The 898430-nt window shown below is 61.6% G+C and carries 905 protein-coding genes, 7 tRNA genes, 1 other RNA gene, 21 pseudogenes and 1 riboswitch (1 of these 935 only partly in view); of the genes and pseudogenes, 508 read left to right on the top strand and 426 right to left on the bottom strand.

Annotation, left to right across the window (positions count from 1 at the left end; genetic code table 11):
- The first annotated feature begins 107 nt into the window (after positions 1-107).
- The 17 genes from rpoZ (at position 108) to arsC (ending at position 15680) form a co-directional block, all read left to right on the top strand.
- Complete coding sequence (gene rpoZ, locus RSO67_RS04965; RefSeq protein WP_068732476.1) at positions 108-500, top strand: DNA-directed RNA polymerase subunit omega; 393 nt, start codon at positions 108-110, stop codon at positions 498-500.
- 153 nt (positions 501-653) lie between these two features.
- Positions 654-2975: a bifunctional (p)ppGpp synthetase/guanosine-3',5'-bis(diphosphate) 3'-pyrophosphohydrolase gene (locus RSO67_RS04960; RefSeq protein WP_315842612.1), complete on the top strand. Its 2322-nt coding sequence runs from the start codon at positions 654-656 to the stop codon at positions 2973-2975.
- Between the two features lie 32 nt (positions 2976-3007).
- The gene (locus RSO67_RS04955) at positions 3008-3772 is read left to right on the top strand and encodes a pyridoxine 5'-phosphate synthase (RefSeq protein ID WP_315842611.1); all 765 of its coding nucleotides are present in this window, start codon (positions 3008-3010) and stop codon (positions 3770-3772) included.
- Complete coding sequence (gene acpS / locus RSO67_RS04950) at positions 3769-4188, top strand: holo-ACP synthase (RefSeq protein ID WP_184517689.1); 420 nt, start codon at positions 3769-3771, stop codon at positions 4186-4188. The genes RSO67_RS04955 and acpS overlap by 4 nt, the downstream gene beginning before the upstream one ends.
- Positions 4189-4473: 285 nt before the next feature.
- A complete protein-coding gene (gene lepB / locus RSO67_RS04945) occupies positions 4474-5232 on the top strand; it encodes a signal peptidase I (RefSeq protein ID WP_115029240.1) in 759 nt (252 codons plus the stop codon).
- The gene (rnc, locus tag RSO67_RS04940) at positions 5169-6050 is read left to right on the top strand and encodes a ribonuclease III (protein ID WP_410001806.1); all 882 of its coding nucleotides are present in this window, start codon (positions 5169-5171) and stop codon (positions 6048-6050) included. The genes lepB and rnc overlap by 64 nt, the downstream gene beginning before the upstream one ends.
- Positions 6040-6993, top strand: a complete 954-nt coding sequence (era, locus tag RSO67_RS04935; protein ID WP_315842610.1) for a GTPase Era — start codon at positions 6040-6042, stop codon at positions 6991-6993. The genes rnc and era overlap by 11 nt, the downstream gene beginning before the upstream one ends.
- Before the next feature lie 33 nt (positions 6994-7026).
- Complete coding sequence (locus RSO67_RS04930; protein ID WP_315842609.1) at positions 7027-7419, top strand: hypothetical protein; 393 nt, start codon at positions 7027-7029, stop codon at positions 7417-7419.
- A gap of 44 nt (positions 7420-7463) precedes the next feature.
- Positions 7464-8213: a DNA repair protein RecO gene (gene recO / locus RSO67_RS04925; protein WP_315842608.1), complete on the top strand. Its 750-nt coding sequence runs from the start codon at positions 7464-7466 to the stop codon at positions 8211-8213.
- An 81-nt stretch (positions 8214-8294) separates the two neighbouring features.
- On the top strand, positions 8295-8783 hold the full coding sequence (locus RSO67_RS04920) for a hypothetical protein (RefSeq protein ID WP_315842607.1): 489 nt from the start codon (positions 8295-8297) through the stop codon (positions 8781-8783).
- Between the two features lie 77 nt (positions 8784-8860).
- A complete protein-coding gene (locus RSO67_RS04915) occupies positions 8861-9154 on the top strand; it encodes a hypothetical protein (protein WP_315842606.1) in 294 nt (97 codons plus the stop codon).
- A gap of 9 nt (positions 9155-9163) precedes the next feature.
- Positions 9164-10630: a TolC family protein gene (locus RSO67_RS04910; protein WP_315842605.1), complete on the top strand. Its 1467-nt coding sequence runs from the start codon at positions 9164-9166 to the stop codon at positions 10628-10630.
- Between the two features lie 13 nt (positions 10631-10643).
- The gene (locus RSO67_RS04905) at positions 10644-12029 is read left to right on the top strand and encodes a copper oxidase (protein WP_315842604.1); all 1386 of its coding nucleotides are present in this window, start codon (positions 10644-10646) and stop codon (positions 12027-12029) included.
- 52 nt (positions 12030-12081) lie between these two features.
- Positions 12082-12543 carry a cupredoxin family protein gene (locus RSO67_RS04900; RefSeq protein WP_315842603.1) on the top strand — a complete coding sequence of 154 codons (462 nt, stop codon included), beginning with the start codon at positions 12082-12084 and terminating at the stop codon, positions 12541-12543.
- A gap of 40 nt (positions 12544-12583) precedes the next feature.
- Positions 12584-12886 (top strand): copper-binding protein, encoded by a 303-nt coding sequence (locus RSO67_RS04895; protein WP_315844169.1) that lies wholly within the window; start codon positions 12584-12586, stop codon positions 12884-12886.
- 179 nt (positions 12887-13065) lie between these two features.
- Complete coding sequence (parC, locus tag RSO67_RS04890) at positions 13066-15324, top strand: DNA topoisomerase IV subunit A (RefSeq protein WP_315842602.1); 2259 nt, start codon at positions 13066-13068, stop codon at positions 15322-15324.
- 11 nt (positions 15325-15335) lie between these two features.
- Entirely contained in the window at positions 15336-15680 is a 345-nt protein-coding gene (gene arsC, locus RSO67_RS04885) for an arsenate reductase (glutaredoxin) (RefSeq protein ID WP_315842601.1), read from the top strand.
- Between the two features lie 174 nt (positions 15681-15854).
- Here the strand turns inward: arsC and RSO67_RS04880 are convergent, their stop codons facing one another.
- Positions 15855-16823, bottom strand: a complete 969-nt coding sequence (locus RSO67_RS04880) for an amidohydrolase family protein (RefSeq protein WP_315842600.1) — start codon at positions 16821-16823, stop codon at positions 15855-15857.
- 425 nt (positions 16824-17248) lie between these two features.
- Here RSO67_RS04880 and RSO67_RS04875 point away from each other — a divergent pair, with 425 nt between their 5' ends.
- Complete coding sequence (locus tag RSO67_RS04875; RefSeq protein WP_315842599.1) at positions 17249-18727, top strand: MmgE/PrpD family protein; 1479 nt, start codon at positions 17249-17251, stop codon at positions 18725-18727.
- Between the two features lie 146 nt (positions 18728-18873).
- On the top strand, positions 18874-20355 hold the full coding sequence (locus RSO67_RS04870) for an MmgE/PrpD family protein (protein WP_315842598.1): 1482 nt from the start codon (positions 18874-18876) through the stop codon (positions 20353-20355).
- 29 nt (positions 20356-20384) lie between these two features.
- Here RSO67_RS04870 and RSO67_RS04865 read toward each other — a convergent pair whose 3' ends face one another.
- Positions 20385-21686, bottom strand: coding sequence for a hemolysin family protein (locus RSO67_RS04865; RefSeq protein ID WP_315842597.1), 1302 nt, complete (start codon positions 21684-21686; stop codon positions 20385-20387).
- 334 nt (positions 21687-22020) lie between these two features.
- Here RSO67_RS04865 and RSO67_RS04860 point away from each other — a divergent pair, with 334 nt between their 5' ends.
- Genes RSO67_RS04860 through RSO67_RS04850 form a run of 3 tightly spaced genes read left to right on the top strand, consistent with a single transcriptional unit; the run spans position 22021 to position 27671 of the window.
- Positions 22021-23193, top strand: a complete 1173-nt coding sequence (locus RSO67_RS04860) for an efflux RND transporter periplasmic adaptor subunit (RefSeq protein WP_315842596.1) — start codon at positions 22021-22023, stop codon at positions 23191-23193.
- Positions 23190-26357, top strand: coding sequence for a multidrug efflux RND transporter permease subunit (locus tag RSO67_RS04855; RefSeq protein WP_315842595.1), 3168 nt, complete (start codon positions 23190-23192; stop codon positions 26355-26357). Before RSO67_RS04860 ends, RSO67_RS04855 begins: the two co-directional genes overlap by 4 nt.
- 51 nt (positions 26358-26408) lie before the next feature.
- Positions 26409-27671 carry an adenylate/guanylate cyclase domain-containing protein gene (locus RSO67_RS04850; protein ID WP_315842594.1) on the top strand — a complete coding sequence of 421 codons (1263 nt, stop codon included), beginning with the start codon at positions 26409-26411 and terminating at the stop codon, positions 27669-27671.
- On the opposite strand, the gene RSO67_RS04845 is transcribed toward RSO67_RS04850, so the two are convergent.
- From RSO67_RS04845 to RSO67_RS04825, 5 genes are all read right to left on the bottom strand, one after another.
- A complete protein-coding gene (locus RSO67_RS04845; protein ID WP_315842593.1) occupies positions 27668-28894 on the bottom strand; it encodes a multidrug effflux MFS transporter in 1227 nt (408 codons plus the stop codon). The genes RSO67_RS04850 and RSO67_RS04845 overlap by 4 nt on opposite strands.
- Before the next feature lie 128 nt (positions 28895-29022).
- Positions 29023-30885, bottom strand: a complete 1863-nt coding sequence (locus RSO67_RS04840) for a TRAP transporter large permease subunit (protein ID WP_315842592.1) — start codon at positions 30883-30885, stop codon at positions 29023-29025.
- Entirely contained in the window at positions 30882-31550 is a 669-nt protein-coding gene (locus tag RSO67_RS04835; protein ID WP_315842591.1) for a TRAP transporter small permease subunit, read from the bottom strand. The genes RSO67_RS04840 and RSO67_RS04835 overlap by 4 nt, the downstream gene beginning before the upstream one ends.
- 118 nt (positions 31551-31668) lie before the next feature.
- Positions 31669-32802: a twin-arginine translocation signal domain-containing protein gene (locus RSO67_RS04830; protein ID WP_315842590.1), complete on the bottom strand. Its 1134-nt coding sequence runs from the start codon at positions 32800-32802 to the stop codon at positions 31669-31671.
- 198 nt (positions 32803-33000) lie between these two features.
- Positions 33001-34260, bottom strand: a complete 1260-nt coding sequence (locus RSO67_RS04825) for an MFS transporter (RefSeq protein ID WP_315842589.1) — start codon at positions 34258-34260, stop codon at positions 33001-33003.
- A gap of 154 nt (positions 34261-34414) precedes the next feature.
- Between RSO67_RS04825 and RSO67_RS04820 the strand changes: the two genes are divergently transcribed.
- Entirely contained in the window at positions 34415-35809 is a 1395-nt protein-coding gene (locus RSO67_RS04820; RefSeq protein ID WP_315842588.1) for an Nramp family divalent metal transporter, read from the top strand.
- A 59-nt stretch (positions 35810-35868) separates the two neighbouring features.
- On the opposite strand, the gene RSO67_RS04815 is transcribed toward RSO67_RS04820, so the two are convergent.
- From RSO67_RS04815 to hemB, 3 genes are all read right to left on the bottom strand, one after another.
- A complete protein-coding gene (locus RSO67_RS04815) occupies positions 35869-36645 on the bottom strand; it encodes an arginyltransferase (protein WP_089263842.1) in 777 nt (258 codons plus the stop codon).
- A 99-nt stretch (positions 36646-36744) separates the two neighbouring features.
- Entirely contained in the window at positions 36745-37326 is a 582-nt protein-coding gene (locus RSO67_RS04810) for an RDD family protein (protein ID WP_315842587.1), read from the bottom strand.
- Positions 37327-37452: 126 nt separating this feature from the next.
- Positions 37453-38514 (bottom strand): porphobilinogen synthase, encoded by a 1062-nt coding sequence (hemB, locus tag RSO67_RS04805; protein WP_315842586.1) that lies wholly within the window; start codon positions 38512-38514, stop codon positions 37453-37455.
- A gap of 230 nt (positions 38515-38744) precedes the next feature.
- On the opposite strand from hemB, the gene RSO67_RS04800 reads away from it, so the two are divergent.
- The 5 genes from RSO67_RS04800 (at position 38745) to RSO67_RS04780 (ending at position 42630) form a co-directional block, all read left to right on the top strand.
- The gene (locus RSO67_RS04800; protein WP_089263845.1) at positions 38745-39224 is read left to right on the top strand and encodes a DUF6163 family protein; all 480 of its coding nucleotides are present in this window, start codon (positions 38745-38747) and stop codon (positions 39222-39224) included.
- Between the two features lie 55 nt (positions 39225-39279).
- Positions 39280-40845: an AMP-binding protein gene (locus RSO67_RS04795; protein WP_315842585.1), complete on the top strand. Its 1566-nt coding sequence runs from the start codon at positions 39280-39282 to the stop codon at positions 40843-40845.
- Between the two features lie 339 nt (positions 40846-41184).
- Complete coding sequence (gene ldtR / locus RSO67_RS04790; RefSeq protein ID WP_068732529.1) at positions 41185-41697, top strand: transcriptional regulator LdtR; 513 nt, start codon at positions 41185-41187, stop codon at positions 41695-41697.
- Positions 41698-42142: 445 nt separating this feature from the next.
- A complete protein-coding gene (locus tag RSO67_RS04785) occupies positions 42143-42373 on the top strand; it encodes a hypothetical protein (RefSeq protein ID WP_315842584.1) in 231 nt (76 codons plus the stop codon).
- 35 nt (positions 42374-42408) lie between these two features.
- On the top strand, positions 42409-42630 hold the full coding sequence (locus RSO67_RS04780; protein ID WP_315842583.1) for a hypothetical protein: 222 nt from the start codon (positions 42409-42411) through the stop codon (positions 42628-42630).
- 1064 nt (positions 42631-43694) lie between these two features.
- On the opposite strand, the gene RSO67_RS04775 is transcribed toward RSO67_RS04780, so the two are convergent.
- On the bottom strand, positions 43695-44063 hold the full coding sequence (locus RSO67_RS04775; protein WP_315842582.1) for a nuclear transport factor 2 family protein: 369 nt from the start codon (positions 44061-44063) through the stop codon (positions 43695-43697).
- Positions 44064-44306: 243 nt separating this feature from the next.
- Between RSO67_RS04775 and RSO67_RS04770 the strand changes: the two genes are divergently transcribed.
- The 10 genes from RSO67_RS04770 (at position 44307) to RSO67_RS04725 (ending at position 53874) form a co-directional block, all read left to right on the top strand.
- A complete protein-coding gene (locus RSO67_RS04770) occupies positions 44307-44933 on the top strand; it encodes a glutathione S-transferase (RefSeq protein WP_315842581.1) in 627 nt (208 codons plus the stop codon).
- Between the two features lie 191 nt (positions 44934-45124).
- Entirely contained in the window at positions 45125-46426 is a 1302-nt protein-coding gene (glyA, locus tag RSO67_RS04765) for a serine hydroxymethyltransferase (RefSeq protein WP_315842580.1), read from the top strand.
- A 72-nt stretch (positions 46427-46498) separates the two neighbouring features.
- A complete protein-coding gene (nrdR, locus tag RSO67_RS04760; protein WP_315842579.1) occupies positions 46499-46981 on the top strand; it encodes a transcriptional regulator NrdR in 483 nt (160 codons plus the stop codon).
- The gene (ribD, locus tag RSO67_RS04755) at positions 46978-48132 is read left to right on the top strand and encodes a bifunctional diaminohydroxyphosphoribosylaminopyrimidine deaminase/5-amino-6-(5-phosphoribosylamino)uracil reductase RibD (protein WP_315842578.1); all 1155 of its coding nucleotides are present in this window, start codon (positions 46978-46980) and stop codon (positions 48130-48132) included. The genes nrdR and ribD overlap by 4 nt, the downstream gene beginning before the upstream one ends.
- Entirely contained in the window at positions 48132-48743 is a 612-nt protein-coding gene (locus RSO67_RS04750; RefSeq protein ID WP_315842577.1) for a riboflavin synthase, read from the top strand. Before ribD ends, RSO67_RS04750 begins: the two co-directional genes overlap by 1 nt.
- A gap of 100 nt (positions 48744-48843) precedes the next feature.
- Positions 48844-49335 carry a 6,7-dimethyl-8-ribityllumazine synthase gene (gene ribH / locus RSO67_RS04745; RefSeq protein ID WP_092144206.1) on the top strand — a complete coding sequence of 164 codons (492 nt, stop codon included), beginning with the start codon at positions 48844-48846 and terminating at the stop codon, positions 49333-49335.
- A gap of 3 nt (positions 49336-49338) precedes the next feature.
- Positions 49339-49851, top strand: coding sequence for a transcription antitermination factor NusB (gene nusB / locus RSO67_RS04740; protein WP_315842576.1), 513 nt, complete (start codon positions 49339-49341; stop codon positions 49849-49851).
- Positions 49852-49853: 2 nt separating this feature from the next.
- Positions 49854-50852: a thiamine-phosphate kinase gene (thiL, locus tag RSO67_RS04735; protein WP_315842575.1), complete on the top strand. Its 999-nt coding sequence runs from the start codon at positions 49854-49856 to the stop codon at positions 50850-50852.
- A 405-nt stretch (positions 50853-51257) separates the two neighbouring features.
- On the top strand, positions 51258-53378 hold the full coding sequence (locus RSO67_RS04730; RefSeq protein WP_315842574.1) for a sodium-translocating pyrophosphatase: 2121 nt from the start codon (positions 51258-51260) through the stop codon (positions 53376-53378).
- 79 nt (positions 53379-53457) lie between these two features.
- Positions 53458-53874 (top strand): hypothetical protein, encoded by a 417-nt coding sequence (locus RSO67_RS04725; protein ID WP_315842573.1) that lies wholly within the window; start codon positions 53458-53460, stop codon positions 53872-53874.
- Between the two features lie 89 nt (positions 53875-53963).
- Here RSO67_RS04725 and RSO67_RS04720 read toward each other — a convergent pair whose 3' ends face one another.
- Positions 53964-56336 carry a xanthine dehydrogenase family protein molybdopterin-binding subunit gene (locus RSO67_RS04720; protein WP_315842572.1) on the bottom strand — a complete coding sequence of 791 codons (2373 nt, stop codon included), beginning with the start codon at positions 56334-56336 and terminating at the stop codon, positions 53964-53966.
- Between the two features lie 205 nt (positions 56337-56541).
- Between RSO67_RS04720 and RSO67_RS04715 the strand changes: the two genes are divergently transcribed.
- Both RSO67_RS04715 and RSO67_RS04710 read left to right on the top strand, forming a co-directional pair.
- Positions 56542-57606 carry a Ppx/GppA phosphatase family protein gene (locus RSO67_RS04715; RefSeq protein WP_315842571.1) on the top strand — a complete coding sequence of 355 codons (1065 nt, stop codon included), beginning with the start codon at positions 56542-56544 and terminating at the stop codon, positions 57604-57606.
- Between the two features lie 90 nt (positions 57607-57696).
- The gene (locus RSO67_RS04710) at positions 57697-58407 is read left to right on the top strand and encodes an RlmE family RNA methyltransferase (protein WP_068730972.1); all 711 of its coding nucleotides are present in this window, start codon (positions 57697-57699) and stop codon (positions 58405-58407) included.
- A gap of 21 nt (positions 58408-58428) precedes the next feature.
- Here RSO67_RS04710 and RSO67_RS04705 read toward each other — a convergent pair whose 3' ends face one another.
- The 4 genes from RSO67_RS04705 to RSO67_RS04690 form a co-directional block, all read right to left on the bottom strand.
- A complete protein-coding gene (locus RSO67_RS04705) occupies positions 58429-59295 on the bottom strand; it encodes a DMT family transporter (protein ID WP_315842570.1) in 867 nt (288 codons plus the stop codon).
- A gap of 66 nt (positions 59296-59361) precedes the next feature.
- Positions 59362-59898, bottom strand: a complete 537-nt coding sequence (locus RSO67_RS04700) for a TetR/AcrR family transcriptional regulator (RefSeq protein ID WP_315842569.1) — start codon at positions 59896-59898, stop codon at positions 59362-59364.
- Between the two features lie 204 nt (positions 59899-60102).
- Complete coding sequence (locus RSO67_RS04695) at positions 60103-60366, bottom strand: hypothetical protein (protein WP_315842568.1); 264 nt, start codon at positions 60364-60366, stop codon at positions 60103-60105.
- A 3-nt stretch (positions 60367-60369) separates the two neighbouring features.
- Positions 60370-61845 carry an MFS transporter gene (locus RSO67_RS04690; protein WP_315842567.1) on the bottom strand — a complete coding sequence of 492 codons (1476 nt, stop codon included), beginning with the start codon at positions 61843-61845 and terminating at the stop codon, positions 60370-60372.
- A 310-nt stretch (positions 61846-62155) separates the two neighbouring features.
- On the opposite strand from RSO67_RS04690, the gene guaB reads away from it, so the two are divergent.
- The 3 genes from guaB (at position 62156) to RSO67_RS04675 (ending at position 65636) form a co-directional block, all read left to right on the top strand.
- Positions 62156-63643 carry an IMP dehydrogenase gene (gene guaB, locus RSO67_RS04685; protein WP_089263865.1) on the top strand — a complete coding sequence of 496 codons (1488 nt, stop codon included), beginning with the start codon at positions 62156-62158 and terminating at the stop codon, positions 63641-63643.
- Between the two features lie 256 nt (positions 63644-63899).
- Positions 63900-64526 carry a hypothetical protein gene (locus tag RSO67_RS04680; RefSeq protein WP_089263866.1) on the top strand — a complete coding sequence of 209 codons (627 nt, stop codon included), beginning with the start codon at positions 63900-63902 and terminating at the stop codon, positions 64524-64526.
- 87 nt (positions 64527-64613) lie between these two features.
- Positions 64614-65636 (top strand): NADP-dependent oxidoreductase, encoded by a 1023-nt coding sequence (locus tag RSO67_RS04675; RefSeq protein ID WP_315842566.1) that lies wholly within the window; start codon positions 64614-64616, stop codon positions 65634-65636.
- Between the two features lie 145 nt (positions 65637-65781).
- On the opposite strand, the gene RSO67_RS04670 is transcribed toward RSO67_RS04675, so the two are convergent.
- Positions 65782-66633, bottom strand: a complete 852-nt coding sequence (locus tag RSO67_RS04670) for a metallophosphoesterase (RefSeq protein WP_315842565.1) — start codon at positions 66631-66633, stop codon at positions 65782-65784.
- Between the two features lie 70 nt (positions 66634-66703).
- Positions 66704-67345, bottom strand: a complete 642-nt coding sequence (locus RSO67_RS04665) for an acriflavin resistance protein (protein WP_315842564.1) — start codon at positions 67343-67345, stop codon at positions 66704-66706.
- A gap of 222 nt (positions 67346-67567) precedes the next feature.
- Here RSO67_RS04665 and RSO67_RS04660 point away from each other — a divergent pair, with 222 nt between their 5' ends.
- The 3 genes from RSO67_RS04660 (at position 67568) to guaA (ending at position 71027) form a co-directional block, all read left to right on the top strand.
- A complete protein-coding gene (locus RSO67_RS04660; RefSeq protein ID WP_315842563.1) occupies positions 67568-67918 on the top strand; it encodes a hypothetical protein in 351 nt (116 codons plus the stop codon).
- Between the two features lie 40 nt (positions 67919-67958).
- Positions 67959-69260 (top strand): RsmB/NOP family class I SAM-dependent RNA methyltransferase, encoded by a 1302-nt coding sequence (locus tag RSO67_RS04655; protein ID WP_315842562.1) that lies wholly within the window; start codon positions 67959-67961, stop codon positions 69258-69260.
- A 159-nt stretch (positions 69261-69419) separates the two neighbouring features.
- Positions 69420-71027, top strand: a complete 1608-nt coding sequence (guaA, locus tag RSO67_RS04650; protein WP_315842561.1) for a glutamine-hydrolyzing GMP synthase — start codon at positions 69420-69422, stop codon at positions 71025-71027.
- A gap of 25 nt (positions 71028-71052) precedes the next feature.
- Here guaA and RSO67_RS04645 read toward each other — a convergent pair whose 3' ends face one another.
- The 3 genes from RSO67_RS04645 to RSO67_RS04635 all read right to left on the bottom strand — a co-directional run bounded on the left by RSO67_RS04645 (position 71053) and on the right by RSO67_RS04635 (position 74305).
- Positions 71053-72648 (bottom strand): AAA family ATPase, encoded by a 1596-nt coding sequence (locus RSO67_RS04645; RefSeq protein WP_315842560.1) that lies wholly within the window; start codon positions 72646-72648, stop codon positions 71053-71055.
- Between the two features lie 214 nt (positions 72649-72862).
- Entirely contained in the window at positions 72863-73462 is a 600-nt protein-coding gene (locus RSO67_RS04640; RefSeq protein ID WP_315842559.1) for an NADPH-dependent F420 reductase, read from the bottom strand.
- 108 nt (positions 73463-73570) lie between these two features.
- The gene (locus RSO67_RS04635; RefSeq protein WP_315842558.1) at positions 73571-74305 is read right to left on the bottom strand and encodes an SDR family NAD(P)-dependent oxidoreductase; all 735 of its coding nucleotides are present in this window, start codon (positions 74303-74305) and stop codon (positions 73571-73573) included.
- A 259-nt stretch (positions 74306-74564) separates the two neighbouring features.
- On the opposite strand from RSO67_RS04635, the gene RSO67_RS04630 reads away from it, so the two are divergent.
- The 4 genes and pseudogenes from RSO67_RS04630 (at position 74565) to RSO67_RS04620 (ending at position 79779) form a co-directional block, all read left to right on the top strand.
- Positions 74565-75461 (top strand): LysR family transcriptional regulator, encoded by an 897-nt coding sequence (locus RSO67_RS04630; protein WP_315842557.1) that lies wholly within the window; start codon positions 74565-74567, stop codon positions 75459-75461.
- A gap of 311 nt (positions 75462-75772) precedes the next feature.
- On the top strand, positions 75773-78559 hold the full coding sequence (locus RSO67_RS04625; protein ID WP_315842556.1) for a bifunctional aconitate hydratase 2/2-methylisocitrate dehydratase: 2787 nt from the start codon (positions 75773-75775) through the stop codon (positions 78557-78559).
- Between the two features lie 77 nt (positions 78560-78636).
- A pseudogene (locus RSO67_RS30420) lies at positions 78637-78699 on the top strand (GMP synthase); the annotation flags it as partial.
- A gap of 90 nt (positions 78700-78789) precedes the next feature.
- Positions 78790-79779, top strand: a complete 990-nt coding sequence (locus RSO67_RS04620; protein ID WP_315842555.1) for an OmpA family protein — start codon at positions 78790-78792, stop codon at positions 79777-79779.
- 124 nt (positions 79780-79903) lie between these two features.
- On the opposite strand, the gene RSO67_RS04615 is transcribed toward RSO67_RS04620, so the two are convergent.
- Positions 79904-80728 (bottom strand): alpha/beta hydrolase, encoded by an 825-nt coding sequence (locus RSO67_RS04615; RefSeq protein ID WP_315842554.1) that lies wholly within the window; start codon positions 80726-80728, stop codon positions 79904-79906.
- A gap of 289 nt (positions 80729-81017) precedes the next feature.
- Between RSO67_RS04615 and RSO67_RS04610 the strand changes: the two genes are divergently transcribed.
- Positions 81018-81959, top strand: coding sequence for a GlxA family transcriptional regulator (locus tag RSO67_RS04610; RefSeq protein ID WP_315842553.1), 942 nt, complete (start codon positions 81018-81020; stop codon positions 81957-81959).
- Between the two features lie 9 nt (positions 81960-81968).
- Here the strand turns inward: RSO67_RS04610 and RSO67_RS04605 are convergent, their stop codons facing one another.
- Positions 81969-82688 (bottom strand): hypothetical protein, encoded by a 720-nt coding sequence (locus RSO67_RS04605; protein WP_315842552.1) that lies wholly within the window; start codon positions 82686-82688, stop codon positions 81969-81971.
- 403 nt (positions 82689-83091) lie between these two features.
- Between RSO67_RS04605 and RSO67_RS04600 the strand changes: the two genes are divergently transcribed.
- The 12 genes and pseudogenes from RSO67_RS04600 to RSO67_RS04545 all read left to right on the top strand — a co-directional run bounded on the left by RSO67_RS04600 (position 83092) and on the right by RSO67_RS04545 (position 91796).
- The gene (locus RSO67_RS04600; protein ID WP_315842551.1) at positions 83092-83742 is read left to right on the top strand and encodes a glutathione S-transferase family protein; all 651 of its coding nucleotides are present in this window, start codon (positions 83092-83094) and stop codon (positions 83740-83742) included.
- Between the two features lie 122 nt (positions 83743-83864).
- Positions 83865-84431 carry a TetR/AcrR family transcriptional regulator gene (locus tag RSO67_RS04595; protein ID WP_315842550.1) on the top strand — a complete coding sequence of 189 codons (567 nt, stop codon included), beginning with the start codon at positions 83865-83867 and terminating at the stop codon, positions 84429-84431.
- A 50-nt stretch (positions 84432-84481) separates the two neighbouring features.
- Entirely contained in the window at positions 84482-85450 is a 969-nt protein-coding gene (locus RSO67_RS04590) for a quinone oxidoreductase (protein WP_315842549.1), read from the top strand.
- 184 nt (positions 85451-85634) lie between these two features.
- The gene (locus RSO67_RS04585; protein ID WP_315842548.1) at positions 85635-86888 is read left to right on the top strand and encodes a serine hydrolase; all 1254 of its coding nucleotides are present in this window, start codon (positions 85635-85637) and stop codon (positions 86886-86888) included.
- A 108-nt stretch (positions 86889-86996) separates the two neighbouring features.
- Positions 86997-87653: a hypothetical protein gene (locus tag RSO67_RS04580; RefSeq protein WP_315842547.1), complete on the top strand. Its 657-nt coding sequence runs from the start codon at positions 86997-86999 to the stop codon at positions 87651-87653.
- 106 nt (positions 87654-87759) lie between these two features.
- Entirely contained in the window at positions 87760-88917 is a 1158-nt protein-coding gene (locus tag RSO67_RS04575; protein ID WP_315842546.1) for an ABC transporter substrate-binding protein, read from the top strand.
- 94 nt (positions 88918-89011) lie between these two features.
- Complete coding sequence (locus tag RSO67_RS04570) at positions 89012-89356, top strand: Lin0512 family protein (RefSeq protein WP_116664620.1); 345 nt, start codon at positions 89012-89014, stop codon at positions 89354-89356.
- Between the two features lie 128 nt (positions 89357-89484).
- Entirely contained in the window at positions 89485-89808 is a 324-nt protein-coding gene (locus RSO67_RS04565; protein ID WP_315842545.1) for a metalloregulator ArsR/SmtB family transcription factor, read from the top strand.
- Positions 89805-90214, top strand: a pseudogene (locus RSO67_RS04560) (SRPBCC domain-containing protein). The gene RSO67_RS04565 and the pseudogene RSO67_RS04560 overlap by 4 nt, the downstream one beginning before the upstream one ends.
- 56 nt (positions 90215-90270) lie before the next feature.
- Positions 90271-90498 (top strand): hypothetical protein, encoded by a 228-nt coding sequence (locus RSO67_RS04555; RefSeq protein ID WP_315842544.1) that lies wholly within the window; start codon positions 90271-90273, stop codon positions 90496-90498.
- A gap of 12 nt (positions 90499-90510) precedes the next feature.
- Positions 90511-91170, top strand: coding sequence for a TenA family protein (locus tag RSO67_RS04550; RefSeq protein WP_315842543.1), 660 nt, complete (start codon positions 90511-90513; stop codon positions 91168-91170).
- 26 nt (positions 91171-91196) lie between these two features.
- Complete coding sequence (locus RSO67_RS04545; RefSeq protein WP_315842542.1) at positions 91197-91796, top strand: YdeI/OmpD-associated family protein; 600 nt, start codon at positions 91197-91199, stop codon at positions 91794-91796.
- Positions 91797-91817: 21 nt separating this feature from the next.
- Here the strand turns inward: RSO67_RS04545 and RSO67_RS04540 are convergent, their stop codons facing one another.
- Positions 91818-92456, bottom strand: a complete 639-nt coding sequence (locus RSO67_RS04540; protein ID WP_315842541.1) for a DUF5074 domain-containing protein — start codon at positions 92454-92456, stop codon at positions 91818-91820.
- Positions 92457-92486: 30 nt separating this feature from the next.
- On the bottom strand, positions 92487-93707 hold the full coding sequence (locus tag RSO67_RS04535; RefSeq protein ID WP_315842540.1) for a helix-turn-helix domain-containing protein: 1221 nt from the start codon (positions 93705-93707) through the stop codon (positions 92487-92489).
- A 119-nt stretch (positions 93708-93826) separates the two neighbouring features.
- Here RSO67_RS04535 and RSO67_RS04530 point away from each other — a divergent pair, with 119 nt between their 5' ends.
- Both RSO67_RS04530 and RSO67_RS04525 read left to right on the top strand, forming a co-directional pair.
- Positions 93827-94576: a DUF899 domain-containing protein gene (locus RSO67_RS04530; RefSeq protein WP_315842539.1), complete on the top strand. Its 750-nt coding sequence runs from the start codon at positions 93827-93829 to the stop codon at positions 94574-94576.
- The gene (locus RSO67_RS04525; protein WP_315842538.1) at positions 94569-94847 is read left to right on the top strand and encodes a hypothetical protein; all 279 of its coding nucleotides are present in this window, start codon (positions 94569-94571) and stop codon (positions 94845-94847) included. Before RSO67_RS04530 ends, RSO67_RS04525 begins: the two co-directional genes overlap by 8 nt.
- Before the next feature lie 30 nt (positions 94848-94877).
- Here RSO67_RS04525 and RSO67_RS04520 read toward each other — a convergent pair whose 3' ends face one another.
- Both RSO67_RS04520 and RSO67_RS04515 read right to left on the bottom strand, forming a co-directional pair.
- The gene (locus RSO67_RS04520) at positions 94878-95369 is read right to left on the bottom strand and encodes a peptide deformylase (RefSeq protein ID WP_315842537.1); all 492 of its coding nucleotides are present in this window, start codon (positions 95367-95369) and stop codon (positions 94878-94880) included.
- Complete coding sequence (locus RSO67_RS04515; protein WP_315842536.1) at positions 95366-96946, bottom strand: winged helix-turn-helix domain-containing tetratricopeptide repeat protein; 1581 nt, start codon at positions 96944-96946, stop codon at positions 95366-95368. Before RSO67_RS04515 ends, RSO67_RS04520 begins: the two co-directional genes overlap by 4 nt.
- Positions 96947-97138: 192 nt before the next feature.
- Here RSO67_RS04515 and RSO67_RS04510 point away from each other — a divergent pair, with 192 nt between their 5' ends.
- A complete protein-coding gene (locus RSO67_RS04510; protein ID WP_410001805.1) occupies positions 97139-98206 on the top strand; it encodes an alpha/beta fold hydrolase in 1068 nt (355 codons plus the stop codon).
- A gap of 12 nt (positions 98207-98218) precedes the next feature.
- Entirely contained in the window at positions 98219-98725 is a 507-nt protein-coding gene (locus tag RSO67_RS04505; RefSeq protein WP_315842535.1) for a cytochrome P460 family protein, read from the top strand.
- Positions 98726-98734: 9 nt separating this feature from the next.
- On the opposite strand, the gene RSO67_RS04500 is transcribed toward RSO67_RS04505, so the two are convergent.
- Positions 98735-99397, bottom strand: a complete 663-nt coding sequence (locus RSO67_RS04500; protein WP_315842534.1) for an HD domain-containing protein — start codon at positions 99395-99397, stop codon at positions 98735-98737.
- Between the two features lie 162 nt (positions 99398-99559).
- Here RSO67_RS04500 and RSO67_RS04495 point away from each other — a divergent pair, with 162 nt between their 5' ends.
- The gene (locus RSO67_RS04495) at positions 99560-101137 is read left to right on the top strand and encodes an ABC-F family ATP-binding cassette domain-containing protein (protein WP_315842533.1); all 1578 of its coding nucleotides are present in this window, start codon (positions 99560-99562) and stop codon (positions 101135-101137) included.
- Between the two features lie 26 nt (positions 101138-101163).
- On the opposite strand, the gene RSO67_RS04490 is transcribed toward RSO67_RS04495, so the two are convergent.
- The 3 genes from RSO67_RS04490 to RSO67_RS04480 form a co-directional block, all read right to left on the bottom strand.
- Positions 101164-101712, bottom strand: coding sequence for a disulfide bond formation protein B (locus RSO67_RS04490; protein WP_315842532.1), 549 nt, complete (start codon positions 101710-101712; stop codon positions 101164-101166).
- A gap of 7 nt (positions 101713-101719) precedes the next feature.
- Positions 101720-101878, bottom strand: coding sequence for a DUF5993 family protein (locus RSO67_RS04485; RefSeq protein WP_315842531.1), 159 nt, complete (start codon positions 101876-101878; stop codon positions 101720-101722).
- A gap of 72 nt (positions 101879-101950) precedes the next feature.
- Entirely contained in the window at positions 101951-102439 is a 489-nt protein-coding gene (locus RSO67_RS04480) for a MarR family winged helix-turn-helix transcriptional regulator (protein ID WP_410001804.1), read from the bottom strand.
- A 165-nt stretch (positions 102440-102604) separates the two neighbouring features.
- Here RSO67_RS04480 and RSO67_RS04475 point away from each other — a divergent pair, with 165 nt between their 5' ends.
- Entirely contained in the window at positions 102605-103180 is a 576-nt protein-coding gene (locus RSO67_RS04475; protein ID WP_315842530.1) for a DUF308 domain-containing protein, read from the top strand.
- Between the two features lie 142 nt (positions 103181-103322).
- Complete coding sequence (locus tag RSO67_RS04470; protein ID WP_315842529.1) at positions 103323-103670, top strand: ArsC family reductase; 348 nt, start codon at positions 103323-103325, stop codon at positions 103668-103670.
- A 3-nt stretch (positions 103671-103673) separates the two neighbouring features.
- Here RSO67_RS04470 and RSO67_RS04465 read toward each other — a convergent pair whose 3' ends face one another.
- The gene (locus RSO67_RS04465; RefSeq protein WP_315842528.1) at positions 103674-104276 is read right to left on the bottom strand and encodes a hypothetical protein; all 603 of its coding nucleotides are present in this window, start codon (positions 104274-104276) and stop codon (positions 103674-103676) included.
- 405 nt (positions 104277-104681) lie between these two features.
- Between RSO67_RS04465 and RSO67_RS04460 the strand changes: the two genes are divergently transcribed.
- From RSO67_RS04460 to RSO67_RS04425, 8 genes and pseudogenes are all read left to right on the top strand, one after another.
- Positions 104682-105437 carry an ABC transporter ATP-binding protein gene (locus RSO67_RS04460; RefSeq protein WP_089263895.1) on the top strand — a complete coding sequence of 252 codons (756 nt, stop codon included), beginning with the start codon at positions 104682-104684 and terminating at the stop codon, positions 105435-105437.
- Positions 105430-106176, top strand: coding sequence for an ABC transporter ATP-binding protein (locus RSO67_RS04455; protein ID WP_089263896.1), 747 nt, complete (start codon positions 105430-105432; stop codon positions 106174-106176). The genes RSO67_RS04460 and RSO67_RS04455 overlap by 8 nt, the downstream gene beginning before the upstream one ends.
- Positions 106177-106246: 70 nt before the next feature.
- Positions 106247-107469: pseudogene (locus tag RSO67_RS04450) on the top strand (ABC transporter substrate-binding protein).
- A gap of 37 nt (positions 107470-107506) precedes the next feature.
- Positions 107507-108727 carry an ABC transporter substrate-binding protein gene (locus RSO67_RS04445; protein WP_315842527.1) on the top strand — a complete coding sequence of 407 codons (1221 nt, stop codon included), beginning with the start codon at positions 107507-107509 and terminating at the stop codon, positions 108725-108727.
- A 66-nt stretch (positions 108728-108793) separates the two neighbouring features.
- Positions 108794-109669: a branched-chain amino acid ABC transporter permease gene (locus RSO67_RS04440; RefSeq protein WP_089263899.1), complete on the top strand. Its 876-nt coding sequence runs from the start codon at positions 108794-108796 to the stop codon at positions 109667-109669.
- 1 nt (position 109670) lies between these two features.
- Positions 109671-110639, top strand: coding sequence for a branched-chain amino acid ABC transporter permease (locus RSO67_RS04435; RefSeq protein ID WP_315842526.1), 969 nt, complete (start codon positions 109671-109673; stop codon positions 110637-110639).
- 199 nt (positions 110640-110838) lie between these two features.
- Positions 110839-111483 carry a DUF47 domain-containing protein gene (locus tag RSO67_RS04430; RefSeq protein WP_089264630.1) on the top strand — a complete coding sequence of 215 codons (645 nt, stop codon included), beginning with the start codon at positions 110839-110841 and terminating at the stop codon, positions 111481-111483.
- A 14-nt stretch (positions 111484-111497) separates the two neighbouring features.
- Entirely contained in the window at positions 111498-112514 is a 1017-nt protein-coding gene (locus RSO67_RS04425; RefSeq protein ID WP_089263901.1) for an inorganic phosphate transporter, read from the top strand.
- Positions 112515-112520: 6 nt separating this feature from the next.
- On the opposite strand, the gene sugE is transcribed toward RSO67_RS04425, so the two are convergent.
- Positions 112521-112835, bottom strand: coding sequence for a quaternary ammonium compound efflux SMR transporter SugE (gene sugE / locus RSO67_RS04420; protein ID WP_315842525.1), 315 nt, complete (start codon positions 112833-112835; stop codon positions 112521-112523).
- 206 nt (positions 112836-113041) lie between these two features.
- Here sugE and RSO67_RS04415 point away from each other — a divergent pair, with 206 nt between their 5' ends.
- Positions 113042-114661 carry a peptide chain release factor 3 gene (locus tag RSO67_RS04415; RefSeq protein WP_315842524.1) on the top strand — a complete coding sequence of 540 codons (1620 nt, stop codon included), beginning with the start codon at positions 113042-113044 and terminating at the stop codon, positions 114659-114661.
- A gap of 220 nt (positions 114662-114881) precedes the next feature.
- The gene (locus RSO67_RS04410) at positions 114882-116480 is read left to right on the top strand and encodes an ATP-binding protein (protein ID WP_315842523.1); all 1599 of its coding nucleotides are present in this window, start codon (positions 114882-114884) and stop codon (positions 116478-116480) included.
- A gap of 676 nt (positions 116481-117156) precedes the next feature.
- Here the strand turns inward: RSO67_RS04410 and RSO67_RS04405 are convergent.
- Complete coding sequence (locus RSO67_RS04405; protein ID WP_315842522.1) at positions 117157-117615, bottom strand: SRPBCC family protein; 459 nt, start codon at positions 117613-117615, stop codon at positions 117157-117159.
- Positions 117616-118019: 404 nt separating this feature from the next.
- On the opposite strand from RSO67_RS04405, the gene RSO67_RS04400 reads away from it, so the two are divergent.
- Positions 118020-119255 carry a GGDEF domain-containing protein gene (locus RSO67_RS04400; RefSeq protein WP_315842521.1) on the top strand — a complete coding sequence of 412 codons (1236 nt, stop codon included), beginning with the start codon at positions 118020-118022 and terminating at the stop codon, positions 119253-119255.
- A 96-nt stretch (positions 119256-119351) separates the two neighbouring features.
- On the opposite strand, the gene RSO67_RS04395 is transcribed toward RSO67_RS04400, so the two are convergent.
- Positions 119352-120017 (bottom strand): VOC family protein, encoded by a 666-nt coding sequence (locus RSO67_RS04395; protein ID WP_315842520.1) that lies wholly within the window; start codon positions 120015-120017, stop codon positions 119352-119354.
- Positions 120018-120215: 198 nt separating this feature from the next.
- Here RSO67_RS04395 and RSO67_RS04390 point away from each other — a divergent pair, with 198 nt between their 5' ends.
- A complete protein-coding gene (locus RSO67_RS04390) occupies positions 120216-120821 on the top strand; it encodes a hypothetical protein (protein WP_315842519.1) in 606 nt (201 codons plus the stop codon).
- Between the two features lie 62 nt (positions 120822-120883).
- Complete coding sequence (locus RSO67_RS04385; RefSeq protein WP_315842518.1) at positions 120884-121261, top strand: hypothetical protein; 378 nt, start codon at positions 120884-120886, stop codon at positions 121259-121261.
- A gap of 71 nt (positions 121262-121332) precedes the next feature.
- Here the strand turns inward: RSO67_RS04385 and RSO67_RS04380 are convergent, their stop codons facing one another.
- A complete protein-coding gene (locus RSO67_RS04380; RefSeq protein ID WP_315842517.1) occupies positions 121333-122328 on the bottom strand; it encodes a tripartite tricarboxylate transporter substrate binding protein in 996 nt (331 codons plus the stop codon).
- A 150-nt stretch (positions 122329-122478) separates the two neighbouring features.
- Between RSO67_RS04380 and RSO67_RS04375 the strand changes: the two genes are divergently transcribed.
- The 6 genes from RSO67_RS04375 to der all read left to right on the top strand — a co-directional run bounded on the left by RSO67_RS04375 (position 122479) and on the right by der (position 127154).
- Positions 122479-123063: an NnrU family protein gene (locus tag RSO67_RS04375; protein WP_315842516.1), complete on the top strand. Its 585-nt coding sequence runs from the start codon at positions 122479-122481 to the stop codon at positions 123061-123063.
- Positions 123064-123067: 4 nt separating this feature from the next.
- Positions 123068-123916, top strand: a complete 849-nt coding sequence (gene panB / locus RSO67_RS04370) for a 3-methyl-2-oxobutanoate hydroxymethyltransferase (protein ID WP_315842515.1) — start codon at positions 123068-123070, stop codon at positions 123914-123916.
- 95 nt (positions 123917-124011) lie between these two features.
- On the top strand, positions 124012-124266 hold the full coding sequence (locus RSO67_RS04365) for a hypothetical protein (protein ID WP_315842514.1): 255 nt from the start codon (positions 124012-124014) through the stop codon (positions 124264-124266).
- Between the two features lie 171 nt (positions 124267-124437).
- On the top strand, positions 124438-125091 hold the full coding sequence (locus RSO67_RS04360) for a tetratricopeptide repeat protein (RefSeq protein ID WP_315842513.1): 654 nt from the start codon (positions 124438-124440) through the stop codon (positions 125089-125091).
- Positions 125092-125163: 72 nt separating this feature from the next.
- Complete coding sequence (locus RSO67_RS04355; RefSeq protein WP_184517489.1) at positions 125164-125715, top strand: hypothetical protein; 552 nt, start codon at positions 125164-125166, stop codon at positions 125713-125715.
- 53 nt (positions 125716-125768) lie between these two features.
- The gene (gene der / locus RSO67_RS04350) at positions 125769-127154 is read left to right on the top strand and encodes a ribosome biogenesis GTPase Der (RefSeq protein ID WP_315842512.1); all 1386 of its coding nucleotides are present in this window, start codon (positions 125769-125771) and stop codon (positions 127152-127154) included.
- A 58-nt stretch (positions 127155-127212) separates the two neighbouring features.
- Here the strand turns inward: der and mddA are convergent, their stop codons facing one another.
- Both mddA and RSO67_RS04340 read right to left on the bottom strand, forming a co-directional pair.
- Complete coding sequence (gene mddA / locus RSO67_RS04345) at positions 127213-127995, bottom strand: methanethiol S-methyltransferase (RefSeq protein ID WP_315842511.1); 783 nt, start codon at positions 127993-127995, stop codon at positions 127213-127215.
- 48 nt (positions 127996-128043) lie between these two features.
- Complete coding sequence (locus RSO67_RS04340) at positions 128044-128679, bottom strand: hypothetical protein (protein WP_315842510.1); 636 nt, start codon at positions 128677-128679, stop codon at positions 128044-128046.
- Positions 128680-128736: 57 nt separating this feature from the next.
- Here RSO67_RS04340 and RSO67_RS04335 point away from each other — a divergent pair.
- Both RSO67_RS04335 and RSO67_RS04330 read left to right on the top strand, forming a co-directional pair.
- Positions 128737-129343 (top strand): annotated as a pseudogene (locus tag RSO67_RS04335) (cupin domain-containing protein); the annotation flags it as partial.
- 6 nt (positions 129344-129349) lie between these two features.
- Positions 129350-129802: a helix-turn-helix transcriptional regulator gene (locus tag RSO67_RS04330; protein WP_410001870.1), complete on the top strand. Its 453-nt coding sequence runs from the start codon at positions 129350-129352 to the stop codon at positions 129800-129802.
- Between the two features lie 16 nt (positions 129803-129818).
- On the opposite strand, the gene RSO67_RS04325 is transcribed toward RSO67_RS04330, so the two are convergent.
- The 15 genes from RSO67_RS04325 to radA form a co-directional block, all read right to left on the bottom strand.
- Positions 129819-131129 carry an HlyD family type I secretion periplasmic adaptor subunit gene (locus tag RSO67_RS04325; protein WP_315842507.1) on the bottom strand — a complete coding sequence of 437 codons (1311 nt, stop codon included), beginning with the start codon at positions 131127-131129 and terminating at the stop codon, positions 129819-129821.
- Positions 131119-132966 carry a type I secretion system permease/ATPase gene (locus RSO67_RS04320; protein ID WP_410001803.1) on the bottom strand — a complete coding sequence of 616 codons (1848 nt, stop codon included), beginning with the start codon at positions 132964-132966 and terminating at the stop codon, positions 131119-131121. Before RSO67_RS04320 ends, RSO67_RS04325 begins: the two co-directional genes overlap by 11 nt.
- A gap of 11 nt (positions 132967-132977) precedes the next feature.
- A complete protein-coding gene (locus RSO67_RS04315; protein WP_315842506.1) occupies positions 132978-133733 on the bottom strand; it encodes a hypothetical protein in 756 nt (251 codons plus the stop codon).
- Between the two features lie 215 nt (positions 133734-133948).
- On the bottom strand, positions 133949-134695 hold the full coding sequence (locus RSO67_RS04310) for a hemolysin (protein WP_315842505.1): 747 nt from the start codon (positions 134693-134695) through the stop codon (positions 133949-133951).
- A gap of 73 nt (positions 134696-134768) precedes the next feature.
- The gene (locus RSO67_RS04305) at positions 134769-135230 is read right to left on the bottom strand and encodes a TonB-dependent receptor domain-containing protein (protein ID WP_315842504.1); all 462 of its coding nucleotides are present in this window, start codon (positions 135228-135230) and stop codon (positions 134769-134771) included.
- Positions 135205-137409, bottom strand: a complete 2205-nt coding sequence (locus RSO67_RS04300) for a TonB-dependent receptor (protein ID WP_315842503.1) — start codon at positions 137407-137409, stop codon at positions 135205-135207. The genes RSO67_RS04305 and RSO67_RS04300 overlap by 26 nt, the downstream gene beginning before the upstream one ends.
- Before the next feature lie 154 nt (positions 137410-137563).
- Positions 137564-138508 (bottom strand): FecR family protein, encoded by a 945-nt coding sequence (locus tag RSO67_RS04295; RefSeq protein WP_315842502.1) that lies wholly within the window; start codon positions 138506-138508, stop codon positions 137564-137566.
- A 112-nt stretch (positions 138509-138620) separates the two neighbouring features.
- Positions 138621-139151, bottom strand: a complete 531-nt coding sequence (locus RSO67_RS04290) for an RNA polymerase sigma factor (RefSeq protein WP_315842501.1) — start codon at positions 139149-139151, stop codon at positions 138621-138623.
- Between the two features lie 4 nt (positions 139152-139155).
- Positions 139156-139308: a hypothetical protein gene (locus RSO67_RS04285; protein ID WP_315842500.1), complete on the bottom strand. Its 153-nt coding sequence runs from the start codon at positions 139306-139308 to the stop codon at positions 139156-139158.
- A 154-nt stretch (positions 139309-139462) separates the two neighbouring features.
- The gene (locus RSO67_RS04280; RefSeq protein WP_315842499.1) at positions 139463-140275 is read right to left on the bottom strand and encodes a class I SAM-dependent methyltransferase; all 813 of its coding nucleotides are present in this window, start codon (positions 140273-140275) and stop codon (positions 139463-139465) included.
- A 248-nt stretch (positions 140276-140523) separates the two neighbouring features.
- Positions 140524-141657, bottom strand: coding sequence for a hypothetical protein (locus tag RSO67_RS04275; protein ID WP_315842498.1), 1134 nt, complete (start codon positions 141655-141657; stop codon positions 140524-140526).
- Positions 141658-141881: 224 nt separating this feature from the next.
- Positions 141882-142625, bottom strand: coding sequence for an SDR family NAD(P)-dependent oxidoreductase (locus tag RSO67_RS04270; RefSeq protein WP_315842497.1), 744 nt, complete (start codon positions 142623-142625; stop codon positions 141882-141884).
- A gap of 163 nt (positions 142626-142788) precedes the next feature.
- Entirely contained in the window at positions 142789-144282 is a 1494-nt protein-coding gene (purF, locus tag RSO67_RS04265) for an amidophosphoribosyltransferase (protein ID WP_081421779.1), read from the bottom strand.
- 35 nt (positions 144283-144317) lie between these two features.
- Complete coding sequence (locus RSO67_RS04260) at positions 144318-144950, bottom strand: CvpA family protein (RefSeq protein WP_068731040.1); 633 nt, start codon at positions 144948-144950, stop codon at positions 144318-144320.
- A 239-nt stretch (positions 144951-145189) separates the two neighbouring features.
- Positions 145190-146650: a DNA repair protein RadA gene (gene radA, locus RSO67_RS04255; protein WP_315842496.1), complete on the bottom strand. Its 1461-nt coding sequence runs from the start codon at positions 146648-146650 to the stop codon at positions 145190-145192.
- A 473-nt stretch (positions 146651-147123) separates the two neighbouring features.
- On the opposite strand from radA, the gene RSO67_RS04250 reads away from it, so the two are divergent.
- From RSO67_RS04250 to map, 4 genes are all read left to right on the top strand, one after another.
- Positions 147124-147390, top strand: coding sequence for a hypothetical protein (locus RSO67_RS04250; RefSeq protein ID WP_315842495.1), 267 nt, complete (start codon positions 147124-147126; stop codon positions 147388-147390).
- 276 nt (positions 147391-147666) lie between these two features.
- Positions 147667-148026, top strand: a complete 360-nt coding sequence (locus tag RSO67_RS04245; RefSeq protein ID WP_315844165.1) for a hypothetical protein — start codon at positions 147667-147669, stop codon at positions 148024-148026.
- Positions 148027-148185: 159 nt separating this feature from the next.
- Positions 148186-148398, top strand: a complete 213-nt coding sequence (locus RSO67_RS04240; protein WP_315842494.1) for a ParD-like family protein — start codon at positions 148186-148188, stop codon at positions 148396-148398.
- Complete coding sequence (map, locus tag RSO67_RS04235) at positions 148395-149174, top strand: type I methionyl aminopeptidase (RefSeq protein WP_315842493.1); 780 nt, start codon at positions 148395-148397, stop codon at positions 149172-149174. Before RSO67_RS04240 ends, map begins: the two co-directional genes overlap by 4 nt.
- 94 nt (positions 149175-149268) lie before the next feature.
- Here the strand turns inward: map and RSO67_RS04230 are convergent, their stop codons facing one another.
- Both RSO67_RS04230 and RSO67_RS04225 read right to left on the bottom strand, forming a co-directional pair.
- Positions 149269-152745 (bottom strand): PAS-domain containing protein, encoded by a 3477-nt coding sequence (locus tag RSO67_RS04230; RefSeq protein WP_315842492.1) that lies wholly within the window; start codon positions 152743-152745, stop codon positions 149269-149271.
- A 327-nt stretch (positions 152746-153072) separates the two neighbouring features.
- The gene (locus RSO67_RS04225; protein WP_315842491.1) at positions 153073-153801 is read right to left on the bottom strand and encodes a sulfite exporter TauE/SafE family protein; all 729 of its coding nucleotides are present in this window, start codon (positions 153799-153801) and stop codon (positions 153073-153075) included.
- 76 nt (positions 153802-153877) lie between these two features.
- On the opposite strand from RSO67_RS04225, the gene RSO67_RS04220 reads away from it, so the two are divergent.
- Positions 153878-154264 (top strand): tautomerase family protein, encoded by a 387-nt coding sequence (locus RSO67_RS04220; RefSeq protein WP_315842490.1) that lies wholly within the window; start codon positions 153878-153880, stop codon positions 154262-154264.
- Here the strand turns inward: RSO67_RS04220 and alr are convergent.
- On the bottom strand, positions 154261-155451 hold the full coding sequence (gene alr, locus RSO67_RS04215; protein ID WP_315842489.1) for an alanine racemase: 1191 nt from the start codon (positions 155449-155451) through the stop codon (positions 154261-154263). The genes RSO67_RS04220 and alr overlap by 4 nt on opposite strands.
- 98 nt (positions 155452-155549) lie before the next feature.
- Complete coding sequence (locus RSO67_RS04210) at positions 155550-157037, bottom strand: replicative DNA helicase (protein WP_315844164.1); 1488 nt, start codon at positions 157035-157037, stop codon at positions 155550-155552.
- Between the two features lie 369 nt (positions 157038-157406).
- Here RSO67_RS04210 and RSO67_RS04205 point away from each other — a divergent pair, with 369 nt between their 5' ends.
- Positions 157407-157637, top strand: coding sequence for a hypothetical protein (locus tag RSO67_RS04205; RefSeq protein ID WP_315842488.1), 231 nt, complete (start codon positions 157407-157409; stop codon positions 157635-157637).
- Between the two features lie 6 nt (positions 157638-157643).
- Here RSO67_RS04205 and RSO67_RS04200 read toward each other — a convergent pair whose 3' ends face one another.
- Entirely contained in the window at positions 157644-158894 is a 1251-nt protein-coding gene (locus RSO67_RS04200) for a cyclopropane-fatty-acyl-phospholipid synthase family protein (protein WP_315842487.1), read from the bottom strand.
- A gap of 289 nt (positions 158895-159183) precedes the next feature.
- Here RSO67_RS04200 and RSO67_RS04195 point away from each other — a divergent pair, with 289 nt between their 5' ends.
- Positions 159184-160305, top strand: a complete 1122-nt coding sequence (locus RSO67_RS04195) for a hypothetical protein (RefSeq protein ID WP_315842486.1) — start codon at positions 159184-159186, stop codon at positions 160303-160305.
- An 88-nt stretch (positions 160306-160393) separates the two neighbouring features.
- On the opposite strand, the gene rplI is transcribed toward RSO67_RS04195, so the two are convergent.
- The 4 genes from rplI to rpsF all read right to left on the bottom strand — a co-directional run bounded on the left by rplI (position 160394) and on the right by rpsF (position 162839).
- Positions 160394-160978 carry a 50S ribosomal protein L9 gene (gene rplI / locus RSO67_RS04190; RefSeq protein WP_089263933.1) on the bottom strand — a complete coding sequence of 195 codons (585 nt, stop codon included), beginning with the start codon at positions 160976-160978 and terminating at the stop codon, positions 160394-160396.
- A 49-nt stretch (positions 160979-161027) separates the two neighbouring features.
- Positions 161028-161996: a hypothetical protein gene (locus tag RSO67_RS04185; RefSeq protein WP_315842485.1), complete on the bottom strand. Its 969-nt coding sequence runs from the start codon at positions 161994-161996 to the stop codon at positions 161028-161030.
- Positions 161997-162120: 124 nt separating this feature from the next.
- The gene (gene rpsR, locus RSO67_RS04180; protein WP_002711478.1) at positions 162121-162360 is read right to left on the bottom strand and encodes a 30S ribosomal protein S18; all 240 of its coding nucleotides are present in this window, start codon (positions 162358-162360) and stop codon (positions 162121-162123) included.
- 5 nt (positions 162361-162365) lie between these two features.
- Positions 162366-162839: a 30S ribosomal protein S6 gene (gene rpsF, locus RSO67_RS04175; protein WP_068731054.1), complete on the bottom strand. Its 474-nt coding sequence runs from the start codon at positions 162837-162839 to the stop codon at positions 162366-162368.
- A gap of 369 nt (positions 162840-163208) precedes the next feature.
- Here rpsF and fabD point away from each other — a divergent pair, with 369 nt between their 5' ends.
- The 12 genes from fabD (at position 163209) to RSO67_RS04115 (ending at position 174454) form a co-directional block, all read left to right on the top strand.
- Positions 163209-164165: an ACP S-malonyltransferase gene (gene fabD, locus RSO67_RS04170; protein ID WP_315842484.1), complete on the top strand. Its 957-nt coding sequence runs from the start codon at positions 163209-163211 to the stop codon at positions 164163-164165.
- Positions 164166-164186: 21 nt separating this feature from the next.
- A complete protein-coding gene (fabG, locus tag RSO67_RS04165; RefSeq protein WP_315842483.1) occupies positions 164187-164924 on the top strand; it encodes a 3-oxoacyl-[acyl-carrier-protein] reductase in 738 nt (245 codons plus the stop codon).
- Between the two features lie 296 nt (positions 164925-165220).
- Positions 165221-165460, top strand: coding sequence for an acyl carrier protein (locus RSO67_RS04160; RefSeq protein WP_006020277.1), 240 nt, complete (start codon positions 165221-165223; stop codon positions 165458-165460).
- Between the two features lie 124 nt (positions 165461-165584).
- Positions 165585-166850, top strand: coding sequence for a beta-ketoacyl-ACP synthase II (gene fabF, locus RSO67_RS04155; RefSeq protein WP_315842482.1), 1266 nt, complete (start codon positions 165585-165587; stop codon positions 166848-166850).
- A 114-nt stretch (positions 166851-166964) separates the two neighbouring features.
- Positions 166965-168242, top strand: coding sequence for an endolytic transglycosylase MltG (gene mltG, locus RSO67_RS04150; RefSeq protein ID WP_315842481.1), 1278 nt, complete (start codon positions 166965-166967; stop codon positions 168240-168242).
- A gap of 120 nt (positions 168243-168362) precedes the next feature.
- Complete coding sequence (locus tag RSO67_RS04145) at positions 168363-169250, top strand: YicC/YloC family endoribonuclease (protein ID WP_315842480.1); 888 nt, start codon at positions 168363-168365, stop codon at positions 169248-169250.
- A gap of 2 nt (positions 169251-169252) precedes the next feature.
- Positions 169253-169927 carry a guanylate kinase gene (gmk, locus tag RSO67_RS04140; RefSeq protein WP_093758293.1) on the top strand — a complete coding sequence of 225 codons (675 nt, stop codon included), beginning with the start codon at positions 169253-169255 and terminating at the stop codon, positions 169925-169927.
- Positions 169928-169931: 4 nt separating this feature from the next.
- On the top strand, positions 169932-170555 hold the full coding sequence (locus RSO67_RS04135; RefSeq protein WP_315842479.1) for a TIGR00725 family protein: 624 nt from the start codon (positions 169932-169934) through the stop codon (positions 170553-170555).
- Positions 170556-170640: 85 nt separating this feature from the next.
- Positions 170641-171429 carry an ABC transporter permease gene (locus tag RSO67_RS04130; RefSeq protein ID WP_116662420.1) on the top strand — a complete coding sequence of 263 codons (789 nt, stop codon included), beginning with the start codon at positions 170641-170643 and terminating at the stop codon, positions 171427-171429.
- Positions 171426-172466 carry an ABC transporter ATP-binding protein gene (locus RSO67_RS04125; RefSeq protein ID WP_315842478.1) on the top strand — a complete coding sequence of 347 codons (1041 nt, stop codon included), beginning with the start codon at positions 171426-171428 and terminating at the stop codon, positions 172464-172466. The genes RSO67_RS04130 and RSO67_RS04125 overlap by 4 nt, the downstream gene beginning before the upstream one ends.
- A gap of 11 nt (positions 172467-172477) precedes the next feature.
- Positions 172478-173557 carry an extracellular solute-binding protein gene (locus tag RSO67_RS04120; RefSeq protein ID WP_315842477.1) on the top strand — a complete coding sequence of 360 codons (1080 nt, stop codon included), beginning with the start codon at positions 172478-172480 and terminating at the stop codon, positions 173555-173557.
- Positions 173558-173629: 72 nt separating this feature from the next.
- Complete coding sequence (locus RSO67_RS04115; protein WP_315842476.1) at positions 173630-174454, top strand: ABC transporter permease; 825 nt, start codon at positions 173630-173632, stop codon at positions 174452-174454.
- 13 nt (positions 174455-174467) lie between these two features.
- Here the strand turns inward: RSO67_RS04115 and RSO67_RS04110 are convergent, their stop codons facing one another.
- The 5 genes from RSO67_RS04110 to RSO67_RS04090 all read right to left on the bottom strand — a co-directional run bounded on the left by RSO67_RS04110 (position 174468) and on the right by RSO67_RS04090 (position 179449).
- Complete coding sequence (locus tag RSO67_RS04110) at positions 174468-174968, bottom strand: hypothetical protein (protein ID WP_315842475.1); 501 nt, start codon at positions 174966-174968, stop codon at positions 174468-174470.
- A gap of 6 nt (positions 174969-174974) precedes the next feature.
- Positions 174975-175472, bottom strand: a complete 498-nt coding sequence (locus RSO67_RS04105; protein ID WP_315842474.1) for a hypothetical protein — start codon at positions 175470-175472, stop codon at positions 174975-174977.
- Between the two features lie 26 nt (positions 175473-175498).
- Positions 175499-176878 (bottom strand): caspase family protein, encoded by a 1380-nt coding sequence (locus tag RSO67_RS04100; RefSeq protein WP_315842473.1) that lies wholly within the window; start codon positions 176876-176878, stop codon positions 175499-175501.
- Positions 176879-176959: 81 nt separating this feature from the next.
- Positions 176960-178018: an alcohol dehydrogenase gene (locus tag RSO67_RS04095; protein ID WP_315842472.1), complete on the bottom strand. Its 1059-nt coding sequence runs from the start codon at positions 178016-178018 to the stop codon at positions 176960-176962.
- Positions 178019-178135: 117 nt separating this feature from the next.
- A complete protein-coding gene (locus tag RSO67_RS04090; protein WP_315842471.1) occupies positions 178136-179449 on the bottom strand; it encodes a DUF308 domain-containing protein in 1314 nt (437 codons plus the stop codon).
- 95 nt (positions 179450-179544) lie between these two features.
- Here RSO67_RS04090 and RSO67_RS04085 point away from each other — a divergent pair, with 95 nt between their 5' ends.
- Positions 179545-180714 carry an MFS transporter gene (locus tag RSO67_RS04085; RefSeq protein WP_315842470.1) on the top strand — a complete coding sequence of 390 codons (1170 nt, stop codon included), beginning with the start codon at positions 179545-179547 and terminating at the stop codon, positions 180712-180714.
- Here the strand turns inward: RSO67_RS04085 and rsmA are convergent.
- The 6 genes and pseudogenes from rsmA to lptF form a co-directional block, all read right to left on the bottom strand.
- Positions 180698-181570, bottom strand: coding sequence for a 16S rRNA (adenine(1518)-N(6)/adenine(1519)-N(6))-dimethyltransferase RsmA (rsmA, locus tag RSO67_RS04080; protein ID WP_315842469.1), 873 nt, complete (start codon positions 181568-181570; stop codon positions 180698-180700). The genes RSO67_RS04085 and rsmA overlap by 17 nt on opposite strands.
- On the bottom strand, positions 181567-182571 hold the full coding sequence (gene pdxA, locus RSO67_RS04075; protein ID WP_315842468.1) for a 4-hydroxythreonine-4-phosphate dehydrogenase PdxA: 1005 nt from the start codon (positions 182569-182571) through the stop codon (positions 181567-181569). The genes rsmA and pdxA overlap by 4 nt, the downstream gene beginning before the upstream one ends.
- 42 nt (positions 182572-182613) lie before the next feature.
- Complete coding sequence (locus RSO67_RS04070; RefSeq protein WP_410001869.1) at positions 182614-183543, bottom strand: SurA N-terminal domain-containing protein; 930 nt, start codon at positions 183541-183543, stop codon at positions 182614-182616.
- A gap of 94 nt (positions 183544-183637) precedes the next feature.
- Positions 183638-186088, bottom strand: a complete 2451-nt coding sequence (locus RSO67_RS04065) for an LPS-assembly protein LptD (protein ID WP_315842467.1) — start codon at positions 186086-186088, stop codon at positions 183638-183640.
- A gap of 50 nt (positions 186089-186138) precedes the next feature.
- Positions 186139-187237 (bottom strand): annotated as a pseudogene (gene lptG, locus RSO67_RS04060) (LPS export ABC transporter permease LptG).
- Positions 187234-188403: an LPS export ABC transporter permease LptF gene (gene lptF / locus RSO67_RS04055; protein ID WP_315842466.1), complete on the bottom strand. Its 1170-nt coding sequence runs from the start codon at positions 188401-188403 to the stop codon at positions 187234-187236. The pseudogene lptG and the gene lptF overlap by 4 nt, the downstream one beginning before the upstream one ends.
- A 504-nt stretch (positions 188404-188907) precedes the next feature.
- On the opposite strand from lptF, the gene RSO67_RS04050 reads away from it, so the two are divergent.
- The 3 genes from RSO67_RS04050 to RSO67_RS04040 all read left to right on the top strand — a co-directional run bounded on the left by RSO67_RS04050 (position 188908) and on the right by RSO67_RS04040 (position 191550).
- Positions 188908-190410, top strand: a complete 1503-nt coding sequence (locus RSO67_RS04050) for a leucyl aminopeptidase (RefSeq protein ID WP_315842465.1) — start codon at positions 188908-188910, stop codon at positions 190408-190410.
- A 9-nt stretch (positions 190411-190419) separates the two neighbouring features.
- A complete protein-coding gene (locus tag RSO67_RS04045; RefSeq protein ID WP_093758304.1) occupies positions 190420-190872 on the top strand; it encodes a DNA polymerase III subunit chi in 453 nt (150 codons plus the stop codon).
- Between the two features lie 84 nt (positions 190873-190956).
- Positions 190957-191550 carry a hypothetical protein gene (locus RSO67_RS04040; protein ID WP_246297406.1) on the top strand — a complete coding sequence of 198 codons (594 nt, stop codon included), beginning with the start codon at positions 190957-190959 and terminating at the stop codon, positions 191548-191550.
- Between the two features lie 39 nt (positions 191551-191589).
- Here RSO67_RS04040 and RSO67_RS04035 read toward each other — a convergent pair whose 3' ends face one another.
- The 3 genes from RSO67_RS04035 to RSO67_RS04025 form a co-directional block, all read right to left on the bottom strand.
- Complete coding sequence (locus RSO67_RS04035; protein WP_315842464.1) at positions 191590-193452, bottom strand: ABC-F family ATP-binding cassette domain-containing protein; 1863 nt, start codon at positions 193450-193452, stop codon at positions 191590-191592.
- Between the two features lie 78 nt (positions 193453-193530).
- A complete protein-coding gene (locus tag RSO67_RS04030) occupies positions 193531-193713 on the bottom strand; it encodes a hypothetical protein (RefSeq protein ID WP_315842463.1) in 183 nt (60 codons plus the stop codon).
- 180 nt (positions 193714-193893) lie between these two features.
- Positions 193894-194157, bottom strand: a complete 264-nt coding sequence (locus tag RSO67_RS04025; RefSeq protein WP_068731077.1) for a sulfur globule protein precursor — start codon at positions 194155-194157, stop codon at positions 193894-193896.
- Between the two features lie 279 nt (positions 194158-194436).
- Between RSO67_RS04025 and ndk the strand changes: the two genes are divergently transcribed.
- Both ndk and RSO67_RS04015 read left to right on the top strand, forming a co-directional pair.
- Positions 194437-194859, top strand: coding sequence for a nucleoside-diphosphate kinase (gene ndk, locus RSO67_RS04020; RefSeq protein ID WP_068731078.1), 423 nt, complete (start codon positions 194437-194439; stop codon positions 194857-194859).
- Between the two features lie 83 nt (positions 194860-194942).
- Positions 194943-195776 carry a TerC family protein gene (locus tag RSO67_RS04015; RefSeq protein WP_315842462.1) on the top strand — a complete coding sequence of 278 codons (834 nt, stop codon included), beginning with the start codon at positions 194943-194945 and terminating at the stop codon, positions 195774-195776.
- 74 nt (positions 195777-195850) lie between these two features.
- Here RSO67_RS04015 and RSO67_RS04010 read toward each other — a convergent pair whose 3' ends face one another.
- A complete protein-coding gene (locus tag RSO67_RS04010) occupies positions 195851-197005 on the bottom strand; it encodes an autotransporter outer membrane beta-barrel domain-containing protein (RefSeq protein WP_315842461.1) in 1155 nt (384 codons plus the stop codon).
- Between the two features lie 474 nt (positions 197006-197479).
- Between RSO67_RS04010 and RSO67_RS04005 the strand changes: the two genes are divergently transcribed.
- Complete coding sequence (locus RSO67_RS04005; protein WP_315842460.1) at positions 197480-197683, top strand: cold-shock protein; 204 nt, start codon at positions 197480-197482, stop codon at positions 197681-197683.
- 119 nt (positions 197684-197802) lie between these two features.
- Here RSO67_RS04005 and RSO67_RS04000 read toward each other — a convergent pair whose 3' ends face one another.
- The gene (locus RSO67_RS04000; protein ID WP_315842459.1) at positions 197803-198186 is read right to left on the bottom strand and encodes a hypothetical protein; all 384 of its coding nucleotides are present in this window, start codon (positions 198184-198186) and stop codon (positions 197803-197805) included.
- Positions 198187-198471: 285 nt separating this feature from the next.
- Between RSO67_RS04000 and RSO67_RS03995 the strand changes: the two genes are divergently transcribed.
- On the top strand, positions 198472-200439 hold the full coding sequence (locus RSO67_RS03995; RefSeq protein WP_315842458.1) for an adenylate/guanylate cyclase domain-containing protein: 1968 nt from the start codon (positions 198472-198474) through the stop codon (positions 200437-200439).
- Between the two features lie 57 nt (positions 200440-200496).
- On the top strand, positions 200497-201078 hold the full coding sequence (locus RSO67_RS03990; RefSeq protein ID WP_315842457.1) for a TetR/AcrR family transcriptional regulator: 582 nt from the start codon (positions 200497-200499) through the stop codon (positions 201076-201078).
- Here the strand turns inward: RSO67_RS03990 and RSO67_RS03985 are convergent, their stop codons facing one another.
- Both RSO67_RS03985 and RSO67_RS03980 read right to left on the bottom strand, forming a co-directional pair.
- The gene (locus RSO67_RS03985) at positions 201079-202029 is read right to left on the bottom strand and encodes a fatty acid desaturase (protein WP_315842456.1); all 951 of its coding nucleotides are present in this window, start codon (positions 202027-202029) and stop codon (positions 201079-201081) included.
- Positions 202030-202049: 20 nt separating this feature from the next.
- The gene (locus RSO67_RS03980; protein ID WP_315842455.1) at positions 202050-203087 is read right to left on the bottom strand and encodes an alpha/beta fold hydrolase; all 1038 of its coding nucleotides are present in this window, start codon (positions 203085-203087) and stop codon (positions 202050-202052) included.
- Between the two features lie 337 nt (positions 203088-203424).
- Here RSO67_RS03980 and RSO67_RS03975 point away from each other — a divergent pair, with 337 nt between their 5' ends.
- Positions 203425-204249 (top strand): alpha/beta hydrolase, encoded by an 825-nt coding sequence (locus RSO67_RS03975; RefSeq protein WP_315842454.1) that lies wholly within the window; start codon positions 203425-203427, stop codon positions 204247-204249.
- Positions 204250-204814: 565 nt separating this feature from the next.
- Entirely contained in the window at positions 204815-206566 is a 1752-nt protein-coding gene (locus RSO67_RS03970; protein WP_315842453.1) for a DNA/RNA non-specific endonuclease, read from the top strand.
- Positions 206567-206661: 95 nt separating this feature from the next.
- On the opposite strand, the gene purN is transcribed toward RSO67_RS03970, so the two are convergent.
- Both purN and purM read right to left on the bottom strand, forming a co-directional pair.
- On the bottom strand, positions 206662-207318 hold the full coding sequence (purN, locus tag RSO67_RS03965; protein ID WP_315842452.1) for a phosphoribosylglycinamide formyltransferase: 657 nt from the start codon (positions 207316-207318) through the stop codon (positions 206662-206664).
- A 7-nt stretch (positions 207319-207325) separates the two neighbouring features.
- Positions 207326-208398, bottom strand: a pseudogene (purM, locus tag RSO67_RS03960) (phosphoribosylformylglycinamidine cyclo-ligase).
- Between the two features lie 168 nt (positions 208399-208566).
- On the opposite strand from purM, the gene RSO67_RS03955 reads away from it, so the two are divergent.
- The 5 genes and pseudogenes from RSO67_RS03955 to RSO67_RS03935 all read left to right on the top strand — a co-directional run bounded on the left by RSO67_RS03955 (position 208567) and on the right by RSO67_RS03935 (position 214152).
- On the top strand, positions 208567-209121 hold the full coding sequence (locus tag RSO67_RS03955; RefSeq protein ID WP_068731090.1) for a CDP-alcohol phosphatidyltransferase family protein: 555 nt from the start codon (positions 208567-208569) through the stop codon (positions 209119-209121).
- Positions 209122-209167: 46 nt separating this feature from the next.
- A pseudogene (locus tag RSO67_RS03950) lies at positions 209168-209844 on the top strand (chromosomal replication initiator DnaA).
- Between the two features lie 156 nt (positions 209845-210000).
- The gene (locus tag RSO67_RS03945) at positions 210001-212202 is read left to right on the top strand and encodes an RNA degradosome polyphosphate kinase (RefSeq protein WP_315842451.1); all 2202 of its coding nucleotides are present in this window, start codon (positions 210001-210003) and stop codon (positions 212200-212202) included.
- 12 nt (positions 212203-212214) lie between these two features.
- Positions 212215-213720, top strand: a complete 1506-nt coding sequence (ppx, locus tag RSO67_RS03940) for an exopolyphosphatase (protein ID WP_315842450.1) — start codon at positions 212215-212217, stop codon at positions 213718-213720.
- 138 nt (positions 213721-213858) lie between these two features.
- Positions 213859-214152, top strand: a complete 294-nt coding sequence (locus RSO67_RS03935; protein WP_315842449.1) for a hypothetical protein — start codon at positions 213859-213861, stop codon at positions 214150-214152.
- 87 nt (positions 214153-214239) lie between these two features.
- On the opposite strand, the gene rnd is transcribed toward RSO67_RS03935, so the two are convergent.
- The 3 genes from rnd to RSO67_RS03920 form a co-directional block, all read right to left on the bottom strand.
- Positions 214240-215388 carry a ribonuclease D gene (gene rnd / locus RSO67_RS03930; RefSeq protein WP_315842448.1) on the bottom strand — a complete coding sequence of 383 codons (1149 nt, stop codon included), beginning with the start codon at positions 215386-215388 and terminating at the stop codon, positions 214240-214242.
- Between the two features lie 101 nt (positions 215389-215489).
- Positions 215490-216965, bottom strand: coding sequence for a protein adenylyltransferase SelO (locus RSO67_RS03925; RefSeq protein ID WP_315842447.1), 1476 nt, complete (start codon positions 216963-216965; stop codon positions 215490-215492).
- Positions 216966-217015: 50 nt separating this feature from the next.
- Entirely contained in the window at positions 217016-218695 is a 1680-nt protein-coding gene (locus RSO67_RS03920) for a methyl-accepting chemotaxis protein (RefSeq protein ID WP_315842446.1), read from the bottom strand.
- On the opposite strand from RSO67_RS03920, the gene RSO67_RS03915 reads away from it, so the two are divergent.
- The 4 genes and pseudogenes from RSO67_RS03915 (at position 218667) to RSO67_RS03900 (ending at position 224090) form a co-directional block, all read left to right on the top strand.
- Complete coding sequence (locus RSO67_RS03915; protein ID WP_315842445.1) at positions 218667-218894, top strand: hypothetical protein; 228 nt, start codon at positions 218667-218669, stop codon at positions 218892-218894. The genes RSO67_RS03920 and RSO67_RS03915 overlap by 29 nt on opposite strands.
- A 309-nt stretch (positions 218895-219203) precedes the next feature.
- Positions 219204-220976: an aspartate--tRNA ligase gene (aspS, locus tag RSO67_RS03910; protein WP_149532421.1), complete on the top strand. Its 1773-nt coding sequence runs from the start codon at positions 219204-219206 to the stop codon at positions 220974-220976.
- A 67-nt stretch (positions 220977-221043) separates the two neighbouring features.
- Positions 221044-223354 (top strand): annotated as a pseudogene (locus RSO67_RS03905) (NADP-dependent malic enzyme).
- Between the two features lie 280 nt (positions 223355-223634).
- Positions 223635-224090: a DoxX family protein gene (locus tag RSO67_RS03900; RefSeq protein WP_089263975.1), complete on the top strand. Its 456-nt coding sequence runs from the start codon at positions 223635-223637 to the stop codon at positions 224088-224090.
- Between the two features lie 7 nt (positions 224091-224097).
- Here RSO67_RS03900 and RSO67_RS03895 read toward each other — a convergent pair whose 3' ends face one another.
- The 4 genes from RSO67_RS03895 to RSO67_RS03880 form a co-directional block, all read right to left on the bottom strand.
- The gene (locus RSO67_RS03895) at positions 224098-224655 is read right to left on the bottom strand and encodes a dihydrofolate reductase family protein (protein WP_315842444.1); all 558 of its coding nucleotides are present in this window, start codon (positions 224653-224655) and stop codon (positions 224098-224100) included.
- Positions 224656-224677: 22 nt separating this feature from the next.
- Positions 224678-225622 (bottom strand): polysaccharide deacetylase family protein, encoded by a 945-nt coding sequence (locus RSO67_RS03890; RefSeq protein WP_315842443.1) that lies wholly within the window; start codon positions 225620-225622, stop codon positions 224678-224680.
- A gap of 150 nt (positions 225623-225772) precedes the next feature.
- Positions 225773-226348, bottom strand: coding sequence for a glutathione peroxidase (locus RSO67_RS03885; protein ID WP_315844162.1), 576 nt, complete (start codon positions 226346-226348; stop codon positions 225773-225775).
- 97 nt (positions 226349-226445) lie between these two features.
- The gene (locus RSO67_RS03880; RefSeq protein WP_315842442.1) at positions 226446-228074 is read right to left on the bottom strand and encodes a L,D-transpeptidase; all 1629 of its coding nucleotides are present in this window, start codon (positions 228072-228074) and stop codon (positions 226446-226448) included.
- Between the two features lie 160 nt (positions 228075-228234).
- Between RSO67_RS03880 and RSO67_RS03875 the strand changes: the two are divergent.
- A pseudogene (locus tag RSO67_RS03875) lies at positions 228235-228818 on the top strand (CreA family protein).
- A gap of 36 nt (positions 228819-228854) precedes the next feature.
- Here the strand turns inward: RSO67_RS03875 and RSO67_RS03870 are convergent.
- A complete protein-coding gene (locus tag RSO67_RS03870) occupies positions 228855-229094 on the bottom strand; it encodes a hypothetical protein (RefSeq protein ID WP_315842441.1) in 240 nt (79 codons plus the stop codon).
- Positions 229095-229428: 334 nt separating this feature from the next.
- Between RSO67_RS03870 and RSO67_RS03865 the strand changes: the two genes are divergently transcribed.
- The 4 genes from RSO67_RS03865 (at position 229429) to RSO67_RS03850 (ending at position 231485) form a co-directional block, all read left to right on the top strand.
- Positions 229429-229590: a hypothetical protein gene (locus RSO67_RS03865; RefSeq protein WP_315842440.1), complete on the top strand. Its 162-nt coding sequence runs from the start codon at positions 229429-229431 to the stop codon at positions 229588-229590.
- Between the two features lie 48 nt (positions 229591-229638).
- Positions 229639-230025, top strand: coding sequence for a hypothetical protein (locus RSO67_RS03860; RefSeq protein ID WP_315842439.1), 387 nt, complete (start codon positions 229639-229641; stop codon positions 230023-230025).
- A 174-nt stretch (positions 230026-230199) separates the two neighbouring features.
- Positions 230200-230649: an ester cyclase gene (locus RSO67_RS03855; protein ID WP_315842438.1), complete on the top strand. Its 450-nt coding sequence runs from the start codon at positions 230200-230202 to the stop codon at positions 230647-230649.
- Entirely contained in the window at positions 230649-231485 is an 837-nt protein-coding gene (locus tag RSO67_RS03850) for an SDR family oxidoreductase (protein WP_315842437.1), read from the top strand. Before RSO67_RS03855 ends, RSO67_RS03850 begins: the two co-directional genes overlap by 1 nt.
- 15 nt (positions 231486-231500) lie before the next feature.
- Here the strand turns inward: RSO67_RS03850 and RSO67_RS03845 are convergent, their stop codons facing one another.
- The 3 genes and pseudogenes from RSO67_RS03845 to RSO67_RS03835 all read right to left on the bottom strand — a co-directional run bounded on the left by RSO67_RS03845 (position 231501) and on the right by RSO67_RS03835 (position 233526).
- Positions 231501-231746 (bottom strand): DUF6719 family protein, encoded by a 246-nt coding sequence (locus RSO67_RS03845; RefSeq protein WP_315842436.1) that lies wholly within the window; start codon positions 231744-231746, stop codon positions 231501-231503.
- 13 nt (positions 231747-231759) lie between these two features.
- Entirely contained in the window at positions 231760-231912 is a 153-nt protein-coding gene (locus RSO67_RS03840) for a hypothetical protein (protein ID WP_165826841.1), read from the bottom strand.
- Positions 231913-232034: 122 nt separating this feature from the next.
- Positions 232035-233526: pseudogene (locus RSO67_RS03835) on the bottom strand (PLP-dependent aminotransferase family protein).
- A 118-nt stretch (positions 233527-233644) separates the two neighbouring features.
- Between RSO67_RS03835 and RSO67_RS03830 the strand changes: the two are divergent.
- Positions 233645-234352 (top strand): pyridoxamine 5'-phosphate oxidase family protein, encoded by a 708-nt coding sequence (locus RSO67_RS03830; RefSeq protein ID WP_315844161.1) that lies wholly within the window; start codon positions 233645-233647, stop codon positions 234350-234352.
- Positions 234353-234393: 41 nt separating this feature from the next.
- Here RSO67_RS03830 and RSO67_RS03825 read toward each other — a convergent pair whose 3' ends face one another.
- The gene (locus RSO67_RS03825; RefSeq protein ID WP_315842435.1) at positions 234394-235176 is read right to left on the bottom strand and encodes a cobalamin-binding protein; all 783 of its coding nucleotides are present in this window, start codon (positions 235174-235176) and stop codon (positions 234394-234396) included.
- 113 nt (positions 235177-235289) lie between these two features.
- Between RSO67_RS03825 and RSO67_RS03820 the strand changes: the two genes are divergently transcribed.
- Both RSO67_RS03820 and RSO67_RS03815 read left to right on the top strand, forming a co-directional pair.
- Entirely contained in the window at positions 235290-235688 is a 399-nt protein-coding gene (locus RSO67_RS03820; RefSeq protein ID WP_315842434.1) for a PaaI family thioesterase, read from the top strand.
- Positions 235689-235858: 170 nt separating this feature from the next.
- Positions 235859-236491, top strand: a complete 633-nt coding sequence (locus tag RSO67_RS03815) for a GNAT family N-acetyltransferase (RefSeq protein ID WP_315842433.1) — start codon at positions 235859-235861, stop codon at positions 236489-236491.
- A gap of 89 nt (positions 236492-236580) precedes the next feature.
- Here the strand turns inward: RSO67_RS03815 and RSO67_RS03810 are convergent, their stop codons facing one another.
- Both RSO67_RS03810 and RSO67_RS03805 read right to left on the bottom strand, forming a co-directional pair.
- Positions 236581-236880, bottom strand: coding sequence for a hypothetical protein (locus tag RSO67_RS03810; RefSeq protein WP_089263988.1), 300 nt, complete (start codon positions 236878-236880; stop codon positions 236581-236583).
- A 126-nt stretch (positions 236881-237006) separates the two neighbouring features.
- Positions 237007-237690, bottom strand: a complete 684-nt coding sequence (locus tag RSO67_RS03805; RefSeq protein WP_315842432.1) for a DUF2161 domain-containing phosphodiesterase — start codon at positions 237688-237690, stop codon at positions 237007-237009.
- 132 nt (positions 237691-237822) lie between these two features.
- Between RSO67_RS03805 and RSO67_RS03800 the strand changes: the two genes are divergently transcribed.
- Both RSO67_RS03800 and RSO67_RS03795 read left to right on the top strand, forming a co-directional pair.
- Positions 237823-238302 (top strand): MgtC/SapB family protein, encoded by a 480-nt coding sequence (locus RSO67_RS03800; RefSeq protein WP_315842431.1) that lies wholly within the window; start codon positions 237823-237825, stop codon positions 238300-238302.
- A 264-nt stretch (positions 238303-238566) separates the two neighbouring features.
- Positions 238567-240655: pseudogene (locus tag RSO67_RS03795) on the top strand (DEAD/DEAH box helicase).
- 141 nt (positions 240656-240796) lie between these two features.
- Here the strand turns inward: RSO67_RS03795 and fabG (RSO67_RS03790) are convergent.
- The 4 genes from fabG (RSO67_RS03790) to RSO67_RS03775 form a co-directional block, all read right to left on the bottom strand.
- Positions 240797-241477: a 3-oxoacyl-ACP reductase FabG gene (gene fabG, locus RSO67_RS03790; RefSeq protein WP_315842430.1), complete on the bottom strand. Its 681-nt coding sequence runs from the start codon at positions 241475-241477 to the stop codon at positions 240797-240799.
- A 12-nt stretch (positions 241478-241489) separates the two neighbouring features.
- On the bottom strand, positions 241490-242650 hold the full coding sequence (locus RSO67_RS03785; protein ID WP_315842429.1) for a multidrug effflux MFS transporter: 1161 nt from the start codon (positions 242648-242650) through the stop codon (positions 241490-241492).
- A gap of 71 nt (positions 242651-242721) precedes the next feature.
- Complete coding sequence (locus tag RSO67_RS03780) at positions 242722-243825, bottom strand: MFS transporter (RefSeq protein WP_315844160.1); 1104 nt, start codon at positions 243823-243825, stop codon at positions 242722-242724.
- Between the two features lie 269 nt (positions 243826-244094).
- On the bottom strand, positions 244095-244682 hold the full coding sequence (locus RSO67_RS03775) for a TetR/AcrR family transcriptional regulator (protein WP_315842428.1): 588 nt from the start codon (positions 244680-244682) through the stop codon (positions 244095-244097).
- Positions 244683-244881: 199 nt separating this feature from the next.
- On the opposite strand from RSO67_RS03775, the gene RSO67_RS03770 reads away from it, so the two are divergent.
- From RSO67_RS03770 to RSO67_RS03755, 4 genes and pseudogenes are all read left to right on the top strand, one after another.
- Positions 244882-246090, top strand: coding sequence for an efflux RND transporter periplasmic adaptor subunit (locus tag RSO67_RS03770; protein ID WP_315842427.1), 1209 nt, complete (start codon positions 244882-244884; stop codon positions 246088-246090).
- Positions 246091-246216: 126 nt separating this feature from the next.
- Positions 246217-249446 (top strand): annotated as a pseudogene (locus tag RSO67_RS03765) (efflux RND transporter permease subunit).
- Between the two features lie 194 nt (positions 249447-249640).
- Complete coding sequence (locus RSO67_RS03760; protein ID WP_315842426.1) at positions 249641-250348, top strand: GrlR family regulatory protein; 708 nt, start codon at positions 249641-249643, stop codon at positions 250346-250348.
- A gap of 82 nt (positions 250349-250430) precedes the next feature.
- The gene (locus RSO67_RS03755; RefSeq protein WP_315842425.1) at positions 250431-251282 is read left to right on the top strand and encodes a tetratricopeptide repeat protein; all 852 of its coding nucleotides are present in this window, start codon (positions 250431-250433) and stop codon (positions 251280-251282) included.
- A 13-nt stretch (positions 251283-251295) separates the two neighbouring features.
- Here RSO67_RS03755 and RSO67_RS03750 read toward each other — a convergent pair whose 3' ends face one another.
- Entirely contained in the window at positions 251296-251760 is a 465-nt protein-coding gene (locus RSO67_RS03750) for a ClpXP protease specificity-enhancing factor SspB (RefSeq protein WP_315842424.1), read from the bottom strand.
- A gap of 148 nt (positions 251761-251908) precedes the next feature.
- On the opposite strand from RSO67_RS03750, the gene RSO67_RS03745 reads away from it, so the two are divergent.
- Positions 251909-252190, top strand: a complete 282-nt coding sequence (locus RSO67_RS03745) for a hypothetical protein (RefSeq protein WP_315842423.1) — start codon at positions 251909-251911, stop codon at positions 252188-252190.
- A gap of 17 nt (positions 252191-252207) precedes the next feature.
- Here the strand turns inward: RSO67_RS03745 and RSO67_RS03740 are convergent, their stop codons facing one another.
- Positions 252208-252759, bottom strand: coding sequence for a CPBP family intramembrane glutamic endopeptidase (locus RSO67_RS03740; RefSeq protein ID WP_315842422.1), 552 nt, complete (start codon positions 252757-252759; stop codon positions 252208-252210).
- A gap of 163 nt (positions 252760-252922) precedes the next feature.
- Here RSO67_RS03740 and RSO67_RS03735 point away from each other — a divergent pair, with 163 nt between their 5' ends.
- Positions 252923-253423: an MOSC domain-containing protein gene (locus RSO67_RS03735; RefSeq protein WP_315842421.1), complete on the top strand. Its 501-nt coding sequence runs from the start codon at positions 252923-252925 to the stop codon at positions 253421-253423.
- A gap of 8 nt (positions 253424-253431) precedes the next feature.
- On the opposite strand, the gene RSO67_RS03730 is transcribed toward RSO67_RS03735, so the two are convergent.
- The gene (locus RSO67_RS03730) at positions 253432-253893 is read right to left on the bottom strand and encodes an MEKHLA domain-containing protein (protein WP_315842420.1); all 462 of its coding nucleotides are present in this window, start codon (positions 253891-253893) and stop codon (positions 253432-253434) included.
- 327 nt (positions 253894-254220) lie between these two features.
- Here RSO67_RS03730 and RSO67_RS03725 point away from each other — a divergent pair, with 327 nt between their 5' ends.
- Positions 254221-255204, top strand: coding sequence for a tripartite tricarboxylate transporter substrate binding protein (locus tag RSO67_RS03725; protein WP_315842419.1), 984 nt, complete (start codon positions 254221-254223; stop codon positions 255202-255204).
- A gap of 30 nt (positions 255205-255234) precedes the next feature.
- Positions 255235-256029 (top strand): class II aldolase/adducin family protein, encoded by a 795-nt coding sequence (locus RSO67_RS03720; RefSeq protein WP_315842418.1) that lies wholly within the window; start codon positions 255235-255237, stop codon positions 256027-256029.
- A gap of 232 nt (positions 256030-256261) precedes the next feature.
- Here RSO67_RS03720 and RSO67_RS03715 read toward each other — a convergent pair whose 3' ends face one another.
- The 3 genes from RSO67_RS03715 to RSO67_RS03705 all read right to left on the bottom strand — a co-directional run bounded on the left by RSO67_RS03715 (position 256262) and on the right by RSO67_RS03705 (position 258703).
- Positions 256262-256579 carry an NIPSNAP family protein gene (locus RSO67_RS03715; protein WP_315842417.1) on the bottom strand — a complete coding sequence of 106 codons (318 nt, stop codon included), beginning with the start codon at positions 256577-256579 and terminating at the stop codon, positions 256262-256264.
- A 33-nt stretch (positions 256580-256612) separates the two neighbouring features.
- A complete protein-coding gene (locus tag RSO67_RS03710) occupies positions 256613-257551 on the bottom strand; it encodes a tripartite tricarboxylate transporter substrate binding protein (RefSeq protein ID WP_315842416.1) in 939 nt (312 codons plus the stop codon).
- Between the two features lie 252 nt (positions 257552-257803).
- A complete protein-coding gene (locus tag RSO67_RS03705; protein WP_315842415.1) occupies positions 257804-258703 on the bottom strand; it encodes a helix-turn-helix domain-containing protein in 900 nt (299 codons plus the stop codon).
- A 335-nt stretch (positions 258704-259038) separates the two neighbouring features.
- On the opposite strand from RSO67_RS03705, the gene RSO67_RS03700 reads away from it, so the two are divergent.
- Complete coding sequence (locus RSO67_RS03700; protein WP_315842414.1) at positions 259039-259461, top strand: group III truncated hemoglobin; 423 nt, start codon at positions 259039-259041, stop codon at positions 259459-259461.
- An 85-nt stretch (positions 259462-259546) separates the two neighbouring features.
- Positions 259547-259774 carry a hypothetical protein gene (locus tag RSO67_RS03695; protein ID WP_315842413.1) on the top strand — a complete coding sequence of 76 codons (228 nt, stop codon included), beginning with the start codon at positions 259547-259549 and terminating at the stop codon, positions 259772-259774.
- A 94-nt stretch (positions 259775-259868) separates the two neighbouring features.
- Here the strand turns inward: RSO67_RS03695 and yghU are convergent, their stop codons facing one another.
- Positions 259869-260741 (bottom strand): glutathione-dependent disulfide-bond oxidoreductase, encoded by an 873-nt coding sequence (gene yghU, locus RSO67_RS03690; RefSeq protein WP_315842412.1) that lies wholly within the window; start codon positions 260739-260741, stop codon positions 259869-259871.
- 197 nt (positions 260742-260938) lie between these two features.
- Between yghU and RSO67_RS03685 the strand changes: the two genes are divergently transcribed.
- Both RSO67_RS03685 and RSO67_RS03680 read left to right on the top strand, forming a co-directional pair.
- Entirely contained in the window at positions 260939-262096 is a 1158-nt protein-coding gene (locus RSO67_RS03685) for an MFS transporter (RefSeq protein ID WP_315842411.1), read from the top strand.
- Positions 262048-262185 (top strand): hypothetical protein, encoded by a 138-nt coding sequence (locus tag RSO67_RS03680; protein ID WP_315842410.1) that lies wholly within the window; start codon positions 262048-262050, stop codon positions 262183-262185. Before RSO67_RS03685 ends, RSO67_RS03680 begins: the two co-directional genes overlap by 49 nt.
- A gap of 20 nt (positions 262186-262205) precedes the next feature.
- On the opposite strand, the gene RSO67_RS03675 is transcribed toward RSO67_RS03680, so the two are convergent.
- Both RSO67_RS03675 and blaBJP read right to left on the bottom strand, forming a co-directional pair.
- Entirely contained in the window at positions 262206-262610 is a 405-nt protein-coding gene (locus tag RSO67_RS03675) for a GFA family protein (RefSeq protein ID WP_315842409.1), read from the bottom strand.
- A 95-nt stretch (positions 262611-262705) separates the two neighbouring features.
- Positions 262706-263593, bottom strand: coding sequence for a BJP family subclass B3 metallo-beta-lactamase (blaBJP, locus tag RSO67_RS03670; protein ID WP_315842408.1), 888 nt, complete (start codon positions 263591-263593; stop codon positions 262706-262708).
- Positions 263594-263771: 178 nt separating this feature from the next.
- Here blaBJP and RSO67_RS03665 point away from each other — a divergent pair, with 178 nt between their 5' ends.
- The gene (locus RSO67_RS03665) at positions 263772-264755 is read left to right on the top strand and encodes a putative zinc-binding metallopeptidase (RefSeq protein ID WP_315842407.1); all 984 of its coding nucleotides are present in this window, start codon (positions 263772-263774) and stop codon (positions 264753-264755) included.
- A gap of 81 nt (positions 264756-264836) precedes the next feature.
- Here RSO67_RS03665 and RSO67_RS03660 read toward each other — a convergent pair whose 3' ends face one another.
- Positions 264837-265820 carry a tripartite tricarboxylate transporter substrate binding protein gene (locus tag RSO67_RS03660; RefSeq protein WP_315842406.1) on the bottom strand — a complete coding sequence of 328 codons (984 nt, stop codon included), beginning with the start codon at positions 265818-265820 and terminating at the stop codon, positions 264837-264839.
- 976 nt (positions 265821-266796) lie between these two features.
- On the opposite strand from RSO67_RS03660, the gene RSO67_RS03655 reads away from it, so the two are divergent.
- The gene (locus RSO67_RS03655; RefSeq protein WP_315842405.1) at positions 266797-267087 is read left to right on the top strand and encodes a hypothetical protein; all 291 of its coding nucleotides are present in this window, start codon (positions 266797-266799) and stop codon (positions 267085-267087) included.
- A gap of 85 nt (positions 267088-267172) precedes the next feature.
- Here RSO67_RS03655 and RSO67_RS03650 read toward each other — a convergent pair whose 3' ends face one another.
- Positions 267173-268504, bottom strand: coding sequence for an aspartate aminotransferase family protein (locus RSO67_RS03650; protein WP_315842404.1), 1332 nt, complete (start codon positions 268502-268504; stop codon positions 267173-267175).
- Between the two features lie 159 nt (positions 268505-268663).
- Between RSO67_RS03650 and RSO67_RS03645 the strand changes: the two genes are divergently transcribed.
- Entirely contained in the window at positions 268664-269212 is a 549-nt protein-coding gene (locus RSO67_RS03645) for a cupin domain-containing protein (RefSeq protein ID WP_092143706.1), read from the top strand.
- A gap of 20 nt (positions 269213-269232) precedes the next feature.
- Here RSO67_RS03645 and RSO67_RS03640 read toward each other — a convergent pair whose 3' ends face one another.
- A complete protein-coding gene (locus tag RSO67_RS03640; RefSeq protein ID WP_184517301.1) occupies positions 269233-269859 on the bottom strand; it encodes a TetR/AcrR family transcriptional regulator in 627 nt (208 codons plus the stop codon).
- A 236-nt stretch (positions 269860-270095) separates the two neighbouring features.
- On the opposite strand from RSO67_RS03640, the gene RSO67_RS03635 reads away from it, so the two are divergent.
- Genes RSO67_RS03635 through RSO67_RS03625 form a run of 3 tightly spaced genes read left to right on the top strand, consistent with a single transcriptional unit; the run spans position 270096 to position 272164 of the window.
- Entirely contained in the window at positions 270096-270374 is a 279-nt protein-coding gene (locus RSO67_RS03635) for a hypothetical protein (protein ID WP_315842403.1), read from the top strand.
- Positions 270375-270397: 23 nt separating this feature from the next.
- The gene (locus RSO67_RS03630) at positions 270398-271609 is read left to right on the top strand and encodes a patatin-like phospholipase family protein (RefSeq protein WP_315844159.1); all 1212 of its coding nucleotides are present in this window, start codon (positions 270398-270400) and stop codon (positions 271607-271609) included.
- A gap of 54 nt (positions 271610-271663) precedes the next feature.
- Positions 271664-272164 carry a hypothetical protein gene (locus tag RSO67_RS03625; protein WP_315842402.1) on the top strand — a complete coding sequence of 167 codons (501 nt, stop codon included), beginning with the start codon at positions 271664-271666 and terminating at the stop codon, positions 272162-272164.
- Positions 272165-272406: 242 nt separating this feature from the next.
- On the opposite strand, the gene RSO67_RS03620 is transcribed toward RSO67_RS03625, so the two are convergent.
- Positions 272407-272829 (bottom strand): energy transducer TonB, encoded by a 423-nt coding sequence (locus RSO67_RS03620; RefSeq protein WP_315842401.1) that lies wholly within the window; start codon positions 272827-272829, stop codon positions 272407-272409.
- A 244-nt stretch (positions 272830-273073) separates the two neighbouring features.
- Here RSO67_RS03620 and RSO67_RS03615 point away from each other — a divergent pair, with 244 nt between their 5' ends.
- The 5 genes from RSO67_RS03615 to RSO67_RS03595 all read left to right on the top strand — a co-directional run bounded on the left by RSO67_RS03615 (position 273074) and on the right by RSO67_RS03595 (position 278090).
- Positions 273074-273433 carry a hypothetical protein gene (locus RSO67_RS03615; protein WP_089264657.1) on the top strand — a complete coding sequence of 120 codons (360 nt, stop codon included), beginning with the start codon at positions 273074-273076 and terminating at the stop codon, positions 273431-273433.
- A gap of 214 nt (positions 273434-273647) precedes the next feature.
- Positions 273648-274904: an amidohydrolase/deacetylase family metallohydrolase gene (locus RSO67_RS03610; RefSeq protein WP_315842400.1), complete on the top strand. Its 1257-nt coding sequence runs from the start codon at positions 273648-273650 to the stop codon at positions 274902-274904.
- 247 nt (positions 274905-275151) lie between these two features.
- A complete protein-coding gene (locus RSO67_RS03605; protein ID WP_315842399.1) occupies positions 275152-276624 on the top strand; it encodes an amidase in 1473 nt (490 codons plus the stop codon).
- 69 nt (positions 276625-276693) lie between these two features.
- Complete coding sequence (locus RSO67_RS03600) at positions 276694-277641, top strand: Dyp-type peroxidase (RefSeq protein ID WP_315842398.1); 948 nt, start codon at positions 276694-276696, stop codon at positions 277639-277641.
- A 47-nt stretch (positions 277642-277688) separates the two neighbouring features.
- Complete coding sequence (locus RSO67_RS03595; RefSeq protein ID WP_315842397.1) at positions 277689-278090, top strand: DUF1330 domain-containing protein; 402 nt, start codon at positions 277689-277691, stop codon at positions 278088-278090.
- A gap of 43 nt (positions 278091-278133) precedes the next feature.
- On the opposite strand, the gene RSO67_RS03590 is transcribed toward RSO67_RS03595, so the two are convergent.
- On the bottom strand, positions 278134-279597 hold the full coding sequence (locus RSO67_RS03590; RefSeq protein WP_315842396.1) for an L-lactate permease: 1464 nt from the start codon (positions 279595-279597) through the stop codon (positions 278134-278136).
- A gap of 193 nt (positions 279598-279790) precedes the next feature.
- Here RSO67_RS03590 and RSO67_RS03585 point away from each other — a divergent pair, with 193 nt between their 5' ends.
- Positions 279791-280129: a hypothetical protein gene (locus RSO67_RS03585; RefSeq protein WP_315842395.1), complete on the top strand. Its 339-nt coding sequence runs from the start codon at positions 279791-279793 to the stop codon at positions 280127-280129.
- A gap of 8 nt (positions 280130-280137) precedes the next feature.
- On the opposite strand, the gene RSO67_RS03580 is transcribed toward RSO67_RS03585, so the two are convergent.
- On the bottom strand, positions 280138-280815 hold the full coding sequence (locus tag RSO67_RS03580) for a nitroreductase (RefSeq protein WP_315842394.1): 678 nt from the start codon (positions 280813-280815) through the stop codon (positions 280138-280140).
- 232 nt (positions 280816-281047) lie between these two features.
- Between RSO67_RS03580 and RSO67_RS03575 the strand changes: the two genes are divergently transcribed.
- The 6 genes from RSO67_RS03575 to RSO67_RS03550 all read left to right on the top strand — a co-directional run bounded on the left by RSO67_RS03575 (position 281048) and on the right by RSO67_RS03550 (position 288141).
- Positions 281048-281539: an ester cyclase gene (locus RSO67_RS03575; protein ID WP_315842393.1), complete on the top strand. Its 492-nt coding sequence runs from the start codon at positions 281048-281050 to the stop codon at positions 281537-281539.
- A gap of 238 nt (positions 281540-281777) precedes the next feature.
- Positions 281778-282137, top strand: coding sequence for a hypothetical protein (locus RSO67_RS03570; protein WP_315842392.1), 360 nt, complete (start codon positions 281778-281780; stop codon positions 282135-282137).
- A 54-nt stretch (positions 282138-282191) separates the two neighbouring features.
- Positions 282192-283463 carry a divalent metal ion exporter subunit IhpA gene (gene ihpA / locus RSO67_RS03565; RefSeq protein WP_315842391.1) on the top strand — a complete coding sequence of 424 codons (1272 nt, stop codon included), beginning with the start codon at positions 282192-282194 and terminating at the stop codon, positions 283461-283463.
- Entirely contained in the window at positions 283460-284470 is a 1011-nt protein-coding gene (gene ihpB, locus RSO67_RS03560) for a divalent metal ion exporter adaptor subunit IhpB (RefSeq protein WP_315842390.1), read from the top strand. The genes ihpA and ihpB overlap by 4 nt, the downstream gene beginning before the upstream one ends.
- 81 nt (positions 284471-284551) lie before the next feature.
- Positions 284552-287773: a CusA/CzcA family heavy metal efflux RND transporter gene (locus tag RSO67_RS03555; protein ID WP_315842389.1), complete on the top strand. Its 3222-nt coding sequence runs from the start codon at positions 284552-284554 to the stop codon at positions 287771-287773.
- Positions 287773-288141 (top strand): hypothetical protein, encoded by a 369-nt coding sequence (locus tag RSO67_RS03550; RefSeq protein ID WP_315842388.1) that lies wholly within the window; start codon positions 287773-287775, stop codon positions 288139-288141. Before RSO67_RS03555 ends, RSO67_RS03550 begins: the two co-directional genes overlap by 1 nt.
- Before the next feature lie 65 nt (positions 288142-288206).
- On the opposite strand, the gene RSO67_RS03545 is transcribed toward RSO67_RS03550, so the two are convergent.
- From RSO67_RS03545 to RSO67_RS03535, 3 genes are all read right to left on the bottom strand, one after another.
- Positions 288207-289004, bottom strand: coding sequence for a transglycosylase SLT domain-containing protein (locus RSO67_RS03545; RefSeq protein WP_315842387.1), 798 nt, complete (start codon positions 289002-289004; stop codon positions 288207-288209).
- 16 nt (positions 289005-289020) lie between these two features.
- Positions 289021-289197: a hypothetical protein gene (locus RSO67_RS03540; protein ID WP_315842386.1), complete on the bottom strand. Its 177-nt coding sequence runs from the start codon at positions 289195-289197 to the stop codon at positions 289021-289023.
- Positions 289198-289292: 95 nt separating this feature from the next.
- On the bottom strand, positions 289293-289853 hold the full coding sequence (locus RSO67_RS03535) for a hypothetical protein (RefSeq protein WP_315842385.1): 561 nt from the start codon (positions 289851-289853) through the stop codon (positions 289293-289295).
- 222 nt (positions 289854-290075) lie between these two features.
- On the opposite strand from RSO67_RS03535, the gene RSO67_RS03530 reads away from it, so the two are divergent.
- A complete protein-coding gene (locus RSO67_RS03530; RefSeq protein ID WP_315842384.1) occupies positions 290076-291422 on the top strand; it encodes an alpha-hydroxy acid oxidase in 1347 nt (448 codons plus the stop codon).
- A gap of 126 nt (positions 291423-291548) precedes the next feature.
- On the opposite strand, the gene RSO67_RS03525 is transcribed toward RSO67_RS03530, so the two are convergent.
- From RSO67_RS03525 to RSO67_RS03515, 3 genes are all read right to left on the bottom strand, one after another.
- Positions 291549-292346: a hypothetical protein gene (locus RSO67_RS03525; RefSeq protein WP_315842383.1), complete on the bottom strand. Its 798-nt coding sequence runs from the start codon at positions 292344-292346 to the stop codon at positions 291549-291551.
- A 129-nt stretch (positions 292347-292475) separates the two neighbouring features.
- Complete coding sequence (locus RSO67_RS03520; protein WP_315842382.1) at positions 292476-293714, bottom strand: hypothetical protein; 1239 nt, start codon at positions 293712-293714, stop codon at positions 292476-292478.
- 117 nt (positions 293715-293831) lie between these two features.
- On the bottom strand, positions 293832-297575 hold the full coding sequence (locus tag RSO67_RS03515; RefSeq protein ID WP_315842381.1) for a vitamin B12-dependent ribonucleotide reductase: 3744 nt from the start codon (positions 297573-297575) through the stop codon (positions 293832-293834).
- Between the two features lie 755 nt (positions 297576-298330).
- On the opposite strand from RSO67_RS03515, the pseudogene RSO67_RS03510 reads away from it, so the two are divergent.
- Positions 298331-299231 (top strand): annotated as a pseudogene (locus RSO67_RS03510) (DMT family transporter).
- On the opposite strand, the gene RSO67_RS03505 reads toward RSO67_RS03510, so the two are convergent.
- Positions 299194-299805 (bottom strand): cytochrome b, encoded by a 612-nt coding sequence (locus RSO67_RS03505; protein ID WP_315842380.1) that lies wholly within the window; start codon positions 299803-299805, stop codon positions 299194-299196. The pseudogene RSO67_RS03510 and the gene RSO67_RS03505 overlap by 38 nt on opposite strands.
- 177 nt (positions 299806-299982) lie before the next feature.
- Between RSO67_RS03505 and RSO67_RS03500 the strand changes: the two genes are divergently transcribed.
- A complete protein-coding gene (locus RSO67_RS03500; RefSeq protein ID WP_315842379.1) occupies positions 299983-301443 on the top strand; it encodes a glycosyltransferase family 2 protein in 1461 nt (486 codons plus the stop codon).
- A gap of 3 nt (positions 301444-301446) precedes the next feature.
- On the opposite strand, the gene RSO67_RS03495 is transcribed toward RSO67_RS03500, so the two are convergent.
- On the bottom strand, positions 301447-302643 hold the full coding sequence (locus RSO67_RS03495; protein WP_315842378.1) for a GAF domain-containing sensor histidine kinase: 1197 nt from the start codon (positions 302641-302643) through the stop codon (positions 301447-301449).
- A 202-nt stretch (positions 302644-302845) separates the two neighbouring features.
- Positions 302846-303361 (bottom strand): BA14K family protein, encoded by a 516-nt coding sequence (locus RSO67_RS03490; protein ID WP_315842377.1) that lies wholly within the window; start codon positions 303359-303361, stop codon positions 302846-302848.
- A gap of 287 nt (positions 303362-303648) precedes the next feature.
- On the opposite strand from RSO67_RS03490, the gene RSO67_RS03485 reads away from it, so the two are divergent.
- Together RSO67_RS03485 and aspA are read left to right on the top strand one after the other, a co-directional pair.
- Complete coding sequence (locus RSO67_RS03485; protein WP_184517027.1) at positions 303649-304059, top strand: NADH:ubiquinone oxidoreductase subunit NDUFA12; 411 nt, start codon at positions 303649-303651, stop codon at positions 304057-304059.
- Positions 304060-304360: 301 nt separating this feature from the next.
- Positions 304361-305776, top strand: a complete 1416-nt coding sequence (gene aspA / locus RSO67_RS03480) for an aspartate ammonia-lyase (protein WP_315842376.1) — start codon at positions 304361-304363, stop codon at positions 305774-305776.
- Positions 305777-305798: 22 nt separating this feature from the next.
- Here aspA and aroQ (RSO67_RS03475) read toward each other — a convergent pair whose 3' ends face one another.
- Genes aroQ (RSO67_RS03475) through RSO67_RS03460 form a run of 4 tightly spaced genes read right to left on the bottom strand, consistent with a single transcriptional unit; the run spans position 305799 to position 309180 of the window.
- Positions 305799-306236: a type II 3-dehydroquinate dehydratase gene (aroQ, locus tag RSO67_RS03475; protein WP_315842375.1), complete on the bottom strand. Its 438-nt coding sequence runs from the start codon at positions 306234-306236 to the stop codon at positions 305799-305801.
- Between the two features lie 14 nt (positions 306237-306250).
- Positions 306251-307531 carry a TRAP transporter large permease subunit gene (locus tag RSO67_RS03470; protein ID WP_315842374.1) on the bottom strand — a complete coding sequence of 427 codons (1281 nt, stop codon included), beginning with the start codon at positions 307529-307531 and terminating at the stop codon, positions 306251-306253.
- Complete coding sequence (locus RSO67_RS03465; protein ID WP_315842373.1) at positions 307528-308103, bottom strand: TRAP transporter small permease; 576 nt, start codon at positions 308101-308103, stop codon at positions 307528-307530. Before RSO67_RS03465 ends, RSO67_RS03470 begins: the two co-directional genes overlap by 4 nt.
- Positions 308104-308160: 57 nt before the next feature.
- Positions 308161-309180 carry a TRAP transporter substrate-binding protein gene (locus RSO67_RS03460; protein WP_315842372.1) on the bottom strand — a complete coding sequence of 340 codons (1020 nt, stop codon included), beginning with the start codon at positions 309178-309180 and terminating at the stop codon, positions 308161-308163.
- Positions 309181-309343: 163 nt separating this feature from the next.
- Here RSO67_RS03460 and RSO67_RS03455 point away from each other — a divergent pair, with 163 nt between their 5' ends.
- A complete protein-coding gene (locus tag RSO67_RS03455; RefSeq protein ID WP_315842371.1) occupies positions 309344-310084 on the top strand; it encodes a GntR family transcriptional regulator in 741 nt (246 codons plus the stop codon).
- Here the strand turns inward: RSO67_RS03455 and RSO67_RS03450 are convergent.
- From RSO67_RS03450 to RSO67_RS03440, 3 genes are read right to left on the bottom strand one after another with little or no spacing between them, the layout of a single operon-like run.
- Positions 310081-310572 carry a GFA family protein gene (locus tag RSO67_RS03450; RefSeq protein WP_315842370.1) on the bottom strand — a complete coding sequence of 164 codons (492 nt, stop codon included), beginning with the start codon at positions 310570-310572 and terminating at the stop codon, positions 310081-310083. The genes RSO67_RS03455 and RSO67_RS03450 overlap by 4 nt on opposite strands.
- A gap of 30 nt (positions 310573-310602) precedes the next feature.
- Positions 310603-311550, bottom strand: a complete 948-nt coding sequence (locus RSO67_RS03445; protein ID WP_315842369.1) for an alpha/beta hydrolase — start codon at positions 311548-311550, stop codon at positions 310603-310605.
- 27 nt (positions 311551-311577) lie between these two features.
- The gene (locus tag RSO67_RS03440) at positions 311578-312357 is read right to left on the bottom strand and encodes an SDR family NAD(P)-dependent oxidoreductase (protein WP_315842368.1); all 780 of its coding nucleotides are present in this window, start codon (positions 312355-312357) and stop codon (positions 311578-311580) included.
- A 225-nt stretch (positions 312358-312582) separates the two neighbouring features.
- Here RSO67_RS03440 and RSO67_RS03435 point away from each other — a divergent pair, with 225 nt between their 5' ends.
- A complete protein-coding gene (locus RSO67_RS03435; RefSeq protein ID WP_093758384.1) occupies positions 312583-313503 on the top strand; it encodes a DUF2155 domain-containing protein in 921 nt (306 codons plus the stop codon).
- 29 nt (positions 313504-313532) lie between these two features.
- Here RSO67_RS03435 and aat read toward each other — a convergent pair whose 3' ends face one another.
- On the bottom strand, positions 313533-314219 hold the full coding sequence (gene aat, locus RSO67_RS03430; protein WP_315842367.1) for a leucyl/phenylalanyl-tRNA--protein transferase: 687 nt from the start codon (positions 314217-314219) through the stop codon (positions 313533-313535).
- A gap of 287 nt (positions 314220-314506) precedes the next feature.
- Between aat and RSO67_RS03425 the strand changes: the two genes are divergently transcribed.
- The gene (locus RSO67_RS03425; protein WP_315842366.1) at positions 314507-315862 is read left to right on the top strand and encodes an NAD(P)/FAD-dependent oxidoreductase; all 1356 of its coding nucleotides are present in this window, start codon (positions 314507-314509) and stop codon (positions 315860-315862) included.
- Between the two features lie 442 nt (positions 315863-316304).
- On the top strand, positions 316305-317750 hold the full coding sequence (locus tag RSO67_RS03420) for a DASS family sodium-coupled anion symporter (protein WP_092143575.1): 1446 nt from the start codon (positions 316305-316307) through the stop codon (positions 317748-317750).
- Positions 317751-317807: 57 nt separating this feature from the next.
- On the opposite strand, the gene upp is transcribed toward RSO67_RS03420, so the two are convergent.
- The 3 genes from upp to RSO67_RS03405 all read right to left on the bottom strand — a co-directional run bounded on the left by upp (position 317808) and on the right by RSO67_RS03405 (position 320988).
- A complete protein-coding gene (gene upp / locus RSO67_RS03415) occupies positions 317808-318437 on the bottom strand; it encodes a uracil phosphoribosyltransferase (RefSeq protein ID WP_089264099.1) in 630 nt (209 codons plus the stop codon).
- 39 nt (positions 318438-318476) lie between these two features.
- Complete coding sequence (locus RSO67_RS03410) at positions 318477-319643, bottom strand: URC4/urg3 family protein (protein ID WP_315844158.1); 1167 nt, start codon at positions 319641-319643, stop codon at positions 318477-318479.
- Positions 319644-319731: 88 nt separating this feature from the next.
- Positions 319732-320988, bottom strand: a complete 1257-nt coding sequence (locus tag RSO67_RS03405) for a GTP cyclohydrolase II (RefSeq protein ID WP_315842365.1) — start codon at positions 320986-320988, stop codon at positions 319732-319734.
- Between the two features lie 251 nt (positions 320989-321239).
- On the opposite strand from RSO67_RS03405, the gene RSO67_RS03400 reads away from it, so the two are divergent.
- On the top strand, positions 321240-321737 hold the full coding sequence (locus RSO67_RS03400) for a cyclic nucleotide-binding domain-containing protein (protein WP_315842364.1): 498 nt from the start codon (positions 321240-321242) through the stop codon (positions 321735-321737).
- On the opposite strand, the gene RSO67_RS03395 is transcribed toward RSO67_RS03400, so the two are convergent.
- The 9 genes from RSO67_RS03395 to RSO67_RS03355 form a co-directional block, all read right to left on the bottom strand.
- On the bottom strand, positions 321664-322503 hold the full coding sequence (locus RSO67_RS03395) for a metallophosphoesterase (RefSeq protein ID WP_315842363.1): 840 nt from the start codon (positions 322501-322503) through the stop codon (positions 321664-321666). The genes RSO67_RS03400 and RSO67_RS03395 overlap by 74 nt on opposite strands.
- Positions 322504-322649: 146 nt before the next feature.
- Complete coding sequence (locus RSO67_RS03390) at positions 322650-323744, bottom strand: response regulator (protein WP_410001802.1); 1095 nt, start codon at positions 323742-323744, stop codon at positions 322650-322652.
- Positions 323741-324181 carry a response regulator gene (locus RSO67_RS03385; RefSeq protein WP_089264105.1) on the bottom strand — a complete coding sequence of 147 codons (441 nt, stop codon included), beginning with the start codon at positions 324179-324181 and terminating at the stop codon, positions 323741-323743. Before RSO67_RS03385 ends, RSO67_RS03390 begins: the two co-directional genes overlap by 4 nt.
- A complete protein-coding gene (locus tag RSO67_RS03380) occupies positions 324178-325701 on the bottom strand; it encodes a sensor histidine kinase (protein ID WP_315842362.1) in 1524 nt (507 codons plus the stop codon). Before RSO67_RS03380 ends, RSO67_RS03385 begins: the two co-directional genes overlap by 4 nt.
- A 115-nt stretch (positions 325702-325816) precedes the next feature.
- A complete protein-coding gene (gene accC / locus RSO67_RS03375) occupies positions 325817-327169 on the bottom strand; it encodes an acetyl-CoA carboxylase biotin carboxylase subunit (protein WP_184516990.1) in 1353 nt (450 codons plus the stop codon).
- A gap of 30 nt (positions 327170-327199) precedes the next feature.
- Positions 327200-327694: an acetyl-CoA carboxylase biotin carboxyl carrier protein gene (accB, locus tag RSO67_RS03370; RefSeq protein WP_315842361.1), complete on the bottom strand. Its 495-nt coding sequence runs from the start codon at positions 327692-327694 to the stop codon at positions 327200-327202.
- A 51-nt stretch (positions 327695-327745) separates the two neighbouring features.
- On the bottom strand, positions 327746-328213 hold the full coding sequence (gene aroQ, locus RSO67_RS03365; protein WP_315842360.1) for a type II 3-dehydroquinate dehydratase: 468 nt from the start codon (positions 328211-328213) through the stop codon (positions 327746-327748).
- 290 nt (positions 328214-328503) lie between these two features.
- Positions 328504-329235: a DUF1236 domain-containing protein gene (locus RSO67_RS03360; protein WP_315842359.1), complete on the bottom strand. Its 732-nt coding sequence runs from the start codon at positions 329233-329235 to the stop codon at positions 328504-328506.
- A 109-nt stretch (positions 329236-329344) separates the two neighbouring features.
- Positions 329345-329551: a DUF6894 family protein gene (locus tag RSO67_RS03355; RefSeq protein ID WP_315842358.1), complete on the bottom strand. Its 207-nt coding sequence runs from the start codon at positions 329549-329551 to the stop codon at positions 329345-329347.
- A gap of 128 nt (positions 329552-329679) precedes the next feature.
- Between RSO67_RS03355 and RSO67_RS03350 the strand changes: the two genes are divergently transcribed.
- Positions 329680-329808: a hypothetical protein gene (locus RSO67_RS03350; protein ID WP_315842357.1), complete on the top strand. Its 129-nt coding sequence runs from the start codon at positions 329680-329682 to the stop codon at positions 329806-329808.
- A gap of 186 nt (positions 329809-329994) precedes the next feature.
- Positions 329995-332019, top strand: coding sequence for a pyrroloquinoline quinone-dependent dehydrogenase (locus RSO67_RS03345; RefSeq protein ID WP_315842356.1), 2025 nt, complete (start codon positions 329995-329997; stop codon positions 332017-332019).
- Position 332020: 1 nt separating this feature from the next.
- Here the strand turns inward: RSO67_RS03345 and RSO67_RS03340 are convergent, their stop codons facing one another.
- The 3 genes from RSO67_RS03340 to RSO67_RS03330 form a co-directional block, all read right to left on the bottom strand.
- The gene (locus RSO67_RS03340; RefSeq protein WP_315842355.1) at positions 332021-332929 is read right to left on the bottom strand and encodes a cation diffusion facilitator family transporter; all 909 of its coding nucleotides are present in this window, start codon (positions 332927-332929) and stop codon (positions 332021-332023) included.
- Positions 332930-333128: 199 nt separating this feature from the next.
- Positions 333129-333899, bottom strand: coding sequence for a DsbA family protein (locus RSO67_RS03335; RefSeq protein ID WP_315842354.1), 771 nt, complete (start codon positions 333897-333899; stop codon positions 333129-333131).
- Between the two features lie 133 nt (positions 333900-334032).
- Entirely contained in the window at positions 334033-335292 is a 1260-nt protein-coding gene (locus RSO67_RS03330; protein WP_315842353.1) for a GGDEF domain-containing protein, read from the bottom strand.
- Between the two features lie 321 nt (positions 335293-335613).
- Here RSO67_RS03330 and RSO67_RS03325 point away from each other — a divergent pair, with 321 nt between their 5' ends.
- Both RSO67_RS03325 and RSO67_RS03320 read left to right on the top strand, forming a co-directional pair.
- A complete protein-coding gene (locus RSO67_RS03325; RefSeq protein ID WP_315842352.1) occupies positions 335614-336630 on the top strand; it encodes an adenylate/guanylate cyclase domain-containing protein in 1017 nt (338 codons plus the stop codon).
- A 108-nt stretch (positions 336631-336738) separates the two neighbouring features.
- A complete protein-coding gene (locus RSO67_RS03320; RefSeq protein ID WP_315842351.1) occupies positions 336739-337866 on the top strand; it encodes a patatin-like phospholipase family protein in 1128 nt (375 codons plus the stop codon).
- A 241-nt stretch (positions 337867-338107) separates the two neighbouring features.
- On the opposite strand, the gene RSO67_RS03315 is transcribed toward RSO67_RS03320, so the two are convergent.
- The 4 genes from RSO67_RS03315 to RSO67_RS03300 form a co-directional block, all read right to left on the bottom strand.
- Positions 338108-339367, bottom strand: a complete 1260-nt coding sequence (locus tag RSO67_RS03315; RefSeq protein ID WP_120289370.1) for an ATP-binding protein — start codon at positions 339365-339367, stop codon at positions 338108-338110.
- Positions 339364-340089 carry a response regulator gene (locus RSO67_RS03310; protein WP_315842350.1) on the bottom strand — a complete coding sequence of 242 codons (726 nt, stop codon included), beginning with the start codon at positions 340087-340089 and terminating at the stop codon, positions 339364-339366. The genes RSO67_RS03315 and RSO67_RS03310 overlap by 4 nt, the downstream gene beginning before the upstream one ends.
- A 105-nt stretch (positions 340090-340194) precedes the next feature.
- On the bottom strand, positions 340195-341043 hold the full coding sequence (locus tag RSO67_RS03305; RefSeq protein WP_315842349.1) for a DUF3313 family protein: 849 nt from the start codon (positions 341041-341043) through the stop codon (positions 340195-340197).
- Between the two features lie 114 nt (positions 341044-341157).
- Entirely contained in the window at positions 341158-342573 is a 1416-nt protein-coding gene (locus RSO67_RS03300) for a M48 family metalloprotease (protein WP_315842348.1), read from the bottom strand.
- A gap of 112 nt (positions 342574-342685) precedes the next feature.
- On the opposite strand from RSO67_RS03300, the gene RSO67_RS03295 reads away from it, so the two are divergent.
- The 3 genes from RSO67_RS03295 (at position 342686) to RSO67_RS03285 (ending at position 345973) form a co-directional block, all read left to right on the top strand.
- Complete coding sequence (locus RSO67_RS03295; protein WP_315842347.1) at positions 342686-343888, top strand: pyridoxal phosphate-dependent aminotransferase; 1203 nt, start codon at positions 342686-342688, stop codon at positions 343886-343888.
- A gap of 17 nt (positions 343889-343905) precedes the next feature.
- Entirely contained in the window at positions 343906-344514 is a 609-nt protein-coding gene (locus RSO67_RS03290) for a biotin transporter BioY (protein ID WP_315842346.1), read from the top strand.
- 118 nt (positions 344515-344632) lie between these two features.
- Positions 344633-345973: a dicarboxylate/amino acid:cation symporter gene (locus RSO67_RS03285; RefSeq protein WP_120289380.1), complete on the top strand. Its 1341-nt coding sequence runs from the start codon at positions 344633-344635 to the stop codon at positions 345971-345973.
- A gap of 76 nt (positions 345974-346049) precedes the next feature.
- Here the strand turns inward: RSO67_RS03285 and RSO67_RS03280 are convergent, their stop codons facing one another.
- The gene (locus tag RSO67_RS03280; RefSeq protein ID WP_315842345.1) at positions 346050-349211 is read right to left on the bottom strand and encodes an Rne/Rng family ribonuclease; all 3162 of its coding nucleotides are present in this window, start codon (positions 349209-349211) and stop codon (positions 346050-346052) included.
- 699 nt (positions 349212-349910) lie between these two features.
- Between RSO67_RS03280 and RSO67_RS03275 the strand changes: the two genes are divergently transcribed.
- From RSO67_RS03275 to RSO67_RS03255, 5 genes are all read left to right on the top strand, one after another.
- A complete protein-coding gene (locus tag RSO67_RS03275; protein WP_315842344.1) occupies positions 349911-351209 on the top strand; it encodes an N-acetylmuramoyl-L-alanine amidase in 1299 nt (432 codons plus the stop codon).
- A gap of 246 nt (positions 351210-351455) precedes the next feature.
- Complete coding sequence (locus RSO67_RS03270; RefSeq protein ID WP_315842343.1) at positions 351456-353948, top strand: penicillin-binding protein 1A; 2493 nt, start codon at positions 351456-351458, stop codon at positions 353946-353948.
- A gap of 108 nt (positions 353949-354056) precedes the next feature.
- A protein-coding gene (gene prfB / locus RSO67_RS03265; RefSeq protein ID WP_120289384.1) for a peptide chain release factor 2 occupies positions 354057-355188 on the top strand; the annotation gives its coding sequence in 2 pieces (ribosomal slippage) (positions 354057-354125 and positions 354127-355188; 1131 coding nt in all).
- A gap of 3 nt (positions 355189-355191) precedes the next feature.
- Positions 355192-356070, top strand: coding sequence for an NAD(P)-dependent oxidoreductase (locus RSO67_RS03260; RefSeq protein ID WP_315842342.1), 879 nt, complete (start codon positions 355192-355194; stop codon positions 356068-356070).
- Between the two features lie 173 nt (positions 356071-356243).
- Positions 356244-356627, top strand: coding sequence for a hypothetical protein (locus tag RSO67_RS03255; RefSeq protein ID WP_315842341.1), 384 nt, complete (start codon positions 356244-356246; stop codon positions 356625-356627).
- 85 nt (positions 356628-356712) lie between these two features.
- Here the strand turns inward: RSO67_RS03255 and RSO67_RS03250 are convergent, their stop codons facing one another.
- Positions 356713-357342 (bottom strand): XRE family transcriptional regulator, encoded by a 630-nt coding sequence (locus tag RSO67_RS03250; protein ID WP_315842340.1) that lies wholly within the window; start codon positions 357340-357342, stop codon positions 356713-356715.
- A 228-nt stretch (positions 357343-357570) separates the two neighbouring features.
- Between RSO67_RS03250 and RSO67_RS03245 the strand changes: the two genes are divergently transcribed.
- Both RSO67_RS03245 and RSO67_RS03240 read left to right on the top strand, forming a co-directional pair.
- Positions 357571-358440: a fumarylacetoacetate hydrolase family protein gene (locus tag RSO67_RS03245; protein ID WP_315842339.1), complete on the top strand. Its 870-nt coding sequence runs from the start codon at positions 357571-357573 to the stop codon at positions 358438-358440.
- Positions 358441-358636: 196 nt separating this feature from the next.
- The gene (locus RSO67_RS03240) at positions 358637-359617 is read left to right on the top strand and encodes a tripartite tricarboxylate transporter substrate binding protein (protein ID WP_315842338.1); all 981 of its coding nucleotides are present in this window, start codon (positions 358637-358639) and stop codon (positions 359615-359617) included.
- On the opposite strand, the gene RSO67_RS03235 is transcribed toward RSO67_RS03240, so the two are convergent.
- The 5 genes from RSO67_RS03235 to RSO67_RS03215 all read right to left on the bottom strand — a co-directional run bounded on the left by RSO67_RS03235 (position 359614) and on the right by RSO67_RS03215 (position 364998).
- Entirely contained in the window at positions 359614-361677 is a 2064-nt protein-coding gene (locus tag RSO67_RS03235; protein ID WP_315842337.1) for a carbamoyltransferase C-terminal domain-containing protein, read from the bottom strand. The genes RSO67_RS03240 and RSO67_RS03235 overlap by 4 nt on opposite strands.
- A gap of 159 nt (positions 361678-361836) precedes the next feature.
- Complete coding sequence (locus RSO67_RS03230) at positions 361837-363195, bottom strand: M23 family metallopeptidase (protein WP_315842336.1); 1359 nt, start codon at positions 363193-363195, stop codon at positions 361837-361839.
- A gap of 91 nt (positions 363196-363286) precedes the next feature.
- On the bottom strand, positions 363287-364081 hold the full coding sequence (locus tag RSO67_RS03225; RefSeq protein WP_315842335.1) for a peroxiredoxin: 795 nt from the start codon (positions 364079-364081) through the stop codon (positions 363287-363289).
- A 20-nt stretch (positions 364082-364101) separates the two neighbouring features.
- On the bottom strand, positions 364102-364242 hold the full coding sequence (locus RSO67_RS03220; protein ID WP_158005733.1) for a hypothetical protein: 141 nt from the start codon (positions 364240-364242) through the stop codon (positions 364102-364104).
- Between the two features lie 195 nt (positions 364243-364437).
- Positions 364438-364998: a hypothetical protein gene (locus RSO67_RS03215; RefSeq protein WP_315842334.1), complete on the bottom strand. Its 561-nt coding sequence runs from the start codon at positions 364996-364998 to the stop codon at positions 364438-364440.
- On the opposite strand from RSO67_RS03215, the gene RSO67_RS03210 reads away from it, so the two are divergent.
- The gene (locus RSO67_RS03210; RefSeq protein ID WP_315842333.1) at positions 364954-368187 is read left to right on the top strand and encodes a DUF3971 domain-containing protein; all 3234 of its coding nucleotides are present in this window, start codon (positions 364954-364956) and stop codon (positions 368185-368187) included. The two genes, RSO67_RS03215 and RSO67_RS03210, sit on opposite strands and share 45 nt — an antisense overlap.
- Before the next feature lie 45 nt (positions 368188-368232).
- Here the strand turns inward: RSO67_RS03210 and RSO67_RS03205 are convergent, their stop codons facing one another.
- Positions 368233-368976, bottom strand: coding sequence for an IclR family transcriptional regulator (locus RSO67_RS03205; protein ID WP_315842332.1), 744 nt, complete (start codon positions 368974-368976; stop codon positions 368233-368235).
- A 240-nt stretch (positions 368977-369216) separates the two neighbouring features.
- Between RSO67_RS03205 and RSO67_RS03200 the strand changes: the two genes are divergently transcribed.
- Together RSO67_RS03200 and RSO67_RS03195 are read left to right on the top strand one after the other, a co-directional pair.
- Positions 369217-370440: an ABC transporter substrate-binding protein gene (locus RSO67_RS03200; protein ID WP_315842331.1), complete on the top strand. Its 1224-nt coding sequence runs from the start codon at positions 369217-369219 to the stop codon at positions 370438-370440.
- Positions 370441-370544: 104 nt separating this feature from the next.
- Complete coding sequence (locus RSO67_RS03195) at positions 370545-371315, top strand: SDR family NAD(P)-dependent oxidoreductase (RefSeq protein WP_315842330.1); 771 nt, start codon at positions 370545-370547, stop codon at positions 371313-371315.
- Between the two features lie 75 nt (positions 371316-371390).
- On the opposite strand, the gene RSO67_RS03190 is transcribed toward RSO67_RS03195, so the two are convergent.
- The 5 genes and pseudogenes from RSO67_RS03190 to tyrS all read right to left on the bottom strand — a co-directional run bounded on the left by RSO67_RS03190 (position 371391) and on the right by tyrS (position 379496).
- Positions 371391-373085 (bottom strand): methyl-accepting chemotaxis protein, encoded by a 1695-nt coding sequence (locus RSO67_RS03190; RefSeq protein ID WP_315842329.1) that lies wholly within the window; start codon positions 373083-373085, stop codon positions 371391-371393.
- Positions 373086-373261: 176 nt separating this feature from the next.
- A pseudogene (locus RSO67_RS03185) lies at positions 373262-374957 on the bottom strand (methyl-accepting chemotaxis protein).
- A gap of 181 nt (positions 374958-375138) precedes the next feature.
- Positions 375139-376833, bottom strand: coding sequence for a methyl-accepting chemotaxis protein (locus tag RSO67_RS03180; RefSeq protein ID WP_315842328.1), 1695 nt, complete (start codon positions 376831-376833; stop codon positions 375139-375141).
- Positions 376834-376943: 110 nt separating this feature from the next.
- Positions 376944-378161: an MFS transporter gene (locus tag RSO67_RS03175; protein WP_315842327.1), complete on the bottom strand. Its 1218-nt coding sequence runs from the start codon at positions 378159-378161 to the stop codon at positions 376944-376946.
- Positions 378162-378245: 84 nt separating this feature from the next.
- Complete coding sequence (gene tyrS, locus RSO67_RS03170; protein WP_315842326.1) at positions 378246-379496, bottom strand: tyrosine--tRNA ligase; 1251 nt, start codon at positions 379494-379496, stop codon at positions 378246-378248.
- A 156-nt stretch (positions 379497-379652) separates the two neighbouring features.
- On the opposite strand from tyrS, the gene RSO67_RS03165 reads away from it, so the two are divergent.
- The 3 genes from RSO67_RS03165 to RSO67_RS03155 all read left to right on the top strand — a co-directional run bounded on the left by RSO67_RS03165 (position 379653) and on the right by RSO67_RS03155 (position 382604).
- Positions 379653-380762, top strand: a complete 1110-nt coding sequence (locus RSO67_RS03165; protein WP_315844156.1) for an anhydro-N-acetylmuramic acid kinase — start codon at positions 379653-379655, stop codon at positions 380760-380762.
- A gap of 108 nt (positions 380763-380870) precedes the next feature.
- Complete coding sequence (locus RSO67_RS03160) at positions 380871-381005, top strand: hypothetical protein (RefSeq protein WP_315842325.1); 135 nt, start codon at positions 380871-380873, stop codon at positions 381003-381005.
- Between the two features lie 75 nt (positions 381006-381080).
- On the top strand, positions 381081-382604 hold the full coding sequence (locus RSO67_RS03155) for a porin (protein ID WP_315842324.1): 1524 nt from the start codon (positions 381081-381083) through the stop codon (positions 382602-382604).
- Positions 382605-382704: 100 nt separating this feature from the next.
- Here the strand turns inward: RSO67_RS03155 and RSO67_RS03150 are convergent, their stop codons facing one another.
- On the bottom strand, positions 382705-383352 hold the full coding sequence (locus tag RSO67_RS03150) for an alpha/beta hydrolase (RefSeq protein WP_068736626.1): 648 nt from the start codon (positions 383350-383352) through the stop codon (positions 382705-382707).
- A 318-nt stretch (positions 383353-383670) separates the two neighbouring features.
- On the opposite strand from RSO67_RS03150, the gene RSO67_RS03145 reads away from it, so the two are divergent.
- The 8 genes from RSO67_RS03145 to RSO67_RS03110 all read left to right on the top strand — a co-directional run bounded on the left by RSO67_RS03145 (position 383671) and on the right by RSO67_RS03110 (position 391432).
- Positions 383671-384837 carry a cysteine desulfurase family protein gene (locus RSO67_RS03145; protein ID WP_315842323.1) on the top strand — a complete coding sequence of 389 codons (1167 nt, stop codon included), beginning with the start codon at positions 383671-383673 and terminating at the stop codon, positions 384835-384837.
- 108 nt (positions 384838-384945) lie between these two features.
- A complete protein-coding gene (sufB, locus tag RSO67_RS03140; protein ID WP_315842322.1) occupies positions 384946-386427 on the top strand; it encodes a Fe-S cluster assembly protein SufB in 1482 nt (493 codons plus the stop codon).
- Positions 386428-386582: 155 nt separating this feature from the next.
- Positions 386583-387341 (top strand): Fe-S cluster assembly ATPase SufC, encoded by a 759-nt coding sequence (gene sufC, locus RSO67_RS03135; protein ID WP_315842321.1) that lies wholly within the window; start codon positions 386583-386585, stop codon positions 387339-387341.
- Positions 387342-387352: 11 nt separating this feature from the next.
- A complete protein-coding gene (gene sufD, locus RSO67_RS03130; protein WP_315842320.1) occupies positions 387353-388672 on the top strand; it encodes a Fe-S cluster assembly protein SufD in 1320 nt (439 codons plus the stop codon).
- Positions 388669-389916, top strand: a complete 1248-nt coding sequence (locus RSO67_RS03125; protein ID WP_315842319.1) for a cysteine desulfurase — start codon at positions 388669-388671, stop codon at positions 389914-389916. The genes sufD and RSO67_RS03125 overlap by 4 nt, the downstream gene beginning before the upstream one ends.
- Entirely contained in the window at positions 389913-390314 is a 402-nt protein-coding gene (locus RSO67_RS03120) for an SUF system Fe-S cluster assembly protein (RefSeq protein ID WP_410001801.1), read from the top strand. Before RSO67_RS03125 ends, RSO67_RS03120 begins: the two co-directional genes overlap by 4 nt.
- A gap of 61 nt (positions 390315-390375) precedes the next feature.
- Positions 390376-390786: a HesB/IscA family protein gene (locus RSO67_RS03115; protein WP_120289422.1), complete on the top strand. Its 411-nt coding sequence runs from the start codon at positions 390376-390378 to the stop codon at positions 390784-390786.
- A gap of 178 nt (positions 390787-390964) precedes the next feature.
- Positions 390965-391432 (top strand): TfoX/Sxy family protein, encoded by a 468-nt coding sequence (locus tag RSO67_RS03110; RefSeq protein ID WP_315842318.1) that lies wholly within the window; start codon positions 390965-390967, stop codon positions 391430-391432.
- A 138-nt stretch (positions 391433-391570) separates the two neighbouring features.
- Here RSO67_RS03110 and RSO67_RS03105 read toward each other — a convergent pair whose 3' ends face one another.
- From RSO67_RS03105 to RSO67_RS03085, 5 genes are all read right to left on the bottom strand, one after another.
- Positions 391571-392638, bottom strand: a complete 1068-nt coding sequence (locus RSO67_RS03105; protein ID WP_315842317.1) for a GGDEF domain-containing protein — start codon at positions 392636-392638, stop codon at positions 391571-391573.
- A gap of 123 nt (positions 392639-392761) precedes the next feature.
- Complete coding sequence (locus tag RSO67_RS03100) at positions 392762-394273, bottom strand: DEAD/DEAH box helicase (protein ID WP_315842316.1); 1512 nt, start codon at positions 394271-394273, stop codon at positions 392762-392764.
- A gap of 377 nt (positions 394274-394650) precedes the next feature.
- A complete protein-coding gene (locus tag RSO67_RS03095) occupies positions 394651-396027 on the bottom strand; it encodes an MFS transporter (protein ID WP_315842315.1) in 1377 nt (458 codons plus the stop codon).
- A 119-nt stretch (positions 396028-396146) separates the two neighbouring features.
- A complete protein-coding gene (locus RSO67_RS03090; RefSeq protein WP_315842314.1) occupies positions 396147-396761 on the bottom strand; it encodes a helix-turn-helix domain-containing protein in 615 nt (204 codons plus the stop codon).
- 397 nt (positions 396762-397158) lie between these two features.
- The gene (locus tag RSO67_RS03085) at positions 397159-397464 is read right to left on the bottom strand and encodes a hypothetical protein (RefSeq protein WP_315842313.1); all 306 of its coding nucleotides are present in this window, start codon (positions 397462-397464) and stop codon (positions 397159-397161) included.
- 230 nt (positions 397465-397694) lie between these two features.
- Between RSO67_RS03085 and RSO67_RS03080 the strand changes: the two genes are divergently transcribed.
- A complete protein-coding gene (locus tag RSO67_RS03080) occupies positions 397695-399194 on the top strand; it encodes a caspase family protein (RefSeq protein ID WP_315842312.1) in 1500 nt (499 codons plus the stop codon).
- Positions 399195-399288: 94 nt separating this feature from the next.
- A complete protein-coding gene (locus tag RSO67_RS03075; protein WP_315842311.1) occupies positions 399289-400521 on the top strand; it encodes an FAD-dependent oxidoreductase in 1233 nt (410 codons plus the stop codon).
- A gap of 6 nt (positions 400522-400527) precedes the next feature.
- On the opposite strand, the gene RSO67_RS03070 is transcribed toward RSO67_RS03075, so the two are convergent.
- The 4 genes from RSO67_RS03070 to RSO67_RS03055 all read right to left on the bottom strand — a co-directional run bounded on the left by RSO67_RS03070 (position 400528) and on the right by RSO67_RS03055 (position 403440).
- The gene (locus RSO67_RS03070; RefSeq protein WP_315842310.1) at positions 400528-401298 is read right to left on the bottom strand and encodes a glucose 1-dehydrogenase; all 771 of its coding nucleotides are present in this window, start codon (positions 401296-401298) and stop codon (positions 400528-400530) included.
- Positions 401299-401316: 18 nt separating this feature from the next.
- Entirely contained in the window at positions 401317-402087 is a 771-nt protein-coding gene (locus RSO67_RS03065; RefSeq protein ID WP_315842309.1) for a glucose 1-dehydrogenase, read from the bottom strand.
- Between the two features lie 90 nt (positions 402088-402177).
- A complete protein-coding gene (locus RSO67_RS03060; RefSeq protein WP_315842308.1) occupies positions 402178-402369 on the bottom strand; it encodes a hypothetical protein in 192 nt (63 codons plus the stop codon).
- A 102-nt stretch (positions 402370-402471) separates the two neighbouring features.
- Complete coding sequence (locus RSO67_RS03055) at positions 402472-403440, bottom strand: SDR family NAD(P)-dependent oxidoreductase (RefSeq protein ID WP_315842307.1); 969 nt, start codon at positions 403438-403440, stop codon at positions 402472-402474.
- Between the two features lie 466 nt (positions 403441-403906).
- On the opposite strand from RSO67_RS03055, the gene RSO67_RS03045 reads away from it, so the two are divergent.
- A complete protein-coding gene (locus RSO67_RS03045) occupies positions 403907-404173 on the top strand; it encodes a hypothetical protein (RefSeq protein ID WP_315842305.1) in 267 nt (88 codons plus the stop codon).
- A 136-nt stretch (positions 404174-404309) separates the two neighbouring features.
- On the opposite strand, the gene parE is transcribed toward RSO67_RS03045, so the two are convergent.
- Positions 404310-406358, bottom strand: coding sequence for a DNA topoisomerase IV subunit B (gene parE / locus RSO67_RS03040; protein ID WP_315842304.1), 2049 nt, complete (start codon positions 406356-406358; stop codon positions 404310-404312).
- A 102-nt stretch (positions 406359-406460) separates the two neighbouring features.
- Positions 406461-406628: a hypothetical protein gene (locus RSO67_RS03035; RefSeq protein WP_315842303.1), complete on the bottom strand. Its 168-nt coding sequence runs from the start codon at positions 406626-406628 to the stop codon at positions 406461-406463.
- A 556-nt stretch (positions 406629-407184) separates the two neighbouring features.
- On the opposite strand from RSO67_RS03035, the gene RSO67_RS03030 reads away from it, so the two are divergent.
- From RSO67_RS03030 to RSO67_RS02945, 18 genes are all read left to right on the top strand, one after another.
- Entirely contained in the window at positions 407185-408420 is a 1236-nt protein-coding gene (locus RSO67_RS03030) for a tyrosine-type recombinase/integrase (protein WP_315842302.1), read from the top strand.
- Entirely contained in the window at positions 408417-408791 is a 375-nt protein-coding gene (locus RSO67_RS03025) for a hypothetical protein (RefSeq protein WP_315842301.1), read from the top strand. Before RSO67_RS03030 ends, RSO67_RS03025 begins: the two co-directional genes overlap by 4 nt.
- Positions 408792-408876: 85 nt before the next feature.
- On the top strand, positions 408877-409071 hold the full coding sequence (locus RSO67_RS03020) for a helix-turn-helix domain-containing protein (RefSeq protein WP_315842300.1): 195 nt from the start codon (positions 408877-408879) through the stop codon (positions 409069-409071).
- Between the two features lie 198 nt (positions 409072-409269).
- Entirely contained in the window at positions 409270-409485 is a 216-nt protein-coding gene (locus RSO67_RS03015; RefSeq protein WP_315842299.1) for a hypothetical protein, read from the top strand.
- Positions 409482-409823 carry a DUF1064 domain-containing protein gene (locus RSO67_RS03010; protein ID WP_315842298.1) on the top strand — a complete coding sequence of 114 codons (342 nt, stop codon included), beginning with the start codon at positions 409482-409484 and terminating at the stop codon, positions 409821-409823. Before RSO67_RS03015 ends, RSO67_RS03010 begins: the two co-directional genes overlap by 4 nt.
- Entirely contained in the window at positions 409820-410089 is a 270-nt protein-coding gene (locus tag RSO67_RS03005; protein WP_315842297.1) for a hypothetical protein, read from the top strand. Before RSO67_RS03010 ends, RSO67_RS03005 begins: the two co-directional genes overlap by 4 nt.
- On the top strand, positions 410086-411198 hold the full coding sequence (locus RSO67_RS03000) for an AAA family ATPase (protein WP_315842296.1): 1113 nt from the start codon (positions 410086-410088) through the stop codon (positions 411196-411198). The genes RSO67_RS03005 and RSO67_RS03000 overlap by 4 nt, the downstream gene beginning before the upstream one ends.
- A 121-nt stretch (positions 411199-411319) precedes the next feature.
- Positions 411320-412177, top strand: a complete 858-nt coding sequence (locus RSO67_RS02995; RefSeq protein WP_315842295.1) for a hypothetical protein — start codon at positions 411320-411322, stop codon at positions 412175-412177.
- Between the two features lie 162 nt (positions 412178-412339).
- Entirely contained in the window at positions 412340-412477 is a 138-nt protein-coding gene (locus RSO67_RS02990) for a hypothetical protein (RefSeq protein WP_315842294.1), read from the top strand.
- Positions 412477-412734 carry a hypothetical protein gene (locus RSO67_RS02985; RefSeq protein WP_315842293.1) on the top strand — a complete coding sequence of 86 codons (258 nt, stop codon included), beginning with the start codon at positions 412477-412479 and terminating at the stop codon, positions 412732-412734. Before RSO67_RS02990 ends, RSO67_RS02985 begins: the two co-directional genes overlap by 1 nt.
- Positions 412734-414593 carry a hypothetical protein gene (locus RSO67_RS02980; RefSeq protein WP_315842292.1) on the top strand — a complete coding sequence of 620 codons (1860 nt, stop codon included), beginning with the start codon at positions 412734-412736 and terminating at the stop codon, positions 414591-414593. Before RSO67_RS02985 ends, RSO67_RS02980 begins: the two co-directional genes overlap by 1 nt.
- Positions 414594-414596: 3 nt before the next feature.
- Positions 414597-415844 (top strand): hypothetical protein, encoded by a 1248-nt coding sequence (locus tag RSO67_RS02975; protein WP_315842291.1) that lies wholly within the window; start codon positions 414597-414599, stop codon positions 415842-415844.
- Between the two features lie 8 nt (positions 415845-415852).
- Positions 415853-416107 (top strand): hypothetical protein, encoded by a 255-nt coding sequence (locus RSO67_RS02970; RefSeq protein WP_315842290.1) that lies wholly within the window; start codon positions 415853-415855, stop codon positions 416105-416107.
- Positions 416108-416118: 11 nt separating this feature from the next.
- A complete protein-coding gene (locus RSO67_RS02965; protein ID WP_315842289.1) occupies positions 416119-416637 on the top strand; it encodes a hypothetical protein in 519 nt (172 codons plus the stop codon).
- A complete protein-coding gene (locus RSO67_RS02960) occupies positions 416618-416821 on the top strand; it encodes a hypothetical protein (protein ID WP_315842288.1) in 204 nt (67 codons plus the stop codon). Before RSO67_RS02965 ends, RSO67_RS02960 begins: the two co-directional genes overlap by 20 nt.
- A 4-nt stretch (positions 416822-416825) precedes the next feature.
- Positions 416826-417167, top strand: coding sequence for a hypothetical protein (locus RSO67_RS02955; RefSeq protein WP_315842287.1), 342 nt, complete (start codon positions 416826-416828; stop codon positions 417165-417167).
- A gap of 409 nt (positions 417168-417576) precedes the next feature.
- The gene (locus tag RSO67_RS02950; RefSeq protein ID WP_315842286.1) at positions 417577-417999 is read left to right on the top strand and encodes a hypothetical protein; all 423 of its coding nucleotides are present in this window, start codon (positions 417577-417579) and stop codon (positions 417997-417999) included.
- A gap of 284 nt (positions 418000-418283) precedes the next feature.
- Positions 418284-418604 carry a hypothetical protein gene (locus RSO67_RS02945; RefSeq protein ID WP_315842285.1) on the top strand — a complete coding sequence of 107 codons (321 nt, stop codon included), beginning with the start codon at positions 418284-418286 and terminating at the stop codon, positions 418602-418604.
- Positions 418605-418626: 22 nt separating this feature from the next.
- On the opposite strand, the gene RSO67_RS02940 is transcribed toward RSO67_RS02945, so the two are convergent.
- The 4 genes from RSO67_RS02940 to RSO67_RS02925 form a co-directional block, all read right to left on the bottom strand.
- A complete protein-coding gene (locus tag RSO67_RS02940; RefSeq protein WP_315842284.1) occupies positions 418627-419325 on the bottom strand; it encodes a hypothetical protein in 699 nt (232 codons plus the stop codon).
- 354 nt (positions 419326-419679) lie between these two features.
- Positions 419680-419910, bottom strand: coding sequence for a hypothetical protein (locus RSO67_RS02935; protein WP_315842283.1), 231 nt, complete (start codon positions 419908-419910; stop codon positions 419680-419682).
- A gap of 25 nt (positions 419911-419935) precedes the next feature.
- Positions 419936-420622: a Fic family protein gene (locus RSO67_RS02930; protein WP_315842282.1), complete on the bottom strand. Its 687-nt coding sequence runs from the start codon at positions 420620-420622 to the stop codon at positions 419936-419938.
- On the bottom strand, positions 420622-420813 hold the full coding sequence (locus tag RSO67_RS02925; RefSeq protein WP_315842281.1) for a hypothetical protein: 192 nt from the start codon (positions 420811-420813) through the stop codon (positions 420622-420624). Before RSO67_RS02925 ends, RSO67_RS02930 begins: the two co-directional genes overlap by 1 nt.
- Positions 420814-421293: 480 nt before the next feature.
- On the opposite strand from RSO67_RS02925, the gene RSO67_RS02920 reads away from it, so the two are divergent.
- Both RSO67_RS02920 and RSO67_RS02915 read left to right on the top strand, forming a co-directional pair.
- Positions 421294-421737: a hypothetical protein gene (locus tag RSO67_RS02920; protein WP_315842280.1), complete on the top strand. Its 444-nt coding sequence runs from the start codon at positions 421294-421296 to the stop codon at positions 421735-421737.
- A complete protein-coding gene (locus tag RSO67_RS02915) occupies positions 421737-422033 on the top strand; it encodes a hypothetical protein (protein WP_315842279.1) in 297 nt (98 codons plus the stop codon). The genes RSO67_RS02920 and RSO67_RS02915 overlap by 1 nt, the downstream gene beginning before the upstream one ends.
- 278 nt (positions 422034-422311) lie before the next feature.
- Here the strand turns inward: RSO67_RS02915 and RSO67_RS02910 are convergent, their stop codons facing one another.
- Positions 422312-422581, bottom strand: a complete 270-nt coding sequence (locus RSO67_RS02910) for a helix-turn-helix transcriptional regulator (RefSeq protein WP_315842278.1) — start codon at positions 422579-422581, stop codon at positions 422312-422314.
- Between the two features lie 365 nt (positions 422582-422946).
- On the opposite strand from RSO67_RS02910, the gene RSO67_RS02905 reads away from it, so the two are divergent.
- The 5 genes from RSO67_RS02905 to argC all read left to right on the top strand — a co-directional run bounded on the left by RSO67_RS02905 (position 422947) and on the right by argC (position 427723).
- A complete protein-coding gene (locus tag RSO67_RS02905) occupies positions 422947-423477 on the top strand; it encodes a DedA family protein (protein ID WP_120289448.1) in 531 nt (176 codons plus the stop codon).
- Positions 423478-423625: 148 nt separating this feature from the next.
- A complete protein-coding gene (locus RSO67_RS02900) occupies positions 423626-424615 on the top strand; it encodes an MBL fold metallo-hydrolase (RefSeq protein ID WP_115028868.1) in 990 nt (329 codons plus the stop codon).
- Between the two features lie 144 nt (positions 424616-424759).
- Entirely contained in the window at positions 424760-425749 is a 990-nt protein-coding gene (locus tag RSO67_RS02895) for an MBL fold metallo-hydrolase (protein ID WP_315842277.1), read from the top strand.
- A 232-nt stretch (positions 425750-425981) separates the two neighbouring features.
- Positions 425982-426668 (top strand): FMN-binding negative transcriptional regulator, encoded by a 687-nt coding sequence (locus RSO67_RS02890; protein WP_315842276.1) that lies wholly within the window; start codon positions 425982-425984, stop codon positions 426666-426668.
- Entirely contained in the window at positions 426665-427723 is a 1059-nt protein-coding gene (gene argC / locus RSO67_RS02885) for an N-acetyl-gamma-glutamyl-phosphate reductase (protein ID WP_315842275.1), read from the top strand. Before RSO67_RS02890 ends, argC begins: the two co-directional genes overlap by 4 nt.
- Before the next feature lie 103 nt (positions 427724-427826).
- Here argC and RSO67_RS02880 read toward each other — a convergent pair whose 3' ends face one another.
- A complete protein-coding gene (locus RSO67_RS02880; protein ID WP_410001800.1) occupies positions 427827-428291 on the bottom strand; it encodes a carboxymuconolactone decarboxylase family protein in 465 nt (154 codons plus the stop codon).
- 205 nt (positions 428292-428496) lie between these two features.
- Positions 428497-429531 (bottom strand): glutamine synthetase beta-grasp domain-containing protein, encoded by a 1035-nt coding sequence (locus RSO67_RS02875; protein WP_089264165.1) that lies wholly within the window; start codon positions 429529-429531, stop codon positions 428497-428499.
- A gap of 374 nt (positions 429532-429905) precedes the next feature.
- On the opposite strand from RSO67_RS02875, the gene RSO67_RS02870 reads away from it, so the two are divergent.
- Complete coding sequence (locus tag RSO67_RS02870) at positions 429906-430235, top strand: DUF2735 domain-containing protein (protein WP_315842274.1); 330 nt, start codon at positions 429906-429908, stop codon at positions 430233-430235.
- Between the two features lie 112 nt (positions 430236-430347).
- Here the strand turns inward: RSO67_RS02870 and RSO67_RS02865 are convergent, their stop codons facing one another.
- The 3 genes from RSO67_RS02865 to RSO67_RS02855 form a co-directional block, all read right to left on the bottom strand.
- Positions 430348-431289 (bottom strand): glutaminase, encoded by a 942-nt coding sequence (locus RSO67_RS02865; protein WP_315842273.1) that lies wholly within the window; start codon positions 431287-431289, stop codon positions 430348-430350.
- 27 nt (positions 431290-431316) lie between these two features.
- Complete coding sequence (locus RSO67_RS02860) at positions 431317-431718, bottom strand: MAPEG family protein (RefSeq protein ID WP_089264168.1); 402 nt, start codon at positions 431716-431718, stop codon at positions 431317-431319.
- A gap of 147 nt (positions 431719-431865) precedes the next feature.
- Entirely contained in the window at positions 431866-433701 is a 1836-nt protein-coding gene (locus RSO67_RS02855) for a PHA/PHB synthase family protein (protein ID WP_410001799.1), read from the bottom strand.
- Positions 433702-433944: 243 nt separating this feature from the next.
- On the opposite strand from RSO67_RS02855, the gene RSO67_RS02850 reads away from it, so the two are divergent.
- The 8 genes from RSO67_RS02850 (at position 433945) to RSO67_RS02815 (ending at position 441585) form a co-directional block, all read left to right on the top strand.
- The gene (locus RSO67_RS02850) at positions 433945-434259 is read left to right on the top strand and encodes a hypothetical protein (protein ID WP_315842272.1); all 315 of its coding nucleotides are present in this window, start codon (positions 433945-433947) and stop codon (positions 434257-434259) included.
- A 93-nt stretch (positions 434260-434352) separates the two neighbouring features.
- Complete coding sequence (locus RSO67_RS02845) at positions 434353-435573, top strand: LL-diaminopimelate aminotransferase (RefSeq protein WP_092143358.1); 1221 nt, start codon at positions 434353-434355, stop codon at positions 435571-435573.
- Positions 435574-435649: 76 nt separating this feature from the next.
- Positions 435650-436972, top strand: coding sequence for a homoserine dehydrogenase (locus tag RSO67_RS02840; protein ID WP_315842271.1), 1323 nt, complete (start codon positions 435650-435652; stop codon positions 436970-436972).
- Positions 436973-437029: 57 nt separating this feature from the next.
- Positions 437030-438028 (top strand): class II fructose-bisphosphatase, encoded by a 999-nt coding sequence (gene glpX / locus RSO67_RS02835; RefSeq protein WP_068736567.1) that lies wholly within the window; start codon positions 437030-437032, stop codon positions 438026-438028.
- A 10-nt stretch (positions 438029-438038) separates the two neighbouring features.
- Entirely contained in the window at positions 438039-438491 is a 453-nt protein-coding gene (locus tag RSO67_RS02830; RefSeq protein WP_315842270.1) for a GNAT family N-acetyltransferase, read from the top strand.
- A 79-nt stretch (positions 438492-438570) separates the two neighbouring features.
- Positions 438571-439290 (top strand): haloacid dehalogenase type II, encoded by a 720-nt coding sequence (locus RSO67_RS02825; RefSeq protein ID WP_315842269.1) that lies wholly within the window; start codon positions 438571-438573, stop codon positions 439288-439290.
- 47 nt (positions 439291-439337) lie between these two features.
- Positions 439338-441176, top strand: a complete 1839-nt coding sequence (recJ, locus tag RSO67_RS02820) for a single-stranded-DNA-specific exonuclease RecJ (protein ID WP_315842268.1) — start codon at positions 439338-439340, stop codon at positions 441174-441176.
- 4 nt (positions 441177-441180) lie between these two features.
- The gene (locus RSO67_RS02815) at positions 441181-441585 is read left to right on the top strand and encodes a hypothetical protein (protein WP_315842267.1); all 405 of its coding nucleotides are present in this window, start codon (positions 441181-441183) and stop codon (positions 441583-441585) included.
- A gap of 26 nt (positions 441586-441611) precedes the next feature.
- Here RSO67_RS02815 and RSO67_RS02810 read toward each other — a convergent pair whose 3' ends face one another.
- On the bottom strand, positions 441612-442340 hold the full coding sequence (locus tag RSO67_RS02810) for a GntR family transcriptional regulator (RefSeq protein WP_315844153.1): 729 nt from the start codon (positions 442338-442340) through the stop codon (positions 441612-441614).
- A gap of 156 nt (positions 442341-442496) precedes the next feature.
- Between RSO67_RS02810 and RSO67_RS02805 the strand changes: the two genes are divergently transcribed.
- Genes RSO67_RS02805 through RSO67_RS02795 form a run of 3 tightly spaced genes read left to right on the top strand, consistent with a single transcriptional unit; the run spans position 442497 to position 446259 of the window.
- Positions 442497-443846: an adenylosuccinate lyase family protein gene (locus tag RSO67_RS02805; protein ID WP_315844152.1), complete on the top strand. Its 1350-nt coding sequence runs from the start codon at positions 442497-442499 to the stop codon at positions 443844-443846.
- Between the two features lie 34 nt (positions 443847-443880).
- Complete coding sequence (locus tag RSO67_RS02800) at positions 443881-444861, top strand: tripartite tricarboxylate transporter substrate-binding protein (RefSeq protein ID WP_315842266.1); 981 nt, start codon at positions 443881-443883, stop codon at positions 444859-444861.
- A 9-nt stretch (positions 444862-444870) separates the two neighbouring features.
- Positions 444871-446259 (top strand): class II fumarate hydratase, encoded by a 1389-nt coding sequence (locus RSO67_RS02795; protein WP_315842265.1) that lies wholly within the window; start codon positions 444871-444873, stop codon positions 446257-446259.
- A 9-nt stretch (positions 446260-446268) separates the two neighbouring features.
- Here the strand turns inward: RSO67_RS02795 and RSO67_RS02790 are convergent, their stop codons facing one another.
- On the bottom strand, positions 446269-447498 hold the full coding sequence (locus RSO67_RS02790) for a lytic murein transglycosylase (RefSeq protein WP_315842264.1): 1230 nt from the start codon (positions 447496-447498) through the stop codon (positions 446269-446271).
- A gap of 167 nt (positions 447499-447665) precedes the next feature.
- A complete protein-coding gene (efp, locus tag RSO67_RS02785; RefSeq protein WP_068736546.1) occupies positions 447666-448232 on the bottom strand; it encodes an elongation factor P in 567 nt (188 codons plus the stop codon).
- 138 nt (positions 448233-448370) lie between these two features.
- On the opposite strand from efp, the gene epmA reads away from it, so the two are divergent.
- Genes epmA through RSO67_RS02770 form a run of 3 tightly spaced genes read left to right on the top strand, consistent with a single transcriptional unit; the run spans position 448371 to position 450839 of the window.
- A complete protein-coding gene (epmA, locus tag RSO67_RS02780; protein ID WP_315842263.1) occupies positions 448371-449423 on the top strand; it encodes an EF-P lysine aminoacylase EpmA in 1053 nt (350 codons plus the stop codon).
- A complete protein-coding gene (locus RSO67_RS02775; protein WP_315842262.1) occupies positions 449420-450520 on the top strand; it encodes a lysine-2,3-aminomutase-like protein in 1101 nt (366 codons plus the stop codon). The genes epmA and RSO67_RS02775 overlap by 4 nt, the downstream gene beginning before the upstream one ends.
- Positions 450521-450560: 40 nt before the next feature.
- Positions 450561-450839 (top strand): hypothetical protein, encoded by a 279-nt coding sequence (locus RSO67_RS02770; RefSeq protein ID WP_081422013.1) that lies wholly within the window; start codon positions 450561-450563, stop codon positions 450837-450839.
- Positions 450840-450862: 23 nt separating this feature from the next.
- On the opposite strand, the gene RSO67_RS02765 is transcribed toward RSO67_RS02770, so the two are convergent.
- On the bottom strand, positions 450863-451438 hold the full coding sequence (locus RSO67_RS02765) for an HdeD family acid-resistance protein (RefSeq protein ID WP_309946144.1): 576 nt from the start codon (positions 451436-451438) through the stop codon (positions 450863-450865).
- 123 nt (positions 451439-451561) lie between these two features.
- Positions 451562-452587, bottom strand: a complete 1026-nt coding sequence (locus tag RSO67_RS02760; RefSeq protein ID WP_315842261.1) for a PrsW family glutamic-type intramembrane protease — start codon at positions 452585-452587, stop codon at positions 451562-451564.
- A gap of 185 nt (positions 452588-452772) precedes the next feature.
- Here RSO67_RS02760 and RSO67_RS02755 point away from each other — a divergent pair, with 185 nt between their 5' ends.
- Entirely contained in the window at positions 452773-453003 is a 231-nt protein-coding gene (locus tag RSO67_RS02755) for a hypothetical protein (protein ID WP_410001868.1), read from the top strand.
- 3 nt (positions 453004-453006) lie between these two features.
- On the opposite strand, the gene RSO67_RS02750 is transcribed toward RSO67_RS02755, so the two are convergent.
- Positions 453007-453297, bottom strand: a complete 291-nt coding sequence (locus RSO67_RS02750) for a hypothetical protein (RefSeq protein WP_175368942.1) — start codon at positions 453295-453297, stop codon at positions 453007-453009.
- 183 nt (positions 453298-453480) lie between these two features.
- On the opposite strand from RSO67_RS02750, the gene RSO67_RS02745 reads away from it, so the two are divergent.
- Positions 453481-454074, top strand: a complete 594-nt coding sequence (locus RSO67_RS02745) for a DedA family protein (protein ID WP_315842260.1) — start codon at positions 453481-453483, stop codon at positions 454072-454074.
- Between the two features lie 21 nt (positions 454075-454095).
- Here RSO67_RS02745 and RSO67_RS02740 read toward each other — a convergent pair whose 3' ends face one another.
- Together RSO67_RS02740 and RSO67_RS02735 are read right to left on the bottom strand one after the other, a co-directional pair.
- Positions 454096-454332, bottom strand: coding sequence for a hypothetical protein (locus tag RSO67_RS02740; protein WP_068736536.1), 237 nt, complete (start codon positions 454330-454332; stop codon positions 454096-454098).
- Positions 454333-454467: 135 nt separating this feature from the next.
- Complete coding sequence (locus RSO67_RS02735; protein WP_315842259.1) at positions 454468-455007, bottom strand: hypothetical protein; 540 nt, start codon at positions 455005-455007, stop codon at positions 454468-454470.
- A 290-nt stretch (positions 455008-455297) separates the two neighbouring features.
- Here RSO67_RS02735 and RSO67_RS02730 point away from each other — a divergent pair, with 290 nt between their 5' ends.
- Both RSO67_RS02730 and RSO67_RS02725 read left to right on the top strand, forming a co-directional pair.
- On the top strand, positions 455298-456629 hold the full coding sequence (locus RSO67_RS02730) for a molecular chaperone (RefSeq protein ID WP_315842258.1): 1332 nt from the start codon (positions 455298-455300) through the stop codon (positions 456627-456629).
- A gap of 189 nt (positions 456630-456818) precedes the next feature.
- Positions 456819-457928 (top strand): annotated as a pseudogene (locus RSO67_RS02725) (DNA cytosine methyltransferase); the annotation flags it as partial.
- A gap of 63 nt (positions 457929-457991) precedes the next feature.
- On the opposite strand, the gene RSO67_RS02720 reads toward RSO67_RS02725, so the two are convergent.
- Positions 457992-458942 carry a response regulator gene (locus tag RSO67_RS02720; RefSeq protein ID WP_315842257.1) on the bottom strand — a complete coding sequence of 317 codons (951 nt, stop codon included), beginning with the start codon at positions 458940-458942 and terminating at the stop codon, positions 457992-457994.
- Positions 458939-461263: a sensor histidine kinase gene (locus RSO67_RS02715; RefSeq protein WP_315842256.1), complete on the bottom strand. Its 2325-nt coding sequence runs from the start codon at positions 461261-461263 to the stop codon at positions 458939-458941. The genes RSO67_RS02720 and RSO67_RS02715 overlap by 4 nt, the downstream gene beginning before the upstream one ends.
- Before the next feature lie 226 nt (positions 461264-461489).
- Between RSO67_RS02715 and RSO67_RS02710 the strand changes: the two genes are divergently transcribed.
- Entirely contained in the window at positions 461490-462029 is a 540-nt protein-coding gene (locus RSO67_RS02710; RefSeq protein WP_315842255.1) for a metallophosphoesterase family protein, read from the top strand.
- A gap of 286 nt (positions 462030-462315) precedes the next feature.
- Here the strand turns inward: RSO67_RS02710 and RSO67_RS02705 are convergent, their stop codons facing one another.
- The 6 genes from RSO67_RS02705 to RSO67_RS02680 form a co-directional block, all read right to left on the bottom strand.
- A complete protein-coding gene (locus RSO67_RS02705) occupies positions 462316-462663 on the bottom strand; it encodes a BrnA antitoxin family protein (protein WP_315842254.1) in 348 nt (115 codons plus the stop codon).
- Positions 462653-462925, bottom strand: coding sequence for a BrnT family toxin (locus RSO67_RS02700; RefSeq protein WP_315842253.1), 273 nt, complete (start codon positions 462923-462925; stop codon positions 462653-462655). Before RSO67_RS02700 ends, RSO67_RS02705 begins: the two co-directional genes overlap by 11 nt.
- A gap of 75 nt (positions 462926-463000) precedes the next feature.
- The gene (locus RSO67_RS02695) at positions 463001-463693 is read right to left on the bottom strand and encodes a DnaB-like helicase N-terminal domain-containing protein (RefSeq protein WP_315842252.1); all 693 of its coding nucleotides are present in this window, start codon (positions 463691-463693) and stop codon (positions 463001-463003) included.
- Positions 463694-463760: 67 nt separating this feature from the next.
- Positions 463761-463979, bottom strand: coding sequence for a hypothetical protein (locus tag RSO67_RS02690; protein WP_315842251.1), 219 nt, complete (start codon positions 463977-463979; stop codon positions 463761-463763).
- A gap of 136 nt (positions 463980-464115) precedes the next feature.
- Positions 464116-464481: a hypothetical protein gene (locus RSO67_RS02685; RefSeq protein ID WP_315842250.1), complete on the bottom strand. Its 366-nt coding sequence runs from the start codon at positions 464479-464481 to the stop codon at positions 464116-464118.
- 106 nt (positions 464482-464587) lie between these two features.
- Complete coding sequence (locus RSO67_RS02680) at positions 464588-465211, bottom strand: helix-turn-helix transcriptional regulator (protein ID WP_315842249.1); 624 nt, start codon at positions 465209-465211, stop codon at positions 464588-464590.
- Positions 465212-465353: 142 nt separating this feature from the next.
- Here RSO67_RS02680 and RSO67_RS02675 point away from each other — a divergent pair, with 142 nt between their 5' ends.
- From RSO67_RS02675 to RSO67_RS02475, 41 genes are all read left to right on the top strand, one after another.
- Positions 465354-465584 carry a hypothetical protein gene (locus RSO67_RS02675; RefSeq protein ID WP_315842248.1) on the top strand — a complete coding sequence of 77 codons (231 nt, stop codon included), beginning with the start codon at positions 465354-465356 and terminating at the stop codon, positions 465582-465584.
- The gene (locus RSO67_RS02670) at positions 465581-465820 is read left to right on the top strand and encodes a hypothetical protein (RefSeq protein WP_315842247.1); all 240 of its coding nucleotides are present in this window, start codon (positions 465581-465583) and stop codon (positions 465818-465820) included. The genes RSO67_RS02675 and RSO67_RS02670 overlap by 4 nt, the downstream gene beginning before the upstream one ends.
- A complete protein-coding gene (locus RSO67_RS02665) occupies positions 465817-466308 on the top strand; it encodes an HNH endonuclease (protein WP_315842246.1) in 492 nt (163 codons plus the stop codon). The genes RSO67_RS02670 and RSO67_RS02665 overlap by 4 nt, the downstream gene beginning before the upstream one ends.
- Positions 466305-468011 (top strand): MT-A70 family methyltransferase, encoded by a 1707-nt coding sequence (locus RSO67_RS02660; protein ID WP_315842245.1) that lies wholly within the window; start codon positions 466305-466307, stop codon positions 468009-468011. The genes RSO67_RS02665 and RSO67_RS02660 overlap by 4 nt, the downstream gene beginning before the upstream one ends.
- Entirely contained in the window at positions 468011-468382 is a 372-nt protein-coding gene (locus RSO67_RS02655; RefSeq protein ID WP_315842244.1) for a hypothetical protein, read from the top strand. The genes RSO67_RS02660 and RSO67_RS02655 overlap by 1 nt, the downstream gene beginning before the upstream one ends.
- On the top strand, positions 468379-468561 hold the full coding sequence (locus RSO67_RS02650; RefSeq protein ID WP_315842243.1) for a hypothetical protein: 183 nt from the start codon (positions 468379-468381) through the stop codon (positions 468559-468561). Before RSO67_RS02655 ends, RSO67_RS02650 begins: the two co-directional genes overlap by 4 nt.
- Positions 468558-468929, top strand: a complete 372-nt coding sequence (locus RSO67_RS02645) for a hypothetical protein (RefSeq protein WP_315842242.1) — start codon at positions 468558-468560, stop codon at positions 468927-468929. The genes RSO67_RS02650 and RSO67_RS02645 overlap by 4 nt, the downstream gene beginning before the upstream one ends.
- 268 nt (positions 468930-469197) lie before the next feature.
- Positions 469198-469497, top strand: coding sequence for a hypothetical protein (locus RSO67_RS02640; protein ID WP_315842241.1), 300 nt, complete (start codon positions 469198-469200; stop codon positions 469495-469497).
- Between the two features lie 57 nt (positions 469498-469554).
- A complete protein-coding gene (locus RSO67_RS02635; RefSeq protein WP_315842240.1) occupies positions 469555-470826 on the top strand; it encodes a helix-turn-helix domain-containing protein in 1272 nt (423 codons plus the stop codon).
- Positions 470813-471469 carry a transcription termination/antitermination protein NusG gene (locus tag RSO67_RS02630; protein WP_315842239.1) on the top strand — a complete coding sequence of 219 codons (657 nt, stop codon included), beginning with the start codon at positions 470813-470815 and terminating at the stop codon, positions 471467-471469. The genes RSO67_RS02635 and RSO67_RS02630 overlap by 14 nt, the downstream gene beginning before the upstream one ends.
- 284 nt (positions 471470-471753) lie before the next feature.
- Entirely contained in the window at positions 471754-472287 is a 534-nt protein-coding gene (locus RSO67_RS02625; RefSeq protein WP_315842238.1) for a hypothetical protein, read from the top strand.
- A gap of 230 nt (positions 472288-472517) precedes the next feature.
- Positions 472518-473150, top strand: coding sequence for a hypothetical protein (locus RSO67_RS02620; RefSeq protein ID WP_315842237.1), 633 nt, complete (start codon positions 472518-472520; stop codon positions 473148-473150).
- Entirely contained in the window at positions 473147-474781 is a 1635-nt protein-coding gene (locus tag RSO67_RS02615; protein WP_315842236.1) for a terminase gpA endonuclease subunit, read from the top strand. Before RSO67_RS02620 ends, RSO67_RS02615 begins: the two co-directional genes overlap by 4 nt.
- Positions 474748-475257, top strand: a complete 510-nt coding sequence (locus tag RSO67_RS02610) for a hypothetical protein (RefSeq protein WP_315842235.1) — start codon at positions 474748-474750, stop codon at positions 475255-475257. The genes RSO67_RS02615 and RSO67_RS02610 overlap by 34 nt, the downstream gene beginning before the upstream one ends.
- Positions 475258-475325: 68 nt before the next feature.
- Positions 475326-476939 carry a phage portal protein gene (locus tag RSO67_RS02605; protein WP_315842234.1) on the top strand — a complete coding sequence of 538 codons (1614 nt, stop codon included), beginning with the start codon at positions 475326-475328 and terminating at the stop codon, positions 476937-476939.
- Positions 476940-476947: 8 nt separating this feature from the next.
- Positions 476948-477202, top strand: coding sequence for a hypothetical protein (locus RSO67_RS02600; RefSeq protein ID WP_315842233.1), 255 nt, complete (start codon positions 476948-476950; stop codon positions 477200-477202).
- Between the two features lie 12 nt (positions 477203-477214).
- Complete coding sequence (locus RSO67_RS02595; RefSeq protein ID WP_315842232.1) at positions 477215-478138, top strand: S49 family peptidase; 924 nt, start codon at positions 477215-477217, stop codon at positions 478136-478138.
- A gap of 2 nt (positions 478139-478140) precedes the next feature.
- Positions 478141-478680: a hypothetical protein gene (locus RSO67_RS02590; RefSeq protein ID WP_315842231.1), complete on the top strand. Its 540-nt coding sequence runs from the start codon at positions 478141-478143 to the stop codon at positions 478678-478680.
- A gap of 12 nt (positions 478681-478692) precedes the next feature.
- Positions 478693-479367, top strand: a complete 675-nt coding sequence (locus RSO67_RS02585) for a head decoration protein (RefSeq protein WP_315842230.1) — start codon at positions 478693-478695, stop codon at positions 479365-479367.
- 15 nt (positions 479368-479382) lie between these two features.
- Entirely contained in the window at positions 479383-480411 is a 1029-nt protein-coding gene (locus RSO67_RS02580; protein ID WP_315842229.1) for a major capsid protein, read from the top strand.
- A 90-nt stretch (positions 480412-480501) separates the two neighbouring features.
- Entirely contained in the window at positions 480502-480912 is a 411-nt protein-coding gene (locus RSO67_RS02575) for a hypothetical protein (protein WP_315842228.1), read from the top strand.
- Entirely contained in the window at positions 480909-481763 is an 855-nt protein-coding gene (locus RSO67_RS02570) for a hypothetical protein (protein WP_315842227.1), read from the top strand. Before RSO67_RS02575 ends, RSO67_RS02570 begins: the two co-directional genes overlap by 4 nt.
- Positions 481756-482421: a phage baseplate assembly protein V gene (locus tag RSO67_RS02565; protein WP_315842226.1), complete on the top strand. Its 666-nt coding sequence runs from the start codon at positions 481756-481758 to the stop codon at positions 482419-482421. Before RSO67_RS02570 ends, RSO67_RS02565 begins: the two co-directional genes overlap by 8 nt.
- A 10-nt stretch (positions 482422-482431) precedes the next feature.
- Positions 482432-482872, top strand: a complete 441-nt coding sequence (locus RSO67_RS02560; protein ID WP_315842225.1) for a GPW/gp25 family protein — start codon at positions 482432-482434, stop codon at positions 482870-482872.
- Positions 482869-483756 (top strand): baseplate J/gp47 family protein, encoded by an 888-nt coding sequence (locus tag RSO67_RS02555; protein ID WP_315842224.1) that lies wholly within the window; start codon positions 482869-482871, stop codon positions 483754-483756. Before RSO67_RS02560 ends, RSO67_RS02555 begins: the two co-directional genes overlap by 4 nt.
- Entirely contained in the window at positions 483756-484649 is an 894-nt protein-coding gene (locus RSO67_RS02550) for a phage tail protein (protein WP_315842223.1), read from the top strand. Before RSO67_RS02555 ends, RSO67_RS02550 begins: the two co-directional genes overlap by 1 nt.
- Positions 484630-485328, top strand: a complete 699-nt coding sequence (locus RSO67_RS02545) for a hypothetical protein (RefSeq protein WP_315842222.1) — start codon at positions 484630-484632, stop codon at positions 485326-485328. The genes RSO67_RS02550 and RSO67_RS02545 overlap by 20 nt, the downstream gene beginning before the upstream one ends.
- Positions 485328-488540, top strand: a complete 3213-nt coding sequence (locus tag RSO67_RS02540; RefSeq protein ID WP_315842221.1) for a DUF4815 domain-containing protein — start codon at positions 485328-485330, stop codon at positions 488538-488540. Before RSO67_RS02545 ends, RSO67_RS02540 begins: the two co-directional genes overlap by 1 nt.
- A gap of 6 nt (positions 488541-488546) precedes the next feature.
- Complete coding sequence (locus tag RSO67_RS02535) at positions 488547-489344, top strand: hypothetical protein (RefSeq protein ID WP_315842220.1); 798 nt, start codon at positions 488547-488549, stop codon at positions 489342-489344.
- Positions 489344-490279: a hypothetical protein gene (locus tag RSO67_RS02530; RefSeq protein WP_315842219.1), complete on the top strand. Its 936-nt coding sequence runs from the start codon at positions 489344-489346 to the stop codon at positions 490277-490279. Before RSO67_RS02535 ends, RSO67_RS02530 begins: the two co-directional genes overlap by 1 nt.
- A gap of 5 nt (positions 490280-490284) precedes the next feature.
- Positions 490285-490773 (top strand): hypothetical protein, encoded by a 489-nt coding sequence (locus tag RSO67_RS02525; RefSeq protein WP_315842218.1) that lies wholly within the window; start codon positions 490285-490287, stop codon positions 490771-490773.
- 108 nt (positions 490774-490881) lie between these two features.
- Positions 490882-492729: a hypothetical protein gene (locus tag RSO67_RS02520; RefSeq protein WP_315842217.1), complete on the top strand. Its 1848-nt coding sequence runs from the start codon at positions 490882-490884 to the stop codon at positions 492727-492729.
- 48 nt (positions 492730-492777) lie between these two features.
- A complete protein-coding gene (locus RSO67_RS02515) occupies positions 492778-493314 on the top strand; it encodes a phage major tail tube protein (RefSeq protein ID WP_315842216.1) in 537 nt (178 codons plus the stop codon).
- A 10-nt stretch (positions 493315-493324) separates the two neighbouring features.
- Positions 493325-493594, top strand: a complete 270-nt coding sequence (locus RSO67_RS02510) for a phage tail assembly protein (protein WP_315842215.1) — start codon at positions 493325-493327, stop codon at positions 493592-493594.
- Positions 493595-493737: 143 nt separating this feature from the next.
- Positions 493738-495951 (top strand): phage tail tape measure protein, encoded by a 2214-nt coding sequence (locus RSO67_RS02505; protein WP_315842214.1) that lies wholly within the window; start codon positions 493738-493740, stop codon positions 495949-495951.
- A 3-nt stretch (positions 495952-495954) separates the two neighbouring features.
- Positions 495955-496377: a phage tail protein gene (locus RSO67_RS02500; protein ID WP_315842213.1), complete on the top strand. Its 423-nt coding sequence runs from the start codon at positions 495955-495957 to the stop codon at positions 496375-496377.
- Positions 496374-496601: a tail protein X gene (locus tag RSO67_RS02495; RefSeq protein ID WP_315842212.1), complete on the top strand. Its 228-nt coding sequence runs from the start codon at positions 496374-496376 to the stop codon at positions 496599-496601. The genes RSO67_RS02500 and RSO67_RS02495 overlap by 4 nt, the downstream gene beginning before the upstream one ends.
- Positions 496602-496605: 4 nt before the next feature.
- On the top strand, positions 496606-497634 hold the full coding sequence (locus RSO67_RS02490; protein ID WP_315842211.1) for a late control protein D: 1029 nt from the start codon (positions 496606-496608) through the stop codon (positions 497632-497634).
- A gap of 89 nt (positions 497635-497723) precedes the next feature.
- Positions 497724-498671, top strand: a complete 948-nt coding sequence (locus RSO67_RS02485) for a glycosyl hydrolase (protein WP_315842210.1) — start codon at positions 497724-497726, stop codon at positions 498669-498671.
- Between the two features lie 9 nt (positions 498672-498680).
- A complete protein-coding gene (locus RSO67_RS02480) occupies positions 498681-499301 on the top strand; it encodes a hypothetical protein (RefSeq protein WP_315842209.1) in 621 nt (206 codons plus the stop codon).
- Between the two features lie 30 nt (positions 499302-499331).
- A complete protein-coding gene (locus tag RSO67_RS02475) occupies positions 499332-499652 on the top strand; it encodes a hypothetical protein (protein WP_315842208.1) in 321 nt (106 codons plus the stop codon).
- 17 nt (positions 499653-499669) lie between these two features.
- On the opposite strand, the gene RSO67_RS02470 is transcribed toward RSO67_RS02475, so the two are convergent.
- Together RSO67_RS02470 and RSO67_RS02465 are read right to left on the bottom strand one after the other, a co-directional pair.
- Positions 499670-499867: a hypothetical protein gene (locus RSO67_RS02470; RefSeq protein WP_315842207.1), complete on the bottom strand. Its 198-nt coding sequence runs from the start codon at positions 499865-499867 to the stop codon at positions 499670-499672.
- A gap of 918 nt (positions 499868-500785) precedes the next feature.
- Positions 500786-501385, bottom strand: a complete 600-nt coding sequence (locus RSO67_RS02465; protein ID WP_315842206.1) for a hypothetical protein — start codon at positions 501383-501385, stop codon at positions 500786-500788.
- Positions 501386-501634: 249 nt separating this feature from the next.
- On the opposite strand from RSO67_RS02465, the pseudogene RSO67_RS02460 reads away from it, so the two are divergent.
- A pseudogene (locus tag RSO67_RS02460) lies at positions 501635-501910 on the top strand (transposase); the annotation flags it as partial.
- Between the two features lie 401 nt (positions 501911-502311).
- Here RSO67_RS02460 and RSO67_RS02455 read toward each other — a convergent pair.
- The 4 genes from RSO67_RS02455 to RSO67_RS02440 form a co-directional block, all read right to left on the bottom strand.
- Positions 502312-504243 (bottom strand): PAS domain S-box protein, encoded by a 1932-nt coding sequence (locus tag RSO67_RS02455; protein WP_315842205.1) that lies wholly within the window; start codon positions 504241-504243, stop codon positions 502312-502314.
- 716 nt (positions 504244-504959) lie between these two features.
- The gene (locus RSO67_RS02450) at positions 504960-505151 is read right to left on the bottom strand and encodes a hypothetical protein (RefSeq protein WP_315842204.1); all 192 of its coding nucleotides are present in this window, start codon (positions 505149-505151) and stop codon (positions 504960-504962) included.
- Positions 505151-506080 (bottom strand): non-homologous end-joining DNA ligase, encoded by a 930-nt coding sequence (ligD, locus tag RSO67_RS02445; protein ID WP_315842203.1) that lies wholly within the window; start codon positions 506078-506080, stop codon positions 505151-505153. The genes RSO67_RS02450 and ligD overlap by 1 nt, the downstream gene beginning before the upstream one ends.
- Before the next feature lie 182 nt (positions 506081-506262).
- Positions 506263-506598 carry a hypothetical protein gene (locus RSO67_RS02440; RefSeq protein ID WP_315842202.1) on the bottom strand — a complete coding sequence of 112 codons (336 nt, stop codon included), beginning with the start codon at positions 506596-506598 and terminating at the stop codon, positions 506263-506265.
- Positions 506599-506731: 133 nt separating this feature from the next.
- Here RSO67_RS02440 and RSO67_RS02435 point away from each other — a divergent pair, with 133 nt between their 5' ends.
- Positions 506732-506983, top strand: coding sequence for a hypothetical protein (locus RSO67_RS02435; protein ID WP_315842201.1), 252 nt, complete (start codon positions 506732-506734; stop codon positions 506981-506983).
- On the top strand, positions 506983-507213 hold the full coding sequence (locus RSO67_RS02430; RefSeq protein WP_315842200.1) for a DUF6894 family protein: 231 nt from the start codon (positions 506983-506985) through the stop codon (positions 507211-507213). Before RSO67_RS02435 ends, RSO67_RS02430 begins: the two co-directional genes overlap by 1 nt.
- A gap of 556 nt (positions 507214-507769) precedes the next feature.
- On the opposite strand, the gene RSO67_RS02425 is transcribed toward RSO67_RS02430, so the two are convergent.
- The 6 genes from RSO67_RS02425 to RSO67_RS02400 form a co-directional block, all read right to left on the bottom strand.
- Positions 507770-507958 (bottom strand): hypothetical protein, encoded by a 189-nt coding sequence (locus tag RSO67_RS02425; protein WP_315842199.1) that lies wholly within the window; start codon positions 507956-507958, stop codon positions 507770-507772.
- A 132-nt stretch (positions 507959-508090) separates the two neighbouring features.
- The gene (locus RSO67_RS02420; protein ID WP_315842198.1) at positions 508091-508822 is read right to left on the bottom strand and encodes an SOS response-associated peptidase; all 732 of its coding nucleotides are present in this window, start codon (positions 508820-508822) and stop codon (positions 508091-508093) included.
- A gap of 16 nt (positions 508823-508838) precedes the next feature.
- Positions 508839-509288: a hypothetical protein gene (locus tag RSO67_RS02415; RefSeq protein WP_315842197.1), complete on the bottom strand. Its 450-nt coding sequence runs from the start codon at positions 509286-509288 to the stop codon at positions 508839-508841.
- A complete protein-coding gene (locus RSO67_RS02410; protein ID WP_315842196.1) occupies positions 509273-509734 on the bottom strand; it encodes a hypothetical protein in 462 nt (153 codons plus the stop codon). Before RSO67_RS02410 ends, RSO67_RS02415 begins: the two co-directional genes overlap by 16 nt.
- Positions 509735-510053: 319 nt before the next feature.
- Positions 510054-510524, bottom strand: coding sequence for an SRPBCC family protein (locus tag RSO67_RS02405; protein ID WP_315842195.1), 471 nt, complete (start codon positions 510522-510524; stop codon positions 510054-510056).
- Positions 510514-510864 (bottom strand): metalloregulator ArsR/SmtB family transcription factor, encoded by a 351-nt coding sequence (locus RSO67_RS02400; RefSeq protein WP_315842194.1) that lies wholly within the window; start codon positions 510862-510864, stop codon positions 510514-510516. Before RSO67_RS02400 ends, RSO67_RS02405 begins: the two co-directional genes overlap by 11 nt.
- A gap of 141 nt (positions 510865-511005) precedes the next feature.
- On the opposite strand from RSO67_RS02400, the pseudogene RSO67_RS30415 reads away from it, so the two are divergent.
- Positions 511006-511109, top strand: a pseudogene (locus tag RSO67_RS30415) (IS5/IS1182 family transposase); the annotation flags it as partial.
- A 414-nt stretch (positions 511110-511523) separates the two neighbouring features.
- Positions 511524-512336 carry a hypothetical protein gene (locus RSO67_RS02390; RefSeq protein ID WP_315842192.1) on the top strand — a complete coding sequence of 271 codons (813 nt, stop codon included), beginning with the start codon at positions 511524-511526 and terminating at the stop codon, positions 512334-512336.
- 322 nt (positions 512337-512658) lie between these two features.
- Here RSO67_RS02390 and RSO67_RS02385 read toward each other — a convergent pair.
- A tRNA-Glu gene (locus RSO67_RS02385) sits at positions 512659-512733 on the bottom strand.
- Positions 512734-513062: 329 nt separating this feature from the next.
- Between RSO67_RS02385 and RSO67_RS02380 the strand changes: the two genes are divergently transcribed.
- Together RSO67_RS02380 and RSO67_RS02375 are read left to right on the top strand one after the other, a co-directional pair.
- Positions 513063-513317, top strand: coding sequence for a PilZ domain-containing protein (locus RSO67_RS02380; RefSeq protein ID WP_068736534.1), 255 nt, complete (start codon positions 513063-513065; stop codon positions 513315-513317).
- A 12-nt stretch (positions 513318-513329) separates the two neighbouring features.
- The gene (locus RSO67_RS02375; RefSeq protein ID WP_158005731.1) at positions 513330-513482 is read left to right on the top strand and encodes a hypothetical protein; all 153 of its coding nucleotides are present in this window, start codon (positions 513330-513332) and stop codon (positions 513480-513482) included.
- Positions 513483-513503: 21 nt separating this feature from the next.
- Here the strand turns inward: RSO67_RS02375 and RSO67_RS02370 are convergent, their stop codons facing one another.
- From RSO67_RS02370 to RSO67_RS02355, 4 genes are all read right to left on the bottom strand, one after another.
- Positions 513504-514151 carry a glutathione S-transferase gene (locus tag RSO67_RS02370; RefSeq protein ID WP_315842191.1) on the bottom strand — a complete coding sequence of 216 codons (648 nt, stop codon included), beginning with the start codon at positions 514149-514151 and terminating at the stop codon, positions 513504-513506.
- Between the two features lie 330 nt (positions 514152-514481).
- Positions 514482-514931, bottom strand: a complete 450-nt coding sequence (locus RSO67_RS02365) for a VOC family protein (RefSeq protein WP_315842190.1) — start codon at positions 514929-514931, stop codon at positions 514482-514484.
- 136 nt (positions 514932-515067) lie between these two features.
- The gene (locus tag RSO67_RS02360; RefSeq protein WP_315842189.1) at positions 515068-515286 is read right to left on the bottom strand and encodes a hypothetical protein; all 219 of its coding nucleotides are present in this window, start codon (positions 515284-515286) and stop codon (positions 515068-515070) included.
- A gap of 110 nt (positions 515287-515396) precedes the next feature.
- The gene (locus tag RSO67_RS02355; protein WP_315842188.1) at positions 515397-515921 is read right to left on the bottom strand and encodes a PAS domain-containing protein; all 525 of its coding nucleotides are present in this window, start codon (positions 515919-515921) and stop codon (positions 515397-515399) included.
- 161 nt (positions 515922-516082) lie between these two features.
- On the opposite strand from RSO67_RS02355, the gene RSO67_RS02350 reads away from it, so the two are divergent.
- The 3 genes from RSO67_RS02350 to RSO67_RS02340 all read left to right on the top strand — a co-directional run bounded on the left by RSO67_RS02350 (position 516083) and on the right by RSO67_RS02340 (position 517118).
- Positions 516083-516208 (top strand): hypothetical protein, encoded by a 126-nt coding sequence (locus RSO67_RS02350; RefSeq protein WP_283805494.1) that lies wholly within the window; start codon positions 516083-516085, stop codon positions 516206-516208.
- Positions 516209-516415: 207 nt separating this feature from the next.
- Positions 516416-516601, top strand: a complete 186-nt coding sequence (locus tag RSO67_RS02345) for a hypothetical protein (RefSeq protein WP_315842187.1) — start codon at positions 516416-516418, stop codon at positions 516599-516601.
- Positions 516602-516650: 49 nt separating this feature from the next.
- Entirely contained in the window at positions 516651-517118 is a 468-nt protein-coding gene (locus RSO67_RS02340; RefSeq protein ID WP_315842186.1) for a hypothetical protein, read from the top strand.
- A gap of 30 nt (positions 517119-517148) precedes the next feature.
- On the opposite strand, the gene RSO67_RS02335 is transcribed toward RSO67_RS02340, so the two are convergent.
- Positions 517149-517316 carry a hypothetical protein gene (locus tag RSO67_RS02335; RefSeq protein ID WP_170849665.1) on the bottom strand — a complete coding sequence of 56 codons (168 nt, stop codon included), beginning with the start codon at positions 517314-517316 and terminating at the stop codon, positions 517149-517151.
- Positions 517317-517571: 255 nt separating this feature from the next.
- Here RSO67_RS02335 and RSO67_RS02330 point away from each other — a divergent pair, with 255 nt between their 5' ends.
- Positions 517572-517745: a DUF3606 domain-containing protein gene (locus tag RSO67_RS02330; protein ID WP_315842185.1), complete on the top strand. Its 174-nt coding sequence runs from the start codon at positions 517572-517574 to the stop codon at positions 517743-517745.
- Positions 517746-517821: 76 nt separating this feature from the next.
- On the opposite strand, the gene RSO67_RS02325 is transcribed toward RSO67_RS02330, so the two are convergent.
- Together RSO67_RS02325 and RSO67_RS02320 are read right to left on the bottom strand one after the other, a co-directional pair.
- Positions 517822-518187 (bottom strand): PRC-barrel domain-containing protein, encoded by a 366-nt coding sequence (locus RSO67_RS02325; RefSeq protein ID WP_089264240.1) that lies wholly within the window; start codon positions 518185-518187, stop codon positions 517822-517824.
- Between the two features lie 95 nt (positions 518188-518282).
- A complete protein-coding gene (locus tag RSO67_RS02320; RefSeq protein ID WP_315842184.1) occupies positions 518283-518528 on the bottom strand; it encodes a hypothetical protein in 246 nt (81 codons plus the stop codon).
- A gap of 467 nt (positions 518529-518995) precedes the next feature.
- On the opposite strand from RSO67_RS02320, the gene RSO67_RS02315 reads away from it, so the two are divergent.
- Positions 518996-519325: a hypothetical protein gene (locus RSO67_RS02315; protein WP_315842183.1), complete on the top strand. Its 330-nt coding sequence runs from the start codon at positions 518996-518998 to the stop codon at positions 519323-519325.
- 126 nt (positions 519326-519451) lie between these two features.
- On the opposite strand, the gene RSO67_RS02310 is transcribed toward RSO67_RS02315, so the two are convergent.
- Both RSO67_RS02310 and RSO67_RS02305 read right to left on the bottom strand, forming a co-directional pair.
- Entirely contained in the window at positions 519452-519637 is a 186-nt protein-coding gene (locus tag RSO67_RS02310; RefSeq protein WP_139069921.1) for a hypothetical protein, read from the bottom strand.
- A 223-nt stretch (positions 519638-519860) separates the two neighbouring features.
- Positions 519861-520100, bottom strand: a complete 240-nt coding sequence (locus RSO67_RS02305) for a hypothetical protein (RefSeq protein ID WP_315842182.1) — start codon at positions 520098-520100, stop codon at positions 519861-519863.
- 209 nt (positions 520101-520309) lie between these two features.
- Between RSO67_RS02305 and RSO67_RS02300 the strand changes: the two genes are divergently transcribed.
- The 3 genes from RSO67_RS02300 to RSO67_RS02290 all read left to right on the top strand — a co-directional run bounded on the left by RSO67_RS02300 (position 520310) and on the right by RSO67_RS02290 (position 521240).
- Entirely contained in the window at positions 520310-520516 is a 207-nt protein-coding gene (locus RSO67_RS02300) for a hypothetical protein (RefSeq protein WP_089264246.1), read from the top strand.
- 200 nt (positions 520517-520716) lie between these two features.
- Entirely contained in the window at positions 520717-520926 is a 210-nt protein-coding gene (locus tag RSO67_RS02295; RefSeq protein ID WP_315842181.1) for a hypothetical protein, read from the top strand.
- A 128-nt stretch (positions 520927-521054) separates the two neighbouring features.
- Positions 521055-521240: a DUF3606 domain-containing protein gene (locus RSO67_RS02290; RefSeq protein ID WP_315842180.1), complete on the top strand. Its 186-nt coding sequence runs from the start codon at positions 521055-521057 to the stop codon at positions 521238-521240.
- A gap of 123 nt (positions 521241-521363) precedes the next feature.
- Here RSO67_RS02290 and RSO67_RS02285 read toward each other — a convergent pair whose 3' ends face one another.
- Positions 521364-521837, bottom strand: coding sequence for a hypothetical protein (locus RSO67_RS02285; protein ID WP_315842179.1), 474 nt, complete (start codon positions 521835-521837; stop codon positions 521364-521366).
- Positions 521838-521990: 153 nt separating this feature from the next.
- On the opposite strand from RSO67_RS02285, the gene RSO67_RS02280 reads away from it, so the two are divergent.
- From RSO67_RS02280 to RSO67_RS02260, 5 genes are all read left to right on the top strand, one after another.
- A complete protein-coding gene (locus tag RSO67_RS02280; RefSeq protein ID WP_315842178.1) occupies positions 521991-522230 on the top strand; it encodes a hypothetical protein in 240 nt (79 codons plus the stop codon).
- A 174-nt stretch (positions 522231-522404) separates the two neighbouring features.
- Complete coding sequence (locus RSO67_RS02275; protein ID WP_315842177.1) at positions 522405-522719, top strand: H-NS histone family protein; 315 nt, start codon at positions 522405-522407, stop codon at positions 522717-522719.
- A 104-nt stretch (positions 522720-522823) separates the two neighbouring features.
- The gene (locus RSO67_RS02270) at positions 522824-523585 is read left to right on the top strand and encodes an SIR2 family NAD-dependent protein deacylase (RefSeq protein ID WP_315842176.1); all 762 of its coding nucleotides are present in this window, start codon (positions 522824-522826) and stop codon (positions 523583-523585) included.
- 193 nt (positions 523586-523778) lie between these two features.
- Positions 523779-524438, top strand: a complete 660-nt coding sequence (locus RSO67_RS02265) for a cold-shock protein (RefSeq protein ID WP_315842175.1) — start codon at positions 523779-523781, stop codon at positions 524436-524438.
- 202 nt (positions 524439-524640) lie between these two features.
- Positions 524641-525081: a DUF192 domain-containing protein gene (locus RSO67_RS02260; protein ID WP_315844150.1), complete on the top strand. Its 441-nt coding sequence runs from the start codon at positions 524641-524643 to the stop codon at positions 525079-525081.
- A 21-nt stretch (positions 525082-525102) separates the two neighbouring features.
- On the opposite strand, the gene RSO67_RS02255 is transcribed toward RSO67_RS02260, so the two are convergent.
- Positions 525103-525179: transfer RNA gene (locus tag RSO67_RS02255), tRNA-Pro, on the bottom strand.
- 91 nt (positions 525180-525270) lie between these two features.
- On the bottom strand, positions 525271-526455 hold the full coding sequence (locus tag RSO67_RS02250; protein ID WP_315842174.1) for an OpgC domain-containing protein: 1185 nt from the start codon (positions 526453-526455) through the stop codon (positions 525271-525273).
- Between the two features lie 263 nt (positions 526456-526718).
- Here RSO67_RS02250 and RSO67_RS02245 point away from each other — a divergent pair, with 263 nt between their 5' ends.
- The 4 genes from RSO67_RS02245 (at position 526719) to RSO67_RS02230 (ending at position 531740) form a co-directional block, all read left to right on the top strand.
- Positions 526719-527024: an ETC complex I subunit gene (locus RSO67_RS02245; protein ID WP_315842173.1), complete on the top strand. Its 306-nt coding sequence runs from the start codon at positions 526719-526721 to the stop codon at positions 527022-527024.
- Between the two features lie 166 nt (positions 527025-527190).
- Entirely contained in the window at positions 527191-528795 is a 1605-nt protein-coding gene (locus RSO67_RS02240) for a carboxyl transferase domain-containing protein (RefSeq protein ID WP_315842172.1), read from the top strand.
- Positions 528796-528797: 2 nt separating this feature from the next.
- Positions 528798-530810: an acetyl/propionyl/methylcrotonyl-CoA carboxylase subunit alpha gene (locus tag RSO67_RS02235; RefSeq protein WP_315842171.1), complete on the top strand. Its 2013-nt coding sequence runs from the start codon at positions 528798-528800 to the stop codon at positions 530808-530810.
- Positions 530811-530849: 39 nt separating this feature from the next.
- Positions 530850-531740 carry a hydroxymethylglutaryl-CoA lyase gene (locus RSO67_RS02230; RefSeq protein ID WP_315844149.1) on the top strand — a complete coding sequence of 297 codons (891 nt, stop codon included), beginning with the start codon at positions 530850-530852 and terminating at the stop codon, positions 531738-531740.
- A 27-nt stretch (positions 531741-531767) separates the two neighbouring features.
- On the opposite strand, the gene dctP is transcribed toward RSO67_RS02230, so the two are convergent.
- The gene (gene dctP / locus RSO67_RS02225; RefSeq protein ID WP_315842170.1) at positions 531768-532790 is read right to left on the bottom strand and encodes a TRAP transporter substrate-binding protein DctP; all 1023 of its coding nucleotides are present in this window, start codon (positions 532788-532790) and stop codon (positions 531768-531770) included.
- Between the two features lie 248 nt (positions 532791-533038).
- Here dctP and RSO67_RS02220 point away from each other — a divergent pair, with 248 nt between their 5' ends.
- Positions 533039-533281: a pentapeptide MXKDX repeat protein gene (locus RSO67_RS02220; protein WP_315842169.1), complete on the top strand. Its 243-nt coding sequence runs from the start codon at positions 533039-533041 to the stop codon at positions 533279-533281.
- Positions 533282-533407: 126 nt separating this feature from the next.
- On the top strand, positions 533408-533896 hold the full coding sequence (locus RSO67_RS02215; protein ID WP_315842168.1) for a cupin domain-containing protein: 489 nt from the start codon (positions 533408-533410) through the stop codon (positions 533894-533896).
- 57 nt (positions 533897-533953) lie between these two features.
- Here RSO67_RS02215 and RSO67_RS02210 read toward each other — a convergent pair whose 3' ends face one another.
- Positions 533954-534295 carry a DUF6481 family protein gene (locus tag RSO67_RS02210; RefSeq protein ID WP_315842167.1) on the bottom strand — a complete coding sequence of 114 codons (342 nt, stop codon included), beginning with the start codon at positions 534293-534295 and terminating at the stop codon, positions 533954-533956.
- Positions 534296-534603: 308 nt separating this feature from the next.
- Between RSO67_RS02210 and RSO67_RS02205 the strand changes: the two genes are divergently transcribed.
- The 3 genes from RSO67_RS02205 (at position 534604) to RSO67_RS02195 (ending at position 535719) form a co-directional block, all read left to right on the top strand.
- Positions 534604-534765, top strand: a complete 162-nt coding sequence (locus tag RSO67_RS02205; RefSeq protein WP_315842166.1) for a hypothetical protein — start codon at positions 534604-534606, stop codon at positions 534763-534765.
- A 137-nt stretch (positions 534766-534902) separates the two neighbouring features.
- Complete coding sequence (locus RSO67_RS02200; RefSeq protein ID WP_315842165.1) at positions 534903-535082, top strand: hypothetical protein; 180 nt, start codon at positions 534903-534905, stop codon at positions 535080-535082.
- A 136-nt stretch (positions 535083-535218) separates the two neighbouring features.
- Positions 535219-535719, top strand: a complete 501-nt coding sequence (locus RSO67_RS02195) for an FKBP-type peptidyl-prolyl cis-trans isomerase (protein WP_315842164.1) — start codon at positions 535219-535221, stop codon at positions 535717-535719.
- 15 nt (positions 535720-535734) lie between these two features.
- Here the strand turns inward: RSO67_RS02195 and RSO67_RS02190 are convergent, their stop codons facing one another.
- Positions 535735-536706 (bottom strand): TRAP transporter substrate-binding protein, encoded by a 972-nt coding sequence (locus tag RSO67_RS02190; protein ID WP_315842163.1) that lies wholly within the window; start codon positions 536704-536706, stop codon positions 535735-535737.
- A gap of 90 nt (positions 536707-536796) precedes the next feature.
- Positions 536797-537690, bottom strand: a complete 894-nt coding sequence (locus tag RSO67_RS02185; RefSeq protein WP_315842162.1) for an FkbM family methyltransferase — start codon at positions 537688-537690, stop codon at positions 536797-536799.
- 117 nt (positions 537691-537807) lie between these two features.
- On the opposite strand from RSO67_RS02185, the gene RSO67_RS02180 reads away from it, so the two are divergent.
- The gene (locus tag RSO67_RS02180) at positions 537808-537951 is read left to right on the top strand and encodes a hypothetical protein (protein ID WP_315842161.1); all 144 of its coding nucleotides are present in this window, start codon (positions 537808-537810) and stop codon (positions 537949-537951) included.
- A gap of 6 nt (positions 537952-537957) precedes the next feature.
- On the opposite strand, the gene RSO67_RS02175 is transcribed toward RSO67_RS02180, so the two are convergent.
- Entirely contained in the window at positions 537958-538386 is a 429-nt protein-coding gene (locus RSO67_RS02175; protein WP_315842160.1) for a DUF1801 domain-containing protein, read from the bottom strand.
- Between the two features lie 384 nt (positions 538387-538770).
- Between RSO67_RS02175 and RSO67_RS02170 the strand changes: the two genes are divergently transcribed.
- From RSO67_RS02170 to RSO67_RS02155, 4 genes are read left to right on the top strand one after another with little or no spacing between them, the layout of a single operon-like run.
- Positions 538771-539859 (top strand): hypothetical protein, encoded by a 1089-nt coding sequence (locus RSO67_RS02170; protein WP_315842159.1) that lies wholly within the window; start codon positions 538771-538773, stop codon positions 539857-539859.
- Between the two features lie 40 nt (positions 539860-539899).
- Positions 539900-542674, top strand: coding sequence for a xanthine dehydrogenase family protein molybdopterin-binding subunit (locus RSO67_RS02165; RefSeq protein WP_315842158.1), 2775 nt, complete (start codon positions 539900-539902; stop codon positions 542672-542674).
- On the top strand, positions 542671-543192 hold the full coding sequence (locus RSO67_RS02160; RefSeq protein WP_315842157.1) for a (2Fe-2S)-binding protein: 522 nt from the start codon (positions 542671-542673) through the stop codon (positions 543190-543192). Before RSO67_RS02165 ends, RSO67_RS02160 begins: the two co-directional genes overlap by 4 nt.
- Positions 543189-543803, top strand: coding sequence for an Isoquinoline 1-oxidoreductase subunit (locus RSO67_RS02155; protein WP_315842156.1), 615 nt, complete (start codon positions 543189-543191; stop codon positions 543801-543803). Before RSO67_RS02160 ends, RSO67_RS02155 begins: the two co-directional genes overlap by 4 nt.
- A 1639-nt stretch (positions 543804-545442) precedes the next feature.
- Here the strand turns inward: RSO67_RS02155 and RSO67_RS02150 are convergent.
- Both RSO67_RS02150 and RSO67_RS02145 read right to left on the bottom strand, forming a co-directional pair.
- Positions 545443-545520, bottom strand: a tRNA-Arg gene (locus tag RSO67_RS02150).
- A gap of 270 nt (positions 545521-545790) precedes the next feature.
- On the bottom strand, positions 545791-546144 hold the full coding sequence (locus RSO67_RS02145; RefSeq protein ID WP_315842155.1) for a hypothetical protein: 354 nt from the start codon (positions 546142-546144) through the stop codon (positions 545791-545793).
- Between the two features lie 507 nt (positions 546145-546651).
- Here RSO67_RS02145 and RSO67_RS02140 point away from each other — a divergent pair.
- From RSO67_RS02140 to RSO67_RS02115, 6 genes are read left to right on the top strand one after another with little or no spacing between them, the layout of a single operon-like run.
- On the top strand, positions 546652-551871 hold the full coding sequence (locus tag RSO67_RS02140) for an alpha-2-macroglobulin (RefSeq protein WP_315842154.1): 5220 nt from the start codon (positions 546652-546654) through the stop codon (positions 551869-551871).
- Entirely contained in the window at positions 551868-554075 is a 2208-nt protein-coding gene (gene pbpC, locus RSO67_RS02135; RefSeq protein WP_410001798.1) for a penicillin-binding protein 1C, read from the top strand. Before RSO67_RS02140 ends, pbpC begins: the two co-directional genes overlap by 4 nt.
- Positions 554076-554125: 50 nt before the next feature.
- On the top strand, positions 554126-555868 hold the full coding sequence (locus RSO67_RS02130; protein ID WP_315842152.1) for a glycosyltransferase family 39 protein: 1743 nt from the start codon (positions 554126-554128) through the stop codon (positions 555866-555868).
- Positions 555868-556710 (top strand): phosphatase PAP2 family protein, encoded by an 843-nt coding sequence (locus tag RSO67_RS02125; RefSeq protein ID WP_315844148.1) that lies wholly within the window; start codon positions 555868-555870, stop codon positions 556708-556710. The genes RSO67_RS02130 and RSO67_RS02125 overlap by 1 nt, the downstream gene beginning before the upstream one ends.
- Positions 556711-556766: 56 nt before the next feature.
- Positions 556767-557522, top strand: coding sequence for a glycosyltransferase family 2 protein (locus RSO67_RS02120; protein WP_315842151.1), 756 nt, complete (start codon positions 556767-556769; stop codon positions 557520-557522).
- Positions 557523-557861, top strand: a complete 339-nt coding sequence (locus RSO67_RS02115; RefSeq protein ID WP_068736456.1) for a lipid-A-disaccharide synthase N-terminal domain-containing protein — start codon at positions 557523-557525, stop codon at positions 557859-557861.
- 26 nt (positions 557862-557887) lie between these two features.
- Here RSO67_RS02115 and metC read toward each other — a convergent pair whose 3' ends face one another.
- Positions 557888-559084, bottom strand: a complete 1197-nt coding sequence (gene metC, locus RSO67_RS02110) for a cystathionine beta-lyase (RefSeq protein WP_315844147.1) — start codon at positions 559082-559084, stop codon at positions 557888-557890.
- Between the two features lie 337 nt (positions 559085-559421).
- On the opposite strand from metC, the gene RSO67_RS02105 reads away from it, so the two are divergent.
- From RSO67_RS02105 to RSO67_RS02090, 4 genes are read left to right on the top strand one after another with little or no spacing between them, the layout of a single operon-like run.
- A complete protein-coding gene (locus tag RSO67_RS02105) occupies positions 559422-560438 on the top strand; it encodes an amino acid ABC transporter substrate-binding protein (protein ID WP_089264281.1) in 1017 nt (338 codons plus the stop codon).
- Between the two features lie 14 nt (positions 560439-560452).
- Complete coding sequence (locus tag RSO67_RS02100) at positions 560453-561664, top strand: ABC transporter permease subunit (RefSeq protein WP_315842150.1); 1212 nt, start codon at positions 560453-560455, stop codon at positions 561662-561664.
- Positions 561661-563181 (top strand): amino acid ABC transporter permease, encoded by a 1521-nt coding sequence (locus RSO67_RS02095; RefSeq protein ID WP_315842149.1) that lies wholly within the window; start codon positions 561661-561663, stop codon positions 563179-563181. The genes RSO67_RS02100 and RSO67_RS02095 overlap by 4 nt, the downstream gene beginning before the upstream one ends.
- Positions 563182-563187: 6 nt before the next feature.
- A complete protein-coding gene (locus tag RSO67_RS02090) occupies positions 563188-563934 on the top strand; it encodes an amino acid ABC transporter ATP-binding protein (RefSeq protein ID WP_315842148.1) in 747 nt (248 codons plus the stop codon).
- A gap of 11 nt (positions 563935-563945) precedes the next feature.
- On the opposite strand, the gene RSO67_RS02085 is transcribed toward RSO67_RS02090, so the two are convergent.
- Positions 563946-564986: a cysteine synthase A gene (locus tag RSO67_RS02085; RefSeq protein ID WP_315842147.1), complete on the bottom strand. Its 1041-nt coding sequence runs from the start codon at positions 564984-564986 to the stop codon at positions 563946-563948.
- A gap of 125 nt (positions 564987-565111) precedes the next feature.
- The gene (locus RSO67_RS02080) at positions 565112-566341 is read right to left on the bottom strand and encodes a cyclopropane-fatty-acyl-phospholipid synthase family protein (protein WP_315842146.1); all 1230 of its coding nucleotides are present in this window, start codon (positions 566339-566341) and stop codon (positions 565112-565114) included.
- Between the two features lie 681 nt (positions 566342-567022).
- On the opposite strand from RSO67_RS02080, the gene RSO67_RS02075 reads away from it, so the two are divergent.
- The 5 genes from RSO67_RS02075 to RSO67_RS02055 all read left to right on the top strand — a co-directional run bounded on the left by RSO67_RS02075 (position 567023) and on the right by RSO67_RS02055 (position 576936).
- Positions 567023-568468 carry an efflux transporter outer membrane subunit gene (locus tag RSO67_RS02075; RefSeq protein WP_315842145.1) on the top strand — a complete coding sequence of 482 codons (1446 nt, stop codon included), beginning with the start codon at positions 567023-567025 and terminating at the stop codon, positions 568466-568468.
- Positions 568458-569846, top strand: a complete 1389-nt coding sequence (locus RSO67_RS02070) for an efflux RND transporter periplasmic adaptor subunit (protein WP_315842144.1) — start codon at positions 568458-568460, stop codon at positions 569844-569846. Before RSO67_RS02075 ends, RSO67_RS02070 begins: the two co-directional genes overlap by 11 nt.
- 62 nt (positions 569847-569908) lie before the next feature.
- A complete protein-coding gene (locus tag RSO67_RS02065; protein WP_315842143.1) occupies positions 569909-573031 on the top strand; it encodes an efflux RND transporter permease subunit in 3123 nt (1040 codons plus the stop codon).
- Positions 573032-573063: 32 nt separating this feature from the next.
- Positions 573064-576141: an efflux RND transporter permease subunit gene (locus RSO67_RS02060; RefSeq protein WP_315844146.1), complete on the top strand. Its 3078-nt coding sequence runs from the start codon at positions 573064-573066 to the stop codon at positions 576139-576141.
- A gap of 75 nt (positions 576142-576216) precedes the next feature.
- Positions 576217-576936 carry a tRNA-uridine aminocarboxypropyltransferase gene (locus RSO67_RS02055; protein ID WP_315842142.1) on the top strand — a complete coding sequence of 240 codons (720 nt, stop codon included), beginning with the start codon at positions 576217-576219 and terminating at the stop codon, positions 576934-576936.
- Positions 576937-576965: 29 nt separating this feature from the next.
- On the opposite strand, the gene RSO67_RS02050 is transcribed toward RSO67_RS02055, so the two are convergent.
- The 19 genes from RSO67_RS02050 to RSO67_RS01960 all read right to left on the bottom strand — a co-directional run bounded on the left by RSO67_RS02050 (position 576966) and on the right by RSO67_RS01960 (position 585423).
- Positions 576966-577289 (bottom strand): hypothetical protein, encoded by a 324-nt coding sequence (locus RSO67_RS02050; RefSeq protein ID WP_315842141.1) that lies wholly within the window; start codon positions 577287-577289, stop codon positions 576966-576968.
- A gap of 187 nt (positions 577290-577476) precedes the next feature.
- Positions 577477-578679 (bottom strand): tyrosine-type recombinase/integrase, encoded by a 1203-nt coding sequence (locus RSO67_RS02045; RefSeq protein ID WP_315842140.1) that lies wholly within the window; start codon positions 578677-578679, stop codon positions 577477-577479.
- Positions 578676-578918 (bottom strand): hypothetical protein, encoded by a 243-nt coding sequence (locus RSO67_RS02040; protein ID WP_315842139.1) that lies wholly within the window; start codon positions 578916-578918, stop codon positions 578676-578678. The genes RSO67_RS02045 and RSO67_RS02040 overlap by 4 nt, the downstream gene beginning before the upstream one ends.
- Before the next feature lie 318 nt (positions 578919-579236).
- Entirely contained in the window at positions 579237-579437 is a 201-nt protein-coding gene (locus RSO67_RS02035; protein ID WP_315842138.1) for a hypothetical protein, read from the bottom strand.
- Positions 579434-579742 (bottom strand): hypothetical protein, encoded by a 309-nt coding sequence (locus RSO67_RS02030; protein WP_315842137.1) that lies wholly within the window; start codon positions 579740-579742, stop codon positions 579434-579436. Before RSO67_RS02030 ends, RSO67_RS02035 begins: the two co-directional genes overlap by 4 nt.
- Positions 579739-579873 carry a hypothetical protein gene (locus RSO67_RS02025; protein WP_315842136.1) on the bottom strand — a complete coding sequence of 45 codons (135 nt, stop codon included), beginning with the start codon at positions 579871-579873 and terminating at the stop codon, positions 579739-579741. Before RSO67_RS02025 ends, RSO67_RS02030 begins: the two co-directional genes overlap by 4 nt.
- Before the next feature lie 160 nt (positions 579874-580033).
- Entirely contained in the window at positions 580034-580552 is a 519-nt protein-coding gene (locus RSO67_RS02020; RefSeq protein ID WP_315842135.1) for a DNA cytosine methyltransferase, read from the bottom strand.
- Positions 580549-580854: a hypothetical protein gene (locus RSO67_RS02015; protein ID WP_315842134.1), complete on the bottom strand. Its 306-nt coding sequence runs from the start codon at positions 580852-580854 to the stop codon at positions 580549-580551. The genes RSO67_RS02020 and RSO67_RS02015 overlap by 4 nt, the downstream gene beginning before the upstream one ends.
- A complete protein-coding gene (locus RSO67_RS02010) occupies positions 580851-581765 on the bottom strand; it encodes a hypothetical protein (protein WP_315842133.1) in 915 nt (304 codons plus the stop codon). Before RSO67_RS02010 ends, RSO67_RS02015 begins: the two co-directional genes overlap by 4 nt.
- Positions 581758-581970 (bottom strand): hypothetical protein, encoded by a 213-nt coding sequence (locus RSO67_RS02005; RefSeq protein ID WP_315842132.1) that lies wholly within the window; start codon positions 581968-581970, stop codon positions 581758-581760. Before RSO67_RS02005 ends, RSO67_RS02010 begins: the two co-directional genes overlap by 8 nt.
- Positions 581963-582292 (bottom strand): hypothetical protein, encoded by a 330-nt coding sequence (locus RSO67_RS02000; protein ID WP_315842131.1) that lies wholly within the window; start codon positions 582290-582292, stop codon positions 581963-581965. Before RSO67_RS02000 ends, RSO67_RS02005 begins: the two co-directional genes overlap by 8 nt.
- On the bottom strand, positions 582289-582771 hold the full coding sequence (locus tag RSO67_RS01995; RefSeq protein ID WP_315842130.1) for a hypothetical protein: 483 nt from the start codon (positions 582769-582771) through the stop codon (positions 582289-582291). Before RSO67_RS01995 ends, RSO67_RS02000 begins: the two co-directional genes overlap by 4 nt.
- Positions 582772-582818: 47 nt before the next feature.
- Entirely contained in the window at positions 582819-583181 is a 363-nt protein-coding gene (locus tag RSO67_RS01990; protein ID WP_315842129.1) for a hypothetical protein, read from the bottom strand.
- A 64-nt stretch (positions 583182-583245) separates the two neighbouring features.
- Positions 583246-583407, bottom strand: coding sequence for a hypothetical protein (locus RSO67_RS01985; protein WP_315842128.1), 162 nt, complete (start codon positions 583405-583407; stop codon positions 583246-583248).
- Entirely contained in the window at positions 583404-583610 is a 207-nt protein-coding gene (locus tag RSO67_RS01980) for a hypothetical protein (RefSeq protein WP_315842127.1), read from the bottom strand. Before RSO67_RS01980 ends, RSO67_RS01985 begins: the two co-directional genes overlap by 4 nt.
- Positions 583610-583903, bottom strand: coding sequence for a hypothetical protein (locus RSO67_RS01975; protein WP_315842126.1), 294 nt, complete (start codon positions 583901-583903; stop codon positions 583610-583612). The genes RSO67_RS01980 and RSO67_RS01975 overlap by 1 nt, the downstream gene beginning before the upstream one ends.
- Before the next feature lie 173 nt (positions 583904-584076).
- Complete coding sequence (locus RSO67_RS01970; protein WP_315842125.1) at positions 584077-584376, bottom strand: hypothetical protein; 300 nt, start codon at positions 584374-584376, stop codon at positions 584077-584079.
- A gap of 58 nt (positions 584377-584434) precedes the next feature.
- Positions 584435-584575: a hypothetical protein gene (locus RSO67_RS01965; RefSeq protein ID WP_315842124.1), complete on the bottom strand. Its 141-nt coding sequence runs from the start codon at positions 584573-584575 to the stop codon at positions 584435-584437.
- An 89-nt stretch (positions 584576-584664) separates the two neighbouring features.
- The gene (locus RSO67_RS01960) at positions 584665-585423 is read right to left on the bottom strand and encodes a helix-turn-helix domain-containing protein (RefSeq protein ID WP_315842123.1); all 759 of its coding nucleotides are present in this window, start codon (positions 585421-585423) and stop codon (positions 584665-584667) included.
- 40 nt (positions 585424-585463) lie between these two features.
- On the opposite strand from RSO67_RS01960, the gene RSO67_RS30410 reads away from it, so the two are divergent.
- Positions 585464-585712, top strand: a complete 249-nt coding sequence (locus tag RSO67_RS30410; RefSeq protein WP_410001797.1) for a transcriptional regulator — start codon at positions 585464-585466, stop codon at positions 585710-585712.
- Positions 585713-585926: 214 nt separating this feature from the next.
- Here the strand turns inward: RSO67_RS30410 and RSO67_RS01955 are convergent, their stop codons facing one another.
- The gene (locus RSO67_RS01955) at positions 585927-586160 is read right to left on the bottom strand and encodes a hypothetical protein (RefSeq protein ID WP_315842122.1); all 234 of its coding nucleotides are present in this window, start codon (positions 586158-586160) and stop codon (positions 585927-585929) included.
- Positions 586161-586220: 60 nt separating this feature from the next.
- Here RSO67_RS01955 and RSO67_RS01950 point away from each other — a divergent pair, with 60 nt between their 5' ends.
- The 38 genes from RSO67_RS01950 (at position 586221) to RSO67_RS01765 (ending at position 613113) form a co-directional block, all read left to right on the top strand.
- The gene (locus tag RSO67_RS01950) at positions 586221-586559 is read left to right on the top strand and encodes a hypothetical protein (protein WP_315842121.1); all 339 of its coding nucleotides are present in this window, start codon (positions 586221-586223) and stop codon (positions 586557-586559) included.
- Positions 586560-586600: 41 nt separating this feature from the next.
- Positions 586601-587038, top strand: coding sequence for a hypothetical protein (locus RSO67_RS01945; protein ID WP_315842120.1), 438 nt, complete (start codon positions 586601-586603; stop codon positions 587036-587038).
- Positions 587035-587220: a hypothetical protein gene (locus RSO67_RS01940; RefSeq protein ID WP_315842119.1), complete on the top strand. Its 186-nt coding sequence runs from the start codon at positions 587035-587037 to the stop codon at positions 587218-587220. Before RSO67_RS01945 ends, RSO67_RS01940 begins: the two co-directional genes overlap by 4 nt.
- Complete coding sequence (locus RSO67_RS01935; RefSeq protein ID WP_315842118.1) at positions 587217-587387, top strand: hypothetical protein; 171 nt, start codon at positions 587217-587219, stop codon at positions 587385-587387. The genes RSO67_RS01940 and RSO67_RS01935 overlap by 4 nt, the downstream gene beginning before the upstream one ends.
- A complete protein-coding gene (locus RSO67_RS01930; RefSeq protein WP_315842117.1) occupies positions 587384-587767 on the top strand; it encodes a hypothetical protein in 384 nt (127 codons plus the stop codon). The genes RSO67_RS01935 and RSO67_RS01930 overlap by 4 nt, the downstream gene beginning before the upstream one ends.
- Positions 587764-587991, top strand: coding sequence for a hypothetical protein (locus tag RSO67_RS01925; protein WP_315842116.1), 228 nt, complete (start codon positions 587764-587766; stop codon positions 587989-587991). Before RSO67_RS01930 ends, RSO67_RS01925 begins: the two co-directional genes overlap by 4 nt.
- On the top strand, positions 587988-588662 hold the full coding sequence (locus RSO67_RS01920) for a Rad52/Rad22 family DNA repair protein (RefSeq protein ID WP_315842115.1): 675 nt from the start codon (positions 587988-587990) through the stop codon (positions 588660-588662). Before RSO67_RS01925 ends, RSO67_RS01920 begins: the two co-directional genes overlap by 4 nt.
- Positions 588662-589111 carry a single-stranded DNA-binding protein gene (gene ssb / locus RSO67_RS01915; protein ID WP_315842114.1) on the top strand — a complete coding sequence of 150 codons (450 nt, stop codon included), beginning with the start codon at positions 588662-588664 and terminating at the stop codon, positions 589109-589111. The genes RSO67_RS01920 and ssb overlap by 1 nt, the downstream gene beginning before the upstream one ends.
- Positions 589112-589120: 9 nt before the next feature.
- Positions 589121-589516 carry a recombination protein NinB gene (locus tag RSO67_RS01910; protein WP_315842113.1) on the top strand — a complete coding sequence of 132 codons (396 nt, stop codon included), beginning with the start codon at positions 589121-589123 and terminating at the stop codon, positions 589514-589516.
- A complete protein-coding gene (locus tag RSO67_RS01905) occupies positions 589513-589908 on the top strand; it encodes a hypothetical protein (protein WP_315842112.1) in 396 nt (131 codons plus the stop codon). Before RSO67_RS01910 ends, RSO67_RS01905 begins: the two co-directional genes overlap by 4 nt.
- Positions 589865-590104: a DUF2312 domain-containing protein gene (locus RSO67_RS01900; RefSeq protein WP_315842111.1), complete on the top strand. Its 240-nt coding sequence runs from the start codon at positions 589865-589867 to the stop codon at positions 590102-590104. Before RSO67_RS01905 ends, RSO67_RS01900 begins: the two co-directional genes overlap by 44 nt.
- Positions 590105-590689: 585 nt before the next feature.
- Entirely contained in the window at positions 590690-591328 is a 639-nt protein-coding gene (locus RSO67_RS01895) for a hypothetical protein (RefSeq protein ID WP_315842110.1), read from the top strand.
- On the top strand, positions 591325-591597 hold the full coding sequence (locus RSO67_RS01890; RefSeq protein ID WP_315842109.1) for a hypothetical protein: 273 nt from the start codon (positions 591325-591327) through the stop codon (positions 591595-591597). Before RSO67_RS01895 ends, RSO67_RS01890 begins: the two co-directional genes overlap by 4 nt.
- Positions 591598-591643: 46 nt before the next feature.
- Positions 591644-591922: a hypothetical protein gene (locus RSO67_RS01885; protein WP_315842108.1), complete on the top strand. Its 279-nt coding sequence runs from the start codon at positions 591644-591646 to the stop codon at positions 591920-591922.
- A gap of 144 nt (positions 591923-592066) precedes the next feature.
- Positions 592067-592279, top strand: a complete 213-nt coding sequence (locus RSO67_RS01880; RefSeq protein WP_315842107.1) for a hypothetical protein — start codon at positions 592067-592069, stop codon at positions 592277-592279.
- A gap of 129 nt (positions 592280-592408) precedes the next feature.
- Positions 592409-592957 carry a transcription termination/antitermination NusG family protein gene (locus RSO67_RS01875; protein ID WP_315842106.1) on the top strand — a complete coding sequence of 183 codons (549 nt, stop codon included), beginning with the start codon at positions 592409-592411 and terminating at the stop codon, positions 592955-592957.
- Positions 592954-593121, top strand: a complete 168-nt coding sequence (locus RSO67_RS01870; protein WP_315842105.1) for a hypothetical protein — start codon at positions 592954-592956, stop codon at positions 593119-593121. The genes RSO67_RS01875 and RSO67_RS01870 overlap by 4 nt, the downstream gene beginning before the upstream one ends.
- Positions 593122-593362: 241 nt before the next feature.
- Positions 593363-593596 carry a hypothetical protein gene (locus tag RSO67_RS01865; protein ID WP_315842104.1) on the top strand — a complete coding sequence of 78 codons (234 nt, stop codon included), beginning with the start codon at positions 593363-593365 and terminating at the stop codon, positions 593594-593596.
- A gap of 130 nt (positions 593597-593726) precedes the next feature.
- A complete protein-coding gene (locus RSO67_RS01860; RefSeq protein ID WP_315842103.1) occupies positions 593727-595061 on the top strand; it encodes a hypothetical protein in 1335 nt (444 codons plus the stop codon).
- 53 nt (positions 595062-595114) lie between these two features.
- Complete coding sequence (locus RSO67_RS01855) at positions 595115-595462, top strand: hypothetical protein (RefSeq protein WP_315842102.1); 348 nt, start codon at positions 595115-595117, stop codon at positions 595460-595462.
- A gap of 62 nt (positions 595463-595524) precedes the next feature.
- On the top strand, positions 595525-595842 hold the full coding sequence (locus tag RSO67_RS01850) for a hypothetical protein (RefSeq protein WP_315842101.1): 318 nt from the start codon (positions 595525-595527) through the stop codon (positions 595840-595842).
- A 2-nt stretch (positions 595843-595844) separates the two neighbouring features.
- Positions 595845-598241, top strand: a complete 2397-nt coding sequence (locus RSO67_RS01845) for a hypothetical protein (RefSeq protein ID WP_315842100.1) — start codon at positions 595845-595847, stop codon at positions 598239-598241.
- Positions 598238-598726, top strand: coding sequence for a hypothetical protein (locus tag RSO67_RS01840; RefSeq protein ID WP_315842099.1), 489 nt, complete (start codon positions 598238-598240; stop codon positions 598724-598726). Before RSO67_RS01845 ends, RSO67_RS01840 begins: the two co-directional genes overlap by 4 nt.
- A 142-nt stretch (positions 598727-598868) precedes the next feature.
- Entirely contained in the window at positions 598869-599186 is a 318-nt protein-coding gene (locus RSO67_RS01835) for a hypothetical protein (RefSeq protein ID WP_315842098.1), read from the top strand.
- Complete coding sequence (locus RSO67_RS01830; protein WP_315842097.1) at positions 599186-600247, top strand: hypothetical protein; 1062 nt, start codon at positions 599186-599188, stop codon at positions 600245-600247. The genes RSO67_RS01835 and RSO67_RS01830 overlap by 1 nt, the downstream gene beginning before the upstream one ends.
- A gap of 18 nt (positions 600248-600265) precedes the next feature.
- The gene (locus tag RSO67_RS01825; protein WP_315842096.1) at positions 600266-601273 is read left to right on the top strand and encodes a phage major capsid protein; all 1008 of its coding nucleotides are present in this window, start codon (positions 600266-600268) and stop codon (positions 601271-601273) included.
- Between the two features lie 13 nt (positions 601274-601286).
- Positions 601287-601805, top strand: a complete 519-nt coding sequence (locus RSO67_RS01820) for a hypothetical protein (RefSeq protein ID WP_315842095.1) — start codon at positions 601287-601289, stop codon at positions 601803-601805.
- A gap of 63 nt (positions 601806-601868) precedes the next feature.
- Positions 601869-602438 carry a hypothetical protein gene (locus RSO67_RS01815; RefSeq protein ID WP_315842094.1) on the top strand — a complete coding sequence of 190 codons (570 nt, stop codon included), beginning with the start codon at positions 601869-601871 and terminating at the stop codon, positions 602436-602438.
- A gap of 2 nt (positions 602439-602440) precedes the next feature.
- Positions 602441-602818 (top strand): hypothetical protein, encoded by a 378-nt coding sequence (locus tag RSO67_RS01810; RefSeq protein WP_315842093.1) that lies wholly within the window; start codon positions 602441-602443, stop codon positions 602816-602818.
- Positions 602818-603750 carry a hypothetical protein gene (locus RSO67_RS01805; protein ID WP_315842092.1) on the top strand — a complete coding sequence of 311 codons (933 nt, stop codon included), beginning with the start codon at positions 602818-602820 and terminating at the stop codon, positions 603748-603750. Before RSO67_RS01810 ends, RSO67_RS01805 begins: the two co-directional genes overlap by 1 nt.
- Positions 603747-605372 (top strand): hypothetical protein, encoded by a 1626-nt coding sequence (locus RSO67_RS01800; RefSeq protein WP_315842091.1) that lies wholly within the window; start codon positions 603747-603749, stop codon positions 605370-605372. Before RSO67_RS01805 ends, RSO67_RS01800 begins: the two co-directional genes overlap by 4 nt.
- On the top strand, positions 605369-605785 hold the full coding sequence (locus RSO67_RS01795) for a hypothetical protein (protein WP_315842090.1): 417 nt from the start codon (positions 605369-605371) through the stop codon (positions 605783-605785). The genes RSO67_RS01800 and RSO67_RS01795 overlap by 4 nt, the downstream gene beginning before the upstream one ends.
- Positions 605786-606787, top strand: a complete 1002-nt coding sequence (locus RSO67_RS01790) for a tail fiber domain-containing protein (protein WP_315842089.1) — start codon at positions 605786-605788, stop codon at positions 606785-606787.
- Positions 606787-608667 carry a cell wall hydrolase gene (locus RSO67_RS01785; RefSeq protein ID WP_315842088.1) on the top strand — a complete coding sequence of 627 codons (1881 nt, stop codon included), beginning with the start codon at positions 606787-606789 and terminating at the stop codon, positions 608665-608667. Before RSO67_RS01790 ends, RSO67_RS01785 begins: the two co-directional genes overlap by 1 nt.
- A complete protein-coding gene (locus RSO67_RS01780; protein WP_315842087.1) occupies positions 608667-610124 on the top strand; it encodes a hypothetical protein in 1458 nt (485 codons plus the stop codon). Before RSO67_RS01785 ends, RSO67_RS01780 begins: the two co-directional genes overlap by 1 nt.
- A 66-nt stretch (positions 610125-610190) precedes the next feature.
- Positions 610191-611045 carry a phage tail protein gene (locus RSO67_RS01775; protein ID WP_315842086.1) on the top strand — a complete coding sequence of 285 codons (855 nt, stop codon included), beginning with the start codon at positions 610191-610193 and terminating at the stop codon, positions 611043-611045.
- A 9-nt stretch (positions 611046-611054) separates the two neighbouring features.
- Positions 611055-611495, top strand: a complete 441-nt coding sequence (locus RSO67_RS01770) for a hypothetical protein (protein WP_315842085.1) — start codon at positions 611055-611057, stop codon at positions 611493-611495.
- On the top strand, positions 611488-613113 hold the full coding sequence (locus RSO67_RS01765) for a hypothetical protein (protein WP_315842084.1): 1626 nt from the start codon (positions 611488-611490) through the stop codon (positions 613111-613113). Before RSO67_RS01770 ends, RSO67_RS01765 begins: the two co-directional genes overlap by 8 nt.
- On the opposite strand, the gene RSO67_RS01760 is transcribed toward RSO67_RS01765, so the two are convergent.
- Positions 613110-613850, bottom strand: coding sequence for a WbqC family protein (locus RSO67_RS01760; protein ID WP_315842083.1), 741 nt, complete (start codon positions 613848-613850; stop codon positions 613110-613112). The genes RSO67_RS01765 and RSO67_RS01760 overlap by 4 nt on opposite strands.
- A 112-nt stretch (positions 613851-613962) precedes the next feature.
- On the opposite strand from RSO67_RS01760, the gene RSO67_RS01755 reads away from it, so the two are divergent.
- Positions 613963-614397 (top strand): hypothetical protein, encoded by a 435-nt coding sequence (locus tag RSO67_RS01755; RefSeq protein WP_315842082.1) that lies wholly within the window; start codon positions 613963-613965, stop codon positions 614395-614397.
- Here the strand turns inward: RSO67_RS01755 and RSO67_RS01750 are convergent.
- A complete protein-coding gene (locus RSO67_RS01750; protein ID WP_315842081.1) occupies positions 614394-614708 on the bottom strand; it encodes a hypothetical protein in 315 nt (104 codons plus the stop codon). The two genes, RSO67_RS01755 and RSO67_RS01750, sit on opposite strands and share 4 nt — an antisense overlap.
- 144 nt (positions 614709-614852) lie before the next feature.
- Between RSO67_RS01750 and RSO67_RS01745 the strand changes: the two genes are divergently transcribed.
- The 6 genes from RSO67_RS01745 to RSO67_RS01720 all read left to right on the top strand — a co-directional run bounded on the left by RSO67_RS01745 (position 614853) and on the right by RSO67_RS01720 (position 617809).
- Complete coding sequence (locus RSO67_RS01745; RefSeq protein WP_315842080.1) at positions 614853-615641, top strand: glycosyl hydrolase; 789 nt, start codon at positions 614853-614855, stop codon at positions 615639-615641.
- A 2-nt stretch (positions 615642-615643) separates the two neighbouring features.
- On the top strand, positions 615644-616135 hold the full coding sequence (locus RSO67_RS01740) for a hypothetical protein (protein WP_315842079.1): 492 nt from the start codon (positions 615644-615646) through the stop codon (positions 616133-616135).
- A 1-nt stretch (position 616136) separates the two neighbouring features.
- Positions 616137-616520: a hypothetical protein gene (locus tag RSO67_RS01735; protein ID WP_315842078.1), complete on the top strand. Its 384-nt coding sequence runs from the start codon at positions 616137-616139 to the stop codon at positions 616518-616520.
- Positions 616521-616647: 127 nt separating this feature from the next.
- The gene (locus RSO67_RS01730; protein WP_315842077.1) at positions 616648-617061 is read left to right on the top strand and encodes a hypothetical protein; all 414 of its coding nucleotides are present in this window, start codon (positions 616648-616650) and stop codon (positions 617059-617061) included.
- 27 nt (positions 617062-617088) lie between these two features.
- Positions 617089-617592, top strand: a complete 504-nt coding sequence (locus RSO67_RS01725) for a hypothetical protein (RefSeq protein WP_315842076.1) — start codon at positions 617089-617091, stop codon at positions 617590-617592.
- 1 nt (position 617593) lies between these two features.
- Positions 617594-617809: a hypothetical protein gene (locus RSO67_RS01720; protein ID WP_315842075.1), complete on the top strand. Its 216-nt coding sequence runs from the start codon at positions 617594-617596 to the stop codon at positions 617807-617809.
- Here RSO67_RS01720 and RSO67_RS01715 read toward each other — a convergent pair.
- The 11 genes from RSO67_RS01715 to RSO67_RS01665 form a co-directional block, all read right to left on the bottom strand.
- On the bottom strand, positions 617806-618048 hold the full coding sequence (locus RSO67_RS01715; RefSeq protein WP_315842074.1) for a hypothetical protein: 243 nt from the start codon (positions 618046-618048) through the stop codon (positions 617806-617808). The two genes, RSO67_RS01720 and RSO67_RS01715, sit on opposite strands and share 4 nt — an antisense overlap.
- Before the next feature lie 269 nt (positions 618049-618317).
- On the bottom strand, positions 618318-618530 hold the full coding sequence (locus RSO67_RS01710) for a hypothetical protein (RefSeq protein ID WP_315842073.1): 213 nt from the start codon (positions 618528-618530) through the stop codon (positions 618318-618320).
- Positions 618531-618724: 194 nt separating this feature from the next.
- The gene (locus RSO67_RS01705) at positions 618725-618910 is read right to left on the bottom strand and encodes a hypothetical protein (RefSeq protein ID WP_315842072.1); all 186 of its coding nucleotides are present in this window, start codon (positions 618908-618910) and stop codon (positions 618725-618727) included.
- 11 nt (positions 618911-618921) lie between these two features.
- Positions 618922-619083, bottom strand: a complete 162-nt coding sequence (locus RSO67_RS01700) for a hypothetical protein (protein WP_315842071.1) — start codon at positions 619081-619083, stop codon at positions 618922-618924.
- Positions 619084-619175: 92 nt separating this feature from the next.
- Entirely contained in the window at positions 619176-619436 is a 261-nt protein-coding gene (locus tag RSO67_RS01695; RefSeq protein ID WP_315842070.1) for a hypothetical protein, read from the bottom strand.
- Between the two features lie 35 nt (positions 619437-619471).
- On the bottom strand, positions 619472-619675 hold the full coding sequence (locus RSO67_RS01690; protein WP_315842069.1) for a hypothetical protein: 204 nt from the start codon (positions 619673-619675) through the stop codon (positions 619472-619474).
- 13 nt (positions 619676-619688) lie between these two features.
- Positions 619689-619931: a hypothetical protein gene (locus RSO67_RS01685; protein ID WP_315842068.1), complete on the bottom strand. Its 243-nt coding sequence runs from the start codon at positions 619929-619931 to the stop codon at positions 619689-619691.
- Positions 619928-620254 carry a hypothetical protein gene (locus RSO67_RS01680; RefSeq protein ID WP_315842067.1) on the bottom strand — a complete coding sequence of 109 codons (327 nt, stop codon included), beginning with the start codon at positions 620252-620254 and terminating at the stop codon, positions 619928-619930. Before RSO67_RS01680 ends, RSO67_RS01685 begins: the two co-directional genes overlap by 4 nt.
- 133 nt (positions 620255-620387) lie before the next feature.
- Positions 620388-620461: transfer RNA gene (locus RSO67_RS01675), tRNA-Cys, on the bottom strand.
- 86 nt (positions 620462-620547) lie between these two features.
- Positions 620548-620727 (bottom strand): hypothetical protein, encoded by a 180-nt coding sequence (locus tag RSO67_RS01670; RefSeq protein ID WP_068736432.1) that lies wholly within the window; start codon positions 620725-620727, stop codon positions 620548-620550.
- A 173-nt stretch (positions 620728-620900) separates the two neighbouring features.
- Positions 620901-621872, bottom strand: coding sequence for a LysR family transcriptional regulator (locus RSO67_RS01665; RefSeq protein WP_315842066.1), 972 nt, complete (start codon positions 621870-621872; stop codon positions 620901-620903).
- A gap of 347 nt (positions 621873-622219) precedes the next feature.
- Here RSO67_RS01665 and RSO67_RS01660 point away from each other — a divergent pair, with 347 nt between their 5' ends.
- The 4 genes and pseudogenes from RSO67_RS01660 to RSO67_RS01645 all read left to right on the top strand — a co-directional run bounded on the left by RSO67_RS01660 (position 622220) and on the right by RSO67_RS01645 (position 626987).
- A complete protein-coding gene (locus RSO67_RS01660) occupies positions 622220-623536 on the top strand; it encodes an ABC transporter substrate-binding protein (protein WP_315842065.1) in 1317 nt (438 codons plus the stop codon).
- A gap of 8 nt (positions 623537-623544) precedes the next feature.
- Positions 623545-624419: pseudogene (locus tag RSO67_RS01655) on the top strand (branched-chain amino acid ABC transporter permease).
- Positions 624416-626296: an ATP-binding cassette domain-containing protein gene (locus RSO67_RS01650; RefSeq protein WP_410001796.1), complete on the top strand. Its 1881-nt coding sequence runs from the start codon at positions 624416-624418 to the stop codon at positions 626294-626296. The pseudogene RSO67_RS01655 and the gene RSO67_RS01650 overlap by 4 nt, the downstream one beginning before the upstream one ends.
- The gene (locus RSO67_RS01645; protein ID WP_315842064.1) at positions 626283-626987 is read left to right on the top strand and encodes an ABC transporter ATP-binding protein; all 705 of its coding nucleotides are present in this window, start codon (positions 626283-626285) and stop codon (positions 626985-626987) included. Before RSO67_RS01650 ends, RSO67_RS01645 begins: the two co-directional genes overlap by 14 nt.
- A gap of 48 nt (positions 626988-627035) precedes the next feature.
- On the opposite strand, the gene RSO67_RS01640 is transcribed toward RSO67_RS01645, so the two are convergent.
- Complete coding sequence (locus RSO67_RS01640; RefSeq protein WP_315842063.1) at positions 627036-627209, bottom strand: hypothetical protein; 174 nt, start codon at positions 627207-627209, stop codon at positions 627036-627038.
- Positions 627210-627484: 275 nt separating this feature from the next.
- Between RSO67_RS01640 and RSO67_RS01635 the strand changes: the two genes are divergently transcribed.
- The 5 genes from RSO67_RS01635 to RSO67_RS01615 all read left to right on the top strand — a co-directional run bounded on the left by RSO67_RS01635 (position 627485) and on the right by RSO67_RS01615 (position 633999).
- Positions 627485-627559 (top strand) — tRNA-Asn (locus tag RSO67_RS01635).
- Between the two features lie 151 nt (positions 627560-627710).
- Positions 627711-628289 carry a protein-L-isoaspartate O-methyltransferase gene (locus RSO67_RS01630; protein ID WP_315842062.1) on the top strand — a complete coding sequence of 193 codons (579 nt, stop codon included), beginning with the start codon at positions 627711-627713 and terminating at the stop codon, positions 628287-628289.
- A 233-nt stretch (positions 628290-628522) separates the two neighbouring features.
- The gene (locus tag RSO67_RS01625) at positions 628523-629914 is read left to right on the top strand and encodes a TolC family outer membrane protein (protein WP_315842061.1); all 1392 of its coding nucleotides are present in this window, start codon (positions 628523-628525) and stop codon (positions 629912-629914) included.
- Between the two features lie 291 nt (positions 629915-630205).
- Entirely contained in the window at positions 630206-630949 is a 744-nt protein-coding gene (locus tag RSO67_RS01620; protein ID WP_315842060.1) for a DUF2497 domain-containing protein, read from the top strand.
- 176 nt (positions 630950-631125) lie between these two features.
- Positions 631126-633999 (top strand): valine--tRNA ligase, encoded by a 2874-nt coding sequence (locus RSO67_RS01615; protein ID WP_315842059.1) that lies wholly within the window; start codon positions 631126-631128, stop codon positions 633997-633999.
- A 27-nt stretch (positions 634000-634026) separates the two neighbouring features.
- Here the strand turns inward: RSO67_RS01615 and RSO67_RS01610 are convergent, their stop codons facing one another.
- Positions 634027-634629 (bottom strand): DNA-3-methyladenine glycosylase, encoded by a 603-nt coding sequence (locus RSO67_RS01610; RefSeq protein ID WP_315842058.1) that lies wholly within the window; start codon positions 634627-634629, stop codon positions 634027-634029.
- A gap of 100 nt (positions 634630-634729) precedes the next feature.
- Between RSO67_RS01610 and lipA the strand changes: the two genes are divergently transcribed.
- Together lipA and RSO67_RS01600 are read left to right on the top strand one after the other, a co-directional pair.
- Positions 634730-635689, top strand: coding sequence for a lipoyl synthase (gene lipA / locus RSO67_RS01605; protein ID WP_315842057.1), 960 nt, complete (start codon positions 634730-634732; stop codon positions 635687-635689).
- A gap of 10 nt (positions 635690-635699) precedes the next feature.
- Complete coding sequence (locus RSO67_RS01600) at positions 635700-636185, top strand: type II toxin-antitoxin system RatA family toxin (protein ID WP_175369007.1); 486 nt, start codon at positions 635700-635702, stop codon at positions 636183-636185.
- On the opposite strand, the gene RSO67_RS01595 is transcribed toward RSO67_RS01600, so the two are convergent.
- Positions 636175-636798, bottom strand: coding sequence for a CinA family protein (locus tag RSO67_RS01595; protein WP_315842056.1), 624 nt, complete (start codon positions 636796-636798; stop codon positions 636175-636177). The two genes, RSO67_RS01600 and RSO67_RS01595, sit on opposite strands and share 11 nt — an antisense overlap.
- 1 nt (position 636799) lies before the next feature.
- Complete coding sequence (locus RSO67_RS01590) at positions 636800-637996, bottom strand: bifunctional 2-C-methyl-D-erythritol 4-phosphate cytidylyltransferase/2-C-methyl-D-erythritol 2,4-cyclodiphosphate synthase (RefSeq protein WP_315842055.1); 1197 nt, start codon at positions 637994-637996, stop codon at positions 636800-636802.
- Positions 637997-638309: 313 nt separating this feature from the next.
- On the opposite strand from RSO67_RS01590, the gene dusB reads away from it, so the two are divergent.
- The 8 genes from dusB to hflX all read left to right on the top strand — a co-directional run bounded on the left by dusB (position 638310) and on the right by hflX (position 648518).
- The gene (gene dusB / locus RSO67_RS01585) at positions 638310-639263 is read left to right on the top strand and encodes a tRNA dihydrouridine synthase DusB (RefSeq protein ID WP_315844144.1); all 954 of its coding nucleotides are present in this window, start codon (positions 638310-638312) and stop codon (positions 639261-639263) included.
- Positions 639260-640438, top strand: coding sequence for a nitrogen regulation protein NR(II) (locus RSO67_RS01580; protein WP_315842054.1), 1179 nt, complete (start codon positions 639260-639262; stop codon positions 640436-640438). The genes dusB and RSO67_RS01580 overlap by 4 nt, the downstream gene beginning before the upstream one ends.
- 14 nt (positions 640439-640452) lie before the next feature.
- The gene (gene ntrC, locus RSO67_RS01575; RefSeq protein WP_315842053.1) at positions 640453-641895 is read left to right on the top strand and encodes a nitrogen regulation protein NR(I); all 1443 of its coding nucleotides are present in this window, start codon (positions 640453-640455) and stop codon (positions 641893-641895) included.
- 192 nt (positions 641896-642087) lie between these two features.
- Positions 642088-644373: a PAS domain-containing sensor histidine kinase gene (locus RSO67_RS01570; RefSeq protein WP_315842052.1), complete on the top strand. Its 2286-nt coding sequence runs from the start codon at positions 642088-642090 to the stop codon at positions 644371-644373.
- A gap of 32 nt (positions 644374-644405) precedes the next feature.
- The gene (locus tag RSO67_RS01565) at positions 644406-645776 is read left to right on the top strand and encodes a sigma-54-dependent transcriptional regulator (RefSeq protein ID WP_089264305.1); all 1371 of its coding nucleotides are present in this window, start codon (positions 644406-644408) and stop codon (positions 645774-645776) included.
- A 45-nt stretch (positions 645777-645821) separates the two neighbouring features.
- Complete coding sequence (locus RSO67_RS01560; RefSeq protein WP_068731836.1) at positions 645822-646679, top strand: D-amino-acid transaminase; 858 nt, start codon at positions 645822-645824, stop codon at positions 646677-646679.
- Between the two features lie 187 nt (positions 646680-646866).
- A complete protein-coding gene (gene hfq / locus RSO67_RS01555) occupies positions 646867-647112 on the top strand; it encodes an RNA chaperone Hfq (protein WP_068731834.1) in 246 nt (81 codons plus the stop codon).
- 23 nt (positions 647113-647135) lie between these two features.
- The gene (gene hflX / locus RSO67_RS01550; RefSeq protein ID WP_315842051.1) at positions 647136-648518 is read left to right on the top strand and encodes a GTPase HflX; all 1383 of its coding nucleotides are present in this window, start codon (positions 647136-647138) and stop codon (positions 648516-648518) included.
- A gap of 3 nt (positions 648519-648521) precedes the next feature.
- On the opposite strand, the gene mazG is transcribed toward hflX, so the two are convergent.
- Entirely contained in the window at positions 648522-649337 is an 816-nt protein-coding gene (gene mazG, locus RSO67_RS01545; RefSeq protein ID WP_315842050.1) for a nucleoside triphosphate pyrophosphohydrolase, read from the bottom strand.
- Between the two features lie 119 nt (positions 649338-649456).
- Here mazG and queC point away from each other — a divergent pair, with 119 nt between their 5' ends.
- A complete protein-coding gene (gene queC / locus RSO67_RS01540) occupies positions 649457-650173 on the top strand; it encodes a 7-cyano-7-deazaguanine synthase QueC (protein ID WP_315842049.1) in 717 nt (238 codons plus the stop codon).
- Here queC and RSO67_RS01535 read toward each other — a convergent pair.
- The gene (locus tag RSO67_RS01535; protein ID WP_315842048.1) at positions 650170-651069 is read right to left on the bottom strand and encodes a dihydrodipicolinate synthase family protein; all 900 of its coding nucleotides are present in this window, start codon (positions 651067-651069) and stop codon (positions 650170-650172) included. The genes queC and RSO67_RS01535 overlap by 4 nt on opposite strands.
- Before the next feature lie 213 nt (positions 651070-651282).
- A complete protein-coding gene (locus tag RSO67_RS01530; protein ID WP_315842047.1) occupies positions 651283-652047 on the bottom strand; it encodes an SDR family NAD(P)-dependent oxidoreductase in 765 nt (254 codons plus the stop codon).
- Between the two features lie 304 nt (positions 652048-652351).
- Between RSO67_RS01530 and RSO67_RS01525 the strand changes: the two genes are divergently transcribed.
- The 4 genes from RSO67_RS01525 to RSO67_RS01510 all read left to right on the top strand — a co-directional run bounded on the left by RSO67_RS01525 (position 652352) and on the right by RSO67_RS01510 (position 656684).
- Complete coding sequence (locus tag RSO67_RS01525) at positions 652352-653125, top strand: FadR/GntR family transcriptional regulator (RefSeq protein WP_315842046.1); 774 nt, start codon at positions 652352-652354, stop codon at positions 653123-653125.
- Between the two features lie 11 nt (positions 653126-653136).
- Entirely contained in the window at positions 653137-654570 is a 1434-nt protein-coding gene (locus RSO67_RS01520) for an FAD-binding oxidoreductase (protein ID WP_315842045.1), read from the top strand.
- 50 nt (positions 654571-654620) lie between these two features.
- The gene (locus RSO67_RS01515; protein ID WP_315842044.1) at positions 654621-655598 is read left to right on the top strand and encodes a tripartite tricarboxylate transporter substrate binding protein; all 978 of its coding nucleotides are present in this window, start codon (positions 654621-654623) and stop codon (positions 655596-655598) included.
- A gap of 108 nt (positions 655599-655706) precedes the next feature.
- On the top strand, positions 655707-656684 hold the full coding sequence (locus RSO67_RS01510; protein ID WP_315842043.1) for a tripartite tricarboxylate transporter substrate binding protein: 978 nt from the start codon (positions 655707-655709) through the stop codon (positions 656682-656684).
- Positions 656685-656722: 38 nt separating this feature from the next.
- On the opposite strand, the gene RSO67_RS01505 is transcribed toward RSO67_RS01510, so the two are convergent.
- From RSO67_RS01505 to RSO67_RS01485, 5 genes are read right to left on the bottom strand one after another with little or no spacing between them, the layout of a single operon-like run.
- Positions 656723-657418, bottom strand: coding sequence for a NapC/NirT family cytochrome c (locus RSO67_RS01505; protein WP_315842042.1), 696 nt, complete (start codon positions 657416-657418; stop codon positions 656723-656725).
- A gap of 5 nt (positions 657419-657423) precedes the next feature.
- A complete protein-coding gene (locus RSO67_RS01500) occupies positions 657424-657918 on the bottom strand; it encodes a nitrate reductase cytochrome c-type subunit (RefSeq protein ID WP_315842041.1) in 495 nt (164 codons plus the stop codon).
- Positions 657891-660386: a periplasmic nitrate reductase subunit alpha gene (napA, locus tag RSO67_RS01495; protein WP_315842040.1), complete on the bottom strand. Its 2496-nt coding sequence runs from the start codon at positions 660384-660386 to the stop codon at positions 657891-657893. Before napA ends, RSO67_RS01500 begins: the two co-directional genes overlap by 28 nt.
- A gap of 12 nt (positions 660387-660398) precedes the next feature.
- Positions 660399-660695 carry a chaperone NapD gene (locus tag RSO67_RS01490; RefSeq protein WP_315842039.1) on the bottom strand — a complete coding sequence of 99 codons (297 nt, stop codon included), beginning with the start codon at positions 660693-660695 and terminating at the stop codon, positions 660399-660401.
- A gap of 9 nt (positions 660696-660704) precedes the next feature.
- Positions 660705-660845, bottom strand: a complete 141-nt coding sequence (locus RSO67_RS01485) for a hypothetical protein (protein ID WP_410001867.1) — start codon at positions 660843-660845, stop codon at positions 660705-660707.
- A 311-nt stretch (positions 660846-661156) separates the two neighbouring features.
- Between RSO67_RS01485 and RSO67_RS01480 the strand changes: the two genes are divergently transcribed.
- Positions 661157-661855, top strand: coding sequence for a Crp/Fnr family transcriptional regulator (locus RSO67_RS01480; RefSeq protein ID WP_315842037.1), 699 nt, complete (start codon positions 661157-661159; stop codon positions 661853-661855).
- Positions 661856-661860: 5 nt separating this feature from the next.
- Here the strand turns inward: RSO67_RS01480 and nthB are convergent, their stop codons facing one another.
- Together nthB and nthA are read right to left on the bottom strand one after the other, a co-directional pair.
- Positions 661861-662520: a nitrile hydratase subunit beta gene (nthB, locus tag RSO67_RS01475; protein ID WP_315842036.1), complete on the bottom strand. Its 660-nt coding sequence runs from the start codon at positions 662518-662520 to the stop codon at positions 661861-661863.
- Complete coding sequence (gene nthA, locus RSO67_RS01470; protein WP_315842035.1) at positions 662517-663146, bottom strand: nitrile hydratase subunit alpha; 630 nt, start codon at positions 663144-663146, stop codon at positions 662517-662519. The genes nthB and nthA overlap by 4 nt, the downstream gene beginning before the upstream one ends.
- Before the next feature lie 66 nt (positions 663147-663212).
- Between nthA and RSO67_RS01465 the strand changes: the two genes are divergently transcribed.
- A complete protein-coding gene (locus tag RSO67_RS01465; protein ID WP_315842034.1) occupies positions 663213-663971 on the top strand; it encodes a hypothetical protein in 759 nt (252 codons plus the stop codon).
- A 124-nt stretch (positions 663972-664095) separates the two neighbouring features.
- Positions 664096-665382 (top strand): serine hydrolase domain-containing protein, encoded by a 1287-nt coding sequence (locus RSO67_RS01460; RefSeq protein WP_315842033.1) that lies wholly within the window; start codon positions 664096-664098, stop codon positions 665380-665382.
- A gap of 203 nt (positions 665383-665585) precedes the next feature.
- Here the strand turns inward: RSO67_RS01460 and RSO67_RS01455 are convergent, their stop codons facing one another.
- Positions 665586-666476 carry an SDR family oxidoreductase gene (locus RSO67_RS01455; RefSeq protein WP_315842032.1) on the bottom strand — a complete coding sequence of 297 codons (891 nt, stop codon included), beginning with the start codon at positions 666474-666476 and terminating at the stop codon, positions 665586-665588.
- Positions 666477-666572: 96 nt separating this feature from the next.
- Here RSO67_RS01455 and RSO67_RS01450 point away from each other — a divergent pair, with 96 nt between their 5' ends.
- Positions 666573-667418, top strand: coding sequence for a helix-turn-helix transcriptional regulator (locus tag RSO67_RS01450; protein ID WP_315842031.1), 846 nt, complete (start codon positions 666573-666575; stop codon positions 667416-667418).
- Positions 667419-667563: 145 nt separating this feature from the next.
- On the opposite strand, the gene RSO67_RS01445 is transcribed toward RSO67_RS01450, so the two are convergent.
- Entirely contained in the window at positions 667564-668337 is a 774-nt protein-coding gene (locus RSO67_RS01445; RefSeq protein ID WP_315842030.1) for an SDR family oxidoreductase, read from the bottom strand.
- A 230-nt stretch (positions 668338-668567) separates the two neighbouring features.
- Here RSO67_RS01445 and RSO67_RS01440 point away from each other — a divergent pair, with 230 nt between their 5' ends.
- The 4 genes from RSO67_RS01440 to RSO67_RS01425 all read left to right on the top strand — a co-directional run bounded on the left by RSO67_RS01440 (position 668568) and on the right by RSO67_RS01425 (position 674229).
- Positions 668568-669587, top strand: coding sequence for a TRAP transporter substrate-binding protein (locus tag RSO67_RS01440; protein WP_315842029.1), 1020 nt, complete (start codon positions 668568-668570; stop codon positions 669585-669587).
- A gap of 88 nt (positions 669588-669675) precedes the next feature.
- Positions 669676-671493: a TRAP transporter large permease subunit gene (locus tag RSO67_RS01435; RefSeq protein ID WP_315844143.1), complete on the top strand. Its 1818-nt coding sequence runs from the start codon at positions 669676-669678 to the stop codon at positions 671491-671493.
- A 121-nt stretch (positions 671494-671614) separates the two neighbouring features.
- Positions 671615-673264 carry an acyl-CoA synthetase gene (locus RSO67_RS01430; protein WP_315842028.1) on the top strand — a complete coding sequence of 550 codons (1650 nt, stop codon included), beginning with the start codon at positions 671615-671617 and terminating at the stop codon, positions 673262-673264.
- 278 nt (positions 673265-673542) lie between these two features.
- On the top strand, positions 673543-674229 hold the full coding sequence (locus RSO67_RS01425) for a hypothetical protein (RefSeq protein ID WP_315842027.1): 687 nt from the start codon (positions 673543-673545) through the stop codon (positions 674227-674229).
- Here RSO67_RS01425 and RSO67_RS01420 read toward each other — a convergent pair.
- The 7 genes from RSO67_RS01420 to RSO67_RS01390 form a co-directional block, all read right to left on the bottom strand.
- Positions 674210-675007: an MBL fold metallo-hydrolase gene (locus tag RSO67_RS01420; protein WP_315842026.1), complete on the bottom strand. Its 798-nt coding sequence runs from the start codon at positions 675005-675007 to the stop codon at positions 674210-674212. The genes RSO67_RS01425 and RSO67_RS01420 overlap by 20 nt on opposite strands.
- A complete protein-coding gene (locus tag RSO67_RS01415) occupies positions 675004-675780 on the bottom strand; it encodes a TatD family hydrolase (protein ID WP_315842025.1) in 777 nt (258 codons plus the stop codon). The genes RSO67_RS01420 and RSO67_RS01415 overlap by 4 nt, the downstream gene beginning before the upstream one ends.
- Positions 675781-675789: 9 nt before the next feature.
- Positions 675790-677355 carry a methionine--tRNA ligase gene (gene metG / locus RSO67_RS01410; protein ID WP_315842024.1) on the bottom strand — a complete coding sequence of 522 codons (1566 nt, stop codon included), beginning with the start codon at positions 677353-677355 and terminating at the stop codon, positions 675790-675792.
- Positions 677356-677427: 72 nt separating this feature from the next.
- Positions 677428-678474, bottom strand: coding sequence for a DNA polymerase III subunit delta' (locus tag RSO67_RS01405; RefSeq protein ID WP_315842023.1), 1047 nt, complete (start codon positions 678472-678474; stop codon positions 677428-677430).
- A complete protein-coding gene (tmk, locus tag RSO67_RS01400) occupies positions 678471-679157 on the bottom strand; it encodes a dTMP kinase (protein WP_315842022.1) in 687 nt (228 codons plus the stop codon). Before tmk ends, RSO67_RS01405 begins: the two co-directional genes overlap by 4 nt.
- A 1-nt stretch (position 679158) precedes the next feature.
- Positions 679159-680418 (bottom strand): D-alanyl-D-alanine carboxypeptidase family protein, encoded by a 1260-nt coding sequence (locus RSO67_RS01395; RefSeq protein WP_315842021.1) that lies wholly within the window; start codon positions 680416-680418, stop codon positions 679159-679161.
- Positions 680419-680538: 120 nt separating this feature from the next.
- Entirely contained in the window at positions 680539-681474 is a 936-nt protein-coding gene (locus RSO67_RS01390; RefSeq protein ID WP_315844142.1) for a septal ring lytic transglycosylase RlpA family protein, read from the bottom strand.
- A 339-nt stretch (positions 681475-681813) separates the two neighbouring features.
- Here RSO67_RS01390 and RSO67_RS01385 point away from each other — a divergent pair, with 339 nt between their 5' ends.
- On the top strand, positions 681814-681978 hold the full coding sequence (locus RSO67_RS01385) for a Flp family type IVb pilin (RefSeq protein ID WP_315842020.1): 165 nt from the start codon (positions 681814-681816) through the stop codon (positions 681976-681978).
- Between the two features lie 75 nt (positions 681979-682053).
- Here RSO67_RS01385 and RSO67_RS01380 read toward each other — a convergent pair whose 3' ends face one another.
- Positions 682054-682206, bottom strand: coding sequence for a hypothetical protein (locus tag RSO67_RS01380; protein ID WP_158596799.1), 153 nt, complete (start codon positions 682204-682206; stop codon positions 682054-682056).
- Between the two features lie 201 nt (positions 682207-682407).
- Between RSO67_RS01380 and RSO67_RS01375 the strand changes: the two genes are divergently transcribed.
- Positions 682408-682668: a hypothetical protein gene (locus RSO67_RS01375; protein WP_315842019.1), complete on the top strand. Its 261-nt coding sequence runs from the start codon at positions 682408-682410 to the stop codon at positions 682666-682668.
- 380 nt (positions 682669-683048) lie between these two features.
- Positions 683049-683288: a hypothetical protein gene (locus RSO67_RS01370; protein ID WP_120289751.1), complete on the top strand. Its 240-nt coding sequence runs from the start codon at positions 683049-683051 to the stop codon at positions 683286-683288.
- 82 nt (positions 683289-683370) lie between these two features.
- Here RSO67_RS01370 and ssrA read toward each other — a convergent pair.
- Positions 683371-683723: a transfer-messenger RNA gene (ssrA, locus tag RSO67_RS01365) on the bottom strand.
- A gap of 38 nt (positions 683724-683761) precedes the next feature.
- Positions 683762-684124, bottom strand: a complete 363-nt coding sequence (locus RSO67_RS01360) for a hypothetical protein (protein WP_315842018.1) — start codon at positions 684122-684124, stop codon at positions 683762-683764.
- 167 nt (positions 684125-684291) lie between these two features.
- Here RSO67_RS01360 and RSO67_RS01355 point away from each other — a divergent pair.
- Positions 684292-684381, top strand: a tRNA-Ser gene (locus RSO67_RS01355).
- A 27-nt stretch (positions 684382-684408) separates the two neighbouring features.
- Positions 684409-684651 carry a hypothetical protein gene (locus RSO67_RS01350; RefSeq protein WP_315842017.1) on the top strand — a complete coding sequence of 81 codons (243 nt, stop codon included), beginning with the start codon at positions 684409-684411 and terminating at the stop codon, positions 684649-684651.
- Positions 684652-684664: 13 nt separating this feature from the next.
- On the opposite strand, the gene RSO67_RS01345 is transcribed toward RSO67_RS01350, so the two are convergent.
- Positions 684665-685255 carry a hypothetical protein gene (locus RSO67_RS01345; RefSeq protein ID WP_315842016.1) on the bottom strand — a complete coding sequence of 197 codons (591 nt, stop codon included), beginning with the start codon at positions 685253-685255 and terminating at the stop codon, positions 684665-684667.
- 691 nt (positions 685256-685946) lie between these two features.
- On the opposite strand from RSO67_RS01345, the gene RSO67_RS01340 reads away from it, so the two are divergent.
- Positions 685947-686201, top strand: a complete 255-nt coding sequence (locus RSO67_RS01340; protein ID WP_315842015.1) for a hypothetical protein — start codon at positions 685947-685949, stop codon at positions 686199-686201.
- Positions 686202-686368: 167 nt separating this feature from the next.
- Positions 686369-687172, top strand: coding sequence for an outer membrane protein (locus RSO67_RS01335; protein WP_315842014.1), 804 nt, complete (start codon positions 686369-686371; stop codon positions 687170-687172).
- Positions 687173-687239: 67 nt separating this feature from the next.
- Here the strand turns inward: RSO67_RS01335 and RSO67_RS01330 are convergent, their stop codons facing one another.
- Positions 687240-687464 (bottom strand): hypothetical protein, encoded by a 225-nt coding sequence (locus tag RSO67_RS01330; protein ID WP_068731744.1) that lies wholly within the window; start codon positions 687462-687464, stop codon positions 687240-687242.
- Positions 687465-687665: 201 nt separating this feature from the next.
- Between RSO67_RS01330 and RSO67_RS01325 the strand changes: the two genes are divergently transcribed.
- Entirely contained in the window at positions 687666-687854 is a 189-nt protein-coding gene (locus RSO67_RS01325; RefSeq protein ID WP_089264349.1) for a hypothetical protein, read from the top strand.
- 8 nt (positions 687855-687862) lie between these two features.
- Here the strand turns inward: RSO67_RS01325 and RSO67_RS01320 are convergent, their stop codons facing one another.
- The gene (locus tag RSO67_RS01320; protein WP_315842013.1) at positions 687863-688093 is read right to left on the bottom strand and encodes a hypothetical protein; all 231 of its coding nucleotides are present in this window, start codon (positions 688091-688093) and stop codon (positions 687863-687865) included.
- A 335-nt stretch (positions 688094-688428) separates the two neighbouring features.
- On the opposite strand from RSO67_RS01320, the gene RSO67_RS01315 reads away from it, so the two are divergent.
- Positions 688429-689253, top strand: coding sequence for a LysR family transcriptional regulator (locus RSO67_RS01315; protein WP_315842012.1), 825 nt, complete (start codon positions 688429-688431; stop codon positions 689251-689253).
- A gap of 8 nt (positions 689254-689261) precedes the next feature.
- On the opposite strand, the gene RSO67_RS01310 is transcribed toward RSO67_RS01315, so the two are convergent.
- The 4 genes from RSO67_RS01310 to RSO67_RS01295 form a co-directional block, all read right to left on the bottom strand.
- Positions 689262-689570 carry a DUF930 domain-containing protein gene (locus RSO67_RS01310; protein WP_315842011.1) on the bottom strand — a complete coding sequence of 103 codons (309 nt, stop codon included), beginning with the start codon at positions 689568-689570 and terminating at the stop codon, positions 689262-689264.
- 203 nt (positions 689571-689773) lie between these two features.
- Positions 689774-690031 carry a hypothetical protein gene (locus tag RSO67_RS01305; protein ID WP_315842010.1) on the bottom strand — a complete coding sequence of 86 codons (258 nt, stop codon included), beginning with the start codon at positions 690029-690031 and terminating at the stop codon, positions 689774-689776.
- 82 nt (positions 690032-690113) lie between these two features.
- Complete coding sequence (locus tag RSO67_RS01300) at positions 690114-690338, bottom strand: hypothetical protein (protein WP_315842009.1); 225 nt, start codon at positions 690336-690338, stop codon at positions 690114-690116.
- 65 nt (positions 690339-690403) lie between these two features.
- Positions 690404-691096, bottom strand: a complete 693-nt coding sequence (locus RSO67_RS01295; protein ID WP_410001795.1) for a Spy/CpxP family protein refolding chaperone — start codon at positions 691094-691096, stop codon at positions 690404-690406.
- Between the two features lie 193 nt (positions 691097-691289).
- Here RSO67_RS01295 and RSO67_RS01290 point away from each other — a divergent pair, with 193 nt between their 5' ends.
- From RSO67_RS01290 to RSO67_RS01270, 5 genes are all read left to right on the top strand, one after another.
- The gene (locus tag RSO67_RS01290) at positions 691290-692279 is read left to right on the top strand and encodes a hydroxyacid dehydrogenase (protein WP_315842008.1); all 990 of its coding nucleotides are present in this window, start codon (positions 691290-691292) and stop codon (positions 692277-692279) included.
- A gap of 70 nt (positions 692280-692349) precedes the next feature.
- Positions 692350-693774, top strand: coding sequence for an amidase (locus tag RSO67_RS01285; protein WP_315842007.1), 1425 nt, complete (start codon positions 692350-692352; stop codon positions 693772-693774).
- Positions 693775-693864: 90 nt separating this feature from the next.
- On the top strand, positions 693865-694350 hold the full coding sequence (locus RSO67_RS01280; protein ID WP_315842006.1) for a hypothetical protein: 486 nt from the start codon (positions 693865-693867) through the stop codon (positions 694348-694350).
- A 219-nt stretch (positions 694351-694569) separates the two neighbouring features.
- On the top strand, positions 694570-695256 hold the full coding sequence (locus RSO67_RS01275; RefSeq protein WP_315842005.1) for a DUF2147 domain-containing protein: 687 nt from the start codon (positions 694570-694572) through the stop codon (positions 695254-695256).
- Positions 695257-695438: 182 nt separating this feature from the next.
- Positions 695439-696233, top strand: a complete 795-nt coding sequence (locus RSO67_RS01270; RefSeq protein ID WP_315842004.1) for a transporter substrate-binding domain-containing protein — start codon at positions 695439-695441, stop codon at positions 696231-696233.
- Between the two features lie 53 nt (positions 696234-696286).
- Here RSO67_RS01270 and RSO67_RS01265 read toward each other — a convergent pair whose 3' ends face one another.
- Positions 696287-697300, bottom strand: a complete 1014-nt coding sequence (locus tag RSO67_RS01265) for a 1-aminocyclopropane-1-carboxylate deaminase (RefSeq protein ID WP_068731723.1) — start codon at positions 697298-697300, stop codon at positions 696287-696289.
- 156 nt (positions 697301-697456) lie between these two features.
- Here RSO67_RS01265 and RSO67_RS01260 point away from each other — a divergent pair, with 156 nt between their 5' ends.
- Positions 697457-697921, top strand: a complete 465-nt coding sequence (locus tag RSO67_RS01260; RefSeq protein ID WP_089264361.1) for an Lrp/AsnC family transcriptional regulator — start codon at positions 697457-697459, stop codon at positions 697919-697921.
- Between the two features lie 39 nt (positions 697922-697960).
- Here RSO67_RS01260 and RSO67_RS01255 read toward each other — a convergent pair whose 3' ends face one another.
- Positions 697961-698365, bottom strand: coding sequence for a cupin domain-containing protein (locus RSO67_RS01255; RefSeq protein WP_315842003.1), 405 nt, complete (start codon positions 698363-698365; stop codon positions 697961-697963).
- Positions 698366-698504: 139 nt separating this feature from the next.
- Positions 698505-699203: a ribonuclease activity regulator RraA gene (locus RSO67_RS01250; RefSeq protein ID WP_089264363.1), complete on the bottom strand. Its 699-nt coding sequence runs from the start codon at positions 699201-699203 to the stop codon at positions 698505-698507.
- Positions 699204-699455: 252 nt separating this feature from the next.
- Between RSO67_RS01250 and pxpB the strand changes: the two genes are divergently transcribed.
- From pxpB to RSO67_RS01235, 3 genes are read left to right on the top strand one after another with little or no spacing between them, the layout of a single operon-like run.
- A complete protein-coding gene (pxpB, locus tag RSO67_RS01245; protein WP_315842002.1) occupies positions 699456-700187 on the top strand; it encodes a 5-oxoprolinase subunit PxpB in 732 nt (243 codons plus the stop codon).
- Entirely contained in the window at positions 700184-701230 is a 1047-nt protein-coding gene (locus tag RSO67_RS01240) for a biotin-dependent carboxyltransferase family protein (RefSeq protein ID WP_315842001.1), read from the top strand. The genes pxpB and RSO67_RS01240 overlap by 4 nt, the downstream gene beginning before the upstream one ends.
- A 31-nt stretch (positions 701231-701261) precedes the next feature.
- On the top strand, positions 701262-702032 hold the full coding sequence (locus RSO67_RS01235) for a 5-oxoprolinase subunit PxpA (protein WP_315842000.1): 771 nt from the start codon (positions 701262-701264) through the stop codon (positions 702030-702032).
- Positions 702033-702198: 166 nt separating this feature from the next.
- Here the strand turns inward: RSO67_RS01235 and RSO67_RS01230 are convergent, their stop codons facing one another.
- From RSO67_RS01230 to RSO67_RS01175, 12 genes and pseudogenes are all read right to left on the bottom strand, one after another.
- Positions 702199-703239: an aliphatic amidase gene (locus RSO67_RS01230; RefSeq protein ID WP_315841999.1), complete on the bottom strand. Its 1041-nt coding sequence runs from the start codon at positions 703237-703239 to the stop codon at positions 702199-702201.
- 143 nt (positions 703240-703382) lie between these two features.
- Positions 703383-704327, bottom strand: a complete 945-nt coding sequence (locus RSO67_RS01225) for an ABC transporter substrate-binding protein (RefSeq protein WP_315841998.1) — start codon at positions 704325-704327, stop codon at positions 703383-703385.
- Complete coding sequence (locus tag RSO67_RS01220; protein ID WP_315841997.1) at positions 704324-705418, bottom strand: LLM class flavin-dependent oxidoreductase; 1095 nt, start codon at positions 705416-705418, stop codon at positions 704324-704326. Before RSO67_RS01220 ends, RSO67_RS01225 begins: the two co-directional genes overlap by 4 nt.
- 25 nt (positions 705419-705443) lie before the next feature.
- Positions 705444-706586 (bottom strand): acyl-CoA dehydrogenase family protein, encoded by a 1143-nt coding sequence (locus RSO67_RS01215; protein WP_315841996.1) that lies wholly within the window; start codon positions 706584-706586, stop codon positions 705444-705446.
- A gap of 168 nt (positions 706587-706754) precedes the next feature.
- On the bottom strand, positions 706755-707561 hold the full coding sequence (locus RSO67_RS01210) for an ABC transporter ATP-binding protein (protein WP_315841995.1): 807 nt from the start codon (positions 707559-707561) through the stop codon (positions 706755-706757).
- Complete coding sequence (locus RSO67_RS01205; RefSeq protein WP_410001866.1) at positions 707554-708420, bottom strand: ABC transporter permease; 867 nt, start codon at positions 708418-708420, stop codon at positions 707554-707556. Before RSO67_RS01205 ends, RSO67_RS01210 begins: the two co-directional genes overlap by 8 nt.
- A gap of 25 nt (positions 708421-708445) precedes the next feature.
- On the bottom strand, positions 708446-709402 hold the full coding sequence (locus RSO67_RS01200) for an ABC transporter substrate-binding protein (protein ID WP_231080713.1): 957 nt from the start codon (positions 709400-709402) through the stop codon (positions 708446-708448).
- Between the two features lie 107 nt (positions 709403-709509).
- Positions 709510-709822, bottom strand: a pseudogene (locus RSO67_RS01195) (transposase); the annotation flags it as partial.
- A gap of 56 nt (positions 709823-709878) precedes the next feature.
- Complete coding sequence (locus RSO67_RS01190) at positions 709879-710265, bottom strand: limonene-1,2-epoxide hydrolase family protein (RefSeq protein ID WP_315841993.1); 387 nt, start codon at positions 710263-710265, stop codon at positions 709879-709881.
- Positions 710266-710344: 79 nt separating this feature from the next.
- Positions 710345-711016, bottom strand: a complete 672-nt coding sequence (locus RSO67_RS01185) for a glutathione S-transferase family protein (protein ID WP_315841992.1) — start codon at positions 711014-711016, stop codon at positions 710345-710347.
- 122 nt (positions 711017-711138) lie between these two features.
- Positions 711139-711525, bottom strand: a complete 387-nt coding sequence (locus RSO67_RS01180; protein ID WP_315841991.1) for a limonene-1,2-epoxide hydrolase family protein — start codon at positions 711523-711525, stop codon at positions 711139-711141.
- 143 nt (positions 711526-711668) lie between these two features.
- A complete protein-coding gene (locus RSO67_RS01175; RefSeq protein ID WP_315841990.1) occupies positions 711669-712427 on the bottom strand; it encodes an SDR family NAD(P)-dependent oxidoreductase in 759 nt (252 codons plus the stop codon).
- Positions 712428-712593: 166 nt separating this feature from the next.
- Between RSO67_RS01175 and RSO67_RS01170 the strand changes: the two genes are divergently transcribed.
- Complete coding sequence (locus tag RSO67_RS01170; RefSeq protein ID WP_315844140.1) at positions 712594-713490, top strand: AraC family transcriptional regulator; 897 nt, start codon at positions 712594-712596, stop codon at positions 713488-713490.
- Positions 713491-713699: 209 nt separating this feature from the next.
- Here RSO67_RS01170 and RSO67_RS01165 read toward each other — a convergent pair whose 3' ends face one another.
- The 7 genes from RSO67_RS01165 to cysD all read right to left on the bottom strand — a co-directional run bounded on the left by RSO67_RS01165 (position 713700) and on the right by cysD (position 723693).
- The gene (locus RSO67_RS01165) at positions 713700-714491 is read right to left on the bottom strand and encodes an ABC transporter ATP-binding protein (RefSeq protein ID WP_315841989.1); all 792 of its coding nucleotides are present in this window, start codon (positions 714489-714491) and stop codon (positions 713700-713702) included.
- Positions 714485-715525 (bottom strand): ABC transporter permease, encoded by a 1041-nt coding sequence (locus RSO67_RS01160; protein WP_315841988.1) that lies wholly within the window; start codon positions 715523-715525, stop codon positions 714485-714487. Before RSO67_RS01160 ends, RSO67_RS01165 begins: the two co-directional genes overlap by 7 nt.
- The gene (locus tag RSO67_RS01155) at positions 715503-716600 is read right to left on the bottom strand and encodes an ABC transporter substrate-binding protein (RefSeq protein ID WP_175369097.1); all 1098 of its coding nucleotides are present in this window, start codon (positions 716598-716600) and stop codon (positions 715503-715505) included. The genes RSO67_RS01160 and RSO67_RS01155 overlap by 23 nt, the downstream gene beginning before the upstream one ends.
- 459 nt (positions 716601-717059) lie before the next feature.
- The gene (locus RSO67_RS01150; RefSeq protein ID WP_315841987.1) at positions 717060-718664 is read right to left on the bottom strand and encodes a sulfite reductase subunit alpha; all 1605 of its coding nucleotides are present in this window, start codon (positions 718662-718664) and stop codon (positions 717060-717062) included.
- Positions 718661-720448 carry a NirA family protein gene (locus RSO67_RS01145; RefSeq protein WP_315841986.1) on the bottom strand — a complete coding sequence of 596 codons (1788 nt, stop codon included), beginning with the start codon at positions 720446-720448 and terminating at the stop codon, positions 718661-718663. The genes RSO67_RS01150 and RSO67_RS01145 overlap by 4 nt, the downstream gene beginning before the upstream one ends.
- A gap of 472 nt (positions 720449-720920) precedes the next feature.
- Positions 720921-722843, bottom strand: coding sequence for an adenylyl-sulfate kinase (gene cysC, locus RSO67_RS01140; RefSeq protein ID WP_315841985.1), 1923 nt, complete (start codon positions 722841-722843; stop codon positions 720921-720923).
- 10 nt (positions 722844-722853) lie between these two features.
- Entirely contained in the window at positions 722854-723693 is an 840-nt protein-coding gene (gene cysD / locus RSO67_RS01135; protein WP_068731681.1) for a sulfate adenylyltransferase subunit CysD, read from the bottom strand.
- Between the two features lie 216 nt (positions 723694-723909).
- On the opposite strand from cysD, the gene RSO67_RS01130 reads away from it, so the two are divergent.
- Complete coding sequence (locus RSO67_RS01130) at positions 723910-724611, top strand: phosphoadenylyl-sulfate reductase (RefSeq protein ID WP_315841984.1); 702 nt, start codon at positions 723910-723912, stop codon at positions 724609-724611.
- An 8-nt stretch (positions 724612-724619) separates the two neighbouring features.
- On the opposite strand, the gene RSO67_RS01125 is transcribed toward RSO67_RS01130, so the two are convergent.
- Together RSO67_RS01125 and RSO67_RS01120 are read right to left on the bottom strand one after the other, a co-directional pair.
- Complete coding sequence (locus tag RSO67_RS01125) at positions 724620-725789, bottom strand: CmpA/NrtA family ABC transporter substrate-binding protein (RefSeq protein WP_315844139.1); 1170 nt, start codon at positions 725787-725789, stop codon at positions 724620-724622.
- Entirely contained in the window at positions 725789-726379 is a 591-nt protein-coding gene (locus RSO67_RS01120; protein ID WP_089264382.1) for an ANTAR domain-containing response regulator, read from the bottom strand. Before RSO67_RS01120 ends, RSO67_RS01125 begins: the two co-directional genes overlap by 1 nt.
- Before the next feature lie 111 nt (positions 726380-726490).
- On the opposite strand from RSO67_RS01120, the gene rimO reads away from it, so the two are divergent.
- Positions 726491-727819 (top strand): 30S ribosomal protein S12 methylthiotransferase RimO, encoded by a 1329-nt coding sequence (gene rimO, locus RSO67_RS01115; RefSeq protein ID WP_315841983.1) that lies wholly within the window; start codon positions 726491-726493, stop codon positions 727817-727819.
- A gap of 183 nt (positions 727820-728002) precedes the next feature.
- Here rimO and RSO67_RS01110 read toward each other — a convergent pair whose 3' ends face one another.
- The 3 genes from RSO67_RS01110 to pcsA are packed head-to-tail and all read right to left on the bottom strand — an operon-like array spanning position 728003 to position 730502.
- Entirely contained in the window at positions 728003-728977 is a 975-nt protein-coding gene (locus RSO67_RS01110) for a quinone oxidoreductase (RefSeq protein ID WP_315841982.1), read from the bottom strand.
- 56 nt (positions 728978-729033) lie between these two features.
- Complete coding sequence (locus RSO67_RS01105) at positions 729034-729771, bottom strand: TerC family protein (RefSeq protein WP_315841981.1); 738 nt, start codon at positions 729769-729771, stop codon at positions 729034-729036.
- The gene (pcsA, locus tag RSO67_RS01100; protein WP_315841980.1) at positions 729768-730502 is read right to left on the bottom strand and encodes a phosphatidylcholine synthase; all 735 of its coding nucleotides are present in this window, start codon (positions 730500-730502) and stop codon (positions 729768-729770) included. The genes RSO67_RS01105 and pcsA overlap by 4 nt, the downstream gene beginning before the upstream one ends.
- 136 nt (positions 730503-730638) lie before the next feature.
- On the opposite strand from pcsA, the gene RSO67_RS01095 reads away from it, so the two are divergent.
- Positions 730639-731835, top strand: a complete 1197-nt coding sequence (locus RSO67_RS01095; RefSeq protein WP_315841979.1) for a UbiH/UbiF family hydroxylase — start codon at positions 730639-730641, stop codon at positions 731833-731835.
- Positions 731836-731961: 126 nt separating this feature from the next.
- Here RSO67_RS01095 and RSO67_RS01090 read toward each other — a convergent pair whose 3' ends face one another.
- Positions 731962-732915, bottom strand: a complete 954-nt coding sequence (locus RSO67_RS01090; RefSeq protein ID WP_315841978.1) for an AEC family transporter — start codon at positions 732913-732915, stop codon at positions 731962-731964.
- Positions 732916-733036: 121 nt separating this feature from the next.
- Here RSO67_RS01090 and hspQ point away from each other — a divergent pair, with 121 nt between their 5' ends.
- Positions 733037-733369, top strand: a complete 333-nt coding sequence (hspQ, locus tag RSO67_RS01085) for a heat shock protein HspQ (protein ID WP_092142755.1) — start codon at positions 733037-733039, stop codon at positions 733367-733369.
- Between the two features lie 191 nt (positions 733370-733560).
- Here hspQ and RSO67_RS01080 read toward each other — a convergent pair whose 3' ends face one another.
- The gene (locus tag RSO67_RS01080) at positions 733561-734385 is read right to left on the bottom strand and encodes an invasion associated locus B family protein (protein ID WP_315841977.1); all 825 of its coding nucleotides are present in this window, start codon (positions 734383-734385) and stop codon (positions 733561-733563) included.
- Between the two features lie 366 nt (positions 734386-734751).
- Here RSO67_RS01080 and RSO67_RS01075 point away from each other — a divergent pair, with 366 nt between their 5' ends.
- From RSO67_RS01075 to RSO67_RS01060, 4 genes are all read left to right on the top strand, one after another.
- Positions 734752-736479: an extracellular solute-binding protein gene (locus tag RSO67_RS01075; RefSeq protein WP_315844138.1), complete on the top strand. Its 1728-nt coding sequence runs from the start codon at positions 734752-734754 to the stop codon at positions 736477-736479.
- Between the two features lie 4 nt (positions 736480-736483).
- Positions 736484-737992, top strand: a complete 1509-nt coding sequence (locus RSO67_RS01070; RefSeq protein ID WP_315841976.1) for a class I adenylate-forming enzyme family protein — start codon at positions 736484-736486, stop codon at positions 737990-737992.
- A gap of 105 nt (positions 737993-738097) precedes the next feature.
- Positions 738098-739333 carry a GGDEF domain-containing protein gene (locus RSO67_RS01065; RefSeq protein WP_315841975.1) on the top strand — a complete coding sequence of 412 codons (1236 nt, stop codon included), beginning with the start codon at positions 738098-738100 and terminating at the stop codon, positions 739331-739333.
- Positions 739334-739405: 72 nt separating this feature from the next.
- The gene (locus RSO67_RS01060) at positions 739406-739798 is read left to right on the top strand and encodes a PRC-barrel domain-containing protein (protein ID WP_089264391.1); all 393 of its coding nucleotides are present in this window, start codon (positions 739406-739408) and stop codon (positions 739796-739798) included.
- Between the two features lie 132 nt (positions 739799-739930).
- On the opposite strand, the gene mfd is transcribed toward RSO67_RS01060, so the two are convergent.
- Together mfd and RSO67_RS01050 are read right to left on the bottom strand one after the other, a co-directional pair.
- Positions 739931-743449 (bottom strand): transcription-repair coupling factor, encoded by a 3519-nt coding sequence (gene mfd / locus RSO67_RS01055; protein ID WP_315841974.1) that lies wholly within the window; start codon positions 743447-743449, stop codon positions 739931-739933.
- Positions 743446-743736 (bottom strand): succinate dehydrogenase assembly factor 2, encoded by a 291-nt coding sequence (locus RSO67_RS01050; RefSeq protein ID WP_068731648.1) that lies wholly within the window; start codon positions 743734-743736, stop codon positions 743446-743448. The genes mfd and RSO67_RS01050 overlap by 4 nt, the downstream gene beginning before the upstream one ends.
- A 178-nt stretch (positions 743737-743914) precedes the next feature.
- Here RSO67_RS01050 and recG point away from each other — a divergent pair, with 178 nt between their 5' ends.
- From recG to RSO67_RS01025, 5 genes are all read left to right on the top strand, one after another.
- Positions 743915-746020: an ATP-dependent DNA helicase RecG gene (gene recG / locus RSO67_RS01045; protein ID WP_315841973.1), complete on the top strand. Its 2106-nt coding sequence runs from the start codon at positions 743915-743917 to the stop codon at positions 746018-746020.
- An 89-nt stretch (positions 746021-746109) separates the two neighbouring features.
- A complete protein-coding gene (locus tag RSO67_RS01040) occupies positions 746110-746784 on the top strand; it encodes a response regulator transcription factor (protein WP_315841972.1) in 675 nt (224 codons plus the stop codon).
- Between the two features lie 32 nt (positions 746785-746816).
- A complete protein-coding gene (locus RSO67_RS01035) occupies positions 746817-748145 on the top strand; it encodes a HAMP domain-containing sensor histidine kinase (RefSeq protein WP_315841971.1) in 1329 nt (442 codons plus the stop codon).
- Between the two features lie 138 nt (positions 748146-748283).
- Positions 748284-748874: a class I SAM-dependent methyltransferase gene (locus tag RSO67_RS01030; RefSeq protein ID WP_315841970.1), complete on the top strand. Its 591-nt coding sequence runs from the start codon at positions 748284-748286 to the stop codon at positions 748872-748874.
- Positions 748871-749509 (top strand): DedA family protein, encoded by a 639-nt coding sequence (locus tag RSO67_RS01025; protein ID WP_315841969.1) that lies wholly within the window; start codon positions 748871-748873, stop codon positions 749507-749509. The genes RSO67_RS01030 and RSO67_RS01025 overlap by 4 nt, the downstream gene beginning before the upstream one ends.
- Before the next feature lie 253 nt (positions 749510-749762).
- Here RSO67_RS01025 and RSO67_RS01020 read toward each other — a convergent pair whose 3' ends face one another.
- Positions 749763-750536, bottom strand: coding sequence for a DUF502 domain-containing protein (locus tag RSO67_RS01020; protein WP_410001865.1), 774 nt, complete (start codon positions 750534-750536; stop codon positions 749763-749765).
- Between the two features lie 148 nt (positions 750537-750684).
- Entirely contained in the window at positions 750685-752511 is a 1827-nt protein-coding gene (gene glmS / locus RSO67_RS01015) for a glutamine--fructose-6-phosphate transaminase (isomerizing) (RefSeq protein ID WP_315841968.1), read from the bottom strand.
- A gap of 265 nt (positions 752512-752776) precedes the next feature.
- On the opposite strand from glmS, the gene RSO67_RS01010 reads away from it, so the two are divergent.
- Entirely contained in the window at positions 752777-752926 is a 150-nt protein-coding gene (locus RSO67_RS01010) for a hypothetical protein (protein WP_158550328.1), read from the top strand.
- 22 nt (positions 752927-752948) lie between these two features.
- Here the strand turns inward: RSO67_RS01010 and glmU are convergent, their stop codons facing one another.
- Entirely contained in the window at positions 752949-754301 is a 1353-nt protein-coding gene (gene glmU, locus RSO67_RS01005) for a bifunctional UDP-N-acetylglucosamine diphosphorylase/glucosamine-1-phosphate N-acetyltransferase GlmU (protein ID WP_315841967.1), read from the bottom strand.
- Positions 754302-754473: 172 nt separating this feature from the next.
- Here glmU and RSO67_RS01000 point away from each other — a divergent pair, with 172 nt between their 5' ends.
- Entirely contained in the window at positions 754474-755721 is a 1248-nt protein-coding gene (locus RSO67_RS01000; protein ID WP_315841966.1) for a hypothetical protein, read from the top strand.
- 122 nt (positions 755722-755843) lie between these two features.
- Positions 755844-756224 carry a hypothetical protein gene (locus RSO67_RS00995; RefSeq protein WP_068730752.1) on the top strand — a complete coding sequence of 127 codons (381 nt, stop codon included), beginning with the start codon at positions 755844-755846 and terminating at the stop codon, positions 756222-756224.
- Here RSO67_RS00995 and RSO67_RS00990 read toward each other — a convergent pair.
- On the bottom strand, positions 756184-757851 hold the full coding sequence (locus RSO67_RS00990; RefSeq protein ID WP_315844136.1) for a beta-(1-6) glucans synthase: 1668 nt from the start codon (positions 757849-757851) through the stop codon (positions 756184-756186). The genes RSO67_RS00995 and RSO67_RS00990 overlap by 41 nt on opposite strands.
- Positions 757852-758053: 202 nt before the next feature.
- Here RSO67_RS00990 and RSO67_RS00985 point away from each other — a divergent pair, with 202 nt between their 5' ends.
- From RSO67_RS00985 to RSO67_RS00950, 8 genes are all read left to right on the top strand, one after another.
- Positions 758054-758632, top strand: coding sequence for a beta-1-3, beta-1-6-glucan biosynthesis protein (locus RSO67_RS00985; RefSeq protein ID WP_175367008.1), 579 nt, complete (start codon positions 758054-758056; stop codon positions 758630-758632).
- 201 nt (positions 758633-758833) lie between these two features.
- Positions 758834-761503 carry a glycosyltransferase gene (locus RSO67_RS00980; protein ID WP_315841965.1) on the top strand — a complete coding sequence of 890 codons (2670 nt, stop codon included), beginning with the start codon at positions 758834-758836 and terminating at the stop codon, positions 761501-761503.
- Between the two features lie 191 nt (positions 761504-761694).
- A tRNA-Lys gene (locus RSO67_RS00975) sits at positions 761695-761769 on the top strand.
- A gap of 73 nt (positions 761770-761842) precedes the next feature.
- The gene (locus tag RSO67_RS00970) at positions 761843-762430 is read left to right on the top strand and encodes a formyltransferase family protein (protein ID WP_315841964.1); all 588 of its coding nucleotides are present in this window, start codon (positions 761843-761845) and stop codon (positions 762428-762430) included.
- Positions 762431-762619: 189 nt separating this feature from the next.
- On the top strand, positions 762620-762985 hold the full coding sequence (locus RSO67_RS00965; RefSeq protein ID WP_315841963.1) for a hypothetical protein: 366 nt from the start codon (positions 762620-762622) through the stop codon (positions 762983-762985).
- A gap of 22 nt (positions 762986-763007) precedes the next feature.
- Positions 763008-763505 carry a hypothetical protein gene (locus RSO67_RS00960; RefSeq protein ID WP_315841962.1) on the top strand — a complete coding sequence of 166 codons (498 nt, stop codon included), beginning with the start codon at positions 763008-763010 and terminating at the stop codon, positions 763503-763505.
- A 223-nt stretch (positions 763506-763728) separates the two neighbouring features.
- Positions 763729-764607 (top strand): DMT family transporter, encoded by an 879-nt coding sequence (locus tag RSO67_RS00955; protein WP_315841961.1) that lies wholly within the window; start codon positions 763729-763731, stop codon positions 764605-764607.
- A gap of 129 nt (positions 764608-764736) precedes the next feature.
- Positions 764737-766179: a caspase family protein gene (locus tag RSO67_RS00950; protein WP_315841960.1), complete on the top strand. Its 1443-nt coding sequence runs from the start codon at positions 764737-764739 to the stop codon at positions 766177-766179.
- A gap of 79 nt (positions 766180-766258) precedes the next feature.
- Here the strand turns inward: RSO67_RS00950 and RSO67_RS00945 are convergent, their stop codons facing one another.
- A complete protein-coding gene (locus RSO67_RS00945; protein ID WP_315841959.1) occupies positions 766259-766498 on the bottom strand; it encodes a BrnA antitoxin family protein in 240 nt (79 codons plus the stop codon).
- A gap of 340 nt (positions 766499-766838) precedes the next feature.
- On the opposite strand from RSO67_RS00945, the gene RSO67_RS00940 reads away from it, so the two are divergent.
- Both RSO67_RS00940 and lpxD (RSO67_RS00935) read left to right on the top strand, forming a co-directional pair.
- Entirely contained in the window at positions 766839-767054 is a 216-nt protein-coding gene (locus RSO67_RS00940) for a hypothetical protein (RefSeq protein WP_068730943.1), read from the top strand.
- A gap of 440 nt (positions 767055-767494) precedes the next feature.
- On the top strand, positions 767495-768541 hold the full coding sequence (gene lpxD / locus RSO67_RS00935) for a UDP-3-O-(3-hydroxymyristoyl)glucosamine N-acyltransferase (protein ID WP_315841958.1): 1047 nt from the start codon (positions 767495-767497) through the stop codon (positions 768539-768541).
- Between the two features lie 51 nt (positions 768542-768592).
- On the opposite strand, the gene tgt is transcribed toward lpxD (RSO67_RS00935), so the two are convergent.
- The 6 genes from tgt to coaD all read right to left on the bottom strand — a co-directional run bounded on the left by tgt (position 768593) and on the right by coaD (position 773059).
- A complete protein-coding gene (tgt, locus tag RSO67_RS00930; RefSeq protein ID WP_315841957.1) occupies positions 768593-769726 on the bottom strand; it encodes a tRNA guanosine(34) transglycosylase Tgt in 1134 nt (377 codons plus the stop codon).
- On the bottom strand, positions 769723-770805 hold the full coding sequence (gene queA, locus RSO67_RS00925; RefSeq protein WP_315841956.1) for a tRNA preQ1(34) S-adenosylmethionine ribosyltransferase-isomerase QueA: 1083 nt from the start codon (positions 770803-770805) through the stop codon (positions 769723-769725). The genes tgt and queA overlap by 4 nt, the downstream gene beginning before the upstream one ends.
- Positions 770806-771058: 253 nt before the next feature.
- Positions 771059-771526, bottom strand: a complete 468-nt coding sequence (locus tag RSO67_RS00920) for a peptidylprolyl isomerase (protein WP_089264447.1) — start codon at positions 771524-771526, stop codon at positions 771059-771061.
- On the bottom strand, positions 771502-771945 hold the full coding sequence (locus tag RSO67_RS00915) for a hypothetical protein (protein WP_315844135.1): 444 nt from the start codon (positions 771943-771945) through the stop codon (positions 771502-771504). The genes RSO67_RS00920 and RSO67_RS00915 overlap by 25 nt, the downstream gene beginning before the upstream one ends.
- A gap of 5 nt (positions 771946-771950) precedes the next feature.
- Positions 771951-772520, bottom strand: coding sequence for a peptidylprolyl isomerase (locus RSO67_RS00910; protein ID WP_315841955.1), 570 nt, complete (start codon positions 772518-772520; stop codon positions 771951-771953).
- Positions 772521-772561: 41 nt separating this feature from the next.
- Positions 772562-773059, bottom strand: coding sequence for a pantetheine-phosphate adenylyltransferase (gene coaD / locus RSO67_RS00905; protein WP_315841954.1), 498 nt, complete (start codon positions 773057-773059; stop codon positions 772562-772564).
- A 70-nt stretch (positions 773060-773129) separates the two neighbouring features.
- On the opposite strand from coaD, the gene RSO67_RS00900 reads away from it, so the two are divergent.
- The 3 genes from RSO67_RS00900 to RSO67_RS00890 all read left to right on the top strand — a co-directional run bounded on the left by RSO67_RS00900 (position 773130) and on the right by RSO67_RS00890 (position 775761).
- Positions 773130-773372 (top strand): hypothetical protein, encoded by a 243-nt coding sequence (locus tag RSO67_RS00900; RefSeq protein WP_315841953.1) that lies wholly within the window; start codon positions 773130-773132, stop codon positions 773370-773372.
- A 12-nt stretch (positions 773373-773384) separates the two neighbouring features.
- Positions 773385-773642, top strand: coding sequence for a hypothetical protein (locus RSO67_RS00895; RefSeq protein WP_315841952.1), 258 nt, complete (start codon positions 773385-773387; stop codon positions 773640-773642).
- Between the two features lie 211 nt (positions 773643-773853).
- Positions 773854-775761, top strand: a complete 1908-nt coding sequence (locus RSO67_RS00890; protein ID WP_315841951.1) for a KUP/HAK/KT family potassium transporter — start codon at positions 773854-773856, stop codon at positions 775759-775761.
- Positions 775762-775818: 57 nt separating this feature from the next.
- Here the strand turns inward: RSO67_RS00890 and RSO67_RS00885 are convergent, their stop codons facing one another.
- Positions 775819-776712, bottom strand: coding sequence for a LysR family transcriptional regulator (locus RSO67_RS00885; RefSeq protein ID WP_315841950.1), 894 nt, complete (start codon positions 776710-776712; stop codon positions 775819-775821).
- A gap of 146 nt (positions 776713-776858) precedes the next feature.
- On the opposite strand from RSO67_RS00885, the gene RSO67_RS00880 reads away from it, so the two are divergent.
- Entirely contained in the window at positions 776859-777512 is a 654-nt protein-coding gene (locus RSO67_RS00880) for a hydrolase (protein WP_315841949.1), read from the top strand.
- A 160-nt stretch (positions 777513-777672) separates the two neighbouring features.
- Here the strand turns inward: RSO67_RS00880 and RSO67_RS00875 are convergent, their stop codons facing one another.
- The 4 genes from RSO67_RS00875 to RSO67_RS00860 all read right to left on the bottom strand — a co-directional run bounded on the left by RSO67_RS00875 (position 777673) and on the right by RSO67_RS00860 (position 783441).
- Complete coding sequence (locus RSO67_RS00875; RefSeq protein WP_315841948.1) at positions 777673-778572, bottom strand: hypothetical protein; 900 nt, start codon at positions 778570-778572, stop codon at positions 777673-777675.
- A 205-nt stretch (positions 778573-778777) separates the two neighbouring features.
- Positions 778778-781549 carry a DNA gyrase subunit A gene (gene gyrA / locus RSO67_RS00870; protein WP_175367020.1) on the bottom strand — a complete coding sequence of 924 codons (2772 nt, stop codon included), beginning with the start codon at positions 781547-781549 and terminating at the stop codon, positions 778778-778780.
- Positions 781550-781754: 205 nt separating this feature from the next.
- On the bottom strand, positions 781755-782159 hold the full coding sequence (locus RSO67_RS00865) for a DUF2306 domain-containing protein (protein WP_315841947.1): 405 nt from the start codon (positions 782157-782159) through the stop codon (positions 781755-781757).
- Positions 782160-782616: 457 nt separating this feature from the next.
- Complete coding sequence (locus RSO67_RS00860; protein WP_315841946.1) at positions 782617-783441, bottom strand: sulfate adenylyltransferase; 825 nt, start codon at positions 783439-783441, stop codon at positions 782617-782619.
- A 239-nt stretch (positions 783442-783680) separates the two neighbouring features.
- On the opposite strand from RSO67_RS00860, the gene RSO67_RS00855 reads away from it, so the two are divergent.
- Positions 783681-784478 (top strand): class I SAM-dependent methyltransferase, encoded by a 798-nt coding sequence (locus RSO67_RS00855; RefSeq protein ID WP_315841945.1) that lies wholly within the window; start codon positions 783681-783683, stop codon positions 784476-784478.
- Positions 784479-784592: 114 nt separating this feature from the next.
- On the opposite strand, the gene RSO67_RS00850 is transcribed toward RSO67_RS00855, so the two are convergent.
- The gene (locus RSO67_RS00850; RefSeq protein ID WP_315841944.1) at positions 784593-784799 is read right to left on the bottom strand and encodes a hypothetical protein; all 207 of its coding nucleotides are present in this window, start codon (positions 784797-784799) and stop codon (positions 784593-784595) included.
- Between the two features lie 308 nt (positions 784800-785107).
- Positions 785108-785614 (bottom strand): single-stranded DNA-binding protein, encoded by a 507-nt coding sequence (locus RSO67_RS00845; RefSeq protein ID WP_315841943.1) that lies wholly within the window; start codon positions 785612-785614, stop codon positions 785108-785110.
- Positions 785615-786079: 465 nt separating this feature from the next.
- Between RSO67_RS00845 and RSO67_RS00840 the strand changes: the two genes are divergently transcribed.
- The 4 genes from RSO67_RS00840 to RSO67_RS00825 all read left to right on the top strand — a co-directional run bounded on the left by RSO67_RS00840 (position 786080) and on the right by RSO67_RS00825 (position 792169).
- Complete coding sequence (locus RSO67_RS00840) at positions 786080-786811, top strand: porin family protein (protein WP_315841942.1); 732 nt, start codon at positions 786080-786082, stop codon at positions 786809-786811.
- A 250-nt stretch (positions 786812-787061) separates the two neighbouring features.
- Positions 787062-787820: an outer membrane protein gene (locus RSO67_RS00835; RefSeq protein WP_315841941.1), complete on the top strand. Its 759-nt coding sequence runs from the start codon at positions 787062-787064 to the stop codon at positions 787818-787820.
- A gap of 329 nt (positions 787821-788149) precedes the next feature.
- Positions 788150-791137 (top strand): excinuclease ABC subunit UvrA, encoded by a 2988-nt coding sequence (uvrA, locus tag RSO67_RS00830; RefSeq protein WP_315841940.1) that lies wholly within the window; start codon positions 788150-788152, stop codon positions 791135-791137.
- A gap of 51 nt (positions 791138-791188) precedes the next feature.
- Entirely contained in the window at positions 791189-792169 is a 981-nt protein-coding gene (locus RSO67_RS00825; protein WP_315841939.1) for a DUF2971 domain-containing protein, read from the top strand.
- 101 nt (positions 792170-792270) lie between these two features.
- Here the strand turns inward: RSO67_RS00825 and RSO67_RS00820 are convergent, their stop codons facing one another.
- A complete protein-coding gene (locus RSO67_RS00820) occupies positions 792271-792411 on the bottom strand; it encodes a hypothetical protein (protein ID WP_165826921.1) in 141 nt (46 codons plus the stop codon).
- Positions 792412-792633: 222 nt separating this feature from the next.
- On the opposite strand from RSO67_RS00820, the gene RSO67_RS00815 reads away from it, so the two are divergent.
- Positions 792634-793269, top strand: coding sequence for an HAD-IA family hydrolase (locus RSO67_RS00815; protein WP_315841938.1), 636 nt, complete (start codon positions 792634-792636; stop codon positions 793267-793269).
- Between the two features lie 67 nt (positions 793270-793336).
- Here RSO67_RS00815 and RSO67_RS00810 read toward each other — a convergent pair whose 3' ends face one another.
- Positions 793337-793741, bottom strand: coding sequence for an SPW repeat protein (locus RSO67_RS00810; protein WP_315841937.1), 405 nt, complete (start codon positions 793739-793741; stop codon positions 793337-793339).
- Positions 793742-794022: 281 nt separating this feature from the next.
- Here RSO67_RS00810 and RSO67_RS00805 point away from each other — a divergent pair, with 281 nt between their 5' ends.
- Together RSO67_RS00805 and RSO67_RS00800 are read left to right on the top strand one after the other, a co-directional pair.
- Positions 794023-794307: a GNAT family N-acetyltransferase gene (locus tag RSO67_RS00805; RefSeq protein ID WP_120289883.1), complete on the top strand. Its 285-nt coding sequence runs from the start codon at positions 794023-794025 to the stop codon at positions 794305-794307.
- Positions 794304-794576, top strand: coding sequence for a GNAT family N-acetyltransferase (locus RSO67_RS00800; RefSeq protein ID WP_315841936.1), 273 nt, complete (start codon positions 794304-794306; stop codon positions 794574-794576). Before RSO67_RS00805 ends, RSO67_RS00800 begins: the two co-directional genes overlap by 4 nt.
- 847 nt (positions 794577-795423) lie before the next feature.
- Here the strand turns inward: RSO67_RS00800 and RSO67_RS00795 are convergent.
- Entirely contained in the window at positions 795424-796215 is a 792-nt protein-coding gene (locus RSO67_RS00795; protein ID WP_315841935.1) for a fumarylacetoacetate hydrolase family protein, read from the bottom strand.
- 119 nt (positions 796216-796334) lie between these two features.
- Positions 796335-796709, bottom strand: a complete 375-nt coding sequence (locus RSO67_RS00790) for a DUF3597 domain-containing protein (RefSeq protein WP_089264465.1) — start codon at positions 796707-796709, stop codon at positions 796335-796337.
- A 546-nt stretch (positions 796710-797255) separates the two neighbouring features.
- Here RSO67_RS00790 and RSO67_RS00785 point away from each other — a divergent pair.
- Positions 797256-798068 (top strand): lytic murein transglycosylase, encoded by an 813-nt coding sequence (locus tag RSO67_RS00785; RefSeq protein WP_315841934.1) that lies wholly within the window; start codon positions 797256-797258, stop codon positions 798066-798068.
- Positions 798069-798133: 65 nt separating this feature from the next.
- Here the strand turns inward: RSO67_RS00785 and RSO67_RS00780 are convergent, their stop codons facing one another.
- Entirely contained in the window at positions 798134-798394 is a 261-nt protein-coding gene (locus tag RSO67_RS00780) for a hypothetical protein (protein ID WP_315841933.1), read from the bottom strand.
- Between the two features lie 744 nt (positions 798395-799138).
- On the opposite strand from RSO67_RS00780, the gene RSO67_RS00775 reads away from it, so the two are divergent.
- From RSO67_RS00775 to RSO67_RS00765, 3 genes are all read left to right on the top strand, one after another.
- Positions 799139-799291, top strand: coding sequence for a DUF1127 domain-containing protein (locus RSO67_RS00775; RefSeq protein WP_081421766.1), 153 nt, complete (start codon positions 799139-799141; stop codon positions 799289-799291).
- 200 nt (positions 799292-799491) lie between these two features.
- Complete coding sequence (trmFO, locus tag RSO67_RS00770; RefSeq protein ID WP_315841932.1) at positions 799492-800925, top strand: methylenetetrahydrofolate--tRNA-(uracil(54)-C(5))-methyltransferase (FADH(2)-oxidizing) TrmFO; 1434 nt, start codon at positions 799492-799494, stop codon at positions 800923-800925.
- 30 nt (positions 800926-800955) lie between these two features.
- Complete coding sequence (locus RSO67_RS00765; RefSeq protein ID WP_315841931.1) at positions 800956-802059, top strand: serine/threonine protein kinase; 1104 nt, start codon at positions 800956-800958, stop codon at positions 802057-802059.
- On the opposite strand, the gene RSO67_RS00760 is transcribed toward RSO67_RS00765, so the two are convergent.
- The 5 genes from RSO67_RS00760 to yajC are packed head-to-tail and all read right to left on the bottom strand — an operon-like array spanning position 802051 to position 806325.
- Positions 802051-802896 (bottom strand): phytoene/squalene synthase family protein, encoded by an 846-nt coding sequence (locus tag RSO67_RS00760; protein WP_315841930.1) that lies wholly within the window; start codon positions 802894-802896, stop codon positions 802051-802053. The genes RSO67_RS00765 and RSO67_RS00760 overlap by 9 nt on opposite strands.
- Positions 802893-803276: an Mth938-like domain-containing protein gene (locus RSO67_RS00755; protein WP_315841929.1), complete on the bottom strand. Its 384-nt coding sequence runs from the start codon at positions 803274-803276 to the stop codon at positions 802893-802895. The genes RSO67_RS00760 and RSO67_RS00755 overlap by 4 nt, the downstream gene beginning before the upstream one ends.
- 1 nt (position 803277) lies before the next feature.
- Complete coding sequence (gene secF / locus RSO67_RS00750; RefSeq protein ID WP_170849718.1) at positions 803278-804279, bottom strand: protein translocase subunit SecF; 1002 nt, start codon at positions 804277-804279, stop codon at positions 803278-803280.
- A gap of 31 nt (positions 804280-804310) precedes the next feature.
- Positions 804311-805909, bottom strand: coding sequence for a protein translocase subunit SecD (secD, locus tag RSO67_RS00745; RefSeq protein ID WP_231080757.1), 1599 nt, complete (start codon positions 805907-805909; stop codon positions 804311-804313).
- 44 nt (positions 805910-805953) lie between these two features.
- Positions 805954-806325 carry a preprotein translocase subunit YajC gene (gene yajC, locus RSO67_RS00740; protein ID WP_093758697.1) on the bottom strand — a complete coding sequence of 124 codons (372 nt, stop codon included), beginning with the start codon at positions 806323-806325 and terminating at the stop codon, positions 805954-805956.
- 194 nt (positions 806326-806519) lie between these two features.
- On the opposite strand from yajC, the gene RSO67_RS00735 reads away from it, so the two are divergent.
- Positions 806520-807503 carry an ATP-binding protein gene (locus RSO67_RS00735; protein ID WP_315841928.1) on the top strand — a complete coding sequence of 328 codons (984 nt, stop codon included), beginning with the start codon at positions 806520-806522 and terminating at the stop codon, positions 807501-807503.
- A 47-nt stretch (positions 807504-807550) separates the two neighbouring features.
- Here the strand turns inward: RSO67_RS00735 and metE are convergent, their stop codons facing one another.
- The 3 genes from metE to RSO67_RS00720 form a co-directional block, all read right to left on the bottom strand.
- On the bottom strand, positions 807551-809938 hold the full coding sequence (gene metE / locus RSO67_RS00730) for a 5-methyltetrahydropteroyltriglutamate--homocysteine S-methyltransferase (protein ID WP_315841927.1): 2388 nt from the start codon (positions 809936-809938) through the stop codon (positions 807551-807553).
- Between the two features lie 103 nt (positions 809939-810041).
- Positions 810042-810254: riboswitch (cobalamin riboswitch) on the bottom strand.
- 168 nt (positions 810255-810422) lie between these two features.
- Entirely contained in the window at positions 810423-811814 is a 1392-nt protein-coding gene (locus RSO67_RS00725) for a peptidoglycan DD-metalloendopeptidase family protein (protein WP_315841926.1), read from the bottom strand.
- Between the two features lie 106 nt (positions 811815-811920).
- Positions 811921-812571, bottom strand: a complete 651-nt coding sequence (locus RSO67_RS00720; protein WP_315841925.1) for a protein-L-isoaspartate(D-aspartate) O-methyltransferase — start codon at positions 812569-812571, stop codon at positions 811921-811923.
- Between the two features lie 291 nt (positions 812572-812862).
- Here RSO67_RS00720 and RSO67_RS00715 point away from each other — a divergent pair, with 291 nt between their 5' ends.
- Positions 812863-813240 carry a response regulator gene (locus RSO67_RS00715; protein ID WP_089264477.1) on the top strand — a complete coding sequence of 126 codons (378 nt, stop codon included), beginning with the start codon at positions 812863-812865 and terminating at the stop codon, positions 813238-813240.
- Positions 813241-813266: 26 nt separating this feature from the next.
- Here the strand turns inward: RSO67_RS00715 and surE are convergent, their stop codons facing one another.
- A complete protein-coding gene (surE, locus tag RSO67_RS00710) occupies positions 813267-814034 on the bottom strand; it encodes a 5'/3'-nucleotidase SurE (protein ID WP_089264478.1) in 768 nt (255 codons plus the stop codon).
- A gap of 254 nt (positions 814035-814288) precedes the next feature.
- On the opposite strand from surE, the gene RSO67_RS00705 reads away from it, so the two are divergent.
- Positions 814289-814792 carry a hypothetical protein gene (locus RSO67_RS00705; RefSeq protein ID WP_315841924.1) on the top strand — a complete coding sequence of 168 codons (504 nt, stop codon included), beginning with the start codon at positions 814289-814291 and terminating at the stop codon, positions 814790-814792.
- Between the two features lie 21 nt (positions 814793-814813).
- Here the strand turns inward: RSO67_RS00705 and serS are convergent.
- From serS to RSO67_RS00655, 10 genes and pseudogenes are all read right to left on the bottom strand, one after another.
- Positions 814814-816119, bottom strand: a pseudogene (gene serS / locus RSO67_RS00700) (serine--tRNA ligase).
- Between the two features lie 91 nt (positions 816120-816210).
- Entirely contained in the window at positions 816211-817023 is an 813-nt protein-coding gene (gene tatC / locus RSO67_RS00695; RefSeq protein ID WP_315841923.1) for a twin-arginine translocase subunit TatC, read from the bottom strand.
- Positions 817020-817544: a Sec-independent protein translocase protein TatB gene (tatB, locus tag RSO67_RS00690; RefSeq protein WP_315841922.1), complete on the bottom strand. Its 525-nt coding sequence runs from the start codon at positions 817542-817544 to the stop codon at positions 817020-817022. Before tatB ends, tatC begins: the two co-directional genes overlap by 4 nt.
- 85 nt (positions 817545-817629) lie before the next feature.
- Complete coding sequence (locus RSO67_RS00685; RefSeq protein ID WP_068730798.1) at positions 817630-817869, bottom strand: twin-arginine translocase TatA/TatE family subunit; 240 nt, start codon at positions 817867-817869, stop codon at positions 817630-817632.
- 141 nt (positions 817870-818010) lie between these two features.
- Positions 818011-819072, bottom strand: a complete 1062-nt coding sequence (gene scpB / locus RSO67_RS00680) for an SMC-Scp complex subunit ScpB (RefSeq protein ID WP_315841921.1) — start codon at positions 819070-819072, stop codon at positions 818011-818013.
- A gap of 21 nt (positions 819073-819093) precedes the next feature.
- Positions 819094-819921, bottom strand: coding sequence for a segregation and condensation protein A (locus RSO67_RS00675; protein WP_089264484.1), 828 nt, complete (start codon positions 819919-819921; stop codon positions 819094-819096).
- Complete coding sequence (gene nagZ / locus RSO67_RS00670) at positions 819918-820943, bottom strand: beta-N-acetylhexosaminidase (RefSeq protein WP_315841919.1); 1026 nt, start codon at positions 820941-820943, stop codon at positions 819918-819920. The genes RSO67_RS00675 and nagZ overlap by 4 nt, the downstream gene beginning before the upstream one ends.
- A 46-nt stretch (positions 820944-820989) precedes the next feature.
- A complete protein-coding gene (locus RSO67_RS00665) occupies positions 820990-822480 on the bottom strand; it encodes an SPOR domain-containing protein (protein ID WP_315841918.1) in 1491 nt (496 codons plus the stop codon).
- A gap of 105 nt (positions 822481-822585) precedes the next feature.
- Positions 822586-824379 (bottom strand): arginine--tRNA ligase, encoded by a 1794-nt coding sequence (gene argS, locus RSO67_RS00660; protein WP_315841917.1) that lies wholly within the window; start codon positions 824377-824379, stop codon positions 822586-822588.
- Positions 824380-824547: 168 nt separating this feature from the next.
- Complete coding sequence (locus RSO67_RS00655) at positions 824548-825762, bottom strand: deoxyguanosinetriphosphate triphosphohydrolase (RefSeq protein WP_315841916.1); 1215 nt, start codon at positions 825760-825762, stop codon at positions 824548-824550.
- Between the two features lie 100 nt (positions 825763-825862).
- Between RSO67_RS00655 and erpA the strand changes: the two genes are divergently transcribed.
- Positions 825863-826210 carry an iron-sulfur cluster insertion protein ErpA gene (erpA, locus tag RSO67_RS00650; protein WP_120289924.1) on the top strand — a complete coding sequence of 116 codons (348 nt, stop codon included), beginning with the start codon at positions 825863-825865 and terminating at the stop codon, positions 826208-826210.
- Positions 826211-826236: 26 nt separating this feature from the next.
- On the opposite strand, the gene RSO67_RS00645 is transcribed toward erpA, so the two are convergent.
- Genes RSO67_RS00645 through RSO67_RS00635 form a run of 3 tightly spaced genes read right to left on the bottom strand, consistent with a single transcriptional unit; the run spans position 826237 to position 831353 of the window.
- The gene (locus RSO67_RS00645) at positions 826237-827079 is read right to left on the bottom strand and encodes an amidohydrolase family protein (protein ID WP_315841915.1); all 843 of its coding nucleotides are present in this window, start codon (positions 827077-827079) and stop codon (positions 826237-826239) included.
- Between the two features lie 11 nt (positions 827080-827090).
- Positions 827091-830219, bottom strand: a complete 3129-nt coding sequence (locus RSO67_RS00640; RefSeq protein ID WP_315841914.1) for an efflux RND transporter permease subunit — start codon at positions 830217-830219, stop codon at positions 827091-827093.
- Positions 830220-830222: 3 nt separating this feature from the next.
- On the bottom strand, positions 830223-831353 hold the full coding sequence (locus RSO67_RS00635) for an efflux RND transporter periplasmic adaptor subunit (protein ID WP_315841913.1): 1131 nt from the start codon (positions 831351-831353) through the stop codon (positions 830223-830225).
- 169 nt (positions 831354-831522) lie between these two features.
- Between RSO67_RS00635 and xth the strand changes: the two genes are divergently transcribed.
- The gene (gene xth, locus RSO67_RS00630; RefSeq protein ID WP_315841912.1) at positions 831523-832314 is read left to right on the top strand and encodes an exodeoxyribonuclease III; all 792 of its coding nucleotides are present in this window, start codon (positions 831523-831525) and stop codon (positions 832312-832314) included.
- 220 nt (positions 832315-832534) lie between these two features.
- Here the strand turns inward: xth and RSO67_RS00625 are convergent, their stop codons facing one another.
- The 10 genes from RSO67_RS00625 to RSO67_RS00580 all read right to left on the bottom strand — a co-directional run bounded on the left by RSO67_RS00625 (position 832535) and on the right by RSO67_RS00580 (position 841359).
- Positions 832535-833347, bottom strand: coding sequence for a tetratricopeptide repeat protein (locus RSO67_RS00625; protein WP_315841911.1), 813 nt, complete (start codon positions 833345-833347; stop codon positions 832535-832537).
- The gene (locus RSO67_RS00620) at positions 833334-834014 is read right to left on the bottom strand and encodes a hypothetical protein (protein ID WP_315841910.1); all 681 of its coding nucleotides are present in this window, start codon (positions 834012-834014) and stop codon (positions 833334-833336) included. The genes RSO67_RS00625 and RSO67_RS00620 overlap by 14 nt, the downstream gene beginning before the upstream one ends.
- A gap of 305 nt (positions 834015-834319) precedes the next feature.
- Entirely contained in the window at positions 834320-835741 is a 1422-nt protein-coding gene (gene lpdA / locus RSO67_RS00615) for a dihydrolipoyl dehydrogenase (protein WP_315841909.1), read from the bottom strand.
- Positions 835734-835946, bottom strand: coding sequence for a hypothetical protein (locus RSO67_RS00610; RefSeq protein WP_315841908.1), 213 nt, complete (start codon positions 835944-835946; stop codon positions 835734-835736). Before RSO67_RS00610 ends, lpdA begins: the two co-directional genes overlap by 8 nt.
- 55 nt (positions 835947-836001) lie before the next feature.
- Positions 836002-837369 (bottom strand): pyruvate dehydrogenase complex dihydrolipoamide acetyltransferase, encoded by a 1368-nt coding sequence (locus tag RSO67_RS00605; RefSeq protein WP_315841907.1) that lies wholly within the window; start codon positions 837367-837369, stop codon positions 836002-836004.
- A gap of 2 nt (positions 837370-837371) precedes the next feature.
- The gene (locus RSO67_RS00600) at positions 837372-837677 is read right to left on the bottom strand and encodes a DUF5076 domain-containing protein (RefSeq protein ID WP_068730814.1); all 306 of its coding nucleotides are present in this window, start codon (positions 837675-837677) and stop codon (positions 837372-837374) included.
- Positions 837678-837680: 3 nt separating this feature from the next.
- Positions 837681-839081 (bottom strand): pyruvate dehydrogenase complex E1 component subunit beta, encoded by a 1401-nt coding sequence (locus RSO67_RS00595; protein ID WP_315841906.1) that lies wholly within the window; start codon positions 839079-839081, stop codon positions 837681-837683.
- 32 nt (positions 839082-839113) lie between these two features.
- Complete coding sequence (pdhA, locus tag RSO67_RS00590) at positions 839114-840145, bottom strand: pyruvate dehydrogenase (acetyl-transferring) E1 component subunit alpha (RefSeq protein WP_068730816.1); 1032 nt, start codon at positions 840143-840145, stop codon at positions 839114-839116.
- A 274-nt stretch (positions 840146-840419) separates the two neighbouring features.
- A complete protein-coding gene (locus tag RSO67_RS00585; RefSeq protein WP_068730817.1) occupies positions 840420-840737 on the bottom strand; it encodes an FtsB family cell division protein in 318 nt (105 codons plus the stop codon).
- 67 nt (positions 840738-840804) lie between these two features.
- Positions 840805-841359, bottom strand: coding sequence for an NADPH-dependent FMN reductase (locus RSO67_RS00580; RefSeq protein WP_315841905.1), 555 nt, complete (start codon positions 841357-841359; stop codon positions 840805-840807).
- 324 nt (positions 841360-841683) lie between these two features.
- Here RSO67_RS00580 and RSO67_RS00575 point away from each other — a divergent pair, with 324 nt between their 5' ends.
- A complete protein-coding gene (locus RSO67_RS00575; RefSeq protein WP_315841904.1) occupies positions 841684-843435 on the top strand; it encodes a caspase domain-containing protein in 1752 nt (583 codons plus the stop codon).
- Between the two features lie 70 nt (positions 843436-843505).
- Positions 843506-844117, top strand: coding sequence for a LysE family translocator (locus tag RSO67_RS00570; protein WP_315841903.1), 612 nt, complete (start codon positions 843506-843508; stop codon positions 844115-844117).
- Positions 844118-844122: 5 nt separating this feature from the next.
- On the opposite strand, the gene RSO67_RS00565 is transcribed toward RSO67_RS00570, so the two are convergent.
- From RSO67_RS00565 to RSO67_RS00550, 4 genes are read right to left on the bottom strand one after another with little or no spacing between them, the layout of a single operon-like run.
- A complete protein-coding gene (locus tag RSO67_RS00565; protein WP_315841902.1) occupies positions 844123-845364 on the bottom strand; it encodes an MFS transporter in 1242 nt (413 codons plus the stop codon).
- Positions 845361-846497 (bottom strand): zinc-binding dehydrogenase, encoded by a 1137-nt coding sequence (locus RSO67_RS00560; protein ID WP_315841901.1) that lies wholly within the window; start codon positions 846495-846497, stop codon positions 845361-845363. The genes RSO67_RS00565 and RSO67_RS00560 overlap by 4 nt, the downstream gene beginning before the upstream one ends.
- A gap of 40 nt (positions 846498-846537) precedes the next feature.
- Positions 846538-847125, bottom strand: a complete 588-nt coding sequence (locus tag RSO67_RS00555) for a protein-S-isoprenylcysteine O-methyltransferase (protein ID WP_315841900.1) — start codon at positions 847123-847125, stop codon at positions 846538-846540.
- Between the two features lie 18 nt (positions 847126-847143).
- Positions 847144-848424 (bottom strand): alpha/beta fold hydrolase, encoded by a 1281-nt coding sequence (locus tag RSO67_RS00550; RefSeq protein WP_315841899.1) that lies wholly within the window; start codon positions 848422-848424, stop codon positions 847144-847146.
- Between the two features lie 215 nt (positions 848425-848639).
- Between RSO67_RS00550 and RSO67_RS00545 the strand changes: the two genes are divergently transcribed.
- The gene (locus tag RSO67_RS00545) at positions 848640-849320 is read left to right on the top strand and encodes a hypothetical protein (protein WP_315841898.1); all 681 of its coding nucleotides are present in this window, start codon (positions 848640-848642) and stop codon (positions 849318-849320) included.
- A 76-nt stretch (positions 849321-849396) separates the two neighbouring features.
- On the opposite strand, the gene RSO67_RS00540 is transcribed toward RSO67_RS00545, so the two are convergent.
- Both RSO67_RS00540 and eno read right to left on the bottom strand, forming a co-directional pair.
- Positions 849397-851418 carry a glycoside hydrolase family 113 gene (locus tag RSO67_RS00540; protein WP_315841897.1) on the bottom strand — a complete coding sequence of 674 codons (2022 nt, stop codon included), beginning with the start codon at positions 851416-851418 and terminating at the stop codon, positions 849397-849399.
- Positions 851419-851629: 211 nt separating this feature from the next.
- Positions 851630-852913, bottom strand: coding sequence for a phosphopyruvate hydratase (eno, locus tag RSO67_RS00535; protein ID WP_315841896.1), 1284 nt, complete (start codon positions 852911-852913; stop codon positions 851630-851632).
- 128 nt (positions 852914-853041) lie between these two features.
- Here eno and queF point away from each other — a divergent pair, with 128 nt between their 5' ends.
- Entirely contained in the window at positions 853042-853521 is a 480-nt protein-coding gene (gene queF / locus RSO67_RS00530) for a preQ(1) synthase (RefSeq protein WP_315841895.1), read from the top strand.
- Positions 853522-853559: 38 nt separating this feature from the next.
- Positions 853560-854009: an NUDIX hydrolase gene (locus tag RSO67_RS00525; protein ID WP_315841894.1), complete on the top strand. Its 450-nt coding sequence runs from the start codon at positions 853560-853562 to the stop codon at positions 854007-854009.
- 7 nt (positions 854010-854016) lie between these two features.
- Here RSO67_RS00525 and RSO67_RS00520 read toward each other — a convergent pair whose 3' ends face one another.
- The 3 genes from RSO67_RS00520 to RSO67_RS00510 all read right to left on the bottom strand — a co-directional run bounded on the left by RSO67_RS00520 (position 854017) and on the right by RSO67_RS00510 (position 856577).
- The gene (locus tag RSO67_RS00520) at positions 854017-855198 is read right to left on the bottom strand and encodes an MFS transporter (protein WP_315841893.1); all 1182 of its coding nucleotides are present in this window, start codon (positions 855196-855198) and stop codon (positions 854017-854019) included.
- Between the two features lie 31 nt (positions 855199-855229).
- A complete protein-coding gene (kdsA, locus tag RSO67_RS00515) occupies positions 855230-856084 on the bottom strand; it encodes a 3-deoxy-8-phosphooctulonate synthase (RefSeq protein WP_315841892.1) in 855 nt (284 codons plus the stop codon).
- A 166-nt stretch (positions 856085-856250) separates the two neighbouring features.
- A complete protein-coding gene (locus tag RSO67_RS00510; protein ID WP_116663548.1) occupies positions 856251-856577 on the bottom strand; it encodes an NIPSNAP family protein in 327 nt (108 codons plus the stop codon).
- Positions 856578-856708: 131 nt separating this feature from the next.
- Here RSO67_RS00510 and RSO67_RS00505 point away from each other — a divergent pair, with 131 nt between their 5' ends.
- Positions 856709-857023, top strand: coding sequence for a PAAR domain-containing protein (locus tag RSO67_RS00505; RefSeq protein WP_315841891.1), 315 nt, complete (start codon positions 856709-856711; stop codon positions 857021-857023).
- A 151-nt stretch (positions 857024-857174) separates the two neighbouring features.
- On the opposite strand, the gene RSO67_RS00500 is transcribed toward RSO67_RS00505, so the two are convergent.
- From RSO67_RS00500 to RSO67_RS00475, 6 genes are all read right to left on the bottom strand, one after another.
- On the bottom strand, positions 857175-858221 hold the full coding sequence (locus RSO67_RS00500; protein ID WP_315841890.1) for a histone deacetylase family protein: 1047 nt from the start codon (positions 858219-858221) through the stop codon (positions 857175-857177).
- A gap of 83 nt (positions 858222-858304) precedes the next feature.
- Entirely contained in the window at positions 858305-859936 is a 1632-nt protein-coding gene (locus RSO67_RS00495; RefSeq protein ID WP_068730833.1) for a CTP synthase, read from the bottom strand.
- A 166-nt stretch (positions 859937-860102) separates the two neighbouring features.
- The gene (secG, locus tag RSO67_RS00490) at positions 860103-860483 is read right to left on the bottom strand and encodes a preprotein translocase subunit SecG (RefSeq protein ID WP_089264515.1); all 381 of its coding nucleotides are present in this window, start codon (positions 860481-860483) and stop codon (positions 860103-860105) included.
- Positions 860484-860634: 151 nt separating this feature from the next.
- Complete coding sequence (tpiA, locus tag RSO67_RS00485; protein ID WP_315841889.1) at positions 860635-861408, bottom strand: triose-phosphate isomerase; 774 nt, start codon at positions 861406-861408, stop codon at positions 860635-860637.
- A 91-nt stretch (positions 861409-861499) separates the two neighbouring features.
- Positions 861500-862087, bottom strand: coding sequence for a general stress protein (locus RSO67_RS00480; RefSeq protein WP_315841888.1), 588 nt, complete (start codon positions 862085-862087; stop codon positions 861500-861502).
- A gap of 17 nt (positions 862088-862104) precedes the next feature.
- Positions 862105-862434 carry a hypothetical protein gene (locus RSO67_RS00475; protein ID WP_315841887.1) on the bottom strand — a complete coding sequence of 110 codons (330 nt, stop codon included), beginning with the start codon at positions 862432-862434 and terminating at the stop codon, positions 862105-862107.
- A 234-nt stretch (positions 862435-862668) separates the two neighbouring features.
- On the opposite strand from RSO67_RS00475, the pseudogene RSO67_RS00470 reads away from it, so the two are divergent.
- The 4 genes and pseudogenes from RSO67_RS00470 to moaC all read left to right on the top strand — a co-directional run bounded on the left by RSO67_RS00470 (position 862669) and on the right by moaC (position 867057).
- Positions 862669-864581, top strand: a pseudogene (locus RSO67_RS00470) (SurA N-terminal domain-containing protein).
- Between the two features lie 118 nt (positions 864582-864699).
- Complete coding sequence (trpD, locus tag RSO67_RS00465; protein ID WP_315841886.1) at positions 864700-865719, top strand: anthranilate phosphoribosyltransferase; 1020 nt, start codon at positions 864700-864702, stop codon at positions 865717-865719.
- A gap of 7 nt (positions 865720-865726) precedes the next feature.
- Positions 865727-866533, top strand: a complete 807-nt coding sequence (gene trpC / locus RSO67_RS00460; protein ID WP_315841885.1) for an indole-3-glycerol phosphate synthase TrpC — start codon at positions 865727-865729, stop codon at positions 866531-866533.
- A gap of 2 nt (positions 866534-866535) precedes the next feature.
- Positions 866536-867057 (top strand): cyclic pyranopterin monophosphate synthase MoaC, encoded by a 522-nt coding sequence (gene moaC / locus RSO67_RS00455; RefSeq protein WP_315841884.1) that lies wholly within the window; start codon positions 866536-866538, stop codon positions 867055-867057.
- Between the two features lie 21 nt (positions 867058-867078).
- On the opposite strand, the gene RSO67_RS00450 is transcribed toward moaC, so the two are convergent.
- From RSO67_RS00450 to RSO67_RS00425, 6 genes are all read right to left on the bottom strand, one after another.
- Complete coding sequence (locus RSO67_RS00450) at positions 867079-867516, bottom strand: hypothetical protein (RefSeq protein ID WP_315841883.1); 438 nt, start codon at positions 867514-867516, stop codon at positions 867079-867081.
- A gap of 96 nt (positions 867517-867612) precedes the next feature.
- Entirely contained in the window at positions 867613-867840 is a 228-nt protein-coding gene (locus RSO67_RS00445; RefSeq protein WP_315841882.1) for a hypothetical protein, read from the bottom strand.
- A 202-nt stretch (positions 867841-868042) separates the two neighbouring features.
- A complete protein-coding gene (locus tag RSO67_RS00440) occupies positions 868043-868219 on the bottom strand; it encodes a hypothetical protein (protein ID WP_315841881.1) in 177 nt (58 codons plus the stop codon).
- A gap of 184 nt (positions 868220-868403) precedes the next feature.
- Positions 868404-869618: an ABC transporter substrate-binding protein gene (locus RSO67_RS00435; RefSeq protein ID WP_315841880.1), complete on the bottom strand. Its 1215-nt coding sequence runs from the start codon at positions 869616-869618 to the stop codon at positions 868404-868406.
- A gap of 68 nt (positions 869619-869686) precedes the next feature.
- Positions 869687-870010: a 2Fe-2S iron-sulfur cluster-binding protein gene (locus RSO67_RS00430; protein WP_315841879.1), complete on the bottom strand. Its 324-nt coding sequence runs from the start codon at positions 870008-870010 to the stop codon at positions 869687-869689.
- Between the two features lie 7 nt (positions 870011-870017).
- Entirely contained in the window at positions 870018-871166 is a 1149-nt protein-coding gene (locus RSO67_RS00425; protein WP_315844398.1) for a cytochrome P450, read from the bottom strand.
- Between the two features lie 233 nt (positions 871167-871399).
- Here RSO67_RS00425 and RSO67_RS00420 point away from each other — a divergent pair, with 233 nt between their 5' ends.
- Both RSO67_RS00420 and RSO67_RS00415 read left to right on the top strand, forming a co-directional pair.
- On the top strand, positions 871400-871948 hold the full coding sequence (locus tag RSO67_RS00420) for a MarR family winged helix-turn-helix transcriptional regulator (RefSeq protein ID WP_116663532.1): 549 nt from the start codon (positions 871400-871402) through the stop codon (positions 871946-871948).
- A 258-nt stretch (positions 871949-872206) separates the two neighbouring features.
- Complete coding sequence (locus tag RSO67_RS00415; protein ID WP_315841878.1) at positions 872207-872833, top strand: HAD-IA family hydrolase; 627 nt, start codon at positions 872207-872209, stop codon at positions 872831-872833.
- Here RSO67_RS00415 and RSO67_RS00410 read toward each other — a convergent pair.
- Genes RSO67_RS00410 through RSO67_RS00400 form a run of 3 tightly spaced genes read right to left on the bottom strand, consistent with a single transcriptional unit; the run spans position 872830 to position 874101 of the window.
- The gene (locus RSO67_RS00410; protein ID WP_315841877.1) at positions 872830-873558 is read right to left on the bottom strand and encodes a CbtA family protein; all 729 of its coding nucleotides are present in this window, start codon (positions 873556-873558) and stop codon (positions 872830-872832) included. The genes RSO67_RS00415 and RSO67_RS00410 overlap by 4 nt on opposite strands.
- Positions 873559-873561: 3 nt before the next feature.
- Complete coding sequence (locus RSO67_RS00405) at positions 873562-873744, bottom strand: CbtB-domain containing protein (protein WP_089264725.1); 183 nt, start codon at positions 873742-873744, stop codon at positions 873562-873564.
- Between the two features lie 57 nt (positions 873745-873801).
- Positions 873802-874101, bottom strand: a complete 300-nt coding sequence (locus RSO67_RS00400) for a hypothetical protein (protein WP_315841876.1) — start codon at positions 874099-874101, stop codon at positions 873802-873804.
- 99 nt (positions 874102-874200) lie between these two features.
- Here RSO67_RS00400 and glp point away from each other — a divergent pair, with 99 nt between their 5' ends.
- The 4 genes from glp to lexA all read left to right on the top strand — a co-directional run bounded on the left by glp (position 874201) and on the right by lexA (position 879538).
- Positions 874201-875409, top strand: a complete 1209-nt coding sequence (gene glp / locus RSO67_RS00395) for a gephyrin-like molybdotransferase Glp (protein ID WP_315841875.1) — start codon at positions 874201-874203, stop codon at positions 875407-875409.
- A 155-nt stretch (positions 875410-875564) separates the two neighbouring features.
- On the top strand, positions 875565-877922 hold the full coding sequence (locus RSO67_RS00390) for an Orn/Lys/Arg decarboxylase N-terminal domain-containing protein (protein WP_315841874.1): 2358 nt from the start codon (positions 875565-875567) through the stop codon (positions 877920-877922).
- 84 nt (positions 877923-878006) lie between these two features.
- On the top strand, positions 878007-878513 hold the full coding sequence (locus tag RSO67_RS00385) for a GNAT family N-acetyltransferase (RefSeq protein ID WP_315844397.1): 507 nt from the start codon (positions 878007-878009) through the stop codon (positions 878511-878513).
- A gap of 302 nt (positions 878514-878815) precedes the next feature.
- Positions 878816-879538, top strand: coding sequence for a transcriptional repressor LexA (gene lexA, locus RSO67_RS00380; RefSeq protein WP_315841873.1), 723 nt, complete (start codon positions 878816-878818; stop codon positions 879536-879538).
- Between the two features lie 18 nt (positions 879539-879556).
- On the opposite strand, the gene RSO67_RS00375 is transcribed toward lexA, so the two are convergent.
- Together RSO67_RS00375 and RSO67_RS00370 are read right to left on the bottom strand one after the other, a co-directional pair.
- On the bottom strand, positions 879557-881839 hold the full coding sequence (locus RSO67_RS00375; protein ID WP_315844396.1) for a ComEC/Rec2 family competence protein: 2283 nt from the start codon (positions 881837-881839) through the stop codon (positions 879557-879559).
- 102 nt (positions 881840-881941) lie between these two features.
- Positions 881942-883612 (bottom strand): glutamine--tRNA ligase/YqeY domain fusion protein, encoded by a 1671-nt coding sequence (locus tag RSO67_RS00370; protein ID WP_315841872.1) that lies wholly within the window; start codon positions 883610-883612, stop codon positions 881942-881944.
- A gap of 199 nt (positions 883613-883811) precedes the next feature.
- Between RSO67_RS00370 and gltX the strand changes: the two genes are divergently transcribed.
- On the top strand, positions 883812-885236 hold the full coding sequence (gene gltX / locus RSO67_RS00365; RefSeq protein ID WP_315841871.1) for a glutamate--tRNA ligase: 1425 nt from the start codon (positions 883812-883814) through the stop codon (positions 885234-885236).
- Between the two features lie 154 nt (positions 885237-885390).
- The gene (gltA, locus tag RSO67_RS00360) at positions 885391-886695 is read left to right on the top strand and encodes a citrate synthase (protein ID WP_089264726.1); all 1305 of its coding nucleotides are present in this window, start codon (positions 885391-885393) and stop codon (positions 886693-886695) included.
- An 89-nt stretch (positions 886696-886784) separates the two neighbouring features.
- On the opposite strand, the gene lpxB is transcribed toward gltA, so the two are convergent.
- The 11 genes from lpxB to frr form a co-directional block, all read right to left on the bottom strand.
- Positions 886785-887939, bottom strand: coding sequence for a lipid-A-disaccharide synthase (gene lpxB, locus RSO67_RS00355; RefSeq protein WP_315841870.1), 1155 nt, complete (start codon positions 887937-887939; stop codon positions 886785-886787).
- Positions 887936-888817 (bottom strand): LpxI family protein, encoded by an 882-nt coding sequence (locus RSO67_RS00350; RefSeq protein ID WP_315841869.1) that lies wholly within the window; start codon positions 888815-888817, stop codon positions 887936-887938. The genes lpxB and RSO67_RS00350 overlap by 4 nt, the downstream gene beginning before the upstream one ends.
- A gap of 23 nt (positions 888818-888840) precedes the next feature.
- The gene (lpxA, locus tag RSO67_RS00345) at positions 888841-889644 is read right to left on the bottom strand and encodes an acyl-ACP--UDP-N-acetylglucosamine O-acyltransferase (RefSeq protein WP_315841868.1); all 804 of its coding nucleotides are present in this window, start codon (positions 889642-889644) and stop codon (positions 888841-888843) included.
- 191 nt (positions 889645-889835) lie between these two features.
- Positions 889836-890315, bottom strand: coding sequence for a 3-hydroxyacyl-ACP dehydratase FabZ (fabZ, locus tag RSO67_RS00340; protein ID WP_068730861.1), 480 nt, complete (start codon positions 890313-890315; stop codon positions 889836-889838).
- Positions 890312-891397, bottom strand: coding sequence for a UDP-3-O-(3-hydroxymyristoyl)glucosamine N-acyltransferase (gene lpxD, locus RSO67_RS00335; RefSeq protein WP_315841867.1), 1086 nt, complete (start codon positions 891395-891397; stop codon positions 890312-890314). The genes fabZ and lpxD (RSO67_RS00335) overlap by 4 nt, the downstream gene beginning before the upstream one ends.
- A gap of 32 nt (positions 891398-891429) precedes the next feature.
- The gene (bamA, locus tag RSO67_RS00330) at positions 891430-893964 is read right to left on the bottom strand and encodes an outer membrane protein assembly factor BamA (RefSeq protein WP_315841866.1); all 2535 of its coding nucleotides are present in this window, start codon (positions 893962-893964) and stop codon (positions 891430-891432) included.
- 173 nt (positions 893965-894137) lie between these two features.
- Positions 894138-895289 (bottom strand): RIP metalloprotease RseP, encoded by a 1152-nt coding sequence (gene rseP / locus RSO67_RS00325; protein ID WP_089264545.1) that lies wholly within the window; start codon positions 895287-895289, stop codon positions 894138-894140.
- 43 nt (positions 895290-895332) lie between these two features.
- Positions 895333-896556 (bottom strand): 1-deoxy-D-xylulose-5-phosphate reductoisomerase, encoded by a 1224-nt coding sequence (dxr, locus tag RSO67_RS00320; RefSeq protein WP_093758765.1) that lies wholly within the window; start codon positions 896554-896556, stop codon positions 895333-895335.
- A gap of 4 nt (positions 896557-896560) precedes the next feature.
- A complete protein-coding gene (locus RSO67_RS00315) occupies positions 896561-897271 on the bottom strand; it encodes a phosphatidate cytidylyltransferase (RefSeq protein ID WP_315844395.1) in 711 nt (236 codons plus the stop codon).
- Positions 897272-897276: 5 nt separating this feature from the next.
- Entirely contained in the window at positions 897277-898032 is a 756-nt protein-coding gene (locus RSO67_RS00310) for an isoprenyl transferase (RefSeq protein ID WP_068730865.1), read from the bottom strand.
- 90 nt (positions 898033-898122) lie between these two features.
- Positions 898123-898430: the 3' portion of a ribosome recycling factor gene (gene frr, locus RSO67_RS00305; RefSeq protein WP_410001922.1), read on the bottom strand. 250 nt of this gene lie beyond the right edge of the window; 308 of the gene's 558 nt are visible here — the last part of the coding sequence; the start codon falls outside the window, past its right edge; its stop codon occupies positions 898123-898125.

Below are 898430 nucleotides of genomic sequence, written 5' to 3'. Positions count from 1 at the left end.
CCAAGAAGGACGCAATTCCAAATTGGTCCTTGCGAATGCCGCAAAGCCCCTATACCTACGGGACTTAATCATCATATTCGGTCCCACAACAAACGGAGCGACATTTTATGGCGCGCGTAACCGTCGAAGATTGCATCGATAAGGTCGACAACCGGTTCGACCTGGTGTTGCTGGCAGCACACCGGGCACGAATGATCTCGTCCGGTTCACAACTTACGATTGATCGCGACAACGACAAGAATCCCGTTGTTTCGCTGCGCGAAATCGCTGATCAGACCATTTCCCCGGAAGATCTCCGTGAGGAGCTGGTCCATTCGCTGCAGAAGTTCGTGGAAGTCGACGAGCCGGAGCCGGATACGATTCCGCTGATCGGTTCCGCCGGCGCCAGCGTCGATGCCGACGATACCGAAGTGGCCGTCGAGCGCATGACCGAAGAAGAGCTCCTCAAGGGTCTCGAAGGCCTCGCTCCGCCGGAAGAGCAGCCCGAAGAAGACGAGTAAAGCGACACACACGGTTTTTTGCTTAACCGTTTTGATTATCAGTCATCACAAAGGCCCGGACATGCATCCGGGCCTTTGCTTTTGCAGTACGTTTCGGGGCAAACTTAAAGCGAAGAATCCAGGTCGCTGCTGACCGGATCGAACGAGGCTAGGATGGCGACTTCGCGCCGTAATAAACGGCAGATGCAGGCTGCGAACGACACGGTCGCCGCGGTCTCGCCAGTTTCGCCTGAAGCACTGTCCGCAGAGACGCCAACTCCGGCCAAGGTGCCGCGGACGTCCCGTGTCCGGATGATGCGGCAATACGATCTGGTAGACCGCGTCCGGGCCTATAATCCGAACACCGACGAGGACCTGCTCAACCGCGCCTATGTCTATGCCATGGTCGCCCATGGCGAGCAGACGCGGGCCTCGGGCGACCCGTATTTCTCCCATCCGCTGGAAGTGGCGGCGATCCTCACCGACCTGAAGCTCGATGACGCCACCATCGTGGCGGCGCTGCTGCACGACACGATCGAGGACACCGAGGCCACCCGTACCGAAATCGACAAGCTGTTCGGCGCCGAAATCGGCGCGCTGGTCGAGGGCCTGACCAAGCTGAAGCGGCTCGAACTGGTGTCGCGCGAAGCCAAACAGGCCGAGAACCTGCGCAAGCTGCTGCTGGCGATCGCCGACGACGTCCGGGTCCTGCTGATCAAGCTCGCCGACCGTCTGCACAATATGCGGACGATGGAGTTCATGCCGCCGGCCTCGCGCCGCCGCATCGCCGAGGAGACCCTCGACATCTATGCGCCGCTCGCCGGCCGTATGGGTATGCAGGCGATGCGCGAGGAGCTTGAGGAACTGTCGTTCAAGGTGCTCGATCCCGACGCCTATCTGGTGGTGATGCAGCGCCTGGACTCGCTGACCGAACGCAATCGCAACCTCATCGACATGATCGAGAGTCATCTCTCCACGAAGCTGGAGAAGAACGGCATCACGGCGCGGGTCACCGGCCGACGCAAGAAGCCGTTTTCGATCTGGACCAAGATGAAGCGCAAGTCGGTGGGCTTCGAGCAACTGTCGGACATCTACGGTTTCCGCGTGGTGCTGCAGGACATGGAGGCGTGCTACCGCGCACTCGGGGTCGTGCACACGACCTGGCCCGTCGTGCCGGGCCGCTTCAAGGACTACATCTCGACGCCGAAGCAGAACGACTATCGCTCGATCCACACCACGGTGATCGGCCCCGGCAACCAGCGCGTCGAATTGCAGATCCGCACAGAAGACATGAACAGCATCGCCGAATACGGCATCGCCGCGCATGCGTTCTACAAGGATGGCATCGGGTCGCCGACCGAAATGCTCAAGCGCGAGTCGAATGCGTTTTCATGGCTGCGCCACACCATTGGCATTCTCTCGGAGAGTACCAATCCGGAAGAATTCCTGGAGCATACCAAGCTCGAACTGTTCCACGATCAGGTGTTCTGCTTCACCCCGAAGGGCAAGCTGATCGCGCTGCCGCGCAATGCCAATGTGGTCGACTTCGCCTATGCCGTGCATACCGACGTCGGCAACAGTGCGGTGGGTTGCAAGATCAACGGCAAATTCGCGCCGCTGTCATCCGAACTGCAGAATGGCGATGAGGTCGAAGTGCTGACCTCGGCCGCACAGCAGGCGCCGCCATCCGCCTGGGAGGGCCTAGCAGTCACCGGCAAGGCGCGCGCTGCGATCCGCCGCGCGACGCGAACGGCCGTGCGCGATCAATATGCCAGCCTTGGCCGCCGCATCGTCGAGCGCCTGTTCGTGCGCGCCAAGATGGAATATTCGGACGACCAGTTGAAGGGCGCGCTGCCGCGTCTGGCGCGCACGTCTATCGACGATGTGATGGCCTCGGTTGGCCGCGGTGAGCTGCGCGCCGCGGACGTCGCGCGCGCGATGTATCCCGATTACAAGGAAGAGCGCATCGGCCGCTTTTCGGCCAACAACAAGAAGTCCACGGCGGACAAGGTCAGAACGCCCGATGGCGCGGCGCGCTTCACCTCGATCATCTCGATCGGCGGCGTCAATTCCGATCTGCCGGTGAAATTTGCTCCGAACGGTGGCGCCGTGCCGGGCGACCGCATCGTCGGCATCGTCACGCCGGGCGAGGGCATCACGATCTATCCGATCCAGTCACCGGCACTGAAAGACTTCGAGGAAGAGCCGGAGCGTTGGGTCGATGTGCGCTGGGATATCGATGAATCCTCGCCGCAGCGTTTCCCGGCACGGTTGTTCCTGCAGAATGTCAACGAGCCCGGCAGCCTAGCGCAGATCGCTCAGGTCATCGCCGACCATGACGGCAATATCGACAATATCAGCATGCATCGCCGCTCGCCCGACTTCACCGAACAGACCATCGATCTTGGTGTCTACGACCTCAAGCATCTCAGCGCGATCATCAATCAGTTGCGCGCCAAGGCCGTTGTCGCCAAGGTCGAACGGGTCAATGGGTAGCGTCTTCCCTTAAGGTTTTCTGGAATTCCGTCATGTCCTCATCTTCGCTGCGCCTCGGCGTCAACATCGACCACGTCGCGACCTTGCGCAACGCGCGGGGCGGCAAGCACCCGGATCCTGTCCGCGCTGCGCTGGAAGCCATTTCGGCGGGGGCCGACGGCATCACCGCACATCTGCGGGAGGATCGTCGCCATATCCGCGATGCCGATATGGAGCGACTGAAGGCGGAGATCTCTAAGCCGCTGAATTTCGAAATGGCGGCGACGCCGGACATGGTGCGGATCGCGCTGGCGGTGAAGCCTCATGCTGTCTGTCTCGTGCCGGAGCGGCGCGAAGAATTGACCACCGAGGGCGGCCTCGACGTGGTCGGCCAGCGTGAATCGCTGGAGCCGTCGATCGCGCGCTTCACTGAAGCCGGCATACGGGTGTCACTGTTCATAGCCGCTGATCCCAAACAGATCGAAATGGCCGCCAAATTGAGGGCCCCTGTGATCGAGCTCCACACGGGCGCCTGGTGCGATGCCATTACCGACGGCGATACCACGAAGGCGGCCAGCGAATGGCAGCGCATTGCCGCAGGCGCCAGGCTGGCGAAATCCGCAGGCCTGGAAGTGCATGCCGGCCATGGCCTCGACTATGCAACCGCCGAGACGATCTCGGCGCTGCCCGAAATCATGGAACTGAACATCGGCTACTATATGATTGGCGAGGCGCTGTTTATCGGTCTGTCCGATACGGTGCGTCTGATGCGCGCGGCGATGGATCGCGGGCGGATGCAGTCCAAGAGCGCGTCATGATCATCGGCATCGGTTCCGATCTGATCGACATTACGCGCGTTGCCAAGGTGATCGAACGCCATGGCGACCGCTTTCTCGATCGCATCTTCACCGAGGCCGAGCGGGCGCGGGCGCAGCGCCGTGCCAAGAGCGAGAGGATGGTGGTGGCGACCTATGCCAAGCGTTTCGCCGCCAAGGAGGCCATGTCCAAGGCGCTGGGCACCGGCATCCGTCAGGGGGTCTGGTGGCGGGATATGGGCGTCGTCAACCTGCCGGGTGGCAAACCCTCCATGAAGCTCACCGGCGGTGCGCTGGTCCGGCTGCAGGCCCTGATACCGCCGGGGCATGATGCCCAGATCGATCTGTCGATCACGGACGATTGGCCCCTGGCGCAGGCTTTCGTCATAATTTCGGCCGTCCCGTCGCCCAAGCCCTGAGGGCTGGCCGGGAGCCGCACCTGAAGCGGTGCGATCACAAGCCGGCACGTCAAACTGGCGGGAAATAGCGGCTTTTCGGGGCGGTTCATTGCACCGTTACCAACAACCGTTTAAACCTGCCAGGATAGCGAACCGACGCCAATTCTCGCCGACGCCGCTCATGGCATTTGCAGGACTTTGCCGTAATTATATGAATCTAATGCATTTTTCGTGCGAGGCGCGCCGCCGCTTTGCCCTAAAATGCGCTATCAGCCGCGCGGCGACGCTGCGGGAATCGGGAAAGCAATGAGCGTGACATCCGGGACCAAGACTGAAAGCGGCGTCGGCGAGACCATCCGTGTTGTCATCAACGCATTGCTGATCGCGCTGGTGATCCGGACCTTCCTGTTCCAGCCCTTCAACATCCCGTCGGGCTCCATGAAGGCCACGCTTCTGGTCGGCGATTACCTGTTCGTCTCGAAATATTCCTATGGCTACAGCCACTTTTCGATCCCGCTGTCGCCGAACATCTTCTCCGGCCGCGTCTTCGGCTCCGAGCCGTCGCGCGGTGACGTCGTGGTGTTCCGCCTGCCGAAGGACGACTCCACCGATTACATCAAGCGCGTGATCGGGCTGCCCGGCGACCGCGTCCAGATGAAAGAGGGGCTGCTCTACATCAACGAGAAGCCGGTGCAACGCGAGCGCATGAGCGACTTCGTCGGCGAAGATCCGTGCGGCTCCGATGCCACGGCGCGGGTGAAACGCTGGAAGGAAACGCTGCCGAACGGCGTCACCTACGAGACGCTCGATTGCGTCGACAACGGCTTCTACGACAACACCAATGTCTACACCGTGCCGCCCGGTAACTTCTTCATGATGGGCGACAACCGCGACAATTCCACGGACAGCCGCGTGCTGTCGGCCGTCGGCTATGTGCCGTTCGAGAATCTCGTCGGCCGCGCGCAGATGATCTTCTTCTCGATCGCCGAAGGCGAACATGCTTGGCAGATCTGGCGCTGGCCGACCGCCGTGCGCTGGAATCGAATTTTTTCTATCGTGCGATGACCGACGACTCCAACAATCCCATCGATACCACGCCGAAAACCGACGAATTGAGCCCGACCACCGAGGCTACGCCGGAGACGGCGGCTGCCCGCAAGAAGAAGTCGCGCGCGGCAGCCAAGGCGGCCGCGGCCGAGATCGAAACGCGGATCGGTCACAGCTTCAAGGACCCGCTGCTGCTGGCGACGGCCTTCACCCATGTGTCGGCCCTGAAGTCGCAGCGCAGCCGGACCGAGAGCTACCAGCGTCTCGAGTTTCTTGGCGATCATGTGCTTGGCCTCGTGGTCTCCGACATGTTGTTTCGCGCTTTCCCGAATGCGGATGAAGGCGAGTTGTCGAAGCGGCTCGCCGACCTCGTCCGCAAGGAAGCATGCGCCGACGTCGCGCGGCTGTTGGGTCTCCTCGAGGGTATCAAGCTCGGCACGGTCGGCGCCGGCGCCGGTCAGCGGTTGCGCAAGTCGGTCCTCGGCGATATCTGCGAAGCTGTGATCGGCGCGATCTTCCTCGATGGTGGCTATCCGGCTGCTGAAAGTTTCGTGCAGCGCAATTGGACCGAGCGTATGCGCAAGCCGGTGCGTCCGCTGCGCGATCCGAAGACGGTGCTGCAGGAATGGGCCCAGGGCCGCGGCCTGCCGACACCGGCCTATCGGGAGGTCGAACGCTCCGGTCCGCACCACGATCCGCATTTCAAGATCGAGGTGGATGTGAAGGGTTTTGCACCGGCCGAAGGCGAGGGCGGCAGCAAGCGCGCCGCCGAGAAGGCCGCGGCGCAGGCAATGATTGCACGTGAAGGCGTCAGCAGTGGCGGCAATGAAGGATAATGTCGTGAACGATGCTGAACCAGATCATGAGTCCGAAGGGACACCCGTTGAAACCCGCTGCGGTTTCGTCGCGCTGATTGGCGCGCCCAATGTCGGCAAGTCGACGCTGGTCAATGCGCTGGTCGGCTCCAAAGTCACCATCGTCTCGCGCAAGGTGCAGACCACGCGCGCGCTGATCCGCGGCATCGTCATCGAGAACCACGCCCAGATCATTTTGGTCGATACGCCCGGCATCTTTCTGCCGAAACGGCGTCTCGACCGCGCAATGGTCAAGACGGCGTGGAGCGGCGCACATGATGCCGACGTCGTCTGCGTCCTTCTCGACGCGAAAGCGGGCATCAACGAAGAAGCCGACGCGATCTTCGCGCAGCTCGCGAGCGTCAATCACCCAAAGATCCTCGTCATCAACAAGGTCGACATCGTCTCCAAGGAGAAGCTGCTGAAGCTGGCGCAGATGGCCAATGAGCGGCTGAAGTTCGAGGAGACCTTCATGATCTCGGCGATGACCGGTGACGGCGTCGACGACCTGCGCCGCAGGCTCGCAGCCGACGTTCCCGCCGGCCCGTATCACTATCCCGAAGACCAGATGTCGGATGCGCCGATGCGGCATCTCGCGGCGGAAATCACCCGCGAAAAGATCTTCCGTCAGCTGCATCAGGAACTGCCGTATCAATCGACGGTGGAGACCGATAGCTGGACCGAGCGCAAGGACAAGTCGGTCCGCATCGAGCAGACGATTTTCGTCGAGCGCGAAAGCCAGCGCAAGATCGTGCTCGGCAAGGGCGGCGCGACGATCAAGCAGATCGGTGCGGATTCGCGCAGGGAGCTGACCGAGATCGTGGGTGCGCCCGTGCATCTGTTCCTGTTCGTGAAGGTGCGCGAGAACTGGGGCGACGATCCCAATCGTTATCGCGAAATGGGCCTCGAATTTCCTCACGAGTGATCGAGGAGCGATGATGGAAGTGCAGCCGACAAGATGACCGCTCCCGCCAACCTTCCGAAGAACGTCTTCTATTTCGAAGTCCTGCTCTACATGTCGCTGATCCTCGACGCGCTGTCGATCGCGTTCCAGGACCGCACGCCTGACCTCACGATGTCCGAGAGCACCATCATGGCGGCGAATCTGGTCGCCGCCTGCATGCTGTTGTTCTTCGTCTGGCTCGTTTGGCTCGCCGCCTATCGCCGCAAAGGCTGGCCGCGCTGGGTGCTGGTGGTGTCGCTGGCCTTCTCAGTATTGTCGCTGTTTCAGGTGCTTGGCCTGTACGGACTGCAGTTCGACAGTGCGATCGAGATCGTGTCATGCATCCTGACCGGCCTCGGACTATATTGCGCCTTCACCGGCGACGCGAAAACGTGGTTCAAGGCCTGATCGCATTTACTGCGGCGGCCGCCGAATTCCTGTAAACTGCCCCCATGGAATGGACGGACGAGGGCATCATCTTGGGCGTGCGGCGGCATGGCGAATCCAGTGCCATCGTCGAATTGCTGACGCGTAGCCATGGCCGTCATCTCGGCCTGGTGCGTGGTGGTGCGGGGTCAAAGATGCGACCGCTGCTGCAGCCCGGCAATAGCGTGCAGGCGATATGGCGGGCGCGACTGGACGAGCAGCTCGGCTATTACCTGATGGAAGGTACGCTGATGCGCGCCGCGACGCTGCTGGGCTCGTCCCATGCGGTCTACGGCATCACCCATCTCGCATCGCTGGCGCGGCTGCTGCCGGAGCGCGATCCGCATGAGGACATCTACGAGATGCTCGAGCGCATCCTCGATGATCTCGACGATGTCGGGGAAGCCGCCATCCACATGATCCGGTTCGAACTGGCGATGCTCACCGAACTCGGCTTCGGCCTCGATCTGGAAAATTGCGCCGCTACGGGTGTCACGACCGATCTGATCTATGTCTCGCCGAGATCCGGCGGAGCCGTGTCCCGGACCGCGGGCGAACCGTATCGCGACCGGCTGATGCGGCTGCCGCCATTCCTGCGCGAAAGCGAAGATCGCCAGAACAGCATCTCCGACCGCGATCTGCAGGATGGCTTCGACCTGACCGGGCGCTTTCTGCTCCGCAATGTGCTGGAACCGCGCGGGCAGGGCCATTCCGACGCCCGCGAAGGATTCATCAACGCGGTGACGCGGCAGCTCGCGCGAATCTCATCGTCCTGAGGCAAGTTCGACATTGGCGAATGCCGGATTCGCGTCTATGTTCCGCGCGTTGACTGGTTGATAGGAAGATATCGCGTCCAGATGCTGGTTCGTCTGACCAGAGTGCAGCGGCTGAGAGCAGGGTGGTTTGTCGCCCTGACCTATTTGTTGTGCGTGCTGGCGCCGACGATCTCCTTTGCCTTGCCGGGGCAGCACCCGGTCGCGCCGTGTCTGACCGGTGAAAGTCATATGACCGGCATGGTTCATGTGAACAGCAGCACGTCGGCGCACATGCATGGGGATGATCACGCGCACGATCATTCTGTCGCGCACGCATCAGCGGCACACTCATCAGCCGCACACGCTGATGGCGACCACGCATTGGCAGCGATCGACGATGCTTCCGGTTCGCACAAGGTCCCGCATTCACCGAACGGTCCATGCTGCGGCCTGATGTGTATTTCCGCGCTGCCGGCAGTGCTGGCTGACGTCGTGACCCCGTCGATGCCGAAGGTTCTTCGTGTCACCGAGGGCCACCGCGCGGTCACCGACAGCGCGCCCGTCCGGCTCTACCGCCCTCCCATTTCCTGACCTGATCGTATCGACGCGTTGCCGCGCCCGTTAAGGGCATGCGCACCTGTGATTCATCGTCATGTAAGGAAAACAACATGCTTGCGCAGCTTGGGGCGAAGCTCGCCGCCGTTTGTTCGGTGGCCGGGAAGCTATTCGATATCAGATTAGGAATTCTTGCAGCGACGACCGCTGCCAGTATGGCGCTCGGTGGTTGCATGCCAACGACCGTGCCGTTGGCTGGCGCCGATCCGGCAGATCCCGGCGCCAGGGTCGCTGGCGTCGGCTATCGCTCGATCGTGGCTCCTTACAGCAGCCTTCGGCCGGTTGCCCCGTCGTCATGGCGCGAGCAGAACGACCGCGTCGCTCCTGTGCCGAAATCTGGCCGGTAGGAGCACGCGATGTTCAACAAGCATCACAAGTCGCTTCCGCTTGTGCTCCCATTTAGCTCAAGGCCTGCCGCTGGCATCACGCTGCTGTCTACGCTGCTGCTGGCGGGATGCGCGTCGTTCTCGCTGGACCGCGGTATGGGCGTCGTCGCGGGGGTCGCAAGCGAAACCATCAACAAGGACGTGATTGCGATCCGGACGCCCGATGACGCACAACGTGCCGATGCGACCGTCAAAGCCCTGCTGCGGCGATCGTTGACAGTCGATAACGCGGTCCAGATCGCGCTGCTCAGCAATCGCGGCCTGCAAGCTGCGTATAATGAATTGGCCCTCGCGGAAACGGATCTCGTCGGCGACAGCCTGCCGCCCAATCCGACATTCTCGATCTCGCGCATTTCCGGAAATGGAGCACTGGAAATCGAGCGACAGGTCGTCGGCGATATTCTCGCGCTGGCGACACTGCCGTTCCGCTCCGAGATCGCCCGTCGGCGATTCCAGAAGGCGCAATTGCGCGCCGCAGAAGAGACGTTGCGGCTCGCCGCTGACGTGCGGCGCGCCTACTACCGCGCCGTCGCTGCCAACGAACTTGTCGGCCTGCTGACGGACGCCAAGTCGACGGCGGAAGCCACGGCGCAACTCGCGCAGAAGCTGGGCGAGACCGGGTCGCTGAACAAGCTCGATCAAGCCCGCGAGCAGGTATTCTACGCGGAGACGACCGCCGATCTCGCAACGCTCCGCCAGGAGGCCACGAGTTCGCTCGAGCGTTTGATCCGTCTGCTCGGACTCTGGGACACCGACATCGGCATCAGGCTGCCGCAGAGGCTTCCAGTGCTGCCGCGCCAGCCGCTGTCGTTGCCGCGCATCGAGGTCGATGCCGTTGCACACCGCATTGACCTGCAGATCGCCCGCATTGAACTCGCCGCTCTCGCCAAGTCGCTGAACCTCACTGAAGCAAGCCGGTTCGTGACGTTGCTCGACGTCGCCGGTATCGACCGCAGGACGCGCGATCCGGAGGGGGCGCCGTTCCGCGAACGCGGCTTCGACGTGCAATTTCAGATTCCGATCTTTGACGGTGGTGAAGTGCGCGTTCGACAGGCGGCAGAGACCTACAATCAGGCCTTCAACCTGTTGACCGAGAAGGCCGTGAATATCCGCTCGGAAGCGCGCGATGCCTTCAGGGTCTATCGCTCGACCTACGATATCGCCGGTCACTACCAGCGCGAGGTACTGCCGCTGCGCAAGATCATCTCGGACGAGATGCAACTGCGCTTCAGCAGCATGCAGGTCGATGTATTCGCGCTGCTGACCGAGGCCCGCCAACGCATCGCGGCGCTGCGCGCCGCCATTGAAGCCAAGCGCAATTTCTGGCTCGCGCAGTCCGAACTGCAAAGCGCGATCAATGGTGGTGGCCGCGGCGAACCATCATCCGAAACAAGATCCGCGACGGCCGCGCAGGCGTCCAGTGGAGGAGGGCACTGAAATGGAGAAAACCATGTTGTCCCGACGAAATTTTCTCGGCACCGCCACAGCGCTCGCTAGCGCTGCTGCGGTCACCGGCCGCGTCCAGGCGGCGAATATTCCCGAAGCGCCCACGATGGACAAAGTAACAATGCAGCCACCGCTGCATCCGTCGAGCGGGCCCGACTACAATCCGGTGGTTACGCTCAACGGCTGGACATTGCCGTGGCGTATGAATGGCGACTGGAAGGAATTCCATCTCGTCGCCGAGCCCGTCGAGCGCGAATTTGCGGACGGGATGAAAGCCTATCTCTGGGGCTACAACGGGCAGTCGCCGGGGCCGACGATCGAAACTGTCGAAGGCGACAAGGTTCGCATCTTCGTTACCAACAAACTGCCGGAGCACACCACCGTGCATTGGCACGGCGTGATCCTGCCGAGTGGCATGGACGGCGTCGGCGGTCTGAGCCAGCCGCATATCAAGCCCGGCAAGACCTTCGTCTACGAATTCGAGATGAAGCACAGTGGTACGTTCATGTATCACCCGCATTCGGACGAGATGGTCCAGATGGCGATGGGTATGATGGGGATGATGGTCGTGCATCCCCGCGACAACAGCTTCCGGCCCGTCGATCGCGATTTCGTCTTCATCATGAGCAGCTATCTCATCGATCCCGGCACCTATCTGCCGAAGGTCAACGAGATGACCGACTTCAATATGTGGGCGTGGAACAGCCGCGTCTTTCCCGGCATCGATCCGTTGCCGGTTCGTCTTGGCGATCACGTGCGGATACGGGTCGGCAATCTCACGATGACCAATCATCCGATCCATCTGCACGGCCACAAGTTTGCGGTCAGTTGCACGGATGGCGGATGGGTGCCTGACAGCGCGCAATGGCCGGAAGTCACCACTGACGTGCCGGTGGGCGCGATCCGCGCATTCGATTTCGTCGCCGACAATCCCGGCGATTGGGCGTTCCACTGCCACAAGTCGCATCACACCATGAATGCGATGGGGCACGACGTCAGAAACCTGATCGGCGTCTCCAAAAAGGATCTGGCGAAGGCTGTCGGCAAGCTCGCACCGGATGCGATGGTGATGGGATCCACCGGCGGCGCCATGGGCGAGATGGAGATGCCGGCGCCGGACAACACGCTGCCGATGATGACGGGCTCAGGACAGTTCGGGCCGATCGAGATGGGCGGCATGTTCAGCATCATGAAGGTGCGGGAAGGGCTCGCGCGCGACGATTACCGCGATCCCGGTCGTTACGATTTCCCGAAGGGCACGGTGGCCTATGAGATAGAGGCGCCGCAGAGCGAAGCTCCACGACAGACGGGCGTGAAGGACAAGCCCATCAAAGGTCAGGGAACGAAGCCGATGGACATGAAGAAGGGCATGAAAATGAAGGGAATGTAAGGGACTGAACTACACATCGTCATCACAGACAACAAGCAACATGGAAACTGAAATGAACAAGACCCGGAAATACATTGGCGGCAGCCTCATGCTGGCCGCGATGGCTTACTCGGCCGCTGCTGTGGCCCACGACAAGCACGGAGGATATTCGGCAGGCGAACCGGGCGATCCCAAGAAGCCGGCGCGCGAGATCGTCGTCAGCATGAATGAGATGGATTATTCGCCTGCGGTCATTGAGGTCAAGCGCGGCGAGCAGATTCGCTTCGTGATCCGTAACGCGGGGACTGAAGCACATGAATTCCTGCTGGCGACCACGGCAGAGAATCTGAAGCACGGCGAAGCGATGAAGAAAAACCCCGATATGGAGCATGACGAGCCCAACGGCTTGCGTCTTGCGGCCAAGAAGTCCGGGGAAATCCTGTGGAAGTTCTCGAAGGCAGGAACGTTCGAATATTCGTGCCTGATCCCGACGCATCGTGAATTGGGCATGACTGGCAAAGTCATCGTGAAATAGCTCGATGCAAACAGCTCAATCTCAAGCAAAGGAATGCATGATGAAGACCAATGGATTTGTGGCGCTCGTAGCCTTTGTCGCGCTCTCAATGTTCGGCGTCGTGGCGGCCGCGCAGGATGCTGCCGCGCGCGGGGAAGTGAAGAAAATCGATGAAGCAGCGGGCAAGATCACGCTGAAGCACGGTCCAATCAAGAGCCTCGATATGGACGAGGGCATGACCATGGTGTTTCGCGTCAAGGACCGGGCGATGCTGAAATCGGTCAAGGTGGGCGACAAGGTGAAGTTCGATGCCGGTCGCGTCGATGGTCAGATCGTCGTGACCTCCATCCAGAAATCCAAATAGCCGCGGGAAGATGGCGTCCAGGCTGAGCCTGGAACCGCCATCTATCAGACGCCTGATGGTTGTAGGAGCGACGTGGGCGGCCCCTATTTACGGGAGGACGCCCCGATATCGATGGAACTTGATCGGTGGCGCAAGATTCATTTCTTGCCCGATTCGCTGGGAGGCGCTAACCCCTCGCCATGGGAAAAAGACTGATTCCGCCGGAGCCGGCTGAAATTCACGAAGTGCAGCTGCGGGACGCGCTCGAGGAGCGCTATCTTGCTTACGCGCTGTCCACGATCATGCACCGGGCGCTGCCGGATGCGCGGGACGGTTTGAAGCCGGTTCACCGCCGCATCCTCTATGGCATGCGCCTGCTGCGGCTCGATCCGGGCACGCCGTTCAAGAAGTCCGCCAAGATCGTCGGCGACGTGATGGGCTCGTTCCATCCGCATGGTGACCAGTCGATCTATGACGCGCTGGTGCGCCTCGCGCAGGATTTCTCGTCACGCTATCCGCTGGTCGACGGCCAGGGCAATTTCGGCAATATCGACGGCGATAGTGCTGCGGCCTATCGTTACACCGAAGCCCGCATGACCGATGTGGCGCGGTTGCTGCTCGAAGGGATCGACGAGGACGCGGTCGAGCTGCGCCCGAATTATGACGGCCAGACCAAAGAGCCCGCAGTGCTGCCGGGCGGTTTCCCGAACCTGTTGGCCAATGGCGCGCAGGGCATCGCGGTCGGCATGGCCACCTCGATCCCGCCGCACAACGTCGCCGAACTCTGCGACGCCGCGCTGCATCTGATCGACAAGCCCGACGCCAAATCGAAATCGCTGATGCGCTGGGTGAAAGGACCGGATTTCCCGACCGGCGGCATCATCGTCGATTCCAAGGAAAGCATCGCCGAGGCCTATATGACCGGGCGCGGCTCGTTCCGCACCCGCGCCAAGTGGCATGTGGAAGAGGGCGTCCGTGGCGCCTGGAATGTCGTGGTCACCGAGATTCCATGGTTGGTGCAGAAGTCGCGGTTGATCGAGAAGATCGCCGAGCTGCTCAACGACAAGAAGCTGCCGCTGATCGGCGATATCCGCGACGAGTCTGCCGAGGACATCCGCGTCGTCATCGAACCGAAGACACGCAATGTCGATGCCGGTCTGGTGATGGAGTCGCTGTTCAAGCTCACCGAGCTCGAAAGCAAGATTCCGCTGAATCTCAACGTGCTGGTGAAGGGGCGCATCCCCAAGGTGCTCGGCCTTGCCGAATGCCTGCGCGAATGGCTCGACCATCTGCGCGACGTGCTGCTGCGCCGCTCCAACTTCCGCAAGAACCAGATCGAGCATCGGCTGGAAGTGCTCGGCGGTTACCTGATCGCCTATCTCAACATCGATGAGGTGATCAGGATCATCCGCACCGAGGATGAGCCGAAACCGGCTTTGATGAAGGCGTTCAGCCTGACCGAATTGCAGGCCGAGTCGATCCTGAACATGCGGCTGCGCAGCCTGCGCAAGCTCGAAGAGTTCGAGATCAAGAAGGAAGACAAGGAACTCCGCGCAGAGCTCAAGGGCATCAACGCGATCCTGAAGTCCGAGACCGAGCAGTGGGCCAAGGTCGGCGAGCAGGTCCGCAAGGTGCGCGACATCTTCGGGCCGAAGACGCCGCTCGGCAAGCGCCGCACGGTGTTTGCCGACGCGCCGGAGCACGATCTCGCTGCCCTCGAAGAGTCACTGGTCGAGCGCGAGCCCGTCACGGTCGTGATTTCCGAGAAGGGCTGGGTCCGCACGCTGAAGGGCCAGGTCGCAGATCTCTCAAACCTGACCTTCAAGACCGACGACAAGCTCGACAAGGCGTTCTTCGCCGAGACCACGTCGAAGCTGATGCTGCTGGCCACCAATGGCCGGTTCTATTCGCTCGACGTGTCGAAGCTGCCGGGCGGTCGCGGCCATGGCGAGCCGATCCGCCTGTTCATCGACATGGAAGGCGACGCCGCCATCGTCTCGATGTTCGTGCATAAGGGCGGCCGCAAGTTCCTGATCGCCAGCCACGACGGGCAGGGCTTCCTCGTCAATGAGGATGACTGCGTCGGCACCACCCGCAAGGGCAAGCAGGTGCTGAATGTCGAGATGCCCAACGAGGCGCGCGTGCTGACGGTGGTCGGCGAAGGCAGCGATCAGGTCGCGGTCATCGGCACCAACCACAAGATGGTGATCTTCCCGCTCGAGCAGGTGCCAGAAATGGCGCGTGGCCGCGGCGTGCGGCTCCAGAAATACACCAGCGCAGGCCTGTCGGACGTCGCCACTTTCGTGGCCAAGGAAGGCCTGACCTGGAAGGATTCGTCCGACCGCGAGCATCGTCTGACCTGGAAGGAACTAGCCGACTGGCGCGGCAACCGTGCGGACGCTGGCCGTCTCGCGACCGGCCTGCCGAAGTCGAACAAGTTCGGCCGGGTGATCGAGTAACCTCGCGCGTTATGGCGGTCACCATCTTCCACAATCCCTCCTGCGGGACATCGCGCAATACGCTCGCGATGATCCGGCAGAGTGGGATTGAGCCGGTGGTAATCGACTATCTCAAGACACCGCTGGATCGTGATCGGCTCCAAGTGTTAGCGAATGCCATAGGCGGCGCTCGTGAACTGCTGCGCGAGAAGGAAGGTGTCTATGGCGAGCTTGGGCTTGCTGATCCCGCGCTCGGCGATGACGCCCTGATCGACGCGATCATCGCGCATCCGATCCTGATGAACCGACCCATCGTCGAGACGCCGAAGGGCACGCGATTGTGCCGGCCGGCAGATGTGGTGCTGGGGCTGCTCTAGGGATCCAACTCGCCGATCAAACGACGGCCTCATCCTGAGGAACCGCGTTCTTGCGCGACGTTTCGAAGGACGGCGGTAAGGTTGGTGTCAACAAGCCCATGGTTCGAGACGAGTGCAAAGGGCGCGTCCTCACCACGAGGGCTGCAGATCTCGGCGCCAGATGGGCCGCGGCAGTTACGTCACCGGCGCGAACTTGAACAGCTTCTCTGGGTTGGTCACCAGCAGTTTGCGTTGAACCGCAGGATCCGGCGCGTAAAGCGGGATCAGATCCACCAACGTGCCGTCATTGGGCATGATCTTGACATTCGGATGCGGCCAGTCGGTGCCCCACAACACGCGGTCCGGCGCATTGTCGATCAACTGCTTCGCGAACAGCACGGAGTCATGGAATGGCGCTGCGCCAGCCGAGGCGCGTTCGAGACCTGTAATTTTCATCCAGCACTTATCGTCGCTGGCCTGCAGATCGAGCAGTGCCTTGAATTCGGGATCGTCGAGGCCCTTGGCGGCGCTGATCGTCCCCATGTGATCGATCACGTAAGTCACCGGGAGCGCTTTCAGGATCGGCACGAACTCACGGACTGTGCCGGCTTCGAGATAAATGTCCACATGCCAGCCGATGGCGGCGACGCGGTCGACCAGCGTACGGAAGACCTTCATGTCGCCGACGCCGCCAAGTCGTTTGAGGAAGGCGAAGCGGCAGGCGCGGATGCCGCCTTTGTCGAGCGCCATGAGATCGGCTTCCGACATGCTGTTGTTCACATTGGCGACGCCCCTGTACTTGCCGCCGCTCTGCGCGATCGCGTCGATCACCACGCGGTTGTCAAACCCATGGACGGTCGCATTGACGATGACGGCGCGTTCGACGCCGATCGCTTCATGCAGCTTGCGAAACATCTCAAGCGGAGCGTCAGGCGGCGAGTAGGGGCGCTTGGGCGAGAATGGATACACCGCGGCAGGGCCAAAGATGTGTGTATGTGTATCGACGCTTCCGGCGGGCGCGCGGAATTTTGGAGGAATTGTATTGAGATCGGGGCCTGCAATGGTGGGGATTGCGGGTTCGTCGGCAGCCTGCGCTATTCGGCTTCCAATCACATTTGTGAGGCCAAGTGATGCCATCGCGGCCAGAACGTCACGTCGGTGCATTTAATCTCCTTGCGTCTGCATGCGCTGCGGCATGCACCAGACGTGAATCGTCGGTGCATGTGTCGCCGTAGAGCGGCACCTGCAAATTTGTTGGCTGTCTAAACGATATATGTCTCTGCGGGAATGCGAGCAGCGCTCATGGCCCGGATGATAAATCTCTGCAGCGTTTCACCCTGAAAGTTATTTGTTGGAATCCAGAGCGCGCATGACGTGCAACGGAAACAGACCGCATCAAGGCTAGTGGGGGTGAATTTATGAAACAAATGAGAAATTCGGGATAATAGCGCTATCTCGTGCATATATTGCAAATCCGTAAGGTCGCCTGAATTCGAACTGCTTGCTATCGAATTGTAATATGCGTATCGCCGCAGCCCGACGAAGCGGCGCGTCGATCGCGCGAAGAATGATAGTTCGGAGAAAATCCCATGGCGTACACCAATCGCAGGACCATCTTGCAGGCAGCTGCTGCGCTCCCGGCTCTGGCTGCAGCGGGGCGTGGTGTCTTGGCTGCAGAGCCAGCTGCCAGTGAGGCGCCGAAGAAGGTCGCATCGGTTGCTCCGCCGCATGTGACGCAGATTCTCGCGCATTACATCGTCAATGCCAAATACGATGACCTTCCGGCTAATGTTCGCAAGGAAGGCGTGCGCACGCTGTTGAACTGGGTCGGTGTCGCCATTGGCGGTTCGCATCATCAGACGGTGGACATCGCGGCGTCGGCGCTGGCGCCATTCTCCGGTCCGGCGAAGGCCTCGCTGTTCGGGCGCAACGAACGCTTCGACATCATGAACGCCGCTTTCATCAATGGTGTCTCAAGTCACATCTTCGATTATGACGACACCCATCTGAAGACGATCATTCATCCGGCTGGTCCAGTCGCATCTGCGATTCTGGCGATTGCGGAAATGAAGCCGGTGTCCGGCAAGGATTTCCTCAATGCGCTGGTGCTCGGTATCGAGACCGAATGCCGGATCGGCAATGCCGTTTATCCGAACCACTATGACGTTGGCTGGCACATCACCGGCACCGCTGGCGTATTTGGCTCGGCCGCCGCGGCTGGCAAGCTGCTCGGTCTCAACGAACAGCAGATGATCTGGGCGCTGGGGCTCGCGGCCTCGCAGCCTGTGGGCCTGCGGGAGTCCTTCGGTTCGATGAACAAGAGCTTCAATCCCGGCCGTGCTGCCAGCAACGGCATCTTTGCCGCTATCCTTGCGTCAAAGAATTACACCGGCTCCGATGGCATGATCGAGGCCAAGCGCGGCTGGGCCAATGCCATCAGCACCAAGCAGGACTATGCCGAGATCACCGAGGGGCTCGGCAAGCGTTACGAGTCAGCGCTCAACACCTACAAGCCGTTTGCCTGCGGCATCGTCCTGCATCCGCTGATCGACGCGGCGATCCAGCTCAGGAATGAGAACAAGCTGACGCCGGATATGATCAAACAGGTCGACGTGAAGGTTCATCCGCTGGTGCTCGAGCTTACCGGCAAGAAGACCCCCAAGGAGGGGCTCGAAGGAAAATTCAGCGTCTATCATGCGGTTGCCATCGCCTTTATCGAAGGCGCCGGCGGCGAGAAGCAGTTCAGCGATGGGGCGGTGCGCGACGCGAAGACGATCGAATTGCGCGGCAAAGTCGTTCCGACTGTCGATCAATCGATCAAGCCGGAACAGGTCGAGATGTCCGTCGAGTTGAATGACGGGCGCGTGCTCAAGAAGCGGATCGAGCACGCCATTGGCAGCCTTGAGAAGCCCATGAGCGATGCCGATCTCGAACGCAAGTTCAAGGATCTCGCTGAAGGAATCCTGCCGCACAAACAGGCGGCAAAGGTGATGGATCTGTGCTGGAAAGTCGAAAGCCTGGCCAGCGCAGGTGACATCGCTCGGGCAGGCGCAAAGTCAGGCGCTTAGTAAATTCTGTCTTATCCATACGCTTACGTCATTGGTGCAGTGACGTAGGTGCGTCTACCGGAATACCGCGTTCCGGAATATGCGTCGTGTGAGGCGTCGTTGCCTCGAATTGGTCAACCAATCCACCTTCATCGTCAAAGGTTCACATGCCCCAGCGCCGTACGCCGTCACGCCGTCGCGTTCTTCAGTCCGCCAGTGCTCTCGCCGCATTGACGCTTTCGCCGCCCATCATTCGCAACGCTGCAGCGGCAGATGCGAAGGCTGCCGCGGCAGGTGCGGATGTCACCGGGCGTCTTGCGCGCTACATGGTCTCGGCGCGCGACAAGGCGCTTCCTGATGTGGTGATGACGGAATGCAAACACCGCATCCTCGATACCTTCGGCGCGATGGTCTCCGGCGCGCGGATGCATCCGGGCGAGATGGCCCTGAAATATGTTCGCGGGCTCGGCGGCGAACAGCAGGCGTCGGTGATCGGATCCAGTTTCCGCACTACCGCCGTCAACGCCGCGCTGGCCAATGCCATGTGCGCGCATGCGGACGAGACCGATGATTTCGAGCCGGTCACCAAGGCGCATCCGGGAAGCGCTGTCGTGCCGTCCGCGCTGGCGATGGCGGAAAAGGAAGGTGGCCGGTCGGGCATCGAATTCATTCGGGCCGTGACGCTCGGATATGATCTCACTTGCCGGCTGCTGATGGCGCTTGGACCGGATCTCGTCCGTGGTTCGCATCGCAGTGCGGAGGGGACCAGCTCCACCTTCGGTTCTCTTGGTGCAGCGGCGTCGCTGGCCCGGCTGGACGAGAAGGGTATGCGCTATGCGATCTCCTATTCCTCGCAGCAGGTGGCTGGTCTGTGGAGCTGGGTGAAGGACGAGGATCACGTCGAGAAGGCTTTCGACTTCGCGGGCATGGGCGCCCGCAACGGCCTGACCGCCGTGACCATGGTTCAGGCCGGTTTGACCGGCGTTCATGACGTCCTCGATGGCACGCATAACCTGTTCATTGCGCTGTCCACGGATCCGAAGCCGGAAGAGATGCTCGCCGGTCTCGGCAGCCGCTTCTACGTCACTGAAACGGCGATCAAGACATTCTCGGTCGGCTATCCCATCCAGTCGCCTCTCGACGCCATCCTGACCCTGCGCAAGCAGAATGGCCTGACGCCGGGCAATGTGAAGAGCATCCTTGTCAAGATCCCGACCGATGCGACAGGGATCGTCGGCACCAGCGCGATGCCCGACGTCAACTGCCCGCATCTGGTGGCGGTCGCACTCGTCAAGGGTGCCGTGTCGTTCGTCGACAGCCATGACCAGGCACTGATGAAGGATTCCAAGATCCTTGAGCAGCGCGCCAAGGTAACCGTGGTCGGCGATAAGGCTCTGATGGACCCTGCCGCGCCGCGCGGCGCCATCGTCGAGGTGGAGATGATGGATGGCAAGAAGGTGGAGCACTTCACCAAGTTTCCGCCCGGCACCAAGGAAAATCCGCTGAGCACTGATGCGGTGAGTGCGAAGACACGCGATCTCATCGCGCCGGTTCTCGGGGCCGAAAAGGCGAAGAAGCTGATCGATCAGATCAACAATCTGGAGAAGGTCAAGGATATCCGCTCGCTGCGGCCACTGTTCACGGCCTGATACCCGATACGCGAAGCGCTGGGATCAATTTACCCCAGCGCTTCTTCCTTGACGCGGCTCGCCAGCACCTTGTCGATGCGACGGCCGTCGAGGTCCATGACCTCGAACCGCCAGGCATGCGAGACGATCTCGTCGCCGACCTCGGGAATCTTGCCGAATTCCTGCAGCAGGAAGCCGGCGAAGGTCTGATAGGGGCGCGACTGCGCGGGCAATTCGATGCCGAGCAGGGCAGCGAACTCCACCGCGGGCATCCAGCCCGAGATGAGGTAGGAGCCGTCCTCGCGTTTGTGGAAGGCGACCTCGGCCGGGCCTTCCTCGGTGTGGAAGGCGCCGACTATCGACTCCAGAATATCCGCCGATGTCACCACGCCCTGGAACACGCCGTATTCGTCATGTACGAGGCCGATATGGAATGGCGAGTCACGCAGGATCGCCACTACGTCGCGCGCATCGACGGTGTCGGGGATGACCGGCGCCTCGCGCACCAGCGCGCGGATGTCCGGCGTCTTGCCGCTCAAATACACATCGAGCAGATCCTTGGCCTGCACGATGCCGATGGCGGAATCGCCATCGCCATCGAACACCGCAAAGCGCGAATGCGAGCTGCCGGCGAGTTCGGCCTGGATGGTCTCGATGGGATCGGCAAGATCGATCATCGCCACTTCATGGCGCGGCGTCATGACGGCACCGACGGGCAGGTCGCCGAGGCGCATCACGCCTGCGATCATTTCCTTTTCGCCGGGCTCAAGCACGCCGGCGGTTTCCGCTTCGGTCACGAGCGTGCGGATTTCGTCTTCGCTGACCTTCTCCTCGGCTTCTCCGCGCTGCCCAAGTAGGAACAGGATCGCCTTGCCGGAGCGGTCAAGCAGCCACACCAGCGGCAGCGAGATTTTTGCGAGCAGCACCATGGCGGGCGCAACGTGCACCGCCACGGCCTCGGGATCGCGCAACGCGATCTGCTTCGGCACGAGTTCGCCGATGATCAGCGAGGCGTAAGTAATGATCGATACGACGATGCCGACGCCGAGCGTATCGGCGAGGCCTTTTGACACGCCAAGGTCAAGCAACAGTACCGTGAGACGCTGGCCCAGCGTCGCACCGGAGAAGGCGCCCGACAGGACACCGATCAGCGTGATACCGATTTGTACGGTGGAGAGGAACTTGCCCGGATCGGAGGCCAGCGTCAGTGCGCGGCGTGAACCTGTCACGCCTTTTTCAACCAAAGCGGCGAGGCGGGCAGGACGGGAGGATACGATCGCCAGCTCCGACATTGCGAGCAGGCCGTTGACGACGATCAGGACCGCAACGATCCCGAGTTCGAGAGATAACACCTTGGTTCCTTCTGGTGATGGAAACGCAAATCTAGTCGATCCGGCGGGATCCCGCCATGGTACAAGCCCGAGGCGACACATGGGCTCATCCCGTTGGAATCACGGCGATGGGCTAATTCCAGGTGGGGCAAATGGCAGCGGAGGTCGCTTTCCCCTCATTCGCGGCCTCATTTATCAAACTTTTGTGCGGTCTCGCCGCATTGTGTGACGCGGCGGAGGCCCACAACTGCTGCCCCAACTTGGGATTGTGATCGCCGCCGTCAAAAAATTCGACGTGTCGCAATTTTCATGTACCATTGATTTTGGTCAGTTTGTTTCGCTGGGGGCATTTGTGTTGATTTGCTTCAGATCGATCTTTCCTGCCGTCTCGTCCGTCATCGTACTTCTGCTTCTCGCAGGTTGCGGCAAGAAGGAGGAGGCAGCGGCACCGCCGGCGCCACCGGTCACGGTTGCCAATCCCGTCAAGCGGATGACAACTGACTGGGATGAATTCACCGGTCGCTTCGATGCGGTCGACCAGGTGCAGGTGCGTGCGCGGGTCACGGGCTTCATCACCAAGGTAACCTTTGTCGACGGCGCCGTCGTCAAGACCGGCGATGTGCTCTACGAGATCGATCCGCGGCAATACGAGGCGACGGCAGAGCAGGCGCAGGGGCAGCTCGACGATGCCAAGGCCAAGGTCGTTCTGGCAGAGAAAGAACTTGAGCGCGCCACAACGCTGATCAAGACCCAGGCGATCTCCGAAAACATCGTCGATCAGCGAAACCAGCAGCTCGCGGCGGCGCAGGCTGCGGTTTTGCAGGCCGAAGGCGCCTTGAAACTGGCCAAGCTCAATCTCGAATATACCAAGGTTGTTGCGCCTATCGATGGCCGCGTCAGCCGGCATCTGATCAGCGTCGGTAATCTCGTGCAGGGCAGCGACAGCGGTGCGACGGTGCTGACCTCGATCGTGTCGATGGCGCCGATCTATCTGTATTTCGACATGGACGAGTCGATCTATCAGCGGAACAGCCGGCTGTGGTTCGAGGGCAGGCGACCAAGTTCGCGGGATACGCCCAATCCGGTGCAGATAACACTGACCGGTGATACCAAGCCGTCGCGCGAAGGCAAGATGGACTTCCTCGACAATCGCCTCGATGTCGGCACTGGTACGCTCCGCGGCCGCGCCATCGTTGAAAATAAGGACCTCTCGATTCTGCCCGGCCAGTTCGCTCGCCTGCGTGTCATCGCCAGCGGCGAATATGACGCGCTGCTAGTGCCCGACACGGCTATTGCGACCGATCAGTCGCGCAAGATCGTGATGGTGGTGAAGGCCGACGACACGGTTGAAGCGCGACCGGTGGTTCTGGGGCCGCTGGATGACGGGTTGCGTGTCATCAGGGAGGGTCTGAAACCCGATGATCGGGTGATCGTTGACGGGCTGCAGCGGGCGCGGATCGGCGCCAAGGTGTCGCCAAAAGTGGCGGATGCCAAGCCTGCTACTCCAGCTACCGGCGCCAAGCCATGAATTTGGGCAGCCTATCCGTCAATCGCCCGATCCTCGCGATGGTGCTATCCATCGTACTGATCATCGTCGGTGCGCTCGCTTACACCACGTTGCCGGTGTCGGAATATCCAGAAGTCGCGCCGCCCACGGTCGTGATCACCACGCAGTATCCGGGTGCGTCCGCGCAGACCGTATCCGAGACGGTGGCGACGCCGATCGAGCAGGAGATCAACGGCGTCGAGGACATGCTGTATCTGTACAGCCAGGCGACCTCGAACGGCCAGCTCAACATCACCGTCACTTTCAAGCTCGGCACTGACCTTGATAAGGCGCAGGTGCTGGTGCAGAACCGCGTGGCCATCGCCCAGCCGCGTCTGCCCGAGGAAGTCCAGCGCAACGGTGTCGTCACCCGCAAGAACAGCCCCGACCTGATGATGGTCGTGTTCATGCTGTCGCCCGACGACACCTACGACCAGCTTTATATCTCCAACTATGCGCTGCGCCAGGTGCGCGATCAGTTGTTGAGGCTCAATGGTGTCGGCGATATCCAGATATTCGGTGCACGTGACTACTCGATGAGGCTGTGGCTCGATCCCGACAAGATCGCCAATCTCGGCATGACCGCGGGCGACGTCATCACCGCCATCCGCGCACAGAACATCCAGATCGCCGGTGGCCAGATCGCGGAGCCGCCGATCTCCGACCGTGCCTTCTCGCCGAACCTGACCTTTACGGGTCGTCTCAAGGATCAGTCCGAATTCGGCAACATCGTCATCAAGGCCGGCAGCGATGGTCGCACTGTGCGATTGCACGATGTTGCGCGGATCGAACTTGGCGCGCTGTCCTATGCGACCAACAGCTTCCTTCTGAAAAAGCCGGCGGTCGCGCTCGCGGTCTCGCAGCGGCCGGGATCGAATGCGCTCTCCACGGCGAAAGCCATCTCCGATACTATGGTCAAGCTGAAAGCCGATTTCCCGAAAGGTCTCGAATATAATATCGGCTATAATCCGACTGAATTTATCGCACAGTCCGTCAGTGAGCTGATCAAGACGATCTACGAGGCCATGGTGCTGGTCGTGATCGTCGTGCTGGTCTTCCTGCAGGGTTGGCGGCCGGCGATCATCCCCATCATCGCCATCCCGGTGTCGCTGGTGGGCACTTTCGCGGTCATGGCGGCGCTCGGCTTTTCGATCAACAATCTGACGCTGTTTGGGTTGGTGCTCGCTGTCGGCATCGTGGTCGACGACGCCATTGTTGTGGTGGAGAATGTCGAGCGGCATCTCGCCGAAGGAAAGACCCGACGTGACGCGGCACTGCTGACCATGAACGAGGTCGGCGGTGCGCTGATCTCGATTGCGCTGGTGCTGTGCGCGGTGTTCGTGCCGACGGCGTTTATTGGCGGAATATCCGGCCAGTTCTTCCAGCAATTCGCCGTCACCATCGCTGTCGCGACGGCGATCTCCTGCTTCTGTTCGCTGACCTTGTCGCCGGCTTTGGCCTCGATGATCCTCGAACAGCATCACGAGAAGAAACCGCCCCCAAGCTGGAACGTGGTTGCGCGTGGCTGGAACGCGTTCACCGGTCTGTTCAATCGCGGCTTCGACCGGCTGTCGCACGCCTATGGCACCGCGGCCGGCTTTGTGATCCATCATCTGGCACTGATGCTCGTCGTCTATGCAGTCCTGATCGGCACGGCTGGCTGGCTGATTTATGCGACGCCGCAGGGTTTCATTCCCGCGCAGGATCGCGGCTATGTCATTGTCGTCGTGCAATTGCCCGGCGCGGCATCCCTCAGTCGCACCACGGAGATCGTGCGACAGATCGAGCGCATCGCGCTTGAAGTCCCGGGCGTCGTTCGCGTGCCATCCTTCGCCGGCTTCAACGGTGCGACGCGTACGCAGGCCTCAAATGCTGCGGCGTTGTTCCCTGTATTTGACGATGCAGAGGAGCGCGCGAAACATGGGAACACCGCGACCAAGATCACGGCCGAATTGCGCAAGCGATTGGCCGCTATCGAAGGCGCGCTGGTGATCGTGGTGCCGCCGCCCGCGGTGCCGGGTATTGGCACCGGTGGTGGCTTCGCCATGCGCATTCTCGACAATCAGGGCCGGGGTCCTGACCTCCTCGAGAAGGCGACCGAAGAACTGGTCAATGCCGCGCGCAAGGCGCCCGGTCTCACCGCCGTCTTCTCGCCCTTCAGTGCGAACACGCCGCAGGTGTTCGTCGAGATCGACCGCCAGAAGGCGCAGATGCTCAATGTGCCCGTTCAGAACGTCAATGAGGCGATTCAAACCTATTTCGGTTCGGCCTATGTCAACGACTTCAATATCCTTGGCCGCACCTATCACGTCACGGCGCAGGCCGATCTGCCGTTCCGCAAGGAGCGGTCTGATTTGACGCGGCTGCAGACCCGCAATGCCGATGGCAACATGGTGCTGTTGGGTAGCGTGGTGAACTTCAGGGACACGGCAGGCCCCGACCGCGTGCCGCGCTATAACCTTTATTCCGCCTCCGAAATCCAGGGTGATACGCTGCCCGGCGTCAGCTCGACGACGGCGCTCAATACCATGAAGAAGCTCGCCGACGAGACGCTGCCGAGCGGCTTTACCTTCGAATGGACTGATCTGTCCTATCAGCAGGTGACCGGAGGCAATGCGGGCCTCTACGTGTTCCCGATCTGCGTGTTGTTCGTCTATCTCGTTCTGGCTGCGCAATATGGCAGCTGGTCGCTGCCCTTTGCGGTCATCCTGATTGTGCCGATGTGCCTGTTTGCGGCAACCATCGGCGTGCGGATCATGGGGCAGGACATCAACATCCTCACCCAGATCGGCTTTGTCGTGCTGGTGGGATTGGCCGCGAAGAACGCGATCCTGATCGTCGAGTTTGCCCGCGACATCGAGCAGGAAGGCCGCGATCAGCTCGAAGCCGTGATCGAGGCCTGCCGTTTGCGTATCCGCCCGATCCTGATGACCTCCTTTGCCTTCATTCTCGGCGTGCTGCCGCTTGTGATTTCGTCGGGCTCAGGCTCGGAGATGCGCCAGGCGGTCGGCGTCGCGGTATTTTTCGGCATGATCGGTGTCACGATCTTCGGCCTCGTTTTCACGCCGGTCTTCTACATCCTGATCCGGCGTCTGTTCCCCGGCTCCGTCGAGATCCACGCCAAGGAGCAAGGCGCGCATGGTTAAAGCGCCGCAGGATGGGTTTCGCAAAAGCTCAACCCATCCTACAAGTGTCTCATGGAAACTGCCGCACGCATTGAACTGATGAGCTGGCTGGTCGGCGAGGGTCTGACCGGCCTTCCCGAAAACGACCTGATCCGTGGCTTCTGCGAGCGCTGCCGTGCCGGCGGCGTCGATGTATCCCGTGGCCTCGTCTTCATTGACACGCTGCATCCGATCTTCGAGGGCCGTGGCTTCCGCTGGAACGACACGGCCAGCAACGAGAGCGACGTGTTCGAATACGGCTCGACCGAGATCGGCGAGGCCGCCGCGAACTGGCGACGATCGGTGTTCTTCCACATGCTGGAAGAGGGGCACGACGAATTGCGGCTCGATTTGCACGCGCCCGGGATCGCCGACCGCTTCTCGATGGTTAGCAGCTTGCAGGAAGGCGGTCACCGCCACGGCGCCGTGTTCCTGCACAAGTTCGGCGAGGCTGGCTCGATGGGACAGATGGATTGCCTCTATTCGTATTGGGCCACGCGCCATGAAGACGGGTTCGACGAGCGCCAGATGTCGGCGCTGCGCGAACTGGTGCCGATGCTCGGTCTCGCCATCAAGTCGGGAGCCCAGATGGAGATCGCGCGCACGCTGGGCCGGGTCTATCTCGGCCGCGATGCCGCCGAACAGGTTCTCCGCGGCAAGATCGCGCGAGGCGTCACTGAGCGTATCAATGCGGTATTGTGGTTTTCCGACCTGCGCAACTCCACGGGGATCAGCGAGGCGATAGGACCGGACGAGATCATCCCGTTCTTGAATGACTATGCCGAAGCCTCGATCGCTGCGATCCATGATGTCGGCGGCGACGTGCTCAAGCTTATCGGTGACGGCATTCTGGCGATGTTCACCGGCGACGACATGGTGAAGGCGAAGCGTAACGCCTTGCGCGCCGAACATCAGTTCCGCAAGAATATCGCCAAGCTGAATGCGAAACGATTGGCGGCGAACCGGCCGATCACCACGGCCTATGTTGGTCTGCATGAGGGAGAGGTGTTCTACGGCAATATCGGCAGCGACGACCGGCTCGATTTCACTGTGGTTGGTCCCTCGGTCAACGAGGTGAGCCGCATCGCTTCCATGTGCTCGTCGGTCGATCGGCCGCTGCTGACCTCGTCCGCGTTTCAGGCCGGGCTCGATGGTGCTGGTCGCAAATATCTGGTCTCCACGGGCCGCTACGCCTTGCGCGGTATCGGCCGTGCGCAGGATCTCTACACGCTGGATCCCGAGATCGACAGCGACGAAGTCGTGCGCGGTGGCTATGAGCGCTATCTGGCCCGTTAGCTAACCGCAATGGTTGGCTGGCGCATCGCGTAGAGTACGATAGCGATCAGGCAGGCTGCACCGAGAACGATGCCGAGCGCCAATGCGGCCTGCGGCACGATCGTGGCCGACAGGGATACGCCGATCGCGGCCCCCATCATCTGCCAGAAGCCGAGCAATGCCGAGGCGGCGCCGGCATGGGTGCCGAACGGCGACAGCGCCTGCGCCGTGCCGAGCGGATTGACCACGCCCATGCCCAGCAGGAACACGCAGGTCGCGGCGATGAAGGTGACGACGTTGCCGTGGAAGTAGGCGGTCGCGAGCACCGCGATGCTGCCGATGAACGCGATCAGCAATCCATAGCGAATGGCCCGATCCAGCCCGAAGCGGGGGGCGAGGCGCGCGGCCAGCATGCCGGAGCCGAACACGACCAGCACGGTGCCTGCAAAGAACAGCCCGAGTGCAATCGGTGTGAAGCCGTAGCCCTCGATGAGGATGCGAGGTGCTGCGGAGAAGATCGAGAACAGTCCACCCATGATCAGGCCCACTGTGGCAGCGGGGATCAGGAAGTGGCGGTTCACCGAAAGTTTGAGATAGGTTGCGCTGACGGCGAGCGGATTGAGTGGGATACGCGTCGTGTTGTGGGTTTCGCCGAGCACCAGGATATAGCTGAGAGCCGACAACACGGCGAAGGCGCCGACGAAAACAAATTCTGAACGCCATCCGAAAAAATAATCGAGTCCGCCGCCGAGCAGCGGCGAGAAGCCAGGGGCTGCGGCCTGCGCGATCATCACCAAGGTTAGTGCGCGCGCCAGCGCTGCGCCGCTGAACAGATCGCGAGCGATCGCGCGCGAGAGAACCGAAGTCGAACAGGCACCAGCGGCCTGGATGGCACGGCCGATCAGCAGCGAAGGAAGATCAGTCGAGACGCCACACCAGATGCTGCCGATGATGAAGACAGCGAAACCGGCCAGCACCGGCATGCGACGCCCGTAACGGTCGGAGATCGGCCCGACCAGCAATTGCCCAAGCGCGAAGACCAGCAAAAACACCGTGATCGATGCCGTGACCGCGGGCGTCGTCACCTGCAACGATACCGCCATCTGTGGCAGCGATGGCAGCAGGATGTTGGTCGCCAGGGTGCCCATCGAGGCCAGCCCCGCGAGGACCGCGATCTGCAGCGCGGTGGAGGATGCTTCCTGCGGCGGGGTGTCTGCCATGGCGTCTGCCGTGCGGTCGGTCATATGATGATCCTCATTTTATGAATGATGTACATCATATAAAGCGGCCTGCAAAGAGCAGGGCAGTCATGCGGTATTCCGGGAAGACGGGTGCCACCGCCGCGTTCCCGGCGGTGGTCGCGGCCGATGGATCAGTTGCCGTACAGGTAATTCGGCAGCCACAGCGTCAGGCCGGGCCAGATATACATCAGCACCATGCAGATGATGACGATGAGCATATAGGGCATCATGCCGGAGAAGATCTGGTTCAGCGTCACATGTGATGGCGCGACGCCCTTCAGATAGAAGGCGGACATCGCGACCGGCGGCGACAGGAAGGCGGCCTGCAGGTTCACGAAGACGAGCACGCCCCACAGGATCGGGTCGATGCCGAAATGCTTCAGCATCGGCAGGAAGATCGGCACGAAGATCACGATGATCTCGGTCCATTCCAGCGGCCAGCCGAGAATGAAGATGATGGCCTGCGACAGGATCATGAACTGGACCGGCGTCAGGTTCAGCGACAGCACCCAGCTCTCCAGCAGCGCCTGTCCGCCGAGAATGGCGAACACCGCGGAGAACAGCGCCGATCCGACGAACAGCCAGCACACCATGGATGTGGTCTTGGCGGTCAGGAAGACGGCTTCCTTGGTGCGCTTCCAGTTTAGCGTGCGCGCCTGGAAGGCCAGCAGGAACGCGCCGGCAGCGCCGACGGCGGCGGACTCCGTTGCCGTGGTGATGCCGAGCAGGATCACGGCCAGAACGATGGCAGTCAGGATGCCGAGCGGCATGACGGACGATGTCAGCAGCCGCAGTACCTCGAACTGCGCGGCGCCCATGGTCCAGTAGTAATAGAACAGCATCAGGGCGATGATGGCTGCTGTGAAGGCGAAGTAGGTGTAGAATTCCGGCGGCGGTCCGGCATCGACCGGCGCATTCGTCGGACTGTTTTGCAGATCGGTGTTGCCCATCTGCTGCAGCACCTCCGGTTCGCTCTCCTTGGCCGAACCCGATTGCGCGGAGCCCAGCTCCTCCAGTTTTTCTTCTTCAGGTGCGACCGCGCCGGCATCGCGGGACTGAACCCGCTCGGTGATCGCGGCGGGCGCGGGGGCGTCGGGCTGCGGATGTATGACGACATACCACCACGCGGCCCATAGTGTGGTCAGCGCCAGGACCAGCGGCACCAGAGCAAAGCCGAGATTCTTCAGGATCGTCGTGTAGCTGACCCGCACGCCGTCCACGGTCAGGGCCATGGCGCGCGACGGCGCTACGGCCGCCGTCAGCAGAGCCGGCAGCATCTTGTGCGAATAGGCTTGCTGCAGATCGGCGATCCACGGCCGGACGGGCACGCGCGTTTCGCTCTCGGGCAGCTTCGGCGCGATCTTCGGGTTAATGAGCGCCCAGCCGATGATGTAGACGAGATAGAGGAAGGCCAGAAAGAAGCCCGGAAACATCGCGGCGGCATAGAGCTTCACGACAGACTGTCCGGCGACGGCGGCATAGACGATGATCATCACCGATGGCGGGATCAGGATGCCCAGCGTGCCGCCGGCCGTGATCACGCCGGACGCCAGCTTGACGTCATAGCCGGCCTTCAGCATCGGATTGAAGGCGATGACGCCCATCAGCACGACGACGGCGCCGACCAGACCGGATGCTATGCCCCAGAAAGTGCAGACGATCAGCGTCGCCACCGCCAGCGAGGCCGGGACGCGGCGGAAGGCCAGCTGGATCGAATAGAACATCTTATCGACCAGGGCGCCGCGTTCCATCACATAGCCCATCAGCACGAAGAGCGGGATGGAGATCAGGACGTCGTTGGTCATGGCGCCATATGTGCGCTGGACCATCAGATCGAAGATGTGGTTGTCGGCCCAGGATTCGCCTGCCCGGTAATAGGCGAAGAAGCCGAAAAACATGCCGAGACCCATCAGCGTGAAGGCCGTGGGGAAGCCCAGCATGATTACGACGACGATGAGGACGAGCATCAGGAGGCCAAGTGCGGGATCACTCATTTCTGCGTCTCCCCGCCCATGCCGCGCTGTCGCGCGCTTTCCTCGATCTCCTGCGCCTGGGCGATTGCATTCCTACGCACGTCGTCATCGACGTGTTCGCTATGTGCGAGCTGTTCCTCGACGACATCGATCTCGGACACATCCTTGAGCCGGCTCGGCCACACGCCGGTCTTCAGGCAAATCGCGGCGCGGGTGATTTCGGCGATGCCTTGCAGCAGCAGCAATGCGCCGGCCAGGGGGATCATTGCCTTGAAATGATAGACGGGCGGTCCGTCCGCCGTGACGTTGGAATGCTCGCGGATACGCCAGCTGTCGCCCGCATAGTCCCAGCCCGCATAAACCAGCGCGGCAATGCCGGGCAGGAAGAACACGATGTAGAGAACGAGATCGAGCGAAGCCTGCGTGCGCGGGCGCATCGAGCTGTATAGAAAGTCGCCACGCACATGGCCGTTCTGCGCCAGCGTATAGGCGCCGCACAGCATGAACAGCGTGCCATAGAGCATGTTCGACGCGTCGAAGATCCATGCCGTCGGCATGTTCAGCATATAGCGCTTGAACACTTCGGCGCAGACGAGGCCCATCAATCCCAAAATGAGCCAGGCCGCAGCCTTGCCGGCGAATGTGCTGATACCGTCAATGGAATGCAGGAAGCGCTGGGCAGTCATTTCATGGAGGCCAGTCTACAGGACATGTGGGCAGGTGAAGGTAGGCGATATCGGGCAACAGCAAAGCATCATCCGGGAGAGGGTCCCGGATGATGCGAGATACGTGTGCCTGATGGCGTCAGGTCTTCTTCTTCGCGTTCGGGCCGAAGTAATGATTATAGGCCATGCGGCGATTCACGACCGTGTCCTGCTCCCACTGCGTGGCGCGCTTGGCGAAGGCCTGCTGGGACTCGGAGATTTCCTTGAAGAGGGGATTTTCGGCCGACTTCTTGGCGACGACCTCGTCATAGACTTCGAGCTGCTTCTGCAGGATCGAGTCCGGCGTCTTGTAGAACTTGACCTTGTCCTTGCTCTGCATCTCCGCATAATCCTGCGAATAGCGGTCGATGGCCTTCCAGGACATTTCCTGACCGGCCGCATCGGCGGCGCCCGCGATGATGGCGCGCAGCTTCTCGGGCAGGACGTCATATTTGGTCTTGTTGAACAGGATCTCGAACTGTTCGGCGTTCTGGTGGTAGCTCTGCAGCATGCAGGTCTTGGATACGTCGGGAAAACCGAGGATGCGGTCCGACGAGGCGTTGTTGAATTCTGCGGCATCGAGCAGGCCGCGGTCCATCGCCGAGACGATTTCGCCGCCGGGCAATGCGTTCACCGCGGCGCCCAGACCAGTGAATACGTCGATGGAAATGCCGACGGTGCGGAATTTCACACCCTTGAGATCATCGGCCTTGGTGATCGGCTTCTTGAACCAGCCGAGTGGCTGGGTCGGCATCGGCCCGTAAGGCAGCGACACCACATTCGCGCCGATCGACGCGTAGAGCTTGGCCAGCAGCTCCTTGCCGCCGCCGAATTTGTGCCAGGCCAGCAGCATGTTGGCATCCATCGCATAGGCCGGGCCGGAGCCCCACAGGGCCAGCGCGGTCTGCTTGCCGTAGTGATAAACCATCACGCCATGGCCGCCGTCGAGCGTGCCTTTGGAGACCGCATCGAGCAGGCCGAAAGCCGGGACTACGGCGCCGGCCGGAAGCACCTCGATCTTGAGGTCGCCGCCGGTCATGTCGTTGACCTTCTTGGCGTAGTCGAGCGCGTATTCGTGGAAGATGTCCTTGGCCGGCCATGTGCTCTGCCAGCGCATGCTGATCGGGCCCTGCGCCTGGGCGATTGCCGGTGCTGCTATGCTTGCGGCAGCGCCGGCTGTGGCGACTTTCAGAAAGCGGCGCCGAGATGGAGTCCTGTCCTTGGATGAAGCCATTGTGTTCTCCCCGAATGGTCGTCCTTTTGCGGACTGACCTTGTTGATTGATAGCAAGACAAAGGCGTGCCTCGGGGTTTGGCAAGAATGTTCGCAGCGCTGCGACGCTTGGACGCGGCGTAACTATACTAACTATCCGTGCTGCGGTGCGGGGAGATCGTGAGCGAGCGCGAACTACAGATAAACTAAACCGAGCCTGTTAGACTTTCGTCGGAACGCATCCGGTCAAATCGCCGACCATATCCGGCTGCCGTTCCAGCGTCACTGCAGGCGAAGTCAGGATCACCACGGCCTGCCAGGCGAAACCCGCGACGGCGAGATAGAGGCACGCCTCCGCGTGATAGAGCCCGCCGATAACGGCAGCGATACTGGTTCCGATCGGGCGGGCGCCATAGCTCAAGATGTTGATCGCGGAGACGCGTCCGAGCAGGCTTGGCGGCGTTACCGACTGTCGCAACGTTGCGGTCGAGATCACCCACAGGATCGGGCCGACGCCGAGCAGGAAGAAGCTCAGGCCAGCCAAAGCCGGCGAGGGGATCCATGTGGTCAGTGCCATCACGACGGAGGCAACGAAGCCGGTGACGGGGCCAAGCGCGATCACGGTGCCGAACGGCAACCGCTTCATCACACGTGTTGCCAGCAGTGCGCCGATCACCATGCCGACGCCATACATTGCGAGTGTCACGCCGACGCCGGAGGCGGAGAGACCGAGATGGCGAACCGCGTAAGGCACGAACACTGCCAGCACCATGAAGGACGCTGCGCTGAAGATGAACTGTGTGATGAAGACCGGCCGCAAATACCGATGATAACAGACGAAGGACAGGCCTTCGGCGATATCCTGCATCGGCTTGCGTTGTTGGATGGTTGTGCGCGTGGGCTCATGGATGCCCGATAGCAAGGCGACAGCGATGATCGACAGCGCTGCGGCAAAGCCGAAGGCAGGCGCGGCGCCAGTGAAGCCCACAAGCGCGCCTCCGATGGCAGGACCACTTGCAAAAGCGACGGTGCGCGCGAGTTCTATCCGCGCATTCGCCGCGCCGAGCAACTGCGGCACGACCAGCGATGGCACAAGCGACGGCGCGGCGACGCTGTAGACGACGGTGCCGCACACCGCGACGAAGCCGAGCAAAGCGAGCAGCGGCATCGTCAGCGCGCCGAACCAGATCAGCCCTAGCGTCAGCAACAGTGCGATCGCGCGCAGCGCCTCAGCTCCGGCCATCAGGGTGCGGCGCGACATCCGGTCGGCGAGCAGGCCGGCGGGAATGGCGAACAGCACGAAGGGCAGGGTCAGCGCGGTCTGCAGCAATCCGGTTTGGCCCTCGCCGACGCCGAGCAACAGCACCGCGACGATCGGCGCCGCCGCCAGCGCGATCTGCTCGGCCGATTGGGCAGCGAGATTGGACCAGGCGAGTCGGTTGAAGGTGTCAGGCAGTCGGTCAATGGAGGAGTGGGACATGGCGATTCCTGTCTGTGACAGCCACCATGGGGTCCGGACGAGCACGCAGCCACCCGATTACTGAGCGCGCGCGGCAACAGGCAGCGCCCACCAACCGACTAGATGCAGTTGCAAATGAGTTGCAACAAGGGAGGGATTGCTCTATGCAGCTCTGATGGATGCACTTTCGCCGAAAACCTCGCCCGATTCGTCAACGTCTCCAATCCCCGGCAGCGTTTCAGACGCGGCCGGCTGGCGCTCCGGCCTTGGCGGGGATTTCCGGCGGAGCCTTTCGGAGGTCAATTCGTCGATCCCGGTTCCGATCGGTGGCCACTGGTTTCGGCGGCTGCTGGCGTTCGCCGGACCGGGTTACATGGTCTCGGTCGGCTACATGGACCCCGGCAACTGGGCGACCGATCTCGCGGGTGGCTCGAAATTCGGCTACACGCTGCTCTCGGTGATCCTGCTGTCAAACGTGATGGCGATCCTGCTGCAGGCACTGGCCGCGCGTCTGGGCATCGTCACCGACCGCGATCTGGCGCAGGCCTGTCGCGACAGCTTTTCCCGCCCGGTCAACATCATGCTGTGGCTGGCCTGCGAGACCGCGATCATCGCCTGCGATCTGGCGGAAGTGATCGGCACTGCGATTGCGTTGCAGCTGCTGTTCGGCATTCCGCTGATCGGGGGCGCGCTCATCACCGCGCTGGATGCCTTTTTGCTGCTGTTGCTGATGAACAAGGGCTTCCGTTTTCTCGAAGCTTTCGTGATCGCGCTGCTCATCGTCATCGCAGTCTGTTTCACGGTTCAGATTGTTGCCGCGGCTCCGCCCGTGGCTGCAGTGCTGAGCGGCTTCCTGCCGTCCACCGCGATCGTGACCAATCCCGAAATGCTGTACATTGCGATCGGCATCATCGGAGCGACCGTGATGCCGCATAACCTCTATCTGCATTCGTCGATCGTGCAGACCCGTGCCTATCCGCGCACCGATGAGGGCCGCCGCGACGCGATCAAGTGGGCGACGACGGACAGCACCATCGCGCTGATGCTCGCGCTGTTCATCAATGCGGCGATCCTCATCGTCGCGGCGGCGTCCTTCCATACCAGCGGTCATGCCGATGTGGCCGAGATCGGTCAGGCTTACGAGTTGTTGTCGCCGTTGCTAGGTCTCGGCATCGCATCGACGCTTTTTGCGATCGCACTGCTGGCATCCGGCCTCAACTCGACGGTGACGGCAACGCTGGCCGGCCAGATCGTGATGGAGGGCTTTCTCCGGCTGCGCCTGCCGAACTGGGCGCGCCGGCTCGTGACTCGCGGCATCGCCATTGTCCCGGTCGTGGTCGTCACCGCGCTCTACGGCGAACGCGGCACCGGACAACTCCTCGTCTTCAGTCAGGTCATCCTTTCGATGCAGCTTCCATTTGCGATCATCCCGCTGGTGCGGTTTGTCTCGGATCGGCGAAAGATGGGTGACTTCGTAATTTCGCGGTCGGTCGCCACGGTGGCATGGATCATCGCTGGCATCATCGTGATCCTGAACTGCAAGCTGCTTTACGACACCTTTTTCGGCTGAAGGCCTGAAATCCCGGGCGGCCGCGGATGATGACGAAGGCTGATCGTCAGCCGGGCCAGCTAATCCTGCGGCTCGGGCATCGTCTCGCCTGTCGCATCGACACGCAGCCATCCTGATGGCGCCAGCCGCTGTTGCGGCAGATAGCGGCCCTTGTAGTCCATCTTCTTGGAGCCTTCGATCCAGTAGCCAAGATAGACGTAAGGCAGGCCGAGCCGCCTGGCGCGGGCGATGTGGTCGAGGATCATGAAGGTGCCGAGCGAGCGGCTTTCCTCGCCGGGCTCGAAGAACGAGTACACCATCGATAGCCCATCGCTGAGTACATCGGTCAACGCGACCGCGAGCAGGTCCTCGCCGCGTCCGGTGATGCCTGTATCGGGGCCGCGGCGGCGATATTCGATGATGCGGGTTTCGACGTGGCTGTCTTCCACCATCATGGCGTAGTCGAGCACGGTCATGTCGGCCATGCCGCCATGGCGATGGCGCTGGTCGAGATAGGCGCGGAACACCGAATACTGTTCGGAGGTCGGCACCGCGCTGCGCTGCTCGCCGATCACGTCCGCATTGCGTGCCTGGATCTTGCGGAAGTTGCGCGACGGCTTGAATTCATTGGCGATGACCCGGACGGAAACACAGGCGCGGCACTGGTCGCAGGCCGGGCGATAGGCGATCGACTGGCTGCGCCGGAAGCCGCCATGGGTGAGCAGGTCATTGAGATCGCCGGCCTTGTCGCCGACCAGATGTGTGAAAACTTTCCGTTCGTGCCGGCCCGGCAGGTAGGGGCAGGGCGACGGCGCCGTGAGGTAGAATTGCGGAGTGTCGCGGGAGTGCTGGGTCACGGGTTGCCGTCGGTCTCCGAAGCAGTTTGGCTTAGCATCGCGCCGGCCGGGCAAACGGTCAATCGCTTTGCCCGTCCAAGTTGGCGTCCTTCGCGGCTGTTAGTAGGCACGGCCGGGCGGCTGGGCGTAAGCGGCGCGGACCACGGAATTATTCACCACCACGGTGCCCAGCACGAGGTCGTGCAGCAACTGACGGCGGCCGTTGAGCAGGCCGACCACCAGCACCAGCGGCGTGAGTAGCGACACTGAGGCCCAGAACAGGACCGCGTGTGCGGCGCCAAGCACGAAGTAGCCCGGCGTGCCTGAGAAGGTGCGCATCTGCAGATCCATCATCCGCATGCCGACGGTGGCCGAATGCGGACCGCCCAGCGACATCCCGTAATAGACGACCGGCCAGATCACCGTCGCCGGCGAGATCAGCCAGAACAGCGCCCAGCCGAGGCCAAGGGTGACGACGCCAAATACTGCGATGAAGATGACGGCGAGTACGATCGGAATCGACAGCACCACGAGATCGATCAGGAAGGCGACAATGCGGCGCATCAGCACGCCGCGGAACAAATCCGGCTGCGCATAGGGGTCGAAGGCATGGGTGCGGGGCCGGGTACCGGCACTGCGCCAGATGTCGCCTTGCCAGCTTCCGTTGTTGGGGCCGCCAGCATTCGGGCCGGTATCAGACATGACGCATCCCTCCGTTTGCATCCTCACGGTCCATCACATGGATATCACCAGACCGCGCAACAAGTGCGGGGAATCGTTACAGACTGTCCATGACGTAAATCAGGCGAGGCTTGAGCGCGGATGCGCTCAGCGCAATGCCTTGATGCGTTCCGCGGCGTGCGGCGCGAAATAAGTCAGCACGCCATCGGCGCCGGCGCGCTTGAAGCCGAGCAGGCTTTCCATGATGGCGCGGTCACCGTCAATCCAGCCGTTGTTCGCGGCGGCCATGATCATCGCGTATTCGCCGGACACCTGATAGGCGAAGGTCGGAACCGCGAACGTGTCCTTCACGCGGCGCACAATATCCAGATAGGGCATGCCCGGCTTGACCATGACCATGTCGGCGCCTTCGGCGAGATCGAGTTCGACCTCGCGCAGCGCCTCGTCGGAATTGGCGCTGTCCATCTGATAGGTGCGTTTGTCGCCGGTCAGCGTCTTGGCCGAGCCGATGGCGTCGCGGAACGGGCCGTAGAAGGCCGAGGCATATTTCGCGGCATAGGCCATGATCTGCACGTCGAGGAATCCGGCTTCATCCAGCGCCTCGCGGATCGCGCCGACACGGCCGTCCATCATGTCCGATGGCGCAATGATATCGCAGCCGGCTTCGGCCTGGACCAGCGCTTGCTGGACCAGCACGGCGACGGTCTCGTCATTGAGGATCTTGCCGTTCTGGATCAACCCGTCATGGCCGTGGCTGGTGAACGGGTCGAGTGCCACGTCACAGAGCACACCGAGATCCGGGAATTCCTTCTTGATGGCGCGCACGGACTGGCAAACCAGATTGTTGGCGTTGCAGGCCTCGGTGCCCATCTCGTCGCGGAGCGACGGGTCGGTATAGGGGAACAGCGCGATGCAGGGGATATCCAGCTTCATGGCGCGCTCGGCATCGCGCACCGCCTGATCGACGCTGAGGCGCTCCACGCCGGGCATCGAGGCGATTGGCGCGCGCTGGTTGTCGCCGTCGATCACGAAGAGCGGCCATATCAGATCGTCGGTGGTCAGCACGTTCTCGCGGACCAGCCGGCGGGCCCATTCGGACTTGCGGTTACGGCGAGGGCGGGTGGTCAGGCCGAGGGAGGGGGCATCATAAGTAGCCGGGCGGGGGGCATGATCGCGCAATTCGATGGGGCGCCCGAACTTGATTGCCATAATACCGTCTCTCCCGCGGGCCTTCGTGAGGTCGAAAGCCCCTTAAATTCGACCTGTTCTAAGTCTAGCATCTTGATGTCCCGGCGTCACCTCGATCATGCACGTCATGCGCGCGCGACGTGACGGGCTGGGTCATTGATTTTGCAGGCCCAAAGGCTCACAAAAAGCCCCCATGAATCGCTCAAACCATCGCCCAAACGTCCAGTTCCCACCCGTGAGATCGCATTCGCATGTCTGAGCAGATGCCGCGCGACCTCGGGTCGAGAGACCCCACGTCGCGGGACCATGCCATGTCGGTTGCGGCGATCTCGTCCGGACGCATCGAATCCGACGAGAACATCTGGACCCGGCGCCTGGTCCTGTTCCTGCGCGTAATGGCCGTCGTCTCGATGATGCAGGGCCTCTATCACTGGGCGCAGGTCACCGGCTTTGTCGGCACCGAGGATGACGCCTTCGAGGTGCAGACCATGGGCTGGCAGACCGCCACGGTCTATTTCGCCGTCATCGAGCTGGTCAGCGCCGTCGGCCTCTGGCTCGCGACGCCGTGGGGCGCCGTCGTCTGGCTGACGACCGTGGTGTCCATGGCGGTCATCGAGCTGATGTTTCCGACCATCTATGGCGGCAATCTCCTGATCGTCGGCGTGCAGGCTGCGTTTCTCGCAGGCTACCTTGCGCTGGCATGGATGGCGGCGCGCGAACGGCCGCCATAGGCTCAGGACGTCAAGCAGAGGCCTCGCAGAAGGCCCTGCATTCAGGGAGGTCATTTTGAATCAGCTTTATTCCGGCGGCACCGCCGGCAGCCTCATCGTCAGTGCCATCGCCCGCTATGGCGATCGGCCCGCGCTCGCGGACGGCCATGTCCGCTGGAGCTACCGCGACTTCGGCGACGTGGTCGCGCGTTTCATCAGCCTGTTCCGCAGCCTTGGCCTGAAGAAGGGCGATGCGCTGTCCATTCTCTCCGGCAACCGCGCCGAGAGCTGGGCGGCGATTTCCGCTGCCGCCGTCATGGGCCTGCGCTACACGCCGCTGCACCCCATGGCCGCCGAAGACGATCACGCCTTCATTCTCGAGGACGCCGAGATCTCCGCGCTGATCGTGGAGGCCGGCAAGTTCGCCGCACGCGGCCTCGCGCTGCGCAGCCGCGTGCCGGGCCTGAAACATCTGCTGTCCTTCGGCGCGCTCGGTGGCGCGCGCGATCTCCTGGCCGAACTGCCCAATGCGACGCCGGCGCCGCTGGTGGATGAGAGCAGCACCGGCGATATCTGCTGGCTGGCTTATACCGGTGGCACTACGGGCCGCTCCAAGGGCGTGATGCTGCCGCATCGCGTGATCGTGGCGATGGCGCTGGCAATCTATGCCGACTGGGACTGGCCGGCCGAGATTCGCTACCTCGCCGCAACGCCGATCAGCCACGCCGCCGGCATCACGCTGTTTCCGGTGATGCTGCGCGGCGGTTTCGCGCGGCTGGTGCAGGGTTTCGATGTGGAAACCTATTGCCGCCTGGTGCATGAGGAGAAGATTACCGCGACCTTCCTGGTGCCGACGTTGATCTATGCGCTGATCGACGCGCCGGAGCTTCGCGCCAAATACGACATGTCGTCATTGCAGATGATCGTCTACGGCGCGGCGCCGATGTCGCCGGACCGGCTGCGCGAGGGCGTCGGCATTTTCGGGAATGTGTTCGTGCAGCTCTACGGCCAGACCGAAGCGCCGCAGATCATCACCACCATGCGCAAGATCGATCACGACGACAGCAAGCCGGGCCGTCTCGGTTCCTGCGGCCGCGCCAATCCGATGGTCGAGGTCAAACTGTTCGACGCCGAGATGCGCGAAGTGGCGACAGGGGAACCCGGCGAGATCTGCGTGCGCGGCTCGCTGGTAATGGATGGTTACTGGAAACGGCCGGATGCCACCGAAGACGCGTTCCGCGGTGGCTGGCTGCACACCGGCGATGTCGCGATAAAGGACAGCGACGGCTTCTTCTATATCGTCGACCGCACCAAGGACATGATCATCTCCGGCGGTTTCAATATCTATCCGCGCGAAGTCGAGGATGCCTTGATGGCGCATCACGCGGTGGCGTCCGCCGCGGTGATCGGAATTCCCGATGCGAAGTGGGGTGAGGCGGTGAAAGCCTTCGTGGTGCTGAAAGCCGGCGCGAATAATTCCGCGGAGGAACTGCAGGCGCATGTGAAAGACAAGCGCGGCGCGCCGTGGTCGCCGAAGACCATCGATTTCGTCGCCGAGATCCCCGTGACGGGCCTCGGCAAGATCGATCGCAAGGCATTGCGTGCGCCATATTGGGAAGGGCGAACGCGCGGAGTTGCGTAAAATTGTCGAATTAATTTTCGGGGCGTTGGCGGTAAGACTTCAGTCACCCTAACGCCCCGGTCACGAACCTTACGCGAGTGTTTCGAATTTTACGCAAGCTGTTCCGCTATGCGACAGATCGGGCGGACAAAGCTGGAACATGGGCTCCGCAGCGTGAATCAAACCTTGCGAAAACCCCTTGTTTCACCGGCTTAATCTCAGATTCACTGTCTCAAATTCATGATCTCTTTATTGTCTTATTTAAGCGGTTCTTCAAACGCTCCCCCTTAAGTTGGCCCTATCAGACGGGACACAAGTTTCGTCGAATAAGTCGATAAAAACGACAACAGGGGTAGTGTCATGATGAAGACCGTTGCGACGGTGGAAAGCGTCGATCTCGTTCCGGGCCAGGCGCCGGTTCAGCCGCTTTATCTGGAAGCCTTGACGTTGGTGGAGCGTCTGCATCGCCGCCTGCTCGATGTCATCAAGGATGAATTCGATCGCCGCGGTCGCGCTGATATCAATTCGGTCCAGGCACTGCTGCTCTACAATATCGGCGACAAGGAATTGACCGCCGGCGAGCTGCGTACCCGCGGTTACTATCTCGGCTCCAACGTGTCCTATAACCTGAAGAAGCTCGTCGAACTCGGCTTCCTCGATCATCAGCGCTCGCGCGTCGATCGTCGCTCGGTTCGCATTCGTCTGACGGCGCAGGGCCAGGAAATCCGCCACATCGTCGACGCGCTGTATCAGAAGCACGTCAAGACGGTCGAACAGGTCGGCGGCATCTCCAACGAAGAATTCGCGACCCTCAACAAGTCGCTGCATCGCCTCGAGCGCTTCTGGACCGACCAGATCCTGTATCGCCTCTGAGACCTCCAAGCTGCTTTGGGATTGCCCTCCTGAAGTCGTCGAAGTGCGCGCAAGACGCACGCGACATCTGACCTAAGCTTAAAGGCGCTTTCGAGCGCCTTTTCTATTTTCAGGAAGGGTGGGGCGATGGCCAGGTTCAGTCTGAGATCAGGGGCGATTGCTTGTCTTGGTCCCGCGATCTGGCTTGGACTCCTGACTTGGCAATCACGGGATAGTTCGGACAGCGATTTTCTCTTTGCTCTCTGGATTTGGTTCGGGGCTCCCAGCCTGGCAATGGCCGCGCTATTGTTTTGGCTCGATCGAGATACCAAAAGCTAATCGAGGCATGACGTTCAGCGCAGTGTAGCTTGCCGCAACTCCGTCGGGTGTTCTGCCCGAAATTCCTTCTCCCCAATGGAACCAGTTCCCCAGTCGCGCTTTATCCCTTCATCAGAAGGGGCAAACCATGCTGGTCGAACGCGGTCTGAAAGTGATGAATGTCGAGGCGGTGGGCGACGCCTATGCCATCGCTGCGAACTACCTGCGCAAGTCCGGCGCGATCCCCGATACTTATCTCACCAACGATCGGCTGCTCGAAATCATCGTCCGGATGTTTCATCGCGGCGAAGACAACAAGCTTCGCCTTGCGAACAGAGCGATCGCGCAATTCCAGGCTGCACGACCTGAAGCCGCGTAGCCGGTTTTCTGATGTCCAACGGGGAAAATGACGACATGCAGATTGCCATTGACCGCATCATGCACACCTATGGCCTGATGATGAGCCGCACCCAGGCGGCATCGGACGAAGCCCGCACCAAGGTCACCGATTACGTGCAATCGCTGTTCGACGGCGGCGAGAAGGATCCACACCGGCTGACGGTGTTCGGCTTGACCTATCTGCGTGAGCTCGATGGCAGCAACGATCCGGTGAAGGCTGGATTTACCGGGCTTTGAGGGCTTCGTCGCCATAGGATGGGGCGAGCGTCTTCGTGAAACCCGTCATACGATCTCACGCTACGCTCTCGATCGTCATGGCCGGACTTGTTCCGGCCATCCACGTCTTATTGTGGATGTCGCCAAGGCGTGGATACGCGGGACAAGCCCGCGCATGACGGCGTTTGGTTTGAGCGCGCGCGCGTCACGTGATTTCCAATTCAACTGTCAAACAGCCACTGCTCTTCAGACATACGTCATCGCCCCCATTATTTGCGGCGCGGGGGCGCCGTCGTGTCTTGCATTCCCACCCTCTGTTGAGAGGGCGTGCGGAACGCCGGGTGCCCGTTGCACCCTTGGGCCTGATGCGATGCGGTCTTCCGCATGGATAATGCATCAGGACTTTCGGAGGCGCCGAGCAAGTGCCCGACGTTCCGCATACGGTGTTTTTTCAGCCTGCTTGCACTTTGCCTTGGCGAACGGTCCGATCACCAAAATGATGGTCCCACGGCGGAGGGACAGGGAGCCTCAAGCGAGTAAGCCGGACGCGTTTTGACTTGGTCGTCCGTCACACTGTCCAGGGGTCTTTCCATCGCAAGGCCGGCCGTCTCCTTGCCAGTGGCAGTGCTGGCGCAGATCCGTCCTGCCCGAAGACAGACGTCCCCCATGAACCACGTGACGCCGCATCTCCGGCGTCCACCGCATCCCACCCCGCGAACGTGACGATCGCGATCGCCCCTCTCGGTGGGGCAGGACGGAAGGGATTATAAACCTGATGGGGATGTTGTCAACGGGAGATAGGAAAAAATGTTTGAGGTCTTCCATCTCCACGCTCGTCATTCCGGGGCGGGACCGACGCCGGAGGCGACGGGACCGAACCCGGAATCTCAACGTTGGAGTCTCCGTCGAGCCAAACACTCCGGGATTCCGGGTTCAGTTCGGCCCGCTTCGCGGTCCGTCCTGCCCCGGAATGACGGGTGTGGATCGGCAAGCGCTAGTCGCGCCCCGGAATGACGAGCGGGACGCGATGCGCTCATCACACGCGTGCTCATCGAAGCGCTGTCGTCGCGGTTCTGCTACGCGAACTATCGCTCGACAAGATGCGCGCGCGAGACTGCGGGTTCAAACCGATCGGCGAAATACTGCGTTTCGTTGGCCACCCGTCCTTCGTGGAACTCCATGATGCTCACCGCGTAGGAGGGGATGCCGTCATAGGTCAGGATGAATTCGGTGACCCATAATTCGCTGCTGCCGACAATCCGCCGAACCGTAAAACGTTTCTCGTTTGGCTGGACAAGTCGGCTCATCTGAATGTTGTGCCGACCGCGGATGCGTTCCCCCGATTGGGGATAATAAAGCATCGCATCCTCATGGTAGATGTCATGTTCGATATCGAAATCGTTCGCGTCCGATGCAGTCCAATGACGCTCCAGGGCGGCCCGTACATCGTCCATCTCAACCTCCTGCGATAGGCCTCAGGTTGGCGGCTTGGCTTGGTGCAGAGGGGAAGGGGACCGAACCTCTCCACAATTGCAGTCAGTCGCCTTTCCGGCAAACTAACATGGAAAAGCCCTCGGGGATTCTCTTGTTCGCTGTATCATCGCGATCGATGGGGTTTCCGAGCAATAATCCTCGCAGAATACTCTCACGCCGACGGCCTGCAGATCGGGCCAGGGACAATTACCAAGGAAACGCCCATGCTCACGCTTCATCATCTCAACGACTCGCGCTCGCAGCGGATCATCTGGCTGCTGGAAGAACTCGGCGCGCCCTATGATCTGACGACCTATCAGCGCGATGCGCAGACGCGGCTGGCGCCACCGGAGCTGGAAGCGGTGCATCCACTTGGCAAGTCGCCTGTGATCGTCGATGGCGATGTGACCATCGCGGAGTCCGCGGCCGTCGTCGACTACGTCATCCGCCGCTACGGCAAAGGCGCAATGCGGCCGGCTGAGGGCACTCCGGAATATGAGGCCTATCTCGAATGGCTGCATTATGCCGAGGGGTCGGCGATGCTGCCGCTGATGCTCAATCTCTACGTGTCTCGCCTGAAGGAGGCCGGGGCACCGCTGCAGCCGCGGATCGACAGCGAAATGGCCCGCCATCTCGGTTATGCCGACCGTGCCCTGAAGGGCCGTGCGTTTTTTGTCGGCGATAGCCTGACCGGCGCGGATATCCAGATGAGCTTCGTCGCCGAAGTCGCCGGCAGCTTCGACCGGCTCAAGGCCTATCCCGATCTGGCCGCCTGGATCGGCCGGATGCATGCCCGCCCGGCGTTCCAGCGCAGCGTCGAGAAGGGCGGGGCATACCGGCTGGCGAAATAGGGGATTCGGCTTCACGAAGGCGATCGGCATGTGCAATCGCCGCATTTGCCGCTGCTGCCTAAATATCGCGCCCCGAAGCGCAAAACCTTGGCCCCGCCAGCCAGATATGGTATTCGGGGCACCGTTTCCTGATCGCCACTCGTGACCGTCCGCACGCTGAATGAAGGCCGCGGCGGTGGAGATATTGCCCTATGACCACTTCGGCCAAAACCGGCTCCGCGCCCGACTCGTTCTTCTCCGCCACGCTTGCTCAGGCCGATCCTGAGATTGCCGAGGCGATCAAGGGTGAACTCGGTCGCCAGCGTCACGAGATCGAGTTGATCGCGTCGGAAAACATCGTCAGCAAGGCGGTGATGGAAGCGCAGGGCTCGGTGATGACCAACAAATATGCCGAGGGCTATCCGGGCGCGCGCTATTATGGCGGCTGCGAATTCGTCGATATCGCCGAGAACCTCGCAATCGAGCGCGCCAAGAAGCTGTTCGGCGCCCAATTCGCCAATGTGCAGCCGAATTCCGGCAGCCAGATGAATCAGGCTGTGTTCCTGGCGCTGCTGCAGCCGGGCGATACCTTCATGGGTCTCGACCTCGCGGCCGGCGGCCATCTCACCCACGGCTCGCCTGTCAACATGTCCGGCAAGTGGTTCAAGCCGGTGCACTACACCGTGCGCAAGGACGATCAGATCCTCGATATGGATGCGATCGCCAAGCAGGCCGAAGAGGTGAAGCCGAAGCTGATCATCGCCGGCGGCTCGGCCTATTCGCGCTCGTGGGACTTCAAGCGCTTCCGCGAGATCGCCGACAGCGTCGGCGCCTATCTGCTCGTCGACATGGCGCATTTCGCCGGCCTCGTCGCCGGTGGCGTTCATGCCTCTCCGGTGCCGTATGCCCATGTCACCACGACGACCACGCACAAATCGCTGCGCGGTCCGCGCGGCGGGTTGATCCTCACCAATGACGAGGCGCTGCACAAGAAGCTGAACTCGGCGATCTTCCCGGGTCTGCAGGGCGGTCCCTTGATGCATGTCATCGCGGCGAAGGCCGTGGCCTTCAAGGAAGCGCTGCAGCCGGACTTCAAGGTCTATGCGAAGAATGTCGTCGAGAACGCCAAGGCGCTGGCCGAAACGCTGCGCGCACAGGGCTACGACATTGTCTCGGGCGGCACCGATAACCATCTGATGCTCGTTGATCTCCGGCCGAAGGGCCTGAAGGGCAACGTCTCGGAGAAGGCGCTGGTCCGCGCCGGCATCACCTGCAACAAGAACGGCGTGCCGTTCGATCCCGAAAAGCCGTGGATCACCTCGGGCATCCGTCTCGGCACGCCCGCCGCGACCACGCGTGGTTTCGGCATTGCCGAATTCAAGGCGACCGGCGAGATGATCGCCGAAGTGCTGAGCGCGGTGGCGCAGTCCGGCGACGGCAGCGCGCCGCTGGTCGAAGCGGCCGTGAAGGAGAAGGTCAAGGCGCTGACGGATCGTTTCCCGATCTATCAGTAAGCTCTGCGACCAATAAGAGGCCTGCGCGGTCAGAAGGTCGCGCAGGAACGAGTGTCTGGAAGGTTGTTGGGAATGCGCTGTCCGAACTGCAATAGCCTCGATACGCAGGTGAAGGACTCGCGTCCCGCGGAAGATTCCGCCGTGATCCGCAGGCGGCGCGTCTGCGTCGCCTGTAATTTCCGCTTCACCACCTTCGAGCGCGTGCAACTCCGCGAACTTACGGTGATCAAGCGCAACGGCCGCCGCGTGCCGTTCGATCGCGACAAGCTGGTGCGCTCGCTCTCGATCAGCCTGCGCAAGCGCCCGGTCGATCCGGAGCGGGTGGAGACCATGGTCTCGGCCATCGTGCGCGAGCTGGAAAGCGGCGGCGAGGCGGAGATTTCGTCGGAGACCATCGGCGAGATCGTGATGGAGCATCTGCGCGGGCTCGATGACGTCGCCTATGTGCGCTTTGCCTCGGTCTATCGCAATTTTCGCGAGGCCAAGGACTTCGAGGCCGTGCTCGGCGAATTGCATGCCGATGACGACGGCCGGCCGGTGGTCATTCGAAAATGATCTTCCGTATCCTGGAAGATCAATACGCTCAAAAATCCGCCGACGCGAAAGCCACCGACCTGCGCTTCATGCAGCTCGCACTAACGCTTGGCCGGCGCGGGCAGGGCCGGACATGGCCCAATCCCGCGGTCGGTGCGGTCATTGTGAAGGACGGTGTGATCATCGGCCGTGGCTGGACCCAGCCCGGCGGCCGTCCCCATGCCGAGCCTGTGGCGCTGGCGCAGGCCGGCGAAGCCGCTGATGGCGCAACGCTCTATGTGACGCTGGAGCCGTGCTCGCATTTCGGCAAGTCGCCGCCTTGTGCCGATGCGATCGTCGCCGCGGGCATCGCGCGCGTTGTTGCGGCGATTGAAGATCCCAATCCGGACGTGGCGGGCCAGGGTCATGCGCGGCTGCGTGCGGCGGGCATCAGGGTCGATGTCGGACTCTGCGCCGAACAGGCCGCGCGCGATCACGCCGGACACTTTCGGCGTATCCGCGACAAGCGCCCGCATGTCGTGCTGAAGCTCGCGGTGTCGCCGGACGACAAGATCGCTGCGGCCGGTCACAAGCCTGTCGCCGTCACCGGCGAGATGGTGCGGTCGCGCGTGCATCTCTTGCGGGCGCAATGCGACGCCGTGCTGGTCGGCATGGGCACCGTCATCGCTGACGATCCCGAACTGACCTGTCGCTTGCCGGGCATGATGAAGCGCTCGCCGGTGCGCGTGGTGCTCGACCGTGCGCTGCGCATGTCCGGTAATAGCAGACTGGTGCATTCGGCGCGCACGACGCCGCTCTGGGTGATGACCTCCAGTCTGTCGGAGGCGCCCGCCGCGATGGCGCTGGGCGCTGCCGGCACGCAGGTGCTGCGCGTGCCGACCACGACCGCGCCGCCGCCAGGACTGGATTTGCAGGCCGTGCTGCATAGCTTGTCGGAGAAGGGCATTACGAAGCTGCTGGTCGAAGGCGGATCGAAAGTCGCGTCGTCTTTCGTGGCTGCGGGTCTCGTCGACGAGGTCTGGCTGTTTCGTGGGTCCAAGGAGATCGGCGAGGGCGGCGTTGCCGCGCTGGATGCATTGCCGCTATCGGCGATCACCGGGTCGCGGGACTTCGTGCAGCGTGCTAGCGAGACGATCGAGAATGACACCCTGATCATCTACGAAAGAAGCTAATGTTCACCGGCATTGTCACCGATATCGGCGAGATCGAGAGCCTGCAGCAGGTTGCACAGGGCCAGTTGCACCGGCTGCGGATTCTTTGCGACTACGACCAGACCACCATTGCCGATGGTGCGTCGATCGCCTGCAACGGCGTCTGCCTCACGGTGGTCGGCTCCGGTGTCGCCAGCGGCAAAACCTGGTTCGACGTGGACGCCGCTGCCGAGACGCTGGGCATGACCACGGCGAAGCACTGGAAGGTGGGCAGCCGGCTCAACCTCGAGCGCGCGCTGAAGATCGGCGATGAACTCGGCGGTCACATCGTCGCCGGCCATGCCGACGGCATCGCGACCATCGTGTCGCGCGAGACCTTGCCGGATATGGCGCGGATCACCTTCCGCACGACGCGCGAGCTGGCGCGTTTCATTGCCACCAAGGGCTCCATCACGCTGGATGGCGTGTCGCTGACGGTGAATACTGTCGATGACGTGCAATTCGCGGTGCTGATCATCCCGCATACGCTGAGCGTCACCACGCTGGGCAAGGCTTGGGAAGCGGGCGCCGAGGTCAATATCGAGGTCGACCTGATGGCCCGCTATGCGGCGCGGCTCAGTGAAATGAAATAATTCGAGGCTCGATCAGCCCCTATCAGCCCTTGGCATATGGCGCCGCTGCGCCTAAAACCCTGCGCAATCAACCAATTCTCGCAAATTTGACGGAATACCGATGGCAGACGCGCGACGCGCTCATTTGCAGGACCAGACCGACATTACGGGCGCGCGCGTCCTGATCGTTGAGGCACGGTTCTATGACGACATTCAGGATGCGCTGCTGGAAGGCGCGATCGTTGAACTGAAAGCGGCTGGGGTCAGTTACGACGTGTTGACGGTGCCGGGCGCGCTGGAAATTCCTTCGACCATCGCGATTGCGGTCGATGCTGCCGCGAAAAGCGGCAAGCCCTACGAAGCGGCAATTGCGCTGGGCTGCGTGGTCCGTGGCGAGACGTTCCATTTCGAGATCGTCTCGATGGAGTCCTCGCGCGGGCTGATGGATCTGTCGGTCGATCTGCGCCTGCCTCTCGGCAACGGGATCATCACGGTGGATACCGACGAACAGGCCTGGGCGCGTGCACGCGCCGGCGAATTGAACAAGGGCGGCGATGCGGCCCGCGCCGCGCTGTCCGTGCTGCGCATCAAGCGCCGTCTGGCGAAGGCCTGAGTGATGGCTGACAAGAAAGCCGACTTCAAGAAGCCGGTCCCCAAGGGTGACCGCAAGGCCAATCGCCGCGGCGCTGCGCGTCTCGCGGCCGTGCAGGCGCTGTATCAGATGGATGTGGGGGGCTCCGGCATCAACGACGTCTTCGCCGAGTTCGAGAGTTTCTGGCTCGGCAGCGAGATCGAGGGTGACCAGTATCTCCCCGCCGAAGAGGCGTTCTTCCGCGATGTCGTGTCCGGCGTGGTGCGCGACCAGAACAAGCTAGATCCGCTGATCGACGAAGCGCTGTCCAAGGGCTGGCCGCTGCAGCGTATCGAGGCCATCCTGCGCGCGGTGATGCGCGCCGGCGCCTATGAGCTGGAACATCGCAAGGACATTCCAGCGCGTGTCGTGGTGTCGGAATATGTCGACGTCGCGCATGCCTTTGTCGAAGGCGACGAGACCGGCATGGTCAATGCGGTGCTTGACCAGATCGCCCGGCAATTTCGCGCGGAAGAGTTTTCGCGCGCAGGACACTGACCATGTCAGCCGGGTCCAACGCATCCGGCGAAGACTCCCTGATCGCGCGCTACTTCAAGCCGCTCGCGACTGATCCTGGTGCGTTCGGGTTGACCGACGACGCCGCGGTGCTCAAGGCAGACGGCGAGGACATCGTCGTCAACACCGACGCCATCGTCGAAGGCGTGCATTTTCTCCCTGACGATCCCCCGGACACCATCGCGCGCAAGGCGTTGCGGGTGAACCTGTCAGACCTTGCCGCCAAGGGCGCGGTGCCGGCCGGCTTTGTGCTGACGCTGGCGCTGCGGACACATGATGAGGCTTGGCTCACCGAATTCGCGCGTGGACTTGGCGAAGACATCGCGACATTCGGCTGCGCGCTGCTTGGCGGCGATACGGTCTCGACGCCGGGGCCGCTGATGGTCTCAGTCACCGCCTTCGGACGCGTTCCGGTGGGCAAGATGGTCCGGCGTCACGGCGCGGCAGCGGGTGACCGCGTGGTCGTGAGTGGCACGATCGGCGATGCCGCGCTTGGCCTGGCGGTGCTGAAGAGTGGCGCGGTGGCCACGGCGCTGGCTGATGACAGCAAGGCGCGTGACGCGCTCGTGACACGCTATCGGGTGCCGCAGTCGCGCAACGCGCTAGCATTGGCGGTGCGCGATTTCGCGACGGCGTCGATGGATGTCTCCGACGGATTGGCCGGCGATCTCGCCAAGCTCTGTGCCGTTTCGGGTGTGTCCGCCGTCATCGATGCATCGGCTATTCCGCTGTCGGATCCGGCGGCAGCACTGCTGGATCGCGGTGTGATCGGTCTTGAAACGGTCGTTGCCGGCGGCGACGATTACGAAGTCCTCTGCACCATCCCAGCGAATCGCACGACCGGTTTCGTGCAGGCCGCGCACCAGGCGGGCGTGCGGGTCGCGGTCATCGGGGCGATTGTTGCAGGTGCGTCATCGCCGCGCTTCGTCGACCAGGCGGGCAGGGACATCGTGTTGAAGCGCCTGTCCTACAGCCACTTCTGACTAGCCTCACCGTTCCCACGAGCGCGGACCTAACCTCTCCCCGCATCTTGCGCGGGGAGAGGTCGCCGCGTCTTCGCGGCGGGTGAGGGGCGGGGCACGCGGTTTGACCAAGTAATGCTGTTGCTGGTTCGGAACGATCCGAAGCTGACGACCAAGCGAGGGGCCATTGCCATGCCCCTCACCCGAAACCCGCGCTTTGCGCGGCTTTCGACCTCACCCGGCGCAAGATGCGGGGAGGGGTTAAGAGCCCCTCCAAAAATCCTGCATTAGCCCATTGGCAGCGTTGCACGCCGATACCGATTTTGCCATGCTCATCAAACGAGAGGCCGTCCTCACGTGCTGGGCAGGCCTCCTTTTTATGCGCCATTAACAAGGCGCCGGGCAGGAAGGACTGAGGCAGATTCCATGACAGCATTGTGGGTGATCGTGCTCTGCGGGGCACTGTCGATCGTTTACGCGATCTGGGCGACGAGTTCTGTGTTGAAGGCCGATGCGGGTAACGCACGGATGCAGGAAATTGCAGAGGCCGTGCGAGAGGGCGCACAGGCCTATCTGAAGCGACAATATCTCACCATCGGCATCGTCGGCGTCGTGATCTTCGCGCTGCTGGCTTACTTCCTCGGCATGCTCGTTGCCTTCGGCTTCCTGATCGGTGCCGTGTTGTCGGGCGCAGCCGGCTTCATCGGCATGAACGTCTCGGTGCGTGCCAATGTCCGCACCGCGCAGGCGGCGACGATCTCGCTGGCCGGTGGCCTCGAACTCGCCTTCAAGGCGGGGGCCATCACCGGGATGCTGGTGGCGGGTCTGGCGCTGCTCGGCGTCACCATCTACTTCGCCTATCTCACGCACGCCCTGGGCCTCGCTGCCAACAGCCGCACTGTGATCGATGCGCTGGTGGCGCTCGGTTTCGGCGCGTCGCTGATTTCGATCTTCGCACGTCTCGGCGGCGGCATCTTCACCAAGGGCGCTGACGTCGGCGGCGATCTCGTCGGCAAGGTGGAAGCCGGCATTCCTGAAGACGATCCGCGCAACCCGGCGACGATCGCCGACAATGTGGGCGACAATGTCGGCGACTGCGCCGGTATGGCCGCCGACCTGTTCGAGACCTATGCGGTGACTGCGGTCGCCACCATGGTTCTGGCCGCGATCTTCTTCGCGAGTTCGCCATTGCTGGTCAACATGATGACGCTGCCGCTCGCCATTGGCGGCATCTGCATCCTGACCTCGATTGCTGGCACGTTCTTCGTCAAGCTCGGTGCCAGCCAATCGATCATGGGCGCGCTGTATAAGGGCCTGATCGCCACCGGCGTGTTGTCACTGTTCGGCGTTGCCGCCGTGATCTACTGGCTGATCGGTTTCGGTCCGCTGACCGGCGTGAAGTATACAGGTCTGGCGCTGTTCGAATGCGGCGTCGCCGGCCTCGTTGTCACGGCGCTGATCATCGTGATCACCGAATACTACACCGGCACCGACTATCGGCCGGTGAAGTCCATCGCGCAGTCGTCGGTCACCGGCCACGGCACCAATGTGATCCAGGGTCTGGCGATCTCGATGGAGTCGACGGCGGGCCCGGCGATCGTCATCATCGCCGGCATTCTCGTCACCTACAGCCTCGCGGGTCTGTTCGGTATCGCGATTGCCACCACGACAATGCTGGCGCTGGCCGGCATGATCGTGGCGCTCGATGCCTTCGGTCCGGTCACCGACAATGCCGGCGGCATTGCCGAAATGGCCGGATTGCCGAAGGAAGTCCGCAAGGCGACCGACGCGCTCGACGCGGTCGGCAACACCACCAAGGCGGTCACCAAGGGCTATGCCATCGGTTCGGCTGGCTTGGGCGCACTGGTGCTGTTCGCGGCATACAATGAAGACCTCAAATTCTTCATCGCCAATGCCGCGAAGTATCCGTACTTCAAGGACGTGCTGCCGGACTTCTCGCTGACCAATCCCTATGTGGTGGTTGGCCTGCTGTTCGGCGGTCTGCTGCCCTACCTGTTCGGTGCGATGGGCATGACGGCCGTGGGCCGCGCGGCCAGCGCCATCGTCGAGGAAGTGCGGCGTCAGTTCCGCGAGAAGCCGGGCATCATGCAGGGCACCGACAAGCCGGATTACGGCCGTGCGGTGGATCTGCTGACCAAGGCTGCGATCAAGGAAATGATCATCCCGTCGCTGCTTCCGGTGCTGTCGCCCATCGTCGTCTACTTCATCATCTACACGATTGCCGGCGGCGGTGCGGTCGGCAAGTCGGCGGCATTCTCGGCGGTCGGCGCCATGCTGCTCGGCGTGATCGTCACGGGTCTGTTCGTCGCGATCTCCATGACCTCGGGCGGCGGCGCCTGGGACAACGCCAAGAAGTATATCGAGGACGGTCATTTCGGCGGCAAGGGCTCCGATGCTCATAAGGCTGCGGTGACCGGCGACACCGTCGGCGATCCCTACAAGGACACGGCAGGTCCCGCGGTGAACCCGATGATCAAGATCACCAACATCGTGGCGCTGTTGTTGTTGGCGATCCTGGCGCACTAGACGGCAGCAACGGCCAATGCAAAAGTCCCGCGGTGAAAGCCGCGGGACTTTCTTTTGGTCATTTTGAAAGACGAAAACGATGCGTGGAATTGGCGTTGCTTTATTCGCGGTGTTTGCTTTTGCAACGCCTGTTCTCGCCGCCGCAGAAAAATGCCCCATCGGTGATGCAGCCGAAGCGAAGGCAGGCGGCCTCCATCAGGCCATTGAGGCAGCGATGAAGGCCGAGTTCAGCTGCGAAGGCGCATATCGGATCATGGAACTCTGCCAGCTCGGTTCGTCCGGGGACAATGCGTTTTCCGACATTGTGCTGAAAAAATGCGAACCGCGCTTCCTGCCGAAGGCGTTGCCCGCGACCAAGGCGGCCTATGAAAAGGCGCGGGCGAAATGCAACAAGATCGCGGAGAAGAACGAGGGGTCGATGTATCAGAGCCAGGCCGCGGTCTGCATCGCGAAGTCCGGGCGGGATTTCGCGCGGAAATACGGGACCAAGAGCTAGGGGGCGACTGCTGGCCACCAGCAGTGGCGCACAGCAGATGAAAAGCCCCGCGATGTGATCGCGGGGCTTTTTGTTGAGATGGTCTGGCCTTACGCCGCCTTGCTTTTCTTGCCGTCCTGGATCGCCTGCCAGATGCGCTCGGAGGTCAGCGGCATGTCGATATGCGTGACGCCGTAATCGCTGAGTGCATCGACGACCGCATTGACGATGGTGCAGAGCGAGCCCGCGCAGCCGGCTTCGCCGCAGCCCTTGGTGCCAAGCGGATTGGTCGTCGCCGGCGAGGGATGATCGCCGACCAGCATCAGTGGAATGTCGCCGGCGCGGGGCATGGCATAATCCATGAAGGAGCCGGTGATCGGCTGGCCCGACGCGTCGTAGCTGACTTTCTCCATCAGCGCCTGGCCGATGCCCTGGGCGACGCCGCCATGCAACTGGCCGGCGACGATCATCGGATTGACGATGGTGCCGAAGTCATTGACCGCCGCGTAATTGACGATGGTCAGAACGCCGGTGTCGGGATCGATCTCGACTTCGGCGACATGACAGCCGTTCGGGAAGGTCGATGGCACGTCCGATGAGGTGTGGTCGACGTCGAGCGAGGAGGGCACGCCGTCCGGCATCTTGCCCTCGCGCACACGCTGCGACAGTTCCATGATGTCGATGGAACGGTCGGTGCCGGCAATGGTGAAACGGCCGGCCTTGAATTCGATGTCGGCTTCGGACGCTTCCAACAGATGCGCGGCGGCAACCTTGCCTTTGGCGATGACGAGATCCGAGGCTTCGACGATGGCCTGGCCCGATGCAGTGATCGAGCGTGAGCCACCGGTGCCGTTGCCCATGCGGACGAGATCGCTGTCGTTCTGTTCGAGCCGGATGGCGTCGAACGGCACGCCGAGCTGCGCCGACAGCACCTGCGCGAACGGCGTGGCATGGCCCTGGCCGTAATCCAGTGTGCCGGTGGTCAGCGTCACGGTGCCGTCTTCGCTGAAAGTGAGCTTGCCGAGCTCACCTGACGGCGGCGCGGTGACTTCGAGATAGGAGCCCACCGCAATGCCGCGCAGCTTGCCGTTTTTGCGGCTGTCCTTCTTGCGCCTGGCGAAGCCGGCGTGATCGGAAATTTCCAGCGCCTTGTCGAACACGCCCTGGAAGTCGCCGCTGTCATAGGTGACGCCGGAGGCTGCCGCGAAGGGGAGCTGCGACGGCTTGATGAAGTTACGCTTGCGCAGTGTGAAGCGGTCGATGCCCATCTCGTCGGCTGCGCGGTCGATCAGCCGCTCCATGAAGTAGTTGGCTTCGGGGCGGCCGGCGCCGCGATAGGCGCCCATCAGCGTGGTGTTGGTGAGCACGCATTTGATGTCCACCGACAGTAGCGGCGTCTTGTAGACGCTGGCGAGGTTCTTGCCGGTGTTGAGCGACAGCGGGCTCGGCGACACGCCGGTGATATAGGCGCCGAGATTGCCGTAGCCTTTCAGGCGCACCGCGAGAAACTTGCCGTCCTTGTCGAGGGCGAGTTCGGCATGGATATCCTGCGCGCGGCCGTGGCTGTCGGAGAGGAAGCTGGAGGAGCGCTCGTCGAGCCACTTCACCGGCTTGCCCAGTTCCTTCGCGGCGTGCAGCAGACAGATATACTCAGGATAGCTGATGTTCTTCATGCCGAACGATCCGCCGACATTGCCGGTGAGAATACGGACCTTGTCGGGCGCGACGTTGAGCTGCTTGGCGAGTGTGTTGCGATTGCCGGCGACGCCCTGGGTCGGCACCTGGATCACGTAGCGACCGCCGGATTTTTCGTAAGTGGCGAGCGCGCAGCGTGGTTCCATGGACACCACGGCGACGCGGGTGTTCTCGATGTCGAGTTTGGTGACATGCGCAGCCGACGCAAAGGCGGCCTCGACGGCAGCGGTGTCGCCATAGTGATAGTCGAGCGCGACGTTATTGGGGATGTGATCGTAGAGCTGTGGTGCGCCAGACTTCGTTGCGGCCTCGCAATCGGTGACGGCCGGCAGGGCGTCGATGTCGAGGACGACGGCTTCGGCGGCGTCGCGCGCCTGCGCGACTGTTTCAGCCACCACGAAGGCGACGGGGTCGCCGACATAGCGCACCTTGTCGGTCATCAGCGCATGGCGATTGGTCTGGAACAGCGGGGTGCCGTCCTGGCTCTTGAGCGGCAGGCCGCAGGTGAAGGGGCCATAATTGGCGGCTTCGAGATCCTGGCCGGTCCAGACGCCGCGCACGCCGGGCATTGCCCGGGCAGCCTCGGTATCGATGCCGCGGATCACGCCATGGGCATGGGGACTGCGGACGATCCAGGCATAGAGCTGGCCGGGCAGGTTGAGGTCGTCGGTATATTTGCCCTTGCCGCGGACGAGGGTGTCGTCCTCCTTGCGGCGGACAGGCTGGCCGACCCCGTATTTCTGCATGGCGATGGCGTTATCGACGGGCGAGCCGGTAAAATCTTGCATGATGAATCCATCAAATGTGGATGATTCCAGGATTTGGCGCGGGGGCGCGCCCCTGTAAGTCCCTGAGATAAGGCAGCGTGACCTGTACGACAACGGACGATTGGGCATGGGGGGGCGCCAAGGTTGCGCTGATCCTGTGCCCTGCTAAACTTTCCGTGAAAGATATTTCCATGTCGGCCGGAACGGTCGCGGAAAGACAGATTGAATGGATGATGACACGCGGCTTCGCGGCGGCCACGGGCCGGGCGAGGGTGTGCAGGGATTGGTTGCGGCATTGGCCGACGGCGGGCGCGAAGCCGCATGCGCCAACACCTATGCCGCGCTCGATCTCGGAACCAATAATTGCCGTCTCCTGATCGCCTGTCCCACGGGCGACAGCTTTCGCGTGGTCGATTCGTTTTCGCGGATCATCCGGCTGGGCGAGGGCGTCTCGACGTCCGGCGTCATCAGCGACGCCGCAATTGCCCGTGCGATCTCGGCGCTCAGCATCTGCCGTGACAAGATCCGCGCGCGGGACGCGCAGCGGCTGCGGCTGATCGCGACCGAAGCCTGCCGCGCGGCCTCGAATTCGGACGCGTTTCTCGACCAGGTGGCGCGCGAAACCGGCATCACGCTGGAGATCATCGATCGCGAGACCGAAGCCGCTTTGGCCGTGATCGGCTGTTCGCCGCTGATCGATCCGCAGGGCCGCGGCGCCATCCTGTTCGATATCGGCGGCGGCTCATCGGAACTGGTGCGTATCGAACGCGATCCCCATGATCCCTCGGGCAAACCGCTGATCAAGGCGTGGATGTCGATCCCGCTCGGCGTGGTGACGCTGGCCGAGAAATTCGGCGGCAAGCACGTGACCCGGGACAGCTACACGCAGATGATTGCGGAGGTCGCCAGACACGTGGCGCCGTTCGCCGCCGAACATGCCGGCGATCTCGACGGCATGCACATGCTGGGTACCTCGGGCACGGTGACCACGCTGGCCGGCGTCTATCAGGGGTTGGCGCGCTACGACCGCCGGCGCATCGACGGCATCTGGCTCAGCAATACCGAACTCGACGAGACCATCGCGAAGCTGCTCGACATGACCTATGCGGAACGCGCGGCCAACCAGTGCATCGGCCCGGACCGCGCCGATCTGGTGCTGTGCGGCTGCGCCATTCTGGACGCCATCCGCAACGCGTTCCCGCTGCCGCGGCTGCGCGTGGCCGATCGGGGGCTGCGCGAGGGCATGCTGGTGGAAATGATGCGCGAGGACGGCGCGATCCGGGTTTCCTGAGCCCGATTTCCCCGATTCAGAGCGAATATTCGGGTTTCCCGCCATGCCGTGCTAAGGGAAGCGCGAATAGCTGAAAGCAAGCACGAGACCATGGCCAAAGACACCACCGGACGCCTGCGGATCCAGGTCAAGAGCGCCGGCAGAATGAAACTGTCGTCGAAGCTCTGGCTCGACCGCCAGCTCAATGACCCCTATGTGCAGCAGGCCAAGAAGGACGGCCTGCGGTCGCGCGCGGCCTACAAGATCATCGAGATCGACGATAAGTACCGCTTCCTGAAGCCCGGCCTGTCGGTGGTCGATCTCGGCGCTGCGCCTGGCGGCTGGAGCCAGATCGCGGCGCGGCGCGTCGGCTCGGCCGAGGGCAAAGGGCAGGTGGTCGCCATCGATCTCCTAGAAATGCCGGAGATCGTCGGCGTGACCTTCGCCCAGATGGACTTTCTCGACAATGATGCGCCCGACAGATTGAAGGCGATGATGGGCGGTCTCGCCGATGTGGTGATGTCCGACATGGCGGCCAACACCACCGGCCATCGCAAGACCGATCAGCTCCGCATCGTCGGCCTCGTCGAGGACGCGGCAGCCTTCGCCGCCGACGTGCTCAAGCCCGGCGGTACCTTCGTCGCCAAGGTGTTCCAGAGCGGCGCCGATGCCACACTGATGACCCAGCTCAAGCGCGACTTCGCGACAGTGAAACATGTGAAGCCGGCCGCGAGCCGCAAGGACTCCTCGGAGCGCTACGTGCTGGCTATGGGTTTTCGCGGCGTGGCAGGTGATCACCGGCTCGGTGAACACGACAACTAGGTCGTGAACGCATACGCGACTCTAAGTCCGATTTGATAGAGCGCTCGATCTCACTTGTGTGATGGCAACACCGGAGATGGCGAGCAGCGTCCCGACAATCAACGTTGGAGTAATATGCTCGTCAAGGAACAGCGCGCTTGAAATCAGGGCAAAGACCGGAAGAAGCAAACCGAATGGCGCCACGCGGCCCATGGTGCAGCGAGCGATGAGCCAGAACCAAAGGCTAAATCCAACAATTCCTCCGATGAAAACGGTGTAGGCGAGCGCGAGCCAACCACGTTCATCCGCCGTGACGAGGGACGTCAATTGTCCGTCTTCAAGGACAAACGACATCAGCATCACCTGTGGCACCGTGAAGAGAGAGGACCACCCCGTCAACATCAAGGGGTCAAAGGGTCCGTGCCGCTTCGTTAAGACGTTGGCGACCGCGAAGGCGAGTGCGGCCCCGACCACCAGCAGAATCGGAATAGCGTTTGCGGGCAGACCAGGCCCCGCTGCAAGCACGACCACGCCGAGAAATGCCAGCAACACCCCACCAGACGTTACGAGAGACGGTCTCTCCGCGAGCAGCGGCCAAGCCAACAGGATGGTGAAGGGCGTGGCGAGTTGATATGCGACGGCCGAAATACTTCCGGAGCCGAGCCCGAGGCCGACATAGAAGAGGCCGAAGTTCAGCCCACCAAGAAAGACCGAGATCGCGGCGACAGGGCTGAGCTCCTGACGTGCAGGCTTCTTGACGAACGGAACGAGCAGCAATGCCATAGCCAGAAAGCGCAGGCCAAGGAAGAAGAGCGGCGGAAATTCCACAATGCCCACCTTAATGACCACGAACTGATAACCCCAAAGCAAGGGCACCATCACCGCGCAGACAATCTGGATGAGCGACATGACACTTTCCATTCAAGACTGTTCAGTCCAGATATAGGTGCGTTCAACCAGCAGCGCCTTGACGCGTTACCTGCTGAAGCGTTCGAGAAGAGCGTCAACGGTGGCTTGCGATGTGCTTCGTGTCGGACGCGTTTTACCTATGACACGCAGCCCCTCGACAAAGCAGACCAGCAGTCGCGCCGCGCTTGCAGGCTCGACACCATGAGCCAACTCGCCTGCGGTCTTCGCGCGCGACAGCGCATTGGCTAGTTTGGCCTCCATAGCTTTGAAAAAGCTGCCGATGCGGCGATCGACTTCCGGGTCGCGGCCACCCAACTCCATGGCTGTCGCGACCAGCAGGCATCCGCGGCGACCATTGGCGCCACTCGTCCGATCGACGTAACCAGCAAGGTAGGCCCGCAGGCCAACGACTGGCGCGCGGCGTGGGTCGAGTTCGATGTCGATCCGTAGCAGGGCGTCGGCAATGTAGCGATCGAGCGCACGGAGGAAGAGTCCGCGCTTGTCACCGAAGGCGGCGTAGAGACTGCCACGCGAGAGGTTCGTCGCCTGAAGAAGGTCTGGAAGCGCCGTGGCATGATATCCTCGTGACCAGAACACGTTCATGGCGCGCTCGATGGCAGCTTCCGTGTCGAAACCTCGGGGGCGGCCGCGCCGCAACCGCACAGGGGCGTGATGTTCCATCAGCGATATATGGACTGATTGGTCGGTAATTGCAAATGACAGCTTAAAGTGATGGACGCGGGGAGTTTATGACACCGGCGCGCTTTGGGCGATCTGTCGGCTCTCGTCATCTTACGGTCGGATGATTTACTTCGCGCTCTCGCATTTCGGCGACAGCATCGGCACGTTCGGCCATGACCAGTTTCGCCACGATCCATCGCGCTCGACGCAGGCGCCCGGTGGTTTGACGGCAGACGGATCGGTCGGCTCTTTGGCGTCCTGCGCGGTCACATGTTCAACGGGCGCGGGTTTCGGTGGAAATCGCCTGTTCACATAATCGAACGACATGACGCCGGCGATGATCGTGAGGACGATCGTGGCGAGACCTATGGCCCATTGTGCGCGCGTCACAACTCACCCCAGCTTCTGATCCCTTGCATCCGCGGTGCCTTCGCTGGCCGCCTTGACGGCGGCTTTTGCCTCGCCCTTGCGGCTTGCGATATCGATCACCTTGCGGCCGGAGATTTCGTGGCCGGCGTCGTCCGGCATCTGCCAGAAGAACCAGGCCGAGGCTGCCGAGATCACGGACACCACGAGGAAGGCCGGTGCAAAATCGGCGGCCGACAATTCGGTCATGCCGCGCATCAGCATGGTGGATTCCACAGAGAATGCACCGATCGCGACGCCGGCGGAGATCGACAGCTGCTGGTTGACGCTGACCAGCGTGGTGGCGCGGCTCATCTGCGCCGTCTCCACTTCGGCATAGGCGACCGTATTGATGGCGGTGAATTCGAGCGAGCGGAAGAAGCCACCGACCACCAGGATAATCAGGATCAGCATCAGCGGCGTGGTCACCGTGAACAGAGCGCAGGCGGCGAGGAATACCGAACTCACCACGGCGTTGACGGTCATCACATTGCGGAAGCCGAAGGCGCGGATGATGCGCGCCGCAAGCGTCTTCATACCCATGGCACCCACCGCCGAGCCGAAGGTCACCATGCCCGACTGGAACGGCGACAGGCCGAAGCCGACCTGCATCAACAGCGGCAGCAGGAACGGCAATGCGCCGATGCCGAGCCGGAACAGGAAGCCGCCGATGATGGCGGCGCGCAATGTCACCAGCCGCATCAGCGAGAAGTCCAGCACGGGGGACGCGGTGCGCCGGGCGTGGATCACGTAGAGGGTCATCGACACCGTGCCGATGCCGACCAATCCGGCGACGATCGGCCATGGCAGCAGATTGAGGCCGGCGACCGAGAGGCCGAAGGCGATGCCGGCGAGGCCGACGCCGGCCAGCACCAGGCCCAGCAGATCGAAGCGCTCCGGATCCTCCGAGCGGATGGGATCGATGAAGCGCAGCGCCAGATAGATGCCGAGGCAGCCGATCGGGATATTGATCAGGAAGATCCAGTGCCACGAGAAGTAGGTGGTGATGAAACCGCCCAGCGGCGGGCCGATCACCGGGCCGATCAGCGCCGGCACCGTCATCCACGCCATGGCACTGACCAGCGCGCTCTTGTCGATGGAGCGCAGCAGCACGAGGCGTCCGACCGGCGTCATCATGGCGCCGCCGAGACCCTGGATGATGCGGGCGATGACGAAATGCGTGACCGATTGCGACAGCGCGCAGCCGATCGAGCCGATCATGAACACGCCGATGGCGATGGAGAACACAGCGCGTGCGCCGAACCGGTCGGCGGTCCAGCCGGAGGCCGGAATGAATACCGCGAGCGAGAGCAGGTAGGAGGTGATCGCCAGCTTCAACGTCAGCGGGCTGGTGCCGATATCGGCGGCGATGGCCGGCAGCGAGGTCGCGATCACCGTGGAGTCCATGTTTTCCATGAACAAAGCGGAGGCGACGATCAGCGGGATCAGGCGTTCTTTATTCATGAAATTATTGATGATTCTTACGAGTGCCCAAGCTGCGGGCGCTTTAACATCCTGCCGGGGTGTCCGGCTATTGCGAGAGGCCGAATACCTCCTAAATCATCCGTGACTGCGCCCGGTCGGCTGAAGGCCGAAAACGCCTAAAATGCCTGTGCATGGCTGCCAAACGCTTTGATTTCGTGCAGCAGCATGCTATCGACCACCGCCAATCCTACCGATGGGTCAGATTCGACGACGGTGTCCCGCACCGCCGTCAATCGGCGCATCCGAGGTTCTACCGTATCCCCTAGGGGATCGCCGAATGGAGTTGGCAATGGCAGTCGTTCAGAAGATCCGCGAAGCGTACACGTTCGATGACGTTCTGCTGAAGCCCGGCCTGTCGGACATCCTGCCTTCCGACGCCGATATCCGCTCCCACGCCACCCGTGCCATTCCGCTGAACATTCCAATCATCGCCTCGGCGATGGATACCGTCACCGAGGCCCGCATGGCGATTGCCATGGCGCAGGCCGGCGGCCTCGGCGTGATCCACCGCAACTTCGATCCGGAAGGCCAGGCCGCGCAGGTCCGGCAGGTCAAGAAGTACGAATCCGGCATGGTGGTAAATCCGCTCACCATCGGTCCCGACGCCAAGCTGGCCGAAGCGCTGGCGCTGATGAGCGAGCACGGCTTCTCCGGCATTCCCGTCGTCACCGGCGCGAGCAAGGACGTCCCCGGCAAGCTGGTCGGTATTCTCACCAATCGCGACGTGCGCTTCGCCAGCAACCCGAATCAGAAAATTTCCGAACTGATGACGCACGAGAATCTCGTGACCGTGCGCGAAGGCGTCAGCCAGGATGAAGCCAAGCGCATGCTGCACAAGCATCGCATCGAGAAGCTGCTGGTGGTCGACGATCAGTATCGCTGCGTTGGTCTGATCACCGTGAAGGACATGGACAAGGCCGTCGCGCATCCCCTCGCCAGCAAGGACGCGCAGGGACGTCTGCGCGTAGCTGCCGCAACCACCGTGGGCGAGGGTGGTTTCGAGCGCACCGAACGTCTGATCGATGCCGGCGTCGATGTGGTCGTCGTCGATACCGCGCATGGTCATTCGATGCGCGTGCTGGAAGCCGTGACCCGCATCAAGAAGATTTCGAATTCCGTGCAGGTGATCGCCGGCAACATCGCCACCACCGAAGGCGCGCAGGCGCTGATCGATGCGGGCGCGGATGCGATCAAGGTCGGCATCGGTCCGGGCTCGATCTGCACCACGCGCATCGTCGCCGGCGTCGGCGTGCCGCAGCTCACCGCGATCATGGATGCGGTGGAAGCCGCGAAGAAGCACAACATTCCGATCATTGCCGACGGCGGCATCAAATTCTCGGGCGATCTCGCCAAGGCGCTCGCTGCCGGCGCTGACATCGCCATGGTCGGCTCGTTGCTTGCGGGCACCGACGAGACCCCCGGTGAAGTATTCCTGTGGCAGGGCCGTTCGTACAAGGCCTATCGCGGCATGGGCTCGGTGGGCGCCATGGCCCGCGGTTCGGCGGATCGGTACTTCCAGCAGGACATCAAGGACACGCTCAAACTCGTGCCGGAAGGCATCGAGGGGCAGGTGCCCTATAAGGGCCCGGTGGCCAATGTGATGCATCAGCTCGCCGGTGGCCTGCGCGCCGCTATGGGCTATGTCGGTGCCAAGACGCTGACCGAATTCCACGACAAGGCAGAATTCGTCCGCATCACCAGTGCCGGACTGCGCGAAAGTCACGTGCATGACGTGACGATTACCCGCGAAAGCCCGAACTATCCGGGCGGCGCTTAACTATATGCGTGATCTCAGGCACTTTCGCAGTGCCGCATAGGCATCGCTGCCTAAATTGAGCCCCACAGATCGGCGAAAACGCGCTATTGTTCGCGCGTCACGTGCGCTGTCGGCCATGGATGTCCCCGATATGGGTTTCCAGGGCCGGACAAACCCGGCGGCGGAGCTTGGCTCCGCGTCGCGTTGTGATGCTCATTTTCGACAATGACCTCGTCACGCGTCGAAGTAACACCCGCAGAAAAGAACGTTGGATACTATGGCCATTGAATGGACGGACGAACGCATTGCGGCTCTCGACACCGCGCAACTGAAAAACCTGCGTGAGAACGCCACACGCCGCGAGGTCACGGCGCTGGTGGAGCTTTGCACCACCGAGCTCGCGAAGCGTAATGCCGACAAGCCGCGCAGGATCGGCCAGCCGCGCAGCGAGGCCAAGCAGTTCGAGCACGACATGTCGGCGGAACTCGCCACCGTCGGCAAGGCGATGGCGGAGAAATACGATCTCTCCGAAGCGACCGCCAAGGCGAAGTCCGAAGGCGTGAAGGGCTTCAAGGCGCACAAGCTGCTCGGCTCCGATGGCCATGCCAAGCTCGGCGGCATGCAGCGCGACGGCTCGGTCGCAGTGGATCGCTACATCTCCTATCGTCGCGGCACCGATATCGCGTCGCTCAGCGTGTTTCTGCTGAAGGATCAGCCTATCGAGGCACATGAGTTTCAGGTGATCGCGCCGCTCACGATGCTCGACGGTGGCAAGCCAGTGGCTGAAATCCGCCCGACGGCAACGGCGGCGCAGAAGCAGTCGGCCGATGGCGGTCTGTCGTTCAAGGATCTCGACAGCGCAGCTGCAGCATTCGACAAAGTGCTGGCGAAGATCACTGCCTGATATTTGCCGGTTTACGTTTTGAATGCGGCGCGCGATCATCGCGCGCCGCATTTTTTTGCGATCAAGAAAGAGAAACGGAGAAGTCCCATGTCAGCAGCCAAACGCGTCGTTCTCGCATCGCGCCCGCACGGTGAGCCCAGCCCATCGAATTTCCGTGTCGAGGATTATGCGGTGCCGACGCCGGGTGATGGCGAGGTGCTGCTGCGCACGATCTGGCTGTCGCTCGATCCCTATATGCGTGGGCGCATGAGTGACGGCCCGTCCTATGCCGCGCCGGTGCCGGTGGATGGCGTGATGGAAGGCGGCACGGTGTGCGAGGTGATCGCCTCGAACAATCCGGGTTTTGCCAAGGGCGATATCGTGCTGGCCCATGCCGGCTGGCAGACCCATGCGATCTCCGACGGCAAGGGCCTGCGCAAACTCGATCCGAAACTCGCGCCGATCTCGACTGCGGTCGGTATTCTCGGCATGCCGGGCATGACCGCCTATACCGGCCTGCTGGCGATTGGAAATCCGCAGGCGGGCGAGACCGTGGTCGTTGCCGCGGCGTCAGGTGCCGTGGGCTCTGCAGTCGGCCAGATCGCGAAGATCAAGGGCGCGCGCGCTATCGGCATCGCGGGTGGTGCCGACAAGTGCCGTTATGTGAAGGAAGAACTCGGCTTCGACGATTGCCTCGATCATCGCGATCCGGATTTTCCGGCGAAGCTGAAGGCCGCGTGCCCGGGCGGCATCGATGTGTATTTCGAGAATGTCGGCGGTGCGGTGTTCGAGGCGGTGTTTCCGCTGCTGAACTTCTTCGCGCGCATTCCGGTGTGCGGGCTGATCGCGCAGTACAACGATACGACGTCGGAGGCGCCGAAATGGGCCGCCGCGATGATGCGCAATGTGCTGACCAAGCGCCTCAACTTCCGCGGCTTCATCGTGCGCGATTTCGCGTCGATGCATGGCGACTTCCTGCGTGACATGTCGCAATGGGTGCGCGAGGGCAAGGTGAAGTACAAGGAGCACGTCACCGAAGGTCTCGATAACGCGCCCACGGCGTTCATGGGGCTGCTGAAGGGCAAGAACTTCGGCAAGCAGCTGGTGCGGGTGGGGGCGGACAAGGGCTAAGCTCGGTCCTCTCTGCCGTCATCCCCGGGCTTGTCCCAGGGATCCACGTCTTGCTTCTCGTGCAAAAGACGTGGATGGCCGGGACAAGCGCGGCCATGACGACTGAGAGATTAGAGTGCGCGTATACGACGACGCGTGGTCGTCATCACTGCGGGCGCACTGTGCCGTCCGCATTGATGACGGTGAACAGATCGATGTCGCTCTGGCCCGGCGCGCGGCCGTGACGAACTTTAAAGTCGCCGGGCTGGAAACTGTATTCCACGAGCCCGACCTCCTTGACGCCGATCGTCTCCTGCTTGTCCTCGGGACGAATGATGAAACTGCTCGATGGCGCCCAGACGTGCCTGACGCCGCGCCATGTGGTGTCGCGCCGCTGGTGGACGTGACCGCAGGCGACGAGCCGCAGATCGACAGGGTCAAGCAGATCGATGAGACGGCGGCGCGCCGGCATCGGGACATAGCGGATCGACGTCGCGGCCAGTTCCGGATCGTCCGGGGCATTCAGAAATAGCGGCTTGTGGATGAACAGCGCCAGCGGTCGTCCGTTCAGACCCGCCAGTTGCGAGGCGAGCCAGTCAAACTGCTCCTCTTCGCAGGCGAGCCCGCTATTCATGATCAATGAGTTCAGACCGATGAAACACCAGCCGGCCGCATTGAAGCGCCAGTGGTCGTGTCCAAAGACCGACACGAATGCCTGCCGGTTCTGCTCGGAAATCAGCTGGCTTGGCGGCGGGGCGACCAGCGTCGGGTTGTCGCCGATGTCGTGATTGCCCGGCAGATAGCGGCAGGCGACAGAAAGGGCGTCATGCAGTGACTTGGCGAAGGCGAGGTCATCGGGATGGCCCGGGCCATCGAAGGCGAGGTCGCCGCTATTGATGACGAGGTCTGGCTTTGCCGCGTCGATGAACGCGCAGACGCGCTGGAAATTTGCGACGAATTGCGGAAAGCGTGCGCCGAGATGTGTATCGGTGATCTGGATCAAGCGGAATTCGGACATGGCGGGAACTCCTCTGGTGGGGAGTGTAGCCGTTCCGGATGTCAGCGAGATGGCTTGTGCGACCGAAAGGTTAGATCACGCGATATCTGATTGCATAGCCGTCGTTGGTGCGGGCCGTCTTGCCCGCGCGGGCTGAGGCGCTCACCTGATCGACCAGATGCCACGGGCTGAATTCAGTCGAGTGGCTCGGGCTTGCGGCCAAGCGCAGTTTGAATATCAGCGGTGCTTCGCCCGGCACGTTCACGATCATCACACGCTGCGCGGTGCGAAATTTCAGCGGCACCGTACCCTTGAGAATGCTCTCGCCCTTGTTCGTGAAAGTCGGGCCTTCGCTGATGGCGGCGAGGGCCTGGTTGCGGTCGGTATGCAATTCGATCTGCGTGGCTTCCGCAATGATCTTCGCCGCTACCGCGTCGGGCAGGCGGATTTCGAATTCGACAGCGGGCCTGGTCGGATTGATGCCGAGATAGCCCAGTGCCGTGTGGCGCATATCGGTGGCGGCGAAGGCGAGGAGGCCCAGCACGGCCAGCGCCGCGACGCCGTGGTGGACCACGTCATGGACCGAGCGATACCGGGCCCGGAAATAGAGATTCAGCAGGATGGCCACCGCGAGCGCCGCGGCGGCGCCGGCCAGGGTGGACATCATGAGGCCGGCCCAGCTGTCCGGGTCGCCGGGCGTCAGCATCGCAAAGAGGGCATCGAGATAGGCCATGGCAGGGCTCACGGGCAGAACTCTTGAGGCTGGCGCGCCGCCGGGCAGCGCCTGCAAATGGGTGTCGAGGGCCGCCCGGCCGGTTCAATGGAACGGGCATGGAACCGATATGGAACTCATATGGAACTCTTGGGCCGGTTAATCGTCTTGTTCCAAGGGGCGGGTCTGTAGCGCGAGCGGGGTGCCGCGCGGCTCTGAATTCCCCGGGCTGAGGAAATTTCAATGTCGATTCAATGGGTTTTGTTGCCGGTCTTCGTGCTGGTGGCGATTACGCTGGGCATGTTCTTCTGGACCGGCCGGCGCGGCGGCGTGCTGAGCCGCAACGATGCCGGCGATCTGCCGAATACCGCTCCGCAGCTCGACCTGCTGTTCTATGCGCTGATCGCCATCGGCCTGCCGCTCCGCAAGATCGATCTGGTGCTGGTCTGCCTGTCCTGGATCTTCGTCATCGCCCGCTTCGTGGGCGCCGGATTCATTGCCAATAGCCGGGGATCGCAAGCCTGGCTCGCCAGCGCGCTTGTGTTGTTGGCGATGTGGTTCTACTTCGCGCTACGGATGCTTCTTCTGATCTGATCGGGAGCGGCGTCGCGCCTCTCTCCGTCGAAAGATTGCCATGACTCCCGCCGCCCGCCTCTCCGCCGCGATCGAAGTGATCGAGGCCATCGACACCCAGCGTGTCCCCGCCGCCAAGGCGCTGAAGGAATGGGGCACCGCGCACCGCTTCGCCGGCTCCGGCGACCGGGCGGGAATTTCCGGGCTGGTCTGGGATGTGCTGCGGCGGCGCGCCTCCAGCGCCTGGATCATGGACGACGACACGTCGCGGGCGCGGCTGCTCGGCATGCTCAAGGCCGAGCGCAGGATGGATGTCGATACGATTGCCGCGCTCTGTGATGGCAGCGGTTTCGCGCCGGAGCCGCTGTCTGACGCGGAGCGCTCGGCGCTGGCGTCGCGCACAGTGGCGGATGCACCGGCGCATATCGCCGGCGATTATCCGGAATGGCTCGATAGCCAGCTTGCCGATGTGTTCGGCGACGATCGCGTGGCGGAAGCCACCGCCATGGCCAGCCGCGCGCCGCTGGACCTGCGCGTCAACACGCTGAAGGCCAAGCGCGACAAGGTGCTGGGCTCGCTGCGCCATCTCGGCGCCACCGAGACGCCGTGGTCGCCGCTGGGCCTGCGCATCGATCTCGGCGCCGATGCGCGCAATCCCGGCATCCATGCCGAGGAGGATTTCATCAAGGGCGGCATCGAAGTGCAGGACGAGGGCTCGCAGCTCGCGGCTATGCTGTCCGGCGCCAAGCCGGGCGAGCAGGTGATCGATCTCTGCGCGGGCGCCGGCGGCAAGACGCTGGCGCTGGCGGCGATGATGCAGGGCAAGGGCCGGCTGATCGCCACCGATGCCGACAAGAGGCAGCTGGCGCCGATCCACGAGCGGCTGTCGCGCGCCGGCGTGCACAATGCCGATATCCGCACCCCGAAGGGCCCGGACGATACGCTCAGCGACATTCACAACTCCGCGGACCTCGTGCTGATCGACGCGCCATGCACCGGCGCCGGCACCTGGCGTCGCAATCCGGACGCCAAATGGCGGATGCGGCCGGGCGCCCTCGAGGTCCGGATCAAGGACCAGGCCGAGGTCCTCGACCGCGCGGTGGCGCTGGTGAAGCCGGGTGGCCGGATCGCCTATGTGACCTGTTCGGTGCTTCCCCAGGAAAACCGCGACCAGATCCGCGCCTTTACCGCCCGGCAGCCGGAGTTTTCGGTGGTGCCGCCGGCGCAGGTGATGTCGGTGCTGTGGGACAAGGCCGAGGATTTCGCCGCCGCGACCTATCAGAGCCCGGAAGGCCTGCTGATGACCCCGCGGCGGACCGGAACGGACGGGTTTTTCGTCAGTGTTCTCAAGCGCCAGGGCTAACCCCACACTCAGCTGTCATGCCCGGGCTTGTCCCGCGTATCCACGCCTTGGCGCCCCCCGCAGAAAGACGTGGATGGCCGGGACAAGCCGGGCCATGACGGGGCTCATGTGCACGCTGCGGGGGTTGCGACCCCGCCGTGAGTCGCGTAATTCCTCGCTATGACAGCCCCCAGCAAAACATCCGTTTCGCCCGCCGATCCGTCACCCCATGTGGCTTCGGCGCATGACAAGATTCTGATCGTCGATTTCGGCTCTCAGGTGACGCAGCTGATCGCGCGGCGCGTCCGCGAGGAGGGCGTCTATTCCGAAATCGTGCCGTTCAACAAGGCGGAGGCCGCCTTCGCCGAGATGAAGCCGAAAGCCGTGATCCTGTCCGGCGGTCCGGCCTCGGTACTCGACGACAATGCGCCGTCCGCGCCGCTGTCGATCCTCACCGCCGGCGTTCCGGTGCTGGGCATCTGCTACGGCGAGCAGACCATGGCGCAGCAGCTCGGTGGTACCGTCGAAGCCGGCCACCATCGCGAATTCGGCCGTGCCGCCATCGAGATCACCGACAGCTGCGCGCTGTTCGACGGTGTGTGGGAAGTGGGTGGCAAATACGACGTCTGGATGAGCCATGGCGACCGCGTCACCAAGATGCCTGAGGGCTTCCGCGCTGTGGCTAAAGCTCCGGGCTCGCCGATCTCGATCATCGCCGACGATGTCCGCAAGTTCTATGCGATGCAGTTTCACCCCGAAGTGGCGCATACGCCCGACGGCGCCAAACTGATCCGCAACTTCGTGCGCAACATCGCCGGCTTCACCGGCGACTGGACCATGCGCGCCTTCCGCGAGGAAGCGATCGAGAAGATCCGCGCGCAGGTCGGCAAGGGCCGGGTGATCTGCGGTCTGTCAGGTGGCGTCGACAGCGCAGTGGCTGCCGTGCTGATCCATGAAGCGATCGGCGATCAGCTCACTTGCGTGTTCGTCGATCACGGCATGCTGCGCAAGGACGAGGCCAAGACCGTCGTCGATCTGTTCCGGCACCACTACAACATTCCGCTGGTGCATGTGGACGCATCGAAGACGTTCCTCGGCGAACTCGAAGGCGTCACCGATCCCGAAGTGAAGCGCAAGACCATCGGCCGCCTGTTCATCGACGTGTTCGATCAGGAAGCCAAGAAGATCGGCGGCGCGGATTTCCTCGCACAGGGAACGCTGTATCCCGACGTGATCGAGAGCGTGTCCTTCACCGGCGGGCCTTCGGTCACCATCAAGTCGCACCACAATGTCGGCGGCTTGCCCGCGCGCATGAACATGAAGCTGGTCGAGCCGCTGCGCGAATTGTTCAAGGACGAAGTCCGCGACCTCGGCCGCGAACTCGGCCTGCCGGACATCTTCGTCGGCCGTCATCCATTCCCGGGCCCTGGCCTCGCGATCCGCTGCCCCGGCGAGATCACGCGCGAGAAGCTCGACATCCTGCGCGAAGCCGACGCCGTCTATATCGACCAGATCCGCAAGGCCGATCTCTACGACACCATCTGGCAGGCCTTCGCCGTCCTGTTGCCGGTGAAGACCGTGGGCGTGATGGGCGACGGCCGCACCTACGAATACGTCGTCGGCCTGCGCGCCGTGACCTCCACCGACGGCATGACCGCCGACTTCTACGCCTTCGACATGAAGTTCCTCGGCGAAACCGCAACGCGGATCATCAACGAGGTGAAGGGTGTCAATCGTGTGGTGTATGACATCACCAGCAAGCCGCCGGGGACGATTGAGTGGGAGTGAGGGCGGCGGTGACTGGCGGCTCTTGTCAGTTCCCGAAAACGTCCTTGTGCAGTTCGGAGTAGACAGTCATATCAGGCTTTATGAGCTTCGACAGCGTGCTCCGGGCAAATGCGGGGGCGTCGTTGCCCGCCTGCGTCAGTGAAAGCATCTGCTTGGCTGCGTTGTAGATGGCGCCCGCTGCCTTCTTGATGTCATCCGCGGGATACCCCGCCTTCATCACATCGTTGATTGCAGCGGCTTTAGCGGCGATCAGACCCGCCGCCTTCTCGGGCTTTCCAACGGAAGCACATAGAGCGGTGAGCACCTCGTCATCGTAGAGATAGACCTCAAGGTGCCGGCGGCTGAGAACGTGTATGGCCTTCTTCTTGAAGTCCGCCACATCCGTTTCAGTATGGTCGTCCAAGTCGATCAAGCGGATGATCTTCATGCCCGATGCCAACTTCGGCAGCACGGTCGCCAGCCCGATGAAGTCGTTCTGCACTTCTTTCGAGTTGCCAGCAGAGATGAAGGTGGTGTCCGGCATCTCGTCGCGAAAGATAGCTTCGTAGATCCGAGCGTCGTGCTCGGTGTTCTTCCCAGGCACCGCGCCTGCCGGATTGCCTTCGCAGATGACCACCTGCTTCGGCGCCACCAGTGCGGCGAGGTCGTCGAGAGCTACGTGCATCACGCCTTCCCAGAAGGCACGCGTAGGCTTGCTCGGCGAGAGCGTGATCACCTGATCGAAATCGTGACCGCCGAAATCTATGAAAGCCACCGATGCCGGGTCGGCATCGTACATTTCGCGCGCCTTCCGCATCATTCCGATCGAGTGGGACGCGATCCAGAGCTGCGAGTTGCCCGGAAGCAATCCAACGAGTTCGCCGAGCAGCGCGCCCTGCAGGCGCGTGTTCATATGGGTTTCGGGTTCATCAATGCAGTAGATGGCATCCGCATAGTTGCGTCGCTTCACTACAAAATCTAGGATCAGGTCGAAGGACGCCTTCTCACCACCGGACAGGTTCTTGTAATCGAAGCCCTTTGAGGTGCCCTTGTCGAACTGGAAAGTGCCCTGATCGAGGGGGTTGCCTACCCCCACGAAGGTCAGATCGGGAAACAATCGCTTGAGCGGCGCTCGGATTTCTCCGATCAGCTTCTCGCGGTAGGCACCCATCGTCGTCGCCTCGGCCTCATTGACGAAGACGTCTTCCATAGCTTGGGCGGCAAGGCGCTGATAGTTGCTGCTGACCGTAGCATCGGGCTCGATCAGTCGATTCAAGGTCATGTTGTCGAGGAGTGCACCTTGCCGAGCAAGGGAGTTCGTGACGAACTCATGATCGTTCCGGTATGCGGTTCGAATGTAGAGGTTGCCCCTAGCGAACTTGTTGCCGACGTCGGTTGAAACAGAGATTCTTGCATGCAAATCTACGGCTGTTTCCTGCGGCCGATCGTAGTATTTGTTGTCGCCATTCCAGCCGTATCCAGTGTCCATCCGGTATTTCAGCAACAGAGCGTCGAAGAACGACGACTTGCCGGAGCCATTGGGGCCAGCCAGCACGACCAATTTGGCGCTCGCTGGGATGTCCTGAACAGTTAAATCGGAGAACCGGCGGAACCGGGTGATGTGGGTGTTGAGCAGACGCACGGCCGACCTCCTCGGAATCAATCCGAGGAGTAGAGCCAGTGCTTGGTCGTTTGACTAGGCCGCTGGGAGACCGTCTTTTTGAGCGGCTTCCGTAGCCGCTCTGCGTGGTCCACGCGATCAATGAGCTGGCTCAGATTATCCCTCTGGTCGCGCCCCGCTCGAAGATGTCAGCGCGCGACCGGTTCTCGGCGTCGATCACACCGTCGTAGATCGATTACTGCTCCTTCTTGAACAAATCCTGGAAGATGAGCTGGCCCCAGGTGCGGCCGCGTGCGTGCACCAGCGCGCCACCTTCGTTGAGCTTTCCCAGCTTGACGGGTGCGAAGCCGAGCTGTTTGGCCAGGGCCGCCACGGGGGCGATCGCGTCCTCGTCGTCACCAGACAGAAAGACGACGCGGTGGCCGCCCGCGACGACCGGATCGGTCGCCAGGGTGGCTGCGCCCAGGTGATTGAAGCCTTTTACAAACCTGGCGCCGGTGAACGCATTCGCGACGACCGCGGAGCCCGGGAGACCGTCCGGCTCTTCGGGGCCCGGAAACAGATTCATCGCGTCGATGACCGTCTTGCCTGTCCAGCTCGGCAGGGCCTTCGCAACTTCGCGATGCTCCCCGAACGGGACCGCCAGGATGATCGTGTCGGCCGCGAGTGCATCCCGCAGCGACTTGGCGACGACCGTGGGTCCGATTGCCCGAGCCTGCGGCGCCAACGCCTCGGGCGGCCGGCGGCTCGCGACGGTCACGTCGATGTTCTTACGGGCGAAGGCGTGGGCGAGGGCCTGGCCTATCTTGCCGAATCCTATAATTGCGTAGCTCATAATCTTCTCCGATTTGTTTTGATATTGATTCACGGCCTTCGAGGGCGCCGGGTTATTCGGTCCGCGGTGGCGCCCGCGTAGCGGTCCTGCGGTGAACGAGGTACGATTTCAGATCGCCGAGAAGCCGCCGTCGACCGACAACTCCAGCCCATTCACGAAGCTTGAATCGTCTGACGCGAGAAACAGTGCGACCGCCGCAATTTCCTCAGGGCGACCCATCGTTCCCCGCGGGATCAGGGATTCGAACATCTGCTTCGCCTCCGGGGTGAGAACCTGGTCCTGCATCGGTGTGGCGATCGGCCCGGGGTGCAGCACGTTCACCCGGATATTCCTGCTCTTGAGTTCGTTGAGCCATCCGCGTGCGAATGCGTGCAGCGTCGCCTTGCTCGCCGCATACACGCTATAACCGGGAAAGCCTTTGAGCGACGCAACTGACCCGGTCATGAAGATCGATCCGCCATCGTTGAACAGCGGCAACGCCTTCTGAACAGTGAAGAGCGTGCCGCGCGCGTTCAGGCCGAAGGTCGCATCGAAATGCTGCTCGGTAATTTCGCCCAGTGGCACGGCTTCGCCGGTGCCGGCGCTCGCGTACAGGATATCGATTTTGCCCTTGACCCGCTTGACCGTATCGAACAGACGGTCGAGGTCGTCGAGATTGGCCGCGTCGCCGCGCACGCCGGTCACGTTCCGACCGATCAACTTGATGGCCTCGTCGAGCGCCTCCTGCCTCCGGCCCGTAATGAACACATAGGCGCCTTCTTCGACGAACCGCTTGGCGCTCGCCAGCGCCATGCCGCTCGATCCGCCCGTGATGACTGCAACCTTGCCGTCAAGCTTTCCCATAACTTCTCCTGTGTGGTGTCGGGACTGTCCCCGAGAACCTCGAGATGGGTCTGCCGGCGTCAGGCGTTGAGTGCGGAAGCGCGCACATCGGTGGTGCGAAATCGATCCGGCTGGGCGGCTGACGCCAGCCGCGACGATCGGTGTCCGCCGGTCGGAATTGGACCGCGTTCGTCGCCATAGGCTATGATGGCAGCCCGTATTGTTGCACCATGTTTGGATACGGGTTTGGAAGGCGCACCGCGCGGTGCGAGATTGCACCATGATCGACTGGGATGACGTTCGCTACTTTCTTGCCGTCGCGCGCGGAGGCTCGGTGCGGGCTGCCGCCGAGCGCCTAGGTGTGAACCACGCGACCGTGCTGCGACGCATCGCTCAGCTCGAGGAACGCCTCGGGGTTCAGATGTTCGAAAAGCTGCCTTCGGGCTACCGCCTGACGGCAGCGGGCGAGGAGGTCCTCGAATTCGCGGACCAGATGGAAGCGTCGTCGCATCAGCTGGAGACGCGCGTCTTCGGTCGCGACCAGAGCGTGCGCGGGCGTCTGCGGGTGACGCTGGCGCCGCCCCTCGCGACACATCTGCTGATGCCGGACTTCGCCGATTTCGCGCGTCTGCATCCGGACATCGAGATGGACATTCTGTCGTTCGGCGAGCTGGCAAATCTGACCAACCGCGAGGCCGACGTTGCGATCCGCGTCGTCTACGACCGCAAAACCCTGCCGCTCAATCTTCACGGCATGAAGGGACCGGAGCTGTTCGGCGGCGTCTACATGTCCCGCGATCGACTGGCCGCATGGCGTGCGGGCGCGCCTGATCCGATCCGGTGGATCGTCATCAGCATTCATGGAATTCCGGATTGGGCGACTGAGGGTGACGTTCGCGCCACGGGGGTTCCGTTCAGGACCACGGACGCCGGGGCGCAGATCGTTGCCGTACGGCAAGGGCTCGGGATCACGACACTGCCGTGCTTCGTTGGCGATGCCGACCCCCTGCTGGTGAGGGTGCCGGGCACCGACCTGCACATGTACGGAACGGTTTGGCTTCTTACACAGGGGGAGACACGCAAGACGAAGCGCGTGCGGCTCTTCACCGAGTTCGTATCCGGCAGGCTCGCCGCGTATGCGCCGCTTCTCGCGGGGCTGTCCATATCGCGCGACTGACGCGCGGCAGGGGCCGACCACCAATTTGCTGACGGTGGCGGGTCAGACCGACGTTTCGGACGTGTCTTGGGAGAGTCTCTTTGCGACAGGTCGAGTGAGAACCAGCATTTCAGCCCGGCAAGCATGCCTGCCGTCATGTTTTGACCGTTGAACGCTGAATTTAAAGGGCTATTTTTACCGCAATGCAGTATCTTGTCAGTCGGCCGCGATTGACGTACTCGAAGCCGAATTCGCCTTTAGACCGGTTTTAACAATAACGGTTGGTGGCGCTGCGTTTCCAGCGTCAACCACCTCATGACGTTGGGATGACGATGAGCCTCTATTCAGATTACCTCGCTGAGATCGAAAGCCGGAAAGCTCAGAACCTCGCTCCCAAGCCGATCGACGATGGCGCGCTCACCGGCGAAATTATCGCCCTGATCAAGGACAGTGGCAGCGAATACCGCGCCGACGCCCTGAAATTCTTCATCTACAACACCCTGCCGGGCACCACGAGCGCCGCAGGCGTCAAGGCCGCCTTCCTGAAGGAGATTATCCTCGGTGAGGCGATCGTCCCGGAAATCACGCCGACCTTCGCGCTGGAACTGCTGTCGCACATGAAGGGGGGCCCCTCGATCGGCGTGCTGCTCGACGTCACGCTCGGCAGTGATGCTGGGCTGGCGAAGCAGGCTGGTGAAGTTCTGAAGACCCAGTTCTTCCTCTACGACGCCGACATGTTCCGGCTGCGCGATGCCTTCAAGGCGGGCAATGCGGTCGCCAAGGGCGTGCTCGAGAGCTATGCCAAGGCCGAGTTCTTCACCAAGCTCCCGGATGTCGCGGACGAGATCAAGGTCGTGACCTACGTCGCCGCCGAAGGCGATATCTCGACCGACCTGCTGTCGCCCGGCAACCAGGCGCATTCGCGTTCGGACCGCGAGCTGCACGGCCAGTGCATGATGACGCCGCAGGCGCAGCAAGAAATCGTGGCGCTGCAGAAGCAGCACCCGGACAAGCGCGTGATGATGATCGCCGAGAAGGGCACGATGGGCGTGGGCTCGTCGCGCATGTCTGGTGTGAACAACGTGGCGCTGTGGACCGGTAAGCCGGCCAGCCCCTATGTGCCCTTCGTCAACTTCGCGCCGATCGTCGCGGGCACCAACGGCATCTCGCCGATCTTCGCGACCACCGTCGACGTCACCGGCGGCATCGGCGTCAATCTCAAGAACTGGGTCAAGAAACTCGACGCGGACGGCAAGCCGATCCTGAACAACGACGGAAACCCGGTGCTCGAGCAGAAATTTGCGGTCGACACCGGCACCGTGCTGACGCTCGATGCCAAGGGCAAGAAGCTGCGCGACGAGAACGGCAAGGAACTTGTCGATGTCGCCGCCGCCTTCACGCCGCAGAAGATGGAGTTCATGAAGGCCGGCAGCTCCTATGCCATCGTCTTCGGCAAGAAACTGCAGACCTTTGCAGCCGAAACGCTGGGCGTTGAGCCGACCCCGGTGTTCGCGCCGAACAAGGAGATTTCGGTCGAAGGCCAGGGCCTGACCGCGGTCGAGAAGATCTTCAACCGCAACGCCGTGGGCGTGCTCGGCGGCAAGGTGCTGCATGCGGGCTCGGACGTGCGCGTCAAGGTCAACATCGTCGGCTCGCAGGACACCACCGGCCTGATGACCGCGCAGGAGCTGGAGGCGATGGCGGCCACCGTCATCTCGCCGATCGTCGACGGCGCCTATCAGTCGGGCTGCCACACGGCATCGGTGTGGGACAAGAAGGCGCAGGTCAACATTCCGAAGCTCATGTCCTTCATGAACAATTTCGGCGTCATCACCGCGCGCGACCCCAAGGGCAGCTATCATGCGATGACCGACGTCATCCACAAGGTGCTGAACGACATCACCGTGGATGACTGGGCGATCATCATCGGCGGCGACAGCCATACCCGCATGTCCAAGGGCGTGGCCTTCGGTGCCGATAGCGGCACCGTGGCGCTGGCGCTGGCGACGGGCGAGGCGACCATGCCGATCCCGCAATCGGTCAAGGTGACGTTCAAGGGCGCGATGCAGCCGCATATGGACTTCCGCGACGTGGTCCATGCGACCCAGGCGCAGATGCTCAAGCAATGCGGTGACAACGTTTTCCAGGGCCGGATCATCGAGGTCCATCTTGGCACGCTGCTCGCCGACCAGGCCTTCACCTTCACCGACTGGACGGCCGAGATGAAGGCCAAGGCGTCGATCTGCATCTCGCAGGACGACACGCTGATCGAGTCGCTGGAGATCGCCAAGTCGCGCATCCAGATCATGATCGACAAGGGCATGGACAATGCCGCCCAGACGCTGAAGGGCCTGATCGCCAAGGCCGATGCGCGCATCGCCGAGATCCGTTCGGGCGAGAAGCCCGCGCTGACGCCGGACGCCAATGCGAAATACTTCGCCGAAGTCGTCGTCGATCTCGATATCATCGACGAGCCGATGATCGCAGATCCCGACGTCAACAACGCCGATGTGTCCAGGCGCTACACCCACGACACGATCCGTCCGATTTCGTATTACGGCGGCACCAAGAAGGTGGACCTCGGCTTCGTGGGCTCGTGCATGGTGCACAAGGGCGACATGAAGATCGTCGCCCAGATGCTCAAGAACATCGAGAAGACCGAAGGCAAGGTCGCGTTCAACGCGCCGCTGGTCGTCGCCGCGCCGACCTACAACATCATCGACGAGCTGAAGGCCGAGGGCGACTGGGAAATCCTGCAGAAGTATTCCGGCTTCGAATTCGACGACGTGAAGCCGAAGACCGCGAACCGCACCGCCTACGAGAACATTCTCTATCTCGAGCGTCCGGGCTGCAACCTCTGCATGGGCAACCAGGAAAAAGCGGAGAAGGGCGACACGGTTCTGGCGACGTCAACCCGCCTGTTCCAGGGCCGCGTCGTGGAAGACACCGCCGAGAAGAAGGGTGAATCGCTGCTGGCCTCGACCCCGGTCGTGGTGCTGTCGGCGATCCTCGGTCGCACGCCGAGCGCCGAGGAATACAAGGCCGCCGTCGAAGGCATCGACCTAACCAAGTTCGCTCCGCCCAAGATCGGTGCGATGGGCGCCTCCGTCCATTACTAGGACGGAGGACGAGGGCTGTTCAAAGACCGGCGTTGGCAGGTGGACACCTGCCACGCCGCGGGGCTGGTACGCGAGCGGGCATCAACCGCGTGGTGTATGACATTACGAGCAAGCCGCCCGGGACGATCGAGTGGGAGTGACGGGGCAAATGGCTGTTCCGAAAATGGCGTCTCTGACATAACTCCGCAGCAATCTGCATTCCGCTAACATTCTGGCCTGAGAGGGTCCCGATGCGCGCCTGCTTTATCCGTCTGCTGTCTGTTCTTGGTCTCCTTGCTTCAGCCTCCCTTGCCATGGCGCAGAGCATGCCTGCCGACGCGCCGAATGGGCGCGATCATGCCGTACTCAGCCGTTATGCCGGATCGTGGCTCGTCGCCCAGGATGTGAAGAACTTCGATCAGGTTGGCATTCCCTCCGGAGACGCTGATGTCGTCAAGCTCGAGGGGCGGGTGACGCGGCTGTTCTATCTCGCGCCTGCCGGCAAGTCGGTGCTCGAAGTGCAGCGCAACTATGAGCAGGCGCTTGAGCGCGCCGGTGCATCGAAGCTCGATGCGTGTGCCGACGACTGCGGTCGACGGAATTTCAAACCGCTGCGCGACCTGCCTGCCAATCCGCAACTGGCCAAGGTGTCGCTGGAAGGCTGGACCCCGATCACGCTGTTGCAGCAATGGCAGGAGATCGGCAGCGAGCGCTATTGGTACGGAACGTTGAATGCATCCGGGACCACACTGCATGTGGCGGTCCTATCAGCGAAGCCAGACACCATCGCGCTTGCCAGCAAGTACGTTGCCACGGTCGTGGAGATCGTCGAACCGAAGGCGATGGATAGCGGCAAGGTGACTGTGGATGCGGCAGCGCTCGCAAAAGGCCTGCAGGCGGAGGGTAGGGTGGCCCTCTACGGGCTGTTCTTCGACACCGGCAAGGCGACCATCAAGCCCGAGTCCAAACCGCAACTCGACGAAATGGCGCGCGTGCTGCAAGCCAATGCCGGCGCGAACGTGTTCATCGTCGGCCACACCGACAATCAGGGGGCGCTGGATGTGAACCTCGCGCTGTCGAAGGCGCGCGCGCAGGCGGTGATCGATGACCTGACGCGCAGCTACAAGATCGATGGCAAGCGCTTGTCCGCATCCGGCGTGGCGAACTACGCGCCGCTTGCCAGCAATACCAGTGAAAGTGGCCGCGCCCGCAACCGCCGCGTCGAGATGGTGTTGCAATAGGTCTACGACACCGCCGGCCGGAGGCGTTCGGTGGGCGGTACCGTTCGCTGGACCCTAGAGATTCTCCGCCCCGGCGTGATCACAGGTGAAAATGCGACATGTTGCGGCTGTGTCTCTTTCCCCATCAGGCGTCTAGGAAGGTTAGGCAATGGGCGACGAACGTCTCGGGGTACTGGAACAACGCACCGTGCCCCGAGTCCGGGTACAGGATCAGCTGCGCGTTCTTCATTGCCTTGAACATATTGTACGCATTGATGCTGGGAAACATCGTGTCGTCGCTGCCGTGCACGATAAGCGCAGGCTGCGCTATGGCGCGAAGCGTCGCCTCGCCCTCGTCTTTACGCGCGCACCAGCCGATGATCGCCTTGGCCTGAGGCTCGCTAACAGCGTCGCCGCTGTCCGGATCGCGATCTTGCCTGCGCGCCGTTGCGCGAGCGACGAAGGCGCGTCCGGCGCGCTGGCTCGCTTCCGAAGGCGTGAAGAATAGCGGCAGTCGCACATCTGGCGCGCCGCGCGAAAAGGCTTCCTCCACCACGGCCAATAGATGTTCCTCGCCACCGCGCGGCGCGGCGCCGGCGATGATGACCTTGCGGATCAGGCTGGGTTGCCGCACGGCGAGCACCTGGGCGAGCATGCCGCCAAGCGAGAAACCGAGCAGATCCACCTGCTCAAGGCCGAGCCTGCTGATGAATGTCTCGGCGTCCGACGCCATCTGTTCCACCGTGTCGGGCGTCGCGCCGGTCGAGGTGCCGACGCCGAGATTGTTAAAGACGATGACCGGCCGCGTTGCCGCCAGAGCGTTCACCACCGCCGGGTCCCAGGAATCGATGGTCCCGGTGAAGTGCTGCAACAGAACGAGCGTCATTCCGGTAGTAGGGCCAAGACGCCTGAACGCGAAGCGTGTATCACCGATGTCGAGGTATTCGGTTTTTGTCGTTTCGAGTGACATGATAGATCCTTTGTGAGGTGCGAAGTCTGGCGGCGAAGTTGCTTCGGGAATGTCGGCCGCGGTGGCGGGGCTACTATTGCGTCAGTTCAAGCCGTCCCGGTGCGACAGGCCGAACAGCGATGTATGTTGTCGATTGGCTCGACATGGCAGCTCCGTCAAAATCCGCGAGAGAGCTACCAGCCAGCTCCCGGAGCCGACAGGACGTAGATGCCATCATTCAGGCCATGGAGATGGCGGAGCATTGCCGACCTACCTATTTAAGGTCGCGAGTAGCTGCCGCGGAGAAAGCATGAAGATTGGTCTGGTTCTTTGCCCGAGTTTTCAACCCATCTGCTTTGGGGCGGTCGCAGCGTTCGATGTGGCCAACAAGCAAGCTGGGAAGAAGCTGTACGACATGCGTATCCTCTCGGAGGAGGGAGGGCTGGTCGCCTCGTCGTCTGGTATGCAGGTTATGACGGACGCGTTCGGCGACGAGTCGTACGACACCTTGATCGTTGCTGCGGGCCTCGAGATTCCGACGTCGTCGCCCGGGCTGGTTCGGCTTCTTCGGGCGGCTGCCCGCGACGCAAGACGCGTCGCGGGCATCTGCCTGGGCTCGTTTGTTCTGGGAGATGCCGGACTGCTCAACGGCCGACGCGCCACGACGCATTGGCGCTATGCACGGGCGTTGCAGGACCGGTTTCCAAGCTGCCGTGTCGACATGGACAAGATCTTTCTCGCGGATGGTCCAATCTGGACGTCTGCCGGCATGACGGCGGGAACAGACCTCGTCGTCGGCATCATCGAGCGCGACCACGGCTCCGACGTCGCCCGTTCGGTCGCGAAGGGCATGGTCATGTACCATCGACGTTCCGGCGGGCAGTCCCAGCACTCGACCTTGCTCGATTTGAGCGCGAATGAGGATAGAGTCCAGCGCGCGCTGAACTACGCGCGCCAGAACCTCGCTGAAAGCCTGACGATTGACGATCTGGCGCGTGCTGCAAGCCTCAGTCCCCGGCAGTTCACCCGATTGTTCCGGTCGGAAACCGGCACGACGCCGGCGAAGGCGGTCGAAGCGCTACGGGTCGAAGCCGCGAAGTTGATGCTGGAGCAGAGCCGACAGCCAATCGAGGTGATCGCTCGCGAGGTGGGGTTCGCGAACAGGGAGCGGATGCGCCTGGCGTTTGCCCGTGTGCATGGCGAGGTTCCCAGAGCCATTCGGAACGAGGCCGGGCCGCTCGCCACGCTGTAGCGGCGATGTCTAGCTGAGCCGGATGTTGGAGAGATCGATCGAGACAACAAGCGGCTCAGTGCTGAAGCTGCCATCCGGCTGACGGGCATAGATCCGCCGCTTCGTCGGGAATTTAATGCCCGACACCTCTTGGTAATCCGCGATGAAGTGCGCGCCGGGCGTGTCCCCAGCGATCTCGACGTTATAGTCGTGGCGCTTCAGCAGCCCATCGCCGTCGAAGTAAAGCGTCTGTACGGCGCTGTGCGTGGCGATTTCCGTGGGGAAACGGACAGCAAGACGGCGCCAGTCCCCGCTATCGGTCTGCCAAGGCTCCAATTCCTCCGTCGCGACGCCGGGCCAGGCGAGCAGAAACGGCATGGTTAGATAGGTCCACATGGCGCAGCCGGCGAAGTAGGCGAGCTGCAATTCTGTCCATGGGGTTTGCAGCGTATGGCCGGAGAAGCTTGCGCGCGGTTGAACGAGTTCTTCGAGAACGCTGCCGTCACTGGCTTCCAGGACCACGCGATCGGGCGCGAAGCGCGAGCGCCGACCACCTGCGCCGAACGGGGCATGCGACGCCCATTCCTTCTTGAGACCCACGGTAACGGTGGTGCGCTCGAGGGTTTGTGGATGTCCTTTCAAAGGCCACAAGACGCCTCCCTGCACTAGGTCGGCAGAGACCTGCTCGAATTGCCGCCAGCGCTGGAGGCCTCCATGAGCTTCGATGGCAAGTTCTTTAAGTCGTGTCATGATGTTGCTCCCAGCGGGACCGCGCGAAATGGCGAGGCTTCTTTCGCTGGAGGCTATGCGGTCGGTTGCGCCCGCTGAACGTCGTAGATGCCTTGATTCCGGCCACGGCCTTCAGGTTGACGAGGCCCTGCGATTTCTGGCGGTCGAGGTTACTTTGTAAGGCTCTCGGGGAAATGGAGTGGGAGAAATAGAGGGAAACTCTGAAGGCAGTGCGCGTCCGCTAGCGAGTGAGGGGCCAATCTCACCGTCCACTGCGACCCGCAAGAAAAATACCCGCATGTGTCGGGAAGCCCGCCCGTCATGCGTCCTTGGGAGACGAAGAGCTGAGAGAGACGATGTGGAAGACTATCGTCGTGACCCATGTCACGCTCGATAGCGTCATGCATTTGCCGGGAGTCTGCCTATGAACCCCACCATTACCGCCTTTGAACGGTCGCCCGATCGCGGCAGGGGATTGGCCCGGGACATGCGCGTTCGCTGGGCGCTCGAAGAAGTGGGGCAGCCTTACGACGTTCGACTTCTTTCGTTCGATGAGATGAAGGGACCCCCGCATCGGGCGCGTCATCCTTTCGGGCAGATTCCGACCTATGAAGAAGGCGATCTTGTCCTGTTCGAGTCAGGGGCGATTGTCTTCCGTATCGCAGAGCGCCATGCAGGCTTGCTGCCCGATGATGCGAACGCCCGGGCGCGGGCAGTTACATGGATGTTTGCCGCACTCAATACGGTCGAACCGCCGATCGTCGATCTCGCCATTGTCACGCTCCTGGAACGCGACAAGACCTGGTATGAGCAGCGTCTGGCGATGGTCAAAGACCGCATCCGCGGGCGGCTGGGCGAACTCTCCAAATACCTTGGCGATGCCGACTGGCTCGACGGCGCCTTCAGCGCCGGTGACCTGCTGATGGTGTCGGTGCTGCTCAGGCTGGGGGCGTCGGGTCTGTTGGATGAATATCCCAACCTCTCCGCCTATGTCGTCCGCGGCGAAGCCCGGCCGGCCTACAAGCGTGCTTTCGCTGCTCAATTGGCGGTTTTCACTGCTGCAGCGGGCAGTTGATAGGAAGTCCTCGGGGCAGCGTTCACGGGCCGCTGCAGCGGCGCCGCCGGTTTATCGATTTTATTTCTCACGACGCTGTAAAATTGTTGAACATTCATTCCATAATTGCTATCTAGCCGTTTATGGCGAGACCACGGGAGTTTGACACAGACGCTGCACTCGACGGCGCGATCAATGTCTTTAGCGGGCATGGATATGAGGGCAGTTCGGCCCAGATGCTCGTCGATGCAATGGGGATCGGGCGACAGAGCCTTTACGCTGCCTTCGGCGACAAGTGGGAGCTCTATTGCGCGGCCGTGCGTCGCTATGGAATGGGCGAATGTGCTGCACATATCGACGCGCTCCGAAGCGGACCGCGCGCGATCGATGGCATCGGCGCGATGTTGCGCCGTGTCGTGAAAACAGCCGGTCGGCCGTGTCTTGGCGTTGGCTCGATCTATGAATTCGGCGTGTCCCAACCCGACCTTCAGGAGATCAACGGACTGCTGGCGAAGAGCTTGCGAGCTGCCATCGCAGCGCGCGTTCGCGATGCGCAGCGTGAAGGCGATGTCGCCGGCGGCCTCGACCCCGAAGCGACCTCGGAATTTCTGATCGCGAATATCGCCGGAATCCGCGTTGCCGGACGGGGCGGCGCTGCGCGCGGGGCTCTGACCAGCCTGGCCGACATGGCCATGAGGGCGCTGCGATAGTCCCTTTTTTTGGGAAATTATGGAATGATCGTTCAACAAAGGAGCAAGTGATGAGAGCTGTTGTGATGACCGGAACGGGCGACCGCGCGGTGCTGGACTATGTCGAACGTCCGGCCCCTCTCGCTGGACCGGGCGAGGCGTTGGTCGAGGTTGTCTTTGCGGGGGTGAACTTCATGGACATCGGCGTGCGCCAGGGCATGGCCTGGACCGAGATTCCCAATCCCAAGATTCTTGGCGTTGAGGGTGTGGGACGTGTGCTGGCGATCGGAGATGGCGTCGAAGACATCAGGCCCGGCCAGCGGGTCGCCTGGGTTTATGCGCCGGGAAGTTATGCGGAGCGGATCGCGATCCCTGTCACGTCGCTGGTGCCGGTTCCTGACGCGATCGATGATCGCACCGCTGCGTCGGTGATGATGCAGGGTCTCACTGCCAGCCATTTCGCCACGGACTTCTATCCGGTGCAGCGCGGCGACATCGCCTTCGTCCATGCGGCGGCGGGCGGCGTGGGATTGCTGCTGACCCAGATCATCAAATTGCGCGGCGGCCATGTCATCGGACGTGTGTCGGCGCAGGAGAAGGTCGCTGCAGCCGGGGAGGCTGGCGCCGACCATGTGATCATCGATACTGAAGGCCGGTTCGCCGAGGAGACATTACGCCTGACCGATGGCCAGGGCGTGCACGTCATCTATGACGGCTCCGGGCCGACGACCTTCCAGGGCTCGCTCGATGTGCTGCGTCGGTCGGGCACGTTCTGCTGGTATGGCCCGGTGCTTGGTGGGCCGGGACCGCTCGATATCATGAGCCTGCCGAAGAGCATCAAGATCGGCTATGCGACCTTCTTCGATCATATCCCCACGCCCGAATTGCTGCGCGCGCGTTCGGAGCGGCTGTTCAACTGGATCGCGACGGGAGAGCTCAAGCTCCACATCGGCGGAGAGTACCGCCTAGCGGACGCAGCGAAGGCTCACGCTGACATGGAAAACCGCAAGACGACCGGCAAGCTGCTGCTGGTCCCATGAAGCCCGAGTATCGGGTTTTGTGGCTCCGCTGAAGTGTTCGGGGCACATGCGTCAATCTGGGCTGACTGCCTTGAGTGAACTTGCGACATGCAGTTGCCGAATGCAGCCCGGCTGTTGTGTTTGATGTGTCCCGCCGCCTCGCATGTTACGACCAACTTACTTGCCGCCTTACCGGAGCCCCTTCATGTCTGACGCGCCTGCACCGAACCACGTCCCCACCGCCGCCGAGACCGATCCCGAGACGCTCGGCTGGATGAAGGGCTTTCCGCCTGCGAAGGACAAGACCATCCAATTCCACGACGGCTCGTTCCGCAACTTCCCCGAATTGCGCTGGGCCTGGAGCAATGTGCGCTCGCTGGTGCCCACGGTGAATGTCTGGCGCGGCGCGAGTGGTGCATCCGTGCTGCCGCGCGCGGAGCGCGATATCGGCGGATCCAAGTCGGTCACCATGGATGGCCGGCCGATGACCTTCGCGCGCATGTTCGACGAGACCTATGCCGATGGCATCGCGGTGCTGCACAAGGGCAAGCTGATCTATGAGCGTTATGCCGGCGCGCTGAAGCCGCACAAGCCGCATATCGCCATGTCGGTGACCAAGTCGTTCACCGGCACGCTGGCCGGCATGCTGGTCGCGGAAGGCAAGATCGATCCGCAGGCGCCGGTGACCGACTATGTGCCGGAGCTGAAGGGCACGGCCTTTGGCGATGCTGATGTGCGTGAGGTCATGGATATGACCACGGGGCTTCTCTACACCGAGGTTTATACCGACAAGAATTCCGATGTGTGGGGGCTGCGGCGCGCCAATGGCATGGCGCCGATCCCGCCGGACTATGAAGGCGCGAGCGACATCTTCGCCTTTCTCTGCACGCAGCAGAAGCAGGGCGAACACGGCAAAGCCTTCGCCTACAAGACCGTCAACACCGACACGCTCGCCTGGATCATCCGCCGCGCCAGCGGCATGACGCTGTCCGATCTTCTGTCGGAACGCATCTGGGCGCCGATGGGGGCGGAGGAGGACGCGCATTATCACGTCGACCGCATCGGCACCGAGAGCGGCGGCGGTGGGTTGTCGACGACGCTGCGCGATTTCGCGCGCTTCGGCGAGGTGATGCGCAATCACGGCCGCTTCAACGGCCGCCAGATCGTGCCTAGCGCAGTGGTCGAGGATATCGAGCGCGGCGCCGATCCCGCAAAATTCAAGCCGGCGGGCTACACCACGCTGCCGGGCGCGTCGTATCGCAACCAGTGGTGGGTGACCCACAATGAACACGGCGCCTATATGGCGCGCGGCGTCTACGGGCAGGGGCTCTATATCGATCCGAAGGCCGAGATGGTGATCGCGCGCTATGCGTCGCATCCGGTCGCCGGCAATGCCGCCAACGATCCGGTGACGCTGCCGGCCTATATGGCGCTGGCGAAGGAACTGATGGCGGGCTGAGAGCCAAGATCTGCGGAACCCGGGGAACCCGAACGGGAACCTAAGGCCACGCCGCGCGTATGCTTGGCGGCCGACATCTTCCGTCGGCGCCAGGCGGACCCCTCCAGAATGATCAAGCCCTCGTCCCTCGCTTCGTGGCTGCGCTGCTGGTGTGCGGCGTTATTGTTGTCATGCACTATCGTTGCAACGGTGCCGCTGCATGCGCAGGAGCGTGCTTCTGGTGCTCGGACTGGCCGCAGCAATCCGGCTGTCGCCACCGACGGCGCGACGCTGATTCATGGCAATTACTGCGGTGCCGGCAACCGGCCGGGCAAACCGCCCATCGATGCCCTCGATCTCGCCTGCATGAACCATGACGCCTGCACGCCGGCGAGCGGCATTCCTAACTGCGACTGCAATGCCAGGCTTCGCGACGAAGCGGCCGCAGTGGCAGGGGACCCCCGACAAGCGCCGGAGCTCCAGAGTCTGGCGGCATTGACCTCTGCGGCTGCGGCCGTGATGATCTGCAAGCCGATGATCGATGCCGCAGTCCCTCCGGTAGCTGCTCCTGTCCCTGTGGCTCGGGACGCTCCTGCAGCAGGCGCGCCAGTGACAATCACGCCGGCTCCCGTTGCTGGAGCACCTGTGTCGATCGTCCCTGATAGTGTCGCGCCCGTGGCTGCCGCGCCCGTAACGGACGTATCTGAAACCCCGCTGCCTGTCGCGCCAGTCACTGACGCTCCCGCGCCTGCTGTACCCGTGCCCAGGTCGACCGCGTTGCCCTGAGCAGGCAGAGTCTTGACCGGCTCTTGCGCGCTGCGATCTTTCCGGGGCAATCATGACGCGAGTCCAGGTGCGCCGAGAGCGCAGCCCATGGCAGAGGGAAGCGCGCATGAAATTCCTTGTCGCACGAGTCATGACGCTCGCATTTCTACTGGGGCCTTTGGCGCTTGGCTCCGCGGCGAATGCTGCCGATCCCATCCGTGTCGGCGCGGTCCTGCCGTTTTCCGGCGGTGTCGAACTTTATGGCCAGCAGGCAAAACTCGGGCTCGATCTGGCGGTGAAGGAGATCAACGCCAGCGGTGGGATTCTCGGCAGGCCGCTCGAGGTCATCTATGTCGATGACAAGACCCGGCCGGCCTCTGCCGAGAGCGCGATGCGGTCGGTGATCGACAGCAGCGTCGTGGCGGTTGTCGGCCCTGTCACCTCGGCCAACTTCAATGCGATCAGGCCGATCGCCGAGAGCACGAAGACGCCGCTGCTCTACGCCACCAATTTCGAAGGCGGCACATGCAGCCGCTACATCTTCTCGTTCAGCACCGTGCCGAACCAGGACCTCGGCCAGTTGCTGCCCTATATGAACGAGGCCGTCGGCAATACCTATTTCCTGCTCGGCGCCGATCGCGTCTGGCCGCACCAGATGTTCGAACTCGCCAGGCCGCTGATCGAGAAGCTCGGCGGCAAAATCGTCGGCACGCAATATACGCTGGGGACCGAGACGGACTTCACGCCGCTGATCAAGCAGGTGGCGGCGGCAAAGCCGAAGGTGCTGCTGTTCGCGCTGAAGGGCGACGGCATGGATTTCATCCGGCAGGCCGATGATCAGGGCCTCTTCAAGGAGACGACGGTTGCGTTTCTGGGATTGTCGGAGATCGACGTAGGCATCTTCAAGGGCAAAGGCCAGAACATGATCACGGTGGTGCCGTCGCTGGCGACCAGCGATGCGCCGGAGATGAAGGCATTTGTCGCCCGAGTGCGGGCCGCAGCCGGCAATGACGTGCTGGTGTCGAACTATGTCATGACCCACTACAACACGCTGATCGCGCTCAAGGCTGCAATCGAGAAAGCAGGGAAGGTCGACAGGGAAGCCCTCGTCGACGCGCTCGGTGGGCTTACCATTCCGTCGCCGACAGGACCCGTCACCATCGATGCGAACCACTATGCGACCATGAGCATGTTCATCGCCAAGACGCAGGGGCAGGAGCTCGTCTCCGTCCGCGGACTGGGCGAGATCGCACCGCAGCCCGGTTGCACCATGGCCGGTCGCTGATCGCGCGGGCATGACGGCAACGGACTGGCGCCCGCCGCGCGGGATTGCTTAAGTCGGCATCTGCACAATTCTGCAAGAGCGAAGAGGACAACGAATGGCACGTGTGCGCTGTATCACCGAGATGGGCATGGGCGTCGACGTCCACGGCCGCGACGCCACCAAGGCTGCGAAACGCGCGGTGTCGGACGCGATCCGCCATTCCAGCGTTGGCTTCTTCCGGATGGTCGGCAAGACGCCGCATGACATGTTTGTCGATGTGACCGTCGCGGTGCCGAATCCGGACGACGTCGACACGGCGGCGGTCGCGAAGGAATTGCCTTACGGCACCGTAACCGTGACGGCAGTCAAAGGCGGTCTCGACATTCCCGCCGAGAGCGGCGGCGACGGCATCCTGATTGCCAATGCGGCGGTACTGGTGAGCCTCGACGACGGCAAGTAGATCGGCCGCCTCGGACGACGCCCGCGCTTTCCGCGATCCCGAAACTCCCTCCCATCCATTTCACGCTTGACCAACCCATAACTCATTGGTTATTGATCTAATCGATAACTGACGGGTTATGGATTGCGATGCCGACCACCTTCGATGTGCTCTTCAAGACGCTTGCCGATCCCACCCGGCGCGCGATCTTCGAGCGGCTCTGCCGTGACGGGGAGCAGACCGTCGCGGCGCTGACCGCGCAAGCCGGCGTCTCGCAGCCGGCGGTCTCCAAACATCTCGGCGTGCTGAAGCAGGCGGGGCTGGTGCTCGATCGCCAGAGCGGCCGTCAGACACATTATCGCTCGCAACCGGCGGCCCTGGCGCCGCTGCTCGACTGGACCAGCCAGATGGCCGGGTTCTGGGAGAGCCGGTTCGACGATCTCGAACAACTGCTGAAGAGGATGGACAATTGACCAGTACTGCAGCCGAAACACGTTCTGTCGTCGTCGAGCGGGAGTTCGGCCATGCGCCGGAAAAGCTCTGGCGCGCGCTGACCCAGCCGCATCTGATCGCGGAATGGCTGATGAAAAACGATTTCAAGCCTGTCATCGGCCATCGCTTTGATCTGAGCGCGAACTGGGGCGAGGTCGCTTGCCGGGTCACGGAAGTCGAGCCGAACCAAAAGCTCGCCTACACGTGGGAGGCCCTGGTCTCGAGAGTGTCGTGACCTGGACCCTTACACCTTCGAGCAACGGAACACTGCTGCGGATGGAGCAGATCGGCTTCCGACCGGATCAGGAGCAGGCCTATCAGGGCGCCAAGTTCGGATGGCCGCGATTCCTGACGTCGATGGAGCAGCTTCTGGCGCGACTGGACTGAATTCGGCCGACACAGAATCTCACGCCACTTCCGCATTGCACTGAGGGTTACTCAACATGAACCTATGGATCAGATACGCACACCGCTGGCTGTCGCTGGCTTTTACTGTGACGGTCATCGCCAATTTCGCTGTCCGCGGATTTGGCGAGCCGCCAGCCTGGGTGACCTTCTCGCCGTTGCCACCGCTGTTTCTGTTGATGTTCAGCGGTCTCTATATGTTCGTGCTGCCCTATGCCGCAAAGTGGCGTAGAGCAACGCAGGGCAGTGGACGGATGAACGCGTGAATTGGAATGCGCATGGATATTTTTGATCGTCTCAAATCAGCTGCGGCCGATGACTGGTCCAGCTATGTCGATCATAGTTTCGTCCGCCAACTCGGCGCCGGCACGCTGCCGGAGCCGGCATTTCGCAACTATCTGGTGCAGGACTATTTGTTCCTGATCCAGTTCGCACGCGCCTATGCGCTGGCGACCTACAAGAGCCGCACGCTTGACGACATGAAGTCGGCGCAGGGTGGGCTCGCGGCCATTCTCGGCGAGATGGAGCTTCACGTAAAACTGTGCGGGAGGTGGGGACTGTCGCCGGCCGATATCGAGGCTGCGCCTGAGCTGCAGGCGACGGTGGCCTATACGCGCTTCGTACTGGATTGCGGCGCCGCCGGCGATCTGCTCGACCTGCATGTGGCGCTGGCGCCTTGCGTCATCGGTTATGCCGAGATCGGCCGCAGGTTGGCGCCGGATGGTGTCGACGCGCTCGGCGATCATCCGTATCGCGAATGGATCGGCGAATATGCCGGCGACGCCTATCAGGATATCGCGGTGAAAGCGCGCCGCCATCTCGACGATCTCGCCGCGCGTGCGATGACCGAGCGGCGCTTTACGGAGCTCGCAAAACTATTTGGCCAGGCGTCGCGCCTGGAAGCCGATTTCTGGCAGATGGGGCTGGACGCGCGCTAACGCGGCGTGCTGGGGCAGGGCAGAGCATGGCACCCGTCAAGGTCGATCCCGCGAATGTGCGTGAGTTCAAGAGCGCCGACGCGTTCTATAAATGGCTCGGCAGGAACCACGACAAGGCGGACGAGGTCTGGATCAGGATTCACAAACTGAAATCTGGCCTTCCATCGATCACGCCGAAGGAGGCGATCGATGTCGTGCTGTGCTGGGGCTGGATCGACGGCATCCGCAAGGGGCTGGACGAGACGAGCTTTCTCCAACGCTATTCACCGCGCGGAAAGAAGAGCGTGTGGAGCAAGATCAACGTCGACAATGTTGCGCGCCTCGTCGCAGAGGAGCGCATGACCGAGCACGGCCTTGTCCATGTCGAGGCGGCGAAGGCCGATGGCCGCTGGGATCGCGCCTATGGCAGCGGCAAGGACATGGCGATCCCCGCCGATCTGCAGGCCGCAATCGACGCCGAGCCGAAAGCCAAAGCGATGCTGGCCAAACTCAGCGCCCAGAACCGCTTCTCGCTGGCATTTCGGGTCCACAATATGAAGACCGAAGCCGGCCGCAAGAAGCGGATTGCGGCCTTCGTCGAGATGCTCAAGAAGGGCGAGACGATCTATCCGCAAACCAGAAAGTGAAGTGGCGTCACTCGTTGCTTTTCACTTCCGCTTCGGCCGCCTGATCGCGCGTACCTTGCCGCTGGCTCCGCCGCCGGCGAAGAACTGATCGGCACCATCTGACTCGAGGCCGGAGACGCCACTGCCTGCGGGCAGTGCGAGCTTCTCCAGCGCTTCGCCGGTTTGCGGATCGATGCGCCTGATGTCGCTCTCGTCGTTTTCCCAGGTGCCGTGCCAGAGTTCGCCGTCGACCCAGGTCACGCCGGTGACGAAGCGGTTGCTCTCGATGGTGCGCAGGATCTTGCCGGTATCGGGATCGATCTGATGAATCTTGCGCTCGCGATATTGCCCGACCCAGAGCGTGCCCTCCGCCCATGCCATGCCGGAGTCGCCACCATTGCCGGGCGCCGGGATGGTGTTCAGCACGCGGCCGGTTTGCGGATCGATCTTCTGGATACGGTCCTCGGCGATCTGAAACAGATGCTTGCCGTCGAAGGCCGTGCCGGCGTGGGCAGCGACGTCGATGGCACGTACCATCTTGCCGCTTGCGGGATCGAGTGCGTGGAGTTTGTTTCCGGATGCGAACCAGACTTGCGTGCCGTCATAGGTGACGCCATGCACGCCGTCGACACCCTCGAAGGGGCCATATTCGCGGATGATTTCGGCTGCTGAGTTGGTCATGTAACTCTCCCTGATGATGTGACGATGACCCTAGTGATCCGGCAGCGGCGGCGGGAGTAACAACATCGTCGCGAGTCCCGGCAGGGACGGCGACGTCCAGCGGCGTGCGCGACCGCGACCGAGCGGCTGCACCTTGTTCTCCACCGCCAGTTCGTCGAGTGCCCGCTGAACGCTGCGCTGGCTCGTGCCGAGCGCCAGCGCCAATGCCGAACTCGACCAGGCTTCTCCATCGGCGAGAAGCGCGAGCACTGTGGCGTGTTCTTCCTCGACCGGCCGCGCCAGCACGACGACGTCGCGGGCGCGGCGCAGTACCAGCGCAAAACCGGGCTTGGTCGCGTTCACCTCGGCCAGCGGCGCAAGCAGTTTGCGCAGCCGTCCCATCTCGACGCGGAGCCGCGCGCGATGGGAGTCATCGGCATGTCTGGCGCGAAATGCGCGCGCCAGCAGCGTTTCGCGGGAAACATCCGCAGGCCATGCTTCGCCAAGTGCGCGGGCGAGGGCGAACAGGACGGGCCGGGTCGCCAGCGACAGCTCTGTCTTCTGACAGCGGATGACATGCCGGCACGCATCGATGACGATGGCTTTCGAATTCTGCAGCGCCTCGACATCGTCGAGCAGCAACACGCGTTCGCCGCCGCGTGCGATCAGACGCGCAGCGGGAGCATCGAGAAGTCGGGATGCCGTGTCCACTTCGGCCGTTAGCGCCGGAATGCGGGCAAGCCTGGCGGCACGCTGCGCGTCGGCAATGGCGGCGCGTGACTTTTTCGCCTGCAGGCGGCGCATCGCGATGCCGGCGACGACTAGCGCGTGCGCCGTACGCAAGGCGGGCGGCAGAGGTGCAGGATCGAGGGCGCCGAGCTTGCGTTCGGCTTCGTCGAGACGTCCGATCAGGAGAAGGCGCCTGACGTCGAGATAGCCGCCATAGGCCGCATTCACATGGTCGCCGTGGGCGTCGAGCGTGAGCCGCGCGGTGTCGAGCGCCTTGCTCGGCCAGTTCAGATCGCGCGAGACAAGCGCAATCTCCGCCTCGGCGACGATGCACCGCGCACGCGCCACCGGTTCCTTCGCACCGAAGGCGCGCGCGGCCCGTTTCACGAGATCCTTCGCGCGTGCGAAATCGCCGAGCTGTGCCATTGCGATGCCGCGCAGTGCGAGCGCTGGCGGATCGTCGCGCAATGCAACGCGCTTCAGGGCACCGAGCGGGTCACCCGCCGCGAGAGCATGTCCTGCGGCGGTGATCAGGGAGTCCATCTGAATCCCGCCACACTTGTCACTCCCACCCTCAAATTGTCCGGTCCTAATCTACCTCACGACGATCAACCGGCAAGTCGTGCCGGCAACGCATGACGATGGACGAAATGGAGAAGACCATGACGGCACCGATGAGAACACCACCGATTGTGTCACCGCAAGAGTGGGATGCCGCGCGCGCGAACATGCTCGTGAAGGAGAAGGCTGTGATGCGCGCGCGCGATGCGCTGGCGGCTGAGCGTCGGAGGATGCCGTGGATGGCGGTGGAGAAGGCCTATGCGTTCGAAGGGCCCGATGGCAAAGCCAATTTGCTCGACCTGTTCGACGGCCGTCGTCAGTTGATCGTCTATCGCGCCTTCTTCGAGCCAGGCGTGTTCGGCTGGCCCGATCACGCCTGCTGCGGCTGTTCGCTGGGCGCCGATCAGGTCGCCCATCTCGCACATCTGAATGCCCGCGATACCACTCTCGTCTACGCCTCACGGGCACCGCAGGCAGACGTCGCGCGCCTGAAGGCGCGGATGGGCTGGGAGATGCCCTGGGTCACCATCACGGATAGTTTCGACGCCGACTTCGGCGTCGACGAGTGGCACGGCCACAACGTGTTCTTCCGCGACGGCGATCGCGTGTTCCGCACCTATTTCATCAACAGCCGCGGCGACGAGGCGATGGGGACCACCTGGAGCTATCTCGATGCGACGCCGCTCGGCCGCCAGGAGGTCTGGGAGGATTCGCCCGAAGGCTACCCGCAGACTCCGACCTACAAATGGTGGAACTGGCACGACAACTACGTCGCCGGCGCTGCGCCCGACAAGAAATGGGTCGAGGTCTCGGCCGCCGGAGAGGCCACGTTCCGGAAGACCCATGAGTAGCATGCTCAACGATGTCACTGGTGGTGCGAAACCCGATCGCTGGACAATGGGTCACCTTGCGCCGGCTGCCGACTGGCTATGCCTTGCGGCCGCACCAGCCTTCGCATTGATGGCGCTGCTGACGGGTGTGCTCGATGGCAATTCGCCAGACCTATTCTGTTCAACGTCGCGTTCATCGCCGTGGAGCGGAATGGTGGTGATGTATGCCCTGATGAGTTTGTTCCATACCGTGCCCTGGCTCAGGCTGATATCCGGCCGATGCCACCAATAGCAGTGGCGGACGTGACGATTGTCGCGCGCTTCAGGCGCGCGACAACTTTTCGAAGCGCTTGATCAGCCGCTCGCGCTTGAGGCGCGACAGGCGCTGAATCCAGAACATGCCGTTGAGCTGGTCGATCTCGTGTTGGTGGCAGACCGCACGCAGTCCGTCGGACTCTTCGATCTGCGTATTGCCGTCGAGATCGTGATAGGCGAGTCGGATACGAGTATGACGTTGGATATCGTCATTCACACCGGGCATCGAGACACTGCCTTCCTGATGCATGATCATCTCGGGCGAGGCCCATGTGATCTCCGGGTTCACATAGGTCCTGGCGCTATCGCCGAGATCGAGCACGACGACGCGCAGGGAAAGGCCGATATGCGGCGCGGTGATGCCGATGCCGGGAGCGGCATGCATGGTGTCGCGCAGATCGTCAGAGAGCGCGCGCAGCGCATCGTCGAACACCGTGACAGGTGCGGCCGGCTGCGCGAGACGCGGATCAGGATAGCGGACGATCGGGCGGATCGTCATTCTGGCAGCCCCGCGGCTTTCAGGGCGACGGCGTAGGTTTGCGCCATCGATTCCACGGGGACGGGGATGCGCGCAAAGAAAGCGGAGACTGTCAGCTCCGGCTCGATGGTCAGCAACTCCTCGACCACCTGTGCGGCGCGTTCATGTTCGCCGGTCTTGACCAGTGCCACGGCGAGCGCGCGGAGTGCGACGGCGAAGCGGCGGTTCTGCAGCAGCGCCTTGTCCGCCCAAGCGATCGCCTCGCTGTAGTTCTCGTCGATGATCGCTGCTATCGCAAGCGCACCGGAAACGAACCAACCGTGCGGATCGAGCGGGTTCAAACGTCGCGCACGATCGAGCAGCGCGCGACCGGCCTGCTGCTGGCCGCGCATGGTCTCGATCCATCCGGCCAGTGCGAGTGCAGTGGCGGAGTTTGGATTGATCGCGAGCGAGCGGCTGAACAATTCGATGGCAGGGTCCTTCGCCGTCTGTGGTTCGGCAAGATTCCAGATCGCAAACGCGGCCATCCAGAGGATTTGCGGATCGTTCGGCATCCGCTCGATGGCGCGATGCGCGAGCACCAGGCCTTCGCTGCGATGGGCGTCGTCTGGGCTGATCCAGCCCTGGAAGTGTCGCTGCGCATGGCAATAGGCCGCTGCTGCCATCGCGGGCGCGTAAGTCGGATCGAGCGCCAGCGCCTGATGCAGGCAATCCAGCGCCGCGGTCATGCTTTCGGGCGTGAAATCGTGTTCGTAGCCGGAGGCGCGCAGCAGCAAGTCATAGGCATCGGGCTTGTTCGGACGGCTGTGCCTGCGCCGTTCGATTTCGGCGATGCGTAGCGTCGGTTCGATGGCGGCGACGGCTTGTTCGGTGATGCGGTCCTGCAGGTCGAATACATCGCTGCGGTCGCCATCGAATTTGTCAGCCCACAGATGCGCGCCGGAACGGGCGTCGATCAGTTGCGCGATGATGCGGAGCCGCTCGCCAGCGCGGCGGACGCTGCCTTCGAGCACGTAGTTGACGCCAAGCGTGCGGCCGACCTCGCGAATGTCGACCGGCTTGTTCTTATAGGTGAAGGACGAATTGCGCGCGATCACGAACAGTCCGCTGCAGCGCGACAGCGCGGTGATGATTTCCTCGGCGATACCGTCGCCGAAATAATCCTGTTCGGGGTCCGCGCTCATATTGTTGAAGGGCAGCACCGCGATCGACAGCCCTTCGGGGTCGGCGGCTTCGGGCAGGAGTTCCGTTGCGGGCGCCGTCACCACGAGCGGCGAGGGGCCGTCGGTCTGTTCGATGACCTCGCCGACAAAGCGAAACCCCTTCCGCGGTAAAGTACGGATCAGCCGCTGCTGCTCGCCATTGTCGCCGATGGCCGTGCGGGCCGCGTTGACCCGGCTGCTGAGCGTCGCCTCGGACACGATGCGGCCATGCCAGACCTCGGCTAGCAGATCGTCACGGCTGACGACCTTGTCCCGGGCGCGGATCAGGAATTCCAGCACGTCGAACACCTGCGGTTCCACCGCCACCGTGTCCGTGCCCCGCCGCAGCTCCCGCCGGTCAGTGTCGAGGACGAATTCGTCGAACTGAAACAGCAAGATAGGGGGTCCAATACCTGTTGTCGCGCCAAGGCCTTGTGCGCAGGAGCGTCCCCTAGCACACCCCGTCTCAACGATAAATCATGGCCTTCTCAAGAGAAAATCGGAGAAATCTTCAAGCGAGGATGCCGGTACCGCGGCATGGTCCGCACATCGACGGCCTTAACCGTCATTGCCCGGAGGATATGCACCATGACGAATGACAAGCGCCACACCAGCCACTTCAACCGCCGCAGTCTGCTGGGCGCGGCGCTCATGGGCATCGCCGCGGCCCAGTTCGGCGGCATCGACTCCGCCGCGGCGCAGGCCGCCAAGGCCGGCAAGCAGCTCCCGGCCATCAAGCGCGGTACGCACACCTCGTTCAAGCCGCTAAAGCAGATCAATGCCGGCGACCTCAGCGTCGCCTATGCCGAGGACGGCCCGGCCAACGGCCCCGTTGTGCTGCTGCTGCACGGCTGGCCCTATGACATCTACAGCTATGTGGATGTCGCGCCGCTGCTGGCCTCCGCCGGCTACCGCGTCATCATCCCGTATCTGCGCGGGTATGGCGGCACGCGCTTCCTCTCCGACGCGACGGTGCGCAATGGCCAGCCAGCAGCGCTGGCCACAGACATCGTCGCGTTCATGGACGCACTGAAGATCGAGAAGGCGGTGGTCGGCGGCTACGACTGGGGCGGCCGCACGGCCGACATTCTCGCTGCGATCTGGCCGGAGCGCGTCAAGGCACTGGTCGCCGTCAGCGGCTACCTGATCGGGAGCCAGGAGGGCAACCGGATGCCGCTGCCGCCGAAGGCGGAGCTCGAATGGTGGTACCAGTTCTACTTCACCACGGAGCGTGGTCGGCTGGGGTACGACAAGTACCGGCACGACTTCGCCAAGCTGATCTGGAAGCTGGCCTCGCCGAAGTGGAATTTCGACGACGCCACTTATGATCGCAGCGCCAAGGCGTTCGAGAACCCCGATCACGTCGCCATCACCATCCACAACTATCGCTGGCGGCTCGAACTCGCCCAGGGCGAGGCGAAGTATGACGAGCTCGAGAAGCGGCTGGCGCAGGGGCCGGTGATTTCGGTGCCGACCATTACGATGGAAGGCGACGCCAATGGCGCGCCGCATCCCGATCCCAAGGCCTATGCCAAGAAGTTCACCGGCAAGTACGAGCATCGCACGGTGAATGGCGGCATCGGTCACAACCTGCCGCAGGAAGCGCCGCGCGAGTTCGCCCAGGCGATCATCGACGCCGACGCGATGGCGCGCTGAAGGAGATCCGGGATGCGATGGATTCTTGCGGCGAGCCTCGCGGCAGGCGTGGTGTCATCCGGGGTATTGGCGGCCTTTGCCGCCAATACCCCCAATCCGGAAAACCTGTCGCCAATCTATGGCGTCGCACTTCCGGATGGCTATCGCAAATGGGAGCTGATCGCGCCGGCGCAGGAGGCTGAGCCTCTGAATGAGCTGCGCGCCGTGGTCGGTAATGACATTGCCATCAAGGCCTATCGGGACGGCAAGCTGCCGTTTCCCGATGGCACGGTGCTGGTGAAGCTGGCCTGGAAGCACACCCAGTCGCCGGAATTCGAATCCGCCTCGATCCCCGGCGCCGCGACCACGGTGCAGGTGATGGTGAAGGATTCGAAGAAATATGCTTCGTCAGGCGGTTGGGGCTTCGGCCGCTTCATTAACGGCAAGCCGGTCGATCGAGCCCAGCACGAAACCTGCTTTGCGTGTCACGAGGCACGCGTGAAGGAGCGGGATTACGTGTTCACGAAGTGGGCGCCGTGAGCGCCCATATCAGGACGCGCCGACCTCGCTCATGAAGGCGGTGAGGAACGCCTCGGTCCGCGCGTGGCGTTGCTGCGCCATGCGTCGGCCGGTGGCGGTGTTGAAGCCCTCCGCGAGCGTCAGCAGTTTGGCCGGCAGATGATCGATCGCAAAATTGCGATCGTCGAATGGGCGATGGCGTGCTGCCGGGTCTTCCGGATCGTACAGGAAGGACTGCATCCGCCCGGCGGTGTAGAAGCAGCGCGCGATGCCGATGGCGCCCATGGCGTCCAGCCGGTCTGCGTCCTGCAGGATCTGCGCTTCGATCGTTTCAGGTGTGATCTTCGCCGAGAAACTATGCGCCGCGATGGCATGGGCAACGCGCTCGAGCCGCTCGGTCGTCCAGCCGAACGGGGCGAGCAGGGTCACCGCGTGTTCGGCAGCGAGGCGCGAGGCACTGGCGCGGAGCGGTGAGCTCTTCTCGACGGCGACGCAGTCGTGCAGCAGCGTCGCTGCCGCCAGGATTTCGGGATCGCCGCCCTCGACTTCCTGGATGGTGCGGACGTTGGACCAGACACGCGCCAGATGCGCGACGTCATGCGATCCGTCATCGGTCTTGACGTGATGCAGAAGCGAAGAGGCCAGCGTTTCGAACGGAGCGAAGGCGGCAGCGATAGCGGTGATCTCGGTCATGGTGTCGTTGTTAGAGGGACCGGGCGATTTTGCCAACGCCACAAGCGCGCCGCAGTTGGCGATTAGTCAGCCGCCATCGTCATTTCAACAGGATGTGTGCTTCGATGGATTTCGCCCAGGTGACAACGCCAGTTCGCTTTGTTTCCCGGGAGAGTTTCGTCCATGCCTGCACACATCACTGTATCCGGTCTGTCTGTCGCGACGGCTGACGGCCGTTCGCTTTTCACCAACCTCAATCTTAGTTTTGGCGCCGAGCGCGCCGGCCTGGTCGGCCGTAACGGCGTCGGGAAATCCACGCTTCTGCGTGTGATGTCGGGCGATCTCGCGCCTCATCAGGGCAGTGTGAGCGTTCATGGCCGGCTGGCGGTGTTGCGGCAGGCGCTGGAGCTCCGTCCCGGCGAGATGGTTGCCGATCTGTTCGGCGCAACTGATGCATTAAATCTTCTCGACCGGGCGGAAGCCGGCACGGCCACGGTGGAAGAGCTTGCTCTGGCCGACTGGGATCTCGAAGCACGGGTGGCCCGATGTCTCGGGCGGGTAAGGCTCGATGTTAGCCATGACGTGGCGCTATCTGCACTTTCCGGCGGCCAGCGGACGCGCGCGGCACTGGCGGCGCTGATTTTCGCTGAGCCGGACGTCCTTCTGCTCGACGAGCCGACCAACAATCTCGACCGTGACGGCCGACGGGCAGTCATCGATCTGTTGGCCGGCTGGCGTGCGGGAGCCATTGTCGTCAGCCATGATCGAGAATTGCTCGACACGATGGATGCCATCGTTGAGCTGACCTCGCTTGGTGCCACGCGTTACGGCGGCAACTGGACACACTATCGCACCCGCAAGGCGCGCGAACTTGCAGCCGCGCAACGCGATCTGTCGGATGCGGAAAAGCGTATCGATGATCTTGCGCGGCAGGCGCAAGCGACGGCCGAGCGTCAGGCGCGTCGGGATCGGGCAGGGCGAAAGAAGGGCGCCAAAGGCGATATGCCACGGATCGCGCTCGGTGGCCTGAAGGATCGCAGCGAAGACACCGGCGGCGAGCATGCGCGGCTGGCGGAACGTCGGCAGGCGCAGGCAAAGGATGCGCTGGCTGCCGCGCGGGAGCACATCGAAGTCCTGCAGCCGTTATCAGTGGCCGTTCCGCCGACAGCGGTTGCGGCTCGCAGGGTGGTTCTGCAGATGGACGGTGTGAGCTTCAGTTATGCAGCCGAGGCGCCGATCATCCGCCATCTGTCTTTCGTCATCACTGGTCCGGAACGTGTGGCGCTGACCGGTCCGAACGGCTCCGGCAAGACGACGCTGCTAAGCCTCATCACCGGCGCGATCCAGCCGATGACGGGCGCGGTACGGATGATGGTCGACTTCGCCATGCTCGACCAGCAGGTCAGTCTGCTCGATCCGTCGCGGACGATCCGCGATAATTTTCGACGGCTTCATCCGCAAGCGGACGAGAATGCCTGCCGCGCTGCGCTGGCGCGATTCATGTTTCGCGCCGATGCTGCGCTTCAGATGGTTGGCACGTTGAGCGGAGGGCAGATGCTGCGCGCTGGTCTCGCCTGCGTCATGGGTGGTGTGTCGCCGCCGGCATTGCTGATCCTCGATGAGCCGACCAATCATCTCGATGTGGATTCCATCGAGGCGGTGGAAGCGGGTCTGCGTGCCTATGATGGTGCGCTCTTGATCGTCAGCCACGATGAGACGTTTCTGGAGAATGTCGGGATTACACGACGGCTGAAATTGTAGCTGACAGCAATTCAGTGTCGCGGTGGCTATCGCTTCAGCAGCTCATATACAACCGGATCATCCGCACAGGCCTTGAAGCCGCATTCGAGCAAGGTCGAGGCGACGTTCGCGGCCGTCAGGCCGATCACGAGCCAGACGGCAATATGCGCGAGGACACTGGGCGTCGAGTGAGCAGCGGGGTCCTTCTCGAATTGCCGGTCGAACAGCAGCACCAGCGACAACAGAACGATGGCCGCGATGAAGCCGATCAGTGCCCAGGTGTAATAGTGATAGCCGAACAGCGCGGTGCCGAAGCCGGGATCGCCGGGCGTGATGTGCAGCAGCACCTGCCGCGTCGAGACAGCGGCGCCGAAGACGGCTGCAAGCAGTGACAGCGCATAGTGGCTGGGGCGCGGGCCGAAGCGAATGCTGAGGATCGGTCCGATGGCAAGCAGTGCAAACATGATCCGCTGCAACAGGCATAGCGGGCAGGGTAATTCGCCGAGCAGCAGCTGTGCAGCAAAGGCGCCGGCAAGCAACGCCGCAAGGGCGTAGAGTGCGAGGACGTTGAGGGCGATAGCGCGCTGTGAGGTCATGATGGCCTCAGAACGACAGTTTCAGCGCGTCGGTGGCGTGGTGCAGGAAGGTCGCCACGCAGGCGATCAGCACCACGGCGAACAGCGACAGCGCGAGCGTGCGGCTGCCATACCATGCGACGAGCGTGGTGATGGCGATCGCCAGGAAAAGTGCGGTGAATTCCATGATCGCTCCGGCGCTGAATGTGTCCGGTATCTTACGACAGATTCGCTGGTGCCCTGTCGCGTGTCATCTGTGTCAGTCGGCGCTCTCCGCCACGGTCGCGCCTGTCTTGCCGGTGTAGTTGGCCACGGCATCGCGAAAAGCATGGACCTCGCTGTTCAGGGCGATCAACCGTTCTGGCGTCATGCCGGCCGCGGCGAACAACGTCTCGCCAAGGCAGCGGGATTTTTCGCGCAGACCCCTGCCTTTGGCAGTGAGGCTGACGACGACCTGCCGCTCATCTTCCGGATTGCGCTTGCGCGCGACGAAGCCAGCCTGTTCGAGCCGCTTCACCAGCGGCGTGACCGTGCTCGATTCCAGCGCCAGCCGGTCGGCGATGCCGCCGACGCTCTGCGCGCCGCCCTCCCACAATGTGCTCAGCACGAGATATTGCGGGTAGGTGATCTCCAGCGCGTCGAGCAGCGGCTTGTAGGCGCGGCCGATGGCCATGCTGGCGCTGTAGAGCGAAAAACAGAGCTGGTGATCCAGCGGAATGTCGGCGGGCACCATCACAATCTTCCTCACGTCAGTATCACAATAATGTATATCGCGATAAATAATACTGGACAAGGCGGGTGATCTGACCGGATAAACATATCGCGATATTAGTTATCGCAATATGTAATTCGGCCGAGGTTCATTCGCCATGCCGGTGGAGAGCGCCCGGTCCAAGCTTCGATGGAGACCAGCATGACCGTCCCACAGGGAACCGCCAGCCTGCCGGCCGTAGCGAGCGGCGACCTCGCACGTTATTACCTCGTCCGCGGCATCGTCGCGGCAGCCTGGGTGGCAGCCGCCTTCACCGTTGGCGTCTCGTCGCCCGGGGCCGCCGCCATCCTGCTGGTCAGCTATCCCGCCTGGGATGCACTTGCGAACTGGTTCGATGCCCAGGGCAGCGGCGGCTTGCTGGCCAATCCCTCGCAGGCGCTGAATGTGGGGGTGAGCCTCATTGCCGCACTGGCCGTGGCCATCGCCTTGTGCACGGGGATGAATGCCGTACTCGCGGTGTTCGGCGTCTGGGCGGCATTGGCGGGCCTCGCGCAACTGGTCACCGGCATCAGGCGCTGGCGCGCATTTGGCGCGCAGTGGGCGATGATCCTGAGCGGCGCGCAGTCGACCGCGGCCGGCCTGTTTTTTATCAAGCAGGCTGGCGGCGCCACAGTGCCGACCATCGTGGACATCGCACCCTATGCCGGTTTCGGCGCGTTCTATTTCCTGGTGTCGGCGTTGTGGCTGATCTTCGCGAACCGCAGGCGAACAGCCTGAAATCTGAGGACAAACCGATGATGCCGGCCCCAGCATCATCGGCCGCCTCTGTGGATGATCGCGGATTTGCTGTCAGGCGCTGCTGCCTGATCTGCTAGTCGGGTCTGAACGACGATCACTCTGGCAGGCACGGCGACATCTCATGGCCATCACCATCTACGGCATCAAGAATTGCGACACGATGAAGAAGGCGCGCACCTGGCTCGACAGCCATGGCGTCGCCTACAGCTTCCATGACTATAAGGCCGAGGGGATCGACAAGACGCGGCTGCAGCGCTGGGCCAAGGAGGTCGGCTGGGAGACGCTGCTCAATCGCGCCGGCACCACGTTTCGCAAGCTCGATGACGCTGCCAAGGAAGGTCTGAACGAGAGCAAGGCAATCGCGCTGATGCTCGAGCAGCCCTCGATGATCAAGCGGCCTGTGCTCGATCTTGGCGGCAAGCTCGTGGTCGGCTTCAAGCCGGAGATTTACGCAAAAGACGTAAAATAGCGATCAGTCGATCTCGACGACGTCGCCGGCTGCGAGCCGGTGTGGTGCACGATAGGACAGGCTGCGATCGATCACCGCGCGGAGTTTCGGCACCGGCACGCTGTGATGGCCGCGCATCAGATTTTTGATTTCGAAGCCGCCGTCCTCGCTGATGGTCTTGAGCGATGCGATGATATGGGTGACGCCATCGCCTGATGAGAACGGCATCAGCATCCGTTCATAGGCGACAACACGACCGTTGACATCGTCGATCATTGAGACGGTGTAAGTCGGCAGTTCGCGCGCGATACATTCATGATAGGCCGGCAGCACGACAGGACCGAGGATCGGGCCGAGATAGTCGTCGAGATAGCGGCCCTTGCCGGTGGTACCATAGGCGCTTGCCATGCGGGTGCCGTTACTGTCGATGATGAGCCGCGGCGGTGCCGTGCTGTGATCAACAATGTAGTCGACGAGATCGGGGCGTTCGTCGTCCATCCGCTCCGGGCGATAGTTGGCAATGTCGGGCAGGGCCTGTTGCGGTGCATAGAGCCGTAGCCAGCAGTTCAGCAGATCGCGCTGCCGAATGGACTTCACCACGGACGCGTCGGCGCTCTGGAAGTCCACGGCAACGATCCCCCTGAAATCGATCGAGGGTAGTATGAGTACAGCGAGCAAATAATCAATGAACGCGGGAAGTCCCCTCGCAATACAATTAACGAGCGATTTTCAAAGCTCCTTGCGGCGCAAACAGATGGTGCGTTCTGCACGGTGGACCGGTCGCCGGCGGACTCTGCTTTCTGTATGCGCAGGGGGGCTAACTGCCTACGACTAAGGGCGAAGTCAGTGCGACAGGCAGTCCACCCAATTCTGCCGCATTGCACCTTGCGTTCGCCGTCGCGTTGACGGCATATTCGCGCCACTCGATGTAGCCGCGCGGGGATGACTTTCAGTTTTCCCCGAAATGCGGCTGCGCAAAAAGTTGGCCACTGGCGGAGACACACGCCGGGAAGGTCGATGGGGGAAATTTGCTTGACCGATGAGTTCATTCTCGAAACCAACGGATTGACCAAGGAATTTGCGGGCTTTTTCGCAGTCCGCGATGTCAGTCTCAAAGTTCGCCGCGGCACCATTCACGCATTGATCGGCCCTAACGGCGCCGGCAAGACGACGTGTTTCAATCTGCTGACCAAGTTCATGCAGCCATCCGCCGGCCAGATTTTCTACAAGGGCAAGGATATCACCGCGACGGCGCCCGCCGACGTGGCGCGCCTTGGCCTCGTACGTTCGTTCCAGATTTCCGCCGTGTTTCCGCATCTGACGGCGCTGGAGAATGTCCGTGTTGCACTGCAGCGCCAGCATGGATCGTCGTTCGACTTCTGGCGCTCCAAGAGCGTGCTGGATCAATACAATCAACGCGCCGCTGAACTGCTCGACGACGTCGGCCTCAGCGAATTTGCCAATACGCCCGCCGTGGAAATGCCCTATGGCCGCAAACGGGCCTTGGAGATCGCCACCACGCTGGCGCTCGATCCCGAGATGATGCTGCTCGACGAGCCGATGGCCGGCATGGGCCATGAGGACATCGACAAGATCGCAGCGCTGATCAAGCGCATCTCGGCGAAGTATACCATCCTGATGGTCGAACATAACCTCAGTGTCGTGTCCAATCTGTCGGACATCATTACCGTTCTGACTCGCGGAAAGGTTCTTGCGGAAGGCAGCTATGCCGACCTGACCAAGGACGAGCGCGTCAAGGAAGCTTATCTGGGAGCCGGGCATGGCTGAGATCACAATGGCCGCACCGGCAACGACTGCAGCAACTGGCAATCCAATTCTCAGCATCGAGAATCTCGAAGCCTGGTATGGCGAGTCGCACATTCTTCACGGCATCAATTTCAACGTGAAGCCGGGCGAAGTCGTCACGTTGCTCGGTCGCAACGGCGCCGGCAAGACCACGACGCTGAAGTCCATCATGGGCATCATCGGCAAGCGCACCGGCTCGATAAAGTTCGAAGGCAACGAGATCATCAAGACCTCGTCGGACAAGATCGCGAAGCAGGGCATCGCATTCTGTCCGGAAGAACGCGGCATCTTCTCCAGTCTCGACGTGAAAGAGAACCTGATGCTGCCGCCGACGATCCGGCCGGGCGGGTTGTCGCTGGATCAGATCTTCGAGCTGTTTCCAAACCTGAAAGAGCGTCTCAACAGCCAGGGGACAAAACTCTCCGGCGGTGAGCAGCAGATGCTGGCGATCGGGCGCATTCTGCGCACCGGCGCGCGCTTCCTGATGCTGGACGAGCCAACCGAAGGTCTGGCGCCCGTCATCATCCAGCAGATCGGCCACACCATTGCGCGGCTGAAGTCGGAAGGCTTCACCATCCTGCTGGTCGAGCAGAACTTCCGTTTCGCTGCCACGGTGGCAGATCGCTACTACATCGTCGAGCACGGCAAGATCATCGATGGCTTCGCCAATTCGGAACTGTCGGCGAATATGGACAAGCTGCATACGTATCTCGGCGTCTAATATCGAATAACGGACCGAGCCAACGGTCCGACGATAGACACAATCATCAATACGGGTAGGGAAGCACAGAATGAAAAAAGCCGTTTCGACGTCGCTGCTGGGTTTTGCGCTGATGATGAGCGCAAGCTCGTTTGCGTTCGCCCAGGACAAGACCGCCAAGATCGGCGTGTTGAACGACCAGTCCGGCCTCTATGCCGACGTAACCGGTGTCGGTTCGACGCTGGCCGCGCAGATGGCCGTCGAGGATTCCGGCCTTACGGCCAAAGGGTGGAAGATCGAGGTCGTGGTTGGCGACCACCAGAACAAGCCGGATATCGGCGTCAACATTGTGCGCCAGTGGTTCGACCGCGACAAGGTCGACGTGATCGTTGATGTGCCGACGTCCTCCGTCGGTCTCGCCGTCAACAACGTCGTCAAGGAAAAGAACGGCGTCTATCTGAACTCCGGCTCCGGCACATCCGATCTCTCCAATGCGCAGTGCTCGCCCAACACCATTCACTGGGCCTATGACACCTATCAGCTTGCCAACGGCACCGGCTCGGCGATGGTCAAGAGCGGCGGCGATACCTGGTTCTTCCTGACCGCGGATTATGCTTTCGGCACCGCGCTCGAGCGCGACACCACCAACGCCGTGACCGCCATGGGCGGCAAGGTGCTGGGCAGCGTGCGGCCGCCGCTGAACACCGCTGACTTCTCGTCGTTCCTGCTGCAGGCGCAAACCTCGAAGGCGAAGGTGATCGGCCTGGCGAATGCCGGTGGCGACACTATCAACTCGATCAAGCAGGCCTCCGAATTCGGCATCATCAAGGGGGGCAGAAACTCGCTGGCCTGCTGATGTTCATTTCGGACGTCCATGCCCTGGGTCTGCCGGTTGCGCAGGGATTGAGCTTCACCGAGACCTTCTACTGGGACCTCAATGACGGCACGCGGTCGTTCTCCAAGCGCTTCCAGGAGCGCATGAAGAACAAGGCCATGCCGACCACCGTGCAGGCCGGCGTGTATTCATCGCTGATCCATTACTTCAAGACGCTGGATGCGATGGGCGGCAACTCTCATGACGGGTTGAAGATCGTCGACAAGATGAAGGCGACCCCGACCGACGATATCATCTTCGGCAAGGGCACCATTCAGCCGAACGGCCGCAAGCTGCACCCGGCCTATCTGTTCGAGGTCAAGAAGCCCGAGGAGTCGAAGGGACCCTGGGACTACTACAAGCTGGTGGCGACGATCCCTGCCGATCAGGCCTTCACGCCACTCGACAAGAGCGCTTGTCCGCTTTTGAAGAAGACCTAATTTAGAAGCCCGTCGTCCAAATCATTGAGAGGAAGTCATGAAAAACAAGATTTCAATCGCACTTCTCGGCACGGCGCTTTCGCTGGCCATGGCAGGCATCGCCATGGCGCAGGACAAAACCGTCAAGATCGGCGCACTCAGCGATCAGTCCGGTCTCTATGCCGATCTCGGCGGCCCGGGCTCAACCCTGGCTGCGCAGATGGCGGCAGAGGACTCCGGTCTGATGGCCAAGGGCTGGAAGATTGACATCATTTCCGGCGATCACCAGAACAAGCCGGATATCGGCTCCAACATCGCGCGGCAGTGGTTCGACGTCGACAAGGTCGACACCATCGTCGACGTGCCGAATTCCGGCGTGGCACTGGCGGTGAACAACATCGTCAAGGAGAAGAACGGCGTCTACATCAATTCGGGCGCCGCGACGTCGGATCTTACCAATGCGCAGTGTTCGCCGAACACCGTGCACTGGACCTACGACACCTACATGCTCGCCCATTCGACCGGGCAGGCGATGGTCAAGGCCGGCGGCGACAGCTGGTTCTTCCTCACTGCCGATTATGCCTTCGGTGCAGCGCTTGAGCGCGATACCTCGGAAGTCGTCAAATCCTCGGGCGGCAAGGTGGTCGGCGGCGTCAAGCATCCGCTCAACACCGCGGACTTCTCCTCCTTCCTGCTGCAGGCGCAGTCGTCGAAGGCCAAGGTCATCGGCCTGGCCAATGCCGGTGGCGACACGACAAACTCGATCAAGCAGGCGGCTGAATTCGGCATCTCCAAGGGCGGTCAGAAGCTCGCGGCATTGCTGCTGTTCATCACCGACGTCAAGGCGATCGGTCTCGAAACCGCGCAGGGCCTGAGCTTCACCGAGACCTTCTACTGGGACCTGAACGACAAGACACGCGACTTCTCCAAGAAGTTCGCGGCGCGCATGAAGAATGGCGCTCCGCCGTCGATGGTGCAGGCGGGCGTGTATGCGGGCCTGATCCACTACTTCAAGGCGCTGGAAGCGCTCGGCAGCAATCCGCGTGATGGCGCGAAGATCGTTGCCAAGATGAAGGAATTGCCGACCGATGATCCGCTGTTCGGGCAGGGCAAGATCGAAGCCAATGGCCGCAAGATTCACCCGGGCTATCTGTTCGAAGTGAAGAAGCCGTCGGAATCGAAGGCGCCGTGGGATTTCTACAAGCTTGCCGGTACAGTGCCAGCCGATCAGGCCTTTACACCGATCGAGAAGAGCACCTGCGCGCTGCTGAAGAAATAAGATCGTTGGCCCGGCGGCGCCGCGCTGCCGGGCCAAGACTTTCCTGCGATAAAAGTTGAGAACAACATGTCGATCAATCTACAGGCCCTGTCTGCGCAATTGCTGGTCGGACTCATCAACGGCTCGTTCTATGCGCTGTTAAGTCTCGGCCTCGCCGTGATCTTCGGCATGCTGAACATCATCAATTTCGCCCATGGCGCCGTCTATATGATGGGCGCGTTTGCGGCATACTTCCTGCTCAATCTGGCCGGCATCGGCTACTGGCCGGCGCTGATCCTGGCGCCGCTGGCGGTCGGCCTGTTCGGCATGGTGATGGAACGCACCATGCTGAAATGGATCGCCAATCTCGACCATCTCTATGGCCTGCTGCTGACCTTCGGTCTGGCGCTGATCATCCAGGGCGTGTTCCAGAATTATTTCGGCTCGTCGGGTCTGCCTTACGCGATCCCGGATGCGCTTAAGGGCGGCATGAATCTCGGCTTCATGTTCCTGCCGATCTATCGCGGCTGGGTCGTCATCTTCTCGCTGGTGGTCTGTATCGCGACCTGGTTCCTGATCGAGCGTACGCGGCTCGGCGCCTACCTGCGCGCGGCGACGGAAAACCCGACGCTGGTCCGCGCCTTCGGCATCAACGTGCCGCTGATGATCACGCTGACCTACGGTCTTGGCGTCGGTCTGGCGGCACTCGCCGGCGTGTTGTCGGCGCCGATCAACCAGGTGCGCCCGCTGATGGGCGCGGACCTGATCATCGTCGTGTTCGCGGTCGTCGTGATTGGCGGCATGGGCTCGATCATGGGCTCCATCATCACCGGTTTCGCCCTCGGCATCATCGAGGGTCTGACCAAGTATTTTTACCCCGAGGCCTCCAACACCGTCGTCTTCGTGCTGATGGTGCTGGTGCTCCTTGTGAAACCTTCCGGACTGACGGGACGGGCTGCCTGATATGACAACGATCACTGAAAACGCCATTCCGTCACCCCGTCGCACCGTCAAAGACGAGATGGTCGCCTTTGCGATCATGACCGCGCTGTTGCTGGTCGTACCGCTCACCGGCGTCTATCCGTTCTTCGTGATGCAGGCGCTCTGCTTCGCGCTACTCGCCTGTGCGTTCAACCTCCTGATCGGCTATGGCGGTCTGCTGTCCTTCGGCCACGCGATGTTCCTGGGCACCGCCGGCTACTGCACGGCGCATGCGCTGAAAGTGTGGGGCCTGACGCCCGAACTCGGCATCGTCGTCGGTGTCGTCGCCGCCGCTGCGCTCAGCGTCATCACGGGCCTGATCGCCATTCGTCGTCAGGGCATCTACTTCGCCATGATCACGCTGGCGCTGTCGCAGCTCCTGTACTTCGTCTATCTGCAGACGCCGTTCACCCATGGTGAAGACGGTATCCAGGGCATTCCGCAGGGCATCCTGTTCGGCCTGTTCAATCTTTCGAAGCCGATCACGCTGTATTATGTGATCCTGGCCGGCTTCACGCTGGGCTTCCTGATCATCTACCGCGCCATCAACTCGCCATTTGGCGAGGTGCTCAAGGCGATCCGTGAGAACGAGCCGCGTGCGGTGTCGCTGGGCTACAAGACCGATCAGTACAAGCTGCTGGCCTATATCCTGTCCGGCACGCTGGCGGGCTTCGCCGGCGCGTTGAAGGTGTTCGTGGCACAGAACGCCTCGCTCACCGACGTGCACTGGAGCATGTCCGGTGAAATCGTGCTGATCACGCTGGTTGGCGGCCTCGGCACGCTGTTCGGGCCGGTGGTGGGCGCCTTCGTCATCATCGCCATGCAGCAATATCTCGCCGGCTTCGGCCAGTGGGTGACGGTGATCCAAGGCGTGATCTTTGTGGTCTGCGTGCTGACCTTCCGCCGCGGCGTCATCGGCGAAATCGCGCATTACTTCAAGCGGTCGCTCTAAATCCAGGCACTGCCTCAGGAAAAGCAGGCTGTCATAAAGCGGTGGATGATCGGGCCTAAAAGGTGCGCGATTGCCCGCCTTGACCGGAAATGCTTTATGACATCCGTGTGACACAGGGCCGCCCGGCGGTGGCCCCGCGGGACCATGTCCGCCATCTGGCGGTCCGGTCGCTGCGTTTTCCTGACAGTTGGATGAGATGATGCTGCGCTGGTTCCGGTCCTTTCTGCCCCGGGAGGAAAGGTTTTTCGACCTGTTCGCCCGCCATTCAGTGACCGTGGTCGAGGGCTCCAAGGCGCTTGCGGGGATGCTGGAAGGCGGCGACGAGACGCCGGTCTACTGCCAGCGCGTCAACCAGTTCGAGAACGACGCCGACGCCATCACCCGCGAGGTGCTGACCGCCGTTCGCCGCACTTTCATCACGCCGTTCGACCGCGTCGACATCAAGAACCTCATCACGGCGATGGATGATTCCATCGACCAGATGCAGCAGACGGCGAAAGCGGTGATGCTGTTCGAGGTGCGCCAGTTCGAACCGCCGATGCGCGAAATCGGCACGCTGCTGGTGGAGTGTGCCAACCTTGTCGGTCGCGCCGTGCCGCTGATGAGCGCCATCGGCGACAATGTCGGCCTGCTCACCGCGATCACCGAGGAAGTCGGCAAGCTCGAAGGCCGCGTCGACGATCTGCACGACATCGGGCTCAAGGAGCTCTTTCTCAAGCATCGCGACGCCAACACCATGGATTTCGTGGTCGGCGCCGAGATCTACAAGCACCTTGAAAAGGTGGCCGACCGCTTCGACGACGTCGCGAACGAGATCAACAGCATCGTCATCGAACAAGTATAAAGCAGGGCCATCAGGTGGACGCCACGCTCGCCTTTCCGGTGCTGATCGGCCTCATCGCCATCGCATTGCTGTTCGACTTTCTCAACGGCCTGCATGACGCTGCCAATTCGATCGCGACGATCGTCTCGACGCGCGTGCTGCGGCCGCAATATGCGGTGCTGTGGGCGGCATTCTTCAACTTCATCGCCTTCCTGGTGTTCGGCCTGCATGTCGCCAACACCATCGGCACCGGGATCATCGAGCCGAGCGTCATCGATCCCGCCGTGATCTTTGCGGCCCTGATGGGCGCCATCGTCTGGAACGTGATCACCTGGGGCCTCGGCATTCCCTCGAGCTCGTCGCATGCGCTGATTGGTGGCTTGCTCGGGGCAGGCGTCGCCAAGGCAGGACTCTCGGCAGCCTTGTGGACCGGACTGTCCAAGGCGCTGCTGGCGATCGTGCTGTCGCCGCTGGTGGGATTCCTGCTAGCGCTGGTGCTGGTGGCCATCGTGTCATGGGCCTCGGTGCGCTCGACACCCTTCGCCGTGGACCGCGCCTTCCGCATTCTGCAGTTCGTCTCGGCCTCGCTCTATTCGCTCGGCCATGGCGGCAACGACGCGCAGAAAACCATGGGCATCATCGCGGTGCTGCTGTACTCGCAGGGCCACCTCGGCACCGAGTTCTCGGTGCCGTTCTGGGTCGTGCTGTCGTGTCAGGCGGCGATGGCCCTGGGCACGCTGATGGGCGGCTGGCGCATCGTCCGCACCATGGGCCTGCGCATCACCAAACTCACGCCGATGCAGGGCTTCTGCGCGGAAACCGGCGGCGCGGCGACGCTATTCGCAGCGACATTCCTCGGCGTGCCAGTCTCCACGACCCACACCATCACCGGCGCGATCGTCGGCGTCGGTGCTGCACGTCGTGTGTCAGCGGTGCGCTGGAACGTGGCGAGTTCGATCGTCTATGCCTGGGTGATCACGATCCCGGCCGCGGCGATCGTCGCCGCCGCGACCTGGTGGATCGTGAAGCTGCTGCATCTGAGCTTTATCTGACGCAGGTCATGACACCAGCTTCAGCCCGGCAATGCCCGCCACGATCAGCCCGATACAGGCGATCCGCGCCACCGTCGCTGGGTCGCCGAACAGGTACATGCCCAGCGCTGCGGTGCCGACCGCGCCGATGCCGGTCCACACCGCATAGGCGGTTCCCATCGGCAGTTCCTTGAGGGCGAGTGCGAGCATGCCGACGGACGCAGTCATGCTGATCAAGGTAAGGACGGAGGGGACGAGGCGGGTGAAGCCTTCGGTATATTTGAGCCCGACGGCCCAGCCGACTTCGAGCAAACCCGCGATGAACAGCAACAACCAAGCCATGGAACGGCCTCCTGATGAAAGTACAGGGCCGTCCCTGCAAGCAAAGGTTTCCCTTTGCCGGATGATGATGATTTGGAGGTCGTCCTCGCAGGGGTTATATGGGACCCACGCAGCCGGATCGCAACGCGGCCGATGGTCGCCACTTCGGCCAGTTTCCCGCCCAAAATCCCTTGATTGCGCCCGTTTTCCCTGCCACAGGCACGTTTATGTCCGATATCGCCCTTTCCGCCGACTCAGCCGCGCGTTCCCCGCTTGCCACTGAGGTCGCCCGCCGCCGCACTTTCGCGATCATCTCGCATCCTGACGCCGGCAAGACCACGCTGACCGAAAAGCTGCTGCTGTTCGGCGGCGCCATCAATCTCGCCGGCCAGGTCAAGGCCAAGGGCGAGCGCCGCAACACGCGTTCTGACTGGATGAAGATCGAGCGCGACCGCGGCATCTCCGTCGTCACCTCGGTGATGACCTTCGAATTCCAGGGCCACGTCTTCAACTTACTCGACACGCCGGGCCATGAAGACTTCTCGGAGGACACCTATCGCACGCTCACCGCGGTCGACTCTGCCGTGATGGTGATCGACGCCGCGAAGGGCATCGAGGCGCGGACGCTGAAGCTGATCGAGGTTTGTCGTCTCCGCGACATCCCGATCATCACCTTCGTCAACAAGATGGACCGCGAGAGCCGCGATGTGTTCGATCTCCTGGACGAGATCGAGAAGACGCTGGCGCTCGACACCACGCCGATCAACTGGCCGGTCGGCCGCGGCCGCGATTTCATGGGCACTTATGATATCGAGACCGGTGGCATCCGCCTGTTAGAGGGCGGCGGCGCCAAGACCGGCGCAGCCGAGAAGATTGCGATTGCCGATCTCGCCGGGCGCAATGCCAATCTCGATGTCAACGAGATCACCGAAGAACTGTCGCTGGTGAAGGAAGCCTCGAAACCGTTCGATCTGCAGTCGTTCCGCGAGGGCCATATGACGCCGGTCTATTTCGGCAGTGCGCTGCGCAATTTCGGCGTCGGCGATCTGCTCGAAGGTCTCGGACGGTTTGCGCCATCGCCGCGCGCGCAGGAATCTAATTTGCGCAAGGTCGAGGCCGACGAGCCCCGGATGTCGGCCTTCGTGTTCAAGATCCAGGCGAACATGGATCCCAACCACCGCGACCGCATCGCCTTTGCGCGGCTTTGCTCGGGTAAGTTGACAAGGGGCATGAAAGCCAAGCTGGTGCGCACCGGCAAGAACATGTCGTTGTCGTCGCCGCAGTTCTTCTTCGCGCAGGACCGCGCCATTGCGGACGAGGCCTATGCCGGCGACGTAGTCGGCATTCCCAATCACGGCACGCTGCGGATCGGCGACACGCTGACCGATGGCGAGGACATCACCTTCATCGGCGTGCCCTCATTCGCGCCGGAAATCGTGCGCCGCGTGCGTCTCGGCGATGCGATGAAGGCGAAGAAGCTGAAGGAAGCCCTGCAGCAGATGTCGGAAGAGGGCGTCGTGCAGGTGTTCCGCCCGCGCGACGGCGCGCCGGCCTTGGTCGGCGTCGTCGGCCCGCTGCAGCTCGACGTGCTGAAGGCGCGGCTCGATGCGGAATATCAGTTGCCTGTAAGCTTCGAAGTCTCGGAGTTCTCGCTGGCGCGCTGGATTTCGTCCGAGGACAAGAAGAAGCTCGAGACCTTCATGTCCAACAACAACTCCGGCGTCGCGGACGATGTCGACGGCGATCCGGTGTTCCTGGCGAAGAACGACTTCTATCTGAACTATACGAAGGAACGCGCCGAGGGGATCGTGTTCTCTGATATCAAGGACGTGAAGAAGCAGGGGTGAGTAGCCACTTATCACCTGCAGTTATTTTTACTCGCGCCCGTCATCATTTCACTCCAAATGTTGCGCCGCATCCATGTTTGCTCAGAGCGAGATTTAAGTCCGTAAACTTTGCTGGCGGATCGGTCTTATCGTGCAACCACTAGTAGCGTAGAGTTGATTTTCTCTGTAGGTTTTTCCCGGGCTGATGCGCCGTGCGACATTGGCGGCAACGGGGGAAACGATGGTCACGCGTAAGACTGAGCTAGAAGAGATCGACGGTACACCGGAGAAGCGCCTCTTTCTCTCGATCATTAGTGACTACGATTTAAAGACCGGACTTTGTGAGTTAGTCGATAATGCCATAGATTTCTGGATATCCAACGATAAGAGCACCTCGTTAGAGGTCGAAATCATTTTGGATTTCAATAGGCAGATCATCTCTATTCGCGACAATGCTGGGGGAGTAAAAGAGCAAGATCTAAGATTGCTGATTGCGCCTGGAGCCACTGGTAATAAGTCGCACGAGGAAGTCATTGGTACGTTTGGAGTCGGGGGCAAGAGAGCGGGTGTCGCTCTAGGCGAGCTCGTTGAAATTCGTACGAGGTACAAAAGAGAGAAGAGCCTCGAAATTGATCTTACTAACGAGTGGCTGCAATCAGACGACTGGGCTCTTGCAGCTTACGAAATTCCGAATGTTGCGCCGGGGACTACATCAGTAGAGATTTCTAAACTTCGACAAAGTTTCGACGAGGAAGATATCGATATTGTTCGTGAGCATCTAAGTGAAACCTACGATTGGTTTATTCGTGACGGGTGCAAGATCACACTCAATGGTGAGGGCTTGTCACCAATCCGTTTTGATGTGTGGGCATATCCGCCTGGCTTTGAGCCAAAGGAGGCAGTTTTCACGATAACTCCTCGAGCTGAACAGAGTCTCAAGGTGACCATGACTGCCGGCCTGATTAGGGACCGAGTGCCGGAAAAGGACAATTACGGAGTATACGTCTACTGCAATCATCGGCTAATCGTTAAGGAGCTTCGTACGCGTGACGTTGGCTATTTCGTTTCTGGCGAGGCCGGCGTACCTCATCCAGACGCTTCTCTTTGTCGTGTGATTGTGCATGTCCAGGGTGCGCCAGATGTTATGCCTTGGAACAGTAGTAAGAGTGGCTTGAATTTTAATCATGCAGCATTTTCTCAGCTTCGCCCCACGCTTATCGGCTTGGTGAGCTATTTCAGTAGTCTATCGAGACGAACAAAGAACAATTGGGATAACGCTGTTTACCCACATGCCCGTGGTCGAGTGCAGACCATCGAGCCATCGGAAATATCAATTGGCAGGAAAATTACTTTACCAAAATTGCCGCGAACGCGAAAACCTGCGCGCATTGATGCCCTGAGGTCCAAGAATAAGGCGGTGCTTCGGCAGAAGCCTTGGACGCTAGGGCTGATTGAGGCAATGGGGCTGGTCGATCTAATATCGAAGCAAAAGCTTGATACAAAAAATAGAGTCGCTCTAATTTTGCTTGATAGCAATTTCGAGATAGCTCTTAAGGAATTTATCGTAAATCGAACTGATATATTTCCGCCCCACGTATACAATGACGCAAAGATTGTTCAATTATTTAAAGCGCGGCATTCTGTTATCAATGACGTGAAGCAGCATGTAAATTTGACTCCCGCACTTCTCGCGAAAGTTCAGCATTATTACAATCTTAGAAATAAACTCGTTCACGAGCGTGCAACTGTCGGAATCACAGATGCTCAAGTGCTCGATTATCGTAAGACAGTTGAAAAGGTTCTTAGGCTGTTATTCAATCTAAAATTCCCGTCTGACTAGCTGCTCTACTTTTTCTCCTTCACAATCCCTTGATATTCGCCAGCCCCAACTCCGCCTCCGCATCGATCTGCGCAATCATCTCTGCCGTCGGCGCCTTCGATTGCGCATGGTTGCGGACGGTGCGGGTGAATTTCGTGCCACCCTCGACTTCGTTGCAGGCATATGCACCACGATGGGGCCGATGACGCTCATGTGCGTCAGGCCGATCCAGAGCTGCGGGCGCTCGTAGGTAATTACCAGCCAGTCCAGCGCGACCGGGCCCGACCGCGTTGACCAGCGCTCGTGAAAGGTGTCACCGGAGCGTATCGGGCGGTCTTCGCAGTCGATGGCATGCGGCGAGGGCAGCTATTGCGGCCATGATTTCGGATTGGTGATGTAATCGAACACCGGCAGGTGAGGGACGACGCGTTGGACCTCGGCCTTTCGTAGGCCGATGCAGCTGTCTCCCGACAGAGCCAGGACGATCCGCCGGGTCGCTCCGGCGGATCTTGACCTGCTAGCGGTACGCAATACATGAACCGCTTGAGTGAACCGTATCGCTGAACTCTTAAAGAAAGATTCCTGCGCGCTAGGCGTGTCAGCAAATCTTGTGGGATGAAGCAACCCAATCGGTCGCTGCCCCAACATAGTTGTTTTGAAGTGGATATGAAGTTTGTGCGGCCTTCAGGCCGCAGCCTCAGGTGCCGAATTCCACGATCCTCTTGATATTCGCCAGCCCCAACTCCGCTTCCTCATCGATCCGCGCAATCATCTCCGCGGTCGGTGCCTTCGGCCGTGCCGGATTGCGTACCGTGCGGGTGAACTTCGTCCCGCCATCCACCACATCGCACACATATTGTACGACGATTGGGCCGGTGACGCTCATATGTGTCAGGCCGATCCAGAGTCGCGGACGCTCGCAGGCGATTACCAGCCAGTCCAGCGCGACCGGGCCCGACCGCGTCGACCAGTGTTCGTGAAACGTGTCGCCGAACCGCATCGGCCGGTCCTCGCAGTCGATGTCGTGCGAGGAGGGCAGCCATTGCGGCCACGATTTTGGATTGGTGACGTAATCGAACACGGCTTCGGGCGCAGCCGCGATCACGATGGAGTGGCTGCGCTCGAACGGATGCGTCGGTGTCTTGGGTGTGGTCATGGCTGGCAGTTCCTCCGCGGTCTGTTCGTGCAGTTGTGAACGGTCTTGTTCTTGATGAGCGCGCAACGGCACTGCGTATTGTGTGTTGAGGCTTTGTCGGGGAAGATGGGTACCTGGGTCAAGCCCGCGTATGACGTATGAGTTGAGCGATAAACTCTCCCCACGTTTTGGCCGCGCGAAGCGCGGCTTCGCGAGATGACCCGGCCATCCATCTTCCCTTGTGAGCCAGGCGGCTGACGATGCATTCGCGGCGTATGACGTCGAGGCGTGAGGAACCCCGTTCCCATCAATCGACTCGCATTTGAGGCATTTCCGGTCAAATTTGATAGTGTTCTTTGGCTACGAGGCACTGATGCCCGGGTCGTGCATCACGACGGCCTGGCCTATTGGAAAGTTTGAGCGAAATGGATGGGGTCATCGTCAAGACTACGCTCCAACTGATAACGCCGGGAATATTGTTTGTCTTCGGAGCTGCCTTCGTCTGCGCGTGGCTCGTCGAGAAGAAGCGCAACTACCTGCTGTTGCTGGCCGGCGCGTGCGTCCTGTTTGCCCTCGGTGCGATGTCGCAGATTTTGAGTTGGCCGCCCGGCGCGGGGCCCAACGCCATCGTCTCGGGCGCGCTCTACACGTCAGCGGTGATCGCCGCCGTGGAGGGCATCCTGCTGCGTTCGGGCAAGCCGTTCGGCCCAATCATCGATATGGCGATCCTGGCCGTCTTCGTCCTGCTATTCGCCTATTTCTTTTATATCGACCGCAATCTCGTCGCCCGGGTCTACATCCAGAATTTCGGCTACGGCCTCCTGATGGTGATCGCAGCGTGGCGGCTCACCGCTTTGGCGCGCGGGCGGACTGTCGACCGGGCTTTGTTCTGGGTGCTGCTGCTGTTTGGGGTGCACTTTTTTCCGCGAACCCTGCTCACGGTCGGATTTTCCATGCCGGTCGACAGAACTGCTTTCGCCAATTCGATGTTCTGGCAAGCACTCCAGCTTTCGCTCGCCGTGCTCGGCGCCGGCCTGGCGCTGGCCATCCTCGCCGCGGCGGTGTCCGACATGATCGACGATCTCCGTCGCGAACGCGATCTCGATCTGTTGACCGGCATTCTGAACCGGCGCGGCTTTCAGGAACGGGTATCCGCCCATCTGCGCAAACACGGACCGAGCCGTGCTGCGCTCGCCTTGTGCGACATCGACAACTTCAAGAGCATCAACGACACCCTCGGTCATGACGTCGGAGACGATGTCCTTGGGGAGGTGGGGCGCATGCTGTGCAACGCGTCGCGCAAACGCGACATCGTCGGGCGGCTGGGCGGCGAGGAATTTGCGGTGTTCCTTCCGGATACGGACGAACAGGAAGCGGTTGATTATGCCGAACGGTTGAGGATCGCGATCGAGCAGAACAGTTTCGCCGTCCCGGGGGGAGCGAGGCAGGTCACTGCGAGCTTCGGCGTGGGGACGCTGCGGCCGGGAGATAGCTGGCCGAGCCTGTACAAGCGGGTCGATGGGCGACTTTACGAAGCGAAGCGGACCGGCCGCAACCGCACGATCTCCCATGCGCTATCGAGCGCCTCCGCCGACGCGCCTGTCGCCGGATCCGGATACGCGCTCCCGCAGTTGCAGAGCCAGGACAGTGCCCGCCTATGACGTCGAGTTCGGTTCCGCAAGGATGGGGTGGGGTTATCCAGTTTTGCGTCAGACGATTCAGTTGCGACGTATTCCATGTGCCGTGCGATGCGGCCGCTATGTCGGCAACGACTCGCCGCTCTGCTCGCGCACGATATAGTCGGCATACCAGTCCGGCCAGTTCTCGTCATGCTGGCCGCCAGTGCGCTTTTCGTGTTCGCCATGCGCGATCGCCGCTCGCCGCAAGGCGGCTGCAAGGTCAGCAGATGAATTGAAAGTCGTGGCACTGGCGTCGATGCGTCCGGGCAGTCGCGTGGTGATCTCCTGAAACAGCCAGCCGTTGCCGTCCGGGTCGCTGAATGATGCGAAGGAGCGATAGCTGGCCCGCGCGGGATCCGGGCCATTCACCCGAAGTCGCCCGAACAAATAGGGCTCGTCCGGCCCGACATTGACATCTCCGGCGTGGAAGGCGTCGCTCACCTTGACGCCGCGGCCGAGCAGGTCCGCACGGGCGGCCTCGATGTCGGAGACGATCAGATACAGACCCTGCGCCGATCCAGGCGTCGCGGCGGTGACGTTCTTGCCGAAGATGACCGAGCAATCCGACCCCGGCGGCGTGAACTGGATCACGCGATAGTCGGCACCGACCACGAAGTCGGCGTCGAGCCTCCAGCCGAGGTTTGCGTAAAAACTCTTGGCCGTGTCGACATTGGACACGGGAATGACGACGATTTCGAGCTTCATGGTGACGGAAGTATCACGGTGCACCTGGGGACTGCTCATGTCGGTCTCCTGAGGTTGGGGTGTGATGACGACGACGTGTGGTGCCGGGCTGCGCGCGGGCGCAACAATGTCTGCAATCGGTCGTTCGGCCGGCGTTCCGTTTGTTGGTCTGCTCGTGCGGTTGTGACCCATCCCGATCTTGATGACGCCACACGCCTGTATCATTTCAGGTGAGGGCGCATTTGCAAGGGTGTCCGAATGACACGGAACCTCACATTGCTGTTGATCGCCGGCGTAGTGGCGGCATTCGCCGGCCAGGCGGAGGCGCGGCGGCTGCGCGCCGGCGATGCAGTGCCGTTTTCGCACAGGCCGTGCAGCGTGCTCGATGGCGAGCCGTGCACGCCGTCCACCTGCAGCGTGTTCGATCATGGGCCGTGTATTCCCGAGATCGATTATCCGATCGGCCAGAACCTGCAGGTCACGGTGCTGAGCGTGCCGCCGGGCGATCAGCAGGCTCTCTACCGCCGGCCCGATCATGATCTCGATACGATCGGCGACCTGTTCGCTACCTTGCGGTCGTGCTGGTCGCCTCCCGCGACGGACGCTGCGCGTGCAGGCATGCAGATGTCGGTGATGTTCTCGTTCAACACGGCCGGCACGCCCATCGCGCCGCCGCGGGTGACCTTTGCCAGCAAGGATGCGCCGCAGGACACGCGCGACACCTATCTCAAGGCCATCAACGCCTCGCTCCATAGCTGCCTGCCGTTGAAACTCACCAAGGGTCTCGGTGGCGCGGTCGCCGGGCGCCCGATCATGATCCGCTATGTCGATAACCGGGAGTTGGAGAAGCAGTCTGGGAAGTAGCGTGTGGCGTGAACCGCTGAGCCACCCGCCGCGACGAAGGGGAAATCACTCCGGAGGCGGCGATGTTTGGACGCAGGTTCGTGTTGATTGCGACGATTGTTGGCGCTGTCGGTGCGCTCACCGGCGGCAGCGCGCTGTTGTTCTGGCCCGAGCCCGACAACTGGACCGAGGAAGCCAAGGCCTGCGTCGGCGACAAGTATGTCGGGTTCTGGCAGGACAACGGCAAGTATTCGTTCAAGATGGATTTTGAGAACAACTGCGCCCGCAAGATCGCCTGCGGCATCGACGTCACGGTAACCAACGCCAAGGGCTCGGTGAAGGACCACGGCACGGTGATCATCCCCGCACGCGGCCAAACACCGAGCGAGGCGAGCTACAGCATTCCGACCTCGTCGTCGTCCGGCATGGCGCAAACCGCGCGAAACTGCCGGTTCGTGTGACGGTCTTTCTTACCTCGCCCCGCCTAGCGAAGCTTCGCTTCGCGCGGGGCGGGGCGAGGTTAGGAAGTCCCTCAATCGATCCTGATCTTCGCCGCCTTGATCACCTCGGCCCACAGTGCCTTCTCGTCGGCCATGCGCTTGCGGAGCTGATCCGGCGTGGTCGGCGACGGCGTGATGAGCTGCAGCTTCAGTTTCTCGATCACGGCGGGCTCGGCCAGTGTCTGCGTCACTTCGGCATTGATCGTCGCCACCACTTCCTTCGACAGCCCGCCCGGGCCGACCAGCGCATTCCAGGCGTCGGACTGCACGTCGATGCCGCTCTCGGTGAGCGTCGGGACGTCCGGCAGGAACGGCGAGCGCTTCGCGGTGGTGACGGCGAGAATCTTCACGGCGCCGGTGGCGAGCTGCGGCGTCACGCCGATGGCGGGGAGGCACGCGACCATCACATCGCCGCGGATCAGCGCGGTGGTCGCTGCGGGGGACGACGGGTAGGGGATGTGCACCATATTGGCGCCGGCCTTCTGCGCGATCGCTTCCATGCAGAGCTGCGACAGCGTGCCGACGCCGATCGAGCCGTAGCCGAGGCCCTTCGGATCGGCTTTGGCCTTGGCGAGGAATTCCGCGACCGTATTGACGCCGAGGCTGGTCGGCACCGCGAGCACGCTGGGGAGCTGCGTCAGCAGCGTGATCGGCGCGATGTCGGTGTCGGGATTGTAGGGCAGCTTGGCAAACAGCAGCGTGTTGATGGCGAGCGGGCCGCCGAGCGAGATGCCGATGGTCGAACCATCAGGTGTAGATTTGGCGATGGCGTCGGTGCCGATATTGCCGGAGGCTCCGGGCTTATTCTCCACCACGAAATTGGTGCCGGGATGCCGCGCCTGCAGACTGTCGGCGAGCACGCGGCCGACGATGTCCGGGCTCGCGCCGGCGCCGAATGGCACGATGATGCGCACCAGCTTGGGCGGCCAGACGGGTGTCTGCGCGTGCGCTGCGAAGGGCAGCGTTGCGAACAACAGCGCTGCGAGCGCAAGGCGAAAGCGGTCAGATGTCGTGTCGTTTCGCAGCATTGCGTGCGTCCCCTGAAAAGTGATACCCGGAAGCCGTCTGACCGGCGCCAAAGGCGGCTAAAATCCGCTGGCCGGGCGGGACCATAGTGGGAATTTCAGGGCGGGCAACCCATCCGGCACGCAACCGCCCGGGCGAGAGGACTGGACATCATGGGACTGATCGTGATGATCCTCGGCCTCGTGCTGTTTCTCGGCATTCACCTGTTCATCATCAGGCGCGAGGCGCGCGCGCAGTTGATCGCGCGTCTGGGCGAGAGCGTCTACAAGCTCGGCTTTGCGCTGATCTCCGCCGTCGGCCTCGCGCTGATCATCTGGGGCTTCGCGCAATATCGCGCGACTGGCTGGATCAATGTCTGGACGCCGCCGCTGGCGATGAAGCACATCACCGTCGCGCTGATGCTGCCGGCGGTTATCATGGTCACCGCGTCCTATATCCGCGGCCGCATCTACACCACGCTGAAACATCCGATGCTCGCCGGCATCAAGCTGTGGGCCGCCGCACATCTGCTCGCCAATGGTGATCTCGGCTCGATCATCCTGTTCGGATCGTTCCTGGCCTGGGCGGTGATTGATCGCATTTCGCTGAAGCATCGCGCCGATGCCGGCGGTCCGCCGATCCCGGTGGGCGGTCCGATGAATGACGCGATTGCGGTCGCGGTCGGCATCGTCGCCTATATCGCTTTGGGTTTCGCCTTCCATCCGGTGGTGATCGGCGTTCCCGTGTTCGGAGCTTAAGTTCATGTCAGTTCAGTCGGCCATCAAGCGCAAGACGGCACCAGATATTCTCGCGCGCAAGAACGGCGAGCCGATCGTGATGCTCACCTCGTATCATGCGCATACGGCCTCATTGGTTGATCGCTATTGCGACGTGATCCTCGTCGGCGACTCGCTCGGCAATGTCATGCACGGTTTTGAGACCACGATCCCCGTGACGCTCGACATGATGATCCTGCAGGGCCACGCGGTGATGCGCGGCTCCAAGCAGTCGCTGGTCGTCGTCGACATGCCGTTCGGCTCCTATGAAGCGTCGAAAGAGCAGGCGTTTCATTCCGCCGCGCGCATTCTGAAAGAGACCCATTGCGGCGCCGTGAAGCTTGAGGGCGGCGCCCGCATGGCCGAGACCATTGCGTTCCTCACCGAGCGCGGCATCCCCGTGATGGCGCATATCGGCCTGACGCCGCAGTCGATCGCAGCGCTCGGTTCGTTCCGCTCGCAGGGCAAGGAAGAGGCCGAAGCGATTGCGCGCGGTGAGAACGTGCCGGGGCCGATCCAGAACGATGCGATTGCTATCGCGCAAGCCGGCGCGTTCTCGGTGGTGATTGAAGCGGTGGCTGAACCGCTCGCGCGAAAGATCACCGAGACGATTCCGATCCCGACCATCGGTATCGGCGCGAGCTCGGCTTGTGACGGTCAGGTATTGGTGCTCGAAGACATGCTCGGCCTGTCGGCGCGGGTGCCGAAATTCGTCAAGCGCTACGGCAATCTTGGACCGATGATCGAGGCGGCCATCGAGGGCTACGCCACCGATGTGCGTTCGCGCGCGTTTCCGGGGCCGGAACATGTCTATGGTGGCAAGCCGAAGGGCTGACGCACGTTTGACGCAAGACGGTCGCAGGATGTTCGCCGGAATTTTGCGGTTCGGCCGGGGTTGAAAGAGCAGGGGCAACGCGAAGGATGTTGATGATGAAGGCCTTGAAGTTGCTGAGCTTTGTCGCCGTTTTGGCGCTGCTTCCCGCGGTTTCCCACGCCGATCCGGCCAAGAAGGAGCGGAAGCCCCATTATCGTGTCGAGGAGCCGCGTCCGGTCGTAGGCCCGCTTAACGACACCCGCGGCAATGCGGCGCTGGGCGGCAACAACGCCAACTCGGCCTTCGGCGATAACAGCGCCGGGTCCAATGCCAATGGCCGCACCAGCGGCGGTGCCGGCGGCATGAACTGACGGGCCTAAAAGGCATCGTTCGAAATTAAGCATTTCGGGATAACGCTTTGATCGCGCTGGCTTTGCCTTGCCAGCGCCATAACGCTAGGGTATCGCCGCCGCCATGCCGGAGCGTATATGCCCGGCGCCGCTCGGGGTGAGCGCGGCCCATCGGGGACAGGATACCTTTAAGTGTCTGAATTATTTAATGAAGTCGACGAAGACCTGCGTCGCGAGCAGCTCAAGAAGATCTGGGAGAAGTATTCGCTCCTGATCATCGCAGTCGCGATTCTGATCGTGGTCGGCGTCGGTGGCTGGCGTGGCTACAGCTATCTTGAGGCCAAGAAGGCCGCCGTGGCCGGTGCGGCGTTCGACCGCGCGGTCGAGCTGGCCGAGCAGAACAAGCATGCCGAGGCGGAAGCCGCCTTCACCAAGCTCGCCGCCGAGGCGCCGTCCGGCTATCGCACGCTGGCGCGTCTGCGCGCCGCTGCTGAGGCTGCTTCGCGCGACCCGCAGGCCGCAGTGAAGCTCTATGACGACATTGTCGCAGACCGCACCGTTCCAGCACCTGAGCAGGATCTCGCGCGTATTCGCGCCGGCAGCCTGCTGTTGGAGACCACGCCCTATGAGGCGATGCAGACCCGCCTGGAGCCAGCGACGACCAATACCAGCACCTATCGCCATTCGGCGCGCGAGCTGCTGGCGCTGTCGGCATGGAAGGCTAACAACGCCGTGGCGACGCGGCAGTGGCTGGACATGATGTCCAACGATGCGGAGACGCCGGCGAGCCTGCGTACCCGCGCCGAAGCGTTGCAGGCGCTGCTGCCGCCCGCCGCGAAAAGCTGAGCAAGACAAGAGCGGAATTAAAGCTGACCTGAAGCCGATCGTTCAGATCACGAGTTGAGTGAGAAGTCGTCCATGCGCCCGATGCAACGCCTCGTTTCCGCCGCCGTCCTGATCGCGCTGTCCAGCGCGCTCTCGGGCTGCGGCAGCATGACCGGCTGGGACCCGTCCGACATGCTCGACTTCCTCGACACCAAGAAGAAGCTGCCCGGCGACCGCAAGCCGGTGTTCCCCGACGGCGTCCCCGGCCTTGAGCAGGGCGTGCCGCGCGATCTCTACAAGGAGAATGTTGAGCGTCAGCGCGCGCAGGAGGCTGCGCCCGTCGCAGCCGCCCCACTGCAGCCGCCGCCGGGCGCGCCAGAGCCGAAGGGCCGCAAGGCGAAGAGCCGTGGCTCTGTTCAGGTCGGCACCGTCCGTCAGGACGGCGCAGCGCCCGCCGATCCCGATGCCGCACCGGCCGAGGAAGGCAGCACGGCTGCCGCACCGCCTCCGCCGCAGGGCAAGAAGGTCGCCCGCCGCCGCAGCACCACCGCGCCGCCGCCGGATGAGCCGGCAGCAGCCGCACCGGCCCAGCAGGCCACCACACCATTCCCGGCACCAGTGCCGTCGGGCAGTTTCTCGCGCTGAGTTCGCGCGCCCTCTCATTGACAGGCTGTCCGTAAAGGGCGCACGGATCACCTATGTCCTATACCATTGCCATCATCGGCCGACCCAATGTCGGCAAATCCACGCTGTTCAACCGTCTGGTCGGGCAGAAGCTTGCGCTGGTCGATGACACCCCAGGCGTCACCCGCGACCGCCGCGAGGGCGAGGGCAAGCTTGGCGATCTCGAATTCACGCTGGTCGACACCGCCGGTCTCGATGAAGGCCCGAAGGGCTCGCTGACCGCGCGCATGCAGGAACAGACCGAGACAGCGATTGCGCTGGCCGACGCGCTGTTCTTCGTCATCGATGCGCGCATGGGTCTGACGCCGAACGACCGCGCCTTCGCCGATTTCGCACGTCGCGCCAACAAGCCGGTGCTGTTGCTCGCCAACAAAAGCGAGGGCAAGCACGGCGAAGTCGGCGCAATGGAATCCTATGCGCTGGGTCTCGGCGATCCGATCCAGATCTCGGCCGAACACGGTGAAGGCTTGGGCGAACTCTATGACGCGCTGCGCGTGCTGATGCCGGAGCCGGTCGAAGAGCCGGAAGAATTCGACGATGACGACGTCATCATTCCCGAAGAAGAAATCGAGACGCGGCCGATCCGCGTCGCTATCGTTGGCCGCCCAAATGCCGGCAAGTCGACGACCATCAACTATCTGCTCGGTGAAGAGCGCCTGCTGACCTCGCCGGAAGCGGGCACCACGCGCGACAGCATTTCGGTCGAGCTCAACTACAAGGGCCGGGACTTCCGCATCTTCGATACCGCCGGCCTGCGTCGCCGTTCGCGCATCGAGGAGAAGCTGGAGAAGCTCTCCGTCGCCGACACGCTGCGCGCCGTGCGCTTCGCCGAAGTCGTCGTGCTGATGATGGACTCGCAGAACAGGTTCGAGGAACAGGATCTGCGCATTGCCGATCTGGTTGAGCGCGAGGGACGCGCGCTGGTGATCGCGGTCAACAAATGGGATCTCGTCGAAAAGCAAGGCGGCCTGATTGGCGCGCTGCGCACCGATGCCGATCACTTGTTGCCGCAGATCAGGGGGGTGCCGGTCGTAGCGATCTCCGGGCTGATGGGCGAGGGCGTCGAACGGCTGATGAAGGCGATACAGGATTCCTACGCGGTCTGGAATCGCCGCATTCCCACCGCAGGCCTCAATCGCTGGTTCGAGGATGCGATCGACAAGAATCCGCCGCCGTCGGTATCAGGTCGCCGGCTGAAACTGAACTACGTCACCCAGGCGAAAGCACGTCCACCGAGCTTCATCGTGTTCTGCTCGCGCGCCGATGCGGTGCCGACGAGCTATCTGCGCTATCTCACCAATACGCTGCGCGAGGCCTTCAACCTGCCGGGCACGCCGATCCGCATCACGTTGCGCGAGAAGGCGAACCCGTTCGCGCATAAGCGCAAGCGGCCGAACTGATCAGCCAGCAAAAAAGCCGGATCGCGGTGCACGCGATCCGGCGTTTCCGTTTTGTGTTCTATCGCTCGCCGCTGAGCCCGAACGGATTGGCATGCCTCTGCGTAGGCGGACGCTCTGATTTGCGCCACGGCAGGATCATCGACACCCGATCGCGGTAGCGGCGATAGTCGTCACCGAACAGCTCGACGAGATCGCGCTCTTCCAGGAAGATCCCGACGAAGATGTAGGCGGTGGTGACGGCCGCGAACAACAGGTGCCCGACCGTCATCATCGGCGTCGCCCAGAAGGCGATGATGAAGCCGAGATAGATCGGGTGGCGTACAAGCTTGTAGTAAAGCGGTGTGCGAAACACCGGCGCTGACGGCTTCTGATCAGACAGATTCTGCACCACCTGCTGCACGCCGAACAACTCGAAATGGTTGATCAGGAATGTGCTGGTGAAGACGATGACCCATCCGAACAGGGAAAGCCCCGTCATGGCCATGGCCAGTTGTGGATTGCTGATCTGCCAGACGATCGCCGGCATCGGGCGCCACTGCCAGAATAGTAGCAACAAGCTCAGGCTCGCGAACAGCACATAGGTGCTGCGCTCGACCGAAACCGGGACATATTGCGTCCACCACTGCTTGAACGACTTCCGCGCCATGACGCTGTGCTGGATTGCGAACAGCGACATCAGGGCGAGATTGACGAGCACAGCTTCCAGCCACGGAACCTGCGTTCCGGCGTTGATGTCTTTTGGTACCATCATTCCTTCGACGAAACCGATGGCGTAAAGGATCGTGATGAAGAAGATCGCGTAGGATGCGAGCCCGTAGATGAGTGCAATGAAGCGGGTCATGAAACTATCCTTTGTTGGTTGTCTTGTCGATTTGAACCAAGCGTTTCCTTAGCCGGCCCGTCCTGGAGGACCCGCGCGCGCTTCGGGTTGCCTGGCGCGCGGCGGCCTGGGGAGGAGGGATGCCTCGGCCACGCGCTCGCTCGACGGCATGATCGGCGATAGACGAATGAGATTCGGCCGCAGCTGACAGCGCGCGGGCTGATCACGGCGGATTTGTGCCGCATTGTGATCGGGCAGGCTGCCGGAGCAAGCGCTCAGGGCGCCGACGGCGACGAGCACGCCGGCCGTCAGGATTCGCATGCGGAAGCTCACCATTTGTCGGATCGCATGCATGATGGTTCCCCGGTGAAGCGTATCGGTCTGCGCGTGATGGTTGTCGAAAACGATCGAGTCATCTGGCTGAAGATGAATCGGGTCCGGTTGGGCCAGAGACACTTGGATCGACCCGCGTGCGGTATCGCTGTCTTGCAGATCGCGCTGCGCATGCTTGCGGCTGAAGAAGCGGTGCGGGTCGGTCCGAACCGGGCTCTCAAGGAACTCGGCCACCGCGGCGCGCGATAATCCAGCCTTGGATAGCGATCTGTCGTCGATGCGGATCAGCCGCGCAATGGCGCGCCGCATCAACATTGCTGCAATCAAGCTGAAGCTACGATCGGCGGCTTTCGACAGCCGTTTCTTGATCATCATCGTCTCCATCGGATACAATGCGCCACATGCCGCGCATGGTTGGGGCAGCGGACGATGATCGGAGGTTCAGGACCTCGCATGATCGAGACACCGCCATCATTTGCAGCGACGCCGGATATTGATCGCGGTGGGGATTTGCTCGCAGATATGCTGCGGTCGATCCGGCTCAGCGGATCGGTATTTCTGAACGCCAGCCTGACCGAGCCATTCGGCCTCATCAGTCCGAAACATTTCGACGAGCGCACTCCGATGGCGCATTTGCGCCATGTCAGCATTTTTCATTTGATCGCGGCGGGCGAATGCACCGTTGAACTCGCCAGTGGCGAGCGAGGCACCATTGCCGCGGGCGACGTTCTGCTGATGCCGTTCGCCGACACGCACAGGTTCTACAGCGGCGACGGCGCCGAGTTGTGTTCCGCGATGGAACTGGTGCGTGCCGGTCCACTATCCGGCATGTGGACGATCGAGCATGGCGGCGGAGGGCGGGAGACCCGCATGGTCTGCGGCTTTATCGAGATCGTCGGAGTTGCTGCATTCTCCGGTCTTTCGAACCCTGCCGCCGATGCTGATCGATCGCGCCGGCGACGACAAGGTGAGTGCGGTTCTCGCCACGACGGTGCGCGAAATTCTCTCACTGACCGAAGATGCGACGCCCGGCAGTGAGATCATGCTCGGCCGGCTGATGGAACTGCTGTTCGTCGAGGTGCTGCGTCGCTACGCTGCGGGATTGCCGCCAAGCGCGCATGGCTGGTTCGCGGCGCTGAACGATCCTGTGCTCGGACGTGCGATGTGGCATGTCCACGGAAATCCTGGTCATCGCTGGACGGTTGATGATCTGGCCCGCGAATGCGGTACGTCGCGCACGGTGCTCGCCGAGCGCTTCAACGAGGTGTTGGGCCAGGCTCCGATCGAATATGTGACCAGCTGGCGGATGCAGTTGGCAGCGGAGCGCATGCGAACGGGTAGCGACAGTCTTGCTGTCATCGCCAGCGATGTCGGCTACGACTCCGAAGCGGCCTTCAATCGCGCGTTCAAGCGCGTGACCGGAATAGCGCCGGGTCGCTGGCGTGACGGCGCGAAGTCGGCGAAGCCGTATCCCAGCCCCATGCGCAGGGGGTGACCTCGACTTGAACCGGCTATTCCTCGCGAAATGATCGTGCAATCTGGTCGCCGATGGGCTTGACCAGAAAAGAGAGGACTGTGCGTTCGCCGGTCTGAATGAAGGCTTCCGCAGGCATCCCCGGAACCAAAGCGAGTTTACCGAGGCGCGCCAGTTGCTGCGGCGGGATGGTGATCCGCACGATGTAATGGGAAAGCCCGGACTTCTGATCCAGCGTCAGGTCGGCGGCGATGCGGCTGACGCTGCCGTTCAGTTCGGGAGTGGTACGCTGGTTGAAGGCCGACATGCGCAGCACGGCTGGCTGGCCGAGCCGTATCTGGTCGATGTCCTGCGGGTTGATCTGTACTTCAAGTGCCAGCCTGTCGCTGTCGGGTACGATCAGCATGACCGTGTCGGCCGGCGAAATCACGCCGCCAACGGTGTGAACCGCGAGCTCGTGGACCAGTCCGCTTTGCGGCGCGACAATATCGATCCGCTTGAGCTGATCTTCTGCAGTCACCTTCCGTTCGACATATTCCGCCGTCTGGCCCTCGATGTCGCGCAGGCTGCTGGCGACTTCGCTGCGGAGATCCTGGTCGACCTGAATCATCTGCAGCTGTGTTTCGGAAATCTTGCCGCCGGATTGCGCCTGCGCTTCGACGAGCCGGCCGCGTTCGCCGTCAAGGTTTGCCGCTTCGCGTTCCAGCGCCATCATCCGCTGAATGGGTACCAGCCCTTTCTCCCAGAGTTCGCGCACGCCTCTCAGTTCGCGTTGGATCAGACCGATGCCGCGAATTTTCGCTTCCTCCTGAGCCACGAGGCCGCGCACTTCCTTGCCGTATTGAAGCGCGCGTTCGCGAAGCTGCGCCTTCTGGCCCAGGCGGGCATCGCGGCGCAGTTCGAACAGCCTGTTCTCGCCTGCCATGAGCTGCGCGATCTCCGGATCGGCGGCGCGCGATCTGATCTCGTCGGGGAAGGCGAGGACGTCGGCCTCGTCGCGCTCGGCGCGGAGCCGCGCCCGTCGCACTGCGAATTCGTCGAGCCGTTTGGTTACGATGGCGAGATTGGCGCGCGTCTGCGTCGCGTCGAGGCGCATTACAATGTCGCCTGCAATCACGCGCTGTCCTTCGCGGACCAGAATCTCACCGACCACGCCGCCGGTCGGGTGCTGGACCTTCTTGACGTTGGTATCCACGACGAAGTGTCCTGCGGCGACGATTGCGCCGGCCAGATTGGTCGCCGCAGCCCATCTGCCGATGCCGCCCACCAGCACAACACCTGCCAGCGTGGCGATGCCGAGGTGACGCAGGATCGAGTGGGAGACCGCCGAGACATTGCTATCGGACATCGCGATCTTCCATATCGTCGTGAGGATGTGTGCTCATTCCCGACTTGTCAGCGGGATTGGCGATCACCCGCAGCGGCACGAGAGACCGCGCGCTGGCCGTATGGCCGGTCGTCGTGCCGCTGCCGTGTACTGCGGGGGCGGGAGCCTTCAGTGCTTTGCTGAGGACGTCCGCGCGCGGACCGAATGCCTTGGCGCGACCGCCTTCCATCACCAGGACGAGGTCAACAGCGCCGATCGCACTCGGACGATGAGCGATGACGATGGCAATGCCCTTGCGCTCGCGTATGGCGGCGATGGCCCGGATGACCGCTGCTTCGCCCTCGACGTCGAGATTGGCGTTGGGCTCGTCGAGCACGACCAGGAATGGATCGCCATAGAGCGCGCGTGCCAGCCCGATGCGCTGGCGCTGGCCGGCGGACAAGGCGGAGCCGGCTTCGCCAATCCGTGTCTGGTAGCCATGTTCCAGGCGCAGGATGAGATCATGTACGCCGGCAGCTTTGGCCGCAGCGACGATGGCCTCGGAGTCCGGGTCGTCTTCGAAGCGGGAGATGTTCTCGGCAATGGTGCCATCGAACAGTTCGACGCCCTGCGGCAGATAACCGATATCGCGACCGAGCATCTCGCGGTCCCACTGGTCGAAGCTGGCGCCGTCGATGCGCACCTTGCCGCTGGCCGGGCGCCAGGCCCCGACCAGTGCGCGTGCCAGTGTGGACTTGCCGCTGCCACTATGGCCGATGATGCCAAGAGCGCTTCCGGCGGAAACGGTAAAGCTCAGCCCCGTGACCGTCGGGCGTTTCTCTCCGGGCGGCGCGATGGTCATCGCCTCGACGCGCAGATCGATATGGGCGCGTGGCAGTGCCATCGTCTTCGGGGCTTCCGGCATGCGCGTCAGCAATTCATCGAGCCGTGCCCAGCTCTGCCGCGCCATCAGGAACGGCTTCCATGTCGAGATGGCCAGATCCACGGGCGCGAGCGCGCGGCCCATCATGATCGAACTCGCCACCATCACGCCGGCGCTGGCTTCCTGCCTGATCACGAGATAGGCGCCGACGCCGAGCATGGTCGACTGCAGCAGCGCACGCAGCGCGCGGGCCACGCCGCCGAGGCCTCCTGCCACATCGCCAGCCCGGCGATTGGCCGCCAGATAATCCGAATTGGTGCGATGCCAGCGCGCGGCCATCCGGCCGCCGAGGCCCATTGCGCGCACCACTTCGGCATTGCGACGGCTGGCCTCCATCAGCGCGTTGCGAAACATGCCATGCTGGACGGTCTCGCGGGCGGGTCCCCTGGAGCGGGCATTGGTGAGAAGGGTGAGGGATATGAGGATGACGGCACCTACGAGGGCCGTGATGCCGATCCAGAAGTGAAACACGAAGCAGATGGCGAGGTAGAACGGCATCCACGGCAGGTCGAAGAAGGCGGTGGGACCGGGGCCGGACAGGAAGCCGCGCACATTGTCGAGATCGCGCAATGGCTGCAGGCCATCGCCTGGCAAAGGCATCTCAAGCGGCAGGCCGACAACGGCATCATGCACGCGGTCGGAGAGCCGATGATCGAAGCACTCGCCGATGCGCAGCAGAATGCGCGATCGAATGATGTCGAAAAGGGACTGAAAGGTGTAGAGCGTGGCCGCCAGCACACCGAGGCCGATCAGCGTCGAAACGCTGCGGCTGGCCAGGACGCGGTCATAGACCTGCAACATGAACAGCGGCGCGGTCAGCGCGAGCACGTTCACGATGCCGCTGATCACGGCGATCCCCGCGATGGCGGGCTTGAGTGGCGAGATGGCCGCCGCAGCCAATGGCTGCGACGGAATGCGCTGCGGAGCTTTCACCACGACAGCTCTGCTCAGACGGTGAAGTGGCCGTCCAGGATCAGACCAAGCATGTCTGTCCCGACATAGCCATCGAGCTGGATCGAGTTCGCGCCATCGGTGATGGTGAGCACGTTGCTATTGTCCCACCAGTTGCTGTGGTTGAAGAACAGGTCGACATAGTTCGAGATGTTGGTCACGCCCTGCAGGTCGAGGACGTCGAAATCGCCCGCGGCTGCGTGAAAATCCAGCACGACGTCATTGGCCCATCCGTCGGCGAAAACGAGCGTATCGTTGCCAAGACCGCCAGTGAAGCTGTCATTGCCACCGAAGCTCAGCATGACATCGTCGCCGGCGGTGCCGGTCTGAATGGTGCCCTGTTCGGCAAAGTAGCCGTAGAGGCCGTTCAGGCTGCCATTCTGCGACAGGTCGGTGATCGCGGCATCGAAGGCCGGCGTCAGCGTTGCGCCGCTGAATCCGATCGACAGACCGGGATCCTGGACCCACAGGTCGGTCGATGAGACATAAGCCAGATTGCTACCAAGTGTCAGGTTGGTGACCGTGCCATCGATAACGCCCGGCGTATAGGAGAAGTCATCGCCGCTCACGATGATCGACGACTTGTCGTTATCGACACCGCCGACGATGCGTGTGCCGGCATACCATTGGTCGGTTGTGTTCTTCACGGCGTTGAAATTTCCGGCGCCGCGATATTCGAAATTGTCGATCCAGTTGTCGAGGTAAGCGGGCAGATTGCTGCTTGCTTCGCTGTAGGTGACAGTCAGTGCCATTGTCGTTCCTCAGGATTTGGGTTGTCGGGACGTCGTGATCCGGCAGCGCGTCGTGATCAGCTTGCGGGCGACCCCGATGCAAGGGGCTGACGCGACATCAGTGTCGCGTCAGCAGGTTGCGTGGCTGCGAATTCGCAGCGAAGCCCGTTAGACGAAGGCGATATCGCTCCAGTCCAGCGTGCCGCCGCCAGCGAAATTCACCGTAATGGTGCTGGTCAGGCCGTTGGTCGCGTCGGCATAGGTGAGGACATTGCCGGACAGGCTGCCGCCTGCGCCCTGGAATGCTGTGGCATTGGCCCAGCCGAAGCCGGAGATCTGGATCTGGTCGGCGCCGTCGAAGAAATCCGTGATGACGTCGTCGCCCAGCCCTGCGCTGCAGTGCCGGCGGCAGTATCGTAGTAATTCGCGCTCCAGAGGAACGTATCGACCAGCACGCCCCCATTGCCGGTCAGAACGTCGTCGCCAGCGAAGCTGACGAGAACATCGTCGCCAGCGGTACCGGTCTGGTTCGTCCCTTGTTCGGCAAAATAGTCGGTCAGACCAGCGAATGACTGACCGAAGAACGTCCCGCCATCGACCTGCCCGCCATGCGAAAGCGAATAGATCGCCTGATTGAAGGTGGTGGTGACGGGCATGTAGCCACTGCTATTGGTGATGATCAGTTCCTGATCTTGCACCCACAGATCCGTGGCCGGCACATATTCAAGATTATGACCGAGTGAGAGCGATTCCACGTCGCCGTTGAATGCACCGGGCGAATAGCTGTAGTCATGGATATTCATGATGACGGAAGGCAGACTATTGTCGGTTCCTTCGGTATCGACACCGGCCGACCACTGATCCTGGCCGGTGAACGAGGTGGAGAACCAGCCGTTTCCATTGTAGGTGAAGTTGGCGTCGTACGACGCCAGATATGTCGCGAGGTCGCTGCTTGCTGCCGTAAGCTGAAGATTGAGTGCCATTCTCGAAACCCTTCTCTGCTTGTTTTGCCCGCCTTGTGGCGGGCCTCCATCCACGCCAATGGGGCGGGAATTCCTAGAATTTGTAGTTCAGCGACACCGTCGCGGTACGGCCCGGTGCGGCGTAGAAATTGGCGCCGACGGCGGGCGCATAGGCGACGTCGGTGAGATTGTTCACCGCGAATCGTAGTTTGGTCGCTTCGTCGAAGGCGTAGGACCCATAGATGTCGTAGACGCGATAGGCCGGCATATCGTATCCACTCCGGAGTGAACCCATGGCGGGCTCGGTCTTCGATACATCGACGATACGTGTTCCGAGCGTGAGCTTCTCATCGAGCAGCCGGATGCCCGCATCGATGGTGACGCGCAGTTTCGGCTGCTCGAAGATGACAGGGGCGCCGAGGCCGCTGTTGATCGGCATGTCCCGCCCTGTTGGGCTGGTGAAACTGTTGGCGAAATCTGTGTCGATGCGCGTGACGGTGCCACCGATATAGAGGAAGCGCGCGTCGTAGTTAGCCTCGATCTCGACGCCCTTCATTCGCGTGACGCCGTTGAGATTGACGTAGGAGGTGTATTGTTGTGCGTTGTTCGCATTCTCGATTCTGACCGAAGCTGATATAGTCGGTGATCTCGCGATAGAAGCCGACGGCCTTGAAGCGCACGGTGTCGCGCTCGGTCAGGATGCCGTTGGCCAGAACATTGAAGCCGGCCTCGTAGGTGTCGCCGCGTTCCGGACGCAGGAACGGGTTCGGGGCGTAGCCATTGATCTCATTTGCATCGTGGCCGCCGTTCAGGAATGATTCCATGATCGTTGGCGGCCGATAGCTCTTGGAGTATTTTACGAAGGGCTGCAGCCAATCGACTGGTTGAAACGCGACCGTGAAATTCGGGAGCCAGGTCCCGCCCGATTTATCGACATCGAGATTGTACGGCCTATAAACGGTGCCAATGATAGGCACATATGTCGGTGGGACGGCTGCGCCGCAGCCGCGCGCATTGCAGATGGCCGGTCTTCCGGGATTGGTCATCCGTTGCCCGACGATCTCTTGGCTTTCGCCGTAGATCGTCGCATTGCCCGCGACATGATACCAGTCGTAACGGACGCCGCCGATCAGGGTCACCCATTCCGCCGGCTTGAGAGTCGCGGTGCCGAAACCGCTGGCGACGTCGCGGTTTCCGCTCGGCGTGCCGCCGGTCAGCGTGCTCGAATAGTCGACACCGTTGCCAGCGACAAAACCGCGCTGCAGCGTCGTCTTGCCGGTGTCGCTGAACGCTTCCACGCCGTAATTGAGTGCCAGTGCACCGATGCCGGTCGCGAAACGGCTGGTATTCTCGACGCTTCCGCCCAGTGTCGAGAACACGAAATTCGATGGCCCGGTCAGTGCAAATGCGCCATCGGAAACCGTGTCGTTCTTGAGGTGGTTGTAATAGAGCTTGGCTTTCAGATCGACGATGTCATTGCCCGGATTCCAGTCGACCGCGGACGTGAACGTGTCGTTGGCGACTTGCTCGCTGGACTTCAGGATTCCGCCGCGTGCGATCGTGTCATCGTAGTTTCCGGTATTGTACCGGGAATCGTTATGCAGCCAGCCGATCGTGATCTTCACGTCCTCGGTCGTCAGCGCCTCGGCCTTGAGGATCGTCGAGAACACCTCCTGGCCGGAGAACAGGAAGACATTGCCGTCATAGGCCTTCATGCCATCACCGATGGTACCGTTCTTGCCGATATCGTAGGCGCCGATATTCTTGTAGCTGACGCCGCCGAGCACCGAGAAGCGTTCCGACACGCGGACGGCTGCTGCCGTCGAGCCATCGAAATTGTAGGCGTTGGTACCCGTGGTGGCATTCACCACGCCGCCATACTGGTTGCCGGGCTTGATCAAATCGTCGGCGATGAAGGTGCGAAAATTGACCAGGCCGCCAAGCGCACCGGCGCTGCCGACGCCCGACGTCGTACTTTTCTCCACGTCGATCTGGCGCAGGAAGGCGGTGTCGACATAGGTCCGTTGCGTCGCACCGTGGCCGCTGCGCTGGAAATTCTGCCGCGCGCCGTCGATCATGGTGGCAATGCGGTCCTGGTCCTGCAGGCCGCGGATATTGACGCTGATGCCAGGGTTCTGCGCCGCCGAGCGATTGGCATAGACGCCGGCCACATTATCCAGGAGATCGCGCGCATTGCGCGTCGGGCTGCTCTCGATCGCCTCGCGGGAAATCACGCTGATGGCTGCCGGTCGCTGATAGACCCAGTCCGGTGTTCCCTGATAGCCGGAGCCCGTCGTATTATCGCTCCTGGCCGCATCGACGACGATCGTATCGAGTTGGACGCCGTCGCCGGAAGGGACGGGCCCCGCGCGGCTCTGCGACGGATCGATCAGCAACGCGGCTTTCGGGCCGGTGATGCGATACGTAATTCCTGTGCCGGCCAGGAGCTGTGCGAGCGCCTGTGCCACCGTGTAATTGCCGTTCAACGGCCGGCTGCGCATGTCTGGCGCGAGCTGGATCGTGTAGAGGATGCGCCATCCGCTGCTGGCGCCGAGATCCGCAATTGCCGCTGCAAGAGGCTTGGCGGAAATGTTGAACGGGTAAGTCGCAGGGGTAGTCGCTGTTGCGTCGACATTGTTTTGGCCAAAGGCCGGTATTGTCGTGATCAACGGCAATATGCCGATCAGCCCGCTCGCCACATGGCGAGCGACGCCCCGTCCACCCCCGAACCGCATTACGCACGAACTCCGCTCTCTCGTTGTTTGCTGTGCGCCGCCCCAGCGCCGCGAAGAGCGTCTGCTCTTCATCCAGTTCAACGAGTCACGAAATCAAACCCACATCAGGTCTGTGGGTGTTGCGGTTTAGAATTCCGGTAAACAGCGGAGGAGTTTAGTAGATGACAGTCACCCAAGGGGTGAGATGGGCGACGTTGCCCTCGATCATGCCGGCAATGGCTGTGAGGCTTTCATCGACATTCGTGGTCGGAAACGTGCCGGAGACGAGCAGATCGCTGAAGCGACCGCGGATGACGATGCGGCTTGACGTCTGGCGCTGCAGCGCTTCGACGACCCGATGCAGCGGGACGCGGTCGAAGACCAGACGGCCGGATATCCACGCGAGCCTGGCATCGATGTCTCCGGTTTCAACGGCGCCGAGCTTTCCGCCGGACACGCGCACATGCTGGTTTGCCGATAGCTTGACGGTCGCATCGCGGTCCTGGCCGGCGACCGACACCAGTCCGCGCTGAACTGTCACCTCGACACCATCGGCCGTCCGGTCGATATTGAAGGCAGTCCCGAGCACGCGGATTTCGCCTGCGCCGCCGTCGACCGTGAAGGCGGTCTGGTCTGGCTTTACATCGAAGAAGGCCTGGCCACGGCGTAGAACGACCCGGCGTCGACCATCCTTGAAGTCTAAGTCCAGGGCAGTGTCGGCACCGATGTTCAGGCGGGAGCCGTCCGGCAGGTCCCGGGCGATCACCTGACCACGCGCCGTGACAATATCTGCCTGCCAGTTCTCGAGCATCGATGGATTGACGAACCAGATGACGCAGGCCGCGGCGATCGCTGCCGGCAATGCCGGCCACCATCCCATCCGGCGCCGGGCAGCGATGTTGCCGCGACGATGGTCGCGTGCAGCCAGTCGAATGGCAGGCTCCTCAAGCTGCTGCCAGATCGTCGCTGCTTCACGATAGGCAAGTTGATGACGATGATCCTCATCGAGCCATTGCCGAAAGGATGCCTCGTCGGCCTCGGTTGTCGTCCCGTCGCGTCGGATGAGCCAAAGATCAGCGGCGGCGCACTGTGCTTTCGTTGGCCGGTCGCCAGGTTTCATCAGCAATTCCTTCGATCGATCGAAAAGGCGACGCGGGAATGCTCCTGCCGTTAGAAGCGTTCCAGCTACTCCTACCTTTACAACGAGCGACGAGAAAGAACCCACATCCATTTTAGCGGAAATCTTTGCTGGCGAGGTTGAGATGATCGTCCACGGCGGCGCGGCAGTGCTGCATGGCGCGTAGCAGATGTTTTTCGACGGCACTTACGGAAATGCCGAACCGCTGTGCGATCTCGGCATTGGACTCGCCATTGACACGTCGGCGAACGAAGATCTCGCGGGTTCGGGCGGGGAGCTGCGCGAGCGCGCGATCCAGTGCAGCGACGGCTTCGCGCGCCTGCAATGCTGCATCTTCCGATGGTTGCCCGGGACTGAGTTGTTCAGGCAGCACGTCGGCGAGCATATGATGCCGCCGCGATGCCGTCAGATTGTGATCGATTGCGGCGTTCCGGGCCGCGGCGTACAGGACGCGCTTGTTGTCTTCGTCCGAGCCATTGGTACCGGCAGCAAGTACCCTGGCGAAGACATCCTGGACGATCTCCGAAGCTACTTCACGATCACGAACCCGGCGACGCACCAGCGTTTCGAGATGAGCGCGATGTGACGTAAAGAGCCTCGCGATCGTGCTCTTCCAGAGGGTCATGATGTCACGCGTTCGAACAAGACGGGATTCGATGCGTTGCGGTGATCATTGAGAACGGGACGATAGCTGATCGATACAGACGATACGTTGTCTGTATGACGAGATCATCAATCATGTCGCCGACGGCGCTGATGTCGCTATCGGAAATCTCGCTCATCACCGGTTCCTGCGGTCAGGATGCTCCTGATTGTCCGGCAGAGATAGACGGTACCACCGTTCAGCTCAAGTTATTGATGAGGACGTGACATAGAACGGTTCGAAACTCACGGAAGCCTGGCCACGCGAAGTGTCGGTGCGGGATATTCCGACATTCAGGCCACAGCCACGATCACATGCGCCTGAATCTTGGCAGCAATCTCGCCGTTGCCATGTCTGCGCGCAATTTCAGATGCTGCGTAGTCGGTTGCAGCTTCCAGTTTTCCGGCGTCTCTGGCTTCAATTTCGGTGCGAAGAACAGTTCCCTGACAATAGGCAACGGCTGGAAGCCGCGGCGAGGATGCGCGGCTTTGTTCGGCTCTCGTCTCGATCGTGACGTGGGAGAAACCTGCGTCCTCCAGCTCGCGATGGATCAGTGCCGTATCGTGGTAGCCGTGTGGCGTGCGCGCCAGAAAGCGCGGCGGGTCGTCCGGAAAGATCTTTGCGAGAGCATTCGTCACATCGTCAGCAAATACATTGTCCTCGATGCGATCCCATACATTGAATAGAAGATGCCCTCCGGGCTTCAGAACTCGCTTCGCTTCGCGGTAGGCGGCTGGGCGGTCGGGAAAGAACATCGCACCGAACTGACAACACACGAGATCGAAGGCGGCATTTTCAAACGGGAGCGCCAGAGCATCCGCTTGTCGCCATCTGATGCTATCGTCGGGAGCTTGTCGCGATGCGGCGTAGTCGAGCATCGGCTGGTTGAGGTCGGTGACAATATAGCTTGCGCCAGGGGACAGTTTTGGCGCCAGCGCGCGGGTGACAACCCCGGTGCCCGCGGCGATTTCCAGAACGGCGCCTGGCGAGAAAGACGCTGCGCGTTGTGCAAGATCTGCGGCGTAGGGCTCGAAAATCAACGGCACCATATAGCGGTCGTAGTTTTCCGGAATCGAGCCAGCGAACAACTTGTCGGTTTCCAGCATTGCTATCACCCGTCGTCCGTTTGATGGCGCGCGAGACTAGCATGGATTGTCGGCTTCGTCCCGAAGGGCGAGAGCCGGACCAGGGCCATTGCGTTTGGCTGAACGTCAGTGATTCAAATTCCCAAACCGGGAGCGCGAACAATGCGGCTGTCCAGATGATGGACAGCTCCATTGTTCGCATGCATCAGCATGGGGCACGCGTCATCGGGACCAGAACCCGTCGGTCTGATTATAACTTGTCGCGATGATTACTTCAGCGCATCCGAGACCAGCCTGAACTTCTGGATGCGCTTTCCGGTGTCGACTTCGGCTGTATAGACGTTGCCCTTGGCATCGACAGCCATGGCGTGAATCCAGTGGAACTGGCCGGCTTGGCGGCCATTTCTGCCGAAGGTGCCGACGACCTTGCCATCGTCGCGATTGATGACGCGGATCTCGTTGTTCTCGCCGTCGGCGGTCAAGAGCCAGCTCTGTTTCGGGTCGGGCCACACCGCGAGATCCCAAACCGCGCCATTTCCAAGCGTGGCCTTTTCGTAGAACCACTCCTTCACGAAGCTGCCGTCTTTCTTGAACACCTGCACGCGGTTATTGATGCGGTCGCAGACATAGACAAGGCCGTCATTGGCGAGCTTCACGCAATGCACGGGATTGCCGAATTGCTGTGCCACCGGCGCGTTCGGGTCGTAAGCCGCCTGCTTGTCGTCATTCGGCTTGTTGCCATAGGCGCCCCAGTGCCGCTTGTAGGCGCCGGTGGTGGCGTCGAATACGATGACGCGGCGATTGCCGTAGCCGTCAGCGACGTAGATTTCGTTGGCATCCTTGTCGATGGCCGTCTCGGCGGGCTTGCCGAGCTGCGTGGTGTCGTTGCTGCCCTTGCTCGGCGCGATCTTGCCGATCTGCATCACGAACTTGCCGTCAGTGGTGAATTTCAGGATCGCATTGTCGTTGTCGAGATTGCCACCGACCCAGACGAAGCCGTCATCGCTGACCTCGATACCATGCTCGCGGCCGACCCACTCATAGCCTTCGCCAGGCCCGCCCCATGAGCGTAGCAGATTGCCGGCGGCATCGAATTCCAGCACGGGCGGCGCGGAGACGCAGCACTTCGAACGCGGCGGATTGAGTGCCGCGCCTTTCTCGTCATCGGTCAGCGAGCGCGGGCGATGGATCACCCAGACATGGCCGTCCTTGTCGGTCGTGATGCCGCCGACCTGACCGAGGATCCAGTTGTTCGGCAGCGGCTTCGGCCAGGACGCGTCGACCTCGAAGCGGGGGATATCGGCGGCGCGGGAGGAGGGAGGTGCGAGGGACAGCGCGGCGAAAGCGAGGGCTGCGGTTGCAAGTGCACGCAGTGACCGCGCGCGATGAGTTGGCGACGCCATGACGACCTCCCTGATTGTCGGTGCGGGTTGTCCCGCTTGGGAGGGAGTGAAGGCTTGAGATTGGGAAGAGTCAATCCTGTGCACTCTCGGTCGTCATGCCCGGATTTGTTCCGGGCGTCCACTCCTCGGCCGCAACGTTGGACGTGGATGGCCGGGACATCTAGCGAAGCCGCGCTTCGCGCTTTGCCCGGCCATGACGGAGTGAGGGTCGTTCTACGAAATCGTCACGACGGCGGATGAAAGCCCATCACCTTGCCGGTTTTGTAGTCGACGAACTTCCCGGTCTCCGTCCAGGATGGCAGACACAACGGCACGATGTGCTCTGCGACCTGCGCCGGTGTATCGAGTGTCTCGGGATCTTCGCCGGGCATCACGATGGCGCGCATGTGGGTGCGGATTGGGCCGGGGTTGAACAGGTTGACGCGGATCTTCGTCGTGGCGGTCTCGTTGGCCCAGACGCGCACCAATGTTTCCAGCGCGGCCTTGGAGACGGCATAGGGGCCGCGATAGGCGGAGGCCTTGCTGGCGGTGCCGGATGTGAGGAACACGGCGCGGCCCGCGTTGGACTGCTGCAGCAGCGGCTCCATGCAGCGGATGAGCTGGAAGTTCGCGGTGAGGTTGGTGGCCATGGTGTCGTTCCAGGCCTTCAGCTCGATATGGCCGAGCGGCGACGACGGGCCGGCGACGCCGGCATTGCCGACCAGAATATCGAGCTTGCCATGACGCTCATGCAAAGCGGCGCCGAGGCGCGACAGGCCGTCGAGGTCGGTGATGTTCAGCGGAACCAGCGTGGCGCTGCCGCCACCCTCGGCGCGGATCGCGTCGTCGAGTTCCTCGAGGCCGCCCTGGGTGCGCGCCACGGCGACGATGTGCGCGCCGGCCTTGGCCAGCGCCAGCGCGGTGGCGTAGCCGATGCCGCGCGAGGCGCCGGTGACGAGGGCGATGCGGGAGGCGAGGGGAAGGGTCATGGCGCGGCTCATAAATCTCAGGCGTCATCCCCGCGAAGGCGGGGATCCATACACGGGAGGGTTATGATGCGGAAAGGTGGTCGTGTCTAATCCAGAGCCAAACAAATTAGATCGTGGCTATGGATCCCCTCTTTCGCGGGGATGACACCCGATAAGACTGCGCTCAGCTCGCTTCCGCCAGCAGCGAGAGCTGCCGCGGGGCATCGATCTCGCTCATATCGGTGAGCGGGGTCGGATAGTCGCCGGTGAAGCAGTGGTCGGCGAATTTCGGATGGGCGGGATCGCGGCCGGGTTCGCCCATGGCGCGGTAGATGCCGTCGACCGAGACGAAGGCCAGTGAATCCGCGCCGATGAGGTCGCGCATTTCTTCCAGCGTGTGCGTGGCGGCCAACAGGCCGGCGCGGTCCGGCGTGTCGATGCCGTAATAGTCGGGATGGGTGATCGGCGGCGAGGCGATGCGGAAGTGGACTTCCCTGGCGCCGGCGTCGCGCATCATCTTGACGATCTTCTTCGAAGTGGTGCCGCGCACCAGACTGTCGTCGATCAGCACGATGCGCTTGCCTTCGATGGCAGCGCGGTTGGCCGAATGTTTCATGCGCACGCCGAGTTCGCGCACGCTCTGGGTCGGCTGGATGAAGGTACGGCCGACATAGTGATTGCGGATGATGCCGAGTTCGAACGGCACGCCCGAGGCGCGGGAATAGCCGATCGCGGCAGGCACGCCGGAGTCCGGCACCGGCACGATCACGTCGGCTTCCACATGGGTCTCGCGGGCGAGCTGTTCGCCCATCGCCTTGCGGGTGTCGTAAACCGAGCGTCCGCCGACGATCGAGTCCGGACGTGCGAAGTAGATATATTCGAAGATGCAGGGGCGCGGCGCTTGCGGCGCGAACGGCTTGTGGCTCTGCGCGCCGTTCTCATCGAACACGATGACTTCGCCAGGCTCGATGTCGCGGATGTACTTGGCGCCGATGATGTCGAGCGCGCAGGTTTCCGAGGCGAGGATCGGCGAGCCGTCAAGTTCACCCAGCACCAGCGGGCGGATGCCGAGCGGATCACGGGCGCCGACCAGCTTCTTGTTGGTCAGCGACACCAGCGCATAGGCGCCTTCGATGGCGCGCAGGGCTTCGATGTAGCGGTCGATGAAACGGTTGCGCTTGGAATGCGCGACGAGGTGCAGGATCACCTCGGTATCGGTGGTCGACTGCATCATCGCGCCGTTCTTCACGAGCTCGCGGCGCAGGGTCAGACCGTTGGTGAGGTTGCCGTTATGGGCCACTGCAAAACCGCCGGCATTGAGTTCGGCGAATAGCGGCTGGACGTTGCGGAGAATGGTTTCGCCCGTGGTGGAGTAGCGGGTGTGGCCGACGGCGGCGGTCCCAGGCAGACGCTCGATCACTTCGCGGCGGGAGAAGGTGTCGCCGACGAGGCCGAGGCGACGTTCGGAATGGAAACGCTTGCCGTCGAAGGCGACGATGCCGGCCGCTTCCTGGCCACGATGCTGGAGGGCGTGGAGACCGAGCGCGGTGATCGCCGCCGCATCGGGATGGCCGTAGATACCAAATACACCGCATTTTTCGCGGAGCATGTCGCCGTCAAGATCGGGATTTCGCATGGTGGTGCTCGCGTCGTCGGAAGGGCTCTGCATCGGATCCATCGCGCCTTTCAGGTGTCGCGAGAAACTAAGAACGCCTAGCGTCCCGCCGGTTTGCCATCGATCAGCTTTTTCAGGCTGTCGCGGGCAGGTTTGGAATAGCCATCCGCGGCGCCGGGCGCTGCGGGCTCGGCGTCGGTCGTATCCTCATCGGGTTTGTTTTTCTTGAACCTCTTCAAGATGGTGTTTTCAGGGTCATCCGGCAAGAGTGCCATTAGCCAATCGCCGGTTCCTTGCAGAACGACGCGCGATTTTGCACCCGTGACCCAGTCCGGACGCTGCTTGTCCGGTACCAGCCAGGAGAAGAACAGGAAGGCGACGACCACGATCAGGAGGCCGCGGGCGAGGCCGAACAGGAAGCCCAGGGTGCGGTCCAGCGCGCCGATGCGCGAATCCAGGATCATATCGGAGATGCGGACGGTGATGATCGAGACCACGATCAGCGTGCCGATGAACACGCCGGCCACCACCACGATGCTGGCGACGGTATCGTTGTTGAAATAAGTTTTAGCGGTCGGGAGCAGCTTCTGGAAAGCAAACAGCGTGACCAGCGCCGCCGCGCCCCAGGCCGCGATCGACAGGATTTCGCGCATGAAGCCGCGGACCATGGCCAGCAGGCCGGAGATCAGCATGACGCCGAGCAGGACAAGGTCGAGAATCGTGATCGGCATCGGCTGGTCAGGTCCGCTCGTGAATCAGAAACCGCGAGATCGGCACAGGCTGCCGCTTCAGGTGACGGTGATATGGCACGTCTCGCAAGGCCGGAAAACCGCTATCGGCCGCAAGAGCACACCTGATCACACCATTGTTCCGCTTTCGGCAGAGTGCCTTAACGGAGCGTGTTGCACATCTGCGCAGTCTGTCGCGCGCGCATTCTATAGCGGCCGCAGCAGCACAGGTCACGTCGCTGTCAGCCGTCCTGGCGCTTGAATCGCGCCGGTACGGTATTTTTCTCGGCATCTGTGCTTTTGCTGTTGTCGCGCGTGGGTTTGACGCCGCGGGCAGCGATATCGGCGACCAGCGAGGTCAGGCCGCCGATGGTATTGAGGGACAGTCCGGCATCGCCGCCGGGATCGCCGCGCGCCGATTCCGGCAGCACTGCGCGGCCGAAGCCGAGTTTTGCCGCCTCTTTCAGCCGCGCCGATGTCTGCGCCACCGGGCGCACCGCGCCGGACAGCGAGATTTCGCCGAAATAGACCGCGTCGGTGGGCAGCGGGGCGTTGCACAGCGACGACACCAGTGCTGCGGCCGCGGCCATGTCGGCGGCGGGCTCGTTGATGCGCAATCCGCCGGCGACGTTGAAATAGACGTCGTAGCCCGACAGCTTGACCCCGCAATGGGCCTCCAGCACGGCCAGCACCATGGACAGCCGGGAGGAATCCCAACCCACCACGGCGCGGCGCGGCGTGCCCAAAGTCGTCGGCGCAACCAGAGCCTGCAGTTCCACCAGCACCGGACGGGTGCCCTCCATGCCGGCGAAGACGGCGGTGCCCGGCGAGCCGAGATCGCGATCGGACAGGAACAGCTCGGAGGGGTTGGAGACCTCGCGCAGGCCGAGCCCCGTCATCTCGAACACGCCGATCTCGTCGGTCGGGCCGAAGCGGTTCTTCACCGCGCGCAGGATGCGGAACTGCTGCGAGCCTTCGCCCTCGAACGACATCACGGCATCGACCATGTGCTCGACGACACGAGGCCCGGCGATCTGGCCGTCCTTGGTGACATGGCCGACCAGGATGATAGTGGCCCCGGATTTCTTGGCGAAGCGAATGAGCGCCTGCGCCGAGGCGCGGACCTGGGTGACGGTGCCGGGCGCGGATTCCACCGTGTCGGTCCACATGGTTTGGATCGAGTCGATCACGATCAGCCGCGGTACCGTGCCTTCGGACAGCGTGGCGACGATATCTTCGACCGAGGTTTCGGACGCGAGCTGTACCGAGGCGTCCGCGAGGCCCAAACGCGACGCGCGCAGCCGCACTTGCGCCACGGCTTCTTCGCCGGAGATATAGACGACGCGATGGCCGGCGCGCGCCATCAGGCTGGTGGCCTGGGTCAGCAAGGTCGATTTACCGATGCCGGGATCGCCGCCGATCAAGAGCACCGAGCCGCGCACGAAACCGCCGCCGGTGACGCGGTCGAGCTCGCCCATCCCCGAGGCTATGCGCGGCGCATCGTTGCTCTGGCCAGTCAGGCTTTCGAGATTGAAGGTGCGCCCCTTGCGCTTGGAGCGCGCGCTGACCGGAATCGTGGTGACGCCGGTGGTGTCCTCCTCGGCCAGCGCATTCCACTCGCCGCAGGCGTCGCACTTGCCCTGCCACTTGTTATAGGCGGCGCCGCAATTCTGGCAGACGAAGGAGAGGAGGTTCTTGGCCATTGGCGGAAGGAATCGCGGCTGTGGTTGTTTTTGGTTTGTTCTCTTGGTCTACGCGGTTGAACGGGGCATTTGCAAGTTTCTTCTCGAAGGGGTCGCCAGCCTCGCCGGGGGGACGCATCGACCGGCACATGGGCAAGGTCTATTCGGTTGCCAAAAATTCCGACGCGCGAGAGCTGGTCGGCAATGTCGGCCTGGATCGCCTTTGCCGCGGCGATGCCGGAGGTGCAGCCTCTGCAACGGTCCTTCTTCAGCTTGGCGATTGCTTACGCTCGGTAGACGCGCCGAGAGCAGAATCCAGATGCAAGCACTGGTAAGGAATCGAGGCTGCTCGACCAACCAGCTGAGCCGCAGTCCAGCGCTTCACGAGTCTAATTCATTCCGCGCAGGAGCTCGCGTGGAACTGCCATGCGACGAATCCTTCATTAACCTCCGCTCGATAGCCTCACCGCAGTGACGTCAGCGTGAGGTGTGCCGTGCGTATTTTGATGATCGTGCTGGGTGCGGCGACGCTGGCGACGCCGGTACTTGCCTCTGACTACCGCGATGCGCGCTATCGCGCCGGCACGGCGCGCTATCCCATCACAATGGATACCGGCATTCGCGCGCCGCCGCCGCTTTACTATGTGGAAGCGCCGCCGCGTTATGTGCGGGATTTGAGAACGGGCGAACCGGGCCAATGGGTGGTTCGCCAACCGAGTGTGTTCGAGCACCTCTTCGGGCTGCCTCGCGACGGCTATTAGGTTGGCTGCAGAGGCCGATTGATCTCACGTCGCGCTCTGCGGTGAATCCAGGCGCAGTGCAGCTGTGCCTGCCTTGGCATCCTCATATGTTGCCGTCATCAAATCTTAAGCACGTTCATCAAGGTAAATATCAGGACCGCGTTGACCGGTGGTGGTGCTTGGCTAAGTGTCGCGCATCAAAGCGATACGAACCCATTTCAAACAAGCTCGCCACGGGGTCTCATCATGACAAAATTGATTGCTGCTGCGATGTTCGCCACTGTCGCCGGAATGGCGATGCCCAATGCGGCCTCGGCGGGTTGCTATAACTGCTACACACCGCCGCCGTGCCAGACTTGCTATCAGCAGCAGGTGGTGCCGCCGCAGTATCGCACTGTCGAAGAGACGGTGATGGTGGCTCCCGGCCGCACCGTCGCGCGCCGCACGCCGGCGCAGTACGAGACGGTGATGGTGCCGAAGACCGTGATGGTTGCGCCTGCGCGCGTCGATTACGAGCGCATCCCGGCACAATATGCCACGCAGCAGCGCGTCCAGATGGTCGCTCCGGCGCAGGTCTATTACGCACCGGTGCAGCAGGGCTGCTCGACCTGCAATCGCGGCTTCAGCTTCGGCTCAAGCTACGGATACGGCCACTAAGCCGCGGTAGCTCAGATTTTCAGGACTGCGATTGGCCGCCTCAGGGCGGCCGATTTGCGTTTGGGGGAGGGCAGTCGCGGCAGTCAGGACAAATCGCTCTTGGCTTTCACGTATGTCGAGAATATATGTTTCATATACGAATCATATATCGAGGTCCCTGTGGGCATTGTGAACATCGATGACGATCTGCACGATCAGGTGCGCAAAGCGAGCACAGTCTCGTTGCGTTCGATCAACGCGCAGGCCGCCTATTGGATCAAGATCGGCATGTTGTGCGAGACCAATCCGACGCTCAGTTTCAACGAGATCATGGCGCGTGAACTCAGCTCCGCAGGCGTTTCGGCTCAGCCGCTGGCTGTTAGCGCAGCATGACGAAGCGGCCCGAGGAACTGGCGTTGCTGGCCGAATCCGGGCGGCTGCTGGCGTCCGTCTTCGGGCTGTTGGATCGTAGCTCGCTCGCCGGCCTCTCGACGCTTCAGGTCAATGAAATGGTCGAGCGGTTCATCGTCGACGATCTCCAGGCCCGACCCGCAAGCAAGGGCCAATATGGCTACGGTTTCGTGTTGAATGCGTCGGTGAACGATGTGGTCTGCCATGGCGTTCCATCGCAATCGCACGTGCTTCGCGGCGGCGACATCGTCAATTTCGACATCACGCTCGAGAAGAACGGTTACATCGCGGACTCCAGCAAGACCTATCTCGTTGGTGAAGTGAAGCCGGCCGCCAGAAGGCTGGTCGAGACCACCTATGAGGCCATGTGGATGGGCATCCGGGCGGTTCGTCCGGGTGCGCGGCTCGGAGACATCGGCTGGGCGATCGAACGACATGCCAGGCGCAACGGCTATTCCGTGGTGCGTGAATATTGCGGTCACGGCATCGGCCGGGAGATGCATGAGGACCCGCAGGTTAGGCATTTCGGAAAGCCAGGGACGGGCCTCGCGCTGCGTGAGGGGATGGTTTTCACGATCGAGCCGATGCTCAATCGCGGCCGGCGGAGTGTGAGAACCATGGATGACGGTTGGAGTGTTGTGACCAGAGATGGGTCGCTGTCCGCGCAATTCGAGCACACCGTTGCCGTGACAGCTTCCGGCGTGTCGGTGCTGACGCTGCGTCCCGACGAACCAGGGCGTGGACTCATAAGCGCGTAGCCAAATCCGAATGGCGCTTCCGGAGCTGTGGCCGATGTCGCGCTTCGTTGCAGCAGCGGCGTGGCCTACTTGATCGCCGTTTGAAACGCGGCGGTCATCTCCCTGCGGTGATGACCTCTGCGCACAATTCGCCGTCAGCAGCACCATTTCCAAATGAAACTGCCGCATCGAGGTCGAATTCGGAGAGCGGGACGGGCCGACCGAACAGAAAGCCCTGGACGAGGTCTACGCCTGCAGCCTGCAGATATTCAAATTGCTCTTCGGTCTCGACACCCTCGGCCGTCGTTGCGATGCCAAGACCACGGGCCAGCGCAAGCACCGAGGACACCACCGCTGCGCAATCGCGACGATTGGGAGCGCCTTGTGCGAAGGATTTGTCGATCTTGATCCTGTCGAACGGGAAATTGGTCAAATAACTCGCCGTTGAATAACCAGTGCCAAAATCATCGAGCGCGATGGAGATACCGAGATTCTTCAGCTGCCGTATCGTCCCCAGATGCGCCGTCGCGTTCTCAAGAAGAGCCGTCTCTGTAATTTCCAACTCCAGCCGTTCAGGCGAAAGACCCGTCTCCATTAGAGTATCCAGCATGACGTCGAGCAGCTTTCCCTTACTGACTTGAACCGCAGAGATGTTGACCATGATCTTGAGGTGAGCCGGCCACGACGCTGCATCTGTGCAAGCCTGGTGCAGGATCCACTCGCCAAGAGGAAGGATCAGCCCCGTCGCTTCCGCGAGCGGAATAAATTGATCGGGAGCGATGAGCCCTTTCGACGGATGCCGCCAGCGGACCAGCGCCTCAGCACCGCGGATCTGCCGCGTCTTGGCGTCAACCACCGGCTGGTAGTGCACCTCGAATTCATTTCTCGCGATCGCGTCCCGCAGTTCGTTTGCCAATATCTTCTGCGAGTGGGCAGCCTCGATCATTTCGGACTGGAACAGGCGGAAATCGTTTCGCCCGCCCGTCTTGGCGTCGTAGAGCGCGAGATCTGCTTTTCTCAACAGGTCCTCGGGATCGACGCCCTGTTCCGGAGCGAGGGCAATTCCAATGCTGATCCCGATGCTGGCCTGGTGGCCGTTGAGATCAAATGGCTGAGCAATGGCATCGATGATCCTGAGGGCAAGCACGATTGCACCTTCCTGCGGATTGGGGCCTCCGTCCTGGATGATCGCAAACTCGTCACCCCCAAGGCGGGCCAGCACATCGGTTTCGCGAGTCGATGATTTCAGCCGTTGAGCGAACTCAACAAGCAAGCGATCCCCAGCGGGATGTCCCAGCGTGTCGTTGACGGTCTTGAATCTATCGAGGTCGAGCATGACCACGGCAAAGCCATCGTCATGGCGGCCAAGACGCTGGCTCGCCTCCTCAAGTTTCTCGGTAAACAGTGTTCGATTGGCAAGTCCCGTGAGCGCATCGTGACGCGCCAGATGAACGATCTCGGCCTCTGCGCGCCTCCGTTCGGTGATATCTTCATGCGTTGCAACCCAACCGCCGTCTTTCATTGGCTGTCGGGTGACGAGTATCAATCGCCCATCCGCAAGTTCATCGACCCTGGCCGAGCTTGAATCTGTCGAATGCTGGTCCAATTCAGCTATTTTTTTCCTGATGGCTGGTTCGCTCGTCCCGCCCTTGAGAATGCCACGAGAGACGCGATCGGCGATGATAGCCTCATGTGGCGTCCCGACTTTCAACAAAGCCGCAGGCAACTGGTACAATTCCGCATAACGATCATTCCAGACAACGAGCCGTTTTGCTCCGTCGAACATGCAGAGACCCTGCGACATGTTGGTCAGTGCAATGTCGAAGCGTTCGTTCGTCTGCTCCAGCTCCACGGCTTTCGCGGCCAGCAATTGCTCCCTGTGTTTTTGCGCCGTGACATCCTCATGAGTCGCCAGCCAACCCTCGTTCGGCATCAGATGGCGCGTCATCGAAATGAGGCGCCCATCGACAAGCTCCTGAACTTCTTTCTCCAGTTTCAGTTTGGCGTCGACAAGGACGTCCGCAGCCATTTCGCAATTTGTTCTATTCGCCCGGCGATATTCAATGATTTGCCGCAGCGTTGTCCCTGGCTTCACCTGTTCCTCGCTGAGGTGATAGATTTCCGCATAACGCGCATTTGAAAGAATGATCCTCTGCTCTCCATCAAACAGCGAAAGACCCTGCGACATGTTGTTCATCGCGGCGTCGAAGCGCATGTTGATCCGCTCGAGTTCAGCAGCTTTATCAGTCAATAATCGCTGTGCGCGTTTCTGCTCGGTGATGTCTTCATGGGTTGCGACCCATCCGCCATCCGCAATCGGCCTGCGTTGAATTAAAATCACGCGACCGTCGGCAGACATAAAAATCTGCTTTTGCTTCGTCGGAATCTCCTCAACGTCCCCCTCGATGGACAAATCGTGCTTTCCGCGATCTTTGAGGGCCTGCAGCATGAGAGACAAGGGTGTTCCGGGCCTGACGAGTTCTTCCGGGAAACCATACATCTCGCGGAAGCGGCCATTCGAAACCACCAGATTCTTGTTCGCGTCAAACAGGCAGAGCCCTAGCGACATGTTGCTCAAGGCGGCATCGAACTGCATGTTCGTTCGTTCCAGAATCCTAGTTTTCACGGCGAGACTATTCGTCTGGCGCAAAATCCTAAACGTGCCGAACAAGATGACGGCAACGATCATGGCGACGAGCGGGCCTACCAGGTAAAGATGCTGGCGCCACGGTCCCAGCACCTCGCTGCGGGCATATGTGATGACCAAGACCAGCGGCAGTCCGGGCACAGCCTTGTATCCCGCGAGGCGCGCGATGCCGTCGATAACGCCTATCGTCTCGTAGGAGCCCGCTTCCGATTTTGGCAGATATTCGGAGACGAGCGGGCTATCCGCGAAAGATTTTCCGATGGCTCCTTTTCTCGCGGGCTCTCGCGCAAGAACCCGCCCCGTGCCCGCGCGATGCAGCAACAGCACGGATCCGCCCCTGCCGACATCGATCGCGCGATAGACCTGCGTGAAATGGGTCGGGTCGAGTGGTGCAGTTACAACTCCTGCGAAGCTGCCGTCGGCGTTGCTTAACCGGCGCGACGCCGCCGTCAACCATTTGTCGGTGACAGCCGAGGGATAGGGGGGCGCAATAAACAGCCGGCCATCGGCCTGATCGCGTTGAGCGGTGAAGTGCAACATGTCGGAGATATTGCTTCGCGGCGGCGTGCGATCGTAGGAATGCGCCAGAAGGTTACCGGCGGCATCTGTCCAGCCGACAGCAACGACGATCGATGAGGCCTTCTTGAGAAGACGCAAGGCGGTATTTGCGGCTTCGGGCGTTGCATACTTTCCCGAGAGACTATCTTCGCGAATTCTCTCGGCCTCGAGCAGTGTTCGATCGATACTCTCAAAGGTCAGCGCCGTGTGTTCGGCGAGAATCTCGGCGATGTTCAGTGCCGCTTTTTTTGCCTCAGCGAGGGCCGCATGATGGCGCGCCTGCAGATCCACCAAAAACACAACGATGATCGACGTCGCAAAGAAGACGCCGAGCACCACCAATGAAAATCCTGGCAGCCGGGCCAGTCTTCCATAGAACGCGCGCATGAAGCGTCCACGTAGTCGTTACAAATGAAACAAATGAAATTCCGGATTTTAGCGTGGATGACGAACCTTAATAATAGGTTGGAAATGTTGGCATTACTGTACGTGGCGAGGCAAAGGATTATGTTGCACTGCGCACGTTGGAAATGCGGACTCGCGAGATACTAATACCTGTTGCTGGTTGATCGCCATCTATGAACATCAGTTGCACGTGCTTCTAAGTAATAGATACAACTTTAAACAGCGCAGCACCCAACGGCCTGCTGTCCGGCTTGAGCCTGCAACTCGCGGGGTAGCGGACATACTTACCGCGATTTGTGAGTACACGCCCTAGATCAGCGCCATGCCCGACAGCACCATGCTTGCGCCCGCCAGAAGCATGATCCCGTCCATGACCAAGCGGAACGTCTCGACGCTCAGTTTCAGTACGTAGCGTTTGGCGATGAACGCGCCGGCCATCAGCGAGGCGCCGGCGATCAGGCCTTTCACAAGCACGTCGAGATCGAGCGCGCCAAACCGTTGGAAGGTGCCAGACTTGCTGAGATACAGGCCGAGCGAACTCGCGGCTTCGGTGGCGAGGAAGGCGCCCTTGGCGAGGCCGTAAAACAGAAACAGCGGCACGCTGAGTGGACCGCTGGAGACGACGATGCCGGTTAGATAGCCGATGATCGCGCCGCCAAGCGCGAGTTGCCACAGGCTGATAGTGAAGGAGCGCCGCGCCAGCCAGTGGCGCAGCGGCACCATGGCAATGAAGAACAGTCCGATGGTGAGATCGACCACATGCGACGGCAGCACCAGCAGCGTGCGTGCGCCCAGGGCTGCAGCTGGAATGCCGGTGAGCGAATAGGCGGCGGTGGCGCGCCAGTCGACCTCACGCCACCAGGCGAGGATGCGCGACAGGTTGGCCATTACGGCGGCGACCGCCATGATCGGCACGGCTTCCTTCGGGCCGAACTGCCAGACCAGCACCGGCATCAGCATGATCGATGAGCCGGTGCCGACGATCCCGGAAATGGTGCCGGCGATGAGGCCGACCGTGCAGACGAAGATGAAGTTCAAGCCGCGACTCTCCAAGCGCGGGACGTACAAGAGCGCTCCAGTCGTGTAGGTGCAACCGATCCGATGGGAGAGGGCGATGCCAGTCACAAGAATTGTCACCGGAGAATGGGCGCGGGGCCGCGAGATCGAGATCATCGAGGCCGTGCAGTCGGCGATGCTGGCGGCGCTCAAAATTCCCGACTGGGACCGCGACGTGACGGTGGACACCTATAGCGACACGCAGCGCATCGTTCCGACCGGGCGCTCGCAGCGCTTCACCCGGGTCGAGATCACGATGTTCGCCGGCCGCTCCATCGAGGCCAAGCGTAGCCTTTACAAGACGATCGTGCAGAACCTTGCGGCGCTCGGCGTTCCGGAACTCGAGATCAAGATGGTGTTGAACGAACAGCCGTTGGAAAACTGGGGTGTGCGCGGCGGCCTGCCGGCCTCCGAGATCGAGCTCAGCTTCAAGGTCAACGTCTAGGACGCGGCAGCGGGCTCTGCCGCGGCGGTGCCGTCGCCGCCCTTATAGACCCGCAGGTAGCGTCGGCCGAGGCTGGTCAGCACCTCATAGGCGATGGAGCCGTAGTGATGCGCGAGCTCGTCGACGGTGATGCCGTCGCCGATCAGCGTCGCCAGATGGCCGCGGCGGGCGGCGTTGTGGGGCAGGTCGGTGATGTCCACCGCGAGCAGATCCATGGAGATGCGGCCGGCGATCTGGCAGCGCTGGCCGGCGATGATGACCTCGGCGCCGCGGGTGCCGTCGCTGCTGCCGGCCGCGCGGAAATAACCATCGGCATAGCCGGCCGCGATGATTGCGAGCTTGGTCGGACGCCGCGCCACCCAGGTGGCACCGTAGCCGACGCTGTCGCCGCGCTCGACACTGCGGGTCTGCAGGATGCGCACCTTGAGATCGACCACAGGTGCCATCGGGTTGTCGGCTTCCGGCGTCGGATTGACGCCGTAGAGCGCAGCACCCGGACGCACCAGATCGAACTGATAGGCCGCGCCGAGATAGATGCCCGACGAATTCGCTAGGGATGCAGGCACGCCGGGGAACAGCGAGGAAGCCTCGCGGAAACTGGAATATTGCCGGGCGTTCATCGGATTATGCAGTTGTTCGGCGCAGGCGAGGTGGCTCATCACCAGCGTGAAGCCGTGATCGCGCGAGCCGAGGCGCGGGATCAGGCCCTGGACGTCGACCAGGCCGAGGCCGAGCCGGTTCATGCCGGTGTCGATGTGCACGGCCGCGCCACCCTTCCAGCCGGTTCGGCGGCAGAACATGTCCCATTCGGCAAGTTCGTTGAGATCGCCGATCACGGGCTGCACATTGATGGCGGCCAGCGCATCGCCGGAATTCGGCGGAAAACCGTTCAGCAGATAGATCGCCGCGTCGGGCGCGGCCGCGCGGGCGGCGCGAGCTTCGTCGAAGGTCGCGACAAAGAAGGTCTTGCAGCCCGCCTTCGCCAGCGCGCGCACCACGGGGATGATGCCGCAGCCATAGGCGTCTGCCTTCACCGCCGCGCCGCATTCGGCAGGCACGCCGTGTTTTTCGAGCTTGCGCCAATTGGCGACTATGGCGTCGAGGTCGATGGTCAGCATGCCGCTGGCGTCTGCCGGCAACTCCATGTCGGCGGGAGTTGTTGGTTTCGGGTCGGAGACGCTGTTCATCGAAATGTCCTGGCACAGGGATCCTGTGATGGGATCACACGATCGAATTCTGCGCCGCACAATATGCGCGCGTCAGAGACGGTTCAACCGCACGCGCGTCATTCCTGCGGGGCGCGGAACTGGGCGCCACCGGCGAGATCGCTGAAGCGGGTGAACTGGCCTTCGAACTGCAGGTCGACGGTGCCTGTGGGGCCGTGACGCTGCTTGGCGATGATGACTTCGGCCTTGCCGTGCGCAAGATCCATCTCGAGCTGCCATTTCTCGTGTTCGGGAGTGCCGAGTCGCGGCTCCTTGGCCTGCAGATAGTATTCCTCGCGATACACGAAGACCACCACGTCGGCGTCCTGCTCGATCGACCCGGATTCACGCAAGTCGGACAGCTGCGGATGCTTGTCTTCACGATTTTCGACCTGACGCGAGAGCTGCGACAGCGCCACTACCGGGCAGTTCAATTCCTTCGCCAGCGCCTTGAGGCTGGTGGTGATCTCGGTGACTTCCTGCACGCGGTTGTCGGAGCGTTTGCCCGAGCCCTGCAACAGCTGGATGTAGTCCACCATGATGACGTCGAGGCCCTTTTGCCGCTTCAGGCGGCGGGCGCGGGCGGTGAGCTGCGAGATCGACAGGCCGCCGGTTTCGTCGACGTAAAGCGGCAGGTTCTGCAGCTTGATGGTGTAGTCGCGGATCTTGTCGAATTCGGCTTGGGTGATGCCGCCGCGGCGGATCGCGCTGGAGGAAATCTCGGTCTGCTCGGCGAGAATACGCGTGGCGAGCTGTTCGGCGGACATTTCGCAGGAGAAGAAGCCGACGACGCCGCCATTGATGGTCTTCATGCTGCCGTCGGGCTGCACTTCGGACTGATAGGCGGCGGCGATGTTGTAGGCGATGTTGGTGGCGAGCGAGGTCTTGCCCATGCCAGGACGTCCGGCGAGCACGATCAAGTCGGAGCGCTGCAATCCGCCCATGCGGGCGTCGAGGTCGCGCAATCCGCTGGAGATGCCCGACAGTTTGCCGTCACGCTGATAGGCGTTGGCGGCCATGTCGAGCGCGGTGGTCATCGCCTGGGAGAAGCGCTGGAAGCCGCCGTCATAGCGGCCAGCTTCGGCCAGCTCATACAGCCGGCGCTCGGCGTCCTCGATCTGGGCGCGGGGAGCGAAGTCCACCGGCGCGTCATAGGCGACGTTGACCATGTCCTCGCCGACATTGATCAGCTGGCGGCGGATCGCCAGTTCATAGATCGTGCGGCCGTAATCCTGCGCATTGATGATGGTGGTGGCTTCGGCGGCCAGGCGGGCGAGATACTGGCCTACAGTCATGCCGCCGAGATCGGTGTCGGTCGGCAAGAAGGTCTTCAGCGTCACGGGTGTGGCGATCTTGCCGGCGCGCACGATGGCAGCGGCCGTTTCGAAGATGGTCTGGTGGATCGGCTCGAAGAAATGCTCGGCCTTGAGGAAGTCCGAGACCCGGTAGAAGGCGTCGTTATTAACCAGGATCGCGCCCAGCACGCCCTGTTCCGCCTCGATATTGTGCGGGGCCGACCGATAGGCCGGGGTGCCGGCCTCGGGGGTGAGCTTGAGAACGTTCAGAATCGAATGCGGCCATGGTCTCTATTGGGTCTTCCGAATTGGGCGGATGAACGGCGTGGTCACGCGGGCGTCGGCGACTAAGCGCCTGACGGTCTCCGAGTGGAAGGACGAAGCGGCCTTATGCACGATTCACACATCAAGGCGGGGGAATTCCGGCCGGTCGCGCGCATTGCGCTTGACGCTTTGGTTGCAGCAAGGGGAGGGGTCTGAATCATTGCTTAAGGAACCCGGAAAAATTGCGCCCCGCGCCTGAACCGGATGGCGATCTCTCGCACTTATAAGAGAGCCAGCCGCTGGCAGGCACGGCAGTGCCGGAACCCCACGGGGAGCCGGGCGTTGGCTTCAGAAGAAGAAGAGGCGAAGGATAGATCCATGGGCCAGCGTCACCAGCATCCCGATGCCGGAACTCAGGCTGCCGGAACCGACGGTTCTGCGTGGTTGTCCACGCTGATCGACACGTTCGAGCGCACCGCGCAGCTCGAAAATGTCCCATGCGATACGAAAGCGCTCTCCGCCGTCAAAGCGCGCCTCCAGCGCCCCGCCATTTTGCGGCCACGGCCTGTCTTGCGCCGCCGGCAGGCGACGCTCCTATTCCAGCACTAAATCAGCCTATTCGCCGGCAATCTGCAGACGCGGTTGCTGGGTCCGTTCCTTGGCTCGAAGCCGATCTTCCTCCCGCCCGATATAATCGCGCGTGAACGGCACCACGTCCTGACGTTTGGTCAGCTGGATCTGGAAGTTCATCACGTTCTGCATGCGAAACGACATTTCGGACGCCGCCAGATAGAACTCCCACATCCGCGCAAAGCGCTCGTCATAGAGCCGCACGGCTTCCTCGCGTCGTGCCATGAAGCGCTCGCGCCATGCCTTGAGCGTCTCGGCATAATGCAGCCGCAGGATTTCGATGTCCGAGACCAGTAACCCGGCCCGTTCGATCGCCGGGAGAACTTCCGACAGAGCAGGGATGTAGCCCCCGGGGAAAATGTACTTGGCGACCCATGGATTGGTGATGCCGGGTCCCTCAGGGCGACCGATGGAGTGCAGCACCATGACACCGTCCTCGGTCAGGAGTTCTGCGCATCGCTTGAAGTAGGTGTCGTAATGGTCGACGCCGACATGTTCGAACATGCCGACGGAGACGATGCGGTGGAATGGACCGGGGATGTCGCGATAGTCCTCGAGCAGGAATTTCGCGCGGTCTTTGAGGTTTTTCTCGCCGGCCCGGGCATTGGCGACCTGCAGCTGTTCGGTGGACAGCGTAACGCCGGTGACATTGGCGCCGGTCATCTCTGCCAGATAGAGCCCAAGCCCACCCCAGCCGGAGCCGATGTCGAGTACGCGCTGACCTTTTTCGATGAGCATCTTGGCCGCGAGGTGGCGCTTCTTGGCGAGCTGGGCGTCGTCCAGGGTCGCGTCCGGTCCTTCGAAATAGGCACAGCTATATTGCTTGTCGGCATCCAGAAATAATGAGTAGAGCCGGGCGTCCAGATCGTAGTGATGGGCAACGTTGTTGCGGGAGCGCTTGCGGGGATTGAACTGCTGAGCGTGGCGCAGGACGTAGCGGAGCCACCATTGCAGCTTGGCCCAGCGGGGCGCCAGGTCGGGCTGGTTCAGGGCGATGGCGAGCAGGTCGGCAATGGTGCCACGCTCCATAACAAGGAGCCCGTCCATGAATATCTCGCCGAGTGCCAGTTCGGGATCGAGAAGTAGTCGGCGTTGGGCGGCTTTAGTGACGAAGCGGGCAGAGACGGGAGGCCCGGAGCCATCACCGAAGGTGAATTGTTGGCCGGAGGCGGTGGTGAAGGTTATTGCCCCTCGGCGAATGTACTGACTCAGGAAGAATCGTAACAGACGGTCCATCGAAATCACCCCAATGATCCGATCACGCGCGAGCCGAAGCAGCAGCGTATCTTCCCGCCGTGCACGAGATCAACTGTCTCCCTAGCTCTTGAGTAGAAGATAGTAGTGGTGCACCGCATGTGCCAATGCGCACGCTGCAATGCCGCTATCCCGATTGTTCCGATCACATCGTTGCGATATGTCGATGCTTCCATTCACGTCACAATCGGATACAAGGTGATCCGCGTGATTAAGCTAGCCACATCAGGAGATTGAAATGTTGAGCCGAGCGCTCAGTTTAGCGACGGTGATGCTCCTGATTAGCTTCGCGGCAGTCCCGGCACAGGCCCAAAATCTCGAAGCCGGAAAGTCACCCTCCCAGATTTTCGCGGGCGGCTGTGCCGTCTGCCATAAAAGTCCGCGCGGGCTGCTGAAGACGGTGGCGCCCGGTCAGTTGCCTGCCTTCCTGCGCCAGCACTACACCACAAGTACAGATATGGCGGCGTCGATGGCCGCTTATGTCGTGTCCAACGGGGCGGCCGACCGCCGCCCGGCCGGGGATAACCTGACGCGTCAGGGCCGTGAACTCACGACCGAGCAGAAGCCGGCCCCGGCCGATGCCAAGCCCAGTGCAGCGCCGCCGCCCGAGGCTCCGCCGCCGGGCCGCCGGCTCCGTCCGCAGGAGGCCGCCAAGCCCGATGCGGATGTTGCACCAGCGCAGGCCGAGCCCGGCACGCGCCAGGGCCGCAATGCGCGGCGACAGGCCCGCCCGGCGACAGACAATCCCGAAGCGAAGCCCGATGCGGCCAAGCCCGTAGACGCACAGTCGCCGGCTGCCGCCGAAGCAGAGCGTCCCGCGCAGAAGCAGAAGCTTGGCAAGAAGGGACGCCGCCATCAGGAAGAGCCGCCGAAGGCCGAACCTGTGAAGGACGAGCCCAAGGTCGAACCCAAGTCTGAGCCGAAGGCTGAACCCAAGTCTGAGCCGAAGGCTGAGCCCCGGCCGGAGCCGGCCAAGACCGAGCCTGCGAAGCCCGCGGAAGAGAGCAAGCCTGAGGCGAAGCCAGAAGCCAAGCCTGAGACGCCGGCACTTCGTCCAGATCCCGTTCCGTCGGTCACGCCGGCACCGAAGGCGCCTGAAGGGGAAAGCCGTCCGGCGCCAGCCGAGCCGGTGCCTCCTGCGCCGGCAGCCCCTGCGTCTCCGCCCGCAGCAACGCCGGCCCCGGCACCTGTGGCTCCAGCGCCTCCGCCAGCCGCAGCTCCGCCGCCAGCGGTCGTGCCTCCCGCAACTCCGCCAGCGCCCGCGCCGACTTCTGTGGCCCCAGCCGCGCCTTCGCCGACACCGGCCGCGCCGCCACCACCGCCTCCGGCGTCGGCTGCACCACCGGCGCCTCCGGCCTCGTCAGGCTCGCCGGTGCCGCCGATCTCGCAGTAGTAGATCAGCCGTCGTTTGAGTGACGATACAAAAAAGCCCGGCCAATCTGGCCGGGCTTTTCTCGTTTGAGCAGAAGCGTCGTGTGGACTTAGCCGTTGTCTTCTTCGGCGTTGCCCTGTGCGTCCGGATCGAAGAACTCGCCGGCGGCGGCGAGTGCTTCGGCGGCTGCGTCCTGATCTTCCTGACGGCTCGAGATGTCTTCGCCGCGGTTGATGCGCTCGGCTTCGTCGGCCGAACGGGCAACGGTGACGCTGACGCTGACTTCGACTTCAGGATGCACGGCGATCGAGATCTTGTGCTGGCCGATGGTCTTGATCGGCGCGTCGAGCAGTACCTGGCTGCGGGCGAAGGTGACGCCGTCAGCCTCGAAGGTGGCGATGATGTCGCGCACCGACACCGAGCCGAACAGCTGACCGGTTTCCGATGCCTGACGGATGATGACGACGTTGCGGCCGTCGATCTTCTCAGCAACCGTGGTGGCTTCCGCCTTGGCCTTGATGTTGTTGGCTTCGAGGTCAGCCTTCATGCCGTCGTACTTGGCGCGGTTGTCGGCGGTGGCGCGCAGCGCCTTGCCACGCTTCAGCAGAAAGTTGCGGCCGTAGCCGTCCTTGACGCGGACGACTTCGCCCATCTGGCCGAGCTTGGCGACGCGTTCGAGCAAAATGACTTCCATGATCGTTCTCCTTTAAGTGTTGAGCAGGTGTTGAGTTGAGGTGAGTGGGTCAGGCCACCGTCGAAGAAGGTGGCTTGCGTGCGAGAAAACGTTGGCGAAATCCGAAGAAGGCATCGGCGAGGCCGAGGCCAACCATGGTGAGGATGGGCCAGCCGAGGACGAGCACCATGGCGTAGGTCAGGCCCAGCACCATCACGCGGCTTTTCATGCCCATGGTCAGCGTATGCAGCGCGGCGAAGCCGGTGAGGGCATAGGCCATCATCAGCGCCGAGGTGACAATCTGCGAAAAGATGCCGACGATGCCGCCTATGAAAGACAGCGCGATGGCCAGACACAGCGCGACCATCGTCATCGGCGGCAGTGCTGCGGATTTCAGCTCCGGCCACGGCCGATTCAGCCGGCCCGATGTCACGATGATGCGGCCGGCGAGCCAGAGATTGAGCGTCAGTGTCATGATCGCGACGATGGCGGCAGCAGCCGGCGCGATCGTCACCAGCGCATTGATGACCTGTTCGGAGTCGCCAGCGCCGCCGCGCGATCCCAGGATGCGGGTCAGAGCGCGGCGCAGCGCCGAGACGATAGTGTCGCCATCGGTGCCGAGGGTCAGCAGCGCGCCCATGGTTGTGAATGCGGCGAAACCCGCTGTCCATAGCAGCATACGGCCGACCGGATACCATTCGACCACGGGCGGTGTCGCGGCCGCGCCATTCACGCCCGGCACTTCTGCAGTCACTGGACGGCCGAGCAATGCGAGATGGCCGAGCCACCAGGCGGGCAGGGCCACGGTGAAGACGAAGGCGGCAAGATAGGGCATGCCGAACAGCAGGCCGAGCGAGGTGCCGGCTGCGATGCCGCCGATGGCAGCAGTCACCGGACCCCAGCCGAGAGCGGCCACCATCAAGGGCAGCGGCGCGAGATAGAACAGCAAAAGGGAGATCAACGCGCCCGAAATGATCGAGGCGAACATCAGCGCTGAGGCAGCGCCGGCGGCAAACGCGATGAGAAGACTTGCGATCATCAGCTGTCCCGCCCCCTTTGAGCGGTTAGAGGCATTTGCCCCAACCATCGGCGACCGGACGACCCGGAAGCCTTATGAGAAATGGAAGCGACCGGCGGCACGAGGCCGCCGGTCGAAAACCGCCTTAGCGGATAACGTAGGGGAGCAGACCGAGGAAACGCGAGCGCTTGATGGCGCGGGCGAGTTCACGCTGCTTCTTGGCGGAGACGGCAGTGATGCGGCTCGGCACGATCTTGCCGCGCTCGGAGACGTAACGCATCAGCAGCTTGGAATCCTTGTAGTCGATCTTCGGCGCGTTCGGACCTGTGAACGGGCAGGTCTTGCGACGGCGGAAAAACGGACGACGTGCACCAGCTTCAGCCATTATTCTTACTCCTCAACCGATGCTGCTTCGTCGTCACGCGGACGACGCGGACCACGATCACCACGGAAGCCACCGCCTTCACGGTCGCCACGGAAACCGCCGCCTTCGCGGTCGCCACGGAAGCCACCGCCGCGGTCGTCGCGCTCACGATCGCGATCAGCCTTGCGCATCATGGCGCTCGGACCTTCCTCGTGCTCTTCGACGCGGACGGTCAGATAACGGATGACGTCTTCGCTGATGCGCTCCTGGCGCTCGATCTCGGTGACCGCCGCGGACGGGGCATCGAGATTCATCAGCACGAAGTGCGCCTTGCGATTCTTGTTCATGCGATAGGTCAGGGAGCGCACGCCCCAGTTTTCCATCTTCACGACCTTGCCGCCGAGACCTTCGACGATGCCGGTCATCTGGGTGGTGAGGTCTTCGACCTGCTGTGCGCTCGCATCCTGACGTGCGAGAAATACATGCTCATAAAGAGGCATGGCTGTCCTTTCCAAGGTTAGCGCGTTTCCCGGCGGCAAGCCCTTCGAACCCTTATGGAAAGGACTCGATATTGCTCAGAAGGCGGGAGCACGGGACGACGGACCAACTGGCCCTATCGCAACAAACCTGTGTGTGATTTTGCTGTGACCGTCCGTTCAGCTCCCGGCCGGGATCTGCGGATCGGGGCCTTATACGGATTTTCCCAGTAATGGCAAGCGAAACAGGGGCCAAATGAGCGGATTCCGGGAGCGGGCGGGAACCCGGATCGTGGTGCATCCTGGGCGCTGCGGCTTGACATTCCCCGTCGTGCCAGTGTCTTACGGCGCACGTTTGAACGAGTTTAAGCCAAAAAACATGACGGGGCGTCAATGACCGCAGCATTTACCTTTCCGGGGCAGGGTTCCCAGGCGGTCGGCATGGGCAAGGCGCTGGCGGAGGCATTTCCCGCCGCCAAGGCCGTATTCGACGAGGTTGATTCGGCACTCAGCGAGAAGCTGACCGGCATTATCTGGGATGGCCCGGCCGAAACCCTCCAATTGACCGAAAACGCCCAGCCGGCGCTGATGGCGGTGTCGCTGGCGACCATGCGGGTGCTTGAGGCCGAGGCCGGCATCTCGCTGGCCAGGGACGCTGCTTTCGTGGCCGGCCACTCGCTCGGCGAATATTCGGCGCTGGCGGCGGCTGGAAGTCTGTCCGTCACGGATGCAGCGCGCCTGCTGCGGACCCGCGGTCTGGCCATGCAGAAAGCCGTGCCGGTGGGCGTCGGCGCCATGGCGGCGTTGCTCGGCCTCGATTACGAGACCGCCGTGGCCGTGGCTGAAGAAGCTGCGCAGGGCGAAGTGTGCCACGCAGCCAACGACAATGGCGGCGGTCAGGTGGTGGTGTCCGGCAACAAGGCTGCGGTCGAACGCGCGCTGGAGATCGCCAAGACCAAGGGCGCCAAGCGTGCGATGCTGCCGGTGTCGGCGCCGTTCCATTGCAGCCTGATGCAGCCCGCCGCGGATGTAATGGCGGACGCGTTGGCCAAGGTCACGATCAACAAGCCGGTGGTGCCGCTGGTATCCAACGTGCTGGCCGCGCCGATCTCGGATCCCGATGAAATCCGCCGCCGCCTGGTCGAGCAGGTCACCGGCACTGTGCGCTGGCGCGAATGCGTATCCTATATGGCAGGCCAGGGCGTGACGCGTTTCCTTGAGGTCGGCTCCGGCAAGGTGCTGAGCGGGCTCGTCAAACGCATTGCCGAAGGCGCCGTAGGCGTCGCCGTCGGTGGACCCAATGACATTGCCGCCGCCAAGGATGCGCTCGCAGCAGCGCGTTCGGCGTAAGCGGCCAGAGGAGAAGACAAGATGTTCGATTTGACAGGCAAGATGGCGCTCGTGACCGGCGCGACCGGTGGCATCGGCGAAGCCATCGCCACGGCTTTGCATGCGCAGGGCGCGACGGTGGCGCTGTCCGGAACGCGCAAGGCGGTTCTCGAAACGCTGGCCGCGAAGCTCGGCGATCGCACGCATGTGCTGCCGTGCAATCTTTCCAACGCCGCTGAGGTCGAAGAGTTGGTGCCGTCAGCCGAGAAAGCCATGGGCCAGCTCGACATCCTCGTCAGCAATGCCGGCATCACCCGCGATAATCTGTTCGTGCAGTTGAAGGACGAAGACTGGGATGACGTGATCAACGTCAATCTGACCGCGACCTTCCGCCTCGCACGCGCCGCGACCAAGCTGATGATGCGCAAGCGCTTCGGCCGCATCATCGCCATCACCTCGGTGGTCGGCGTGACCGGAAATCCCGGGCAGGGGAATTACACCGCGGCGAAAGCCGGCCTGATCGGCATGATGAAGACACTGGGTGCGGAATACGCCAAGCGCAACGTGACGGCCAATTGCATTGCACCCGGTTTCATCGCAACGCCGATGACCGATGTGCTCAATGACAAGCAGCGCGAAACGATTCTGACCAAGGTGCCGGCAGGGCGTCTCGGCTCGCCGGAAGATATTGCGGCAGCTGCGGTCTATCTGAGCTCAAATGAGGCGGCTTACGTCACCGGACAGACGATTCATGTCAATGGCGGCATGGCGATGATCTAAGCGTCGGGGAACCCCAACGTCGTGATTTAATTGAGGTTTGGACAGTCACCGGGCTATGTGGCCAAGCCAAATGAAGTATGGTAACCGAACCTCCAACGGTGGGGCAAAGAAGGCCATTGCAGGAATTTGAAACCCTGTATATTGGCGGGGACGAACCTGCCGTTTTCGCGAGGCTCCGTCCGGGACGACGGGGTCAATCCAGAGACGCGCAACTGCGCAAGGTTTAACGAGTTAAACGCTCCACGATGGCTCGTATCGTCTGCGGACGGGCCCAATGTAACAAGCACGAGGTTGATATGAGCGAGATTGGCGAGCGAGTGAAGAAGATCGTGGTTGAACACCTTGGTGTTGAACCCGAGAAGGTGGTCGATGCCGCGAGCTTCATCGATGATCTCGGCGCTGACAGCCTCGACACGGTCGAGCTCGTGATGGCGTTCGAAGAAGAGTTCGGCTGCGAAATTCCGGACGATGCGGCCGAGACGATTCTGACCGTCGGCGACGCAACCAAGTTTCTCGAGAAGAACGCAAAGAGCTGACACCTTCGCGCGACACATTTTGAAGCCGGCCGGATCGCGTTTGTGCGATCCACCGGCTTCTTGCTGTGACGCGTAGGCATTGCTCAAAGGCATTGGCTCAAGGATGGGCCATGGAGGTACGACAATGAGGCGGGTGGTCGTCACAGGCCTTGGCATGGTGTCGCCACTTGGCTGCGGCGTCGAGCCGACCTGGAAGCGCATCCTCAACGGTGAGAGCGGCGCAAAGCGGATCGATACGTTCGATGTATCCGATCTCACCAGCCAGATCGCCTGTGTGATTCCACGCGGCGACGGCACGGGCGGTACCTTCAATCCCGACCAGTGGATGGAGCCGAAAGACCAGCGCAAGGTCGACGACTTCATCATCTATGCGATGTGCGCCGCCAAGCAGGCGCTCGACGATGCCAACTGGCACCCCGACAATGAAGACGATCGCTGCGCCACCGGCGTGATGATCGGCTCCGGCATCGGCGGCCTGTCCGGCATTGCCGATACTGCATTGCTTCTGAAAGAGCGCGGCCCGCGCAAAGTGTCGCCGTTCTTCATTCCCGGCCGCCTGATCAATCTCGCTTCGGGCTATGTCTCGATCGAGCACGGCCTCAAGGGCCCCAATCATTCCGTCGTCACCGCATGTTCGACCGGCGCGCACGCGATCGGCGATGCCAGCCGTCTGATCGCGCTCGGCGATGCCGATGTCATGGTCGCCGGCGGCACCGAGTCGCCGATCAGCCGTTTGGCGATGGCCGGCTTCGCGGCAGCACGCGCGCTGTCGACCAATTTCAACGAAGCGCCGGAGAAAGCGTCGCGGCCTTACGACAAGGATCGCGATGGTTTCGTCATGGGCGAGGGCGCCGGCGTCGTCGTGCTCGAAGAGTATGAACATGCCAAGGCGCGGGGCGCACGCATCTATGCCGAGATCATCGGCTACGGCATGTCGGGTGATGCCTATCACATCACCTCACCGACGCCCGATGGCGATGGTGCGTTCCGCAGCATGAACGCTGCGATGAAGCGCGCCGGCATTGCTGCGGCCGACATCGACTACATCAATGCGCACGGCACTTCGACGCCGCTCGGCGACGAGATCGAACTCGGTGCAGTTCAGCGGCTGCTCGGCAATGCCGCGTCGAAAGTGTCGATGTCATCGACAAAGTCGTCGATCGGCCATCTGCTCGGAGCGGCCGGTGCGGTCGAGGCCATCTTCTGTGTGCTTGCGATTCGGGATAACATCGCGCCGCCGACGATCAATCTCGACAATCCGTCGGTGGAAACCGCGATCGATCTCGTCGCATTGACCCCGCGCAAGCGCGAGATCAACATTGCCTTGTCGAATTCATTCGGTTTCGGCGGTACTAATGCGTCCGTGATCCTACAGCGCGTGGCTGGTTAGAGAACCTCCACCGTTTCGCCGTATTCCGCGCTAATTCCTACACTGGGCGTATGTTATTGACGGGGATCGTGTTTGTCCCCGTCACGATTGAACCGACAGGATCAGGTACTATCGATGAGTGAGAGGCCGCCCATTTCGCCGAGGAGTCCGCGTGCCGCGCTGGAGCCGGAGCAGGTTCCGCCGCCGCCGAAGCGTTCCGATCATGCGCGTAATCCGCTCGTGGTTGCCGGTAATGCCATCATCACTATCATTATCGTCGCGATGCTCGGTGCAGGTGGCGCGTATGTCTATGGTCGCCAGGCGCTGGAAGCGCCGGGACCGCTGCAGGAAGAAAAGGTCGTCAATATCCCCGCGCGTGCGGGCAAAGGCGACATCGCCGAAGCGTTGCTGCGCGAAGGCGTGATCTCCGCCAATCGCTGGGTTTTCATCGGCGCCGTGTTTGCGCTGAAGGCCAGCTCGGAGCTGAAACCCGGCGAATATCTGTTCCAGAAGAACGCCAATCTGCGCGATGTCATCGGCACCATCGTCGAAGGCAAGGTCGTGCAACACTCCATCACGATTCCGGAGGGTCTGACCTCCGAGCAGATCGTCGCGCGTTTGACCGATAACGACATCTTCACCGGCTCGATCCGTGAAATGCCGCGTGAAGGCACGTTGTTGCCCGAGACCTACAAATTCCCCCGTGGCACGCCGCGCGACCAGGTGATCCAGCGCATGCAGCAATTGCAGAAGCGCGTGCTGGCCGAAGTCTGGGAACGCCGTAACGCTGACATTCCGGCGAAGACGCCTGAACAACTGGTGACGCTCGCCTCGATCGTCGAGAAGGAAACCGGCCGCGCCGATGAGCGCAGCCGTGTGGCCGCCGTGTTCGCCAACCGTCTGCGCCAGAAGATGAAGCTGCAGTCCGATCCGACGATCATCTATGGCATTGTTGGCGGCAAGGGCACGTTGGGCCGTCCGATCAAGCGCAGCGAGATCCAGCAGCCGTCGCCATACAATACCTATGTGGTGGAAGGCTTGCCGCCGGGCCCGATCGCCAATCCGGGCCGTGCGTCGCTTGAGGCGACTGCCAATCCGGCACGCACCCGCGACCTGTTCTTCGTTGCCGATGGCACCGGTGGTCACGCCTTCACCGAAACCTACGACGCACACCAGAAGAACGTCAGCAAGCTGCGCGCGCTCGAGAAGGCCGTCCAGAACGACGCCGTCGAGCCGCCGGAAGAGGCTGCTGCGCCCGCTGGAGCTCCCGCGGATCCCGCTGCTGCGACCGGTACAAGCCCGGCTAGACCCGCACCGGCCAAGCAGCGCGCCCGCACGGCTCCTGCGCCAGCCGCGCCGGCCCGTCAGGGCGCTGCGCAGTCGACGGGTACACCGCCGGTTGTTCAGCAATAGGCCGTACTACCAAGCCTGCGCTGGCTTCTGCTTCGAATTCCCCTTGGCCTGAAAAGGCCCTAACCTGAGCCGGTTCGCACCTTGCGAGATCTTACTCGTATTCTTTGGAGACGTTCCGCGATGGCGTTGTCGAGCATGACCGGCTTTGCGCGAAGCCACGGCACCAGCGGGCCTTACAGCTTCGAGTGGGAGCTGAAATCCGTCAACGCCAAGGGCTTCGACCTACGCTTCCGGATGCCCCCGGGCTTCGACGAAGTCGAGGCGGTCGCCCGCAAGCGCGCCACTGAAGTGCTGTCGCGCGGCACGGTTTACGCGAACCTCACCGTTAAGCGCAGCAACGCGGCCTCGACAGTGCGGATCAACGAAGAGGTGCTGAATTCGGTGCTGCGTATTGCCGCCGAATTGGCCAGCAAGATCGACGCCGTCGCGCCGAGCGTCGATGGCCTGATGAATATCAAGGGCGTGATCGAAGTGGTCGAACCCGAGACGGATGAGGCCGAGGACAAGGCGGCGAAGGCTGCCGTGGCCGCGGCATTCGAAGAAGCGCTGACTGCGCTGGTCGCGATGCGCAAGCGTGAGGGCACGACGCTCGGCGAACTCCTGTCCCAGCGCCTGAACGAGATCGAGGCATTGTCGCACAAGGCCGAGGCCGCACCGGGCCGCAAGCCGGACGCCATTCGCGCGCGCCTTGCCGAACAGATCGCGACGTTGCTCGAGGCGACGGATCGTTTCGATTCCGATCGGCTGAGCCAGGAAGCGCTGATGATGGCAACCAAGGCCGACATCCGCGAAGAGCTCGACCGCATCGCGTCGCACATTTCACAGTCGCGCGAGATGATCAAGAAAGGCGGTCCGGTGGGGCGGCGGCTGGATTTCCTGTCGCAGGAGTTCAACCGCGAGGTCAACACCTGCTGCTCGAAATCCAACGATCTGGAATTGACCAGCACCGGCCTCGAGATGAAGAACGTGGTCGAGCAATTCCGTGAACAGGTACAAAATCTGGAGTGACCATGTCCGGGGGCAGCCGAAATTCTCAAGAAGCTGGCTTTGACGGAGTCGAACGGCGCGGGCTGATGTTCGTGCTGTCATCGCCATCCGGTGCCGGCAAGACGACGCTGACGCGACTGCTGATCGACCGGATGCCGGGGCTGCAACTGTCGGTCTCGGCCACGACGCGCCCGATGCGGCCTGGCGAGGTTGACGGCAAGGACTACATCTTCGTCGACAAGCCGCGCTTCGAGAAAATGGCCAAGGGCAATGAACTGCTCGAATGGGCCACGGTGTTCGATAACCGCTACGGCACGCCGCGTGCGCCGGTGGAAGCCGCGCTCTCAGCCGGCAATGACGTGCTGTTCGATATCGACTGGCAGGGTACGCAGCAACTGCGTGAGAAAGCCCGGGCCGACGTCGTCAGCGTCTTCATCCTGCCGCCCTCGGCGGCCGACCTCGAAAAGCGTCTTCATACCCGCGCGCAGGATTCCGACGAAGTGATCCGCGGGCGCATGAGCCGTGCCAGCCACGAGATGAGCCACTGGGCCGAATACGACTACATTGTCATCAACCACAATGTGGAGGAGGCCTATAGCGAGGTGCAGTCGATCCTCAAGGCCGAGCGTCTGAAGCGCGAACGCCGCACCGGCCTGACATCTTTCGTGCGCGGATTGCAGCAAGAACTCGAAGGCTAATACCATGCAGGCATTGTTCTGGAATGAGCGCACGCAGCAGCTCAACGATGGTGCACGGCTGTTCGATCCGCTCGCGCTGACATGGCGTGATGATGCGGTGGAGCAGGGCGGTGAAGCTGTGACGGCTTCCGAGGCGCTGCTGCGGCTCGCAGCGACGCGCAAGCTGCGCCGTGTGCCGATCGGCATCATCGGGCCGCGAGATGCGACGCAGGCGCAATACGATCTCGCCGAGCAGATGGGCGCGGCATTGGCGCGCCATGGCCTGCAACTGTTGTGCGGCGGCAAGAACGGCGTGATGGAAGCGGCGTGCAAGGGCCATGCACAGGAGGGCGGCATGCCTGTTGGTCTGCTGCCCGATGAGGAATGGGGCGCAGCCAATCCGTATGTGGCCATTCCCATCGCAACGGGCATCGGTCCGGCACGCAATGCCATTATCGCGCGCGCATGTCTCGTGCTGGTCGCGATTGGCGGAGGTGTCGGGACACTCTCGGAGATGGCGCTGGGACTACAGTTCAATCGTCTGGTGCTGGCGATGGCCGATGCGCCAGAGGTGAATACGGTCGAGCGCGTCGCTGATGTCGACGGCGTCATCGCTCGCATCGCAACACGCCTTCTCGCAAATGCATAACTTTGCCGCTCTGTCATAAAACTGATATGCCGCCGTTATACTGAGGCGCAGACTTCAGCATCACATTTGACAGGGGACATGGCTCGTGCCGTTCGTCGCGATCGCCTATCTGATTTTTCTCGCGGCGCCAGTCCTGTTGTTGTTCGTCGGCTCTTTTGGAGAAGTCTGGAGCGGCACGCTGCTGCCGTCAGGTTTCACCTGGCGCTGGTATCAGGAAGTCGCCGGCGATCCCAGCTTTCGCCGCGCTTTCACCACCAGCCTGAAGATTGTTGCGACCACCTGCATCCTCAACATCCTGATTGGACTTCCGCTCGCTTACGCCATTCATGCCGGCGCGCGGGGTGGTGTGCGGCTCGCGGCGCGGATCGTCACGCTGATGCCGATTGCCGTGCCCGAACTGGTCCTCGCTTTCGGCTTCATCCTCGTCTTCTCGTCGGATGCATTGCCGTGGCTTGGCAGTTTCTGGCTGCTGGCTGCGGGGCACCTCGTATTGACGCTGCCCTATACGGTGACGGCTCTTGTTGCCGATATGGATCAGCTCGGGCTCGCCGAATATGAGCACGCGGCCGCAACGCTTGGCGCATCGTTTCCGGCACGTATGTGGGACGTCACACTGCCGCAGCTGCATACGAGTCTGCTGTCCTGCATGCTGACAGTGGCCGCGCTGTCGATCGGTGAATTTCAATTATCCAATCTGGTCTCTGGCTTTCTGTCGCGCACCTATCCTGTGGTGCTGCTGCAGGCGTTCTATGGCGCGACGGGCTTTGCCTGCGCGGCCACCGTCGTACTGCTTGGGCTTGCGATGATCGCATCGCTGACCAGCGGGCTGACGGCGCGGGTCACCGGCCGACGTAAAGTGGGGGCAGGCGCGTGACGCTGCGATACGATCAAGTGAGCTACAGCTATCCCGGCACGAGCACTGGTGTGTTCGACATTGCTCTGGAGATCGGCCGCGGCGAATTGCTGGCGATCATCGGGGCGTCGGGGTCGGGCAAGTCGACGATTTTGAAATTGCTGGCGGGCTTCCTCAAGCCCGACACCGGGCGCATCCTGATCGATGGCAAGGACGTCGGCGCGTCACTGCCCGAGGCGCGTCGTCTGGGTGTCGTGTTTCAGAACTATGCGTTGTTCCCGCATATGCGACTTTGGGAAAACATCGCCTATCCGCTGAAGGTGCGCGGTATCGCCAAACAGGATCGGCGCGCACGTGCCATCGAGATGCTCGGACGTGTCGGCATGGGCAAGCGCGCGGAAGACTATCCAGCGGAATTGTCGGGCGGCCAGCAGCAGCGCGTCGCGCTGGCCCGTGCGCTGGTGTTCGAGCCGCAGGGACTGCTGCTCGACGAGCCGCTGTCGGCGCTCGATGCGGGATTGCGGCTGGAAATGCGCGACGAAATTCTGCGCGTGCAGCGTCAGGCCGGCATTGCGACGCTGCTGGTGACGCATGATCAGGAAGAGGCGCTATCGATTGCCGACAAGGTCGTGATGATGCGCGATGGCCGCATCGTGCAGATCGGCACGCCGCGCGAATTATACGAGACACCCGCCGATGCCAGTGTCGCGGCATTTGTCGGTCAATCCAACCTGTGGTCCGGCAGCGTCTCCGGCGATGGCATGGTGACAACGCCGATTGGTGCGCTGGCCTGCGATACGCAGGGCAAGAGCGTTGGCGCGAAGGTTACCGTATTCGTGCGTCCCGAGCGCGTCGAGCCCATCACCGGGCCGGTCGATGCGAGCAATCCCTGCTGCTTCGCGGGCAGCATGTCGGCCGACCGCTATCTTGGTCCCGTCAGGCGGATCGATATGGCCGTCGCCGGCGGCGCCATTCGCCTCGAAACCCATCTGCGCGGGCCGATCACCGGCGTGACCATCCCGCACGATGCCATCCGCCTTCTTCCCCCGACCTCATAAAGGAGATCGACATGAACCGACGCAAGTTTCTGAGCGGCGTTGCCGCAGCTTCCCTCGCCATTGCCATCAGCCCGGCCGCATGGGCCTTCGAAGGCGCCGAACTCTATGCCGGTGAAAAGGCGCTGTACGAAGCCGCGCGCAAGGAAGGCCTCGTCGTGTCGTTCGATACCGGACCGACCTGGGCCAACTGGGCCAATCAGTTCAAGGCGTTCCAGAAGCGCTATCCTGGCGTCGAGATGGTCTATAACGACCTTGGTTCGGCGGCGACCGTCGTCGCCCTCGACAAGGCGCGCAATCGTCCGCAGGCCGATACGGCCTATTACTTTGCAGCGTCCGCTTTGGACGCAGCAAAGGCCGGCGTGGTCGACGGCTTCAAACCAGTGAATTTCGACAAGCTTGCTGATCCGCTGCGCGAGACCGAAGGCCGCTGGTTCACCATCCACACGCTGAGCGTAGCGTTTCTCGTCAACGCCAAGCTGGTCAAGACCGTGCCGCAGAGCTGGGCTGATCTTCTGAAGCCGGAATACAAGAACGCCATTGTGTATCAGGACCCGCGCTCGACGGGGCAGGGCCAGGTGGTGGCCTTCGCCGCGGCCTTCGGCAATGGCGGCAGCATGGATAATGTCACGCCGGGTATCGACTATCTGGGCAAGCTGACCAAGGCCGGCAATGTGCTGCGCACCGTCGGCACCACGCCTTACGCGCAGTTCCTGAAGGGCGAGATCCCGATCTGGATCGGTTACGAGAACGATGGCTTGAAGGCCAAGTTCACCGACGGTCTCGGCGATGGCGTGTCCGTCGTCATTCCGAAAGAAGCTTCAGCCGCCGCGCCTTATGCGATCTCGCTTGTGAAGAACGGCCCGAACCCGAATGCCGGCAAGCTCTGGCTCAACTTCATCATGAGCGATGAAGGCCAGAAGATCTTCGCCGAGGGCTATGTGCGCCCGGCCGTGTCCGGTGTCGCCCTGCCGCCGAGCGTTGCCGACAAGATGCCGGCCGCGCCGCAGGTGCAGGCGATGGATATCGCCAAGGCCACCGCGAAGAAGGCCGAGATCGATGCCGGCTGGGCCAAGGCCGTCCTCGGTCAGTAAGCTGAACTCACACCGGCGATCCTCACGATGGTGTGGGGATCGCTTCTTCGTCACTCTGCAACAAGGATCACGATGAGCGCTCGCGTCCCGACATCCATGCTTGCTGCCTTTGCCGTACCCGGCAGCGTGGTGCTGGGACTGTTCTTCCTGATCCCTGTTTGCGCGGTGCTGGTCGGTGCTTTCGCGGATGGCGGCAGTGCTTTCGGTCGTCTCGCCAGCGATCCTGTGTTCTGGAACGGTCTGCGCGGTACGATGGTGCTGGGCACCGTCGCACCGCTGTTCTCGCTCGTTGTCGGCTTCTGCGTGGCGCTCGCACTGGCACGTTTTGCGCCGGGCCTGCGCACCGCAGCGCTGATTGCGATTTCGCTGCCGCTGACATTTTCCGGGTTGATCGTCGCCTATGGTTTTATCTTGCTGCTTGGCCGCGCCGGCTTCGTGACGCTGTTGCTTGCCAAACTAGGCTTCGATCCTGCTGTCATCGGTGGCTTCATCTTCTCGCCGGTAGGACTGGGACTGGCCTATTCTTATTATCTCGTGCCACGCGTCGTGTTGATCGTGCTGCCGGCGATCAGCAATTTCGATCGCAACCAGATGCTCGCCTCGCGCTCGCTCGGTGCGGGGAGTTTCCGAACGCTCATTGAAGTGATGCTGCCGCAGATCCTGCCGAGCCTGATCGCGGCCTATTGCCTGACGGCCGCAGTTGCCGTCGGCGCTTATGGTACGGCGCTGGCACTGGCCGGCACGCAGGTGAATATCCTGCCGCTGGTGCTCTACAGCAAGATCTCGGAGACGGGGACCGATCTGCCGGCCGCATCCGCTGCCTCGATCGTGCTGGTGGCGATCTGCGCGGTCGTGGTGGCGATCGGCGAAGCGATGCGTCCGCAGCGCAAGTCGTAGTCGCTGCCGCAGATCATTGCTTGCTGGCCGTCCAGCGGCCGGTGCAGCCATTCGACATTTGCATCGAGCCGCCGCCACCGCGGCCGGACAGGCGGCCGGTCATGACCGCGCTCACGCTGCCGCTGCTGCCGACCCCTTGCAATACGCCGCTCGGACTGATGCTGCCGCCTCCGCCGACGCTCCCACCGGAGATCGTCAATGTGCTGCTGGCGGTTTTGCCCGCACACACCGACGATTGACCGATGAATGCGATCAGCCAGGTGCCATCGAAACTGGCGGCGCTGCCGCCGCCGTCACCAGAGCCGCGGCGGGCTGGAGCTCCACGCTGCTCGGATCGCGGCGGGCGGGCTGGCTTGGCGGCACGCGGCTCGGAGGATGAGCCGGACAACGACTTACTGTCATTGCCGAGGCTGCCGCCGGTGGCGCCCTGACTCCATGCATCGCTGCCGCCGAGTGCGGTGATCAGCAGACCGGGGAGGATGACGGATTTCGTGATGACCTGCGCGATTGCCATGGGCGGTTACTGCTTGCTTGCGACCCAGCGGCCCGAGCATCCATCGGATCGCTGGAAAACTCCCGAGCCGGTACGGCCGGAGAGGCGACCCTGGCTGGTGACGCGGATACCGCTGTAGTTTCCGCTTCCGCGCACTGTCCCGTTGGCGCTGACCGGGGCGCTGCCGTCTTTGCCGATCATCCTTCCGTTGGACACGACGAAGCTTTCCGTGAACGTGTCGGAACAGCCGGAGGTGCCTACGCTCGATATCGACCAGGCGCCGTCGAAATTTCCGGAGCCTCCCGCGCCCTCGCCACGGTTTCGCGACGTGGTTTGACGGCGCGGCGCGCGGCGCTCGGAGCTTTCGCGTTGGGCAGGCGCGGCCGATCGGGCTTCGGGGGAGGAGCCCGATAGCGTCTTGCTGTCATTGCCAAGGCTGCCGCCGGTTGCGCCTTGCGCGAAAGCCGCGCTCCCCGAGAGAAATAATACGGCCGCGCAAGTCATCAATCCGGATCGAAAAGACATCGCAATCAGCTCTCAAATAGAGGTGTTTACAATTTCGCGTCAGGCCCCATCGTGGCGTTGGCGCAGATGGCGCCGACGATCGGACATGATTTTCCTGTCTTGGTGCATTGATCGATGGCCGCATCGCGCGCTTGCGCAAGCGTGGGCCGCGCGACAAGCGACCAGTTGCCGCCGAGAGCTGCGAAGGCGCCGCAATTCGCTCCGTAAAACGACAGTTCGAGCGGGCAGGGAGCCGTGCCGCATTGGGCGCGTGCCTTGGTCACGGCTGACTTGCGGGACGGCTGATCCCACGACATGCCCCATTTCTTGTTCTTGATGTCGTAGACGATCGAACCCCATTGCTTCTGGTCGTTCGCGCTGCGCAAACGCTGCAGCAGGCCCTCGGTTGCCTCTCCCGTTGGCGGCATGCCGCCCTTGACCTGGAAATCGCGGATCGCAACCGCGATGCCATTCTTGCTATTCAGCGGTTCGGGATCGAAATTCAGCTCATAAAGCCGGTCGCTGATTTCCGTAAGCTTGATTGGATCCGTGATCGGCAATTTGTCGAAGTCGATCCGCGGTGCATCGGGCAGGCGTGCTTCCTGCACAGGCTTCTGCGGCACGACGAGCGGCACGGTGGCGGTTGGTGCCACGAAGTAAAACGTGCCGTCGATCGGCGACGACGATACCCATGGCTGTTGCGAGCCGCCGGTGGCGCGCTTCACGGCAAGGCCGACCTGATTGAAGGTCTGGAAGATATCGAGACCGGCTTGGCGCACAGTGGTCGCCAGCGCCTTGGTATAGGGGCTGTTACCATCGCTGCCGTCCTGCGCCACGCTGCCGGGCTGGGTCGCATAGGAGATCAGGGTGCCTTCCGGTGCGCGCATCTGGGCAAGGCCGCCTTCCGAGGCGCGCAGGCCACGCGACCCGAACGGATTGTTCCGGCAGGCATCGAGGATGACCATGTTGAGGCGCGTGCCGGAGCCCTGCATCTGGCGCAGCACCAGATTGATATCGACCATCTGGAAATCGACATCCGCCTCGCGGGTGGGATTGGCGTTCACCGGCACGAGGTAATTGGAGCCGCTGACCTGCACGCCGTGGCCTGCGTAATAGAACAGGGCGACGTCAGCGCCCTGAACCTGCCGGCCAAAATTCTGCACGGCGAGATCAAGTGCGCTTTTGTCCAGGTCCAATTGCGCAGTGCCGCCGATCAGCGTGAAGCCGAGACCGCTCAAAGTCTCCGCCATCAGCTTCGCGTCGTTCTTCGGATTATCGAGGCGGGTGATGTTCTGGTAGCCGGAGTTGCCGACCACAAGCGCGATGCGCTTCTCGGCCAATGCAGCGCTGGCCGAGAGCAGCAAAGTCAGGACCATCAGCGCGGCAATTCGCGCAAGCGACCTGACCGGTTGGACGAAATGGTCCATGAATCCCATCCTGCAATGGGACATATCCTAGCCCGGATCGCATGAAGCGCAATCCGGGCCAGAGCCTGAGTGCAGTCTAATTCAGTTGGTCAGCATGATCCGGCCGACGACCTTGCCGGCGCGCAGTTCATCGATCCACTTCTGGGCATCGCCCATGGGCTCCTGCTTCATCGGCGTCGGCTTGAGCTTGCCGGCGCGGGCCAGAGCCATCAGCTCCTTGGCTTCCTCAAGCGTGCCGACCATGAAGCCCTCGATGGTCATGCGCTTATAGATCCATTGCACCATGGGCAGGCTGAATTCGCCGCCCATCAGGCCGGACACCACGATCTTGCCGCCGCGCGCCACCGTGGCCACCGCGAAGTTCATGGATTTGTCGTTGCCGGCAAAGTCGACCACGCCATCGAAGCCGCCGTCATTTTCCTTCACCATGCGCCTGGCGACATCGGGCTCGGAAGGGTCATAGGCGAAGGCTGCGCCGTTCTTCAGCGCGGCTTCGCGTGCCGCCGGATTGAGATCGGCCACCGAGATCGGTTGCTTGAACATCGCCTGTGCCAGCGCGAGACCGGCCATGCCGACGCCGCCGAGACCTACCAGCAGCAGGTTGCGTTGCCGCGGCCGATCGACGAGACGCTTGAGCGCGCCATAGGCGGTGATGCCCGAGCACATCAGCGTCGCCGCCATGTTGATCGGTAGCGGATCGTAATCGAGCAGATACTTCTCGTCCGGCACCAGCACGTGCGTCGCGAAACCGCCGTCGAGTGACACGCCGAGGAATCGGTTCTTGGCACAGAGGTTCTCGTCGCCAGCAAGACAGTCGCGGCATTTGCCGCAGCCGATCCACGGGAAGACGGCTTTCTTCGTACCGATCAGCGACTGATCGCCATCGGGGCCGACTTCATCGACGATGCCGGCGATCTCGTGGCCGAGCGTAAAGGGAAGCGTCATGCCGCGGGTGGTGTCGAGCTTCTTGCCGCCGCCGAGATCTGCATAGCCGTCCTGGATATGCAGATCGGAATGACACAGCCCGCAGCATTCGATGCGGACCAGCACTTCCTTGCCCTGCGGCTTCGGCGTGTCGACGATGGTTTCGCACAGCGGAGCGTCGAATTTCACCAGAGACTGGCGTTTCATAAGAGCCATTTTTGTTTTCCCTAGACTTCGTTGCATCCTAGCAATCACAGGATGGGGGCGAGTTCAAGGGCGCGAAAGAGCGCCAGGTTTGCACCTTCTTGCCGACGTCGCGGCGTCTTGAGAGGCTCATGTCGCGCGCATGCGGGCCCGTGCGGCGCGGCGAATGCTGAGCCTTCTAAGGCGCGACCATGCAGGGGAGATTTGTTCTGGCACGGGCTCGACCACCGCCTGCAGCAGCCGCGCATAGTCGAGGATCAGGCCGGGCGTCCATGCCATTGCTTCGGCGCGGCGTCGCAACACGCTTGCAACCCACAATTCGGGCGTGGCCACGGCCTGGAAAAATGCGCGCCACGGCCGATCGGTGCGTCCAAGCACACCTTCGAGGCCTGCATCGAGCGCGTGTGCCACGGCGGTCGAGCAATTGCGGCTGGTGAGGTTGTAGGTCGTATCAACACGGTAGGTGCGCCAGAAGTGGCGGACGCGGACGCGGTCGATGCGCGTGAAGCGGATATGTTCGGTTGCCTCGCACCATCCGGCTGCTTCCTCTGCGTAGCTCGGCTGAAAACGACCCGGAAGATCGTTCTCGATACCGGCACGCAGCACCCGGCCGAACTCGTCGGGTGCCCGGTCGATTTCGACGGCGGGGTAGTGGCTGACATAAACATTGGGCGCAAGCTCAAGTGCTGCATGGCCGGTAGAAACAATCCCATTGGCGTCGACAGCCGCAATGTAGCGATCCACCAGCGGACGGCGCCGCGCGCTGCGGCCTGGACCTGCGGGTGTCCAGACATGCACGACGAGATCGTCCTTGCCGGCATCATCCGGTGTGGCCGGCACCCAGAGCGCCGTGGGAAATGCACCCCCGATCAGCATCGAGATCGGTGCATCCGGTGGCAATCGCCGCAAGCGATTGGCCAGCAATGTCGTGCTCAACCCCGACACGATCAGGAGCGCGCCGATGTTAAAGCCGATCGTGCCCTCGTACCAGGTCGGCCATGGCTCCAGCGTCGTGGCGGCCAGCATCAGTTCGACCGCACCGGCGCCGATTGCCATCCGCCAGTTCTCGAAGCGCACCAGCCAGGCACTGACGATGCGCGCGCTGCCGTCGAGCAGCAATACGCCGCCCAGTAGCATCGCGATCAACAGGTTGGAATGACGCGGCTGGGCGATGATGATGATAGCCGGTACGATCAGAATAACGGCCTTGGCGAACTGATAGGGCCGACGTGTGACGGCAAGCAGGGCCGCCAGCAGGCTGACTATGCCTTCCAGCAGCAGCAGGTAGCCGAAGTAATGCGGCCGCACGATCGTGCTGCCATCGAACGCGTCGATCACGATAGCGAGGCCCAGGGTGGCCCACAGCACGCCGATCGCGAGCAGCAACCGCCAGCGCCGTTGCACCACTTCCGCGCCCAGCAGGAGTAGCAGCAGTCGTATCATCGGTTGCCCATGATCCCGGTTTCCAGGTCCAGATATAGCCAGCGGATGATTAATGTTTTTATGCGAGGAGCTCTGCGTTCATCGTGGGGGCACGCATGCAGTCTTCAGCCAGTTCCGCATCCGGTTCCACACTCTGTTCGCGCGCCGCGGTGATCATGGCTGCAATGATCTTCGGGCTGACTTATAGCCTCAGCGCGGCGCTGATTGCGCTGGATTTGGCAGAACGCGGCTCGTCCGACACATTCATCGGGGCGAATGCCGCGATGCATGCGGTCGGTGTGCTGGCGATGGCATTTGTACTGCCAAGATTTGCCGCCCATGTTGGCATGCGGGGTATGGTGATCGGTGCGCTTGCCGTGGCCGCCGCGGTGCTCGTGCTGTTTCCGGCCGTGCCGTCGATCTGGCTCTGGTTTCCGCTCCGTATCGTGCTTGGTGCTGCGTCTGAAACCCTGTTCGTAATGTCGGAAACCTGGCTGAACAGCCTGAGCACCGACGCGACGCGGGCCCGCGCCATGGCGGCCTATACTGCCGCGCTCTCGGTCGGCTTCGCGCTCGGTCCGCTTACGCTGTCTCTCGTGGGAACGCAGGGCGCGACTGCCTATTGGATCGGCGCGGGCTTCTCCATTCTGGCCCTGATGTGTCTGGCGACGCCGGGCATTACGCAGCCTGTGTTCGATGAACCCGCGGATGCCAATCCGCTGCGCTTCATCATGCTGGCGCCAATTGCGATGGCGGCAACGGTTCTGCATGCCGCAGTGGAAAGCGCTGGGCTGTCGTTCCTCGCGCTTTATGCGGTGAAGCTCGGCTGGCTCGAGACCAAAGCGACGCAGTTGATGTCGTGCATGATGGTCGGCGCCATCGTGCTGCAACTGCCGATCGGCTGGCTCGGCGACAAGCTCGACCGCCGTCGCATGATCATCGCCCTGGCGGGACTGGCAGTGATCGGTGCGCTCGTGTGGCCATGGGCGCTGCTGTCGCCGTGGACCACCTATCCCTTGTTGTTCGTGTGGGGCGGGGTGTTCGTCGGGATCTACACGATCATGCTGACGATTGTCGGCAGCCGCTTCAGCGGCAGCCAGCTGGTTGGTATCTACGCTGCGATGGGACTGATGTGGGGTGCAGGTGCGCTGATCGGCCCGGTCTTCGCCGGCGCTGCGATGCAGGGACTGACGCATGGGCTGCCGATGTTCGTGGCACTCGCCTGCACATGCTTCATGTGGGCCGCGATCAGGAGCCCGGCGCAGGAGATCAAGGCGTCGGCGTAACGCTCTTGGTTTTTCGGATCTCGGATAATTCGCGTGCCATTGCGACAAAACCTGACACCGGAACCGTCTCGGCGCGCCGGGTAACGTCGACATCGGCAGCTGCGGCGAGCCGCTCCGGATCTACGCCGAGCGATTTCAGGCTCTGCCGCAGCATCTTGCGGCGCTGATTGAATGCCGCAGCGGCCACCTGTTCCAGCAGGCGTCGTTCGCAGGCCTCTGGCTCCGCGCGGGGAACGAGGCGTACAACCGATGACGTCACCTTCGGGGGCGGCGTGAAGGCGGCCGGCGAGATGTCGAAGAGGATCTTGGTTTCGGCGCGCCAGTTCGACAGCACACCGAGCCGGCCATAGGCCTCGTCAACTTCGATGGCGACGATCCGTTCGGCGACTTCGCGCTGGAACATCAGCACCATCATGTCGTACCAGGGTGGCCACGGCTCCGTGCACAGCCAGTCGATCAGGAGCTGCGTGCCGATATTGTAGGGCAGGTTGGCGATGATCTTGGCACGCTCGCCTGCGAGCATCGGGCGGGGATCGAAGGTCTGTGCGTCGCCGATTACGATCTCGAGCCGGCCAGGATAGTGCGCGGCGATTTCCTTGAGCGGGCCGAGTGCGCGCTCATCACGCTCGACGGCGATGACGCGCCTGGCGCCCATCGCCAGCAATGCGCGGGTGAGGCCGCCAGGGCCCGGACCAACCTCGATGACCGTGCAATCTTCCAGCGGGCCGGCGGCGCGTGCGATGCGTGCGGTGAGATTGAGATCGAGCAGAAAATTCTGGCCGAGCGATTTGCGCGCCTGCAGATCGAAACGTTTGATGACGTCACGCAGCGGCGGCAGATCGTCGATCCCGCTCATGCGGATTGCGTCGCGGCCATACGGGCTGCGAGTTTGAGCGCGGCGATCAGGCTCGACGGATTGGCCTTGCCGGTGCCAGCGATGTCGAATGCGGTGCCGTGATCGGGCGAGGTGCGGATGAAGGGCAGGCCGAGCGTGACGTTGACGCCCTCATCGAAGGCGATGGTCTTGATCGGGATCAAGGCCTGATCGTGATACATGCAGATCGCACAGTCATAGGTCGCGCGGGCCGCGGGATGGAACATGGTGTCGGAGGGCAAAGGCCCGCGTGCGTCGATGCCTTCGTTCTGCAACACGGTGACGGCGTGCATGATGAACGCCTGCTCCTCGTCGCCCATCGAACCATCTTCGCCGGCATGCGGATTGAGGCCAGCAATGGCCAGTCGGGGCCGCTTGATGCCGAAACGGGTCTTCATGTCGTTGACCACGATGCGCGCGGTCGCAGTGATCAGCGGGCCGCTCAGTTGGGCAATGGCATCGCGCAGCGAGACATGGATCGTGACCGGCACCACGGCCAGCTGGGGCGACCACAACAGCATCACCGGCAGCGGGACCTTTCCGTCGCGGGCGGCCAGCTCGGCGAGAAATTCGGTGTGACCGGGGTGAGTGAAACCAGCGCGATAGAGCACGCTCTTGGCGATCGGATTGGTTACGACGGCGCTGGCACGGCCGGCTTCCACATCCGCGACAGCCTGACGGATCGAGGCGACGGCTGCGGGCGCGCTGGAGGCGTCGGGACGGCGCGGAGGCGCGGTGATCGTCTGTCCGATCGACACCACTGGTAACGCGTCAGCAAACGTCTCAGCAGCACCGGCGGGCGTTGCATCGGCCAGCCTGACGTCGAGGCCGAGCGTCTTGGCACGTTCCGCCATGAAGTCACGGTCACCAAGCAGATAGAACGGGGGCAGGTCGAATTCGTGCCGACGCAGCCAGGCAGCGATGGCAATGTCCGGGCCGATGCCGGCCGGTTCGCCCAATGTCAGCGCAAGAGGTTTGGTCATGGTGCCGCCCTAAGCCAGTCGCGGCCTAAGCCGGATCGGAAATTACCGATATTCGATCATCGCCGCTTTGCGCACTTCCTGCAGGTAGGACTTCGACTTCGCTTCGAATTTGTCGGCAAACATCTTGTCGCGGACTTCCCGCTTCTTCGGGGTATCGACCTTGGTCGGCTTGCGCGCGCATAGAGCGACCATTTCGACACCCTGGCGGGTCACTTCCGGAGGCGTGAGACGTCCGATCGGGGTCTTGTCGAGCAGTTCTCGCAGCGACGGCGGCAGATCGGCGGAGGTCTTGACCACGGTATCGCGGATGGTCGCATTCTGCATCGACTTGAAGGTACGGTTGGCGTCTTCGCAGCTCTGGATGCGCTCCCGCAGCCCTTCGGCTTCCTTGTGCCGCGCTTCCATCATGCCGGACGCCGCACCGCGGGGCACGACCAGCACGACCGGCCGCATCTGATATTCGAATGCTTCGGTCATGGCATCGCCACCGGCGCTCTGGACGGCTGCATCGACTTCCTTTTCGCCGACCTGCAGGCTCTGCTTGAAGCGCCCGCGGACGATCGCGTTCCAGACCATGTCGGCCTTCAAACGGCTTTTCAACGTGTCCGGGCGGATGCCTTTGGACGCCAGCGACTGCACCAGCTGATCCGGCGTGAGGCGCATGCGCGAGCTCATGTTCTGAAATGCACCATCGACTTCCGAAGCACCGGGATCGACACTGTATTTCTTGCCTTCCTTGATCTTCACCTTTTCGCTGATCAACTCGTCGATCACGTCCTGGCGGCTGTTCGTCTTCGCGCCGGACAATGCATTCAACTTGGTGCGCTGCTCGATATCGAAATTGGTGATGGGCTCGCCATTGACCATGACGGCGACGGACTGGGCCCGAGCCGGCGATCCCGCGCAAATGAAAAGGGTAACTGCCGTCGCCAAAGTGGCTCGCAGAACGCGTCCGGAAATCATCGTACCCATCATTGTCAAAACCGCGGTGTCAAAGCTCTCTTGAAAGCAGAATTCGCATACATCGCGACGGAAAACGGAGATTTCACGGCACAAAGGACCGATATTAGTAAGTGCCGCCGGTTCCGCTCGCAGACGTGGTATTGCCAATTGTCCGCAGGCCAATCTGGAACATGAATGTATGGCTCAGAACGGGCGGTGTGCTCAGGTTACTCACGTAGTTGTAGGACGTGACATAATTGACGCCGAGCACGAAGCAGTCGTCCACATAGCCGGCGCCGATCGTGTACTGGTTGATCTTGTTGGCCTCAAGGTCCCAGCGTGCGCCACCGGTGACCACCCAGTTAGACGCCAGTTTGATCGAACCGGTACCAAGGAGGCCTTCGCGGCGAGTGAGGTAGCCCAATTCCGCCTGCGGTGCGTAGTTGCCATACATCAGGCTGACTGACCAACGGTCGAAGCTCGCGCGACCCTCCGCCTCAAAGCGCGAGATATTGCCGGTCGCCTCGTCGATTCGAGCACGGGTACTGACCGTATAGGTGCGGTTCGGCGAATAGGCGAGGCTGGCGACGTAGTCTGACCGCGAGGTGGCCAGTCCGGAGTTCACGCCAGTATTAGTCGTATCGGCGACTGCGAACGAGTTCAAGCCGAAGAGTTGATAGGACTGACCGAACAAGACTTTGACGGAACCGCCACGATCGAACTGCGTGGTGGCCTGCACGCCTACGTTGGCGCGGCCGCCGCCTTCGACACGGTCGTAACCGGAGAACTTGTTGACGCTGAACAGATTGCTCGCGTCGAAGCTCATGCTCTGCGCGTCTTCGTTCGGCAACTTACCGGCGTAGGTTTCGTTCGGACGAATGATCACCTGAGCGATGGGTTCGAGTGTCGTGGTGCCCCACGGCTGAACGTTGATGAACGGATAGCGATATTCGACGCCCACGGTCGGCATCACCCGCAGCGCGGTCGTGTCGCCGGTCGGCAGGAAGTTGGACACGCCGGGCTGGTTCGAGATCGAGGCATCGATCGCATCGACGCGCAGGATCGCGAACGGCGTGAAGATCTGGCCGAACGAGTCCGTATAAGACCGGCGCCACTGAGCTTCACCGGTCACGCGGGTATAGGTGCCGGGAACGCCATTCATCAGGCAGTTTGTTGGCGTCCGTGAGGCCGTGTCCGCTGAGAGAATATTGCAAGGGCTCAAGCCGGTCAGTGGATCAATCTTACTGTTTATTGCAGTGAACGCAGCCTGATCACGGCTCAGGCTGGTCATGTTGAACTTGTAGCTGAACTCGCCGCCCAGAATGTTCTGGTTAAGGACGTTGTTGTAATCGATCACCGGATGAATCACCGGGACTTGGCTCTGATTACCGGAGAAGCTCAGATAGTAGATCGTGCGTGCATCGAAGAAGCTACGCTTGCCGACGCCTGTTAGATATAGCTGCGAAACGGCTTCGGTCTGCAGATTCAAAAACGAGGCATAGGGATCCCGGTACATCGACAGCCGGTAGTCTTGCAGGAAGTTGTAATCGCTGAGTGCGACCGCGTCCCAGCCCCACACCCATTTGTCGTTCAGTGCGAACTGGCCTTTGGACTCCACGCCGCCGCGCCAGTCCTTGTCACCGACCGTGTTGGCGTATGCATTCCGATCCTGCTGGTTAATGCCATAGGCGCGGATCTGATAAGCGCCGTCCATTAGCCGCTGGCGGAATTCGCCCTGCACCAACAAGCCCTGCTTGCTGGTGTAGCGCGGCGAGAACGTCGCGTCGTAGTCGGGGGCGATTGCCCAATAGAACGGGGTTTCGACACCGAAACCGTAATTGGAGTTTTGCGAAGGCGAAGGCATCAGGAAGCCGGTCTTGCGCTTCACCGTCGGATCGGGCGTCGAAAAATACGGGATATAGGCGAGGGGAACGCCGAAAAACTCGATCCGGGCGTCCTCGAAATACATCATCTTTTCGGTCTGGTCGTGGATGACGCGAGCACCCTTGACCTGCCACAGCGGCGGCTTCTTCGGATCTTCCTTACAGGCGGCGCAGGCCGTGTAGACACCGTTCTGGAACACGGTGTAGTTGCCGGCGGTGCGCTCGGCACGCGTCGCCGCCATGCGGGTCGCATCCGCGGTATCGACGCGCAGCGAATCCACGAAACCGTCGCGGTAGTCGTCGCTGAGATCCAGCAGGTTGGCATAGGTGATCTTGCCGTCAGCGTCCGTCATGCGGACATTGCCTTCGGCGTGCAGGCGCTTGGTTTTCTGGTCGTAGATGACCTTGTCGGCCTCGACCGAGGTGCCGTTGTAATACATCTGCACGCTGCCGACTGCGGCGACGCGCGAGTTGTTATAGTCGTAATTGACCTCGGTCGCCTGGACCAGCATCTGCCCGGTCTGGGCGGCAGGCGGCGGCTTCGGCCGGGTGGCGGGGCGATTGTAGGTGAAACTCTGGGCAGCCGCCGGCGTTGTCGTCGCGACGCCAAATGCAGTCGCGAGACCCAAAACGGTTGCGAGCACCGGGGCCAGTACGCCAGACGTGCAAAACCGGTCGCCGCGCGTGGTCATGCGCAGCTTCCAATCAAATGCCTGCTCACGGAGGGCGGCAAACACAGCCACTATCCGTCCTCCTGGTACAACAAGGCCAAAAAGCCGGTGAGGCCGCCCACACACACAGGCAGCCACGCCGCAGCAATCGGATGCATCAACTCAGCCTTGCTCAAATCTTCCGTAACTTTCGACAGGACGTAGAGCAGAAAGCCTGCGCCCACGCCACTCAAAACCATCTTCTGGACACCGCCCATCCGAAAGAACCTCAGGCTCACGGAAGCAGCCAGCATCACCATCGCAACCAGCAAAAACGGCTGTGCGATAAGCTTATGATACTGCAAGCGATACCCCGCCGTCGCGAAACCCGAACTCTCGGAGGATTTGATATACGAAGGAAGTTGCCAAAATGACACTGTTTCGGGGGTCGAAAAACTGTTTCTGACCTGCAGCGGGGTCAGGGTCGTGGCCAGGTACATGCTGTCCTGCTCAACCACGGGCGAGATCGAGGGTGTAGCGTCGCACCCCTTTGAACAGCCAGCGGCCGGGCTCCAGCGATGCCTCGCGAGCTTCAATCCGTTCCTTGAACTGGGATTCGGTGTCGAACCGGAACACGGTCAGGCCGGTCAGGCGGACGCCCTGCTGCTCGCTGCGGGCGGCATTGATGATGGATTGGCCCTCGCGATTGACCTGGTTGATCCAGAAGCCGGAGGCGTCCTGGACGCCGCCGCCCGGCGCATCGCCGAACATCTGGGCTTCCATCCGCTTCGATTCCTCGCGCAGGTTGGCCGACAGGGGATTGTAGCCCACGGTCGCGAGCACGCCCAGGACGAGGGCGCTGGCCAGTGCAGGGGAAATAAACTGCCAGGCCGAGACGCCGGCGGCGCGAGCGACCACCAGCTCGAGCCGCCGCGACAGCGCGAGATAACAGGTCATGGCGCCGATCAGGATGCAAAACGGCATCATCTTCTCGAGCAACTGGGGCACCCGGTACAGCGACGTCTGCGCCACCATCAGAGCAGAGGCCGAGGCCAGCCCGGACGTTCGCCTGACCATCTCGATGTAATCGACCAGCACCAGCAGCATGAAGATACTGGTGAACACGCCCAAGGCGGCCACCAAGAAGCGACCGGCGAAATACCTTCCGATGGTGTTGGTGATCATGCTCATGCGGCGGCTGGCCGTCGGAAGAGGCGCAACAACCGCTCGTTGGATCTGTTGATTGCTTCCACCAGCTTCGCCGGCGGCTCCACCACAATCCCGGCTGAGATGATCCAGAAGCTGACGCCGACCGCTGTCACCAGCAGGGCATATTGAAGCGGTGCGGCGAAGTCCGATTTCGCTGCCACGACGGAGCAGGCGAAGCCCGCCATGCGTAGGCCGAACACCGCGGCAATTGCGCTGCCCATCGAGAAGTTGCGGCTCTGCCGCGTCGTCCGTGGCGAGCCCAGAAATGCAAAGGTCAAGGCGGCAAAGGCAAGCGGATAGATCGGCGCCATCAAGCGGTCGTGCATCTCGGCGCTGAACTGCCGCGGCACCTGCTTGTAAAGCGGGTCATCCACTGGCGGCACCATCAATTCCCAGAGATATCGTTCACGAATTCCGTAGGTGACGTCCTGGCTGCGATTGGAGAACTTCGACATATCGAAAGCGTAGCGGCCGAACGCCACCATGGCGGGGTCGGTCTTGCCCGTCTCGAAACGCTGCAGATTGCCGTCTTCCAGAATCAGAAACGAACCATCCTTGTTCTTTAGCACCGTGCCATGGTCGGCAATGATGGTGACGCGCTCTTTGGGATCGCGACGATCATCTACAAAAATCCCGACCAGTAATCCGCCGGGCTGACGCTCCCGGACGCGGATAGTCAGGTTCTGGTCGAGCTGAGCGAAGCGGCCAGGCTGCAGGATATTCGCCAGAACGTCGGCCGTGATCTCGGCGTCCCAGCGCTTTAGCCGGCGCATACCATCCGGTGCCAGATATGAGCCAATGAAAGCCACGAGCAACGATACGACCATTGTCGCGAACAGGAAGGGACGAAACAGCCGTCGCGGCGACAGGCCGGCGGCATTCATCACGATGATTTCGGAGTCGGTCGCGAGCTTGGTCAGGGTGTGGGACACCGCGATCATGAGGGCGATTGGAGCAATGATCAGAACGAGAACGGGAATCGCCAAGCTGGTGACGCCGAGGAAGGTCAGGATGGTCTGACCCTGGCTCGTCATCAGGTCGATTCCGCGCAACGCTTGCGTGATCCAGATCACGCCCGTCAGGCTGACCAGAACCACCGCAAACGACGCCAGCGTCGTGCGGAAAATATACCTGTCGATAGACCCCATCGGTCCGATCAATCCCCATTCCGGCCATTAAAGCCGCCCGCATATCCAATCCCGCAAGGGGACCCCCAAAAGGACATGCCGCGATCCTCACAAGCCCATCATCTCACTTAGCATCCCTTTGATTGGTCAACAAAATGGCCGGGGGATGGCTCGCTCAAGATATGGTTAATTATGTGCCCGATGTGTCCCTTGGGCCACTGAAATGCTTCGCAACTCACTTGGCGGCGAGGAACCGGGTTCGTCGGTAGGGCCCGTTTGTTGGCAAGACCGTCACCTAAGGTCAGAGTCGACACATTCGGACACAGGCAATGCCCGAATCGTGGGTTACGCGCGGTTGGGTTTCCCTCGGGGGAAACACAAGAAACTATCGATCCTTGGCGGTTTCGGTCAGAACCTGTCTTGACGGTTCACGCTGCGACGACAACAAAACACTTGAACCCCGCCGCACTGACCGGATTCCGCGCCGACCCCTGCGACAGCCCTGATCTTCTGGAGGAATTTGCCATGTCCGACGCCGTCAAGGTCGGCTTCGTCCCGTTTGCTAATGCTGCGCGCGGTGCTCTTGTGGTGTTCTGCGACGAAACGTTGAAATTCGGTCCTGCCGCGACCAAGGCTCTCGGGGACGCCGCAGCAACTGTGAAGCGCGCGGCTACAACCAGCAAGTTCAAGGGCAAGAGCGCATCGACGCTCGACATCCTGGCCCCGGACGGCATCAAGGCGTCGCGTCTCATCGTGATCGGCACCGGCAAGCCGGCCGATCTGAAGGAGACCGATCTGCTGAAATTTGGCGGCGTGCTCGCCGGCAAGGTCGGCGGCAGCAATGAGGCGGTGACCGTCATCGCGGAGCTGGCTTCGGGGGCAATGATGCCGGAGCAGGCGGCATCGGTCGCCTCCGGCGTATTGCTGCGCGCTTACAAATTCGATCGTTACAAAACCAAGAAGAAGGAAGCCGATGAGACGCCCGGCAGCGTCGCGGTTTCGCTGGCCGTGAGCGACGTCGCCGCAGCCAAGAGGGCCTTTGCGCCGGGCAATCATATCGTGAACGGTGTCGTGCTGGCCCGCGAGCTCGTGAATGAGCCGCCGAATGTGCTGTTTCCCGCCGAATTTGCGCGCCGCGCAGGTGAGTTAAAGAAGCTCGGCGTCACGGTCGAAGTGCTCGACGTCAAGGCGATGACCAAGCTTGGCATGGGCGCGCTGCTCGGCGTATCCCAGGGATCTGTGCGTCCCGGCCGCATGGTGGTGATGCGCTGGAACGGTGGCAAGAAGGGTGAGCAGCCTGTCGCCTTCATCGGCAAGGGCGTGACCTTCGATACCGGCGGCATCTCCATCAAGCCGGCCGGCAGCATGGAAGACATGAAGGGCGATATGGGCGGCGCAGCCTGCGTCGTTGGCCTGATGCATGCACTCGCGGGCCGCAAGGCCAAGGTCAATGTCGTCGGCGCCATCGGCATCGTCGAAAACATGCCGGATGGCAACGCGCAGCGTCCGGGCGACATCGTGACGTCGATGTCCGGTCAGACCATCGAAATCATCAACACCGACGCTGAAGGCCGTCTCGTACTGGCCGATGTGCTCTGGTATGTGGCGAAGAAGTTCAAGCCGAAATTCATGGTCGATCTGGCGACGCTGACCGGTGCGATCATGGTCGCGCTCGGTACCGAATATGCCGGCATGTTCTCCAACAATGATGAACTCGCTGAGCGTCTGTCCACCGTCGGACAGACCACCGGCGAACGTGTCTGGCGGATGCCGCTCGGTCCGGAATACGACAAGCAGATCGACTCGCAATTCGCCGACATGAAGAACACCGGCACGCGCAATGGCGGCTCGATCACTGCGGCGCAGTTCCTGCAGCGTTTCGTCGACGATACGCCGTGGGCGCATCTCGATATCGCCGGCACCGCCATGGGCGCGCCGAAGACCGAGATCAATCAGAGCTGGGGCTCGGGTTACGGCGTGCGGCTGCTGGATCGGCTTGTTGCTGATTATTACGAGGCGAAGAAGTAGTCCGACACGATGACCGAGGTCCTGTTCTATCACCTGCAGAACATGACGCTGGAGAGCGTGCTGCCGCCGCTGCTCGAGAAGTCACTCGAGCGCGGCTGGCGTGTCGTAGTGCAATCCACATCAGAAGAGCGCGCCGATGCGCTCGATGCGCATTTGTGGACCTATCGTGATGATTCATTTCTGCCGCACGCGACCTGGCGTGTGGCAGACGCGGCGGATCAGCCGATCATTCTCGCGATCGAAGAGGGCAATCCCAATCGTGCCCAGGTCCGGTTCCTTGTGGACAGCGCGGCGGTGCCGGCCGATGCCGACGGCTATGAGCGCATGGTGCTGGTATTTAACGGCGACGATGCCGATGCACTCGCTGCAGCGCGAGCAGCCTGGACTGATTGTAAGGCGAGGGGCTTTACCGCCACTTACTGGCAGACCGATGAACGTGGCCGGTGGCAGCGCAAGAATTAGCTGGCGATTGGCGATCTGCTGCAATTAATGATAATTGTAGATTTCCTCACCGGTATCTACCGCTGTGTCATGGTAGTGCCGCAAATGAATGATGTTACAGGCGCTTATCGCCTGTCTTGGGGTTGCGTAATCGTGCGACAAGAAAAGCTTCATCGAAACGGTCTGCTCGTGCTGCTGCTTGCTGCGCCATTGCTTGCTGGCTGCGCCGGCGTGGGCGGTGACGCATTCTCCACGGATCTGCTGTCCAAGGATGCCGACTGGTTCTCCAAGCCAGGTCGCGTATTCATCAAGAATGTTTCGATCGAGACGCCGCCGCTGTCGCCTGAGCAGGCCGTCAGTCCGCAGGATCTCATCAGCGCTGACGGTGCGTGCCCGGGCATGGCGCCGCGTGATGCCAACGCGCTTGCCGATGGTACCGCAGGTGCGCCGGTTCAAACTGGCGTCGTGGCGCTCGGCCATACCGAATGCGACGTGGCGCGTGGTGCAGGCGCACCCGACAATGTCAGCCTCTCGACCAGCCCGCGCGGCGATCGCGTTGCCGTGCTGACCTATCTGCGCGGTCCGCGTGCTGGCATCTATACGTTTACCGCCGGTCGTCTGACCGTGGTCGAACGCGGTCCGGAAGTTGAGCAGCCGAAGACCGCGCGTCCGAAGGCCAAGAAGCGCGCCGCGACCTGATCCTTTCGTGATGATGTCGAAGTAAGCGACGGCTGCGTTTCAGCCGTTCGCTTCTTCATGCAGAGAACTCGCGCTCAGCCATTGCTCTTCGGCGCGTTGCAATGCGTCCGCCGCAGCGGCGCGGGCTTTGGTGAGTTGCGTGGCCTGCTTCGGATCCTTCTTGAACAGGTCGGGCAATGCGAGCGCAGTATCGATCTTGGCGATGATGGCGGTGATCCGCTCCATCTCGGATTCTGCTTCGGCGACCTGCTGCTTGAGCGGGACTTTCTTTTCTTTAGGCTTCGCCAGTTTTTCGCGGTCCGTGTTTGCGCGGTCGCGCGTCGGCGCGCGCATGCCGCGGGCTTGCATGACGACTTTGCGATAGTCGTCGAGATCGCCGTCGAAATTGGTGACGGTGCGGTCGGCCACAACCCAGAGCTGGTCTGCGCAGGCCTCGATCAGATAGCGATCATGGGAGACCATGATCACCGCGCCGGGGAATTCGTTGATCGCCTCGGCCAGCGCTGCGCGGCTGTCGATATCGAGATGGTTGGTCGGTTCGTCCAGGATGATCATGTTCGGACCGTAGAAAGTTGCGAGCCCCAGCAGTAGCCGCGCCTTTTCGCCGCCGGACAGGCTTTTTACGATCGTATCCGCGGCCTTGCCGGAAAAGCCGATATTGCCGGCACGCGCGCGGATTTTCGATTCCGGCATGTCGGGCATCAGCTTGCGGACGTGATCATAGACGGAGTTGTCCATCACCAGCTCGTCGAGCTGATGCTGGGCAAAGTAAGCGATCGACAGTTTGTCGGCGCGGGTGATCGATCCTGAAAATGGTTTCAGCTTGTTCGCCAGCAGCTTGACGAGCGTTGACTTGCCATTACCGTTGGAGCCGAGCAGGGCAATGCGATCCTCGGTATCGATGCGGAGTGTCACCTGATTGAGTACCGGCTTGCCGGGCTCATAGCCGACCGACACATTGTCCACCGCGAGAATCGGCGGCGACAGGATCTTCTCGGGCGCAGGGAAGACGATCTCGCGCACGTCTTGCGTTACCAGCGCTGAGATTGGCTTCATGCGCTCAAGCATCTTTACGCGCGATTGTGCCTGACGTGCCTTGGAGGCCTTGGCCTTGAAGCGATCGACGAAGTCCTGCAGCCGCTTGCGCTCGGCTTCCTGACGCTTGACGTTCTTGGCGTCGAGCGCCTCCTTGTTGGCGCGGAACTCTTCGTAATTTGAGTAAGTCCCGCGATAATGCACGAGCTTGCCGCGGTCGAGATGCAGGATCTCGTTCACCGACGTATCGAGCAGGTCGCGGTCATGGCTGATGACGATGACCGTGCGCGGATAGTTGGCGAGATGATCCTCGAGCCACAGCGTGCCTTCGAGATCGAGATAGTTGGTCGGTTCGTCTAGCAACAACAGGTCCGGCGCCGAAAACAGCGTCGCTGCAAGTGCCACGCGCATGCGCCAGCCACCGGAGAATTCGGAACAGGAGCGCAACTGGGCTTCAGCTGAGAAGCCAAGGCCGCTCAGAATCGCTGCGGCGCGAGCGGGCGCGGAATGCGCATCGATATCGACAAGGCGGGTCTGGATGTCGGAAATGCGCTCCGGATCGGAGGCAGTCTCGGCTTCCTTCAGCAGCGCGTCGCGCTCGAGATCGGCTTTCAAGACGACGGAGATCAAGCTTTCGGGGCCGTCTGGCGCCTCCTGGGCGAGGCTGCCAATACGCCAGCGGGGCGGGATCGAGATACTCCCGGTTTCTGTGGCCAGATCGCCGCGAATGGCATGAAAAAGTGTCGATTTACCGACGCCGTTGCGGCCGACGAAACCCACGCGGGCTCCCGGCGCAATCTGTACCGTGCTCTCGTCAATGAGCAGGCGTCCGGCGATCCGGATCGAAATGTCTGTGATGGAAAGCATGCGGGGTTGTCACCGCTGCGACGCACAAAGGCAACCCCGATTTGGTCGCCAACGGTGCGTAGAAGATCAATTCTGCTGTTAACGGCTGCCGGTGTTTTCATCCTGCTGCCGCATCCGGTCGATCAGCGTCTGCAGATGGGAGGGCAGGGCATCGTCCGGGCCGACATCCCGGCGCAGCCGTTCGCCGATGGCATTGCAAATCGCCACGCTGGTGGTGCGGTCGATGTGCTCTTCGCCATTATTGATGAACTGGTTCTGCATTGTCTTCCCGGCGCTCGTGGCAGTTGAATGACACTAAGGCAAGTCGTGCGGGCCGAAATTGTTTCAAGATTTATGGATTTGAGGCTGTTTGAGTCAAAATTCGATGAATCGTCGATGGATCTGCCAAGAAAAAGCCCGGCCGAGGGAACGGCCGGGCGGTATTTTACTGTTAGTGGAGCGTCAGTAGCAGCGATTGACCAGTCGCCAACGCGGTCCCCACGGGGTCGGAACGACCCGGCGGACGAGACATCCGCCGCCGCCATAGCCGTAAACCGGCCCGCCGACGAAGCGTGGTCCGCCCCAGCCGCGATGCCAGCCGCCGCCATGCCAGCCACCGCCGTGCCATCCGCCGTGGCCTCCCCAGGCGGAAGCCGAGGTGGGAGCCAGCGCCGCGGCGCCCAATGAGGCCGCTGCAACCAAAGTCAGTGCGATCTTGCGGAACATTCTCATCTCCTCTGGTGCGGCGCGTGTTGCGCCTGCTGTGAATATGGCGCCGGGGGCAAATGCCGTTGGCCGGGGTCATTGCAGGCAGTCTAGGAGGGGAAAGCTGAACCGGATCGCGCCAGCCCTGTCAGGAATGGTTCATGTGGATGACATCTAGGTAATTTCGAGCGCCGGATCTGCCAAAATGGGGCCTGCGACATTTGGACGGATCGCTTGCCGTTCCCGGATAGCGTCGATATAAGCCGCCATCTTCCAGCGACTGTTATTCAAGGATAAATCATGGCTATCGAGCGTACCTTTTCGATTCTGAAGCCCGACGCGACCGAGCGCAATCTGACCGGTGCGATCAACGCGCTGATCGAAAAGGCCGGCCTGCGGATCGTCGCGCAGAAGCGCATCCGTATGACCCGCGAACAGGCCGGCACTTTCTACGCCGTTCACAAGGAACGCCCGTTCTTCGGCGAACTGGTGGACTTCATGACCTCGGGTCCTGTTGTCGTGCAGGTGCTGGAAGGCGAGAACGCCGTCCTCAAGCATCGCGATGTGATGGGCGCAACCGACCCGTCGAAGGCTGCTGATGGCACCATCCGCAAGCTTCACGCCAAGTCGATCGGCGAGAACTCGGTGCACGGTTCGGACGCCCCGGAAACTGCAGCGATCGAGATCGCACAGTTCTTCTCGGGCAACGAGATCGTCGGCTAAACTTCCAGCCGAATTGACGACCGGTCGGCGCGCGGGGGCGCGCCGACCTTTCCAATCAAAACGAACAAACAAAGGGGCGCGCTGTGGACTGGTTGCTGCATATTCTCGATCCGGCGACGATCAAGTCGGTTTTCGTTCAGTTTCAGGTCGAAATGCAGCAGCCCGCATTCTGGGTAGCCGTCGGCAAGATCATCTGGATCAACGTTCTGCTGTCCGGCGACAACGCCCTCGTGATCGCGCTGGCCTGCCGCGGCCTCGAACCGAAGCAGCGCATGTGGGGCATGATCCTCGGCGCCGCTGCGGCCGTCATCCTGCGTATCATTTTCACCGGCATCGTCGCCACATTGATGGAATTGCCCTACCTCAAGCTGGTGGGCGGTCTCGCGCTGATCGTGATCGCGGCCAAACTGCTGGTTCCCGAGCAGGAAGAAGAGGACGGCGTCAAGGCTGCCTCGCATCTGTGGGCCGCTGTGCAGATCGTCGTCGTCGCCGATATCGTGATGAGCCTCGACAACGTCATTGCAGTTGCTGCCGCTGCCAATGGCAGCGTGCCGCTGTTGATCCTCGGTCTCGCCATCAGCGTGCCGCTGATTGTGGCTGGCGCGGCGTTGATCATGGCGCTGCTGACCCGTCTGCCGGTTCTGGTCTGGCTCGGTGCGGCCCTGCTGGGCTGGGTCGCCGGCGAAGTGATCGCGACGGATCCTGCGGTCCTGCCGCTGATGCACAGCTTCTTCAGCGGTTCGGTCGGCACTGGCCTCGACAGCCTGATGTCATCGCTGGGCCTTGGTATTCGTTTCACCAATGGGGGGCATGGTGGCGAGATCGTCTGCGGTCTGATTGGTGTCGCTGTGGTGCTCGCTGTTGGAACGCTGTGGCGTCGTCGCAGCATGGCAGGGCACGCCGAGCAGGCGGCCTAATTCAATAAAAACGCAAAGCGGGCGAGGGGCATTTGCCTTTCGCCCGCTTTTTTGTTTCTGGAATCCGGTGGTTTCTAGAACTTGAATTCGAAGCCCAGCGTTCCCTGGTGGGACTGCGAATAGGCGCGGAACTTGCCGTCATAATTGAGATAGAGACGTGCGGTGTTGCTGAGGCTCAGCGACGCCGATGCGCCGGCATCCGCGCCGTACTGGCTTTCGCCGATCCCCTGAACGGTGATGCTTTCGGAACCCAGGCTAACCGTAACGTTGCTAAAGCGCTGATGCACGTTGTCGACGAATTTGGCATAGCCCGACAGATCCAGAATCTTCTGATCGAATATCCAGTAACGTCCGACTTCTGCGCCAATCAGGATACGCGCACGCTCGGCTGAGGCGCCGCTCGCATTGACGGGATTGAGGCCGCCAAGTTCCTGCATCGCGCCTGTTGTGGCGCGGGTGTATTCGAACGCGGCCTTGGGTACGATGCGCGCCTGTTCGTAAGTCCAGTAGTAGCTCAGCTCGGTGAGCGCGCCGTCGATCCGCGCATTGTAGCCGGCGCTGGCGAGCCCGAGGCCCGTATCGCGGCGGGAGTTGATATCGCCGAAGCCGTGCACCAATGCGATTGCCCAGGTCCACGCACCCTGATCGACCGATGCGTTGAGGCCGATTTGCGTGAGGTCGAGCGTCGCGGATTGCAGCGCCAGCGGAATATCGATCGTGGTGTGGCTCTGGTCCACCGACAGCCCGACATTGACGCCCGGCATCAGCCGCGCGCCGATCCCGGCGACGCCGCCGATGGTTCTGCGCTTGTCGCCGACGAAACCTCCGAACGCGCTTGTATTCGCGCCGACGCCATAGAATTCAGCCCAGCTTCGGAACCGTGGCGCTTCGGTGGTCTCCGATGCGCCGCCGCCGCCGGGATTGGTGCGCGACGCGCGGTTGAAGCCGTAGCTCGCCTGATCGCCGAGGCGACGCAGGAACTGGCTACCGAGATCGCCAATGGCGATGCCGGCGGATTGCCCGGCATTGAAGTCGGTTGATGAGGGCACCGGTGCGGCTGCTGGCGGCGGTGTCGTCGGTGGCGGCGTGGTAGGCGGCGGTGCGACCTGGGCAGATGCGAACGAAGGCGCAACCACAAGCGCAACGGCGACGCCGAGTACAATAGTCCGACACTGCCGACTGGCAGCCGGCGTCCTGTCCGTTCGGGCGTATCGCGATGAATCGCGCATTGTCACTCTTTTCGAAATTGTCGCTGCAGAGCCGTTCGAGTGCGGCAGAGCATACGCGATCCCTTCGGCGTTGCCGCTGCGCATTGAGCACCTCCGGTGGCGATTGACGCGTATTGTTGTGCGATTGCCACAGCGGATTCGTGTCGCTTTTCATCACGTTATGACCATTCACGCAGGGCGGCCCGACGATGTTTCAATCCGGCACGTCTGCTCATGGATCCGGTCAGCGGCTTCGATAGGCACGCTTGAACGCGGTCGGTGTTGCGGCCGATGGTATCAAAACCTCGGCCGTAAAAAGCCAAAGACTTGCGTAGCCAAAATTTTCATGTTGGAATTCTTGCGCAATCGGATTGAGGCCGTTCGACTGTGCGTTTTGTGAGCAGGACATTCAGCAGACACCGGGAAGCCCGCTTGTGGCGTGGTACGCATGATGCGTGGCCGCGTCTTTTTTGTATCTAGATTGGGAGACAGACGATGCAGAAGGGCACCGTCAAATGGTTCAACCCCACCAAGGGGTATGGCTTCATCAAGCCGACTGTCGGCGACAAGGATGTCTTCGTGCACATCTCCGCCGTCGAGCGCGCGGGCCTTAGCACCCTCAATGAAAACCAGACCATCGAATACGAGCTGGTGGAAAATCGCGGCAAGGCGTCTGCCGAGAATCTCAAGATCTCATAATTGAGTCTTGCTATGCCGGCCCTGACATATGGGCCGGCCGACTGATGTAACTCCGGCGCAAGCCGGGCCTTTTGTGGCTCCGGTGCGGATCGCGCCGAGCGGGCGAAGCTATGGCTGCATCATGGCTTCTTTGGCTTCTTCGCCTTTTTGGCCGTTTTCTTGGCGGGTACAGCCTTCTTGGGGGCCTTGTCCTTCTCGGCGTTCTGAGCCTTCATCGCTTGCGCCGCTTCTGCGATCTGAAGTGCTTCAACGGCCTTACGCATCGATCGCGCATAGCTATCGGCGGCATTATCGGCGGACATCTGAAGGCGCTTGGCGGCGGCCATGCCTTGCTCCGCCGCGTCCTTCGCCAGTTGCTTGAAACGGTCTTTGGCGGTCTTGTCCTTGGCCTTGGCGGCCAGGCCCGCATAGCGATCGCGTTGTGCCTTGACGGCTGCCATCAGTGTCTTGTTTTGCTGCTTAGCAGTCTGCCGGATGATCACACCCAGATCGGCGCCCGTCATTCTTCATTTCCTTAAGTGACAGCCAGAATAGTCAATTGTTTCAATTATGCAGTTGCCATTGAGGCATTGCAATCGTCGCAGCTCGTGGCGCTTGCCGGCGTACTGGACGAGGTGAGCTCATTGTCCGATGTCGTAAGCACGGATCGGGTTTCTTTACCGTAAAGATACTCGGCAATTGCGCTTGCGTGGCGGAATCATGATACCGCGAGACGTCCCGTCCGGCGCAGCCAGGTCTGGCCTGTCGATATGCGGTGCCAGATTGGCTGGCGTGTGGAGCATCCTGCGATGACGGTGCCGGCGAGATCGCGTTTCCGGATTGGGTTCAGGACGTCGATTATTGCGCTGTTCGTCGGCGTCGTCCTGACGGTCGGTCTTGCGCTGGTTTATCTCAGCTTCAGCCGGGTGAATACGATCATCCGGACGGCGGCTTCATCGTATCTCAGTGTGGTCGCGCAATCGGCGACCGATCGCATCGATGCGCAGCTCAAGAGCGTTCACGACAATCTGGATATCCTGCGCGGTATCACATCGGTCCAGTCCGCGGAGCTCAAGAATAACCCGCGGCTGAACATCCTGCTGGCGTCGATGCTGCGCAACAACAAGCAGCTCTTCAGCCTGTACATGGGATATGAGGACGGCTCGTTCCTGGAAATGGACCTCATCGACCGAACGGGAGCTGGGGTGAAAGCGCGCTTCGGGGCGCCGGACGGGGCCAGATTTCGCCTGTTCACGATCGTGAAGGCAGGCGATTTTGGACCGCTTCAGACCACGACCGCCTATCTCGACGATGCGCTGCAGCCTTTGGCAAGTCTGCCCGGACCGGTCGATTTCGATCCTCGCGTTCGGCCGTGGTATCGCGGCGCCTTCGAGCCCAATGCCAGTCTGCTGACCGAGCCCTATATTTTCTATCAGACCGGTGACATCGGCTACACGCTGCGGATGCCCATTGTGGAGGGGCAGCGGGGTGTTGTGGCCGGCGATATCCTGCTCAGTGAAGCCGAGGCCATGCTGCGCAAGCAGCAGCTCGGGCATTCGGGCGTGGCCTACCTGTTTGATGATGCCGACCGGGTTCTGGCGCATCCCGAGATGTCCCGCTGGCTTGAAGCCACGAGCGTGCCGAACAAACTGTCGGAGCTACCGCGACTGAGCGATGTCGATACGATCGGCGCGACTGCGGCCATCAAGGCGTGGCGCCAGACCGGCGTTGAGCAACAGTTCTTCGATGACGGAACCGGGCGTGCCTATGCGGCGGCATTCAGGCCCGTAGAGATGGCTGGATCGGCCAATCTTCGCGTTGGCTTCTTCGCTCCGCTCGATGAGTTCTATGCCGAGATCGAGCAAGAAAAGCGCACGCTCTTCATTCTCGCATTTTGCTTCGTCATCGCCGCCGTACCGATTGCGTTCTGGATCGGCAACAAGCTGTCGCTCTCCCTGCGGATTCTGGCGCGCGAGGTGGACCGGATCCAGAACTTCCGCTTCTCGTCGATGCCGCAGCTGCATTCTCCAATCCGCGAAATCGACGATCTCGGGCGATCGGTCTTCACCATGCGCACACTGGTGCAGACATTCTCGAATTTCGTCCCCAAGCGTCTGGTTCAGCAACTGGTCGAAACCGGCACGGCCATGCAATTGGGCGGCGAGCGCCGCGAAGCGACCATCCTGTTCACGGATGTCGAGAATTTTACAGGCATGACCGAGAACGAGGATCCGACGCGGGTGATGCTCTACACGTCGCGCTATTTCGCTGCGATTTCGGACGTCATTGCTACGCATCAGGGCACGGTCGATAAATATATCGGCGATGCCGTGATGGGACTTTGGAACGCGCCGATCGAACATACGAACCATGTGGCACAGGCCTGTGCCGCCGTGCTCGATTGCGTCGAAGCCAATCGGAAGCTCAATGAGGAATTCGAGCGCGAGGGCTGGCCTGTCTATAAGACCCGGTTTGGCCTGCATGTGGGCGATGTCATGATCGGCAATATCGGGTCACCCGATCGCATGAACTACACGGCGCTCGGAGCCACGGTGAATCTCGCGTCGCGGCTGGAAACCCTGAACAAGGATTACGGAACCAGCGTCCTGGTCAGCGAAGCTGTCAAGGAGCGGGTGGACTCCCTGTTCCTTTTCCGCAGCGTCGCCCGGATCAAGCCGAAAGGCTTTGCCGCGGAAGTGCAGATCTATGAGTTGCTCGGCGCGCGAGACCAACATTCCGTCGTTGCGTCTGATCGCCACGCCAATTTCCCTGTTTGATCGATGGGGGCCGCGCTATAGTAGGTGTATGGCAACCCATAGAGACAAGTTGCGGAGATGACCGAGGTGATACCCGTGCGGCGGGGGCGCCCTCGATCGGTCGAGACCGAGGATGCGATCCTGGACAGCGCCTATCGCATGATGGCAGCGCAGGGGCTCGCTGCGACGACCATCGATGCGATTGCGCGGGATTCCGGCGTCTCCAAGATGACGATCTATAAATGGTGGCCGTCGCGCGAAGCGGTACTGATCGACGCATTTCTGCGGCAGGCGTCCACCATGCTGCCGCTTTCCGAGAACGGCGATCCGTTCATGCGCATCACGAAACATGCCGCGGCCTATGCCGTGGCGCTGAACAGCGATTTCGGCAAGGTACAGCTCGCTGTCATCGCCGAATGCATCTCGCGGACCGGTTCAGCGAAAATCTTCTCCGAACGCTATCTCGGTATCCGCCGGGACATATCGCTGGCGATTATCAAGGACGGCCAGAAGGACGGCAGCATCGTTGCTTCGGAGCCGGCGGGCGATCTTTATGATCGGATCTATGGCACGCTATTTTATGAGTATGTCTTTGGATTTCGGCCGCTGACGGCCGACTATGCGCGCAAGCTCGTCAAATCCGTATTGTCGGCGCAATAGTCAGATGCCGCCTTGCCGCGCGCGACGAAACCAGCGCCAGGTTTCGCGTGTGACGGCCCGGTAACCCCAACCGCGATGCGTGATGCGCTCGTCGATGATGGCATTGAGCTTCGGCAATGCGTGGAAGGGCACCGACGGATAGGCGTGATGCTCGACATGGAATGGCATGTTCCAGGTGAACCATTTCGTCAGCGCGTCGGTATAGGTCGTGCGGGTGTTCTCATAGGCGCTGCGGGTACGCTCGCAGCCGGTGTGTTCGGCATAGAGATAGGGCCGCAGGAAGAGCTGGCCGACATAGAGCGGGACGAGCCAGCACCACAGCAGCATCGTGCTGGAGAGCGCGATAGAAGCGATCAGCAGCGCCAGATAGACGAGCGTATAGATGCGGGCCTCGCGCACCACCATACCCTGCTTGGATTCCGAAATCCACGGCGCCACGGCTTGTCCGGTCAGAGCACGGCGGACCAGCAGACGGATCCGATTGGTCAGTTGCACGATGCCGGTATAGGCGATGGCGAGTCTGGTGTCGGACGAGGGGATCGTTGCGGTGACGAGTTCAGGATCGCGGTCGGGATCCTGCGTGAAGCGGTGATGGTCCCAGTGAAATAGCGCATAGTGTTCATAGGGCAGAACGATCATCAGCGACGAGACATGGCCGAGGGCCTCGTTCAGCCGCCGGCTGGTGAACACAGTCTTGTGCGCGGCCTCGTGCACCGCCATGAACAGGAAGGCGATGAGATAGCCCTGGATGATGATCAGCGGGATCGCCCACACCACGCCGTAGCGGGTGGCGACCTGCCAGATCAGTGTTCCAACCAAAGCGATCAAGGCATAATGGCTGATCGAGCGAATGAGTCCCGGAAGATTGGCCCGAACCGACAGGTCCTTCAACTGTGCAGGCGTCAGGGCGCGGGTTTCGATCTTGCCATGGCCAACTGCATCCATCGTCATCGGTTCGTTCCGTTCTCGGTTCAGGCGTCGGCGGCGAGCAGCGCGGAGACCTTCGTGTTGATGAAGGTGGCGTCGGTTGGAATCTTGACGGGATTGCCGGCGCGGTGTCCGTGCAACGAGGGGATCGGACACAGTTCGGCGGCGCGTGCGTTGGTCAGAAGAGGGAGTTCGTCTTCGTTGTCGCCGACCTGAAAATAATTGTCCGTCTGCCCAGGCATCAGCAGAACGCGTGCCTTGATAGCAGCCATGGCTTTCCGGAAGTCGCCACGGAATGCATCGCAGCGGCTGATATCGCCATTCTGCCAGGTCCAGAGTTGAGCAAGCAGATTGTTGGCATCACGATGCGCAAAGGCGACATCCCATGATCGTGTCAGATAGTCTTCCAGTGAGATGAAACCGGCCTCGCGCCAGAGCTCATCGCGGTAGAAGCCATGCGACATCGCCCAGCCTGCATAGACGCGTCCCATGGCGCGAAGGCCGGCTGATGGTTTCGAAACAAAGCGGCCATCGACAAAGGCAGGATCGGTCGTCAAAGCCGCCCGCACGCTTTCGAGAAACACGGCGTTGAACGGCGAACAGCGGGCGCTGCCGCAGACCACTGCCGCGCGTGCCACCATGTCCGGATAGCGGGCGGCCCAGTGATAGGCCTGCATGCTACCCATCGACCAGCCATAGACGAGTGCCAGACGCGCGACGCCGAATTGCTCGGTCAGCAGGCGATGCTGGATCGAAATAGCGTCGTGATAGCTGATGTTCGGATAGGGGGCGCCAGCCAGAGCTTCCAGCGAATTCGATGGTGACGACGACAGCCCGTTTCCGAACAGATTGGGGATGACGATAAAGTAGCGCTCGGGATCGAGGGCCGCTCCGGGCGCGATCAGCCACTCGGTGTCGTAATGCTGCGCGGCGAACGACGTTGGATAGAGGATGACATTGTCCCTGGCAGCATTGAGCGTGCCGTAGGTCTTGTAGGCAAGCTGCAGGCGCGGGTGACGCTGGCCGGATTGCAGCAGCACGTCACCCGCCTCGAAGATCTGGTAGTTGCTCGGCGTATTCATGCTGCAGCTCCGGAGGGTCCGTTGACGCTTGCCGAGGGTGCGACAAGCGATCCGCTCGACAAAATTTAATAACTGTACTATTGGTATATTAATTGGCGAAGAGCGCAATGCCGAAACTTCGGCATTGTCGCCTGAATAGCATGCAGCTGGTTGCCACCCGTTGGCGGCTCGGCGACATCTTGGTTTTGTATTCGAAACGTACAAGAGACTTGCGGCCCGTTAGTCTATTCACTGGCCTGTCATCGGCGCAGAGGCGGAAAGCGGCCAGGTTGTCAGCATAAGCCGCTGTGAATTCGAAGTCGCGCTTGCCCGCAACCCACACAAAGGAGTCTGGATCATGGGAACCATCACCACCAAAGACGGCACCGAGATTTTCTACAAGGATTGGGGCACCGGACAACCGATCGTGTTTCATCACGGCTGGCCGCTGAGTGCGGACGACTGGGATAACCAGATGATGTTCTTCCTCAATCAGGGCTATCGCGTCATTGCGCATGACCGCCGCGGCCATGGCCGCTCCAGCCAGACCGCGACCGGCAACGAGATGGACACTTATGCCGCCGATGTCGCCGAACTCACCGACAAGCTTGACCTGAAGGATGCCGTCCATATTGGCCATTCCACCGGTGGCGGTGAAGTCGCGCGTTACGTCGCGCGGGCCAAGAAGGGGCGCGTCGCCAAGGTGGTGCTGGTCAGTGCGGTGCCGCCGATCATGCTCAAGACCGAGAACAACCCGGGCGGCCTGCCGCTCGAAGTGTTCGACGGTTTCCGTGCTGCTCTGGTTGCCAACCGTGCGCAGTTCTACGTCGATGTCCCGGCCGGTCCGTTTTACGGTTTCAATCGGCCGGGCGCGAAGGTCTATCAGGGCGTGATCGACAACTGGTGGCGGCAGGGCATGATCGGCGGCGCCAAGGCGCACTATGATTGCATCAAGGCGTTCTCGGAAACCGACTTCACCGAAGACCTGAAGGCGATCGATGTGCCTGTGCTCGTCTTGCACGGCGATGATGACCAGATCGTGCCTTATGCCGACTCTGCACCGCTGACGGTGAAGCTGCTCAAGAACGGGACGCTGAAGACCTATCCGGGCTTCCCGCACGGCATGCTGACCACTCATGCGGATGTGATCAACCCGGATCTGCTGGCGTTCATCAAGAGCTGATGCACGTACCAGAAGCCCGGCAAGGCAATGCCTTGCCGGGCTTCTTTATTTTTGTACGCCTTCGACCTATCCCGCACACACGCGCCTCATCGCTCCCACGGATTCATAGTCTCCTGCGCACACGCTGGAAGCTCTGGCAAAAAAAAGGCAGCGCGATCCGTTGTACAAGCGACTCTGCCTGCGGTCCGGCGGACCATACGTCGCATCATCAAACTGTTGCCCAGAAGCACTTCTTACGCCAGAATGCAACCTTTGATTGATGTTTGGATTGGGCCGCAATGGCTTGGTGTCGGCGTAATGCGCCTGATGCGCAGCCAGTCGTGGCGAAAGTCATTGGGAGGGGACGTTGGATCGCGACGATTTGGAATCTCGCAAAGACATCGTCTCTACGACGTCGCAGGCGCTGTCCACCCAGCTCGAAAAAATCATCACGCGCAAGGACTCGAGTTTCGTGCCGCCTGCCAGCCGTGCGCGCCGAAGTGCACGGGCGCGGTCGGACAAGCGGTTCGAGATGCGAAAGGAATTGCTGGAGGCTCCGCGCAGCGATCCGAATGCGTTCGAGCGCATGATTGGCGAAAGCGATCTGCTCTCCATCAACTTTCTGGATCGGGGCAGGCGGGCGGCCGATGCGGTATGCCGCATCAAGGTCCCGAGTAACGGTGGCGCCTGGTACGGCACAGGTTTTCTGGTAGGTCCTCGACTGCTGCTCACCAATCATCACGTCCTAGGAGACGCGGATGAGGCCAGTCAGTGCGAAGCCGAGTTCGGCTATGAGCACGACCTCGATGGCGTCCTGCGCGAAGGCGTCAGTTTCAACCTGCGGCCTCACGAGATTTTCTACACCAACTCCGAACTGGACATCACCTTCGTTGCCGTGACGCCACTCTCTGACAGCGGCGTGCCGATCGAGCGCTATGGCCGGCTTCCTCTGCTTCCGCTATCGGGCAAAGTGGTGGATGGCGAGTGGGTTACCATCATCCAGCATCCTGGCAGTGAGCCGAAACAGATCGCGATCCGGTCGAGCCAGATCGTCAAGCTGGATGCGAAAACGTCGGCCGGGATCGACATAAACAAATTCATCCATTACTCGACCGATACCGAGCCAGGCTCATCTGGGGCGCCGGTCCTCAATGATCAGTGGCAGGTCCTCGCTTTGCATCACAAGGCGGTCCCCGCGCCGACGAAGCTGCGAAATCCCGCCAAAGAGCCGGTCTGGATTGCCAACGAAGGTATTCGGGTCAGCGCCATCTATGTACAGCTCGAGCGCGAACGTTTCGAGATTGCGCAGGCTGGACTGGTGCTCGATAGACTCGAGAAGGCATTGGGTCTGCCACCGATGTCGCAGAGCATGGCGCCGGGCGAAACCATGCTGGAAGCCGACCGCAAGCCGTTGCCGGCAAAGCGGTGGACGAATGTCAAAGGCTACGACGAGGAATTCCTGACCGAGAAGGTCGCGCTGTCGCGAATTTACGCTCCGCTCCTCGCCAAGAAGCTGGTTGCGCCGCTGCTCGGTAGGTCGGCGGGCTATGAACTCGACTACCATCATTTTTCCACGGTGATTCACGCCAAGCGAAAATTTCCGCTGATCACCGCCGTGAATATCGACGGCAATAAGCTCGTTCATCCGGGACCGCGCAAGGATACCTGGCGACGCGACGGGCGGATTGCTGACGAATATCAGCCTGCCGGCAATTTCTACGAGAAGGCCAAAGGCGACGACGCAGTCCAGTTCAGCCGGGGCCATCAGGTTCGTTTACTGGACCCTTGCTGGAGCGCGGCACCCAAGGCGGCTGCTGCCTTGGCCGAGTCGAAACTCGCATCCGAAGACACGTTCCACTACACCAACGCGGCACCGCAGGTGCAGAAGTACAACGACATCGACTGGGGCAATCTGGAGGACTATCTCCTCAACAAGGCGCAGACCTCCGAGAAGAAGCTGACGATCTTCACCGGCCCGATCTATCGGCCCGACGATCCTGTTTACGGCAAGAGCCGCGAGAGCGGACCCTGGCAAATTCCGCTGTCGTTCTGGAAGGTCGCGGTTTTGCAGAAAACCGACAGCAGGATCGCGGCTGCCGCCTTTGTGGTAGGGCAGACGGAATACGTGCAAGCCCTGTACGAAGCCAAGGTATTCTCCGGATTGAAGCCCTACACTCTTGATGAGATGCGGAAACGGCGGATCCAGACCACCATCACGGCGATCGAAAACGAAACTGGTCTGGATTTTTCGGCGGTGAAGGATTTCGACGCGCACGGGTCGCTCGAGGCGACCCGCCAGACACGCTGGATCAACGATCTCGGCGATATCATTATCTGACGGAGCACGATGCAAGGTCACGGCAAGGTCTTTGGCGACCAATGAGATGGCTGCGGCGATGCGATTGCAGCGCCGCGCTCGCGCTTAAAGGCGCGTCAGATCACGGTTGGCGAAATCAGCGTGTCGTCGCGGCTGGCGCTGGCGCCGGTACTAGTGGTACAGGTGTCGCCGGTGATAGCGACGCTGTTGGTGGCCAACAGCCGTAATGCCTGCGGATAGATCTTGTGCTCGATGTCGAGCACGCGCGCGGCGAGGGTGTCGGGGGTGTCATCATCGGCTACCGCCACGGCTCCCTGCATCACGATCGGGCCGGCATCGGTCTCCGGAATGACGAAATGCACCGTGGCGCCGGAAATCTTGACGCCGGCATGCAACGCCTGGCCGTGCGGATCGAGGCCGGGGAAGGACGGCAGCAGCGACGGGTGGATGTTCAGCATCCGGCCGTACCAGTGTCGCACGAATTCCGCCGTGAACAGGCGCATGAAGCCGCCGAGGCAGATCAGCTCGATCTTGTGCTCGTCGAGGGCCGCCTGCAGCAGCTTCTCGAAGCCGGCGCGATCCTTGCCGAACGGCTTGCTCTCGATCACCAGCGTCTTGACGCCATTGGCCTGCGCAGTGGCGAGGCCGGGAGCATCAACCCTGTTGGAAATCACCAGCACAATCTCGGCCGGGAAGCCATCTGCGGCAGCGGCCTCGATCAGCGCCGTCATGTTCGACCCGCGGCCGGAAATCAGGATGGCGACGCGACGCATCACGGCCTCACAGGTTGAGTTCGAGATGTCCGTCATAAACGACGCGCTCGTCGCCTGTGGCCTCGATGACGTCGCCGAGCAGCGACACGGTCTCGCCGCCCTCGCGCAGGATGTCCATCACCTGCTGCACAGCTTCGCGCTTGACGATGGCGATCATGCCGACGCCGCAATTGAAGGTGCGCAGCAGCTCAAGTTCGGCGATATCGCCTTCCTTTGCTAGCCACTTGAACACCGGCAGGACGGTGAGGGAGGGCAGGTCGATGCGAACGCCGAGGTTCTTTGGCAGCACGCGCGGGATGTTGTCCGTGAAGCCGCCGCCAGTGATATGCGCGAGGCCCTTCACGGCGCCGGTCTCCCGGATCGCGCGCAAGCAGGATTTCACATAGAGCCGGGTCGGGGTCAGCAGCGCACCGCCAAGCGTCATCACAGGCGAGAACGGCGCTTTGTCGGCGTAAGAGAGGCCCGTGCGCTCGACAATCTTGCGGACCAGCGAGAAGCCGTTGGAGTGGACGCCAGACGAGGCCATGCCGATGACGGCATCGCCCACGCCGATATCCTTGGTCGGCAGCAGCGTGCCGCGCTCCGCAGCACCCACCGAGAATCCGGCGAGGTCGTAGTCGCCGTCCTTGTAGAGGCCGGGCATCTCGGCGGTCTCGCCGCCGATCAGCGCGCAGCCGGATTCACGGCAGCCCTCTGCGATGCCAGCGACGATTGAGGCGGTGGCTTCTGGGTCGAGCTTGCCGCAGGCGAAGTAGTCGAGAAAGAACAGCGGCTCGGCGCCTGGACCACGAGGTCGTTGACTGACATGGCGACGAGATCGATGCCGATGCCGTTATGGATGCCGGCTTCGATAGCGATCTTGACCTTGGTGCCAACGCCGTCGGTGGCGGCGACGAGAACCGGATCCTTGAAGCCGGCGGCCTTGAGGTCGAACAGTCCGCCGAAGCCGCCGATCTCGGCGTCAGCGCCGGCACGGGCGGTTGCGCGAACCATCGGCTTGATGAGGTCCACCAGACGGTTGCCGGCATCGATATCGACGCCCGCGTCCGCGTAAGTGAGGCCTTTTTTCTGGTCGGTCATGCCGGGTATCCTGCCGGAGCTGCGAAACTGTGTATTTTCGGCTGGTTACGTCGGAATCCCCGCCTGCGCAATGGCTCGTAAACGCTATCCCGATTACTATGTAGGCGGTAAGCCGGTCGGAGCCCCCAAGCTCGGATTGCGAAACAGGCCGGAGCCGGGAAACGCCGCGTGAGTATCCCCAATTTAATCACCCTCGGGCGCATCCTGCTGGTGCCCGTGATCGTCTGGGCGATTGCCTCGAACCAGATGGAAATCGCCTTTGCAATCTTTGTGATTGCGGGGGTCAGCGATGCCGTGGACGGCTTTCTCGCCAAGCGTTTCAACATGGCCAGCGAACTCGGTGCGCTGCTCGACCCCTTGGCCGATAAGGCGCTGCTGGTCTCGATCTATGTCTCCCTGGGGATATGGGGGGCAGTTCCGCGCTGGATCGTGATTCTCGTGGTGTCGCGGGATATCATGATCGTGGGCGCCGTGATTGTGTCATGGTTGTTCGGCAAGCCGATCCCGATGAAGCCGCTGATGGTGTCGAAGCTCAATACGGTGGCGCAGGTGGCGTTCGCAGCCTTGGTCCTTGCTGCTCTCGGATTTGGTTTCAAATCCTCGCCTTACGATTTGATTTTAATGGGCTTTGTGACCGTCTTGACGCTGCTCTCTGTGTCCTTCTATCTCGTCGAGTGGATGCGACACATGAGCACCATCGAACCCGGTCAAGAGCCCCGGTAAACCGGTATTCGTGACGTTCGCCGGCGGAGCCGGCAGGAGTATTTGCGTGGTCGCCCGCGTCCAACCCCGTCAATTGGCGTTCGCGCTGCCCCATGCGGAGAGTCTGTCCCGCGACAACTTCCTTGAGGGCCCGGCCAATGCCGAGGCGCTGGGACTGATCGACTGCTGGCCGGACTGGCCGAACCGGGTCATGCTGCTTGTCGGCCCGGAGGGGTCCGGCAAGAGCCATCTGGCGGCGATCTGGGCCGAGGAGGCCGGCGCACGCTCCACCATGGCGCACAGCCTGACGGCTGCGACGGTTCCGGCTGAGTTGGTGACCAACGCACTGGTGGTGGAGGATCTCAATGCCGGGGCCTTCGACGAGCGGGCGCTGTTCCACCTTCTTAATCTGGCACGTCAGGACAACGCCTATGTGCTGATCACGGCACGGGTCCCCCCGCCGCGATGGAGGTCGAGTTGCGCGATCTGCGGTCGCGGCTCCGTGCGATTCCGGTGGTCAATCTGCTGCCCCCGGATGACGGGTTGTTTCGGGCGCTGATCGTGAAGTTTTGTGCCGATCGCCAGCTCAGCATCGACGAGAGCGTGGTCAGCTATGTGGCCAGCCGCATCGAGCGGTCATTCGCCGCCGCCCGCCATACGGTGGAATTGCTGGATAGCGAGGCGCTCCGGCTTGGACGGCCGGTGACCCGTGCATTGGCCGCGGAACTGCTGCGCGACGCCTGACTTAGCCTTGGACGTCAAACGCGGCGCGTCAAACCGTGCCTTGACGGCGCAGCAGGCAGGTTCCTCAATGTCATCGAAGCGTCACGCAACTGACGCAATGTCCGCTGTGATTTGCCGGCACTATAGCGCTGCTTGAACTGGATGGATTGCTGCCTCATGGACTCCGCAGAAGAGATTGTTATTGAAGAGAAAAAGGGCGAAGCGAAGCCGGCAGAGGTGGTCGCGTCGGGTCCCGAGCGCTTCATCAATCGCGAGCTGTCCTGGCTGCATTTCAATCGCCGCGTCCTTGAGGAGTCCGTCAATCCGGGCCATCCGGCGCTGGAGCGTGTCCGCTTCCTGTCGATTTCCGCAAACAACCTTGATGAATTCTTCATGGTCCGCGTCGCCGGTATCAAGGCGCAGGTCCGCGAGGGAATCACCGAGCGCAGCCCGGACGGCCTGACCCCCGCCGAGCAGCTGGTGCTGATCAACAGCGCGGTCTCCAAGCTCGGCAGCGACCAGCAGGCGATCTGGCGCGACCAGCGCGGCATGCTGGCCGATGTCGGAATCGTACTGCTCGACGGCAAGGAGGTCAGCAAGGCCGACCGGACCTGGATCGAGGACCACTTCCTCCACAATATTTTCCCGTTGCTGACGCCGCTAGCGATCGACCCGGCGCACCCGTTCCCGTTTATTCCGAGCCTCGGTTTCACCATCGCGCTGCATCTGTCGCGTGTGTCCGATGGCAAGACGATGAACGCACTGATCCGCATGCCCGGCAAGATCGATCGCTTCATCCGCCTGCCGACCCCTGGCAAGGACGGCGCGGTCCGTCTGATCACGCTGGAACAGGCCACCGGCCTGTTCATCGCGCGTCTGTTCCCGGGCTACACCGTGCAGGGGCAGGGTGCCTTCCGCATCATCCGCGACAGTGAACTCGAAGTCGAAGAAGAGGCCGAGGATCTGGTCCGGCTGTTCGAGACTGCGCTGAAGCGTCGCCGCAGAGGGTCGGTGATCCGCCTCGAAATCGAAGCCAGCATGCCGGCAGAACTCCGTGCCTTCGTGCAGCGCGCGCTGGCGACCTCGGATGACGAAATCCTGCTGGTCGACGGCATCCTCGCCATGAACGAGGTCTCGCAGCTCACGCGCCTCGATCGGCCCGATCTCGAATTCGTGCCTTATGTGCCGCGTCATCCGGAGCGTGTTCGCGATCATGGCGGCGACATCTTTGCCGCGATCCGTCAGAAGGACCTGATTGTCCATCATCCCTATGAATCCTTCGACGTCGTCGTGCAGTTCCTGCAGCAGGCCGCGCGCGATCCGGATGTGGTGGCGATCAAGCAGACCCTGTATCGCACCTCGAACAACTCGCCGATCGTCCGCACGCTGGTCGAGGCCGCCGAAGCCGGCAAGTCGGTGACGGCACTGGTTGAGTTACGTGCGCGGTTCGACGAAGAGGCCAATATCCGCTGGGCGCGCGATCTCGAACGCGCCGGTGTTCAGGTAGTCTATGGCTTCCTGGAATTGAAGACCCACGCCAAGCTGTCGCTGGTGGTGCGCCGCGAGGGCGGCTCGCTCACGACCTATGTGCACACCGGCACCGGCAACTATCATCCGGTCACAGCGCGCATTTACACCGATCTGTCATATTTCACATCCGACCCGATCATCGGTCGCGATGCCGCACGCGTCTTCAACTATATCACCGGCTATGCCGAGCCGAGCGACATCGAGAAGATGGCCGTGTCGCCGCTGACCTTGCGCGGACGCATGCTCGAACACATCCGCGGTGAAGCGGCATTCGCCCGCAGCGGCAAGCCGGGTGCGATCTGGCTCAAGATGAATTCGCTGGTCGATCCGGAAATCATCGATGCGCTCTATGAGGCGTCGAATGCCGGTGTATCCATTGAACTGATCGTGCGTGGCATCTGCTGCCTGCGGCCGGGCGTGCCCGGCCTGTCCGAAAACATTCGCGTCAAGTCGATCATCGGCCGCTTCCTTGAACATGGTCGAATCTATTGCTTCGGTATGGGCAATGGCCTGCCGAGCCCGAAGGCGGCGATATACATATCGTCTGCTGACATGATGCCGCGCAATCTGGATCGCCGCGTCGAGGTTCTCTGTCCGCTACAGAACCCCACCGTGCATACCCAGGTGCTCGAGCAGATCATGGTGGCCAATCTCAAGGATACGGAACAGAGCTGGCAATTGTTGCCGGACGGGTCGTCAACGCGTATGAAGGCAGCGAAGGGCGAGGAACCCTTCAATGTGCACAATTACTTCATGACGAATCCGAGTCTGTCTGGCCGTGGAAAGTCGCTTGAGAAATCATCCCCGCGCCGGCTCACCCGCCGTTCGGAGCGTCACCAATCCTCGTAAGGAACCAGCAACGTGGTAGCGCGTGCCAATCAACGCGCGACCAGCGTCGCCGTCATCGATATTGGCTCCAACTCGGTGCGTCTCGTGGTCTACGAGACGCTGACGCGAAGCCTTGTCACGCTCTTCAATGAAAAGGCGTTGTGCGGTCTCGGCCGCGAAGTGCAGAGCACTGGACTGCTGGCCAAGGACGCCGTCGACAAGGCGTTGACGGCGCTTCGGCGCTTCCGTGCGTTGTGCAGGGTCATGAAGGTCGGTCGCGTCTACGCGATCGCGACCGCTGCGGCGCGCGATGCGAGCAATGGACCTGCCTTCATCGCAGCAGCCGAGAAAATCTGCGGCTGCGAGATCCAGATCATATCGGGGCCGCGCGAAGCGAAGCTCTCGGCGCTGGGCGTAATTTCAGGCGTGCACAAGCCGGATGGCCTGGTTGGCGATCTCGGCGGCGGTTCGCTCGAATTGATCGATGTCAAAGGCAATGCGGTCCGGCAGGGCGTGACGCTGCCGCTCGGTAGTCTCGCATTGCAGGACGCCTCACAAAAATCGCCAAAGAAGGCCGAACGCATCGTCAAGCTGGCGCTGGCTGACGTCGCGCAACTCAAGGCGGGCGTGGGTCGCAATTTCTATGCGGTTGGCGGCACCTGGCGTGCTCTTGCCCGGCTGCACATCATCCAGAGCGGCTATCCGCTACGCGTGATGCATGGTTATTCGATCCCGGCCAACGAAGCGCTCGATTTCGTGCGCCGCTTGCGCCGGCTGGCGACGGCCAACATTCTTGCCAACATCGAAGCCATCGCCGAACAGCGCCAGCCGCTGCTGGTCTACGCGGCGCTCGTGCTTGAATATGTCATTCGCACCGCCAAGCCGAAGACTATCGTGTTCTCGACCTATGGCGTCCGTGAGGGCTTGCTGTACGAAATGCTGCCGCAAGCGCAGCGCATGCAAGATGGTCTGGTCGGTGCCGCGCAGACGATGAACGAGTTGCTGTCGCGTTCGGCCCGCCACGCGCAGGAGCTGAGCGACTGGAGTGATCGGTTCGCCCGTGTCGCCAAGCTCAAAGAGACCGACGAGGATCGTCGGTTACGCCGAGTGGCGTGTCTGTTGTCCGATATCGGTTGGCGCGTTCACCCGGATCATCGCGGCGAGCAGACGCTCAGTCTGATCACGAACGGCAATTTCGGCTCGGTCGATCATCATGGTCGCGCATTCCTCGCGCTCTGTGTGTACTACCGCTACGCAGGATTCGGCGCCGAGAACGAGCCCCCGGAGCTGGTCCGCGCGCTTGTCTCGCCGGCACAGGTCGAACGCGCCCGTTTGCTCGGCGCGCTGTTCAGGGTCGCGCATCTCATTTCGGCGGCGCGCCCGGGCGTACTGCCCGCCACGCATTTCGCCACCAAGGATCGCAAGATGATGCTCGTCTTCGAGCATCGCATGGTCGATCTCGTCGCCGACCGCGTCGGTAGCCGCTTCAAGCAACTCGCGCGACTGGTCGGGAAGTCCGGTTCGATCGTCAGGCGATAGTCACCGTCGCTGGTTTTGAATGGTACTACTGGTTGCGGCGCGGCGTGACTCTCGGTTTCCGTGCGTATACTCTGTTCCGGTGCGGCCGTTTTGGTCCACGCGGCAAGTACATACGATTTCCGGACCAGGAGAGTCGAAATGTCAGCCCTTCTGATCAACCTTATCGTTCAACTGATTGGCGGTGCGATTGGCGGAAATGTCGCCGGTGGTGCATCCAAGTCTGTCGATCTCGGCACAATCGGCAACACGATCGCGGGTGCAATAGGTGGCGGCGTTGGAGGTCAAATTCTCGGAATGCTGATTCCCATGCTTTCAAACGCATCGGCGACCACCGATATCGGTTCGCTGATCGGTCAGGTGGCCGGAGGCGGTGTCGCAGGTGCGGTGCTGACGGCAATCGTCGGAGCGATCAAGAACAGATCGGTGGCGTAAAGCGATCGTCATTGCGTCTCGCAGGGCGAGATGCTGTACGCCTCGCCCTGCGGCAGGCAATCAGAGCGCTACCTTGGACGACGCAGCCTACGCGCGATCCACCCGGATCACCCGGCCTTTTTCCATCGCCAATGCGAGGCGGCCATGCTTGAGCGCCAGGGCGGCCTCGCCGAACAACTCACGCCGCCAGCCGTGCAGGGCGCCGACATCGGCATTGTCGTCGGTGGCGATCTGCTCGAGATCGTCGACGGTGGCGATGACCTTGCTGGCGACGGCGTGACGCTCGGACGTCATGCGCAGCAACACCTTCAGCAGTTCGACGGTAGCCGCGCCATTCGAATTGCCGCGCGGCTTCTCGATCTTCGGCAACGTGGCGGGATCGCGGGCGATGCCACGTTGGACGGCGGCGACAATGTCGCTGCCCCACTTGGAGCGATCAAAGCCCTTCGGCAGTGAACGCAGATTGGCAAGCTTCTCCAGTGAGGTCGGCGCGTGGGTCGCGATATCGCCGACGGCATCGTCCTTCAGCACGCGCGAGCGCGGCACATCGCGGCTCTGTGCTTCCTGTTCGCGCCAGGCAGCGACTTCCATCAGCACTGCGAGCTCTTTCGGCTTGCGGACGCGGGTCTTCAACCGTTCCCAGGCGCGTTCGGGATGAAAATCATAGGTCTTTGGCGAGGTGAGAATTTCCATTTCCTCGCTGACCCAGTCGCTGCGGTCGCGCTTCTTCAGATCGGCATCGAGCTTGGCGAACACGTCGCGCAGATGGGTGACGTCGGAGACGGCGTAGTGCAACTGCTCTTCGGTCAGCGGACGGCGCGACCAATCGGTAAAGCGGTGGGTCTTGTCGGGGCGGTGGCCGGTGACGCGTTCGACGAGCTGGTCATAGGCAATGCTGTCGCCGTAGCCGAGCACCATGGCTGCGACCTGGGTGTCGAAGATCGGATGCGGCACCACGCCGGCGCGGTGCACGATGATTTCGATGTCCTGCCGCGCGGCATGGAAGACCTTCAGCACGGCCTCGTTGGCCATCAGGTCGAAGAACGACGTGAGGTCGATGCCGTCGGCAAGCGTGTCGATCACCACCGCGTCTTCCGCGCTGGCCATCTGGACCACGCAGAGCAGCGGGTAATAAGTGGTCTCGCGGAGGAATTCCGTGTCGACCGTAATGACGGGGTGCTTGGCAAGTCGCTCGCAGGCGGCGGTCAGCTGGGCAGTGGTCGTGATCAGTTCCATGGACGGTCCATAACGCTTTTGCCAAGGCGTTCGGCCGAAAAACCTGTTGAGTCAAGGTGTTTCGGGCAGATTGGAGGTCTACTCCGACAGAATGAGGGTGTTTAGGTGCCGCAGAAGGTCTTCAGTACGCGCTGATCCGGCTCTGGCGGCTCGGCGTAATCCGCCATCTCCGGTTGATCTTCATAAGGTTTCGCTAGCACGGCCAGCAATTTCTCGAACGGCGCGTAGTCGTCGGCCAGCGCCGCCTGGATCACCGCCTCGACGCGATGATTGCGGGGGATGAAGGCCGGATTGACTGCCTGCATGGCCTGATAGCGTGCCTCGGAGGTCTCCGACTCCCGGCCGAGTCGTGCCCGCCAGTTCACGGCCCAGGCGTCAAACGCCGTCGGATCGATGAACAGTCCGCGCACGGCTTCGTCATTGTCGGTGTCAACCGCGGCGGCGCCGAGGCGGCGGAAGGTCAGGGTGAAATCGGCTTGATTGGCCGTCATGGCGGTCAGCAGATCCTGCGCCAATGCGGCATCGTCCGGCTGGCTGGTGAATAGCCCGAGCTTCCGGCGGAGACCGGCCTGATAGGCCGTGTCGAAAATATCAGAGAATTCACCCAATGCGGCCTGCGCAATCTCGATGGCGGTCTTCTCATCGCTGTCGATCAGCGGCAGCAGCGTCTCGGCGAAGCGCGTGAGATTCCACAGCGCGATGCGCGGCTGGTTCGCATAAGCGTAGCGGCCCATCTCGTCGATCGAGCTGTAGACGGTGGCGGGATCGTAGGCGTCCATGAAGGCGCAGGGGCCGTAATCGATGGTCTCGCCAGATACCGAGCAGTTATCGGTGTTCATCACGCCGTGGATGAAGCCGACATGCAGCCAGCGGGCGACAAGTTCGGCCTGACGGCGGATCACCGCATCGAGCAGCGCGCGAATGGGATGTTCGGCTTCGGCTGCGTCGGGATAGTGCCTGTTGATGACATGATCGGCGAGTTGTTTGACGCCGGCGATATCCTCGCGCGCGGCGAAAAACTGAAACGTGCCGACGCGAATATGGCTTGAGGCGACGCGAGTCAGCACGGCGCCCGGCAGCATCGTCTCACGCTGAACCCGTTCGCCCGTGAGGACGGCGGCGAGTGAGCGCGTTGTGGGAATGCCCAGGGCCGCCATGGCTTCGCTGACGATATATTCCCGGATCACTGGACCAAGCGCAGCACGGCCATCGCCGCGGCGCGAGAAAGGCGTTGGACCGGAGCCTTTAAGCTGGATGTCGCGGCGCACGCCGTCGCGGTCGATGACCTCGCCAAGCAGGATTGCGCGGCCGTCGCCGAGCTGCGCCACGAAATGTCCGAACTGATGTCCGGCATAGGCCATCGCGAGGGGATCGGCGCCATCGGGCACGCGTTTGCCGGCGAGGACCTCGACGCCTTCGGGACTGGCCAGCCAGTCAGGATCGATGCGGAGTTGGTCGGCCAGTGCGCGGTTCAGCTTGATCAGCCGCGGCGCTGTCACCGGCGTCGGTGCAACGCGGGCGAAGAAATTCGCGGGCAGGGCGGCATAGCTGTTGTCGAACGGGAAGTGGACTGTCATGGCCCCAAGATGGGGGGCCACGACGTGTTAGGCAACCGCTGAAAGTGGTCTCAGGCGGCGCGAACCGTGTCGAGGAACCGGTCGACTTCGCTCTTCAGGCGATTGCTTTCGAGCGATAGCGACTGCGCCGCAGCCAGCACCTGCGTGGAGGCTGAGCCAGTCTCGCTGGCGCCGCGATTGACCTCGGTGACTTCGCTGGCAACCTGGGTGCTGAGCTGGGCCGACTGCTGGACATTGCGCGCGATTTCCTGCGTCGCCGCGCCCTGTTCCTCGACCGCCGCCGCGATGGCCGACGAGACTTCGGAAATCAGTGTGATGGTCGAGCCGATCTCCTTGATGGTCTCGACGGTTTCTGCACTAGCTGCCTGCATGCCGGCGATCTGCATGCTGATTTCGTCGGTGGCCTTGGCGGTCTGCGACGCCAACGCCTTCACTTCGGCGGCGACGACAGCGAAACCGCGGCCGGCCTCACCAGCGCGCGCGGCCTCGATGGTGGCGTTGAGCGCGAGCAAGTTGGTCTGTTCGGCGACAGCCGTGATGAGCTTCACGACGTCGTCGATCCGCGCGGTGGCCTGCGAGAGCTTGGCGATGCTCTCGTTGGTCTTTTCGGCCTGCAGCACGGCGGTCGAGGCGATGCGGTTGGACTCGTGAACCTGACGCCCGATCTCGTTCACCGACGAGGTGATTTCCTCGGTGGCGGCAGCAACCGACTGAACGTTGTTCGACACAACGTGCGATGCGGATGCGGCCGACCCCGAGAGGCTCATGGTGATATCCGACGTACGCGTCAGTGTGGTGGCGGAGGCTTCGAGTTCGGTCGAGGCCGATGACAAGGAGCCCACCAGTTCGCTGATCATCGACTCGAAGTTGCTGGTCGCCTTCGTGATGGTTTCCGCACGGGCGGCCTTGATGGCGGCTTCGGCACCGGCAGCCTGATCCGCAGCACGCTTGGCGATGAGGGCGTCCTTGAAGATCTGCAACGCGCTGGCGATACGGCCGATCTCGGTGCTTTCGCCCTGATGCGGAATGACGGCCTCCAACTGACCATCGGTCAGCTGGCCCATTGGCTTCAGGATCGAGGCGATGCCGCCGGAAATGTCGCGCACCAGATACATGGCAGCGCCGAGACCGAGCACGACCGAGGCGCCGAGAATGATAACCATCATCCAGATCGCGTTGGCATAGGTTGCGTTCGCATTGCTGCCGGCCACTTCGGCGCCCTTGTCGTTCAACTCGACTAGCTTGGCCAATGTGCCGTCCATGGCGCGGCCGGTCGGGACGACCTTCTTGGCATTGATCTCTTTGGCTGCCGTTACGTCGCCCTTGTTGGCGAGGGCCTGGACGTCGTTGCCCGCGGTGATGAAGGCCTTCCATTCCGCGTCAAGCTTGTCGGCCAGTTCGCGTTCGGCTGGCGACGATACCAGCGGGGCGTAGGCCTTCGCGGCCTTGTCGAAGTCAGACTTGCGGGCGGCGAGGTTCTTGTCGACATCAGGACGGTCGGCGTCGGCCACGATCAGGTGGTCGCGCAGCACAGCGCGATACCGCGCCGACTGAACGCGCATCTCACCGATCCAGCGGACGCTGGGGAGCCACTGCGTCTGGATATCCTGGGTTGCTGCGTTGATGGCTCGCATCTGCATGAAGGCGAGGGTGCCGATGCCCGCGATCACCACGAAGAGAAAAGCGACAATGACAAACAGCTTGGTACTGATCGAATATCTGGCGAGCACGAACATATTCCTCGGCGGTTCTAAGGCTGCGACGCCGGTCAGCCGAAATGGCGGCTGCCTTGGGTTGCGGCAGGGCAAGAAGCAGCAAGTTCCAGTTGAATCACCTGCCTTCAAAACGGGCTGGGTTCACGGCAAGACAGTGAATGGTGGTCGTCAACGTTCAGTAAATTTTGACACAAATACCGCTTTAAGTAATTGAATCTGGTGCTGAAATACCGATGCGGCGTATCCGGGTGCCGATGGCGCGTGATCTGAGGTAACTGATTATTGCGTGTGCAATCATGTAGTTCCCGCGTTGCGGGAGGTTTTCCGATCGCTCGATTGCATTTCGAAATGGTAGTCCGAAATTCATCGGTTGGAGGCCTGCGGTGATGCAGTCGCGGCCCGCAAATTCGGGCGATCTGATCGCCGAGCTTTGGTTGCCGCGTCGGGTGCGGTCGGGTAAACCCTGCGCTTCGCGCTTGATCGCGATCCCGATTCCGCCCTCTGACGTATTTCCAGGATACCCATGCATCGCTACCGGTCTCACACCTGCGGCGCGCTCCGCGACAGCCATATCGACCAGACCGTTCGCCTGTCGGGGTGGTGCCATCGTATCCGCGACCACGGCGGCGTGCTGTTCATCGATTTGCGTGACCATTACGGCTTGACGCAATGCGTCGCCGACCCGGACTCGCCGGCATTCAAGGTCGCTGAGACGCTGCGTTCGGAATGGGTTGTGAAGATCGACGGCAAGGTGCGTCGTCGTCCCGGCGGCACCGAGAATGCCGAACTGCCCACTGGCGATGTCGAGATCTATATCGATGCCATCGAGGTGCTCGGCCCCGCAGCCGAACTGCCGCTGCCGGTGTTTGGTGATCAGGACTATCCGGAAGACATCCGGCTGAAATATCGCTTCCTCGACCTGCGCCGCGAGAAGCTGCACCAGAACATCATGACCCGCGGCGCCATCGTCGACTCGATGCGTAAGCGGATGAAGGAGCAGGGCTTCTTCGAATTCCAGACGCCGATCCTCACCGCGTCGTCGCCGGAAGGCGCACGCGACTTCCTGGTGCCGTCGCGCATCCATCCCGGCAAGTTCTACGCGCTGCCGCAGGCACCGCAGCAGTACAAGCAGCTGCTGATGATGTCGGGCTTCGACCGTTACTTCCAGATCGCGCCATGTTTCCGCGACGAGGATCCGCGCGCCGATCGTCTGCCGGGCGAATTCTACCAGCTCGATCTCGAGATGAGCTTTGTCGAACAGGAAGACGTGTTCGCGGCGGTGCAGCCGGTGATCACCGGCGTGTTCGAGGAGTTCGCCAAGGGCAAGCCGGTCAACAAGGACTGGCCGAAGATTCCTTACGCAGAGTCGCTCCGCAAATACGGCACCGACAAGCCGGATCTGCGCAACCCGATCGAGATGCAGAACACGGCAGAGCACTTCCGCGGCTCCGGCTTCAAGGTGTTCGCGCGCATGCTCGAAGACGACAAGAACCAGGTTTGGGCGATCCCCGGTCCCGGCGGCGGCAGCCGTGCATTTTGCGACCGCATGAATTCCTGGGCGCAGGGCGAAGGCCAGCCGGGCCTCGGCTACATCATGTGGCGCGAGGGCGGTGAGGGTGCAGGCCCGCTCGCCAATAACATCGGACCGGAGCGTACCGAAGCGATCCGTCAGCAACTCGGCCTGAAGGCCGGCGACGCCGCGTTCTTCGTCGCGGGCGATCCCGAGAAATTCTACAAGTTCGCCGGTCTCGCACGCACCAAGGTCGGCGAAGAGCTGAACCTGATCGACAAGGAGCGCTTTGCGCTGGCCTGGATCGTCGATTTCCCGATGTACGAGTACAACGAGGACGACAAAAAGGTCGACTTCTCGCACAACCCGTTCTCGATGCCGCAAGGTGGCATGGATGCGCTGGTCGGGCAGGATCCGCTGACCATCAAGGCGTTCCAGTATGACATCACCTGCAACGGCTATGAGATCGCGTCGGGCGGCATCCGTAATCACAAGCCGGAAGCCATGGTGAAGGCATTTGAGATCGCCGGCTACGGCGAGGAGACGGTGGTCGAGCGCTTCGGCGGCATGTATCGCGCCTTCCAGTATGGCGCGCCGCCCCATGGCGGTATGGCGGCAGGCGTCGATCGTATCGTGATGCTGCTCTGCGGTACGAACAACCTGCGCGAGATCTCGCTCTTCCCGATGAATCAGCGTGCTGAAGATCTGTTGATGGGCGCGCCGTCAGAGGCTTCGCCGAAGCAGTTGCGTGAAGCGCATATCCGTCTCAATCTGCAGGACAAGTAGTCCAGCAAACCAACAAGAAGAAACGCCCTTCTACCTAACTTTTGTTTTATGACGCGCGGGAGCACGCATGTCTTCTTCATCCTCCGACGATCTTTCGCGCGCGGCGCTTGCCTATCACCGCCTTCCCAAGCCGGGTAAGCTCGAAATCCAGGCTACCAAGCCGCTCGCCAACCAGCGCGATCTGGCGCTGGCCTATTCGCCGGGCGTGGCGGCGCCGTGTCTCGCGATTGCTGCCGACCCCAATGAAGCGGCGTCGCTGACCTCGCGCGCCAATCTCGTGGCTGTCGTCTCCAATGGCACGGCCGTGCTTGGTCTCGGCAATATCGGCCCGCTGGCGTCGAAGCCGGTAATGGAAGGCAAGGCGGTTCTGTTCAAGAAATTCGCCGGCATCGACGTGTTCGACATCGAGATCGCAGCCGACACCATCGAGCGAGTGGTTGAGGTCGTCGCGGCGTTGGAGCCGACCTTCGGTGGCATCAACCTTGAAGACATCAAGGGACCGGAGTGTTTCGAGATCGAAACGCAGCTCAAGGAGCGCATGAAGATCCCGGTGTTTCACGACGATCAGCATGGCACCGCCATCATCGTCGGCGCCGCGATCAAGAACGCGCTGCTGCTGAACGGCAAGAACATCAAGAACGTCAAGATCGTCTGCTCCGGCGCTGGCGCTGCGGCGATCGCCTGTCTCAATCTTCTGGTGTCGCTGGGCGCGCAGAAGAAGAACATCTGGGTCTGCGATATCGACGGCGTGGTGCATGAGGGCCGCAACACCCTGATGGATCGCTGGAAGGCGGTCTATGCGCAGAAGACCGATGCGCGCGTGCTCGGCGATGTCATCGCCGGCGCCGATATTTTCTTGGGCGTCTCCGCTCCGGGCGTGCTGAAGCCCGAGATGGTCAAGGCGATGGCCGACAAGCCGCTGGTGATGGCGCTGGCCAATCCGACGCCGGAGATCATGCCGGACGAAGCGCGCAAGGCACGCCCGGATGCGATGATCTGCACCGGCCGGTCGGACTTCCCGAACCAGGTCAACAACGTCCTCTGTTTCCCCTTTATCTTCCGCGGCGCGCTGGATTGTGGTGCCACCGCGATCAACGAGGCGATGAAGATCGCTGCCGTGGATGCCATCGCACAGCTTGCGCAGGATCCGCCGTCCGATGCGGTGACTGCCGGCTTCGAGACCGAAACCCAGGGCTTCGGTCCGGGGTCGCTGATCCCGAGCCCGTTCGATCCGCGCCTGATCCTGCGCATCGCGCCGGCCGTCGCCAAGGCGGCGATGGAATCCGGCGTGGCCTCGCGCCCGATCGCCAATTTCGAGGAATACGCCGCAGGTCTCGAGCGTTTCGCATTCCGCTCCGGTCTGGTGATGAAGCCGGTCTTCGCGAAGGCAAAGACCCAGCCGGTGCGCGTGATCTATGCCGAAGGCGAAGACGAGCGCGTGCTGCGCGCCGTGCAGGTGGTGCTGGAAGAGAAGCTGGCGCGCCCGATCCTCGTTGGCCGTCCGTCGGTCGTCGAAGCCCGCATCAAGCGGTTCGGTCTGGCGATCCAGGCCGGCCAGGATTTCGACCTGATCAATCCCGAGGACGATCCGCGTTATCGCTCTTACGTGCAGTCCTATATCGATGTGGCCGGCCGTCGCGGCGTGACGCCGGATGCGGCGCGCACGGTCGTCCGCACCAATGCGACGGTGATCGCCGCGCTCGCCGTGATCCGCGGCGAGGCGGATGCAATGATCTGCGGCGTCGAAGGCCGCTACATGAGCCATCTGCGCCATGTGCGCGAGATCATCGGCTTCCTGCCGGGCGTCAGCGATTTTGCAGCGCTGTCGCTGATGATCACTAGCAAGGGTGCGCACTTCATCGCTGATACGCAGGTGCGTCCGAGATCCGAGCGCGGAAGAACTCGCGGAAATCGCGGCGCTCGCTGCGAACCACGTGCAGCGCTTCGCCATGAAGCCGAAGATCGCTTTCGTGTCGCATTCTGACTTTGGCAGCTACGATACGGACTCTTCGCGCAAGATGCGCCGCGCCGCAGCATTGCTGCGTGAGAAGCATCCGGAAATCGAGTCCGATGGCGAAATGCAGGGCGACACCGCGCTGTCGGAAGCGGCCCGCAAGATCGTGCTGCCGCATTCGAAGCTCGAAGGCTCGGCGAATGTCCTCATCATGCCGACGCTCGATGCCGCCAATGTCGCCTATCAGATGATCAAGACACTGGCCGATGCGCTCCCGGTCGGCCCGATCTTGATCGGCCCGGCGCGTCCGGCGCATATCCTGACGCCGGGGGTGACAGCGCGTGGTATCCTCAACATGACGGCGGTTGCCGCCGTTGAGGCGCAGGAGCGGGCAGGACGTCCGCAGGCGAGCCTGTTCGGCTGATTTATACTCGGTCATTCCGGGGCGCGAACGACGCCAAAGGCATCGAGGCGCGAACCTCAGCCACTCCAAGTGGAGTGGCGGGGAATCCCGATGTGTTCATCGCTTGGGAAGACGCTGTAAGAAAAAAGTGCTCATCATTTCCAGATTCCGGGTTCATGCCGGGTCGTTGCGCGATCCGACATGCTCCGGAATGACGATGTTCGTTTGAAAAATGTGATGGAATGATCATACTTGTCACGTATTTCGACAAGTATTCATTGCAGTCCAGCGAGGCCGACCAATGCCAGCGTTTATTACTTTCGGGCGCATTCTCTTTGCCGTGATCTTCATCGCGTCCGGCGCATCCAAGTTTCTCGACCTCAGCGCAACAGCAGATGCGATCGCGAACAAGGTTATCCCGACGATCCCTGCGGTCGTGACGCCGTATGCGACGCAGCTCGAAGGGCTGGCGGGCATGGAATTGAAGCAGATCCTCGCAATCGCCGTTGCAACACTGGAACTGGTCGGCGGTATCCTCGTCGCGCTGAACCTGGGTGCGCGCTTCTTCGCTCTGGTGCTGGTCCTGTTCGTGATGGCCGCAACGTTCTACTTTCACGATTTCTGGAACCTGACCGGTCCTGAGGCCAAGAACCAGATGATCCACGCGCTGAAGAACCTGTCGCTGATCGGTGGCCTCTTCATGATCGCCGGTATCGGTCGCAGCGCGCGGCTACCGGGCGGCTACAACGAAGTTTAGTTCTCGTTCAGGACACCCGCCGCCAAGCCGTCACAGTGACTTCATGTGTGGTGTCGAGGATCTGAACCTCGCTCGCCTGCAAGCCGTGACGGGAGAGAATGTCCTGCGGCGATCGTTCGGGGACGCCAGGGAAGCATCCTTCGCCGCCGGGCAGGTGGACATGCGGCGCTTGCGACAGCCAAAACACGTCGATGCGGTCAAAGAACATCTCGAATACGCTGGGGCCGCCGATGATGGCGACGGTGCCGGCATGAACGCCCGCATGCGCGCAAGCGTCTTCAAAAGATGCGCCGGCCGGATTCCACAGCGTGGCTTTGTTGTTTTCGGGATCGGGGCCTATGGCAGCAATGCTACGGCTGACGATGATGCGCTTGCGCTTCGGTGAGTTTGGCTGATCCTCGAACGAATGTTTGCCGTGCACGATCAGATCGGCGCGGTCGAGACCTGCGGTGAAAAAGGCGAGGTCGCCGGGAAATTTGAGCGTATCGGGCATCACACCACTGGCGTCGGCGAGCATGCCGTCCGCCGAGACGATGACGTAGCCGTTGAAACGAAATGCGGGCATCAGGGGCGTCGACGAGTCCTCATTATTCAGAGATCGTCTGGACGACGCTGTTCACAGGACGGCTGCTGACCGTCGGCAGCTTGGCGTCCTTGACGATCGCTTCATCATAGGACGCGATGGTCTGCACGGGCGCCTTGGCACGCATATGCACGACCTTGTAGCCACCAGCCTTGAGTTTGCGCAGCAGGGTCGGCAGCGCTTCGGCGGTGTGCTTCTGGAAGTCGTGCATCAGGATGATACCCTTGCCGAGTTTATCGAGCTTGGTCATCACATTGGTGATGACCTGTTCGGACTTGCGCGTCTTGAAGTCGAACGAGTCGATGTCACAGGAGAAGATCGCCATGTTGCGCGTGCCGAGATAGGTCACGATTTCCGGCGGGTGCTGCAGCGCCGGAGCGCGGAAGAATGGTGCGGGGGCTGAGCCGAGGGCCCACTTCACGGCGCTGAAGCCTTTCTCGATTTCATCGATACGCTGCTGCTGGGTCAGTTTCTTGTTGGTCAGCGCGATATGAGCCCAGGTGTGTCCGCCGATGGTATGGCCGGCTGCAGCGACCTGCTTGAGCACTTCCGGATAATAGGTGGCGTGCTTGCCGATCGGGAAGAACACTGCCTTGACGCATTCATCGGCCAGCGTCTTCAACACGGTCGGCGTTGTGGTCTGCCATGGGCCATCGTCGAAGGTCAGCACCACTTCCTTGTCGCGCAGGAAGTCGAGTTGCTTGAAATGTTCGAAGCCGAAGCCCGGACCACCCGTCGTGTCGATCTCGACCACACGGCTGACGCCGAGCGCATCGGGATTGGCGCAGGTCGATTTGGCAGGAGCCGATGGAGCCGCGGGCGCCGGTGGGGGCGCGGGCGTCGCCGCGGGGGCGGGGGCTGCAACACCGGCTTTGGGCGCCTGCGCCTGCGCGCCTGCTGCCCACAATGAAATAGCGCTCGCAAAAATCAGACCTGCCGCACTGCGCATCACGTCCCCCTTGAACTGCGACCAGCGTCGTCAGCGAGGTGGTCGGGCTGATCCAGATGGTCGTGACCGCAATTCTAGCGCTATTTCAGGCGGTCCCGCTATGGCAACGGACCTTATCCCCAGTCAGTGCCTGGATCGACATTGAACCGCTCAAGCCGCGGTCAGGGCGCGTCCGACGGCGGTCTTGATGCGTGTGTCGGTCGGTTCGAATTCGGAGGCAAAGGAGTCGGTGAGGTAGCCATCGCGTCCGACCAGATATTTGTGAAAATTCCAACGCGGCAGGTCGCGCGGGCGGGCTTCTGCCGCCCATTTGTAGAACGGGTGTGCGTTCGGTCCCTTCACGACGGTCTTGGCGGCCATCGGGAAGCCAATGCCGAAATGTCCCTCGGCAATGTCGGCGATCTCCTTGGCCCCGCCCGGCTCCTGTCCGCCGAAGTCATTGGAGGGCACGCCGATAATCATCAAGCCGCGCTCGCGGAACTCGGTCCATAGCGTCTGAAGCCCAGCATATTGCGGGGTGAAGCCACACTGCGATGCGGTATTGACCACCATGATCGGCCGGCCGGCATAGTCGGCAAGCTTGATGTCGCCGCCCTTGAGACCGGGAAACGAAAAACCGTAGGCGGTGATGCGGCTCACGGCGCCTTGCGCCGAGGCGTGACGCGCGACCGCCACAGTACTTGCCGCGCCCAATACCGTTGTCACTATCTGCCTGCGATTGATCATCGCCATTCGTCGTAGCCCAGCCTGTTTCGCGAGCAGAGTAGCGTCATCTCCGAGATGACGCACTCAACAAGCTGTTACAGGGCCGGAGTGAACGAGGCTAGCGCAGCGGCACCACGAATTCGGTGCCTTGGCCGGTTTCGCCGCCGGCGGCAATGCCCTGATCGGACACCACGATGGAGCCGCCGCTCGCGAGCGCTTCGGTGATCTGGGCCATGGCATCCGCCGGGATGCTCAGGCGGTCGAGCGCTTCTGCGGCACTGTTTGGCAGCGGCCGGGTTTTCACTTCAACCGCACCGGTGGACTTGCGGCGACGCGAAACATTGTCGTCCTCGTCGGCGCGACGCGGGACGGCAGGCAGCGAGACTGCGGTCCAATGAAATGCCTTGGCATCATCCTTGTCGGTGCGGGCGGTAAAGATGTGAGTGCCGAGTGGGCGATCGCTGGGCTTGATGGCGATCGGCGTCTCGAACAGCGGCGCGAAATTCTGCCGCACATAGAGCTTGCCGTCCTTGCCGCTGACCAGTACGGCAATCTGGCCGGACCGCTTTGGCGTCGCATCGGCGGCAGGCGCCGCAGGCATCTCGGCCTTGGCTGAATCGGCGGGGCGCGTTTCGTCCTTCTTGACGTCGGGCACAGGGGCGGCGACCGGTGCGACATCAGCTTTTGCGATTTCCGCCTTCGGGGCTTCCGTCTTGGCAGGCTCAGGCTTGGCTAGGGCTTCCGCGACGGTCTCTGCCGATTTGACCTCGGGTGTCGGCAGTTCGACGACTTTGGCAATGGCGGCGTCGAGATCGCGGCGCGTCATGATCTCGGGCTCGGTGGCTTTGACGGCGGTTTCGACCTTTGCAGGTGTGGCGTCCGACATCACCGTCGCAGGAGCCGGTTTTGTCATCGCATTGCTGGCATCGGCGGTCTGGGTTTTGTCCTGAGTCTTGGTGCGGTCGGCGGCGGATGGCCTCAGACCAAGGTCTTGGGGCTTCGCATCTGCCGACGCCTTATCAGCCTTGGGCGACGCCTGGACGTCTTGAGGCGCCGCTGCCGCAACCGGACCCGGCGCGATTTTCTGAGCGGCGAGCAGAGGATGCGAGATTTCCGCCGGGGAGATTTCGCCGGGCGCGATGATCACGCGGGCGCCCATGCGGGTCCAGCCCCAGATTTTGGTTGCAAAGGCCATCGGCATGCGGATGCAGCCGTGGGAGGCCGGATAGCCTGGCAGCGCGCCGGCATGCAAAGCAATGCCCGACCAGGTGATGCGCTGCATGTAAGGCATCGGCGCGCCGCTATAGATGTTGGAGCGGTGCCATTTATTCTTCTGGATGATGCTGAATACGCCCATGGGCGTCGAATGGCCGCGCATGCCGGTGGAGACCGGCGTTTCCGCGAACAGCCCGTTGGCGTCGAACACCCGCAGTGACTGTCGCTCGATCGAGATGGCGATCACCAGCGGGCCGACGGGCTTGGCGTGTTCCTTGACTTGTTTCTCAAGTTTGGCGCCGAGGCGCTTCAGCTTTTTCTGGCGCTGCTGCGGTTGCGGCGCCGGCGGTTCGATCTCCCGCATGATCATTGGGTTTTCGTCGGTCCAGAACACCGCCGCATCGGCAGGCGCCGCCACGGTCATGCCGGCCATGGCGACCAGCGCGATCCGCAGGAGGCTGCCGGAAAAAATCGTGCTGTTCAGAAAACGGCTTTTGTCCCTTGGTTCACGCGACAATTGAAATGCACCCACGTCCAATATCCTCGAATCCATCTGAAAACATTAGTCTCGCAGGCGCGAGATGGGTTCACCAGCATGAGTGATCTGGCTACCGCTGAGTCGGGATCAGCCTAGCAAAAAAGCCTCACATTGAATTAACAGAGGGGCATCCTGGCTTCCGAATCCGGTTGGAATGCCTACATATTCTGGATCGGTCACGGAGAGTTGCATGACGTTTAATGGATCTGGCGGGCTCACCAAGATGCTGCGGCGCGGCGTCCTGGCGCTTTCGGCATTCGCGGCGTTGGCGATGGTCCCGGCACACGCTGCGGACGAGCCGGATCTGATTTTCCGGCGCTCCACCGTGTTCAAATGGCTCAGCCCGAACGACAAGCTGGCGACCTATGGCGTCGATGACCCTGAAGTCGAGGGCGTGGCCTGTCACTTCACGGTGCCTGAAAAAGGTGGCTTCAAGGGCTGGCTCGGTCTGGCCGAAGAAGTCTCGGACATCTCGCTCGCGTGCCGGCAGATCGGCCCCATCACGTTAAGGCCAAGAGCGATCAGGGCGAGGATATGTTCCGGCAGCGCCGCAGCCTTTTCTTCAAGAAAATGCAAATCGTCCGCGGCTGCGACGCCAAGCGAAACGTGCTGGTTTACATGGTCTATTCGGACCGGATCATCGAGGGGTCGCCGAAGAACTCGACGTCATCAGTTCCGATCATGCCCTGGGGGCAGTCAGACGTTGCCGTCCAGAAATGCGGCGACTTCATCAAATAAGCGATCTATCGGCCGCTAGAACTTAGCCGTGCTTCGCTATTCAGCGGAGTGGGAGGCGACGCGTTTCGTGCGCAAGCGGTCCCATGACGGCTGCGGATCACGATAGCCTACGAGCTGGACCAGCTGCTGCGGATAGCACTCGTTGCCGTGCGAGCCGTAGCCCTGCTGCGACATGGCGCCTTGGCATTTGGCGCGCGAGTGTACCGTGGAGATCAGTGGCCGTCCGGGGGCGCTGATCGGGGTATCCTTGCCAACGTCGTTGTTGCCGGTTCCCACGACTGCATTCCTTCTCTTCGAGGTGAACAGAAACGCGCAGTCGCCTGAAAAGGTTGCATACGCTCTCCTGAAGTCGCTTTAGCCGCGTTTCGGTTCAGTTTTGTTAAGGGCGTGCGACAGCCGGACGAACTTTCGAGACATCCTTTCCAAGGCGTTCTTTCTAAGCCGTTCGCAGATTTGCCGCCCGGATTGTGTCGTCGGCATGGGCGCCACGAAACAATTCGACGGGGGGACGAAACCATTTTCCTCTTGGGCCGCAGACGTGCCGAAACCCGCATTGGCTATCCATTTGCCAACGACGCGGCGGGCTGCGCTGCCGAACTGGAGACGTCAGATGCGCACTATCAGCTTCATCCTCGCTTTCGCCTTCATCCTGGCCGGCCCGTCGATGGCTGGTTCCACCGATGGTAACCTAGCCGGTATCGGTACGTTCGCCTTTACCGGTTCGCCGGTGATCAGCGCTGCTGCGCCGATGGTTGTGGCCTACGCACGCTGATTTCGATCGCGGGCGGACAACCTGAGAAACAACAAGAAAAGTTTTGAAATGACCCGACCACGTGTTCTGACCGCCATTATCGTAGCTGCCACCCTTGCAAGTTCCATCACGGGAAGTGCAGCGCAGGCGCAGATCTGGTCGTGGCGGAAGTTGCCGGACCAGCGTGGGGAGTTCGTTCGTTTGTGCTCGCCGCATATGGTCGGGCGCTGGGCGCATCCGGAAGAAGTGTGCGGCTGCCTGCATGACCACGCCGTGGCAACGGTGGAAGACGCAGATTTGCGCGAGGCACTGCTGCGGGGCATTAGCGAGCGCGGCGTGCCTACCATCGAGAAGGACTGGATCCCGGCATCGAAGCAGTCGATGATCAGCGCGACCTTCACGCAGATCGCGAAGCCGACCCTGCAATGCATGTATGATCCGGCGCCGCTGGATTGAACCACTCAGTTAGTTCGCGTGATCTTTTTGCGCTGCGTCGTCGCGCCAAAATGATAGCGGATTTCTGTCTTTCCCTCTCGTCATCCCGTTACTGCCGATGATAGCGTTTTGCTACACCACCGTTAGGTGGGTGGATTCGCTACTAATTGAATTGGTGGGAACCGAGGGATTTTTATGCGATTTGTTTCGATCGGCTTGACGTGTGTCTCGATATTTCTGACCGGCGCGGCGTTAGCTGCAGATGCCAGCACCCAGGAAGCCAACAAGAAAGCCGTCGTTGAATTCTATGAGAAGGGCCTCAACCAAAAGGACTTCGAGGCGGCATCCAAATATTTCGGTCCGCGTTATGTTCAGCACAATCCCAACGCGGCTGATGGTGTCGAGGGCTTCAAAGGTTTTATCGGTTTCCTGCGGGAGAAATTCCCGGACTCGCATAGCGAGATCAAGCAGGTCTTCGCCGACGGCGATTATGTGATCCTGCATGTCCATGCCGTGCGCGAAAAGGGCACGCGCGGCAGTGCGATCATCGACATCTTCAAGCTCGAGAACGGCAAGATCGTCGAGCATTGGGACGCCGTTCAGCCGATCCCGGAAAAATCCGCCAACAGCAATGGCATGTTCTGATGGATACACCCCGACCTCATCGTGACGACCGATTGAAGGGCAAGGTGGCCATCATCACCGGCGCGGGTTCCCGCGGCGATGGCATCGGCAACGGACGTGCCGCGGCGGTGCTGCTTGCACGGCATGGGGCGCGTGTCGCTCTGGTCGATACCGACGTAGACGCTGCCGAAGAAACAGCGCGATTGATCGCTGGGGAGGGCGGCATCACGCAGATCTATGACGGCGATGTCAGTGATCGCGCGTCATGCGAGGCGATCGTCGAACGCACTGTCGAAGGCTTCGGCCGGCTGGACATTCTCGTCAACAATGTCGGCCTCACGGGGCCGCGCGGCGACGCCATCGAGGTCGACGATCGCGCCTGGGACAGTGCCATGCGCATCAACGTTGCCTCAATGATGCTGATGGCGAAGTATGCGATTCCGGAAATGATGAAATCCGGCGGCGGCTCGATCATCAACCTGACGTCAATCGCCGGCCTGCGTGGTGGCCATCCGAGCTTGTTGTATCCAACGTCGAAATCGGCGGTGATCGGCCTCACCAGAGCGATGGCGGCGCATCACGGTCGCGACGGCATTCGCGTCAACTGCATCGCTCCCGGCACGGTTTATACGCCGATGGTGGCGTCGCGTGGCATGAGCGACGAGATGCGCAAGGCGCGCGCAGCGGGCACACTGCTGGGCACCGAAGGGACCGGCTGGGATATCGGGTATGGTGTTCTGTTTCTTGCCAGCGACGAGGCGCGCTGGATCACGGGGATTACGCTAGCGATCGATGGCGGTGCGAGTGTGGGCCAGACCGGTTCACCGGTGCCGCCAAGCGAGCCACTGCGGCATTGATGAGCATGTCTTGGACTAGCGCGTCTTGGTGCCCGCGCGGGGAACGCATTTACGAACACGCGTCACACCGGACGTGCTCAGCGTCGTGCCGGACACTTCCTTGATCTGGCCGGTGGGGCAAGAGCCGTCATCGACCAGAATGCGCTGGCCGAGGCGGACATCAACGATGTCCTGTTCGCGACTGACCTGATCGATCGCCAGCGCCGGCGTTGCCAACGCAAGCGAAGCCAGAATTCCTGATAGCCAGATTGCCGAGCGCATTGTGCGACCTTTGTTACTTGTTCTGAATCTTGAGGCCGTCGGGGCCGACATTGATCTGCAGCCCGCTGGGTTCTTTCTTGGTCTGGTAGAGATTGTAGCCGAGCACGCCGATGCCGACGATCAGCGCGCCGATGATCAGATAGAGCACGTTGCGATTGCCGGACATGAGGTCTCCGTTGGGGGGCAGATCTGCCTGCCGGGCATTCTGTCTGCTTGGATTGTAGGGATGCGCATCCGATTCTAGAAGCGCAGTGGTCGCCGACATTGAGTGCCAGCCTGCCTTAAGTTTTAGCCCCCCGCGCGTGTTCCACGCGTCTTTGCCGCAGGCTTGCGGTGCGCGCGCAAACTCGCGGCTGAGGCTTTCGCCAGTCTTTCCGCCGATGTGACAAGCTCACGAATGGGATGGCCGGCGAAGCCGAGCACGAAGCCCGGGGCAGGGCGGGCGCGCAGATAAGTGTCAGCCAGCAACCAGCCCTCGACGCCGGCTGCGGCCTTGGCCTCTGCGGCGATCTCAAGCGATGTCGCGGGTGAACTTTGCCACCAGATGCAGGCCCTGTGACGGCACCGGAACCGTCAGTTGCCCGTCCGACGCATCCGTCAACGTCGCCGCCAGAGCGTCGCGCGCTTCGCGATAGATGTTCCGCATCTTGCGCAGGTTGGCTGCGAAGGCGCCGGAGTTCAACATGTCGGCGACGGCGCCTTCCATCAATGTGCCGGGAAAGCGGTCCATCGCCGCGCGCGCTGTCGTGACCGGGCCAATCAGGCGTTCGGGCAGGGCGCAGTAGCCGATGCGCAGACCGGGAAACAGAGTCTTGGCAAACGTGCCCATATAGATCACGCGTTGCAGGTGATCGATCCCGGCGAGCGACAGCAACGGCGCGCCGTCATAGCGAAACTCGCTGTCGTAATCGTCTTCGAATATCCATGCGCCGGCGTCCTTCGCCCAGTCGAGCAATTCAAGACGCCGCGGCATCGCCATTTGCACGCCGAGTGGAAATTGATGCGAGGGCGTGACATAGGCCGCGCGCGCAGATGGCGCCGTGGCACGCCCCCTGGCGACGATCAGGCCGAAGTCATCGACCGGCACCGACACCGGCCGGGCGCCGCAATGTTCGATCGATTTTCGTGCGGCGGGGTAACCGGGGTCCTCGCACCAGATCTGTTCGCCTGGCTTGAGAATGGCTGACAGCACGATGCGCAGCCCGTGCTGTGTGCCCGATGTCAGCATGATCTGATCGGGATCGCAGCGCAGCCCGCGCGCTGACAGAAGATGATTGGCGATGGCGGTGCGTAGTTCATGACTGCCGCGGGGATCGCCGTAGTGCAGATGCTCGGCGCCGAAAGCGCGCAGGCGGCGGCCGGCGAAAGCGCGAAAACGGCGCAGCGCCTGTTCGTCGATATCGGTACAGCCGAGAGCGAGCGTGCCCCGCTGCGGCGCGTCGATGGCGATGGCCTTGGCTGGCTTGCTGTTGGTCCGCGTCGGAATCCGCGCGGCGACGAAGGTGCCGGAGCCGACGTGTGCGACGGCAAAGCCATCGGCGATTAGACGCTCATAGGCATTGGTGACGGCATTGCGTTGAAAACCGGTTTGCTTCGCAAGGATACGCGATGGCGGCAGAGCTTCGCCGGGCTTGGCGACGCCGCCGGTGATGGCATGACACAGCGCCTGATAGAGCCGATCCTGCGAGGACGATCCTTCGGTGATATGCGCGCCCGTGAGATCGAGCGGCAGCTCGGGCTTCGAAATTGGCTTCGCCGAATTGGTCGGAATTTTTCGCATGGAATTGGCACTATCGCAGACCAAATGTGGCGGTACAACACATTCGAACGCTTCCAATTGACGGGGAATTGCCGTGACCACAGCCGAACTGAAGACCGATGAACCGACGAACGCAGACATCGCGTCATATCCGCTCACGGCGCGCAATCGCGTGAAGCGACGCCATGACCGCGGCTTCTATGACCACGAGACCGTGCATAAAATTCTGGACGCATCGATGATGTGCCATGTGTCCTACGTGATCGACGGGCAGCCCTATTGCACGCCGACCTTCTTCTGGCGCGAAGGCACGAAACTGTACTGGCACGGCAGTAGCGCGAGCCGCATGCTGAAGAACCAGACCGCGCAGCAACGCGTCTGTCTCACGGTGGCCTTTCTCGACAGCCTCGTGCTGGCACGTTGCGGCTTCAATCATTCGGCGGACTATCGTGCGGTGATGGCATTCGGAAACGCCTATCTCGTCACCGATCCCCACGAGAAGGAACAGGCCGGCATCGCGATGGTTGATCGTTTCTTTCCGGATCGTACGGCCAGTCTGCGCGAGACCACGGCACAGGAGATGAAGGCGACGTCCTTTATCGCCATGGAGATCGAGGACGCCTCGGCAAAAATTCGCGCCAAGGGCGTGGCTGACGATGACGAGGATTACGAACTGCCGATCTATGCCGAGCGCATTCCGGTGAGGACGGTGATCGGTGCGCCGGAACCGTGTCCGCGGCTCTTGCCCGGTGTCGAACGACCGGCCTCCTTGCAAGCATATTCGGAAGGGCGGCTGCTCGAAGATGCGCTGACAGATGCCTATTTTCTGCAGTACCCGGAGAGGTAAGGGCGAGCATCTCAGGATGACGGCGTCGGTGCTCGTGCCGGTTACGGCCACAGCGCCGCGACGATCGCGTCGAGTCCGTCCGTCAACGCTGCTGGTCCTGGCTGCAGGATCAGCGGCGATTTGATCTCATAGATGCGATTGTCGCGCACCGCAGGAATCGCGTTCCAGCCCGGTCGCTGCCGGATTTTATCGGGCACGACCTTCTTGCCGCACCAGGAGGCGAGGATCACATCGGGTGCCACTGCAATCACATCGTCCGGCGTGACGATGCGATCCTTCGCTGCCTTCTGATGTCGAAGCTGCGGAAAAGCTTCTTCGCCGCCGGCGATCTCGATCAGTTCGGACACCCACCCGATCCCGGTAATCAGCGGATCATCCCATTCCTCGAAATAGACGCGTGGCTTCGTCTGCCGCAAGTCTGCCGCAGCTTTGACGCTGGAAAGTCGCAGCTCCAGCTGCGTTGCGAGCTGATTTGCGCGCTCACCTGCGCCGACCATGGCGCCGAGCGTGCGGATCATCGCCAGAATGCCGGCGATGTCGCGCTGGTTGAATACATGAACGGCGATGCCGGCGCGCGTCAGGTCTGCGGCGATTTCAGCCTGCAGATCGGAGAAGCACAGCACCAGGTCAGGATCGAGTGCGAGGATCTTCGGTACATCGGCCGAGATGAATGCGGACACCCGCGGCTTTTCGCGCCGCACCTGCGGCGGCCGCACCGCATAGCCGGAGACGCCGACGATGCGGTCCTGTTCGCCGAGCAGATACAGCGTCTCCACGGTCTCTTCTGTAAGGCAGACGATCCGGCGTGGCGGGAAGTGGCGCATGACGTCGATATGCCTGTTAACAAAGAGCTTGTCACGGCATGGTGTTGTGTCGTGAAATTTCATCAAGCCCGCACGACGATGGGCGAGACAGGTTGCAGGGAGACGATGCCAGCATGACGCCACTCGACAAGATCCTCAGCCTCGCGATGCCGTTCTCCGTATCGATGGGCGTGACCTTCACCGACGCCGACCTGGAGCGCGTCGTTGCCACGATGCTGGTGCGCGAGGATCTGTGCACACTCGGCCATACGATCCATGGCGGCGCGGTGATGGCGCTCGCCGATGCGGTTGGTGCGGCGGCGACGGTCATCAATCTGCCGGAGGGCGCCAAGGGAACGACGACCATTGAGAGCAAGACCAATTTCACAGGTGGCGCAAAAGCCGGAAGCACCGTCCGCGCGATCGCAACGCCGGTTCATCGAGGCCGCAGAACGCAGGTGTGGCAGACCCGAATCGAGACCGCGGAGGGCAAGCTGGTGGGCGTCGTGACGCAGACCCAGCTGGTGCTGTAGAGCGGCGCGTTGCGCCTTAAGATTTTGTTAATGCTGGATAATTGCATGGCTCACCTGCGGTGGGCGCTGGCAGGTGCGGCATCTGAGCCCTTGTATTTCATGGTGCGGCGCACAATATGGGGTGTCTAGGGATCGACGCTGTCCTCGAGGGCAACTTGAGGATTTTGACCATGTTAGACGCCGCTACCACCATCGCCATTTCGACCCGGGCTCCGGCCCGCGGACATGTGCGTGTCCTTGCAGCCCGCGAGCTGCCGCTGTTCCGCGAACATCTCTTGAGACTGGATCGCGAAAGCCGCCGTGATCGTTTCAACGGTTCGCTCGACGACGAATGGGTCGCACGTTACGCCGAGAAGTCCGTCAATACCGGCACCGTCATTCTCGTTTACTTCGAGGATGGCATCGTGCGCGGCGCCGCTGAACTGCATCAGGCCGATCTGTCGACGGACTCGCTGCCCGAGATTGCCTTCAGCGTTGAAGCCATCGTGCGCCGCAAGGGCGTCGGCAGCATCCTGTTCACCAAGTTGATCGCGAAGGCGCAGTCGATGGGCTATACGAAGCTGCGCATCACCACCGGCGCGCAGAACGATGCGATGCGTGCGCTGGCCAACAAGTTCGGTGCGCACCTGTCATTCCGCCATGGCGAATCCACGGGAACGATAGACCTGCGCGATCCCATGGGCGCAGGCGTCGCGCCGCAGCCTAAGACCTCGGCGCTCGATGTGGCGCGCGCGGTGGCCGACTATAACCGGGCTTATTGGGGTCTGTGGTTGAAGCTTGCCGGCTGGGGCAAATCGTCCTGAGCCAGGAACTATCGCGACAAATGAAAAAGGCCTCGTGGTGGACGAGGCCTTTTTTGCGTCTGCGGGGAGGGCTGTGAGCGCCCTCAAAATCAGATGCGCTTGTCGTTACCGAATTTGCGTGTCACGCGACGTTCCACGACCACCGAACGCTGAGCGCCTTGCTCACCTGCGATGACGCGGGTCACGCGCAGCGTGCCGGTCGAGCGATTGGCTTTCTTCACTTCGGCCTGCACGGCATCGAACGGCATGCCCATCAGCGATGCGGCGATCTCAGCCTGCTGATCGAGATCCTCGGTGATACCCATCGCGGCGAAGATGGCTTCTTCCAGGGTCGGGGGATCGCGCCGTACGCGCCGCGTTCCGTATTTCGTGTTCCAGTCTTCGCTCATCGCTCGCCTCAGTGTTGATTTGCGATACCTAAGGGAGCGGTTGTTGCATTGCAATATGGAATTACCGCGACAAAGCAGCCATGCAAACTTGTTCCCGGAAAACGAGAAAGAGTTTGGTCAGTAGCTTTACGACAAAGCGGACGGCGGGGCGGTATCCCGCTGAGGCTGCGGCCAGCGTTTCAGCGCCGCGTGCCCGGCATCGGTGAGTGCGTAGGTGCCGCGCGCAGGACTTTCGAACCAGCCATAGACATTGCGATGCAGGATCTTTTGCGCATCCGGATAATCCGGCGTGAGTTCGCGCACCTTGCGCGGACCGACGGCGAGTATCGCTGCGCAGGCCAGCGCCTGCTGGCGATAGGCCGTCATGATCGGCGCGCGCGTGCTGCCACCCAGCGCGGGATCGCCCTGGCGCTTCTTGTGTTCGGTGATCAGGCGTGAACGTTTCTTCGGGTTGCGCCGCGGCGCGACTGTGGCCGGTGCAACGAGAACCTCGACGCCGCCGGCTTCGGTAATTCCCAGCATGCCGAAACCGAGTCTGCGGCACAGGTTGCGGTAGCGCGCATCGCTTTCACGTCCCTTGCCGCGGATCGACAGCTTGGCGGCGACCCAGACTTCGTCGCAGGCTCCGGCGCGGTCCACGGCCTGCAGGATTAGTTCGAGATTGAAGCTGAGCTTGAGCTCGCCGATCACCACGATCGGCGGATCATCGCCATTCAGCGCCACGAGATCGCAGCCTGATATCTCGCCTTTGACTGTAAAGCCAAGGCCTTCGAGGAAGCGTTTTACCGGGAGGTAGAGCGAGGTTTCCAAAAATCGAACGTCCTAGTCGAGGTCCATGAGACGATCCGCCGCTGCAACCGCGACTCACCGGTCGAGTTTATCCGGGTTGGCCCGCGGCGACACCCGAGGCGCCTTAATCCCTTGTGCGATCGGAGACCCGCGGTGAAGACCCTTCTGGAAATGTCGGACAGCTTTCGTCTGTTGCCGCATCTGATCGCCATGTCGATCGCCTATGTTCTGGCGCTGCCCATCGGCTGGAATCGCGAGCGCGCCGAGCGCAGCGCCGGGCTGCGGACCTTTCCGCTGGTGGCGCTTGCCACCTGCGGCATCGTTCAGGCCACTGAGGGGTTTCTGAACGGTCATCCCGAAGGCACGGCGCGCATCATCGAAGGTCTGATGACCGGCATGGGATTTATCGGCGGCGGCGCCATTTTGAAAGACAACGGCTCGGTGCGTGGTACCGCCACTGCAGCCAGTCTGTGGGCAACCGGCGCAACTGGTGCTGCCGTGGGCCTCGGCGCCTATGACGTGGCGGTGGTCATCTCGCTGTTCACCTTCCTGACACTGTGGCTCCTGGTGCCCTTCAAGCAGGAGGGGCCAAAGACCGAAGAGGGCACGACGACGCCTCACAGCGAAATATGAGCCACAAAATACCGGTGCTGGCGCAATTCTGTGAGGGTTAACCTCAATTCGCCCGAATTCGCTGGCACATGGCAGCAATGATTGGCCTTTTGCTGCGAAGCAGCGTAAAGCTCCGTCGATCCCGATACGCACCGGACTCCTGGACCCGACGTGACCGCCAACTGAAGGGCGGCAGATTCGTTTCCGTTTGGTCCCAAGTATTGATCCCGTGGATCTCAATGAGTCCGACCGCGACGCGGTCCGCTGCAACCAAGGTTTACATCTGTGTCATTTCTTTCGACTGGTCCGTCGCTCGCCCGCGCGTTGGCTGAGCGCAACTACAATGAATCCACCCCCGTCCAGGCCGCCGTCCTCGCTGACGATGCTGTCGGTCGCGATCTTCTCGTGTCGGCGCAGACTGGCTCCGGCAAGACCGTCGCTTATGGTCTGGCGATCGCCGAAAATCTGCTCGAAGGCGCGGAGAAGCTGCCGAAGGCTGGATCGCCGCTGGCGCTGATCGTCGCGCCGACGCGCGAGCTTGCGCTGCAGGTGCATGGCGAACTGACCTGGCTCTATCAATATGCGGGCGCGCGTGTCGTTTCCTGCGTCGGTGGCATGGATCCGCGCAAGGAGCAGCGCGAACTGGCCGCAGGCGCGCATATCGTCGTCGGTACGCCCGGACGTCTATGCGACCATCTGCGTCGCAACCGTCTCGACGTCTCCGAACTGAAGGCCGTGGTACTCGATGAAGCCGACGAAATGCTCGACATGGGCTTTCGCGAGGACATGGAGTTCATTCTCAAGACCACGCCGGCATCCCGCCGTACGCTGCTGTTCTCGGCAACGCTGCCGCGCGGCATCGCCAATCTGGCCAAGCAGTATCAGCAGCAGGCGTTCCGCGTCGAAGTCGCCGGCACCGAAGGCGGCCACTCCGATATCGAATATCGCGCGATCCGGATTTCGCCGAACGACGTCGAACATGCGGTCGTCAACGTGCTGCGCTATTTTGAATCGCCGAGCAGCATCGTGTTCTGCAACACGCGTAATGCGGTGAACCACCTGCAGACCGTCCTGCTGGAGCGCGGCTTCTCGGTTGTCGCTCTCTCGGGCGAGCTGTCCCAGAACGAGCGCACCCATGCGCTGCAGGCGCTGCGTGACGGTCGCGCACGCGTTTGCGTCGCCACCGACGTGGCTGCGCGCGGTATCGATCTTCCGAGATCTCGGCCTCGTCATTCACTCCGATCTGCCGAACGATCCCGAAGTGATGCAGCATCGCTCGGGTCGTACTGGCCGTGCCGGCCGCAAGGGCGTCAGCGTTCTGCTGGTGCCGCCGTCGCGCCGTCGCCGTGCCGAGATGCTGCTCAATCTCGCCGGCACCGATGCCGTCTGGGGATCGGCACCGACCGTCGAGGAAATCCGCGTGCTCGATCAGCAGCGCATGCTGCAGGACACGTTGTTCACTGAAGAGTCTACCGAGGACGATCTGACGCTGGCGCGTGCGATGCTCGCCGAGCGTTCGGCCGAGGAGATCGCAGCGGCGCTGGCTCGGCTGTATCGCTCGCGTCTGCCGTCGCCTGAAGATGTGCAGGATCCCGGCACGTTCCGCGGTCGCGAGGATCGCCCAGGCAGCCGTCGCCGGGACGAAGAAGGCGCGCCGGTCCGCAAGACCCCGAAAAAGAGCGAACCGATGGGTGAGGGTGCCAAGTGGTTCCGCGTCGCCATCGGCCGGCAGAAGAATGCCGAAGCGCGTTGGTTGCTGCCGATGATCTGCCGTCGCGGCGGCATCGAGAAGGCCGATATCGGCGCTATCAAGATCTATGACGGTAATTCGGAATTCGAGATTTCGGCAGCCGCGGCGGAGAAGTTCGCGACCATGATCAAGCGTCCGGACAAGGAAGACAATATCCACATCGAGCCGCTAGCTAACGGTCCGGAAGGCGCGGTCGCATCGAGCCGTACGGCGCCGGAAGATCGCGACTATTCCAATAAGCGCCCGCGCAAGCCCAGCTTCAGATCCGACGGCGACCGTCCGGACTTCAAGGACAAGGGTGCCTATAAGGAGAAGTCCTGGAAGGACAAGCCGAAGAGCGACAAGCCTTATCAGGGCGACAAGCCGCGCTACGAGGGCAAACCGCGTTTCGACGACAAGCCGAAGTATGAAGGCAAGCCCAAATACGATCCGGTGCGCGCCGACAAGCCGGCCTACAGCAAGCCTCGCGGTGAAGACACGCGTTACGAAGGCAAGCCGAAATTCGACAAGAAGCCCCGCAGCGACAAGGCGCCTTACGTCGCCAAGGCCAAGCGCGATGGCGGTGCGCCAGCTGCCAAGCCGGCTTTCGGCAAGAAGAAAAAGGTCTGGGGCAACGCCGGGTAGTCTGGGCTCCGACCTCATGGTGAGGAGCGCGCTACTTTAGCGCGCGTCTCGAACCATGAGTTGGTGATATGCAATCATCCTTCGAGACGCGGCCAAGCGGCCGCTCCTCAGGATGAGGGCGGAGCGTGGGACAAATAGTGGCTAAACCCGTCCGCTTACCGGCAGCAGCGCGCCGGTCACCGCACTCGCCGCATCGCTGGCCAAAAACAGGATCACGCTGGCGAGTTCGTCCGGCGTGACCCATTTCGAAAAATCCGCATTGGCCATGTCGCGTCGGTTTGCCGGTGTATCAATGGTCGAAGGCAATACGGCATTGACCGTAACCTTGCCCTTCAGCTCGGCGGCGAGCGTTTCCGTCAGCCGATGCACGCCAGCCTTCGAGGCGGCGTAAGGTCCCATGCCGGCGCCGGCCTGTAGCGCACCCATCGCACCGATATTGATGATCCGTCCGGCCTTCGACGCCGTCAGATGCGGGATTGCCGCGCGCGAGGCATTGAGGGCGGTGAGCAGGTTGAGCCGATGCATGGTCTCCCAGCTCTTGTTGCTGCCGTCAGCGACATTCTCGAAGGCGAACGCGCCTGCGATGTTGATCAGCACATCGATCTTGCCGAATTGTTTGACCACCGCAGCGATGGCGGCGTCGGCTTGCGCGGCATCGGAGAGGTCGACGCCGCCGATCTGTAACCGATCTGGCGTTGAGGCCGGCGTCCTGGCGGAATGGTCGATGGCGGCAATGGTTGCACCGCTCGCAACGGCGCGTTCGAGCACGACCTGACCCAGCGCGCCGGACGCTCCGGTGATGACAACGATCTTTCCGTCCATGGGAGACTCCTGTTACGCGCGATGATCCTGCCCGGAATTGGCCTTGGGTAATAGCCACAGATAGATCGCGCCGGCGGCGAGCGCCATGCCGGCCATCAGGCCGGTCATCACCAGCGCCGGATGCCCGAACGGTTCGAACACCGCGATCATGGCGCTGGCGAAGGCGCCCATGACCATCTGCATACATCGCATCACGCCGGCTGCCGCGCCTGCCACATGCGGCAGGTTCTGCAAGGCTTCGTGATTGGTGCTCGGTGCGAGCAGGCCAAAGGAAAAGATCGTGAGCGCCATCAGCGGCATTAACGACAGCGTCGTGACGGCGCTTGCTGGCACCAGAGCGACTGCTGCAACGGCGCTGGCGATCATCATCAGCAGACCGGCCATGATGATCTTGCGTGAGGCCACATGGCGGCGGCCCAGGCTCCCGCTGATCAGCGAGGCAACCAGCACGCCGCAGGAGGTCAGCCCGAACAGCAGCGCAAACATCGTTGTGGAGAGGCCGAGGCTGCCGATCAATACCGACGGTGCGCCCGAGATGAAGGCGAACATGCAGGCAAAGGCGAAGGCGTAGAGCAGGGAGAAGCCGACGAAGATGCGATCGGACAGCACCATGCGGTAGCTCTCGATCAGTTGCTTAGGGTTGAGCGAGCGGCGTTTCTCGACCGGCTGGGATTCCTCGAGGCTGATGGCGCCGACGATCAACAGGATCAGGCCGACGGCGGCCTGCGCGGCATAGATGGTGCGCCAGTCGCTAACGGTCATCACCCAGCCGCCCAGTACCGGCGCGATCATCGGAGCGATGCCGAGTACCGCGGCGATCTGCGACAGCTTGTGGCGCGCGGTGCCGTGTTCGAACAGGTCGCGCACGATGGCGAAGGGCAGGATGGCACAGGCGCCTGCAGCGAGACCTTGCAGCAATCGAAACGCGAGCAGCACGGTGAAGGATGGCGCGAGCGCGCAGGCGCCGGCCGCGATCGAGAATAGCAGCAGTCCATCCAGCAAGGTCGCGCGTCGGCCGAAGCGGTCTGCGAGGGGCCCGCAGATCAGCGGCGAGATCGCAAAGCCCGCCAGAAACAGGCTGAGTGTCAGCGGCCCGCGTCCCGCGGCATCAGCGAAACTCGCCTCGATCGCGGGGAGGCCCGGCAATCCCATGTCGATCGACAGCGGTGGCAATGAAACTGTCGCGCCTGAGGGCCAAAATCGATTCCTTGAATATGCGAGAACGAGCTGATGCGGTCGCGGCGCTATTCTGCCGGACTGATTTGCGCCGGCAAGATCCGGCGGTCAATGAAGCTGCTCAGCGTGAGCCCAAGCCCGGCCATCGCGACGAGCGCCGCGAGCAGCGGAAGCTGCGCATAATGCATACCGGCATTCAACGCCACGCCGCCGATCCATGCGCCGGTGGCGTTGCCGAGATTGAACGCGCCCTGGTTCAGGGTCGAGGCGAGGTTCGGCGCGTCCGTGGCCGCATCGACCACCCAGATCTGCAGCGGCGAGACCAGCGCAAAGGCGATACCGCCCCACAGGATCAGCAGCACGAGCGTCGGGAGCGCCATGTGCACCACAAGCGCAAGCGCGCCGAGCACAATGACGAGACAGATGAATGCGCCAATGATGGTCGAGAGCAGGTTGCGGTCGGCGAGGCGACCGCCGATCAGATTGCCGATGGTGAGGCCGACGCCGATTGCCAGCAGTGCCCCGGTGACGCCATGCGGCGTGAGGCCGGTGACCTCTTCGAGCAGCGGCGTGATGTAAGTGAACAGGCTGAACATGCTGACTGAAGCCATGGTCGAGATCAGCATCGGCAGCAGCACCGGCCAGCGGCCCAAGGCGCGAAACTCTTTCGCCAGTCCGCCGCGCGCGCCCGGCATGCCCGATGGAACGAAACGCGTGATTGCGAGGAACGCGACGATACCGATCACCACGACCGCCCAGAACGCAACGCGCCAACCGGCGGCCTGTCCCAGCGCGGTGCCGAATGGCACGCCCAGCACATTGGCGAGTGTGAGTCCCGCAAACATCAGCGATACGGCCTGGGTGCGCTGCTCACGCGGCACCAGATTGCTGGCAACAACGGCGCCAATTCCGAAGAACGCGCCATGGGCAAACGCAGTGACCACACGTGCGGTCATCAGCAGCCAGTAATCCGGCGCAAGGGCGCAGCCGATATTGCCGATCGTGAACAGTGCCATCAGCGCGAGCAGCGCCGTTTTGCGGGGAATGCCCGCGGTGGCCATCGCCACGATAGGCGCTCCTATCACGACGCCCAATGCATAACCCGACACGAGATAGCCGGCTTGCGGGATGGTCACCGACAGGCTGCGCGCGACGTCGGGCAGCAGGCCCATGATGACGAACTCGGTCGTGCCGATGCCGAAAGATGCCGCAGCCAATGCGAGAATAGGAAGGGATAGTCGGATGGGTATTCTCCTGAGCGGAAATATTGCGATGCAATATCAGGAGATGTGCCACGACCTCAGCGATTTGGCGACCGCCTCGCGGGGGAGGCAGCATTGCGCCCCTCGGTCATCAAACTGTCGAGAGGCGTTTCGATAGAGTGGCTGTCAGCGGACAATAGGCCGGCTGTGCGACTTCAGCGCGAATGCAGGCCGACGGCTCAGACCGGAGGCCAGCTGCGCATGGCCATGTCGGCGAGTTTTCGCAATTGCTCGCGCGGTGCGCCGCCTGCCGCTTGCACGGCCATGCCCTGCAGGATGGCCGACACGTAGCGCGCGAGATCGCCGGCATCCGCGTCGGCTGGCAAATCGCCTTCGGCGAGGGCGCGTGTGAAGCGAAGGCGCAGATCGCCCTCGCTCTTCGAGCGGCGCGCCATCAGTTCCTGCTTGATCGTCTCTGCGGCATCGCCGCAGCAGAGCGCGCCTTGGACCGCGAGACAGCCGGGATTCTTGGGATCAGTCACCGCCTCGACGGATTCGTAGAAGATATGCTCGACCGCTTCGCGGGCCGTGGGTTTCTCCAGGCCGGTGCGGAAATAGCCGCCGGGGCCATCGACGTAGCGATCCAGTGCTTTGCGGAACAGATCTTCCTTGTTGCCGAACGCGGCGTAGAGACTTGGCTTGGTGATGCCCATGGCTTCGGTGAGGTCGGCCATCGACGCGCCTTCGTAACCCTTGCGCCAGAACACATGCAGCGCGAGGTCGAGGGCCGTGTCGGTATCGAATTCACGAGGACGTCCCAGTGCCACGACGGGCCCTCCAAAGTTTTCTACCGTTCAGTAGATAAGTCTCTTGACAGTGGATGTCGATAGTCCATCTATACCGGACGTTACGAATGTGTGCGTTGCAGCGAGATGCCCGGCGGGACCGGCCAGACGCGGAATGTACAGCTTAGCTACTGAAATGACAGGGCTTTACAAGGCCCACGCAGATTAAATGGGGTTCACAATGGCACATAATCTCCCTCGCAAGATCGCTTTTGGCGCCGGAATCGCGTTGGTGGCGGTCGCCGTTGGCGGCGGTGCGGCGCTGATGAATCTGTCCAGCGTGGCAGCTCAAGCCGAGTCCGGCGCTGTTGTTCCCGCCGCCGTTCAAGCCTCCGTCGCGCTGGTCGAGGCCAAGGCTACGGCCGCATCGGATGAGTTCTCGGGCCGCCTCGAAGCCATCGAACGCGTGGAGATACGCTCTCGCGTCGCCGGCGCCGTTCAGGAGATCCACTTTCGCGAAGGCGCGCTGGTGAAAAAGGACGACTTGCTCGTACAGATCGATCCTTCGCTCTATGCCACCGAAGTCGATCGCGCTCAGGGGCAGGTGTCAGCGGCGCGGGCGCGCCTGATCCTCACCAAGGCCGATTTTGATCGCGGCCAACAGCTCACCAGCTCCAGCATCACCCAACGTGACCTCGACAATCGCGTCAACGCATTCCACGAGGCAGAAGCCAACCTGAAAGCGATGCAGGCGGCGCTCAAGACCGCCGAGCTCAATCTCAGCTATACCGAAGTCCGTGCACCGGTCTCCGGCCGTGTCGGCAAGGTTGAGATCACCGTCGGCAACCTGATCGCAGCCGGACCTAGCTCCCCGCTGCTGACGACTTTGGTCTCGGTCAATCCGGTTTATGCCAGCTTCAATGCGGACGAACAGGTCGTGTCGCGCGCATTGAAGACTCTGGCCGACGAGAAGACACCGAACGAGATCGATCGCATTCCCGTGCATATGACGACCGTGTCCGATGGGACGCCCATCAAAGGGCAGATGCAATTCATCGATAATCAGGTCGATCCGCGCAGCGGTACAGTGCGCGTGCGCGCGATGTTCGACAATGCCGATGGCCGCTTGATGCCGGGCCAGTTCGCGCGGTTGACCATGGGCCAGCCGAAGGCAGAGCAGACGCTGCTGATCAGCGAGCGGGCAGTTGGCACCGACCAGAACAAGAAGTTCGTCATGGTGGTCGATGCCAAGGACAAGGCGCAATATCGCGAAGTGATCCTGGGGCCCTCGGTTGATGGCATGCGCGTGATCCTCAACGGCCTGAAAGCTGGTGAACGGATCGTCGTCAACGGACTTCAGCGCGTGCGGCCGGGTGTGACCATCAAGCCGGAGATGGTGGCGATGAACGCCGCATCTCTCGCCTCGGTCAAGGCCGTCGCGCAGAATTGATAACGACCGTCCTGTCCGCAGGCGGGCAGGGCGCACTTCCCAAGACACAGCACGTCATCGAGGTCGAGCGATCGGCCGCGCAGAGCCCTTGCACCCTGCAGGTCTGGATCATCACGGAATAGCGCCATGAACTTTTCAAAATTCTTTATTGATCGCCCGATCTTTGCCGGCGTGTTGTCGACGGTGATTTTTCTCGCCGGCCTGCTGTCGATGCCGGTGCTGCCGATCTCCGAATATCCGGAAGTCGCGCCGCCGACCGTGGTGGTGACAGCGAATTATCCCGGCGCCAATCCGAAGGTGATTGCGGAAACGGTCTCGACGCCGATCGAAGAGCAGATCAATGGTGTCGAGAACATGCTCTATATGAGCAGCCAGGCGACCACCGACGGCAGGATGACTCTTAACGTCACTTTCCGCCTCGGCACCGATCCCGACAAAGCCCAGCAGCTGGTGCAGAACCGCGTTTCGCAGGCCGAGCCGCGTCTCCCTGCGGAAGTCCGTGCGCTAGGCGTGACCACAATCAAGAGCGCGCCTGACCTCACCATGGTCGTTCACTTGCTGTCGCCGAACGACCGCTATGACATGACCTATCTACGCAATTACGCCGTGCTCAACGTCAAGGATCGCCTCGCGCGCATCGAGGGCGTCGGCCAGGTGCAGCTGTTCGGCTCGGGCGATTATTCCATGCGCGTCTGGCTCGACCCGCAGAAGGTCGCCGAGCGCGGTCTGTCGCCCGGCGATGTCGTGCGTGAGATCCGTGCGCAGAACGTGCAGGCGGCAGCGGGACAGGTAGGCGGTTCGCCCAATGAGCCGGGCCTCGACCTCCAGCTCTCCATCAATGCGCAGGGGCGCCTGCAGAGTGAGGAAGAGTTTGGCGAGATCATCGTCAAGAACGGCGACAACGGCGAAGTGGTGCGGTTGCGCGACATCGCGCGCATCGAGCTCGGCGCCGCGGATTATGCACTGCGCTCGCTGCTGAACAACAAGTCCGCAGTGGCGGTTCCGATCTTCCAGTCGCCGGGCTCCAATGCGATCCAGATCTCCGACAATGTCCGCAAGACCATGAAGGAGCTGAAGGAGAATATGCCGGACGGTGTCACCTACGACATCGTCTACGACCCCACGCAATTCGTTCGCGCCTCGATCGAGGCGGTGATCCATACACTGCTTGAAGCCATCGCACTGGTGGTGCTCGTCGTCATCCTGTTCCTGCAGACATGGCGCGCCTCGATCATTCCGTTGATCGCTGTGCCGGTATCGGTGGTCGGCACCTTCGCCGTGATGCATGTGTTCGGCTTTTCGGTGAATGCGCTGACGCTGTTCGGCCTCGTGCTGGCGATCGGCATCGTCGTCGACGACGCCATCGTCGTGGTGGAAAACGTCGAGCGCAATATCGAGCGCGGGCTCGATCCCAAGAGCGCGGCCTATCAGGCCATGCGCGAAGTGACCGGCCCGATCATCGCGATCGCGCTGGTGCTGGTCGCGGTGTTCGTGCCGCTCGCCTTCATCACCGGCCTGACCGGCCAGTTCTACAAGCAGTTCGCGCTGACGGTGGCAATCTCGACGGTGATTTCGGCCTTCAACTCGCTGACACTGTCGCCAGCACTTGCCGCGCTGCTCCTGAAGGGCCATGACGCGCCGAAGGATGCGTTGACACGCTTCATGGATAAGACGCTCGGCTGGTTTTTTGTTCGCTTCAATCGCTTCTTTGCCAGAAGCTCCGACGCCTATAGCGGCGGCGTGAAGCGCGTCGTCTCGCGCCGCGCGGCGGTGATGGGAATCTACGTTCTGCTGATTGGCGTCACCGGTTATCTGTTCCACGCAGTCCCGGGGGGTTCGTGCCCGGTCAGGACAAGCAGTATCTGGTCGGGTTTGCGCAGCTCCCCGACGGCGCTACGCTGGATCGTACCGAAGAGGTGATCCGCCGTATGGGCGAGATCGCGCAAAAGGAGCCCGGCGTCGAGAATTCGATCCAGTTCCCGGGTCTGTCGATCAACGGATTTACCAATTCGTCCAACTCCGGCATCGTTTTCATCGGCCTGGATGCGTTTGACAAACGCAAGGATCCGAGCCTGAGCGGAAATGCCATTGCGTTGTCGCTGAACAAGAAGTTTGCCGGCATTCAGGACGCCTTCATTGCCATGTTCCCACCGCCGCCGGTGTCGGGTCTTGGCACGATCGGCGGCTTCAAGCTGCAGATCGAGGATCGCGCCGGTCTCGGCTATGAGGCACTGAACGACGCCACCAAGGCTTTCATCGGCAAGGCGATGCAGCAGAAGGAGCTGGCCGGCCTGTTCTCGAGCTATCAGATTAACGTGCCGCAGCTCTATGCTGATGTCGATCGCACCAAAGCGCGACAGCTCAACGTGCCGGTCACTTCGGTGTTCGACACGATGCAGATCTATCTCGGCTCGCTCTACGTGAACGACTTCAACAAATTCGGTCGTACCTATTCGGTGCGCGTCCAGGCTGACGCCAAATTCCGGGCGCGGGCCGATGATATTGGCCAGTTGAAAGTTCGCTCTGACAGCAACGAGATGATCCCGCTCTCGACGCTGCTGCGCGTCAAGGAAAGTGCAGGGCCGGAGCGCGCCATGCGCTACAACGGTTTCCTGTCGGCCGACATCAATGGCGGCGCGGCGCCCGGCTATTCCACCGGTCAGGCGCAGGACGCTGTGGCGCGTGTCGCCAAGGAGACGCTGCCCAAGGGCATCGACTTCGAGTGGACCGAACTGACCTATCAGGAAATCATCGCCGGCAATTCGTCGCTGATCGTGTTTCCGGTGGCGATGCTGCTGGTGTTCCTGGTGCTTGCCGCGCAATACGAAAGCCTGACACTGCCATTGTCGATTATCATGATCGTGCCGATGGGCTTGTTGGCGGCGATGTTCGGGGTCTGGTTGACCAAGGGCGACAACAACGTCTTCACCCAGATTGGTTTGATCGTGTTGGTGGGTCTGTCGGCGAAGAACGCCATCCTGATCGTGGAATTTGCCCGCGAGCTGGAGTTCGCCGGGCGGACACCGATCCAGGCGGCGATCGAGGCCAGTCGTCTGCGGTTGCGGCCGATCCTGATGACGTCGCTGGCCTTCATCATGGGCGTCGTGCCGCTGGTGACGTCGACTGGCGCGGGCTCGGAGATGCGTCATGCTATGGGTGTCGCGGTGTTCGCCGGCATGATTGGCGTCACGGCCTTCGGCATCTTCTTCACGCCGATGTTCTATGTGCTGCTGCGTGCCATGGCAGGCAACCGTCCGCTGACCCAGCATGGCGAAGCGACGGTCGATCAGGCCGCGCCGCTGGCACCGGGATCGCACGAAGCAGAAGCGCGCCCGCATGCCACGTCGCATTCGTAACGCCCGGGACCGGGTAAGGAGACGCCTGACGAGGGCTGCCGGTCCACGGATGCGCCGTTTCGACCCATTCTAAGGCTAGGAATTGCGCAGCCTGCGTCCAAGACTGTTGGAATCGCACCCAACTGGCCTGGTGCGCTTTCCTCCACTGCACATCTTCCGCTACAATGCGAAAGGTGCTGCAGGGGAATGACGGGTTGCGGACGGGTTTCTACAAATGCGAATACCGGGTTGATGAGGCGGTCGGTCGCAGCGTGATGTTTGTCGAGCATGGCAGCATGCTCGGCGGCAATTCCGCTTTTGCCCATATCGGCAGCTATGAGCTCCGGGGTGACGAGGTGGTGGCGGAGATCGAGAGCCGCCGCCACATGAACGATCCCAATTATCCCTCGCTGCTCGGCCAGGATGTGGCGACCATCAGCGTCACCGGCCGACCCTATGGCGACACCTATCGTTTTCAGGGCGTGTCGCCGCAGATGCCGGGTGCGAAATTCGAGTCGGTCATGACAACGATCGATGATGGCGAGATGCCTCCGGCCGGACCGATCGGTGAAGGTGGCATCGCCAACGGGTTGTACTCGATCCATCTGCGCACACTCGACGGCATCGATGGCGGGCTCAATGGCGTGATGCTGCTCCATGACGGCCGCATCCTCGGCGGGGACGCGTTCTTCTATTATCTCGGCGCCTATTCCTCGGCCGACGGGCGCTGGAAGGGCGAGATGCTCAATCAGGAGCACACGCCGGCAAAGGGCGAGAACCCGGTCTTCGGCGGTTATGAAATCGGTATCGGCTTCTCCGGCACTTGCGACGAAGCCGGCGCCGAGCTGGAAGCCACGGCGCTGGCGGGCAAGCGGAGCCTGCGGTTGCAGGCCGTGCTGAAGCTGATCCGCAAGGCTGTGTGAGTTCCAGGCAGGTGCGCTGCTTGATGGGGTGCGTCCCTGTCCCTAATGTTGCCGGCGAATGGCACAGATGGCGACAAAACCCATGACACAACGTATCGGCGCGACGGCTCTGATCTCTTTGCTCGGCGTTGCCGCCGGATTGGCTTTGCTGTCCGCGCCGACACGCGTGCAGGCCCAGTCCGCCGATCTGGTTCTGTGCGATCGCCTCGCGGCCGATCCTGCCGATCCCGACAAGCCCGCCGACGTGAAGGGCGTGGCCGACGTCGCGAAAGCCGATATCGCGACCGCCATCAAGTTCTGCCGAACGGCGTCCGGCGGTTCGCGCCGCGCGATGTTCCAGCTCGGGCGTGCTTACGCGGCTAATGCGCAGGCAGCTGAGGCGCTTGCGGCATGGCGCAAGGCGGCTGACAAAGGCAGTACCTCGGCCATGGTCGAACTCGGCGTCGCCTATGGCAACGGAACCGGCGTCGCGCGCGACGAGGTGCAGGCGCGCAAACTGTTCGAGCGCGCCGCCGAAGCCGGCAATCCGCGCGGTGTCAGCAATCTTGCGGCACTATCTGGAGGCGCAAGCGCGGGGGCAGACCCGGTGCGCGCACGGCAATTGCTGGCGAAATCCGCGGAGACCAATGCCGAGGCGCAGTATCAGCTCGGCATGATGCTGTCGGAAGGCATCGGCGGCGCCAAGGACGATGTCGCGGCGCGGGGCTTGTTCGAGAAGGCGGCGGCGCAGAACCATGCGGGCGCATTGGAGCGCATGGGTGCATTCGCGCAAAGCGGCCGCGGTGGCCCGTCGGATAAGGACGCCGCCAAAGCCTATTACGAGAAGGCCGCAGCGCTCGGCGACGACGATGCGAAGAAGGCGCTGGAACGCATCAAGTGCCCTTATGTGCTCAAGGACAAGCGCGGCAACGTCGTCAGCAATATGTGCTTCTGACCAGCCTGGCTGACTACGGCTTGTCGCAGACGCGCGCGTTCGTCCCCGGATCGAATGTGCGCCGCTTATTCACCGAGGGATCGACGAAATAGGTGACAGCGTTGAACGGCACCGTGACGCGGGACATGATCCCCTTGAACCACAGGTTGACGCTGAAGCGATCCGCGGTGACGTTCAGTCGCTCGAACTGGTGCTGCAGCACGAACGTCATGTCTTCGGGATATTGGGCGCGCTGGGCATCGGGCACGATGACGCCGTTGAACGAGGTTCTGAACGTGATCTCGTAATAGTGCCGGCCGCGCAGACCGCGTCTGGCGACGTCGGCGAGCGTGGATCGCACCTCGGCATATTGTGCGAGCGGGTCGGTGGTGCAGGGCTGTTGTGCTGCCGCGTGTGGTGCGAGAGCGGCCAGCATTGTCATGGCAGCGGCGAATAATGCGGCGAGGGTGCGGAGGTCGCGAGGCAAGGACGGGGTCATGATCCTTTGTCGCGGCGGGAGTGAGCGGGTTCATGACGCTCGACCATGACAGCGATTTTCTGCCGCATGCTTCCGCAACCATTTGTTTGAAATTGGCCGCCTAAACTCCCGGCTCTGAGTCGCCTTTTGCGTTTCCCTGGAGCCGCCTGTGAACGAGAGCCTGATCGCCATCTGCCAATTGTTTCTGGTGCCGCTGACCATTCTGTTTGCCGCGGTAGGTGTGGCCAATGCGCGCTTCGTCAAACTGCTGGTGTGCTTATTGGGCGTCGGTCTTGCCGGCCTCTGGCTCTATCGCATCTATCTCTGGACCGGCCTGTCGGTGATCGATCGCCGCACGGCCTACGGCCTCGCGGGAGCCTTTGCGCTAAGCTGGGTGCTGACGCTGCTGCATCAGATCAAGAGCAGCTTCGGTGGCGGATACGATCGCTAGGCTCAGGCAAATCTGAATCAGGCCAGCCCGAGCGAGAAGGCCAGCGTGCCGATGGCGGCATGTGACAGGATCACCGGCCAGATGTTCCGCATCCGCAGATAGGCGAAACCCCAGACAATGCCGACCAGGAATGTGTTGAGCAGCAGCACATTGTCGCCATAGGCGATGTGGATCAGCGAGAACACCGCCGAGGAATAGATCACATAAGTCCAGGGCCTGACCTGCAGCCGATCGGTCATCAGTTTCGGAATCGATCGGCACACGACTTCCTGGCAAGGGCTCGAGACCAGGACATAGAACGGCGCAAAGCTGAGCCAGACCGGTGGCTTGTGGTCGAAAGTCAGGAACCGCGTTTGCGCGACCATGATCGCCGCAATGCCTGCCGTGATCGCGGCACAGAACAGCCAGTGCCTGATGTCAGAGGGACGGCTAAGGCCAAGTTCTGCAACAGAAAAGCCGGCCAGCAGGCACAGCGCGATACACAGCACGGAGACCAGCAGCAGCGCGGGAATGCGGTATTCGAACGGCAGAAACCCCCAGTGTATGGCGAGGCCGGGCGCCAGCAGCAACGCTGCAAATCCCGGTAGCGGAGCGATCAATCGCCATTGGAATCGTTGCTGTCGTAAAACCGTCATGATGTTCTATAGCTGAAATCATGTGGTGGTTTAAGGGCGGAGTGGCGACACAAGGCCGCGAGCGACGAAAGCGTGATCGTCGATATGTCAGGAGTTCGTGTTGGCATTCCCATCTGACAGTCCACTCGGTCGATTGCTGGCCGCTCCGACGCGATCGGGGCGGGTGACCTGGCTCGGCCTGCGACCAGCGCGCCGGGCGCCAATGCTCACGCCGTCGTCGGTGAGGTTAATCGCGCAACACGGCATCAATGGCGATCGGTATGACTCGACCCATGACGGGCCGCGACAGGTCACGCTGATCGCGGCGGAGGATCTCGCGGCCATCGCAGCATTTCTCGGCCAGACCGGAATTGCGCCGGATCTCCTGCGCCGGAATGTCGTGACGTCAGGGATAAATCTGCTGGCGCTGAAAGACCGCCGCTTTCGCCTCGGTGCAGCATTGCTCGAAGTGTCAGGCGACTGCGCGCCATGCAGCCGTATGGAGGAAGTGCTGGGGCCCGGCGGTTACAATGCCGTGCGGGGCCATGGCGGCATCACGGCGCGAATCATCGAAGGCGGTGATGTTGCGATCGGCGACGTAGTGGAGCGCGCCGAGTGAAGCGGCGCTCACACATCCGTCCATGACGTGAACAGCGCCGCCTGACCGCGTCGCTCGCCGTTCTCGTCTCTCAGTTCCCAGACGATGCCGCCTTCGATCCAGAAGCGCCGGCCGGACTTCGCGATCCGCAACCCGCGATAATTGTCGATGAAGCCGTTGTGCGCGACGGCGTCGAGCAGGCGCTGGCGTTCGTCGCGGTTCGGTCCTTCGGCCGACAGCCGCGAGGGGATGGTGATGAATTCATCCCAGCCATATTCGAAGCAGCGCTGTGCGGTTTTGTTGGCATAGACGAAGACCGGATCGGCCGCAGTGCTATGCGCGAGCACCGCGAACGGTGCGTCGCTGTAGAGCCACGCTGCATCTTGCACAGGCGCCAACAGGGGCTTCCCGACAGTGCGGAGATAGCTCCCGCTGAGGAGCTTGAAGAAGGATGTATCGAGAGCGAAAGCAGGCGGCGTCGCAGGGGTCACGGGATTCTCTCAGGGATAGATTATAAGGACATAGCCCGCATGGCTCTATACGACATCGGCAGCGAAAGCGGTGCTGACTCGCCCGGAATGCATGGAGCAGGCGCTGTCGGACGGCGGGAAGGATCAGGTCGTGATCAACCTGTTTCGAACACCACGGTGCATTGATTCATCGAGACGGCAGCGTCCCGTTCGTCGACTGCGCGTCCCGTGTAATCCGATAGCTGCCCAGCTTATTTAGTCGTCGCATCGCCTTCGCTCTTGTTTTAGCCTCTCCCGAAAATGCTGTTCCAGGCGAAAGCCCAATGGACCAGCGCAAAGGGAGAAAACGTGAGCAACAACAAGAAGGGGCGATGGTTTGTTGTCGCCGCGGCCTTTGCCGCATCGCTGTTCGCCGCAGCACCAGGGGAGGCGCAGCAATATCCCGATCGCAACATCACGATGGTCGTGCCATTTCCGCCCGGCGGAACGACCGACATCGTTGCGCGCATCCTCACCGAACAGCTCAGCACCGAACTCGGCAAGCAGGTGGTGATCGAGAATCGCGGTGGCGCCAGTACGTCGATCGGTGCGCAAGTCGTGGCCGGTGCCGACAAAGATGGTTACACGCTGCTATTCGCCAGTGCGACGACCTTCACGACCAACCCGCATCTGCTGGCCTCCATCAAATACAGACTGGAGGATTTCGCGCCGGTTGCGATGGTGGTGAAGGTGCCGTTTGCCTTCGTCGTGAAGAAGGATTTTCCGGCGGTCGACGTCGCGGCGTTTCGTGCCTATGCGCTGGCCAATCCAAGCAAGGTCAACAACGCCACCAATGGGCCGGGCAGCACGGTGCATTTGATGGGCGAGATCGTCGCCCGCGGACTCGGCGTGAAGCTGCAGCATGTTCACTATCGCGGTGCCGCGCCGGCGATGAACGACATGCTCGCAGGCATAGTCGACAGCAATGTGGAAGCGCTGACCAATACGGTGCCGAACCACAAGGCGGGCATGTACCGCGCGCTGGCCGTCTTGTCCGAGGAGCGTCTTCCGCAATTGCCTGATGTGCCGACCTTCAAGGAGCTCGGATTCCCTTCGATCGTCGGCGCGACATGGTTCGCGGTGTTCGCGCCCGCTGGTACACCGCAGCCGGTTTTGGACAGGCTGAGGGCCGCCATCACCCGCATCGTCAGGACGCCGGAATTTGCAAAGAAGATGGAGCCGATCGGCAATCAACCATGGCCGATGACGCCGGCGGAACTCGAAACTCATGTGAAGAGCGAGCGCGACCGCCTGGGCAAGCTCATTCGCGAAGCCAACATCACGGTCGACTGACCGCGAGAACAAGATCAAGGGAGAACATCAATGAATGCAGCCGTCAGCTCACCCGCCGTGAAAGTCGTCCGTTCGGTGCAGGATCAGGTCAGCCCCGAGGAATGGCAGTCGCGTGTCAATCTCGCGGCCTGTTATCGTCTGACAGCGATGTACGGCATGACCGAGATGATCGCCAACCACATCTCCTGCCGCGTGCCGGGAACGGAAGACCAGTTCCTGATCAATCCCTACGGGATGCTCTATGAAGAGATCGATGCGTCGAGCCTCGTCAAGATCGACCTCGACGGCAACACACTGTTCAACGCGTCGGACTACGCCGTGAATGCCGCGGGCTTCGTGATCCATAGTGCCATCCACATGGCGCGTCACGATGTCGATTGCGTCGCGCATACCCATACGGTTGCCGGCATGGCCGTATCGGCCATGGAATGCGGGTTGCTGCCGGTGGCGCAGACCTGCATGCGCTTCCTTCATGTCGCCTATCATGACTTCGAGGGCATCGCCGACAATCCAGAAGAGCGGGAACGACTGATCACGCATCTCGGCAATCACGAGGCGATGGTGCTGCGTAATCACGGCCTGCTGGTGGTGGGCAAGACCATCGCCGCCGCTTTCAACGTGCTGTTCCGGATGGAGCGAGCCTGTCAGGTTCAGGTTGCAGCGCTATCGTGCAACACCAAGCTCATCACGCCGCCACAGAAGGTCCTGCAGGACACTTACGACCGCATGAAGCCGCGCGACAATGTTCCGGGCCTCAGCGGCGAACTCGCCTGGCCGGCACTGCTCCGCAAGCTCGACCGGGTCGATCCGTCCTATCGCAACTGAGCTTGCGCTAGAGTCTGATCCATCTTCGATGGATCAGACTCTAGCTATTTTCTCTATGAGAGCATGATCTTGTCCGAAAACCGGTGTCCACTTTTCGGGATCATGCTCTAGCAGGCTCGGCGCCTGCCGGTCTCGCAGGCGTGGCATCCACCTGATGAATAGAAGGGATGCGCGGCATCAAGAATGCGGCGCATCACAGGTTCGGCAGTCAGATGCCGCGACCGCAGGCCGCTTACGGTTTGAAGAATGATACCGGCGTCATCAGCTGGTTCTCCTGGCTGATGAGATAGGCGGCCTCGGCGCTGATCTTCAGGTAGTCGGCCCAGGCCGGGTCCTTTTGTAGCCCCTGGCGCTTGGCCTCGCGATCGGCCGCGCTGTCATACACCCAGATGTGCATGTAGCTGTTGACGTTGCCGGTCTCAATTTGCGCGTAGGCGAGCGGCTTGCCCAGATGGCGGCTCTGGATTTCGTAGCCGTGCTCGGCATACAGCGCCAGGTGTTTCTTGATCGTGCCGGGGCGGCAGGTGTAGGTGCGAACGTCAAGCAGCATGGGATTTCCTCGTGTAGTGGCGGATCAATAGGGTCATTCGGCGGTGGCGCCGGACTGCGCGACAAGCACGGCCCAGCGCGCCACCTCGTCGTTCACGTATTTCTGGAATGTCGCCCGATCGTCGCCGACGGGGTCGGCGCCGATCCCTTTTAGCCGCTCCTGGACGGCGGGGTCGGCCACGCTCTGAACGATGGTCTGCGAGAGCTTCTCGACGATAGCGGGGGGCGTGCCGGCCGGCACGAAGAGGCCGAACCACGAGCGCGCGTTCATGCCGGGGAACGGCGTTTCTGCGAAAGCTGGCACGTCGGGCAAGGCGGCGTGGCGCGCGCTGCCAGTCACCGCAAGCGCCTTGAGCTTGCCGCTCTGCACCAGAGAGAGAACCTCGGGCAGATTGGCGAACATGATCTGCACCTGGCCGCCGATCAAATCATTGAGCGCCTGCGCCCCGCCTTTGTAAGCCACGTGCGTTATCTTCGAACCCGCCAGTGTGCTGAACTGCTCGCCGGACAAGTGGGACGCGGTGCCAACGCCGCCCGACGCATAGTTAATGCGCGCGGCATTGGCCTTGGCATAAACGGCGAGCTCGCTCACCGAATTGACCGGCACCGACGGATGTACCACCAGCAGCAGGGGCACCGACGCCAGGTTCGACAAGGCCACGAAGTCGCGCGTGAGGCTGTAGCTGAGCTTCTGGTAGAGCGATGCATTGATCGCGTGGCTGGATGTGGCCATCAGCAGCGTATAGCCATCGGGCTCCGAGCGCGCAGCCGCGGCGCCGCCGATGTTGCCGTTCGCGCCGGCCTTGTTTTCTACCACGATCGACTGGCCGAGCCGGACCGACATGGCTTGCGCCACGGTGCGTGCGATTACGTCGGTGGCGCCACCGGCGGCGAACGGCACGATGACGCGCAAGGGACGATCCGGGTAGTCGGCCCTCGCGCTGACTGACGTGAGGGCCAATGCTGCGGCCACGACAAGGCTCCGCAACGGAGTGATTGCTTTGTACATTTTGTTTCCTCTGCCTCGTTTTTATATCCTGCCGACGGCGCGCTCCGCAGATGCGTGGCGGTCGCGGCGGTGGGCGTCTTGCCATGCCGACATGCGCATACGGACGCGCAAGTGGCGACAGCTGCACCCGGTCAGGCGTCCATGCCGAACACTTTATGCAGCCGTGCGGCGGCGGCGCTAGGACAGATCAGACGTTGTGTTGGACTTTTTCGCGTATCAGTCCAGCGGACGGCAATGCTTCCGCCGGAAGCCGCCCGGCGTGAGGCCGGTCTGCTTCTTGAAGAAGCGCGCGAAGTAGGCCGGATCCTCGATATTGAGGCGGAACGCGATCTCGGCAATGCCCGTTTCAGTGTTGCTGAGCCAGCGCTTGGCTTCGAGCATCACGCGTTCCTGCACCACCTGACTGGCTGTGCGCGCCACAGTTCGCTTGACCGCATCGTTGAGCTGGCGCTCGCTCACGCCAAGCGCCTCGGCGTACTGGCCGATGGTTCCGAAGCGCAGGTAGTGCGTTTCCACCAGCATCGCGAAACGGCGCGCGAGCGCTTGGTGTGGACCAACACCACCGGCGGGCTCGTTGTCGGGGCACAGACGACTCAGGCGCGTGAGCAGGATCAGCAGGCAGGCCCGCACCACATCGGGGAATCCCGGCTGGCGATCGCGTGCCTCGCATTCCATCTCGCGGAGCAGCGGCAGCATGTCGTCATGCTGGGCCTGCGTGAGATAGAGCACGCTGTTGCCGCGCGCAGGTTGGAAGAAAGGAAGTTTCGCGACATCGTCGGCGCGCGGAAACATCCGCGCGAAGAAGTCGGTGCTGAAGTTCAGCACGTAGCCGTGAGGCTTGACCGATGACGTCCAGGCATGGACCTGGCCCGGCGAAAGGAAAAACACCGCGTGGTCGCGCACGTCAAAATGGGCGAAGTCGAGTGTGTGCGTGCCGCTCGCCCGGGTCATCCAGAGCAGATGGTAGTAGTTGTGCCGGTGCAGGAAACCGCGCGGGATATCGTCGCGGTCCTCCAGTCGTACGAGATCGAAGTAGAACGAGCCTTCGCCAGCGAAATCCGAGGTTTCAAAGGTTGGAAACTCGCCGGAGCGGGCGGAGAGGAGAGCTTCGGGCAAGTGAAGGTATCCTTGCGGTTTTGGGTCCCGATTATCAGCGCCATCCTATTGCAAAAAGCCGGAGAGTATCGGGAGTTGGCGAATGCGACGCCGGACGGTCTCTCCGGGGAGTTCGGCAGCTCTATAAGAATTCTTGGTGCCGCTCCATCGCACCCGGGAAGTTGCGTCGGGGGCCTGCTCCTGCAGGCATTTTAGGGCGTTCGCTCGGAAGGGGACCTGATGGAACGGACGCAGACGGCGGGTCGTCGCAACTGAGTTTGCGCTGGATCAATTGCAAAACGGATTTCGGGCGATGGCGGTTGCCGAGCTGGCCGCCGTCGCCTACATCAGGGCGCATGACGCAGACCTCTGAAATCGGCTTTACCAGCTTCCAGCCCTCCCTGAATGAAGAAAATATCGCGCTTCTGGTGCAGACCTTTTACGGCCGCGCACGCGAGGACGATTTGCTGGGGCCGATTTTCAACGGCGCGGTGACCGACTGGGATCATCACATCGCGCAGATCAGCGATTTCTGGTCGTCGATGATGCTGAAGACCGGCCGCTACAATGGCCGGCCCATGCGTCCGCATCTCGTGCTGCCGCTGACGGGCGAACATTTCGATCGCTGGCTTTTGCTGTTCGAACAGACCGCGCGCGAGATATTTCCGGCTGAGGTCACCGAGGCCTTCATGATCCGCGCGCGCCGTATCGCCGACAGTTTCGAGATGGGCGTTGCCTCGGTACGCGGCGAGATCGTCAAGCCGCGGCACAGCATTTAAGACGGTAAGTATGTGACGCATGGCCGGTCTTGCGAGAGCCGGTGGTTGCGCTAGGCTGCGGCTCCAACAAACCGGGAGTCGGTCCATGAAACGTCTGTCTGTTCTCGTTCTGCTGAGCCTGTTCAGTGCTGCGCCCGCAATTGCGCAAGGTGCGGCCTGCTCCGCCACGTCGGCCGATGGCAAGCCGCTTGCCGGCGCCGCCAAGACCAGCCACATGAAGAAATGTTGCGAGGACAATGCCAAGAGTGCCGACGGCAAGCCACTGGCCGGCGCCGCCAAGACCTCATCGGTCAACAAGTGCATGAAGGGCTGAGGCTGCGGCCTCACGCATCCAGACGTGCAAAAGCCCCGCTCGCGCGGGGCTTTTCGATTCCGGGACGAAGCGATATCAATTCGAGGCCTGCGCCTCAGCTCTGCGCTTCGAGCTTGTCCTGCGTCTTCGTGTCGAAGTCGCTGGCGTCATGGCGTTCGCGCAACTGGCCGGCCGGGTCGCCCGAGGTGCGATTGACCATGCGACCGCGCTTCACGGCAGGTCGTGCCGCGATGGTCCCGGTCCAGCGCTGCAGGTTCTTGTAGCTCTGCACATCGAGGAAAGTGCCGGCATCGCCATAGATCGCATTCTCTGCGAGGCCGCCATACCAGGGGAAAATCGCCATGTCAGCGATGCTGTAGTCCTTGCCGGCGATGAACTCGTTGTTGGTGAGTTGGCGATCGAGCACGTCGAGCTGGCGCTTGGTTTCCATCGCATAGCGGTCGATGGCGTATTCGATCTTGGTCGGTGCATAGGCATAGAAATGGCCGAAGCCGCCGCCGAGGAAGGGGGCGCTGCCCATCTGCCAGAACAGCCAGGACAGGGTTTCGGCGCGCGCCTCGCCGTCCTTTGGAAGGAAGGCGCCGAATTTCTCGGCGAGATGCACCAGGATCGCGCCGGATTCGAACACGCGAAACGGCTTGTCGCCGCTGCGGTCGATCAGAGCTGGAATCTTGGAATTAGGGTTCACATCGACGAAACCCGAACCGAACTGGTTGCCGTCGATCCGGATCAGCCATGCATCGTATTCCGCGCCTGTATGGCCGGCAGCGAGCAGTTCCTCGAACATGATCGTGACCTTCTGGCCGTTCGGCGTCGCCAGCGAATAGAGCTGGAACGGATGTTTGCCGGTCGGGAGCTCCTTCTCATGGGTGGGGCCGGCAATGGGCCGGTTGGTCGAGGCAAATTTGCCGCCGTTTTCCTTGTCCCAGGTCCAGACTTTGGGAGGCGTGTAGGGGGCGTCGGTCATGTCAGGCTGGCTCCGGAAAAGGGGCAGGGTTGATGGTTGCCGGGGACAGGTAGGGTTGAATGCATCTGCATGCAAGGCAGCGATGCATGCTGGGATGGAGGCCTGCCTTGCACCCGGCGGAGACATGGGATGTAACGAGTCCGCACCGCCGTCGCTGCCGATGGCGGGATTCTCCTGCTTGCGAAGATTCCCTCCCGATGAGCGATACCCCAGCGCAGACCGTCGGTGCACCGCCCACCAAACGATCCTTCGCGGCGCTCCATCACCCGGGCTTTCGCGCCCAGTTCATCACCTATGTGCTGGCCATGATGGCCGACAATATCGAGCATGTGATCAGCTACTGGGTGGTGTTTCAGAAATTCCAGTCGCCGGCGCTCGGTGGTTTCGCCATCGTCTCGCACTGGCTGCCGTTCCTGCTGTTCTCGGTCACGTCTGGCGCGCTGGCGGAGCGTTTCGACCCTCGGCGCGTGATCCAGTGCGGCATGGCGCTGTTCATTCTGGCGTCGCTGGGCTGGGGCTATTTCTTCGTCACCGACACCCTGCAGATGTGGCAGGCCATGGTCCTGCTGGTGATCCATGGCTGTGCCGGCGTGCTGTGGCAGACACCGAACCAGATGTTACTTTACGATGTCGTCGGTGCCGCCGACCTGCCCAGCGCGGTGCGTCTGAACGCCATGGCGCGCTATCTCGGCGTGATGGTTGGCCCCGCGGTCGGCGGCGTGATCCTGCTCGCGCTGGGACCGGCCTATGGCATCATGCTCAACACCATCTTCTACCTGCCGCTGGTGCTGTGGCTGATCAACGCGCCCTATGGTCCGCGCTTTCGCACCGGCGCGCCCGCGCCTCAGCGCGCTGTGCGCGGCTTTGCGGACATCGTCCAGACCATGCGCGACGTTCGCCACCGGCCGGTGATTGTCTCCATGATCGCGCTGGCTGGCGCGGCATCGTTCTTCGTCGGCAACGCCTATAGTTCGCAGATGCCGAGCTTCGCCCACGATCTCGGTCATGGCGATCCCGGCATGTCCTACAGCATGCTGCTGGCGGCTGACGCAGCCGGCGGATTGCTTGCCGGCCTGGCGCTGGAGGGCAGGCAATTGCTGGCGCCGAAGCCGCGTACGGCGATCATTCTGGCGCTGCTCTGGTGCGGTGCGCTCGCGATCTTTGCGCTGACCGGTCACTACGCGATCGCACTGGTGTTCCTGTTTGCAGCGGGATTTCTTGAATTGTCGTTCAACGCCATGGCGCAGAGCCTCGTACAGCTCGACGCCCCCTGGACAAGCGCGGTCGCGTCATCGGCCTGTTCAATATGGCGAGCTTGGGTCTGCGCGCCTTTAGCGGCATCTCGGTCGGCGTGATCGGCAGCATGATCGGCATCCACTGGTCGCTGGCGCTGTCGGCGCTGGCAACCATGGTCGTGGCCGCGGGATTGCTGGCGCTGCCCTAGCGAGGAAAAACCTCAGCGTCCTACCAGTCGACGAACCGGTCTTCGCCGCCGAATGCAGCCGGCATGGTGGCGTAGTGTGGCAAGCCGTCCCGGACCGGAGCAATTGCTTCGCTGCAATTGATATGCAGGCTCGGCTTGAAGGCGTCGCCGAGCAGATAGCCGTTGATGCTGCGCATGCCGATTCCGTCGAGTTCGATGATCAGGCGGGTGGCACATTTTGCGCAGCTGAGGCGCGGGGTCGTCTTCAGCGCGAACGACGTTGTATCGCCCTCAACGACTTCGACACCGTCAGCCGGATAGACGGCTTCGGCCACATAGGCCGCACCGTGGACGGTCTGGCAGTCTGCGCAGTGGCACCAGAAATGGGCGATGGGGTCGGCTGAAATCCTGAGCTTCACGGCGTTGCAAGGGCAAGCTAGTTCCATGGGTGCACCTCATCTGATGCGCAAACTACCAGCCGACCGCCATCGCCGACAACCGCTGCGGCTTGCGACAAATCGCTCGCCGCAGCGTTCATTCGCTATTTGCCGTTCTGCAGCGCCGCCGTCTGTTTGGCGAGCTGCTTGTCGAAATCCTGTTCGAGTGTTGCAGCGTAAGTGGCAAGCTCGCCCGGTTTCACGAACGGGTTCGGCGCGCCGTCCTTCATCGCCGCGCGCTTGGCCTGCATGCCATAGACTTCCGGATGCGGCCCGAGCAGCACGTCGATCTTCATCGCCTTGGCCTTGGCATAGGTCGATCGATAATCGTCGACGATGCCGGCATGGGTCGGATTGCCGACCAGCCGGTTCAGCGCCACGGTGCCGCTGCAGAAGAACAGGACCTCACGGTTCTCGCTGCCGTCCTTCACGGTCATCTCCCAGCTCGTGCAGCCCGGCGAATGACCGGGTGTCGCATGCGCCGTCAGCGTGGTGCCGCCGAGCGTGACCTTGTCGCCTTCGGTGACGGTGCGATCGACCTTGACCGGCGGGAAACCGATATCGGTGTTCGTTTCATCGCCCGGATAGGTGCCGCTCTCGAGCAACGGCTTGTCCCGCAAGCCTGCGATCAGCTGCGCGCCGGTGTCCTTCTTGATCTCGGAAAAACCGCCGGTGTGATCGAAATGGGCGTGGCTGTTGAGGATGATCTTGATATCGGTTTCCTTGAAACCGAGCTTTGCGATGTGCTCCTTGATCATCCCCGTCGATTGCGGGACGCCCGTATCCATCAGGATCAGGCCGTCGGATGTCTTGATGATATAGACCGCGATGCCATCGGTGCCGACGTAATAGATGTTGTCGATCAGCTGAAACGGCTCGAAGGGGGCGGTCCACTTGACCATGACCTGCGCCAGAAAATCCTTCACCGTCTGTGCCTGCGCGTTGCCTGCAAATAGCGCCAGAGCGCAGATGGCTCCTGCCAGCGTCTTCATGATTGGCCTCCCGGTCTGATTTTGTTGGTTCTTCTGAACGCCAGGATTGAAGCGCGATTTGGGCAGATCTCTCAAGCGGCATTCCTGCATGCCGGCATCGCGCATGACAGACACGGTCCGGCGGCGAATGTTGCGAGCGCGTTGAACCATCCCCGCCGTTTTGGGTTAGAGTTCACCCATGAAACAACTGATCTGCCCCAATTGCCAGACGCGCGTTTTCTTCGAGCAGAGCGATTGCGTGCAATGCGGCGAGGCGCTGATCTTCGACACCGCGCAGTCCAATGTCGTCAGCGCTGCGTCGGCGATGTCCTGTGCCAATCGCAATCTGATCGCCTGCAACTGGGCCACGGATGCCAGCGATCCGTTCTGTCCGTCCTGCCGGCTTACGCGGACGATTCCCAATCTGGTGTCCGATCGCAATGTCGCGCTCTGGAAGCGGGTTGAGCAAGCCAAGCGTCGTCTGACCTACGATCTGATGCGGCTCAGGCTGCCCCTTGCTGTGTCGAGCGGCGCGCATATCGCGTTCGACATTCTCTCGGACGAGACTGCCGGACATCCGATCATGACCGGGCATTTGTCGGGACTGATTACGATGAACCTCTCGGAAGCTGACGATGCCGAGCGCGAGGCGCGGCGCGCGGCGTTTCGCGAACCGTATCGGACGCTGCTCGGCCATTTCCGCCACGAGGTCGGGCATTTCTACTGGGAAGCGCTGGTCGATCAGTCGCAGCTTATCAGCCCGTTCCGTCTGATCTTTGGCGATGAAACCCGCGACTATGGCGAAGCACTCGCGGCCTATCACAATCGCGCCGATCGCTTGTGGAACAGCGACGCCTTCATCAGCGAATATGCGACATCGCATCCGTGGGAAGACTGGGCCGAGACCTTTGCGCATTTCCTGCACATCGTCTCGACGCTGGACACCGCGTCGTCGCTGCCGCTGTCACTGGACGAACGCTCGCGCCATACGCTGGACGATCCCTATCTGGAGCGCGACTTCGAAGCGCTGCTGTCGCTGTGGGATGCTGTGTCCTACAGCATGAACGAACTCAATCGTTCGATGGGTATGAGCGACGCTTATCCGTTTCACCTGACGCAAGCGGTGAGGGGAAAGCTGCATTTCGTGCATCTGGCGATTCTGAAAACGCGCAGCGAAGAGTGAGGGCGGCTCTGCCATTCCGGAGTCGCGCCGGTCTGCTTCGCAGATCAGCGCACCCCGGAATGACGAGTGCATGAAGGAGCCTTACTGCTCCATCTTGATCCCGGCGTCCGTGATCACCTTTTTCCAGCGTGCGATTTCGTCAGTGACGAAGGCGCGGAATTCATCCGGGGTGGTGCCCATGGGGACGATGCCCTGATCGTCGAGCTTCTTCTTCAGGTCGGGATCGGTGAGGGCTTTCTTTGCCTCCGCCGCTACGCGATCGACGATCTCCTTGGGGGTGCCCGCCGGCGCGATGATGCCGGACCAGGTGCCGGAGACGAAATCCGGCACGCCGGCTTCCGCCATGGTCGGCACGTCGCCGGCCGCCGGGACGCGCTCCTTGGCGGCGACGGCGAGCGCCTTGGCATTGCCGGACTTCACCTGCGACATCAGCGGGCCGATAACGTCGAACATCACATTGATCTGGCCGCCGACCGTATCCTGCAGCGCGCCGGACGTGCCCTTGTACGGGATGTGCTGCAGGTTGATGCCTTCGCGGCTCTTCAGCATTTCCATGGTCAGATGTGCCGCCGAGCCGATGCCCGACGAGGCGAAATTCAGCGAGCCGGGCTTCGCCTTGGCGAGCGCGATGAACTCCTTCATGTCCTTGGCCGGCAGTGACGGCGTCGCAATCAAAATCAGCGGCGCGACCGAGGTCAGCGACACGTAAGTGAAGTCCTTCATCGCATCATAGGGAAGCTTCGGATTGAGCGTCGGATTCACCGAATGCGCCGCGATCACGGTGCCGAAGGTGTAGCCGTCGGGGGCTGCCTTGGCGACGGCGTCGGTGCCGATGGCGGCATTCGCGCCCGGCTTGTTCTCGATGACAATCGGCTGGCCCAGCGCCGCCGACATCTTTTCGGAAACGAGGCGCGCCATCAGGTCGGTATAGCCGCCCGGCGTATAGGGCACGACCATGCGGATCGGCCGGTTCGGCCAGCTCTGCGCAAAGGCAGTCTCGGCGCTGCCGGCGCAGGCGGCCATAACGGCGATCACGCTCGCGGCGCGGACGAAGCTCTTCATCATTTCATTTCCTCGACTGCCGGCGCGCTCCAGAGCGGCGGGAGCGCCGTAGCGCTCGCTCTGGATCGCAGACCGTTCTTCTTGTTGTCTGCCCGCTCTGCGCCGTTACGGATGTCGCGGAATGCAGAGTCCCGTAGGCAGGCTACCGCATCGCACGGTAACGGGGAAAGTAGACGAAAGGCCGCTAACGTCTGCTGCCGCAGCGTGGAATTTGTCGATGTGAGACGCGGATGCATGTGACCTCCCGTGATGACGTTGTCGATCGTTGTGATGGAGGTGAGGGGATGGGCGTGCGCCGTCCTTGCCCGCGCCTGTGCGCGTGCGTGGCGGTCCCAGGGTTCTCCCTCAAAATGAGGGAGATGAAGCGCCGAAAGGCGCGACTTGGTAACAGTGCCGCAGCGTAGTGTCCGGATCGCCGGACAGCAGAGGCCGCGGAAACGCCTTTCGACGCTCCATCGTGGCGATTTCTGTCCCCGGGACCGTTCTTCCGGTCAATGGCGCAGACCTCCGCAGTCCGCTTATCCCGACGGTTTCCCGCCGTTCACCAATGCCACGTCCAGCCAGCATGAGTGGCAGACCCCCGTAGTGGGGCCGGACGGTGACCCAAGGCCTCCCGAGTGCGAAAAGGAACGTCTCCCTCCCGCCCGCAGGCGCCACATCCCGCCCCGCGCCAGTCGGCGTCCCGGTAACGCTCCCTCAAGTGGAGCGGGATGGATGGGAATATATACTAGAGGGAAAATGCGTCAAGGATTATTTTCATGATCTCATGGGGCAGGTACATGGCGTAGCGTACGCACGTCGTCAGGAAAATGTGATGGGAATTGTCGGGCGACTCTTCGCGACGTGATCGGTTGCGAGCTTTGTTGTTCTCGGCATCAGACCGGATGGTCACAGTTGATCGCTAAAACGGCTAGCGACGTCGATCCGTTGGCGCGCTCCGACCTTGGTGCGTGCGCATCCTCAAGCCAATGAGCCCGCGATGCCGATCCAATTCCGCAAGACCTCAATCAGATCTCGCAAGCGAACACTGGGATTGGCCGCGCTTGGCCTGATCGTGGACGCGATTGTCAGCCATCCCCGCGTCGACGTGCCGGCGATGGTCAATGTCGCGATGATGTCGCGTTTCGCCATAGCGCCTGTCATGGCATCGCTCGGCAGTTTCTCATGGACGACCAGCACAGGTTCGAGCAACACCGTCGCGCCGACGCCGGTGATGAGCGTGGATCATGTGACACGGATGTGCGCGCGGGCGCATGGGAGCGCAAGTTGATCGACAACCAGCTCTCTTTAACAACAACGGCCCGGATGAAGCAGGCGCTTCATCCGGGCCGTGTTGGATCAGACGACGTGTCGGCTCAGGCGACGCGCTTGATGGCGTCGCTCAGGATCGAGACGATCTCGTCGATATGGTTCTTCTCGACGGTGAGCGGGGGCGACATCGCGAAGGCATCGCCGCTCTGGCGCAGATAGAGGCCGGTGTTGAAGCAATCGACCATGACCTCGTAGCCGCGGGCACCCGGCGCGTCCTTGCGCGGGGCGAGCTCGATGGCGCCCATCAGGCCGCAATTGCGGATGTCGATCACGTTTGGCAGATCACGCAGCGCGTGCAGGCTGTCGCGCCAGTATTCCGCCATCGACGCGCCGCGGGTCAGCAGGCCTTCGTTCTTGTAGATGTCGAGCGTAGCGATGCCAGCGGCGCAGGCGACCGGATGTGCCGAATAGGTGTAACCGTGGAACAGCTCGATCTGGCCTTCCGGGCCGTTCATCAGCCCATCATAGATCTTGCGGCTGGCGAATACGGCGCCGCAGGGCACAGTGCCGTTGGTGATGCCCTTGGCGGTGGTCATGATATCCGGCGTCACGCCGAAGAACTGCGAGGCGAATGGCGCGCCGAGGCGGCCGAAGCCGGTGATGACTTCGTCGAAGATCAACAGGATGCCGTGCTTGGTGCACAGCTCACGCAGGCGCTGCAGATAGCCCTTCGGCGGCGGCAGCACGCCTGTAGAGCCGGGGACCGGCTCGATGATAACGGCGGCGATGGTGTCGGCGCCATGCAGCGCGACCAGACGCTCGACGTCGTCAGCAAATTCGGCGCCGTGATCCGGCAGGTCCTTCGAGAAGGCGTTGCGCGCGAGATCGTGGGTGTGGCGGATGTGGTCGACGCCCGGCAACTGGGCCGACGAGAAGGCGCGGCGGTTATTGACCATGCCGCCGACCGACGTGCCGCCGAAGCCGACGCCGTGATAGCCGCGCTCCCGACCGATCAGGCGCGTGCGGGCGGCCTGGCCGTTGGCGCGATGATAGGCGAGCGCAATCTTCAGCGCGGTGTCGCCGGATTCAGAGCCCGAGTTCGTGAAGAAGATGCGGTCGAGGCCTTCCGGGGCGATCTCGGCGAGGCGGTTGGCAAATTCGAAGGCCAGCGGGTGACCCATCTGGAAGGCCGGGGCGAAATCGAGGGTGGAGAGCTGCTTCTCCACGGCGCTGGCGATCTCGCGGCGGCCGTGGCCGGCATTGGTGCACCAGAGGCCGGCGGAGCCGTCGATCACCTTGCGGCCGTCTTCGGTGGTGTAATACATGCCCTGGGCCGACGCGAACATGCGCGGCGCCGCCTTGAACTGACGGTTGGCCGTAAACGGCATCCAGAACGTGTCGAGCTGCAGGCTGTTCGGAATCTGATGGACGGTCACGTCGCGCTCCCAAGGATGATGTTCAGGCTGATTTTCGCATCTGGATCATGTTCGTAACATTGCAACAAGTCCTTTTCTTGAGCTGATTAAGCTGTTGATTTTGCTGAGTAGACCGAGCCATATTTGTTCGATCCAGAACACTCACAACAGGATTTGGGCGTGAGCATCGATCTCGGCGAACGGCTGCGCTTCGTGCGCGGGCGTCACAAGCTGTCGCAGCGCGAGTTGGCCAAGCGCGCGGGCGTGACCAATTCGACGATCTCGCTGATCGAGTCCAACCAGATGAACCCGTCGGTCGGCGCGCTCAAGCGCATCCTCGACGGCATTCCCATGGGACTCGCCGAATTCTTCGCCATCGAGCCGGACCGGCCGCGCAAGGCGTTCTACCGCTCGGATGAGCTGACCGAGATCGGCAAGAAACCAATCTCCTATCGCCAGGTCGGCGACAACCTGTTCGGCCGCGCCCTGCAGATACTGAAGGAGTGTTACGAGCCGGGCAGCGATACCGGGCGCGTGCCGCTGGTGCATGACGGCGAGGAGGGCGGCATCGTGATTTCAGGCCGGCTGGAAGTCATCGTCGATGACGAGCGCCGCATCCTAGATCCCGGCGATGCCTATTATTTCGAAAGCCGTCGCCCGCATCGCTTCCGCTGCGTCGGCAACAAAGCCTGTGAGGTCATCAGCGCCTGTACGCCGCCGACATTCTAAGGATCTAAGCCGCACCGGGGCTAACGGGAGGTATCGATGCCTCTCATCAGCAAGTCGATACTGGCATCGGTGAAGACTGCAACGTCGATCTGCCTTCGCGTGCCAAACAACAGTGACCACACAGTCAACAGCAGCGCCGGGCTCATCACGATTTCGGTGAATGTGCTTGCCTGCGACGGGCGGAATTCACCGGCCGCGACTCCCGCTTCGATCACCATTCGGAACTGGTCGATGACCGGCCGCATGAACTCGTCATAATGCCGGTCGACGAGGTCGGGGAAGCGGGAGCCGTCGGCGATCAGGAAGCGGAGTGTTTCGCGGAAAGGTCTGTCCTCGGCAATCTTGCGATACACGAAGACCATGAGTGCGCGCAGGCGCGCGTTGTATGATCCTTCCAGCGTCGCGGCATAGCTTTCCAGTTCGGGAAAGAACGCCTGGGACTTGTATCGGATCATCTCGTCGAACACGCGCTCCTTGGTTTCGAAATAGAAATAGATCGTGCCTTTGGTGACGGACGCGCGAGCGGCGACATCCTCCAGCCGGGTCGCCGCATAGCCGTTTTTGGCGAATTCCTCGAAGGCCGCGTCGAGGATCTCGATCGGTCGTTCTGCTTTTCGTCGGGCGCGCTTCTTCAGCTCAGCATTCATGGGACCAGGATAATCGATCCCCGGCAGGGCTACTATTGACTTTTGAGTCAGTCAATAATAGTGAGTGATTGCTCACTTAACGCGCGCGGTCAAATGCATAGTGCTTTCAAAATGATGTCTCCGTTGCCAGTCGATGCGGCCGGCACCGCAGATCGGCGACGCAAGCTGATCGAAACCGTGGCCACAGCGAAAGCGACACTGATTGCCCGTCGGGCGCCGGACGGGGCGACGGCTGCATGACGAATGCGGATGACAGCAAATCGCCACCGCGACTGTTCCGTGGTGCCCGTGTCCGGATGAGCCTTCTCGGTCGTGAACGGCATCCCAAATACGGCGATCGCCAGGGCGTCATCGTGGGGCACGGCTCGCCGAGCAGTTGGCGGGTCAAGTTCGACGAGCGTAAGACCATCCAGGCGATCCACCGGGACTACCTCGAACTCGTCGCCCAACCCGCGGCGGCATCCCTTCAGGTCGTCCAGCGACGCGGTTCCATGGGTGGGGCGTCAAACCCGTGAGCGCTCTCCTTACCGAACAAGTCATGCATGGCCGCCCCTGGCGGCCGTCGGTCTTGTTGCTTGTCGTTGCGGCGCTGGGCCTTCTGGTGGCGGGATGTTCGTCATTGCCGCGGACGCCGCATAGCGCCGCGGATGCATCCAGTGCGCGCGTCCTCGATCTTACGGACCTGCGCCGTTATGCGGACGAACCGGCCTCGACGTTCCGAAACGGTCAGAACCAGGTCGCGTTGCGAGGGCCTCGAACCTATCTGGCGCTGTCCGGAGGCGGGGCGGACGGCGCCTATGGCGCCGGCGTGCTCAATGGCTGGACCGAGGCGGGGACGCGCCCGTCGTTCTCGATGGTATCCGGTGTGAGCACCGGCGCACTGATCGCGCCCTTCGCGTTTCTCGGTTCCGACTATGACGCGACTTTGCGTGACGTCTACACCAGCGGCGTCGCTGCGAGCCTGCTCGATGCACCCAATCCGTTCAATGCGATCTTTGGTTCGGGCCTGTTCGGCAACACGCGGCTACGCGAGTTGGTGGCGAAGTATATCGACGAGACCTTCGTCGCGGCTGTCGCAGCCGAACATGCGAAGGGGCGGATGCTGTTCGTCGTCACGACCAACCTGGACTCCCAGCGGACCGCCATCTGGGACATGGGACGGATCGCCTCGCTCCGTACGCCCGAAGCACTGAACCTGTTCCGGGATGTTGTCGCGGCATCGGCGAGCCTGCCCGTGGTGTTTCCGCCGATGCTGGTGACCGCGGAGGCGAACGGCAAGCGCTTTGAGGAGATGCATGTCGATGGCGGCGTCACCGCGCCTGTCCTGACATTGCCGGAGGCTTTCCTGCTGCGCGACGCCACGTTCGCGAGGGCAGAGAAGCTGCAACTCTATGTTCTGATCAACAACAAGATCGAACGGGAATTTCAGGTCATTCCCAATTCCACCATCGAAATCGCTGCGCGGGCGTCATCGACCGTGACGAAGATTCAGACACGCTCCATCCTCTACAGCACCTATGCCTTCGCCCGCCGCAACAAGTTCGGATTCAATCTGACCTATATCGAGGGCGATCGACCGCCATCGCCGATGTCCGGCTTCGACACCGCCTATATGCGCGCGCTGTTCCAGTACGGTTATGAGAGGGCGCGGGGCAATCGTCTCTGGTCGAAATCCCCGCCCTCCGACGATCAGGATTCCGTGGCGGCGTCACACACAGCAATCACGCGGCAGGTCGCAAGCGGCAACTGATGTGCGATGCGACTTTCAAACCCGGCACATACGTGCTGACACAGGAGTGACCTCATGAGATTGTCCATGCTTCGCAACATCGTTTCACCGCGCCGGCTCGCGCTGGTGTCGATCCTACTCGTCGCCGCCTCGGGTTCGGCGGCGGCGCAGTCGTTGCCGTTCACAGGCCTTACCGGATCCTGGGCAGGCGCGGGAGCGATCTCGCTGTCCGACGGATCCAAGGAGCGGCTTCGCTGCAAGGCGACATACCAGGTCAGCAATGGCGAAAGGCGGCTTCTGCAGAGCTTGCGCTGTGCGAGCGACAGCTACCGCTTCGATCTCAACAGCGACGTGGTCAGCCAGGATGGCACCATCGCCGGGACATGGAGCGAAACCAGTCGCGGAATCAGCGGAAGCATCGCGGGCAGGGAGTCCGGCGGCCTCATCTCTGCCGTCATCGACGCGCCGGGTTTCTCGGCCAGCCTGTCGCTCTCGACGCGCGGCAACAAGCAGTCCTTCTCGATATCGTCCGAAGGCGACATCCGGAACGTCACCATCAACATGAGCAGAAACTGATCCGGATCGCTGCTCAGCGATCGCAGGTGCTTCACGGGGGCACGTTGCGAGGCGAGGCAGGGTGCAAGTGCCAATGGCTCCCGGGACGTGCGCCGTCGACGAAGAGCGACGCATTCTCGACCTTGGCGATGCCATTTGTTCGAAGGCCGATGTTGGCACCCGTCCGGTGCGTTGGCCCGAAACCCTGTGAGGTGATCAGAGACTGCATGCCGCCGACATTTCGAAGGCTGCCGCGCGATCGGTTAGCAGCCCTTACAAACGTTTCCGATCATCTGTTTTATTTTTCTCTCACTCTCTTCGTAAGTCTCCCCAGGCGGCCGCGCTCCAAACCGGACAGGCAACTGGATCTCTTGCAGGGCCTCGTCGTCGGCTGAAACTATCGGGAATGGTTGCAGCTTCGCCAGCCACTCCAGCAAATCCTGATCGACCTTCGGAATGCCCGTTCCCTTTTCGACTCTCGGGTTCAACAGTTTACCATCATGGTCGAGTGAGAATTTTAAGAGCACATCGATGGGCAGACGCTCACTTCGTAATTCTGTCGGGAAACCGATCGGGTGTGCAGCCACGTATTTGATGAGTTGTTTCTGGAAGAATGTTGGCTCCTTCGCCAATGCCTGCGTTCCGAGAAAGCCGATCGCCAACAGATAGCAGAACAAAAATCGCATCACGGTCTTCCAGATTGGGGGCGGAGTCCGTCGCGCTTCACGATCAGCTCGGCAGTGAATGCGGCTCGCCCTACAGATGTGGCGGCCACGTCTCGATGCGTTCCAGGATATCGGCGAGGGTGTTGGTTTTCATGGTGTGAGGGTATCACGGCGGAGACACAACGCCACAGGATAGCCTGAAGAATCCATCCGCCCCACCTGAATTTGAATGGCTGTCCGCGCGCCAAATCTCTATGCTGTTGGCATGTCGCGATTCATGTGTCTATCGATTGCTCTCGTCCTGTCGCTTACCTCTGCCGCTGCGCTGGCGGCGCCGGTCAAGAAGAAGCCGCAGCAATGGAAGGGCTACGGCTTCCTGCCGGGCTATCACCAGCCACTGAACAACAGCGTTCCGCTGTTCATGCAGAAGCGCGCGGACCTGCGCATGGCCAAACGCGACCGACGCCATTGGTATATCGACCGTACCCCGGTCTATTACCGCTGGTCCGACGGCGAGAAATATTATTTCGGCCGGCCCGGCTTTTATCGCGGCCAGTACAATGGCGGCAGCATGGGCCCATGCTGGACGCGAACCCCGATCGGACCGATCTGGAATTGCGGCTAGGCGAGGCGGCGCATCTCGCAGCGCCGATTCCAGTGAAAGCTTTCGGTCGACGTCGTCGCGCCCTTCGTTAAATCATCGCAGCGACTATCTGTTGCTCCGGTTCGATCGCGGCGGAGTTCAAAAGCGCCGTGAAATCAAAATCAACGAAAGCACATTTCGAGTTCCGGCCACTATCTTCGCCTGACAGGGCTTTGGTTCAGGGGCGGAGATATCAGTGGCTAAGATTTCACGACGTGACGTGTTGGCAGGTGGCGCGGCCATGCTTGGGTCGCTAGGTGCATCCGGGGGGACGTTCGGCCAGCAGCCCACTGAGAATTTCGATCTGGTGATCCGGGGCGGCGAGGTCATCGACCCCAGCCAGAATCTGCGGGGCATTCGCGATATCGGCATTCGCTTCGGGCAGGTCGCCGCCGTCGAGCCGAGCATTCCTGCGGAGCGGGCGAAACAAAGCATCGATGCCAAAGGCAAACTGGTGACGCCCGGCCTCGTTGATCTTCACACCCATGTCTATCCCTATGGTTCGGCGATCGGTATTCCGCCGGATGAGCTGGTGCCGTTCTCGGCGACGACAACCTATGTCAGCGCCGGAGATGCTGGCGCCAACACGTTCGCCGGATTCAAGCGCGACGTGGTCGGACATTCGCGCAGCCGGCTGTTTGCCTTCGTGCACATCTCGACCATCGGCCTTGCGGGCTTTCCCGTCGGCGAATTGCTGAACATCGACTATGCGAATGTCGACGCCGCCGCGCGCACCATTGCGGAAAATCCCGATCTCGTGCTTGGCGCCAAGGTGCGCGAGACGCTGGCATTCGTCGGCAATAACGGCATCGAACCGCTGAAACGCGCCATTCTGGCCGTCGAACGCTCGGGCACCAAGGGGCGGGTGATGTGCCACATCGGCAATGCACCGGGCGATCTGTCGGTGCTGGTCGATACGTTGCGTCCGGGCGATATCCTGACGCATCCCTACAGCGCACTCGGCAACAACACGGTGCAGAACGGCAAGGTGCTTCCGGCGCTGTTGGAAGCCAAGAAGCGCGGCGTCATCATCGATGTCGGTCATGGCGCCGGCAGCTTCGATTACGACATTGCCGAGGAGGCGATCCAGCAGGGGCTCGTGTTCGATACGATTTCCAGCGACGTCCATGTGGCCGCGGCGAACACACCGAGCCGGCCGTATCTGCCCTGGGTGCTCAGCAAGTTTCTCGCGCTCGGCTTCTCGCTCGACCAGGTGATCGCGGCCGCCGCGATCAAGCCGGCCAATGTCATCAACCGTGTGCCCAAGCTTGGCACGCTGCAGGTCGGCGCGCCCGCGGACGTGGCCATTCTCGAACTCGTCGAAGGTCCGGTCGAACTGCTCGACACTTCGAACAAGCCCCGCACCGGCAAGGCCTATCTGAAGGCGGTCCAGACCGTGCGCGGCGGGGTCCCGTTCGGAAGGCCATACTCTCTGCCGTTCTCGGCAAATTGACGAGAGCGGCGCGGTGCCCGGGTGAGCGAAGCGACACCCGAGGCGCCGACGGTCCGGTTGTGCAGCCGCACGGCGACGTCCTGCTGGAATTTACCGCTGCCGCCGGGCGCGCGCGACGGCAATCGCCATCCGGCACGCTGGTCTGCCCTGCGTCTGCCGCGCGCTCAAGACACCTGCCACGGCTTCCGAAAAAACCGCCATCCGGTCTAGGCTCGCACCAACCGAGATCTCGAATTGGACGTGCGACATGACATTGGCGATGAGCTGGGACGAATGGGCCAAACACGACGCGGTGGCGCTGGCCGCGCGCGTGCGCAAGGGCGACCTGACGCCGGCCGATCTGGCGGCGCAGGCCGCCGCAGGCATCGCCAGCACCAATCCCGCGCTCGATGCCGTCGTCGAAGTGTTCGACGACGTCATCGCCGATCCTGCCAGGGACGGTATGAATGCCGAGGGTGCGTTCGCTGGCGTTCCATACCTCATGAAGGATCTCGGCCCGACCCTGAAGGGACGGCTGCAGGAATTCGGCTCCATGATCATGCAGGGGCATCGCCCTGCGCAGGACAGCTTCCTGACCGGCAAGATCCGGGACGCCGGGCTCAACATCATTGGCCGCAGCACCACGCCGGAATTCGGCGTCTGCAGTTCTGCCGAGAACAAGCTCTATGTCACTCGCAATCCCTGGGACACCGACTACACCACCTGTGGCTCCTCCGCCGGCTCTGCGGCGATGGTCGCAGCCGGCGTGTTGCCGATCTCCCATGCCACGGATGGCGGTGGTTCGATCCGCATTCCCGCAGGTGTGAACGGCCTGATCGGCCTGAAGGTCTCGCGCGGCGTCTATTCGCTGGCGCCCGCGCTGTCGGATCTCTCCGGTCTGGTCTCGATCCAGGGCTGCGTCAGCCGCAGCGTGCGCGACACCGCAGCCTTCGTCGACAACTGCCGCGGCGGCGCACCTGGCGAATTCATGCCGTTCTGGTCGCCGGCCGAACCCTATAGCGATCTCATCAAGCGCGACCCGGGCAAGCTGCGCATCGCGCTGTCGCATGAGTGGGGCGACTACAAAGCGCCGCCGCATTTCGTTGCAGAGCTGGAGCGTGTCGGCAAAATGCTTGAAGGGCTCGGCCATCACGTGGAATGGGCACTGCCGGAGGTGGATTTCCGCAACGCGTTCGCTGCGCAGACGACCTGCTACATCAGCAATTTCGCGCAGGTGATCGCCGGTCATCTTGCGCGGCTCGGTTTGGATAAACCGACCACCGATCTGCTGGAGCCGATCAACATCAAGATCTGGGAGAGCGGGCTGAACACCTCCTATACCGAGCGCAACGCGATGCAGGCGGTGTTCAACACGACGTCGCGCGCTTTCGGCGCGTTCTTCGAGCGCTACGACATCATCCTGACGCCGATCACCGCCAAGCCGACTCCGAAGGTCGGTACATCAGAATATCTCACCACCAGCACCAATCCGTCGGTGCACGACTGGTTCGCCAACCTGTGGAAGAATTTCGCCTATACACCGCTCGCCAATCTGTGCGGCATTCCCGGCATCTCGCTGCCGCTGGCGGCGCAGGAAAACGGACTGCCGCTCGGCATCCAGGCGCAGACGCGTCAGGCCAATGACGGCCTGCTGCTGCAACTGGCCGGGCAGATCGAGCGGGCGATCGACGGCAAGTGGAATGGCGGTAAGCTGCCGGCAAAGCATGTGAGCCGGCAATAGGCGCGTCGGCAGACACTGTCTTCGTCACGCTAAAGATACGTGACGCAACGGATACCGAATGGATCGAACATGGTTTCAAGCTTGCCGGCTCCCGTGTCCCAGTCGGTCGCTGCCAGGCTGACGCGAGCGGCGATATTCCTGGTCGTGACGATCAATCCCGGACCGGCGCCCGAGAAGGCGGTTCGTGGCTTGTGTGGCGACCTGTCCAGCCTGTTGCGCGGCGTGGGCTTCCGCAATCTCAACGGGCAGTTGTCCTGCATCATGGGATTCGGCTCCGATGCCTGGAGCCGGCTGTTCGGAGCGCCGAGTCCGAAAGACCTGCATCCGTTTCGCGAAATTCGCGGCGTGCATACCGCCGTTTCGACGCCCGGCGACATCCTCTTTCACATTCGCGCGGCGAGCATGGATCTTTGTTTCGAACTGGCGACGCACGTCATGTCCCGGCTCGCCGGCGCGGTTTCGGCCGTGGACGAGGTGCACGGCTTCAAGTTCTTCGACGACCGCGATCTGATCGGCTTTGTTGACGGAACTGAAAACCCTGTCGGTCAGGCCGCTGACGCGGCCACCCTTGTCGGAGATGAAGACCCCGGCTTTGCCGGAGGCAGCTACGTGATCGTGCAGAAATATCTGCACGACATCGCGCGATGGAACACGGTGCCCGTCGAGGAACAGGAGAACATCATCGGCCGGCACAAGCTTTCCGATATCGAACAGCGCGATTCCGAGAAGAAGCCGTATGCGCACAACGTGCTGACGTCGATTGAAGAGAACGGGGAGCAGCTTCAGATCCTGCGCGACAACATGCCGTTCGGCGAAGTGGGCAAAGGTGAGTTCGGCACCTATTTCATCGGTTACGCCCGTTCGCCGCAGCGCATTGAGAAGATGCTGGAGAACATGTTCATCGGCAACCCGCCGGGCACTTACGACCGTCTGCTGGATTTCAGCCGCGCGGTGACGGGGACGCTGTTCTTCGTTCCCACAGCGACGTTCCTGGACGATGTCGATCCCGAGGCGTAACCGTGTCGGCTTATCTGTTCACCACCTGCTGAAACAGGAGATTGTGCATGGGTGTCGATCTCCTGAATATCAAGGGGCTCAAAGAGATGGAGCATCAGGGCCCGATCGTCATGGTCAATCTGATGCGATTCCGCGAGCGCTCGCTCGACGGCGATGGGTCGGGCTGGGACGCCTATCTGCGTTACAGCGCGCTGACCGTGCCGATGATCAAGGCCCGCGGCGGCACCTTGCTGTGGACCGGCGACGCCAAGGCCGTCGCGCTCGGCGAACCGGATCACCAGCAGTGGGACTATCTGGCGCTGGTGTATTATCCCTCCGTTGCAGCCTTCATCGAGATGATGACGTCACCGGACTATGAAAATCTCTGCGACCCGCACCGGACCAACGGCTGTGCCGAGCATGTGATCATTTGCACGAGCGAGGCTTACAGCAAGTTCAAGTTCGGGTGAGGGGGATCGCCACCGGATTCCGGCTTATTCGAGCCACCAAATCTCACATGAGCCGGGTGGCGATGAGGATGGAGATGACGAGCAGAACCGCGACGATGACCACGACGAAAGGGAACATTGCGCGATAGGCGTCCCGCTCGTGGCCGGGCGTGCCGGCGAGATTGCAGACGATCGACATCCGCACCGGCGAGACCATGTTGAGCGATAGTGCCGCGGCGTGCTGAAGCGCGACGACGGCGGCGACGTCGAGGCCGGCCTCGGTGGCGAGGCTGAGCTGCGACGGCATGAACAAGCCGTTGGCCGCATTGCCGCTATTGGCCAGCGCGCCGAACACGGCCGAGATCATCGGGGTGACCGTCACCGACCAGACCCCGAACGTGTCGTACATGCCGCGGGCGAGGCCGCCGGCGATGCCCGAGCGCGACAGCAGTTCGGCCATCATCGAGAACACGATCACTGTGAGGACAGCGAGCCGGCCGGTCTTCCAGGCGGCTGCGATCTCCGCAGGGAAGGCCCGCTGATGGCCGTGCAGCAGGGCCGTCAGCACGGCCGCCGTGACCAGCCATGTGCCGGCGTGAAACAACGGCGCCCAGACCGGCGCGCCGGCGAAGGGTTGCATGCTCCAAGTAGTCTGGAGCAGTTGGTTGAGCGGAGGCACGAGGCGCGTCAGCGCGAGCCAGCCGATCAGCAGTGTGAATGGCAGCATGCGCCGTGCCGCAGCGGCGATCGCCGCGCGGTCCGGCTTTTCGTCGATGAGATAACGCAGCACGATGGCCGGCCCGAACGCTGCCAGCATCGCCGGCTCCGGCCCGAGAAACGCCGTCGCGACGATGGCGAGGCCGAGACTGCCGAGCAGCCAGAGCGCCTCGCTGGCCCGCTCGCGCCAGTCGGCATGGATGCCGGCGCGCTCCGCCATGCGCCAGTAGATCGGCAGCCACAGAATGTTGAACACGAGGTAGATGAGGCTGGTGCGCAGCGCGAGCGCCGTGGGATCGGTGCGCGCAAACGCGGCGCCGACCACCGCGCCGCTGCCCATGGCGCCCCACACGATCATGGTCTGGCTGATCAGCGAGAAGGCGAGGAGCTCGATCGGCTTCAGGCCGAGGCGGCGGATCAGCACCATCGTCCCCATGATGCCGATGCCGAAGCCTGTCGCGGATTCCGCGAAGGGTCCGATCAGATAGCAGGCGGTGAACAGCAGGCGCCGCCGTGCATGCGCATCCGGCAGTGACGTCTCGACCGGCATGGCCGCGTCGCCGGGGCGGATTGCCATCTGCCAGAACAGCAACCCGCCGAGGATGTAGGGCACGACGATCCAGCCGATCCATGCCCCGCGCAGCAGCGCCGTTGCGGCATCAGAGATCCCGAACAGTTGCGGGGCGGTGGCCAGCGCGACTGCAAGCGCCGTGGCGAGGCCGATGAGCGATGCGGGGAGTGTGCCGGCGAGCCCGCTGGCGATGGCGCCGATCACTGCCAGCGCCGGCAGCGCCCAGATCAGGTAAAGCACGTTCCGCCCCCAGGTTTCTCGTTGGGGGCTGGATGCGCGGGAAAGGCAGGGACGTCAACCGCGCTGCGCGCATGGGGCGCGTGCAACGTCGATCCGCTCAGCGCTTGCTGAACCGCAACGCGTTTTGCCCGACCAACCCATGGTGAGAGCTATCGAGAGGCGGCCTCGCTCAATCAGCCCCGGGAGAATGGACGTGACGTCGAAAGCTTTGGTGATCGCGCTGGCATGCCTGGCGTCTCCGGCATTCGCCGCCTGCGACGAGCCCGGGACCGGTACCAAAGACACGCCGATCTTTTCGCCGCCGCTCGGCGCCGTCGTCACCGGTACGGGGCGCCTGCAATTCCATTCGGCGCCAAGCGCGCATTGCGCGGTGGCCGGCGTGTTTGTCATCCCCAGGGATCATCTGGTCGCTTATGCTGAAACGCGCGACGGGTGGACCTCGGTGATGTATGCGCGTGCGACGGGCGGCGGCGTCACAGGCTGGGTCAGATCATCCCGCCTGAGACATACCGGCACAGTCGGACCGCAATAGGCGATGCGTTAGCTGTCGAAGCCGACGAATACCGTGGCTTCCTCGACCGACTTGCGTTCGGACACCACCGCATTGGCGGGAAAGCTGTCATCCGGCCATCCGAGCGCGATGCTTTTCATGATGACCTGATCGTCCGCAATCCCGGCATGCTCGCGCACCACCGGCGACTGCATGATGCCCTGGCTGTTGATCACCGCGCCAAGGCCGCGCGACCAGGCGGCATTGACGAGGGCGGTGGCCACCGCGCCGCAATCGAACGGCGTATCGTCGCTGCCGTCCAGCACGCGGTCATAGGTTACGATCACGCAGACCGGCGCGTCGAACTGACGGAAGCCGCGCAGCACCCAGTCCTGCCGCATCTCCTTGTCGTCCCTGGCGATCCCCATGGCCGAGAACAACTGCTTGGCGACGCCGACCTGTCGGTCGCGGTGGTGACCCGAGAACGCGTGACCGGTACGAAATTCGCGCGACTGCGGGATGCCTGCGATCATCCGCTCGGTGTTGCCGGCGCGGATCCTGTCGAGCGGCTCGCCGGTGACGACATAGAAATTCCACGGCTGGGTGTTCATCGACGACGGCGCGCGCATCGCCAGATTGATGATTTCCTCGATCAGCTTTTTGGGGACCGGATCGGGTTTGTAGCCGCGGATGCTGCGGCGGCCGAGAATGACGTCATCGAACTTCATAGGTGTCGTGGCTCCCTGGGGCGTTTTTGAATTGGGCGGGATATTCCCGGTTTCCTGGCCCGTGCGCAATATCGACGTGAGGGGCAGAAGGCGGTCGCCGCTCGGTTGCAGGGCGGGGTAGCGAAGCGTATTCCGCCGCGCAAATATCTCGACGGCGGCGGATTGCGCTTCGCCAATCCGCCCCGTGATTGCTAGTGTCGTTGTTCAATCCCATCATGCTGGACCGAGGGCGATGAACACACGTAGCGATCATCTTGAAAAGCCTATGATGTTCGACGGCGTGACGCTCACGCCGCAGAAGGAGGTGGTCCGTGCCTTCTACAAGGATATGTGGGACCATGCGGACGTGACTTTGATCCCGCAAATTTTCCATGAGGACTTCACTTTCAGGGGATCGCTCGGGCCGGTGTTGGTCGGACATGACCAGTTCGCCGACTATGTCCTCTGGGTCACCGGCGTGCTGCAGAATTACACGACGGACATTCTCCTGATGATCGAGGAGGGCAATCGCGTTTCCGGCAAGGTCTACTTCCACGGCGTTCAACGCGAAGCGATGTTCGGCAATCCGCCGACAGGAAAGCTCGTCGGTTGGCTTGGAGCGCCGATCTTTTCGTTCGACGGGCCGAAGGTGCGCGACCTCTGGGTGCTCGGTGACATCTACGGCCTGCTCGGACAGATCAGGACAGATGGCATGCAGGGCAACGAATTTTCCACGTCTCGTTGATGCGCGACCGTTGGCGAGTTGCTGCTTGAGCTCCTCGTCCTGCAGCGACTTCCAGTCGATCATGACCATGTGGCCAGACGTCGCGCTTGCCACATTTGCGATCTGGTTGCGCGTTAACGTGGTAACACGCGGGCAATACGTACCCTGCGCATAACCATGCGTTGTTATATTGTTGCGCATCGACATGAATCGCCGATCCGTGCTACCTCGCTCGCAGAGTTTGAAAGAGACGATTGAAGTGACGATTTTCGCCCGCATCTTCCGCCATGGCCTGCTGCGCATCTCGCGCAAGGTGTTGGTGATGGTCGTGCTGGCGACGTACATTTTCGCCGGTGCCATGCACGGCCTCTGCGAACTCGATGTGACCAATCCGTCCGGAGCGACAGTCGTCTCGCTCGCGGAGAAGGGGATCGGCCATTCCGACAAGGGGATCGTCGCGGACAATCACTGCCACGGCTGCTTCTCCATGACGGCACAGCCGCTTGTCTTCGCGGCGATGCCTGTCTCCATCGAGACCCGTACTGCGGTTTTTCACGATGTCGAACGTCGCAGCCTGCCGCGCGGGATCGATCCTCCCCCACCCAAATTCCTGACCTGACCGTCATCGCCGGGCGCATCGCGCCCAGACTCCGTCATTCGTCAGGTTTCCATCATGTTCTCGAAGATCGCCACGCGTTTTGCGTGCGCGTCTGTGCTGTTCGTCAGTTCGTCGCTGACGGGGGTAGCTCATTCGCAAACCCTCACCATGGGGGCTGCGCTTCAACGCGCGCTTGCCGCCAGTCCGCGTCTGACAGCCGCCGAGCGTGACGTCGGGATCGCGCGCGGGCAGCGCATCCAGTCCGGCGCGCTGATCAATCCGGAGATTTCGTACGAGCAGGACAATTCGTTCGGGTCGGGCGCCTACAGGGGAACCCGCTCGGCGGAGACCACGCTGCAGGTCAGCCAGATGTTCGAGCTGTGGGGCAAGCGCGACGCGCGCGTCGCCGCCGGCCAGGCGGGCCTCGATGCGGCGGGCATTGGACGCCAGGCCGTCCGCCTCGAAGTGCTGTCAGAGACTGCGATCGCCTTTGTGAGCGTGCTCGGCCTGCAGCGGCGGATCCAGATCCTCGACGAACAGATCGAGGCGATCGACAAGATCTCACCGCTGCTGCAGCGGCGCGTCGAGGCTGGTGCATCGTCCATCGCCGAGACCGGACGCGCCGAGGTCGCATCGGCACTGGTCAAGGCCGACCGTGAGCGCACCAGGTCGTCTCTCGCGAGCGCGCGCCGTGAACTGGCGATCCTGATGGGCGACAGCGCGGCGAAATTCGCGGCCGTCTCCGGACGGCTGGAAGCGACCGGCAGGCCACCGACATTTCAGTCGGTCGTCGCGGCGATCGATGCCAACCCGCAGCTCGTCCGCTGGAAGGCGATCTACGCGCAGCGCAACGCCGAACTGCTGCTCGCCCGGTTGAAGCCCTATCCGGACGTCACGGTATCCGCCGGATGGCGCCGCTTTAACGAGACCGGCGACAACGCCGTTCGGCTTTCGCTATCGGTGCCGATCCCGGTGTTCGACCAGAACCAGGGTAACATCCTCTCCGCGCAGGAAAGCCTCGCCAAGACCGCCGCCGAACGCCAGGGCAACCGCAATACGCTGATCGTGGTGGCGGGCCGCGCCTACGACTCGCTGCAGGGCTCGCTGCGCGAACTTGCCATCCTGCGCGAGACCGCGATCCCCAAGTCCAGGGACGCGGCCGACGCGATTTCCGAAGGCTACGGGCAGGGACGTTACTCGCTGCTCGAAGTGCTCGACGCGCAGGCCAGCGTCGCGCAGGCGCGCCTGCGCGAGCAGGAAGCCCAGCAGAATTTCCACGTCGCCGTCGCCACTATCGAAGGGCTGGTCGGCAATCCATTTGCACTGGCGCGGGGGAGCGCACGATGAACAAGCCAATCATGTTCCTGGTGGCCGCCGCCGCGATCTTCGCGCTCGGCGCCGGCGTCTATGCCACCGCCCCGAGCAAGTCCGACACGCAGACCGCGGCCACCTCCAAGGCCGCCAGACAGGGCGACAAGGCCAAAGGTGAAAAGGCCAAGGGTGAGAAAGGCCACGACGAGAAGGGCCACGGTGAAGAGGGCGTCGTGGAAATGAGCGATGCGCGCGTTGCCTCGTCGAACATCGAAATCCTCTCCGCCAAAAGCGAGACGCTGCACGACTCTCTGGTGCTGAACGGCATCCTGCAGCCCAATCAGGAAACGCTGGTGCAGGTGACCCCGCGCTTTCCCGGCGTCGTGCGCGAGATCAAGAAGCGCATCGGCGACACCGTCGAGAAGGGCGAGCTCCTCGCGAAGATCGAGAGCAACCAGAGCCTGAGCGTCTATGAGATGCGGGCGCCGATCTCCGGGACGGTGATCGACCGCCAGATCTCGCTCGGCGAATATGCCTCCGAGCAGAAGCCGGCCTTCATCGTCGCCGACATCTCGACGGTGTGGGTGGATCTGTCCGTCTACCGCCGCAACCTGCCGCGTGTCCGGATCGGCGACAAGATCCTGATCGATGTCGGCGATGGTGGAAAGCCGATCGAGGCCAGCCTGTCCTACATCTCGCCGGTTGGCAGCAGCGATACGCAGAGCGCGCTCGCCCGCGCCGTCGTGCCGAATATCGACATGCGCCTGCGCACCGGCCTGTTCGTCTCGGCACGCCTGATCCTGTCGGCCAAGCCGGTCGCGATCGCCGTTCGGGCGTCGGCGATCCAGACGGTCGAGAACCGCAGCGTGGTGTTTGTCCGCAGCGGCGACAAGTTCGAAGCGCGCGACGTCGAACTCGGCGCGCGCGACTCCGATAATGTCGAGATCCTGTTCGGACTGCTCGACGGCGACAAATACGCGGCAAAGAACAGCTTCATCGTGAAAGCGGAGCTCGGAAAAGGATCGGCGTCCCATGAACACTGAGTTCGCTCAGATGCGGCGGGACCGCGTCCGCTCATGTCTCCAGCGGTCCCCGTCAGGGATCGTCATGTCGGGAATTTGGTCATGATCGACAAGCTTCTTGCGTTCTCCGTGCACCAGCGCTGGTTGGTCATGATCGCCGTGCTGATGATGGGCGCTTTTGGCGTCTGGAACTTCACGCGCCTGCCGATCGACGCCGTCCCTGACATCACGAATGTCCAGGTTCAGATCAATACCAACGCGCCGGGCTTCTCGCCGCTGGAGGTCGAGCAACGCATCACGTTCCCGATCGAAACGGGGATGGCCGGCCTGCCGAACCTCGTGAACACGCGCTCGCTGTCGCGCTACGGCCTCAGCCAGGTCACGGTCGTGTTCAAGGACGGCACGGACATCTACTTCGCGCGCCAGCTCGTCAACGAACGCGTCCAGCGGGTGAAGGACTCGCTGCCGACCGGCATCGAGACGGCGATGGGGCCGGTCTCCACCGGCCTCGGCGAGATCTACATGTACACGGTCGAGGCGAAGGAGGGCGCGAAGAACGCCGAAGGCAAGCCCTATACGCCGAGCGATCTGCGGACCGTGCAGGACTGGATCATCAAGCCCCAGCTTCGCAACGTGCAGGGGGTCAACGAGGTCAACACCATCGGCGGCTTCGAGAAGCAGTTCCACGTGCTTCCGGATCCGGCCAGGCTGATGGCCTACCGTCTGAGTTTCCGCGACGTCATGACGTCGCTCGCCAACAACAACGCCAATGTCGGCGCCGGCTATATCGAGAAGAACGGCGAGCAGTATCTGGTGCGCACGCCCGGACAGGTCGCCGATGTCGAGGAGATCCGGCAGATCGTCATCGGCTCCCGCAACGGCGTCCCGGTCCGCATCCTCGACATCGCCGAGGTCAAGGAAGGCACCGACCTGCGCACCGGCGCGGCGACCGTCGACGGGAAGGAAGTCGTGCTCGGCACGGCGATGCTGCTGATCGGCGAGAACGGCCGGACCGTCGCGCAGCGTGTCGGGCAAAAGCTGGAGCAGATTCAGAAGTCGCTGCCGGAGGGCGTCTCTCTCCGTGCGATCTACGACCGCACCCATCTGATCGATGCGACCATCGCGACCGTCGAGAAGAACCTGGTCGAGGGCGCGCTGCTCGTCATCGCGATCCTGTTCCTCATCCTCGGGAACTTCAAGGCGGCCTTCGCCACCGCGCTCGTCATTCCGCTGTCCATGCTGTTCACCATCACTGGCATGTTCGAGAACAAGGTCAGCGCCAACCTGATGAGTCTCGGCGCCATCGACTTCGGCATTATCATCGATGGTGCCGTCATCATCGTGGAGAACTGCCTGCGTCTGCTTGCCCATGAGCAGGCGAAGCGGGGGTGCCTGTTGACCCGCGAGGAGCGCTTCGAGACGATCATCGAAGCGTCGCGCGAGGTCATCAAGCCCAGCCTGTTCGGCACGCTGATCATCGCCGTGGTCTATCTGCCGGTGCTCACGCTGACCGGCGTCGAAGGCAAGATGTTCACGCCGATGGCGCTGACCGTGCTGATGGCGTTGCTGGGCGCCAGCATCCTGTCGATGACCTTCGTTCCGGCCGCTGTCGCGCTGTTCGTGACCGGCAAGGTCTCCGAGAAGGAGAACTGGTTCATGCGCGCCGCGCGTCGGACCTACGTGCCGTTGCTCGATATCGCGATCCGTCTGCGCGTCATCGTGGCGGCCGCGGCCGTGGCGCTCATCGTCGTGAGCGGATACGCCGCGACGCGGATGGGCGGCGAGTTCATCCCGAGCCTCGACGAGGGCGACGTCGCGATCCAGGCGATGCGCATCCCCGGAACCAGCCTCACGCAATCGCTCGAGATGCAGATGGCGCTCGAGCGGCGGCTGGCCAGGATTCCAGAGGTGAAGGAATCCTTCGCCCGTACCGGTACCGCGGAGGTGGCGACAGATCCCATGCCGCCGTCGATCTCGGACGGCTATGTCATGCTCAAGCCGCGCGATCAGTGGCCCGATCCGAAGAAGTCGAAGCTCGATCTGATGAAGGAGATCGAGGCCGCATCCGAGGAGGTCGCAGGCAGTCTTTACGAACTCTCGCAGCCGATCCAGCTGCGCTTCAACGAACTGATCTCGGGTGTGCGCAGCGACGTCGGCATCAAGATCTTCGGCGACGACCTCGGCGTGCTGGCAGGGATCGCGGGGCAGGTGCAGTCGGCGCTGCAGAACATCCAGGGCGCCGCGGACGTGAAGACCGAGCAGGTCGCAGGGCTTCCGGTGCTGACGGTCAAGCTGGATCGCAAGGCGCTGGCGCGCTTCGGCATCAGCGTGTCGGATGTGCAAAACCTGGTCGAGATCGCCGTGGGCGGCAAGACCGCCGGCCTGGTGTTCGAGGGCGACCGCCGCTTCGATCTCGTTGTGCGCCTTCCGGACGAACTCCGGACGGACATCGAAGCAATCAAGGCGCTGCCGATCCCGCTGCCGCCGCTGGAGGGCCAGCCGAGCCAGAACAAGGCGATGCCGGCGGCGTTCGGGACCTCGCCGCTGGCCCAGATGCGCTACGCGCCGCTGTCGGAACTGGCGGAGATCTCGGTCGCGCCGGGACCGAACCAGATCAGCCGCGAGGACGGCAAGCGCCGCATCGTCGTCTCTGCCAATGTGCGCGGACGCGATCTCGGCTCCTTCGTCGGCGAGGCGCAGCAGCAGATCGCGCAGAAGGTCAAACTGCCCGCAGGCTACTGGATCGGCTGGGGCGGTCAGTTCGAGCAGCTCGTCTCGGCGACGCAGCGCCTGACCATCGTGGTTCCGATCGCGCTACTGCTGATCTTCCTGCTGCTGTTCATCAGCCTCGGCTCCGTGGCTGACGCGCTGCTGGTCTTCAGCGGCGTGCCGCTGGCGCTCACGGGCGGCATCTTCGCGCTGCTGCTGCGTGACATTCCGCTGTCGATCAGTGCGGGCATCGGCTTTGTCGCGCTCTCGGGTGTGGCGGTGCTCAACGGTCTCGTCATCATCACCTTCATCGCGCGGCTTCGCCTTGAAGGAAAGAAGGTGGTGGAGGCCGTGCGCGAAGGCGCGCTGACCCGGTTGCGGCCTGTGCTGATGACGGCGCTGGTGGCCTCGCTCGGCTTCGTGCCGATGGCGATCGCGACGGGGGCGGGCGCCGAGGTGCAGCGCCCGCTCGCGACGGTTGTCATCGGCGGCATCGTCTCGTCCACCATCCTCACGCTGCTCGTTCTTCCCGCGCTCTACATCCTGTTCCGCCGGGAATCGTCGCCTGCCCATGTAGAGGCGATGCCTGTCCACGCCACCCAGGGAGACCATTAATGAAGACGATCTTGCTCGTCCTATCCACGCTGCTGCTGGCGGCTCCCGCGATGGCGCAGCACGCCCATCAGAAGGGGCCGAATGGCGGACCCATGGAGGATGTCGCCGGCGTGCATGTCGAGATGATCGCTGCGAGGAAGGTGCTGACCTTCAACATCCTCGACGAGGCCAACAAGCCGCTTCCGGCCAGCGGCTTTTCCGGCGCCGTGCTGCTGACGTCCGGAAGCGACCGCGAGACGCTGCCGCTCGTCACCTCCGGGACTGCATTGAAGGCCGAAGCGAAGGGCGACATCGCCAAGGGCGCTTCGGTGAGCGTCACGCTGAAGACCGCCGACGGCAAGTCCGGGCAGGCGAGGTTCAAGAACTGAGGGGATCAACCCCGGATGACGCAAGAGCTTCATCCCGGCTGCGCTTGATCGACCCAAACTACGCGCTATTTATCGCTATCGGATGCCATCAGCAGGAACTTGCGCTTCAGCGCGTTGACCCTGGAGACGTAACTCGCAACGGAATGGTCGCCGCATCGCTCATTGGCCGTCATCTGGAAGCGACGGCGTGCATAAGCGGTGGCGGGTCCTCCACCGCACAGATGGATGAAGGCGGCGAGATCCTGCACCTGTTGCGGGGTCGGCGCCACGCCGCCGGCGCGCGCGAGGACCGCGGCGACATTGCGGTCCAGATAGATCGATGCGAGCTCGGTGGCATGGCTCGGGATGGCACGAATATAGGGGCCGAAGCCGCAGCCCGTATCCTGAACCGCGTTCGCCCGGATGCAGAAGCGCGAAACTTCGGCATAGGCCGGATCGGTCATTTGAAAGAGACCGACGGCGCTGGATGCGGGCCGATAGATCGCGAACGGATTGAAGCTGAACCGCCAGCGCCAATAGGTGCGATCCAGGGGATTGCCGGAACTCTCGACCTGCGCCAGCGCAGCGAGCAATTCGGGCGTGATCGACCGCGTCGAAAAGGCGCGAAACAGCGGCCCGTAATGCCGCCACGTCTCGGCCGGCTCCTTGTCGAGCCTGTGGCCGACAAAGAAGAACAACTCGGTCGGCTTGTGGATCACGTGATAGATGAGGTTGGACAGCACGAGGGTGACAAGCACGATTGCGACGGCGCCGGCGATTTGAACAGCGCGCGGCAGTTTCGCGAGCGTCCGTTGCGCCGAGCGCAGGCTGCGCCGCCAGCGACGACGGCATTTGGCGCTGAAGATGAACGGGACCTTCGTCATGGCTGATGGCAGCGCGCTAATCCGCCTGCGGCTGGCTGATGCCGAGCTTCTTGACGCGGGTGCGGACTGATAGCGGTGACCGCTTCAACCGGATCGCGATCTCGTTGACGCTGCGACCGACCGACAATTGCCGCCGCAATTCTTCGTCCTGCTGTGAGGTCCGGACGGCGTCGGATTTCTGGCTTAGTTTCATGAGGACTTAACGCGCAGAGATCTCGACATTGGTGGATTACGCTTGCTGGTTGGATGTCGCAGTGAAGGCCAACGCATTGACGTTGGTGCATCCGACTACTGGTTCTGGATGGAGACGCTCATTCCGCTCAGGTCCAGATCGAACTGGAGGCCCAGTTGCTCGCCCTCGAGCGTCAGGACGACGCCCTTGGCGTTGCGCATCTGGATGGCGCGCCTGCCTGCACCGACCGCCACACCTGCACCGAGCGCCGTATAAATGCCTTCGATGTCCGAAGCCTGATGCATATTTTGCGCCGCGCCGACCAGATCGGTCGAGGAGCCCCCAAACGTCAGGCCCGCGCTCACGCCGCCGATGCGAAACGGATACATCTCACCACGGAAGCTGAGGATTCCGCTCCCTGCCTGCGCGCCGATGAACCATCCGGCCTTGAAGAACTTGAAGCGGACTTTGCCGGTTTCTGCGTGAGCGGGCAGCGACAGTGCGGCGGACAGCAGAGTTGCGACGGCGAGAAGAGTGAGGCAGCGAGTCTTTGGAAAGCGCATATTGATATTCCGGTCATGGGGCTGCCGCGTGGCGGCACTGCGGCAACTAGATAGAGCATCGCGGGAATCGTCAATGACGTAGGCGCGACGCGCGGTCGCCTCCCAAGGGCGCAACGTCCGACGTCAACGCGTGGCGCGCAAGTGCGAAGCGTATTGCGCCGATACGACGATGGTGGATCACGCAGCGCTCATCCGGCCACCGCTTGCCGATGGACATGCGACCAGAATTGTCATTATATCGCCGGAATGTCATCGCCACCCTGAAGACACTGACGTGACGACGACACAGACCAATCTGCCTAACCTGCGGCACTCATTCGCATTCGAAAGAACACGATGACAGGTCTCTCGCGCAGGACGACGCTGGTGAAGGCGACACATGCAGCCGGGGCGCCGGACATTTCAGAGCGCACGATGATCGCGCGCCGCCAACTCCTGCGTTTTTTCGCCGCTAGTCCTCTTCTCACGGCGACCTCTCTCGGTGCGATCACCACCCTGTTGACGGCTAACGCGCATCAAGCGCTCGCGCAGAGCTACGATGTGCTGCGCGGCTCCCGAAGAGCGTTCGGTCCGGACGGCATCATCACCGCTCCGGCCGATGCGCTGGACGTGTTTGAGTTCGAGCCGGCGGCAAAGAAGGCCGTGCTCAGCCAGGACGCGCCGGCGCACTGGGGCTACCTCCAGAGCGGCGTCGACGGCGACGTGACGCGCGACGCCAATCACACCGCCTTCGCGAAGTACAATATCCGCGTCCAGCGTCTCATCGATGCCCGAAAGATCGACACCAGCGTGAAGATCTTCGGCGAAACCTGGGCCAGCCCCATCTTCATGTGCCCGGTCAGCAGCCTCGGCGCCTACGATCCCGAGGCCGGGGTCACCGTGGCGCGCGCCGCTGCCAAGCGTAACCATCAGATGATTCTCTCGACGGTCGATAACGCGAGCATCGTCGACGTCAACAAGGCGCACGGCCGGCCGGCCTGGTTCATGCTATATCCGACCGACGATTGGAACGTGACGCGGGCGCTGGTGCAGCGCGCCGAGAATGCGGGCTCTCCGGCGATCGTCCTCACGGTCGACCGCCAGGGCGGCCGCAATACCGAAACCCTGTTCCGCGAGCGGCGCCAGGACCTGCGCGAGTGCTCGGGCTGTCACACACCGGGCTTCACCAACGAGGTCAGCCGCAAGACCAACTTCGCGGACATCGACGTTTCCAAAGTCACCAACCTCTACGGCACCGGGATGACGTGGGAATTCGTCGATCGCCTGCGCGGGATCGTCAAGGGCAAGCTCGTGCTGAAGGGCATCATGACGGGTGAGGACGCCAAGGAGGCGTTGCGCCACGGCGTGGACGGCCTGATCGTCTCCAACCACGGCGGGCGCGCGGAAGAGAGCGGGCAGGCGACGATCGGTGTGCTGGCGGAGGTCGTGGATGCGGTGGGCGGGCGCATCCCGGTGCTCATCGACGGCGGCGTACGCCGTGGCACCGATGTCCTGAAGGCGCTCGCTCTGGGCGCCGCGGCCGTTGGCATTGGCCGGCCATACGTGTGGGGCCTGGCGTCGTTCGGCGAGGCCGGCGTGGACCGGGTGCTGCAGATCCTGGACGATGAGTTCATCACGATCATGCGGCAGGTGGGTGCGCTGGACATCGATCATATCACGCGGCGCTGCGTCACCAGCGCCTAGCCGTGCCCGACCTCCGATGAATGAAGCGCGCCTCATGCCTCGACCATGGCCGTCGACGGTTTGACCGGGCACTGCGCCGAGAGACAGTTGCGGCGGATTGCGCTGCGCTAATCCGCCCTACGCTTGCTATCGGACGACGCCACCGAAGCTCGGACCACGTACAGGCCACACAAATTCGTCTCTTTGCGCGATATCCCAATGGCGCTTCAGCGATCCGAAGTTATCGATGTTGCGTAGCAGATTGAGCTTATTGTCTTCGATGTGATGCGCTTCCATCTGCGCGAACGGATCATCCTGCCGGTGTTTCCCGGCGTGATAGTAATCCGCAAAATCCTCAAGATTTGAGCGATGCCATGACAGGCCATTACCGCATACAATAAGCAGACCGGGCCCACATCGAATTTTCTTAGCTTCGGCCAGACGCTCTTCAAAATCCATGGCGTATTCTAGGAACTTTGAGCGTGAAGCAAACGTGTTTCCGTAAACGCGACCGCCCATCCAATCTTTATGTGCGATAAATTGCGCCTGCTTTGGATGAAGCTCCCGGCGCTTCTCGTAGAGTTTCCAAGCCTCTTCCGTGTCTGGAGTGTTTGGGCGAACAGACTTTACTTCGATATACGCGTTGTCACGGCCTCTATCGGTCACGAAGTCGATCTTTCGGCCGCTAGGCAACAGACTAGGTTCGTATTCGATTGTCCCCTTAAGGCCTTTATCTTCAGCGAGGATCTTAGCAACGGCTAGTTCGTTGATGTTTTCGAAAAGCTTGCTGTCTCCAGCCATTGAATCGACTTCACATGCTTGGATTGCTCTCTCGAAATTCTCCCAAAGAGCCGTCCCGCGCCCGATCCTGCTGTTCTTTCCGATGACAATCGGTTCGTAGATCGCTCTGGCGTCATCGATTACCTTCCTCGTACGTTCGTCCATGGAGCCCGCATTCTTTCAGGTTGAATGAGCGAGTGGTCAGCTCAGTGACGACAAACAGTACGCAATGCAGGAGCGTTCGTGTGGCGCGGATGCGGTGGATCACGCGGGCTGACACGCTCAGAGTTCTCGTTACTTTGTATTGTTAGTCAGCCAAATAATTAAAGCCAAGGCTCCAGACCTGGCTCGCTCAAGCTCCTTAAAGGCGTCTTCGGGCGAGAGGCTCCATTCGTTCATGACATGAGCCTCAATTTCCCTGCTCTGTGTTTCGATTGTGCTTGCGGTTTCGGCAAGCTGTGTCGAGTATTTTTCAGTTCTGTACGAAATCAAAGTCGCGGCAAAAACAAGCACAGTGAACAGAGAAAAAGTCGCCTCCAATATTGCACTAGCTTGGGCGAGATCGGATACAGCGACGATATCTTTGATGTCGCGATTTAAGAAGCTGAAGAAGCTATAATACCAAAACTTAAAATATGATGGGGTTCCTATTGTCTCAAATGCATTTGGGTATGTTTTGTGAATCGAAAAATTCACGGTCGTAAAGATGATTGTCGCGAAGAAGATCAAAGAGAGAATACTGATCGCACCTGCGACTGTCGCGTACCCTTTTGAGTGGAGCGCGGGCAGTTTTCTCGCTGCAAATGTGCAGGCTCGGCCGAAGATCAGCGCTTGAGCAAGACTTTCCGACCTCTTGCTGATTTGTGTGGTCTCAAGCTTGCTTACTGGAGTCGCTTTAATGTCGTCATCGAGCCGAGTATGCTTGACAACAAAGACGGTGCTCTTCGTGACAGCAGTGCGGTAGGCAGAAAACAATATGTTAGGCTGAAAGATTGACAGCGTTGCTCTAACGTACAGCCAAAACAGAACTAACAAGTTCGTGATTGCCAGCGTGGCGAGAACATACTTGTCTTGGATAACAAACGGGGCGGTTTGGCAAAGGATGAAGCAGAATGCCAACGTAACGTTCTGGCGAAACTTGTAAAAGAACGATGCCGCGGCGCTAAGAATGCCAAGCGCTAGTGACCAACTCCCTATCCAAACAAGAGCCTTGGGAAGAGTCCAAATCACCTTTAGCAGTGGCCAGAACAAAACGAAAAGTAGTGTCTTAATTGTTCCTGTTGGCGATGTGATCCAAGAAATTAGAGCGAGCACACCTAAGAAAATAATCGACTTGTATGATACCAACCATGCGTGATCCCCCAGTTGGGCTGCGATCAGCGCGTCAATGTTGAAAAGGAACAAGGTTGTAAGAACGTAGGCCCAGGTTAGGCCTGAAAATATTTCAAGGAGAAGCTTCTTTATTCGCGTTTTTGCTTTGCCGGGCGTTGCGCGGCCCTCGTTTACAGCAAGCGACTGGCCCGCACCTTCCATTGGAAACTCCGACAGAATTCACGTTTTGTTCGACTAGGTTTTTCCGCAGCGAGAGTGTCTCGCTGCGGAAGGTCTTGCTGCTTCGATTGTACGCTACAACGTCAGTTTAGTCCGTTATTACGAACACCCCGTCGTGCTGCCGCACGTATCGCACTTCATACAGGTCCCATTCCGCACCAGCGTGAAGTTCGAACACTCGCCGCACATGTCGCCCTCATAGCCCTTGGCTTTCGCTTCGGCGCGGCGTTCGGCCTTGCTTGGCGCGGCGGCTGCGGCGCTTCCCGCTTTGCTCCAGGCTTGCGCCTCGAGTTTTTCGGTCGGCGAGAGCTGGTGCTCGGGCTCGGCGGTCTTGAGGGCGACCGCGGCATCGCCGCTGCCGTGGCGGGCGGTGGCGCCCGACGCGTTCAGCGAGGTGACGTTGCCGCTCGCGCGGGCGTCGGTGTTCTCGGCAGGTGCCGGCGCGCGCATGACGACGAGGTTGTCGGTGCGCGAGCGGGTCAGGCCCTTCGAGACATACTTGTTCTGGTCGGCCGGCGCCTTGCCTTCGTCCTCGCCCTTGCCGAGCGCATCAAAACCCGCTTCCGAGACGTCGACATGGCCGAGATCGAAGCGCGACATGTAGGAGACCGCGAGTTCGCGGAACACATAGTCGAGGATCGAGGTCGCGAACTTGATGCTGTCGTTGCCCTGTACCGGGCCCGCGGGCTCGAAGCGGGTGAAGGTGAAGGCGTCGACATATTCCTCCAGCGGCACGCCATACTGGAGGCCCAGCGAGACGGCGATGGCGAAGTTGTTGATGAAGGAGCGCAGCGCCGCGCCTTCCTTGTGCATGTCGATGAAGATCTCGCCGAGACGGCCGTCATCATATTCGCCGGTGCGCAAGTACACTTTGTGACCGCCGACGACGGCCTTCTGGGTGTAGCCCTTGCGGCGATCCGGCATCTTCTCGCGGTCGCGCATCACCACGATGCGCTCGACCAGACGCTCGACCACCTTCTCGGAGATTGCGGCGGTGCGCGCCGCCATCGGCTTCTCCATCAGGTTCTCCAGCGCATCCTCGTCCTCGTCCTCATCAGAGATGAGCTGCGAGTTGAGCGGCTGCGAGAGCTTGGAACCATCGCGATACAGCGCGTTGGCCTTCAGCGCGAGCTTCCACGACAGCAGGTAAGCGGACTTGCAGTCCTCCACCGTAGCGTCGTTCGGCATGTTGATGGTCTTGGAGATCGCACCCGAAATGAAGGGCTGCGACGCCGCCATCATGCGGATGTGGCTTTCCACCGAGAGATAGCGCTTGCCGATCTTGCCGCAGGGATTGGCGCAATCGAACACGCTGTAGTGCTCGGCCTTCAGATGCGGCGCACCTTCCACCGTCATCGCGCCGCAGATATGCACGTTGGCGGCTTCGATCTCGCGCTTGGTGAAGCCGAGCGCGGCGAGCAGGTCAAAACCGGGCGCGGCAATGGCTTCAGCTTCGATCTTGAGGGTGTCGCGCAGGAAGTCCTCACCGAAGGTCCACTTGTTGAAGGCGAACTTGATGTCGAAGGCGGTCGGCAGTGCAGCCTCGACCTTCTTCAGCGCTTCATCGGTGAAGCCCTTGGCTTTCAAGGTCGAGGCATTGATGCCCGGCGCATTGGACAGCGAACCGTGACCGACGGCATAGGCCTCGATCTCGGCGATCTCGCTCTCGCGATAGCCGAGCACGCGGAGTGCTGCCGGGACGGCGCGGTTGATGATCTTCCAGTAGCCGCCACCGGCGAGCTTCTTGAATTTCACCAGCGCGAAGTCAGGCTCGATGCCGGTGGTGTCGCAATCCATGACAAGGCCGATGGTGCCGGTCGGCGCCACGACGGTGGTCTGGGCGTTGCGGTAGCCATGGAGTTCGCCGAGTTCGAGGGCGAGATCCCAGGCAATCTTGGCGCGGGTGACGATGTCGGCCTGCGGGCAGGAGGCATGGTCGAGCGCCACGGGGGCGACGGCGAGGCCTTCATAGCCGCGGGTTTCGCCATGGGCTGCACGGCGATGGTTGCGGATGACGCGCAGCATGTGAGCTGCGTTCTTCTTGTAGCCGGGGAACGGGCCGAGCTCCTTGGCCATCTCGGCCGAGGTCGCGTAGCTGACGCCGGTCATGACAGCGGTGAGGGCGCCGCACAGCGCGCGGCCTTCCTTGCTGTCATAGGACAGACCCATGGTCATCAGCAGGCCGCCGATGTTGGCATAGCCGAGGCCGAGGGTGCGGAACTCGTAGGAGAGTTCGGCGATCGGCTTCGACGGGAACTGCGCCATCATCACCGAGATTTCGAGCACCATGGTCCACAGACGGCAGAGATGCTCGTAGGCGTGGATGTCGAAGGTTGCGGCGGCGGTGTCGTAGAAGGTCAGCAGGTTGGCGGAGGCGAGGTTACACGCCGTGTCGTCCAGGAACATGTATTCCGAGCACGGATTGGACGCGCGGATATCGCCCGACGACTTGCAGGTGTGCCAGTCGTTCATGGTGGTGTTGAAGTGCAGGCCGGGATCGGCCGACGCCCAGGCGGCGTAACCGATTTTTTCCCAGAGATCGCGGGCCTTGATGGTCTTCATGACCTTGCCGTCCTTGCGGGCGATCAGGTCCCAGTTGCCATCGGTCTCGACGGCGCGCAGGAAATCGTCCTTCAGCGAGACGGAGTTGTTGGAGTTCTGGCCGGCAACAGTGAGATAGGCCTCTGAGTCCCAGTCGGTGTCGTAGATCGGGAAGTCGATGTCCTTGTAGCCCTGCTTGGCATACTGGATCACGCGCTTGATGACGTTGTCATTGACCAGCGAGCGGCGGGCGAGCTTGATCTCGCGGCGCAGCGCCGGGTTCTTCTCGGGATCGAAGCAGTCGTCGCCCGAACCTTCGCAGTTCACGCAGGCCTTCAGGATCGCCTTGAGGTGCTTCTGGTTCATCTTCGACCCGGTGACGAGGGCCGCGACCTTCTGCTCTTCCTTCACCTTCCAGTCGATATAGGTCTCGATATCCGGATGGTCGGCATCGACCACGACCATCTTGGCGGCGCGGCGCGTGGTGCCGCCCGACTTGATGGCGCCGGCAGCACGGTCGCCGATCTTGAGGAACGACATCAGGCCGCTTGAGCGTCCGCCACCCGACAGCTTCTCGCCTTCGCCGCGCAGCTTCGAGAAATTCGAGCCGGTACCCGAGCCATACTTGAACAGGCGGGCTTCACGCACCCACAGGTCCATGATGCCGCCTTCATTGACCAGATCGTCCTCGACGCCCTGGATGAAACAGGCATGGGGCTGCGGATGTTCGTAAGCCGATTTCGACTTGGTCAGCTTGCCGGTCTTCCAGTCCACATAATAGTGGCCCTGGCCGGGACCATCGACGCCGTAGGCCCAGTGCAGGCCGGTGTTGAACCACTGCGGCGAATTCGGCGCGACCATTTGTTTGGCGAGCATGAAGCGCAGCTCGTCATGGAACGCGTGGGCGTCGGCTTCAGAGGTGAAGTAGCCGCCCTTCCAGCCCCAATAGGTCCAGCAGCCGGCGAGGCGGTCGAACACCTGCTTGGACGAAAGTTCGCTGACGAAGCGCTCTTTCTCGGGCAGGGAGGCGAGGGCCTCGGTGTCCGGCACCGAGCGCCACAGCCACGACGGCACGGTCTCTTCCTCGACCTTCTTCAATTTCGCGGCGACGCCCGCTTTACGGAAATACTTCTGGGCCAGCACGTCGGAGGCGACCTGCGACCATGAGTCGGGCACTTCAACGCCTTCAAGCTTGAACACCACGGAGCCATCCGGATTGCGGATCTCGGACGTGGTGTGGCGGAAGTCGATCCCGGCATAGGGCGACTGTCCTTCGGTGGTGTAGCGGCGTTGAATCTGCATCGTGGTCGTGCCCCGTCTTAAGCCCGACACCCCATCTGGCGGCATCGGCGATTTCTGTTAGCGACGTCCAGGTTGCCCCAAATTCGCCGCAGCTTGGCCGGGTGAACCGGTCCTGTTTATCTCTGTGGAGCATGTGCTGGCCGTCATCTCGGCCACCCGGGACTGCCGGGGTCATGCTTCCCGGATCTGGCTTTCCTTGCAACTGCAGGTCGACCCGATCCTAACGCCTCACCACGCTGTTTGAGCCGGTTTCCGGCCCGTTTTTTAGTGCTCCAAACGCCGACTTTCCGGCCCGGATTCCAGGACGCAAATCCCCGATCCCGTAGCCTCGACTGGAGGACGGAGCGGTCAATCTGGAACCCGTTTGGGAGCGTCCGGCGGGACAAAAAACGACCCGCGCCGAACAGTTCGAAAACTAGGCCAAACCGATCTCACCCGTCAAGGAGTAGTCGGGGTTCCTGAATCAAATACTAAATATGGTGGAAAGGGTGGATAACCAAGGGGTCAGAGCGCGCCTCGATTGAGGTCAAGTATCAGTGAGTCCTCATGGATTCGGAAGTCAAAAATATTTCTAAAACTGTCCGGAATCCGAGCTGCGCCCACTGTTCACAGCCCAACTTTATTTTGTCATCCAGGGATTGCGTTTGGGGGGACTCAGGCGCAGCGGCTGTTGCCGGTCAGGTTCCCTCCACCGGCAGTGGTCAGACCCTCCAACTGCGCGCATGGTCTCGTCGATTCCTCAGCCGGTTTTCCCCATGACACTGCAAAGTCCGCCCGGGTCGCGCCCGCGAATCGCTCCGTTCGGTCTCGTGTTGCTCGCCATCGCGTCGATCGCCTGGGGTCTGAACTGGCCGGTGTCGAAAGCGCTGCTGTCGGAATGGCCACCGCTGTCGGCGCGCGGCAGCACCGGCATTGTCGGGGCATTGCTGCTGGCCGGGATCGCCGTCTGGCGCGGCGGAGAGTCTTCGCGTGCCGCATCATCAATGGTTGCATCTGGTCGTGCTGGCGGGCCTGAACGTGTTCGGCTGGATGGCTTTCGTCGGCTTGTCGCTGCTGTGGCTGCCGGCCGGCGAGGCCGCGGTGATTGCGTTCACCATGCCGGTCTGGGCTGCCGGACTGGCCTGGCTGATCCTCGGCGAGCGCCTGTCGATGCAGCGGATCGTGGCCATGCTGATGGCCTTTGCCGGCATCGCCGCGTTGATGGGGGGCGGTGGTCTGGCCGCGAGCGCGGAGAAGCTCCCGGGAATCGCTCTGGCGCTGCTGGGCGGGTTCGGCTTTGCGCTCGGCACGGTGCTGGCCAAGAAGTTCGGGCTCACGCTGCCACTGGTGACGTCATCCGCCTGGCAGATCGGGATCGGTTGTGTGCCGGTGCTGTTGCTGGGTCTGATCTTCGAAAGCCCGCATGTTGCAGCACTGACGCCGCTGGGCTGGGGGCTGCTCGCCTATGTCGTGCTGGTGGGGTTCTGCATCGCTTATGTCTGCTGGTTCGCGGCGCTCAAGCAGTTGCCGGCCTCGGTGGCCGCAATCGGGACCATGGCGGTGCCCGTGATCGGCGTGGTCAGCTCGGCCATCGCCCTGCGGGAACCGCTCGGCGCCATGCAGATCGCGGCCCTGGTATTTACGCTGGCGGGCGTTGCGCTGGCGACAAGGGGCTAGGCGCGGGCGCGTCGCCACCGGGCCACATCCGCTGCAGTTCGGGATGGCCGTCCCAGAACTGATGCTTCAGCGCGGCGGCGATGTGCAGGCCAACCAGCGCATAGAGCGCATAGGACAGCCACACGTGAATGCCGCCGAAGATGTCGTGCAGGCGTTCCTTGAAGGCCGGCTCGGCACTCATGATCCAGCCGATGCGTGGCCACTGGAACAGGCCGAACAGATACATCGGGATTTCGCCGGCGGCCTTCCAGGCGGAATCGTGCATCCAGCCGGACAGTGGCAATCCGATCATCAGCACATAGAGCGCGAGATGTGCACCATGTGCGGCGGCCCTCTCGGCGGGCGGATAGGTCTCGGGCAGATCGGGTGGCCTGTTCGCCGCGCGCCACAGCAGGCGCATCAGCACGAGGCCGAGCACGGTGATGCCGAACGACTTATGTGCATCGATGACGAAGCGGATGTTGTCCTCGGGAATGAGGTCGACGCTCCAGATCAGCGCGACATTGAGTGTGATCAGAACGGCAATCAGCCAGTGCAGGATCATGGCGATGCGGCTGTAACGTTGAATCGGCATTTTCTGTGCGTGCATGGAATAAGTTTAAACAGGATTTGTCTTTTGAGGCATGACGACTTTGTGTGTTCGTCGTGACCGCAATCACGCGCTATTTGATCGCGGCTCCGCAACCCGATCACGATTCACGCGTAGCTGTCGCAGGACCGGTTTGCTCGAACGCGCGATTGAATTGACGGCATGACAATATCCCTTCAGGCGGCCTTCGCCGCCGCATCGCCGCGTATCACGCCGCGCCGGATGCCGTTCATCAGCCTGCTGATCTATCTCGCCGTACTCGCGCTCTGGGCGCTGCTGTTCGGCCGCGCGTTCTTCCTCACCAGCATCTGGGCGTGGTCGGCGGGCATGGTCTATATCGCCTATGACACGGTGCTGATGCTCTATGTGGTGTGGCAGACGCTGCCGCTGGCAGTGTCCGCGCGTGGTCCATCTGCAGCGGTTGCCGCGCAATCGCGTCCATCGCTGGGGATCCTGATAGCCGCGCATGACGAGGCGCTGAATCTGCCGGAGGCGCTGGCGGCCATCGCGGGGCAATCCGATGCGCCGGATCTGATCCTGATCGCGGATGACGGCTCGCGCGATGCAACTGATACGCTCCTCCGTGACCGCTACGGTCTCGCTATTCCGGCGGTCGGTCAGAGCAGCATCGGCCAGTTCGGCAGTTCCAGGCTGCAATGGTTGCGCCTGCCGCATCAAGGCAAGGCGCGGGCGCTGAACACGGCGATCCTCAAGGCCGATACCGACATCGTCATCACGCTGGATGCCGATACGTTTCTGGCTGACGATGCCATCGCCGAAATGCGCGCGGCCTTTGCTGCGGATCCCGCACTGGTCGCGGCCGGCGGCATTCTCGTGCCGGTCTGCGACGACAGCGTCAGCGGCCGCGTGATGCAGTGGTTCCAGACCTACGAATATATCCGCAACATCATTTCGCGCTTCGCCTGGATGCGCGGCAACAGCCTGCTGCTGATCTCCGGCGCCTTTGCCGGCTTCCGCAGGGAGGCGCTGGTGGCCGTCGGTGGCTTCGATCCAGAGTGTCTTGTCGAGGACTACGAGCTGACCCACCGCATGCATCGCCATGCCGTCGATCACGGTCTGGATTGGCAGTTGCGGATGGTTGGCACGTCACTGGCGCGCACTGAAGCGCCCTCTCACGTCATGACGTTCCTGCGGCAGCGCCGGCGCTGGTTCGCGGGCTTCCTGCAGACGCAGTATTGGAATCGCGACATGACCGGCAATCGCCGCTATGGCCGGCTCGGCCTGCGCATGCTGCCGATCAAGGCGCTGGATACACTGCAGCCGATCTACGGCCTCACGGCCTTCGTATTGCTGCTGGCTTTGCTCGTCACCGGCAAGACTGCCATCGCCGTGCCGGTGTTCGGTCTGATCACCGCGAAGATCGTCGCGGATTTCCTGGTCTATCTCTGGACCGTGCATCTCTATCAGCGCCTGACAGGCGGCCGCACGCGGACGAGTGTCGCCGCAGCGGTGTTCGCGGCGATCCTCGAGCCGTTCAGTTTTCAGTTGCTGCGTCACGCCGGAGCGGCGTGGGGCTGGATCGCGTTCCTGCGCGGCAACAACGAATGGGGCTTTGCGCCCGTTACATTGCCGCCGCATCAGGCGCCCAACGCGGGCGAGTAGTCGCTAGAGCGGTTTCGCCGCCAACGGCACTTTCACAGTGAAATGCGAACCGTGGGTGAGGTCAGACTTTACTTCGATCACATGGCCGAGCGCTTCGGCCGTGCGCCGCACGATCGACAGGCCGAGGCCGAGGCCCTCGCTGGCCGGATTGATCTGGTGGAAGGCATCGAAGATCGCGGTGAGCTGTTCGGCGGGAATGCCCGTGCCGGAGTCCAGCACCTCGATGGTCACCGCGTTGGCGTGCTTGCGACAGCCAACCAGCACACGACCGCGCTCTGTATATTTGATGGCATTGCCGACGAGATTGCCGAGGATCGCGCGCAACATGCCGGGATCGCTGACGACTTGCGCCTTGCTGGGGATCACGACGAGGTCGAGGCCTTTGGCGTCGGCATGCAGGCGCCAGTTGGCGATGATCGACTCGAACACGTCGGAGATCGGGAACGATCGCAGGTTCGGAATCCCAAAGCCGGCATCCATCACCGAGGTTTCGGCAAGACGGTCGAGCTCTTCCGCCATCCGCATGCCGGCATCGATGGCATAGCCGAGCCGCTCACGGTCCTTTTCGTCGGTCAGCTTGTTGCGGATGCGGTCGATTGCCATGATCATGACCTGCAATGGCTGCTTCAGGTCGTGGCCTGCCACCGCCATCAGCCGGCTGATATTGCGCTGAAGCCGATCCGACAGATGCAGCGCCCGGCGGAATTCCATCTGCGCCATGACCTGGCGGGCGAGGGCGGCCAGCACCTCGCGCTGTTCGACTGACAGCACGCGCGGCTTGTCGTCGAGCACGCAGACGGTGCCAAGCGGCAGGCCGTCCGGTGTGCGCAGCAGTGCGCCGGCATAAAAGCGCACATGTGGCTCGCCGGTTACCAGCGGATTGCAGTCGAACCTTGGATCCTTGGTGACGTCCTCGACTTCGAGAAAACTGTGTTCGAGGATCGCATGCGCGCAGATCGACTGATCCATCGGCGTCTGCCGCACGCCAAGACCGATCTCCGACTTGAACCACTGCCGGCCGTCATCGACCAGGCTGATGATCGAGATCGGCGTCTGGCAGACATAGCTGGCGATCTTGGTGATGTCGTCGAAGGATGGCTCAAAGGCAGTGTCGAGAATGCCGTAGGAGCGCAGCGCCTTGAGGCGTTCGGCTTCATTGGGATGGAGCCCGGCGATCTTCGGCTTGTCTGACGCGTCCACTGAACCTGCTCACACTCGACGTCGTCGACCCATCGAACCGGTAGATAGGTCCACGTGTCCATCAACACTACGCGCGAGTTCCCTGAATGTCCCCCGCCTGCTGCATCCACGTTCTTAGACCCTGAGACGGCAGGCGCAAACCAGAAACGACAAAGGACGATGCCGCGGGCACCGTCCTTTGCGTAACGCTTAGATCATCGTGTTACGGACAGGCGTGACGCAGGCCGTCATAACCGAGATAGGTGCCGGTGCGGACATTGTACGACTTGTAGGTGCGGATGCAGTAATCGACGTCGCCGCCGCCGGTGTCGGGAGCGACTTCGACCACATCCGGCGCTTCGTCATAATAGCTGCTGCCGTAGTACGGGCTGCCGCCATAATAGCCGTAGGAATTCCCGTAATAGCTGCTGGCGGCCAGACCGCTGCCAATAATAGCGCCGGCTGCGAAGCCCGGGCCGTAACCGCCGCCACGCCAGCCACCACCGCGCCAGCCGCCACCGTGATTCCAGCCACCGCCGCCGGGGCGCTGGCCGCCATGCCAGCCGCCACCTCCGCCACCAAAGCGCTGACCGCCGCCAGAGAACGTGCCGATCGTGCGCGCACCGCCGGGGCCAACGCCCACGACCTTGGTGTTTTGTGCGTAGCTTGGGGTCACCGCGAAGGCGGGGATGGCCACAGCGACGGCTGCTGCGACACTCAAGATTTTCAAATTCGTCATTGTTTGCTCCTGTCTGGGATGCATCTTCAACCCCCTGAAGGGACTGCCGTTCCCTGCCGCCACGCGGTTATTCCGCAACGACAGAATGATCGTCCGGAACTGTATGCGGCATGAATGGATTGCGCCGTTTCTGCGACTGCAGGTACTTTGGAGGTAGGGTTCGGGGGAGGCCGATACGAGGCTTGTCACGATCAGTTGCAGGCGGCGATCGGTCGCGGCGGTAACTGGACATTTGGCGGTCCGGATGGCATCAACAACCCGACGAAAACCTTCGAACGGTTCAAAATATGAAACAGTTTCTGCTGAAATTCTTCACGTGGTGGAGCGGGACGACCTTCGGGACGAACCTGTGGACGTCGCGATTCGGCGAACTGGTCGGCACCGACGAGCAGGGCAACACATATTACCGCACCAAGGGTGGCAAGATCGACCCGACACTGGGCTTCGAGCGCCGCTGGGTGATCTACAATGGCTATGCCGAAGCCACCAAGATCCCACCGGCCTGGCATGGCTGGATGCACCACACGGTGGACGTGCCGCCGACTGAAGAGACCTACACGCCGCGCGAATGGCAGAAGCCGCATCAGCCGAACCTGACCGGTTCGCCAGCGGCCTATCGTCCGTCAGGCTCGACACTGGCCAGCGGCCGGCGTCCCAAGGCGACCGGCGACTACCAGGCCTGGACGCCGGGCTCGTAACAACTCACCCGTTCTGGACGACCGGTTGTGCGGGCCGCTCTGCGGCGTGCACGGCCTCGCATTGCTTCCGGCCGCCAGCTCTTGCAGCCGGCAAGCACGTCCGGCGTGCCGCCTCGGATGAGCCCGCCTTCTAGGGCGGCGCCGGATTGTACTCGATCGACTGGGCTGGGGCGGATACGATATTGCCGTAACATGTGAGTTCGAGATGGTAGGTTTCGAAAGCTCACTGGGCATGATCGGGGAAGAGGACGGCTGACGAGATTATTCGTCTGTTCACAGCGACAACTCAGGAAAATCCGACATGACCAACGACACGCGCAGTGAGCACGATCTGTTGGGCAACCGCGATGTCCCGGCCGACGCCTATTACGGCGTTCATACGCTGAGGGCCGTCGAAAATTTTCCGATCACCGGGATTCCGATTTCCATCTATCCCGAACTCATCAGCGCGCTCGCTGCGATCAAGCAGGCGGCGGCTCTGTCGAATATGGAGCTGGGGCTGCTCGACAAGATACGCGGCGATGCGATCATCGCTGCCTGCGAGGAAATTCGCGCCGGTCGCCTGCATGACCAGTTCGTGGTGGACGTCATCCAGGGCGGCGCCGGTACCTCTACCAACATGAACGCGAACGAGGTGATCGCCAATCGTGCGCTGGAAATTCTCGGTCATGGCAAAGGCGACTACGGGTACCTGCACCCGAACGAACAGGTCAATATGAGCCAGAGCACCAACGACGTGTATCCCACGGCGTTGAAGATCGCGACCTATCACGGCGTGTTTCACCTGATCGATGCGATGGCCGTGTTGCGCCAGGGTTTCGAACGCAAGGCCGAAGAGTTCAAGGATGTCCTGAAAATGGGCCGCACCCAGTTGCAGGACGCGGTGCCCATGACGCTCGGTCAGGAGTTCAGCACTTACGGCGTCATGATCGGCGAAGACGAGGATAGGCTGCGCGAGGCGGCATTGCTGATCTGTGAGATCAACATGGGAGCGACCGCCATCGGCACCGGAATCGCGTCGCATCCGGACTATGCGCGGCTGGTCTGCAAGCATCTCGTCGCCATCACGGGAATGCCGCTGGTCACCGCTGTAAACCTGATCGAAGCCACGCAGGATTGCGGTGCGTTCGTGCAGTTGTCCGGCGTGCTCAAGCGTGTGGCCGTCAAGATTTCCAAGATCTGCAACGACCTCCGGCTGCTGTCCAGCGGCCCGCGCGCTGGTCTCAACGAGATCAATCTTCCGGCCGTGCAGGCGGGCTCTTCGATCATGCCGGGCAAGGTGAACCCCGTGATTCCCGAGGTCGTGAACCAGGTCGCGTTCGAGGTGATCGGCAATGATCTCACGGTGACCTTTGCGGCCGAGGCCGGCCAGCTTCAGCTCAACGCGTTCGAGCCGATCATCGCGCACAGCCTGTTCAAGAGCGTCAGCCATATGCGGGAGGCTTGCCTGACGCTGGAGAAGCGTTGTGTCTCGGGCATCACGGCGAACACCGAACGCCTCCGCGCCTATGTCGAGAATTCGATCGGTCTCGTCACCGCGCTCAATCCCTATATTGGCTACGCCAATGCCACCGCCGTTGCGGTCGAGGCCCATGAAACCGGCCGCAGCGTCTACAATCTGGTGCTGGAAAAAGGTCTGCTGCCTGCAACGACCCTTGCCGCCATTCTCCACCCCGACGTACTCACCAAGCCCCAGAGCATGTTGATCCGCGAATGAAGGCCGCATCGGCCCGGCGCGATCAACGCGTGGGCATCTGCGCGACCGCCAGCATCGCTGCGACATAGCCGTACGGTCCGAGACCGCAGATCACAGCGGTGGCAGCCTGCGAGAGCACAGAATGGCGATGATACTTGTCGCGCGCGTGGATGTTCGAAATGTGCAGCTCCACGATCGGTCCCTCGAACGCTTTCATCGCGTCGAGCATGGCGATCGAAGTGAACGAATAGCCCGCGGGATTGATGATGATGGCGTCGGCATCCTGACGGGCTGACTGGATGAGATCGACCAATACGCCTTCGTGGTTCGACTGATGGAACGCCAGCGCCAATTTGAGTTTGACCGCCTGTTCCTCGCAGTTGGCCTTGATCTGGTCGAGCGTGGTGGTTCCGTAGATATGCGGCTCCCGCACGCCGAGCAGGTTGAGGTTGGGACCGTTGAGGATCATCACGCGTTTCATTGTCGAACTTCCTTCTAGCCGCCGAGCCACTTCGCCGGCACCATCACGAGCGACGGAAACAGCGTCAGCAGCGCGAGCACCACCAATTGTGCGATCATGAACGGCCAGACGCCGCGCATGATCTCGTCCATGCTCACCTTCGCCACGCCGCACACCACATTGAGCACCACGCCGACGGGTGGCGTGATCAGTCCGATCGCGTTGTTGATGATGAACAGCACCCCGAAATAGACCGGGTCGATGCCGGCCTCGCGGACGATTGGCATCAATACGGGCGTCAGGATCAGGATGGTCGGCGTCATGTCGAGCGCCGTGCCGACGATGACGACGATGATCATCAACACGATCATCAATAGCGTCTGGTTGCCCATGAAGGGGCGGGCGAGTTCGACTATCTGGCCGGAAATTTCGGCCACCGTGATCAGCCACGATGACACGAGCGCTGCCGCGACCAGGAACATCACCACGGCGGTGATCTGGGCTGAACTGATCAGGATGTTCATCAGCTGCGCCAGCGTCAGCTCGCGATAGACGAACGTTGCCACGATGAAGGAGTAGACCGCAACGACAACGGCCGCCTCGGTCGGCGTAAAGATGCCAAAGCGCAGCCCGACGATGATGATCATTGGCAGCATCAAGGCCCAGAAGCCGTCGATCAGCGCGCGAAAGATCTGCACCAGGCTCTGGCGCGGCGGACTCACCGAATTCTCGTTGCGCGCAACCCACCACCAGGCGAGGCACAGGCTGCCGCCGAGCATCAGGCCCGGCACGACACCGGCGAGAAACAGTTTTGAGATGGAAACTCCAGCAGCCACGCCGAAGATCACGAATCCGATCGAAGGAGGGATCACCGGCGCGATGATGCCGCCAGCGGCAACGAGGCCGGCCGCGGAGGCGCGGTTATGCCCGGCCGCAACCATCATCGGGACCAGCAATGCGCCGAGCGCGGCGGCGTCGGCAACGGCAGACCCGGACAGCGATGCCAGGATGCAGGAGGTCAGGATCGCGACATAGCCGAGCCCGCCGCGCAGATGGCCGACAAGGGCGATGGCGAAGTTCAGGATGCGGCGGGCGAGGCCGCCGGTGTTCATGATCTCGCCGGCCAGGATGAAAAACGGCACCGCCATCAGCGGGAAGGAATCGACGCCATTGATGACGTTCTGCGCGATGATCTGGGAGTCGAATATATCCAGATAGGTCATCAGCGCGACGCCGCAGATGATCAGGGCGAATGCGATCGGCATGCCGATGGCCATCGCGCCGAGCAGCGAGAACGTGAAGATGCTGATGGTCATCGGCGGTCGTTCCCGTTGGCAGGGGCGGGCGCCGCAGGGACATGCTCCTCGGATTCACTGATGGCGATCAACTCCGACGTGGCGAGTTGCCCGCTGAACAGGCGATAGAGGTCATGCAGCAGGATCGGGATCGAGGCGACGCCGAAGACGAGACCTGCGGCGTAGAACAGGCCGACGGAGAGACCGGAGGCGGGCGCTGTCGTGTCCCAGTTCAGCACTGTCTGTTTCCACGAGCCTTCGGTGAGCAATACAGAGGCGTAGAGCATCAGCGCGTGACTGAGCGCGTAGCAGATCTTGCGGCCCATCGGCGACAACAGCTTCACGAAACTGTCGACGCCGAGATGGGCGTGTTCGCGGAGGCCGACGATGGCGCCGAGAAACACCATCCAGACGAACAGCCAGCGCGACAGCTCTTCGGAAAGGGCGATGCCCGAGTTAAAGACGTAACGTAGAACCACATTGCCGAATACCAGGACCACCATGGCGGCAAGCAACACCGCCATGATGACCTTGATCGACGAGTAATAGGCTTCGACGATCCTGCTTGTCGCAGTAGTTGATGAAGCGGGCATGGATGCTTTCGCAGTGAGCGTTGGATCGTCGCGTAGTGACGGTTGGTGATGCGCTGCTCAGTCCTTGTGAACGCGCTCAAGTTCGCTGTTGAACAGCTTGACGATGTCCTGATCGTAGTCGGCGGAGAATTTTGCCGCGATCGGCTTGGTCTTGTCGCGCATCTTCGCAAGCTCGGTCGGAGCGATGGCGTTCACTTCCATGCCCTTGGTCTTCAGCTCCTCGATCGCCGCAGTGGCCTGTTCGCGGCTGACCTTGCGCTGATAGTCGCGGGCCTCGTTGGCAGCATCCTGCAGGATCTTCTGCTCGTCCTTGGACAACTTGTCCCAGAACACCTTGCTCACCAGGATGATATTGGTCGAATAGGTGTGGTTGGTGACGCTGAGATACTTCTGCACCTCATAGAATTTGTTCGAGAGGATCACCGAGAACGGATTTTCCTGGCCGTCCACTGTGCGTGTTTCCAGCGCGGTGTAGAGCTCGGAGAAGCTCATCGGCACCGGATTGGCGTTGAACGCCTTGAAGGTCTCGAGATAGACCGGGTTCGGGATCACGCGGATCTTGATGCCGTCGAGGTCTTCGCCCTTGGTGACCGGGCGGCGGCTGTTGGTGACGTTGCGGAAGCCGAGATCCCAATAGCCGAGACCGATCAGACCCTTCTCCGGCAGCTTGGCCAGCAGGGCCGAGCCGAGCGGACCATCCAGCAGCGCGTCGGCCTGTTTCGGCGTCGAGACGATAAAGGGGAAATCGATCAGCCCGTAATCCTTGACGATGCCGACCAGCGAGGTCGTGGCGGGCGACTGCATTTCCTGCGTGCCGGCGCGCAATGCCGACTGCTGCTGCATCTCCGAGCCGAGCTGGTTGGCGGGATATTCGCGCACCTTCATCTTGCCACCGCTCTTGGCCGCGACGAGTTCGGTGAACTTCTGCACGCCCTTGCTGACGGGATGATCAGTGTTGTTGAGGTGACCCCAGCGGATCGTGCGCTCCTGTACCTGCGCGGATGCAGGGCCGCCGGCGATGGCGAGGGTGGCGGCGATGGCGGCAAGCCAGACGGCGGACTTCGGGTGTACGGACATGTTGAGGCTCCCTTGGATGGTATTTTTACTTCTTGGCGTCACCGTCATCTACGACAAAACAAAAATCAACCGATATTTTACGTTATCTATGATGATTTGTGTCTGCGGCGCGGGGTGATGTATGGTGGCGCAGCGCGACCATTCCTCGTCACCAGGACCTTTCATGCTGGATACCCTCATTGCGGACCGGGCCTCAGAAACCGTTGGCGACAGCGCCTATCGGCGCATCCGCAACGACGTGATTTTCGGCACGCTTGAGCCCGGCCAGAAGCTGAAGCTGGAGAAGATGAGCGTTGCCTATGGCACCAGCGTCTCGACGCTGCGCGAGACGCTGAACCGTTTGTGTTCGGAAGGCTTTGTCGTCGCAGAGGGCCAGCGCGGCTTCGAGGTCACGTCGATCTCGGCCACGGAATTCCAGCAGATCGCCGAATTGCGCGAACTGCTGGAAGGTCATGCCATCGAGCAGTCCTTCAAATCAGGCGATCTCGACTGGGAGGCGCTGGTGGTCTCCGCCCATCACAAACTGTCCGCCATGGAAAAGGCCATGCTGGCCGGCGACAAGTCGAAGACCGAGGCCTGGAAACAGTGTGACTGGCAATTTCACCGCGCGCTGATCGCGGCCTGCGGCTCACAGGTGCTGCTCGATGCGCTGTCCGCGGCTTACGACAAGTATCTGCGCTATCAGATGCTGGCTGTGGTGTTTCGCGGCGAGGTGGCCGCGGTCGAGCACCGCGAATTGATGAATGCTGCGCTGGCACGGGATTCCGCGAAGGCGCGAAAACTGCTGCACACCCACATCCATGACTGCGTGAAACATGCGCTTGGCAATTCGGACTGGCTGAGACCGGCTCATGCTCCGTCGCGGCAGCAAACCGTCCAGCAGCGCAGGAAACTGAAAACCTAGAACGGTTCGTCGTTTGGAGTCCGTTTCTTCTTTCGTCCTGGACGCTCCCAGACGACACCCGGAAAACCCTTAAGCGGGACCAGCGGCTCGCCAGTGTAGGTCCACTCCTGCAACTCCTCGATGCCGATATGATAAAGCGGCTGCCGGCCGGTTCGGCTGCCGAACAATGCGCGGGGAATGTTGACCATGTGCGGCGAGCGGGCACGTTCGTAGAACAGCGGCGTGCCGCATCGCGCGCAGAAGCTTCGGGTGGTTCCCGACGCCTTGTCTTCAAAGCGCGTGATCTCCGCTTCGCCTGCAGTGACGCGGAGACGCTTGCGCCAGCTGCCGACATAGGTGGCGTAGGCGGCGCCATGCGCCTGCCGTGTTGCGCGGGAATGATCGTGCCACGCCCAGCGCGCCGGAAAATCGATTTCGAACTGAACCGTGCCACATAGGCAACGGCCCCTGGCCGGACCGCCGGGTGCGATCTTCTCCGGCTTCTTCATTGCGATTGCTCCCGGGACGCCGCCAGCGCGCTAGCCCAACCCTTTAAGCCATTCCCCCATCTCATGGAGCGCGGTGTTTGCCTTGGGCAGGATCTTGCCCATGGTGATGAAGCCGTGAAACTGGCCGGGATAGGTCTTGTAGGTCACGGCCACGCCGGCCTCTGATAGGCGTCTGGCATATTCGTCGCCTTCGTCACGCAGCGGATCGGCGCCGGCGGTCAGCACATAGGCTGGCGGCAGGCCTGTCAGATTGTCCATCCGGGCAGGTGAGGCCCGCCAGTTATCAACGTCGGACTTGCTGGCGAGATAGTGATCGGCGAACCAGCGGATGACGTTATGTGTCAACAGGCAGCTCGTCTCCGGTTCGCTGTGCGAGGGATGGCTCATGCGAAAATCAGTGGCGGGATAGATCAGCAACTGGCCGGCGAGCTTGGGTCCGCCATTGTCGCGTGCATCGATCGTCACGATGGCCGCGAGATTGCCGCCAGCGCTGTCGCCGCCGACGCTGATCTGCTTCGCATCCACATTGAGCTGCACGGCATTGTCGGAAATCCAGCGCGTCGCAGCGATGGCGTCGTCGATGGCTGCCGGAAACTTGTTCTCCGGCGCGAGGCGATAGTCGACCGAGATCACGATCATCTCGCCTTCATGCGCGAGGATGCGACACACCACATCGTGGCTATCGAGATCGCCGATCACCCAGCCGCCGCCGTGGAAGAACACCAGGCACGGCGACATGCCGTCCTTTTTCCGTAGGGTCTTTGGTGTGTAGAGGCGCACGGGAATGGCGCCGGCCGGGCCGGGCACCGTCATGGATGTCACCGACGCCAGTTCCGGCGGTTCGGGATTGGCGACCGGGCGCGCTTTCAAATACCACTCGCGCGCTTCCTGCGGCGAGATCGTCTCATAGGGTGGACGGCCGGCATCGCGAAAGACGTTGAGAACGGCAGCGGCATCGGGATCGAGAACAACGGGCATGTGATCTGCTCTTGGTTTTCTTGATGTTTAAGCGGAGGTGCGGCCGCCATCGACGGTGTAAGCGGAGCCGGTGACGTAGCTCGCATCGTCGGAGGCGAGGAAGGCCACGATTGGCGCGACTTCCCGGGCGAGGCCGAGCCGGCGCTGCGGCACGCGATCGACGACCTTCTCGACCGGGGCAGGCGCGCCGCGGCCGACGCGGGCATCCACAATCGCACTCAGCATGCGGCTGTCGATCAGGCCGGGGCAAACGCAGTTCACTCGAACATTGGTGCCGGTGCATTCCTGCGCCGCGCTCTTGGTGAGGCCGATCACTGCGTGTTTGCTGGCGCTGTAGACGGCGACTTCGGCCGAGCCGATGACGCCGGCGATGGACGCGGTGTTGATGATCGAGCCCTTGTTGGCCTTCAGCATCACCGGCAGCACGTGCTTCATGCCGAGAAAGACGCCGACCACATTGACGTCGAGCACTCGCCGGAAGTCGGTGAGCGACATCTTCACGATGGGCGTGATCGTGCCCTCGATGCCGGCGTTGTTGTAGAAAATGTCGATGGTGCCGAAGCGTTTCACGGCGGCGGCGACATAGCCGATGACGTCTTCCTCGCTGGTGACGTCGGCGGTGAGTGCCGATGCTTCGGCGGAAGCGGGGAGTTGTTCGACCGCGCGCTGCAATGCGCCGGCATCGCGATCCACTGCGACGATTCTGGCGCCGCGCGCCGCCAGCAACTGGATGGTCTCGGTGCCGATCACCCCGGCCGCGCCGGTAACGACGGCTACCCTGCCGTCTAGACGGATTCCGTCAGCCATATTGAACGCTCTCCCCATGCTCCGGTTTGTTCCGGATTGATGGCCGGTCGCGCATCGCGCGCCTGCCTGATGTGGACTATTTCACGGGGAGAATGACCTGACCAGCCGGGCGGTATGGGGAGCAGGGTGCCCTTTCGCCGCCGCATTCGGCGTGTTAACCGGAGGCGATTACGCGGCCATTCTCCTACAATGTCGCGAGCCTGATTCTCGATTGAGCCGCGCCGCATGTTGCGAACCCTGACCATTGCCGGATTTGCGGCCCTTCTGGCCGCCACCTCACTGTCGCCTGCACCTGTGCAGGCGCAGTTCGGTCCGCTGTTCGGCGACACGCCGCCACGGCCGCCGGGGGCGGTGCCGCGTGGCCAGCAACCCCCGCCGCCCATGGACGACGAGGAAGAGGTGCCGGAACTGCCGCAGGGCCGTCTGTTGCCGACCCGTCCCGGCATGGGCGCACCGCCGCCCGGCGCCGTGCAGTCGCAGCCGCTGGCACCGCCGCCCGGCAGCAACACCACCATCGTTCCGCAGAACCCGCCGGGGCAGGGACAGGCCCAGCAGCCGGCCGCGCCAGGGCAGCAACAGCCCGGCGTGGCCAACGCGCCACCTGCCGCCACTCCCGGTGGCCGTCAGCCGCCGAAGGTGGCGCCGCCGACGCCTGCCACGCTGCAACCCGGCGACGAAGTCGTCACCGAGCCGCCGGCGCAGAAGATCGTCAACAAGAAGGCCAGCTTCTCGGGCCTCGACAAGATCACCGGCCGCATCATCAATTTCGACGCCGATATCGGCGAGACCGTGCAGTTCGGCGCGCTCCGCGTGAAGACCGATGCCTGCTACACGCGTCCGGCGACCGAGGCGGCGAATACCGACGCTTTCGTCGAGGTCGACGAAATCACGCTGCAGGGCGAAGTGAAGCGCATCTTCTCAGGCTGGATGTTTGCGGCCAGTCCGGGCCTGCACGGCGTCGAGCACCCGATCTACGACATCTGGCTGACCGACTGTAAGCAGCCGGAAGCCACGGTTGCGACGACACAGCCCGACGCACCGCGTGCGCCGCCGCCGGCCCAGAAGCGCGCGCCGCCGAAACAGCAGCCGCGCGCCCAGCAGCAGCCCCTGCAGCCACCGCCGGGCTTCCCGGCGTTCCGGCAGTAAGCACTACGGCGCGTCTACTACGGCGCGTCTTAAGAGGCGCCGTTCCGTCCCGCGATGATGTCCAGCACCGTCGCGCCCTTGAGCGGGAAATCCATCGGCAGTCTGTCGAATTCCGCAATGCCGTCGAGCGATGCGTCGAGCAGCTTGCGATAACGCGCGCGCGGCACTTCCTGTGCGCCGAAGCTCAGCAGATGATCGGTGACATATTGGGTGTCGAGCAGCTTGAAATCGCCGGCGATCAGCCGCGCGACCAGATGCACGAGTGCCACCTTCGAGGCATCGCGTGCATGGTGAAACATGCTCTCGCCGAAGAAGGCACGGCCGAGCGATACGCCATAGAGCCCACCGGCCAGCGTGTCGTCCTGCCAGATCTCGACGCTGTGGGCGTGGTCCATCTCATGGAGCTCGCCATAGAGGTCGCGGATACGCGTGTTGATCCAGGTGTCCTCGCGGCCCGGCTTTGGCGCGGCGCATTCGGCCATCACGCGCTTGAAGGCGGTGTTGACGGTCACGGTGAATACGTCGGAGCGCACGGTGCGGGCGAGGCGCGAGCTGATGCGAAACCGATCCAGCGGAATGACGCCGCGCATCTCGGGCTCGACCCAGAACAGGCCGGGATCGTCGGCGCTTTCCGACATCGGGAAGATGCCGCAGGCATAGGCACGCAGCAGCAGTTCGGGCGTGACCTCGGAAGAGGCGGAGTCGCGTGAGCTCATGCGGCCAGCATAGCAGGCCGAGGCGGCCTGGGCGACGGTCTCTGCGCTCGACAGGTGCTGAGCGGATTGAGGGTGCCTCGGAGGATCGGAACCACGAACCAACCAATGCTTATGCCCGGTATTTGGCTTACTTATTGGATCAGTCCTGGCGGCGCAGGGCACACTGATGCCAACGCGGGCTGATCAATCTGGAACCGCTCAACAACCGGCCTGGTGCGCCCGATTGTTGCTTGATTGTTCGGATGGCGGGCATAGCTACCAGGATGCAGGCAGGGAGCCTGTTCACCATGACGAATATCGTGACAATCGACGGCAAGGCATCGACCAGAACGACAACACCTCATCGCGTGGTCGTTGTTGGCGCCGGCTTCGGCGGGCTGGAGACCGTGTATCGGCTGACCGGTGCCGATGTCAGCATCACCATTGTCGATCGCCGCAATCATCATCTGTTTCAGCCGCTGCTGTATCAGGTCGCTACCGCGTCGCTGGCGACGTCGGAGATCGCCTGGCCGATCCGTTATCTGTTGCGTGGACGCAAGGATGTGACGACATTGCTCGGCACCGTGACGGGCGTGGATGCGGCGGCGCGCCGGGTGCTGCTCGATGACGGGCAGACGCTGCCCTATGACACACTGGTGCTCGCCACGGGTGCCGGCCACGCCTATTTCGGCCATGATGAATGGGAGCCGTTCGCGCCGGGCCTCAAGACGCTGGAAGATGCGACCACGCTGCGCCGCCGTATTCTCACGGCCTTTGAGCGTGCCGAACGCGAGAGCGATCCCGTCAAGCGTGCGGCACTGCTGACCTTCGTGATTATCGGCGCCGGACCGACTGGTGTCGAACTCGCCGGCACCATCGCGGAGCTCGCGCGGGTGACGCTGCCGGAAGATTTTCGCAATATCAATACGCGCGAGACGCGCGTGGTGCTGATCGAGGCGGGGACACGCGTGCTCGCTGGATTTCCGGAGGACCTGTCGGCCTATGCGCAACGCTCGCTAGAGAAGCTCGGCGTCGAAGTCGCGCTCGGACATGCCGTGTCGGATTGCAACATCGATGGCGTTGTCTATGGCGACAGGGCCCTCGGCGCCAGGACGATCATCTGGGCGGCAGGCGTGCGCGCGTCGCCGGCTGCCGAATGGTTGGGCGTTGCCGCTGATCGCGCCGGGCGTCTGCAGGTCAATCCGGATCTCACAGTGCCGGGGCATCCCGAGATATTCGCTGTCGGTGATACCGTGAGCGTTGCTGCCCCTGATGGCAAGCCGGTACCTGGCATTGCCCCGGCCGCAAAGCAGGAAGGGCGCTATGTGGCGTCAGCAATCAAACAACGTTTGCGCGACGAGACGCCCGCACCGTTTCGCTATTCGCACGACGGCAGTCTCGCACAGATCGGCAAGAAGCTCGCCGTGATCGACTTCGGCCGCGTCAGACTGCGCGGCGCGCTGGCGTGGTGGATCTGGGGCATCGCCCATATCTACTTCCTGATCGGGCTGCGTAATCGTCTTGCGGTTGCGATCAACTGGCTGTGGATCCACACGCTGGATCAGCGCGGCGCGCGGCTGATCACGCAGGGGCGTGCCGTGGTCGACAGCCAATCCGTGCCGTCGCATAGCGGCGAGGAAAAGCGCGTTAGTTCGGCGCGCTGACATCCCGGGACGGTTGCCAGGGCGGCTTGGCAAGAATAGAGGCCATGGATGTCCCCAATCGTGGTGGCGGCTGATCCAGCCTGAGAGTGTCGCCTGACTGTACGCACCGGCGAGCTACGCACACGCAATGTGCCGATGACCGGCTGTAGCAGCTTTCACGCATGACCTGTCGTCGGCTTGCTCCCCATGCGGTGAAGAAACCCATCCGATAGACGAGCATTTCCTGCCGCTCCATGTCGCGTGCGGGGCTGCCGGCGCAACGCCGCGCGTGGCCCGGCTGCATGCCAGCGCGCCGTATGTTGCGGATGCGAAAGGAAAGAGAGGCGCGCTCTAAGATGGTGATACATGCAGCGCAGATCGCGTTGGCGGTTGCTCGCCGGGCAACAACTGGTGTTACGTTGCCGGACGTATTGTCGCAGGTCGGTTTGTCGGGGGAGAAGCTGTGTCGCTGAGCTGGAAGAAGATTGCACCTCTCGCTGTCTGGCTGGTGCTGTACGTCATCCCAATTCCGGCAGGGCTTGTCGCTAATCAGTGGCATTATTTTGCCGTTTTCGCTGCGGTGATTACCGGCCTGATCCTGGAATCCATGCCTGTTGGCGCGGTTGGTCTGATCGGTCTGACCTTTGCGGGCGTGATGGGATATGTCGAACACGATCCCAACAAGTCGCTGCGCTGGATGCTGAGCGGATTCTCCGAAAGCACGGTATGGCTGATCGTCGGCGCCTTCGTATTCTCGATCGGTTATCGCAAGAGCGGCCTTGGCAGGCGTCTGGCATTGCTGCTGGTTCGCGGCCTCGGGCGCAACACGGTGGGACTGGGTTACGCCGTTGCGCTGTCCGATCTTGTTCTCGCGCCGGCGACGCCATCGAACACCGCGCGTAGCGGCGGCACGGTCTATCCGATTGTCAGCAACATCCCGAAGATCTACGGATCGGAGCCGGGTCCGACAGCCGGCAGGATCGGAACCTACGTGATGTGGACCGCCTTCGCGGCGACCGCGGTGACGAGTTCGATGTTCCTCACCGCGCTTGCGCCCAATGCGGCGGCGCTGAGCATCGCCAAGAAGATAGTGAGCGTGGACGTCGGCTGGTCACAGTGGTTCATCGGCTTCGCGCCGCTCGGCGTGCCGCTGATTTTGCTTCTGCCACTGCTGAGCTACGCAATTTGCCGACCGGAGGTGAAAGAAAGCCCGGAGATCGTGGCGTGGAGCGCGAGCGAACTCGCGTCGATGGGGGCGTTGTCGCGCAGTGAATGGATCATGGCTGGACTGGTCGTGCTTGCGATGTTCCTGTGGATCACCGGATCCAATCCCGACATCTCGCTACCTGGCCTCGGTTCGAACTTCATCAATGCGACCATGGTGGTGTTCGTTGTGATCTCGCTGATGCTCGTCACCGGCGTCATCACGTTTTCCGACATCATCGCCGAGAAAGCAGCGTGGGAGGTGTTTTTCTACTTCACATCGCTGCTGACGTTGTCATCCGGCCTCAACGACATCGGCTTCATCAAATGGGCTGCCGCCGGCCTGGCGGCTCCGCTCGCCACATTCAGCCCGACCATCGCGATGATCCTGCTGGTCTCGATCTTCTTCTGGATCCACTATTTTTTCTCGAGCATTACGGCGCACGCGGCGGCGATGCTGCCTGTCGTGCTGGCGGTGGGGTCGAGCATTCCCGGAATCCCGATGTCGACTCTGACATTGCTCTGCATCTATTCGCTTGGCCTGATGGGCGTGATCTCGCCCTATGCCACCGGACCGGCACCGATGTATTTTGGCAGCGGCTATATCGGCAAGGCCGACTTCTGGAAGTTCGGCCTGATCTTCGGGTTGATCTATTTCGCCGGCTTGCTGCTGGTCGTAATGCCCTGGCTGCTGATGATCAACTGAGCCACAGTCCAAGGAAGTGTCGCGTGGCGGGAGGCGCCCGCGTGTCGGTGCACCTCGCTACCTGGTGCCGTAAGCACGGTCACCAGCGTCACCGAGACCCGGCTCGATATAGGCGTGCTCGTTCAGCCGGTCGTCGATCGCCGCGGTCCAGATCGGGACGTCCGGATGATAGCCGCGCAGACGTTCAATGCCTTCCGGCGCTGCCAGCAGGCAAACGAAGCGGATATCCTTGGCGCCGCGTTCCTTGATGCGATCGATGGCTGCCACCGCCGTATTCGCCGTTGCCAGCATCGGATCGATCACGATCACCAGGCGCTCGTCGAGATTGGTCGGGGCCTTGAAGAAGTATTCCACGGCCACAAATGTTTCGGGATCGCGATAGAGACCGATATGCGCGATACGCGCTGACGGAACGAGGCCGATCATGCCTTCGACGAAAGAGAGGCCTGCGCGAAGGATCGGCGCAAACACGAGTTTCTTGCCGGCGATTTCCTTGCCGGTCATCTTCATGATCGGCGTTTCGATCTCGACATCGGTGAGCGGAAGGTCGCGCGTCACCTCGTAGCACAGCAGCATGCCGATTTCGTTGAGGAGTTCGCGAAAGCCCTTGGTCGAGCGGTTCTTGTCGCGGATCAGCGTCAGCTTGTGCTGCACCAGCGGGTGATTAACGATCGTGACGCCGTCCATGAACCTCATCCGTTGCGAGAGTGTAAAACCGTCTTTGATCTAGAAAACCGTGCCGTCGCTGATGACCTTCACCGGCGGCGAATGATCCTCGCGGCGCTCGCGCGCCAGGATGCGGCCGGCGGCCCATGTGCCACCTTCGAGCACCTTGGCCAACGGCAGCGACGTCGCGTCGAGCTTCAGTCTTTGTCGCAGGCCGCCGGCGACGCGGTCAAGTAGCGCCACGGTCAGTGCCCGCCATTCCACCACCAGCGGCGACGATACGTCGTGCTCACGCGTGGCGTCAGCGGGATCGCGGAATTTCAGGACGCCACCATCGACGAAAAGACCACCATTGCGATATTCGGCCAGTCCCGTGAGGCCGTCGATATCGGTCACATCGATGCCTGCGGTCTGCAGCGGTTCGATCAGCGAATAGGCCAGCCATTGCGACAGCTTGTGCAGGGGCACAAGGCCGCTCGTCGCATCCGAGGTCGTCATCGCCGGATGCTTCCAGCAATCGCCGAGCGCGATGCCGTCCAGCGTCAGCCGCGACGGCCAGATCGGACCAAGTTGCAGCAGCAGTTCCGAGAGGATGGTGGGGGCAGGCAGACGGCCATTGTCAACCAGCGAGGCCAGGCGATCGAACAATCCGCCGGGCCGCGGCGTATCCTTCGTGCCGAACACATCGGGCTTCGACGCTACGTGTTCGCCAAGCCGGCGCAGCAGATCGGCGCGGCCGCCGATGCCGACCATTGGATTGGTGTCGGAGACCTGCATGCCGCGCTTGAGATCGCTGACGTCGAGCTGTGCCAGCTTGCTGGCGTCGGCGCGCAGTGGCTGCGCGGGATCGGCAGAGAACGTGCCGCCGGAGAACATCGCGAGGCTCGCGAGACCGAGACCTTCGGAGCGGCCGATGGCCGCGCCGGTTTGGGGATCGGTATAGCGCCAGGTTGGACCGGCCCCGGCATCGAGGAACACGCTGGTGATGGCGAGATCGAATTCCGCGCGTCCGCGTGCTGCGCGATCAGGCCATGAAATGCCGCCCGCGAGGTCGGCCCAGCGATTGTCGCCGGCATTGACGAAGTGACGCCAGCGCGAATGGAACGGGACATCGAGCGACGGATAGGAGGCGCGCGTCGTATCCAGCACCAGGTTGATCACGTCGTCCATGCGCGTCAGATCGATGCGGAAGTTCGGCAGTTTGTCGTCGAGGCCGAGGGTCAGCATGCGCTGCGCACGGGTGCGTACGGCGTGGGCTGACAGCAAGGAGAGGGCGGCAGAGGATTCCGGGGTCTGGGGATTCACTGCTGATATCTCAATACTTCTCAAGCCCGCGACCGACGGAGTCGATCAGGTCCTGCGGCGTCACCGGGTCCGGTGTGAAGTAGCCGGCCGCTTTCTTGGCGGCGATCTCCACATGCGCATCGGCTGGGATCATGTCGTCGGGGATTGGCACGCGCTCGACGATCTCGACGCCCTGACTGGTCAACGCATCATGCTTCATGTCGCTCATGGAAATGAAGCGATCGATGCGCTTGAGGCCGAGCCAGTGCACCACATCCGGCATCAACTGCTGGAAGCGCGCATCCTGCACGCCGGCAACGCATTCGGTGCGTTCGAAATACTGCGCAGCGGCGTCGCCGCCCTCCTGGCGTTTGCGCGCGTTGTAGACGAGGAATTTGGTGACCTCGCCGAGCGCGCGGCCTTCCTTGCGGTTGTAGATGATGATGCCGAGTCCGCCGGACTGACCGGCGCGCGCGCATTCTTCGATACCGTGAATCAGATAGGGACGACAGGTGCAGATATCGGAGCCGAACACGTCGGAGCCGTTGCACTCGTCGTGAACGCGGCAGGTGATCTTGGTCGTGTGATCCGGCAGCTTGCTGACGTCGCCGAACAGATAGGCGGTAGTCCCGCCGATCGGCGGCAGGAACACCTGCAGGTCAGGCCGCGTCACCAGTTCGGGAAACATGCCGGCGGTCTGTTCGAACAGCTGGCGGCGCAGATTGTTCTCGCTGGTATCAAAACGCTTGGCGAGACCGGGCAGATACCACACGGGATCGATAGCGATCTTGACCACGGAGACGCTGCCATTGGCATGCACGACCTCGCCGTCGTGTTTGAGGCGACCGCCAGCGATCGCGGCCTGCAGCTCGGGCAGATCGAGCCGCGCCTTGGTGATCGCAATGCTCGGGCGGATATCGATCCCTTCGGCGATCTCGGGCGCAAAGTTCTCGGCAACGAGATGACCCCAGGGATCGAGCGATACGATCTTCTCGGGATCGGTCCATTGTCCGAAAGGCCCGACGACAGCAGCGGGATGGGTGTTTGTGAGGTCGGGGCGCTTCAGCGGATCAAGTGCGCCGGATGAAACCGCGAGCGCGCGATAGACCGAATAGGAGCCGCCATGGGTGCCGATGACGTTGCGGTCCTGCGGGCGGGAGACGGTGCCGATGACCGGCCCGCGTTCGCGTGCGGAGGGTGCGCCCCACTGGATCGGGAAGTGATGCTTGGCGCCCGGCGCAGGATGCGACGTCAGGCGAATATGATCGATCCGGTTGGAACGGCTCATCGCAAAGGCCCCCTAAAATGGCAACGGCCCGCCTGACAGGACGGGCCTTATTGCTAAGGAAGCAACTAACTATAACTATCTCCCGAATAAATGCAACAGGGAGAAAGACGCGGTAGCCGGCACGGGATGTCTCGCAAGCTCCGGCCCACCCAATATGCGCCGGTTGCCGACAATTTCAGCGTGTTCGGGCCTTGTGTCACGCGATCGTCACGGCGAGCATACGCTTTATCAACCATGTTGGAGTGCCTGATATGCGCGCCGTTCTGGATCATTGCAGCGATGGCGTGAAGCACCGCGTTGCAGCGGGCGATACGATCATCCGGGAAGGACAGACCAGCGGGCATTTGTTCGTGCTGATTGAAGGGCAGCTCGATGTCGTCAAGGGCGACACGGTGGTTGCGAGTTTGACCGAACCCGGTGCTGTGGTCGGTGAAATGTCGGTGCTCCTCGAACAGCCGCATACCGCGACCGTGCGCGCCGCGATGGAGACGCAAGTCTATGAATTCGAGAATGCGACGGATTTCTTGCGGGATCACCCGACCGTCGCGCTGATGATCGCGCGGCTGCTGGCGCAGCGGCTCAATGTGGCGACGAGCTATCTTGCCGATATCAAGCAGCAATATGCCGGCCATGGTACGCATCTGTCGATGGTCGGCGAGCTCTTGGACAACATGGTCAACCTGTCGCCAACGAAGGTGTCACCAGGTTCGGATCGGGGCTCGGATCGACAAAACGATCCACGGATGTGAGCCATGCGGGCGCGGTCTTGATCGGCAACGCCGGACGCTGCAGTGGAGCGTTCAGGTCTATATGGTCAGCGCCTTCCGCCGATAGCCAGAATGCTGTGCCGTCATCGAGGTCGAGCACGATGTAAGTCGGCGGCCGACCGAACTGGCGACCTGCATTGAACACCCAGGTCTCGCCAATCCGGTCGTACCATGAGCCGTCTTTGACAAACGGAGATTCATGCACATGGCCGGAGATCACCATCGCGGGCCGATGCGCCTCGATCCATTGCACCAGTTCGACATCGCCGAAGTAACGCTTGCCGCCCCAGCTTGTGGGTGAATTGGTCGGCGGCGCATGATGGACCCAGATCCAGCGTTTTGCGTTTTGTGCGGATGCTTCGTTGAGTTGCTGCGCGATGCGCTGCTGAACCAGCGGACCGTCCCACCACGGGCAGACCGTAAATAACGTATCGCTGATGGCGAGGCTGTCACCATCGCAGGCAATGCCGAGTTGTCTGACATCGCCAACCCATCGCGCGATCTTCTCGCCTTCATCGTTGCGTTCGTCGAGATCGTGATTGCCAGAGCACAGGATCACCTTGGTGCGTTGGGCAAGCAGGCCGAGATACTTCTTCACTACCAGGATCTGCGCACGGAAGTCCACGACCGATGCGACGTCGAGCGCGTCACCGGCGAAGATCACGAGGTCGAATTGCGAGGCAACGCTCAACAACCAGTCGAACTGGGGCAGCGAATAGTGGAGATCGGCTACGACAAGGCAGCGCATATGAAATCCGAGGTCCGGAAAGGAAGGAAAATATCAGCAGCTGAAAGGTGCAGTCTAGGCACGTGATGGAGCCGCGCAAGGCGAACGGGCGCGGCATATTTGTGCAGGTTGGGAGTGTTTAAGGCGCGGCCGCAGCGCAGGCAGGCCTAGCCGGCAGAGCTCACAGGTGGCTTGGCCGCGGGCTTGGTGACGGCGCAGAACCGCAGCACGATACGCGTGCCGGTATGGTCGGGATCGCGTTCGACGGAAGCTTCGAGCTTGCTGGCCATGGCATTGACGATGCGCTGGCCCATGCCGGTGGAGCGCGGGTCGACTTTCACGTTGAGGCCGACGCCATCGTCAGTGATCGACAGTTCGAGCTGGTCGCCCTGCGCGGTGAGCACGACATGGATCGGGCCGGCTCCGTCGGGATAGGCGTATTTGACGGCGTTCATCACCAGCTCGTTGACGATGATGCCGATGGCTACGGCGCGGTCCGGATCGATCTCGACAGATTCGGCTTTCAGCGTCAGGCGCGACATCCGGTTGCCCTCGGCCGAGCGGCGGAGATCTTCCAGCAGGGCTTCGAGATACTGATTGAGCAGCACGCTGTTGAGGTCGTGCGAGGTGTACAGCCGGCGATGGACCTGCGCCACGGCGGCGACCCGGCCCATGGCGTTGGTCAGCGCCACCTTGACGTGATCTTCGTTGGTTGAGTTGGCCTGCAGATGCAGCAGTGAGGCGATGATCTGCAGCGAGTTGCCGACGCGGTGATTGACCTCGCGCAGCAACACTTCGCGCTCGGCCGCGAGGGCTGCATAACGATCGCGCGACGCGTGGACTTCGGCTTCGGCGTCGTCGCGTGCCTTTGATATCAGGGCTTGTTTGATGGCGGTCGTGCAGGCGACATGCAGCAGCGGCAGGAAGTCGCCCTGGGTGTCCTTCACCAGATAGTCGGCGGCACCCGCCTTGAGGGCGGTGACGGCGATCTTGCTGTCCTGCGACGCCGTGACGAACACCACCGGGGGCGGCGAGGGCAGCTTCTGGATCTGCTCAAGCGTTTCTAACCCATCGAGGCCCGGCATGTACTGATCGAGCGCGATGACGTCGATGCCACCCTGCTTGACCCGTTCGATCCCGGCTTCGCCATTGTCGCAATGCTCGACGCCAAAGCCCTGCCGCGTCAGGCCGCGCGACACCAGCCGCGCAAGACCTGCGTCGTCATCGATATACAGCAGCGTTGGCGTCGTCGCAGATATCATGTGGACGCTTGCGGAACCTGAATGACGGAGAAAAACAGACCGAGTTGGCGGATCGCGTTGGCGAAGCTCTCGTAGTTCACGGGCTTGGTGATGTAGACGTTACAGCCCAATTCGTAGCAGCGCTTGATTTCCTGCGCGTCGTCGGTGGTGGTGAGGACCACGACGGGCGCGCATTTGAGAAATTCGTTCTCTTTGACACGCTTCAGGATATCGATCCCGGTCATGTCGGGCAGGTTGAGGTCGAGCAGGATAAGCAGGGCTTCGCCCTTGTGATCGAGGCCAGTGCTATCCTTGCCGAACAGATAGTTGACGGCGTCTGTACCGTTGGTGAACGGGATGATCTCATTATTGACACCCGAGCGCCTGATATTGCGTTCGATCAGACGGGCGTGACCCTCGTCGTCCTCGATCATAATGATGGTGACTGGCTTACTCATGTTTGTTTATCCCGGTTATGCCCCGTCCATCTGGCCGGCAGCGTGACGGTGAAGTTGCTGCCGTTGCCGAGTTCCGATGACACCGACATGGTGCCGCCCATTCGTCGCACCAAAGCGCGCACATGGGCCAGTCCGATGCCCTGGCCGGGCTTGTCCTGTGTACCCGCACGGCGGAAAAGATCAAAGATGCGTTGATGATCTCGGGGATCGATGCCGCGGCCGTTGTCGATGATCTCGAAGATCGCAAAGCCCATCTTGGTGCGGCCCTTGACGAGAATGTCGCCAGGGGTGCCGGGCTTCAGATATTTCAGCGCATTGTCGATCAGGTTGCCGAAGATCTGTTCCATTGCGAGACGATCGCTCTCGATGTCAGGCAATGGCTCGATGCGGATCTGGGTTTCGGTCTCGGCTGCCTGATGCGCTACGGTGGAAGCGATGCCTTCGATGAGTTCGCGGGTGTCGATCTTGACGGGCTTGAATTCGCGCCGGCCCTCGCGGGTCAGATTGAGGATGGCACTGATCAGGCGGTCCATCTTGCCGATCGACGATTTGATGAAGCCGAGCGCTTCGGTGAAATCGGCGGAGAGTTGCTTGTCCTGTTCGGGCAGCGCCGGCTCCGGCAATTCGCCGTTCACATCGGCCACGACCGGCTCTGCATTGGCGAGCGTCGCGATGCGCCTGAAGATGTCGCCGCGCAGCTCCTCGAGCTCGCTCGTGAAGCCCATGATGTTAACCAGCGGCGAGCGCAGGTCGTGGCTGACGATATAGGAGAAGCGCTGCAGCTCGTCGTTGGCCTCGCGCAAGTCGGCGGTGCGCTCCTCAACGGCGGCTTCGAGGTCGATGTTGCTGTCGCGCAACCTGGCCTCCGCCTCATCGCGGGCGTTTGACGAGCGGCGCACGAGGAAGATCGACAGCGCCGCCAGGAGCACTACCAGGCCGGAGCCTGCCACGGTGACCCACGAGGCCCATTGCTGGCTCTGGTCTGCTGTTCGGGTCCGTTCGACGAACAGGCGGCCTTCTTCGGCGCGCATCGCGCGGGTGATATTGGCGATGTCCTGAACGGCCTGATTGGCATCGCCGCGGCGCAGGATATCGATGCTCGACTGGACGTCGTTGTTCTTGATGCGGTCGATACCCCTGGCGAATTCCGCCAGTCGCTGCTCGACGGCTGCGCGCAGTTTGACGGTGTTGGCGACCTGGGCCGGATTGTCGTTGGCCAGGCTGACCAGTCTGTCGACGGCTGGCAGGATGGCCGCCGCCGAGGTTTCGTATTCAGACAGAAACTGCGGACCGGTGGATAGCAGATAGGCCCGCGTGGCGCTTTCGGCGCGGCGGATTTCCAGCAGCAGGTTCGATATCTGGTTCTGGACTTCGACGGTGTGGACCACCCATCTGGAATCGTCACGTGCCTGGTTTACCAGGATGACGGAGGCGGCGCTGATGGCGGCAAGCACCAGCAATCCCGCCAAGAGCAGCAGGATTTGCCAGAGCGCTCGCCTGCGGGCGGCGTCAGCGGTCACGTAATACTCGCTTGGATTGCAGACTGAACTTCAATATGGCCCCCGCCGCCGGACGGCTCCCGGCAGCACTGAAACGCGGATGGAGGCGATTGGTTCCAGCCTGCTGCCAAATACTTCAGGTCTTGGGAGGCTTGCCCGCGAGATACTGTTCCAGCCAGTGGATGTGGTAGTCGCCCTCGATAATGTCGCTTTCCCGGGCCAGGGCCCGGAACAGCGGCAGGGTCGTCTCGACGCCGTCCACTACGATCTCGTCCAGGGCCCGGCGCAGCCGCATCAGGCATTCCGGCCGGTTCTTGCCGTGGACGATCAGCTTGCCCACCAGCGAGTCGTAATAGGGCGGGATCTTGTAGCCCTGATAGACCGCGGAATCGATGCGGACACCGAGGCCGCCGGGGGCGTGATACTGGGTGATCGTGCCGGGCGAGGGCCGGAAGGTCTCCGGGTTCTCGGCATTGATACGGCACTCGATAGAATGGCCGATGATGTTGACCTCTTCCTGGGTGCAAGGCAGGTCGCCGCCGGCAGCGATGCGGATCTGCTCGAGCACGAGATCGATGTCGGTGATCATCTCGGTGACGGGATGCTCGACCTGGATGCGGGTGTTCATTTCGATGAAATAGAACTCGCCGTCCTCGTAGAGGAATTCGATGGTGCCGACGCCGAGATACTGCATGTCCTGCATCGCCTTGGCGCAGATGCCGCCGATCCTGGCGCGCGCTTCCGGTGACAGGATCGGCGAGGGGCCTTCCTCCCAGACCTTCTGGTGCCGGCGCTGCAGCGAGCAGTCGCGTTCGCCGAGATGCAGCGCGCCGCCGCGGCCATCGCCCAGCACCTGGATTTCGATGTGGCGCGGCCTGGTCAGATACTTTTCGAGATAGACCGACGCGTCGCCGAACGCGGCCTTGGCCTCGTTCGAGGCAGTGGACAGCGCCATCAGCAGATCGGCTTCGGTCTGCGCGACCTTCATGCCGCGGCCGCCGCCGCCGGCCGCTGCCTTGACGAGGACCGGGAAGCCGATCTCGCGGGCGATGGCTATGGCATCGTCTTCGGGGCCGACGCCGCCGTCGGAGCCGGGCACCACGGGAATGCCAAGCCGCTTGGCGGTCTTCTTGGCTTCGATCTTGTCGCCCATCAGGCGGATGTGCTCGGCCTTGGGGCCAATGAACTTCAGATTATGGTCGGCGAGGATCTCGGCGAAGCGCGCATTCTCGGACAGGAAGCCGTAACCGGGATGCACCGCATCGGCGCCGGTGATCTCGCAGGCGGCGAGCAGCGACGGGATGTTGAGGTAGCTGTCTTTCGACGCCGGCGGGCCGATGCAGACGCTCTCGTCGGCGAGGCGCACATGCATGGCGTCGGCATCCGCAGTCGAATGCACGGCCACGGTCGCGATGCCGAGCTCCTTGCAGGCCCGCAGGATGCGCAATGCGATCTCGCCGCGGTTGGCGATCAGGATTTTCTCGAACATGGCGTTCCGAAGTCAGAGGACGTTGTGGTGTTACTCGATGATGACCAGCGCTTCACCGTATTCGACCGGCGAGCCGTCTTCGATCAGGATCTGCGTTACGGTACCGGCTCGCGGCGCCGGGATCTGGTTCATGGTCTTCATCGCCTCGATAATGACCAGAGTCTGTCCGGCAGCAACCTTGGTGCCGACTTCGATGAAGGCCGGCTTGCCGGGCTCCGGGGCACGGTAGACCGTGCCGACCATCGGCGAGGGCACAGCGCCGGGATGCTTGGTCATGTCGGCGGCGGCCGGTGCGGCAGCAGCTGCGGCGACAGGCGCGGGTGCAGCAGCCGGTGCGGGCGCATAAGCGGGCACAGCGGCAGCAACGCTGATATTCCGCGCGACGCGCACGCGCAGACCGGCGCGCTCTACCTCGATCTCCGTGAGGTTGGTTTCATCCAGCAGCAGCGCCAGTTCGCGGATCATGCCGCTATCGTTGCTGGCTTGCGGCGTGGCGGTCTGTGTGTCGTCAGGCTTGCGGGCCATGGGAAATCCAATGTCTGAAGTGAAAGACGAATAAAGAGCGAAGCGGGCGCGTCACGCGATGGCGTTGGCACCGATTTTTGCGGCAAGGCCGCTGATGGCAAGGCGATAGCCTTCGATGCCGAAGCCGCAGAGGCTGGCAAAGGCTGCCTTGGCGATGAAGGAATGGTGGCGGAAGCTTTCGCGGGTGTAGACGTTGCTGACATGCACTTCCACGGTGGGAATGCGCACGCCGACAATGGCGTCATGCAACGCGATCGAGGTGTGCGAGTAAGCGCCGCCATTGATCACGATGCCGGCCACGTGTTTCTCGCGGGCCTGATGGATATAGCCGATAAGCTCGCTCTCGCTATTGGACTGCCGGCAATCCGCGGTCAGGCCATATTGCGCGGCGGCGGCTGCGCAGAGCTTCTCGACATCGGCCAGAGTTGCATGCCCATAGGTGTCCGGCTCGCGGATTCCGAGCAGGTTGAGGTTGGGGCCGTTGAGCACGTAGATGGTGTTGGTCGTGGTATTGGCCATCGGACATCCCGGGCAATCGCAATGGGCGCGGGTGGGCGCCGTTCTGCCCGGGGTTATAGGTAACCAAACCGCGGAGGGGAAGCCTCTAGAGCCCCGGTTCCCCCAGCCAAATACCTCACCTAATTCATAAAAAGCCCGGTGGAACCTATGGAAAAAGCTTATTAACCAAGGTTAAAGCCGCTGGCGCCATTTCCGGCAATCTGCCGGCTCACGACAGGGGCGGAGCGTGCCGGATAGCAAACGGGCGGACCCTTTCGAGCCCGCCCGGGTGTTGCATCAGACGCGCCGCCTTAGGCATCGAGGACTGCGACGATCTCGAGTGTTCGCGGGTTCACGACGATGATCTCATCGCGCACCAGGAAGAACTCGTAGCCGCGCCAATCCGGATAGACGGTGATGATCTCAGCCGGAAGCGGGTGGAAGCGGACCTCGCGCGGCACACGGGTGCCGACCGAGATCGAGAAGTTCACATTGGTCACGGGCTGGATGTTCTGCTGTTTGATGACCGTGGTGACCTTGGTGCGCTGCTCGGTGGTAAGCTTGGCGCCTGCGCCGGCCTGACCGGTAGTGGTGGTCGACTTGGTCTCGGTCGATGTCGACTTCGTGTCTGCACCCGCCTTGGTATCGCCAGCCTTGGTATCGGCCTTCATGTCCTTGCCGGCTTTTCCGCCGTCATGGGTCGAATCGGTCGCACGCTTGTCGTCACGCTGCATCTTGTCGTCGGACTGCGTCGACTTCACCGCCGGCTTCTGCTCGGACTTGTTGGTGGTGTCGGTCGCTTCGTCCTTGTTGACGGGTGCGTTGCGTTCGGCCGGCGCAGCACGATCAGCAGCCGCGCCGCCTGCGGGCGCACTTGTTGCGCCGCTACGCGCAGCACCGCCCGCCGGTGCGTCACGGGTCATTCCGGCAGCGCCACCACCCGACGTTGCGGCTCCTGCGCCGCCGGGATTTTGCGCGCTAGCGAAACCCGAACCCGCAATCAGTGCAGCAGCGGCGACGCTCATCAATAAACGGTTGTTCATCTTGGTTCTCCTCGCGATGCATTGCCCGCCGTACAACGGCACTGATAGAGGGATGTTCCTGAGAAAGTATAGTTCCATTGCTTTTGTTATGAGCATAGGTCACGCCGCGTCAGGGCTTGATCTTCGTCTTGTAGACTTCATCGCCGTTGTCATCGATGACGACGACCTTCCGGTCACTGTCGCCTGCGATATCAACTGCGATTTGATGAGCAATATTCTTGGCCACATCCCTGGCTTGCGTGTCGTCGCTACAATCCAGACCTACGGGGTCCTCCAGCCGGAAACCATCGACAATCTCGAAATGATATTTTGGCATTGCTCGTTCTCCTCCTCCGTAAAGGGCAATCCACCACCGTTGGGGATGTTCCTAAGTCGGAAATGGAATGAAGAAGTCTCAGCCGGAACCAAATGGCAGCACGTATATTGCACCATCGAATAACGAAAATGGCGATGCCAGCCTTTGTGGAGATGATCATTCAGACGATCGCGAAAGCGGCGCCGATCGAGAATTCGGTCTCCGATTTCGTCGCCGAGGTACTGGAAAATACGGCAAACAAGCTGTCGCTGCTTTGAGCAGCGCCCGGATGACGGCGAGACGACAGTCGACGGCATCGCGTAACTATCGCTGTGATATTGATCGATTTCAAAGAGGCCGGCTGTTACGCAGCCGGCCTCTTTACTATGCGTTCGACATGGACAGGGCGGGCTCAACGACTAACATCAGGTCATGTCAGTCGGGATCTGCGGAGCTGTGCTTCGATGAGGAATTGGATTGGAGGAATCCTGGCGCTCGTAGTCCTGTCGGTAGCACCTGCTCTCGGATGGGAGCATTGGGGCGGCGACCGCGGCGGCTCGCGCTTCGCGCCACTGGATCAGATCACCCCCGACAATGTCGTCCGCCTGATAGAGGCTTGGCGCTTCCAGACCGGTGATCTCCTGCGTCGCACACCTGCGCAGATGGCGCACACCAAATTCGAAGCAACACCGCTCCTGGTTGAAGACAGTCTCGTCTTCTGTACGCCATTCAACGAGGTGATTGCGCTCGATCCTGCCAGCGGCCGGCAGAAGTGGCGTTTCGATGCGCGGGTCGCAGCGGATGTGCGTCCGGCCAATCGATGGGTGTGCCGCGGCGTCGCCTATTGGCGTGACGATCGCGCGGGAACCGGCGCGACCTGTCGCAGCCGCATCTTCATGGGCAGCAACGATGCCCGTGTCATTGCGCTGGATGCGGCAACGGGATTGCCCTGTGCTGACTTCGGCGCACAGGGCGAGGTCAAGCTCGATCCGGGAATGCCGCTCGATGGCCCCGGCGAATTCCAGATTACATCGCCGCCGGTGGTGGGCCGTGACGTCGTCGTGGTAGGTTCTTCATTGGCCGATAATCGGCGCGTCAACGCACCGAAGGGCACTGTCCGTGCGTTCGATACGCGCAGCGGCGCGCTGCGATGGTCGTGGGACCCGCTGATCCATGCGGGCATCGAGGCCGGTCACGCCAATGTCTGGGCGCCGATGTCGGCGGATGACGAACGCGGATTGCTGTTTCTGCCCACATCGTCGCCCAGTCCCGATTTCTGGGGCGGCAAGCGGCCCGGCAACAATGCGCACGCCAATTCGGTCGTTGCGCTGAAGATCGACACGGGCGAATTGGTCTGGTCGTTCCAGATTGTGCATCACGATGTTTGGGATTACGACGTGCCGGCGCAGCCGACGCTGGCCCGCATCGATCTTGCAAGCGGTTCGCGCGACGTCGTCATCCAGGCCACCAAGCAGGGCTTTCTGTTCGTGCTGGATCGCACCACCGGCGAGCCGATCTGGCCGGTGGAGGAGAGGGCCGTTCCGCAAGGCGGCGTCGCCGGCGAAGCGCTGTCGCCGACGCAGCCCTTTCCCACGCATCTTCCGATACTGCTGCCACAACGCGTGACGCCGGATGAGGCGTTCGGCGTGACATTCTGGGATCGCGGCAAGTGCCGGGATGAACTGGCCGGTGGACGCAACGAAGGCCTCTACACGCCACCCGCGACGGGCGCCGGGACGCTGCTGTTTCCGATGACCGGCGGCGGCGTCAATTGGGGCGGTGTTGCCTTCGATCCCGTCAGCCAGCTGCTCTATGCCAATACGAGCCGCGCTGTGCATCGGGTTACGCTGATCCCACGCGCCGAGGCGCAGAACTACAGGCCGCCGGCCGGTACCGATTTCGGCGCGCAGCGCGGTGCGCCCTTTGCCATGACGCGGGCGCTTGTAGCGTCGCCGCTCGGTATGCCCTGCAACAAGCCGCCCTGGGGCGCGATGGTCGCGGTGGACCTCAAGGCGGGCAAGGTGCTGTGGGAGTCGAAGGTCGGCACCACCGAGGACATCGCGCCACTGGGTCTCGCACTGGCCACCGGCACACCGCTGGTCAACGGCCTCCTGGCCACGCGCGGCGGCGTGATCTTCACCGGCGCGATGGATGCCTACCTGCGTGCGTATGATGCGAAGACCGGCGCCGAACTCTGGCAGGGAAGATTGCCGGTGCCGGGTGTCGCCAATCCCATGATTTACGCCATCGGTGGAGAGCAGTATGTGGTCATCGCCGCCGGTGGCCATTCCGAATCCGGCACCTCGATCGGCGACAGCGTCGTGGCGTTTCGTCTTGCGCGCGACGGAGAGGCGCCATCGCTGCGCTCGCTCTACATCGATCGTCCCGGTGGTCGGCTCCGCGCCGGCGCGATCGCGTTTGGCGCGGTGCTTGTCCTTCTCCTTGCCGGCGGTGTTACCTGGCGTGCAAGGAGTAAAGCGCTGATGTGACTTACACCCAGCGCTTGTCGGCGGTGAAATCGACCGTCAGCCAGTAACCCGGGCTGAGGCCGCCCATCGCCAGTGCGATCTCGGCACGGATGGCATCAAGTTCGGCGAACGTCTTGCTGATCTCGCCCGATGGCGCGACCAGCCCGATCTCGATGAATTGCTGGCGGCCGGAGCGCATCACATGTGAGCTGTAGTCGCTGAAGCCATGCTTATGCGCGATCGATTGGGCGAGTTCGCGAACCTCTTCGTCGAGATCGCTCGGTGCGACCTGCAGGATGTCGCGCCCGGCGTTCCAGATCGTCGAGAGCGGAAACGGCAGCAGGCAGATCGCAACCACCAGCAGGATCAGCGGATCGACCAGCGGTGCATAGGCCGCTGCTGGAGTCTTCGCCATCACCGCTCCGAGCAGGAAGCTGATGCAGACCGCCAGACTGAGTACACCGCCCATCAGCCAGGCACGGGCATCGATGTCGAGCAGTTGCGAGCCGTGTTCGCCGGCCGAGCGGCGGATATAGATGCTCATGCCGAAGCTGATGGCGCCCGCCACCGCAGCGAAGATGGCGCCGGGGCCGAATTCGATGGCGCGCCCGCCGGTGATCAGTCCGTTAAGGCCGTCGATGAAGGCATAGGCGCAGGCGAAGCTAAGCACCGTGCCGTTGATCAGCGCAAGGATCGGTTCAAGGTGCCAGTAGCCATACTGGAAGCGGTCGTCTTCGCCTCTGCTGATCAGTCGTGCGGTCAGCAATGCAACGCCGGTCATGGCTGCGTCGATCAACGTGTAAAAACCGTCGAAGGCGATAGCACGCGAACTGATGGCGAGCCCGAAAGCGATGCTGGCAAATGAAATGAGAAGCGTGACGTAAATCGAGATTTTCAGGAGCCGCTGCTCCTGTTTGGTATCGGTCAACATTGGGAACTTAAGCGGGGTGCCCGCTGCATCCTTTTTTCCGGTGAGTATGAGTTATTTTATCACAGATGGCGTTCAGCGGCTTTGACCGCCACCGAAAGATAAATAAAAAACCGGCTGCAATGCAGCCGGTTTGTCATATTTCCGCGATGTTCGTCTTAAATCAGGGGGAGGTATCAATCGACCTCGCCGGTTTTGGTACTTACGAACAGATCGCCTTGCCGCAGCGCGCCTGATTGATCTTTTCCTTCAGCGCTTCCGCGCCGACGGCGCCGATCACGACCTGCTTGCCGATGACGTAGCTCGGCGTGCCGTTCATGCCCATGGATTCCGCGAGCTTGAAGTTCTCTTCGATGGTCGCGCGCACTTCCGGGCTGGCCATGTCCTTCTCCAGTCTGGCGACGTCAAGACCTGCTTCCTTAGCCGCTGCCATCGCGCGGGCCTTGTCGGCCTGGCCGCGGCCGCTCAGCAGCTTCTGGTGGAAGTCGAGATACTTCTTGCCGGTCGGATCCTGCATGCGCACGGCGACGGCAACCTGGGCGGCTTCAACCGAGCCGGGCCCGAGCACCGGGAATTCCTTCAGCACGACCTTGAGTTTCGGATCACTCTTCATGATGCCGACCATGTCATCCATGGCGCGCTTGCAGTAGCCGCAATTGTAATCGAAGAACTCGACGAAGGTGACGTCGCCATCCTTGTTGCCGACGACGACGCCGCGTGGCGAGTTGAAGATGGTGTTTGCGTTCGCAGCGATTGCGGCCTGATGCTTCTCGGCTTCAGCCAGGGCCTGACGCTTGGTGAGTTCGGCAGAGACCTCTTCGAGGATTTCCGGATGGGTGATCAGGTAGTCCTTGATGATCTTCTGGATCTCGCCGCGCTGGGCGTCATTGAACGTCTGCGCCGATGCGACCGCGGGGGCGCCACACAGCGCGAGGGCCAAAGCGGCGCAGGCGAGAAAACGGAACGAAGGCATGGGCAAATTATCCTTTGGAAAAGGCCGAGTCAGAAAGCCGCGTGTTATTCGGGAAGCTGCTTAGCATTTTGAGGGCGAAATACGCGTTATTTGTGAAGGCGGTCACGCGCAATTCATCATGGTGCCGCAGGTCTCAGAAGCCGGAATGGTGGTGATCCGGCCCGGTCATTGCAATGAGGGCATGCGGTGCCGGCAATGGAGCGCTTCCGATCTCGTCATCGAAGATCGGTGCCAGCGGCGGTGCAGGCTCATAGAGCACGACCCGGTTCTTGCCGCTGTGTTTGGCCTGATACAGGGCGTGATCGGCGGCCGCCATCAGCCGTTCGGGGGAGGCGATGAGGTCGGAGGACCACTGCGCGACGCCGATGGAGGCGGATAGAGTCCTCACTTTGTGTCCGGCATTGCCAAATTGTCGCGGGCAGGCCGCCAGCACGCGCCGCGCGATCTCGCCGGCCTGCTGCAGGTCAGTGTCGGGCAGCACGATGCAGAACTCGTCACCGCCGCATCGGGCCAGCGTATCGCCGGGGCGCAACTGATCTTGCGCCGCTTGGGCGAATTGCCTCAGGCAGTCATCGCCGGCGCTGTGACCGAAGCCATCATTGACCGCCTTGAAGCCGTCGAGGTCGATCGCCAGCAGTGCGTATGGCCGTGCGGTCCGCCGCGCCATCGCACATTCCTCGTCCATCCGCTGCAACAGGCGGCGGCGATTGCCGGCGCCGGTCAGATCGTCGATCAGCGCCAGTTCGGCTGCGTCGCCACGCAGGCGGTCGATCGCCATCATCAGCAGTCCGTAATTCCATGTCATGGCGAGGAATGCCGCCACGAGCATGAAGCCGGCCTGTACCGCATCGACCGTCACCATGGTCGTCTCGCTGCCGCCCAGATGAAGCAGCGCGGCGATCGCGCGGCAGGCAAAAGCAACAAGCAGGAGAATCGAGAGGTAGCCGGCCATCCGTGCGCCGTGATTGCTGCGCCGATGATCACGCGACAGTAGCAGCGGTAGCGTCAGCGCCACGGGAATGCCTTGGCTCAGCGAGTAGACGACAACGCGCATCGCATATTCGTCGATGACCAGTCTGAAGAACATGAAGCCGGCCAGACTCGCGGAAATCACCAGAGCGGTGGCGATCCAGGATGTAGGCCTGTCGTAAAAGCGGCGGATGCCGACCTCTGACAGACAGAAAGCGAGAACTGTCATCTGCGCGGCGAACAGCAGGCCGATGGGATTGGGAAACAGCAGGCCGAGAGCAGAGCCGGCCGACGCGCTCAATGAGGCGGCGCTCCAGTAGCGGGCCGGGACGAAGTTCGGATAGCAGCGTGCGACATAGGCCCAGACGAGACCTGACGACAGGAAGTTGGCGAGCGTGAACCAGAAGATGGTCATTGTGCTCATTGCCGTCGGTCCCACGTGCGTGTGACGCCGCTGTGTGCGGTTTCGTGATCCGATGGCTGCATTGGTCTCCCCGCCGGACGCGATGAGCGCATCCATTTTCACTAAATGCAGCGAGTTCCGTTAACGGAACCTGACCGCTGCCGGCGAGAAGCTTAGGGTGGTTGTAAAAGGATGAAGATCATAGCGGCGTGCACAGCACGGCAGGGCTCGGTGAGGCCGCGCGTCGGTCTGCTGGCGGGCAACCTTTGCCATCGGCCCGTGTCAGCCCGCCCTTGGACGATCTGATATACCCTCCCGTCGGCTGTGCCGGTGGGAGGGACCATGAACGCCAGGCTTGAACGGAAACTAAGGGTCCTCACGACGATTATAGCCGCTGGCGGCGCCGCCGGCGTGGCGTTCAGTGCCACCCACGATCTGCCCATTCTGCCCGGGCTCGTCATCGGATTGGTGATCAGCACGGTTTTGGGCGGCTTCGAAATCATGGTGGCCGATGGTCCGATCCGGATCTGGTTGAGCGGTCGCTCGTTCACCGCCAACCTCCTGATCAAGAGCGCGTTCTACGCCGTCGTGATTTTGGCCGTGCAATGGTTTCGGCTTGCGGATGTGCTGATCGGGCGGACGCTCGAGATCGCGGAGGATACGTTCTGGTCGAGCCTGGTCTATTCGGTCGTCGTCTCCATCGTCGTCAATCTCGCTTTGGCAATCACCAATCTCGTCGGCGGACGCGCGTTGTTGAACTTCTTCACCGGGCGCTATCACACGCCGGTCGAGGAAGAGCGTTTCGTCCTGTTCGTGGATATTGCGGGCTCAACCAGCCTGGCCGAGCAACTCGGTGGCGTCGGTATCCACCGTTTCCTCGATCGGACCTTTCGCCTGCTATCGCTTCCGGTCGTCGACCATCGTGGCGAGGTGCTCGCCTATGTCGGCGACGAGATGATCGTGACCTGGACGAAGCGGGACGGTGCGATCGATTGCCGTCCGTTGCGCTGCTTCATGGTCATGCGTGACGAACTGGCGCGCAAAGCGAGGCAGTTTGAGCGCGAGTTTGGCACAGCGCCCCGCATTCGCGGCAGCCTGCATTTCGGGCCGGTGATCATCGGCGAAATCGGCGACGTCAAACGTGCGATCGTCTTCAATGGCGACGTCATGAACACCGCCTCGCGGCTGGAAGAGCTCAGTCGTGGTGTAGAGGGCGGTTTTGTCGCATCGAAGGCGGCGATGGATTGCTTTGCCTCGGCACCGCCCTTCACGGTCAGTGCACTCGGTCATCTTCCCATTCGTGGACGTGTGGACGGAATTGTCGCATTCGGTTTGCAGCCGCCGCACGAAACACAATGAAATAAACGCGCAAACAAATGGCAAATCAGTCGTGCAAGAGTTTTCGGACATGGAAACCCGCATGGCCCAGTTTTCAAGATTCACTTTGATCGTTGCAGAGCTCGCGTGATGCCTCGCGCGACGCTTCCCATTATTTGCACGGCGCTGCTGCTGTCGGCCTGTGCGTCGCTGCCGCGCGCTCCGCTGATCGCAAGCGCGCGAGCGACGATCCCGCAGATTCCGTTGGCCAGGATATCGCCCGACGAAGGCTATCGCATCTTTGCGGGATCGCGGCGCGGTGCTGCACCGCTCACCATTCTTGCCTTGTCCGGCGGCGGCGCTGACGGTTCCTATGGCGCAGGATTTCTGAAAGGCTGGTCCGACTCCGGGCTGCGCCCCGATTTCGATATCGTCACCGGCTCCAGCGTTGGCGCCCTTATTGCGCCATTCGCGTTTCTTGGCCCGGGCTATGACGGCCGTCTTGAAGCGATCTTCACCAGCGGCGCTACCGAAAATCTGATGCGTATCGCGGGGATCAACGCCGTTGTTGGATCGGGCGTCTTCAAGGCGGGGCCGATGAAAGACCTTATCTCGAAATATGCCGATGATCGGATCATCGATGCGGTCGGCGCGCGGTATCGTAGGGGCAAGATGCTCATCGTGGCCACCACGAACCTCGACACCCAAGGGACGACGCTCTGGAATATGGGGGAGATCGCAAGCAACGATAGTCCTGGTCGCTATGAGCTATTCCGGAATGTTCTCGCTGCGTCGGCCGCTATCCCCGGGATTTTCCCGCCGGCCCTGATCGCCGTCGAGGCCGGCGGAAACATGTATTCCGAGATGCATGTCGATGGCGGCGTGACGTCGAATATTCTGGCTGTGCCGGAAAGCGTATTGACGGCCCATGCTGGATCGCTGGCTACGAAGTCTCGGGTCTTCGTGATCGTTAACGGCAAGCTGTCGCCCGACGCCTCCTATACGTCGGATCTGACGCTTCCGATCGTGGCGCGCTCGTTTCAGACCTCGGTGAAGGCCAATACGCGCAATGCGATGATCGCGACATACGATTTCTGCAAACGCAACAACTGGGATTTCAAAGCAACGGCCATCGACGCGGGCAAGCTCACCACGAGCGATCCAACCAATTTCGATACTGATTATATGAAAGAGCTCTACGCCTACGGTCGTGCCAAGGGCGGTTCGGCCAGTGGATTTCAATCCAACCTGGAAGGGTTGAGGGGGCAGGGTAGCTAGATGTGTCGCATCGCTCCAACAGCGTCTTTGGAACGGTCCCGAATACGGATATCCGTTCGGCGCCTCTGGTCTCGTACAAAAGACATCGCGTTCCTGAGCGTGGAGGTTGCGTATTATCCGTTGCTCGTCTTTGGGATCGCGATGATCTTGTGGTCCGGCTGAACAGGGGCTGCTTGCCAAGGATTGTTCTCCAGCGATCGTCTGCAGCGGCGACCGTGTGGTCGCATGGCGAGCGCGTCGTTCAGGCTGCGACCGATGATACGTTCGCGATATCGATCTCAATGGAAAGCGTCTGCCTTAACCCGTGAGGTTGCCGGTTCTCGATCTCGAGCGTGCCTCCCTGTCGTTCAACAATTTCCTTGGCGATGGCCAGGCCGAGCCCGGCGCCGGGGATTGACTGGCGGCGGGCCGGATCGGCGCGAAAGAACGGTTCGAAGGCACTTGCCAGGAATTGTTCGGGAATGCCGGGACCGTTGTCGTCGATCAGGACGACAGCGCGGCGATCGTGAACGCGCAGGCTTACGATGGCGCCGCCGCCATGGGTCGCAGCATTGATGATGAGATTGCGTAGGGCGCGCTTGAGTGCGAGCGGTGAGATCTTGACGCTGCTGTGATCGAGTCCGGCAATTGTCACCCGCATCTTGATCAGGGTGAGTTCGGCACAAACGTCCCCGACGAGTTCGTCGAGTCTGACGTGTTCGGTGCCTTTTCCGACGGTCTCTTCCCGAACGAGCTGGATGGCGCTGTCGGCAATGTGATCCATTTCATCGAGGTCATGCAGCCACTCCTCACGCTCTCGTTCGTTGAGAAATTCGGCGCGCAGACGCATGCGTGTCATGGGTGTCCGCAAATCGTGCCCTGCGGCAGCCACAAGTCTGATCTTGCTGTCCATCGCTTTTTTCAGACTTGCGCCCATCATGTTCAGTGCCTGAGCGGTTGCCTTGATTTCGATAGACCCTTCTTCTTTGAGCACGGGCAGCACGCCGTCCTTGCCAACGGACATCGCCATGCTCTGCAGCAATTTAAGCTGGTTCGTCGTCTGATGGGCGACCGTAAGAGCAACCCCGATGACGCCAACCGTGATCAGTACCATCCAGCCGGCGAGGCCCCACCACACTTCAGGAGGCGGCGCGTGCTCGCGTATGGGCCAGCTCAGCCAGCCGGGGCCCATCTTGATGGACGCCCATCGTTGGCCATCCGGCGTTTGCTTGACGAAAATGTCGAAATTGGCTTGCGATTTTTGAAATGCTTCCTGCAGAAGCTTGGTCGGCGCTTCCAGAAGCTTTCCCTCGATGGGCGCCGGCTGAAGATGAAAGACTGCATCGTTTCCGCGAAAGGTGATGCTGTTGGAAAATGCAGCGACGCGAGACGTCAATCCGTCACGAAAATCCTTTTCGACCAGCCCGAGTATCATTTGCGACATCACGGCGCTGGCTAGGATCACCACACAAAGGACCGAGCCCACGAGCATCAAGGAAAATCGAATGCGTATGGAGTTCATGTGTCTGCGCCAATGGTTTCAACGCGTGCCGAGAAAATGTAGCCGCCGTTACGCACGGTTTTGATCAACTGGAAATCATCATTGTCGCCGAGCTTCTTGCGCAACCGGCTCATCAACACGTCGATCGAGCGATCGAACACGTCGTCGGAACTGCGGTTCGTCAGTTCGATCAGTTGATCCCGGGAGAGCAGGCGGCCCGGTCGTCTGACCAGCACGAGCAACAGTTCGAATTCAGCTGTCGTGAGATCGAACGGCTGCCCGTTTTCGTCCAGCAACCGCCGTGCGCCGGGATGGAGTTTAAATCTGCCGAAGTGATGTTCGAGCACCTGGGAGAGCTGGATGTCCTGCGTCACCTTGCGACGAAGCACCGCGCGGATGCGGGCGAGCAATTCGCGCGGATTGAACGGCTTGCCGAGATAGTCGTCCGCGCCGATTTCGAGGCCGATGATCCGGTCGACGTCCTCCTTCAGCGCCGTCAACAGGATGACGGGTATCTCGGAGCCCTCCCGCCGAAGATCGCGGCAGATATCGAGCCCCGACCCATCGGGGAGCAGGACATCGAGAACGATCAGGCTGACCTGGTTGGTCTGCAGCGCTTCCTTCATCGTTCGCTGGTCGGAGGCGATGGATACGCGGTAGCCTTGTTCGGTCAGATAGCGTCCCAGCAGTTTTCGTATTGCAAGATCGTCATCGACGATGAGGATGTGAGACATGGTCTGCATTGGGCGGCATCCGGCTCCAGGCGGTTGTTCGTTCAACGTGACTGCTAATGTCGTAGCATAGCTGTCTTGGGCGGAGGGACGGTAATCACTGTCATGCATGTCCGGTCATTCCGTCACCGGCATCGCGTCGTCGTTCCACTCTGGAGGTGCTCCCATTTTTCCGCCGATGAAGGCGGAAACGCCGGTGCGCCCGAAAGCATCACAGGCGGCGTATTTGGGCTTGCCCCCAAAGGCCGAATTCACGCGCTGCATACTGGGCGTCGACAGCTTCTTGTCGAACGGATTTTCACCGGTAATGAGGAGCTTGCTGAAATCTGCGCCGAACTCGCCCGCCAGATCGTAGGCATCGCCGGATGCCGCAACGCGCGGCGTGCTCGTCAACATGTCAGCATCGCGGGCCCAGACGAATGCCGCTTTCTGCTGGCCTTGTACGTCGCGAGCTTCCGCTTCGACCGACAGGCCGCCCATGCCGTACGGGATCCGGGGGACGACGATAGGAAAGCCTGCACTGATGAACATCGGTGCGGCGGAGGCAACCTTAGCGGCTCCAGCGACATTCGGATCGGTGATGGTCACACGCGTCACGGTAACATGCACCGTTAGGTCGGCGGGTTGCCCGGATGGGACCACGTTGAAGCGGTCGCTCAGTCCGATACAGACGGAACGGTCGACAGCATTCGCGATGACGCGACGTTGCTTGTCGGTGAGGGCGGCTCGAGATGCGGCATGAGAGAACGACGTGGGTATGATGCTGACGCTCCTGGCCGCCAGGACCCCGGCCTTGTCGACGCGCATCTTGGATTTGGTAGTGATGCCGTCGGCGGGCGCGAGGTCGTTATACGAGGCGAGAGACCCTGATGTCTCCAGTTGGGCCGTGGCGCATCCAGCGACAGTTGCTGTCAGAGCGTGCAGGCATATCAGTTTCAACACGTGGTTGATGGCGTTCGCGCGCATAGAGATGTCCCCCAATAGTCACGGACACTGCGTACGGAGACAAATTGTCAGCCACATTGCGAAAGATTACGGATCAGCCGCCATTTGTTGCAGAACATTGCAGAGGGAGGCGCGCTAGTTCTTGCCCGGCATTTTTGCGGCGATGATGTCATCGGCCTTCACCCAGCCGGGCGTACCCACGGCAAACCGCGCCTTGGCGCGCGACGCAAGGTCACGGGCGGTCTTGTTGTCGCCGCGCAGGAAGGCGGCCTGGGCCGAGGCCAGGTCGGCCTCTGCGAGTTCGCCCTTGCGGCCATAGGCCATGGCGAGCTGCATATAACCGGCGGGTGCTTCGCTCTCGCGCGCCACAGCAGTGCGCAGGATGCGGATAGCTTCGTCGGTATAGGCCTTGTTGTCGGAGGCGACGAGCGCCTGGCCGAGCATCATCTCGATCAGTGGCGCGTTGTTGGAGAGCTGCACCGCGCGGCGCAGCGGCGCGATGGCCTCATTGGGCTTGCCGCCTTCCAGCAGTGCCTGGCCCCGCAGCTCGTAGAAATACGGATTGTTCGGCTGCGCCTTGATCAGCGCATCGATCTGCTCGACGGCTACGCGCAGATCGCCATGGCGATAGGTGGCGATGGCGCGGGCATATTGCGCGGGCAGACTGGTGTCGGATGGCGGATAGCGCCGCAGCACCGTGTCTCGCTGCTCCATGAAGCCGGCGGTCTTGGCGCGCATCAGCTCGTGGCGCAACATCAGGGTGGGATCGTCCTTCTTGTCCCAATAGGGACTCGACTTCGCAAGCTCCTCAAGGGCGGCAACGCGCTCTCGGGGCATCGGATGCGACATCATATACGGGTCGCTTCCGCGCGCTGCGAACAGGCTGTCGGTGCCGAAGCGCTGGAACGTCTCGTACATGCCTTTGGACGACTGGCCGGTCTGGTTCAGGAATTTGACACCGGCGCGGTCGGCATTTTCTTCCTGCTGCCGCTGATAGGACAGCATCGTATTCATCATCATCGCTTGCGGCGCGGCGACCGCTGCAGCACCAATATTGCCGGCAGCACCATTGGAGTTGCCGCCGCGCGCTCCGGCCGCCATGGCGCCGACGCCGAGCAGCATCGCCACGATCATCTGGGTTTGTGCCTGCGCCATGCGCTCGCGCAGCTTTGACAGATGACCGCCGGCGAGATGGCCGGTCTCGTGGGCGAGCACGCCGATCAGCTGGTTCGGCGTCTGTGACTGCATCAGCGCGCCGTGATTGACGAAGATGCGGCGACCGTCAGCCACAAAGGCATTGAAGCTGGCATTGTTGATGATGACGACCTGGATGTTTTGCTTTTCGAGGCCCGCGGCACGCAGGATCGGGCGCGTATAGTCACGCAGCAGCTGTTCGATCTCGGCGTCGCGCAGCAGGCGCGGGGCACCGCCTTGCTGCGCATGGGCCGCCATTGGCGTCAGCGTCAATGCCGCCGCGGTCAGCAGCGTGGTCAGCTTCGAGAACAATCGATATGCAGCCCTTCTAGGCTGCAGCTGCAGGTCTTTCATCATTGGCCGAGGTTCGGATCTCGATATAAGCCCTAATAAGTCAAATATTGCGGCGGGAGCGCGGCGTTGTTCCCATGCCGTAACGTGCATAACGCCGCGCAGATAGCAGATTTTTATGCCAGATACGATCCTCAAAGCCCGGGCACACAGCCTTCTTGCAGCCTCCGCCCGCAGCAACGTTCCCTCGTTCATGGTGATGGATGTGATGGCCGCCGCGGCGCGGATCGAGGCCGCTGGCGGGCACGTGATTCACATGGAAGTCGGGCAGCCGGCAGCGCCCGCGCCACAGGTGGCCATTGATGCCGCGCAGGCCGCACTGGCGCACGGGCGGATTGAATATACCGCCGCGCTCGGCACCCCGTCGCTGCGCGCGCGGATCTCCAGGCATTATCGCGACGTCTATGGCTGCACGGTCGATCCGGAGCAGATCGTGGTGACCACCGGCTCCTCCGGCGCGTTCATCCTGTCCTTCCTGGCCCTGTTCGAGCCCGGCGACCGCGTCGCCGTCACCGTGCCCGGCTATCCGCCGTATCGGCATATTCTGACTGCGCTAGGCTGCGAGCCGGTGCTGATCGAAACCCATGCCGACAAGCGCCATGCCTTGACCGCCGAGGATCTGCTCGCCGCGCATCGCGAAAAACCGCTGAAGGGCGTGCTGGTCGCGAGCCCGGCCAATCCTACAGGCACCATGATGTCGCGCGAAGCGCTCACCAGCCTGATCCACGCGGCCGATGATGCGGGCATCCGCTTCATCTCCGACGAAATCTATCATGGCCTCGATTACGCATTCCCGGCAGTGACCGCGGCCGAGCTATCGCCGAACGCGCTGGTCATCAATTCGTTCTCGAAATACTTTTGCATGACCGGCTGGCGCGTCGGCTGGATGGTCGTGCCGAAACCACTGGTGCGGTCCATGGAACGGCTCCAGCAGAACCTGTCGATCTCGGTGCCGACGCTGTCGCAGATTGCGGCAGAAGCTGCGTTCGACGGTCATGTACAGATGGAAGACATCAAGCATGGGTATCAGGAGAACCGCCGCATCCTGACCGCAGGATTGCCGCAAGCCGGTCTCACGGACTTCCTGCCGGCCGATGGCGCCTTCTATCTCTATGCAGACGTGTCGAAATTCACGTCGGACAGCTTCGATTTTGCCAAGCAGATGCTGGAACAGGCGCACGTCGCCGCAACACCCGGCAGCGACTTCGATCCGATCCACGGCAAATCCTATATTCGCTTCTCCTATGCGAGCTCGACCGAAGACATGCATGAGGCGGTCGCGCGGATCAGCAAATGGCTCGGGCAGGGCGGCCCGAAGTGAGATAGCCTGTCTTGTCGATGGATTCATCCGTCTCGAATCTGCCCCACGTCTCGATCGCCAGTGTGTGGTGGCCAAGCCGCGGTGAGGGCCTTGCCGCTGCGCGCCGTGCCGTGGTGCTGGCAGCGTTTGGCGTCGCGTTGTTGGCGGTTTCGGCGAAGATCAATCTGCCATTGCCATATGTGCCGATGACCCTGCAGACGCTGGTTGTTTTGATGATCGGCGCCGTCTATGGCTGGCGCCTCGGCACGTTGACGATCATCGCCTATCTCGCCGTCGGTGCATTGGGATTGCCGGTGTTCGCTGGGCCCGTTGGTGGCCTCAAGCCGCTCACAGGGGCGACGGCCGGCTTCCTGTCCGGCTTCGTCGTTGCTGCGTTCATCACGGGCTGGTTCAGCGAACGCGGATGGGATCGCTCGATGGTCCGCCTGTTCGTTGCCATGGCCATCGGCCACATCGTGATCATGGCCATGGGCTTTGCGTGGCTGGCTTACGGTATGAAGCTCGGTGCCGAGAAAGCCTGGTTGGTCGGCGTGATGCCGTTCCTGGCGGGGGCATTAGTGAAGAACACATTGGGCGCGATCCTGGTACCCGTCCTGCGCGGAATGGTTGATCGCCGGTATCGCTGAACGCTCGGCGCGATATTTGTTCGTTAATCGCCCAAGTAATTCCGCGTGGCGGCTTGCAAGAGGCCGCCCATGTGACTAATGACCGCGGCAGTAAAAATGCTCAGGGAGTTGAAGCGGAATGTCTGCGGTAACGGCAACGGCGGGTCCGGGAGCGGCCGCTCCGGTCAAAAAGCCCTGGTACAAGGTTCTCTATATTCAGGTGCTGATCGCTATCGTGATCGGTGTGCTGGTCGGGTGGCTGGAGCCTCAGTTCGCCACCAATGAATGGATCAAGGCGCTCGGCGATGGCTTCATCAAGCTGATCAAGATGGTGATCGCGCCGATCATCTTCTGCACCGTGGTGTCTGGCATTGCCCATATCCAGGACGCCAAGAAGGTCGGCCGCGTCGGCATCAAGGCGCTGGTCTATTTCGAGATCGTCTCGACCTTCGCGCTGATCCTTGGTCTTGTGATGGGCAACCTGTTCCAGGTCGGCCATGGCTTGGTGACCAAGACCGAAGGCAGCGCGGGCGCAGTCGCCAACTACGTCAAGCAGGCCGAAGCGACGAAGTCGGTCGATTTCGTGCTCAACATCATCCCCGACAGCGTCGTCGGCGCTTTTGCCAAGGGCGACATCCTGCAGGTGCTGTTGTTTGCGATCCTGTTCGGTTTCGCGCTGATGGCGCTGGGCGAGCGTGGCCACAGGTTGCGCGACATGATTGATGAGACGTCGCATGCCGTGTTCGGCGTGATCGCCATTGTCATGAAGGCGGCCCCCCTCGGAGCATTCGGCGCGATGGCCTACACCATTGGCAAGTTCGGCCCGGCAGCGCTCACCAACCTGCTGAGCCTGATCGTGCTGTTCTACGCGACTGCAGCACTGTTCGTGGTGGTCGTGCTCGGCATCATTGCCCGCATCGTCGGCTTCAACATCTTCAAGTTCATCGTCTACATCAAGGATGAGCTTTTGATCGTGCTCGGTACTTCTTCGTCGGAAAGCGCGTTGCCGCAGCTGATGGAGAAGCTGCAGCGTCTGGGCTGTTCGAAATCGGTCGTCGGCCTCGTGGTGCCGACCGGCTATTCGTTCAACCTCGACGGCACCAATATCTACATGACCCTGGCGACCTTGTTCATCGCCCAGGCGCTCGGTGTGGATCTGTCGTTCGGCCAGCAGGTGACTATCCTGATCGTGGCGATGCTGACCTCCAAAGGCGCTTCGGGCGTCACCGGTGCCGGCTTCATCACGCTGGCAGCCACGCTGTCGGTGGTCGATCCGCGTCTGGTGCCCGGCATGGCGATCGTGTTCTCGATCGACAAATTCATGAGCGAGGTGCGCGCGCTTACCAACATCACGGGCAACGGCATTGCTACGGTGTTCGTGTCGTGGTGGGAAGGCGAGCTTGATCACGACACGATGCACGCCAATCTCAACAAGACCATTGATCCGTCGGATGTGGAAACGGCAATCACGACGGACTGATTCGCAGTAGATCGCAGCACTAAAAAAGCCGCCCGGTTTTGCCGGGCGGCTTTTTCGTTGTTGCGTTGGAAGGCGCTTAGTCGCTGCCGAGGACGCGTGACCACCAGCCAGCTTTGCGCGGCTGGGCTTCGGCTGCTGGCGCTGCGGCCACAGGAGCAGGTGTCGGCTCCGGTGTAGTGGCCACAGGCGCTGCAGCGGGCTGCGGCTCCGGAGACGTCGAACCGAAGTTGACCTTCTCGCGCACCGTCGAGCGACGGCGTGCTGCAGCCTTGTCATCTTCCTGCGGTGCCGCGGCTTCCTGCACGGGGGAAGGTGCTGCGACAGGAGCAGGGGCAGCCGGCGCCGGCTCAGGCGCTGCCGGAGCGAACATCGGCACGGCGTCGTGACGGCTCTGTTCGGCCTGTGGCTGTGGTGCGGCATAGGACGTCACGGCGTCCGGAGCTGCGTGCTGGCGCGTGTCCTGACCTTCGAGATCGGCCACAGCATCGCTGGCTTCCGAGCTCTGCGTCGGTCCGAGTTCATCGGAAATCGATCCGGCCAGACCTTCGTCGTTACCACCACGCCGACGACGACCGCCACGACGACCGCGGCGACGCGGACGTCGCTCGCCATCGGCCGGCTGGTCGGTACGGGCTTCACGGGGCTGATCGTCGGTCTCGTCGTCTTCGCCTTCGCTGTCGTCGCCAACGGTTTCGACGTTACCTTCAACCGCGCCTTCAGCGGCGTTCTGGAACTCGCCGCCCTCGCGACCGGGGGCGCCGCCCTCGCGGGCTTCGCCCGAGCGACCACGACGGCGCCGACGACGCTTGCGCTTGCGCCCATCACCGTCTGCATCGCCAGCGGCGCTTTCACCCGAGGTCTCGTCGTCGGTGAGACCTTCGGTCTCCTCGGTCTCGATCTCGGCTTCCGTCTCGAACAGGTCTTCGTCGTCGAAGGGTTCTTCTTCCAGCGGCGGCGGGAAGGCCGCAACCTGCGCCGCGAGCAGCGCCTTGGCGGCTTCAAGCGTATGCACCTGTTCGCCGCGGTCGATCACGAAGGACTGCTGACCGCTGACATTCGGATCGGCGATGACGGCGAGCGTCACCTTGAAGCTGTTTTCGAGATCGCGCAGATGGCCACGTTTGTGGTTCAGCACATAGAGCGCGACATCGGTGCGGGTGCGCACAATCAGGTTATGCGTGGCGCCCTTCATCAGGGTCTCTTCGAGGCCGCGCAGCAACTGCAGGGCTACTGACGAGACCGAGCGGACATGACCGCTGCCGCCGCAATGCGGGCAGATATCGGTGGAGCTCTCCAGCACGCTGGCGCGAATGCGCTGGCGCGACATTTCCAGCAAGCCGAAATGCGAGATGCGGCCGACCTGGATGCGCGCGCGATCCTGCCGCAGGCAGTCGCTCATCTTGCGTTCGACAGCGCGGTTGTTGCGCTTCTCGTCCATGTCGATGAAGTCGATCACGATCAGGCCGGCGAGATCGCGCAGGCGGAGCTGACGCGCGACTTCCTCGGCGGCTTCGAGATTGGTCTTCAGCGCGGTGTCTTCGATGTGGTGCTCGCGGGTCGAACGACCCGAGTTCACGTCGATCGAGACCAGCGCTTCGGTCTGGTTGATGACGATGTAGCCACCTGAGCGGAGCTGCACGGTCGGCGAGAACATCGCGTCCAACTGGCTCTCGACGCCCATGCGCGAGAACAGCGGCTGGCCGTCGCGATACTGCTTCACCGCGCGCACATTGCTCGGCATCAGCATGTGCATGAAGTCGCGCGCTTCCTGATAGCCGGCTTCGCCCGCAACCTGGATTTCGTCGATTTCCTTGTTGTAGAGGTCGCGCAGCGAACGCTTGATCAGCGAGCCTTCCTCGTAGACGAGGGTCGGGGCCTGCGACTTCAGCGTCATGTCGCGGACGGTTTCCCACATCCGGATCAGGTATTCGAAGTCGCGCTTGATTTCCGGCTTGGTGCGCGAGGCACCGGCGGTGCGCAGGATGATCCCCATGCCTTCCGGCACGTCGAGGTCCGACACCACTTCCTTGAGACGCGAACGATCCTGTGCCGAGGTGATCTTGCGCGAGATGCCGCCGCCACGGGCAGTGTTCGGCATCAGCACGGCGTAGCGGCCGGCGAGCGACAGGTAGGTGGTCAGCGCAGCGCCCTTGTTGCCGCGCTCTTCCTTGACGACCTGCACCAGCATGACCTGGCGGCGCTTGATGACTTCCTGGATCTTGTACTGGCGACGCGGACGGAAGGCGCGCTCGGGGACTTCCTCGAGAACGTCGTCACCGCCGACGGATTCGACCTGATCCTCTTCGGCTTCTTCCTCGCCGTCTTCTTCGTCTTCCTCGTCGTCGTGTTCGTCGCTGTCAGCGGCAGCGGTGTGCTCACCCTCGGCGCGCTCTTCGTGGTGAACGTCCTCGGCATGCGCCGCGTTCTCTTCGGCGTGAGCGGCCTGAATCTGTTCGTCATGCGCGTGATCATCATGCGCTTCGGCGGTGACTGGCGCTGGCGTCTCCGCAACGGCTTCGACCGGAGCAGGCGAGAACCCTGCCGAAACAGGCTGTTCGGTCACAGGCTCGGATGCAACGACCTCGGACACGACGACCTCGGGAGCCGCCGCTTCGGCAGCGACGCTCTCGGACGCGACCGGTGCGGGGGCATGATCGTGGTGATCATGGTCGTGCGCATGATCGCCTTCGGCGTGCTCATGCGCGTGGGTGTGCTCGTGACCGTCATGGTCATGATGGTCGTGATCGGCAGCGTGGTGCCCGTCATCATGGGGATGGCTGTGGACCTCGAAGGCCGGATCGCGCGGCTGTTCGGCCTGCGACGGATCGATCGCTGTCGTATCGACGACGTCGCTCTGCACCCGCTCACCACGGTCGCGGCGACGGGAGTTGCGATGACGTGAGCGCTTACGGTTGGAGCGGTTTTCGGTCTCTTCCTCAGCTTCGCGATGGGCCCGTTCATCCGCCTCGATCAGCGCCTGACGGTCGGCGACCGGGATCTGGTAATAGTCCGGATGGATTTCGCTGAAAGCTAGAAAGCCGTGGCGGTTGCCACCGTATTCGATGAAGGCGGCCTGCAGCGACGGTTCGACGCGCGTGACCTTGGCGAGATAGATATTGCCGCGGAGCTGCTTGCGCTGCGCAGTCTCGAAATCAAACTCTTCGACGCGATTGCCGCGAACCACGACGACCCGGGTCTCTTCCGGGTGGGTCGCATCGATCAACATTTTGTTTGGCATTTGGAAGCTCATGGAGGCGGACGGCATGCGTGGCGGCAAGCGCGTGTCGCGCAGCCGGGTGACGCAACGGTCCACCTGATTCGGGGGTGAGGGGAAGGCCGAAACACAGCCCTGAACGCCGTGCCGATCGCGAGGTCAGTGCGGGGCGACGCGCGAGGCTTGGGCCTCGCATCGGCATAGTTCCCACCTGGGTCTCGGTCGGCATCACAGTCTGGCGCATCAAGCGTCGGCCCGTCTGAACATCTTGGCGGCAAAGGCGCCGCCTTTTGCTGACGTCCGGCGCGCCGCAGAACGCGGTCACCGGCTGTCGCATACTCCGCCCGTAAGGCCGGAATAATCCGTCATGAAGTGTCTAAAGCCGCCCCGGGAGCGAGAAAGGACCTGGGACCGGACACCGCCTGGGCTAGGACCGCCTCTCTGGGCAACCGCGCGCTGCGCTGGTTGTAGAGAGGAGGCCGGAAAACGCTGGATCCACCGATAGATGGTCGGGGGAACGAGCGTTGCACCGGGAGGCTGAACACGACACAACCGGGAGTTAAACCGTCAGCTCTTCGTACATACGAGGAATGGGGGTCGCATGCAAGGGAAGCGTCACAAGGCTGCAACACTCAGGCTTATTCGATACGGCCGACTTAAGCTCCGGTTAACCCTGCAATCCTATTGGGTTAATGAGGGGCTGCTTCGGAGGCAGTGGATTCGTTGACGAGCCGCGCAAACCACATCGTCAGGCTGGCCACGGTGCTCTTCAGTGCCGCTTTTGGGCTGTTTTGGTGCCCGAACTCCGCCCAGGCCGCCGGCGAGACGCCACGCGCGGAAATCGAGGGTGTGTTCCCGATCGCCTCCGACGTGCGGATCGCTGGCGACGAGAAACAGACCCGTTTCATTCTCGATCTCGACAGGAAGATCCCGCTGCGTGCCTTTGCGCTGGCTGACCCATATCGGGTGGTCATCGATCTTCCCCAGGTCAATTTCCATCTCGATCCCGGCGCCGGGACGGTCTCCCGCGGCCTGATCAAGGCGTTTCGCTACGGTCTGGTGATGCCGGGCGGGTCGCGCATGGTGTTTGACCTGACCGGACCAGCCAAGATCAAGAATTCCTACGCGCTCGATTCCGCCAACGGGCAGCCGGCGCGGATGGTGATCGAACTCGAATCGGTCGATCGCACGACATTCGTACAGGCGCTGGCGGTTGAGAATCGTCCGGATCTGCGACCGGCCGTCGGAACGACTGCTGTGGCATCTCCGGTTGCCACTAAGGTGGTCGCCAGCGCCGTGCCCGATGCCGCGCCGGACGCCCGTCCAGTCATCGTGATCGATCCCGGTCATGGCGGCATCGACAACGGCACCCAGGCCGGCGGCGAGAGCGAGAAGGGGATCGTGCTGGGTTTCGGTTTGGCCCTGCGTGACCGTCTGGAGAAGCTCGGCAAATACCGCATCGTGATGACCCGCGCCGACGATACGTTCATTCCCTTGGATGAACGGGTGAAGGTGGCGCGCAACCAGTCGGCCGCTTTGTTCGTCTCCATCCATGCCGACGCATTGCCGCGCGGCGAGGGGGATGCGCAGGGCGCCACCGTCTACACGCTGTCCGACAAGGCCTCCGATGCGGAGGCGGAGCGGCTGGCAGACTCGGAAAACAAGGCGGACGCCATTGCCGGCGTCAATCTGACGGAAGAGCCAACCGACGTTGCCGACATCCTGATCGACTTGGCGCAGCGCGAAACCCGAACCTTCTCAAACCGCTTTGCCCGGCTTGTGGTGGGCGAGATGAAGACCACGGCGCGGATGCACAAGCATCCCCTCAAGTCGGCAGGTTTCCGCGTGCTCAAGGCCCCGGACGTCCCCTCGGTGCTGATCGAACTGGGTTACGTGTCCAACAAGGACGATCTCCAGCAGCTGATGTCCGAGAACTGGCGCTCCAAGACTGTCGGGGCGGTCGCCAAGGCGATCGACGGCTTCTTCTCCAAGCGGATGGTCTCTGCCGGTCCGGGAAACTGACGACCGGAACTGAAAATGACAAATCTTTCAGTACGAAAGCCCCGGCCTTCAGTATGAAAGCCCTAGTTTGGCCACAGCCGGAGCTCTATAAAAATTTCCGTGTGGCTGTCAGAATCGGTCAAGACTGACGTCCATTTCGGGTTGTCTCCTTGCTGATTTTTGCCGCGGGACTTGTTGCTGACTTCGCGCCCATGGGGGCCGCCGTATGCTATATTGCGGCACAGCGATTGAAACGGATCGTCGATAATGCGTCTGCTGGTGCGGTTTCTGGGTTTCTTGTTCGCTGCAGGAACCGTGGTGTTCCTGGTGGGCGTCGCCGCCGCAGCCGGGCTGATCTGGCATTATTCCAAGGACTTACCGGACTATTCGCAGCTTCAGGATTATGAGCCGCCGGTCATGACACGCGTCCACGCGGCGGACGGCGCGTTGCTCGGTGAATACTCCAAGGAGCGCCGGCTCTATCTGCCGATTCAGGCCGTGCCGAAGCTGGTGATCAACGCGTTCCTCGCGGCCGAAGACAAGAATTTCTACGAGCATGGCGGCCTCGATTATTCGGGCATGGCGCGTGCGATGGTGCTGTATGCGCAGAACCTCGGCTCCAACCGCCGGCCGCAGGGCGCATCGACGATCACGCAGCAGGTTGCGAAGAACTTCCTTCTGACCAACGAGGTCTCCTTCACCCGCAAGATCAAGGAAGCCTTGCTGGCGATGCGCATCGAGCGCACCTATTCGAAGGACAAGATCCTCGAATTGTATCTCAACGAAATCTATCTCGGCCTCGGTGCCTATGGCATCGCCGCTGCGTCGCTGGTCTATTTCGACAAGTCGGTGAACGAACTGACCGTGTCGGAAGCGGCGTATCTCGCAGCTTTGCCGAAGGCGCCGTCGTCGCTGCATCCGATCAAGAACCGCGACCGTGCTATCGAACGCCGCAACTATGTGGTTGATCGTCTGCTGGAGAACGGCTGGATCAAGCAGGCCGATGCCGACAAGGCGCGCAAGGAGACGCTGAGCGTCACCGGCCGCAACAGTTCGGGTCACATTTTTGCTGGCGAGTATTTTGCCGAGGAAGTGCGCCGCGACATCCTGGAACGCTACGGCGAAAAGAAGCTCTATGAGGGCGGCCTGTCGGTCCGCACCACACTGGATCCCAAGCTGCAGGTGATGGCCCGCAAGACCATGACCAACGGCCTGATCAATTTCGACGAGATCCGTGGCTGGCGCGGTGCGACCAACAAGATCGATATTTCCGGCGACTGGGGCGTGAAACTTGCCGAGGTGAAAGCACTGTCCGACATCGCGCCGTGGAAGCTCGCCGTCGTGCTGGATGTCAGTGATCAGTCGGCGCGGATCGGCTTCCAGCCGGGCCGTGAACTCGGCGGTGCCGTGCTCAAGGATCGCCAGACCGGCATCCTCACGCTGGACGGCGTGCGCTGGGCCAAACCCGCCGCCGGCCCGACAAAGGGCAAAACACCGACGGCCGTGTCGCAGGTTTTGGCCGCGGGCGACGTGATCTATGTCGATCCGCTCACAAACAAGGACGGCTCCGTCGTCGAAGGCCAGTTCCGGCTGCGGCAGTATCCGGAAGTGTCCGGTGCCATGGTTGCGATGGATCCCTTGACCGGACGTGTGCTCGCCATGGTCGGCGGCTTCTCGTTCGACCAGAGCCAGTTCAATCGCGCCACGCAGGCCTATCGTCAGCCCGGCTCATCCTTCAAGCCGCTGGTCTATTCGGCAGCGATGGACAATGGCTACACGCCGTCCACCGTCGTGGTCGACGCGCCGATCGAGATCGATCAGGGGCAGGGCGCCGGGGTGTGGCGTCCGGAAAACTATTCGACCGGTAAGTATTACGGCCCGGTGACGCTGCGTAATGCGTTGATGCGCTCGCTGAACACCGTGACAGTGCGACTGGCGCAGGACGTCGGCATGCCGCTGATCGGCGAATATGCCAAGCGGTTCGGCGTCTATGATGAATTGCCGAACTATCTCTCCTATGCGCTCGGCGCCGGTGAAACGACCGTCATGCGGATGGTGACGGCCTATTCGATGTTCGCCAATGGCGGCCGCCGCGTGAAGTCGACGTTGATCGACCGTATTCAGGACCGTTACGGGCATACGATCTTCAAGCATGACCAGCGCGAATGCCGCGGCTGCGACGCGCCGGAGGGTTGGAAGAACCAGGCCGAGCCGCAGCTCGTCGATCGCCGCGAGCAGGTGCTCGACGCCATGACCGCCTACCAGATCACCTCGATGATGGAAGGCGTCGTGCAAGGCGGCACCGCGACCGTGCTCCGCGAAGTAGGCAAGCCGATCGCTGGCAAGACCGGCACGACCAATGATGAGAAGGATGCCTGGTTCATCGGTTTCTCGCCTGACGTCGTCGTCGGTATCTATGTCGGTTACGACAAGCCCCGGAACCTCGGCAACAAGGCCACCGGCGGTGCGCTGGCTGCGCCGATTGCGAAGGACTTCATGAAGCTTGCGCTCGCCGACAAGCCGGCCGTACCGTTCCGCGTGCCTGCCGGCATCAAGCTGATCCGCGTCGACGCCAAGTCGGGCATGCGCGCCGGACCGGGCGATGGCGGCCGCACCATCCTCGAGGCCTTCAAGCCGGGCACCGCGCCGCCGGACAACTACTCTGTGATCGGTGTCGCCGATGCGGACGGTCGTTCGCTCTCGGTGTCGCCGGAAACCGACCGCAGTTTCATGCGACCGGGAACGGGCGGCCTGTATTGAGGCTCATCTGACCTACAGCAGATCCTTGCGGATTGCGCTTTGCCGCGCACGCCGCTACATCCCGATCACCATTCGTATTGCGGCTGATGCCGCCAGATCAGAGTTTCCATGCGCGCTGAAATCGAACGCCTTGTAGAAGAGATCAAGCAGTCAGTCGGGCTGCTGAGGAGGCATCTTTGACGTCGATGCATCCACGGCACGACTGGCTGAGCTGAACGCTCTCGCCGAAGACCCCAATCTCTGGAACGACCCCCAAAAGGCCCAGCGCCTGATGCAGGAGCGCACCTCGCTTGAGGACTCGCTTCAAGGCATCGGCAAGGTCACGCGTGAACTCGACGACAACGTCGAGATGATCGAACTCGGCGAGGCCGAGGGCGACCAGAGCGTCGTGACGGAAGCCGAGAATGCGCTCAAGGCGCTGAAGAAAGAGGTCGCGCGCCGCGAGCTGGAAGCGCTGCTCTCTGGCGAGGCCGATCGCTTCGACACCTATCTCGAAGTCCATGCCGGCGCCGGCGGCACCGAGAGCCAGGACTGGGCCTCGATGCTGCTGCGCATGTATACGCGCTGGGCTGAAAAGCACGGTTTCAAGATCGAGTATCTCGAAGAGACGCAGGGTGAAGAAGCCGGCATCAAATCGGCGACCATCCAGATCTCCGGCCACAATGCCTATGGCTGGCTGAAGACCGAAGGCGGCGTGCATCGTCTGGTGCGTATCTCGCCTTACGACTCAAACGCTCGTCGGCACACGTCGTTCTCGAGCGTCGCGATCTTCCCGGTCGTGGACGACAGCATCAAGATCGACATCAACGAGTCCGATGTGCGCGTCGATACGATGCGTTCAGGCGGCGCGGGCGGTCAGCACGTCAACAAGACGGAGTCGGCGGTGCGTCTGACGCATATTCCGAGCGGCGTGGCCGTGGTCTGTCAGGCCGGCCGTTCGCAGCACAAGAACAAGGCCCAGGCTTGGGACATGCTGCGTGCGCGACTCTACGAAATCGAGCTGAAGAAGCGCGAAGAGAAGGCCGCCGCCGATCAGGCTGCCAAGACCGATATCGGCTGGGGTCACCAGATCCGCTCTTACGTGTTGCAGCCCTATCAGATGGTGAAGGATCTGCGCACCGGCGTGCAGACGTCGGACACCTCTGGCGTGCTCGACGGCGACCTTGACGAGTTCATGGCGGCGACACTGGCGCAGCGCGCCTTCGGCACATCGCCAGGCGCCATCGACGACGTGGACTGAGCCATGCCCCATGTTGCGTTCATCGGTTTAGGACGCATGGGGCACGGCATGGCCGGCCGCTATCTCGAAGCCGGTTTCAGCGTTGCCGTCTGGAATCGCAGCAGGGCGAAAGCAGAAGATCTGATCGCACGTGGCGCACGCTGGGCAGCTTCGCCGGCGGATGTAGCCGAAGGCGCCGACGCCATCGTCACGATGGTCGCCGATGACGAGGCTTCACAGACTGTGTGGCTCGGCGCAGATGGTGCCGGGAGGGCTGCGAAGGCGGGCGCGTTGGCGATCGAATGTTCGACAGTATCGCACCAGCACGCGCTCGACCTTGCCAGGGCGCTGCAGGATCGCGGCCTGATCTATATCGATAGTCCGGTCACCGGTCTGCCGGATGCGGCTGCGAGCGGCAAGCTCACGCTGCTGGTCGGCGCGGATACTGCGGACCTCGACAAGGCCCGGCCGTTCCTGGCGCCGATCGGATCGACGATCCGACATTTCGGCCCCGTCGGATCGGGGACGGTTTACAAGCTGATCAACAACCTGATGGGCGCAATCCATATCGCTGGGCTCGCCGAAGGTCTGGCCATTGCAGAACATGCCGGGCTGGACATGAAGCTGGTGCTGGAGTCCATCGCGAGCGGCGTTGCGGCAAGCCCACAGGTGCTGCGACATGCGCCGCGGATGGTGGCCCGCGATTATTCAGGTGCATCCTTCACCTCCGCACTGCGCCATAAGGATGCGGCCTATGCTGTGAGATTGGCGGAGCAGCTTTTGCAGGCCAGGCCCCTGGTCGGCGCGGCGGCTGTCGAAGCCTATGAAAAGGCAAAGGCTTTCGCGCCCGACGATGACGAAGCCAAAATGATCGAGCTCATCTCGCAACCGAGAGACGGCTGAGCAAGCTAACCGCCCGCCAAAGTCTGCGGCGTCTTGAAACACTCTGGCTGCCGCGCGTCCGCTTCCGTTCTTCGTGCCACCCGATATCATCCGCGTGCCGGAACTCAACATCCGGCGCTGGCTTATCCTGACGCCGCATGTCGCGGTGTCACGAATTCAACGGGGTGTGGGGCATGAAGAAGATCATTCCAATTCTTGCTGTTGGCGTTGCATTGATGCTGGGCGGCTGCGGCCGCGATCCCGGACCAGCAGGTCCGAAGGGTGAGACCGGTGCGCAGGGGCCGGCCGGTCCGCAGGGTGCGCAAGGCGTTCAGGGCATTCCCGGCGCGCAGGGACAGGCGGGTGCACAGGGACCTCAAGGTCCGCAGGGCACGCCCGGCGCCAAGGGTGACAAGGGCGACGCGGCACCGGTCAGCTTCCGCGCGGTGCAGGCAGATGGCGCGATTAGCTGCGAGGCGACGGAGACGCTGGTGTCCGTTGTCTGCCCGAGTGGCGGCGCGCCGGATGGCACGAAGTGCGCCACGACGCCGACCGTTGGTCTCTGCCTGAAGAAGTAATCGTGTGGCAGATTGAAATTGGCTGCTAGCAAACCGGCCCCTCGCTCGCAGGTGAGCGAGGGGCCTTCAAACTTGCGAACGTGTGCTAGACCTTGCCGTCGCCGCGTCGCCCGTAACTCGGAGGCACCGAAATCACGAGATAGTATTCACACCGGCGCGCAGTCTTGTTCTCGAACCAGTGCTCGACGTCGACTTCGAAATACAGCGAGTCACCCTCATCCAGAACCGTCTCGGTGTCCTTGGTTCTCACGGTGACGCGTCCGTGCGTGGCAAGGACGTGTTTGGATGTGCCCTGCGGGTAGGCGGGCAATTTGCCGGTCGAGGTTTTCGGGGGCAGGTGATGCAGGACCACTTCGACTGCCATGCCGGCCATGACGGGCGACAGCAGGAAGCGCTCGAAGCCCGTCTTTGAATCGCGAAAGATCTGGCGTTGATCCTTGCGCACCACAGCGAAGGCGCGGCGCGGCGCATCGTCGTCGCCCATCAGCGTCGAGAACGATGTCTCCAGAGCCAGCGCGATACGTCGCGCGACCCCGATCGTCGGGCTCTTCTCGCCGCGCTCGACTTTCGACAGCATCGCCCGACTGACACCGGACTGCCTGGAGAACTGCTCCAGGGTCAGGTTGGCCTGTTCACGCAATATGCGAACCCGATCGCCGAATGCGCGACTGACGGGGTCTTCACGAACGACCTTCCGCGTCGCCGGTTTCGCCATGTCGGGTGCTGCTCCAATGTTATTCGCGGATGTAATCCGCTGGTGATTCCATCTTAGGCGCCGTTGCCCGCCATGTCACATCCTGCTGCGGCAGATGACCGCGTGCGTCTTCTAAAGAATAAATAGCCGGGATGACCAGCTTGCCAAAATCTTCTATCGAAGATAGGTGTATCTTTAGAAGATGCCGGCGATCCGTTCGCCGGACAAGCAGACATATCAGGAGGAAGAATGCACCTTGTTACTTTCCTGCATGAGGGCCGGGCCACGGTCGGCATTGCAGATCAGGCGCTCACTCAGGTCTCGCCGCTGCCGCGGGACGTTGTCCCCGATATGATTGCGCTAATTGCCAATTTCGATAGCCTGAAGGATGCGCTTACCGCTTCAGCGGGCGCGCCCCTTCCTATCGCCAGCGTCGAGCTTCTTGCGCCAATCCCGCGCCCGGCACGCAACGTGTTTTGCGTTGGCAAGAACTACCATGAGCACGCGAAGGAATTCGCGGGCAGCGGTTTCGACTCCTCGGCAAAGGAAGTCGTGCCGGAAGCGCCAGTCATCTTCACAAAGCCGTCGAGCACGGTGATCGGTTCCGGCAAGTCGATTCCGAATTATCTCGATCCGACCGACAGCACCGACTACGAAGGTGAGTTGACGGTCGTCATCGGGCGTGGCGGCCGCGGCATCAAGAAGCAAGACGCGCTGGCGCATGTGTTCGGTTACACGATAATCAATGACGTCACGGCACGCACGCTGCAGCACAAGCATCGCCAGTGGTTCATCGGCAAGGGCATCGACGGTTTCTGCCCGATGGGTCCGGCGATCCTGACCGCTGACGAGATGCCCGACCCGACGAAAATGCGACTGACGACATCCGTCAACGGCGAAAAGCGCCAGGATGCGTCGGTGACCGATCTCATCTTCGACATTCCGACGCTGATCGAGACGCTCTCGGCAGGGATCACGCTGGAGCCGGGCGATCTGATCGCGACGGGAACGCCGGCTGGCGTGGGCCTCGGCTTCACGCCGCCGCGCTTCCTGAAGAAGGGCGACGTGGTTACGATCGAGGTCAGCGGCATCGGCAAACTCGAAAACCCGGTCGGCTGATTAAGCCTACACAGGTTGCGGTTTTGATGAAGAGGCGCGGGGCATCATCTGCCCCACGCTCAATTCTGCGAGCTTCAACAACTTAGAGCTTTGAAAGAGCTCCAGGGCGAGCAGGCGCTGTCTCCCGAGATGGCGCGTCGTCCCCCGGATGCGACTGAAACCAATGCGTTGCTCAAAAACAAAACGGGAGACAAGTATGAAACGTCGCGACTTCATTGCAGGCCTCGGGGGCTTGTCGACGCTCGCTTTGACCGGTCAGGGTGTACGCGCGCAGGAAGCCTGGCCGAGTCGCAACATCACCATGGTCGTGCCATTTCCGGCTGGCGGGCAGGCCGACATCGCCGCGCGTCCGGTCGCGAGCTATATGCAGAAGGTCCTCGGCAAGCCGGTCATCATCGACAACCGCAGTGGCGCTGGCGGCTCGCTCGGCAACGCGACCGTTGCCCGCGCCCAGCCTGACGGGCATACGCTGCTGATGACGCTGTCGTCGCTTGCGGTTCTGCCCGAGTCGGATCGCATCTACGATCGGCCGGTGGCCTATGAAGTCGACCAATTGCAACCGGTCGCGCGCGTGCTCGCGGATCCGACCCTGTTCGCGGTGCCGGCCAGTGCGCCGTGGAAGACGATTCAGGAATTCGTCGCTGACGCCAAGGCGCGTCCCGGAGCGATATCATACGGATCGTCGGGCCCGTTCGGTACGTTGCACGTCTCGATGGAGATGTTTGCGATCGCCGCCGGCATCAAGCTGCTTCACGTGCCGTATCGTGGCGCAACGCCTGCGATCAGCGATCTCCTGGGCGGCCAAATCCAGGCGCTGGCCTCGGCGCCGGGCACACTCAAGCAACATGTGGATGCCGGGACATTGCGTGTTCTCGCAAACTTCGGCGGCGAACGCCTCGCTGCCTTCCCGAATCTGCCGACGTTCAAGGAATTGGGCTATCCCGATGTCGAGTTCTACATCTGGGCCGGCCTGTTCGCGCCGAAGGGAATGCCTGCACCGGTCGTGACCAGATTGCGCGAGACAATGAAGCAGGCGATGAGCGATCCGGAAGTTACGAAGACGTTCGAGGCTGCCGGTAACATGCCCGCCTATCAGGACTCGGAAGAGTTCGCGGCGTTCGTGGCCAAGGATAGTGCGCGTCTGGTTGCCGTCGCAAGGAAGATCGGCAAGGTCTAACTGCGGCTGCGTGTCCACTCCGACAGCCAGGCCGTGAAGCGGCCGCTGTCGCGGGTGCCGCCATGCCAGGCGGCAGTCACCTGACCGTCGCTTGCAACCATCAGCACCACGTCGAGACCCGCCGAACGGCGCAGGGTCTCGACGGCCTGCTGCGGCGTCTGTGCGATCGGGCCAGCGACGTTGAATGAGGTATTCACCGACAACTCAACGCCGATATGGCGACCGAGCGCCTTGAGATAGGCATGAGTGAGCGGATCGTCCTCGGCGCGGACGATCTGGATACGGCCGGTGCCATCGGCATGGATCACGGCTGGGATTCTGTCCCGTGCATGCGGCTTCGATTGTGCCGTCAGCACCATATAGTTATAGGCGTTGTAATCCGCGTCGGACGCGCCCTCCAGCAAATCGAAATACTCGTGCGCCGCGTCAAGCGTCGCCATCGGCGCCAACGGGCGGATCGCCTCACGATATTTCACACGTTCATTGAGCCGTTCGCGCGTGCCAGCATCGCAGGGATTGGCAAGGATTGAGCGATGGCCGAGCGCACGTGGGCCGGTTTCTGCCGCGCCCTGATAGAGCGCGATGATGGCGTTCTGCCCGACCACGAAGGCCATCAGGTCGGCAATTGTATCGCAACCCTCAGGCGTTGAGATAACGCCGATCGTCTGTGTCTTGATGTCGTCAGCCTGCAATGCCGCGGTGATGTCGCTCTGTGTCGGCGCATCGCCGCAATAGAACGCCTGCGTCATCGCGGCACCGCGCGGCGCGCCGATGAGATGCGCGAACATCCAGGCTGCGCCGATGGTCACGCCAGGGTCGCCGGGTGTCGGTGGGATCCAGAGATGCAGTCGTTTTGCACGCCCCTGAGCCTGGGTGAACCAGTTCTCGTCGAAATGCTGCAGCAGTCGCATGTTGCCGAGCGCGTTCAGTGCCACGCCGCCGGAGAGCACCAGCCGATGCGCGCCGGTGGTGCGCAGCAGATGATCGACGACGTGCTTCATCGCGTCCTCGAAGAGGAGTTGTGTGGCCGCGGCCTTATCGAGGCGATCCTGCGTATCCGGCCGATGCTGGATATCTTCGACGCGCAGCACGGCGTCCGGATTCCAGAGCTGATCTGGTTTGAGCGGCTTGCCAAGGATATCGATCAATGCGGACTTGTAAGGCGCCTCGAACGGGTCGCAATACCAGTTGCCCATCGCGCGGTTGAGCTGGATCTCGCCGTCAGCCCCGAAATGCAGTACCTCGCGCAAGCGAGCGTAATACGGATTGCTGGCGCGATCCATGTCGCCCCAGGCGGCGGCGCCCATGTAGCGGCCCTCGCTGGAGAGCCAAGTCCAGCCGCCCTGTGTTGAAGAGATCACGCTGTAGAACGCGCCGAGGGAGTCGAAGACGCTGTTATTGCAATAGAGCCGTTTCATCTCGCCGTGCTCGGCGACATAGAGCGAGATCGAGCCTTGATCACCGGTCCCGTCGAGGACGGCGATAGCGACTGGCTCATTGCTGTCTTCGAATGGCGACGCTGCAAATGAGAACCAGGCGTGGTTGTCGTGGTGCGGCATCATCAGCAGCGGGACACGCGCAGGCAGGCCGAATTGCTTCCGGAGCAGCTTCGGGGTCCGCGTCATTTGCTCGAGGCGTCGTGCGTCGAAGCTGACGGAGTTCTTGGTGCGCAGCAGCTTCAATCCGTCGGGAAGTTCTTCGACGATGCTTCGCACCAGCGTGCCGAGCAGATCGGGATAGTCCCAGGTCGTCAGCCATGCATCGATATCGGCGACGTCACGGCCCATGGCGCGCAGCGTGACGCGCATCGCATCGAGTGCTGCGCGCGGATATTGCGTGGTGTGCTTGTCGCCCGAGAAGCGCTCTTCTTCGTTGTTGATGATGAGGCGCGGGCCGTGAGCCTGCGTGACTTCGACCAGCGCCACGCCCGAATTGTGCGTGCCGGGCAGTCCGAGGCCGGCGAGCAGAATCGTTTCGCCGCGCGCCAGCTTGGCGCGGAGCTCCGAGATGCGACGGACCGTGAAATGGGAGTCGTTGGCGTGAAAACCTGCCAGCGTCATCGCCCAGGTCGCGACCCGTCGTGTGGCGCGGAAACAGAACCGGCCGAGACGGGGGAAACGGGGACCGATGTGTCGGGGGGATTTCAACGGGCTGCCTCGGATTGACGGAGACCCGCTTCAATCACATCAGGGGCAGGGCAACAATGCCCCACATCCAGTTCAGCCTGCGTTGAGGCGAACGCCGGCGCGGAGAAATTTCTGCGGATCGACAGCTTCGCCATCGATACGGGTTTCATAATGCAGATGCGGGCCGGTGGAGCGACCGGTCGAGCCCACCAGGCCGATCACCTGGCCGATCTTGATGATATCGCCAACCTTGACGTTGATCGCGGACATATGGCCGTAGCGGGTCGACAGGCCGTTGCCATGGTCAATCTCGACCATGCGGCCGTAGCCGCCGGCATAGGCCGCGGAGACGACGCGGCCGTTGGCCGTGGCGCGGATCGGGTCGCCCGTGGCGCCGCGGAAATCGAGGCCCGTATGCATTGCGGGGCGGCCCAGGAACGGATCGCTGCGCACGCCGAAGCCCGAGGTGAATTCGACTTCGCCGACGACGGGCTTGCGATAGGGCACCAGAGCCATGGTCCGGTTGAGCTTGTCCATCTGCGCACGGGTCACGTGGATGCGGTAGAGCTGGCGTTCGAACGGATCCGCGCTCGAGGACAGTTTGACCGGCACAAACGGGCCGCCCATTGGCGCGCGCGGTGTGGCGGATTCGAGTTTCGCCATATTGAGCCCGAGGTCCGAGATCGCGCCACGCATGCGACGAACCTTGGAGTCCATGGATTCTTCAGCCGCGGCGAGTGTCGCAATCTGGCGGCTCTCGACCTGATCGAGCGAGGCCTGCAAACGACCGATCACATTGTCGACGCCGCCGAGTTTGGCGAACTGGTTCGGTTGCTGGGCGGTGAGAGCAGGGGTGCGGGACTCAAGCCGCGCTTCGCGGTCCGGCGGCGCTACGAAGGTCACCGTGTCGCTGATCGGCGACGGCTTGGGGATCGATGTCGTCGGCTCGATCGCGGCGCCGCGGGCCGGTGGCTTGCCGATCGAGCCTGTGATTGACAGATCGGGCATGGCGCCGAGCGCCGTGGCGCGCGATTCCAGCGTGGTCTGCCGGCGCATGACCTGATCGAGCTTCTGGTCGAACTGCTCCTGGTCCAGCATCTGGCGGCTGGTGGTGCGGTCGATCTTGGCGCGGAGTTCGGCGATGCGATCTTCGTAGGCGTATTGCATGTCCGCCTGGCGCGCGATGAGCTTGGTGAGCACGTCGTCGCGAAAGGCAAAGTAAGTGGCTGTGGCCGCAGACCACGCTCCCAGCACGGTTACCGTGCCGACGACGATCCAGAACACGACAGGTCCGATGCGAACCTGCTTGCCACGATGGGCGATCGTGTAATCGCTTTGATTGGCTTTCGGGGGCGGCGCCTTGACCGGCCCGACGCGGCGAGCCTGTGGCCGTCCATGGTCGTGTGCGTGGTGCTGAGGGTACTCGGCATATTGGGTAGGGCGGTTCGACATCAGCACTCCTGATGCCAGCCGGAGACTCGTCGGCTGGCTCAACGGAGGCGATTTGAGCCCTTCATGGTTAATTTTGAGCAAATGACATTGATCAAATCCGACGTGCTTCTTCGAGCACCGCGTCTGCGTGTCCGTCCACTTTGACGCCGCGCCAGATCTTCGCGACGTTGCCTTTTGCGTCGATTAAAACCGTCGTGCGAAGAACGCCTTCGAAGGTTTTGCCGTACATCGATTTCTCGCCCCAGGCGCCATAGGCTTTAAGCATCGATTGCGTCGCGTCCGACAGCAGCGGAACTCCCAGCGCGAACTTGTCGCGGAACGACTCCTGAGCCTTCAGCGGGTCGGCCGAGACGCCAAGCACGGCGGCGTTGGCTGCCTGAAAGTCGGCGGACAGGCGGGTGAAGTCGATGGCCTCTTTGGTACAGCCCGGCGTGCTGGCGCGGGGGTAGAAGAAGATCACCAGCTTCTGGCCGGCATAGTCCGACAGCGAGACCGTGGCGCCGCCATCGCGCGGCAACTGGAAGGCCGGAGCCTTGGCCCCCTCGGCTGCAACACTAGGCGCCGGTGCGATTTTCTCGGGAGTTGCTTTCGGTGCCGCCACGGAGGGCGGCGCAGGCTTCGCAACTGCTTTGGGCGACGCCTTCGCGGCGATCGTCTTAGTCGCTGGAGCCTTTTTGGCGACAGGAGCCTTCGCGACCTTGGCGGCTGGCTTGGCTAGCGCCTTGGACACGGCTTTCGCCACAGGCTTGGCTTGCTTGGCGGCAGCCTTTTTGGCTGGGGACTTTGCCGCAGCCTTGGCAGGCTTCTTCGCCTTCGAGAGAGAAGCAGTCTTGGCCGTTTTCTTGGCGGCGGCCTTTGCGGGTTTCTTGCTGGCTTTCTTGGCCATGGATGTTCCTTTCTTCGCGTTCAGCGGTTCAATTGGGCGGCGCGCCCGACGAGGCGCTTGGCCGCAGTTTCCAGCGTCAGTCCGGCTTTCGCGCCTGATGCGTTTTCTGCCACTGTACAGATGGCCCGTTTCGAGGGATTCTTGCGCGATTTCTTGGACATACGCCTTCCTTTCGTCGCTTTCGGCGGCTCAGTGTGATGACATTGCAAAGCGCCGGCGACCGGGTGGCAGCACGTTGCAGTGCAAATGCGCTGGCCCAAATATGCTGGTCTCGGAGTATGGTTACAAAGGATTCGACGCAACACACGTTCCGTGCGCCATAGGGGCGCCGCAACGACCGCACGACGAGTGATAATTCAAACCGAGGATTGGCAGCGATGCCGGCAGAAGAGCGCTCGTCGGTTGTCGATGCGCGAAGGGCCGGTGACGATCATTCTCATAGTCAGCGCCAGCACCGAGAGGCAATGGCCAGAAATAAGCCGCCACAAGCGTATCGATCGCGCGCCGATGACGAGTCCTTGCAATGGGATGATGCCGATTGGGATCATCAGCATGACGAGGCCGGGCATCACCGTGCGCGCCGCTTGCTGTCCAAGAAAGATAGTGGCTGGCACCGTTTCGGCGATCGGCTGGTTGCGATTCGCGATTGGCTGTCCGGCGGTCGATGGGTCAAGCGGATCGCGGCTGTCGTCGGCATCCTTCTGATTATTTTTGGCGTTTGCTTTGGCGCCTTGTGGGTCCGGCTGGGTGCAGGCCCGATCAATTTCGACATGGCCACCCCTTGGCTGGTCGAGGCGATCCAGGACAATATCGGGCAGGGTAATACGGTCGAAGTTGGCGGCACGCAGATCGAACGCGCCGGGCGGGTCCGGATGGCTGTACGAATCCGCGACATCGTCGTCCGCGATCGTGATCACGCCGTCGTGGCCAGTGCTCCGAAAGCCGAAGTCCGGCTCTCCGCTGCTGCCATGATGATGGGCCGCTTGCGCGCCGAAAGCCTCAACCTGGTCGATGTCGTGCTGGCTGTGCGCATTACGCCGGATGGGCAGGTGACCGTGTCGACTGGCGAAAATGCTCGCCCGATCGCGACGGGTGTCGCATCGCCGCGCACACCAGGGTCGTGGCTCGGTCCGGGCCGACAACCGGAACTCACTTTCCCGCGGCAGCCGCAGCCGCCGGTGGTCCAGATTCCGCAGCCCCCTGCTGACAAGCGCGAGGCATCCACCGGCTTGCTTGCGGGTCTCGATTGGCTCGACAGCCTGACCCTGTCGGGCCTCGACGGACAGAACCTCAACGAGATCGGTCTGAAGAACGGCAAGCTGGTGGTTGATGACCAGCAGCGCGGCAATACGTGGGACTTCAACAATATCAGCCTGACCCTGCGCCGACCGAGCGGCGGCGGCGTCATGATGACAGTGGGCGAAGGCGGCAAGGCCCCATGGACACTCGGCGTCACAGTCGGCGCGCCAGCCAATGGCGTGCGTGCGGTCAGTCTGCGGGCCGACAAGGTCTCGACCCGGAATATCCTGCTCGCGCTGCGCATGAAGGATCTGACTTACAGCGCCGATCTGCCGCTGACCGGTGAGTTGAGGGGCGAAATCGGGCGCGACGGCCTCCCGACCTATTTCCGCGGCAAGCTCACTGCAGGTGCCGGCAACATCGTCGATAACGACACGCCGGATTATCCGATGCCGATCGATCAGGCGGAGCTGAGCGTCGAGTGGGATGCCGGCCGCCGTGTGCTGCTGGCGCCGTTCAAGTTCGTGTCCGGTGAGAACCGCGTCACTTCGCTTGCCCATGTCGAGCCACCCAATGGCGCGACCGACTCGTGGCAGGCAGGGATCAGCGGCGGCACCATCGTATTGGGTGGAGGTCCGGGTGAAGCGCCGCTGATCTTCAACAGCATCGACATCGGCTTGCGTTTCGATTCCGACAACCGCCGGGTTTTGCTGACGCGGGCGAATATCAGCAACGGCGAGATCGGCGTCGCCGGCACAGGCAGCATTGACTACGCGGGCGAGCCGCGCATGACCCTCGGCTTTGCGGGAACGCCGATGTCGGCCTCGGCGCTCAAGCGCATGTGGCCGATCCTGATCGTGCCTGAAGTGCGCGAATGGGTTACCGAACGCATCGAGGGCGGGCAGCTTCAGAGCATCGAGATCGGGGTCAATTCGCCAACGAAGAACCTGACACGGCGCGGGCCGCCAATCCCCGATGAGGGGCTGTCGGTGAAGATCCTCGCCAATGGCGTGGCATTGCGTCCGGTGGATGGCATGCCGGTGATCCGCGACGGCGATTTGCGCGCGCGCGTCACAGGACGGACCGCGACCGTGACCATCGGTCAGGCGAACTCCGAGACCGCGGGCGGACGAAAGCTCAATCTCAGCGATATCGTGTTCGAAGTTCCGGACATGGCGCCGAAGCCATCGCCAGCTCGCGTGCGTTTCAAACTGGAGGGACCGGTGGCGGCCGTGGCCGATATCCTCAACTCCAACCGTCTGAGCGAAGTCACCGGCAACATGCTCGACCCGGCGACCACCAAGGGCAATGTGACCGCTCAGGTCACCATGGGCATGCCGATCCAGCACGAACTGACCAAGGCCGATACGACCTACAACATTACCGCGGATCTGACGGCATTTTCCGCCGACAAGCTGGTGATGAACCAGAAGCTCGAAGCCAATTCGCTGAAGGTCACAGCGAACAATCAGGGCTATCAGGTCAAAGGTGACGTCAAGATCAACGGGCAGGCGGCATCGCTCGACTATCGCAAGCCGACCGATGGCGATGCCGATGTGCGTCTCAACGCGACGCTCGACGATGCAAGCCGCGCGCGACTCGGTGTGGACCTCGGACCGGCGGTGGTCGGCAATCTCCCGATCAAGGTTGTCGGCAAGATCGGCTCCGGGGACCGTGACAGCAAGCTCGGGGTCGACGCCGATCTGACGCAGTTGAAGCTCGATAACATCCTGCCGGGCTGGATGAAGCTGCCCGGCAAGAGCGCTCGCGCTGTCTTCAACGTCGTGAAGAAGGGCGACACAACCCGTCTGGAAGACATCGTCGTCGATGGCGGTGGGGCTTCGATCAAGGGCTCTGTCGAAGTCGATCAGAACGGTGACCTCGTAGGTGTGAACTTCCCGACTTATTCACCGTCCGAGGGCGACAAGACGTCGTTGAAAGCTGACCGTGGTTCGGATGGCGTATTGAAAGTCACGATGCGTGGCGACGTGTTCGACGGTCGCGGCTTCCTGAAATCGGCGATTTCCGGCAAGGATGGGGATTCCAAGAGCAAAACCAAATCGGTCGACTTCGATATTGATGTGAAGCTCGGTGCTGTTGCCGGTTACTACGGCGAGGCGGTTCGCAGCGTCGATGCCAAGATTTCACGGCGCAACGGTACGATCCAGAAATTCTCCCTGAGCGGAAAGCTCGGACGCGACACACCGCTGACAGGCGATATGCGCGGGCGCTCCCAAGGTGCCGGCCGTGACGTCATCTATATCGAGACCAACGATGCCGGCGCTTTCCTGCGCGCGACCGACACCTATTCCAAGATGTCGGGAGGCCAGCTCGCACTGGCGATGGATCCGCCGTCGTCGGATACCCGCGCCAAGGAAGGCCTGATCAACATCCGCGACTTCAACGTCAAGGGCGAGGCGCAACTGGCCAGTGTTGCCGGAGGCGGGCAGAACGCGGCGCAGAGCAGCGTCGCCTTCTCGCGGTTGCGTGCCGAGTTCACGCGGCAGAACGGCCAGCTCACCATTCGGGACGGCGTCGTCAAAGGCCCGACCGTCGGCGCGACCATCGAAGGCAGCATCGATTACCCGCTCAATCAGGTTCGGATGAGCGGCACCTTTGTGCCGATGTATGGGCTGAACAACATGTTCGGCCAGATTCCGATCGTCGGACTGTTTCTCGGCGGCGGCAGCAATGAAGGCCTGATCGGCGTCACTTACGAAGTCGTCGGTACGCCCGGTGCGCCGGTGCTGCGCGTCAATCCGATTTCGGCCATGGCACCGGGTGTGTTCCGCAAGATCTTCGAATTCGGCACCGGCAAGCAGAACAATTCGGTCGAATTCCCGAACCAGAACAACAACAGCAACTAACGACGTCTGTGGCTCAAGCGCAGCGCTCGCCATATTGGGCGGGGCTTAGCTTGACCCGAGTTCGGATGCGAAGCGCTGCATCAGATTTTGGATGATGGCGGCCGTTTCGGGACGTCGCGTCAAGCAACGCGATGTCGGACCGGCAACCACCAGCGACAATCGGCGATGTTGTACCGGCAAGGGCACGGCGACGCCCGCGAGGTCAGCGATATATTCCGATGAACTCTGCTGATAACCGCGCTCGGCCGCCTCTCTGAGTTCGTCCTCGATCGCCTCTGCCGTTGTCGGCGTGGTGTCGGAGAAGGCTTCGAACTTGATCTTGCGATAGATCGCCTTGCGTTCCTCGGGTGAATGCTGCTCGAGAATGGCGCGCCCCACGGAACTCGCATGGACCGGAACGCGGTCGCCGATCTGGGCGAAGTAGCGCACCGAATGCGTGGACTCGACGACATCCAGAAAGATCGCGGACGTTCCGGCGAGGGCGGCGATGGCCGTCGTCTCGCCGGTTTGGTCGGCAATCTCGGTGACCAGTGCATGGGCCGCGTCGGGGAGCGGCTCGGCATCCGCAACGGTGCGGGCGAGGGTGAGCCAGCGAGGACTGGGATAGTAGCCGTTGCGCACACGGGGCTCATAGAGCCAGCCCTTCTCGGCGATAGTGCCGACGAGATTGAACGTGCTGGAGCGCGGCCAGCCGAGGTCGTCCGAAATTTCGGCCAGCGTCGCGGGGCGTTTACGTCGGGCGAAATACTCCATCAATTCCAGGACGTTGGCAGCTTGTCTGACCAGCATTGAAATTCTCGTTCTTCCCTCTGGGGCGCGCCACGAATGGCGAACTGCCCGCGTTTCCGCACGGTCTGGTTGGTCTCTGTATCGCTGAAATGGTTTTGAAAGCCATCCACATCACCAACACTGGTCTTGACTTATAATTCACGTATAGGTCTTATAAATTCATAAACAAGAATTATTCGCGTGATCGCCGGCAGGCACGTTGCCGGGGGTGAAGCACGGAATTCGTCAGGGGAGGAATAGATGACCATTCGCAATGCTGTTGCCGTGTCCGCCGTGGCGCTGTCGCTCGGGCTGTTGTCCGCGCCGATGGCGTCGGCGCAGACGCCGGTGAAACTCGGCGTTCTCGCCGATATGTCCGGCATCTTCTCGGATATCGGCGGCATGGGCTCGTTCGATGCCACCAAGATGGCTGTCGAGGACTTCAACAAGCTCCCGGGCGCGGACAAGTTCAAAGTCGAAGTGATCCAGGGCGATCCGCAGAACAAGCCGGACATCGCGCGCAACATTGCTCGCAAGTGGTACGAGACCGAAGGGGTCGATGTTCTGGTGGACATTCCGACCAGCGCCACGTCGCTGGCTGTCGCGCCGCTGACGGCCGAACTCAACAAGGTTGCGTTGTTCACGGCATCCGGCACCTCCGATCTGACCGGAAAGTCCTGCACCCCGAACTCGGTGCACTGGACCTACGATACCTGGGCGCTGGCGCACGGCACGGCCGATGCCATGACCAAGGCCGGTGGCAAGAGCTGGTTCTTCCTCACCGTCGATTTCGCGCTCGGCGCTTCGCTGGAGCGCGATGCCACCGCCGTGATCAATGCCAATGGCGGCAAGGTGCTCGGTAGCATCAAGCATCCGACAGACTCGAACGATTTCGCGTCCTATCTGCTGCAGGCGCAGGCATCGAAGGCCGACATCATCGCGCTGGCGAATGCTGGCGGTGATACCATCAAGGCGATCAAGCAGGCCTCAGAGTTCGGCATCGTACAGGCCGGTCAGAAGCTCGCCGGCATGCTGATGTTCATTTCGGATATCCACTCTCTCGGTCTCAACACGGCGCAGGGCCTGCAGCTCACCGAGGGCTTCTATTGGGATTTGAACGAGCAGACCCGCACCTTTGGCGAGCGGTTCGCCAAGCGCAACAACGGCCGCTATCCCAGCATGAACCAGGCCGGCGCCTATTCGGCGTCGCTCACCTATCTGAAGGCGGTCGCCAAGGTCGGCTCGCCGAAGGATGGCGCGGCGGTCGTGAAGGCGATCCGCGAGATGGGTACGTTCGACGATCCGCTGTTCGGCAAGACCACGCTGCGTGAAGACGGCCGCGTGTTGCACGACATGTATCTGTTGCAGGTCAAGAAGCCCGCTGAGTCGAAGAAGCCGTACGATTACTACAATGTTCTGGCGACGATCCCGGCCGATACTGCATTCCGTCCGCTCAAGGACGGCGGCTGCCCGCTGATCAAGTAACGGCTGCATAACGAACGACGAGAGCGCGCAGATGTCGGTGACCCCGCACTGCGCGTTTTTCATTGTCTGAACTGCAATTTCAAAACCATCACAAGGACAACAGAATGCGTCTAGCAAATAAACTCGCCGCCGTCACCGCTGCTGCATCGGGCATGGGACGCGCCGGCGTCGAACTGTTCCTCAAGGAAGGCGCCAAGGTCGCCGCCATTGACGTCAATGCGGACGCGCTCGCGCAGCTCAAATCCGACATGAAGAAGCTGGGTTATGAGCTCACCATCATCCAGGCCGATCTGTCGAAGACCGAACAGATGAAGAGTTCAGTCAACGACGCGGCTGCCGCGCTTGGCGGTATCGATATCCTCTGGGCCCATGCCGGCACACCGGGGCCGGCCGGGGTCGAGAATCTCGATCTCGCGGCTTACGAATTCGCGATGGCGCTCAATGTCACCTCCGCCACGCTGGCGGCCGGCGAAGTCATCAAGCACATGCGCAAGCGTGGCGGCGGTTCGGTGATTTTCACCTCATCGGTGTCGGGCATCGTCGGCTCGATGATGAGCCCGATCTATTCGGCTGCTAAATTCGCGGTAGTCGGCCTCACCAAGTCGCTGGCGCAGGCATTCGCTTCCGATCAAGTCCGCGTCAACGTGATCTGCCCGGGTCTTGCGGATACGCCGATGAAGCTCGGCTTCACCGGCCGCTCGGGCGTCGCAGCGGAAGCAGCGGCCAACGAGGCCAAACTCTTGGCAGCCGTGCCCATGGGCCGCCTCTGCAAGGCAGAGGACGTTGCACATGCCGCACTGTGGCTCGCCTCCGACGACGCCTCCTTCATCACCGGCGTCGCGTTGCCGGTGGATGGCGGCTTCATCGCGCGCTGATCGGCGGTCACTCCCAAAATAGCAAAGGGCGCGGTCCTTGCTGACCGCGCCCTTTGTGCTTGAGGGATATCTGCGTCAAGCGGCGCGAACGCCGGCGAGGAAGGTTTTGACTTCGCCGGACAGTTGCTCGGCCTGTTTCGACAGGCCGGTTGCCGCACTCAGCACCATGCCCGCAGCGTTGCCGGTCTCGTGCGCTGCCGAGCTGACACCGCCGATATTGGTGGTGACGTTCTGGGTCGCTTGCGCCGTCTGCGTCACGTTGCGAGCAATTTCCGCAGTCGCCGTACCTTGCTCCTCGATGGCAGAGCCGATCGTGGTGGCGATGGCGCTGACTTCTTCGATCGTGGCGGTGATGCCCTGGATCGCGTCGACCGCTTCCCTGGTTGCACTCTGGATCTGCGCGATGCGGGTGCTGATTTCCTTGGTGGCATCGGCGGTCTGCCCGGCGAGGCTCTTCACTTCGGTGGCGACCACCGCGAAGCCGCGGCCAGCATCGCCAGCGCGTGCAGCTTCGATGGTGGCGTTCAGAGCGAGGAGGTTGGTCTGGGCCGCGATGGTTTGGATCAGCTCGACAACATGTTCGATCTGCTGCGCGCCATCCGCCAGCGCGCGCACGATGGTGTCGGTGCGGCGTGCACTATCCACGGCGTGCGACGTGATCTTGGCGGACTGGGCCATCTGGCGGGCGATCTCGGTGATCGACGACGATAGTTCTTCGGCGGCAGATGCGACTGTCTGAACGCGCGTGCTGGCTTCGGTCGCAGCCGAGCTGACCATGGTGGCCTGCTGGTTGGTGCGATCGGCTGTGCCCGTCATGGACTGTGCGGTGGCTTCGAGCTCGGTCGACCCCGATGCCATCAGTCCGACAAGCTGGCCGACGGATGCGTCGAAACGATTGGCGAGAGCGATCAAGGCCTCGCGTTTCTCGGCTTCGCTCATCTGCTTGAGCTTGGCCTGCTCGGCTTCGAGAGACCGCGCCGTCAGCGATGTCTGGCGCAGCATCTCCAGCGTTTCCGCCATGCGGCCGATTTCGTCGCCGCGATCAGTCTCCTCAACCTTGGCGTCGAGCGCGCCGTTGGCGATGTCATGCATGCGTGACTGCAACCGGCGAAGTGCGCCCAGAATGTCGCTGGAAATCAGCCAGGACAGCAGCGCCATCAAAGCGAGCACGCCGGCACCGATAGCGCCGAGGCGCATCAGCAGGGCGTTCATGTCGGCATCGAGGTCGTCCACATAGACGCCAATACTGATGACGACGTTCCACGGCGCGAATTTACGGGCGAACACGACTTTCGGTCGGGGCTCATCCTGTCCAGGACGTGGATACAGATAGGTCGCGGTCGCACCTTCAGGCTTGCTGTTGGCGGCGGCGATGACGGCGGAGGCGATCAGGACGCCATTGGAATCCTTACCGTTGGTGATGGTGCCTTCGAGCTTCGGTAGCGTGCCATGGACCATCACGGTGGAGTCGGCGCGATAGGCGAGCACGTAGCCCTGTCCCTTGTCGAACAACATGCGCCGGCTGCGCAGGCGAAGCTGATCTTCGGCTTCGGGCAACTTCATCTTGCCCGCTTCAACTTCGTCCTGGAGCGATTGTGCGAGGCCAGTGACGAGATCGACGGCGGTGCGGAGCTGCAAAATCCGATCCTCCATCATCCGCTTCTGACTAAGCGAAGCGGCGACCGCGATGACGGCGCAGACCGCAATGGCAGAGACTGCGACCATGCTGACGAGCTTGGTGCGGATCGTGAAGTTACTGAGCAGACTCATCTGGACCTCGGCGTGAACGTGACCAGACAATGATACCGTCAACCTGCTTACCAATGGTAAATCACGGGTTGCAATGCGTCCTTTTCAGCATGCGTCGCTTCGTTAGGTCCTGAAATGAATGAGGCGCAGTCATTGCTGACTGCGCCTGTCATTCAATGGGGTTTGGTTCGTCGTGCTTAGGCGGCGCGCACGCCCGCGAGGAAGGTGGTGACTTCGCCGGACAGTTGCTCGGCCTGTTTCGACAGGCCGGTTGCCGCACTCAGCACCATGCCCGCAGCGTTGCCAGTCTCATGCGCTGCCGAGCTGACACCGCCGATATTGGTGGTGACGTCCCGCGTAGCTTGCGCCGTCTGGGTGACGTTGCGGGCGATCTCCGCCGTTGCCGCGCCTTGTTCCTCGATGGCCGAGCCGATCGTAGTGGCGATGGCGCTGACCTCTTCAATGGTGGCGGTGATGCCCTGGATCGCGTCGACCGCTTCCCTGGTTGCACTCTGGATCTGCGCAATGCGGGTGCTGATTTCCTTGGTGGCGTCGGCGGTTTGACCGGCAAGGCTCTTCACTTCGGTTGCCACGACGGCGAAGCCGCGGCCGGCATCGCCGGCGCGGGCGGCTTCGATCGTGGCATTCAGCGCCAGCAGGTTGGTCTGGCCGGCAATCGTCGAGATCAGTTCGACCACATGCTCGATCTGCTGCGCGCCGTCAGCAAGGGCACGAACGATGGTGTCGGTGCGGCGAGCGCTATCAACGGCGTGGGTGGTGATCTTGGCCGACTGCGCCATCTGACGCGCGATCTCGGCAATCGACGACGACAGTTCTTCGGCGGCAGCGGCGACTGTCTGTACGCGAGTGCTGGCCTGCGAGGCGGCGGTGCTAACGATATCAGCCTGATCGTTGGTGCGGGCGGCCGTGCCGCTCATCGACTGCGCGGTGGCTTCGAGTTCGGTCGAACCGGAAGCCATCAGGCCGACCAACTGACCGACAGATGAGTCGAAACGGTCGGCGAGGGCGATCAGCGCGTCGCGCTTCTCGGCTTCGCTCATCTGCTTCAGCTTCGCCTGTTCGGCTTCCAGCGTACGTGCGGTGAGCGAGGTTTGGCGCAGCATCTCCAGCGTCTCGGCCATGCGGCCGATTTCGTCGCCGCGGTCGGTCTCGCCGACGTTCTCGTCCAGCGAACCATTGGCGATTTCATGCATGCGCCTCTGGAGTCGACGCAGTGCGCCGAGGATGTCGCTGGCGATCAGCCAGGACAGCAGCGCCATCACGGCGAGCACACCGGCGCCGACAGAACCAAGGCGAATAAGCAGGGCATTCACGTCGGCGTCGAGGTCATCAACATAGAGCCCGATGCTGAAGGTGACGTCCCAAGGTGCATAGTAGCGCGCGAAGACCATCTTTGGGACAGGTTCTGTCTGACCTGGTCGCGGATAGTAATAATAGGTGCTGCCGCCGGTCGGCGTCTGACGCGCGGCTTCGATGACAGCCTTGGACATCATGACGCCATTCGAGATCCTTGGCACCCGTGTTCTTGTCTTCGAGCTTTGGGTTACCGCCATTCACAAACTGGACGCCATCAGGTCTGTAGGCGAGGAGATAGCCTTGCTTGTTGCCGAAGTTCATGTTGCGGGCCAACTGACGGTAGCGCAGCTGGGCATCGGTGAGGCTCGTCTTTCCGGCGGTGACATCTTCCTGCACGGCATCTGCCAGTGTCACCATCAGTTCGGCCGCGGTCTTGAGCTGCTCCATACGGTCCTGCTGCATGCGCTTCTGGCTGAGCGAAGCGGCGACGGCAACAACGGCGCAGACCGAAGCGACGGACACCAGCACCATACTGGTGAGCTTGGTGCGGATGGTGAAGTAACTGAGCAGACTCATCTGGACCTCTGAATGTAGCTTGCCGGACAATAGTACCGCAAATCTGCTTACCAATGGTGAATCACGGATTGCGAAGCGCATCTTAAAGAGGGGCAGTGAGTGTCACTTGGCGGCAGGCGCTTAAGGCAGAAAGGCGCGGTCATCGCTGACCGCGCCTTTCATACAAGGATGTAGCTGCGTTTTAGGCAGCCCGCACGCCGGCGAGGAACGTCGTGACTTCGCCAGACAATTGCTCGGCCTGCTTCGATAGGCCGGAAGCGGCGTTGAGCACCATGCCGGCAGCGTCGCCGGTCTCATGCGCGGCAGCGCTGACGCCGCCAATATTGGTGGTGACGTCCTGTGTAGCTTGCGCCGTCTGGGTCACGTTGCGGGCAATCTCCGCTGTCGCGGCACCTTGCTCCTCAATGGCGGAGCCGATCGTGGTGGCGATGGCGCTGACCTCCTCGATGGTGGCAGTGATGCCCTGAATCGCATCGACCGCTTCCTTGGTCGCGCTCTGGATTTGCGCGATGCGGGTGCTAATTTCCTTGGTGGCGTCGGCGGTCTGACCGGCGAGGCTCTTCACTTCGGTCGCCACGACGGCGAAGCCGCGGCCTGCGTCGCCCGCACGGGCTGCTTCGATCGTGGCGTTGAGTGCGAGCAAGTTGGTCTGGCCGGCGATGGTGGAGATCAGTTCGACCACGTGCTCGATCTGCTGCGCGCCGTCAGCAAGGGCACGAACGATAGTGTCGGTGCGGCGGGCGCTATCAACGGCGTGGGTCGTGATCTTGGCCGACTGCGCCATTTGACGCGCGATCTCGGCGATAGATGATGACAGCTCCTCGGCGGCGGCGGCGACCGTCTGCACACGGGTGCTGGCTTGCAAGGCGGCAGTGTTGACGATGCCGGCCTGGTCATTGGTGCGGGCGGCGGTGCCGCTCATCGACTGAGCGGTGGCTTCGAGTTCGGTGGAACCGGACGCCATCAGGCCGACCAACTGACCGACAGATGAGTCGAAATGATCGGCGAGGGCAATCAGCGCGTCGCGCTTCTCGGCTTCACTCATCTGTTTCAACTTGGCCTGCTCGGCTTCGAGGGAGCGGGCGGTCAGCGAGGTCTGGCGGAGCATTTCCAGCGTTTCGGCCATGCGGCCGATTTCGTCGCCGCGGTCCGTTTCGCCGACATTCTCATCGAGCGCGCCATTGGCAATCGCGTGCATACGAGCCTGCAGCCGGCGGAGTGCGCCCAGGATGTCGCTGGCCATCAGAAAGGACAGCAGTGCCATCACAGCGAGGACGCCGGCGCCGAGCGAGCCAAGGCGGACGAGGAGAGCATTAACGTCGGCGTCGAGGTCATCGATATAAAGGCCGGTGCTAAACGTGATATCCCATGGGGCATAGTAACGAGCAAAGACCATTTTGGCGGTCGGCTCGGTTTGGCCGGGACGCGGATAGAGATAGTAAGTGCTGCCGCCATTGGCGGTCTGGCGTGCGGCGTCGATGATTGCTCTGGAAATCAGGATGCCATTGGAATCCTTGGCGCCCGTATTCTTGTCTTCCAGCTTCGGGTTGCCGGCATTCACCAGGAGAACGCCATCAGGTTTGTAGGCGACGAGATAGCCTTGCTTGTTGCCGAAGGTCATGTTGCGAGCCAGTTGGCGGTAGCGCATCTGGGCGTCGGCCAAGGTGATCTTTCCGGCCGCGATTTCTTCCTGCATGCTGTCGGCCATGCCGACCATCAGATCGACCGCAGTGTGAAGCTGCTCCATGCGGTCCTGCTGCATGCGCTTCTGGCTCAGCGAAGCGGCCACCGCAATGATGGCGCAAATAGACGCAGCAGAGACCAGCACCATGCTGGTGAGCTTGGTGCGAATGGTGAAACGGCTAAGCAAACTCATGTCAACCTCTGATCGGAGCACTACTGGCAAAGAGATACCAGCTAGTCGCTTACCAATCGTGAAAGCTGACAAACTCAATGAGTTCGCTGTGCGAACGTGCGTGTAGCGATTTAGCGGCGCAAGGCAGGGACGACGAGAAACGGGATCATGCCGATCACGACGCTAATCAAGGCAAAGGCGAGCAGCGAGTTGTAGCTCTGGGTCCAGTCATGCAGCAGGCCGCCGGTCCATGAACCGAGCGCGGATCCAAGCCCGCTGCCGAAGGTGATTGTCCCATAGATCGTGCCGACCCGCTTGCCGCGAAAGATCTTCATCGCGGTCGCGGTCAGCAGCGGGCCGCGCGAGCCGATCATGCTGCCGAAGCAGACGACGAAGCCAGTAAGCAGCGCATAGCTCGGATACCATTGCAGCAGCCAGAGCATGACGATGCCGAGGAGCGACAGGCTGTAGCTGAACAGAATGGACGGCCGTCGACCGATCACGCCGTCCAGCCAGCTGACACCGAGCATGCCGAACAGCAGCACCACACCGCTGAAGCCCCAAGCGGTCGCCGCCTGCAGCGGCGGGAAACCGACATCGATCAGATAGGCGACAACCTGCGGCGAGATCGCATACATGCCGATGGCCGTGAAGAAGAATGTCCCGAACAGTGCCCAGAACGCGTGATGGCGCATGGCGCCGATCAGCGTCCAGCCTTCGTCGATGAGTGTCTCGCTTGTCTGCGGCTTCCCGAGATGCGGTGAGCCCGCGCCGAACCTGCTCCACGGCAAGAACAGCAAGGGCACCAGCAGCGCAAGGACGCCAAAGCCGAAGATGCGATAGGCGCCACGCCATTCGACGTGATCAATCAGCAACTGGGCGATAGGTAGCATCAACAACACGCCCGCGCCGGTTGCCGAATACACGACGGACATCGCGGTCGGCAGCCGCTTGCCGAACCAGCGTCCGAGCAGCAGCGAGTTCGGCACATTGCCGATACAGGCTATTGCGAAACCCAGGCAGAGACCGAGCGCGAGCTGAAATTGCCAGAGTTTCTCTGCATAGGCCGCCGCGAGCAGTGAGCCACCAAGCAGGGCGATGCCAGTCAGGAACACGGTGCGCGGACCGGAACGGTCGAACAGCCGTCCGACCAGCGGTCCCGCAAGGCCGACGCAGAGCGCGATGAGTGAGTAGATCGAGACGACCTCGGCCCGGTCCCAGCCGAAGGATTGCGAGATCGGGAGCAGAAAGACAGTGAAGCTTTCCTGCAGACCGCGTCCCAGCACGGACAGTGTGAAACAGACACCGAGAACAGTCAGTCCGGTGCGTTGGGACGTCTTCAAATCCATCTGGCTCTTCTTCACGGCGTTTGCGACAGCTGCGCCATGGAGCGCGTTTCGCAGTGCATGAACAAGTGCGCTAGACGAATGTGGCTATGCAGGCTTGAGCAGGATGTGCCGCTTCTTCCCGAGTGAGAGCTTGATGACGCCTTCCGTCAGCAGCGCGGGGGTCAGCATCATCTTCTCGTCGGTCACCGCAACATCATTGACGCGCAAGCCGCCGCCCTTGATTTGCCGCCGCGCTTCGCCGTTCGACGCGACGAAACCGGCATTGACGAAGGCCGCGAGGACACCGACGCCTGCTTCAAGTTCAGCTTGGGGAATATTGACGGTCGGCAAGCTGTCGGCGAGCGCGCCTTCCTCGAAGGTCTTGCGTGCCGTCTCCGCAGCGGCATTTGCTGCATCGCGGCCGTGCACCACGGCCGTCGCTTCGGTGGCGAGAATCTTCTTCGCCTCGTTGATCTCCGAACCGCCCAAGGCCGCGAGCTTGGCGATTTCGTCGAGCGGCAGGCGCGTGAAGACCTTGAGGAAACGGCCGACGTCTGCATCTTCGGTGTTGCGGAAGTACTGCCAGAAGTCATAGGGGCTGAAGAGATCGCCATTGAGCCAGACGGCGCCGGAGGCCGACTTGCCCATCTTCTCGCCGGACGATTTGGTGAGCAGCGGCGTTGTCAGCGCGTAGAGCTGCGGGCCGCCCATGCGGTGGCTGAGATCGACACCGTTGATGATGTTGCCCCACTGGTCGGAGCCGCCCATCTGCAGCAGCGTGCCGTAGCGGCGGTTGAGCTCGACGAAGTCATAGCCCTGCATGATCATGTAGTTGAATTCGAGGAAGGACAGCGACTGGTCGCGGTCGAGGCGCAGCTTCACGCTGTCGAAGGACAGCATGCGGTTGACCGAGAAGTGGCGGCCGACGTCGCGCAGGAATTCGACATAGTTCAGTTTCAGCAGCCAGTCGGCATTGTTGACCATCAGTGCGTCGGTCGGGCCGTCGCCATATGCCAGCATCTTGCCGAAGATCTTCTTGATGCCTTCGATGTTCTCCGCGATCTTCTCGACCGTCAGCAATTGTCGCTGGTCGTCGCGAAACGAGGGGTCGCCGACCATTGAGGTGCCGCCCCCCATCAGCGTGATCGGGCGATGGCCAGTCTGCTGAAACCAGTACAGCATGGTCACCGAGATCAGATTGCCTATATGCAGACTGGTCGCCGTGGCGTCATAGCCCACATAAGCCGTGACCGGTCCCTTGCAGCAGGCGGCGTCCAGCGCCTCGGCATCGGAGACCTGATGGATCAGGCCGCGGCTCTGCAGGACGTTGAGAAAATCGGACTTGTAGCTGGTCATCGGTTTACGGCTCGGTTCGGATAATTTTACGCTGTCTCAATGGATTGGCGGCAAGGTGGGGGCGTGCTGGCCGTCCCAAAGTGCCTGTGGCATTATAAGATTGGGCGCTTCGACACAAGTTTTGACCGGAAATGAGGGCTTTGCCGCGTGCCTGATATGCTGACCGCGATCGGACTAATGAGCGGAACCTCGCTGGACGGCGTCGATGTCGCCCTGATCGAGACCGATGGCGAACGGGTCGGGTCGTTCGGCCCGTCGGGGTATCGGCCATATAGCGAGGCTGAGCGTGCCGTGTTGCGCCAGGCGCTGGCTGAGGCCGTGCAACTGAGCCGGCGCGATATCAGGCCGGGCAGTCTGGCCCAGGCGGAGCGGGTGGTGACATCGGCTCATGCCGAGGCCGTCGAGGCGTTTCTGACTGATCATGGCATCGCACGTGACAGCATCGACATCGTCGGCTTTCACGGACAGACCGTACTGCATCGTCCCGCCGATCGACTTACCGTGCAGATTGGCGACGGGGCGAGTCTTGCCGGGATGCTCGGCCTGTCGGTGATCCACGACCTGCGCGCGGCTGACGTGGCTGCGGGCGGGCAGGGAGCGCCGCTGGTGCCGGTCTATCACCGTGCTTTGGCGCAGGGACTGCATCGCGACGGGCCCATTGCCGTGGTCAATATCGGCGGCGTATCCAATGTGACTTACATTGATGGCGATATCGCATTTATTGCCTGCGACACCGGCCCGGGCAATGCGCTGCTCGATGACTTCGTGTCGCGCGCAACGGGGCAGCCCTTCGATGCGGATGGCGCACTGGCGGCGCAGGGACGCGTCGATGATGCGTGGATCGCGAAGGGATTGCAGAATCCGTTCTTTGCAGCAGCGCCGCCAAAATCGCTAGATCGTAATCATTTTGCGGCACTCGTGCTGGGAGACGTTACGCCAGCGGACGGCGCAGCGACCTTAACGGCGTTCACCGCTGCGACTATCGCCAGCATTGCGCCGCTGTTGCCTAAGCCACCGCTTAGCTGGATCATTACCGGCGGCGGCGCACGCAATCCGACGATGCTGCAAATGCTGCGGCAGCGATTGCCCGCTGCGACAGTCGAGAGCGTAGATGCGCTGGGTTGGTCCGCCGATGCGATGGAGGCGCAGGCTTTTGCATTTCTGGCAGTGCGTTCGCTCGCGGGCTTGCCGTTGAGCTATCCGGCGACGACCGGTGTGCCCGAGCCAATGACGGGCGGTGTGAAAGCGGACTATCTCGCGAGCTAGTGCGAAGTTCGCCGTAGTCAGGGCGATTCGACTCACCCAACGAGATCAGGTTGATCGCGTACAACGGCGTCTATGTCTGTTGTAGTCGGCAAGCTGCCGCAGACACGGATGCGTGATGGCATCACCAAATCTCGTGATGAGTTCGGTACGGAAATGCCGCGGCTTGCCGATTATGTTGCCGAAAGCACACAGCCGGAAAATGATGCTGCGACAATCGACCGCGCGCATTGTTTCGCAACATGATCTTCCACAACTCTGCCTCATGAATGGCACGCCCGGGGCAATCGCGCGTGCCGATACGATCGGTCTGGAGGCAACATGACCATGATGAAGCAAATGATACTTGGTTCCGCAGCAGCGTTGCTGGCAGCGAGTACTGCCCAGGCGGCGGACCTTCCGGTGAAGGCCAAGGCTGTCGAATATGTGAAGATCTGCTCGATCTATGGTGCCGGCTTCTACTACATCCCGGGCACCGACACTTGCATCAAGATCGGCGGCGCGATCCGCCTCGATACGACTTTTAACGGTGGCCCGTACGACGCGCCGTTCTGGCAGGGCGGCGCCGGCGGCAACAATCTCTGGACCAAGGATAACTTCCTCACACGCGAACGTATCAACATCACGACCGATACGCGCACGGCGTCCGAATACGGTGTGGTGCGTACCTATGCGAATATGCAGCTCGACTTCACGCAGAACCGCGACAGCATCGCCGGCGGCTTCACGGAAGTGGATTTCGCATTCATCCAGTTCGCCGGATTCACCTTCGGTAAGGCTGTCTCGAACTTCGATCCGCAATGGGCCCTGACCAAGCCCTGGATTTCGTCGGGCTTCCTCGCGGGTTCGAGCAATACGACCGGCATTCCGCAGATCGCTTACACAGCCGAATTCGGCAACGGCTTCTCGGGCACCATCGCGCTGGAGAATGCATCGCCCTATCGCAATGCGGGCCTCTACAACACCGCGACCTTCATCGTCGCACCGGGCGCGGGGTCGTTCACCGGTGCCTTCTACGGCACCAATTCGAACACGTTCTTCGGCAACGCCACGGGCGGCAACCATATTCCTGATGTCGTCGGCAACCTTCGTCTCGATCAGAAGTGGGGCTCGCTGCATTTCGCTGCGGCCATGCACACGTCGACGGCCGGCTTCTACGGGGCAAATGAGTCCTTCGGGCATCCTGACGATGTCTACGGCTTTGCCGTCAGCGGCGCGGTGGAATTCAAGGTCCTGCCCACCGGTGCAAACGACAGCCTGAAGATCGAAGCGTCTTATGCCAAGGGCGCTGCGCGTTACGCCTTCACCGGCGGTTCGCTCGAAACGTCCGGCGGCGGTCGTTTTGCCAAATTCGATGGCAACACGGTTGGCTTCGGCTACGTGCTCGACGGTGTGTATTCGCCGGGAAGCTCAATCCAGCAGAGCGATGCCTGGGAAGTCAGTGCCTTCTATGAGCACTACTGGAACACGGCATGGCGCACCTCGGTGTTCGGCAACTACAGCCATATCTCCTATGGCGATGCCGGCAACGCGATGCTCGCCGCGGCATTCAGCCCGGCCGGCGGCCGCCTGGGAACGAGCAGTTCGTCCAACCCGGGTTCTACGGCTGGCAGCATTACTGGCACGACCAACAACTTTGACTTCGGGATAGCTCAGGTCGGTACGCGAACTGCCTGGACCCCCGTCAAGAACCTGACCCTGTCGGCTGAGTTCACATATACTCGGCTCGATCAGAACCTCGATGGCACATATACGGGCACGGCGACCGGCAAGCCCAATCAGGCCTATCAGATCAAGGATCAGAATCTTTACAACGGCTCGGTCCAGATCCTGCGCTCGTTCTGATCCCGATCAGGACCTAAAACTGAAACTGAAAAGCCCTCGGCCGATCCGGCCGAGGGCTTTTGTTTTGGGGTCTCGAAGAGACTTGTCGCGGCCTCGGGTCTCAGCGCACGTTAGCGAGGCGCATGTCGAGATAGCCGGTCACCGATTCCATCAGCGGCTCGAGCTTGTTGTCGAAGAAGTGGTTGGCGCCCGGAATGATGTGCTGATCGATCACGATGCCCTTCTGGGTCTTCAGCTTCTCGACCAGCGTGTTGACGTCCTTCGGTGGCACGACCGCGTCCTTCTCGCCGTGCACGATCAGACCCGACGACGGGCAGGGTGCGAGGAACGAGAAATCATAGAGATTGGCCGGCGGCGCGATCGAGATGAAGCCTTCAACCTCGGGGCGGCGCATCAGGAGTTGCATGCCGATCCACGCGCCAAAAGAGAAGCCGGCGACCCAGCAGGCGCGTGCTTCGGGATTGATGGTCTGCGCCCAGTCGAGCGCTGCAGCCGCATCCGACAATTCGCCGGTGCCGTGGTCGAACGAGCCTTGACTGCGGCCGACGCCGCGGAAGTTGAAGCGCAGCACCGAGAAGCCGCGATGCACGAAGGCGTAATAGCACTGGTAAACGATCTGATGGTTCATCGTGCCCGCGAATTGCGGATGCGGATGCAGCACCATGGCGATCGGCGCATTCTTCTGCTTGGCCGGATGATAGCGGCCTTCAATACGGCCTGCGGGACCGGTAAAAATAACTTCGGGCATAGTGATCCTTAGGTCCCGTTCTTGGCGTGATCAGCCGGTTTCGCGCAGGGCTCGGCGAGAATGGCTCGGAGGGGACCCCGCGAGGGAAGGGCGATCGGGCACCGTCAGGTTGATGGCGGGCGGCGCCGGGTGAAGTTGAGGCCGCGTTCTACCACGAGCGGAGGGGCGAAAAGCAAGCATATTGAACGCGTCGGTGGCTGTGACACGCGTTGCCGCGGGCGCATTCGGCGAGCAATTGGGCTAAGAGTGACGGCGTGCAGCATTGGATGACGTCCAATGCGGCCATCGAGGCTCCAAGTCCTTCAAGGTAAAACAGAATTGGCCAAAGACCGAGTCTATCTCGACTGGAATGCGACAACACCGCTGCGCCCGGAAGCGCGAGCAGCGATGGCGGCCACGTGGGATTTGGCTGGTAACCCGTCATCGGTTCATACCGAGGGCCGTCAGGCCCGCCGGATCGTCGAGGATGCCCGTGCGACGGTCGCGGGCGCGGTGGGTGCAGATTCGCGAAACGTTGTATTCACCTCGGGCGGAACTGAAGCCAATGTGCTGGCGCTGACGCCGGGATTGGTGCGCAATCCGGGCGCGCCCGTGCGGCGGCTGATCATATCCGCGGTGGAGCACGCCTCGGTGCTGGCGGGAGGCCGCTTCACCGCGGGAGACCTCCAAGTGCTGGGCGTGGACCGCGATGGCGTCGTGAAATCGGATGAGTTGCGGGCGCTCCTGGCGGGTGGGGAACCGGCGCTGGTTTCCGTAATGCTGGCCAATAATGAAACCGGCGCCCTTCAACCGATTCCTGAGCTTGCCGACATCGTACATGACGCGGGTGGCTTGCTGCATGTGGATGCGGTGCAGGCGTTCGGAAAGATGTCTATCAAGATCAGTGAATTGCAAGCTGATCTTCTATCAATCTCTGCGCACAAGATCGGCGGTCCCAAGGGTGTCGGCGCACTGGTTCTGGCCAACGGTGTCGCCGGGCTTGACCCACTGCTTCGCGGCGGTGGGCAGGAACTGGGGCGTCGGGCGGGAACCGAGAATGTACCTGGAATCGCCGGCTTCGGCGCTGCCGTGACGGCCGCCATGGCGTCGCTTGATGACATGAAACGGGTCGAAAAACTGCGTCAGCGGCTTGAGGCGGGCTTGCGGCAATCCAGCAACGGACTTGTGTTCGCCCAAGATGTGCCGCGTCTGCCCAATACGGTCCTATTCGGTGCACCCGGATTACGCGCCGAGACCGCCGTGATTGGATTTGATCTCGAAGGTATCGCGGTATCGTCCGGTTCGGCCTGTTCTTCTGGTAAGGTGCAGCCATCTCACGTGCTCGAAGCTATGGGTTTCGGGCCGGAGCTGACCCGGAGTGCCGTGCGTCTCAGTCTGGGCTGGTCCAGCACCGAAACGGACGTCGATCGGTGTCTGGAGGCTTGGCGAAAGCTCTCGGGTACACTACTTAAACATAGCGATGAAACACAGCTTGAACGGTTCTAAGAGGGGTGATTTCCCCGCGGGAACATCGTAAAGAACCCCGACAAGCTTTGAATTTCACGTTTCTGGATTGATCCACCGCGGTCCTTGAAACCGCGAGCGGAGGATAAAATGGCTGCCGTACAAGAGACCGTCGATCGGGTTCGCCAGATCGACGTTGATCAATATCGTTATGGATTCGAGACTGTCATCGAATCCGAGAAGGCGCCGAAGGGCCTTTCCGAAGATACCGTCCGCTACATCTCCGCCAAGAAGAACGAGCCAGCCTGGATGCTGGAATGGCGCCTTGAGGCGTATCGCCGCTGGCTGACCATGGAAGAGCCGAAGTGGGCGCGGGTCGAGTATCCAAAGATCGACTTCCAGGACATCTATTATTATTCGGCGCCGAAGCCGAAGAAGACCATCGGCTCGATCGACGAGATCGATCCCGAGATCCTCGAGACCTACAAGAAGCTCGGCATTCCGCTCCGTGAGATCGAGGCGCTGGAAGGCGTCGTGCGTCCCGAGGGAGAGCGCAGGATCGCCGTCGACGCCGTGTTCGACTCGGTATCGGTCGCAACCACATTCCAGAAAGAGCTGAAGCAGGCCGGCGTCATCTTCATGCCGATCTCGGAAGCCATCCGTGAACATCCCGATCTGGTAAAGCAGTATCTCGGCACGGTCGTACCGACCTCCGACAACTTTTACGCCACGCTGAACTCCGCGGTGTTCTCCGACGGCTCGTTCGTCTATGTGCCGCCGGGCGTGCGTTGCCCGATGGAGCTGTCGACCTATTTCCGCATCAATGAGCGCAATACCGGCCAGTTCGAACGAACGCTGATCATTGCCGACAAGGGCGCTTATGTCAGCTATCTCGAAGGTTGCACGGCGCCGCAGCGCGACGAGAACCAGCTCCATGCGGCTGTCGTCGAGCTTGTCACTCATGACGATGCCGAGATCAAGTATTCGACGGTGCAGAACTGGTACCCCGGCAATTCCGAAGGCAAGGGCGGCATCTACAATTTCGTCACCAAGCGTGGTGACTGCCGCGGCGACCGCTCGAAGATTTCCTGGACCCAAGTCGAGACCGGCTCCGCCATCACCTGGAAATATCCGAGCTGCATCCTGCGCGGCGACAATTCGCGGGGCGAGTTCTATTCGATCGCGATTTCGAACGGCTATCAGCAGGTCGATAGCGGCACCAAGATGATCCATCTCGGAAAGAACACGACGAGCCGTATCATCTCCAAGGGTATCGCGGCCGGCAAGTCGCAGAACACCTATCGCGGCCTGGTCACCGCGCATCGCAAGGCGACGAACGCGCGTAACTTCACGGCCTGTGACTCGCTCCTGATCGGCGATCAGTGCGGCGCGCATACCGTGCCGTATATCGAGGCGAAGAACGCCTCGACGCTGTTCGAGCACGAGGCGACGACGTCGAAGATCTCCGAAGACGTGCTGTTCTATTGCGTCCAGCGTGGCCTGTCTCAGGAAGAAGCTGTCGGCCTCGTGGTCAATGGTTTTGTGAAGGACGTGTTGCAGCAACTGCCGATGGAATTTGCAGTGGAAGCGCAGAAGCTGATTTCGATCTCGCTTGAGGGATCGGTGGGCTAAGTCCCGCCATCGCGGATGCCCGCACAGCGGCGCTTCCAGGATGTCGGCAAAATTGAAAGCCATCCTTAGAGGCTCGCCACGATTGGCGAGCACTCCTGCCTGAACCCGAATGCGTTCAGGCGAGGGTGACGATGATGATCAAAGGATAAAGACTGATGACCGCATTGCTTGAAGTGAAGGACCTGCAGGTTCGTGTTGAGGATCGCGAGATTCTCCATGGGCTGACGATGACCGTGAACGGCGGCGAAGTGCATGCCATCATGGGACCGAATGGTTCGGGTAAATCCACGCTCAGTCACGTCATCGCCGGCAAGCCCGGTTATGAGGTGACCGGCGGCGAGATCCTGTTCAAGGGCGAAGACCTGCTGGAGATGGAGCCCGACGAACGCGCCGCCAAGGGCGTGTTCCTGGCGTTCCAGTATCCCGTGGAAATTCCCGGCGTGACGACGATGAACTTCCTGCGCACTGCGGTGAATGCGCAGCGCAAGGCTCGCGGCGAATCCGAATATCTGGTGCCGGACTTCCTCAGGAAGGTCCGCGAAGTTGCTGCTTCGCTGAACATTCCGATGGATATGCTGAAGCGCGGCGTCAATGTCGGCTTCTCCGGCGGTGAGAAGAAGCGCAACGAAGTGCTGCAGATGGCGCTGTTCCAGCCGAGCCTGTGTATCCTTGACGAGATGGACTCCGGTCTGGACATCGACGCGCTGCGCATCGCCGCCGACGGCGTCAATGCGTTGCGTTCGCCGGACCGCGCCATGGTGGTTATCACCCATTACCAGCGCTTGCTGAACTACATCATACCGGACCATGTCCATGTGATGTCGCAGGGCCGCGTCGTGAAGAGCGGCGGCAAGGAACTGGCGCTGGAACTCGAAGAGTCCGGCTACGCGCAGTATGAAGACGCGGCGGCCTGAGTGAGACAATCATGAATGTAGCTCTCGCAAAGACAACAACGGGCGCAGTGCTGGACGGCACATTCGCCGCTGCGCGCGGCCGGTTGCCGGGCGTCGGCACGGTGGCGGAAACGCGCCAGCAGGCGTTCGACGATTTCGCGCGTACCGGTTTGCCGACCCGGCGCATCGAAGAATGGAAATATACCGACCTGCGTAATCTGCTACGCGACGTGGCGCCGCTTGCACCGACGCCGGATCAGGCTGCGCTGGCCCAGGCGGCCAGACTGGTCGAGGCGCTTGGCACGGGCGATACGCAGAAGCTCGTCATCGTTGACGGCGTCTTCGCGGCAGGCCTTTCCGATCTGACATCGGGCGGCGGCGTGACGGTACATGCGCTCAGCGCCATGCTCGACGATGCCACCAGCGCGACGCGGGCTGACCTGCTGCGCTCGCGTATTGTCGATCCGATGATCGCATTGAATGCCGCTTTTGCGACCGATGGCATGCTGATTGATATCGCTGACGATGCTGCTCCGGCTAGGCCGCTGCACATCGTCCATGTCGCGACACGTCCGAGCGTGGCCGCATTCACACGGTCGCTGGTGCGTATCGGCAATCGCGCACGTGTGACGCTGGTCGAAAGCTTCATCGCGACAGAATCCGCGAAGGCGTATCAGGCCCATGATACCGTAGTGATCTGGATCGGCGACGATTCCGATCTGCAACATGTGCGCGTGATGGAAGATGCCGGCGATGCGGCGAATATCGCAACGGCCATTGTCACAGTCGGTGAGCGTACCAAGTTCAACACCTTCAGCCTGACCACTGGCGGTGGCGTTAGCCGCTATCAGAGCTTCATCACGCTGGCTGGTGTGGATTCTGAGCTGTCGACCAACAGCGTTCATCTGCTGCGCGACAAGCAGCATGGCGACTGTACCTTCGTGATCGAGCATGCGGCGCCGAATTGCCTCAGCCGTGAGCTGTTCCGCGCCGTGCTCGACGATCGCGCGCATTCGGTGTTCCAGGGTCGCATCAACGTCCATCAGATCGCGCAGAAGACCGACGGCAAGATGATGTCACGGGCACTGCTACTGTCCGACGAGGCCGAAATCGACAACAAGCCCGAGCTCGAGATCTTCGCTGACGACGTGCAGTGCGGTCACGGCGCGACCATTGGCGCGCTGGATGATAGCCTGCTGTTCTATCTGCGGGCTCGCGGCCTGCCGGAGAAGGCGGCACAGGCGCTGCTGATCCAGGCATTCGTGGGTGAAGCGCTGGAGTCGATCGTGAATGACGATCTGCGTGACGTCGCGATATCGGCTGCAGAGCGTTGGCTGGAGACGCGCGCATGACATTGCATCCCGCGGTCTCGAACGGGTCGTACGACGTCGCTCGCGTCCGCGAGGATTTTCCAGCGCTCGAGATGAAGGTCTATGGCAAGCCGCTGGTCTATCTCGACAACGCGGCATCGGCGCAGAAGCCCTATGCTGTACTCGACCGCATGACCGAGGCCTACAAGTCCGAATATGCCAATGTGCATCGCGGACTGCATTACCTCGCCAATGCGGCGACTGAGGCCTATGAGGGCGCGCGCATCAAGGTGCAGCATTTCCTCAATGCCAGGCGCCCCGAGGAAATCATCTTCACCCGCAACGCCACCGATGCGCTGAACACTGTCGCGGCGGCGTGGGGCGGCGAGAACATCAAGGCCGGCGATGAAATCGTGCTCTCGATCATGGAGCACCATTCCAATATCGTGCCGTGGCATTTCCTGCGCGAGCGCCATGGCGCCGTTATCAAGTGGGCACCGGTCGATGACGAAGGCAACTTCCTGATCGACGAGTTCGAGAAGCTGCTGACCGACCGCACCAAGATCGTTGCCATCACCCAGATGTCCAATGCGCTGGGCACGCTGGTTCCGGTCAAGGACGTGGTGAAGCTCGCGCATGCGCGCGGCATTCCCGTCGTGGTTGACGGCAGCCAGGCGGCCGTGCACATGCCGGTTGACGTGCAGGACATCGACGCCGATTTCTACATCTTCACCGGCCACAAGCTGTACGGACCGACCGGCATCGGCGTGCTGTATGGCAAATATGACCGCCTGGTCGCGATGCGGCCCTATGCCGGCGGCGGCGAGATGATCCGCGAAGTGGCGAAGGAGTGGGTCACCTATGGTGATCCGCCGCACAAGTTTGAGGCCGGTACGCCCGCCATCGTCGAAGCTATCGGCCTCGGCGCTGCGATCGATTACGTCAATTCGATCGGCAAGGAGCGGATTGCCGCCCATGAGCACGACCTCCTGGCCTATGCACAGGACCGGCTGCGCGAGATCAATTCGCTGCGTATTATCGGAACTGCCAAGAACAAGGGCCCGGTGATTTCGTTCGAGATGAAGGGCGCTCACGCCCATGACGTGGCGACCGTGATCGACCGGCAGGGCGTTGCAGTTCGCGCGGGAACCCACTGCGTGATGCCGCTTCTGGAGCGATTCAATGTGACGGCCACGTGCCGTGCATCATTCGGAATGTATAATACCCGCGAGGAGGTCGACCACCTCGCACAGGCGCTGATCAAGGCACGGGAGTTGTTTGCATGAGTGACATTGCAGAAGCCAAGACGCCGGACACCACCCCCGAGACTGAGAAGCCCGCTCACATGCAGACCACCTCGGCGCTCGATCCCGCCGAAACCGAACGCTTGGGCACTGAAATCGTCGCCGCGCTGAAGACCGTGTTCGACCCGGAAATTCCGGCTGACATCTACGAGCTCGGCCTGATCTACAAGGTGGACATCAAGGACGATCGCTCCGTCCAGGTCGAGATGACGCTGACAACGCCGAACTGTCCGGCGGCCGAAGAACTTCCGACCATGGTCGAGAACGCCGTGGCCAGCGTGCCCGGAGTCGGCCTGGTCAAAGTCGAGATTGTCTGGGAGCCGACCTGGACGCCGGACCGGATGACCGACGAGGCCCGTCTCGTTCTGAATATGTGGTGAGTTGCGTCCGGTTTGCTGAATACGCCGATGGCGGCCTTGAACCGCCGAAGGGACTGAACACATGACTGAGATGACACCGAACCCGACCATACCGGCTGCCAAGCCGAAGCCGCGTCCCCGTCCACAGGTGATGCGCCTGACCGATGCCGCTGCAACGCGGATCCGGGAGCTGACGGAGCGTGCGGATTCCGAGATCGTCGGCTTGCGCGTCGGCATCAAGAATGGCGGCTGCGCCGGCCAGTCCTACACCGTTGAATATGCCCATGACATCAAGCCAACCGACGAAATCGTCGAGGACAAGGGCGTCAAGATCCTGGTCGATCCCAAGGCTGTGTTGTTCCTGCTCGGCACCGAAATGGACTACAAGACCGACCGCATGCAGGCCCAGTTCGTATTCAACAACCCGAACCAGATATCAGCCTGCGGCTGCGGCGAGTCCGTGCAACTGACGCCGGCGAAGATCGACGGCTGAGAGTTGTCTTATCGAAATTAAAACTCTGTGATGCCCGGGCCTGTCCCGGGCATCCATTTTTCTAGGCTTCGGTGAAAACGAAAGAGGCTGGATGGCCGGGTCAAGCCCGGCCATGACCTAGGGAGACGATGCGGACGGACCGCTTCCGCAATGGCGCGTCGCATCCTACACTTCCCCGATGGACCGCGATTTCCTCAGTGAACTTTTCGCCGGCTTTGGCCCGGTAACGATCCGCCGGATGTTTTCCGGCTTCGGCATCTCCGCCGACGGCATCAACTTCGCGCTGGTGCTGCGCGGCGCGGTCTATCTGCGCGCCGATGAAAACTCGATCCCGCGTTTCGAGAGCGAAGGCTCGCAGTGTTTTCAGTATGAGATGCGCGGCAAGCTGCGGATGATCGGATCTTACTGGCAGCTGCCGGAGCGGCTTTACGACGATCCAGATGAAGTCACCGAATGGGCGAGGGTCGCGCATGCCGCAGCGATCCGTGCATCGCTGGCAAAAGCAGGCAAGAAGCGGGCAACGAAGAAGGCGGAGGTCGTGAAGAAGACCGCGGCGAAAAAGAAGGCCGCCAAGAAGGCTGCGGTCGGGAAAGTCGCCAGCAAGAAGGCCAGTAAAGCCGCAAAGAAGCGCAAATCCTCATCCTGAGGGGCCGTGCGCTTGCGCGGCGTCTCCTTGCGAATGGTGAAGCCATTCGCAAGGGATGGCTACGGGGCGCCGGCGCGAGCTTACGATTCCGAGACGCGCGAAGACGCGTTCCTCACCGTGAGGACGGAATGTGGGGCGTCACGCCACCTGAAACTGCAGCTCCGCCGAATATTCCGGATCGACTTCGCAGATCACGCGGTTACGGCCACTGCGCTTCGCGGCATAGAGACAGGCGTCGGCACGGCCGATGAGCGATTCCATATCGTCGCCGATCTGCAGCATCGAGACGCCGACGGAAATCGTGACGCGTCCCAGGATCTCGCCAGTCGATTTTTTCTTCAGCTCCTTTGACATCACGGCGCGGCGGATGTGATCGGCAACGGTAAGCGCCTGACGCAGCGGCGTGTTCGGTAGCACCACGGCGAATTCCTCGCCGCCATAGCGCGCGGTGATATCCTGGCCCTTGATGGTCTGCTTCAATGACTGGCCGACAAGACGCAGCACCTGGTCGCCGGTGAGATGGCCGTAATTGTCATTGAAGGACTTGAAGTGATCGATGTCGAGCATTAGGAGCGACAACGGTTCGCCGCGCTTCACCGCGGTATCGATTGCCGCCATCAGCGCACGGTCGAAATATTTGCGGTTGCCGAGCGCGGTGAGGGGATCGGTCAGGCTCTCGGCGCGGATCGCCTCGAGGCTCTGTTGCAGCGTGTAGACCTCGCTCTTCGAGGACAGTAGCCGTTCTTCCAGCGCCTTGTTCGTGTCGTGTACTTCACGGGTGGATTTGACGAGACTCTCGATCACCGCTTTCACCGCAGCAGAATCGTGCGCCCGCGACAAATCCTTGCTGGCACCATCCAGACTGGCATTGAAGTTCGTCGTCATGCCCAGAGCGTCGGTGATGAGCGCCATCACGTCGTCGATCTCGCCGATGACGCGGGCGCCCACCTGATCGATGCGATCGGTGGTCCGAATCTGTGAGAGATAAGTGTCGTGGATCAGGTCGAGATCAGCTTCGGTCAGGCGACCGTTACGGGCCAGCGTCTCATTGATGACCTTGTTGAGCGCCGAATTGTAGCCGGTCGCATAAACGTACCAGATCTCATAGTTGCGCGGAATCGCCGTCTGGCGCAGCGATCGGATTTGGCCCAGCGCGACTTCGGCAAAGGCCAAAGTGCGCTCTTGTTCGTCCAGGATTCCGGTCACGTTCTGTGCCCTCGCGGATGGCGGGTATGCGCCGTCCTCTGAAATGCAAATTTGTTAAAAATATCGCATTCAGATTAGGGGACGAGAGTGAACGGCAAGTAAACGTTCCTGGCGCTATACTACCTATGCGCGTGCCCGGACCGGACGCAACAGGAAGGCTGGCAGGTGCGAATGATCCGCCGGCTCGTTGTCTTCGCGGCGCGGACGTGGCGCTTCGGCGCGGCCGATGGAAGGGGGGCGCTGCGCCTGCGGGGCTGCCGCTGCCACCACCGGTGCTGCCAAAGCGGCTTCCGCGGGTTGCGGCTGCGGGCTGCGCTCGCCGCCTTCCGAACGACCACCTTCACGGCGCGGGCCACGCTCACGGCGCGGCTTGCGATCACGTCCGCCTTCGCGGGGCTGATCGTTGCGGCTGCCGCGCGGATGTTCGGCATTGGCTTCGCGATTGCCGGTGCGGTTGCGCGACTGGCGCGACGCCTCGGCGGTTTCGCCTTCGACAGGCTCGGAGATCGCTATGGAGGTTTCGACCTTGGGGATCGACTGGCCAATCAGTTTTTCGATCGCCAGCATGGATTTCTGGTCGGATGGGCACACCAGCGAGATCGCGGAGCCGGTGCGGCCGGCGCGGCCGGTACGGCCGATGCGGTGCACGTAGTCGTCGGAATGATGCGGCACGTCGAAATTATAGACGTGGCTGACGGCAGGAATATCGAGGCCGCGGGCGGCGACGTCGGAAGCCACCAGGATCGGCAGCTCGCCCTTGCGGAACTGGTCCAGCGCGGCCGTGCGGGCCGACTGCTCCATGTCGCCATGCAGGGCGCCGACACTGAAACCGTGCTTCTGGAGCGACTTGGCGAGCAACGCGACTTCACGCTTGCGGTTGCAAAAGATGATCGCATTCTTGAGGTCGGTGGCTTCGCGAAGAAGGGCCCGGAGCACTTCGCGCTTCTCGTGCGGCTCGCGGCCGACGGCCACTTGCGACTGGGTCACGGTGACAGCGGTGGAGGCGGGCTTGGAGACTTCGATCTTCACCGGATTATGCAGGAAGGTCTCGGTGACGCGGCGGATTTCGGCGGGCATGGTCGCCGTAAAAAAGAGGGTCTGACGGGTGAACGGCACCAGCTTGCAGATGCGTTCGATGTCGGGGATGAAGCCCATGTCCAGCATGCGGTCGGCTTCGTCGATGACCAGCAATTCGACGCCGGTGAGAAGCAGTCCACCACGTTCGGTATGGTCGAGCAGGCGCCCCGGCGTGGCGATCAAGACGTCAACGCCGCGGGTCAATTTGGTATCCTGGTCGCCGAACGAGACGCCGCCGATGAGCAGGGCCACATTGAGCTTCTGGCCGACGCCGTATTTGTCGAACTGCTCTTTGACCTGTGCGGCGAGTTCGCGGGTCGGTTCGAGAATGAGCGTGCGGGGCATGCGGGCGCGGGCTCGGCCCTTTTCCAGCATAGTCATCATCGGGAGAACGAAGGCAGCGGTTTTGCCGGTGCCGGTCTGGGCGATGCCGAGCACGTCTTTACGCGCCAGCACATGAGGAATCGCCTGTTCCTGAATGGGGGTTGGGGTGGTGTAACCGGTGGCCGCAACGGCGGCGAGAACCTTGTCGGACAGGCCGAGATTGGAAAAGGACATTGAGCCTCTGTATGGGGGCATGATCTGATCCGGTATCCGGATGATCACAGTTCGGAATCACGCCTCAGGTGGAAACCGCCGCTTGGATTCTCGGAGAGTACTGCAGCGCTTATCCCCGGAGCGGCACGCAAACATGCACGGAGATCGCTGGGCGCTGACAGGCGGCTTACTCAAGATATCGCGCTTCGATACCGGGCCGCGTCGAGCCGGAACATAGGCCGGAATCGGCCAAAGTCAATCCGCCACACCCTGGAACATCCCAAAAAGCTTAATGTTTTAGCGGAAAAGGGCCAAAACCGGGATATTGGCGGGGGCTTGGGGCCCCGCCGGACGGCCGCTACCCGACGTCGCGTGTGACGTCGATGCAACGCTGACCGCTAGTCGACCGGCCTGCGTTCGCGGCCGGGTGGACCGGCAATGGCGATGAGCGCGCTGCTCAGCAACAGCGCGGTCGAGATCACCGTGAACATCGCGATCGCACCGTAGCTGCCGAGTAGCGGCAGCAGCGCGATCGGTACCAGCGCCGATACGACGCGGCCGAGGCCCCATGCGCCAGCGGTGGCCGAGGCGCGCAGATGCGTCGGCAGCAGTTCGACAGCGTAGAGGCTAAGCACGGCGCTGTAGACGGCACTGGCGAGGTTGAACACGATTCCGGTGACGATGAGCGGCGTCAGCACCGTGCTGACAGCGAAAGTCAGCCCGGTTGCGATCATCACCACGGCACAGGCGACCAGAGCGAGGCGCCGCGGGATACGATCGACGAAGGCCGATGCCGCCGCGATGCCGATCGATGGACCGAACATTGTGAGTCCAGCGAACAGCAGGGACTCGCTGACATGAAATCCCTTCTGCACCATTACAGCGGCGCTGAGCAGCGGGAAACCGATCGTGGCCCAGGGTCCGAGTACATAGAGCGCGGCAAGGAGTGCTGTGCGCCGCAGGCTGATCCGATCGCGGGCGAGCGCTCGGAAGCCGCTGGATCTGGTCGCAATAGTTTCAGGAGCGGAGATCGCTGGCGGTGATGGCTGACGCGCGGATGCCTCGAAGCGACGGCAGGCGGCATCGGCCTCGGCGTCGCGTCCGACCGATGCGAGCCAGCGCGGCGATTCCGGCACCAGGAAGAACAACAGGGCTGTCAGGGTCGAGCACGCGCTGCCGAAGATCAAAGCCCAGCGCCAGCCTTCGATGCCCCATGGCGCGATGGGCGTCAGCCAGCGGATCATCAGGATGATCGCCGGTGCGCCGAGAAAGGCGAGCGCGCCGCACAGCATCATCAGGAGGCCGCGGCGCCGGGGCGGCAGCAGGTCTGACAGATAGGCTGATGTCAAAGGCGGATAGCCGCCGATGGCGAGGCCGGAGATGAAGCGGAAGGCCGTCATGGTTGCCACATCGCGACTGGCGGCGACGGCGAGCGAACTTAGCGCCAGGACGGCAAGCGCGCTCTGCAGCGCGATCTGGCGGCCATAGCGATCCGCAATCCAGCCGAACACAGGCGCACCAACGGCGCCGCCGGCAAACACCGATGCCAATAACAGCGAGAGCTCGCCGCGCGAGATGCTGTAAGGCGGTGCGAGGAAGATGCCGGAAAAGGCGTTGCTGAGCGCCACTTCGGCAATGTCAGCGAACAGGCCGAAGGCACAGAGCGCGAATATGCCGAGGTGAAGCGGTGAGACCGGCAGCCCGTCCAGGCGTGCCGCAATAGTCGGCACGGCTGCGCTCGCTGGCGCCCCGTGCGTCCGCACCTGGTCGTTCATCTGAAGCCCCGCATCTCACAGCGGCAACGCGATGCGCGTCATCCGCAGCCCGCGCGGACCATATGTCGATGCAACGCGATGAGTCGAGAGGAGGGTATGTGGCGGCGAACCGCAGCGCCTCAGATCTGCGTCGGCGTTGCCGCGCAGCCATACAGGATCATCTCGCAGGTCTGGCGATAGCGCGCCGAGAAGTCATTCGCTGCGATCGGAGGGAGTGCCTGGTTGACAGCCCGTCCGCCGTCGGCCAGCGCTTGCGCGATCTGTGCGGCCGTAAAACGGCCGGTCAGGATCAGCAGCTTGTTATAGTGGAAATCGACGATCAGCTTTTCCAGCTCGGCCTGGAAGGTGATGGCGGACTCGATCATGAGATCGCGACAGCGCCGAAAGGCTTCCGCATTGAGTTCGACGGTATGCGGTGAGAAGGTCAGCATCCGGCGGGTCTCGCCGTAGCGCAGATCGACGATCGTGGCCAGAATGTCGAGTGCGCTGCCGCCACTTTCGCGGACCTTCTTGCCGGCTTCCAGCGCCTGCGCGACTGCAACCTCGTTTCGATGGGCGACCCCGGCACGAAACGCTTCTTCCTTGTTGCTGAAATAGTAATAGAGCGCGCGCTGCGTGAAGCCGCACTCTCTCGCGAGACCGACCATTGACAGGCCGGCATAGCCGTGGTCGAGAAATGCCTTGTTGACCCGAAGCAGCAACTCGTGCCCGGGCGTAATCATCTTCTTTGCCATTGGTCGTCAGGTATCCAGTCGTAGCAGGCTTCGGGCGGGTGATTAAAACTGCCTGAAATCTTACAGTCTAAAAAATCCCATCCTCAAATCGCCAAGCTACGAGGAACGCAAAGTTCCTGAAGCGCGCTTCCTGACGTTGGTTGCCTGTAGCAGGAGTAGCGGTTTGACCAGCTAGCTCCCCGGATCTAGTCCGAACCTTGATATGTCGCTTAGCATAGTTCAGGGCAAACATGTCGAGGATTTGCCCTGAATCCTTTATCCACAGGACTTCGCGAGATTTAGTGCGCCGTCACTTAGCTCGTTGGTGCGCTCGCCAGCCACGGTTGGCGCATGTCCGTACAAGTTTACCGAATCAGGCCTATCGGCCGGCGTCCGAGGAGATTGTACCAGCGCTGGATCACTTGCCGTAGGTGCCAAGTTGCATGCCGAGATTCTGCATCACGAAAGCATTCATGCGCAGATGCACCTCGCTACCGCTCTGTAGGCGGGCGTCGATCTCATAGGTCGCGGGGTCGACCTGGCGAATAGCGATGATCTGGGTAATGGCCAACACGTCCGGTGTGGTCTGCGCCGGTTTGGCGGCCACCGGTGCGTGTTTTGGTTTGGCGGTCGGTGCAGGCTTGGCTGCAGGAGCGGGGGCTGCATCCTGGGCGAGTGCGATGGTAGGAAGCAGCAGTGCGGCTGCGAGGATCAGTGACTTCACGTCGATCTCCTGACTTTGATTTGGCTCGGGCTAATGGAGATTAAGGCAGAATTTGTGGCAGCGGCTCCGCAATGTGAGGGCAGATGATCTGCTTGTGTGGGCAAGACAAAATTACCTGTAACGGCTAGACCTCGGTTTGAACCGGCCGCCGTTTTGCCTCGACCAAGGCAGACAATCACGCGGTCGAGCCAGCATAGAGATAAATGCGCTGGCGGGGCGGGGATAGAACAATGCGACGGCTTTTGATCCTGCTGGCGGCGCTGGCGGCGGCAGCACTTTCGGCGGCGCCGGCTTTTGCTGGGAAACGCGTGGCACTGGTGATCGGCAACAACGACTACCGCAACGTGCCGAAGCTGCAGAAGGCTGTGAACGATGCCCGCAGCATGGGCGATGCCCTCAAGAGTCTCGGCTTCAGCGTCATGGTGGCCGAGAACCAGACCCGGCAGGCCTTTAGTCAGTCGTTGCTCGCTTTCGATTCGACGGTCGAAAAAGGCGACACAGCCTTTTTCTTTTTTGCTGGCCACGGCTTCGAGATCGCCGGCCAGAATTTCCTGCTGCCGACGGACGTTCCTGCCGCCACCGAGGGTCAGGAAGAATTGGTGCGTGACTCCGCAATCCTTGCCGACCGTATCGTGACGCGCCTGCAGATGCGCGGCGCGCGGACGTCGATTCTGGTGTTCGATGCCTGTCGCAACAATCCATTCGAGCGCGCTGGCACACGTGCGGTGGCCGGCAGCGGCGGCCTCGCCCCGATGACGACGCTCCCGGAAGGCGTCTTCTCGATCTTCTCTGCAGGACCGCGGCAGACCGCGCTGGATCGTTTGTCGAACAACGACACCGATCCGAATTCGGTTTTCACACGCACGTTCATCAAGGAGTTGCAGGAGCCATCGCTGAACCTCGTGCAGGTCGCGCAGCGCACCCGGCGGACCGTCAGCGAGATGGCAGAGACCGTGAAGCACCGTCAGGTGCCTGTGTATTTCGACCAGATGGTCGATGACGTCTTTCTCAATGGTGTGGCGCTCAAGCAGGCCGATGCGCGGCCGGCCGAACCGCTGCAGCAGGTCGCTGCGCTGCCGCCTGTCAACGTTCCGCAACTGCCGCCGGCCAACGATGCGGTGAATGCGCCGATCGCCAGCTTCTCGCGTCACAATGGTGGCTGGACCGTGATGTTCTCGATCGCCGATCCGACGCTGGGCATCTCCTGGCGGATGGGCGAGGCAGGTAGCTTCCGCGAGACCGGCTTCATGGACACGCTCGATCCGCGCACGCGCAAGCGGATGCCGAATCCGGCGATCCAGCTCGATGCTGATGCGGCGGCGGCGACAATCTATCTGCGTTACATCGACGCGAACGGCGAGATGCAGGGGCCGTTTCCGATCCGCTTCGATCCGGAGGCTGCGCTGGTTCGTGATCAGCGCAAGATTCTCGACATGACGGCGGGGAGCTGGCTTGCTTTCGGCGGCTACAACACACCGTTGATGTACTATACGCACCTGATGTCGTATCGCTGTGCCATCCGCGAAGCCCGTGTAGGTATTGACAGTGCCATGCCGGACAAGGTTCTGAAATTCCCGCCTTGCGATCTGCACGACCCGATCGCGACACCATCTGGCGCGGAACCCTACCTCAAGATCCCTGCGACCACGAAGTTTGTTTCAGTCGAACTGACTTTCCGCGACGGCAGCGTATCGGAAATCAAGAGCTTTCGACGCTCTGGAAATCGATGAGCATGATCGATACCGCCCTGCGAACCACGGCATTTCGACTATCGCGAGCTCGCATTCCTTGATCAAAAAATCCGGCTCGCCGGAGGAGAAGCGAATGACGACAGGCGCGAACGAGAGCTCTCTGACCACGCGCTGCTGCATCGTTGGCGGCGGCCCTGCCGGGATGATGCTCGGCTATCTGCTCGGCCGCGCCGGCATCGACACGATTGTCCTTGAGAAACACGCGGATTTCTTTCGCGATTTCCGCGGCGACACCGTGCATCCATCGACGCTCCAGGTGATGGACGAGCTTGGCCTGATCGACGACTTCCTGAAGATCAAGCACGACCGTATCCAGAAAATGGACGGGTTCTTCGGAACGCATAAGCTACGTATCGCCGACATCAGCCGCACCAGCGCGAAATATCCGTTCATCGCCTTCATGCCGCAGTGGGATTTCCTCAATTTCCTGCGCGACAAGGCACAACGCTATCCGCATCTCAAGGTGATGATGAACACCGAGGCAACCGATCTCATCTGGTCGGGCGCGCAGGTGGCCGGCGTCAAGGCCATCACGGAGCAGGGCCCGGTCGAGATCCATGCCGATCTGACCGTGGCCTGCGATGGCCGACATTCGATCGTGCGACCGGCGGCGAAGCTGGAGGTCGAAGACATCGGTGCGCCGATGGACATCTTGTGGTTTCGCGTCGGCAAGGGCCCGGAGACCGAAAGCGTGTTCGCGCGGCTTGAGCCCGGCAAGATGATGGTGACCATCGATCGCGGCGACTACTGGCAATGCGCTTACGTGATCGCCAAGGGGCGCTATGAGGAGATCAAGGCGCGCGGACTAGAGGCTTTTCGTGCCGAGACGTCACGTCTGGCGCCGACCCTGGGCGCGCATATCGGTGACCTCACGAGCTGGGATGACGTCAAGCTCCTGACCGTGGCGATCAATCGGCTGACGCGTTGGACCCGGCCGGGGCTGTTGTGCATTGGCGACGCCGCGCATGCGATGTCGCCGGTTGGCGGCGTCGGTGTGAACATTGCGGTTCAGGATGCCGTCGCGACTGCCAACCTGCTGGCGGCGAAGCTTGCAAAGGGACCAGTGACCGAGGACGATCTCGACGCCGTACGGCGCCGCCGCGAATTCCCAATGCGCGCGACACAGGGCATGCAGGTCGTGATGCAGAACAACATTATCAGCCGGGCGCTGGCTCCCGGCGGTCAGCCGCTGACGCCGCCGCTGATCATGCGTCTCGTCAGTGCGTTTCCGCCGCTGCAGGGATTGACCGCGCGCTTCCTGGCCATTGGCGTACGACCGGAGCACGTACAGTCGCCGGAAGCGTAGGAGAGGCTATCCCTGCACCGAGAAGCCGCCGTCCACGGGGATTGCCGTTCCGGTGACGAAGTCCGACGCGCGCGACGACAGGAACACCGCAATGCCCGCGAAATCACCTGATGCGCCCCAGCGGCCGGCGGGTGTTCGTGCCAGGACCTTGTCATGCAGGCCGTCGATTTCACGGCGCGCATTCTGCGTCAGTTCGGTATCGATCCAGCCCGGCAGAACGGCGTTGCACTGAATATTGTGAGGCGCCCAGGCGACGGCGCAGGAGCGGGTGAACTGCACTATGCCGCCTTTGCTGGCGGCATAGGCCGGCGCGAAAGACGCGCCGAAGATCGACAGCATCGAGCCGATATTGATGATCTTGCCGCCGCCCGCGGCCTTCATCGCCGGATGCGCCGCCTGCGAGCAGACGAAGGCGCTGGTGAGATTGGTCTTGATCACGCTGTCCCATTCGTCGAGCGCGATTTCGTGTGGCGGCTTGCGGATGTTGATGCCGGCATTGTTGATGAGGATATCGATGCGCCCGAGTTCTTTCAGCACGCCGGCGATCATTCCCTCGACAGCGGCCTTGTCGGTCACATCGGCTGCAATCGCGACGGCTTTTGCGCCGCTCGCGGTTAGTTCCGCCACAGCGTCCTTGGATTTGGTCTGGTTACGCCCGACCACGGCGATGGTGGCGCCAGCCTGCGCCAGACCCCGCGCCATGCCGAGTCCGATGCCGCCATTGCCGCCGGTGACGATGGCCACTTTGCCAGAGAGATCGAACAGTCCTGCGGTCATGGTGTTGTCCTCATTGCATCAGCCTTGAACTGAAAAACCGCCATCGACCGTGAGCGCGGCGCCATTGACGAAGTCGGAAGCCCGGCTGGCCAGGAACACGGCCGCGCCCGCAAGATCATCAGGCCTGCCCCATCGCTGCGCCGGTACACGCCCGAGAATGCGATCGTGCAGTTCGGGCCGGATGTCCCTGGCGCGTTTGGTCAGGTCGGTATCGATCCAGCCAGGCAGAATGGCGTTGGACTGGATGTTGTCCGCAGCCCAGGCAGTCGCCAGCGCGCGGGTGAATTGCAGGATGCCGCCTTTGCTTGATGCGTAGTTCGCCGCGCCGCCGGCGCCGAGCGTGGCCAACACTGAGGCGATATTGATGATCTTGCCGCGGCCTGCGGCTTTCATCGCCGGGTAGACAGCCTGCGCGCAGATCAAAGGCGCGGTCATGTTGACGTCGATGACCTTCTGCCAGTCGGCCAGCGCCATGTCTTCGATCGGCGCGGAGATGCTGATGCCGGCATTGTTGACGAGGATGTCAATGCGGCCGAACGCGTTCAACGTTGCGGACACCATCTGTGCGACAGACTTGGCGTCGGTGACGTCAATCGTCAGCGCGAGTACGGAATGTCCGGACTTCTCGAGTTCGGCTTTTGCCTGCGCGGCATTATCGCTGTTGCGATCAGCGATCGCGAGGGTGGCACCGGCATTCGCGAGCCCGCGCGCCATACCGAGGCCAATGCCGGTATTGCCGCCGGTGACTATGGCGACCCTGCCGGTGAGATCGAAGGGATTGCTGGTCAAGATGTCCGCCCCGCATGATTGTTCCTGACGCGTTCTGTGGCGCGTCTGGGATGGATCATCGCAAGACTGGCGGGAAGATGGAAGAGGGCGTCAGCGCCGCGCGAGACCGAGTCCTATCAGGCCGACGCCGACCGCGGCGAGAGCTGCGCCGTAATAGACCCACTGCATCTGGCTGATCATGAAGCTGGATTTCGGCCAGTTCACGAACCCGGTGCCCTGGCCGATCCAGAGGGTGCCGATGAGGAATGCGAGAATGCCGAGGGTGAGGAATGGTGCGCGCATGGGATAGATACAATGAACGGAGCCAAAGGTTTCAAGCGCCAGCTGCGGCGGTGACGAGCCAACTGTTGGCTCGTCGCCGCTGTTCATTCTCGATAGGCGCGATCAGAAGCGCTCGCCAACCATTTCCTCACTCTTGGCCCATAGCGCCTTGGCGCGTTCGGCATCGAGCGCGTAAGCGCGCACGCCTTCGCTGGCCGGATTGATCAGCCCGTCGACGATCTCCGAGACGTGGCAGTTCTCGCAATAGCGGCCGCCGATCTCGTCCGCGCTGGCGACCACGCCGGCCCACACCGAAGTTGCAGCGCCTTGCGGAATGGTCTTCCATTGAAACAGCGGTTTACCCTCGGCAGCAAGCTCAGCATTGATGCCGTCGAGCATGGCATCGATCGTTGCTTCGCCCATATGGCGGCCGAGTTCTGTCTTGATGCCGCCGGGATGCAGTGCGGTGGCACGCACGCCACGTGCCCGGTGCCGCCGGTCGAACTCGACGGCGAACAGGATGTTGGCGGTTTTCGAACGGCCGTAGCCGATGAACGGCTCGTAGGAGCCCTTGGTGAAGTTGGGATCATCGAGATCGACGTCGGCGAAGCGATGGCCGGACGAGGCGACGTTGACCAATCGCGCGGTAGGCGACAGCAGTGACGCGATACGGTTGACCAATACGAAGTGACCGAGATGGTTCGTGCCGAACTGGGTCTCGAAGCCGTCCACGGTGAGGCCGAATGGCGGCGCCATCACGCCGGCATTGGCGATCACCAGGTCGAATGGGCGGCCCGCCGCGACCAGCGCGTCGGCGCAGGCGCGGACACTGGCCAGCGAGCCGAGATCGAGTGCGATCAGTTCGAGGCCACCACCGGCGGCGGCATCGGCGCGCACTTGTGCGGTCGCAGCTTCCGCCTTGGCGAGATCGCGGGCTGCTCCAACCACCTGCGCGCCCCTGGCAGCAAGGCTGCGCGCCGTCTCGACGCCGAGCCCGGCCGAGACGCCGGTGACCAGAATGCGCTTGCCGCGGAGATCGACGCCGGCAAGGACATCGTCGGTGGTGGAAGTGGCATTGAAAGGTGCAGCCATGGAGAACTCCTTATGTTGGGCACGACGCGCCTCCGAGCCGATCGAGCCTTGTCGAACCGCGCTTTGAGAGTATAAGTGGAGGCCGCCTCCGTTTAAATACGGAGGCTCCCTCCGCTTATCAAGGAGTGACCGTAAAATGGCACAGGAGGCCAAACCGAAAGCCGTTCGCGGACCCCGGATCGACGCCCAGCGCAACCGTCAACGATTGCTGGAAACGGCAAAGGCGACATTCGCTGAAAAGGGGAGGCCGCCGGTCTTGAGGAGATCGCGCGGCTCGCGGGCGTTGGAATCGGGACGTTGTATCGCCACTTCCCGACCCGTGACGCGCTGGTCGAGGCGGTCTACCGCAACGAGACCCAGCAGCTTGCCGAGGCCGCTGCGGAACTTGCGACCACACATGCTCCGGTGGAGGCCTTGCGCGCTTGGATGCGAGATCTTCGTCGATCACATTGCGACGAAGCAACTGATGGCGGGTGTGCTGGGTTCGATTGTCGGCGACTGTTCGGACCTCTATGCCGATGCCGGCACGCAGATCAAAACTGCGATGGCAATGCTGGTCGACGGCGCCGTTGCCAATGGCGACATCCGCCTCGATCTCGATCCGCTCGACATGTTGCGCGCACTGGCCGGCGTGGCCAGTGTCAGCGCAGGTCCGAATTGGGAAGCCAGCGCCAAGCGGCTCGTCGATATCCTGATCGCTGGCGTTCGCACGCCGGGCGGTGAGGGGCGATGAGTATCACAGGGAATAAAGATCGCTCCCCTGGCGCTCTCCGGACGATTTTTGAAGCTTGCTCGATTCCCGCAAACCCGGCGACGATCGCCCGGCGCTCGACTTCAGCGTAGCCCGGGCGTGTCCGAGAAATGAGCTTTTATACGTCCAGCAATTCCTCGTTGGCGAATTCCGCCTTGTCCGAGATGAACGCAAAGCGCGCTTCGGCCTTGGTGCCCATCAGGCGCTCAACGGAGTCAGCAGTGCCGTCGCGGTCTTCCGGCAGCAGCTGCACGCGCAGCAAGGTGCGGCGCGCCGGGTCCATGGTGGTTTCCTTCAGCTGCGCCGGCATCATTTCGCCGAGGCCTTTGAAGCGGCCGACATCGACCTTGGCATTGGCGTTGAATTCGCTCTTCAGCAACGCGTCCTTGTGCGCATCATCGCGCGCATAGACAGTCTTGCTGCCATGGGTCAGGCGGTAGAGCGGGGGGACTGCGAGATAGAGATGCCCTTCATCGATCATCTTTGGCATCTGCCGGTAGAAGAAGGTGATCAGCAGTGACGCGATGTGGGCGCCGTCGACATCGGCGTCGGTCATGATGATGATGCGCGAATAGCGCAGGTCTTCTTCGCGATAATGCGCGCCGGTGCCGGCGCCGATTGCCTGCATCAGGTCGCTGATCTGCGCGTTGGCCGTCAGCTTTTCCTTGGTCGCCGAGGCGACGTTGAGGATCTTGCCGCGCAGCGGCAGGATGGCCTGGGTCTTGCGATCGCGCGCCTGTTTGGCGCTGCCGCCTGCCGAGTCGCCCTCGACGATGAACAGCTCCGAGCCTTCGGTCGCGGTATTGGTGCAGTCGGCCAGCTTGCCGGGCAGGCGCAGCTTCTTCACCGCGGTCTTGCGCGAGGTTTCCTTCTCGGCACGGCGACGCAGACGCTCGTCGGCGCGCTCCAGCACGAATTCGAGCAGCTTGTTGGCCTGCACCGGGTTACCCGACAGCCAGTGATCGAACGGGTCCTTGATGGCCTGTTCGACGATCTTCTGGGCTTCGGCGGTGGCGAGACGATCCTTGGTCTGGCCCTGGAATTCCGGCTCGCGCACGAACACCGAGAGCATCACGGCGGCGCCGACCATCACGTCTTCCGAGGTGATGGTGCCGGCGCGCTTGCCTTGGCCGACGCGCTCGGCGTGGTCCTTCAACCCGCGCAGCATGGCGCTGCGCATGCCGGCTTCATGGGTGCCGCCATCGGGCGTCGGCACGGTGTTGGTATAGGACGACATGAAGCCGTCGGCGTCCGCGGTCCACGCCACAGCCCATTCGCAGGCGCCATGGGCGCCGTTGCGGCCAGACTTGCCGGAGAAGATTTCCGGATGCACCAGCGTATCGGCATGGATCGCCGCGGCAAGATAGTCCTTGAGGCCGCCGGGGAAGTGGAATTCGTCCTCGGCCGGAGTGTCCTCGAGGCCCTTGAGCAGTTCCGGATCGCACTTCCAGCGGATCTTCACGCCGCCGAACAGATAGGCCTTGGAGCGTGCCATCTTGAACAGGCGCTGCGGCTTGAAGGCTGCCTTGGCGCCGAAGATGTCGGTATCCGGCTTGAAGCGCACGCGGGTGCCGCGGCGGTTATGAACCTTGCCGAGATCCTCAAGCTTGCCCTGTGGAATGCCGCGGGCGAACGTCATCTTGTAGAGCTGCTGGTTGCGCGCGACCTCGACCTCGAGCAGCGAGGAGAGGGCGTTGACCACGGAGACACCGACGCCGTGCAGACCGCCTGATGTCTCGTAGACCTTGGAGTCGAATTTGCCGCCGGCATGCAGCGTGCACATGATGACTTCGAGGGCAGACTTCTTCGGATGTTTCGGATGCGGATCGACCGGGATGCCGCGGCCGTTGTCCGATACTGACAGGAAGCCGTCGGCGGTGAGTTCCACCTCGATGAAGGTCGCATGGCCGGCCAGCGCCTCGTCCATCGAGTTGTCGATCACTTCGGCGAACAGGTGATGCAGCGCCTTTTCGTCGGTGCCGCCGATATACATGCCCGGGCGACGCCGGACCGGCTCGAGGCCTTCGAGGACCTCGATGTCCGCGGCCGTATAGCCGTCTTCGGCATTGGCGGAGCGGGTGGACGCCTTCGGTGCCGCAGCCGATTTCGGCGCGCTGGCGCCGCCAAAAAGATCAGCTTTCGCGTTTGATTTCTGTGCCTTAGCCATATGTCTTAAAGTTTTGTCTCGGTTGGCGCCGCGCGCGGCGCGGCGAATCGTTGCTGTGACTATGCCACGTTCAGGTTGGCAATGTGGCTACGACCTCGGGGCTCAAGCGGCCGTGCCAGAGCGCTCGGTGCGTAGCACGATCACGACGAAGAGGGCCATGGCCGCGAGCATGATCAGTGAACCGATGATCGGAATGGCCATATAGGCGTGGTTGGCGAGCAGGGTGATGCCGATGCCGACGGGGAACATGATGCCGCCGACGATGTGCATCGCGCCTGGACCTTGGCCAGTAGCGAGCGTCCAGCCGCAGGAATCAGGCGGTAATACAACCCGAACAGGAACAGCAGCACACCGCCGACGAGGTTGAGATGCGCATGCGCGGGGCTCAGCAGGAAATCCTGGCGTATGCCCATTACGATGCCGGCGACCATGCCGATCAGCAATACCAGCGCACTCACGCACATCATCAGCGATCCGATCATCTTCAGTCCTTTGCGTTCTTGATTTTGACAGCCGGGCGGGAAGTCAGCCTAACGGCGGTACAGAGTTGCCATTGGGTAAGCCGGTCTCTGACCTTGGACGCAGAAGCCGGGAAAAGGTTCAAATTTACCGGTCGGCACCCGCACCGCGGCTATCGGCCCTCAGATGTTGTGACTTGATGTGATCGGGATGACATCGTCTAAGGTGCTGAAATGATGGCTAATTCCCACATTTCGCGGAAAAGTCCAGCGAAACCAGCTGTTTCCACAATGGCGGCAGTTAGCTCGAAATAGATTGAATTGGCTGACTCGCGGGTGCACCTTGTGTGCACACACCGGGGGCATGCATGGCCAAGATCAGCAAGACCACAGCCGAAAACCTCGAGCCCGGCGAGAGCCTGTATGATGAGCAGGTGAAAGGCTTCGTAGTCCGCCGGCTTAACAGCGGCGTCCTGACATATGGGTTCCGCTATCGGAACAAGGCCAGCACTTCTCGGTGGATGAGCCTTGGTCTGCACGGATCAATCACAGCGGAGCAGGCACGCGGATTTGCCAAGGAGCGGGCCGGCCAGGTCGCCGGCGGGCGCGATCCTGTCCAGGAATTGCTCGACGAGCGCGAAGCTGCCCGCAAGGCGAAGGCGGTAGAAGCCAACACCGTCGATTCTGTCCTCACGGCCTACCTCAAGGCCTATGCCCTCAAGCTCCGCAGCGGCAACCAAATCGAGCGGATCTACAACATTTACGTCCGGCCCCGGATTGGCGCCAAATCGATCTACACCCTCGCCAAGAGCGACATCAAAAGCATGTTGGACGAGATCGAGGCCAAGAATGGACCCGTCATGCGTGACCGGGTGCTTGCCCATGTCCGCGCTGCCTTCAACTGGCAGGCCGGCTGGGATGACGATTTCAAGTCGCCGGTTGTTCGGGCACATACCCGAAAGAAAACGCCGGCCGAGCGGGGCGGCAGGAAGCGAACGCTGGCAGATGACGAGATTCGCAGCCTGTGGACCGCACTGGATGATCCAGAGCTGCCGCCTTCGTTCTCGCGGATCTTGCGAGTGCTCCTACTGACTGCCCAACGTCGGAACGAAGTCTCTGAGATGACCGCCGAGGAACTGAACGGGCCGATCTGGACCATTCCGGCCGATCGATACAAAACCGGCATCGACCACGAGGTATATCTGACCGAGCGGGCGCTGGAATATGTCGGCGACACCAAGGCCGGCATCATGTTCCCGACAACGCGGGGTGTGCGATCGTTCGCCACGTTCGATCCAGCCAAGAAGGCCTTGGACGGCATCATCGCCAAGCAGCGCCAGGAGGCAGGACTGCGCCCTGTGGAGCACTGGACCATCCATGACCTTCGCCGCACCGCCCGCTCGCTCATGTCCCGCGCTGGCGTGCCCGGCGACATCGGCGAGCTAGTGCTTGGCCACGTACTGACCGGCGTGCGCGGCACCTATGACCGGCACAGCTACGCCAAGGAAAAGCGGGAGGCACTAGAGAAGCTGGCCGGGCTGCTGGAATTGATCATCAACCCGCCGGCTGACAATGTTGTGCAGTTGGCGAGGGCCGAGGCGTGAATAACCAAGAAATCAAGGACGGCTTCGCGATTGCCCGGGCATTTTTGCACGACCTGGAAGAACGCATAGAACGGGGCGAAGAAGATCCTGCGCGCGTCCATGTGACCCTCGCTAAGATCGTGGGCGCCGTTCGTTCGCACGATCGCCCGCCCCGCACCAGCGACAAGAACCCACGAGGAATAGGCTACACTTTGGACGAGGCGCAAATCGTCGCGAGTTTGTCGAAACACCAGGGGAACATGTCGGCGGCAATCCGGGCGCATTTTCCAAAGGCCGATGAGGATGAGGTGCAGGTGCATGCCAAAAGGATACGTGACCGCACCCGGGAAATTGACGCCACTGGACTTGGGGGAATTGAGGGTAACGATTAGGAGATTTTCTCCGCGAGTAAACCACCCTCCAACGGCGTAGCGATCTCAAACAATGATCCCACCATCGCAACAAACGGTGGTGATCATGACCGCACTTAAATCAGTTGAAGAGACCGCACAGACCTTGGGAGTAGCCAAGGCAACCTTAGACGGTTGGCGAGTTAAAGGTATGGGGCCGCAGTTCGTCCGATTGGGACGCCGCGTAGCTTATCGTCCCGAGGACATCGAAGCTTTCATCAACGGCGGGCTTCGCAAGTCCACTTCGCAAGAGGTGGCATAAGCGCATGACCCTGATCAAAGAAAAGGGCCGCCCCGGCGAAGGCAGCCCGATTCCGAATGTAGTTCTGTTGGCACGGAACGAAGCGGATTCTAGCGATATCGCTCGACGTTTGCAAACATCACGATTGGCAAGCCGCTGTCCCGTAAGTACGGCCATGGCTTCGATCCTGGCGCCTCTCGTTTTTGGCGAGGTGGCGTCATGAAGCAAAACCTTGAAAGCCAGATTGAGAAAATCATCGATTGGGCCTGCGGCTCGACCGGATCGTTCTTCAACCTCACCACTGCCGAGCTAAGTGAAATCGTCGTCTCGTTCGAGATGGCGCGCCGCAAGGGCTGCGACGAGGTCGAACGTCGCAGAGCGCTTGTCCCGCCGGTTGCTGGACTACTGGGTGGCCTGCAAGGCGGTGCCGAATGAAGGCATTCTACGCGCTTGGCCGGCTGCAGACCGGCGAGATGAACAAAACCGAGCAAGCATATGCCGAACATTTGGATCAGCGCCGCATGGCCGGCGACATCCAGTGGTTCAAGTTTGAACCGATGAAGCTACGGCTTGCCGACAACACGTTTTATTCGCCCGACTTCATCGTTCTGACATCGGACGGATACCTGGAATCCCATGAAGTGAAAGGCTTCTGGCAGGACGATGCACGCGTGAAAATCAAGGTTGCGGCGTCGATCTATCCGTTCCGCTTCATTGCGGTGAAGGTGAAGGCCAAAAAGCATGGTGGCGGCTGGGAGGTGGAAGAATTTTGAGCACGGCAGCCGCAGAGCACCGCGTTGAGTATGAAGATATCACGAGCGCCATGCGTTTGGCGCGAAGCAATGTCGCCAATGCCCGGCTATGGGCGTTCGAGGATGAAGCCTTTCGGATGGCCAGCATCATCTATGACGACCCGGCTCGCCGTCGTTGCATTGTGGATTTCCTAGAGGATCTGGCCACAGCTAACGGGTTGGTTAGGTGCGAAGGCCCCGGCCTCATTCAGCGGATCATCTGCGCAGCATTGCGAGGTGACGCATGAACGTACAATCCATGAATAACGACCAGCTTGACGCTATCGCCATCCGGCGCGATCGATATGGCCCCGGAATGCCATTCGAAACGCTGGACGAGTTGGCGCGCGATACTGTCATCACGCCCAAGCCGTGGATCATGAAGGGCATCATTGCCCGAGGTGAAACGTCGGCATGGGTGGCGCCGCCCGGCGGTCTCAAGTCTGCGCTGATGGCTGAGCTGGCTATATGCACGGCCTGGGGAGACGACTGGCACGGGTTCAAGCACAAGAGTATCTGGAATGTGGTCTACTTCGCACTGGAGCGGGCCGATCTGGTACGCCGCCGTCTTCGCGCTCATGTCGGTGAATGGTCAAAGGCCAACGGGGGACGCCTGCCGGAAGACATGCCGAGCATCACGGTTGTTCCCGGCACGCTCGATCTGATGGACCCGGCCAGCGTCAACAAGGTTCTGCAGACTATCAAGAACAGCGAATACGTGATGGGTCATGTAACCGGGCTGGTGATCTTCGACACTTTCGCCAAGCTGATTGCTGCCGGTGGTGGTGACGAAGATAAGGCCAAGGATCAGGGCCGCGTCTTCACCAACATTCAACGCATCAAGGACGCTCTGGGAAAGATAGGGGCTGCGCCACACGTCGCGCTGGTAGGACATACCGGCAAGGACGTGGAACGCGGCGCCAGAGGTTCCAATGCGCTCTACGGGGACGTGGACATGCTTGTGACCATTGCCGGCGACGACGTGAAGACCGCCACGGTGGTGAAGGCCAACGATATGGCCGAAGGCCCGGTATTCAGCTTCAAGTCCAGATTGTTCGAATTCGGCACCGACGACGACGGCGACCCTATCACGGTCAACATCGTGGAACCGGCAGAGCAATCATCGCAAGTTGCGACGAAAGCCAAGGACAGGCTGACTGCCAACGAACGAACCATGTTTGGCATTCTCCACGATGCCGGCGCCATCGGCCTCTCCACCGAGGACTGGAACGAGAAGGCCCGCGCGCTCGATATCGGCACCAAGCGCAAAGCCACGCTCCACGACATCAAGCAAGCGCTCAAGGGCAAAGGCATGATCCGCCAGCTCGGTGAGCGATGGACGGTGAACCATGATTGAAGGGCTCGGTCGGTTACGGAGTTACGTCCCTTATAGGGGGACGTAACGTAACGTAACCATCAGACCCTGAATTCCGTAACCCGTAACGTAACCGTAACGTAACCCGTAACCAGAGAGACCAATGGCGCGACCATCGGAATATTCAAAGAAAAAGGCGGATTTGATCTGTGAGCAGATGATAGCTGGCAAAGGTCTGCTTGAGATTTGCCGTGAAGCAGGTATGCCAGATCGAAACACGGTCTATAGGTGGCTAGAGAGGCAGCCAGAGTTCCGCGACAACTACACGCGCGCAAGAGAGGCCATGTGCGACTACTACGTCGAGCAGATCCTGGTGATCGCGTTCAACGAATCCGGCGACATCGTCATTGATGGCAAGAAGACTGTAGCGAACCACGCCAAGGTCCAGCGAGATCGCCTGAAGGTGGACAGCCTGAAATGGATCGTGAGCAAGCTGTTTCCGCGCCAGTACGGCGACAAGCTACTTCTGGACGGCAATAAGCCCGGCCTGAGCCATGAACAGGCGCTGGATCAGTTGGATCAGGGGCCAACCGTCGGCCGGCTGATGAAATCGATCGACGGCAAGACGCGCGGTCTGAACGTGTTGCCGCCATTTGAGCGGATCGAGCGCATCATTGTTGGCGTAAAGCCGCTGATGGACGACGACGGCAATATGCTCAACACAGAAGAAAAGCTGCGAGCGCGCATCCAGGAGCTTCAGGACCGCCTAGACGGCAAGGGAGAGGCAAAGCAGGGCGAGGCTCCTAAGCTGTTGGAGTTCGATCCTGGACCACTGCCAAAAGGCCTGGACGCCATCGTGCTGGCGAAGCTTCTGCAGGTGATCAAGAACTGTGTGCCGCGGGCAGATCAGCGCGACCCTCAAGAGGTGATCGACGAAGTTCTAGGCGTTTGCGAGAGCGCCCTTCGCATGCGCTATCGAGAGGTGGACATCCCGCTCGGGGCGGATATGGCATCCGCCTAACGCCAGCAAACCTGAGCCAATGTGTGCACACTGAGATCATACTAAACGCACTCAAAGCAAGTAATTGAAAATATGTGTATTTATACGTTTATAGTGTGATTTAGGGTTATCGCATTAGAAAACCTGTGTCAGAATCTCTGCAACTGATTTGCGGAGATCGACATGACGGACAAAGACCTTGGCGAGTTCATCGCCGTTCTGCAGAAGCATTCGGCACTCGGCCGCGTGACGTTCGACGAGATCGTAGCCGCCATCCGCTTTGCGGAGACGCTGGGCTACCGGGTGAGCAAGGCCGCGTGATGAGCCGCTTTCCCGATACTGCTGTTGTCAGCCTGCCGGCCGGCGCCAAGACCCTGATCGCTGAGGTGGCGCATCGACGCTCGATGCTGCCGGCGCAGTACATGCGCACGGCGGTCATCGAGAAGCTGCAGGCCGACGGTGCGGATCCCACCACGACCACGACCACGACGGCGCCAGCCCCTGAGCCAGTCGATCCTTCGGAAGAGGATGACCGCTCTTTTGACGATGGCGAGTTTGACGAAGAGGCGTTTGGGTAATGCCGAACAACGCTCGCATCGTTCACAGCTTTGTCTCGAACAAGCCTACCCGCAACGATCCTACGCGGGTTTACGGGGCAGAGTGGAACGCTGACCACGTTATCGAGGGTCTGGACCAGGTCGATAACACCAGCGACGCCACGAAATGGGCGGCAGTGGCCACACTGACGAACAAATCGATCGATGGCGCGACAAACACGCTGACGAACGTGCCTGCCAGTTCATTGAGCGGCCTGTCCGCAAACATGGCGGCATGGTTGGCCTCTGCCAGCTCAGCAAACCTGCGCGCGGCAATGACCGATGAGTCGGGCACCGGCCCACTGGTGTTCGGCACTTCTCCCAACATCACCACCCCGACTGGCATTGTGAAGGGCGACGTTGGCCTTGGGAACGTGGATAACACGTCGGATGCTACCAAGTGGGCAGCGAGTGCGACGCTCACGAACAAGACCTATGACACCGCCGGCACAGGCAATAGCTTCAGCATCAGCGGTGTGGCTGTCACCGCGAATAGCGGCACAGGTGCGGTAGTTCGGGCGTCGGGCGCCGCTTTGACGTCACCGACCTTCACCACTCCTGCATTGGGCACTCCAGCATCAGGCATTCTGACTAATACCACTGGTCTGCCTATCGCAACTGGCGTGTCAGGACTCGGCACTGGCATTGCCGCGGCACTTGCGGTCAATACCGGAGCGGCTGGTGCGCCTGTCCTGTTCAACGGCGCGCTTGGCACGCCTTCGTCTGCCACCCTCACGAATGCTACTGGTCTACCCATTGCCACGGGTGTTGCGAACCTAGGAACGGGTATCGCGACATGGCTGACCACGCCGTCGAGTGCAAACCTCCGTGCTGCGTTAACCGACGAGGCAGGTACGGGCTCTGCCTATTTCGTGGGTGGTGCATTGGGCACGCCTGCGAGCGGCACGGCTACCAATCTCACGGGTCTTCCTCTTTCCACAGGCGTCACGGGAAACCTACCTGTCACGAACTTGAATAGCGGCACGTCTGCCACTTCGTCCACATTCTGGCGTGGTGATGGTACATGGGCCACGCCGGCTGGTGCTGGCGATATGCTGAAGGCGAATAACCTTTCGGATGTTTCCAGCGTTTCGACTTCGCGCGCTAACCTGCAGCTTGGTAACGATGGCTATCTGTTCGGATTGACCCTATCGACGGCTGGCAGTTCGGCGTCATTCGGGATTGCCGGGGGTAAGGCTGTGGATTCGACTGGCGCATCACTCATGGCGCTGGGATCGGCTTACACCAAGACGAATGCGGCGTGGGCAGTTGGATCTGGAAATGGCTCGCTGGACACGGGCTCGATCGCGTCAAGCATCTGGTATCATGTCCATCAGATCAAGCGGCTGGATACCGGCGTTGTTGACATTCTGACGTCGTTGAGCGCCACGGCGCCGACGCTTCCGACGAACTACACCGTATTCCGTCGTATCGGTTCAATGCGCACGGACGGCAGCGGCAATTGGCTACTTTTTTCGCAGTTTGGCGATGAGTTCCTTTGGGGCGTCGGGTCTCTCGTCAACGACGTGAACGATAGCACGCTTGGTACGACGCCCAAGCTGTATACGCTACGCGTGCCGACGGGGGTGAAGGTTACTTCTCGGCTCAGGACTAACGGTACGACCAGTTCGTTTCTAATAGCTTCCCCCGATGAAGGCGCGATTACATTCAATACTCCGACGACGAACCAAACGTCCAACACGTCGAGCGGCGTCACCACAAATACGATTGACGTTCGCACCAACACGTCGGCGCAGATTCAAGCCGTGGCTCAGGGCGCCTCAACAAGCATTTTCATCACGACCTACGGCTGGATCGATCGACGAGGCAGGGACAGCTAAACCATGAGCGAAAATCGCGACGCAGAGTCCGGCCAGTTCACGGCATCGACCGAAGAGAAGTTTGGGCGCGAAGGTGTGGAGGCGTCGCACGGCTTCACGTCGATGCCTGAGAATGAGCCGGGGAGTTTTGAACCTCTCGACGGGATCGAATTCAAGACGCCTCGCGAGGCCGCCGACTTCCTGAGCTATGCCGGCCCCGATGATCTGGTTGAGGTCAAGTATATCAAGGACGGCGAGGCATTGCCGGAGAACGAAACCGTCACGTCCGAGCGCGCGGCACGGGATCTGACCGCCTTCCATAATGCGAACATCAAGGATGCCTCGCACAGCGTCTCCACTGAGTTTGCCGCGGCAGTCGATGCCATGCGCAAGGATGCCGTGAAGGGTGACCCCAAGGCCGCGGAGCACTTTGGCATTGAGGTGCCCGAGGACGGCGAGAAGGTGCCGACAAAGGAAGCCAAAGCAGCAAAGCCGGAAGCCGAGCCATCGGCAGACGCGGTGCGCGCGAATTCCGACCTCGACCCGGAAGTTGAGCGTGCGCTGAAGCATCCCCAGGTGCGGCAGGCCATTGAGCAGCAGCTTGGTGAGGCGGAGCAAGTGCGCACCTCGTATTCCGCCGCACTGGAAGCCGCCAACTCGTTTGCACAGGCGACATTCTTTCAGGTCGCGCCACAGCTAGAGGGGCTGCCGCCAGATCAACTGGCGCAAGGCCTCATGATGCTGAAGGATGTGGACCCAAAAGCCTTCAACGCCGCAATTGGTGTGCTGGGCCGCGTCGAGCAGATCAACCAGGCCAAGCAGCAGGAGCAGCAGCAGCGTGAGCATGCTCAATCTCAGGAATTCTCGTCCTTCAAGGCGAGCGAGGATGCAAAGCTGGCTCGGGTCCTGGGCGATGATCATGGCCGCGTGGTCAAGGAGTATGGCGCAAAGGTCGGGCCGTATTTCCAGAGCCTGGGTTTGACGCCGGCCGAAATTCGCGGGCTTGCCCGTGATCGCACGATACACAGTGCAGTCGGGCAGCAGGTCTTGCTGGATGCGATGCGCTACCGCGAGATCAAGGACGCACCAAAGGCCGTTGCTTCGCGCAGTCTGCCGCCAGTGCAGCGACCCGGAACGACCGCTGGCCCGCGTGCATCTTCCAGCGAAGGCAGCATTGCGAAGCTTGAGAAGCAACTGGAAGGCGCCTCTGGACTGAAGGCGGCGAGGATTGCAGCGCAACTGACGAGTGCCCGCAGGGCATCTGCACGATAGGAGACAACATGGCCGACACACCGGACTTCCTCGAACGCGCCGACAGCATTTCCAAGAACTGGACCGGTGAAGGTATTGATCACGGGCAGGTCGTTGAGCGCTTTCATCTCTACAGTCTCGAAAAGCGTGCAGAAGCACTAGATGCTTTCGATTCCGAACTGCGCACCGCTGACACGTCCAATCTGCGGCGTTACTCCAAGCTGGTCGCACTGCGGCGGGACATGGATCACGTGCATCACAATCTGCGCAAGGTGGGCCGTTGAGCAACCCCGTCATGGACGCGCTGGTCAGTACGCGCCTTGCCGAGCGGCTGGAGCGTGAAGCTTCGTTGAACGGGGCTATCGCTGCTGAACTGGAACGCCAATTTGAGAGTGCGGGCATTGCGCTGGCTCCTGTGCCCGATGTTGAGATGCCAGCCGACTTCGTTGCATGGTGCGATGGCATCGGCCTGCCGTCATTGCCGGCGCGGCCGGCTGCCGTCGCGCTGTACCTCATGAGCAAGTCTGGCGACATGCTGGAGCAGGCCAAGGCGATATCGCAGGTGCATCGTGCACGTGGGTTGTCCGATCCCACTGCCGGCGCTCCGGTCGCGACGGTCATCTATTCACGCTCGGATGTGAAGCCGCCGCGGTCATGGTCAAAGGAACGATGGGGCGCATTCTATGAGCTGCCGTTCGAGCTGCAGGACTATCTGATCAAGCGCGATGCACAAGTCACCGCTGAGCTGCGGCGGGCCCAGAGCAGGGCAGCAATTCCGAAAGCGGAGATAAACAATGAAATCGCAAAGCACTGAAGACCGCATTGCCGCGATCCGCGCTGAGATCGACGCCTTCATTGACGAGAAGGCGGCTGAGGAACTGAAGCTGCTGGGGCCGGGCGTCCCGCTGCAGATCGTCCGTGACATCCTGACAGCGCGCGGTGGTCGGTGCCAGTGTGCGCAGTACCTGGAAATCGCAGCCAAGGAAAAGGTGGCGTAGTGGGTTGGTTGACGACTGGCAGAAGGCAATCGCGCCGGCTGAGGTTTTGCCGCAACCTGCGCCGAAACCACGGGCGCCACGCGTCAAGCGTGAAGTGCATCCCGTGTTCGTTCAAATCGGATCGTGCTTGAACGGCGATCCCGGCACCGTAGAGGTGCATTTCTACACCGTGAACGGCGACGTGGTGACGTTGACGGAACGCAATGGGAAGTCGCTCGGAAAGTCAGCACAGATCTACGAGGGGCAGACTGCGCAAACCACGGCGAGGGTGATGGCGCGGGCTCTCGACAAGCAAGAGGGCAACATTAATCGGAAGATTGAGTATCAGTCGCAGGGGTATGCATGAGCGGGCAGCTTTCGACCCATACGCCATCAACGACGATAGACTCTCGCGATACTTGTGTTCATAGTTCGGCTCGCACTGACAGTGTGCGGGGGATTGATGCCGGATCAGCATGGGAAATTGACTGCCGAGGATACTGCGAAGGTCGCCAAATGGTGGACTGGGCGCTGGAAAAGTCCTGTTGTTTGCCCCGTTTGCAAGACTTCCGACTGGACTCTCGCTCCACATTTGGTCGGACTTCATCGACTAGCAGTCGATCCGTTGTCAGAAACCGGCGAAGTTTACCATATGATCTTGGTTGGTTGCAGAAATTGCGCTCACACCATGACGTTCAACGCTGTTCAAGTTGGTCTGTCAGAGCCTCACAGCGATTGGGCGCAAACGCGCTTGCCTCAGATTGGGGACCGCGAAGATGGCAGATAGGCCGGAGATCACTGGTGACTTTCCGTCAGGTGCGACGATGCAGCCCCGGTATATGGCGCGCACGATGACGACGTATCCGATCAGCGAGCCGGAGATGGATCAAATCTCTTCACTGAGTGGCCAAGTGACGACCCGGCTTTCGGTGGCAACATTGTTGTTGGGCTTGGCGACGAGTATCTGGACAAATGCGGTCTTCGCAAATGAGATGACCGCAGCAGGGCAGTTAGCAACCTACTACGTCGCGCCAGTGTTTATCGTTTTTGCCATCGGTTATGCCGTCTCGGCCTATTGGGCGCATCGTAAACGTACAAGTGCCTGGGAGAAGATAAAGGGAGATGCGTCTCCCATGACGGCAATTGCAGAGGCGGGGACCCTGATGCTCTCGGGTGCCAGGCCGGCAAAGAGGCGCTGAGTTTTTAGGTTCAGAGAACTTTGGAACTCGCCGGCCGAGACTTGACGATGTTCTCTAAATGTTCTTATCTTGGCCATGGCCGAGACCTACGGCAATTGGCCGTTTCAAATCGCTATTCCTGACGATGAAGAGACCTGCGTTAAGGCGACGAGCTTCTGTTCGCGGAAGCTGCTGTCGCTGCGCGTGCGTGGCCCAAGCGTGGTGCACGAGGAGAGACGGTGGGCTGTTTTCTGCTTCACCTACCATGGAGACGCGGAAGCGCTGCGTAACGCGTTCGATGGGAGATGGGTGCACGCGCATTTGTGGCGACCATAGAATTATTGAGAGACGAAATGATTTCGCAGTGGTCAAGGGATGAGCGTCGGCGACGCAGGGAGGAAGAGGCGGCCAAGCCACATCCGCACCACGTCATAATGCTCGAGTTGATGCGCCAGCTTCGACCGCACACATATGGTGCGATCTATGACAACCCGCACTGTGTTGCTGCTCGTGCGTTGCAAAAGGCAATCGACGAAATGGCCGGCGCGATCACGGGTGATGCGCAGTATTTCCACGCGAAGCCTCATAGTCTTTGCGTCGGATTCCGGGAGCCGCCGAAGGATTGAGGTCGTCCGACGCTCAGGCGCATCACCACAGCCCTTCGGATACTGTATCGCCTCTGGTGCGAGTCCCATCGTCAAAAAGTACTTCGTCGAGCGAGACGAGCTGTGCATCGCCAAATTTGCGATGCTTAGGGGGAAACATCCTGTTTTGTTCGCTGACAAACCAAGCGACGCGCGATTTTACCTGGTCGTGCCGCAGAGATTGTTCGACGAGAGCTCGGAAGATATTGCTGACAATGTCATCACGAGCATCGTCCGGCAGGTACCGCGGAATCAGATCGTAGACCTCCCGCAAGTAACGACTTTGAACTGCGGGCGCCGCCTGCATGAAAGCGCGATGTCGATACCGCTGCAACTGAGCTCGTGAGTTATTGTCCTTGGTGTGTTCGATCACGAACTGATCGAACGTCGGGTTCTCTCGGCGGTACCGTTTGAAAGTGGCAAAGCTCACTAAATAGCCTTCGCTCACGCCCTGTGTGAAGCGCCGGATAGGTACTCGTTCTTTGAGCAGCTTCGTTACTTGCTTGATAATTTGGGGGCTTATGATGCCACCGGCTTTGGCGCGAGCGCTGGTGCATGCTTTGCAGAAAATGCGTCGCGAGGTGCGAAATCCGACATTGTCGCCAGTCATAGCGTGGCCGCGTTGGCAGTGACTTCCAAGGCGTTTAGTTTGTCCCTTCAGGACATCATTCGCTTTTGCATTCTGTTTTGCTAAAGCGCCCATCTCTTGGCCCCAAATGGGGTAAGCCGCACTGTGCTTCTTAAATTTCGTTGGCGTAGCAACTGCAGGGCCAAGTCTACCGCCGCCTGTAATTCGGCACAGTGATGAACCACGGCGAAGAGCCGCCTCAACGTCTCGCGCTTGTTGGGGTAGCATCCAAGGTGAAAACGCACCGCGAGCGAGAAAAGGCGCTGCTCTTTCGTTGAGGCAACTACCTACGTTCGTGCAATCACGGGCGTGGGGGCAAAGGGAGCAACACGCGAGATCCGACATGGCGCACCTCCGAGGAGGCGCGAAGCTAGTTGGACGGGCGAGAGTTTTTCAACGGATCGGACCGGATTTTCCCCGGTATGCCCGCTATCGACAGGCAGTCGCTTCTGAGGGGATCACTTCATCGGACGGTTGTTCACCGCCAGCAACGAGCAAAAAATAGGGAACTACCAGCAGTGCCGCCCCCAATGCCACGACGTATGCCGAACCGCTGTCGTAGCCAAGGCCGACTACCACACAGCCGGCGCCAGCAATCATTCCGCCCCAGAACTCGAAAGACATGTTCGCCCCCTCAGGTTGAGCGAGATCATGATTCATGTTGGAATCGGGCGCAATAGGCGCTTCACTGCTGTGGGGTTGTCGCGTCGGCAATATCGGCAACGACATCGGCAATGTCAGATGCCGTTTCAGCGGCTGGAAATATGTCAGCGCTAGCCAGTTGCTCGTCTACCAACCGGGTGACGATAGCGTGCAGTGGACCCAGGTCAGGCTCTCCGGTTTGAGCTGCCGTAACGTGTGCATGCTGTAACGCAACGACGTGCTCCTGCCTGTTCAGTTTAATGAGTTCGGGCAGAATGGTCTCGCCAGGTAGGAGAGCACCAGATTTCAGGCATAGGACGAAGTAGCATGCGGCCCGCGCGGTGCGACCGTTGCCATTGATGAACGGGTGAATGTTGTTGAGGCGCCAAAGTACGTATGTCGCGAGAAAAACGGAGTCAGTGGTGTCCCAATTCCGGTTCACCATGTTCACGAAGTCGTCCATCAAGGCGGGTACCCGATAGTGATCGGGCGGCCGATGATCGCCGACGTGGACCGGGCAGGGTCGATACTCTCCAGGATTGGTATGAAGGCAGGTGATAGCTTGAAAATTGAACGCTTTGATGACGTGCTGAGAAAGAAAAGGGCGCCCCATACCAAGGGACGCCGACACAATCGCTCTCAAGAAATCGTACTGTCGATTCGCATTTGAGATTTGAAGTTCTTGATAGACCGGGTGATCTTCTTTGCCGGTCAGCTCAAAAACTATCATTAGTCGGCCTTTGTGCCTTCTTGCTCCGCCAACGACTTCTCAACTTTGGCACGTGTCACAGCACTCTCCTTGTCGAGACTGCCCATGATAAATGACACTCGCTGCTTCCGGATCTGGTTTGCGGATGGCGGATGACGAGAAGCGCGATCCAACGCCTGAAGCGTTGATTCTTTCGTCTTGAGACTGGTCATGTCTTGCTTTCGAATGCCGGTTCAATGGTTTGGCGTTTTCGACGATGCGTTGGCATGCTGTCGAAATTGATGATCGCAATTTGTATGCCGATTGTCACGTGAACATTGATCATCAGCTTAATTGCGATCATCCGTGCGTGTTCCGCGCAACATGATTACCTTTTGCTTCCCCGATGGGGATAGATTTTTAAGCAAATCAGGAGCAGCATGTCCGTGGGTGTGAGAACCCGGACTCGAATAGGACGGCCCTTGGCGGGGCTTTGTCCGAATGCGCACAGGAGGCCTTGGCGGGCATCCTCAGGCGCTAGGTAGCGCTTGGCGGCGCTCCAACTCTGGCTTTATGCCGGGGGCGGTGCGCCATGTCCAGAGCCGCAAGGCTTAAAAGCGCGCCGACTTGTCTTCGAGCAAGTTCTCACCCCCCGGCTGCCGGCCCGACGCCGGTAACGGCTGTGAGAAGCCAAGCTCGAAAGACCACCCACCATGAACATGCACGTAGCAGCGCCTGGGACGCCCCAGGATTCGCGCGCCCGCAATCTGGCTACCCAGGAGCGGAGACGCCTCAAAGCGCTCCAGCGACTCTCCAGACTCCGGCGCGAGGCCATCGACCAGATCGACCGGCTAATTCAGTTTCTCGATCAGACGGACCAGTACGCCCAGCACGAGCTGGAAGTGAACGAGGACGACAGTCGGCAGGAAGAGGCCGACATGGAGCCGACCCTGGGCGCCGCGGATCGGATCATCAATCAGGATCGGGCATGGAGCAGCTCTCGCTGGGCGGCCAACCAGATGGATGGCGAGCTCGACGACTGCGACGCAGAAGACAGCGACCCGGCAGAGGAGAGCGAGCACAGCGGCTGCGGCGATCTGGACGGGATGGCCGAGCAGTACGGCGGGCACTACGCCTCGAACGGGGAGGTGCAGTGATGATCACCGCCAGCACCGTGACAGAGATCCACACCGCCTGCTCAGCCGGCTTCATTCCGGTCAATGTGGACCTGCCTTGCGCGATCGCGGCGCATCGGCAGCACCCGGGCATCATGACCCTGCGGACCATCATCATGGCGGCGCCGGCAACAGTGGAAGAGGAGCGTCAGCGCCTCGACTACCTCGCGGGCCTGCCGGAAGAAGCATGGATCCGGGACGAGGGGTGGTGGAAGTACCGGGACGCTGTCCTAGACGGCTTCCGTCGCGTCATTGCCTGGAGGTCGATATGCGCCTGATCGAACAGATCCTCAGGGAATGGGCCGCAGCCGATCCCGCGACCCGTCAGGCCGCACTGGAGTATCTGCGTAAGCAGGTGGAGGCGAAGCAATGCGCCTGATCCGTCTGTACTGCGCCCGGCTGGTATTGCGCGTGAGCATCGGGCTGGCGGAGAGGGCGACCCGAACGCTTCTTTAAGCATTGGAGCGGAGGCTGAATTCAAGCGGCCTTCGAACTCGCACCGCGACTGAAGACCCGCCGGACCTAGTCCACCCGGCGGGTTTGTCTTGTGAGCGAGTTACTTCAGGACGTCCTTGGTTCCAAGCACATCCTTGTTGCCGAGGAGTCCGCCCTCTGAGGCGGGATGCTTACCGCCGAATGCCCGCAGCGCCTGATTGATCTTCACGTCAGTGTCGAGATCGATGATCTTTCCGGCTTCATAATTCTTGTAAGTTTCCAGCGTCAAACCAGCCTTCTCAGCCATTTCGGCTTCTGTTTTACCGAGTTTTTCACGGACGGCTTTAACGGTAGCCGGTGACCATTCTTCTTCGTTGATCTGTGCATTCATTGGTCTGCGTCCTCACTAGTTTTATTAGTATTTGCCATATAGCGCTCGCTGAGCGTGTAACAAGGCCAGCCCGCCGCTCGATCTCGCCAACCCGTGAACGACTGGCCAGTCTGCCTGTGCTATGTGCATTCCGGCCAGATTCACGCGAAAGGGCGCATGCTGTGTGCACCATGAAATAAATTGTGATCATATGACAAAAAGCTCACGTAAGTATCTGACAAATAGTTGAAATTGGCGACCTTCAAACTTCGCGCTTGTGACTTGATGTGATCGGTGCCGCCGGATTACCTGTCGCGGGCGTTTGAAGGTTAAAGCGGTTCGCGGCCAATCCGGCCGGGCCAGAGCCGTAAAGGGATACTCTCCATATGGAAGGCTGGATGCACGGGCTGATCGAATTCGTGCGCCAGAACCAGGTCTGGGCGGCGCCGATCGTTCTGCTGCTGGCCTTTGGGGAATCGCTCGCTTTCATCTCCCTGCTGCTGCCGGCCTGGGGCGCGCTGGTGGCCATCGGCGCACTGGTCGGCGCGAGCGGCATCAGCTTCTGGCCGGTATTGATTGCCGGTGCTCTCGGCGCGGCGCTCGGCGACTGGCTCTCCTATTGGTTCGGCTTCAGATACAAGGACCAGGTCGCCCAGATCTGGCCGCTGTCCAAATTTCCCGACCTGCTTCCGCGCGGCGAAGCCTTCGTCAAAAAATGGGGCGTGCCCAGCATTTATATCGGCCGCTTCTTCGGCCCATTGCGGGCCTCGGTGCCGCTGGCCGCCGGCATTTTCGAAATGCCCTATTGGCGCTTTCAGGTCGCCAACTTCACCTCGGCCTTTATCTGGGCGGGCGTCCTGCTGCTGTTCGGCGACGGCCTGTCGATGACCGTGGAATGGCTCTGGAAACTGAAGTAGTCCGGCGAGGAATAACCGCCGTGTCCGGGTGTTGAACGGGCTGACATGTCGCGGTGTCTGAATGCCGCGACATCTCGCAGAAGTCATCGAACGCTGGTAAATAATTCCGCCAGCCCCCGCCTGTCACTGCTTCACCCCGGAGAACATCATGGACTTGTCACGTCGTCACGCCCTTGCCGGAGCCGCCGCGCTCGCCGCATCTCCATTGCTCACCGCAGGCTCCGCCAAAGCCTCCGCTCCGCCGGCCGACAAGCAGGCGCCGAGTTTCTATCGCTACAAGGTCGGGGATGCGCAGGTGAACGCGATTTCCGACGGCGCCAACACCTTTCCGCTGGCTGACACTTTCGTGCTCAACGCCAAGAAGGATGAGGTCAACGCCGCGCTCGACAAGGCCTTCCTGCCGAAGGACAAGATGACCATTCACTTTGCGCCGCTGGTCATCAACACTGGCGGCAAGCTGGTGGTGATCGATACGGGCAACGGCCCCGGAGCCCTCGCGGCGACCAAGGGCAATGTCGGCCAGTTCGCCAACAACATGGCCGCCGCCGGCATCGACGCCAAGAACGTCGATATGGTCATCATCTCGCATTTCCACGGCGATCACGTGAACGGGCTTCTGGCCGCCGATGGCACGCCGGCTTTTCCGAATGCCGAAGTCCTCGTCCCGGCCGCCGAGTGGAAGTACTGGAACGACGACGGCGAGATGGCCAAGGCCGCCAATGACCGCATGAAGGGTCTGTTCGCCAGCAACCGCAAGCTCTTCAACGATGGGCTGAAGAAGAAGGTTACGCCCTATGAGTGGGGCAAGGACGTCGCGCCGGGCCTGCTCGCCGTGGAGTCGGTAGGCCATACGCCGGGCCATACGTCGTTCGTGCTGTCGTCCGGCAGCGACAAGCTGTTCATTCAGTCCGACGTCACCAACCATCCGTCGCTGTTCGTCACCAATCCCGGCTGGCATCTGATGTTCGACCAGGATCCGGCACAGGCGGAAACAACGCGCCGCAAGGTCTATGACATGCTGGTGGCCGAGAAGATGCGGGTGCAGGGCTTCCACTATCCGTTCCCGGCCAATGGCTTTGTCGAGAAGGACGGCAACGGTTATCGGCTGGTGCCGGCCCCATGGAGCCCGGTGATCTAAACGAAGCCTGGCAATTTCCCGGCCTGCGCTGCGGTGCAGGCCGGCTGGCCTCGTAAAGACCCGTCGCCTCCGTCGGTGCGTCGTGCCAGTCTCTGCGCCGGAGTCGCGCTAACAGCGACCATGCAAAGCGAGGGGAGAAGACTTATGGATTTGTCAAGACGACACGCACTGGCGGGCGCCGCCGCGCTCGCAGCGACGCCACTGCTTTCATCGGCCCCGGCAAAGGCATCCGCACCGCCGGCCGATAAGCAGGCGCCGAGTTTCTATCGCTACAAGGTCGGCGATATCCAGGTGAACGCCATCTCCGATGGTGCGGCGACGTTTCCGCTGGCCGATACCTATATTTCCAACGCCAAACGCGATGATATCAATGACGCGCTCGCCGGGGCATTTCTGCTGAAAGATCAGATCACCAACTTCTATGCGCCACTGGTGATCAACACCGGCGGCAAGCTGGTGGTGATCGACACGGGCAACGGGCCGGGCGCCTATGCCAGTAGCAAGGGCAATGTCGGTCAGTTCATTACCAACATGACGGCGGCAGGGATCGATCCAAAGATGATCGACATGGTCGTGATCTCGCACTTCCATGGCGATCATGTGAACGGCCTGCTGACGGCGGACGGCGTGCTGGCGTTTCCCAATGCCGAAGTGCTGGTGCCGGCAGCGGAGTGGAAGTTCTGGATGGACGACGGCGAGATGAGCCGTGCCACCGGCGATCGCATGACCGGTCTGTTCAAGAACAATCGGCGGGTGTTCGAGGCCGGGTTGAAGAAGAAGGTTACGCCCTATGAATGGGGCAAGGACGTCGCGCCGGGGCTGCTGGCTGTCGCCTCGATCGGGCACACGCCGGGTCATACGTCCTATGTGCTGTCGTCCGGATCGGACAAGGTCTTCATCCAGTCGGACGTCACCAACCTTCCGGCGCTATTCGCAGCCAATCCCGGCTGGCACGTGAATTTCGACCAGGATCCGGTGCAGGCCGAAGCCACCCGCCGCAAGGTCTATGACATGTTGGTCGCCGACAGGATGCGGGTGCAAGGCTTCCACTATCCGTTCCCGGCCAACGGTTTCGTCGAGAAGGATGGCAACGGCTACCGCGTCGTGCCGGCGCCGTGGAGCCCAGTTCTCTGAGGTCTGTGCTCTGGTGATCTTGACGGATCGCGGGCGCGGCCCTATGACCGCGCCCATGATCAACCTTGCGACCAGCATCATCGCCCGCCGCCGCCGCATTATCGCGGCAGGTGGAGATATGCGCGCATAAGCGTTTCGATCTCTCACTGCCGCCGGATATGGTCCGCGGCAGTCTTTCTCCCAAACAGCAGCGCGACCCATCCGGCGGCCCTCACTCAGGAAGGAGCCCGTCATGTATACGCCGCCCAAATTTCAGACCGATCGGACTGACGCACTTGCGTTTGCGGACGCGCGCGGCTTCGGCACGGTCTGCGCCTTCGATGGCAGGAAGCCGATCGCCTCCGCGGTGCCTTTCTGCCTCGACTACGGCAATGACGGCACGCCGCGTCTGGCCTTTCACCTTGTGCGACAAAATCCGCTGCTCAAGCTCGCAGACGGCGTGACGCCATGGGCCATGGCCATCCTGGGCGCCGATGCCTATGTGTCGGCCGACTGGTACGTATCGCCCGATCAGGTGCCGACCTGGCTCTATCAGGCGGTCCATCTCACCGGACCGGTGCGCATCCTGTCGGGTGGTGAACTGGGCCCGCATCTTGACGCGCTGAGCGCAAGGTTCGAAACACGGCTGGCGCCGAAGAAGCCATGGACCTCCGATAAGATGGCGGCGGGGCGGCTTGAGGCGATGAAGAAGGCGATCGTCGGTGTGGTGATGACAGTGGACGAGGTGGAGGGTAGCTCCAAGCTCAACCAGCACAAGTCAGATGCCGATCATCTGGCTGTCATGAGCGCACTGGCGCTGCGGCCGGAGCCTGCCGCGTTCGAGATTTCAAATGCGATGCGCAAATTGCGGTCGCATTTGTTTGCGGAAGAGACGACACAATTGACTGCTATGGCTGAGGCCGAAGGATTTATGGGATGAGCACGAAGAAGAAAATCGGCATTCTCGGTGCGTCCGGTTACACCGGCGCCGAACTGGTGCGACTGCTGCTGCGTCATCCCAAGGTCGAGCTCGTGCTGCTGACGGCCGACCGGCGCGCCGGGCAGGCGATGGGCGATGTGTTCCCGCAATTCGCACCCTATGAGCTGCCGACGCTTGTGAGCATCGACTCGGTCGACTGGACGACCATTGGCCTCGATCTGGTGTTCTGCGCGCTGCCGCATGCGACGACGCAGAAGGTGCTGCAGGATCTTCTGGCCAAGGCGCCCGAGACCAAGGTGGTGGATCTCTCTGCCGATTTCCGGCTTGAGGATGCGGCAGCCTATGCCAAGTGGTACGGCCACGAGCATCATGCGCTGGAGCTGCAGAAGGAAGCCGTCTACGGCCTCGTCGAGATCTATCGGCGCGACATCAAGAAGGCGCGGCTCATCGCCAATCCCGGCTGCTACACATCATGCGCGATCCTGCCTTTGGTGCCGCTCTTGAAGGCGCGCGCCATCGAGACCGATGAGATCGTGATCGATGCCAAGTCCGGCATGACCGGAGCAGGGCGTTCCGCCAAGGAAGAGATGCTGTTCTCGGAAGTGTCCGAAGGCTTCAACGCCTATGGCGTCGGCCATCACCGGCATATGGCTGAACTCGATCAGGAGTTCTCGAAGGCTGCCGGCAAGGAGGTTGTTGTCAGCTTCACGCCACATCTCTTGCCGCAGAACCGCGGCATTCTCTCGACCATCTATGTGCGAGGCCGACGCGGCAAGACGGCGCAGGATCTCCACGAGGTGCTGGTGAAGCAGTATGAGAAGGAGCCGTTCGTGCACATCCTGCCATTCGGCAAGACGCCGCATTCGCGGCATGTGCGCGGCTCCAACATGACCTTCATCGGCGTTGCCGCTGACCGTATCCCGGGCCGCGCCATCATCGTCTCGACGCTCGACAATCTTACCAAGGGCGCATCGGGGCAGGCGGTGCAGAACATGAATCTGGTGCTTGGCTTTGCCGAGACGCTGGGCATCGATCAGCCGGCGATGTTCCCGTAAAGAGCGCGCATACACCTCGGCCCGCATTACAGGCCGGGTGACGACAGCGAGAGACAACAGAAAAGGCCCGAATTTGCGTTCGGGCCTTTTTTCTATGCTCTTGTCACTTCGCCGATCCCGGCCTTTGTGCGCGCTCCTTGAACAGCTCACTCAGTGTCTGCGCCGCCTCAATGGCGCGCGGGAAACCCGCATGGACGGTCGTCAGATAGACGATCTCCTTCAGCTCGTCCTCTTTCACGCCGGCGTTGAGCGCGTAGTTCGCATGGATCTTCATGAACGGCCGATGCCCCAGCGCCGCGAAAGCGGCGACGGCTGCGAGTTGTCGCGTGCGCGCGTCGAGAACCGGCCGGGCCCAGACGTCGCCGAGTGCGTAGCCCGTGATCGCATCGGCGAGAAAGGGAAATTCGGCGCGCAGGCCTTCGAGGGTCGGCGGGCTGCTGCCGGCATTGAGCGATCGAACAACCTCGTCGCCGCGTCGCAGGCGTTCTTCCGTCGTCTCCGCGCGAAGACTTGCTGTAGATACCAGCATGGAGAATGCCGCAACGAAAGCGGTCGTTCGATATGACATGATCGCTTCTCCCAGTTTTCTCGCCGCATCAACGTCGCGAATGTTGCGACAGCGGACAAGCATTGGGGCATGTCGCGCGCTCGGCGTTAGACCGATCCTGCCGATCTCTTGTCCAATCCTCTAAGGCGGCGAAAGGACGCAGGGGCCAAACAAAACGGCCCGAACTTGCGTTCGGGCCGTTCATATTTGATCCGAAGTCAGACGCTTACGCGGCAGCCGACTTGGCGGTCGGGACTTCCGAGATGGTCTTCAGGATCTGCGAAGCGATCTGGTAGGGGTCGCCCTGGGAGTTCGGGCGACGGTCTTCCAGATAGCCCTTGTACTCATTCTTGACGAAGGAGTGCGGGACGCGGATCGAGGCGCCGCGGTCCGCGATGCCGTAGCTGAACTTGTTCCACGGAGCCGTCTCATGCTTGCCGGTCAGACGCTTGTCGTTGTCCGGGCCGTAGACGTTGATGTGGTCCATCAGGTTCTTGTCGAACTGGGCCATCAAAGCTTCGAAGTAAGCCTTGCCGCCGACCGTACGCATATATTCGGTCGAGAAGTTGGCGTGCATGCCCGAGCCATTCCAATCGGTATCGCCGAGCGGCTTGCAGTGGAATTCGATGTCGATGCCGTACTTCTCCGTCAGACGGAGCAGCAGGTAACGCGCGATCCACATTTCGTCAGCGGCCTTCTTGGAGCCCTTGCCGAAGATCTGGAATTCCCACTGGCCCTTCGCCACTTCGGCGTTGATGCCTTCGTGGTTGATGCCGGCTTCGAGGCAGAGGTCGAGATGTTCTTCGACGATCTCGCGGGCAATTGAGCCGACGTTCTTGAAGCCGACGCCGGTGTAGTAGGGGCCCTGCGGCGCGGGATAGCCATCCTCGGGGAAACCGAGCGGACGGCCATTCTCGTAGAAGAAGTATTCCTGTTCGAAACCGAACCAAGCGCCGGCATCGTCGAGAATGGTGGCGCGCTTGTTGGTCGAGTGCGGGGTGACGCCATCCGGCATCATGACTTCGCACATCACCAAGGCGCCGTTCTCACGGGCCGCATCCGGATAGATCGCAACCGGCTTCAGCACGCAATCGGAGCTGTGGCCTTCGGCCTGCATGGTCGACGAACCGTCGAAGCCCCACAGCGGGAGCTGTTCGAGGGTCGGGAAATCTTCGAATTCCTTGATCTGCGTCTTGCCACGCAGGTTCGGAACCGGCGTGTAACCGTCGAGCCAAATATACTCGAGCTTATACTTTGTCATGCGGGTCTCTCATGAGTTGGCGATGCGTAGGGCGTGAGCCCTGAGCTTGCCGGCGGGCGGACGCAAAATCCGCCCCCAGCGGCGCTGCATATAAAGCACGTAGTATGCCAACTTGTCGCGGTGCAACGCTTTTGTGACGAAAAGTGCGGCGCGTCCCCAAACGGGGCTGTCATTCGCTGTCTGGAGAGGGCGTCGGAGGCCGGGAATCGGTCCGGATTCGTGGATTTTTCAGAAGAATTCGGCCGCGCGCGAAAATACCGGCTGCCCAATTCCCTTGCAGGCTATTTTCGACCGGAACTTTTCTGCCTTTCAGACGCTCAAATGAGAGGTCAGACGCTGCTTAGGCGGCTTCAAAACCTGCGCGCCCAAAGCGCATGTCCATCGAGTGCGCATATTGTAGCCATTTGGATGCTTCTTACGAGGCAGTCGGCACAAAAGAAGGGCGCCTCTGTTACAATGATGATCCGAAAGGAAAAAACAGATCAGAGGAAGGAAGAGAAGCGATGCCGACATCTCAAACGCATCACCCCCATACCGCTAAAATCTACCAATTCCCGGTTGGTGGACGTGCATCGGTTGGCCCGCGGGGACGGCTCAGCAAGCCGTTGGACCTGCGTGCCTCAACCGTGAAAACCGTGGCCGACTATGACAGCTGGTACCACGAGGCTGCCATCCAGGAAGCCAACCGGACCTACGAACATTGACGGTGCCTGGTCGAAAGCAAGGTTCGCCGCCCCAGGCGCGGTTTATCGACGACGATCAAGGGCTGAAACAGCGATGTTTCAGCCCTTTTTCATGACCGGAAACCGGTTGGCGTCAGACGCCGAAGATCGACCAGCCGAGCCGTTTCGTGAGCGCCTCGAGCGCAATGCGGCCGAGATGCGAATTGCCGTGCTTGTCGAGACCCGGCGCCCAGACGGCGATCGACGCCTTGCCGGGCGCGACCGCGATAATGCCCCCGCCGACGCCGCTCTTGCCGGGCAGGCCTACACGATAGGCGAATTCACCGGAGCCGTCATAGTGCCCGCAGGTCAGCATCAATGCGTTGATACGGCGCGCCCGCTCCGACGACACCACCGAGAGCCCGGTCGATGGATTGCGGCCCGAATAAGCGAGGTAGCGCGTCGCCATGGCCAACTGCCGGCACGACATCGCGATCGCGCAGTGGTGGAAATAGACGCCGAGCGTGAAGTCGACGGGGTTTTCGACCACGCCAAACGACTTCATGTAATTGGCGAGCGCGGTGTTGCGAAAGCCGGTGCGCTTTTCGGAGGCCGCGACGGCCTCGTCGATGACGATGGAGCTGTCACCGGCCAGGAACTGCATGAAGCGCAGGATTTCGCCGATAGCCTCGCGCGGCTGATGGCCGGACAGGATGACATCGGTGACGGCGATGGCGCCGGCATTGATGAAGGGGTTACGCGGCACGCCGCGCTCCCGTTCGAGCTGGACGATGGAGTTGAATGGGTTACCCGAGGGCTCGCGGCCGACATGTTTCCAGAGCCGGTCGCCGACCATGCCGAGCGCCAGCGTAAGCGTGAAGACTTTCGAGATGCTCTGGATCGAGAACGGCACATCGGCGTCGCCGCCGGCTGCAACCCGACCATCGGCATCGATAACCACAAGGCCGAACTGGTTGGGATCGACACCCGCCAGTTCCGGAATATAGCTCGCGACGTCGCCGCGGTCCGTTCGCTGCGCCATCTCGTCGGCAATTTCCTTGACGACGAGATCGAGACTTGGGGCAGCGTGGTTCATTGCAGATCAATCTGGCGAGAAGAAGCGTTAGTACGGAATCCGCAGGATCGCGATGGCGAGGACCGCCTGGGCGATAAAGCCGACCACGAAGGCCAGCGTGCGGAAAATCGGCAGGCCGAGCGTGTAGACGATCAGATGCACCACGCGCGACCAAAAATAGACCGCGCAGGCCAGAACAGTGGTCGGGGTCGAGACATCGGCGGCATTCAGGATCAGCACCAGCGGCGCGAAGATGATGAGATTCTCGACGGCGTTGTCATGGGCGAACATCATCCGGTTAGCCCATTCAGCCTGCGGCCTGTCGGTACGCGTCGGATTGGCCATGACGCCGGTGACACCGCGGACCATGATGCGGTTCAGCATATAAGGCACCCAGAGCAGGCCGGTGAGAATCACGGTCAGCGTCAGCCAGAACAATTCGCGCGTCATCCGGGTATCCTTTCAGTCGAAATTCCCGCGGAAAACGCGGAGATGGTCATGCAAAACACACGCGCCGCAAGCGGATGCGACGCGTCTTGGCCGAAATCATAGACGTTTGCTGTGACGACGCCAAGCAAGCGCGGAGGAGGCGGGCCGTTACGCCCGCACCCGCACATAACTGCCGGGGGCGTCTTCCAGCGCAGGGAATGCGTCGGTGCCGACATGGCGGGCAGGAACTTCCTCACCATCGATGCCGGAGAGCCACTCCCGCCAGTTTGGCCACCATGAGCCAGCATGTTCCTGCGCGGTCTTCATCCAGTCGGCAAGATCGGTGGCGTGGGCGTTATCGTTGGTCCAGTACTGATACTTGCCGGAGGCCGGTGGATTGACCACGCCGGCGATATGGCCGGAGCCGGACAACACGTATTTCACCGGGCCGCCGAAGAATTGCGAGCCGTACAGCACCGATTGCGCCGGCGCGATGTGATCCTCGCGGGTGGCGAGATTGTAGACAGGCACCTTGACCTTGGAGAGATCGAGCCGGGTGTTGTCGAGGATCATGTTGCCGGTCGAGAGCTTGTTCTCCAGATAGCAGTTGCGCAGATAGAACGAGTGGTTCGCCGCCGGCATCCGCGTCGCATCCGAATTCCAGTGCAGCAGATCGAAGGCCGAAGGCGGCTTGCCCTTGAGGTAGTTGTTGACCACGTAGGACCAGATCAGGTCGTTGGAGCGCAGCATGTTGAAGGCCATGGCCATCTTGCTGCCTTCCAGCACACCCGCCGCCTGCATGTCCTTTTCCAGCGCCGAGATCTGATCCTCGTCGACGAACACCATGAGGTCGCCGGCATGGGTGAAGTCGACTTGCGCGGCCAGGAACGTTGCCGATGCCACGCGGACGCGGCGCTTCTCGGCGAGCCAGGCCAGCGTCGAGGCGAGCAGGGTGCCGCCGACGCAATAGCCGATGGTGTGAGCCGTCATCTCACCAGTGACCTGCTCGATCACGTCCATCGCGGTCAGCGGGCCTTCCTTCATATAGTCGTCGAAGGTCTTGGCGCCGAGACGCTTGTCGGGGTTGACCCAGGAGATCACGAACACCGAGACGCCCTGATCGACAGCCCACTTGATGAAGGATTTCTCGGGCTTGAGATCGAGGATGTAGAACTTGTTGATCCAAGGCGGTACGATCAGCAGCGGCGTGCGCAGCACGTTCTCGGTTGCCGGCTGATACTGGATCAGTTGCATCACCTCGTTCTGGAAGATCACCTTGCCCGGCGTCGTCGCCATGTTGACGCCGACTTCGAGATTCTTCGGATCGGACTGGCGAATGCGCAGCGAGCCTTTGCCGGCCTCGATATCCTCGGCAAGCATGGTCATGCCGCGCATCAGATTGCTGCCGTTCGACATCACGGTCTCGCGCAGCACTTCCGGATTGGTCAGCACGAAGTTCGACGGCGCCAGCGCATTGGTGATCTGCTGGACGTAGAACTCCGCCTTCTTGCGGGTATGTGCATCGAGCCCCTCGGCATTCTTGACGAGGTCGTGGGCCCATTGGGTGGTGAGCAGATAGGCCTGCATGACGAAATCGAAGAACTGGTTCGATTTCCACTCGGGATCGCTGAAGCGCTTGTCGCGCGGCGGTGCCTCGATAGCGGGCAAGCCGGCTTCGCCGACCATCCGGCGCATCGCCGAGCCCCAGAGGTCGAGATAGGCCTTGCCGAGTTTCATCTGCAATTCGGCGGCGCGCTTGTCGTCGGACAGCCAGTAATTGGCGACGATGCTGAAGGTCTTGATCAGTTCCGTCAGCTCGCTTGGCGGCTTGTCGACGGTCTCGCCGGTCTGGCGTGGCTGCAGATAGGCAGCCAGCGCCTTGCCGCCATTCTCCATCGCCTTGGCTATGTTGAGCGCAAAAGCTTCGGGATTGAACGGCTTATCGGTCTTGTCGCCCGAGGTCTTGTTTTCAGCAGCCTTGGCGTCGGTGGCAACTTCGGTCATGGCGCAACAACAGCTTCATTCCAGTCGGGCAACGGTACGTCACCACGCAAATCGATGATGGCACAGTTCGCGGATTGCCGCAGGATTCGATGTGCTGCACCGCGTCAAAGGTCTTGCTTCCGTCATATTGAAGATCCAAGCCTACATCCTGTTCTCCCGGCGTTAATCGTTTGTGACCAGATTGGTTGGATGGTGCGCTGCGATAGGGATAAAATCGATTCTAATGCGATGTAGGGTTGTGGTGTGACGCGTAGAGGCACATTCATCGATGGTCGCAGCGCACGGGCAGTGGCAACCGCCGCCCTGTTGGCGCTGGGCCTTGGCTTGCCTCTTGGCGGCTGCGCCTCGACCATCGCCGACATGCCCATGGTGGGCACACCCGCAGGCGCTCCGGCGCGTCCGGCCGAGGTGGGCACCTATTTGCCGGTTCACGACCTCCCGACCACACGCGAAGGCACCGCCATGGCGCCGGCGGACCAGGCCAAGATGCAGGCCGAACTGACTGCCGCCCGCGATCGCCAGGCCGTCGTGCTGCCGGCCAAACCGGCAGCCAAATAGTCAAAACTGCCCGTCGTGACTGGTGTCACCGGGCTTCCGTGATAAAAAGAAACGATTCAACCGCATGCTGAAGCGGTTCTGGAGCCCGATCCCATGGAAGAATTCTACCGCATCCGCCGATTGCCGCCCTATGTGTTCGAACAGGTCAACCGGGCCAAGGCCGCCGCGCGGAACGCTGGCGCCGATATCATCGACCTCGGCATGGGCAATCCGGATCTGGCGACCCCGCCGCATGTGATCGAGAAGCTCAAGGAAACCCTGGGCAAGCCGCGAACCGACCGCTATTCGGCTTCGAAGGGTATCACCGGCCTGCGCAAGGCCCAGGCCGGCTATTACGAGCGCCGCTTTGGCGTGAAGCTTAATCCCGACACCCAGGTGGTGGCGACGCTGGGCTCCAAGGAAGGCTTCGCCAACGTCGCCCAGGCGATCACCGCGCCCGGCGACGTCGTGCTGTGTCCGAATCCAAGCTACCCCATCCATGCCTTCGGCTTCCTGATGGCCGGCGGCGTGATCCGCTCGGTGCCGTCGGAGCCGACGCCGGATTTCTTCGCTGCCGTCGAGCGCGCCATCATCCATTCGATCCCGAAGCCGATCGCGCTGATTGTCTGCTATCCGTCGAATCCGACGGCGCAGGTGGCGAGCCTCGACTTCTACAAGGACCTCGTGGCCTTCGCGAAGAAGCATGAGATCTACATTCTTTCGGACCTCGCTTATGCCGAGGTCTATTTCGACGACAAAAACCCGCCACCCTCAGTGCTGCAGGTACCGGGCGCGATGGACGTCACCGTCGAGTTCACCTCGATGTCGAAGACCTTCTCGATGGCCGGCTGGCGCATGGGCTTTGCGGTCGGCAACGAGCGCATCATTGCCGCGCTGACCCGGGTGAAATCCTATCTCGACTACGGCGCCTTCACGCCCGTGCAGGTTGCGGCCACTGCGGCGCTGAACGGCCCCGATGACTGCATTCGCGAGATGCGCGACGTCTATCGCAAACGTCGCGACGCGATGGTGGAGTCTTTCGGCCGCGCCGGTTGGGACATTCCGCCGCCCTCGGCATCGATGTTCGCCTGGGCGCCGCTCCCGGAGAAATTCCGCGAAGTCGGCAGCATGCAGTTTGCAACGCTTCTCGTTGAAAAGTCCGGCGTGGTGGTATCTCCCGGCGTCGCCTTCGGCGAGCATGGCGAGGGTTACGTCCGCATCGCGATGGTCGAGAATGAGCAGCGCATTCGCCAGGCTGCCCGCGGCATTCGCCGCTTCCTTGAAAGCGGTCTCGAAACGTTGCACAACGTGGTTCCTCTCGCTAACCGGCGATAGGCGTGATCCCGAAAACCGGCAACCGGTTTTCGGACCGGTCATCGCTCAACAAGAATTCCGACAGGTCTGAAGCTTAATGATCGCACCCCTCAAAGTGGGTATCGCGGGACTCGGCACCGTTGGTGCCGAAGTTGTCCGTCTCATCGAACAGCAGAACTCGATTTTGGCCGCGCGCTGCGGTCGTGGCGTCAAGGTGGTTGCTGTCACCGCGCGCTCCAAGACCAAGAAGCGCGGCGTCGATCTGCGCGGCATCGATTGGATGAAGGATCCGCTCGCGGTTGCGCAGCATCCGGAAGTCGAGTGTTTTGTTGAATTGATGGGAGGTGTCGGCGATCCCGCGCTGTCGTCGATCGAGGCGGCGCTACGCGCTGGCAAGTCGGTCGTGACCGCGAACAAGGCACTGATCGCCAAGCATGGTTTGAAGCTCGCGGCATCGGCCGAGAAGAACGGCGGCGCGCTGAACTACGAGGCCGCCGTCGCTGGCGCCATTCCCATCATCAAGACCATCCGCGAAGGTCTCGTCGGCACCGATATCAATCGCGTCTACGGTATTCTCAACGGCACCTGTAACTACATCCTGTCACGGATGGAGCTGGAGGGCCTGTCCTTCGGGGAATGCCTTAAAGACGCGCAGCGGCTTGGCTACGCCGAGGCCGAGCCGTCCTTCGACGTCGATGGCCACGACACGGCGCAGAAGCTGGCCATTCTCGCCAGCCTCGCATTCGGGACCAAGGTCGCGCAGAGCGCAGTGTCAGTCGAGGGCATTTCGTCCATCGCGGCTGAAGATCTGCGTGCTGCTGCAGAGCTTGGCTATCGTGTGAAGCTGCTGGGCGTTGCCATGCGCACCGCAACTGGCATCGAACAACGCGTGCATCCGACCATGGTGCCGCTGTCATCCTCCATTGCGCAGGTCATGGGCGTCACCAACGCTGTCACGGTTGACGGCGCAGGCATTGCGCCGATCACGCTGGTCGGTCCCGGCGCTGGCGGCGCCGCGACGGCGTCTGCAGTTCTTGCCGATATCGCCGATGTCGCACGTAATGTGCGCGCGCTGCCGTTCGGTCGGCCGGTTGAGAAGCTCAAGACCACCACCAAGGCTCCGATGGAGCGCCATGAAGGTGGTTATTACATCCGCTTGATGGCGCGCGATCTTGCCGGCACGGCCGCACGCATCGCAACGCGTCTGGCCGAGCAGAAGATCTCGCTGGAGTCGATCGTGCAGCGCCATCCGAATGGCGGCATCGAGCCGGTTGGCAAGAGCACGAAATCGTCACCGGTGCCTGTTATCCTGATCACCTATGCCACCACCGAGGACGCGATGCGCCGCGCCCTCCAGGCCGTACAGAGCGACAAGGTGATATCGGGCAAGCCGCAGGTTATCCGGATCGAGAAGAACTAAATCCACGCGTTGAGAGTTGTACGGGGACATTCGTCCCACCGTAGAAGGAGCCCGCCAATGTCGACCCATATTACCGTCCCGCCGCAGCAACTGCTCGAGCGCATTCTGACGCTGGAGATCGTTCGTGTGACCGAGCGCGCGGCGGTGTCGGCTGCGCGGCTGCGTGGTCATGGGCAGGAGAAGGCGGCCGATCAGGCAGCGGTCGATGCGATGCGCCGCGAGCTCAACAAGATGCCGATCGACGGCACCATCGTGATCGGCGAGGGCGAGCGCGACGAAGCGCCGATGCTCTATATCGGCGAAAAGGTCGGCATCAATGCCGGCCCGAAGGTCGATATTGCCGTCGACCCGCTGGAAGGTACGACACTGTGCGCCAAGGACATGCCGGGCTCGATCGCCACCATGGCGATGGCCGACGGCGGCACACTGCTGCACGCGCCCGACGTCTATATGGACAAGATCGCGATTGGTCCGGGTTACGCCAAGAACGTGATCGACATCGACGCATCGCCGGAAGAGAACATCAAGCGCCTCGCCAAGGCCAAGGGCGTGCCGGTGTCGGCGATCACCGCCCTCGTGCTTGAGCGGCCGCGGCACGAAGCATTGATTGCAGCGATCCGCTCGACCGGAGCGGCACTGCGTCTCATTCCGGACGGCGACGTCGCCGGTGTCATCCACACCACCGATCCCGCCAAATCTGGCATCGACATCTATCTTGGCATTGGCGGAGCACCGGAAGGCGTGCTGGCGGCCGCAGCACTGCGCTGCATCGGCGGCCAGATGCAGACCCGATTGATCCTCGATACCGATGAGAAGCGCGAGCGTGCGCTGAAGATGGGTGTCACCGATCCGAAGATGATTTATGGCATCGAGGACATGGCGAAGGGCGACTGCCTGTTTGCCGCCACTGGTGTCACCGACGGCGCATTGCTGTCGGGCGTCAAGTTCCGCGGCGACGTCATCGAGACCGAGACCATCGTGATGCGTTCGGTGACCGGCACCGTGCGCATCATCAAGGGCGAGCATCGCCAGCTCGAAAAATTCCACCTGGATTGAGTTCGGTCACATGTTGAAGGCGAATGTTGAGATCCGCCCGGTCGGCCCCGATGAACGGGCTGCCTGGGAGCCGCTGTGGCAGGGCTATCTAACCTTCTACAAATCGACGCTGCCGCAGATCGCGACCGATACGGCGTGGAAGCGTTTCCATGACGCCAATGAGCAGATGTTCCTGCTCGGCGCCTATGTGGACGGCAAGCTCACCGGCATCGTGCAGTTCCTGTATCACCGCTCATCCTGGACGCCCGGCAATTACTGCTATTTGCAGGACCTGTTCGTTGACAACAGCGCGCGGGGACTTGGCATCGGTCGCGCTTTGATCGAAGCGGTGTATGCAAAGGCCAAGGCTGATGGCTGCAGCCGCGTGCATTGGCTGACCCAGAACGAGAATGCGCAGGCCAGAATTCTCTACGATCAGGTGGCGGACAATTCCGGATTTATGCAGTACCGGAAGATACTCTGATTAAAGGCAATCCGAGCGCGCCAACATGCGCTCGGATTAATCGAACTAAAAACCAAGAAAACAAAATGGGGATGAGACCATGAGCGAGACCGATAACGTCAAGGCTCTGGTGTTCGACGTGTTCGGCACCGTGGTTGACTGGCGTTCCAGCCTGATTGCTGACTGTACCGCGTTCGGCAAAGCGCGCGGCATTGCCGCGGACTGGACTGCGCTCGTCGATGCCTGGCGGCAGGCCTACATGCCGTCGATGGACGTGGTGCGTCATCATCCCGAGCGCGGTTTCGTCAAGCTCGATACGCTGCATCGGCAGTCACTCGATGTGCTGGTCGCTAAGTTCGGCATCAACGGGCTCTCGGACAACGATCTGCATTACATGACACTCGGCTGGCACCGGCTGCATCCGTGGGCGGATTCGGTGAGCGGCCTGACCAGGCTGAAGACAAAATACGTCATCAGCCCGTTGTCGAACGGCAATGTCGCGCTGCTGACCAACATGGCGAAATTCGCCGGCCTGCCATGGGACCTGATCGTGAGCGCGGAACTGTTCGAACACTATAAGCCCGATCCGCAGGCCTATCTCGGCGCCGCCGCACTGCTCAATCTCAAGCCTGCAGAAGTCATGATGGTGGCTGCGCATAACAGCGATCTCGATGCCGCGCACAAACTCGGCCTCAAGACCGCCTTCGTGCCGCGCGTCACTGAATATGGTCCGCACCAGAACCGCGACTTCAAGGCCGAGGGCCCGTGGGACGTGGTGGCCGATGATTTCAACGATCTGGCGAAGTGGATGGGCTGCTGATGGCCTGAGATTTGCCGAAAGCGGCTGCGCGGCCTATTGCTGATCCCATGACGCCACCGACCATCATTCCCGTCGAATCCCAGCAGGCCTTTCTCGGCGTCACCGAATCCGCCACCGGGCGGATCTGGCGTGACCGGGTAGACCAGCGCGGGGCGGCGCGAGCGCTGGCCATGGTGCAGCGTTTCCAATTGCCGGAAATGCTGGCGCGGGTCATCGCCGGCCGCAATATCGAGCTCGACGCGGTCGAAGACTTCCTCGATCCCACTATCCGCAAGCTGATGCCGGACCCGTTCACCATCACGCAGATGGAGGCGGCGGCGAAGCGCATTGCGGATGCGGCGCAGCGCCGGGAGAAGGTGGCGATCTTCGGCGACTACGACGTCGACGGCGCGACGTCGTCGGCGCTGCTGGCCTGGCATCTCCGCCATTGCGGGCTCGACCCGCAGATCCACATTCCCGATCGCATCTTCGAGGGCTACGGCCCCAATGTGGATGCCATCAGGACGCTGGCCGGCAAGGGCGCCACGCTGCTCGTGACGGTCGATTGCGGCACGACGAGTTTCGAGCCGCTGGCCGAGGCCAAGAAGCTCGGCATGTCCGTGGTCGTCATCGATCACCATCAGACCGGTGAGGAATTGCCTGACGTTGATGCCATAGTGAATCCGAACCGGCTCGACGATATTTCCGGTCTCGGTCATCTCGCCGCTGTGGGCCTCGTGCTGATCACGCTGGTCGCCGTCAATCGCGAATTGCGCAAGCGCAGTTTCTGGACCGCAGAGATGCCGGAGCCTGATCTTTTGGGCATGCTGCATCATGTGGCCCTGGGCACCGTCGCCGACGTGGCGCCGCTGATCGGTCTGAACCGCGCCTTCGTTGCCAAGGGTCTCATCGCATTACGCCGCCGCGATCACATCGGGCACACCGCGCTGATGGATGTGGCGCGTTTGAACGGTCCGCCGGAAGCATGGCATCTCGGCTTTATGCTTGGACCGCGCATCAATGCCGGCGGCCGGATCGGGCGCGCCGATTTGGGCGTGCGGCTGCTGCTCGAAGGCGATATTTCCGAGGCCGCTAAGATCGCTGCCGAACTCGATCGGCTGAACATCGAACGCCGCGTGATCGAACAGGCCGCGGAAGCGCAAGCCGAGGCGGAGGCGTTGGCGTCACTGGGGCTCGAAGACAAAGGCTCCGTGATCGTGACGGCCAGCGAAGGCTGGCATCCCGGCGTCGTCGGTCTGGTCGCCTCGCGGCTCAAGGAGAAATTTGCGCGTCCGGCTTTTGCCATCGCGCTGGAGCCTGGCGGAATTGGCACGGGGTCTGGCCGCTCGATCTCCGGCGTCGATCTCGGCAAAGCCGTGCGGCAAGCTGTTGCCGATGGGCTTCTCATGAAAGGTGGCGGCCACGCAATGGCCGCGGGCATCACGCTACGCAAGGAACGGCTTGGCGAATTCCGCGCCTATATCGAAAGCGCGCTGGCTGCGGATGTCGGCAAGTCCCGCAACGAGAAAGAACTGTTCATTGATGGCGCTGTCACTGCGCGCGGCGTCACGACGGATCTGGTGAATACGCTCAACCGCGCCGGCCCGTTCGGGCAGGCCAATCCCGAGCCGGTAATTGCGTTGCCGGCGCATCAGCTCGTTTATGTCGATGAAGTCGGGCAGGCGCATCTGCGGCTGCGCTTCAAGGCGTCGGACGGCGCCATGGTCAACGGCATCGCGTTTCGCTCGGTCGGACAGAAGCTCGGCAACGCATTACAGGAGCTGCGTGGTCAGCCTGTGCATGTGGCGGGCTCGCTGACCGTCGATCGCTGGCAGGGTGCCGAGCGCGTGCAGATGCGCGTGATCGACGTGGCCGCGCCCGATCCCGGGCCGAAGATGATCAGGTAGCGTGATGTCGGAAGAAGCGCCGTCTTATGTGGGACCTCATGAAGGACGCGAATTCGATCTAATGATCGCCGGGCAGAAGCATCTCAGCATGTTTGTGTTCGAAGGCAGTGAAAAATACACGGACTATCCCGACCCTCGCTTCGATGAGTTCGTGGCGAATGGGCGCTTCGTCAAAGCCGAGAAGATTGAGAAGTATAAGCTTTCAAACGGCAGAGAACTTTCCACGCGTTATGTACTCTACGCCGACGCCCAAGAGGCATGGCGCATTCCGGCGATGCTCATGGTGCAGAGCCTCTATCTCACCTTGCTGCCGGGGCGGCGCCCGGATCTGGAACGCGTGATTGGCGAATTGCTCGGATACGACCGGGCTGATGTCGAGCAGTTCATTACATGGCTTCGCCAGCCGTGACGTGACTTCGGCTGCATTCTCCCACTTTACTCCTGCACGCGTTCTCGCCTTAGCAGCCGCGTCGAATACCGATACCGATCTGCCGGATGAATGCTGAGCGAGACCTCAGCCAGCTCGTTTGAGGCGAACAGATACTGCCGCCGAATCGACAGCGCATGCGCGCCAGCCATTGCCTTCAGTGGCTCCGCCATCGCGTCCGAGACGCCAACCGCAGAAATGTCCTGACGGATCTCGGCAAAGCGTCGTCCCGAGATTTTCTCGACGAGCGTGCCGAAGATCTCGTGATGCCCGCCCATCTTCGCGCGCACCTCGTCGGCGAAGGCGCCGTCGATATAGACATCGGTCCAGCAGATCGGCGTCTGTGTGACGTCGCCCGGAATCGTGCGCAGACTTGAGATGCACAACCAGCGACGGCCGGGCTGGCAGCCGAGCTGCTCCGCAAGCTCGCTGTCCGCGACGATGTCGGTGACACGCTGCACGTGTCGTTCGGTCTCGGTGCCGAACTGCTGCACCGCCTCGATCGTATTGAGTGCCTGCGTAAAGCCGTCGCCGCCCTTGGCCGGAGAGGCCGCTTCGACGCGCGTCCCGGCATTGCGCTTCCGGCTGACAAGGCCTGACGCCTGCAGCTCCTGCATCGCCGCGCGCACAGTCGACCGGCTCACGGCGAACTGGTCCGCCAGCTCGTACTCTGTCGGCAGCACAGACCCGACTGGATGCCGTCCGTCTGCGATGGCCTCGGTCAGTGCTCGGGCCACGAACGCGTAACGCTTTTCCACCGTCGTCCCTCGGCCCCTAAGTCCCTGATCGCAAGATGGAAGCCTGATTGGCGACCATCTCGTCAAGAAACGAGATTGACACACGGTTTATGTTCGTACAATTTAATATGTACGAACATAATAAGAGGAAGCGGTATGGGCAGCACGGTTTTCGATTCGGTCCTGTTTCGGGACATGTTCGGCACCGCGGAAATGCGGGCGGTCTTCGCCGACGAAGCCCTGGTCGGCCGCTACATCGAGGCCGAAGTCGCGCTGGCCCGCGCCCAGGCCCGTCTCGGCGTCGTGCCGAAGGAAGTCGCGCAGGCCATCGAGGCTGCCGCCAAATCGATCCGGATCGATTTCGACAAGCTCCGTGCTGAAACCGAAATCGTCGGCTACCCGATCCTGCCGCTGGTCCATCAGCTATCCGAGGCCGCCGGAGAGGCAGGCCGCTACGTCCACTGGGGCGCGACCACCCAGGACATCATGGATACCGCCAACGTCTTGCAGATCCGCGCGGCCTTGCAGATCGTTGCGCGCGATCTGCGCGAGGTCCGCGACATCCTCGCTACCATGGCGAAAAAATATCGCGACACGCCGATGGCCGGGCGCACCCATCTGCAGCAGGCCCTGCCGGTGACCTTCGGCTACAAGGCTGCCGTCTGGCTGTCCTCCATCGATCGGCACATTGAGCGCGTCGATCAGGCATTGCCGCGCATCCTGCTCGGCGAGTTCTCCGGCGCCGCGGGGACGCTCGCATCGGTGGGCGAGGGCGGCTTGGAGATGCAAAAGCTGTTCTGCGAGGAGCTCGGCCTGCATCAGCCCTCGATCACCTGGCATGTTGCCCGCGACGGCATCGCCGAAGCGGTCACACTGCTCGGTCTGATCACCGGCACGCTCGGCAAGATCGCCACCGACGTGATGCTGTTGTCATCGTCCGAATTCGGCGAAGTGTCTGAGCCTTTCGTGCCCGGTCGCGGCGCGTCATCGACGATGCCGCAAAAGCGTAACGCGATTTCAAGCGAGCTGATGCTCGCCGCTGCCAAGGCGGTGCGCCAGCATGTCGCGACCATGCTCGACGGCATGATCCATGATCTGGAACGTGCAACGGGGCCTTGGCATCTCGAATGGGTGTCGTTGCCGGAGAGCTTCCTGCTCACCGCCTCTTCGCTGGCAAATGCCAAATTCATGCTGGCCGGACTTGTGGTTCATGAGAAGCGCATGCTGGAGAATCTGGATCTGACACGCGGCCTTATCGTCGCCGAAGCGGTGATGATGGCAGCGGCGCCGAAACTCGGCCGCCAGCATGCGCATGACGTCGTCTACGATGCCTGCCGCAAGGCAATCGAAGGCGGCGGACAGCTTGCGGACATCCTCGCCGAGGTCCCGGAAATTACCGAAGCGCTTGGCGGCAAGGATGCCATCCGTCGTCACTGCGACCCGGCCAACTATCTCGGCCTGTGCGGTCCGATGGTCGATCGCGTGCTGAGCATGAGCGGACGCTGAAACAACATACATACACAACAGGGGAGGAATTTCGATGACGAAGAACATTTTGACGACCGCATTCGTGCTCGCCGGTGCACTGCTGTCTGGCCCAAGTCTGGCGCAGGATTATCCGACCCGCACCATCACCATGAACATGCCGTATTCAGCAGGCGGCCCCGGTGACACCATCGCGCGGCTGCTGGCGCAGGGCATGAGCGGCCCGCTGAAGCAGCAGGTCATCGTCGAGAACACGACGGGTGCCGGCGGCTCCATCGGCAGCGCCAAGGTCGCCGCTTCGCCGCCGGACGGCTACAATCTGCTGCTGATCCATATCAGCCACGCGACCAATCCCGCGCTGTATCCCAAGCTCAAATACGATCCGATCAAGGACTATGAGCCGATCGGCCTCGCTGTCGATCTGCCGTCGGTGTTCGTGGCACGCAAGGATCTCCCGGCCGCCAATCTCGCCGAGCTGATCGTCTGGATGAAGACGAACAAGGAGAAAGTGAACTACGCCCATGCCGGCATCGGATCGGCCTCGCATTTGTGCGGCCTGCTGCTCAACGCGGCGACCGGCACGCAGCCGACCCAGATCGCCTATCGCGGCGCTGGTCCGGCGATGAACGACATGATGAGCGGGCAGGTCGATGTCATGTGCGACCAGATCGTCAACGTGGTCGGCAATGTCGATGGCGGCACGATCAAGGGCTACGCCGTCACCAGCACCGAGAAGGCGCCGGCGCTGCCAAAACTGCCCACGACAGCCGAAGCCGGCTTGCCGGGCTTTACCTACACCGTCTGGTACGGCCTGTTCGCGCCGAAGGGCACGCCGAAGCCGATCATCGACAAACTCGTTGCCGCGTTGAACGTGGCGCTGAAGGACGAGACTGTGAAGAGCCGGCTTGCCGGGCTCGGCGTGCAGCCAGTGGCGCCGGAACGGGCGACGCCCGATGCGCTGGCCGCGCATCTGAAATCCGAGATCGACAAATGGACGCCGATCATCAAGGCGGCGGGCGTTGTCGGCGCGCAGTGAGCCAAACTCGTGAGTGACGTTCGCAGAGAACATGACTCCTTCGGCACCATCGCGGTGCCGAAGGATCGCTATTGGGGCGCGCAGACCCAACGCGCGCTTGAGGTCTTCCAGATCAGCGATGAGCGTTTCCCGGTCGCGCTGATCCGTGCATTCGCTCTGCAGAAGATCGCGGCCGTTCGCGCCAATCTGCAGCTCGGCACGATCACGCCGGAGATCGCAGCGCCGATCGAGACAGCGGCACTCGAACTTCAGCAGGGCCGTTTCGACGATCATTTCCCGTTGCCGATCTGGCAGACCGGCTCCGGCACCCAGACCAACATGAACGCCAATGAGGTGATCGCGAACCGGGCGAATGAATTGGTGGGCCAGCCGCTCGGGACCAAATCGCCGGTGCATCCCAACGATCACGTCAATTGCTCGCAGTCATCGAATGACAGCTTTCCGACCGTGATGCATGCGGCAACGGCGCTGGAGTTGCGCAGGCGTTTGCTCCCGGCCTTGCAGGTGCTGCGCGACGAGCTCCGCACCAAGGCGGACGCGTTCTCCGATGTCGTGAAGATCGGACGCACGCATCTGATGGATGCAGTGCCGATGACGATGGGGCAGGCATTCGATGCCTTTGCCCGTCAGATCGGCCATGCGATCGACCGCATTGAAGCCGTGTTTCCGCGTCTGCTGATGCTGCCCCAGGGCGGCACGGCCGTCGGCTCGGGGCTCAATGCGCCAAAGGGATTCGACAGCGCCTTTTGCGAGCACCTGAACGCACTGACCGGCGTTACGTTCGTCCCGAACCCGAGCAAGTTCGAAGGCATGGGCGCGCATGACGCGCTGGTCGAAGTGTCCGGCGCGCTGAACGGCCTGGCCGTCACGCTGCTGAAGATCGTCAACGACGTGCGCTTGCTTGGCTCCGGTCCGCGCTGCGGACTCGGTGAGCTCGTCATCCCGCATGACGGGCTGACGTCGTCGATCATGCCTGGCAAGCGCAATCCCACCATCGCTGAAATGCTTGCGCAGGTGTGTTTTCAGGTGATGGGCAACAACGCTGTCGTCACCGCAGCCAGCGCATCCGGCAATTTCGAGCTCAACGTTGCCAAGCCGGTCATCATCTACAACGTCTTGCAGTCGATCCGCATCCTCGCCGACGGCATCGATGTCTTCACGTCCCGATTGATCCGCGATCTCGACGTCGATCGGCGACAGCTCGCTGCGAATGTCGCCAACGCGCCGCTGCTCGCGACAGCCCTCAATCCCGTGATCGGCTACGACAAGGTCGCGCTCATCACAGCGAAGGCGCTGGACGAAGCCATTCCCCCGCGCGAAGCCGCGATCGCGCTGGGACTGCTCTCGGGTGAAGACTATGATCGTTATGTCGATCCGCAGCGCATGGCGGGGATTTGACGGAGCGGCTCAGCCGCCTTGCCGCAACCGCGCGAGGACCTTCAGCCCGCCATAGCCATCCGCCGGCAGCAGACCCATCTTCGTCTGATAGTCCTTCACCGCCTTCATCGTGTCGTTGCCGACGCGGCCATCGGTTCCGCCGGTGTCGAAGCCGGCACGAGTGAGGCGGGTCTGCACTTCCTGCACTTCGGCGAGCGTCAGCGCGCGTTCCGAGCCGGGGAACGGCTGGAGGAAAGGCGGCGCGCCGAGAATGCGATCGCCGAGATGGCAGATCGCCAGCGCATAGTTCATCGACGGATTGTAGCTGCGCACCGCATAGAAGCCCTGACCGAGCAGGAAGGCCGGGCCGCCCTGCACAGGCACCCAGAGCTTGGCATTGGCATTCGGCTGCGGGAAAGGCTGGCCGTCGGCACGCGTGACGCCTGCCGAAGACCATGCTGCAAAGCTGCGATTGCTATCCGATGAGGCGGCGCCGTTGGCGCGGACCTCGTAGCCCCAATGTTCGCCGCGTGGATATTTGCCGCGATTGACGAGGAAGCGTGCGCTGGAGCCGAGTGCATCATCGGGCTTGCCGAACGGCGAGACGCGGCCGTCGCGGTCATAGTCGATTCCGACATTGAGCCACACCTCAGGCATCCATTGCGTATGCCCCATCGCGCCGGCCCATGAGCCGCGCATCTCGTCCGGCGTGCCCCAGCCCTTGTCGACGATCTTCAGCGCGTTGATGAGTTCGGTTTCCCAATACGCGCGGCGGCGCGGTTCGTTCCACGCCAGTGCGGCGAGCGACGGAAATACCGGCCGCATATGGTTCTGTTGCACGATGGGATCGCCATAGGCGGACTCGACGCCCCAAAGCGCCAGCAGCGTGCCGCGCTCGACGCCGAAGTCGCGCTCGATGCGGTCGAACACGGCTTCGTTCTTGCGCAGCGCCTCCTTGCCGGCGGCGATGCGCCAGTCGGAGGCGCGGCGATTGATGTATTGCCAGAGCTGCTCGTGAAATTCCGGCTGCTTCTGCATCTTGGTGAACACGGACATGTCCGGCTCGGTGCGGCCCATCACGCGCGAATAGGTCGCGTCGGAGACGCCTTTGGCAATTGCCTTTGCACGAAAGCCGTCGCGCCACGCGTCGAAGCCCGCGGGCGCCGCAAAGGCGGTCTTGGGCAGCGCCAACAGCGCGCCGGCACCCAGGCCGGAACGGAGCAGGCGGCGTCGGTCGATCAGGGAATCGCGCGTGGTCATACCCCATTGTAGCCGCATGACTTGCGCGGCGGCAGGGGCAATGCGTCGCGGCGCGGGGAGGCAGCCAACGTACTGAAGTCACGCATGAAAAAGACCGCCGACAGCCCTTTTGGGCTTCCGGCGGTCTAGCGAAAAAGCTGCGGCAATCCTGCGACGGTCGGGAGCTTTTAGTCCTTGGCGCGTTCGATGTAGGAGCCGTCCTCGATCAGCACCACGATGCGGGTGCCGGTGCCGACATGCGGCGGCACGTTGGTGCGGACGCCGTTGGACAGCATCGCGGGCTTGTAGGACGACGATGCGGTCTGGCCCTTGGTCACCGGCTCGGTATCGACGACTTCGAGGGTCGCGCGCTGCGGCATCTGGATCGCCACCGGAACCAGACCATGCAGCGACAGCTTCACGGTCATGTTCTCCTGCAGATAAGGCTCGGCATCACCGATGACGTCTTTCTGCACCTGAACCTGGTCGTAATTGTCGTTGTTCATGAAGTGGAAGCCGTCGGCATCCTTGTAAAGGTAATTGAAATTCTGGTCTTCAATCGTCGCCTTTTCCACCTGGTCAGTGGTCTTGTAGCGCTCCGAGATCTTCACACCGTCGCTGATTCGGCGCATTTCGATCTGACTGACAGGAGTTCCCTTGCCGGGGTGGATGTTCTCCGCGGACAGAACCACGTAGAGCTTGCCTTCCTGCTCGATGACGTTGCCCTTGCGAATAGAACTGGCGATGACTTTCACAGATATATTTCCTAGATTTCAGGCCCGGGACCGATCCGGACGTGTGTGTCCCGTGGCCAGCGAAGCGGTTTCGGGGGGCAACATACTGATTTCACGCGGCGATGCCAGCGTTTTGCAACCCAAAAGGGCCGTTTGCTGATGACTGGAACTAACCGTCCGTCGCCCTGGTGGAGCCCGGCGCGGCACCAGGACCGCCGGGGCTTCCTGCTGGCGCGGGGTGCGATCACGAAGAGTATCCGTGCGTGGTTCGAGGCTCAGGGCTTCCTGGAGGTCGAGACTGGCGTCCTGCAGGTCTCACCGGGCAATGAGACCCATCTGCATGCGCCAAAGACGACATTGATCGACCGCGACGGCGAGCGGCTCTTGCGGTATCTGCGGACATCGCCGGAATTCGCCTGCAAGAAACTGCTGGCGGCCGGCGAGGCCAGGATCTTCGAATTCGCCCGGGTGTTTCGCGACCGGGAGCGCGGCGACAAGCACCTGCCTGAATTCACGATGCTGGAATGGTATCGTGCCGAAGAGAGCTATGAGGCCGTGATCGCCGATTGCGTGGCGATCATTGCATGCGCCGCGCAGGCGACAGGCACCAAGCAGTTCACGTTTCGCGGTCAGGTTGCCGATCCATTTGCGGAGCCGGAGATGCTGACCGTGGCAGCGGCGTTCACGCGTTTTGCGGATATCGATCTGCTCGCAAGCATTGATGGTGCCGAGGGTGATCGCGCTAAGCTGGCGGCTGCGGCAACTGGCAAGGTGCGGATCAGCGACGACGATACCTGGTCGGATATTTTCAGCAAGATTTTGGTCGAGCATGTCGAGCCGCATCTCGGGCAGGGGCGAATGACGGTATTGTTCGAATATCCGTCACCGGAGGCGGCATTGGCGCGCACAAAAGCGGGTGATCCACGCATCGCCGAACGCTTTGAGGTCTATGCCTGCGGCGTCGAACTCGCCAATGGCTTCGGCGAGCTGACCGATGCTGACGAACAGCGCCGCCGCTTCACGGAAGCGATGGATGAAAAGGAGCGTCGCTATGGCGAGCGCTATCCGCTCGATGAGGAGTTTCTTGAAGCCGTGGCGGCAATGCCGGCAGCATCTGGCGTAGCACTCGGCTTCGACCGGCTGGTGATGCTGGCGTCCCGCGCGACGCGGATCGATCTGGTGGTGTGGACGCCGCCCGCAGGTGCGTCATGAACCGTCACGTGAAAGTTGCAACAACCCTGCGACAACCCGGCGAGCTCATTGCAAACGGTCTCGCGCCGGCGTCGACGTTGGCTGATCTGGAGAAAGTCGCCGCGCGTTATGCCGTTTCGGTGACGCCGGCCGTAGCCGCACTGATCGACAGCAGCGATCCCAACGATCCGATCGCGCGTCAGTACATTCCGAGTGTGGATGAACTGAACGCGCAGCCTGAAGAGAACGCTGATCCGATCGGTGATCACGCCCACGCGCCAATCGACGGCATCGTGCATCGCTATCCCGACCGTGTGCTGTTCAAGCTGGTACATGTCTGCGCGGTGTATTGCCGGTTCTGTTTCCGCCGCGAGATGGTGGGGCCGGGCAAGGAGACCGCGCTGTCACCCGACGCCTATTCAGCCGCGCTGGATTACATTCGCAGCCATGACGAGATCTGGGAGGTAATCCTCACCGGCGGCGATCCCCTCATGCTGTCGCCGCGACGATTGAGCGAGATCATGGCGGATCTCGCTGATATCCCGCATGTAAAGATCATTCGATTGCATACGCGGGTCCCCGTGGCCGATCCCGGCCGCGTGAGCGCGGAGATGGTGGAGGCATTGAAGGTCACGGGTGCCAGCACATGGGTGGCGCTGCATGCCAATCATCCGCGCGAGCTGACGGATGCTGCACGTGCGGCCTGCGCGCTGATGGTGGATGCCGGCATTCCCATGGTGAGCCAGTCGGTATTGCTGCGCGGCGTCAATGACGATGCGGCGACGCTGACGGCACTGATGCGCGGCTTCGTCGAATGCCGCATCAGGCCCTATTATCTGCATCATGGCGACCTCGCGCCCGGCACCGCACATTTGCGCACCAGCATCGCGGAGGGACAGGCCTTGATGCGCGCCATTCGAGGCAATGTTTCCGGATTGTGCCAGCCGGATTATGTGCTCGATATTCCCGGCGGTTATGGCAAGGCGCCGATCGGTCCCGAATATTTGTCTGAGAATTCTTCAATCAGCCTCAAGCCTGACGGTGAAGCTTCTGCGGAATCGGTCTATCGTGTTGTGGATTACTGCGGCGACGTTCATATCTATCCACCGAAGCCGTAGCGATCGGCTTACACGCGCCACCTGGTGTCGGAGACAAAAAATGAAAACATTGTTCGTGATGACGGCAGGCCTGTTCGTTCTCGGCCATTCGCTGGCTCTGGCGCAGGATTCGTCCCGCAACCTGCCACCCAAGGGCCTGCGCTCGCAGCCGACCACACAGACCAACAGCGGCGGCGCTCTGCCAGAGGCTCCCGTCGGCCATCGCCAGCCACGCCCGGGTGATCTGCCGCCCGAGACCGGCAAGAACGATCCGTCCCGCATTGACGCGCAGGATCGCGAACTTGATCGCATGATCAAGAATATCTGCAAGGGCTGCTGAGCCCCTGCAGACAGTTGGCGGGGTCAGGCCTTCTTGCGGGCGGCCATCGCCAAGCCGATCAGCGAAGCGCCGCCGATCACCAGATTGATGCCGACCATCAAGCCGATGGCCCAGGCTGCCGTGCCGGGCAGGCCCGAGATGATGATGAAGGCGATCACGATATCCATCAGGCCGGAGAAGGCCATCCAGCTCCAGCGCTCCGACAATTCCTTGCGATGCTGGAGCGCGTACATGATGGTCGCTACGCCCTCGGCGAGGAAATAGACGCCAACCACGAATGTCAGTGTCAGCGTGCTTTCGGCCGGGCGCGTAAGCAGAATGATGCCGGCGCCGATGCCGAGGATTGCTGAAATCAGCGACCAGATGAAGCCTGGTGTCTGACGGGCCCAGAAAGTCATCAGCAGCGCTGCAACGCCCGAGATGAAGAACATCCAGCCAAGCATGACGGTAACGGCGATACTGGCCACCTGCGGCACGATCATCGCGGCGAAGCCGAGGATCACCAGCACGATGCCCTCGATCAGAAATGCCTTCCAATGTGCGCGCACGGCGGCGCTCATCTTCGATTGCAACTCGGCGAGGTTGGGCGGCATGGTCATGGCGGCGATGTCCCGATCTGGCCGGCAGCATGCTGGCCGTGCCTCGCATTTATCCGCTCACACGCGGAAGCGTGCAAGTTTGTTGATCGGGTATAACTCGAATGTCGCGCGAGGTCTTGAACGTTACGACTGCATGGTCATGGCCGGTGCGGCCGTGCGCATGCGGTTGCGACCGAGAATATAGGCCGTCGTCGTCAGCACCAGCAGCACTGCCCCGATGGCGATCGATGCCAGACCGAGTGGGATCAGCACCATGGTGACGTTGCGCGCCGGGTTCGTAAACCAGTGATGAATCGAGGTCAGCAAAAAGGCTGTGCCGGCAAAGCCCGCGCCGCCGCCGGCGACCAGCAGCGCCCACATGCCGCGCAACTGGCTGAGCCGCTCGCGTGACACCTCGGTATGTGGCGCATGATGCGCGCCGATCCGCCTGACCAGCCGCGCCGCCAGCGCAATGGTGCCGAAGCCAATCACCACGCCGGCGGCCTCGAGCACGCGGCGCATCACGCCGACGATCTCCGGATGTCGCTGCAGCGTCAGCAAAGGAAGATCGAAACAGGCATGCAGCGTCACCGGCGCGAGAACAATGAGCATGGGTGTGCGAATGAAAGCCCAGCCGTCGCGGCGATGGGCGCCGAGCGCGCGGCCGGAGCGGGTGATGGCGATATAGGCGCCGGCGATGACGCCGAGCGCGCCGTGAAACGGCACGGTCAGTACGCTGCGCAGCACCGCGAGCGTCCGCCACATCTCGGGATATTGCAGGAGATAGACGAGATTCTCGTAGGCGGCGAAGCCGAGGCCGGCGGCGGCGCCGTAAACCACCGTGTCCATTGGATCGGCCGTCCGGGCGCGCTGGGTGGACACCGCGATGATGACGAAGATCTTCACGATCTCCTCCGGCGCGGCGACGCCAAACACGGCGTGGAGCACCATGGCCAGGGTCGGGTTGTCCGTAAGACCCGGAATTGCCGCGAACAGCGCGCGGGCATAGCCGAGCAGGGAGATGCTGGCGGCCCCCAGCAGGAATGACGCCCAGACCAACCCGGGCGGTCCCGGCCGTTCATCGGCAGCAATCACCAGCCACAGCAACAGCAGAGCTGGTGCCACGGCGGCGATACCGATCACGGTGGGGAGCGATTCGAGCAGGTTCATGGAACTTAATTATAGACGGCCGGGCAGACCGGAAAGAGTGACTCTTGCGGGAGCCGCCTGCGACAAAAGAGAAGCTAGCGGGCCCGGGCCAGGGCCGGAACCAATCAGTGTTCGGTCGATTGGGCTGACACAGCTCATACTGCACGGGAAATGACCATGGCCGACGACGCAAAGACCCCCCCTACATCTACGAAGGCGTCGAGCCCGTGCCTGAGGCCCGGTCGACAATCACAGAAACGATCACGGATGTGAAAGAGGCGGTGACCGAGACCGCGCACCGTATCGGCGGTGCCATCGAGTCCGGCAAGAAGCCAGGGATGCCGTTGAGCATCCTGGCCAATGTCGCACGCGAAGCGCCGCTGGGGTCGCTGCTGGTTGCTTTTCTGCTCGGCGTCGCTGTGGCGCGCCGGCGCTAGGCGTCAACGAATCCGGGCCGGCACCAGATTGACCGGCTTCGTGGTCCGTAGCGATGCCGGCTGATAGGCCGACGCAGGCGCAAAGACCGACTTGCAGCCATCGCTTAGCTGAGACTTGTTGCGGATCATGCAAGCCGTGACGCGATCGACATCCGGGATTTCCGAACTGCACAGTCGCATCGCATCGCCCGTGCAAAGCTGTTCCTGTTCGGCGCTGTAGGCGTGGCAGACGGTGGTCAGCATGCCGAATGCAAGAACGGTGGCGGCGGCGAGCTTCGCGGTGGTGAATGTCATCGTGTGTCCCTCGATCTTGTGTCCATCCGTGCGCCGATCGGCGCGTCGTTGGAGCGATGGGATAGAGGGCGTTCGCTTCAGGCGGTTTGCGCGGAGGCGAGGAAACGGTTTCTTCGACCGCGGTTTTGTTTCATTGCTGGTGATGGACGAAACACAGCGCGCCGGTTCGGAATCTCCTCCCTGATGGACATTATTCAGAAAATCTCGGCGCTAATCGCCGCGCAAGCCGATTGGGCTGGACCGCTTGGCTTCGTCATCGCCTTCTTCGGATGTCTGGTCGGCTCCAGTTTCGTGGTGCCGGCCGCCGCCATCGTGACGGCGACAGGGGTGCTGATCGGCGCCGGCGTGGTGTCCTGGACTTTCGTCCTTTGGGCCATCGGCGGCGCGGTGCTCGGCATGAGCGTGTCCTATGAGCTCGGCAAACGGTGCGGGCCGAGGCTGCTGGAGATGCGGATGCTCCAATCGCGTCAGCAACTGGTGGCGCGGGTACGCGGGCTATTCGAGCGCTACGGCATCGCGGCGATCATGGTCGGCTACCATATCGGGCCGGCGCGCGCACTGGTCACCAGCGTCGCGGGCATCGCCGGCATGCCGCGTCTGAAGTTCGAAACCGCCAGTATCGTGTCCGCAATGGTCTGGATCGTCGATCATGCCTTGATCGGCGTCATTCCCGCCACACTCATCGACGCCGACAGTCCGTGGCTGCTGCCGGTGACATTGGGAGCGCCGGTCGTCGTGATCGTTCTGACCGTGATGTTGCTGCGCAAGGCGTTCTAGCCACAGCGCCAACGCGTCGCATCACGCCGCCTTCGAGATCTTCTTCTTGAGATGTCCGGTGTCGTGATCGCGGCGGAGCTGACTGAGCGACGTGTCGTTGAGCTTCGGCAGCACTTCACTGAGGGTGAGCGTGTCGGGGTGCCCGGCTGCGAAGAACTTGCCGTAGATCTTGCGGAGTGTTGCCAGTGTGGTGCTGCCGTATTTCTCGGTCATCGCGCTGTCGTGCGCGTGAAGGTGATCGCCGCCGTCATGCTTCATGTCTCGCTCCCTGCCGGTATCGCATGATCTCGCACCTTGAGCAGTGCAGATTGCGTTCGGCCAGACAGACTAGGCGCGGTGCTGTGGAGAGTACAAGCAGTTCACGTGTGCTCGGGAGCAATCGCGCGGGATGGCTTAGCCGCGCGCCCCGGGGCGCTTGCGCTGCACAACGATCTTCATCTTCTGACGGCCCTTGCTTGCGGCAGCGCGGGAGCGTGAGCGGCGCGGCTGCTCTCGCGCGGCAGGCTTGTCGTCAGTCGCCGAGGTGCTGGCAAAAGACTGCCGGAGAGTGTCGAGCGTGGAGGTGAGGGCGCCGACCTGCTCGTTGAGCTTGCGCGCTTCGTTCTGCTGCGCTGTCATCAGACGCTGCATGATCTGCAACTGATCCTGCACGACCTGAAGCTGATCGATCGACTGCTGCTGCGTGGCCTCGATGCCTTTGGTCTTTTCGATCAGCTGTTCGGACGCCTGCGCCACACGGGCCTGTTGCAGGCGCGATGCGGTGAGCCGCTCCGGCTCCGGCGTTGCGCCGCTATAGCTGCGCCACGTGAAGATGCCGCCGATGCCGATCACGACCAGAAACAGGGCCGCAGCCGCAACCATGATCGGCTGCTGGCTAATGCGCCAGGTGTGACTGGGCTCGGACGCGTAACTGTGCTGGGAAGCGCTCGGCATGATTTCGACCATGAAACTCGAAGTCCTATGGCGTGTGATCGTTCCAATCCGCGACAAAACCATCCAGAACGCGTGAATTTCGGGAGGTTCGCGGCCAAGTTCAACGAAAATAAGGCTCGGGTGGCAATAACGTGGCCTAACCCAGGGCAGTGCGCGAATGGCGCTCCCTAGCAGTGCCAGCGGGCCTGTGCATAACATGTTGAAGTGACAAGTAAAAGTGCGAATTATTTGACATTTTTTGGGCAGTCGGCGACAAAAACGTCCAACAAAACGTCCAACATGGGGCAGGGATGGGCGAACATCTGACTAAGCGAAATGGAACGTGGCACTTCGTGCGCCGCGTACCTGAGGAGTTCGCGAGGTATGACAGGCGCGGCATCGTGAAGCTGTCTACGAAGGTCCGCATCGCTCGCGACAGGCACGGGCAGCGCGCCACCCTAATCGCCGATCGGATGAATTTGGACCTCGAAGCCTACTGGCAGAAATGTGCTGCCGGGGAAGCTGGCAGGGCGGCCACGGACCATGCCGAAGCGGTTCGGCGGGCGCGCATCCTCGAGCTTGCATATCGCCCAGCTGCGGCCGTAGCGCTGGAAGCCCCAACCGAGCTCAGGCGACGCATCGAAACCTTAGCCGAGGGAGACCGGCTGCATGATCCCGTGACGCGCGCGGCCGTGCTCGGTGGTGTCGCTGAGCCACTTATCAAGCTTTCGACTCTGTTTGCCGAATTCGAGGCGGCCACGGCAACCGAGCGGATGAATTATTCACCGAAGCAGCTCAAGAAATGGAAGGCCGGCAAAGAGCGCGCTATCGAGATCCTGATCGAAGTGGTGACCGATAAGGCCTTGCAACACATGACCCGCGACGATGCCCTCAAGTACCGCGATCACTGGCAGGCCCGGGCCGTGAAGCGTGAAGTTGCCATCGGCACCGCAAATAAGAACATCACTCATATTCAGCGCATGGTTCGAACCGTCAGCCAGCGGCATCATCTGGACAAGGAAAGCCTGTTCGCCGGCCTGCGTCTCAGCGGCGGTGAGCGCGGGCAGCGCAAGCCGTTCGAGACGGCGTTCATTGTCGACACGATCTTGCGGCCGGGTGGCTTCGACACGCTGAACGACCAGGCGACGGCCGCAGTGCACATCCTGATCAACACCGGCGCGCGACCCTGCGAGGTGTTGAACCTTCTGCCGGCGAATATCGTGCTCGATGCTAATATCCCCTATATTCGGGTGGTGCCCGATGGCCGCGTACTGAAGACGGAATCCTCGGAGCGCGACATTCCGCTGGTCGGAATTGCTCTTGAGGCGATGCGGCGCTTTCCGAAAGGCTTCGCGCGCTACTTTGACAACGAGGACAGTTTTTCGGCGGCAGTCAATAAACACTTGAAGAAGCATGGCATGAAGCCGTCGCCGCGTCATTCGGTCTATTCATTCCGCCACAGCTTCAAGGATCGGCTGCGAGCGCTGGAGTGCCCGGACGAATTAACGGACGAACTTATGGGACATTCCAGTGGAAAGCCGCAATATGGCGACGGACACGGCCTACATCTCAAGCTCAAGTATCTGCTGATGACAGCGCTTGCGCCTGCCGAAGCGAGCGCCCTTTTGAAGGCGGTCGGTTGACGTCAGTTTTGGGTTCACGCCCTAATTCTGGATTACTACGTTCTGGCGTCATCTGGCGGCTAGGGCGTCACGTTTGCACGCTTTGCTAAAGAGCGCACAAATCCACGTGCTCCTTTGAATTTAACCTTGGAGACAAAAGGGCGCCCCCCCGCCCTGGACAAAATTGCTCGCGCGTGCGATGTGAGATGCATGGAACCGACATGCATCGACCTTTTTTCTGGCTGCGGCGGGCTTTCCCTAGGCTTGGGATCGGCAGGTTTTGCCACGCTCTTTGGAGTGGAGGCTCATGAAGATGCATTTTCGACTTACAGCGCCAACCTTCTGCAGCGCCGTCCAGATAAGCACAGCTGGCCGACTTGGCTGGAGAAAAAGCCTTGGCCTGCGCAGGAACTCCTCACAAAACATCAGGAAGGCCTTCGATCCCTCCGAGGGACTGTCGATTTGATCGCGGGCGGGCCGCCATGCCAAGGTTTTAGCATGAACGGGTTACGGCGTCCGGATGACCCTCGAAGTCGCATGGTGGAAGTCTACCTGCAGTATGTGGATCTCGTCCGACCCCGACTAATCTTGCTGGAAAACGTCGTGGGCTTCCAATCCATGAAGCACCGGGCAGGGGGCACTTATAGCGACTACGTCTCACGAGAGCTACATCGCATGGGCTACGACACTTGGTCGGATGTGGTGCGCGCGTCCGATTGGGGGGTTCCCCAGCGCAGGCCAAGGTTTGTATTGATCGCGGCGCTACAGGGGACGCTTCCGGGCATCGACCCACTTGAGCGGCTGCGAGTTGCAAGAAAGTCTTTTCTGCAGAAGCGGGGGCTCGGCCCTAAGCACACAGGCGCACGTGCGGCCCTCTCGGATTTGGAATCGGAAGCAGGACTCGACGAAGAATGGGGGCGCATGGGCTTTAAAGTATTGCGTCGCGCCAAAGAACCCAAAAGTGCCTATCAAAGGCTCATGCGCTCAGGATCCCCGGCGCAACCAACCGATATGAGACTGCCTAGACATAGCGCATCCACGATAGAACGTATGAGTGATATTCTATCGAGTTGTGAGCGAGGAGTATGTCTTCGGCCTGCCGATCGGGAGCGCCTAGGTATCAAAAAGCGGTCAACCACAGCGCTCGATCCGCTCGCGCCATCTCCAACTATTAGCACGCTACCGGATGATTTTGTCCATTACTCGCGGCCTCGGTCAATGACAGTTCGTGAGCACGCTCGACTGCAATCATTTCCAGATTGGTTTGTTTTTCACGGACCTTATACATCTGGCGGTGACCGCAGAAAAAACGCTTGTCCAAAATATACTCAGGTCGGCAACGCTGTGCCTCCGCTACTCGCTGAGGCCATCGGCGAGATGCTGTTAGGTTTGCTGCGCGTCCAGCGGGATCACCAAGTCGCCCATCTCCCGGAAAGCGTCGATGTGAGCCGCAAAGCTCCGGCGAATGTCAGGAAAGTCCGAAACGCGGATCTCATCGCTACCCTTTAGTACCCAACCATCGTCGCTTTGCACTTCAACGACGTGACCCAAGACGTTGCGTTTGTTTAAAACGTTCTCATTGTATTGAGCGCTCTGTCTCCGAAGCTCTCGCAAACGCTCGACCCCAGCTTCGTTTATACCAAACGTGGCAGGTGCCGTCGCGGCAATCTGCGTCAAACGTCGAAAATGCTTGAACAACTTTAAGGAGTCCACGGCTCGCGTATCGATCCGTGCACTAAGATCACCGGAAATCGCGAGCTCATATTTTTTTTGCATGCTGGCTATGAAGTCTAAAACGTCTTTATCAAGATCGCTCACTTTAGCAACGCAATTTGGGTCCCGCTCGCACATCGAGAGCATTGCTGATTTCATTAGCGTGTCGCACTCGGCGACAACTCTCATGGCCAGCCCCCTCATGCCAGAAAGCCGATCCAACGCTCTCGCCGTTTGGTCTATGAGCGAGCCGGTGCGATCAATGAAGCGGGAACGATGACTGCAATAAACGCCCTCGACCTGTTGCTTTGCAATCAGTTCTCGGAGGGACTGCTCGTCAACCGTTCCCGAATAAAAAAGTATGTTTGTGGATGGAAACAAAGCGCGCACGCGAGGAGCGATCTCGTCTCCGTTCTCGTCCTGCAAGCGATAGTCGAGGAGGATAAGGTCGTATTTGTGGTACAGGTTATGTGCACGGGCTAAGTCTTCAATTCGCTTGCTGTTTGCGATCGTCTCAATTCTGGCGATGAACCCGGATTCCCTAATGCGTCGCTTGAGGGTCTCGCTTTCCTCGGGGCTCCATGAGTCTTCAATCCATAGGATTCCGAAGTCGAGATTCATGATGCTTCCCCCGATAACGTGATTTCAAAGTCAGCCCGCGAGCCGTCTCCGACGAGCTCGATCGTGCTTTCCATGCCTTCTAAAATTTGACGGACGCTGTACAAGCCAAGACCGGTCCCGCCGGCTGAACCAGTGTAGCCGCGCTCGAATATCTTCGCTGGGTCAACTTTGCGTTCGTCGATACCCAAACCGTCGTCGACAACACTAATAACAACGGAACTTTGGCCTTTACGAGAAGTCACGAAGTCGATCTTCGAAGCTTTTGCTTTGCGAGCATTATCTAGAAGATTGTCTATAAGAACCGCGACGTCCACGGGTGAGAAGTCTCTCACCAATGACAGGCTGGCGGCTTCAAAAGTGGCGGCTGGCATGTCGGGTACGTTGGCTAGTCGTACCTCAAAATATTCTTTCAAAAATCTCAGCAGATCGCCATGAACTTTATCCGTTTCGAGATCGACGCGAATGTTCGGAGCGAAGGACAGCACGGTCCGTAGTCTATCGCCAGAGAGATTTGCGCTCGCGATAGAAACAGATGCGCGTCTGGCGGATTGTCGCACCGAGGCTAACAGGTCCTCGACGTCATCATCAGCGCCAGTCACCTGGGTCGCCGTGGCTGCCTCTAGTACGTTGCGTACTTCGTGAGCCGCGTTAACGATAGCTGAGCGAAGATGCCCTAAATGAATCGTTGCTTGATGCATAAGTAACTGCACCCGCTCAACATTGACGTCACGGCTACTTCCCAGAAAAGCCGCTTGCTGCTCCAATCTGGATATAATTGCGTCTGCGCGCTGGCGCTCTTCCATTGCGCGCCGAGCAGTGTCTTGCGCCTCTTGCCGCGAAGATTTCAGCTCCTCGATGCGGCGTCGAGCATCTTCGACTTGCCGCAAGAGTCTGGCGTCTCCCTGATTTTGGGCGAGCTCAGACATGGCCTTAAGTGCTGAATCAGTGATCTGGTCTGGGTCATCGGAAACGCGGACCAGATCTTGATCAAAATAGACGATCTCGGTGTCTTTCGAGCGCGCGAGGGAGCCTACGACGGCTAGTACGCGCTCGCGGGCCTTGTCTGTTTCTAGGCCCTCGGGCGTGTCACGTTCTTGATCGCGGCTGTCTTGCCAATTGACGCCGACGACATAGCGTTCGAGCCGAAAAATCATCTGCTTTCGAATGGCGTCATACAAAGCGCGGCTGCGAGCATCCTCCACGAGGCCGGCATCTCGGCTTGAAACTTCGCGAAAAAGCTTGGGACGGGCTGTAACGTCAACGCGCCCGATCACGTCGCGAGTTCCCAGATACCGCGCCTGTCCTTGCTGCTTCCGGCGGTTCAAGCCGAACGTGTCATCAAACTCCTCGCCTATTGGAAATATGCGAAAGCCGTTTAAGAAAAGAAACACGCTACCAAATTCAATAGGCCGCACGCCCATCCGCGTGGTGAATGTTTGCTTGGCGGACCTATTCAAGAAGTAAATTTGCCCCTCAACCCTGCACTCGTTTAGCTCATCGTATGCTGACGGCTCACGCAGGGCATATATCTTCCGCCCCCGGTCGAATAGAGTAGTGTGAACTATCTCGTTTTCGATGACGACTTCGATGCGGCTGGTCTTCTCTCTGAGAAGATCTCCGATCTGATTGCCTACGGGCCCGTCCACGCCATCGATGAAGTCTCGCTCATCATCAACCAGCCAGGTTGAGACGGTAACGTGTTTGGTCGTACCAAATGGGTCGATCAGTTTCGCGAGATCGCGGCGAAGCCGACTAATTCGGACTTCGTCCCAATCTTGTCGCGTGTCTTTAATCAACAAGACTGTGCCATGGTCCGCAGGCGTCGCGGCGTTGTATATTGGAGGAAATGATTTGGCCGGCGACAGTGTCACATCGATTTGTTGAAATTCCTCTGTGCTGTCATGCTCAAAACGAGCCCAGTCAATCTCAAGCTTGATGATCGTGCTTCGGCCTGCCGCGAGGCTATATAGTTCGAGCTCGCGGCCTAACGTGTCGCAAGCGAACCTGCCTATTCCTTTGCTGCCAGCGAACTGTCCCGCGGGTTTGATCTTATCTCGGTAATTTTCGGGTGCCGCGAGAGCTTTTTCAGAATAGGCAACAAAAAGCCATCGATCTCGGATGTCCGCGGCAGTCATACCGCTTCCGTCATCGATGATGGCAATTGTCCGATCGTGAGGGTCGAACTCGATTTCGACCCGAGTTGCGCCCGCGTCGAACGAATTCTTGACGAGCTCAAATATCGCGACGAATTCGTTCGTCACGAGGTCCCGCCCGATTATGTCCTTTAGATGAGAGCTGATCCGGAAGGTTTCTAAGGTCACCGTAATTTCCGATAAGGGGGTGCTCAGGGCAGGGTGCAGAACAAGAAAACCTCACGCGAAGCGCGTGCTGACATTAGCACCGGGCTTGGCCGGAAAAGCAATCAACGGCCCGCATTGACCACGAAAATATATCGCCCATGCAGATTTGTGATCCAAATAGTCGAGTGCCAACATCTAGATTAGCAAGGCTTTGACATGGGTCGAGGCGCGAACGTAGGAAGTAGAGATGTCTAAGGTATTTTTTACATCTGACACTCATTTTGGCCACGAGCGCATAATTGGACTTGCTCGCAGGCCGTATTCCTCAGTCTCGGAGATGGACGAATCCCTGATTCGTGCTTGGAACGATAGGGTTGGGACAAGCGACACCGTGTATCACTTAGGCGATTTCGCATTTTGTGATCACGGCTCGTACCTCAGCCGCCTTCAAGGAATCAAACACCTGATTCGGGGCAATCACGATCATCGCAACCGCGTCAGGTCTGACGGAGGTTTATGGCAGTCAGTAAGCGACCTAGCGTACTTGAGCGTCGACGGCACGGATCTAGTTTTATGTCACTATGCAATGCGCGTGTGGAAAGGGTCGCATAAGGGCGCGGTGCATCTTTACGGGCATAGCCACGGAAGCCTGCCGGGTGACAGTCAATCATGTGATGTTGGTGTTGATGTTTGGCAGCGACCGGTGGATCTCTCGACTATAGTCAAACACTTAGGCGGACTGCCTATCCGGATCGAGCCCGATCACCATGCTTTCTTGGACGTGTAAGTCCGGGCCTCGCTCGGCCGGGGGGGGGCGTCGCATCTTAAGTTGCATTCGATTATTGATTGGCCCTATCCCCGGATTTGGCGGCCATTGCCCAAGCCATCCCGATTGAGGGGCAGACCATCGGGTCGCCGCCGAGGGTTATGCCGAAAACATAAAATTCGTGCCCGACCGACCAAATTTCTATTTTGCCTTCACGAAAGATGAGCTTCATTAGTTCAGGCCTTTTTGTTCGCTCTGTGCGGGAGAGCGACGCCGATAAGCGGCAACCGGCGCCGTGCCCGGCGATTCATGCGCGCTTGCGTTTCGTGGTGCCGGCTGTCCGGCGAGGCTTGGACGTCTCGTCAGATAAAGAGAAATCAAACTTGCCGTCATTGATCTTCGTCTTCAGCATATCATTGACGCGCGTCTGCCAACCTGGCCCGGTCGCTCGCAGCGCCGTCACCACGTCATCGTCGAGCCGGATCTTCAGGGGGATCTTAGGTTTTTCCAAGCGCGGCCGGCCCGGCTTGTTTTTGAACTGAGCGAGGATCTCCGGCGGCAACTCTTCGGCCGGGCGCGAGGCGGCGAAGTCGTCCTTCGTCCATTCCGGGTTGTCGTCGTGGGTGGCTGGTGGTGTTTTCTTTTTAACGGACATTTCGTTTCATCTCCTTTGCATGGGCGCGGCGCAGGCTGATGGGGCGCACCTTGCCATCGCGGATCGTGAAGGCAAGGAAGTGAGGCTGGCCGTCGATGTGGCCCCAAGCGCGATAGCGCGTTTCGCCGTATTCAAAGCGGTCATCGACGATAAAGCGGGCGATCACCATGTCGGTCGCGCGGGCCAACGAAATGCCGTGGTTGGCGAGGTTGATGGCGTCTTTGGCTTCGTCGTATGGCTTGCTCATGGGAATAACGTACACCCATTAATTAGGGAATGTCAACCATTATTGGGTGTACTAAAAACAAGCGCCGTCCTTACAGCATGAGCGCACAATTCATTTGAGCCCGCTTTTCAAAAGTAGAATGCCGAGTGCTGTGATGTCATCGTTGGCTGTGGCATATATAAATCGGCTGCTGGCGATGTGCGTCATCATCCAGTAAACACCGCGCCCAAAATGGTTGTGAATTGCTATTTTCCAACCGGCGCTATGCAATTTCTCCAACTCATCGTGCTCCTTGCGCGGCTGAAGCACAGGTTGGCTCGTGCCTCTCATCGCCATAGCGAAGAAATCGCCGTCGAGCGCTAGTCCTTCAGCGGCCATAAGAATATCGTCCGCTTCGTATCCTTCAAAGCTTTTTGCCAGCTGAACTATACCATGCAAAGCGGTTAACTGACGAAGTCGTACGGCAAGGCTGACCGGATCGCCGCTGTGGGCTTCAGCCGCGAGTTTCGCGAGATAGCGGCCAGTGTCCATGTCTTCCGTTTCCGGCATATGCGGATTGCTGTTGTGTAGTCTCTGCAGCAAAGATGCCCTTACGGTGACTGGTGTCGCATACTTTTTCGCTTTAATTAGTTCAGCGATACAGTTGAAAATGTAAGCGTGCAGGTTTTCTGAAAAATCGCCGCCGTCGATTTTGCCGGCGGTCATGACAAAGCAGTCATTGTTGATCAGCATCGCGCCCAATAGAGATCGCTCTGCAGATTGATTGACATATCGAGGGTCGCGGGCGGGGATAGGGGAGGTCATCGATCGTCCTTTCCGTGGTTGCGGATCTCTGCGCAAAGCCGGGTTCGTTGGTGGATGTGATGTCGCTCTAAGGAAGGGCTTGGGAGAGACGCTGGTTACGCAGCTCAACGTTCCGCCGCGCACGGGCGACGACGTCGTCTTTGCGGCGGATCAATTCCAGTTCGTGTTCGAGCCGCTCCAAGATTGGCGCGTAGACCGCGCCATCTTCGACGATGCAGAACGACACGGTATCGATGGCTTTGAGCAGCCATTCCTCCGTGAATTCGCTATGCACCGCGCGCGTCATCTGGCGCCCTTTAGCCACGAGAGGCCGTTCGCTTCCAAGACGATCAAGGCGGCGTGGCCACCTACGTAAAGAGCGCTGGCGGACCCGAGGCTCTTGCCGATCTCAGCAAGGAATGCCCGCTCGGACAGGTGGCTTATCACCGTCCGCCCTCAATCACGCGAAGAGGGTAACGCGCTGCAAGGTTAGCCGCGCTGATGTTGACGCACTCGTTGTCGAGCACCGCGTCGGCGTAGGCGAGATGAAAGTGCACGCGCAAGGCCCGGCGGCGCAGAAGCTGCTCGGGCAGGGTGGCGGCTGGAATGCCCTCCAATAACTCCATGATCATGGCGGCGCCGTTTGACATGTCAGTCAGGTGGCGGGCGCAGTCGCGAGCGAGTGCCCGCAGCCGTTCTCCGTTTAGGTCATTCGTCAGGTGCAGACTATCCATCGGTCGCTCGCGCAGAGCTCGAGCGATTGAATCTAGCTGCTCATCCAATAACTCATCTGACGTGTAGTCAGCCATGAAACACCCCGGCTTGAGTTGCCGGGAGTAAATGTTTCACATGAAACACTAAAAGACAATTGGTCTGTTTGATTAAAGCTACAAAAAGTCGTTCACATCAAACAAGCTAGCCGTGCCGCCAGCTTATCCGCCCTAGAATGAGGCCTCTAACGATAACGTACCGATCGTCCACGGGGAGAGGATCTCGAAACTCCGGAGCAGTGTTTGCGGCGACCAGATATGGCTTCTGATAAAGTCGAAAGAGGGGACGCCTGGTACCGTCCTGGGCGTCTACGACCGTGGCCAGCACTGCTTCACCCGCATTAACGGCCTCATGGGTGTCGATTAAAAGGATGTCGCCCGGATGGTATCCAGCGTCGGCCAATGCGCGGCTTCGCAACTCCCACACCTCGACGCCTCGACGTGAACCAATGAGCCCTTTGATTGCTGCCTGAAGCCCACCGGAAAGCTGTGACACATCCAGCTCAGATCCCTCAATGTCACCGGCCGGCAATAATCCTCCGTCCTCAACACCTCGGGGAGCCTTTGCCCCGAAATATCGCTCAAGTTTGGCGATCACTGGGGTGGACGGAGTGAATTTGTAGAACGGGTCGTTCAAAAACTTAGTGATCGTCGTGGTCGCTGTGTCGATTTCTCGCGCCAGACGAGTGGGCTTTATCCCTTTGCGGGCCAATCCTTCCCTAATCCAGACCCTCAAAGCCTCACGGTCCGTGTCAGTAGCATCCGTCAAAGCTTGAACTCCCGTCGTACTAATACGACGGAGAGTATGAACACACGTTTTTTCTACTACACCTAGCATTTGTGCGCTTGACAGAGTTTCCCAAATCAGTCGTTTCCTAGCATTAATGAAACAGACTGTCGAATTGTCAGATATGAAATCGCGCGCCGAGGCCATTCGCTGGACTCTGGCAGACGTGTCTTTGCGATCGGGCATGGCTCGCTCGACGGCGTACCAGGTAGTCGAGCACCAAAATCCCAAGCGCAGCACGCACGAAGCCCTCAGCGACGCGATCCTCGCCGAGGAGATCCGCCTTCGCGATTATCTGTTGGGCTTGCATCCCACGGCCGTAACCCCTGTGCAAAATCAACGGGGCGCCGAATGACGCCGCGTAAGGCAGTTCGTGCGGTCGAGGCTGTTCTGCTCGATGGCGATGGTGATCCCGTTGCACGTGTACGGATGGTGTTGAGCAGTGCGTTGCCGCCGCGCGTCGTGATGTTCGCGGGCAGGCCGTATCTGCTTCTCGGCAAGGTCCAAGCCGAGGTACCGACCTATCAGTATTCGCGGCCCTACCTCGCCGACGGCAGCATGGTCACCGAGATATCCGAGGCGCAGCCATGATAGCGGCTACGCTCGCGCTGCCGGCCGTGCCCGTCACGTTGGCCTCTGTCAGCCAGATTGACTTGTCGCGTACGCCCTGGCGGCGCATCGAACTCAGCGAACGCGACGGCATTTGGTGCCTCGTAGACGCCGAGGATTACGGCTGGCTTGTCGAGAAAAACTGGAATGTGAGCTGGGGCTCGCGCACGCGCTGGCAGCTGTATGCCAAGCGCAATGTGGGTGTCGCGCGGGCGACGGTGCGGATGCATCGCGAGATTATGATCAAGGCGGAGCCCCGCGACGATGACATCGTGGCGGGGCTGCATGTCGATCACGTCAACGGCTGCACCCTCGATAATCGCCGCAAAAACCTCCGCTGGGCAACGCCGGCCGAAAACCGCGCGAACACGCGAGCTGCCGGTGAGCGGGTATCGATTGAGTTCATCCTTTATCGGCTGCTGCACCAGCACCAGACGCAAATCCAGTCTTTGCAGGAGATGCCGTTTTGAGCGAGGTCCTCAAATACGACGAAGCGTGCCGCATGCTCGCCGAGGCCGCGGCCGTCGATGAAGTGCTCGATATGCGCAGCAAAGCCGATGCGCTACGAATTTATGCGCGGCAAGCCAAAAACCGCGACATGGAAATCAACGCTGCGCAAATCCGTGTTCGGGCCGAGCGGCGGCTGGGCGAAATGCTCATCCAGCAGCGAGAATCCGTAGGCCTCGCGACCGGCGCGGCGGGCATCGGCAAAGCCGCGAGTGCTGTTCCTGAAGAGTACAGCACTCAACCGATGACCCTGGCGGAGGCCGGTATCGATCGCAAGCTGTCCTCGCGGGCGCAGCGCATTGCTGAGATCGGTCCGGTGCGCTTTGAGGCGCTGATGGCCATGATGCGCGAGCAGGCCGGCGAGGGGCGCGTCATCGTCGATGTGCTCAAGATCGACGCCGAGAACGAGCAACGCCGGAAGCGTCGGGATCTCGCGGCTGCCATGTCGCATGCGACGGCGCTATCGCCGACCGGCCAGAAGGTCCCATGCATCTATGCGGATCCGCCGTGGCACCGCGACCAGGGCGTTACCAACCGTTCATATGAAAATCACTATCCGACAATGTCGTGGGACGAGATCTGCGCCATGCCGGTCGCTGAGCGATTGCTCCCGGATGCATGGCTGTTCCTCTGGATCCCGCGGGCACACATGCTCGCGCTGCATGTAATCGAGACCGAGGTGACCGACGTCCGCACCGGCGAGATCATCATGGCCGCGGTGGATATGCCGCTGGCATGGGCCGTCGCGAAGTCGTGGGGTTTCGACGCCTATTCCACGGCCTTCATCTGGACCAAGACCGACGAGGAGCATCCGCTGGATCAGGGTGGCGGCGTGCTGGTCTTTGATCAGGACGAGGTTCTCCTGATGTTCAAGCGCGGGCGTGGGCTGCCCAAGCCGGCGACCAATGAAAAGTTCAAGTCGAACCATCGCGAGCGCAAGCGCGAACACTCCCGGAAGCCAGATCACTATCGTGAGGTAATCCAGCGCATGACCGGCGGCGTGCCGGTGCTGGAGCTGTTCGCGCGCGTCGATGCCGAACACCCACTCCCGGCGGACTGGATTGCATGGGGTAATCAGGCGCAGGCCGCCGCCGATGCCGGCGTTACAGATTCAGTCATGCCGGAGACGGCCGCTTCGGCTGAAGTCAATGCCGCTCGCGTGATTCTGGAAGAGCTGAATTCCGTTCCGCAGGGCGCGCTGACGTCCGATGAGAAGTCGGCGTTCGATGAGATCGTCCGTCAACCGCTGCAGTCGATCGTCAATTCACATGAAACCGAAAGTGTCGTTGCGCATTCGTTGACGCTGTATCCGCGGCAAAGTGCGCCCGATTCAGCTGCGATCGAGGCGGCTGCTGGTGACTTCCGCGCGGCGTTTGAGCGCGAACTATCGGATGATGAGTTCGTCGAGTGGCAAGCGCTGCATTGCATCGCCAGCGGCGACGCCATTCCAGCCGACATGGCCCGCGGCGTCATCGGCGATGGGCAGGCTGCCGTCCTGAATGAAGACAAACTGGCACTGACCGCCGATGGCTTCACACGTCTGCGCGCGCTGCAGGCGTATGTCGAGCGCTGCGAGCGTCGTCACGGACGAACCCTTGGTTACAACCTCGACCTCAATCCGCCGCGGCAGATCGACCTCGATGAAGTTCTGCAGGGAGCGGCCTGATGCACGGGGGAATCTCCGAAATCCAGTGCCTGCGCGACCGAATTGAAGAGCTGGAAGGGCTGCTCGGCGCCGGCAAAGAGGATCTCGATCGTCTCGCTGTCTTCGGAATGCCTGCGATCTGCAGCGTCATTCTCGGCTTGCTTCTGAAGCGCGTGGTGGTCCGTCGAGAGGCGGCCTATGTGGTGATCTACGGCAATCGGCCGGAAGCCGAACAACCGCAGATCAAGGGGCTCGATGTCTACGTCTGGCGCGTTCGACAACGGCTGCGTCTCCATCAGATCGAGCTCAAAACGCAGTTCCGTGTCGGTTGGTATCTGACGCCCGACGACAAGGCGAAGATTAACGCACTGATCGGCGCTGTGCGCCCATGAGTCAGAAATTCTCCCTGACCGCACAGATCGAGGCCGTCGATCACCAGATCGAGCAGTGCCGGCGCGGCAAGAAAAATTCGGTCGATGCGTACCAGATCACCCGGCTAGAGGCTGCCCGCGCAACGCTGGTGTGGCTCTCCGACAACGAACGTCTCATCAAGCAAAGGCTTGCATCATGACCATCGAGCGTCATCACACCATAGCGCCCGTACATATGCGTCGTGTCATTCTCGAGTCTCCCTATGCAGGAGATATTGACGCGAACCTTGCCTACGCCAGAGCCTGCATCAGAGATTCCCTTGTGCGCGGGGAGGCGCCTATCGCGAGCCACCTGCTTTACACGCAGGCGGGTATTCTTAACGACGACGAGCCGAACGAGCGCGCTCATGGCATCAATGCCGGCCATGCTTGGATATTCGGCGATCTGCACGCGATGGTCGTTTACACCGATCGTGGCATCAGTGGCGGCATGCAGGCCGGTATCAACACAGCCAACCTGCGCGGGTTAACGATCGAATTTCGCACCCTTCACGGAGCTACGGTCTGATGCCGGGCCCATCCTCACGTCACCGATGGGGCGACGGTCAGCAGTTCTGGACTAAAGACGAGATCCCGTATCACTACAAGACCGAGCGGACCTGCATCCGTTGCGATATGGCGCGCGTAACCTGTCATGAGCTGAAGGGTGCATTCGAAGATCATCGCACGGAGTTTTGGCGTGATGGCGATCAGATCGAAAGTCGGGAAGGGCGCGTGCCGCCGTGCGATGCGCGGCTTGAGCTGGCCGAGACAGCACGGGCTGAGACGGTGCCGGCATGACTGATGATGCACTCTATCTGATGCGGGTGCTAGCGGACCGCGAGGATACGCGCACGGCCGGTAAGCTGGCGGATGTGATCTGTCAGCTCGTCCAAGAGGGCGCAGAGAACAAGCTGGGCGCGCTTGTTGAGCGGGACGTCATGGTCCACGGCGTTGCCCGGAAGTCGCTCACGGTGCCGGATGAATGGTTCACGCGCCTTGCCGATGCCGTGGATCGCGGCGCCTTCGAAATCATGTCCGCCAAGGCGATCGCCGAGCGGATCCTGATCCCATTGCCGCCCTTTGGCGACGAATGACCCTGCGTATTGTTGCGTCCCGCGTCCCGGTGAATTTCTGACATCAAGAGATCGACAATGTCCAAATCCGACCGCAAACAGCGGCCGCGACGCATCGCTGCAGACGAGGCCCATTCGTGGGCGCGCAACCTGAAACTCGGCAACATCCACGCCAAGCTCATCCTGAGCATGGTGACGCTATATGTCGACGCGGAGGGCGTTTGCTTCGTCAGCATCCCGTCGCTTGCTGAAGACTGTGAGATGTCGCCAGATACGGTCCGCAAGCGTCTGGCGTGGCTCGAACAGATCGGCGCCATATCGCGCACTGGACAGTGGATTGACGAGAAGGGCAACCGCAACAGCCTCGGAAAAGGCAAGCGTACGACGGACCTGATCCGGCTGCGATACGATGTCGACACTGCCATCATTGAAGCCCGCGCCACAGGCGATTTCGACGATGAAGCTGCAGCTAGAATACCGTCGTTTAGCCCTAGCTGCCAACAAGGGGTAAATGCGGAGCCAGAAACCGTTAGCCCTCGGCCAGGACTCGGCCAGCCCTCGCACTGTAGCGAGGGCCTAATCTCTGAACCTGAACCTGAACTTTCCCCCTTACCCCCTTCCAGGGGGCGAGAGAGCAGCGAAGTTGATCAGGTCGAAAGCGAACCAGAACACTTTGGGCCGGCCTGGGCGTCTTGGCGTGGCCATGAGGTCATGCGGCGGGATCTGGCACTTGCCGAGTTTCGGAAATTGTCGGCGACCGATCAGCGTCTTTGTCGCGCAGCGGTCATGCCGTACCACGCGGCATTGGACAAAAACCATCGAACCAAGCACCGCGAGAATTTTCACCTGTGGGTCCGGCGCCGAGGTTTCGATGAATTCCCGACTGCTAAGATCGTCGAGCCGCAGGCGCCACCGGTGCGACGATGGCTCTGCGGTGCCGAGCTGAAAGGCATGGAAGTAGCCGGCGTGATGGCAGATCGCCGGGTCAGATCGTCGATCGACCCGGAGCGCGGCGCGGGTTTCTGGACGCAGATGGCTCATCGAGACGATCTCGTCGCACTGGCTGTGTTTCACGGGCAGCAGCCGACCGATTGGATCGAGGTCGAACAGGGATCAGCGCAATTCGCTGCATGGCGTGACAGGCTGCAGCAGTTGCTCGGCGGCGATGAGGTCAAGGGCCAGCGCGTCTTCACCGAGCCCTATAACGCTGCGGTGCATGGCCTGCCCGTGATCCATCCCAATTTCGCATTCCGCAAGTGGAAACAGGTTTTGCACGTGCCGGCGCCTTGGCCGCCGCGGCGTGACGGCACATGGGCCGCAGACGAGGGGACACAGAATGATGGCGAGTGACTACAAGATCGGCGACCATGTCGGCATCGTTGACCTTTTGGCCCGGAACGCTGTTGTCGAAAAGCCGGCGCCTAAGCATTGGTACGTGCTCGAAGTAAGGCCCGGAAGGGATGCGATGGTGATGCGAACGTTCCGACGGAACAAGATCGATGCTTATTCCCCGCAGATCCGGCGAACCGAGATCGTGCATGGACGCAAGCGTGAGGTCGTTGTTCCGCTATTTCCTGGGCTCATCATGTTGCCTGACTACGAGTCCCTGCTAAATCCGCGCCTGTTCGATGGTGTGATCGGATTCGTCACGTTCGGCGATTTCTTCATGAGGCTGCGGCCTGATGGTCCCGATGGAATGGAGCAGATCCGTCGCATCGAGGCGATCTGCAACGTGCCTCTGAGTAAGCGCAAGCGCATGTTCAATACGGGGCAGCTTGTCCGTGTTGTGGATGGCCCGTTCGCCGCATTCAGCGGCCAAATCGAAAGACTAGACTCCAAGGGCCGACTCAGTGTCCTTGTGAACATCTTCGGGCGCCTGTCCCCTGTCGTACTAGACGAGGGGCAGATCGAGCCGGACGATACGCCGACCGGCGCATCGCACGCACTCAGGGTTGCTAGACACAAGCAACGGCGCATCCCTCGGCCTTCATAGGTCTTAGGGTGTTCGGAACGATTCCAGTTAAGCCCGGCCTTCGTGCCGGGCTTTTGCTTTTCCAGCATGGGTGACAGGCCGCATTGGTCTCGCAACCTGGAGCGTCGCCATGTAATCATCGCTTGGAAGGTGAACCATCTCACGCCGTCGGCAGCAATGCCGGCGGCGTTTCCGTTGGCAGAGGGTGTGCGTAGCGCTTGCGTGCTATCGCTGCCCTCCTTGGGCGTTTCCTCCCTAGCTTGGGCCGCTGTCGGATTCCGGGAGCGGCCCTTTTGGGCTGCAGCATGATCGAGATTAAGATCGAGGCGCGAGACCGCATCATCTGGCGCTTCGGCAATCAGCTTGCAGCGCTCGGCGATGGCATGGCACGCACGGTGATGATGCGTGCTCTCAATCATGAGAGCGACAAAGGGCGGACGCAGGTCAAGCGTGCGTTGGTTCGGCAGACCGGCATCAAGTACAGCCAGATCAACAAGGCGGTTGAAACGATCCGAGCGACGCCGGCTTCGCTGGAATACGTTCTGAAGGCGACGGGAGATGAGACCAACCTCAACCTGTTCAACGCGAGGCAGGGCAAGCGCGGTGTCAGCGCCGCACCTTGGGGCAAGCGACAGGTTTTCAAGCACTCGTTCATGGTCCCGGCCTACGGCAATCGCGTCTATGTCCGGACCAGCGATGAGCGTGGTCCGCTTAAGCCGCTTTTCGGTCCTAACATCGCGCGCGAACTGGTGAAGGATGAGACCGCAGCTGCCTTCCGTAAGGGTACTGCGGGCATCGCCGACCGTGTCGCGCACGAAATAGCCCGCGTGCTGGTTTAGCGGCACGCTCGATAGGTGGCTTCAGCGCCACACCGCATCATAAGCACGCCCACCGGGGGCTCGGAACGGTGATGCCCGGGGGCAACACTGGCCCCCCGGTTTAGGGACCGTAAGCCGGTTTTTTCGCCTTACACGGGGTCGCCGCCCCTGGAATTTCGCCAGTAGATCGCTCTGAAAGCGGTACACGCGAACGCGTGTTTCACACGTGACAATGCACGGATTAGCACGCGATGGACGAGGGTGAGTGGTTATCGATCACGGTTGCAGCGGAACGGTTGACCGCTGCCGGCGATGCCGTGGATCGCTCGACCCTCTCGCGCTATGTGAAGCAACATTCGGAAGCGCTGCTTCAGCGGCGCGAGGGCAAATCGAACCTGGTCGAGTTCTCGGCACTGGCGGCGCATCGAACGGAGAACGTTCGGCTGCGGAAGCCTGTTCCGTCGTTCTCGCCAGCGGCTTCTCCGGCCAGCCCGTCTGCCCAGCAGGCGATGCGGTTTCCCGGTTCGCAGTCAGACGGCACCGCCCGCAAGGCGCAGGCCGATGCTGCGATCCGCGAGCTGGATCTCGCGGAGCGTCTCGGCAAGCTGACGCTGGTGTCCGAGGTTGATAAGAGCGGGCGCAATGCCATAGCGCTGATGCAGAGCGCGTTCGAACGGGCAATCGAGGGCGAGGCATCAGCCGCCTCGGTCAAGTATGGTTGGGACGAGCGGATCGCCCGTATCGTCCTGAAGGCCTTCGCCCGTAAGGGCGTCGAGGTCTTCCATACCGAGATGCTGAAATATCTCGACGCGCTCAATCGCGGCGAGATGGCTGCCGAGCAAGATGACGATAGGTCGCCGATCGAGGCGGCGTCGCTTCAGTGAGCTTTCACGACCCGCGGCTGCGGTTTCCTGATCTGCCGCTTGGCGCCAAGGTTCTCTTTGGCGGCCTGGCCGCTGCATCGCGGCCGACCGAAGAGCTGACCATCAGCGAATGGGCTGATCGTAATCGTGAAGTGTCCGCGGAATCGGGCTCGCCTTGGCCGGGTAAGTTTCGCACCGACCGCGTGCCGTATCTGCGCGAGCCACAGGATTGCTTGCATCCTGATCATCCGGCGCGCCGGGTGACGGCGCGATGGGCGGCGCAGCTCGGCAAGTCGACCGCGATTGAGAATTGGTTTGGCTTTATCGTCGATCGCGCGCCGGGAACGATGCTGATCGTGTTGCCGACGTTGGAAGAGGCGACCAAGTTCAATCGCGTCAAGCTCGATCCGACCATCGAGGCGTCAGTAAAGTGGCGTCACAAGGTTGCTCCGATGAGCAGTCGCGATGAGAAAGCGTCGACGACGGCCTTCAAGCGATATGCCGGCGGCTGGTGTCAGATCGTCAATGCAGGTTCTTCTAAGGGCCTGCAGATGGTCTCGATCAAGTACCTGGCGATGGACGAGGTCACCGGCTATCCCCGCGACGTCGATGGGCGCGGAAGCCCTCGTGACCAGGCGCGCGCCCGGCAGAAGTTCTACGGCGATCTGGCCAAGGAATGGCAGGGCTCGACCCCTGGCGTGGCAGGCGAGTGCCCGATCACCGACGATTTCGAGGCCGGGGATCAGCGTTATCTCTATCTGCCATGCCCGCATTGTCGTGCCTACCAGCCGCTTTTGTTTGAGCAGATGCGAGCGGCAGACGATGAGCAGAATCTCCCGGCGCATATGCGCTGCATGGCTTGCGACGGCGTCATTCTCGATGGCCATAAGCGAGAGATACTGATCGAGGGCGTCTGGATCGCTCGCCGCGTTAACGATGGCGACGAAGCGGTCCCGCTGATCATCAAGCCGGCCGACCTCGAACGTTGGCGTTGTCCGCCATGTGAGGGGCGCTGCAGCGCTTGGCAGCCGAGCTATCATCTCTGGGCGGCTTACGCGCCGCGCGAGCGCTTCGCCGATATCATGAAGCGCTGGGCCGACGCGCAGGGCGATACGACGAAGCTGCGGGTGTTCTTCCAGCAGGATCTCGCGGAGCCTTACGACCCCGGCGGCGTTGCGATCGAGCACGAGAAGGTCACTGAGGCGGCACGGAAGCATCCGTATCCGCGCGGCGTCGTGCCGGCGGAGGCGGGACTACTGGTCTCGGCGGCAGACGTCCAGGGGTATGGGATCAAGTGGGCCTGCTATGCGATCGGACCGCGCGGTCAGCGCTGGTTGATCGACCGCGAGACCTTCGCAGGTGCGCCCGATCAAGTTGACGATGCGTGGGTTGCGCTCGCCGACGCGCTCGGACGGACCTATGAGGCGGCGGGCGGCGGGCAAAAGGCGATCGACCTTAGCGGCGTCGACTCCGGTTTCGCAACGGAGCGCGTCTACAAGTTCTGTTCCGGCCGGCCTAATGTCTATGCATTGGACGGACAGCATAAGGCCGGTCTGCCTTGGCTGGGCACGCCGAAAAAAAGGACATCAAGGATCGGCACAAACGCATCGTCGCGAAAGTGCTGCTCTATCCGGTCGGCTTGTACGACGTGAAGACCGAAGTCGTTGCGGGGGTCGCCAATCTCGTAGCTGGCCCTGATGCCCGGGGTTATTGGCCGCGCAACACGCTGCATCTGACGCCGCATCTTTGCGACGAAGAGTTCGCGAAGGAAATCACGGCGGAGCGCCTCGTCGATCCCGATGAGGAAGCGCGGGCGTCGATCAACCGGCGCGCCCGGCGGATGATCAGGCCGAGCGCGGCGCGCGAGTGGAAGAAGATACTCGGACGGCCGAACGACTGGTTCGACGTGACCGTCTACGTCACCGCGCTGGGCTGGCACCTCGAACACAAGCGTCGCCTCAATGAGGCGAAATGGGCCGAGCTGCTGATCGCAACTCATGGGCAGCCATCGGCGCCTGATCTCTTCGAAGCGGCGGCCTCGCCATTCGAACCTAAGTCCTCCGAAACGCCGGCCGAGCGCAGTCAGCGCGCGACCGATCGGCGCGACAAATGGAAGAAGCGAAAGTGACAAAACGGCGTCAAGCAACTCCGGCAACGAAGGCCCGTCCCGCGAAAGCGGGAACGAAGAGCCGCGCCGTGTCGGCGCGCGTCTCACAGCCAGCCGCAGTTACGCAGATGCCGAAGGCGCGCGCAGGCTACCTGCGCGACAACAAGTCCAGGGTGCTGACAATGCGGTCGTCGGCGACGCGTGAGCATCGCGACGAAGTCCGTGTTGCGTGGAAGCGAGCAGCTGGGCTTGCAATGGAATTGATCCAGAATTCCGGCATGCTGCGCGGCGCGGCCGACCAGGTGATCGCGGATACGGTCGGCGTCGAGCTGGTACTGAATCCGCAACCCGATCTAAGCGATCTTGGTTATAGCCCGGAGGAAGCATCCAGCCTCGTGCGGACGATCAAGCAGCGCTGGAAGCGATATGCCTGGTCGCCGCGCGAATGCGATCAGCGCGGCAAGTTCACTGTTCCCCAGATGATCGACATCGCGCTGCGCTGGGACATGGTCTACGGCGAGTCGCTTGGTGTCGTTAGCTTCATGGCGCCGAGCGAGCGAAAGCGCTACGGCATCACGACCGGCACCAAAATGTGCATGGTCACTCCCAGCCGATTGGTGCAGGACACCAACGAGATCGAGGGCCTCTATCAGGGCGTCGTTCATGACCCGAACGGGCGGCCTATCGCGTATCGCATTGAAGAGCGGAACGCCGGCATCGTCACCAAGCGGGAATATCGCGGCTATGACGCCGAGGGCCGCCAGCTCGTCGCGCATGCATTCGATCCGCTGGACGCTGGCGACGTGCGCGGTATCAGCCGAATGGCATCGGCGTTCCGACAGCACATCCAGCGTGAGATTTTGGTCGATACCACGATCCAGACTGCGATCCTGCAGACCGTGTTTGCAGCGGTGCTCACGAGCAAAACTCCCTCGAAGGAAGCTTTCGAGGCAATCGAGGCTATGGGCGACGACGTTGGAGGAAACGGCAAGCCGACTTATTCGGACGAATTCCGTGACTACTTCATGTCGCGGCTCGATAAGGCGGCCGAGAGTGAGATCGCTATCAGCGACGCGCCGCAGGTGTCGCACCTTGCGCCCGACGAAGAGCTGAAGCTGCTGACGACGCAGACGCCGGGTCCACAATTCCTGCCCGTCAACCGTGAGCTGGCGCGCGATATGGCGCGGGCGATCGGCATCACGTTCGGCGGTTTGACGATGAATCATGAGAACGCCACGTATTCATCGACGCGGATGGAAAATTCCTCGATCTGGCCCGTCGTCATGCGTCGTCGCGACCGTATTGCGGCGCCGACGGTGCAGCCGCTCTATGAGAGCTGGCTCGACGAAGAGATCGGTGAAGAGCGCATCGCCTTCAAGGGAGGCTACGCCCTCTTTCTCGCGCATCGCGATCGCGTCGCGTGGGCTCTGTGGCAAGGACCGGCGAAGCCGAGCGCCGACGATCTCAAGAGCGCGAAAGGCGCGAGCGAGCGGCTATACAATGGCACGACGACGCTTGCGGATGAGTGCGCGGAATTGGGCAAGGATCCCGACGAAGTGTTTGAGCAACGCTTGCGCGAGCACAAGCGCTATACGGACGCCGGCTTGCCGTCGCCGTTTGAACGCAACCCGAACTCGAAGGCCGATGACAGCGCGGATGAGCCGGCAGCATCGCAGTCTCAGCGCCAGCGTGAGGACGCGTGATGGTAGCGATGGTCGAGATCGATGGTGCACAAGTGGACATGGATGATCCTTGCGCGGTTGTATCGGCACTGCGCGCCGCGGAATTGAAGTTAGCGACCGGCGGCGGCGTAGTCATGACGCGCTTCGGTCGCGACAATGAAATCCGTTGGGATCGTGGCAGCCTTACAGGCCTGTCCGAGCTTATCTCGAAGTATGAACGCATGTGCGAGCGCAAGAGTGGCATCCGGTCCCGGTTCGCCAAACGTATGCGCTTCGTACGCTGAAGGGGACGATTGATGTCGCTCGCTCACGAACGCCTTTGCGGTATGCTGTTCGATACGCCGCTGCTTTATCACCCCAGCAAAGCCGAAACGGTTGCTCGCATGCTGGGGCCGCGCCTGGTCGGGCATGCCGTCACGATCGTGAACGGTGAAGGCACGACCGATCATGTCGCGTTTGCACATGGCCGGCCGTCTGCCGGCGTGATCGGCGATCGCATGGGGCGTTCTTACGACCGCGCGAACGTCGCGCCTTTTGACATGATCGAGGGTGTCGCGATCATTCCGATCGAGGGCACGCTTGTGCAGAAGGGCGCCTGGCTCGGCAGCGAGTCTGGCGAGACATCGTATCAGGGTCTGATGACCCAGATCGCGCGAGCGCATCGCAGTGCTGAGGTCAAGGCTGTCGTTTTCGAGATCGACTCGTTCGGCGGCATGGTCAACGGTGTGTTCGAGACAGCCGCGGCGATGCGGGCGCTTTCGAAGGCGAAGCCGACGATCTCGATCCTGACGGACTTCGCATATTCCGCCGCGTATCTGTTGGGCAGCCAGGCGCGCCAGATCGTGATGCCCGAATTCGGCGGCGGAGCGAATATCGGCGCGCTCACGATGCATGCTGACTTCAGCGGCAACCTCGAACAAGACGGCATCAAGGTCACCTTGATCAAGTCGGGTGCCCACAAGACCGATGGCAATCCCTATGAGGCATTGCCGGACGAAGTCCGCCAGAAAGCCCAGGCGCGCATGGATGTCATCCGTGATCGCTTTGCGGGCGCCGTCGCGCAGGGCCGCGGCAAGCGGCTCACGAAAGCGCAGGCGCTCAAGACCGAGGCCGCCTGTTTTGGCGCAGAGGAAGCGCTTGAGCTCGGCATCATCGATGCGATCGGCGACGGACACGAGGCGTTCGCCGCGTTCATCAAGGAAGTCAACCGGAGAGCCTGATCATGGCGAACACCAGCCTATTGGCTGCCATCCACAACGCTGTTGTGGGTGCGGCCGAACCTGTCCTCGACGAGGACGAAACCGGCGCCGCGGCGCACCTGCCAACCACGAAGGAAAGCACAATGTCGAAAGACAACCCGCCCGCCGGCGGCGCAACCAAGGCCGGCACCGTCACTCAGGCGGATCACGATGCGGCCATCGCGTCTGCGCGCAACGAGGCGATGGCCGAAGGCGCGAAGGCTGCGACCGAGCGTCTCTCTGCTGCACTCGGTGCAGAAGGCGTCAAGGGCGATGCCGGCCGCATGGCCGCTGCGCTCGATCTTGCCGTCAAGTCGCCGGCCATGTCCGGCGCTGACGTCGCGTCGTTCGTGACCGCGAACGTCGCCGCTGCAGCACCCGGCAAGCCCGCCAGCGGCGCTGAAAAGTATGTGGCGGACCGCACGTCCGCCGCCAGTCTCGCGCAGCCGCAGAGCGGCGGCGACAAGACCAAGACCACCACTGCGCTGGCGTCCGCCGTCGCAGCCAGCAACAAGCGTCGATAAGGATCACGCAACATGGATGTTCTTACCGAAGGTCTTGCGCGCACGGCGCATTACATCGTCTCCGAGGATAACCCCAACCGCTGCCGCGAGCAGATCATGATCGCAGCCGGCTCCGGTCTCCTGACGGCCGGCGCCGTCCTGGGGTTCTTGCTGGCCAACCAAGGCGCCGTCACCGTCGGCGCGCCTGCGTTCACCGGTACCGGCAACGGTGTGCTGACGAAAGCCGGCACGCCTTATGGCGCTGGTGTGCAGGAAGGCACCTACCGCATCCAGCTGATCGACGAGGGCGCCAACGCCGGTGACTTCGAGGTTGTGCGCCCGGATGGCGCGATCGACGGCTTCGCGTCGGTCGGCGTCGCCTATGACGGCGAGGTCAAGTTCACCATCGCCGATGGCGCCACGGACTTCGCCTCGCCGGCAGCTTTTACGCTGCCGGTGACGATCGCCGACCCTGTCAGCGTCGGCAAATATGTCCCGTTCGATCCGGACGGGACCAATGGCAGCGAGATCGCCTGCGCCGTCCTTTACGAGGGCTGCGATGCGACCACGCGCGACGTCCGTCGCACCGTCACCGTTCGCGATACCTCGGTCCAGATCGACGTTCTGTCCTGGCCCGATGGCATCACGGATGACCAGAAAACCGCCGCGCTCGCCTCTTTGGCCGCGCGCGGCATCATTGGCCGCTAAGGGGGAGCCGCAGCAATGGCACTCGTAACTGACGTCTTTAATCAAAATAGCTGGGGCGTGATCGAATTCCACGAGGAAGTCGTGGAGAAGGTCGATCACAAGCCGCAGCTTCTCGGTTCTCTGAACCTGTTCGATCCGATCTATTCGCGCTCGCGCACCATCGCGATCGCAAGCAAGGATGGCGCGCTGTCCCTGATCCCGACTTCGGAGATGGGCGCGCCGCCGGAGGAGTTGGTGCCGAAGGGCTCCAAGGTCCGCAAGTTCGACGCTGTGCGCCTGGCCAAGGGCTCGACCATCTATGCGATCGAGATGGCGGGCGTGCTCGCGCTGCCGTTCGATCAGCAGACGAAGGACATCGCGCAGGAAGTGACCGACCGGACCGCCCAGATCGTCGATGATCTGGAACTGACTTGGGAATTCCAGCGCTTCGGCGCCATCCAAGGAAAGGTTCTCGACGCGGACGGCACCACGGTGCTCTACGACTGGTTCGAGGAGTGGGGTATTTCGGAGCCGGCGGAGATCAATTTTCAGCTCGATAACGCCGGCACCGATGTTCGCAAGAAGTGCCGTGACGTGAAGCGCACGATGCAGAAGAAAGCCAAGGGCGTCTGGACCCCCAGCACGCGCGTTGGTGCGCTGGTCGGCGACGAGTTTTTCGACTCGCTCGTGAATCATCCGCAGATCAAGGAAACCAAGCTCGGCACCGAGCGAGCGCCGGTCTTGGAAAATATTGAAGGGTTCTCCTCGATCGAGATCGAGGGCATCACTTTCATCAATTATCAGGGCACCGACGACGGAACCACGATCGCCATCGGCAGCCAGAAGGCACGGTTCTTCCCGATCGGCGCACGCGGCGCGTTCAAGGTTGGCTGGGCACCGGCCAGTGAGTTCAAGCCGTACGTCAACCAGCGCGGCAGGCCCTATGTCGGTCTCGTCCTCGAGGACAAGTCCGGTCGCGACGAGTGGGACCGCATCGAGCTCTACAGCTACCCGCTGTTCGCCTGTACGCGCCCTGAGATGCTGTTGCGCGCCAAGCAGCAGTAGCACGACTGACTTACTGCCTGCCTTGAAGCCCGGCGCCGCGCGCCGGGCTTTTTGCGTCACAGGGTAGGGACTGAAAAGAGAGAGACTGAGATGCAATCTGCATTCGAGCGTGCCGTGGCGAGGGGGTCAAAAGTGCTGGATGCCCGTCATGGCAAGCCGCTGCGCTTCGTCCCAAAGCCGAAGGTGGATAATTTCGGGAAGCCCGTCGGCCTGCCGGATGGTCGTCAGTCCGTCGACTGTGTCGGCGGAATTGTCGAAGGGCGGGCCGGGTTCGAGTTTCTCGCTGGCGATAAGCGAAACAGCGAATTCGCGGCGCAGACCGTGAACCAAGAAAAGAGCGCGTCGATCGAGCGCCGATATTTTCTCGATAGCGCCCCGCAAAGAGGAGATCAGCTGCAGCGTCTTGATGACGATCTGACGCCGATCGAGGCGTTCGAAATCATGGCCGTGGTCAACGATGGGCCGTCGCGCTTCGCGTTCTTGTTGGTGCCGGCGCGATGAGCCTCGCCGAATTGGTTTTTCGAAATCTGACCGTGCTCGCGCTGACCGATCAGACGCTTGCCGGCTCGGAAGTGAGATCTTCGCTGCTCGTTCCATTGAATGAGCTGCAGGAAAAGCCTCAGCCGGTCCCGATGATCGCGGTGTTCACCGACTCGGCCCGTGCCGAGGATGCGCAGATCGAGGGTAATGATCTGTTTGGTGCGCAGGCTGCAGTCACCCTGGCGCTGGAAATCGGATGCGTCGGAAAGGCGCTGACCACGGATGGCCAGAACGTCGAGACCTTCATTCCCGAAACGGATGAGGGCATGGAGATGACCATTGACGTTATTCGGCGCCAGGCCATCGTCACGTTGCAGTCGGGCGCATCTGTGTGGGCGAGTTTGTGGCGGGACTGTCGGGTTAAAACGCGGTCCATTTCCGTGGAGCGCGGCGCCGCGGTCGAAAAAGGTGTTCGCTTCGCTGCGAAGCGGGTTGAGTTGCGCATCGAGCTCGTCTCGGACCCGGTCCCCGGCGCGGCCCTGCCGAAATTCTGGTTGGACTGTCTTGCTGCGCTCGACGCGGATGATCGAACGAAGAATTTGGCGATCATGCTGCGGCGGTTGGCCATCGGCGCGCAGATGCCGGCATGGCGCTCGTGGCAGGCTGAGCTTGGCTTGATCGATGCCGGCATTCGCGCACTCGGCGTGGCTCCGTTCGAGGGCGCCGAAGAGGAAACAGGCGAGGGGACGTTGTCGGTCACAATTTCTGCTGGCGACGATGTGGGCGACGAACTGACCGTGGACGCGGACGGGGCAACCCTGACGATCGGGAATGGCGAGCCTGTCCCCGTTCAAGAGGTCGCCAATGGCTGATATCGAACGCATTCTGAGCGAATTGCTCGACGGTCAAACCGAGCTGGTTATGCGCGTCGCCGAATACGAGCGCCGCATGGACAACATGGTGCGCCACGGCAAGGTCACCGACGTCGACACAAAGAGGCATCTCGCGCGCATTGAGATCGGCGAGAAGGACGGCCAGCCTTTGAAGTCGGCTTGGATACCCTACGGCCAGGCTGCGGGCGAATATAAATCGCACCGGCCGCCGACCAAGGGTCAGCAGATGACGATGTTCGCGCCGAATGGTGAAGTGCGGCAAGCGATGCTTCTGCCGTTCACCTGGTCGGATGACAATAAGTCGCCGTCAGACAAGGAAGACGAGCACGTCGACACCTACGGCGACAAGTTCAAGATCGTTCGCAAGAAGGATCACTTGAGCTTCACCGTCGATAAGTCGTCGATCACATTCGAGCCGGGAAAGATCACGGTGAATGTGGATGGGTCCAAGACGGTCTGGACCAAAGAGAACATCACTAACACCTCGCCAGAGGTGAAGGACGTCGGCATCTCGAAGCTAGGCCTCAAGTCCGAGGACAGCGAAACCAAGAAGACAGTAGTCGAGGGCGACCAGAAGTCGCCACGCGTGCTCATCGACAACGGCGATCTCGAAGCCGAGAGCGACCTCGTTTCGTGACGGATTGACCATGGCACAAATTGGACCATTTCCCGGCGCCGGCATGGATCGGCGCACCGGCAAATTGCTCACGGGCTGGGCTCACGTGCTGCAGTCGTTGGACGTGATTTTCACGACGCATTTCGGACAGCGCGTCATGCGGCGCTGGTTCGGTTCGTTCGTGCCGAAGATCCTCGGCGAGAACATGACGCCCTCGACGATCCTGCGGTTCTGGACGGCGATCTGCATCGCCATCGACACGTGGGAGCCGCGCTATCGCGTCATCCGTATCGTTCCGCAAGCATCGTCGGATCAGATGATCAAGGGAGCGATCGGTTTCGAAATCGAGGGTGTTTACATGCCGCGCGGTCACCTCGGCGACTTCACGCCGGAGCAGGACATCCGATCCATCCGGGTGGGAGGCAATGCATCCGGGCTCCGGGTGTTTAGCGGATCTGGAGCAATTTCATGACGACGGCTTCCCCGCTGGAGCTTGCGCTATACCGGTTGCCGCTTCCCGTCGTGGTGCGGGAGCTGGATTATGAGGCGTCGCTCGCTTCCCGCACCGCGCAGTTCAAGGCGTTGTGGGAGGCGAAGCGGGCTGCAGATCCGGACCTGCCGGCGTTCGATACGCTCGTGCTTGAAAGTGATCCGGCCAAGGCTTTGCTCGAAGTCGCAGCCTTCGGCGACATGCTGTTCGTCGGCGAGTTGAACGATACCGCTCGCGTGGTGCGGGTTGTGAGTTTCGCACAGGGCAGTGATCTTGAGCTCCATGCTGCCGAAGTCGATCTGACCCGCCGGACGGACGAGAAGGATCCGGAGTTGCGCTCGCGTGTCGTCACGCGTCGGCGCGGATCGTCCGCCGCCGGGCCGGATGACTGGTATCTTTGGCACGCGCAGGCGGCGTCGAAGGATGTCGCGGAAGTCAATGTCGATGACGGCGGCGGCTGGGTCGACGTCGCTGTGCGCTCGAAGGTCGGCGACGGTGTTCCCGATGCTGCTTTGTTGGCGGCCCTTCGCGCGGTTCTTACATCGCGGGCTGTTCGGCCGCGCTGCATTCGGGTCACCGTGTCGCCGGCCGTGCCTAAGCTGGTCAATGTCCGGGCAGAGCTGACCCTCGACCCCGACGCGATCGACCCGGTATTTGAGGCGGCACGTGACGGCTTTGCCGCGGCGTTCGATGCGCATGTCCGCCTCGGTCGAGACATCACGCGCACGTGGCTGACGTCGCAGCTTTCGCCGCTGGGCGTAAAGTCCGTCAACTTGATCGAGCCGGCCGCCGACCTGGTCATCGCGCCTAACGAGATCGCGAAACGCGGGGTGACGTTGATCACCCAAGCGGGTCGGGATTGGTGATGGTGGATACGCTCGAAGCAGTTCTTCCGCCGAACTCGACGGCGTTGGAGCGGTCTCTTGCCGAGGTGATGGATACGCGCGCGCCGCTGTCGCCGCAGATCCCGCGTCTCGGCACCATCGGAACGACGGAGTTCCCGGCCGACTGGCTTCCTTGGTTGGTCATTCATTATGGCTTGGACCGGATCGCGCCCTATGTCGGGGATCTTCTGCGCACACTGATCGAAGGCCGGCCTTGGCAGCGGGTTCGAGGCACGCCGTCGGCGACTGAAGACTTTGTCCTGGATTGGCTGGGCTTCGTTGGTCTCGATGTGCCCGACGGTTACGGCGGCTCGGGCCCGATCGAGGAAGAGCGGGTCGGCGACGTCAAGTGGTGGCTGTATCAGATCGCCTTGGCTGAGGCGCCTGACGGACTGAACAACGTCGTACGGCTGATCGGTGCCGATGACCTGTCGCGGAACGCCGGGACGGTTCTAGGTCGCATCTATGGGGGATACGACATCCGCCCCATGCGGCTCGACATGATGCGCCTGGACGGCGCTCTGCTCGATGATTGGTCCGGCGTCTATCTGGACGGCATCAAGCCGAAGCTTTCGTTTGGCGGGATGCATGGCGAGGAAGTCGACTTCGGCGTTCACGTCTTCGGCGGCGGCATCGGCCAAACATCAGGCACGGCCCGCTTCGAGGAAGGGTTCGTTCTCGACCGCTCGGCCCTCGATGGCGAGGCTCTTGAACCGTCCGTCGTCGCGATCCAGGCGTCGCTCTCCGGCGAAACGATCAACCTTGCTGACGATGTTCTGATGCCGTGGCCGAACGCGCCCTGGCCGAACGTCACCTATTCCGACTTTGAACCTTTCACCATTTACGGGGGCTATAATGGCGCTTCTAGTAACTAGCGGTCGCGCCGGTCTGGCATCGGCGCTCAAGGCTCGCACGATGTACTTCGCTTGGGGGCGGGGCGCTTCGTGGTGGGGTCAGACCGACGTGAAGAGCAAGACGTTTTCAGGTTCGCCGGAGCGGTTCTCAGTCGATCACGCGCCCGTCGCGTCATTGACCGTCAGCGATCCCAACAGCTCTCAGGTGTACGAGGCCCAGACCGACTACGTCTTCGACTCCAATACGGGCGTCGTGACGCGGGTGAACGGCGGCGGCGTTGCTCCCGGCGCGACCGTGCAGACTCAGGCCGTGTACGGAACGACGGCGCTGGACTCGGGCGACACTGCTTTGGTGGATGAGGTCGGCCGCCGCATCGCATCGAGCGTCGATTTTGTCATCCCCGACCCGAATGGAAATATCTACACGCCAGGCGGCCAGCGATGGTCGGTCGTCAACTATGCGACGCGACATCTCTATGTCGCCGTGCAATTCGACTTCCTCGAAGCGGAAGACGAAACGATCCGTGAAGTCGGCATCTTCGTCGACAGCGTCCGCGCTGCCGGAGTTCCGGAGGGGCAATTGTACCTGACGCCTGATGAGGTCGCCGAACCCGGTTATCTGCTCTTGCTTGATCGCTTCTCCGGTGTCACGCGCTCGCCGAGCAAGCGTGAAGGTTACTCTTACGTTTTGGTGATCTAATGACTGACGCTCGCAACAATCTTCCCGCCTACCAAAATACGTTCGATCGTGCGAAGGGGTTTCAGCGTCTCGCTCATCATTGGGATCGCTTCCTGACGGCGAATGAACTGAACGTCGCTCAGGACATTGAAGCAAACCGCGTGAAGCAGATTGCCGACGCCTTCTGGCGAGATGGCTCGCTCGTCAGCGGCGGTGCGATCGTGCTCGGTCCCATCGTCAATGCGACCGTTGAAGCGCGGCTGGCCGCAGCCAAGGTCTACATCCGCGGCGCGGTTCATGACATCGAGGCGCGTAACCTCGTTGTGTCGGCCGTCGGTACCGTCGTCATCGGCATCCGCCTGCGGACCTACACTGTAAGCTATGAGGACGATCCGACTCTGAAGGGGCAGGCTCCCGGCACGCGCGCGCAGGGCGAGCCCGGGGCGTCGGCCCTCGTTATGAAGGGGCGCTGGGGATTCGAGGGTGACGGCGAGGAAGGCGATTTCTTCCCGATCCACACCATCAAAGATGGCGTTATCGACACGCCGGTAGAGCCAGGCATGGATGACGCGTGGGCAAACCTGCTCGCACGATATGACCGCGAAGCGCACGGCGGCTATGTCGTTGAGGGCTTCAAGGTGCAGGCCCTTGGGCTCGAGAACGCAAAGCAAGTCTTCACGGTCTCGGAAGGCACCATCAACGTCTACGGCTACAAGCGTACCCGGCCTGCTTCGTATCGCCTTCGCGTCGACGAAGAGCCGGAAGTCCTGCTGATCGACGATGAGCCCCATGCTGTCAATTCCGGCACGCAGACGATCGTGGTCCGCTTCGCTCCGATCGCCGAGATCCTCGAAGTCACGATCATCGCAGAGAAGACGGTCACACTGACGCACGGCGCCTTCACGGGCGTCTCCGATGCGCTGCCGGACCCCACTGTGCTCTCGATCCGCGAAGTGAAGCAGGGCGCCACAGTCTATGCGGCGACAACCAGCTACAAGCTGACCGGTGCTGCCGTCGATTGGTCGCCGGGCGGTGCCGAAGTCGCGCCGGGCTCGACCTATCAGGTCACTTATCAGTACCTGACCAACGCAGTGCCGACCAACATCCAGCGTGATCGTTTCGACATCACGGGTGCAGCTAACGATACGACCGCGTTCCTCAAGTACAAGACCAAGCTTCCGCGGTTTGACGCTGTGGTCGCTGACCAGACGGGTGCGATCTCTTACCTGAAGGGCATTTCGTCCCTCTATGCGCCGCAGGTGGTGGTTGTGCCGCCAACGCTGCATAAATTGGCCGATGTCGAGAACCTATGGGGGCTTGTGCCGAATGTGCGCCAGGTCGCGACAGTCCGCATGCCGTTCAACGATCTTCGCAGCCTCGAAGGCATGGTCGGCGATCTCTATGCCCTCGTTTCCGAAGAGCGGCTTCAACGCGACGTCGATCGGAAGGAAGTCGCGGCAAAGCGGGGCGTGTTCGTCGATCCGCTGATCGACGACGATATGCGCGACCAGGGCATCGTCCAAACCGGTGCGATCTTCAGCGGCAAGTTGTGGCTGCCGGTTATCCCGACCGTTACGACGTTGCCCGTTCTGGAAACGACGCTGTCCTATATCGGCGAGAACGTTTTCGAGCAGCGCCAGATCACGGGCGAGACCAAGATCAATCCCTATCAGGTCTTTGGCCCGCCCGCGACCGATGTCGCGCTGAACCCATCTGTCGATCTCTGGACCGACACGCAGGACGTTTGGACGTCGATCAACACGTCCCGCACGGTCATGCAGTATTTCGGCACGCACGTCTTCGGCCAGCTGATGAATTCGCAGCAGGAAGTGATCGACCGCGTCACGTCGTCGAACACTGTGGCGCAGGAAACCATTCGTACCCGCAACGTCACGTTCACGATCAACAAATGGGGCTTCAATGAGCTTTTGAAGTCGGTCAAGTTCGACGACATCGACGTGACCCCGGCCGGTGAAATTCGGGCGGATGCGAACGGTACGCTCGTATCGTCGTTTGCAATCCCGGCTGGTGTCCCGGTCGGTGTGAAGCACGTCGCCTTCGAGGGCTTTGGCGGATCTAAGGCTAACGCGCTCTACACGGCCTATGGCTGGACGACGACGGTGATGAACGAGCGCACCGTCATTACGACCTTCTGGTATGAATCGGACCCTGTTGCACAGACCTTCCGCCTGCAGGAACCGCGTCAGGTTCTCGGGGTGGACGTGAAGTTCACCAAGATCGGCGATCGCAACAAGCCTGTACGTATCCAGATCCGCGAAGTCGAACTCGGCATCCCCACAGAGCGCGTCGTGGCGGAGGCTCTGATCGACATGCACACCGTTACGGCCATCGACCCGCTGTCGGTCGCGCCGCGTACGGAAGCCGATTGGACCTTCGCACGGTTCGAGCGCGCCACCACCCTGCGGGAGGACCGCAGCTACTCGATCACGATTCTGACCGAAGACGGCACTCATTCGGTCGCCATCGCCGATCTCGGCGGCTTTGACCAGATCAATGGTTGGGTGACGAGCAATGCGTTCACGGCGGGCACGTTCCTGGACGGTTCGGATGCGCGGACCTGGCTTCCGAAGCCCGGCCGTTCGCTGACCTTTCGCCTGCGCACCGCCAAGTATTCTCCGGTCACGCGCACCGTCGAAATTGGTGAGGTCAACGTGGTGGCCTGTTCTGATCTGATGCCGCTTTTGGTTTCCGAGCGGCCGGAGAACACGGCGATCGAGGTCGAGTTCGAGGCGCCCAACGGCGCTAAATACATTACGGGGCCGTCCGTCAACGTTCAGCTGCCGTCGGCGATCACCGGCGCGGTGAAGGTCCGCCTTCGGCTCACCGGGTCGAGTGTTCTGGCTCCGCAGATGTTGCCGTACATACAGGTCGTGGCAGGCGCGATCCAGGCGGAAGGCGACTATGTCAGCCGCGCTTTCGATGCCGGGACCGACTCGAAGGTCCGTCTGATCTGCGACGTGTATCTGCCCTCGACGTCGACCTTCACGGCGAACATCCAATCGGCAGTTGGCGGCGATGGTCTCCCGGTGTGGTCGGCACCGACACTCGAAAAGGCGACGCCGCTGGGCGATGGGTGGGAAGAGCGCCAGTACATGCTCGATCACGTCAACAGCGCCATCACGCGCGGCAAAGTCAAAATCACCGGCGGTCCCAGCGCGCGCTCCAACGTCCGCAGCATCCGCATCGTCGCAGTCAAGTCCACGACGGGTTAGTAGAAAATGCCGAACGACAGCACCACGCGCGACTATCCGCTCCCGCATCCCGACAACATTGCTCGGGAGGATGCTGGGCGGATCCGCGATGCGATCGAGCGCATCAGCGACGACATGGACGGCGCGTCCGAAACACGTTCCGGCGGCGTTCGTCTCGCGACGCCGGCCGAAGCAGCGGCGGGCACTGCGACCGACCGCGTGCCGGTCGTCGCGCGTGTGAAGTCGATGATCACGGCGGCGATCAATGCCGTCGTGGAGTCGATGGAAGATCTCGCCGATGATGTCGACGCCTTCACGACGTCGATGACGACGGCGCTCGGCACCAAGCTTGCCAAGGCCGCCAACCTGTCTGACCTGTCGGATAAGGCTGCCGCTCGAACGGCGCTGTCGCTGGGTGCCTCGGCTTTGAAGGGCATCGCCACGATGGCTCAACTGCGGGCGAAGACCGGGACCGATCTCGTCGGCGTTGACGCCGCATGGGATGCCGCGAAGTGGGTCAATCTTGGCAACATGACGGGCGCTGTCACCATCGACGCCAGCCTCGGTTCGCGCTTCTATGGCACGCTGACCGGCAACGTGACCATCGACGTCTCAAACCTGAAGGACGGTCAACCGGTCGAGATTATCCCGGTGCAGGACGCAACCGGCGGGCGCACGGTGAGCTGGAACGCTCGCTTCAAGTGGCCGAGCGCTGCAGCGCCTGAAGTGTCGACGGCCGCTAACACCCACGCGTGCGTGGTAACCGGTGTCGCCGCGTGGGATGCGAGCACGATCTTCGCCGCAGGCTGGAAGGTCACCACTTAATGCTGCCGTTCCTGAAGGCGCGAATCGGCGGCGCGGACATCGACATGATGCCGAATCCGTTCGCCTTCCCGACGGCAGGCGGCCAGGCGCCGAATGTTTTGGTGTCATCTGCCGTTGTGCAGATCACGGGAATTAGCGTTCCCGTGCCGGTCACGGTGAATGTCGGCCAGTTCCGCGTTCTGGATGCAACGCAGACCATCGTCATTCAAGATTGGAGCACGGTCGGCTCGATCAAGAAGGGGCAATGTCTTCAGCTTCGTCAAACGTCGAGCAACGCTTATAGCGGCACTGTTTCGATGGGTGTCAATGTCGGCAAGGCGTCTGTCGTTTGGTACGTCACGACGGTCGCCGTCTCAGGCGGCTCCGCAGGATGGGGCACGCCCGGGACCTACTACTACCCCATCCCTTATCACAACAGCTTCAACTTCGATGTGTACGGCGCTGGCGGCGGTGGTGGCGGTTGCGGCGGCGTCGTTCCCGTTCAAAATTACTACAGCGGCGGTCCCGGCGGGAGTGGTGGCTACTCGCAGATCTATGACGAGGAAACCGGCGGCGGCAAGGTCAACGTGATTGGCTGGGCTGGCGGCGGCGGGTCCGGCATGCAGTACACCGGCAGCGACTATGTCTACGGCGACGGAGGCGCAGGTAGCGGCCAGGGCGGCGACGGCATCGTCCCCGGTGGCGGCGCTGGCGGTGGCGCGAGCAGCGTCATGTATCCCGACTACGCACCTAGCTTTCGCTACTACGGTGGCAACGGTGGTCCCGGTGGTCGCGCATATCGTGGCGTCGCTCGCGGCCTTCTCACGCCCGGCACCCGGCTTGTCATTATCGTCGGCCAAGGCGGCGCTCCCGGCGGTGACAGTCCCGACCAAGGCTACATCCGGCAAGGGGCTGGATGGGGCGGTAATGGCGCTTCTTACATTTCATGGGGCTAAGCGAGATGTTCATCGTTCAAGAGACTGAAGCGGACAAGTTCACCGAGGTCCCCTTCGGCAACAGCATCGTAACTGGTGACGTCGTTCATCCGTGGCAGATCACCGATCTATGGTCCTCTGATGAGCTTGAGATTATCGGCGTGTTTCGGGTCGTGCCGGCCGCTGCGCCTATGCCCGGTGCAGTTGTGACGGGGTATCGTTTCGAGCGGGTCGAGGGCACAGTTGTGCAAATTCTCGAAGTCGATCTTCCGACCGAGAATACGATGCAGATGAAAGCAACCGCTCGCCAAATCCGCCTTGCCATGAACCAACTTGGCCTGCGTGACGAGATTGAGACGTGGGTCGCGTCACAGTCGATCGACGTGCGTGACAGCTGGCAATTTACGACCGAATTCGAGATCTCGCACCCGTTCATCATCGGCGCGAAACAGCAGCTCAATAAGAGCGACGAAGAGCTCATTGGGCTGTTCTCGCTGGCGCAAACGTTCACTTAGCTCGCGGATCATTCGATCCGCGCGAGACCAGCCGGCCTCGTACCCCTGACTATTCATGTTCACCCGTAAACCGCCCCGCAAGGGCGGCAACACTCGTTGGAGAGACCTATGACCAATCCGACTTTCGGCATTACCTTCAACCGGACGAGCGATGAGCCCCGTCCGGTCGTACCTTCGGACATGTCCGTTCTCGGCATCGTATTGCCGTCGGACGACGCCGACGCGGCGGTGTTTCCGCTGAATACCCCGGTCGAGTTCAATTCGAGCGACACGGCCTATCTCACGAAGCTCGGCACCGGCGCGTTATGTCGCGCGGTCGTCGGCATCAACGGCCAGCTCGACGACTATCAGCAAGCGGCCCGGGTCGTCGCGGTACGTGTCGCCGATGACGAGGACATCGACCAGGTCATCGCCAACATCGTTGGGAGCCAGGCGGCGGGCAGTGGCATCTATGCGCTGCTGCGGGCAGGCGAGGTGCTTGGCGTCATTCCGCGCGTCATTGGCGCGCCAGGCTACACCGGCCGCTTCACCCGAACCAACCCGAACGTGAACGTCACGCGCGCCGCGAAGTCGGGTGGCAACACCGGCACGGGGCTCATGACCCTTGCTGGGCCGAACCATGGCGCCGAAGCGCAAAACGGCCTATATAGTGTGCGCTGCATCGGCGGGGCGCGCTCGGCAGTGTCGGCACCGAAGTTGGTTGGCAATACCGGCACCGGCACGCTGGGCGCGCTCTCGGCTAATGCGGCAGCCGCAACCGGCGCATGGCGGGTGATCTGCCAGGCGCAATCCACGGACGGCGGAGCCTTCGCGGTTCTTCGTCCCGATGGCGCATTCGACGGCGTTGCCCTGGTCGGCGCGCCCTACAACAGCCCGAACGGCATTAATTTCACCCTGTCGGACGCCGGCATTGATTTCGTGGCTGGCGATGAGTTCGTGGTGACGGTCGCGGCGGCCGTGCCGGCGAATGGCGGCGTGTTCTCCGTCGTCGATCCCTCGGGTGCGCGCCTGGCCGATGCGATCGTGGGTACGCTCTATGACAGCGGCCACATCAAGTTCACGATCGCAGACGGGGCGACGGACTTCGCTATTGGCGACGGTTTCGATGTCACCGTGGTGATCACCGGCGGCGTGGCCGAAGCCAACCCGATCTGCGTCGCGCTTCCGTCCGTGTGCTCGGCGATGCTCGCCCATGCCATCGTCGGCGGTCCGGCCACCACGAAGCGGGATGCCATCGACTGGCGCGAAACGCTCAACAGCGATCGGCTCATCCCGGTCGATTGCTTCGTCAAGGTCTCGGCAGGCACCGAGACCGTCGAGGAAGATATCGTTTCCCGCGCGATGGGCATCGCGGTTCGGCGCGACTATCTCCACGGCGGCGTCCCGTCGCATTCCTGGGCAAACGAGCCTGTGCAGGGGATCATCGGCCTGAAGCGTTACGACGCTTTCTCGCTGACCGACGGCGCGACCGATGGCCAAGAGTTGCTGGCGTCCAATATCGGTATCGTCGCGCGCGGCGAAATGGGTGTCGAGACCGCGATCGCGCAATCCGGCTTCATCTTCATCGCGACCGACAATGCCGGCGACGATCCGCTCTGGCAGTTCTACAACGTCACCCGCATGCGCGACTATATCCACCTCGGCTTCTTGAAGACCCTGCGCAAGCGGCTCGGCACGTCGAACATCACCCCGCATTCGGTGCAGGCGCTGGAGAACGACATGGAGTTCTGGCTGCGCGACCTGAAGTCCGATGAGCATATCCTCGGATATCGCGTCGGCTTCGAGAAGGACAAGAACAGCCCGGAAAACCTGCGGCTCGGCCGTCTGCGGGTGTTCTTCCAGGCAGAGGAACCGCCGGTCCTTCGTCAGCTCACGATCGACAGCCGCCGCTATCGCCAAGCGCTCGACGACATGCTCGACACGCTCATCGTGCAGGCGAACACCCTGGTCGCCTAACGGCGGCCGGTCCATCCACATCGCGCATCGCAAAAACTGGAGACATCCATGTCGCTTCATATTCAAGAGGCCGTCACCCTGTTCGTCGGCGACGACGGCCCGAACAACAGCAAGCACCTTAACCTGTCGTCGATCAAATTGCCGACGCTCGAAGAAAAGAGCCAGACGCATTTCGGCGGCGGTGCCATCGGCGAAATCACCATCGGCGGGCTTGGCCTCAGCGCTCTTGAGGTCACGTTTGGCATCAAGGGCTATGATCCGCAGATCATGAGCCAGTTCGGCTTGGGAGTTCGCCGCAGCCTGAATTACACCATGTACGGCGCGGTCCGCGACATTAAGGGGAATGCGCCGGTCGAGCTGAAGGCGGTGATTCAGGGGCGCATGTTGCGCCTCGAAGGGGATGATCTGCAGCGGGGCGAACTCGTCGGCCACTCGCACACCATCCAAGAAATTCTGCACTACGCGCTCTTCTGGAACGGCGTCGAGAAATACTACTACGATTTCTGGACATCGGACTGGCGGGTGGATGGGGTGTCGCAGAATGCCGACATTCGCAACATCCTCCGCATTCCCGGCGCGAGCTGAGGGCTGATCGATGACAACGATCCCTCTCAAGAAGCCGATTACGATCGGCGACCAGCAGATCACGTCCGTCGAGATCGACGAGCCGTGCGTCGGCGCCATCGAGGCATTCGAGAATTCCAAGGCGGCGAACGAAAGCGACATGACCGCCATGGTCAAGATGTTGGCCGCTGAGTTCGATTGGCCGGTCGCCGCCGTGCGCAAAATCCGTACGTCTGATCTGGTCAAGATCTCGGATGCGCTCGCCCCTTTCGTCGGGGCGGATGGTCACACTGGCGCGTGATCTCCGCGGACGTTGCGGCGATGCTGCATTACTCCCCTCATCACTTGAAGCGCGAACGTTGGTCCGCGCTTCTCAAATGGCACGCCGAAGCCAGGCGCATCGCTAAAGCGATGGGCCTCAAGATGTCAGCATTGGATTGATCCATGGGAACGCTCACTAGCCAGCTCATCGTTTCTTTGATCGATAGGGTCACCGGTCCAGCCAAGACCGTGGGCAATTCGATGCAGAATCTGAGTGGCCGCATCAAGTCGGTGACGGCAACGCAGGCGGCGGCAGCCTCACGTCTGCAAGGCCAGATGCTCGGGGCCGTCGCCGCCGGCTACGGCCTGCAGAAGGCGCTTTCGGCGCCGATCTCGATCGCGTCGCAATTCGAGTCGTCGCTGCTCGATATCGGGCAGAAGGCGGACCTCAGCGATGGGTCGATTAAAACGCTGGGGGAGCGGATCCGCGCCCTCGCGCCGCTGATCAACCAGACGTCGGCCGAAGTGGCGAAGGGCATCGATACGCTGGTTGGCTTCGGTCTCGATCCGGAGCGCGCGGAGACCCTGATCAAGCCGATCGGCAAGGCGGCAACCGCTTACAAGGCGTCGGTCGACGATCTGGCCAAGGCGGGCTACTCGGCGCTCGATAACCTGAAGCTGAAGGCGGAAGACTTCGGCAAGGCGCTCGACGTCATGGCGCAGTCGGGCAAGGAAGGCGCCTTCGAAATTAAGGACATGGCGTCGGAGTTTCCGTCGCTCACGGCGTCCGCCCAGGCGTTGAAGATGGAAGGTGTGACGGCGATCGGCCGGCTGACGGCGGCGCTGCAGATCGCGCGCAAGGGCGCTGCAAGCGGCAGTGAGGCCGCGACGAACACCGCCAACCTGATGCAGAAAATCATCTCGCCGGAGACGACGAAGAAATTCACCAAGCTCGGGGTCGACATCCGCAAGGAGCTAAAGAAAACCCAAGAAGCCGGGGGCGACGTCTTCGAGATGATCGCAGGTCAGACAAACAAGGCGCTCAAAGGGGATCTGTCGAAGCTCGGGGACCTTTTCGAAGATGCGCAGGTACAGAAGTTCTTGCGCCCGCTCATGCAGAACCTCGACGAGTACAAGAAAATCCGGGACAAGGCGCTCGGTGCCAAGGGCGTCGTCGATGCCGACTTTGCGCGCCGGATGGTAACGAACGCAGCTCGCACCGCGGCCTTCAGCATCCGGCTTAAGGAGCTGGGCATGTCGATCGGCAACATCCTGCTGCCGGCGATGAATAGCTTGATGGGTGGCCTGGCCCCGGTGATCAAGGGCTTCGAGAAGTTCGCGGACGCGCATCCACATCTCGTCGGCGGCGCCGTCAAGGTGGCAGCCTCGCTGATTGCGCTGCGCGTCGCTGCGATCGGCGCCCGCTACGCGATGGCGTTCATGGGCGCTGCCGCGCTCACGGCGCTGGCGCCGCTGCGCTTGCTGCCGGCCGCGATCGGCGCATTCGCGGCGGGGCTCGTTGCGATGACGCGGCCACTGGCGCTGGCGACTGCGGCGCTCCGGGTATTCAAGCTGGCGCTGCTCGGCACCGGCATCGGTGTCGCGCTGGTGGCGATCGGCGCTGCGGCGGCCTTCGTGGCGAACAACATGAAGGGAATCGGTGCCGGCTTTACGGCGTTCTTCAATGCTGTCAAAGCCGGGCTCGATGGCGACCGTTTCCCGGCGCTTACGGCGGCCATGGAGAAGCTTGGCGCAGCGTGGAAGCTGGTGACCGGCGAGATCGATACGGCGAAGTGGGAGGCCTGGGGCGCCGGAGCGGGCACGTCCGTCGCAAACGCGATCACCGGCATTGCAGACGCCCTCGATGGCGTGGTCCGGAAATGGGAGAGCTTCAAGTCCGTCTGGAATCAGATTCAGGACGTGCTTAACTTCGACGTCGGCCGCTACGCCGTGGACAAGGTCGGCGAGGGGGCGGCAGCTCTCGGCATCCGATCGGACGGCAGCCCTAAGGCGAAGTCCGCGCGGGACGCCTACCGACGCCAGTTCAATGAAGATCGCGGCCGGCTCGGCGTCCCGGTAATCGGCGGTGACGTGTTCAAGAGCGGCAGCAATCCTGTCCAGCATTTGGACGGTTCATCGCAGGCGGCCGGTGCCGGCGCCAAGACCGGTGCGTCTTACAAACAGAATTTCGAGGCCGAGCTTGACGGCGTTACCAGCATGATTGCGCAGAAGATGTCGCAGTGGGGTGCCATGCTGGGCAGCTTCTCGGCATCGCCGACGATCACGCCGAAATTTGGCCCGGTCCCATCGGGCGGCGGGCAGAAGGGCGCCGCCCTCAACGGCGTTAGTGCTCGTCAACAGGCAGCCTTTGCCGATTACGGCTTCAAAACGGTGTAACCCATGCTCTGCCAGCTCGGGGCCTGCCAGTTCACGGTAGCGCCATTCAACATGCACGAGACCGATCACGAGGCCGGCGCGTCATTTGCCTCTCACGAGGTGCTTGGCCGGATGCCGGATCTCGAATTCGTCGGCGAAGCCGCGGAGACATGGACCATCCGGGGCCGGTTGTTTCCGGAGCGCTTCGGCGGTCTCGGAGAGATGGCGAACCTGCATGCGATGCGGCGTACCGGATCTGCGCAGTTCTTTATGCGCGGCGACGGTGTGCCGATGGGCTGGGTCGTGATCGAGCGGGTCACCGAGAAGTCGACCTATATCGGACCGAACGGCGTCGGCCGCGTGATCGAGTTTGAGGCCAACCTGAAGCGGTCCGGTAGTCCGAATGCGGCCGGCATCTTCAACGCCCTGATGGATATCTTCCGATGAGCGACAACGTCGAGCGCTATGTGGTCGAGGGCAGTGTCATGCTCGACAATCTGATTTGGCGTCGGTACCGGCGCGAGACGCCGCGGCTTGCCGAGAAGACGCTCGCCCTTAATCCGGGCCTTGCGGCTCTTGGCCCGTTCATCCCGAACGGCACGGTCATCATGCTGCCGATCGAGGCGCCCGCTAAAGCGCGAGTCGTGCCCGTGATCAAGCTCTGGGACTGATCCAGTGCGCGCGCTGTTTCAGATCAATGTCGGCGGCAGTGACGTCAGCAACGCTTTCAACCAGGTGCTGGAAAGCCTGACCGTGAGCGATAAGGAGGGCACGACGTCCGACACGGCCTCGATCACGCTCGACGACGCCAATGCCCAGATCGCCATGCCGGGCATCGGCGATCCGATGACCATTCTGCTCGGTTTCGATACGACCGGCGTTTCTCTTGTGTTCGACGGTACCGTTGACACCATCCGTTCCGCCGGCACACGGGGCGGCGGCCGAACGATGGTCATCAGCGCCAAGGGCTTCGATCCGAAGGGCAAGGCGAAAGAGCCGCTCGAATTCCATAAGGACGATGCGTCGCTCGAGGACTTTATGAGCGAGGCGGCCGGCAAGGCTGGCATGTCGATGAAAGTCGCGGGCGGTCTCGGTTCGATCAAGCGGCCTTACTGGTCGGCCGGCACCGAGAGCTTCATTCATCTCGGTCAGCGGATCGCGCGAGAAGTTGGCGGCAATTTCAAAATCCGGGGGAAAACCGGGATCATCACCGAGAAGAACGCGGGCATGTCCGTTTCCGGACTAGCCCTTGGTGGCGTGACGGCCTTGTGGGGCGATAATCTGATCGAATGGGATATCTCCCCGGCCTTCGCGCGCCCGCGCTTCCAGCAAGCACGCGCGCGGTTCTACGACAAAGACAAGGCCAAGTGGGTCGAGAAGCTGATCGAGATCCCGGGGCAGGGGGCGTCGTCGCCGGCAACACATACGCATCGGCAGACGCGGGCCGATGAGGATGAGGCCAAGAATTCGGCGACCGACAATTCGAAGTCGTCGGAGAAAGAGCGCGGCGGCGGTTCGGTAACGATCGTCGGCAATCCCGCGGCGCAGCCGGGTGGCGGGTGCATCGTTGCCGGCGCGCGGCCTGGCGTCGATGGCTCATACAAGATTGAGAGTGTCGAGCACACGCTCACGCGTAGCGATGGTTACAAGACCAAGCTCGAACTGAAGCATCCGGAAGGCGACGTCGGTACCGACAGCCGGTAGTGAGCGCTATCCCCAACTGACCTTCGCACATTCGTACATCGGATCGCCGACCGTCCCGGTCGGCGATCCCTTTCTCATGGGAGATCGAAATGCCGGTTCAAGTCACCCGCGAAGCTTGGCGGGCTATTTTTCCCCGTGCCCCTCAGGCAGTCATTGATGCCTTCGCGTCGAAGCAATCCGTTCTCGATGCTGCTGGGATTACGGAGACCCGCACGCGCCTCGCGTACTTTGTCGCAAATATCGAGCACGAGTGCGGCGGCTTCACCATTCCGAACCTCACGGAAAACATCAACTACACCGCGGCCCGGATGGCGCAGGTGTGGCCTAACCGTTTCAAGAATGCCGCAGCGGTGCAGGCCAAGTACGGTACCGCATCGGGGTGGCAGAAAAAGGCATTCGACGACATCTATGGCAGTCGCATGGGCAATCGGCTCGGCACATCCGATGGGTCTACGTTTATCGGCCGCGGCGGACCGCAGTGGACCGGTCGCGATGGCTACGCCAATTGCGAGAAGCGCTCCGGCGTCCCTGCAGTATCGATCCCGCAGGCCGTCTCGCAGCTCGATCTGCAGCCGGAGATCTGTGCAGCATTTTGGTCATGGAAGGCGCTCAACGCCAAGGCGGACGTCGGTAACTTCAAGGGGCTGGTGAAGATCTGGAACGGCGGCACGAACGGACTTGCCGACCGCGAACATCTCATGGCGGGCAATGATCCGATCATTGCTCGGATGGCCGTCGCAGCAACGGCCGCCGCGAAGGTCAAGCCTTTGCCTGGCGGGCCAGCGACGCCTGTGCCGCCCAAATCCGTGGTGAAGGATGCAACCAAGAAAGAGCGCAATGCGCGGACCACAGCCGGCGCTGCCGGCAGTGCTGCGGGCCTCAACGAGGGCGCCAAGACCAGCACCGAGGTTGCCGGAAAACCTCTGATGTCGTCGGGCATGGCTTATGGGCTCATCGGCGTCGCGGTCGTTGCCGTCGTCATCCTCACCGTCATCATCGCCCGCAAGAAAGCGGCCGTCATTCGCAACTGGTTTTAGGAGAAAGACATGGATTGGAAAGATATCGCCGGCACGCTCGCGCGCTCCGGCGCACCCGCGATCGGCACCATCCTCGGCGGACCGATGGGCGGTGCGATCGGCGGTCTCGTCGGAAACACCATCGCTGCGGCTCTAGGCGTCGAGCCAACTCCTGAAGCGGTGAGTACCGCGGTCGCATCCGGCGATCCTGCTGCGGTATCGGCAGCGCTGTCTGCCGCCGATCAGAAGATCATTGCTCAGTATGGCTATCTCACCGAACTCGCCAAGGCGGAGTCCGACGTCGGCAAAGCGCAGGTCGATGCCGTCAATGAGTCGATCAGAGCCGAAGCGTCCGCGTCGGCCTCGCGTGCCGACGGTTGGTGGGGCAATTGGCGGACGATCATGGCATACGAGCTGACAGCGGAGTGCCCATTTTGGGCGGCGCTGATCTGCTGGTGCATCATCAACGGTAAAATCAATGAGCTCGTCGCGTCCGCGAGCATCTTGACTGTGTGGTGGGGCGCTCGGTTCGGCGTGCTCGGTGTGCACGTCTGGACGGGATCGAACGAGCGGCAGACCGCCATTACCGGCGTCCCGGCCAAAGCTGGCGTTGTTGCTAGTGTCGTTGCAGCGGTGACCAAGAAAAAGTGACGCCCTGCGTCAGATTGGGGAGCAGGGCAGATGCCTCACGGGAAGTTCGATCCAGAGAAAATCACTGACGTTCAAGAGGCCTTTTGGGTCGGACTGACGCCGCAACGTGTAGCGAATATGTGGGAGGCGGCCGACGATTGGGCCGACCTCTCACCTGAGGCTAAGGAGTTCTTGCGGGGCGCCGATAAGGAAAAGATCAAGCAACTCAATTCGACGATCAGCTTCATGAACGCTGCCGGCATTATCGGGAAGTTTCTATGGATCGGGGGCGCGACAGCGTTCGGCCTGTTCATTGGCCTGACCCAGTTATGGAAGGCGTTCGGCGAATTCTTCATCGTCAAGGTGAAGTGAACGGCGCTATTCTGCATCTAGGGGGAATGGCTTGGTAACACTGCCGCCGGGGTTAGTGCGTCCGGGGTGATGATCTTTAGATCGGCTCGGTCATATCGCACGATTGCGGCTTCCACTTGCTCAATGAGCTTGCGCAGTTCGTCCACCGACAGGATCTGCAAAGCCGCGTTCTGGCGCGCGTTCTTTCGTTCTTTGCTTTCATAAAGATCGGGCATGAAATCACCGCTCTTTCTTGGGGGTGTGAAGTCTCTCAGTCGCCGGTATGAGACAATGAAGAACGGCGATGACGTAGCCTGTCACACACAAAAGCTCGCACAAAGGCGAAACTGTAGGCGTCCCATCGGAGCCTGCTTTTTGGTATCCCAATGGTGGCAGTCAGCATTGCTTCCTGGAAGTTTCCACGATCAGGCTCTCGTCCAGGTTGATTGGAAGTAAGGTTGCTCACCAGTAAGAGTGGCGCCTCTGCCTTGGCTACTGTGCTGGTAGGAGTTGATCTGAGAAGAGGTGCGGAGATGCTAGCGGGGATTTGCTCAGTGTTACTTGATTGGTCGGGCATCACCGATAAACGCTATTGGCCCTACTGTGAATTTGCGGGTGGCGGCTGGACGTCCAATTGGTCGATTTCGACTATCTTCCCGTCCAGATCCCTGACTGTCACCTCGCTAAAACCGTCTTCACGGTATTGCCGAACTTTCGCGAGTGCAGCCTGTGGGCTGTTTACAATAACCCCGACGGCAGACCCGCCAGCCGTAACCGCCCTTACTCGATAACCCATGCTTGCTCCCCAAGATAAGTGGCTATCAACAGTAGCCTGCTTGAGAATGCAAGGGGTCGGCCAGCGTCGAACTTGGGGGGAATGCGATTGGCTGATCGCCAGCGCGAAAGGTAATTCAGGCTACGGCCCGTCACGAGACCCGAAAGAGCAACCGGACGGACAGGGCCCCATGTCAGAAAAGTGCCAATACCGGAAATCGGACGAAAGCGGAGCAATCCGAGTAGCGGAGAAACTCCGCCGTTTTCTGCTCATCGACTCTTCGCGCGCTTGAAGTATCCCTCAAGGACATCGACTATGCCCAGCTGAAGCTTCGCTGCGAATTTCACGCCTTCGATGTCCTTGCGTGCCACGGCGCTTTTCAGACCGTCCTGGATCGCTGCAGCCAGATCGCGGATGCCGGAGTCGCGGACTTTTTTGCCAGCGCCGACCAATTGCTGTCCGAGTCCTTCGCCGTGGCTCCGATGGCCACCCATTCTGCGGTCGGCCGCGCCGCCAGGATACTCAGCTTGAACCCCGAATAGTCCAGCATCGCGACCTCGATGGGTGCAGGACGCTGCGCAGGATCGGTCGCACCTTCGATGATGCGATAGGCTTCGACAGATGCAAGCGCGATCGCCGGCAGGTCTTTTCCGGCCATCGCCTGCTCCATGGTAGTCAGTTCGCGGGCGAGCGCGTCGAAAGTCGGGGCGTCGAGCAACGGACGTAGCATCGGGAGCGCCGTGCGAATCGCCGCCACCTTTTCAGCCACCTTGTCCGCCTTGCCGCCCAGGGCGGCATCGATCAGATCCTCGTTGATCGAAGCGGCATCCGCAAGCTTGGCGTTGCGACCGAGGTCCTTGGCGAACGCCTCCTGCGCGAAGAGCGGCCTGGCCCGGAAGTCCGGCGCGGGCAAGCGCACCAGGGCGGGCGAGAGCGTGAAAGCTACGATGGCTGCGGCTGCGGCGGTGTGCTTGAGCATTTTCCTTCACCTCAACTCGACGCCCCTATCTTGGACGCCAGCGAATGCGGCTCGTCAACCAAAACAGGATGACATCGCGCCATCGGCCACCCTTGATAAATGCGATAGCGGGTCCGGTTCGATTCATGAATCGACCCAGAGCAACATCAACTCGGGCGTCCGCGCCAATGCTAACGGGAGAGTAACAATCGCTGTCATGAGAAGATTGGATTTCAAACTCATCGCGTGGTCCTTCCTAAGCTGGCTGACCTTTCTTGTCGCGGATACGACGCGAACTGGATCAGGGAGCTTGCCCGACAGCAAGGAGCTTGGGCGAACATTCCGCCGAAACGAAATCGCAAAGACCCGATCTGTTTTTGCCCGTTTTTGTATCGCGCGCGCAACCTGATCGAACGGTTCTTTAACAAGATCAAGCAATGTCGGCGTGTTGCGACTCGATACGACAAGCTCGCAGCTAACTATCTCGCGTTCGTCAAACTCGCCTCAATCCGAATTTGGTTGCGTGCTAATGAGTCTACGCCCTAGGAACGCGCGCTGGATGGTTTATTCAGGAAAGTGGAAGATGAATTATCAGGACTGCTGGAAACGGGAAATGTCTGGAGTATCCGGCTGCGTCGGCTGATTACAATCGACGTGATGCTCGCTAATCAAAGCAAGAGCTCGATGCTTCCACATTTCGGCCTCAGCGAGGAATTTCCAGCTTTCCGCAGGAAAAAAAGACGCTCGTTGTCGACACATGCTCTCCATGGCCCGCGCCCGTAGAAGGTCTTTCATCGCTTCCTCCTTACAGAGCTGCTCATTCTGCGCCAATCGAGCCGGACGTAAAGAGGCTCGAAAAATAGACTCCGCCAATACCTTTCGAATAAGGGAAGGATCGCAAAAACGATGCGCTGTGGCGACCCAAGATCAGGTGCTCATAATTTCATTCAATTTAACATTACGCCCTTCCCCCCGCCGTTAAGGGCCGTCCGTAAGGCACTACTCAGCTCATGAAGCTCGTAAGGTTTTCGCAATAGTGGAAATTCTGAGCCGAGTTTCAGCGCTGCTTCACTGTAGCCCGTTGCGAGAACGACGGGGATGTTCGGGTAATTCTGCCTAAGATGGCGGGCCAGGCCGAGACCATCCATTTTTCCAGGCATCACGACATCGCTGAAAACGAGGTCGATGCCGTCGTGCTCGATCTCGCGCAATGCGGACTCCGCGTCCGGTACGCATTTCACGCGATATCCCAACTCTTCCAGAAATAGGGCGCTGGCGGTGGCAACATCCGGATTGTCTTCAACAAGAAGGACATTGCCGGCGCCTTTGGCCAGAACCTCTGCTTCGTGCGCACCGGCATGGCCTTCGCCACGCGGAAGCCGAATGGTGGTTTCCGTGCCAGCGCCGAGCTCGCTTTGGATTTCGACACGACCGCCGGCCTGGTTGGCAAAGCCATGCACCTGTGAGAGTCCCAATCCTGTTCCTTTGCCGACGGGTTTGGTCGTGAAAAACGGATCGAACACCTTCGCTATGACATCCTCGGGAATACCTGCGCCGGTATCGGCCACCTTGATCTGCACGTACTCGCCTTTATCCTCTCCATCCCTGACTCGGTAATTTGCTGCCGTAATCGTCAAGGTGCCCCCGTCGGGCATGGCGTCACGAGAGTTGATGCTGAGATTGATGAGTGCAGTTTCGAGTTCGGTTGGATCCGCGAAGATTGGCCAAACTCCGGCCGGCACGGAGATTTCGAGCTTGATCGCGCTACCCAGAACGGTAGCCAAGACTTCGCGTACAGCTTGCACGGTCTCTTCAAGATTGAGCAGCGTCGGAGCGACTTGCTGACGCCGCGCAAACGTCAGCAACTGACGAGTAAGTGCCGCGCCGCGACGAACGCTTGCCTCAATCGCTCCTGCTGCCTCGATCACGCGGGGGACAATGGCATGCCGTTTGATCAGCCGAACGTTACCAGCGATTGCCATAAGCAGGTTGTTGAAGTCATGAGCCACGCCGCCGGTCAGCTGACCGAGCGCGTCCATCTTCTGCGCTTCCGCCAGCTGCTTTTGCATACGTTCAAGCTGCTGTGCTGCTTGACGTCGCTCTGTGATGTCGCGCGTAATCTTGGCAAACCCGATCAGCTCGCCTGCGTCATTGCGCACAGGATCAATGACCACACTCGCCCAAAAGAACGTGCCGTCTTTGCGGACGCGTAAGCCTTCTTCTTCGTAACGGCCCTTTTCACGTGCAATGCTGAGAGCACGCGCTGGTTTTCCCGCGTCTCGGTCGCCGGGGGTATAAAAGCGCGAAAAGTGCTGACCGATAATCTCGTCAGGAAGATAGCCTTTGATCCGCTGACCGCCGAGGTTCCAGCTGGTGACATGACCTTCCGGATCAAGCATGTATAACGCATAGTCCGTGACGTTGCTCACCAGCAGGCGAAAAAGATTTTCGCTTTCGCTCAATGCGGAGCGGGCTTGCATCCGTTCGGTGATGTCCCGCGTGATCTTGGCAAAGCCGACAAGCACATCGTTTTCATAGATGGCGTCGATAACCACGGACGCGAAAAACCGCGTACCGTCCTTCCGCATCCGCCAGCCTTCCGCTTCGAACCGCTTATTCCGGCGTGCGGCCTCTAGTGCGGCGTTGGGAAGTCCGGCTTCGCGATCCTCCGGGGGATAGAACACCGAGAAGTGCTGGCCTACGATCTCTTCTGCGCCATACCCTTTGATCGTCTCGGCGCCAGCATTCCAATTTGATACAATGCCGTTAGGGTCGAGCAGATAAATCGCATAGTCTGTGACGCCCTGAACGAGAAGCCGGTAGGCGTGTTCGCTTTCAAAAAGTTGGGGGGCGTGTTCGTTTTTTGTTGCTGGCATCATTCACTTTCCGCGAACCGATCCCGCTGGCAGAGGGCGTCAACTGCCATCGTTTAGCGGCACGGGAGTCGCAGAGTAGAGTAGGCGCCGCGCCATGTGCGGCACAAGAAAACTTTTACCGCCAGACCCGGAACTAAAATTCGCGTTAAATATTGTCTGTCTTGTCCCCAGCGTTGGTTGTTCGCTACAGCGAAAGAATTCAAACTTCTGGAAGAGGGCACAGACCCGGCTAGAGGATCGCCTAAGCCGCGACCTTGTGCCGGTCGCGGGCTCTTGTCGATGAAGATTTAGGCTCGGGTTTTCTGTCGGAGAACGGCGCTTAGCTCAGCTATCGCAGCCAAAAATGGCAGATTTCGACCGATCCACTTTTTATTAATGCGTAGCGCCACTACTGCGTGCGTATCGTCTTCAGCGATGATGCGAGCGTCGGTTCGAAGCAGCGAAGCGTGTTCCTGAGAGTTCATCAAGTCTTACCTATGATTTTCTTCGTAGTTCTTGGTCAGGAACTTTTCGCGCTCTGCGTGTGCGAATGCCAGCGCTTTATATTTTCTTTCGCGAACGAAAATTCCACCGTTCGTCAGGAGCGCGATGCGTCGGCGTGTTACGCGCTCGCGGCAGTGATCACCGGTTGAAACGGCGCCTCTGATAACTGACATAGTCAGGGTTAATTGCCGCTGCCGCAATCGATCTGCGACGAAATGTCTACAATGACTCCGTGTTCACTTGATGACGCGAAGCTGACCATAGCTGACGCGCAGTCGCTGTTGTGCGGCGACGACATTCATCGCGATCCAATATCTCAGCATGCGCTGAAGAACGGCTTGCGGGTCGCGAGGGGCAGGCTTGATATAGTCGGACAACTCTGCCTGAGCGTCCTGCATAGCCTTTGTGACGATATCGATGTCGCGCATCACAGATCCTCCCGTACGCCTTTGAATACTGGATGGCGAAGTTTTCCGTCAGCGGATTTTGCTCGATACTCGACCTCAGCTAGGAGCGAAGGTTTCACCCAGACAGCGTTGGGCTTCTTGATTTTCTGACTGTAGGCTTGCGCCTTTTGCACCAATGGAGCCAGACGCTTACGAACGTCGGTCACGGCGGCAGACGTGAAACCGTGATCGACTTTTCCGGCATAGATAAGGTTGTTGCCCTCTCGGCGTCCGACGTAGAGCCCGTCGAAGCGGTTCTCTTTTAGCGCGAAGCCGACAATCTGCAGGGTTTCCCTGTTCCGGCATGTCATCTTGACCCATGCGTCCGTGCGTCCAGAGCTGTACCGGCTGTCTCTTCGTTTTGAAACCACGCCCTCAAGGCCCATCTCGCAGGCCGTTTTAAGCATGTGCGCGCCGTCAACGTCGAAACTCTGACTAAGCAGAATGTGAGAGTTCTTTAAAAGTGCGGACAGCTCCGCTTTCCGGGTCACCAGCGGGACCTTTCGCATGTCGTACCCGTTCAGATACACAAGATCGAAGCCGTACATGACAAGTTGATCTGAAGGTTTGCCTGCTCGCAGAGCGTTTTGCAGCGCCGAGAAATCCGTAGTGCCGTTTTCGGCCGGAACGACCACTTCGCCGTCAATAATCGCTGACTTGGTTTTCAAATGCCAAGCGTCGGCTGCGATCTTCTTAAAGCGGTCGGTCCAGTCGTGGCCGTTGCGCGTGTAAATGTGAATTCCTTCGTTCACGATGTGCAGCTGCACGCGATAACCGTCGAACTTCACCTCATGTATCCAGCGGTCTCCAGAGGGCACTTTACCGATCGAAGACGCGAGAGCAGGCGCGACGAATCCCGGGAAGGCCGCCTTCACGCCGCCTTCGGGAGCCTTTGGTTTTGGATAAGGCATGTCAGTTCGCCGGAGAGACCAAAGGCGACTGTGCTGTGACAGGCTTATGGATCGACGATACGCACAAGACGCCACGATCGGCCTCGTCTGCGATTTGTCGCAGAATGCGGGCGCGCTCGGGATCTTGCTCAACCATGGCGAGACGGCGATAACGAACTGCGCGGGCTTCACTCATGCCAACCTCAAATTGTGCTGTTGGTCTCTGCCGGCGTGTCGCACCACGAAGTCCTCGATGGATGATGAGAGATCTTCGTGGGCTGCGTCGGCGCGTCGCCGGATCGAGCGACGCCTTCCGAGACATCGTCGGCCCAATGCTCGAAGGTGTTGAAGGCGATGACACGCTGAGGGTCGTTGTACTGTCCAGACATCAGGTCACGGATGACAGTCTCGAGATCGGTCTTGCCAGCGTCAGCCTCTCGCCAGGCGCACCCAGATCGCTCAAAGCAGTCCAGAACGAGATAGACATTCTGATCGCCGATGCTCGGCACAATGGAAGGTGTCCAACGGGACTGACGCATACTGATACTCCAACGCAACTGGTGGCCGATTCAAGCTAGCCACAGGTGATTCGTTCCGAGCGGGCTGGAACCTGTTGATCGAATTCTCGTTCCTTCCTCTGCCGCGGTATTGCGGTGCTCGGGAGACAGATGAATGGCCACCAACAAACCGACGGGGGACAATGCCCGTAAAGGCGCCGTCAAAAAGCGCAGCCAGACCAAGACAACGATGGACGGCGCCTCCACCTGGACGAAGCGTGACAAGACGTCCGGTGAGTTTATGGCGATCAAGAAGGCCAAGAAGTCAGCACCGACGAAGACCGCCGCTGCAAAGAAAAAGACTGCCAGGAAAACGACGGTCGCCAAGAAATTCAAGGGCGTCCGCCGGGAGAAAGGATCTCAGTAATGCGGTACTTTTTTAATTTGGTGGACGGGACGAAGCTTCCAGATGTTAGCGGCATTGATTTCGCGACGGACGAGGCGGCGATTGCTCACGCGCACGGGATCGCTTTCAACATCGTGAACGTGTCGCCCAACCACAACGGGCCGCAACGCTTCGTTTCAGTTGTCCAGGAGGGCGGTCAAGAAGTGGTCCGGGTACCGGTTCATAAAGAGCATGCTCGCTCCGATGATTGACGCTAACGGCGCTGCGGGGCCTCGATCGCGGCCCGCTCGCGAAGTTTCGCCCTCAGCTTGCGCACGCCAGACAATTGAATGCCAAGGTCGTAAGCCTTCCTTTTTACCGAGGCAATGGGCCGGCCGAGCGCTGCCGCGGCACGCAAGACGGAGGCTCCACTGGCACCGAGCTCTATCAACTTGGCGACGTCTTCCGTGCGCCATGGTTTCGCAAGCAGGCGCCTGATCACTGCTATTTCTCCAGAGGTCGCAGCTCGCCCTTCAGCCAGCCCGCGGCCAGGACCGCTGGATCTGGCTCAACAACTGCATGGATAAAGCTGCACTTTGCGCACTCGAAGGTATGCGTAACCAAACTATTTTCGGGGGAGGAGCATCGGATCCAATAAGCGCCGGCTCCGCAATTTGGACAGGGTAGGGTTCGAGTGCGCGGCATGGCTGATACTCGAACTATTGCCGTGGACCGGCGATCCACTCTAGGAAACAAGCTAAAGCCGAAGAGTCAAAGCCGTCTGCCCGGTACCCGACATATCCCCGTTTACGGCGGAAGAGACTTTGTTCAACGTGGGGACTGGGGTTTGCGCTTGAGCATCGCCACCTTGCGACCAAGGTGCCATAGTTCGACGTCGTGACCATCGACGATCTTTTCTGCAAACTTCAAGGCTTGTTCATCGGAATCGGCCTGGACGATTTCGACGCTTTCAAAGTGTCCGTCATTCCCTACGAAATATGCGCGATAATCAGGCATCGTTCTGCTCCTTAGAAGACGGGAGCAACCTGACTCTCGGCACCGATAGTTGTCCTTGGTCGAGCGGTGATAGATCAGCGTAGCACGTCTGCGGGTGGTAGGCGGCATATCTCTGCCCAGGCCACGGAGCATTCAGTCGGTAGGCTTACCATCGTACTTCGACGGCCCCTTTGCCACGATTTTGAGAGCGTCGTCAGGCAATAGGCGCTCCTGCAGCGCCTTCGCTTCATCCCATGGTGCGCGCATCCATGTTTCGACTTCCTCCGGCTTGGTGAGGATGACCGGCATCGCCTTGCTGTGAACGGGCTTCATGAAATCGTTGGCGTCTGTGGTCAGGAAGGCAAACAGGTCATTGGTGGACTCGCCTTCCTTGACCTTGCGCACTGACGTCCATGCGTCTTTCCATAGCCCGGCGAAGCAGGCGAGCGGCCGGCTCTCGTCGAGTGCGAACCAGACGTTGCCGCCATAGTCCTTGTTGAACTCGCTGAACGATGTGAACGGTACGATGCAGCGGTGCTCTATGCCGGTCCAGCGGGTCCAGTGCTTGCTTCTCAGGTTGCGGATGTTCGTCACCCCACCATCGGGCTCCATGCGGAGCAACTCGCTGAAATCGACGGTCTTGCCCTTGGCCTCCAGCTTTGCCGCACGTTTCTTTGCTGCTTCAAGGAGAGCATTCTGAGCCGACGGCATTCCCCATCGCACCATCGCCAACTGGCGTTCGCCGCCAGTGTTTCGCACGATCGGCGCCAGCTTGTCGGGGAAGATGCCCGGTAGCGGCGGCAGGTTTCCGGTGATGTCGCGATCGACCTTGAATAAGTTGCGGATCGCGGCCTGGTTCTTCGTCATCGAATAAAGATTGCACATGCAACGTTCCTGTCCATTACGTTCCCGGAGGGCGTCCGGTGATGTGCTCGATATGGGCCGTGGTCTCTTCGTGAATCCCCGGGTTGAACATCGCGCCACATGCGCACCGGATCGGGCCTCGACCCAGCTTGTTGCGATATCCGGCATCCCATAGCGTGTATTTGTTGGCGGTCCACTGTTTCTGCCGGCGGCACGCTTCGAACTCCGCCTTCGTGCGTTGTGGCAAGAACATCCTCCACGCGGCAGAAAATGCGGCGTGGGCCGTTTCAAAGGTTGTTGCTTCGCCCCTAAAACATTGGTCGCGATGGAGCGGGTAAAAGCCGCAAGACCATTTCCAGATGCCGGACCTCTCTGGGTTCGGATCCCAGTCTTGTTGAGCGATGGTACCGACCTGCACGTCGCCGTACCAGATTTCCCAGGTCTCCAGACGATCATCGATGCGCCGCCGTGTCAGGTCCGGCACCATGGCGCCTCCGGGGTGTGCCGTCGCCCATGCGCCAGTTGCAGCAATGTCGCTAGCGGGCGCTTGCCGCTCTTCGCGCATCGCTCGCAGCGCAGACGGCTCGCGAGATCGTGGATGCATGTCGTGTCGACATGCGGGAGTTCGGCTAGGCTGACGTCGCGTTTGATCCGACATCGTGAGCATTCGATTTCGAGCCACGGAAATCCGCCGTTAAGGGCCTGGTCGACGGTCGGTGACGGGTCGATTGGTTCGCCGTCCGCCCACATGCGCTCGTTCCAGCTTTCGCAGGCCAGTTTGTCGGCTTCACGGATCAGCGACTCGCCTTTGGCCCGTAGCTCGTCCGACTGTCGAGCAAGCATCAGCGTCACCCCACGCGCCTTCGTCAGCTCCTTGTTCAGAGCCTTGCGATCGCCTCCGGACAGAGGCGTGGGGTGACGTTTCGGGGACATGACGGTCACGATAGACCGTGAACAAGAAGAGAACAAACGTCTTTGCAAAACGTCCAACACCAATGTTGGCCGATGCAAGAGCATTGAAATTATTGATGAATGTTTTAGAGCGACCGGCGCTCCCTAGCAATACGCCAACGAGAAATTGGGACTGAGCTGACACCAAGCGATCCCGCTCTACGGCACTCCTTGGGTTTAGGCTCGCTGCCCGGTTCGCTGGCCTATTTGATGGACCCAAGGAGCAGAACGGCGATAACCGCTTTGGGCCCAAAGGGTCACTTTTGCGGCCTGACTTGCTTTACGCGACCTCGTCGCCCGTTCACCCCAATCGCTCGACAAATGCCGCGAGTTGATCGATCGTGGTCCCCCAGCCATCGCGGAACCCCATCTCTTCATGTTTTCGGGAGTCCGCAGCATTTTTGTGCAGTACGCGGGCCGAATATCGGGTGCCGCTTCCTTCTGGCTCGAACGTTGTGATCGCGGTCAACGCCAGCCAGGGTTCAGCCGGGTGCCACCCCTCTGTCAGGACCGTCGTGAAAACCAGGCGGGCTTCAGGAACGATTTCCAGAAAACAGCCCTCGAGATGTGGTTGAAATTCGCCGCCGCCCTCGCGCATTCGCGTCTCAAATCCGCCACCCGGGCGGAGGTCGAGCTTGATTACCTTGCATTCGATGGGGGCGGGTATCCACCATTTCGCCAGGTGCTCGGGCGTGCTCCATGCCTTCCAGACAATGGCTGGCGGCGCCTTGATGAAACGCGCAATGGTCAGTTCGGATTGTTCAGTCGGCATCTTCAATACTCCCGGTCATATGAGTTTCAACATAATCGGCAAGCCGGTCCGTCCTGCCCTGCCAAAGCGCACGTTGCTCGGAGAGCCAGGACTCGGCGGCCTCCAGCCTCTCGGTATTCACCCAGCAGGTGCGGACCCGGCCGACTTTTTTGGAACGGATCAGTCCGTCTGTCTCAAGCACTCGAAGGTGTTTCATGAAGGACGGCAGCCCCATGGCGAAGGGCTCCGCCAATTCCTTGACCGGTGCAGGGCCCTTCGTAAGACGACTGACGACCGCCCGTCTGGTTGGGTCAGCGAGGGCATGAAAGGCCGCATCAAGTGATAATTGATGGTTTTCCATGTGGAGAACTATAGCTAAAAGTTTCCCATTTGGCAAACTAAAGCGCGTGGGGTGTCGTTTCAGGTCGCTTCAATGACTGCGCGAGAGGCGCAGATGCGCCGACGATATTTTCCGATGTCGTAGCTTCCGCCGTCGATGACCCGCCGGATCGTCAGCGGGATTATCTTCATCATCAGGAATGGTCTGCGTTGGCGTCACGCGTCTGCGGCTTACGGCGTCGAAGACGATCTACAATCGGTTTATCGGCTGGAGCCGATTGCGTGTTCAACAAGATTTGCGGCCCTCGCAGAGAGGAGCGGCAAGCCGGATCAGCTGATGATCGACGCCAGCCATTTGAAGGCCCACCGCACGGCGGCCAACGTATCGGACGCACCAAGGGCGGTTTAACTCGAAGCTTCACGACCGGCGTTGGTCGATGCGAGGCGCCTTGGCCTCTTTCCGAGTCCGGTAGTTGCTAACTAGTGTGGCCAGCAAAATTGGTGGCCCAAACAGCGCGATGTGGCGGGCGCGCGCGGAGTTACCCACGACTGGAAACTCGCTTCTTGAATGGAAAAGCGGCCGTCGTCCCATCACCCGCACTAAGATATTCTTGCGGCACATTCTGATGTTTGAGGCGTTGCACAACAGGCCAGAAAGGTGAGTATCCAGGAGCGCATTCTATGAAGTTTCAGAGCGCAGACGACGTTCTCAGCAAGGTACCTGCGGTCACGCTCGGCTTCTGGGTAATCAAGATCCTTGCGACCACTCTGGGAGAAACAGGCGGCGACGCCGTAACCATGAGCTGGCTGCATGCAGATCAAAACGCTCAAAACGGCGGCTATTTAATCGGAACAGCGATTTTTCTAGCGCTTTTCGTCGCGGCGGTCATCGCTCAGATATCAACCACGAGGTTTAACGCTTGGGTCTATTGGATTGCCATCGTGGCTTCCACCACGGTCGGTACGGCGATGGCGGATTTTTTCGATCGCTCACTGGGCATCGGCTACGTAGGCGGCTCATCTATTTTGCTGGCCTGCGTCCTTTGCTCCCTAGGTGCCTGGTACATGACTTTGGGATCGGTCAATGTCGACACGGTAACTTCCCCAAAGGCTGAGCTTTTTTATTGGGTCACAATTACTTTCTCGCAAACCTTGGGCACTGCTCTCGGAGATTGGATCGCTGACGGCACCGGACTTGGCTACGATGGAGGAGCTGTGCTGTTTGGTGCGGGACTAGTCGTACTTGCTGCGCTGTACTACCTAAGCAAGGTGTCGCGCGTGTTTCTGTTCTGGGCTGCCTTCATTCTCACTCGCCCGCTTGGGGCTACCGTCGGCGATTTTCTCGACAAGCCGGTTAGCCATGGCGGGCTCGCCATAAGTCGACCGATTGCTTCGGTCGTCATTCTCATTGCAATTGCTCTGCTCATCGCCATCCTCCCGCAGCGGCCCGGACGACATTCTGTTGATATGGCTTCGCAGCCAACGATCGAATAGCTGCAATCCCTAGGCTTTTTAAGGGCGCCTTCTGACACGTAGCGCCGTTAGCAGCTGTGCAACCATTCGCCTCTTATCGGCGCATTGGATGGCGGGGAGGCCGTCACGATAGACTGTGAACGCGCCGTGGAGCATTGCGCCGGCCAGCAACGGCGTGGGGGACTGTGTCACGGGGTCGATGAGGCCCCAGACCGGGCGCAAAGGCGGTGAACGGGAGGCGGAAAAGCGACCCCGAAAAACGTCCAACAAAACGTCCAACACGGAGATCGGCCGCAGAAAACACCTTTGAATTCATTGAAGAATTTTTGGGGGAAGGCGGCTTTGGCGCTCCCTAGCGGAATCGAACCGCTCTCTCCACCGTGAAAGGGTGGCGTCCTAACCGATAGACGAAGGGAGCAAAAAACCCCGGCCGATCCAGCGGCCCGAAATCAGGCCAAGGATACCGCGGTTCTGCACGGCTATTTCTAAAATCGCCGCAACATCAAAGCTTTAGGGCTGATCTATCGCGGGCGGCACCGACCGAAAGCAAATCAGTTTGGTGCCAGCGGCCGAACGTATAGTGACGTTTGTTCGGGTCGGCAAGTGGGCGGTGAGGGATCAGGTGGATGATCCCCATGCGCGGCGCACGGACCTTGTGCACAGGACATTTCGAACTCTTCTGCACCTCTCAACGGTTCTTAAAGCATGCAGGCTTAAGGCTCTCTCCCGGGGGCGTGGAGTGATGCGATGGCAGTGACGAAAAAACGCGACACACGCCGGTCCGTACACCAGGCCGCATGGATCACGCTGGACGGTGGATTCGCGGCCCGGCAATGCAATGTGCTGGATCTCTCGACCTCCGGCGCGAAGGTCGTCGTCGACGATCCCACGTCGGTCCCCAACAAGATGAAGCTGGCCTTCTCGCGCGACGCACGCACCGGGCGTATGTGTGAAGTGGTCTGGCGCCGCGGCAAGACGCTGGGCGTTCGCTTCATCGCGTAGGGCCCCACGATCGTGCGCCCCGATATCGTCATTCCCGTATTGATGGGCTGCGCGCTGCTGTGGTGGATCGGCCGCGGCATGAACTGGACCATGCGCCTGGTCGTGGCCGCGATCACGCTGGTGGTGATCATGGGCATCCTGCTGCTTGAACGTTCGCTGAACTAACGTTCGAACGAACGCCTGCGTTCAGGAGAGGGGCGGCGCGACATAGGTCTGGAAGCCCGGCCGTGCCGAGATCACCTGATACCAGCGTTGCAGATGCGGAAGTGCAGGGCGCGTGACACCCACGACACCGAACCAGCGCCGTGCGTAGCAACCGATGGCGATATCGGCGAGGCTGAAATCGTCGCCTTCCATCCAGGTCTGATGGGAAAGTTGCCGGTCGACCATCTCCCACAGTGCCGCATTGGCGTCCGCAGCCTTCTGCAGCGCGGCCATGTCGCGGTCGGCGACGGGCGTCCGCACCAGTCCCCAGAACAACGGGCGCTCGGCCGGCTGCAGTGTCGTCAGTGTCCAGTCGAGCCAACGTTCCATCCCGGCGCGCACCTTTGGCGTGGATGGGTAGAGGCGCGATGTAGCGCCATAGGCCAGGGCGACATAGCGCATGATGGAATTGGATTCCCACAGCACGAAATCGCCTTGCACCAAGGTGGGCACGCGGCCGTTGGGATTCATCGCCAGATAGTCGGCCTCGCTGTTACGGCCAAATTGCATGCCGGCATCGATGCGCTCATAGGCGACGTCGAGTTCATGGCAGCACCACAGAACCTTTTGCACATTGACCGAATTGGCGCGGCCCCAGATCTGCAGGGATGGAGTGGGAGTCTGTGACACGATGAACCTCGCTGGCGAATAAGCGCCGCAGGTTTAGCCAGCAACGCGCCGCCATCGCAAGGCCGGTCTCGTGCTGACCTCTCACAAAGGAGCGAGCCCGCAAACGAAACAGGCCCCGCGTGAGCGAGGCCTGTTCATGGGTTCAGCTTGGGAGGCGTCAGCGACCGAAGAAGAGCCACAGCAGAATGATCACCGGAATCGGTACACCCAGCAGCCAGAGCAGAATTCCACGTCCCATTGTCTCAGCCTCCATGAAATCAGTATCGCATCAACAACGCGGCACTGCTCATGGCGTTCCACCGCGGCACCTGCAGCGATGCGTTTTGTGAGTTACCAATGTCCGGTGTTGGGCATTGACGACCATGGCTCTTGCGGCGGCAGTGCGTCGCCTTTCTGCAGAAGCTCGATGGAATGCAGATCGGGCGATCGCACGAAGGCCATCTGGCCATCGCGCGGCGGACGATTGATGGTGATACCGAGCTTCATCAACCGGTCGCAGGTCGCGTAGATGTCGTCGACCTCATAAGCGAGATGACCGAAATAGCGATCCTCGCCATATTTCTCTTCGTCCCAGTTGTAAGTGAGTTCGACCAGCGGCGCGCCGCGGCCCTTGGTGTCGGCCAGCAGCGCCTCGTCTTCGGCGGCGCACAAGAACACCAGAGTGAATTTCGCCTTGTCGTTGTCGACCCGGCGGACTTCCTTGAGCCCGAGCGCATCGGCATAGAATTTCAGGGCCGCATCCAGATTGCGGACGCGCAGCATGGTGTGAAGGTAGCGCATTGGATTGTCTCCATGGTCGACGCAGGCCTGCAACTGCAAAGGCAGCGGTGCTTGCCATAGCAGCTTAATACGACAAATGGCAGGTATCGTAGCGGCAACGACGGGACATCTGCGGGATTGCGAGGTTAGCTGGCTTTTAAGCGCTCACATCGACAATGGCTGGCGTATCGATCTCCCGCTTTTGCCAGACAGTCAAATCCTTGCGCGGCTTTCCCCACACATATTCGTCACCGCTTTGCCGAAGATGCTGAATAGCCGCCACATGTGCGTCGTCGGCGCTCTTGGCCTCGACAACAATCTCCACGGATTCCTCGACGGAGCGAACGACGACGACGCTAAAAAATTTCTTTGCCATGCGAGTATAACGGGTAGCGTAAGGCTACGTTCCCGCAGGCAACGAGCCGTCGGCTCCCTTGTCGTTTTGCCGGCGATTTTGTCGTGAAGCGGGCAGCCCAAAGGTCAGAATTAGGTTGGAGCGATGCTGAGGTTATAGTCCTCGATCTTCTCCTGCGTGATGTCGACGATGGCGCCGGGAAACCGAACCGCCTTGCCTGACGAATCGAGCGTGCACTTGCCGCGCGCATAGACCCAATGCGTGTCGCCGTGAGAGACGACGCGATATTCACGGGAGAACACCTGACCGGTCGTCAGTGAGCGATTGATGGCGGCGGTGACATCATTGATATCGTCCGGATGAATGGCATCCAGCCAGTCTTGTAATGGCGTGCCCCGCGAGGCCAAATCTGCATTGACGCCGAACAGGCGGGCGAATTTGCTGTCTGCATAGACGCGGTCATTGGCGATGTCCCAGTCCCAGATGCCAACCAATCGATCCTGGATACTGGAATCGCCTTCATGATGACGCACGCCGCTCTGGGCGGCTTCGAGCGAAGCCATCCGCAGGATCTGCGCGAGAACTGTCTGATGGCTCGCCTGCGCCGAGATGGCAAGCTCCCTGCATATCTCCGAGATGGGCCGACCGACAATCATCACCGCTCCCGGAACTTATTGGCCAATTAATCGTAATATTACGTATATTGATGGGCATTCAATTCAACGTACAGGGAAAAGGTTCCGAAACCTTTCTGTACAACTTGGGAGTGTTACTCGTGTGGCGGTTTGGAAGGGCTTCGGACGAGGAGGCCTTAAAAATGGTTGTGACTTACCTCACCATTAACGAGCCGGAGCGCCGTCGCGAAATATTCGAACTCGCTGAGAAGTATGCGAAGGAGACCTGCGCTCCCCCGATCTCGCAGGACAACGTCGATAAGAAGTAACACGCCGAGGAAGTAACGACCGGGCGGGGTCGCTTTACGATGCGGTTCTGTAGTTTAGTTTGATCGCGGGAGCGCCGAAAATTAACAGTCCACAACGGCTTCGTTAAAATCCGCTCAGCCAAGCCACCTTCATCGGTTAGGTTAAAACCAGAGTATGATTGCGCGGAAATAAGAGTGAGCTATTCATTTCCCATCGAGGGAGTGACCATGTCCGCTTCGTTTCACAATGCCGACAAGCCGACGCATCGACGGGTGATGCTGGTAGGATTTCTGTTCTGCGCAGCCTTTGTCGCCGTGAGCTTCTTCGCCCGGCCGCAGCTGGCAACGGACCATGTCCTGCTGAAAGCCGACAAGCTCACTCGTACCGCCGGCCAGCCTGTGGCTGCCAACTAGCCAAGCAAGGCGTCAACGCTGGCTCGGCGTTGTGTTCGGGCTAAAGGGCATGATCACGCGCACCGGCTCTTGCGACACAGGTCGCTCATGGGCGACACGCTGGGTGTTTTTGCTTGCAACAGCGGGTGTCGGCTCGAGGAGCCACGGTACGAAGGCGATCATTCCGCAGACAAGCGCGACCGCGCTGAGCAGCAATACGCCATTATCTTCTTCTCTCGGTCCCATGCCATGGAAACACCGCACTGCGGCATTCGTTCCAATGAGCTATACGACCGCATACAAGCGGCGAGGGAAGACCATGAGAATTATCGTTGGACTGCTGATCGCTGTCATCCCGCTGCAGGCCTTTGCTGCGGCGTCGAAGAAGCCAGTGGCAACGAAGCACAGCATGACGCCGGCACCACGAAAAGCAGATCCGTGTAAGCAATACGGCGCCGGCTTCGTCCAGGTTGAGGGGACGTCGACCTGCATCAGGGTCGGCGGGAGCGTCGGCATTGGTGGGGGTGTTTCGCACTAGAGCGTGGATCGCCGCGGACTGCTGGCTACCTCAGACCTTCTTGTCGAGCTCGACCGGCGCCTCCGGCGGCTCGTGATGGTCGTCATAGGCCCGTTTCGCCTGCAACTGGTCCCATGCCCCCGTGCGCAATGACAGCCGACCGTAAGGCGGCGGGTTCGGCCTCAGTTCGACGGTTTGAACGACAAGGGCTGTGGACATCATCTCCCATAATGCCGCGGGTGCGATTGGGTTCTCCGAGCTCTGGAAGTGCAGTTAAAGCCGGGTTGGCGGAATCTCCGGCATTTGAACAATTGCTTGTGTGGCAGGTGAGCGGCGCCCGGAACAAGTCACAGTCGTGCATGTTTTGCACTCACCAAACGGCATATGGGACACCTTGCGTGGACGAAGAATTCAATGACGCCGGCGAGCAACTCGCCACTTACATCAACCAGTTGATTGAAGAGGCCGACGACGATGGACGACCTGAAGAACAAGGGTCAACCGGATCGCAGCAAGATCAACATGCACGAGGCGCATGAGGTGAAATACTGGACCCACCAGCTCGGCGTGTCCCGCGAGAAGTTGCAGGCAACAGTAGAGAAAGTCGGCAATGCGGCTGCGGCCGTGCGCAAGGAACTGGCGCGCTAGAGCCGATACATCGGACTGGGCAAACAAGAACGGCACCCGATCGGGTGCCGTTCCGCTGTGTGGTATATCCCGGGCGTCAGATGCCCATGGGAACGCCGTAGTAATCGTTCACCGCGCGGGCCCGCGATGTGTCAGCCCAATTCCAACTATTGTCATTGCCGTATTTCGGGGCGTTCTCCAGCTGCTGCTGTGTCACGCCGGTGCGATAGCCGCCGAGTGCGGTGTCATATTTCAGCGACTGCCAAGGGAGAGGATAGTGATCGTCGCCGATGCCGAGAAAGCCGCCGAAGCTGAGCACAGCGTAGGACACCCGGCCACTCTTCTTGTCGATCATCACGCGTTCGATCGATCCGATCTTCTGGTCGTCGGCGCCGAACACCGCGGTGCCTTCGACCTTGTCGCTGCCAATGAGGTTGCCTTGTTCACTTGCTTCGATGGGCATAAGCCGTCTCCCTTCTGGTTGTGTCTCGCCAACCGGTGAAAGGGAGAAACGTTCCTGCGTCGTTGCCGCGCGGACGTTTTGGGCACGTCGTGCCGTCAGCGGCTGGCGACTAGGCGCAGACGTGGCTTGAGCGTGTCCTGCAGATCCTCGGCAAGCTTGAGGACCCGCGGATCGCTGGAGCGGGCCGCGCAGGTTGAGAACTGATTGACGGAGCGGACAAGAGCCTTGCGCTCTTCGCGCGTGCGTGTGACATGCGGACTCGACAGGCGCAGCACCATCTGGCCGAGGCCGACGAGCAATTCGTCGAGCGCTTTGTCGATCTTCGCGATCTGTTCAATCATCGCCATTACTCCACTGCTCGCACGCGTGTCCGTGCGACACCGCGTACATTCATGGAGAGGAAAGCGTCGGCTTTGCGAGCCGTTCCGATAACCGGCCCCTCATGGTGAATGAAACGTGAAGCCGGTGTGGGGCGCGTTAAGGCTTCATCCGGAGCTAATCGGCGCCTTGTCGCGGGGGAGCGTAGCGAAGCGACGCGTATAGGGTGACGGTTTCATTTTGCGATGCGTCACGGGAATCATCTTGTCGCGTCCGTTGTGCTCATCGAAAGCGCGAAGCCGCTCTCTGATGAATTCGGGGTGCGCCGCGTGAAAGGCCTGAAGCTGGCGTGCGAGCTGCGCACGGCGATAGCGAATGGGCATCATGACACACTTCCGGTCTGGAACCCGAGCGGTGAAATCTTACAGGCCCTGAAACCAACAAAAAAGCTTGGCGTTATTTGGCCGGTGGTGAACAGAAAGGGTATCACATGAAAAAGGCAGCATTGATCCTGGCCACTGTCGCAGCCATCGGCACGACCGCCATGACGGCGCCGGCTGAAGCGCGCGGATGGGGTAGAGGTTGGGGACCGGGTCCCGCAATCGGCTTTGGTATTGCCGCAGGTGCACTGGCCGCGGGGGCCTATGGCGGCGCGTACGGACCGTACGGATATGGATATGGCCCACGCTATTATGGCTACGGTCCCGGCTACGGCTATTATCGACCGCGCTATTACCGTCCGGCTTATTATGGCGGTTACTATGGTCCCGGCCCCTATGCCTATGGCCCGCGTTACTATCGCAGCTATGGTTATTGGTAGGGCCCAACACGGCCCGGAGCATTGCTTCGGGCCTATTGAGCTGCACGCGCAGTGACTCGCATTCAATAAAAAGCCCGCCAGATAATGGCGGGCTTTTTATTGAATGCTGCTGCGAGCAGATCGTAGCTAGTGCCGCACGCGGCGCTCCTGACGGGGTGTCACGAACTCGTTCCAGTCGGTGGCCCGTACCTTTTCGATCGTGGTCTCGTAATAGTCTTCGCGTTCGCGCTGAAACTTCGCCTGCTTCTCGCGAAATTCTGCCACCCGGCGTTCCATGTCGGCGCGTGCCGCTGAAATTCTTTCTTCGTTCATTCTCTTCTCTTCGTTTCGCTCCCCAAGGAGAGCATCGATGCCGAATGCGGCATCAATCCGATCTTTGCAAGGCGACCGGTGGATAAGTCGCAGCGCGCGACGCTCACGCAAGCTGAGATCTCCCGCACCGAATCACCGGCAAAACAAAACCTCGCATCACCGCGGTGAAGCGAGGTTGGATGTTCCAGCGCAGACGTAACGCCGCCGACGCCAAAGGGTTCCGTTATTCAACACTCTCCAATGCGAGCGCCTGTTCGAAATCCCGCATCCGCGCGTTGACCCAGTCTTCGTCCTGACAACTCAACAGCAGCATTTCTCGTTCTGCCTTGCGGCAGAATTCCGGATCCGGATCGATGCTTTTCCAAAGGTCGATACGTGCCTGCAAATCCATGTCAGTCTCCCTGTTTTCCAGCCGCGTATGCCCCGCCAACCCGGCGATTCCTGTGACGTCGCGATAAAACATTGGCGAATGATGTTCGCTATTTGTTCTAGTTCAGGTCATCAGTTCTGTCCATCGGGATATCGCTGCGGCCGATTGGAATGCACGGAAATTCTGCAGGGGAATGGTGCGATCAGGGGGGCGATTCTGATCGCGATGGAGAGTGTCATTGTCATCAGCTATAAGGCCGCTCGATCGGGGCCTTTTGCTTCGGCGTCTGTCAGGAGAGCTGCATGAGCAAGCAGGCAATGCGCGAAGAGGCCGAGCGTCTGATCCGCGAGACTATGGAGCGCAAGGCGCTGGTGGTGAAGCAGGGCGACACACGGATTATGACGACCTGCGGCAAGTGCGGCGCGGCGAACAAGGTTTCGGCGCCAAAGGGCGTCGCGCGGGTGTCTTTCACCTGCAAGGAGTGCGGTCACGAGCAGGTCACGCTCTGACCCTATACTGAAACCGGAAATCGGCGCGAAAATTGCTTTGTGTTTCGCGGTGGTCCGGGGCAATAATTGCGGTAACGGCTCGGGGAGAGCTGACTGCAAAAATTGAAGGGCGTGAACGATTACCCTTGGACCGGTGCGTATTTGCTGCGTTGGGGACGACCATGCGTTTTTGGGTTTTGGGGACTTTTGGAATTTCTCTGGTGGCGTTGGCCACACCTTCCGCCGCTCAGTCCATTCGGACAGCTGAACCGCTCATCCTGGCGCCTTACGAGAGCGCGCTGGTCCAGGACGGGTCATGTGCGGCCGGCAAGATCTTGAAGGTCACCGGCGGCATTCGCGGCCTGCGCCGCAAGAAGCTGTGCATCCCGCTCAATGAGATCCAGGCCTCGCTGGGCTCGGTGGTTCAGTAACCGCTCGCGGCAAGGCTTGCTTTGGCTGGGCGGCTTTCCGAGATTGCATCAATCGCCTGTTAACGTTGGAGCGAGCGCTCACTTGGGCTGTATGGGCGACGTGTTACCCTGCCAGCATGATCAGTCTTGTGCCAGTCGCCGCCGTCCTGGCGTCCGAACGCGGCGTCCGGCCGGCGCCGGTGATCGATTCCAGTGATGCTTCCCAACGCGACTACTGGGCCTATCGGCTGAGCGTCTCGCCGACCGAATTGAACGCCGCGATCGAAAAGGTCGGCTCGTCGGTTGCCGCCGTGCGGCGACACCTCGGCAAATAACCCGGACCGACAGGTCGTCCCCCTCAAACAGATCGGCTCTCGAGTAGAAGCCCCAAGGCGAAAGCCCCGCCGGGGGAGGACGGGGCTTTCTAAAAACAGAGCATCGGGGAAGCTGCTCCGGCTTTACAACCGGTCGCGCCCGGAATCGTTCCGCAGCGTTGTTCGGATACGCGTCTGCATGGCTTCGTAGTAGACGTCGCGCTCGTGGATCATCTGGGCCTGGCGAGCCTTGAACGACGCAACGCGCTTGAGGATCTCGGCCCGTTCAGATGGGCCCGAATAGAGCGGATCTTTCCGGACCGGAGATGCCGTGTTGGTTGGACCTGCAACAGGAACGTCCTGCGAACTACGCTCCGAGGTTTCAATTGCCGCGTTCGCCGCATGTACAATCAATGCAGGGGCCGTCAAGCGATCGACGTCCGTGATGGCAGGCGAGGTGACGGTTTCCGTTGAATCGGACGCGTACGACGGTGCGTGGCTCGGCGGTTGCCAGATGTTCAGTCGCTGGGCCGCGACCGGATGCGCCGCGGCGACTTCCTGTACGAAAGCGAGCGTCTGCGCGACCAGCCGGTCACGCTCTTCTTTCCAGGATGCCATGACGCGTTTCCTCAATCCCGCATGCATTGTCTGCGAAGCAAGAGCTCGACGTCAATTGAATTGCATCCATCATGATGTCTTCGGTGGATGATCGCGCTGCCGCGCTTGCGGCGCATGGATGTTACCGCTAGTTCCGAACAAACGGAGATTTCCATGGCCAAGATCGATCTGGACTCACTGAGCATCGAGGAACTTGCGGCACTGCGTGATCATGCATCCGACAAGCTGGCGGAAAAAGTTGCTGCACGTCAGGCTGAGCTCGAAGCCGAACTCGATAAGCTCGCGCAGTACGGCAAGTCCGTGAAGAAGTCTCAGGCAACGCCGGTAGCAAAGCCGAAGAAGGACGATCTGCCGAAGAGCGAGCTCTCCACCGACGTTTCGCGGGCTGCATAAAGATTTCGCAGATCGGTATTTGAATACTTGAGGGCGGAGCGCATTTCAGCTTCGTCCCGATATTTCAGATGCGGTGTTTTGACACCGCCTACATTTTATTTAATTGACGCACGCTGGCGCATATTTTGCGCGCCTTGGGGAAGGAGTGCGGACGTATTTAATCGGAGCTTATTTATGCCGACCCTTGATATCAAATCTCTTTCGGTTCCCGAACTCCTCGCATTGCGGGAGGACATCGACAAGCAACTGCAGGCCCACCGTGCCGAATTGCAGGCGCAACTCGCACAGATCAGAAGCGTCGATGGTAAAACCAGCCACGTCAAAGGCATCAAGGTTCCACCGAAGTATCGCCATCCCAAGACGGGAGAGACCTGGACCGGGCGCGGCGGTGTCGCGGGGTGGCTCGCGAAGGAGATCGCCGCCGGTCGCAAGCGGGAAGACTTTTTGATCGACAAGCCCGCCAGGAATGGACGCGCCAAAGCGAAATAGATCCAGGAAACGTGGCGACGAAGCGAAACATGCGTTGATCCCGGCATGGCACCGGATCCCGGTCTGCGGCATTGTCGTCGCATCACTTCCTCTCGGACCTTCCAATGATTGCAACCGACATTCGCACTGGCGTGGATCGTCTTGGTGAGATGATCGCCGAGGCCAGAACCATCGTGCCGTTCACCGGTGCGGGGATCTCGACCGAAACGGGCATTCCCGACTTTCGTTCGCCTGGCGGGTTGTGGACCCGTAACCGGCCAATTCCGTTCGACGAGTTCGTCGCCAGTCAGGATGCACGGGATGAAGCTTGGCGCCGGCGCTTTGCGATGGAAGAGACCTTCGCCGCGGCCAAGCCTGGTCGGGGGCATCGTGCGCTCGCCTCACTCTACAAGGCCGGCAAGATTCCCGCTGTGATTACCCAGAACATCGACAACCTGCATCAAGCGTCCGGCTTCAAGGCTGACGCTGTGATCGAGCTGCACGGCAATACGACCTATGCGCGCTGCATTGGTTGCGCGAGGCGCTATGAGCTCGATTGGGTGAAGAGCAGATTCGATTCCGAAAGACAGGCGCCAGACTGCACGGTATGCGGCGAGCCCGTGAAGGCTGCGACGATCTCATTCGGTCAGGCGATGCCTGAAGATGAGATGCGTCGCGCAGCTGAGCTATCGCAGCACTGCGATCTGTTCATTGCGATTGGATCGTCGCTCGTCGTGTGGCCCGCAGCGGGATTCCCGATGATGGCAAAACATGCCGGTGCACGTCTTGTCATCATCAACAATGAGGCGACCGAGCAGGACGATCACGCTGACCTTGTCATTCGCCATGATATCGGCGAAACGCTCGGACCATTCGTCGGAAATTGATGCGCATCTGATTCGTTTGAGCGCAAGCTGTTCATAGCTGTCACTGTGTTCGTTTTTTGTCTTTGCTGATCAGGCGACAGTGTTATCTTCGAATCGAAAGATTCGCACCGCGCCATCGTGAATTAGCTTCGATGGGGCATGTGAGATGGCGCTGACAGGGCTGACAGCGCAAATGATAGTGGGATCCGGGGCCATGGGGTCGGACGCATTTGAGTCCAAGCGGTTGGGGGGACTGATTCCCGGAGCGGGTGGTCCGCGACCAGGGAATGAGCTTTCAGGCAACGCAAGCCGCGACGCACTCGACCCCTTTGCAGGTGTCGGCGAAGGCAACGCAGTCGATCTCGTCGAGATCAACGGTGTCATCAAGTGGTTCGATGCCTCCAAGGGTTATGGCTTCATCATTCCTGACAATGGCGCAGCCGACGTGCTCCTGCATGTGACCGTGCTTCGCCGCGACGGCTACCAGACGGCCTATGAAGGTGCCCGTGTGGTCGTTGAATGCACCCAGCGGTCCAAGGGCTATCAGGCTTTCCGCGTTGTCTCGATGGACGAGTCGACTGCCATCCATCCCGCGCAGATGCTGCCGCCGCGCACCCATGTCAGCGTGACGCCTACCAGTGGCCTCGAGCGGGCGCAGGTGAAGTGGTTCAACCGGCTGCGTGGCTTCGGCTTCCTCAGCTGCGGTGAAGGCACGCCGGATATCTTCGTTCACATGGAAACCCTGCGCCGCTTCGGCATGACCGAGTTGCGTCCCGGCCAGTATGTGCTGGTGCGATTCGGGCCCGGCTCGAAGGGCATGATGGCTGCCGAGATCCAGCCCGAAGGCGGTACGCCGGGTCTTTCGTCGCACTAAGCCGTCCACGGTTTTCCAAGTTTCTTGCGGGTTTCCTGCCAGCCTTGCCGTCGAGGGCTATCACGCGGCTGTGCATCACGACTGTCTGGCGCTGGCACGCGTCGTCAGGCTAGGGTCGCGCCGCCTGGCGTCCTGACCGGGCTCTTTGCGTGGATTGCCCTTCATGAGTCTGTTTCGCTTCGCCGCCCGCTGCCGCCTCTCGATGCTGGCGGTGATCGCCGCTCTGGCCCTTGTCGGCCCTTACAAGCCAGCCGCAGCCGCGGAATTCCAGCCGCTCGAAATCGTCACCAAGTCAGGCGTGCGGATGTTCTCCGTCGAAATCGCCAAGACCGACGAGGAGCGGGCGACCGGTCTGATGTATCGCAAGGAGCTCGCGGATGGCCGCGGTATGCTGTTCGACTTCACCCCCGAGCAGCAGATCTCCATGTGGATGAAGAACACCTTCGTTTCACTCGACATGATCTTCATCGGCGGTGATGGCCGGGTGCTCCGGATCGCGGAGAATACCGAGCCACAATCCCTCAAGATCATTTCATCGGGAGGCCCGGCACGGGCTGTTCTCGAAGTGGTCGCAGGCACCGCCAAAAAATACGGAATCGCGCCGGGGGACCAAGTGGTCCATCCGCTGTTCAAGAAGCGCTAAGTCATTGAATATAATGGGGGATGGTCGGGGCACTAGGATTCGAACCTAGGACCTGCGGTACCCAAAACCGCCGCGCTACCAGGCTGCGCTATACCCCGACGATGCGGTGTCGATACACGCTTAGGCCGGGGGCAGCAAGGCATCTGCCGGCGATTTCTCGCCTGTCCCGCATCATGTTCGACAACGGGTCTATTCTGCGGCTTTCGACGGCGATGCCTGCTGTTCTGACGCTGTGGGAGCAGCCGGCTTCGGCAACGGCTTGTCCTGCTTCTTCGACCACGAGATGTAATAGGCTACGCAGGTCATGATGCCGATGCCGGCGGCGCTGACGAATATTTGCGCCAGCAGCGAGCCCGACGACATCATCAGCTGGAAGTGGCCGACGAAGGACAGGAACACGCCGACGCAGAATACGGCGAGCGACTGCTGGCCGCATTTGATCAGCGGTTGGAACACCGGCCACTCCAGGCCTTTCCATTCCTTCGGCACGAAGCGAGTGACGAAGAAGGCGATGATCACGAAGTGCAGCACGCGATAGGGCGCGAGGTTGGTTTTGTCGTTCGGATTGAACGCGTCGAACAACCAGTCCGGCATGATCATGTGGCCGGTGTCCGGGAAGCGGCCGGCCATGGTCATGACAAGCGAGAACAAGAGATAGGCGATACCGAAATACAGCAGCACCTTGGAACGGATCACCGAGCGTGACTCGAGCGCGCCGCCGAGCGCGAACCAGGCGCCGAACACAAACAGTAATTGCCAGGTGAACGGGTTGAAGTACCAGACGCCGTAGGGATAGGCGGGCAGATTCCAGCCGAACTGGCGTGCCGCGAAATACAGCGCCAGCGACGCCAGCATCGTCAGATCCGGCTTGCGCAGCATCATCCACAGCACCGGCGGGAACAGACCCATCAGCACAATATAGAGTGGCAGCACGTCGAGATTGAGCGGCTTGAACTTAAGCAGCAGACCTTGCGTCAGCGTCTGGATCGGATTGTCGACCAGACCGGCAACGTTGAACTCGTTGATGATGTCGGGGTCGTTATAGCGCTGCGCCACATAGCCGATGGCGGCGATGTAGATCACGAACAGGATAACGTGGGCGACATAGAGCTGCCAGACCCGCTTGGTGAGGCGCGTAGCGCCGACGATGAAGCCGCGCTCCAGCATCATCTTGGCGTAGACGAAGGACGCCGTGTAGCCGGAGATGAAGACGAACAGATCGGCCGCGTCGGAGAAGCCATAGTTCCGGGTCGTGACCCAGTTCACCACATTGTCGGGGATGTGATCGAGGTAGATCGCCCAGTTGGCGATACCGCGGAATAGGTCCAGCCGAAGGTCTCGGCCTTTGGGGGGAAGGATGGCGTGAATATCCATGGGTGCCGCTTCAGGAGCCCTTCGTGATGCCGAATTGCGAGATCAGATAGACCGCTTCGTGCCCCGATTGTCACGACGCCGCGGAACGAATATACACAATAACGAAGCCGCCAAACGACGGAATCACGGATCAAATTCGTGACAATTGGATATACCAGCCCCGCCGTTTTCACCAATTTGTCGCAGTGTCGCAGCTGACCAAGGCCGATCCCGAGACGCTAATCCCGAGACGAAGGCCCATCCTTAAAAGGCTATCGCATTCCATGACCGCACGTATCTTCAAAGCCCCCAAGAATGCCATGCAGGCAGGCCTCGCCAAGACCAAGGACTGGCAGCTCGATTATGAGCCGGAGCAGGCGCGGGTGATCGAGCCCCTGATGGGCTGGACGTCGTCCAGTGACATGAAGCAGCAGCTGTCCATCCACTTCGACAGTAAGGAAGAGGCGGTCGCCTATTGCGAGCGCGAAGGCATTGCCTATCAGGTGATCGAGCCCAAGGTGCGCGCGCCCCGGACCATCGCCTATGCCGACAATTTTGCGTTCCGCCGCTCGGAGCCGTGGTCGCACTGACGACCGGTTTGCGGGCAAATCAGCCCCCGTAACGCTCCAAATCTCACCCTGACCAGCACCGAAAGTTAGGGTTGCGTCCCGCCACGACGGGATGACACCATCATGGCAGGTCCGTTGCCGGGCCGCCGTGCAAACAAGAAACAGACCCTGCAGGAAACGGAAGCCGATGTCGCTTCGCTCCACGATCGATCCCACCTCGGCCGAGTTCAAACGCAATGTCGATGTGATGAAGGCGCAGGTCGCCGAGCTCAAGGACAAGCTCGGTGCGGTCGCCGGCGGTGGCGGCAAAGCGTCCCGCGCCAAGCACACCGCGCGCGGCAAGATGCTGGCGCGCGAACGTGTCGATCTGCTGATCGATCCCGGCACGGCCTTCCTCGAACTCTCGCCGCTGGCCGCCAACGGCCTCTATGGCGGCGACGTCCATTCCGCCAGCGTCATCACTGGTGTTGGCCGCGTGTCGGGCAGGGAGTGCATGATCGTCGCCAATGATGCGACTATCAAGGGCGGCACTTACTATCCGATGACGGTGAAGAAGCATCTGCGCGCGCAGGACATCGCGCGGCAGAACAATCTGCCGTGCATCTATATGGTAGACTCCGGCGGTGCGTTCTTGCCGCAGCAGGACGACATCTTTCCGGATGAGCGCCATTTCGGCCGCATCTTCTACAATCAGGCGCAGATGTCGGCGCAGGGCATTCCGCAGATTGCTGTCGTGATGGGCTCGTGCACTGCCGGCGGCGCTTATATGCCGGCGATGTCCGACGAGAGCATCATCGTGCGCAATCAGGGCACGATCTTCCTTGGTGGTCCGCCGCTGGTGAAGGCCGCAACCGGGGAGGTGGTGACCGCGGAAGAGCTCGGCGGTGCCGACGTCCATTCGCGGCAATCGGGCGTCACCGATCACTACGCACAGAACGATGGCCACGCCATCGGCATCGCGCGAAAAATCGTCGCGACGTTGAAGCCACCACAGCGGGCCACACTGAACATGCAGGCGCCCCGCGATCCCTTATATGCCGCTGAAGAACTCTACGGTGTCATTCCTGCCGACGCGCGCAAACCGTTCGACATACACGACGTCATCGCGCGCATCGTCGACGGCTCCGAATTCGACGAATTCAAGAAGCTCTACGGCACGACTCTAATCTGCGGCTTCGCGCATATCTGGGGCTTCCCGGTCGGCATCATCGCTAACAACGGCATCCTGTTCAGCGAGAGCTCGCTGAAGGGCGCGCATTTCATCGAGCTCTGCTGCCAGCGCAACATCCCGCTGGTGTTCTTGCAGAACATCACCGGCTTTATGGTCGGCAAGAAATACGAAGCCGGCGGCATTGCGCGCGATGGCGCCAAGCTGGTGACAGCTGTCGCCACGGCCAACGTCCCGAAATTCACCGTGGTGGTCGGCGGTTCCTACGGCGCCGGCAATTACGGCATGTGCGGCCGCGCCTACAGCCCGCGCTTTCTGTGGATGTGGCCCAATGCCCGGATCTCGGTGATGGGCGGCGAGCAGGCCGCGATGGTGCTGAGTCAGCTGCGCCGCGACAATATCGAAGCCAAGGGCGGTACCTGGTCGACCGAAGAGGAGGAAGCGTTTCGCAAGCCGACACGCGACCAGTTCGAGACCCAGGGCAGCCCGTATTACGCGACGGCGCGCCTCTGGGATGATGGCGTGATTGATCCCGCAGATACGCGCCTGGTGCTCGGACTTGGTTTGTCAGCGTCGGCCAATGCGCCGATCGAGCCGACGCGCTTCGGCCTGTTCAGGATGTGATGATGGCCAAAGCCGAAATTTCAAAAGCGTTATATCGCCGCTTTCGCACGCTCCTGATCGCCAATCGCGGGGAGATAGCCTGCCGCGTCATCCGCACGGCGCGCGCCATGGGCTTGCGCACCGTCGCGGTCTATTCCGAGGCAGATGCCCATGCGCTGCATGTCGCGGAAGCCGACGAGGCCGTGTTGATCGGCCCGGCGCGTGCGCGCGACAGCTATCTCAATATCGAGCGCATTCTCGAAGCTGCAAAGAAGACCGGCGCCGAGGCGATCCATCCCGGCTACGGCTTTCTCTCCGAGAGCGCCGAGTTCGCGCAGGCTTGTGCCGATGCCGGCCTGATCTTCGTCGGACCCACTGCGGAGATGATCACTGCGATGGGCTCGAAGTCAGGCTCCAAGGCGCTGATGGAGAAGGCTGGCGTGCCACTGGTGCCTGGCTTCCATGGCGAAGCGCAGGACGACGCGACACTGGCCAAAGCCGCTGACAAAATCGGCTTCCCGGTTCTGGTGAAGGCTTCCGCCGGCGGCGGCGGGCGTGGCATGCGCGTGGTGCGTTCGGCGGCTGAACTGGCTCCGGCCATCGTCAGCGCCAAGCGCGAAGCCAAAGCAGCGTTCGGCGACGACCGAATGCTGATCGAAAAGTATGTCGACAATCCCCGTCACATCGAAGTGCAGATCGTCGGCGACAGCCACGGCAATCTGGTCTCGCTGTTCGAGCGCGAATGTACGTTGCAGCGACGGCATCAGAAGGTGATCGAAGAGGCGCCGTCGCCGACGTTGAACGGCGCGCAGCGTGAGGCGGTTTGCGGGGCTGCACGCAAGGCCGCAGGCGCGGTGAACTATGTCGGCGCCGGCACTATCGAATTCGTCTCTGACGGCAAGGACGTGTTCTTCATCGAGATGAACACGCGCCTGCAGGTCGAGCATCCGGTCACCGAACTGATCACCGGCGTTGATCTGGTCGAATGGCAACTCCGCGTGGCGTTCGGCGAAAAGCTGCCGCTGACGCAAAGCGAGATCAAGCTCAACGGCCACGCCATCGAGGCGCGGGTTTACGCCGAGAATCCGCACAAGAATTTCATGCCTTCGGTTGGTAAGATCTGCACCTGGCGGACGCCCGCTGAGACGAACGGCTTGCGCATCGATGCTGGCTATCGCGAGGGTGACGCGGTGTCGCCGAATTACGATGCCATGCTCGCGAAGGTGATTGCCTGGGCACCGACGCGCGATGCGGCGATCAACCGGCTCAACCGCGGGCTGGAAGAAACCGATATTCGCGGCATTGTCACCAATACGCCGTTCCTGTCGGCGCTTGTAACGCATCCGGATGTGCGTGTGAACACCATCGACACCGGCTTTATCGAGCGTGAATTGAAAGTGTTGACGCCGGACTCGGCGGCGCCTGGCGATCTCGAACTATGCGCGGCTGTCGCCGCCATCGTCGCGAGCGAAGAGCAGGCAGCACGGGCCGCCGGTACCTCGCCCTGGCTGACGGCTGGCTGGATGCCGGTCGGGCGTCGCCAGCGGGTGTTCAAATTCAAGTATGGTTCGGACGAACAGCGCGTGACGTTGAATTACGGCAGCGGTCCTGCAACGATTTCGATCGGCACTCGCGAACTGGGGTTTGAGGCGGCTACGGCCGATGACGGGCATTTCGATCTGACGCTGGACGGAGCGCGCTCGCACATCGTTTCGGTGATCGAGGGCCACGAACTCTATCTGCGCACGCGTCACGGCCGTTTCGACATCCATTGGGTCGATCCGTTCGGCGGCGACGATGAAGAGCAGGTCGGCGAGGACAAGATCGTTGCGCCGCTGCCGGGCACCGTGGTGGCGCTGCTGGCCGAGGAGGGCGCAATCCTTGAGAAGGGCGCTGCCATTCTGACCTTGGAAGTCATGAAGATGGAGCAGACCCTGCGCGCGCCGTTCGCCGGCGTGCTCAAGCGCATCAAGTGCAAGGTCGGCGATATCGTTGGAGAAGGTGTCGAGCTCGCGGAAGTCGAGCCGAGCGCCTGATCTTCTGAAAGACGTGTGAGATTGAAACAAGCATGAGTAATCAGATTCTGTATCGTCGAAGTCGGCCCGCGCGACGGTTTGCAGAATGAAAAGACGCCGGTCTCGGTCGAGGACCGCATCGCCTTTGTGAAGGCGCTGGTCGGGGCTGGCCTGCATACGGTTGAGGTCGGCTCGTTCGTGTCGCCCAAGGCGATCCCGAAAATGATGGGTTCGGATCAGGTATTTCTCGGCGTGCGCGATTTGCCCGGTGAATTCCATGTGCTGGTGCCGAACGAGAAGGGCTACGAGGGCGCGAAGGCGGTCGGCGCGAAAGTCATCGCGGTGTTCGCCTCGGCCTCGGAAGGCTTTTCGCGTGCCAACATCAATTGCTCGGTCGCCGAATCCATCGAGCGCTTCAAGCCGGTGATCGAGCGCGCCAGGGCCGACGGCATCCGCGTGCGCGGTTACGTGTCCTGCGTTCTCGGTTGTCCCTATGATGGCGACGTCGCGCCGCAGGCGGTCGTCGATGTCTCGAAGACGCTATTTGATCTCGGCTGCTACGAAGTCTCGCTTGGCGACACGATCGGTGTCGGGACGCCGTCGAAAGCACGGCAGATGCTGCGCGCCGTTGCTGGCTCGGTTCCCATGCCGAAGCTCGCGATGCACTTCCATGACACTTATGGTCAGGCGCTGGCCAATCTCTATGCCGGGATGGAAGAAGGCTGTCGCGTTGTTGACAGCGCTGCCGGCGGTCTCGGCGGCTGCCCCTATGCGCCTGGTGCGACCGGCAATGTCGGCACGGAAGATGTGGTCTACATGCTGGAAGGCATGGGGATCGCCACGGGCGTCGATATGAACAAGCTGCTCGCTGCGACCAACACCATCAGCGCTCTGATCGGCCGCCCGCCGGTCAGCCGTGTCGCTTCGGCACTCAACGCGAAGACGCGCTGAGAACCACCTGGCGGGCGACAGGATACTTCAGGCCGGGACGTCCAGCGCGAGCTTGAGGAGGTTCGCGGTGAGTGGTGTCTTGGCGACGTAGTCCTTCCATGCCGTATCGCGCGCGATATCGCGCCACTTGCCGACGGTAGCAGCGTCGAGCGCGCTGACCGTGGCGCCGGCCTTCTCATAGACCCTGGACACTTCGACATCGTCCTGCTGCGCGCCCGCCTTGCCGAAGGCTTCCATCTCGGCGCCGACTGAGACCAGAATATCCTGGTGTGCTTTCGGCAACTTGTCGAACACAGCCTTGGACATCATCAGAGGCTCAAGCATGAACCAGTAGGACGCACCCGCGCCGGAGGTCAGATGCTTGGCGACTTCGCTCAGCTTGAATGAGATGAGGCTGGTCGATGACGTGATGCCGGCATCACAGGCGCCGCTCTTCATCGCTGCGTAAATTTCGTTGGACGGCATTGAGAGCACGCGTGCGCCGGCAGTCTGCAGCATCATGTTCATCTCGCGCGAACCGCCGCGGACCGTGAGACCCTTGGCGTCCTCAGGGGCAACCAGTGGGCGCGAGCGGCTAGCCACACCGCCGGCCTGCCAGACCCAGGTCAGCAGCATGATGCCCTTGTCGGCGAGAATGTCGCTCAGTGCCTTGCCGATCGGCAGGTTCTTCCAGCGCAGGCCCTGATCGTAGGTCGAGACCAGACCGGGCATCAGGCCGATATTCGCTTCTGGCAATTCATTGCCGGCATAGGGCAAAGGATAAAGGCTGAGATCGAGAGTCCCTTTGCGCATGGCGGAAAATTGCGCATCCGCCTTGATCAGCGACGAATCCGGATAAACCTCGGCAACAAGGTCGCCGCCACTCTGCTTGGCAATGGCGGCTGCGAAAGTGCGGACCAGACGGTCGCGGAAGTCGCCGTTGTCGATGGTGCCGCCGGGAAACTGGTGCGAGATCTTCAGTGTAGTCGCTACCTGCGCCGTACCGATACCGCAACGAAGGATCGCAGGCACGGCGAGGGCCGATCCAAGGATGTGGCGGCGAGTCAGCATGCGTAACTCCTGAAAGTGTTCGTCTGGTGCCGAGCGGGACAAAATGCGCCCGCGTCCTGTTGCTCCGTCACCGCGCCCCTTCGTTTATACATTCCGAACCGGCGGGCAAGTGATGTTGCGTCGCACGCAATGGCTGTCGGATGCATCATCAAGACTTTTTTGATGCGATGTAACAAACCGCGATCTCCGTACGTCTGGTTCATAGCGACAGACGTCGCGCTTCAGAAATGGATCAGAGGAAAAACATCATGACCGTCTCCACCAGGTTTGCGCTCGGCGTGTCTGCCGCGCTCGTCTCGCTCAGCCTCGCACTGGCACCTGCCGCGTTCGCTCAGGACAAGATGAGCAAGGATGACGGCATGAAAAAGGACACTATGTCGAAAGGCGACGGTATGAAGAAGGATGCCATGTCTCACGACGGTATGAAGAAGGACGATGGTATGAAGAAAGACGGCATGATGAAGAAGGAAGACGGAATGATGAAGAAGTAACGTCTTCAGCCGCATCGCCGTGACGGGCCCGTCCGTGCGACGGGCTTGTCATATTGCGCTGCTCGTTGCTGGACCTGAAAACTCGGCATAGCCTCCGCGCACAAGAAAATGCCTGGGGAGGCCATGATGAACAAAGAACGACGCGTCGTCGTTGCGGCGACTTGTCTGATCGCTGCAACGCTGTTTCCAAGCGTGACGACATGGAGCGCCACCGATGAGATGGGCTTTGTGCGCATCAATCAGGGCGAGGAAGTCTGGAAGAACCCGTTCGGTGTTGGCGTCGAAGTCGCGACACTTTACGGAGATCCCTCAAAGCAGGGCATCTATGTGCTGCGGATCAAGTGGCCGCCCGGCATCATGAGCAAGCCGCACAAGCATCCGGAAGATCGTCACGTCGTGGTGCTGTCGGGCACCTGGTACACCGGCACGGGCGAAGCCTTTGTGCCCGAAAAATCGATCCCGATGAAGACCGGCGGCTACATGGTGCATCCCGCTGGCGCGGTGCATTGGGACGGCACACGGGAAGAGGGCGCCGTGATTCAGATCACCGGCTACGGCCCGAGCGGCAACAATTTCGTCAAACCCGACGAGCCGCAATTCGGCAAAACGAATTGACCTCGGACAATCAATTCAGGCAGCGTGCCATCGGATGATGGCACGCTGATCTCGTGTTTATTTGCGCTTCTTGCGGGCGGCGTAGCGGGCGTCGCGGGCAGCTTTCTGCTGGGCTTCCAGCGCGGCCTGGGCAAGCGCGGCTTCTTCCTTCGCGCGCGCAGCCTGGACTAGAGCAGCGGCGGCTTCCTCGGCTTCGCGGGCCTTCTGGACGGCCTTCTCGGCGTCGCGGATGGCCTTGGCTTCCGCGCGTGCGACGGCAGCGGCTTCGCGCTCGGCGGCGCGCGCCTTCACGGCAGGATCATCGGGGCCCGGTGCTGCCTTGAATTTGTTCAGAATGTTCTTCCTGGCTTCGATCGCAGCCTTCTGACGATCTGCGAAGCTGGGTTCCTTAAATGACATGAACGAGGCCTTGTCGCTTTCTTTGGTTTGGGGTGGGGCATTGTCGGGTGCGGCAGCCGGGCAAACATCCAGGCAATGGCCGAAACTCCGCTGCGGTTTACAGCCGACAGCGCGGCAACGCATCAACTATCTGCGATTTACGGCAATCTTACGCATGATTTGCTGGCAAGGAGGCCTGCGCGAGGCTGTGGCGGAGCTTGCGCAGGGGTGATCCGCGTATATCCGCAAATCCCGGAATCGGGCATGTTTTGGTCATCCGGCGATTTGGAGCGCGCGGAGCAGGCCGCCTGTGCGGCGCGAGGACCGATATGGATGCCCAGAAGACAGCCGTCGATGCTGTGGTCGTTCTGACCGGTTGTGATCGCGACATGGTGACCCACTTCATTCGCGGCCTGTATCTGGCGGGCGTTCGCGACCCCAAGCGACTGACTTTCAAAGGGCTGCAATTCGCAGCAGAAGCAGGCGCTTAGCAACATTTGTAGCCAAAATGGCCATGTTACGGCTTTGCAGCGGCCGTGCTGCTGCCTTGAACCTGCGGTGCCCTCCGGCTGACTGATCAGGAACTTTCCGCGAAACGCGGAGTTCCTGTCGCCATCGGGAGTTATCCATGCAAGCAGCCATCGATCGCGTCATCCGCTCGTTCAGCTTCAAACATCCGGCCTCGCTCGCAGAGCCGATGTCCGACAGTCGCTCGATCCAGGCAAGCGATGAGGCGACAGAGTTGGCGACCCGGTTGCTTGAAAATTACAAGGGTCAGCTGGCCCGACGCAGCTTGAAGCCTGACTGAGGACCGATTCAAGCATCCTCATTGACCGATCTCTATGGATCGCGGCTTCGGGATTCGGCATTGCCAGGACTTGCGTTGCGGTGCGATGACGGGGCATGACTGCGCCGCTCGCAGACCCAACCATCCAGGAGACATGATGCGAAACTCCCAGCGTGCCGTCAGAGCCACGGCCGTCGCGCTCAGTGCGGCCGTGATCGTGGCCGTGTCCGACGTCTCCCTTTCTTCCGCCATGGCGCAAGCGCCTCAAAAACAAGCGCCGCAGAAAATGGCGCCAGCCGCAGGAAAAACCATGACCACAGCTTCAGGCCTCAAGATCGAAGACACCACCGTTGGCACCGGTGCAACGCCGGCCAAGGGACAGACCTGCGTGATGCATTACACCGGCTGGCTCTATGAGAACGGCGTCAAGGGCAAGAAATTCGACTCGTCGGTCGATCGCAACGAGCCGTTCGAATTCCCGATCGGCATGTCGCGTGTCATCAAGGGCTGGGACGAAGGCGTCGCCACCATGAAGGTCGGTGGCAAGCGCACGCTGATCATTCCGCCGGATCTCGGCTATGGCGCGCGTGGTGCTGGCGGCGTGATCCCGCCAAATGCGACGTTGATCTTCGACGTCGAACTGCTCGGCGTCAAATAAGCCCGATCAAACGACCTATGCCTGCGCGATCCTGCGCAGCAACGTTCGTGACGCCTCCTCGCCGGCATAGATGTCGGCGAGGGGCGCTGCCTTCGCGATGAAGGGTGCCTTGTCCGGCTTGACGAATGTCACGCCCATCGCTTCGACCTGCAGGCGCGTTTGCGCCTCGAATGCGGTCCACAGCTCGTTCATGTGATGATAGGACAGGGCGGCGGCTTCGCGGATGATCTCCCGCTGTTTCGGCGTCATGCTGTTGAGCCGGCCGGCGCCTACCAGCAGCACGTCCGGAATCATGGTGTGTTCGTCGAACGAGTAGTGCGTCGCGACTTCAGCATGCTTACCGACAATCAGCGCAGCCACGCTGTTCTCTGCACCATCGACCAATCCCGACTTCAGCGCGACATAGACATTGCTCCATGACAGCTCGATGCCTTCGGCGCCGAACAGCTGCATCAGCTTGACCATGGTCTCCGATGGCTGGATGCGAATCTTCATGCCCTTGAGATCGTCGGGATGAAAGATCGGCTTCCGCCCATAGAAGCTGCGCGCGCCGGCGTCGTAAAAGGTCAGTCCAGTGAGGCCGGCCGATGTGGTCGAGGCCAGAATGTCGTTGCCAACCTCGTTGCTCGTTACTTTCAGCCAGTGCGCGCGATCGCGGAAAGTAAAGGGCAGGTTGAGAACCTTGTAGGCGGGATGGAAGCGTTCGAGCACGCTGGCGCTGACTTTCAGGAAATCCAGTTTGCCGGCCTGTACCTGCGACAGCAGATCGACTTCCTGACCGAGCTGCCCGTCCGCAAACAGCGCGATGTCGAGTTCGCCCTGCGAACGCTCGCGCGCCAGGTCGGCAAAGTGCTGCATGGCCGGGTGGACGGGATGGGTGGTCGGCAGACTATGGGCGAGACGCATCTTCAGCGGTTCGGCGCGCAGGACTGCGGGGCAGGCGACCGCCAGTCCTGCAGTCAGCAAAAGGCGGCGCCGTGAAAGCATGGTCTGACCCGTGGTTCTGGCTGGAAAGATGATGCACGCATCGGCGCGTTCTCTGCGCCGGACGCCATGTTACGTCGGAACCGGAGAAGTTTAAAGTCTGCCGCCAGCTACTTTGGGGCGATTGGCCTGGAGCAGGGCGATATAGCGGTTCTTGGCATCGGGCGCGACGGCACCGCGGCTGGCCAGATGATGCACACAATTCAGCGCCAGATCGAACGAGCCGTAGCAATGATGCGCGATCAGCGCGAGGTGCTTGAGCTGCTCGCTATCCATCGCCTCCGCCTGGATGAAATCCCGGACATAGACGACGTCGGCCTCGACGAGTTGATTGATGGCAGCAGCAGGGTTGGGGCCCATCATCGGCGCAATCATCTTCTTGTTGATGGCCGCGAACATGTGCGGAATGAAGCCGAGGCTGCGCAGTTCGAGATCGATGTCGCCGAACACCGGCTGCTTCTCATAGAGCGGCACGAAGGAGACTTCGGTCTGAATGGCGACAGCCTTGGCCAGTTTGCTGTGACCGTTCCTGAACACCGACAGTTCGCCACCCTGAATGTCGATCTTCAAGAGATCGACGTGCTCGATCTCGGCGATATCGTCGAGCCGCCGTGTATCGAGCGGGAGCCTGTCGACGACACGTCCGAGCTCGGTAAAATTCGGAAAGTGCGTGAGTGTTTTGGGTTCAGGCTGCAGCAGGCTGGCAAAGCCGATGCCGCGGCAGATGTTCAGCGTATGGCTGCCGCCATCGCCGACGGCATAAGGAAGATAGGTCTCAAACGCGCCCTTGCGTGCCTGCAGTTGCGCCAATGCCTGCGGATGCGGATCGAAACCGGTCACGCGGCAAAGTCCGCTTTGCAGCATCGGCTTGTAGGGCGGGTCACCGTCAATGGGATTGGCACCGATATCGACGACAGCGGTCGGCCGCGCAGGCTGGAGCAGTGCGGATAGTCCATCATCGTTGCGTCGAATCGCGCCCTGCCGCATGCGTACCTTTCCTGCGAATGGTGCGACAATGCGTGCTTCAGTGGGCGCAGGCAGCGTGTCAGAGTGTCGCGCGACAATTCGAGCGATTGAGGTATTTGGCGCCGGAATGGAGGACGAATGAAAGACGAACAGAGAGACGACGCCGCGCGCCGCCGCCCCGTCCATCATTCGCCGCTGTTCTGGATCGGTGTTGTTCTGTGTCTGGCTGCGATCGTCATCTATGTGATGTCCTACGACCTGTCATGGCCGGTCCCCAGATAACGACGCTCACGCTTTCTTTGGCTTCTTCCTGGTTGACGTGTTCAGCGCCGCCGCGGCGCAGATGAGCGCCTTCAGCGCCTTTTCGTTGATCTTGTCGCCTTCATGAATATCGATGGCGCGGCGGGTGTTGCCGTCGAGGCTGGAGTTGAACAGGCCTGACGGGTCATCGAGCGATGCGCCCTTCGCGAAGGTCATCTTCACGACCGCCTTGTAGGTCTCGCCGGTGCAGATGATGCCCGCGTGTTCCCAGACCGGAACGCCGCGCCACTTCCATTCCTCGACCACGTCGGGGACGGCCTGCCTGATGATCTTTCGGACGGAAGCGAGCATCTCACCGCGCCAGTCACCCAGCTCCTTGATCTTCGTGTCGATCAGCGCGGAGGGAGAACCTGCCTCGTTGATCTCCGTCGATGTGCTGGGCGTCTTTTTTGCCATGCGCTCCCCTTCGACGCCCGGAGCCATACAGCTCTGTTAGTGGTGCTTACCTACGTGCCGTGAAAATAACCCGGCCTGTTTCGAGCGTCCAGCCTTCCGCTACAGGCGAACGAAAAACCGCTACGCGCTGCGTATTCCGGATCGCGAACCAATTCCGGTGTCACGCAATTGCGTGTAGCCTTGAACCACCAGCGCATGGCGTGATCTCGTAGCGTTTTTCTTATCCAGTTCAGTCGCATTCGAGAGCATTCCGCCCGTCACGGCGTGTTTGCTTTCATCAACTATGTCGCGACGATTCTGCTGAATGGCAAAAGCAGATTTTTAAGATGTGCTGCGCTAGTCGTGACAGTAGCAATCGCCAAGATGACTCGGAGGAGTCCGGATATGACGTATCGCCACGCTGTCGCCCTTGCGGCTGTCCTGTTGGGGGGCGTCAGCGCCGTCCATGCCCAGACCCTGCCATCCTACATGGCGCCGATTTCCGGGTTGACTGCGACAACGCCTGCCGAGACCGCCACCAAGGACATGCTCGCGCTCAATACCGGCATGTTCGAGCTCTATGGCGATGCAGCGAAAGTCTTCCGCGCCAATATCCTCGCCAAACATCCCGTGATCCTCGGTCTGTTCTCCGGCGCCGGCGGCAAGTTCACGTTGTACCAGCCCGGCAAGCCGCCGGTCGATGCGCCTTCGGTGCCAATGGTCTATCAACTGCTCAAGTCGGTCGGCCACAGCACCATGGCACTGGCCGAGGTGGTCGGCCCCTATGTGAACAATCCCGATAACAAATCCTGGCTCGGTTCGATGAAGGCCTATCGCAGCCGCATGCAGTCGGCGCTGGATGGCCTCGATCTCACGCCGATGCAGGCCGATTGGCGCGACAACAACCGCACCATTCTGCAGAACAACCTGGCTTTCATGGACGAGTGCATCGCCAAGGGCGTCATCCCCTTCGATACGCTGGAGACATTTGGCAAGAAGCAGGCGCCGTTCCTTACGAAGAACGTGGCCTGGGCCGCGCAGACCCAGGTCAATCACTGGATGACCGTGCTGGGCGACTGGAAGAAGATGCTGGGTCCCGATTGGGACAAGGCCTATGCCGCGAGCAATACGATTTACGTGGCACGGCAGAACAACGTGCTGTTCAGCGTGTTGGCGCAGTTCTTCCCGCCGGAAGCCATCAATGATCGGTTGTTGCTGATCGAAACCGTGTCATTCACCACCACGCAAGCCGACATGCTGGAGTCGCTGACCCGCATCATCGCCGATCGCTCGGTGGGCTCGCTGTTCTTCGGCAACTATCACCTGATGGATTATGAATTGATGGGGGGCGACGCCCGCGCAGCTATCATCGCCGAGAGCGCCAAGCGCGGCATGACGCCGTTCCTGCCGCCGGTGGTGCCGTTCGGCTCGAACCAGTGGCCGACGCTGATCACGACCGGACCGGGGCCGGCCACCATCGCCGATCTCAAGTAATAGGCGCAGCGGCGGACGGCTGTCGATCAGGGGTGGAAGCATGCGGACTTCGCGTCGCGAGTTCATGAAATGGGTATCGGTGGGCGGTATTTCGCTCAGCCTGTCGCATCTGGCTGCGGCGGAGCCGGTGGCGTTCCCGGCACGCGAGACACTGCCGGGGCGGGGCAAGTTGAATCCCGCTATCGGCGGTGCCGGTCGTGTCGATGGCGTCGCCAAGGTCACCGGCTCGAAACTCTATGCGTCGGATTTCCGGGCGAATGACCTGCCGGGCTGGCCCGAGAAAACCTCGCACGCCATTCTGGTGCGCGCGCCCGATGCCACCCATGTCTATCTCGGTATGGATCTCGCGCGGCTGAGCGGCGCGCTGAAGCCGACGGTGATCGTCACCGCAGCGGATCTCGCCAGGATCAACGCCCGCGTGCCAGCCTTCTATGAGGGCGATCTGTTTTGCCCGGTCGGCAAGACGCCGCTCTATATGGGCCAGCCCGTTGCGTTGCTGATCTTCGAAACGTTCGACAGCTATGACCGCGCGCGGATCGCCTTGCGCGATGGCACTTTCGTGCAGTTTGGCGAGGAGACGGGTCCGATCGAACTGCCGAACTATGCGGCGTATCGTTTCACCCGCGTTGCCGGCGCGACACCCGATGCGCCCGATGTCTATTCGCCAGTCCTGGCCGGTTGGGTCACGCCCGGCCGTACCCAGGCGTCCGCGCTGCCGGTATGGTCCTCGACCGCGCACAAGAACGAGACGGGTTACGAGAAGGCTGCGGTCTATGGCGACCGGATCCGTGCCGAGATCGCCGCCAGCGAGTCTTCGGCGCTGGTGCTGGATCGCACCTTCGATACGCAGTCTGTCGATCCGATGTTTCTGGAGCCGGAATGCGGGCTGGGCTGGTACAGCGCAAAGGACAAGGCGCTCGAACTGGTGCTGGGCGTGCAGTCGCCCTACGAGGCGGCGGAATCAATTGCGTTTCTGCTCGGCGAGGCGAAAGCGCCGTTCAAGCCGAGCGAGATCAACGCCCAATTCGCCTATGTCGGCGGCGGCTTCGGCGGCCGCGACCATACGCCCTTCATTCTGTATGTGACGCTGGCGGCGATGTTCTTCCCGGACCGTCCGGTGCGGCTGGCGCATGATCGCTATCAGCAGTTTCAGGCAGGCATCAAACGCCACGCCATCAAGATGCGGTCGCGCATGTCTGTCGATCGGGCTTCCGGCAAGATCACAGCGTTCGCCGCCGATCACGTGCTTGATGGCGGCGGTCTCGCCAATTTCTCGGCCAATGTCGCCACCTGCGCCGCGACGGCCGCGATCGGCATCTATGACGTGCCCAAGGTCGATGTCACGACAGTGGCGCAGCATACCCGCGGCGTGACCGCGGGCTCGATGCGCGGTTACGGCTCGCTGCAGACCATGACTGCGCTGGAAGTTCTGATCGACGAAGCGGCGCATGCGCTAAAGCTCGATCCCATCGACTTCCGGCGACGCAATGCCCTGAAGCAGGATGGCCGCACCATGACCGGCAATCCCTATATCGTCTCGGTGCGGAGCCTAGAGGTTCTCGACAAGCTCGAGCAGCACCCGATCTGGCAACAGCGTGCGGCGGAGAAGGCGCGTGCCGCGAGCGGCGTGCTGGTCGGAACGGGCGTGGCCTGCGTGACCAAGGATTACGGCACCGGCGGTGATAGTTCGAACGGTCGCGTCGAGCTCAGCCCCGACGGCAGGATCGCGATCTTCTGCGACCATGTGGAGATGGGCAACGGTATCGGCACGGCGCTGGCCAATCGCGTCGCATTGCATCTCGGCAGCATCGCCGACGAGGTGGCGGTGTCGCAGGTCGGCGTGTTCGATGCGCTGGAGTTGGTGACCTCCGGCGATTGCTACACCATGGATCAGAAGACCCAAGACAAGGCCGAGAAGGATCCGCGCTGGGTGCCATCGATCAGTTCGGCCACCTCAGCCTCCATCGGCGCCCATGTCGGAACGCATGCGGCGGCAGAAGCAGCGCGGGCGATCTTCCGCTTCGGTCTGTGGCCGGCGGCGCTGGCGCTCTGGAATATCGGCCCGCGCGATCCGCGGGCCAGGGACTTTGCCAAGGCGGAGTGGAAGGACGGGCTGCTCACAATGGTGGGCCTGCCGTCGCTGCCCTTGGCGAAACTCGCCGCGACGGCGCATGCGCGCAATCTCGTCACCGGCGCTGTGGCCCATGGGTTCTCGCGCTGGGCGTGGGCACGCGCGCGTTTCCCCATCGGCAGCGAACAGTATCGCGCCGAGATCGACGGGCTCGCGCTGCGTCGTGGCGCTGGCAAGTTCACGCGCATCAACCGCACCAGCGTGCTTTTCCCGCCGACCGACAACAACCGGATGGGTACGGCCTATACATCGGCATGCGGCGCAACGGTGCGTGTCGAGATCGAGAAAGCGACCGGCGCGCTACGCATCGCCAAAGCCTATACCGCATTCGAATGCGGGCAGGCGCTGGTGCCGGAGGTTGTGCTTGGCCAGGCACAGGGCGGCTTCGCCATGGGCGTCAGCTATACGCTGCTGGAAACGCTGCCGCCGTTCGAGGGCGGGCCCGGTAACGGACAATGGAATCTCGGTCAGTATCTGGTGGCGCGAGGATCCGATCTGTCGCTGCGCGACGTCGAGATCGAGCTGATGCCGCCGCTGACGCCGGACGAATTACCGAAGGGCATGGCCGAGGTGGTGATGATCCCCATCGTGCCGGCATTGCTCAACGCCATCCATGACGCCATCGGACACCGCTTCGCAGCGTTGCCGGTGACACAGGCCATGCTCAAGGGAGCGCTCGCGTGACGACACTGGGCATCACCATCAACGGACAGGTCCATGCGCCCACCGAGGTGCGCGACGATCTCTCCATGAACGACTTCCTGCGTGAATATCTGGGCATGACCGGCACCAAATTCGGCTGCGGCGCCGCGCAGTGCCTGAGCTGTGTCGTGATAGTCGACGAGCCCGATGGCAGCTGCCACACCAATCCGACCTGCGTGACCTCGGCGGCAAGCTTCCATGGCAAGGCCATTCGCACGGTCGAGGGCCACGCCAAGAACGGCGAACTGTCGCCGTTGCAGAAGGCCTTCATCAGGCATTTCGCGTTCCAGTGTGGCTATTGCACCGCCGGCTTCCTCAATGAGGGGCAGGTGCTGCTCGAGCAGATGGCCAAGACGCCTGTGCCGCGCGCGGGCCTTGAAGAACGTATCGTCGAAGCGCTCGATGGGCATCTGTGTCGTTGCACCGGCTACGTCAAATATCATGAGGCCGTGATCCTCAGCGATGCGAAGCGCTATCTCATTCAGGAGCCGCGCGGATGAGAGCCGAGACGCGCGTCAAAACGCTGGTTGTCGTCGCGACGCTTGGGATGAGCATGCTCACGGCCTATGCGGCCGGGCAGGGCGCGTCGAAAGGGCTGGCGAGCCCGGAGAGTTTCAATGGCATCGCCGATACCAATGCGCGCTCGGCGGCGATCTTCACCGAACTCGGCAAGGTGCTGACGCATCCGCGCTGCGTGAACTGCCATCCCGCCGGCGACGTGCCGCGGCAGGGCGATGCGCGCCGTCTGCATCAGCCGCCTGTCACGCGCGGGCCCGATGGTCACGGCACTGCGGCGATGCGCTGCAACTCCTGTCACAAGGACGCCAATTTCGAACCCGGCCGCATCCCCGGTCATCACGAATGGCACCTCGCGCCGCGCGAGATGGCATGGGAAGGCAAGACCGTCGCCGAGATCTGCGCGCAGATCAAAGACCCCGCACGCAATGGCGGCCGCAAGGTCGAGGATCTGATCGACCACATCGGCAAGGATACGCTGGTCGGCTGGGCCTGGGCGCCAGGTTACGGACGTGCGCCTGCGCCGGGCACGCAGGCGGAGGCGGGCGCTCTCGTGGAAGCCTGGGCAAAGACGGGCGCAGCCTGTCCGGGCTGATGCCACGACGCCATTTCATTGGACAGGATGGCGATCCCGGCGGGATCTCGAACCTGCAACCCACGGAGTGGAAGCCCGCTATACGAGCAGAGAAATCGTGGAGATGCGGTGACCGTTTACTATTATAATTTACTGCGCGCCGAGCAGTCGCTCCATGTCTTCCCGATAAAGTAGTTTCACCAGCATTCGCTGCTCTTGCGGCAGCGTTGCCTTAGCGTAGCACCGCTTCGACATTGGATGCGCAATCCTCTTCGATACTACAATGTGTCCAGTTACCGCTCGTCCTTGTTCTTGCGCGATTTAGATCGTTCAGAAAGGAAAACAAGGAACTGAAGCACACGCCGTAAGTTTGAAGACCGCTTTTGAAAGTTGGTCATTTCATTCACACGGAGTAACGCTATGTCGAAAAGCGCATTGCTTGCTTGTGCGATTATCTGCTTTGCATCACAGGCTGAAGCCCGCAAGGGAAGTCATCACCGAGCGCGCGCGTGGTGTGGGACATATCTCAGCAAATACCTTCACCAATCCGATCGACGTCTTGCTCGTGCTCGCGAATGGGCGCGCGTTGGTTCGAGCGCCGGGGGCCCGGGCATTGGAGTAGTTGTGGTCTGGCCACATCATGTCGGCATCATAACGGGGCAAGCTGCCAACGGCGAATGGATAGTACACAGTGGCAACGATGGCGGCGCGGTAAGAACTCGTCCTCGATCAGTTTCGCGCGCTATCGCTTTCCGTCGCGTTTAACGACATCGTTAGAGTCGCCACGCGTTCTTAGTCACTCCCGGTAAGTGGGTCTCACTTCAGCATTCACCGGCGAAGCACGGCACTAGCGCGCCGTTTGCCAACGTGCAGCCGACGATGATGGTTGTGATCGACATAGGACTGCACAAGCGACTTGGTGAATGCTTGAGAGGTATTGAACATTTGCCGTCGTCTCAAGCGCGAGGCGCGCCAAGATCATCCCGATGTCTTCCCAGGCATGATCGTTTCGGGAGAACGATTTAGGAATCTCGTGTTGCGTGCATTTATCGGGACTAGACGGGAAAGCCTGAAATCAAAGGGGAGATACAGGCGCGGCAGTGGCGGCAAAGTAAGTTGCGATCAACGCTTCTACGTTTCGGTCGATTTCGGTTTGGCTTTCCACCACTGGCGAATTCTCAGACAAAGCACGCCGAAAACATAAAGCCCGAAGGCTGTCATCACCACCGAGACGCCGAGCACCCAACAAAGTTCAAAGGGTCGCTTTCGAAGCTGATGAGTCTTGAGTGGATGGGACTGCCGCTACTGCGGAAGCGGCCAAGCAGCTGTCCGGTAGACAGCAAGCGGTATAACTCTGAAATCCCAAGCCAGGTCGTAAAGGCGAACACACCCAATCCGACCAGGATAACAGTCACCTGTTTTGTGAGGGATAGCCATCTCTCCATAGGCAAACTTATCGCACGAGACGCGCGGCTCCGCGTAGAGGTTGCTTGGCATACCAAGCTGAGAGCGAATACAGATTTCGTGTTGCGCGCACCCAGCGGGACTAGACGGGAAAGCCTGAAATCAAAGGGGCTTAGCAATTGCACGGCGCAACACGGAAATCCGCAAAGAACGAATGCGATACGCTGTCACGCCATTGATATGATGGGAGAAATGCTGGCGATCCCAGCAGGATTCTGAACCTGCAACCCACGGAGTAGAAATCCGTTACTCTATCCAGTTGAGCTATGGGACCGGCGCGTCGTCATATCATCGTCGGTTTGGCTTGGACAGACCGGGTGAATTGGCCGGATTCGAACACGGTTTTCAAGCATTAGGGTGGTTGGTGAGCTGGCCTTTCTCTTGCTGATTGAGCGGTGAACCCGCGATTTCAGCCAGAAAGTGTGCCGACTTGATCCGCTTTTCGTCCCAAAACCGAACGTCCGTCTGTGCCTTTGACGTCGCTTCGATTCCTGTCCCGTTCGGGGATCGTCTCGCAGATTCGACGTTGGCAGACTGGCGGGCCCTAAGGCTCCGACGGCGGGGGCCGCGATGGTGGCTTGCCGTCCTTGCCATTGTCACTGGAGATGCCGCGCTGGCCGCGATCGCCTGGCTCGCCGTCGACGTCATCCTCAAATAGCTGCTCCGGGAAGCCGTATTGCCTGGTTACGAAACGGCCGGCCATATAGGAGATCTGGCACGCGATCAGACATCCCGTCGTGACCGCCACACCGCCCAGCGCCGGAAATCCCTGGCTCCATGTCACGACAGCGGACAGCACCGCGACCAGCACGGTCGTCACGATAATGACCCATACGGGGCCGACGAGTCCGACGGCGAGGCCCGCCAGTGAACTTGTCGCCAAGAGAAGTTCGATCATGATGCGATGCGCCCAGAAGGACCGAACGGTCGGGCGATCGCCGTGATCATCCGATGCCGCAAGGCGCACCCATCTGACCGCAGCTGGAAGACTTGGGTACCCGTGATCTCCGGTCGTCCCCAACAGGCTGTTTTTAGTCTTAACGTGTCGCGTTTGATTAAAACGCGTGGGGCGATGACGGGCCGGGCCGGCCGTTCATGCGCGTATGACCGGTTGTAAAACTGTCACGAAAATCGTCAGCGCGTGCTCGAACCGTTTCCCGCACAGGGGCGACCAACCGGCGGTGACGTGGCTTTGCTTTCGGCATGGCCCGCCGCCATGATGCCCGCAGCTTGCGCGTGGGGCTGCGATTTGAGTTACCCGGGTTCGTCACATGATGTTGCCAGCAATCGTCGTGTCTCGCGTTGCGCCGGTCGAGAGACTCGCGAACAAGCTGGCCATGAGTCCGTCACCGTTTTTACGCACATTTGAATCCAGGCGGCATTCGTCCGTGCAGGGGAGTTGTCCATGATTGGTCTGGTTCGCGCCGTCACTGTCTGCGCCACGCTGGCGTTCGGCCTCGTCTCGGCTCACGCGGCCGAGAAGGCTTTCCGACGGGATGAACTGGCGGATTCCGCGATCAAGCTCGAGGCGCAGATCAAGAGCGAGGCGGGGCCTGTCGCCAAGAGCGCGGCAACTTTGCGCACTGACGCGGACGCGGCCTTCAAACGCTCCGATTTCCGCGCCGGTCTGCAGACGCTGGGTCAGATCGTGGCGATTGCGCCCGACGACAGCGCCAACTGGCTGCGGCTTGCCAAGACGATCTTCCAGATCCGCTCGGCAACCTCGTCCGAAACCACCTTCCTGCGCGAGCGCGCCGCGACCGCGGCCTATATCGCCTATCAGCGTGCCGGCAATGCCGGCGAGGAGGCCGAGGCGCTGGCCGTGCTTGGCCGGGCCATGGAAGAACGCAAGCTGTGGCGCCCGGCACTGGACGCGCTGCGCCTGTCGCTTGAGATGCGCGAGGTCGCCGATGTGCGCGGCCAATACGAGAAGCTGCGCGACGATCATGGCTTCCGGCTGCTCGATTACACCGTGGACTCGGATTCCGCCTCGCCGCGGGCCTGTTTCCAGTTCTCCGAAGAACTCGCCAAGCGGGTCGACTTCGCGCCGTTCCTGGCGCTCGCCGGCAGTGACAAGCCGGCACTGACCTCCGAGGAGAAGCAGCTCTGCGTCGAAGGCCTCAAGCATGGCGAGCGCTACAACATCAACCTGCGCGCCGGCCTGCCGTCGATGGTGAAGGAAAGCCTGCCGAAGTCGGCCGAGTTCAATATCTATGTCCGCGACCGCAAGCCGTTCGTGCGTTTCACCGGCCGTGCCTATGTGCTGCCGCGCTCCGGCCAGCAGGGCATCCCCGTGGTCTCGGTCAACACCCAGGCGGTCACCGTCAACGTGTTCCGGATCGGTGATCGCAACCTGATCAACGCCGTCATCGGCAGCGACTTCCAGACGACGCTGAGCAAGTACCAGCTCGAGAGCCTTGGCGACGAGCGCGGCATGAAGGTCTGGACCGGCGAGCTGGCCACGGCCTCGACGCTCAATGCCGACGTTACCACGGCATTCCCGGTCGATCAGGCCATCGGCGAGCTGCAGCCAGGCGTCTATGTGATGACCGCGGCGGCCAAGGGGCCGGGCTCGGGCGGCGGCGATGACGACGGCTCGCTGGCGCCCCAGTGGTTCATCGTGTCGGATATTGGTCTGACCGCCTTCTCGGGCAATGACGGCATCCATGTCTTCGTCAATTCGCTCGCTTCGACCGATCCGATGGCCAAGGCCGACGTCCGGCTGGTCGCGCGCAACAACGAGATACTGGCGACCAGGAAGACCGATGACTCCGGCCACGTGCTGTTCGAGGCGGGGCTCGCCAGGGGCGAGGGCGGCCTGTCGCCGGCATTGCTGACGGTCACCAGCGACAAGAACGACTATGCATTCCTCAGTCTGAAATCGAATGCCTTCGATCTCTCGGATCGCGGCGTCTCCGGCCGCGCGGTTCCCGCCGGCGCCGATGCCTTCGTCTATGCCGAGCGCGGCGTCTATCGCTCCGGCGAGACGGTCTATCTCACCGCGCTGTTGCGCGACGGGCAGGGCAATGCTGTGACCTCCGGCCCGATGACCCTCGTGGTTGAGCGCCCGGACGGCGTCGAGTTCCGTCGGGCGGTGTTGCAGGATCAGGGCGCAGGCGGTCGCAGCCTGACGCTGCCATTGAACTCCGCGGTCCCAACCGGCACCTGGCGTGTCCGTGCCTTCACCGATCCGAAGGCGCCATCGGTCGGCGAGACCACTTTCATGGTCGAGGATTACGTCTCGGATCGGATTGAATTTGATATATCATCCAAGGACAAGCTGATCAAAGCTGATGCTCCTGTAGAACTTAAAGTGGACGGTCGCTTCCTCTATGGCGCGCCCGCGTCGGGCCTGCAGCTCGAAGGCGATCTACTTGTCAGCCCTGCCGCAGCTCGCCCAGGATTTGCCGGCTACCAGTTCGGCGTTGCCGACGAGGAAAGCGCCAGCAACGAACGCACGCCGATCGAGGGACTGCCCGAAGCTGACGCTAATGGCGTCGCCACGTTCCCGGTCAGCCTTGCCAAGCCGCCGTCCTCGACCCGTCCGCAGGAAGCCCAGATCTTCATTCGCATGACCGAAGCGGGCGGCCGTGCCGTCGAGCGCAAGTTCGTACTGCCGGTTGCGCCCAACGCGCCGATGATCGGCGTGAAGCCGCTGTTCAAGGACAAGAACGTCGCCGAGGGGGACAGCGCGGCTTTCGACGTCGTGGTCGTGTCGCCGGAGGGAACCTCGCTGGCGCGCAGCGGCCTGCGTTATGAATTGCTCAAGATGGAATCCCGCTACCAGTGGTATCGGCAGAATTCGTCCTGGGACTATGAACCGGTCAAATCGACGAAGCGCGTCGCCGATGGCGATCTCACCGTCGCCGCCAATGCGCCCGCGCGCATCTCGCTGCAGCCGCAGCCCGGCCGCTATCGTCTCGACGTTAAATCGAACGAAGCCGACGGCCCGATCACCTCGGTGCAATTCGATGTCGGCTGGTATTCCGACGGCAGCGCCGATACGCCGGACCTGCTGGAGACCTCCATCGACAAGCCGGAATATCTGTCGGGCGACACCATGATCGTTTCGGTCAATGCCCGAACGGCGGGCCTGCTGACGATCAACGTGCTCGGTGACCGCCTGCTGACGACCCAGAGTATCGCGGTCAAGGAAGGGCAGTCGCAGATCAAGCTTCCAGTCGGCAAGGACTGGGGCACGGGTGCCTATGTGGTGGCGACGCTGCGCCGGCCGCTCGATGCGGCTGCCAAGAGGATGCCGGGCCGTGCCATCGGGTTAAAGTGGTTCAGCATCGACAAGAAGGCGCGCACGCTGGATGTCGCACTGTCGCCGCCAGTACTGATCCGCCCGAGCACCACACTGAAGCTGCCGGTGAAACTCGGCGGGCTCAATCCCGGCGAGGACGCCAAGATTGTGGTCGCCGCGGTCGATGTCGGCATTCTCAACCTGACCAATTACAAGCCGCCGGCGCCGGATGACTATTATCTCGGCCAGCGCCGCATGACGTCGGAAATTCGCGACATCTATGGGCAGTTGATCGACGGCATGCAGGGCACCCGCGGCCAGTTGCGCACTGGCGGCGATAGTGCTGGCGCTCAGATCGAGGGCTCGCCGCCCACGCAGAAACCGATGGCGCTGTATTCCGGTATCGTCACTGTGGCTGCAGATGGCACCGCGCAGATCGAGTTCGAGATTCCCGAATTCGCCGGCACTGCCCGCGTGATGGCCGTGGCTTGGACCGCGACCAGGCTGGGCCGCGCCACCGTGGACGTCACGGTGCGCGATCCCGTGGTCCTGACGGCGACGCTGCCGCGCTTCCTGCTGTCCGGCGACAAGGGTACCATGAGCTTCGACCTCGACAATGTCGAAGGCGCACCGGGCGATTACACCATTGCCGTGAAGACCTCCGGCCCCGTCAAGGTGACCGGCAATCCAGCCACGACGATCAAGCTCGCCGCCAAGCAGCGGACCTCGATGGCGCTGGCCATCGATGCATCCGGTGCCGGCACGGCGCAGTTCGATGTCGATATCAAGGGACCGAACGGGCTGACGCTGGCACGGCACTATGTGCTCGACGTCAAGGCGGCAACGCAGATACTGGCGCGGCGCTCGATCCGCACGCTGGCGAAGGGCGAGAGCCTGACGCTGACATCGGACATGTTCTCCGATCTCGTGGCGGGCACCGGCGGCGTGTCGCTGTCGGTCAGCCTGTCCACGGCGCTGGACGCCGCGACCATCCTGAAGGCGCTCGATCGCTATCCCTATGGCTGCTCCGAGCAGATCACCAGCCGCGCGATGCCGCTCCTCTATGTGAACGATCTCGCGGCCGGAGCGCATCTGGCGATGGATACCGGTGTCGATCAGCGCATCAAGGACTCGATCGACAGACTGCTGGCGCGTCAGGGCTCGAACGGTTCGTTCGGCCTGTGGTCGGCGGGCGGCGACGATGCCTGGCTGGACGCTTATGTCACGGATTTCCTGACCCGCGCCCGCGAGAAGGGTTTTGTAGTGCCGGACGTGCTGTTCCGCGCCGCGCTCGACCGCGTGCGCAACTCGGTCGTCAATGCTGACGAGCCCGAAAAGGACGGCGGCCGCAATCTCGCTTACGGCCTCTATGTGCTGGCCAAGAACGGCACCGCGCCGATCGGCGATCTGCGCTATCTCGCCGACACCAAACTGAAGAACCTGGCGACGCCCATCGCCAAGTCGCAGCTGGCGGCGGCATTGGCGCTGGTCGGTGACCGTGCCCGTGCAGAACGTGTCTATGCGGCGGCCGTCGAAAGCCTAGCGCCGAAGCCGGCCATCGAATTCGGCCGCGTCGATTACGGCTCGGCGCTCCGGGACGCGGCGGCACTGGTCTCGCTGGCCAGCGAAGGCAATGCGCCGCGTGCAACGCTGACGCAGGCGGTCCAGCGTGTCGAGGCCGCGCGCGGCCTGACGCCGTTCACCTCCACGCAGGAGAATGCGTGGCTGGTGCTGGCGTCGCGTGCGCTGGCCAAGGAAGCGAATACGCTGGCGCTGGACGTCAATGGTTCGCCGGTGAAGACCGCGCTCTATCGGAGCTACAAAGCAGCGGAGATGTCCGGGCAGCCGATCAAGATCACCAACACCGGCGATACGCCGGTGCAGGCGGTTGTCTCGGTTTCGGGTTCACCGATCACGCCGGAGCCGGCGGCATCCAACGGCTTCAAGATCGAGCGCAATTACTTCACGCTCGACGGCAAGCCTGCCGACGTCACCAAGGCGAAACAGAATGATCGCTTCGCCGTGGTGCTGAAGATCACGGAAGCCAAGCCGGAATACGGGCACATCATGGTGGCCGACTATCTGCCGGCCGGTTTCGAGATCGACAATCCGCATCTGGTGTCGTCGGGTGACAGCGGCACGCTGGACTGGATCGAGGATGGCGAAGAACCCGAGAACACCGAATTTCGCGATGACCGCTTCACCGCGGCGATCGACCGCAAGAGCGACGACAAGGCGGTGTTCACGGTCGCCTACATCGTTCGCGCGGTGTCGCCCGGAAAGTATGTGCTGCCGCAGGCCTATGTGGAGGACATGTACAATCCGTCGCGCTACGGGCGGACGGGAACGGGCAGTGTCGAGGTCGCGAAGGCGAAATGAACGAGGGCACGCCCACGCCACACACTCCGTCATCCCCGGGCTTGTCCCGGGGATCCACGTCTTCTTGTGTGGATCGTGGCCAAGGCGTGGATGGCCGGGACAAGCCCGGCCACGACGTGGGGAGGGGCCGGAGGCTTATCCGAAAGGCCGTCGCCGCTGCCGCCGTAACTGTGGCCGTGAGTGGTGCAGCCATCGCCACATGGGTGGTGTCGCTTGGTCCGCTTCCGCTCGAACAGGCCCGCAATATCTCGACCACCGTCATCGACCGCAACGGCAAGTTGTTGCGCGCCTATGCGATGGCGGACGGTCGTTGGCGGCTTCCGGTTGATGCCAGGACCTCAGTCGATCCCGGCTATCTCAACATATTGCTCGGCTATGAGGACAAGCGCTTCTACAGCCATCATGGCGTCGATCCACTAGCGCTCGGCCGCGCCGCGCTGCAGCTCGTCACCCGCGGCGAGATCGTGTCGGGCGGCTCGACCATCACGATGCAACTCGCCCGGTTGATCGAACCACGGCAGCAACGCTCGATATCGGCTAAAATCAGACAGGCCGTCCGTGCGCTGCAGATCGAGCGGCAGATGAGCAAGGATCAGATCCTCGATCTCTATCTGGCGCTGGCGCCATTCGGCGGCAATCTCGAAGGCCTTCGCGCCGCGTCGATCGCCTATTTTGGCAAGGAGCCCAAACGGCTGTCGCTGGCGGAATCTGCATTGCTCGTAGCGCTGCCGCAATCGCCGGAACACCGCCGGCTTGATCGTCATCCCGGCAATGCGCGCGTGGCGCGCGACCGCGTGCTTGAACGTATGGTCGGCGAGAGCAGGGTGTCGGCCGCCGATGCCATGCAGGCGAAATCCGTCAGCGTGCCGAAGCTGCGCAAGCCGATGCCGATCCTGGCGCCGCATTCCGCGGATCAGGCGACGTCGCTGCACAAGGATCGCCCCATCATCAAGCTGGCGCTCGATGCCAGCATCCAGCGAGCACTTGAAAGCCTCGCGCGTGATCGCGCGGCGGCGCTGGGCAACAATATCTCCATCGGTCTCATCGCTGTCGACAATGAGAGCGGCGACGTGCTCGCCCATGTCGGCTCGCCCGACTATTTCGACGATCGCCGCGCCGGGCAGGTCGATATGACCCGCGCGGTGCGCTCGCCCGGCTCGACATTGAAGCCGTTCATCTACGGCCTCGCCTTTGAAGATGGCTTCGTGCATCCGGAAAGCCTGATCGAGGATCGGCCGGTGCGCTTCGGCAGTTACGCGCCGGAGAATTTCGACATGAGCTTTCAGGGCACCGTGCCGGTGCGCAAGGCGCTGCAGCTCTCACTGAATGTGCCGGCCATTGCGCTGCTGGATCGTGTTGGCGCGTCGCGGTTGTCGTCACGGCTCAAACAGGCGGGCGGCAATCTGGTACTGCCGCCGGGTGAGGCGCCCGGTCTCGCCATGGGCCTCGGCGGCGTCGGCATTACGCTGCAGGACCTCGTCCAACTCTATACGGGCGTGGCGCGGCTCGGCAGCTCGAAGCCGCTGCGGGAGATCATGCAGGCGAATGGCGGTGACGATCGCGAATCATTGCGGCTGATGGACCAGGCTGCAGCCTGGCAGGTCGGCAATGTCTTGATCGGCACACCGCCGCCTGAGAATGCCGCGCATAACCGGATCGCCTTCAAGACCGGCACCAGCTACGGCTATCGCGACGCCTGGTCGGTCGGTTTCGACGGCCGCATGACCATCGGCGTTTGGGTCGGCCGGCCCGATGGCGCGCCGGTGCCCGGCCTGGTCGGTCGTACGGCCGCGGCTCCGATCCTGTTCGATGCCTTTGCCCGGACCGGCAAGCTGCCGGCTCCGTTGCCGAAGGCGCCCAAGGGCGTGCTGATGGCCAGCAATGCGAAATTGCCGCTGCCGCTGCGTCGGTTCCGCCCTGTCGGCGAGTTGATCCGTACCGGCAGCGATCAAGCCCTGCATATCCAGTTCCCGCTGAACGGTTCCCGGATCGACGCCAGCGGCGGCGAGGGGCAGCTTTCGGCAGTGCCGGTCAAGGTTGCCGGCGGGGTGCTGCCCATGACCGTTCTGGTCAACGGCATGGCCGCCGGGGAACTCGACAGCCGGCGCCAGCGGCTGGTCGATCCGCCCGGTCCGGGTTTCGTTCGACTGACGGTCATGGACGCGGTGGGCACCGCAGACACAGTTGTGGTCAGAATCCAATAAGCGCGGGCTAACTGGTTGTCCGGTCGGTGGTTTCAGCGTATGCGACAGGCATGGCCGAGACCTATCCAAGACCCCGATTTGGCGCCCCGCGCGAGCCGAAAACCCGTGTCGATCCGGGCAGCAGACTGGTGCGCGTGCTTGATTTCGTCAGCTCCGGCCACGCCCGTGCGGTCGTTTTCCTGACGATTTGCGGGTTTCTGTTTTTCCTGCCGGGATTCTTCACCATCCCGCCGATCGACCGCGACGAAGCGCGCTTTGCGCAGGCGACCAAGCAGATGGTCGAGACCGGCGATTTCGTCGACATCCGGTTCCAGGACGAGGTCCGCTACAAGAAGCCGGTTGGCATCTACTGGATGCAGGCGGCCGTGGTCGAGACCGCCGAGGCTCTGGGTCTCCAGAATGCCGAAGTTCGAATCTGGCTCTATCGGGTGCCGTCTCTGATAGGCGCCATTGGCGCAGTGTTGCTGACCTACTGGACCGCGCTGGCCTTCCTGACGCGGCGTGGTGCCGTGCTGGCTGCGTTGATCATGTGCAGTTCGGTCTTGCTCAACGTCGAAGCCCGGCTCGCCAAGACCGACGCCATGCTGCTGCTGACCGTCATTGCCGTGATGGGCGCGATGGCGCGGATTTACCTGGCGTGGCAGCGTGGCGAGGAAGCCGACAAGGCCCGCTGGCAGGAGCCGGCGGTATTCTGGACGGCCATGGCAATCAGCATTCTCGTCAAGGGGCCGCTGATCCTGATGTTCGTCGGGCTGACGATCATTGCACTGGCGATCATGGATCGTTCGGTCGCGTGGCTGTGGCGATTACGGCCGCTGGTCGGCGTCGTCTGGATGCTGTTGCTGGTGCTACCGTGGTTCGTCGCGATCTTCCTGAAGTCGGGACAAGCGTTCTTCTCCAATTCGCTCGGCGGCGACATGCTGAGCAAACTGGCAGCGCAGGAATCCCACGGCGCGCCTCCGGGCATGTATTTCCTGTTGTTCTGGATCACCTTCTGGCCCGGAGCACCGCTGGCCGGGATGGCCACGCCGGCGATCTGGCGCGCGCGACGCGAGCCTGGCGCACAATATCTGCTGGCCTGGCTGATCCCGTCCTGGATCGTGTTCGAAGTCGTGATGACCAAGCTGCCGCATTACGTCCTGCCGCTCTATCCGGCGATCGCCATCCTCGTCATCGGTGCGCTTGAGCGCCAGGTGCTGGCGCGCAATTGGCTGGCGCGCGGTGCGGCCTGGTGGTTCGCGATCCCGGCGCTGACCGCTGTGGTCGCCGAGATCGGTGCCGTTGCGATCGTCCGCCATCCGGTGTTTCTGGCCTGGCCATTTGCCGCAGCAGCGCTGGTGTTCGGCCTGTTTGCCTGGTGGCTATATGATAACGCCCGCGCAGAACGCTCGTTGCTGAATGCGGTTGTGGCCTCACTGTTCATGAGCGCCGCCTTTTATGGCGTGCTGCTGCCGTCGCTCCGACCGCTGTTTCCAAGCGTGCAGATCGCACGTGCGCTGCGTAACGTGGTCTGCGTCGGTCCCAAGGCTGCGGCAGCGGGATATCACGAGCCGAGCCTGGTGTTCATGACCGGCACATCCACACAACTCACTGATGGCGCCGGCGCGGCGGATTTCCTCGGGCAGGGCAGCTGTCGCTTCGCGCTTGTCGAACTGCGTTCGGAGCGCCAGTTCGCGATGCGCGCCGAGGCCATCGGCCTGCGCTACAACATGGCGACCCGTATCGACGGCTATAACTTCTCGCAGGGCAAAGCGATTTCGGTGGCGATCTATCGCTCCGAGGGGACCGAGTGATGGTAACCCCGGACAAATCGCAGCCACAGACCTATCTGTCGCAGCTCGTTGCGCTGGTCTGGCAGTCGTTCGCACAGCTCGTTCGCGCACCGTCGCATTCGCGGCGAGCCGAAGCTGCGCGTTATTGGGCGCGCCGTTCGCTGGCGCTTGGCGCCGTGACAGCCGTGATCATCATCGCACTGATGTTCATCGTCGATGCCACCGAGATCGGACTGATGCCGGCGCGCGGCACGGCCGGCCTGTGGCCGCTGCGTATTTTTACGGATTTTGGCAAGGACGAATATGTCCTGCTTGCGCTGCTTGCGCTTATGATCGTTCTGGCCCTGCTGGCGCCGCTGCGGCACGGCACGTCGCGCGCCGTACTTGTCAGCTTCGGCACGCGCATTCAATACATCTTCCTGTCGGTCGCGCTGTCGGTCTTCGTAGCTGAAATCATCAAAGGCATGCTCGGCCGTGGCCGGCCTTTCGTCAGTGGCGCGGCGGATCCTTTCCATTTTTCGCATTTCGCCTGGACGCCGGCCTATGCCAGTTTTCCGTCGGGCCATGCGACCACGAGTTTCGCATTGGCCTTTGCGGTCGCCGCGCTTTGGCCGCGGCTGCGCACGGTGATGATTGTCTATGCGGTCGCGATCTGCACCAGCCGTCTCGTCCTGCTGGCGCATCATGCCAGTGACGTGGTCGGCGGCGGGCTGGTTGGCTGGATTGGCGCCATGACGGTGCGATACTGGTTTGCGGCCCGACATCTGGCGTTCACCATTCACCAGGACGGCACGATCGACCCGCTGCCAGGGCCGTCCGCAGGCCATCTCAAAAGGGTTGCCCGCGGGACCGCGGCCCCATAATAAGCGGTCTTCGCCGGGCCGGCTGCGACAAGTTCCCGCAGGACCGCCCTCCAACCATGAGCTCCGATTTGTCCGCTCCCGAAGCTGCCCCTGTCGACGTCTCCATTGTCGTGCCTGTGCGCAACGAGCAGGACAATGTCGCGCCTTTGATCGCCGAGATCACCGCCGCGCTCGACGGCCGTTGGCCCTATGAGATTATCTACGTCAATGACGGCTCGACCGACGCCACGCCGGCTCGGCTGGCCGAGCTGATGCAGACGCGCAGCAATCTGCGCCGCATCGACCACGCCGCATCGTCGGGCCAGTCGGCCGCCGTGCGAAGCGGCGTGCGCAACGCCCGCGGCGCCATCGTGGCCACGCTGGATGGCGATGGTCAGAACAATCCGGCATTCCTGCCCAACCTGATTTCGGCCATTCAGGATGGCGGCGGCCGAGTTGGTCTCGCCGCCGGGCAGCGCGTTGGCCGCAAGGATACCGGCTTCAAGAAAGCCCAATCGAAGATCGCCAATGCCGTCCGCAACGCGATCCTGAAGGACGGCACCCGCGATACCGGCTGTGGTCTGAAGGCATTCCGCCGCGATGTATTCTTGTCGATGCCTTATTTCGATGGTTTGCATCGCTTCCTTCCGGCGCTGGTGCGTCGCGAGGGCTTCGACATCGCCTATGTTGATGTCACCGATCGGCCGCGCCATTCCGGCGTGTCCAATTACGGATTTTTCGATCGGCTCTGGATCGGCATCATGGATCTCGCCGGCGTCTGGTGGCTGATCCGCCGCAAGCGTACGTCGCCGGTCGCAACCGAGTTCAAATAAATGCTGATTCAATACGGTCAGGCGCTTGGCGACTACATCTACGACGTCTTCGTCGCGAAGTTCGATTTCTGGCTCGCCTTTGGCCTGATCGCGCAGCTGCTGTTTACCGCGCGCTTCCTCGTGCAGTGGATTTCCAGCGAACGCGCCGGACAGAGCGTGGTGCCAATGGCCTTCTGGTTCTTCTCCATGGCCGGCGGGTTTATGACGCTGATCTACGGCATCGCCAAGCGCGAGCCGGTGATCATCCTCGGCCAGGCTTTCGCCACCGTGATCTATGTCCGTAACATTATGCTGATCATCAAGAACCGCGGCAGCGGATCAAAGACGCTCGATAGCTGAGCGTCTTTATCTGGCGACCACGCCGATTAGAGCGCCGCGTTGAATGCCGCTAGGCCGCGCTCCAGATCAGCCTTCAGATCATCGACACTTTCCAGCCCGATATGAAACCGCAGGGCCGGACCGCCGGGCGCCCATGTCGTCGCGCTGCGATAATCCGAGCAGTCGAACGGGATGACGAGGCTCTCGAAGCCGCCCCAGGAATAGCCCATGCCGAACAGCTTGACCGTGTCGAGCAGGGCATCGACCGCCTTTTGCGACGACGGCTTCAGGATGATGCTGAACAGGCCGGATGCGCCCGTGAAGTCGCGCTTCCAGACGGCGTGGCCGGGATGGCTGGGCAAAGCGGGATGCAGCACCTTCAGGACTTCGGGGCGGGTCTCCAGCCACCGGGCCATCTCCAGCGCCGAGCGCTGATGATGCGCGAGCCGCACGGACATCGTGCGTAGCCCGCGCAGCGCGAGGAAGACGTCGTCCGGGCCTGCACATGTTCCGAGCAGCCTGATGCCTTCGCTGATCAGCGGCCACGCTGCGTCATTGGCGGAGATGGTGCCGAACATGATGTCCGAGTGGCCGCCGATATATTTGGTCGCGGCCTGGATGCTGATATCGACGCCCTGTTCGAGCGAGCGATGATACAGCGGCGTGGCCCAGGTGTTGTCGTCGAGCACCAGCGCGCCGCGCGCATGCGCGATGCCTGCAATGAGAGGCACATCCGGCATTTCGAAGGATTGTGAGCCCGGCGCTTCGACCAGGACGGCGCGGGTATTGGGCTTGAACAGCGCTTCGATACCGGCACCGATCAGCGGATCGAAATAGGTAGTCTCGATGCCGTATCGTGCCAGCATGTCGTTGCAGAAATTGCGTGTCGGCCGATAGGCGCTGTCGCTGACGAGGAGATGATCGCCGGCTTTCAGCACCGAGAGCAGGGCGGTCGAGATCGCGGCGAGGCCCGATGGCACGAGCCCCACGCCTGCACATTTCGGGCCCTCCAGCGCCATCAGCGCTTCCTGCAATGCCTTGGTGGTCGGCGTGCCGTGGCGACCATACTGAAACTCGCCGCGATGCGCATGGAGGTCGTCGGCGGTCGGATACAACACCGTAGAGCCGCGCACGACCGGCGGATTGACAAAGCCCCTCTGCGATTTGGTGTCGCGGCCAGCGGTGACGATCACGGTGTCCGTGTCGAGCGAGGTGGTGCCGTGATTATCGTTCGAAGCTGTCATAATGGGGCCGCCGGTCTGCAGGTGTTGCAAGGCCATTGGCATCTCAGTTGCCGAATGGCTGGTTCCGTCACTAAGAGGACACGGAAGATGGCCGTCAACCCCTTGACCCGGCTGACTGATCGTTCTCTGTTGCGGACCTCGTCGATCCCCCGCGGCACGTTGAGGGACCTGCCGCGAAATCTGCGATTTCCTGCTGATTCGTACGGTCTTTTTAGATCGTCTCTGCTGTAGTTCGTCTTTCCGGTCGGGCCATTCACGGCTATGGAACTGATCCGTAGGCTCGTCATTCAATTCTTTGCGTCGACCGAGCGTCCTGACGTCCCCAAAGAGGCCTTACATGAAACGCGCAACCTTGATGTTCTCTCTCGCTCTTGCCGCCAGTCTGACCGCGCAAGGCGCATCTGCGCAGACGCTCAAGACCGTGAAGGACCGCGGCATGCTGTCCTGCGGCGTCACCCAGGGCTTGCCGGGTTTCTCAGCGCCGGATGACAAGGGCAACTGGGTCGGCTTCGATGTCGACCTGTGCCGCGGCATCGCGGCGGCGATCTTCAACGATGCCACCAAGGTGAAATATGTGCCGCTCTCGGCGAAGGATCGCTTTACTGCCTTGCAGTCCGGCGAAATCGACGTGCTGTCGCGCAACACGACCTGGACGCTGTCGCGCGATACGTCGCTTGGCGTCAACTTCGCCGGCATCAATTACTATGACGGCCAGGGCTTCCTGGTCCGCAAGGCGCTCAAGGTTAATTCGGCGCTCGAGCTGAATAGCGCTTCGATCTGCCTGCAGACCGGCACCACCAACGAGCAGAATGTTGCCGACTACTTCAAGGGCAACAACATGAAGTATGAAGTCATCGCGTTCTCGACCGCCGACGAAACCATCAAGGCCTATGAGTCGGGCCGCTGCGACGTCTTCACCGCTGATCTCTCGCAACTTTATGCGGAACGCCTGAAGCTCACCGTGCCTGCCGATCATGCCGTTCTGCCTGAGGTGATTTCCAAGGAGCCGCTTGGCCCATTGGTGCGTCATGGCGATGATCAGTGGCTCGATGTGGTGCGCTGGACGCTGTTCGCCATGATCAATGCGGAGGAGCTCGGCATCACGCAGAAGAACGTCGATGACCAGGCAAAATCCGACAAGCCGGAGCTGAAACGTATCTTCGGCACCGACGGCAATCTCGGCGAAACGCTGGGCCTCACCAAGGACTGGTTCGCACGCATCATCAAGGCGACCGGCAATTACGGCGAGGTGTTCGATCGCAATGTCGGCGCGGGCTCCAAGCTAGGGATCTCGCGCGGACTGAATCAGCTCTGGAACAAGGGCGGCATCCAATACGCACCGCCGATCCGCTGAGCGCATCATCGCCCGTGGCGACGTCGACCGAAGCCAGAAAACCGCCGCTGCAGCTCGTTGCGAAATTGCGACGCGTGCTGGGCGGGCAGGCGGGCTGGAGCGGCTTTGTGCTCCAGATCGTGTTTGTCGCTGCCCTTGTCTGGATCGGCTATGAGATCGTCGAGAATGCGCGCAGCAATCTGGCCGCGCAGAAGATCGCATCCGGCTTCGGTTTCCTGTCAAATACTGCGGGCTTCGCCGTCAGTCAGGCGCTGATCCCGTATTCGGAATCGGATACCTATCTGCAGGTGTTCTTCGTCGGCCTCGTGAATACGCTGGTCGTGTCGCTGATCGGCATCTTCTTCGCGACCATCATAGGCTTCATCGTCGGGCTCGGCCGGATGTCGCCGAACTGGCTGCTGGCGCGCATCGCCGGCGGCTATGTCGAACTGATCCGTAACCTGCCGCTGCTGTTCCAGATCCTGTTCTGGTATCTCGCCGTGCTCGCCACGCTGCCGCAGCCGCGGCAGAGCATCTCGCTGCTGGACAGTTTCTTTCTCAGCAATCGCGGCTTTGGATTGCCGAAGCCGATCGGCACGGAGGCTTTCACGGCGTTCGCGGTCGCTGTGATCGTTGCGATCATCGCCGCGCTGGTGTTGCGCGTCTATGCGCGACAGCAGCTCTTCGCCAAGGGGCGTGTGATAGCCGTCTGGCCAGCGACCCTGGGCTTGCTGGTCGGCTTGCCACTTCTGACGGCGCTCGTGCTCGGCACGCCCGTGACATTCGAGTATCCGGTATTGAGAGGTTTTAATTTTTCGGGCGGCCTGCGTGTGCTGCCGGAGTTCGTCGCGCTGACACTGGCGCTCTCGACCTACACCGCCGCCTTCATCGCCGAGATCGTTCGCGCGGGAGTCCAGTCGGTGCACAAGGGACAGAGCGAAGCCGGCGCATCGCTCGGACTCAGCCGGGGTGCAACGCTGCGACTGATCGTGGTGCCGCAGGCGATGCGCGTGATCCTGCCGCCGCTGACCAACCAGTATCTCAACCTCACCAAGAACTCGTCGCTGGCCGTCGCCATCGGCTATCCCGATCTCGTCTCGGTCTTTGCCGGGACGACCATGAGCCAGACCGGGCAGGCCATCGAGATCATCGCCATCACCATGGCGGTCTATCTCGTGATCTCGCTGGTCACGAGCGCCATCATGAGCGCCTATGGCTGGCGGATCTCGCGGAGCATGGGCGCATGAGCAATACCAGCTTCGTTGCAAGAGAACTGGTTGCAGAGCGCGCCGCACCCGTGCGCAGCACGGGTTTCGTCGGTTTTGTGCAGACACGGCTGCTGAATTCACCGACCAATATTCTGCTGACTGTCGTCAGCCTGTTGCTGCTCTGGTTCACCATTGCCCCCACGGTCAAATTCCTGCTGATCGACGCCGTCTGGCAGGGGCAAGATCGGACCGCGTGCCTGCCGGAAAACGTTGGCCACGCCGTTGGCGCCTGCTGGCCATTCGTGCAGGCCAAATTCACGCAGTTCATCTACGGCTTTTATCCGGAGCCCGAGCGCTGGCGCGTCAATCTCACTTTCCTGCTCGGTGCTCTATTACTTCTGCCGCTGCTGATCCCGCGTCTGCCGGCGAAGAGCGTGAATGCCGGACTGTTCTTCCTTGCGTTCCCCGTCGTGGCGTTTTTCCTGCTGTATGGCGGTGGCATCAATGGCTTCGGAATCAGTTGGGCCGCGGATTTTCTGTCGACCGTTGCGGTCCACATCACGGAGATCGGTCGCAGGCTCAGGAGTATGGGCCTTCTGTCCGATATTGCTGTCTTTGGCGATCTGCTCAGGTTAATCGGCAACGGCATCGTGGCATTCGGCGATGGCCTGCAACTCGTCGCGCTGCCGTTCGACTGGCTGCGCAACGAAGGCGTCAACCGGGGTGAACCCGTCTGGTTCGAACTGGCGGCAACAACGATTACCGTTTCGCTTCTTGTCTTCTTATCGAATGGCCATGTCCGCAACGGCTGGCGCGCGCTCGCAAGCACGATTTTCATCTTTATTGGCGTCGCCGCCGTCATCGCCTTGCTGCGGCTCGATCGCGGCGGATTGCCGATCGTCGATACGCGGCTGTGGGGCGGCTTGCTGGTGACGCTGGTGGTGTCGATCACCGGCATCGTCACGTCGATGCCCGTTGGCATCGCGCTGGCACTTGGCCGACGCTCGACCATTCCGTTGATCCGGCTGTTCTCGATTGCCTTCATCGAATTCTGGCGCGGCGTGCCGTTGATCACCGTGCTGTTCTTTGCGACTTATATGCTGCCGCTGTTCCTGCCTGGCAATTTCACTGTCGATGGGCTGGTGCGTGCGCTGATCGGCATTGCGCTGTTTGCCGGTGCCTACAATGCCGAGGTGATCCGCGGCGGACTGCAGGCGATCCCGCGCGGTCAGGCGGAGGCGGCAAGTGCGCTGGGCCTGTCCTGGTGGAAGACCACGCGTCTGGTGGTGATGCCGCAAGCGCTGCGCCATGTCATTCCCGGCCTCGTCAACAGCTTCATCGCGCTTTTGAAGGATACATCGCTGGTGTCCATCGTCGCGCTATTCGATCTGCTCGGTCAGCTCCGCGCATCCTTTGCCGATCCGAACTGGTCGACTCCGACGACCTTGTTCACCGGTTTTGCCTTTACCGGCATCATGTATTTCGTGATGTGCTTCGGCATCTCGCGCTATTCGCTATTCGTCGAGCACCGGCTCAATGTGCATCGACGCAGTTGAGGTAACATGTCCGTATCCGTGAATCCCATCGTCTCGGTTGCCGGCCTCAACAAATGGTTTGGCGATTTCCACGTACTGCGCGACATCGATCTTGCGGTCGGCCGCAGCGAGCGCATCGTGATCTGCGGGCCATCGGGCTCGGGCAAATCGACGCTGATCCGCTGCATCAATGCGCTGGAGGAGTTTCAGGAAGGCCGCATCACGGTTGACGGCATCGAACTCGGTCCCAACCTGCGCCGCATCGACGATATCAGGCGTGACGTCGGGATGGTGTTCCAGAGCTTCAATCTGTTTCCGCATCTGACCGTGCTTGAAAACTGCACGTTGGCGCCGATCTGGGTACGGCATATGCCGAAGAAGGACGCCGATGCTGCGGCGATGAAGTATCTGGAGCGGGTGCGCATTCCGGACAAGGCCAATGCCTATCCTGGTCAGCTCTCCGGTGGCCAGCAGCAGCGTGTGGCGATCGCGCGGGCGCTGACGATGACGCCGAAGGTCATGCTGTTCGACGAGCCGACATCGGCGCTGGACCCGGAAATGGTCAAGGAAGTGCTGGATACGATGGTCGATCTCGCCGGCGAGGGCATGACCATGCTGGTGGTCACGCACGAGATGGGCTTTGCCAGGGAAGTCGCCAGCCGCGTCGTATTCATGGATGCCGGGCAGATCATCGAGGCGAATACACCGGACAAGTTCTTCGCCAATCCGCAGCATGCGCGGACGAAGCTGTTCCTGAGCCAGATTCTCCGCTGAGGCCTTGCGCCTCAGACTTTCTCGAACGGCACCGAGATATCGCTCTTCGTCTCCAGCCATGCCGGCACCGGCAGGTTCTTGCTGCGCATGAAGTCGGGATTGAACAGTTTCGACTGATAGCGGCCGCCGGAGTCGCAGAGAAGGGTGACGATGGTCTTGCCTGGTCCCAACTCCTTTGCGAGACGGATCGCGCCGGCGATGTTAATTCCGGTCGAGCCGCCGAGACAGAGGCCTTCGTGCTGGAGCAGGTCGTAGATGACGGCGACCGCTTCCTCGTCAGGGATCAAGAAGGCGGTATCGACCTTCGCGGTCTCGATGACCGGCGTCACGCGGCCAATCCCGATGCCTTCCGTGATGGAATCGCCGGGTGTGGACTTGGCTTCGCCATGCTTGAACCAGTTATACATCGCAAAGCCATTTGGATCGGCGCAGGCCGTAACAATGTTGTTGTTCTTTTCCTTCAGGTAGCGGCTCGTGCCGGCTAGCGTGCCGCCGGTACCGACTGCCGAAATGAAGCCGTCCACCTTGCCGCCAGTCTGCTCCCAGATCTCGGGGCCCGTCGATTCATAATGGGCTTTGGCATTGTCGAGATTGTTCCACTGGTCGGCAAACAGAACGCCGTTCGGCTCGGTCTTGCGCAGCTGATCTGCGAGCCGTCGTCCGACATGCTGATAGTTGTTCGGATTGGCGAACGGCAGCGCGGGCACTTCGATCAGCTCGGCGCCGTTGAGCCGCAGCATATCTTTCTTTTCCTGGCTCTGCGTCTCCGGGATCACGATCAGCGTGCGATAGCCGCGCGCGCTCGCCACCACGGCGAGACCGATACCGGTATTGCCCGCAGTCGACTCGACAATGAGACCGCCGGGCTTCAGATCGCCGTGCTTCTCGGCTTCAAGGATCATCCATTTGCCCGCCCGGTCCTTCACCGACTGGCCGGGATTCATGAACTCGGCCTTGCCGAGAATGGTGCAGCCGGTCAGTTCGGATGCGCGCTTCAGCTTGATCAGAGGCGTGTTGCCGATCGCCTCGACGACGTCTTTGTTGAAGGTCATGGTGCTGAAATTCTTCGCTCGGGTTATCGATCTCGCGGCGACCCTAGTGGAGGCCGCCGGGCCAGACAAGGGAAGGGGCCGGTCCCAAGATCTGGTGCCGCAGGGCGGAAAGTCCAGAGCGCGGGCTATGGGGCTTTTGCGAATACGACCTGACGGACGTCGATATTCCCCGACAGGAAACCGGCCTCGCAATAGGCCAGGTAGTATTCCCAGAGCCGCCGGAACCGGTCGTCGAAGCCGAGGGGCGTCAGGCTTGGCCAAGCCGCGCGGAAACTATCTCTCCAGGTGGCCAGCGTCTTGGCATAATCCAGTCCGAATATGCGCTCCTTGATGACAGGAACGCCGTATCTGGCCCCGAGGGATTTCAGGATTTCCGGCGACGGCAGCATGCCGCCGGGAAAGACGTAGCGCTGAATGAAGTCGACCTCGCGCCGATAGGTCTGGAAGAACTTGTCCTGGATCGTGATGGCCTGGATACCGATCAATCCGCCGGGCAGCAGCCGGTCGCGCAATTGTGAGAAATATTGCGGCCAGAACTGTTCGCCGACGGCCTCGATCATCTCGATCGAAGCGATGCGGTCATACTGTCCACGTTCGTCGCGATAGTCCTGAAACTTGATCTCGACCTTGTCGCCAAGGCCCGCGTTCTGCATTCGCTTGCGCGCGAAATCGCGCTGCTCGGTCGAGATGGTGAGGCCGGTGACATGCGCGCCGTAGTTCTTCGCGGCATATTCGGCAAAGCCACCCCAGCCGCAGCCGATCTCCAACACTTTCTGGCCGGGCTTCAGATCGATTGCTTCTGCAAGCCGGCGATATTTGTTGTTCTGTGCGGCGGTGAGATCCTGCGCGCCGTCCTCAAAAATCGCCGACGAATAAGTCATGCTCGGATCGAGCCACGCGGAATAGAACGCGTTGCCGATGTCGTAGTGCGCGTAGATGTTCTTGCGAGCTTGCCGCTTGGTGTTGCGGTTGAACCAATGGCGAACGATCTGGACGAAGCGCATCAGCGGATTGTTGCCGAGCATCATCTGAATGAGATCGTGATTGACGCAGAACAGATACAGGAATTGTGTGAGATCCGGCGTGTCCCATTCGCGATGTAGATAGGCTTCCGCGATGCCGATATCGCCGCCATTCACAAGACGCGACGCGAACGCATAGCTGGTGATCGTCATCTCCGCCGCGGGACCGGGTTCCATACCACCGAGGCGGACACGCCGGCCATCGGGGAGTGTCACGTCGAGCGTGCCGCGGCGCAGACGCGAGCCGAAGCCCAATGCCAGCCGGACGATGCGCGGCAGATCCGGCAGCGCCTTGTCGACATTTTCCGGAGTGAGAACGATCAGATCAGACATGTGCAGATCCAGGGGAGTTCGTGGTTCTGTGCCCGAATTCAAGTCGCATAGAAGGATGTGGCCGCCGCTCTTCTGTCGAACAGGATCATCTTTGTGCGCTGCGAAATCCGGTCAACGCGCGGACGATTTTGCAGGAGTATAAGCGCGGCCTTGTTTGCTCGCCAAGCGGGTATTTCTTGCATGGCCTGCTTCACGCGGCACGATTGACGCCGAACGGCAGTGGCATCCGGTCCGCATCGTCAAGCCGATCGTGATCGATCAACCGCTCTTCACGCGGCAACTGAAGCGACGGCCCATGGGCTTGAGCAGCGCATGCATCACATCCCGGCGGGTTTCAAAACGGTGCCGGTGGCACAGGGGAACGCAATCCGGGCGTCAGCAACAAATGAACACATGAAATCTTCGTAAGCCTGATCTGCCGGTGCGTCTGTCAGGGACCAAAAAGCCCCACAAAATCGGGAGAATCTGTGCAAATCCGCTCATTCGCCGGCGTCGAGCATCCGTGCCGCTTGCACGTTGCGACACGTAAGAACACTGTCCGCAGGATGATTGGGCCGCTAGAATGCGGGCTCGCTTCATTGACCAGCATCACCCGGTGAACGTGTCTCAGGCTGCATACCCCAACGCCCCGAATCTCGGCGCAAAGCGCGCGCGGCGGAGCCTTGTCCGGATGTTCGTGCGGTGAATCTCGTCTTCGCGAAAAAGATCGGGCGTTCGGTCATCGCCTTTGCCGTTGCTGCCAGTTCGGTAGGATGCATTTTGACCAAGGATCTGCCTGATCCGGCGCTCGATATTCCCGAGGGCTATAAGGCGGCACGGCTGGCCAATCCGAACGGCGCCACGCCGACACTGGACTGGTGGCGCGGCTTTCGCTCCAGGGAACTGACGCAGCTGATGGAGGAGGCCCAGACGGTCAACCTCGATATCGCTGCGGCAACATCGCGAATCATGCAGGCGGACGCCCAGGCCCGAATCACCGGCGCCGCGCTGCTGCCCAGCGTGAGCGGCAGCGGGCAGGAGACCTATTCGCGGACCTCGGGCTCAAGCTCCAGCGGCCTGACCAATGGCGGCCGCGAGGTGGTGACCTATTCGGCCTCGCTCTCGGCAAGCTACGAGATCGATTTCTGGGGCAAGAACCGCGACGCGGCGCTGGCTGCGGAAGAGACCTCGACGGCCAATCGTTTCGACCGCGACGTGGTGGCGCTGACCACTATGGCGGCGGTCGCCAATGCGTATTTCCAGGTGCTGACCTCGCAGGACCGCATTCGCACGGCGGAGCGCAACATCGCCAGCGCGCAGCGCATCCTTGATGCGATCAAACAGCGCTTCAGTGCCGGCACCGGCACCGATCTCGATGTCGCGCAGCAGGAAAGCGTGCTGGCCAATCAGCGCGCTGCGGTGCCGCCGCTGCGCACCACGCTGGCGCAGAACGTCAATGCGCTAGCGACGCTAGTGTCCCGGCCCCCTGAAAGCGTGCGCGTGGCCGGCGGCTCGCTGAACAATATCGCAGCCCCGCGCGTCACGCCCGGCCTGCCGTCGGAACTGCTGACCCAGCGGCCGGATATCCGCCGGCAGGAGGCGCAATTGGCCTCGGCCACGGCCAATGTCGGCAGCGCCCGGGCGCAGTTCTTTCCGAGTATCCAGTTGACCGGCTCGGGCGGTTATCAGAGCGCTGCACTGGCCTCGCTGTTCCAACCCAACGCCGCCTTCTTCAGCCTCGTCGGCGGCCTGACCCAGCCGATTTTCGATGGCGGGCGCATCCAGGGCAATTTCGAACTGACCCAGGCGCGGCAGGACGAGCTCCTGCAGACCTATCGAAAGACCGTCGTCCAGTCCTTTGCCGACGTCGACAACGCGCTGGTCGCGATCCGCCAGACCACCGAGCGGTTGCGGCTGCAACGCGAGGTGGTCCGCGCGTCGAAGCGGGCTTTCGAACTGTCCGAGCAGCAATTGCGCGCCGGAACCGCTGACATCGTAACTGTGCTAAACACCCAACTGACACTGTTCCAGGCGGAAGATGTCCTGTCGCAGGCGCAACTGGCGCGGCTGCAGGCGATCATCAGCCTCTATCAGGCGCTGGGGGGCGGCTGGGAGCCGAAAATGGAAAGACCGGTCAATGCTCTTTAAGCCGGAGTTGAAAGAGGCCGCGAAAGCGACGGGCGATGGTGTCGCCAAGGTCGCCGGCAAGGCGCGCCGACGCACGGTGTCGATCGCCGTGACGCTGCTGATCCTCGGCGGGCTCGGCTATATCGGCTGGAACGCCTTCCAGCAGCGTCAGACCGCCAACCGCGGCGGTTTCCGGCCGGACATGATGACGGTGCCGGTGCTCGCGGCGACGCCGAAGATCCAGGACGTGCCGGTCTATCTCGATGGCGTCGGCTCGGTGAAGGCCTTGAACAATGTCACGGTGCGCGCACAGGTCGACGGCAAGCTGATCAAGGTCAATTTCAAGGAAGGCCAGGACGTCAAGGCGGGCGATGTGCTCGGCGAGATTGACCCGGTGCTCTACAAGGCGCTGTACGATCAGGCCGTCGCCAAGAAAGCGCAGGACGAGGCGACGCTGGCCAATGCGCGGCTCGACCTGATCCGCTACCAGCAGCTCGCAACGTCAAACGCCGGCTCCAAGCAGCAGGCCGACACCCAGAAGTCGCTTGTTGCCCAGCAGGAGGCGCTGGTGAATGCCGATCAGGCTGCCATCGACAATGCCGCCGCAACGCTGAGCTACACCAAGATCATCGCGCCGCTCTCTGGCCGGGCCGGCCTGCGTCAGGTCGATCAGGGCAACATCATCCACGCCTCCGATACCACGGGCCTCGTGGTGATCACGCAGCTGCAGCCCATCGCCGTAGTGTTCAGCCTGCCGCAGCAGCAGATCGTCCGCGCCAATGCCGCTGCTGCCAAGGGCACGCTGATGGTCGACGTGTTCGGCAATGACGGCGTCACCGTCATCGATACCGGTACGCTCACCGGCATCGACAATCAGGTCGATACCACCACGGGCACCGTGAAGCTGAAGGCCGAATTCCCGAACCCGAATTATCAGCTCTGGCCCGGCCAGTTCGTCAATGTGCGGCTGAAAGTCGAGACAGTGAAGGATGCGATGGTGGTGCCGACCTCGGCCGTGCAACGCGGTCCCGCCGGCACGTTCAGTTACGTGATCGAGGAGGGCGACATCGTCAAGGCGGTGCCGGTCACCGTTACGCAGCAGAACGAGACCACGGCCGTCATCGCCAAGGGCCTGTCGGCGACCGAGCGTGTTGTCACCACGGGCTTTGCCAATCTCGCAGAAGGATCGAAGGTTTCTGTCGGCACCAACGATCAGGAACCGACCGCCGACTTGGCACCACGCAAGCGTGGCGGGGGCAAGGGCAATGATGCCGGCGAACGTCGTGGCAAGCGTGGCCAGAATTCGGGTGGCGCGAGCGGCCAGGGCAATCCGCAGGCGCCGATTGGCCAGACGCCGCCTCCAGCCAGCCCGAGCGCTGCGCCATCGGGAGCGAAGTAGCCATGATGTTCGCACGATCGATCGCTTGAGTTGATGATTTCGATACCAAAGAGCGCACAGTCATGAGCGTCTCGGAACCCTTCATCCGCCGGCCCATCGCGACGTCGCTGCTCGGCATCGCGTTGTTGATCGGTGGCGCGCTTGGCTACTTCGGGCTTCCGGTGTCGGCGCTGCCGCAGGTCGATTTCCCCACCGTGCAGGTCTCGACGCAATTGCCGGGCGCGAGCCCCGAAGTGACCGCGTCGCTGATCACCGCGCCTCTGGAGCGTCAGCTCGGACAGATTCCGTCGCTGTCATCGATGACCTCGACGAGCTCGTTCGGCGTCAGCCAGATATCGCTGCAGTTCGATCTGAACCGCGATATCGATGGCGCGACCCAGGACGTGCAGGCGGCGATCAATGCGGCCGCCGGCGTTCTGCCGAAAAACCTGCCATATCCGCCGGTCTACGCGAAGGTCAATCCGGCCGACGCGCCGGTGATGACGCTGGCGCTGACCTCGGACACCATCTCGCTGCGATCGATGAGCGACCTGTCCGATACATTGCTGGCGCAGCGGCTCAGCCAGATTTCGGGTGTCGGCAAGGTTGCCGTGCTTGGCGGCTTGAAGCCAGCGGTGCGGGTGCAGGCGGATCTGGCGCGGCTCGCTGCCTACGGCATCGCGATGGAAGACCTGCGCGCAGCGATCGCCGGCGCCAATGTGTCGGGTCCCAAGGGCTCGCTCGATGGCGCGCAGCAGGCCTACACGATTGCGGCTAACGACCAGATCGCGGCGGCGGATCAGTATCGGCCGATCATTATCGCTTATCGCAACGGATCCCCTGTCACCATCGGCGACATCGCGCAGATCGTCGATGGGCTGGAAAACGACCGCACTGGCGGTTGGTATCAAGGCACGCCTGCCGTCATCATCGAGATCCAGCGTCAACCCGGTGCCAATGTCATCGAGGTCGTTCGCCAGATACGCGAGGAAATTCCGAAGGTGCAGCGCTCGATGCCGGCCGGCGTCAAGCTGACCATCGTCAGCGATCGCACCGTGACCATCCGCGCCTCGGTCCATGACGTGCAATTCACGCTGGTGCTGTCCGTCATCCTCGTGACCTTGGTGGTGCTGCTGTTCCTGCGGTCGCTGCGTGCAACGCTGATTGCCGGTGTGGCGCTGCCGCTGTCGCTAATCACCTCCTTCGGCGTGATGTATTTCGCCGGCTTCAGCCTCGACAATCTCAGCCTGATGGCGCTGACCATCGGTACCGGCTTTGTCGTCGACGACGCCATCGTGATGATCGAGAACATCGTCCGTCACATGGAAGAGGGCGAGAGCCCGATGCAGGCAGCTTTGGCAGGCGCCAGCGAAATCGGCTTTACGGTGATCTCGCTGACGGTGTCGCTGATTGCGGTGTTTATTCCACTGTTGTTCATGTCCGGTCTTGTGGGCCGCATGTTCCGTGAATTCGCGATGACGCTGACCATCGCCGTGGTCATGTCTGCCGTGGTCTCGCTGACTCTGACGCCGATGATGTGCTCGCGGCTTTTGAAGCACACCAAGGATGAATGGCAGGTGCCCGGCTTGGGCGCCGTCAGCCGCTTCATCGACCGTATGGTGGCATTCTATCACCGCACGCTGTTGTGGGTGTTGCAGCATCAGCCGGCGACGCTGGTCGTCACGTTCCTGACCATCGTCGCGACGCTCGGCCTCTATGTCATCGCCCCCAAGGGCTTCCTGCCGCTGCAGGACACGGCCTCGATTACTGCGGTGACAGAAGCCGGCGCCGACGTGTCTTTCACGGAAATGCAGAGCCGGCAGAGCGCGGCGGCGGCGGCGATCCAGGCCGATCCGGATGTGACAGGAATCATCTCGGTGATCGGCGGCGGCTCGGTCAATCCGACCACCAATGTCGGTCGGCTGGTGATGACCCTGAAGCCGCGCGGCGAGCGCAAGGATGACATGAATGCTGTGATCGCGCGACTCAAGGATCGCGTTGCGGCGATCCCGGGCATGACCGTATATTTCCAGCCCGTGCAGGATATCCAGATCAGCACGCAAGCGAGCCGCTCGCAGTATCAATATACGCTGACAGGGACCGACGCTGCGCAGGTGACCGAATGGTCGCAGAAGCTGGTCACCGAATTGCGCCGCGATCCGATGTTCCGCGATGTGTCCTCGGAAGCGCAGACCGGCGGATTGCGGGCCTCGCTCGATATCAACCGACAGCGCGCCGGACAATTGGGCGTCAACCTGCAGGGCGTCACCGACACGCTGAATGATGCCTTCGCGCAGCGCCAGATTTCGACTATCTACGGTCAGGCCAATCAATACCGCGTCGTGCTGGAAGCATTGCCGTCGCAGCAGCGCGATCCCGATGTGCTGTCGAAACTGTATCTGCCCGGTGTGGCAGGCGCGCAGGTGCCGCTGTCTGCCGTAGCTACATTGACGCGTACCACGGCGCCACTGGCGATCTCGCATCAGGCGCAATTCCCCGCGATCTCGCTCAGCTTCAATCTCGCACCGAACGAGGCGCTTGGTGACGCGGTTGAGGAAGTCAAAAAGATCGAGACCCGGATCGGCATGCCGACCAGCATTGTCGGGATGTTCTCCGGCGATGCGGCCGAGTTTTCCAAGTCGCTGTCCGGACAGCCGTGGCTGATCCTCGCGGCGCTGGTGACGATCTATATCGTGCTCGGTGTGCTCTATGAGAGCTACATTCATCCGATCACGATTCTCTCGACGCTGCCTTCGGCCGGCGTCGGCGCCATACTCGCGCTGATGCTGACCGGACAGGATCTGTCCGTGATCGGCCTGATCGGCATCATCCTCTTGATGGGCATCGTCAAGAAGAACGCGATCATGATGATCGACTTCGCGCTGGATGCCGAGCGCAATCGCGGCATGGCACCGGAAGCGGCGATCGTCGAAGCCTGTCTGCTGCGGTTCCGGCCCATCATGATGACGACGCTGGCGGCATTGTTTGGTGCGTTGCCGCTGGCGATCGAAAGCGGCACCGGCGCAGAGCTGCGCTTCCCGCTCGGTGTGTCGATCATCGGCGGTCTGCTACTCAGCCAGATCCTGACGCTCTACACCACGCCGGTGATCTATCTGGCGCTGGATCGCATCAATCGCCGGTTCGAGAAGAGTGCACCGCCCGTCACGGGTGCAGCCGGAACGGCGGGAGCAGGGGGGCCGCCCTAGTGGCTTCCATCTCCATCTCAGCGCCATTCATCATGCGGCCGGTCGGCACTACGTTGCTAGCGATCGGACTGTTTCTTCTCGGCGTCGTCGCCTATCACTTCTTGCCCGTCGCAGCGACGCCCAATGTCGATTTCCCGATGATCCGGGTGCAGGCGTCGCGTCCCGGCGCCGATCCGTCGATCATGGCGGCGACCGTTGCTGCGCCGCTGGAACGACGTCTGGGCATCATCGCCGGCCTCGATCAGATCACCTCAACGAGTTCGCTGGGCTCGACCAGTATTCAGTTGCAATTCGCGATCGGCCGCGATGTCGATCGCGCCGCGCGTGACGTCCAGGCTGCCATCAATGCGTCGATGGCCGATCTGCCGACCGATCTTCCGACGCTACCGACGTTCCGCAAGGCGAATCCGTCAGCCGCACCTGTCTTCATTCTCGCTTTGACGTCGCCGACGATGTCCGCGTCCGCAATCTACGACGTCGCCGACACCGTGATCGTACAGCGGCTGTCGCAGGTGCCGGGGGTTGGCGAAGTCACTGCCAGCGGCGCCGACCAGCCCGCAGTGCGCATCCAACTCAATCCGGTCGCGCTGTCGAATGCCGGGATTGCCACCGACGACGTGCGCACTGCCATCGTCAATGCCAATCCGCTCGGTCCTGTCGGCATCTTCCAGGGATCGCGGCAGAGCGAGACGATCTCGATGAATCCGCAGATGCGCACGGCGGAAGAATTTCGCGAGATCATCGTCAAGAGTTCGAACGGCAATTATCTGCGGCTGTCTGATGTCGCCGATGTTCAGGATGCGACGCGCAACAGCCGCTCGGTTGCCTGGTTCAACAAGCAGCCGGCGGTGCTGATCCAGATCACCAAACAGGGCGACGCCAACGTCATCGACACCGTCGATCGGGTGAAAGCGCTGATCCCCGATCTGAAACAATGGATTCCCGCGGGGATCGAGATTTCGGTTTTGACCGACCGCACGGGTACCATTCGAGCCTCGGTCGAGGACATGGAGTGGACGCTATTTGCCACGGCCGTACTGGTAATGGCCGTGGTGTTCCTGTTCCTGCGTCGTGGCACACCCACCATCGCGGCCGGCGTCTCGGTACCGCTGGCGTTGGCCGGCACCTGCGTCGGCATGTGGCTGGCCGGCTTCTCGATCAACAATCTGTCGCTGATGGCGCTGGCGATCTCTGTCGGCTTTGTGGTCGACGACGCCATCGTCATGATCGAGAACATGTACCGCAATCTCGAAGAGGGCATGGCGCCAATGCAGGCGGCGCTCGCCGGCGCCAGGCAGATCGGCTTCACGGTGCTATCGATCAGCCTGTCGTTGATTGCCGCCTTCATCCCGCTGATCTTCATGGACGGTCTGGTCGGCCGATTGCTGCGCGAATTCTCGTTGACGCTGACATTCTCGATTATCGTCTCGACGCTGGTGTCGCTGACGGTGACACCGATGATCTGCGCACAATATATCAAGAGCGGTCTGTCGAGCACCGAAACCCGTTTCGACCGCATTGTCGAAGGCACGCTGTCACGCATCGTGGCATTCTATGAGCGCACCCTGCATGTGGTGTTGGGTTTTCCATTCCTGACGCTGGTGGTGTTCTTCGCCACCATCGCGCTGACGGTCACACTCTATATCAAGACGCCGAAAGGTTTTTTCCCGAACGACGACAGTGGCTTCGTCATCGGTGCAACGCGCGCATCGGCCGATGTCTCGTTTCAGGCGATGCTCGGATTGCAGCAGCACATGGCTGATCTCGTGCTGGCCGATCCGGGCGTGGCCAGTGTTGGCTCGTCGCTTGGCGGCACTGGCGGCCCGGGCGGCGGCGGCGCCAACCGCGGCACGATGTTTATCGCCTTGAAACCACCAGAGGAGCGCAATGGAGCGTCGACCGAAGACGTCATCAACCGGTTGCGTCCGAAGCTCAGCGCGGTCCCGGGTATTCGTCTCTTCATGTTTGCTGCCCAGGATCTGCGCGCTGGCGGACGCCAGAGCGACTCTAACTACCAATACACGCTGACCTCGACCAATCTCGATCTCCTGCAGAAATGGGCACCGCTGGTCGGCAAACGGCTGGAGAGCGTCGAGGGCATCACCGATGTGTCGAGCGACCGCGATCCCGGCGGATTACAATTGACGCTGACCATCGACCGCAAGATGGCATCGAGCCTTGGCGTCAAGGTGCAGGACATCGACAACGCCTTGAACAACGCATTCTCGCAGCGGCAGATCTCGACGATCTACACCCAGCGCAACCAGTACAAGGTGGTGCTGGAAGTCGATCCGAAATTCCAGAACGATCCGTCCGATCTCGATCGAATCTATGTCGCGGGCCTGAATGGGTCGCAGGTGCCGCTGTCGGCGGTTGTGCGCATGTCGCGCACGTTGTCGGCGCTGGCGGTGTTCCACTCGCAGGGTTTCCCGTCGACGACGGTGTCGTTCAACACGCTACCCGGCGTGCAGCTCGATGCCGTGACAGGCAACATCCAGCGCGCGGTCGACGAACTGCATATGCCCGAAGGAATCCGGGGCGGCTTCGATGGCAATGCCGGTGACTTCAGCAAGACCACGGGGCGGCAGCCGCTGCTGATCCTCGGCGCGCTCATCGCGATGTATATCGTGCTGGGCGTGCTCTATGAGAGCCTGGTGCATCCTCTGACCATCATCTCGACGCTGCCCTCGGCGGGACTCGGCGCGTTGCTGGCGTTGCAGATTACCAATACGCCGCTGACCGTGATCGCCTTCGTCGGCATCATTCTCCTCATCGGCATCGTCAAGAAGAACGGAATCATGATGGTCGATTTCGCCATCGAGGCGGAGCGGCATCGCGGACTGTCGCCCGCCGAGGCGATCTTCGAGGCCTGCACCGTGCGCTTCCGCCCGATCCTGATGACCTCGCTGGCGGCGGTATTCGCGGCGATCCCGCTGGTAATCGCGACCGGGCCGGGCACGGAACTGCGCCGCCCGCTGGGCATCACCATCATCGGCGGGTTGTTCGTCTCGCAGGTGCTGACGCTTTACACCACGCCGGTGATCTATCTCCTGATCGATCGGCTGCGTAATCGCTCCCGCCCGGCACCGCTGCCAGCCCCGGCCGAATAGCCATATCTTGGGGGTAACGGCGGTTGAAGCCTCGGGCCGCGCAGCGTATAGCGGGCAATGTCCAAGAAATCAGATATGCAAGCCGCTGACGGGGTCGTCGAGGCGATCCCGGAATGTCCGCATTGTCACAAGCCGATGCCGCTGTGCATCTGCGACAGCATCACGCCCATCGACAACAAGATCGAACTCCTGATCCTGCAGCATCCGCAGGAGCAGGACAGGGCGCTAGCCACCGCCCGCGTCGCAGCCCTGCATTTCAAGAAGGCCACGGTCAAAATCGGCCTGTCCTGGCCGAGCCTCGCCAAGGCGCTGGGTAAGCCGGTCGCCGATCCGGCCCGTTGGGCGATCCTCTACCTTGGCTCGGCCAAGGTCACCGATTACGAGACCGATCGCGACATCCTGGCCATCGATCGCAAGGGTCAGGCTGAGGAAAACCAGCGCGCATTGCTGAAAGACATCCAGGGTATCGTGCTGCTCGACGGTACCTGGAGTCAGGCCAAGGCGCTGTGGTGGCGTAATGCCTGGATGCTGAAATGCCAGCGCGTCATTCTTGGACCGGCCAAACCGTCGCTTTACGGCAAGTTGCGCCGCGAACCACGCAAGGACGGCCTGTCGACCATCGAAGCCGCGGGGATGCTGCTGGCTAGCCTCGAACGGAAGCCAGATATCGAAGCGACGCTGAACGAGGCCTTCGAGCGGATGCTGGCGAAATATCGCGAAGCCCAGAGCGTCATGCCGGAACTGGCGCCCAAGCCGAAGCCCAAGCGCGACTGGCGGCGCAAGAAGCACGCCTGATCGCGTTCTATCTTGATTGATCTCGGGGCCTATCGGCTGCCGGGCGGAGGACCGACGCCGGCTTCACGCTCGTCACTCGATGATGACGGCCTGACGAGCGACGGAAACGGATTGCGGAACAGTCCCCCGCGCGCTTCTTCCGCAACGGGCGCGGGAGGCGGTGCCGGGGCCGCGGCCTGCGGCGGCACCACCGGAACCGGCAACTTCTCGCACTTCATGGAATAGACCAACTGGCCGTCGGCGGTCCGGCCAATCGGCGCGCAAGGATCGGTGCGGACTGGAACGGGCGGTTTGGCCTGGGCCCAGCCTGGCGAGGTCATCAGCAACGTGGCGATCAAGACCCGGATGTTCATCGTGCCCCCCTAGGGTTGGCAGGATGCTACGATCAATACTCCAATCCTGCCAAGCGAAGTGTTGCAGCGCACCACTCATAGCAATCGCGCCCGATCACGGGTCTGGCAGGCTAAGTCATTGATTGGATTGATGGAGGCCACGTCGGGAATCCTATCCATAAAATCCACCATTGATATCGTTGCCTTTTCAGGCGCTAATTGACCCACTATTTGACACGTTGTCGGCAGGTGGGTCACATTCGTTCACGGTCTGGCCGTAAGTGATCATCGACATTGCGGCGCCCGCGATGCGCTGCTGACGCACTTTCTTGGTGTAGACCTCGGCCTGTTCAATCTTCCGCCAACCGAAGATGGCCATGAGCTGGTGGGGCGTCGCCCCGTTCTCCGCGGCGAAGGTTGCGCCGGCTTTGCGGAGCCCGTGAGCCCGTCCCGGGACGTCGGCAAGGATGCACTGATCAGCCCACCAGTTGCCCAGCCCCTTCGTCGAGTAGGGCTTCTTGTGGCCACTCTCCAGGAACGTCAGGACGCCGGCCGGCCCTTCGGCTAATGCCACCTCCAGCTCGGGCAAAATCGGGATGATCAGATCGACCGGGTTCTTGTTCCGGTTCTTGTGCTGCCGGAACGCCAGCCAGCGCCCCCGGTGAACAGCGCGCAGCTCTGCCGAGACATGTTCGGCCTTCCTGATGTGCTGCTTGCCGAGCTTCGAGACGTCCGAGATCCGCTGACCCAGTAGAAGGAAAAGCATCAAGGCCATGTGCGGCTTGGTGCCGATCGGGTGACGGACCTTGAACTTCTCGATTTCCTCGATCGTCCAAGTGTAATGGCCGTCGCTGTTCTTCGGCTTCAGCAGCGAAACATCGTTTGCCGTATTACGCTCGATTAGCGGCGGCTTCTGTGCAGCAGCCCACTTATAGACCTGTCGGAGCGCCTTCACCCGCGCATTGGCTGCATCCCGGGCTGTCACAGCCTTCCGATCCCGCAGTGTCTTGATTGCTGCTTCAGGCATGGCGCATGGCAGATCGCCCACCTGGGCCTCGCTGCCTTCGACCTCGGGCTCAGCGCACAGGTTGGTTAGGACGTTCCGGCGCGCCTTTTTGGTCTCTTCGTCGTAGGCCTGAAACTCATCGCACTTGCGGTAATATTCCTCGATCAGCCAGCGCAGCGATTCCTTGACGATCCGCGGCGGCGCTGGGCGTGAAAGCTTGGCCTCGCCATAGGGGCGGCCGGCCACGGCAGCTGCAAATTCTTCATAGAACTCGGGCGAACCCTGCGGTTCATGCAATCGGACCTTGGGATAGCCACGGCGCCGGAAATACAGTCGGCGATTCCCATGCCGGTCGAAATCCTCATAAAGGTATTTCTGATCAACCACTTGTGCCCCGATGATCATGCCACGCGGCTCCATGCCGACGCAGTCGCGCCATCAGGAAGGGCTTCAAAAGCGGCGTCAAGGCTGTATCGATCCCAGATCACGCAGCCATCCACCCGTTTTGGCTTTGGCATCCGGCCATCCTTGACCATCTCATCGAACTTTGATGGGGACAGCCCGACCCAATCGGCCGCAGCCTCCCGGCGCAATCCGCGGGGAGCGTAAGCACGTTCACGATGGTCCGGACCCGCCTTTTTCATGGGGTCTTTTCACCGTGCGGAACCATCGCGGGAGCGGCCAGCGCTTCGATGCGTCGCTCGCACCATTCGGCCTGCTTGATGTTGGCCCGCGGCCGTAGTCCGCGCGCCGCATGCTCTCGGCATTGAGCGGCCTCGCGGGCCAGGCGTTCGGCTTCCGATGGCTGCGGCGGTAGTCCAGGCCTTTGCAAGCCTCCTGGCCCGAACAATGCTTCGCCGAGGCGCTTCTGAGCGTCATCCTTGGCTCGCTTGGACATCCGGCCGTTCGGCGATGCTATTGCAATCGCATCGGACATCGTGTCAGCGGTGCGAGGCGGAAGCTTATGATTCACGGGCGCCTCCCACGTCTTGAGAGGTCAGGGAAAGAGCCTCGCCGAGAATCTGATGCAAGGCATCGCCAGTATCGACGACGCGTGGCTTGTCCAACGGGCACTCCCAGAAGGGGCATTCCTGATCGTCGATCCAAGCTTGGCCGACGTGGTAGCCGCATTTCTCGCACCAGATAGCATTCTGATCGATCATGACTGCCCCTCGCTTGGGGTGGCGCACGTCGTCGCAAACAACGCTGATGCCGCACGAAGGTGGCCAGCAGTGAGGTTCATTGCAGCTGGCGATTCCCAGAGATTGTCGGCGTCGAAGGCTTTCTCGTGAACATCAGCCGCCGCCGTAGCGAATGGCTTCAATGCGTTCCGGGCGGCGTCGCGTTCGGCGCGGAGCTTGGTGATCTCGGCGGCCGCCTCTTCAGCTACCTCGGCACTGACGCATGCGGCATCGCCCGACCAGCCAATGTCGGCTTCGCGCAGCCTCTCGACAAGATCGGTGCTCATGCCCGATCCTCCCCAAACAACGCCAAGCCCCCGGATTCCAGGCTGTGTCCTGGTTTTTCGCTCAGGATTCCAGGCTGCATCCTGGTCTTGCCCGTCGCGGCCATGATGGCGCGGCCGATCGCTTCGGCCATGTGCGGAGGGTTGCTATCGCCTAGCGCGTCGATCCACTCTCGGCGTTCTCGGCTGGCGGGGCCTTGGTCGAACTCATCGGCAGTGCGAGCATCCACCGGTATAGATGCGAGCTGATCCGCGTTCCAATCACCTCGGGCATTTGCTGCCCTCTTGGTTTCGTCAATCGCTCGTGGGAGGCGACTGCCTGGCGATCTCCAGTCTCGGCAAGCTGGTGCCGGCAACCACGAACACTCGCCGGCGAATATAAGGCGCACCAACGTCGCAAGCGCTGAACTCAAATCGGGCGACGTGGCGGCCAGTTTTGGAAAGGTCGTCACAGACTTCGGCTTCCCACGCCGCATTTCCCGGGGGCTGCTCCACGACAAACCATTCTGCGCCGGAAGCGACCCCGACCGCGAGCATGTCAGGCCAGAGGCTTTCGCCAGTGCGATAGCCGTGAATTGCGGATGCAACACTCGTCCGCTGGCAGGGCGGCCCTCCGATGATGATATCGGCTGGGCGCACGCCTTCGTAATAGAAGTCTCGGATGTCAGCATTCACTTCGCTTCCTGGAAACCGGCGCCGGAGTTCAATTCTCCGGAAAGGGTTGATTTCGCAAAAGACATCGGTCGCGATGCCGGCGCGTTCAAAGCCGATCGCGTGGCAACCGATACATGAGAAGAGGTCGAGCGCCTTCATGAGGCGCCCCGATCCTTGACCGTGAGCGCCATAGCGGCTTCGACGTGTTTGAATACGGCGTCGATTTCCTGTTGTGGGTGCAGAAGCGGGTCCGCCGCGTCATAGAGCGTGAGACGCAACATCAGCATGTTCAGTGCCGGGTCGTTGATTTCGCTCGCACGCTCTGCCACTGCGGCCAACAACCGGCCCAAGATGGCCATGGGCTGTCGCAGCACCGCTGCGCTGGGATTGCTCAAAACTTCCTTGAGCAGGTTTGGCGTGTGAACCTTCCACGCCGGGCTCTCAAACTGAACGACGCTCATGACTGCGTGCCTCCGCTCTGGCCATCATGGCGAGGCGGTGCGGGAGTGGGCATCCAGTGCGAGGCGTCACGAATACGCCCGAGCCGCTGCGAACCCCAGCCCCAGGGCACGCCTGATGTATACTCGGCAGCGTTGTACGCTGCGTCGGGGTGGCGACCCGATGACGGAGACCAGATATCAACGTGAGTGCCATCCTTCGGCGCCGTGCTGATGTCCCGCCACCCCGCCTCTATCGGTGCTGGTACGGAGAGGGCGGCGATCTTCTCTGCGATGAGAACCGCTGATCCGCGAGCTTGTTCTTCCAACTGGTCCTGATCGGCAGATCGGTTTCCGAAATACTCGTCGTCGAGCAAAGCGTGCTGGATCAAATCCCGCACAGTATCAGCGGGAGGGGGCGGGGCGGCAAAAACTGGCATGATTGACCAGCCATGGTCGCCCGCAACACCGACCATCATCAGGCGGGAAGTTGCTTCCGTCTCCGTTTTTGCGAACGTATTTCGGTCAATACCGACCGTTGCATGGGTGGCGACATATCCGACAGGCTCCGCACTTACCGTCATGGCAGTTGAGCGGACAGGCGGTGCGGCGCGCGCGGCAAGCAGGGCTTTGATCTCTTGCGCCGCCGCAGGCCACTCGTTGAACTTGCCGGGTCGATAGACGCCGGTTTCGTTCACGGCATAGCCGAAACCATCATCGTCCATGCAGATATGCATGAAGCCGGGCCACTCCACGACAAGCTCGTCATCAAGGACCGAAACGATAGGCTCTGGCGATCCTGGGGCAACTGCGCGAGAGCCCAGCGCCCTGTAAGCCTCTTTGACCAACGAGACTATAACCTCGTCATTGCAGGTATTATTGATCGAGTGCCATGCGATCGACTGGACGATCTCTTTCAGACCACGCTCACTCATGCCGGCCCCCATCAGCCAGGGCGGCGCGGCCGGCGTCGGTGATTTCCCAGAACTGGGATCCCCACGATGAGCCCTTCCAGTCGGCTAGGCCGGCTTTCTCAAGGTCGTGAGCGGGTTTGCGCCATTCGCCATCGCAGGCGACATAGCCGCGCGACGAGCCAAGCGCCTTCAGTACTTCAGCTTCGATATCGGTGAGTTTAACCATGGGGTTTCTCCTCATGGGAGCACACGGCAACAGTCTCCGGTGCCTTCGTCGTGCGCAGGATCTCGTGGAAGACGCTGATATCGGTCTCGCGCTCGACTACGGGGCGGAATTTTAGCGCGTTAAAATCGCACTCACCGAAGCCATCGGCGTAATGAAGCTCAGGATTACGGATTTCAGCGAATAGGAGCCCAGGAATGCCGTCGTCGTAATCGCAGATTGAACGAATTGTGTATATCTGACCCATGCGGGGCATCACTTCACATGGAAGTTTCGCTCTGCATTGCGCCACACACACGACCTTCTGTCCGACGCGGAACGTCATGACTGCGCATCCCCACGGTTTGAGTCATGGGAAGACTGCTCAACAGCCTTTAGGGCGTCGCGGCCTGCTTCAATCTTGATCTGGACCCACGCGTTGTATTTGATGCGGCGCTCTTCATGGTCGTCGCGGTCCATTTCCATGGGGACGCTTTTGCCGGGGCGCATACACCCGATCTCTTGATAGAAGGCCTCGGCCTGTTCCTCGAAGTCGGTGAAAGAGTCGCCAGTGCGACCGCAAACCAACACCATGCCTTCCAGCGCCTTCACCAGCGCGTCGTGGCTGTTGCAGGCCTTGATTATGAAGTCAGCGTTGGCTTCTCGCTCATCTATGCTTGGCTTGCCTCCCGTATAGCTGGAGGTTGTCCCACAGACGATCGCATAGCCCATACCATAAGTGGTCATGTCATCAGGATTGCAGGCGCCCCAGATCAGATCGGTGCCTCGTTCAACGCGCCACGGCGTCGGAGTATGCTCTGCCATTTGAAAAGCCCCTGGTGGTGTCGTGTTGACGGTGGACGAAAAGAGCCCTAGGCGGCGTCGAAATAGACACTCTCGCTGTAGTAGCCGTTCGACGACCCGTGCCAACGAATGTCCACGCTGCCCTTGATCGTGCGCAGCTTGTAGAACGTCCACGTCTGGCTTTCTGGTTGATACTCGTGTTTGTAGCCGGGCGGATCGTCTTCGCTGGTTGCTTCTTCAGCCAACAGAATTGGCGATCCAACGAGATCCTGTAAGTCACCGGAAATGTCATCAATGACAACGGTCTCACAGCAATCTTGATTGTGGTAAAGCTGGTAAGCCTCACCACCTTCACATTCGAAGCGAAGAACATCTTCGCCGATCTGCTCAACCTTCGTGAGGGTCTTTCCTTGCAGGGTAGAGAAATCCATCGTCATTCCCCTCTATTTTCTGTGTCAAAGCGCCTCAGTGGCGCGGTGTTGCTGCGACACGGAGCTAGTCGTAGGTGCCGCGCGACGCGTCGGATGTGTAGTTGACCGACATGCGAACGCGCAGAAGGTCGTTCTCGTAGTCGATCTCTTCCAGACGCTCTTGCGGCGGGAGAGGGCACTGCTGCCATTCACGGAGAAGTTCGTCGGCGATCTGCTGGGCGGTCATGCTGCCACCTCAGAAGTTGCGGCCTTGCGCAATTCGGATGCAGCGTCCGACCAAATCTCGGCACGGATATCGCAGGCGTCCTTGCCTCGCTTTGTGGACTGGAAGCGCTTTGATGCGATCTGATCGCTTGCGTAGGTTTCAAACACCTCAGCCGCAGCGATATAGGCCGACGAGATGACCTTCTCTTTGTCTGCGGGGCTCATCACAGCACCACCAAGTTCTTGTGGTGGTCCCGCTCGTGATCCCAGCGCCAGTTGCGGTACTGCTCGCGAGCCTCAAGTTCGGCGGTGCCGGCAGCGGCAAGCACATCCTCGGTCACATCGACCGGAAGATTGCCCATCGTGACTTCGTGGATGAAGATCAGCTTGTCGCGGTCGATCTCACCGGACTTCACCTTGTCGATGATGTTCTGGCGGGACTCGTTCGGATCGACGATGGCCTCACGACCGCGGCGCCCGTAATCCAGCATTGCGACGTAGTATGTGAAATTTGCCATCTGATTTGCCCACCCTGGACGGCCGCGCCGTCGTTGCTTGGATGGGTTAGTGATAACCTAGGTTATGATAACCGTCAATAAGAAAAGTTATCATCGGGCAAAATAAATGCTAAAACCCGCCAGCCGGCATGGCGCCGGGGAGGGTGGTTAGATGGCTTTAAGTGATTGGAAGGCTAACCAGGCGCCTTGGGCGCATCCGGCTGGCTTGGCTGCGGCTGGGCAGGTCTATCGGGATGGGTCGTGCCAAACCCAACCGACGCCGCAGTCTGTTGTCCCACAAAAAACTCAGGCGTCAGAACCGAGTAAAAGTGAGCCAGCAAGTCGTAAGCAGCCCGATCGACCAAAGACCGCTCGGGCTGGGAAAGCGAAGAATAAGACTTCCCCAGCATCTCCTGGGAAAGCTGCATCACGTTCTGCATGTAAAGCTGCGCAGAAACGGACCGGATCAGGTTAGTTGCGTAATTATCGTCCATCTCACATCCCCAACGGTCGCTGGCGGGCGCCCAGCATAACCAGGCGCCCTGGGCTGGCTCAGCGGCAGCCGCAGCTCTGCTTACCGTTATAGGTCGAAGTGCAGTTGTAGGTCGTGCCCGGAGGACACGCGGCTTCGGCTGCCGGGATGAAGGTCGCGAGGAACGACAGCGCGGCCAGAGCCAAGAAGAGGTGCTTCATTTGTTTCTCCCAAGATTCCCCTTAAATGGGGTGGGACACCAGAGCGCAACTGAAGGTCGAGTTCAAGAGGGATAGTCCCCGGCGAGTCATCATGGCTCGCCAGCTCCCACAATCTTGTGAACGTGAACTACCCGGTCGTTCGGGAAACTCAACGTCTTACGAGGATTGAGTTGGAGCACCTTCAGTGTGGTGTCATCTCTGGACACGAACCGCTTCACCCATCCATGTACAGCGCCATGGTCTCCCACCTGGATCTGGATGACCACGTAATCGTTCTTTTTAACAGGCGCATAGGGGTGAACATAGACGACTTCCCCATGCTGATATCGCTCCAGCATAGAATCGCCGACGACATATGCCGCATAGGCATCAGGGACACCGGCCAGCTTAGATGGGGCTTCTACTTCCCCGAAATATTCGTCCGCGTTGAATATTAGTGCCCCGTCCTTACCGCCCATTGTTTGGCCCCTTATCGGAACTCTCGCAAAGCCGGAGACGGCTGCTCCGATACGGGCATTGTGACCGAAAGTTTCACTGGGGGGTGGAGCTATTCTAGTTTTCCGCAGGGTATCGTTGTCGGAGTGGTTAGCGGTTCCTAAACCATGCTGCGACAGCGAAGGGTCTAGCTTAGACAAAGGTATAGAGAGCAATTCGGCAATCTTTGGGAGATGCTTCGATTTTATCGTCCGGCCGGCTTCAATTTTCTTGATAGCCACCTGAGATACGCCCACGCGCTTGCCCAGCTCGGCCTGCGACCACCCTTTGCCAACACGTTCAGATCTAATGAGTTTTCCCGATTCCATGAGTCGGGAGATTATAACATCGGTTATAGACTGTCCTGATAACATTGGTTCTTGACTTCCTCATAACTTTTGTTATTTTCAAGTTATGGAAAAGTCACCAATCGATCGCGCAATTGACCTCGCTGGCGGTTCTGAAGCCAAGCTAGCGAGTGCCATCGGGCTTTCGCAGCCCTTGATCAATAAAGCGAAGCATTCAGGGCGTGCAGGCCCGAAGCTCGCTCTAGCAATCCATCATTTTACTAAGGGTGAAGTGCCGGCTTCCGAGCTGCGGCCTGACCTCTGGACAAATCCTGAAGACGTCCCCGCTGCCCCAACGGCGCAGGGTGCAGCGTGACCCTCCCAGAAATCCTCATTCACATTGGCTACGCCTGCGCGTTCGTCGCCGGCCTGATTGCGATCATCTCATATCGGGAGTTCAGAGCATGAGCGTGCGCGAGACCTACGGGGCAAACATCCGATCTCGCGCACCTCTGCTTACGCCGGGGGCACAGCGTAATTTCAAAACTTGGTCGTCAATCGATAGGGAGCCTCACGTCATGGGTGCCAGCTCACTTGATCCCCTTAGCAAAGCGATTGGTGCGGCGTGCGTCGCTGCCCTCGTAGCCGGTGCGGCCGCTTTCGTGACTGCGGCCTGCATCCTCGGTTTCATCTTTCTCTTGTTCTGTAACTTCTAACTGTGTCGCCAAACGCAGTTTGTTCAATATGAGCATGGACGCCAATCCGATGCTCTTGAATGGAAGCTCTTCGTTGTCATTCGAGTGATGTGTAGCTGCCTTCGTCATGGTCACACCATGAACTGAAGGATTGTCCAAGTGAGTACAAAGAATGTCCGGAAATCTACAATGATCAGCTCCGCACAAATCAACGATCACACGAAGCTCCAGGCCTCGGCCCTGTTTGAGCGCGCGAAGATTCAGACGGGATCAAAGATGCTCGCCTATCGATCCGTGGCGAAGGCCATCGGCGTGCATCACGAATGGTTCAGAAAGTACCTCAGAGGTTACGAGGGCCAAGGAGCCAAAGAACCGAAAGCAACGGTCTACGAGAATATCAGGGCAAATTACGAAGCTTTTTGTAATCGCGTTGAGCAAGAGAACGAAAAAGACGAGCTGCGATTGCAAGCCCTAAGGAGGGGACCGAATGCGCGCACTGAAGGCATTAGCGAGAAATCTGGTTCTTAAAATTCTGATCGCGTGGGAATGGATCAAGGGAGTCGTGCGTCATGTCACTGGCAGATGAAATCAAGCAGATGAGCGCTGAAAATCCAGAGTGGGATGCCGGAAAGCTGGCTGAGCACTTCAAGTGCCGCCGCGAATATGTCCGCACGGCTGCCAAGCGTCTAGGCTTCAAGGTCAAAGTGTTTCGCTGCAGTTCATGGACGCCAGAGGAAGATGCCAAGCTTCTGCTTCTTCGTGAGCAGAAGATGCGATGGGGTGATATCGCTCACGAGTTTGATCGGCCCCGTTCGTCCTGCGCCGGTAGATATGCCGATCTCACTGATCCTCCAGTCTGCACGAACCTAGTAGCAGATCGCACTATCGTGCCGGCGGAAAGGTTCATTGATCGGGACAGGCGCATCAATTGCGCACCTCGTGATCTCACCGCTGCGATGTTCGGGGATCCGAAACCTGGCTTCAGTGCATTGGAGCGACGGGCATGAAACCGACACCCCTCCATGAAGTCATCCGCCGCATTCGCCCGCTGGCGCCGATCCACAAGGCTGCGCACCTTCGCGGGCTGATCGCCTCCGAGAAGAAGCGATCCATTCGCCGGATCATGCTGGAGGAAGCGCTCAAGGATGTCGTGAACAAGCAGCTCAAGAAGGAAGTGCGCTTGTCATGAAAGCCCCTGTCGCAAAGCTCGCCTATCTGACCCAGCCGGCGCCGGGCGTGATCCTGCTCAACCTACAGATTGAGGGCAGGGAGTTCGAGCGCGTGGAAGTGACGAGAGACCAGCTTGCGAACATGGTGGTTGAAGGCGCGGCCTTGGCACTGAAGGAGCGGGCATGACGTTTGTAATCGAATTGCCGTGGCCGCCCTCTGTTAACGACGCCAACAAGATCGGCAAGAACAGGAAGACTGGCAAGCCCGTGGTTTACGGCAACCAGCACATGGTCAAGTTTTTGAAGGACGCGGACATTCTCTATTTGGCGCAGGCCAAGCAGCTCAAGTTCGTCCCGGGTGAGTTCACATATCACCTGACGCTGAACGAGAAGCTTCGCAGCCCGCTCATGGATGGCGACAACCGCGGCAAGTACGTTCTCGATTTTCTCCAGCGTGTCGGACTGATTGAAAACGACAAGCTGGCGCATGGCGGCTCATGGTCCTGGGGCGCATGTGAGTTTGGATGCAGGGTCATCGTCAAATCGTATGAAAGGGAAGCAGCATGAAAATGTCTCAAGTACATGCCGACACCGAAGTGTTCATGAGTTCTCGGGAGTTTGAGGTTGAACACGCCGTTGAGAATCTTTGCGCCATCTCTTCTGATATTGCCGGCTACCGGCTGAACAATGCCGCGCGGCAGATCCTCATGTCACCGTCGTGCCGTGTGCGCCTGGCGCTAGCGTTGGACGCTCTGCAGATCACCCACGATGACCTGGAGGGCAAGCGGTGAGCTTCGAAACAGCACAAGAGCTATTCGACGCGCTCTGTTCGCCATTCGCGGCCGAAGAGATTGATTGGCGCGTCGGCAGCACGACGCAGGACAAGAGCAAGGGCATGGCGCTGGCATATATCGACGCCCGCGCCGTGATGGACCGCCTCGATAGCGTCTGCGGGCCGGAAAATTGGCAGTGCAATTATACAGCCGGCGTCGTCGGTTCGATCGTCTGCAATCTCGGTGTCCGGCTCCCTGGTGGGGAGTGGGTATGGAAGGCAGACGGGGCAGGCGCAACGGACGTTGAAGGTGAGAAGGGAATGCTTAGCGATGCCCTCAAGCGTGCCGCTGTGCGCTGGGGTGTCGGGCGCTACCTCTATGAAATGAAGTCTCCATGGGTGGCTCTAGAGGCCGCTGGGCGCTCGTTCAAGATCCCCGATGCAGAGCGCAAGAAGCTGGATGAAGTCCACGATGAGGCGGCTAAGCGCATCGGCTGGGGCGGTCCTGAAAACGTCGCGACCTACCGTCTTCTGCTGCGCATCGTCACTGAGACCGTGACGCAGCCAAGCGACGCCGAAGCCTTCCGTGAGAAATACAAGAGCATGATCCCACTGCTCCGCGTGGCGGCTCGCAAGCACCTTGAATTAACCCTGAGCCGTGTCGGCTCATACAAGCAGGCAGCAGAATAATGGCAGGCTCAGTCAACAAGGTGATTTTGGTCGGCAATCTCGGCAAGGATCCCGAGGTTCGCCGGATGCAGAACGGCAATCCGGTCGTCAACCTGACCGTCGCGACCTCGGATACCTGGCGCGACAAGGGCACCGGCGAGCGCAAGGAGAAGACCGAGTGGCATCGCGTCGTGATCTTCAGCGAGGGTCTCGCCAAGGTCGCCGAGCAGTATCTGAAGAAGGGCGCCAAGGTTTATATCGAAGGCGCGCTGCAGACCCGCAAATGGACCGATCCGCAGGGTGTTGAGAAATACTCCACCGAGATCGTGCTGCAGGGCTTCAATTCGACACTGACCATGCTCGACGGCGGCGGCGATAAGACCGGTAGCGAAGCATCTACCAATCCCGGCACATCAGCGGGCGGCCAAACAAGCCGCAACCATGACATGGACGACGATATCCCGTTCTAGGAGGCTTCTATGGCTCGTGCGCTGATTACCGTTCTCGGCAAGATCGATCGTTCCCGCGCTGCTCATTGGGCGGCGCAGGCTCCTATCGGCACGCGTATTGAGTTCAAGGAGCCTAAGCGGTCGATTCCGCAGAATGATCGCATGTGGGCAATGCTGACCGACATTGCGACGCAGAAGGAACACGCTGGCCGCAAGTATACCCCCGATCAGTGGAAGGTGCTGTTCATGCACGCCTGCGGTCGTGAGGTGCAATTCGTGCCGGCGTTGGACAACTCGACGTTCATCCCGTGGGGGCAGTCATCGTCCGACCTGTCTAAGCAGGAAATGACCGACCTTATCGAGTTCATGCTGGCATGGGGCGCCGAGAATGGCGTCCGCTTCCATGATGAAGCGAGGGCCGCATGAGCCTCATCAAGCGCCCCCGCGTCAAGAACAACGTTCACCTGGATTTCATCCGGGCGCTGCCTTGCTGTTGTTGCGGCGACAATACCAGCACAGAGGCCGCTCACCTGAGGGCCAGCGCGCTCGAATACGGGAAGCGCAATACGGGCGGCGCCGAGAAGCCATCTGACGAATGGACAGTGCCTCTCTGCGGCGAACACCATCGCGAAGAGCACCACATCGGCAACGAAGAGAAGTTCTGGAAGTCACACAACATTAATCCATACGTCCTCGCGATGAGTTTGTACCTGCGTTCCGGGGATTACGAAATGGCAATCACCATTCTTGAGCGACAGGGGTACGAAAATGGACATGATCGGCGACAACGCGAAGCAGCAGCTTCTTTCAGTCATTGAGCGCGTCGAGCGGTTGAATGAGGACAAGAAAGCCATCCTGGAAGATATCCGCGAAGTATTCGTGGAAGCCAAGGGCAACGGCTATGACGTGAAGGCGCTCAAGACCGTCATTCGTATGCGATCGCAGGATCCGAACGAGCGAGCGGAGCAAGAAGCTCTCGTAGAGTCCTACGCGCAGGCGCTGGGCGGCCTATGATCGCTTCGGCTGTCATCAATGCACTTGTGGCGGCTGGCTGCTCTGCGGAGCAGTTGGCTGCTGCTGTGAACGCCGATGCTGCGGAGCATGAAGCCGCGGCAGAGGCGAAGCGCGCGAAGGATCGCGATCGGAAAAGGATCGAACGCGAGGCCAAGAAGGCTGCGGAATCCGCTGCTGTCCAGGATTGTCCTACGGAATCCATCGATGTCCAAGGAAATCCACGGACAGACGTGGAATCCACGGACAGCGCGGACAATGGTTCTTCCCTTTCCCCCGTCCCCCTTCTTTCCCCCATACCCCCTAATAACCCCCTTACCCCCAAACCCATCTCCAAAACTCAAAATCAGCGCGCGCATCGTTTGCCGGAAAACGCTGCAATTGCAGGCCCTGACCTCGCTTACGGCCTGAGCCGAGGGCTGACACAGCCGGAAACCTGCGAGCTTTGGCAGCGGATGGCGAGCTGGGCTTGGTCGGCTGGTGGGGCCAACGCCAAGAAAATCAACTGGCACCAAGCGTTTCAGGGCTGGGTGCAGCGTGAAGCCGCTGAGATCATCGCAAAACGATCAAAATCTGCTGGAGGCAGCTATGGCAACCGAACTGCAAATCCGCGCCAAACTGGACACGATGCGATCCTTGCCGCCGCACATCGAAAAGCTCGCGCGCTCGATCGGGACGGTGAAATGGCCGGAGCAACCGACGCGCCTGGATCTTCCGATGGGGATGGAGCTGACCGCAGAGGACCGAGTTTTGGTTCAGAGCCGGCTAGCCGAATTGACGGAGATTATCACCGGGTCGAACCTGACGCAGAACGAGTCCGCGAAGGCGAGATTATCCCTCCTGACAAAAATGCAGCTTGGTTTTCCAACGGCGGGCGGCTCGTCAGTTGAGGCGGCGACGGCGCGCAGCGAGGTCTACGAGGACGCGGTTGAGGATATGCCGCCCTGGGCAATTGCGAACGCCGTGAAGCGTTGGGCGCGTGGCGATGTGCCAGACGATCTGCGCATGGGGACACTGAACTTCAACTTCGCGCCTTCGCCGGCCGTGCTTCGCAAGCTCTGCCTGGTGGAGCTTGGTCCATACGAGGTTCAGGTGACGAAACTCAAGCGTCTGCTGATGGTCATCTCAACCGAGCGTGCGATGGATCCGGCGCCGTTGCCGCCGCCAGAAAGCCAGATCGAGACGAGCCATGGCGCCATCGTTGTCAAGATGAAGAGGGTCCAATGAACGCCTCAGACGAGCACGAGTACATTGTTGAAGGTTTCAGAAATCTCCGCGCGGACTTTGCCGCTAAGAATTCGGAGGCCGATCCCGAAGTGGATGCAGCGCGGGCCGCTGAGATGATCGCCGCTGGTGATGTCAGGCTGATTGAGGAATACCTGGCCAACGGAATTGTGCCGATAAAGATGGCGAATGGCAGGCCGGTGTCGCTGTATCTCGCCAGAATGCTTGGTCTACACCTCGAAAGCCTCTTCGCTGATGAAGAAGCCGCCTAGCCCTCCGCTCGATGCAGTAGATCCAAATCAAACCGGGAGAATGGGAATGACGAGAGACGAGGCCTTGAAGGCAGTGGCAATCGGTTCCAGTTGCGTCGTTTGGAGCCTGCCGAACGAACGGCCGGAAGAGACGCAGGCGAGGATGATCGAGGAACACAAGCAGTTTGTTCGACGCCTGGAGATGCTCGGTTTGCTTAAACTTGAGAAGCGGAAGACAGCCACGGAGCGGGCGACAGATGTTTTTAAGGGGTACATGTCGGCGGATGGTGCGCTGAATATCGTTTCCTTGTTGGAGGATGCTGGCCTCAAGATCGTGGAGGTATGAGATGGGTATGACCGCGGTAGCGTGGGCGATCCTGATGTACGCAGCAGTCGCTTATCCAGATGTTAAATTAAACGACGGCGGGAATACATTTCTGACAATCGGCTTTACCGCGATCTCTCTACTGACACTCAAGGAGCTATTCCGATGACCACCCCCAGCACGGGCGACGCCATGGGGGAGAGCCCTGTGTCGGAGAAGATCATCCGCGCTGTGGCTACCGCCATCTACAACGATGATTTTGACGGTATCCCAGAGCAGGCTTTCGAAGATCGGGATTTGGATATCATCGGCGCGTACATCACTAACGCGAGAGCCGCCATCGAAGCATACCGGAAGGCGATGAGGGAGGAGCGCTGAAAAGTCAGCACTCCTCGCAGGGGTGATTCTCAACAGGCCTGCGTACGCACATTTAGTGATTCAGAACAGTTAGTTAGGTTGAGTCTCAGTAGCGTTCAGCGTCAGACAACAGCACAAGGGGCAGAACCTATGACTTGGTACATCGCGGTTACGAATCCGAACTGTCAGCGCCGGGCCGAACTGGAACTGGCTTCGCTCGGTTATCGGGCATTCTGGCCAAAGCTTCGCCGCTGGGTTTCACACGCTCGAACGAAGAAGGCCAAGGAATACCCGGTGCTCGGCCGGTACATGTTCGTCGAGATCCCTGACGGCAATTTCTACGCGGTGCGGAAAGTCAACGGGATCGAGGCGCTGATCGCCGATGAGACAGGCAGGGCCGTTGCAGTGCCTCCAGAAACGATCTGGAGACTCAAGGAGCGATATTTGAACGGCGAGTGGGACTTTGTACGTCGGGATTGCAAGAGGCCCGTGTACGGCCTCCTGAGGGGCAAACAAATCATAGTCGATTGGGAAGAGAACAAGCCCATGCCGATCGGCGCCAAGATCATGGTGGTAGTCGGCGAGTTTGAGGATATGCTCGCAACGATCACCAGCCGCGCCGGCAAGAAGGTCCACTTCAAGCTCCAGGACAGTAACACCTATGGAGTCGAGAGCGAGCGCGGGGTGAGGGCAGCATGAGCTATGGCAACCCCAAGACTGCCGAGCAATTGGCCCGCGAGGATGTTGAGCGCCAGACGCTGGAAGCTGCGGCGCAACGTATTGAGCAGGAGAACGGCAATGAGATTTACCGATTGGCGTGGAAGAAGGCCGTGAGGATAATTCGTGAAATGAAGCCCAATTAAAACAGTCTTAATAGCGAGATTGGAGCAAATCAGGTTGATCTATAGCGCCGGTCACCGACAGCCCCATTCCTGCTTGGGCTTCACCCGCAGGGCGGCTTGTCCCCTCAGCGCATCAAATTCCAATCGGGACGCTCCGCTTTCGCGATTCCTTAGCCCCCATAAGCCCAGTTGCATGAGCGGGGCGCCCGGTACTTTCATCGAAAAACTAGGGAAGGGCGATCAGAAGCCCTGAACCGAACAAATGGCTAAAGCACCAGCAGAAATTCGATCTTTGGCGCGGTCGCACTCCGATAAGGCGCTGAATGTGCTGGTAGGCATCATGAACGAGAAGACAGCGCCTGCTGCTGCTCGTGTTGCCGCTGCCAATAGCATCATTGATCGGGGGTGGGGTAAGGCGCCGACGACGTTGCAGGATATTGACGGGAATGCGTTGACCGTCGCCGTGGTGCGTTTTGCAGATAACCATTCCAGCTAACGGCTGGCGTCCGCGCAAATACCAAATGCCGGCATGGTCGGCATGGGAACGTGGGGTAAAGCGGTCGAGCCTTTGGTGGCATCGTAGAGCTGGCAAGGATGAGCTTAGTTTGCATAAGGCCTGTGTTGCCATGCACCCTGATCCGTCCAATCCAAGCCCGAATATGCGGATCGGCAACTACTGGCACTGCCTGCCGGAATATACCCAGGCCCGGAAGGCGATCTGGACTGCAATCAATCCGCATAGCGGCAAGCTGAGAATTGACGAGGCTTTTCCTCACGAATTGAGGGAAAATACCCGTAACGACGATATGTCTATCACGTTCAAGTCGGGAGCATCTTGGCGTGTCGTTGGATCGGACAACCCCAATAGCCTTGTGGGCGCGACACCTTTTGGCATCGTCTTCTCTGAATGGGCGCTTTCCAATCCCTCCTCGTGGGGATACCTGCAGCCCATGCTTCTCGAAAACGGGGGCTGGGCAGATTTCATCACCACCCCGCGTGGCAAGAACCACGCCCACGACATGCACACCGCAGCCAAGATCAACAAGAACTGGTTCTGCGAAACCCTGACGATTGATGATACGGGGATGATCTCCCCAGAGCAGCTTGCAGAGGTGAGGGTCGATTATACGGCGCTGTACGGAGCCGATGCCGCTGAAGCCCTGATCCAGCAGGAATACTATTGCTCAGCCGATGCAGCCATTCTTGGCGCTTACTGGGGCAAGGAGCTTGCACAGGCGACGCGGGAAGGGCGCATCAGACCGCTTGAGCCGATCAAGGGCTATCCGCTTCACACCGCGTGGGATCTTGGGATTCGGGATTCCAACGTCATCTGGTTCTTCCAGGTAGTGCCTGGGACGAAGGGCTATTCGCATGTCCTGGTTCTGGGATGCTACGCCGCTTCTAATTATGGCATTGGGCATCATGCTGAGGTCGTCAAGGAGTATGCGGCTCGTCTAGGCCTGCAACGGGGCGACGATTATGTCCCCCATGACGGGCGTCAACGCGAGATGGGGGTCTGGAACAACAACCCGCTCGATCCGAAGTATGGGGAAGCCAAGCAGCGCATCGAGGTCATGATCGAATGCGGGCTGAACCCGAAGAAGGTTATGGACCATGCGCTGATGGACGGAATTTCAGCCGTTCGCCAGATTCTCCCGCGCTGCTACATCGACGAAAGCCGGTGCAATGACAACGCGGTCGAGGGTCTGAGGCAGTATCAGACCGAGTGGGACGACGAGAAGAAGATCTTCTCGGACAAGCCGCTACACAATTGGGCCAGCCACTATGCGGACGGCTTTCGAACGTTGGCGATGGCGGTCAAGAGCGTTGATATTGAATATCCTCGTCAGCCTGATCGGGCTCTGGTGGTTGGTAGCCAGCCTGTACCGGGCATGCAGTTGCCGACGTATGCGGATCTAGCCGACTTGGCTGATCGTGAGCCGCGTCGACAGAGAATTTGAACTTTCGATTCATGACCGCGTTGTGAGGCATCTACCCTCACAGGAGAATGGTCATGACGGTATCTAGCGCGAAGAACGAACCGAAGGACATCAAGCCTCCGGTCGAGCGTAAGGAGCAGGACTGGAAGTCTCCCGGTACTGCTGATGCCAACAACGTTCCAAGGGCTGACGAGTCGGCCATCGGTTCGCCTGACGTGTTTCTGAAGGACGCTCACAAGGACACCGAGCGCACGAAGGTCTACCAGGTCTGGGCGGATGGCGCCAAGCGCGGATATGTCGTGCATGACGCGTCCATGGCGACATCGAAGGTCGGCTACTTCGAATTGGCTGAAGGCATGAACAAGGCCGAGGCTGACGAGGCACTGGCCCACGCATATGACAACACGGCGGTTGCCGTCTGAACTGACGACATCTTGGCCTAACTGACCCGCCCTTGTGGCGGGTTTTTCTTTGAGGATTTCAAATGCTCAATCCCTTCTCTCCCAAAACGGTTGGGACGGTCAGCATTACGTCTGCTGTGACGAGTGCGCGTGTGGCATTGGTGCCGCTCGGAGCCAACCAGTGTCGGATCAAGAATCTAGATGCGACGAACATTGCATATGTGGTGTTCGGGGACTCGACGGTTGCGGCCACGGTGCCGGCCGGAGCGACGCCCGGCAGCTTTCCGGTTGGGCCGAATGAGTCGATCATCGTCTCGATCAGCCCTGTCGTAACTCACGCCGCGGCGATCTGCTCCGCGGGTACGCCCATCGTCATGTTTACGTCGGGCAACGGCGAATAGTAGTGGCCGAAGAAGCCCAGACCGGACCCGACGCCAATCCGGAGCAGAAGAACGACGCGGCCTTTGTCACGTACTGGATGGCGCAGCTTGACGCCTACCGGGATGACTTCAAGGACTGGGAATCGCGCTGCAAAAAGATTGTGCGGCGTTACCGTGATGAGCGAACGGAGAAATCAGACGGTTCGGTAGGTGGCTCTCGCTTCAATGCGCTGTGGTCGAACATCCAGACGCTTTTGCCGGCCATTTACATCAAGGCGCCCCAGCCGGTAGCCGAGCGTCGTTTTCTCGACAAGGACCCGCTGGCTCGGCTCGCATCGATGACCCTGGAGCGGTCGATCGAGGTCCAGATCGAAGTCGGCAAGATGCACAAGGCCATGAAGAAGGTCGTGCTGGATTATTTGCTGTGCGGTCGTGGGTCGATGTGGGAGCGCTACGAGCCCACCTATGGCGATCCGGTTGACCTGGGCGACGATGAGCAAGGAGATGAAGCGCCGCGTCCTGTGACCTATGAGAAGGTCTGCACGGACTATGTGGCGTGGAATCGCTTCCGGCATTCACCCGCTCCCATTTGGGAGGAAGTGTGGTGGGTCGCCAAAGAGGAAATGCTGACCCGCAAGGAATTGCGGGCGCGGTTCAAGGCGACTGACAAGGAGACCGGCAAGCTTATTGCTGACCTCGTGCCGCTTCGAACCGGCGACAAGGACAGCGAGAACGACAAGGAGAAGAAGCGCAAGCAGCCGCGGGCTTGTGTCTGGGAAATCTGGAACAAGACCGACCGGGAAGTGATCTTCATCGCTCCGGATTATCCGAATTCTGCCCTTGAGCGCACGGATGACCCGTTGAGCCTTGATGGGTTCTGGCCGTGCCCTGAGCCGCTGTATGCGACGACGACGAATGACACGCTCGTGCCGGTGCCTGATTACGTCGAGTATCAGGATCAGGCAGACGAGTTGGACAACCTTACGGCGCGCATCAAGGCGCTGACCGATGCCATTCGGGTCAATGGTGTTTACGACGCATCCTATCCGGAATTGAAGCGCATCCTCTCTGAGGGCGTCGATAACCGGATGATCGGCGTCAAGAATTATTCGGAGTTTGCGTCAAAGGGCGGCATTGAAGCCGCGATGGACTTCGTCCCGATCAAGGACGTGGTTGAAGCGCTGATCCGGCTCTATGAGGCCCGTGATCGCACCAAGGCCGATATGGCCGAGATTACCGGGCTGTCCGATATCGTTCGTGGGCAGGCGCAGGGCGGCACGAAGACGGCCACTGAGCAGAAGATTAAGGGCCAGTTTGCATCGCTTCGGTTGGAGGACCGCAAAAAGGAAGTGGCGCGGTTTGCCTGCGACGCAATCCGGATTGTCGCTGAGATCGTATCCGAGCAGTTTTCGCCGGAAATCCTCGCCGAAATGACGGGGATGCTGCCGTTTATTCAGGATGAAATCAGGTCTGAGCAACCACCTCAGCCTCCCATGATGGGCCACAATGGTGGACCTCCGCTCGACCCAGGTGTCTCACCTCCGCCTGGCGTTGGCGCTCCCGGCGTCATCCCTCCCGCTGGCGCCGGGATGCAGCCAACTGCTCAGCCTCCTATCGAGGATCTGGCGCAGCAGAAGTTTATGGAGATCTGCTCGCTTCTGCGTGACGACAAGATGCGCACGTTTCGCATCGATATCGAGACAGACAGCACAATTGAGGTCGACAAGCAGGCCGCGAAGGATTCGGTCGTTGAGCTGTTTACTGCGGTTGGCGGCTTTTTGGAAAAGGCGCTGCCAATCGGTCAGGTCATGCCGCAGCTCACGCCGGCACTTGGTCAGTCCATCCTATTCGCATTCCGAAGGTTTGGGGCAGGGCGTGATGTTGAGGGCGTCTGGGAGCAGGCAATCGACAAGCTGACGCAGATGTCGAAGAACCCGCCGCCGAAGCCACCTAGCCCGGAAGAGATCAAGGCAAAGACGGAAGCGGACGCGCAAGCTGCAGAAACGCAGCGCGACCAGATGCGTTTCCAGATGGAGCAGCAGGCCGCTGATCAGCAGTCGCAGCGTGATCAGCAAGCCCAAGAATTTGAGATGGCCATCAAGGAACGAGAGTTCCAACTCAAAGAGCGCGAAATGCAGATGAACCTGCAGTTCAAGGAGCGCGAGATGGCGCTGAAGGCTCAAGAGCAAGAAATGTCATTGGCTGCCAAACAGCGTGAGACGGAAATGAATGTAGCGGCCAAGGAACGCGATCATCAGTTGGATGCTGAAGCATCGATCCGTGACCATGAACTGTCCGAAGCCGCCGCAGAGCGTGAAGCGCAGGCTGGTGAGCATGAATTCGAACTCAGCCAAAAGGTTCGTGAAGCCAAGGCCAAAGAGGCCATGAAGCCTAAACCCAAGCCCAGAGGTGGGAAATGACACTTCTTGTTCCAAAATCCATGATCGGCGACAGCGATTTCGCAGCCATGGTGGAAACGCACCGACAGAACATGACTGATCACACTTTGACAGTTGGCATACCTCAGCCGACCGCCCCAATACTTGTTGAACAGGCTGTTATTCGCGTGCCGCAGGGTGATGGATTGCCGGATCTGTTCGTCGCCGACTTTGAAATAGTCGACGACACACCACCTCCGACGCCTGAGCCAACATTGGAAGAGCGCAGGGCAGTCGAGATCATGAAATCGCGCCAGCAGGAGCAGGCGGATATCGCATCCATTATGCCGGCCGGCAGGCTTCGCCTGTTCCAGATGGATGTGAACGCAGCAATGGTTGTGCCCGAAGCCGACCGTTCCCCTCAGCAGATCGAGTTGATGCAACGCTGGGCCGAGTACCAGGATCAGGTTCGTCAGGTCCAATACGAAGGCGCCAAGCGTGAGGCCGCAATCGAGGACATGACGTGAAGCTTAGCAAGTTTGAGCTTCAGGTTCTGATAAGGGCGCATCTGGAGCGGTCGTTAAATTGTACCGACATCGTCGCGGCTGTGCACGAGGCCCAGATGGTCAAGTACGCAAGAGCAATCGTTGCCATGCGGAAGATCAAGAAATGATCCGCGGCACCTTCGTCTATCGCAACGGCAAGATCGTTCCGAAGCACAAGGCAGCACCGAAATATCGCGGCGTTCACGTCATCTCCGATGATCTGGGTTCAGACCTTGAGCATCACGGGTACGCAGACGGACGTGCGACAGCGAGCAAATCGGTCTTTCGCAGGTGGACTAAGGAAGCCGGGCTTGTCGAGAAGGGCAATGATCGTGAGGCACCGCAACGTGCGGAAAGTCCCTCCGATCTGCGCCGCAACGTCCAGCAAGCAATTCAGATGGTGAACCAGGGCTATCGCCCGACAATCCGCAGGGAGTGGTAATGGCTGACGAGATCGAAGACGACAAGATCATTGAACAGGAAGTTGTTGAGCCGGTATCGGCACGGGATGAGATCAACAACGACGTTGTTAACGCAATTGCCTCCCTCAAGGGAGAGCCCGAAGTCCCAGAAGCGAAAGAGCCAGAAGCGAAGGACCTTGTTCGTGGTCCGGATGGCAAATTCGCACCCAAAGAAGCGACGCCGGCAGTAGCCGCCGCTGACCCGAAATTACCGCCCGCGGAAGATGTGGCCAAGGTAAACGAGCAGCCATCAACGGTTGCTGCAGTCCCTCCGGTCAGTTGGGCGGCTGATGCGAAGCAGGCTTGGGCTTCCATCCCTCCCGCTGTTCAACAGGCGGTCCTCAAGAGGGAGCAGGAAGCATCCAACGGCATTCGCCAGTATTCCGAGAAGACCGCTCGTTATGAGCAAGCACTTGCACCGGTTGCCCAAGCGGCTCAGGCGCGAGGAATGTCTGTCGATGACGGTATCAAACGCCTGATTGACGGAAATACGTTCCTCGAGACTAAGCCCGTCGAAGCGATCATGTGGCTCGCTCAGAAGAACGGTATCGATCTCGCAGAACTCGCATCAAACCCGCCTCAACAGGTCCGGACTGAGGAGCGTGGTCCGCAGGTTGTCCAAACCGATCCAGTTCTTGTCCAGCGTCTACAGCAGGTCGAATTCCGACAGAACTATTCAATCGCGCAACAGTTCGCGGCATCAAAACCGCACTACGCTATGGTTGAAGAGCATTTGCCGGCGGCAATCGTCGAAGTCAGGACTCTTGACCCGACCCTTGACGGATTCGATCTACTCGAAAAAGCCTATGAACGCGCTATCTGGCTCAACCCGGATATCCGCTCCCAGGTGACGGCTGCCGAAAACGCCAAAACCGCACAGACACAGGTTGCCAAGGTGCAGGAGAAATCCTCGCAGGCCTCCCGTGCGGCTGTCAGCGTCAAGGGCTCGTCTGCAGGGGCTCCAGCTCCGCGGCGTGTCGATAGTTCCGGTACGGTTCATGACGACGTGCGATCCGCCATCCAGCAGCTCAAGGCCGGCTGAGGCACATAGGAGCCAAACATGGCATCTCCGAATCCATCAGTTGACGACATCGTAGCCACGACGATTGAAAACCGGTCCAAGAAGGCCGCCGACAACGTCACCCGCAACAACGCGCTGCTGAACCGTCTGGCCAAGCAGGGCAACACCCGCGCCTATTCCCCGATCGATGGTGGCACTACCATCTGGGAGGAAATCGAATATGCGCTGAACGGCACCACCATGTGGTATTCGGGTTATGAGACCCTGAATATCGCGCCTCAGCAGATTTTTACCTCTGCCATCTTCCAGATCCGTCAGGCGGCTGTCGCCGTTTCGATCTCCGGTCTTGAAGAACTGCAGAATTCCGGTGAAGAGCGCATGATCGACCTTATCGGCGGTCGTGTGTCGAATGCTGAACGTTCGCTGGAATCGCTCATCGCGACGGGCATTTACTCGGACGGCACCACGCCGAAATCCATCGGCGGTCTGCAGCAGTTGATCTCCAAGACCCCGGCAACGGGCTCTGTTGGCGGCATCGACCCTGCAACGTGGGTGTTCTGGCGCAACATCGCCTTCTCGTCCGCAACCGATGGCGGCGCTCCCGCTACGGCTGCGAACATCAAGGGATACATGGACGCCGTTGCGAACCAGTTGGTCCGTGGCACCGACAAGGCGGATCTGATCCCAGCCGACAACAACTACTGGGAACTCTATAACCAGTCGTTGCAGGCCATTCAGCGTACCGAGCAGGTCAAGACGGGCGAAAGCGGCTTCGAATCTTTGAAGTATCGCTCGGCCGACGTGATCCTGGATGGTGGTTTCCAGGGCTACAGCACCGACCCGATCCCAGTTGGTGGCGTGCCTGTGAACACCATGTACTTCATCAACTCGCGTTACCTGAAGTATCGCCCCCATCGTGATCGGAACTTCAACGCCATCGGACCGAAGCGCATGAGCGTCAATCAGGACGCCAGCGTGAAGCTGATGGGTTGGGCCGGCAACATGACCATCTCGAACCGGCGCCTTCAGGGCGTGCTGGGCGCATAAGGAGAAATGAACAATGACGATTCCTTACGCAAACGGCGGCGGCCTCGGCGCGAACTACGCTCAGGTCTATTCCACCTCAAGCTCGCTCTATCCTTACGTGGGAGACATCCCATTCCAGGTAGGGCAGCTTTCCGAGGGCACTGACGGTTCCAAGTGGATCTTCGTCAAGTTCGGCACTGGCGGGGTCACTGGCCTCGGCTATGTCTGCACTTATGACGAGGACTTCCTGGCGGTCATGATGTCCAACTCGGTCGGCGGTCTTGGCGACAAGGTCGGCGTCGCGCCCGCCGCGGCGCTCATCAACCAGTACGGCTGGCTGCAGGTCTATGGCACTTGCGATGATATCCGCGTGTCCGCTTCGTGCGCGGCCAACGTGGTTCTGGCTTCGACGGTTACGGCCGGCGAGATCGACGACGCCGTTGCAACTCCGACCAAGAACATCACCGGCATCGTGCTTACGACCGCCCGTGCTGCTTCGGCCGGCAACGCACCTGGCGAACTGAACTGGCCGGTCATCGGCACCACGAACTAAGTCGTTCGGAACATCTACGGCCCGTCAGCATCCCGCTGGCGGGCTTTTTCTATGGAGGTTGATTTGGAATTCTCACCACAGGGATACACGCCGGATGGCATCGCCATGTTCGGCAAAGACGAGCAGTCGATGGTCCGGTTTTTCCGCCATCCGATGCTCAGCAAGATTCAGTCGGAGGAAAAGGGCCTGCCGGTTTATGTCGACGTGGACATGATCGAGGTCATTCAGCCCGGCGAGAAGGAGTCGATACAGGTTCTGGCCACGGAATGGCACAAGCGCCGCTTCCAGAAGCAGTGGCAGGCATTCCAGGACGGCATCGAGCAGACCGCAGTGGGTACACCGCTCGATCACCTGTTTCCGTCAGAGCCCGGCACGATCCTCACGCTCAAGTCGTTCAACATTCATACCGTCCAGCAGCTTGCTGGCCTGACTGACAGCGCGATCGGGAATCTCCCGATGGGCCGTCAGCTCGTCGATAAGGCCAAGGCCTATCTCGGTTCTGCGGATGGCGGCAGCGAATTCCACGCCATGCAACGGCGCATTGCCGAGCTGGAAGCGAAAGTGGCCGACCAGGCCGAGCACGTTCCCGAAAAACGCGGCCCCGGCCGTCCACCCAAAGCACAAGGAGAATAACGATGGCTCTCGCCAAAGACCTTATTCAGGTTGGAGTTGCAGATCAGGCGGCGACGCGGCTTGGTTATCAGTACGGCACCCTGACCAGCGCCGGCACGACCAGCGCAGACGCTGCTGCGTGTTCGGCAACGGCAACGCTGGTTGAAGTAACCGGCGCGGCCTCGTCTGGCATCAAGCTCTCGTCGGCTGCTGAAGTCGGTATGGACTTTGTCTATGCCAACACCAGCGCCAACGCGATCCTGATCTATCCGCCGACTGGTGGCCAAATCAATGGCGACACCGCGACGACCGGCACTGTTCCGCTCGCTGCTCGTGGCACCACGCGCTGCATCCGTACCGGTGTGAATACCTGGGCGGCCATCTGTGGGGCTGCCGGCTAATGAATATCCTGCAGATCGTCCAGACAGCAGCGAATGAGCTTGGGCTGGTATCGCCCACGACTCTTGTGAACTCGACGGATTTGCAGGTTATTCAGCTTCTTGCTTTGGCCAATCGCGACTGTACGTCTCTTTACCGAGACTACGATTGGACTGATCTCCAAGAAGAGCACATTGTCAACGTGGAGGCTCAGGCCGCTACGACGGGCGATGTAGCGTTGAACTCCGCTCTAATTCTGAACATCCCCTCAACAGCCGGCCTAGATACATCGTGGGCGGTGTCGGGCGAGGGTATGCCGCAGGCTCAGCGGATAGCGGAAGTTGTCGATGCGACCACGGTTCGCTGTGAGATGTTCTCGACGGCTACGGCTCTCGGCACGGAAATCCTGTTCGCTAAGGACACCTACGATCTTCCTACTGATTTTGATCGCTACATCGGTCAGACGTGGTGGGATCGCACCAACCACTGGCGTTTGATCGGGCCGGATAGCCCGCAGATGGATCAATATATCCGTTCCGGGATCTTTGCGACTGGACCGCGGCGCCGCTTCAGGCAGGTCGGCAGGAAGCCGAACGCATGGCGTATCTGGCCGCCTCCATTCGCTGGCGGTGCACCTGCGCCGGGCGCCCTTGTTTGGGAGTACATCTCCAAGAACTGGGTCCTGAAGGTTGACGGCACGACATCCGACCGGATGACGACAGACACCGACACGCCGTTGCTTGACGACCAACTCGTCATCATGGGTGTGAAATGGCGGATGTGGCAGATTAAGGGTTTCGAATATGCGGCCATGCAGCAAGAATACCTTGATGCTGTGAATGCGAAATTTGCCTCTGACGGCGGCATTCCTGATCTCTATCTAAATCAGCGCTCCGGGCCATTCTTGATCTCGAACGGGAATGTTCGTGACGGCAACTTCCCAGGCCCGACATGAGGGCCAGTTACGCTGCCGCCCGCACTGGTAAGGTACCAAGGCCGAAGGTAGCGCGCGGTGCGTCCATTCCTGCGCCTGTAGGCGGCTGGGACGCGATCTCCCCAATTGCCAATATGCCCCCCGATCGAGCGGTAACGCTTGATAATTGGTTTCCACAACCTGACTGGGTCGAGCTTCGAAAGGGCTTCGTTCGTCACGTCGACCTGATGTCAGGCGCACCGGTTGAGACTGTTGCCGCCTATGAGGGCGCATCGACGGACGATTTGTTCGCGGTGTCTGGCGGCAAGATCTACCTCGCCACTGCAACTCCAGCCTCTACCGCGGTAAGTGGGCTTGCGAACAGCAGGTTTCAATTTACGAATTTCGCCACGACAGGCGGCAACTTCCTCTACATGGTCAATGGTGCGGATGATCCGCAGTATTTCGACGGTACCACCTGGGCTGTTGCAGCGATTACGGGAGTAAGTGGGAGCGATCTTATCACCGTCACTCCGCATAAGGCACGGCTGTGGTTCTCCATCAACGGCACCAGCGACGCGGCATATCTCGGTGTGGACAGTATCCAGGGTGCGGCGACGGTCTTCCCTATCGGCGGCAATTGGTCGATGGGCGGCTATCTTATGCAGATTGCATCGTGGTCGCTCGACGGTGGCAATGGTCCGGACGACTATATCGCTTTCATTTCATCGCGTGGTCAGGTGTCGGTTTATAGCGGAACTGATCCGAACACGGATTTCACCTTGGTCGGCACTTATCTGATGGGGTCTCCTATCGGGCGCCGCTGCATTACCAAGGTCGGAGCAGACATTGCGATCATTTGTATCGATGGCTTGGTGCCGCTTTCGAAGGCGTTGATATTCGATCGCGCCGCGGTCACGCAGGTGACGCTGACCCGAAATATTCAGCGGGTGATGAACCAGTCGGCGCGGGATTATAAGAACAACTTCGGCTGGCAGATCATCGGATATCCACGGGGCACGAGGGCTATCCTCAACATTCCCGTGTCCGAGAACGGTGAACAGCAGCAATACGTCATGAATACTCTATCCGGTGCGTGGTGCCGATTCACAGGCATGAACGGGTCGTGCTGGGAGGTCTATCAGGACAACCTGTATTTTGGCGGGAATGACGGCGTTGTTTATGAGGCTGACCGGTCAGGGACTGACTACGGTCGCCGTCTAAGCGCCAACATGATGACTGCCTTTAATTACTACGGTAAGCGCGGCAACCAAAAGCGTTGGACGATGTGCCGGCCGCAGTTGACGACCGACAATCAGGTTAATCCCGGTCTAGCGTTCAATGTCGATTTCCAGGACTTTGCGCCGATCTCGGTTGCCAGCACGCCATCTTCGCAGACAGCGCTCTGGGACATTGCGCTCTGGGATGTCGGGCTATGGGCAGGGCAGGTTGTGACGCAGTCTAACTGGACCTCGGTAACAGGACTCGGTTACTGCGCCTCGATCCGGATGGCGATCGACATTGATAGCCCCGTTGCAGCCGGCGGTGCCGTGTGGGGCGTCGGCCTCTGGGGCGTCAATAAGTGGTCGTATTCGGACGGCGCTGAAGTCGTTCTTCGCGTCAACGGCTTTGATCTAAGCATGGAAGACGGGTCTATCGTATGATCCTCATCGGGCATGACCAATTCGTCGCTGAGTTTGTCTCGCGGATCACAGGGAAGCCATTCCACCCGCCTTTTACGGCTATCGGTATTGTCGATGAAGACGGGGTGATCACGGGTGGATACATTTTCACCGGATACAATGGTGACGGGATTGAGCTGTCGCTTGCTGGTAAGGGCGTTGTGCATCGGGACGGTTGGAGGGCTGTCCTCAGCTATGTGTTCGAGCAATTGAAGTGCTCACGGTTGCAGATGCACACTAGCATGAAGAACAAGACGGTGAAACGAAACCTCAGCAAGCTTTTCCCTAGGGGATTTGAAGGCATCGCCAAGCGCTTCTACGGGAAGCATGACGCCGTCTGCTTTGCCCTGACTGTCGATGAATTGAGCGATTTTCGCGCTCGGTGGAGACTATAAGTGGATACACCTCAAGCTCCTGCCGCACCAGATCCGGCCGCAACGGCTGCCGCTCAATCGGCTGCCAACAAGGATACTGCCATTGCGCAGTACGGCCTAAACGCAACCAATCAGAACACGCCGACGGGATCGCTCAGCTACAAGCAGATCGGAACGTGGTCCGACGGTACGCCGCGATATGAGGCTACGACCTCCCTTAATTCGGGTGAGCAGTCGGTCTATGACACCGGCCTTCAAACTCGTCAGAACGTTGCAGGGATTGGTCGCGACCAGAGCGCCCGCATTGCGTCGCTGCTCGGCACTCCGGTTGATCTCAGCAATGAAGCGACCGAATCCCGCCTTATGGAGTTGGGTTCCAAGCGGCTAGATCCGAGATTTGCGCGAGAAAGCGACGCCCTTGAGACGAACCTTATTAATCGTGGCATTCGGCCTGGCTCCAAAGCTTACGATACGATGCGAACACAGTTCGATCAGGGCAAGAACGACGCCTACAACCAGCTTCTGCTGACCGGTCGCGGGCAGGCTGTTCAAGAAGCGCTGACCGAGCGCAATCAGCCGATCAATGAAATCACGGCGCTGATGGGCAATTCCCAGGTCAGCCAGCCCAATTTCACCAGCACGCCGTCTCCGGGTGTCGCACCTACCGACGTTATCGGCGCTCAGCAGCAGTCCTTGAATCAGCAGAATGTCGGGTATCAGGGCGCTCTATCGCAGAACAATGCGATGATGAGTGGCTTGTTTGGGCTTGGTGGCGCAGGTCTCGGCGGATGGGCTCAGGGCGGCTTCAAGACCTCAGATGCCCGCGCGAAAGAGAACATTACTCGCGTTGGTCAGACCGATAAGGGCCTCCCGATCTACACCTATTCCTACAAGGGCAATGGCGGCCTGATGGAAATGGGCGTCATGGCGCAGGATCTGGTTGAGCGCGGGTCCGATGCTGTTGCCGTGCAGGACAATGGCCTGATGGCGGTTGATTATGGCCGCGTCGCGGAGGTCGCATAATGGTCGCCGATAGTGGGACGTATGACGAATCCACCATCATGCGTCGTCGTAAGGTCGCTGAGGCGATGCTTAACGATGGCATAAAGCCTCAGAAGATCGAGCATTGGACGCAGGGTCTCGCCCAACTTGCGCGCGCCGGCATTGGTGGCTACCTCACCAATCAGGCGGATGAGGAAAAGAAGGCGGAAGACTACAAGCAGACTGCTGACCTCTACCGATCCGCTGGGTTGCCTCCGCCTACGGCCCCAGAAGCTACTCCTTCAATCTTTTCCAGAATGGCGTCAGCGATGGGTGGCGGCGGTGAGCCCGCTCCAGTGACTCCGGCAGCGCCGGCAGCAGCCCCTCCGATGGGCACCTCGATCCCCCAGATTTCGGCCCAGCCTCCGGTCGCCCCATCTGGTCCCGGCAAGGTCTACACGAACGACGAGCCGTCTCCGCTCGACCCGCCGTCAGGCATCGACCGCAAGGCCATGATTGCGACCATCCTTGGTGAGGCCGGCAATCAAGGCCCGCAAGGCATGAATGCGGTCGGTAGTGTCATCCGTAATCGCGCCGTCAATGGCGGCTTCGGAGGCGATACCCCGACAGGTGTGGTCACTGCCAAGAACCAGTTCGAGCCGTGGAACACGGAAGCAGGCCGGTCAAAGATGTCAGCCGCTGCCGCCGATCCGAAACAGGCCGCAGCTGCTGAGCAGGCTATTGCCATGGCCTACGGCGAGGGCGGTCAGGCTCCAGTCGATCCGACCAACGGCGCCATGAATTTCATTGCTCCCAAGGCACAGGTTGCGCTTGGCCGCGACATGCCGAAATGGGCGCAGGGACCCGGTCAGGATATTGGCGATCACCGGTTCTTCGGCGGCAAGCCTCAAGATCCACAGGCGCCATATCAGGTGGCAGGTCCACCTACGGCAGCGCCTAGCGGTCCTCCTGCCATTGCTCAGGCCATGGGCGCACCTCCTGTGCAGCCTACTCAGCCTAGCGGCATCTTTGCGGGCGTTCCTCAAGACAAGATCCCCGGCATTCTTCAGGGTCTGACGAGCAAGAATCCAACCATGAAGGCGCTCGCGGTTCAGCAGCTTGGCCAGTTCAACAAAACGCCGGAATTTGGTTTCCAGACGCAGCCTGATGGGACGATCCTTCGAACTGATCCTCGCAAGGGCACCGTCGAGCCTGTCTACCAAGGAGCAACAAAGCCGACATTTGGCATTATCGGCGAATCCGAAGACGGCAAGAAAACGTATGGGTTCATCGATGCTGCGAAGGGGAAGGTAACTCCGCTAGAGCAGGCAAAACCGGGGGATGAACGCCCAACCGTGACAGGACCTGACGGCAAGGAAATCATTATTCCTAAGGGAGTTGACGTAAAGGCCTTCAAGACTGAGGTCTCTAAGGCCACGGCGGACGCCGCTACGGGCAAGAAGACGGAAGTGCAGGGCAACGCGGAGAACTTTGCGAACCGCATGGAAGATGCCGAAAAGAATTTCACGGGGCTCGAAGGGCAGGCTCTTGGGGTTAAGGGTGCCGCGCAGCAAATTCTCGGTAAAACTCCGGTCGTTGGTTCCGCCCTGCAAACGAGTGACTATCAGAAGATGGAGCAGGCGAAGAGCCAATTCATCACCGCAAAACTGCGGAAGGAATCCGGCGCAGCTATCGGTAAAGAAGAGTTCAAGCGTGAAGAGAAGGAGTTCTTTCCGCAGCCTGGAGACGGTCCAGAAGTCATCGCGCAGAAAGCCAATGCTCGTAGGGTTGCCATTGATGCCATCAAGAAAACCGCTGGACCTGGCTATAAACCCCCCGCAGAGGCGTCGAAGCAGCGCACGACGAAGAGCATTGGTGGTAAAAACTACTACCAAGAAAACGGCCAGTGGTTTGAAGAATAATGGCAACTCCAGTCACTGATCCCGCAGTTCTTGAGCAGCTAAACGGCGGCAGAAAGCCAGTCGCTGATCCAGCTTTGCTTGCCCAGCTAAACGGTGAGACAAAAGACGACGGCTTTGCGCTGTCAAAGACTGTGACTGATATCCCGCGCGAAATTGGCGCAACGGCTGATCGTAACCTGACGGCCATTGAGAGTGGCCTATCAAATCGCGGCTCCAAGGGGCCAATCGAAGGTCTTCTCAATACCGGTTCCGCGGTCATGGGCGGTCTTGGGTTGGCTGCTTCTCCCGTAGTTGGGGCCATCCGATCGGTAGGCGGCCACGGGCTTAGTTGGCTGACGCATAAGGCTGGAGAACTGATTGCTCCTGAGATCGCCGCAAAGGACGATCCGCAGAAGATGTATGAGACGGCTGCCAGCGATGTGGAGACATCTCTACTTGCAGCTAAACCCGGCGTCAAAGCGCCACCAGTCGTCGCCGCACCAACTGTAGCAGAATTGAAGGCAGCTTCTCGTGCGGCTTATCAGAGCCCGGAAATAGCCGCAGTGCGGGTTGATCCTCGATCGACCGCAAATCTTGCTACCAAGATTGAAAATGATCTCCTTCAGAAAGGTTTTCGTCAACGTAGCCAGCCTGAGGTTTTCGAGGAGATCAAGGCTCTAACCCCTCCCACTCTCACGCCAAAACAGATTGCGCAGGGCTATACCCTCCCGCCCGTCGAAATCGCAGACCTACACAGTTCGCAAAAGGCGCTTGGTCTCCTGGCTCGCGAACGTGACGCCGTGGGCGCTCCAACGCCTAAGGCCGCTGCCGCTGCCGAAGCGAAACGCGCGCTTGATGATTATCTGCCCAACATTCCTGCCTCTGATGTGCTTGCGGGAGACGCAGCCCGCGCGTCTGAAATCCTGAAGGAGGCGTCGTCAAATTGGGGCGCCGCCAAGCGAGGAGAGCAAGTAGATCTGCAGCTTACCCGTGCAGAACGGCAAGCAGCCAAATCCGGTATGGGTGGCAATGTCGAAAATGCCATGCGTCAGAAGATTGCGACCATCCTTGACAACCCAAAGCGAACGTCAGGTTTCAGCAAAGATGAAATCAAGGCGATGGAGGATATTGTCAGGGGTACTAAGACCCGCAACACGCTTAGGTCAGTTGGGAAGCTGGGTGTGGATGGCGGTCTGTCTCTCATGCTCAATACTGGTGCTGCTCTTGGGAGCGGGGGCGCTACAATTCCAGTCACCGTCATGGGAACCATTGCAAGGCTGATCGGCCAGAAATCAACAGCTAAGGCTGGCGCTGCATTGTCCGAACTCGTGAGGTCGCGTTCACCAATGGCTACAGGCAACAAAGGTGTTGCGGCTGTATCGCATGCGCTTTCACCGGCTCTCCCTTCTGCGCAGCTTTCAGCAATTCCGTATTCTTCTATCGCCAGCGCGATGATGGCTTCACCCCAGCGTCGATAACACACCCCACATTTTGACGATCACAGGCTCGCTTCACGCGGGCCTTTTTCTGTTTGGAGAGACCGCATGCCGCGAAACGGAGCAGGGGTATTCAACCTTGCGCAACCTGCTTTCCAGTCTCAGACGCCGATCTCGTCCTCGGCGGTCAATTCCGATCTATCGGATATCGCGGACGGCCTGACCGGATCGTTACCGAGGGACGGTCAAGGGGCGATGACTGCGGTGTTGCCGCTTGCGTCAACGGGCTTCAGCTACGCTGCCGACCCCAATACGGGCATGAGCCGGTCTGCTTCCGATGAGCAGGTCATTACGTGTGGCGGGACTGTCATTGCGCGGTTTTCCACGACCGGCGTGGATTTCACGGGCGCCGTTACTCAGAACGGAATCGTCCCCCTTCCTCCTGGTTTTATTGGTTTCACAGCAGGCGCAACAGCTCCAGCCGGCTGGTTGCTTCGTAACGGGCAAGCTGTATCCCGAACCACATATGCTGATCTTTTCACTGCTATCGGAACAACCTACGGGTCCGGTGATGGCTCGACGACCTTCAACGTCCCCAATACGCTTGGGCGCGTAGACGCCGGTATCGATGGCGGCTCTGGCAGGCTGTACGGGGCGGTGTTGGCTCAAGCGGTCGGCGGCCCGACGTATAACCTGACCATGTCTAACCTGCCGCCAATTACGCCCGCAGGTTCGGTATCTATCAGCGATCCTGGGCATTCTCATCAATATTCAACAAATACTAGCACTACGGCAGGTCCCGGTGGCGGCGGCGTTTTGATGCAAGGCCCTGGCCTATTCCAAACTGGCGTTGCCGGTACCGGAATCACTGCAGGCTTCACCGGTACCCCTACGGGCGGAAATAGTGCGGCATTCGCCATCGCCCAAGCCACAATGGCGATGACCCCAATCATCAAATTCTAGGATCGATAGATGCCACGTAACCCGACAACGGGCGTTTTCACGCGCGTCTCGAATTCGTTCTCTGATCCTATTTCAGGAACGGTCATCGATCCAAACGATGCAGCAGCATATTACGCTGACATCGACAATGGACTGACGAATGCGATGCCTAAGGAGCCGACAGTTTTGACGGCCAACGGTGCAATCTCGGCAGGCACCCCGGCGGCAGTAATTCAGAAAGCAGCGCCGAGCGCATCTGCATTCACCCTTCCATCTGTGACGCTGCAGAACGGCATCCCTTTGACAATCGTCGATTGGTCAACAGGCGTGACGGCTCACACGATCACGCTCACGCCTGCCGGCGCCGAGACAATCATGCAGGCGGCGACATTCACGGTTTACTCGAACTCAGCTCAGCTCGGTTCGGTCACGCTCTATCCCTCCACGACACTGAACGGGTGGTATGTCTAAAATGAAAATCCTTCGGTCTTTTGCGGTCGCTTCGGCGGCCTTTTTTATTGCCTGCAATCCTGTCTCTGCGCAGTGGCAGACACCTGATCACTCCGTCCCGATCGGCCGCGGGTCCGGCACGGGATTCAAATTCGCTGCGCCTGGTGTGGCTGGTCAAACGTTGGTCAGCAATGGCGCCTCGTCTGATCCTACCTTCCAGGCAATCGCGGGGCCTGCTTTCGGCACACAGTCTGCCAATACGGTCTTTTCCGGCCCGACTTCGGGCGGGGCTGCAAATCCGACATTCCGTGCGCTTGTCGGTGCTGATCTCCCGAACCCATCTGCTTCAACGCTCGGCGGTGTTCAGTCCCTCATATGCTCCGCAAACCAGTGGCTGAACACGATTTCAGTTTCTGGCGTTCCGGCGTGCGCGCAGCCAGCATTCTCGAACATCTCCGGCACGGCAGCAGCGACGCAAGGTGGTACGGGTCTCAGCACCTTTGCTATTGGCGATCTGCTGTACGCAGCGACGACTAGCACGCTCGCGCGGCTTGCCGACATAGCAACTGGTAATGTTCTCCGGTCTGGAGGCGTTGGCGTCGCGCCTGCATGGGGGAAGGTCGCTCTCGGGACTGACATTTCGGGAACGCTTCCTGCCACTAACTTCCCCGCCCTGACCGGCGATGTCACCACTTCAGCTGGCGCGCTGGCAACGACCCTTGCAACTGTGAATGCCAATGTCGGATCTTTCGGCAGCGCATCGGCAGTACCGAGTGTCACCGTCAATGCGAAGGGGTTGATCACCGCTGCTAGCTCGCAGGCTTATCAAAACGCCACTGCGGCTCAGAAGGGCATTGTCCAGGTAGACGGCACTACGATCACCGCATCTGGTGGCGTCATTACCGCAGTGGGCGCGGCAGCCACCAGCATTGGTGTGGGCACAACGACTATTGCTGGCGGCACTAGCGGACATGCTCTCTACAATAATGCGGGTGTACTAGGGTCGCGATCGGCTTTGCCAACTATTCAGCGTTTCCTTTCTGGAAGCGGGACATACACGACGCCTGCAGGATGTCTCTGGATTGAGGTGTTGCTGGTTGGCGGCGGCGGCGGCGGCGGTGGTGGCAACAACGGTACTCCCGCTACGAGCGGCGGCAACACTACATGGAATGCTACTGACTACGTAGCAGGTGGCGGTGCAGGTGGTGGTACGTCATCTGTGGTTACAGGCGGAGCCGTCTCTGGGACTCTCACTGCCAATGTCCTTATAGCAGGAGGTAGCGGCGGTTCGGTCGGACTGTATTCTACCTCAGGTGTTGCTTCTGCGGCAGGTGGATCAGGCGGCCCGTCTTCTCTTGGTGGCGCCGGCCCTGCTTCTGTCTTTGCCGGCGCTGGCAACGCTGCAGCTACGAATACAGGCTCTGGCGGCGGCGGGGGCGGCACCAATAACGCCGCCCTTATGAATGGTGGTTACGGGGGCGGTAGCGGAGCCACTCTCCGCTTTATCATCAACTCTCCCGGTGCGACATACGGTTACGCGGTGGGATCGGGTGGCGCAGGTGCAGCCGCTGGAACGAACGGTTTAGCTGGCGGCAATGGAGCCGCTGGACAAATCGTTGTCATCGAACACTATAACTAAGTAGTGGCGCCAATATACTGAATCGCAGCCCGGTGATCGAGAACGCTCTTAATGTTCACCGGGCCGATACTGAATAGCGCATCTATTATAGAGACCGCGTGGTCGAATTCACCGTGCAGCTGTTCGTATTGCGGATAACCGCTGTATTCCATCCACTCGGTTTTTATCCCCTCTGACGAGAAAAGTTTTTCGTCGAAGTATTCTTTAGCGGAGGGGCCGCTGAGATAGTGCGTGGCGCCAGCAGCTTTGGCTATGTGTAGTAATCGTTCTGTTTTTACACCGATCCCAGGGTAAGCATCATCACGGGTTACTTGCGTCTTCAGACCCAAGATACCAAGGATTTCACGCAGAAATAGCTCGTTTATTTCTGTCAAATGGGAAAGATTATCGGCGCGGTCGTAACAGGCCTTAATCTGCGGTCCCAAGGATGAGAAGAAAGGCGCCTTGCTGTAAGACATCTCAATTGAGCGCCAATGCTTCGCCGCCCATGGCTTCTCGATTTCAACGCTGTTGATTGGCTGGTCGAACTTGCCGCCCGTTCGGACTGGGATAGTCAACCAGATGGTGCCGCCGGGTGCCTTGATTCGATTTCGATTGTGCCAGTGCCGTCGTGCGTACTGAACGCTGTCGAAGATAACGTATTCATCACATCGGCCTATGAGATCGAAAAAACCCTTCCAGGAGATGTAAGCAGACTGGATTATCGCAAGACGTTTTTGTTGCGTTGTTGAACTCATAGCCGCCTCTGGTTCTGGTTACCGCAAACGTAGCCATACAACCTAAAATGTAAAGAACACCGCAGCAGCCTTCGGGCTGCTTTTTTGATTCCAGAACGCAATAGGAGATAAAATGAGCGACCCATGGATTGCCTACGGCCAGACCGGCATCGTTTCCGGCGGCGTCAAGCTGAACCCGCCAACGAACATGAGCAACGGGCTGTTGGGCGAGGTTTCGCTTCCCTATACGGTTCCTGTCGGCAAGGTGCTGGTCCTGAAGAAGATCGAGTTTGAACCGCTTTGGGGCATGGCGCTGATCCCTTATTTCGGTGACAGCACCTCTACAACTGAGATGACGCCTCCCACGCTCGCAGGCAATACGTACAGCTCGGGCTCGTCGCCTAGCACCGCCCCAGCTGCCAATATGCGCAGCGCTTCGTTTGATTGCGAATATCACGTCCCGGCTGGTCTGAAGGTCAACGTGCGGATCGCGGCCGGCTACAATCCAGGCCCCGGCGAGGCTTGGCTGTACGGCTGGGCGATGACAGGCGAACTCCGAGACGCCTAAAGCGAGCACTTAGCGACGTGAGACATCGCAGCCATTGTAGGAAGAACTCCAGTCCAGCTTGCGATTGTGAGTGCCATCACGACGATGCCGCCCTTGATCAAAGTTCGGCGCCCAAAATGGAAGCGGGTCGCGGCTAGTACGATCAGAAAGACAATGCAGGCCTGCCACCAAGGCACCCCGAACTGGAGGCAGCCGAGAAAGTAAATCAGGCTGGTCAGCCAAGATTTAGGATCGACCGCGGCCCATAATTCCAAGAGCGCATCGTCCATCGCCTGTTCTTGTTGCTGCTTGATCTGCGTCCACGAGTCCATTTAGCGGCCCTCCCTGAGACTCGCTCAGGATAACCACCACAACCGATCCGCGTAAAGCCCGGTTGAATCAATCGCACCGCACAATTCGTCACACCCCGCCGCCCTCACAGGCGGCTTTTTGATTCCAAACACCGGAGCGATCCCATGATCGAACTGACTGGCGCAGCAATGCGGCAGATGTTTCCGAACGCGCCCCAAGCGGTGCTGGACGCCTTTGTCTCGAAACAGAACGTCCTGACTAATGCCGGGATCAACAAGACCCGCAACCGGATGGCCTATTTCTTCGCGAACATCGAGCACGAGTGCGGCGGGTTCACGATCCGAAACCTGACCGAGAACATCAATTACACGGCCGAGCGGATGGCTGCTGTCTGGCCGAACCGCTTCAATTCAGCCTCCGCGGTACGCCTGAAGTACGGCACGGCGCCGGGCTGGCAGAAGAAGGCCTTTGACGACATCTACGGCAGCAAAACCGACAAGAACGAGCGCATGGGCAATCGCGTCGGAACGTCGGACGGCTCGCTCTATATCGGCCGCGGCGGCCCTCAGGTGACGGGCAGGGACGGTTACGCACAGGTCGGGAAGCGTGCCGGGCTGGATCTCGTCGGCAATCCAGATCTGGCCTGCGAGGCTCAATACCAGCCTGAGATCTGCGCAGCGTTCTGGGACTGGAAACAGCTCAACATCAAGGCCGATGCCGGCGACTTTGAGGGCTGCGTGCGGCTCTGGAACGGCGGCACGAACGGCATGGCGGATCGCAAGGCCATGATGGCCGGCAATGATCCGATCATCAAGAAGCTGGCGATCGTGGCCGACATCGTTCCGGTCATCAACGCCATCCCGACCAAGCAGCCGGTGCCATCGGTTGTCCCGCCTGTCATCCCTCAGCCCACCTTCTGGGCTCGCATCACCTCCATCTTCGGAAAGGCCTAACCGTGACCTATTTCCTTCTGGCGCTGGCTCTGATCGGCGCGGTTCTGCTCGTCTATGCAATGTGGCTGCGGCCGTGGCTCAAGACCAAGACTTGGGCGCAGGGCTTTTTTGCCTGGATCGAGCCGTTCGAGGTGGCCGTTTTCAAGAAATCGGAAACGATGCTGGTATCCCGGCTGCTCGAACTCGGCAGTTTGATTGTCGGCGGTTATGACTCCATCGCGATCTTCGCCACCAGCTACGACATGACGCCGATCACGACGCGGCTATTTGACTTGCTTCACGTCGCCCCAGACCTTCGGGGAGTCGCTATGGCAGGCTTTGTGTTCGCACTGGCGCGTATCATGTCCTTCCTCCGCAAGCGCACCACGAAGCCGCTGGAGGTCGTTGCAGTAGCATCCAAGGACGTTACGCCGGCCGTCGCTCAGGCGTTGGTTGCTGCTGAGGTGTCCAAGGACGAAGCCGTTGCCGCGGTGAACGACGCGAAGGCGGCTTAACATGTGGATGGCGATCATCTCGTTTTTGGGCGGCCCTGTCATCAAAGGTCTGATCGACGCCTATAACGCCAAGCTCAAGGCCGGCAACGTCGATAACCGGATTGCCGCTGATCTGGCTGCCGGCGAGATAGCCGCGCAGACTGCCGAAACGCAGGCCATCACTCAGTATCGCATAGCCTCGCTGGGCTACTGGTACGAGCCTGAGAAGATCATGGGCTACACCGTCGCGTTCTACTTCGCCAAGCTGCTTATCTATGACAAGTGCTTGGGCTGGGGCACAACAGACCCTCTCATTGGTTGGTCTGGTACTGTAGCAACTGCTGTTGTTAGCTTCTATTTTACTAAGCGCGGATTCGAGAACGTAGCTAAGATACTTAAGAAATAGCAAGCGGACCGAGCCAGTGCTTTGAACATTGGCCCGATCCTGACCTCCACGAAGGAATGAACTTCATGTCGGCTATCGTACATACAATCACAGGTTTCCCCAGCCTGCATGGAAAAGTTCCTCTGTAATGGACAGCACTACTGTCTCAATTGTCGCCCTGATCTTCGCTGGAATAACGCTAGCCCTTAATCTGGGGCAGCGCGTTTTTGGAGGTGGTTGGAATTTATCGAAGGCCCTCACAGCCGTTGAGACCCGCCTAGAGGTCGTCATCAACGAGACCAAGGACGAAATAGAGGCCCGGATCGACTCTACCAAGAACGAGTTCGAGACGAGACAGGAGCGCGCCAACCACAACGCGGGCGACGCTGTGAACGCCCTTAAAGAGCATGTCAGGCTATTCGAGTTTCATGTCCGGGACAACTACATCCGCAAGGATGATTTCCTGATGCACATGAAGCAGCACGACGACTTCCTGACGATGAACTTCGCGAACATCACCCAGCGTCTAGAGCGTATCGAGAAGAAACAGGACGAGAGATAGCGGGGCGTTTGCCCCTTCAGGGGGCACATGAAACGCTTCGTCGTTATTCTATCGCTGCTCACCACTCCCGCGATCGCAGATCAAACCAGCGTCCCGATCAGTGAGATATCAGCGCGCGAACTCCAAGCCATCGTTGATGAGCGCAGCAAGGCTGTGGCCCAGCGATTCGAACTGGAGAAGAGTGCGAACAGCCAGAGATTCGAGGCTCAGGAAAAGGCTGTAGCGGCAGCACTGGCAGCGGCAAAGGAAGCCGTCGCAAAGGCCGAGGGCGCCGCGGAGAAGCGTTTCGACAGCGTTAACGAGTTCAGGTCAACGCTGAGAGACCAGCAAACTACCCTGATCCCACGGATTGAGGTCGATGTCCGGCTTAAGGCCATGGACGCCAAGATCACCGATAACGAAGCGCGAATAGTCCAGATTGTAAGCCGGGCCGAAGGATCCGCGCAGCTCTGGCAGGGTATCACAGTCGTTCTCGGGATTGCCATTGCGGCAATTACCTTGCTGCTCGCATTCCGCAAGCGGGCGGCGTGAGATGCCAGTCCACCTGTTCAAGCCGACGCCAGTTCTGTTCACGGCGACTTGCCGGGTGGTTGATCCCAATTATCGCATCGTAAAGACGCAATTTGATATCGATCCCGAGCACGAGGATTTCGGCGAATACCTCGTCATGAACCTCATGCGGGAGCGGGGAACCCTGCAGGACGGTATTAGGTATCAGTGCTCGTTCATGCCGCTGTTTAGGCGCTAACCCTTCAGCGCTGCGTCGATCATGGCCTGCCACGCTTCCTTGTATGTGATCGCGAGCGGCATATTGGTGCCGTCTGCCGCATAGGCTGCGGCATCCATCGCCTCGGTCGGCTCGCGCATAGCCTCAATTGCGGCTCGCGCGGCATTCTTTATATCTTCTTTAGTCGGGTTCTCGTAATCGCCGACTGTCGCAAAGGCGTCGTATATCGCCTTGGCTACGCGTTCAATCATCTCGCTCATCTCTATCCTTTCTGCCATTTTACCCGATGGCGGGGAGGGCGTCACGGAGTTTGGTCAGGATGGCGTAACCCCAGCGCGCGAATGCCAGTGAGCCGCTACGAGCAGTAGCGCCTCGTTCGGCGAAGGGGCTTGGGCGTGGTATTCGAACCCGTCTCCCACTACGGTGGCAACATACGGCTCTTTGTCTTTTACGTGCCGTGGTAAATAGTCGATCTTAACTGTCGGCATTGCCATGGTCGTGTTCCTTATTCGTGTGCGGAAGAGCGGGTTCAGCGCTCACGGCACTTCGGACACTGTTCAAAGTCAAGTTCGCCATGTTCGCAGCGGGCTGTCATCCCGCGAACGAAAGATGCGCGCTGCGCCTTGATCTCAGCCGGCGTCATCTCATGTATCTGCGCCATGTCCAGCAGTTCACTATATGTCGGGTCGCGTCCGAACGCCTTTCTAATGTTTATCAAACGGTCGGCCCATGTGATGGTCATAGGGTTTCTCTTTCTTAAGTCTGCGTCACAGAGCGGATATTGGTCGCAAGACACGCCAACATAAAACCTGCTACCCAAGGGAGAAGTTGAGGCGAAAAATACTGCGCTGCGGAGAGTATCGCGCCGAGTATCAGTCCGACTGCGGCCGTCACGATCACAGATCTCATCGCTCTTTCCTTCCTATTCCATGACCACTAGGCCGGGGTCAGTTCGGTGAGCGCGATCCTGCCCATCGCCTCGAATATTTCAGCCCAAAGCTCAGGATCGTCGATCCCTAGCTGGTCATCACGGAAGCCACGGCGGCCAGCCAGGGCGTCCATGTAGATCTTGCGACCGATCTCGCGCGCCGCTCCGCCTTCCGGGACATCGTGGTAGCTCATAACCAATCCTCTCAGGCATTGCCGGTTGTGTGCTGGGTGACGACGCGGGGATGGGATTTCCATTCCTTGCGCTTTTCGAGCAGGTACGACGCGAAGCGCTTGGCAGTCTTAGTGTCAGCGTGCGCCAGAAGCTCGCCCATGACGTTCCCCATCGCGGTGTAAGCCTCGTTCATGTCGAGTTCAAAGGGCGCGTCCGACCGCTCGCCGTGAAGCGCGGTTCTGAGGCGGCATTCCATGCAGAGGCAATTGTCAGGCATTGGCATTGTCACTCCATGATCGCGGGACGGCAGACCGTCTCAATCTCAATCTTCGCGCCGACCAACTCGTCGATCCGTAAGATGGCGACCAGGGCTCTGGGGTCTTCTTTTACGACTTCATGCGCTGCCAATTCGGCCTTTGCGCGGTCGGCATGAAAGTCGAGCCCGCCCCATTCTTCCAGCGTATAAAGATGCTTGTTCTCGGAACCGTAATCTACTCGGATCGTGGCAAACTTCGACGGCAATTCTGCCGGATGCTTCCTAGTCATTGTCTTTCCTGTCGCAGGTCAGAGGTGTTGGGGGCTCAGTGCCCAATGGGTGATTTGATCAGCCGGGGGTCGCGATCGCGGGCGCCATACATCCAGTGCCAATAACCGTCCTCCCATTTGAAGACGTTCGCGCTCGCCCGATGATCGCGGTAAAATTCCCTAGCGCCATCCAGCGTCCAGAACTCCTTGGTTGGGGTCCAGTTGTCGAGGACGGTCACGCAATATCGTTTGAGCTTCATGGCCTATTCATCCTTACTGATGATCGCGCGGCCGGATCTGCGTCGTTGCCGGCGCTCCGTGCTTGATGGCGTGGATTTCTAGGGCATAGGCCTCTGCCTGAGCGATCAGCTTTGGCCGGACGTGGGCGAAGTGCGGCTTGTCGATATTCGAGGTGATCTGCTCAAGCTGGCTGCACCTGGAGCCGACGGGGCTTCGGGGCCCATGGAATCGGCGGTCGGCGTGCAGTTCGGCGATGAATTGGCTGCGGATGGTCATTTAAGGGCCTCGTTGATCATGATCCGGTAGTCGCGGGCGAGAAATGCAGCCTGCTTGACGGCTTCGCCTTCCAACAGCCCAACATCAGCCGCGCCGCCAAGCTTCAGGCAGACGGCAGCGCCAAGGCACTTGTCTTCGTGGCTGAATGCTTCGTTGGCTTCGCAAGGGAAGGCAGCGGCGACCATCCCGACAGTCGGCTCCCTCATGGCCTCAATGGCGGCACGGGCCTGACGCTGAAACATCTCGGTCACTGAAGTCGGACTTGGGCGACTGTAACTGTCCAACTCCAGCGCCCTTGCCACCCTCTCGACGATCTCGCTCATCCCAGCCTCCCGAGCGAACGAGAGGGGGCGTCATGCGGACCCGAAAAGTGGGTCACACACGATAAAAAGCATAATGATTCTGTGGATGTGAAATGTGACCCACTAGGGTCTAAGCTATTGAAATAGCTTGTTTTGGAGGCCACGTCGGGAATCGAACCCGAATAAACGGTTTTGCAGACCGGCGCGTAACCATTCCGCCACATGGCCCCATAGCGGGTTAGTTACAGACCATCAGCCATTTAGGCAATGCCCGGCTGGAATCTTTCATGGGTTCCGACATACCGACACAATAATCAGCAGGAGGCCTGCCAGCCATCCGGAAACGGAATCAGTGGCCAGGGGCCGTCATTGTCGTTCGCAGCGGTCGGAATCGGGGCGAAGAACATTTCCTGGCTGCGCAGATCGTCCCGCACATCGGCCTCGATTTCGGCCCGGACTGTCTCCAGCAGATAGTCAAATTCGGCTTCGCTCATCTTTTAGCTCCCTGTCTTGGGAGCAATCTGACGCAAAGCCTTTGTTGGGCTGTTGAATGGATCGTTCAAATTGTACCGATCCACACGTCAGACCCGTCATGGTTACCGGGGCGTTTACCTCATTGAATCAGGTGTGGGGTTTCCCGGCACTGACCAGATGGTGCGCGGTAACATCAAACTGTTTGCTCGGTAACGGGTGTGTCGGTCTCCAGCAGCGTATCCAGCATCTTGCGGCCCCTGGTGCTGGCCTGCATCAGGGGATCCGCCTTGAAGGTCGACTTCAGGAAGCTCGATACCGCGCGGATGCGCGGCACGAATTGCAGATCGTTATGGACGTTGATCCACAGCTCGCGCGTGGTCGACAGCTTGTCGTGCAGCACCGGGATCAGGTCAGGACGGCGCGCCGTGGCAAAACTCGGCAGCAGCACGAGCCCGACACCGCCGGCCGCAGCGTTCATCTGCGCGCACATGCTGTTGGAATGGAACGAGACCGGCGGGCTCTTGATGATGTCATCGAGCCAGCGCACCGAGTCGAGCTGGATCTGGTCGTCGATATAGGTGACGAAGCTGTGCTCCGTGAGCTCGGATGCGCTCTTGGGCATGCCGTGTGCGTCCAGGTAACTCTGCGACGCATAGAGCCCAAGTTGGAAGCAGCCGATACGCTCCGAGACCATGCCCTGACCGGTCGGGCGGAAGAAGCTCAGAAACAGATCGGCCTCGCGACGATTCACTGAGACGCTCTGCGGTGACGTCAGTAGTTCGACGGTCAGGTCGGGATGCTGTTTGCGCAATTCGACGAAACGGTAGGCGAGGTAGAGCGAGGCGATGCCCTCCATCGTGGCAAGGCGGACCCGGCCAGCCATACGGCTGCCGCCGCATTGCACGTCTTCCCGCATGGCGATCACGGCGCTCTCGATGCGCTCGGCATGGCAGAGCAGGCGGTCGCCGGTCTCGTTGACCTTCAATCCGGACGGCAATCGCTCGAACAACGCCACGCCCAAGGTGCTCTCGAGATGCGCGATCCGGCGGCTGATGGTGGATTGATCAACCCGAAGGCGCTTGGCCGCATTGCCCAGGCTGCCGCCGCGGGCTGCGTGAATGAAGACCTTGAGGTCATCCCAATCGAGAGCTTTGAAATTTTCCATCCAAGACAATCAGCAAGAGCTGTGCCAGCAAACCATACCCGGGACGCGATGTCGCGGTGGAAAAACCAGTCTGCAAGGCCCTTTGCAGGATTGTCTATACCCCGCGCGATCCGAAGCAACCTAGCCTGACGGGAACAAAGAACGATCCGTTCTCTCTCACTTTGCGGACGCGACGCTGCCGGTATTTCGGGTTCAGCGAGTGACCATGAATGAGGCTCCTGCGATGATCTCGCAGGCACCGCGAGAGCCACGGCGGCATCCCGTTCAAGAAACTCAACTTCGCCGGGGCCAGCCCCATCGCAGCTCACCGGCCAATGGCGGCGGTGATCGAACCAGAAGGGTGTGTCATGCAGTTTGACCGTCGACAGCTTTTGCTCGGAGGAGTCGGCACTGCCGCTGGCCTTATGCTTCCAGGCAGCGCGTTCGCACAATCGCCGGCCACTATCGGTACTTTCCCGGAAGGCGTCACGGCGGATTCGGTGTTCGTCGGTCTGACCATCCCGCTCACCGGCGTCTTTTCGGGTGACGGCGGCGACCTTAAGCTCGGTTATGAACTGGCTATCGCGCAGATCAATGCCGGCGGTGATATCGCGCAGAAGTGGGGCCTCAAGGGCAAGGGCGTGCTCGGGCGGCAGATCAAGTACAAGGTCTCCGACACCGAAGGTAAACCCAACCTTGACGTGCAGAGCGCCACGCAATTCATCCAGCGCGACAAGGCGATCATGGTGTCAGGCTCGGTGTCATCAGCCAGCGCCATTGCGCTCGAAGAACTCGGGTCGCGCGAGAAGGTGCTGTACATGGTCGGCATCGCCGGCTCCAACGACATCACCGGCAAGAACTGCCAGCGCTACGGCTTCCGCTCGCAGCAGAATGCTTACATGGCTGCGAAGGCGATGGCGCCGGTCGTCGCCAAGGCGCTCGGCAAGAATGTGAAGTCCGCCTTCCTGGTGCCCGACTACACCTATGGCCACACCGTGTATGACAGCTTCGCCAAGTTCTCGGCGGAGCAGGGCTGGAAGCAGGTCGCCAAGGAAGTCGTGCCGCTTGGCACCACCGACTATTCGTCGGCGCTCCTGAACATCGCCAACAGCGGCGCGGACGTTTTCGTCAACATCGCTTTCGGCGGCGACGCGGTTGCCTCCACTAAACAAGCCGAACAGTTCGGCGTGCTGAAGCGCATGAAGCTTGTGGTGCCGAACCTTTCCTCGTTCCAGGACAAGGAGCTCGGCGCCGAGCTGATGCAGGGCGTCTATGGCAGCTGCGATTTCTGGTGGGGGCTGCAGGACACCTATCCGCTCGCCAAGACCTTCGTCGAAAGCTTCTTGGCGCAGAACAAGTACTATCCGCGCTGGGGCGCGCATATCGGCTACATGCAGACCTATCTGTGGGCGATGTCGGTCGAACGCGCCGGCACGTTCAATCCGGTCGATGTGATCAAGGCGATGGAGAGCTCCAAGGCGCAGCCTTACGAGACGACCATAGGCAAGGTCTATTTCCGTGCCGAAGATCATCAGATGGTGCGGCCGATCCCGATCCTGCGCGGCAAGAAGCCGTCCGAGATGAAGAACAAGGAAGACTTCTACGAGATCGTCGATATCGCCGACGGCGAAAGCGTGATGAACGCACCGGACTTCTTCGGCTGCAAGCTCGGCCCCTACACCTAAGGATCACCATGCCAAGCTGGCCCGTCCTCATCTCGCAGGCCTTCAACGGCCTGGCCCTCGGCACGCTGCTGGCGCTCGTCAGCAGTGGTCTGACGATCATCCTGGGCACGCTTGGCGTCCTCAACTTCGCTCACGGCGCGCTGTTCGCCGTGGGCGCCTATGCCGCTTTCGTGCTGCTGCAATACACATCGTCCTTCGTGCTCGCGATCGTCGTCGGCTGCGGCTTCATGCTGGTGCTCGGCTTCTTGCTGGAACGCATCATCATCCGTTATTTCTACGACCGGCCGCATGAGGATCAGATCCTTGTCACTTACGGCGTGGGCATCGTGCTCGTCGAATGCGTGCGTGCAGCCTTCGGCGGCAATGCACAGCGTGTGCCGGTGCCGTCCTGGGGCAGGGCGCCACCCAGATGGGCTTCCTGATCTATCCGACTTATCGCCTGCAACTGATCGCCATCATCGCCGGGCTGCTGCTCAGTCTCTATCTCGTGCTCTATCGCACCTCGATGGGCCTCGTGGTTCGCGCCGGCATCGAGAATCCCGGCATGGTCGGCATTCTCGGCATCAATGTGCGCCGCGCCTTCCTGCTGGTCTTCGCCATCGGCGTTGTCGCCGTCGGTCTTGCCGGCATGCTCTATGCGCCGGTCGTGGCCGTGACGCCGGACATGGGCGCCAATTTCATGGCGCAGTCTTTCGTGGTCATCGTGCTGGGCGGCCTTGGTTCGTTTCCCGGTGCCGTCATCGGCGGCTTGATCGCCGGCGAGATCATCAGCCTGACCAGCGCTTTCAATTCGTCCTATTCGGAAGTGATGCTCTACGCGCTGATGGCGGTACTGCTGATCATGCGCCCGCAGGGCCTGTTCGGTTCGGAAGGCCGCGCATGATGCGTCCTCGTTCCGGCGGCTTGCGGGGCTGGCTTCCCGAACTCGCGGTGCTGTGCACGCTGATCGTGGCACCCATCGGGTTCCCGCATCTCGGTTTCTCGACCGATCTACTGACACGTGTGTTGAACTGGGGCCTGATCGGCCTCGGCTTCGACATCCTGTTCGGCCTGACTGGCCTGCTGTCCTTTGGACAGGCCGCATTTTTCGGCGTTGGCGGTTTTGTCAGTGCCTATCTGCTGGTGTCCCACACCATCGACAGCGTCTGGCTGGCGTTGGCGATCGGCACCGTCGCAGCCGGCCTGTTCGGCCTCCTGGTCGGCTGGTTCGCCGTGCGCCGGGTCGGCATCTATTTCACGATGATCACGCTGGCCTTCGGCCAGATGGCCTATTTCATCGAGAATTCCCCGCTGTCGGACTACACCGGCGGCGAGAACGGTATCCCCGGCGTGCCGGTGCCGGTGCTCGGCTTCGGCGCCAGTGCGATCCGCATCAGCGCGGGCATGCCGATGTATATCCTGTTCGCGGTGATCTTCTTCCTCGGCTACGTGCTGGCGCGCCGCATCGTGGGCTCGCCGGTCGGCGCGATCCTGCTGGCGATCAAGGAGAACACCGGCCGCGTTGCGATGCTCGGCCACAACGTGCCGGCCTACAAGCTGACGGCCTTCGTCATCGCCGCGCTCTATGCGGGCCTTGCCGGCGGTCTGCTCGGTTCGTTCCAGAGCTACATGCCGCCGGATGCGTTCTCGCTGGAGACGTCGGGACAGCTCGTCGTTCAGACCATTGTCGGCGGTGCCGGCACGCTGATCGGTCCGCTGGTCGGCGCGGCTGTCTGGCTCTGGCTGCGCGACAATCTGCAGCTCATTCCGGGCTTTGCGATCCTGTGGAAGCTGGTGCTCGGCATCGCCTTCATCATTCTGGTGATCGGGCTGCGCCGCGGCATCTGCGGCGAGATCTCCCATTGGTGGAATGAACGCCGTAACCTGGCTGCCGCACGAGCCGCCGAGGCCAAAACCGAAGCCATCGAGGCGCATAATATCGACGTCGCCACCAATCCCGTCGCGCCGCCCAAGGAGGTCAGGCTGACACTTGCCGAACCTGCGACGGGTGATAGCGACATTGCACTCGAAGCCAAATCTCTGGCGCGGCATTATGGCGGTCTCAAAGCCGTCGATGGCGTCTCCTTCAAGGTCCGCCGCGGTTCGATCCATGCGGTGATCGGCCCGAATGGCGCCGGCAAGAGCACGCTGTTCAAGATGCTGCTCGACGAAGTCAGCCCGTCCTCCGGTGAAGTCCTGTTGTTCGGCGAGAAAATCACGGGCGTCGGCGTCAGCCGCGCGGCGCAGCTCGGCATCGCCAAGAGCAATCAGCTCAATCAGCTGTTTCCCAACCTGTCGGTGCGCAAGAACCTGCGTATCGCGGCACTGGCGCGTCGTCGCGGCCCTATGCGCTTTGATCTGTTGCGTGGAGCCGGCAGTATTCCCGACGTCGAAGAGCAGATCGCCTCGATCCTCAGCCTGCTCAATCTCGTCGAGCGCGCCGATACGCCGGCACATATTTTGGCCTACGGCGAAAAGCGCCGGCTCGAAATCGGGATGGCGCTGGCGACCAGCCCGAATGTGCTGCTGCTGGACGAGCCGCTGGCCGGCATGAGCCCGGCTGAGCGAGTCGCCACCTGCGCCTTCATTCGCGATATCGGGCGCTCGCGCACCGTCGTCATCGTCGAACACGATCTCGACGCCATTTTCGAACTCGCCGAGCGCATCACCGTGCTCTATGAGGGCCGGCTGCTGGCGGACGGCACCGCCGACGAGATCCGGCGCAATCCGGCCGTGCAAGACGCCTATCTGGGAGGGCTGCACGCGCATGAGCCTGCTTGAAGTCGACAAGATCAATACGCTGTATGGCGATTCCCACGTGCTGTTCGACCTGTCTATCCGGGTCGAGCAGGGCGAGGTCGTGGCACTGCTCGGTCGCAACGGCGCCGGCAAGACCACGACGCTGCGCTCGATCATGGGAGTGCTGTCACCGCGCAGCGGCCATATCCGCCTCGACGGCCAATCCATCGAGGGTCTGCCGCCATCGGCCATTGCCGGCATGGGCGTTCAACTGGTGCCAGAAGAGCGCGCCATCTTCGGCGGCCTGACGGTCGAGGAAAACCTGCGCATCGCGGCCCTGACGGCGCCGAACGCATGGTCCTACGACCGGATCTACGAAGTGTTTCCGCGCCTCAAGGAACGCCGCAAATCGGCCGGGCGCACGCTTTCTGGCGGCGAACAGCAGATGCTGGCCATTGCGCGTGCGCTGATCCGCGACGCGCGCATCATCCTGCTGGACGAGCCGTTCGAGGGCCTGGCGCCGCTGATCGTGCGTGATCTCGTCGAGGTCTCACGCAATCTCGCCGCCGAGGGCCGCACCATGATTGTAGTCGAGCAGAATGTTGCGGCGGCATTGAGCTTCGCCAACCGCGTTTATGGGCTCAATAACGGCCACGTGGTGTTTGAAGGCACGCCAGCAGACCTGAACGCCAGCCCCGACCTGATGCGGGACTTCCTCGGCGTCGGAATGTGATTCCCTGGATTTCATCTCCGGGGACGAGGTCCCCGGCTGCCTGATTCCCTAGATTTCGATCGGCACCGCGAGGCGCCCGATCAAGAGCGCCACCTCATCGAGGTGATCGCTGTCATGCGCCTCGACGGCTTCGGCGAGCCGGGTGACGCATTCGTCATCACTGATAAAGGGCAGGGAGTTGATGTCGGTCGGAAGCGCGCGGTCGGTGTGGGTGGCTGGCATCGGTCACCTCATTCGATTCGGAACTTGTTCAACGTCGCAACGGGTAGTCTTGCGGTGCAATAAGACTAAATCGCGACACGGTTGGAAAGATTATTCTTCGCTCATATGCGACATGGTTCCGACTGGAACGGGCCAAGCATCAAGAAGATCCCGTAACATCAGGCTTTTTCTGAGTTTTCCCCGGTTGGCGGTCACTGTGGGACGAGGTGCATTTCCTGCTTTCCAAGCGTGGATCGCTTTGTTATACGCTGCGGCCTGCGACGCAGTTCGCACGTTCCCTGGTAGCTCAGCGGTAGAGCATTCGACTGTTAATCGAATGGTCGCTGGTTCGAATCCAGCCCGGGGAGCCAAACATCCTTCCGCAAAAATGGCTGCCAGAAACCGCGCTCGGGACCGCCTCGATAGCGCGTTGGCTGCTGTGTTTTTACGAACCTTGCATCCCGCTGTGCGCTGCCGTAATTCCTGCACAAGGAACTTCCAGCCGTTTGCAAGGGATTGCTCATGTCCGACTTTTCGACCGCACGCCAGAAGATGGTTGATGGTCAGGTGCGTCCCAGCGACGTTACCGATTTGCGCATCATCGACGCCATGCTTGCGGTGCCGCGCGAGGAGTTCGTTCCTGCCAGCCAGCGCGCCATGGCCTATCTCGATCTCGACCTCGAAGTCGCCCCGAATCGCTTTCTGATCAAGCCGGTGGTGCTGGCGCGGATGCTGCAGGCCTCCGACGTGAAGGCGACCGACAAGGTTCTGGTGGTTGGCTGCCCCACGGGCTATGCGGCCGCCGTGATCGCCCAGTTTGCCGGGCAGGTCACCAGCGCGGCCGGCATGCCGGCCGATGGCGATGCCACGAACGGCCCCTATGATCTGATCGTTCTGGCCGGCGCGACGGAAATCGTCCCGACCGGGCTCTACAAGCAGCTGGCCTCCGGTGGCCAACTGGTGGGCGTGTTCGCCCTGACCAAGCCCGCCCGCGCCGTTCTCGTGACCCATTCCCACGAGGATTTTGGCTCCCGCCCCCTGTTCGATGCTACCGCACCGGTTCTGCCGGGCATGGAAAAGCTCCCGGCATTCGTTTTCTAGGGCTGACTGTCCGCCTTATCGGGCATCGGGGCACCGCTAATATCGCCAGCGGTAATTACAAGTGTGGCTTGGATGTCCCATTCGCCAAGTTTTCACTGTCAAGTTTCCACGAGAGGTTCCGTCTCGCCGATGCGCGGAATATGGTGAGTGGAGACTCGCTAACGGACATCATCTGTTCGGTCGCTATTAAGTGTGCGCCCGGATCAGTGAACGGCATGAATGGATTACCAAGAATGGGCGGCGTAAAAGCTCTCACCGGTGCTGCAGCTGCGGCCCTTTTGCTGGCATTTGCCGGAGCGTCACCCGTTCTGGCTGACACGATCGAAGCGGCGTTGGTTCGCGCTTATCAGAACAATCCTCAATTGAATGCCCAGCGCGCTTCGGTGCGCGTCACTGACGAGAACGTGCCGCAGGCTTTGTCGGGTTATCGGCCGAGGGTCGCGATCACCGCAAGCGGCGGCTATCAGTACACGGACACAGTCACCAGCATCGCGGGTAATTCGACCGCGCTTCACGGCGTGCAGATTCCGCGCGCTGTCGGCGCGACCATCACCCAGAATGTGTACAACGGCCAGCAGACGGCGAACCGCACACGCGCCGCCGAGGGGCAGGTTTCGGCTGCGCGCGAAGGTCTGCGCGTGCTCGAACAGTCAGTGATTCTCTCCGCCGCGACCATCTACATGGACTATCTGCGCGACTCCGCCGTGGTCGAGGTGCAGAAGAGCAACGTCCGCGTGCTCGAACAGACGCTGAAGCAGACCCGCGATCGCTTCAATGTCGGCGAAGTCACCCGTACCGACGTTGCGCAGTCCGAAGCGCAGCTCGCTGCCGGTCGTACGCAGTTGCTGACCGCCGAGTCGAATCTCACCACCACGCGCTCGAACTTCCGCCGTATCATCGGCAACGAGCCGAGCAACCTGCAGGCGGGTTCGCCCGTCGATCGCTTCCTGCCGAATACGCTGCCCGGCGCCGTCGATCTCGGCCTCGTCGAGAACCCGAATGTCACCGCGGCAATGTTCGGTATCGATGTCAGCTTCCTCAATGTGAAGGTCAACGAAGGCGCGCTGTTCCCGACCGTGACCTTGCAAGCCAATATCCAGCAGGGCTGGGACCAGTCGATCACGCAGCCGCGCGGTCTGACGGCAGCAGGGATCGCTCAGGTGTCGATCCCGGTTTACCAGGGTGGCGGCGAATACTCGCTGATCCGGCAGTCCAAGGAAACGCTGGCCCAGCAGCGCCTCGCACTCGAGCAGGTGCGTGACCAGACTCGCGCCAGCGTCGTGCAGGCCTGGGGGCAGTTGCTGGCGGGCAGGGCGCAGGTCTCGTCCGCACAGGCACAGGTTCAGGCTTCCGAAATCGCGCTGAACGGCGTTCGCGAAGAAGCCAAGGCCGGCCAGCGCACCACGCTCGACGTGTTGAACGCGCAGCAGGCGCTGGTGAACGCGCGCGTCGCGCTTGTCACCGCGCAGCATGATCGTGTGGTGGCATCATACTCGGTGCTCAACGCAGTCGGTCGTCTGTCACCGACGGTGATGAAGCTGAACACCAATGTGTATGACCCCAGCGTGCACTATCACCAGGTGCGCGATAGCTGGGTTGGCGTGCGTACGCCCGACGGGCGCTAACGCGCTCGGATATCACCTGATATCGTATCGAAAGGGCCGCTTGTGCGGCCCTTTGCTTGCAATCAATTTGTCCGATGACGTACCGTTTGCATTGCTGGCTTAGCGATTCGGAATGCCTCTCCTAATTCCTTGGGCATTTTCCGCGCGACAGTTGGTGGTCAGGCGTCGCTTGATCTTGGGGACAAGTCAGGCTTGCGCGCTGAATCGAACGGTCGTCAAAACGACAACCCGCAAATTCAGCCTCGTCTGGTGTAAAATATTGACGAGAGCGTTGATGATGCGGAGTCGGACATGACGCAACCTGCAAAGGTCCAGGAGCCCTCGATGGAGGAGATTCTGGCGTCGATCCGACGTATCATCGCCGACGACGAAGCGAAGCCGGCCGTCGCCGAAGTTGCTCCGCCGCCGCCGCCCAAGCCAGCTCCTGCACCCAAGCCTGCTGCGATGACAGACATCCCGCCGTCGGCGATTCCAGCCGCGCAGGCTGCTGCCGCCAAAGTACCGCCGCCAGCCCCGAAGCCCGCGCCACCGCCGCCGGAGCCTGCTGCCTCCAACAGCCAGGACGACATCGACGCGATGTTGGCCAGCTTGGAAGCCGCGACCACCGAGGAAGAGGTGCGCCCGGCGCAGCCCGACGGTGATGTGTTCGAACTGACCGACGAGATGGTGGTCGCCGACCCCGAGCCGGAACCCGCATTCCAGCATGTCGAGCCGGATGACGACCTCGAATTCGCCGAAGCTGTCGCTGCCAGCAGCCAACGACCCGCACCGCGCTTCGACCCGCCGTCCTATGATCCGCCCCCGGTCGCACCGCAGCAGCAGATCCTGTCACACAGCACCGTGTCGTCCGTGGAGTCGGCCTTCAATGCGCTGGCCAATACGGTCCTGAGCAACAACGCGCGGACCCTCGAGGATCTCGTCAAGGAGATGCTGCGTCCGATGCTGAAGTCCTGGCTGGACGACAACCTGCCGGGCCTCGTCGAGCGCATCGTCAAGGCCGAGATCGAGCGCGTCTCACGCGGCGGCGGCCGCTAGGCCCGCGAGACAAGCAACGACGGCCTTTCGGGGCCTTCGTTTGGCCCTCCGGGGTGGCTAAACAGCCCTATATGTTGACTTGAGCCGCGCTGGCGGGTTTCTAGCGCCATCGGCTTCCTGCGTTCGCCCCAGGCCTCAAAACCGTGGCCAAAAACCCCTGATTTGATTGAATTGTCATGATCGAAAAGACCTATCAGCCCGCCGATATCGAGACCCGCATCGCCGCTGCCTGGGAAGCCGAAGGCGCGTTCAAGGCTGGCCGAGCGGACCGGGTGGATGCCGAGCCCTATACGATCGTGATCCCGCCGCCGAACGTCACCGGCTCGCTGCATATGGGCCACGCCCTGAACAACACGCTGCAGGACGTGCTCTGTCGCTTCGAGCGCATGCGCGGCCGCGACGTGCTGTGGCAGCCCGGCACCGACCATGCGGGCATTGCGACCCAGATGGTGGTCGAGCGCCAGTTGATGGAGCGTCAGGAGCCCGATCGCCGCGACATGGGACGCGAGGCATTTCTCGAACGCGTCTGGAAGTGGAAGGCTGAGAGCGGCGGCGTCATTGTCAATCAGTTGAAGCGCCTTGGCGCCTCCTGCGACTGGTCGCGCGAGCGCTTCACCATGGACGAGGGCCTGTCCGAGGCCGTCATCAAGGTGTTCGTGCAGCTGCACCGCGAGGGCCTGATCTACAAGGACAAGCGCCTTGTGAACTGGGATCCGAAACTGCTCACGGCGATTTCCGATCTCGAAGTCCAGCAGGTCGAGGTCAAGGGTAACCTCTGGCATCTGCGCTATCCGCTCGAAGGCAAGAGTTTCGATCCGGAAGATCCGACCTCGTTCATCACCGTTGCGACCACGCGTCCCGAGACGATGCTCGGCGACAGCGGCGTCGCCGTGAATCCGGATGACGAACGCTACACCCATCTGATCGGCAAGAACGTGGTTCTGCCGCTGGTCGGCCGTCTGATCCCGATCGTCGCCGACGAATATTCCGACCCGGAGAAGGGGTCTGGCGCGGTGAAGATCACGCCGGCGCACGACTTCAACGACTTCGAAGTCGGCAACCGCCACGGCCTTGCACGCATCAGCATCCTCGATATCGAAGGCAAGCTCGCACTTGCCGACAACGAGGACTATCTGCGCGGACTGCCCGTAGCAGCGTCGGAGCTGGTCGAAGAATTGCACGGGATGGAGCGCTTCAAGGCGCGCAAGACCATCGTGCAGCGGCTGGAAGATTTCGGCTTCCTGGAGAAGATCGAGCCCAACACGCATATGGTGCCGCATGGCGACCGCTCCGGCGTCGTCATCGAGCCCTATCTGACCGACCAGTGGTACGTCGACGCCAAGACCATGGCACAGCCAGCGATCGCCGCCGTGCGCACCGGCGCGACCGAGTTCGTGCCGAAGAACTGGGAAAAGACCTATTACGAGTGGATGGAGAACATCCAGCCATGGTGCATCTCGCGCCAGCTGTGGTGGGGCCATCAGATCCCGGCCTGGTACGGTCCGGACGGCAAGGTGTTCGTCGCCGAGACCGAGGAAGAAGCGGTCGGCAACGCACTTGGCTATTATGTCGAGCAGGAAGTGATCACGGAAGAGCAGGGCCACGAGATGGCGCTCGATCCGGCGAAGCGCGAGGGCTTCATCACGCGCGACGAGGACGTGCTCGATACCTGGTTCTCGTCAGCGCTGTGGCCGTTCTCGACGCTGGGCTGGCCGCAGAGTTCGGTCGATGTCGATCGCTACTATCCGACCAATGTGCTCGTCACCGGCTTCGACATCATCTTCTTCTGGGTCGCCCGGATGATGATGATGGGCATGCACTTCAAGAAGGACGTGCCGTTCCCGACCGTCTACATCCACGCCCTCGTCCGCGACGAGAAGGGCGCCAAGATGTCGAAGTCGAAGGGCAACGTCATCGATCCCCTGAACCTGATCGACCAGTACGGCGCCGACGCGCTACGCTTTACGCTGGCTGCGATGGCCGCACAGGGCCGCGACATCAAGCTCGCGACCCAGCGCGTCGAGGGCTATCGCAATTTCGCGACCAAGCTCTGGAACGCTTGCCGCTTCGCCGAAATGAACGAGTGCGTGCTGCCGGCTGGCTTCGATCCGACCAAAGCCAAGGAAGTGCTCAACCGCTGGATCGCGCATGAGACCGTGAAGGCGACGCGCGAAGTCACCGAAGCCATCGAAGCCTATCGCTTCAACGATGCGGCGGGCGCGGCCTATCGCTTCGTCTGGAATGTGTATTGCGACTGGTATCTCGAACTCGCCAAGCCATTCATGATGGGCGAGGACGGTCCGGCCAAGACCGAAACCCGCGCGATGGTCGCCTGGGCCCGCGACGAGATCCTGAAGCTGCTGCATCCGTTCATGCCGTTCATCACGGAAGAACTCTGGGCCGTGACGGCGCCGCGCAACGGTCTGCTGGCGCTGGCGCCGTGGTCACGCAAGGCGAGCGGCCTGACGCGCGAGCAGGAAGCCCTGATCATCGCGACCGCCGCGAGCGATCCGATCGTCGCGCCGATCCTGATGGGCGATCCCGAACCGGTCGCCGACTTCAAGGATGACGCCGCCGAAGCCGAGATCGGCTGGGTCATCGATCTGGTCACGGAGGTCCGTTCGGTGCGTGCCGAGATGAACATCGTGCCAGCGACATTGACGCCACTGGTGCTAGCCGGTGCCTCTGCGGAGACGCAGGCCCGTGCCCAGCGCTGGAGCGATGTCGTGAAGCGCCTCGCGCGTCTCGGCGACATATCCTTCGCCGATGTCGCCCCGCAGGGTGCCGTGCAGCTCCTGATCCGCGGTGAAGTCGCAGCGCTGCCGTTGAAGGGGGTGATTGATTTCGGCGCCGAGAAGACGCGTCTCGACAAGGAACTGGTGAAAGCCGAAGCTGACATCAAGCGCGCTGACGCCAAGCTCTCCAACGAGAAATTCGTCGCCAACGCGGCGGAAGAGATCGTCGAGGAAGAGCGCGAGAAGCGCGAGGCGGCCGAGGCCCGCAAGGCCAAGACGCTGGAAGCGCTGGAGCGGCTCAAGAACGCGGTGTGAGCGATGCTTCTTCGAAGGGCGTTATAGCTACCTCGCAAACGGCTTGCTGAGATAACGCGAGCCTCTCACCCCATAGCGCCACGGCAGCTCGACTGCCTTGGTGATGCCGATGCGGATGCCGGCGACGATGTCCGGCACTTCGGTGCGGGCATGAATCGCAATCGGCGGCTTGTCCAAAGCCAGCCCGTTATGCGCGATACTGATGCCGAGCGCTTGGCAGACCTTGCCGGGTCCCGAGCACAGCATGCGCTCATCCTGCAGCCCGCGCCGCAGCTGCATCTCGCCAATCCCGAAGGTCGGCTGCAGTGCCCGGATCAGCACCGCGCTGGCCGATCCCTCGGCCTCGCAGACGAAGTTCACGCACCAGTGGATGCCGTAGGAGCGGTAGACATAGGCAAAGCCGGGCGGCCCGAACATGATCTGGTTGCGCGGCGTCTGCCCGTTGAAGGAATGGGCCGCGGGCTCGGTGTGATGATAGGCCTCGACCTCGACGATCTCGCCACCGATGCCATCCACCAGAAGCGTCGCACCAATCAGTTCGGGGGCCACATCGTGCACGCTCCGCGCGAAAAAGCTGCGTTTGAGTGCCTTGCCGAGCTTTTGGGGGATTTGGTGAGGTTTTGGAGCCATTCTGCCTGCTATGTTACGATGCAGGGCCGGGCAAGGCGAGGGCGGGTTGCAGGATAGGGCCCGGCGGATTACCTAAGGCTTCACTCAGAACGGACAGTTCATGGTCGTCGTCCTCGATACCGTTTCCACCACACCGCTCCGCCCGCGTCACCCTGAAAAAGTGAATCGCCCGGATCTGTTCTCGCCGCCGAAGCCGGATTGGATCCGGGTCCGTGCGCCGACCAGCCGTGGCTATGGCGACACCCGCAAGATCGTCAAGGAGAACGGCCTCGTTACCGTGTGCGAGGAAGCTGGCTGCCCGAATATCGGCGAGTGCTGGCAGAAGAAGCACGCCACCTTCATGATCATGGGTGACACCTGCACCCGCGCCTGTGCGTTCTGTAACGTCAAAACCGGCATGCCTAACGCGCTCGACGGCATGGAGCCCGAGCATGTGGCCGAAGCCGTGCGCAAGCTCGGCCTGCATCACGTGGTCATCACCTCGGTGGACCGCGACGATCTCGCCGATGGCGGCGCCGAACATTTTGCGCAGACGATTCGCGCCATTCGCGCGGCATGTCCCACGACCACCATCGAAATCCTGACGCCTGACTTCCTGCGCAAGCCGGGCGCCCTCGAAGTCGTCGTCGCGGCGAAGCCCGACGTGTTTAACCACAATCTCGAAACCGTGCCGTCGCGCTATCTGACAGTGCGACCGGGCGCGCGCTATTTCCATTCGCTGCGCCTGCTGCAGAAGGTCAAGGAACTCGACCCGACCATCTTCACCAAATCCGGCATCATGGTCGGCCTCGGCGAGGAGCGCCACGAGGTGCTGCAGGTGATGGACGACATGCGTTCCGCCGATATCGACTTCCTCACGATCGGCCAGTATCTGCAGCCGACGCGCAAGCATCACGTGGTGTCGCGCTACGTCACGCCGGATGAATTCGCGGGCTATGAGAAAGTCGCCTACACCAAGGGCTTCCTGATGGTGTCGGCGAGCCCGCTGACGCGCTCGTCGCATCATGCCGGCGAGGATTTCGCCAAGCTGCAGGCTGCGCGCGCCGCTCTCGCGCGCTGAGAACGCGACGATGCCGAGATTTGCCAACAAGCGCCGCGTGCGTCACAGCGCCTCCCAGATGTTCGATCTGGTTGCCGATGTCGAGCGCTATCCGGAATTCGTACCGCTGTGCAAGTCGCTGAAGATTCGCCAGCGTACGCCGCAGGAGAATGGCACCGAGGTCATTGTTGCCGACATGACTGTGTCGTTCAAGCTGGTGCAGGAATCCTTCACCAGCCGCGTGACGCTGGATCGGCCGAACCTGAAGATCATGGTCGAATATCTGCGTGGTCCGTTCAGCAATCTCGAAAACCGCTGGACCTTTGAGCCGAAGGCTGAAGGTCAGGAATGCGACGTCGGCTTCTTCATCGCCTATGAGTTCAAGAGCCGCATGCTGGCGATGCTGATGGGCACGATGTTCGATGCTGCATTCCAGCGCTTTGCCGTAGCCTTCGAGAAGCGCGCGGACGAAGTTTATCGCAGCCCGCGCGTCTCAAGCGTTCCGTCTACTTCTTAGTCGTCGGCTTTTTTAGCGGTGCGGTCGGCCTGCGTCGTTTGACGGCGGTCCGTCGCGGCGACCGTGCCACGCGCGGGCGCGCCAGGCTCGCTGCTTCGCGCTTCTTGGCCGGCGGCTGTGGCCCACGAGCCAATTCCATCAGCATCCGTAGAGCTTCAAGCACGGAACGCTGACGCACCGCGCTACGGCCGATGGCGCCGAAACGGCATTCCTTATTGACGATGCGGCCGTCACGCGCCGCTACGGCAAAATGCACGAGGCCGACCGGCTTGCCCGGCGTTGCACCACCGGGGCCAGCGATTCCCGTGATCGAGACCGCGAGATCGACATCCGCTTCTTCGAGCGCGCCGACCGCCATCTGGATCGCCGTCTCCTTGCTGACCGCACCAAAGCTGTCGAGCGTCGCCGTCTTGACGCCGAGCATCGCGTGTTTGGCGGCATTGGAATAGGTGACGAAGCCGCGATCGATCACGTCGGACGAGCCGGGAATTTCGGTCAGTGCGCCAGCGACAAGGCCGCCGGTGCAGGACTCGGCGGTCGCGATCGTCAGCTTGCGGCTGCGGCAGAGATCGAGCAGCGCGCGGGAGAGGGCTCGTGCGTCGCTCGCTGCCATGTCAGTCCATCCAGGGAAGGCGAATGGTAGCAGCCGCAGTCGCGGCGATACCTTCTTCACGGCCGGTGAAGCCGAGACGTTCGCTGGTGGTCGCCTTCACCGCGACGCGCGATAGCGCCACGCCGGAGATCTCGCTGATCTTCTCGCGCATCGCATCGCGCAGCGGGCCGATTTTGGGCCGCTCGCAGATCAGCGTCACTTCGAGATTGGCGATACGGCCACCGCGTGCGGTGACGCGATCGACGGCGTATTTCAGGAATTTGTCAGACGCCGCGCCCTTCCACTGGGGATCGCTCGGCGGGAAGTGCGAACCGATATCACCATCAGCCAGCGCGCCCAGGATCGCATCTACCAATGCATGCAGGCCGACGTCGCCATCGGAATGCGCGAGAAAGCCCCGCGTATGCGGGACGCGGACGCCGCAGATCATCAGATGATCGCCGTCGCCGAAGGCGTGCACGTCATAGCCCGTGCCCATACGGATATCGCCGAGCGAGGCGGCGAGACGCGCTTCTTCGCGAATGAAATCTTCGGGAGTCGTGAGCTTCATATTTGCAAGATCGCCTTCAAAGGTTGCCACGGTCAATCCCGCCCATTCGGCGAGCGCGGCATCATCGGTGAAATCATCGCGGCCTTCCTTTGCAGCACGACGATGCGCTTCAAGGATGACATCAAAACGAAATGCCTGTGGCGTTTGCGCGCTGCGCAAGCGTGCACGGTCCGGCGTCGCTTCCACGTGTCCGGCCTCGTTGACCTGTTTGATCGTATCGGTAACGGCGACGCCGGGCACCGCAGCGCCAGTGATCTGTGCCGCGGCGATCGCGCGCTCGATCAAAGCAGGGGTCACGAACGGGCGGGCTGCATCGTGAATCAGCACGATGTCCGGCGCGTGATCTGCCAGTGCTTCCAGTCCGGCATGCACCGACGCCTGACGCGTCGCACCGCCATTGGCAGGAACATGATACCTCAGATCGCTGACCGCCTCGTTGAAGATCGCGATGTCGTCGGGATTTGTAATCGGCTGGACCGCAAAGACCTGGGGATGGTTGCAGAACGGCTCCATAGCCCGCGAGATAACGCTGCGGCCTCCGATCATGCGATATTGCTTCGGTGCACCGGCGCCAGCGCGGAGGCCGCGGCCAGCGGCAACAATAATGGCGGCTGTCTTCAAACCGGCAGGATTAGGTGATTTTGTCATCAGGGTCAGGTGATTAAGGGGTAAGCGGTGATCGCACAGCCCTTAGCACGGCCGCGGGCAAAAACAGTATGATTACATTCTCGTGGCTGCATAAGAGTGCATTGCTGCACTGCACTTGCAAAATGAGCGCATCTGTCTAATGTGTAGGCATGACGGTTGACTGCACAACAAATGTGCGCATTATGCGCCCTATGCCCGCAATGCAGCGGACGAGACAACGACGAGCAGGTCTGTGACCACCCCGGACTCAGTATATAGCAAGCCGTTACAAATCGGTGGCATCGAGATCGCCAACCGGGTCGTTCTGGCGCCGATGTCGGGTATCACCGATGCGCCGTTCCGGCGGCTCACCGCCGAACTCGGGGCCGGCCTCGTCGTGTCAGAAATGACCGCCAGCGATGATCTCGTCAATGGTCGTCCCATGTCGGTATTGCGCTGCGAAGCGACCGGGATTGGCCCACATGTGGTCCAGCTGGCCGGCTGTGAGACCCACTGGATGGCCGAGGGGGCCCGTGTGGCCGAAGCCGCCGGCGCCGACATCATCGATATCAATATGGGCTGCCCGGCGCGGCACGTCACAGGTGGCCAGTCGGGCTCGGCGCTGATGCGCGACCTCGACCACGCATTGAAGCTGATCGAAGCGACCATCGCTGCCGTGAAAGTGCCTGTGACTCTCAAAATGCGACTGGGCTGGGACGATCGCACGCTGAATGCGCCCGAGCTTGCGAAGCGCGCGGAAGAGGCGGGTGTGCAGCTCATCACCGTGCACGGCCGCACCCGTTGCCAGTTCTACAAGGGCGAAGCCGACTGGAGCGCTGTGCGCCCGGTGAAGGACGCGGTGAGCATCCCAGTGATCGTCAATGGTGACATCACCTCCTACGACAAGGCGGTGAGTGCGCTGAAGATGTCCGGCGCCGATGCCGTGATGATGGGGCGGGGCGCGCAGGGCATGCCGTGGCTGCCCGGCCAGATTGGCCGACGTCTCGAAAACGGCATCGCGGAAGCCGTGCCGTCGCTGCAGCAGCAGCTCGCTTATATCTGTGCCCTCTACGACGATGTTGTCCGTCACTACGGCCTGCGCATCGGCCTGCGCCACGCGCGCAAACATCTCGGCTGGGCGCTCGATGCGGCCGCGGCTACGAGCTGCGCGCCGGCTGAGACCCTGACGACCTGGCGACAGAAGATCCTTACATCCGAAGATCCCTCCGGTGTGCAGCGATCTCTGAATGACGCTTTTGATGATTTCGCATGGAGTGCTGCCGCATGAACGCCGCAGAGCACCGTCGCCCTGTCCCGACCGACAGTGAGGCCATTCTCAACGCACTACCGAATCCGGTGATCCTGATCGCACCCGATGGCAAGATCGTCGACGCCAATATGGCTGCAGAATCCTTTTTCGAGATTTCTACGCAGTTCCTGCGCAGGCAGTCTCTGAAAGAGTTGGTGCCATTCGGCAGTCCGCTGCTGGCGCTGATCGATCAGGTTCGCGCCGCCGGTTCGCCGGTGAACGAATACAAGGTGGATCTGGGCACGCCCCGCATCGGCGGCGACCGTCAGGTCGATCTGCATGTCGCGCCGCTCACAGAGCGTCCCGGACATATTGTGGTGATGCTGCAGGAGCGCACCATTGCCGACAAGATGGATCGGCAGCTCACCCATCGCAGCGCGGCCCGGTCGGTGATCGCACTGGCGGCCATGCTGGCGCATGAAATCAAGAATCCGCTGTCGGGCATTCGCGGCGCCGCACAGCTTCTGGAGCAGTCGGCATCGTCCGAAGACCGCATGCTGACGCGGCTGATCATGGACGAGGCCGACCGCATCGTGACGCTGGTCGACCGCATGGAAGTGTTCGGCGACGACCGTCCGGTGGCGCGCGGCCCGGTCAACATTCACTCCGTGCTCGATCACGTGAAGCGCCTCGCGCAGTCGGGCTTTGCCCGCAACATCCGCTTCATCGAGGATTACGACCCGTCGCTGCCGCCCGTGCTGGCCAATCAGGATCAGCTGATTCAGGTGTTCCTGAATCTGGTGAAGAACGCCGCGGAAGCCATCGTCGATCTCGGCTCCGACGGCGAAATCCAGCTCACCACCGCGTTCCGGCCGGGCGTGCGGCTGTCGGTGCCGGGCAAGAAATCGCGCGTATCATTGCCGCTGGAGTTCTGCGTCAAGGACAACGGCCCCGGCGTTCCCGAAGATCTGCTGCCCAACCTGTTCGATCCCTTCGTCACCACCAAGCCCACCGGAAGCGGCCTGGGTCTTGCATTGGTTGCGAAGATTGTCGGCGATCACGGTGGGATCATCGAATGTGAATCTCAGCCACGAAAGACGACGTTTCGCGTGCTGTTGCCGATGTTCAACCCCGCCAAGAAATTGGACGACAAGACCCTTGATCCGAGCAGCGCCGATGCCCCCGCGGCCTCGACGCACACCTCACAGACGTAAGACGAGGACTAACGATGGCTGCAGGTAGCATTCTGGTTGCGGACGATGATACGGCGATCCGCACCGTCCTCAATCAGGCGCTGTCGCGCGCCGGATATGAGGTTCGCCTGACCGGGAACGCAGCCACGTTGTGGCGCTGGGTCAGCCAGGGCGAGGGCGACCTTGTGATCACCGACGTGGTGATGCCCGACGAGAACGCGTTCGATCTGCTGCCGCGTATCAAGAAGATGCGCCCCAATCTGCCGGTTATCGTGATGAGCGCGCAGAACACCTTCATGACCGCGATCCGCGCGTCGGAACGCGGCGCCTATGAGTATCTGCCGAAGCCGTTCGATCTGAAGGAACTGATCGCGATTGTCGGCCGCGCTTTGGCGGAGCCGAAGGAGCGTGTCGCCAGCCACGCCGATGACGGCGAGTTCGACTCGATCCCGCTGGTCGGCCGCTCGCCGGCGATGCAGGAAATCTACCGCGTCCTCGCCCGCCTGATGCAGACCGATCTGACGGTGATGATCTCCGGCGAGTCCGGCACCGGCAAGGAACTGGTGGCCCGCGCGCTGCACGACTACGGCAAGCGCCGCAACGGCCCGTTCGTGGCGGTCAACATGGCGGCGATCCCGCGCGATCTTATCGAATCCGAATTGTTCGGCCATGAGCGCGGCGCCTTCACCGGCGCCAATGCCCGCGCCACCGGCCGCTTCGAGCAGGCCGAAGGGGGCACTCTGTTTCTGGACGAAATCGGCGACATGCCGATGGAAGCCCAGACACGTTTGTTGCGCGTGCTGCAGCAGGGCGAATACACGACCGTTGGCGGCCGCACGCCGATCAAGACCGACGTGCGTATCGTCGCCGCCTCCAACAAGGATCTGCGTATCCTGATCCAGCAGGGCCTGTTCCGCGAGGATCTGTTCTTCCGCCTCAACGTCGTGCCGCTGCGGCTACCGCCGCTGCGCGAGCGCATCGAGGATCTGCCCGATCTGATCCGCCACTTCTTTGCACTCGCGGAGAAGGATGGCCTGCCGCCGAAGAAGCTCGACGCCCTGGCGCTCGAGCGCATGAAGCAGCATCGCTGGCCGGGCAACGTCCGCGAACTCGAAAACCTCGCACGCCGCCTCGCGGCATTGTATCCGCAGGACGTTATCACCGGCTCGGTGATCGACGGCGAACTGGCGCCGCCCGCTGTGGCCTCGGGTGGTAGCGCGCCGACTGGCGTGGATAATCTCGGTGGGGCCGTCGAGGTCTATCTGTCCTCGCACTTCTCCGGTTTCCCGAACGGCGTGCCGCCGCCGGGTCTCTATCACCGCATTCTCCGCGAGATCGAGGTACCGCTGCTGACCGCAGCACTGGCCGCGACCCGAGGCAACCAGATCCGCGCTGCGGATCTGCTCGGCCTCAACCGCAACACCCTGCGGAAGAAGATTCGCGACCTCGACATTCAGGTCTATCGAACCGGCGGCTGATCCCGGCAGTGAGATCGAGTAATTCCAGGGTTTGAAACGCAAAAACAAACGAAAACGCAGGGTATGCGTTTTCGTTGGCTAGTCTGCGCCGTGGATTTGTCGTAATTGGGCAACATTGTTGTATGATTGCATCAGTGCGGTCCGGGCTGTCTCCGGCAGCCGCACGGCGTCCACGCTCACCACATTGTCGGAATGACCAGCGCAGACACGTCGGCTACAGCCTATGAACCGTCGATGGCGGAGCCGCGCAGGTGGACCCTGCGACGGCTGTTCGTACCATTGGCTGTCGGCCTGGCGCTCCTGTCGTCATGCCTGACCTTCCTCGTCCTGAACGGCCTTACGCCAATCGCGCCGACCCATCAGGTTGTCGTCACCTTCCTTCTGATCAATGCCGCCAGCGTCCTCCTGCTGGTCCTGATCATTGCGCGGGAGATCTGGAAGGTTGTCCAGGCGCGTCGCAGGGGCAGGGCGGCGGCCCGGCTGCATGTGCAGATCGTCAGCCTGTTCTCGGTGATCGCCGTACTGCCGGCGGTGCTCGTCTCGATCGTCGCCAATGTGACCCTCGACCGCGGCCTCGACCGGCTGTTCTCCGGCCCAACCAAGGCGGTCATCAACAATTCGCTCGTGATTGCCAGTGCCTATCTGCACGAGCACGGCCAGTTGATTGGCGGCGATATCCTCGGCATGGCCGACGATCTCGCGCGCATCCAGCCGCTTTTCTATCAGGACCGCGGTACGTTCCGTTCGTTGATGCTGGCAAATGCAACCGCGCGCAATCTGCCGGGCGCCATGTTGATCGACAAGGATCGCAATGTCATCGAACCCGACCAGCCTGGCATCAAACAGGAATTCTCACCGCCGCCGGCAGACTTTCTCGTCAATGTCAGCGCATCCGAGCCGGCCATCGCTGTGATCCCCGAGGGAAACTACGTCGCCGCCGTGATCCGATTGCGAGCGTTCGACAATATGTTCCTCTATGTCGCCCGCAAGCTCGATCCGCGCGTGGTCGCGCAGATGAACCAGAGCCAGGCGGGTGCGGCCGAATATGCCGAACTGGAATCGCGCAGACTCGGCATTCAGGTCGCCTTCGCGCTGATGTTCACCGTGATCGCACTGACGGTGCTGATGTCCGCCGTGCTGATCGGGCTGAATTTCGCCAACTGGCTGGTGGCGCCGATCCGCCGCCTGATGGGCGCTGCGAACATGGTTTCGACCGGTGATCTTCATGTCCAGGTGCCGGTGATCCAGTCGGAGGGCGATCTCGCCCATCTCGGCGAGACTTTCAACAAGATGACGCAGGAGCTGCGTACCCAGCGTGACGAACTGGTCAGCGCCAGCGACGTCATCGACAGCCGCCGCCGTTTCATCGAGGCGGTGTTATCATCGGCCAGCGCCGGCATCATCGGCGTCGACGGCTCGAACATGATCGGCATTCTCAACCGCTCGGCCGAGAAGCTTGTCGGACATTCGGAGTCCGAGACGCTGGGCCATCCGCTGCACGAGATCATTCCCGAGCTCGACGAATTGATGCAGACCGCACGCGAGGGATCGCAGCGGCTGGTGCAAGGACAGGTGACGATCACCCGCGACGGGCAGGAGCGCAATCTGTCGGTGCGCGTCAGCGCCGAACAGACCAGCCAGTCGCGCGACAGCTACATCATCACCCTCGACGACATCACCGAACTCGTCTCGGCACAGCGCACCTCGGCCTGGGCCGATGTGGCGCGCCGCATCGCGCATGAGATCAAAAATCCGCTGACGCCGATCCAGCTCTCTGCCGAGCGCATCAAGCGCAAGTTCGGCAAGGTGATCGTCGACGACAAGGCGATCTTCGAACAATGCACCGATACCATCGTCCGGCAGGTCGATGACATCCGGCGCATGGTCGACGAATTTTCGCGCTTTGCGCGCATGCCCAAACCCGTGATCGAGGGTGAGGATGTCGCCGACACTGTGCGTCAGGCCGTATTCCTGATGCGGGTCGGTCACCCCGACCTCGACATCTCCGCCGAGATCAAGGAAGAGCCGATGCGCGCGCGGTTCGACCGCCGGCTGATCTCGCAGGCGCTCACCAATATCATCAAGAATGCGACAGAGGCGATCGAGGCCGTGCCGCCAGAGGAACTTGGCAAAGGTCGTATTGGCGTCACAGCGTCGCGCGAGAACGACATGATCGTGATCGACGTGATCGACAACGGCATCGGTCTGCCGACCGTCAACAGGTCGCGTTTGCTCGAACCCTATGTCACGACTCGCGAGAAGGGCACTGGCCTCGGCCTCGCGATCGTCGGCAAGGTGCTCGAGGATCACGGTGGAGGCATCGAACTTGGTGACGCATCGAGTGTTCGTCCAGGACAGCGCGGTGCCTGGATGCGACTGCGGTTTTCCATCTCCGGTCAGAAGGCTGACGCGGATAAGAGTGAACCGGAAGCCCCGCCTGATGACGAACCGAAGATCAAAACTGCTACCGGCAACTGACAAGAATAAACGTGACCAGGATATTTTGACCCATGGCAAATGACATTCTGATCGTCGACGACGAAGCCGATATTCGCGATCTTGTTGCGGGCATTCTGGACGATGAGGGCTTCACCACCCGCACAGCACGAGACAGCGATTCCGCGCTCGCGGAAATCGCCAATCGCCGCCCCAACATGGTGTTTCTGGACATCTGGCTGCAGGGCAGCAAGCTCGACGGCCTGCAACTGCTCGAGCAGGTCAAGCGCGACAATCCCGAATTGCCTGTGGTGATGATCTCAGGCCACGGCAATATCGAAACCGCGGTCGCGGCGATCAAGCGTGGCGCCTATGACTTCATCGAAAAGCCGTTCAAGGCTGACCGGCTGATCCTTGTCGCGACGCGCGCGCTCGAGACATCGCGGCTGAAACGCGAAGTCAAGGAACTGAAGCAACTCGCGCCGGTCGCCAATTCGCTGACCGGGCGCTCCGCCGCCATGAACCAGCTGCGCCAGACCATCGATCGCGCCGCCAAGGCCAATAGCCGCATTCTCATCGTCGGCCCGTCGGGCGCCGGTAAGGAGCTCGCCGCGCGCACGCTGCACACGGCCTCTGCCCGCTCCACGGGACCGTTCGTCGTTATCAACGCTGCTGCGATTACGCCGGAGCGCATGGAAGTCGAACTGTTCGGCATCGAACAGTCCAATGGCGAACAGGCGCGTAAGGCAGGAGCCCTGGAAGAGGCTCATGGTGGCACGCTATTCATCGATGAGATCGGCGATCTGCCCCGCGAGACCCAGAACAAGATCTTGCGCGTGCTGGTCGATCAGACTTTCATGCGGGCAGGGGGCACCACCAAGGTCAATGTCGACGTCCGCATCATTTCGTCGACCGCGCGCAATCTCGAAGAAGAAATCGCCGAGGGTCGTTTCCGTGAGGATCTCTATCATCGCCTCTCGGTGGTGCCGATCCGCGTGCCGCCGCTGTCCGAGCACCGCGAGGATATTCCGGAGCTCATCGAATATTTCATGGAGCAGATCTCCATCGCGACGGGCCTGCCGAAACGGCAGATCGGCGAGGATGCCATGGCGGTCCTGCAATCCCACGTCTGGCCCGGCAATATCCGCCAGCTTCGCAACAACGTCGAACGCGTCATGATCCTCGCCGGCGGCGGGCCGGAAGTGATCATCACCGCCGACATGCTGCCGCAGGATGTCGGTTCGATGGTGCCGTCGATGCCCACCAGCAATAATGGCGAGCACATCATGGGTCTGCCGCTGCGCGAAGCCCGCGAAGTGTTCGAGCGCGATTATCTGATTGCGCAGATCAGCCGTTTCTCGGGTAATATCTCGCGCACCGCCGAATTCGTCGGCATGGAGCGCTCCGCCTTGCACCGCAAGCTCAAAGCGCTCGGTGTCGGCTAAATCACTCATCTCACCTCAAGCTTCAACTCAAGCCTCGGAACGAACATGTCGCGCATCGCCTATGTGAATGGTCAATACGTCAACCTGCGCGATGCCGCCGTGAACGTCGAGGACCGCGGCTATCAATTCGCTGATGGCATTTACGAGGTCTGCGAGATCATCGGCGGCAAGATGGTCGACTTTCCCCGCCATATTGCGCGCATGCAGAGATCATTGCGGGAGCTGCGCATCGCCGAGGCCATGCCGCTGACATCGCTCAAGGTGGTGATGCAGGAAGTCATTCGCCGCAATCGCATCAATTACGGCATTGTCTATCTGCAGATCAGCCGCGGCGTCGCCCATCGCGATCATGGATTTCCGTCGCCGGATGTGAAGCCCAGCGTGGTCGTGACGGCGAAATCGCTCAACTTCGCCAAGAACCAGGCGACTGCTGCCAAGGGCGTGAAGGTCATCACCACGGCCGAGAATCGCTGGCCGCGCGTCGACATCAAGACTGTCGGTCTGCTGCCCAATGTGCTGGCGCGACAGGAAGCCCGCGACAAGGGCGCCTATGAGGCCTGGTATGTCGACGCTGACGGTTTCGTCACCGAGGGCGCGTCGTGCAACGCCTGGATCGTCACCAAGGACGGCAAGGTGGTTACGCGCACGGCCGTATCAGGCATTCTCGCAGGCATCACCCGCGCCGTACTGATCGAGGTCCTGGCCTCGATGCAGCTCAAGCTGGAAGAGCGGAACTTCACACCGGCAGAGGCTTATGACGCCGCGGAAGCCTTCGTCTCGTCGGCGAGTCAGATCGTGATGCCGGTCATCAATATCGATGGCAAACCGATCGGTGACGGCAAGCCTGGTGGTATCGCGACGCGCCTGAGGCAGGAATTCCATAAATTCGCAGCGATTTCATAAAATTTGCCGCGCTTTTAGGCACCAATTCCGCGTTCCGGCTTGCCTAAAAAGCGCGCCTGCCGTCTAATCACGTCGTCGCGCTCCCGGAGGGGGATCTCAGGGGAAAGTGCGGCAGCTTGGTAAGGCCCCGGAGAGGGCTGCGCCGGGTTCAAAAAAAGCAACAAAACAGACTGCGGGATTAAAAAAAATGGCGGCAGACCGCGCACAAAATCTACAGGACACCTTCCTCAACCACGTACGCAAGACCAAGACTCCGCTCACGATCTTTCTGGTGAACGGCGTCAAATTGCAGGGCATTGTCACCTGGTTCGATAATTTCTGTCTTCTGCTCCGGCGCGACGGACACTCGCAGCTGGTGTATAAGCATGCGATCTCGACCATCATGCCGGGCGCACCGATTCAGCTTTTTGAGGGTGGCGAGGATCCGGCTTGAGCGAACTCCTGAGAGACGCTTGATTGGAATTTCGTAGCTTCGAAGGCAATGCTGCCGACCGACCCTCGGCCAGCAGCGAATCGACCGGCCGCGTTCTCGTGGTCGGTCCTTATCTGCGCGAACGGCGGGGCGACGCCGACGCGCAAGCCTATTCTCATGTCCGCGATACGGAAGCCCGGCTCGAAGAGGCGGTCGGTCTCGCACGCGCCATCGACCTGACCGTGGTCGAGGCCGTAGCCGCGCCGCTGAGCCAGATCCGCCCGGCCACCTATCTCGGCAAGGGCAAGGTCGAGGAGATCGCCGGCCTGATCGCGGCGAACGAGATCGGCATCGTGGTGATGGACTGCGCGCTGTCGCCAATCCAGCAGCGCAATCTCGAAAAGGAACTGAAGGCCAAGGTGCTCGACCGCACCGGCCTCATCCTCGAAATCTTCGGCCGCCGCGCCAAGACCAAGGAAGGCACGCTGCAGGTCGAGCTTGCGCATCTCAATTATCAGCGCAGCCGTCTGGTCCGGTCGTGGACCCATCTGGAGCGCCAGCGCGGCGGCTTCGGCTTCATGGGCGGCCCCGGCGAAACCCAGATCGAGGCCGATCGCCGCATGATCGGCGACCGCATCGCGCGGTTAGAGGCCGATCTCAGGAAAGTGCAGGCGACGCGGCGCCTGCATCGCGCCGGTCGCCAGCGCGTGCCGTATCGCGTCGTCGCTCTCGTCGGCTACACCAATGCCGGCAAGTCGACGCTGTTCAACCGCCTGACCCGCGCCGACGTGCAGGCCGAGGATATGTTGTTCGCGACCCTCGATCCGACGCTGCGTGCGCTCACGCTGCCGCATGGCGGCAAGGCGATGCTGTCGGACACGGTGGGCTTCATCTCCAATCTGCCGACCCAGCTCGTGGCGGCCTTCCGCGCGACGCTGGAAGAGGTGCTGGAAGCCGACATCATCCTGCATGTTCGCGACATCTCGCACGAAGACGCCGACGCGCAGCAGAGCGACGTCGACAAGGTTTTGCGCCAGCTCGGCATCGATACCGATGCATCGGCACGCATCCTCGAAGTCTGGAACAAGATCGATCGTTTCTCGCCGGACGAGCGCGAGAACCTCGCCAATATCGCTGCCCGCCGTCCGCCCGAGAAGCCGTGTTTCATGGTCTCGGCAGAGACAGGCGAGGGCATCGATGCGCTGCTCAACGCCATCGAGGAGCGGCTTGCCGCGGCACGCGTGACGCTGGATCTGCAAATAGATGCCGCCGATGGCGCCGGCGTGAGCTGGCTACATCGCAATGCCGAGATTCTCGTGAAGGAGCTTCACGACGGGCATTTTGACATGGTGGTGCGCGTCGATGAGACGAAGCGCGATGTGGTGATCAGCAAATACGGCGCGGTGTTGCATCCCGTGGACTACTGACGGCTACTCCGCGCCCTTCGCCTCGTTCCACAGCGCATCCATCTGTTCGAGCGACGCCTCCTGCAGCGAGCTTCCCTTCGTCGCGAGCGCCCGTTCGATATAGCCGAAGCGCCGTTCGAATTTCGCATTGGTGCCGCGGAGCGCCAGCTCCGGATCGGCCTTCACATGCCGCGCGAGATTGACCAGCGCGAACATCAGATCGCCGGTCTCGGCTGCCACTTCGCTCTGGTCGCCGCGATCGAGCGCTGCTTCAATCTCGTCAGCTTCCTCGCGGATTTTCGCCAGCACCGCGCGTGGGTCGTTCCAGTCGAAGCCGACGCTGGAGGCTTTTGTCTGCAGCTCCATGGCGTGGCTCAACGCCGGTTGCCCGGTCTTGACGCTGGCCAGGAATGAGGAGGGTGGCGGAACGTCCACGCCGCGCCGCGCAGCACGCTCAGCCTTTTCCTCGGCCTTGATGCGGTCCCAGACGCCCTTCACATGGCCAAGCGTCAGGTTGCCGTCCTTGTCGGCGAATACATGCGGATGCCGGCGGATCATCTTGCGGGTGATCGCCTCCACGACGTCGCCGAACGCGAATGCGTTCTGCTCTTCGGCCATCCGGGCGTGGAACACCACCTGCAGCAGGAGATCGCCGAGTTCGTCGCAGAGGTCATGGAGATCGTGTCGGGCGACGGCATCGGCGACCTCATAGGCTTCCTCGATCGTATAGGGCGCGATACTCGCGAAATCCTGCTCCAGATCCCATGGGCAGCCCGTCACGGGCGTGCGCAACTGGGCCATGATCTCGATCAGGCCGGCGATATCGCGGGAAGGGGTCATGAGGCACCAAGTTTCACAGCAGGAGCCTTTGCTATGCCGCAGGACGGCGGCGTGGCCCAGCGGAAATGCCTGGTTTTGCCTGTCTTTCACACAGCTCTGGGGAGTGCTATCTGCAGCCCATGAGCGACACTTTCCCAGATCAAACCGCGCTGGTGCTGTTCTCCGGCGGCCAGGATTCCGCAACCTGTCTGGCCTGGGCGCTGGCGCGCTTCAAACGCGTCGAGATGCTCGGCTTCGCTTACGGCCAGCGCCATGCCATCGAGCTCGATAGCCGCGACAAGCTGCTGGCCGGTGTGAAGGCATTAAATGCCGACTGGGCCACCAAACTTGGCGACAGCCACACGCTGGATATCCCGACGCTGTCAGCGATCTCCGATACCGCGCTGACGCGCGACGTCGCCATCGAGATGGGCGCCGACGGGCTGCCCAATACGTTCGTGCCCGGCCGCAATCTGGTGTTCCTGACATTCGCCGCAGCGCTGGCCTATCGACGCGGCATCATCCACATCATCGGCGGCATGTGCGAGACGGATTACTCCGGCTATCCCGACTGCCGCGACGACACCATCAAGGCGCTGCAGCAGGCGCTCAATCTCGGCATGGCCAAGAATTTCACGCTGCACACACCGCTGATGTGGCGCGACAAGGCGGCGACCTGGGCGCTGGCGCATGAGCTTGGCGGGCAGGGCCTCGTCGACCTGATCCGCGAACACTCGCACACCTGCTATCTCGGCGAACGAGGGTCGCTGCACGACTGGGGCTATGGCTGCGGCAAATGCCCGGCCTGCGAACTGCGCGCCAAAGGCTGGCGCGCATTCGCAGCCACGGCTGTCTAGACGGACAGCGACTCGCGGACCTTGGCAGCTTCAGCAGCGCCGAGGCCGGTCAGCGGCGGCCGCACCCGCAGCCAGTTGTCATTGTTGTCGCGCTTCGCCAGCAGCACCTTCAGCGAGGGAAGCTGCACATAAGTGGACACCGCATTGCGCGTCGCCACGATCCGGTCCTGCGCGGCGGTGACTTCAGCCTGTTTTGCTGGGTCGTTGAAGCCGTTGAATACGGTGGCAAGTTCACGGCCGACAAGGTTCGACGCCGCCGTGATGCAGCCGGCGCCGCCCATCGGCAGTAGCTTGAGCATCAGGGGATCGGCGCCAACCAGCACCGAGAAACCCGGGAAGCGATCGACGATGGCGCTCATATTGGCGAACTCGCCCGCGGAATCCTTGATGCCGACTACGATTTCCGGGAAGCGCTTGCGCAACCGATCGATGACGTCGAGCGAGATCGGCACCGCCGACATCTGCGGGATGTGATAGAGCACGACGCGCAGGCGCGGATCGGCGACGCGCTCGATCACAGCCGTATAGGCATCGACGATGCCATCATCGGACACGCCCTTGTAGTAGAACGGCGGCAGCATCACGACAGCGCCGACGCCATTGGCAACCGCGTGTTTCGTGAGCTCGACCGTTTCCATGATCGACGCAACGCCGGTGCCCGGCAGCAGCTTCGACGGCGCGATCCCCGACTTCACCACGGCGTCCAGCAGCGCCATGCGCTCGCGGGACGACAGCGAATTGGCTTCGCCAGTCGTGCCGAGCATGGCGATGCCGGTGCAGCCGTCATCGAGCAGGCGCTGGCAGTGGGAGGTGAACAGGCGCTGATCCACCGACAGGTCGGCATTGAAGGGTGTGGTCGCGGCGCAGTAGACGCCGGTCGGGAAGGGAGCTGTCATCGTTGTGCTCTTTCGGGTGCGTGTTGCAGGAGTTCTTCTAACGAAGCGCTGGTGTTTCCCTCGCCCCGCTTGCGGGGAGAGGGTGGCGCGGACGAAGTCCGCGACGGGTGAGGGGGACTCTCAGCTTCACTCGCAGACTCCCCCTCACCCGAGGCCTTCATGCTTCGCATGCTGGCCTCGACCTCTCCCCGCGAGCGGGGAGAGGTTAGAACCTCACGGCATGATCTGCCCGCCATTCACCTCGATGACCTGGCCGGTAATGTAGCTGCTCATGGTCTCGTCGGCGAGGAACTGATAGGCGCCGACGCAATCCTCCGGCGTGCCGATCCGGCCCAGCGGGATGCCCTGGCGGGCGCCTTCAAGCTGCTCCGCGGTCGAATAGCGCTGGTGGAACGGCGTCATGATCACGCCCGGTGCCACCGCATTGGCGCGCACGTTGAACGGAGCCAGCTCCTTCGCCAGCACACGCGTGATGGTCGAGACAAAACCCTTGGCCGAGCCATAGAGACCGGCGCCGCCGCTGCCGCCATTGCGGGCCGCAACCGACGTCGTGTTGATGATCGAGCCTGAACGCTGCGTCTCCATGATCTTCGCTACCTTGCGGCAGGCGAAAAACACCGAGCCGATATTGAGATCAACCACGTCGTCATACTGTTCGTCGGTGGCATTGGCGATCGAAGTGCGGCCGAACATGGCGCCGGCATTGTTGATCAGCACGTCGATGCGGCCGAGTTTGGCATGGGCCTCCTCGATCACGCGCGCAGCTTCAGCGCGCTCCGACACGTCGCCGCGGAGCAGGTCGGCCGTGCCACCGCTCGCACGGATATTCGCGACCACTTCCTCGGCGCCTTCCGGATTGCCGTTGTAGTGCACGATCAGCCTGGCACCGAGGGCGCCGAATTTCTTCGCCACGGCAGCGCCGATGCCGGAGCTTGCGCCGATGATCACGATAGCCTTGCCGTTCAGTCCGTTGGTCACGCCTGGTCCTTTCCGATTGAGCGAGCGTTCGACCACGATTTCAGCAACCTGACAAGTTGCCAGCGATTGTGCGATGCAGCACGGTATTTGATTAGATCATGCGATTTAACCTCTACATATCAATGCAATAGAACCGCGGTAGCCCATCCGCTCGACATTGACATGTTGACAAGTTTGCCACCGTCTCTCATGGTCGCCGAAATTTTTGGGCGAGGAAGTGTTTCCATGCGACAGCGCTCCCGAGCGATCGGACTGTCACACGAAACCTCCGCCGCCATCCCTGTAAGCTGCGGTTTGACCGATCATGAAGCCGATTGATCCCTCTGAATTGCCTGAATTGCCTGAAGTGCCGCGTCCGCGCGGTGCTGCCGCACGCGGTGCCGCCGGTTCGCTCGTCGACAAGGTCTATGGCGAACTCGCGCAGCGCATCGCCAATGGCGACTACGCACCGGACCAGAAGCTGCCCGGCGAGCACGAACTCGCTGATATGTTCGATGTCTCTCGCCCGGTACTGCGCGAAGCCCTTGGCCGATTGCGCGAGGACGGCCTGATCACGTCCCGACAGGGCGCGGGCAGTTTCGTGCAGATGCGTGCGCAGCAACAACCGCTCGGCTTCGCACGGGTCGAGACTATCGCCGATATCCAGCGCTGCTTCGAATTCCGCATCACCATGGAATCCGATGCCGCGCATTTCGCGGCGCGCCGACGCAGCGACGACAATCTCGGCAAGATGGAAGCAGCACTCGGCCTGCTGCGCGAGGCGACGAAGAAGCGCAAGCATCGCGAAGACGCTGACTATGCTTTCCATCTCGCCGTGTCCGAGGCGACCAATAACCACTATTTCGCGACCTCGTTGAACGCTCTCAAGGACCACGTCGCTGTCGGCATGAAGCTGCACGGCCTGTCGCTGATGGGCCCGCGGCCCGGCCTTGAGCAGGTGTTCGAGGAACACAGCAGTATTTTTGAAGCGATCCGTGATCGCGACGCCGAAGCGGCGCGCACGGCCATGCGTCTCCATCTCGAAAGCTCGCGCGATCGCCTGTTCGAAGGCCGATTGCTCGACCTCTCGTTCCGGTGAGGGAGAGTGAATTGACCGACCATACTGCATTCCTTGCAACACTCGCCCGCATTGTCGGTGACCCCCGTCACGTCATCGGCCCCGGCGGCGATTTCGAACCTTATGTGGTGGACTGGCGCGGCCGCTATCACGGCAAGGCGCTGGCCGTCGTGAAGCCCGGCTCGACGCAGGAAGTCTCCGACGTGGTCAAGGCCTGCGCGGCCGCCGGCATCGCTATCGTACCGCAGGGCGGCAATACCGGCATGTGCGGCGCGGCGACCCCGCTCGGCAAGCGCGACATGATCGTGTTGCGTCTCGATCGCCTCAACAAGATCCGCAGCGTCAGCCGTCTCGGTGACTCCATCGCCGTCGACGCCGGCTGCATCCTCGCCGACATCCAGAAGGCTGCCGACGATATCGACCGCCTGTTTCCGCTCAGCCTTGGCGCTGAAGGTTCGTGCCAGATCGGCGGCAATCTCTCCACCAATGCCGGCGGCACCGCCGTGTTGCGCTACGGTACCACACGCGAACTCGCGCTAGGCCTCGAAGTCGTGCTGCCCGATGGCGAGATCCTCGACGGCATGACGGCCTTGCGAAAGGACTCCACGGGCTTCGACACCAAGCAGCTCTTCATCGGTGCCGAAGGTACGCTCGGCATTATCACAGGCGCGGTGCTGAAGCTGTTTCCGAAGCCGCGGGCGAGGGCAGTGTCCTTTGCCAAGCTGAACAGCATCGACGCGGTACTCGACCTGCTCGCGCAGGCACGTACCGAACTCGGTGACCGCATCGGCGCCTTCGAGGTGATGTCGCGCGGCCAGATCGAGGTGATCGCCGAGAATCTGCCGCTGGTGAATATCCCGTTCGAGCTGGATACGCCGTGGTATGTGCTGATCGAACTCGTCGATACGCTGGTGTCGGTGGATCTGAATGCAGCGCTCGAAGCGTTGCTTAGCGGTGCCTATGAGCGCGAGCTGATCACCGATGCGCTTGTGGCCTCCAGCGAGACCCAGGCCGCAGCGTTCTGGAAAATCCGCCACAGCGTGTCGGAAGGCAGCAAGAAGGCCGGTTACGTCATCTCGCACGACAGCGCTGTGCCCCTGTCGCAGCAGGCGACGTTCGTCACGCAGGTGGAGAAGCGCATCGCCGCCTATCGGCCTGATGCCCGCATCGTGATGCACGGCCATATCGGCGACGGCAACATCCACATTCTCGCGATCATTCCAGGCCTCGAGCAGAACCAGAAGGATCAGATCCAGGACACGATCCGCGGCATCAACACCATCGTCGATGAAGAGACCGTCGCGCTCGGCGGCAGCATCAGTGCCGAGCACGGCATCGGCATCGCCAATCGCGAGCGGCTGGCACGCGTCACCAAGCCCACCGAGCTGCGACTCTTGCGCAGCGTCAAGCAGATGCTCGATCCGAACGACATCATGAATCCCGGAAAAGTGCTGCCTGCGCAATAAGCGCGGCTGCAAGCATTCATCAGAATACCCATTCGAGAAGAGGAACACGCATGAAGATCAAATCCATCCTCATGGCCGCCTGCGTCGCCTTTGGCGCCGTCGGGCAGGCGAGCGCGCAAGATGCGAAATACCCCACCAAGCCGATCACCATCGTCGTGCCCTTCGCGGCGGGTGGCACGGTGGACATCATCGCGCGCATGGTGTCGGAGAACCTGCAGAAGAAGCTCGGCGCCACCGTGCTGGTCGAAAATATGGGCGGCGCCGGTGGCAATATCGGCGTCAACCGTGTCGCCAAGGCTCAGCCCGATGGCTATACGATCGGCCTCGCCAGCACCTCGCCGCTGGCGATCGCGCCCTCGCTCTATGGCAGCAAGCTTCAGTTCCAGCCGGATAAGGATTTGGTGGCCTTCGCGCAAGTGAGCATCGTGCCCAACGTGCTGGTCGTGAATCCCGATCGCATCAAGGCCCGCACTGTGCCGGAGCTGATCGAATACATGAAGGCCAATCCAGACAAAGTGACGTTCGGCTCGGCCGGACCGGGCACGTCGCAGCATCTTGCCGGCGAGCTGTTCCAGCAGATGACCGGCACCAAGATGGTCCATGTGCCCTATAAGGGTTCGAGCCAGATGGTCACCGACCTGATCTCGGGTCAGATCGACATCGCCTTCGACAACGTTCCGCTGCTGCTGCCGCATGTGGCCGGCGGCAAGCTGGCGATGCTCGCCACGGCAACGCCGAAGCGCGCCGAGTTCGACGCGAATGTGCCGGCCGTCGCCGAATTCCTGCCGGGCTTCGAGGCTGTCGCATGGCACGGCTTCATCGCGCCGGCGGCAACGCCGAAGCCGATCGTCGACAAGCTCTCGGCGGAAATCCGCGAATTCATGAGCCTGCCGGAAACCAAGAAGAAGATGGCCGAACTCGGCGCAGTTGCCGTGGCGATCCCGCAGGATGAGTTCACCAAATACATCGCCAGCGAGACGCAGCGCTGGAAGGGTGTGATGGAGAAGGCCAACGTTACGATGAACTAGGCGACCGCGCAGGTGGTGACGACGTCACGTTCGTCACCACCCCCAATATCGAGCGTCCACCAAAGGACGCCGACGATCAAAATAGAAAAACACATGGAGGAATGTTCAATGAGACTTCGGTCAATCCTGATGGCTGCCTGCCTGACGCTCGGCACGCTCACGCAAGCGACGGCCCAGGACGCGAATTACCCGAGCCGCCCGATCACCAGCATCGTTCCGTTTGCCGCCGGCGGCACCGCCGATATCTTTGCGCGCATGGTGTCGGAGCATCTGCAGAAGAAGATGAGCGCGACGGTCATCATCGAGAATGTCGGCGGCGCCGGCAGCATCATCGGCGTCACCCGCGTCGCGCGCGCTGCGCCCGATGGCTACACGATCGGCCTTGCCAGCACCTCGGCGCTGTCGATCAATCCGACGCTGTATGGCGCAAAACTGTCCTACAATCCCGAAAAGGATCTCGTGCCGATCGCGCAGATCAGCATGGTGCCGAATGTGCTGGTGGTGAACCCGACCAGGATCGCGGCGCGCACGGTGCCGGACCTGATCACCTATATCAAAGCCAATCCCGACAAGGTGACATTCGGCTCGGCCGGCGTCGGTACCACGCAGCACCTTGCCGGCGAACTGTTCCAGCAGATGACCGGCACCAAGATGGTGCACGTGCCCTACAAGGGCTCGAGCCAAATGGTCACGGACTTGCTGAGCGGCCAGATCGATCTCGCCTTCGACAACGTACCACTGCTGCTGCCGCATGCGGCGGCCGGCAAGCTCGCGATGCTAGCGACGGCCTCGCCGAAGCGCGCCGAGTTCGATCCGAACCTGCCGGCAGTGTCCGAATTCCTGCCGGGTTTTGAAGCCGTCGCCTGGCACGGCTTCATGGCACCGGCCGGCACGCCAAAGGCCATCACCGACAAGCTCTCTGTCTCGATCCGCGAATTCATGCAGCAGCCGGAGACGAAGAAGAAGATGTCCGAGCTCGGCGCCGTCGCCGTGGCGGTCCCGCCGGATGAATTCGCCAAATACATCACCAGCGAAACGCAGCGCTGGAAGGGCGTAATCGAGAAGGCCAACATCACGATGAACTGACGCTGTGCCGTAGGGTGGATCAGCTTCGCTCATCCACCCTACGGCTGCGTCTCCTTCACCGATGCCAGATAGCGCGACAGCGCATCCGCATCCGGCATGTGGTGACTATGGCGGTCGCGAAGCTCGGCCGGGGCGCTCCAGCCGGGCTCGATCCCGGTCATGTCAGGCAATTCATGCGCGATGCCCTTGTGGCAATCGATACAGGTCCGCTCGCCGGTGACGAGGAACTTGGCATGGATCGCCGCCGCGCGCGGTGCCTGTTTGGTGAAATCCATCGCAATCGCCGAGTGGCAGTTGCGGCATTCCAGCGAGTCATTGGCCTTCAGGCGCGACCATTCATGTTTCGCAAGCTCCAGACGCATGTCGAGGAACTTCTCGCGCGTCGAGATCGTGCCGAAGATCTTGCCCCACACTTCCTTCGACGCCTGCATCTTGCGCGCGATCTTGTCGGTCCAGTTATGCGGCACATGGCAATCAGGACAGGTGGCACGCACGCCGGATCGATTGGCGAAATGCGGCGTTCGCTGCAGCTCTTGATACACGTTGTCACGCATCTCATGGCAGCCGGTGCAGAATTTCTCGGTATTGGTGACTTCCAGCGCCGTATTGAAGCCGCCCCAGAAGATCACGCCACCGAGGAAGCCGCCCAGCGCCAGCACGCCGAGGCTGATATGCGTGGCCGGTCGGCTGGCGATGCGCCAGAACCACAGAAACTTGGATATCAACCACTTCATGGCGCTCACCTGCCGGATGCCTTCATGTCGGTGAAGGTGTTCGGAACGAGCGGACGCGCATCGGTTTGCGGCACGTGGCAGGCCGTGCAGAAATAGCGTCGCGGTGTCACATCGGCGAGCATCTGGCCATCGCGATCCATGAAATGCGTAATGCTGATCATCGGCGCACCGGAGCCTTCGGTATATTCACGGCGATGGCACTCAAGACAGCGATTGGCCCGCAGCGTGAGCTGATAGTTCTCGATCGAATGCGGAATGACCGGCGGCTGCTCCGGATAGTTCCGCATCACGCGCTTGTCGTCGGTGACGGGCCGCGGGAAGGGCGGCGCAGGAACGTCGCCCATCGGCTGCGCTGCGCCGGTGACGCGCGGCACGATCCGTGGCGTTGTCTGGACAGACTGCGCATAGATCGCACCGGACACCAGCACCATGGCGCCGGCGATGATTGCCGCGATGACCGTCTTCATCGCACTTAAACGGAAACGATCTTGACCGCACATTTCTTGAAGTCCGCCTGTTTGGAGATCGGGTCGGTTGCATCCAGCGTGACCTTGTTGATCAGTTGGCTGGCATCGAACCACGGCACGAACACCACGCCGCGGGGCATGCGGTTGCGTCCGGTCGTATCGACGCGCGTGCGGATCTCACCGCGCCGCGACATCAGGCGGATTTCGGCGCCCTGGTTCAAGCCGCGCGCACGCGCGTCTTCGGCATGCATGAAGCAGCGCGCGCCGGGAAACGCCTTGTAGAGTTCGGGCACGCGCATGGTCATCGAACCGGAATGCCAGTGCTCCAGCACGCGGCCGGTCACCAGCCAGAGATCGAACTCAGCATCGGGCGACTCGGCCGGCGGCTCATAGGGCACCGCGATGATGCGAGCGCGTCCGTCCGGGTTGCCGTAAAATTCGACCTTCTTGCCCGGCTTGACGTAGGGATCGAGACCTTCGCGGTAGCGCCACTTGGTCTCCTTGCCATTGACCACCGGCCAGCGAAGGCCGCGCACCTCGTGATAGGTGTCCCAGGGAGCGAGGTCGTGGCCATGGCCGCGGCCGAACGTGGCATATTCCTCGAACAGCCCCTTCTGCACATAGAAACCGAAGTCCTTGGACTCGTGGTTTTCATAGTCCGGGGGGATTTCGCCGACGGGAAATTTGTCGACCTCGCCATTACGATACAGCACGTCGAACAGCGTCTTGCCCTTGTAGTTTGGATTGGCGTCGAGGAGGGCGGCGGGCCACACTTCGTCCGTCGTGAAGCGCTTGGAGAATTCCATCAGTTGCCAGAGATCCGAGCGCGCCTGGCCGGGCGCATTGACCAGCTGGCGCCAGACATGCGTGCGCCGTTCGGCATTGCCGTAGGCGCCTTCCTTCTCGACCCACATCGCCGCCGGCAGCACGCAGTCGGCGGACATCGCCGTCACCGTCGGATAGGCATCCGACACGACAATGAAGTTGGCGGGATTGCGGTAGCCCGGATAGGTCTCGCCCGAACTGTTGGGCGCCGCCTGCACATTGTTGTTCACCTGAACCCAATAGAAGTTCAGCTTCCCGTCATGCAGCATGCGGTCCTGCTCGACGGCGTGATAACCGATCTTGTCGGGCAGGAGGCCATGCGGCACGCGCCAGATTTCTTCAGCGTGCTTGCGGTGCTCCGGATTGGTCACCACCATGTCGGCGGGGAGGCGGTGCGCGAAGGTGCCGACCTCGCGCGCCGTACCGCAAGCCGATGGCTGGCCCGTCAGCGAGAACGGCGAGTTGCCGGGTTCGGAGATTTTGCCGGTCAGCAGATGGATGTTGTAGACGAGCTGATTGGCCCAGACACCGCGGACATGCTGGTTGAAACCCATGGTCCAGAGCGACATCACCTTGCGCTTCGGATCGGCATAGAGTTCTGCGAGCTCCAGCAGGAAGCCGGGCTCGACACCGGTCAGCTTCGACACCTTCTCGAGGGAATAGTCCTTCACGAATTCGGCGTAGGCCGCGAAATCGATTGGCGTCGTCGCTGCGGCCGTGGCTGCGCCCTTGGCCTTCTTCTCCAGCGGATGTTCGGGACGCAGCCCGTAGCCGATATCCGTCGTGCCCTTCACGAAAGTCGTGTGGCTGTTGACGAATTCGGTGTTCACGCGACCGGTCGAGATGATGTGGTTGGCGATGAAGTTGAGAATGGCCAGATCGGTGCCCGGCTTGAACACGATCGGGATGTCGGCGAGGTCGGAGCTGCGATGCGTGAAGGTCGAGAGCACCGCGACTTTCACATGCGGATGACCAAGGCGGCGATCGGTGAGGCGCGTCCACAGGATCGGATGCATCTCGGCCATATTCGAGCCCCACAGCACGAAGGCATCGGCGGCCTCGAAGTCATCATAGCAGCCCATCGGCTCGTCCATGCCGAAGGTGCGCATGAAGGCCACGGCCGCAGACGCCATGCAATGCCGCGCATTGGGATCGAGATTGTTGGAGCGGAAACCCGCACGCATCAGCTTGGTCGCGGCATAACCTTCGAGGATCGTCCACTGGCCCGATCCGAACATGCCGATCGCAGTCGGTCCTTTTTCTTTCAGCGTCGCTTTGGCGCGCTGCGCCATGGTGTCGAATGCTTCGTCCCAACTCACCGGTGTGAGTTCGCCGTTCTTGTCGAACACGCCGTTCTTCTTGCGGAGGAGGGGCGTGGTCAGGCGGTCGGCGCCATACATGATCTTGGAGAGGAAGTAGCCCTTGATACAGTTCAGGCCGCGATTCACTTCCGCCAGCGTGTCGCCATGGGAGGCGACGACCTTGTTGTCCTTGACACCGACCATGACGCCGCAACCGGTACCGCAGAAGCGGCACGGCGCCTTCGACCATTTGATGGACAGCGACCCGACGCCGCCGGCAATCGATTGAGCGGCCGCCGGAACGTTGATGCCAGCTGCCGCTGCAGCGACAGCCGCTGCCTGGGCCTTGAGTAGATCACGCCGCGAAAGGGGCATTTCGTCGTTCTCCTAATCGAGACGCTGTTCGAAGACCATGTTGGCCGAGAGCACGCCCGGCCATGATGAGATGTCGGCGAGCATCGCACCCAATGCGCCGCTGCCTGGCCCTTCGAGGACCGCAACCAGCTTGGAGTCCGTGCGGTGATGGATCTCGACACCGGGAAGGCTCGACAACCGCGCAGATACCGCGTCGATATGAGCTGGAAGCACCGACACGACGGCGCTGGAAATGTGCTCATTGTCGTGCGCGGACGCGCCGGCGGTCGCGCCGGTCAACAGAGCGCGTCTGGTGAGTCTGTCTGTCATGTGAAAGTCCTAGTGAAGCAGAGGCGGGCCGGGCGGCCCGAAAATCAGCTGGGTCATCCAGACCAGAAAGCCGTAACCGCCGACCACGCCCACCGCGACGACGGGCCAGATGAGAACGACGATCGTGAGAAAGACGAGCAACTCCGACATGCGGCTGTTGCGTCTTTCAGCCTCTGCAGGCTCCGCGATATTCTGGTTCGTCACCATACGCTCCCCCTTCGGTTTGCGGCCATATGCCTGGAGAAGAGGCGAGATTCGCCTAGAGCGAGGGCAATATGCCTGCTGCAGCACCCACCTTCTTTGCGCTGGATCAAACAACAAACTCTACGGAGGATTTATTTGAGATCGTTGTTCTGATCGCGATGTCGTCGTGCAGAGCCGCTCGCATCAGAATCTTTGATGACAGTTTTATTTGATCGCGGCAGCTGCTCGGCGAAATCGCTCGCTCCGGAAGGCGAGCAATGGATCGTGAGATGTGCAAGTCGTTTGGTCCGACGCCGCTTTTTGCGGGCCTGGGCGAGGGTGCACGCGGCATCATCATCGAAGCTGGCAGAAAGCACGTCCTGGATTGCGGTTCTTCGCTCTGGCAACAGGGCGACGCACCGGCGATGATCGCTGTGGTCATCGATGGTCAGCTCAAGAAGACGATGATCGATGCACATGGCGCGCAGAAAACGCTGCAATTCATGCGACGCGGCGATCTCGCCGGAGCCGCATCGGTGTTCGGCAATTTCTCTCACCCGACAACCCTGCGCGCGTCAGTCGCGACCGAGCTTTTGTGCTGGTCCGCGGATCGCTTCAGCGGGCTGATGCATATTGTCCCGCAGCTTGCGATCAATGTCCTCGGTATCGTCGGGCGGCAAACCGATCACCTGCTGCGCCGTCTTCACGAGGCAACGAGTGAGAACGCCGATCGACGCATCGCACGGATCGTTCTGCGCCTGGTGCGGGAAGGAGATCCGGATGGTGATTGCGTTCCGATCGAACTGAGAATCTCGCGCCAGGAACTGGCCGAACTCAGCGACACCACGCAGTTCACGGTCAGCCGTACCGTTTCGGCCTGGGACCGGATGCTGATCCTGAAAGCCGGTCGCGGCCGGTTGACCGTTATCGATCCCGCCAGACTCGCGGGCCTGGCGGGCGACGCGCGGGCGCACTGAGGCAATTAAGCCGGATCGAGATATGGCTCGAACGCCTCAACCGACACTTTCAGCGTCGGATCGCCATCGGGTCCCCACAGTTCGGCACCGTCGAACACGACGGTGTAAAGCCACTGCGGATTTTCGCCTTGGTCATGCGCCGCAGTGTCGGGATAGACATGCGCGCCGTGTATGCGCTCGATCACGCCGACATGACCGCGGACATAGCGCGGCAAGCGCGTATGGGTGGTCGGATGGATGTTCTTCATCCGCACGCGATCGCCGATCGCGAATGCGGCAGGCGCCGAAGCAGGGCGCGTGAATGAGCCGCGGGTCAGCACGCGCTCGACACTATCAACGGTGAAGTTGCCACGCTTCAACGGTTTCGGCGGCACGGATGCGTGGCCGGCCTTGACCTCGTCCGCAGCGAGGAAGCCGCGCTCGACCAACATATCCTCAAGGCCGAGAAACCATTTCTTGTAGTAGCTGCTGGAAAGATAGACCTCCGGCGGCAGCGTTTCGCGATAGAAGCGCGAGGCGTCGATGTTGAAGGCGCCTGCCGCGCCCATGGCGCGCACCATGGCCAGCACGCGAGATTCCCACTCCGCATGAAACATCGGCTCGTTCGGCTCCGGCTCGACTTTGCCGAAACCGTCCATGCCGCCCATGTCGTGGACGCCGTTCACGACGGGGCTCCCGGCGCTGTCACCAGACCCGTGCCGATCATGGAGTCGCGCGTGACCAGTTCGGCCAGTTGCTCCTCGCTCCAGCCCTCGGTGCCCGCGGGTCGCATCGGCAACACCAGGAAACGCGTTTCAGCCGTCGAATCCCAGACGCGGATTTCCGTCTCCTTGGGGAGCGTGAAGCCGAAGTCTGCCAGCACGCCGCGCGGATCCTTCACGGCGCGGGAGCGGTAGGGCGCAGCCTTGTACCAGACCGGGGGCAGGCCGAGCATTTCCCAGGGGTAACAGGAGCACAGCGTGCACACGACCATGTTATGCCGCTCGGGCGTGTTCTCGACCACGACGAGATGATCGCCGGTACGGCTGACATGGCCGAGAGTGCCGACCGCCGCGGAACCGTCGGCGAGCAATGCCTCCTTGAAGGCCGGATCGGTCCAGGCTTTCGCAACCACAAGGGCGCCGTTGTGCGGCCCAATCTTGGTCTCATAGGCCTGGATCATCGCATCCAGCGCTGCCGGATCGATATAGCCTTTTTCGGTCAGGATGGTCTCGAGTGCACGGACGCGCAGCTCGGTCTCCGACAATTCGGAATGGTCGTGATCGTGGTCATGATGATGGTGTTCGGTCATGCCAAACAGGATAAGCGACGCGCGATTGTTCTGTCGAGGATTTCGGGACTCTGCTAGTCCTGCGACATGGCTGCTCCTCATTATCGCGCGCTGACGCTGGTCGGTTTCGTTCTGGTCGCGCTGCTGGCGGCTTCGGGTCATGCGGAGGCGGCCAATGGCGCCTATGCGGTCGATGCGGCGGATATTTCGGACCTCGGCTCCTGCAAGGTCGAGAGCTGGTACTCGATGGCCACCAACAGCGACTTCGCGGCGGTGGCCAATCCGTCCTGCGTCGTTGAGATTACGCGTCCGGTCGAACTCAGCGTCCTCACCAATCACAGCCGCTCCGACGGCGAGTTAAGCACCACGCTGGCGCCCAAGGCGAAGATCAACATCGAACCGACGGGCATCGGAAAGTTCGGCGTCTCGGCGCTGGCCAGCGGCACATTCGACGCCGTGACGGGTCAGAACACCGCGGTCTTCGCCGAGATTCCGGCGACCTATCGCTTTTCCGAAACCACACGCATCAATCTCAATGCGGGCTGGCTGTGGGACCGCGTGCTCGATCGCCATTACTTCACCTATGGCGTCGGCTTCGACTGGAAATTCACCGACGTGCTGGAATACACGGTGGAATTATACGGGCAGGCGGGCCGCGCCGAATTCGCCAGTGTGGTCCAGCCACGTATCCAGACCGGGGTGCGCTATCGGCCCAACGACATCTTCTCGGTCGACCTGATTTACGGCCGCAACATCACCGGCGAGAATTCCAACTGGATCACTTTGGGCACCACGATCCGGTTTCCGCCGCCGGGAAGCGTCAGCAAAACCGGCGCGCATTTGTGATCCACACGAGGCCATCGATCGCGCTAAAACCGCGATATCGGCAAATTGCGTGATTTTCCGACAAGTATCTGAAATATCTCGGTGTTAGCGTTCGACCGTGTTCCAGCCCGCTTGCGGAAATCCAGTGTCAATCTTGCGACGATCTTGCGACTTCCTGTCCGTCCTCACCATCGCAGCAGCGCTGGTCACGCCCGTATTGGCAGGCACCAGCCTGCTGACCGACAAGCCTGACCTCAGCAGCTTTTCCCAGGACGGCCTGAACCGCGTCTCCGAAATGCTCGACCGCGAAGTCGGCCAGGGCCATCTCGCCGGGGCGATCATGCTGATCCAGCACCGCGGCAAGCCCGTCTATTATGAGGGCTTTGGCGTCCGCGATCCCGTGACCATGGCGCCGATGACGACGGACACGATCTTCCGGCTCTATTCGATGTCCAAGCCGGTGACATCGGTCGCGGCGATGATCCTGGTGGAGCAGGGCAAGCTCAAGCTCGACGATCCCGTCGCCAAATACATTCCGGCCTATGCGCATCCGCAGGTCGCGACCGAACGCACGGATGCCAGCGGCAAGCCCTATCTCGACTTCACACCGGCGCTGAAGCCCATCACCGTGCTCGATCTGATGCGGCAGTCGTCCGGCATCAGTTCGGCTTTCACCAATCTCGGGCTGATCACGCAGCTTTATCTCGATGCAGGCCTGTTCGACGGCGATTTCGACAATGCCGATTTCGCGGCCCGGCTTGCGAAACTGCCGCTGGCCTATCAGCCGGCGACTGTGTGGGACTACGGCCATTCGACCGATCTTCTCGGCCGCGTCATCGAGATCGCATCGGGCCAGTCGCTGTACGATTTTCAGAAACAGTATCTGTTCGATCCGCTGGGCATGACGGACACCGGCTACTACGTGCTCGATCCCGCCAAAGCGCCGCGCATTGCGCAGCCAATGCCGACCGACCGCATCATCGGCAACGAGACCATCAGCAATCCCACACTGAAGCGAAAATGGGAATCCGGAGGAGGCGGCCTCAATGCCACCACGGGCGACTACGCGCGCTTCCTGCAGATGCTGATCAATGGCGGCACGCTCGACGGCGTCCGAATCCTCAAGCCCGAGTCGGTCCAGCTGATGCGCCAGAACCAGGTCGCACCGGCCAGCGACGTGAAGCCCTGGGCCTATTACTATCCCGGCGCTGGCTTCGGTTACGGCCTCGGCTTCGGCGTCCGCACCGGACCCGGCGACGACGGCGTTCCCGGTTTTGTCGGCGAGATGGCCTGGGGCGGCGCCGCCGGGACGTATTTCTGGACCTATCCCGATCAGGACATGGTGATGATCCTGATGGTGCAGACACCGACCCAGCGGGGCCGCATCCAGCCGATCCTGAAGACGCTGGTTTACGACGCGATCAGGAAGTAGCGGGAGCGTGGCCCGGGTCGCGGCTTTAAGAGAACTGAAACTGGGACCACACGCCCACATCTCGGATTCGCATAAGGTATATTATGGAATATATTATCCCATAGTGATCCCAGAGACTTAGCTCAAATTGTTGCGATATCCGGTTGACCGAGCAGCCATTCGAACCAATTTGTGGCCCCACGTCATTACGCCCTTATATGGCCTCAGCCGCCGAAATATCTGACGTGATCGAGGTCCGAGATCAATCCTGATTGCGTTGGTCGCCACCCAAGCTGCTGTTGTGTCCAGTCGCTGGATGCCGGCGCATCCATCGATGCGAAGCCTGCGAACCAGCCGAAGTGATCGGCGGCTTCAGTCGGCGATTTCGAGACGACCGGCAGGTTCAGGTGCCGACCGATGACCTCGGCAATCTCACGGAATGCGACGCCTTGTTCGGCGCTGGCGTGATAGCGAATGTCGGCGGAACCGCGCTCGAGGACGAGCCTGTAGAGCCGGGCGACGTCCAGCCGGTGTGCCGCGGGCCAGCGGTTGAGACCGTCGCCGAAGTAGGCCGAGGCGCCCTTCTCCCGCGCGATATTGATCAGCATCGGCACGAAGCCATGGTCGCCATTGCCATGGACCGATGGCGGCAGCCGGACCGACGAAGCGCGCACGCCGCGTGCCGCCAGACGTTCGGCGACCTGCTCCGATACGCGCGGGCTCGGCGACGCGCTCGACGAGCCCATATCTTCGGTCGCCAGCCGTCCGGGCGCGATGAAAGCCATGCCGGAGGTCACGATCAAGGGCCGCTCGGAGCCCGCCAGCACGTCGCCAAGCGTCTCGATGGCGCGCGCGTCGATCGCGCTGTTTTCCTTGAACCTCGAGAAGTCGTGGATGAACGCCGTATGGATCACGCCGTCGGAATTGGCGGCGCCGGAGCGCAGGCTGTCCAGATCTTCCAGATCGCCGCGATGGATCTGCGCACCCACTTCGGCCAGCGCCTTGGCGGATGCGTCCGAGCGCGCGAGACCGAGCACCTGATGACCGGCGCCGATCAGTTCCTGAACGATGGCAGATCCGACAAAGCCCGAAGCGCCGGTAACGAAAACACGCATGTGATATTCCTCTCGTGACTGCGCGGATGTATCGGTCCTGCGGTACAGTGCGTGAAGCCGTGACGTTATACGGGTATGGCGACTAACAGGCTGAGCATGACGGTCACCGAAACAACTTCCGGCGCTGGCTCCAATCCGCTTGGCGCTTATCTCAGGGATCGCCGCGCCAGGCTCGATCCCGTGGCGTTCGGTTTTTCGTCGGAGCGACGCCGCACGCCAGGGCTGCGGCGCGAGGAAGTCGCGCAGCGCGCCAATGTCAGCGCCACCTGGTACACATGGCTCGAACAAGGCCGCGGCGGCGCGCCATCAGCCGATGTGCTGAACCGCATCTCACGCGCGCTGGAACTATCGGCAGTCGAGCGCGAGCATCTGTTTCTGCTGGCGCAGCACAGGCTGCCGGAAGTCCACTACGAGCCGTCCGATATCGTCACGCCGACGCTGCAGCGCGTGCTGGATTCGATGGAGTTCAGCGCTGCAGTCGTCCGCAACGCAACCTGGGACATCGTGGCCTGGAATCGTCCGGCGCTGGCCGTGCTTGGCGACTATCCGAACATAGCGCCCGAAGACCGTAACGTCCTGCGCATCCTGTTCTGTCGTCCGAATGTCCGCGCCAAGATGCCGGACTGGGAGAATGATGCACGTTTCGCCGTGGCAGCATTTCGCGCCGACATCACGCGCAGCGGCGCATCAACACGCGCCCAGACATTGATCGACGAACTGTGCCGGATCAGCCCCGACTTCGCGGCCATGTGGCAGGACAACGATGTCGGTAGCTATGGCGAAGGCAAGAAGCATGTGAATCATCCCGCCGTCGGGCCATTCACGATGACCTATTCGACATTCTCGGTCGATGGCCAGCCAAATTTGGGCATGGTGGTCTACACACCGGCGACGAATGCGGATGCCGAGCGAATGAAGGCGCTGATCGCGGCTAAAGGCTAACGCTCTAACGCCTGTGTTCATCGTCATGCCCGGCCGGCGCGAAGCGAGCTTCGCTAGATGTGCCGGGCATCCACGTCTAGGCTGCGAGCGAAGAAAGGCGTGGATGGCCGGGACAAGCCCGGCCATGACGGAGCTTTGTTTGCCCCTACGGATATTTCGGCAGCAACCCGTGTGCGGCAAAGCCGCCATCGACATTGAGAACGTGACCCGTCACGAAGCTCGACTTGTTGTCGTCCAGCAGGAACATCGCAGCACCCGCAACCTCCTCCGGTTCGGCGTAACGCCGCTGCGGCACCACCTGCATCCAGCCTTCCCGCGTCGCCGCCGTGTGCATCTCCTGCACCATCGGCGTCTCGAAAGGGCCCGGTGCAATGGCGTTGACGCGGATCTTCAGCGGCGCCAGTTCGCAGGCCATCACCTGGGTCAGCGTGACGACGCCCCCCTTGGATGCGCCGTAGGCCGAGCGCTCGATATTGCCGCGCAGCCCCGACACCGACGCCACATTGACGATGGCGCCGCCGCCATGGGCCTTCATCAGCCGCGCAGCTTCCTTGGCAACGGCAAAGGTGCCAACCAGATTGATGTCGAGGATCTCGCGAAACAGTTTCACCGAGGTCTCGAAGAACGGCACCTGACGGCCGATACCCGCAGAATTCACCAGACCGCGTACCGGGCCGAAACCGGCTTCGCAGTCCCTCAGGCCGGCAATCACGGCGTCTTCATTGGCCACATCCATGACGACGGTTTTGGTCACACCGGCTTTGATGGCATCGACCTGAGCCTTGGCGGCATCCAGAGCAGGCTGGGTGAGGTCGGCGAGCAGCACTTTCCAGCCCTCGCCCACGGCCGCCTTGGCGATCGCCAAACCGATTCCCGATGCGCCGCCGGTGATGATCGCTACGCCGTGATCTCTATTCATATGCTGTCCTTGCGTTTCCTCCACCGGTCCTGGCTGCCGGCGGCTTCAGTCGCGCGATGCTTCCCACAAATTCGCGCGGTGCAAAAGCCGTGCGCGGGCGTCCTCTATTGGGCCTTGGCCTTTGGTCGCACGGCGAAAAGGCTTGACCGGGCAGCCCGGGCATGATGACCAGACGGCAAGGGCCCTTGGGCCTCACAAAGGCAAACAAAGAAGTGGTTGGGAGAAACAAAATGACGATTTCACGCCGGACATTGTTGAAGGCATCGGCCGCTGCGACTGCATTTGGTGGCGTCAGCATGCCATTCGTCGCGCGCGCGCAGCAGGCCGAATACGTCTACAAATACGCGAATAACCTACCCGATACGCATCCGATGAACATCCGCGCCCGTGAGATGTCGGCGGCGATCAAGACCGAGACCAACGGCAAGGTCGACCTGCAGGTATTCCCCAACAACCAGCTCGGTTCCGACACCGACATGCTGAGCCAGATCCGCTCCGGCGGCGTCGAGTTCTTCACTCTGTCCGGCCTGATCCTGGCCACTTTGGTGCCAGCCGCATCGATCAACGGCATCGGCTTCGCCTTCCCGAATTACGACACGGTCTGGAAGGCCATGGACGGCGATCTCGGCGCCTATATCCGCAAGGAAATCACCAAGGCCAATCTCGTGGTCATGGACAAGATCTGGGACAACGGTTTTCGCGAAATCACCTCGTCCACGAAGCCGATCAAGAGCCCGGACGATCTGAAGGGCTTCAAGATCCGCGTGCCGGTGTCGCCGCTATGGACCTCGATGTTCAAGGCGTTCGACAGTGCGCCCGCCTCGATCAACATCAGCGAAGTCTATTCGGCGATGCAGACCAAGGTCGTTGAAGGCCAGGAAAACCCGCTGGCGATCATCTCGACGGCGAAGTTCTACGAAGTGCAGAAGTTCTGCTCGCTGACCAACCACATGTGGGACGGCTACTGGTTCCTCGCCAACCGCCGCGCCTGGGAGAAGCTGCCGGCCGATCTGCGCGACATCGTCGCCAAAAACATCAATGCCGCCGGCATGAAGGAGCGCGAGGACGTCGCCAAGCTCAACGCCAATCTGCGCGGCGAGCTGGAATCCAAGGGGCTGGCCTTCAATGAGCTTGAGCCCGGCCCGTTCCGCGACAAGCTGAAGTCGGCCGGCTTCTATAAGGAATGGCAGGGCAAGTATGGCGACGAAGCCTGGGCCATCCTCGAGAAAGCTGTCGGCAAGCTCGGCTGATCGGACAAACTATGGCCGTGCATGACATCTCCGCCCTCGAAAGCGGGGCGTCCAGCGTGGAGGGGGCCCCCTCTCCCGCCGCGACGCCATCCTGACATCCATCGACCGCACCCTCGGCCATCTCGTCGAGATTCCCGCGGCGCTGCTGGTGGTGGCGGAGGTGATCATCCTGTTCATCGGCGTGGTGGCCCGTTACGGCTTCCACCGTCCACTGATCTGGTCGGACGAACTGTCCTCGATCCTGTTCCTGTGGCTCGCCATGCTCGGCTCCGCCGTTGCGTTCCGGCGCGGCGAACACATGCGGATGACCGCGCTGGTGGCGTCGGCCGGTCCGCGGATGTGGGCGTTTCTCGACGTCGTCGGGACCTGTGCGGCGCTCGCATTCCTGTTGATGATCGTCGCTCCGTCCTTCGAATACGCTTATGAAGAGAGCTACATCACGACGCCGGCACTGCAGATCGCCAACAGCTTCCGCGCGGCCGCGCTGCCGGTCGGCATCTCGCTGATGATCGTGTTCGCGCTACTGCGGTTGCTGCGCTACGGCCAGGTCCGCACCGTGCTGACCGCGCTTGGCACCGTGGTGGCGATCATCGGCCTGTTCTGGCTCGCCGAGCCGCTGCTGCGCACGCTCGGCAATCTCAACCTGATCATCTTCTTCGTCGGCGTCGTGGCGCTCTGCGTGTTCGCCGGCGTGCCCATTGCCTTCGGTTTTGGCCTCGCGATCTTCGGCTATATGGCGCTGACCACGCGCACGCCGATGATGGTGCTGGTCGGCCGCATGGACGAGGGCATGAGCCACCTCATTCTGCTGTCCGTGCCGCTGTTCGTGTTCCTGGGCCTGCTGATCGAGATGACCGGCATGGCGCGCGCCATGGTGGCGTTCCTCGCCAGCCTGCTCGGCCATGTCCGCGGGGGCCTGCATTACGTGCTGATCGGCGCGATGTATCTCGTCTCCGGCATTTCCGGTTCCAAGGCCGCCGACATGGCGGCGGTAGCGCCGGTGCTGTTCCCGGAAATGAAGGCGCGTGGCGCCAAGCCGGGCGATCTTGTCGCCCTGCTCTCGGCAACCGGCGCGCAGACCGAAACCATTCCGCCGAGCCTGGTGCTGATCACCATCGGCTCGGTCACTGGCGTGTCGATCTCGGCGCTGTTCACCGGCGGCTTGCTGCCGGGTGTGGTGCTCGCAATCACGCTGGGCGTGCTGGTGTGGTGGCGCTATCGCGGCGAGGATCTGAGCCACGTGAAGCGGGCGTCCGGGCGCGACATCTTCAAGGCCTTCATCATTTCGGTGCCAGCCATCGCACTGCCCTTCGTGATCCGCGCTGCCGTGGTCGAGGGTGTGGCCACTGCCACGGAAGTCTCCACCATTGGCATCGTCTATGCCGTGCTGGCCGGCCTTCTCATCTATCGCCAGTTCGACTGGAGCCGGCTGAAGCCGATGCTGGTCGATACGGCCTGCCTCTCCGGTGCGATCCTGCTGATCATTGGAACTGCGACCGGCATGGCCTGGGGCCTCACCCAGTCCGGCTTCTCGCGCTCGCTGGCCGCCGCCATGACGGGCCTGCCGGGCGGCGGCGCGACCTTCATCGCGGTCTCCATCGTGGCCTTTGTCATCCTTGGCAGCGTACTGGAAGGCATCCCCGCCATCGTGCTGTTCGGCCCGCTCCTGTTCCCAATCGCCAGGCTGGTCGGCGTCCATGAGGTCCACTATGCGATGGTCGTCATCCTCGCCATGGGCATCGGATTGTTCGCGCCGCCCTTCGGCGTCGGCTATTATGCCGCCTGCGCCATCGGCCGTGTTGATCCCGCGGAAGGCATCCGGCCGATCCTCGGCTATCTGCTGGCACTGCTGATCGGCCTGATCATCGTGGCAATCTTCCCATGGATATCGATCGGATTCCTTTAAGATACAATCTTTCAGAATGTTATCGCCATTACCTTGCGTGACTTTAGAAGATCGTTCCGGTGATAAAGTGATAGGTGAGATGCTTCATTCAACTCACTGACTAAAATAAAAGAGTCTCAAAATGATCCCAGATCAGGGCGTTTATAGCGTCGGCCTCGACCAGACTCCGGCCAACTTCGTGCCGCTGTCGCCGCTGAGTTTTCTCAGGCGCAGCGCGGCGGTCTACCCGGACCTCACCAGCACGGTCTATGAGGGCCGCCGTTTCACCTGGGCACAGACCTATGAGCGCTGCCGGCGCTTCGCCTCGTTCCTGACCGGCCGGGGCATCGGACGCGGCGACACCGTCGCGGCAATGCTGCCGAACCTGCCGGCGATGAACGAAGCACACTTCGCGGTGCCCATGGCCGGTGCCGTCCTCAACGCCCTGAACATCCGGCTCGACGCTGCGGCCATCGCGTTCCAGCTCGACCATGGCGGCGCCAGACTGCTGCTGGTCGATCCGGAATTCTCCGGCGTAATCACCGAGGCCCTCGGCCTCATGACCGGACCGAAGCCGACCGTGATCGATGTCGACGACGCCTCCTTCGCCGGCGGTCAGCGGATCGGCGAACTCGAATATGAAGCTGCCCTCGCCGAAGGCAGCCCCGATTTCACCAGCGCCTTCCCGCTCGATGAATGGGACGCCATCGCGCTCGGCTACACCTCGGGCACAACGGGCAATCCGAAGGGCGTGGTGACCCATCATCGCGGCGCCTATCTGAACGCGGTCTCCAACATTCTCGCCGCCGGTCTCGGCCAGCACCCGGTCTATCTCTGGACCCTGCCGATGTTCCACTGCAACGGCTGGTGCTTCCCCTGGACCGTGGCGGCGAGCGCCGGCGTCAATGTCTGCCTGCGCAAGGTCGACCCGACCAAGATCTTCGCGTTGATGCGCGAGCACGGCGTCACTCACATGTCCGGCGCGCCGATCGTCTACAACACGCTGATCAATGCGCCGGATGCGCCGGTCTATTCTGGCGGGCCTCTCGTGCAGGGCTCGATCGCCGGCGCGCCGCCGCCGATGGCGGTTTTGTCCGGCGCCGAGAAAATCGGCATCAAGCTGACCCACGTCTATGGCCTGACCGAAGTCTACGGCCCCGCCTCGGTCTGCGCCGAGCAGCCCGGCTGGGACGCCCTGCCCGCCGACGAGCGCGCCAACCTGAAGCGCCGCCAGGGCGTGCCTTATCACCTGCAGGAAGCCGTCACGGTGATCGATCCCGAGACCATGCAGGAAGTGCCGCGCGACGGCGAAACCATCGGCGAGGTCATGTTCCGCGGCAATATCGTGATGAAGGGCTATCTGAAGAACGAGAAGGCCACCAAGGAGGCGTTTGAAGGCGGCTGGTTCCACACCGGTGATCTCGGTGTGCTCGACGCCGCCGGCTACGTCACCATCAAGGACCGCTCGAAGGACATCATCATCTCCGGCGGCGAGAACATCTCGTCGGTGGAAGTCGAGGACGTGCTCTACAAACACCCGGCTGTGCTGTTCGCCGCCGTGGTCGCCAAGCCCGATGCCAAATGGGGCGAAGTGCCCTGTGCTTTCGTGGAGCTGAAGACGAATGCCGAGGCAACGGAAGCCGACATCATCGCGTTCTGCCGCGCGCAGATGCCCGGCTTCAAGACGCCGAAAGCGGTGGTATTCGGCGTGATCCCGAAGACGTCGACGGGCAAAATTCAGAAATTCATGCTGCGGGATCGGGTGAAGTCGACGGCGTCGTTTAGTTCGTAACAAAACGCCGTCATGCCCGGCGAATGCCGGGTATCCACGCCTTGGCCGTAAACGAAGAAAGACGTGGATGGCCGGGACAAGCCCGGCCATGACGAAGCATTGGGTGCGATGTGTAGCCCCACTCTACCAGCCGTATCCCGTCATCCGGCAGGATCACGGGATATACGGCATCCAGAAAGCCAAGAACGCAAATAGACTAGATTGCTGCGCTCGTAATGACGACTGATAGGATGGAGCGAAGCACACCAGGCCAAGTCCTTCATTCCGGAGCGCCATCCATGACGCAGAACTTCGCCGCAATTGTCCTTGGCGGCACCGGCCAAGTCGGTGGTGCAGCCGTCGCGGAGCTGCTGGCAGTTCCCGAATGCCGTGAAGTGGTGATGATCACCAGAAAGCCCGTCGCCGCGCGATCGCGGCTGCGCAACGTCGTTCTCGATACTGGCGCTGCTGACTTTGCTGAGCGCACCGCCGCCCTTGCCTGTGAAGTTTTAAGCCAGGGTCCGGTCAGCGCCGTGAGCTGTGTGGGTGTCGGCTCCGGCTCGATGCGATGGAGCGAAGAGGAACTGAAACAACTTGAACTCGGCGTCGTCGGTGCCTTTGCGCGTGGCTGCCGTGACGCCGGAATCGCGCAGTTTTGCCTGCTGTCTGCGGTAGGGAGCACAGCCCAAAGCCGGTTTCGCTATGTCCGCGTCATGGGCATGAAGGAAGACAATCTGCGCAAGGTCGGTTTCGCCCGCCTCGCCATCTTTCGCCCCGGCATTATCGTCGGCAACGCCCATACTCCGGCATGGGTGGAGTGGCTGGGACAACTCGTGCCGGGCCGGTTCGGCAATGTCGATCAGCGTGACATCGGCCGTTCTATCGCTGTCGAGATCGCCCTGCATCACCGCGAGACCGGCGTCGTGATCCTTGGGAACGCCGCCATGAAAGCGCTCGCCGCGCAGGCTATTCCACCGTCAGCCTGATCCCGTCATAGGCGGGGACCACACCCTCCGGCAGGATCGCCTTTACCGCCTCGTAATCCACATCCGCCGTCATATTGGTGATCACCGTCCGCTTCGGCTTGAAGCGGTCGCGCCAGCGCAGCGCATCACTGATGCTGAAATGGCTGGGATGCTGCGTATAGCGGAGCCCATCGACGATCCAGAGATCGAGACCCTCGAGCGCCGGCCAGCTCTCTTCCGGGATGTCGTTGAGATCGGGCGTATAGGCGGTGTTGTCGATGCGGTAGCCGAGCGCCGGGATATTGCCATGCTGGACCAGGAACGGTGTCAGCGTCAGGTCGCCGCCCTTCCCCGTGATGGTTTGGCTCTCGCCGGCCTCGATGCTGAGGCGATCGAGGATCGGCGGATAGTCGCTGCCAGGAGGCGACTGAAAGCAGTAGCCGAAGCGCAGCATGATATCCGTCGCCGTGGAGGCGTTCATATAGACCGGGATACGCTTGCGACGCTTCAGCACCACTGAGCGGAGGTCGTCCATGCCGTGGGTCTGGTCCGCATGCTCATGCGTCAGGAACACCGCATCGATATCATCGACATCGGCGTCGATGAGCTGCTCGCGCAGGTCCGGCGAGGTGTCGATCACCACACGCGTGACGCCCTCGGGCCCGATCCGCTCCGCCATCATCGAACAACGACGGCGACGGTTTTTTGGATTGGCGGGATCGCAGGCGCCCCAGCCCAGCGCCGGGCGCGGCACGCCCGCCGAGGATCCCGAGCCGAGAATGGTGAGCACCAGCGTCATGCCGGCGCCTTGCTGAACAGGCGGAAGAAGTTCTCTGTGGTCTGCCGCGACAGTTCTTCGAGTGACACGCCTCGCGTTTCCGCAAGCACCTTCGCCGTCTCGACCACATAAGATGGCTCGTTGCGCTTGCCGCGCCATTTGCCGGGCGCCAGATACGGCGCGTCGGTTTCGACCATGATGCGGTCAGCGGGAAGCTCAGCCGCGAGATCGCGCAGCTCCTGTGACTTCTTGAAGGTGATGATGCCGGTGAAGGAGATCGACAGACCCATGTCGATGGCCTTCATCGCCAGCTCCCGTCCGCCGGTGTAGCAATGCAGCACGGCCTTGAACGCGCCCTTCGCCATCTCGTCTGCGAGAATGGCGCCGCACTGTTCATCCGCTTCGCGGGTATGGATCACCAGCGGCAATCCGGTCGCGCGGGCGGCGGCGATATGGGCGCGAAAGCCGCGCTCCTGCGCGCCTGATGAGCCGTGCTCGTAGAAGTTATCAAGACCGGCTTCGCCGAGCGCGATGACTTTGGGATGTTTGGTCAGTTCGATCAGCTCATCCGCGGAGATACCGTCTTCCTCGTCGGCATTGTGCGGATGGGTGCCGACCGAGCAATAAACGTTCGGGAAGCGCTCCGCGATCGCGAGCAACGCCGGCAGGCGCCGCACACGCGTCGAGATGGTCACGAGCTTGCCGACGCCAGCGGCTTCGGCACGCGCGACGATGCCGTCGAGGTCTTCGGCGAAGTCGGGGAAATCGAGATGGCAGTGACTATCGACCAGCATTGCGTCAACTCAGCTCGCAGCCGGCGGCTCGACATAGCGTGGGAACACGCCGGTGGGTGTCGGCAGTTGCGTCCCGGACTTGATGCGGGTCGCGATTGCCGTGAAGTCGCGCTCGCTTTCGGGGATGCCGAGCACGTCGAGCAGCTTGGCGCAAGACGCCGGCATCACCGGCTGCGCCAGGATCGCGACCTGCCGCACGACTTCGGCAGTCACGTAGAGTACCGTGGCCTGCTTCTTCGGATCGGTCTTGGCCAACGCCCATGGCGCCTCACCCGCGAAATAGCGGTTAGCTTCGGCAACCACGGCCCAGACCGCATTCAGCGCCTGATGGATCTGCTGCGTCGCCATGGCGCTACGCGCGAGCTCCAGCATGCCGTCGGCCTGCGCCAGGATGGCCTTGTCGTTATCGCTGAAGTCGCCGGGCTCGGGCAGCACGCCGCCATACTGCTTGGCGATCATCGACAGCGAGCGCTGCGCAAGATTGCCGAGATCGTTGGCGAGGTCGGCATTGGTCCGATTGACGATGGCTTCGTGATTGTAGCTGCCGTCCTGCCCGAACGAGACTTCGCGCATGAAGAAATAGCGCATCTGATCGACGCCATATTGCTGGGCCATGCCGATCGGATCGACCACGTTGCCGACCGACTTCGACATCTTCTCACCACGGTTGAGAAGAAATCCATGACTGAAGACGCGATGCGGAACTGCGACCCCTGCAGCCATCAGGAATGCAGGCCAATACACCGCGTGAAAGCGAACGATATCCTTGCCGATCACATGCAGGTTCGCAGGCCAATAGCGCTTGAAGCTGTCGCCATCGACATCCGGATAGCCGGCTGCCGTGATGTAGTTGGTGAGCGCATCGATCCAGACATACATCACATGGCCGGGCGCACCCGGCACCTTGATGCCCCAGTCGAACGTGGTCCGCGAAATCGACAGATCCTGCAGACCGCCTTTGACGAAACTCGTCACTTCGTTCAGGCGCTCGCGCGGCAACACGAAGTCCGGAACGCGCGCGTATAGATCGAGCAGCTTGTCCTGGTAGGCGGACAGACGGAAGAAATAGGTTTCCTCCTCGGTCCACTCGACCGGTGAGCCGAGTGGCTCACGCCGGACACCATCGTCGCCGAGCGTTGTTTCCGCTTCGTCGAAATAGGCTTCCTGGCGAACCGAGTACCAGCCCGCATATTTGTCGAGATAGATAGCGCCGGCTTTCTCCAGAGCGACCCACAGCGCCTGGGAGGCGCGCTCGTGACGCGGCTCCGTCGTGCGAATGTAGTCGTCATAGGAAATGTTGAGCGCGGTATCCATCTCGCGAAAACGCGCAGAATTCCGGTCGGCAAGTTCGAGTGGTGTCAGGCCTTCCTTGACGGCGGTCTGCTGCATCTTCAGACCATGCTCATCCGTTCCGGTCAGGAAACGAACGTCGTAACCGTCGAGCCTCTGAAAGCGGGCAATCGTATCGGTCGCCATGACCGTATAGGCATGACCGATATGCGGCACGCCATTGGGATAGAAGATCGGCGTTGTCAGAAAATACGCCGGTCGGGTTGCATCGGTTGCAGATGTCATGGCTGACTTTACGGACCTTGAATAAGACGATCTTGGTGAAGCGCGGATCGGCTGAAACCAGTCTCGCAGCGATCAGCGCGTTGCTTCCGCGAGCAGTCCAAACACCGAGAAAACCAGCGGTTTTCGCTCGAGATTGTAGGATTCGGTCTCGCGCGCGGCTCGGTTGATCTTTTCCCATACCTCCGCCAGCCGCGCAAGGCGGGGCAGATTGGCGTTGGCATTGGCATCGTCGGCCCGCATGCGCTCGCCGATCCAGCGGTCGACACTGTCGACAAAGGCGCCGAGCGCGACACGGTCACTGGTCCCCAGCGCATCACCCAGCGCATGCAGCTCGCGTGGATCGACATGGGGCAGCGTATTCAGCAGCGAGGCGGTGCGCTGGTGCAGTTTCAGCGCACCGCCGCCGAGCAGATTGAGAGCACGGGAAACACTACCCTCTGAGGCTTCCGCGACCTCTTTGAGCAAGGGATCGCTGGTTTCGATCTCGGCGGCCTGCGACGTGGCGCGGGTAACGTCGGCGACGGAAAGCGGACGCAGCGCCAGCTTGCGACAGCGCGACTGGATGGTCGGCAACACGCGCGCCTGCGCATGTGTCACCAGCAGGAACAGCGAGCGCAACGGCGGCTCTTCAAGCACCTTCAGCAGCGCGTTGGCAGCATTGGCGTTCAGCTCATCGACGGTGTCGACGATGCAGACGCGCCAGCCGTCGACAGCGGCGGTCGAGCCGAAGAACGACACGGTTTGCCGGGTCTCATCGACGGTGATGACCGTGCGCATCACGCCCTTGTCGTTGAGCGAGCGTTCCAGCGTCAACAAACCGCCATGGGACTCGGCGGCGACCTGGCGCACGATCGGATGCAAGGGATCGAGACCGAGCGATGTTGCGGATTGCACTTGCGGTGATGCGGGATCGCGATGCGCCAGTACGAAACGCGCCATGCGATAGGCCAAAGTCGCCTTGCCGATGCCCTGCGGGCCGCCGATCAGCCAGGCATGCGGAATGCGACCGCCGCGATAGGCATTGAGCAGCGTGGCCTCGGCATCCTGATGACCGAACAGCGCGGTCGTCTCGCGCGGATGCGGAACCGAGATCGTTTGCTCGGATGACTTTGCGCTCATGCCGAAGTGACCTCGTGGTTCGACGGCGTCAGAAGGCGTCGGCGCAACACGCCCCAGATATTGTTCGATACGATCTTGGGATCCGCATTGGCGTCGATCAGCACGCAGCGTTGCGGTTCATCGGCTGCGATCTGCCGGAACGCGTCACGCAGCCCCTGATGAAAGGCGATGCCCTCGGCCTCGAACCTGTCGGGCACATCATTGCCACGCCGCGCTGCTGCGCGCCGCATGCCGATCGACACCGGGATATCGAGAATGACGGTAAGATCCGGTTTGAGCCGCCCGATGGTGACACGCTCCATCGCATTGAGCAGTTCCGGCGAGACATGCCCGAGCCGGCCCTGATAGGCCCGCGTCGAATCCGAGAAGCGGTCGCACAGCACCCAGATGCCCTGCTCCAGCGCCGGCGCAATCACCGCATGGACATGGTCGTCACGCGCGGCGGCAAACAGCAGCGTCTCGGCTTCGGGGCCGAGCAGTTTGCCCATGCCCGACAGCACCACATGACGGATGATCTCGGCACCGGGCGAACCGCCGGGCTCGCGGGTGACGATGACGCGCTTGCCTTCGGCCTCCAGCCGATCGGCCAGAATCTTGATCTGCGTTGATTTGCCGGCGCCCTCGCCGCCCTCAAAACTGACGAAGCGGCCGCGCGGCGGCGATGTCGTGTGCGTATCCGCCATCTCAGAGCTTCTCGGCGCCGGCGCGGAACAGCCCGATCACCAGTTCACCGGCGCCATCGACCGCGCGCCGCATGGTCGATCCGGTGCCGACGGCAGCCGCCGTATAGAGCGGCGTCTCGACAGCGATATTGGCGCCGCGCCAGACCTTGATCACGCCGACCGGTTGACCGGGCTCGATGGGTGCACGCACAGGGCCCTTGTAGAAGACGCGGGCGATCAGCTTGTCGCTGCCGTTCTTCTGCACCATCACCTTGACCGGCTCTTTGGCCGAGAGCGCGACCGAACGGCTCTCGCCGCCGAACACCTTGGCGAAACCGACGGTCTGGTCTGCCGCAAACAGCGTGCGCGCCTCGAAATTCTTGAAACCCCATTCCAGCAGCTTCTTCGCTTCAGTCGCGCGATCGTCCGGATCGTCCAGACCGTTGATCACCACGATCAGCCGCATGCCGTCGCGGATGGCCGAGCCGACCATGCCGTAGCCGCCATCCTTGGTGTAGCCGGTCTTGAAACCGTCAGCGCCGTCCAGCGTCGCCAGCAACGGATTGCGGTTCTGCTGACGGATCTTGTTCCAGGTGAATTCGCGCTCGCCGAACAGCTTGTAGAATTCAGGATAGGTGCGGACGATGTGGCGGGCGAGAACGCCGAGCTCGCGCACCGTCATCTTGTTGCCGGGGTCCGGCAGGCCATTGGAATTGGCGAAGTTGGATTTCGGCATGCCCAGCACACGCGCCCGTGCCGTCATCTTCTCGGCAAAGGCCGCCTCGCCGCCTGCAATGCCCTCCGCCAGGATCATGCAAGAGTCGTTGCCGCTCTGGATGATGGCCCCGCGCAAGAGATCGGCGACCGGCACACGGCTGTTGATCGCGGCGAACATGGTCGATGCGCCGGCCGGCGCGCCGCCCTTGCGCCAGGAATTCTCGCTGACGCGGTATTCGTCCGTGAGCTTGATATCACCGCGGGTCAGCGCGTCGAACACCAGTTCGACGGTCATCAGCTTCATCATGCTGGAGGGCGCGCGGAGCTCGTCGGCATTCTTCTCGAACAGCACGCTGCCGGAGCCGGCCTCGATCAGGATCGCGGTCGGCGCATCGGTGTCGTAACCGCCGTCCTCGACGACCTTCTTGGCGCCCTGCACGCTCTGGTTCGCAGCCTGCGCTGTTGGGCCGAAGGCGACGCCAAACGTCACCAGGGCAGCCAGAAGCGTCCGCCAGCTCCGCGCGGCGAATTGCGGTCGTTTCAAGGGGATGGAGCCAGATGCCATGTGCTGTCCTGAGTGCTCAGGTCTTAACAGGATCACCGATGGCAAACAACGCGAAGGTGCAACGCAGATCAGGACGCCATGCTGCGCCCGTCTGGTGTCTGTCGTGAACGACGAACCGGTTTAGTAGAGACCGCGGCCGGACAGGATCGCCTGGGCGCCGCGCGCATCGACCGTGCCGTCATCCGGCTCGGCAGGCGCAGCATAAGCGGCGTTGCTCTCATATGACACCGCGCGATGGTTCTCGGTCATCCGCGGCGCCGATGCCGTGCGCATGCGACTGGACGCCGACATTTCCGACGTCGAACGGATCGACGCCATATCGGCCGAGGTATTGCCGAGCGAATACGGGCGGCCCTCCGGCAGAGGAATATCGCGGGAGACGACGCGACCACCCTGCATGTCGGGCACGAAGGAGCGCGCCGAGGCGACACGCACCAGCGACGGCGACGGTGCCGGCTCACCGGTGCGCAGCGTGGCAACGAGCTGGCGATCGTCCGACCCTTCCAGCGGCGCGCGGCCGACATATTCGACGCGGACCTTGGCGGTGCCGTTGCCTTTGAATTCGAGCAGTTCGGCGGCCTTGTTCGAGACGTCGATCAGGCGGTTGCCGTGATACGGGCCGCGATCGTTGACGCGAACGATCAGCGACTTGCCGTTATAGACGTTGGTTACGCGGGCATAGCTCGGGATCGGCAGCGTCGGATGGGCCGCGGTGAGCGAGGCCATGTCGAACACTTCGCCATTGGCGGTCAGACGGCCATGGAACGCGTCGCCATACCAGGAGGCGATGCCCTCAGCGCGGTAATTGATGTTTTCTTCCGGCACATAGAGCTTGCCGGCGACGGTGTAGGGCTTGCCGACACGGTAGGTGCCGCCGCCCTTGGGAACCGGCTCGCCCATCCCGACGACCCGAGGACTGCTCGAGACGCCATATTTCGGATCGAGGCGGCTGAAGCTGGTGGTGGAGGAGGAACAATTAGCCAGCGCCAGACAGGCGCTGATGGCCGCTGCTGCCTGAACAGCCTGGCCGAGTCGGTTTGACCCACGAATCCCCATACGCCCCAATACCATTCCAGCGGCCGCCTGCCCATCTCCGGGCATCCCCACGGCCACAATCCCCGATGCGACCCACTTCCGCATCAAGTGGTGAATATATCGCAGCCGGATCGCGGCGAAAATGGGGAGAGCCCCGGTATGGTAAACAGAGGATGTCGTATTTTGGCCCGTACAACGGGTGATCATCTCGCGCTGCACACACAGCGCGTAAGGGTTTGCGCCGTCCGGTGAAATGCCACCGTAACTGCGTCTAACGACTTCCGGAAAAAGCTATTTTTTCGGGATCGGCGCGTACGTATTTACCCCGGATTCAGACGGAGCCTATAGCGTCCGTTCACTATGAAAAACATGATTAAGCGATTTATCGCAGACGAATCCGGCGCTACGGCCATCGAATATGGACTGATCGCTGCCGGCATTGCCCTGGCCATCATTGCCGTCATCAACGGCATGGGTACCAAGCTCAATGGCAAGTTCACGTCGATCAACTCGTCACTGAAGTGACGACCTGACGATCCATCATCACTCCCCGCGCCGCCACGGCGCGCGGAGTTCTCCCTCAAGTTACGTCTCGCACGATCAATCGTACCACTCGCGGCGGATATACGGGCCGTACAGCACGTCCTGACGCCAGCGATAGACCTGCACCAGCAGGCCGCCGACACCGGCAACAACACTCAGCAACAACAAGGTCTCGATCACCACAAAGCCCCCGGCATTCTCGTTGGGCACAGCAATACGTGATGATTTTTAAGATCCCCGCTGCGGTTTGTTTTGAATTTGCGGCCCGCCGCTAACGGAGATTAATTTCCGCAACTCGCTCCCCCGTCCGTTTCAACTATTTGTTAGTTGAACGATCACGCACGATCTTGATCTGATAGCAGAACGCGCCGACGCGATTCCTGGCGGGATTCTTGCGGCAGGATTTTGGGGATGGAGATGGACGTTTCAAGGACGGACTGCGGCGGGATCACCGGTGCGGGAGAGTACAGGTTTCGCGATGGCCACCTGATCGTGACGCTTTACCAGATCGCCATCTGGGCCGAATATCCCCAAGCGATCTTTACCGCCGTCACATCGCGCTTCCGCAACAGCATGAAGCTATATGTGCTCGCGTCGTGGCGCCTGCCGAATGCAGCGCCGAGTGATCAGCCACCTGCTCCCGCTAATGGGGAAGGAATGTCGCTGCATTGATCACGGCGACGACTGCGAAAGCCATCACCCATAGCGGCCAGGCGGACGCCTGCGCCCGCGGGCGGAACTGTCGGGGAACGCCGAAATTGCGGGCCATTGCCTGCTCCATTGCATCGACCGAACGACACTGAATGTGAGCATGCATTCTGTTAAAATTGCGTCGTGGCTTCGGCTATAATTTGTGCGTCCAGGGCAAGCATAGCCTCGGCGCGCGACGCTTCGTGGTGACGCGAGTGAGCTGGCAACCAAGCGGGGCACCATCGCATCGTGACGATGGATAGCTACCGACTATCAGACGCACATGCTGCCGGTAAGGTTGATTGGTTAGGTTAAACCGGTAATTGCATTGACCGCATCTGCAGCCTTGCTCAATTGCCGGCATGATCGACGATGACGACAGCTATGAGTTGAATGACCAGGGCATCCGGGTGCTGATCGGGCTGACCGTGGAAGAGACTGCGGAATTCACCCGCCTTGACGGCACCATCGGTCACGGCCGCCCGCCTGGGATCTCACTCGAACAATGGGCCCATGCCGAAGACCGGCGCTGGCTCGAGCTCTATCAGAAACACGAAAATGCGCGGCAGCCGTTCCTACAGACCGGCAAGACCAGGCACTGAGCGCACGGAAGCGCCATTCTCCGACACCGTAAACTAAAAGCACTCTGCAAATTAAAAGCCGCGCCAACCCGAAGGTTGACGCGGCCATGGCCGTTCTGTTGCAAGGTGGACCTACCCCGAACGGTTACGCCGCGAGGCGCACTTCGTTCATGCGAACGTTATCGTTTGCATTTAGGTTTTGACCCGATAACGGCGGTATCATGCCGAGCACAATTCACAACTTCTTCGCGGCCATCGATCCTATTTCGCCCCCGCCTGAGCAGCCCGTGCATTTCACCGTCCGGCGAAATCGACCTCACCTGGATGAGATCGCGAGCTGCTGAGGTGGAGGCGCCGGGTACTGCCCCCGGGTCTGCCCGCAGTCCATTGAGAGGTTCAGCGCCATCGTCTTGCGACGAACCAGATATAGGCGCGATCTCAGGCGAAATCTAGGCTCGGTCCGCCCTGCATTCCGGGCGGAATGCCGCTGGCCGCTAGCCCTTCTTGGCGGAACTCTTTTTGGTGGCGGTCTTTTTGGCGGCGCCCTTGGCCGCCTCTGCCTTGGCCGGCTTTTCTTTAGGTGCCTTGATCTTTGCAGGTCTGGCTTCGGCAACCGGAGCTTCGACCGGCGCCACGTCCGCAGCCTGAGGCCCTGAACCCTGCGTCTCGACCGCCACAACCTCGACAGCCGGCTTCCCGGCAGGCTTCGCGGCAGCCACCTTCTTCGCCGCAGGCGCGGGCTTGCTCTCCGCGGGCGCGGCGGCCTTGCCGACCTCCTTGATCAGCCGCTGCGCGGCTTCAAATTTGGCCTCGCGCATCGCACGCAAGGCGTCGGCGCGCGGTGTCGGGTTTGCCATGTCGGTCTCCGTCCTCAGAATCGTCAGGCTTTGCTTAGCACGCCCGGCGCCCGGCACCGACCGGCCCAAGGGAATCCCCGTGCCGATGATTTCAGCCCCGGACAGCCGCCCCGGCGCAATCCTCTCTTTCCCTCGGCAGGCCGCTTTGCTAAGCGCTGTCCCACGACGGAAGGGTGGCCGAGTGGTTTAAGGCAGCGGTCTTGAAAACCGCCGTGCCTGCAAGGGTACCGTGGGTTCGAATCCCACCCCTTCCGCCATTTGCCGCATCATCCTCGTCGGACGACATGATCGATCAATCCGAGCCAACGACGCCCGCTGAAACACTCGGCGCTCTCAAGCCGCCGCGCTGCGCGATGTGCCGGGCGCGAATGACATTGTTGCGTAGTGAGCCCGATGCCGGTGGTGGCGACAAATGCACCTTCACCTGCCCCAAATGCGAATTCGTGAAAACCAAGGTCGTCGGCGGGCCGCCCGATCTCAGCCGCCATCGTCCGCCCAAAAAAACGCGACGGCCCCAGACGCGTTAGGCCGCTTCAGGGATCACCGCGGCGGCAGTGCCGCCGCCGGGAGCGGAGCGCCGCCGACCGAGATGGCACCGGCGGGACGATCGGCGGGTCGCTTGCGCGGCGCCGTGGGTGCCGGGCGCGCGGCCACTGGCACAGCCGGAGCTGCCGCCATGGGCGCTGGCGCCACAGCGGCTGGAGCCGGAGCTGCGAGAACGCCCCTGCCCTGCAGCGTGTCGATCTTGGCGGTTAGTCCAACGACCTGGGTCGTGAGGCCCTGGATCTGATCGGACAGGCGCTTCAACTCTGTCTGCTGTGCCGTCAGCAGTTCGGTAGCAGCCTGGATCGAGCTTCCGGTCTGCTGCTGGAACGCCGCGAAATCAGTCGCGCTGACGCCGCCCTCCGCCGCGCTGGCCAACACCGGGGCGCTATCTCTGGGGCCAGTGCTTCCTGTCACGGCCTGTGCCATGTCGGTCAGTGCGTCGTGGTAGTTCAGCCAGAGATATCCACCGCCGCCAGCGAGTATCAACAGCACGGCGACAACTCCGAACGGGCCGAACGACCTGCGCTTGCGCAGCGGCACAGGGGGCGGCCCGACATTGATCTCGTTATTGAACGTATCGGCCACTGGAGATCCTCACTTGCGACGTCCGATCCTGCGGCTCGGGGAGCGAGACAACCGGCGCGATTCCTTGAAGCGTATGTAAGCAAAAAATCCACTGAGGTGAACTGCTGCGACTCGGTCATCCCCCATGTCGCCTCATCATGCCCGCGCAGATACGCCTTCAGCGCCCTTTAACCCTGCGCCGGGCTGGCGTCGCCTCGCCGGCGCCGCATTGTCATCGCCGTTGCGCCGCGATCACTCCGCGCAACCGCGTAAAATGTTGCAACGACGCATCACTACAGCTCCGAATGAAAAGCCGACCGCGAATCTCTTTGACTGTGCGGCCCCCCGTGCCGTCTGTAGTTCGCGGGGGAATAAGGACCACCACGATGATTGAGACCGTCACTGCACTCTTCGGATTTCTCAGCGCCGGCATTCTGGCCGCTCACGCCTATGACGGTTACCGCGCCCGCTTCTAAGCGCGCGACGATTTCGCGGCACCGCCGCTCAGCCATCTCGCAACTCAGCTAGTTGGTGCGCCTGCAGCCACTGCGCTGCTCTGATCGAGATATTCGGCTTCGATGAAAGCTGTCTCCGACGAAACAAGACTGAAACACGATTCTCCAGAACCGCTTTGAACGCGCCCGACGAGGGTAGCGACTGATGGGCAGGGACACAGCAAAGCGCTCGCGCGCCCACCCAATGGAGAAGATCTATGTTTCGCAAAGTAACCCTCGGACTGATCGCTGCAGTCTCGCTCGGTGCAGCCGCCCTCGCCCCCAGCGCTGCATCGGCCCACGGCTGGCATGTCGGTGGCTGGCACGGCGGATGGGGTGGCTACGGTCACCACGCCTTCTATGGCGGGCCCACCTTCTATGTCGGCGGCCTGACCGATGGCTGCCTGCAGCGCCGCGTGGTGGAAACCCGCCGTGGGCCGCGCGTCCGGACCGTCAACGTCTGCGCCTACTGATCACATCAAGTTACGGAAAGCCCGGCCGCCCAACGGCCGGGCTTTTTGCTGCCGTACTCAGGTATTGTTCTGCTTCTGTTGCCCACCGGTGACAGCCAAGGTCAGCGTTTCCAGCTAAAGCTTGTGTCGAATTCGCTCAATATCTTCAGAGCGATGGAAGGTCCTGGATGCGAACCCTTTGGCTGGCCGCGATCATCGCAGCGTCGGGCGCGGTGAATGCCGCTGCTGCCGACCTGCAGTCGCGCGTCTGGACCAAGACGCCCGCGACGACTGAAGCAGGCTATAGCTGGGGCGGCTGGTATGTCGGCGGCAATGCCGGCGGTTCCTGGGGCCAGAGCAACGTCGCCAACGCTTTCGTCAACGGCACCGCCCCGATCGCAAACCAGCAGGCGATTGCGGCTGCCTCGCCGCGGCTCAATCCCGATGGCTTCACCGGCGGTGGTCAGGTCGGCTACAATCATCAGGTGGACCGCTGGCTGTTCGGCGTCGAGGCCGACGCGAACTATTTCGGCCTGAAGCAGTCGCGCGGTTTCACCGCGCCGTTCCCGGCCGGCGGTTCGTTCACCACCACAAATTCCATAACGAGTGATTGGCTGGTCACGCTGCGCCCGCGCGTTGGTTACACGGTCGATCGTACGCTTTTCTACGCAACCGGCGGCCTCGCGCTCACCGAGTTGAATTTCGCATCCTCGCTCACCGACACGACTGGCCAGAACGAAACCGCGTCACTGTCAAAGACCGTGGCAGGTTGGACCATCGGCGCCGGTATCGAACACGCGTTCACCAAAAATTGGTCGGCGAAGGTCGAATATCTCCATACCGATTTCGGCAAGCAATCGGTCTCGGCGCCGACCTTCACCGGACCAGGCGCTGCAACCGGTATCATTGCCCACGATATCGACCTGAAGACCAATACGGTACGCGGCGGACTGAACTATCATTTCGGCGGCCCGTCGGTCGCGCGCTACTGATCGCTGCAGAACCCATCCAAACAAAAAGCCCTCGCTAGCGAGGGCTTTTTGTTTGGATGTACGCCGGTCAGCCGGTCATCGCCAAAACGCGGCTTTCGACCGGATACGGCTCCACGGTGATCGTCCAGCGCAGTGGCCAGCAGGTCAGATCCGGACGAACGGCGTGCACATAGCCGTTGACGAAAACGCTGTCGGCATCGTCGCTGAATCGCTCATCGATCAACTCGCCATGAAGATGCGCCATCCGGCAACGGCGCATCTGCGCGTATTTCGTCGTTTCGTATTTGGCCAAATCGGGCCTCCCCAACGTCGCAATATCCCCATCGGGAACTCTGGGCGACTCGCGGTTAACAAAGCCTCAAGCGGATCCGCGACGGTATCGGGCTGGAGTGCGCGTATCAAAAATGCGCAAAGCCCCCGACTTTCGTCGATTCGATTCACGGCTGCTTCAAGAATGCAGAACAGTGTGGCGCCAATATTATTGGAGCGTCCCATGTTCATGATCGCGAGCATTCTGACGGTCGCTGCCGGTGTGTTTTACGCAGCGAGTATCAACAACAGCGGATGGGCGATGCAGGTGTGCCGCTACGGCGACATATTCTGCATGAACCCGTCATGGCTTGTCATAGCCGCCGTCCTCTCCATCATCTGGGCGTTCTTTTTGCGCGTCGACCGACTGTAGTCGTTCGATCAGCAGACGACCTGGTCCGCAACGAGTTCAGCGGGCTTGAGGTTTTGCCGGCGCGGCGCCAAACGCAGCGATTTCGACGCGGCACAATGTGGACAGCCAAAGGTGCGAATTTCACCGCCCTCGTCGTCCGACTCGATCTTGATCAAATAAACTTGGGTCCTGCAGCCCGAACATTTCAGATGTTCGGTGCGAATGTTATCGTTCAGATGAACTCTGCGGGTGCCGGGCATCTGCAGTCTCCGAAAACCGATGACAGCTTGCCCAGCCTATCGCGTTTTCACGCGTGCCGAGCTCCGAAACAGACAACCTGTAATTGCTTAAAAGAAACCCCACGCCCCTAAGGAATCGGCGGCGTATTGGACTACCTTGTTCCAACCTTATTATCCAGATTTCCCCAAGCCTATATACGTCTTTTCATGGAACTTGGAACTAATCCAAGTCTTTGATTGCAGTCCGGCGGTACACAACTGTAAATTTTGACGACTGCCCATTTCTACGACTCGGACGTGTCGCAATGCACAAGCGATATCAGCCGCTCAATATCCCCATCGAGATCGTCCGCACCGTGGTGGCGATCGCGGAAACCGGCAGCCTGACCAAGGCAGCCGAACGGCTGGGCCTGAGCCAGCCTGCCGTCAGTTCCCAGATCAAGCGCATTCAGGCCATGGTGGGAGGCAACCTCTTCACCAAAACGGTCAACGGCACGACCGCTACCCAGCTCGGCAAGCTGGTGCTGCATCAGGCGAGACGGATTCTGGAAGCCAACGACCAGATGTTACGGATTGGCGGCGTGGCCAATCTTCCGCAACCGATCCGGTTTGGATTGAGCACACTGTTCGTGCGGGATTTCTTCAGCCATCAGACCTCCCAAAGCCTGGCCGATCTGGTCATTCACACTGACAACTCGGTAGGCATCACCAAAGGCCTGATCGACGGCTATATCGATATCGCCTACATTCTCGAAAATCCGGAAATGAGCAGCGAGATAGCGCACCTGATCGTCAACGAGGCCGATGAGGAGTTCGTGTGGGTGCGTGCAAAGGACTTCGTCCTCAGTTCGGGCGCGCCGATCCCCATCCTGACATGGCCGGGCGACGATCTGATGATCCGGGCCCTGACGCGCCACGGTCTGTCCTACAAGATCGTATTCAACAGTCCCGACTATCACGCCAAGTTGGCAGCTGTGGAAAGCGGCATCGGCATCACCGCGATCCCGAAGCGGATGATTCCGCCTACACTTGTCTGGGCGCAGGAATATTATCTGCCGCACCTGCCGCCCGTCAAAGCGTTGCTGTGCGCGCGCTCCAACCTGGAAACAATGCAGAGCACGGAATTGCTCAACGAGATTTCGTCACGCTTTTTCAAATCGCCGGCCATGGTGAACCTGTAGTTCGGCAGTCAGCGTGGCACGAGATAGTGTTCGTCCCATTCGCTACGCGGCACCTCAGTGCCGAGCTGATAGGCAAAGGATTTGATGTCGAGCCCGTCAGGACTGGTCTCGCAGACATAGGACAGTCTGTACCATTTGCCCCCACTGCGGACGGCACCGCCCGGCGCTTTAATCTCGTTGCCTCGAATGACAGGATCGGCAAACGCGTAGGCAACGAACTCGTCCGGCTTGTATCCCTTGTGCTCGCGGCCCACGGAGCCCATCGCACGCGCATCGCAACGCTGCTCCAGACGGGTTTCCGGCGACAGTTTGAGCATCTGATCGGTCCGGGACGACGCTGCATGTACGGAAGATTGGGCAGCGATGCTGATAAGGGCAGCAACTGCGAACACTAGTTTTCTCATTGCCTTAGGCCAATTACCTTATTTGACTTGCGAGGATTTTGTGGCGCGAACCTACCATGTTCGCACGTGCAAAAAACCCCGCTCGTGTTACCGGCGGGGTTCCAAATTCGGGATCGTCAGCCGATCCGTTTGAACGTCAGCAGCTGATGAAATTCCGAGGGCGAGAACCGGCGGCCGCTAAGACCTGAGATACTCACCCGCCAACCCGCATCGTTCAGCGTGCGGGCTTGCGCGACGGCGACGTCCGGAATGATCCGATGCGTCACCATGCTCTGGTCATTGCGCGTCGCGTGGATGGTGAAGATATCGCCTCGCCGCGAAGCCGCAGGGATATCGGCTGCTTCAAGATCGCTGTCAGAGAACACGGTCGCCAACGCCAGCCTCCATCATCACCAGTCAAAGCCCGATGTGATTGTGCAGCGCACGTGGTTAATCAATCGTTACGACGGTGCGCGGTCAGGATTTGAAAACACCCGTGATCTTGTTCCAGAGCGATGAGTTACCCTCGTCGTTATCATGTTTCGACCGGTCAGGCTGCGTCACGCTCACAGGATCCGAAGCCGGGAAACTGTCTTTCAGGCCGGTCTTGAGTTCTTCAGACGTCTTGCGATCGGCGCGCGCTGCTTCCTTCACGCCAACGGCATATTTGTCGTGGGGTGCGGGATCGAATTTCTCAGCCATGATCGTCTCCTTCATCTGATGAAGGAAAAACGTCCCCGTGGCCAAGAGGTTCCTCTCTGCGGCGATTAGTCGAGACCGCGCTCGCGGCTGAGGCCGACCATCTCCTGAATGAACAGCGCCTTCTGCTTGTCATCCAGCGTGGCGAATAGCGGCTCCGCGGCATCGGCAACGGCGCGCTGATCAACCGCACGGTCGTTGAGGAACTGGGCCTCGTTGCGCATCTGCTCGATGATGTCATCCGGCGGATCGCGCTTGGCGCGGGCAATACGCAGTTTCAGGCGCTCCGCACCGTTATTGCCGAGCGTATGCATGGCGTTGCTAAAACCGGCCCAGTTCTTTTCCTGCTCCGGCGTCAGGTTGAGCGACGTCTTGATACGGCTAGTGTTGGCGTCGCTACTCGCGACGATCTGCTCGGCGGTCAGTTCCGGCTCCGCCGCGGGTTGAGCGCCCTTCTTGCCCTTCTTGGCCGCCTTGGTTTGTTTGGCACCCGACTGCCCGCCCACGGGACCGCGAACATTGCTGTTCGAAGGCACACCCAGGACACCGCCGACAACGCCCACGACTCCGCCGATCGCCCCGCCGAGAACGCCACCGATCGGCCCAGCCGCACGATTGCCGCTTCTTGCACCCTGCTGCACGCCCTGCACCAGCCCCTGCGCGTGGACCGCTGCCGAATTTCCGAGCAGCAGAACGGCGGCAACGCACAGCGCGCGGCGCAGCGGTTGATGCGGGCGCTTGCGCAAATTCATTTTCGTCATCACCGTCTCCCTCAGCGCAATTTCGCGGCGCAGCAAATCACTTGCGATCATCAGCAACCATAGTGGCTTCGACACGGCCAAGTCCACACGCCGCGTCTTCGCCAATGGTAGACCTCATCGAGCCAAGCCTGTTAGATAACGCCCGCGGCCATTGGCAGGTCCGCAACAACGTAGAATGTTTCAAGGGGTGGAAATGGCGACCAACAAGAAGAAACTTCTGATCACCGAGTCGATGTCGACCCAGGGAATGGACCTCTTCAACGCACGCGATGACATCGAAGTGGTCAAGTTCAGCAATCTGATTTCCGCTGCCGATTACATCAAGCTGATCGAGCAACACGCACCGGTGCACGGCACCGCACTCGGCGCCACGCGGTTCGGCGAGCCCGAACTCGAAGCCTGCATGGACATGAAAGTGGTGGCGCGCATCGGCGTCGGCTACGACGCGGTCGACGTGCCGGCGCTGTCCAAGCGCAAGGTGCCGCTGATGATCGCTGGCACCGCCAACTCACCCTCGGTTGCGGAACAGGCGCTGTTCATGATGCTGACGCTCGCCAAGCGCGCAGTCGAACTGCACGCCATGGTCAAGGAGGGCAAATGGGCGTCGCGCTTCGGAGCGCTGCCGTTCGACCTGTTCGGCAAGACTGTGCTGGTGGTCGGCTTCGGCCGTATCGGCACCCGCACCGCCAAGCGCTGCCAGGCGATGGAAATGAACGTGCTGGTCTATGACCCCTATGTCTCGGCCGATACAATCAAGGCTGCCGGCTGCGAGCCTGTCAGCGATCTCGACGCGGCCCTGCCCCGTGCCGACTTTGTCAGCCTGCATTGCCCGAAGACTCCGGAGACGACCGGCCTGTTCAACGCTGCGCGGATCGCCCGCATGAAGCCGTCGGCCTATCTCATCAACACCGCGCGTGGCGGCATCATCGTCGAGGCCGCGCTGCATGATGCCCTGGTCTCGGGCAAGCTCGCCGGTGCCGGCCTCGACGTGTTCGAAGCCGAACCGCCGCCGCTCGGTCACGCGCTGTTCGAACTGCCGAACGTGATCATCGCGCCGCATGTCGCCGGCGTGACTCGCGAGGCACTCGACCGCATGGGCGCGCAGACCGCGCGCAACATGCTGAGCGTGCTCGACGGCGAGCCGATCAAGCAGAATGCCGTCAACGCGGACGTGTTCGGCTGAACCGGCGATTGCTGGCGCGGATGATTGATCCGCGCTAGCACTGTCGCAGCCCTCACCAGAGTACCCCGCGATGGCATTCAAGGAATACGGCGATCACGACGCGCTTGGCCTTGCCGGGCTGGTGCGCAGCAAGCAGGTCAGCCCGCGCGAACTGCTCGATGAGGCGGTGGCGCGCACCGAGCGCGTCAATCCCCGGATCAACGCTGTCGTGGTGCGCCATGAGGACTATGCGCAGCGCCAGATCGACAGGGGCTTGCCCGACGGACCGTTCACCGGCGTGCCATTCCTGCTGAAAGATCTCGAACTCCTCGACGGCACGCGCACGACCTTCGGGGCCAGTCTCTACAAGGACTTCGTCGCCGATCACAACACGACCCTTGCCCAGCGCTTCCTCAATGCCGGCCTCACGATGTTCGGGAAAAGCGCAAGCCCCGAATTCGGATTGATGCCGACGACGGAATGCCGGCTGCACGGACCGACGCGCAATCCGTGGAATCCCGATCATGCATCGGGCGGCTCGTCCGGCGGCGCGGCCGCTGCCGTGGCTGCACGGATCCTGCCGGTCGCCCATGCCAGCGATGGCGGCGGTTCGATCCGTATTCCAGCCTCGGCCTGCGGCGTGTTTGGTCTGAAGCCGACCCGCGCTCGCAATCCGACGGGTCCTGACAAGGCCGAAGGCTGGGGCGGCTTTTCCTGCGGCCACGTCGTGAGCATCAGCGTACGCGACAGCGCGGCGATGCTCGATGCCGTTCACGGGCCGGAGCTGACGAGCCCCTATTGGGCACCGCCGCTGGAGCGCCCCTTCCTCGATGAAGTCAGCCGTGGTCCCGGCAGGCTGCGCATCTTCTTCACCGACAAGTCGCCCTATGGCGACGCGATCGATCCCGAGGTCGCCGCTGCCGTCCGCGATGTCGCGAGGTTGCTCGCAGCACAGGGTCATCATGTCGAAGAACGCGCGCCGGTGCTGCCGCTCGACCCTGCGCAAGTGATTGCGGCAATCGTGTCGGCCAATACGGCGGTTACCGTGCAGTTCGCGGAGAAGAAGTTCGGCCGCCCGATGACCTCGGATGATTTCGAGAAACTCACACTCGGCAGCGCGCACAATGCCCGCAAGGCAAGCGCAGTCGACTACGTGACAGCATTGCAGAACGCATTCCAGATCTCCCGCAGCGTCACCGAATTCTTTGCCGGCTGCGACATTTTCCTGTCGCCGACGCTGTGCACGCCACCGATCAGGATCGGCGAGATCGATACGATGTCGGACGATCTCGGCCATGTGGCGCCTTTGCTGCGCCGCTACATGCCAGGCACCAGCATGGCCAATATGACCGGTCAGCCGTCCATGTCGGTGCCCCTGGCCTGGAGCGGCAAAGGCCTGCCGATCGGTATGATGTTCACGGCGCATTTCGGCGACGAGGCCATGCTGTTCCGTCTGGCCGGGCAACTCGAGCAGATCCGACCCTGGAAAGACAGGCGTCCCCCGATCTCTGCCTAAAAACAGCCACAGCGATTACCAAAATGAAACCACAGCCGATTACATATCGGCCTATGTGGACGTTGCGTAATTGCGGGGAGGCGCATTTCAATGACTCAGAACGATCCGACCGATCACGCCCTTGCGGCCATTGCGAGCATTCTCGACCGCAAGGAAGCGGAATCGCAGGTGGCCGAACACGGCGACACCGTGCCCGCTTCGATTACCGTCGTCACTGAAACTGTGGTCACCGAGACTGTATCCGTCATGGTCGCCGCCGAACCCGAAGCGCCGCTCGTCGAACATGAGTCGCCCTCCACGGTTCCAGAGGCCCTCGAGGTCGATGGCTACTCTCGTCTCGGTCCGGGGCCGCTCGATGCCATCCGCTTTCGCTGGACCGCACGCCGCGACGACGACGGCCAGTATTTCGTCGATGAAACCATCGGCAGTTCACGGCCGATTTCGTCAGGCCCGATGCCGCGTGACGAAATCATCGATTTCATCGATGGGCGCGAGCGCGCCGCTCGCGATCGTTTCGAGACGCTGAAGAGCCAGATGACCGTGGGCAGCAGCGCCCCGCGTTACAGCGACTACTGACGCAAGCCGGGCTTCAAGACGCCGCCGCCGTCCAGCGGCGGCGTTTGGGCCTGTCAGGCTGCCTCAAACAGCAAATGTCCGGCGCATGATTGAACCACTTCTTCAGTCGGCGCCACACACCAAAGCAATTGCAATTCCCCCTGAGTGACGCGGATCACAGTGTTCGGGCGCATCCGCGGCTCGGTTCAGGGTCAGGATTTCAACCGCTTTGGAGGACACATGAAGCCGCTCTTCGCCCTCGCCGCCATCCTGCTGGCCAGCACCGCCGCTCAGGCCGGCGACAGCTACTCCTTCGACATCGGTGGCCGCACCATTACCATCGAAGCGCCAAGCGACTGCAGTTCGACGGACTGCATTTCGGTTTCCATTCCCGGCGTCTACGAATATGGCACGAAGCGCAGCAAGCGCGAGCGTGACCGCGAGACGCGCGAGCAGGCCCCCAACGCTCCGCGATCCGAACAGACGGCCAAGCCTGTGGAGACGCAGAAGCCCGTTGTCGCCCCAAAGGAGGCGGCAGCTCCGGCGACACCTGTCACGCCATCCGTCGCGGTAGCCCCGCAGCCTGCCCCGGCTCCCGCGCCTGCCGAGAAATCTGCGCCCTCTACGGTCATCGCCAACGCACCGCCCACAGATCCCGTCAACAAGCAGGATTCGCCCGCACCGGTTACGCCTGCCGCCGCGACAACGCCGCTCGGCATCTGGATGACCGAGAAGAAGGAAGGCAAGGTTCGCATCGAACAATGCGGCGCCAATCTGTGCGGCTATTCGATGAATGCCAAGACCGAGGCAAATGGGGAGAAGGTGCTGATCAACATGAAGCCCGGCAACAACAAATGGGCCGGCAAGATCTTCGATCCGAACAGCGGCAGCACCTACGAGATCGACCATCGCCCTGAAGGGCAGTGACACGCTGCGTGTTCAGGGCTGCGCCTTCGGCGGCATGTTCTGCGGCGGCCAGACCTGGACGCGGGTGAACTGATCGCAGCAGACGCGCTCGTCGATTGAAAGGTCCGACATCCCCTGTAAGCTGATCGTAACGCGGTGCGCCCCTGAACGGTGCGCTCCGCAATACAAACGGGGGAGACGTCATGATCCGGATCACCGCCGCCTGGCTGGCAGCCTGCCTGCTGTTCGCGGCGCCCTTGCAGGCACAGACGCCGGCCCCTGCGCCCTCACCGTCCCGCCTCGACGATATCATTGCCCGGGGGACGCTGCGTGTTGGATTGACCGGCGACTACATGCCGTTCAGCGCGTTCGATCCGGCCACGACATCGTTCAAGGGCTTCGACGTGGAGATGGCGGAATCGCTCGGAAAAGCACTCGGCGTCAAGGTCGACTACGTGAAGACCAGCTGGCCAAAACTGTCGGCGGACTTTGCGGCAGACCAGTTCGACATGGTGATGGGCGGCGTGTCGATCACTCTCGACCGGCAGAAGAAGGGTGTGTTCTCGATCCCCATCATGCGCGAGGGCAAGACGCCGATCGCGCGCTGTGCTGATACCGGGAAATTCGGCACGCTCGCGGAGATCGATCGGCCCGGCGTCAAGGTGATCGTGAATCCCGGCGGCACCAACGAGCGCTTTGCACGGACGCATATCAAATCGGCCGAGATCACCGTCTTCAACGACAACACCCGCATCTTCGACGAGATCGCACAGGGCCGTGCCGACCTGATGATGACTGATGCGTCAGAGACCCGCTATCAGCAGAAGCTGCATCACGGTGTACTCTGCGCCGTGCATCCCGACACGCCGTTCGACTTCGCCGAGAAGGCCTATTGGCTCCAGCGCGATGTCGCGCTGAAGGCCTTCGTCGATCAGTGGCTGCACATCATGCAGGAAGACGGCAGTTTCCGTGCGACCGTCAACCGCTGGTTCGAGTGACCGGAGGCAATCGGCGCGCCGGACGCAAAGCCGGCGCACGCGATGTGACCGCACTATCCATTACGGAACGCGTAGCCGTATCCATTCAGCGCCGGCGCGCCGCCGAGATGCGCATAGAGCACCTTGGATCCTTCAGGGAAGTAACCCTTCTGCACGAGGTCGATCATCCCCTGCATCGATTTCCCTTCATAGACAGGGTCGGTGATCATGCCCTCCAGGCGCGCGCAGAGACGGATGGCGTCCTTGGTCTCTTCCGATGGCACGCCATAAACGGGATAGGCGTAGTCCTCGATCAGCACCACATCATCCTCGACGAGATCTTTGCCTAATTTGACCAGCTTGGCGGTGTTCTGCGCGATCTCGAGTACCTGCGCCTTGGTCTGAGCCGGCGTGAAAGATGCGTCGATACCAATGACCCTGCGCTGGCGGTCGTCCTTGGCGAAGCCCACCAACATGCCGGCATGGGTTGAACCGGTCACGGTGCAGACGACAATGTAGTCGAACGCGAAGCCGAGTTCCTTCTCCTGCGCCCGGACTTCTTCGGCAAAGCCGACATAGCCGAGACCGCCGAATTTATGCACGGAGGCACCGGCCGGAATGGCGTAGGGTTTGCCGCCCTTTGCTTTCACATCCTCGATCGCCTCTTCCCAGCTATGGCGGATGCCGATGTCAAAGCCTTCGTCGACGAGCTGCACATCCGCGCCCATGATCCGGCTGAGCATGATGTTGCCGACACGGTCGTAGACGGCATCCTCATGCGGCACCCAGCTCTCCTGCACCAGCCGGCACTTCATACCGATCTTGGCCGCAACGGCGGCGACCATGCGGGTGTGATTTGATTGCACGCCGCCGATCGACACCAGCGTATCGGCGTTCGACGCGATGGCATCGGGGATGATGTATTCGAGCTTGCGCAGCTTGTTGCCGCCATAGGCCAGCCCGGAATTGCAGTCCTCGCGCTTGGCGTAGAGTTCGACCTTACCGCCGAGATGGGCCGAGAGCTTCTCCAGCTTCTCGATATAGGTGGGTCCAAAGGTGAGCGGATAGCGTTCGAAGCCTTCGAGCATGTGACACCTGTTGTCGTGAAAACTGGCGCTACAGCTAGCATTTTCGGTGCGGAAGGTGCTTTCAAAGATATGGCAGTGATCTGGCATATATCGTACTATATCCATCAAAGATGGAAGTAACGCGCATTAAACTCCAAAACTTCGGAAGATTCTTTCATGGCAGAAAATCTGGATAAAATCGGACTTCGCATGCTCCATTTGCTGCAGAAAGACGGGCGTCTGAGCAATGCCGATCTCGCCGCGAAGGTAAATGTCAGTCCCGCCACCTGTCATCGCCGCACGCAGCAGCTGTTTGACGAAGGCTATATCAGGAACACACGTGCCATCATTGCGCCCGAGAAGGTCAACCGCGGCGCGCTGGTCATGGTCGGTGTCGTGCTCGATCGCTCGACGCCGGAAAGCTTTGCAGTGTTTGAAAAGGCGGTGGCCAAACTGAAATTCGTTCTCGATTGCCACCTGGTCGCCGGCGACTTCGACTATTTCCTAAAAATCCGCGTCGGCGACATGGCCGATTTCAATCGTATCCACGGCACGCAGCTCATCGCGCTGCCCGGCGTCCGTCAGACCCGGACCTTTTTCGTCATGAAAGAGGTGGTGGACAATGCGCCGCTGGACTTTTGAACCCAGCGTCGTCCTCGTACCCGGCAATGCCTGGCCGTCCTAACCGACCGGCTTCGCATATTGTTCGTCGCTGACCTTTTCCATCCAGTCCGCGGTCTTGCCGTCGAGCGCTTCCTGCATGGCGATATGGGTCATGCCGGTGGTCGGCGCCGCGCCGTGCCAGTGTTTCTCGGCCGGTGGAATCCAGACGGTGTCGCCCGGCTTGATCTCGACGACCGGCTCGCCCTCGGTCTGAAAGCGGCCGACACCTGCGATCACGTAGAGCGTTTGCCCGAACGGGTGGGTGTGCCAGGCGGTGCGTGCGCCCGGTTCGAAGCTGACGCGGAAGGTCACCAGCCGCGCCGGCGCTTCCGCGACAATGACCGGGTCCTGCCAGACCGTGCCCGTGAAGTATTCCTCTGGCGCCCTTTTGGTCGGGCGCGAACCTGCGGGGAAAAGCTTCATGGCACGGTCTCCAATCTCTGGCCCTCATGGTGAGGAGGCGCGCAGCGCCGTCTCGAACCATGAGGGATGAACACTCCCTCGCCCTTCGAGACGCGGCCAAGCGGCCGCTCCTCAGGACGAGGGTATTTGAGTTGGTTGGTTACTTCTTCGACGCGGCGTAACGCGCCTTGGTCTCGGCATTCATCGGATACAGGCCGGGCAGCGTGGCGCCGTTGTTCACTTCGTTGACGATCCAGGCTTCCATGCGCTCCTGCTCGGCGCCTTCGGCCAGGATGAGATCGAGGAAGGCCTTCGGGATCACGACAGCGCCGTCCTGATCGGCGACGATGACGTCGTCCGGGAAGATGGCAACGCCGCCGCAACCGATCGGTTCACCCCAGCCGACAAAGGTCAGGCCGGCAACCGACGGCGGAGCGGCATAGCCGTCGCACCAGACCGGCAGATTGGTGCCGAGCACGCCTTCGATGTCACGCACCACGCCGTCGGTGATCAGCGCAGCGACGCCGCGCTTCTGCATGCGGGCGCAGAGGATGTCGCCGAAGATGCCGGCATCGGTGATGCCCATGGCATCGACCACAGCAATGCAACCTTCCGGCATGGCTTCGATGGCGGTACGGGTCGAGATCGGCGACGACCACGATTCCGGAGTGGCGAGATCCTCGCGCGCCGGCACAAAACGGAGGGTGAAGGCCGGACCGACGAGACGGGGCTGACCGGGGCGCAGCGGCTTGGCGCCGCGCAGCCAGACATTGCGCAGGCCCTTCTTCAGGAGAACGGTGGTGATGGTCGCGGTGGTGACCTTCGACAGGGTGGCAATGGCTTCGGGTGTCAGGGACATACGCAGGGCTCTTCAGGTCAGAGGATGCAGGACGTTGGACTTACGGCGGCGCATCTTGCGGTGGAATGCCAGCGCGTCAAGGGCTGCTGCTTCAAAGCGCCATGCAATGTGATGAAACCTCTGCGATCAGTACGGCTTATCGCCAACATGCGTATTAATTTATTGAAGATGCACGGCTATTTTCAGATTGCGAATTCCACTCGCTGGTAAAACGCGCTATGCATGGTTGTCCAATACTGACGTTGTGAGGCCATGGTCGCAGCTCTCTCCCCGCCCCGCATTCTGCCGTCAGGCGATGCTGCCATCACCGTCGAATTCAGCCGGACCATCGACGAGGAAGCCAACCGCCGCGTGCTGGCGCTCGACAAACTCGTCGCGTCGGCCGGCCTTGCTGCCGTCACCGAAACCGTGCCGACCTATCGCTCCCTTCTGGTGCATTACGATCCGCTGCAGATCGGCTTCGACGCTTTGGGTGAGAAGCTGACCGAACTGGCACTCCAGCCGCTCCCCGAAGCCAAGGCGGCCCGGCGCTGGCGCATCCCCGTCGCCTATGGCGGCGAGAACGGCATTGATCTCGAAGACGTCGCCAAGGCACTGAACATCACACCGGACGAAGTCGTCGCGCGCCATGTGGGCGGCGACTACAAAGTGGCGATGATCGGCTTCACCCCGGGCTGGTCCTATCTCAGCGGGCTGCCGAGTTCGATGCAGATGTCACGCCGGCAGAATCCCCGGCTGCTGACACCGCCCGGAACGATCTCCATCGGCGGCATCCAGACCGGCGTGCAATGCCTCGCCGGCCCCAGCGGCTGGCATCTGCTCGGACGGACCGCCGTGCGCACCTATCAGCTCAGCCGCGATCCCATCTTCCTGCTTGAACCCGGCGACGCAATCACCTTCGCGGCTGTCGATGAGAAGACCTTTGCCGAACAGGACCGCGCGGCCGAAGCCGGTGCATTCGTCGCGGAGCTGATCGCGTCATGAGCAAGCTCATCGTCACGTCCGTGAGCCCCGGCACGTCCGTGCAGGATGTCGGCCGGTTCGGCGCCCAGCGCTACGGCCTGGTGCCATCGGGCGCCGTCGATCGACTGGCGATGGCCGCCGCCAATGCCCTGCTGGGCAACACGCTGTTCGCAGCCACCATCGAACTCGGCCCGCTCAATTCGGTCTTCACCGCCAAAGGCGGCGCTGTTCGGATTTCGCTCACCGGTGCAACGCGGCCGGCCGATATCGCCGGCACGCCCTTCAACGTCAACACATCCGTCACGCTGGCCGATGGCGAGAGCCTCAATCTCGGCGTCGCCCGCGCCGGCACCTTCGGCTATCTCGCCATCGAGGGCGGGATCCGCGGCGAGCCAATGTTCGGCAGCCTGGCCGTGAATGCCCGCGCCGGTCTCGGCAGTCCCTATCCGCGACCGCTGCAGGCCGGCGACGAATTGCCGGTGGCGACGGCCAGCAGCGCCAACGAGAAGCGCATCGACCTGCCCGCGCCGGTCGAGGGTCCAATCCGCGTGGTGCTTGGGCCTCAGGACGACGAATTCGGTGACGCCAAGGATCTGTTCCTGAATAGCGACTGGAAGATTTCGGCGACCAGCGATCGCATGGGCTATCGCCTCGAAGGCCCCGTGATCAAACATCTGCACGGCCACAACATCGTCTCCGACGGCACCGTGAACGGCTCGATCCAGGTACCCGGCAACGGCCAGCCCATCGTGCTGATGCCCGACCGTGGCACATCAGGCGGCTATCCGAAAATCGCGACCGTGATCTCGACCGATCTCGGCCGCTTCGGCCAGACCCAGCCGGGCCGTGCTTTCCGCTTCAAGGCCATCTCCATGGCCGAAGCGCAGGCTGAATACCGCGCCTTCGCCGAACTGCTGCAGAGCCTGCCCGGCCGTGTCCATGATTCCAACATCCTGATGCTGGACATCAAGGCGCTGCTGTCGGCCAATGTCGCTGGCACCGCAGTCAGCGCGATCGACGTCGAGACGTGGCAGGCGCCGCAGCCGGCAGACGCGCAAGACTGATTTCGAACCCTATTTACGAAAGAGCACGACCATGGCGACCATCGATCTCAACTGCGACCTCGGCGAAAGCTTCGGCATGTGGGAGATGGGCAATGACGCCGCGATGATCGAGCTCGCAAGCTCGGTGAACATCGCCTGCGGTTATCACGCCGGCGACGCCGATGTAATGCGCAAGACCGTGCAACTCGCCAAGGCACGCAATGTCAGGATCGGTGCCCATCCCGGCTATCGCGATCTGCACGGCTTCGGCCGCCGCCCCATCGTCGGCCTCACCGCGCTCGAGATCGAAAACCTGATCGCCTACCAGATCGGCGCCTTGCAGGCGATCGCCGCCATGGAAGGCTACAAGGTCACCCACGTGAAGGCGCACGGCGCGATCTCCAACGTCGCCTGCGAGGACGACATGACCGCGCGCGCCATCGCCGCCGGCATCAAAGCCGTCGACCGCAATCTGACCTTCGTGGTGCTGGCGAATTCCAAGCTCGTGACCGCAGGCGAAGCCGCCGGACTCCCGTTGGCACATGAAGTGTTCGCCGACCGCGCCTATGAGGACAACGGCAATCTCGTCTCGCGCAAGAAGCCCGGCGCGGTGCTACACGATCCCGTCATGGTCGCTGATCGCGTGGTGAAGATGGCACAGACCGGCGAAGTCATCTCGATCACCGGCAAGGTGATCAAGATGAAGATGGACACCGTGTGCATTCACGGCGACACGCCGGGAGCCGTGGAGCTCGGCCGCCATGTGCGCGATGGATTGAAAAAGGCGGGCATCGACGTGGCGCCGTTCAAGACGGTACTTTGAAATGAACTGTCATTCCGGGGCGCGGCCGGCTCTTGCTGGACGCGAACCCGGAATCCCGAAATGGAAGTCACCTCTCTGCCGCCCGGTACGTCGAGATGATGAACATGCCCAGATTCCGGGTTCGTCCGCGCAAGGTGCGCGGCCGCCCCGGAATGACGAGGTTGGACTACCTGTCGTTCAACATCCCCTCATGCGGCAGTCCCTCGATCGGGCATTCCTCGACACCGACCGTCGTCCGCGTGAAGGCCTCGACATTCTCGCGCGCCTTGTCGGGATTGTTGACCCAGTTCGCATAGAAATCGAACGGACACGCTGCGACACCCTTGTTGCTTTCGCCGGAATTGATCGTGCCGGTGTAGCCGCGATGCAGCAGCTTGAAGAGATGGTTCTCCGACTGCCCGGTGCGGCGCGCGTCGCGGATCAGCGATTTCGACAGTGCCGCATATTGAATGCCGTAATCTTCCTCGCCGCATTCGCCGAGCGTGCGGCCATCGAAACCGATGATCGCCGAATGGCCGAAATACGAATAGACGCCGTCGAAGCCTGAGGCATTGGCAACGGCAACATAAGTGTTGTTGGCCCAGGCCATCGCCTTGGCCATCAGCACCTGCTGATCCTTGGCCGGATACATGTAGCCCTGGCAGCGCACGATCAGCTCGGCACCCTTCATGGCGCAGTCGCGCCAGATTTCGGGATAGTTGCCGTCGTCACAGATGATCAGCGAGACCTTGAGGCCCTTCGGTCCTTCGGAGACATAAGTGCAGTTGCCGGGATACCAGCCCTCGATGGGTACCCACGGCATGATCTTGCGATATTTCTGAACGATCTCACCCTTGTCGTTCATCAGGATCAACGTGTTGTACGGCGCCTTGTGCGGATGCTGCTCGTGCCGCTCGCCGGTCAGCGAGAACACGCCCCAGACTTTTGCCTTGCGGCACGCCTCGGCAAAGATCTCCGTCTCGTCGCCGGGCACCAGAGATGCGGTCTCATACATCTCCTTCTCGTCATACATGATGCCCTGGGTCGAATATTCCGGGAACACCACCAGATCCATGCCGGGCAGACCGATCTTCATGCCAACGATCATGTCGGCGATCTTCTGCGCATTGGCCAACACCTCAGCCTTCGTGTGAAGCCGCGGCATCTTGTAATTCACGACGGCGACGCCGACCGCGTCCTTGCTGGATGAAATATCGCCGTGATGCATCTGCGCTGGTCTCCGTTGCCGGGCGATGGTGGGCCGACGGAGGGAGACCGGGAATACGTGGATTTACGGATGTGAGAAGCGCTGGCCCCTCAGCACGTCGTCCCCGCGAAGGCGGGGACGACGGTCGAGAGTGCAGAGGGATGCTACAACCCCGCACCCTTCCCAATCGCATCGTTGAACGACCGGTCCACCAGTACGGCGGCGTCGAGCTTCTGCTTGATCAGACCGCTGCGCAGATAGAGATCGATCGTCTTCTGCTCATCGGCGACGACGCCATCATCGACCGGCGCGATCCTGATCTTGGCGCGTGTCAGCCAGTTCAGCGGCACCGACGGCGCCACGTTCATCAGCTTGCCCCAGGTCTGCGCGTAGGCGTCCGCGTTGTTCAGCGCCCAGGCGCGGGCTGCGGTGAGGCGGCGGAGATAGTCCTCGAGCTCAGCATGCTTGTCGCGGATCGCATTCGGCGTCGCCACCACGAAGCTCAGCCCCGATGTCAGGCCCTCGGCATTGAGCAGAACGCGCGACTGGAACAGCACCTCTTCCTGGCTCACATAGGGCTCCCAGGTCGACCACGCATCGACCGAGCCGCGGGTATAAGCGACCTTGGCGTCCGACGGAGCGAGGAACACAATCTGCACATCGTTCGCCGTCCAGCCCTTCTGCTCCAGCGCGGCGAGAATGAGCTGATGCCCGATCGAGCCGCGGCCGGTGGCGATCTTCTTGCCCTTCAGATCGTCGAAGCTCTTGATCGTCGAGTCCTTCGGCACCAGCACGGCGAGACCGTCGCCGGTCTGCCGGATCGCGCCGATGGCCTTGACCGGCACATTGGCCGCCGCGGCAAACGTAAAGGGCGCATCGCCGACCAGCCCGCTATCGAGCGCGCCGGCGCCAAGCGCCTCCAGCAGCGGTGCTGCCGCCGCGAACTCCTTCCACTCGATCTTGTAAGGCACGTCCTTCAGCACGCCGGATGCTTCCATCACGGCGCGCGCATTTCCCTTCTGGTCGCCGACGATCAGCGTCGTCTCGGCATGCGCCGAAGATGCGAAGGCCGCGAGGATCAGGCCGGCGGCGAGGATGAGCCGTTTCATGCTGCGACAACTCCCTTGGCGGCGTCACGCGCGGCAATCAGTTCGCGGGTGCGCGGGATCAGTTCACGGCCGTAATCGATGGCGTCGATCAGGGGATCGAAACCGCGGATCAGGAAATGGCTGACGCCGAGATCGTAGTAGTCGGCGAACACTTCGGCGACCTGTTCGGGCGTTCCGACCAGCGCGGTGGTGTTGCTGTTCGCGCCGGTGAGCGCCGCCATTTCCGTCCACAGCCGCTTGTCGATGCGGGTGCCCTGCTCGGCCAGCGCCAGCAGACGCTTCGCGCCGGCGGTGGCATGGCCATCGGCCGGCTTGCGATAGCCGGTCTTGTCCTGCAGCGCGGTGGCGCGGGCGAGAATGTCATCGGCCTTGGCCCAGGCTTTTTCCTCGGTGTCGGCGATGATCGGGCGCACCGACAGGCTGAAGCGCGGCGCCGGCCGCCCATATTTGGCGGCGGCGGCGCGCACGCGGCCGGTGACGTCACGCACCTGCGCGTAGGATTCACCCCACAGCGCGAAGGTGTCGGCGTGCTTGCCCGACACGTCGATGGCCGCGTCCGACGCGCCGCCAACGAAGACGTGGATCGGCACGGTCGGCTTCACCTGCGAGAAGCCGCCCTCAACCTGATAATATTTGCCGGCATAGTCGAATGGTTTCTCGCTCGTCCATTCCTGCTTGATGATGTCGAGCCACTCGCCGGTGCGGGCATAACGCTCGTCCTTGTCGTCAAGCGTATTGCCGTCCTGCCGCAGCTCCTTGGCATTGCCGCCGGTGATGACATGCAGCGAGACGCGGCCGTTGTGGAAATTCTCGATGGTGGCGAGCTGGCGTGCGATGACGGTTGGTGCGGTAAAGCCTGGACGCTGTGCGATCATCACCTTCAGCTTCTCGGTCACGCCGAGCGCATGCTGCGCGACCTGCAGACCGTCCGGCGAGGTCGAATGGAAGGCGAGCAGCGCGCGGTCGAAGCCCGCGAGCTCATGCGCCTTCGCAACGGTCTCGATATAGGCGGGATCGAGGATCGGACCGGAGCGGACGCGGGTTTCGGATGCGTCATTATTGGTGATGAAGCCGATGAATTCGACGGACATGGGTCTCTCCACTTCCTGCTGTTGTTCAGATGCCGAGCGCGATGCGTCCGGCGGAAATCTTGGTGCTGTCGTCTTGCGGCGTGTGCACGCGGCCGCACAGAACGTCGCGATAATGCCGCTCTAGCGGATTGGCGCGGGTCAGTCCGTGATTGCTGGTCAGCGACAGCGCGTCCTCAACGACGGCGACGGCATTGTTGGTGACGGTGAGCTTGAGGATGTTTGCCTCAACTGGCGTCGGCGTAACACCGTCATCGATATCCCGTGCGAAGGTCTCGAGCAGCCGCGCATTCACCGCGAGCTTCGCCTCGATGCCGCCGACGATCTCCTGCGCCCGCGGCAGCGTTGCGAGCGGCGCGCCGAGACTCGATGGCGTGCGGGTCTTGAGAAAGTCGATCAGCCAGTCACGCGCCGCCCGCGCCACGCCGTCATAGACCGCACCGACGAGCACGGCCTGGGTGGTCGCCTGCGACACATCCGGCGCGCCCCACTCGCCGGGACGGCGCAGATCCACCTCGTTGTCGAGCGGAACGAGCACGTCGTCGAACACGACGTCATGGCTGCCGCTGGCGCGGAGGCCAAGATGATCCCAGGTCTCGACGATCTCCGTGCCCGGCAGACCCGCCGGCACCAGAAAGACGCCGACCCGCACGTCGGGCTCGTCCGTCTTCGCCCATACAGTGTACCATTTGAGGATCGGCGACCCGGTCGAATAGATCTTGCGGCCGGTAATGCGCCAGCCGTCGGCGGTGCGCTTCGCTGTGGTTTGAGGCAGACCGCCCCGCGATGGCGATCCCTGATCGGGCTCGACGCGCAATGCGTTGATCAGCGCCAAGCCATTCACGGCGTCGCGCGACACGCGCTGCGCCAGATGCGCAGGCCAATTGCCATTTCGCGTGATGACCAGATGGTGGATATAGTGCATCGCCAATACAAGCGCGGTCGCGGCATCGGCCTTGCCGACTGCGTTCACGACGCGCACAGCCTCGCGCACCCCGGCGCCCGCGCCGCCCAGGGCCTTTGGCACCGGCAGCGCCAGCAGGCCCGCCCCGGACAGTTCCTGAAAATTCTCGAATGGAAAACTTGCCGCACGATCATGCAATGGCGCACGTTCCGCAAAGCCCGGAACGAGCAAATTAACTCTGTCGATGATGCTGGGAACCGCGTCCATATCGTATTGCTTTCGGCTTCTCTAACCCTAGAGAATGCCGTTCGGCAGGCGTTACAAGCGGTACTCGGAAATAACGACAGCGGGACTGATGGGCCTCAGACCCGCAGGTGAAAATTCTCTCCGGTGACCTCAGGCGAGAATTTTATTCGCGCGTTTTTGAAGCCCGATTCAGGAATCTGCCGCGTTGCCCCGACTGCCGGCGATATGGCTCGTGAGCTTCTGAGTGACCTCGCGCCGCAATGCGTTGAATTCGGGCGATGCGACATCGCGCGGGCGCGGCAGATCGACCTCGATTTCGCAATCGATCCGGCCCGGCCCCGCTGACATCACGATCACGCGATCCGCCAGCATCACGGCTTCCTCGACTGAATGCGTCACGAAAATCACCGTGAGGCCGGTGGTGCGCCAGATCTCGACGAGTTCTTCCTGCAGCTTGCTGCGGGTCAGCGCATCGAGCGCGCCGAACGGCTCGTCCATCAGCAGCACGTCGGTGTCGTTGCTGAGCACACGCGCGATGGCGACGCGTTGTTTCATGCCGCCGGAGAGCTGGTGCGGATAGCGATCGGCAAAGGCCGTCAGTCCGACCATGGCCATGAACTTGTCGGTGAGTTCGTTCACGAGTTTGGTCGCAAGACGACGATGCTTGGGGCCGAAGCCGATATTGTCGCGCACGGTCAGCCACGGAAACAACGCGTAATCCTGAAACACCATGCCGCGATCCGGGCCCGGTCTGTCGACCGGAAAGCCGTACATGGTGACCGAGCCCTCAGTCGCTTTCTCGAAACCGGCGACGATGCGCAGCAAGGTGGACTTGCCGCAGCCCGACGCGCCGAGCAGACAAACGAACTCGCCCTTGCGGATGGTGAGATTGACACCGCGCAACGCCTCGACCGGGCCGTTGGAGGCTTGGTAGAATTTCTGCACGCCGCTCACTTCGAGGATGTCAGGCGCAATTATGGTCGGTCGATCAAGCATGATGCTGCGGGCTCCAGCGAAGGAAGTAGTTGCTGAGCATCAGCAGGATGCGATCTGACAGAAAGCCCGTGATGCCGATGATGATCATGCCGGTGATCACGAGATCGGTGCGCGACAGTGTGCGGCCATCCATGATGACGGCGCCGAGGCCTTCGGGCACGCCGGTCATCTCGCCGACCACGATGAGAATCCAGGCGAAACCGGCACCGAGACGAAGGCCATTGAAGATGCTCGGCAGCGCCGCCGGCAGCACGACCGAACGGAATTGCTGCGCGCCGCTGCAGCCGAGCATCTCGGCCGCCTCGAACAGCCTGATATCGACGGAGCGCACGCCGAATACGGTGTTGAGCAGGATCGGAAAGAACGCGCCGAGAAACACCAGGAAGATCGCCGCGCGCGGACCGAGGCCGAAGAAGATCATCGATAGCGGCAGCCATGCGGTGACCGGAATGGGCCGCAGCAGCGACAGCGTCGGATCGAGCAACTTGCGCAGCAGCGGCATGCGGCCGATCATCAGGCCAAGCGGAATGCCGATCGCCGCCGCGCAGAGAAAACCGCCATAGACCCGCTGCACGCTTTTCCAGAAATGGATCGGCAGGCTGGCGCTGTAGGCGTCGTCATAGATTCCGCCGAAAGCGAAATCCCACATCATCACGGCGACGCCATAGGGTGACGGCACCAGCCGCGTGCCGGTCCAGCGCACCATGACGTCCCAAATCACCATCAAGCAGACCGGCACGATCAGCGCGAGCGCGACTGTGCGCGCCCGCTGCACGCCCTGCCCGCGCTTCCCGGCCGCAGGCACCGGCGGGGTTTCCGCTACCGGCGCAAGCTGTACGCTGTTGGACGTATCGTCCATCGTGCTTTGCAGGCTCACGACGCGCTCACGTAGCCGCCAGCGCCTTCACGAAGCTGGCGTCGATGAAGGTCTTGTAGTCCGGCAACTGCCGGATCTGTTTCTTGGACAGCATCTGGCCGCCGTAATATTCCGCCTGCTTCATGAACTGATCGTCGATATTCCAGGTCAGCTCCACATTGGGGGCGGCCTTCTCGATCGACGGCTTCTGCTGGCCGAGCTTCTGCATGGCAATGGCGATAAAGGCTTCGCGGTCCTTCATGGCATATTCGCTGGCCAGGCGGTGGGTCTTGAGCAGCGCCTTGATGAGCTCGGGGTCTTTCTCGATCAGTTCGCGACGCGTGGCCAGCACCATGTTCAGCGAACCGGTCGGCGTGGTGTAGGGGTATTCAACGATCTGCCCGACGCCATTGGCGAGGCTGATGCCCGGGCCGGGCTCGGCACCCACATAGGCGTCGATATCGCCGCGGGCGAGCGCCGGCGCCATGTCGCTGAACGACAGACGCACGGACTCGACGTCCTTCACCGTCATGCCTTCGGCGGAGAGACGATCGAGGATCACGACTTCCTGGGTCGAGCCCGGCAGGATCGCGACTTTCTTGCCCTTCAGGTCCTTGATCGTATTGATCCCGGAATCCTTCTTGGCGACGACCGCCATGCCACGATTGCAGGCAGACGCGATCACCACGATCGGCTCACCATTGGCACCGCCGAGCGTCGCCGCGGCAAAACCGAAGATGCCAAAATCGACAGTACCGGTCACAACGGCGTTCTTGCCGTCGGTCGGGGTTTCAAACGGGATCACCTCGAACTTGACGCCATCAGGCGCGAATTTCTCGTAGAAATACGGCGTGACGCCGTGAATGAGCTTCAGCGTTCCGATCTTGACCACGCGGTCGGCGGCGAACGCCTTGATGCTGGTCGTGGACAGCGCCGCGGCCATGGCCGTTAGGCGGATGAAATCACGTCGGTTGGTGCTGTACATGTCATTCCCTCGGGCTGAACCGTGTGTCAGCCCAAAACGAATGCAATAACCATGCCTCGTATACAGCTATCGGTGGAGCGTGCCCCCGCCCGCAACGGACCATATTCGGCCGTAGACCCATAATTGCGTAACCACAGCCGTATTGAGGCGAGCTGGACCATTGCGATGAAGTTGGCGGCCAGCTTGTCATAGCGTGTGGCGACACGGCGGAACTGCTTGAGCTTGGAGAAGAACCACTCAATCAGGTTTGGTTCGCAATACAGCCGCTTGCTGAAGCAGGTTTCCATTTCCTATTTGATTTAGCCGGAATGTTGGGTATAGCGCCCTGCGCCTCGATTAGCTCGCGGAGGCGATCGGCGTCGTAAGCTTGTCTGCCACCACGATGGTGCGTGGGCCGAGATGATCAAGCAGCCAGTCGGCACTCGCCTCCAGACAGTCGTTCTTGCTTAGAGAATAGCAGGCTGGAATTGCACTTGTCAGCCAGCCCCTAATTTTGAGACAGCGTTGACATCAACGTAGTCACGCCAAGCTACAATATGATCCCCGTCGAGTTCATAGATCCCCATTAATGTCACTCGTCCGATCTCGCTGCCGTCGGCGCGCTCAAACCGGTCTAGCCGTTCTGTGAGTACACGATTGCCGTCCGCGGCAATTGCAAGCATGTCGATGTGAACTGTGGCAATTCCCATGGACTTTTCTAGCTCATCGATCATGCTGATCGCTTCGTCGATGCCGGTGGTCCGTGAGATACCCTCATTGATCCAAACGGTCTCGGGTGTGAACCAGCGCCGCACGGCAGGCCTGCCACCGTCCTCTGAGAAAGCGGCGCAAAATTCGGTAATTATTTCGGTAGGTGTAGGCATTGCAACGTTCTTCCCTTTTTGAGTGAACGGCCCATCAGGTTTACGAGGATCGGAACGGACGGCTCTTTTTGAGCAGCACTCAAGCCGCTAGGAGCGCCCGATGCTGATGTAGGTGTTGCCGGAATCGCGCAGCATAGTCTTTTGCCGCCGCAGCACGGACGCTCGGTCGAGCCCCCAGCGCTGCCCGCCACGCTGAAACGCGGGTAAACCCCTCGAAAGTCGGCTGCGATATGGTCGGATCGAGAATGTCGAAGTAGCGAAACACAGGCGCGAACACCGCATCGACCATGCTGAAAGCGACACCGCCGAAATAGGGTCCTTCCACAACCGCCTCCAGTCGTTGGAGCCTATCCCGGAACGCAGCCTGCTTTGCATCAGCGGTCGGGCGATCTGTGGCGTTGAGGTACTGCCAGGCGTCGGCGAGGGTCGCTGTGCCAAACTCGATCCAACCCCGCTGCCGGGCGCGAGTCAGCGCATCGTCCGAGTACAGCCTCACGCCACCGTGAGTTTCCTCGAGGAACTCGCAGATCGCCATGCTTTCGAAGAGAACGGCGTCCGCCCCATCAGCCTGGGTTACCTTGAGTAGCGGCACCTTGCCGGTTGGCGAAAGCGCCAGAAACCAGTCGGGCTTGGCCGCGAGATCGACGTCAATCCTGTCGAAGGACACGCCCTTTTCGAGAAGGACGATCGCCGCCCGTTGCACGAATGGGCATAGCGGATGACTGACAAGCGTCAAGCTGGCGTTGGGCATGATGGTCTCTTCAAGTTCGATGAACGGGGCGATGCGGGCGTTCGCCCAACTGATATCGTCGGAAATGATGACGGCGACGGTACCGCCGACATCGTTCGTTAGGCGCAGGCCGAGGCCATTACTTATTTCTTCGCTATTTTTTTGGCGAAGTTGACGTCGAAGTAGTCACGCCACGCGACGATGCAATCGCCTTCTATCTCAAAGATGCCCATCAACTTCGCTGCGGCGACCTCGCTCCCATCAGCGCGCACAAAACGGTCCAGTCGCTCGGTCAACACGCGATTTCCGTCCGCAGCAATAGCAAGAATGTCAAAATGGACTGCCGCGATGTCCGGAGATCTGCCAGGCCGCTCAAGGAAAGCTATCGCCTCTTCGATGCCAGTCGTAGTCGACACGCCTTCATTGACCCAGACCGTCTTGGGGGTAAACCATCGCCGAATTGCGGCTTTCCCGTTATCCTGAGGGAAAGCAGCGCTAAAGGCTGTGACGATTTCGATTGGTGTTGGCATCTTACTATCTCTCATTTTGCTAGACGTGTCGCACGTCTGAGACCAGGCCCCCGTGGAGAACATTACGGCCGCTATCGCTGCAAGCGCATACTTCATCTGAAAAATCCCTCGGTAGAGTTGCATTGAAATGCCAGTGATTGGAGCTACAGCAACTGCCCGCCCGAAATGTCGAAGGTCGTACCGTTTGCCCAGCCCATATCATCGGACAGGATGGCCGCGACGGCACCGCCGACATCGTCCGGTAGGCCCACGCGACCCAGCGCGATGCTCTGCGCCACATAGGCGTTGACATCGGCATTGTCGCGCACCGCACCGCCGCCAAAGTCGGTCGCAATGGCGCCGGGCGCAATCGCGTTGACCCGGATACGGCGTGCGCCGAGTTCGACCGCCATGTAGCGAGTCAGTACCTCGACCGCAGCCTTCATCGCCGCATAGAGGCTGTAGCCTGGCAGCGTGAAGCGCACGAACCCGGACGAGACGTTCAGGATGCGCCCGCCGTCCTTGATAAGGGACAGAAGCTTCTGAGTCAGGAAGACCGGTCCGCGCAGATGTGTGGCGACGAGCGATTCGAATTGTTCTTCGGTCGCCTCGGCGAAGCTGGCGAAAAGACCGTTGCCGGCATTGTTGACGAGAAGGTCGAACCGCTCGCGGTCGAAATCGGTCTTCAGGGTTTCGGCCAGCTTCTCTGCAAATGTCGGGAAGCTTGCCGTATCGGTGACGTCGAGCGCCAGCATGGCGGCCCTGCTACCCAACGTCTCGATCTCCTGGCACAGCGCGTCGGCTTCCGCCGCGCCGCTGCGGTAGGTGCCGACGATATGGACACCGCGTTTGGCAAGATGCAGCGCCATATTGCGGCCGAGGCCGCGGCTGGCGCCGGTGATTAGTGCGATTTGATTGGTCAAAGCTTGCCTCTGTCGAAGGTTGTGCTGCGAAAGGAGAGATTTCCTCATCCGTGTGATGGTCCGAAAATAGTGGACGAGCGGCTTGCCGGCGCGCCTGATACGCTCAGAATCTTGCCTGATTGTCTCAACAGCTTGGCTTGAACTGGCGGAGGTGCTATTCTTGGGCATGACCACCGAACTAGCGCCGCACCTCGATATCGCTTGCCGCCACGCAAAAATGGGGTGGACGAACTCGTCAATACCGCGCCTCGACATCTGCGTCGGACAAGTTTCGATTGCGGCACCGTGCCTCTACCGGTCGATGGTTTGCTTTATCCTGCAGGGTTCAAAACGCGTCGCCATCAACAAGAGCCTTTTGAGCTACGACAGCGCGGAATATCTCATTAGTGCCCTAGATCTCCCGCTTATCGGTCAGATATGGGCTGCCGACGATGGGCAGCCGTACGTCGCGGTCTCGCTCGATCTAGACCCCGCAGTGTTGACAGAGGTAGTGGCTGCCATGCCACCCGTGCGGGAAAATGATCTTCAGGACGTCGGTATTGCGATCAACCCGATGACGGCTCCGCTGCGGGAGACATTGCTTCGCTTGCTGGCCTTGCTTGACACCCCTGATGATATCCCGGTTCTCGCACCGATGGTCGAGCGAGAGCTGATGTATCGTCTGCTGCAAGGCCCGCAGGGCAGACTGCTGCGTCAAATTGCACATCCCGACGGTGCGCTGAACAGGGTTCGGCGGGCCGTTGGATGGATCCGGGACAATTACAAGGCGCGGTTGCGCGTCGAAGCTCTGTGCGATGCAAGTGGAATGAGCCGGGCGAGCCTACATCGCCACTTCCTGGCCATCACCGGGGTGAGTCCTCTCCGATACCAGAAACAACTGCGCTTGCAGGAGGCTCGCCACCTACTTCTGGCTGGCGGCCGAAATGCCTCAGACGCTGGGTTTGCGGTCGGCTACGAAAGCGCCTCACAATTCAGCCGAGAGTATCAGCGTCAGTTCGGCGCTCCGCCCGCGCGTGACGTTCGTCAGATTAAGCATGTGATTGCGAGTGGGGCAGCAGCCTGAGCGGGCGTGCCGCGCGTTCGTCGCTCTGAGCCTGCCCGGCATTATCTTGGAACGTGAGAAGCCCTTCGACTTCCAGAGCACGATCGCTTTCGAGAAAGCCGACTCCACAAGCTGATAGCGGCTATACCCGCTCGCGCGCCCTAAGGCCGCCGGTCCGCGATCAACAAGTTGCGGACGTTCCCGTTTATGAGTTCACGACCCAGGGAAGCTCACCACGTCGCATCCAGCCCGAGCAACCCCAGGATCTGTCGTCGCAGCTCGGCCAGATGCGGATCGCCACGATGGCGCGGATAGGGCCGGTCGACCGTGATATCCGCCGTTACCCGCGCGGGGCGATCGCTGAACACGATGACCCGGTTGGCGAGGAACAGCGCCTCCTCCACGTCATGGGTCACCAGCAGTGCCGTGAAACCGTTGCGTTGCCAGAGCGACACCAGCTCGGCTTGCATGGTGATGCGTGTCAGCGAATCCAGTTTGCCGAGCGGCTCATCGAGCACAAGGATGCGCGGATCATTGACCAGCGCGCGCGCCAGCGCGACGCGCTGCGCCATGCCACCCGAGAGCTGATGCGGATAGGCCTTCCGGAAGGCTCCGAGGCCGACGAGATCGATGGCCGCATCGACGCGGTGACGCTGCGTCTTCAGCACACCCTGCGCCTCGAGCCCGAGCGCGACATTGTCCCAGACGGTCCGCCACGGAAACAGCGTCGGATCCTGGAACACCACGACGCGCGACGGATAAGGTCCGGTGATGGCGACGCCGTCCTCTTCCAGCGTGCCTGCGCGCGGCGGCTCGAGACCGGCGACCAGACGCAGCAGCGTGGACTTGCCGCAGCCGGAGGGGCCGAGCAGCGCGACAAACTCGCCGGGCGCGACGGATATGCTGACATCGTCGAGCACCGGTAACACGCTGCCATCGATATCGAAAGCGTGGCTGACGCCCTTGACGTCGAGCGACGCGCCGGTCGCTGCGGGCTGAAACGGTTTTGCCAGCGCTACCATTTGACGACACCCTTCTGCCAGATCAGCAGGCGATCGCGGATCTTGAACAGCAGCGTGATCGCGCCGGAGCAGAGCAGCGACATCACGATCAGCGCCGCATACATGTTGTTGTAGGACGCCCAGCCCTGCGCCCATTGCAGATAGAAGCCGAGCCCGGCCTTGACGCCGATCATCTCGGCCACGACCAGTACCGCGAACGACGCGCCGAGCCCCATGAACAGGCCGACGAACACATGCGGCAAGGCTGCGGGGATTGCGACCTTGGTCACCAGGAACGACGGCCTGGCACCGAGCGTTCGTGCGACATCGTAATAGGCGGTGCTGACGCTGGCCACGCCCGACCAGGTCAGCACCGTCACCGGAAAGGCGGTGGCAAGCGCGATCAGGAACGTGCTGGCGCTCCAGGCCGACGGGAACGTGAAGAACGCAATCGGCAGCCAGGCCGTCGCCGGCAACGGTCCGATGAAGCGCAGGATCGGATGCACCCAGTAACCCGCGAGCCGCGACCAGCCGATGGAGACGCCGGTGAGGAAGCCTACGGCCGCGCCAATGAAATAGCCGCCGAGTTGCAGCTTCACCGAGGCGAACGCGCTGTCGAGCAGTTTTGGCAGGTCGTCGGTATAGACCTCGACGATGGACTGCGGCGGTGGAAAGAACGGCAACGGCAGCCAGCCGAATTTCGCCGTTGCAAGCTCCCACAGCGTCAGGAACGCTCCCAAGGCAAGCAACCATGGCGCGCGCCGCTGCACGCCATCGCCGAACTTGCCGAGCGCCGCCTGCGCCGTGGTCGCAATCGCGATGCCGCCAGCAATCGCGAATGCCGTATAGGCTACAGCCTCGGTGCGTGGCCAGTCGCCGATATCTGGCCATCGCAGGCACGCCAGGCCGAAAGCCAGCCACGCAAGCCCTGCCCCGATCCCCGTAATGCTGAAACGAAGCTTGCTGACGAATTGAAGTCCGCCATCGCCAGCAATGAGCGCGGTCTCGCGGTCACCGCCAAGCGGTGCGATCTCAGACGCGGAATACGTCGGCATAGATGCGCTCCGCGAATTTGGTGGTGTCGGTCGACGGTTTGAACACCGACACCGTCTTGAGATCGTCGGCATAGGATTTCAGCTCGCGCTTCAACGCATCGCCCACGGGGTGATGATGATGGGTGTGGTACTTCACCATGCCCAGCAGATCTTCGACGGTGGCATTCTTCGGCGCATAGGGCTGGAACGACTTCGCAGCCTTCTCCGGATTCTGCGATGCGAACATTGCGGCATCGAGCAGCGCCTGCGTCAGGCCGCGCGCGACCAGTGGATCGTCACGCAGCAGGCTGCCGCGCACGCCGACGATGCAGCAGCTGATATCCTTGTAGGGGCCATCGAGATTGGAGCCAACTTCCTTCAGCTCGCCGTCCTTGAGCCAGAGATAGGCCAGCGGATCGGAGGCGAGCCCGATCTGTGCTTCGCCCTTCTCCACGGCGAGCCGCACGAGGTTGCCGGGATATTGCCGCCACTCGACGTCCTTATCCGGGTTGAGTCCGGCTTTCGCGAGCTGGATCGAGAAGAAGTTCTTGTCGGGACCAGCCATATCGCCGACGGCGATGGTCTTGCCCTTGAAATCCGCAACGCTCTTCACTTCCGATTTCGCCGGCGCCAGCGCGCGCAGGCAGCCGCCATGGGTGCCGGCGACGATCTTGACGTCGAAGCCCTGCTCCAGCGGCTTCAGCCAGCGCAGCGCCATACCCAGGCCTGCATCGGATTTTCCTGTGGCAATGGCTTCGAGAAGCTGGTCCGTCGAGCCGCTGTAATTGACCAGCTCGACATCGAGGTTCTGCTTCTGGAAGAAGCCGTGATCGATGGCGACCGGCAGCGGCGCAAGGCAGACCGCGCCGGCATTCCAGGAGAGCTTCAATTTGCGCGGTGCGCCGGTGAGCGCGGGCGCCTCCGATGCGGTCCTGCAGATCGGAAATTCGGAAAAATCGATGGGTGACGCCTGCCGGAACGGAAACGCCTGCGCGCCCCATACGCCGAGTGGCGCGGCCAATGCGGCTGCAGCGCCGCCGCGCAACAGCGACCGGCGATCCATCAGCGGCTTGCGGTTGTGATCATCGTTCGACATCTGGTCTCCTTGCGATCGGCACAGCGCTGCCCATTGCCGCAACGCATAGTGTTGCGGCTCGCGCTGATGCGATGGTCAATGTGTTGAGTGGAAGCTCAGCCGTGAGAGTCCGACGACTCCCGCCCCTGTGATTTCGATGGTACGAGGATGCGCAGCGCGGCGCGCAGGGTCAATGAAATGGAATTTTGAATGTGGAAGTAGTTGGAGAGAGTTTCTCCAAGTTCTGCGGACGTTGCGAAGAAGGCTGTTTCGCGCCGGAGAAGCATGCTCCGTCTGCTGGCCACAACAGCAAAGTCATTCTCAATCGTCGTCCCCGCGAAGGCGGGGACCCATAACCACCGTCGAAAAAGTGAAGGCAACGGCAGAACCGTACTGTCATCGCATTGACCGATGCACCAGCGTGTATGGGTCCCCGCCTTCGCGGGGACGACATTCGCCGTGTGCTCCAGTTCAAATAACTCAATATACGTCGAGCTGAAACCGCCCCTTCTTCTTCAGCTCACTGACAAACATCACCGCTTCATCAGTCGAACGCGCGCCATGCTGGGCGGCGATATCGACCAGAGCCCGCTCCACATCCTTGGCCATGCGCTTGGCATCGCCGCAGACATAGACATGGGCGCCTTCTGCGAGCCAGGTCCAGACGTCGCGGCCGACCTCGCGCATGCGATCCTGCACATAGAACTTCTCGCCGGCGTCGCGCGACCAGGCCAGCGACAACCGTGTGAGGAAGCCCTCGGTCTTCATGCCATTAAGTTCGTCGGCATAGAAGAAATCGGAGGTGCTGCGCTGATGGCCGAAGAACAGCCAGTTCTTGCCCGGCGCCTTGGTGGCCTTGCGGTCGTGCAGGAACGCCCTGAACGGCGCGATTCCGGTGCCCGGCCCCACCATGATGATCGCCGTCTCGGGATTTTCCGGCAGCGCAAAACCATGAGCCTTCTGAACATAGACCTTGAGCTCATCGCCGGGCTGGATGCGATCGGCGAGGAAGCTTGAGGCGAGACCATGTCGCTTCCGCTTGCCCACCATGTAACGAACGATATCGACGGTGAGAGACAGTTTGCCCGGCGTCGCATTGTGCGATGACGAGATTGAGTAGAGCCGCGGCTGCAGTGGCTCCAGCGCTTCGATAAAAGCCTCCGGATGCGGCCGCACGCCAGAGAATTTCTGCAGCGCCGCCATCACATCGAGCGTCGCGGCATCGCCATCTGGGTCCTCGCCCTGCGCCAGTGCGCGTGCCTTGGCGCGCTGCGCCCCGCCGGTGAGATAGGACATCAGTTCGAACAGCGAGTCCGGTGCCGGGGCCAGCGAGACGTCGTATTGCAGCACCTCACGCAGCGTCTTGCCACGCACTTCCGTCGTATGCGACGCGCCGAGCAGAGCGATGATCTGGTCGACGTGACCGAGATCGTTCGACGCAAAGATACCGAAACTGTCGCCGACGACGTAATCGAGGCCACAGCCCGAGAGATCGAAATCGATATGCCAGGTTTCCTTCTCAGAGCCCTTGCCGTTGAGCAGGCGGCGGCCGAGAAACACCGCGGGTGCGGGATTGTCGCGCGAGCGGCCGAGCGTCGACGGATCCGGCGCAGCAACTTCGGCCGGCTCCGCAGCAGCAGTCGTCGCTGCTGCCGCGGGCGCAGCACCCGCCGGTGCCTTGTCGAGCTCTTCATAGAGCGACTTCAGCATCCGCGCGGTCTCCTTGCCGCCCGGCACGCAGAGATTTAGCCGCGCTTCGGCCTTGGAGGCGATCGCGTCGGAATAGTCGTTGCAGTTATAGCCGCACTGGCCGCAGTCCTGCTGCGCCATCGCCGCCATCATCTTGCGACGAACCGGCTTGCCCTCGGCGAGCTTCATGCGATCCGCGATCGGCATGGTCTGGTCATGCCACGGCGCGCCGTCGTCTTCTTCCATGATCGCGGCGCCCTGCTCGGCCGACAACGGCGCGGGGCCATCCGACAGCAGGCCGGCGAAGAAGCCGTTCAGCCAGGAGCGTTGCGCTTCCGAGAACGGCGCAGACGCAGGAATGATCTCGAGTTTGGGCGGCGGCGTCATCTGGTTCATGCGGACACCTGTTCATCAGCGAGCTTACGCAACGAAGCCGCGTCGTGACGGCGCGAGAATGTGAGGAAGGTCTCGTCTGGCGACGCGCGGTGGGCGAGATAGGCTTTCAGCAGCCGCTCGACGACAACAGGCGCGTCCTCGGACTTGACGTTCTGATAGACCTCCTGCCCGACATCGGCCAGTGGGCCGAAGCCGCCGCCGGTGAAGATGTGGAAGCCGTCCACGGTGTCGTCGCTATCGTCCAGCGCCACGCGCGCGCCGATCATGCCGATGTCGCTGATGTAATGCTGCGCACAGGAATGATGGCAGCCGGTGAGATGGATGTTGATCGGCGTGTCGACCTCGACGCGCGTATCGCACCATTCGGCGACGTTCGTTGCCGTGCGCTTGGTATCCGCATTGCCGAACTTGCAACCGGCGCGGCCGGTGCAGGCGATCAGGCCGGCGCGGATCTCGGTGGTCTTGATGGCAAGGCCGAGGGCTTCGATGGCCGCAGTCGCCAGCGCGACATTCGCGTCTTTCACACCGGGGATGAGCAGATTCTGCCACACCGTGAGGCGGATATCGCCGTCGCCGAGATCGGCTGCAATCTTCGAAAGCCCCCGCATCTGATCGGTCGTCACCTTGCCCAGCGGCAACACGACGCCGATCCAGTTCAGACCATCCTGCTTCTGCCTGTGCACTCCGATATGCGCCGTACGATCGAAGCCCGGACGCGGCAGCAACGCGTCCGCCGGAACGCGCGTAAACGACGTGCCGAGCTTCTCCTCGACGAGGGTGAGGAACTTCTCCATGCCCATGCCGTCGATCACGTATTTCAGCCGCGCTTTGAGGCGGTTGGTGCGGTCGCCGAGATCGATGAAGACACGCACGATGGCGTCGGAGACCTTGGTGGAGTCCTCCGGCCTCACGATGATGCCGGTATCGGTGGCAAAATCCTTGTGGCCGGTGATGCCGCCGATGCCGAGCTTGAACCAGACGCCAGGCGCGACGCCGAAGCCATCCTTCACTTCGACTGCCTGGAAGGCGATGTCGTTGGTGTCTTCCAGCACGGCGATCTTGCCGGCGCCGTCGAAGGCGACGTTGAACTTGCGCGGCAGGCCGGTCAGCGTGCGGTCGTTGAGAATGTGATAGTGCCATTCGCGCGCATAGGGTCGCGTGTCCAGCAGTTCCTGCGGGTCGATGCCGGCGGTCGGCGTGCCCGTGACGTTGCGGATGTTGTCGGCCCCGGAGCCGCGTGAGCACAGACCGAGATCCTGGATCCCCTCGATCAGCTTCACGGCATTTTTCGGCGGAATCTCGCGCACCTGCAGATTGGCGCGCGTTGTCACATGCGAGAACGGACCGCACAGCTCGTCACTGAGATCGGCAAGACCCGCAAGCTGCCAGTGCTTCATGATGCCGTTCGGGATCCGAAGCCGGCACATATAGGAGTCCTGCGTTGGCCCGACATAGAAGATGCCGTAATAGCGCCAGCGGAAATTGTCGGCCGGCGATGGCCGCGCATCGATCGCAGCCTGATCGCGCAGCCGCGGATAGGCGTCGAACGGATGTTCCTCGCGCTTCCATTTCTCCTGCTCGACCAGCTTCTTGCCCGACGCAATCGTGCGATCCTGGGCCTTGATATGCGGCGCATCCGGCCCGGTCGGCTCCGCATTGGCCTTGACTGACGCGCCGCCGCCGAGACCCTTGCCGACACGGCTGATCTGCAGCCCGGTCGAAAAGCCTTCGAGGTAGCGCTTCTGTTCGTCAGTAAAGTCGATGGAGAGCGTTTCAATTTTCATGCGAGACGAAGCTCCTGCGGGCCACAGCGTGGCTTCAACGGGGATAAGGATTGCGGACCGCGCAGGCTCAAGTCAGCGCGTCGCGCCGGCTTGAATTCTGGAAGCGATCCGATCAGCCTCGTTGCTGCGGAAATCCATCTGAACTGGCCGGCGGGCATCAGCGAACGCCGGTTGAATAGAGACATTCAAGTCTCGTGCCAGATCGCCCTCGGAGGAAAAACGTCAAGAAATCAGGTGATTATGGTTGAGGCCGGGCGGAACCCGCCTGTTCGGTGCCAGCGTTTGTGCACCGCACGCTCAATAATTAGACGGCGGGCCCCAACAACAGCTGTCGTTGCTAGGAGCCTGCGCGACGAAGCCTCCAGCCTTGGCTCATGGCTTTTGGGATCGCCGCCTCGGTAAGAGGAAAGCTGGCGAACCAGCTTTCCTTGACCTCATCATGAGGTGCAAAAGTGAGCGCGGGCCTAAGCCGTTAGACCGCCTCGAACGCCGCCAGATCAGCGGCTCCGTCGTCCAGCACTTGCGTCTGCCGCAGCATGTCCTCGATGCCATCTATCGCGCGACCCACATCGACCGTCGACGTGTCGATCCGCAGCTCGACCGTCTCCGGCGCCTGATAGTCGTTGGCGATACCGGTAAAGCCCGGCAGGTCGCCGGCGCGGGCCTTGGCGTAATGCCCCTTGGGATCGCGCTGCTCGCAGATATCCGCCGGCGTCGCGACATAGATCTCGCGAAATGCAGTATCAACCGCGCTGCGGGCCTCGGCGCGGTCGCCGCGCGAGGGTGAGACAGCCGCGACGATGGCGATATGACCGTTGCGAGCGAGATGGCCGGCCATCTCCGCCAGCCGCCGGACATTCTCGCTGCGATCGGCGGCGGAGAAGCCGAGGTCGCGATTGAGTCCGGCACGCAGCGTGTCGCCGTCGAGCAGGATCGGCGAACCGCCTTTGGCGAACAGACGGTGCTCCAGCGCCCGCGCCAGCGTCGACTTGCCCGATCCGGGCAATCCCGTGAACCACACAACCGCGCCTTGATGGCGGTAGCGCGCCGAACGTTCCTCAGGCTGCAGTGCCGACTGCACCGGCACGATGTCCGACGACACAGTGCGTTGAGCAGCATCAAAGGAGAGCACGAGACCGCCACCGGCGATCCGGCCGCCAACCTCGATCACGAGACGTCCGGTGCGCGGATTGTCGATGTAGCGATCGGCGGCGACCGGTTGCGACAGTGCGATCTCGATTTCACCGACATGATTGCGGGCAATCTGCTTGGTCTCGACACTGGCCAGTTCGCCGGGATCGATCGCCTTTTCGATCGCGACCACACGGCCGCGCACTTCGCGCACGCCGAGCCGCACCAGGATCGACGATCCCGCTGTCAGCGGCTGATCGTGCAGCCAGAAAATCCGCGCCCGCAGTCGTCGTGTATCCGATGGCACCGCGCCAGCATGCGCGATCACGTCGCCGCGCTCGACGAACAGTTCGCGGTCGAGCGTGATACCGACGGATCGCCCTGCCCCGTGCTCGCCCTCCAGCAGCATCGCCGACCAGCGCTCCACGCTCTTGATCTTCGCTCGCTTGCCAGCGGGCATGATCACCACGTCATCGCCGACAGCCAGATGACCGGCCTCGATACGCCCGGCCACGATGCGCCGGTCGTCGAACTTGTAGATCGCCTGTACCGGTAGCCGCAGCGGCAATTCATCAAGCGCGAGCGCCGGCTTCAGCGCATCGAGCGCCCCCACGACTGTCGGCCCGCGATACCAGCCGATACGGTCGGTATGGGTGGCCACGCCATCGCCATCCCGCGCCGAAATCGGAATCACCGCGGCGGGCGTGACGCCGAGTTCGATGAGATGCGCCGAAATTTCGTCGCTGATCGCCTGAAAGCGCGCAGCGCTGAAATCGACGCGGTCCATCTTGTTGACGACGACGGCGACCTGCTTCACGCCCAACAGATGCAGCAGATAGGCATGGCGCCGGGTCTGATCGCGAACGCCCTCCAGCGCATCGACAATCAGCACGGCGCCATCGGCCTGCGATGCACCGGTGATCATGTTACGCAGAAACTCGGCGTGGCCGGGCGCGTCGATCAGAATGACGTCGCGCAATTTGGTGCGGAAGCGGATCTGCGTGGTATCGATGGTGATGCCCTGGTCACGCTCGGTCTGCAGCGCATCGAGCAGGAACGACCATTCGAACGGCATGCCGCGCCGGGCGCTCACCGCTTTCAGCATCTCCAGCTTGCCATCCGGCAAGCCGCCGGTCTCATGCAGCAGGCGACCGACCAGCGTCGACTTGCCATGATCCACATGGCCGACGATGACGATGCGCAGTTGCGGGCGCGTGGTGCCGTTGGGCATTCCGAGCGAGGTCGGATTGACGGGTTTGGTCATGGCATCACCTCTACAGATAGCCGGCGACGCGCAGTCGCTCGAAGGCGTCTTCGGTCTCATGATCGAGTGCGCGGCCGGCGCGCTCGGGAATCGTGGTGCCGTCGAGCTCGACCAGGATTTCGGCAATCGTGCTGGCGGTGGATGCGACGGGATTGGTGATGTCGGCATCGCCCAGCGAGCGGTAGCGCTTGCCGTCTTTGGCCAGATAGAGCGGGATGATCGGGATGTTTTCGCGCGCCGTGTAGGCCCAGATGTCCGCTTCGGTCCAATGCAGGATCGGATGAATGCGCAGATGGGCACCGGGCGGCGGCGATGCGTTGAACTGATCCCAGAATTCCGGTGGCTGGTCGCGCACGTCCCATCCGCCCTCGACGCCGCGCGGCGAGAACACACGCTCCTTGGCGCGGGTCGCCTCTTCGTCCCGCCGAATACCAGCGATCAATCCGTCGAAGCCGTGCTTCGCCAACGCAAGTTTGAGACCTTCGGTCTTGCGCGCTGCGGAGCGCGCCGCCGGCGGTAATGTCGGATCGACACTATCGATCGACGGGCAATATTCGACGGTGAGGTCGAGTCCCCACTCCTTCGAATAATGATCGCGAAATGCGTACATCTCCGGAAACTTCTTGCCGGTATCGACATGCAGCGCGGGGAACGGTACGTGGCCGAAGAACGCTTTGCGCGCCAGCCAGATCATGACGTTGGAGTCCTTGCCGAGCGACCACAGCAGGGCCAGCTTCTTCAGCCGGGCGAAGCCCTCGCGCAGGATGTAGATGCTCTGCGCTTCCAGTTGATCGAGGTGGTCCATCGATACCACGTCCGATCGGACGCGTTCGAGATTGGTCGACGTCATACGCCTTCTCCAGGTCCTCAAAACCGCCGTGAGATTCGCCGTTGCTCACGAAGCGGATACGCTCGGAGAAAGTGCATCTCTGGAACTCGATTTATGGGGTCAAAAAATCTAAACTGCGCTTCTCAAATAGAAAGAATATTTTTCTATTAAGTGGCGACAAACAACTGATATATAGAATCTTATTCCAGTCAAGCTGGATGTGTTGAGGAGTTTGAGATGTTGTCGCCCGGAGTCGTCGCAAGTGCTGTCCAATACGATCAAGCGCTGCAATCAGCCTCGCCTGCCGAGGTGATTGCTGCGGCGCTTGATGTCGCGGGCCGCGATGGACTCGCGCTGGTATCGTCGTTTGGCACGGAGTCCGCGGCACTGCTGAAGGTGATGGCCGATGTTGATCCCGCCATCCCCGTGCTGTTTCTCGACACCGGCTGGATGTTCGAGGAGACACTCGCCTATCGCGACCAACTGATCCTGACACTGGGCCTGCGCGACGTGCGAACGATCCGCCCCGCAGCGGATGCGCTTGCCGCTCACGACAGCGATGGGGATTTGTGGTCGTCCGATCCCGACACCTGCTGCCGGATCAGGAAGGTTGAACCGCTGGCACAGGCACTGGCGCCGTTCAGCGCATGGATCAACGGCCGCAAGCGATTTCAGGGTGCGTCGCGCGCGGCCATTCCTGTCGTTGAAACCGATGGCGGCAAGCTGAAATTCAATCCATTCGCCAATGTCACGCCGGACGAGATCAGGCTGATCTACGCGTCGGCGAAGCTGCCGCCACATCCGCTCGTGGCCTCGGGATTTGCGTCGGTCGGCTGCATGCCCTGCACGTCCCGCACCGCGCATGGCGAGGACCCCCGCGCCGGCCGCTGGCGCGGCCGCGCCAAAACGGAATGCGGTATCCACACGTCGACGAACTGACGCCGCCGCTACGACTTCATATGCGCGATCTCGAACGCGGCGAGATGGGCAGCGATGTTGCTCGGATCGAATGGCGGACCGGCAAAAGCGCCGACCGCGTCGGGTACATCGGTCGGAGCACTGCCGGTGATACCGAGCGCGGCATCGTAAAGATCGGGGCGGAACACGCCCTGTGCGATCTTCAGCGCCTCGGGGCTGATCGCGGCCTGTCCCCAGCGCACCATCTGGGCATAGAGCCAGGCGGCCTGAACGGGATCGGGACGCCCGGCTCCTTCGCGGCCGACCAGCAGATAGCGTCCGCTCTCGCGCATGGTGCCATCCGGCGAAATCTTCAGCCGGCCATCCAGCGTCCGCAGCAGGACCTCCGGCGAGACGCCGATATATTGGGGCTTGGCGAGAATCGCTGAGATCTCATTGCGGTTCTCCGGCGCCTCGATGAAGGCAGCCGCACTCACATGCGCCCGCGTGAGTGCCGCCACGGTGTCCGGGTTCTTCTCCGCCCAGCTCTGCCTCATCGCCAGCACCTTCTCGGCAGCGCGCAGCAGGATGTCGGAGACGAAATGCAAAATATGGCCAACGCCGAGATCGACCGCGACAGAATTCCAGGGCGCGCCGACACAGAACGCATCCACGTGACCGTTGGCGAGGCTGTCGACCATGTAAGGCGGCGGCAGCACCACGAGGCGGACGTCCTCATCGGGATCGACGCCGCCGGCGGCCATCCAGAAACGGAGCTGGTAATTATGCGTCGAGAACGGAAACGTCATGCCGAAGGTCAGGGGATCGGCGCCGGCACGGGCACGCGCGACGACCACGCGGCGCAGCGCCTGCGCGGTGGCCATCGGATCGGTCGGGTCACCGTCGAGTTCCGACATCAGCGCCGCATGTAGCGCCGGCGAGACGGTAATGGCATTGCCGTTGATGCCGAGATTGAACGACGCCACGATCGGCACTTTCACATGCCCGAGCCCGAGGCTGGACGCGATGGCAACGGGCGCCAGCAGATGCGCCGCTTCGAACAGGCCGATATTCAGCTTGTCGCGGACATTCGACCACGACACTTCCCGAACCAGTTCGACGTTCAGCCCCTCAGCCTTAGTGAACCCCTTGTCGACCGCGACAATCAGGGCGGCGGCGTCGGCCAGCGGAATGAAGCCGATGCGAAGCGGGTGGTCGATCATTTCAGCAACTCCGCTGCGGTGATGATCGACTGGGCGATCTCACCGATTTTCTTCTTTTCACGCATCGCCGTGGATCGCAGCAATACGTAAGCCTCTTCTTCATTGAGGCCCTTGAGCTTCATCACGATGCCCTTGGCGCGATCGATGATCTTGCGCTCCTCCAGCGCCGACTTGGTGCGCTCGAGCTCGTCCTGCAGTTTGGAGAAGGCGTTGAAACGGGAGATACAGAGATCGAGGATCGGCTTGATCCGCTCCTTCTTCAGCCCGTCCACGATGTAAGAGGATACCCCCGCCTCGACGGAGGCTCGCGCCGACTCGGCGTCGCTCTGGTCGACGAACATGGCGACCGGCCGGCGCACCGCGCGGGAGACCTGGAACATTTGTTCCAGTACGTCGCGGCTGGGGTTTTCGAGATCGATGACGATAACGTCCGGATCCAGCGCATAAATCCGAGCCAGCAGGTTATGCATCTCCCGGATATGCTGGACGTCCACATAGCCAGCCTCCCGCAGCCCTTCCTCAAGGATCGCGGCCCGGATCGGGCTTTCGTCGACAATGACAATTTTGGGCGACTGGTCGGCAGGCATCGGGCACTCACATGGATGCAGCATACCCATAGCACGCCCGCGCACGGCTTAAAGCCTTGTAATTATGGGCAAATGGGACTACCTGCTGCCTCTCAATCAGGCAGATCGAACATGCAACAGGCCGCCGCGCCGAAAATCTCCTTTGTCTCGCTGGGATGCCCGAAGGCCCTGGTGGATTCCGAGCGCATCATCACGCGCCTGCGGGCCGAAGGTTATGAACTCGCCCGCAAGCACGACGGCGCCGACATCGTCATCGTCAACACCTGCGGCTTCCTCGACAGCGCCAAGGCGGAGTCGCTGGGCGCCATCGGCGAAGCCATGGCGCAGAACGGCAAGGTCATCGTCACCGGCTGCATGGGCGCCGAGCCCGAGCAGATCGAGGCCGCCTATCCCAACCTGCTGTCGATCACCGGCCCGCAGCAATATGAGAGCGTGCTCGACGCCGTGCATCGGGCGCTGCCGCCGGTGCACAATCCCCATATCGATCTGGTGCCGCCGCAGGGCATCAAGCTGACGCCGCGGCACTATGCCTATCTGAAAATTTCCGAAGGCTGCAACAACCGCTGCACCTTCTGCATCATCCCGAAGCTGCGTGGCGATCTCGTTTCGCGTCCGGCCAACGAAGTGCTGCTCGAAGCCGAGAAGCTGGTGAAGGCCGGCGTCAAGGAATTGCTGGTCGTGTCGCAGGACACCTCGGCCTACGGCGTCGATATCAAATATGCGACGAGCCCGTGGAAGGATCGCGAGGTCCGCGCCAAGTTCTATGATCTCGCCAAAGAGCTCGGCGAACTCGGCGCCTGGGTGCGGCTGCAATATGTTTACCCGTATCCGCATGTCGACGAAGTCATCGGCCTGATGAATGCCGGCAGCAATGTGCTGCCCTATCTCGACATCCCGTTCCAGCACGCGGCCCCGGAAGTATTGAAGGCGATGAAGCGCCCGGCCGCGCAGGACAAGACACTCGCGCGCATCAAGACGTGGCGCGAGATGTGCCCGGATCTCACACTCCGCTCGACCTTCATTGTCGGCTTCCCCGGCGAGACCGAAAGCGATTTCCAGTATCTCTTGGACTGGCTGGAAGAAGCGCAGATCGACCGCGTCGGCGCGTTCAAATACGAGTCCGTGGCGGGCGCGACCTCCAATGCCATTGCCAATGCGGTGCCTGAAGAAATCAAGCAGCAGCGCTGGAATGCGCTGATGGAGCGTCAGCAGAAGATTTCCGCGCGCCGCTTGAAGCGCAAGGTCGGCACCCGCCAGCAGATCATCATCGACGAGGTCGGCCCGACTGTATCAAAGGGCCGCTCGAAGGCGGACGCGCCTGACATCGACGGATCGGTCTATATCACCGCACGCCGGCCGCTGAAGGTCGGCGAGATCGTCACGGCGAAGATCGAACGCGCGGATGCGTATGATCTGCACGGGACGGTGGCGGGGTTTTAATAGAAACGCCGGCGGAAGTAATTTCCCTCCCCCTTGTGGGGAGGGTCGGCCGAAGGCCGGGGTGGGGGTGCCCCACGTGACATCGAGCCTGCTGAACCGCCCCAACCGTCTCGAACGCTGCGCGTTCGATCCACCCTCCCACGGCGCGTGGCTACGCCACGCTTGGGGGAGGGAAAAGCAACCTCACACTTTCAAAATCACCGCACCCGTGGTCTTGCGTGCTTCCAGGTCCACATGCGCCCTGGCCGCATCCTTCAGCGCATAGGCGTGATTGATCGGCACATGCAGCTTGCCGTCGATCACAGCCGAGAACAGCGTGTCGGCGCCCTCCAGCAGTTCCGAGCGCTTGGCGACATAGTCGTTGAGCTTCGGACGCGTCGCAAACAGCGAGCCGTGATTGTTGAGTTCGGCGATGGCGAATGGCGGCACAGGGCCAGAGGCATTGCCGAACGACACCCACATGCCGCGCGGCTTCAGGCATGACAGCGAGCCCGGATAGGTGGTCTTGCCCACACCGTCATAGACGACATCGCAGAGTTCGTTACGGCTGATCTGCTTCACGCGATCGACGAAGTTCTCTTCGTTGTAATAGATGACGTGATCGCAGCCATTGGCCAGCGCCAACTCGCCCTTCTCTTTCGAGCCGACGGTGCCGATCACATGCGCGCCCATGGCCTTGGCCCACTGGCAGGCGAGCAGACCGATGCCGCCCGCTGCGGCGTGGATCAACACGCGGTGATGCGGCTCGACCTTGAAGGTCTTGTGCAGCAGATACCAGACCGTGAGGCCCTTCAGCATCAGCACGGCACCCTGCTCGTGGGTGATGCGATCGGGCAGTTTCACCAGCCGGTCGGCGGCAAACACGCGCTCGGTGGCATAGCTGCCGAGGGCCGAATAATACGCGACGCGGTCACCGGGATGGAAGCCGGTGACGCCGGGGCCAACCTCGATGACTTCGCCCGAGGCCTCATTGCCGGCAATGAACGGCAGCTGCGGCGCCTTGTAGAGGCCGCTGCGGAAGTACGTATCGATAAAATTGACACCGATGGCATGCTGGCGGATGCGCACCTCGCCCGCGGCCGGTGCCGGGACCTGCACGTCTTCATAAGTGAGGACTTCGGGTCCACCGATCTCGTGGACGCGGACGGCTTTGGTCATCGTTCAATCTCCCTGAATGACTTTGGTCTCAAGCGATAACCAACACCCGCATGATGTCAACCGGTGCCCGGCAGGGCCCGCTTTCGGCGGTTGCGCTTCGCCAGCACGTTGAACAGCTCGACCGCCGCCGAGAACAGGATGGCGAAATAGATGTAGCCGCGCGGGATGTGGAATTTGAATCCATCCGCCATCAGCGAGACGCCGATCAGCACCAGGAAGGCCAGCGCCAGCATCTTGGTGGTCGGATATTGCGCCACGAAGCGTGCCACTGGTCCGGACGATACATACATTACCGCACAGGCGATGATGACGGCGGCAACCATGATCTCGATGTCCTGCGCCATGCCGATTGCAGTGATGATGGAGTCGAGTGAGAAAACGAGATCGACGACGATAACCTGCAGGATCACCCAGGCAAAGGCGTTCGGTGCCGGCTTCTCGTTGCCGGGTCCCTCGCGCGCCTCGACCTCGGCATGAATCTCATGCGTCGCCTTGGCAATCAGGAACAGACCACCACCGATCAGGATCAGATCGCGCCAGGAGAATGCGAGGCCTCTCACCGTGATGACGGGTTCGGTCAGGCCGATCAGCCAGACGAGGACGCTCAGCAGGATGATGCGGAACACAAGCGCCAGCGCCAGACCGATCTGGCGTGCGCGGGTGGCCTGCGGCTCCGGCAGCCGCGACACCAGCACCGACAGGAAAATCACATTGTCGATACCAAGTACGATTTCAAGCGCGGTCAGCGTCAACAGCGCGGCCCAGGCTTCGGGGCTGGAAAACAGTTCGATCATGATTTGGAGGGCCTCATGAGGCGGATGACGGCGTCACCGCAGACAATGTAAAAAGCGATCGCGCAGAGCGCGACCGTAATAGGCAAAGCAACAGCGAAATTCTGTATCAGCGTGATGACGGCCAGCACAGCCCATATCGCCATCAGTGACAGGTTCAACCGGCGCAGGCGCGTCACGCGAACGGGATGCAGCACATGCACCGGCACAAAGGTCAGGACGATCAAGGCCAGAATCGCAAGGCTCGCGATGACGGGTGATGGTTGCAGCAAGAACAGATAGAACGCCGCCCCGTTCCACAGCGCCGGAAAACCGCGAAAGTGGTTGTCGTCGGTCTTCATGCGTTTGTCGGCAAAATAGAGTGCGCTGGTGACGACGATACCGGCACCGAGCAGCACCGCGGTCCACGGCACCAACAGGCCGGAGGCAGCGATCGCATAGGCCGGCACGAACACGTAAGTGAGAAAGTCGACCACAAAATCGAGCGCGTCGCCCGACCAATCCGGCAACACGCGGCCAACGTCGAAGTGTCGGGCGATCGGGCCATCGAGCCCGTCGATGATCAGCGCCAAACCGAGCCAGCCAAACATCACAGCCCATTCGCCGCGCACGGCGCTCATCATGGCAATGAGTGCCACGCCGGCACCGAGCGCAGTAAAGATGTGAACCGAGAACGCCGCCGCGCGCGCGGATCGTGACGACGACGGGAGTTGGTCCGGACTCGAAGCGGTCATATGCGGGGAATTGCTAGCAGGAATCGGCCCGATTTGCACAGGCGCCGATGCGGCACTCGGCCGCCCGACGATCCGGGAACGATTCCGCGGCGCGTAACGGCTTGAAAATACCGGGCCAAAGGCCGATGGTCCGGCCATGACCGAGACCTCTGCTTCCACCTCCATTTATGACGTCGCCGTTGTCGGCGGCGGCCCCGCCGGCCTTGCTGCAGCCCTTGCGCTGGCCGAGACCGGCGCCCGTACCGCCCTCGTCGCCCGACGCGTCCCCTACGGCGACAACCGCACCACCGCGCTGCTTGGCGGCTCCGTCACGTTTCTGGAAAGCCTCGATGTCTGGCGCCGCTGCGCCGACAAGGCGGCCGCGCTGACGACCATGCGGCTGGTGGACGACACGGGCCGGCTGATCCGCGCCCCCGAAGTGAAATTCGTCTGCAGCGAGATCGGCCTCGAAACCTTCGGCTACAATATCGAGAACCGCGAATTGATGATCGCGCTCGAAGCGCGCGCTGCGGAATTGACCAATCTCATTCGCATCGATGACGAGGCCGATACGGTCACGCCGGAAGAGATGCAGGTTCAGGTCCGCACGCGGCAAGGCCAGCTCTTGGTGGCGCGGCTGATCGTCGGCGCCGATGGTCGCCAATCCCTGTGCCGCGAGGCCGCGGGCATTTCAGTCAAGCGACGCGCGCTTGAGCAGACCGCGCTGACTTTCAACATCGCGCATAGCCGGCCGCATAAAAACATGTCGACGGAGTTTCACACCCCCGCCGGTCCCTGCGTGTTCGTGCCCCTGCCCGGCAATCGCTCCAGCGTCGTCTGGGTCAACAAGCCCCGGGATGCCGAGCACCTGATGGCATTGAGCGATGAGGCATTGTCGGACGCCGCCGAGAAACAATCGCATTCGATCCTCGGCCGGGTTCAGGTCGAGCCGGGTCGACACACGTTCCCGCTGGCAATCGAGCAGCCCGCACAGCTGGCGAAGAACCGCATCGTGCTGGTCGGCGAAGCCGCCCATGTGGTGCCGCCGATCGGTGCGCAGGGTCTGAATCTTGGCCTGCGCGACGCCGGCGATATCGCTGACGTCGTTCGCGATGCCGGCATGAATGGCGCGGATATCGGGGCGGCGCCGGTGCTGGCGCGTTTCGAGCAGATCCGCCGCAGCGACATCTCCTCGCGTACCTTCGCCATCGACATGGCGAACCGTTCGCTGCTCAGCGATATCCTGCCGATGCAGGTGATCCGCGCGGCCGGCATGCATGCGATGGGGTCTATAGGCCCGTTGCGCCGCCTTGCGATGCGCGAGGGCCTGTCGCCGTCGTGGCGCAAGAGCTGACGTAACTTGTCTTTCGTAGGATGGGTAGAGCGTCTTCGCGAAACCCATCGTTCACACGTGCTATAGGTGATGGGTTTCGCTCCGGCGCTTCGCGCCTCCGCTCTACCCATCTTACAAGCGGGTATCCTACGGAAACGCGATCTGGCCGCTCTTCAGGAAATACATCACCGAGGTCAGCGTCAGCACGGAGACGAAAGTGCCGAGCAGCACCGCAACCGAGGCCGGTTCGACCCAGCTATCGTACTGCCGCGCGATCACGAACACGTTCAGCGCCGGCGGCAGTGACGCCAGTAGCACGGCTGTCGCGGCCCAGAGCAGCGGGAACGGTCCGAGCAACAGCATCAGGCCGAACACGATTAGCGGATGAATGAGCAGCTTGATGAAGATCAGGCCCGGAATTTCCCATGGCACCCGCCCCAGCGGCCGCAGCGCGACGGTGACGCCAAGCGCGAACAATGCGACAGGTGCCGCCGAGTTCTGCAGGAACAGCAGCATGCCGTCGACCGCGACCGGCATCTGGATGTGAAACGCCGCGACAAAGGCGCCGAGATAGGCCGCGACGATCAGCGGATGCAGCACGATGTGCTTGATGACGATGCCGATAGTCGGCAGCAGCGGACGCTTGTCGCTTGAGGTCAGCGCCATCATCAGCGGCGCGATCGAGAACAGGAAGATGCTGTCGAAACAGAACACCAGTGCAGTCGGAACGGCCGCCTTGGGGCCAAGCACAGCCAGCGCCAGCCCCGGCCCCATATAGCCGATATTGCCGTAGCCGCCGGCAAGCCCGGCCATTCCGGCCTCGCGCATGGTCAGCCGTCCCAGGAATTTACCAGTGCCGACCGACAGAAAGAACGCCGTTGCAGTCGCCAGCGTGGTGCCGATCACGAAGGGCAGATTGTTGAGTTCCTCGAACGGCGTCTTGGCCATGATGCGGAAGAACAGCGCCGGCAGCGACACATAGAGAAGGAAGAAATTCATCCAGGCGAGGCCCGTTTCGGGCAGGTTCTTCACCTTGCCGCAGGCGAAGCCGATGAAGATCAATCCGAAATACGGCAGTGCAAGATTGAGGACGTCCATCATGTCAGGCGTGTTTTTCTTGGTTCTTGGCCCGGTGGGCGGGATAGCGGGGAGCGGCGTCCGTATGTCGTAAATCCGTCGTTTGCCTCTAGCATCGGCCACAATCCTGGTCTATTCGACCAGAATGATCAAAGCGCGGACCGCCAAATTCCAGATCGGACAGATCGTCCGCCACCGGATCTTTTCGTTCCGGGGGGTGGTGTTCGACATCGATCCGGAATTCAACAACACCGAAGAATGGTGGCTGTCGATCCCCGAAGACGTCCGTCCGAGCAAGGACCAGCCGTTTTACCATCTGCTGGCCGAGAATTCTGAGTCGGAATACGTCGCTTATGTCTCCGAGCAGAACCTGCTCCCCGATGAATCCGGCGAGCCGATCCGGCACTCCCAGGTCGCCGAGATCTTCATCAAGGACAAGTCCGGCAGCTACCGGCCACGCAATCCGTCGCTGAACTGACGCCGAAGGCGTTATTCCCTCAGACTGTCATTCCGGGGCGCGGACGGCTCTTGCCGGACGTGAACCCGGAATCCCGACATGGGATTCCGGGTTCGCGCGCGAAGATGCGCGCGCCCCGGAATGACAGTGTCAACTAGCAACAAAAAAGGCGCTCATTTCTGAGCGCCTTTTCGTTTGCCTCTTGAACGAGCTTACTTCGCGGCCGGATTGGCCGGGGCCGCCGGTGCTGCACCAGCTGCCGGCTGCTGCGCTTCGAGCTTGGCGCGGGCTTCCGCAGCGCGCTTCTGCAGCTCTTCCTGCAGCTTCTTCTGGGTTTCTTCGAACACCTTCGGATCGGTCGGCGGGCCGTCATAGGCCTTGGCGAATTCGGCCAGCGGCAGCGGCAGCGTCAGCGGTGCGCCGTTGGAATTGATCGCCTGCACGATCAGGTTCTGGCCCTTCTTCAGATTGGCCAGCAGCTCCGGGGTGACTTCGTAATCGGACATACAGCCGTTGGCGAAGCAGATCACATAGGGGCTCTGCGCCGGGGCGTTGCTGTCCACGATCACGCGGGTGCCGTGCACGAGCTGCATGCCGAGCGGCAGCGTCACGCGCAGGATCTTCTTCGGTTCACCTTCCGGCTCGATGATGACGGCGGCGATGACGGGCTGGCCCGACTCGATGCGGCCGTCCTTGCCGGTGAAGCAGACCTGCTTGGCATTGGCGTCCTGGCCCTTGAGGCAGAACTTGGTCCACGGCGCATAAATCAGCTGAACCTGCTGATCGGCCGGTGGCGCGCCTGCGGCTGGCGCCTGGGCGGCGGGAGCGGCCGGGGTAGCAGCCTTCGGCGCAGCTTTCGGCGCGGCCTTGGGCGCAGGCGCAGCAGCCTTCGGCGCCGCGGCCGGCGGCGCAGCAGGCGCGGGAGCCTGTGCATGCGCAACCGGAGCGATCATCGTGGCGGTCAAGGCCGTCGCCGCCAGAAGCGCGAAGCCCCGCCCGCGCGGCAGAACCGACGCAGCCAAGAGACGGAAATTCATTTCGGAAAACCCTTTCTGAACGGAGGCGCTCATATCCCGGAGGCGGCGCTGACAGTCACCCGTTGGCGGGTGTCTCGGTGCCAATTACGGCCGTTACGTGACAGGCCGCGCCGTCCTCGTCAATTGTCCGCTTTCAATACAGCGGCGGACGAAAAGATCAATGGCGCCAGCCCTATTTGATCCATGGCACAGGTTCGGGGCGGGCAGCCATGGTAAAGTTCCTCTGTGAACAGTTCCGAATCAAATCGCACAAATGCACAGGGTCTTTCGACCCTGTCCAAACTGATCGCGGCGCTGGCCTGCTGGACAGCTCTGGCCGGACCAGTGGTGGATTCCGCACAGGCCGATCCTCGCCACGCGATCGCCATGCACGGTGCCCCGGCCCTGCCGACCGATTTCAGGCAGATGCCCTATGCCAATCCCGACGCGCCGAAGGGCGGCCGCATGGTCCAGGGCGTTCTCGGCACCTTCGACAGCCTCAATCCCTTCATCGTCCGGGGCATCGCGGTGCCGCAGATGCGCGGCTATGTCATCGAAAGCCTGATGGCCCGCGGCCAGGACGAGGCCTTCACCCTCTATGGCTTGCTCGCCGAGAGCGTCGAGACTGACGATGCGCGAAGCTTCGTCACTTTCCGGATCAATCCCCAGGCCAAATTCTCCGACGGCAAGCCCGTCCTGGCCGCAGACGTGCTGTTCTCCTGGCAGTTGCTCCGCGACAAGGGCCGGCCCAATCACCGGCAGTATTATTCGAAAGTGGCCAAGGCCGAAGCGCTGGACGACCGCACAGTCCGTTTCGACTTCGGCGGCCAGGCGGATCGCGAATTGCCGCTGATCCTCGGTCTGATGCCGGTGCTGCCGAAACACGCCGTCAATCCCGACACCTTCGAGGAAACCTCGATGGCGCCGCCGCTGGGCTCCGGGCCCTATACGGTGACGAACGTAAAACCCGGCGCCGCGGTGACCCTGACCCGCAATCCCGCCTATTGGGGCCGCGATCTGCCGATCAATCGCGGCCTGTGGAATTTCGACGAGGTCCGCCTCGACTACTATCGCGAAGCCAACACCCATTTCGAAGCCTTCAAGCGCGGCCTCTACGACTTCCGCGTCGAGAACGAACCGCTGCGCTGGCACGACGGCTACACATTCCCCGCCGCCACGTCCGGCGAAGTGATCCGCGACAGCATCAAGACCGGCCTGCCGAAGCCGTCGGAATTTCTGGTGTTCAACACGCGGCGGCCGATGTTCGCAGATATTCGCGTGCGACAGGCGCTGACGCTGCTGTTCGATTTCGAATGGATCAACCGCACCTATTTCTTCGGCCTCTATGCCCGCTCGGCCGGCTTCTTCGCGGGCTCGGATCTCTCCGCCTATATGCGCGCCGCGGATGATCGCGAACGGACACTGCTGCAACCCTACGCCTCAAATATAGCCGCCAATATTCTCGATGGCAGCTACCGTCTGCCGGTCAGCGATGGCTCGGGCCGTGACCGTCCCGCGCTGCGCACTGCGCTGGCACTGCTCAAAGACGCGGGCTACGAACTTGTAAACAACGTGTCGCGGCGGCAGTCGGACAAAACGCCCCTCGCCTTCGAGATTCTCGTCACCACCCGCGATCAGGAACGTATCGCGCTGGCCTATGCACGCGATCTCAAGCGCGCCGGCATCATTGCTAATATCCGCTCCATCGATGCCGTGCAGTTCGACCAGCGCCGCATCAATTTCGAATTCGACATGATCCAGAACCGCTGGGACCAGTCGCTGTCGCCGGGCAACGAGCAGTCGTTCTACTGGGGCTCGGAAGCCGCCGACAATCCCGGCACCCGCAACTATATGGGCGCGAAGAATACCGCCGTTGACGCCATGATCTCTGCCATGCTGGAGGCCCGCGACCACGGTCCCTTCGTCGATGCCGTCCGCGCCATGGACCGCGCGCTGATCGCCGGTTTCTACGCTATCCCGCTCTACTATGTCGGCGAGCAATGGATTGCGCGATGGAATCGGATAGAACGACCTTCGACCATCGCTCTCTCAGGCTATTTGCCGGAGACCTGGTGGGCCAGAACGCTGCCAGCTTCGCCGCCGAACCGGAAGTGACACCGTGACATCACCCACGCCGAACGCCTCGCCCACCCTCGACGGCCTGTTTCGTCGCATCCTCAGCCGGCAGCCGCAGGCGCTGGCGCTGGTCGACCCCGCCGACAAGCTGCGCATCACGGCGACGGAACCGCAGCGGCTGACCTTTGCGGATGCCGACCGGGCGATCTCGGCACTGACTGCGCATTTCATGGAGGCCGGCCTCCCCGCCAATTCAGTCATCGCCGTCCAGCTGCCGAACACCGTGGAATTCGTCCTGACCGTGCTGGCTGCACATCGCGCCGGCCTCGTCGTCGCGCTGCTGCCGCAGCTCTGGCGCCAGGCCGACCTGACCATGGCACTGAATCGCTGCAGTGCGCGTGCACTAGTGACGTCGAGCAAGATCGACGGCGTCAGCCATGCCGACCTGATCATGAACGCTGCGGCTGAAGCCTTCTCGATCCGCTATGTCGGTGGCTTCGGCAGCGACCTGCCGGAAGGCATGACCCCGCTCGACGTTGTGTTGTCCAGCGAGTTCGTGGAGCCCGCGCCCGTGACGCAGGACGCCCGCCGCGCGGCCATCGTCTCCTTCGATGTGACCTCCGACGGCTTCCGCGCGGTGCCGCGCACGCATCTCAACCTGATCTCCGGTGGCCTCGCCGTCTTCCTGGAAAGCGGCATGCCGCAGGGCGCCACGATCATGTCGGCATTGGTGCCGTCGTCTTTCGCCAGCATCGCCTCGTCGCTGGTGACCTGGCTGCTGTCCGGCGGCGTACTCGCTTTGCATCATCCGTTCGACAATGCGGTGCTGGAACGTAGCATCGCCGCCAATGCCTGCGACGTGCTGGTGGCGCCGGCGCCGCTGGCGCAGCGCCTCGCCGAAGGCGGACTGCTCGATCGGTCTCCCGTGCTGCGTTATGTGCTCGGCCTCTGGCGCGCGCCTGAACAGGTCGCCGCCTCGCCTGCATGGCCGGGATCGCAGGCCTCGTTCACCGACGTCTATCTGTTCGGCGAAGCCGGTCTGTTCGGCGCCATCCGCGGCGACGACGGCATGCCCGTCGCCATCATGCCGGGCCCGCACGGCGCACCGCGCGCCCAGCAAGGCTCCTCTATTGCCGGTGACATCATCCTGACGCCTAAGGGCACGCTGGGCCTCCGCGGCCCCATGGTGCCGGTGCTGGCCTATACGGCCCAGGCCGACGCCAGCAACGCGCTGATCCCCGCCAAGCCGCTCGATTATGTCGATACCGGCTATATGGCCCGGCTCGACCGTCTGACGGGCGCGATCAACATCACCGCGCCGCCCTCGGGCATCATGGCCGTCGGCGGCTATCGCTTCCTGGCGCAGGACCTCAACGAGTGGGCCAAGCGGCTCGGCGAGAACGCCATGCTGACGGCGCTGCCCGATCGTCTCAGCGGCTACCGCCTCGCGGGCCGCGCCAGCAATAACGGCCGCGCTCGCGACGCCCTGACCGAACTCGGCCTCAATCCGCTGATGGTCGAAGCCTTCCGCGACCGCGCCGCAGCCGACTGAGCCAGCAAAAGCGATCCTGAAAATGCAACGGATCTCATTGACTCTGCATTAAGGACGTCGGGCTAGCCTGCCGCGATCAGTTTCGCGTAGAGGTTCAGCTCAAGCATGTCCGACCAGGCCACGATCGTCGCCGTCTCCAACCAGCAGCCGGCCGCGTTTGCGACAGCCCTGGCGGAGAGCAACATCTTCCCGGTGGTCGATGCGACATGGGCCGAGGCGCTGGATGCGGTGGCACGGGTGCAGCCGGCTGCCGTGATCGTGTCGGCTTCCGCTGACGACATGCCAACCTTCCAGGCGCTGGCCAAGCGCCTTGGCGCCAAGCAGCCTTACGTGCCGCTGATTGCGATCGATCCCGCCACGGACTTGCCCGGCCATGCGATCCCGCTCACACAGACCGCCGGCAATTTCGATCGGCTCAGCGCGCGGCTGCGTAACGCGCTTCGCCTTCGCACGCTGCACGCCACGGTCATGCGACGCTTGACCGCCGAAAACCTGCATCGCATGTCCCTGCAGTCGGACCCGCTGGACGATGCGACGGTGATGCTGATCGGCCGCGGCGGTGGCTACCCCGCGCTGTCGGTTGCGCTCGGCGAACGCATCGGCGTGGTCGGCGCGCTCAGTATCGAGGCCGCCGCCAAGCATCTCAATGCGCGCGACCTCGACGGCATCGTCATCGGCGAAGGCTTCAGCACGCGCGTCGTTGACGCGTTTCTCACCGTCCTCACCGAGGACGCACGCTTCCGCAATCTGCCCGTTGTCGTCACCGTGCCCGGCCTGACGCCGAGCTACGATCTTGCTAATCTCGAAATGGTCGTCGGCGATGCCGACACCGTCGCAGCCACGGCGTTGCCGCTGCTGCGCCAGCACGCCTTCGAAGCGCGTCTCGGCCGCACCTTGAAGTCGATCGAATCCGACGGGCTGCTCGATCCCGCTACCGGCCTGCTGACAACTGCAGCCTTTGAACGCGACATCGCGACCGCCGTTTATCACACGCAAACCCGCGGCGGCGGATTGTCGATGGCCCGTTTCTCGTTCGACAATATCCCGCTGCGCGCCCAGCGCGACGCTGCGCGGATCATCAGCCGGCTGATGCGGCGGATGGATTTCGGCACGCTGCAGAACGACGGCTCCATCGTGGTCGCCTTCGCCGAAACCGACCAGCGCAACGCCCATATGATCGCCAGGCGGCTCTCCAGCGTGATGAAGCACACCATGCACGGACCCAAGCGCGATGCGCGCAACGATCCCCACGTCACCGTCATCACGATGGAGCCAGCGGATACCGCGAAGTCGCTGCTGGCGCGCTTGCATGGCGAGGACGCGCAACGCGCAGCGTCTTAGTTCCAGAAATAAAATCAGGAACGAAGTATCGATCGTCGCATTGTAGGTGCATCTGCAATGGAGACAACGATAATGAAAAAGCTCGCACTGATCACCGCTTCCCTCGCCCTACTCGCCACGCCAGTTCTGGCACAGTCGGCAGTCACGACAGGCGCTGCACCCGCCGAGGCAAAATTCTCGACCGTCTCCAAGGAGGAGATGTTCTCGTCCAAGCTCAAGGGCCTGAACATCACCAACCAGAAGGATGAGACGATCGGCGAGATCAGCGATCTCGCAATCAAGAACAACCAGGTCGACGCCCTGATCCTGTCGGTTGGTGGCTTTCTCGGCATGGGCGAACATTACGTCGCCGTCTCGCCGGCTTCGGTGAAGGTGAGCCTCAACAAGGACAACAAGTGGGTGGCGTCGATGAACACCACCAAGGAAGCGCTGAAGGCCGCTCCGGAATTCAAGTATCCGAAGTAAGCGTCGCGTAGTTCAACAAACGGCCGTTGGCAGCAATGCCGGCGGCTGTTTTGTTTTGCGGCATGCTCTGTCCTCATCCTGAAGAGCCGCACTTTGGCGGCGTCTCGAAGGATGAGGACGGAGCGAAAGCGCCTAGGCCGCCTTCTTGCTCTCCGCGAGCCCCGCCAGCGCGCGCAGGATTTCCGTTGCGCCTTCGAGACGTTCTTCCGGTGTTCCCCAATCCTGCAGGAACACAACCTTCATATCCGGACGAACCTTCGCGGCCTGACCATATTGCCGGATGAAGAACACAAGTTTTTCCGGCTGCGCAAAGCTGTTGTCGCGGAACGTGATGACAACGCCCTTCGGACCGGCATCGACCTTCTCGACATTGGCGCGGCGGCAATAGGCCTTGATGGCAGCGATCTTGAACAGATAGCGGACCTCGTCCGGCAGCACGCCGAAACGGTCGCGCAGTTCGGCGGCGAAGGCAGCGATCTCGTCATCGGTCTCGAGATCGGCGAGCCGACGATACAGCGACAGACGGACCGCGAGATCGGCGACGAAGTCGTCGGGGATCATCACCGGCATGCCGAGCGTGATGGTCGGTGACCACCTGTCGGCGACGGGCTCGGAAATACCCGACTTGAGCGCCAGGATCGCCTCTTCCAGCATCGACTGATAGAGCTCGAAGCCGACTTCCTTGATATGGCCGGACTGTTCTTCGCCGAGCAGATTGCCGGCGCCGCGGATATCTAGGTCGTGCGAGGCGAGCTGGAAGCCTGCGCCGAGGTTTTCCAGCGACTGCAGCACTTTCAGCCGGCGTTCCGCCTGACCGGTGATCTTGTGCGTCGACGGCAGCGTGAACAGCGCATAGGCGCGCAGCTTCGAGCGGCCGACACGGCCACGGAGCTGATAGAGCTGCGCCAGGCCGAACATGTCGGCGCGGTGGATGATCAGCGTATTGGCGTTGGGAATATCGAGCCCCGACTCCACGATCGTCGTGGACAGCAGGATGTCGTATTTGCCGTCATAGAATGCCGACATGATGTCCTCGATGACCGTCGGCGCCATCTGGCCATGAGCCACGGCGACCTTCATCTCCGGCACATGCTTGTCGAGGAAGTCCTTCACCTCGGCGAGATCGTCGATGCGCGGCACCACATAGAATGCCTGCCCGCCGCGATAGCGCTCGCGCAGCAGCGCTTCGCGGATCATCAAGGGATCGTGCGGCGCCACGAAGGTACGCACCGCTAGACGATCGACCGGCGCCGAGGCGATGATCGAAAGATCGCGGACGCCAGTGAGTGCGAGCTGCAGCGTGCGCGGGATCGGCGTGGCCGACAGCGTCAGCACATGGACATTGGCGCGGAGCTGCTTCAGCCGTTCCTTGTGCGTCACGCCAAAGTGCTGCTCCTCGTCGACCACAACGAGGCCGAGGTCCTTGAACTTGATCGACTTGCCAAGCAGCGCATGCGTTCCGACGACGATGTCGATGGAGCCATCTGCAAGGCCCTTCTTGGTCGCCGTCAGCTCTTTCGGCGCGACCAGCCTTGAGGCCTGTGCGACATTCACTGGAAAGCCCTTGAAGCGCTCGGTGAAGTTCTTGGCGTGCTGACGCGCCAGCAGCGTGGTTGGCACCACCACGGCGACCTGCTTGCCTTCCATGGCGACGGCGAAGGTGGCGCGCATGGCCACTTCCGTTTTACCGAAGCCGACATCGCCGCAGATCAGGCGATCCATCGGCTTGCCATGTTCGAGATCGTGCAGCGCGGCGTTGATCGCGGTCTGCTGGTCCTCGGTTTCCTCATAGGGAAAGCGCGCGCAGAATTCGTCATACTGCTCGCGCGGTACGACGATCCGCTCGGTCTCGCGCAGATGCCGTTCGGCCGCGATCTTGATGAGTTCGCCGGCAATTTCCTGGATGCGGTTCTTGAGCTTGGCCTTGCGCGCCTGCCAGCCGGAACCGCCGAGCTTGTCGAGCTCGACATTGGTCGCGTCGGAGCCATAGCGCGACAGCAGTTCGATATTCTCGACCGGCAGGAACAGCTTGGTTTCGTTGGCATAGCGCAGCTCGAGACAGTCATGCGGTGCGCCGCCGACCTCCAACGTCTGCAGCCCGACGAACCGGCCGATGCCGTGCTCCACATGAACCACGATGTCGCCGGCCGCGAGGCTCGTGACTTCCGAGATGAAGTTGTCGAGCTTGCGGCTCGCCTTGCGCGGCCGCACCAGGCGATCGCCCAGAATGTCCTGCTCGCTGATGACGGCGATCTGGTCGGTCTCGAAACCGGATTCCATGCCGACCACAGCCAGCATGGTCTCATTGCGCGGCGTCGCCTGCACCACGCGCCAGGAATTCACCATCTGCTGGTTGAGCAGCTTGTGATCCTTCAGCATGCTGGCCATACGGTCGCGCGAGCCTTCGCTCCACAACGCAACGACGACCTTCTTGCGCTCCACTTGCAGCGCCTGGATATGCGCAACCACGCGCTCGAACACGTTCACGTTGGCGTCGGCACGTTCCGGCGCGAAATTGCGACCCTGCCGCGCCCCGGCATCGACGGCGCCTGCCGTGCCTTCGGGCAATGCAAACGGCGACAGCCGCGCCAGCGCGACATCTTCCAGCCGCTTGTGCCATTCGCTGTCGGTCAGATAGAGCCGCTCCGGCGGCAGCGGCTTGTAGATCGCGCCGCCGCCGGGAATGCCCATGGCTTCGCGGCGGGCTTCGTAATAGTCGCCGATCTGCTTGAAGCGTTCGGTGGCGGCATCCTCGCTTTGCGGCTCGATGGCGACCGGCGTGCCAGGCAAATAGTCGAACAGCGTCTCCATCCGGTCCTGGAACAGTGGCAGCCAGTGCTCCATGCCGGGATGACGGCGGCCTTCGCTGACCGCTTCATAGAGCTGGTCGTCGCGCTCCGGCGCGCCGAACTGCGCGACATAGCCCATGCGGAAGCGGCGGATGGTTTCGGTGATGAGCTGGAATTCGGACACCGGCACCAGATCGAGCGCGCGCATATCGAGCAGCGTGCGCTGCGTCTCGGCATCGAAGGTCCGGATCGATTCCAGACTGTCGCCGAAGAAGTCGAAACGCACGGGCTGGTCGAGGCCCGCCGGAAACAGATCGAGAATGCCGCCGCGCACAGCATATTCGCCGGGTTCGCGCACCGTGCCGGAGCGGGTGTAGCCATTATGCTCGAGCCAGGCGACGATGGAGTCCATTGGCACTACGTGGCCGGGCGCGACCGACAGCGCCTGTGCCGCCACGATCTCGCGGGCCGGCACGCGCTGTACGACGGCGTTGACCGTGGTCAGCACGATCATCGGCTTGTCGCTGCCGGTGAGGCGCGACAGCCGCGCCAGCGTGGTCATGCGATGCGCGAGAATACCGCCATGAGGCGAGACGCGGTCGTAGGGCTGGCAATCCCAGGCCGGGAATTGCAGCACAGGCAGATCCGGCGCGAAGAATTCCAGCGCGCGCGCGAGCTGCTGCATCCGCGGCCCGTCACGGCAGATCACGGTGAGGCTCACCGCCGGCGGCTTCGGCTTGGCCGCAACCGCGCGCGCAAGATCGGCGACGATCAGGCCTTCAGCGCCCTCGGAGACATTGGCAAAGGTCAGCGCACGGCCGGGCGCAAGCTGCGCGGCCGGCGAGGCAACGGGAGATTTCATAGAGGCTTGTCCAGATTCCGGAACAGCTTGATGCGCTCGAACAGCGGCGTGCGGTACTGCTCATCCAGTTGGGTATCGCCGACAAAAGCCGGATAAAGCTCGGGGTCTTCGAGGCCGACTAAGTCTTCGAGCTGCTTGAGTTCGAGGTCCGCCAGAATGCCGATCTCGGCATCCGCGAAGCGGCCCAGAATGAGATCCATCTCGCGCGTGCCGCGGTGCCAGCAGCGGAACAGCAGCCGCTTGCGGCGGTCGTCCAGGCCATTGCTCGATCGTGTCGTTCCCGTCATCTGTCCATCCCGCCCAAAGCCCGCAAACGCAGAAAGCCCGGACGTGCCGGGCAGGCTCATATAGCCTCCGCTTCCGCCCCTGTCAGCACCTCATAACGCATTGCTTTCGCCTTGAAATGCATCCAACTCTCGCAAATACCGTGGTCACCCTGCTGAACCCCAAGTCCTGAGTCGTTTGATGCGCCCTGAAGTGCTCAATCCCCTGTTCGTCCCGGTCACCAGCATGTCCGGCATCGGGCCGAAGCAGGACAAGCTGCTGCGCTTCCTGCTGGACCGCGCCGAGACGCCACGCATCGTCGATCTGCTGCTGCATCTCCCCGTCAGCGTGATCGACCGCCGCGACAGGCCGAAGATCAACGAGGCCGAGATCGGCGCCATGGTGACCCTCGAAGTCATCGTCGATCGCCATCGCGAGCCGCCGCCCGGGCGCTCCCGTGCGCCGCATCTGGTCTATGCCCATGACGACACCGGCACGGTGATCCTGACCTATTTCCGGACCTATCCGGGCCAGATCGAAAAGCTGCTGCCGGTCGGCGAGAAGCGTTACGTCTCCGGCACCACGCAGCTGTTCGATGGCATGCTGCAGATCACCCATCCGGACCGCGTGGTCGACGAGGAAGGCTTCGCCAAGCTCACGGGCATCGACGCGGTCTATCCGCTGACCCAGGGCCTCGCGATCACCTCGCTGCGCAAGGCTATCGCACAGGCGCTGACCAAGCTGCCGGCACTGCCGGAATGGATCAGCCCCGAAGTGATCCGGCGCTGCAAGTTCCCATCGCTGGCGGAGGCGTTGCAGCGCGTCCATATCCCGGTCGAGATCACAGATGTCCTTCCGGAAGGTCCGTTCTGGTCGCGTCTCGCTTTCGATGAATTGCTCGCCGGCCAACTGGCACTGGCGCTGGTGCGTGCGCAACTGCGCCGTCCCGCCGGCGATCGCAATGCCGGCGATGGCCACATCCGCCACAAGATCATCGACGCCCTGCCCTATGCGCTGACGCAATCGCAGCAGCAGGCGACCGCAGCCATTGCCGATGATCTCACCAAGCCGCTGCGCATGCTGCGGCTGCTGCAGGGCGATGTCGGCTCGGGCAAGACCGTCGTGGCGCTGCTGGCCGCCGCAGCAGTTGCGGAAGTCGGCAAGCAGGCCGCATTGATGGCCCCCACCGAAATCCTCGCGCGCCAGCATATCAAGACCATCGCGCCGCTGGCCGAGCGCGCGGGTCTGCGCGTCGCCATCCTCACCGGCCGCGAGAAAGGCCGGGAGCGCAAGGATATCCTCGCGCGGCTTGCCGCCGGCGAGATCGACTTCATCGTCGGCACCCACGCGCTGATCCAGGACGACGTCGCATTCAAAGCGCTCGCATTGGCTGTCGTCGACGAGCAGCATCGCTTCGGCGTCCGCGAACGTCTCACGCTGACCAACAAGGGCAGCGCGGTCGATGTGCTGGTGCTGTCGGCGACGCCGATCCCGCGCACGCTGGTGCTGACTTACTTTGGCGACATGGACATCTCGGAGCTGCGCGAAAAACCTGCGGGCCGCCAGCCGATCGAGACGCGCACCATGTCGGCGAGCCGGCTGCAGGAAGTCATCGACGGCATCGGCCGCGCTGTGGACAACGGCAAGCTGATCTACTGGATCGTGCCGCTGGTGGAAGAGTCCGAAATGGACGGCCCGAAACTCACCAATGCAGAAGAGCGCTTCGAGAGCCTGCAGCAGCGGTTCGGCGACAAGGTTGGAATCGTACATGGTCGGATGAAAGGCGCCGAAAAGGATGCGGCGATGGCGCGCTTTGCTGCCGGCGAGACGCAGATCCTCGTCGCCACCACGGTGGTCGAAGTCGGCGTCGATGTCCCCGCCGCAACGATCATGGTGATCGAGAATGCCGAGCGTTTCGGCCTCGCGCAACTCCATCAGCTCCGTGGCCGCATCGGGCGCGGCTCGGAGGCGTCGACATGCCTCCTGCTCTATCGCGAACCGCTCGGCGAGATCGCTACCAAACGCCTGAAGGTGATCAAGGACTCCACCGACGGATTTCGCATCGCCGAGGAAGACCTCAAGCTGCGCGGCGAAGGCGACGTATTGGGAACACGCCAGAGCGGCATGCCCGGCTTCCGCATCGCGCGGTCCGAAGTCCATGCACAGCTCATCACGCAAGCCCGCGACGAGGCACTGCGGATCCTGCAGGACAATCCGAAACTCACGGGCGAACGCGGCGAGGCGCTGCGCTGCCTGCTGTATCTCTATGAACGCGATGAGGCGATCCCGTTGATCGGTGCGGGATAGTTACTTCGGATCTCCGACGTCGTTCGTAACGTTGACGCAATGTTCCCCACCTAGGTTCGACACTTGGCTTGAGGCGAAAGGGTAGTTGCGTGCGCGTGCTTCTCGTCGAGGATGAACCGGAAATGGCAGCGGCGCTCGCGGCTGCGCTCAAGGGCCACGATATGGTTGTCGACCGCGTGGCGACGATCGGCATGGCCGAGGAGGCCCTGCTCGCCAACAGCTATGGAGCTATCCTGCTCGATCGCCAGTTGCCCGACGGCGACGGGCTCTCGCTGATACCCAAATTGAGAGCGAGTGGCGTGCAGGCGCCCGTCATCGTATTGACGGCACGGGGCGACCTCGCCGATCGCGTGGCCGGGTTGGATACCGGCGCCGACGACTATCTCGGCAAGCCATTTGCGATCGAGGAATTGTTGGCGAGGCTGCGCGCTGTGCTGCGCCGGCCAAGCGACATGCCGGCCGAAATCCTGCAACTCGGTCACCTCACCTACAGCGCCGAACACCGCCAGGCGAGCGTCGCCGGTGTCGCCATGACTTTGCCGCGTCGCGAGTTGCTGGTGCTCGAAACGCTGCTGCGGCGCTCTGGTCGGACTGTCGCTCGATCCACCCTCGAAGAAGCGGTCTACGGCTTCGACGACGAAATCCAGTCCAACGCCCTCGATACCCATGTCTCGCGCCTCCGCCGCAAACTGGCCGACGCCAGCGCGGGTGTGGAAATTCACGCCATTCGTGGCATCGGCTACCTCATCAAGCGCACACCATGAACCGAGTTCGCCGCAAATCATTGCGATGGTTGTTGGTCAGTCGCCTCGTCGGCCTGCAGGCGCTGATGGTGACCGGACTGGTGTTGACCATCGTGGGTGTGTTGTGGGGCGGCGGCTATATCGTCTCGCTGGAGCCCGAAGACGAGACCATTAGCGTGATCGAGAACGCCATCGCGCGTGACCAGGCCGGCGCCATGATCGTGCGCAACACGCCCGCTCTGGCGCAGCAGCGCGCCAGCATGCCAGAACTGTGGTTTCTCATCAGAGACAAAAACGGCAATCGCGTCTCGCAAGGCCATGTACCGCCCGAATTCGCCCGCATTGGCGATGCGCTCGATGATGTCGGTCAAGCCCGCCTCGGCTGGAATATCGGCGATGCTCCGCGCGCAACGGCCCGCATGCGCTGGGTCGGCAGCGCCGCAGGCCGCGTTCAAATTCTCACCGGATCCGGAGGCACCGTGCCCTGGCACCGCTTCGCCGCCGCCATCGCAACGCTGTTTCTCAGCGTGGTGCTGCCGATTCTCGCCGTAATGGCCCTGACGACTCTCGTCGCCACGCCCATCGTGGTCAGGCGGGCGCTGCTCGGTCTCGGCCACGCGGCAGCGCAGGCCAAACGGATCGACACCGACAAACGCGGCGCGCGCCTCACGCTGGACCAGGTGCCCAACGAGATCGTTCCGCTGGTCGTGGCCATCAACGACGCGCTGCGCCGCCTCGACGAAGGCTTCGATCGTCGCCAACGGTTTCTGGTCGATGCCGCCCATGAATTGCGGACGCCGATTGCCATCCTGCAAACCCGGATCGAGTCGACCGAACCCGGACCGCACACGACGCGTTTGCTCGAGGACGTCCGCCGTCTGTCGACGCTCGCCGACCAACTGCTGGACACCGAACGGTTGAAGCAGACTGCCACACCGCAGTCGGATATCGACCTTGTCGAGGTCGCGCAGCATGTGACGTCGGATCTTGCGCCGCTTGCCATCGCAGCAGGATACGAAATCGCATTCGAGAGCGGTGTGAAGCAGGCCCCTTTGTCAGGAGATCAAGGAGCACTGGAGCGCGCACTCGCGAACCTGATCCACAATGCGATCGAATACGGCGGACGTCGCGGAAAAATAGTCGTCAGCGTCACCGCGTCTTCGGTCTCGGTGACCGATGAAGGCCCCGGCATCCCACTGAGCGATCGCGAACGCGTCTTCGAGCCGTTCTACCGGCTCAATAGCGGTTCGCGCGGCGCTGGCCTCGGACTCAATCTGGTTCGCGAGATCGTTCGGCTCCATGACGGCATGATCGATATTCAGGACGGCCCGAACGGCGGCACGCGCGTCACCATGGCCTTCGGCTTGCGGTCCCGACGCTAGCAGCGATGCACGTTGAATATCGTCGCCGCTTTATTGCAGCATCAAAGACATCACGTCATGTTCGCTCAATCTCCACTGCACATACCATGACACTGCCGGCGACCGTCGGTGTCGATGCATTTGCAATGGATAGTTCACATGACTGCAAACGGCCTCCTGCTCTTCTTCCGATCGCTCGCATCAGCCCCCCGAACCGTCGGAGCAATTGCACCGTCCGGGTCTGCCCTCGCCAATATGATCACCCGCGATATCAACGGCGCGACCGGCAAGGTGCTCGAACTCGGCCCCGGCACCGGCGTCTTTACGAAAGCACTGCTGAAGCAAGGTGTGAAGGAAGGCGATTTGACGCTCATCGAATATGGCTCGGACTTCATGCGCCTGTTGCAGCGACGATTTCCGCGCGCGCGGGTGCTGTGGATGGACGCTTCATGGATCGCGCCGCAAAACGTGTTCGAACCCGCGACGTTCGGCGCCGTCGTCAGCGGACTTCCGTTGCTGAACATGGCACAGAACAAGGTCGATGCGATCCTGGCCGGTGTTTTCAACAGCCTTCGGTCCGACGGCGTGATGTATCAGTTCACCTACGGGGTTCGCTGTCCGATCAGTCATCTGCAACTCCAGCAATTCGGCCTCGAGGCGTCCTGTGTCGGTCGCGCGCTGATGAACATTCCGCCGGCCTCGGTCTATCGCATCACGCGGCGCCGGTCCGTCGCCCAGGTGGCAGAATGAGCGCGATAGCGACAGAACTCGCCGATCTTCTGATTAATTGCGTCCACATTGGTCCTGTCGGGATCATCGGGCTTGGCATCGCCGAGAAACTGTTTCCGTTCGTGCCGTCTTATGTCGCATTCGTGGTCATCGGCATCGTTGTCGCTGCGAAGCAGAGCGACCTCGCATCGGCCATCCTCGCACTCGCGATCGGCTCAACGGCCGGTTCGCTGTGCTGGTATGGCGTCGGCCTGATCCTGGGAGAACGGCGCAGCGTGACATTCGTCAGACGCTTCGGTCCCTATATCGGGCTGACGCCTGCCCGCTATCAGCGTGCGGCGAGTGCGTTTCAGCGCAACCTGGTCGTGATCCTCGCGGTCGGCCAGACGCTGCCCGTGATCAGGGTCTATATGGCTATTCCCGCAGGGGTGCTCGGTGTGCCCCTCGCGCGATTTCTGCTGGGAACGTTTATCGGCAGTCTCGCATGGGCCGGGCCACTGCTCGCCCTCGGCTTCTGGGTCGGAGACCATAATTCGGACCCCGCCTTTGCGGGACTGATCGTCGTGGCGACGTTGATCGGACTGGAAGCGCTGATCGTATGGGGCTGGCGCCGCTTCAACCGACGCACGTCACGACGCCGTCCGGCAGCCAGCTAGAACTCGGTCATGGCCAAAACGGCCGTCCGAAGCGGGCCGGACTGAACCCGGAATCCCGCCCTACGCTCGTCATTCCGGGGCGCACGAAGCGGCGCAGTCGCGTAGTGCGAACCCGGAATCTCGATATGTTTGGCGCTGTCGGAAATTCCCATGCTGAGATTCCGGGTTCGCGTCCGGCAAATGCCGGCCGCGCCCCGGAATGACAGTGGGGGCATCCTGTTTGACAGTTGAATTCGACGAAGCCGTGGGCGCCTCAATCCACCCTAGCCGGCTGCTTCGCTGGCGGCGCATTCGCTACCCGCGCCGCATTCGCCATCTCGGCCAAAGCCGCGATCTTCTTCTGCGAGTCGGAACCCGGTTGGACGACGCCCGCCGACATGATCAGCGTCGCGGCATCCTCGGCGGACATGTCGATGTCGATGATCTTGCTCTTCGGCACATAAAAGAAAAAGCCGGTGGTCGGATTCGGCGCACAGGGCAGGAATACCGAGATGTGCTCCTCCTGCCCCGGCAGGCTCTTCGCCACTTCGGTGCTTGGCGGCTGCGAGATCAGCACGATCGACCACATGCCCGGCGACGGGAATTCGACGAGACCGACTTTACGGAAACTCGATCCCGACCCCGAGAACAATGTCTCGAACACCTGCTTCAGCCCGCGATAGATCGCGCGCACCACCGGCATGCGGCCGAGCAGGTTTTCGCCGAGATCGACCAGCGAACGACCGATCAGGTTGGCGGTGAGGAAACCCAGCAGCGTCAGCGCCACGAAGGCGACGATCAGGCCGGAGCCCGGAATGCCATAAGGCAGGTATTGTTCGGGCCGATAGGCCTCCGGTACCAGCGGTCGCACGATCGCATCGACCCAGGTGACGAACCACCAGGTGAGGTAAAAGGTAATCGCGACCGGACCGGCAACGATCAGGCCGGTGAGGAAATAGTTGCGGATCCGGGCCATGAAGCCGCGCGGCGCCTCGGGTGGCGGGTCGCCAGCGGGCGGAGTCAACGGCAAATCGGGGCGTTCCATCAGCGTTTCAAATCCATCTGGCGCGGCGCGCGAAACCGCGCCGTCAGTCCTTATGGGTATCCTAGCAGGATTTCGCCAGTGCGGGGGAAGCCACTTGTACGGCGCCAGGCGGCCAAACCGGCCACCTGCGACAATCTTGCCGCTCGCCGGCCTATTCTACCGTGACCGACTTCGCCAGATTACGCGGCTGGTCGACGTCGGTGCCCATCACGACGGCCGTGTGATAGGCGAGCAACTGCACCGGCACGGCATAGACCAGCGGCGTAAAGGCTGCGTCCATGTCCGGCATCACGATGGTCACCATGGAGTCCACGGTGGCCTCCTCCACGCCCTTGGCGTCGGTCATCAGAATGATGTTGCCGCCGCGTGCCGCGACCTCCTGCATGTTCGACACGGTCTTGTCGAACACCCGGTCATAGGGCGCGATCACAACCACCGGCATGGTCTCGTCGATCAGCGCGATCGGACCATGCTTGAGCTCGCCGGCCGCATAGCCCTCGGCGTGAATGTAGGAGATTTCCTTCAGCTTCAGCGCGCCCTCCAGTGCCAGCGGATAGCTGGTGCCGCGGCCGAGATAGAGCACGTCCTTCGACTTGGCGATGTCGCGCGCCAGCTTCTCGATCGCAGCTTCATGCGTCAGCGCGTCGGTCATCAGACGGGGGACCTTGACGAGACCGTGAACCAGTTTGGCTTCGTCGGCGTCGGACAGCTCGCCGCGGGCCTTGCCGGCCGCGATCGCAAGCGTCGCCAGCGCCATCAGCTGGCAGGTGAAAGCCTTGGTAGAAGCCACGCCGATTTCCGGACCGGCCAGCGTCGGCATCACGGTCTCGCTCTCGCGCGCGATCGTCGAGGTCGTGACGTTGACGACAGCGAGCGTGTGCATGCCCTGCTCTTTGGCGTAACGCAGCGCTGCCAGCGTATCGGCCGTCTCGCCGGACTGTGAGATGAAGATCGCCAGATCGCCCTTGCGTACCGGGGCTTCGCGATAGCGGAATTCAGATGCCACATCGACTTCGACCGGCACGCGCGCAAAGCGTTCGAACCAGTATTTAGCGATAAAACCCGCGTAGCTCGCAGTGCCGCAGGCGGTGATCGAAATGCGCTGGATGTCCTTGAAGTCGAACGGCAGCGTCATCGGCAGCGCAACGCGCTCGTTCGCCAGATCGACATAACGCGCCAGCGTGTGACCGACGACTTCGGGTTGCTCGTGAATTTCCTTGGCCATGAAGTGGCGATAGTTGGCCTTATCGACCATGAAGGCCGACGCGCCGGATTTCAGCACGTCGCGCTTCACGACCTTGCCGGATTCATCGTGGATCTCGCAGCCCTTGCGGGTCAGCACCACCCAGTCACCGTCTTCGAGATAGCTAATGTCGTCGGTGAACGGCGCCAGCGCAATCGCGTCGGAACCAAGATACATCTCGCCGTCACCGTAGCCGACTGCAAGCGGCGAGCCCTTACGGGCGCCGATCATCAGGTTGTCGTGATCCTTGAACACGAAAGCCAATGCGAACGCACCCCTGAGCCGCGGCAGCGCCTGCTTCACGGCATCGACCGGCGATGCGTCCTTCTGCAGATAGAAACTGACGAGGTGCGCGACGACTTCGGTGTCGGTCTCGCTGGCGAATTTAGCGCCGCTCTTTTCGAGCTCGAGACGCAATTCGCGGAAATTCTCGATGATGCCGTTATGCACGACCGCAACGCCTTCGGCGGCATGCGGATGCGCATTGGCTTCGGTCGGCTTGCCATGCGTCGCCCAGCGCGTGTGACCGATGCCGATATGACCTGCGAGCGGCGACTTGCCGAGCTTGGCTTCGAGATTCTTCAGCTTGCCTTCGGCGCGGCGGCGATCGATATGCGCGCCTTCCAGTGTGGCAACGCCTGCGGAATCGTAGCCGCGATATTCGAGGCGCTTCAGCGAGTCCACGATCTGGTCAGCAACCGGACCGCGTCCCAAAATTCCGACGATGCCGCACATGCGGTGAATCTCTCCAAGTGGTATCAAATTGCCCAGAAATACTGGAACTCTCTTAGCGAGAATCGCAAATCGACTGTTACTCAATAATTATTGCCGATTGAGACAAGTTACCGCGGTTGTAGGGGCATTTTGCGCGACGCGTTTAACAAACCATCAACGTGTTTACGGAAGCATCTACGCCTGACCGGAGTAGACGTCCATGTGGGAGGAGCGAGACCCAAGAGCCCCCCGATCGATCGCCGGATCACGGCTGCGACATGTCGAGATGTCGCAGAGCAAACTGGCGCATTGGCCGCCGCCGCAGCGCGATATTGCGGTGAAACCGCATGTCGCCGAGCCCCATACGCCGCAGGAAGAAATTGTCGCCAAGCGTCCGATCCGCCGCGGCTGGCACCTGAAGACCCCGGTGACCTGACGTCACCGCGAACACCGCGCGCTCACTTCGGCTTCTTGTTCGCCGCGTTCTTGTCGCGGAAGCGCTTGCCCCAGCCTTCCTTCATCGACACCGCGTTGCGCTCTACCGCAAGCGCATCGTCCGGCACGTCGCGGGTGATCACTGAGCCCGAACCGATATAAGCGCCGGCACCGATCTTCACCGGTGCGACCAGCGACGAATTCGAACCGACAAAGGCGCCGGCACCGATGACTGTCTTGTGCTTGTTGAAGCCATCGTAATTGCAGGTGATGGTGCCCGCGCCGATATTGGCGCCGGCACCGATATGCGTGTCGCCGACATAGGTCAGGTGGTTGACCTTCACACCCGCTTCCAGAATGGCCGCCTTGGCTTCAACGAAGTTGCCGATGCGCGCGCCCTCGCCGACCGACGTTCCCGGCCGGATGCGCGCGTAAGGACCGATCGAGGTCTTCTTGCCGATGGCAGCCTGCACGATGTGCGAGAAGGCGTGAATGACGGCGCCGTCGGCGATGCTGACGCCGGGCCCGATCACCACATACTGCTCGATGGTGACATCGTTGCCGAACGTCGTATCGGCCGCGAGATGCACGGTCTCCGGTGCGACGATGGTCACGCCGGCATCGAGCGCAGCCTTGCGCAGCCGCGCCTGCATGATCGCTTCGGCTTCCGCGAGCTGTGCCTTGGTGTTGATGCCGCGGACTTCGTCCTCACTGGTCTCGATCACGCTCGCCCGCAAGCCCATGCTGCGCACGATCTCGACGGCATCGGTGAGATAGTATTCGCCCTTGCTGTTGGATGTGCCGATCTGCTCGATGATTGCAAGCGCGGTCTTGCCGGCGAATGCCATCACGCCGGCATTGCAGAGATCCACCTCGCGTTCGGCCGGTGTGGCATCCGCATGTTCACGGATCGCGACCAGTTGATCGCCGTCGACCAGAAGCCGGCCATAGCCGGTCGGATCGGCCGCGCGAAAGCCGAGCACGGTCAGTGCAGCACCAGCCTTCAGCGGCGCACGCAAACGCTCGAACGTCTCGGCCGAAATCAGCGGCGTGTCGCCGAAGGCGATCAGCAGATCGTCCGCGCCTTTGGCAATGGCGTCCTTTGCCGCCAGCACGGCATGAGCGGTGCCGAGACGCTCATGTTGAACGAATGTTGCGGCATCGGGCCGCACCCGCCTTGCTTCATCCGCTACGTCCTGGCGATCGGGACCGACAACGACGGCCAGCGCAGAACCTGCACCATGAGGCGCCGCCGCGAGCACATGGCCCAGCAGCGACTGGCTGGCGACCTGATGCAGCACTTTCGGCGTCGAGGACCGCATCCGCGTTCCCTCGCCGGCCGCGAGCACGATGGTGAGGCTGGTTCTGCCCGTCATCCAGAATCCCCGTTGTGGCGGCGCTTATGCGCCGCGGCCGTCTTAAATGGTTTTGGGCCAATCTGGAAACCGGTTTGGCGCGCCGTGTGGCCCGACAACCTCAGGTTCCCGCCGGTTTCCTGATAATGTTGAACTGTGATTCGCAGGGGCGATGGGGCGACGCAGACGTCGAATGGCGGATAAGCACGACAAGTGGGCCGATACTCTCTCAGCCGAGCATAGTGGCTGGCTGACCGGATTTCTGGCTGAGGAAGACAAGGTCGACCGTCGCATGATGTGGCGTCTGGGCTCCTGGGGCGTTGCCGCGGTGGGCGCGGTGGTGATTGCCATTCTGGCCAGCCAGTCGCAGGTCCAGTTGCGCCGCGATCAGGTCGCGACATCGGAGACATTTGCGCGGCAGTCGCAGCAGATCCAGCTCGTCGCCAAGGAGACCCAGGCCGAGGCCCGGCGCCTGACGCTGGCCATCGAGACGCTGAACAGCGACCGTGACCGGCTGTATGCCCGCGTTACCTCGGTGGAACAGGGGCTGGATTCAGTCACCGGATCAATCAAGCGCCAGACCATTCCGGCACCGACAACCGCGACAACGACGCCAGCACCAGCGCCGCAGCCACCTGCCACCGCATCCGTCGTTGCCCCGCCGGCAGCCACCGAGCCAAAGCCGGCGGCAGAACTTCCGAGCATTCCGTCGACGCCGGTCATCGGTCCCGTGGCTGTCATCGCGCCGCCTGCCGAAACGACACCCGCCAAACCGGCGCAAGTAGCGGCTTCATCGACAATCAATCCACCACCCTCTGCGCCGCTCGTTGCATGGAAATCGATGACGGCACCGCCCGATGCCGCGGCCGCCAAATTGAGCGAACCGGCATCGACTATCGAAGCTCCTCCGGCCGCTCCGGAGACAACGGCATCGGTTCAACCGGCCGCGCCCGAGCCCGCCCCCGCAGCCGTCGAAGCCGTGGCGACGCCGGTCGCCCGCACGGAGTTCGGCGTTGATATCGGCGGCGCGAATTCGGTGGACGGCCTGCGCGCGATCTGGCGCGGCATGTCCAAGTCTCGCGCGCTGAACGGACTGCGCCCGATCATGATGGTGAAGGAACGCCCGACCGGACTTGGCATGCAACTGCGCCTTGTTGCTGGTCCACTCAGCGATGCTGCAGCCGCCGCGAAGATCTGCGCCGCCCTGACCGAGAGCAGTCGACCCTGCGAAACGTCGATCTTTGATGGCCAACGCCTTGCTGCGAAAGCCGAGACGGCACCCGCGGAAGCTGCGCCCGTACCAGCCAGACCGGCGCCACGCAGGCGCGCCGCGCCCAAGCCACAGGAACGCACCGAACAAGCGCCGCCGCCCAAGCCCGTTGAAGAAGTTGCGCCGCCCAAGCCGCAATCGTCGCTGACCTCGTTCCTGGGTCTGCGTTAAAGACCAAAAGATCAGATTTTCAATCTCTTGGCGTGCGCGGCTAAAGTGTTATCTAGGTCCGATCTCTCACCGCGACCGCATGCCGGGTTGTTCCGCACCGCGTTTTGAACCATGGTTTCCGCATGAAAAAAGATCCGTTCAAGCTCACCGCCCGTCAGGTGCAATGGCTTCTCATCGTCGGCTTTCTGTCCGTCGGCTACGCCATCTATCTGCGCTATCTGGCTATCGAATTGTCGACGACGGCGCTCGCCTGCGACGCCGGCCTGCAGAGCACCCTGTGCAAGAGCCGGCTGGTGATGACCTATCTGTTCAAGAATTCGGTGTTCGGCATCGCCGCGATCGTCATTGCCACGCTGAATCTGCTGCGGCCATCGATCGTGCTGATCACCGTCGCGCTGATCGCAGCCGGTTTCGGGATCGTGCTCTACAATGTCGCCCTGTCGGGCATCGCGATCGGCCTGCTTATTCTGGGCTTTGCACGGCCCGCGCCCGCCACAGCGTGATGCCGAACAGCAGATAGATCGCGCAGGTCCACAGCGACTGCCAATTATCCGGCCCTTCGTTGAAGCCGATATACACGGCCGACAGCACGAGCACTCCGGCAAACACCGACTCGGCGATCGGCCGTACGCCTTCCTGCGGACGGTTGACGGCCATTAGTCCCGCAAACGGCACGACCGCCATGGTCAGCGCCGCGAACGGAAAGTCGCGGTAACGCGGATCGAACACGAAACCGAGCGCGGTCTCGGCGCCGATCAGCGCCGCCACAGCCAGGGTCAGCCCAAGCAGGACGGTCGACCATGAACGGGCCAGGAACCGGCTCGGCCCAACGAGTTCGAGGAAGGTTGGCAGCGAGCGGCCGGACATCGTCGCATAGGCGCACAGCAGCGGCGACGCGACACCGGCGGCCAGCAGCGCGCTCCACTGGATCCAGCGGCCGACGCCATAGCTTTCATAGATCAGCTTGTCTGCGGCAACGCCCAGCAGGACGCCGGCCACCGTGGCCGATACGGCAACGGTTAGCCAGGCCGACAGACGCGGCGACCATGGCCGTCGACGGAGCGTCAACATACCCGTCACGAAAACCAGGAAGCTCAGGCCCATGCCGAGCCCCATCTGCAGCTTCCACGACGGATAATTGGTAATCGGAACGCCCGGCGGATACTTCAATTCGCGCGGCTCATCGTAGATCAGGCCCCAATAGCCGCCGACTGTACCTTCAAGGTCGCGCTTCCACGGCTGGTCATAGGCTTCGATCAGATTGACACGGAATCCCTCACGCTTGGCCAGATCGAGGATTTCGGACACGACCCGTGCCTGGTTGGTGCGCGATGGCAACGCGCCATCGCGCATCCGCCCGGCGCTCGGCCAACCCGTTTCACCGATCAGGATTTCCTTGGATGGAAACGCCACGGCAAGACGCTTGCGGATCGAGTCTACATGGGCGGCGGCGCTCTTCGCGCGAATCGGGAAGTCCTCCCAATAGGGCAGGATGTGGATCGTGACGAAATCGACCGCGTCATAGATCTCGCGATTCTTCAGCCAGAACTCCCAGACATCGGCATAGGTCACGGGAATCTTGCCGACCTGCGCCTTCACCGAGCGGATATTGCCGACGAGATCGGCAGCCGTCATTTCGCCGCGCAACAGCACCTCGTTGCCGACGACCACGCTGCTGATCACGTTCGGAAAGCGCTTGGTGAGGTCCACGACGCCGGCGATCTGCGCCAGGTTCTTGAGCCGGTTGCTCCCGAGCCAGACGCCCTGAATGACCTTCAGTCCGACCTTGCCGGCCAGTTCCGGCACCTGGTCGAGACCGTTGTCGATCGAGTAGGTCCGCACGCATTTGGTGATCTGCGCCAGTTGCGCCATGTCGGCGGCAATCTGGCTCGCCGGAATGATGGCGGTCGAGTTCAGCGGCGTTTGCTCGCCGCGGAACGGCGCATAGGAGACGCACTCCAGTTTGGCGGCGGGATCAATCGGCGCGCGCACCAGCGTGACCGGCGTGGCGAGCCACCACCAAACCGCTGCGATCGTACCAAGGGAAAGGATGAGAAGCGCCAGCGGCGTGCGGGTGGAAATTGGTTCCGTCCTCCAAAGTCGTCCGTCGATTAGCCGGTCATCGCCGATCTGCCAAGTGCGTCATGCCGGCAATCACGGACTCGTCGGCCCGAGACGCCACGAAAATCAGACAAACTTCCGGCGTTGCTGGACAAAATCAAAAATGTCCGTCATGGGATTCAGCCGTGGTCGCCGCCGTATTGGGGGCCCATTTAAACGGCATCTGGCGAGGGCGTCAGAACTGCCTGGCAGCCAACTTATCGGGGACTTTATGCGTCGACTGGTGTTCGGGTTCCAATCTGCGGTTCTGCGTTGTCTCGCCGTTCCAGGCCTTGCTCTGCTGCTGGGTGTTGGCTGCGCGTTGGCCCAGAGCGGGCCAGTTCGCGCACAGGATCAGAAGCCTGCGGCAAATGCGCCCGTGACGCCTGCCGACGTTGCCCGTGAAAGCCAGAAGAAGTCCGACGAATTCGTCGAGGCGACCCAGGCGATCAATGGTCCTGCTGGCAATCCCGAATGCGTCTGGCTTGGCCGCCGCGTCGTGGTGCTGATGTGGCGCGACGATCTCGACACCGCGTTCCGTCACCTCGATCTCTACGACCGATTCGGCTGCCCCGGCGGTCATGTGCAGGCGACGTTCCGCTGTCTGGTCAAATTCGGCCCGCTGATCGATCCGAAAATTGCGGACAGTCTCAACAGCCGCGTCCATGGCTGCTGGATCAATCCGAATGCGCAGCCGCAGCCTGCCGCGCTGAGCCAGCCCGCAGCGCCTGCGCCTGCCGGTGGCGGCGCAGCAGCGCCGGCGGCCGCTCCGCAGCCGGACGCCAAACCGCCTGCTGAAGCGCCGAAGTAATGTGGCGCGCCCTGTTCAGGCGGCATTCAGCTGGCGGCGCGTAATCGCATTTGAATAATGGTGCCGCCCTCAAAAGGCCACGGCAGCGTATGAGTTGTTAATTCGTGTGGCGGATATAGTCTCCGTTACCGTTGTACTGGTCGGACCTCGGGGACGGGTCCGCTTCCCCGGCCACGCTCGCCCCGTTATGGTTCAGTTGCGATGCGCGCTGTCGTCGCCGTTTTATTGTTCGTGACCGCCGTTCATGCCGCCCTGTGGGGCGTATTGCGCGAGAAGCAGGAAGCTCCCGATTTCAAGGGCATGATTCCCAGCCTCTCCTATGCGCCGTTCGAGGGCACGGCGCATCCCGACGTGGACAACATTCCGACCGTCGAGAAGATTCGCACCGACCTCAAGAAGCTGTCGACCATCACCCGCGCCATCCGTCTGTATTCGTCGACCGGCGGTGTGGAAATGGTGCCCGCCATCGCCAACGAGTTCGGCCTCAAGGTCACCGTCGGCGCCTGGATCGACAAGAACGCGGATCGCAACGAGCGTGAAATTGCCTCCGCCGTTGAGCTGGCGAAAAAGAACCCGAATGTCATCGGCATCGTCGTCGGCAACGAAACGCTGTATCGCGATGAACTCAAGCTTGAGGACCTCGTCGAATATATCCGCCGGGTAAAGCGCCAGGTCACGGTTCCCGTCACGACGGGTGAAATCTGGAACATCTGGCGCGACAATCCGCAGCTCGCCTCGTCGGTCGACTTCATCGCGGCGCACATCCTGCCCTATTGGGAAAACTTCACCGACACCCAGGCCGTCGATCAGGCCGTCCATCTCTATGGCGTTCTGCGCGAGACCTTTCCCGGCAAGCGCATCGTGATCGCCGAATTCGGCTGGCCGAGCGAGGGCTATAATCTGCGCAGGGCCGTGCCTGGCCCGTTCAAGCAGGCCGTCGTGCTGCGCAACTTCGTGACCCGCGCCGAAGCGATCGGCATGGACTACAACATCGTCGAAGCCATCGATCAGCCATGGAAGTTCTTCGAGGGCGGCGTCGGTCCCTATTGGGGCGTTCTCAACGCGTCGCGGGAACCGAAATTCCCCTGGACCGGTCCGATCGTGAATCCGGACCATTGGAAGAACGCCAGCATCGCACTTCTGGTTGGCATTCTGCTGTCGCTGCCGATCCTGCAGATCGTTGGCGCGACGGCACTACAGGCGCTCGTGCTCTCGGCCGCAGCCAATGCCGTTGGCGCCTGGGCGGCAACCATCTTCGCCTATCAGCAGACCCACTATTTCGTCTGGGGATCGGCCTTCGCTCTCTCACTCGGCTGCATCCTGCTGATCCCGCTGCTCCTGATCGCGTTAGCGCGCATCGAGGAGATCGCGGCTATCGCCTTCGGCCGGAAGCCATTGCGGCTGCTGACGGCCGAACGCAGCGAAAAGCTGCGTGCCGCTGCAGACGCCGAACAGAAATACCCGAAGGTGTCGATCCACATTCCGGCCTATCGGGAACAGCCGGACATGCTGAAGCTGACATTGGACGCGGTCGCCCGGCTCGACTATCCGAATTTCGAATGCGTGGTGATCATCAACAACACCCCGGATCCGGCCTATTGGCAGCCGATCCAGGATCATTGCCGCATGCTCGGCGAACGCTTCATCTTCATCAATGCGGAGAAGGTCGAGGGCTTCAAGGCCGGCGCCCTGCGCATCGCCATGGATCGCACCGCGGCGGATGCCGAAGTGATCGGCATCATCGACGCCGACTATGTGGTGGAGCCGAACTGGCTGAAGGATCTCGTCCCAGCCTTCAACGATCCGCGCGTCGGCCTCGTGCAGGCGCCGCAGGACCACCGCGACGGCGACCGTTCGCTGATGCACTACATCATGAACGGCGAATATGCCGGGTTCTTCGACATCGGCATGGTTCAGCGCAACGAGGCCAATGCGATCATCGTCCATGGCACCATGTGCCTGATCCGTCGCTCCGCGATGGACATGGCGGGCGGCTGGGCCGGCGACACCATCTGCGAGGACTCGGATCTCGGCCTCGCCATCATGCAGCATGGCTGGCTCACGCATTACACCAAGGAACGTTACGGCTACGGCGTGCTGCCGGACACTTATGAGGCGTTCAAGAAGCAGCGCCATCGCTGGGCCTATGGCGGCTTCCAGATCATCAAGAAGCACTGGCGCCGTTTCATGCCCGGCGCGAGCCGCATGACCCAGGACCAGAAGCGCGAATTCGGCATGGGCTGGCTGAACTGGCTCGGCGCCGAAAGCCTCGGCGTCGTGGTTGCGATCCTCAACATCATCTGGGTGCCGATCATCGCCTTTGCCGATATCGCCATCCCCGACAAGATCCTGACGCTGCCGATCATCGCCTCCTTCGTGATCTCGCTGGCGCACTTCATCGTCCTGTACCGGCTGCGCGTGAAGATCGGCCTGTGGCAGATGCTGGGCGCGATGATCGCCGCCATGTCGGTGCAGTGGACGGTATCGCGCGCCGTCGCCGATGGCCTGATCAAGGATCACCTGCCCTTCACCGTGACCTCCAAGGGTGGCAAGTCGACTATGTCGATCGAATTCCAGGCCTTCTGGGAGGCCGTGATCGGTGTGCTTCTGCTGATCAGCTGTGGCGTGCTGGTGTTCTCCAACAACTCCAAGCAGGTCACCGAGATCTACATCTTCGCCGGCGTGCTGGTGCTGCAGAGCCTGCCGTTCCTGTCGGCGGTGATGATTGCCATCCTGGAGAATTCGCGCGCCAACGACTTCCAGTGGTGGCGCAACACGACGGTACGCACGGCCGAACTGATCGGCCTTCGCCCGGTGGCGATGCCGCCGATCGACGTGTCCCGTCCCGAGGCCCAGCGCGAAGCAAGCTGAACCGCGCCAATGGGGCGCGGTTCATGTCCATAACATCGGACCCTGCCCTTGACCCCGGCGGACCCGCCTTTTACACAGCCGGTCACGCGATACGCTGCATTGCGGGCGCTATCGCGGCCGTGGCTGACCGGCCTCACCGCGCCCCGCAAGGGTCGGTTTCCTCCGTTTAGCTTCGTCAATACGGCACTTTAGGGCGGGTAGCTCAGTGGTAGAGCATTCGACTTTTAATCGACTGGTCGAGGGTTCGATCCCCTCCCCGCCCACCATCGCCGCAATGAGCCACGCCGGAACTTCCGGTTTTCACACCATTCTCAGCCTCTGAACACCGGACAATCGAACATGCGGATTACCCTCGTCGGCTCCAAACACTTCGGCGTCACGACCCTCGATATGCTGAAGACCCACAACGTCGAGATCGCGTCCGTGGTGGTTGCAGATGCGGAGGACCGTCTCGCCGCAGCCGCCAAGGCTGCCGGCATCCCGGTGACAGTCCAGGCCAATCCGAAGCTCGTCGTGGCCTCCGAGATCGCCGAGGGCACCGAGCTGATCATCACGGCGCACAGCCACGCCCGCATCGGCAAAGATGCACTCGCCGCAGCCAGCCTTGGCGGTATTGGCTACCATCCGTCACTGTTGCCCCGTCACCGTGGCATCGCTGCCGTGGAATGGACCATCAAGGAAGGCGACCCGATTGCCGGCGGCACCATCTATCACCTTGCCGATGTCATGGACGGTGGCGCCATCGCCGCGCAGGAATGGTGCTTCGTGAAAAAAGGCGAAACCGCTCGCGAACTTTGGGAGCGGGCGTTGGCGCCGCTGGGCCTCAAGTTGCTCGGCGAGGTTGTGGACTTCGCGACTGTCCACAAGCGTTTGCCCGCAACCTACCAAGACGAGCAATTCGCGACCAATGCGCCAAAACTGACCTAGAAGCCTCCAAAACTGGTTAAAAAGGCCCCGAACCCGCCCGAATCAACCAAATCTGTCAATAAAGGGAACCAATTTGCCCGTCGCGGCTTGCATCCCGTGAGTTGTTTTGAGCCTATGCGGCAACGCAGCAAATTTTGGACACATTACCCCCCAATAAGGTGGCCATCACAACATCGAGGATTTGATTCAATGCGTTTTGACCGCATCCGTTCCGCCTTGTCTGCTTCGCTGATTGCCAGCGCAGCGTTGGTTTCGGCAGCTCCAGCTTTCGCAGCTGCCGACAATGCCTATGACGGGCTCTGGAACGTGACCATTGTTACCAAGACCGGCAGCTGCGAGCCGACGGCTCGCTATCCGTTGACCGTCACCGAAGGCCGCATCACTGCGCCTGGCGCCGACGTCAACGGCAAGGTTGGCCGCGAAGGCACCGTGCGCGTGTCGATCGGGCCTGCTTTCGCCAACGGCCAGCTGTCCGGCAACACCGGATCGGGCAAGTGGAACGGCGCTTCGGGCGGCGTCCCCTGCAGCGGCCGGTGGGAAGCTTCGCGTCAGTAATCCCCAACCAGGAATGCTCCCCATGATGCCTAACTCGACCTCTCCGCGTTCGCTCGTTCGGACCGCGGTGCTCTGCGCGGCGCTCGGTCTGACGTCTGCGTCGGCATATGCCCAGTCAGCGCCGTTCGCCGGTATGGCCGGCGTGTGGTCGGGCAACGGGACGATCTCGCTCGAGGACGGCTCCAAGGAGCGCATTCGCTGCAAGGCAACCTATGCGGTGAGCGGCGATGGCACGGGGCTGAACCAGTCCCTGCTCTGCGCCAGCGACAGCTACAAGTTCGAGCTGAAGAGCGATGTGAAGGCCAGAGGTGGCGAGCTGTCTGGCAGCTGGGCTGAGACGACCCGCGGCGTGACAGGATCGCTTGAGGGCCGGGCAACCGCTGGCAAGTTCAATGTTGACGTTTCATCGCCAGCCTTCAGCGCGAAGCTGATCCTGACGACGACCGGCAACAAGCAGCAGGTCTCGATCACCTCCGAAGGCCAGTTCAAGGGCGCCAGCATTTCGCTCAGCCGCAGCTGATCGTTCCGCACGTTTGGAATTCGAACCCCGGTTGTTTCAAACAGCCGGGGTTTTGTTTTGCCTCTATGCGCTCCGCCGAAGAGCGTCCGGAACCATCCGCCCGCAACGCAGCCCCACCGGATTCGTCCGTTGCAAAGCCCGGCGATGTCGCCGATAGAGCCTGTCCGTAAAGCTACACCGCTGCGTGAATCGTTGCAGCGCAAGAAACTGGTTCTCAGGGATTATGGATCGCCCCCCGTCGAAGGCCCGGGCCGCGCTGTGGATGTCCGGCTGGCTGCTTCTGATGCTGTTCGTCGCCATTGGCGGTCGCGAGACGCTGCGCGAACTCAATGTCTTCCAGGTGATGGAGATCCGCTCCGTCTTCGGCTTCGTCATGCTGTTGCCGATCCTGTATTTCAACGGCGGCTTTCACGCCATGCGAACCACGCGGCCGCTGGCGCATGTATCGCGCAACCTCGTGCATTACGGCGCGCAGCTCGGCTGGTTCTACGCACTCACGCTCATTCCGCTGAGCCAGCTCGTCTCCATCGAGTTCACCATGCCGATCTGGATCGCGATCATGGCGGCGTTCTTTCTCGGCGAGCGCATGACGCTCTGGAAGATCGTCGCCATCGCGCTCGGCCTGATCGGCGTGATCGTCATCGTTCGCCCGACCACCGGCGCCGTCAATCCCGGTCAGCTGATCGCGCTGGCCGCCGCGTTCGGCTTCGGCATATCGATCACATTGATCAAGTCGCTGACGCGGACGGACAGCGCGCTGAAGATCATCTTCTGGATGATCGTGGTGCAGTCGGTGGCCGGCGTTTTCCCCGCGCTCTATGCCTGGCAATGGCCGTCGGCCTATGTCTGGGGCTGGCTTGTCGTGGTCGCCCTCTGCGGCACGTTTTCCCACTTCTGCATGGCGCGCGCGATGCTCTACGCCGATGCGACGGTGGTCGTGCCGATGGACTTCCTGCGCGTACCACTCAGTGCCACCATCGGATGGTTACTCTATTCTGAACGGCTCGACATGTTCACGCTACTGGGCGCGGCGCTGATCCTCGCCGGGAACACACTGAATCTGCTCAGCACCGATCGTCCGCCAATTCGTGCGACTGCCTGACGCATCGGGGTCCATTTCTCGATTTTATTCTCCGAGTGCGTGTCTCGACATTTTGGCGCACGCCCGCAATTGGTACTTTTCCCGATGTGTCTAGGGTCGAATGACCGGATTCGTGGGGGAGATCGTATCGTGCGCCATTTCGCTTTAGCCCTGTCTGCGCTGTCCATCCTGTTCAGCGCGGATGCAGCGCTCGCCGACAAGCGCGTCGCTTTCGTCGTTGGCAATGGCAGCTACAAGAATGTCGATCCGTTGCCGAACCCGCCGATCGACGCGAAGGCGATGGCGAGCGCGCTGCGCAATGTCGGCTTCGACGTCATCGAAGGATCGAACCTGACGCGCGACGGCATGACCGAAAAGCTGCTCGACTTCGGCCGCAAGGCGCAGGGCGCCGATGTCGCGGTGTTCTTCTATGCCGGCCACGGCATCTCGGTGAACAACATCAACTACCTTTTGCCGATCGATGCCAATTTGAAGTCGGAGATGGACGTCAAGCTCGGCGCGGCGATCAATGTCGAGACTACCCTCGATCAGACCATGGGCGACGCCAAGGTGAAGCTGGTGTTCCTCGATGCCTGCCGCGACAATCCGTTTGCCGCCAAAATCCGCTCCAGCGGATCTGCCACGCGCAGCGTCGCTGTGTCGTCCGGCCTCGCGGAGATGAAGTCCGGCGAAGGCACGCTGATCGCATTCGCCACCAGCCCCGGCCAGACCGCCCTAGACGGCAAGAGCGGAAGCAACAGCCCGTTCACCCGCGCGCTGCTCAACAACATCACCACGCCCGGCGCCGAGATCCAGCAGGCCATGACCAAAGTGCGTGCGCAGGTACAGGAAGAAACCAACAAGGGCCAGCTGCCCTGGGGCCACACCAACCTGATCGGTGCGGTCTATCTCAATCCGGACGTGCAGGCGCAGGTCGCCGTTGCGGCGGCCAGCCCCACCGCCACCATGCCAGCAGCCGCCACCGCCGGCTCCGATGTCGAGCTTGAGTTCTGGCGCTCGATCAAGGACTCGAACCGGCCGGAGGAACTGAACGCCTACATCTCCATGTACCCGAACGGCCAATTCAAGCCGCTCGCCCTCGCCCGTATTGCCGCGCTGCAGGAAGCCGCCACCGCGCCGCGTACCGCCGCTCCGGGCGTCGACAAGGCCGTGTTTACCGAGGAAGCCAACCAGCTCACCGAGGACAAGATCGGCCTCGACAAGGTCAAGCGCCGCGACGTGCAACGTCGTCTCAACGGCCTCGGTTTCGACACCAAGGCGACCGGCGCGTTCGACGCGCCAACCCGCGTGGTGATTCAGCGCTGGCAGGCGGCACGCGGTTACCCGACGTCGGGCTATCTCAACAAGGTGCAGCACGCCGCTCTACTCACCGAGGCCGTGACCCTGACCGAGGAACCGGCGCCCGCACCGAAGCCAGCGCAGCCGGTGCGCCGTCAGGTGCAACAGCAAGCTTATGAGGAAGCTCCGCCCGTGCGGCGTAGCGCCCCCGCCCAGCAAGCGGCGCCTGCTGTCGATCCAGCCCTGCCCGGCCGCTTCATCGGCGGTGTCGTCGGCGGCTTCCTCAATCGCTGAGGGCCTGCCTCCCCCGTCCGGACGCGATGCAGCGCTCAGCGCTACGTCGCCGGGAGGGAGAGGCTCCGGCTGCCCGGGGTTACTTCCCTGCCGCCTTGCGCAGCGCGTCGTTCATGCGGTCCTGCCAGCCCGGCCCGTCCTGCTGGAAATATTCCAGCACATCCTGATCGATCCGCAGCGACACCAGTTCGCGCACGCCGGGAACGGCGGCCTTGGTAACCGGCGCCTCGACCGGCTTCGTGGTCGTCTTCTTGAACGCCGCCTCCGCCTCGGTACGGGCATCCTGGAGCGTGCGCGGGCGTCGCGGGGGCTGTGACATCGGGGTCAGATTCCTTCCAACGTTTCCATCGAGAGATAGCGCCAGCTGAGCGGCTGCACAATCGCTTGCACGGTGTCGCCGAAGATGCGTCCGCACCAAGGGTGCGATGTGGCAGCTACTCGCCTCTGCTGTACGACCGGCAATGTCAGCAAATTTTACAAATGTCATTCATCGTAACCGACGCATCGTGACGCACGTGGCATCGCACAAAGGTGACCGCGCTGCGGCACAAACATGCGCGACTTAAAAAACTTCAAAGCAACGCATTTGTGTTGCGACACGGTCAAACAAATCGGATTAGGATCGTGTCATGTCCGATGAGACGACGAAGGAGGTCACGATGTCAGCATCAGCTGAAGTCCGTACGACCAAAACGTCCCATCCCGCGCCGCGTGGCAGCGATCTTCCCACCTGCCCGGTTTGTGCGGACTCGATGATTGCTGCCGAGGCGTCGGCCTTTCTCACCGACGACGTCGTCAGCTATCTCTGGACCTGCGATACATGCGGCTATGGCTTTGTGACCAAGCATGCATTTCGCCGGACGGTCTGCAACTAGCGCTGTTCGCGTGGACCCCGCGTAAACCGATCTTGGATTGCTCCGCGATCCGAGGGAGACGCCGATCGCGACTATCACATTCTCCGCGCCTCTGCTTGCCCGTCCAGGTCTGCTTTCCACGCGAATGGCACAACCAATACGCCCAGTAAGGCGAACGCTGCCAGCATCGCCCATGCGTCATTGACGCTCCACAAAAGCAGCCGCTCGCACCGAAGCTAGCCAGCAATCGTTGCGACGGGCGTCGGCGCAGCATTGGCAAGCGTTAAGGCCAGCAATCCGCGCAAACGATTTCTGCACCGTCACGCGTGCACCAAGTAACGACCACGCCGCAGTCACACCTTCGCCATTTCTGATGTTCCCAAGCCGTGCTAACCAGTTGTCGGGTCTACAGCGGAGAAGCCGTCTCTCGGGTCGAGGGGATACCCGCACTGGAGTCGGTCATGACCGGTCAAATTCCCTTCTTCGTGCCCAAGCGCACGATCACTGCAAGTGAGGTCGCGGGCATCGCGGGCTTACTTTTTGTTACAAAAGATTTCCTCATTTCGGCTGGAGCAGCGCTCGAGACAGCGCGCCGCGGCGAGCTCAGCTATATGGACAATCACAAGTATCTTGAGGCCTTAAGGCAGACGAATGCGGGCGCTTGTCTCGTCTCCCCGCGCTTCAGCGCGTCCGTTCCAAAGGAGACCTACTCTTTTGTGACACCTCAGCCATATTTGATTTACTCGAGAATCCTCGCCCTGCTCTATCCAGGGGCGGCTATCCCGGGGTCACTTTTCGAGACCGACGGCATTTCTCCAAACGCCACGATTCATGCTTCGGCCATCATCGATGCCGGGGCTACCATCGATCCCGGCGCAGTGATCGGTCCCCGGGCCAGGATCGGTGAACGCACTTATATCGGGTCAAACGTCGTGATCGGTCCAGACGTCACCATCGGGAGCCATAGCTCAGTCGGCGCCGGCGCTATCATTGCGCACGCAACTGTCGGCAATCACGTCATTGTCCATCCAGGCGTATCGATCGGGCAGGACGGCTTCGGATTTGTGCCCGACAAAGGCGGACATATCAAAATTCTCCAGGTCGGAGGCGTCATTATTGAGGACTGCGTCGAAATAGGCGCAAACACGACCATCGATCGCGGGTCGACCCGTAACACGTTTATCGGCGAAGGGACGAAGCTCGATAACCTCGTACAGGTCGCCCACAACGTGACCATTGGCAGACACTGCCTCATCGCCGCGCAAGTCGGAATTGCCGGATCCGCAACTCTCGGGAGTTTTGTTGCAATAGGCGGCCAGACTGGAATTGCTCCTCATCTGACGATCGGCGACGGCGCACAGATAGCCGGTGCGAGCGGCGTCACGCGCGACGTGCCCGCAGGAGAGCGGTGGGCAGGATTCCCGGCCCGGCCCAGCCGCAGGTTTTTCCGGCAATACAAGGCTATGGAAATGCTTGCGGCCGGTTACCGCGAGACAAACGATCGATGAACCTGACAGGTTGATGGACAGGTTAGCGTTTTCTCCACACGCGACGAGCGATTAGCGCGGCGGAATGTCTCCACGTGCCCAGCCCTCACGCGTGCGCGCCCGAAACTCTTCGAACGTGCCGGCCTCGATGGATGCGCGGATACCCTGCATCAGGCTCTGGTAATAGGCGATGTTGATTTCCGACAGCAGCATCGCGCCGAGCGTCTCGCCGGAGCGCACGAGGTGATGCAGATAGGCGCGCGAATAGTCTCGCGCGGCCGGCCAGGTGCTCTCTTCGTCCAGCGGCCGCGGATCGTCCTGATGCCGCGCATTGCGCATATTGATCTGGCCATAGCGTGTGAAGGCCATGCCGTGGCGGCCGTTACGCGTCGGCATCACGCAGTCGAACATGTCGACGCCGCGCGCCACCGCTTCCAGCATATCATCCGGCGTGCCGACGCCCATCAGATAGCGCGGGCGGTCCGAAGGCAGGATCGGAACCACTTCCTCGATCATCGCCAGCATCACGGCCTGCGGCTCGCCGACCGCAAGGCCTCCGATCGCGTAGCCATGAAAGCCGATATCGATGAGCCCCTGCGCGCTGGCACGGCGCAGTGCTGGTACGTCGCCGCCCTGCGCGATGCCGAACAGCATGTATCCGTCCGGCGCTGTCTCGAAGGCGCGCTTGCAGCGCTCGGCCCAGCGCAGCGACAGCTGCATGGCGCGGTCGATATCGGCGTGCTCCGCCGGCAGCCGCACGCATTCGTCGAGCTGCATCGCGATATCCGAATTCAGCAGCCGCTGGATCTCGATGGCCCGCTCCGGCGTCAGTTCGAACTTCGCGCCGTCGATATGCGACCGGAAGGTGACGCCCTGCTCGGTCACCTTGCGCAGCTGCGCCAGCGACATCACCTGGAAACCGCCGGAGTCGGTCAGCATCGGACCGTTCCAGGTCGTGAATTTCTGCAGGCCGCCGAACGACGCGACGCGTTCGGCACCGGGACGCAGCATCAGGTGATAGGTATTGCCCAGCACGATATCGGCGCCGGCATCGCGCACGTCGCGCCAGTGCAGGCTTTTCATTGCGCCAAGGGTGCCCACCGGCATGAAGGCCGGTGTGCGGACCACGCCATGCGGCGTCGTCAACTGGCCCCTGCGTGCCGTGCCGTCCGTGCGCAGCAGTTCGAAATGATTGGCGACGGTCATTGATTGCTTGTGTCCCGAAACAGCAGACTGGCGTCGCCGTATGAATAGAAACGATAGCCGGTTGCGATAGCATGGGCATAGGCCTGCTTCATCGTATCCATGCCGGCAAAGGCAGAGACCAGCATGAACAGCGTCGAACGCGGCAGATGGAAATTCGTGAGCATGATATCGACGGCGCGGAAGCGATAGCCGGGCGTGATGAAGATCGCAGTCTCGTCGGCGAACGGATGAATAACGCCGTCCTCGGACGTCGCGCTTTCCAGCAGACGCATCGAGGTCGTGCCGACGGCAACCACGCGTCCGCCGGCCGCATGCGCTGCGTTCAACGCATCCGCCGTGGCGCGCGAGATCGTGCCCCATTCGGAATGCATCTTGTGCTCGGCGGTATCGTCGACCTTCACCGGCAGGAACGTCCCCGCGCCGACGTGCAGCGTGATGCGATGCAGGCCGACGCCGCGCGCCTTCAAGGCGGCTTCAAGTGTCGGCGTGAAATGCAATCCCGCCGTCGGTGCGGCGACGGCGCCGTCATTGGCGGCGAACATGGTTTGATAGTCGGCCGTGTCACGCTCGTCCGGAGCGCGTTTTCCGGCGATGTAAGGCGGCAACGGCGGCGCGCCCAGCTCGGCGATGGCCTGGTCCAGCGCCGGGCCGTGAAACGAGAAGGAGAAGATGATCTCGCCGGCATCGCCCTTGTGTTCGACTTGGGCGTCGAGGTGCCCAAGCAGGCAGACGCGGCCTTCATTGCCGAAGCGCACCGTATCGCCTTCGACGAGCTTCTTGGCGGGGCGCACCAGCGCCTGCCAGCGCGAACCGTCGAGGCGCTTGATCAGCGTCGCATCGATCTTCGGTTCGGTCTCGCGGCCGATGCGGCGGCCGCTGAGCTGCGCCGAGATAACCCTGGTGTCGTTGACGACGAGCTGATCGCCGGGCTTCAGCCAGGTCGGCAGATCCGAGACGACATGATCCTGCACGCCCTTACCCGGCTGAACGACAAGCAACCGCGCGGCGTCGCGCGGGCTGGCAGGCCGCAGCGCGATGTTCTCGGCCGGAAGTTCGAAATCGAAAATGTCGGTACGCATGACGATCCGGTCTATCACATTTCGTCAGGGCACTCTGTCATCGGCCCCAACCGCCGTCCTCATGGTGAGGAGCGCGCCACTTTGGCGCGCGTCTCGAACCATGATGGAGTGTGCCGCCATCCTTCGAGACGCGGTCGAAGGCGACCGCTCCTCAGGATGAGGACCTCTCCAAAACGTGGATGCCCGGGACAACTAGCGAAGTTCGCTTCGCGCTGCCCCGGGCATGACGTCATTCATTGGTTAGCGACTGTGATCAGGCAGCCGCGTCGGCAGCCATATGTGCCTTGACGATCTTGTCCGGGTTCTGCACCGGCTCGCCGCGCTTGATCTTGTCGACGTTCTCCATGCCTTCGGTGACCTTGCCCCAGACAGTGTACTGCTTGTTGAGGAAGGACGCGTCGTCGAAGCAGATGAAGAACTGGCTGTCGCCGGAGTCCGGGCTGGCCGCGCGGGCCATCGACAACGTACCGCGCACATGCGGTTCGTTGTTGAATTCGGCCTTCAGCTTCTTGCCCGAACCGCCGGTGCCGGTGCCCTGCGGACAGCCGGTCTGCGCCATGAAGCCGTCGATGACGCGGTGGAAGACGATACCGTCGTAGAAGCCTTCGCGCACGAGCTCCTTGATACGGGCGACATGGCCCGGTGCCAGATCCGGGCGCATCTCGATGGTGACGGGACCCTGGGTAGTTTCAAGGATCAAAGTATTCTCGGTAACAGCCATGCTCGTCTCTCTACTGGTTTGGGTTGGTTTCGGCGGTCGTCAAACCGCACTCGGAAGGGGCGTCCAGCGACCGCGTCGCCCAGGCCCCCGGTAAATGGCATCGGCGTGCAATGTTGCAATGTCTCCATCACAGCCGTTCGATAGGCAACGCTGTCGGCCTCGGAGGCATCCGGCGTCTCGAAGGTAATTCGCGGCCTTCCGAGAAGTTCACCGGATCGTTTGAAGCTGAACAGCACCGTGATCTCCATGCCCGGATGGCCGCGTGGCAATGCGGGCGGATGCCAGCACGCTTTCAGCCTTCCGAACATGCCCTCCAGCGTACTCACGCCATCAGACTGAGCCGATGCCGGATGCGCCTGAAGGACGCCAGACAGCAATAATGCCGCGAGCAGAGCAATCACCCTGCACCGCGGCATCATGATGCTCACTTGATGTCGGAAGCGACCTGAACCTTGACCATCTTGTCAGGGTCGGTCACGGCACCACTGGCCGAGCCGGGAGGCGCCTTCTTCAGCTTGTCCACCACGTCCATGCCGGCGACGACATCGCCAACCACGGTGTATTTGCCGTTCAGCGACGAGCCGTCAGCGAACATGATGAAGAACTGCGAATTCGCCGAATCCGGATCGCCGGCACGCGCCATGCCAACCACGCCGCGCTTGTACGGCACCTGCGAGAATTCGGCCTTCAAGTTCGGATACTTCGATCCGCCGGTACCGTTGAAGTTCTTGCCGTCACCGGTCTGCGCCATGAAGCCGTCCATCACGCGGTGAAACGGTACGTTGTTGTAGTAGCCTTCGCGGGCGAGCAGCTTGATGCGCTCTGCGTGCTGCGGGGCGATATCGGTGCGCAGCTTGATGATGATCCGGCCCTTGGTCGTGTCGATCACGACCGAATTGGCCTTGTCGAGGCCAGCCGGAAGGGCTGCCGGAGCCTGCGCGAAAGCGGGAGCCGCGAACATCAGCGCGGCAGCAAGTGCGACTATACGGATCATGGAAACTCCGGATCAGAGAAAGCCGGTCAGCCGGCATTTGTTTAAGCGGTGAATTTGGACTTGAGGCTCTTGGCAACCGCGTCCGGGACGAAAGCCGAAACGTCGCCGCCCATGGCGGCGATTTGCCGGACCAGTGTGGCGGTGATCGGGCGGACACTCACCGAGGCCGGAAGAAAGACGGTCTGGACATCCGGCGCCATGGTCTCGTTCATGCCGACGATCTGCATCTCGTAATCGAGATCGGTGCCGTCGCGCAGCCCGCGGATCATGATGGTCGCACCGATCTGCTGCGCCAGTGTGGTGGTGAGATTGTCATAGGTCGTGCAGTCGAATTCGCAGCCGGCGGCCGAGGCCAGCGGTCCGAACACCTGCTTCACCATGTCCAGCCGCTCGTCCGTCGAGAACAGCGGCTTCTTGCCAGGGTGGACGCCGATCGCGACCACGAGCTTGTCGCACAGGCCAACGGCATGGCGGACCACATCAAGGTGGCCATTGGTGACGGGATCGAATGAACCGGGATAAAGCGCGATACGGGGCATTCCCCCTCCTACCCCGCCCCCGTTCGAGCCGCAAGCCGACTTGGTTCCACCCTCCGGGGTCGAATGGCCGGTGTTTATTTTTGCGCCGGATTCGAACCGGAAGGCAGGTCAGCGCGTCTACTGGGTACGCAGCGACGATACTGAAAACATTGGGCTTTCCAGCCTCATGTGTCGTCAAGCGCGTACGGACGAAACACAAACCGGGCCGGATGAAACCACTTTGCCCGGACACGACAACTTCCTGAAACCGGGTCTGATTAATCAGGCAAGCACAGGAAGCGACAAACAAACCGGGCCAAAACGGCCCGAATGACAGGGGACCGTCATGATCAAGACTCTCTCAGCAGTTGCCGTCGCAGCTTTCATCGCAGCCGCCCTCACCGTTCTGCCGGGCTTCGCCCCGAAGGTCGAGGCTTCGGTGCCGGTGGCCCTCGCCAAGGCCGACCGCCTGGACATCCACACGGTAGGTCGCAACTGCTCCGAGCAGGCCTGGCCGAACTTCGAGGCCTCCTGCCTGCGTAACGCAGCGAGCAAGACGGTCACTGTCCGCGAAGTCCGCCTCGTGACCACCGAGCGTCGCTAAGCGGCAAAGGATACCGCGCCCCGGCCACTACCGGGGTGTACTGATACTTCATCGGGGCAATCGAACTACACTCCCCCACCGTGCGCGATGCATAGTTCAGTGAAATTCTCGCGACGCCTGCTTCAACTAATTTCATAGCAATTCGCGACGCAACGTCGCAGACTGCTGGTCAAGCGCGATCGTGAAAGCGCGAGTCCCGTGAGGGCTGCCAGTGACCGCCATCCCAGCCGCATCGCCAGGCCACTCTGGCGGACTTCCTCTCACGGCAACGATCGGCGCGCTCGGCGTCGTCTATGGCGATATCGGCACCAGCCCCCTTTATGCACTCAAGGAAGCCGTGAAGGCAGCGGCCCATGGCGGGCCTCTCACGCCCGAAGCAACGCTCGGCGTGGTATCGTTGATCCTCTGGGCGTTGATCCTCATTATCTCTCTGAAATACGCGCTTCTGATTCTGCGCGCCGACAATCGCGGCGAAGGCGGCATCGTCGCGCTACTGGCACTGCTCCACGCGCGTAACGCAGAGCCGGGCACGTGGCGCATACATCTGCTGGTCGTCGGTCTCGTCGGCGCCGCCCTGCTCTATGGTGACGGCGCCATCACACCGGCGATCTCCGTGCTGTCAGCGATTGAAGGCCTCAAGGTCGATGCACCGTCACTTGCGCCGGCCGTGGTGCCGCTCACCGTCATCATTCTGATCGGGCTGTTTCTGATGCAGAGCAAAGGTACCGGTTTCATCGGCGGCATCTTCGGGCCGGTGATGCTGGGCTGGTTCGCCGTGCTCGCGCTGCTTGGCATCCATGGCATCGTGCAATCGCCCGGCGTGCTTGCTGCCGTCAGTCCGCTCTATGCCTTCGAATTCCTGATCCATCAGGACTTCCACATCAGCTTTGCCATTCTCGGCGCCGCCTTCCTAGCCGTGACCGGCGGTGAAGCGATGTATGCCGATATGGGCCATTTCGGACGGATTCCCATCCGGCTTGCATGGTTTGCCATCGCCCTGCCGGCGCTGGTGCTGAACTATTTCGGCCAAGCGGGACTGCTGATCGCCGACCCCACCGCCGTCAACAACCCGTTCTATCAACTGGCGCCGGACTGGCTGCACTACCCGCTGGTGGCCTTTGCCACTGTCGCGACGGTGATCGCCTCGCAGGCCATCATCTCCGGTGTGTTCTCGCTGACGCAGCAATCGATCCAGCTTGGCTTCCTGCCGCGGATGCAGATCCGGCACACCACCAGCCACGCCATGGGCCAGATCTATGTGCCGCTGGTGAACTGGCTGCTGGCGGCGGCGACGCTGGCCGCCGTGCTCAGCTTCGGCACATCGGACGCCTTGGCAGGCGCCTATGGCATTGCCGTATCGCTGCTGATGGCGATCACCACGCTGCTCGCGGCATTGGTCGCGCTGCAATGGGGCTATCCGCCGCTGCTCGTCGTGTCCGTGAACGGCTTCTTCTTCATCATCGATTGCATCTTCTTCGCCGCCAATTCCACGAAGCTGTTCGAAGGCGGCTGGTTTCCGCTATTCCTGGCGGCCGCTGTGGCGTTCCTGATGCTGACATGGCGCAGTGGTGTCAAACTCGTCGAAAGCGCCCGCGCCAAGCTGCGTCAGCCCGAAGAGGACCTGATCGAGACAGCCGTCAGTCGCTGCCATGCGCGGCTCAATGGCACCGCGGCGTTTCTGGCATCCACGCCGAATGGCGTGCCGCTGGCGCTGACGCAGTTCGTCAAGCACAACCACGTTCTGCATCAGCGCGTCATTCTGGTGACCGTGCAGATCTCCGAAGTGCCGCGCGTCCCGGATGCCGATCGCGCCGAGATCATCGAAGTGATCGAAGGGATCACGCGCGTCATTTTGCATTACGGCTTCATGCAATATCCGACGATTTCCGACGGACTGAGTCTGGCTTGCGAACAGGGCAAATTACCCGGCATCGACCTCGCCGACATCACCTATTACATCGGCCGCGAGACCATCATCCCCAGCGACAAGGTCGCCGGCATGGCGGTGTGGCGCGAAACCGTATTCGCGTTCCTGCAGCGTAACGCCGAACGCTCAGCGGCGTTCTTCGACGTGCCGACCAGACAGGTCGTCGAGTTCGGCACCGAAATCGAGATTTAAGCCGCGCGCGACTTAAGCCTCGGCCGGTCCCTGCGCACCATCCGTTTGGTTCGTGCGTTAGTGACCGACATCCGCAGGGCGCGGGGCCTTTTCAAAACACGCGATCAGCATTTCGGTAAGAACCCGCACCTTCCGTGCGGGATGCTGACTTGGCGGGCGGATGACATAGACACCTGCCGGCGGTGGTGGATAGCGTGTCATGACCGCAACCAGCGCGCCGGAGGCGATGTAGTCGTCGGTGATGCCACCCGGGAGCCAGGCGATACCGAGTCCTGCCAATGCGGCGGCGACAAGAGCTGCGCCGTTGTCGGCCTTGAATCGCCCCTGTGGACGCACCGTGATGATCTTGTCGCCATCCATGAATTGCCAGGCTTCGGTGCCCTGCATGAGAGCCTGATGGTCGACGAGTTCGTCCGGCGTCTCGGGGGAACCATGCGCTTTGATATAGTCCGGGCTCGCGACCAATTTTGCATAAATAGGCCCGACGTGTCGCGCGATCAGGTTGGAGTCCGGAAGATAGCCAACCCGGATCGCGCAATCGAAACCTTCGGCGATGAGATCGACGAAGCGATCACTGTAGACGGTATGGACGTGGAGCTGCGGGTGCCGTCGCGCCATGTCCGCAAGCACGGGCGCCAGGTGCGTTGGGCCGAAAGTAAGCGGCACGGCAATGCGCAGTCGCCCGCAAAGCTCACCGTCAGGCTGGATCAATTCCCGGGCTGCGTCGATCTCGCCGCAGGCGCGCGCCGCATGATCGCGAAACGTGATGCCGGCTTCCGTGAGCGCGGCGCCGCGCGTGGTGCGCGCCAGAAGCTGAACGCCGAGTTCCGCTTCGAGGCGAGCAAGCTGCCGACTGACGATCGACTTGGAAACGCCGAGCCGGCGCGCGGCGGGCGAAACGCCACCGGCATCGGCAATTTCCACGAATGTCCGCAGCTCTTCGATGTCCATTCAGCGTTCCCCGTTTCGCGACACAGCTTGGCACGGGAGGGCACTACCCCATCGCGCATGAGAACGGCAATACCCCTTCAGGCAACGTCGCCGTTGGCGTCTGTCCCCGACCAATCTCACTCACAACGGCAGCAGAGGATGTATTCATGACCTTTCGTAATGGCCTTGCGTCGCTCCTTCGTCCCGAGGACTCGGTCCTCGTTCTGATCGACCACCAGCCCTACCAGCTCGCGAACGTGAACAGCCACGAACCGCAGATGGTGATCAACAATACGGCGGGCCTGGCGAAGGCCGCCAAGGCGTTCGGCGTGCCCACCATCCTGACCAGCGTGCTCGCCGAGCGCGGCGGTCTGCTGTTCCCTCAGATCACCGATGTTTTTCCCGGTCAGGAAGTGATCGACCGGACCTTCATCAACACCTGGGAAGACCCGAAGGTGGTGGACGTCGTCAAGGCAACGGGCCGCAAACAGCTGATCATCGCGGGCCTATGGACCGAGATCTGCGTCGCGATGCCAACGATCCAGGCCCTCGGCGAGGGCTGGGACGTAACGGTCGTCACCGATGCCTCGGGGGCCGTTTCGGTCGAGGCCCATCAGGTCGCCATCCAGCGCATGATCGCGGCCGGCGCCAACATGATGACCTGGCTGGCAGTGGCCGCCGAATGGCAGCGCGACTGGGCCCGAGCCGAAACAGCCGCCAAGCTGACGGAAGTGATGACGCAGCATGCCGGCGGTAGCGGCATTGCATACCTGTGGGAGCAGCAGCTGCTCAACACGCCGGTGCCGAAGAACGCAGGCTGATGCGAGCGGGGGTGACGAGACGCCTGGATTTTGCCGAGCCTCGTCATTCCCGTTCGACCGGGTATCCGGAGGAACGCTTTATTCAGCCAGCCTGTAGCAAGGATGGGTTGAGCGCAGCGATACCCATCCTACGAGCTAAGCCTGTATGCCCGACGGCGACTTACAGATCATCCGGTGCAATTGACCAAGTTGCTATGTCGCGGTCAATCGATCGCCATTGTTCAGCCAGAGCAACCAAATCGGTAGTGCGCACAACAGCATGGTCAAGACCATCGAACTGGTCTCCGATGTATGTAGCGAGGCCAGCACTACTTTCATTTGCGAACCAGATTCCCGTCAAGTCCGCGATTTCTTTGAGCCGCCGCAACGTTTCGCGCGCATCTCGAATATCAAAGGCGTTTAACTCTTTGTCGTACCGGCTTTGCTTGTTACCCGCATGAGCAACGTGCGAACTGACATGCCTAGAAATGTGATCGAGATCGGCAAGACGCTTCTTGAGCTTATCGAAGATCAAAGGCGAGATCAGATCTTGTGGTTTCCTTTTCGATTGCGAAACACCACTCAGCGCGTCGAAATGACGATGCGCAGCATCGCTCTTGATTAGTTCGGGATCTCCCCATACCGCACGCCCATTGGCAGCAACGACTTGATCGTAAGCTTCTTGTTGTAGGCGATCGAGATCGTATTGTGCATGTAGCACTCGTTCGACATAGATCTTGCGATTGAGCCAATCTTGGCTCGCCTCGACATCTTGGACAACGGACCAGATAGAATTAACGCCCTTCTTGCCACTCGAGCCTCCCTTGTCCAGCAGACGTCGGGTGCCGAGAAGGAGGCTAGACCAGAACCCTTGTGAAACAAGATTGAAGAGCATCTGGTTAAGTGGAGGATCCGTCCCTTCCCGTTCATTGGCCAAACGTACGGTTTTGATCACTGTGCGAAAGGCGGCGTAGTCCCGGAGCAAATCTTGAACAGTCTTGTTGATTCCTGTCGTGTCATCGCGGAACGCGTCACGCCACCGAGCAATGCTTTCATCCTGAAGCGCCACCTCATCCGCCACTCGAACCTCCCTCGCAGATCGTCTCGCTCCGCTATGGTAAGCGATGGGCTTGGTTCAGCGCAGCGCCCATCACCACCAGCGATGGAATTGATGGGTATCGCTGCGCTCAACCCATCCTACATACGGCGTCCTGTCGACACAAAAAAGCCCGCAGCATAAACTGCAGGCTTTTCGCTTCACGTGTTGCAAGCCAGAGCGATGAACCTCAGCCCTCCGCCACCGGCGCACCGTTGCCGTTCTCGCCCTCTTCGCCCTCGCCCGCCTCGCCGATATGCTCGACCGACACGACGTGCTCGTCGTCAGCCGTGTTGAACACGATGACGCCCTGGGTCGAACGGCCGGCAATGCGGATACCTTCCACCGGGCAGCGGATGAGCTGGCCCTTGTCGGTGACAAGCATGATCTGGTCGCTGTCCTCGACCGGGAACGAAGCGATCAGCTTGCCATTCCGGTTGTTGACCGACATCGCGACGATACCCTTGCCGCCGCGTCCGGTGGTGCGGTACTCGAACGACGAGGTCCGCTTGCCGTAGCCGTTCTCGCTGATGGTCAGCACAAACTGCTCGGATGCCGACATTTCCACATAGCGCTGCTCGCCGAGTTCGATGGCCCCCGTCGCCTCTTCGGTCTCCACGGCAGCCGCCGCTTCGTCCGCGACATCGGCACGCTCCTCGGCGCCGCCGCGGCGCACCGCATTGGCGCGGCGCAGATAGGCCGCACGCTCGTCGGAATTGGCCTCGAGGTGGCGCAGGATCGTCAGCGAGATCAGCTTGTCACCCTCCGCCAACGAAATGCCGCGCACGCCCATCGAACTGCGGCCCTGGAACACACGCACGTCTGTTACCGGGAAACGGATGCACTGGCCGCCGGCAGCGGTCAGCAGCACGTCATCATGTTCGGTGGCGATCTGCACATCGACGATCGCTTCGCCCTCATCGAGCTTCATCGCGATGATGCCGGAGCGCCTGACATCGACGAAGTCAGAGAGCTTGTTGCGGCGGACATTGCCGCCAGTGGTCGCGAACATCACGTCAAGATCGTTCCACGTCGCCTCATCCTCAGGCAACGGCATGATCGTGGTGATACGTTCGCCCTGCTCCAGCGGCAGGATGTTGATCATCGCCTTGCCGCGCCCGTTTGGCGGCGCGATCGGCAGACGCCAGACCTTTTCCTTATAGACCTGGCCGCGCGACGAGAAGAACAGCACCGGCGTATGGGTCGAGGCTACAAACAGACGCGAGACGAAATCCTCGTCGCGCGTCGCCATGCCCGAGCGCCCTTTGCCGCCGCGGCGCTGGGCCCGATAGGTCGAAAGCGGCACGCGCTTGACGTAGCCATGATGCGACACCGTCACCACCATGTCTTCGCGCTGGATCAGGTCTTCGTCTTCGACCTCGCCTTCCTGCTCCATGATGACGGTCTTGCGCGGTGTCGCGAATTCCGACTTCACCGCACCGAGTTCGTCCTTGATGATGCCCTGGACGCGCGCGCGCGAACGCAGGATCTCCAGATAGTCCGCAATCTCGACAGCGAGCTTGTCCAGCTCGTCGGAGATTTCTTCGCGACCCAGAGCTGTCAAGCGAGCCAGTCGCAGATCGAGAATGGCCTTGGCCTGTTCGAAGGACAGCCGCGCGGTGCCGTCTTCCTCGAGGCGATGACGCGGATCGTCGATCAGCATCATCATCGTCGCCACATCCTGCGCGGGCCAATGACGCTCCATCAGGATGTCACGTGCAGTGGCGGGGTCCGGTGAGGTACGAATGACACGAATGACCTCGTCGATATTCGCCACTGCAATCGCGAGGCCGACGAGGATATGCGCGCGATCGCGCGCCTTGTTGAGCAGGAACTTGGTACGGCGCGTGACGACCTGTTCGCGGAACGCGACGAAGATCGTCAGCAGATCCTTCAGGTTCATCAGCAACGGACGGCCGGTGTCGAGCGCCACCATGTTGGCGCCGAAATTGGTCTGCAGCGGCGTGAACTTGTATAGCTGGTTGAGCACCACCTCGGGCACCGCGTCCCGCTTCAATTCGACGACGACACGAAAACCGTCGCGGTCGGATTCGTCTCTGAGATCGGAGATGCCTTCGATCTTCTTGTCGCGCACCAGTTCGGCGATGCGCTCGACCATGGTGGCCTTGTTCACCTGGTACGGGATTTCAGAGACGATGATCGCTTCGCGATCCTTGCGCGTCGGCTCGATCGAGACCTTGCCGCGCATCACGATGGAACCGCGGCCGGTGTGATAGGCCGTACGAATCCCGGCGCGGCCGAGAATGATGCCACCCGTCGGGAAATCCGGACCCGGGATGATCTTGTTCAGATCGTCAATGGTCAGTGACGGATCATCGATCAGCGCGACGCAGGCGTCGATGACTTCGCCGAGATTATGCGGCGGGATGTTGGTGGCCATGCCGACGGCAATGCCGCCGCCGCCATTCACCAGCAGATTCGGGAACTTCGCCGGCAGCACGCGTGGCTCACGGAACGAGCCATCGTAGTTGTCCTGATAGTCGACGGTGTCCTTGTCGAGATCGTCGAGCAGCGACTGCGCGATCTTGGTCAGGCGCGATTCCGTGTATCGCATCGCGGCGGCCTGATCGCCATCCACCGAGCCGAAATTGCCCTGACCGTCGATCAGCGGCACGCGCATCGAGAAGTCCTGCGCCATGCGGACCATGGCATCATAGACCGACTGGTCGCCGTGCGGATGATACTTACCGATCACGTCGCCAACGGTTCGCGCTGACTTGCGATACGGCTTGTTCCACTCGAAGCCGTTCTCATACATTGCATAGAGAATGCGGCGATGCACCGGCTTCAAGCCGTCACGCGCATCCGGCAGCGCACGCGCCACGATCACGCTCATGGCGTAATCGAGATACGAACGCTTCATCTCATCGAGGATGGATACGGGACGAATATCCGAGGGGGCCGGTGGCTCCCCAGGCTTCTGGTCTTCAGTGTCGGACAAGGATGATTTCCGGTCAGGTTTTGCTGGGAATCATATAGCGCATCGCGCGACTTCAAGCCACCCCGCAGACAACGCCCGCGGCTCTATTTTCCTGCTGATTTTTCAAATGCTTACGGGAGCTGTACAGGGCTTGTGAACTGGCCCCGAATAAGCCAGCCCGAACCCGCCGAATCTTGCGAAACTCATGCGGCCGTCTTGCAGCAATCTAGCGACCGAACACCACGGTGTGCATGACCCGGCCGGGCACCAGGGTGAACGCGCCGGCGATCACCAGGGCGCCGGCGAAGATCGAAATCATGGTGATGGCATGCGCTCTGACGCGGTGCCGGCGTGCCGCGATCACGCCGAGCACGAGCATCACCGGTGCCATGATCGACAGCAGATGGATCGGGCTCCAGTCCCGCCACAGCCGGTAGCTATGGCCATGGATCCCAAACGAACTGATCGCGACAATGGCGAGCAGGATCACCCAGATCCAGCCGAGCATCCTGTGTGGCAGCGTGCCCTTGGGTGCGATCAATTGAACGACACCAAGCACGAATGCAGCCATGGCCGCAACAGCATGCAACGGGATTGGAGCGGCGGCATCAAGCAACGGCTGCAGCGACATGGTGGCCTCGCATTCAGCAGGCAGTGTCAGCTCACCATCGCAGAAATCTTTCCATTGTAAAGATAATGCTGCCCGCCACGTTGCCGCAGCTAACCGTCCCCGCAAAAAGCAAAACGCGCTGCAAGCAATCAGCTCACAGCGCGCGATGCAGAAGTTCAGGACGTCCTGACAGCAGATCAGAAGGGTTATATGTGGTTATGGACGTGATGCGTGAGGCGGTCGAGGAGCGCGCCGGTGACCGAGGCTGGATTCCGGGATATCTCCAGGTCGCGCCTGGCGGACGGCTGCACCTTGTTTCGTGCGCGCCTCACGGGCTGATCGTGGCTGAATGGTTGGTTTCGGACGCAAGGCTCTCCGAGACAGCGGACCGCGCTAGTCGAGGCGACCCAAAGTATCCATGCCTCGCTCCGGGCGGACCGGGGCTCGACCACGCAATGATTCAAATCGTGAGCGAGCGTCAGATGCTGCCACCAGGCCCCCGTGCGAAATGTTGAGATCCATCAAGTTCATAGTTGCCAGCTAATCTAGTGGTTTGGCTTTTATCGCCTTGGTCACCCAGGGCAGTCTCATTGATATGCTCTCCCAGGACTCGCGTGATGACCTTATCGAAATTGAGGGGGTCGGCACCGTCGACTTGTATCAAGGGCCATCCGTCCCGGCGCAAGCACTCGCCGATCTCCCTTGAGATATTGGCCTGCTTCAAGCCCCTGTCCACGCCGAGTTCGAACAGGAGGACTTCGATGAGCGGCTGGTGCGCATGCCGATCCGTAAGACGGCGGCGCAACGTTTCCTGCGGCGCATCGAGCTGGACAAGCAGGTCCGGTCGCGGCAGGAACGCTAGGCAGTCACGAACCACGTCAATGCTTGGAGTTCGCGCCAGCAAAACCAGCGCACACAATGCCTGGATCAGGCCTTCTTCAAAAATGAAGTAACCTTCCGATTCCTGCGCTTTACGCCAAGATTCGCACAGTAGAGCGATGTCGACCTTCATGCGCCATGACCATGTGCGGCTTCGTAGCGGGATTGATGCTAGAAGCCGCGCCGCGACACCGTCCTTCGGCAGGGTCGATAGCAAGACAGGACCGGAGGTGGCAATCTTTCTGCCAATACGCCCAATGCCATGGCGCGTCTCCGGGCCGTCATCCTGGGCCGACGCATATTCAATCAGGCGATAACCGTTCACTGTCTTCAGGTTGATGCCTTCTTGCGCCAGCCCCCGGCAGAGGCCGCGAAGAAGTGTGGTCTTGCCTGCACCAGGCGGCCCAAATAACTCGATGATCATGGTGGAATGCTCAGCGCCTCGGAACAAGCTGCCATTTACCTGCAGGTCAGAGCTTAGCCGGATTACAAACCACACCAACGTTCATTTGAATGACTGTTCGGATCCGCGGACCCCTCCGAACGGCCAGGCCTCGTTGGCCTTCCCGAGCGATCATCGCTCCGTTCCGGCATCGTGCGAATGCATGAAGACGTCGTCCCGACATCGAGGTTAGCGTCGGCGGACTCGAGGGACATATCCTTATGCTCAACGGAGACACGTTCAGCTATCGCGCGAGCCACCAGTCGGTTGATGTCGTTGCCGACTACGTCAGCACCTTTGAGGTGGGCCATTGCGCGGCATTGTGGCGGGACGTCGAACAGCCCTTGCTCGAAAGCATTCTGCGCCGGCTCGGAGGGCCACAGCGAACAAGCCTCGACTTCGCCTGCGGAACCGGACGCATTGCGAAGGTCGCCGCTCGGTTGTTCGGCTCGGTTGTCGGGGTCGATGTGTCAGAAGCGATGCTTTCGGCAGCTTCGGTGCCAGACAACGTGACGCTGCTATGCGTCGATGTCACCAAGGTTCCTCTCGAACAGACATTTGACGTTGCCACCGCATTTCGGTTCTTCTTGAATGCAGAAGACACGCTTAGGCGCGACGCATTGCGGGCGATCTATCGGCATCTTCGCAACGACGGCGTATTGGTGTGCAATATCCAGCTCAATGCAACGTCACCCATCGGGTCGTTCAGTCGTGTGCTGAACTGGGCATATCCGAGCAGACCTCGAAACACCCTGACTTTGTATCAATTTTCAAGCCTGCTGTCGGATGAGGGATTTGAGGTCGTGGAGAGCACGTATTACGGCTATCTCCCGCGACCGGGCCGGTTGTTTCCACATCTCTGCGAGGCGCTGATCGAGCCATTCGAAAAGGCGTGCCGGAGGCTCAAGGTGCCGGGATTATTGGCGGAGAGTTTTATTGTCGCGGCGCGAAAGCGGGAACGCCTGTTTCCTCAGGTGCAGGACCCTCGGCGAATCGTGCAGGCACCAACAACCTCTTGAGGTTCGGGAGCATGATCATCGAGTTCTTTGGCCCGGCAGCCGCAGGAAAGACCACCCTCGCCCACGCGCTGTGCAAGCGGCTCAACGAGCGCGGCCATCACGCGAATGTTGTGCTCAGCTATTCGGAGCCACCACCTCTCGCGTCACCGACGCCTCATGCCCTCCCACGGCAGGTGAGCGTGCAAGACGAAGCGAGTTCACGAGATCGACGGTTTCCTCCTGCGTCAGTAGATCGCCGGTCTCCAGCCGCTCGATCAGGCTGACCCCGCGCAATGCGGCCCACTCTTCGGTCGCCGCGATCGAGCGAAGCGCCTTCAACATCGTGTTGATCGATCCGGCTTTGCTCCTGAGGAATACGGCGCTGTAGCGAGTAGCCCAAGGGTCCGGCAGCCCGCTCTCCCTGTCCAAGAGAAGCCCAAACCTCTCGCCGCCCTCCATTACAACGGGCTTTACGCGAAATCGGCTGGCAATGCGTTGATTTATCAATCGAAAGAGCCCCCTTGTTTACACAAGCGGGCTCCACAGAATCTGATTCGATTCTCGTCGGCGATCAGGAAGTGCGCAAACAGCTAAACCATTGAAATTTCAATGAAACCGCTTTGCAATTTACACACCGCCTCAACCAACCCTCAGAATGGGATGTCGTCATCCATGTCGCTGCCGCGGCCGCCACCGCCGGCCGGTGCCGCAACACGGCGCTGCGGCGGAGCGCTCGACTGGCCGCCGCCGAAGCTGTCGCCCATGTCATCGCCGCCGTAACCGCCGCCACCACCCGCGCCGCCGCCTTTGCCATCAAGCATGGTCAGCGTCGAATTGAAGCCCTGCAACACGATCTCGGTGGAGTATTTCTCGACACCCTGCGGATCAGTCCATTTGCGGGTCTGCAGCGCGCCTTCGATGTAAACCTTGGCACCCTTCTTGAGATACTGCTCGGCCACCTTGGCGAGACCTTCGCTGAAGATCACGACGCGATGCCACTCGGTCTTCTCCTTGCGCTCGCCGGTGCCCTTGTCGCGCCACGTCTCCGACGTCGCGACGGTCAGGTTGACGACCGGATTGCCGTTCTGCATCCGGCGAACCTCGGGATCCTTGCCGAGATTGCCGACCAAAATCACCTTGTTGACGCTACCCGCCATGCCACTCTCCTACGCTCGAACCTGAATTTGCTGATTGGGCGCCGGCGCAGGCCCTGGCCCGCGCGCAAACGCCGCTGATGATGGGACCCTATACGGTCCGCGCTCCCGCGCAGGCCCCCGCGACCGGGTTATCCACGATCTCTTATATGATCGTCCTCCCATATAACATGTTCCATTTTTGTTCTCAAGGACATCCCTTGGCGAACTGTTGGGCGACAACGAAGTACCGAGTCGTCGCTGTCGCGTCTGAGTCGAGCAATAGTGGAACCCGAAGGGAACCGCGCCCCGCCAAAATTCATATACCTTTCATTAACTTAGAAACGGCCAAACATCGAAGACGAGTGTGCTATTTGGGTGACGGACTTTTTGGCAGACTTGCGTATATTTCGATCACTGAATTGCATTTGGCGCTTGCGCCGGGACACGAGGCTTCGCCGACGCGAAGCAATTTTGGGGAGAATTCAAATGAAGAACTTTCTGTTGGGCACGGTTGCTCTGATCGCTCTGGGCGCTTCGGTTCCGGCAATGGCCGCTGACCTGGCTGCTCGTCCCTACACCAAGGCTCCGGCCTACGTTCCTGCCCCGATCTACAACTGGACCGGCTTCTACATCGGCGGTCACGTCGGCGGCGCGTTCAACGGTTCGAACGGCTTCGGCGGCACCACCGACAATTCGGATGGTCGTTTCCTCGGCGGTGTGCAGATCGGCTATGACTACCAGTTCGCTCCGAACTGGGTGTTCGGCATCGAAGGTCAGTACAGCTGGGTTGGTTCGAACAACACCAACGTCGCTTTCGTTCCGGCTGGCGTCACCTACAACCTGAACCAGAAGGGCCTCGCCTCGGTCACCGGTCGCATCGGTTACACTTGGGGTCCGGCACTGCTCTACGTGAAGGGCGGCTACGCTTACTCCGACTACAGCGAATCACTGGTCACGACTGTTGGCGCAGTTCCGGTTGCCTTCGCAGCTGGCACCAAGCATGACGGTTACACCGTCGGCGCCGGCCTCGAATACCTGTTCACCCAGAACTGGTCGGGCAAGGTCGAGTACCAGTACTATGACTTCGGCAAGACCACTTTCGCTGCTCCGTCGCCGGTTGGCATCATTGGCCTGTCGTCCCGCAACGACGAGCACACCGTCAAGGCTGGCCTGAACTACCGCTTCAACTGGGGTGGCCCGGTCGTCGCGAAGTACTGAGCTTCGCGCCTGATATCAGGCTCGTGACTACGGAAAGGTCGGCGGAAACGCCGGCCTTTTTCGTTTGGCTGGAAGCCCGGATTCCGGAGAGATAAGAGCTCGCCCATCGCCTGCGGTCGAATACTACCCACGACTGTAACGCGTGATTTTTCACGCAACCATTACGTTTGTTTTTCTCCGTTGCAAGGAAGGCACAGCCTCATCGCCTGAATCGCGCTAGAGTTGAAACACTCACAAGGGGAGCCATGCCATGAAGAAAATTCTGCTCGCATCCGCCGCCCTCGCTGTTCTCGGCTCGGCAACGTCCGCTTCTGCGGCCGATCTCGCAGCACGGCCCTACACCAAGGCGCCTCCGATCATTGCCGCCGTCTATGACTGGACCGGCTTCTATATCGGCGGCAACGGCGGTTGGGGAACGAGCCGCAAATGCTGGGACACGACCCAGGTTCTCGGTGTCGCGCTGGCCTTCAACGAAGGCTGCCATGACGCAAGCGGCGGCACGGCAGGCGGCCAGATCGGCTATCGCTGGCAGAGCGCTGCGTGGGTGTTCGGCCTGGAAGCACAAGGCAACTGGGCAGACTTCAAGGGCTCGAATGTCAGCCAGCTCGCACTCGGTACGACTGGCAACCGGTCCAAGATCGAAGCCTTCGGTCTGTTCACTGGCCAGATCGGTTACGCCTGGAACAACACCCTTCTTTACGTGAAGGGCGGCGCCGCCGTGACCAGCGACAAATATCGGGGCTACACCGTCCCCGGCAATGTCGTGTTCGACAACGCCAGCGAAACCCGCTGGGGCGGCACGGTCGGCGTCGGCCTGGAATATGGCTTCACGCCAAACTGGTCCTTCGCGGTCGAATACGACCATCTGTTCATGGAGACCAGCAGCAACAGCTTCACCGCTGTGACACTTCCTGTGACTTCGCGCATCGATCGCATCAGCCAGGACGTCGACGTGATCACCGCGCGCATCAACTACAAGTGGGGCGGTCCCGTTATCGCGAAATACTGAGAACTGCGACCACCTTCCCTCATTCCCGCAAACTTAGCCCGGCCACGCGCCGGGCTTTTTGCTGGCACCTCGCTCAGACTTAACGCGATCCCGATTGGCAGTTCGCTGCATGAGCCCGATACCGGAAGACCTGTCCTGCGCAGGCCGTTCGATTTGCAGCCTTGCCTCGCAACCCCTCCGCCAACAAACCGTTGATCGTTGCTGCGGAGCACTGGAAATCCGTCCTCGTTCTTCCTATGTTCCGATGACAATCAATCGGCGTTGATCCCGGCCCGGCCGGCGGTGCGCGCCTGGATGAGCGCGCCTCGCGCGCTGGGGAATTGCCTGTTATGGACGAGATCATCAAGGCCAAGCGGCAGCAGGCCGCCGCGAACATGCGCAGCATCACCATCCGCGGCGCGCGCGAGCACAATCTCAAGAATGTCGATCTGACCATCCCGCGCGACAAGCTGGTGGTGTTCACCGGCCTGTCCGGCTCCGGCAAATCGTCACTCGCCTTCGATACGATCTATGCCGAGGGCCAGCGCCGCTATGTGGAGTCGCTGTCGGCTTACGCCCGGCAATTCCTCGAGATGATGCAGAAGCCGGACGTCGACCAGATCGATGGGTTGTCGCCGGCCATCTCCATCGAGCAGAAGACCACGTCGAAGAACCCACGTTCGACCGTCGGCACCGTCACCGAGATCTACGACTATATGCGCCTGCTGTGGGCACGCGTCGGCATTCCCTATTCGCCGGCGACCGGCCTGCCGATCGAAAGCCAGACGGTGTCGATGATGGTCGACCGCGTGCTGGCGCTGCCGGAAGGCACGCGACTCTATCTGCTGGCGCCGGTGGTGCGCGGCCGCAAGGGCGAGTACCGCAAGGAGCTGGCCGAATATCTCAAGAAGGGCTTTCAGCGCGTCAAGATCGACGGCACCTTCCATGAACTCGCCGAAGCGCCCGTACTCGACAAGAAGTTTCCGCATGACATCGACGTCGTCGTCGACCGCATCGTGGTGCGTCCGGATATCGGCCAGCGCCTCGCGGAAAGTTTCGAGACGGCGCTGAAGCTCGCCGAAGGTCTTGCGGTCATTGAATATGCGGATGCGCCCGCAGCGCCTGCAGAAGAGATCCCCGCGAAGAAGACCGACAAGAAGGTCGCGAAGATTCACGACAAGACCGGCGCCGAACGCATTTTGTTTTCCGAGAAGTTCGCCTGCCCGGTGTCCGGTTTCACCATTCCGGAAATCGAGCCGCGTCTGTTCTCCTTCAACAACCCCTATGGTGCCTGTCCGAAATGCGGCGGCCTTGGTGTCGAGCAGACCATCGATGCGGACCTCGTCATTCCCGACAAGGAACTGACGCTGCGCAAGGGCGCCATCGCGCCATGGGCGAAGTCGTCGTCGCCCTATTACGTGCAGACGCTGACAGCGCTCGGCAAGTTCTACAAGTTCACCCTCGACACCAAGTGGAAGGACCTGCCGAAGAAGACGCAGAACGCCATCCTGCACGGCTCCGGCGATGACGAGATCAAGTTCTCCTATGAAGACGGCGTGCGCTCCTACGACACCAAGAAGCCGTTCGAGGGCGTCGTCACCAATATCGACCGCCGCTTCCGCGAGACCGAAAGCGAATGGGCGCGCGAAGAACTCGGCAAGTATTTTTCCGACGTGCCCTGCGATGCCTGCGAGGGTTATCGACTGAAGCCCGAAGCGCTCAGTGTGAAGATCGGCGGCAAGCATATCGGCAACATCTCGGAAATGTCGGTGCGCAAGGCCGGCGACTGGTTCGAGACCGTGCCGGATCTGCTCAACAAGCAGCAGAACGAGATCGCCGTCCGCATCCTCAAGGAAATCCGCGAGCGCCTCTCCTTCCTGCTCGATGTCGGCCTCAACTATCTCACGCTGGCGCGCTCATCCGGCACGCTGTCCGGCGGCGAGAGCCAGCGCATTCGCCTGGCGTCGCAGATCGGCTCGGGCCTCACCGGCGTGCTCTATGTGCTCGACGAGCCGTCGATCGGCCTGCATCAGCGCGACAATGCGCGGCTGCTCGACACGCTGCGGCGGCTGCGCGATCTCGGCAATACCGTGATCGTGGTCGAGCATGACGAGGACGCGGTGATCGCGGCCGACTACGTCGTCGATGTCGGCCCCGGCGCCGGCACCCATGGCGGCAATATCGTCGCCCAGGGTACGCCCCAGGAGGTGATGAAGAATCCGAAGTCGCTGACCGGAAAATATCTCACCGGCGAAATGTCGGTGCCGGTGCCGGAGCGCCGACCGCCGAACCATCGCCGCACCATCAAGGTCATCAATGCGCGTGGCAACAATCTCAAGAACGTCTCGGCGGAAGTCCCGCTCGGCCTGTTCACCGCAGTGACCGGCGTCTCCGGCGGCGGCAAGTCGACGCTGCTGATCGACACGCTCTACAAGGCCATCGCGCGCAAGCTCAACGGCGCCAGCGAAGGCGCCGCACCGCATGACCGCATCGAAGGCCTGGAGCATATCGACAAGATCATCGAGATCGACCAGTCGCCGATCGGCCGCACGCCGCGTTCCAATCCGGCGACCTATACCGGCGCCTTCACGCCGATCCGCGAATGGTTCGCCGGCCTGCCGGAATCCAAGGCGCGCGGCTATGAGGCCGGCCGCTTCTCGTTCAACGTCAAGGGCGGTCGCTGCGAGGCCTGCCAGGGCGACGGCGTCATCAAGATCGAGATGCACTTCCTGCCCGACGTCTATGTCACCTGCGACACCTGCAAGGGCAAGCGCTACAACCGCGAGACGCTCGAAGTCCTGTTCAAGGGCAAGTCGATCGCCGACGTGCTCGACATGACCGTGGAAGAAGCCGCCGACTTCTTCAAGGCGGTGCCGCGCGTGCGCGAGACCTTCAAGACGCTGCATCGCGTTGGACTGGATTACATCCATGTCGGCCAGCAGGCGACGACGCTATCCGGCGGCGAAGCGCAGCGCGTGAAGCTCGCCAAGGAGCTGAGCAAGCGCGCGACCGGCCGCACGCTCTACATTCTCGACGAGCCGACCACGGGACTCCACTTCCACGACGTCGCCAAACTGCTGGAAGTGCTGCATGAGCTGGTGGCACAGGGCAATACGGTGGTGGTGATCGAGCACAATCTTGAAGTCATCAAGACCGCCGACTGGGTCATCGACCTCGGCCCCGAAGGCGGCGACGGCGGCGGCGAAATCGTCGCCTGGGGCCCGCCGGAAGATATCGTCAAGGCACCACGCAGCTACACGGGCAAGTTTTTGAAGCCGGTGCTGGAGAAGGCTGGGAAGCCGAAGAAGCGGAAGGCGACGAGCGAAGCGGCGGAGTAGAATTGACTGCAGTCGCCGCTGAATATTGCCGTCATATATTTGGAGAATTCAATGTTTGACTTTCTTCCGCAGCAACCGGTTGCTGCCGATGAGGCTAGCGCAATCTCGGAAAAAGTCTGGAAATCAATTAAAGCCATTCTTCAAAAGACGCCACTGCCAAAAACCTTCTATCACTATACAGACGCTGCTGGACTCAAGGGAATTGTGGAAAGCGGTTCGTTGCGGGCAACACACATCGCCTTCATGAATGATGCAAGCGAGTATCTGCATGCGATCTCGCTATTGACCGATAGTATTCGCGCAGCAAGAACACGCCCACTTAGCGTGCTGCAAATAAAACTCCTTGACGAGATCGAAGAGCCAGTAGCGCTAACACTGCCACAGAATTCTGCGCCATACTTTGTGACTTGCTTCTCGTCAGCCGAAAATAGTTTGAACCAATGGCGCGCCTATGGTCGCGGCGAGGGTGGGTTTTGTATCGGATTTGATGCGGCTCAGTTGAACGCTCGATCAAATGATGGATACTTCTTCATCTCACCTGCGATTTACGATCCGAATGAGCAGGCCCAATGGGTGTCTGAATTTCTTGACTGGGCGCTCGCCGAATACCCGAAAATTGCAACGAACCATATCGAAGATGAAGAAGACCATAGGAAGCGGTGGGCTCATACGCTTTTGTGGCTAGCAACAGCCGCAGCTCCGATTATGAAGAATCCGTCCTTTGCTGAGGAACAAGAGTGGCGACTGATACATATTCTTCAATCGAAATGGGACGTGAGATTTTTACCTAAGCTGACCGGTCTTGTGCCTTACGTCGAATTAAAGTTGGGCGCTCCTCAATCCACATCATCTTCGGATCAAGAGCATCGGCTAGGCAAGCCTCTTCCAGATAAAATTCCTATCACTGTTCTTTGGTCTGGCCCCGGTCGAGCAACTGACGTTTCGCTCTTGGCTGGAAGAACTCTTCTAGAACAACTCAACTACGACGGCGTTCGCTTAGAATCATCTAAAATTCCATTTAGGGTTGGATAGATAATTAGCAAGCGTAGTCCGGATGAGCGAAGCAAGATCCGGGACTATTCAACGCGGCAGTCTCCCACATATTGCAGCTCTCATGCGGGCTCTACGCCCCCTCACCTCAGCCCCGTCCCGTGACACCTCTGGCACTTCACCACCTTCTCGCCCTTCTTCAGCAGGCCCTTGCCCTCGCAATTCTTGCACTTCTGCTTCTTCTTGGTGTTGGGGCCTTTCTGGTTCGGTCTATCGTCTGCCATCAAGGCCTCCTGCGCGTGATATGAAACGGGAATGACGGGCTTAGCACGCTTGCGTGCAGCTCGTGCATCGTTTCGCCGCGCGGATGTGGGTTGAAAAGCGGGTCTGATGGGATCATCCTTCAGACGGGTCGCATATCGGCCACGACTCAGACGAGAACCAGCCCGTGACCGACATTGCCAAACACCCAGCCAGGACCCCAGCCACCTCCCCGCCCGCCAGCCATGCCCTATAAGCTCGCCATCTTCGATATGGACGGCACGCTGTCCGACAGCTTTTCGTGGTTCCTCAGCGTCATCAATTCCGTCGCCGACAAGCACAAGTTTCAGCGCGTCGAACGCGACCGCATCGATGAGCTGCGGAGCGTCGGTGCCGGCGAACTGATCCGGCTACTCGGTGTCGCCAAATGGCGGATCCCGCTGATCGCGCGCGACATGCGCAAGCGCAAGGCGCAGCAGATCGATCGCATCAATCTGTTTCCCGGCGTCGATCGCATGTTCTGTGAATTGAAGGCGCGCGGCATAACGATCGCCATCGTCAGTTCGGATAGCGAGGATAACGTCCGTGCCGTGCTCGGCGGTCTCGATCAGCACGTCGCCTATTTCGCCTGCGGCGCCGGCCTGTTCGGCAAGACGGCCAAATTCCAGCGCATCCTTGAGCTCACCGGCATCTCTGTCGATGACACGATCAGCATCGGCGACGAGATCCGCGATATCGACGCTGCGCGCGAGGCCGGGATCGATTTCGGCGCGGTGACGTGGGGCTATACCAGCGGAGCGGCCCTGGAAGCGCGCGCGCCGAATTATGTGTTTTCCCGGATCGACGAGGTGATCGCGGCGCTGGCTGTGCCAAGACGCTAACGGCCGGCGACAGACAAACGAGACCCGCCGGCCTCATGACAAGACCGGCGGGCCGGATCGCCTGTTGTCACTGCCCGTGCCGGGCCATTTCCCCATCACTCAAATCCCAGTCCTGCCACAACTGTAGTGCTGCCAGCAGCACCACGAGACCGCCGAGGCAGGTATGGATGAATCTGAGCATGCCGTCGCCGGAATAACCAAGGAAAAGTGGTGAGACGATCAGCCACAGACCAAGAATGATCGCGGCCACCTCCTCCCAGCGTTGCAGCGCGACATACTCAAGCTGCGCAAGGCCAAATACCAGGACGCCGACCGCCACCGTGTTAATGATTATGGCGCTGGGGATCCCCCCGGCATATTGATGACCGTTCTGCGTAGGAAACCAGGGCGACAGCGCAATCAGGACGCCAAGCGCCATGCCAAACCAGTCTTCCCACGTGCGATGCGTACCGAGAAACCGAGAGTCTGACATCGTGACCTCCTCCAAAAGAGGCATACGTCAGCGGCCGTTGGCATGACACTCCAACTGTCAAACGACCGATCCGGCCGCTTCGGGGCGTATGTCCATAATTGACGTAGGAACCCGCTTTGCCTTTGCAAGGCCACGCCAAAGCCATTTTTCACAGCGCGCAGGACGGCAAAGAGCCCCGCGCGACAACACGGTCCCCTATCAGATGAAGCATGCGGCGGCTGCATTGCACCCGTTTGGAAATGACTGTTACCTTCTCCCGGACACCTGTGGATGGAATGAGAATGAGCAACGCGGTTTATAACAATACTTCGCTTCACCGTTTCGAACTTGCCGTCGACGGCCATATCGCTTTTTCCGAATATACCCGGACGTCCGATACCATCACCTTCGTCCACACCGTCGTGCCGCAGGAATTGGGCGGCAGAGGTATCGGCTCACAGCTTGCCCGCGGCGCGCTCGATGCCGTCCGCGCACAGGGATTGAAGGTCGTGGCGCAGTGCCCCTTCATCGCGGCATATATCGCGAAGCATGCGGACTATCAGGATTTGCTGAAAGACGCGGCATGACCGGCGTTCGCGATAACAAGGCGCTCAATCGCTTCGAGCTGGATGTCGGCGACTCCGTCGCCTTTGCGAATTATCGCCGGGCCGGCGATCGCGTCATCATCACGCACACCGAAACGCCGCCTGCCCTGCGCGGCCGCGGCATCGCCTCGGAACTGGTGAAGGGCGCGCTGGCGTTGATCCGTGCGGATGGGCTGAAGGTTGTCGCAGGTTGTTCTTTCGTGGTGGATTATCTGCGCCAGCATCCGGACTATGCGGATCTGGTGAATTAGACAGTCATCCCGCCACCGTCATTCCGAGCGTCCGGGCTCGTCATTCCGGGGCGCGCGTCGCCGGCGAAGCCGGCAGAGCGCGAACCCGGAATCCCGAAGTGTTCAGCGCAAAACATGTCGAGATTCCGGGTTCGCGTGCGCGAAGGCGCGCCCGCGCCCTCAGGCAAACCAATTGGTTTGCCGGGGAATGACGGGTGTGGGGTGACAAAACAGCACCCAAACATATTTTCCTATTCACCGTTGACAATATCCCCTTCTTGATCATATTCCCCTCCGTCCTGCCCCACCGAGAGGGGCGATCGCGATCGTCACGTTCGCGGGGCAGGATGCGGTGGACGCCGGAGATGCGGCGTCACGCGGTTCATGGGTGACGTCTGTCTTCGGGCAGGACGGATCTGCGCCAGCACTGCCACTGGCAAGGAGACGGCCGACCTTCGGATGGAAAGACCCCTGGACAGTGTGACGGACGACCAAGTCAAAACGCGTCCGGCTTACTCGCTTGAGGCACCCTGTCCCATTCGCCTTGGGACTGTAATTTTGGTGATCGGATCGTTCGCCATGGCAACGCGCAAGCAACCGAAAAAACACCGCAGGCGGAACGCTGGACACTTGCTCGGCGCGTCCGAAAGTCCTGATGCATTCACTATTGCGGAAGACCGCATTCGCATCAGGCCCAAGGGTGCAACGGGCACCCGGCGTTCCGCACGCCCTCTCACAGGGGGGTGGGAATGCAACAGACGACGGCGCCCCCGCGCCGCAAACAATGGGGGCGATGACGCATGTCTGAAGCACCGTGGCTGTTTGACATTCACATCGGACGACAGCGCCTGCGCGGAAACAATCGCTCTCAAACGACCTTGATCGACATGTCCGGCAAGCCCTGGATCTTGCAGAGCAGCACGTCGCCCTTCACGACCGGGCCGACATTCTCCGGCGTGCCGGAATAGATGATGTCGCCGGCCTTCAGCTCGAAGGCGTCCGAGAGTTTCGATATCTGCTCGGCGACGCTCCAGATCATCTTGTCGAGATCGGAAGTCTGTTTCACGGTGCCATTGACCGCGAGCGAGATCGGACCCTTGGTCATGTGGCCGGTCTTGGCGACCGGATGGATCGGGCCGATGACTGCGGCGTGGTCAAAACTCTTGCCGATCTCCCATGGTTTCTTCTCGTCGCCCATGGCGCGCTGCAGATCGCGGCGTGTCATGTCGAGTCCAACAGCATAGCCATAGACGTGGTCGAGCGCCTTATCGACGGGGATATTGGTGCCGCCGGATTTGAGCGCGGCGACGAGTTCGACCTCGTAATGATAGTTCTTGGTGAGCGATGGATACGGGTGATCGGCGACCTCGCCGATCTTGACGTTCTGGATCGCGTCGGTTGGCTTCTGGAAGAAGAACGGCGGCTCGCGCGTCGGGTCCGATCCCATCTCGCGGGAATGCGCCGCGTAGTTGCGACCGATACAATAGATGCGGCGCACCGGAAACACGTCGGTCTCGCCGACGATGGGGATCGTCACCGTCGCGACCGAGAATATGCTCTTGGGACCGGCCTGCGCCTGCGCGGCCTCGCCCGCCAATGCGCTGCCAGCCAGGGCAACGGCACCGGTGGTCAGAATCGTTCTGCGGTTGATGGGGTCCATGGCGTTTCTCCTCGTATGTTTTGCTTTGTTTTCTGGTCTTGTATTTATGCGTGCTGGTATACCACAGCAAAAAGGCCCGCGCGAGCGCGGGCCTTCAGCTCCGTCCCAAAACGGAAAGTTTAGTGCTTGATGTCGGCCGGCAGCTTGCCGCCATTGGCGGCGAGCTTGGTCATCATCTGCTTGTGCAGCCAGATGTTCATGCTGGCGGAATCGCTGGTGTCGCCGGTGTAACCGAGCTCCTTGGCAAGATCCTTGCGGGCCGACAGGCTGGAGTCGATGTCGAGCGCCTTCATCAGGTCGACGATCGAGGTCTTCCATTCCAGCTTTTCGCCCTTGGCCGCCACGGCCTTGTCGAGGATCGCAGCAACGTCAACACTGTCCATCGGCGCAGCGCCTGCGGGAGCCGAACCGCCGGCAGCCGGCGCGGCATCAGGGGATGCTGCACTGGCGCTGGTGCCAAAAATCGCGCCCATGATCTTTCCGAAAATGCTCATATGTCGCTCCCAATAGCTTTCGTGACAGATTGAAGAATTCGTGCCGTGTTTGGTTCCGGCAGCACCAGCCGGTTCGTACTTGTATCCGCCCACCACTCGCTTGCCAATGCGACGCGATAGACTGCGGGGAAGAGTCGTTCCAAGCCGACTGCCCAAACCCACCGTCCAAGCCAGTTGGCTAAGTCATCGACAGACCGTTTGATGTCGGTAGCAAGGTCCGACTGAATTGAGGCGAAAGCCCGGCCGCTGCATTGCAGCGCTGTGAATGTCGGACGACATTTTCACCGAAGCGTGAGCCATGGCGCCAGGTGCTGACCACGCCGCAAGGCTGGCAGCTCATCATCTTCAATGGCGCAGCGACGAGTAACGTGGACCCGATAGTCTGATCTCGCCCAATGACGGCCTCTCGCAGAATTGCGCGAGAGGCCGTCATGCTGTTCTGATATCACTGCGCAAGCCTTGTTTTGGCCGTGGTTCACCGGAAGGCTCATCGCGCACTATCGTTCGCGACACACGATTTCATCATCGAATGAGAGCCTTGAGACCATGCGCGCCCTGCTTTGTACGTTCCTGCTTGGTACAGTCCTGATCTCACCACTAGCGCCGGCCCTTGCAGCGCCCTCCTGCGGCACAGGCAGTTTCGATGGCTGGCTCGCCGCCTTCAAGACGGAAGCCGTCGGTAAGGGCATTTCGCAGAAGACCGTCGATGCAGCACTGACCGGCGTCACCCTCGACAACAGCGTGCTGTCGCGCGACCGCGGCCAGCAGGTCTTCAAACAAAGCTTTGAGGAATTCTCCGGACGCATGGTGCCGCCAAGGCTGCGTCGCGGCAGCGACATGCTGAAGCGTTACGGCTCGGTGCTCGGACGCATCGAACAGCAATATGGCGTGCCAGGTCCAGTGTTGGTGGCGATCTGGGGATTGGAGACCGACTATGGCGTGAACGTCGGCAAATTCCCGACCATCCGCGCCATCGCGTCGCTCGCCTATGATTGTCGCCGTGCCGAGATGTTTCGCGGTGAATTGCTCGATGCCCTGCGCATTGTCGACCGCGGCGACCTCGCGCCTGCAGAGATGCATGGCGCCTGGGCCGGCGAAATCGGCCAGACGCAATTCATGCCATCGTCCTACCTGAAATTCGCTGTCGACTTCGACGGCAATGGCCATCGTGACCTGCTGCGCAGCGCGCCCGACGTGCTGGCCTCAACGGCAAACTACCTCGCCAGCTATGGCTGGAAACGCGATCAGGATTTTGCGCCCGGCACTGCGAACTTCGCGGTCATTCAGCAGTGGAACAAGAGCGAGGTCTATTCGAGGACCATCGCCACTTTCGCCAGTCAGCTCGCCAAAGAACCATAGACGCGCATGGGATGATGGATGGAAGGGCCGTCCGCTCCTCAGCAAGCGGCCCCTCCCGTGATCTCTTACTTCGTCATGCCGACATGCATGGCCTTGGTCAGATGGACCGCACACACGCCCATCTTGTTGTCGAGCAACGCGGTCTGGGCATCCGTCATTTCCTTGAACGCAACCCACTTCGCATCACCGTCCGGCATCGCTTCGACGGCGGTTTCGGTTTTCAGCAGGTTGCTGCCGCTGCAGCCTTCCATACGTGCAGCCGAAGCCGGCACCGTAGCGAACACAACAGCAGCCATGGCGGCCGCTCCCAGTAATCTTGTGATCATCTTGTTTGTCCTTCGCAACAGAACCGACGCCATTGCCGGATTCTGTAGAAGGAATTGATACGTCCAGCTGCGATCCTGGAAATAACAGCCGCAGTGAATTGAATGTGAGCCGGTTGTGATCGCCACCAAAAACACTCAGCTTTCTGGCGCTTCAGAAATCGAGAGCAACAAACTTACACAAATGTAATTCGCGCGATTTCACTGACGTCGCAGCATCGGCCTTTTGATGTGTCTCCGGAGGCCAACAGCAACCGCGCTTCGCTTAGGACCTCAGTTGCATATGTATTTGCCTTCACGCATGCAGTTTAGAGAAAAGTCGCCCCGCAAGCCTCGCGTAAGGATGACTTTCTGTTCATTCTTAATGCTCGTATGCGAATCGCGCATAGCGAAGCCGGACGGGAACTTACAAGGAACCGCCGAGCACGCTGCCTGATTGACGCCAGAAAGGCTTCATTGCGCCGGTTCGATCTCTGGCATTCGGCTGAGCTTTGGAACAGATCCAAACGCATGATTTAACTGACTAATTAACAGCTATAACCATCGCCAAAGGTGCCTCAATACGCACCGTGCCTGCAAAATCACCTGCCGGCGCCAAGAGGTTAATCATTCCTTGCGCGAGCTATGCGATCCTTGAGTAGCTGCATCGCAACATCTCCACTGCTGCACTGCGATATCGTCATCTATATTCACTTCAATAGCGAAGCACCTCGCAAGAGATGAATCGCTTAACGAAGGAGAACTCAAATGCTGCTTTCATTCATCCGCATGATCCAGGCGTTCCGCGACTATCAGCGCAACGTTGCCGAACTCTCCCAGCTCAGCGATCGCGAGCTTTCCGACATCGGTCTCGACCGTTCGGACATTCCGCGCGTTGCTTCTGGCGCCTATAACGGTTGATCCGTCAGGACGTTCTATCTGTCCTGCCTGACGTTTCACGGATTGCGTCCGCCTCGCGCGGGCGCAATCGTGGTTCCCTGAAGACACGATCTTCAGTGCCACACGCGTTCGAACCAAAGCGTCTTCAAAGCTTTGGCTAACCGGCAGAATTTCCGCGAAGCGAATTCCACTTCGCGCCGAAACGCGCTACATGCGGGGCCATGACAACAGCCCCAAACCCAGACGACTGCGTCCATGTGATCGGCGCGGGCCTCGCCGGCTCGGAAGCCGCCTGGCAAGTCGCCAATGTCGGCATTCCCGTGATCTTGCACGAGATGCGGCCGCACCAGATGACCGACGCCCATCGCACCGATGGCCTCGCCGAACTGGTCTGCTCCAATTCCTTCCGTTCCGACGACGCGCTCAACAACGCTGTCGGCCTGCTGCACGCCGAGATGCGCAAGCTGGGCTCGCTGATCATGCGCTGCGCCGACGCCAACCAGGTCCCCGCCGGTGGCGCGCTGGCCGTCGACCGCGACGGCTTCTCCGATGCCGTGACCAAGGCGCTCAACGACCACCCTCTCATCACTATCGACCGCGCCGAAGTCGCCGGGCTGCCGCCTGCCGACTGGCGCAACGTCATCGTTGCGACGGGACCATTGACCTCCGCAGCGCTCGCGGACGGCATCCGTGGGCTGACCGACGAGAACGCGCTGGCCTTCTTCGATGCCATCGCACCGATCGTGCACAAAGACTCCATCGACATGGAGATCGCCTGGTTCCAGTCGCGCTACGACAAGGTCGGCCCCGGCGGCACCGGCGCCGATTACATCAACTGCCCGATGACCCACGAGCAGTATGACGCCTTCATCGATGCGCTGCTGGCCGGCGAGAAGACCGACTTCAAGGAGTGGGAAACCAACACGCCCTATTTCGACGGCTGCCTGCCCATTGAGGTGATGGCCGAGCGCGGCCGCGAGACGCTGCGTCACGGCCCAATGAAGCCCGTCGGCCTCACCAACCCACGCGATCCCCTCGTGAAGCCCTACGCCATCGTACAGCTGCGCCAGGACAACAAGCTCGGCACACTCTACAACATCGTCGGTTTCCAGACGAAGTTGAAATACGGCCCGCAGCAGCAGGCGCTGCGCATGATCCCCGGCCTGCAGAATGCCGAATTCGCACGGCTCGGCGGCCTGCATCGCAACACCTTCCTGAACTCGCCGAAGCTTCTCGACGAACAGCTCCGCCTAAAGGCGCAACCGCGCCTGCGCTTCGCCGGCCAGATGACCGGCTGCGAAGGCTACGTGGAGTCCGCTAGCGTCGGCCTGATCGCCGGCCTCTATGCGGCGGCCGATGCCAAGCGCCAGTCGCTGGCGCCGCCGCCCGTCACCACAGCGCTGGGATCGCTGCTCGGCCACATCACCGGCGGCCATATCGAAACCGTCGACGCAGGCCCGCGCTCGTTCCAGCCGATGAACATCAATTTCGGCCTGTTCCCGCCGCTGGCTCTGGCGCCGACCAAAAAGCCCGACGGCTCGCGGCTGCGCGGCAATGAGAAGACCGTTGCCAAGAAGCAGGCGATGAGCGCCCGGGCGCTGGCCGATATGGATGACTGGATCGCCGCCAGCCTGCCCGTTGCGGCCGCGGCATGATGCTGGCGATTTGAATTTCAGGATTGTGCGATGAGTTTGCCGCCACAGGACGCCACTGCGCTGTCCAAGACCTGGACCGAAGGCGTGTTGCTGAAACGCGACGTGTTCTCGACCATCGAGCGCGGCCGCTATCGCACGTCATCGGGCGAAGTCGATGCGGTGCTGCGTCGGCTCGACCAGGTGCCGTGGTGGTCCTATCTACTGGCGCTGCATCTGTTCACGCGGGAACGTCGCGCACTGACGCTGGCGCGTGATCTGCGCGTCGGACCTGAATTGCTCTGGGCTGGCGACCGCGCGCTGGTGCGTGGCTTCATCGACGGTGTCGCACTGCATCTCGCCAAGCCGCATCACGATGCGCGCTATTTCAAATCCGCGAAGCTGGCGCTACGCAAGCTGCATCGCATGGGCGTGTGCCACAACGATCTCGCCAAGGAGCAGAACTGGCTGCGCGGCAGCGATGGCCTCGCTTACGTCACCGACTTCCAGCTCGCGGTCTGCTTCAAGTCTCGCAGCCAGTTGTTTCGCATCGCCGCCTATGAAGATCTGCGTCACCTCCTGAAGCACAAGCGCACTTACGCGCCGGAGCTGCTGACGCCGAAGGAAAAGGCGATCCTGTCGAAGAAGTCGCTGCCGGCACGGATCTGGCTGATGACCGGCAAGAAGGTCTATCGCGCCATCACACGCGGCATCTTCAATTTCACCGACCGCGAAGGCGGCGGCAAGCGTCTGGTCAACGATGCGCCGCCGCTGCTGGAGATCATCAAGCAGAACCCGGCAGTGCGCGACGCGTCGATCGTGGCGTTCGCCGATCGCCGTACCGGCGTCGGGCTCTATGCTTTCGTGGAGGCTGATGACGTCGCGCTGGAAACAAAGCTGCAGGGTGAACTGGCTGCCGCAAAGGGGACGAAGCCGCCTGAGCATCTGCAGGTCGTCACAGCCCTGCCCCGTGACGCCTCCGGCCGCATTCGCACCGAGGTGCTGCAACTGGTGGCGATGAACCAGGTCGATCTGCTGGAGCCGCTGATGACCAGCGACGCCGACCGCGCGTTCCTGAAGGGCATTCTGGAGTCGCGGAAGAACCTGCGCGACCGTTTCAACTTCGAGACGACAGACCAGAAGCTGACGTCACACTGAGCGCGACGCGCGCCACAGTGTCCACAGCGTCCGCAACCGCGGTCTGACATTGAGCTCGAACGGATCGTGATCCACTCGGGCCATCTGCGCCAGATCGTATTTCACCAGTGCCATCGGCAGGAACGCTGCGCGCGCAGCCGGTGCTACATCCGCAAGCATTCCCTGCGCTGTCGCGAGTTGTTCCTGCGCACCTGATATCAGCCGATCCAGCGTTGCGCGGATACCGGGCGTCATCTTGCCGGCAAACATCTGATCGGCGCTGCTGCCGTTCTGCAGCAGCATGTCCTGCGGAATGAACAACTGCCGCCGCATCGTGTCATAGGGCAGACGCGTAATGATCCGCGCGACGCCTTGGGCCAGCCCGGCATGCTCGGCGACATGAGCGCTGGCCTCAGACCCGTCGCCGAGAATCTTTGCCGATGAGAACAACAGTGTCCCGAGCGTATCGCGAAAGTGGCTCTCCAGCAGCGCGAGATCCGGCATCGGGTCGTTGTAGAGATCGAAAATGTGCACATCGATCAGCTTGGACAGCCTGTCGACGGACAGATTGTGCGCGCGGATCGCTAACAGTAATTCGGCAGCAACGGGGTTCTGTTCGACATCGCCATGACCTGCGCCGGCCAGCATGTCGGTCCACCATTGCAGCCGGATCTCGCCGGGCAACGGTTGTTTCACGAGCTCGCGGACGCGGGTAATTTCCGTATTGAACGCATAGAGCGCCAGCAGCGAACGGCGCTTGTCGGCAGGCACGAACAAGGTCGCCGCGTAGCGGTCAAAGTCGTGGCTGCGCACCAGCTCCGCGCAGAAAGCCGCGGAGCTCTGATCAGCACCACTCATGGCACCGCGATCAATGCAGCGGCAACGCGGCGGCGCTCGCCCATCATGACGTTATAGGTGCGGATCGCAGGACCGGTTTGCATCGCGTCGATCACCACATGCAGATTGCGCAAGGCACTGCGAAGATCGTTCGGGACGATCCAGACCTCGTTGCCGGTGCCGATGATCAGCGTGTCGATGCCTGCCGCGCCTTCGAACACGCGCCGCAGCGAATGGCGGTCAATGTCACTGGCCTTGGTGACCGACCACGCCCACACCGCATCGGGCAGGCACAGCAGCGAGCCCTGATGCGACATGGTGTCGAAGTGGAAGCCACCCTTGCCGTAGGCTTCGATGGCGGCCGAGCGCGGAAGGTGCGGCGCTTCGGGATCGACCGGCATCTCAGGGCTTCGGCTTCGCGGCGGGCTTGTCGGCGTCTTCGCGGTGTTCGCCGACGCCGAGATAGATCAGCAGCGGCGCGGCGATGAAGATCGAGGTGTAGGTGCCGACCAGCACGACGCCGAAGATCATGACGGCGGTGAAGGAGTGGATCGCCTGGCCGCCAAACGCGTAGAGCGCCAGCAGCGCCAGCGTCACGGTGACGTGGGTGATGATCGAACGCGACAGCGTCGAATTGATCGACTCGTTCAGCAGCTCCGGCATCGGCATCTTCTTGTAGCGACGCAGAATCTCGCGAATACGATCGTAGATGACCACGGTGTCATTCAGCGAATAACCGAGGATGGTCAGCAGCGCCGCAATACTGGTGAGATCGAAGTCGACTTGTGTGATCGACATGAAGCCGATCGTCAGCACGATATCGTGGACGTTGGCGATCATGGCGCCCAGGGCGAACTGCCATTCGAAGCGGAACCAGAGATAGATCAGGATGCCCATGATCGCGACGATCAGGCCGAGCATGCCGTAAGCCAGCAATTCGCCGGAGACGCGCGGACCCACCACTTCGACGCGGCGATATTCGACGCTGTCACCGAGGGCTGCACGAACCTTCTGAACGGCGGCCTGCTGCGCGGCATCGCCACCCGGCTGTTCGGCCAGACGGATCAGCACGTCGGCCGCGCCGCCGAACTGCTGCAGCTGCACGTCGCCGAGTTGCAGGGCGGCGAGCGTCGAGCGCATCGCGCTGATATCGGCCGTACCGGATTTGGCCTGGACTTCGAGCAGCGTGCCACCCTTGAAGTCGATGCCGAAATTCAGTCCGTGCGTGAAGAACAGCACGATGGCGAGGATCGACAGCAGCGCCGAGATCGGGAACGAGATGCGGCGGAAGCGCGTGAAATCGAACTTCGTATCGTCGGGGACGATGCGGAGCGACGGCAACAGATCGAAGATCGCCACGATCGACAGAATGACGATCAGCGCGCCCAGACCTGCCAGAACCATTTGTGTCGTTGTCAAAATCTGCTCCGTAAACTCAAATCGGCACGCTGGTCGGCCGCTTCCACCTGACCCAGCCGGCGACGATCAGACGGGTCACGGTGAAGGCCGTGAAAACCGTTGTGATGATGCCAATGCCAAAGGTCACGGCGAAGCCGCGGACCGGTCCGGTGCCGATGTAAAACAGCACCGCAGCGGCGATGAAGGTCGTGATGTTGGAATCCAGAATGGTCGCCAGCGCGCGCTTGAAGCCGGCATCGATCGCCGAAATGGCGGTGCGGCCGGCGCGCAACTCCTCGCGGATGCGCTCATAGATCAGCACGTTCGAGTCCACGGCGATGCCGACCGTCAGCACGATGCCAGCGATGCCGGGCAGCGTCAGCGTGGCGTTGAGCAGCGACAGGATACCGAAAATCATCAGAACGTTGATGGTCACCGCGATATTGGCGAACAGGCCGAACAGGCGGTAGGTCAGCAGCATGAAGACGATAACGAGGATCGACCCGACATAGGCCGCAAGCTCGCCCTTGGCGATCGAGTCGGCGCCGAGACCGGGGCCAACGGTACGCTCCTCGATGATGCTGAGCGGCGCAGGCAGCGCGCCGGCACGCAGCAGGATCGCCAGATCGTTGGCGCCCTGCACGGTGAAGCTGCCGGAGATCTGGCCGGAGCCGCCGGTGATCGGCTCGCGAATGACCGGGGCCGACACCACTTCGTTGTCGAGCACAATGGCGAAGGGCAGATTGACGTTCTTCACCGTGGCATCGGCAAACTTGCGCGCGCCGGACGTGTTGAAACGGAACGAGACGATCGGCTCGTTGGTGCGCTGATCGAAGCCCGGCTGCGCATCGGTCAGGTCAGCGCCCGAGACCAGCACTTCCTTCTTCACGAGATACGGCGTCTTCGGAGATTGCGAGCTCATCAAGAGTTCGGAGTCCGGCGGCACCCTGCCTTGTGCCTGCTCGGCCGGGAGCGAGGTGTCGACCATGCGGAAGTCGAGCTTCGCGGTCTTGCCCAGCAATTCCTTGAGGCGGGTCGGGTCCTGTAGGCCCGGCACCTGCACCAGAATGCGATCGAGGCCCTGACGCTGGATCAGCGGTTCGACGGTGCCGAGTTCGTTGACGCGGCGCTCGACGATCTGGATCGATTGCTCGACGGACTGGCGGATGCGGTCATTGATCGCTGCCGGCGGCACCGAAAGACGGATCAGGCCGTTGCCTGCGTCCGAGACTTCCAAGCTGCGCTGGCCGCTTTGCCCCATCAGGCCGCCGAGCGGCTGTGACAGTTCGCGCAGCTTGCTGAGCGCGGTCTGATATTCGGTGTCCTTGGTGATACGGACTTCGACATTGTCGCCGCGAACGCCGAGACCGGTATAAACGATCTTGGCATCACGCAGCGTGCGGCGGACGTCGTCGCGCACCTGATCGAGCTTGTCCTTCTTGACCGAATTGGCATCGACTTCGAGCAGGATGTGCGAGCCGCCCTGCAAGTCGAGGCCCAGCACCAGATGGCGCTGCGCCCATTTCGGCCAGGTTTTCACGGTGGCTTCGGGGAAGAAATTCGGAACCGCGCACAGGCAGACCACGAGCGCCGTCAGAATGACCGCCAGCGCCTTCCACCGCGTGAAATACAACATCGAGATGATCCGTCAGATTCTTGAAATGGCGACGCGCAAACGCATCAGCTCGCGGCCGCGTCGTCCTTGGCATCAGCCTTGTCCGCCTTCTCCTTGGCGGGCTCACCCTTGGTGCGCACGCCCGAGATCATCGTGCGGAGCTGACGTACGCGAACGCCTTCGGCGAGTTCGAACTCAACCTGCTCGTCATCAACCACCTTGGTGACCTTGCCGACCAAACCGCCCGAGGTGACGATGGTGTCGCCACGACGGATGTTCTTCACCATCTCGGCGTGGTCCTTCACCTTCTTCTGCTGCGGACGCAGGATCAGGAAATACATGATCACGAAGATCAGCGCGAAAGGCAGCAGCGACATCAGCATGCTGTTGGTGTCGCCGCCGGCTGCAGCCTGGGCAAACGCAGGGGTAATGAACATCGGGAAGTCCTCGTAAACGCTGGGGAATAAACCGGCGACGCGTCGGCGTTCGGCCGGTTTGGGTAAATTCGCGCGGACTATAGCGGCCGGCGTCCCAATTGCAACGCCGGTAAACCCTCTGATTTGTCTGCGATTTGTACCGCTTGCGGATGTGTTCCGGGCTCGATATGGGTGCGCGCCGAGGAAAGTCAAAAATGTCAAAAAAGCCCAATAAAACAAGCCGCCGCCCTGCCAAAAAGGCCCCTGCGACCCGCACGTCCAAGACCGTCCGCACGACCGCGGCAAAACGTCCGCGACCAGCCGCCGCCGCCCAGATCGATGAGCGGATCGCGCTCGCCCTTGAGGCCATTGCCGCCGGCATGGCTGCGGCGGCGCCGAAGTTGTCCAACGCTGATTCTCTGGGCAGCGCCGAAGCCTTTATCTGGCATCCCGACGGCCGCCTTGCGCCGGTGCCGAAGGTCTCGAGGGTCGATATCGGCCTGCTGCAGGGCATCAACCAGCAGGTCGACACCCTGATCGAGAACACCCGACGCTTCGCCAACGGCCTGCCGGCCAACAACGCGCTGCTCTGGGGCGCGCGCGGCATGGGCAAGTCATCGCTGGTCAAGGCCGCGCATGCCTCAGTCAATGCCAGCAAGTCCGTCGCTGGTCGTCTCAAGCTGGTCGAGATTCATCGCGAGGACATCGAGAGCCTGCCGGCGCTGATGGAACAGATCCGCGCCTCGGATTTTTATTTCATCGTGTTCTGCGATGATCTTTCTTTCGACGGCAACGATGCGTCCTACAAATCGCTGAAAGCCGTATTGGAAGGCGGCATCGAAGGCCGGCCGGACAACGTGATCCTCTATGCGACCTCGAACCGCCGCCATCTTCTGGCGCGCGAGATGATCGAGAACGAACGCTCGACCGCCATCAATCCCGGCGAAGCGGTCGAAGAGAAGGTGTCGCTGTCGGATCGTTTCGGCCTCTGGCTCGGCTTCCACAAATGCAGCCAGGACGAATATCTCGACATGGTGCGCGGCTATTGCAGCCACTATGGCCTCAAGACCGACGCCGCCGAGCTGGAGCGAGACGCATTGGAATGGTCGACCACCCGTGGCTCGCGCTCAGGTCGCGTGGCCTGGCAGTTCGTGCAGGAGCTCGCTGGCCGTCTCGGCGTGAAGCTCGCCACAAAGTAAAGGCAAATGCCGCCCCGTCATGACAACGGGGCGGCATTCGACTCGCCCTAGGCGAGGCTTCGCAACTCACGCGCTGCCGCGACCATATTCACGAGCGCAGGCCGCACCTCCTCCCATTTCCGGGTCTTCAGCCCGCAATCGGGATTGATCCAGAGCTGGGAGTCCGCCAGCCGCTGCCGTGCAAGCTTCAGCAGATCGAGCATGTCGCGCGTTTCAGGCACCCGCGGCGAGTGGATGTCATAGACCCCAGGACCTATCTCGTTCGGATACTTGTAGGTCCTGAACGCATCGAGCAGCTCCATCTTCGATCGTGACGTTTCGATGGAGATCACATCGGCATCCATGGCACCGATCGCATCGATGATGTCGTTGAACTCCGAGTAACACATATGAGTATGGATCTGCGTGTCATCCCGCACGCCTGACGAACAGATGCGGAAGCTCTCCACGGCCCAATCGAGATAGGACTTCCATTCCGATTTGCGCAGCGGAAGCCCTTCGCGGAGTGCCGCTTCGTCGATCTGGATCATGCCGGCGCCAGCTTTCTCCAGATCCGTCACCTCATCGCGGATCGCGAGTGCGATCTGGCGACACGCGACTTCGCGGGGAATGTCATCGCGCACGAACGACCAGTTCAGGATCGTGACGGGCCCCGTCAGCATGGCCTTCATCGGCCTCTCGGTGAGCGACTGCGAATATTGCCACCATTCGACGGTCATCGGATGCGGCCGGGACACGTCTCCGAACAGCACGGGAGGCCGCACATAGCGGGAGCCATAGGACTGCACCCAGCCATGCTTGGTGAAGGCGAAGCCGGAAAGTTGCTCGCCAAAATACTGCACCATGTCGTTGCGCTCGAACTCGCCATGCACCAGCACGTCGAGACCGATATTCTCCTGCCAGCGAACCGCCCTCGCCGTCTGGTTCTGCAGGAACGTCTTGTAGGCGGCATCGCTGAGTGTACCCCTGACATGGGCTCCGCGTGCGTTTCTCACTTCCGTGGTCTGCGGAAACGAGCCGATGGTCGTTGTCGGGAATGCCGGCAGCTTGAAGCGTCGATGCTGATCGGCCGCACGTGTGGCAAAGTCATTGCCGCGACGTCGCATGGTCGCATCAACAGCGGCGACACGCTTGGCGACAGCAAGATCGTGGATCTTCGACGATGCCAATCGCGCAGCCGCCGCGGCATCCGACGCGGCAAGCGTTGCAGCGACATCCGCGCGGCTGCCAGCCAGCGCCGATCCGAGCGCGGCCAACTCCTCCATCTTCTGGACCGAGAAAGCCAGCCAACTTTTGACGTCCGGATCGAGATCATTCTCAAGGCCCAGATCAATCGGCACATGCAGCAGCGAACAGGACGGCGCGAGTTCCACGCGATCCCGCCCTAGCAGATCGACCATGGGCTCCAGCCCATCAAGCAGGCTGGACAGATCGGACCGCCAGATATTGCGGCCATCGATCACGCCGAGCGAGAGGATCATGTCCTTCCGCGCCTTCGCAGCGACTTCATCGAACTGGTCCGATCCACGGACCAGATCGAGATGAAGTCCGGCGACGGGAAGCGACAGGGCCAGATCGAGGTTATCGCCAAGTTCGCCAAAGTAAGTGTTTAGCATGATCCTGAGCTGCGGGACCGCTTCTGCAAAGGCAGCGTAGGTCCGCTGCAGCGCTTGCCGGGCGAGTGCATCGAGATCGAGCACGAGACACGGCTCATCCAGTTGCACCCATTCGGCCCCTTTGTCGGCCAGTTCGCCGAGTACCTCGACATAGACGGGCAGCAATCGATCGAGCAGCGTCACCGGGTCGAATGAAGCATCCATACTCTTGGCCAGTTTGAGATAGGTCACAGACCCAACCAGCACAGGTCGTGTCTGATAACCCAGCGATCTCGCCTCCTCGTACTCCTTGATCGGCTTGCGCGATGCGAGACTGAAGGTCTGATCCTGCGCCAGTTCAGGCACCATGAAATGGTAGTTGGTATCAAACCATTTGGTCATCTCCTGTGCTGGTACGCCTTGCGACGTATCATGCGTATGAGAGCCGTGCGTGCAGGCCTCGTCATGCGCATCGCCTTGTGATCCACGCGCCATGGCAAAATAGGTCGCGAAGGAAACGTCTCCTCCCTTCCAGCCATAGACCTTCGGAATGGCGCCTACCATGACGCTGGTATCGAGTACCTGATCGTAGAATGAGAAGTCGTTCGACGGCATAACCGTGATCCCGAGCGACTTCTGACGTGCCCAGTTTGCGGCACGCAGCCCGACGCCGACATCGATCAGCGCATTCTCGTCGATTGCACCGGACCAATAGCTTTCCAGCGCCATCTTGAGCTCACGCCGCGGACCGATCCGTGGCGTTCCCAAAGTAGCAACAGGAAGCGAGGACGTAGATTTGGCAGAAGACTTGGAAGAAGTAGACTTTGACACAGTAGACATGGCTTAACCCCAATGATTGGGGGCAAAAGGCCAAAGTGACACGTCTGGATTCCACGACGGCAGTCGCGGAATCGCAACCGCACCACCGGGACACCCCGCCCGAGGACGTTTATGTTGTCGAGGCAGGTCTCCTGGCTCGCGGGTCAATGCTGCTGTCCGGCCTTCCCAAAACCTTTGCAGGTCTCAGTGACTTTAATGGACAGCGGCTCACCGCTTACAGTTGCGGGGGCAGCTCCGGCCTTGGCTTAACGCCTCACCGGCTTCCCTCTTAGCTTCGGGCAAACCTTCCCGAAGAACCACGACATGTCCACATATGGGCAACATCGCGCGGCAGTCAACCGAGCTTGCGTGCGCAAGCTGCCCACTCGCAGCAGCGCGTTGAAGACTCCGGAGCTGGAGTGGGCCGTAGCCCCGAGATCAAACGCAGCAAGCCCGGCACGAGGCCGGGCTTGCTTAAATGCGAACTACACTTCGTGGATTGCGCTTACGCCCCGTTGAGGAACTGCAGCGGATCGACCGGCGACGAGCCCTTGCGGATCTCGAAGTGAAGCTGCGGCGAAGTAACCTCACCAGACTGGCCGGACTTGCCGATCACCTGACCGCGCTTGATGGTCTCGCCACGCTTCACCATCAGCTCACTCGCATGGGCATATGCGGTGACGTAGCCGTTGGAGTGACGAACGAGGACCAGATTGCCGTAACCCTTCAGCTCGTTGCCGGAATAGGCAACGACGCCATCTTCGGCAGCCTTGATCGGCGTGCCTTCCGGCACGGCGACGTTGATGCCGTCGTTGGACTTGCCATTGGTCTTGGCGCCATAGCCTGTGACCACGCGGCCGCGCACCGGCCAACGGAACGTCGGCAAAGCGCCGGTTGCGTCAGCGGCTTTAGTCGGCGATTCCGGCGCGGTTTCTTCAGGCGTCGTCGTGGCACTTGCCAGACGGGCCTTCTGTGCGGGCTCGGCAGAAGCAACACGGGCCACGGCAGCGGACGTAACCGCGCCAACCGGGGCGGCCGTCACGGCTGCGACGGGCGCAGCAAGCGGCGCGGCCGCGGGAGCCGCAGAAGCCGTACGCGCCCCCGGTATCGTAATCTTGGAGCCGAGCTTCAACTGGGCAGTCGGCGCCAGACCATTGGCGCGTGCGAGTTCGGCCACCGACACGTTGTTCCGGCGCGAGATGCTCATCAGCGTATCACCGCGATTGACAAAATGCGTGGTCGACGCGCCGACAGCAGGTTTGTTCGGAGCAGCAGCAACGGCCGGAGTTGCCGCAGCGCCCTGGCGCGGAATGATCAGCGACTGGCCGGGCGACAGCGCGCGGGGACCCTTGTAGCCATTGGCCTGCAGGATCGCGGCCGACGAGACGTTGTAGCGCTTCGCCAGACCGTCGAGCGTATCGCTGGTGCCGACGATGATCGAGGTGCCGCCATCACGGGCAAGGCCGTTGGTCGCTGCAACCGAGCGCGGCGCCGTGGAGCCGGTGGTTTCGATCGGCGCACGTGCGGGCGGCGGCGTATACATACCGTTGCCGCCCCCGCTGACGGGTGCAGCCGACGCAACCGGACGAGATGTCGGCGCCGAGATCGGCGGCGGCAAAGCCTGGGATTGATACTGCGGCTGCGGATTATAGGCCGGGCGCTGATACTGCGGCAGTTCCTGGCGCTCGACCGGCGCGCGTGGTGCGCGCTGCGGCACCGAGCCGGTGGTTTCGCCTTGCCAGCCAAAGCCACGGGACTGACCTGAGTCAAAATTTGGATTCTGAGATAGGCGTGTCTGCATGTCGGCGCTGCAGCCGGCAAAACCGATAGACATCAGCGCCAGCACCGCGACCTGCGGAGCGCGGCGCGAGTAAAGCAACTCGACAACGCTGGACATTGGTTACTCACTCATACGCAACAAACAACTGAATTGAGTAAACACCGTCTCCGTTACCAAGCCTTTAACCTTGCGACCAACACGTGACAGCCGTTCACGAACTTTTTCAGAGTTCGCGCGCGATGCCCGGAAGTGCTGGCACAAAACGCACGTCCACGAGGTCCTTTCGCTCCAATCCATCCCCGGTTTTGCGGATCCGGACCAGGGTCTGGACGCCATTGTGAGGACCAACCGGCGCAAGCAGAATACCCCCCTCCTCAAGTCGGTCGGTCAGCGCCGCGGGCACCTCCTCCACAGCGGCGGTCACGATGATCCGGTCGAACGATCCGAGATTGGCAGCCGGATTGAGCCCATCGCCGAGCATGACCTCGATATTGTGGAGGCCGAGCGCCTCCAACCGGGTCCGGGCAGCATCGGCCAGCGTGCGATAACGCTCGATGCTCAGCACGTCGCGGACGAGCTTTGACAGGATCGCGGCCTGGTAGCCCGATCCCGTGCCGACCTCGAGCACACGGTGACCAGCATTCAACTGCAGCTGTTCGGTCATATAGGCGACCACGAAGGGCTGGCTGATGGTTTGGCCACAGGCGATGGCCAAGGCCGTATCCCGCCAGGCATGGGCACGATCGTTCGGCTCGACGAAGCGATCACGGGGAATATCCTCCATTGCGCGCAGCACCAGCCGATCGCTGATCCCACGGCGCCGCAGACCAAGCTGAAAGGTCATCTGTTCAGGCGGCTGTCCGACGGTAATCATGGAAATGCCTCACGCAGCACAGGTTAGAAACACTCTCGATCTAGCAAAGATAGATTGATGTATTTCTGCGATCGGAACCGGGATAGCCTAACGATAACTTTTATTGTTCCGCGCGCGGAACCAGCAACATACCAGCCTGTTATGGGCGGGGCGCTGAAATCCTGATCTTGCTCTATCTGGTACCGAACACGCGACTGCGTCTTTGGGTCACGAAAATGGCAATGCGTCGAGATTGCGTTCAACCCGGGAATTTGCGATTTTGTTCAGAGGATTGGGGCAAGGAAACCGGCCATGACTGCAACGAACCCGCCGGGCGGCTCCGTCTTCCTGGTCGAAGACGAGGTCATGATCCGCATGATGGTCGCCGATATGCTTGAGGAACTCGGCTACAGCGTGGCCGCCGAAGCCGGTGACATCAACGAAGCGATCAAGCTGGCTGGTACTGCCAAGTTCGACATTGCGATCCTCGACGTCAACGTCAACGGCAAGGTGATTTCACCGGTCGCCGAGGTGATCGCATCGCGCAACCGCCCGTTCATCTTCGCGACTGGCTACGGCGCGCAAGGCCTGCCGGAAGAATTTCGTGACCGCCCGACGCTGCAGAAGCCGTTCCAGATGGAAACGCTGGCGCAGGTGCTGTCGACGACGCTCAAGGGCGTCGCGGTCTAAGCGAGCCCCTAGCCTATCTCGAAATCTCAGCCGAGCGCCTTGGTCAGCGCTTCGGAGAATACATCATCCGTGCGATCGAGACGCAGCGGCGTAACTGAGACATAACGCGCAGCAAGGGCTGCGAGATCGGTGCCCTCCAGCGGTGCTTCCGCGGCGACGATGCGCTCGAAACCGATCCAGAAATACGGATTGTTGCGGCCATCCCGCCGCTCATCGACGCGCAGAAAGCCCTGATTGCGCTTGCCCTGCCGGGTGACGACGACACCTTTCACCTCGTCGGCCGCGCAGGCCGGGAAGTTGACGTTGATGACGGTGTTCTTCGGCACGCTCGCCTTGATGACCTTACGCAGTACGTCAGGTCCGAATTTCAGCGCGGTCTCCCATTGCGGATTGTGACGCGTTTCCATCGAGAATTCCTGGCTCAGCGCCACCGACGGAATGCCGAGAATGGTGCCCTCGAGCGCACCGGCGATGGTACCGGAATAGACCACGTCCTCGGCGACGTTGCGGCCCTTGTTGACGCCGGACAATACGAGATCTGGCTGCTTGTCTTTCAGGATATGACGCGCGCCCATGATGACGCAGTCGGTCGGCGTGCCGCGCACGGCATAATGCCGGGGGCCGACTTCGCGCAGGCGCAGCGGATCATTCAGCGACAATGAATGCGACACACCGGATTGATCGAGCTCGGGCGCGACCACCCAGACGTCGTCGGACAATTCCTTGGCGATCTGCTCGATGATCTTCAGGCCAGGGGCGTGAATGCCGTCGTCATTGGTGCAGAGAATGCGCATTCGTGAGGTGCCTTTTCGATCGGGAGGGCCGCTGGCCGGCACCGGTTTTTGCCAGCATGTGCCCGCTTTTGCCACCCCCATTTTGGGCGCGGCTTGTGCGCTACCGGGCTGTCTCGAAGGCGATTTTTCCCGCGAGCCGGAACATTTCGACGTCGCCGGGATTTTTAACTTAGGTAGGTGAGTGCCAGTTGCGTCTGAAGCATGCGCGCTCGACCCGGATGGCCTTGGTCGCAGCGCCCCACAGGGCGACGGAGATGGCGAGACAGCTCGAACGGGTGTTGATCATCGGATTGCCGGCGATCGCGGTTGTCGCCCTGACGGGGTGGCTGCTGCTTCCCAGATTGGCCGAGACCAAGCCCGATCTCACCCTCAATACGGCGGTGATGGCGACAATGCCCGACGAGCTGAGTGAGGAGGACTTTGCCAAACCCACTCCTTCACAACTCGTCAGTGTCCCCGACGCCGCCGAGCTCAACCGTCTCAGCCTCTCCCGCCAATCGTTTCGCCGCGGTGGCCTCGGTTCCAGGGCGCTGATGACGTTCACCGTGCGCAACGCCAACGACTATCCGGTCAAGGATCTCGAAATCGCTTGCGCCTTCCGCAGCAGGGATGGGCGTTATGTGACGGAGCGTCGCCGCGTCATCGCGGAGACCGTCAGCACGAAAAGCCGCAAAGCGTTTCCGATGACGCATATGGGCTTTGTCAACATAAAAGCCGAAAAAGCCAAATGCGCGCTAGTCACAGCCAGCCGCGCCTGAGCAGCTGGCAAGCGACGACGCCTAGCCGGCCTGAACCACCTTGAGCCCGCCCATATAGGGCTGCAGCACATCCGGCACGGCAATCGAGCCGTCTTCCTGCTGATAGTTTTCCATCACGGCGATCAGCGCGCGGCCGACAGCCGTGCCCGACCCGTTCAGCGTGTGCACGAAGCGCGGCTTGCCGTCCGGCCCGCGCGAGCGCGCATCCATGCGTCGCGCCTGGAAATCGCCGCAGACCGAGCAGGATGAGATCTCGCGATAAGCGCCGCCCTCGCCCTGGCCCGGCATCCAGACCTCGATGTCGTAGGTCTTCTGCGCAGCGAAGCCCATATCACCGGTGCACAGCGTCATCACGCGGTAATGCAGGCCAAGCCGGCGTAGCACTTCCTCGGCGCAGGACAGCATGCGCTCATGCTCGTTCTTGCTTTCCTCAGGCGTGGTGATCGAAACCAGTTCGACCTTGGTGAACTGGTGCTGGCGGATCATGCCACGCGTATCGCGGCCGGCAGCGCCAGCCTCGGCGCGGAAGCACGGCGTCAGCGCCGTCATCCGCAGCGGCAGCTCCTTTTCGTCGACGATGGATCTCGCGCACGAGATTGGTGAGTGGGACTTCGGCGGTGGGGATGAGCCAATAGCCCTGTCCCTCATTGCCGATCGCACCGGCGGCGAATTGATCATCGCGAAACTTCGGAAGCTGCGCAGTGCCAAACATCGCATCGTCGCGAACCAAGAGCGGTGGGTTCACTTCCGTGTAGCCATGCTCATTCGTATGCAGATCGAGCATGAACTGCCCGATGGCACGCTCGAGCCGCGCGAGCCCCTTTTTCAATACGACGAAGCGCGCCCCCGACAGTTTGGCCGCCGCCTCGAAATCCATAAAGCCCATGGCTTCGCCGATGTCGTAATGCGCCTTCGGCGAAAAGGCGTAGTTGCGTTTGGCACCGAAGTGATGGCGCTCCACATTGCCGTGTTCGTCGACACCATCAGGCACTTCGTCGAGCGGCAGGTTCGGGATTTCGGCAAGCGCGACCTTGAGCTTATCCTCGGCGTCCTTCACCGCGGCCTCCATGGCCGGCATCGTGGTCTTGAGCTCGGTGACCTCGGCCATCAGCGCATTGGCGCGCGCCTCGTCCTTGGTCTTCTTGGCCTCGCCGATTTCCTTCGAGGCCGCATTGCGCCGGGCCTGTGCCTGCTCGGACGCCAGGATCGAAGTGCGGCGGCTCTCATCGATTGCCAGCAGCGATGCCGACAGCGGCGCCAGTCCCCGCCGCTTCAGCGCAGCGTCGAAAGCTTCGGGATTGTCGCGGATCGATTTGATGTCGTGCATGACGGGATTCCTGAGCGAAAGCGGCTCTGAGTACCCTGAATAGCTGACATTTGGAACATCAAATGGGCCGGCACAGGGTTTGGAAACAACCCTACTCCGCCGGCGTCACATCCGTGCCGGTCTCCGCAGCCTTGGCTGCAGCCGCCTTGGCGGCATTCTTCTCGACCATGCTGACGGCGATGATCGAACCTTCGTAGAGGATCAGCAGCGGAATCGCGAGGGAAGCCTGGCTGATCACGTCAGGCGGCGTCAGCACGGCGGCGATGACGAAAGCGATGACGATGAAGTAACGACGCTTCTCGCGCAGCTGCTTCGAGGTCAGGATGCCGATGCGGCCGAGCAGTGTCAGGATCACCGGCAACTGGAAGGCGATGCCGAAGGCGAAGATCAGCGACATCATCAGCGAGAGATATTCGCCGACTTTGGGCAGCAACGCGATCTGCGCGGTCTCGGCACCGCCGGCCTGCTGCATGCCCAGCGAGAACCGGATCAGCATCGGGAGCACGAGGAAATAGACCAGCAGCGAGCCCAGCGCGAAAAAGATCGGCGTCGCGATCAGATACGGCAGGAACGCGCCCTTCTCGTGCTTGTAGAGGCCAGGCGCCACGAACATGTAGATCTGCGCGGCAATCACCGGAAACGAGATGAAGCCGGCGCCGAACATCGCGAGCTTGAGCTGGGTCAGGAAGTATTCCAGCAGTGCCGTGTAGATGAATTTCGAGTTCTCGGGGCCGGCGACCCAGACGAACGGCCAGACCAGCACGTTGTAGATCTGCTTGGCGAAGAAGAAGCAGAAGATGAAGGCCACCGCGAATGCGAGCAGCGCCTTGATCAGCCGCGACCGCAGCTCGATCAGGTGATCCATCAAGGGAGCCTTGGAGGCTTCGATATCTTCGGCACTCATGACGCTTTGGCGTCCTTCAGAACGTCGGGACTGGCCGCGTCGGGCGCTGTTGCGCCATCATTGGCGGCAGCGTGGGTTTCGACTGGCGACGGCTGAACTTCCCGGGTAATGGCCAGTGGCTCGTTGACCGCGGCAGTTTCCTGCGCATGCGTTTCGGCCTCAACGAAGGTCTCCGGTGTCGGCAGCTCAGGCGTGGTGGGCACGGCCGGAGGCGTATCGAGATTGTCGGCCTTGTCGATGGCCATGGCGTCGCTGACGTCCTTGGTCAGCGAGGTCATGATATTATTGGTGGTGAAGCCGGAGGCGGCGTCCTTAACGTCGTCGAAAGCCTTCTTGACGTCGGCCATTTCGGCTTCGCGCATCGCCTCGTTGAACTGGCCCTGGAATTCCGAGGCCATCTTGCGGGCCTTGCCCATCCACTGCCCGACCATGCGCAGCACGCCGGGCAATTCCTTCGGGCCGATGGCGATCAGCGCGACGACCGCGATGACGACCAGTTCACTCCACCCGATATCGAACATGAAAAAATCCGCTCACGCGGGGCTGGACAAGCCCGCGTCTCCTTCAATGGCCGCCACGATCCCTCAGGACAATCCCTTCGGAACCTCAGACAACCTTGCTGCCGACGTCCGTACGGTTGGCGGTCGGCGCCGGCGGGGTCTGGTCGATGGTGCGGACCGGCTCGGTCGGCTTGTCTGCCGGCTTGTCGTCGTCCGCCATGCCCTTCTTGAAGGCCTTGATACCCTGCGCAACGTCGCCCATCAGGTCGGAAATCTTGCCGCGCCCGAACAACAGCAGGACCACTCCGATCACGACGATCCAGTGCCAAATGCTGAGTGAACCCATCCTGCTAACCCTCCAAACACGCGGCCAGTCGCCCGGCCTGATCTGACCGGAACGTAGGCTGCGGGGGTGTCAAAAACAAGGACTTAACCCTCGTGGAATCGCGGATGTCGCGGCGCAATGCCGCGAGCGTTAATGCCGCGATCAATGCTTGCGGTCGTCGTCCCGGTCGGTTGCGTCCGGCTCAGCGTCATCCGGCTCATCTTCGTCCTGATCGTCCTCGTCAAGCTCGTCGTCCGAATCGTCTTCATCGTCGTCGAGTTCGGCGGTCTCGGGCTCTGCGGCCTCGGCCGCTTCCGCTCCGGTCTCTGCCTCGATCACGTCGAGATCACCGGTTTCGAGTTCCGCGACGTCGGCAACTTCGCTCACTGGCTCCACGACATCGGCCGTTTCGGTGAATTCGGCCTTCGCCTCGGCAAAATCCTCCGCGTCACCAGCAAATTCGACGGTGCCGGTCTCCGGCTCCTTGAGCTGCAATTCGGGGAATTCCGGATCGGGCGCTGACAGCGCCAGTTCCAGTTCGCCGCCCTCCAGGGGATCTTCGTCCTCGCGGAGCGTCGGATCGTCGGACGGATTGGGAACGCTAAAGCCGGACGGCAGCCGCGAATCCAAGAGGCCGGTGCCCTTCAATTCCTCGAGGCCGGGCAGATCGCCGAGTGCCTCCAGGCTGAATTGCGACAGGAAGCTTTCGGTGGTGCCGAAGGTCAGCGGCCGGCCCGGCGTCTTGCGACGGCCACGTGGCTTGATCCAGCCGGTTTCCAGCAGAACGTCGAGTGTCCCCTTGGACGTGATGACGCCGCGAATGTCTTCGATTTCGGCGCGCGTCACCGGCTGATGATAAGCGACGATCGCGAGCACTTCGATCGCCGCACGCGACAGCTTGCGGGTTTCGGTCGTCTCGCGGGTCATCAGCCAGGACAGGTCACCGGCAGTGCGGAACGTCCACTTGTTGGCGACGCGAACCAGATTGACGCCGCGCATGGCGTAATCGGCCTGCAACTGCGCCAGTGCCGCCTTGATATCGACGCCATCCGGCATGCGCTTGGCCAGCGCGGACTGGTCGAGCGGCTCGGTGGATGCGAACAACAGCGCTTCGAGCAGGCGTAATTCTTCGGGGCGCGCCTCCGACTGGACCTCGGATTGTCCCTCGGTGTGCACGATCTGATCCTCGACATCGTCGATGCGTTTCTCGGCGAGGCTTGCCATGTCTGGATCTCCTTCTTCCACTTACTCGGCCGGAACTTCCGGCTCCACCTGCACAGGCTGGGCGATGTGCTTGCGGAAATACAAAGGCGCGAATGCTTCTTTCTGGCTGAGGTCGAGCGTGCCCTCACGGACCAGTTCAAGCGCAGCTGCAAAACTCGAGGCCATCACCGTCGCGCGCTGCGCGGGGTCGGCGACATAGGCCAGCAGGTATTCGTCGAGACGGCTCCAGTCCTCTGCCATGCCGACCAACCGTTCCAGCGAGGCGCGCGCTTCACTCAGCGACCAAACGGTGCGCTTGGCGAGATGGACGCGCGTCAGCACGCGAGCCTGGCGCTGGGTCGCATAGGCCGACAGCAGGTCGTAAAGCGTCGCCGTAAAGCGCGGATGCTTCACCTCGGCGATCGACTCAGGAACGCCGCGCGGAAAGATGTCGCGGTTGAGCTGCGGCCGGGTCATCAGCCTGTTCGAGGCTTCGCGGATGGCTTCGAGGCGGCGCAGCCGGTTGGCCAGCGCGGTCGCCATATCCTCGGCGCTCGGGCCTTCGCCCGGCACCGTCGTATCCGGCAGCAGCAGGCGCGACTTCAGGAACGCCAGCCACGCCGCCATCACCAGATAGTCGGCAGCCAGTTCCAGACGGATCTTCCGCGCGGCTTCGATGAACAGCAGATACTGGTCGGCCAGCGCGAGAATCGAAATTTTGTGCAGGTCAACCTTCTGCTGACGTGCGAGCGCAAGCAACAGGTCGAGCGGGCCTTCGTAGCCTTCGACGTCGACGACCAGCGCCGGCTCGTCGTCGGGAACGACCTCAGCCGGCAGTCCGGTCTCAAACGACAAAATCTCAGCGCTCATGCACTTGCTCCTGCTCGAGCGATCAAGGCGTCCAGTTCCGCGCGTCCGGCGGCGCGGTCGAACGGCTGCGGCTGACGGCGGGCGGCGACGGCCGCCCTGGCGCGCTCCAGCGCCTTCCCGGTGAGAACCGGGGTTTCGCTGACGACGTCACGCATCTCGTCCAGCTTGCCGTTGCAATGCAGGACCATGTCGCACCCGGCGTTGACGATCGCCCGCGTGCGTTCCGCGATCGATCCCGCCAGAGCATTCATGGACACGTCATCACTCATCAACAAACCCTGGAACCCGATACTGCCGCGAATCACCTGTTCGATGATTGTCGCAGAAGTCGTGGCCGGTTGGGTGGCATCCAGAGCGCTAAACACAACATGTGCAGTCATCGCCATCGGCAAATCGGCCAGTGGACGAAATGCCTCGAAATCAGAGGCTTCGAGCTCACTCTTCGCGTTATCTACGATCGGCAATTTGAAATGGGTGTCGGCCGTAGCCCGACCATGGCCGGGAATGTGTTTGAGGACCGGTAGAATGCCACCTTGCGACAGACCATCGGTCACGGCGCGGGCAATAATCGCGACCTTGCGGGGCTCGGTGCCGTAGGCGCGATTGCCGATCACGGCATCAGCGCCCTCCACGGGGACGTCTGCCAGCGGCAGGCAATCAACGGTGATGCCGAGATCCACAAGATCACTCGCAATGAGCCGTGAGCTGAGCCAGGCCGCCCTGAGGCCCGCTTCCGGCTCGGCATCGTAGAGAACACTGAACACTGCGCCAGGCGGATAGACCGGCCAATGCGGCGGCCCCAAACGCTGCACACGGCCGCCTTCCTGATCGATCAGGACCGGCGCATCCAGATCACCGGTCGCGCCGCGCAATTCCTCCACAAGTCGAGTAACTTGGGCAGGATTATCAACATTACGCTTGAAGAGAATGAAGCCCCACGGCCGTTCCGCACGCAGAAATGCGCGCTCTTCAGCGGTCAATTCCAGACCAGATACACCGGTGATGAATGCGCGTGTGCTCATGGGGCCGATTAGCCCCCATCAACGCCCAGGGTCAAGGAAACGGCCGTTAATTCCTTTGGACGACGCACTGTCCGCCGGCAGATTTCAGGTTCCCGCAGACCTGCGAGGCCTCGTCCTGCGAACTGAACGGTCCGACCATGGCCCGATAATAGGTCCCCTTGTCGCCAAGGTCGGCCTTCTTGATCAGCGGAGCTCGCGATCCCAGTACCGAGGGGAACTTGGTCTGCAGGGCGCGGAACGACGCCTGGGCATCGCCCTCCGACCGCTGGGACGATACCTGGACCACATAGCCGCCGCCGGAGGCGACCGGGGCCGCCTGCTGGGTCGGGTTGGTCGAAGCCATACGTGGTGAGGGCGCCGGAGGAGCGGCTGCAGCCGGAGGCGCGGCCTGCGGCGACAGCGACATCGGGGCATTGGCCGATGCGTTGGCATTGGTCGCGCGCGGTGCCGCAGCGGGCGCGGCTGCAGGAACCGCTGCCGGAGCGGCGATGCGGGCCGGCGCCTGTCGCGCAGCCGGTGTGGCCCCGGCGTCGGACTGGTCACCCTTGACGGCAAATGTACGGATCTTGCGAGGCTCATCGCCGCCCTGCATCGCGCCATTGCCCACCATCGGCTTGTTGGATGGCGACACGCTGGCCGTCGATGGCGGGTTAGCGTTCTGGTTCAGCGGCGGGAACACCACGCGCGGACCAGCCTTGGTGGCGTCCTGCACGTTGACGGGCTGCTCTTCGCGCGACACCAGCCGCTCGGGGGCTGCGCCGCCAAGACGATCCTGGATGGGCTTGCCGTCGGCCGCGGCTGTCGCCGACGGCGGGACGATCTTGTTCGGACCGGGCTCGGCCTTGATCACCGGCGGTTCGCCGGTGCGCGCGGATCCCATAAACGTCCGATAGCCGAAGGCAGCCCCGGTACCCACTACGGCCAGCGCCAGCACGATGGCGACGGTCGCCATGCCACCGCGACGCTTCGGCGCCTCTTCCTGCTCGGCATAGCCGTCCTGATAGGCGTAAGGATCGTCCTGGTACTGATCGTCGTGCGGATGCTGGGCCCGTGCGCCATCGGCGTGGCCATACAGCGCATCGTCATAACGATTGGGATCATGCGGCACGTGAGCCTGGTCGTACTGGCCCTGATAATCCTGCGCCTGATGATCCGTATGCGCGGCAAATGCCGGCGCCTGATGATAATCGGCCTCCGGCTGCAGATGCTGCGGCTCCTGATGCTGAGCGCCGTAACGCTGCACCGGATGAAGATTCTCGAATTCCTGCTGCTGCGGCTCATGGGCTGCCGCACGCTGCATCCACGGCGGCGGGCCGGGCTGCGCGGGTTCTTCCTGATATTCCGGCTCGTCCTGATAGGCCGGTTCAGCCTGGCGCGGCGCGGGCGCCGGGCGGCCGTTGCTCGCGAACGGGTCGGTCTGCCCGATCAGCCGCGCGAGCTCGGCGAGCGGATCGCCCTCGCCCTTCGTCCGCGATTGAGCGTCGCGGCCGTAATCGTCATCCGCTGGGAAAGGTCGGTTCTGGTATCGATTAGCCATTGTGATGTCGCATCCCCTTCGGGAAAGCCGCCAACCCGCTTTTCAAACGAAACAGCTGCTATCAAGAACCACCCACAGATCCCCATGTGAGCGGCCGTCCCCTGTCTACCGCATCTCGTCCGGTGCGGTGACGCCGAGAACGGCGAGGCCCGAAGCCAGGACTGAGACGACGCTCTGGACGAGTGCCAATCGCGCTTTAGTAAGTTCTGCATCATTAGTGATAATGAAGCGTAAATGAGGCATATCGCGTCCGCGCGTCCAGAGCGCATGAAATTCGCTGGCGAGATCATACAGATAGAAAGCGATGCGGTGCGGCTCGTGCGCTGTGGCCGCAGATTCTATCATCCGTGGGTACAATGCTAACTGCCGCATCAGGCCCAGTTCGGCGATATCGTCGAGCCGCTCCATCACCGCGTCTTTCAGATAGGCAATGCGCGGCTCGGTTTCCAGAGGCAGGTCGGCCAGCATCTCCCGCGCATTGCGGAAGATCGAATGGCCGCGGGCATGCCCGTACTGGACATAGAAAACCGGATTGTCCTTGGACTGCTCGATCACCTTGGCGAGGTCAAAATCGAGCACCGCGTCGTTCTTGCGGAACAGCATCATAAAGCGCACTGCGTCGGAGCCGACCTCGTCGACCACTTCGCGCAAGGTAACAAAATCGCCGGAGCGCTTCGACATCTTCACCGGCTCGCCGTTGCGCAGCAGCTTCACAAGCTGCACGATCTTGACGTCGAGCTCGGCCTTCCCTGCCGTCACCGCCTTGATCGCCGCCTGCACACGCTTGATGTAGCCGCCGTGATCGGCGCCCCAGACGTCGACCATGTTGAGGAAGCCGCGGTCGAACTTGGTCTTGTGATAGGCGATATCGGACGCAAAATACGTGTAGCCGCCATCCGACTTCAGCAGCGGACGGTCGACATCGTCGCCATAGGCCGTGGCGCGGAACAGGGTCTGCTCGCGGTCTTCGTAGTCGTCGATCGGCTTGCCCTTCGGCGGTGGCAACCGGCCCTCATAGACGTCGCCCTTGGCGCGCAGGAAATCGATGGTCGCGCCGACCATATCGGTGCTGCCTGCGATCAGCGAGCGCTCGGAGAAGAACACTTCGTGGGAGATGTTCAGCGCGGCGAGATCGCCCTTGATCATCTCCATCATCATGGAAATGGCTTTGGCGCGCGTGATCGGCAGCCACTTGTCCTCGGGCATCTGATTCAGCGCAGCGCCGTGCTCAGCCGCGAGTGCCTGCCCCACTGGCATCAAATAGTCGCCGGGATACAGGCCTTCCGGAATGTCACCGATGGCTTCGCCTAGCGCCTCGCGGTAGCGCAGATGTGCCGAGCGCGCGAGCACGTCGACCTGTGCGCCCGCGTCGTTGATGTAGTATTCGCGGGTGACGTCATAACCGGCGCAATCGAGCAGACTCGCCAGCGCATCGCCAAACACGGCGCCGCGGCAATGGCCAACATGCATCGGTCCCGTCGGATTGGCCGACACGTATTCGACATTGACCTTCTCCGCGGCGCCGACAGCGCTCCGGCCATACGAGGCACCGTCGCGCAACACCGCGCGTAGCGCATCGGCCCAGGCGGACGACTTCAGCGTGAGATTGATGAAGCCGGGTCCGGCGACATCCACTGACGTCACCAGATCGTCTTCGCGCAGCTTCGCAGCGATAGCGTCAGCCAGATCTCGCGGCTTGGCTTTCGCCTCCTTCGCCAACACCATCGCGGCATTGCTCGCCATGTCGCCATGGGACGCATCCTTGGTCGGCTCGACGACGACGCGCGACAGATCGATGCCGGCCGGCAGCACGCGTTCACCGACGAGGGCGTTACAAATCGCATGAACGCGCGCGAGCACGTTGGCAAACAGATGCGGGGACGGAGCGGTGGTGGCCATGGCGGTACGGGAACCAGAACTTGCGCCGGATCATTCCGGCTGGATTTGTATCAGGAGGATGGATAGCGGTTTGGTTTGCGTTCCGCTGCATTTTGTTTGAATCCAAGCAAATGCAAGGCAACGGAAATTACAAATATTTAAGCCCTGAAAGGCACTTAGACGTGTCGCCTAACGCAATTCGGGGGTCGAGTCAAAGAGCCGGATATGTTCGGTGATGGCAAAACGGTCGGTCATCCCGGCAATGAAATTGCCGATCCGGCGCGCCTGTTCGCCCTCCGATTCCGGCTCGGCGCCCTGAGGGGGCAGCCATTCAGGCGGCAGATCCTCGGGCGCGCGCTGATAGCGTGCGAACAGGTCGGTAACCAGACATTCCGCCTCGACCATCACCCGCATGACACGCTCATGGCGATACATGTGCTGCCAGAGGAAGGCCTTGATCCCAGCCTCGGCTTCTGCCGCGTCGGCACGAAACGCGACGAGCTTGCGCCCGCAGCGGCGAATGTCCTCCGCGGACTTCGGCAGCACCACGCCGAGTCGTTGCTCCGTCTCACCGACGACCGCACCGATCAGATAGGAAATCAGCTCGCGCACCAGTTCGGCGCCGCGGCGGCTCTCGTCGAGACCGGGATAGCGCGTGTCGATCTCGGCGATCATGCCTTGCGTGAGCGGCATCGCCTTGAGGTCATCGACGGTGAACAGCCCTGCGCGCAGCCCGTCATCGATGTCATGAGCGTCATAGGCGATATCATCGGCAATCGCCGCAACCTGAGCCTCCATTGACGCGAAGCTCGACAGTTCCAGATCGAAGGTCCGGTCGTATTCGGTGATCCCGAACGGCACGCCGTGGGTCGCATAGCGCCCGACAGGCGCGCCTGACGCGTCGGTCAGCGGCCCGTTGTGTTTGACGATGCCTTCGAGGGTCTCCCAGGTCAGATTGAGGCCGTCGAATTCCGGATAGCGATGCTCCAGCGACGTCACGAGGCGCAGGGTCTGAGCGTTGTGATCGAAGCCGCCATGGGCCTCGAGACAAGCGTCCAGCGCCCGCTCGCCAGCATGACCAAACGGCGGGTGGCCGATGTCATGGGCCAGCGCCAGCGTCTCGGTCAGATCTTCGTCGAGGCCCAGTTGCCGGGCCACGGCGCGGGCAATCTGCGCCACTTCCAACGTGTGGGTGAGTCGGGTCCGGTAATGATCGCCCTCATGGAACACAAAGACCTGGGTCTTGTGCTTGAGGCGCCGAAACGCGGTCGAATGGATGACCCGGTCGCAATCCCGGCGAAACGCGCTGCGGGTCCGGCTCGGAGCCTCGGAAAACAGCCGTCCGCGGCTGCGATCGGGGTCGCAGGCATAGGGCGCGCGGGGAGCAGCCATTCCAACCGACACGGCGTGTTTATCCTTGATCCAATTGATTCCTGAGCCTGCCGCACTTAACTATGGGGAGCGGCAGATTCAAATGGTTCGAATCCTGCCCGGAGAGCCAGATATGACCGACACTGCAGTCACCGAGGCCCCCCTCACCGTCAGCGCGCGTGCTGCGCGCCGGATCGGCGAGATCCTCAAGACCGAAGGCGACGGCGCCATGCTCCGCGTGTCGGTCGAAGGCGGCGGCTGCTCCGGCTTCCAGTACAAGTTCGACGTCGAGCGCGCCAAGGCAGACGACGACATCCTGATCGAACGCGACAGCGCCGTGGTGCTGGTCGACCCTTCGTCAGCACCGTTCCTGGCCGGCTCCGAACTCGACTTCGTCGACGACCTGATCGGCGCATCGTTCCGCGTCGTCAATCCGAACGCGACGGCGTCCTGCGGCTGCGGGACCAGCTTCTCGATCTGACCTCTATTCGGCTCATTTAGATCGGTCTATTTCTCGGCGAACAGCGCCCGCGCATTGCCGTGTGCGATCTGTTTGGCGACCGCCGGCGGCAGTTGCGCCAGCCAGGCGCGGTAACCATCCATGATATCGCCATAGCTCGCCCAGCGTTCCGGCACCCAGGTGTCAGAGCCCAGCAGGAAGCGATCGGGGTAGCGTTCAAACAGCACGCGCCACTGCGGCGTCAACTTGCCTGATCCATCCACGATGCCGCTGCGATAGGATAACTCACCCCAGAGCTTCGGATATTTTACCAGCATCGCCGCGACACGATCCGGCGCGAGGCTGAAGCCGGTATGCGCCCAGATGATCTGCGCGCGCGGATTATGCCGCATCAGAATCTCGACCGCTTCGTCGTCGGCATGGGCGTGCAGATAGAGATTGTTGGCGACGGCGAAGTCGACGGTCTTCTTGACCATCTCGGTATCGGCCGCCTTGCCGGTCAGATGGAATTCGCCGACGCCGCGATAATAGCCGCGCTTGAATTCCTCCTGCACGAGATCAAAGATAACGGGATCATTGAACCAGCTGCCGATATCGGCACGCACGCGATACGGCCGGATGAACGGCACGACCTGCAGACCGCCCGCCTTGCCCTTCGCCTTGTCGTCCATCAGCACATGAGTGCCGGTGTTCGGGCGGCTGGTGGCGAGAATGCCAGTGACGCGGTTCTTCTTGAAGACCTCAAGTACCTCGTCGGGCTGGTAATACGGCTTCGGCTCCCAGTTGTAGTGCATATGGGCGTCGAAGATTTCGATCCGGTCATCTGCGAAGACAGGCGCAACAACGAGTGCGGCCAGCAAAGCGGCCGCAGCGAGTGTTCTCACCGGCATTGAAGACATCCTTATTCCGCTGCTACGACGCGCGGACGATCGTCGTGGTCTTCTTCGTCGAGCTGCGGCTGCAGCTTGCGCTTCAGCTTGCGGTCGATGCGGTCGAGATAGATGTAGATGACCGGTGTGATGAACAGCGTCAGCAATTGCGAGACACACAGACCGCCGACCACCGCGACGCCAAGTGGCTGACGCAATTCGGCGCCGGCACCGGCACCGAGCGCGATCGGCAGCGTGCCGAAGATGGCCGCGAAGGTGGTCATCATGATCGGGCGGAAACGCAGTAGCGCGGCCTCGCGGATCGCATGTTCGGCCGACAGGCCGACGCGGCGACGCTCGAGCGCGAAGTCGACCATCATGATGGCGTTCTTCTTGACGATGCCGACCAGCATGACGATGCCGATCATGGCGATCACAGACATTTCCATCTTGAACAGCATCAGCGTCAGGATCGCGCCGATACCCGCCGATGGCAGGCCGGAGATAATCGTGATCGGATGGATGAAGCTCTCATAGAGAATGCCGAGGATCACGAAGGCCGCGAACACAGCGGCGAGGATCAATACGCCCTGCCCGCGCAATGAATCCTGGAACACCTGCGCCGTGCCGGAGAAGCCGGTGGCGATGGTCACCGGCAGTTTGGAGTCAGCCTCGATTTGCGTGATCTGGTCCACCGCATAGCCCAGCGAATAGCCCGGCACGAGGTTGAACGAGATCGTCACCGCCGGCTGCTGACCCTGATGGTTGATCTGCAGCGGCCCAACCGTCGGCACCAGACGCGCGACCGCACTCAGCGGAATGGTCTGATTGTTCGACGTCTTCATATAGAGCTTGGAGAGATCGCTCGGATCGATCCGGAACTGCGGCTGTGCTTCCAGGATGATCTGATAGTCGTTGGTCGGCATATAGATGGTGCCGACCTGGCGCGAGCCGAACGCATTATAGAGCTGGTTACGAACCTGATCGACGGTGACGCCGTAGACCGCCGCCTTTTCGCGGTCGATATCGACCGTCATCTGCGGGTTCTTGATGTAGAGGTCGGTCGTCACGTCGAGCAGACCGGGTACCTTGGCGATGCGGTCGCGCATCTCCGGCGACACGCGATACAGCGTGTCGGTGTCGCTGCCCTGAAGCACGTATTGATACTGGCTCTTCGACGGCCGGCCGCCGATGTTCAGATTCTGGATGCTCTGGAAGAAGGCCTGCAGGCCCGGAACGGCCAACGACTTCTGCCGCAGCCGCGCCATCACCACCTGTGCTGGATCACGATCCTTGCGCGGTTTCAGCGCGACGAACAGACGACCGTAATTCGCCGTCGCATTCGGACCGCCCGAGCCCACGGTGCTGTTGATGTATTCGACGGCAGGATCGGATTTCAGCAGATCGGCCAGCGCCTGCTGCCGCGCACTCATCGCTTCGAAGGACGTATCGGTTGCGGCTTCGGTCGTACCGGTCAGAAAGCCGGTATCCTCCTGCGGGAAGAAGCCCTTTGGTACGATGTTGTAGAGATAGACGGTGCCGCCAAGGGTCGCGAGCGTCACCACCAGCATGATGCCCTTGTGTGCGAGCACGCGATCGAGCGCCCATTCGTAGCCGCGCAGCCAAGCCGCAAATATGCGCTCGAAACCGCGCAGGATGAAATTTTCCTTGTGCTCGGGATTGTGCGCCTTGAGCACGCGCGCGCAGAGCATAGGCGTCAACGTCAGCGACACGAAGCCGGAGACGATGATCGCCACCGCAATCGTCACAGCGAATTCGCGGAACACGCGGCCGACAATGCCGCCCATCAGCAGCACGGGAATGAACACCGCGATCAGCGAGAAGGTGATCGAGACGATGGTGAAACCGATTTCGCGTGCGCCCTTCAGCGCCGCGTCGAACGGCTTCATGCCGAGTTCGATATGGCGGACGATGTTTTCCAGCATGACGATGGCGTCGTCGACCACGAAGCCCACGGAAAGGGTTAACGCCAGCAGCGTCATGTTGTTGATGGAGTAGTCCAGCATATACATCGCGGCGCATGTGCCGAAGATCGAGATCGGCACCGCCAGCGCGGGAATCAAGGTCGCGGAGGCTGAGCGCAGGAACAGGAAGATCACGAAGATCACCAGCACAACGGCGATCAGCAATGTCTCCTCGACGTCAGCGACGGCTTCGCGGACCGAGATCGAGCGGTCCATCATCATATTGACTTCGACCGCTGGCGGCAATTGCGCGCGCAGCGACGGCAGCTTGGCGCGGACGCCGTCGACCACGGCGACCGTGTTGGCGTCGGGCTGCTTCTGGATCGCCAGCACGATGGCGCGCTCGCCATTCAACCAGGTCGCGACCTTGTCGTTTTCGACTGCGTCATAGATCTTGGCGACTTCGTTCAGCTTGACCGGCGAGCCGTTGCGCCAGGCAACAACGACCTGGCCATAGTCGGCGGCCTTGGACATCTGTCCGGATGCCTGCAGCGAGATGTCCTGCTTCGGTCCGTTCAGAGTTCCGACCGGCGTCGAGGAGTTCGCGCGTGACACCGCCGTGCGGATATCTTCAAGCGACAATCCGCGAGCCGCCGCAGCTTCGGGATCGGCCTGCACGCGAATGGCGAATTTCTGCGTGCCATAGATCAGCACCTGCGCCACGCCGGGGATCTGCGACAGCGCCTGTCCGATGGTGATATCGCCGAATTCATTGACGGCCGAGAGCGGCAGCGTCGATGAACTCAGCGCAATGAACAGCACCGGGAAATCGCCGGGGTTCACCTTGCGGAAACTCGGCGGGATCGTCATTTCGATCGGCAACCGGCGCTGTGCGATCGTCAGCGCAGTCTGCACGTCCAGCGCTGCCGCATCGATATTGCGGTTGAGATCGAACTGAATGATGATCTGGGTCGTTCCCTGCGACGAGCTCGACGACATCGAAGAGATGCCAGCGATGGTCGAGAGCTGACGCTCAATGATGCCGGCGACCGAGGCCGCCATCGTGTCGGCGCTGGCGCCCGGCAGCGTCGCCGTCACCGCGATGGTCGGAAAGTCCACTTTCGGAAGCGCAGACACCGGCAGCAGTCGGAAACCGAAAATGCCAAACGCGATGATCGTCGCCGTGATGAGCGTGGTCATCACAGGGCGACGGATGCAGAGCTCCGAGAGGGTCATGTTTTATGCCCCGGCCTTGCGGGCCCGGGCTTCGACCCGTGTGCCTTGTGTCAGCAGGAGCTGGCCGTCGACGACGACGTCCTCATCCCCTTTTAAACCTGACGTGATCACCGAAATCCCCTGGAAGGTGCGATCGACTTCGACAGGTTGAACACGGGCGACGCCGTCCTTCACCGTGAACACGAAGTTCCCGGTCTGGCTGCGTTGCACAGCCACGGTGGGCACAACAACGCCATCCTCAGTGCGCACGATCAGCTTGGTCTGTACCAGAATGCCCGGCCACAGGGTTTCGTTCGGATTGCTCATGATGCCGCGCACGGTGACCATGCCGGTGGTGGAATCCACTGTGTTTTCCACCATCGCCACCTTGCCGGTTTCAGAACGGCCGCTGTTCGGGATGGTCGCAATGACCGACGTCGATCCCGCCGCCATCGCTTCGCGCAGGTCGCCAAGCACACGCTGCGGAATGGCGAAGGACACATAGACCGGAGCCATCTGATTGATGGTGGCGAGCGGCGCCGTATCGGCCGGGCGCACGAAATTGCCGACCTTCACATTGGCTGCACTAATCCGGCCGGAGAACGGCGCGCGGATGATGGTATAGCTCTTCTGGACCTTGAGATTGTCGAGCGCCGACTGATCGGCCCGGATGGTTCCGGCCAGGATGTCGGATTGGGTCTTGGCATTGTCGACGCTGACCTGCGTGGTCGCGCCCTTGCCGATCAGATCGGTAAAGCGCCGCACGTCGCGTTCCGCACCGGCCAGTTGGGCCTGATCGCGGGCCAGCGTGCCTTCGGCCTGCTCGATCTGGGCATCGATCTGCCGCGAATCGAGGGTGAACAGCAGATCACCTTCCTTGACCTTGGCGCCGTCTTCAAAATGCACCGAGGTGATGGTGGTTTCCACCCGCGACTTGAGTGCGACACTCGAAATCGGCGTTACTGTACCGATCGAATCGACATCGACCGGAACCGGTTTGCGTTCCGCCTTGGCAATCTCGACCGCAACGATCCGCGCGCGCTGCGGGGCCTGTGCATTGGTGTTGCCACCGGTCCACGAGGAGCGCGTCGTGTAGGCCGCAACTGCGGCAGCGCCGACGAGAACGAGTAGAGCGATCGATGTGCGTTTCTTCATATGGTCCATGTCACCTGGTACAGAAGATCGGGTCGCCCCCGTTTCCCGCCCATGGCAGCTTTAAAGACAGCGTCTGTGCGCTTTAGGCTTAAAGCTTATCATGTTGGCGGGGATGATGGTATGCCACGTTGACGTATTTTTGCCATTGTTGTTACCGGAATCCCAGCAGATGAGAATTGCGACGTGGAATGTGAATTCTGTCCGCCAGCGGCTGGACCATCTGGTGACGTGGCTGCGCGACTGCGCGCCGGACATCGTCTGCCTGCAGGAAATCAAATGTGTCGATGAGGCATTTCCGCGAGAGGCCATCGAGGCGCTCGGCTACAATGTAGTCACCCACGGCCAGAAGACCTTCAACGGCGTCGCCCTGCTCTCGAAATATCCGCTGGAGGAAGCCACGCCCCGGCTGGCAGGCGACGACGAGGATCTCCATGCGCGCTTCATCGAAGGTGTGGTGTCGCTGAAATCCGGGGTGGTCCGGGTTGCCTGCTTGTATCTGCCGAACGGCAATCCGGTCGATACCGAGAAGTATCCCTACAAGCTGAAATGGATGTCGCGACTACAGGAATTCACGAAGCTGCGGCTGAAGACGGAAGAGCCGTTGATTCTCGCCGGAGACTTCAACGTCATCCCGGCGGCAGCAGACGCCTATAATCCGGCGGCCTGGATCAACGACGCGCTGTTCAAGCCGGAAACCCGCGCGAGCTTCCAGACCCTGCTCGGCCTGGGCATGACCGACGCCCTGCGCGCCGTCACCGACGAGCCCGGCCAGTACACGTTCTGGGACTATCAGGCCGGCGCTTGGCAGAAGAACTGGGGCATCCGCATCGACCACCTGCTGTTGTCACCGCAGGCCAGCGACAAGCTGATCGACGTCGGCATCGACAAATATGTGCGCGCCTGGGAGAAGCCGAGCGATCACGTGCCGGTGTGGGTCGATCTGGATCTTGAAGCGGCGTAAGCGCTGCGATCGCCAAGCCCTAAACATAGACTGTCATTGCCCGGCTTGACGGGGATCCAGTGGACGCGGGCGTCAATGGCCTAAGGCGCGCGGCCTGGCGCGAGCGCTCGTCGAAAGTGATGAAGGCTGGTGATTATTGGGTCACCCGGTCAAGCCGGGTGACGACAAACTGAGCGCAGCGCGAGGGCTTCCGTGGCCGGAAGAAATCCTCGTTCCATCCTCAGTCCCGTTTGCCGGACACCCAGTGCTCGAGCATCTGCAGCGCCATGGCGCGGTCGTCTTCGGAGGCCTTGGCGATGGCCTTGTTGTAGCTGTCGCGGATCCAGGTGTCGTCCGGGCCGGCATTGTCGCGGGCTAGCGTCAGCCACATCAGGCCGCGCGCCATCTGCCGCGGCAGCGATTCACCGTTGAACAGCATCTGGCCGAGCAGCGCCTGCGCCTGGTGCTGGCCCTTCTGCGCGGCAAGGCCCAGCCAGCGGGCACCGTATTTAGTGTCGCGCGGGGTGCCGATGCCCTTCAGATACAGCCGCGCCAGATCGTACTGGGCGTCGGCATTGCCGAAATAGGACGCTGCATAGGAGAACATCTCACGCGCGCGTTCGGTGTCGGCCTTGATCTTCGAATTCGGGATACCGTCGAGGTAGTAGCGACCGAGCGCTACGAAGGCGTTGGCGACGATGGTCGCCTGCGGCGCGGACGGCGAGTCCTCGGCATGGGCATTCGCGATGCGGCTGAAATATTCGAAGGCGCGCAGGTCGTCCTGCGCCACGCCGTTGCCGTCGGCATACATCCGGCCGAGTTTCCACTGGGCGATCGGATGACCGCCTTCGGCGGCATACTGAAGGGCGGTCAGCGACGTATCGGGCTTGGCGGACTTCTTCAAGACCGGCGCAGCACCGGGAATGGTCGTTACAACCGGCAGGGCTGCGTCGCTGCTGCCAACGGGCGCGCCATCAAAGGCAAAGGCCGGCGCGGCCACAGACGCGGCACCCAAAGCAAAAACGCTGAAAATGATACGCTCAACTATCCGCATAACAGTATTTCTCGTGGGCCCGGCCAGTTTGGGTCACGGCGCAACCGATGGCCGATCCAACCTGCTGGGCATATGTCCACAGCGTCCCTGACATATGGTTAGTCGCGCGACGCTTCCGTTTGGTCGGGTGCGCGGCCAATTCTTTGTCAGTCAATTTTACGTTAAAGGCACCCGCGACGGCACCGCCCCGGACGGGAGCGCCGTCTTCCGAATCGACGATGTCGAAAGCCAGATTCCCCTTCGATCCGACTGCGTCACCGCCAATGGCGATCGGCTTGTCGGCAGAACGAATGACGTCCCGATGGGAATTCCGCGTCACGGGCTTCATTTTCTCCGCGATCATCTGCCCCGTCGCAGTGAGGCACGCTCCCCGCGACCGGCTGTGATCGAGCAATGTCATCTTCAGCAACGGTATGTCAGCAACTTCCAATATGTCTTTGGCGACATAACGGCTCAGTCGCTTCAAATCGGTGCGATATGGTGTCTTTTTGAAGATTTCGACAGCACGAGATTCTTCCGCGCGCAGCGCTTGGCCGGCAACGGGCTGTTTGCCTTGTGACATAGCCAGACTCATCGCGGACGGGAGCGCGCCACGCAACGCCAGCTCCCGGCCCTCCGTCATATGACGGCTCGGCAAATGCGACTTGATGTTCGTCTTGACGTCCATCGCGAACCTGGTTTCTCAGGCCGCTTCGGCGATCCGGGACAGTCCCACTGACATCCCGTCGATCTTCGAAGCGCTCCAGCCTTCTGGCTGTCGAGAAATGATTTCACGAAGGCGTGTGGCCAAATAGCGGCGGTTGCAATACCCACAGTGGGACAGGGTTAAATCTTGAGGGACTGTTGCCGCCGCGACACATTCGTTGCACCCCGGCAACCCTTTAGAGTTGGACCAAAGTTGAAAGACGCGGCTGACAACGAAAACGCCGCCTTTTCGAGGCGGCGTTCAATGTCAGGATCGTGCGAAGCAGCTCAGGTGTTCAGCACCCGGCCATAGGCGTCCAGCACGGCTTCCTTCATCGTCTCCGAGATGGTCGGATGCGGGAAGATCGTGTGGAACAGCTCTTCCTCGGTCGTCTCCAAGTTCATGGCGACCACAAACCCCTGGATCATCTCGACGACTTCAGCGCCGACCATATGGGCGCCGAGCAGCTGACCGGTCTTCTTGTCGAAGATCACCTTCACCATGCCCTGGTCCTCGCCCTGGGCGATCGCCTTGCCATTGGCGACAAAGGGGAAGCGGCCGACGCGGACGTCCTTGCCGGCTTCCTTGGCCTTGGCTTCGGTGAGGCCGACCGAGGCCACCTGCGGATGGCAATAGGTGCAGCCCGGGATCAGCGACTTGTCCATTGCATGCGGGTTCATCCCCTTGATCGCCTCGACGCAGATCACGCCCTCATGCTCGGCCTTGTGGGCGAGCATCGGCGGGCCGGCGACGTCGCCGATGGCATAGATGCCGGGCACGTTGGTCTTGCCGTATTTGTCGATCACGATACAGCCGCGCTCGGTCTTCACGCCGAGCTTCTCGAGGCCAAAGCCTTCGATATTGCCGACCACGCCGACCGCCGAGATGACACGATCGACGGTGAGCTGCTGGGTAGCCCCCTTGCCATCCTCGATGGTCACGGTGACCGAATCCGACTTCTTGTCGAGTTTTGTCACTTTAGCGCCGGACATGATCTTGATGCCCTGCTTCTCAAACTGCTTGCGGGCAAAGCCGGCGATCTCGGCGTCTTCCACCGGCAGGATCTGCGGCAGCACTTCCACCACGGTCACGTCGGCGCCCATGGTCTTGTAGAACGACGCGAATTCGATGCCGATGGCGCCGGAGCCGACCACCAGCAGCGACTTCGGCATCTTGTCGGGATTCATCGCCTCGAAATAAGTCCAGACCAGCTTCTTGTCGGGCTCGAGACCCGGCAGCACGCGCGGCCGAGCGCCGGTGGCGACGATGATATGCTTGGCGGTATAGCTGCCTGCCCCGAGCGCGCCCTTAGGCGCTGCGGCTTCGGTCTTCTTGACGGTGAACTTGCCCGGCGCATCCAGGGTCGCGTCGCCCCAGATGATCGAGATCTTGTTCTTGTTCATCAGATATTCGACGCCGCCGCTGAGGCGCTTCACGACGCCGCGCGAGCGAGCGATCACGGCCTTGATGTCGAACGAGATATTGTCCGCCGACAGGCCATAATCCTTGGCATGCTGCATGTAGTGATAGATCTCCGCAGAGCGCAGCAGCGCCTTGGTCGGAATACAGCCCCAGTTGTTGCAGATACCGCCGAGATAGGCCTTCTCGACGATCGCCGTCTTGAAGCCGAGCTGCGCGGCCCGAATGGCCGTCACATAGCCGCCGGGACCGGAGCCGATGACGACGACGTCGAAGGATGTATCAGCCATGGGTCACTCCACTCGCCAATCGGCGCTGTCTTGAAATCAGAAATTTTCGGATGCCGAATTCGATCAATCCCAGCGCTGCAAGGATGCCCAGCGCGCAATAGATCAAAAACTGTCCCAGGCTGCGCGCCAGTTGTTCACCTGAATGAAACGCATTGTCGATGATCCCATATCCAACGGGATTCAGCGCGGCGACGGCGGCGGTCAATAGCGAGAGCCAGGGCCATGACGTTTTGACTTTCATGAGCCACCGGACCTGAGCCTTACACCACCATCATCACCGGATTTTCGATGAGCTTCTTGAACGCCGTGATCAGTTCCGCGCCCAGCGCACCATCGATGGCGCGGTGATCGCAGGACAGCGTCACGCTCATGATGGTTGCAGCGACGATCTGGCCGTTGCGCACCATGGCCCGCTCTTCACCTGTGCCTACCGCGAGGATCGACGACTGCGGCGGATTGATCACCGCCGTGAAGTCCTTGATGCCGAACATGCCGAGATTGGACACGGATGACGCGCCGCCCTGGTATTCGTTGGGCTTGAGCTTCTTGGCCTTGGCGCGCGCGGCGAGTTCCTTCATCTCGTTGGAGATCGCCGAAATGGACTTGATCTCGGCCTGGCGGATGATCGGCGTGATCAGGCCGAACGGCAGCGCCACTGCGACGCCGATGTCGGAATGCTTATGACGGAGCATCGCTGCTTCCGTCCACGACACGTTCGCTTCTGGAATCTTCTGCAGCGCGATGGCCATCGCCTTGATGACGAAATCGTTGACCGAGAGCTTGTAAAGCGGCTTGCCGTCCTTGTCCTTGCCGGCCGCAGCGTTGATCTCCTCGCGCGCGGAAGAGAGCTTGCCGAGATCGCAATCGACGGTGAGATAGAAGGTTGGCATCGAGTTGGTCGCGGCGGTGAGACGCTGCGCAATCGTGCGGCGCATCGAGTCATGCGGCACGCTCTCGTAAGCGCCCTGCTCGTACAGCCCGAGAATCTGCTGATCGGACATTGCAGGCGCACCGATCGCTCCAGTTGCACCTGCGGGAGCGCCGGCAGCCACGGCTGCTGGTTTGAGGCCCTGACCGGACTTCGCCTTCTCGACATCCGCGGCGACCACACGGCCATGCGGACCCGAGCCGTTGATACGACCGAGTTCGATGCCGGCGTCCTTGGCGAGACGACGCGCCAGCGGAGACGAAAAGACGCGCGCGCCATTGCTTTGTGCGGCGGCAGGCTGCGGAGCCGGCGCAGCGGCCGGAGCCGGTGCTTTCGCTGCAGGAGCAGCAGCCGGCGCAGGTGCTGCGGCAGCAGGCTTCGGTGCGGGAGCCTCGGCAGCGGGCGCGGACTTCGGCTTGTCGGTCCCTGCCCCCGAACCTGCGGCCTTCACATCCTCGCCGTCGGCCGCGAGCACCGCGATGACGGCATTCACCGCAACATCCTGCGTACCTTCCGCCACCAGAATCTTGGCGATAGTGCCTTCGTCGACGGCTTCGACTTCCATCGTCGCCTTGTCGGTCTCGATCTCCGCGATCACGTCGCCGGACTTGACCTTGTCGCCCTCCTTCTTGAGCCACTTGGCAAGGTTGCCCTTTTCCATGGTGGGCGACAGCGCAGGCATCAGAATGTTGATTGGCATTGTCAGTGACCTTGTTGCGACCGCGGCGTGGTGTTGCCCATGTCAGTCGGACGCGCGATTTCAGCTTCGAACATTTCGACGATGCGGTTCAGCGCCTCGTCCTCGGAATAGTTGGCCTCACGCGCATAGGCGCGAGCGGCATGACGCGCGATGTCCACGAGCAGGAGCCCCCACATGTCGGGCTCCTCGAAGGCGCGCATGAAGGCGATGGACAGCCCGCCATCCAGCACGAATGCGCGCAACACCTCGGTGGCGTCCTCGCGATCCATGACATCCGGCGGCAGTGGCTGTTCCTTCGGACCTGCCATGGTTCACCGATAGCAAACGGCTTTGGCCGCAGCCACGACGTCAGCAACCGACGGCAGCGCCAGCTTTTCAAGATTGGCAGCGTAGGGCATCGGCACGTCCTTGCCCGACACACGCGCCACCGGCGCATCGAGATAGTCGAACGCGTGCTCCATGATGCGTGCAGCGATTTCGGCGCCCACACCCGACTGTTGCCAGCCTTCTTCCACCGTCACGGCGCGCGAGGTCTTCCTCACGGACTCGATGATGGTGTCGGTATCGAGCGGACGCAGCGTGCGCAGGTCGATGACCTCCGCCTCGATGCCTTCCTTGGCGAGTTCTTCGGCGGCCTTCAGCGCATAGGTCATGCCGTTCGACCACGAGATCAATGTCACATCCTTGCCGACACGTACGACCTTGGCCTTGCCGATCGGCACGATGTAGTCGTTGAGCTTCGGCACCTCGCCGGAATGCCCGTAAAGCATTTCGTTTTCGAGGAAGATCACCGGGTTCGGATCGCGGATCGCAGCCTTGAGCAGGCCCTTGTAGTCGGCGGCGCTATAGGGCGCGACAACCTTGAGGCCCGGGATCTGCGAGTACCAGGCCGAGTAGTCCTGGCTGTGCTGGGCGCCAACGCGCGCCGCAGCGCCATTCGGGCCGCGGAACACGATCTGACAGGTCATCTGGCCGCCGGACATGTAGAGCGTCTTGGCAGCGGAGTTGATGATCTGGTCAATCGCCTGCATGGCGAAGTTGAAGGTCATGAATTCGACGATCGGCTTCAGGCCGGACATCGCCGCGCCGACGCCGACACCAGCAAAGCCGTGCTCGGTGATTGGCGTATCGATCACGCGGCGGGCGCCGAATTCCTGCAGCAGGTTCTGGGTCACCTTGTAGGCGCCCTGATATTCGGCGACTTCCTCGCCCATGATGAAGACGTCTTCATCCCGGCGCATTTCCTCGGCCATCGCGTCGCGCAGCGCTTCGCGGATGGTCATGGTCACCATCTCGGTGCCTTCAGGAATTTCGGGATCGGGCTGGATCGCAGTCGTCGGAGCTGCCGGCGCAGCAGCCTCTTCCTTCGGAGCCGGAGCGGATTTGGCTTCCGCGGCAGGCGGCGCGGATTCTGCGGCCTTCTCCTGCTTCGCGGGGGCCGGTGCACTCGCTGCAGCGGATGCATCTTCGCCGTCGGCGAGGATGGTCGCGATCGGCGTGTTGACCGCGACGTCGTTGGTCCCTTCCGGGATCAGGATCTTGCCGAGCGTCCCTTCATCGGTCGCTTCGACTTCCATCGTCGCCTTGTCGGTTTCGATTTCGGCAATCACATCGCCGGACTTGATCGTGTCGCCTTCCTTTTTGAGCCATTTGGAGAGGTTGCCTTTCTCCATGGTCGGGGACAGCGCGGGCATCAGAACTTGAATGGCCATTATAACTCCAGATCGGTCTTTAAGCCGCGCGCTTAGCGGTACACATCGGTGTAAAGTTCGGATGCATCGGGCTCAGGGTCCTGCTGCGCGAAATCCGCCGATGCGTTGACGATGTCACGCACCTCGGCGTCGATCGCCTTAAGGTCCTGCTCGGTCACGTCAGCGGCCAGCAGACGGTTGCGCACCTGCTCGATCGGGTCCTGGTCGTGGCGGACTTTGTCCACTTCCTCGCGGGTCCGATACTTGGCCGGATCGGACATCGAGTGGCCGCGATAGCGATACGTTTGCATTTCCAGAATGAACGGACCCTTGCCGGCACGGCACCATGCGACCGCGCGGTCACCGGCGGCCTTCACGGCGCGGACGTCCATACCGTCGACCTGCTCGCCCGGAATGTTGAAGGAGATGCCGCGCTTGGAGAAGTCGGTCTGCGCCGAAGAGCGCGTCACCGAGGTACCCATGGCGTAGCGGTTGTTCTCGATGATGTAGATCACCGGGAGCTTCCACAGCTCCGCCATGTTGAAGCTCTCATAGACCTGGCCCTGGTTCGACGCGCCGTCGCCGAAGTAAGCGAGGCTGACGAGATCATTGCCGCGGTAACGGTTGGCGAAAGCGAGACCCGTTCCGAGCGAGACCTGCGCACCGACGATGCCATGGCCGCCGTAGAAATTCTTCTCGCGGCTGAACATGTGCATGGAGCCACCCTTGCCCTTGGAGTAGCCGCCCTTGCGCCCCGTCAGCTCGGCCATGACGCCCTTGGCGTCCATGCCGCAGGCCAGCATGTGGCCGTGGTCGCGATAGCCGGTGATGACCTGATCGCCATCCTTCAATGCCATCTGCATACCAACGACGATGGCTTCCTGGCCGATATAGAGATGGCAGAAGCCGCCGATCGCACCCATGCCATAGAGCTGGCCAGCCTTCTCCTCGAAGCGTCGGATCAGCAGCATGTCGCGAAGCGCGTGCATCTCCTGATCGCGGGTGAAATCTGGCGGCGATGACGGGGTTGCGCCATTGCTCGTTGCCTGCCCTGCGGGAGCGACGCTTTTCTTCGGTGCGGCCATGAAAATTCCGGATGCGAGAGTGAATGGCCCTTCCTACTCCAAGTGCTTGCGGCTTGAAAGGGATTGCGTCGCGCGGAATGCCACACGGTTGTTTCGCACTGCAGCGAAGGCGTGAAACTTTCGAAATCGAATTGGATCGGTTTTGTAATTTGAGGAATGAAAGCGCGTGTCGTGGTCACGTTGACGTCACGATGAGTGGGCGCGAGCGATCTATAGCTTTGATGCAAAGCTGTGTTGCTTCATGCGAGGACGACTCGCCGCCGAAGAGAGAATCTCAGTTTGGTTTGATGACCTTCACGAGGTCGCGCGGATGCGCGTAGTCGAGCTGGTAGCGCGCGCGCTCGTCGAGCATGTCGGGATCGAGTCCACCAGATCGCAGGAGCGCCACGCGCTGCTCGGCCTTGGTGCGTTCCTTCTTCAACTGCACCAGTTCGGAGGTCAGCGCGACGATCTCCTGGTCGAGCTCCTGCCGGGCATTGAGGCCATATTTACCGGTATAGGCATTGACCCCGAAATAGCTGATCATCATCGCCGCCAGTGCATAGAGCACGAGCCCGGTGAGGATCGATTTGAGGCGGGTATGCTTGACCATTCCCGAAAATGCGACGGCCCGGTTAAGGCGAACCTAACAACCGGGCCGCAACCTGAATTTGCGCAGCTTATTTCTTCAGCTTGTCGACCCAGGCGGCGAAGGCGTCGATATAGGCCTGCAGCACCGGACGGATCGATTCCTTGGCGATCTCGCCCTGTTCGTTGAACGCGTCGCCGACGGCATTCAGATAGATTTCAGGCTGTTGCATGATGGGACCGACAATCCCCGGCAGGGTCTGGCGCAAGGTGAGGGCTGCACCCAGGCCACCGATCGGACCGGGCGAGCTAACCACGATGCCGGTGGGCTTGCCGAGGAACGAGCTCTTGCCATAGGGCCGCGAACCGACGTCGATGGCGTTCTTCAGGACACCGGAAACCGAACGGTTATATTCCGGCGACACGAAAATGACGGCGTCGGACGACTGGACGGTCTCACGGAACTTAACCCAGTCAGCCGGCGGATTGGCTTCCAGATCCTGATTGAAGAACGACAGGTCGTTCAGCGTCACGATATTGAGCTGCAGCGACGCCGGCGCCAGTTTGGCTAATGCGTGCGCGATCTTGAGCGAGAACGACTGTTTGCGGAGGCTGCCGACAATGACGGCAACGCTGTAGGTGGCCATGAGATATCCCCTGAATAACTGCTTCCAAAAAGCGCGGAGCGCATCTGGAACCTGTCACCTATCCCGGCAAAAGATGCAAGTGCATGGATTGTATTTGACGGCCGCAATCGGGCCAAACCGGCACGTCCGCCTCGCCCGCCCAAACACATCTTCGTTATGCTGATATCGCTCAAATGGATGACGCACGGAACGCCGCCGCGATCGAACCTGCGGAGCGCACTGCGCGACAAACCACGTGAGACAAACCACGCAAGCCAGTCCCGACTGATCTGCGACGTCTGGCCAGGCTGCTCGAATTCGACCGTCGCAATTGCGGGGCTTCCGATGCGCAACCTTGGTCTTGTGGCTTCCGTAGTCTTCGCCTTGAGCTTGCTCAGCCAGTCGGCCTTCGCCGACAAACGCGTCGCACTGGTGATCGGCAACTCGGCTTACCAGAACGTGGTCAAGCTCGCCAACCCGGCCAACGACGCCGCGGCGATGACCGAGACCTTGAAGACCGCGAATTTCGACATCGTCGAAGCCAGACGGGATCTCAAGGCGACCGAGATGCGCCGGGCCTTGCGCGATTTCGCGGACAAGGCGCGCGATGCGGACGTCGCGCTGGTCTATTTCGCCGGCCACGGCGTCGAGGTTGATGGCACCAATTACCTGATTCCGACCGACGCGCTGCTGGAGCGCGACACCGACGTCTATGACGAAGCGTTCTCGCTGGAGCGCATCCTCGCAACCATCGAGCCGGCCAAGAAGCTGCGGCTGGTGATCCTCGATGCCTGCCGCGACAACCCCTTCGTCAAGAACATGAAGCGCACCACCGCGTCGCGCGCGATCCCCCGCGGCCTCGCCAAGGTGGAACCGGCCAGCCCCAACACGCTGATCGCCTACTCGGCCAAGGCCGGTTCGACGGCGCTGGATGGCGACAGCAAGAACAGCCCCTTCACGGCCGCGCTGGTCCGCCATATCGCGACGCCCGGCCTCGACCTGCGCAAGGCCTTCGGCTTCGTCCGTGACGACGTCATGAAGAACACCAGCAACCGCCAGGAACCCTATGTCTACGGTTCGCTCGGCGGCGACGACGTGCCGCTGGTCCCGGTGGCTGCCGTCGCGACATCCCCCGCCGTCAGCGCCCAGGCAGAAACTCGCCGCGATTACGAGCTGGCTTTGCAGCTCGCGACCAGGGACGGCTGGAACGCGTTCCTGGCCCAGCATCCGGATGGCTTCTATGCGTCGCTGGCAAAATCCCAGCTGGCGAAGCTCGCCGCCGAGGACGCCCATTTCACCGCCGTAGAGAAAGCCCGCCTCGCCACTGAAGAGAAAGCCCGTCTGGCCGTCGAAGGCGCCAGGAAGGCCGAACAGACCAAGGCAGCGGCCGATGCCAAAGCCGCCGAGGATGCCCGGATCGCCGCTGAGAAACTCAAGACCGCCGAGCAGGAACGCGCTGCCGCCGGCGAGCGCGCCCGCGCGGAAGCGGAAGCCAAAGTCGATGCCGGCAAGCCGGACACGCCTGCCGCCGGACCGCAGTTGGCGACACTCCCTGCCCCCACGGCCGATGTGTCACGAATGCCCGCGCCAGCCGATCTGCCCCGTCAGGTCCAGGTCGAGCTTCAGCGGGTGGGCTGCCTGCAGGGATCAGTCGACAACACATGGACTGCGGCTTCCCGCAAGTCGCTCGAACGCTTCAATCGCTACGCCTCGACGAAGTTCGATGCCAAGGCGGCCAGCACCGATGCGCTCGACGCGATCAAGGCCAAGTCTGCACGCGTCTGCCCGCTGGTCTGTGCGCATGGTTCGGAGGCGGACGGCGACCGCTGCGTGAAAATCGTATGCCGCGCTGGCACCTTACTGAACGACGACAATGAATGTGAGAAGAAGCGCAGCCGCAACGAGGCCAAGCGCAACGTGCCGCGCCGCGAGCGCGATGAGCTTGATCGCCCGCAAATTCAGGCCCGCGCGCCGCGTGCGCAGCCGTCCGGCCAGATCGTCTGCGATAATGCCGGCTGCCGTCCGGTGCGCCCCGGCTGCCGGCTGGTGTCACGCGACATGCGGATCGGGCTCACCAATGTCGAGGTCTGCAACTGACGACGTGCTTGCCTGACAGGATCGCAAGCGACATTCTGACGATCCAAGTTTGCAAGCCGGAGCCATCATCGTGACCATCGAATTTCTCATCACCTCGCTGATCGTGGTGGCATCGCCGGGCACTGGCGCCCTTTACACACTAGCAACCGGCTTTTCTCGCGGAGGCCGCAGCAGTGTCGTCGCCGCGTTCGGTTGCACGCTCGGCATCGTTCCGCATATGGCCGCTGCGATCCTTGGTCTCGCAGCACTGCTGCACACCAGCGCGCTGGCGTTTCAGGTGTTTAAATATGTCGGCGTCGCCTACCTGCTCTATATGGCCTGGAAGACGCTGCAGGAGCATGGCACGCTGAAGGTCGAGACTGACGACAGCGCGCAGTCCGCGCTGCAGGTCACGACCACGGCGATCCTGATCAACATCCTCAATCCGAAACTGTCGATCTTCTTCCTCGCCTTCCTGCCGCAGTTCATCAGCGCCGACGAGGCACATCCGCTGTCGCAGATGCTGCTGCTCAGCGCGGTGTTCATGCTGATGACCTTCGGGGTGTTTGCGCTTTATGGCCTGTTCGCCGCATCAATCCGCAACCACGTCATCACGCGGCCACGGGTGCTGACCTGGATGCGACGCACTTTTGCCGGCGCGTTTGCCGCGCTCGGTGCAAAACTGGCCTTTGCCGAGCGCTGACGCGCCTATTCCAGCCGCTCGACATTGCGCAGCGTCGGGAACAACCGCATCCACAGCAGCGCAATGGCAACGGTGCCGAGGCCGCCGATCAATGCAGCCGGTACGGTGCCGAACAGCGCCGCGGTGACGCCGCTTTCGAACTGGCCGAGCTGGTTTGAGGTATTGATGAACAAGTAGTTCACCGCACCGACGCGGCCGCGCATGTCGTCGGGAGTCGCGAGCTGCACCAGCGAGAAGCGGATCACCACGCTGACCGTATCGGCGGCGCCGAGTACCGCAAGCGCGGCCACCGACAACCAGAGCCATTGCGACACCGCGAACACCGCTGTCGCAAGGCCGAAGATGATGACGGCCTGGAACATCCGCATGCCCACCCGGCGATTGATCGACCAGCGCGTCAGCACGATGGTCGTCAGCAGCGCGCCGACGGCAGGCGCCGCGCGCATGAGACCGAGGCCCCACGGACCGGTCTGCAAGATATCACGCGCATAGATCGGGAGAAGCGCGGTGGCGCCGCCGAGCAGCACCGCGAACAGATCGAGCGAAATGGTGCCGAGGATCGCCGGATTGCTACGTACGAAGCCCACACCGGCAAACAAAGTCCGCAGCGACGGAGGATCCTTCACCGCCACCTCGCGCGCAAGTTTGATGGCGCTGTTGAGCCCACCACCGATCAGCCAGAATGCCGCCATCAGCACATAGGGCGTCGACGGCGATAGCGCATAGGCAATGCCGCCAAGCGCGGGTCCGCAAATCATCGCCACCTGAAACACGCCCGTCGAGAGCGCCGTCGCCTTCTGCAGATGGCCTTCGGGCACGACGCCCGGCAACAGCGCCGAACCGGCCGGTGCCTCGAACGCAGTCGCCGCACCGATCACCACCAGTGCGACGAAGATCTGCGGCACGGTGATCCAACCGGCATAAGTACCCCAGGCCAGCAGGATCGCCGTCAGCCCCTGCAGCATCTGGCAGATCTGCACCACGCGGCGGCGATCATAGCGGTCGGCGATATGGCCCGCGACGAAGACCAGCGCCAGCATCGGCACGAATTGCGCGAGGCCGACCATGCCAAGCTGGAACGCGCTGCCGGTCAGATCATAAATCTGCCAGCCGACCGCGACAGCGGCGATCTGCGAGGCGAAGCGCGAGAAGCTGCGCGATACCATGTAGTACAGATACGGCGGATGGCGCAGCAAGAGCCGCGCGCCGTCCGTGACGACGCCGGCAGACTGATCGGCAAGTGTCATCCCGGCATGTTCGGATTGATAAGATACTTCTCGCCGGTGGCGCGCTTCGCATAGGCCCGGAGATTGTCGAGCTGCAACACGCCTTCGAGCGAGATCACCTTAGTGTAGTGGCTGGCGAAGGTGGTCTTGAGTTCGGCGACCACGCGGGCACGGAGCCTGGCGGCATCGGCGGCGCCGATCTTCTGCAGGAACGGAAACAGCAGCCAGCCGCCCATGCCCCAGGCCATCCCGGCAGGGACGAATTCGATCGGGCGCAGATCCAGCCGGCCATAGACGTAGACCTGCTTGTGGGTCGTCGAGCCATAGCGGCTGTAGACCTTCATCGCCTTGACGGCGGCGACTTCCATCGCCTGCAGGATCTGGCCCTGCAGCTTGCCGCCACCGGTGGCGTCGAAAGCCAGCGTGGCATTGGTGGCAATCAATGCGGCGGTCAGGTCTTCCATGAAACTCGGCGACGTCGAGTTGCAGACATATTTCGCGCCGATGCCGCGCAGCAGTTTCTGCTGCTCCTCGCTGCGAACGATGTTGACGAGATCGATGCCGTCCTTCTGACAGATCTTGTTGAGCATCTGGCCGAGATTGGACGCGGCAGCCGTATGCACCAGCGCCGTGTGCCCTTCCCGCTTCATGGTCTCGACCATGCCGAGCGAGGTCAGCGGATTGACGAAGCAGGATGCACCCTCGGTGGCCGTCGTGCCCTCGGGCAGCGGCAGGCACTCCTTGGCCTTGATGACGCGATACTGCGCATACATCGCGCCGCCGATCATCGCGACGGTCTTGCCAAGCAGCGCCTGCGCGGCTTCAGACGATCCGGCCTTCACCACCGTGCCGGCGCCCTCATTGCCGACCGCCATCGACTCGTCGAGACGGCCGCCCATCGCCTTCATGTTGGCCTGCGGCACGGTCGCGGTGACCACCGAGGACGCGCCAGAGCCGGAGGCTTTCGCACTGGCCGGATCGGCCGCGCCGAGCAGGAGACCGAGATCCGACGGGTTGATCGGCGCGGCCTCGATGCGCACGACGACCTCGTCGGGGCCCGGCGCCGGGATCGCCACCTGCTGCAACGAGATTTCCAGTTCTCCGCTGCTTTTGATCAGCGAGCGCAGTTCAAGTCCGGATGTGATGTCAGTCATGGTCGTTTCCCCTCAATCTGTCCGGCGGTCTGGTGCCGCGTCAGTAGATGCCCGGAATGATGCGCTTGGTCTCGCGCATATAGGCCCGGTAGTCGTCGCCGAATGCCTCGATCAGCATCCGCTCTTCATAGTCGATGCGGGTGAAGAACAGGATCGCGATCGCGACCAGTCCACCCAGCGCGGCCATGGCATTCGGCAGCAGGAATGCCTGCGCCAGTGCCCACAACCAGAATGAGGCATACATCGGATGGCGGATGCTGCGATAGACGCCGGCACGCACGATCTGGTGAGCCTCGCGGATTTCCAGGCTGGCAGACCACTGCCGGCCGAGATCCTTGTGCGACCGGCGAAACAGCCAGAGCGACAGCACATAGAGTGCAGCGCCAACCACGACCGCCGCATAATTCAGCTGATAGTTCAGCGCGGCCGGCCAGCCGGTCACCAGCCAGATCAGCGGTACCACGAACAAGCCGACGGTGGCGATCGCCAGCAGGATGCGTTCACGGCTCCAGCCGACCGCGCGCAACGTCGCCGTGCGGCGGGCCTTGCGCGCATAGGGGTAGCGAATGATGAACCAGGCGATCAGACCGATCGCCCAGACATATGTTCCAAGAAGCGACGCGGTCATTGTCGTCCGATCAGGCCATCATGCGGCATTCACGGATGCCTCGGCTTGCGATTGAGAGGATGTGATCTTGGACAGCGGCATGTCCAGCAGCGCACCGTCCGCACCGAAGCGCTTGAGGCCGCCTTCGCCCGCGGTGATCTCGTCGAACGGCAGAGGACCGCAGATCACCATGCAATAGTCGTAGGGCGCGCGGCACTGGTTGCCCATCACCATCTGGTAATGGATGCGCATGAAGCTGAAGCGATAGCGCTTGAACTGCTCCATGCCCATCATGGCGTGCATCTGGACGCGGCGTATGTTCGGCCTGCCCTCGTCGCGATCGCGGCTACGGCGCTTCAAGGTCACCGGATCGAAGCGGTAGAAACTGATGACGTCGTCGCGGGCGTGATATTCGGTCCAGCGGATCGCCGGCGTGTCGGCGACGAGGCGCGTTGCTGCGCGTACGCTCTTGCCGGCCGGATGGAGCGCGAATTTTGGGATGGTCGCGCTCACCGTCATCACGCAGATGGTCGGGCCGTGTTGGGTCAGATCCGGGTCGAGCGCGAGTGCGCGGGCCACCGCCTCCATCACCAATGCCGCACCAAGGCAATGCCCGACGATGACGATCTCGTCGACATCGGCCTTCTGCGCGCGTGCCACGATTATCCTGGCGAATTCATCGACGCGTGCCGTCATCTTCGGGCGCTGGCCATGAACATACTGCCGCGAGAAAATCCAGTCGTCGAACACATGATTGATCGGCTTGCGCCAGCCGTAATGGTGCAACAGCGCCGTGAAGACGGCAGCAGCGATAATTGCGCCGGCGATCCATGCGGCGGCACCATGCATGCCAAGCAGCCAGGTCAGCCCATAGCCTACCGCTGCGCCAGATGCAGCAAAGCCCGCGATCCACAGATAGGAGAACAGGAAGAAGCCGGCATATTTCCAGCTCGCATAGAAGAAGCGGAACAGGGTTCCCGTCACCAGCCAGTCGCCCAGCGTAACGAAGGCAGCGCCCAATCGCGACAGCATGCTTCGGGTGTGATCCTGCAGGATCAGGTCATCCCAGCGCAGCATTTCGTAGGTGGTTTCTGTCTTCCAGTTCGGCCCGGAGGTCTCGGCCCGCCAGGATGCGCTCACATCCGTAGCGTCAAGCACGCCGGACGCCTTCGCGGACACGCTCCACGTCTTCTCGAAACTCGACAGCGAACGGCGGAACCGCTCGAGCTGCGTATCCGGCAGAATCGGGTCGTAGCCGCCAATGTGAAAGACATGTCGCCGCGCGATCATCGTCCGTTCGCTCCCGAGTGCATCACGCACCGTTCTGATCCGGTGCATAGCAAATTCGCCTGCGCCGACAAACCTGCCTATGCCCAAAACGGAAGCGTCCGGCAGGATTTTGTCGCCCTCAGGTCACACAGCTGCTCTTTCGCAACCCCCTTCATCACAATTCCGGGAATCGAGGCAGGACTGTGATTGACGGCAGGGCCTTATGTCTGAACATGTCGCGGGTTTTTTCGAAGAAAGAAAGCACTATGTCGATTGCTCTCAAGGGCTTCAAACGGCCGTCGTGGACCTCTCCGGCGGCCGTTTTGCTGATTCTGTCGTCGCTCTTTGTGGCCTCGCTCGCCAGTTCGGGGGATGCCGACGCCGCACCCGGGGGCCGCCCCGGCCATGTCTATCTGTATCGCGGCCTCATGAACGTGTTCTCGCTCGGCATGGACCAGCTGGCCTATAAGCTCGAGGCTGCTGGCGTCGCCTCCTCCGTCAGCAATCATACGCTGTGGAGCGGTCAGGCGGACGATATGATCGCCAGGTACAAGGCCGGGAACCGTGAACCGATCATCCTGATGGGCCATTCGGCCGGCGCCGATGCGACCATTTCGGTCGCCCGCAAGCTCGCGCAGTACAATGTTCCGGTGGCGCTGATCGTGAACTTCGATCCGGTGGCGCCCGATGCCGTCCCCAACAACGTGAAGCAGATCGTGAACTATTACGTACCCGCCGGCTGGGGTCGTGCGGTCGCCGCCGATCCGCGCTTCAAGGGCAAGCTCGCCAACGTCAACGAGAACGCCACCACCAACCACTTCTCGATCGACAAGGACGACAGCCTGCAGCGTCAGGCCATTGCCCGTGTCATGGCCGTGACCGGCGGCAGTATTCGCCGCAAGCCGGCGGCGCCGAAGCCTGCACAGGTCTCGGCTGCTCCGCAATAATACGCAGCCAATATCGAAACGCATTCAGCCGAGGTGATCGTCACCTCGGCTGAATTGTTTTAGCCATCCGGAATCCTCAGACGATCAGCACGTCATGATGTGACGGAGGCGTGGCCGGCGCGAGCGCGGCATCAGGAACGCCGAGCGCGTCGTGCGCCGCCAGCGCAGCCTCGACAGGATGGCTGGACGCCGTCAGAACCTGAGCAAGAGCGACCTCCGCAGCGCCCCCGCCCTGCGCACTATTCTGCACCTCCGTGTGCCCGGACGTCATGTGCCCGGACGGCTGACTGAAAGCAAAGTTCTCACTGCCAGTGCTGGTCGCAAGTGCTTGTGCAAGCGTATCGACGGCAATACTGGCATTCGCGAATTTCAGAAACTCCGTATTGGTCAGATAGTCAGTACCATCGCGACCGGCGATACTGTCAGTGACGATCGTCTGAGCGCCACTGCGGCTAATGCCGTAGTCGGCCACATTGCCGGAGAATACCGCGGTGTCGGTGCCGTTGCCGCCATTGATGATGTCGTTGCCGACCCCACCAGCGATGTAGTCATCGCCATCACCACCGCGAACGACGTCGTTGTCGCTTGAGGCGCCAAAGAACCAGTCCTGATGCTTGGCCGTGTCGAACTGGATGCTGCGGACATAGAGATCGAACGAGCCGGGTGAACTGGCATTGGTGCCGTCGGCTGGCACCAGATCGACGCCATTCATGTCAATGTCCTTGAAATGCAGCGCGCGCCCGGGCTCGGAATTTGCGAGATTGATCGCGACACTGGAGATGCTGGCGGGATTGTCGAAAGTGACCGTGTAGGTCTGGTAGCCCGACGGATTGCTCGCGGGCGTGAATTCAAGTACGCCCGAAACCGGCTGGCCATTGACCAGAACCTGCGCCTGCGCGCCGACGCCGTTCACGACAGAGCCATAGCCCGTCAGCGTGATGGTGGTCGTGGTGAGCTTGCCGGCTACGCTTGGACCGGCGACAATCGTGTCATTGCCGGCCCCGCCATAGATCTCGTCATGACCGAGCCCACCGGTGATTACGTCGTTACCGCCTCCAAGATCGATCGTATCGCCGATCGATGAGCCCGTGACGGTGATGCCCGGCGTCACCCCGCTTCCCTGGAAATACTGCGCCACCACATCCTGCGCTGGCTTGTCCATGACCGAATAGCCGGTCTCGGAGTAGAAGTTGTTGAGGTCCCACTGCCAGAACTCGGCGCCTTTCAGCCAGCTGCCGCCATGCGCGCTCCAGACCTGAAAGAATGCATTATAGGCATCGGCTTGCTCGGCGAGATCCGCAGGCGCCTTGGATGATCCGCCGCCCGGATTGATCGCGGTGCCATCGATGCTGCGATAGCCGACCTCGGTCATCAGCACCGGTTTGCCGTAATCCATCGACAGCGAATGAAAGAAATCGACGGGTGACTGGTAGCCGAAAGCCTTGGCGTAATACGGATTATACGGCACCTCGTTCCAGGCATGCACGAGATCGACCACCGTCGGCGTGGTGCTGGCCGTCAAGGGCGGATAGGCGTTGATGCCGATCGTGTCGACTTGGTCCCAGAAGCTGACCTTGGATGCTTCGTCGGTTGCCGCCGCGTAAGTAACTTCGCCATGATAGACGCCGCGCACGGCTCCGATGATATCAGTCCAGTAACTGCGATAGGCGTCGCCCGACAGGCTGCTCATCTCATTGCCGATGGCGAAACTGGCGACATCGCCTTGCTCTGCAATTTCAGCCAGGTGAACGATCTCGGCCTTGTAGGACGCGAAGAAGGCATCGACGTCCGAAGGCGCCAGACTGTGCGAGATCGTGCCGTCGAGACCTGTTATGCCCGGCTTGAAAACAACATCCAGCCCCGCGGCATGCGCCTTCTGAAAACCAACCAGCAGGCTTGCATCGCTTTCGGTCTTGGCCGGCACGGCGAGCACGTCATTGCCGGTCCGACTGTCAGTCCATATCCGCGTCGTCAGCGCGATCGAATTTGATCCCAGTGACGCCATGGCCTGAAACGCCTGATCGGCCGATGCACTGGAGAACTGTCCATTCCACTCCGACAGTGCACCGAAACCTTGGACCTTAAAGATGTTGGGCATTCGCGTTCTCCGTCGGCATTGCCTGGAGAAGGCTGAACCCGCAACGTGATACCTTCGCGACCGCAATGGGGTATCATGGTGACGTCTACAAATTGAACCTCGTTGTCGGCTTACGCGGTCAGTGTCATTCAATGAAAACCGCCGCCCGCTATTTCAGCGAACGGCGTTGATCGCGTAGTTCTTGCTCGGCCTGGACGGCCGCGCTCGCGCTTTACGCGAGAGCTTTCAGTGCAGCCTTGCCGGCATATTTCGCCTGGGTGCCGAGCTGCTGCTCGATGCGCAGCAGCTGGTTGTACTTGGCGGTGCGGTCGGCGCGGGCCAGCGAACCGGTCTTGATCTGTCCGCAATTGGTGGCGACGGCGAGATCGGCAATCGTGGAGTCTTCAGTCTCACCCGAACGGTGCGACATCACCGCGGTGTAGCAAGCCTTGTAGGCCATCTCGACGGCGCTCAGCGTTTCAGTCAGCGAGCCGATCTGGTTGACCTTGATCAGGATCGAATTGGCGCGGCCGTTCTTGATGCCATCGGCAAGACGCGTGACGTTGGTGACGAACAGGTCGTCGCCAACCAGTTGGCACTTCGAACCGATCAGATCGGTCAGCTGCTTCCAGCCGTCCATGTCATCTTCCGACATGCCGTCCTCGATGGAGACGATCGGGTAATTGGCAACGAGCTGCGCGAGATACTTGGCCTGTTCGGAAATGTTGCGGGTCTTGTTCTCGCCGCCATAGACGTAAGCGCCGTCCTTGAAGAACTCGGTGGCGGCGCAATCCATCGCCAGCATCACGTCCTTGCCGGCGGAGTAGCCGGCCTTGGTGATGGCGGCCATGACGAAATCCAGTGCCGCTTCGGCCGAACCGATATTGGGTGCGAAACCGCCTTCGTCGCCCACGTTCGTGTTGTGGCCGGCCTTCTTCAGCTCGCTCTTCAGCGTGTGGAAAATCTCGGCGCCGTAGCGCAGGCCTTCGGCGAAGGAGGACGCGCCGACCGGCATGATCATGAATTCCTGGAAGTCGATGGGATTGTCGGCATGCATGCCACCATTGATGATGTTCATCATCGGCACCGGCAGTGTGCGGGCCGAGGTACCGCCCACATAGCGATACAGCGGCATGTCGAAGGATTCCGCGGCCGCCTTGGCGGCGGCCAGCGAGACACCGAGGATCGCATTGGCGCCCAGGCGCGACTTGTTCGGGGTACCGTCGAGTTCGATCATGATCTCGTCGAGCTGGACCTGGTTCTCGACATCCATGCCGCCGATGGCGTCGAAGATTTCGCCATTGATGGCATCGACGGCCTTCTGCACCCCCTTGCCGAGATAGCGGGACTTGTCGCCGTCGCGCAGCTCGACCGCCTCATGGGCGCCCGTGGAAGCCCCCGACGGAACCGCGGCGCGGCCCATCGACCCGTCTTCGAGGACGACGTCGACTTCAACCGTGGGATTGCCGCGGCTATCGAGAATTTCGCGGCCGATGATGTCGACGATGGCGGTCATGGATGCCCTCTTTGTGCTGGGGGTGGGTCGTTGGCGCCGCTTCTACAGCAAGCCTCCCGGCGGGAAAACCCCGCTTGGCGTGACGACGGGCCCGGGATTGGCTATGAACCGCCGCAACGGAGATATTTATGTCAAAAACACCCCCCAAATCCCCCAAATTGCCTGCTGACTTGCAGCTCGGCCGCGCTGTGGAATGGCCGACCTCCCCGGAGCAGGCCAAACTCGACCGTGTACCGAACCCGCAGAAAGACACCAATTACGTGGTGCGCTTCACCGCGCCGGAATTCACCTCGCTGTGCCCGATCACCGGCCAGCCGGATTTCGCCCATCTGATGATCGACTATGTGCCCGGCCAGTGGCTGGTCGAGTCGAAGTCGCTGAAACTGTATCTTGCCTCGTTCCGCAACCACGGCGCCTTTCATGAGGATTGCACCGTCGAGATCGGCAAGCGCGTCGCCTCGGCCATCAAGCCGAAATGGCTGCGCATCGGCGGCTACTGGTATCCGCGCGGCGGCATCCCCATCGACGTGTTCTGGCAAACCGGGACGCTGCCCAAGGGCGTGTGGGTGCCCGAGCAAGGCGTCGCTCCGTATCGCGGGCGGGGATGAAACCTCAGCCCGAAAGGGAAACAACGGAAGATCCAAGCATGCGCCAGCGCAAATCCGCGCGCCTGCTCGTCATCGACAACGACGGGCGCGTTTTGCTCTTCCGTTTTATTCACAAATCAGGTGCCCTCGCCGGCCAAGATTATTGGGCAACACCGGGCGGAGGTTTAGAGGAAGGTGAGACCTTCCATGACGCTGCCATTCGCGAACTCCGGGAAGAAACGGGCTTGATCCGCGATACAGTCGGTGAGCCTGTGGCGAACCGAGAGTTCAATCTACAAATGCCCGATGGCGAGTTTGTCAGCGCGTTCGAGAAATATTACCTCGTAACATCGCACGATGCCACGCTGTCCCGTCTCGGATGGCCCCCGGATGAGTCGGAAGTGATCGCCGATCACCACTGGTGGTCGCGAGATGAATTGACGCACACGACCGAGATCATCTGGCCTGAACAAATACTGCAGATGCTGGCGACCGCTGCACCACGCTAGCCCGACGTCAAGCGCTTCCCGCATCCGCCGGCTTGGTCGATTTCAGCAGCTTCGCAGCCGCAAACCCCAGCGCAAAGACGATAGCGGCTGACAGCAGCAGCGTTGGCATCTTGCCGGCGTGCGCCAGACCGAAGCCATAGGCGATTGGGCCGACCGACTGTCCCATGAAGAAGCAGAAGGCGTGCAGCGACATGGCGCTGGCGCGGGCTTCCTGCGAGAGCTCCGTAGAGAATATCTGCAACGAGCCGTGCAGCATGTAGAAACCCCAGCCCATCAGCAGCAGGCTCAGTGCCTGGATCTGCCAGTTCGGGCTGAAGGCGGTGGCGGCGAGCTGGATCGCGATCACGATGCCGCCATAGATCATCATGCCGTTGATGCCGAGCCGCGCCAGCATGCGCGACACGGTCGCCGTGTAGAACAGGCCCCCGACGGCAAAGCAGGCGATCACCAGGCCCGCGATCGACAGACTGGTGACGCCTCGGTCGAAGAGGAACGAAGAGATATAGGGAAATAGGCCGAGGATGCAGCAGCCCTCGACGAACACGGCGCTGTAGACGATCAGCGTGTTCGGGTTGCGGAAGATCACCTTGTAGCCCCGCGCCAGCTTGCGCAGATCGGCCTTGGCAGTCGGCTTGACCAGCGCAGCGCCCTTGAACCCAAGCGCGACCGCAACCGACGCGGCAATGGCGAGGCTGCCGAGGATCACCAGCACGCCGCGCCAGCCGAAGAAATCGCCGATGATGCCGGATGCGGTGGAACCCAGCAGGTTGCCGGTCATGGCGCCGGCCATCACGCGGCTCAGCGCCACCTGGCGCAGCTTCGGCCCGACCAGATCGCTGGTCAGCGAGAGCGTCACCGGAAACACCCCGCCTGCTCCGATGCCCGCCAGCACGCGTGTCGCCAGCAGCAGCGGATAGGAGGTGGTGAGCGCGCCGAGAATGCTGGCAAGGCCGAGCAGCACCAGGCAGACGATCATCAGCCGCGCCTTGCCGAACATGTCGGCTGCGGCGCCGAGCACCGGTTGTACGATGGCGAAAGTGAAGGCGAGCGCGGATGACAGACCTGCGGCGACGGCGACCGTCACGAGCAGGTCGTCTGCCACATGCGGCAGCACCGGATCGAGCGCACGCTGCGATAGCGCGGCAGCAAACGAGGCCAGCGCAATGATTTTGATGACCGGCGGCAGCATCAGCGCGCCGCCGCGGGCCGATGTGACATGGTCACGCCTTCGCCGTCGCTTTGGCCAGCGCGTCGAACGCCATCAGGTTCTTCACCAGCGCCTCGAAGTCGCGCAGCGGCACCATGTTCGGGCCGTCCGACGGCGCATTGTCCGGATCGGGATGGGTCTCGATGAACACACCGGCGACGCCGACGGCCACGGCCGCACGCGCCAGCACCGGCACGAATTCGCGCTCGCCGCCCGAGGACGTGCCCTTGCCGCCCGGCTGCTGCACCGAATGGGTTGCGTCGAAGATGACAGGCGCGCCGGTGGTACGCGCCAGGATCGGCAGCGCGCGCATATCGGAGACCAGCGTGTTGTAACCGAAGGACGCACCGCGCTCGGTGACCAGGACCTTGTCATTGCCCGACGAAGTCAGCTTGCTGACGACATTGGCCATGTCCCAAGGCGCCAGAAATTGCCCCTTCTTGACGTTGACGACCTTGCCGGTCGCTGCCGCGGCCAGCAGCAGATCGGTTTGCCGGCACAGGAAGGCCGGGATCTGCAGCACGTCCACCGCCTCGGCGGCACGGGCGCATTGATCGTTCTCGTGAACGTCTGTCAGTACAGGCAGGCCCAGCGTCTCGCGGATCTCGGCAAAGATGGGCAGAGCACCGTCGAGGCCGATGCCGCGCGCGGCGGAGGCGCTGGTGCGGTTGGCCTTGTCGAACGAGGTCTTGAAGACGAGGCCGATCTTGAGCCGGGTCGCGATCTCCTTCAGCGCCGATGCCACTTCTAGCGCATGCGCCCGGCTCTCGAGCTGGCATGGCCCGGCGATCACCGAGATCGGCAGAGCATTGCCGAAGCGGACGGTGCCGAGTGCGACGACGGGCGCGGCTGTGGACGATGCGGTCAAAATGGTCTCCTTATTCCGGCGACCATGACCGCAGGACCGGGCGGGATGCAAGCCGGATCAGGCCCGTCCCGCCGCTCGGAATATCAGGGTTGCAGCGGGCGGCACCGCCAACCTGACCGATGCGGCTATCCCGCAGCGGTCTGATCGGCCTGCGCCCGGGCCGCGCTTACTTGAGCGCCGAAAACGCAGTCGGGGCCAGGAGCTGGCTGACAATATTGCCGACGATCTGGCCATCCTCCTCGGACTTGGCGCGCGCCGACATCCACTCCGGGTCGGTCATGAACGCGGTCCACACCTTCTCGCGCTCGGCGAGCGATTCCCATTTGAGGATGTAAGTGAGCTCCTGGTTGGATTCGCCGATCACAGTGGTGAAGAAACCGGACTGCCGGATCCCGTGCTTCTCCCACAGCTTCAATGTGACAGATTCAAATCGCTTGATCAGCGCCGGCAAACGTCCCGGCAAACAGCGATACACACGCAATTCATAGATCATCGACTTTGGTTCCTTCCCTTTTTGTCGGCCTCGAATGGCGCTCGCCCATGGCTTATTGCGGCATCGTCCCTTGCCTGCGCAACGTCAGGCTTACATCATGCGGCCTGTGACGCAACCGACTTGGATCCACGATGCAAAAGCCCCTTTTGTCGCTAGTCGCCCTGATGACACTGACCGTGTCTGCCACCGCTCAACAGCCCGGCAAGATCACGTCGGGCGCGACCGGCGTGATGGTCGATGGCAAGCCGGCGGCACGCGTTGGTGACACCACCACCGACGGCAAGATCATCGAGGGTGCGAAGGGCGTCTACATCAACGGCAAGCCTGCGGCCGTCGTCGGCGACAGCACCGAATGCGGCGGCAAGACCATCTCGGGCAGCACCGGGGTGTTCATCAACGGCAAGCCGATGGCCCGTGCCGGAGACAGCACATCGGGCTGCAAGTGAAATCGGCCGACCATCTCCTCCGGCATCGGAGTGGATCGCATCAACGAGGCGTTCCGCGTTGTTGCAAGCCCGTGACGGCCTTCGAGAGCTGAGCCAGCCCAGCGCATAGGGCAGATGAGCGAAGCGTAATCCGCCCCATGCACCACTCAGGCTACGTTTGCTTGAAGCCGGTCAGGAACGCATCGAGGCAGTCCTGTATCGCATCGATGCCGTATCCGCCCTCCTGGACGACGAGCGTCGGCAGACCCAGCGATTGCATTTTGGTCCCGACACTTCCGAAGTCCTTGGCGTCAAGCTTCAGGATGCCGATGGGATCATCGCGATGGGCATCGAAACCGAGCGCCACCACAAGGGCATCGGCACCAAATGCGCGAACGCGTGCGATCGCCGTATCGAGGGCTGCATTCATCTCGGCGCCGCCGGCGCCGGGTTGAAGCGGCAGGTTGAGATCGAAGCCCTCGCCGGCACCATGTCCGGTCTCGCTTGCATAGCCCGTATAGAACGGCACGAAATTCGTGGGGTCGCCGTGGACCGAAATCGTCAGCACATCCGGACGATTGTAGAAAATCTGCTGCGTGCCATCGCCGTGGTGAACATCGACATCGATGATCGCCACCTTGCCGAAGCGACTGCGCAATCGCTGCGCGGCAATCGCGCTGTTGTTCAGATAGCAGAAGCCGGTGCCGCGATCGGCGCGGGCGTGATGGCCGGACGGCCGGCAGAGCGCGTAGGCGGCGCGGTCTCCGCCGAGAATGGCGTCGGCGCCAGTGACCGCCGTTTCTGACGAGCGCAGGATGGAACGCCAGCTATCGGGGCCCATCGGCACCGACAGGTCGCCGAGATACCATCCCACCTGCGCGATAAATCCGGTCGACGGGCAATCCCGCCGCACAGCCTCTTCCGGGCGCCCGCTCCAATATGGGAAATATTGCGGCCAGACTTCCGGTCCGTGGTCGGGCAGTTGCGCCCAGTTCTCCCATGCAGTCTCCAGGAAGCGGACGTAAGCCGGCGTGTGAACCGTCAGCGCGGGCGCGGTGCCGTATTCGGCCGGCTTTTCAGGCGTGATCCCGTGCCGCGCCAACGCGCCGATCAGTCGCTCCGTACGAACAGGCGAATCCTTGATGGGCACGAAGCGGCCGTAGCGCATGAATTGCTGCGGCGAATGAATTGCCTGATCCGGGTGATAGAAAGCGCGCATGGATCATCCTTCCGTAACCAGGTCTCTTGGGGTAGCTCGCATGATTGGCTTGCCAATCGCGCCACGCAACCTTGGCCGGCGGATTACACCAGCCGGCTCTGCGCCGCCGCAGCCTTAATGAAGCTTGCAAACAGCGGGTGCGGTTCGAACGGGCGTGACTTCAGCTCGGGGTGATACTGCACGCCGATGAACCACGGATGATTCTCGTATTCGACGATTTCCGGCAGCACGCCATCCGGCGACAGGCCGGAGAACTTCAGCCCGTGCTTTTCAAGGCGGTCCTTGTAGGCGGTGTTGACCTCGTAGCGATGGCGATGGCGTTCGGAGATTTCCGTGGCGCCGCCATAGACGTCCGAGACCTTGCTGCCCTTGGTCAGTGTCGCTGGATAGGCGCCGAGCCGCATGGTGCCGCCGAGATCGCCGGCATTGTGGCGCTTCTCGAGTTCATTGCCACGCAGCCATTCGGTCATCAGGCCGACCACCGGCTCCTTCGTCTCGCCGAACTCTGTGGAGTTGGCGTCCTTGATGCCGCCGAGATTGCGCGCCGCTTCGATGACAGCCATCTGCATGCCGAAGCAGATGCCGAAATACGGCACGTTGCGCTCGCGCGCGAACTGCGCCGCGCGAATCTTGCCCTCGGCGCCGCGCTGGCCGAAGCCGCCAGGCACGAGGATGCCGTTGACGTGTTCGAGGAACGGCGCCGGATCCTCGTTCTCGAAGACTTCGCTCTCGATCCAGTCGAGATTGACCTTCACCTTGTTGGCGATACCGCCATGGGACAGCGCCTCGGTCAGCGACTTATAGGCGTCCTTCATGCCGGTATATTTGCCGACAATCGCGATGGTCACCGCGCCTTCCGGATGGCGGATACGCTCGTTGATGGTGTTCCAGGTCTTCAGCTCGGGCAGCGCCTTCGGCGTCATGCCGAATGCCGCCAGCACTTCGTCGTCGAGCCCGGCGACGTGGTAGGCCTCGGGCACCGCATAGATGTTGTCGACGTCGCGCGCCTCGATCACGGCGCTTTCGCGCACGTTACAGAACAGCCCGAGCTTACGACGCTCTTCCTTCGGAATATCGCGGTCGCAACGGCACAAAAGGATGTCGGGCTGGATGCCGATCGAACGCAGCTCCTTGACGGAGTGCTGGGTCGGCTTGGTTTTCAACTCGCCGGCGCTCGGAATGTAAGGCAGCAGCGTCAGATGCACGAACACAGTGTCGCCGCGCGGCAGGTCGTTGCGCAACTGGCGGATCGCTTCGAAGAACGGCAGGCCTTCGATGTCGCCGACGGTGCCGCCGATCTCGACCAGCACGAAGTCGTAGCCGTCGTTATCCGACAGGACGAAGTCCTTGATGGCGTTGGTGACGTGCGGGATCACCTGGATGGTGGCGCCGAGATAATCGCCGCGGCGTTCCTTGGTAAGGATGTCCTGATAGATTCGGCCGGTGGTGATGTTGTCCTGCTTGGTCGCAGGCCGCCCGGTGAAGCGCTCGTAATGGCCGAGATCGAGATCGGTCTCGGCGCCATCATCGGTCACGAACACCTCGCCGTGCTGATACGGCGACATCGTCCCGGGATCGAGGTTGAGATAGGGGTCGAGCTTGCGAAGCCGGACCTTGTAGCCACGCGCCTGCAACAGCGCGCCTAACGCCGCTGATGCCAGACCTTTACCGAGCGAGGAAACCACGCCGCCGGTGATGAAAATGTACCGCGCCATGGGACTTAACCTTTAAGGCTCCGAAACCGATTCGCCAAAACGAATCGCAGCCGTCAGCCGAGAATCGGTGAGGCTGTGGGTGACTTGAAAAACGAAATGATTGCAGCCCCTTGATGGGATCTGCTGATGCAGGACGGTAGTCCCCGTCCTGCATGGCGCCTCTGCTTTATTGCGAGCGTGGCGGTGCCGGCGCCGCAGGAGCCTGCTGTTCGTCGGATTTCTTCAGCGTATCCAGCAGGCCGCCCGAGGTTGGCGGAGCCAGCGGCGAGCCCGGCTGCGACACCGGTGCGGTCGAGCCCGGCAAGATCGAAGTCGGCTTGCGCTCATAGGTCGCCAGCCAGGACAGGAACAGGCTGGTCAGGAAGAAGCCCACCGCAAGGACGCCGGTGGTGCGGGTCAGGAGGTTCGCCGTGCCGCGGCTGGACATGAAGCCGCCACCGCCGCCGCCGCCGACGCCCAAGCCGCCGCCTTCGGACTTCTGCAGCAGCACCGTCCCGATCAGGGCCGCGACGATCATGAGGTGGATAACGATAATGACGCTTTGCATCGTGTCCTTCCATCGCAAGCACGCAGCGCCGATCGCCGGCTGCAGTCATGGCTTGCGGGGTTTGAATCCAGCGGTGTCTACACGATCGACCGGGGGATTGTCACCCCCGCGCCGACCGGTCTGGACCGCAAATTCCAGCATTCCGTGGGAGTTAGGGACAGCCCGCCGCAATCGCAAGGAAATCGGCCGCCTTCAGGCTGGCGCCGCCCACCAGCGCACCGTTCACATGAGGAACCGCCATCAACTCCCTGGCGTTGGATGGCTTGACCGAACCGCCATACAGGATGCGGATCGAGGCCCCCTCGTTCTTAAAGCGTTCGATCAAACGATCCCGGATAAACTTATGAACTTGCTCGACATCCTGGGCTGTCGGCGTCAATCCTGTGCCGATCGCCCAGACCGGTTCATAGGCCACGACCAAGTTACCCGATGTCGCGTCATCCGGCAGCGAGCCCTGGAGCTGGGTGCCGCAGACGTCGAGCGTCTTGCCGGCATCACGTTCGGCCTGGGTCTCGCCGATGCAGACGATCGCCTTGAGCCCGGCGCGCCAGGCGGCCAGCGCCTTTTCGCGAACCACGGCATCGGTCTCGCCGTGATCGGCGCGACGCTCGGAATGTCCAACGATAACAGCGGTCGCGCCGGCATCAGCCAGCATTTCGGGCGCGATATCGCCGGTATGCGCGCCTGAGACTTTCTTGTGACAATCTTGCGCCCCAACCGTGACGACATGGCTTCCCTCCTGACCGAAGCTCGATGCCTTTGACGCAAACGTCGCCAATAGCGTGACCGGCGGACAGACCAGCAGATCGGCCTTGTCCAGCACATCCGGCGCACCGCGCAGCATCGCTTCGAACTCGGTCATCGACGCCTTGAGGCCGTTCATTTTCCAGTTGCCCGCGATCAGCGGCCGAACGGCATCAGTCATGAGGATATCCTGTCATTTGAAAGAGGTTATCTGAGCTAACAGAGGCGATCCGCAAGCTCAAGCCGACTGGGCGTTCAGGCAGGTTTGGAGTTCAGGCAGGTTTGGTGACCCGCAAGCCGCGCTCTTGCTTGATCTGCTCAGCCGTGAGGTCCGGGGCCGAAGGATCGAACTTGCTCCAGCCCGTTGCGGCCAGATCGCTGCGGCGCTTGGCGATATCGACCGAGGATGGATGCAGCAGCGCCTCCAGCCGGTCTTTGTCGGCCACCTCGACCTTGGTACTGACGAGGCTGCCGCCGCGGCGGATGCTCTCGGCATAGACCTCGGCATCATTCACGGCCACACCGGCTTCGGCCAGCATCCCGATCACGCCACCAGCGGCGCCCGCGGCCACGGCGCCCGCTGCGGCCGCTGCCAGCCATCCGGCAGCCACGACCGGTCCGAGACCGGGAATCGCCAGCAGTCCGAGGCCAGCCAATAGTCCGCCGACACCGCCAAAACCGGCACCGATCGCGGCGCCCTTGCCGGCGCCCGCGGCATAGTCAGGCGCGTACCATTTGTCGGCATTGTTCGCGATGATGCTGATGTCGTCCTCGGCCACGCCGGCCTCACGAAGGTTGATGACGGCCTTCTGCGCGTCGGCGTAATCGTCGAACAGCCGGGAGATCGTCACCTTGCTCATCGCGCTATCCCCCACGGTCATTCCGGATTCGCCGAGACGTTGCCCTTGTAGTCGACGCTGACATGGACCTTCTTGGATCCGTTCATGGCAGTGCCACGCCAGATGCCCTGGCTATCGTTCACCAGCGGCGATACGTCGACATAGCCTTGTGACTCCAACGACTTGCGAGCCTGACCTTCGGTGAAACTATTGGCGCCGGGAAGTGGCGGCGTTTCTGTTTTCGGCTGCGAATTCGTCGACTCCGTCACCGTGGGCTTCTGCATCGCCGGATTTGGCTGCGCGCCTGCCGGCGTCAGCGCCATCCAGATGCCGCAGGCGGCAACTCCCGATCGCCAACCGATCTGCATGATGTCTCCCGGCAGGCCTGAACGCCCCGCTCAACAAAGCGGCAGCGGGCCGGAAAGTTCCATGTGTCGCTAATGCCTCGCGGTAGCGCCGGAAACCGCTTCAATCCGCCCCGCCCCAGCCGGTTGCGACCCGGCTTTTGCCACTTTATGATGCGCCTCCTATTTGGCGACGCCCTCCGGCCCCACGGGCTGCTGGTGCGAGCCGATTCCCCTCCTGACAGATAAGAAGACCCTATGCTTCGAGGAATGCGCAAAGCCTCATCCAACTGGATTGGCAAGACGATTATGGCCGTCGTGATGGGCGTGCTGATTGTCAGCTTCGGCATCTGGGGTATCGCCGACGCGTTCAAGGGCTATGGGCAATCCAAGCTCGCCACCATCGGCTCGACCGAAATCACGACCGAGCAGTTCCGCCAGCTCTATAACGACAAGCTGCAGCAGATTGGCCGCCAATTCGGCCGCCCGCTGACATCGGATCAGGCCCGTGCTTTCGGGCTCGACCGCCAGGTCCTGCAGCAGGTCGTTGCCGAAGCGGCCTTGGATGAAGACGCGCGTCGCAAGGGTCTCGGTGTCGGCGACGCCGAGGTGATGCGGCAGATCATTGCGGACCCGAACTTCCAGAGCCCGACCGGCGGCTTCGACGCACCGCGCTTCCAGCAGCTGATCCGCTCGCTCGGTTTCACCGAGCAGCGCTACATCGCCGAACAGCGCAAGGTGTCGCTGCGCCGCCAGATCGCCGGCACGGTCACGTCAGGCGTCGAACCGCCGAAGACGATGATCGAGGCGCTGAGCCGCTACCAGAACGAGACCCGCACCATCGACTACGTGAAGCTCGACGCTGCGCAGGCCGGGACCATCGAGGCACCCTCGCCCGAGGCTCTCGCCGCCTATTTCGACGAGCGTAAGACCCAGTTCCGCGCCCCCGAATATCGCAAGATCGCCTTCCTTGCCTTGACGCCGGATGAGATGGCGAAGTGGTCGACGGTTTCAGACGACGACGCCCGGAAAGTGTTCGAGGAGCGCAAGGACAAGCTCTCTATACCGGAACAGCGCCAGATCTCGCAGATCGTCTTCCCGAATGCGGCGGACGCCGAAGCGGGTCGCGCCAAGCTGAACGATACGTTCAAGTTCGAGGACCTCGCCAAGGAACGCGGCCTGTCCGCCTCCGACATAGATCTCGGCATGGTTGCCAAAGCGGGCATCATCGATCCCTCCGTCGCCAATGCCGCCTTCTCGCTGGCACCCGACGGTATCAGCCAGCCGATCACCGGACGGTTCGGCGTAACGCTGGTCAAGGTCGGCAAGGTTCAGGCCGGCACGACGCCGAGCTATGACAGCGTTGCCGCCAACCTGAAGCGCGATATCGCCATCGAGCGCGCCCGCGCCGTCGTGTCCGACATGCATAACAAGATCGAGGACGAACGCGGTGGCGGAGCCAATGTCGTCGATACCGCCAAGAAGCTCGGCCTCACCGCCGTCACCATAGAGGCCGTCGATCGCTCCGGCCGTACGCCGGACGGCCAGCCCGTTGCCGGCCTGCCCACGGGTGTGGACGTCGTGACCCAGGCCTTCAACAGCGATGTCGGCGTCGACAACGACGCATTGCAGGCCGGCGGCGGTTACATCTGGTACGACGTGCTCGGCGTCACGCCGGCGCGCGACCGTACGCTCGACGAAGTGAAGCCGCAGGTCGAGGCACGTTGGCGCGAGGAGCAGATCACCACCCGCCTGCGCGACAAGGCGGTCGACATGGCGAAGAAGCTCGAAAGCGGTGCCAAGCTCGCCGACGAAGCCGCCGCAGCCGGACTCAAGGTCGTGACCTCCGCGCCATTCAAGCGCGACGCGAGCGATCCGGCTCTCTCGGCCGGCGTCATCCAGTCCGTATTCCGCGGCGTCAAGGATTCGGCCGGACAGGCCCAGGCGCCACGCCGTCGGAATGGATCGTCTACCGGATCACCGACGTCACCGCGCCTGCGGTCGACATGGCCTCCGAAGACGCCAAGAAGCTGAAGGAGACATTGCAGCGCGGGCTGACCGATGAGCAGGTCGCGCAATATGTCACCAGGCTCGAGACGCAGATCGGCACCAAGATCAACGCGGAAGCCGTTGCGATCGCCACCGGCGCCGCGAACAGCAACACCAATTAGGAAACCCACGTCGTCATTGCGGGCGCAGCGAAGCCATCCAGAAGCAACAAGCAAAGGCTGGATGGCTTCGTCGCAGATGTCGCCTGCAATGACATGTGCATCACTCTGAAAGCATCCGATGGACAATCTCAGGGCAATCATTGCCAAGGTCGCGACCGGCGCCTCCCTCTCGCGTGAGGAAGCCTCGGCGGCCTTCGACAGCATGATGTCGGGCGAAGCCACGCCTTCGCAGATGGGCGGCCTGCTGATGGCGCTGCGCGTACGCGGCGAGACCGTGGACGAGATCACCGGCGCGGTTGAGGTGATGCGCGCCAAGATGCTGCGGGTCGACGCACCGGCCGGCGCTGTCGATGTGGTCGGTACCGGCGGCGACGGCTCCGGCTCCGTGAACGTTTCGACCTGCGCCTCCTTCATCGTCGCCGGTTGCGGTGTGCCGGTGGCCAAGCATGGCAATCGTGCGCTGTCGTCGCGCTCCGGCGCGGCCGACGTGCTGGCCGCCCTTGGCGTCAAGATCGATCTGACGCCCGACGACGTCAGCCGCTGCCTCAAGGAAACCGGCATCGGCTTCATGTTCGCGCCGGCGCATCATCCGGCCATGAAGAATGTCGGCCCGACCCGCGTCGAACTCGCCACCCGTACCATTTTCAATCTGCTGGGACCGCTGTCCAATCCCGCCGGAGTCACGCGGCAGATGGTCGGCGTGTTCTCGCGGCAGTGGGTGCTGCCGCTGGCACAGGTGTTGAAGAATCTCGGCTCCGAATCCGCCTGGGTGGTGCACGGCTCCGACGGCCTCGATGAGATCACCCTCACTGGCCCGACCTTCGTGGCGGCGCTGGAAAACGGCAATATCCGCAGCTTCGAGATTTCACCCGAGGATGCGGGCCTGCCGCGCACCGGTCCGGATTCCCTGAAGGGCGGCGACGCCCAGGAAAATGCGGCCTCGCTGCAGTCCGTGCTCGATGGCAAGCCGAGCGCCTTCCGCGACGTTGCGCTGCTCAATGCTGCCGCGGCATTGATCGTGGCGGGCAAGGTCAAGGACCTGAAGGAAGGCGTGGCACTCGGCCAGAAGTCGCTCGACAGCGGCGCTGCACTGGAGAAGCTGAAGCGACTGGTCACCGTCTCCAACGCAAACCCGTGAGACAACGATGTCCGACATCCTGACCAAGATCGAAGCGTATAAGCGCGAAGAAATCGCGGCCGCCAAGCGCGCGCATCCGCTCGCCTCCGTCGAAGCGCTAGCCAAGACTGCACCGGCGCCGCGCGGCTTCATGACCGCGATCCACAAGAAGCTCGACAAGAACGAGTTCGCGCTGATCGCCGAAATCAAGAAAGCCTCGCCGTCCAAGGGGCTCATTCGCGAGGACTTCGACCCGCCAACGCTGGCCAAGGCTTACGAGGCCGGCGGCGCCGCATGCCTCTCGATCCTGACCGATACGCCGTCATTCCAGGGCCATCTCGACTTCATGGTCGCCGCCCGCGCCGCCGTCAAACTGCCGGTGCTGCGCAAGGACTTCATGTTCGACACCTATCAGGTCGTCGAGGCGCGCGCCCATGGCGCCGACTGCATCCTGATCATCATGGCGGCACTCGACGATGCCCAGGCGCGCGATATCGAGGACGCCGCCATCGACCACGGCATGGACGTGCTGATCGAAATCCATGACCAGCCGGAGCTGGAGCGGGCACTGAACCTGCGCTCGCCGATGATCGGCATCAATAACCGCAACCTGCGCACCTTCGAGACCACTCTGACTGCCAGCGAGACGCTGGCGCCGATGATACCGAAGGATCGTCTCAAGGTCGGCGAGAGCGGCATCTTCACGCCGGACGACCTCGCGCGCCTCGAACGCGTCGGCATTTCCACCTTCCTGGTCGGCGAAAGCCTGATGCGGCAGGCGGACGTGACGGCGGCAACGCAGACGCTGCTCAAGCGTACGAACGGAATGCATTGATCATGGCCGGCAAGACGAAAAAATCGAAGCAGGCCCCGGCCCTCACCCACATCGATTCCTCCGGCGAAGCCCGCATGGTCGATGTGTCGGAGAAACCAGCGACCGAACGCATCGCGGTGGCCGAAGGTCTGGTGATCATGAGCAAGGCGACGCTCGACATGATCATCTCCGGCAATGCCAAGAAGGGCGACGTGCTCGGCACGGCCCGTATCGCCGGCATTATGGCGGCAAAGCGCACGTCGGATCTGATCCCGCTCTGCCATCCGCTGGCGCTATCCAAAGTCACGCTGGACATCACACCCGACAAGAAACTGCCGGGCTGCCGCGTACGTGCGTCGGTAAAGGTCACGGGCCCCACCGGCGTCGAGATGGAAGCGCTGACGGCCGTCTCCGTCGCATGCCTGACGATCTACGACATGATCAAGGCTGTTGAGCGCGGTGTCCGCATCGAGGGCATCCACCTCGTCGAGAAAAAGGGCGGCAAGTCCGGGCACTATCTGGTGACGGACAACACCGCGAATTGAATACTCCGCGGTCGCCCGGCATCAGCCGCAGACATACACGCGCCGCCATCGCCAACCGTGATAAGTCCGCACCCGTATAACGTCATAGCAGTTGTCGTAATACGGATAGCCGCCATAGGCGTAGGACGAGCCGAATCCGATCACAAACGGGGCGAAATTCCGGAAGTGGCGATTGTGGTGACCAAAGTGATGGAAGCCTCGATTGGACATGCCGGCGAAGCGTGCTCCGCCGGGCACAGCGGCGAAACGATTTGCACCGATCCCGCCGCCGCGCAGGCCGCCCATGGCCATACCGCCGCCGTGGAAGCCGCCTCCGTGAAATCCACCACCACCGTGGAAACCACCCCCGTGCCCACCGCCGTGGCCGCCCCCGCCGCCGCGCGCGGAAGCATCCATCGGCACGGACGTCATGCCGAGGGCCGCAATTGTGGCAAGTCCGATCAACATTTTCCTGAGCATGGCACACTCCTGTCGCAGGTGTGGGCCCCCATCCTCAGAACACCGGTTGCCGCAAATAATTCCCGATGATCGCCAGCGACATCGAACAAGTGGCCGTCACTTGATCATCGGACAACCGCCCTCGGCCATCGACCGCAATGCTGCGACAGCACGCTTCGACGAAATCGCGAACTGTTCGAGATCGCGCAGGCGCTCATCGAGCTGCTGTCGCTGCGCAACCATCTTTGCAGCCAGCACGACGCGCAATTTCTCATGAAGGTCCCAGAGCGCGTCATCACTGCGAAATCGCGATCCTGCGCCGTCATCGATCTTGTTTACGAACAATAACCGGGACCGCGCGCGACATGGGGGTGTTTGGCGGCGGTCCCGGGCCAGATCAAGCGACCAACCGGACGGATGAGACATCCAGGCTGGTGCTCGTGGCGGGATCAGCACTACCAAACAGGACGAGGCCAAGTGTGAATGCGCACTACTTAGTTACGCGCGCACGTTGTAAGTTTTGCGGTAACCTGAATAAGAGCGGATTTCAGCGATCGCTGTCATCACGGTGCTCGCGCACGAGACGCCGCCGGCTACGCTGCGGCTTCATCTCGCTGACGATCCACGGCCCGATCTGCGCATCGAGATGACGTTCATATCGTTTGACCAGCAACCACGCAGCAGGCGGCAGCAGCAAGACCATCAATCCAACCACAATCGACATTCCAAATCCTTTAAATCAAAGGGTTTCGATGTCATTAGGTACGTGGAATAGCCTTTTAGGTTTGAAATAGCCCGCATGTATTTTCTGCGGAGCAGCAAGTTACCTACCGATCCGCCAATTCCCGCAACTGGACCCACATCGATACCGGGAACGACTGACGTTGCCGGTATCGATGCGCGATAGGCTACTTGATCATCGGACAACCACCCTCGCCCATCGGCCGGAACGCCTTTTCGGCGGGGATGGTCGAGAGCAGCTTGTAATAGTCATACGGCCCCTTCGACTCTGCCGGCTTCTTGATCTCGAACAGGTAGATCGGGTGGATGACGCGGCCATCGGCACGGATCGTGACCTCACCGAATAGCTTGTCCTTGCCCTTGAAGGTCTTCATCTGCGGTACGACGACACTGGCATCGTCGCTGCCCTTGGCGGCCACGGCATTGAGATAGGCCAGCGTGGAGGCATAGACGCCCGCCTGATTGGCGCTCGGCATCTTGCCGTTCATGCCCGGCCGCGCCGCAAAGCGTTTTCCAAAGGCGCGGGTTTCGTCATCCATGTCCCAGTAGAAGGATTCCGTCAGCAGCAGGCCCTGCGCGGTCTTCAGGCCCATGCCGTGAACGTCGTTGATGAAGATCAGGAACGCGACCAGCTTCTGCGGGCCGTCCTGCATGCCGAACTCGCCGGCCTGCTTGACCGCATTGATGACATCCGCGCCGGCATTAGCTAGGCCGATCACCTTGGCCTTGGAGCTCTGCGCCTGCAGCAAGAGCGAGGCGAAATCGGAGGTGCCGAGCGGGTGCTTCGATGACCCCAGCACCTTGCCGCCGTTCTTCGTGATGTAATTGGTGGCTTCGGCCTCGATGCCCTGCCCCAGCGCGTAATTCACCGTGAGAAAGTACCAGTCGTCACCGCCCCGCTGCATCATCGCCGCCGCGGTGGTGTTGCCGGTGGCCCAGGCATCGTTGACCCACTGGATGGTGTTCGGCGAACAGTCCTTGCCGGTCAGGTCCGAGGTCGCTGTCGACGAGGCCAGGAAGGTCATCTTGGTGTTGCGGGCGATATTGTTGATGGCGAGACCGACCGACGAATTCGGCACGTCGACGATGGCGTCGACCTTCTCGACATCGAGCCATTTGCGCGCGATGGCGGAGCCGACATCGGCCTTGTTCTGATGGTCGGCATAAACGATCTCGACCTTGATGTTCTTGCCGCCGCCGTCGAAATCCTCGGCGGCCATCCGCGCGGCTTCCACCGAGCCCATGCCGTTAGTGTCCTGGAACACGCCGGAAATATCGTTGAGCACACCGACCCGCACCACATCGTCGGACACCTGCGCCTGCACCGCCGTCGCCATCACGCAGGATACCGCAGCGGCCAAAACTGTCTTCAAGCCCTTCATTATCGTCTCTCCCCTCTAACCTTGATTGCGCGGGTCCGGACGTTGCCGGTCGCGGTCTTACTTGCGAGTTACACCTGTCGCTCCGGCAGCCGGAGCACGAGGCCGTCGAGCGCCTCGGTGATCTTGATCTGGCACGACAGCCGGCTGTTCGGCAGCCGCTCGCTGGCGACGCCCTCCAGCAACTCATCCTCGTCGGCACCGACTGTGCCAACTTTGCCGAGCCAGCTGTCGTCGACATAGACGTGGCAGGTGGCGCAGACCGCGCCGCCGCCGCATTCGCCCGTAATGCCGTCGATGCCATGCAGCAGCGCCGTATACATGGCGCTATCGCCGTCATTGGCGCTGACTGTCTCGGCGTGGTCGTCGTGATGAATGAACGTAATGCTCGGCATGGAATCCTCAGGCAGGCGTGAAGGTGACCGGCAGGCTTTCGAGCCCGCGCAGCGTGTTGTTGTAACGGCGCTTGACCTCGCCGGTGATCTCGATCGCCGCGACCTTGCGCGCCAGTGCGGAGAGCATGACCTCGCCCTCAAGCCGCGCCACGAGCTGGCCGACGCACATATGGATGCCGGAGCCGAAGCCGACATGACCCGACGTCTTGCGGGTGATGTCGTAGCGTTCGGGATCGGCCCAGCGGCGCGGATCGCGGTTGGCGGCGGCCAGGAACATCAGCACCTTCTCGCCCTCACCGACACGGCAACCGCTGATCTCGACATCGCGCGTCGTGGTACGGAAGAAGGTCTGCACGGGGCTTTCATAACGCACGGCCTCCTCGAAAGCATTGCGCGCCAGCGACAGGTCGCTGCGCAGCCGCGCGAATTCTTGCGGGTAGCGCGCCAGGCAATAAACGGCAGCGCCGATACCGTTCACCGTCGTGTCCAGCCCTGCGGACAGCAATGAGCGCACCAGCAGCGGCGCCTCGTCGGCAGTGATGTCGCCAGTGTCGACCCGCGCATGGATGCAGGCGCCGAAACCGCCCGGCGCGAGATTGTCGCGCTGGCATTGCGCGGCGACATAGGCCTGATGCGGCGCCGAGCGTTCGATGGCGTCCTGGCGCAGCTGGTTCGGCGGACCGAAGGCATTGAAGACAAGACCGGCATAAGGCAGCAGGTTTTCGCGGCCTTCCTTCTGCAGTCCCATCGCATCGGGGAACACCGAGAGTGGATAGGCTTCGGCAAGATCCGCGACCGCGTCGAAACTACGCCGCTCCAGCAGTTCGTCGACCTTGGCATCAGCCGCCGCGGCAAAGCCATCGCGCAGTTGCTTCATCACCGCGGGCGACAGGACCTTGTTGAGTACCGCACGCGTGCGCGTATGCGCCGGCGGATCGGCTTCGAGGATGAGGCTCTGCGGACGCCACGGTTTTTCCCTGGCAAAGTCGCTAAGACCCACACCGCGGCTCGAGCAGAACGTCGCGGGATCGTTCAGGACTGCATGAACTTCGGCATAGCGCGCGACCGCGTAGACGCTCCATTTGTCGAGATACACCACGGGCCCGGCTTCACGCAGCACCTCGTGGGTAGGGTGCGGATCGGCGAAGAAGTCCATGGCGAACGGATCGACGTCGAGATGAACAATGGGTTGAGACGATGCGTCGTTCGGCAAGCCTCCGCCAAACGACAGCACCGGCGGGGTGTGGGGCGATGCCGTCGTGACCGTGGCAACCATGTGAATCTCCCATATTTTCTTGTTGGCAATTGTGGCTGCGTGTCTCTATTCCTCAGAACCATGTGATCTCGCCGATTTCGACGACGTCACGCTGGCAGGCAGGATCGTGGTGCATGAGCAAGAATGGATCGGGAAAAACGGTTCGAAAGCCTGCCAAGGCGAAAGTGACAAAGGTCAATGTCAGGACTGTCGCCGCGAGAGCGCCCGCGTCCAAAGGCGGGCAGTTGCTCGATCTCGAGCGCTATGTACCGGCCTTCATCACCTTCATTGCGAACAAGCTCTCGCGCAACGCGACCGCGCTCTATCAGAAGCGCTTTGGCGTGAATGTCACCGAGTGGCGCATCATGTCGCTGCTGGCGATCGAGCCCGGCATTCCCGCCTCGCGCATCTGCCACGTCATCGGCTTCGACAAGGGACCGGTCAGCCGCACGCTTGCCTTGCTGGAAGAGCGCGGCCTGGTCGCCATCAACGCCGACCCGGACGACGCGCGCACCCATTCGATTACGCTGACCACGAAGGGTCGCACGACCCATGACGCCGTTATCGTGACCGCGCTGGAACGCGAGCGAAAGCTGCTGTCCTGTCTGGATGAAAGCGAACGCGAAGTGCTGATCGACTTGCTGCGACGCATTCACGGCAATCTCGGCGCGGTAACCGGCTAGGCCACCACGCGTTACTCGCGCGTCATCCAGCGCTGTCCCGCACAAGCGGTCCACCATCGTTTCTCTCCCTGCAGGGCCCGGCAGTTGACTGCTCTCGTATGCGCCCTCTTTGGAAAGGCTCTCACGAATTAGTTGCCTAGGCAACAGAAATATCGGGACGGTTCGTCACGAGGGGGCAAGGATTTTCTGCCACGATCGCAGAACGTGCACTGCGGCCCGCCCGTTGCCGGATTTCACAGAGATTGTTAGAGGAAGCCGATGACCTTACCCCTCTCTCCCTTCTCCGCAGACGCCCTGCTGTTTGATCTCGGCCGCGTCGTCATTGATTTCGATATCGAGCGAACGGTGGCCGCATGGGCCGAACGCGCCGGATGCAAGCCGGCGGATATGCTGGCGCGCTTCGTTCGCGACGAGACGTTCTGGCGTTATGAGACTGGCCTTATCAGTGACGAAGAATTCTTCTCATTGTTGCGGAAATCGCTGGGCGTCACGCTCTCTGACGCAGAGCTTCTTGCAGGCTGGAATGCCACGTTTATTGGCGAAATGCCCGGCATCGCACCGCTGCTCACGCGGGCTGCGGCGCGCTTGCCACTCTACGCCTTCTCGAACACCAACACCGCCCATGTCGCGCATTTCTCACAGCACTACGCCGAGGTGCTTTCGCATTTCCGTGAGATATTCCTGTCGTCGACGATCAAGCTGCGCAAGCCTCACGCGGATGCCTACCAGCACGTGATCTCAGCTATCGGCGTCCCCGCCGAGCGCATCGTCTTCTTCGATGATCTGAAAGAAAATATCGACGGAGCTCGCGCCTGCGGATTGCAGGCGGTGCATGTGACCTCGCCGACATCGGTCGCCGAGGCGCTCAAGGCACTCGGGCTTTAGGTCCGCGAGATGCGCTGGAAGGCGATGCTGGTGAGCACGCCGAGTAATGCCCAGAACAGCAGGCTGGTCAGGACCGCCGCAACGACGAAACTGTGCGACAGCGTTTCGGGGACATCCGTATGGCCAGCCGGCGCCTGCGGCGCTCCGATCAGGTGCGGCAGGATGATCAGGCCAAGGCCAAGAATGGCGGCCCATGACGCCTTGCGGAAGACCAGCAGGCCGAGCCCCGCCGCGGTGGTGCAGGCGGTGCCGATCCACCAGGTCTGGCGCAGTGTGAGGTCAGCGACAGGCATTCCAGGTAATTCCGGCGGTAGGCCGAGGCCAGGCGCCGCCGTGAAGACGACGAAGCCGCCGAGACCCCAGAACAGCCCTTCCCGCCAGCTCACGGTCCGGCCACGCAGCGCGAAGATGCCGGCCAGCAACAGCGCGAAACCGATGGCCGTCAGGATATTGGCGCCCGTAGTGAAGGCATTGCGCTGCAAGCCCTCGGCAGGCTCCCATTCGGCCTCATGACTATGGGCGGCGGTGCCATGGTCGTGCGTATGGGCGGGCTGGGCGGCAGCCGTCGGCGCAGCAGCAGCAGCCGGAGCTTCCGCCTTGCGCTCATAAACTTCGCTTTTCTGGATCAGGGGAATGGTCCCGACCATCTGCGCGCCCGTGATGGCAGCGCCAGTGATCACGCCAGCCAGCGCTGCCGAGAAAACGATCGACCTGAAAACGGACATGTCTCAGTGGCAGGGGAATGCGTTGGCGTGGCGCGTGTCGTGGGCCGCATTGTGAACGGCGCTGATATGCGAGAAGCCGACCACACCGACGATGAACAGACCGAGCGCCATGGCCAGAACGGCCTGCACGACGACATTGACGTCGGTGGTAACGGCGGAGATCTGGGCGGTCTGGGTCTGTTGCATCGGAATCCTCGCGAAATAGAGGGCCAATTTAGCCGAGTTGCACCGGTGGCGCGACCGTTAATTTTGCATCGCGCGGGCGAGATCGCGGCTGGTCAGATGGAAATTCGTGTCCGCCGCCACCGAGGCCTGCGCGAGTTTGACACTAGCCGCCGCCTGGAACACCGCTCTGTGGTCTTGGAAATAGGCTGCGCAGTCCTCCGGCGACGGGTAGCGTCGGAGCAGCGTCCGGAACGCATGACGGTGCACCATGCACAGCCCGCGATGGCCGGATGGCCGGAATGCCAGCGCATCGACATCTGCCCGCCAGACAGGCGCTTCATCGTCGGTTGCGGCGTGGTTGTCGGTCATGATCGCCAATGTCTATCGTGTTTCCCTGCCCTGCCAAAGCGGCTGTGGTTTTGCGTCCGCTCCCGCTCTCCGCTATGACGGGCGCCCACACTGCCGGAGATCCCCGCGATGGCCCTGATGCCGGTTACCGATGCCATGGCCGCGATTCTCGCGGGCGCCGATGCGCTGCCTGAGGAGATGGTGCCGCTGGAAGACGCGTTCCACCGCGTGCTCGCTCGCGACATCGCTTCGCTGCGCACGCAGCCACCGGAGCCCATGTCAGCGATGGACGGTTATGCCGTGCGCGCTGCCGATGCGACTTTGGGCGCCAAGCTCCGCGTGATCGGCGAGATCGCCGCAGGCAAGCCGTTCGACCGCCCGCTGCAGACCGGCGAAGCCCTGCGAATCTTCACCGGCGGCGTGTTGCCCGCTGGCGCCGACGCCGTGGTGATCCAGGAAGACACCGCGCGGGATGGCGATATCGTCGGGATCAACGAGGCCGCGATTTCCGGCAAGCATATCCGCCCGGCCGGCGTCGATTTCAACGAAGGTGATGTCCTGCTCCGCTCCGGCACCCGCCTCACCGACCGCGATCTGGCGCTTGCCGCCGGCATGAACCATCCGTCACTGCCCGTGCGGCGACGGCCCGTCGTTGCCGTGCTTGCCACCGGCGACGAACTGGTGATGCCCGGCGCAGTCCCCGGCCCCGGCCAGATCGTGCTCTCCAATGGCTTCGCGCTGCGTGCATTGGCCCGCGCCGAAGGCGCCGAGGTGGTCGATCTCGGCATCGCCGTCGATACGCTGGAGGCGACCACATCAGCCATTCAGCGCGCGATCGATCTGAAGGCCGACGTGCTGATCACCACCGGCGGTGCGTCGGTCGGCGACCATGACCTCGTGCAGCAATCCCTGATCAATGCCGGCGTCGAGATGGCGTTCTGGCGCATCGCCATGCGGCCCGGCAAGCCGATGATGCACGGACGCCGCCAGGGCATGCGCGTCATCGGCCTGCCCGGCAATCCCGTGTCGTCGTATGTCTGCGGCTTCCTGTTCATGGTGCCGCTGCTGCGTGCGCTGTCCGGTCGAAACGACATCGCCCATGCGATAGAACCCGCGGTGCTCGGCCGTGACCTCGCCGCCAACGACCAGCGCGAGGATTATCTGCGCACGCGCCTCGAGACCCGCGCCGACGGCACCGTGGTGGCAACGCCGGTCGTGAAACAGGACTCGTCGCTGCTGGGGAATTTGGCTGTCGCCGAGGGGCTCTTGATCCGCAAGCCATTCGCGCCGGCCGCGGCTGCCGGCGATTCATGCGCCATCATTCGACTGCCAACCTAGCGGCGCCCCCTCATAGAACGACGCCGCGTTCGGAACTCTCACCTGCGGCATGCTTCCAAACCTTTTTCCTGACTGAGATACCTCAACACGGTTTCAGTCACTGAATTGTCACGTAACGCAGCGAGAGATCGCAGCGAAACAAGATCGGTGGACAAATGGACTATTTCAAACGCTTCAATTTCCTGTTTGCGATGCCAACATTCGACGCCGACGATCTCGAGGGCATTCGCCTCAATCAGATCGTCGATGAGATCGAGCGTTCCGGCTTCGAGGTCGTCAAGGCGCGCAAACTCGAAGACGCCACGATCGCGGTCCAGACCGACGCAGCGATCGGCTGCATGGTGGTCGACTGGGGCAAGAAGGGCCTCGAAGGCAAGACCGCGGCGCTGATCAACCTGATGCGCAAACGCGGCCTGGACTTCCCCATCATCCTGCTGATCCGTCGCAAGCGGTTCGAGGACGTCCCGGTCGAGGTGCTCGATTTCATCGACGGCTATGTGTTCCTCTCAGAAGAAACCCCGCCCTTCATCGCCAAGAACCTGATCAGCCGGTTGAAGCAATATGCCGAGACGCTGAAGACGCCGTTCTTCGGCGCGCTGGTCGACTATGCCGAGGAAGGCAACCAGCTCTGGACCTGCCCGGGCCACAATGGCGGCGTGTTCTACAGCCGCAGCCCGATCGGCCGCGTGTTCATGGAACATCTCGGCGAAGCGGTGTTCCGCGACGACCTCGACAATTCGGTGCTCGATCTCGGCGATCTGCTGACCCATGAAGGCCCTGCTTTGCAGGCGCAGAAGGAAGCCGCGCAGATTTTTGGCGCGGAGAAAACCTATTTTGTGCTCAACGGCACCTCGACCTCCAACAAGGTCGCGCTATCGGCTTTGGTCACCGATGGCGATCTGGTGCTGTTCGATCGCAACAACCACAAGGCGGCTTTGCACGGCGCCTTGATGATTTCAGGCGGTGTGCCGATCTATGTGCCGACGACGCGCAATCCCTGGGGCCTGATCGGGCCGATGAACTGGGATGCGCTCGACGAGGACGCGCTGCGCGAGTGCATCCGCATCAATCCGCTGGTCACCGACAAAGATGCCTGGAAGCGCGAGCGTCCGTTTCGCGTGGCAGTGATCGAACAATGCACCTATGACGGCACCATCTACAGCGCCGAGATGATCATCGCGCGCATCGGCCATCTCTGCGATTACATCCTGTTCGACGAGGCCTGGGCGGGCTTCATGAAGTTCCACCCGCTCTATGCCGGCCGGTTCGCCATGGGGCTCAAGGAGCTTGGTCCGGATTCGCCGGGCATCATCGCGACGCAGTCGACCCACAAGCAGCTCGCGAGCTTCTCGCAGGCGTCGCAGATCCACATGAAGGATCGGCATATCCGCGGCCAGAAGCGCCGTGTCGAGCATCGGCGCTTCAACGAAAGCTTCATGCAGCACGCCTCGACCTCGCCCTTCTACCCGCTGTTCGCATCATTGGATGTCGGCGCGCAGATGATGAAGGGCCGCTCCGGCGAAGTGTTGTGGGACGACACGATCCGGCTTGGCATCGAGCTGCGCAAGAAGATGCGCGCCGTCCGCCGCGAATTCGAGGAGAAGGAAACCCGCACTGAGCGCCGCTGGTTCTTCGAACCCTTCGTACCCGAGCGCGTCGCGATTCCCGACGCAGCCAGCGAAGGCGCCGTTCACAATGTGCCGTGGGAAAGCATCGGCACTGACCAGCTGGCCACCAATCCGGCTTATTGGCAGCTCGCGCCGGACGCCGCTTGGCATGGCTTCCCCGGCATGGAAGCCGGTTTCACCATGACCGATCCCAACAAGCTGACGGTACTGACACCCGGCTTCGACCGCACCACCGGCGGTTATGCGGAACACGGCATCCCTGCGCCTGTGGTGGCGCAGTTTCTGCGCGAAAATCGCATCGTGCCGGAGAAGAACGACCTCAACTCGCTGCTCTTCCTGCTGACCCCCGGCGTGGAAGCCAGCAAGGCCGGCACGCTGATCAGCGGTCTCGTGGCGTTCAAGAAGCTACACGACGACAACGCGCTGCTGGAAGACGTCATCCCGGAATTCGCGCGGCGCAGGCCGGCGCGTTATGCAGGCATACGCCTACGGGATCTGTGCGGCGACATGCACCGGTTCTTCCGCGAGGCCAATGTGAGCGACCTCCAGACCAGGCAATTCTCCGCCGACCATCTGCCGGAGATCGCCATGTCACCTCATGATGCCGCGCGCTGTCTGGTGCGCAACGACGTCGACTACCTCCCCATCGACGAGATCTTCGGGCGTGTCGCGACGACGCCATTCGTGGTCTATCCGCCCGGCATCGCCACGATCGTGCCGGGCGAGCGGCTCACCGAACGGTCCAAGCCGATGATCGATTATCTCAAGATGTTCGAGACCTGTTTCAACACCTTCCCGGGCTTCGACGTCGAGATCCAGGGCATCTACCGCAAGGTCGACGCCAATGGCCGGATCCGGCTTTACACTTACGTGGTCTCCGAATAGGGAGCACGTAAGGAGCCTGATTTGCCAACGGAACTCGAACAGCCGGTCGTCATCCGACCATCACGCGACACCGACGTCGATGCCATGCTCGCGATCTATCGCCGGCATATCCGGCAAGGCGTTGAGGAAGGCGTCAGCGACGCCGACACGCCGCAGCCCGACGATCTTAGAGACCGGCGCAAGAACCTGCGCAGCAAACGGTTCCCGCACCTCGTCGCCACGCAAGGCGGCGAGGTCGTGGGCTACGCCTATGTGGTGCTGTTCCGCAAACGACCGGCCTATCGCTACACGGTCAAGCACTCGATCTATATCCACCACGGACATGTCGGCCGCGGTATCGGCCGCCTGTTGATGCGCGAACTCATCGACGTCTGCGCGGCGGCCGGCTTCCGGCAGATCATCGGCTATATCGATGCCGACAACACGGCCTCGCTCGGCTTGCATGAAAGCTTCGGCTTTGCCCGCGTGGGCTTGCTGCCCGGCGTCGCCTATCGTTCCGGCCGCTGGGCCGACACGATCATGGTTCAGCGCTCGCTGGCCACCGGCTCCACGACACCTCCGCCGCCCATTGGGCGCATGACGTCCACCTAGCTCAAGCGACCGCGGAAGCATTTTCCATGTCCGTCGAGGACCGACGACTGGTGAGGAACAGCCTCCTCAAACCTCGCTCAACGTGCGTTCTGTTGACGGCAAATTAAGCATTGCAGAACACATATGGAACATATAGTGTTCGTTCATGATTTGTTTCGAGATTCTGTGGCTTTGAGTAGTTTGAGAGTGCCCGAACTCGCGCAACCGATCTTCGAACGATCGTCTCTGGATTGAGGCTCACTGTTCGAAGGCCCTTTGAAACGCACGCGGCGGCCGACACCGTCAACTGAGGATGGCTTCAGATGCTCACGCGCAAACAATACGAACTCCTGCGATTCATCGATCAACGGTTGAAGGAAGCCGGCGTCCCGCCCTCCTTCGACGAGATGAAGGATGCGCTCGACCTGCGCTCGAAGTCCGGCATCCATCGTCTGATCACAGCACTGGAAGAACGCGGCTTCATACGCCGTCTACCCAATCGCGCCCGTGCCATCGAAGTCATCAAGCTGCCAGAGCTCGGCGCGCCGGTCACCGGCGGCACCGGACGCCGCGGCTTTACGCCCAGCGTCATCGAAGGCACGCTCGGCAAGGTGCGTTCGGCCGCCAGCATCGCTAGCCACAGCGGCGATGATGACAACGGCCGCACGGTTGCTATCCCGGTCATGGGCCGCATCGCGGCCGGTACGCCGATCGAGGCGCTGCAGACCCGCAGCCACACGATCAGCATGCCCGCCGACATGCTCGGCTCCGGCGAACATTATGCGCTCGAAGTGCGCGGCGATTCCATGCAGGACGCCGGCATTCTCGATGGCGATACCGTGCTGATCCAGCGCAACGAGAGCGCCGACACCGGCGACATCGTGGTGGCCCTGATCGACGACGAGGAAGCCACCCTGAAGCGCTTCCGCCGCCGCGGCGCGTCAATCGCGCTGGAGCCCGCCAACGACGCCTACGAGGTCCGCATCCTGCCGCCCAACCGGGTGCGCATTCAGGGCAAGCTGATCGGCCTGTATCGCCGCTACTGAGGCTATCGCCTCGGCGGACTACTGATCTTCGGGTTGAAGATCGGTTTCCGCCGGCGTCGCATCCGCCGGCCGATTTTGCGGTGGACGACCGCTCTGGATCAGATCGTGCTGGGGCTCATCGGGAATGGCGCGCGACCACGGACGGTCCTGGCCGCGTGGCCGTACAGAGTCGATGGCAAAGCCGTTTGCTGTTCGCTGCAGGCTTACCGCACCATTTCGTTGCAGGCGATCCTGATCGATCACCAGCGCCCTGCAATCTCTCGGCGATTGTCGCGCCGTGACGATGAGCGCCGCTTTCTCGCAATCATCTGTGAAGGCATCCGGCTGTAGAACCAGCGCCACCAAAGCGCCATCGGCCAGCGCCGTGATGCACCCGTCGCGGTCGCAGGACACACCGTGGCTGAGGGAGGCATCCGTTGGCAGCCGGGCGTCGGCATCACCGGCAAGCCACTCCTTCGCGAGAAACGCATCCTTGGCGCTGCGCATCATATGCAGGCGCCCGTCCCTGCCCCGTACCGCAACGCTGCGACCGTCACCCGAGATCAGCATATCGGGCTGCTTGACCAGCAACGCCCAGACAATCGAGAGCGCGAGCACGCCAACTCCCGCAAAGCGCAACGGCGTGCGCAGCAATCCGAGCACGATGATGCCGATACTGGCTGATATCAGCGGTCCGATGCCAAAGGCCGGCATCCGGCCGATGGCGCCGGGCAAGGCTGCCACCCATTGCGTGACCACAATCATCCACTGGATGCCGACATCCATCAGCCGCCAGAACACACCGTCAAAGCCGAACGGCATGGCCACCAGACCGAGAATGCCCGCCGGCATCACCAGCGCCGAGACCACCGGCATCGCCAGGAGATTGGCGACAACGCCATAAGGCGTGACGCGATGGAAATGAAACGCGGCATAGGGCGTGGTGGCGAGGCCCGCGACCAGCGAAGCCAGTACGAGCATCGCGATCTCGCGTCCGCCCCATAGTGCCACGCGCGCCGTCGCGGAATGATCGGGCGAGGCAAACAGCGCGGGCATGCCGATCTGCACCAATGCGACCAGCCCCAGCGTCGCCGCGAATGACATCTGAAAACTGGGATGCACCAGCGCTTCCGGCGCGACGATCAGCACGACCATTGCCGCCACCGCCAGCGTGCGGAACGTCACCGCCCGGCGATCGACCATGACTGCAATCAGCACGACGGCTGTCATGAAAAACGATCTCTGCGTCGCGACTTCAGCACCTGACAACAGCAGATAGAACAGTGCTGCGAATAACGCCGCAGCCGCTGCGACTTTCTTGATCGGGAATGTCACCGTCAGGACAGGGATCAGTGCCAGCAGTGCGCGTATCGCAAAGAACACCACGCCGGCGACAACGGCCATATGATAGCCGGAGATCGACAGCACATGACCGAGTCCGGAGATGAACATCGCATCATTGACGTCAGCCGAAATCGCATCGCGGCGGCCTGTGAGCAGCGCCGTGGCAATGGCGCGGCTATCGCCCGAGAGCACAGTGCGGATCCGCGCATCGATGGCGTCGCGTAGCCCCTGCATGGTCGCCGAATAGCGTAGCGCCACACTCGGCTGTATCGGCGGATCGACTGCCTTGATGCCGCCCACCACGAAGCCAGATGCGCCGATCCCTTGAAAGTACAGATCGCGTCCGAAGTCGTAACTCCCCGGCCGGAGCGGCGACAGCGGCGGCTGCAGCCTTGCCTTCAATTCGACGAAGCTGCCGACGGCAGGCGCCGTGCCCTTCTTCACCGACACCCGCACACGGGTGAGCTTCGGTGCGACGCGCGGGCTGTCCATTGTGGCAACGCGCAGCACGAAGCGATCCGTGCGCTCCCGTTCCTCGTGAGTTTCGACGAAGCCGGTAAGCGCGACGGAATAGAGCGGCTTCGCCAGAACCTCATGAGCCACACGCGCGGTTTTCATGGCAGCCATCGCGAAGCCGGCCGCGATGGCCGCAATGAGCAAAATCAAGGGAAACCATCGCTGCCGCCGGAGCAAAAACGCAGCCAAGCAAAGAAGGCCTGCCGTCGCCGCGGCAACCCAGGCCATCGGCTCTTGCTCAGCGGCAAAATACAGCGCGATGCCGGTGCCGAAAGCGATCGGCACCCAAGGCAGCAAGCGACCGGGACCAGCTTCGGCCCGCACCCACGTCCGGAGCGTCTCAAAACGCGACGTTGAGGACGTTGCAGACGAGACAGCGATGCCTGCCGTAGCCGGCGGCGGCCATGTGGTCGCTGTACCCGCCCGGCCCCGCCGCTGTTGCTGATCCCCGCCCCGCGCCATCGAACGCCCGCACGCCACGCTTGCCCTTCCGAATGCTATCGGAAGGGCAAGCGGCGACTAGCGGAACGGATGCAGAATACGAAAACTAATCCCTGAGGTTGCTCAGGCGAGCTTGGCGTAGCTGTCGCGCAGACCGACGGTGCGGTTGAAGACCAGCTTGCCCGGCGCTGAATCCTTGTCGCGACAGAAATAGCCCTGGCGCTCGAACTGCACGACATCGCTTGTGTTGTCGCTCGCCAGCGCCGGCTCAAGCATGGCGCCGGTCAGCGTCTCCAGCGAGTCCGGATTGAGCTGCGATGCGAACTCGGTCGCATTGGGCTGCGGATCGGCGAACAGCTGATTGTAGACGCGTACTTCCGCCTGCACGGCATCTGCGGCGCTCACCCAATGGATCGTCGCCTTGACCTTGCGGCCGTCCGGCGCATTGCCGCCCCGGGTTTCCGGATCGTAGGTGCAGCGCAGTTCGACCACCTCGCCGGTGGCGTTCTTGATGACGTCCTTGCAGGTGATGAAGTAGCCGTAGCGCAAGCGGACCTCGCGGCCCGGCGCCATGCGGAAGAACTTCTTCGGCGGCTCTTCCATGAAGTCGTCATGTTCGATGTAAAGCTCACGCCCGAACGGGATCTGCCGCGTGCCGAGCGTTTCATCATCGGGATGATTGACCGCTTCGAGCTGTTCGGTCTGCCCTTCCGGGTAGTTCTCGATCACCACCTTGAGCGGCTTCAGCACCGCCATGCGGCGCTGTGCCGTGCGGTTCAGTGTCTCGCGCACGGCGAAGTCGAACATCGAGATATCGACGGTCGAGTTGGCCTTGGCGACACCGATGCGCTTGACGAATTCGCGCAGCGCTTCAGCGGGAATGCCGCGGCGCTGCAGGCCGGCCAGCGTCGGCATCCGAGGATCGTCCCAGCCGGTGACATGGCCACCACGGACGAGTTCGGTCAGCACGCGCTTCGACAGCAGCGTGTAGGTCATGTTGAGGCGCGCGAATTCATACTGATGCGGCCGCGACGGCACCGGCAGGTTTTCCAGACACCAGTCGTAGAGCGGCCGGTGATCCTCGAATTCGAGCGTGCAGATCGAATGCGTCACATGTTCGATGGCATCCGACTGACCGTGCGCGAAGTCGTAGCTCGGATAGATGCTCCAGGCGGTGCCCGTGCGCGGATGATGCGCATGCAGGATGCGATAGATCACGGGATCGCGCAGGTTGATGTTACCCGACGACATGTCGATCTTGGCGCGCAGCACGCGGGCGCCGTTCGGGAATTCGCCGGCACGCATCCGGGCGAACAGATCGAGGTTCTCGTCGACCGGGCGATCGCGGAACGGGCTGTTCTGGCCGGGCTCCGTCAGGGTGCCACGCTTGAAGCGGATTTCTTCCTGCGACTGGTCGTCGACATAGGCTTTGCCCGCGCGGATCAGATGTACCGCCCAGTCATAGAGCTGCTCGAAATAATCCGAGGCGTAATGCAGGTTGCCTTCGCCCCAGTCGAAGCCGAGCCAGCGTACGTCGCGCTGGATGGCGTCGATATATTCCTGCTCTTCCTTGGTCGGATTGGTGTCGTCGAAACGCAGGTTGCAGTGGCCGCCGAACTCCTCGGCAACGCCGAAATTCAGGCAGATCGACTTGGCATGCCCGAGATGCAGGTAGCCGTTGGGCTCCGGCGGAAAGCGCGTCACCACGCTCTTGTGTTTGCCGGATTGCAGGTCCGCCGCAACGATGTCGCGGATGAAGTCTCGGCCTGCGTCGGATACCGATTCGTCTGTCATTTGCTGCCTTTCAAGCTGCGCCCTATGTGCCAAATCCGGAAGGCCGCGCCAAGGCCGGATCAGGGGCCGGGTCCCGCGAAAGGGCCTTTTCCGATGCGGTTCCGGCCCCAAATCCGCGTTTATTCGCCGTGAGACAGCGCCCTGTCGTTGTGATAAACGCCGGCCAACAGTCACACCGAAATCGATCGAACCCTCTGATATGACCACTCCTGTCGTTACCCGTTTCGCCCCCTCGCCGACCGGCTTCCTCCATATCGGCGGTGGACGCACCGCGCTGTTCAACTGGCTCTATGCCAAGAAGACCGGTGGCAAGATGCTGCTGCGGATCGAGGATACGGACCGCGAACGCTCCACCGATGCCGCGATCGACGCCATTATCGACGGGTTGAAGTGGCTGGGCATCGAATGGGATGGCGACACCGTCTTCCAGTTCGCCCGTGCCGGCCGGCACCGCGAAGTCGCCGAGCAACTGCTCGCCGAGGGCAAGGCGTATTATTGCTATGCCAGCGCCGAGGAACTGCAACAGATGCGCGAGACGGCCCGCGCCGAGGGCAAGTCCAAGCTCTATAACGGGCTGTGGCGCGACCGTGATCCGTCGGATCCGCGCCCCGACGTCAAGCCGACGATCCGCCTGAAGGCGCCGCTCACCGGCGAGACCGTGATCGAGGATCAGGTGCAGGGCCGTGTGGTCTGGCAAAACGAAAATCTCGACGACCTCGTGCTGCTGCGCGGCGACGGCAATCCGACCTACATGCTGGCCGTGGTGGTGGACGACCATGACATGGGCGTGACGCATGTGATCCGCGGCGACGACCATCTGATCAACGCCGCCCGCCAGAAGCAGATCTACGACGCGCTCGGCTGGACCGTGCCCAGCATGTCGCATATTCCGCTGATCCACGGACCCGATGGCTCGAAACTCTCAAAGCGCCACGGCGCGCTCGGCGTCGAGGCCTATCGCGCGCTGGGTTACGTGCCCGCCGCCCTGCGGAATTATCTGGTGCGGCTCGGCTGGAGCCATGGCGATCAGGAAATCTTCTCGACCCAGGAAATGATCGACGCCTTCGACCTGTCGGGGATCGGCCGTTCCGCCGCGCGCTTCGATTTCGCCAAGCTCGAAAATCTCAACGGTCACTACATCCGTCACACCGACGATCAATCCCTCGTGACCATGTTCGAGGACGTGCTGAATTACGTGCCCGGCGGCACCGAACTGAAGGCGAAGCTCAACGACACCACGCGCGCCCAGCTGTTGCGCGCCATGCCCGGCCTGAAGGAACGCGCCAAGACGCTGATCGAACTGATCGACGGCGCCAACTTCATCTTTGCCGATCGCCCACTGACGATGGAGCCGAAGGCGCAAGCCGCGCTGACGCCGGAAACCCGTGTGTTGATCGGCAAGTTGCGCACGGCACTGGAGGCCGTCACCGACTGGACCGCAGCAAATGCCGAAGCCGCGACCCGCGCCTTTGCCGAGGAAGCTGGCATCAAGCTTGGCGGGGTCGCGCAACCGCTTCGCGTGGCGCTGACCGGCAAGACCACGTCGCCCGGCATTTTCGATGTTCTGGCGGTATTGGGACGGCAGGAATGCCTGGATCGGCTCGCCGATCAGGCATCTATTTAGCATAGCTGTAGGCTGCTTTTGCCCGCCTTGCAGCGCACACAGCAATACGCTACGCATTCTGGCGAATGCTCTGGAATTCCCGGCTAGCCTCCCCATTTCTCCTGAAATGTCGGTGGCTTGCCGGCCCCTCAACGATCTCATCGGGGACCACGCGATGGACGCAAAAACCAATACCAAATCCGCAACGCTGACAGTCGACGGCAAGAGCTTCGAACTGCCGATCCACAGCGGGACCGTCGGCCCTGATGTCATCGACATCGGCAAGCTCTACGCCCAGTCCGGGATGTTCACCTACGATCCCGGCTTCACGTCGACAGGCAGCTGCCAGTCCAAGATCACCTATATCGATGGCGATGCCGGTATCCTCGAATACCGCGGCTACCCCATCGAACAGCTCGCCGAGAAGGGCGACTTCCTCGAGACCTGCTACCTGCTGCTGTACGGGGAACTCCCGACCAAGGCGCAGAAGGCAAAGTTCGACGCATTGGTCACGAACCACACCATGGTTCACGACCAGATGAGCCGCTTTTTCCAGGGCTTCCGCCGCGACGCGCATCCGATGGCCGTGATGGTCGCGTCGGTTGGCGCCCTCGCCGCTTTCTACCACGACTCAACTGATATCAACGATCCGAAGCAGCGCGACATCGCGTCGATCCGCATGATCGCCAAGATCCCGACGCTCGCGGCGATGGCCTACAAGTACACGATCGGCCAGCCCTTTGTGTATCCGACCAACTCGCTCGACTTCGCAGCGAACTTCATGAAGATGTGCTTCGCCGTGCCGTGCGAGGAGTACAAGGTCAATCCGGTGCTCGCCAAGGCGCTGGACAAGATCTTCACGCTGCACGCCGACCATGAGCAGAACGCATCGACCTCAACGGTCCGCATCGCCGGCTCGTCGGGCGCCAATCCGTTCGCCTGCATCGCCGCCGGCATCGCCTGCCTGTGGGGACCGGCGCATGGCGGCGCCAACGAAGCCGCATTGCAAATGCTCGCCGAGATCGGCACCGTCGACAAGATTCCGGAATTCATCGCCAAGGTGAAGGACAAGAATTCCAGCGTCCGCCTGATGGGCTTCGGTCACCGCGTCTACAAGAACTACGATCCGCGCGCCAAGCTGATGCAGCAGGCCTGCCACGAAGTTCTCAAGGAAACCGGTCACGGTGGCGACGAGATGCTCGCCGTTGCCATGGAGCTCGAGAAGATCGCGCTGTCGGACCAGTACTTCATCGACCGCAAGCTGTATCCGAATGTCGATTTCTATTCGGGCATCACGCTGAAGGCGATGGGCTTCCCGACCTCGATGTTCACCGTGCTGTTCGCGGTCGCGCGCACCGTCGGCTGGATCAGCCAGTGGAGCGAGATGATTGGCGATCCGCAGCAGAAGATCGGCCGTCCGCGCCAGCTCTACACGGGTGCTGCCCGCCGCGACTACGTGGATATCGCCAAGCGCGCCTAAGACCTCGTTTCGTAGAGTGCGAAGATCAAAACGGCGGATCGCAAGATCCGCCGTTTTTTGTTTCGCTGCAATCTCTTGAATGAAGGCCTTCAACTCTTCCGCATGGTGGCCAGCACGACATTGGCCGCACCGACGCTCGGCGACGCTTCGCCCGTCGCCATGACCCCATCGAGCCGCGCCAGGGCTTCGATCTGACGGCGCCGCATTGGTGTATCGCCCAGCACCTCCTGCAACGACGCTGCGAGCTTATCCGGGGCACAATCTTCCTGGATGAACTCCGGGATGACGTTCTCGCCGATCACCAGATTGGCAAGGATCACCGACGACGAGGTGATGCGCCGGCGGATGATCCAGGCTTCGACGCTGCCGGCCTTGTAGGCGGTGACCATCGGCACGCCTGACAATGCAAGCTCCAGCGTCACCGTCCCCGATTTGGCAAAGGCCGCATGCGCGATGCGGAACGCGGCGCGCTTCTCTGTTTCGCCCACAACGATCCGCGGCTGCACCGGCCAGGCCTTGAGCGCTTCGGCGATGACCTCGACGAGATGCGGCATGGTCGGCAGGATCAGTTCGAATTGCGTGCCCTGCTTTTGCAGCAGATCGAGCGTCGCGCCAAAGGTCGCCATGTGATGACGGATCTCGCTGCGACGGCTGCCCGGTAGCACCAGCAGTACCGGCGGCTTCGTTTCGCGACGCGCCTGCTCTTCCGCATTGGGACGGAGCGCATCGATCTGCTCGATCAGGGGATGACCGACATAAGTGCATGGCGGTCCGCCGAGCCGCCGATGGGCCTCCGGCTCGAATGGCAGCAGCGCCAGCACATGGTCGACATAAGCGCGCATCGCCTTCGCGCGCCCCGGCCGCCACGCCCACACCGTTGGCGACACATAGTTGACGACGGGAATGGAGGGATCGCGCTGACGCACGCGCTTCGCGACGCGATGGGTGAAGTCCGGGCTATCGATAATCACCAGCACGTCGGGCTTGGCGCGCAGGACGTCCTCGGTCGCGCGCGTAATGAGCTTCAGGATCGACGGCAATTTCCGGACGACCGCGGCAAGGCCGATGATGGAAAGCTCTTCGATAGGAAACAGCGACTGCAGCCCTTCGCGCGCCATCGACGAACCGCCGACGCCTTCGAAGCGCACATCGTCGCCGAGCCGCTGGCGCAGCACCTTCATCAGCGCGGAGCCGAGACGGTCGCCGGATTCCTCGGTGGCGATGAGATAGATCGTCTTCGTCACGTCGGTAGTCCCGTCACGAAAAGACCTGCGGCATCGGCGGCGACAATCATCTGCTGCGGTTCGGCGACAATCGTATTTCCTGCGACGATGGCGACGCCGGCGAGCTTCGCGGCCGCCGCCCGCTCGATGGTCCGCGGCCCCAATGTCGGCAGATCGAAACGCAGATCCTGACCGCTCTTCGGGGCCTTCACCAGTACACCTCGTCCTGCCTTGGCGCGAATACGTCCCTGTTCACGCAGAAGCGCCACGCGGGCCAGCAATCCATCGGTACCTTCGATATCCTCGATCCCCACCACGTGGCCGTCGATCACCACGGTCGCCTGGCCGATATCGAACGGGCTCAAGGCGCGCAGGACTTCGCGCCCACGCGCGATATCGGCCTCAGCATCTTGATCCGGTACGGCACGTGTCACGCTGCCCGCCGGCATCAGCACATCGGACGCGACGTCCTTGATCCCCAGCAGACGAAAACCTTCATGCTCGAACAGGCGGCTAATACTCGTCAGCAAGTGATCGTCACCGCCGCGAAACGCGCGAAACACTTTCGGCATCACGCGAAGCGTTGCCCAGTCCAGCCTGATCTCGGAGATTGCCGGGCGCACCAGCGTGCCAATGAAGGTGAGATCCCGGCAGTTCTCGCTGCGCATCAGCTTCAGCAAACGGCCAAACTGGCCAATGGGAATCCAGTGGTGCTGAAATCGCGCCACCAGCGCCGGATCACAGAACCCCTTCAGCGCAAACAACACCGGCTTGATGCCGCGCGCCTGCAGCGAATCCGCAACAGCGAAGGGCAGCGAGCCGCCGCCGGCGATGATCCCGAACGGCGAGCCTATCGGTGGATGTGCTTGCGGGTGCTGTATTTGAGCCTGGTCAGTCATGCTTCGCCCCGCGATACCCGAACTCAAGAGTTGTTCTTGCTATCCTCGGGCAGACACAGTGCGCGGTGTTTGGCGCCTGCGATAAACGTCAGGATTTCTGCAATCGCCGGATCGTCATTTGCCAAAGGCTGCACGCGCTCAAGCCGCTCGGCGAAGACACCCGCGCCATGAAACAGCTTTTGATAGAACGAGCGCACGGCGGCAACGCGCTCCTTCGTGAATTTGCGGCGCTTCATCCCGATGATGTTGAGGCCTTCCAGCGCCGCATACTGGCCATTCACGAGCCCGAACGGGATGATGTCGCCCCGCACGCCGCAGATGCCGCCGACCATGACCTGCGAGCCGATGCGGGTGAACTGGTGCACGGCCGACAGCCCGCCCATGAAAACGAAATCGCCGATCTCGCAATGACCGCCAAGCGTCGCCGAGGTCGCGAAGATCACGTCATTGCCGACGTGACAGTCATGGCCAACATGGGCGCAGTTCATGAAGTAGCCGCGATCGCCCACCGACGTGATGCCGCCGCCGGCGACAGTACCCGCATTCATGGTCACGGACTCGCGGATGGTACAGCCATTGCCGATGGTCAGTCTGGTCAGTTCGCCCTTGTAACTGAGCGACTGCGGGGGCGTGCCTAATGACGCGAACGGATAGATCGTGCAGTTCTCGCCGATGGTCGTCTGCGCCGTCACGTTGACATGCGACAGCAGCTTCGTGCCTGCACCGATCGTGACATGCGGTCCGATGATGCAGAAGGGTCCGATTTCGGCGCCCTCGCCAATGACAGCACCGTCCTCGATCCGCGCCGTCGGGTCGATCTTGCTCATCGAAAAAGTCCAATCCCAGTCATCAAATTGCCTACAAATATCTAGGTTTTTCCGTTGGTTAACGTGGGCTCCCGAGCCTGTCCAGTGACGTCTGATTGCGATCTGTTACGACACGTCTCTTACCATGACTTACAAACGCATGATGCCATCGAGGTCTTCGATGGCATCATGCGCGTTCAGGTAGGTGCCAATCAGTCTGTCAGCATCGCGCCGACATCGGCCTCGGCGACGACCTTGCCATTTACCTTGGCGTCGCCATGGAACCACCACATCGCCTTTTTCCGGCCGATCAGGTGCAGATGATATTCGATCGTATCGCCAGGCATCACCGGCTTACGAAACTTGCACTTGTCGATGGTGAGGAAATACACCGCACGCGGCTTCTCGGTTCCTTCGACGGACGAGATGCCGATCACGCCCGCTGTCTGCGCCATGCCTTCGATCATCAACACGCCGGGATAGACCGGGCGATCAGGGAAATGCCCGAGGAATGCCGGCTCGTTGATCGTGACGTTCTTGATACCAATGCCGCTGAAGTCCTTGCGGATGTTGACGACACGATCGATCAGAAGAAACGGATAGCGATGCGGAAGGGTCTTGAGGATGGTGTTGATGTCGACCGTCTCGATGATGATCGGCGATGCGCCATCGCTTGGTAAATCCTGGCTCATTCCCGCCCCTCGTCTTTCGTATCCTGCGTCGCCGCATCCGTTCCCGGCATGCTCTCGCGGGCGAGTTTCTCAACCGCGAGGATCTCGCGGAACCATTGCTTGGTCGGCCGGGCAAAGATGCCACCCCACCGCGCGCGCGGCGGAATGCTGTCTTTCACTCCGGCCATTGCCGCGACCTGCGCGCCATCGCCAATCGTAATGTGATTGTTGAGGCCCACCATGGCGCCCAGCGCGACGTTGTCGCCGATGGTCAGGCTGCCTGCAAGGCCACATTTCGCAGCGATCACACAGTGCCGTCCAATTGTCACATTGTGGCCGATCTGGACCTGATTGTCGATTTTGGTCCCCTCGCCAATCACGGTATCGCGCAGGCTGCCGCGGTCGATGGTGGTGCCGGCGCCGATCTCGACGTCGTTCTGAATCAGGACACGACCGGTCTGCGGCACCTTGATGTGCTTGTCCCGGCCGAATACGAAGCCAAAGCCGTCCTGGCCAAACTTGCAGCCGGGATGAACGAGTACGTTGTTGCCGATCAGTGTGAACTGCAGCGTGCTGCCAGCGCCGATATTGCAGTCGCGGCCGATCTTGACCCCGGCGGCGATCACCGCGCCAGAGCCGATGATGGTGCCGGAACCGATCTCCACATCCGGGCCGATCACGGCCAGCGGATCTACCGTAACGTCATCCTCGAGCTGAGCAGAGGGATGGATGACGGCGGATGCGGCGATGCCGGTAATGTCAAAGCCGGAGACCGGACGCAGCGTGTCCGCGTGCAGCTCGCGCGCCAATTCCACGAAAGCCGCAAATGGCCGCTTGGCGCGCAGCACCGTTACGTGAGCCGGAATATCGCCCTTGAAGCTCTCGTTGACCAGACACGCACCGGCCTTGGTGTGGGTGAGCTGGTCGATATAACGGAGATTTTCGAAGAAGGTCAGGTGATGGGGGCCAGCCTCGTCGAGCGAGGCCACACCAGTCACGACCTGGTCGGCCCGCGTCGGGTCGACCAGTCGTGCCTTCGTTGACGCGGCTATTTCAGCCAGCGTCAACGACGGCGATTGCTTGAAGAACGTCGGCAGAACCATTCCACCCGTCGCGGTCCGGCCGGAGATCAAACTCAGAACGAAGTTCCGCCGCCGAACTTGAACTGCTGCACGCGATCATAGGCGCCCTTGGTGATCGGCACTGCGTAGTCGAAGCGCAGCGGACCAAACGGCGACTGCCAGATCAGGCCCACACCGACCGACGACCGGACGACATTGCCATCGTCATAGGTCATGCCGGCGCAGTTACCGACCGAAGTCCGGCTCGCAGGCACACAGCCGGCGGCATTGATTTCGCCAGTCTGAGCCCAGCTGGTCGGTCCCTTATAATCCCAGAGACCGCCGGCATCGGCATAAACCGCGCCCTTGATGCCAACTTCCTTCGGCAGGAACCAGAATGGCATCTGCAATTCGGCCGAAGCGCCCCAATACTTGGTGCCGCCGAGCGCGTCACCGTAGGATCCCAGCGCAACGTAGCTGATGTCACGCGGACCGATACCGTTCTGCGCGAAACCACGCACCAGGTTCGGACCCATCTGGAAGTGATCCAGCATGCGGATATCTTCGCCGACCTTGTTCAGCATACCGCCCTGGACACGCAGCAAACCAACGATGTCGGCCACCAGCGGAGTGTAGTACTTCGCGTCGATCGTGGTCTTCAGGTAGGTCACGTCGCCGCCGACGCCAGCGTAGTCCTGCTTAAATTCCAAGAACAGACCATCGGTCGGGTTCTTGTTATTGTCGAGCGTGTTGTAGTTCAGCGTGTAGCCGAGCGCCGAGGTCAGCGTCTTGCCGCTGGCCAGTTCGCGGCGAACTGGCAGAGACGACTCGCCATCGGCGTAACAACCCCACGTGTTGGCATTGGCTGGGTCAACAGAACCCGGGAACAGTGAATTCAAATAACCGGGAGTGTTGGTCGCAGTTGGGCTGCCTGGCAGGTTGTTACAGTTGCTCAACGTCGCCGGGAGCGAAATCTGCTGCTGATAGACGGAATAGCGCAGCTGCAGCGCGAGATCTTCACGCAGCTGGAAACCGAGGCGCGGGCTGAAGCCGAGCGTCTTGGTGTTGTACGAGATGTAGCTGTTGGACAGCTGCTCACGCTGATAAAAATCGAGGCCGAGCGCCACGCGGTAGTCGAGCAGGTAAGGCTCGACGAAGGACAGCGAGTAGCCACGGGCATACTGGCCGTACTGAACCGATGCCTTCGCAAACAGACCGCGACCGAGGAAGTTACGTTCCGAGACGCTGACTTCGCCGAGCGCACCGTCGGTGGTCGAGTAGCCGCCCGAGACCGAGAAGTCGCCGGTGGATTTTTCTTCCAGATCGACCACCAGGATCACGCGATCGCTGGACGATCCGGGCTCGGTCGTCACCTTCACGCTCTTGAAGAAGTCGAGGTTCTTCAGGCGGCGTTCGGCACGATCAACCAGCGCGCGGTTATAGGCGTCGCCTTCGGCGAGATCGAATTCGCGGCGGATGACATAGTCACGGGTACGCGTGTTGCCGCGCACATTGATGCGCTCGATATAGACGCGCGGCCCCTCTTCCACCGAGAAGCCGATGGTGACGGTGTGAGATTCGAAATTGCGATCGCCACGCGGACGCACGACGGCAAAGGCGTAGCCGCGGCGGGACATTTCGATCTGCATTTCCTCGACCGACTTCTCCAGCGCTTCCGCGTTGTAAAGCGAACCGACGCCGACACGCGAGAAGCTGCGCAGCGAGTTGGGATCGAACTGCGGAATGGTGGACGAGAAATCGACCGACGACACGCGGTACTGCTGGCCTTCTTCGATCTTGAAGGTGACTAGGAAGCCCTTCTGGTTCGGGTCGTATTCGGTGAGCGCGGCAACGACCTGAACGTCGGCGAAGCCGTTCTTCAGGTAATAGCGACGGATCAGGTCGCGATCGGCTTCGATGCGGTCCGGATCATAGATATCGCCCGAAGCCAGGAAGCTCAGGAGGTTCGATTCACGGGTCTTGATGACGTCCTTGAGACGGTAGGACGAGTAATAGTTGTTGCCGATGAACTGGATCGACTTCACGCCGGTCTTCGCGCCTTCGTTGATCGTGAAGATCAGGTCGACGCGGTTGTTCGGCTGCTCGATGAATTCCGGAACGACGCTGACGTCATAACGGCCGGAGCGACGATAGATTTCGGAGATGCGCTGGGCGTCGGCCTGCACCATCGGGCGCGACAACGTCCCGCGCGGCTTCGACTGCACTTCGGCGTTCAGCTGGTCGTCCTTGACCTTCTTGTTACCTTCGAAGGCGATACGGCCAATGACAGGGTTTTCAACGACGCTGACGACCAGACGGCCACCGGCCTGATTGATCTTCACATCCTGGAACAGCCCGGTCTCGATGAGCGACTTGAGGCCGTCATCGATGGTGCCCTGATCCAGCCGGCCGCTCGGGCCGGGACGGAAATAGGAGCGGATGGTCTCCACATCCACGCGACGATTGCCTTCAACAACAATCGAAGCGGCGGTCTGAGCCACGGCAGTCGAAGAAACGAGCGCAGCAGTCGCCGTAACGGCGACCGGCATGGCGACCAAGATCGAAGCAGCAAGAAGGCCGCCCCGGAAACCCCGCAAACCAAAAATCATGCGCAAAGCGCCCTTATCATTCCATCGCCAGCCCGCACCCCTACGGTCTGACAGAATCCCTTTAGTGGCCCAGCTTGTAGCCAATTTTACCTGACTGGCAAACGACCTTTCGCGCTGCAATTCTAATTTCATTCCAAGACGTTGCCCATCGGCCACGTTACCCCCAGCCTCGATCATGACGAAGCCAGGTGAAGAATGTCGTTATAGGTCGCAAATACCATCAACATCAGCACTAAACCGAGGCCAATGCGGAAGCCCATCTCCTGCGCGCGCTCCGACAGCGGACGCCCGCGAACGGCTTCGACGGCATAGAACAAAAGATGACCGCCATCGAGAAGTGGCACTGGAAACAGGTTGAGAAGGCCGATCGAGATCGACAGAACCGCCGCCAGGTGAATCAGGGCGGTCAGGCCGATTGTCGCCACCTGCCCCGAGATCTGGGCGATTCGCATCGGACCACCGATCTGGTCGGCCGCCTCGCGTCCGGTGAACACACCGCCGATATAGGCGATGGTGCGGTCCACGACGAACCAGGTTTCCTTGACGCCCAGTACGAAAGCGGTCGCCGGATTGACCCGCTCGGTGGTCGCTTCGCCAACCGCTGTCGCGCGGGTAATGCCGAGGACGCCGAGACGATGGACGTTACCGAAGCTGTCTTTGACTTCGCGAAGTTCTGGCGTGCCCTTCAGCTCGACCGTGGCTTCGCCGCGCTTGACGCTGAAGGCCAGCTGCTCGCCAGCCTTGGTCCCGACGATGCGCTGCATGTCGGAGAAACTGCCAATGACCTTGCCATCGATGGCCTTGATGATGTCGCCCGACTGGAACCCGGCCTTCTCGGCCGCGCTGCCGGCCTGAATGCTGTCGACCTTGGCGGTCGTGCTCGGCTTGCCGAAGAACGTGAACAGACAGGTGAAAATGACGATCGCGAGGATGAAATTGGCGATCGGACCAGCAGCCACGATGGCCGCACGCTGGCCAACCCGCTTGTGATGGAAGCTGCCCTTGCGCTCATCCGCCGTCATGCCTTCCAGCGCAGCGCTTGAGGGGGTCGAGGCTTCGCTCTCGTCACCGAAGAACTTCACGTAGCCGCCAAGCGGAATCGCGGAAATCTTCCAGCGCGTGCCATGGCGATCGTTGAAGCCGGCCAGTTCGGGACCGAAGCCGAGCGAGAACGTCAGGACCTTAACGCCGTTCCAGCGGGCGACCAGGAAGTGGCCGAGTTCGTGGAAGAACACCACGATCGTCAGGACAAACAGAAAGGGGATGATATAGCCGATAAAGCCGTGGCTTAACGTATTGAAACTATGTTGGAAAAACTCAAGCATCCCGATCCCCTAACGCGAGGCCAAAGGCCCCGTCCCCAATGCTCTAGGATGCCTTTGCGGCAATTTGAGGCAAGAGGGTGGCAGCCATTTTTCTCGCTTTATGGTCAACAGCGATAGCGTCATCCGCCGATGACAACGGCGCCAAATTCCCTGCCCGCACCCATTCATTCATGGTCGCTTCGACCAGCCGTGCAATGGCGCCAAAGCGGATCTTCTGGGCGGTGAAGGCAGCCACGGCGATCTCGTTGGCCGCGTTGTAGACGGTGGTCGCGCCGCTGCCGGTGCGCAGCGCGTCATAGGCCAGCTTCAGGCCAGGGAAGCGCGCGTAATCCGGTGCCTCGAAGGTCAGCGATCCGATCTTGGCAAGGTCGAGCGGCGCGGCCCGGCCCGGGATGCGGTCCGGCCAGCCCAGGCAATGCGCGATCGGCGTGCGCATGTCCGGTGAGCCCAGCTGCGCCATGACAGAATAATCGCGGAACTCGACCATACCGTGGATGATCGACTGCGGATGTACCAGTACGTCGATTTCGTCCGGCGCCAGCGCGAACAGATAGGACGCCTCGATCACTTCGAGGCCCTTGTTCATCATCGATGCGGAATCGATGGTAATCTTCTGCCCCATCGACCAGTTTGGATGTTTCAGCGCCTGCGCCAGCGTCGCCTGCTCGATATCGGCGGCAGCCCAGGTGCGGAACGGTCCGCCCGAGGCGGTGATGATCACGCGGGTCAGTTCCTCGCGGCTGCCGGAGGCCAGCGCCTGGAACAGAGCATTGTGTTCACTGTCCGCCGGCAGGATGCAGGCGCCAGCCTTGGCAGCGCGATCCATGAAGAAATCGCCGGCGCAAACGAGGCATTCCTTGTTGGCCAGCGCGACGGTTGCACCGCGGTCGACGGCGGCGAGTGCGGGCTTCAAACCGGCGGCGCCTGATACGGCGGCCATCAGCCAGTCGGCCGGACGCTCCGCAGCCTCTACGATGGCGCTATCCCCTGCCCCGCTGGCGATGCCGGTGCCGGCGAGGGCCGCGCGGAGTTCGTCCAGCTTGGATTCATCGGCGACGGCCACAAAGCGCGCGTTGAATTCCTTGGCCAGCTTGACCACGCCTTCGACGTTGCCGTTGGCGGTCAAAGCCTCCACCTGATACCGCTCGGGCGACGCCCGCAGCAGATCCATGGTGCTGTCGCCGATCGAACCGGTCGCACCGAGGACAGTGATGCTGCGCAGACTGGACGCGGCGGGCTTGTTATTTCGCAGAGGAACAGCGCTCATCAAATCACCAAACCATAAGACCGCGGCCGACGCCATCTGCGCCGCCGCGTAAAAGACCGATCACCGCGGCAGCAACCACCGCGAACACATAGCCATCGAGGCGATCCAGCAGACCGCCATGGCCAGGAATGATCTGGCCGGAATCCTTCACGCCGAATTTGCGCTTCACTGCGGACTCGAAGAGATCGCCGAGTTGCGACAACACAGTCAGCACGGTTGCGATCAGGAGCAGCGGCAGCAGCCTGCCGAAACCATTTGCAGCAAAACCGGCAGCTACAGCGAGGCTGAGAACAAAGCCGCCGATTGCGCCGGCCCATGTCTTCTTCGGACTGACGCGCGGCCACAGTTTCGGGCCGCCGATGCCGCGCCCGGCGAAATAGCCGCCGATGTCGGTCATCCAGACCACCAGCAGAATGAACATCAGCGCCGAAAAGCCCCAGACGGGATCGAGGCGCACGACAATGGACGCCGCAAACGCAGCCAAGGCATAGACGAAGCCGAGCCCGATCCAGCCGACATGATTGCCGACAATGGCCCGCCATTCCAGGAAGAGACCAACCGACACCAGCGTCACGAGGCCGAACCACAGCCAGCCACCGGCATAGGCGGCGAAAATCGCAACGGGGATCAGCACCAGCGCGGCCAGGATGCGCATCAAGAGATTGCGCAGCCCCCGGTCATCCGCCTGCTTCGGCGTACTGTCGTCCTGGGTCACGCCGGTCACGAACCGGTTTTCGCGGCGAGACCGCCGAAACGCCGCTCGCGGCGGGCATATTCGGCAATAGCGCTTTCCAGCGCGGCCTTGTCGAAATCCGGCCAGTGGATCGGCACGAATACGAACTCGCTATAGGCGGCCTGCCACATCAGAAAGTTCGACAGCCGCTGTTCGCCCGACGTGCGGATGATCAGGTCCGGATCCGGAATATCAGGCGCGTCGAGATACTGGCCGAGCGTATCGACATTGATGCTTTCGGGCGTCCGCTTGCCCTCGGCAACCTCGCGCGCAAGGCGCTGCGCTGCCGTGGCGATCTCGTGCCGCGAGCCGTAGTTGAAGGCGACCACGAGATTGAGCTGGGTGTTGCCCCGCGTCAGGTCCTCGGCCTCTTTCAGCAATGACGCGATATCGGAATCGAGGCCCTGGCGCTCTCCGATCACGCGTACGCGCACGCCGTCACGATGCAGTGTGGCAAGATCGTTGCGGATGAAGCGACGCAGCAGGCCGAACAGATCGCTGATCTCGGACGCCGGCCGCGACCAGTTCTCGGAGCTGAACGAGAAGATCGTCAGATACTGGATGCCGAGTTCGTTGGATGCCCGCACCACACGACGAAGTGCCTCGACGCCGCGGCGATGGCCCTCGGCGCGCGGAAGCCCCCGCGCTGCAGCCCAGCGTCCATTGCCGTCCATGATGATCGCGACATGCAAAGGCGTGGATCGGTCCGATCCATCATTTGCGGGCGCGGCGGCATTCGACATCGATTAAAATCCCCAGCATATGGTCCGGCACATATGTGACCAATTTGCGGACCATACGCTTTTCAACAGCTTAAATGCGGCTCCTGACGCTTAAACCGTCATGATTTCCTTTTCCTTAGCCGCCAGCAACTGATCGATTTCAGCGATCACGCTGTCCGTGACCTTCTGCACTTCGGTATCGTGGCGCTTCTGGTCGTCCTCGGAAATCTCGTGAGCCTTCTCGAGCTTCTTGATGATGTCGAGACCGTCACGGCGTACGTGGCGCACCGCAACCTTGGCCGCCTCGGCATATTTATGCGCGACTTTCACGAGTTCCTTGCGGCGCTCGGTGTTCAGTTCGGGAATGCGCAGCCGCAGGATCTGGCCTTCAGTCGCCGGGCTAAGGCCGAGATTGGAAT

It is taken from the genome of Tardiphaga sp. 709 (assembly GCF_032401055.1).
Classification (GTDB): Bacteria; Pseudomonadota; Alphaproteobacteria; order Rhizobiales; family Xanthobacteraceae; genus Tardiphaga.
This window is presented reverse-complemented; position numbering and strand designations above follow the sequence as displayed.

Excerpts from the sequence above, each read along its gene's own strand:
- RSO67_RS02740 (WP_068736536.1), bottom strand. The coding sequence starts at position 454,332 with ATGAAGCATGACGGCGGCGATCACCTTCACGCGCACGACAGCGCGATG.
- RSO67_RS04435 (WP_315842526.1), top strand. The coding sequence starts at position 109,671 with ATGACAACGATCACTGAAAACGCCATTCCGTCACCCCGTCGCACCGTC.
- RSO67_RS02620 (WP_315842237.1), top strand. The coding sequence starts at position 472,518 with ATGGACGAGGGTGAGTGGTTATCGATCACGGTTGCAGCGGAACGGTTG.
- RSO67_RS00370 (WP_315841872.1), bottom strand. The coding sequence starts at position 883,612 with ATGACAGACGAATCGGTATCCGACGCAGGCCGAGACTTCATCCGCGAC.
- RSO67_RS02050 (WP_315842141.1), bottom strand. The coding sequence starts at position 577,289 with ATGAACATCCGGGTCTTGATCGCCACGTTGCTGATGACCTCGCCAGGC.
- RSO67_RS04230 (WP_315842492.1), bottom strand. The coding sequence starts at position 152,745 with ATGCGCGCGTTCTATGGAAGACTGGCCCGGCTGCCAGGATTTTCATTG.
- RSO67_RS02595 (WP_315842232.1), top strand. The coding sequence starts at position 477,215 with ATGTCGCTCGCTCACGAACGCCTTTGCGGTATGCTGTTCGATACGCCG.
- RSO67_RS02760 (WP_315842261.1), bottom strand. The coding sequence starts at position 452,587 with ATGAACCTGCTCGAATCGCTCCCCACCGTGATCGGTATCGCCGCCGTG.
- RSO67_RS01160 (WP_315841988.1), bottom strand. The coding sequence starts at position 715,525 with ATGCCGACGTATTCCGCGTCTGAGATCGCACCGCTTGGCGGTGACCGC.
- RSO67_RS01965 (WP_315842124.1), bottom strand. The coding sequence starts at position 584,575 with ATGAAGCACCTCTTCTTGGCTCTGGCCGCGCTGTCGTTCCTCGCGACC.
- RSO67_RS01325 (WP_089264349.1), top strand. The coding sequence starts at position 687,666 with ATGTTCATGATCGCGAGCATTCTGACGGTCGCTGCCGGTGTGTTTTAC.
- RSO67_RS00810 (WP_315841937.1), bottom strand. The coding sequence starts at position 793,741 with ATGTCAGACTCTCGGTTTCTCGGTACGCATCGCACGTGGGAAGACTGG.
- RSO67_RS04880 (WP_315842600.1), bottom strand. The coding sequence starts at position 16,823 with ATGCACCGACGTGACGTTCTGGCCGCGATGGCATCACTTGGCCTCACA.
- RSO67_RS04660 (WP_315842563.1), top strand. The coding sequence starts at position 67,568 with ATGTCGATTCAATGGGTTTTGTTGCCGGTCTTCGTGCTGGTGGCGATT.
- RSO67_RS00540 (WP_315841897.1), bottom strand. The coding sequence starts at position 851,418 with ATGCCCAACATCTTTAAGGTCCAAGGTTTCGGTGCACTGTCGGAGTGG.
- RSO67_RS04445 (WP_315842527.1), top strand. The coding sequence starts at position 107,507 with ATGAAAAACAAGATTTCAATCGCACTTCTCGGCACGGCGCTTTCGCTG.
- mfd (WP_315841974.1), bottom strand. The coding sequence starts at position 743,449 with ATGAAATCTCCCGTTGCCTCGCCGGCCGCGCAGCTTGCGCCCGGCCGT.
- RSO67_RS01425 (WP_315842027.1), top strand. The coding sequence starts at position 673,543 with ATGACGCAGAACTTCGCCGCAATTGTCCTTGGCGGCACCGGCCAAGTC.
- RSO67_RS02635 (WP_315842240.1), top strand. The coding sequence starts at position 469,555 with ATGTCCAAATCCGACCGCAAACAGCGGCCGCGACGCATCGCTGCAGAC.
- purN (WP_315842452.1), bottom strand. The coding sequence starts at position 207,318 with ATGCGTCGCGTCGCCATCCTGATTTCCGGCCGCGGGTCGAACATGACG.
- RSO67_RS03885 (WP_315844162.1), bottom strand. The coding sequence starts at position 226,348 with ATGATCAATCGCAGGCAGATAGTGACAACGGTATTGGGCGCGGCAAGT.
- RSO67_RS01850 (WP_315842101.1), top strand. The coding sequence starts at position 595,525 with ATGCTCAATCCCTTCTCTCCCAAAACGGTTGGGACGGTCAGCATTACG.
- RSO67_RS02905 (WP_120289448.1), top strand. The coding sequence starts at position 422,947 with ATGGAAGGCTGGATGCACGGGCTGATCGAATTCGTGCGCCAGAACCAG.
- RSO67_RS00780 (WP_315841933.1), bottom strand. The coding sequence starts at position 798,394 with ATGATCACAAGATTACTGGGAGCGGCCGCCATGGCTGCTGTTGTGTTC.
- RSO67_RS04185 (WP_315842485.1), bottom strand. The coding sequence starts at position 161,996 with ATGATCGCAAGTCTTCTCATCGCGTTTGCCGCCGGCGCTGCCTCAGCG.
- rpsF (WP_068731054.1), bottom strand. The coding sequence starts at position 162,839 with ATGCCTCTTTATGAGCATGTATTTCTCGCACGTCAGGATGCGAGCGCA.
- RSO67_RS03220 (WP_158005733.1), bottom strand. The coding sequence starts at position 364,242 with ATGTCCAAGAAATCGCGCAAGAATCCCTCGAAACGGGCCATCTGTACA.
- RSO67_RS02360 (WP_315842189.1), bottom strand. The coding sequence starts at position 515,286 with ATGGCAAAGAAATTTTTTAGCGTCGTCGTCGTTCGCTCCGTCGAGGAA.
- RSO67_RS01995 (WP_315842130.1), bottom strand. The coding sequence starts at position 582,771 with ATGGCAGAGCATACTCCGACGCCGTGGCGCGTTGAACGAGGCACCGAT.
- RSO67_RS02550 (WP_315842223.1), top strand. The coding sequence starts at position 483,756 with ATGGTGGATACGCTCGAAGCAGTTCTTCCGCCGAACTCGACGGCGTTG.
- RSO67_RS02915 (WP_315842279.1), top strand. The coding sequence starts at position 421,737 with ATGATCACCGCCAGCACCGTGACAGAGATCCACACCGCCTGCTCAGCC.
- pcsA (WP_315841980.1), bottom strand. The coding sequence starts at position 730,502 with ATGACCGCTTCGAGTCCGGACCAACTCCCGTCGTCGTCACGATCCGCG.
- epmA (WP_315842263.1), top strand. The coding sequence starts at position 448,371 with ATGACTGGAACTAACCGTCCGTCGCCCTGGTGGAGCCCGGCGCGGCAC.
- RSO67_RS02450 (WP_315842204.1), bottom strand. The coding sequence starts at position 505,151 with ATGCGCGACATCGATATCGTCACAAAGGCTATGCAGGACGCTCAGGCA.
- blaBJP (WP_315842408.1), bottom strand. The coding sequence starts at position 263,593 with ATGAAGACGCTGGCAGGAGCCATCTGCGCTCTGGCGCTATTTGCAGGC.
- RSO67_RS04145 (WP_315842480.1), top strand. The coding sequence starts at position 168,363 with ATGGCGTTGTCGAGCATGACCGGCTTTGCGCGAAGCCACGGCACCAGC.
- RSO67_RS02585 (WP_315842230.1), top strand. The coding sequence starts at position 478,693 with ATGGATGTTCTTACCGAAGGTCTTGCGCGCACGGCGCATTACATCGTC.
- RSO67_RS01170 (WP_315844140.1), top strand. The coding sequence starts at position 712,594 with ATGACCACCGAACTAGCGCCGCACCTCGATATCGCTTGCCGCCACGCA.
- tgt (WP_315841957.1), bottom strand. The coding sequence starts at position 769,726 with ATGACCGTCGCCAATCATTTCGAACTGCTGCGCACGGACGGCACGGCA.
- RSO67_RS02470 (WP_315842207.1), bottom strand. The coding sequence starts at position 499,867 with ATGCCCGATCTTTATGAAAGCAAAGAACGAAAGAACGCGCGCCAGAAC.
- RSO67_RS01010 (WP_158550328.1), top strand. The coding sequence starts at position 752,777 with ATGTCGCAGAGCAAACTGGCGCATTGGCCGCCGCCGCAGCGCGATATT.
- tmk (WP_315842022.1), bottom strand. The coding sequence starts at position 679,157 with ATGGCGGATACGCACACGACATCGCCGCCGCGCGGCCGCTTCGTCAGT.
- RSO67_RS03460 (WP_315842372.1), bottom strand. The coding sequence starts at position 309,180 with ATGTCCGTACACCCGAAGTCCGCCGTCTGGCTTGCCGCCATCGCCGCC.
- RSO67_RS01865 (WP_315842104.1), top strand. The coding sequence starts at position 593,363 with ATGGCTAAAGCACCAGCAGAAATTCGATCTTTGGCGCGGTCGCACTCC.
- RSO67_RS02920 (WP_315842280.1), top strand. The coding sequence starts at position 421,294 with ATGAACATGCACGTAGCAGCGCCTGGGACGCCCCAGGATTCGCGCGCC.
- RSO67_RS01615 (WP_315842059.1), top strand. The coding sequence starts at position 631,126 with ATGATCGAAAAGACCTATCAGCCCGCCGATATCGAGACCCGCATCGCC.
- RSO67_RS01285 (WP_315842007.1), top strand. The coding sequence starts at position 692,350 with ATGGCATTCAAGGAATACGGCGATCACGACGCGCTTGGCCTTGCCGGG.
- RSO67_RS01155 (WP_175369097.1), bottom strand. The coding sequence starts at position 716,600 with ATGTCGAACGATGATCACAACCGCAAGCCGCTGATGGATCGCCGGTCG.
- RSO67_RS03770 (WP_315842427.1), top strand. The coding sequence starts at position 244,882 with ATGGCACATAATCTCCCTCGCAAGATCGCTTTTGGCGCCGGAATCGCG.
- RSO67_RS03235 (WP_315842337.1), bottom strand. The coding sequence starts at position 361,677 with ATGACGCTGGCAGGTTTTCACGCCAACGACTCCCATTTCACGGTCCGT.
- RSO67_RS02770 (WP_081422013.1), top strand. The coding sequence starts at position 450,561 with ATGAAAACATTGTTCGTGATGACGGCAGGCCTGTTCGTTCTCGGCCAT.
- RSO67_RS03485 (WP_184517027.1), top strand. The coding sequence starts at position 303,649 with ATGAAACAGTTTCTGCTGAAATTCTTCACGTGGTGGAGCGGGACGACC.
- RSO67_RS01980 (WP_315842127.1), bottom strand. The coding sequence starts at position 583,610 with ATGAGCCCCGCAGACAAAGAGAAGGTCATCTCGTCGGCCTATATCGCT.
- glmS (WP_315841968.1), bottom strand. The coding sequence starts at position 752,511 with ATGTGCGGCATCGTCGGAATTTTGGGACGCGGTCCGGTTGCTGACCAG.
- RSO67_RS00715 (WP_089264477.1), top strand. The coding sequence starts at position 812,863 with ATGACTGCAACGAACCCGCCGGGCGGCTCCGTCTTCCTGGTCGAAGAC.
- thiL (WP_315842575.1), top strand. The coding sequence starts at position 49,854 with ATGTCAGCCGGGTCCAACGCATCCGGCGAAGACTCCCTGATCGCGCGC.
- RSO67_RS00450 (WP_315841883.1), bottom strand. The coding sequence starts at position 867,516 with ATGCTCAGGAAAATGTTGATCGGACTTGCCACAATTGCGGCCCTCGGC.
- RSO67_RS04580 (WP_315842547.1), top strand. The coding sequence starts at position 86,997 with ATGATCAAGCCCTCGTCCCTCGCTTCGTGGCTGCGCTGCTGGTGTGCG.
- RSO67_RS00475 (WP_315841887.1), bottom strand. The coding sequence starts at position 862,434 with ATGCAGATCGGTTGGCGATCGGGAGTTGCCGCCTGCGGCATCTGGATG.
- RSO67_RS02105 (WP_089264281.1), top strand. The coding sequence starts at position 559,422 with ATGAAACGCGCAACCTTGATGTTCTCTCTCGCTCTTGCCGCCAGTCTG.
- RSO67_RS00405 (WP_089264725.1), bottom strand. The coding sequence starts at position 873,744 with ATGCAACAGACCCAGACCGCCCAGATCTCCGCCGTTACCACCGACGTC.
- RSO67_RS03155 (WP_315842324.1), top strand. The coding sequence starts at position 381,081 with ATGACCATGATGAAGCAAATGATACTTGGTTCCGCAGCAGCGTTGCTG.
- RSO67_RS03355 (WP_315842358.1), bottom strand. The coding sequence starts at position 329,551 with ATGCCAAAATATCATTTCGAGATTGTCGATGGTTTCCGGCTGGAGGAC.
- RSO67_RS02675 (WP_315842248.1), top strand. The coding sequence starts at position 465,354 with ATGAAATCGCGCGCCGAGGCCATTCGCTGGACTCTGGCAGACGTGTCT.
- RSO67_RS04855 (WP_315842595.1), top strand. The coding sequence starts at position 23,190 with ATGAATTTGGGCAGCCTATCCGTCAATCGCCCGATCCTCGCGATGGTG.
- RSO67_RS03345 (WP_315842356.1), top strand. The coding sequence starts at position 329,995 with ATGAGGAATTGGATTGGAGGAATCCTGGCGCTCGTAGTCCTGTCGGTA.
- RSO67_RS02600 (WP_315842233.1), top strand. The coding sequence starts at position 476,948 with ATGGTCGAGATCGATGGTGCACAAGTGGACATGGATGATCCTTGCGCG.
- mltG (WP_315842481.1), top strand. The coding sequence starts at position 166,965 with ATGAGTGAGAGGCCGCCCATTTCGCCGAGGAGTCCGCGTGCCGCGCTG.
- RSO67_RS02005 (WP_315842132.1), bottom strand. The coding sequence starts at position 581,970 with ATGGTTAAACTCACCGATATCGAAGCTGAAGTACTGAAGGCGCTTGGC.
- mddA (WP_315842511.1), bottom strand. The coding sequence starts at position 127,995 with ATGACCCGCTTCATTGCACTCATCTACGGGCTCGCATCCTACGCGATC.
- RSO67_RS00640 (WP_315841914.1), bottom strand. The coding sequence starts at position 830,219 with ATGACCCTCTCGGAGCTCTGCATCCGTCGCCCTGTGATGACCACGCTC.
- RSO67_RS01390 (WP_315844142.1), bottom strand. The coding sequence starts at position 681,474 with ATGGGGATTCGTGGGTCAAACCGACTCGGCCAGGCTGTTCAGGCAGCA.
- RSO67_RS04535 (WP_315842540.1), bottom strand. The coding sequence starts at position 93,707 with ATGGACTCCCTGATCACCGCCGCAGGACATGCTCTCGCGGCGGGTGAC.
- guaA (WP_315842561.1), top strand. The coding sequence starts at position 69,420 with ATGACAGCCCCCAGCAAAACATCCGTTTCGCCCGCCGATCCGTCACCC.
- aat (WP_315842367.1), bottom strand. The coding sequence starts at position 314,219 with ATGAGCTCACGCGACTCCGCCTCTTCCGAGGTCACGCCCGAACTGCTG.
- tatB (WP_315841922.1), bottom strand. The coding sequence starts at position 817,544 with ATGTTCGATATCGGGTGGAGTGAACTGGTCGTCATCGCGGTCGTCGCG.
- RSO67_RS00850 (WP_315841944.1), bottom strand. The coding sequence starts at position 784,799 with ATGTTGAAGGCGCTTCGCTCGATCGCGGCGACCGAAGAGTGGGCCGCA.
- RSO67_RS04710 (WP_068730972.1), top strand. The coding sequence starts at position 57,697 with ATGGCCAAAGACACCACCGGACGCCTGCGGATCCAGGTCAAGAGCGCC.
- RSO67_RS04955 (WP_315842611.1), top strand. The coding sequence starts at position 3,008 with ATGTCCTCATCTTCGCTGCGCCTCGGCGTCAACATCGACCACGTCGCG.
- RSO67_RS01335 (WP_315842014.1), top strand. The coding sequence starts at position 686,369 with ATGCGAACCCTTTGGCTGGCCGCGATCATCGCAGCGTCGGGCGCGGTG.
- RSO67_RS04680 (WP_089263866.1), top strand. The coding sequence starts at position 63,900 with ATGGCCATTGAATGGACGGACGAACGCATTGCGGCTCTCGACACCGCG.
- RSO67_RS02355 (WP_315842188.1), bottom strand. The coding sequence starts at position 515,921 with ATGATTGTCGGTCGGCCCATCTCGGAGATATGCAGGGAGCTTGCCATC.
- yajC (WP_093758697.1), bottom strand. The coding sequence starts at position 806,325 with ATGTTCATTACCCCTGCGTTTGCCCAGGCTGCAGCCGGCGGCGACACC.
- RSO67_RS02420 (WP_315842198.1), bottom strand. The coding sequence starts at position 508,822 with ATGTGCAATCTTTATTCGATGACGAAGAACCAGGCCGCGATCCGCAAC.
- RSO67_RS00955 (WP_315841961.1), top strand. The coding sequence starts at position 763,729 with ATGGATCGCCCCCCGTCGAAGGCCCGGGCCGCGCTGTGGATGTCCGGC.
- RSO67_RS02540 (WP_315842221.1), top strand. The coding sequence starts at position 485,328 with ATGACTGACGCTCGCAACAATCTTCCCGCCTACCAAAATACGTTCGAT.
- queF (WP_315841895.1), top strand. The coding sequence starts at position 853,042 with ATGTCAAAAACACCCCCCAAATCCCCCAAATTGCCTGCTGACTTGCAG.
- RSO67_RS04110 (WP_315842475.1), bottom strand. The coding sequence starts at position 174,968 with ATGGCAATCGCGCAGGTCATCACGAAATCCGTCATCCTCCCCGGTCTG.
- RSO67_RS02520 (WP_315842217.1), top strand. The coding sequence starts at position 490,882 with ATGACCAATCCGACTTTCGGCATTACCTTCAACCGGACGAGCGATGAG.
- lexA (WP_315841873.1), top strand. The coding sequence starts at position 878,816 with ATGCTCACGCGCAAACAATACGAACTCCTGCGATTCATCGATCAACGG.
- RSO67_RS02930 (WP_315842282.1), bottom strand. The coding sequence starts at position 420,622 with ATGATAGTTTTTGAGCTGACCGGCAAAGAAGATCACCCGGTCTATCAA.
- RSO67_RS01645 (WP_315842064.1), top strand. The coding sequence starts at position 626,283 with ATGAGCCTGCTTGAAGTCGACAAGATCAATACGCTGTATGGCGATTCC.
- RSO67_RS02825 (WP_315842269.1), top strand. The coding sequence starts at position 438,571 with ATGAGCGAGACCGATAACGTCAAGGCTCTGGTGTTCGACGTGTTCGGC.
- RSO67_RS01565 (WP_089264305.1), top strand. The coding sequence starts at position 644,406 with ATGGCAAATGACATTCTGATCGTCGACGACGAAGCCGATATTCGCGAT.
- RSO67_RS03110 (WP_315842318.1), top strand. The coding sequence starts at position 390,965 with ATGGACCGCGATTTCCTCAGTGAACTTTTCGCCGGCTTTGGCCCGGTA.
- RSO67_RS02685 (WP_315842250.1), bottom strand. The coding sequence starts at position 464,481 with ATGGCTGACTACACGTCAGATGAGTTATTGGATGAGCAGCTAGATTCA.
- RSO67_RS04095 (WP_315842472.1), bottom strand. The coding sequence starts at position 178,018 with ATGGCTCTTATGAAACGCCAGTCTCTGGTGAAATTCGACGCTCCGCTG.
- alr (WP_315842489.1), bottom strand. The coding sequence starts at position 155,451 with ATGAACAGCGTCTCCGACCCGAAACCAACAACTCCCGCCGACATGGAG.
- RSO67_RS02975 (WP_315842291.1), top strand. The coding sequence starts at position 414,597 with ATGAGCGAAAATCGCGACGCAGAGTCCGGCCAGTTCACGGCATCGACC.
- RSO67_RS03305 (WP_315842349.1), bottom strand. The coding sequence starts at position 341,043 with ATGCGCGCGAACGCCATCAACCACGTGTTGAAACTGATATGCCTGCAC.
- RSO67_RS01205 (WP_410001866.1), bottom strand. The coding sequence starts at position 708,420 with ATGGACGATACGTCCAACAGCGTACAGCTTGCGCCGGTAGCGGAAACC.
- RSO67_RS02025 (WP_315842136.1), bottom strand. The coding sequence starts at position 579,873 with ATGGCCGAAGCGATCGGCCGCGCCATCATGGCCGCGACGGGCAAGACC.
- RSO67_RS03435 (WP_093758384.1), top strand. The coding sequence starts at position 312,583 with ATGTTGCGAACCCTGACCATTGCCGGATTTGCGGCCCTTCTGGCCGCC.
- RSO67_RS02235 (WP_315842171.1), top strand. The coding sequence starts at position 528,798 with ATGGCCAAAGCCGAAATTTCAAAAGCGTTATATCGCCGCTTTCGCACG.
- lptF (WP_315842466.1), bottom strand. The coding sequence starts at position 188,403 with ATGGGGTCTATCGACAGGTATATTTTCCGCACGACGCTGGCGTCGTTT.
- RSO67_RS02670 (WP_315842247.1), top strand. The coding sequence starts at position 465,581 with ATGACGCCGCGTAAGGCAGTTCGTGCGGTCGAGGCTGTTCTGCTCGAT.
- RSO67_RS03250 (WP_315842340.1), bottom strand. The coding sequence starts at position 357,342 with ATGGCGAAACCGGCGACGCGGAAGGTCGTTCGTGAAGACCCCGTCAGT.
- RSO67_RS03455 (WP_315842371.1), top strand. The coding sequence starts at position 309,344 with ATGCTGGATACCCTCATTGCGGACCGGGCCTCAGAAACCGTTGGCGAC.
- RSO67_RS01660 (WP_315842065.1), top strand. The coding sequence starts at position 622,220 with ATGCAGTTTGACCGTCGACAGCTTTTGCTCGGAGGAGTCGGCACTGCC.
- RSO67_RS02080 (WP_315842146.1), bottom strand. The coding sequence starts at position 566,341 with ATGTCTGATCTGATCGTTCTCACTCCGGAAAATGTCGACAAGGCGCTG.
- aroQ (WP_315842360.1), bottom strand. The coding sequence starts at position 328,213 with ATGGCCAATACCACGACCAACACCATCTACGTGCTCAACGGCCCCAAC.
- RSO67_RS01810 (WP_315842093.1), top strand. The coding sequence starts at position 602,441 with ATGGCTCTCGCCAAAGACCTTATTCAGGTTGGAGTTGCAGATCAGGCG.
- RSO67_RS02800 (WP_315842266.1), top strand. The coding sequence starts at position 443,881 with ATGACGAAGAACATTTTGACGACCGCATTCGTGCTCGCCGGTGCACTG.
- RSO67_RS01955 (WP_315842122.1), bottom strand. The coding sequence starts at position 586,160 with ATGACGAAGGCAGCTACACATCACTCGAATGACAACGAAGAGCTTCCA.
- RSO67_RS01225 (WP_315841998.1), bottom strand. The coding sequence starts at position 704,327 with ATGAAACGGCTCATCCTCGCCGCCGGCCTGATCCTCGCGGCCTTCGCA.
- RSO67_RS03980 (WP_315842455.1), bottom strand. The coding sequence starts at position 203,087 with ATGAATACGCCGAGCAACTACCAGATCTTCGAGGCGGGTGACGTGCTG.
- RSO67_RS00620 (WP_315841910.1), bottom strand. The coding sequence starts at position 834,014 with ATGGACGTCAAGACGAACATCAAGTCGCATTTGCCGAGCCGTCATATG.
- RSO67_RS04065 (WP_315842467.1), bottom strand. The coding sequence starts at position 186,088 with ATGACCACGCGCGGCGACCGGTTTTGCACGTCTGGCGTACTGGCCCCG.
- RSO67_RS04380 (WP_315842517.1), bottom strand. The coding sequence starts at position 122,328 with ATGCTGCGAAACGACACGACATCTGACCGCTTTCGCCTTGCGCTCGCA.
- RSO67_RS02890 (WP_315842276.1), top strand. The coding sequence starts at position 425,982 with ATGTATACGCCGCCCAAATTTCAGACCGATCGGACTGACGCACTTGCG.
- RSO67_RS03675 (WP_315842409.1), bottom strand. The coding sequence starts at position 262,610 with ATGGAACTAGCTTGCCCTTGCAACGCCGTGAAGCTCAGGATTTCAGCC.
- RSO67_RS04835 (WP_315842591.1), bottom strand. The coding sequence starts at position 31,550 with ATGACTGCCCAGCGCTTCCTGCATTCCATTGACGGTATCAGCACATTC.
- RSO67_RS02400 (WP_315842194.1), bottom strand. The coding sequence starts at position 510,864 with ATGGAAAACCATCAATTATCACTTGATGCGGCCTTTCATGCCCTCGCT.
- RSO67_RS00420 (WP_116663532.1), top strand. The coding sequence starts at position 871,400 with ATGAGCAAGAATGGATCGGGAAAAACGGTTCGAAAGCCTGCCAAGGCG.
- RSO67_RS00985 (WP_175367008.1), top strand. The coding sequence starts at position 758,054 with ATGCGTCGACTGGTGTTCGGGTTCCAATCTGCGGTTCTGCGTTGTCTC.
- RSO67_RS04485 (WP_315842531.1), bottom strand. The coding sequence starts at position 101,878 with ATGGAATTCACCGCACTTTTCCTGGCGATCGCCATCACCACGCTCGTC.
- RSO67_RS03750 (WP_315842424.1), bottom strand. The coding sequence starts at position 251,760 with ATGACCCCGTCCTTGCCTCGCGACCTCCGCACCCTCGCCGCATTATTC.
- RSO67_RS02640 (WP_315842241.1), top strand. The coding sequence starts at position 469,198 with ATGACTGATGATGCACTCTATCTGATGCGGGTGCTAGCGGACCGCGAG.
- RSO67_RS01075 (WP_315844138.1), top strand. The coding sequence starts at position 734,752 with ATGCACGGTGCCCCGGCCCTGCCGACCGATTTCAGGCAGATGCCCTAT.
- RSO67_RS02970 (WP_315842290.1), top strand. The coding sequence starts at position 415,853 with ATGGCCGACACACCGGACTTCCTCGAACGCGCCGACAGCATTTCCAAG.
- RSO67_RS01360 (WP_315842018.1), bottom strand. The coding sequence starts at position 684,124 with ATGGCAAACCCGACACCGCGCGCCGACGCCTTGCGTGCGATGCGCGAG.
- queA (WP_315841956.1), bottom strand. The coding sequence starts at position 770,805 with ATGCGTACCGACATTTTCGATTTCGAACTTCCGGCCGAGAACATCGCG.
- RSO67_RS04045 (WP_093758304.1), top strand. The coding sequence starts at position 190,420 with ATGACCGAGGTCCTGTTCTATCACCTGCAGAACATGACGCTGGAGAGC.
- RSO67_RS04590 (WP_315842549.1), top strand. The coding sequence starts at position 84,482 with ATGAGAGCTGTTGTGATGACCGGAACGGGCGACCGCGCGGTGCTGGAC.
- RSO67_RS02365 (WP_315842190.1), bottom strand. The coding sequence starts at position 514,931 with ATGCGCTACCTTCACACCATGCTGCGCGTCCGCAATCTGGATGCGGCC.
- RSO67_RS00855 (WP_315841945.1), top strand. The coding sequence starts at position 783,681 with ATGCTCAACGGAGACACGTTCAGCTATCGCGCGAGCCACCAGTCGGTT.
- RSO67_RS00960 (WP_315841962.1), top strand. The coding sequence starts at position 763,008 with ATGATGCCTAACTCGACCTCTCCGCGTTCGCTCGTTCGGACCGCGGTG.
- RSO67_RS03055 (WP_315842307.1), bottom strand. The coding sequence starts at position 403,440 with ATGGCTGCACCTTTCAATGCCACTTCCACCACCGACGATGTCCTTGCC.
- RSO67_RS04730 (WP_315842574.1), top strand. The coding sequence starts at position 51,258 with ATGACAGCATTGTGGGTGATCGTGCTCTGCGGGGCACTGTCGATCGTT.
- RSO67_RS01465 (WP_315842034.1), top strand. The coding sequence starts at position 663,213 with ATGGCTGCTCCTCATTATCGCGCGCTGACGCTGGTCGGTTTCGTTCTG.
- RSO67_RS02960 (WP_315842288.1), top strand. The coding sequence starts at position 416,618 with ATGAAATCGCAAAGCACTGAAGACCGCATTGCCGCGATCCGCGCTGAG.
- RSO67_RS01870 (WP_315842105.1), top strand. The coding sequence starts at position 592,954 with ATGAGCTATGGCAACCCCAAGACTGCCGAGCAATTGGCCCGCGAGGAT.
- RSO67_RS04495 (WP_315842533.1), top strand. The coding sequence starts at position 99,560 with ATGCCTGCACACATCACTGTATCCGGTCTGTCTGTCGCGACGGCTGAC.
- RSO67_RS00625 (WP_315841911.1), bottom strand. The coding sequence starts at position 833,347 with ATGCGGATAGTTGAGCGTATCATTTTCAGCGTTTTTGCTTTGGGTGCC.
- RSO67_RS00980 (WP_315841965.1), top strand. The coding sequence starts at position 758,834 with ATGCGCGCTGTCGTCGCCGTTTTATTGTTCGTGACCGCCGTTCATGCC.
- RSO67_RS03385 (WP_089264105.1), bottom strand. The coding sequence starts at position 324,181 with ATGAGTAAGCCAGTCACCATCATTATGATCGAGGACGACGAGGGTCAC.
- RSO67_RS00390 (WP_315841874.1), top strand. The coding sequence starts at position 875,565 with ATGGACTATTTCAAACGCTTCAATTTCCTGTTTGCGATGCCAACATTC.
- RSO67_RS01445 (WP_315842030.1), bottom strand. The coding sequence starts at position 668,337 with ATGAATAGAGATCACGGCGTAGCGATCATCACCGGCGGCGCATCGGGA.
- RSO67_RS04545 (WP_315842542.1), top strand. The coding sequence starts at position 91,197 with ATGGCACCCGTCAAGGTCGATCCCGCGAATGTGCGTGAGTTCAAGAGC.
- pdhA (WP_068730816.1), bottom strand. The coding sequence starts at position 840,145 with ATGGCCGCACCGAAGAAAAGCGTCGCTCCCGCAGGGCAGGCAACGAGC.
- dusB (WP_315844144.1), top strand. The coding sequence starts at position 638,310 with ATGTCGGGTATCACCGATGCGCCGTTCCGGCGGCTCACCGCCGAACTC.
- fabF (WP_315842482.1), top strand. The coding sequence starts at position 165,585 with ATGAGGCGGGTGGTCGTCACAGGCCTTGGCATGGTGTCGCCACTTGGC.
- RSO67_RS01595 (WP_315842056.1), bottom strand. The coding sequence starts at position 636,798 with ATGGCAGCGAGCGACGCACGAGCCCTCTCCCGCGCGCTGCTCGATCTC.
- RSO67_RS04100 (WP_315842473.1), bottom strand. The coding sequence starts at position 176,878 with ATGGACCATTTCGTCCAACCGGTCAGGTCGCTTGCGCGAATTGCCGCG.
- sufC (WP_315842321.1), top strand. The coding sequence starts at position 386,583 with ATGACCGCATTGCTTGAAGTGAAGGACCTGCAGGTTCGTGTTGAGGAT.
- aroQ (WP_315842375.1), bottom strand. The coding sequence starts at position 306,236 with ATGAAACGCGTGATGATCCTCAACGGTCCCAACCTCAACCTGCTCGGC.
- RSO67_RS03125 (WP_315842319.1), top strand. The coding sequence starts at position 388,669 with ATGACATTGCATCCCGCGGTCTCGAACGGGTCGTACGACGTCGCTCGC.
- RSO67_RS02830 (WP_315842270.1), top strand. The coding sequence starts at position 438,039 with ATGTTGAAGGCGAATGTTGAGATCCGCCCGGTCGGCCCCGATGAACGG.
- RSO67_RS02875 (WP_089264165.1), bottom strand. The coding sequence starts at position 429,531 with ATGACAAAGTATAAGCTCGAGTATATTTGGCTCGACGGTTACACGCCG.
- RSO67_RS04640 (WP_315842559.1), bottom strand. The coding sequence starts at position 73,462 with ATGAGCTACGCAATTATAGGATTCGGCAAGATAGGCCAGGCCCTCGCC.
- RSO67_RS04325 (WP_315842507.1), bottom strand. The coding sequence starts at position 131,129 with ATGTCCGATAGCAATGTCTCGGCGGTCTCCCACTCGATCCTGCGTCAC.
- RSO67_RS03575 (WP_315842393.1), top strand. The coding sequence starts at position 281,048 with ATGAACACACGTAGCGATCATCTTGAAAAGCCTATGATGTTCGACGGC.
- RSO67_RS02270 (WP_315842176.1), top strand. The coding sequence starts at position 522,824 with ATGATTGCAACCGACATTCGCACTGGCGTGGATCGTCTTGGTGAGATG.
- RSO67_RS00600 (WP_068730814.1), bottom strand. The coding sequence starts at position 837,677 with ATGGCAGGTCCGAAGGAACAGCCACTGCCGCCGGATGTCATGGATCGC.
- RSO67_RS02325 (WP_089264240.1), bottom strand. The coding sequence starts at position 518,187 with ATGCCCATCGAAGCAAGTGAACAAGGCAACCTCATTGGCAGCGACAAG.
- RSO67_RS04415 (WP_315842524.1), top strand. The coding sequence starts at position 113,042 with ATGTCCGATATCGCCCTTTCCGCCGACTCAGCCGCGCGTTCCCCGCTT.
- RSO67_RS04570 (WP_116664620.1), top strand. The coding sequence starts at position 89,012 with ATGGCACGTGTGCGCTGTATCACCGAGATGGGCATGGGCGTCGACGTC.
- RSO67_RS03845 (WP_315842436.1), bottom strand. The coding sequence starts at position 231,746 with ATGCGCTCGGCAATCTGGCTATCAGGAATTCTGGCTTCGCTTGCGTTG.
- secF (WP_170849718.1), bottom strand. The coding sequence starts at position 804,279 with ATGGTTCTGGCAGGTCTGGGCGCGCTGATCGTCATTCTGTCGATCGTG.
- RSO67_RS02695 (WP_315842252.1), bottom strand. The coding sequence starts at position 463,693 with ATGACCTCCCCTATCCCCGCCCGCGACCCTCGATATGTCAATCAATCT.
- napA (WP_315842040.1), bottom strand. The coding sequence starts at position 660,386 with ATGCCCCTTTCGCGGCGTGATCTACTCAAGGCCCAGGCAGCGGCTGTC.
- RSO67_RS03285 (WP_120289380.1), top strand. The coding sequence starts at position 344,633 with ATGTCTGCGGTAACGGCAACGGCGGGTCCGGGAGCGGCCGCTCCGGTC.
- RSO67_RS04820 (WP_315842588.1), top strand. The coding sequence starts at position 34,415 with ATGGATGCACTTTCGCCGAAAACCTCGCCCGATTCGTCAACGTCTCCA.
- RSO67_RS02705 (WP_315842254.1), bottom strand. The coding sequence starts at position 462,663 with ATGTCCGTTAAAAAGAAAACACCACCAGCCACCCACGACGACAACCCG.
- RSO67_RS04875 (WP_315842599.1), top strand. The coding sequence starts at position 17,249 with ATGGCGTACACCAATCGCAGGACCATCTTGCAGGCAGCTGCTGCGCTC.
- acpS (WP_184517689.1), top strand. The coding sequence starts at position 3,769 with ATGATCATCGGCATCGGTTCCGATCTGATCGACATTACGCGCGTTGCC.
- RSO67_RS02140 (WP_315842154.1), top strand. The coding sequence starts at position 546,652 with ATGATTGGTCTGGTTCGCGCCGTCACTGTCTGCGCCACGCTGGCGTTC.
- RSO67_RS02285 (WP_315842179.1), bottom strand. The coding sequence starts at position 521,837 with ATGGCATCCTGGAAAGAAGAGCGTGACCGGCTGGTCGCGCAGACGCTC.
- RSO67_RS04900 (WP_315842603.1), top strand. The coding sequence starts at position 12,082 with ATGAACAAGACCCGGAAATACATTGGCGGCAGCCTCATGCTGGCCGCG.
- RSO67_RS00410 (WP_315841877.1), bottom strand. The coding sequence starts at position 873,558 with ATGTCCGTTTTCAGGTCGATCGTTTTCTCGGCAGCGCTGGCTGGCGTG.
- RSO67_RS03620 (WP_315842401.1), bottom strand. The coding sequence starts at position 272,829 with ATGCGATTTTTGTTCTGCTATCTGTTGGCGATCGGCTTTCTCGGAACG.
- RSO67_RS03000 (WP_315842296.1), top strand. The coding sequence starts at position 410,086 with ATGAACGTACAATCCATGAATAACGACCAGCTTGACGCTATCGCCATC.
- RSO67_RS02410 (WP_315842196.1), bottom strand. The coding sequence starts at position 509,734 with ATGTCCCCGAAACGTCACCCCACGCCTCTGTCCGGAGGCGATCGCAAG.
- RSO67_RS03685 (WP_315842411.1), top strand. The coding sequence starts at position 260,939 with ATGAGCGATACCCCAGCGCAGACCGTCGGTGCACCGCCCACCAAACGA.
- RSO67_RS03245 (WP_315842339.1), top strand. The coding sequence starts at position 357,571 with ATGCACCTTGTTACTTTCCTGCATGAGGGCCGGGCCACGGTCGGCATT.
- RSO67_RS03780 (WP_315844160.1), bottom strand. The coding sequence starts at position 243,825 with ATGGGCCTGCTGCCCGACGTCGCGCGCAGCCTGTCGGTGACCATCCCG.
- RSO67_RS02645 (WP_315842242.1), top strand. The coding sequence starts at position 468,558 with ATGACCATCGAGCGTCATCACACCATAGCGCCCGTACATATGCGTCGT.
- RSO67_RS00795 (WP_315841935.1), bottom strand. The coding sequence starts at position 796,215 with ATGGACCCCATCAACCGCAGAACGATTCTGACCACCGGTGCCGTTGCC.
- RSO67_RS03115 (WP_120289422.1), top strand. The coding sequence starts at position 390,376 with ATGACTGAGATGACACCGAACCCGACCATACCGGCTGCCAAGCCGAAG.
- RSO67_RS03230 (WP_315842336.1), bottom strand. The coding sequence starts at position 363,195 with ATGTCGAACCGCCCTACCCAATATGCCGAGTACCCTCAGCACCACGCA.
- RSO67_RS00785 (WP_315841934.1), top strand. The coding sequence starts at position 797,256 with ATGCGCGCCCTGCTTTGTACGTTCCTGCTTGGTACAGTCCTGATCTCA.
- argC (WP_315842275.1), top strand. The coding sequence starts at position 426,665 with ATGAGCACGAAGAAGAAAATCGGCATTCTCGGTGCGTCCGGTTACACC.
- RSO67_RS04275 (WP_315842498.1), bottom strand. The coding sequence starts at position 141,657 with ATGGCGTCGCCAACTCATCGCGCGCGGTCACTGCGTGCACTTGCAACC.
- RSO67_RS00440 (WP_315841881.1), bottom strand. The coding sequence starts at position 868,219 with ATGTCGATTGTGGTTGGATTGATGGTCTTGCTGCTGCCGCCTGCTGCG.
- RSO67_RS04785 (WP_315842584.1), top strand. The coding sequence starts at position 42,143 with ATGCTGGTCGAACGCGGTCTGAAAGTGATGAATGTCGAGGCGGTGGGC.
- RSO67_RS02840 (WP_315842271.1), top strand. The coding sequence starts at position 435,650 with ATGATCGCACCCCTCAAAGTGGGTATCGCGGGACTCGGCACCGTTGGT.
- RSO67_RS02345 (WP_315842187.1), top strand. The coding sequence starts at position 516,416 with ATGTCCGCTTCGTTTCACAATGCCGACAAGCCGACGCATCGACGGGTG.
- RSO67_RS04780 (WP_315842583.1), top strand. The coding sequence starts at position 42,409 with ATGCAGATTGCCATTGACCGCATCATGCACACCTATGGCCTGATGATG.
- RSO67_RS02415 (WP_315842197.1), bottom strand. The coding sequence starts at position 509,288 with ATGGTGCCGGACCTGACACGGCGGCGCATCGATGATCGTCTGGAGACC.
- gltA (WP_089264726.1), top strand. The coding sequence starts at position 885,391 with ATGGACGCAAAAACCAATACCAAATCCGCAACGCTGACAGTCGACGGC.
- RSO67_RS02845 (WP_092143358.1), top strand. The coding sequence starts at position 434,353 with ATGGAAGAATTCTACCGCATCCGCCGATTGCCGCCCTATGTGTTCGAA.
- RSO67_RS00675 (WP_089264484.1), bottom strand. The coding sequence starts at position 819,921 with ATGAGCGCTGAGATTTTGTCGTTTGAGACCGGACTGCCGGCTGAGGTC.
- RSO67_RS03665 (WP_315842407.1), top strand. The coding sequence starts at position 263,772 with ATGAAACAACTGATCTGCCCCAATTGCCAGACGCGCGTTTTCTTCGAG.
- RSO67_RS01875 (WP_315842106.1), top strand. The coding sequence starts at position 592,409 with ATGACTTGGTACATCGCGGTTACGAATCCGAACTGTCAGCGCCGGGCC.
- RSO67_RS04375 (WP_315842516.1), top strand. The coding sequence starts at position 122,479 with ATGGGACTGATCGTGATGATCCTCGGCCTCGTGCTGTTTCTCGGCATT.
- RSO67_RS02860 (WP_089264168.1), bottom strand. The coding sequence starts at position 431,718 with ATGACGCGCGAATTGTTCTGGCTGACGCTGACCGTGATTCTCACCGGC.
- RSO67_RS03600 (WP_315842398.1), top strand. The coding sequence starts at position 276,694 with ATGGTTTCAAGCTTGCCGGCTCCCGTGTCCCAGTCGGTCGCTGCCAGG.
- RSO67_RS02205 (WP_315842166.1), top strand. The coding sequence starts at position 534,604 with ATGGATGCCCAGAAGACAGCCGTCGATGCTGTGGTCGTTCTGACCGGT.
- RSO67_RS01255 (WP_315842003.1), bottom strand. The coding sequence starts at position 698,365 with ATGAAGCTTTTCCCCGCAGGTTCGCGCCCGACCAAAAGGGCGCCAGAG.
- RSO67_RS03595 (WP_315842397.1), top strand. The coding sequence starts at position 277,689 with ATGGGTGTCGATCTCCTGAATATCAAGGGGCTCAAAGAGATGGAGCAT.
- RSO67_RS03405 (WP_315842365.1), bottom strand. The coding sequence starts at position 320,988 with ATGAGCCGTTCCAACCGGATCGATCATATTCGCCTGACGTCGCATCCT.
- RSO67_RS00895 (WP_315841952.1), top strand. The coding sequence starts at position 773,385 with ATGATCAAGACTCTCTCAGCAGTTGCCGTCGCAGCTTTCATCGCAGCC.
- RSO67_RS01260 (WP_089264361.1), top strand. The coding sequence starts at position 697,457 with ATGGCAGAAAATCTGGATAAAATCGGACTTCGCATGCTCCATTTGCTG.
- RSO67_RS04675 (WP_315842566.1), top strand. The coding sequence starts at position 64,614 with ATGTCAGCAGCCAAACGCGTCGTTCTCGCATCGCGCCCGCACGGTGAG.
- era (WP_315842610.1), top strand. The coding sequence starts at position 6,040 with ATGAAGGATAATGTCGTGAACGATGCTGAACCAGATCATGAGTCCGAA.
- RSO67_RS02650 (WP_315842243.1), top strand. The coding sequence starts at position 468,379 with ATGAGTCAGAAATTCTCCCTGACCGCACAGATCGAGGCCGTCGATCAC.
- RSO67_RS00425 (WP_315844398.1), bottom strand. The coding sequence starts at position 871,166 with ATGGACTTCTTCGCCGATCCGCACCCTACCCACGAGGTGCTGCGTGAA.
- RSO67_RS04405 (WP_315842522.1), bottom strand. The coding sequence starts at position 117,615 with ATGACCACACCCAAGACACCGACGCATCCGTTCGAGCGCAGCCACTCC.
- RSO67_RS01730 (WP_315842077.1), top strand. The coding sequence starts at position 616,648 with ATGGACAGCACTACTGTCTCAATTGTCGCCCTGATCTTCGCTGGAATA.
- ribD (WP_315842578.1), top strand. The coding sequence starts at position 46,978 with ATGATCTTCCGTATCCTGGAAGATCAATACGCTCAAAAATCCGCCGAC.
- RSO67_RS03545 (WP_315842387.1), bottom strand. The coding sequence starts at position 289,004 with ATGACGAAGGTCCCGTTCATCTTCAGCGCCAAATGCCGTCGTCGCTGG.
- RSO67_RS03175 (WP_315842327.1), bottom strand. The coding sequence starts at position 378,161 with ATGGATTTGAAGACGTCCCAACGCACCGGACTGACTGTTCTCGGTGTC.
- xth (WP_315841912.1), top strand. The coding sequence starts at position 831,523 with ATGAGAATTGCGACGTGGAATGTGAATTCTGTCCGCCAGCGGCTGGAC.
- RSO67_RS03530 (WP_315842384.1), top strand. The coding sequence starts at position 290,076 with ATGACAGGTCTCTCGCGCAGGACGACGCTGGTGAAGGCGACACATGCA.
- RSO67_RS01725 (WP_315842076.1), top strand. The coding sequence starts at position 617,089 with ATGAAACGCTTCGTCGTTATTCTATCGCTGCTCACCACTCCCGCGATC.
- RSO67_RS04825 (WP_315842589.1), bottom strand. The coding sequence starts at position 34,260 with ATGTCCCACTCCTCCATTGACCGACTGCCTGACACCTTCAACCGACTC.
- RSO67_RS03450 (WP_315842370.1), bottom strand. The coding sequence starts at position 310,572 with ATGAAGAAGCCGGAGAAGATCGCACCCGGCGGTCCGGCCAGGGGCCGT.
- RSO67_RS04910 (WP_315842605.1), top strand. The coding sequence starts at position 9,164 with ATGTTCAACAAGCATCACAAGTCGCTTCCGCTTGTGCTCCCATTTAGC.
- RSO67_RS02245 (WP_315842173.1), top strand. The coding sequence starts at position 526,719 with ATGACCGCACGTATCTTCAAAGCCCCCAAGAATGCCATGCAGGCAGGC.
- RSO67_RS01490 (WP_315842039.1), bottom strand. The coding sequence starts at position 660,695 with ATGACAGACAGACTCACCAGACGCGCTCTGTTGACCGGCGCGACCGCC.
- RSO67_RS01885 (WP_315842108.1), top strand. The coding sequence starts at position 591,644 with ATGACGAGAGACGAGGCCTTGAAGGCAGTGGCAATCGGTTCCAGTTGC.
- RSO67_RS04005 (WP_315842460.1), top strand. The coding sequence starts at position 197,480 with ATGCAGAAGGGCACCGTCAAATGGTTCAACCCCACCAAGGGGTATGGC.
- RSO67_RS04395 (WP_315842520.1), bottom strand. The coding sequence starts at position 120,017 with ATGAGCAGTCCCCAGGTGCACCGTGATACTTCCGTCACCATGAAGCTC.
- RSO67_RS03660 (WP_315842406.1), bottom strand. The coding sequence starts at position 265,820 with ATGATGAAGAGCTTCGTCCGCGCCGCGAGCGTGATCGCCGTTATGGCC.
- RSO67_RS01080 (WP_315841977.1), bottom strand. The coding sequence starts at position 734,385 with ATGAATTTCCGTCTCTTGGCTGCGTCGGTTCTGCCGCGCGGGCGGGGC.
- RSO67_RS02215 (WP_315842168.1), top strand. The coding sequence starts at position 533,408 with ATGAACAAAGAACGACGCGTCGTCGTTGCGGCGACTTGTCTGATCGCT.
- RSO67_RS04525 (WP_315842538.1), top strand. The coding sequence starts at position 94,569 with ATGAGTAGCATGCTCAACGATGTCACTGGTGGTGCGAAACCCGATCGC.
- RSO67_RS04715 (WP_315842571.1), top strand. The coding sequence starts at position 56,542 with ATGGATGATGACACGCGGCTTCGCGGCGGCCACGGGCCGGGCGAGGGT.
- lpdA (WP_315841909.1), bottom strand. The coding sequence starts at position 835,741 with ATGGCTGATACATCCTTCGACGTCGTCGTCATCGGCTCCGGTCCCGGC.
- RSO67_RS00435 (WP_315841880.1), bottom strand. The coding sequence starts at position 869,618 with ATGAAGGGCTTGAAGACAGTTTTGGCCGCTGCGGTATCCTGCGTGATG.
- accC (WP_184516990.1), bottom strand. The coding sequence starts at position 327,169 with ATGTTCGAGAAAATCCTGATCGCCAACCGCGGCGAGATCGCATTGCGC.
- RSO67_RS03330 (WP_315842353.1), bottom strand. The coding sequence starts at position 335,292 with ATGAGCACAATGACCATCTTCTGGTTCACGCTCGCCAACTTCCTGTCG.
- fabZ (WP_068730861.1), bottom strand. The coding sequence starts at position 890,315 with ATGAGCCAGGATTTACCAAGCGATGGCGCATCGCCGATCATCATCGAG.
- RSO67_RS02880 (WP_410001800.1), bottom strand. The coding sequence starts at position 428,291 with ATGTCATATCGAACGACCGCTTTCGTTGCGGCATTCTCCATGCTGGTA.
- RSO67_RS02945 (WP_315842285.1), top strand. The coding sequence starts at position 418,284 with ATGGGTGCACGCGCATTTGTGGCGACCATAGAATTATTGAGAGACGAA.
- RSO67_RS01735 (WP_315842078.1), top strand. The coding sequence starts at position 616,137 with ATGTGGATGGCGATCATCTCGTTTTTGGGCGGCCCTGTCATCAAAGGT.
- RSO67_RS00865 (WP_315841947.1), bottom strand. The coding sequence starts at position 782,159 with ATGTCGCTGCAGCCGTTGCTTGATGCCGCCGCTCCAATCCCGTTGCAT.
- rsmA (WP_315842469.1), bottom strand. The coding sequence starts at position 181,570 with ATGAGCGGGATCGACGATCTGCCGCCGCTGCGTGACGTCATCAAACGT.
- RSO67_RS04270 (WP_315842497.1), bottom strand. The coding sequence starts at position 142,625 with ATGACCCTTCCCCTCGCCTCCCGCATCGCCCTCGTCACCGGCGCCTCG.
- RSO67_RS04440 (WP_089263899.1), top strand. The coding sequence starts at position 108,794 with ATGTCGATCAATCTACAGGCCCTGTCTGCGCAATTGCTGGTCGGACTC.
- RSO67_RS01570 (WP_315842052.1), top strand. The coding sequence starts at position 642,088 with ATGACCAGCGCAGACACGTCGGCTACAGCCTATGAACCGTCGATGGCG.
- RSO67_RS04410 (WP_315842523.1), top strand. The coding sequence starts at position 114,882 with ATGGTCACGCGTAAGACTGAGCTAGAAGAGATCGACGGTACACCGGAG.
- RSO67_RS02040 (WP_315842139.1), bottom strand. The coding sequence starts at position 578,918 with ATGAAAAAGGCGGGTCCGGACCATCGTGAACGTGCTTACGCTCCCCGC.
- RSO67_RS00970 (WP_315841964.1), top strand. The coding sequence starts at position 761,843 with ATGCGGATTACCCTCGTCGGCTCCAAACACTTCGGCGTCACGACCCTC.
- RSO67_RS02865 (WP_315842273.1), bottom strand. The coding sequence starts at position 431,289 with ATGAACCACGCTGCCCCAAGTCTCGATCTCGTCGTCAAGGAAATTGCC.
- RSO67_RS04090 (WP_315842471.1), bottom strand. The coding sequence starts at position 179,449 with ATGATACGACTGCTGCTACTCCTGCTGGGCGCGGAAGTGGTGCAACGG.
- RSO67_RS03390 (WP_410001802.1), bottom strand. The coding sequence starts at position 323,744 with ATGATATCTGCGACGACGCCAACGCTGCTGTATATCGATGACGACGCA.
- RSO67_RS01190 (WP_315841993.1), bottom strand. The coding sequence starts at position 710,265 with ATGCCTACACCTACCGAAATAATTACCGAATTTTGCGCCGCTTTCTCA.
- sugE (WP_315842525.1), bottom strand. The coding sequence starts at position 112,835 with ATGGCTTGGTTGTTGCTGTTCATCGCGGGTTTGCTCGAAGTCGGCTGG.
- mazG (WP_315842050.1), bottom strand. The coding sequence starts at position 649,337 with ATGACCCCTTCCCGCGATATCGCCGGCCTGATCGAGATCATGGCCCAG.
- RSO67_RS01420 (WP_315842026.1), bottom strand. The coding sequence starts at position 675,007 with ATGACGCTGGTGCTCACCATTCTCGGCTCGGGATCCTCGGCGGGCGTG.
- RSO67_RS01200 (WP_231080713.1), bottom strand. The coding sequence starts at position 709,402 with ATGTACAGCACCAACCGACGTGATTTCATCCGCCTAACGGCCATGGCC.
- RSO67_RS04520 (WP_315842537.1), bottom strand. The coding sequence starts at position 95,369 with ATGACGATCCGCCCGATCGTCCGCTATCCTGATCCGCGTCTCGCGCAG.
- RSO67_RS04905 (WP_315842604.1), top strand. The coding sequence starts at position 10,644 with ATGTTGTCCCGACGAAATTTTCTCGGCACCGCCACAGCGCTCGCTAGC.
- RSO67_RS03990 (WP_315842457.1), top strand. The coding sequence starts at position 200,497 with ATGACCGAGGTGATACCCGTGCGGCGGGGGCGCCCTCGATCGGTCGAG.
- der (WP_315842512.1), top strand. The coding sequence starts at position 125,769 with ATGTCCTATACCATTGCCATCATCGGCCGACCCAATGTCGGCAAATCC.
- lpxA (WP_315841868.1), bottom strand. The coding sequence starts at position 889,644 with ATGAGCAAGATCGACCCGACGGCGCGGATCGAGGACGGTGCTGTCATT.
- RSO67_RS01235 (WP_315842000.1), top strand. The coding sequence starts at position 701,262 with ATGGCGACCATCGATCTCAACTGCGACCTCGGCGAAAGCTTCGGCATG.
- RSO67_RS01145 (WP_315841986.1), bottom strand. The coding sequence starts at position 720,448 with ATGAAAATTGAAACGCTCTCCATCGACTTTACTGACGAACAGAAGCGC.
- secD (WP_231080757.1), bottom strand. The coding sequence starts at position 805,909 with ATGTTGTATTTCACGCGGTGGAAGGCGCTGGCGGTCATTCTGACGGCG.
- RSO67_RS03500 (WP_315842379.1), top strand. The coding sequence starts at position 299,983 with ATGACAATATCCCTTCAGGCGGCCTTCGCCGCCGCATCGCCGCGTATC.
- RSO67_RS04700 (WP_315842569.1), bottom strand. The coding sequence starts at position 59,898 with ATGAACGTGTTCTGGTCACGAGGATATCATGCCACGGCGCTTCCAGAC.
- RSO67_RS04035 (WP_315842464.1), bottom strand. The coding sequence starts at position 193,452 with ATGCTTTCCATCACAGACATTTCGATCCGGATCGCCGGACGCCTGCTC.
- RSO67_RS04500 (WP_315842534.1), bottom strand. The coding sequence starts at position 99,397 with ATGACCGAGATCACCGCTATCGCTGCCGCCTTCGCTCCGTTCGAAACG.
- RSO67_RS02240 (WP_315842172.1), top strand. The coding sequence starts at position 527,191 with ATGTCGCTTCGCTCCACGATCGATCCCACCTCGGCCGAGTTCAAACGC.
- RSO67_RS02580 (WP_315842229.1), top strand. The coding sequence starts at position 479,383 with ATGGCACTCGTAACTGACGTCTTTAATCAAAATAGCTGGGGCGTGATC.
- RSO67_RS04300 (WP_315842503.1), bottom strand. The coding sequence starts at position 137,409 with ATGCGGTTCGGGGGTGGACGGGGCGTCGCTCGCCATGTGGCGAGCGGG.
- RSO67_RS01780 (WP_315842087.1), top strand. The coding sequence starts at position 608,667 with ATGGCAACTCCAGTCACTGATCCCGCAGTTCTTGAGCAGCTAAACGGC.
- RSO67_RS04665 (WP_315842564.1), bottom strand. The coding sequence starts at position 67,345 with ATGGCCTATCTCGATGCCCTCTTTGCGATGCTGACGCCCGGCGACCCG.
- RSO67_RS01765 (WP_315842084.1), top strand. The coding sequence starts at position 611,488 with ATGTCTAAAATGAAAATCCTTCGGTCTTTTGCGGTCGCTTCGGCGGCC.
- RSO67_RS02210 (WP_315842167.1), bottom strand. The coding sequence starts at position 534,295 with ATGTCATTTAAGGAACCCAGCTTCGCAGATCGTCAGAAGGCTGCGATC.
- RSO67_RS00775 (WP_081421766.1), top strand. The coding sequence starts at position 799,139 with ATGCTGCTTTCATTCATCCGCATGATCCAGGCGTTCCGCGACTATCAG.
- RSO67_RS02085 (WP_315842147.1), bottom strand. The coding sequence starts at position 564,986 with ATGACCTTCAACAAAGACGTCGTCGAGGCGATCGGCAACACGCCTCTG.
- RSO67_RS04510 (WP_410001805.1), top strand. The coding sequence starts at position 97,139 with ATGACGAATGACAAGCGCCACACCAGCCACTTCAACCGCCGCAGTCTG.
- RSO67_RS01935 (WP_315842118.1), top strand. The coding sequence starts at position 587,217 with ATGAAAGCCCCTGTCGCAAAGCTCGCCTATCTGACCCAGCCGGCGCCG.
- RSO67_RS03320 (WP_315842351.1), top strand. The coding sequence starts at position 336,739 with ATGCCTCGCGCGACGCTTCCCATTATTTGCACGGCGCTGCTGCTGTCG.
- RSO67_RS04750 (WP_315842577.1), top strand. The coding sequence starts at position 48,132 with ATGTTCACCGGCATTGTCACCGATATCGGCGAGATCGAGAGCCTGCAG.
- RSO67_RS03280 (WP_315842345.1), bottom strand. The coding sequence starts at position 349,211 with ATGCCAAACAAAATGTTGATCGATGCGACCCACCCGGAAGAGACCCGG.
- RSO67_RS03635 (WP_315842403.1), top strand. The coding sequence starts at position 270,096 with ATGACGAATGCGGATGACAGCAAATCGCCACCGCGACTGTTCCGTGGT.
- RSO67_RS03395 (WP_315842363.1), bottom strand. The coding sequence starts at position 322,503 with ATGCGCTGCCTTGTCGTAGCCGATCTCCACTATTCGCTGCCCCAGTTC.
- metE (WP_315841927.1), bottom strand. The coding sequence starts at position 809,938 with ATGTCTACTGTGTCAAAGTCTACTTCTTCCAAGTCTTCTGCCAAATCT.
- RSO67_RS01120 (WP_089264382.1), bottom strand. The coding sequence starts at position 726,379 with ATGCCTGCCGACCAGTCGCCCAAAATTGTCATTGTCGACGAAAGCCCG.
- RSO67_RS00815 (WP_315841938.1), top strand. The coding sequence starts at position 792,634 with ATGCCCTATAAGCTCGCCATCTTCGATATGGACGGCACGCTGTCCGAC.
- RSO67_RS03190 (WP_315842329.1), bottom strand. The coding sequence starts at position 373,085 with ATGAGTCTGCTCAGTAACTTCACGATCCGCACCAAGCTCGTCAGCATG.
- RSO67_RS02170 (WP_315842159.1), top strand. The coding sequence starts at position 538,771 with ATGACGTATCGCCACGCTGTCGCCCTTGCGGCTGTCCTGTTGGGGGGC.
- RSO67_RS02260 (WP_315844150.1), top strand. The coding sequence starts at position 524,641 with ATGCTGGCGGTGATCGCCGCTCTGGCCCTTGTCGGCCCTTACAAGCCA.
- RSO67_RS02665 (WP_315842246.1), top strand. The coding sequence starts at position 465,817 with ATGATAGCGGCTACGCTCGCGCTGCCGGCCGTGCCCGTCACGTTGGCC.
- RSO67_RS04770 (WP_315842581.1), top strand. The coding sequence starts at position 44,307 with ATGCTCACGCTTCATCATCTCAACGACTCGCGCTCGCAGCGGATCATC.
- RSO67_RS03440 (WP_315842368.1), bottom strand. The coding sequence starts at position 312,357 with ATGGCTGACGGAATCCGTCTAGACGGCAGGGTAGCCGTCGTTACCGGC.
- RSO67_RS02500 (WP_315842213.1), top strand. The coding sequence starts at position 495,955 with ATGCTCTGCCAGCTCGGGGCCTGCCAGTTCACGGTAGCGCCATTCAAC.
- RSO67_RS02855 (WP_410001799.1), bottom strand. The coding sequence starts at position 433,701 with ATGACCGAAGTTGCCACCGACGCCAAGGCTGCTGAAAACAAGACCTCG.
- RSO67_RS02425 (WP_315842199.1), bottom strand. The coding sequence starts at position 507,958 with ATGCCTGATTATCGCGCATATTTCGTAGGGAATGACGGACACTTTGAA.
- RSO67_RS00495 (WP_068730833.1), bottom strand. The coding sequence starts at position 859,936 with ATGGCGCGGTACATTTTCATCACCGGCGGCGTGGTTTCCTCGCTCGGT.
- RSO67_RS04295 (WP_315842502.1), bottom strand. The coding sequence starts at position 138,508 with ATGAAACCTGGCGACCGGCCAACGAAAGCACAGTGCGCCGCCGCTGAT.
- RSO67_RS03315 (WP_120289370.1), bottom strand. The coding sequence starts at position 339,367 with ATGAACTCCATACGCATTCGATTTTCCTTGATGCTCGTGGGCTCGGTC.
- RSO67_RS02405 (WP_315842195.1), bottom strand. The coding sequence starts at position 510,524 with ATGCCGACTGAACAATCCGAACTGACCATTGCGCGTTTCATCAAGGCG.
- RSO67_RS02275 (WP_315842177.1), top strand. The coding sequence starts at position 522,405 with ATGCCGACCCTTGATATCAAATCTCTTTCGGTTCCCGAACTCCTCGCA.
- RSO67_RS02465 (WP_315842206.1), bottom strand. The coding sequence starts at position 501,385 with ATGCTCAAGCACACCGCCGCAGCCGCAGCCATCGTAGCTTTCACGCTC.
- RSO67_RS03240 (WP_315842338.1), top strand. The coding sequence starts at position 358,637 with ATGAAACGTCGCGACTTCATTGCAGGCCTCGGGGGCTTGTCGACGCTC.
- RSO67_RS00755 (WP_315841929.1), bottom strand. The coding sequence starts at position 803,276 with ATGCCGGTCGATCCCGAAGCGCCGCACCTTCCGCGCTCGGCCGCCATC.
- RSO67_RS04280 (WP_315842499.1), bottom strand. The coding sequence starts at position 140,275 with ATGCTGGAAACCGACAAGTTGTTCGCTGGCTCGATTCCGGAAAACTAC.
- RSO67_RS00835 (WP_315841941.1), top strand. The coding sequence starts at position 787,062 with ATGAAGAAAATTCTGCTCGCATCCGCCGCCCTCGCTGTTCTCGGCTCG.
- RSO67_RS00880 (WP_315841949.1), top strand. The coding sequence starts at position 776,859 with ATGACCTTTCGTAATGGCCTTGCGTCGCTCCTTCGTCCCGAGGACTCG.
- RSO67_RS04655 (WP_315842562.1), top strand. The coding sequence starts at position 67,959 with ATGACTCCCGCCGCCCGCCTCTCCGCCGCGATCGAAGTGATCGAGGCC.
- RSO67_RS01820 (WP_315842095.1), top strand. The coding sequence starts at position 601,287 with ATGACGATTCCTTACGCAAACGGCGGCGGCCTCGGCGCGAACTACGCT.
- RSO67_RS02710 (WP_315842255.1), top strand. The coding sequence starts at position 461,490 with ATGTCTAAGGTATTTTTTACATCTGACACTCATTTTGGCCACGAGCGC.
- RSO67_RS04915 (WP_315842606.1), top strand. The coding sequence starts at position 8,861 with ATGCTTGCGCAGCTTGGGGCGAAGCTCGCCGCCGTTTGTTCGGTGGCC.
- RSO67_RS03090 (WP_315842314.1), bottom strand. The coding sequence starts at position 396,761 with ATGGCAAAGAAGATGATTACGCCCGGGCACGAGTTGCTGCTTCGGGTC.
- RSO67_RS02200 (WP_315842165.1), top strand. The coding sequence starts at position 534,903 with ATGCAAGCAGCCATCGATCGCGTCATCCGCTCGTTCAGCTTCAAACAT.
- RSO67_RS01580 (WP_315842054.1), top strand. The coding sequence starts at position 639,260 with ATGAACGCCGCAGAGCACCGTCGCCCTGTCCCGACCGACAGTGAGGCC.
- fabG (WP_315842483.1), top strand. The coding sequence starts at position 164,187 with ATGTTCGATTTGACAGGCAAGATGGCGCTCGTGACCGGCGCGACCGGT.
- RSO67_RS01025 (WP_315841969.1), top strand. The coding sequence starts at position 748,871 with ATGAGCGCGATAGCGACAGAACTCGCCGATCTTCTGATTAATTGCGTC.
- RSO67_RS04830 (WP_315842590.1), bottom strand. The coding sequence starts at position 32,802 with ATGGCTTCATCCAAGGACAGGACTCCATCTCGGCGCCGCTTTCTGAAA.
- RSO67_RS00685 (WP_068730798.1), bottom strand. The coding sequence starts at position 817,869 with ATGGGTTCACTCAGCATTTGGCACTGGATCGTCGTGATCGGAGTGGTC.
- RSO67_RS03070 (WP_315842310.1), bottom strand. The coding sequence starts at position 401,298 with ATGACCGCAGGACTGTTCGATCTCTCTGGCAAAGTGGCCATCGTCACC.
- RSO67_RS01430 (WP_315842028.1), top strand. The coding sequence starts at position 671,615 with ATGATCCCAGATCAGGGCGTTTATAGCGTCGGCCTCGACCAGACTCCG.
- RSO67_RS00430 (WP_315841879.1), bottom strand. The coding sequence starts at position 870,010 with ATGCCGAGCATTACGTTCATTCATCACGACGACCACGCCGAGACAGTC.
- RSO67_RS03045 (WP_315842305.1), top strand. The coding sequence starts at position 403,907 with ATGGCGGGTGTGCTGGGTTCGATTGTCGGCGACTGTTCGGACCTCTAT.
- RSO67_RS03720 (WP_315842418.1), top strand. The coding sequence starts at position 255,235 with ATGAATGCAGCCGTCAGCTCACCCGCCGTGAAAGTCGTCCGTTCGGTG.
- RSO67_RS03970 (WP_315842453.1), top strand. The coding sequence starts at position 204,815 with ATGATTGGCGAAAGCGATCTGCTCTCCATCAACTTTCTGGATCGGGGC.
- RSO67_RS03825 (WP_315842435.1), bottom strand. The coding sequence starts at position 235,176 with ATGCGCCACTTCCCGCCACGCCGGATCGTCTGCCTTACAGAAGAGACC.
- RSO67_RS02895 (WP_315842277.1), top strand. The coding sequence starts at position 424,760 with ATGGATTTGTCAAGACGACACGCACTGGCGGGCGCCGCCGCGCTCGCA.
- pdxA (WP_315842468.1), bottom strand. The coding sequence starts at position 182,571 with ATGACCAAACCTCTTGCGCTGACATTGGGCGAACCGGCCGGCATCGGC.
- RSO67_RS04595 (WP_315842550.1), top strand. The coding sequence starts at position 83,865 with ATGGCGAGACCACGGGAGTTTGACACAGACGCTGCACTCGACGGCGCG.
- RSO67_RS01440 (WP_315842029.1), top strand. The coding sequence starts at position 668,568 with ATGACGATTTCACGCCGGACATTGTTGAAGGCATCGGCCGCTGCGACT.
- RSO67_RS00800 (WP_315841936.1), top strand. The coding sequence starts at position 794,304 with ATGACCGGCGTTCGCGATAACAAGGCGCTCAATCGCTTCGAGCTGGAT.
- RSO67_RS01505 (WP_315842042.1), bottom strand. The coding sequence starts at position 657,418 with ATGAAGTGGTTGATATCCAAGTTTCTGTGGTTCTGGCGCATCGCCAGC.
- RSO67_RS01240 (WP_315842001.1), top strand. The coding sequence starts at position 700,184 with ATGAGCAAGCTCATCGTCACGTCCGTGAGCCCCGGCACGTCCGTGCAG.
- RSO67_RS01320 (WP_315842013.1), bottom strand. The coding sequence starts at position 688,093 with ATGCCCGGCACCCGCAGAGTTCATCTGAACGATAACATTCGCACCGAA.
- RSO67_RS01560 (WP_068731836.1), top strand. The coding sequence starts at position 645,822 with ATGTCGCGCATCGCCTATGTGAATGGTCAATACGTCAACCTGCGCGAT.
- RSO67_RS00725 (WP_315841926.1), bottom strand. The coding sequence starts at position 811,814 with ATGTCCAGCGTTGTCGAGTTGCTTTACTCGCGCCGCGCTCCGCAGGTC.
- RSO67_RS04505 (WP_315842535.1), top strand. The coding sequence starts at position 98,219 with ATGCGATGGATTCTTGCGGCGAGCCTCGCGGCAGGCGTGGTGTCATCC.
- RSO67_RS01295 (WP_410001795.1), bottom strand. The coding sequence starts at position 691,096 with ATGACGAAAATGAATTTGCGCAAGCGCCCGCATCAACCGCTGCGCCGC.
- RSO67_RS01690 (WP_315842069.1), bottom strand. The coding sequence starts at position 619,675 with ATGAAGCTCAAACGATATTGCGTGACCGTCCTCGACAACTGGACCCCA.
- RSO67_RS03410 (WP_315844158.1), bottom strand. The coding sequence starts at position 319,643 with ATGCTGACCCTCGGCCTCGACGACAAACTGCCGAACTTCCGCATCGAT.
- RSO67_RS00820 (WP_165826921.1), bottom strand. The coding sequence starts at position 792,411 with ATGGCAGACGATAGACCGAACCAGAAAGGCCCCAACACCAAGAAGAAG.
- pbpC (WP_410001798.1), top strand. The coding sequence starts at position 551,868 with ATGAACGAGGGCACGCCCACGCCACACACTCCGTCATCCCCGGGCTTG.
- RSO67_RS01485 (WP_410001867.1), bottom strand. The coding sequence starts at position 660,845 with ATGTCGGAGTTGCTCGTCTTTCTCACGATCGTCGTTCTCATCTGGCCC.
- RSO67_RS01165 (WP_315841989.1), bottom strand. The coding sequence starts at position 714,491 with ATGGTAGCGCTGGCAAAACCGTTTCAGCCCGCAGCGACCGGCGCGTCG.
- RSO67_RS01950 (WP_315842121.1), top strand. The coding sequence starts at position 586,221 with ATGATCAGCTCCGCACAAATCAACGATCACACGAAGCTCCAGGCCTCG.
- RSO67_RS01925 (WP_315842116.1), top strand. The coding sequence starts at position 587,764 with ATGAAAATGTCTCAAGTACATGCCGACACCGAAGTGTTCATGAGTTCT.
- RSO67_RS00595 (WP_315841906.1), bottom strand. The coding sequence starts at position 839,081 with ATGGCCATTCAAGTTCTGATGCCCGCGCTGTCCCCGACCATGGAGAAA.
- RSO67_RS01840 (WP_315842099.1), top strand. The coding sequence starts at position 598,238 with ATGACACTTCTTGTTCCAAAATCCATGATCGGCGACAGCGATTTCGCA.
- lpxD (WP_315841958.1), top strand. The coding sequence starts at position 767,495 with ATGACCGGTCAAATTCCCTTCTTCGTGCCCAAGCGCACGATCACTGCA.
- RSO67_RS03490 (WP_315842377.1), bottom strand. The coding sequence starts at position 303,361 with ATGACGAATTTGAAAATCTTGAGTGTCGCAGCAGCCGTCGCTGTGGCC.
- RSO67_RS02720 (WP_315842257.1), bottom strand. The coding sequence starts at position 458,942 with ATGAATCTCGACTTCGGAATCCTATGGATTGAAGACTCATGGAGCCCC.
- RSO67_RS04720 (WP_315842572.1), bottom strand. The coding sequence starts at position 56,336 with ATGCAAGATTTTACCGGCTCGCCCGTCGATAACGCCATCGCCATGCAG.
- RSO67_RS04800 (WP_089263845.1), top strand. The coding sequence starts at position 38,745 with ATGTCTGAGCAGATGCCGCGCGACCTCGGGTCGAGAGACCCCACGTCG.
- RSO67_RS01215 (WP_315841996.1), bottom strand. The coding sequence starts at position 706,586 with ATGGACGCGGTTCCCAGCATCATCGACAGAGTTAATTTGCTCGTTCCG.
- RSO67_RS00645 (WP_315841915.1), bottom strand. The coding sequence starts at position 827,079 with ATGCCGGTGAGAACACTCGCTGCGGCCGCTTTGCTGGCCGCACTCGTT.
- nthA (WP_315842035.1), bottom strand. The coding sequence starts at position 663,146 with ATGACCGAACACCATCATCATGACCACGATCACGACCATTCCGAATTG.
- RSO67_RS04845 (WP_315842593.1), bottom strand. The coding sequence starts at position 28,894 with ATGACCGACCGCACGGCAGACGCCATGGCAGACACCCCGCCGCAGGAA.
- RSO67_RS03195 (WP_315842330.1), top strand. The coding sequence starts at position 370,545 with ATGCGTCTAGCAAATAAACTCGCCGCCGTCACCGCTGCTGCATCGGGC.
- ihpA (WP_315842391.1), top strand. The coding sequence starts at position 282,192 with ATGTTCTCGAAGATCGCCACGCGTTTTGCGTGCGCGTCTGTGCTGTTC.
- RSO67_RS04930 (WP_315842609.1), top strand. The coding sequence starts at position 7,027 with ATGACCGCTCCCGCCAACCTTCCGAAGAACGTCTTCTATTTCGAAGTC.
- RSO67_RS02690 (WP_315842251.1), bottom strand. The coding sequence starts at position 463,979 with ATGACGCGCGCGGTGCATAGCGAATTCACGGAGGAATGGCTGCTCAAA.
- hemB (WP_315842586.1), bottom strand. The coding sequence starts at position 38,514 with ATGGCAATCAAGTTCGGGCGCCCCATCGAATTGCGCGATCATGCCCCC.
- RSO67_RS03555 (WP_315842389.1), top strand. The coding sequence starts at position 284,552 with ATGATCGACAAGCTTCTTGCGTTCTCCGTGCACCAGCGCTGGTTGGTC.
- RSO67_RS02980 (WP_315842292.1), top strand. The coding sequence starts at position 412,734 with ATGCCGAACAACGCTCGCATCGTTCACAGCTTTGTCTCGAACAAGCCT.
- RSO67_RS01905 (WP_315842112.1), top strand. The coding sequence starts at position 589,513 with ATGAGCCTCATCAAGCGCCCCCGCGTCAAGAACAACGTTCACCTGGAT.
- RSO67_RS02000 (WP_315842131.1), bottom strand. The coding sequence starts at position 582,292 with ATGACGTTCCGCGTCGGACAGAAGGTCGTGTGTGTGGCGCAATGCAGA.
- RSO67_RS00520 (WP_315841893.1), bottom strand. The coding sequence starts at position 855,198 with ATGCTGCCGCCGGTCATCAAAATCATTGCGCTGGCCTCGTTTGCTGCC.
- RSO67_RS01110 (WP_315841982.1), bottom strand. The coding sequence starts at position 728,977 with ATGACCAAAGCCGTCCGCGTCCACGAGATCGGTGGACCCGAAGTCCTC.
- RSO67_RS02950 (WP_315842286.1), top strand. The coding sequence starts at position 417,577 with ATGGCAGATAGGCCGGAGATCACTGGTGACTTTCCGTCAGGTGCGACG.
- ldtR (WP_068732529.1), top strand. The coding sequence starts at position 41,185 with ATGATGAAGACCGTTGCGACGGTGGAAAGCGTCGATCTCGTTCCGGGC.
- RSO67_RS02090 (WP_315842148.1), top strand. The coding sequence starts at position 563,188 with ATGTCCGTATCCGTGAATCCCATCGTCTCGGTTGCCGGCCTCAACAAA.
- RSO67_RS03695 (WP_315842413.1), top strand. The coding sequence starts at position 259,547 with ATGAAACGTCTGTCTGTTCTCGTTCTGCTGAGCCTGTTCAGTGCTGCG.
- trpD (WP_315841886.1), top strand. The coding sequence starts at position 864,700 with ATGGACAATCTCAGGGCAATCATTGCCAAGGTCGCGACCGGCGCCTCC.
- RSO67_RS01985 (WP_315842128.1), bottom strand. The coding sequence starts at position 583,407 with ATGACCGCCCAGCAGATCGCCGACGAACTTCTCCGTGAATGGCAGCAG.
- RSO67_RS00375 (WP_315844396.1), bottom strand. The coding sequence starts at position 881,839 with ATGGCGCGGGGCGGGGATCAGCAACAGCGGCGGGGCCGGGCGGGTACA.
- RSO67_RS01525 (WP_315842046.1), top strand. The coding sequence starts at position 652,352 with ATGAAGCCGATTGATCCCTCTGAATTGCCTGAATTGCCTGAAGTGCCG.
- rpoZ (WP_068732476.1), top strand. The coding sequence starts at position 108 with ATGGCGCGCGTAACCGTCGAAGATTGCATCGATAAGGTCGACAACCGG.
- RSO67_RS04775 (WP_315842582.1), bottom strand. The coding sequence starts at position 44,063 with ATGGACGATGTACGGGCCGCCCTGGAGCGTCATTGGACTGCATCGGAC.
- rnd (WP_315842448.1), bottom strand. The coding sequence starts at position 215,388 with ATGGAACTGATCACGACCACTGCCCAGCTGACCGCCGCCTGCGAGCGA.
- RSO67_RS04310 (WP_315842505.1), bottom strand. The coding sequence starts at position 134,695 with ATGGCACTCAATCTTCAGCTTACGGCAGCAAGCAGCGACCTCGCGACA.
- RSO67_RS01375 (WP_315842019.1), top strand. The coding sequence starts at position 682,408 with ATGGAGATGGACGTTTCAAGGACGGACTGCGGCGGGATCACCGGTGCG.
- RSO67_RS04050 (WP_315842465.1), top strand. The coding sequence starts at position 188,908 with ATGTCCGACGCCGTCAAGGTCGGCTTCGTCCCGTTTGCTAATGCTGCG.
- RSO67_RS01940 (WP_315842119.1), top strand. The coding sequence starts at position 587,035 with ATGAAACCGACACCCCTCCATGAAGTCATCCGCCGCATTCGCCCGCTG.
- RSO67_RS02790 (WP_315842264.1), bottom strand. The coding sequence starts at position 447,498 with ATGACCACGCGCGATTCCCTGATCGACCGACGCCGCCTGCTCCGTTCC.
- RSO67_RS02440 (WP_315842202.1), bottom strand. The coding sequence starts at position 506,598 with ATGCGTCAGTCCCGTTGGACACCTTCCATTGTGCCGAGCATCGGCGAT.
- RSO67_RS00845 (WP_315841943.1), bottom strand. The coding sequence starts at position 785,614 with ATGGCGGGTAGCGTCAACAAGGTGATTTTGGTCGGCAATCTCGGCAAG.
- RSO67_RS04620 (WP_315842555.1), top strand. The coding sequence starts at position 78,790 with ATGCGCGCCTGCTTTATCCGTCTGCTGTCTGTTCTTGGTCTCCTTGCT.
- RSO67_RS00805 (WP_120289883.1), top strand. The coding sequence starts at position 794,023 with ATGAGCAACGCGGTTTATAACAATACTTCGCTTCACCGTTTCGAACTT.
- RSO67_RS02505 (WP_315842214.1), top strand. The coding sequence starts at position 493,738 with ATGGGAACGCTCACTAGCCAGCTCATCGTTTCTTTGATCGATAGGGTC.
- RSO67_RS00560 (WP_315841901.1), bottom strand. The coding sequence starts at position 846,497 with ATGACTGACATCACATCCGGACTTGAACTGCGCTCGCTGATCAAAAGC.
- RSO67_RS01060 (WP_089264391.1), top strand. The coding sequence starts at position 739,406 with ATGAAAAAGCTCGCACTGATCACCGCTTCCCTCGCCCTACTCGCCACG.
- RSO67_RS00735 (WP_315841928.1), top strand. The coding sequence starts at position 806,520 with ATGTCAAAAAAGCCCAATAAAACAAGCCGCCGCCCTGCCAAAAAGGCC.
- RSO67_RS02555 (WP_315842224.1), top strand. The coding sequence starts at position 482,869 with ATGACGACGGCTTCCCCGCTGGAGCTTGCGCTATACCGGTTGCCGCTT.
- RSO67_RS02155 (WP_315842156.1), top strand. The coding sequence starts at position 543,189 with ATGAGAGCCGAGACGCGCGTCAAAACGCTGGTTGTCGTCGCGACGCTT.
- RSO67_RS02870 (WP_315842274.1), top strand. The coding sequence starts at position 429,906 with ATGTCCATCGAGTGCGCATATTGTAGCCATTTGGATGCTTCTTACGAG.
- dctP (WP_315842170.1), bottom strand. The coding sequence starts at position 532,790 with ATGCTGACTCGCCGCCACATCCTTGGATCGGCCCTCGCCGTGCCTGCG.
- RSO67_RS01230 (WP_315841999.1), bottom strand. The coding sequence starts at position 703,239 with ATGCATCACGGCGATATTTCATCCAGCAAGGACGCGGTCGGCGTCGCC.
- RSO67_RS00760 (WP_315841930.1), bottom strand. The coding sequence starts at position 802,896 with ATGAGTGGTGCTGATCAGAGCTCCGCGGCTTTCTGCGCGGAGCTGGTG.
- RSO67_RS00920 (WP_089264447.1), bottom strand. The coding sequence starts at position 771,526 with ATGGCTGTTACCGAGAATACTTTGATCCTTGAAACTACCCAGGGTCCC.
- RSO67_RS00635 (WP_315841913.1), bottom strand. The coding sequence starts at position 831,353 with ATGAAGAAACGCACATCGATCGCTCTACTCGTTCTCGTCGGCGCTGCC.
- RSO67_RS03255 (WP_315842341.1), top strand. The coding sequence starts at position 356,244 with ATGAAGAAGATCATTCCAATTCTTGCTGTTGGCGTTGCATTGATGCTG.
- RSO67_RS02015 (WP_315842134.1), bottom strand. The coding sequence starts at position 580,854 with ATGAGCGTCGTTCAGTTTGAGAGCCCGGCGTGGAAGGTTCACACGCCA.
- RSO67_RS01590 (WP_315842055.1), bottom strand. The coding sequence starts at position 637,996 with ATGACAAAATCACCTAATCCTGCCGGTTTGAAGACAGCCGCCATTATT.
- RSO67_RS03700 (WP_315842414.1), top strand. The coding sequence starts at position 259,039 with ATGACGCAGACCTCTGAAATCGGCTTTACCAGCTTCCAGCCCTCCCTG.
- RSO67_RS04615 (WP_315842554.1), bottom strand. The coding sequence starts at position 80,728 with ATGTCACTCGAAACGACAAAAACCGAATACCTCGACATCGGTGATACA.
- RSO67_RS02935 (WP_315842283.1), bottom strand. The coding sequence starts at position 419,910 with ATGAATCATGATCTCGCTCAACCTGAGGGGGCGAACATGTCTTTCGAG.
- RSO67_RS03895 (WP_315842444.1), bottom strand. The coding sequence starts at position 224,655 with ATGCCCGCATTTCGTTTCAACGGCTACGTCATCGTCTCGGCGGACGGC.
- RSO67_RS04610 (WP_315842553.1), top strand. The coding sequence starts at position 81,018 with ATGAAGATTGGTCTGGTTCTTTGCCCGAGTTTTCAACCCATCTGCTTT.
- RSO67_RS03925 (WP_315842447.1), bottom strand. The coding sequence starts at position 216,965 with ATGACAGTCCACTTCCCGTTCGACAACAGCTATGCCGCCCTGCCCGCG.
- RSO67_RS02120 (WP_315842151.1), top strand. The coding sequence starts at position 556,767 with ATGAGCTCCGATTTGTCCGCTCCCGAAGCTGCCCCTGTCGACGTCTCC.
- RSO67_RS02655 (WP_315842244.1), top strand. The coding sequence starts at position 468,011 with ATGCACGGGGGAATCTCCGAAATCCAGTGCCTGCGCGACCGAATTGAA.
- RSO67_RS02455 (WP_315842205.1), bottom strand. The coding sequence starts at position 504,243 with ATGATGCCAGCAACAAAAAACGAACACGCCCCCCAACTTTTTGAAAGC.
- metG (WP_315842024.1), bottom strand. The coding sequence starts at position 677,355 with ATGACATCTGCAACCGATGCAACCCGACCGGCGTATTTTCTGACAACG.
- RSO67_RS02175 (WP_315842160.1), bottom strand. The coding sequence starts at position 538,386 with ATGGCAAAAAAGACGCCCAGCACATCGACGGAGATCAACGAGGCAGGT.
- RSO67_RS02300 (WP_089264246.1), top strand. The coding sequence starts at position 520,310 with ATGAGCAAGCAGGCAATGCGCGAAGAGGCCGAGCGTCTGATCCGCGAG.
- glpX (WP_068736567.1), top strand. The coding sequence starts at position 437,030 with ATGTCGACCCATATTACCGTCCCGCCGCAGCAACTGCTCGAGCGCATT.
- RSO67_RS00915 (WP_315844135.1), bottom strand. The coding sequence starts at position 771,945 with ATGATGCCGCGGTGCAGGGTGATTGCTCTGCTCGCGGCATTATTGCTG.
- RSO67_RS02065 (WP_315842143.1), top strand. The coding sequence starts at position 569,909 with ATGAGCGTCTCGGAACCCTTCATCCGCCGGCCCATCGCGACGTCGCTG.
- fabG (WP_315842430.1), bottom strand. The coding sequence starts at position 241,477 with ATGGACGGAAAGATCGTTGTCATCACCGGAGCGTCCGGCGCGCTGGGT.
- RSO67_RS03470 (WP_315842374.1), bottom strand. The coding sequence starts at position 307,531 with ATGACCATCAGCATCTTCACGTTCTCGCTGCTCGGCGCGATGGCCATC.
- RSO67_RS04555 (WP_315842544.1), top strand. The coding sequence starts at position 90,271 with ATGAACCTATGGATCAGATACGCACACCGCTGGCTGTCGCTGGCTTTT.
- tatC (WP_315841923.1), bottom strand. The coding sequence starts at position 817,023 with ATGAGTGCCGAAGATATCGAAGCCTCCAAGGCTCCCTTGATGGATCAC.
- RSO67_RS02525 (WP_315842218.1), top strand. The coding sequence starts at position 490,285 with ATGTTCATCGTTCAAGAGACTGAAGCGGACAAGTTCACCGAGGTCCCC.
- RSO67_RS01500 (WP_315842041.1), bottom strand. The coding sequence starts at position 657,918 with ATGTGCGGTCAAGATCGTTTCCGTTTAAGTGCGATGAAGACGGTCATC.
- RSO67_RS04850 (WP_315842594.1), top strand. The coding sequence starts at position 26,409 with ATGGAAACTGCCGCACGCATTGAACTGATGAGCTGGCTGGTCGGCGAG.
- RSO67_RS02035 (WP_315842138.1), bottom strand. The coding sequence starts at position 579,437 with ATGATCGATCAGAATGCTATCTGGTGCGAGAAATGCGGCTACCACGTC.
- RSO67_RS04920 (WP_315842607.1), top strand. The coding sequence starts at position 8,295 with ATGCTGGTTCGTCTGACCAGAGTGCAGCGGCTGAGAGCAGGGTGGTTT.
- RSO67_RS01695 (WP_315842070.1), bottom strand. The coding sequence starts at position 619,436 with ATGACTAGGAAGCATCCGGCAGAATTGCCGTCGAAGTTTGCCACGATC.
- RSO67_RS01800 (WP_315842091.1), top strand. The coding sequence starts at position 603,747 with ATGAGGGCCAGTTACGCTGCCGCCCGCACTGGTAAGGTACCAAGGCCG.
- RSO67_RS00525 (WP_315841894.1), top strand. The coding sequence starts at position 853,560 with ATGCGCCAGCGCAAATCCGCGCGCCTGCTCGTCATCGACAACGACGGG.
- RSO67_RS03820 (WP_315842434.1), top strand. The coding sequence starts at position 235,290 with ATGACGCCACTCGACAAGATCCTCAGCCTCGCGATGCCGTTCTCCGTA.
- ligD (WP_315842203.1), bottom strand. The coding sequence starts at position 506,080 with ATGCCTTATCCAAAACCAAAGGCTCCCGAAGGCGGCGTGAAGGCGGCC.
- RSO67_RS02250 (WP_315842174.1), bottom strand. The coding sequence starts at position 526,455 with ATGGATATTCACGCCATCCTTCCCCCCAAAGGCCGAGACCTTCGGCTG.
- RSO67_RS01290 (WP_315842008.1), top strand. The coding sequence starts at position 691,290 with ATGGCGACCAACAAGAAGAAACTTCTGATCACCGAGTCGATGTCGACC.
- RSO67_RS01130 (WP_315841984.1), top strand. The coding sequence starts at position 723,910 with ATGTTGTCGCCCGGAGTCGTCGCAAGTGCTGTCCAATACGATCAAGCG.
- RSO67_RS03515 (WP_315842381.1), bottom strand. The coding sequence starts at position 297,575 with ATGCAGATTCAACGCCGCTACACCACCGAAGGACAGTCGCCCTATGCC.
- cysC (WP_315841985.1), bottom strand. The coding sequence starts at position 722,843 with ATGACCAAACCCGTCAATCCGACCTCGCTCGGAATGCCCAACGGCACC.
- sufB (WP_315842322.1), top strand. The coding sequence starts at position 384,946 with ATGGCTGCCGTACAAGAGACCGTCGATCGGGTTCGCCAGATCGACGTT.
- RSO67_RS01715 (WP_315842074.1), bottom strand. The coding sequence starts at position 618,048 with ATGAGCGAGATGATTGAACGCGTAGCCAAGGCGATATACGACGCCTTT.
- RSO67_RS01065 (WP_315841975.1), top strand. The coding sequence starts at position 738,098 with ATGTCCGACCAGGCCACGATCGTCGCCGTCTCCAACCAGCAGCCGGCC.
- RSO67_RS04070 (WP_410001869.1), bottom strand. The coding sequence starts at position 183,543 with ATGGGTACGATGATTTCCGGACGCGTTCTGCGAGCCACTTTGGCGACG.
- RSO67_RS01665 (WP_315842066.1), bottom strand. The coding sequence starts at position 621,872 with ATGGAAAATTTCAAAGCTCTCGATTGGGATGACCTCAAGGTCTTCATT.
- RSO67_RS00545 (WP_315841898.1), top strand. The coding sequence starts at position 848,640 with ATGTCGATTGCTCTCAAGGGCTTCAAACGGCCGTCGTGGACCTCTCCG.
- RSO67_RS00720 (WP_315841925.1), bottom strand. The coding sequence starts at position 812,571 with ATGATTACCGTCGGACAGCCGCCTGAACAGATGACCTTTCAGCTTGGT.
- RSO67_RS04870 (WP_315842598.1), top strand. The coding sequence starts at position 18,874 with ATGCCCCAGCGCCGTACGCCGTCACGCCGTCGCGTTCTTCAGTCCGCC.
- rseP (WP_089264545.1), bottom strand. The coding sequence starts at position 895,289 with ATGCTTGAGTTTTTCCAACATAGTTTCAATACGTTAAGCCACGGCTTT.
- RSO67_RS02265 (WP_315842175.1), top strand. The coding sequence starts at position 523,779 with ATGGGGTCGGACGCATTTGAGTCCAAGCGGTTGGGGGGACTGATTCCC.
- RSO67_RS01405 (WP_315842023.1), bottom strand. The coding sequence starts at position 678,474 with ATGAGCGCAAAGTCATCCGAGCAAACGATCTCGGTTCCGCATCCGCGC.
- RSO67_RS02130 (WP_315842152.1), top strand. The coding sequence starts at position 554,126 with ATGGCCGAGACCTATCCAAGACCCCGATTTGGCGCCCCGCGCGAGCCG.
- RSO67_RS04540 (WP_315842541.1), bottom strand. The coding sequence starts at position 92,456 with ATGACCAACTCAGCAGCCGAAATCATCCGCGAATATGGCCCCTTCGAG.
- RSO67_RS02070 (WP_315842144.1), top strand. The coding sequence starts at position 568,458 with ATGCTCTTTAAGCCGGAGTTGAAAGAGGCCGCGAAAGCGACGGGCGAT.
- RSO67_RS00790 (WP_089264465.1), bottom strand. The coding sequence starts at position 796,709 with ATGAGCATTTTCGGAAAGATCATGGGCGCGATTTTTGGCACCAGCGCC.
- RSO67_RS03325 (WP_315842352.1), top strand. The coding sequence starts at position 335,614 with ATGAACGCCAGGCTTGAACGGAAACTAAGGGTCCTCACGACGATTATA.
- RSO67_RS04475 (WP_315842530.1), top strand. The coding sequence starts at position 102,605 with ATGACCGTCCCACAGGGAACCGCCAGCCTGCCGGCCGTAGCGAGCGGC.
- RSO67_RS01300 (WP_315842009.1), bottom strand. The coding sequence starts at position 690,338 with ATGGCTGAGAAATTCGATCCCGCACCCCACGACAAATATGCCGTTGGC.
- RSO67_RS02220 (WP_315842169.1), top strand. The coding sequence starts at position 533,039 with ATGACCGTCTCCACCAGGTTTGCGCTCGGCGTGTCTGCCGCGCTCGTC.
- RSO67_RS01890 (WP_315842109.1), top strand. The coding sequence starts at position 591,325 with ATGAACGCCTCAGACGAGCACGAGTACATTGTTGAAGGTTTCAGAAAT.
- RSO67_RS00860 (WP_315841946.1), bottom strand. The coding sequence starts at position 783,441 with ATGATCATCGAGTTATTTGGGCCGCCTGGTGCAGGCAAGACCACACTT.
- RSO67_RS02535 (WP_315842220.1), top strand. The coding sequence starts at position 488,547 with ATGCCGAACGACAGCACCACGCGCGACTATCCGCTCCCGCATCCCGAC.
- RSO67_RS02010 (WP_315842133.1), bottom strand. The coding sequence starts at position 581,765 with ATGAGTGAGCGTGGTCTGAAAGAGATCGTCCAGTCGATCGCATGGCAC.
- ssb (WP_315842114.1), top strand. The coding sequence starts at position 588,662 with ATGGCAGGCTCAGTCAACAAGGTGATTTTGGTCGGCAATCTCGGCAAG.
- RSO67_RS01310 (WP_315842011.1), bottom strand. The coding sequence starts at position 689,570 with ATGCTCAAACTGTCGCCGGAAACCCGTCTGGAGCAGCGTTGCGATGCG.
- RSO67_RS02380 (WP_068736534.1), top strand. The coding sequence starts at position 513,063 with ATGGCAGTGACGAAAAAACGCGACACACGCCGGTCCGTACACCAGGCC.
- RSO67_RS01775 (WP_315842086.1), top strand. The coding sequence starts at position 610,191 with ATGCCGCGAAACGGAGCAGGGGTATTCAACCTTGCGCAACCTGCTTTC.
- RSO67_RS04330 (WP_410001870.1), top strand. The coding sequence starts at position 129,350 with ATGCTCGGCCGGCTGATGGAACTGCTGTTCGTCGAGGTGCTGCGTCGC.
- RSO67_RS01745 (WP_315842080.1), top strand. The coding sequence starts at position 614,853 with ATGATCGAACTGACTGGCGCAGCAATGCGGCAGATGTTTCCGAACGCG.
- RSO67_RS03815 (WP_315842433.1), top strand. The coding sequence starts at position 235,859 with ATGTTAGACGCCGCTACCACCATCGCCATTTCGACCCGGGCTCCGGCC.
- RSO67_RS00500 (WP_315841890.1), bottom strand. The coding sequence starts at position 858,221 with ATGCGCGCTTTCTATCACCCGGATCAGGCAATTCATTCGCCGCAGCAA.
- RSO67_RS02165 (WP_315842158.1), top strand. The coding sequence starts at position 539,900 with ATGCGGACTTCGCGTCGCGAGTTCATGAAATGGGTATCGGTGGGCGGT.
- hspQ (WP_092142755.1), top strand. The coding sequence starts at position 733,037 with ATGATCAAAGCGCGGACCGCCAAATTCCAGATCGGACAGATCGTCCGC.
- RSO67_RS04290 (WP_315842501.1), bottom strand. The coding sequence starts at position 139,151 with ATGACCCTCTGGAAGAGCACGATCGCGAGGCTCTTTACGTCACATCGC.
- RSO67_RS01960 (WP_315842123.1), bottom strand. The coding sequence starts at position 585,423 with ATGTTATCAGGACAGTCTATAACCGATGTTATAATCTCCCGACTCATG.
- sufD (WP_315842320.1), top strand. The coding sequence starts at position 387,353 with ATGAATGTAGCTCTCGCAAAGACAACAACGGGCGCAGTGCTGGACGGC.
- RSO67_RS03540 (WP_315842386.1), bottom strand. The coding sequence starts at position 289,197 with ATGAAACTAAGCCAGAAATCCGACGCCGTCCGGACCTCACAGCAGGAC.
- gmk (WP_093758293.1), top strand. The coding sequence starts at position 169,253 with ATGTCCGGGGGCAGCCGAAATTCTCAAGAAGCTGGCTTTGACGGAGTC.
- RSO67_RS02750 (WP_175368942.1), bottom strand. The coding sequence starts at position 453,297 with ATGACATTCACCACCGCGAAGCTCGCCGCCGCCACCGTTCTTGCATTC.
- RSO67_RS04635 (WP_315842558.1), bottom strand. The coding sequence starts at position 74,305 with ATGGGAAAGCTTGACGGCAAGGTTGCAGTCATCACGGGCGGATCGAGC.
- RSO67_RS03755 (WP_315842425.1), top strand. The coding sequence starts at position 250,431 with ATGACACAACGTATCGGCGCGACGGCTCTGATCTCTTTGCTCGGCGTT.
- RSO67_RS00705 (WP_315841924.1), top strand. The coding sequence starts at position 814,289 with ATGGCGAGACAGCTCGAACGGGTGTTGATCATCGGATTGCCGGCGATC.
- RSO67_RS01700 (WP_315842071.1), bottom strand. The coding sequence starts at position 619,083 with ATGAACGAGGCTTACACCGCGATGGGGAACGTCATGGGCGAGCTTCTG.
- RSO67_RS01090 (WP_315841978.1), bottom strand. The coding sequence starts at position 732,915 with ATGATGGACGTCCTCAATCTTGCACTGCCGTATTTCGGATTGATCTTC.
- RSO67_RS03655 (WP_315842405.1), top strand. The coding sequence starts at position 266,797 with ATGCCGATCCAATTCCGCAAGACCTCAATCAGATCTCGCAAGCGAACA.
- RSO67_RS04895 (WP_315844169.1), top strand. The coding sequence starts at position 12,584 with ATGAAGACCAATGGATTTGTGGCGCTCGTAGCCTTTGTCGCGCTCTCA.
- ribH (WP_092144206.1), top strand. The coding sequence starts at position 48,844 with ATGGCAGACGCGCGACGCGCTCATTTGCAGGACCAGACCGACATTACG.
- RSO67_RS01990 (WP_315842129.1), bottom strand. The coding sequence starts at position 583,181 with ATGGATTTCTCTACCCTGCAAGGAAAGACCCTCACGAAGGTTGAGCAG.
- parE (WP_315842304.1), bottom strand. The coding sequence starts at position 406,358 with ATGGCTAAGGCACAGAAATCAAACGCGAAAGCTGATCTTTTTGGCGGC.
- RSO67_RS02630 (WP_315842239.1), top strand. The coding sequence starts at position 470,813 with ATGATGGCGAGTGACTACAAGATCGGCGACCATGTCGGCATCGTTGAC.
- RSO67_RS03400 (WP_315842364.1), top strand. The coding sequence starts at position 321,240 with ATGCGCGCCGTTCTGGATCATTGCAGCGATGGCGTGAAGCACCGCGTT.
- RSO67_RS01945 (WP_315842120.1), top strand. The coding sequence starts at position 586,601 with ATGTCACTGGCAGATGAAATCAAGCAGATGAGCGCTGAAAATCCAGAG.
- RSO67_RS04195 (WP_315842486.1), top strand. The coding sequence starts at position 159,184 with ATGCTCCTGATTAGCTTCGCGGCAGTCCCGGCACAGGCCCAAAATCTC.
- RSO67_RS04000 (WP_315842459.1), bottom strand. The coding sequence starts at position 198,186 with ATGACGGGCGCCGATCTGGGTGTGATCATCCGGCAGACTGCTAAGCAG.
- RSO67_RS04690 (WP_315842567.1), bottom strand. The coding sequence starts at position 61,845 with ATGAATAAAGAACGCCTGATCCCGCTGATCGTCGCCTCCGCTTTGTTC.
- RSO67_RS01710 (WP_315842073.1), bottom strand. The coding sequence starts at position 618,530 with ATGACCATCACATGGGCCGACCGTTTGATAAACATTAGAAAGGCGTTC.
- RSO67_RS04810 (WP_315842587.1), bottom strand. The coding sequence starts at position 37,326 with ATGTCTGATACCGGCCCGAATGCTGGCGGCCCCAACAACGGAAGCTGG.
- parC (WP_315842602.1), top strand. The coding sequence starts at position 13,066 with ATGGGAAAAAGACTGATTCCGCCGGAGCCGGCTGAAATTCACGAAGTG.
- RSO67_RS03985 (WP_315842456.1), bottom strand. The coding sequence starts at position 202,029 with ATGACGATGGATGCAGTTGGCCATGGCAAGATCGAAACCCGCGCCCTG.
- ndk (WP_068731078.1), top strand. The coding sequence starts at position 194,437 with ATGGCTATCGAGCGTACCTTTTCGATTCTGAAGCCCGACGCGACCGAG.
- RSO67_RS01785 (WP_315842088.1), top strand. The coding sequence starts at position 606,787 with ATGGTCGCCGATAGTGGGACGTATGACGAATCCACCATCATGCGTCGT.
- cysD (WP_068731681.1), bottom strand. The coding sequence starts at position 723,693 with ATGACGTCGACCAATCTCGAACGCGTCCGATCGGACGTGGTATCGATG.
- tyrS (WP_315842326.1), bottom strand. The coding sequence starts at position 379,496 with ATGACCAGCTACAAGTCCGATTTTCTCAACGTCCTGCAGAGCCGCGGC.
- RSO67_RS01795 (WP_315842090.1), top strand. The coding sequence starts at position 605,369 with ATGATCCTCATCGGGCATGACCAATTCGTCGCTGAGTTTGTCTCGCGG.
- RSO67_RS02185 (WP_315842162.1), bottom strand. The coding sequence starts at position 537,690 with ATGCGGCAGGGCGCGATTCGACGCAACGATGATGGACTATCCGCACTG.
- RSO67_RS04565 (WP_315842545.1), top strand. The coding sequence starts at position 89,485 with ATGCCGACCACCTTCGATGTGCTCTTCAAGACGCTTGCCGATCCCACC.
- RSO67_RS03030 (WP_315842302.1), top strand. The coding sequence starts at position 407,185 with ATGGCCAAGATCAGCAAGACCACAGCCGAAAACCTCGAGCCCGGCGAG.
- RSO67_RS04315 (WP_315842506.1), bottom strand. The coding sequence starts at position 133,733 with ATGGCACTGACTGTCACCTACAGCGAAGCAAGCAGCAATCTGCCCGCT.
- RSO67_RS00415 (WP_315841878.1), top strand. The coding sequence starts at position 872,207 with ATGACCTTACCCCTCTCTCCCTTCTCCGCAGACGCCCTGCTGTTTGAT.
- tpiA (WP_315841889.1), bottom strand. The coding sequence starts at position 861,408 with ATGACTGATGCCGTTCGGCCGCTGATCGCGGGCAACTGGAAAATGAAC.
- RSO67_RS03615 (WP_089264657.1), top strand. The coding sequence starts at position 273,074 with ATGTCGCGATTCATGTGTCTATCGATTGCTCTCGTCCTGTCGCTTACC.
- glp (WP_315841875.1), top strand. The coding sequence starts at position 874,201 with ATGGCCCTGATGCCGGTTACCGATGCCATGGCCGCGATTCTCGCGGGC.
- RSO67_RS01095 (WP_315841979.1), top strand. The coding sequence starts at position 730,639 with ATGACCGAGACCTCTGCTTCCACCTCCATTTATGACGTCGCCGTTGTC.
- RSO67_RS00940 (WP_068730943.1), top strand. The coding sequence starts at position 766,839 with ATGTCAGCATCAGCTGAAGTCCGTACGACCAAAACGTCCCATCCCGCG.
- RSO67_RS03335 (WP_315842354.1), bottom strand. The coding sequence starts at position 333,899 with ATGCCTTCGTTCCGTTTTCTCGCCTGCGCCGCTTTGGCCCTCGCGCTG.
- RSO67_RS02735 (WP_315842259.1), bottom strand. The coding sequence starts at position 455,007 with ATGCCGAGCGCTTCCCAGCACAGTTACGCGTCCGAGCCCAGTCACACC.
- RSO67_RS03165 (WP_315844156.1), top strand. The coding sequence starts at position 379,653 with ATGCTGACCGCGATCGGACTAATGAGCGGAACCTCGCTGGACGGCGTC.
- RSO67_RS00840 (WP_315841942.1), top strand. The coding sequence starts at position 786,080 with ATGAAGAACTTTCTGTTGGGCACGGTTGCTCTGATCGCTCTGGGCGCT.
- RSO67_RS03520 (WP_315842382.1), bottom strand. The coding sequence starts at position 293,714 with ATGGAAGGTGCGGGCCAGTCGCTTGCTGTAAACGAGGGCCGCGCAACG.
- RSO67_RS01210 (WP_315841995.1), bottom strand. The coding sequence starts at position 707,561 with ATGCTTGATCGACCGACCATAATTGCGCCTGACATCCTCGAAGTGAGC.
- RSO67_RS00910 (WP_315841955.1), bottom strand. The coding sequence starts at position 772,520 with ATGATCCGTATAGTCGCACTTGCTGCCGCGCTGATGTTCGCGGCTCCC.
- RSO67_RS04470 (WP_315842529.1), top strand. The coding sequence starts at position 103,323 with ATGGCCATCACCATCTACGGCATCAAGAATTGCGACACGATGAAGAAG.
- coaD (WP_315841954.1), bottom strand. The coding sequence starts at position 773,059 with ATGCCCCGTATCGCGCTTTATCCCGGTTCATTCGATCCCGTCACCAAT.
- RSO67_RS02340 (WP_315842186.1), top strand. The coding sequence starts at position 516,651 with ATGATCACGCGCACCGGCTCTTGCGACACAGGTCGCTCATGGGCGACA.
- RSO67_RS00665 (WP_315841918.1), bottom strand. The coding sequence starts at position 822,480 with ATGGCTAATCGATACCAGAACCGACCTTTCCCAGCGGATGACGATTAC.
- queC (WP_315842049.1), top strand. The coding sequence starts at position 649,457 with ATGAGCGACACTTTCCCAGATCAAACCGCGCTGGTGCTGTTCTCCGGC.
- RSO67_RS02125 (WP_315844148.1), top strand. The coding sequence starts at position 555,868 with ATGGTAACCCCGGACAAATCGCAGCCACAGACCTATCTGTCGCAGCTC.
- RSO67_RS01180 (WP_315841991.1), bottom strand. The coding sequence starts at position 711,525 with ATGCCAACACCAATCGAAATCGTCACAGCCTTTAGCGCTGCTTTCCCT.
- RSO67_RS03465 (WP_315842373.1), bottom strand. The coding sequence starts at position 308,103 with ATGCCCGCTTCATCAACTACTGCGACAAGCAGGATCGTCGAAGCCTAT.
- RSO67_RS03150 (WP_068736626.1), bottom strand. The coding sequence starts at position 383,352 with ATGCCCGAAGTTATTTTTACCGGTCCCGCAGGCCGTATTGAAGGCCGC.
- RSO67_RS02545 (WP_315842222.1), top strand. The coding sequence starts at position 484,630 with ATGGCGCTTCTAGTAACTAGCGGTCGCGCCGGTCTGGCATCGGCGCTC.
- RSO67_RS02510 (WP_315842215.1), top strand. The coding sequence starts at position 493,325 with ATGACAACGATCCCTCTCAAGAAGCCGATTACGATCGGCGACCAGCAG.
- RSO67_RS03625 (WP_315842402.1), top strand. The coding sequence starts at position 271,664 with ATGAGATTGTCCATGCTTCGCAACATCGTTTCACCGCGCCGGCTCGCG.
- RSO67_RS00310 (WP_068730865.1), bottom strand. The coding sequence starts at position 898,032 with ATGTCGAATGCCGCCGCGCCCGCAAATGATGGATCGGACCGATCCACG.
- RSO67_RS03580 (WP_315842394.1), bottom strand. The coding sequence starts at position 280,815 with ATGAAGTTCGATGACGTCATTCTCGGCCGCCGCAGCATCCGCGGCTAC.
- RSO67_RS00885 (WP_315841950.1), bottom strand. The coding sequence starts at position 776,712 with ATGGACATCGAAGAGCTGCGGACATTCGTGGAAATTGCCGATGCCGGT.
- RSO67_RS03900 (WP_089263975.1), top strand. The coding sequence starts at position 223,635 with ATGCCAGCGTTTATTACTTTCGGGCGCATTCTCTTTGCCGTGATCTTC.
- RSO67_RS02625 (WP_315842238.1), top strand. The coding sequence starts at position 471,754 with ATGATCGAGATTAAGATCGAGGCGCGAGACCGCATCATCTGGCGCTTC.
- RSO67_RS04340 (WP_315842510.1), bottom strand. The coding sequence starts at position 128,679 with ATGATCAAGAAACGGCTGTCGAAAGCCGCCGATCGTAGCTTCAGCTTG.
- RSO67_RS01610 (WP_315842058.1), bottom strand. The coding sequence starts at position 634,629 with ATGGCTCCAAAACCTCACCAAATCCCCCAAAAGCTCGGCAAGGCACTC.
- RSO67_RS01340 (WP_315842015.1), top strand. The coding sequence starts at position 685,947 with ATGTTTCGCAAAGTAACCCTCGGACTGATCGCTGCAGTCTCGCTCGGT.
- RSO67_RS03310 (WP_315842350.1), bottom strand. The coding sequence starts at position 340,089 with ATGCAGACCATGTCTCACATCCTCATCGTCGATGACGATCTTGCAATA.
- RSO67_RS02815 (WP_315842267.1), top strand. The coding sequence starts at position 441,181 with ATGTCGGAAGAAGCGCCGTCTTATGTGGGACCTCATGAAGGACGCGAA.
- RSO67_RS04705 (WP_315842570.1), bottom strand. The coding sequence starts at position 59,295 with ATGTCGCTCATCCAGATTGTCTGCGCGGTGATGGTGCCCTTGCTTTGG.
- RSO67_RS04960 (WP_315842612.1), top strand. The coding sequence starts at position 654 with ATGGCGACTTCGCGCCGTAATAAACGGCAGATGCAGGCTGCGAACGAC.
- RSO67_RS04550 (WP_315842543.1), top strand. The coding sequence starts at position 90,511 with ATGGATATTTTTGATCGTCTCAAATCAGCTGCGGCCGATGACTGGTCC.
- RSO67_RS01760 (WP_315842083.1), bottom strand. The coding sequence starts at position 613,850 with ATGAGTTCAACAACGCAACAAAAACGTCTTGCGATAATCCAGTCTGCT.
- RSO67_RS03975 (WP_315842454.1), top strand. The coding sequence starts at position 203,425 with ATGGGAACCATCACCACCAAAGACGGCACCGAGATTTTCTACAAGGAT.
- RSO67_RS02095 (WP_315842149.1), top strand. The coding sequence starts at position 561,661 with ATGAGCAATACCAGCTTCGTTGCAAGAGAACTGGTTGCAGAGCGCGCC.
- RSO67_RS02190 (WP_315842163.1), bottom strand. The coding sequence starts at position 536,706 with ATGCTTTCACGGCGCCGCCTTTTGCTGACTGCAGGACTGGCGGTCGCC.
- RSO67_RS01825 (WP_315842096.1), top strand. The coding sequence starts at position 600,266 with ATGGCATCTCCGAATCCATCAGTTGACGACATCGTAGCCACGACGATT.
- RSO67_RS04260 (WP_068731040.1), bottom strand. The coding sequence starts at position 144,950 with ATGCCGATCACGATTCTCGACCTTGTCCTGCTCGGCGTCATGCTGATC.
- RSO67_RS00765 (WP_315841931.1), top strand. The coding sequence starts at position 800,956 with ATGAGTTTGCCGCCACAGGACGCCACTGCGCTGTCCAAGACCTGGACC.
- RSO67_RS01535 (WP_315842048.1), bottom strand. The coding sequence starts at position 651,069 with ATGACAGCTCCCTTCCCGACCGGCGTCTACTGCGCCGCGACCACACCC.
- RSO67_RS02320 (WP_315842184.1), bottom strand. The coding sequence starts at position 518,528 with ATGATTGAACAGATCGCGAAGATCGACAAAGCGCTCGACGAATTGCTC.
- RSO67_RS00825 (WP_315841939.1), top strand. The coding sequence starts at position 791,189 with ATGTTTGACTTTCTTCCGCAGCAACCGGTTGCTGCCGATGAGGCTAGC.
- RSO67_RS03935 (WP_315842449.1), top strand. The coding sequence starts at position 213,859 with ATGTCAGCCCTTCTGATCAACCTTATCGTTCAACTGATTGGCGGTGCG.
- RSO67_RS00605 (WP_315841907.1), bottom strand. The coding sequence starts at position 837,369 with ATGCCAATCAACATTCTGATGCCTGCGCTGTCGCCCACCATGGAAAAG.
- RSO67_RS01830 (WP_315842097.1), top strand. The coding sequence starts at position 599,186 with ATGGCTGACGAGATCGAAGACGACAAGATCATTGAACAGGAAGTTGTT.
- RSO67_RS03865 (WP_315842440.1), top strand. The coding sequence starts at position 229,429 with ATGCGCACTATCAGCTTCATCCTCGCTTTCGCCTTCATCCTGGCCGGC.
- RSO67_RS04305 (WP_315842504.1), bottom strand. The coding sequence starts at position 135,230 with ATGAAGGGCGTCGAGATCGAGGCTAACTACGACGCGCGCTTCCTCTAT.
- RSO67_RS02560 (WP_315842225.1), top strand. The coding sequence starts at position 482,432 with ATGGCACAAATTGGACCATTTCCCGGCGCCGGCATGGATCGGCGCACC.
- RSO67_RS01755 (WP_315842082.1), top strand. The coding sequence starts at position 613,963 with ATGAGCGACCCATGGATTGCCTACGGCCAGACCGGCATCGTTTCCGGC.
- RSO67_RS04220 (WP_315842490.1), top strand. The coding sequence starts at position 153,878 with ATGCCAGTCACAAGAATTGTCACCGGAGAATGGGCGCGGGGCCGCGAG.
- RSO67_RS01630 (WP_315842062.1), top strand. The coding sequence starts at position 627,711 with ATGTCCGACTTTTCGACCGCACGCCAGAAGATGGTTGATGGTCAGGTG.
- RSO67_RS01895 (WP_315842110.1), top strand. The coding sequence starts at position 590,690 with ATGGCAACCGAACTGCAAATCCGCGCCAAACTGGACACGATGCGATCC.
- RSO67_RS00945 (WP_315841959.1), bottom strand. The coding sequence starts at position 766,498 with ATGTCACAGCCCCCGCGACGCCCGCGCACGCTCCAGGATGCCCGTACC.
- RSO67_RS04725 (WP_315842573.1), top strand. The coding sequence starts at position 53,458 with ATGCGTGGAATTGGCGTTGCTTTATTCGCGGTGTTTGCTTTTGCAACG.
- argS (WP_315841917.1), bottom strand. The coding sequence starts at position 824,379 with ATGGCCACCACCGCTCCGTCCCCGCATCTGTTTGCCAACGTGCTCGCG.
- RSO67_RS01705 (WP_315842072.1), bottom strand. The coding sequence starts at position 618,910 with ATGAGCTACCACGATGTCCCGGAAGGCGGAGCGGCGCGCGAGATCGGT.
- RSO67_RS01805 (WP_315842092.1), top strand. The coding sequence starts at position 602,818 with ATGAATATCCTGCAGATCGTCCAGACAGCAGCGAATGAGCTTGGGCTG.
- RSO67_RS03200 (WP_315842331.1), top strand. The coding sequence starts at position 369,217 with ATGACCATTCGCAATGCTGTTGCCGTGTCCGCCGTGGCGCTGTCGCTC.
- glmU (WP_315841967.1), bottom strand. The coding sequence starts at position 754,301 with ATGACGGGCAGAACCAGCCTCACCATCGTGCTCGCGGCCGGCGAGGGA.
- RSO67_RS02775 (WP_315842262.1), top strand. The coding sequence starts at position 449,420 with ATGAACCGTCACGTGAAAGTTGCAACAACCCTGCGACAACCCGGCGAG.
- RSO67_RS03075 (WP_315842311.1), top strand. The coding sequence starts at position 399,289 with ATGACGACAGGCGCGAACGAGAGCTCTCTGACCACGCGCTGCTGCATC.
- uvrA (WP_315841940.1), top strand. The coding sequence starts at position 788,150 with ATGGACGAGATCATCAAGGCCAAGCGGCAGCAGGCCGCCGCGAACATG.
- RSO67_RS03550 (WP_315842388.1), top strand. The coding sequence starts at position 287,773 with ATGAAGACGATCTTGCTCGTCCTATCCACGCTGCTGCTGGCGGCTCCC.
- RSO67_RS03810 (WP_089263988.1), bottom strand. The coding sequence starts at position 236,880 with ATGAGCGAAGACTGGAACACGAAATACGGAACGCGGCGCGTACGGCGC.
- RSO67_RS03015 (WP_315842299.1), top strand. The coding sequence starts at position 409,270 with ATGAAGCAAAACCTTGAAAGCCAGATTGAGAAAATCATCGATTGGGCC.
- RSO67_RS01270 (WP_315842004.1), top strand. The coding sequence starts at position 695,439 with ATGATCCGGATCACCGCCGCCTGGCTGGCAGCCTGCCTGCTGTTCGCG.
- RSO67_RS00965 (WP_315841963.1), top strand. The coding sequence starts at position 762,620 with ATGCGTTTTGACCGCATCCGTTCCGCCTTGTCTGCTTCGCTGATTGCC.
- RSO67_RS03350 (WP_315842357.1), top strand. The coding sequence starts at position 329,680 with ATGGCGATGCCAGCCTTTGTGGAGATGATCATTCAGACGATCGCGAAA.
- RSO67_RS03010 (WP_315842298.1), top strand. The coding sequence starts at position 409,482 with ATGAAGGCATTCTACGCGCTTGGCCGGCTGCAGACCGGCGAGATGAAC.
- fabD (WP_315842484.1), top strand. The coding sequence starts at position 163,209 with ATGACCGCAGCATTTACCTTTCCGGGGCAGGGTTCCCAGGCGGTCGGC.
- trpC (WP_315841885.1), top strand. The coding sequence starts at position 865,727 with ATGTCCGACATCCTGACCAAGATCGAAGCGTATAAGCGCGAAGAAATC.
- RSO67_RS00585 (WP_068730817.1), bottom strand. The coding sequence starts at position 840,737 with ATGGTCAAGCATACCCGCCTCAAATCGATCCTCACCGGGCTCGTGCTC.
- RSO67_RS03210 (WP_315842333.1), top strand. The coding sequence starts at position 364,954 with ATGGCTGTACGAATCCGCGACATCGTCGTCCGCGATCGTGATCACGCC.
- RSO67_RS02180 (WP_315842161.1), top strand. The coding sequence starts at position 537,808 with ATGAAAGACGAACAGAGAGACGACGCCGCGCGCCGCCGCCCCGTCCAT.
- RSO67_RS01370 (WP_120289751.1), top strand. The coding sequence starts at position 683,049 with ATGATCGACGATGACGACAGCTATGAGTTGAATGACCAGGGCATCCGG.
- RSO67_RS02335 (WP_170849665.1), bottom strand. The coding sequence starts at position 517,316 with ATGTCCACAGCCCTTGTCGTTCAAACCGTCGAACTGAGGCCGAACCCG.
- RSO67_RS01835 (WP_315842098.1), top strand. The coding sequence starts at position 598,869 with ATGATCCGCGGCACCTTCGTCTATCGCAACGGCAAGATCGTTCCGAAG.
- recJ (WP_315842268.1), top strand. The coding sequence starts at position 439,338 with ATGACGCCACCGACCATCATTCCCGTCGAATCCCAGCAGGCCTTTCTC.
- nagZ (WP_315841919.1), bottom strand. The coding sequence starts at position 820,943 with ATGAGCACACGCGCATTCATCACCGGTGTATCTGGTCTGGAATTGACC.
- RSO67_RS02940 (WP_315842284.1), bottom strand. The coding sequence starts at position 419,325 with ATGGGCGCTTTAGCAAAACAGAATGCAAAAGCGAATGATGTCCTGAAG.
- RSO67_RS02495 (WP_315842212.1), top strand. The coding sequence starts at position 496,374 with ATGAGCGACAACGTCGAGCGCTATGTGGTCGAGGGCAGTGTCATGCTC.
- RSO67_RS00505 (WP_315841891.1), top strand. The coding sequence starts at position 856,709 with ATGCAAAAGCCCCTTTTGTCGCTAGTCGCCCTGATGACACTGACCGTG.
- aspS (WP_149532421.1), top strand. The coding sequence starts at position 219,204 with ATGCATCGCTACCGGTCTCACACCTGCGGCGCGCTCCGCGACAGCCAT.
- RSO67_RS01670 (WP_068736432.1), bottom strand. The coding sequence starts at position 620,727 with ATGAGCGAAGCCGAATTTGACTATCTGCTGGAGACAGTCCGGGCCGAA.
- RSO67_RS04575 (WP_315842546.1), top strand. The coding sequence starts at position 87,760 with ATGAAATTCCTTGTCGCACGAGTCATGACGCTCGCATTTCTACTGGGG.
- RSO67_RS01720 (WP_315842075.1), top strand. The coding sequence starts at position 617,594 with ATGCCAGTCCACCTGTTCAAGCCGACGCCAGTTCTGTTCACGGCGACT.
- RSO67_RS01275 (WP_315842005.1), top strand. The coding sequence starts at position 694,570 with ATGAAGCCGCTCTTCGCCCTCGCCGCCATCCTGCTGGCCAGCACCGCC.
- RSO67_RS04455 (WP_089263896.1), top strand. The coding sequence starts at position 105,430 with ATGGCTGAGATCACAATGGCCGCACCGGCAACGACTGCAGCAACTGGC.
- RSO67_RS03860 (WP_315842439.1), top strand. The coding sequence starts at position 229,639 with ATGACCCGACCACGTGTTCTGACCGCCATTATCGTAGCTGCCACCCTT.
- RSO67_RS04585 (WP_315842548.1), top strand. The coding sequence starts at position 85,635 with ATGTCTGACGCGCCTGCACCGAACCACGTCCCCACCGCCGCCGAGACC.
- erpA (WP_120289924.1), top strand. The coding sequence starts at position 825,863 with ATGACCGACACTGCAGTCACCGAGGCCCCCCTCACCGTCAGCGCGCGT.
- RSO67_RS01620 (WP_315842060.1), top strand. The coding sequence starts at position 630,206 with ATGACGCAACCTGCAAAGGTCCAGGAGCCCTCGATGGAGGAGATTCTG.
- RSO67_RS03095 (WP_315842315.1), bottom strand. The coding sequence starts at position 396,027 with ATGAACGACCAGGTGCGGACGCACGGGGCGCCAGCGAGCGCAGCCGTG.
- RSO67_RS03525 (WP_315842383.1), bottom strand. The coding sequence starts at position 292,346 with ATGGACGAACGTACGAGGAAGGTAATCGATGACGCCAGAGCGATCTAC.
- RSO67_RS03890 (WP_315842443.1), bottom strand. The coding sequence starts at position 225,622 with ATGCGCAGTGCGGCAGGTCTGATTTTTGCGAGCGCTATTTCATTGTGG.
- RSO67_RS02575 (WP_315842228.1), top strand. The coding sequence starts at position 480,502 with ATGCAATCTGCATTCGAGCGTGCCGTGGCGAGGGGGTCAAAAGTGCTG.
- RSO67_RS00510 (WP_116663548.1), bottom strand. The coding sequence starts at position 856,577 with ATGATCTATGAATTGCGTGTGTATCGCTGTTTGCCGGGACGTTTGCCG.
- RSO67_RS04355 (WP_184517489.1), top strand. The coding sequence starts at position 125,164 with ATGCGCCCGATGCAACGCCTCGTTTCCGCCGCCGTCCTGATCGCGCTG.
- RSO67_RS01685 (WP_315842068.1), bottom strand. The coding sequence starts at position 619,931 with ATGACCATCCGCAGCCAATTCATCGCCGAACTGCACGCCGACCGCCGA.
- bamA (WP_315841866.1), bottom strand. The coding sequence starts at position 893,964 with ATGATTTTTGGTTTGCGGGGTTTCCGGGGCGGCCTTCTTGCTGCTTCG.
- radA (WP_315842496.1), bottom strand. The coding sequence starts at position 146,650 with ATGGCCAAGAACCTCCTCTCCTTCGTCTGCCAGAATTGCGGCGCCGCC.
- RSO67_RS02570 (WP_315842227.1), top strand. The coding sequence starts at position 480,909 with ATGAGCCTCGCCGAATTGGTTTTTCGAAATCTGACCGTGCTCGCGCTG.
- RSO67_RS02475 (WP_315842208.1), top strand. The coding sequence starts at position 499,332 with ATGCCTCACGGGAAGTTCGATCCAGAGAAAATCACTGACGTTCAAGAG.
- RSO67_RS01385 (WP_315842020.1), top strand. The coding sequence starts at position 681,814 with ATGAAAAACATGATTAAGCGATTTATCGCAGACGAATCCGGCGCTACG.
- nrdR (WP_315842579.1), top strand. The coding sequence starts at position 46,499 with ATGCGCTGTCCGAACTGCAATAGCCTCGATACGCAGGTGAAGGACTCG.
- rpsR (WP_002711478.1), bottom strand. The coding sequence starts at position 162,360 with ATGGCTGAAGCTGGTGCACGTCGTCCGTTTTTCCGCCGTCGCAAGACC.
- RSO67_RS03680 (WP_315842410.1), top strand. The coding sequence starts at position 262,048 with ATGGCGAGCTTGGGTCTGCGCGCCTTTAGCGGCATCTCGGTCGGCGTG.
- map (WP_315842493.1), top strand. The coding sequence starts at position 148,395 with ATGACGAAGCGGCCCGAGGAACTGGCGTTGCTGGCCGAATCCGGGCGG.
- lpxD (WP_315841867.1), bottom strand. The coding sequence starts at position 891,397 with ATGGTTCTGCCGACGTTCTTCAAGCAATCGCCGTCGTTGACGCTGGCT.
- RSO67_RS01415 (WP_315842025.1), bottom strand. The coding sequence starts at position 675,780 with ATGCTGGTCGATAGTCACTGCCATCTCGATTTCCCCGACTTCGCCGAA.
- RSO67_RS02990 (WP_315842294.1), top strand. The coding sequence starts at position 412,340 with ATGACGGACAAAGACCTTGGCGAGTTCATCGCCGTTCTGCAGAAGCAT.
- RSO67_RS03995 (WP_315842458.1), top strand. The coding sequence starts at position 198,472 with ATGACGGTGCCGGCGAGATCGCGTTTCCGGATTGGGTTCAGGACGTCG.
- RSO67_RS01050 (WP_068731648.1), bottom strand. The coding sequence starts at position 743,736 with ATGACGGGAACGACACGATCGAGCAATGGCCTGGACGACCGCCGCAAG.
- RSO67_RS04285 (WP_315842500.1), bottom strand. The coding sequence starts at position 139,308 with ATGAGCGAGATTTCCGATAGCGACATCAGCGCCGTCGGCGACATGATT.
- RSO67_RS03205 (WP_315842332.1), bottom strand. The coding sequence starts at position 368,976 with ATGCTGGTCAGACAAGCTGCCAACGTCCTGGAATTGATGGAGTATTTC.
- RSO67_RS04030 (WP_315842463.1), bottom strand. The coding sequence starts at position 193,713 with ATGCAGAACCAGTTCATCAATAATGGCGAAGAGCACATCGACCGCACC.
- RSO67_RS01750 (WP_315842081.1), bottom strand. The coding sequence starts at position 614,708 with ATGGACTCGTGGACGCAGATCAAGCAGCAACAAGAACAGGCGATGGAC.
- RSO67_RS00575 (WP_315841904.1), top strand. The coding sequence starts at position 841,684 with ATGCGCAACCTTGGTCTTGTGGCTTCCGTAGTCTTCGCCTTGAGCTTG.
- RSO67_RS04490 (WP_315842532.1), bottom strand. The coding sequence starts at position 101,712 with ATGACCTCACAGCGCGCTATCGCCCTCAACGTCCTCGCACTCTACGCC.
- RSO67_RS04105 (WP_315842474.1), bottom strand. The coding sequence starts at position 175,472 with ATGTCTTTTCGATCCGGATTGATGACTTGCGCGGCCGTATTATTTCTC.
- RSO67_RS02195 (WP_315842164.1), top strand. The coding sequence starts at position 535,219 with ATGCGAAACTCCCAGCGTGCCGTCAGAGCCACGGCCGTCGCGCTCAGT.
- RSO67_RS01480 (WP_315842037.1), top strand. The coding sequence starts at position 661,157 with ATGGATCGTGAGATGTGCAAGTCGTTTGGTCCGACGCCGCTTTTTGCG.
- RSO67_RS03225 (WP_315842335.1), bottom strand. The coding sequence starts at position 364,081 with ATGGCCAAGAAAGCCAGCAAGAAACCCGCAAAGGCCGCCGCCAAGAAA.
- hfq (WP_068731834.1), top strand. The coding sequence starts at position 646,867 with ATGGCGGCAGACCGCGCACAAAATCTACAGGACACCTTCCTCAACCAC.
- RSO67_RS02390 (WP_315842192.1), top strand. The coding sequence starts at position 511,524 with ATGAAGTTTCAGAGCGCAGACGACGTTCTCAGCAAGGTACCTGCGGTC.
- recO (WP_315842608.1), top strand. The coding sequence starts at position 7,464 with ATGGAATGGACGGACGAGGGCATCATCTTGGGCGTGCGGCGGCATGGC.
- dxr (WP_093758765.1), bottom strand. The coding sequence starts at position 896,556 with ATGAGCGCTGTTCCTCTGCGAAATAACAAGCCCGCCGCGTCCAGTCTG.
- arsC (WP_315842601.1), top strand. The coding sequence starts at position 15,336 with ATGGCGGTCACCATCTTCCACAATCCCTCCTGCGGGACATCGCGCAAT.
- RSO67_RS02115 (WP_068736456.1), top strand. The coding sequence starts at position 557,523 with ATGCTGATTCAATACGGTCAGGCGCTTGGCGACTACATCTACGACGTC.
- RSO67_RS01900 (WP_315842111.1), top strand. The coding sequence starts at position 589,865 with ATGATCGGCGACAACGCGAAGCAGCAGCTTCTTTCAGTCATTGAGCGC.
- RSO67_RS02060 (WP_315844146.1), top strand. The coding sequence starts at position 573,064 with ATGCGGCCGGTCGGCACTACGTTGCTAGCGATCGGACTGTTTCTTCTC.
- ntrC (WP_315842053.1), top strand. The coding sequence starts at position 640,453 with ATGGCTGCAGGTAGCATTCTGGTTGCGGACGATGATACGGCGATCCGC.
- RSO67_RS02480 (WP_315842209.1), top strand. The coding sequence starts at position 498,681 with ATGGATTGGAAAGATATCGCCGGCACGCTCGCGCGCTCCGGCGCACCC.
- RSO67_RS02590 (WP_315842231.1), top strand. The coding sequence starts at position 478,141 with ATGGCGAACACCAGCCTATTGGCTGCCATCCACAACGCTGTTGTGGGT.
- RSO67_RS01220 (WP_315841997.1), bottom strand. The coding sequence starts at position 705,418 with ATGTCCGTCGAATTCATCGGCTTCATCACCAATAATGACGCATCCGAA.
- RSO67_RS04840 (WP_315842592.1), bottom strand. The coding sequence starts at position 30,885 with ATGAGTGATCCCGCACTTGGCCTCCTGATGCTCGTCCTCATCGTCGTC.
- RSO67_RS02900 (WP_115028868.1), top strand. The coding sequence starts at position 423,626 with ATGGACTTGTCACGTCGTCACGCCCTTGCCGGAGCCGCCGCGCTCGCC.
- RSO67_RS03340 (WP_315842355.1), bottom strand. The coding sequence starts at position 332,929 with ATGTTGACCGATACCAAACAGGAGCAGCGGCTCCTGAAAATCTCGATT.
- guaB (WP_089263865.1), top strand. The coding sequence starts at position 62,156 with ATGGCAGTCGTTCAGAAGATCCGCGAAGCGTACACGTTCGATGACGTT.
- RSO67_RS00480 (WP_315841888.1), bottom strand. The coding sequence starts at position 862,087 with ATGAGCAAGGTGACGATCTCCCGGCTGTTCGACGATTACGCCGACGCG.
- RSO67_RS04085 (WP_315842470.1), top strand. The coding sequence starts at position 179,545 with ATGCAGTCTTCAGCCAGTTCCGCATCCGGTTCCACACTCTGTTCGCGC.
- upp (WP_089264099.1), bottom strand. The coding sequence starts at position 318,437 with ATGGACGGCGTCACGATCGTTAATCACCCGCTGGTGCAGCACAAGCTG.
- RSO67_RS04670 (WP_315842565.1), bottom strand. The coding sequence starts at position 66,633 with ATGTCCGAATTCCGCTTGATCCAGATCACCGATACACATCTCGGCGCA.
- RSO67_RS04430 (WP_089264630.1), top strand. The coding sequence starts at position 110,839 with ATGCTGCGCTGGTTCCGGTCCTTTCTGCCCCGGGAGGAAAGGTTTTTC.
- RSO67_RS03505 (WP_315842380.1), bottom strand. The coding sequence starts at position 299,805 with ATGCCGATTCAACGTTACAGCCGCATCGCCATGATCCTGCACTGGCTG.
- RSO67_RS01030 (WP_315841970.1), top strand. The coding sequence starts at position 748,284 with ATGACTGCAAACGGCCTCCTGCTCTTCTTCCGATCGCTCGCATCAGCC.
- lepB (WP_115029240.1), top strand. The coding sequence starts at position 4,474 with ATGAGCGTGACATCCGGGACCAAGACTGAAAGCGGCGTCGGCGAGACC.
- RSO67_RS04115 (WP_315842476.1), top strand. The coding sequence starts at position 173,630 with ATGAGCGCTCGCGTCCCGACATCCATGCTTGCTGCCTTTGCCGTACCC.
- RSO67_RS01455 (WP_315842032.1), bottom strand. The coding sequence starts at position 666,476 with ATGCGTGTTTTCGTTACCGGCGCTTCGGGCTTTGTCGGATCTGCCATC.
- RSO67_RS03840 (WP_165826841.1), bottom strand. The coding sequence starts at position 231,912 with ATGTCCGGCAATCGCAACGTGCTCTATCTGATCATCGGCGCGCTGATC.
- RSO67_RS03035 (WP_315842303.1), bottom strand. The coding sequence starts at position 406,628 with ATGCACATCGTCGGCGGCATCATGTTCCCCGTCGGCATCGGCATCACC.
- RSO67_RS03855 (WP_315842438.1), top strand. The coding sequence starts at position 230,200 with ATGCGATTTGTTTCGATCGGCTTGACGTGTGTCTCGATATTTCTGACC.
- lipA (WP_315842057.1), top strand. The coding sequence starts at position 634,730 with ATGGTCGTCGTCCTCGATACCGTTTCCACCACACCGCTCCGCCCGCGT.
- RSO67_RS04385 (WP_315842518.1), top strand. The coding sequence starts at position 120,884 with ATGTTTGGACGCAGGTTCGTGTTGATTGCGACGATTGTTGGCGCTGTC.
- RSO67_RS02145 (WP_315842155.1), bottom strand. The coding sequence starts at position 546,144 with ATGATCGAACTTCTCTTGGCGACAAGTTCACTGGCGGGCCTCGCCGTC.
- RSO67_RS01910 (WP_315842113.1), top strand. The coding sequence starts at position 589,121 with ATGGCTCGTGCGCTGATTACCGTTCTCGGCAAGATCGATCGTTCCCGC.
- aspA (WP_315842376.1), top strand. The coding sequence starts at position 304,361 with ATGACCAACGACACGCGCAGTGAGCACGATCTGTTGGGCAACCGCGAT.
- RSO67_RS00565 (WP_315841902.1), bottom strand. The coding sequence starts at position 845,364 with ATGACACTTGCCGATCAGTCTGCCGGCGTCGTCACGGACGGCGCGCGG.
- glyA (WP_315842580.1), top strand. The coding sequence starts at position 45,125 with ATGACCACTTCGGCCAAAACCGGCTCCGCGCCCGACTCGTTCTTCTCC.
- RSO67_RS02305 (WP_315842182.1), bottom strand. The coding sequence starts at position 520,100 with ATGTTTTATCGCGACGTCACAGGAATCGCCGGGTTGGCGGGGCATACG.
- pxpB (WP_315842002.1), top strand. The coding sequence starts at position 699,456 with ATGGTCGCAGCTCTCTCCCCGCCCCGCATTCTGCCGTCAGGCGATGCT.
- RSO67_RS04025 (WP_068731077.1), bottom strand. The coding sequence starts at position 194,157 with ATGTTCCGCAAGATCGCACTGACTTTGGTTGCAGCGGCCTCATTGGGC.
- RSO67_RS03120 (WP_410001801.1), top strand. The coding sequence starts at position 389,913 with ATGAGTGACATTGCAGAAGCCAAGACGCCGGACACCACCCCCGAGACT.
- RSO67_RS02745 (WP_315842260.1), top strand. The coding sequence starts at position 453,481 with ATGGACATTATTCAGAAAATCTCGGCGCTAATCGCCGCGCAAGCCGAT.
- RSO67_RS02565 (WP_315842226.1), top strand. The coding sequence starts at position 481,756 with ATGGCTGATATCGAACGCATTCTGAGCGAATTGCTCGACGGTCAAACC.
- RSO67_RS01880 (WP_315842107.1), top strand. The coding sequence starts at position 592,067 with ATGACCACCCCCAGCACGGGCGACGCCATGGGGGAGAGCCCTGTGTCG.
- RSO67_RS02430 (WP_315842200.1), top strand. The coding sequence starts at position 506,983 with ATGCGGTACTTTTTTAATTTGGTGGACGGGACGAAGCTTCCAGATGTT.
- RSO67_RS01350 (WP_315842017.1), top strand. The coding sequence starts at position 684,409 with ATGATCGATCAATCCGAGCCAACGACGCCCGCTGAAACACTCGGCGCT.
- RSO67_RS01510 (WP_315842043.1), top strand. The coding sequence starts at position 655,707 with ATGAGACTTCGGTCAATCCTGATGGCTGCCTGCCTGACGCTCGGCACG.
- RSO67_RS30410 (WP_410001797.1), top strand. The coding sequence starts at position 585,464 with ATGGAAAAGTCACCAATCGATCGCGCAATTGACCTCGCTGGCGGTTCT.
- RSO67_RS01625 (WP_315842061.1), top strand. The coding sequence starts at position 628,523 with ATGGGCGGCGTAAAAGCTCTCACCGGTGCTGCAGCTGCGGCCCTTTTG.
- RSO67_RS01105 (WP_315841981.1), bottom strand. The coding sequence starts at position 729,771 with ATGATCGAACTGTTTTCCAGCCCCGAAGCCTGGGCCGCGCTGTTGACG.
- RSO67_RS02925 (WP_315842281.1), bottom strand. The coding sequence starts at position 420,813 with ATGACCAGTCTCAAGACGAAAGAATCAACGCTTCAGGCGTTGGATCGC.
- RSO67_RS01515 (WP_315842044.1), top strand. The coding sequence starts at position 654,621 with ATGAAGATCAAATCCATCCTCATGGCCGCCTGCGTCGCCTTTGGCGCC.
- RSO67_RS04365 (WP_315842514.1), top strand. The coding sequence starts at position 124,012 with ATGAAGGCCTTGAAGTTGCTGAGCTTTGTCGCCGTTTTGGCGCTGCTT.
- RSO67_RS03850 (WP_315842437.1), top strand. The coding sequence starts at position 230,649 with ATGGATACACCCCGACCTCATCGTGACGACCGATTGAAGGGCAAGGTG.
- eno (WP_315841896.1), bottom strand. The coding sequence starts at position 852,913 with ATGACCGCCATCGTCGACATCATCGGCCGCGAAATTCTCGATAGCCGC.
- RSO67_RS00385 (WP_315844397.1), top strand. The coding sequence starts at position 878,007 with ATGCTCGCGATCTATCGCCGGCATATCCGGCAAGGCGTTGAGGAAGGC.
- RSO67_RS01450 (WP_315842031.1), top strand. The coding sequence starts at position 666,573 with ATGACGGTCACCGAAACAACTTCCGGCGCTGGCTCCAATCCGCTTGGC.
- RSO67_RS02350 (WP_283805494.1), top strand. The coding sequence starts at position 516,083 with ATGGTTGTGACTTACCTCACCATTAACGAGCCGGAGCGCCGTCGCGAA.
- RSO67_RS02805 (WP_315844152.1), top strand. The coding sequence starts at position 442,497 with ATGGGCAGCACGGTTTTCGATTCGGTCCTGTTTCGGGACATGTTCGGC.
- RSO67_RS01930 (WP_315842117.1), top strand. The coding sequence starts at position 587,384 with ATGACGTTTGTAATCGAATTGCCGTGGCCGCCCTCTGTTAACGACGCC.
- RSO67_RS04120 (WP_315842477.1), top strand. The coding sequence starts at position 172,478 with ATGAACCGACGCAAGTTTCTGAGCGGCGTTGCCGCAGCTTCCCTCGCC.
- RSO67_RS03295 (WP_315842347.1), top strand. The coding sequence starts at position 342,686 with ATGCCAGATACGATCCTCAAAGCCCGGGCACACAGCCTTCTTGCAGCC.
- RSO67_RS02765 (WP_309946144.1), bottom strand. The coding sequence starts at position 451,438 with ATGACCATGCCGCCCAACCTCGCCGAGTTGCAATCGAAGATGAGCGCC.
- RSO67_RS00580 (WP_315841905.1), bottom strand. The coding sequence starts at position 841,359 with ATGGCCACCTACAGCGTTGCCGTCATTGTCGGCAGCCTCCGCAAACAG.
- RSO67_RS03640 (WP_184517301.1), bottom strand. The coding sequence starts at position 269,859 with ATGAATGCTGAGCTGAAGAAGCGCGCCCGACGAAAAGCAGAACGACCG.
- RSO67_RS02315 (WP_315842183.1), top strand. The coding sequence starts at position 518,996 with ATGAAAAAGGCAGCATTGATCCTGGCCACTGTCGCAGCCATCGGCACG.
- RSO67_RS02995 (WP_315842295.1), top strand. The coding sequence starts at position 411,320 with ATGGCGCGACCATCGGAATATTCAAAGAAAAAGGCGGATTTGATCTGT.
- RSO67_RS02280 (WP_315842178.1), top strand. The coding sequence starts at position 521,991 with ATGGCCAAGATCGATCTGGACTCACTGAGCATCGAGGAACTTGCGGCA.
- RSO67_RS03180 (WP_315842328.1), bottom strand. The coding sequence starts at position 376,833 with ATGAGTTTGCTTAGCCGTTTCACCATTCGCACCAAGCTCACCAGCATG.
- ihpB (WP_315842390.1), top strand. The coding sequence starts at position 283,460 with ATGAACAAGCCAATCATGTTCCTGGTGGCCGCCGCCGCGATCTTCGCG.
- trmFO (WP_315841932.1), top strand. The coding sequence starts at position 799,492 with ATGACAACAGCCCCAAACCCAGACGACTGCGTCCATGTGATCGGCGCG.
- moaC (WP_315841884.1), top strand. The coding sequence starts at position 866,536 with ATGGCCGGCAAGACGAAAAAATCGAAGCAGGCCCCGGCCCTCACCCAC.
- RSO67_RS03605 (WP_315842399.1), top strand. The coding sequence starts at position 275,152 with ATGACATTGGCGATGAGCTGGGACGAATGGGCCAAACACGACGCGGTG.
- RSO67_RS02530 (WP_315842219.1), top strand. The coding sequence starts at position 489,344 with ATGCTGCCGTTCCTGAAGGCGCGAATCGGCGGCGCGGACATCGACATG.
- RSO67_RS02310 (WP_139069921.1), bottom strand. The coding sequence starts at position 519,637 with ATGAACGAAGAAAGAATTTCAGCGGCACGCGCCGACATGGAACGCCGG.
- yghU (WP_315842412.1), bottom strand. The coding sequence starts at position 260,741 with ATGACCGACGCCCCCTACACGCCTCCCAAAGTCTGGACCTGGGACAAG.
- rplI (WP_089263933.1), bottom strand. The coding sequence starts at position 160,978 with ATGGAAGTCATTTTGCTCGAACGCGTCGCCAAGCTCGGCCAGATGGGC.
- scpB (WP_315841921.1), bottom strand. The coding sequence starts at position 819,072 with ATGGCAAGCCTCGCCGAGAAACGCATCGACGATGTCGAGGATCAGATC.
- RSO67_RS02055 (WP_315842142.1), top strand. The coding sequence starts at position 576,217 with ATGCAAGCCGCTGACGGGGTCGTCGAGGCGATCCCGGAATGTCCGCAT.
- RSO67_RS02485 (WP_315842210.1), top strand. The coding sequence starts at position 497,724 with ATGCCGGTTCAAGTCACCCGCGAAGCTTGGCGGGCTATTTTTCCCCGT.
- secG (WP_089264515.1), bottom strand. The coding sequence starts at position 860,483 with ATGCAAAGCGTCATTATCGTTATCCACCTCATGATCGTCGCGGCCCTG.
- RSO67_RS01860 (WP_315842103.1), top strand. The coding sequence starts at position 593,727 with ATGCACCCTGATCCGTCCAATCCAAGCCCGAATATGCGGATCGGCAAC.
- RSO67_RS03160 (WP_315842325.1), top strand. The coding sequence starts at position 380,871 with ATGCGTGATGGCATCACCAAATCTCGTGATGAGTTCGGTACGGAAATG.
- RSO67_RS03260 (WP_315842342.1), top strand. The coding sequence starts at position 355,192 with ATGCCCCATGTTGCGTTCATCGGTTTAGGACGCATGGGGCACGGCATG.
- RSO67_RS03360 (WP_315842359.1), bottom strand. The coding sequence starts at position 329,235 with ATGAACAACCGTTTATTGATGAGCGTCGCCGCTGCTGCACTGATTGCG.
- RSO67_RS03100 (WP_315842316.1), bottom strand. The coding sequence starts at position 394,273 with ATGTCCTTTTCCAATCTCGGCCTGTCCGACAAGGTTCTCGCCGCCGTT.
- RSO67_RS00995 (WP_068730752.1), top strand. The coding sequence starts at position 755,844 with ATGAAAAAAGATCCGTTCAAGCTCACCGCCCGTCAGGTGCAATGGCTT.
- RSO67_RS04010 (WP_315842461.1), bottom strand. The coding sequence starts at position 197,005 with ATGCGCGATTCATCGCGATACGCCCGAACGGACAGGACGCCGGCTGCC.
- RSO67_RS04625 (WP_315842556.1), top strand. The coding sequence starts at position 75,773 with ATGAGCCTCTATTCAGATTACCTCGCTGAGATCGAAAGCCGGAAAGCT.
- RSO67_RS03445 (WP_315842369.1), bottom strand. The coding sequence starts at position 311,550 with ATGCCCGTTGTTCTCGATCCCGATGCCGCTGCCGTTCTCAACGTCTTT.
- RSO67_RS04600 (WP_315842551.1), top strand. The coding sequence starts at position 83,092 with ATGAACCCCACCATTACCGCCTTTGAACGGTCGCCCGATCGCGGCAGG.
- RSO67_RS02435 (WP_315842201.1), top strand. The coding sequence starts at position 506,732 with ATGGCCACCAACAAACCGACGGGGGACAATGCCCGTAAAGGCGCCGTC.
- RSO67_RS03300 (WP_315842348.1), bottom strand. The coding sequence starts at position 342,573 with ATGATGAAAGACCTGCAGCTGCAGCCTAGAAGGGCTGCATATCGATTG.
- RSO67_RS01000 (WP_315841966.1), top strand. The coding sequence starts at position 754,474 with ATGGCGGATAAGCACGACAAGTGGGCCGATACTCTCTCAGCCGAGCAT.
- RSO67_RS04605 (WP_315842552.1), bottom strand. The coding sequence starts at position 82,688 with ATGACACGACTTAAAGAACTTGCCATCGAAGCTCATGGAGGCCTCCAG.
- RSO67_RS04160 (WP_006020277.1), top strand. The coding sequence starts at position 165,221 with ATGAGCGAGATTGGCGAGCGAGTGAAGAAGATCGTGGTTGAACACCTT.
- RSO67_RS04630 (WP_315842557.1), top strand. The coding sequence starts at position 74,565 with ATGATCGACTGGGATGACGTTCGCTACTTTCTTGCCGTCGCGCGCGGA.
- RSO67_RS03425 (WP_315842366.1), top strand. The coding sequence starts at position 314,507 with ATGACGAATATCGTGACAATCGACGGCAAGGCATCGACCAGAACGACA.
- purF (WP_081421779.1), bottom strand. The coding sequence starts at position 144,282 with ATGGATCCGATGCAGAGCCCTTCCGACGACGCGAGCACCACCATGCGA.
- RSO67_RS02965 (WP_315842289.1), top strand. The coding sequence starts at position 416,119 with ATGGACGCGCTGGTCAGTACGCGCCTTGCCGAGCGGCTGGAGCGTGAA.
- RSO67_RS01975 (WP_315842126.1), bottom strand. The coding sequence starts at position 583,903 with ATGGCAAATTTCACATACTACGTCGCAATGCTGGATTACGGGCGCCGC.
- nusB (WP_315842576.1), top strand. The coding sequence starts at position 49,339 with ATGGCTGACAAGAAAGCCGACTTCAAGAAGCCGGTCCCCAAGGGTGAC.
- RSO67_RS02030 (WP_315842137.1), bottom strand. The coding sequence starts at position 579,742 with ATGAGCACCGATCTTGTCGAGAGGCTGCGCGAAGCCGACATTGGCTGG.
- RSO67_RS02985 (WP_315842293.1), top strand. The coding sequence starts at position 412,477 with ATGAGCCGCTTTCCCGATACTGCTGTTGTCAGCCTGCCGGCCGGCGCC.
- RSO67_RS01680 (WP_315842067.1), bottom strand. The coding sequence starts at position 620,254 with ATGAGCGAGATCGTCGAGAGGGTGGCAAGGGCGCTGGAGTTGGACAGT.
- RSO67_RS02730 (WP_315842258.1), top strand. The coding sequence starts at position 455,298 with ATGGGCGAACATCTGACTAAGCGAAATGGAACGTGGCACTTCGTGCGC.
- RSO67_RS03290 (WP_315842346.1), top strand. The coding sequence starts at position 343,906 with ATGGATTCATCCGTCTCGAATCTGCCCCACGTCTCGATCGCCAGTGTG.
- RSO67_RS02910 (WP_315842278.1), bottom strand. The coding sequence starts at position 422,581 with ATGAATGCACAGATCAACGAAGAAGAATGGTCACCGGCTACCGTTAAA.
- RSO67_RS03715 (WP_315842417.1), bottom strand. The coding sequence starts at position 256,579 with ATGCTGCTTGACGTTCGCACCTACACCTGCCGCCCCGGCACGATCAAG.
- RSO67_RS04530 (WP_315842539.1), top strand. The coding sequence starts at position 93,827 with ATGACGGCACCGATGAGAACACCACCGATTGTGTCACCGCAAGAGTGG.
- RSO67_RS01280 (WP_315842006.1), top strand. The coding sequence starts at position 693,865 with ATGACTCAGAACGATCCGACCGATCACGCCCTTGCGGCCATTGCGAGC.
- RSO67_RS03945 (WP_315842451.1), top strand. The coding sequence starts at position 210,001 with ATGGACTCCGCAGAAGAGATTGTTATTGAAGAGAAAAAGGGCGAAGCG.
- RSO67_RS03020 (WP_315842300.1), top strand. The coding sequence starts at position 408,877 with ATGACCGCACTTAAATCAGTTGAAGAGACCGCACAGACCTTGGGAGTA.
- RSO67_RS04040 (WP_246297406.1), top strand. The coding sequence starts at position 190,957 with ATGAATGATGTTACAGGCGCTTATCGCCTGTCTTGGGGTTGCGTAATC.
- RSO67_RS01650 (WP_410001796.1), top strand. The coding sequence starts at position 624,416 with ATGATGCGTCCTCGTTCCGGCGGCTTGCGGGGCTGGCTTCCCGAACTC.
- RSO67_RS03270 (WP_315842343.1), top strand. The coding sequence starts at position 351,456 with ATGCGTCTGCTGGTGCGGTTTCTGGGTTTCTTGTTCGCTGCAGGAACC.
- RSO67_RS01770 (WP_315842085.1), top strand. The coding sequence starts at position 611,055 with ATGCCACGTAACCCGACAACGGGCGTTTTCACGCGCGTCTCGAATTCG.
- RSO67_RS02045 (WP_315842140.1), bottom strand. The coding sequence starts at position 578,679 with ATGATCATCGGGGCACAAGTGGTTGATCAGAAATACCTTTATGAGGAT.
- metC (WP_315844147.1), bottom strand. The coding sequence starts at position 559,084 with ATGACAGCTTCGAACGATAATCACGGCACCACCTCGCTCGACACGGAC.
- RSO67_RS02020 (WP_315842135.1), bottom strand. The coding sequence starts at position 580,552 with ATGAAGGCGCTCGACCTCTTCTCATGTATCGGTTGCCACGCGATCGGC.
- RSO67_RS03080 (WP_315842312.1), top strand. The coding sequence starts at position 397,695 with ATGCGACGGCTTTTGATCCTGCTGGCGGCGCTGGCGGCGGCAGCACTT.
- RSO67_RS03630 (WP_315844159.1), top strand. The coding sequence starts at position 270,398 with ATGCATGGCCGCCCCTGGCGGCCGTCGGTCTTGTTGCTTGTCGTTGCG.
- rimO (WP_315841983.1), top strand. The coding sequence starts at position 726,491 with ATGCAACAGGCCGCCGCGCCGAAAATCTCCTTTGTCTCGCTGGGATGC.
- RSO67_RS04390 (WP_315842519.1), top strand. The coding sequence starts at position 120,216 with ATGACACGGAACCTCACATTGCTGTTGATCGCCGGCGTAGTGGCGGCA.
- RSO67_RS03060 (WP_315842308.1), bottom strand. The coding sequence starts at position 402,369 with ATGCGCGCACCATTCCTCACCCTCGGCATTCTCGCATTCCTCATCGGC.
- RSO67_RS01250 (WP_089264363.1), bottom strand. The coding sequence starts at position 699,203 with ATGTCCCTGACACCCGAAGCCATTGCCACCCTGTCGAAGGTCACCACC.
- RSO67_RS01970 (WP_315842125.1), bottom strand. The coding sequence starts at position 584,376 with ATGGACGATAATTACGCAACTAACCTGATCCGGTCCGTTTCTGCGCAG.
- RSO67_RS01265 (WP_068731723.1), bottom strand. The coding sequence starts at position 697,300 with ATGCTCGAAGGCTTCGAACGCTATCCGCTCACCTTTGGACCCACCTAT.
- RSO67_RS01640 (WP_315842063.1), bottom strand. The coding sequence starts at position 627,209 with ATGCCAGCCACCCACACCGACCGCGCGCTTCCGACCGACATCAACTCC.
- RSO67_RS00555 (WP_315841900.1), bottom strand. The coding sequence starts at position 847,125 with ATGACCGCGTCGCTTCTTGGAACATATGTCTGGGCGATCGGTCTGATC.
- RSO67_RS01855 (WP_315842102.1), top strand. The coding sequence starts at position 595,115 with ATGACGGTATCTAGCGCGAAGAACGAACCGAAGGACATCAAGCCTCCG.
- RSO67_RS02330 (WP_315842185.1), top strand. The coding sequence starts at position 517,572 with ATGGACGACCTGAAGAACAAGGGTCAACCGGATCGCAGCAAGATCAAC.
- surE (WP_089264478.1), bottom strand. The coding sequence starts at position 814,034 with ATGCGCATTCTCTGCACCAATGACGACGGCATTCACGCCCCTGGCCTG.
- RSO67_RS01150 (WP_315841987.1), bottom strand. The coding sequence starts at position 718,664 with ATGAACCAGATGACGCCGCCGCCCAAACTCGAGATCATTCCTGCGTCT.
- gltX (WP_315841871.1), top strand. The coding sequence starts at position 883,812 with ATGACCACTCCTGTCGTTACCCGTTTCGCCCCCTCGCCGACCGGCTTC.
- RSO67_RS02515 (WP_315842216.1), top strand. The coding sequence starts at position 492,778 with ATGTCGCTTCATATTCAAGAGGCCGTCACCCTGTTCGTCGGCGACGAC.
- RSO67_RS04135 (WP_315842479.1), top strand. The coding sequence starts at position 169,932 with ATGCAGGCATTGTTCTGGAATGAGCGCACGCAGCAGCTCAACGATGGT.
- RSO67_RS04200 (WP_315842487.1), bottom strand. The coding sequence starts at position 158,894 with ATGGACCGTCTGTTACGATTCTTCCTGAGTCAGTACATTCGCCGAGGG.
- recG (WP_315841973.1), top strand. The coding sequence starts at position 743,915 with ATGCGCCCTGAAGTGCTCAATCCCCTGTTCGTCCCGGTCACCAGCATG.
- panB (WP_315842515.1), top strand. The coding sequence starts at position 123,068 with ATGTCAGTTCAGTCGGCCATCAAGCGCAAGACGGCACCAGATATTCTC.
- RSO67_RS01600 (WP_175369007.1), top strand. The coding sequence starts at position 635,700 with ATGCCGAGATTTGCCAACAAGCGCCGCGTGCGTCACAGCGCCTCCCAG.
- RSO67_RS01395 (WP_315842021.1), bottom strand. The coding sequence starts at position 680,418 with ATGGCATCTGGCTCCATCCCCTTGAAACGACCGCAATTCGCCGCGCGG.
- RSO67_RS01185 (WP_315841992.1), bottom strand. The coding sequence starts at position 711,016 with ATGCCCAACGCCAGCTTGACGCTTGTCAGTCATCCGCTATGCCCATTC.
- RSO67_RS00350 (WP_315841869.1), bottom strand. The coding sequence starts at position 888,817 with ATGACTGACCAGGCTCAAATACAGCACCCGCAAGCACATCCACCGATA.
- RSO67_RS04245 (WP_315844165.1), top strand. The coding sequence starts at position 147,667 with ATGCCCAATGCGGCCTCGGCGGGTTGCTATAACTGCTACACACCGCCG.
- accB (WP_315842361.1), bottom strand. The coding sequence starts at position 327,694 with ATGGCCCGCAAGCCTGACGACACACAGACCGCCACGCCGCAAGCCAGC.
- RSO67_RS04400 (WP_315842521.1), top strand. The coding sequence starts at position 118,020 with ATGGATGGGGTCATCGTCAAGACTACGCTCCAACTGATAACGCCGGGA.
- RSO67_RS04205 (WP_315842488.1), top strand. The coding sequence starts at position 157,407 with ATGGGCCAGCGTCACCAGCATCCCGATGCCGGAACTCAGGCTGCCGGA.